The 915,181-nt window shown below is 41.7% G+C and carries 952 protein-coding genes, 17 tRNA genes, 1 rRNA gene, 2 other RNA genes, 10 pseudogenes and 2 CRISPR repeat arrays (2 of these 984 running past the window's edge); of the genes and pseudogenes, 450 read left to right on the forward strand and 532 right to left on the reverse strand.

Annotated features, from left to right (window positions below; all coding sequences use genetic code 11):
- Positions 1–509 carry the 5' end (the start) of an asparagine--tRNA ligase gene (asnS, locus tag TERMP_RS05985; protein WP_013467474.1) on the reverse strand. Its footprint begins 784 nt before the window's first position, so the window shows 509 of its 1,293 coding nt (coding positions 1–509); its start codon is at positions 507–509; its stop codon lies beyond the left edge, outside the window.
- Positions 510–768: 259 nt separating this feature from the next.
- On the opposite strand from asnS, the gene TERMP_RS05990 reads away from it, so the two are divergent.
- The 17 genes from TERMP_RS05990 to TERMP_RS06070 all read left to right on the forward strand — a co-directional run bounded on the left by TERMP_RS05990 (position 769) and on the right by TERMP_RS06070 (position 17,390).
- On the forward strand, positions 769–1,998 hold the full coding sequence (locus TERMP_RS05990; protein ID WP_013467475.1) for an amidohydrolase family protein: 1,230 nt from the start codon (positions 769–771) through the stop codon (positions 1,996–1,998).
- A 121-nt stretch (positions 1,999–2,119) separates the two neighbouring features.
- Positions 2,120–2,440: a helix-turn-helix domain-containing protein gene (locus TERMP_RS05995; RefSeq protein WP_048159772.1), complete on the forward strand. Its 321-nt coding sequence runs from the start codon at positions 2,120–2,122 to the stop codon at positions 2,438–2,440.
- Between the two features lie 11 nt (positions 2,441–2,451).
- Positions 2,452–3,417 (forward strand): class I SAM-dependent methyltransferase, encoded by a 966-nt coding sequence (locus tag TERMP_RS06000; protein WP_013467477.1) that lies wholly within the window; start codon positions 2,452–2,454, stop codon positions 3,415–3,417.
- A 158-nt stretch (positions 3,418–3,575) separates the two neighbouring features.
- Positions 3,576–4,232 carry a flagellin gene (locus TERMP_RS06005; protein WP_013467478.1) on the forward strand — a complete coding sequence of 219 codons (657 nt, stop codon included), beginning with the start codon at positions 3,576–3,578 and terminating at the stop codon, positions 4,230–4,232.
- Between the two features lie 61 nt (positions 4,233–4,293).
- Positions 4,294–4,785: a flagella accessory protein C gene (locus TERMP_RS06010; RefSeq protein WP_013467479.1), complete on the forward strand. Its 492-nt coding sequence runs from the start codon at positions 4,294–4,296 to the stop codon at positions 4,783–4,785.
- Positions 4,785–5,585 (forward strand): FlaD/FlaE family flagellar protein, encoded by an 801-nt coding sequence (locus TERMP_RS06015; protein WP_013467480.1) that lies wholly within the window; start codon positions 4,785–4,787, stop codon positions 5,583–5,585. The genes TERMP_RS06010 and TERMP_RS06015 overlap by 1 nt, the downstream gene beginning before the upstream one ends.
- Before the next feature lie 9 nt (positions 5,586–5,594).
- Positions 5,595–6,110, forward strand: coding sequence for a flagellar protein F (locus TERMP_RS06020; RefSeq protein WP_013467481.1), 516 nt, complete (start codon positions 5,595–5,597; stop codon positions 6,108–6,110).
- A gap of 2 nt (positions 6,111–6,112) precedes the next feature.
- Complete coding sequence (locus TERMP_RS06025; protein ID WP_013467482.1) at positions 6,113–6,574, forward strand: flagellar protein G; 462 nt, start codon at positions 6,113–6,115, stop codon at positions 6,572–6,574.
- A 5-nt stretch (positions 6,575–6,579) separates the two neighbouring features.
- Positions 6,580–7,275, forward strand: a complete 696-nt coding sequence (locus tag TERMP_RS06030; RefSeq protein ID WP_013467483.1) for an ATPase domain-containing protein — start codon at positions 6,580–6,582, stop codon at positions 7,273–7,275.
- Positions 7,276–8,901 carry a type II/IV secretion system ATPase subunit gene (locus TERMP_RS06035; RefSeq protein WP_013467484.1) on the forward strand — a complete coding sequence of 542 codons (1,626 nt, stop codon included), beginning with the start codon at positions 7,276–7,278 and terminating at the stop codon, positions 8,899–8,901.
- 9 nt (positions 8,902–8,910) lie between these two features.
- Complete coding sequence (gene flaJ / locus TERMP_RS06040; RefSeq protein ID WP_013467485.1) at positions 8,911–10,620, forward strand: archaellar assembly protein FlaJ; 1,710 nt, start codon at positions 8,911–8,913, stop codon at positions 10,618–10,620.
- Positions 10,617–12,554 carry a hypothetical protein gene (locus tag TERMP_RS06045; RefSeq protein WP_013467486.1) on the forward strand — a complete coding sequence of 646 codons (1,938 nt, stop codon included), beginning with the start codon at positions 10,617–10,619 and terminating at the stop codon, positions 12,552–12,554. The genes flaJ and TERMP_RS06045 overlap by 4 nt, the downstream gene beginning before the upstream one ends.
- A gap of 59 nt (positions 12,555–12,613) precedes the next feature.
- On the forward strand, positions 12,614–14,506 hold the full coding sequence (locus TERMP_RS06050) for a phosphoadenosine phosphosulfate reductase domain-containing protein (protein WP_013467487.1): 1,893 nt from the start codon (positions 12,614–12,616) through the stop codon (positions 14,504–14,506).
- The gene (locus TERMP_RS06055; RefSeq protein WP_013467488.1) at positions 14,458–15,390 is read left to right on the forward strand and encodes a helix-turn-helix transcriptional regulator; all 933 of its coding nucleotides are present in this window, start codon (positions 14,458–14,460) and stop codon (positions 15,388–15,390) included. Before TERMP_RS06050 ends, TERMP_RS06055 begins: the two co-directional genes overlap by 49 nt.
- Before the next feature lie 48 nt (positions 15,391–15,438).
- Positions 15,439–16,044, forward strand: coding sequence for an HVO_0476 family zinc finger protein (locus tag TERMP_RS06060; protein ID WP_013467489.1), 606 nt, complete (start codon positions 15,439–15,441; stop codon positions 16,042–16,044).
- Positions 16,045–16,084: 40 nt separating this feature from the next.
- Complete coding sequence (locus tag TERMP_RS06065) at positions 16,085–16,750, forward strand: protein-L-isoaspartate(D-aspartate) O-methyltransferase (RefSeq protein WP_048159946.1); 666 nt, start codon at positions 16,085–16,087, stop codon at positions 16,748–16,750.
- 1 nt (position 16,751) lies between these two features.
- Positions 16,752–17,390 (forward strand): HAD-IB family phosphatase, encoded by a 639-nt coding sequence (locus TERMP_RS06070; RefSeq protein WP_013467491.1) that lies wholly within the window; start codon positions 16,752–16,754, stop codon positions 17,388–17,390.
- 141 nt (positions 17,391–17,531) lie between these two features.
- On the opposite strand, the gene TERMP_RS06075 is transcribed toward TERMP_RS06070, so the two are convergent.
- Genes TERMP_RS06075 through TERMP_RS06080 form a run of 3 tightly spaced genes read right to left on the reverse strand, consistent with a single transcriptional unit; the run spans position 17,532 to position 19,054 of the window.
- Positions 17,532–18,626 (reverse strand): A24 family peptidase C-terminal domain-containing protein, encoded by a 1,095-nt coding sequence (locus TERMP_RS06075; RefSeq protein ID WP_237702783.1) that lies wholly within the window; start codon positions 18,624–18,626, stop codon positions 17,532–17,534.
- 42 nt (positions 18,627–18,668) lie between these two features.
- Positions 18,669–18,842, reverse strand: coding sequence for a class III signal peptide-containing protein (locus tag TERMP_RS11405; protein WP_237702784.1), 174 nt, complete (start codon positions 18,840–18,842; stop codon positions 18,669–18,671).
- A 26-nt stretch (positions 18,843–18,868) separates the two neighbouring features.
- On the reverse strand, positions 18,869–19,054 hold the full coding sequence (locus TERMP_RS06080) for a class III signal peptide-containing protein (RefSeq protein WP_013467494.1): 186 nt from the start codon (positions 19,052–19,054) through the stop codon (positions 18,869–18,871).
- A gap of 136 nt (positions 19,055–19,190) precedes the next feature.
- Here TERMP_RS06080 and TERMP_RS06085 point away from each other — a divergent pair, with 136 nt between their 5' ends.
- A complete protein-coding gene (locus TERMP_RS06085) occupies positions 19,191–19,544 on the forward strand; it encodes an ASCH domain-containing protein (RefSeq protein WP_013467495.1) in 354 nt (117 codons plus the stop codon).
- A complete protein-coding gene (locus TERMP_RS06090; protein WP_013467496.1) occupies positions 19,541–20,113 on the forward strand; it encodes an ASCH domain-containing protein in 573 nt (190 codons plus the stop codon). Before TERMP_RS06085 ends, TERMP_RS06090 begins: the two co-directional genes overlap by 4 nt.
- Here the strand turns inward: TERMP_RS06090 and TERMP_RS06095 are convergent.
- A complete protein-coding gene (locus tag TERMP_RS06095) occupies positions 20,110–20,394 on the reverse strand; it encodes an Lrp/AsnC ligand binding domain-containing protein (protein ID WP_013467497.1) in 285 nt (94 codons plus the stop codon). The two genes, TERMP_RS06090 and TERMP_RS06095, sit on opposite strands and share 4 nt — an antisense overlap.
- Positions 20,395–20,480: 86 nt before the next feature.
- Entirely contained in the window at positions 20,481–20,768 is a 288-nt protein-coding gene (locus tag TERMP_RS06100; protein WP_048159774.1) for a hypothetical protein, read from the reverse strand.
- 201 nt (positions 20,769–20,969) lie between these two features.
- Between TERMP_RS06100 and TERMP_RS06105 the strand changes: the two genes are divergently transcribed.
- Positions 20,970–21,668: a TIGR02253 family HAD-type hydrolase gene (locus TERMP_RS06105; RefSeq protein ID WP_013467499.1), complete on the forward strand. Its 699-nt coding sequence runs from the start codon at positions 20,970–20,972 to the stop codon at positions 21,666–21,668.
- 61 nt (positions 21,669–21,729) lie between these two features.
- Here the strand turns inward: TERMP_RS06105 and pgsA are convergent, their stop codons facing one another.
- From pgsA to TERMP_RS06125, 4 genes are read right to left on the reverse strand one after another with little or no spacing between them, the layout of a single operon-like run.
- Positions 21,730–22,290: an archaetidylinositol phosphate synthase gene (gene pgsA, locus TERMP_RS06110; protein WP_048159775.1), complete on the reverse strand. Its 561-nt coding sequence runs from the start codon at positions 22,288–22,290 to the stop codon at positions 21,730–21,732.
- A complete protein-coding gene (locus TERMP_RS06115) occupies positions 22,280–22,819 on the reverse strand; it encodes a tRNA (cytidine(56)-2'-O)-methyltransferase (protein ID WP_048159776.1) in 540 nt (179 codons plus the stop codon). The genes pgsA and TERMP_RS06115 overlap by 11 nt, the downstream gene beginning before the upstream one ends.
- Positions 22,816–24,414: a transglutaminase-like domain-containing protein gene (locus tag TERMP_RS06120; RefSeq protein ID WP_013467502.1), complete on the reverse strand. Its 1,599-nt coding sequence runs from the start codon at positions 24,412–24,414 to the stop codon at positions 22,816–22,818. Before TERMP_RS06120 ends, TERMP_RS06115 begins: the two co-directional genes overlap by 4 nt.
- Before the next feature lie 5 nt (positions 24,415–24,419).
- Complete coding sequence (locus TERMP_RS06125; RefSeq protein ID WP_013467503.1) at positions 24,420–24,851, reverse strand: RecB-family nuclease; 432 nt, start codon at positions 24,849–24,851, stop codon at positions 24,420–24,422.
- A gap of 59 nt (positions 24,852–24,910) precedes the next feature.
- Here TERMP_RS06125 and TERMP_RS06130 point away from each other — a divergent pair, with 59 nt between their 5' ends.
- Positions 24,911–25,678: an SAM hydrolase/SAM-dependent halogenase family protein gene (locus tag TERMP_RS06130; RefSeq protein ID WP_013467504.1), complete on the forward strand. Its 768-nt coding sequence runs from the start codon at positions 24,911–24,913 to the stop codon at positions 25,676–25,678.
- A gap of 4 nt (positions 25,679–25,682) precedes the next feature.
- Positions 25,683–26,246, forward strand: coding sequence for a nicotinamide-nucleotide adenylyltransferase (locus tag TERMP_RS06135; protein WP_013467505.1), 564 nt, complete (start codon positions 25,683–25,685; stop codon positions 26,244–26,246).
- 12 nt (positions 26,247–26,258) lie between these two features.
- Here the strand turns inward: TERMP_RS06135 and TERMP_RS06140 are convergent, their stop codons facing one another.
- The 4 genes and pseudogenes from TERMP_RS06140 to TERMP_RS06155 form a co-directional block, all read right to left on the reverse strand.
- Positions 26,259–27,059 (reverse strand): ABC transporter permease, encoded by an 801-nt coding sequence (locus tag TERMP_RS06140; RefSeq protein ID WP_237702785.1) that lies wholly within the window; start codon positions 27,057–27,059, stop codon positions 26,259–26,261.
- Complete coding sequence (locus TERMP_RS06145; protein ID WP_013467507.1) at positions 27,056–27,811, reverse strand: ABC transporter permease; 756 nt, start codon at positions 27,809–27,811, stop codon at positions 27,056–27,058. Before TERMP_RS06145 ends, TERMP_RS06140 begins: the two co-directional genes overlap by 4 nt.
- Complete coding sequence (locus TERMP_RS06150; protein WP_013467508.1) at positions 27,811–28,638, reverse strand: ABC transporter ATP-binding protein; 828 nt, start codon at positions 28,636–28,638, stop codon at positions 27,811–27,813. Before TERMP_RS06150 ends, TERMP_RS06145 begins: the two co-directional genes overlap by 1 nt.
- 35 nt (positions 28,639–28,673) lie before the next feature.
- A pseudogene (locus tag TERMP_RS06155) lies at positions 28,674–29,836 on the reverse strand (MFS transporter).
- A 57-nt stretch (positions 29,837–29,893) separates the two neighbouring features.
- Here TERMP_RS06155 and TERMP_RS06160 point away from each other — a divergent pair.
- The 4 genes from TERMP_RS06160 (at position 29,894) to TERMP_RS11295 (ending at position 32,783) form a co-directional block, all read left to right on the forward strand.
- Complete coding sequence (locus TERMP_RS06160; RefSeq protein WP_237702786.1) at positions 29,894–31,255, forward strand: ATP-binding protein; 1,362 nt, start codon at positions 29,894–29,896, stop codon at positions 31,253–31,255.
- Between the two features lie 53 nt (positions 31,256–31,308).
- Positions 31,309–31,620, forward strand: a complete 312-nt coding sequence (locus TERMP_RS06165) for an ArsR/SmtB family transcription factor (RefSeq protein ID WP_237702787.1) — start codon at positions 31,309–31,311, stop codon at positions 31,618–31,620.
- Positions 31,617–31,907 (forward strand): hypothetical protein, encoded by a 291-nt coding sequence (locus TERMP_RS06170; protein ID WP_013467513.1) that lies wholly within the window; start codon positions 31,617–31,619, stop codon positions 31,905–31,907. The genes TERMP_RS06165 and TERMP_RS06170 overlap by 4 nt, the downstream gene beginning before the upstream one ends.
- Before the next feature lie 141 nt (positions 31,908–32,048).
- Entirely contained in the window at positions 32,049–32,783 is a 735-nt protein-coding gene (locus tag TERMP_RS11295) for a GNAT family N-acetyltransferase (RefSeq protein ID WP_013467514.1), read from the forward strand.
- Between the two features lie 8 nt (positions 32,784–32,791).
- Here TERMP_RS11295 and TERMP_RS06180 read toward each other — a convergent pair whose 3' ends face one another.
- Together TERMP_RS06180 and TERMP_RS11690 are read right to left on the reverse strand one after the other, a co-directional pair.
- Entirely contained in the window at positions 32,792–33,616 is an 825-nt protein-coding gene (locus TERMP_RS06180) for an MFS transporter (RefSeq protein ID WP_013467515.1), read from the reverse strand.
- 62 nt (positions 33,617–33,678) lie between these two features.
- A complete protein-coding gene (locus tag TERMP_RS11690; protein ID WP_013467516.1) occupies positions 33,679–33,978 on the reverse strand; it encodes a hypothetical protein in 300 nt (99 codons plus the stop codon).
- 78 nt (positions 33,979–34,056) lie between these two features.
- Here TERMP_RS11690 and TERMP_RS06185 point away from each other — a divergent pair, with 78 nt between their 5' ends.
- Positions 34,057–34,533 carry a hypothetical protein gene (locus TERMP_RS06185; protein WP_048159778.1) on the forward strand — a complete coding sequence of 159 codons (477 nt, stop codon included), beginning with the start codon at positions 34,057–34,059 and terminating at the stop codon, positions 34,531–34,533.
- On the opposite strand, the gene TERMP_RS06190 is transcribed toward TERMP_RS06185, so the two are convergent.
- Positions 34,510–35,328, reverse strand: a complete 819-nt coding sequence (locus TERMP_RS06190; RefSeq protein WP_013467519.1) for a GNAT family N-acetyltransferase — start codon at positions 35,326–35,328, stop codon at positions 34,510–34,512. The genes TERMP_RS06185 and TERMP_RS06190 overlap by 24 nt on opposite strands.
- A gap of 119 nt (positions 35,329–35,447) precedes the next feature.
- Here TERMP_RS06190 and TERMP_RS06195 point away from each other — a divergent pair, with 119 nt between their 5' ends.
- On the forward strand, positions 35,448–35,867 hold the full coding sequence (locus tag TERMP_RS06195) for a nucleotidyltransferase domain-containing protein (protein ID WP_237702788.1): 420 nt from the start codon (positions 35,448–35,450) through the stop codon (positions 35,865–35,867).
- Positions 35,868–35,870: 3 nt separating this feature from the next.
- Here TERMP_RS06195 and TERMP_RS11535 read toward each other — a convergent pair whose 3' ends face one another.
- The 4 genes from TERMP_RS11535 to TERMP_RS06210 form a co-directional block, all read right to left on the reverse strand.
- Positions 35,871–36,011, reverse strand: coding sequence for a hypothetical protein (locus TERMP_RS11535; RefSeq protein ID WP_013467521.1), 141 nt, complete (start codon positions 36,009–36,011; stop codon positions 35,871–35,873).
- A gap of 138 nt (positions 36,012–36,149) precedes the next feature.
- Positions 36,150–36,362, reverse strand: a complete 213-nt coding sequence (locus tag TERMP_RS11300; RefSeq protein ID WP_013467522.1) for a class I SAM-dependent methyltransferase — start codon at positions 36,360–36,362, stop codon at positions 36,150–36,152.
- Positions 36,363–36,543: 181 nt separating this feature from the next.
- Positions 36,544–37,536 (reverse strand): hypothetical protein, encoded by a 993-nt coding sequence (locus tag TERMP_RS06205; RefSeq protein ID WP_148221073.1) that lies wholly within the window; start codon positions 37,534–37,536, stop codon positions 36,544–36,546.
- A gap of 42 nt (positions 37,537–37,578) precedes the next feature.
- Positions 37,579–38,292 (reverse strand): class I SAM-dependent methyltransferase, encoded by a 714-nt coding sequence (locus TERMP_RS06210; RefSeq protein ID WP_013467524.1) that lies wholly within the window; start codon positions 38,290–38,292, stop codon positions 37,579–37,581.
- Between the two features lie 166 nt (positions 38,293–38,458).
- Here TERMP_RS06210 and TERMP_RS06215 point away from each other — a divergent pair, with 166 nt between their 5' ends.
- Both TERMP_RS06215 and TERMP_RS06220 read left to right on the forward strand, forming a co-directional pair.
- Positions 38,459–38,719: a phosphorylase family protein gene (locus TERMP_RS06215; RefSeq protein ID WP_373419381.1), complete on the forward strand. Its 261-nt coding sequence runs from the start codon at positions 38,459–38,461 to the stop codon at positions 38,717–38,719.
- Positions 38,720–38,818: 99 nt separating this feature from the next.
- Positions 38,819–39,493: a DUF257 family protein gene (locus tag TERMP_RS06220; RefSeq protein ID WP_013467526.1), complete on the forward strand. Its 675-nt coding sequence runs from the start codon at positions 38,819–38,821 to the stop codon at positions 39,491–39,493.
- 5 nt (positions 39,494–39,498) lie between these two features.
- Here the strand turns inward: TERMP_RS06220 and TERMP_RS06225 are convergent, their stop codons facing one another.
- From TERMP_RS06225 to TERMP_RS06235, 3 genes are all read right to left on the reverse strand, one after another.
- The gene (locus tag TERMP_RS06225) at positions 39,499–40,614 is read right to left on the reverse strand and encodes an MFS transporter (RefSeq protein WP_048159781.1); all 1,116 of its coding nucleotides are present in this window, start codon (positions 40,612–40,614) and stop codon (positions 39,499–39,501) included.
- A gap of 102 nt (positions 40,615–40,716) precedes the next feature.
- On the reverse strand, positions 40,717–41,280 hold the full coding sequence (locus TERMP_RS06230; protein WP_013467528.1) for a nitroreductase family protein: 564 nt from the start codon (positions 41,278–41,280) through the stop codon (positions 40,717–40,719).
- Between the two features lie 106 nt (positions 41,281–41,386).
- Entirely contained in the window at positions 41,387–42,130 is a 744-nt protein-coding gene (locus TERMP_RS06235; protein ID WP_013467529.1) for a DUF2202 domain-containing protein, read from the reverse strand.
- A gap of 119 nt (positions 42,131–42,249) precedes the next feature.
- On the opposite strand from TERMP_RS06235, the gene TERMP_RS06240 reads away from it, so the two are divergent.
- The 4 genes from TERMP_RS06240 (at position 42,250) to TERMP_RS06255 (ending at position 44,718) form a co-directional block, all read left to right on the forward strand.
- Entirely contained in the window at positions 42,250–42,939 is a 690-nt protein-coding gene (locus TERMP_RS06240) for a carotenoid biosynthesis protein (RefSeq protein ID WP_013467530.1), read from the forward strand.
- Entirely contained in the window at positions 42,936–43,601 is a 666-nt protein-coding gene (locus tag TERMP_RS06245; RefSeq protein WP_013467531.1) for a carbon-nitrogen hydrolase family protein, read from the forward strand. Before TERMP_RS06240 ends, TERMP_RS06245 begins: the two co-directional genes overlap by 4 nt.
- A gap of 84 nt (positions 43,602–43,685) precedes the next feature.
- Positions 43,686–44,480 carry a hypothetical protein gene (locus tag TERMP_RS06250; protein ID WP_013467532.1) on the forward strand — a complete coding sequence of 265 codons (795 nt, stop codon included), beginning with the start codon at positions 43,686–43,688 and terminating at the stop codon, positions 44,478–44,480.
- Between the two features lie 4 nt (positions 44,481–44,484).
- Positions 44,485–44,718, forward strand: coding sequence for a DUF4405 domain-containing protein (locus TERMP_RS06255; protein WP_013467533.1), 234 nt, complete (start codon positions 44,485–44,487; stop codon positions 44,716–44,718).
- A gap of 66 nt (positions 44,719–44,784) precedes the next feature.
- On the opposite strand, the gene TERMP_RS06260 is transcribed toward TERMP_RS06255, so the two are convergent.
- Complete coding sequence (locus TERMP_RS06260) at positions 44,785–45,507, reverse strand: DUF2202 domain-containing protein (protein WP_013467534.1); 723 nt, start codon at positions 45,505–45,507, stop codon at positions 44,785–44,787.
- 107 nt (positions 45,508–45,614) lie between these two features.
- On the opposite strand from TERMP_RS06260, the gene TERMP_RS06265 reads away from it, so the two are divergent.
- Positions 45,615–46,070, forward strand: a complete 456-nt coding sequence (locus tag TERMP_RS06265; protein WP_013467535.1) for a protein-tyrosine phosphatase family protein — start codon at positions 45,615–45,617, stop codon at positions 46,068–46,070.
- Here TERMP_RS06265 and TERMP_RS06270 read toward each other — a convergent pair.
- The 4 genes from TERMP_RS06270 to TERMP_RS11775 form a co-directional block, all read right to left on the reverse strand.
- A complete protein-coding gene (locus tag TERMP_RS06270; RefSeq protein ID WP_081452208.1) occupies positions 46,060–46,818 on the reverse strand; it encodes a hypothetical protein in 759 nt (252 codons plus the stop codon). The genes TERMP_RS06265 and TERMP_RS06270 overlap by 11 nt on opposite strands.
- 161 nt (positions 46,819–46,979) lie before the next feature.
- Positions 46,980–47,726, reverse strand: a complete 747-nt coding sequence (locus TERMP_RS06275; protein WP_013467537.1) for an MBL fold metallo-hydrolase — start codon at positions 47,724–47,726, stop codon at positions 46,980–46,982.
- A gap of 34 nt (positions 47,727–47,760) precedes the next feature.
- Entirely contained in the window at positions 47,761–48,066 is a 306-nt protein-coding gene (locus TERMP_RS06280; RefSeq protein WP_237702789.1) for a nucleotidyltransferase domain-containing protein, read from the reverse strand.
- 53 nt (positions 48,067–48,119) lie between these two features.
- A complete protein-coding gene (locus TERMP_RS11775; protein ID WP_081452209.1) occupies positions 48,120–48,389 on the reverse strand; it encodes a HEPN domain-containing protein in 270 nt (89 codons plus the stop codon).
- A gap of 115 nt (positions 48,390–48,504) precedes the next feature.
- Here TERMP_RS11775 and TERMP_RS06285 point away from each other — a divergent pair, with 115 nt between their 5' ends.
- The gene (locus TERMP_RS06285; RefSeq protein ID WP_013467539.1) at positions 48,505–48,963 is read left to right on the forward strand and encodes a Mut7-C RNAse domain-containing protein; all 459 of its coding nucleotides are present in this window, start codon (positions 48,505–48,507) and stop codon (positions 48,961–48,963) included.
- Complete coding sequence (locus TERMP_RS06290) at positions 48,960–49,706, forward strand: 6-hydroxymethylpterin diphosphokinase MptE-like protein (protein ID WP_013467540.1); 747 nt, start codon at positions 48,960–48,962, stop codon at positions 49,704–49,706. Before TERMP_RS06285 ends, TERMP_RS06290 begins: the two co-directional genes overlap by 4 nt.
- A 70-nt stretch (positions 49,707–49,776) precedes the next feature.
- Here the strand turns inward: TERMP_RS06290 and TERMP_RS06295 are convergent, their stop codons facing one another.
- Entirely contained in the window at positions 49,777–50,601 is an 825-nt protein-coding gene (locus tag TERMP_RS06295) for a hypothetical protein (RefSeq protein WP_013467541.1), read from the reverse strand.
- A 63-nt stretch (positions 50,602–50,664) separates the two neighbouring features.
- Between TERMP_RS06295 and TERMP_RS06300 the strand changes: the two genes are divergently transcribed.
- Positions 50,665–50,877 (forward strand): LSm family protein, encoded by a 213-nt coding sequence (locus TERMP_RS06300; RefSeq protein ID WP_013467542.1) that lies wholly within the window; start codon positions 50,665–50,667, stop codon positions 50,875–50,877.
- Positions 50,878–50,882: 5 nt separating this feature from the next.
- Entirely contained in the window at positions 50,883–51,611 is a 729-nt protein-coding gene (mobB, locus tag TERMP_RS06305; protein WP_013467543.1) for a molybdopterin-guanine dinucleotide biosynthesis protein B, read from the forward strand.
- Here the strand turns inward: mobB and TERMP_RS06310 are convergent.
- Positions 51,598–51,999, reverse strand: a complete 402-nt coding sequence (locus TERMP_RS06310; RefSeq protein WP_048159782.1) for a M67 family metallopeptidase — start codon at positions 51,997–51,999, stop codon at positions 51,598–51,600. The two genes, mobB and TERMP_RS06310, sit on opposite strands and share 14 nt — an antisense overlap.
- A 146-nt stretch (positions 52,000–52,145) precedes the next feature.
- On the opposite strand from TERMP_RS06310, the gene TERMP_RS11590 reads away from it, so the two are divergent.
- Complete coding sequence (locus TERMP_RS11590; protein ID WP_013467545.1) at positions 52,146–52,292, forward strand: hypothetical protein; 147 nt, start codon at positions 52,146–52,148, stop codon at positions 52,290–52,292.
- A 33-nt stretch (positions 52,293–52,325) separates the two neighbouring features.
- Here TERMP_RS11590 and TERMP_RS06315 read toward each other — a convergent pair whose 3' ends face one another.
- The 5 genes from TERMP_RS06315 to TERMP_RS06330 form a co-directional block, all read right to left on the reverse strand.
- The gene (locus TERMP_RS06315) at positions 52,326–53,033 is read right to left on the reverse strand and encodes a 2,3-bisphosphoglycerate-dependent phosphoglycerate mutase (protein ID WP_013467546.1); all 708 of its coding nucleotides are present in this window, start codon (positions 53,031–53,033) and stop codon (positions 52,326–52,328) included.
- 58 nt (positions 53,034–53,091) lie between these two features.
- On the reverse strand, positions 53,092–53,241 hold the full coding sequence (locus TERMP_RS11565) for a hypothetical protein (RefSeq protein ID WP_162467035.1): 150 nt from the start codon (positions 53,239–53,241) through the stop codon (positions 53,092–53,094).
- Complete coding sequence (locus tag TERMP_RS06320; RefSeq protein WP_013467547.1) at positions 53,225–53,686, reverse strand: hypothetical protein; 462 nt, start codon at positions 53,684–53,686, stop codon at positions 53,225–53,227. The genes TERMP_RS11565 and TERMP_RS06320 overlap by 17 nt, the downstream gene beginning before the upstream one ends.
- A gap of 49 nt (positions 53,687–53,735) precedes the next feature.
- Positions 53,736–56,126, reverse strand: a complete 2,391-nt coding sequence (locus TERMP_RS06325) for a CDC48 family AAA ATPase (RefSeq protein ID WP_013467548.1) — start codon at positions 56,124–56,126, stop codon at positions 53,736–53,738.
- A 79-nt stretch (positions 56,127–56,205) separates the two neighbouring features.
- Entirely contained in the window at positions 56,206–56,709 is a 504-nt protein-coding gene (locus TERMP_RS06330; RefSeq protein ID WP_013467549.1) for an Hsp20/alpha crystallin family protein, read from the reverse strand.
- A 158-nt stretch (positions 56,710–56,867) separates the two neighbouring features.
- Between TERMP_RS06330 and TERMP_RS06335 the strand changes: the two genes are divergently transcribed.
- From TERMP_RS06335 to TERMP_RS06345, 3 genes are all read left to right on the forward strand, one after another.
- Positions 56,868–56,944 (forward strand) — tRNA-Phe (locus TERMP_RS06335).
- Positions 56,945–56,951: 7 nt separating this feature from the next.
- Positions 56,952–57,029: transfer RNA gene (locus TERMP_RS06340), tRNA-Gly, on the forward strand.
- A gap of 29 nt (positions 57,030–57,058) precedes the next feature.
- Positions 57,059–57,805 carry a 5-formyltetrahydrofolate cyclo-ligase gene (locus TERMP_RS06345; RefSeq protein WP_013467550.1) on the forward strand — a complete coding sequence of 249 codons (747 nt, stop codon included), beginning with the start codon at positions 57,059–57,061 and terminating at the stop codon, positions 57,803–57,805.
- Positions 57,806–57,814: 9 nt separating this feature from the next.
- Here the strand turns inward: TERMP_RS06345 and TERMP_RS06350 are convergent, their stop codons facing one another.
- From TERMP_RS06350 to cgi121, 6 genes are all read right to left on the reverse strand, one after another.
- Complete coding sequence (locus TERMP_RS06350; protein ID WP_013467551.1) at positions 57,815–59,146, reverse strand: leucine/methionine racemase; 1,332 nt, start codon at positions 59,144–59,146, stop codon at positions 57,815–57,817.
- Between the two features lie 68 nt (positions 59,147–59,214).
- The gene (locus TERMP_RS06355; protein WP_013467552.1) at positions 59,215–59,541 is read right to left on the reverse strand and encodes a hypothetical protein; all 327 of its coding nucleotides are present in this window, start codon (positions 59,539–59,541) and stop codon (positions 59,215–59,217) included.
- Entirely contained in the window at positions 59,538–60,731 is a 1,194-nt protein-coding gene (locus TERMP_RS06360) for an MFS transporter (RefSeq protein ID WP_013467553.1), read from the reverse strand. Before TERMP_RS06360 ends, TERMP_RS06355 begins: the two co-directional genes overlap by 4 nt.
- A 12-nt stretch (positions 60,732–60,743) precedes the next feature.
- Entirely contained in the window at positions 60,744–61,007 is a 264-nt protein-coding gene (locus TERMP_RS06365) for a TMEM165/GDT1 family protein (protein ID WP_013467554.1), read from the reverse strand.
- 39 nt (positions 61,008–61,046) lie between these two features.
- The gene (locus TERMP_RS06370; protein ID WP_013467555.1) at positions 61,047–62,222 is read right to left on the reverse strand and encodes an aminotransferase class I/II-fold pyridoxal phosphate-dependent enzyme; all 1,176 of its coding nucleotides are present in this window, start codon (positions 62,220–62,222) and stop codon (positions 61,047–61,049) included.
- A gap of 134 nt (positions 62,223–62,356) precedes the next feature.
- A complete protein-coding gene (gene cgi121 / locus TERMP_RS06375; RefSeq protein ID WP_013467556.1) occupies positions 62,357–62,779 on the reverse strand; it encodes a KEOPS complex subunit Cgi121 in 423 nt (140 codons plus the stop codon).
- A gap of 214 nt (positions 62,780–62,993) precedes the next feature.
- Here cgi121 and TERMP_RS06380 point away from each other — a divergent pair, with 214 nt between their 5' ends.
- Genes TERMP_RS06380 through TERMP_RS06395 form a run of 4 tightly spaced genes read left to right on the forward strand, consistent with a single transcriptional unit; the run spans position 62,994 to position 65,609 of the window.
- Positions 62,994–63,185 (forward strand): ribbon-helix-helix domain-containing protein, encoded by a 192-nt coding sequence (locus TERMP_RS06380; RefSeq protein ID WP_013467557.1) that lies wholly within the window; start codon positions 62,994–62,996, stop codon positions 63,183–63,185.
- 47 nt (positions 63,186–63,232) lie between these two features.
- Positions 63,233–64,465 carry a cell division protein FtsZ gene (ftsZ, locus tag TERMP_RS06385; protein WP_013467558.1) on the forward strand — a complete coding sequence of 411 codons (1,233 nt, stop codon included), beginning with the start codon at positions 63,233–63,235 and terminating at the stop codon, positions 64,463–64,465.
- A 48-nt stretch (positions 64,466–64,513) separates the two neighbouring features.
- On the forward strand, positions 64,514–65,290 hold the full coding sequence (locus TERMP_RS06390; protein WP_013467559.1) for a ParA family protein: 777 nt from the start codon (positions 64,514–64,516) through the stop codon (positions 65,288–65,290).
- Entirely contained in the window at positions 65,271–65,609 is a 339-nt protein-coding gene (locus TERMP_RS06395) for a hypothetical protein (protein ID WP_013467560.1), read from the forward strand. The genes TERMP_RS06390 and TERMP_RS06395 overlap by 20 nt, the downstream gene beginning before the upstream one ends.
- Before the next feature lie 37 nt (positions 65,610–65,646).
- On the opposite strand, the gene TERMP_RS06400 is transcribed toward TERMP_RS06395, so the two are convergent.
- From TERMP_RS06400 to TERMP_RS06420, 5 genes are all read right to left on the reverse strand, one after another.
- Positions 65,647–66,099, reverse strand: a complete 453-nt coding sequence (locus TERMP_RS06400; protein ID WP_013467561.1) for an adenylyltransferase/cytidyltransferase family protein — start codon at positions 66,097–66,099, stop codon at positions 65,647–65,649.
- The gene (locus tag TERMP_RS06405; protein WP_013467562.1) at positions 66,096–66,614 is read right to left on the reverse strand and encodes an RNA-binding protein; all 519 of its coding nucleotides are present in this window, start codon (positions 66,612–66,614) and stop codon (positions 66,096–66,098) included. Before TERMP_RS06405 ends, TERMP_RS06400 begins: the two co-directional genes overlap by 4 nt.
- Entirely contained in the window at positions 66,601–67,230 is a 630-nt protein-coding gene (gene pyrF / locus TERMP_RS06410; RefSeq protein WP_013467563.1) for an orotidine-5'-phosphate decarboxylase, read from the reverse strand. The genes TERMP_RS06405 and pyrF overlap by 14 nt, the downstream gene beginning before the upstream one ends.
- On the reverse strand, positions 67,227–67,826 hold the full coding sequence (locus TERMP_RS06415) for a DUF4443 domain-containing protein (protein WP_048159949.1): 600 nt from the start codon (positions 67,824–67,826) through the stop codon (positions 67,227–67,229). The genes pyrF and TERMP_RS06415 overlap by 4 nt, the downstream gene beginning before the upstream one ends.
- 97 nt (positions 67,827–67,923) lie before the next feature.
- On the reverse strand, positions 67,924–69,612 hold the full coding sequence (locus tag TERMP_RS06420) for an acyl-CoA mutase large subunit family protein (protein WP_013467565.1): 1,689 nt from the start codon (positions 69,610–69,612) through the stop codon (positions 67,924–67,926).
- A gap of 130 nt (positions 69,613–69,742) precedes the next feature.
- Between TERMP_RS06420 and TERMP_RS06425 the strand changes: the two genes are divergently transcribed.
- From TERMP_RS06425 to TERMP_RS06450, 6 genes are read left to right on the forward strand one after another with little or no spacing between them, the layout of a single operon-like run.
- The gene (locus tag TERMP_RS06425) at positions 69,743–70,612 is read left to right on the forward strand and encodes an MBL fold metallo-hydrolase (RefSeq protein ID WP_048159950.1); all 870 of its coding nucleotides are present in this window, start codon (positions 69,743–69,745) and stop codon (positions 70,610–70,612) included.
- A 23-nt stretch (positions 70,613–70,635) separates the two neighbouring features.
- A complete protein-coding gene (locus TERMP_RS06430; RefSeq protein WP_048159783.1) occupies positions 70,636–71,052 on the forward strand; it encodes a hypothetical protein in 417 nt (138 codons plus the stop codon).
- A 46-nt stretch (positions 71,053–71,098) separates the two neighbouring features.
- A complete protein-coding gene (locus TERMP_RS06435) occupies positions 71,099–72,457 on the forward strand; it encodes an ATPase domain-containing protein (RefSeq protein ID WP_013467568.1) in 1,359 nt (452 codons plus the stop codon).
- Positions 72,450–72,749, forward strand: a complete 300-nt coding sequence (locus tag TERMP_RS06440; protein ID WP_013467569.1) for a NitrOD5 domain-containing protein — start codon at positions 72,450–72,452, stop codon at positions 72,747–72,749. The genes TERMP_RS06435 and TERMP_RS06440 overlap by 8 nt, the downstream gene beginning before the upstream one ends.
- A 2-nt stretch (positions 72,750–72,751) precedes the next feature.
- Positions 72,752–73,462 (forward strand): hypothetical protein, encoded by a 711-nt coding sequence (locus tag TERMP_RS06445; RefSeq protein ID WP_013467570.1) that lies wholly within the window; start codon positions 72,752–72,754, stop codon positions 73,460–73,462.
- Between the two features lie 47 nt (positions 73,463–73,509).
- On the forward strand, positions 73,510–74,481 hold the full coding sequence (locus TERMP_RS06450) for a deoxyhypusine synthase (RefSeq protein ID WP_013467571.1): 972 nt from the start codon (positions 73,510–73,512) through the stop codon (positions 74,479–74,481).
- Between the two features lie 231 nt (positions 74,482–74,712).
- Here the strand turns inward: TERMP_RS06450 and TERMP_RS06455 are convergent, their stop codons facing one another.
- On the reverse strand, positions 74,713–75,960 hold the full coding sequence (locus TERMP_RS06455; RefSeq protein ID WP_013467572.1) for an aminotransferase-like domain-containing protein: 1,248 nt from the start codon (positions 75,958–75,960) through the stop codon (positions 74,713–74,715).
- Between the two features lie 289 nt (positions 75,961–76,249).
- Here TERMP_RS06455 and TERMP_RS06460 point away from each other — a divergent pair, with 289 nt between their 5' ends.
- The gene (locus TERMP_RS06460; protein ID WP_013467574.1) at positions 76,250–77,218 is read left to right on the forward strand and encodes a ribose 1,5-bisphosphate isomerase; all 969 of its coding nucleotides are present in this window, start codon (positions 76,250–76,252) and stop codon (positions 77,216–77,218) included.
- A gap of 62 nt (positions 77,219–77,280) precedes the next feature.
- Here TERMP_RS06460 and TERMP_RS06465 read toward each other — a convergent pair whose 3' ends face one another.
- On the reverse strand, positions 77,281–77,961 hold the full coding sequence (locus tag TERMP_RS06465; protein WP_013467575.1) for a fibrillarin-like rRNA/tRNA 2'-O-methyltransferase: 681 nt from the start codon (positions 77,959–77,961) through the stop codon (positions 77,281–77,283).
- 5 nt (positions 77,962–77,966) lie between these two features.
- Positions 77,967–79,208: an rRNA biogenesis Nop5/Nop56-like protein gene (locus TERMP_RS06470; protein WP_013467576.1), complete on the reverse strand. Its 1,242-nt coding sequence runs from the start codon at positions 79,206–79,208 to the stop codon at positions 77,967–77,969.
- Positions 79,209–79,362: 154 nt separating this feature from the next.
- Between TERMP_RS06470 and TERMP_RS06475 the strand changes: the two genes are divergently transcribed.
- Positions 79,363–79,791, forward strand: a complete 429-nt coding sequence (locus TERMP_RS06475) for an OsmC family protein (protein ID WP_237702792.1) — start codon at positions 79,363–79,365, stop codon at positions 79,789–79,791.
- 41 nt (positions 79,792–79,832) lie between these two features.
- Here the strand turns inward: TERMP_RS06475 and TERMP_RS06480 are convergent, their stop codons facing one another.
- Positions 79,833–80,501, reverse strand: coding sequence for a TIGR00266 family protein (locus TERMP_RS06480; protein ID WP_013467578.1), 669 nt, complete (start codon positions 80,499–80,501; stop codon positions 79,833–79,835).
- 155 nt (positions 80,502–80,656) lie between these two features.
- On the opposite strand from TERMP_RS06480, the gene TERMP_RS06485 reads away from it, so the two are divergent.
- From TERMP_RS06485 to TERMP_RS06495, 3 genes are read left to right on the forward strand one after another with little or no spacing between them, the layout of a single operon-like run.
- Positions 80,657–81,709 (forward strand): hydroxymethylglutaryl-CoA synthase, encoded by a 1,053-nt coding sequence (locus TERMP_RS06485; protein WP_013467579.1) that lies wholly within the window; start codon positions 80,657–80,659, stop codon positions 81,707–81,709.
- Positions 81,710–81,719: 10 nt separating this feature from the next.
- A complete protein-coding gene (locus tag TERMP_RS06490) occupies positions 81,720–82,880 on the forward strand; it encodes a thiolase domain-containing protein (RefSeq protein ID WP_013467580.1) in 1,161 nt (386 codons plus the stop codon).
- Positions 82,881–82,882: 2 nt separating this feature from the next.
- The gene (locus TERMP_RS06495) at positions 82,883–83,290 is read left to right on the forward strand and encodes a Zn-ribbon domain-containing OB-fold protein (protein ID WP_013467581.1); all 408 of its coding nucleotides are present in this window, start codon (positions 82,883–82,885) and stop codon (positions 83,288–83,290) included.
- Between the two features lie 94 nt (positions 83,291–83,384).
- Here TERMP_RS06495 and TERMP_RS06500 read toward each other — a convergent pair whose 3' ends face one another.
- Positions 83,385–83,885 (reverse strand): GNAT family N-acetyltransferase, encoded by a 501-nt coding sequence (locus TERMP_RS06500; protein ID WP_013467582.1) that lies wholly within the window; start codon positions 83,883–83,885, stop codon positions 83,385–83,387.
- Between the two features lie 90 nt (positions 83,886–83,975).
- Here TERMP_RS06500 and TERMP_RS06505 point away from each other — a divergent pair, with 90 nt between their 5' ends.
- The gene (locus TERMP_RS06505) at positions 83,976–84,509 is read left to right on the forward strand and encodes a multiprotein bridging factor aMBF1 (RefSeq protein WP_048159784.1); all 534 of its coding nucleotides are present in this window, start codon (positions 83,976–83,978) and stop codon (positions 84,507–84,509) included.
- Between the two features lie 9 nt (positions 84,510–84,518).
- On the opposite strand, the gene TERMP_RS06510 is transcribed toward TERMP_RS06505, so the two are convergent.
- Positions 84,519–84,923, reverse strand: coding sequence for a DUF356 domain-containing protein (locus tag TERMP_RS06510; RefSeq protein WP_013467584.1), 405 nt, complete (start codon positions 84,921–84,923; stop codon positions 84,519–84,521).
- A gap of 260 nt (positions 84,924–85,183) precedes the next feature.
- Here TERMP_RS06510 and TERMP_RS06515 point away from each other — a divergent pair, with 260 nt between their 5' ends.
- Entirely contained in the window at positions 85,184–85,756 is a 573-nt protein-coding gene (locus TERMP_RS06515; protein WP_013467585.1) for a TATA-box-binding protein, read from the forward strand.
- Between the two features lie 29 nt (positions 85,757–85,785).
- Entirely contained in the window at positions 85,786–86,790 is a 1,005-nt protein-coding gene (locus TERMP_RS06520; RefSeq protein ID WP_013467586.1) for a histone deacetylase family protein, read from the forward strand.
- A 13-nt stretch (positions 86,791–86,803) separates the two neighbouring features.
- Here the strand turns inward: TERMP_RS06520 and TERMP_RS06525 are convergent, their stop codons facing one another.
- The 3 genes from TERMP_RS06525 to acs are packed head-to-tail and all read right to left on the reverse strand — an operon-like array spanning position 86,804 to position 90,729.
- Positions 86,804–87,415, reverse strand: coding sequence for an indolepyruvate oxidoreductase subunit beta (locus tag TERMP_RS06525; protein WP_013467587.1), 612 nt, complete (start codon positions 87,413–87,415; stop codon positions 86,804–86,806).
- A gap of 1 nt (position 87,416) precedes the next feature.
- A complete protein-coding gene (gene iorA, locus TERMP_RS06530; RefSeq protein ID WP_013467588.1) occupies positions 87,417–89,354 on the reverse strand; it encodes an indolepyruvate ferredoxin oxidoreductase subunit alpha in 1,938 nt (645 codons plus the stop codon).
- A gap of 10 nt (positions 89,355–89,364) precedes the next feature.
- Entirely contained in the window at positions 89,365–90,729 is a 1,365-nt protein-coding gene (gene acs / locus TERMP_RS06535; protein ID WP_013467589.1) for an acetate--CoA ligase alpha subunit, read from the reverse strand.
- A gap of 285 nt (positions 90,730–91,014) precedes the next feature.
- Between acs and TERMP_RS06540 the strand changes: the two genes are divergently transcribed.
- On the forward strand, positions 91,015–91,692 hold the full coding sequence (locus tag TERMP_RS06540) for a metal-dependent hydrolase (protein ID WP_013467590.1): 678 nt from the start codon (positions 91,015–91,017) through the stop codon (positions 91,690–91,692).
- A gap of 46 nt (positions 91,693–91,738) precedes the next feature.
- On the forward strand, positions 91,739–92,752 hold the full coding sequence (locus TERMP_RS06545; protein WP_013467591.1) for a cell wall-binding repeat-containing protein: 1,014 nt from the start codon (positions 91,739–91,741) through the stop codon (positions 92,750–92,752).
- 98 nt (positions 92,753–92,850) lie between these two features.
- Here the strand turns inward: TERMP_RS06545 and TERMP_RS06550 are convergent, their stop codons facing one another.
- The 4 genes from TERMP_RS06550 to TERMP_RS06565 form a co-directional block, all read right to left on the reverse strand.
- Positions 92,851–92,994, reverse strand: a complete 144-nt coding sequence (locus TERMP_RS06550) for a C2H2-type zinc finger protein (protein ID WP_013467592.1) — start codon at positions 92,992–92,994, stop codon at positions 92,851–92,853.
- 515 nt (positions 92,995–93,509) lie between these two features.
- Positions 93,510–93,587: transfer RNA gene (locus TERMP_RS06555), tRNA-Val, on the reverse strand.
- 42 nt (positions 93,588–93,629) lie between these two features.
- The gene (gene dph5 / locus TERMP_RS06560; protein WP_013467594.1) at positions 93,630–94,430 is read right to left on the reverse strand and encodes a diphthine synthase; all 801 of its coding nucleotides are present in this window, start codon (positions 94,428–94,430) and stop codon (positions 93,630–93,632) included.
- 21 nt (positions 94,431–94,451) lie between these two features.
- Positions 94,452–94,529, reverse strand: a tRNA-Arg gene (locus TERMP_RS06565).
- 113 nt (positions 94,530–94,642) lie between these two features.
- Here TERMP_RS06565 and TERMP_RS06570 point away from each other — a divergent pair.
- The 5 genes from TERMP_RS06570 to TERMP_RS06590 all read left to right on the forward strand — a co-directional run bounded on the left by TERMP_RS06570 (position 94,643) and on the right by TERMP_RS06590 (position 99,942).
- Complete coding sequence (locus tag TERMP_RS06570; protein WP_048159953.1) at positions 94,643–95,761, forward strand: tungsten cofactor oxidoreductase radical SAM maturase; 1,119 nt, start codon at positions 94,643–94,645, stop codon at positions 95,759–95,761.
- 227 nt (positions 95,762–95,988) lie between these two features.
- Positions 95,989–97,806 (forward strand): aldehyde ferredoxin oxidoreductase family protein, encoded by a 1,818-nt coding sequence (locus TERMP_RS06575; RefSeq protein WP_013467596.1) that lies wholly within the window; start codon positions 95,989–95,991, stop codon positions 97,804–97,806.
- A gap of 150 nt (positions 97,807–97,956) precedes the next feature.
- The gene (locus TERMP_RS06580) at positions 97,957–98,538 is read left to right on the forward strand and encodes a hypothetical protein (RefSeq protein WP_013467597.1); all 582 of its coding nucleotides are present in this window, start codon (positions 97,957–97,959) and stop codon (positions 98,536–98,538) included.
- Complete coding sequence (locus tag TERMP_RS06585) at positions 98,498–98,728, forward strand: hypothetical protein (RefSeq protein ID WP_013467598.1); 231 nt, start codon at positions 98,498–98,500, stop codon at positions 98,726–98,728. The genes TERMP_RS06580 and TERMP_RS06585 overlap by 41 nt, the downstream gene beginning before the upstream one ends.
- 311 nt (positions 98,729–99,039) lie before the next feature.
- Positions 99,040–99,942: an MBL fold metallo-hydrolase gene (locus tag TERMP_RS06590; protein ID WP_013467600.1), complete on the forward strand. Its 903-nt coding sequence runs from the start codon at positions 99,040–99,042 to the stop codon at positions 99,940–99,942.
- Here the strand turns inward: TERMP_RS06590 and TERMP_RS06595 are convergent.
- Positions 99,932–100,441 (reverse strand): flavodoxin domain-containing protein, encoded by a 510-nt coding sequence (locus tag TERMP_RS06595; protein ID WP_013467601.1) that lies wholly within the window; start codon positions 100,439–100,441, stop codon positions 99,932–99,934. The genes TERMP_RS06590 and TERMP_RS06595 overlap by 11 nt on opposite strands.
- Positions 100,442–100,496: 55 nt before the next feature.
- Here TERMP_RS06595 and TERMP_RS06600 point away from each other — a divergent pair, with 55 nt between their 5' ends.
- Positions 100,497–101,669, forward strand: a complete 1,173-nt coding sequence (locus TERMP_RS06600) for a nicotinate phosphoribosyltransferase (protein ID WP_013467602.1) — start codon at positions 100,497–100,499, stop codon at positions 101,667–101,669.
- 46 nt (positions 101,670–101,715) lie between these two features.
- On the opposite strand, the gene TERMP_RS06605 is transcribed toward TERMP_RS06600, so the two are convergent.
- The 11 genes and pseudogenes from TERMP_RS06605 to TERMP_RS06655 all read right to left on the reverse strand — a co-directional run bounded on the left by TERMP_RS06605 (position 101,716) and on the right by TERMP_RS06655 (position 109,178).
- Positions 101,716–101,898, reverse strand: coding sequence for a ferredoxin (locus tag TERMP_RS06605; protein ID WP_013467603.1), 183 nt, complete (start codon positions 101,896–101,898; stop codon positions 101,716–101,718).
- A gap of 371 nt (positions 101,899–102,269) precedes the next feature.
- Positions 102,270–102,476, reverse strand: a complete 207-nt coding sequence (locus tag TERMP_RS06610; protein WP_013467604.1) for a ferredoxin — start codon at positions 102,474–102,476, stop codon at positions 102,270–102,272.
- A 103-nt stretch (positions 102,477–102,579) separates the two neighbouring features.
- Positions 102,580–102,786 (reverse strand): ferredoxin, encoded by a 207-nt coding sequence (locus tag TERMP_RS06615; protein WP_013467605.1) that lies wholly within the window; start codon positions 102,784–102,786, stop codon positions 102,580–102,582.
- Between the two features lie 180 nt (positions 102,787–102,966).
- Positions 102,967–103,272: pseudogene (locus tag TERMP_RS06620) on the reverse strand (metal-sulfur cluster assembly factor); the annotation flags it as partial.
- A gap of 88 nt (positions 103,273–103,360) precedes the next feature.
- Complete coding sequence (locus TERMP_RS06625; RefSeq protein WP_013467607.1) at positions 103,361–104,101, reverse strand: ATPase; 741 nt, start codon at positions 104,099–104,101, stop codon at positions 103,361–103,363.
- Between the two features lie 2 nt (positions 104,102–104,103).
- Positions 104,104–104,913: a hypothetical protein gene (locus TERMP_RS06630; protein ID WP_013467608.1), complete on the reverse strand. Its 810-nt coding sequence runs from the start codon at positions 104,911–104,913 to the stop codon at positions 104,104–104,106.
- Positions 104,914–104,957: 44 nt separating this feature from the next.
- The gene (locus TERMP_RS06635; protein ID WP_013467609.1) at positions 104,958–105,611 is read right to left on the reverse strand and encodes a hypothetical protein; all 654 of its coding nucleotides are present in this window, start codon (positions 105,609–105,611) and stop codon (positions 104,958–104,960) included.
- 10 nt (positions 105,612–105,621) lie between these two features.
- Positions 105,622–106,332 carry a creatininase family protein gene (locus TERMP_RS06640; protein WP_013467610.1) on the reverse strand — a complete coding sequence of 237 codons (711 nt, stop codon included), beginning with the start codon at positions 106,330–106,332 and terminating at the stop codon, positions 105,622–105,624.
- Positions 106,333–106,343: 11 nt separating this feature from the next.
- Positions 106,344–107,480 carry a glycosyltransferase family 4 protein gene (locus tag TERMP_RS06645; protein WP_013467611.1) on the reverse strand — a complete coding sequence of 379 codons (1,137 nt, stop codon included), beginning with the start codon at positions 107,478–107,480 and terminating at the stop codon, positions 106,344–106,346.
- Complete coding sequence (locus TERMP_RS06650) at positions 107,477–108,382, reverse strand: lysylphosphatidylglycerol synthase transmembrane domain-containing protein (RefSeq protein WP_048159785.1); 906 nt, start codon at positions 108,380–108,382, stop codon at positions 107,477–107,479. The genes TERMP_RS06645 and TERMP_RS06650 overlap by 4 nt, the downstream gene beginning before the upstream one ends.
- 1 nt (position 108,383) lies before the next feature.
- Positions 108,384–109,178: a UbiA prenyltransferase family protein gene (locus tag TERMP_RS06655; protein WP_013467613.1), complete on the reverse strand. Its 795-nt coding sequence runs from the start codon at positions 109,176–109,178 to the stop codon at positions 108,384–108,386.
- A 91-nt stretch (positions 109,179–109,269) separates the two neighbouring features.
- Between TERMP_RS06655 and TERMP_RS06660 the strand changes: the two genes are divergently transcribed.
- A complete protein-coding gene (locus tag TERMP_RS06660) occupies positions 109,270–109,593 on the forward strand; it encodes a helix-turn-helix domain-containing protein (RefSeq protein WP_013467614.1) in 324 nt (107 codons plus the stop codon).
- Here the strand turns inward: TERMP_RS06660 and speE are convergent.
- Positions 109,590–110,426 (reverse strand): polyamine aminopropyltransferase, encoded by an 837-nt coding sequence (gene speE, locus TERMP_RS06665; protein WP_013467615.1) that lies wholly within the window; start codon positions 110,424–110,426, stop codon positions 109,590–109,592. The genes TERMP_RS06660 and speE overlap by 4 nt on opposite strands.
- A gap of 109 nt (positions 110,427–110,535) precedes the next feature.
- Between speE and TERMP_RS06670 the strand changes: the two genes are divergently transcribed.
- Complete coding sequence (locus TERMP_RS06670; RefSeq protein ID WP_013467616.1) at positions 110,536–111,027, forward strand: hypothetical protein; 492 nt, start codon at positions 110,536–110,538, stop codon at positions 111,025–111,027.
- Here TERMP_RS06670 and speD (TERMP_RS06675) read toward each other — a convergent pair.
- The 3 genes from speD (TERMP_RS06675) to TERMP_RS06685 form a co-directional block, all read right to left on the reverse strand.
- Positions 111,024–111,398, reverse strand: a complete 375-nt coding sequence (speD, locus tag TERMP_RS06675; RefSeq protein WP_013467617.1) for an adenosylmethionine decarboxylase — start codon at positions 111,396–111,398, stop codon at positions 111,024–111,026. The two genes, TERMP_RS06670 and speD (TERMP_RS06675), sit on opposite strands and share 4 nt — an antisense overlap.
- Positions 111,399–111,443: 45 nt before the next feature.
- Positions 111,444–111,917, reverse strand: a complete 474-nt coding sequence (locus TERMP_RS06680; protein ID WP_013467618.1) for a pyruvoyl-dependent arginine decarboxylase — start codon at positions 111,915–111,917, stop codon at positions 111,444–111,446.
- Between the two features lie 225 nt (positions 111,918–112,142).
- Positions 112,143–113,291: a cation:proton antiporter gene (locus TERMP_RS06685; protein ID WP_164491880.1), complete on the reverse strand. Its 1,149-nt coding sequence runs from the start codon at positions 113,289–113,291 to the stop codon at positions 112,143–112,145.
- 137 nt (positions 113,292–113,428) lie between these two features.
- Here TERMP_RS06685 and TERMP_RS06690 point away from each other — a divergent pair, with 137 nt between their 5' ends.
- Positions 113,429–113,836: an ACT domain-containing protein gene (locus TERMP_RS06690; RefSeq protein WP_013467620.1), complete on the forward strand. Its 408-nt coding sequence runs from the start codon at positions 113,429–113,431 to the stop codon at positions 113,834–113,836.
- Here TERMP_RS06690 and TERMP_RS06695 read toward each other — a convergent pair.
- From TERMP_RS06695 to TERMP_RS06730, 8 genes are read right to left on the reverse strand one after another with little or no spacing between them, the layout of a single operon-like run.
- Positions 113,819–115,336, reverse strand: a complete 1,518-nt coding sequence (locus TERMP_RS06695) for a proton-conducting transporter transmembrane domain-containing protein (RefSeq protein WP_013467621.1) — start codon at positions 115,334–115,336, stop codon at positions 113,819–113,821. The two genes, TERMP_RS06690 and TERMP_RS06695, sit on opposite strands and share 18 nt — an antisense overlap.
- A complete protein-coding gene (locus TERMP_RS06700; protein ID WP_013467622.1) occupies positions 115,333–115,626 on the reverse strand; it encodes a cation:proton antiporter subunit C in 294 nt (97 codons plus the stop codon). Before TERMP_RS06700 ends, TERMP_RS06695 begins: the two co-directional genes overlap by 4 nt.
- Complete coding sequence (locus tag TERMP_RS06705; RefSeq protein ID WP_013467623.1) at positions 115,619–116,041, reverse strand: Na(+)/H(+) antiporter subunit B; 423 nt, start codon at positions 116,039–116,041, stop codon at positions 115,619–115,621. The genes TERMP_RS06700 and TERMP_RS06705 overlap by 8 nt, the downstream gene beginning before the upstream one ends.
- The gene (mbhE, locus tag TERMP_RS11595; RefSeq protein WP_013467624.1) at positions 116,038–116,283 is read right to left on the reverse strand and encodes a hydrogen gas-evolving membrane-bound hydrogenase subunit E; all 246 of its coding nucleotides are present in this window, start codon (positions 116,281–116,283) and stop codon (positions 116,038–116,040) included. The genes TERMP_RS06705 and mbhE (TERMP_RS11595) overlap by 4 nt, the downstream gene beginning before the upstream one ends.
- Entirely contained in the window at positions 116,280–116,528 is a 249-nt protein-coding gene (locus tag TERMP_RS11600) for a hydrogenase subunit MbhD domain-containing protein (RefSeq protein ID WP_013467625.1), read from the reverse strand. The genes mbhE (TERMP_RS11595) and TERMP_RS11600 overlap by 4 nt, the downstream gene beginning before the upstream one ends.
- A complete protein-coding gene (gene mnhG, locus TERMP_RS06720; protein WP_013467626.1) occupies positions 116,509–116,823 on the reverse strand; it encodes a monovalent cation/H(+) antiporter subunit G in 315 nt (104 codons plus the stop codon). Before mnhG (TERMP_RS06720) ends, TERMP_RS11600 begins: the two co-directional genes overlap by 20 nt.
- Entirely contained in the window at positions 116,816–117,100 is a 285-nt protein-coding gene (locus TERMP_RS06725; RefSeq protein ID WP_013467627.1) for a monovalent cation/H+ antiporter complex subunit F, read from the reverse strand. Before TERMP_RS06725 ends, mnhG (TERMP_RS06720) begins: the two co-directional genes overlap by 8 nt.
- Positions 117,076–117,681: a Na+/H+ antiporter subunit E gene (locus tag TERMP_RS06730; protein WP_013467628.1), complete on the reverse strand. Its 606-nt coding sequence runs from the start codon at positions 117,679–117,681 to the stop codon at positions 117,076–117,078. The genes TERMP_RS06725 and TERMP_RS06730 overlap by 25 nt, the downstream gene beginning before the upstream one ends.
- A gap of 205 nt (positions 117,682–117,886) precedes the next feature.
- Here TERMP_RS06730 and hypF point away from each other — a divergent pair, with 205 nt between their 5' ends.
- Both hypF and hypE read left to right on the forward strand, forming a co-directional pair.
- Positions 117,887–120,199: a carbamoyltransferase HypF gene (gene hypF / locus TERMP_RS06735; protein WP_013467629.1), complete on the forward strand. Its 2,313-nt coding sequence runs from the start codon at positions 117,887–117,889 to the stop codon at positions 120,197–120,199.
- Between the two features lie 86 nt (positions 120,200–120,285).
- Positions 120,286–121,296, forward strand: a complete 1,011-nt coding sequence (gene hypE / locus TERMP_RS06740; protein ID WP_013467630.1) for a hydrogenase expression/formation protein HypE — start codon at positions 120,286–120,288, stop codon at positions 121,294–121,296.
- Here the strand turns inward: hypE and TERMP_RS06745 are convergent.
- On the reverse strand, positions 121,253–121,990 hold the full coding sequence (locus tag TERMP_RS06745; protein WP_013467631.1) for an ATP-binding protein: 738 nt from the start codon (positions 121,988–121,990) through the stop codon (positions 121,253–121,255). The genes hypE and TERMP_RS06745 overlap by 44 nt on opposite strands.
- A 93-nt stretch (positions 121,991–122,083) precedes the next feature.
- Between TERMP_RS06745 and TERMP_RS06750 the strand changes: the two genes are divergently transcribed.
- On the forward strand, positions 122,084–122,443 hold the full coding sequence (locus TERMP_RS06750) for a NifB/NifX family molybdenum-iron cluster-binding protein (RefSeq protein ID WP_308734628.1): 360 nt from the start codon (positions 122,084–122,086) through the stop codon (positions 122,441–122,443).
- A gap of 17 nt (positions 122,444–122,460) precedes the next feature.
- Here the strand turns inward: TERMP_RS06750 and TERMP_RS06755 are convergent, their stop codons facing one another.
- Positions 122,461–122,934, reverse strand: a complete 474-nt coding sequence (locus TERMP_RS06755) for a GbsR/MarR family transcriptional regulator (protein WP_013467633.1) — start codon at positions 122,932–122,934, stop codon at positions 122,461–122,463.
- 134 nt (positions 122,935–123,068) lie between these two features.
- Here TERMP_RS06755 and TERMP_RS06760 point away from each other — a divergent pair, with 134 nt between their 5' ends.
- The 6 genes and pseudogenes from TERMP_RS06760 (at position 123,069) to bpsA (ending at position 128,625) form a co-directional block, all read left to right on the forward strand.
- Positions 123,069–124,676, forward strand: a complete 1,608-nt coding sequence (locus TERMP_RS06760) for a radical SAM/SPASM domain-containing protein (RefSeq protein ID WP_013467634.1) — start codon at positions 123,069–123,071, stop codon at positions 124,674–124,676.
- An 82-nt stretch (positions 124,677–124,758) separates the two neighbouring features.
- Positions 124,759–125,761, forward strand: a pseudogene (tdt, locus tag TERMP_RS06765) (tellurite-resistance/dicarboxylate transporter).
- An 81-nt stretch (positions 125,762–125,842) separates the two neighbouring features.
- Positions 125,843–126,259, forward strand: a complete 417-nt coding sequence (gene hypA, locus TERMP_RS06770) for a hydrogenase nickel incorporation protein HypA (protein ID WP_013467637.1) — start codon at positions 125,843–125,845, stop codon at positions 126,257–126,259.
- The gene (locus tag TERMP_RS06775; protein ID WP_013467638.1) at positions 126,256–126,981 is read left to right on the forward strand and encodes an Mrp/NBP35 family ATP-binding protein; all 726 of its coding nucleotides are present in this window, start codon (positions 126,256–126,258) and stop codon (positions 126,979–126,981) included. The genes hypA and TERMP_RS06775 overlap by 4 nt, the downstream gene beginning before the upstream one ends.
- Positions 126,982–127,007: 26 nt before the next feature.
- Positions 127,008–127,475 carry a hydrogenase maturation peptidase HycI gene (gene hycI / locus TERMP_RS06780; RefSeq protein ID WP_013467639.1) on the forward strand — a complete coding sequence of 156 codons (468 nt, stop codon included), beginning with the start codon at positions 127,008–127,010 and terminating at the stop codon, positions 127,473–127,475.
- Positions 127,476–127,575: 100 nt separating this feature from the next.
- On the forward strand, positions 127,576–128,625 hold the full coding sequence (bpsA, locus tag TERMP_RS06785; protein ID WP_048159786.1) for a N(4)-bis(aminopropyl)spermidine synthase: 1,050 nt from the start codon (positions 127,576–127,578) through the stop codon (positions 128,623–128,625).
- A 67-nt stretch (positions 128,626–128,692) separates the two neighbouring features.
- Here the strand turns inward: bpsA and TERMP_RS06790 are convergent, their stop codons facing one another.
- Entirely contained in the window at positions 128,693–130,027 is a 1,335-nt protein-coding gene (locus TERMP_RS06790; RefSeq protein WP_013467641.1) for a hypothetical protein, read from the reverse strand.
- A 290-nt stretch (positions 130,028–130,317) separates the two neighbouring features.
- Between TERMP_RS06790 and TERMP_RS06795 the strand changes: the two genes are divergently transcribed.
- A complete protein-coding gene (locus TERMP_RS06795) occupies positions 130,318–131,049 on the forward strand; it encodes a helix-turn-helix domain-containing protein (RefSeq protein WP_013467643.1) in 732 nt (243 codons plus the stop codon).
- Position 131,050: 1 nt separating this feature from the next.
- Here TERMP_RS06795 and TERMP_RS06800 read toward each other — a convergent pair whose 3' ends face one another.
- The 4 genes from TERMP_RS06800 to TERMP_RS06815 all read right to left on the reverse strand — a co-directional run bounded on the left by TERMP_RS06800 (position 131,051) and on the right by TERMP_RS06815 (position 136,513).
- A complete protein-coding gene (locus TERMP_RS06800) occupies positions 131,051–131,845 on the reverse strand; it encodes a 4-phosphopantoate--beta-alanine ligase (protein WP_013467644.1) in 795 nt (264 codons plus the stop codon).
- Positions 131,838–133,394 carry a CGP-CTERM sorting domain-containing protein gene (locus TERMP_RS06805; RefSeq protein WP_013467645.1) on the reverse strand — a complete coding sequence of 519 codons (1,557 nt, stop codon included), beginning with the start codon at positions 133,392–133,394 and terminating at the stop codon, positions 131,838–131,840. Before TERMP_RS06805 ends, TERMP_RS06800 begins: the two co-directional genes overlap by 8 nt.
- A gap of 45 nt (positions 133,395–133,439) precedes the next feature.
- Positions 133,440–133,904, reverse strand: a complete 465-nt coding sequence (locus tag TERMP_RS06810; protein WP_013467646.1) for a hypothetical protein — start codon at positions 133,902–133,904, stop codon at positions 133,440–133,442.
- A 161-nt stretch (positions 133,905–134,065) separates the two neighbouring features.
- A complete protein-coding gene (locus TERMP_RS06815; protein ID WP_013467647.1) occupies positions 134,066–136,513 on the reverse strand; it encodes an NHL repeat-containing protein in 2,448 nt (815 codons plus the stop codon).
- A gap of 158 nt (positions 136,514–136,671) precedes the next feature.
- Between TERMP_RS06815 and TERMP_RS06820 the strand changes: the two genes are divergently transcribed.
- A complete protein-coding gene (locus TERMP_RS06820) occupies positions 136,672–137,262 on the forward strand; it encodes a SagB/ThcOx family dehydrogenase (protein WP_013467648.1) in 591 nt (196 codons plus the stop codon).
- On the opposite strand, the gene TERMP_RS06825 is transcribed toward TERMP_RS06820, so the two are convergent.
- On the reverse strand, positions 137,263–137,568 hold the full coding sequence (locus tag TERMP_RS06825; RefSeq protein ID WP_013467649.1) for a thioredoxin family protein: 306 nt from the start codon (positions 137,566–137,568) through the stop codon (positions 137,263–137,265). It abuts the gene before it with no gap.
- 34 nt (positions 137,569–137,602) lie between these two features.
- Positions 137,603–140,008 carry a heavy metal translocating P-type ATPase gene (locus tag TERMP_RS06830; RefSeq protein ID WP_013467650.1) on the reverse strand — a complete coding sequence of 802 codons (2,406 nt, stop codon included), beginning with the start codon at positions 140,006–140,008 and terminating at the stop codon, positions 137,603–137,605.
- A 119-nt stretch (positions 140,009–140,127) separates the two neighbouring features.
- Here TERMP_RS06830 and TERMP_RS06835 point away from each other — a divergent pair, with 119 nt between their 5' ends.
- The gene (locus TERMP_RS06835; protein WP_013905655.1) at positions 140,128–140,748 is read left to right on the forward strand and encodes a TRASH domain-containing protein; all 621 of its coding nucleotides are present in this window, start codon (positions 140,128–140,130) and stop codon (positions 140,746–140,748) included.
- On the opposite strand, the gene TERMP_RS11540 is transcribed toward TERMP_RS06835, so the two are convergent.
- From TERMP_RS11540 to TERMP_RS06850, 3 genes are read right to left on the reverse strand one after another with little or no spacing between them, the layout of a single operon-like run.
- Positions 140,689–141,423, reverse strand: a complete 735-nt coding sequence (locus tag TERMP_RS11540; protein ID WP_158304567.1) for a cytochrome C biogenesis protein — start codon at positions 141,421–141,423, stop codon at positions 140,689–140,691. The two genes, TERMP_RS06835 and TERMP_RS11540, sit on opposite strands and share 60 nt — an antisense overlap.
- Before the next feature lie 9 nt (positions 141,424–141,432).
- Positions 141,433–141,780 carry a hypothetical protein gene (locus TERMP_RS06845; protein WP_013467654.1) on the reverse strand — a complete coding sequence of 116 codons (348 nt, stop codon included), beginning with the start codon at positions 141,778–141,780 and terminating at the stop codon, positions 141,433–141,435.
- Positions 141,781–141,817: 37 nt separating this feature from the next.
- Positions 141,818–142,162: a hypothetical protein gene (locus TERMP_RS06850; protein ID WP_013467655.1), complete on the reverse strand. Its 345-nt coding sequence runs from the start codon at positions 142,160–142,162 to the stop codon at positions 141,818–141,820.
- 153 nt (positions 142,163–142,315) lie between these two features.
- Here TERMP_RS06850 and TERMP_RS06855 point away from each other — a divergent pair, with 153 nt between their 5' ends.
- The 4 genes from TERMP_RS06855 (at position 142,316) to TERMP_RS06870 (ending at position 146,152) form a co-directional block, all read left to right on the forward strand.
- Positions 142,316–142,924 carry a class I SAM-dependent methyltransferase gene (locus TERMP_RS06855; RefSeq protein ID WP_013467656.1) on the forward strand — a complete coding sequence of 203 codons (609 nt, stop codon included), beginning with the start codon at positions 142,316–142,318 and terminating at the stop codon, positions 142,922–142,924.
- A gap of 173 nt (positions 142,925–143,097) precedes the next feature.
- Complete coding sequence (locus TERMP_RS06860) at positions 143,098–144,270, forward strand: PLP-dependent cysteine synthase family protein (protein WP_013467657.1); 1,173 nt, start codon at positions 143,098–143,100, stop codon at positions 144,268–144,270.
- Positions 144,267–145,424 (forward strand): cystathionine gamma-synthase, encoded by a 1,158-nt coding sequence (locus TERMP_RS06865; RefSeq protein ID WP_013467658.1) that lies wholly within the window; start codon positions 144,267–144,269, stop codon positions 145,422–145,424. Before TERMP_RS06860 ends, TERMP_RS06865 begins: the two co-directional genes overlap by 4 nt.
- On the forward strand, positions 145,421–146,152 hold the full coding sequence (locus tag TERMP_RS06870; RefSeq protein WP_013467659.1) for a class I SAM-dependent methyltransferase: 732 nt from the start codon (positions 145,421–145,423) through the stop codon (positions 146,150–146,152). The genes TERMP_RS06865 and TERMP_RS06870 overlap by 4 nt, the downstream gene beginning before the upstream one ends.
- Before the next feature lie 61 nt (positions 146,153–146,213).
- Here TERMP_RS06870 and TERMP_RS06875 read toward each other — a convergent pair whose 3' ends face one another.
- The 25 genes from TERMP_RS06875 to TERMP_RS06995 all read right to left on the reverse strand — a co-directional run bounded on the left by TERMP_RS06875 (position 146,214) and on the right by TERMP_RS06995 (position 168,055).
- On the reverse strand, positions 146,214–146,507 hold the full coding sequence (locus TERMP_RS06875; protein WP_237702794.1) for an SHOCT domain-containing protein: 294 nt from the start codon (positions 146,505–146,507) through the stop codon (positions 146,214–146,216).
- A 107-nt stretch (positions 146,508–146,614) separates the two neighbouring features.
- Positions 146,615–148,789: a heavy metal translocating P-type ATPase gene (locus tag TERMP_RS06880; RefSeq protein ID WP_013467661.1), complete on the reverse strand. Its 2,175-nt coding sequence runs from the start codon at positions 148,787–148,789 to the stop codon at positions 146,615–146,617.
- A 109-nt stretch (positions 148,790–148,898) separates the two neighbouring features.
- Entirely contained in the window at positions 148,899–149,465 is a 567-nt protein-coding gene (locus tag TERMP_RS06885) for a hypothetical protein (RefSeq protein ID WP_013467662.1), read from the reverse strand.
- A 5-nt stretch (positions 149,466–149,470) separates the two neighbouring features.
- Positions 149,471–150,205: a PP2C family protein-serine/threonine phosphatase gene (locus TERMP_RS06890; protein ID WP_048159787.1), complete on the reverse strand. Its 735-nt coding sequence runs from the start codon at positions 150,203–150,205 to the stop codon at positions 149,471–149,473.
- On the reverse strand, positions 150,202–151,383 hold the full coding sequence (locus tag TERMP_RS06895; RefSeq protein WP_013467664.1) for an ATP-binding protein: 1,182 nt from the start codon (positions 151,381–151,383) through the stop codon (positions 150,202–150,204). Before TERMP_RS06895 ends, TERMP_RS06890 begins: the two co-directional genes overlap by 4 nt.
- A 2-nt stretch (positions 151,384–151,385) precedes the next feature.
- Positions 151,386–153,086, reverse strand: a complete 1,701-nt coding sequence (locus TERMP_RS06900) for a serine/threonine-protein kinase (RefSeq protein ID WP_081452227.1) — start codon at positions 153,084–153,086, stop codon at positions 151,386–151,388.
- Positions 153,087–153,221: 135 nt separating this feature from the next.
- Positions 153,222–153,827 carry a hypothetical protein gene (locus tag TERMP_RS06905; RefSeq protein ID WP_013467667.1) on the reverse strand — a complete coding sequence of 202 codons (606 nt, stop codon included), beginning with the start codon at positions 153,825–153,827 and terminating at the stop codon, positions 153,222–153,224.
- Positions 153,827–154,423 carry a hypothetical protein gene (locus tag TERMP_RS06910; protein WP_013467668.1) on the reverse strand — a complete coding sequence of 199 codons (597 nt, stop codon included), beginning with the start codon at positions 154,421–154,423 and terminating at the stop codon, positions 153,827–153,829. Before TERMP_RS06910 ends, TERMP_RS06905 begins: the two co-directional genes overlap by 1 nt.
- 10 nt (positions 154,424–154,433) lie before the next feature.
- Complete coding sequence (locus TERMP_RS06915) at positions 154,434–156,257, reverse strand: hypothetical protein (protein ID WP_013467669.1); 1,824 nt, start codon at positions 156,255–156,257, stop codon at positions 154,434–154,436.
- A 9-nt stretch (positions 156,258–156,266) separates the two neighbouring features.
- The gene (locus TERMP_RS06920; protein ID WP_013467670.1) at positions 156,267–156,785 is read right to left on the reverse strand and encodes a hypothetical protein; all 519 of its coding nucleotides are present in this window, start codon (positions 156,783–156,785) and stop codon (positions 156,267–156,269) included.
- Between the two features lie 148 nt (positions 156,786–156,933).
- Positions 156,934–157,494, reverse strand: coding sequence for a DUF302 domain-containing protein (locus TERMP_RS06925; protein ID WP_013467671.1), 561 nt, complete (start codon positions 157,492–157,494; stop codon positions 156,934–156,936).
- Positions 157,495–157,634: 140 nt separating this feature from the next.
- Complete coding sequence (locus tag TERMP_RS06930; RefSeq protein WP_202795441.1) at positions 157,635–158,342, reverse strand: class I SAM-dependent methyltransferase; 708 nt, start codon at positions 158,340–158,342, stop codon at positions 157,635–157,637.
- A 56-nt stretch (positions 158,343–158,398) separates the two neighbouring features.
- Positions 158,399–158,974: a methyltransferase family protein gene (locus TERMP_RS11305; protein ID WP_013467673.1), complete on the reverse strand. Its 576-nt coding sequence runs from the start codon at positions 158,972–158,974 to the stop codon at positions 158,399–158,401.
- 65 nt (positions 158,975–159,039) lie between these two features.
- Positions 159,040–161,115 (reverse strand): heavy metal translocating P-type ATPase, encoded by a 2,076-nt coding sequence (locus TERMP_RS06940; protein ID WP_013467674.1) that lies wholly within the window; start codon positions 161,113–161,115, stop codon positions 159,040–159,042.
- 2 nt (positions 161,116–161,117) lie between these two features.
- Positions 161,118–161,465: an ArsR/SmtB family transcription factor gene (locus tag TERMP_RS06945; protein WP_013467675.1), complete on the reverse strand. Its 348-nt coding sequence runs from the start codon at positions 161,463–161,465 to the stop codon at positions 161,118–161,120.
- 74 nt (positions 161,466–161,539) lie between these two features.
- On the reverse strand, positions 161,540–162,619 hold the full coding sequence (locus TERMP_RS06950; RefSeq protein WP_145973202.1) for an SLC13 family permease: 1,080 nt from the start codon (positions 162,617–162,619) through the stop codon (positions 161,540–161,542).
- Between the two features lie 28 nt (positions 162,620–162,647).
- On the reverse strand, positions 162,648–163,172 hold the full coding sequence (locus TERMP_RS06955) for a hypothetical protein (protein WP_013467677.1): 525 nt from the start codon (positions 163,170–163,172) through the stop codon (positions 162,648–162,650).
- 53 nt (positions 163,173–163,225) lie between these two features.
- Positions 163,226–164,128 carry a DMT family transporter gene (locus TERMP_RS06960; RefSeq protein ID WP_013467678.1) on the reverse strand — a complete coding sequence of 301 codons (903 nt, stop codon included), beginning with the start codon at positions 164,126–164,128 and terminating at the stop codon, positions 163,226–163,228.
- A 111-nt stretch (positions 164,129–164,239) separates the two neighbouring features.
- Positions 164,240–164,461 carry a YHS domain-containing protein gene (locus TERMP_RS06965; protein WP_013467679.1) on the reverse strand — a complete coding sequence of 74 codons (222 nt, stop codon included), beginning with the start codon at positions 164,459–164,461 and terminating at the stop codon, positions 164,240–164,242.
- Positions 164,462–164,668: a heavy-metal-associated domain-containing protein gene (locus TERMP_RS06970; protein ID WP_013467680.1), complete on the reverse strand. Its 207-nt coding sequence runs from the start codon at positions 164,666–164,668 to the stop codon at positions 164,462–164,464.
- Between the two features lie 94 nt (positions 164,669–164,762).
- Entirely contained in the window at positions 164,763–165,140 is a 378-nt protein-coding gene (locus tag TERMP_RS06975) for a DUF302 domain-containing protein (protein ID WP_013467681.1), read from the reverse strand.
- A gap of 9 nt (positions 165,141–165,149) precedes the next feature.
- On the reverse strand, positions 165,150–165,515 hold the full coding sequence (locus TERMP_RS06980) for a CoA-binding protein (protein WP_013467682.1): 366 nt from the start codon (positions 165,513–165,515) through the stop codon (positions 165,150–165,152).
- A 76-nt stretch (positions 165,516–165,591) separates the two neighbouring features.
- Positions 165,592–166,446, reverse strand: a complete 855-nt coding sequence (locus tag TERMP_RS06985; RefSeq protein ID WP_013467683.1) for an FTR1 family iron permease — start codon at positions 166,444–166,446, stop codon at positions 165,592–165,594.
- A gap of 273 nt (positions 166,447–166,719) precedes the next feature.
- Positions 166,720–167,289: a peroxiredoxin gene (locus tag TERMP_RS06990; protein WP_013467684.1), complete on the reverse strand. Its 570-nt coding sequence runs from the start codon at positions 167,287–167,289 to the stop codon at positions 166,720–166,722.
- A gap of 202 nt (positions 167,290–167,491) precedes the next feature.
- Positions 167,492–168,055 (reverse strand): Lrp/AsnC family transcriptional regulator, encoded by a 564-nt coding sequence (locus TERMP_RS06995; RefSeq protein WP_013467685.1) that lies wholly within the window; start codon positions 168,053–168,055, stop codon positions 167,492–167,494.
- A gap of 92 nt (positions 168,056–168,147) precedes the next feature.
- On the opposite strand from TERMP_RS06995, the gene TERMP_RS07000 reads away from it, so the two are divergent.
- Together TERMP_RS07000 and TERMP_RS11310 are read left to right on the forward strand one after the other, a co-directional pair.
- A complete protein-coding gene (locus TERMP_RS07000) occupies positions 168,148–168,345 on the forward strand; it encodes a YgaP family membrane protein (protein WP_013467686.1) in 198 nt (65 codons plus the stop codon).
- A 9-nt stretch (positions 168,346–168,354) separates the two neighbouring features.
- On the forward strand, positions 168,355–168,978 hold the full coding sequence (locus TERMP_RS11310; protein ID WP_013467687.1) for a cytochrome b5 domain-containing protein: 624 nt from the start codon (positions 168,355–168,357) through the stop codon (positions 168,976–168,978).
- Positions 168,979–169,012: 34 nt separating this feature from the next.
- On the opposite strand, the gene TERMP_RS07010 is transcribed toward TERMP_RS11310, so the two are convergent.
- The 9 genes from TERMP_RS07010 to TERMP_RS07050 form a co-directional block, all read right to left on the reverse strand.
- Positions 169,013–171,010, reverse strand: coding sequence for a hypothetical protein (locus tag TERMP_RS07010; RefSeq protein WP_013467688.1), 1,998 nt, complete (start codon positions 171,008–171,010; stop codon positions 169,013–169,015).
- Between the two features lie 136 nt (positions 171,011–171,146).
- A complete protein-coding gene (locus TERMP_RS07015) occupies positions 171,147–171,680 on the reverse strand; it encodes a DUF998 domain-containing protein (protein WP_013467689.1) in 534 nt (177 codons plus the stop codon).
- A gap of 73 nt (positions 171,681–171,753) precedes the next feature.
- On the reverse strand, positions 171,754–172,854 hold the full coding sequence (locus tag TERMP_RS07020) for a SufD family Fe-S cluster assembly protein (protein ID WP_013467690.1): 1,101 nt from the start codon (positions 172,852–172,854) through the stop codon (positions 171,754–171,756).
- Complete coding sequence (gene sufB, locus TERMP_RS07025) at positions 172,854–174,281, reverse strand: Fe-S cluster assembly protein SufB (RefSeq protein ID WP_013467691.1); 1,428 nt, start codon at positions 174,279–174,281, stop codon at positions 172,854–172,856. Before sufB ends, TERMP_RS07020 begins: the two co-directional genes overlap by 1 nt.
- Positions 174,259–175,002 (reverse strand): Fe-S cluster assembly ATPase SufC, encoded by a 744-nt coding sequence (gene sufC, locus TERMP_RS07030; protein ID WP_013467692.1) that lies wholly within the window; start codon positions 175,000–175,002, stop codon positions 174,259–174,261. The genes sufB and sufC overlap by 23 nt, the downstream gene beginning before the upstream one ends.
- Before the next feature lie 109 nt (positions 175,003–175,111).
- The gene (gene thiI / locus TERMP_RS07035) at positions 175,112–176,209 is read right to left on the reverse strand and encodes a tRNA uracil 4-sulfurtransferase ThiI (protein ID WP_013467693.1); all 1,098 of its coding nucleotides are present in this window, start codon (positions 176,207–176,209) and stop codon (positions 175,112–175,114) included.
- A gap of 2 nt (positions 176,210–176,211) precedes the next feature.
- Positions 176,212–177,171 (reverse strand): ThiF family adenylyltransferase, encoded by a 960-nt coding sequence (locus TERMP_RS07040; protein ID WP_013467694.1) that lies wholly within the window; start codon positions 177,169–177,171, stop codon positions 176,212–176,214.
- An 89-nt stretch (positions 177,172–177,260) separates the two neighbouring features.
- Positions 177,261–177,785, reverse strand: coding sequence for a ferritin (locus tag TERMP_RS07045; RefSeq protein WP_013467695.1), 525 nt, complete (start codon positions 177,783–177,785; stop codon positions 177,261–177,263).
- An 86-nt stretch (positions 177,786–177,871) separates the two neighbouring features.
- Positions 177,872–178,708, reverse strand: a complete 837-nt coding sequence (locus TERMP_RS07050) for an NAD(P)-dependent oxidoreductase (RefSeq protein WP_013467696.1) — start codon at positions 178,706–178,708, stop codon at positions 177,872–177,874.
- A 70-nt stretch (positions 178,709–178,778) separates the two neighbouring features.
- On the opposite strand from TERMP_RS07050, the gene TERMP_RS07055 reads away from it, so the two are divergent.
- The 4 genes from TERMP_RS07055 (at position 178,779) to TERMP_RS07070 (ending at position 181,248) form a co-directional block, all read left to right on the forward strand.
- Complete coding sequence (locus TERMP_RS07055; protein ID WP_013467697.1) at positions 178,779–179,318, forward strand: nitroreductase family protein; 540 nt, start codon at positions 178,779–178,781, stop codon at positions 179,316–179,318.
- 81 nt (positions 179,319–179,399) lie between these two features.
- Positions 179,400–179,753, forward strand: coding sequence for a DUF302 domain-containing protein (locus tag TERMP_RS07060; RefSeq protein WP_013467698.1), 354 nt, complete (start codon positions 179,400–179,402; stop codon positions 179,751–179,753).
- A 74-nt stretch (positions 179,754–179,827) separates the two neighbouring features.
- Positions 179,828–180,490: a M48 family metallopeptidase gene (locus TERMP_RS07065; protein ID WP_048159789.1), complete on the forward strand. Its 663-nt coding sequence runs from the start codon at positions 179,828–179,830 to the stop codon at positions 180,488–180,490.
- Positions 180,491–180,492: 2 nt separating this feature from the next.
- A complete protein-coding gene (locus TERMP_RS07070; protein WP_013467700.1) occupies positions 180,493–181,248 on the forward strand; it encodes an MBL fold metallo-hydrolase in 756 nt (251 codons plus the stop codon).
- A gap of 47 nt (positions 181,249–181,295) precedes the next feature.
- On the opposite strand, the gene TERMP_RS07075 is transcribed toward TERMP_RS07070, so the two are convergent.
- The 6 genes from TERMP_RS07075 to TERMP_RS07100 form a co-directional block, all read right to left on the reverse strand.
- Complete coding sequence (locus TERMP_RS07075) at positions 181,296–182,429, reverse strand: Druantia anti-phage system protein DruA (RefSeq protein ID WP_013467701.1); 1,134 nt, start codon at positions 182,427–182,429, stop codon at positions 181,296–181,298.
- Positions 182,430–182,465: 36 nt separating this feature from the next.
- Positions 182,466–184,268 (reverse strand): ATP-binding protein, encoded by a 1,803-nt coding sequence (locus TERMP_RS07080; protein ID WP_013467702.1) that lies wholly within the window; start codon positions 184,266–184,268, stop codon positions 182,466–182,468.
- Positions 184,261–185,472, reverse strand: a complete 1,212-nt coding sequence (locus TERMP_RS07085) for a DNA double-strand break repair nuclease NurA (protein WP_048159790.1) — start codon at positions 185,470–185,472, stop codon at positions 184,261–184,263. The genes TERMP_RS07080 and TERMP_RS07085 overlap by 8 nt, the downstream gene beginning before the upstream one ends.
- 109 nt (positions 185,473–185,581) lie before the next feature.
- The gene (locus tag TERMP_RS07090; RefSeq protein WP_048159791.1) at positions 185,582–185,995 is read right to left on the reverse strand and encodes a secondary thiamine-phosphate synthase enzyme YjbQ; all 414 of its coding nucleotides are present in this window, start codon (positions 185,993–185,995) and stop codon (positions 185,582–185,584) included.
- Positions 185,946–186,272: a VanZ family protein gene (locus TERMP_RS07095; RefSeq protein ID WP_013467705.1), complete on the reverse strand. Its 327-nt coding sequence runs from the start codon at positions 186,270–186,272 to the stop codon at positions 185,946–185,948. The genes TERMP_RS07090 and TERMP_RS07095 overlap by 50 nt, the downstream gene beginning before the upstream one ends.
- A complete protein-coding gene (locus TERMP_RS07100; RefSeq protein WP_013467706.1) occupies positions 186,269–187,174 on the reverse strand; it encodes a thiamine-phosphate synthase family protein in 906 nt (301 codons plus the stop codon). The genes TERMP_RS07095 and TERMP_RS07100 overlap by 4 nt, the downstream gene beginning before the upstream one ends.
- Before the next feature lie 106 nt (positions 187,175–187,280).
- Here TERMP_RS07100 and pyrB point away from each other — a divergent pair, with 106 nt between their 5' ends.
- The 4 genes from pyrB (at position 187,281) to TERMP_RS07120 (ending at position 191,391) form a co-directional block, all read left to right on the forward strand.
- A complete protein-coding gene (gene pyrB, locus TERMP_RS07105) occupies positions 187,281–188,213 on the forward strand; it encodes an aspartate carbamoyltransferase (protein WP_013467707.1) in 933 nt (310 codons plus the stop codon).
- The gene (gene pyrI / locus TERMP_RS07110; protein ID WP_013467708.1) at positions 188,210–188,665 is read left to right on the forward strand and encodes an aspartate carbamoyltransferase regulatory subunit; all 456 of its coding nucleotides are present in this window, start codon (positions 188,210–188,212) and stop codon (positions 188,663–188,665) included. The genes pyrB and pyrI overlap by 4 nt, the downstream gene beginning before the upstream one ends.
- Positions 188,666–188,731: 66 nt before the next feature.
- Positions 188,732–190,279: a D-glucuronyl C5-epimerase family protein gene (locus tag TERMP_RS07115; protein ID WP_237702796.1), complete on the forward strand. Its 1,548-nt coding sequence runs from the start codon at positions 188,732–188,734 to the stop codon at positions 190,277–190,279.
- A gap of 8 nt (positions 190,280–190,287) precedes the next feature.
- Positions 190,288–191,391, forward strand: coding sequence for a D-glucuronyl C5-epimerase family protein (locus TERMP_RS07120; RefSeq protein WP_013467710.1), 1,104 nt, complete (start codon positions 190,288–190,290; stop codon positions 191,389–191,391).
- Here the strand turns inward: TERMP_RS07120 and TERMP_RS07125 are convergent.
- A complete protein-coding gene (locus TERMP_RS07125; RefSeq protein WP_013467711.1) occupies positions 191,371–191,955 on the reverse strand; it encodes a membrane protein in 585 nt (194 codons plus the stop codon). The genes TERMP_RS07120 and TERMP_RS07125 overlap by 21 nt on opposite strands.
- 131 nt (positions 191,956–192,086) lie before the next feature.
- On the opposite strand from TERMP_RS07125, the gene TERMP_RS07130 reads away from it, so the two are divergent.
- The 5 genes and pseudogenes from TERMP_RS07130 to TERMP_RS07150 all read left to right on the forward strand — a co-directional run bounded on the left by TERMP_RS07130 (position 192,087) and on the right by TERMP_RS07150 (position 196,025).
- Positions 192,087–193,277: a cysteine desulfurase gene (locus tag TERMP_RS07130; protein ID WP_013467712.1), complete on the forward strand. Its 1,191-nt coding sequence runs from the start codon at positions 192,087–192,089 to the stop codon at positions 193,275–193,277.
- A gap of 72 nt (positions 193,278–193,349) precedes the next feature.
- A complete protein-coding gene (locus tag TERMP_RS07135) occupies positions 193,350–193,625 on the forward strand; it encodes a hypothetical protein (RefSeq protein ID WP_013467713.1) in 276 nt (91 codons plus the stop codon).
- Positions 193,625–194,425 (forward strand): hypothetical protein, encoded by an 801-nt coding sequence (locus TERMP_RS07140; RefSeq protein WP_013467714.1) that lies wholly within the window; start codon positions 193,625–193,627, stop codon positions 194,423–194,425. The genes TERMP_RS07135 and TERMP_RS07140 overlap by 1 nt, the downstream gene beginning before the upstream one ends.
- Before the next feature lie 14 nt (positions 194,426–194,439).
- Positions 194,440–195,003 (forward strand): annotated as a pseudogene (locus TERMP_RS11645) (AAA family ATPase); the annotation flags it as partial.
- A gap of 566 nt (positions 195,004–195,569) precedes the next feature.
- Positions 195,570–196,025 carry a flavodoxin family protein gene (locus TERMP_RS07150; protein ID WP_013467716.1) on the forward strand — a complete coding sequence of 152 codons (456 nt, stop codon included), beginning with the start codon at positions 195,570–195,572 and terminating at the stop codon, positions 196,023–196,025.
- 331 nt (positions 196,026–196,356) lie between these two features.
- Here the strand turns inward: TERMP_RS07150 and TERMP_RS07155 are convergent, their stop codons facing one another.
- The 7 genes from TERMP_RS07155 to TERMP_RS07180 form a co-directional block, all read right to left on the reverse strand.
- Complete coding sequence (locus TERMP_RS07155; protein WP_013467717.1) at positions 196,357–196,773, reverse strand: EamA family transporter; 417 nt, start codon at positions 196,771–196,773, stop codon at positions 196,357–196,359.
- Position 196,774: 1 nt separating this feature from the next.
- Entirely contained in the window at positions 196,775–198,124 is a 1,350-nt protein-coding gene (gene glmM, locus TERMP_RS07160; RefSeq protein WP_013467718.1) for a phosphoglucosamine mutase, read from the reverse strand.
- 59 nt (positions 198,125–198,183) lie between these two features.
- A complete protein-coding gene (locus TERMP_RS07165; RefSeq protein WP_013467719.1) occupies positions 198,184–198,567 on the reverse strand; it encodes a hypothetical protein in 384 nt (127 codons plus the stop codon).
- Positions 198,568–198,571: 4 nt separating this feature from the next.
- A complete protein-coding gene (locus TERMP_RS11740) occupies positions 198,572–198,694 on the reverse strand; it encodes a hypothetical protein (RefSeq protein WP_013467720.1) in 123 nt (40 codons plus the stop codon).
- A gap of 1 nt (position 198,695) precedes the next feature.
- Positions 198,696–199,472 carry a hypothetical protein gene (locus TERMP_RS07170; RefSeq protein WP_013467721.1) on the reverse strand — a complete coding sequence of 259 codons (777 nt, stop codon included), beginning with the start codon at positions 199,470–199,472 and terminating at the stop codon, positions 198,696–198,698.
- Entirely contained in the window at positions 199,465–201,516 is a 2,052-nt protein-coding gene (locus tag TERMP_RS07175) for a hypothetical protein (RefSeq protein ID WP_013467722.1), read from the reverse strand. The genes TERMP_RS07170 and TERMP_RS07175 overlap by 8 nt, the downstream gene beginning before the upstream one ends.
- 239 nt (positions 201,517–201,755) lie before the next feature.
- Positions 201,756–202,541, reverse strand: a complete 786-nt coding sequence (locus tag TERMP_RS07180; protein WP_013467723.1) for a BtpA/SgcQ family protein — start codon at positions 202,539–202,541, stop codon at positions 201,756–201,758.
- 342 nt (positions 202,542–202,883) lie between these two features.
- Between TERMP_RS07180 and TERMP_RS07185 the strand changes: the two genes are divergently transcribed.
- Positions 202,884–205,901, forward strand: a complete 3,018-nt coding sequence (locus TERMP_RS07185; protein ID WP_013467724.1) for a PKD domain-containing protein — start codon at positions 202,884–202,886, stop codon at positions 205,899–205,901.
- 43 nt (positions 205,902–205,944) lie between these two features.
- Positions 205,945–206,520, forward strand: coding sequence for a PH domain-containing protein (locus TERMP_RS07190; RefSeq protein WP_013467725.1), 576 nt, complete (start codon positions 205,945–205,947; stop codon positions 206,518–206,520).
- 21 nt (positions 206,521–206,541) lie between these two features.
- Here TERMP_RS07190 and TERMP_RS07195 read toward each other — a convergent pair whose 3' ends face one another.
- The gene (locus TERMP_RS07195) at positions 206,542–207,285 is read right to left on the reverse strand and encodes a class I SAM-dependent methyltransferase (protein WP_013467726.1); all 744 of its coding nucleotides are present in this window, start codon (positions 207,283–207,285) and stop codon (positions 206,542–206,544) included.
- A 101-nt stretch (positions 207,286–207,386) separates the two neighbouring features.
- Between TERMP_RS07195 and TERMP_RS07200 the strand changes: the two genes are divergently transcribed.
- Positions 207,387–207,593: a hypothetical protein gene (locus TERMP_RS07200; RefSeq protein WP_048159793.1), complete on the forward strand. Its 207-nt coding sequence runs from the start codon at positions 207,387–207,389 to the stop codon at positions 207,591–207,593.
- On the opposite strand, the gene TERMP_RS07205 is transcribed toward TERMP_RS07200, so the two are convergent.
- The 3 genes from TERMP_RS07205 to TERMP_RS07215 form a co-directional block, all read right to left on the reverse strand.
- Positions 207,567–209,699 (reverse strand): alpha-amylase family glycosyl hydrolase, encoded by a 2,133-nt coding sequence (locus tag TERMP_RS07205; RefSeq protein WP_013467728.1) that lies wholly within the window; start codon positions 209,697–209,699, stop codon positions 207,567–207,569. The genes TERMP_RS07200 and TERMP_RS07205 overlap by 27 nt on opposite strands.
- 59 nt (positions 209,700–209,758) lie before the next feature.
- Positions 209,759–210,430 (reverse strand): DUF257 family protein, encoded by a 672-nt coding sequence (locus TERMP_RS07210; protein ID WP_013467729.1) that lies wholly within the window; start codon positions 210,428–210,430, stop codon positions 209,759–209,761.
- A gap of 65 nt (positions 210,431–210,495) precedes the next feature.
- Complete coding sequence (locus tag TERMP_RS07215; RefSeq protein ID WP_013467730.1) at positions 210,496–211,800, reverse strand: TldD/PmbA family protein; 1,305 nt, start codon at positions 211,798–211,800, stop codon at positions 210,496–210,498.
- 134 nt (positions 211,801–211,934) lie between these two features.
- On the opposite strand from TERMP_RS07215, the gene TERMP_RS07220 reads away from it, so the two are divergent.
- Entirely contained in the window at positions 211,935–212,567 is a 633-nt protein-coding gene (locus TERMP_RS07220) for a hypothetical protein (RefSeq protein ID WP_013467731.1), read from the forward strand.
- On the opposite strand, the gene TERMP_RS07225 is transcribed toward TERMP_RS07220, so the two are convergent.
- Positions 212,564–213,931 (reverse strand): TldD/PmbA family protein, encoded by a 1,368-nt coding sequence (locus TERMP_RS07225; protein WP_013467732.1) that lies wholly within the window; start codon positions 213,929–213,931, stop codon positions 212,564–212,566. The genes TERMP_RS07220 and TERMP_RS07225 overlap by 4 nt on opposite strands.
- A 121-nt stretch (positions 213,932–214,052) precedes the next feature.
- On the opposite strand from TERMP_RS07225, the gene TERMP_RS07230 reads away from it, so the two are divergent.
- Both TERMP_RS07230 and TERMP_RS07235 read left to right on the forward strand, forming a co-directional pair.
- Positions 214,053–214,571 carry a winged helix-turn-helix transcriptional regulator gene (locus TERMP_RS07230; RefSeq protein ID WP_013467733.1) on the forward strand — a complete coding sequence of 173 codons (519 nt, stop codon included), beginning with the start codon at positions 214,053–214,055 and terminating at the stop codon, positions 214,569–214,571.
- Positions 214,564–214,824, forward strand: coding sequence for a hypothetical protein (locus TERMP_RS07235; RefSeq protein ID WP_013467734.1), 261 nt, complete (start codon positions 214,564–214,566; stop codon positions 214,822–214,824). Before TERMP_RS07230 ends, TERMP_RS07235 begins: the two co-directional genes overlap by 8 nt.
- On the opposite strand, the gene TERMP_RS07240 is transcribed toward TERMP_RS07235, so the two are convergent.
- Genes TERMP_RS07240 through TERMP_RS07250 form a run of 3 tightly spaced genes read right to left on the reverse strand, consistent with a single transcriptional unit; the run spans position 214,821 to position 217,106 of the window.
- Positions 214,821–215,270: a universal stress protein gene (locus tag TERMP_RS07240; protein ID WP_013467735.1), complete on the reverse strand. Its 450-nt coding sequence runs from the start codon at positions 215,268–215,270 to the stop codon at positions 214,821–214,823. The two genes, TERMP_RS07235 and TERMP_RS07240, sit on opposite strands and share 4 nt — an antisense overlap.
- Positions 215,271–215,272: 2 nt before the next feature.
- Positions 215,273–216,550: an ArsB/NhaD family transporter gene (locus tag TERMP_RS07245; protein ID WP_013467736.1), complete on the reverse strand. Its 1,278-nt coding sequence runs from the start codon at positions 216,548–216,550 to the stop codon at positions 215,273–215,275.
- 10 nt (positions 216,551–216,560) lie between these two features.
- On the reverse strand, positions 216,561–217,106 hold the full coding sequence (locus TERMP_RS07250) for a universal stress protein (protein WP_013467737.1): 546 nt from the start codon (positions 217,104–217,106) through the stop codon (positions 216,561–216,563).
- A 131-nt stretch (positions 217,107–217,237) separates the two neighbouring features.
- Between TERMP_RS07250 and TERMP_RS07255 the strand changes: the two genes are divergently transcribed.
- Positions 217,238–219,166 (forward strand): S16 family serine protease, encoded by a 1,929-nt coding sequence (locus tag TERMP_RS07255; protein ID WP_013467738.1) that lies wholly within the window; start codon positions 217,238–217,240, stop codon positions 219,164–219,166.
- Here the strand turns inward: TERMP_RS07255 and TERMP_RS07260 are convergent.
- Positions 219,163–220,434 carry a phosphoadenosine phosphosulfate reductase domain-containing protein gene (locus tag TERMP_RS07260; protein ID WP_013467739.1) on the reverse strand — a complete coding sequence of 424 codons (1,272 nt, stop codon included), beginning with the start codon at positions 220,432–220,434 and terminating at the stop codon, positions 219,163–219,165. The genes TERMP_RS07255 and TERMP_RS07260 overlap by 4 nt on opposite strands.
- A 146-nt stretch (positions 220,435–220,580) precedes the next feature.
- On the opposite strand from TERMP_RS07260, the gene TERMP_RS07265 reads away from it, so the two are divergent.
- From TERMP_RS07265 to TERMP_RS07280, 4 genes are all read left to right on the forward strand, one after another.
- On the forward strand, positions 220,581–221,288 hold the full coding sequence (locus TERMP_RS07265) for a SagB/ThcOx family dehydrogenase (RefSeq protein ID WP_048159794.1): 708 nt from the start codon (positions 220,581–220,583) through the stop codon (positions 221,286–221,288).
- A complete protein-coding gene (locus TERMP_RS07270; protein WP_013467741.1) occupies positions 221,288–221,470 on the forward strand; it encodes a membrane protein in 183 nt (60 codons plus the stop codon). The genes TERMP_RS07265 and TERMP_RS07270 overlap by 1 nt, the downstream gene beginning before the upstream one ends.
- Before the next feature lie 31 nt (positions 221,471–221,501).
- A complete protein-coding gene (locus tag TERMP_RS07275; protein ID WP_148221078.1) occupies positions 221,502–222,035 on the forward strand; it encodes a ferritin-like domain-containing protein in 534 nt (177 codons plus the stop codon).
- Between the two features lie 122 nt (positions 222,036–222,157).
- Positions 222,158–222,664 carry a ferritin-like domain-containing protein gene (locus TERMP_RS07280; protein ID WP_148221079.1) on the forward strand — a complete coding sequence of 169 codons (507 nt, stop codon included), beginning with the start codon at positions 222,158–222,160 and terminating at the stop codon, positions 222,662–222,664.
- On the opposite strand, the gene TERMP_RS07285 is transcribed toward TERMP_RS07280, so the two are convergent.
- From TERMP_RS07285 to TERMP_RS07420, 28 genes are all read right to left on the reverse strand, one after another.
- A complete protein-coding gene (locus TERMP_RS07285) occupies positions 222,661–223,119 on the reverse strand; it encodes a 4Fe-4S binding protein (protein WP_013467744.1) in 459 nt (152 codons plus the stop codon). The genes TERMP_RS07280 and TERMP_RS07285 overlap by 4 nt on opposite strands.
- Positions 223,120–224,088, reverse strand: coding sequence for a respiratory chain complex I subunit 1 family protein (locus tag TERMP_RS07290; RefSeq protein ID WP_013467745.1), 969 nt, complete (start codon positions 224,086–224,088; stop codon positions 223,120–223,122).
- The gene (locus tag TERMP_RS07295; protein ID WP_013467746.1) at positions 224,085–225,314 is read right to left on the reverse strand and encodes a hydrogenase large subunit; all 1,230 of its coding nucleotides are present in this window, start codon (positions 225,312–225,314) and stop codon (positions 224,085–224,087) included. The genes TERMP_RS07290 and TERMP_RS07295 overlap by 4 nt, the downstream gene beginning before the upstream one ends.
- Positions 225,307–225,861, reverse strand: a complete 555-nt coding sequence (locus TERMP_RS07300; RefSeq protein WP_013467747.1) for an NADH-quinone oxidoreductase subunit C — start codon at positions 225,859–225,861, stop codon at positions 225,307–225,309. The genes TERMP_RS07295 and TERMP_RS07300 overlap by 8 nt, the downstream gene beginning before the upstream one ends.
- Positions 225,858–226,304 carry an NADH-quinone oxidoreductase subunit B family protein gene (locus TERMP_RS07305; protein ID WP_013467748.1) on the reverse strand — a complete coding sequence of 149 codons (447 nt, stop codon included), beginning with the start codon at positions 226,302–226,304 and terminating at the stop codon, positions 225,858–225,860. Before TERMP_RS07305 ends, TERMP_RS07300 begins: the two co-directional genes overlap by 4 nt.
- A 2-nt stretch (positions 226,305–226,306) precedes the next feature.
- Complete coding sequence (locus TERMP_RS07310; protein ID WP_013467749.1) at positions 226,307–226,648, reverse strand: hypothetical protein; 342 nt, start codon at positions 226,646–226,648, stop codon at positions 226,307–226,309.
- Positions 226,645–228,198 (reverse strand): proton-conducting transporter transmembrane domain-containing protein, encoded by a 1,554-nt coding sequence (locus tag TERMP_RS07315; protein WP_013467750.1) that lies wholly within the window; start codon positions 228,196–228,198, stop codon positions 226,645–226,647. The genes TERMP_RS07310 and TERMP_RS07315 overlap by 4 nt, the downstream gene beginning before the upstream one ends.
- Positions 228,195–228,566, reverse strand: coding sequence for a sodium:proton antiporter (locus TERMP_RS07320; RefSeq protein ID WP_013467751.1), 372 nt, complete (start codon positions 228,564–228,566; stop codon positions 228,195–228,197). Before TERMP_RS07320 ends, TERMP_RS07315 begins: the two co-directional genes overlap by 4 nt.
- Entirely contained in the window at positions 228,556–229,026 is a 471-nt protein-coding gene (locus tag TERMP_RS07325; protein ID WP_013467752.1) for an MnhB domain-containing protein, read from the reverse strand. The genes TERMP_RS07320 and TERMP_RS07325 overlap by 11 nt, the downstream gene beginning before the upstream one ends.
- Positions 229,023–229,298 (reverse strand): hydrogen gas-evolving membrane-bound hydrogenase subunit E, encoded by a 276-nt coding sequence (mbhE, locus tag TERMP_RS07330; protein ID WP_013467753.1) that lies wholly within the window; start codon positions 229,296–229,298, stop codon positions 229,023–229,025. The genes TERMP_RS07325 and mbhE (TERMP_RS07330) overlap by 4 nt, the downstream gene beginning before the upstream one ends.
- The gene (locus tag TERMP_RS07335) at positions 229,295–229,558 is read right to left on the reverse strand and encodes a hydrogenase subunit MbhD domain-containing protein (protein ID WP_013467754.1); all 264 of its coding nucleotides are present in this window, start codon (positions 229,556–229,558) and stop codon (positions 229,295–229,297) included. The genes mbhE (TERMP_RS07330) and TERMP_RS07335 overlap by 4 nt, the downstream gene beginning before the upstream one ends.
- Complete coding sequence (gene mnhG / locus TERMP_RS07340) at positions 229,555–229,905, reverse strand: monovalent cation/H(+) antiporter subunit G (protein ID WP_013467755.1); 351 nt, start codon at positions 229,903–229,905, stop codon at positions 229,555–229,557. Before mnhG (TERMP_RS07340) ends, TERMP_RS07335 begins: the two co-directional genes overlap by 4 nt.
- Complete coding sequence (locus TERMP_RS07345; RefSeq protein WP_013467756.1) at positions 229,902–230,177, reverse strand: cation:proton antiporter; 276 nt, start codon at positions 230,175–230,177, stop codon at positions 229,902–229,904. The genes mnhG (TERMP_RS07340) and TERMP_RS07345 overlap by 4 nt, the downstream gene beginning before the upstream one ends.
- Positions 230,174–230,677, reverse strand: coding sequence for a Na+/H+ antiporter subunit E (locus tag TERMP_RS07350; protein WP_013467757.1), 504 nt, complete (start codon positions 230,675–230,677; stop codon positions 230,174–230,176). The genes TERMP_RS07345 and TERMP_RS07350 overlap by 4 nt, the downstream gene beginning before the upstream one ends.
- Before the next feature lie 326 nt (positions 230,678–231,003).
- Positions 231,004–231,576 carry a 4Fe-4S binding protein gene (locus TERMP_RS07355; RefSeq protein ID WP_013467758.1) on the reverse strand — a complete coding sequence of 191 codons (573 nt, stop codon included), beginning with the start codon at positions 231,574–231,576 and terminating at the stop codon, positions 231,004–231,006.
- A complete protein-coding gene (locus TERMP_RS07360) occupies positions 231,573–232,562 on the reverse strand; it encodes a respiratory chain complex I subunit 1 family protein (RefSeq protein ID WP_013467759.1) in 990 nt (329 codons plus the stop codon). Before TERMP_RS07360 ends, TERMP_RS07355 begins: the two co-directional genes overlap by 4 nt.
- A complete protein-coding gene (locus TERMP_RS07365) occupies positions 232,559–233,845 on the reverse strand; it encodes a hydrogenase large subunit (protein ID WP_013467760.1) in 1,287 nt (428 codons plus the stop codon). The genes TERMP_RS07360 and TERMP_RS07365 overlap by 4 nt, the downstream gene beginning before the upstream one ends.
- Positions 233,842–234,360: an NADH-quinone oxidoreductase subunit C gene (locus TERMP_RS07370; protein WP_013467761.1), complete on the reverse strand. Its 519-nt coding sequence runs from the start codon at positions 234,358–234,360 to the stop codon at positions 233,842–233,844. The genes TERMP_RS07365 and TERMP_RS07370 overlap by 4 nt, the downstream gene beginning before the upstream one ends.
- Complete coding sequence (locus TERMP_RS07375) at positions 234,357–234,812, reverse strand: NADH-quinone oxidoreductase subunit B family protein (protein ID WP_013467762.1); 456 nt, start codon at positions 234,810–234,812, stop codon at positions 234,357–234,359. Before TERMP_RS07375 ends, TERMP_RS07370 begins: the two co-directional genes overlap by 4 nt.
- A gap of 50 nt (positions 234,813–234,862) precedes the next feature.
- Positions 234,863–235,210, reverse strand: a complete 348-nt coding sequence (locus TERMP_RS07380; RefSeq protein ID WP_013467763.1) for a hypothetical protein — start codon at positions 235,208–235,210, stop codon at positions 234,863–234,865.
- 3 nt (positions 235,211–235,213) lie between these two features.
- Positions 235,214–236,749: a proton-conducting transporter transmembrane domain-containing protein gene (locus TERMP_RS07385; protein ID WP_048159795.1), complete on the reverse strand. Its 1,536-nt coding sequence runs from the start codon at positions 236,747–236,749 to the stop codon at positions 235,214–235,216.
- Positions 236,746–237,108 (reverse strand): NADH-quinone oxidoreductase subunit K, encoded by a 363-nt coding sequence (locus TERMP_RS07390; protein ID WP_013467765.1) that lies wholly within the window; start codon positions 237,106–237,108, stop codon positions 236,746–236,748. Before TERMP_RS07390 ends, TERMP_RS07385 begins: the two co-directional genes overlap by 4 nt.
- A complete protein-coding gene (locus TERMP_RS07395) occupies positions 237,105–237,551 on the reverse strand; it encodes a Na(+)/H(+) antiporter subunit B (RefSeq protein ID WP_013467766.1) in 447 nt (148 codons plus the stop codon). The genes TERMP_RS07390 and TERMP_RS07395 overlap by 4 nt, the downstream gene beginning before the upstream one ends.
- Complete coding sequence (gene mbhE, locus TERMP_RS07400; RefSeq protein WP_013467767.1) at positions 237,541–237,843, reverse strand: hydrogen gas-evolving membrane-bound hydrogenase subunit E; 303 nt, start codon at positions 237,841–237,843, stop codon at positions 237,541–237,543. Before mbhE (TERMP_RS07400) ends, TERMP_RS07395 begins: the two co-directional genes overlap by 11 nt.
- Positions 237,840–238,106, reverse strand: coding sequence for a DUF4040 domain-containing protein (locus TERMP_RS07405; protein WP_013467768.1), 267 nt, complete (start codon positions 238,104–238,106; stop codon positions 237,840–237,842). The genes mbhE (TERMP_RS07400) and TERMP_RS07405 overlap by 4 nt, the downstream gene beginning before the upstream one ends.
- A complete protein-coding gene (mnhG, locus tag TERMP_RS07410; RefSeq protein ID WP_148221122.1) occupies positions 238,103–238,477 on the reverse strand; it encodes a monovalent cation/H(+) antiporter subunit G in 375 nt (124 codons plus the stop codon). Before mnhG (TERMP_RS07410) ends, TERMP_RS07405 begins: the two co-directional genes overlap by 4 nt.
- Positions 238,478–238,482: 5 nt before the next feature.
- A complete protein-coding gene (locus TERMP_RS07415; RefSeq protein WP_013467770.1) occupies positions 238,483–238,746 on the reverse strand; it encodes a cation:proton antiporter in 264 nt (87 codons plus the stop codon).
- Positions 238,743–239,243: a monovalent cation/H+ antiporter subunit E gene (locus TERMP_RS07420; protein WP_013467771.1), complete on the reverse strand. Its 501-nt coding sequence runs from the start codon at positions 239,241–239,243 to the stop codon at positions 238,743–238,745. The genes TERMP_RS07415 and TERMP_RS07420 overlap by 4 nt, the downstream gene beginning before the upstream one ends.
- Before the next feature lie 367 nt (positions 239,244–239,610).
- On the opposite strand from TERMP_RS07420, the gene TERMP_RS07425 reads away from it, so the two are divergent.
- The 8 genes from TERMP_RS07425 (at position 239,611) to TERMP_RS07460 (ending at position 244,453) form a co-directional block, all read left to right on the forward strand.
- Entirely contained in the window at positions 239,611–239,838 is a 228-nt protein-coding gene (locus TERMP_RS07425) for a TRAM domain-containing protein (RefSeq protein ID WP_013467773.1), read from the forward strand.
- 109 nt (positions 239,839–239,947) lie between these two features.
- Positions 239,948–241,222, forward strand: a complete 1,275-nt coding sequence (locus TERMP_RS07430; protein ID WP_013467774.1) for a tRNA (N(6)-L-threonylcarbamoyladenosine(37)-C(2))-methylthiotransferase — start codon at positions 239,948–239,950, stop codon at positions 241,220–241,222.
- 51 nt (positions 241,223–241,273) lie between these two features.
- The gene (locus tag TERMP_RS07435) at positions 241,274–241,504 is read left to right on the forward strand and encodes a hypothetical protein (RefSeq protein WP_013467775.1); all 231 of its coding nucleotides are present in this window, start codon (positions 241,274–241,276) and stop codon (positions 241,502–241,504) included.
- A 100-nt stretch (positions 241,505–241,604) separates the two neighbouring features.
- Positions 241,605–242,075, forward strand: a complete 471-nt coding sequence (locus TERMP_RS07440) for a DUF2178 domain-containing protein (RefSeq protein ID WP_013467776.1) — start codon at positions 241,605–241,607, stop codon at positions 242,073–242,075.
- 1 nt (position 242,076) lies between these two features.
- Positions 242,077–242,274, forward strand: a complete 198-nt coding sequence (locus tag TERMP_RS07445; RefSeq protein WP_013467777.1) for a helix-turn-helix transcriptional regulator — start codon at positions 242,077–242,079, stop codon at positions 242,272–242,274.
- A gap of 1 nt (position 242,275) precedes the next feature.
- Positions 242,276–242,458 carry a hypothetical protein gene (locus TERMP_RS07450; RefSeq protein WP_013467778.1) on the forward strand — a complete coding sequence of 61 codons (183 nt, stop codon included), beginning with the start codon at positions 242,276–242,278 and terminating at the stop codon, positions 242,456–242,458.
- Positions 242,439–243,167, forward strand: a complete 729-nt coding sequence (locus TERMP_RS07455) for an ABC transporter ATP-binding protein (RefSeq protein ID WP_013467779.1) — start codon at positions 242,439–242,441, stop codon at positions 243,165–243,167. The genes TERMP_RS07450 and TERMP_RS07455 overlap by 20 nt, the downstream gene beginning before the upstream one ends.
- A complete protein-coding gene (locus TERMP_RS07460; RefSeq protein WP_013467780.1) occupies positions 243,164–244,453 on the forward strand; it encodes an ABC transporter permease in 1,290 nt (429 codons plus the stop codon). Before TERMP_RS07455 ends, TERMP_RS07460 begins: the two co-directional genes overlap by 4 nt.
- 13 nt (positions 244,454–244,466) lie before the next feature.
- Here the strand turns inward: TERMP_RS07460 and TERMP_RS07465 are convergent, their stop codons facing one another.
- Positions 244,467–244,874 carry an RNA-binding domain-containing protein gene (locus tag TERMP_RS07465; RefSeq protein ID WP_048159967.1) on the reverse strand — a complete coding sequence of 136 codons (408 nt, stop codon included), beginning with the start codon at positions 244,872–244,874 and terminating at the stop codon, positions 244,467–244,469.
- A gap of 94 nt (positions 244,875–244,968) precedes the next feature.
- On the opposite strand from TERMP_RS07465, the gene TERMP_RS07470 reads away from it, so the two are divergent.
- Positions 244,969–245,778 carry a ZIP family metal transporter gene (locus tag TERMP_RS07470; RefSeq protein WP_013467782.1) on the forward strand — a complete coding sequence of 270 codons (810 nt, stop codon included), beginning with the start codon at positions 244,969–244,971 and terminating at the stop codon, positions 245,776–245,778.
- Here TERMP_RS07470 and TERMP_RS07475 read toward each other — a convergent pair.
- Both TERMP_RS07475 and TERMP_RS07480 read right to left on the reverse strand, forming a co-directional pair.
- Positions 245,764–246,324: a dephospho-CoA kinase gene (locus tag TERMP_RS07475; protein ID WP_013467783.1), complete on the reverse strand. Its 561-nt coding sequence runs from the start codon at positions 246,322–246,324 to the stop codon at positions 245,764–245,766. The genes TERMP_RS07470 and TERMP_RS07475 overlap by 15 nt on opposite strands.
- A 44-nt stretch (positions 246,325–246,368) precedes the next feature.
- Positions 246,369–248,582, reverse strand: coding sequence for an ATP-dependent DNA helicase (locus TERMP_RS07480; RefSeq protein ID WP_048159968.1), 2,214 nt, complete (start codon positions 248,580–248,582; stop codon positions 246,369–246,371).
- 52 nt (positions 248,583–248,634) lie between these two features.
- On the opposite strand from TERMP_RS07480, the gene TERMP_RS07485 reads away from it, so the two are divergent.
- Complete coding sequence (locus TERMP_RS07485; RefSeq protein ID WP_013467785.1) at positions 248,635–249,204, forward strand: hypothetical protein; 570 nt, start codon at positions 248,635–248,637, stop codon at positions 249,202–249,204.
- Here the strand turns inward: TERMP_RS07485 and TERMP_RS07490 are convergent.
- The 5 genes from TERMP_RS07490 to TERMP_RS07510 all read right to left on the reverse strand — a co-directional run bounded on the left by TERMP_RS07490 (position 249,194) and on the right by TERMP_RS07510 (position 255,570).
- Positions 249,194–250,168 (reverse strand): ABC transporter ATP-binding protein, encoded by a 975-nt coding sequence (locus TERMP_RS07490; protein ID WP_013467786.1) that lies wholly within the window; start codon positions 250,166–250,168, stop codon positions 249,194–249,196. The two genes, TERMP_RS07485 and TERMP_RS07490, sit on opposite strands and share 11 nt — an antisense overlap.
- 9 nt (positions 250,169–250,177) lie before the next feature.
- Positions 250,178–251,158 (reverse strand): ABC transporter ATP-binding protein, encoded by a 981-nt coding sequence (locus tag TERMP_RS07495; RefSeq protein ID WP_013467787.1) that lies wholly within the window; start codon positions 251,156–251,158, stop codon positions 250,178–250,180.
- Positions 251,151–252,308: an ABC transporter permease gene (locus TERMP_RS07500; RefSeq protein WP_013467788.1), complete on the reverse strand. Its 1,158-nt coding sequence runs from the start codon at positions 252,306–252,308 to the stop codon at positions 251,151–251,153. Before TERMP_RS07500 ends, TERMP_RS07495 begins: the two co-directional genes overlap by 8 nt.
- A gap of 10 nt (positions 252,309–252,318) precedes the next feature.
- Complete coding sequence (locus TERMP_RS07505; RefSeq protein ID WP_013467789.1) at positions 252,319–253,320, reverse strand: ABC transporter permease; 1,002 nt, start codon at positions 253,318–253,320, stop codon at positions 252,319–252,321.
- 72 nt (positions 253,321–253,392) lie between these two features.
- Complete coding sequence (locus TERMP_RS07510; protein ID WP_013467790.1) at positions 253,393–255,570, reverse strand: ABC transporter substrate-binding protein; 2,178 nt, start codon at positions 255,568–255,570, stop codon at positions 253,393–253,395.
- Positions 255,571–255,909: 339 nt separating this feature from the next.
- Between TERMP_RS07510 and TERMP_RS07515 the strand changes: the two genes are divergently transcribed.
- Positions 255,910–256,152 (forward strand): Lrp/AsnC family transcriptional regulator, encoded by a 243-nt coding sequence (locus tag TERMP_RS07515; protein WP_013467791.1) that lies wholly within the window; start codon positions 255,910–255,912, stop codon positions 256,150–256,152.
- Here the strand turns inward: TERMP_RS07515 and TERMP_RS07520 are convergent, their stop codons facing one another.
- Positions 256,153–256,464 carry a signal recognition particle protein Srp19 gene (locus TERMP_RS07520; RefSeq protein WP_013467792.1) on the reverse strand — a complete coding sequence of 104 codons (312 nt, stop codon included), beginning with the start codon at positions 256,462–256,464 and terminating at the stop codon, positions 256,153–256,155.
- Between the two features lie 56 nt (positions 256,465–256,520).
- On the opposite strand from TERMP_RS07520, the gene TERMP_RS07525 reads away from it, so the two are divergent.
- From TERMP_RS07525 to gltA, 4 genes are all read left to right on the forward strand, one after another.
- Positions 256,521–257,156 (forward strand): DUF257 family protein, encoded by a 636-nt coding sequence (locus TERMP_RS07525; RefSeq protein WP_013467793.1) that lies wholly within the window; start codon positions 256,521–256,523, stop codon positions 257,154–257,156.
- Positions 257,153–257,914, forward strand: coding sequence for a tRNA (adenine-N1)-methyltransferase (locus TERMP_RS07530; RefSeq protein ID WP_013467794.1), 762 nt, complete (start codon positions 257,153–257,155; stop codon positions 257,912–257,914). The genes TERMP_RS07525 and TERMP_RS07530 overlap by 4 nt, the downstream gene beginning before the upstream one ends.
- A 220-nt stretch (positions 257,915–258,134) precedes the next feature.
- Positions 258,135–259,001 (forward strand): sulfide/dihydroorotate dehydrogenase-like FAD/NAD-binding protein, encoded by an 867-nt coding sequence (locus TERMP_RS07535; RefSeq protein WP_013467795.1) that lies wholly within the window; start codon positions 258,135–258,137, stop codon positions 258,999–259,001.
- The gene (gltA, locus tag TERMP_RS07540; RefSeq protein WP_013467796.1) at positions 259,001–260,443 is read left to right on the forward strand and encodes an NADPH-dependent glutamate synthase; all 1,443 of its coding nucleotides are present in this window, start codon (positions 259,001–259,003) and stop codon (positions 260,441–260,443) included. Before TERMP_RS07535 ends, gltA begins: the two co-directional genes overlap by 1 nt.
- Before the next feature lie 254 nt (positions 260,444–260,697).
- Here the strand turns inward: gltA and TERMP_RS07545 are convergent, their stop codons facing one another.
- The 3 genes from TERMP_RS07545 to TERMP_RS07555 are packed head-to-tail and all read right to left on the reverse strand — an operon-like array spanning position 260,698 to position 262,424.
- A complete protein-coding gene (locus tag TERMP_RS07545) occupies positions 260,698–261,042 on the reverse strand; it encodes a DUF7132 family protein (RefSeq protein ID WP_013467797.1) in 345 nt (114 codons plus the stop codon).
- 47 nt (positions 261,043–261,089) lie between these two features.
- Positions 261,090–261,494 carry a glycine cleavage system protein GcvH gene (gcvH, locus tag TERMP_RS07550; protein ID WP_013467798.1) on the reverse strand — a complete coding sequence of 135 codons (405 nt, stop codon included), beginning with the start codon at positions 261,492–261,494 and terminating at the stop codon, positions 261,090–261,092.
- A gap of 45 nt (positions 261,495–261,539) precedes the next feature.
- On the reverse strand, positions 261,540–262,424 hold the full coding sequence (locus TERMP_RS07555) for a DMT family transporter (RefSeq protein ID WP_013467799.1): 885 nt from the start codon (positions 262,422–262,424) through the stop codon (positions 261,540–261,542).
- Between the two features lie 92 nt (positions 262,425–262,516).
- Here TERMP_RS07555 and TERMP_RS07560 point away from each other — a divergent pair, with 92 nt between their 5' ends.
- Entirely contained in the window at positions 262,517–263,110 is a 594-nt protein-coding gene (locus tag TERMP_RS07560) for a hypothetical protein (protein ID WP_013467800.1), read from the forward strand.
- On the opposite strand, the gene TERMP_RS07565 is transcribed toward TERMP_RS07560, so the two are convergent.
- Positions 263,107–263,382, reverse strand: coding sequence for an acylphosphatase (locus TERMP_RS07565; RefSeq protein WP_048159796.1), 276 nt, complete (start codon positions 263,380–263,382; stop codon positions 263,107–263,109). The two genes, TERMP_RS07560 and TERMP_RS07565, sit on opposite strands and share 4 nt — an antisense overlap.
- A gap of 83 nt (positions 263,383–263,465) precedes the next feature.
- On the opposite strand from TERMP_RS07565, the gene cutA reads away from it, so the two are divergent.
- Positions 263,466–263,771, forward strand: a complete 306-nt coding sequence (cutA, locus tag TERMP_RS07570) for a divalent-cation tolerance protein CutA (protein ID WP_048159969.1) — start codon at positions 263,466–263,468, stop codon at positions 263,769–263,771.
- The gene (locus TERMP_RS07575; RefSeq protein WP_013467803.1) at positions 263,768–264,355 is read left to right on the forward strand and encodes an endonuclease dU; all 588 of its coding nucleotides are present in this window, start codon (positions 263,768–263,770) and stop codon (positions 264,353–264,355) included. Before cutA ends, TERMP_RS07575 begins: the two co-directional genes overlap by 4 nt.
- Here TERMP_RS07575 and TERMP_RS07580 read toward each other — a convergent pair.
- Positions 264,327–264,689 carry a hypothetical protein gene (locus TERMP_RS07580; protein WP_148221081.1) on the reverse strand — a complete coding sequence of 121 codons (363 nt, stop codon included), beginning with the start codon at positions 264,687–264,689 and terminating at the stop codon, positions 264,327–264,329. The two genes, TERMP_RS07575 and TERMP_RS07580, sit on opposite strands and share 29 nt — an antisense overlap.
- A 101-nt stretch (positions 264,690–264,790) precedes the next feature.
- Between TERMP_RS07580 and ffs the strand changes: the two genes are divergently transcribed.
- The 3 genes from ffs (at position 264,791) to queC (ending at position 266,818) form a co-directional block, all read left to right on the forward strand.
- An RNA gene (gene ffs, locus TERMP_RS11420) (signal recognition particle sRNA) lies at positions 264,791–265,103 on the forward strand.
- Between the two features lie 84 nt (positions 265,104–265,187).
- Positions 265,188–266,087 carry a dihydroorotate dehydrogenase gene (locus tag TERMP_RS07585; RefSeq protein WP_013467805.1) on the forward strand — a complete coding sequence of 300 codons (900 nt, stop codon included), beginning with the start codon at positions 265,188–265,190 and terminating at the stop codon, positions 266,085–266,087.
- A 2-nt stretch (positions 266,088–266,089) separates the two neighbouring features.
- Entirely contained in the window at positions 266,090–266,818 is a 729-nt protein-coding gene (gene queC / locus TERMP_RS07590; protein WP_013467806.1) for a 7-cyano-7-deazaguanine synthase QueC, read from the forward strand.
- On the opposite strand, the gene TERMP_RS07595 is transcribed toward queC, so the two are convergent.
- Positions 266,815–267,309, reverse strand: coding sequence for a THUMP domain-containing protein (locus tag TERMP_RS07595; RefSeq protein ID WP_013467807.1), 495 nt, complete (start codon positions 267,307–267,309; stop codon positions 266,815–266,817). The genes queC and TERMP_RS07595 overlap by 4 nt on opposite strands.
- Before the next feature lie 65 nt (positions 267,310–267,374).
- Between TERMP_RS07595 and TERMP_RS07600 the strand changes: the two genes are divergently transcribed.
- The 5 genes from TERMP_RS07600 (at position 267,375) to TERMP_RS07620 (ending at position 272,324) form a co-directional block, all read left to right on the forward strand.
- Entirely contained in the window at positions 267,375–268,583 is a 1,209-nt protein-coding gene (locus TERMP_RS07600; protein ID WP_013467808.1) for an AAA family ATPase, read from the forward strand.
- A complete protein-coding gene (locus tag TERMP_RS07605) occupies positions 268,580–269,110 on the forward strand; it encodes a metal-dependent hydrolase (protein WP_013467809.1) in 531 nt (176 codons plus the stop codon). The genes TERMP_RS07600 and TERMP_RS07605 overlap by 4 nt, the downstream gene beginning before the upstream one ends.
- Before the next feature lie 72 nt (positions 269,111–269,182).
- A complete protein-coding gene (gene trxB / locus TERMP_RS07610; RefSeq protein WP_013467810.1) occupies positions 269,183–270,172 on the forward strand; it encodes a thioredoxin-disulfide reductase in 990 nt (329 codons plus the stop codon).
- Between the two features lie 104 nt (positions 270,173–270,276).
- Positions 270,277–271,614, forward strand: a complete 1,338-nt coding sequence (locus tag TERMP_RS07615) for an ornithine aminotransferase (protein WP_013467811.1) — start codon at positions 270,277–270,279, stop codon at positions 271,612–271,614.
- Between the two features lie 107 nt (positions 271,615–271,721).
- Positions 271,722–272,324, forward strand: coding sequence for an ECF transporter S component (locus TERMP_RS07620; RefSeq protein ID WP_013467812.1), 603 nt, complete (start codon positions 271,722–271,724; stop codon positions 272,322–272,324).
- Here TERMP_RS07620 and TERMP_RS07625 read toward each other — a convergent pair.
- From TERMP_RS07625 to TERMP_RS07640, 4 genes are all read right to left on the reverse strand, one after another.
- Positions 272,321–272,602, reverse strand: coding sequence for a family 4B encapsulin nanocompartment shell protein (locus tag TERMP_RS07625; protein WP_013467813.1), 282 nt, complete (start codon positions 272,600–272,602; stop codon positions 272,321–272,323). The genes TERMP_RS07620 and TERMP_RS07625 overlap by 4 nt on opposite strands.
- The gene (gene deoC, locus TERMP_RS07630; protein ID WP_013467814.1) at positions 272,599–273,261 is read right to left on the reverse strand and encodes a deoxyribose-phosphate aldolase; all 663 of its coding nucleotides are present in this window, start codon (positions 273,259–273,261) and stop codon (positions 272,599–272,601) included. The genes TERMP_RS07625 and deoC overlap by 4 nt, the downstream gene beginning before the upstream one ends.
- 504 nt (positions 273,262–273,765) lie before the next feature.
- Positions 273,766–274,704 (reverse strand): DUF4349 domain-containing protein, encoded by a 939-nt coding sequence (locus TERMP_RS07635; protein WP_013467815.1) that lies wholly within the window; start codon positions 274,702–274,704, stop codon positions 273,766–273,768.
- A 79-nt stretch (positions 274,705–274,783) separates the two neighbouring features.
- Positions 274,784–275,992 (reverse strand): CGP-CTERM-anchored Cys-rich protein, encoded by a 1,209-nt coding sequence (locus TERMP_RS07640; protein ID WP_013467816.1) that lies wholly within the window; start codon positions 275,990–275,992, stop codon positions 274,784–274,786.
- A 119-nt stretch (positions 275,993–276,111) separates the two neighbouring features.
- On the opposite strand from TERMP_RS07640, the gene eno reads away from it, so the two are divergent.
- Both eno and TERMP_RS07655 read left to right on the forward strand, forming a co-directional pair.
- Positions 276,112–277,404, forward strand: coding sequence for a phosphopyruvate hydratase (gene eno / locus TERMP_RS07645; protein ID WP_013467817.1), 1,293 nt, complete (start codon positions 276,112–276,114; stop codon positions 277,402–277,404).
- A gap of 503 nt (positions 277,405–277,907) precedes the next feature.
- A CRISPR array of direct repeats spans positions 277,908–278,612; the repeat unit is 30 nt; unit sequence GTTCCAATAAGACTCTAAGAGAATTGAAAG.
- A 139-nt stretch (positions 278,613–278,751) separates the two neighbouring features.
- Entirely contained in the window at positions 278,752–279,630 is an 879-nt protein-coding gene (locus TERMP_RS07655; RefSeq protein ID WP_048159799.1) for an ADP-dependent ribose-1-phosphate kinase, read from the forward strand.
- Here TERMP_RS07655 and TERMP_RS07660 read toward each other — a convergent pair.
- The 3 genes from TERMP_RS07660 to TERMP_RS07670 are packed head-to-tail and all read right to left on the reverse strand — an operon-like array spanning position 279,627 to position 282,214.
- A complete protein-coding gene (locus TERMP_RS07660) occupies positions 279,627–280,448 on the reverse strand; it encodes an ABC transporter permease (protein ID WP_013467819.1) in 822 nt (273 codons plus the stop codon). The two genes, TERMP_RS07655 and TERMP_RS07660, sit on opposite strands and share 4 nt — an antisense overlap.
- Entirely contained in the window at positions 280,435–281,238 is an 804-nt protein-coding gene (locus TERMP_RS07665; RefSeq protein WP_013467820.1) for an ABC transporter permease, read from the reverse strand. The genes TERMP_RS07660 and TERMP_RS07665 overlap by 14 nt, the downstream gene beginning before the upstream one ends.
- Position 281,239: 1 nt before the next feature.
- Positions 281,240–282,214, reverse strand: coding sequence for a daunorubicin resistance protein DrrA family ABC transporter ATP-binding protein (locus TERMP_RS07670; protein ID WP_013467821.1), 975 nt, complete (start codon positions 282,212–282,214; stop codon positions 281,240–281,242).
- A gap of 157 nt (positions 282,215–282,371) precedes the next feature.
- On the opposite strand from TERMP_RS07670, the gene TERMP_RS07675 reads away from it, so the two are divergent.
- The 3 genes from TERMP_RS07675 (at position 282,372) to TERMP_RS07685 (ending at position 284,096) form a co-directional block, all read left to right on the forward strand.
- Complete coding sequence (locus TERMP_RS07675; protein WP_013467822.1) at positions 282,372–282,653, forward strand: hypothetical protein; 282 nt, start codon at positions 282,372–282,374, stop codon at positions 282,651–282,653.
- Positions 282,654–282,809: 156 nt separating this feature from the next.
- Positions 282,810–283,325, forward strand: a complete 516-nt coding sequence (gene tfe / locus TERMP_RS07680; RefSeq protein ID WP_013467823.1) for a transcription factor E — start codon at positions 282,810–282,812, stop codon at positions 283,323–283,325.
- A gap of 39 nt (positions 283,326–283,364) precedes the next feature.
- Positions 283,365–284,096 (forward strand): DUF2110 family protein, encoded by a 732-nt coding sequence (locus tag TERMP_RS07685; protein ID WP_013467824.1) that lies wholly within the window; start codon positions 283,365–283,367, stop codon positions 284,094–284,096.
- Here the strand turns inward: TERMP_RS07685 and TERMP_RS07690 are convergent.
- The 9 genes from TERMP_RS07690 to TERMP_RS07730 all read right to left on the reverse strand — a co-directional run bounded on the left by TERMP_RS07690 (position 284,083) and on the right by TERMP_RS07730 (position 291,758).
- A complete protein-coding gene (locus tag TERMP_RS07690; RefSeq protein WP_013467825.1) occupies positions 284,083–285,030 on the reverse strand; it encodes a hypothetical protein in 948 nt (315 codons plus the stop codon). The genes TERMP_RS07685 and TERMP_RS07690 overlap by 14 nt on opposite strands.
- A 126-nt stretch (positions 285,031–285,156) precedes the next feature.
- On the reverse strand, positions 285,157–286,035 hold the full coding sequence (locus TERMP_RS07695; RefSeq protein ID WP_013467826.1) for an Mrp/NBP35 family ATP-binding protein: 879 nt from the start codon (positions 286,033–286,035) through the stop codon (positions 285,157–285,159).
- Between the two features lie 136 nt (positions 286,036–286,171).
- The gene (gene porB / locus TERMP_RS07700; RefSeq protein ID WP_013467827.1) at positions 286,172–287,119 is read right to left on the reverse strand and encodes a pyruvate synthase subunit PorB; all 948 of its coding nucleotides are present in this window, start codon (positions 287,117–287,119) and stop codon (positions 286,172–286,174) included.
- A 10-nt stretch (positions 287,120–287,129) separates the two neighbouring features.
- The gene (gene porA / locus TERMP_RS07705) at positions 287,130–288,314 is read right to left on the reverse strand and encodes a pyruvate synthase subunit PorA (protein ID WP_013467828.1); all 1,185 of its coding nucleotides are present in this window, start codon (positions 288,312–288,314) and stop codon (positions 287,130–287,132) included.
- 10 nt (positions 288,315–288,324) lie between these two features.
- Entirely contained in the window at positions 288,325–288,642 is a 318-nt protein-coding gene (gene porD / locus TERMP_RS07710; protein WP_013467829.1) for a pyruvate synthase subunit PorD, read from the reverse strand.
- A gap of 76 nt (positions 288,643–288,718) precedes the next feature.
- Positions 288,719–289,654: a 3-methyl-2-oxobutanoate dehydrogenase subunit beta gene (locus TERMP_RS07715; RefSeq protein WP_013467830.1), complete on the reverse strand. Its 936-nt coding sequence runs from the start codon at positions 289,652–289,654 to the stop codon at positions 288,719–288,721.
- A 5-nt stretch (positions 289,655–289,659) separates the two neighbouring features.
- Entirely contained in the window at positions 289,660–290,838 is a 1,179-nt protein-coding gene (gene porA / locus TERMP_RS07720; protein WP_013467831.1) for a 2-ketoisovalerate ferredoxin oxidoreductase subunit alpha, read from the reverse strand.
- A gap of 9 nt (positions 290,839–290,847) precedes the next feature.
- A complete protein-coding gene (locus TERMP_RS07725) occupies positions 290,848–291,165 on the reverse strand; it encodes a 3-methyl-2-oxobutanoate dehydrogenase subunit delta (RefSeq protein WP_013467832.1) in 318 nt (105 codons plus the stop codon).
- A gap of 35 nt (positions 291,166–291,200) precedes the next feature.
- A complete protein-coding gene (locus TERMP_RS07730) occupies positions 291,201–291,758 on the reverse strand; it encodes a pyruvate/ketoisovalerate ferredoxin oxidoreductase subunit gamma (protein WP_048159970.1) in 558 nt (185 codons plus the stop codon).
- A gap of 298 nt (positions 291,759–292,056) precedes the next feature.
- Here TERMP_RS07730 and TERMP_RS07735 point away from each other — a divergent pair, with 298 nt between their 5' ends.
- Entirely contained in the window at positions 292,057–293,019 is a 963-nt protein-coding gene (locus TERMP_RS07735) for an inorganic phosphate transporter (RefSeq protein ID WP_013467834.1), read from the forward strand.
- Between the two features lie 6 nt (positions 293,020–293,025).
- Here TERMP_RS07735 and hflX read toward each other — a convergent pair whose 3' ends face one another.
- The 5 genes from hflX to TERMP_RS07760 form a co-directional block, all read right to left on the reverse strand.
- Positions 293,026–294,312, reverse strand: a complete 1,287-nt coding sequence (gene hflX, locus TERMP_RS07740; RefSeq protein WP_013467835.1) for a GTPase HflX — start codon at positions 294,310–294,312, stop codon at positions 293,026–293,028.
- A 66-nt stretch (positions 294,313–294,378) separates the two neighbouring features.
- Complete coding sequence (locus TERMP_RS07745) at positions 294,379–294,711, reverse strand: nascent polypeptide-associated complex protein (RefSeq protein WP_193385915.1); 333 nt, start codon at positions 294,709–294,711, stop codon at positions 294,379–294,381.
- Positions 294,712–294,798: 87 nt separating this feature from the next.
- Positions 294,799–295,815, reverse strand: a complete 1,017-nt coding sequence (locus TERMP_RS07750) for a tetratricopeptide repeat protein (RefSeq protein WP_013467837.1) — start codon at positions 295,813–295,815, stop codon at positions 294,799–294,801.
- Positions 295,803–296,330, reverse strand: a complete 528-nt coding sequence (otg, locus tag TERMP_RS07755; protein WP_013467838.1) for a methylated-DNA--protein-cysteine methyltransferase — start codon at positions 296,328–296,330, stop codon at positions 295,803–295,805. Before otg ends, TERMP_RS07750 begins: the two co-directional genes overlap by 13 nt.
- Positions 296,317–297,054 (reverse strand): RNA methyltransferase, encoded by a 738-nt coding sequence (locus tag TERMP_RS07760; RefSeq protein ID WP_013467839.1) that lies wholly within the window; start codon positions 297,052–297,054, stop codon positions 296,317–296,319. Before TERMP_RS07760 ends, otg begins: the two co-directional genes overlap by 14 nt.
- Before the next feature lie 52 nt (positions 297,055–297,106).
- On the opposite strand from TERMP_RS07760, the gene TERMP_RS07765 reads away from it, so the two are divergent.
- The 7 genes and pseudogenes from TERMP_RS07765 (at position 297,107) to TERMP_RS07795 (ending at position 302,594) form a co-directional block, all read left to right on the forward strand.
- The gene (locus TERMP_RS07765) at positions 297,107–297,775 is read left to right on the forward strand and encodes a hypothetical protein (RefSeq protein ID WP_013467840.1); all 669 of its coding nucleotides are present in this window, start codon (positions 297,107–297,109) and stop codon (positions 297,773–297,775) included.
- A 4-nt stretch (positions 297,776–297,779) separates the two neighbouring features.
- Positions 297,780–298,674, forward strand: a pseudogene (locus TERMP_RS11780) (2-dehydropantoate 2-reductase).
- Between the two features lie 34 nt (positions 298,675–298,708).
- On the forward strand, positions 298,709–299,356 hold the full coding sequence (locus tag TERMP_RS07775; RefSeq protein ID WP_013467843.1) for a TIGR00153 family protein: 648 nt from the start codon (positions 298,709–298,711) through the stop codon (positions 299,354–299,356).
- 1 nt (position 299,357) lies between these two features.
- Positions 299,358–300,281, forward strand: coding sequence for a D-2-hydroxyacid dehydrogenase (locus TERMP_RS07780; protein ID WP_013467844.1), 924 nt, complete (start codon positions 299,358–299,360; stop codon positions 300,279–300,281).
- 69 nt (positions 300,282–300,350) lie between these two features.
- A tRNA-Ala gene (locus tag TERMP_RS07785) sits at positions 300,351–300,427 on the forward strand.
- Between the two features lie 131 nt (positions 300,428–300,558).
- Positions 300,559–301,662 (forward strand): M20 family metallopeptidase, encoded by a 1,104-nt coding sequence (locus tag TERMP_RS07790; protein WP_013467845.1) that lies wholly within the window; start codon positions 300,559–300,561, stop codon positions 301,660–301,662.
- A 68-nt stretch (positions 301,663–301,730) separates the two neighbouring features.
- The gene (locus TERMP_RS07795) at positions 301,731–302,594 is read left to right on the forward strand and encodes a fumarate hydratase (protein ID WP_013467846.1); all 864 of its coding nucleotides are present in this window, start codon (positions 301,731–301,733) and stop codon (positions 302,592–302,594) included.
- Here the strand turns inward: TERMP_RS07795 and TERMP_RS07800 are convergent.
- The 5 genes from TERMP_RS07800 to TERMP_RS07815 all read right to left on the reverse strand — a co-directional run bounded on the left by TERMP_RS07800 (position 302,578) and on the right by TERMP_RS07815 (position 312,634).
- Entirely contained in the window at positions 302,578–304,845 is a 2,268-nt protein-coding gene (locus TERMP_RS07800; RefSeq protein ID WP_013467847.1) for a tetratricopeptide repeat protein, read from the reverse strand. The genes TERMP_RS07795 and TERMP_RS07800 overlap by 17 nt on opposite strands.
- 160 nt (positions 304,846–305,005) lie before the next feature.
- Positions 305,006–310,189, reverse strand: a complete 5,184-nt coding sequence (locus tag TERMP_RS07805) for a NosD domain-containing protein (RefSeq protein WP_013467848.1) — start codon at positions 310,187–310,189, stop codon at positions 305,006–305,008.
- Between the two features lie 53 nt (positions 310,190–310,242).
- On the reverse strand, positions 310,243–310,392 hold the full coding sequence (locus TERMP_RS11605; RefSeq protein ID WP_013467849.1) for a hypothetical protein: 150 nt from the start codon (positions 310,390–310,392) through the stop codon (positions 310,243–310,245).
- 2 nt (positions 310,393–310,394) lie between these two features.
- Positions 310,395–311,015, reverse strand: a complete 621-nt coding sequence (locus TERMP_RS07810; protein ID WP_148221082.1) for a hypothetical protein — start codon at positions 311,013–311,015, stop codon at positions 310,395–310,397.
- On the reverse strand, positions 311,015–312,634 hold the full coding sequence (locus tag TERMP_RS07815) for a hypothetical protein (protein WP_013467851.1): 1,620 nt from the start codon (positions 312,632–312,634) through the stop codon (positions 311,015–311,017). Before TERMP_RS07815 ends, TERMP_RS07810 begins: the two co-directional genes overlap by 1 nt.
- Before the next feature lie 56 nt (positions 312,635–312,690).
- On the opposite strand from TERMP_RS07815, the gene TERMP_RS07820 reads away from it, so the two are divergent.
- The gene (locus TERMP_RS07820) at positions 312,691–313,272 is read left to right on the forward strand and encodes a FumA C-terminus/TtdB family hydratase beta subunit (RefSeq protein WP_158304572.1); all 582 of its coding nucleotides are present in this window, start codon (positions 312,691–312,693) and stop codon (positions 313,270–313,272) included.
- Between the two features lie 82 nt (positions 313,273–313,354).
- Here TERMP_RS07820 and TERMP_RS07825 read toward each other — a convergent pair whose 3' ends face one another.
- Positions 313,355–314,197 (reverse strand): universal stress protein, encoded by an 843-nt coding sequence (locus TERMP_RS07825; protein ID WP_013467853.1) that lies wholly within the window; start codon positions 314,195–314,197, stop codon positions 313,355–313,357.
- Between the two features lie 343 nt (positions 314,198–314,540).
- On the opposite strand from TERMP_RS07825, the gene TERMP_RS07830 reads away from it, so the two are divergent.
- From TERMP_RS07830 to TERMP_RS07840, 3 genes are read left to right on the forward strand one after another with little or no spacing between them, the layout of a single operon-like run.
- The gene (locus TERMP_RS07830) at positions 314,541–315,236 is read left to right on the forward strand and encodes an ABC transporter ATP-binding protein (protein WP_013467854.1); all 696 of its coding nucleotides are present in this window, start codon (positions 314,541–314,543) and stop codon (positions 315,234–315,236) included.
- Positions 315,233–317,071 (forward strand): COG1361 S-layer family protein, encoded by a 1,839-nt coding sequence (locus tag TERMP_RS07835; RefSeq protein WP_013467855.1) that lies wholly within the window; start codon positions 315,233–315,235, stop codon positions 317,069–317,071. Before TERMP_RS07830 ends, TERMP_RS07835 begins: the two co-directional genes overlap by 4 nt.
- A complete protein-coding gene (locus TERMP_RS07840; RefSeq protein WP_013467856.1) occupies positions 317,061–318,284 on the forward strand; it encodes an ABC transporter permease in 1,224 nt (407 codons plus the stop codon). Before TERMP_RS07835 ends, TERMP_RS07840 begins: the two co-directional genes overlap by 11 nt.
- 9 nt (positions 318,285–318,293) lie before the next feature.
- Here TERMP_RS07840 and TERMP_RS07845 read toward each other — a convergent pair whose 3' ends face one another.
- Positions 318,294–319,652 (reverse strand): ATP-binding protein, encoded by a 1,359-nt coding sequence (locus TERMP_RS07845; RefSeq protein ID WP_013467857.1) that lies wholly within the window; start codon positions 319,650–319,652, stop codon positions 318,294–318,296.
- A gap of 87 nt (positions 319,653–319,739) precedes the next feature.
- On the opposite strand from TERMP_RS07845, the gene gcvT reads away from it, so the two are divergent.
- Positions 319,740–320,936: a glycine cleavage system aminomethyltransferase GcvT gene (gene gcvT, locus TERMP_RS07850; RefSeq protein WP_048159971.1), complete on the forward strand. Its 1,197-nt coding sequence runs from the start codon at positions 319,740–319,742 to the stop codon at positions 320,934–320,936.
- 49 nt (positions 320,937–320,985) lie between these two features.
- On the opposite strand, the gene taw3 (TERMP_RS07855) is transcribed toward gcvT, so the two are convergent.
- A complete protein-coding gene (gene taw3, locus TERMP_RS07855; protein ID WP_013467859.1) occupies positions 320,986–321,603 on the reverse strand; it encodes a tRNA(Phe) 7-((3-amino-3-carboxypropyl)-4-demethylwyosine(37)-N(4))-methyltransferase Taw3 in 618 nt (205 codons plus the stop codon).
- 142 nt (positions 321,604–321,745) lie between these two features.
- Here taw3 (TERMP_RS07855) and TERMP_RS07860 point away from each other — a divergent pair.
- Positions 321,746–321,822, forward strand: a tRNA-His gene (locus TERMP_RS07860).
- Between the two features lie 446 nt (positions 321,823–322,268).
- Here the strand turns inward: TERMP_RS07860 and TERMP_RS07865 are convergent.
- The 16 genes from TERMP_RS07865 to TERMP_RS07940 form a co-directional block, all read right to left on the reverse strand.
- On the reverse strand, positions 322,269–322,700 hold the full coding sequence (locus TERMP_RS07865) for an EVE domain-containing protein (protein ID WP_013467860.1): 432 nt from the start codon (positions 322,698–322,700) through the stop codon (positions 322,269–322,271).
- Positions 322,701–322,736: 36 nt separating this feature from the next.
- Positions 322,737–323,405, reverse strand: coding sequence for a M48 family metallopeptidase (locus tag TERMP_RS07870; protein WP_013467861.1), 669 nt, complete (start codon positions 323,403–323,405; stop codon positions 322,737–322,739).
- Positions 323,396–326,335 (reverse strand): type I restriction endonuclease subunit R, encoded by a 2,940-nt coding sequence (locus tag TERMP_RS07875; RefSeq protein WP_013467862.1) that lies wholly within the window; start codon positions 326,333–326,335, stop codon positions 323,396–323,398. Before TERMP_RS07875 ends, TERMP_RS07870 begins: the two co-directional genes overlap by 10 nt.
- Positions 326,336–326,354: 19 nt before the next feature.
- The gene (locus TERMP_RS07880) at positions 326,355–326,822 is read right to left on the reverse strand and encodes a type II toxin-antitoxin system VapC family toxin (RefSeq protein WP_013467863.1); all 468 of its coding nucleotides are present in this window, start codon (positions 326,820–326,822) and stop codon (positions 326,355–326,357) included.
- Positions 326,809–327,006, reverse strand: a complete 198-nt coding sequence (locus TERMP_RS07885) for an antitoxin AF2212-like protein (protein ID WP_013467864.1) — start codon at positions 327,004–327,006, stop codon at positions 326,809–326,811. The genes TERMP_RS07880 and TERMP_RS07885 overlap by 14 nt, the downstream gene beginning before the upstream one ends.
- 143 nt (positions 327,007–327,149) lie before the next feature.
- On the reverse strand, positions 327,150–327,671 hold the full coding sequence (locus TERMP_RS07890) for a FlxA-like family protein (RefSeq protein ID WP_013467865.1): 522 nt from the start codon (positions 327,669–327,671) through the stop codon (positions 327,150–327,152).
- A 15-nt stretch (positions 327,672–327,686) separates the two neighbouring features.
- A complete protein-coding gene (locus TERMP_RS07895; protein WP_013467866.1) occupies positions 327,687–328,913 on the reverse strand; it encodes a restriction endonuclease subunit S in 1,227 nt (408 codons plus the stop codon).
- Complete coding sequence (locus TERMP_RS07900; protein ID WP_013467867.1) at positions 328,914–329,969, reverse strand: hypothetical protein; 1,056 nt, start codon at positions 329,967–329,969, stop codon at positions 328,914–328,916.
- 12 nt (positions 329,970–329,981) lie between these two features.
- Positions 329,982–331,529: an N-6 DNA methylase gene (locus tag TERMP_RS07905; protein WP_013467868.1), complete on the reverse strand. Its 1,548-nt coding sequence runs from the start codon at positions 331,527–331,529 to the stop codon at positions 329,982–329,984.
- Positions 331,530–331,629: 100 nt separating this feature from the next.
- On the reverse strand, positions 331,630–331,839 hold the full coding sequence (locus TERMP_RS07910) for a hypothetical protein (RefSeq protein WP_013467869.1): 210 nt from the start codon (positions 331,837–331,839) through the stop codon (positions 331,630–331,632).
- A 224-nt stretch (positions 331,840–332,063) separates the two neighbouring features.
- The gene (locus tag TERMP_RS07915) at positions 332,064–333,365 is read right to left on the reverse strand and encodes an acetamidase/formamidase family protein (RefSeq protein ID WP_013467870.1); all 1,302 of its coding nucleotides are present in this window, start codon (positions 333,363–333,365) and stop codon (positions 332,064–332,066) included.
- Between the two features lie 108 nt (positions 333,366–333,473).
- Positions 333,474–334,298, reverse strand: a complete 825-nt coding sequence (locus tag TERMP_RS07920; protein ID WP_013467871.1) for a carbohydrate ABC transporter permease — start codon at positions 334,296–334,298, stop codon at positions 333,474–333,476.
- Positions 334,295–335,173: a carbohydrate ABC transporter permease gene (locus TERMP_RS07925; RefSeq protein WP_048159801.1), complete on the reverse strand. Its 879-nt coding sequence runs from the start codon at positions 335,171–335,173 to the stop codon at positions 334,295–334,297. The genes TERMP_RS07920 and TERMP_RS07925 overlap by 4 nt, the downstream gene beginning before the upstream one ends.
- 14 nt (positions 335,174–335,187) lie before the next feature.
- Positions 335,188–336,507 (reverse strand): ABC transporter substrate-binding protein, encoded by a 1,320-nt coding sequence (locus tag TERMP_RS07930; RefSeq protein WP_013467873.1) that lies wholly within the window; start codon positions 336,505–336,507, stop codon positions 335,188–335,190.
- A 208-nt stretch (positions 336,508–336,715) separates the two neighbouring features.
- Positions 336,716–337,408, reverse strand: a complete 693-nt coding sequence (locus tag TERMP_RS07935) for a diacylglycerol/polyprenol kinase family protein (protein ID WP_013467874.1) — start codon at positions 337,406–337,408, stop codon at positions 336,716–336,718.
- 67 nt (positions 337,409–337,475) lie between these two features.
- Positions 337,476–338,810: an NAD(P)-dependent malic enzyme gene (locus tag TERMP_RS07940; RefSeq protein ID WP_013467875.1), complete on the reverse strand. Its 1,335-nt coding sequence runs from the start codon at positions 338,808–338,810 to the stop codon at positions 337,476–337,478.
- A gap of 207 nt (positions 338,811–339,017) precedes the next feature.
- Between TERMP_RS07940 and TERMP_RS07945 the strand changes: the two genes are divergently transcribed.
- Together TERMP_RS07945 and TERMP_RS07950 are read left to right on the forward strand one after the other, a co-directional pair.
- Positions 339,018–339,266 carry a hypothetical protein gene (locus TERMP_RS07945; RefSeq protein ID WP_013467876.1) on the forward strand — a complete coding sequence of 83 codons (249 nt, stop codon included), beginning with the start codon at positions 339,018–339,020 and terminating at the stop codon, positions 339,264–339,266.
- 1 nt (position 339,267) lies between these two features.
- Positions 339,268–340,623 carry a tripartite tricarboxylate transporter permease gene (locus TERMP_RS07950; protein WP_013467877.1) on the forward strand — a complete coding sequence of 452 codons (1,356 nt, stop codon included), beginning with the start codon at positions 339,268–339,270 and terminating at the stop codon, positions 340,621–340,623.
- Here TERMP_RS07950 and TERMP_RS07955 read toward each other — a convergent pair whose 3' ends face one another.
- Positions 340,624–341,718, reverse strand: coding sequence for an Ldh family oxidoreductase (locus TERMP_RS07955; protein WP_013467878.1), 1,095 nt, complete (start codon positions 341,716–341,718; stop codon positions 340,624–340,626). It lies immediately after the preceding gene.
- An 85-nt stretch (positions 341,719–341,803) separates the two neighbouring features.
- On the opposite strand from TERMP_RS07955, the gene TERMP_RS07960 reads away from it, so the two are divergent.
- The 3 genes from TERMP_RS07960 to TERMP_RS07970 all read left to right on the forward strand — a co-directional run bounded on the left by TERMP_RS07960 (position 341,804) and on the right by TERMP_RS07970 (position 345,925).
- Positions 341,804–343,426 (forward strand): ABC transporter permease, encoded by a 1,623-nt coding sequence (locus tag TERMP_RS07960; RefSeq protein WP_013467879.1) that lies wholly within the window; start codon positions 341,804–341,806, stop codon positions 343,424–343,426.
- Positions 343,420–344,421 (forward strand): ABC transporter ATP-binding protein, encoded by a 1,002-nt coding sequence (locus tag TERMP_RS07965; protein WP_048159803.1) that lies wholly within the window; start codon positions 343,420–343,422, stop codon positions 344,419–344,421. Before TERMP_RS07960 ends, TERMP_RS07965 begins: the two co-directional genes overlap by 7 nt.
- A 139-nt stretch (positions 344,422–344,560) precedes the next feature.
- The gene (locus TERMP_RS07970) at positions 344,561–345,925 is read left to right on the forward strand and encodes an NCS2 family permease (protein ID WP_013467881.1); all 1,365 of its coding nucleotides are present in this window, start codon (positions 344,561–344,563) and stop codon (positions 345,923–345,925) included.
- Here TERMP_RS07970 and TERMP_RS07975 read toward each other — a convergent pair.
- On the reverse strand, positions 345,893–346,357 hold the full coding sequence (locus TERMP_RS07975; RefSeq protein WP_013467882.1) for a metal-dependent transcriptional regulator: 465 nt from the start codon (positions 346,355–346,357) through the stop codon (positions 345,893–345,895). The two genes, TERMP_RS07970 and TERMP_RS07975, sit on opposite strands and share 33 nt — an antisense overlap.
- A 97-nt stretch (positions 346,358–346,454) precedes the next feature.
- On the opposite strand from TERMP_RS07975, the gene TERMP_RS07980 reads away from it, so the two are divergent.
- Together TERMP_RS07980 and TERMP_RS07985 are read left to right on the forward strand one after the other, a co-directional pair.
- On the forward strand, positions 346,455–347,045 hold the full coding sequence (locus TERMP_RS07980; protein ID WP_013467883.1) for a hypothetical protein: 591 nt from the start codon (positions 346,455–346,457) through the stop codon (positions 347,043–347,045).
- The gene (locus TERMP_RS07985; protein WP_013467884.1) at positions 347,042–347,605 is read left to right on the forward strand and encodes an aldolase; all 564 of its coding nucleotides are present in this window, start codon (positions 347,042–347,044) and stop codon (positions 347,603–347,605) included. Before TERMP_RS07980 ends, TERMP_RS07985 begins: the two co-directional genes overlap by 4 nt.
- Before the next feature lie 16 nt (positions 347,606–347,621).
- On the opposite strand, the gene TERMP_RS07990 is transcribed toward TERMP_RS07985, so the two are convergent.
- Positions 347,622–347,882 carry a UPF0147 family protein gene (locus TERMP_RS07990; protein ID WP_013467885.1) on the reverse strand — a complete coding sequence of 87 codons (261 nt, stop codon included), beginning with the start codon at positions 347,880–347,882 and terminating at the stop codon, positions 347,622–347,624.
- Positions 347,883–347,971: 89 nt separating this feature from the next.
- The gene (cobO, locus tag TERMP_RS07995) at positions 347,972–348,505 is read right to left on the reverse strand and encodes a cob(I)yrinic acid a,c-diamide adenosyltransferase (protein WP_013467886.1); all 534 of its coding nucleotides are present in this window, start codon (positions 348,503–348,505) and stop codon (positions 347,972–347,974) included.
- Positions 348,506–348,599: 94 nt separating this feature from the next.
- Between cobO and TERMP_RS08000 the strand changes: the two genes are divergently transcribed.
- A complete protein-coding gene (locus TERMP_RS08000) occupies positions 348,600–349,685 on the forward strand; it encodes a DmpA family aminopeptidase (protein WP_013467887.1) in 1,086 nt (361 codons plus the stop codon).
- Positions 349,682–349,807, forward strand: a complete 126-nt coding sequence (locus TERMP_RS11745; RefSeq protein WP_013467888.1) for a hypothetical protein — start codon at positions 349,682–349,684, stop codon at positions 349,805–349,807. The genes TERMP_RS08000 and TERMP_RS11745 overlap by 4 nt, the downstream gene beginning before the upstream one ends.
- Here TERMP_RS11745 and TERMP_RS08005 read toward each other — a convergent pair.
- Genes TERMP_RS08005 through TERMP_RS08020 form a run of 4 tightly spaced genes read right to left on the reverse strand, consistent with a single transcriptional unit; the run spans position 349,804 to position 353,178 of the window.
- Positions 349,804–350,652 (reverse strand): deoxyribonuclease IV, encoded by an 849-nt coding sequence (locus tag TERMP_RS08005; RefSeq protein ID WP_013467889.1) that lies wholly within the window; start codon positions 350,650–350,652, stop codon positions 349,804–349,806. The two genes, TERMP_RS11745 and TERMP_RS08005, sit on opposite strands and share 4 nt — an antisense overlap.
- Before the next feature lie 42 nt (positions 350,653–350,694).
- Entirely contained in the window at positions 350,695–351,765 is a 1,071-nt protein-coding gene (locus TERMP_RS08010; protein WP_048159804.1) for a coiled-coil domain-containing protein, read from the reverse strand.
- The gene (locus TERMP_RS08015) at positions 351,734–352,858 is read right to left on the reverse strand and encodes a DUF373 family protein (RefSeq protein WP_013467891.1); all 1,125 of its coding nucleotides are present in this window, start codon (positions 352,856–352,858) and stop codon (positions 351,734–351,736) included. The genes TERMP_RS08010 and TERMP_RS08015 overlap by 32 nt, the downstream gene beginning before the upstream one ends.
- A 17-nt stretch (positions 352,859–352,875) precedes the next feature.
- Complete coding sequence (locus TERMP_RS08020) at positions 352,876–353,178, reverse strand: MTH1187 family thiamine-binding protein (RefSeq protein ID WP_013467892.1); 303 nt, start codon at positions 353,176–353,178, stop codon at positions 352,876–352,878.
- A gap of 94 nt (positions 353,179–353,272) precedes the next feature.
- On the opposite strand from TERMP_RS08020, the gene TERMP_RS08025 reads away from it, so the two are divergent.
- Together TERMP_RS08025 and TERMP_RS08030 are read left to right on the forward strand one after the other, a co-directional pair.
- On the forward strand, positions 353,273–353,896 hold the full coding sequence (locus TERMP_RS08025; protein WP_013467893.1) for a TIGR00296 family protein: 624 nt from the start codon (positions 353,273–353,275) through the stop codon (positions 353,894–353,896).
- Positions 353,897–353,923: 27 nt separating this feature from the next.
- Entirely contained in the window at positions 353,924–355,141 is a 1,218-nt protein-coding gene (locus TERMP_RS08030) for an MFS transporter (RefSeq protein WP_013467894.1), read from the forward strand.
- Between the two features lie 22 nt (positions 355,142–355,163).
- On the opposite strand, the gene TERMP_RS08035 is transcribed toward TERMP_RS08030, so the two are convergent.
- Positions 355,164–356,519: an RsmB/NOP family class I SAM-dependent RNA methyltransferase gene (locus TERMP_RS08035; protein ID WP_013467895.1), complete on the reverse strand. Its 1,356-nt coding sequence runs from the start codon at positions 356,517–356,519 to the stop codon at positions 355,164–355,166.
- A gap of 82 nt (positions 356,520–356,601) precedes the next feature.
- Between TERMP_RS08035 and TERMP_RS08040 the strand changes: the two genes are divergently transcribed.
- Positions 356,602–360,018 (forward strand): DNA polymerase domain-containing protein, encoded by a 3,417-nt coding sequence (locus tag TERMP_RS08040; RefSeq protein WP_013467896.1) that lies wholly within the window; start codon positions 356,602–356,604, stop codon positions 360,016–360,018.
- Positions 360,019–360,224: 206 nt separating this feature from the next.
- Here TERMP_RS08040 and TERMP_RS08045 read toward each other — a convergent pair whose 3' ends face one another.
- From TERMP_RS08045 to TERMP_RS08055, 3 genes are read right to left on the reverse strand one after another with little or no spacing between them, the layout of a single operon-like run.
- Positions 360,225–360,917 (reverse strand): HAD family hydrolase, encoded by a 693-nt coding sequence (locus TERMP_RS08045; protein WP_013467897.1) that lies wholly within the window; start codon positions 360,915–360,917, stop codon positions 360,225–360,227.
- Positions 360,914–361,918, reverse strand: coding sequence for a DUF3226 domain-containing protein (locus TERMP_RS08050; RefSeq protein WP_013467898.1), 1,005 nt, complete (start codon positions 361,916–361,918; stop codon positions 360,914–360,916). The genes TERMP_RS08045 and TERMP_RS08050 overlap by 4 nt, the downstream gene beginning before the upstream one ends.
- Positions 361,919–362,395, reverse strand: a complete 477-nt coding sequence (locus tag TERMP_RS08055; protein ID WP_048159806.1) for a DUF2391 family protein — start codon at positions 362,393–362,395, stop codon at positions 361,919–361,921. It lies immediately after the preceding gene.
- Between the two features lie 122 nt (positions 362,396–362,517).
- On the opposite strand from TERMP_RS08055, the gene TERMP_RS08060 reads away from it, so the two are divergent.
- Positions 362,518–363,981: an S-layer protein gene (locus TERMP_RS08060; protein ID WP_013467900.1), complete on the forward strand. Its 1,464-nt coding sequence runs from the start codon at positions 362,518–362,520 to the stop codon at positions 363,979–363,981.
- Here TERMP_RS08060 and TERMP_RS08065 read toward each other — a convergent pair.
- Positions 363,965–364,567, reverse strand: a complete 603-nt coding sequence (locus TERMP_RS08065) for a DUF998 domain-containing protein (protein ID WP_052296228.1) — start codon at positions 364,565–364,567, stop codon at positions 363,965–363,967. The genes TERMP_RS08060 and TERMP_RS08065 overlap by 17 nt on opposite strands.
- Positions 364,568–364,746: 179 nt before the next feature.
- Between TERMP_RS08065 and TERMP_RS08070 the strand changes: the two genes are divergently transcribed.
- From TERMP_RS08070 to TERMP_RS08085, 4 genes are all read left to right on the forward strand, one after another.
- On the forward strand, positions 364,747–365,919 hold the full coding sequence (locus TERMP_RS08070; protein WP_013467903.1) for an MFS transporter: 1,173 nt from the start codon (positions 364,747–364,749) through the stop codon (positions 365,917–365,919).
- A gap of 64 nt (positions 365,920–365,983) precedes the next feature.
- The gene (locus TERMP_RS08075) at positions 365,984–367,177 is read left to right on the forward strand and encodes an MFS transporter (RefSeq protein WP_013467904.1); all 1,194 of its coding nucleotides are present in this window, start codon (positions 365,984–365,986) and stop codon (positions 367,175–367,177) included.
- Positions 367,178–367,202: 25 nt separating this feature from the next.
- Positions 367,203–369,431 carry a DHH family phosphoesterase gene (locus tag TERMP_RS08080; RefSeq protein WP_013467905.1) on the forward strand — a complete coding sequence of 743 codons (2,229 nt, stop codon included), beginning with the start codon at positions 367,203–367,205 and terminating at the stop codon, positions 369,429–369,431.
- Positions 369,432–369,472: 41 nt separating this feature from the next.
- Positions 369,473–369,691 (forward strand): hypothetical protein, encoded by a 219-nt coding sequence (locus TERMP_RS08085; RefSeq protein WP_013467906.1) that lies wholly within the window; start codon positions 369,473–369,475, stop codon positions 369,689–369,691.
- Here the strand turns inward: TERMP_RS08085 and TERMP_RS08090 are convergent.
- The 3 genes from TERMP_RS08090 to TERMP_RS08100 form a co-directional block, all read right to left on the reverse strand.
- Entirely contained in the window at positions 369,688–370,875 is a 1,188-nt protein-coding gene (locus TERMP_RS08090; RefSeq protein ID WP_013467907.1) for an MFS transporter, read from the reverse strand. The genes TERMP_RS08085 and TERMP_RS08090 overlap by 4 nt on opposite strands.
- Positions 370,868–371,176 carry a PadR family transcriptional regulator gene (locus TERMP_RS08095; protein ID WP_013467908.1) on the reverse strand — a complete coding sequence of 103 codons (309 nt, stop codon included), beginning with the start codon at positions 371,174–371,176 and terminating at the stop codon, positions 370,868–370,870. Before TERMP_RS08095 ends, TERMP_RS08090 begins: the two co-directional genes overlap by 8 nt.
- Before the next feature lie 76 nt (positions 371,177–371,252).
- On the reverse strand, positions 371,253–371,642 hold the full coding sequence (locus TERMP_RS08100; RefSeq protein WP_048159973.1) for a PaaI family thioesterase: 390 nt from the start codon (positions 371,640–371,642) through the stop codon (positions 371,253–371,255).
- Positions 371,643–371,744: 102 nt separating this feature from the next.
- Between TERMP_RS08100 and TERMP_RS08105 the strand changes: the two genes are divergently transcribed.
- Genes TERMP_RS08105 through TERMP_RS08115 form a run of 3 tightly spaced genes read left to right on the forward strand, consistent with a single transcriptional unit; the run spans position 371,745 to position 373,361 of the window.
- On the forward strand, positions 371,745–372,377 hold the full coding sequence (locus tag TERMP_RS08105; RefSeq protein WP_013467910.1) for a hypothetical protein: 633 nt from the start codon (positions 371,745–371,747) through the stop codon (positions 372,375–372,377).
- Between the two features lie 45 nt (positions 372,378–372,422).
- Complete coding sequence (locus TERMP_RS08110) at positions 372,423–372,821, forward strand: DUF2240 family protein (RefSeq protein WP_013467911.1); 399 nt, start codon at positions 372,423–372,425, stop codon at positions 372,819–372,821.
- A gap of 3 nt (positions 372,822–372,824) precedes the next feature.
- Complete coding sequence (locus TERMP_RS08115; RefSeq protein WP_013467912.1) at positions 372,825–373,361, forward strand: nicotinamidase; 537 nt, start codon at positions 372,825–372,827, stop codon at positions 373,359–373,361.
- On the opposite strand, the gene TERMP_RS08120 is transcribed toward TERMP_RS08115, so the two are convergent.
- Positions 373,351–374,334 (reverse strand): AI-2E family transporter, encoded by a 984-nt coding sequence (locus TERMP_RS08120; protein WP_013467913.1) that lies wholly within the window; start codon positions 374,332–374,334, stop codon positions 373,351–373,353. The genes TERMP_RS08115 and TERMP_RS08120 overlap by 11 nt on opposite strands.
- Before the next feature lie 110 nt (positions 374,335–374,444).
- Here TERMP_RS08120 and TERMP_RS08125 point away from each other — a divergent pair, with 110 nt between their 5' ends.
- Entirely contained in the window at positions 374,445–374,765 is a 321-nt protein-coding gene (locus TERMP_RS08125) for a hypothetical protein (protein WP_013467914.1), read from the forward strand.
- Here the strand turns inward: TERMP_RS08125 and TERMP_RS08130 are convergent.
- Both TERMP_RS08130 and TERMP_RS08135 read right to left on the reverse strand, forming a co-directional pair.
- Complete coding sequence (locus tag TERMP_RS08130; RefSeq protein WP_048159807.1) at positions 374,758–375,249, reverse strand: hypothetical protein; 492 nt, start codon at positions 375,247–375,249, stop codon at positions 374,758–374,760. The two genes, TERMP_RS08125 and TERMP_RS08130, sit on opposite strands and share 8 nt — an antisense overlap.
- Positions 375,236–375,631 carry a hypothetical protein gene (locus TERMP_RS08135; protein ID WP_013467916.1) on the reverse strand — a complete coding sequence of 132 codons (396 nt, stop codon included), beginning with the start codon at positions 375,629–375,631 and terminating at the stop codon, positions 375,236–375,238. The genes TERMP_RS08130 and TERMP_RS08135 overlap by 14 nt, the downstream gene beginning before the upstream one ends.
- 70 nt (positions 375,632–375,701) lie before the next feature.
- On the opposite strand from TERMP_RS08135, the gene TERMP_RS08140 reads away from it, so the two are divergent.
- On the forward strand, positions 375,702–376,385 hold the full coding sequence (locus TERMP_RS08140; RefSeq protein WP_013467917.1) for a DUF4152 family protein: 684 nt from the start codon (positions 375,702–375,704) through the stop codon (positions 376,383–376,385).
- A gap of 9 nt (positions 376,386–376,394) precedes the next feature.
- On the opposite strand, the gene iorA (TERMP_RS08145) is transcribed toward TERMP_RS08140, so the two are convergent.
- Both iorA (TERMP_RS08145) and TERMP_RS08150 read right to left on the reverse strand, forming a co-directional pair.
- Positions 376,395–378,245: an indolepyruvate ferredoxin oxidoreductase subunit alpha gene (gene iorA / locus TERMP_RS08145; RefSeq protein ID WP_013467918.1), complete on the reverse strand. Its 1,851-nt coding sequence runs from the start codon at positions 378,243–378,245 to the stop codon at positions 376,395–376,397.
- Positions 378,246–378,346: 101 nt separating this feature from the next.
- On the reverse strand, positions 378,347–378,616 hold the full coding sequence (locus TERMP_RS08150) for a hypothetical protein (RefSeq protein WP_235507096.1): 270 nt from the start codon (positions 378,614–378,616) through the stop codon (positions 378,347–378,349).
- Between the two features lie 96 nt (positions 378,617–378,712).
- Here TERMP_RS08150 and TERMP_RS08155 point away from each other — a divergent pair, with 96 nt between their 5' ends.
- Complete coding sequence (locus TERMP_RS08155; protein ID WP_013467921.1) at positions 378,713–379,000, forward strand: hypothetical protein; 288 nt, start codon at positions 378,713–378,715, stop codon at positions 378,998–379,000.
- A complete protein-coding gene (locus TERMP_RS08160; protein ID WP_013467922.1) occupies positions 378,990–379,739 on the forward strand; it encodes a YbaK/EbsC family protein in 750 nt (249 codons plus the stop codon). Before TERMP_RS08155 ends, TERMP_RS08160 begins: the two co-directional genes overlap by 11 nt.
- 8 nt (positions 379,740–379,747) lie before the next feature.
- Here the strand turns inward: TERMP_RS08160 and TERMP_RS08165 are convergent, their stop codons facing one another.
- The 3 genes from TERMP_RS08165 to trmBL1 all read right to left on the reverse strand — a co-directional run bounded on the left by TERMP_RS08165 (position 379,748) and on the right by trmBL1 (position 382,704).
- Positions 379,748–380,197 carry an HIT family protein gene (locus tag TERMP_RS08165; RefSeq protein WP_013467923.1) on the reverse strand — a complete coding sequence of 150 codons (450 nt, stop codon included), beginning with the start codon at positions 380,195–380,197 and terminating at the stop codon, positions 379,748–379,750.
- A 103-nt stretch (positions 380,198–380,300) separates the two neighbouring features.
- The gene (locus tag TERMP_RS08170) at positions 380,301–381,671 is read right to left on the reverse strand and encodes a glycogen synthase (RefSeq protein ID WP_013467924.1); all 1,371 of its coding nucleotides are present in this window, start codon (positions 381,669–381,671) and stop codon (positions 380,301–380,303) included.
- 10 nt (positions 381,672–381,681) lie between these two features.
- Positions 381,682–382,704, reverse strand: coding sequence for an HTH-type sugar sensing transcriptional regulator TrmBL1 (gene trmBL1 / locus TERMP_RS08175; protein WP_013467925.1), 1,023 nt, complete (start codon positions 382,702–382,704; stop codon positions 381,682–381,684).
- A 98-nt stretch (positions 382,705–382,802) separates the two neighbouring features.
- Here trmBL1 and TERMP_RS08180 point away from each other — a divergent pair, with 98 nt between their 5' ends.
- From TERMP_RS08180 to glmM (TERMP_RS08215), 8 genes are all read left to right on the forward strand, one after another.
- A complete protein-coding gene (locus TERMP_RS08180; RefSeq protein WP_013467926.1) occupies positions 382,803–384,782 on the forward strand; it encodes an alpha amylase N-terminal ig-like domain-containing protein in 1,980 nt (659 codons plus the stop codon).
- A 226-nt stretch (positions 384,783–385,008) separates the two neighbouring features.
- Entirely contained in the window at positions 385,009–386,358 is a 1,350-nt protein-coding gene (locus TERMP_RS08185) for an extracellular solute-binding protein (RefSeq protein ID WP_013467927.1), read from the forward strand.
- 42 nt (positions 386,359–386,400) lie between these two features.
- On the forward strand, positions 386,401–387,294 hold the full coding sequence (locus TERMP_RS08190) for a carbohydrate ABC transporter permease (protein WP_013467928.1): 894 nt from the start codon (positions 386,401–386,403) through the stop codon (positions 387,292–387,294).
- Positions 387,291–388,550, forward strand: a complete 1,260-nt coding sequence (locus tag TERMP_RS08195) for an ABC transporter permease subunit (protein ID WP_013467929.1) — start codon at positions 387,291–387,293, stop codon at positions 388,548–388,550. Before TERMP_RS08190 ends, TERMP_RS08195 begins: the two co-directional genes overlap by 4 nt.
- Positions 388,551–388,560: 10 nt before the next feature.
- On the forward strand, positions 388,561–392,619 hold the full coding sequence (locus TERMP_RS08200) for a glucodextranase DOMON-like domain-containing protein (protein ID WP_013467930.1): 4,059 nt from the start codon (positions 388,561–388,563) through the stop codon (positions 392,617–392,619).
- Positions 392,620–392,732: 113 nt separating this feature from the next.
- Positions 392,733–393,860, forward strand: coding sequence for an ABC transporter ATP-binding protein (locus TERMP_RS08205; protein ID WP_013467931.1), 1,128 nt, complete (start codon positions 392,733–392,735; stop codon positions 393,858–393,860).
- Positions 393,861–393,893: 33 nt separating this feature from the next.
- Positions 393,894–394,301 carry a UPF0146 family protein gene (locus tag TERMP_RS08210; protein WP_013467932.1) on the forward strand — a complete coding sequence of 136 codons (408 nt, stop codon included), beginning with the start codon at positions 393,894–393,896 and terminating at the stop codon, positions 394,299–394,301.
- Between the two features lie 30 nt (positions 394,302–394,331).
- Positions 394,332–395,690 carry a phosphoglucosamine mutase gene (glmM, locus tag TERMP_RS08215; RefSeq protein ID WP_013467933.1) on the forward strand — a complete coding sequence of 453 codons (1,359 nt, stop codon included), beginning with the start codon at positions 394,332–394,334 and terminating at the stop codon, positions 395,688–395,690.
- On the opposite strand, the gene TERMP_RS08220 is transcribed toward glmM (TERMP_RS08215), so the two are convergent.
- Positions 395,677–396,489: an MBL fold metallo-hydrolase gene (locus tag TERMP_RS08220; protein WP_013467934.1), complete on the reverse strand. Its 813-nt coding sequence runs from the start codon at positions 396,487–396,489 to the stop codon at positions 395,677–395,679. The genes glmM (TERMP_RS08215) and TERMP_RS08220 overlap by 14 nt on opposite strands.
- Positions 396,490–396,625: 136 nt before the next feature.
- Here TERMP_RS08220 and TERMP_RS08225 point away from each other — a divergent pair, with 136 nt between their 5' ends.
- Complete coding sequence (locus TERMP_RS08225; protein ID WP_013467935.1) at positions 396,626–397,867, forward strand: M20 family metallo-hydrolase; 1,242 nt, start codon at positions 396,626–396,628, stop codon at positions 397,865–397,867.
- Positions 397,868–397,881: 14 nt separating this feature from the next.
- Here TERMP_RS08225 and TERMP_RS08230 read toward each other — a convergent pair whose 3' ends face one another.
- On the reverse strand, positions 397,882–398,106 hold the full coding sequence (locus TERMP_RS08230) for a hypothetical protein (RefSeq protein ID WP_048159808.1): 225 nt from the start codon (positions 398,104–398,106) through the stop codon (positions 397,882–397,884).
- A gap of 127 nt (positions 398,107–398,233) precedes the next feature.
- Between TERMP_RS08230 and TERMP_RS08235 the strand changes: the two genes are divergently transcribed.
- Positions 398,234–398,959, forward strand: a complete 726-nt coding sequence (locus TERMP_RS08235) for an RlmF-related methyltransferase (RefSeq protein ID WP_013467937.1) — start codon at positions 398,234–398,236, stop codon at positions 398,957–398,959.
- Between the two features lie 92 nt (positions 398,960–399,051).
- Here TERMP_RS08235 and TERMP_RS08240 read toward each other — a convergent pair whose 3' ends face one another.
- Positions 399,052–400,512, reverse strand: coding sequence for a hypothetical protein (locus tag TERMP_RS08240; RefSeq protein WP_013467938.1), 1,461 nt, complete (start codon positions 400,510–400,512; stop codon positions 399,052–399,054).
- Between the two features lie 5 nt (positions 400,513–400,517).
- The gene (locus TERMP_RS08245) at positions 400,518–401,708 is read right to left on the reverse strand and encodes a class I SAM-dependent rRNA methyltransferase (RefSeq protein ID WP_013467939.1); all 1,191 of its coding nucleotides are present in this window, start codon (positions 401,706–401,708) and stop codon (positions 400,518–400,520) included.
- A 72-nt stretch (positions 401,709–401,780) separates the two neighbouring features.
- Here TERMP_RS08245 and TERMP_RS08250 point away from each other — a divergent pair, with 72 nt between their 5' ends.
- A complete protein-coding gene (locus TERMP_RS08250; RefSeq protein ID WP_013467940.1) occupies positions 401,781–402,089 on the forward strand; it encodes a DUF5748 family protein in 309 nt (102 codons plus the stop codon).
- Between the two features lie 2 nt (positions 402,090–402,091).
- On the opposite strand, the gene TERMP_RS08255 is transcribed toward TERMP_RS08250, so the two are convergent.
- The 4 genes from TERMP_RS08255 to TERMP_RS08270 all read right to left on the reverse strand — a co-directional run bounded on the left by TERMP_RS08255 (position 402,092) and on the right by TERMP_RS08270 (position 406,045).
- Positions 402,092–403,249, reverse strand: a complete 1,158-nt coding sequence (locus TERMP_RS08255) for a tripartite tricarboxylate transporter permease (RefSeq protein ID WP_013467941.1) — start codon at positions 403,247–403,249, stop codon at positions 402,092–402,094.
- Positions 403,219–404,424: a hypothetical protein gene (locus TERMP_RS08260; RefSeq protein ID WP_013467942.1), complete on the reverse strand. Its 1,206-nt coding sequence runs from the start codon at positions 404,422–404,424 to the stop codon at positions 403,219–403,221. Before TERMP_RS08260 ends, TERMP_RS08255 begins: the two co-directional genes overlap by 31 nt.
- 78 nt (positions 404,425–404,502) lie before the next feature.
- Entirely contained in the window at positions 404,503–405,246 is a 744-nt protein-coding gene (locus TERMP_RS08265) for an RAD55 family ATPase (protein ID WP_048159974.1), read from the reverse strand.
- Positions 405,247–405,295: 49 nt separating this feature from the next.
- Positions 405,296–406,045, reverse strand: a complete 750-nt coding sequence (locus tag TERMP_RS08270; protein WP_013467944.1) for an ATPase domain-containing protein — start codon at positions 406,043–406,045, stop codon at positions 405,296–405,298.
- 283 nt (positions 406,046–406,328) lie between these two features.
- On the opposite strand from TERMP_RS08270, the gene priL reads away from it, so the two are divergent.
- The 3 genes from priL to TERMP_RS08285 are packed head-to-tail and all read left to right on the forward strand — an operon-like array spanning position 406,329 to position 409,418.
- The gene (gene priL / locus TERMP_RS08275) at positions 406,329–407,525 is read left to right on the forward strand and encodes a DNA primase large subunit PriL (protein WP_013467945.1); all 1,197 of its coding nucleotides are present in this window, start codon (positions 406,329–406,331) and stop codon (positions 407,523–407,525) included.
- Entirely contained in the window at positions 407,518–408,555 is a 1,038-nt protein-coding gene (gene priS, locus TERMP_RS08280) for a DNA primase catalytic subunit PriS (protein ID WP_013467946.1), read from the forward strand. The genes priL and priS overlap by 8 nt, the downstream gene beginning before the upstream one ends.
- A gap of 2 nt (positions 408,556–408,557) precedes the next feature.
- Positions 408,558–409,418, forward strand: a complete 861-nt coding sequence (locus TERMP_RS08285; protein ID WP_013467947.1) for a DMT family transporter — start codon at positions 408,558–408,560, stop codon at positions 409,416–409,418.
- Here TERMP_RS08285 and rnpB read toward each other — a convergent pair.
- The 5 genes from rnpB to TERMP_RS08305 all read right to left on the reverse strand — a co-directional run bounded on the left by rnpB (position 409,419) and on the right by TERMP_RS08305 (position 413,119).
- Positions 409,419–409,743: RNase P RNA component (gene rnpB / locus TERMP_RS11340), an RNA gene on the reverse strand. It abuts the gene before it with no gap.
- Positions 409,744–409,781: 38 nt separating this feature from the next.
- Positions 409,782–411,407, reverse strand: a complete 1,626-nt coding sequence (locus tag TERMP_RS08290) for a COG1361 family protein (RefSeq protein ID WP_013467948.1) — start codon at positions 411,405–411,407, stop codon at positions 409,782–409,784.
- A 41-nt stretch (positions 411,408–411,448) separates the two neighbouring features.
- Positions 411,449–411,715, reverse strand: a complete 267-nt coding sequence (locus TERMP_RS08295) for a hypothetical protein (RefSeq protein WP_013467949.1) — start codon at positions 411,713–411,715, stop codon at positions 411,449–411,451.
- 5 nt (positions 411,716–411,720) lie between these two features.
- The gene (locus TERMP_RS08300; protein WP_013467950.1) at positions 411,721–412,128 is read right to left on the reverse strand and encodes a DUF61 family protein; all 408 of its coding nucleotides are present in this window, start codon (positions 412,126–412,128) and stop codon (positions 411,721–411,723) included.
- A gap of 34 nt (positions 412,129–412,162) precedes the next feature.
- Entirely contained in the window at positions 412,163–413,119 is a 957-nt protein-coding gene (locus TERMP_RS08305; RefSeq protein WP_013467951.1) for an NAD-dependent epimerase/dehydratase family protein, read from the reverse strand.
- 289 nt (positions 413,120–413,408) lie between these two features.
- Here TERMP_RS08305 and glnA point away from each other — a divergent pair, with 289 nt between their 5' ends.
- Positions 413,409–414,731: a type I glutamate--ammonia ligase gene (gene glnA, locus TERMP_RS08310; protein WP_013467952.1), complete on the forward strand. Its 1,323-nt coding sequence runs from the start codon at positions 413,409–413,411 to the stop codon at positions 414,729–414,731.
- On the opposite strand, the gene TERMP_RS08315 is transcribed toward glnA, so the two are convergent.
- The 8 genes from TERMP_RS08315 to TERMP_RS08350 all read right to left on the reverse strand — a co-directional run bounded on the left by TERMP_RS08315 (position 414,728) and on the right by TERMP_RS08350 (position 424,406).
- Positions 414,728–415,576, reverse strand: a complete 849-nt coding sequence (locus TERMP_RS08315; protein ID WP_013467953.1) for a DMT family transporter — start codon at positions 415,574–415,576, stop codon at positions 414,728–414,730. The two genes, glnA and TERMP_RS08315, sit on opposite strands and share 4 nt — an antisense overlap.
- Before the next feature lie 9 nt (positions 415,577–415,585).
- Positions 415,586–416,350: an NAD+ synthase gene (locus TERMP_RS08320; protein ID WP_013467954.1), complete on the reverse strand. Its 765-nt coding sequence runs from the start codon at positions 416,348–416,350 to the stop codon at positions 415,586–415,588.
- A gap of 5 nt (positions 416,351–416,355) precedes the next feature.
- Positions 416,356–416,844 (reverse strand): hypothetical protein, encoded by a 489-nt coding sequence (locus tag TERMP_RS08325; RefSeq protein ID WP_048159809.1) that lies wholly within the window; start codon positions 416,842–416,844, stop codon positions 416,356–416,358.
- A 38-nt stretch (positions 416,845–416,882) separates the two neighbouring features.
- Entirely contained in the window at positions 416,883–417,890 is a 1,008-nt protein-coding gene (locus TERMP_RS08330; RefSeq protein WP_013467956.1) for an ABC transporter ATP-binding protein, read from the reverse strand.
- A gap of 10 nt (positions 417,891–417,900) precedes the next feature.
- Complete coding sequence (locus TERMP_RS08335) at positions 417,901–418,860, reverse strand: ABC transporter ATP-binding protein (protein WP_013467957.1); 960 nt, start codon at positions 418,858–418,860, stop codon at positions 417,901–417,903.
- A 10-nt stretch (positions 418,861–418,870) separates the two neighbouring features.
- The gene (locus TERMP_RS08340; protein ID WP_013467958.1) at positions 418,871–420,313 is read right to left on the reverse strand and encodes an ABC transporter permease; all 1,443 of its coding nucleotides are present in this window, start codon (positions 420,311–420,313) and stop codon (positions 418,871–418,873) included.
- A 10-nt stretch (positions 420,314–420,323) separates the two neighbouring features.
- A complete protein-coding gene (locus TERMP_RS08345) occupies positions 420,324–421,385 on the reverse strand; it encodes an ABC transporter permease (RefSeq protein ID WP_013467959.1) in 1,062 nt (353 codons plus the stop codon).
- A gap of 228 nt (positions 421,386–421,613) precedes the next feature.
- Positions 421,614–424,406 carry an ABC transporter substrate-binding protein gene (locus TERMP_RS08350; protein ID WP_013467960.1) on the reverse strand — a complete coding sequence of 931 codons (2,793 nt, stop codon included), beginning with the start codon at positions 424,404–424,406 and terminating at the stop codon, positions 421,614–421,616.
- Between the two features lie 350 nt (positions 424,407–424,756).
- Between TERMP_RS08350 and TERMP_RS08355 the strand changes: the two genes are divergently transcribed.
- The 6 genes and pseudogenes from TERMP_RS08355 (at position 424,757) to TERMP_RS08375 (ending at position 429,448) form a co-directional block, all read left to right on the forward strand.
- Positions 424,757–425,980, forward strand: a complete 1,224-nt coding sequence (locus tag TERMP_RS08355; protein WP_013467961.1) for a dihydroorotase — start codon at positions 424,757–424,759, stop codon at positions 425,978–425,980.
- Positions 425,964–426,710: a dihydroorotate dehydrogenase electron transfer subunit gene (locus TERMP_RS08360; protein ID WP_048159810.1), complete on the forward strand. Its 747-nt coding sequence runs from the start codon at positions 425,964–425,966 to the stop codon at positions 426,708–426,710. Before TERMP_RS08355 ends, TERMP_RS08360 begins: the two co-directional genes overlap by 17 nt.
- 92 nt (positions 426,711–426,802) lie before the next feature.
- Positions 426,803–427,672 (forward strand): annotated as a pseudogene (locus TERMP_RS08365) (radical SAM protein); the annotation flags it as partial.
- Between the two features lie 75 nt (positions 427,673–427,747).
- Entirely contained in the window at positions 427,748–427,912 is a 165-nt protein-coding gene (locus TERMP_RS11700; protein ID WP_237702889.1) for a hypothetical protein, read from the forward strand.
- Positions 427,913–427,924: 12 nt separating this feature from the next.
- Positions 427,925–428,578 (forward strand): hypothetical protein, encoded by a 654-nt coding sequence (locus TERMP_RS08370; RefSeq protein ID WP_013467964.1) that lies wholly within the window; start codon positions 427,925–427,927, stop codon positions 428,576–428,578.
- A gap of 45 nt (positions 428,579–428,623) precedes the next feature.
- A complete protein-coding gene (locus TERMP_RS08375) occupies positions 428,624–429,448 on the forward strand; it encodes a 7-cyano-7-deazaguanine synthase (RefSeq protein ID WP_013467965.1) in 825 nt (274 codons plus the stop codon).
- Here the strand turns inward: TERMP_RS08375 and TERMP_RS08380 are convergent.
- The 13 genes from TERMP_RS08380 to TERMP_RS08440 all read right to left on the reverse strand — a co-directional run bounded on the left by TERMP_RS08380 (position 429,425) and on the right by TERMP_RS08440 (position 442,670).
- The gene (locus TERMP_RS08380; protein WP_013467966.1) at positions 429,425–430,651 is read right to left on the reverse strand and encodes an alanyl-tRNA editing protein; all 1,227 of its coding nucleotides are present in this window, start codon (positions 430,649–430,651) and stop codon (positions 429,425–429,427) included. The genes TERMP_RS08375 and TERMP_RS08380 overlap by 24 nt on opposite strands.
- Before the next feature lie 57 nt (positions 430,652–430,708).
- On the reverse strand, positions 430,709–431,356 hold the full coding sequence (locus TERMP_RS08385; protein WP_013467967.1) for a V-type ATP synthase subunit D: 648 nt from the start codon (positions 431,354–431,356) through the stop codon (positions 430,709–430,711).
- A gap of 27 nt (positions 431,357–431,383) precedes the next feature.
- Positions 431,384–432,772 (reverse strand): ATP synthase subunit B, encoded by a 1,389-nt coding sequence (locus tag TERMP_RS08390; RefSeq protein WP_013467968.1) that lies wholly within the window; start codon positions 432,770–432,772, stop codon positions 431,384–431,386.
- Positions 432,773–432,777: 5 nt separating this feature from the next.
- The gene (locus TERMP_RS08395) at positions 432,778–434,535 is read right to left on the reverse strand and encodes an ATP synthase subunit A (protein ID WP_013467969.1); all 1,758 of its coding nucleotides are present in this window, start codon (positions 434,533–434,535) and stop codon (positions 432,778–432,780) included.
- 5 nt (positions 434,536–434,540) lie between these two features.
- Positions 434,541–434,849: a V-type ATP synthase subunit F gene (locus TERMP_RS08400; RefSeq protein ID WP_013467970.1), complete on the reverse strand. Its 309-nt coding sequence runs from the start codon at positions 434,847–434,849 to the stop codon at positions 434,541–434,543.
- A complete protein-coding gene (locus TERMP_RS08405; protein WP_013467971.1) occupies positions 434,846–435,958 on the reverse strand; it encodes a V-type ATP synthase subunit C in 1,113 nt (370 codons plus the stop codon). Before TERMP_RS08405 ends, TERMP_RS08400 begins: the two co-directional genes overlap by 4 nt.
- 6 nt (positions 435,959–435,964) lie before the next feature.
- Positions 435,965–436,576 carry a V-type ATP synthase subunit E gene (locus tag TERMP_RS08410; protein WP_013467972.1) on the reverse strand — a complete coding sequence of 204 codons (612 nt, stop codon included), beginning with the start codon at positions 436,574–436,576 and terminating at the stop codon, positions 435,965–435,967.
- A gap of 31 nt (positions 436,577–436,607) precedes the next feature.
- Entirely contained in the window at positions 436,608–437,093 is a 486-nt protein-coding gene (locus TERMP_RS08415) for a V-type ATP synthase subunit K (RefSeq protein ID WP_013467973.1), read from the reverse strand.
- A gap of 18 nt (positions 437,094–437,111) precedes the next feature.
- Entirely contained in the window at positions 437,112–439,091 is a 1,980-nt protein-coding gene (locus TERMP_RS08420; RefSeq protein WP_013467974.1) for a V-type ATP synthase subunit I, read from the reverse strand.
- Position 439,092: 1 nt separating this feature from the next.
- Positions 439,093–439,404: a V-type ATP synthase subunit H gene (locus tag TERMP_RS08425; RefSeq protein ID WP_013467975.1), complete on the reverse strand. Its 312-nt coding sequence runs from the start codon at positions 439,402–439,404 to the stop codon at positions 439,093–439,095.
- A 131-nt stretch (positions 439,405–439,535) separates the two neighbouring features.
- Positions 439,536–440,219 carry a potassium channel family protein gene (locus TERMP_RS08430; RefSeq protein WP_013467976.1) on the reverse strand — a complete coding sequence of 228 codons (684 nt, stop codon included), beginning with the start codon at positions 440,217–440,219 and terminating at the stop codon, positions 439,536–439,538.
- A 4-nt stretch (positions 440,220–440,223) separates the two neighbouring features.
- A complete protein-coding gene (locus TERMP_RS08435; protein ID WP_013467977.1) occupies positions 440,224–441,747 on the reverse strand; it encodes a preprotein translocase subunit SecD in 1,524 nt (507 codons plus the stop codon).
- On the reverse strand, positions 441,744–442,670 hold the full coding sequence (locus TERMP_RS08440) for a protein translocase subunit SecF (RefSeq protein WP_013467978.1): 927 nt from the start codon (positions 442,668–442,670) through the stop codon (positions 441,744–441,746). Before TERMP_RS08440 ends, TERMP_RS08435 begins: the two co-directional genes overlap by 4 nt.
- Positions 442,671–442,822: 152 nt before the next feature.
- On the opposite strand from TERMP_RS08440, the gene speD (TERMP_RS08445) reads away from it, so the two are divergent.
- Positions 442,823–443,239 carry an adenosylmethionine decarboxylase gene (speD, locus tag TERMP_RS08445; protein WP_013467979.1) on the forward strand — a complete coding sequence of 139 codons (417 nt, stop codon included), beginning with the start codon at positions 442,823–442,825 and terminating at the stop codon, positions 443,237–443,239.
- A 4-nt stretch (positions 443,240–443,243) separates the two neighbouring features.
- Here speD (TERMP_RS08445) and TERMP_RS08450 read toward each other — a convergent pair whose 3' ends face one another.
- The 5 genes from TERMP_RS08450 to TERMP_RS08470 form a co-directional block, all read right to left on the reverse strand.
- On the reverse strand, positions 443,244–444,194 hold the full coding sequence (locus TERMP_RS08450; protein WP_013467980.1) for a transcriptional regulator: 951 nt from the start codon (positions 444,192–444,194) through the stop codon (positions 443,244–443,246).
- A 13-nt stretch (positions 444,195–444,207) separates the two neighbouring features.
- Entirely contained in the window at positions 444,208–444,951 is a 744-nt protein-coding gene (locus tag TERMP_RS08455; RefSeq protein ID WP_013467981.1) for a KaiC domain-containing protein, read from the reverse strand.
- A 102-nt stretch (positions 444,952–445,053) separates the two neighbouring features.
- Positions 445,054–445,566 (reverse strand): PUA domain-containing protein, encoded by a 513-nt coding sequence (locus tag TERMP_RS08460; protein WP_013467982.1) that lies wholly within the window; start codon positions 445,564–445,566, stop codon positions 445,054–445,056.
- Between the two features lie 39 nt (positions 445,567–445,605).
- Complete coding sequence (locus TERMP_RS08465) at positions 445,606–446,190, reverse strand: hypothetical protein (protein ID WP_013467983.1); 585 nt, start codon at positions 446,188–446,190, stop codon at positions 445,606–445,608.
- Positions 446,191–446,218: 28 nt separating this feature from the next.
- The gene (locus TERMP_RS08470; protein ID WP_013467984.1) at positions 446,219–446,728 is read right to left on the reverse strand and encodes a YkgJ family cysteine cluster protein; all 510 of its coding nucleotides are present in this window, start codon (positions 446,726–446,728) and stop codon (positions 446,219–446,221) included.
- Between the two features lie 64 nt (positions 446,729–446,792).
- On the opposite strand from TERMP_RS08470, the gene TERMP_RS08475 reads away from it, so the two are divergent.
- Complete coding sequence (locus TERMP_RS08475) at positions 446,793–448,460, forward strand: M1 family aminopeptidase (RefSeq protein ID WP_013467985.1); 1,668 nt, start codon at positions 446,793–446,795, stop codon at positions 448,458–448,460.
- A gap of 1 nt (position 448,461) precedes the next feature.
- Here TERMP_RS08475 and TERMP_RS08480 read toward each other — a convergent pair whose 3' ends face one another.
- The gene (locus TERMP_RS08480; protein ID WP_013467986.1) at positions 448,462–450,231 is read right to left on the reverse strand and encodes a tRNA uridine(34) 5-carboxymethylaminomethyl modification radical SAM/GNAT enzyme Elp3; all 1,770 of its coding nucleotides are present in this window, start codon (positions 450,229–450,231) and stop codon (positions 448,462–448,464) included.
- Positions 450,232–450,326: 95 nt separating this feature from the next.
- Between TERMP_RS08480 and TERMP_RS08485 the strand changes: the two genes are divergently transcribed.
- Positions 450,327–451,085 (forward strand): Nif3-like dinuclear metal center hexameric protein, encoded by a 759-nt coding sequence (locus TERMP_RS08485; protein WP_013467987.1) that lies wholly within the window; start codon positions 450,327–450,329, stop codon positions 451,083–451,085.
- Here the strand turns inward: TERMP_RS08485 and TERMP_RS08490 are convergent.
- The 3 genes from TERMP_RS08490 to TERMP_RS08500 all read right to left on the reverse strand — a co-directional run bounded on the left by TERMP_RS08490 (position 451,017) and on the right by TERMP_RS08500 (position 454,543).
- On the reverse strand, positions 451,017–451,451 hold the full coding sequence (locus TERMP_RS08490) for a hypothetical protein (RefSeq protein WP_193385898.1): 435 nt from the start codon (positions 451,449–451,451) through the stop codon (positions 451,017–451,019). The genes TERMP_RS08485 and TERMP_RS08490 overlap by 69 nt on opposite strands.
- Before the next feature lie 21 nt (positions 451,452–451,472).
- A complete protein-coding gene (gene alaS, locus TERMP_RS08495; RefSeq protein WP_013467988.1) occupies positions 451,473–454,208 on the reverse strand; it encodes an alanine--tRNA ligase in 2,736 nt (911 codons plus the stop codon).
- 74 nt (positions 454,209–454,282) lie between these two features.
- Positions 454,283–454,543 (reverse strand): initiation control protein YabA, encoded by a 261-nt coding sequence (locus TERMP_RS08500; RefSeq protein WP_013467989.1) that lies wholly within the window; start codon positions 454,541–454,543, stop codon positions 454,283–454,285.
- Between the two features lie 325 nt (positions 454,544–454,868).
- Between TERMP_RS08500 and TERMP_RS08505 the strand changes: the two genes are divergently transcribed.
- Both TERMP_RS08505 and TERMP_RS08510 read left to right on the forward strand, forming a co-directional pair.
- Positions 454,869–456,416, forward strand: coding sequence for an alanine/glycine:cation symporter family protein (locus TERMP_RS08505; RefSeq protein WP_013467990.1), 1,548 nt, complete (start codon positions 454,869–454,871; stop codon positions 456,414–456,416).
- A 60-nt stretch (positions 456,417–456,476) separates the two neighbouring features.
- Entirely contained in the window at positions 456,477–457,859 is a 1,383-nt protein-coding gene (locus TERMP_RS08510; protein ID WP_013467991.1) for an acetyl ornithine aminotransferase family protein, read from the forward strand.
- Positions 457,860–458,063: 204 nt separating this feature from the next.
- Here TERMP_RS08510 and TERMP_RS08515 read toward each other — a convergent pair whose 3' ends face one another.
- The 5 genes from TERMP_RS08515 to TERMP_RS08535 are packed head-to-tail and all read right to left on the reverse strand — an operon-like array spanning position 458,064 to position 461,064.
- Entirely contained in the window at positions 458,064–458,360 is a 297-nt protein-coding gene (locus TERMP_RS08515) for a hypothetical protein (protein WP_013467993.1), read from the reverse strand.
- A gap of 56 nt (positions 458,361–458,416) precedes the next feature.
- Positions 458,417–459,730, reverse strand: coding sequence for a histidine--tRNA ligase (gene hisS, locus TERMP_RS08520; RefSeq protein WP_013467994.1), 1,314 nt, complete (start codon positions 459,728–459,730; stop codon positions 458,417–458,419).
- 52 nt (positions 459,731–459,782) lie between these two features.
- Positions 459,783–460,394 (reverse strand): MarC family protein, encoded by a 612-nt coding sequence (locus TERMP_RS08525; protein ID WP_013467995.1) that lies wholly within the window; start codon positions 460,392–460,394, stop codon positions 459,783–459,785.
- Positions 460,395–460,436: 42 nt separating this feature from the next.
- Positions 460,437–460,838, reverse strand: coding sequence for a type II toxin-antitoxin system VapC family toxin (locus tag TERMP_RS08530; protein WP_013467996.1), 402 nt, complete (start codon positions 460,836–460,838; stop codon positions 460,437–460,439).
- Positions 460,822–461,064, reverse strand: coding sequence for an AbrB/MazE/SpoVT family DNA-binding domain-containing protein (locus TERMP_RS08535; protein ID WP_013467997.1), 243 nt, complete (start codon positions 461,062–461,064; stop codon positions 460,822–460,824). Before TERMP_RS08535 ends, TERMP_RS08530 begins: the two co-directional genes overlap by 17 nt.
- 348 nt (positions 461,065–461,412) lie before the next feature.
- Between TERMP_RS08535 and TERMP_RS11610 the strand changes: the two genes are divergently transcribed.
- Both TERMP_RS11610 and TERMP_RS08540 read left to right on the forward strand, forming a co-directional pair.
- Positions 461,413–461,574, forward strand: coding sequence for a hypothetical protein (locus tag TERMP_RS11610; protein ID WP_013467998.1), 162 nt, complete (start codon positions 461,413–461,415; stop codon positions 461,572–461,574).
- A complete protein-coding gene (locus tag TERMP_RS08540) occupies positions 461,535–462,596 on the forward strand; it encodes a transposase (protein WP_013467999.1) in 1,062 nt (353 codons plus the stop codon). Before TERMP_RS11610 ends, TERMP_RS08540 begins: the two co-directional genes overlap by 40 nt.
- Before the next feature lie 24 nt (positions 462,597–462,620).
- Here the strand turns inward: TERMP_RS08540 and TERMP_RS08545 are convergent, their stop codons facing one another.
- From TERMP_RS08545 to dph2, 3 genes are read right to left on the reverse strand one after another with little or no spacing between them, the layout of a single operon-like run.
- On the reverse strand, positions 462,621–463,247 hold the full coding sequence (locus TERMP_RS08545) for an METTL5 family protein (RefSeq protein ID WP_013468000.1): 627 nt from the start codon (positions 463,245–463,247) through the stop codon (positions 462,621–462,623).
- 2 nt (positions 463,248–463,249) lie between these two features.
- On the reverse strand, positions 463,250–463,627 hold the full coding sequence (locus TERMP_RS08550; protein WP_013468001.1) for a hypothetical protein: 378 nt from the start codon (positions 463,625–463,627) through the stop codon (positions 463,250–463,252).
- Between the two features lie 4 nt (positions 463,628–463,631).
- Positions 463,632–464,666, reverse strand: a complete 1,035-nt coding sequence (gene dph2 / locus TERMP_RS08555) for a diphthamide biosynthesis enzyme Dph2 (RefSeq protein WP_048159812.1) — start codon at positions 464,664–464,666, stop codon at positions 463,632–463,634.
- 98 nt (positions 464,667–464,764) lie between these two features.
- On the opposite strand from dph2, the gene TERMP_RS11315 reads away from it, so the two are divergent.
- From TERMP_RS11315 to TERMP_RS08570, 3 genes are read left to right on the forward strand one after another with little or no spacing between them, the layout of a single operon-like run.
- The gene (locus TERMP_RS11315; RefSeq protein WP_013468003.1) at positions 464,765–465,862 is read left to right on the forward strand and encodes a DUF3887 domain-containing protein; all 1,098 of its coding nucleotides are present in this window, start codon (positions 464,765–464,767) and stop codon (positions 465,860–465,862) included.
- Positions 465,852–466,223 (forward strand): PadR family transcriptional regulator, encoded by a 372-nt coding sequence (locus tag TERMP_RS08565; RefSeq protein ID WP_013468004.1) that lies wholly within the window; start codon positions 465,852–465,854, stop codon positions 466,221–466,223. Before TERMP_RS11315 ends, TERMP_RS08565 begins: the two co-directional genes overlap by 11 nt.
- Positions 466,210–467,025: an SdpI family protein gene (locus TERMP_RS08570; protein ID WP_013468005.1), complete on the forward strand. Its 816-nt coding sequence runs from the start codon at positions 466,210–466,212 to the stop codon at positions 467,023–467,025. The genes TERMP_RS08565 and TERMP_RS08570 overlap by 14 nt, the downstream gene beginning before the upstream one ends.
- A gap of 18 nt (positions 467,026–467,043) precedes the next feature.
- Here the strand turns inward: TERMP_RS08570 and TERMP_RS08575 are convergent, their stop codons facing one another.
- Entirely contained in the window at positions 467,044–467,838 is a 795-nt protein-coding gene (locus TERMP_RS08575) for a nitrilase (RefSeq protein WP_013468006.1), read from the reverse strand.
- 56 nt (positions 467,839–467,894) lie between these two features.
- Between TERMP_RS08575 and TERMP_RS08580 the strand changes: the two genes are divergently transcribed.
- From TERMP_RS08580 to TERMP_RS08595, 3 genes are all read left to right on the forward strand, one after another.
- Positions 467,895–469,763: a COG1361 family protein gene (locus TERMP_RS08580; protein ID WP_013468007.1), complete on the forward strand. Its 1,869-nt coding sequence runs from the start codon at positions 467,895–467,897 to the stop codon at positions 469,761–469,763.
- A 189-nt stretch (positions 469,764–469,952) separates the two neighbouring features.
- Positions 469,953–470,606 carry a metallophosphoesterase gene (locus tag TERMP_RS08590; RefSeq protein ID WP_013468008.1) on the forward strand — a complete coding sequence of 218 codons (654 nt, stop codon included), beginning with the start codon at positions 469,953–469,955 and terminating at the stop codon, positions 470,604–470,606.
- A 56-nt stretch (positions 470,607–470,662) separates the two neighbouring features.
- Positions 470,663–470,995, forward strand: coding sequence for a transcriptional regulator (locus TERMP_RS08595; protein WP_013468009.1), 333 nt, complete (start codon positions 470,663–470,665; stop codon positions 470,993–470,995).
- Here the strand turns inward: TERMP_RS08595 and TERMP_RS08600 are convergent.
- Both TERMP_RS08600 and TERMP_RS08605 read right to left on the reverse strand, forming a co-directional pair.
- A complete protein-coding gene (locus TERMP_RS08600) occupies positions 470,992–472,674 on the reverse strand; it encodes a DUF4910 domain-containing protein (protein ID WP_013468010.1) in 1,683 nt (560 codons plus the stop codon). The genes TERMP_RS08595 and TERMP_RS08600 overlap by 4 nt on opposite strands.
- 57 nt (positions 472,675–472,731) lie before the next feature.
- Entirely contained in the window at positions 472,732–473,796 is a 1,065-nt protein-coding gene (locus tag TERMP_RS08605; protein WP_013468011.1) for a glycosyltransferase, read from the reverse strand.
- A gap of 70 nt (positions 473,797–473,866) precedes the next feature.
- Here TERMP_RS08605 and TERMP_RS08610 point away from each other — a divergent pair.
- Positions 473,867–473,944, forward strand: a tRNA-Pro gene (locus TERMP_RS08610).
- Between the two features lie 99 nt (positions 473,945–474,043).
- Positions 474,044–475,808: direct repeats of the CRISPR family, unit length 30 nt; unit sequence CTTTCAATTCTCTTAGAGTCTTATTGGAAC.
- A gap of 484 nt (positions 475,809–476,292) precedes the next feature.
- Here TERMP_RS08610 and TERMP_RS08615 read toward each other — a convergent pair.
- The 5 genes from TERMP_RS08615 to TERMP_RS08635 form a co-directional block, all read right to left on the reverse strand.
- Entirely contained in the window at positions 476,293–477,360 is a 1,068-nt protein-coding gene (locus TERMP_RS08615; RefSeq protein ID WP_013468014.1) for a thiamine ABC transporter substrate-binding protein, read from the reverse strand.
- Positions 477,361–477,447: 87 nt separating this feature from the next.
- The gene (locus tag TERMP_RS08620) at positions 477,448–478,362 is read right to left on the reverse strand and encodes a calcium/sodium antiporter (protein WP_013468015.1); all 915 of its coding nucleotides are present in this window, start codon (positions 478,360–478,362) and stop codon (positions 477,448–477,450) included.
- Between the two features lie 42 nt (positions 478,363–478,404).
- The gene (locus tag TERMP_RS08625; RefSeq protein WP_013468016.1) at positions 478,405–478,932 is read right to left on the reverse strand and encodes a TIGR00288 family NYN domain-containing protein; all 528 of its coding nucleotides are present in this window, start codon (positions 478,930–478,932) and stop codon (positions 478,405–478,407) included.
- Positions 478,883–479,440: a TIGR00288 family NYN domain-containing protein gene (locus TERMP_RS08630; RefSeq protein WP_013468017.1), complete on the reverse strand. Its 558-nt coding sequence runs from the start codon at positions 479,438–479,440 to the stop codon at positions 478,883–478,885. Before TERMP_RS08630 ends, TERMP_RS08625 begins: the two co-directional genes overlap by 50 nt.
- A 73-nt stretch (positions 479,441–479,513) precedes the next feature.
- Complete coding sequence (locus TERMP_RS08635) at positions 479,514–481,967, reverse strand: tRNA(Met) cytidine acetyltransferase TmcA (RefSeq protein ID WP_013468018.1); 2,454 nt, start codon at positions 481,965–481,967, stop codon at positions 479,514–479,516.
- Positions 481,968–482,110: 143 nt separating this feature from the next.
- Here TERMP_RS08635 and TERMP_RS08640 point away from each other — a divergent pair, with 143 nt between their 5' ends.
- On the forward strand, positions 482,111–484,018 hold the full coding sequence (locus tag TERMP_RS08640; RefSeq protein ID WP_013468019.1) for a S9 family peptidase: 1,908 nt from the start codon (positions 482,111–482,113) through the stop codon (positions 484,016–484,018).
- Here the strand turns inward: TERMP_RS08640 and TERMP_RS08645 are convergent.
- From TERMP_RS08645 to ppcA, 6 genes are all read right to left on the reverse strand, one after another.
- Positions 484,011–485,204, reverse strand: a complete 1,194-nt coding sequence (locus TERMP_RS08645) for a hypothetical protein (protein ID WP_013468020.1) — start codon at positions 485,202–485,204, stop codon at positions 484,011–484,013. The genes TERMP_RS08640 and TERMP_RS08645 overlap by 8 nt on opposite strands.
- Entirely contained in the window at positions 485,191–485,373 is a 183-nt protein-coding gene (locus TERMP_RS11470; RefSeq protein ID WP_148221085.1) for a hypothetical protein, read from the reverse strand. The genes TERMP_RS08645 and TERMP_RS11470 overlap by 14 nt, the downstream gene beginning before the upstream one ends.
- 173 nt (positions 485,374–485,546) lie before the next feature.
- Positions 485,547–486,584, reverse strand: coding sequence for a hypothetical protein (locus TERMP_RS08655; RefSeq protein ID WP_013468022.1), 1,038 nt, complete (start codon positions 486,582–486,584; stop codon positions 485,547–485,549).
- Positions 486,585–486,642: 58 nt separating this feature from the next.
- Positions 486,643–487,104: a DUF1931 family protein gene (locus TERMP_RS08660; protein WP_013468023.1), complete on the reverse strand. Its 462-nt coding sequence runs from the start codon at positions 487,102–487,104 to the stop codon at positions 486,643–486,645.
- Positions 487,105–487,172: 68 nt separating this feature from the next.
- Entirely contained in the window at positions 487,173–487,496 is a 324-nt protein-coding gene (locus TERMP_RS08665; RefSeq protein WP_013468024.1) for a hypothetical protein, read from the reverse strand.
- A 46-nt stretch (positions 487,497–487,542) separates the two neighbouring features.
- Positions 487,543–488,973, reverse strand: coding sequence for a phosphoenolpyruvate carboxylase (gene ppcA, locus TERMP_RS08670; RefSeq protein ID WP_013468025.1), 1,431 nt, complete (start codon positions 488,971–488,973; stop codon positions 487,543–487,545).
- Positions 488,974–489,087: 114 nt separating this feature from the next.
- Here ppcA and mobA point away from each other — a divergent pair, with 114 nt between their 5' ends.
- Positions 489,088–489,693 carry a molybdenum cofactor guanylyltransferase gene (mobA, locus tag TERMP_RS08675; RefSeq protein WP_013468026.1) on the forward strand — a complete coding sequence of 202 codons (606 nt, stop codon included), beginning with the start codon at positions 489,088–489,090 and terminating at the stop codon, positions 489,691–489,693.
- On the opposite strand, the gene TERMP_RS08680 is transcribed toward mobA, so the two are convergent.
- Positions 489,690–490,205, reverse strand: coding sequence for a biotin transporter BioY (locus TERMP_RS08680; protein ID WP_048159978.1), 516 nt, complete (start codon positions 490,203–490,205; stop codon positions 489,690–489,692). The genes mobA and TERMP_RS08680 overlap by 4 nt on opposite strands.
- Positions 490,206–490,416: 211 nt before the next feature.
- On the opposite strand from TERMP_RS08680, the gene TERMP_RS11320 reads away from it, so the two are divergent.
- The 3 genes from TERMP_RS11320 to TERMP_RS08695 all read left to right on the forward strand — a co-directional run bounded on the left by TERMP_RS11320 (position 490,417) and on the right by TERMP_RS08695 (position 493,431).
- Complete coding sequence (locus TERMP_RS11320) at positions 490,417–491,793, forward strand: type 1 glutamine amidotransferase family protein (RefSeq protein WP_052296229.1); 1,377 nt, start codon at positions 490,417–490,419, stop codon at positions 491,791–491,793.
- An 88-nt stretch (positions 491,794–491,881) separates the two neighbouring features.
- Positions 491,882–492,676: an energy-coupling factor ABC transporter ATP-binding protein gene (locus TERMP_RS08690; RefSeq protein ID WP_013468029.1), complete on the forward strand. Its 795-nt coding sequence runs from the start codon at positions 491,882–491,884 to the stop codon at positions 492,674–492,676.
- Entirely contained in the window at positions 492,673–493,431 is a 759-nt protein-coding gene (locus TERMP_RS08695; RefSeq protein WP_048159815.1) for an energy-coupling factor transporter transmembrane component T family protein, read from the forward strand. The genes TERMP_RS08690 and TERMP_RS08695 overlap by 4 nt, the downstream gene beginning before the upstream one ends.
- On the opposite strand, the gene TERMP_RS08700 is transcribed toward TERMP_RS08695, so the two are convergent.
- On the reverse strand, positions 493,423–494,073 hold the full coding sequence (locus tag TERMP_RS08700) for a hypothetical protein (RefSeq protein ID WP_237702800.1): 651 nt from the start codon (positions 494,071–494,073) through the stop codon (positions 493,423–493,425). The two genes, TERMP_RS08695 and TERMP_RS08700, sit on opposite strands and share 9 nt — an antisense overlap.
- Before the next feature lie 62 nt (positions 494,074–494,135).
- Complete coding sequence (locus tag TERMP_RS08705; protein ID WP_013468032.1) at positions 494,136–494,510, reverse strand: hypothetical protein; 375 nt, start codon at positions 494,508–494,510, stop codon at positions 494,136–494,138.
- A gap of 116 nt (positions 494,511–494,626) precedes the next feature.
- On the opposite strand from TERMP_RS08705, the gene TERMP_RS08710 reads away from it, so the two are divergent.
- Positions 494,627–495,421: a DUF63 family protein gene (locus TERMP_RS08710; protein ID WP_013468033.1), complete on the forward strand. Its 795-nt coding sequence runs from the start codon at positions 494,627–494,629 to the stop codon at positions 495,419–495,421.
- Between the two features lie 7 nt (positions 495,422–495,428).
- On the opposite strand, the gene TERMP_RS08715 is transcribed toward TERMP_RS08710, so the two are convergent.
- From TERMP_RS08715 to TERMP_RS08725, 3 genes are read right to left on the reverse strand one after another with little or no spacing between them, the layout of a single operon-like run.
- Positions 495,429–496,457 carry an ABC transporter ATP-binding protein gene (locus tag TERMP_RS08715; RefSeq protein ID WP_013468034.1) on the reverse strand — a complete coding sequence of 343 codons (1,029 nt, stop codon included), beginning with the start codon at positions 496,455–496,457 and terminating at the stop codon, positions 495,429–495,431.
- Positions 496,458–496,733, reverse strand: coding sequence for a helix-turn-helix transcriptional regulator (locus TERMP_RS08720; protein ID WP_013468035.1), 276 nt, complete (start codon positions 496,731–496,733; stop codon positions 496,458–496,460).
- Positions 496,734–496,744: 11 nt separating this feature from the next.
- Positions 496,745–497,557: an ABC transporter permease gene (locus TERMP_RS08725; protein ID WP_048159816.1), complete on the reverse strand. Its 813-nt coding sequence runs from the start codon at positions 497,555–497,557 to the stop codon at positions 496,745–496,747.
- Positions 497,558–497,877: 320 nt separating this feature from the next.
- Between TERMP_RS08725 and TERMP_RS08730 the strand changes: the two genes are divergently transcribed.
- The 3 genes from TERMP_RS08730 to TERMP_RS08740 all read left to right on the forward strand — a co-directional run bounded on the left by TERMP_RS08730 (position 497,878) and on the right by TERMP_RS08740 (position 503,196).
- Positions 497,878–499,428 (forward strand): radical SAM/SPASM domain-containing protein, encoded by a 1,551-nt coding sequence (locus tag TERMP_RS08730; protein ID WP_013468037.1) that lies wholly within the window; start codon positions 497,878–497,880, stop codon positions 499,426–499,428.
- A 5-nt stretch (positions 499,429–499,433) separates the two neighbouring features.
- Complete coding sequence (locus tag TERMP_RS11545; protein ID WP_237702802.1) at positions 499,434–501,155, forward strand: M1 family aminopeptidase; 1,722 nt, start codon at positions 499,434–499,436, stop codon at positions 501,153–501,155.
- Between the two features lie 67 nt (positions 501,156–501,222).
- Complete coding sequence (locus TERMP_RS08740; protein WP_048159817.1) at positions 501,223–503,196, forward strand: M1 family aminopeptidase; 1,974 nt, start codon at positions 501,223–501,225, stop codon at positions 503,194–503,196.
- Positions 503,197–503,300: 104 nt separating this feature from the next.
- On the opposite strand, the gene TERMP_RS08745 is transcribed toward TERMP_RS08740, so the two are convergent.
- From TERMP_RS08745 to TERMP_RS08760, 4 genes are all read right to left on the reverse strand, one after another.
- On the reverse strand, positions 503,301–505,805 hold the full coding sequence (locus TERMP_RS08745) for a DUF5814 domain-containing protein (RefSeq protein WP_013468040.1): 2,505 nt from the start codon (positions 505,803–505,805) through the stop codon (positions 503,301–503,303).
- A gap of 5 nt (positions 505,806–505,810) precedes the next feature.
- Positions 505,811–506,305, reverse strand: a complete 495-nt coding sequence (locus tag TERMP_RS08750; RefSeq protein ID WP_013468041.1) for an Lrp/AsnC family transcriptional regulator — start codon at positions 506,303–506,305, stop codon at positions 505,811–505,813.
- A gap of 35 nt (positions 506,306–506,340) precedes the next feature.
- On the reverse strand, positions 506,341–507,018 hold the full coding sequence (upp, locus tag TERMP_RS08755; RefSeq protein ID WP_013468042.1) for a uracil phosphoribosyltransferase: 678 nt from the start codon (positions 507,016–507,018) through the stop codon (positions 506,341–506,343).
- A gap of 76 nt (positions 507,019–507,094) precedes the next feature.
- Entirely contained in the window at positions 507,095–507,466 is a 372-nt protein-coding gene (locus TERMP_RS08760; RefSeq protein WP_013468043.1) for a cupin domain-containing protein, read from the reverse strand.
- A gap of 74 nt (positions 507,467–507,540) precedes the next feature.
- Between TERMP_RS08760 and TERMP_RS08765 the strand changes: the two genes are divergently transcribed.
- From TERMP_RS08765 to TERMP_RS08775, 4 genes are all read left to right on the forward strand, one after another.
- Positions 507,541–509,190 carry a metallophosphoesterase family protein gene (locus TERMP_RS08765; RefSeq protein WP_048159983.1) on the forward strand — a complete coding sequence of 550 codons (1,650 nt, stop codon included), beginning with the start codon at positions 507,541–507,543 and terminating at the stop codon, positions 509,188–509,190.
- Between the two features lie 72 nt (positions 509,191–509,262).
- Positions 509,263–509,427: a hypothetical protein gene (locus TERMP_RS11615; protein ID WP_013468045.1), complete on the forward strand. Its 165-nt coding sequence runs from the start codon at positions 509,263–509,265 to the stop codon at positions 509,425–509,427.
- Positions 509,428–509,598: 171 nt separating this feature from the next.
- A complete protein-coding gene (locus tag TERMP_RS08770; protein WP_048159984.1) occupies positions 509,599–510,765 on the forward strand; it encodes an inorganic phosphate transporter in 1,167 nt (388 codons plus the stop codon).
- A 1-nt stretch (position 510,766) separates the two neighbouring features.
- The gene (locus tag TERMP_RS08775; RefSeq protein WP_013468047.1) at positions 510,767–511,441 is read left to right on the forward strand and encodes a TIGR00153 family protein; all 675 of its coding nucleotides are present in this window, start codon (positions 510,767–510,769) and stop codon (positions 511,439–511,441) included.
- 12 nt (positions 511,442–511,453) lie between these two features.
- On the opposite strand, the gene TERMP_RS08780 is transcribed toward TERMP_RS08775, so the two are convergent.
- Complete coding sequence (locus tag TERMP_RS08780; RefSeq protein ID WP_010884736.1) at positions 511,454–511,681, reverse strand: Lrp/AsnC family transcriptional regulator; 228 nt, start codon at positions 511,679–511,681, stop codon at positions 511,454–511,456.
- A 161-nt stretch (positions 511,682–511,842) separates the two neighbouring features.
- Here TERMP_RS08780 and TERMP_RS08785 point away from each other — a divergent pair, with 161 nt between their 5' ends.
- Positions 511,843–512,493, forward strand: coding sequence for a serine/threonine protein kinase (locus tag TERMP_RS08785; protein ID WP_013468048.1), 651 nt, complete (start codon positions 511,843–511,845; stop codon positions 512,491–512,493).
- Here TERMP_RS08785 and TERMP_RS08790 read toward each other — a convergent pair.
- Positions 512,473–512,787, reverse strand: coding sequence for a hypothetical protein (locus TERMP_RS08790; RefSeq protein ID WP_013468049.1), 315 nt, complete (start codon positions 512,785–512,787; stop codon positions 512,473–512,475). The two genes, TERMP_RS08785 and TERMP_RS08790, sit on opposite strands and share 21 nt — an antisense overlap.
- Positions 512,788–512,858: 71 nt before the next feature.
- Between TERMP_RS08790 and TERMP_RS08795 the strand changes: the two genes are divergently transcribed.
- The gene (locus tag TERMP_RS08795; RefSeq protein ID WP_013468050.1) at positions 512,859–514,757 is read left to right on the forward strand and encodes a S9 family peptidase; all 1,899 of its coding nucleotides are present in this window, start codon (positions 512,859–512,861) and stop codon (positions 514,755–514,757) included.
- Between the two features lie 3 nt (positions 514,758–514,760).
- Here TERMP_RS08795 and TERMP_RS08800 read toward each other — a convergent pair whose 3' ends face one another.
- Genes TERMP_RS08800 through TERMP_RS08820 form a run of 5 tightly spaced genes read right to left on the reverse strand, consistent with a single transcriptional unit; the run spans position 514,761 to position 518,389 of the window.
- Positions 514,761–515,612: a class I SAM-dependent methyltransferase gene (locus TERMP_RS08800; RefSeq protein ID WP_013468051.1), complete on the reverse strand. Its 852-nt coding sequence runs from the start codon at positions 515,610–515,612 to the stop codon at positions 514,761–514,763.
- A gap of 1 nt (position 515,613) precedes the next feature.
- On the reverse strand, positions 515,614–516,093 hold the full coding sequence (locus TERMP_RS08805) for a PIN domain-containing protein (RefSeq protein WP_013468052.1): 480 nt from the start codon (positions 516,091–516,093) through the stop codon (positions 515,614–515,616).
- Positions 516,084–516,296 carry an antitoxin family protein gene (locus TERMP_RS08810; RefSeq protein WP_237702805.1) on the reverse strand — a complete coding sequence of 71 codons (213 nt, stop codon included), beginning with the start codon at positions 516,294–516,296 and terminating at the stop codon, positions 516,084–516,086. Before TERMP_RS08810 ends, TERMP_RS08805 begins: the two co-directional genes overlap by 10 nt.
- A gap of 36 nt (positions 516,297–516,332) precedes the next feature.
- A complete protein-coding gene (locus TERMP_RS08815; protein WP_013468054.1) occupies positions 516,333–517,268 on the reverse strand; it encodes a dipeptidase in 936 nt (311 codons plus the stop codon).
- Positions 517,269–517,309: 41 nt separating this feature from the next.
- Positions 517,310–518,389 (reverse strand): hypothetical protein, encoded by a 1,080-nt coding sequence (locus tag TERMP_RS08820; protein ID WP_013468055.1) that lies wholly within the window; start codon positions 518,387–518,389, stop codon positions 517,310–517,312.
- An 83-nt stretch (positions 518,390–518,472) separates the two neighbouring features.
- Between TERMP_RS08820 and TERMP_RS08825 the strand changes: the two genes are divergently transcribed.
- The 5 genes from TERMP_RS08825 to TERMP_RS08845 all read left to right on the forward strand — a co-directional run bounded on the left by TERMP_RS08825 (position 518,473) and on the right by TERMP_RS08845 (position 522,182).
- Positions 518,473–519,015, forward strand: coding sequence for a DUF531 domain-containing protein (locus tag TERMP_RS08825; RefSeq protein WP_013468056.1), 543 nt, complete (start codon positions 518,473–518,475; stop codon positions 519,013–519,015).
- The gene (locus TERMP_RS08830) at positions 519,000–519,473 is read left to right on the forward strand and encodes a signal peptidase I (RefSeq protein WP_013468057.1); all 474 of its coding nucleotides are present in this window, start codon (positions 519,000–519,002) and stop codon (positions 519,471–519,473) included. The genes TERMP_RS08825 and TERMP_RS08830 overlap by 16 nt, the downstream gene beginning before the upstream one ends.
- Before the next feature lie 474 nt (positions 519,474–519,947).
- Positions 519,948–520,697: a lipoate--protein ligase family protein gene (locus TERMP_RS08835; protein ID WP_013468058.1), complete on the forward strand. Its 750-nt coding sequence runs from the start codon at positions 519,948–519,950 to the stop codon at positions 520,695–520,697.
- 13 nt (positions 520,698–520,710) lie between these two features.
- Positions 520,711–521,538 carry a radical SAM protein gene (locus tag TERMP_RS08840; protein ID WP_013468059.1) on the forward strand — a complete coding sequence of 276 codons (828 nt, stop codon included), beginning with the start codon at positions 520,711–520,713 and terminating at the stop codon, positions 521,536–521,538.
- Between the two features lie 11 nt (positions 521,539–521,549).
- Positions 521,550–522,182, forward strand: a complete 633-nt coding sequence (locus tag TERMP_RS08845; protein ID WP_013468060.1) for a hypothetical protein — start codon at positions 521,550–521,552, stop codon at positions 522,180–522,182.
- Here the strand turns inward: TERMP_RS08845 and TERMP_RS08850 are convergent.
- On the reverse strand, positions 522,179–522,472 hold the full coding sequence (locus tag TERMP_RS08850) for a DUF2103 domain-containing protein (RefSeq protein ID WP_013468061.1): 294 nt from the start codon (positions 522,470–522,472) through the stop codon (positions 522,179–522,181). The genes TERMP_RS08845 and TERMP_RS08850 overlap by 4 nt on opposite strands.
- A 96-nt stretch (positions 522,473–522,568) precedes the next feature.
- Here TERMP_RS08850 and TERMP_RS08855 point away from each other — a divergent pair, with 96 nt between their 5' ends.
- A complete protein-coding gene (locus TERMP_RS08855) occupies positions 522,569–523,846 on the forward strand; it encodes a PEGA domain-containing protein (RefSeq protein WP_013468062.1) in 1,278 nt (425 codons plus the stop codon).
- Between the two features lie 28 nt (positions 523,847–523,874).
- On the opposite strand, the gene arcS is transcribed toward TERMP_RS08855, so the two are convergent.
- From arcS to coaD, 5 genes are all read right to left on the reverse strand, one after another.
- On the reverse strand, positions 523,875–525,584 hold the full coding sequence (arcS, locus tag TERMP_RS08860; protein WP_013468063.1) for an archaeosine synthase subunit alpha: 1,710 nt from the start codon (positions 525,582–525,584) through the stop codon (positions 523,875–523,877).
- 3 nt (positions 525,585–525,587) lie between these two features.
- Positions 525,588–526,490 (reverse strand): coiled-coil protein, encoded by a 903-nt coding sequence (locus tag TERMP_RS08865; RefSeq protein WP_048159985.1) that lies wholly within the window; start codon positions 526,488–526,490, stop codon positions 525,588–525,590.
- Between the two features lie 240 nt (positions 526,491–526,730).
- The gene (arcC, locus tag TERMP_RS08870) at positions 526,731–527,681 is read right to left on the reverse strand and encodes a carbamate kinase (RefSeq protein WP_013468065.1); all 951 of its coding nucleotides are present in this window, start codon (positions 527,679–527,681) and stop codon (positions 526,731–526,733) included.
- Positions 527,682–527,802: 121 nt separating this feature from the next.
- Positions 527,803–529,062 (reverse strand): phytoene desaturase family protein, encoded by a 1,260-nt coding sequence (locus TERMP_RS08875; RefSeq protein WP_013468066.1) that lies wholly within the window; start codon positions 529,060–529,062, stop codon positions 527,803–527,805.
- A 4-nt stretch (positions 529,063–529,066) separates the two neighbouring features.
- Positions 529,067–529,534: a phosphopantetheine adenylyltransferase gene (gene coaD, locus TERMP_RS08880; RefSeq protein WP_013468067.1), complete on the reverse strand. Its 468-nt coding sequence runs from the start codon at positions 529,532–529,534 to the stop codon at positions 529,067–529,069.
- 70 nt (positions 529,535–529,604) lie between these two features.
- On the opposite strand from coaD, the gene TERMP_RS08885 reads away from it, so the two are divergent.
- The 5 genes from TERMP_RS08885 to TERMP_RS08905 all read left to right on the forward strand — a co-directional run bounded on the left by TERMP_RS08885 (position 529,605) and on the right by TERMP_RS08905 (position 534,511).
- Positions 529,605–530,711 carry a CGP-CTERM sorting domain-containing protein gene (locus tag TERMP_RS08885; protein ID WP_013468068.1) on the forward strand — a complete coding sequence of 369 codons (1,107 nt, stop codon included), beginning with the start codon at positions 529,605–529,607 and terminating at the stop codon, positions 530,709–530,711.
- A gap of 4 nt (positions 530,712–530,715) precedes the next feature.
- Entirely contained in the window at positions 530,716–532,047 is a 1,332-nt protein-coding gene (locus TERMP_RS08890; RefSeq protein WP_013468069.1) for an acetate--CoA ligase family protein, read from the forward strand.
- 35 nt (positions 532,048–532,082) lie between these two features.
- On the forward strand, positions 532,083–532,598 hold the full coding sequence (locus TERMP_RS08895) for a flavin reductase family protein (RefSeq protein ID WP_013468070.1): 516 nt from the start codon (positions 532,083–532,085) through the stop codon (positions 532,596–532,598).
- Positions 532,599–532,793: 195 nt separating this feature from the next.
- Positions 532,794–533,768 carry a bifunctional N(6)-L-threonylcarbamoyladenine synthase/serine/threonine protein kinase gene (locus tag TERMP_RS08900; protein WP_013468071.1) on the forward strand — a complete coding sequence of 325 codons (975 nt, stop codon included), beginning with the start codon at positions 532,794–532,796 and terminating at the stop codon, positions 533,766–533,768.
- Complete coding sequence (locus tag TERMP_RS08905; RefSeq protein ID WP_013468072.1) at positions 533,762–534,511, forward strand: DUF835 domain-containing protein; 750 nt, start codon at positions 533,762–533,764, stop codon at positions 534,509–534,511. Before TERMP_RS08900 ends, TERMP_RS08905 begins: the two co-directional genes overlap by 7 nt.
- A gap of 6 nt (positions 534,512–534,517) precedes the next feature.
- Here the strand turns inward: TERMP_RS08905 and TERMP_RS08910 are convergent, their stop codons facing one another.
- The 8 genes from TERMP_RS08910 to TERMP_RS08940 all read right to left on the reverse strand — a co-directional run bounded on the left by TERMP_RS08910 (position 534,518) and on the right by TERMP_RS08940 (position 544,187).
- Complete coding sequence (locus TERMP_RS08910) at positions 534,518–535,354, reverse strand: NAD(+) kinase (protein ID WP_013468073.1); 837 nt, start codon at positions 535,352–535,354, stop codon at positions 534,518–534,520.
- Positions 535,323–535,502, reverse strand: coding sequence for a Trm112 family protein (locus TERMP_RS11475; RefSeq protein WP_148221086.1), 180 nt, complete (start codon positions 535,500–535,502; stop codon positions 535,323–535,325). The genes TERMP_RS08910 and TERMP_RS11475 overlap by 32 nt, the downstream gene beginning before the upstream one ends.
- The gene (locus TERMP_RS08915; RefSeq protein ID WP_013468074.1) at positions 535,477–536,502 is read right to left on the reverse strand and encodes a lysylphosphatidylglycerol synthase transmembrane domain-containing protein; all 1,026 of its coding nucleotides are present in this window, start codon (positions 536,500–536,502) and stop codon (positions 535,477–535,479) included. Before TERMP_RS08915 ends, TERMP_RS11475 begins: the two co-directional genes overlap by 26 nt.
- The gene (locus TERMP_RS08920) at positions 536,499–537,653 is read right to left on the reverse strand and encodes an RsmB/NOP family class I SAM-dependent RNA methyltransferase (RefSeq protein WP_013468075.1); all 1,155 of its coding nucleotides are present in this window, start codon (positions 537,651–537,653) and stop codon (positions 536,499–536,501) included. The genes TERMP_RS08915 and TERMP_RS08920 overlap by 4 nt, the downstream gene beginning before the upstream one ends.
- A 9-nt stretch (positions 537,654–537,662) precedes the next feature.
- Positions 537,663–538,175 carry a DUF3201 domain-containing protein gene (locus TERMP_RS08925; RefSeq protein ID WP_013468076.1) on the reverse strand — a complete coding sequence of 171 codons (513 nt, stop codon included), beginning with the start codon at positions 538,173–538,175 and terminating at the stop codon, positions 537,663–537,665.
- Between the two features lie 43 nt (positions 538,176–538,218).
- A complete protein-coding gene (locus TERMP_RS08930; RefSeq protein WP_013468077.1) occupies positions 538,219–539,112 on the reverse strand; it encodes an LEA type 2 family protein in 894 nt (297 codons plus the stop codon).
- A gap of 69 nt (positions 539,113–539,181) precedes the next feature.
- Positions 539,182–541,932 (reverse strand): COG1361 S-layer family protein, encoded by a 2,751-nt coding sequence (locus TERMP_RS08935; protein WP_013468078.1) that lies wholly within the window; start codon positions 541,930–541,932, stop codon positions 539,182–539,184.
- Positions 541,929–544,187 carry a hydrophobe/amphiphile efflux-3 (HAE3) family transporter gene (locus TERMP_RS08940; protein WP_013468079.1) on the reverse strand — a complete coding sequence of 753 codons (2,259 nt, stop codon included), beginning with the start codon at positions 544,185–544,187 and terminating at the stop codon, positions 541,929–541,931. The genes TERMP_RS08935 and TERMP_RS08940 overlap by 4 nt, the downstream gene beginning before the upstream one ends.
- 74 nt (positions 544,188–544,261) lie before the next feature.
- Here TERMP_RS08940 and TERMP_RS08945 point away from each other — a divergent pair, with 74 nt between their 5' ends.
- Genes TERMP_RS08945 through TERMP_RS08975 form a run of 7 tightly spaced genes read left to right on the forward strand, consistent with a single transcriptional unit; the run spans position 544,262 to position 547,159 of the window.
- Entirely contained in the window at positions 544,262–544,489 is a 228-nt protein-coding gene (locus TERMP_RS08945; RefSeq protein ID WP_013468080.1) for an Lrp/AsnC ligand binding domain-containing protein, read from the forward strand.
- 5 nt (positions 544,490–544,494) lie between these two features.
- Positions 544,495–545,022 carry a GbsR/MarR family transcriptional regulator gene (locus TERMP_RS08950; protein ID WP_013468081.1) on the forward strand — a complete coding sequence of 176 codons (528 nt, stop codon included), beginning with the start codon at positions 544,495–544,497 and terminating at the stop codon, positions 545,020–545,022.
- A gap of 33 nt (positions 545,023–545,055) precedes the next feature.
- Positions 545,056–545,562 carry a CDP-2,3-bis-(O-geranylgeranyl)-sn-glycerol synthase gene (locus TERMP_RS08955; RefSeq protein ID WP_013468082.1) on the forward strand — a complete coding sequence of 169 codons (507 nt, stop codon included), beginning with the start codon at positions 545,056–545,058 and terminating at the stop codon, positions 545,560–545,562.
- A gap of 51 nt (positions 545,563–545,613) precedes the next feature.
- On the forward strand, positions 545,614–545,877 hold the full coding sequence (locus TERMP_RS08960; protein ID WP_013468083.1) for a ubiquitin-like small modifier protein 1: 264 nt from the start codon (positions 545,614–545,616) through the stop codon (positions 545,875–545,877).
- A 1-nt stretch (position 545,878) separates the two neighbouring features.
- Positions 545,879–546,067 carry a hypothetical protein gene (locus TERMP_RS08965; protein ID WP_013468084.1) on the forward strand — a complete coding sequence of 63 codons (189 nt, stop codon included), beginning with the start codon at positions 545,879–545,881 and terminating at the stop codon, positions 546,065–546,067.
- Positions 546,055–546,483 carry a type II toxin-antitoxin system VapC family toxin gene (locus TERMP_RS08970; RefSeq protein ID WP_013468085.1) on the forward strand — a complete coding sequence of 143 codons (429 nt, stop codon included), beginning with the start codon at positions 546,055–546,057 and terminating at the stop codon, positions 546,481–546,483. Before TERMP_RS08965 ends, TERMP_RS08970 begins: the two co-directional genes overlap by 13 nt.
- Positions 546,461–547,159, forward strand: a complete 699-nt coding sequence (locus tag TERMP_RS08975; RefSeq protein ID WP_013468086.1) for a ThiF family adenylyltransferase — start codon at positions 546,461–546,463, stop codon at positions 547,157–547,159. Before TERMP_RS08970 ends, TERMP_RS08975 begins: the two co-directional genes overlap by 23 nt.
- Here TERMP_RS08975 and TERMP_RS08980 read toward each other — a convergent pair.
- From TERMP_RS08980 to TERMP_RS08990, 3 genes are read right to left on the reverse strand one after another with little or no spacing between them, the layout of a single operon-like run.
- Entirely contained in the window at positions 547,156–548,094 is a 939-nt protein-coding gene (locus tag TERMP_RS08980) for a hypothetical protein (RefSeq protein ID WP_013468087.1), read from the reverse strand. The two genes, TERMP_RS08975 and TERMP_RS08980, sit on opposite strands and share 4 nt — an antisense overlap.
- Positions 548,091–549,242 (reverse strand): M48 family metallopeptidase, encoded by a 1,152-nt coding sequence (locus tag TERMP_RS08985; protein ID WP_013468088.1) that lies wholly within the window; start codon positions 549,240–549,242, stop codon positions 548,091–548,093. Before TERMP_RS08985 ends, TERMP_RS08980 begins: the two co-directional genes overlap by 4 nt.
- Positions 549,243–549,263: 21 nt before the next feature.
- Entirely contained in the window at positions 549,264–549,449 is a 186-nt protein-coding gene (locus TERMP_RS08990) for a hypothetical protein (RefSeq protein WP_048159819.1), read from the reverse strand.
- A 250-nt stretch (positions 549,450–549,699) separates the two neighbouring features.
- Here TERMP_RS08990 and TERMP_RS08995 point away from each other — a divergent pair, with 250 nt between their 5' ends.
- Together TERMP_RS08995 and TERMP_RS09000 are read left to right on the forward strand one after the other, a co-directional pair.
- Complete coding sequence (locus TERMP_RS08995) at positions 549,700–550,875, forward strand: NAD-binding protein (RefSeq protein ID WP_081452214.1); 1,176 nt, start codon at positions 549,700–549,702, stop codon at positions 550,873–550,875.
- A complete protein-coding gene (locus tag TERMP_RS09000; protein ID WP_013468091.1) occupies positions 550,872–552,341 on the forward strand; it encodes a TrkH family potassium uptake protein in 1,470 nt (489 codons plus the stop codon). Before TERMP_RS08995 ends, TERMP_RS09000 begins: the two co-directional genes overlap by 4 nt.
- A gap of 6 nt (positions 552,342–552,347) precedes the next feature.
- Here TERMP_RS09000 and TERMP_RS09005 read toward each other — a convergent pair whose 3' ends face one another.
- Positions 552,348–552,743 (reverse strand): RNA polymerase sigma factor, encoded by a 396-nt coding sequence (locus tag TERMP_RS09005; protein ID WP_013468092.1) that lies wholly within the window; start codon positions 552,741–552,743, stop codon positions 552,348–552,350.
- On the reverse strand, positions 552,727–553,446 hold the full coding sequence (locus tag TERMP_RS09010) for a hypothetical protein (protein WP_013468093.1): 720 nt from the start codon (positions 553,444–553,446) through the stop codon (positions 552,727–552,729). The genes TERMP_RS09005 and TERMP_RS09010 overlap by 17 nt, the downstream gene beginning before the upstream one ends.
- A gap of 252 nt (positions 553,447–553,698) precedes the next feature.
- Here TERMP_RS09010 and TERMP_RS09015 point away from each other — a divergent pair, with 252 nt between their 5' ends.
- Positions 553,699–554,133: a molybdenum cofactor biosynthesis protein MoaE gene (locus TERMP_RS09015; RefSeq protein WP_013468095.1), complete on the forward strand. Its 435-nt coding sequence runs from the start codon at positions 553,699–553,701 to the stop codon at positions 554,131–554,133.
- A gap of 113 nt (positions 554,134–554,246) precedes the next feature.
- Positions 554,247–555,179 (forward strand): SPASM domain-containing protein, encoded by a 933-nt coding sequence (locus TERMP_RS09020; RefSeq protein WP_013468096.1) that lies wholly within the window; start codon positions 554,247–554,249, stop codon positions 555,177–555,179.
- Here TERMP_RS09020 and TERMP_RS09025 read toward each other — a convergent pair.
- Positions 555,168–556,070: an Lrp/AsnC family transcriptional regulator gene (locus tag TERMP_RS09025; RefSeq protein ID WP_013468097.1), complete on the reverse strand. Its 903-nt coding sequence runs from the start codon at positions 556,068–556,070 to the stop codon at positions 555,168–555,170. The genes TERMP_RS09020 and TERMP_RS09025 overlap by 12 nt on opposite strands.
- Positions 556,071–556,129: 59 nt before the next feature.
- On the opposite strand from TERMP_RS09025, the gene TERMP_RS09030 reads away from it, so the two are divergent.
- The gene (locus tag TERMP_RS09030; protein ID WP_013468098.1) at positions 556,130–556,618 is read left to right on the forward strand and encodes an adenosine-specific kinase; all 489 of its coding nucleotides are present in this window, start codon (positions 556,130–556,132) and stop codon (positions 556,616–556,618) included.
- Here TERMP_RS09030 and TERMP_RS09035 read toward each other — a convergent pair.
- On the reverse strand, positions 556,608–557,498 hold the full coding sequence (locus TERMP_RS09035; protein ID WP_013468099.1) for a hypothetical protein: 891 nt from the start codon (positions 557,496–557,498) through the stop codon (positions 556,608–556,610). The genes TERMP_RS09030 and TERMP_RS09035 overlap by 11 nt on opposite strands.
- 60 nt (positions 557,499–557,558) lie before the next feature.
- On the opposite strand from TERMP_RS09035, the gene TERMP_RS09040 reads away from it, so the two are divergent.
- Together TERMP_RS09040 and TERMP_RS09045 are read left to right on the forward strand one after the other, a co-directional pair.
- Positions 557,559–558,113, forward strand: coding sequence for an XTP/dITP diphosphatase (locus TERMP_RS09040; protein ID WP_013468100.1), 555 nt, complete (start codon positions 557,559–557,561; stop codon positions 558,111–558,113).
- A gap of 63 nt (positions 558,114–558,176) precedes the next feature.
- Positions 558,177–558,629, forward strand: coding sequence for an Lrp/AsnC family transcriptional regulator (locus TERMP_RS09045; protein ID WP_013468101.1), 453 nt, complete (start codon positions 558,177–558,179; stop codon positions 558,627–558,629).
- 126 nt (positions 558,630–558,755) lie between these two features.
- Here TERMP_RS09045 and TERMP_RS09050 read toward each other — a convergent pair.
- Positions 558,756–558,895 (reverse strand) — tRNA-Trp (locus TERMP_RS09050).
- A gap of 97 nt (positions 558,896–558,992) precedes the next feature.
- Here TERMP_RS09050 and TERMP_RS09055 point away from each other — a divergent pair.
- The 4 genes from TERMP_RS09055 to tpiA all read left to right on the forward strand — a co-directional run bounded on the left by TERMP_RS09055 (position 558,993) and on the right by tpiA (position 563,314).
- Entirely contained in the window at positions 558,993–559,226 is a 234-nt protein-coding gene (locus TERMP_RS09055) for a hypothetical protein (protein ID WP_013468102.1), read from the forward strand.
- A 160-nt stretch (positions 559,227–559,386) separates the two neighbouring features.
- Positions 559,387–560,511 carry a fructose-1,6-bisphosphate aldolase/phosphatase gene (gene fbp, locus TERMP_RS09060; protein WP_013468103.1) on the forward strand — a complete coding sequence of 375 codons (1,125 nt, stop codon included), beginning with the start codon at positions 559,387–559,389 and terminating at the stop codon, positions 560,509–560,511.
- Between the two features lie 123 nt (positions 560,512–560,634).
- A complete protein-coding gene (gene gor, locus TERMP_RS09065; RefSeq protein ID WP_013468104.1) occupies positions 560,635–562,593 on the forward strand; it encodes a glyceraldehyde-3-phosphate:ferredoxin oxidoreductase in 1,959 nt (652 codons plus the stop codon).
- A gap of 43 nt (positions 562,594–562,636) precedes the next feature.
- Positions 562,637–563,314: a triose-phosphate isomerase gene (gene tpiA / locus TERMP_RS09070; RefSeq protein WP_013468105.1), complete on the forward strand. Its 678-nt coding sequence runs from the start codon at positions 562,637–562,639 to the stop codon at positions 563,312–563,314.
- 38 nt (positions 563,315–563,352) lie between these two features.
- Here tpiA and TERMP_RS09075 read toward each other — a convergent pair whose 3' ends face one another.
- The 7 genes from TERMP_RS09075 to TERMP_RS09105 all read right to left on the reverse strand — a co-directional run bounded on the left by TERMP_RS09075 (position 563,353) and on the right by TERMP_RS09105 (position 570,682).
- Positions 563,353–564,378, reverse strand: coding sequence for a TrmB family transcriptional regulator (locus TERMP_RS09075; protein ID WP_013468106.1), 1,026 nt, complete (start codon positions 564,376–564,378; stop codon positions 563,353–563,355).
- 8 nt (positions 564,379–564,386) lie between these two features.
- Positions 564,387–565,493 (reverse strand): ABC transporter ATP-binding protein, encoded by a 1,107-nt coding sequence (locus tag TERMP_RS09080; RefSeq protein WP_013468107.1) that lies wholly within the window; start codon positions 565,491–565,493, stop codon positions 564,387–564,389.
- A gap of 9 nt (positions 565,494–565,502) precedes the next feature.
- Entirely contained in the window at positions 565,503–566,336 is an 834-nt protein-coding gene (locus TERMP_RS09085; RefSeq protein WP_013468108.1) for a carbohydrate ABC transporter permease, read from the reverse strand.
- Positions 566,333–567,178 carry a carbohydrate ABC transporter permease gene (locus tag TERMP_RS09090; protein WP_013468109.1) on the reverse strand — a complete coding sequence of 282 codons (846 nt, stop codon included), beginning with the start codon at positions 567,176–567,178 and terminating at the stop codon, positions 566,333–566,335. The genes TERMP_RS09085 and TERMP_RS09090 overlap by 4 nt, the downstream gene beginning before the upstream one ends.
- A gap of 9 nt (positions 567,179–567,187) precedes the next feature.
- The gene (locus TERMP_RS09095; RefSeq protein WP_013468110.1) at positions 567,188–568,525 is read right to left on the reverse strand and encodes an ABC transporter substrate-binding protein; all 1,338 of its coding nucleotides are present in this window, start codon (positions 568,523–568,525) and stop codon (positions 567,188–567,190) included.
- A gap of 127 nt (positions 568,526–568,652) precedes the next feature.
- Positions 568,653–569,657, reverse strand: coding sequence for a Gfo/Idh/MocA family protein (locus TERMP_RS09100; RefSeq protein WP_013468111.1), 1,005 nt, complete (start codon positions 569,655–569,657; stop codon positions 568,653–568,655).
- Positions 569,654–570,682 carry a Gfo/Idh/MocA family protein gene (locus TERMP_RS09105; RefSeq protein ID WP_013468112.1) on the reverse strand — a complete coding sequence of 343 codons (1,029 nt, stop codon included), beginning with the start codon at positions 570,680–570,682 and terminating at the stop codon, positions 569,654–569,656. Before TERMP_RS09105 ends, TERMP_RS09100 begins: the two co-directional genes overlap by 4 nt.
- A gap of 90 nt (positions 570,683–570,772) precedes the next feature.
- Here TERMP_RS09105 and TERMP_RS09110 point away from each other — a divergent pair, with 90 nt between their 5' ends.
- Entirely contained in the window at positions 570,773–571,915 is a 1,143-nt protein-coding gene (locus TERMP_RS09110) for a glycosyltransferase (protein WP_013468113.1), read from the forward strand.
- A gap of 168 nt (positions 571,916–572,083) precedes the next feature.
- The gene (locus TERMP_RS09115; protein WP_048159820.1) at positions 572,084–573,064 is read left to right on the forward strand and encodes a tyrosine-type recombinase/integrase; all 981 of its coding nucleotides are present in this window, start codon (positions 572,084–572,086) and stop codon (positions 573,062–573,064) included.
- 123 nt (positions 573,065–573,187) lie between these two features.
- On the opposite strand, the gene TERMP_RS09120 is transcribed toward TERMP_RS09115, so the two are convergent.
- Entirely contained in the window at positions 573,188–574,273 is a 1,086-nt protein-coding gene (locus TERMP_RS09120; RefSeq protein WP_013468115.1) for a hypothetical protein, read from the reverse strand.
- 707 nt (positions 574,274–574,980) lie between these two features.
- Positions 574,981–575,301: a hypothetical protein gene (locus TERMP_RS09125; protein ID WP_048159821.1), complete on the reverse strand. Its 321-nt coding sequence runs from the start codon at positions 575,299–575,301 to the stop codon at positions 574,981–574,983.
- Positions 575,302–575,430: 129 nt separating this feature from the next.
- On the opposite strand from TERMP_RS09125, the gene TERMP_RS09130 reads away from it, so the two are divergent.
- Complete coding sequence (locus TERMP_RS09130) at positions 575,431–575,826, forward strand: hypothetical protein (protein WP_013468117.1); 396 nt, start codon at positions 575,431–575,433, stop codon at positions 575,824–575,826.
- A 479-nt stretch (positions 575,827–576,305) separates the two neighbouring features.
- On the opposite strand, the gene TERMP_RS09135 is transcribed toward TERMP_RS09130, so the two are convergent.
- The 8 genes from TERMP_RS09135 to TERMP_RS09170 all read right to left on the reverse strand — a co-directional run bounded on the left by TERMP_RS09135 (position 576,306) and on the right by TERMP_RS09170 (position 588,462).
- Complete coding sequence (locus TERMP_RS09135; protein WP_013468119.1) at positions 576,306–579,164, reverse strand: helicase-related protein; 2,859 nt, start codon at positions 579,162–579,164, stop codon at positions 576,306–576,308.
- Positions 579,157–579,594 (reverse strand): hypothetical protein, encoded by a 438-nt coding sequence (locus tag TERMP_RS09140; protein WP_013468120.1) that lies wholly within the window; start codon positions 579,592–579,594, stop codon positions 579,157–579,159. The genes TERMP_RS09135 and TERMP_RS09140 overlap by 8 nt, the downstream gene beginning before the upstream one ends.
- A gap of 5 nt (positions 579,595–579,599) precedes the next feature.
- On the reverse strand, positions 579,600–582,989 hold the full coding sequence (locus TERMP_RS09145; protein WP_013468121.1) for a DUF499 domain-containing protein: 3,390 nt from the start codon (positions 582,987–582,989) through the stop codon (positions 579,600–579,602).
- 52 nt (positions 582,990–583,041) lie between these two features.
- Complete coding sequence (locus tag TERMP_RS09150; protein ID WP_048159822.1) at positions 583,042–583,251, reverse strand: hypothetical protein; 210 nt, start codon at positions 583,249–583,251, stop codon at positions 583,042–583,044.
- A gap of 131 nt (positions 583,252–583,382) precedes the next feature.
- On the reverse strand, positions 583,383–584,225 hold the full coding sequence (locus tag TERMP_RS09155) for a hypothetical protein (protein WP_013468123.1): 843 nt from the start codon (positions 584,223–584,225) through the stop codon (positions 583,383–583,385).
- Complete coding sequence (locus TERMP_RS09160; protein WP_013468124.1) at positions 584,212–584,814, reverse strand: hypothetical protein; 603 nt, start codon at positions 584,812–584,814, stop codon at positions 584,212–584,214. The genes TERMP_RS09155 and TERMP_RS09160 overlap by 14 nt, the downstream gene beginning before the upstream one ends.
- A 54-nt stretch (positions 584,815–584,868) precedes the next feature.
- Positions 584,869–585,234 (reverse strand): hypothetical protein, encoded by a 366-nt coding sequence (locus TERMP_RS09165; RefSeq protein WP_013468125.1) that lies wholly within the window; start codon positions 585,232–585,234, stop codon positions 584,869–584,871.
- A gap of 54 nt (positions 585,235–585,288) precedes the next feature.
- On the reverse strand, positions 585,289–588,462 hold the full coding sequence (locus TERMP_RS09170) for a DUF1156 domain-containing protein (protein ID WP_013468126.1): 3,174 nt from the start codon (positions 588,460–588,462) through the stop codon (positions 585,289–585,291).
- Positions 588,463–588,538: 76 nt separating this feature from the next.
- On the opposite strand from TERMP_RS09170, the gene TERMP_RS09175 reads away from it, so the two are divergent.
- Entirely contained in the window at positions 588,539–589,162 is a 624-nt protein-coding gene (locus TERMP_RS09175; protein ID WP_013468127.1) for a hypothetical protein, read from the forward strand.
- Between the two features lie 62 nt (positions 589,163–589,224).
- Positions 589,225–589,530 carry a hypothetical protein gene (locus TERMP_RS09180; protein WP_013468128.1) on the forward strand — a complete coding sequence of 102 codons (306 nt, stop codon included), beginning with the start codon at positions 589,225–589,227 and terminating at the stop codon, positions 589,528–589,530.
- Here the strand turns inward: TERMP_RS09180 and TERMP_RS09185 are convergent.
- A complete protein-coding gene (locus TERMP_RS09185) occupies positions 589,520–590,032 on the reverse strand; it encodes a TBP family protein (protein WP_048159823.1) in 513 nt (170 codons plus the stop codon). The genes TERMP_RS09180 and TERMP_RS09185 overlap by 11 nt on opposite strands.
- Positions 590,033–590,138: 106 nt before the next feature.
- Here TERMP_RS09185 and TERMP_RS09190 point away from each other — a divergent pair, with 106 nt between their 5' ends.
- The 6 genes from TERMP_RS09190 to TERMP_RS09215 all read left to right on the forward strand — a co-directional run bounded on the left by TERMP_RS09190 (position 590,139) and on the right by TERMP_RS09215 (position 597,994).
- On the forward strand, positions 590,139–590,570 hold the full coding sequence (locus TERMP_RS09190; RefSeq protein ID WP_013468130.1) for an EVE domain-containing protein: 432 nt from the start codon (positions 590,139–590,141) through the stop codon (positions 590,568–590,570).
- 124 nt (positions 590,571–590,694) lie between these two features.
- A complete protein-coding gene (locus TERMP_RS09195) occupies positions 590,695–592,005 on the forward strand; it encodes a DNA double-strand break repair nuclease NurA (protein ID WP_013468131.1) in 1,311 nt (436 codons plus the stop codon).
- Positions 591,971–593,569, forward strand: coding sequence for a helicase HerA-like domain-containing protein (locus TERMP_RS09200; protein WP_013468132.1), 1,599 nt, complete (start codon positions 591,971–591,973; stop codon positions 593,567–593,569). The genes TERMP_RS09195 and TERMP_RS09200 overlap by 35 nt, the downstream gene beginning before the upstream one ends.
- Before the next feature lie 31 nt (positions 593,570–593,600).
- Positions 593,601–594,233, forward strand: a complete 633-nt coding sequence (locus TERMP_RS09205; protein ID WP_013468133.1) for a hypothetical protein — start codon at positions 593,601–593,603, stop codon at positions 594,231–594,233.
- A gap of 3 nt (positions 594,234–594,236) precedes the next feature.
- Entirely contained in the window at positions 594,237–595,379 is a 1,143-nt protein-coding gene (locus tag TERMP_RS09210) for a DNA repair exonuclease (RefSeq protein WP_013468134.1), read from the forward strand.
- On the forward strand, positions 595,376–597,994 hold the full coding sequence (locus TERMP_RS09215; RefSeq protein ID WP_148221088.1) for an AAA family ATPase: 2,619 nt from the start codon (positions 595,376–595,378) through the stop codon (positions 597,992–597,994). The genes TERMP_RS09210 and TERMP_RS09215 overlap by 4 nt, the downstream gene beginning before the upstream one ends.
- An 80-nt stretch (positions 597,995–598,074) precedes the next feature.
- Here TERMP_RS09215 and TERMP_RS09220 read toward each other — a convergent pair whose 3' ends face one another.
- Together TERMP_RS09220 and TERMP_RS09225 are read right to left on the reverse strand one after the other, a co-directional pair.
- Positions 598,075–598,398 (reverse strand): hypothetical protein, encoded by a 324-nt coding sequence (locus tag TERMP_RS09220; RefSeq protein ID WP_048159824.1) that lies wholly within the window; start codon positions 598,396–598,398, stop codon positions 598,075–598,077.
- A gap of 96 nt (positions 598,399–598,494) precedes the next feature.
- Entirely contained in the window at positions 598,495–599,751 is a 1,257-nt protein-coding gene (locus TERMP_RS09225; RefSeq protein ID WP_013468137.1) for a site-specific integrase, read from the reverse strand.
- A 235-nt stretch (positions 599,752–599,986) separates the two neighbouring features.
- Here TERMP_RS09225 and TERMP_RS09230 point away from each other — a divergent pair, with 235 nt between their 5' ends.
- From TERMP_RS09230 to TERMP_RS09245, 4 genes are all read left to right on the forward strand, one after another.
- The gene (locus tag TERMP_RS09230; protein ID WP_048159825.1) at positions 599,987–602,491 is read left to right on the forward strand and encodes a Piwi domain-containing protein; all 2,505 of its coding nucleotides are present in this window, start codon (positions 599,987–599,989) and stop codon (positions 602,489–602,491) included.
- Positions 602,492–603,144: 653 nt separating this feature from the next.
- Complete coding sequence (locus TERMP_RS09235; protein WP_013468139.1) at positions 603,145–603,912, forward strand: hypothetical protein; 768 nt, start codon at positions 603,145–603,147, stop codon at positions 603,910–603,912.
- A 126-nt stretch (positions 603,913–604,038) separates the two neighbouring features.
- A complete protein-coding gene (locus TERMP_RS09240) occupies positions 604,039–604,665 on the forward strand; it encodes a type IV toxin-antitoxin system AbiEi family antitoxin domain-containing protein (RefSeq protein ID WP_048159988.1) in 627 nt (208 codons plus the stop codon).
- Positions 604,655–605,671, forward strand: coding sequence for a nucleotidyl transferase AbiEii/AbiGii toxin family protein (locus tag TERMP_RS09245; protein ID WP_013468141.1), 1,017 nt, complete (start codon positions 604,655–604,657; stop codon positions 605,669–605,671). The genes TERMP_RS09240 and TERMP_RS09245 overlap by 11 nt, the downstream gene beginning before the upstream one ends.
- Before the next feature lie 324 nt (positions 605,672–605,995).
- Here TERMP_RS09245 and TERMP_RS09250 read toward each other — a convergent pair.
- From TERMP_RS09250 to TERMP_RS09275, 6 genes are all read right to left on the reverse strand, one after another.
- A tRNA-Gln gene (locus TERMP_RS09250) sits at positions 605,996–606,071 on the reverse strand.
- A gap of 92 nt (positions 606,072–606,163) precedes the next feature.
- Complete coding sequence (locus TERMP_RS09255) at positions 606,164–606,847, reverse strand: hypothetical protein (RefSeq protein WP_013468142.1); 684 nt, start codon at positions 606,845–606,847, stop codon at positions 606,164–606,166.
- 39 nt (positions 606,848–606,886) lie between these two features.
- Positions 606,887–612,157, reverse strand: a complete 5,271-nt coding sequence (locus tag TERMP_RS09260; protein ID WP_013468143.1) for a DNA-directed DNA polymerase II large subunit — start codon at positions 612,155–612,157, stop codon at positions 606,887–606,889.
- Positions 612,154–614,187: a DNA-directed DNA polymerase II small subunit gene (locus TERMP_RS09265; RefSeq protein WP_013468144.1), complete on the reverse strand. Its 2,034-nt coding sequence runs from the start codon at positions 614,185–614,187 to the stop codon at positions 612,154–612,156. Before TERMP_RS09265 ends, TERMP_RS09260 begins: the two co-directional genes overlap by 4 nt.
- Complete coding sequence (locus TERMP_RS09270; protein WP_013468145.1) at positions 614,187–615,452, reverse strand: ORC1-type DNA replication protein; 1,266 nt, start codon at positions 615,450–615,452, stop codon at positions 614,187–614,189. The genes TERMP_RS09265 and TERMP_RS09270 overlap by 1 nt, the downstream gene beginning before the upstream one ends.
- 291 nt (positions 615,453–615,743) lie before the next feature.
- Positions 615,744–616,358 (reverse strand): hypothetical protein, encoded by a 615-nt coding sequence (locus TERMP_RS09275; protein ID WP_013468146.1) that lies wholly within the window; start codon positions 616,356–616,358, stop codon positions 615,744–615,746.
- A 1,088-nt stretch (positions 616,359–617,446) separates the two neighbouring features.
- Between TERMP_RS09275 and radA the strand changes: the two genes are divergently transcribed.
- Positions 617,447–618,514, forward strand: a complete 1,068-nt coding sequence (gene radA, locus TERMP_RS09280; protein ID WP_013468147.1) for a DNA repair and recombination protein RadA — start codon at positions 617,447–617,449, stop codon at positions 618,512–618,514.
- Between the two features lie 48 nt (positions 618,515–618,562).
- The gene (nucS, locus tag TERMP_RS09285) at positions 618,563–619,330 is read left to right on the forward strand and encodes an endonuclease NucS (RefSeq protein ID WP_048159826.1); all 768 of its coding nucleotides are present in this window, start codon (positions 618,563–618,565) and stop codon (positions 619,328–619,330) included.
- On the opposite strand, the gene TERMP_RS09290 is transcribed toward nucS, so the two are convergent.
- Together TERMP_RS09290 and TERMP_RS09295 are read right to left on the reverse strand one after the other, a co-directional pair.
- On the reverse strand, positions 619,320–619,700 hold the full coding sequence (locus tag TERMP_RS09290; protein WP_013468149.1) for a DUF473 domain-containing protein: 381 nt from the start codon (positions 619,698–619,700) through the stop codon (positions 619,320–619,322). The genes nucS and TERMP_RS09290 overlap by 11 nt on opposite strands.
- A 10-nt stretch (positions 619,701–619,710) precedes the next feature.
- A complete protein-coding gene (locus TERMP_RS09295) occupies positions 619,711–620,433 on the reverse strand; it encodes a proteasome assembly chaperone family protein (protein ID WP_013468150.1) in 723 nt (240 codons plus the stop codon).
- Positions 620,434–620,551: 118 nt separating this feature from the next.
- On the opposite strand from TERMP_RS09295, the gene TERMP_RS09300 reads away from it, so the two are divergent.
- The 5 genes from TERMP_RS09300 to TERMP_RS09320 all read left to right on the forward strand — a co-directional run bounded on the left by TERMP_RS09300 (position 620,552) and on the right by TERMP_RS09320 (position 624,952).
- A complete protein-coding gene (locus tag TERMP_RS09300; RefSeq protein ID WP_013468151.1) occupies positions 620,552–621,325 on the forward strand; it encodes an S-methyl-5'-thioadenosine phosphorylase in 774 nt (257 codons plus the stop codon).
- A gap of 80 nt (positions 621,326–621,405) precedes the next feature.
- Entirely contained in the window at positions 621,406–622,683 is a 1,278-nt protein-coding gene (locus tag TERMP_RS09305) for an amidohydrolase family protein (RefSeq protein WP_013468152.1), read from the forward strand.
- Positions 622,684–622,687: 4 nt separating this feature from the next.
- A complete protein-coding gene (locus tag TERMP_RS09310; protein ID WP_013468153.1) occupies positions 622,688–623,269 on the forward strand; it encodes a [protein ADP-ribosylglutamate] hydrolase in 582 nt (193 codons plus the stop codon).
- Positions 623,250–623,504 (forward strand): hypothetical protein, encoded by a 255-nt coding sequence (locus tag TERMP_RS09315; protein WP_048159827.1) that lies wholly within the window; start codon positions 623,250–623,252, stop codon positions 623,502–623,504. The genes TERMP_RS09310 and TERMP_RS09315 overlap by 20 nt, the downstream gene beginning before the upstream one ends.
- A 5-nt stretch (positions 623,505–623,509) precedes the next feature.
- Positions 623,510–624,952: a bifunctional ADP-dependent NAD(P)H-hydrate dehydratase/NAD(P)H-hydrate epimerase gene (locus tag TERMP_RS09320; protein WP_013468154.1), complete on the forward strand. Its 1,443-nt coding sequence runs from the start codon at positions 623,510–623,512 to the stop codon at positions 624,950–624,952.
- A 7-nt stretch (positions 624,953–624,959) separates the two neighbouring features.
- Here the strand turns inward: TERMP_RS09320 and TERMP_RS09325 are convergent, their stop codons facing one another.
- Genes TERMP_RS09325 through TERMP_RS09335 form a run of 3 tightly spaced genes read right to left on the reverse strand, consistent with a single transcriptional unit; the run spans position 624,960 to position 626,438 of the window.
- The gene (locus TERMP_RS09325; protein ID WP_013468155.1) at positions 624,960–625,517 is read right to left on the reverse strand and encodes an ArsR/SmtB family transcription factor; all 558 of its coding nucleotides are present in this window, start codon (positions 625,515–625,517) and stop codon (positions 624,960–624,962) included.
- 8 nt (positions 625,518–625,525) lie between these two features.
- A complete protein-coding gene (locus tag TERMP_RS09330; protein ID WP_013468156.1) occupies positions 625,526–625,831 on the reverse strand; it encodes a DUF211 domain-containing protein in 306 nt (101 codons plus the stop codon).
- 28 nt (positions 625,832–625,859) lie between these two features.
- Positions 625,860–626,438 (reverse strand): winged helix-turn-helix domain-containing protein, encoded by a 579-nt coding sequence (locus TERMP_RS09335; protein ID WP_013468157.1) that lies wholly within the window; start codon positions 626,436–626,438, stop codon positions 625,860–625,862.
- A gap of 243 nt (positions 626,439–626,681) precedes the next feature.
- Here TERMP_RS09335 and TERMP_RS09340 point away from each other — a divergent pair, with 243 nt between their 5' ends.
- The 3 genes from TERMP_RS09340 to TERMP_RS09350 all read left to right on the forward strand — a co-directional run bounded on the left by TERMP_RS09340 (position 626,682) and on the right by TERMP_RS09350 (position 630,139).
- Positions 626,682–628,073 carry an acetate--CoA ligase family protein gene (locus tag TERMP_RS09340; RefSeq protein ID WP_013468158.1) on the forward strand — a complete coding sequence of 464 codons (1,392 nt, stop codon included), beginning with the start codon at positions 626,682–626,684 and terminating at the stop codon, positions 628,071–628,073.
- 147 nt (positions 628,074–628,220) lie between these two features.
- Complete coding sequence (locus TERMP_RS09345; protein ID WP_193385917.1) at positions 628,221–629,378, forward strand: tryptophan--tRNA ligase; 1,158 nt, start codon at positions 628,221–628,223, stop codon at positions 629,376–629,378.
- A gap of 83 nt (positions 629,379–629,461) precedes the next feature.
- Positions 629,462–630,139 (forward strand): fumarylacetoacetate hydrolase family protein, encoded by a 678-nt coding sequence (locus tag TERMP_RS09350; RefSeq protein ID WP_013468160.1) that lies wholly within the window; start codon positions 629,462–629,464, stop codon positions 630,137–630,139.
- Here TERMP_RS09350 and TERMP_RS09355 read toward each other — a convergent pair.
- The 7 genes from TERMP_RS09355 to TERMP_RS09385 all read right to left on the reverse strand — a co-directional run bounded on the left by TERMP_RS09355 (position 630,131) and on the right by TERMP_RS09385 (position 635,627).
- Positions 630,131–630,517 carry a hypothetical protein gene (locus tag TERMP_RS09355; RefSeq protein ID WP_013468161.1) on the reverse strand — a complete coding sequence of 129 codons (387 nt, stop codon included), beginning with the start codon at positions 630,515–630,517 and terminating at the stop codon, positions 630,131–630,133. The genes TERMP_RS09350 and TERMP_RS09355 overlap by 9 nt on opposite strands.
- A 40-nt stretch (positions 630,518–630,557) precedes the next feature.
- Positions 630,558–631,655, reverse strand: a complete 1,098-nt coding sequence (gene trm14 / locus TERMP_RS09360; protein WP_013468162.1) for a tRNA (guanine(6)-N2)-methyltransferase — start codon at positions 631,653–631,655, stop codon at positions 630,558–630,560.
- A 42-nt stretch (positions 631,656–631,697) separates the two neighbouring features.
- Positions 631,698–632,417 (reverse strand): ABC transporter ATP-binding protein, encoded by a 720-nt coding sequence (locus tag TERMP_RS09365; protein WP_013468163.1) that lies wholly within the window; start codon positions 632,415–632,417, stop codon positions 631,698–631,700.
- Positions 632,414–633,121, reverse strand: coding sequence for an ABC transporter permease (locus tag TERMP_RS09370; protein WP_013468164.1), 708 nt, complete (start codon positions 633,119–633,121; stop codon positions 632,414–632,416). The genes TERMP_RS09365 and TERMP_RS09370 overlap by 4 nt, the downstream gene beginning before the upstream one ends.
- Before the next feature lie 39 nt (positions 633,122–633,160).
- Positions 633,161–634,201: a substrate-binding domain-containing protein gene (locus tag TERMP_RS09375; protein ID WP_237702807.1), complete on the reverse strand. Its 1,041-nt coding sequence runs from the start codon at positions 634,199–634,201 to the stop codon at positions 633,161–633,163.
- A 66-nt stretch (positions 634,202–634,267) separates the two neighbouring features.
- Positions 634,268–635,338, reverse strand: coding sequence for a GTPase (locus TERMP_RS09380; protein WP_048159828.1), 1,071 nt, complete (start codon positions 635,336–635,338; stop codon positions 634,268–634,270).
- Positions 635,286–635,627 (reverse strand): TIGR04076 family protein, encoded by a 342-nt coding sequence (locus TERMP_RS09385; protein ID WP_013468167.1) that lies wholly within the window; start codon positions 635,625–635,627, stop codon positions 635,286–635,288. Before TERMP_RS09385 ends, TERMP_RS09380 begins: the two co-directional genes overlap by 53 nt.
- A 101-nt stretch (positions 635,628–635,728) precedes the next feature.
- Here TERMP_RS09385 and TERMP_RS09390 point away from each other — a divergent pair, with 101 nt between their 5' ends.
- Genes TERMP_RS09390 through TERMP_RS09410 form a run of 5 tightly spaced genes read left to right on the forward strand, consistent with a single transcriptional unit; the run spans position 635,729 to position 642,009 of the window.
- On the forward strand, positions 635,729–637,144 hold the full coding sequence (locus TERMP_RS09390) for a DUF515 domain-containing protein (protein WP_013468168.1): 1,416 nt from the start codon (positions 635,729–635,731) through the stop codon (positions 637,142–637,144).
- A 6-nt stretch (positions 637,145–637,150) separates the two neighbouring features.
- Positions 637,151–638,191, forward strand: coding sequence for a hypothetical protein (locus TERMP_RS09395; protein ID WP_013468169.1), 1,041 nt, complete (start codon positions 637,151–637,153; stop codon positions 638,189–638,191).
- Entirely contained in the window at positions 638,127–640,022 is a 1,896-nt protein-coding gene (locus TERMP_RS09400) for a CpaF family protein (protein ID WP_048159829.1), read from the forward strand. Before TERMP_RS09395 ends, TERMP_RS09400 begins: the two co-directional genes overlap by 65 nt.
- Before the next feature lie 11 nt (positions 640,023–640,033).
- Positions 640,034–641,095 carry a type II secretion system F family protein gene (locus tag TERMP_RS09405; protein WP_013468171.1) on the forward strand — a complete coding sequence of 354 codons (1,062 nt, stop codon included), beginning with the start codon at positions 640,034–640,036 and terminating at the stop codon, positions 641,093–641,095.
- Between the two features lie 5 nt (positions 641,096–641,100).
- Positions 641,101–642,009 carry a type II secretion system F family protein gene (locus tag TERMP_RS09410; RefSeq protein ID WP_013468172.1) on the forward strand — a complete coding sequence of 303 codons (909 nt, stop codon included), beginning with the start codon at positions 641,101–641,103 and terminating at the stop codon, positions 642,007–642,009.
- Here TERMP_RS09410 and TERMP_RS09415 read toward each other — a convergent pair.
- The gene (locus tag TERMP_RS09415) at positions 642,006–642,485 is read right to left on the reverse strand and encodes an FKBP-type peptidyl-prolyl cis-trans isomerase (RefSeq protein ID WP_013468173.1); all 480 of its coding nucleotides are present in this window, start codon (positions 642,483–642,485) and stop codon (positions 642,006–642,008) included. The two genes, TERMP_RS09410 and TERMP_RS09415, sit on opposite strands and share 4 nt — an antisense overlap.
- A gap of 96 nt (positions 642,486–642,581) precedes the next feature.
- Here TERMP_RS09415 and TERMP_RS09420 point away from each other — a divergent pair, with 96 nt between their 5' ends.
- Complete coding sequence (locus tag TERMP_RS09420; protein WP_237702809.1) at positions 642,582–642,911, forward strand: hypothetical protein; 330 nt, start codon at positions 642,582–642,584, stop codon at positions 642,909–642,911.
- Here TERMP_RS09420 and TERMP_RS09425 read toward each other — a convergent pair.
- On the reverse strand, positions 642,908–643,405 hold the full coding sequence (locus TERMP_RS09425) for a DUF2118 domain-containing protein (protein WP_013468175.1): 498 nt from the start codon (positions 643,403–643,405) through the stop codon (positions 642,908–642,910). The two genes, TERMP_RS09420 and TERMP_RS09425, sit on opposite strands and share 4 nt — an antisense overlap.
- A gap of 73 nt (positions 643,406–643,478) precedes the next feature.
- On the opposite strand from TERMP_RS09425, the gene TERMP_RS09430 reads away from it, so the two are divergent.
- The 5 genes from TERMP_RS09430 to TERMP_RS09450 are packed head-to-tail and all read left to right on the forward strand — an operon-like array spanning position 643,479 to position 647,339.
- Positions 643,479–644,318: a DUF4129 domain-containing protein gene (locus TERMP_RS09430; protein WP_148221128.1), complete on the forward strand. Its 840-nt coding sequence runs from the start codon at positions 643,479–643,481 to the stop codon at positions 644,316–644,318.
- Positions 644,308–644,742: a hypothetical protein gene (locus tag TERMP_RS09435; RefSeq protein WP_013468177.1), complete on the forward strand. Its 435-nt coding sequence runs from the start codon at positions 644,308–644,310 to the stop codon at positions 644,740–644,742. Before TERMP_RS09430 ends, TERMP_RS09435 begins: the two co-directional genes overlap by 11 nt.
- Positions 644,720–645,673 (forward strand): AAA family ATPase, encoded by a 954-nt coding sequence (locus TERMP_RS09440; protein ID WP_013468178.1) that lies wholly within the window; start codon positions 644,720–644,722, stop codon positions 645,671–645,673. The genes TERMP_RS09435 and TERMP_RS09440 overlap by 23 nt, the downstream gene beginning before the upstream one ends.
- An 11-nt stretch (positions 645,674–645,684) precedes the next feature.
- The gene (locus tag TERMP_RS09445; RefSeq protein ID WP_013468179.1) at positions 645,685–646,923 is read left to right on the forward strand and encodes a DUF58 domain-containing protein; all 1,239 of its coding nucleotides are present in this window, start codon (positions 645,685–645,687) and stop codon (positions 646,921–646,923) included.
- Positions 646,920–647,339, forward strand: a complete 420-nt coding sequence (locus TERMP_RS09450) for a hypothetical protein (RefSeq protein ID WP_013468180.1) — start codon at positions 646,920–646,922, stop codon at positions 647,337–647,339. Before TERMP_RS09445 ends, TERMP_RS09450 begins: the two co-directional genes overlap by 4 nt.
- On the opposite strand, the gene TERMP_RS09455 is transcribed toward TERMP_RS09450, so the two are convergent.
- Positions 647,336–648,166 (reverse strand): carbohydrate kinase family protein, encoded by an 831-nt coding sequence (locus TERMP_RS09455; protein WP_013468181.1) that lies wholly within the window; start codon positions 648,164–648,166, stop codon positions 647,336–647,338. The genes TERMP_RS09450 and TERMP_RS09455 overlap by 4 nt on opposite strands.
- 150 nt (positions 648,167–648,316) lie before the next feature.
- Between TERMP_RS09455 and TERMP_RS09460 the strand changes: the two genes are divergently transcribed.
- On the forward strand, positions 648,317–649,816 hold the full coding sequence (locus TERMP_RS09460) for a carboxypeptidase M32 (protein WP_013468182.1): 1,500 nt from the start codon (positions 648,317–648,319) through the stop codon (positions 649,814–649,816).
- Here TERMP_RS09460 and TERMP_RS09465 read toward each other — a convergent pair.
- From TERMP_RS09465 to TERMP_RS09475, 5 genes are all read right to left on the reverse strand, one after another.
- Positions 649,782–650,132, reverse strand: a complete 351-nt coding sequence (locus tag TERMP_RS09465; protein ID WP_013468183.1) for an ASCH domain-containing protein — start codon at positions 650,130–650,132, stop codon at positions 649,782–649,784. The genes TERMP_RS09460 and TERMP_RS09465 overlap by 35 nt on opposite strands.
- Before the next feature lie 191 nt (positions 650,133–650,323).
- The gene (locus TERMP_RS09470) at positions 650,324–651,631 is read right to left on the reverse strand and encodes an RNA-guided endonuclease InsQ/TnpB family protein (RefSeq protein WP_013468184.1); all 1,308 of its coding nucleotides are present in this window, start codon (positions 651,629–651,631) and stop codon (positions 650,324–650,326) included.
- Between the two features lie 101 nt (positions 651,632–651,732).
- On the reverse strand, positions 651,733–651,900 hold the full coding sequence (locus tag TERMP_RS11550; RefSeq protein WP_013468185.1) for a DUF5615 family PIN-like protein: 168 nt from the start codon (positions 651,898–651,900) through the stop codon (positions 651,733–651,735).
- Positions 651,884–652,036 (reverse strand): DUF433 domain-containing protein, encoded by a 153-nt coding sequence (locus tag TERMP_RS11430; RefSeq protein ID WP_013468186.1) that lies wholly within the window; start codon positions 652,034–652,036, stop codon positions 651,884–651,886. The genes TERMP_RS11550 and TERMP_RS11430 overlap by 17 nt, the downstream gene beginning before the upstream one ends.
- Before the next feature lie 83 nt (positions 652,037–652,119).
- Positions 652,120–653,235 (reverse strand): geranylgeranyl reductase family protein, encoded by a 1,116-nt coding sequence (locus TERMP_RS09475; RefSeq protein WP_013468187.1) that lies wholly within the window; start codon positions 653,233–653,235, stop codon positions 652,120–652,122.
- Positions 653,236–653,298: 63 nt separating this feature from the next.
- Here TERMP_RS09475 and pcp point away from each other — a divergent pair, with 63 nt between their 5' ends.
- The 3 genes from pcp to TERMP_RS09490 all read left to right on the forward strand — a co-directional run bounded on the left by pcp (position 653,299) and on the right by TERMP_RS09490 (position 657,213).
- Positions 653,299–653,898: a pyroglutamyl-peptidase I gene (pcp, locus tag TERMP_RS09480; protein WP_013468188.1), complete on the forward strand. Its 600-nt coding sequence runs from the start codon at positions 653,299–653,301 to the stop codon at positions 653,896–653,898.
- A gap of 86 nt (positions 653,899–653,984) precedes the next feature.
- Entirely contained in the window at positions 653,985–655,970 is a 1,986-nt protein-coding gene (locus tag TERMP_RS09485) for a DUF460 domain-containing protein (protein WP_013468189.1), read from the forward strand.
- 1 nt (position 655,971) lies between these two features.
- A complete protein-coding gene (locus TERMP_RS09490; RefSeq protein WP_013468190.1) occupies positions 655,972–657,213 on the forward strand; it encodes a hypothetical protein in 1,242 nt (413 codons plus the stop codon).
- Here the strand turns inward: TERMP_RS09490 and TERMP_RS09495 are convergent.
- Positions 657,206–657,505: a transcriptional regulator gene (locus TERMP_RS09495; protein WP_013468191.1), complete on the reverse strand. Its 300-nt coding sequence runs from the start codon at positions 657,503–657,505 to the stop codon at positions 657,206–657,208. The genes TERMP_RS09490 and TERMP_RS09495 overlap by 8 nt on opposite strands.
- Position 657,506: 1 nt before the next feature.
- The gene (locus TERMP_RS09500) at positions 657,507–658,109 is read right to left on the reverse strand and encodes a hypothetical protein (RefSeq protein ID WP_013468192.1); all 603 of its coding nucleotides are present in this window, start codon (positions 658,107–658,109) and stop codon (positions 657,507–657,509) included.
- A 101-nt stretch (positions 658,110–658,210) separates the two neighbouring features.
- Here TERMP_RS09500 and TERMP_RS09505 point away from each other — a divergent pair, with 101 nt between their 5' ends.
- Complete coding sequence (locus TERMP_RS09505) at positions 658,211–659,227, forward strand: radical SAM protein (RefSeq protein ID WP_048159831.1); 1,017 nt, start codon at positions 658,211–658,213, stop codon at positions 659,225–659,227.
- A 32-nt stretch (positions 659,228–659,259) separates the two neighbouring features.
- On the opposite strand, the gene TERMP_RS09510 is transcribed toward TERMP_RS09505, so the two are convergent.
- Positions 659,260–660,225, reverse strand: coding sequence for a TIGR00269 family protein (locus TERMP_RS09510; protein WP_013468194.1), 966 nt, complete (start codon positions 660,223–660,225; stop codon positions 659,260–659,262).
- Positions 660,226–660,362: 137 nt separating this feature from the next.
- Here TERMP_RS09510 and TERMP_RS09515 point away from each other — a divergent pair, with 137 nt between their 5' ends.
- Positions 660,363–661,097 carry a hypothetical protein gene (locus TERMP_RS09515; RefSeq protein WP_013468195.1) on the forward strand — a complete coding sequence of 245 codons (735 nt, stop codon included), beginning with the start codon at positions 660,363–660,365 and terminating at the stop codon, positions 661,095–661,097.
- Here TERMP_RS09515 and TERMP_RS09520 read toward each other — a convergent pair.
- The 5 genes from TERMP_RS09520 to TERMP_RS09540 are packed head-to-tail and all read right to left on the reverse strand — an operon-like array spanning position 661,094 to position 665,498.
- Positions 661,094–661,627 carry a TIGR00725 family protein gene (locus TERMP_RS09520; RefSeq protein ID WP_013468196.1) on the reverse strand — a complete coding sequence of 178 codons (534 nt, stop codon included), beginning with the start codon at positions 661,625–661,627 and terminating at the stop codon, positions 661,094–661,096. The genes TERMP_RS09515 and TERMP_RS09520 overlap by 4 nt on opposite strands.
- 4 nt (positions 661,628–661,631) lie before the next feature.
- A complete protein-coding gene (locus TERMP_RS09525) occupies positions 661,632–662,759 on the reverse strand; it encodes a site-2 protease family protein (RefSeq protein ID WP_013468197.1) in 1,128 nt (375 codons plus the stop codon).
- Positions 662,760–662,814: 55 nt separating this feature from the next.
- Positions 662,815–663,756 (reverse strand): UDP-N-acetylglucosamine 3-dehydrogenase, encoded by a 942-nt coding sequence (locus tag TERMP_RS09530; protein WP_013468198.1) that lies wholly within the window; start codon positions 663,754–663,756, stop codon positions 662,815–662,817.
- Positions 663,757–663,778: 22 nt separating this feature from the next.
- The gene (locus tag TERMP_RS09535; protein WP_013468199.1) at positions 663,779–664,882 is read right to left on the reverse strand and encodes a DegT/DnrJ/EryC1/StrS family aminotransferase; all 1,104 of its coding nucleotides are present in this window, start codon (positions 664,880–664,882) and stop codon (positions 663,779–663,781) included.
- 10 nt (positions 664,883–664,892) lie between these two features.
- The gene (locus TERMP_RS09540) at positions 664,893–665,498 is read right to left on the reverse strand and encodes an acyltransferase (RefSeq protein ID WP_013468200.1); all 606 of its coding nucleotides are present in this window, start codon (positions 665,496–665,498) and stop codon (positions 664,893–664,895) included.
- A 73-nt stretch (positions 665,499–665,571) separates the two neighbouring features.
- Between TERMP_RS09540 and TERMP_RS09545 the strand changes: the two genes are divergently transcribed.
- From TERMP_RS09545 to TERMP_RS09570, 6 genes are all read left to right on the forward strand, one after another.
- Positions 665,572–666,762 carry a glycosyltransferase family 4 protein gene (locus TERMP_RS09545; RefSeq protein WP_048159832.1) on the forward strand — a complete coding sequence of 397 codons (1,191 nt, stop codon included), beginning with the start codon at positions 665,572–665,574 and terminating at the stop codon, positions 666,760–666,762.
- The gene (locus TERMP_RS09550) at positions 666,759–667,982 is read left to right on the forward strand and encodes a prenyltransferase/squalene oxidase repeat-containing protein (protein WP_013468202.1); all 1,224 of its coding nucleotides are present in this window, start codon (positions 666,759–666,761) and stop codon (positions 667,980–667,982) included. Before TERMP_RS09545 ends, TERMP_RS09550 begins: the two co-directional genes overlap by 4 nt.
- A complete protein-coding gene (locus tag TERMP_RS09555) occupies positions 667,982–669,193 on the forward strand; it encodes a glycosyltransferase (RefSeq protein ID WP_013468203.1) in 1,212 nt (403 codons plus the stop codon). Before TERMP_RS09550 ends, TERMP_RS09555 begins: the two co-directional genes overlap by 1 nt.
- Positions 669,194–669,226: 33 nt before the next feature.
- Positions 669,227–670,615: a sulfatase gene (locus TERMP_RS09560; protein ID WP_013468204.1), complete on the forward strand. Its 1,389-nt coding sequence runs from the start codon at positions 669,227–669,229 to the stop codon at positions 670,613–670,615.
- Positions 670,616–670,630: 15 nt separating this feature from the next.
- The gene (locus TERMP_RS11435) at positions 670,631–671,776 is read left to right on the forward strand and encodes a glycosyltransferase family 4 protein (protein ID WP_013468205.1); all 1,146 of its coding nucleotides are present in this window, start codon (positions 670,631–670,633) and stop codon (positions 671,774–671,776) included.
- Between the two features lie 68 nt (positions 671,777–671,844).
- A complete protein-coding gene (locus TERMP_RS09570) occupies positions 671,845–672,927 on the forward strand; it encodes a polysaccharide pyruvyl transferase family protein (RefSeq protein ID WP_013468206.1) in 1,083 nt (360 codons plus the stop codon).
- Here the strand turns inward: TERMP_RS09570 and TERMP_RS09575 are convergent.
- Positions 672,883–674,130, reverse strand: a complete 1,248-nt coding sequence (locus TERMP_RS09575; protein WP_048159833.1) for a flippase — start codon at positions 674,128–674,130, stop codon at positions 672,883–672,885. The genes TERMP_RS09570 and TERMP_RS09575 overlap by 45 nt on opposite strands.
- Before the next feature lie 308 nt (positions 674,131–674,438).
- Between TERMP_RS09575 and TERMP_RS09580 the strand changes: the two genes are divergently transcribed.
- Positions 674,439–675,299 (forward strand): cation diffusion facilitator family transporter, encoded by an 861-nt coding sequence (locus TERMP_RS09580; RefSeq protein ID WP_013468208.1) that lies wholly within the window; start codon positions 674,439–674,441, stop codon positions 675,297–675,299.
- Here TERMP_RS09580 and mfnA read toward each other — a convergent pair whose 3' ends face one another.
- The 3 genes from mfnA to TERMP_RS09595 are packed head-to-tail and all read right to left on the reverse strand — an operon-like array spanning position 675,300 to position 677,926.
- Positions 675,300–676,460 carry a tyrosine decarboxylase MfnA gene (mfnA, locus tag TERMP_RS09585; RefSeq protein ID WP_013468209.1) on the reverse strand — a complete coding sequence of 387 codons (1,161 nt, stop codon included), beginning with the start codon at positions 676,458–676,460 and terminating at the stop codon, positions 675,300–675,302. It abuts the gene before it with no gap.
- Positions 676,461–676,494: 34 nt separating this feature from the next.
- Positions 676,495–677,679 carry a cation:proton antiporter gene (locus tag TERMP_RS09590; RefSeq protein ID WP_013468210.1) on the reverse strand — a complete coding sequence of 395 codons (1,185 nt, stop codon included), beginning with the start codon at positions 677,677–677,679 and terminating at the stop codon, positions 676,495–676,497.
- Position 677,680: 1 nt separating this feature from the next.
- Positions 677,681–677,926, reverse strand: a complete 246-nt coding sequence (locus tag TERMP_RS09595; protein WP_048159990.1) for a TIGR00304 family membrane protein — start codon at positions 677,924–677,926, stop codon at positions 677,681–677,683.
- A 79-nt stretch (positions 677,927–678,005) separates the two neighbouring features.
- On the opposite strand from TERMP_RS09595, the gene TERMP_RS09600 reads away from it, so the two are divergent.
- A complete protein-coding gene (locus TERMP_RS09600) occupies positions 678,006–678,704 on the forward strand; it encodes an HAD family hydrolase (protein WP_048159834.1) in 699 nt (232 codons plus the stop codon).
- Positions 678,676–679,296: a diacylglycerol/polyprenol kinase family protein gene (locus tag TERMP_RS09605; RefSeq protein ID WP_013468213.1), complete on the forward strand. Its 621-nt coding sequence runs from the start codon at positions 678,676–678,678 to the stop codon at positions 679,294–679,296. Before TERMP_RS09600 ends, TERMP_RS09605 begins: the two co-directional genes overlap by 29 nt.
- A gap of 28 nt (positions 679,297–679,324) precedes the next feature.
- Here the strand turns inward: TERMP_RS09605 and TERMP_RS09610 are convergent, their stop codons facing one another.
- Positions 679,325–681,925 carry a CARDB domain-containing protein gene (locus TERMP_RS09610; protein WP_013468214.1) on the reverse strand — a complete coding sequence of 867 codons (2,601 nt, stop codon included), beginning with the start codon at positions 681,923–681,925 and terminating at the stop codon, positions 679,325–679,327.
- A gap of 112 nt (positions 681,926–682,037) precedes the next feature.
- On the opposite strand from TERMP_RS09610, the gene jtg reads away from it, so the two are divergent.
- The gene (jtg, locus tag TERMP_RS09615) at positions 682,038–684,008 is read left to right on the forward strand and encodes a 4-alpha-glucanotransferase (RefSeq protein WP_013468215.1); all 1,971 of its coding nucleotides are present in this window, start codon (positions 682,038–682,040) and stop codon (positions 684,006–684,008) included.
- A gap of 46 nt (positions 684,009–684,054) precedes the next feature.
- Here the strand turns inward: jtg and ttuA are convergent, their stop codons facing one another.
- Together ttuA and TERMP_RS09625 are read right to left on the reverse strand one after the other, a co-directional pair.
- A complete protein-coding gene (gene ttuA / locus TERMP_RS09620) occupies positions 684,055–684,978 on the reverse strand; it encodes a tRNA-5-methyluridine(54) 2-sulfurtransferase (RefSeq protein WP_013468216.1) in 924 nt (307 codons plus the stop codon).
- Between the two features lie 57 nt (positions 684,979–685,035).
- Complete coding sequence (locus tag TERMP_RS09625) at positions 685,036–686,523, reverse strand: NAD(P)/FAD-dependent oxidoreductase (RefSeq protein WP_013468217.1); 1,488 nt, start codon at positions 686,521–686,523, stop codon at positions 685,036–685,038.
- A gap of 57 nt (positions 686,524–686,580) precedes the next feature.
- On the opposite strand from TERMP_RS09625, the gene TERMP_RS09630 reads away from it, so the two are divergent.
- From TERMP_RS09630 to TERMP_RS09640, 3 genes are read left to right on the forward strand one after another with little or no spacing between them, the layout of a single operon-like run.
- Complete coding sequence (locus tag TERMP_RS09630) at positions 686,581–687,132, forward strand: CBS domain-containing protein (RefSeq protein WP_193385900.1); 552 nt, start codon at positions 686,581–686,583, stop codon at positions 687,130–687,132.
- A gap of 11 nt (positions 687,133–687,143) precedes the next feature.
- A complete protein-coding gene (locus TERMP_RS09635; protein ID WP_013468219.1) occupies positions 687,144–688,286 on the forward strand; it encodes a cation:proton antiporter in 1,143 nt (380 codons plus the stop codon).
- 1 nt (position 688,287) lies between these two features.
- Positions 688,288–689,415: a cation:proton antiporter gene (locus tag TERMP_RS09640; protein ID WP_013468220.1), complete on the forward strand. Its 1,128-nt coding sequence runs from the start codon at positions 688,288–688,290 to the stop codon at positions 689,413–689,415.
- Positions 689,416–689,676: 261 nt separating this feature from the next.
- On the opposite strand, the gene TERMP_RS09645 is transcribed toward TERMP_RS09640, so the two are convergent.
- The 3 genes from TERMP_RS09645 to rlmD form a co-directional block, all read right to left on the reverse strand.
- A tRNA-Gly gene (locus tag TERMP_RS09645) sits at positions 689,677–689,754 on the reverse strand.
- A gap of 35 nt (positions 689,755–689,789) precedes the next feature.
- Positions 689,790–690,215, reverse strand: coding sequence for an HTH-type transcriptional regulator LrpA (gene lrpA / locus TERMP_RS09650; RefSeq protein ID WP_013468221.1), 426 nt, complete (start codon positions 690,213–690,215; stop codon positions 689,790–689,792).
- A 67-nt stretch (positions 690,216–690,282) separates the two neighbouring features.
- Positions 690,283–691,536, reverse strand: a complete 1,254-nt coding sequence (rlmD, locus tag TERMP_RS09655; RefSeq protein ID WP_013468222.1) for a 23S rRNA (uracil(1939)-C(5))-methyltransferase RlmD — start codon at positions 691,534–691,536, stop codon at positions 690,283–690,285.
- Between the two features lie 108 nt (positions 691,537–691,644).
- On the opposite strand from rlmD, the gene TERMP_RS09660 reads away from it, so the two are divergent.
- Both TERMP_RS09660 and TERMP_RS09665 read left to right on the forward strand, forming a co-directional pair.
- The gene (locus TERMP_RS09660; protein ID WP_013468223.1) at positions 691,645–691,854 is read left to right on the forward strand and encodes a helix-turn-helix domain-containing protein; all 210 of its coding nucleotides are present in this window, start codon (positions 691,645–691,647) and stop codon (positions 691,852–691,854) included.
- A gap of 166 nt (positions 691,855–692,020) precedes the next feature.
- The gene (locus TERMP_RS09665; protein WP_013468224.1) at positions 692,021–692,821 is read left to right on the forward strand and encodes a MinD/ParA family ATP-binding protein; all 801 of its coding nucleotides are present in this window, start codon (positions 692,021–692,023) and stop codon (positions 692,819–692,821) included.
- Here the strand turns inward: TERMP_RS09665 and pyrE are convergent.
- From pyrE to TERMP_RS09710, 9 genes are all read right to left on the reverse strand, one after another.
- Positions 692,818–693,366 (reverse strand): orotate phosphoribosyltransferase, encoded by a 549-nt coding sequence (gene pyrE, locus TERMP_RS09670; RefSeq protein ID WP_013468225.1) that lies wholly within the window; start codon positions 693,364–693,366, stop codon positions 692,818–692,820. The two genes, TERMP_RS09665 and pyrE, sit on opposite strands and share 4 nt — an antisense overlap.
- A gap of 67 nt (positions 693,367–693,433) precedes the next feature.
- Complete coding sequence (locus TERMP_RS09675; RefSeq protein WP_013468226.1) at positions 693,434–695,119, reverse strand: ATP-dependent DNA ligase; 1,686 nt, start codon at positions 695,117–695,119, stop codon at positions 693,434–693,436.
- A gap of 41 nt (positions 695,120–695,160) precedes the next feature.
- Entirely contained in the window at positions 695,161–696,072 is a 912-nt protein-coding gene (locus TERMP_RS09680; RefSeq protein WP_013468227.1) for a pantoate kinase, read from the reverse strand.
- 4 nt (positions 696,073–696,076) lie between these two features.
- Positions 696,077–697,045: a hypothetical protein gene (locus TERMP_RS09685; RefSeq protein ID WP_148221089.1), complete on the reverse strand. Its 969-nt coding sequence runs from the start codon at positions 697,043–697,045 to the stop codon at positions 696,077–696,079.
- On the reverse strand, positions 696,966–697,904 hold the full coding sequence (locus TERMP_RS09690; RefSeq protein ID WP_013468229.1) for a DNA-methyltransferase: 939 nt from the start codon (positions 697,902–697,904) through the stop codon (positions 696,966–696,968). The genes TERMP_RS09685 and TERMP_RS09690 overlap by 80 nt, the downstream gene beginning before the upstream one ends.
- Positions 697,901–698,173, reverse strand: coding sequence for a hypothetical protein (locus TERMP_RS09695; RefSeq protein WP_013468230.1), 273 nt, complete (start codon positions 698,171–698,173; stop codon positions 697,901–697,903). The genes TERMP_RS09690 and TERMP_RS09695 overlap by 4 nt, the downstream gene beginning before the upstream one ends.
- A 122-nt stretch (positions 698,174–698,295) precedes the next feature.
- Positions 698,296–699,888 (reverse strand): Na+/H+ antiporter NhaC family protein, encoded by a 1,593-nt coding sequence (locus TERMP_RS09700; RefSeq protein WP_013468231.1) that lies wholly within the window; start codon positions 699,886–699,888, stop codon positions 698,296–698,298.
- A 321-nt stretch (positions 699,889–700,209) separates the two neighbouring features.
- Positions 700,210–700,794 (reverse strand): type-4 uracil-DNA glycosylase, encoded by a 585-nt coding sequence (udg, locus tag TERMP_RS09705; protein WP_013468232.1) that lies wholly within the window; start codon positions 700,792–700,794, stop codon positions 700,210–700,212.
- Complete coding sequence (locus tag TERMP_RS09710) at positions 700,781–701,149, reverse strand: hypothetical protein (RefSeq protein WP_013468233.1); 369 nt, start codon at positions 701,147–701,149, stop codon at positions 700,781–700,783. Before TERMP_RS09710 ends, udg begins: the two co-directional genes overlap by 14 nt.
- A 134-nt stretch (positions 701,150–701,283) precedes the next feature.
- On the opposite strand from TERMP_RS09710, the gene tes reads away from it, so the two are divergent.
- Both tes and TERMP_RS09720 read left to right on the forward strand, forming a co-directional pair.
- Complete coding sequence (tes, locus tag TERMP_RS09715; protein ID WP_013468234.1) at positions 701,284–703,035, forward strand: tetraether lipid synthase Tes; 1,752 nt, start codon at positions 701,284–701,286, stop codon at positions 703,033–703,035.
- Between the two features lie 4 nt (positions 703,036–703,039).
- Positions 703,040–703,342, forward strand: a complete 303-nt coding sequence (locus TERMP_RS09720; RefSeq protein ID WP_048159839.1) for a DUF3213 domain-containing protein — start codon at positions 703,040–703,042, stop codon at positions 703,340–703,342.
- Here TERMP_RS09720 and TERMP_RS09725 read toward each other — a convergent pair.
- Entirely contained in the window at positions 703,317–704,276 is a 960-nt protein-coding gene (locus tag TERMP_RS09725) for a carbohydrate kinase family protein (protein ID WP_013468236.1), read from the reverse strand. The two genes, TERMP_RS09720 and TERMP_RS09725, sit on opposite strands and share 26 nt — an antisense overlap.
- Positions 704,277–704,286: 10 nt before the next feature.
- Positions 704,287–705,762: a DUF2139 domain-containing protein gene (locus TERMP_RS09730; protein ID WP_013468237.1), complete on the reverse strand. Its 1,476-nt coding sequence runs from the start codon at positions 705,760–705,762 to the stop codon at positions 704,287–704,289.
- 243 nt (positions 705,763–706,005) lie between these two features.
- Here TERMP_RS09730 and TERMP_RS09735 point away from each other — a divergent pair, with 243 nt between their 5' ends.
- From TERMP_RS09735 to TERMP_RS09770, 8 genes are all read left to right on the forward strand, one after another.
- Positions 706,006–707,289 carry an ABC transporter substrate-binding protein gene (locus tag TERMP_RS09735; RefSeq protein WP_013468238.1) on the forward strand — a complete coding sequence of 428 codons (1,284 nt, stop codon included), beginning with the start codon at positions 706,006–706,008 and terminating at the stop codon, positions 707,287–707,289.
- 64 nt (positions 707,290–707,353) lie between these two features.
- Positions 707,354–708,178: a carbohydrate ABC transporter permease gene (locus TERMP_RS09740; protein WP_237702813.1), complete on the forward strand. Its 825-nt coding sequence runs from the start codon at positions 707,354–707,356 to the stop codon at positions 708,176–708,178.
- Between the two features lies 1 nt (position 708,179).
- Positions 708,180–709,022, forward strand: coding sequence for a carbohydrate ABC transporter permease (locus TERMP_RS09745; RefSeq protein WP_013468240.1), 843 nt, complete (start codon positions 708,180–708,182; stop codon positions 709,020–709,022).
- A gap of 12 nt (positions 709,023–709,034) precedes the next feature.
- The gene (treT, locus tag TERMP_RS09750) at positions 709,035–710,276 is read left to right on the forward strand and encodes a trehalose synthase (protein ID WP_013468241.1); all 1,242 of its coding nucleotides are present in this window, start codon (positions 709,035–709,037) and stop codon (positions 710,274–710,276) included.
- Between the two features lie 5 nt (positions 710,277–710,281).
- Positions 710,282–711,307 (forward strand): HTH-type sugar-sensing transcriptional regulator TrmB, encoded by a 1,026-nt coding sequence (trmB, locus tag TERMP_RS09755; protein ID WP_237702815.1) that lies wholly within the window; start codon positions 710,282–710,284, stop codon positions 711,305–711,307.
- 10 nt (positions 711,308–711,317) lie between these two features.
- Positions 711,318–712,796: an L-fucose/L-arabinose isomerase family protein gene (locus TERMP_RS09760; RefSeq protein WP_013468243.1), complete on the forward strand. Its 1,479-nt coding sequence runs from the start codon at positions 711,318–711,320 to the stop codon at positions 712,794–712,796.
- Between the two features lie 37 nt (positions 712,797–712,833).
- Positions 712,834–713,175 (forward strand): CidA/LrgA family protein, encoded by a 342-nt coding sequence (locus tag TERMP_RS09765; protein ID WP_048159841.1) that lies wholly within the window; start codon positions 712,834–712,836, stop codon positions 713,173–713,175.
- Positions 713,172–713,846 carry a CidB/LrgB family autolysis modulator gene (locus TERMP_RS09770; protein ID WP_013468246.1) on the forward strand — a complete coding sequence of 225 codons (675 nt, stop codon included), beginning with the start codon at positions 713,172–713,174 and terminating at the stop codon, positions 713,844–713,846. Before TERMP_RS09765 ends, TERMP_RS09770 begins: the two co-directional genes overlap by 4 nt.
- On the opposite strand, the gene TERMP_RS09775 is transcribed toward TERMP_RS09770, so the two are convergent.
- From TERMP_RS09775 to TERMP_RS09785, 3 genes are all read right to left on the reverse strand, one after another.
- Positions 713,790–714,245 carry a Tfx family DNA-binding protein gene (locus TERMP_RS09775; protein WP_048159842.1) on the reverse strand — a complete coding sequence of 152 codons (456 nt, stop codon included), beginning with the start codon at positions 714,243–714,245 and terminating at the stop codon, positions 713,790–713,792. The two genes, TERMP_RS09770 and TERMP_RS09775, sit on opposite strands and share 57 nt — an antisense overlap.
- Before the next feature lie 70 nt (positions 714,246–714,315).
- Positions 714,316–715,092 carry a DUF835 domain-containing protein gene (locus tag TERMP_RS11325; RefSeq protein WP_013468248.1) on the reverse strand — a complete coding sequence of 259 codons (777 nt, stop codon included), beginning with the start codon at positions 715,090–715,092 and terminating at the stop codon, positions 714,316–714,318.
- A gap of 4 nt (positions 715,093–715,096) precedes the next feature.
- On the reverse strand, positions 715,097–715,732 hold the full coding sequence (locus TERMP_RS09785) for a DUF257 family protein (RefSeq protein WP_013468249.1): 636 nt from the start codon (positions 715,730–715,732) through the stop codon (positions 715,097–715,099).
- Between the two features lie 427 nt (positions 715,733–716,159).
- Here TERMP_RS09785 and TERMP_RS09790 point away from each other — a divergent pair, with 427 nt between their 5' ends.
- Both TERMP_RS09790 and TERMP_RS09795 read left to right on the forward strand, forming a co-directional pair.
- Positions 716,160–716,801, forward strand: coding sequence for a type IV toxin-antitoxin system AbiEi family antitoxin domain-containing protein (locus TERMP_RS09790; RefSeq protein WP_013468250.1), 642 nt, complete (start codon positions 716,160–716,162; stop codon positions 716,799–716,801).
- Positions 716,779–717,717 (forward strand): nucleotidyl transferase AbiEii/AbiGii toxin family protein, encoded by a 939-nt coding sequence (locus TERMP_RS09795; protein WP_013468251.1) that lies wholly within the window; start codon positions 716,779–716,781, stop codon positions 717,715–717,717. Before TERMP_RS09790 ends, TERMP_RS09795 begins: the two co-directional genes overlap by 23 nt.
- Before the next feature lie 364 nt (positions 717,718–718,081).
- On the opposite strand, the gene TERMP_RS09800 is transcribed toward TERMP_RS09795, so the two are convergent.
- The 4 genes from TERMP_RS09800 to TERMP_RS09815 form a co-directional block, all read right to left on the reverse strand.
- Positions 718,082–718,159, reverse strand: a tRNA-Tyr gene (locus TERMP_RS09800).
- 85 nt (positions 718,160–718,244) lie between these two features.
- The gene (locus TERMP_RS09805; protein WP_013468252.1) at positions 718,245–719,303 is read right to left on the reverse strand and encodes a mechanosensitive ion channel family protein; all 1,059 of its coding nucleotides are present in this window, start codon (positions 719,301–719,303) and stop codon (positions 718,245–718,247) included.
- A gap of 2 nt (positions 719,304–719,305) precedes the next feature.
- Positions 719,306–719,944, reverse strand: a complete 639-nt coding sequence (locus tag TERMP_RS09810) for a DUF432 domain-containing protein (protein WP_013468253.1) — start codon at positions 719,942–719,944, stop codon at positions 719,306–719,308.
- A gap of 35 nt (positions 719,945–719,979) precedes the next feature.
- Positions 719,980–721,926, reverse strand: a complete 1,947-nt coding sequence (locus tag TERMP_RS09815; protein WP_237702817.1) for a hypothetical protein — start codon at positions 721,924–721,926, stop codon at positions 719,980–719,982.
- A gap of 66 nt (positions 721,927–721,992) precedes the next feature.
- Between TERMP_RS09815 and TERMP_RS09820 the strand changes: the two genes are divergently transcribed.
- Positions 721,993–722,763 carry an HD domain-containing protein gene (locus TERMP_RS09820; protein WP_013468255.1) on the forward strand — a complete coding sequence of 257 codons (771 nt, stop codon included), beginning with the start codon at positions 721,993–721,995 and terminating at the stop codon, positions 722,761–722,763.
- Positions 722,763–723,428 carry a DUF434 domain-containing protein gene (locus tag TERMP_RS09825; RefSeq protein ID WP_013468256.1) on the forward strand — a complete coding sequence of 222 codons (666 nt, stop codon included), beginning with the start codon at positions 722,763–722,765 and terminating at the stop codon, positions 723,426–723,428. The genes TERMP_RS09820 and TERMP_RS09825 overlap by 1 nt, the downstream gene beginning before the upstream one ends.
- Here the strand turns inward: TERMP_RS09825 and TERMP_RS11330 are convergent.
- The 9 genes from TERMP_RS11330 to TERMP_RS09870 all read right to left on the reverse strand — a co-directional run bounded on the left by TERMP_RS11330 (position 723,425) and on the right by TERMP_RS09870 (position 729,449).
- Complete coding sequence (locus TERMP_RS11330) at positions 723,425–724,441, reverse strand: DUF5305 family protein (RefSeq protein ID WP_052296230.1); 1,017 nt, start codon at positions 724,439–724,441, stop codon at positions 723,425–723,427. The genes TERMP_RS09825 and TERMP_RS11330 overlap by 4 nt on opposite strands.
- A 54-nt stretch (positions 724,442–724,495) precedes the next feature.
- On the reverse strand, positions 724,496–725,380 hold the full coding sequence (locus TERMP_RS09835) for a COG1470 family protein (RefSeq protein ID WP_013468258.1): 885 nt from the start codon (positions 725,378–725,380) through the stop codon (positions 724,496–724,498).
- Between the two features lie 38 nt (positions 725,381–725,418).
- Complete coding sequence (locus TERMP_RS09840; RefSeq protein WP_013468259.1) at positions 725,419–726,480, reverse strand: signal peptidase I; 1,062 nt, start codon at positions 726,478–726,480, stop codon at positions 725,419–725,421.
- Positions 726,477–726,974, reverse strand: coding sequence for a DUF1102 domain-containing protein (locus TERMP_RS09845; RefSeq protein ID WP_013468260.1), 498 nt, complete (start codon positions 726,972–726,974; stop codon positions 726,477–726,479). Before TERMP_RS09845 ends, TERMP_RS09840 begins: the two co-directional genes overlap by 4 nt.
- Positions 726,975–727,061: 87 nt before the next feature.
- Entirely contained in the window at positions 727,062–727,610 is a 549-nt protein-coding gene (locus TERMP_RS09850) for a DUF1102 domain-containing protein (protein ID WP_048159995.1), read from the reverse strand.
- Positions 727,611–727,615: 5 nt separating this feature from the next.
- The gene (locus TERMP_RS09855; RefSeq protein ID WP_048159996.1) at positions 727,616–728,221 is read right to left on the reverse strand and encodes a DUF1102 domain-containing protein; all 606 of its coding nucleotides are present in this window, start codon (positions 728,219–728,221) and stop codon (positions 727,616–727,618) included.
- Positions 728,222–728,317: 96 nt separating this feature from the next.
- Positions 728,318–728,770 carry a DUF7344 domain-containing protein gene (locus TERMP_RS09860; protein ID WP_235507114.1) on the reverse strand — a complete coding sequence of 151 codons (453 nt, stop codon included), beginning with the start codon at positions 728,768–728,770 and terminating at the stop codon, positions 728,318–728,320.
- Entirely contained in the window at positions 728,770–728,979 is a 210-nt protein-coding gene (locus tag TERMP_RS09865) for a hypothetical protein (RefSeq protein ID WP_048159844.1), read from the reverse strand. Before TERMP_RS09865 ends, TERMP_RS09860 begins: the two co-directional genes overlap by 1 nt.
- Before the next feature lie 394 nt (positions 728,980–729,373).
- Positions 729,374–729,449, reverse strand: a tRNA-Gln gene (locus TERMP_RS09870).
- 165 nt (positions 729,450–729,614) lie between these two features.
- On the opposite strand from TERMP_RS09870, the gene TERMP_RS11705 reads away from it, so the two are divergent.
- Positions 729,615–729,776, forward strand: a complete 162-nt coding sequence (locus TERMP_RS11705; RefSeq protein ID WP_013468264.1) for a hypothetical protein — start codon at positions 729,615–729,617, stop codon at positions 729,774–729,776.
- An 82-nt stretch (positions 729,777–729,858) separates the two neighbouring features.
- Here TERMP_RS11705 and TERMP_RS09880 read toward each other — a convergent pair.
- From TERMP_RS09880 to rrf, 3 genes are all read right to left on the reverse strand, one after another.
- Positions 729,859–729,936, reverse strand: a tRNA-Lys gene (locus TERMP_RS09880).
- Between the two features lie 129 nt (positions 729,937–730,065).
- Positions 730,066–730,143: transfer RNA gene (locus TERMP_RS09885), tRNA-Asp, on the reverse strand.
- Between the two features lie 9 nt (positions 730,144–730,152).
- Positions 730,153–730,274 (reverse strand): 5S ribosomal RNA (rrf, locus tag TERMP_RS09890).
- 93 nt (positions 730,275–730,367) lie between these two features.
- Here rrf and scpB point away from each other — a divergent pair.
- The 4 genes from scpB to TERMP_RS09910 all read left to right on the forward strand — a co-directional run bounded on the left by scpB (position 730,368) and on the right by TERMP_RS09910 (position 733,296).
- Positions 730,368–730,943, forward strand: coding sequence for an SMC-Scp complex subunit ScpB (gene scpB, locus TERMP_RS09895; RefSeq protein WP_013468265.1), 576 nt, complete (start codon positions 730,368–730,370; stop codon positions 730,941–730,943).
- 123 nt (positions 730,944–731,066) lie between these two features.
- Complete coding sequence (locus tag TERMP_RS09900) at positions 731,067–732,134, forward strand: OB-fold nucleic acid binding domain-containing protein (RefSeq protein WP_013468266.1); 1,068 nt, start codon at positions 731,067–731,069, stop codon at positions 732,132–732,134.
- On the forward strand, positions 732,134–732,496 hold the full coding sequence (locus TERMP_RS09905) for a hypothetical protein (RefSeq protein ID WP_013468267.1): 363 nt from the start codon (positions 732,134–732,136) through the stop codon (positions 732,494–732,496). Before TERMP_RS09900 ends, TERMP_RS09905 begins: the two co-directional genes overlap by 1 nt.
- On the forward strand, positions 732,493–733,296 hold the full coding sequence (locus TERMP_RS09910) for an OB-fold nucleic acid binding domain-containing protein (RefSeq protein WP_013468268.1): 804 nt from the start codon (positions 732,493–732,495) through the stop codon (positions 733,294–733,296). The genes TERMP_RS09905 and TERMP_RS09910 overlap by 4 nt, the downstream gene beginning before the upstream one ends.
- A 44-nt stretch (positions 733,297–733,340) precedes the next feature.
- Here TERMP_RS09910 and TERMP_RS09915 read toward each other — a convergent pair whose 3' ends face one another.
- From TERMP_RS09915 to TERMP_RS09930, 4 genes and pseudogenes are all read right to left on the reverse strand, one after another.
- Positions 733,341–733,721, reverse strand: a complete 381-nt coding sequence (locus TERMP_RS09915) for a hypothetical protein (RefSeq protein ID WP_013468269.1) — start codon at positions 733,719–733,721, stop codon at positions 733,341–733,343.
- Entirely contained in the window at positions 733,718–734,563 is an 846-nt protein-coding gene (locus TERMP_RS09920; RefSeq protein ID WP_013468270.1) for a geranylgeranylglycerol-phosphate geranylgeranyltransferase, read from the reverse strand. Before TERMP_RS09920 ends, TERMP_RS09915 begins: the two co-directional genes overlap by 4 nt.
- A gap of 48 nt (positions 734,564–734,611) precedes the next feature.
- Positions 734,612–735,688: a Clp1/GlmU family protein gene (locus TERMP_RS09925; protein ID WP_202795447.1), complete on the reverse strand. Its 1,077-nt coding sequence runs from the start codon at positions 735,686–735,688 to the stop codon at positions 734,612–734,614.
- 83 nt (positions 735,689–735,771) lie between these two features.
- Positions 735,772–737,024 (reverse strand): annotated as a pseudogene (locus TERMP_RS09930) (RNA-guided endonuclease InsQ/TnpB family protein).
- 282 nt (positions 737,025–737,306) lie between these two features.
- Here TERMP_RS09930 and TERMP_RS09935 point away from each other — a divergent pair.
- Positions 737,307–737,774 (forward strand): Lrp/AsnC family transcriptional regulator, encoded by a 468-nt coding sequence (locus tag TERMP_RS09935; protein WP_048159846.1) that lies wholly within the window; start codon positions 737,307–737,309, stop codon positions 737,772–737,774.
- Here the strand turns inward: TERMP_RS09935 and engB are convergent.
- Positions 737,746–738,318 (reverse strand): GTP-binding protein EngB, encoded by a 573-nt coding sequence (engB, locus tag TERMP_RS09940; protein ID WP_013468275.1) that lies wholly within the window; start codon positions 738,316–738,318, stop codon positions 737,746–737,748. The two genes, TERMP_RS09935 and engB, sit on opposite strands and share 29 nt — an antisense overlap.
- Positions 738,319–738,414: 96 nt before the next feature.
- Here engB and TERMP_RS09945 point away from each other — a divergent pair, with 96 nt between their 5' ends.
- Complete coding sequence (locus tag TERMP_RS09945) at positions 738,415–739,077, forward strand: hypothetical protein (protein ID WP_013468276.1); 663 nt, start codon at positions 738,415–738,417, stop codon at positions 739,075–739,077.
- Here TERMP_RS09945 and TERMP_RS09950 read toward each other — a convergent pair.
- The gene (locus tag TERMP_RS09950; protein ID WP_013468277.1) at positions 739,074–739,244 is read right to left on the reverse strand and encodes a preprotein translocase subunit Sec61beta; all 171 of its coding nucleotides are present in this window, start codon (positions 739,242–739,244) and stop codon (positions 739,074–739,076) included. The two genes, TERMP_RS09945 and TERMP_RS09950, sit on opposite strands and share 4 nt — an antisense overlap.
- Before the next feature lie 145 nt (positions 739,245–739,389).
- On the opposite strand from TERMP_RS09950, the gene TERMP_RS09955 reads away from it, so the two are divergent.
- From TERMP_RS09955 to TERMP_RS10000, 10 genes are all read left to right on the forward strand, one after another.
- Positions 739,390–739,767, forward strand: coding sequence for a 30S ribosomal protein S6e (locus TERMP_RS09955; protein WP_013468278.1), 378 nt, complete (start codon positions 739,390–739,392; stop codon positions 739,765–739,767).
- Between the two features lie 91 nt (positions 739,768–739,858).
- Complete coding sequence (gene eif2g / locus TERMP_RS09960; protein WP_013468279.1) at positions 739,859–741,091, forward strand: translation initiation factor IF-2 subunit gamma; 1,233 nt, start codon at positions 739,859–739,861, stop codon at positions 741,089–741,091.
- Between the two features lie 32 nt (positions 741,092–741,123).
- Positions 741,124–741,534 (forward strand): type II toxin-antitoxin system VapC family toxin, encoded by a 411-nt coding sequence (locus TERMP_RS09965; protein WP_013468280.1) that lies wholly within the window; start codon positions 741,124–741,126, stop codon positions 741,532–741,534.
- A gap of 83 nt (positions 741,535–741,617) precedes the next feature.
- On the forward strand, positions 741,618–742,154 hold the full coding sequence (locus TERMP_RS09970) for an inorganic diphosphatase (RefSeq protein WP_013468281.1): 537 nt from the start codon (positions 741,618–741,620) through the stop codon (positions 742,152–742,154).
- A 50-nt stretch (positions 742,155–742,204) separates the two neighbouring features.
- The gene (locus TERMP_RS09975; protein ID WP_013468282.1) at positions 742,205–742,765 is read left to right on the forward strand and encodes a DNA-directed RNA polymerase; all 561 of its coding nucleotides are present in this window, start codon (positions 742,205–742,207) and stop codon (positions 742,763–742,765) included.
- Positions 742,762–742,947 (forward strand): transcription elongation factor subunit Spt4, encoded by a 186-nt coding sequence (gene spt4 / locus TERMP_RS09980; protein WP_013468283.1) that lies wholly within the window; start codon positions 742,762–742,764, stop codon positions 742,945–742,947. Before TERMP_RS09975 ends, spt4 begins: the two co-directional genes overlap by 4 nt.
- 2 nt (positions 742,948–742,949) lie before the next feature.
- A complete protein-coding gene (locus tag TERMP_RS09985; protein WP_013468284.1) occupies positions 742,950–743,492 on the forward strand; it encodes a GTP-dependent dephospho-CoA kinase in 543 nt (180 codons plus the stop codon).
- Positions 743,482–743,781: a 30S ribosomal protein S24e gene (locus TERMP_RS09990; protein WP_013468285.1), complete on the forward strand. Its 300-nt coding sequence runs from the start codon at positions 743,482–743,484 to the stop codon at positions 743,779–743,781. The genes TERMP_RS09985 and TERMP_RS09990 overlap by 11 nt, the downstream gene beginning before the upstream one ends.
- A complete protein-coding gene (locus TERMP_RS09995; RefSeq protein ID WP_042682877.1) occupies positions 743,781–743,933 on the forward strand; it encodes a 30S ribosomal protein S27ae in 153 nt (50 codons plus the stop codon). Before TERMP_RS09990 ends, TERMP_RS09995 begins: the two co-directional genes overlap by 1 nt.
- A gap of 32 nt (positions 743,934–743,965) precedes the next feature.
- Entirely contained in the window at positions 743,966–744,568 is a 603-nt protein-coding gene (locus tag TERMP_RS10000) for a HemK2/MTQ2 family protein methyltransferase (protein WP_013468287.1), read from the forward strand.
- On the opposite strand, the gene TERMP_RS11555 is transcribed toward TERMP_RS10000, so the two are convergent.
- Positions 744,546–744,689, reverse strand: coding sequence for a hypothetical protein (locus TERMP_RS11555; protein ID WP_158304570.1), 144 nt, complete (start codon positions 744,687–744,689; stop codon positions 744,546–744,548). The genes TERMP_RS10000 and TERMP_RS11555 overlap by 23 nt on opposite strands.
- Positions 744,690–744,867: 178 nt before the next feature.
- Between TERMP_RS11555 and twy1 the strand changes: the two genes are divergently transcribed.
- The 11 genes from twy1 to TERMP_RS10055 all read left to right on the forward strand — a co-directional run bounded on the left by twy1 (position 744,868) and on the right by TERMP_RS10055 (position 758,176).
- On the forward strand, positions 744,868–745,827 hold the full coding sequence (gene twy1, locus TERMP_RS10005) for a 4-demethylwyosine synthase TYW1 (RefSeq protein WP_048159997.1): 960 nt from the start codon (positions 744,868–744,870) through the stop codon (positions 745,825–745,827).
- A 93-nt stretch (positions 745,828–745,920) separates the two neighbouring features.
- Positions 745,921–748,176 carry a prenyltransferase/squalene oxidase repeat-containing protein gene (locus TERMP_RS10010; protein ID WP_013468290.1) on the forward strand — a complete coding sequence of 752 codons (2,256 nt, stop codon included), beginning with the start codon at positions 745,921–745,923 and terminating at the stop codon, positions 748,174–748,176.
- A 7-nt stretch (positions 748,177–748,183) separates the two neighbouring features.
- Positions 748,184–749,278 carry an FtsZ/tubulin family protein gene (locus tag TERMP_RS10015; protein ID WP_013468291.1) on the forward strand — a complete coding sequence of 365 codons (1,095 nt, stop codon included), beginning with the start codon at positions 748,184–748,186 and terminating at the stop codon, positions 749,276–749,278.
- Entirely contained in the window at positions 749,271–749,903 is a 633-nt protein-coding gene (locus TERMP_RS10020; protein ID WP_013468292.1) for a hypothetical protein, read from the forward strand. Before TERMP_RS10015 ends, TERMP_RS10020 begins: the two co-directional genes overlap by 8 nt.
- Positions 749,904–749,953: 50 nt before the next feature.
- A complete protein-coding gene (locus TERMP_RS10025; protein WP_013468293.1) occupies positions 749,954–750,565 on the forward strand; it encodes a class III signal peptide-containing protein in 612 nt (203 codons plus the stop codon).
- Positions 750,566–750,567: 2 nt separating this feature from the next.
- A complete protein-coding gene (locus TERMP_RS10030) occupies positions 750,568–750,999 on the forward strand; it encodes a hypothetical protein (RefSeq protein WP_013468294.1) in 432 nt (143 codons plus the stop codon).
- Positions 750,980–751,450, forward strand: coding sequence for a hypothetical protein (locus tag TERMP_RS10035; RefSeq protein WP_048159847.1), 471 nt, complete (start codon positions 750,980–750,982; stop codon positions 751,448–751,450). Before TERMP_RS10030 ends, TERMP_RS10035 begins: the two co-directional genes overlap by 20 nt.
- Positions 751,447–752,844 (forward strand): hypothetical protein, encoded by a 1,398-nt coding sequence (locus TERMP_RS10040; protein ID WP_013468296.1) that lies wholly within the window; start codon positions 751,447–751,449, stop codon positions 752,842–752,844. The genes TERMP_RS10035 and TERMP_RS10040 overlap by 4 nt, the downstream gene beginning before the upstream one ends.
- Complete coding sequence (locus tag TERMP_RS10045; protein ID WP_013468297.1) at positions 752,841–754,937, forward strand: hypothetical protein; 2,097 nt, start codon at positions 752,841–752,843, stop codon at positions 754,935–754,937. Before TERMP_RS10040 ends, TERMP_RS10045 begins: the two co-directional genes overlap by 4 nt.
- Entirely contained in the window at positions 754,922–757,402 is a 2,481-nt protein-coding gene (locus TERMP_RS10050) for a DUF2341 domain-containing protein (RefSeq protein ID WP_081452218.1), read from the forward strand. The genes TERMP_RS10045 and TERMP_RS10050 overlap by 16 nt, the downstream gene beginning before the upstream one ends.
- 6 nt (positions 757,403–757,408) lie before the next feature.
- On the forward strand, positions 757,409–758,176 hold the full coding sequence (locus TERMP_RS10055) for a DUF2101 family protein (protein ID WP_013468299.1): 768 nt from the start codon (positions 757,409–757,411) through the stop codon (positions 758,174–758,176).
- Positions 758,177–758,479: 303 nt separating this feature from the next.
- On the opposite strand, the gene TERMP_RS10060 is transcribed toward TERMP_RS10055, so the two are convergent.
- The 4 genes from TERMP_RS10060 to purF all read right to left on the reverse strand — a co-directional run bounded on the left by TERMP_RS10060 (position 758,480) and on the right by purF (position 762,463).
- Positions 758,480–759,046: a GMP synthase subunit A gene (locus TERMP_RS10060; RefSeq protein ID WP_013468300.1), complete on the reverse strand. Its 567-nt coding sequence runs from the start codon at positions 759,044–759,046 to the stop codon at positions 758,480–758,482.
- 10 nt (positions 759,047–759,056) lie between these two features.
- Positions 759,057–759,980, reverse strand: coding sequence for a glutamine-hydrolyzing GMP synthase (guaA, locus tag TERMP_RS10065; RefSeq protein WP_013468301.1), 924 nt, complete (start codon positions 759,978–759,980; stop codon positions 759,057–759,059).
- 70 nt (positions 759,981–760,050) lie between these two features.
- Complete coding sequence (locus TERMP_RS10070) at positions 760,051–761,052, reverse strand: formate--phosphoribosylaminoimidazolecarboxamide ligase (RefSeq protein ID WP_013468302.1); 1,002 nt, start codon at positions 761,050–761,052, stop codon at positions 760,051–760,053.
- Between the two features lie 82 nt (positions 761,053–761,134).
- Positions 761,135–762,463 (reverse strand): amidophosphoribosyltransferase, encoded by a 1,329-nt coding sequence (gene purF / locus TERMP_RS10075; RefSeq protein WP_013468303.1) that lies wholly within the window; start codon positions 762,461–762,463, stop codon positions 761,135–761,137.
- 154 nt (positions 762,464–762,617) lie between these two features.
- On the opposite strand from purF, the gene purC reads away from it, so the two are divergent.
- Positions 762,618–763,307 (forward strand): phosphoribosylaminoimidazolesuccinocarboxamide synthase, encoded by a 690-nt coding sequence (gene purC / locus TERMP_RS10080; RefSeq protein ID WP_013468304.1) that lies wholly within the window; start codon positions 762,618–762,620, stop codon positions 763,305–763,307.
- A gap of 9 nt (positions 763,308–763,316) precedes the next feature.
- On the opposite strand, the gene purM is transcribed toward purC, so the two are convergent.
- Positions 763,317–764,321, reverse strand: coding sequence for a phosphoribosylformylglycinamidine cyclo-ligase (purM, locus tag TERMP_RS10085; protein ID WP_013468305.1), 1,005 nt, complete (start codon positions 764,319–764,321; stop codon positions 763,317–763,319).
- 152 nt (positions 764,322–764,473) lie between these two features.
- Between purM and TERMP_RS10090 the strand changes: the two genes are divergently transcribed.
- Complete coding sequence (locus tag TERMP_RS10090; protein ID WP_013468306.1) at positions 764,474–765,571, forward strand: AAA family ATPase; 1,098 nt, start codon at positions 764,474–764,476, stop codon at positions 765,569–765,571.
- A 128-nt stretch (positions 765,572–765,699) separates the two neighbouring features.
- Entirely contained in the window at positions 765,700–766,989 is a 1,290-nt protein-coding gene (gene purT, locus TERMP_RS10095) for a phosphoribosylglycinamide formyltransferase 2 (protein WP_013468307.1), read from the forward strand.
- Here purT and purE read toward each other — a convergent pair.
- A complete protein-coding gene (gene purE, locus TERMP_RS10100) occupies positions 766,986–767,417 on the reverse strand; it encodes a 5-(carboxyamino)imidazole ribonucleotide mutase (protein ID WP_048159848.1) in 432 nt (143 codons plus the stop codon). The two genes, purT and purE, sit on opposite strands and share 4 nt — an antisense overlap.
- A 108-nt stretch (positions 767,418–767,525) precedes the next feature.
- Here purE and purD point away from each other — a divergent pair, with 108 nt between their 5' ends.
- The 6 genes from purD (at position 767,526) to purL (ending at position 775,121) form a co-directional block, all read left to right on the forward strand.
- Positions 767,526–768,824: a phosphoribosylamine--glycine ligase gene (purD, locus tag TERMP_RS10105; protein WP_013468309.1), complete on the forward strand. Its 1,299-nt coding sequence runs from the start codon at positions 767,526–767,528 to the stop codon at positions 768,822–768,824.
- Between the two features lies 1 nt (position 768,825).
- Positions 768,826–769,965, forward strand: a complete 1,140-nt coding sequence (locus TERMP_RS10110; protein WP_013468310.1) for a formate--phosphoribosylaminoimidazolecarboxamide ligase family protein — start codon at positions 768,826–768,828, stop codon at positions 769,963–769,965.
- A 205-nt stretch (positions 769,966–770,170) separates the two neighbouring features.
- On the forward strand, positions 770,171–771,844 hold the full coding sequence (locus tag TERMP_RS10115) for an ABC transporter ATP-binding protein (protein WP_013468311.1): 1,674 nt from the start codon (positions 770,171–770,173) through the stop codon (positions 771,842–771,844).
- Between the two features lie 211 nt (positions 771,845–772,055).
- Complete coding sequence (gene purS / locus TERMP_RS10120) at positions 772,056–772,301, forward strand: phosphoribosylformylglycinamidine synthase subunit PurS (protein ID WP_013468312.1); 246 nt, start codon at positions 772,056–772,058, stop codon at positions 772,299–772,301.
- A 1-nt stretch (position 772,302) separates the two neighbouring features.
- Positions 772,303–772,974, forward strand: coding sequence for a phosphoribosylformylglycinamidine synthase I (gene purQ, locus TERMP_RS10125; RefSeq protein WP_013468313.1), 672 nt, complete (start codon positions 772,303–772,305; stop codon positions 772,972–772,974).
- Between the two features lie 5 nt (positions 772,975–772,979).
- On the forward strand, positions 772,980–775,121 hold the full coding sequence (purL, locus tag TERMP_RS10130; protein WP_013468314.1) for a phosphoribosylformylglycinamidine synthase subunit PurL: 2,142 nt from the start codon (positions 772,980–772,982) through the stop codon (positions 775,119–775,121).
- Positions 775,122–775,130: 9 nt separating this feature from the next.
- Here the strand turns inward: purL and guaB are convergent, their stop codons facing one another.
- Positions 775,131–776,588: an IMP dehydrogenase gene (guaB, locus tag TERMP_RS10135; protein WP_013468315.1), complete on the reverse strand. Its 1,458-nt coding sequence runs from the start codon at positions 776,586–776,588 to the stop codon at positions 775,131–775,133.
- 598 nt (positions 776,589–777,186) lie between these two features.
- Between guaB and TERMP_RS10140 the strand changes: the two genes are divergently transcribed.
- The 3 genes from TERMP_RS10140 to TERMP_RS10145 all read left to right on the forward strand — a co-directional run bounded on the left by TERMP_RS10140 (position 777,187) and on the right by TERMP_RS10145 (position 778,301).
- Complete coding sequence (locus TERMP_RS10140) at positions 777,187–777,411, forward strand: hypothetical protein (RefSeq protein WP_235507117.1); 225 nt, start codon at positions 777,187–777,189, stop codon at positions 777,409–777,411.
- Positions 777,412–777,835: 424 nt separating this feature from the next.
- Positions 777,836–778,012, forward strand: a complete 177-nt coding sequence (locus TERMP_RS11440; protein ID WP_013468317.1) for a zinc finger domain-containing protein — start codon at positions 777,836–777,838, stop codon at positions 778,010–778,012.
- Between the two features lie 13 nt (positions 778,013–778,025).
- Positions 778,026–778,301 carry an elongation factor 1-beta gene (locus tag TERMP_RS10145; RefSeq protein ID WP_013468318.1) on the forward strand — a complete coding sequence of 92 codons (276 nt, stop codon included), beginning with the start codon at positions 778,026–778,028 and terminating at the stop codon, positions 778,299–778,301.
- A gap of 34 nt (positions 778,302–778,335) precedes the next feature.
- Here TERMP_RS10145 and TERMP_RS10150 read toward each other — a convergent pair whose 3' ends face one another.
- On the reverse strand, positions 778,336–779,355 hold the full coding sequence (locus tag TERMP_RS10150) for a tetratricopeptide repeat protein (protein ID WP_048159850.1): 1,020 nt from the start codon (positions 779,353–779,355) through the stop codon (positions 778,336–778,338).
- A gap of 270 nt (positions 779,356–779,625) precedes the next feature.
- Here TERMP_RS10150 and thsB point away from each other — a divergent pair, with 270 nt between their 5' ends.
- The 3 genes from thsB (at position 779,626) to TERMP_RS10165 (ending at position 782,116) form a co-directional block, all read left to right on the forward strand.
- Positions 779,626–781,269, forward strand: a complete 1,644-nt coding sequence (gene thsB / locus TERMP_RS10155) for a thermosome subunit beta (protein WP_013468320.1) — start codon at positions 779,626–779,628, stop codon at positions 781,267–781,269.
- A 209-nt stretch (positions 781,270–781,478) separates the two neighbouring features.
- Positions 781,479–781,679: an antitoxin AF2212-like protein gene (locus TERMP_RS10160; protein WP_013468321.1), complete on the forward strand. Its 201-nt coding sequence runs from the start codon at positions 781,479–781,481 to the stop codon at positions 781,677–781,679.
- Positions 781,676–782,116, forward strand: a complete 441-nt coding sequence (locus TERMP_RS10165; protein WP_013468322.1) for a type II toxin-antitoxin system VapC family toxin — start codon at positions 781,676–781,678, stop codon at positions 782,114–782,116. The genes TERMP_RS10160 and TERMP_RS10165 overlap by 4 nt, the downstream gene beginning before the upstream one ends.
- Here the strand turns inward: TERMP_RS10165 and taw3 (TERMP_RS10170) are convergent.
- Both taw3 (TERMP_RS10170) and TERMP_RS10175 read right to left on the reverse strand, forming a co-directional pair.
- On the reverse strand, positions 782,111–782,701 hold the full coding sequence (gene taw3 / locus TERMP_RS10170; protein ID WP_013468323.1) for a tRNA(Phe) 7-((3-amino-3-carboxypropyl)-4-demethylwyosine(37)-N(4))-methyltransferase Taw3: 591 nt from the start codon (positions 782,699–782,701) through the stop codon (positions 782,111–782,113). The two genes, TERMP_RS10165 and taw3 (TERMP_RS10170), sit on opposite strands and share 6 nt — an antisense overlap.
- Before the next feature lie 43 nt (positions 782,702–782,744).
- Positions 782,745–784,703, reverse strand: coding sequence for an IGHMBP2 family helicase (locus TERMP_RS10175; RefSeq protein ID WP_013468324.1), 1,959 nt, complete (start codon positions 784,701–784,703; stop codon positions 782,745–782,747).
- 114 nt (positions 784,704–784,817) lie between these two features.
- Between TERMP_RS10175 and TERMP_RS10180 the strand changes: the two genes are divergently transcribed.
- Positions 784,818–785,924, forward strand: a complete 1,107-nt coding sequence (locus TERMP_RS10180; RefSeq protein ID WP_013468325.1) for an AAA family ATPase — start codon at positions 784,818–784,820, stop codon at positions 785,922–785,924.
- Between the two features lie 10 nt (positions 785,925–785,934).
- Here the strand turns inward: TERMP_RS10180 and TERMP_RS10185 are convergent.
- Both TERMP_RS10185 and TERMP_RS10190 read right to left on the reverse strand, forming a co-directional pair.
- Positions 785,935–786,012 (reverse strand) — tRNA-Ile (locus tag TERMP_RS10185).
- A gap of 8 nt (positions 786,013–786,020) precedes the next feature.
- Positions 786,021–786,098 (reverse strand) — tRNA-Glu (locus tag TERMP_RS10190).
- Between the two features lie 126 nt (positions 786,099–786,224).
- Between TERMP_RS10190 and TERMP_RS10195 the strand changes: the two genes are divergently transcribed.
- The 12 genes and pseudogenes from TERMP_RS10195 to TERMP_RS10245 all read left to right on the forward strand — a co-directional run bounded on the left by TERMP_RS10195 (position 786,225) and on the right by TERMP_RS10245 (position 794,864).
- Entirely contained in the window at positions 786,225–787,220 is a 996-nt protein-coding gene (locus tag TERMP_RS10195; protein ID WP_013468326.1) for a sugar phosphate nucleotidyltransferase, read from the forward strand.
- 418 nt (positions 787,221–787,638) lie between these two features.
- Positions 787,639–787,869 (forward strand): ribbon-helix-helix domain-containing protein, encoded by a 231-nt coding sequence (locus TERMP_RS10200; RefSeq protein WP_013468327.1) that lies wholly within the window; start codon positions 787,639–787,641, stop codon positions 787,867–787,869.
- A 30-nt stretch (positions 787,870–787,899) separates the two neighbouring features.
- Positions 787,900–789,039: a sulfate adenylyltransferase gene (sat, locus tag TERMP_RS10205; RefSeq protein WP_013468328.1), complete on the forward strand. Its 1,140-nt coding sequence runs from the start codon at positions 787,900–787,902 to the stop codon at positions 789,037–789,039.
- 5 nt (positions 789,040–789,044) lie between these two features.
- On the forward strand, positions 789,045–789,971 hold the full coding sequence (locus TERMP_RS10210; protein ID WP_013468329.1) for a DHH family phosphoesterase: 927 nt from the start codon (positions 789,045–789,047) through the stop codon (positions 789,969–789,971).
- A 5-nt stretch (positions 789,972–789,976) separates the two neighbouring features.
- The gene (locus TERMP_RS10215) at positions 789,977–791,380 is read left to right on the forward strand and encodes an alkaline phosphatase family protein (RefSeq protein ID WP_013468330.1); all 1,404 of its coding nucleotides are present in this window, start codon (positions 789,977–789,979) and stop codon (positions 791,378–791,380) included.
- Between the two features lie 53 nt (positions 791,381–791,433).
- The gene (locus TERMP_RS10220) at positions 791,434–791,649 is read left to right on the forward strand and encodes a DUF2283 domain-containing protein (protein ID WP_013468331.1); all 216 of its coding nucleotides are present in this window, start codon (positions 791,434–791,436) and stop codon (positions 791,647–791,649) included.
- A gap of 9 nt (positions 791,650–791,658) precedes the next feature.
- Positions 791,659–792,078, forward strand: a pseudogene (gene cysC, locus TERMP_RS10225) (adenylyl-sulfate kinase); the annotation flags it as partial.
- A gap of 213 nt (positions 792,079–792,291) precedes the next feature.
- Positions 792,292–792,414, forward strand: a complete 123-nt coding sequence (locus TERMP_RS11750; RefSeq protein ID WP_013468333.1) for a hypothetical protein — start codon at positions 792,292–792,294, stop codon at positions 792,412–792,414.
- A gap of 183 nt (positions 792,415–792,597) precedes the next feature.
- On the forward strand, positions 792,598–793,212 hold the full coding sequence (locus tag TERMP_RS10230; RefSeq protein WP_013468334.1) for a nucleotidyltransferase domain-containing protein: 615 nt from the start codon (positions 792,598–792,600) through the stop codon (positions 793,210–793,212).
- Between the two features lie 10 nt (positions 793,213–793,222).
- Positions 793,223–793,963, forward strand: a complete 741-nt coding sequence (locus tag TERMP_RS10235; RefSeq protein WP_013468335.1) for a sulfite exporter TauE/SafE family protein — start codon at positions 793,223–793,225, stop codon at positions 793,961–793,963.
- 155 nt (positions 793,964–794,118) lie between these two features.
- Positions 794,119–794,379: a UPF0175 family protein gene (locus tag TERMP_RS10240; RefSeq protein ID WP_013468336.1), complete on the forward strand. Its 261-nt coding sequence runs from the start codon at positions 794,119–794,121 to the stop codon at positions 794,377–794,379.
- A complete protein-coding gene (locus TERMP_RS10245; protein WP_013468337.1) occupies positions 794,376–794,864 on the forward strand; it encodes a DUF3368 domain-containing protein in 489 nt (162 codons plus the stop codon). The genes TERMP_RS10240 and TERMP_RS10245 overlap by 4 nt, the downstream gene beginning before the upstream one ends.
- Positions 794,865–794,866: 2 nt before the next feature.
- Here TERMP_RS10245 and TERMP_RS10250 read toward each other — a convergent pair whose 3' ends face one another.
- Together TERMP_RS10250 and TERMP_RS11785 are read right to left on the reverse strand one after the other, a co-directional pair.
- Positions 794,867–795,184, reverse strand: a complete 318-nt coding sequence (locus TERMP_RS10250; protein ID WP_013468338.1) for a hypothetical protein — start codon at positions 795,182–795,184, stop codon at positions 794,867–794,869.
- Positions 795,185–795,195: 11 nt separating this feature from the next.
- The gene (locus tag TERMP_RS11785; protein ID WP_013468339.1) at positions 795,196–795,330 is read right to left on the reverse strand and encodes a UPF0175 family protein; all 135 of its coding nucleotides are present in this window, start codon (positions 795,328–795,330) and stop codon (positions 795,196–795,198) included.
- A 156-nt stretch (positions 795,331–795,486) separates the two neighbouring features.
- Here TERMP_RS11785 and TERMP_RS10255 point away from each other — a divergent pair, with 156 nt between their 5' ends.
- Positions 795,487–796,818 carry an ATP-binding protein gene (locus tag TERMP_RS10255; RefSeq protein ID WP_013468340.1) on the forward strand — a complete coding sequence of 444 codons (1,332 nt, stop codon included), beginning with the start codon at positions 795,487–795,489 and terminating at the stop codon, positions 796,816–796,818.
- Positions 796,819–796,952: 134 nt separating this feature from the next.
- Here the strand turns inward: TERMP_RS10255 and TERMP_RS10260 are convergent, their stop codons facing one another.
- The 4 genes from TERMP_RS10260 to TERMP_RS10275 form a co-directional block, all read right to left on the reverse strand.
- The gene (locus tag TERMP_RS10260) at positions 796,953–797,144 is read right to left on the reverse strand and encodes a hypothetical protein (protein WP_148221092.1); all 192 of its coding nucleotides are present in this window, start codon (positions 797,142–797,144) and stop codon (positions 796,953–796,955) included.
- A complete protein-coding gene (locus TERMP_RS10265) occupies positions 797,141–797,371 on the reverse strand; it encodes a hypothetical protein (RefSeq protein ID WP_013468342.1) in 231 nt (76 codons plus the stop codon). Before TERMP_RS10265 ends, TERMP_RS10260 begins: the two co-directional genes overlap by 4 nt.
- Before the next feature lie 58 nt (positions 797,372–797,429).
- The gene (locus TERMP_RS10270; protein ID WP_013468343.1) at positions 797,430–797,885 is read right to left on the reverse strand and encodes a hypothetical protein; all 456 of its coding nucleotides are present in this window, start codon (positions 797,883–797,885) and stop codon (positions 797,430–797,432) included.
- A gap of 278 nt (positions 797,886–798,163) precedes the next feature.
- On the reverse strand, positions 798,164–799,225 hold the full coding sequence (locus tag TERMP_RS10275; RefSeq protein ID WP_013468344.1) for an ATP-binding protein: 1,062 nt from the start codon (positions 799,223–799,225) through the stop codon (positions 798,164–798,166).
- Positions 799,226–799,479: 254 nt separating this feature from the next.
- On the opposite strand from TERMP_RS10275, the gene vapB (TERMP_RS10280) reads away from it, so the two are divergent.
- From vapB (TERMP_RS10280) to TERMP_RS10355, 17 genes are all read left to right on the forward strand, one after another.
- Positions 799,480–799,710 (forward strand): type II toxin-antitoxin system VapB family antitoxin, encoded by a 231-nt coding sequence (gene vapB, locus TERMP_RS10280; RefSeq protein WP_013468345.1) that lies wholly within the window; start codon positions 799,480–799,482, stop codon positions 799,708–799,710.
- Positions 799,697–800,113, forward strand: a complete 417-nt coding sequence (locus TERMP_RS10285) for a type II toxin-antitoxin system VapC family toxin (RefSeq protein WP_013468346.1) — start codon at positions 799,697–799,699, stop codon at positions 800,111–800,113. The genes vapB (TERMP_RS10280) and TERMP_RS10285 overlap by 14 nt, the downstream gene beginning before the upstream one ends.
- 13 nt (positions 800,114–800,126) lie before the next feature.
- Complete coding sequence (locus tag TERMP_RS11620) at positions 800,127–800,279, forward strand: hypothetical protein (protein ID WP_013468347.1); 153 nt, start codon at positions 800,127–800,129, stop codon at positions 800,277–800,279.
- Positions 800,280–800,360: 81 nt separating this feature from the next.
- Positions 800,361–802,667: an STT3 domain-containing protein gene (locus TERMP_RS10290; protein ID WP_013468348.1), complete on the forward strand. Its 2,307-nt coding sequence runs from the start codon at positions 800,361–800,363 to the stop codon at positions 802,665–802,667.
- Positions 802,668–802,710: 43 nt separating this feature from the next.
- Positions 802,711–803,769, forward strand: a complete 1,059-nt coding sequence (locus TERMP_RS10295) for a glucose-1-phosphate thymidylyltransferase (RefSeq protein ID WP_013468349.1) — start codon at positions 802,711–802,713, stop codon at positions 803,767–803,769.
- 9 nt (positions 803,770–803,778) lie between these two features.
- Positions 803,779–805,869, forward strand: a complete 2,091-nt coding sequence (gene rfbB, locus TERMP_RS10300) for a dTDP-glucose 4,6-dehydratase (protein ID WP_013468350.1) — start codon at positions 803,779–803,781, stop codon at positions 805,867–805,869.
- Positions 805,870–805,915: 46 nt separating this feature from the next.
- Positions 805,916–806,107: a hypothetical protein gene (locus tag TERMP_RS10305; RefSeq protein ID WP_013468351.1), complete on the forward strand. Its 192-nt coding sequence runs from the start codon at positions 805,916–805,918 to the stop codon at positions 806,105–806,107.
- Positions 806,088–806,288, forward strand: coding sequence for a hypothetical protein (locus TERMP_RS10310; RefSeq protein WP_013468352.1), 201 nt, complete (start codon positions 806,088–806,090; stop codon positions 806,286–806,288). Before TERMP_RS10305 ends, TERMP_RS10310 begins: the two co-directional genes overlap by 20 nt.
- Positions 806,224–806,583: a type II toxin-antitoxin system VapC family toxin gene (locus TERMP_RS10315; RefSeq protein ID WP_052296232.1), complete on the forward strand. Its 360-nt coding sequence runs from the start codon at positions 806,224–806,226 to the stop codon at positions 806,581–806,583. Before TERMP_RS10310 ends, TERMP_RS10315 begins: the two co-directional genes overlap by 65 nt.
- Before the next feature lie 10 nt (positions 806,584–806,593).
- Entirely contained in the window at positions 806,594–807,151 is a 558-nt protein-coding gene (gene rfbC, locus TERMP_RS10320; RefSeq protein WP_013468354.1) for a dTDP-4-dehydrorhamnose 3,5-epimerase, read from the forward strand.
- A gap of 47 nt (positions 807,152–807,198) precedes the next feature.
- Entirely contained in the window at positions 807,199–807,420 is a 222-nt protein-coding gene (vapB, locus tag TERMP_RS10325; protein ID WP_013468355.1) for a type II toxin-antitoxin system VapB family antitoxin, read from the forward strand.
- Positions 807,407–807,787, forward strand: a complete 381-nt coding sequence (locus TERMP_RS10330; RefSeq protein ID WP_013468356.1) for a type II toxin-antitoxin system VapC family toxin — start codon at positions 807,407–807,409, stop codon at positions 807,785–807,787. Before vapB (TERMP_RS10325) ends, TERMP_RS10330 begins: the two co-directional genes overlap by 14 nt.
- Before the next feature lie 78 nt (positions 807,788–807,865).
- Complete coding sequence (locus TERMP_RS10335; protein ID WP_013468357.1) at positions 807,866–808,063, forward strand: hypothetical protein; 198 nt, start codon at positions 807,866–807,868, stop codon at positions 808,061–808,063.
- Complete coding sequence (locus tag TERMP_RS10340; RefSeq protein ID WP_013468358.1) at positions 808,044–808,532, forward strand: type II toxin-antitoxin system VapC family toxin; 489 nt, start codon at positions 808,044–808,046, stop codon at positions 808,530–808,532. The genes TERMP_RS10335 and TERMP_RS10340 overlap by 20 nt, the downstream gene beginning before the upstream one ends.
- Positions 808,529–809,380 (forward strand): dTDP-4-dehydrorhamnose reductase, encoded by an 852-nt coding sequence (gene rfbD, locus TERMP_RS10345; RefSeq protein WP_013468359.1) that lies wholly within the window; start codon positions 808,529–808,531, stop codon positions 809,378–809,380. The genes TERMP_RS10340 and rfbD overlap by 4 nt, the downstream gene beginning before the upstream one ends.
- 235 nt (positions 809,381–809,615) lie before the next feature.
- On the forward strand, positions 809,616–810,674 hold the full coding sequence (locus tag TERMP_RS10350; RefSeq protein WP_013468360.1) for an AAA family ATPase: 1,059 nt from the start codon (positions 809,616–809,618) through the stop codon (positions 810,672–810,674).
- 71 nt (positions 810,675–810,745) lie between these two features.
- A complete protein-coding gene (locus TERMP_RS10355) occupies positions 810,746–812,275 on the forward strand; it encodes a flippase (protein WP_013468361.1) in 1,530 nt (509 codons plus the stop codon).
- Here the strand turns inward: TERMP_RS10355 and TERMP_RS10360 are convergent.
- The 16 genes from TERMP_RS10360 to TERMP_RS10440 form a co-directional block, all read right to left on the reverse strand.
- Positions 812,272–813,705, reverse strand: coding sequence for an alkaline phosphatase family protein (locus TERMP_RS10360; protein WP_013468362.1), 1,434 nt, complete (start codon positions 813,703–813,705; stop codon positions 812,272–812,274). The genes TERMP_RS10355 and TERMP_RS10360 overlap by 4 nt on opposite strands.
- A 269-nt stretch (positions 813,706–813,974) precedes the next feature.
- Entirely contained in the window at positions 813,975–815,111 is a 1,137-nt protein-coding gene (locus TERMP_RS10370) for a glycosyltransferase family 4 protein (protein ID WP_013468364.1), read from the reverse strand.
- 5 nt (positions 815,112–815,116) lie between these two features.
- A complete protein-coding gene (locus TERMP_RS10375; protein WP_013468365.1) occupies positions 815,117–816,688 on the reverse strand; it encodes a hypothetical protein in 1,572 nt (523 codons plus the stop codon).
- Positions 816,685–817,887, reverse strand: a complete 1,203-nt coding sequence (locus TERMP_RS10380; protein WP_013468366.1) for a glycosyltransferase family 4 protein — start codon at positions 817,885–817,887, stop codon at positions 816,685–816,687. Before TERMP_RS10380 ends, TERMP_RS10375 begins: the two co-directional genes overlap by 4 nt.
- 12 nt (positions 817,888–817,899) lie before the next feature.
- A complete protein-coding gene (locus TERMP_RS10385) occupies positions 817,900–818,970 on the reverse strand; it encodes a nucleotidyltransferase domain-containing protein (protein WP_013468367.1) in 1,071 nt (356 codons plus the stop codon).
- Positions 818,971–820,152: an alkaline phosphatase family protein gene (locus tag TERMP_RS10390; RefSeq protein WP_013468368.1), complete on the reverse strand. Its 1,182-nt coding sequence runs from the start codon at positions 820,150–820,152 to the stop codon at positions 818,971–818,973.
- On the reverse strand, positions 820,152–821,300 hold the full coding sequence (locus TERMP_RS10395) for a glycosyltransferase family 4 protein (protein ID WP_013468369.1): 1,149 nt from the start codon (positions 821,298–821,300) through the stop codon (positions 820,152–820,154). Before TERMP_RS10395 ends, TERMP_RS10390 begins: the two co-directional genes overlap by 1 nt.
- A gap of 3 nt (positions 821,301–821,303) precedes the next feature.
- A complete protein-coding gene (locus TERMP_RS10400) occupies positions 821,304–822,194 on the reverse strand; it encodes a glycosyltransferase family 2 protein (protein ID WP_013468370.1) in 891 nt (296 codons plus the stop codon).
- A 182-nt stretch (positions 822,195–822,376) separates the two neighbouring features.
- Positions 822,377–822,943, reverse strand: coding sequence for a hypothetical protein (locus tag TERMP_RS11335; protein WP_013468371.1), 567 nt, complete (start codon positions 822,941–822,943; stop codon positions 822,377–822,379).
- Between the two features lie 32 nt (positions 822,944–822,975).
- Complete coding sequence (locus TERMP_RS10410) at positions 822,976–823,485, reverse strand: type II toxin-antitoxin system VapC family toxin (RefSeq protein WP_013468372.1); 510 nt, start codon at positions 823,483–823,485, stop codon at positions 822,976–822,978.
- On the reverse strand, positions 823,466–823,651 hold the full coding sequence (locus TERMP_RS10415) for a hypothetical protein (RefSeq protein ID WP_013468373.1): 186 nt from the start codon (positions 823,649–823,651) through the stop codon (positions 823,466–823,468). The genes TERMP_RS10410 and TERMP_RS10415 overlap by 20 nt, the downstream gene beginning before the upstream one ends.
- 509 nt (positions 823,652–824,160) lie before the next feature.
- A complete protein-coding gene (locus tag TERMP_RS11790) occupies positions 824,161–824,238 on the reverse strand; it encodes a hypothetical protein (RefSeq protein ID WP_148221132.1) in 78 nt (25 codons plus the stop codon).
- Between the two features lie 128 nt (positions 824,239–824,366).
- Entirely contained in the window at positions 824,367–824,837 is a 471-nt protein-coding gene (locus TERMP_RS10425; protein ID WP_148221094.1) for a type II toxin-antitoxin system VapC family toxin, read from the reverse strand.
- Positions 824,834–825,103 carry a hypothetical protein gene (locus TERMP_RS10430; protein ID WP_237702820.1) on the reverse strand — a complete coding sequence of 90 codons (270 nt, stop codon included), beginning with the start codon at positions 825,101–825,103 and terminating at the stop codon, positions 824,834–824,836. The genes TERMP_RS10425 and TERMP_RS10430 overlap by 4 nt, the downstream gene beginning before the upstream one ends.
- A 176-nt stretch (positions 825,104–825,279) precedes the next feature.
- Positions 825,280–825,612 carry a PIN domain-containing protein gene (locus TERMP_RS10435; RefSeq protein WP_013468378.1) on the reverse strand — a complete coding sequence of 111 codons (333 nt, stop codon included), beginning with the start codon at positions 825,610–825,612 and terminating at the stop codon, positions 825,280–825,282.
- The gene (locus TERMP_RS10440; RefSeq protein ID WP_237702822.1) at positions 825,576–825,812 is read right to left on the reverse strand and encodes a hypothetical protein; all 237 of its coding nucleotides are present in this window, start codon (positions 825,810–825,812) and stop codon (positions 825,576–825,578) included. The genes TERMP_RS10435 and TERMP_RS10440 overlap by 37 nt, the downstream gene beginning before the upstream one ends.
- Before the next feature lie 170 nt (positions 825,813–825,982).
- Here TERMP_RS10440 and TERMP_RS10445 point away from each other — a divergent pair, with 170 nt between their 5' ends.
- On the forward strand, positions 825,983–826,183 hold the full coding sequence (locus TERMP_RS10445; RefSeq protein WP_237702824.1) for a hypothetical protein: 201 nt from the start codon (positions 825,983–825,985) through the stop codon (positions 826,181–826,183).
- Positions 826,165–826,569: a type II toxin-antitoxin system VapC family toxin gene (locus TERMP_RS10450; protein ID WP_013468381.1), complete on the forward strand. Its 405-nt coding sequence runs from the start codon at positions 826,165–826,167 to the stop codon at positions 826,567–826,569. Before TERMP_RS10445 ends, TERMP_RS10450 begins: the two co-directional genes overlap by 19 nt.
- 223 nt (positions 826,570–826,792) lie before the next feature.
- Here TERMP_RS10450 and TERMP_RS10455 read toward each other — a convergent pair whose 3' ends face one another.
- Genes TERMP_RS10455 through TERMP_RS10470 form a run of 4 tightly spaced genes read right to left on the reverse strand, consistent with a single transcriptional unit; the run spans position 826,793 to position 831,954 of the window.
- The gene (locus TERMP_RS10455) at positions 826,793–828,079 is read right to left on the reverse strand and encodes a DUF58 domain-containing protein (protein WP_013468382.1); all 1,287 of its coding nucleotides are present in this window, start codon (positions 828,077–828,079) and stop codon (positions 826,793–826,795) included.
- Complete coding sequence (locus TERMP_RS10460) at positions 828,076–829,005, reverse strand: AAA family ATPase (RefSeq protein ID WP_013468383.1); 930 nt, start codon at positions 829,003–829,005, stop codon at positions 828,076–828,078. Before TERMP_RS10460 ends, TERMP_RS10455 begins: the two co-directional genes overlap by 4 nt.
- A gap of 1 nt (position 829,006) precedes the next feature.
- Entirely contained in the window at positions 829,007–830,017 is a 1,011-nt protein-coding gene (locus tag TERMP_RS10465) for a DUF4350 domain-containing protein (RefSeq protein WP_013468384.1), read from the reverse strand.
- Positions 830,014–831,954 carry an Ig-like domain-containing protein gene (locus TERMP_RS10470; protein ID WP_013468385.1) on the reverse strand — a complete coding sequence of 647 codons (1,941 nt, stop codon included), beginning with the start codon at positions 831,952–831,954 and terminating at the stop codon, positions 830,014–830,016. Before TERMP_RS10470 ends, TERMP_RS10465 begins: the two co-directional genes overlap by 4 nt.
- Before the next feature lie 42 nt (positions 831,955–831,996).
- Between TERMP_RS10470 and TERMP_RS10475 the strand changes: the two genes are divergently transcribed.
- From TERMP_RS10475 to TERMP_RS10490, 4 genes are read left to right on the forward strand one after another with little or no spacing between them, the layout of a single operon-like run.
- Entirely contained in the window at positions 831,997–832,782 is a 786-nt protein-coding gene (locus tag TERMP_RS10475) for a hypothetical protein (protein ID WP_013468386.1), read from the forward strand.
- Positions 832,773–833,015, forward strand: a complete 243-nt coding sequence (locus TERMP_RS10480; RefSeq protein ID WP_013468387.1) for a hypothetical protein — start codon at positions 832,773–832,775, stop codon at positions 833,013–833,015. The genes TERMP_RS10475 and TERMP_RS10480 overlap by 10 nt, the downstream gene beginning before the upstream one ends.
- Positions 833,016–833,020: 5 nt before the next feature.
- Positions 833,021–834,007 (forward strand): DUF1616 domain-containing protein, encoded by a 987-nt coding sequence (locus TERMP_RS10485; protein WP_048159851.1) that lies wholly within the window; start codon positions 833,021–833,023, stop codon positions 834,005–834,007.
- 15 nt (positions 834,008–834,022) lie between these two features.
- Positions 834,023–835,489 carry a flippase gene (locus TERMP_RS10490; RefSeq protein WP_013468389.1) on the forward strand — a complete coding sequence of 489 codons (1,467 nt, stop codon included), beginning with the start codon at positions 834,023–834,025 and terminating at the stop codon, positions 835,487–835,489.
- Position 835,490: 1 nt separating this feature from the next.
- On the opposite strand, the gene TERMP_RS10495 is transcribed toward TERMP_RS10490, so the two are convergent.
- Positions 835,491–836,489, reverse strand: a complete 999-nt coding sequence (locus tag TERMP_RS10495; protein WP_013468390.1) for a hypothetical protein — start codon at positions 836,487–836,489, stop codon at positions 835,491–835,493.
- A gap of 110 nt (positions 836,490–836,599) precedes the next feature.
- Here TERMP_RS10495 and TERMP_RS10500 point away from each other — a divergent pair, with 110 nt between their 5' ends.
- The 17 genes and pseudogenes from TERMP_RS10500 to thpR all read left to right on the forward strand — a co-directional run bounded on the left by TERMP_RS10500 (position 836,600) and on the right by thpR (position 865,396).
- Positions 836,600–838,576, forward strand: a complete 1,977-nt coding sequence (locus tag TERMP_RS10500) for an STT3 domain-containing protein (protein WP_013468391.1) — start codon at positions 836,600–836,602, stop codon at positions 838,574–838,576.
- Positions 838,577–838,586: 10 nt separating this feature from the next.
- The gene (locus TERMP_RS10505; RefSeq protein WP_013468392.1) at positions 838,587–839,711 is read left to right on the forward strand and encodes a glycosyltransferase family 4 protein; all 1,125 of its coding nucleotides are present in this window, start codon (positions 838,587–838,589) and stop codon (positions 839,709–839,711) included.
- Positions 839,701–840,816 carry a glycosyltransferase family 2 protein gene (locus TERMP_RS10510; RefSeq protein WP_013468393.1) on the forward strand — a complete coding sequence of 372 codons (1,116 nt, stop codon included), beginning with the start codon at positions 839,701–839,703 and terminating at the stop codon, positions 840,814–840,816. The genes TERMP_RS10505 and TERMP_RS10510 overlap by 11 nt, the downstream gene beginning before the upstream one ends.
- A gap of 8 nt (positions 840,817–840,824) precedes the next feature.
- Positions 840,825–841,871 carry a glycosyltransferase gene (locus TERMP_RS10515; protein WP_013468394.1) on the forward strand — a complete coding sequence of 349 codons (1,047 nt, stop codon included), beginning with the start codon at positions 840,825–840,827 and terminating at the stop codon, positions 841,869–841,871.
- Between the two features lie 286 nt (positions 841,872–842,157).
- Positions 842,158–848,250: a carboxypeptidase-like regulatory domain-containing protein gene (locus TERMP_RS10520; RefSeq protein WP_013468395.1), complete on the forward strand. Its 6,093-nt coding sequence runs from the start codon at positions 842,158–842,160 to the stop codon at positions 848,248–848,250.
- Between the two features lie 106 nt (positions 848,251–848,356).
- The gene (locus tag TERMP_RS10525; protein ID WP_013468396.1) at positions 848,357–853,201 is read left to right on the forward strand and encodes a PEGA domain-containing protein; all 4,845 of its coding nucleotides are present in this window, start codon (positions 848,357–848,359) and stop codon (positions 853,199–853,201) included.
- 94 nt (positions 853,202–853,295) lie between these two features.
- Positions 853,296–854,024 (forward strand): hypothetical protein, encoded by a 729-nt coding sequence (locus TERMP_RS10530; RefSeq protein ID WP_013468397.1) that lies wholly within the window; start codon positions 853,296–853,298, stop codon positions 854,022–854,024.
- 32 nt (positions 854,025–854,056) lie between these two features.
- Positions 854,057–856,234 (forward strand): hypothetical protein, encoded by a 2,178-nt coding sequence (locus tag TERMP_RS10535; RefSeq protein ID WP_148221095.1) that lies wholly within the window; start codon positions 854,057–854,059, stop codon positions 856,232–856,234.
- Positions 856,188–856,856, forward strand: a pseudogene (locus tag TERMP_RS11795) (ArnT family glycosyltransferase); the annotation flags it as partial. The gene TERMP_RS10535 and the pseudogene TERMP_RS11795, both read left to right, overlap by 47 nt.
- Positions 856,857–857,129: 273 nt before the next feature.
- Positions 857,130–858,146 (forward strand): hypothetical protein, encoded by a 1,017-nt coding sequence (locus tag TERMP_RS11710; protein ID WP_237702826.1) that lies wholly within the window; start codon positions 857,130–857,132, stop codon positions 858,144–858,146.
- Positions 858,147–858,467: 321 nt separating this feature from the next.
- Positions 858,468–859,067, forward strand: coding sequence for a TasA family protein (locus TERMP_RS10545; protein WP_013468400.1), 600 nt, complete (start codon positions 858,468–858,470; stop codon positions 859,065–859,067).
- A gap of 40 nt (positions 859,068–859,107) precedes the next feature.
- Positions 859,108–859,905 carry an HAD-IIA family hydrolase gene (locus TERMP_RS10550; protein WP_013468401.1) on the forward strand — a complete coding sequence of 266 codons (798 nt, stop codon included), beginning with the start codon at positions 859,108–859,110 and terminating at the stop codon, positions 859,903–859,905.
- Positions 859,906–859,950: 45 nt separating this feature from the next.
- On the forward strand, positions 859,951–860,490 hold the full coding sequence (locus TERMP_RS10555) for a ferritin-like domain-containing protein (RefSeq protein WP_013468402.1): 540 nt from the start codon (positions 859,951–859,953) through the stop codon (positions 860,488–860,490).
- Between the two features lie 29 nt (positions 860,491–860,519).
- The gene (locus TERMP_RS10560; protein ID WP_013468403.1) at positions 860,520–860,960 is read left to right on the forward strand and encodes a ferritin family protein; all 441 of its coding nucleotides are present in this window, start codon (positions 860,520–860,522) and stop codon (positions 860,958–860,960) included.
- Positions 860,961–861,146: 186 nt separating this feature from the next.
- Complete coding sequence (locus TERMP_RS10565) at positions 861,147–864,275, forward strand: adenosylcobalamin-dependent ribonucleoside-diphosphate reductase (protein ID WP_013468404.1); 3,129 nt, start codon at positions 861,147–861,149, stop codon at positions 864,273–864,275.
- Between the two features lie 105 nt (positions 864,276–864,380).
- On the forward strand, positions 864,381–864,842 hold the full coding sequence (locus tag TERMP_RS10570; RefSeq protein WP_013468405.1) for a phosphoribosyltransferase: 462 nt from the start codon (positions 864,381–864,383) through the stop codon (positions 864,840–864,842).
- Entirely contained in the window at positions 864,839–865,396 is a 558-nt protein-coding gene (gene thpR, locus TERMP_RS10575; RefSeq protein WP_013468406.1) for an RNA 2',3'-cyclic phosphodiesterase, read from the forward strand. The genes TERMP_RS10570 and thpR overlap by 4 nt, the downstream gene beginning before the upstream one ends.
- On the opposite strand, the gene TERMP_RS10580 is transcribed toward thpR, so the two are convergent.
- Entirely contained in the window at positions 865,393–866,682 is a 1,290-nt protein-coding gene (locus tag TERMP_RS10580; protein WP_013468407.1) for an ATP-binding protein, read from the reverse strand. The two genes, thpR and TERMP_RS10580, sit on opposite strands and share 4 nt — an antisense overlap.
- A gap of 144 nt (positions 866,683–866,826) precedes the next feature.
- On the opposite strand from TERMP_RS10580, the gene cca reads away from it, so the two are divergent.
- Complete coding sequence (cca, locus tag TERMP_RS10585; RefSeq protein WP_013468408.1) at positions 866,827–868,185, forward strand: CCA tRNA nucleotidyltransferase; 1,359 nt, start codon at positions 866,827–866,829, stop codon at positions 868,183–868,185.
- Here cca and TERMP_RS10590 read toward each other — a convergent pair.
- From TERMP_RS10590 to TERMP_RS10600, 3 genes are read right to left on the reverse strand one after another with little or no spacing between them, the layout of a single operon-like run.
- A complete protein-coding gene (locus TERMP_RS10590; protein ID WP_013468409.1) occupies positions 868,182–869,972 on the reverse strand; it encodes a polysaccharide deacetylase family protein in 1,791 nt (596 codons plus the stop codon). The genes cca and TERMP_RS10590 overlap by 4 nt on opposite strands.
- Before the next feature lie 9 nt (positions 869,973–869,981).
- Positions 869,982–870,395, reverse strand: a complete 414-nt coding sequence (locus TERMP_RS10595; protein WP_013468410.1) for a hypothetical protein — start codon at positions 870,393–870,395, stop codon at positions 869,982–869,984.
- Between the two features lie 3 nt (positions 870,396–870,398).
- Positions 870,399–871,115 (reverse strand): RAD55 family ATPase, encoded by a 717-nt coding sequence (locus tag TERMP_RS10600; protein WP_013468411.1) that lies wholly within the window; start codon positions 871,113–871,115, stop codon positions 870,399–870,401.
- A gap of 87 nt (positions 871,116–871,202) precedes the next feature.
- Between TERMP_RS10600 and TERMP_RS10605 the strand changes: the two genes are divergently transcribed.
- Entirely contained in the window at positions 871,203–871,487 is a 285-nt protein-coding gene (locus tag TERMP_RS10605; RefSeq protein WP_013468412.1) for a hypothetical protein, read from the forward strand.
- Here the strand turns inward: TERMP_RS10605 and TERMP_RS10610 are convergent.
- From TERMP_RS10610 to TERMP_RS10625, 4 genes are read right to left on the reverse strand one after another with little or no spacing between them, the layout of a single operon-like run.
- A complete protein-coding gene (locus TERMP_RS10610) occupies positions 871,484–871,705 on the reverse strand; it encodes a MoaD/ThiS family protein (protein ID WP_013468413.1) in 222 nt (73 codons plus the stop codon). The two genes, TERMP_RS10605 and TERMP_RS10610, sit on opposite strands and share 4 nt — an antisense overlap.
- Positions 871,689–872,018, reverse strand: a complete 330-nt coding sequence (locus TERMP_RS10615) for a hypothetical protein (RefSeq protein ID WP_013468414.1) — start codon at positions 872,016–872,018, stop codon at positions 871,689–871,691. Before TERMP_RS10615 ends, TERMP_RS10610 begins: the two co-directional genes overlap by 17 nt.
- 58 nt (positions 872,019–872,076) lie before the next feature.
- Positions 872,077–873,951: an aldehyde ferredoxin oxidoreductase family protein gene (locus TERMP_RS10620; RefSeq protein ID WP_013468415.1), complete on the reverse strand. Its 1,875-nt coding sequence runs from the start codon at positions 873,949–873,951 to the stop codon at positions 872,077–872,079.
- A 5-nt stretch (positions 873,952–873,956) separates the two neighbouring features.
- Positions 873,957–874,490, reverse strand: a complete 534-nt coding sequence (locus tag TERMP_RS10625) for a 4Fe-4S dicluster domain-containing protein (RefSeq protein WP_013468416.1) — start codon at positions 874,488–874,490, stop codon at positions 873,957–873,959.
- A gap of 116 nt (positions 874,491–874,606) precedes the next feature.
- On the opposite strand from TERMP_RS10625, the gene TERMP_RS10630 reads away from it, so the two are divergent.
- Complete coding sequence (locus TERMP_RS10630) at positions 874,607–875,440, forward strand: DMT family transporter (protein ID WP_013468417.1); 834 nt, start codon at positions 874,607–874,609, stop codon at positions 875,438–875,440.
- On the opposite strand, the gene TERMP_RS10635 is transcribed toward TERMP_RS10630, so the two are convergent.
- From TERMP_RS10635 to TERMP_RS10645, 3 genes are all read right to left on the reverse strand, one after another.
- On the reverse strand, positions 875,437–876,054 hold the full coding sequence (locus TERMP_RS10635; protein ID WP_013468418.1) for a DUF116 domain-containing protein: 618 nt from the start codon (positions 876,052–876,054) through the stop codon (positions 875,437–875,439). The genes TERMP_RS10630 and TERMP_RS10635 overlap by 4 nt on opposite strands.
- A 108-nt stretch (positions 876,055–876,162) precedes the next feature.
- The gene (locus tag TERMP_RS10640; protein ID WP_048159853.1) at positions 876,163–877,245 is read right to left on the reverse strand and encodes a DUF835 domain-containing protein; all 1,083 of its coding nucleotides are present in this window, start codon (positions 877,243–877,245) and stop codon (positions 876,163–876,165) included.
- Positions 877,246–877,343: 98 nt separating this feature from the next.
- Positions 877,344–878,537 (reverse strand): TIGR00529 family membrane protein, encoded by a 1,194-nt coding sequence (locus TERMP_RS10645; RefSeq protein ID WP_013468420.1) that lies wholly within the window; start codon positions 878,535–878,537, stop codon positions 877,344–877,346.
- A 131-nt stretch (positions 878,538–878,668) separates the two neighbouring features.
- On the opposite strand from TERMP_RS10645, the gene TERMP_RS10650 reads away from it, so the two are divergent.
- From TERMP_RS10650 to TERMP_RS10660, 3 genes are all read left to right on the forward strand, one after another.
- Positions 878,669–879,046 carry a hypothetical protein gene (locus tag TERMP_RS10650; protein ID WP_013468421.1) on the forward strand — a complete coding sequence of 126 codons (378 nt, stop codon included), beginning with the start codon at positions 878,669–878,671 and terminating at the stop codon, positions 879,044–879,046.
- A gap of 594 nt (positions 879,047–879,640) precedes the next feature.
- Positions 879,641–882,838: an isoleucine--tRNA ligase gene (gene ileS, locus TERMP_RS10655; RefSeq protein ID WP_013468423.1), complete on the forward strand. Its 3,198-nt coding sequence runs from the start codon at positions 879,641–879,643 to the stop codon at positions 882,836–882,838.
- A gap of 135 nt (positions 882,839–882,973) precedes the next feature.
- Positions 882,974–884,026 carry an AAA family ATPase gene (locus TERMP_RS10660; protein ID WP_013468424.1) on the forward strand — a complete coding sequence of 351 codons (1,053 nt, stop codon included), beginning with the start codon at positions 882,974–882,976 and terminating at the stop codon, positions 884,024–884,026.
- 54 nt (positions 884,027–884,080) lie between these two features.
- On the opposite strand, the gene TERMP_RS10665 is transcribed toward TERMP_RS10660, so the two are convergent.
- From TERMP_RS10665 to TERMP_RS11560, 6 genes and pseudogenes are all read right to left on the reverse strand, one after another.
- On the reverse strand, positions 884,081–884,548 hold the full coding sequence (locus TERMP_RS10665; protein ID WP_237702829.1) for a DUF234 domain-containing protein: 468 nt from the start codon (positions 884,546–884,548) through the stop codon (positions 884,081–884,083).
- Between the two features lie 45 nt (positions 884,549–884,593).
- A pseudogene (locus TERMP_RS11770) lies at positions 884,594–884,716 on the reverse strand (hypothetical protein); the annotation flags it as partial.
- Entirely contained in the window at positions 884,713–885,795 is a 1,083-nt protein-coding gene (locus tag TERMP_RS10670) for a radical SAM protein (protein WP_013468426.1), read from the reverse strand. The gene TERMP_RS10670 and the pseudogene TERMP_RS11770, both read right to left, overlap by 4 nt.
- A 9-nt stretch (positions 885,796–885,804) precedes the next feature.
- The gene (locus TERMP_RS10675; RefSeq protein ID WP_013468427.1) at positions 885,805–886,248 is read right to left on the reverse strand and encodes a hypothetical protein; all 444 of its coding nucleotides are present in this window, start codon (positions 886,246–886,248) and stop codon (positions 885,805–885,807) included.
- Complete coding sequence (gene rqcH / locus TERMP_RS10680; RefSeq protein WP_013468428.1) at positions 886,245–888,197, reverse strand: ribosome rescue protein RqcH; 1,953 nt, start codon at positions 888,195–888,197, stop codon at positions 886,245–886,247. The genes TERMP_RS10675 and rqcH overlap by 4 nt, the downstream gene beginning before the upstream one ends.
- Positions 888,198–888,632: 435 nt before the next feature.
- Entirely contained in the window at positions 888,633–888,800 is a 168-nt protein-coding gene (locus TERMP_RS11560) for a hypothetical protein (RefSeq protein WP_158304571.1), read from the reverse strand.
- Positions 888,801–888,848: 48 nt separating this feature from the next.
- On the opposite strand from TERMP_RS11560, the gene TERMP_RS10685 reads away from it, so the two are divergent.
- The 3 genes from TERMP_RS10685 (at position 888,849) to TERMP_RS10695 (ending at position 892,344) form a co-directional block, all read left to right on the forward strand.
- Positions 888,849–889,802, forward strand: coding sequence for a hypothetical protein (locus TERMP_RS10685; protein WP_148221097.1), 954 nt, complete (start codon positions 888,849–888,851; stop codon positions 889,800–889,802).
- Positions 889,803–889,924: 122 nt separating this feature from the next.
- Positions 889,925–891,925, forward strand: coding sequence for a 1,4-alpha-glucan branching protein (locus TERMP_RS10690; RefSeq protein ID WP_013468430.1), 2,001 nt, complete (start codon positions 889,925–889,927; stop codon positions 891,923–891,925).
- Between the two features lie 101 nt (positions 891,926–892,026).
- Positions 892,027–892,344: a P-II family nitrogen regulator gene (locus tag TERMP_RS10695; protein ID WP_013468431.1), complete on the forward strand. Its 318-nt coding sequence runs from the start codon at positions 892,027–892,029 to the stop codon at positions 892,342–892,344.
- Here TERMP_RS10695 and TERMP_RS10700 read toward each other — a convergent pair.
- Positions 892,341–893,069, reverse strand: a complete 729-nt coding sequence (locus tag TERMP_RS10700; protein ID WP_013468432.1) for a hypothetical protein — start codon at positions 893,067–893,069, stop codon at positions 892,341–892,343. The genes TERMP_RS10695 and TERMP_RS10700 overlap by 4 nt on opposite strands.
- A 161-nt stretch (positions 893,070–893,230) precedes the next feature.
- Positions 893,231–894,817 (reverse strand): sodium-dependent transporter, encoded by a 1,587-nt coding sequence (locus TERMP_RS10705; RefSeq protein WP_013468434.1) that lies wholly within the window; start codon positions 894,815–894,817, stop codon positions 893,231–893,233.
- Between the two features lie 600 nt (positions 894,818–895,417).
- Here TERMP_RS10705 and gdhA point away from each other — a divergent pair.
- On the forward strand, positions 895,418–896,680 hold the full coding sequence (gdhA, locus tag TERMP_RS10715) for a glutamate dehydrogenase (RefSeq protein ID WP_013468436.1): 1,263 nt from the start codon (positions 895,418–895,420) through the stop codon (positions 896,678–896,680).
- A 78-nt stretch (positions 896,681–896,758) separates the two neighbouring features.
- On the opposite strand, the gene TERMP_RS10720 is transcribed toward gdhA, so the two are convergent.
- Complete coding sequence (locus TERMP_RS10720) at positions 896,759–897,922, reverse strand: hypothetical protein (RefSeq protein ID WP_013468437.1); 1,164 nt, start codon at positions 897,920–897,922, stop codon at positions 896,759–896,761.
- A gap of 133 nt (positions 897,923–898,055) precedes the next feature.
- On the opposite strand from TERMP_RS10720, the gene psmB reads away from it, so the two are divergent.
- From psmB to TERMP_RS10750, 6 genes are all read left to right on the forward strand, one after another.
- A complete protein-coding gene (gene psmB, locus TERMP_RS10725) occupies positions 898,056–898,691 on the forward strand; it encodes an archaeal proteasome endopeptidase complex subunit beta (protein WP_048159855.1) in 636 nt (211 codons plus the stop codon).
- A gap of 17 nt (positions 898,692–898,708) precedes the next feature.
- Complete coding sequence (locus TERMP_RS10730) at positions 898,709–900,655, forward strand: beta-CASP ribonuclease aCPSF1 (protein ID WP_013468439.1); 1,947 nt, start codon at positions 898,709–898,711, stop codon at positions 900,653–900,655.
- 30 nt (positions 900,656–900,685) lie between these two features.
- Entirely contained in the window at positions 900,686–902,014 is a 1,329-nt protein-coding gene (gene thrC, locus TERMP_RS10735) for a threonine synthase (RefSeq protein WP_013468440.1), read from the forward strand.
- A 38-nt stretch (positions 902,015–902,052) separates the two neighbouring features.
- Complete coding sequence (locus tag TERMP_RS10740) at positions 902,053–902,385, forward strand: hypothetical protein (protein WP_237702831.1); 333 nt, start codon at positions 902,053–902,055, stop codon at positions 902,383–902,385.
- A 3-nt stretch (positions 902,386–902,388) separates the two neighbouring features.
- A complete protein-coding gene (rpiA, locus tag TERMP_RS10745) occupies positions 902,389–903,078 on the forward strand; it encodes a ribose-5-phosphate isomerase RpiA (protein WP_013468442.1) in 690 nt (229 codons plus the stop codon).
- A 61-nt stretch (positions 903,079–903,139) separates the two neighbouring features.
- Positions 903,140–903,227 (forward strand) — tRNA-Leu (locus TERMP_RS10750).
- Positions 903,228–903,236: 9 nt separating this feature from the next.
- Here the strand turns inward: TERMP_RS10750 and TERMP_RS10755 are convergent.
- The 3 genes from TERMP_RS10755 to TERMP_RS10765 all read right to left on the reverse strand — a co-directional run bounded on the left by TERMP_RS10755 (position 903,237) and on the right by TERMP_RS10765 (position 909,700).
- Positions 903,237–904,637, reverse strand: coding sequence for an MATE family efflux transporter (locus TERMP_RS10755; protein ID WP_013468443.1), 1,401 nt, complete (start codon positions 904,635–904,637; stop codon positions 903,237–903,239).
- Positions 904,638–904,743: 106 nt separating this feature from the next.
- Entirely contained in the window at positions 904,744–907,110 is a 2,367-nt protein-coding gene (ppsA, locus tag TERMP_RS10760) for a phosphoenolpyruvate synthase (protein WP_013468444.1), read from the reverse strand.
- Between the two features lie 148 nt (positions 907,111–907,258).
- Complete coding sequence (locus TERMP_RS10765) at positions 907,259–909,700, reverse strand: DUF6798 domain-containing protein (protein ID WP_013468445.1); 2,442 nt, start codon at positions 909,698–909,700, stop codon at positions 907,259–907,261.
- A gap of 56 nt (positions 909,701–909,756) precedes the next feature.
- Here TERMP_RS10765 and TERMP_RS10770 point away from each other — a divergent pair, with 56 nt between their 5' ends.
- From TERMP_RS10770 to TERMP_RS10785, 4 genes are all read left to right on the forward strand, one after another.
- Entirely contained in the window at positions 909,757–910,782 is a 1,026-nt protein-coding gene (locus TERMP_RS10770; RefSeq protein WP_013468446.1) for a hypothetical protein, read from the forward strand.
- 65 nt (positions 910,783–910,847) lie between these two features.
- Positions 910,848–911,888: a hypothetical protein gene (locus TERMP_RS10775; protein WP_013468447.1), complete on the forward strand. Its 1,041-nt coding sequence runs from the start codon at positions 910,848–910,850 to the stop codon at positions 911,886–911,888.
- A gap of 32 nt (positions 911,889–911,920) precedes the next feature.
- Entirely contained in the window at positions 911,921–913,078 is a 1,158-nt protein-coding gene (locus TERMP_RS10780) for a M20 metallopeptidase family protein (protein WP_013468448.1), read from the forward strand.
- Positions 913,079–913,317: 239 nt separating this feature from the next.
- Positions 913,318–915,181: the 5' end (the start) of a S8 family serine peptidase gene (locus tag TERMP_RS10785; RefSeq protein ID WP_013468449.1), read on the forward strand. The gene runs 3,824 nt beyond the window's last position; only the first 1,864 of its 5,688 coding nucleotides appear in the window; the start codon lies at positions 913,318–913,320; its stop codon lies off the right edge, out of view.

Genomic DNA, 915,181 nt, shown 5'->3' on the forward strand with positions numbered 1-915,181 from the left:
AATAGAGTGGCCCCACCCTCAACAGCGCCTGTGACCAATATTGGTGGGAATACCTCATACCAGCCGTCTTGAAGAAGCCACTCACGAGCTGCCTGGATCATAGTTGCTTTGACTTTCATTATTGCCGCAACTTTTGGCGATCTTAGGTGGAGATGTCTTACATCCAAAAGAAATTCTGGACTTGCGTCCTTGGTAATCGGGAAAAACTCGACGTTTTGAATAACCTCAATCTTATCTGCCTGAATTTCGACTCCTCCGGGAGCTCTCTTATCTTGTTTAACGGTGCCCTCAATTATTACGCTTGACTCTATTCCGGTTTTCTTTGCAGTCTCATAAGCCTCTTTGCTAATTTCCTCTTTGAACACGGTTTGAATAATTCCGCTCGAGTCTCTAAGGACTATAAACACCTTGTCTTTAATTTCCCTCTTTCTATACACCCAGCCAGCCAATCTAACCCTTTTTCCTTCCATCTCGGGTTTAACTTGAGCACAGTAAATTTTCTCAATCATAATCATCACCCCACAACTTTTTGAAAGTTAAACTGAGGGTTTATTAAACTAACCGTGAGCAGTGAAGAAAAGCTAACCCTCAATTTATCCACAGTACTAACGCTTTAACTTTCAATCTAAGCTCAATTAACATCGGCATTGTGCATCGAGTTTTCTTCAGATAATCATTATTTAAATTCTTTGCTATTTTAGTTGGCAGAATGACAAAAAGCTTTAATATCCTGTTAGCTGAAACTATTTTCCCGCTGGAGGTGATAGGATGAAGGCGATACTTGCAAAGTACATTCTGGATGTTAACGGAGTAAGGGAGGACATGGCAGTTTTGATAGAGGGGAATAAAATCTATGATGTCATTCCGAAGGATAAGCTCAAAGAATATGATGTTGATGAAACTTTTGGTGGAGAGAAGTATCTCTTGATTCCCGGGCTTATTAATGCCCATACCCACGTAGCAATGACAAAATTTAGGGGAATCGGGGATGACTTGCCTCTTGATAAGTGGCTGAATGAAGTCATTTGGCCCATGGAAAAGGAGTGGAGCAAAGAGGAAATCCATAAATGGGCACTTATTGGAATTGCAGAGGCTATCGCCAACGGTTCAACGGTAATCAACGACCATTACTTCTTTGCGGATGAAATAGCCAAAGCAGCTCAAAAGCTTGGCATTAGAGCGTTCGTTGGACAGACCATGTTGGATTTAGTTGAATTTCCAATTGCAGAGCCAGAAGATGGATTTAGGTTTTTCAAGAGATGGAAAGACAGGGATGAGCTTGTTAAACCTGTGTTAGCACCTCATGCCACTGACACGGTTTCTCTTGATCTTTTAAAAGAAATCAAAGAGTTCTCTGAAAACGAAAAGGCGTTAATTCATATGCACGTTTCCCAGAGCAGGGAAGAAGTTTTGAGAGTCAAAAGGAGAGAAGGAATCTTGCCCGTTGAATACCTCAAGAAAGCTGGAGTTTTAAATGAGAGCTTCATCGGCGTTCATGGCGTCTATCTGAGTGAGAAAGAAGTTGGGCTTTATGCAAAAAGTGGAGCAACATTGGTGCATTGTGCAATCAGTCTGGCAAAGCTTGAGGGAAGTATCGCACCAATAGTTGATTTATGGGAAAAGGGAGGCAACATTGCACTTGGAAACGACTGTGCGGCTTCAAATAATTCACTTGACATGATCCAGGAGATGAAGTTTGCAGCGATACTAAATAAAGTCAGAAACCATGATCCAACCAAAGCCTCAGCAAAGGACGTATTTTACTGGGCAACGCTTGGAGGAGCAAAAGCATTGAAAATTAAAGCGGGGTTGATAGAGAAAGGATATCTTGCAGATTTAGTTCTTATAAATATAAATAAGCTGCATTTCCTACCGGAGACCAATATATTGTCGCACCTTGTGTACTCCGCCAAAGGAAGTGATATTGAAATGGTCTTTGTGGACGGAGAGTTAATCTACCAGTTGGGAAACTTTACAAAAGAGCAAATCATTTTTTAAAATTATAGTTTTTTGTTTAATATATTAAGCAGTAAACCTTATATAGGATATTCTCCAAAAGATTCTGGTGCTCTTTGGATAAACTATAAGTACTTGGCATTGTTATTTGGGGGGATTATAGTTGTTTATAGATCCCTTTGTAATTCGCTCTATTAACAGAAGTGAGCTCCGAAAGCGAATTCTCTTGTATTTATACAATATATACCCTTCTTTTACGTATCTTGCTGAAATCGCAAGAGTTGTTCGTTCTGATCCTTCAAATGTAAAAGGAGCTCTTGTGGGGTTGGGGAACAGGTATAATGGACATAGTTCCCTTGTTAGCTTAGGATTAGTTGAAATAATTGAAGAAAATGGATTCAAATATTATAGACTTTCTGAATATGGGAAAAGAGTTGTCGAAATGCTGAAGTCATATCAATCCTATTATAGAAAATTTATGTGAGGTGTTAAAAAATGGAGTCGCTTGCCAAGAAAATTGATAAAAACATCTCAGCAATGATTCAGGTAGCTGTGCTAAACATACTAAAATTGGGGATGGAATACAGGATATTTAATAAACTAATTTCAAAGAAACATTATCTTGACATCCTTAACATGAACTCTATCAAGAATAAACCTCTGCTAAAAGATCTCTTGGATACCTATGTTGAGATCGGAATAGTAGAGAGAACTCTAAATGAAATAAGAATGCGGGATTTTTCTTACACCATTACATTCAGCAGGGAGAGCATCAGCTATATACAACCAGATTGGATATCAGTATTCGAAGAAATGTATAAAATGATCACATACTCATTTATCAGCCCAGAGCATCCTAAAATTCTAATGGATTTCGATAAGGATGCAGATTTCTGGGATATGAGGCTTTCCTTAGAATTCAACAGTACTTACAGAAGGTTAATAGCATCCATAGGAAAGCTAAGAGACGAAATGACAGTTTTAGATTTGGGCTGTGGTTCTGTTTCCCCCGTAGAGATTGGAAAATTAGTAGGATCTAACGGGAAATACGTGGGTGTGGACTTCTCTCCTGGCATGTTAAGCATAGCAAAGAGTAAAATAAAAGAATTAGGGCTCGATTGGGTAATCCTCAGGGAACTTGACATTAGGACAATGATCCCCCGCAGCAAATATGACATAATCATAATGAGCTTTGTCCTTGAGTACCTTCCCACGCTTTCACTTTTAAAAGTCATAGATACTGCCATGGCTGCGTTAAATGAGGGTGGAAAATTGATTATTATAGAGCCATTTAGGGAAAATTACCCGCAGATTGCTGCATGGGAGTTCTTTGAAAAACTGACAAAGGAGTTTACCAAATTCCCCAGCAAATCTGCGATAATAAATTCTCTCGAACAAACAAACTATAATTTTAGGCTTCATGAAATTGGAAAATCTGTTCTTGTTGTAGAAAAACTCTAATCTTATTTATTTTTCTAAATCTTGTTATTTACTAAATTTTTTGGTAAATACCTACATATGTAGGTACATTGCTATATGCTTATGCAAAAACAAAAAATTGATTTATATTCAAGACATAATATTATAAATTGCAAACTTTCCAAGGGAGGTGCCAAAAGATGGGATACCTCATAAAGAAGAGGAGAGGTGCCGTTGGTATCGGTACCTTGATTGTGTTTATAGCCATGGTACTAGTAGCTGCAGTTGCTGCAGCCGTTTTGATTAACACAAGTGGGTACCTACAACAGAGAGCTGAAGCAACAGGAAGGCAGACCACCCAGGAGGTTTCAACGGGCATAAAGATCGATGCGGTGACCGGCTATGCCCCGAGCGCGAACAACATGACTTTGATGACAATACAGGTCTCCCTTAACGCCGGAAGCACTCCCATTGACCTCAACCAGACGAAAATCTACCTTGACAACGGCCAGAAGCAGGTCGTTCTCTCCTACGGAAACGCCAAGGCCGCTATAAGTGGCGACATGTTTGACACGACCTCTGCCGCCTGGGACAGCACCAAGGTTGATGGGACCCACTTTGGAATCCTCATTGTCCAGGATGCCGACAACTCCCTCAACGGGAACATTCCGACCCTCACCACCGGCGACATAGCACTGCTCACCGTCAACCTTACCGCTGTCTTTGGCGGTGTTGAGCCGAGGACTCCGATAACCATCAGAGTCGTTCCGGAGTTCGGTGCTCCAGGCTTTACCAAGGTCATCACCCCGACCGCCTACGGTCTCAGCACCACCGACAAGATTGTCGACCTCAAGTGATGCTTAATGTTTCTTTTTGAATTTTTACTACTTTCTCCATTAATTTCTGGAGGGGCAGAGAATGTCGTTCTCGTATCTAAAAAATAAATTTAAGAAAAAAAACGGGGGGGCTACACAGGATGATAATGTAGAAATAATCAGATTAGATGAGCTCAACGAAAGTGAGGCTACGGAGGAAAAGAAAAAAGAGGAAGAGGAACTGCTGAACCAAGTTATGACAAGAATAAATGAAATCGAAAATGACATCCCAAGAATAAAAGTCAGCATAGATACCCTGAAATCTCAAATACAAGAAGTTCAGGAGGAAGTTGAAAAGTTGAACAAGACTATCAAAGATGTTATGATGCTTTATGAGGTAGTGTCTCAAGAAATCAATCCATTTAAAGACCAAGAAAAAGACAATCCTCTACTTAATGAAATCCAGGAACTCAAAAGACAGTTAGAGGAACTAAGAACCGAGATTGTTCAACTAAAATCAGATTTGAAGTTGTTGGCAACACATGGAATTGATCTCGACGAAGTTATATATGAGGTAATTTCGGAGGGGAGATAATGATTACTGAGATAGAGATCGAGGAGAGACTCAAAAAACTCCGAGGAAAAATTCCCAATGTGCTCATAGAGGACTTAAGAGAAAGATTACTCAGTAAAATGGATATTCTTACTCCAGAGCAAGTCGACAAAATAATCGAGAGAATACTCCAGACATACTCCGGACAAGTAGAGAGGCTTATCAAGCTTGACAAACGCGTTGAAGAAATTGGAAAACATATTGAGGAAATTCGAAGCTATCTGATAGAGAAAAAAGGCATTGGTAGAGATCAAGCAATTATTGAGGAAATGGCTGTTGAAGAAAAACTCCCCCCTAATTATGAAGAAATCGACATTACAAACTCTGAGAAAGTTAAAAAGGAGGAAGAGATTATGGAGAAAAGTTTTGAGATACCTCAAGAAATTAAAGATGTATTGGCTGTTTCATCAAATGGTAAGGCTCGGCTTGAAAGGATCCCTCAAGACATGACATCCACAATGATAGCTCTAAAGTGGTTAGGATTTCTAATAGATCGCGTTGGTATGCAGAATCTCGAAAATATACTGGAGTTCTATTATGAAATCGGCTGGATATCTGAAAACGTCCTGAATACCTTGCTAAAATATGCCAATGGAACCAAACCACACCATAGGGAACCTAATTGGAGGCCCGAGGATAAGCTGACTATCCAAGACCACTTAATTTCACTGTTGTTCATAGAAAGGCTTAGAGGCGTTAGAATAACTCGAGAAATTCTTGACTCAATAGAACGCGAAATGAAGGTGATAAATAGAATCTTAGAGGAAGTGTACGGCGTATAGGGGATTCCAATGGGTTTCAGTGTCTCAGCGTCGTTTGCACTATTGCTCACGGTCACTTTGATTTCCTTTGCTATAATGTACACAGCTATAGACAATACTTATAGTAATGTACTCGACGCAATTGAAGATCATGCTAATATTGTAACCATAACTAAGTCTTCACAGCTTTATGTATCACTTTATGATTATACTACCCAGCTTAATGTGTCTGTTTATGATGTTATATTTAACATTACAAATAGCGGCACAACACTCTCTCCACCCCGCTGGAACTTTGTATATGATGGAGTACTAACCTCAACTAACATTGACATTGAGAACAAACAGTATATTGTACCTGGAGACTCTTTGCTCCTAACAGTACTAAACGTTCCAAAAACTACAGATGTCCATGCTTTAGTTGTGGTTACAGAAACTGGATGCAATCTGAAATTCAAATGGCGATGGATATGGTTGAATCAAACTGCAGGCACGGGAACTGTGGAGGTAATTAATAGTGCATGGTATTGTCCAAGGGAGGGATAAACATGGCAAGTAACGTTGCATCAGAACTCATACTCTTCATAGCATCTCTGCTGGTAGCAGGGATGGTTGCTGGAGGATTATACGTTGTAACACAGGATATTTCTGATGGGATAACGGTTAGAGGAAAAGACTTGGCATATAATCTGAGACTGAATTTTGAGATTATAAACGATCCTGAGAACATCCCCACTGATAATACTGGGGCTTATATCTTTTATATCAAGAATATTGGAAAAGTGCCATTCACATTTGAATCCAACTCCATTATTGTCTTTATTGATGGGAATATGATACCTTCTTCGAATCTGACCTTCGTTAACTTAAATAATCCCACATCAAATCAGCTCTATCCCTATGATGTTGGTGAGATTCATGTTGCAACCTCCCTTTCATCAGGGTATCATAAAATTGTTGTTGTTCTTTCAAATGGAAAGCAAAGAGCACTAATATTCAGGATAGGGTGAGAAGCATGGGGACACTCCTTAAAATCCAAATTCCAAACGACGAACTACATAGAAGATTAGGGGGAGGGATACCCTCGGGAAGTATAATGCTAATTGAGGGAGATAGAGGTACTGGCAAGTCTATTTTCTCCCAAAGACTTCTCTATGGATTTTTAAGGAACAATCATACTGCTTCTTATATTTCGAGTCAGTATACAACACCCGAATTTATAAATCAAATGGAATCCTTAGGTTACAGTATTATTACGGACTTAATTAGACGACGTTTGATTTTTGTATCTGTGTATCCTCTTTTAGTCGGAGTTTCAAAAAGAGAGAAGTTCCTAACAAGATTTTTAAGTGAATCAAGAATCTGGGATAGAGATGTTGTGATTATTGACTCAATCTCTTCCCTGCTACCAACTACTCTCGATGAAGATGAGTTGAGGAGATTGGCAGACCATATTAAAAAATTGAGCTCCCTAGGTAAGGTAATAATGCTAACAGTCAATCCCAACGATATTGATGGGGACATCTTAAGAATCTTGGAAGAAATCTCCACCATATTAGTTAGACTGCAAGTGAAAGTTTTTGGGGGAGACTTGAAGAATTCTGCGACTATTGTGAAATATAACAATGCAATGGGAATATTCCAGAAGATTATCCCATTTAGAGTAGAACCGAGAGTAGGATTTATTGTAGAAATTGCTGCGGTGGTGTAAATGGCTGAAAAATTCAGTGATAGCTTAGAGGTTGCAATGGCACGTAATCCCCATTTAAGGAGATATATAAACAGTTTTGTCAAACAAACTGGAAAGTTCCCGGAGTTTCATGTCCAGCTTAGTAGGAGCATGAAAGAAATAAAATATCCAAACATAATCTATCCTGTTGGAGATCCGATTTTTATCCATATATACGGTGATCCAAAAACAGAAAGGAAGTATATAGTCATAGAACCTCGCATAACAAGTCCCCAAGAGGAAGAAAAGTACGAGCTTATCAAGGATAAGATCTTAGAAATGGCACCTACAAAGAGAATACCCGAAGACAAAGAGGAATTCGAAATGTTTCTTGATTCCCTATTTGATGAGGCTCTAAGTAAAGTAAGCAAAGGCGGACTGTTTAGAAGAAATACTGTAAATATCACAAGAGAAGAAGCAGAGAAATTCAGATATCTCCTAAAACGAGACATTGTTGGCATTGGACCCTTAGAACCCCTAATTCGGGATCCGTACATTGAGGATATTCACATAATCGGAGCAAATTACGTTTCTTTGGTTCACAAAATTTTCGAGTCCTTACCTACTAACATCACATTTGGGGACAACATAAGATTAGCTGACTATTTCAAAAACTTAAGTGAGAGAATGGGAAGACCTGTAAGTGATAAGAATCCTATAGTCGATGGTACCCTTCCAGATGGATCAAGAATTAACATCATATATAGCCCAGATGTCAGTATAAAAGGCCCCAGTGCTACTATAAGAAAGTTCTCAGCAACGCCCTTGAGTGTTGTACAGCTTGTTAATTGGAACACATTCTCTGCAGAAATTGCGGCATACTTATGGATTGCGCTTGAATATGGCATGAGTATATTCGTATGTGGAGAAACAGCAAGTGGAAAAACTACAACGCTGAACTCTATCATTCCCTTTATCAAGCCTAATGCAAAAATTTATACTGCAGAGGACACTCCAGAGGTTGTAGTTCCACATCCTACTTGGCAGAGGCTAACCACAAGAGAAAGAGGCCCAGAAGAGTCAAGGGTTACACTATTTGATCTTCTAAAAGCAGCTTTAAGATCAAGACCAAATTATATTATTGTCGGTGAGATTAGAGGTGCAGAAGGTGCAATAGCATTTCAAGCGATGCAGACAGGACATCCCGTGCTCTCTACCTTCCACGCAGGGGATATAAAAAAGATGATTCAGCGCTTTACGGGTTCACCTATTAATGTTCCTGTCACATTTATAGACAACTTAAATATTGCCATTTTCCAACAAGCTGTTTACGTTAGAGGGAAATTTCTGAGAAGGGTTGTCAGTGTTGTTGAGATTGAAGGTTACTACGAAGAACTTGGAGGAGTTGCTACAAGAAATGTGTTCGAATGGGATTCTGTTTCAGACAGGCACATTTTCAGAGGCATGAACAACTCATATATCCTCGAAAGGAAAATAGCAGAAGTTGCAGGATATGAAGATCCCAAAGATATATACAACGAACTGTTCTTGAGGGCAAGAATAATCAAAAGGATGATAGAATTAGGCATAATGGACTATTACTCGGTTTACAGGGAGATTAAGAATTTCTATGAGAAGGGAATAGAGGGATTAAGCTTTAGGCTATGAGGTGATAATGTGGGAAGGAAAAAGGCTGGAATATTTACCCAGTCAGATTTGACAATAAGAAGTTACCTGAAGGCAGTATTAGGGCCGAGCATAGCTATTTCAGTGGTTCTCTTCATCATAATATCGATTGCTCCACGCTTTGTAGGTATTCCCCACATGGTAAGCATAGCCCTCTATGCAATACCGTTACTGCCTTTGATTTATGCTGTCTCGTACCCCTACGCAAAAGCAAGCAGTAAAAAAGTTAAAATAAACTCAAAGATACCATATTTTGCTACATATTTCGCAGTTCTATCCACAAGCGATGTGAGTAGAAGTGATTTGATATGGAATTTATCTACAGAGCAAATCTTAGAACCCATTGCAACAGATATGAAGAAAGTTTACTACTTAATAGCCAAGCTTCATCGTGGAATGCCCGAAGCACTGAGATTTCTTGCAAAAAGAACACCAAGCAAAGTTTTTTCTGATTTTCTTGAAAGGCTGGCATATTCATTGGACAGTGGTGTTGAACTAAAAGACTATCTGCTCCAAGAACAGAAAACTGTTATGGATGATTATGAAACATTCTATGAGAATGCCCTCTATGATTTAGATGTATTTAAGGAGATCTACTCGTCACTCATAATTTCTGTCGTGTTTATGGTTACATTTGTCATAATTGGTCCAATAATAACAGGCCAAGATATTGTGAGCCTTAGTATTTTTATGTTTGTACTTATCTTGGCCACGGAAATTGGTGTTTTGGTAGTTATAAAGCATAAAATGCCCGAAGACAAAATATGGTCAGAAACTGCAATGATACCTATTCGCAAGTCAAAAATAATTAAAGCAGCTATAATATCAATTATTGGAATGATAATAATGGCAATTTTATACATCTTTGTAATAAAGCCAAGGTTTGACGTGCCTCTTCTTATGAGTATTGCAGTAGTCTTAACCCCTCTGGCATATGTTGGTAAGGTTATTGGAAATGAAGAGGAGAGCATAATTATAAAAGATGAAAACTTCCCAGCATTTATAAGGAGTTTAAGCTCGTCATTGGCAGCGAGTGGTGCTTCTCTTCATCTCGTTCTCAAGTATCTTAGCTCTCATGACTTTGGAACATTAACCCATGACATACGAAATCTTTACCGCAGAGTTGCCATGAGAATAAATGATTCAAGGGCATGGGATTATTTTGTTTCAGATACAGGGAGCTGGCTTATAAGCATATTTTCAGAGATATTTAAAAAGAGCATAAAACTTGGAGCAGAACCAGATTACGTGGGTATGGTAATTTCGAGAAACTTTGAGCGTCTTGTTAGACTCAGAAGGAAGAGACAACAAAATGTAGCCAGTTTCAAAGGTGTGATTTATGGGATTACAGGAGCTTTTGCATTTTCAGTTGCAGCAGCATTCCAAGTTGCCGTATACATGAATTACCTGTTCTCAAATATACAGGTCAGCGGAGAGTTTCTACAAAGCATAATATTTGTACCGTCTTCAAGCGGCTTACGGCTAACGAGTTATATTTTAGTTGCAATTCTCTTGCTTCATGCTTTTTTATCTTCCTTCTCAATAAAATTAGCAGATGGGGGGCATTTAGGGATCTCAATTTATCATTTTGTCATATTAACATGGATTGCTGCTCTCTCAATGTATATCGGAGAGCTTGCCATGAAAAAGATGATGACATTTGCAGGAATACTCTGGCCACTTTTGGGGGTGATTCTATGAGAAAAGTCTTTTTAGCTGTTGTAATCTTTCTTATTTCCCTTCCACAAACAATAGCAGACTCTGTATTCTACGGATGGGTACAAATACCAACGACAATAACGATTGGAAGCACACAAATAATGCTTAAAGATATATCTGGGGTAGATGGTTCAATTTTTGCCGTATTTAAGGATGACAAAGACTCCAACATAGAAATCCTCCCACTTAGTAACTATATCCATTGGGAGGAATACAATCTCAGCTCCGAATATGTGCTACTAATAAATGAGAAAGGATACGCAAAACTGAAGCTCAACTTCCCATACTTGCTTGAGGGAGAAACCATGCGCTTTGGAGATTACAAAATATATTTGAAGTCTGTGACAAAAAAGCAAGCACAGTTGGAGCTGAGTTATAAAAATATTACAAGAAAATTTACATACAAAGGAGGGGAAATAAATTTCGAAAATCTAAAGCTTTCTTTGATATTAGCCCCGACAATTTTTGATGGGTATATATCTAGAGGATATCCAAAAAAAATAGATGAATGGAGCATAACTTTTGTGTCATATAATATCACAAAAGAAGACGGCATATTAAAGGAAATTGTTGAGCTCAAAATTAATCAAAAAACTTACTGGAGTGAAGTTGGAGATGTCCTTGAGGCCGAAGGGCTTAGAATAGAAATAAAGGATTTAGTTGGATCTACCTATTTGAGGATGGAGGTAGAACTTAAAGGTGCCTACCTTAACATTAGCTTAACTCCCTATTTTGAAAGCTGGCTAAGTGAAGGAAAAACAACCAAAATTGGACCCTATATTGTAAAAATAGAGAAAATATTCTCTGATCAAGCATATGTTTCAATTAAAAATCCTTGTGGGATGCCACTCAAAAGCGGTTTAGTTAAAATTGACAAGTTTTCACGCATGCTTTCATATGACGGAATTTCAGTAGGATTCATTGAAACAAAGGAGGAAAATGGAGAAAAAAAGGTCAAGACCGTAATTATCATAGATAATGAAAAGATACCAAAAATTGAAGATGTTGCCTTTCTCAATGTTTCCTATGAAGTGCCGACCAGAGCTACACAGTACAGCACTTTTGAAACTAAGGTTATATTAGAAAACACTGGAAAAAGCGATCTTAGATATGTCGAGATACTTCCAAATGTCTCAAAAATATTCTCTATTGTAAATAACTATCCGAGATACATTCCCACAATCAAAAGAGGAGAGAAAATTGAGCTTACCCTCGTACTACAATCCCAAGCTTATGGAAATTTAACAGTGGGGAACATCAGAGTACTGGCACATGCTCCTTACGAGCTTTCATGCTATGGTGTAGGAGAAGTTGAATTTTCTTCAGAAACAAAAAGAGTAGAAATTCTAAAAGCAGAGCCAAACTATAGCATTGATGTAAGGACTTTAAACGGAACAGTCGGGAGTCCTATTCCACTTAATATTACGATAGCAAATTTAGGTAATGTAGATAGCCCGTTTGATTTGACTGTTGCGCTCCCAAAGGAATTCGGTGTTGTCGCAGAGAACTTTACGATATACAGAAAGTGGCTTCACTTAAGGGATACCTTAAAACCTGGTACCTCAAAGACATATAAAATGTTCTTAATCTCCACAAAAGAGGGACAGTACGAAGTGGAAGTTTTAGTAAAAAGCTTTGGAAAGTTATTCCAAAAATCTACAACATTAACAGTAACCTCATTAGTGAAGGAACATACTGAGAATATTTTATTAAATCAAAATGTCACATGTACCCCAAAAGTCATAGAAAGAGTTGTAGAGGTTTCCAAGATTACCCAACAAAACAGCACTGTTACAGTGGAACCTGTTTCACTGAAGTGGAAAATTGTGTATGGTGGAGGATTCTTTGTAGGTGGAGTAATATTTATTTTAGCCCTGGCATGGATAGCAGCGAAATTGGAAGAACGGAAGGAATAGCAGTATAGCTCAACCTAAGTATTATAAACCCTCTCCCTTTCTTTCCTTTAGGTGAGAAGATGAGAAGAGGTCCAGTATTTTTAGGGAAAGCTTATATTCACTGGTGTGAGAAGTGCAATGTTCCTCTAATCAGCGAAAAGTGTGACGTTCATGGAAAAGAGGGAGTTTTCAAATTAGATTTAACTCCCCCAGCAGATGTTAGATTCGCTTTTGAAAAAGATTTAGAATTCATCAAGAGGGAGTTTAAAAAGCACTATGGTGTTAATATCGGCGAGATAATTGATGGAAAGATAGTTCTCCTGAATAAAACTCCGGGAGAGGATGATATCTACGAGATAATACTTGATGGTTACATTTTTGGATGGCTACGCTTTGACCCATTAGAACTTAAATGGAAGCCAGGGCTTAAGGTTGAAGGAGCGATTGCACTTTGGAAGCGCTTTGGAAAGAATATGAGAAAATGGGTTGTTGTAGATGAAGGTGCTGTGGAGCCAATAAAGAAAGGTGCAAATGTTCTGCCTGTAGGCATAATTGAAGCTGATCCCTCAATTAAGATAGGAGACGACGTCATAATTGTGAGTGAAAGTGGAGAAGTAATTGCTACGGGAATAGCAAAGAAAGACTATGAACAGCTTATAAATCCAAAAGAGAGAGGAACAGGCATTAAAACGAGGCACCAGAGAAACATTAAGTACAGAGAGGGAAAAAATGCCACCATTGATGATGTGATCAGAGCTAACAAATCAGCACTTGAAGAAAGGGTTGGAGAAGCAAGAGAGTTTATGAGAAGGACTGCTGAGAAGATAAAGCTTCCAATGGCTGTTGCATTTTCTGGGGGCAAAGATAGTCTGGCTGTTCTTGGACTGATGCTTGAGGAATTTGAAGAGGGTTTTACGATTTTCTTCAACAACACAGGGATAGAATTCCCAGAGACTCTGCAGTACATTGAGGAAATGAAAAAAGAGCTTAAAGACAAAAATATTGAGTTTATAGTCGCCGATGCTAAAGACGCTTTCTGGCATGCTATAAATGTCTTTTCTCCGCCTGGAAGAGACTATCGCTGGTGCTGTAAGGTCACAAAACTCGGCCCTATAACGCTGACAATCAAAAAACACTACCCTCAGGGTGTTTTGATGTTTGTGGGACAGAGAAAATATGAGAGCATTCAGAGATACAAGCAGCCAAGAATTTGGAAAAATCCCTGGGTGCCCAATGAGATAGGAGCCTCTCCAATATTTCACTGGAACGCCCTTGAAGTCTGGCTTTACATATTCTCAAGGAAGCTGAAGTATAATCCACTGTATGAACACCGTTTGGACAGAATCGGATGCTTCCTATGTCCGAGCTCATCTTTAGCTGAAATTTATACTCTTAAGGAGGAGAAATCAGGGCTGTGGGATAAATGGGAAGAAGAACTCGAAAAATGGAGGAAGCGTCTTAATCTTCCTAAAGAATGGATAACCTACGGGTTCTGGAGATGGAAGCAGCTTAGCAGAGGACAAAAGATGTTGGCAGAGCAGCTTGGAATTGATCTCCCAGAGAAGAGAGTCTGGGAACCTGTGAAGTATTCAATTGAAGAGCACGAAAATGGGTATTTAGTAAAGCTAAACACAGCAATAAACTTGGAGAGGATTAAAGAAGTTGCCCCCATTCTTGGTGAAGTCGAAATAGGGGAAAATTACATAAAGGTCAGCGAAATAGTTTTCAGAGAAGAGGGAATATTTGCTCCTGAACGGAGAGAAGGCATTCAGGCATACTATCTTATTAAGAGAGCCTATGAATGTGTTGGCTGTGGAGTTTGTGTTGGAAGATGCAAAGAAAATGCACTGAGCATAAATCCAAAGACGAGAAAAATTGTCGTTGATTATGGAAGATGCATTCACTGTAGGGAGTGTATGGAGGTATGTCCCCTGTTGAAAATCAAAAATCCAAGAGAAGGAAGTCAGCTTTAATCATAATGCTATTTGTTATTTTCCTTCTTCCGTTTGCTTCTTCCCAAGGGGAATATGACTACAACATTGAAAGCTACTCAATTTATTTTGATATAGTTAATGACAACACAATAAAGGAAACGATTGAAATCAGTTTAACAGCAAATACAAACTTCAGCAGGTATGTCTTTTACTCGGACTACCCCATAGAAAACCCTGATGCAATAGTTAAAATCAATGGAGAGATGAAGATTGTGAATGTAAGCGTGAGTAAAATAGTCGGCGGGATAAATGCCGTGTATGTAAAATTTCCACCAGTTAAAAAAGGGGATCGTATTACAATCAAAATAAGCTTTTATTCTTCTGGGATGCTGCAAAATGTTCAGAATAAAAAGCAATTTGCTTATTATATAAGATTCAATCAGCCTGTCAATCTTTTCTATGTAAGACTGTTTATTCCAAAAGGATATGCAATTCTCTCCCCGATAATACCATCTCCGGACATGGTAGAAAGCTCAGAAAACAGACTTGTCTTGGAATGGAGAAGAGAGAACATTAAGGCAGGGGAGGAGTTCTATTTCATAGTTGGATTTTCCGGTGAAATCAAGGGATTTTCCCCTCTGTGGCTTGTGGTGATATTTGTATCTGCATTTGCGGGAGGATTCTTTGCGGGAATGCTATATAAGGAGAGGAAAGGTAAAGAGAAAGTGGAGGTACTTAGGAGCGATGAAGAGAAAGTCATTGAACTCTTAAAGAATGGGCCTGTTTTGCAAAGTGAACTCGTTAAAAAGCTTGGTGTCTCAAAGGCAAAGGTCAGCCTTCTCCTAAAAGATATGGAGAAAAAAGGACTAATCGAGCGTGTTAAAGAGGGTAGAAGTTACCTCGTTAGACTCAAAGAAAGCTAAGGTTTATAAACCATGGAAATTAGCTCATAAAACTGCGAGGTGAATGAAATGGAGTTTGAATGTCCAGAATGTGGGAGCGAAAATATTGAAGTGATTAAAGAGAGAGGAAGGGAGGCTACGCTTAAGTGTCTTGACTGCGGCAATGTCTGGATAGTTACTTTGCCAAAACTTTTGAGGATTCCCCTCATCGTCAGCAAGCACGAGAGAAGCTTTAAAGCTGAGGCAGAGCTTCCAGAGGATGAGGAGATCAAGGTTGGAGACATAGTTGAGATAGAAAATGATGAAGTCAGGATTACAGGTATAGAGCTTGAAGGAAATAGAAGGGCAAACAAAGCAAAAGTAAGTGAAGTCAAAACGCTTTGGGGAGAAAGCTTGAGGTATCCAAAAATTATCGGCGTCTCAATTTATCTGCCCAAAGGAATCACACAGTCATTTAAAGTTCAAGTGGACAGAGATGAGGAGTTTGTCGTAGGTGAAGTCCTTGAAGTCGGAGGCTATACATTCAAAGTCGAGAAGATAAAAACAGAGAGAAAAATGCTCACACATGGAAAAGCAAAGGCAGATAAAATAGTACGGTTAATGGGACACCAGATAAGGGCAAGAGCAAGCAGAAAGCTTAAAATTTATAGGGGCTATGAAAGCGTTGAGAGATAAGCTAAAATACTTCTTCTCCAAATTCTTTTTTGTGAGAGCAATGAGTGAGGAAGAGCTATATGAGAGATGGGTAAGGCTTGTTAGGCAGCTTGAAAGGGAGGGAATAATTAAGAGTAAGCGGATTAAGACAGCTTTCCTGAAAGTCCCCAGGTATAAGTTTGTTCTTGACAGATACAAGCACTATGCTCATGTTGATGAACCCCTGCCTATTCCTGCGGGACAGACAATTAGCGCTCCCCATATGGTGGCTATAATGTTGGAAGTTGCCGATCTAAAGGAGGGCATGAATGTTCTCGAAATTGGAACTGGAAGTGGATGGAATGCCGCCTTAATATATGAGCTTGTCAAGAGAGATGTTTACACAATTGAGCGAATCCCCGAGCTGGTAGAGTTTGCAAAGAGAAACTTGGAAGAAGCTGGCTACAAAGATAAAGTTCATGTGATTTTGGGAGACGGAACAAAAGGATTCCCCCCTAAAGCTCCATATGACAGAATCATAGTCACAGCAGGTGCCCCAAAAATTCCAGAACCCCTTATAGAACAGCTCAAAGTTGGTGGAAAGTTGATAATACCCGTTGGAAGTTATCATTTATGGCAAGAGTTATATGAGGTAATAAAGCTTGATGAAAAAGGGAGAATAAAAGTGATAAACCACGGAGGAGTTGCGTTTGTTCCGCTAATTGGAGAGCATGGATGGAGGGAATAAAGTGGAAATTAGACTAATAGCTTTTGATTTAGAGGGAACATTAGTAAAATCAAAGTCAAGCTGGGTAGAACTGCACAAGCGCTTTGGTACTTGGGATAAGGGAAGAGAATATGCCGAGAGATTTTTCAGAGGAGAGTTTGACTATCAAACATGGGCGGATTTGGATGCATCTCTCTGGAAAGGACGTAAGAGGGAGGAAATACTGGAGTGGGCAAATTCTGTTGAGTACATGGATGGAGTTAAAGAGCTCTTTGAATTTTTGAGAGAGAACAACTTTAAAATCGCCATAATCAGCGGGGGTTTAATGTGTCTTGCAAAGAGGGTCGCAGATGAGCTTAACGCAGATTATGTGTTTGCAAATGAGCTCATTTTTGATGAAGAGGGCAGGGTAACAGGAAAAGTCATTGCAAGGGTTGATTTCCAGAATAAAGGAGAAATTCTGGCAAAGCTAAAAGAAGACCTCAAGCCTTCATTAACAATAGCTGTGGGAGATGGACACAACGACATTGCGATGTTCAAAGTGGCTGATGTCAGCATAGCGGTAAATCCTCACGAAGGTGTTGAAGGTGATTATGTTGCAAATGACTTGAAAGAAGTGATAGAAATCATCAGAAAGATTTTAGAAGAAAGAGGTCAGTGAAGGGCGTGCTCATCACTCTTCAGCAAAGCAAAAGCTCATCATCCCTGTGTAGGCCCAGCCGGAACCCCCGCTTCACTGCTCCGCGGAGAGGGCGGGAGCTGGGCCTACTGATAAAGCATTAGGTAATGACAGTTTAAAAACTTAGAGTCCACTCATCTTTTGGAGCAATAACCAAAACAGATCACCATAAAAGACAGAGATTAAAAATCCCAAAAAGAGCGCCGGTGCAAAGGGCATGGCTTTTCTAACGATGAACTCATTTTCAAGCCTTCCTTCCTCAACAAGCTTTTTGAGCTTTTCTATTTGCTCTTTTGTTAAGCCTTCAGCAGTAGGGGAGGCTATAACATTTTCATAACTGAGCTTTAGGAGACTTAAATTCCCAGCAACTAAAGCTTTTTTGAATTTATCTGTGAAGCTTTCTCTATCTCTTAGAATTTCCCCATTCTTTTCGTAAATCCATTCTCCCAAAATGTCCCATTCTTTTAGCTCTTCAATAGGTTTTCGCTCTATGAGGATTTCCTCCCTGAGTACTTTAGTAAGAGAGAAGAAAACTTTGAAAATGTAAAATATGACTAAAAGCTTAACAAAAGATCTCAAAAAGACAGATCCCGTAATATAAGTGAAAATTGCCAACGATGCAACTCCAATTGTGTTACCAACTTTTTTATATTTTCCAAGTATTCCCACCAGTACCAAAGTCCCAATCCACCTAACCAGTGGATGCAATGCAACCCCAAGGTAATATTGCAAAACCACAAAAAACCCCAACGAAACCGTAATCCAGAGAGTTAGTTCAACAGTTAGCACCACGTTTTCAGTAAAAACAGCCTTCAGCCTATCGATTTTTTTCTTTACAATTAAGCTTGCAAGGGCATATATGAAAAGAAATGGAAAGACTCCAATTATGCTGTTAAAAAAGAGAGTCAAAGCATGCAGAGGATAATAAACGGCATAAGGGGCTTTTATTTTCGCATATTCCGAAGCATAAGGAAAGAGCGCAGAATATCCAGCCAAGATTATGACATCCCCACTTGCCCATCCTCCCAGTAGATACATGAGATATCCTATTAAAAACCCCGCCCCGAGACCAATCAACCCTGAGGATGCATAAAAGAGGTCTCCAACTTTAAGACCACTATAGACATAATAGACTATCCCCAAAGCTACAAAAGGAAAAATATGCTTGTCGTCAATAAAGCCAGTTTTTATGTCAGTGTAAGAAGTTAGAACCCCCATAATAACCCCAAGAGCAATTAATAAAAATTGCACTATCTCACCTCAAAGGTTTTGTATGATTTCCTCTCTAATCGTTGCTGTATAATTGGAAATCACTCCATTTATACTCCTCACACTACTTAAAATAACCCGAAGAGTTATAGCAACAAGTATCAAAGCTACAGCAACCATAAACAGATACTCTAAGGCACTTTGAGCTCGTCTCAACACTCCCACCAAGATAATTTACATTACCAACAAATTTAAAGATTGCTGTACTCATTCTTTACCTGATTTGTAAGATTTGAAGTCACATTGGAGATTGTTTCTCCCAATTGTTCTGCATTTCCTGAAGTTGATTGGGGATGAACACGATAAATTATGATGATCACCATAAGTGCTATTGCCATCATGAAAAGATACTCAAGTGCCCCTTGTGCTCTTCTCATCTATGCCACCCCACACTACTTTTTACAGTGGAAGGAAGATATAAACATATTTCCCCAAAATTGAGCGATGTTTACCAAAAATTGTGGGATTATAACATTTTTAAACATCCTGAGCATGGTATTGAATGGTGAGATAATGAAAATATACAAGCTTTATGTGAGAGATGAATACCTTGAAATGATAAAAAGTGGAAAAAAGAAAATTGAAGTTAGAGTGGCTTATCCACAGATAAAGGGCATTAAACCAAAAGATAAGATACTCTTTAATGATCTCGTGCCTGCCGAAGTAATCAGTGTAAAAAGATATGAGACATTTAGGCAAGTGCTCAGAGAGGAACCAATTGAAAAAATTTTCCCAGACAACCCAAGCTTCGAAAAAGCCTTAGGAAGATTTCACGAAATGTATCCAAAATGGAAGGAGAATCGCTATGGCGTCATAGCCATTAAATTCCACCTTCTAAAACCAAAATCGAAAGGTGAGCAAAAGTGAAGAACCTAAAATTCGACGGACGCTACAAGGATATGCTACTCAGCGGAAGAAAAAGAGCGACCATAAGATTAGGAAAAAAGATAAATCTAAAGCCTGGTGATGAGGTTTTGATACATTCTGGGGGATACGTATTGGGAAAAGGCATTATAAAGAGAGTTGAAACAAAGAAAGTTTCTGAGCTCACTGACGAAGATGCTCGTTTGGATGGATTTAAAAACAAAGAGGAGCTGATAAAAGCTTTAAAAGAGCACTACAAACATTTAACCCCAGAAACCCCAGCAACAATAATAGAATTTGAGATAACCAAGCTCATGGATAAACCTATCCTTTCAGCGGACTTTCCATATGAAGGGAACAATCCAATAGAAATTGCCGAAAAGGCACTCAAATACCTCGACAATCTAAGCTTTGAGGAAATTGCACTTTTGAACCTCTTCCTGAAAGAGGGAAGCCTCAGGAAAGCAGCATATAAGCTTGGAGGGTTGAACAAGAGATATAAAATTAGAGAAGTTTTAAGAAAGGCATACGAAGAGCTCAAAAAGAAGGGTTTAATGGAACCAAAAATTTAATACACCCATATCTGCTGTCTTGAATTCCAGTATTCTTTTAATTCCTCCTTTGTATGATGTTCTGCCACTGGATAAATTCTCACTGAATACACACCCCTCATTTGAGATATTTCAAGGGCAATGTCTCTTAAGCTTCTTTCGTTTTCAACTTTTATAACTGCAACTATATTTGAATCTCCTACAGTTTGGTATATCTCCTCTATTAGCCCTCTCTTCCACAGTTGTCTCTGAACTTCGGTAGCCTTTTCCTCAGCCGCACTTATGAACAGTATAACTTTCATACTCTCACCCCCATACTATAATAGATCTAAAACAATTTATACGCTCTATGCTAACTCTAAGTGGTGAAAAATTGCAAAATAAGACCTTAGAATACATAAAAAATACTATCCTCCTGTATTTCATTGAACTGATGCTTTTCTGCAGAGTTTTTAAGTGCGTTGCTTGACAGTTTAACCGGGAAAAGTTTGAACTTTCCACTTCCTATGAGTCTTATTAACTCCAAACTGAACTCTTTAAGCTCATTTTCGTCAGTAAATTCAATCTTAGCTATGAAATCGTACTCCCCATAGAGCCAATATCCCTCTACGGGAAGCTTTTTGAGCACCTCATCCCTTACTCCCCATACCAGCAGTATAGCCTCGAGCTCAATCACCCCCCAAGAGTTTTCAGCTATCAGATGCAGTAGGTGTATAAATCACTTTCGTATACTTTTCAGATAAAATGGCAAAATTTAGAAAACTTTTTGGCAACTCTCTGTCATCTATGCAACATCGTTTTCATAGGCTCTAAATATTTAATCCATAAATAACAAAGAGTTTTAACCTGAGAATCGGAGATAAACATGGTGGTGTTAATGATCAAGGCTGTATTCTTCGATTTTGTTGGAACTCTTTTGAGCAAAGAGAGTGAAGCTGTTACCCATCTCAAAATCATGGAAGAAGTTCTAAAGAATGCGAATGCAGAAATTAACACAAAACAGCTTTTGGAGGAATATGATCACCTCACAAAAGAGGAGTTCAGCAAACTGGCAGGAAAACCTTACAAGCCAATACGCATTATAGAAGTTGAAATTACCGAAAGGCTTGCCAAAAAATACAATTTTGAAGTTCCAGAGGATTTCTGGCAAATCCACTTGAAAATGCACCAACTCTATGGAAAGCTTTACCCAGAAGTCGTTGAAACTCTAAAAGAGCTCAGAAAGAGAGGTTATCACGTTGGACTTATTACAGACTCAGATAATGACTATTTAAGGGCTCATTTAGAAGCATTGGGAATTTTTGACCTCTTTGACAGCATAACAACAAGTGAAGAGGCAGGATTCTTTAAGCCGCATCCGAAAGTTTTCGAAACTGCACTTAAAAAAGCTGGAGTTAAAGGAGAAGAAGCGGTTTATGTTGGTGATAACCCCCTCAAAGACTGTGTTGGTGCAAGACAAGTTGACATGATAAGCATCTTGCTTGACAAAACAGGAGAAAAGAGAGAGCTTTGGGGAGAGTGCGAGTTCATAATAAGCGACTTGAAGGAAGTTTTGGACATAGTATCTGAGATCTGAGGTCAGCAACGGCAGGGTTCATCACAACTAAGCCAGCGAAATTGTCATCATCCCTCTTTTTTCAGCTCAGCCTTTTCTTTGCCTCCCATAGCCTTTGAAAGGCTGTAATCCAAGCCAAGAGTGCAACAATGTAAACCCCCACATCCACTCTGTTAAAGAGTGCTGCAGTTATTAAAATCAGCAGTCTCTCGGCTCTCTCCGCAATACCCACAGCTAAAGTTCCACTTCCAGCAAGCTCTGCTCTGCATCTTTCGTAACTTACCAGATATGACCCAATTAGAGCTATAAATGCAATTTTCCAATCAACCAGACCACCATAAGCAATTCCAAATAAAACTACCCCATCACTGACCCTATCAGTTGTTGAATCTAAAAACGCCCCAAAACGGGAAGTTTTGCCGGTTAGCCTTGCCAAAGTGCCGTCAAGGGCATCAATTAACGAACCAAAGATTAAAGTTAAAGCGGCTAATCTCTGCTCTCCCATAGCAAAGAAGTAAGCAGCCAATAGGGAGATCAGCATCCCAATGACAGTTAGCTGATTTGGAGTCATGCCGATTTTCGCCAGAGGTCTGACAATTGTTTCCAAGTAACCTTTGAAAACTGGCCTGTATCTATTGAGCATTTTTCCCGACCTCTATCACTTTCTTCCCCCTCTCTTGGGGTATTATCTTAAGTTTAGCATTTTCGAATTCCTTTCTTAGTCCTTCCCCCTCTAAGAGTCTGTCCAAAAATACTGCTAACGCTGCAACCTCACTGTGAGGCTGGTTTCCAATTGCAACGTTGTAATGAGCAAGCTCATAAACTTCTCTTGGAACTTTTTCTGCCCCTACAACAACTAAGATGTTTTCTCCATGTCTTAAATGCTCCCTGATTTTAGGCAGTGCGTCATCCACATGAATTCCATACATCGTGAGGTGGACTATCTTCCCTTTCCATTCCCGCATTATCCTCTTCCAGTGAGGGTCAAATTTGATAAAGAACGGCCCTCCCCAACGCTTTATAACGTCCTCAACACTTTCCCTTACATGTTCATCTTCATCAGCTGCAATTATTATCCCATCCGCTCCAAAAGCTCTTGCTGTCAATGCCACATGAGTTGTTATCCTTTTATCTCTCTCAGGTCTGTGTCCCAATCGTAGCACCACTATCATTTGTATACCCCCCTTAGAATGTACCAGTACTTTCTGAAGTTCTCGGGCCAAGGTTTATCCTTATAAAACTCATAAAGTGCTGTCATACTTCTTTCAATATCTTTATAATCGTACTTCAGAAGCATCTCATTAAGCTCCTTTTCAGGAGCTGATGCAAATATAAAGAGAGCAAATATCTGCTCATTTTCATTCATCCTGTTGAGCATTAGAGTCAGCTTTGTCTTCAGCATTGGATTAAGTTTTTTCTCTACTTGTGTCATGAGTTTGTCCTTAAGATTTGCAAGGTAGTCAGGGCCAACATCCACATGCTCATGTCCCTTCAGCTCTTCTGGAGCCTGAGCAACAAGCTTAAAGTTTCCTTGAGTTAGGAGCTGATATACCCTTGGAAAATACGGAGTTGCAATGTACTCATTCCTTGTGCCAATAAAGCCGTGTTTGAAGTCAACAACATACCATCTTCCTCCAGAGTAGAATTCTGAGAGGGGATTTATAATGCAGTCTGTACCGTTGTATAGGCTGACGATTCTTGAGGGTACGTTTATCGATTTCATCATTGCTGTGAAGAGAAGCTGCCCTTCAGCATAACTAATCTTATTCTGCTGAAGTATTTTCTGTGGATCCACCGATGCCGTCGTATCTCCAAATTTATAGTGCTCAAGGATCCACGAGTATATTTTCTTCGCAGCTTCAACTTCGGATTTCGATTTAAGGACAAGCGGCAAGGCATAGTTCCTTAAAATGCTAACATTTGCATAAGGGGTGGAATTGAACCGTTCAATCCAGTAGCCATCAACCAGATATTTGTTTTCAATCCAGTAATACTTATCACCATATGCCTTCCTTAAAGTTTCGTTATTAGCGAACCAAGGAGCCCAGGTAATCTCAATGTACCTGCTGACAATTTCCTTTTTTTCATTCCCATTTTCAAAGTAGTTTACAATAACTGTCACATATCCGGAAACATGCCTATACGGAGCATCTATTTGGTAGACTATCTTATATGACTGTCCTCCATATATTTTCTCAGGAATCTTACTCCTGTTAATGATTTTCAAGCCATCAAGGAGATTAACGGAAACCTCTCCTATCTCTATTGGTGTCATACCACTGTTTTTTAGTTCAACAGTTATGTTGAAGATTTTTCCACCGCTGACACTTGACGGGACATTCACCTCCATAGAAAGTTCTCCAGGGGGCATCTTTGTTTCTTCTTTAACAACAGTTATTGTGAACTCATGGTAGAACCCCTTCCACGTTCTGTGAAGCTCATCAATGAGCTCCAGGGGGACTCCTATTGTATACACCCCGGGTTTATCCGGAGCTTTCACTATCCAAACAAGCTCTACTTTCTCCCCCACCTTTAACGGGGAAGGGAACTTAGGATTTTGGAGAATTTTAAAGTCTGGATTGTTAATCGCCAGATCTGCTCCAATGAAGGCAACTTTCCCTGTGTTGTTGATAGTTACAATTATATGGAATGTCCCCCCGGCTTTTACAACAGTCCTATCAATCTCAAAGGTAACCACAGCCGGTTGCTTAATCAGGCATCCCGATGCAAAAATTATCAAGAGCAAAAGGAAGGCAGATTTTTTCAACTATCTCACCTTTTCAGCTCATGAAGGAGGATTGCCAATTCTCCAAGCTCACCAATCTCCCACTTTATATTAATTGGCGTTCCCATTTCAATTTCTTTCTTGCCAAGCCCCGGCTCAGTTCCACCAAAGATAAACATCACCTTCTTCTCTTTCAATTTTTCCCTCAATTCCTCCCAATTAGTTGGTTTCCCAAACTTCGTGATTGTATAGATTTTGTCGGGCTGAACTACCTCAATTGCGTCGGGCAGATCTCCCACGATTAAGACATTTTTGCCTCTTTTGAATGCCTCCTTATGTATCTCCGGCACTCCCATTTGTGCTGCAGTACCTGTAGGCTTTGAAATCACTAATAAGTCAACGTCAAAGCCAAATGCTATTTTAGCAAACTCCTCAAGCTTCCTTGTTGCATTGATGTTGTGATACACAACGATTATCATTCCCTCACCTCCAAAGGCTCTTTAAAGGATTGAACCTTAATAACCTTTAGGTGGTTGCAATGATTACGCTGACTACAGACTTTGGAACCAAAGGACCATATGTCGGAGAGATGAAAGGGGCGATATTAAGCATAAATCCAAAAGCGATGCTCATTGATATCACCCACTCAATTACAAGACACAGCGTTCTTGAAGGATCTTTTGTGATGGAGCAGGTTGTAAAGTACTATCCAAAAGATACAGTTCATATTGGAGTAATTGATCCAGGAGTTGGTACGGAAAGAAAAGCACTAATCATAGAAGGCGATCAGTTCTTAGTGGTTCCCGATAACGGCTTGGCAACTCTTCCACTGAAACATATAAATCCAACGGCGGCATATGAAATCGACATCAAAAAGATGGAAGCAATAATTGGGAGAAAGATCAGCTCGACCTTTCATGGAAGAGACGTATTTGGTCCAGCGGGAGCTCTGCTGGATTTGGGTTACGAGCCCTCACGCTTAGGAAAGGAGATCAGCCTTGATGAAATAATAAAGCTCGATCTGAAGCCAAAGCAGAAAGATGGGAAATGGATTTTGAAAGTGATTTACATAGATGACTTCGGCAATGTTATCCTAAACTTAGAAGACTATGAGAGACCAAAGTACGTTGAAGTTGAAGGACTCAAAATCCCCTACCTTGATACTTATGGTCAGGTTAAAAAAGGTGAGCTTTTGGCTCTGCCGGGAAGTCATGACTACTTGGAAATAGCCGTCAATCAAGGCTCTGCTGCTGAGGTTTTGGGAGTTAAGGTTGGTGATGAGCTGGAGGTCAGGTTGTGGAGGTGATTGGATGCCAAAACGCGGCTTATTTGTTGGTCGCTTTCAGCCTGTTCATAACGGACACATAAAAGCTTTAGAATTCGTTTTTTCTCAGGTTGATGAGGTGATAATAGGTATAGGAAGTGCACAGGCAAGCCACACCCTGAAAAATCCGTTTACAACAAGTGAAAGAATGGAGATGCTGATAAGGGCATTAGATGAGGCGGGGTTTAAAAGAAAGTACTATCTAATTCCTCTGCCGGATATAAACTTTAACGCAATCTGGGCAACCTATGTGGTCAGCATGGTTCCAAAATTTGACGTGGTGTTTACTGGTAATTCCTTGGTGGCCCAGCTTTTCCGTGAGAAAGGTTATGAGGTCATAGTACAGCCAATGTTCAGGAAGGACATCCTTTCGGCTACAGAAATAAGAAAAAGAATGATCGAGGGCAAGCCTTGGGAAGAACTTGTTCCAAAGAGCGTTGCAGAATTCATAAAGGAAATAAAAGGAGTCGAAAGGATAAGAATGCTGGCGACAAATCTCGAGAAAAACGAGAAAGAGCTTCAGGCACCGATCAGGATTCCTGAGTTTTAGCTCCAGCTTCTGCTAAAATCCATGAATTCCCCTCTTTCTCATCTTCCTCTCGAGCAGTATATAACTAACTGTGCCCAAAGCAAAATATCCAAAAGAAAGCAGTAAAAACACTTTAATTTCAGATCCAATGTTGAGAATTGTTTTAGAACTCAACAACAAAGCTCTCAATAAATCAAGGCTCCATGTGAATGGCAGAGAATAGGCAAGGTATCGGAGGGGAATTGGAAGAATCGCTATTGGAAAATAAAGCCCACCCAAGAGGGGTGCAGCATTGCCAAGAAGTGAAACTATTTCATCTCCCTCCTTAACAACAAGTGTCAGCCCAAATATAAGAAAAGCAAAGCCAAAAGAAGCTATCAAAGAAATTAGAAATATTAGAACTGCCAAAATCAGCTTTTCTATATTTAGATGCTGAACATTTAAAAGCAAAGCTATGAGAATTAAGGGCAAAGAGCTCACTGTTGTTAGAGCAAAAGAAAGAAATGACCACCCTAATATGTACTCCCAAGGTTTTAGTGGGGTTAATATAAGTTCCTCAAGCTGTCCAATTCTCATATGCTCTCTGAGAGAAAAAATCGAACTCCAAACTGACTCGATGTAGTTCCAGTACGCTATCCCTAAAACGTAATACTCCAATAAATTTTCTGTCCCAATAATGCTCGAAAAATTCAAAAGTCCAAGCTTATTTCCAAACCATATGGCGATTATTACAGGGAGAACTCCCAATATGGGCATTAAAACGTTCCCATACCAGTCAATTTTATACCTTTTTGCTGTCAACAGAGATGCCTTAGCCAAGTACAAAAACCTCACCAAGCCTCCCACTCTCCATAAATTCTCAATTTCTGCTCAGCTTTTTTCAGCATTAAAGCACCAATTATGAAATAAATAATCGTTACAGCTGTTAAAATTCCTAAATCCTTTACAATATAGTCGAGAGAGGCTCCTTTAAAAATCATTCTTCCAATCTTTATTGTGTAAGTTAATGGAACCGCATATGCAGCAAAGCGGATGAACTTGGGGTAAGCACTCACATCGGCAGTGATTCCAGATGTTAGACCTAAAACCTCTTGAACGATAAAATTTATTCCACCAATTCTCCTAAACCACAGAATCAGAGCTCCCCAAAGAATTGAGAATGCAAACATATACAGTCCTGAGACTACATAGAGAAGGAGCATCTTTAGAGATAAAGCTTGAGAAATCCCAAGCATCCAAAAAATTAGCATTGTAACAACCGTTATGTATACACACTCAACGAGCATCCAAAGACCTTTTCCAATTAAAAACTCAAGGAGGGAGATGGGAGACAAAGCGATGCTTACCAATGTTCCCTCTTCCCGCTCCTCCTCGAAAGCTTCCTGCACACCGAAAAAGTACTGGTTAAGCCAGTACCACATAAGGGATCCTATTAAAACAGCCTCTCCAAACTCCACTGAAAAGGACTTAGCCGTAAGAATCCAGGGAGATATAATGAAAAAAGGTGTCAAAGCAAAGTTCAGCCAGACTATTCTATAGCGAAGTTGAATCTTAGCCTCCTTCCTAGCAATTGCCAATATCCTCATTAGAGAATCCTCCTCAAAATCGCATACAGATCATCACGTTCAATCATGATATTTTCTGCTCCAACTTCCGTAAGCTCCTTAATAACCTTAGTCAGCTCACTTTCGTCAACCGTCTTTTCAATTTTTTCTCCTCCAATAACAGCTTTTACTTTAACAGTTTTCATGTTTTTGAAGTTTCTAAGGGCATCATCAAGAATTATCTTGCCATCTTTCATAACTATTAACCTTGAATTTGAAGGCAGACTATGGAGTATGTGGCTCACGAGAACAATTGTTATTCCATCCCTGTTTAGCTCTTCAAGGAAGCTTACTATTTCAATCATTGACTTTGGGTCAAGTCCGTTCAGAATTTCATCAAGAAAAAGGATTTTTGGAGAATGAATAAGAGATTTTGCAAGTAGAAGCTTTCTCCTCATACCAGTTGAATAGTTTTCAACCAGCATGTCTTTAACATCAATTAAGTCCAATCGCTCTAAAAGCGCCAAAGCTTTCTTTTTTGCATCTCTAACTCCATAAATGCCACCGAATATTTCAAGATTCTCCATACCTGTGAGCTTCCAGTATAAGCTCCTCTCATTAGCCAAAGCTACACCAATGTGTTTAGCTAATTCTTTCCATTCCTCAACAACATCAAATCCCAGAACAGTGACTTCACCATTGTCTGGAATTAAGAGTCCAGTCATAATTTTAAGCAGTGTTGATTTTCCACTTCCATTTTCTCCTGCTATCACCACAAATTCACCCTGTTCAATTTCAAGGTCAATATTTCTAAGTGCCACAACATCTCCAAAGCGCTTTGAGACATTTCTGATTTTGACAATCGGCAAGGGTGACACCCCAAATGAATTTTTCTTTCACTTTTTTAAGGCTTACGAGCAGCTTCGATAAATAATACTCCTATCAGCAGGAACAAAAGGAAGCTCGCCGCATAGGGTAATGTAGCGTGGATGCTTGCCAAAGCTCCAGCCACAAAGGGTGTAAAAAGACCTATAAGCCTGCGATAGCTCGATATTGCTGCATGAAACTCGCTTGCTTTTTCCTTTGGAATGAGAGAAAACATCCAAGAGCGGTAAAATGGGAAAGCCAGTGTATCTCCGAAGCGTCCTATGAAGTAAGCAGCCAGCACAAGCCAAAATGGAGGTGAGAATGACATAATCAAGGCATAGATAGAAAGGAGAAGCATCCCACTTCCGATAACCCTAAAGCCTTTATCCTTTGGAATCCTTTCGCTCACATAAGTTGCCGTGATGGTTGCCACTGAAATTGCTCCTTCAATGAGCATCACTTCAAAGATTGTTTTGTGAAGTTTAAATATGACATAGTTGAGGAGGACAATTTCTGGAGCCAAAGACCATGCTAATGTAAACAAAGCTTCAATTAAAAGCAAAAATTTGAATTCTTTGTCTATTTTGAATGTAAAGCTCTCTGGAGTTATTCTTTCCTCCTTGCTAACAGAAGGAAGGAACTTCCAAAGATAGGCGATAGTAAAGACAGAGAAAAGACCAAAGGCAATGAAGGCTTTTCTGTAGTGTTCTACTGTATTCCAGATATACCCAAAGAGGTAGCCGAGGATAAGAAAACCAATTAGCTGGCTGATTTCTGGTAAGCGAAGATGCCACGCAAAGATTTCCTCGTATTTGTCCTCCGGGTAGATTATCTGCTCATAAGCTTGGTAAAGGGGTAAAAGAGAGCTGAGATTTCTTCAATGGTGTAGCCCAAAAAGAGCATAAGAGGAGCAATTGAGCCTTTGGCAAAGCCATAGAGGATGTATGCAATCCCATCGAGAGCATCTATCAGAATTAAACCAGTTTTAAGAGGGTACTCGTTGAAGAAGCGACCAATTAGATAAGTCAGTGGGATTGAGACGATATTGACTGCTGTGAAAAACGCTCCAACCTCTAAGACCGAATAACCCGAGTACATCATGTAAAGCGGAAGCAGATACCAGACTATAAGTTGCGGGGCTATGATCGTGTGGTAGAGCATGTACGCCTTGGCATCTCTTGGAACCTCGCTCCAGCGCATTAGAGGGCACCTTCTTCAAAGCTATCGTGATCTGAATTTAAAAGTTTATAATGAAACATGTCACAAAATATTTATAAGGTTGGTCATTCTAATGATCAAAATGGTGATGTTATGGTTCATCCAGATGACTATATTACGGAACATCTGCTTAATCTTCCAACTCTTCTAAAGCCATACAACAAACCAGAAAAGCGAGAGCTCTATGACTGGCTTGTCTCTAAGATCAATTTATATCTGAAATACGGGAAAGCTGATACAATCTTACTTCTTGGCATAAGAGGAGTTGGAAAGACAACGCTTTTAGCACAGCTCTACTTTGATGCAATTTCAAAAACGAATCCAAATCAGGTGCTCTATCTACCCCTTGATAGGCTCCAAGCTTTTGGGCTAAGCCTCTTAGATGTAGTAGAAGCTTATAAAAGGATGATAAAGCCAGAAAAAGCTGTGATGCTCTTCGATGAAGCTCAGTATGAGGAAAGCTGGGACTTGAAGCTCAAACTACTCCACGATGAGAGGAAATTTCTTATTGTTGTAACGGGTTCCTCGGCGATGAGGCTCAGAGAAAGTCCCGATTTGGCAAGAAGAGCTCTTCATAGAGAGCTTTTCCCAATGACTTTCAGAGAATATTATCGCCTCAAAACTGGTGAGTCTCTTCCAGAACTCATGTGGAAGATTCTTAATTTGGAAGAAACTGAGCTCCCACCCCTCAGGAAAGAGATTGCCGAGTACGTAAGAGTTGGTTCCATGCCACTTTCGCTTGAGATGGAAGAATGGGAAGTTTATGAGAGGCTCATCACGATGCTTGATAGAGTTGTTTACCGTGACCTTAGAGAAGTCCATGAATTCGACGCTGAAACGCTTGACAAAGTCTTCAACCTGCTCTACTTAATAGCAAATCCAAAGGCAGAAAGATTCAGCTACGAGAGACTTTCCAGAACACTTAGCTTGGCTAAAGGGACTGTTATAAAGCTTGTAAATGCTCTTGAGAAAGCTGGAATTGTTCAAAAAATTCCAATTCATGGCTCACTTTCTAAGAACATCAGGAGAAATCCGAAGATAAAGTTTCTTGCAGTTCCGATAAAATCCGCCCTTCTTTACAAAGCTGGCATAAACATCAACAAAGAAGAAGTCTTCGCCTCTCTTCTTGAAGATGTCGTGGCATTCTACCTTTATTTGATTGCAAAGGCAAAAAAGGGGAGACTAAGCTACGAGCCGAGTAAAGGAAGTGCTGATTTTGTGCTTGAGCTTGGTAGTGAAAAAATTGTTATTGAAGTTGGACTTGGAAAAGAAAAGAAATACCAAGTTGAGAGGACAATGGAAAGAGTTGGAGCAGAGAAGGGCATTGTAATCGGAAAGAGGTATCAGATTGATGAGAAAGTTGCCTTTTATCCATGGCAGGTGTTTGTGGCAGGGTTGTAGGGTACAAACAATGTTAATTCATCCAAAAAATTTTTAAGTAATTATCTGATTACATGTTATTAAGTGATAACATGAATGCCGAAAAGCTCGCCAAAATGCTTGATGGACTTGGACATCCACTCAGACTTAAGATAGTTGCACTGCTTGCAAGAGAAAATAGGGTGATGTACCTAAATGAGATAGCAAACAGTCTTGGGATAAGCAGGGCATTAGCTAAAGTTCACCTCAAAAAGCTTGAAAAAGCTGGGATAGTTAAGAGCAAGATCATACTTGATGAGGAGAAGGGGAAAGCTCTGAGATTTTATGAGCTTGTGCCTTTTGAAATCCATATCTCACCTGAAATCCTGAAGGAGGTGGTTGAATGAGAACAAGAGATGTTGTTATTTTAGCAAGTTGGTTAGCTGCAATAGTTATTTCAGCTGTCATAATTATAAAAGGCGGGGCAACATACGCAAACATAGGCATAGCACTGCTTCTGTTCTTCATGGCGAGTGGCATATCTTTTGCCGTGGGTTACTCATTATACGATACTGAAGAGCTAAAACTGTCCAAAGAACTCTCATCGCTGAATTCAAAGCTTGAGAAAATTGAAAAGAAAATTAGCAGCATAGAGGGGAAAGTTGAAAAAGTGGAGAAGTTTTTGGAAGAGTAATTCTGGGCAGGTTTTTACTTATTTTCAATTTATTAGTCTGGTTTCCAATTACTCGAAGTCTTATTTCTCAGAATAGGGGATTATAATTCATCTCCTCTTGTTAACAAAGTATTTTTAAGGCATTTGATTTAAGATTTTTTGATGATAAGGAGAGCAAAAATTGAGGACAAGAGTATTTTAGAAGAAATACACGGTGGAGAACCTCCATGGGAAAACTTTGAAGTTTACCTAAAAGCTATTAGGGACTCAGGTGGGGACATATTTCTTTACGGGGATAAGGGAGAGATTGAGCTTTTGCCGTTTAATGGGAAAGCTCACATCCATGTTCTTTGGGTTCAAGAAGGATATAGAGGCAAAGGTATCGGTTCAAAGCTTTTAGCATTCGCCGAGAAATGGGCAAAGAAACGAGGTCTGAAAGGACTAAGCGTCATTCCAGAAGATGGAAATGCCATGCGGTTTTATATGAAAAACGGATTTGGATTTAAAGAATGGCAGGTGAAAGTTATAAAGGATGTTGAAGGATGCGATGTAAAAGTGGAGTCCCATTATGACAATCCTCCGAAGTTTCCGAACGTTTCAGCCGTTTATACCTCCGGTCTTTTCCTTTGGAACCTCCACAAAAAAGCTCCCCGAGTTAGATTTAGAGACTTTACAATACTTCTTATTGATGAAGGAAGCTGTGTAAATGCTGTTATCTATGGGGAGAGACTCAACAGAAGAATTGTGAAAGTTGCTGAGTGTCTTGCCGGAAAAATTGGAAAGAAGTTATTCCTTCAAGTTTGGATGAAAGACTGGAAGATTTTAGAGGAAGAAGGCTTTAAAAAATCGGTAAAGTTGAGTGGATGGAGAAGATTTTCACTTGAACCACTATTTTAATTCCCTGTTCACACCTCTTCTTTTGTGAAACCTCTCTTTTTGATGCCACACATCAAAATGAAAAAGCCCGCTGTGCTCAAAACACCCAATCCAAACATTCCAGCAGCCAGCATTGAAATATCAACGCCATGCTCAATCAGCAATGCAAAAGTCAACTGTGATAAGGGAATTATAAGTGTAGCCAATGCATCAAAAATTCCCCTGTAAGTGCCGAGCTTTTTAAGCGGGATTATCCTCTGAAACAGGCTGTCAAATGAGACGTTTAGAATCCCACCTCCAAAGTTCAAAAGCAAGATTCCAGAGAAAAGTGAAACTAACGAAGGTAATCCCAAAAGCAGAACCGCAAAGCTTTCAAAGAGCATTCCAACGATAAGGGGTTTTGAGATCCCAATTTTACGCTTGTGGGCAAAGAGGGTTATTCCAACCACTCCAGCCAAGCTCCCCAAGGTTCCAGTGGATCTCAGCAAACCGTAAATGACCTCCTTCCTGGTTAGACTTTTAAGAGCGTTGAAGACAAAAATCCTCGCTGGAGCTATTGCAAAGTTGAATAGCAAAATTAGCACAATTCCTGCAAAAACAACTTTGGGAGAGATTGTAGGCTGGGTTGATTTGTTTTCATTCTCAGCTATCTCCCTCCGCCTCACTACAACGTTGATGTATGGAGCAAGAAGCAGTGCCCCAATTAAGAGAAAAACTGCATCCAAAAGCATAAGCTTAACCCCAAAAAGGTAAGCAAGATAACCCACAACGGGAAACGCAAGAAGAGAAGTTACCTCTCCGACGGTTTGTACCTTTGCGTTGAGCTTCTGAAGCTCAGACTCTTCAAGAGTCATGGAGGCTATAAGCGTAAAGCCGAAGTATCTGTGAAGAATGTCAAGGGCGGAGATAAGCGAAATTAAAACGTAAAAGCCCAGATATTTGAAGCGAACTTTATTATTGTCAGAGCAAAGAAAGACTGAATGAACAATGCGAGAAAAGCAAGTCTAACTTTTTTCTCAGTCTTATCAAGAAAGCGACCCATCAACGGAGGGAATATAACCCAGGGAAGCATGGAAGCCAATGAGTAGCCAGCAACACTTAAGAGGGAACTCGTTTGGTTAAGGAGATGCCAAGGTAAGGCAATACTTTCAATTGCATCTCCAGTGACTCTGAGCACAGTTGTGAGAAGCAAAAGGGGGTAGAGTTTAGATTTCATCGAAGCCACCAATGAGTTCTCTTTTACTTTTGGAATTACCTCAGATAAAAGTTATAAACTTTCTGGAGAACTTTAAACATGCCATTCACACCTTTCCACTTTGGGCCAGCGTTATTATTTGCGGCACTTTTTGGATATTTGGATTTCCTGACTTTCATGATTGCTAATGTAATAGTAGACTTTGAGCCATTCTTGGTTTTGATCCTTGGCTTAGACCTGCGCTATGGCTATCCACTTCACGGCTTCTTTCACACTTTTATTGGAGGCTCTCTGGTTGCCTTAGCTTTGGCTGAGGTTATAGCAAAATTCTACAAACATCTGGGAAAGGAGATAAGTGTCAAAAAGCTTAAAATTACAGCCCTGAGTGGGGTCTGGCTTCACATAGTTCTTGATTCATTCCTCTACACAGACATAAAGCCCTTCTTTCCTCTGAGCTGGAATCCATTTTATGGTGTATTTTCTGCTTTCGAAGTTTATGGATTTTGCATAGTGGCTTTCCTTTTAGGGATGTCATTGTATCTGCTGATAAACTTAAAGTTCCATCCTAAACACTAAAACGTCTGGCTCCTTAAAGTTCGTCCAGTTTTTAAAACCAAGCTCCTTTAAGGGCTCAATCAAATCTTGCTTATCTTCGGGGAGCATTATATCAATGCTATCATAGCCGATTTTTTCAGCCTCAAAACTCATCGCAGGCAAAAGGGTCTCTATGCTCTCAGCAGAAAGCCTAAAAGGTGTAAATGTGGGCTCATTTTCATACATTGGGGCATAAGAGAACTTAAATCCACTGTATTCTCTAATTTCTGCCTTTTTGTTCAGCCACTTAAGACTTTCTTTGCATTTATGCAGAAACTTCCAGCCGTAGGGGATGTAATCTTTATAGTCGAGCTCATCTAAAGAGTGAATTTTTGAAGGTCTTGGGTGTTCTCCATCTCCAAGCGCTCTCTTAATGTAGTAAAACCGCTCCACAATCTTAAAACCATCCTTTTTTGCCATTGTAATACTCTCTTTGTTGAGGAAGTAGGTTGAGAACTCCAATGTAGTTATAATGCCTTTCTCTGCCAATTCTTCTCCTCTCTGGAGCATAAAATTATGGAGAACCCTCCCAAAGCCGCGTTTTTGGTAGTTAGGATGAACTCTAAGCCCTTCAAGCCAGCCGACTTTGTCAGGTAAGATAGTGAGCTTTGCCGTTCCGATAACTTTTCCTTCCAGCTCGAGAACATAGAAGTTTCCGTCCTTAAGCCAATTCTCAAAAACCCGAGCGAGGTAGTCCTCGCCTTCCCATGTTAGCTTTGCAATTTCCTCGATGAAGGGCTTATCTTCAGGTTTAGCTTCCCTGATAAGGGGCTTCATTCTTATCCCCAAACATTTTTTATGAGTTTCAAGATATAAATCTTTGAGACGCTGATATGATCTCTAAATCCCACCTTAAAGTTCTCCGCAAACTATATGAACGGCTGAAGGATAGCAATGTGAACTGGGTCGTTACCGGGAGTCTCGGCTTTGCATTTCAGGGCCTTTCCATTGAGCCCAATGATATTGATATCCAGACAGACAAAAAAGGAGCTTATGAGATTGAGTGTCTCTTTTCTGAGTTCGTTATCAAGAAAGTGACGTTCTCATCAAGGGAGAAGATTTGCTCACACTTTGGAGCGCGGATGATTGATTGGATTAAAGTTGAGATAATGGGAGATATTCAAAAGAAGGTCTATGATGAGTGGGAACCTCCTGTGGATATAAATAGGTACAAACGCTTTGTGCAAATCGAAGGCATGAAAATCCCCGTTTTGGATTTAGAATATGAGTACCAAGCCTATCTCAAGCTTGGCAGGATTGAAAAAGCGAGGATGCTGAAGAAGTTTTTTAGAAAAAAGATAAGAGCAAGTCATTAGGATCTAAACCTTCCTTGCAACCACTATTATGCGTGGCGCTTTTAGTGAGAGTTCCCTTCCATCAAAGCCTCCATAAACCTTTTCTATTTCAAAACCCGCTCTTTTTAGGAGCTCTTTTAGTTCCGTGAATGTGTAGATTCTCATTGAAAAAGAAAACCCCCTCCTCTTGTTGTCTCTAATGATTATTCTTCTCGTGTTTGCCCTGCCCGAAAAACATCAAAGTCCGTTATGTCGATCATCATATCCTTCCTTTCTCAAGCACATAATACCGTTGAATGTTCTTTACAAAAACTCCGTATTTGGAACATCAAGAACAAAGTGCCCGCTGGGTTTTAGAGCAGCGTACACATTTTTCAGCACTCTAAAGTTTTCCTCGTCACTAAAGTAGCCGAAGCTGGTGAAAAGCAAGAGTACAATGTCAAACTTATTCTTAAAATCAAGCGCAATCTCGAGGAAGCCGTCCATAATGTCAACACCAACAACCTCATGCCCCAATTCCGCCAGCTTTATTGCATCCTTCCAAAGCCGCAGGCCAAATCTAAAATCCTCTTTGGCTCCTCCAATTCAAGAGCTTTTACCAGAAACTCAACTTCCTTTTGTGCTCTCTCCTCGGTCAGCTTTTCAGATTAGAAGTACATGTAGTCATCAACGTTGAAGACCTCTTCAATGTTAAAGGTCATCCCATATCCCCCCTTAAAATATTCACAACTTCCACAGTCCTCCTTGCTAAATAATCAACCAATATTTGTATCTTTGATTCTTTTACAGTTTTCTCTTTTTCTTGATATCCAGGCACAACAGCAACACCAGCCACAAAAATCCTATCTTCAGCCCGCTTGACAACCTCCACCCATCCGTTCTCCCAGAATTCCTTTTTCCAGATTAACTTTCCATCAAAGCCCAGCTTGGTAACAATGGCACTTCCGTCGAGTTCTCCACCAACGAGTATTCCATCACTAAGGATTTGAATGGCCGTTCCAACACCCTCTCCGAGCGCTGTTTCCCACTTCCCGATTAGGGAAACCCAAAACTCCCCATTCTTGTCGCCCGTAATGAGAATTTTGCCGTTTAAATCCGTGACATCGAGGGCTATTCCATCGCCAAGAATCCTGTCTTTGATTGTGTTTCCTTTCTCATCAAGCTCAAAAGCCACTACACTCCAGCCGGTATCTTTCACGCTCCCTATCAGAGTGAAGCCGTCTCTACCTTCAACAATGCCTCCAAAAATTGCATCCTCCCATGCACCGAGCGTTCTCTTCCAGAGCTGGTCACCCTTAAGGTCTGTCTTCATAACGAAGAAACCTCTTCTGCTGCCGCCCGAGACCTCACCGCCCAGAAGAATGCCGTCATCAAGGGGGACTATGGAGTACACACACTCATTGCCCAGAATGCGGTACTTCCTCTCCCAGATTTTGTTTCCATTCCCATCTACCTTTGCAAGGTAAGCCTTCCAGCTCTTCCCGCCGTCTGGAGTCGCTACTCCCTCGACGGCTCCACCGATGAGGTAGCCATCGTCCACCTTAGCTATCGAATGCCCCTCCCAGTCATCTTTGCCGCCAAAGAACTTGAACCACTCAAGCTCCTCTTCATAGTTCAATTTGATGAGCATAATCTTGTAGTTCTCATTCTTCACACTACCAATGATTAAAATGCAGTCTTTTGTAGACATTCCAGGTGCTGGAACGGTTTCTTCTTCCAAATGTGTAGATTCTCATGGTTTGACCCCTATAGTCACCACTATTCTCTCGCTTGTATAGTGGCTTTTCACGTCAAATCCAGCTTTTCTAAGGATGAACTCCACAATCCATGGTGCCCAGACATTAATCTTCACTCTAAAGAAATAGCCCTTCTCGAGGTTAATGAAAAGCCGCTCTACTTGGCCCTTTGTCGTATCGAGGGAAACATGGAAAGAAATGAATGGATCTTCAACGAGCACGTGCTTATAGCCGTCATGTAAAAGCTTAACCCAGTCCGCATACTCAATGAACAGGGCTCCCCCGGGCTTCAGCACCCTGAAGGCCTCCTGGACAATCCTGTCAAAATCATAAACGCTCAGGTGGGGGAGAGGGTTCCCTAAAAGCGCAACTAAATCAAAGCTCTCATTTGGAAAATCGAGCTTCCTGGCGTCCATGACCATGAATTTTGCTTTATATCCAATATCTCCTGCGATTTCCTTCGCCTTTTCCACAAGCTCTTCCTGAACGTCAATTCCAGTAACTTCAAAGCCAAGTTCTTCAAGAGCAAAGGTTGAGATTCCCATGCCACAGCCGATGTCCAAAGCCTTACCGCTTTTTATGGGGAGAAACTTCCCAAGTAGGGCTTTCTGCTTCTCCATTCTTCTCTTCCCGGCTTCACTCCTCGGGTCGTACATCCAGAGCTTTTCCTTATAGGTTGGTTCAAAAGTCTCTCCAAGATCCCTGAACATAGCTTCACCCGAGATTACTACATCAGAAAGTTTTAAAACTCTTTTGGGACAGTTAAAAGGGATTGCCCCGTTAAGATGCAATTCCCGGAACGGCAAAAGCTCGAGTGAAAAAGAGTTCTTGTTGGTTGAGGAGACAGGCGCAATAAGGGAAGAGGTACAATTGGTGATGTTATACTGCCCACTCATCATTCAAGGGGACGGGAATAAAGTCAGAGATTACTCAAGCCGGGGAATTCTCGGCGTTGAAATGGAAGCTTCAGCTTTGATGAGTGTTGCCAGCTTTAGAGGAGTTGATTTGGCAGTTGCATTGGCAGTATCGGACGAACTTTATAAAGGGAAATGGAATCCCGGATTCGGGAGTAAGAAGTTAAAAAGAACTGAAAGACTCTTAGTCAAAGCTGCTTTGGAGACATTGATATCACTTTGAAATATTGGGTTAAATTTCTTCGAATTTTCGTTCATTTCAATTTCCATCTTCAAAAAACTAATAAATCAAAAGATAAGACAGAATATAAGGGTGGTATTCGTGGATAATGGCGTGGAAAACCTTATCAGGCTTTGGGAGTCCCTTGCCCCAGGAGAGAGCATTTTGGCTGAATATGATTCTCTGGTGCTTCCTTACAAAGGATTTCACTATCTAATTAGCTGGGCTGAGAAAAGAGGACACTCAATAATGATTATTGATGTCCTTGATACATTGTACCTTTACAAAACTCAGCTCAAGCTTGCTGGAGTTGACACCGGCATCATTGATAAAGCATCAGTGGTTAAAATTGGAGGGAGGCTCAAAGTTGGAAACGTGTTGAAAAGGCTTCCAGCAAATGACATCCCCAAACTCCTCAAAGATTTTGAAGGATTTTACAGTGAATATCTCCGGAAAGTTCAAAATCACTCCGGTATAGTTATAGTATTGGGGCTTTCAAAACTTCTGCTTCTTGCAGAATCCAAGTTTGAGGGACTCATGGTAATTGATCTGCTTATTAAATACACCGGAACTTCTGGAAGGATAGCGTTTTATTTTGTAAATGTTGATGTGCTGGAGAACAGCTCCCGGTATTTAATTCCGCTCTTGGAGGAGCTTGCAACCACCGTGATAAGGGTGGAAAGAGCAAGAAAAGAGGAGGATATAGAACCTTATGTCTATGTTACCGTTGCAAAGGCCATTAATGCTGAGCTTGAAGGGTTTAAGATTAAGATCTAACCTTTTTAACTTTCATTTAGCGAGATTTTAACCCAAATGAAACAGACAAAGTTTGTAGCTGCTTTAAATATGAAAGGCACTCCAACCCCAAAGCGTAGCAGAACGCCGCCAAAAGAGGGAGCGGGGATTGAAATTAGTGTAGTCATGGCATTAATTGTTCCAAATGCTGACGCTTTTATGTCACTGAAGTACCTTTCAATTAGCAGGGGCAAAGCGGCAAAGCCAATCATTCCAAATGTTTTCCATAGTAAATAAGCCAAAGCAAGAATCCAGCCTTTTCCAAGCGAGAATGCCAAAAGGGACATAGCAACAACCAGATAACTCAAACCCAAAGCATTGACCGGCTCAAATCTGTCCACAAAGATACCAGCAAAAGTTCCTCCAAAAGCTATTATCAGCGTTTGGGCTGAGATTAAGAACCCATAATCCAAGACAGAATACCCAAGCTCCCTCAGGTAAAGCGGCACAATCCATTGCACTGCCTCAGTGGAAAATGCATCAAGGGAGTATAAGAAGAGTAAATCCGTAAAAGATTTTGACCTTAAAAGATTAAAGTCAAATGGATTTTGAGCTCTTTCTCTCTTGGTGTCCTTCAAAAATACCAGCAGAAGGAGAGAGATTAACAACCCAAAAAAGCCCATGAAGACAGCAACATAGTATTTCCCCATCTCATAGAGCTTAGCACCTACTGGAGCCGTCAGCGCTGGAGGAATCGAAGGCAGCACTCTTTGAACGAGCATATAAGTTAGGCCCTTTCTCCTTTGAGTCTGCTCCACTATAAAGAGAGACTTTGCTGGGGTTCCAATTCCAGAGCCAAGGCTCATAATGGGATAGACCAGAGAGGCAAAAAGAGCGTTGTGAAGTAGAAATAGTAATGGTGGAAAAGCATAGATGGTGTATCCTACGAGCAAGGTTCTTTTATACCCGAGCAAGTCAGCTATTTTACCTCCAATAATGTTTCCAAAGGCTCTCATCAGAAGTGCGAGGCTAAATACTAATCCTATTTTAGCTTTTGCTAATCCTAAATCAAGGAGAAAATATTGGATGTACATAATCCAGAGCGCATTCGAGGAGACTAATATTACGTTTGAGAGCGTGATTAAGGAGAGATTTCTATTCATTTTGCTCCCCTTTTAGGAAGTTTTTAAACACTCTGCTATGTTATTTTTTCTTTTGAAAGCCTTACCCTTTATGGCAGGGAAGTCAGAAAAACCTAAAATCAATTAAAACCCATTAAAACTGACAACTTCTTCCAGCTTCTTTCTTTCATATTTCGGCTTTGGATCTGCAGGATAACCAACTGGAAGGATTACTTGAAGCTTGTATTCTTTAGGAGCATTGAGTAGCTTTTCCACAGCTCTTGGATTTGGCGGTGTGTATGTCACAGTTCCCAAACCAAGTTCTTCCAGTGCAAGAAGGAGGTAACCCACAGCAATCCACGTTGAGTGCAGCCAATACGGGGCTTTGGTGTAACCGAAGACGAGGATGAGGTAAGGTGCTTCACTTAAAAAAGGCTTTTCTGGTGAAAATCCTTTCTCCTTAAGCCACTCTCCAAGCTTTCCACTTACTTTTTCATAGAACTTTCTTTCCCCGATTTCGCATACCTCCCTAATCCTCTCCTTAATCCAAGGATCATCTACAATTACAAAATGCCACGGCTGAGCATTCATACCAGATGGAGCCTCTTTTGCAGCATCTATTGCTTTCAAGATATCTTCAAAAGGAGGCTTCTCTGGGAGGAACTTTCTTACAGTCTTTCTTCTTCTTGCAAGCTCCAAAACTTTCATCCAATCACCATAAAGTCTCTCAATAAATCAAAGATAAAACGATAACGGTAATGTCATGCTTCAAGTAGCTGTTGAAAAATAATTAAGTAAGAAAGAGAAACAACGATCATCCAACGTGTCCCATTTCCATTGGTGTATTTATTATCTGCTCATACTGATCCTGAGGCAACACCTGCGGCTGATATGTTATGCCATAGTTCTCAAGGTTCCTGACAAATGCTCTCAGGTGATTTCTTGAGCCCATCATGAGGTTCTCATAAACGAACTTTATATCTTCGTTGTCGCTCTTTGCAAGCCATTCCTCCAAATCTTTGATGTCAACCTCTTCAATGAGTGCACCAACTTTGAGGGCATCCTCAACACTTTTGCTCCCTTCAGCAACGAGCTTGTCATAAAGGGCTTGAATCTCCGGATTTGTAAACTCGCCGATGCCGTTGTCTCCCACAGGGTCAGTTAAATTGTACTTCTCAATCAAAGCCAGCACCATGTCCATATGCGTCTGCTCGCTCCTTGTGGCAATGTTGTAAAATATCTGCAACCCCCACTTTTCATAAAGCGTCAGATAAACGTCCCTTGCAAGCTTCTCCTCCTCACGCATCCAGAGGATCCCATCAATTTCATCCTGGGTAAGCTCTTCAACCGGATATGAACTAACCAGATCAGCAACTGCCTGGTAGCCTGTAGGTGCTGTGACCGCTCCACCAGCATTTTCAAGATTTGTCGGCTGCTGAGTTGCAGTTTTGGTGAGCGTTATTGTCTGAGTGATCGTTTCTGTGGTGGTTAAACAGCCAGCCGCTATTGTAAGCAGCATAACTCCAACCAGCATCAGACCAAACAATTTCTTTTTCATGATTCACAACCTCCATCCATATGTAACTTTGATATTACATATGTAGTTCGACTTTATAAATCTTTTGGTTCACAAAATTGGGCAATATCCTTATATCCTCAAACATAGAAGGTTTAGCTATGAAAGCTGATATCAAAATCGCCTTGGTATTCATTGTTCTTGCAAATATAATGAAAAAGTCGCCTGTGTATCTTCTTCTCTATCTTTTCGGTTTTGCAATATTGTCTCAAAGAGCCTGGAAATCTTTACCCAAACTTCTCCTCTGGGCGTTAGTAGTTGGATTTTCGGCCGAAATTATCGGCACACATGTGTGCTTACCTTTCGGATGCTATGAATACGTAAATTTGAGACCCCAAATTTTTGGTGTTGGATTGTTTGTTCCCCTTGCATGGGGAATTTTTGGAGCAGTTGCATATCTGACAGCAAGCTATTTCTTCAGGAACTGGGGTAAAAGACTCCTTTTTGCTGCTCTTCTGATGGTCATTATTGATCTCTCTGTTGACCCAATAATGACCTCTTGGAAAGCCTGGATCTGGAAGAGAACAACAGCCATAAACTGGTTCGGAATCCCATGGACAAATTATCTGGGCTGGTTTGTGGTATCATTGATATTCTTCTACCTGTATGAACGTTTTTCAAGGGTTGAAGTTGAGGATGCGCTTTTAAAGCTCGGCCCTCCGATTTACCTTCTGGAAATGCTAACATTCATGATTTATGCTCCCCAGAGCGTAAGAACTCCTACAGAGATTGCGTTTTTGATGTCTTTAGCTGTGATTCTCCCGCTGTATTTATGGAGGCGGATGAAATGAGGGTAGCTCTAATTCCAATGAATGTTGAAGCTGGGAACTTTGAGGCGAACTGGCAGGAGTTTAAAAGGAGGTTCGAGGAGGCGCTGGAACACAGCCCTGACATCATGGTTTTCCCTGAGTACTGCCTCACGGGCTTTGATGAGTGGGACTTCAGCGGGGCAAAGCTCTACGATGAGATTGTGAACAGGGTGAGCACACTTGCGAAGGAGAACTCTGTCTATGTAATACTCGGTCTTCTTGAGCCATACAAGCGTTGCGTTTACAACTCTGCGCTACTCTTCAACAGGGGAGGTGAGGTTATCTTAAAGCACCGCAAGTTTCAGGAGCCGATGAAGTTCTGCACTGGTAACACTGTAAAAACTGCCAAAACAGAATTTGGAAAATTTGCGATAATTATCTGTGGCGATCTTTACAACAAACGTATACTGAAGTGGGTGAAGCTGAAAAAACCCGACTACATCTTCGTGCCGATGGAGTACTCACCGGACTATGGCAAACTCAACGAAGAAGACGTTGAGGCGATGGGAAAGAGGGTTAAACTTCTCTCGACCAAAACTTTCATTGTGAACAGCTATCCGCCAGGCGGTGCGTGGGTCTTCGATGAGGAGGGAAAGCTTCTGACATCATCCAAGGGGAAAGAAATTCTGGGGGTAAAAATTTGATTTCATTTGGGGTTCCATTTTCAATCAATATTGCTTGGAGACATAACCTAAAAGTTTAAATTTTCAATTTCACACTTCTGTACCATGAAACGGGGAATAGTTGTAGCATGGATACTGTTCATAGTGTTTGCTTCAATGCCGTTCATCGTGAACTGGTCACTGAAAAAAGGTAGTGAAGTTTCTCCCGTTCCGAAAGCACCTTCAGAAAACATCACAGTAGAGGGTGTCATTTATGTGGGCTATGTTACATCGCACACTGGCTCGGATATGCTCTGCGTTGTTCCAGGTGAAGCCTATGTTCCAAGTGCCGGTAAAATGGTCACCTTAAATGTCACCGTAAAGTTCAAGCATGCCCAGCCGTGTCCATATTCAGACTGGAAGATAGTGGCTGAAAACCTGAAGAACGTTGAAATCGTCAAAGAAACCAAGACAGAACTCAAAGATCCTTACACCGCTTTCAAACAGTACGTTGTAAAAGTCCTTGGTAACGGGAGCATTGACATTGTTTTCAAATACGGAACCGGATGTCCATATGGAACGGAAGAGAGAGCAACAGTGAAGTTCTACATTGGCACACCTCCAGAAAATGTTAATGTAAGTACCTCAAATCCTAAAGAACTGCCTGCAACAAACGTCTTTAATATAACGGGAATTGTAAAGGAAATTAACCTTAATGGTAAATACGTGGTTGTTGGCAATACAACCGTCTACATAAAAGGCAGATGGCACGATGAGTACGGGGTGGAATATCAATGGAGGGTTATGCTCGGAGAAGTTTTAAAGGTCGGAGAAAGTGTCAAAATAGTCGCAACTGAAGAGAATGGCAAACTCGTTGCCAGCGAAATTATCGTAAATGGACATAAATACACCAAGGGGTGAGGATATGAGGATGTGGGTCTCTCTTGCACTTTTCGTCACATGGCTTATCACAGGGATAACGGGAGTAATACTCCTTGTTGCTCCGCTGGCAGTGCAATATGGCATAAACCTGCCCGTTGATACGGCAGATACAATACATTCTTATGTCGGCTTCATGTTCTTCGGCCTCTCTTTTGTGCACCTGGCACTTAACTGGGGAGCTATGAAAACCTACTTCAGGAGGATGTTCAAGAAGTAATTTAATTTCTTTTCAATATTTGTCCATATTCTAAGAAATCCAAAAAGATTAAATTGAAAGCCAAAATTAGGGTTTTTCACCCATTCCTTGACCCTTTTCCATCGGACTGCTGATTATTTGTTCATATTCATCCTTCGGCAAAACCTGTGGCTCGTATGTTACTCCTCTGTTCTTCAGTTGACTTACAAATGCCCTGAGGTGATTTCTTGAACCCATCATAAGGTTTTCGTATACCGTTATTATGTCAAGTTTATTTGTTTCTGCTATTCTTTCTTGGAGATCGATGATATCGACTTCCTCTATCAGGGCACCTACTTTTAGGGCATCAATTTCGCTCTTCATGCCCTGCTCTATCAGTTTGTTGTATAAGTCTTGGAGCTTTTTATTTTTGAACTCTCCTATCTTTGAATCTGCTGTTGGATCGGGCAGATTGTACTTCTTAAGCAACATCCTAACGGACTCAACATGGGTTGTTTCACTTTTGGCAATATTGCTGAATATCTGCAATCCCCACTTTTCGTAGAGTTTAGTGTAAACATCATGAGCGAGCTTTTCCTCCTCAACCATGTACAGAAGACCATCCTTTTCAGCTTCAGTTAGCTCTCCAGCCGGCAAGGACTCAATGTAAGATTGCAACTCTTGGGTATTTACATTACCATTTGTGTCAGCGGTTAAAGGAATTGTATCAGTTACCGTTGCAGTTTCGGTCTTTGTTTCCCCTACACAGCCAGAAGAGCTCACTACTCCAAGCAAGATCACGATAACAAACAATGCCAGTAGCTTTCTCATTTTTAATCCCCTGTATGTAAATTATCCTTGGAACTTAAAAGGATTTCTTTACTTCCAACAAAAAGTTAAAATTCTGTCCACAAGAGAAGAACACTGGGGTGATTCAAATGATAATTCCAAAGTTCATAACTGACAAAGTTGCCTTTTCCCCTATGCCACATCCAGAAGAGATTGCAGAACTTGCAAAGGAGTTCCAAGCCGTTGTGGTGCTTACGTATGAATACGAGCTCTACTATGATTTGAAGGAGTGGGAGAAGCATGGGGTGGAAGTCCTTTACAGTCCCATTGAGGATTTCTCAGCTCCTACACTGGAGCAGCTGATTAATATCGTCAGATGGATAGATGAAAAAGTCAGAGATGGAAAGAAAGTCCTGATTCACTGCTTTGGGGGAAGCGGAAGAAGCGGAACAATAGCGGTTGCATATCTAATGTATTCCCAAGGTTTGAGCCTGAGAGATGCCCTTACAAGGGTTCGTTCACTTAAGCCCTCAGCCGTTGAAACCTGGAGCCAGATGGACATCCTCAGGAAGTTCGAAAGATACCTAAAGGGAGTTACTGGGTAACCTTTTTAAATGAGAATTTGCCACCTTTTTCTTTCTCTGTCTCTCCAATGAGAAATTCAAAAATTTCTGGGCTGAATTCTGGCGTTAGGGCTTTTGATATAATTACATCCTCAACTATACCCTTTTTAGTTACTTGGCTTCTAAAATCAATTACATAGTCACTTATATCAACGACCCTTGCAACAAAATGCTTGGAAACAGCATCTTTATTCACCAAGAGAATCGTTACAGAATTAGGAAACATGTCCATAAACTTTGCCAAATCAAAGTATAGCAGCTTTAGTGCAGTGTTCTCTCCAAAGAAAAACGCCAGTCCATCAAGGGTGTATATAACCCTGACCAGCAGCCTATCACCTAAGTTTGGAAGGATCTTTTCTTGGTATATCAGGAATGTCTTTGGATTAAGTGTTTCCTCCCCGACATGGCCTGAAAAAGTATACACGAATGGGTATCGTGGCATAATACCGTATCTTGATGAGAAGTAATCTATAACGAAGAGATTCCCCTCTTTTCCCTCAGAAACCAAGTCCAAACCCGCGAATTGAGCTCCTCTTATGAGCCTGCCGATGGGATAGCTGTAGTTTGAGATTATTCCCAAATCGCCTTTTTTGATCCTTTTTGCAAGAATGTGCAATGCAAAGTACTGTGCAAATGAATATGTGTCATATAATATTGCCATTGCAGAACCTTGTGACAGTCCTCCGCCCATAACTTCATCCAACTCGTTATACAGAGTTTTAACCATCATCTGCCTCACCTACATCTCTCTTAGTAGAACTGCAGTTCTTAGGAGTAAAAAAACTTTTTGTAAAAATAACCTCAATTACTTAAAAGATATGCGAAAATTGAACCAGATAACAAAAATTCATTCTGAATTTCAAATTCAAAAATAAACATACATAAGGAAATTCAAATGTTAACTATTAACCCATCATAAGCAACTCTAACTTTGCTTCCATATCTCTTTTTAACATACGCCAAGAGCTGGAGAAAAGGCATGTTTTTATGTGAAATGTGTGAGAGATACACCTCCTCTGCAATCTCACTTCCAACTTCAGCTCCTTCATCAACATTGTTGTGATAGGGATCATTGACACCCGGAGCATAGGTGGCATCAACAACGGCAACATCCGGGGATTTCTCCCTTAAAATAGCCATGGTTTCTGGGGGAATGCCTTTTGTGTCATAAAGCAGGGCAAACCTCTTTCCATCCTCTTCGATTAAAAAACCCAAAGTCTCAATTTCATGATTCAGCTTGAGAGCAGTGATTTTCAGCGAGTCAATTTTCAGGACATCACCAGCCTTAATTGTCTTCGGCTTTAAGTTTTTGGGATCATTTAGAATTAATGCATCCGCATGACCCTCGGGAGCGTACAGCTCTGTTTCCTGTGCTATCCATCTGAGCTTATACAGTCCATAGATGTGATCATGGTGCCAGTGTGTGAGAAGGATTGCCTTTAGAGGAACATGGAGGAGGTCTCTTATGTCGGTCCCTACATCAATCAAAATCGCTTCGTTGTTTTTGGTTATTACCGCCAGTGTTGAGGGCTTTCTTTGAGCAAAACCTAATCTACGAGCTTCTTCACAGGTTCTACATGTGCAGAGGTGGGCTGGAATCCCTTCGGATCCTCCTGTCCCTATGAAATAGACTATCATTAAATCACCTATTTTACAGCCATAAAATACCTATTTAAACCTTTCTGAATTTGACCCTCAAAGTTTCTACATACCACTTAAAACCCTCTTCATCAACTAAGTGCAACTCAAAAGGATGATCATAGGGCAAACCGGCTTTTTCTTCTATTTCAACAATAATGGAAGCTCTTTCTTTTACATTTTTGGGAATTTTCTCAACTTTTATCAGAATATCAACATCACTTCCAGCCGTGAACTTCCCTTCAACTACGCTACCAAATACGTACACCTCACATTTCCCCAAAACTTCCTCGCAAGCTTTTTTGATCAGAGGGAGGTAGTATTCATAATTTTTTATCATATTGTATCTCCGCTTCCCTTTCTTGAGCAACCAGGCTCTTATATTAGCCATATTTATCCCACCAGACTCCTCACAAATTGGAGACTTAACTCAGCAGCAGCTTTTATAGCCTCGGCATCATAATCCCTGTACACAACGGGCTCATATCTTGTGTCTGTGTAAGCATCTTCTAATGCTTTAATGTCATTTCTGTGTCTTCTTATAAATTCCCTAACTTCACTTTCTTTTCCGAAGTATTCAAGTAAAATAGCTTTTAGTTCAAGCTGGACTGATTGCCCAAAATTAAATGATGCGAGATCATAAGCACCTTTTTCAAAGAAAATATTCCCCTGCCTCCCAAAGCACCTTCGCCCTTCTTTTTAAAAGTTCAACTTCCTCGTAATGCATAGTATCACCAAAAGGACTTTTAATCCTGAATCTTAATAACTTTTGGTAAAAATGAAGCCGAAGCTTATAGCTGATATGATGCTTGGCCGCTTAGCAAGGTGGTTAAGGCTTTACGGCTATGATACAGTGTATGGGGTTAAAGATGATGACGAAATCATTGAGATTGCTAAAAAAGAGGGGAGAATAATTCTTACAAGAGACGAGGAGCTGGCAAAGAGAGCAAAAAATGCCATTCTGATAAGCTCAAATAAATTCGAGGAGCAGATAAAACAGCTTATGGAGCTTGGATTCACATTCAATGAACTGTTCCCAGAGAATGCAAGATGCCCAAAGTGCAATGGGCTGATAAAAGAGATACCTAAAGAAAAAATAAAAGATAAAGTTCCCCCAGGAGTTTATGAGAAATACAACGAATTCTATATCTGCACTGAATGCGGTCAAATTTACTGGCCTGGGAGGCAGTGGCAAGAGATGGTAAAGATAGACAAAAAACTGAGGGAGAGCATATGAAATTCGAAGAGTGGAAGCCGTTTTACAATGAGATAGTTACTACAATGGGATATGATGTGATGAAAGATAGGGAGGCAGCTGAAATCCTCCAGGAGTTGCTCCTTAAGAACAAAAACTACATAAAGCCTCATTATCTGAGAGAGATAATCGAAGGCAAAAAGGTGTACATTTTTGGAGCAGGACCGAGTTTGGAGCTTGCTTTGAAGTATCTGTCATTTAAAGATGGGATTAAGATCTCCGCGGATGGAGCAACCTCCGCGCTTTTGGAGTTTGGATTAGTCCCAGACATCGTCGTTACAGATCTTGACGGACGTTTTGAAGACATAAGGAGGGCTGACTTACTTGGAGCATACATCGTGGTTCATGCTCATGGGGACAACATTGAGAAGCTAAAAGAATACGTCCCACAGCTCGAAAAGGTTCTCGGTACATGCCAGACAGAACCTTTGGATATAGTCCACAACTTTGGCGGCTTTACTGATGGAGATAGAGCTGTCTTCCTGGCAGAAGAATTTGGAGCGGAGGAAATAATATTAGTAGGGTTTGATTTTGGGGATGTGGTCGGAAAGTGGAGCAAGCCACATCTAAAGGAACACGCACCAATCTGGGAGTCCAAAAGGAAAAAGTTTGAATTTGCCCAGAAGCTCTTACAGTGGCTGAAAAAGAATGGAAAGGCTAAGATAAGGCGTATAGTGTGTCATCCAATTGATTATGCAATATCCAAATGCTACATTGAAAGGTAGCTCAGTCACTCCCGTACTCATCATGTATCAGATGGTCAAAGTGTCATCATCACTAAGACCGCTTTTAAGATCACAGTTCCCTGATTTTTCTGACTTTGTTTCCTTTTATATCTATGTAGCCAAATTTCTCAAGTTCCTTTAAAATGGCATAAAGGGATCTCTCAGTTGCATTGATTACCATCACCCCTCTTTCCGTTGGAATTTCAAATGGAAATATCCTCAAGAACTCCTTAATGATAACATCTACAGGAATCTTTTCATTTCCGAGAGACTTTAGAATTTCGTTGGCAAGTATTGATTTCCCAATCAAAGCGAAGTATACATTCATTACATCTTTTTCTGGGAAATACTTTGCCGCAATTTGCAGGGCTTGATTTACCCTTTCAATTCTGAGTTCCTTTATCTCAATCTCCCACTCAGGAACTAAATCGATAAAAGCAAACTGCTTTGCAACTTTTTCGATGACATCAACCTGCTTTGCCAATTCATAAGGGAAGCGGAATTGAAATTTTAGCTTTGTGGCATCAATCCTCTCCTTCAGCTTCACCTTGTTCTCCTTAATATCAAGAGCAGAATTCTTCATGAGCTGGTCTATTATATCTCCCATCCAATAGCCTTCGCTCAGCAGATTCTCAAAGGTCTCTCCTTCTTTTAAGTGCTCAAGTGCATGAAAGATTTGTTCCTTAAACGACTGAAACCCTCTCAGGATGACCTCTTTCTCCTCACCGCTTAGAGCATCGATCTGTGCTCTAATCTCTTCGAGAGTCCCCTCAATCATGTAGCCAATAAAAGTCTCATAGCTGAGCCTTTCTTTAACTTTAAATCTTATCCCACTATTTTTCAGTTCGTTAATGAAGGCATCCTTCACAGCCTCATTTTTAGTTGCAAACCTCATGTGATCACCAGAAACGGAAAGGATAAAAAGGCTTATAGACTTTTGCATGATAGGTGAGCAATTATGAGTGAACCCCTACTCGACGAGACCCTAAAAAAGTGGAAAGATAGGAAAATCGCACTGGCAGTTAATGGAGAGCATTCATTCATCGGTATTCTCAGGGAATTTGACGGAGAGTCTCTCCTCCTCGAAGATGTTACAGATGTTGTTGGAAACAAGGGAAAACAGCTTTTAGTCAGAATTGACGATGTGAGCTGGATAATGCTCATGGAGTGATAAATATGAAAGCTGTTGCATTTGTGGGATATAAAAAAAGTGGAAAGACTGCAAGTTTACAAAGAGTTGCTAAAGTGCTAAAAGAGAGGGGTTACAAAATAGGCATAGCAAAAAGCATGCATGCAGATCTTGACAAGGAGGGAAGTGATACATGGAAGTTCAGGCAGATCGCAGACTATGTCCTCGTTAAAGCCCAAGATACCGATGCTCTTCTGTTCAAAGCAGATGATATAAACGCATTCTTCTCAGTTATGCCGGAAGTGGATTTCCTTTTACTTGAAGGATTTAAGAGCATAAAGCACGTACCTAAGATCATCTGTGCCAGGGATGAAAGTGATGTCAAAGAGCTGAACGACGGGCTTGCCATAGCCGTGAGTGGGATTATAGCCAATGAAAAGATGGGAAATATTGACGGCTTGCCAATAATAAACGCTTTTGAAGAACCAGAGAAGCTCGCTGACTTGATTGAGAAAAAAGCATTCATGCTCCCTAACATTGACTGCCATATGTGCGGGTTCACGTGCTATGAGATGGCAAAGTTCATCGTTAAAGGCGAAAAAACTCTCAACGACTGTAAGGTCATAAGCTCGAAGCCAAAAGTTGTTGTCAAGATTGATGGAAAGACTCTTCCAATGAAGGACTGGGTGCAGGAAATGGTGGAGAAAACAATAAGAGGTCTGCTTTCCTCGATGAAGGGATACAGAGACGGAAAGATCGAGATCAAGATCGAATAACCTCAACTTCCACCTCCTTAATTTTCCCGTCTTTTAAGATGAACGCCCCATAACTCCCTTTGTTGTCCACGATAAGCCATACATTTCTCCAGAGCTTCATTCCCCTAATGTCCCTCCCTGAAGGAATAGGTTTGCATAAATGGGAGTGAAAGATTCCTACAGGCTCAAGGTTCTTCTCATCTGCATAGTCAAGAACCTCAACAATCTCAAGAGGATCTATTTCAAAAGCGGTTGGAGAATTCAGCTTGTTCTTTGTGAAAATAACCTCTTTAACGACGATGACATCATCTTGTTGTTTTCCCAAGAGGAAGCCGCATATCTCAATTTTGCTTTCCTTAGCCCTCTCTAAAATCATGAATAGATGTTCATGTTTGATGATCAGCCTCATAGATGTTCATTTTTCGTCAATGACAGTTAAATTTTTCTGTTCATTAATGATCGTTTTAATACAAAAACGTTTAAATACTTGACACACTCATCAAATGAGGACTGCAATGTCATAACACTAATGGTGATATACAGGAGGGTAAGAGCATGTTGGCAAGAATAGTCTACTACAAACTAAACTCGCTTCCAGAGGAGGAAATTGTGGTTGTGAACAGCTTTGAAAAAGCTGTTGAAATTGCGAGAAGGAAGATAAGAATGATGGGAGCAGTTAAAGTCGAAGTTGAGATCATATAACGCTCCGCTTTTGCCTTCTTCTCCCCACTTTTTTTACTCAATCAGCTTATTTATAAATCCCCTTTCTGTAAGATACCCTTTCCTAATGAGCTTTCTATTTTTATACTCATAGATTAGGGGTATTCCCGTAGGTATGTTGAGTCTAAGCACCTCTTCCTTTGTGAGATTTTCAATATGCATTACGACCGACCTTAAACTGTTTCCATGGGCTGAAACCAAGACATTCTTACCTTTCTCAAGCTCTGGAATTATTCTCTCTTTTAGATAAGGTATCGTTCTTTTGGCAGTATCTTTTAAACTCTCCCCTCCCGGTGGTGCTATGTCATAGCTTCGTCTCCAAAGCAGAACTTGTTCATCACCATAAACCTTTCTTGCATAATCCTTGTTCCAGCCTTGGAGCTTTCCATAATAGCGCTCATTAAGCTGCCAAGCCTTATAAACAGGAATGTAATTTCTTCCGTGTTCTCCGTAAACAGTGCCCCATTCTTTCATCTTTCCATTTTCATGCTCAATCTTTGCAACTCCGTGCTTATTTCTGCTCATTATCAGCATTGCCGTCTGAATGGCTCTCACAAGCTCAGAAGTAAAAATCACGTCAAACTTGTAATCCTTCAGAAGATCGCCAGCCTTTAATGCCTCTCGAATACCATTTTCGCTTAAAGGAATATCCACCCAGCCTGTAAAAATGTTCAGCCTGTTCCACAGGCTTTCGCCATGTCTGACTAAAACCAATAATGCCATTAAATCCACCTAAGAAAAACAAATAAAAAGGAGTTAAAAACATTGTTCTCCATTTCCTTCAGCATGCAAGCATCACAAAAGCAACACCGCCTTTGTACCTTGCCTCAGTGAAGCTCAAAACATTACCCTGACTATTCATGTCCTCATATTTCCTAACTTGCTTCTTGGTATGCTGAGCAGAACTCCGTAAATCACTCCATAACCTCATTTTTCTTTTTAAGACTGAGCAGAAAGAGGATTAACCCAATCCACGTCAGGATGAAATACAATTTGAGGCTTAGCAGATGAAGGGGAACCGCTATTAGCATTGCAAGACCTCCAGTTCTTCCGTATTTTCCGATGCTCTTTGAAACGCAGTAGATGTAGTAAATAGCCAGCGTTTGAAGAGTCGTGAATAACAGATAAACCGCCCACCTGATGAAAGGTGAAACACTGAGGGTAGATATTCCGAGGATTTTCGCCCAACCCGAAATTCCAAGGAATATTTTGGCCCCGTATAATGGTATTGATGCTCCTATGAACAGGGCAGACTTCATCCACTCCTCCCTAAATTCTCCCCATTCCCGGGCGAGGATTAGAAGCGGGAGTATCGAAAGGGGATAGAAGTACATCATCAAAACTATTGCAAGAAAAACCAGAAACATCTTCTTCATATGATCACCCAAATGTATGAGGCAAAAAAGATTAAAAATGTAGGGGCAATCAACCCCTCATCTTCTTGAACTGCTCCTCTATCTTCTTGTAGTACTCCATCGTTTCCTTGCTAACACTTGGCCCAACTTTCTCAAGAGCTTCTTCGAAGTCCTTCATTGTAACTTTGACTTTCTGCTTAACCTCATCCATCTTAACGCCTGGCTTGATAATCCCTTCCTTGAGTGCTCTTCTCATTGCGTTCATTGCCGCCTCTCTGCAGACCGCCGCGATGTCTGCACCTGTGTATCCTTCAGTTCTCTTGGCCAACTCTTTGAGGTCAACATCCTCAGATAGAGGCATCTTTCTCGTGTGCACCTTGAATATCTCATATCTTGCTTTTTCGTCTGGTGCTGGGACTAAGATTAACCTGTCAAATCTTCCAGGCCTGAGCAAAGCTGGATCCAAGATATCAGGTCTGTTAGTTGCTGCAATGACAACAACACCACTGTTCTCTTCAATACCGTCCATCTCTGTGAGGAGCTGGTTGATTAGTCTGTCTGTCACCCTGTTCACGTCGGTTCCTCTTCTTGGTGCTATAGCATCAATTTCGTCAATGAATATCACCGTTGGTGCAGCCTGCCTTGCCTTCCTGAAGATTTCCCTGATGTTCTTTTCGCTCTCACCAACCCATTTGCTCAACACTTCCGGACCCCTGATTCCAATGAAGTTAGCCTCGCTCTCCGTTGCCACTGCCTTAGCTAACAACGTTTTACCTGTTCCTGGCGGTCCGTAAAGGAGGATTCCCTTTGGTGGGTTAATTCCCAATGCCTGAAACGCCTCTGGATACTTGAGCGGCCACTCAACTGCCTCTCTCAAAGCCTCCTTAACCTCCTCAAGCCCACCTATGTCGTCCCATCTTACATTTGGAATCTCAAGGAGTACTTCTCTGAGTGCTGAGGGTTCTATCATTTTCAATGCTTCGTAGAAGTCTCTCTTAGTAACTTTGAGCTCCTCCAGCACTTCCTTTGGAATGTGCTCCGCCTCAAAGTCAATCTTACCTTCTTTGATTAATCTCCTCAGTGCAGCCATTGCAGCTTCTCTTGCTAAAGCTGCCAAATCTGCACCTACGAATCCATGCGTCTTATCTGCAAGCTCCTCTAATAGTGCATCAATTAAGCGGTGCTTGACCTCATCGTAAAGTCTCTCATCAAGGTTTTTGAGTATGTCTTGAATTTCCTTTTCATCCTTGGCTCTCTCGACTTTCTCAATCGCCCTATTGATGATATCCCTGAACCTCTCATCTCCTCTAAGTCCTTCCAAGATTCTCTTAACCTCGCTCTTTCTGAATTCTGGCTCAATTGGCATCCCCCTTGTGTGAATCTGGAGGATTTCTTTTCTTCCCTGTCTGTCTGGAACACCAACCTCAATTTCTCTGTCGAATCTTCCAGGCCTTCTTAAAGCTGGGTCTAGGGCATCTGGTCTGTTAGTTGCACCTATGACAATGACCTTTCCTCTGCTCTTGAGACCATCCATTAATGCCAAGAGCTGAGCAACTACCCTCTTCTCGACCTCTCCAGTAACCTCACCTCTCTTAGGTGCAATTGCATCAATCTCGTCAATGAAGATTATGCTCGGAGCGTTTTCCTCAGCCTCTTTAAAGACTTCTCTCAGTCTTTCTTCGCTCTCTCCATAGTATTTGCTCATGATTTCCGGACCGTTGATGGCTATAAAGTGAGCGTTTGCTTCATTTGCAACAGCCTTTGCGAGCAAAGTTTTACCGGTTCCCGGTGGACCATAAAGCAAAACTCCCTTAGGCGGCTCAATTCCAAGCTTTTCAAAGATCTCGGGGTGTTTAAGTGGGAGTTCAATCATCTCCCTGATCTTCTGGATTACATCCTTGAGACCACCGATGTCCTCGTAGGTAACTCCTAATGCTGCAGTCTTTGCAACCTCTTTAACAGGTTTTTCACTAACTGTGAAGTCTGTAAACTCTGTGATCTGGACGATTCCGGCTGGTGTCGTTGCTGTTACAACGAAGGTAAGCTCCTGTCCAAGGACGCCGATCTTGATGTAGTCCCCTCTAACCACTGGTCTTCCAATGAGCCTTGAGTGTAGCCAGTCAACGAAGTCTGCTCCAAATCTGATTGGCTCCGTTGGAGCCAAGACAACTTTCTTTGCCTCTTTGACCTCAGCCTTTCTTACAGTCACCTCGTCTCCAAGTCCAACCCCTGCATTCTTTCTGATTGTACCGTCCATCCTGATGATGTCCAATCCTTCATCCTCTGGATATGCCGGCCAGACAACTGCCGCTGTGTTCTTTGTCCCAATTATCTCTACTATGTCCCCTGGTTGAACGCCAATTGTACGCATAGCCTTTCTATCAATCCTAACTATCCCCCTACCAACATCTCTCTGGTAAGCGGAAGCAACCTTAAGCTTAATTTCCCTTTTATCTGCCATTAACACCACCTCACTTCTTTTTGATGAGCAGATGATCGTGAGTAGCTAAAACAAAAATTTTGAAAAAAATGAAACTCCTTCACTCCACCTTAACCTCAAATCCTTCCCCTTCCTTCTTTGTTGGGTGCTTCTTTGGAATCCTGATCTCAAGGACACCGTTGTTGTACTTTGCTTTCGCTTTCTCCGGAATAACCTCCTCTGGAAGCCTGATGACTCTTCTGTAACCGCTGTAGTACCTTTCAACCCTTATTGCTCCTTCTCTCTCAAGTTCCTTCTCTCTCCTCACTTGAGCTTCAATATAGACAGTGTCATCAGTTACCCTAACCTTAATGTCTTCTTTCCTTACACCTGGGAGCTCAGCGGTAATTATGAACTCGTTGCCGTTGTCAAAGATGTCAACGAACGGCTCTCTCCAGACCCCCTCAATTCTCTCCTCAAAATACTCTGGTTCGCTCCATCTTCTGTAGCTCCAGAGCCTTGGGCCTCTGAAGAACTCGTTGAAGATGCTATCAATTTCCTCCTGAATCTCTCTCATTATGTCGAACGGATCCCAGATATCCCACCTTCTCACCCTTCTCACCATACCTCTCACCCCCCCATTTTTGGTTACCAATAGTTACTAAAATATTCAATCTTTATAAAGTTTTCGTGCCAAGTGGTAACCATCGGTGAACTTAAGTGTTCATCTTCCTAAACCGCAAGGTTTATAAGCCAGAATCTTTCCTTTATTCTTTGGACGGTGGGGCGGTAGCTCAGCCTGGGAGAGCGCCGGACTGAAGATCCGGGTGTCGGGGGTTCAAATCCCCCTCGCCCCACCACTTTTGTGCGGTGGTAGTCTAGCCTGGTCCAGGACGCCGGCCTTCCAAGCCGGCGACCCGGGTTCAAATCCCGGCCACCGCACCACAATCTGTTCTGAGGTTTTGGTGGTCCAAATGGATATAGATGGTATTAGAGCCGAAATTAGGGAGAAAATCTGGAGACTGCTGGAGGAAACTGGAGAAGCAATGCCACCAAAACCAATTCGAGGAAGGATACCCAACTTTAGAGGTGCCGAAATTGCCGCAAAAAGATTATCCTCACTTGAGGAATGGAAAAAAGCTGAGGTCATTAAGATAAATCCTGACAGTCCACAGAGACCAGTAAGAGTGCAAGCACTGAAGGAGGGAAAACTGCTCATCATGCCAACTCCAAGGATAAAGAGAGGGTTCCTCCTCATAAATCCAAGTTTAATTCCCAAGAGCTACTACTCTTTTGCTTCCACAATTAGAGGCGCTTTTAAATTTGGAAAACTGCTACCCACTCTAAGGGACATTGAAAAAGAAATTCCAAAAATTGACCTCGTGGTTGAGGGCAGTGTTGCCGTTGATAGGAACTGCAACAGGCTGGGAAAGGGAGAGGGGTATGGGGACATAGAGTGGGGGATTCTTTCTCTACTGGGAAAAGTAGATAAGAACACCCCAATTGCAACAACTGTGTCTGAGCTTCAGATAGTCGATAATATTCCAAAGAAGCCTCACGATCTTCCACTTAACATAATTGTGACTCCAAAGAGAGTTATAAGATGTAACCGATGCGATAAGCCATTTGGAATAATTCCGGAAAGTTTGAAGAAAGAGAAAATCAATGAGATACCTCTGCTTGATGAACTTATAAGACTCGGCTACGTCAAAGTCAGATGATCCGGGATCTCACCAGCCCTTCACTATTTTCAAAACTTTGTCATCAACTTTCCCATTTTCAACGTCTTCAATTGCTTGCTCCAGTTTATCCAAGCCCTCATCCAGAAGCTCCTTCTCTATCGTCAAAGGTGGCTGGATTCTGAGGACATTCCCATGGAGGAATGCCAATATTAGACCGAGCTCATAAGCTCTCCAAACAACTTTCTTAGCCTCGTCGAAAGCTCTCTCCTTTGTTTCTCTGTTTTTCACTAAATCTATACCGATCATCAGACCTTTTCCCCTGACATCACCAATAAGTTCATGCTCTTTCTGCATTTTTTTGAGTCTTCTCATAGTGTACTCTCCAAGCTCTTCAGCTCTTTTGAGCAAATTCTTTTCTTCAATTTCTTCAATAACCGCTAAAGCTGCTCTGCTTGTTACTGGGTTCCCACTGAGTGTAAACGTATGTCCCAAAGCCGGTAACGACTCCATGATCTCCCCCCGTCCGATGATAGCGCTTATCGGTAATCCCCCTCCCAAAGGTTTTGCAATAGTTATTATGTCTGGTGTAACTCCAAAGTGCTCAATTGCAAACCATTTTCCTGTCCTTCCTAACCCGCTTTGAACTTCGTCAACAACTAAGAGAATTCCATATTCGTCAAGAATTTTCTTCAGCTTTCTAAAATAGTCATCAGGCGGGACTATCATCCCAGCATCTCCCTGGATAGGCTCAGCAAACAGAGCAGCGACCCCTTCTGCATACACTTCACGTTCAAATTTATATTCAAGGTAGGATATGCACTCAAAGTGACATTTTCCTCTTTCCTGTCCGAAGGGACATCTGTAACAGTCAGGAAATGGAATGTAGTGGATATCACTTAGCTCACCAACCAGTGCCCTAATTTCAAAATCAAGCCCAGTTATGCTCATAGCACCATACGTTGCCCCGTAATAGCTTCCTAAATATCCCAGGAGTGTCCTCCTTCCAGTGTATGCCCTTGCAAACTTTATTGCACCATCATTTGCATCACTGCCACTCAATCCCAAGACGACTTTGGCGCTTTTTATTGGTGAGATCTCAACAAGTTTCTCCGCCAACAAAAGGGGCTCTATGGGAAAACCATAGATGAATGTGAAGTGAACTAATCTGTCCGTCTGCTCTTTTATAGCTTTTACAACCCTATCATTGTTATGCCCGACGTTTTGGACGGCAGCATCAGAGAGGAAGTCTATGTATTCCCTTCCCTCAATGTCCCAAACTTTGGCGTTTTTTGCCTTAACACCAACAATGGGAGCATAGGTAACACGGGCTGCCTTTGGAAACACTTTTGAATATCGAGAAATAATCTCGTCTCTTTTCATAATTATCGCCACAGCATAAGTAAGATTAACATCTAAATAGGATTTTTGGCTATAGGTTTGAACAAATGTCAAACTTTTAAATTCATACGAACGTCTTCATCCAGTAGGAGAAAAAGAGCCAATGCCGACAGTATGGCAAGTGTGAAGGATGACAGTGTAAGTCCCACTATGCCCCACAACAGACCAAACAGGAAATCCAAAAGAGCTACATAAGTGGCGGTTGTTATTGCGATGTCTTTTCCAAGAAAAATTCCAAAGCTAATCAGGAGATGAATTGAACCAATACCCCAGAATCCCAGAAACATGAGCTTGTCACTAATGCTCAGCAAGCCCAATCCATAGAAGTATATGCTCATTAAAAGAAAGAAAAGAATTAAGATGGGCCTTGGTTTCATTCTCCGAACTCCTCCACGGGCATCTTCATTCTTGAAACTGCAATCAATGTTAGTATACCCACCAGGGGCATGAGTGCCAGTTCACCAAATGCCAATCCAACGCTATGCCTCGCCAGTAGATCCGTAATTGAAGGTGCTACTATGTTTGCCGTGTTTGAAATAAGCCCCAATGCGAATGAAGCTCTTGGATAAACACTCTTTGGATATGTTGCCGGTGCTGATGTCCAGAATGCTGGACCTGTTCCTTGAATTGTTCCAACAAGCCAGACTGCTGCTAAAGCAATGGTATAGTTTCCGCTGAGCATTGCTTTGGCGTAGACAATCAGTCCCACAAAAGATAACATATATGATATTACCATAACCTGGACAATAGCCCTAAATAGACCTCTTGAGGTTGGATTCTTCCTTGAAAGCAGATATCCTATGTATCCAAATACAATTGACCAGATTGCCTTGGAGATATTGAGGTTCGTGCTTAGTGTTGCTACATGAGCCTTTGTCCAGCCCATGTCATAGGCGATTGAGGCTGAGAAGCCAACAATCGTGAAGATTACCCATAAAGCCGGAAAGAACGTGAATCCCAAAACCCATGTAAACTTGAGCTTCCAGACGTTTATCTTTGCTTCTCCCCTTTCGTGGATTATTTCAAAGTCCTCTGTAAAGAGCCACCATATCAGTAGAACTGCGTACATTATGAGGACTGTAACTAAAAAGCCCCCCTTCCATCCAAATGCATGGATTAAATATTTAGCACTCATTGAGCCAAAAACCCCGCCCCAGAAGATTCCAGAAAGGATTATACCCTTTGCAAATGGCCTTTCAGCAACAAAGTACCTTGCTATCTGAGTGCTGAAGAGTGGAACGAGAGTAACCACGAAACCTTGGATGAATCTTAAGAAAACTGCAACATACCAGTTTGGAGCGTAAGGAATGAGCAGTTGCGGAACTGCAGCCCAGCTTAGGGCTATTGCAACGCTCCTCTTAAAGCTCCCTTCATAAATTCTTGTATGCCCCAAAAGAAATGCGACAAAAAGACCAAAAACATAGGCTATGTGCTGCAGATCAAAGGCATCGCTGCTGATTCCAAAATGGGCAATCACATCTGGCTTAGCGACGCTCATCATGGTGAGCGTTCCAAATCCAGCGGTCATGACAATTGTATTCAGGATCACAGACCTCCAGCGATTCATTTTCTCACCCCACTAAATTTTTCCAAAGAACATCAGCAAGCCGAATATAATGAACAGCACTCCTGCTCCTTTGTGGATTATCTCCACGGGTAGGGCTTCCCCAATTTTTTCACCAACAAAAGCACCTATCAAATTCACCAGAGCGAGTCCCAAAATAGCGCCGGTAAACGCTTTAGCCCATCCATATTTTGATGCAAACGCTATTGTAGCCAACTGTGTTTTATCACCAAGCTCGGCAAGGAATATTGCAACAAAGACATAGAGCACTTCTTTCATTTGACCTCCTCCCAAAGATGTGAAAAGGAAAATGAAACTTCAAAGCTCTTCCAAAGCTTTCTTCATCCTTTTCATAGCTTCAATGAGTTTTTCTTTCTTTGTTGCATAGCTTATCCTTACATATCCTTCTCCATTCTTTCCAAATGCTGTTCCTGGAATTACAACTACCTTAGCTTTCTCCAAAAGCCATTCACTGAACTCCTCACTTGTCATCCCAGTCTCTTTTATGTTTGCAAAGATGTAAAATGCACCTTTAGGTTCGAATGCAGAAATATAAGGCATTTCTTTAATTGCATCGAGAACTATCTTTCTTCTCTCAGCATATTCCTCTCTCATCTTCTCAACAGCTTCCCAGCTCTTTGGACTCCTTAAGGCTTCAATTCCCGCAACCTGAACAAAGGACGCAACGTTTCCGATAACATATGCATGGAGCTTTATCATGTCCCTGATAATGTCCTTTGGTGCGATTGCAAAGCCCAAACGCCAGCCGGTCATCGCAAATGTTTTGGAGAAGCTATTTGCCAAAATCGTATTGTCCGGGGCATATTTAAGCATTGGGTAGTGCTTTGCACCATCATAAAGAAAGTGCTCATAAGGTTCATCGCTGAGAATGTAGAGATTATAGTCTTCAGCAATATCCGCAACAGCTTTTGCAGTTTCTTCATCCATTGTAGCACCAGTTGGATTGTTGGGATAGTTAATCACTATCATCCTTGTCCTCTTTGTTATGAGCTCCAAAAGCTCGTCTGGATCTGGCTGAAAACCATTTTCCTCTCTTAATGGAAGCCTCACTATTCCCGCCTCGGCAAGCTTAGCATCTTCAGCATAACAGACAAACGCAGGATCTGGGATTATGACCTCGTCGCCTCTTTCGAGGAGGGTCTCAAAGGCTAAGTATGTTGCTTCATAAGCACCAGCAGTTACTATAATGTTGTCAGTTGGAACATCTAAGTTGTACATCTCCCTGTAATATTCACTTATGGCTTGTCTAAGCTCTGGGATTCCAGCGTTTGGGGTGTAATGAGTCCATCCTTCATCCAATGCCCTTTTTGCGGCTTCCTTTATATTATCTGGTGTGTCAAAGTCAGGTTCTCCAATTCCAAGAGAAATTACATTTTCTATTTTTCTTGCTTTTTCAAAAAGCTCTCTGATCTTTGAGCGTTGAATTAAGTTGACACGCTCCGCTATAAAATATCTGTGTCTCTTATAACGCATAATCATCCCCCCGTGGCATTTAGAGGGTGAATTAATATTCTTATAAACTTATCGAGAAGGATTTTCTGCTTTTTGATATATTAGTGAAACAAAATTCAATAAAATACAGACATTATGGCAAATTTTCAGAAAAGTCAAAGAGCTTCAACTATGGCTGCCTGTTCAAAAAGCCTCTTCACCTTTTCCACGTCACAGTCAACAAGGGGAATCTCCTTTAGTGAGTTCTTTTTAAGAAAGTCTTCAAGGGTCTTCCGGGCATTTTGACCAAAAGCTACAATGAAGTTTTCACCCTTTTTGGCACCAACTTTTTTTATTGCTTCTCCAATTTGCAGAGTCCCTGCAAGCCTGAGAAGAATTTCCCCCTTCACTGTTTTTGCTTTATTTGTTCCTCGCTCAAATGACTTTAACGCCAAGATAGTAGCGAACACAAGTTGTTCCCAGCATTCAACACTTGCTATTTGCATATTATCACCAAGCTCTTCAAAGATCCACGAAACATCTCCGAGCACAATTCTACTAATTGCAATTTCATGCTTGCCCAATTTTACTACCTTCAACCTTACACCTCCAATTTCACTATAAATGCAAGATATTAAACTCTTTCCCTTGCACTCAATAATATCCAATGATAAAAAATCCTTAATTATTTTGCCAATTTTTTAAAATTTTTTGAAATTTATATTATCATAATATTAAGACCAAAGCAAAAAATATTTAACTACTTAAAGCAAATGAAAAAATTAGCAGCTTCATGTACTTGGAGGTTCAGCGATGACAAAGATGAAAATAATTAGCGTGCAGATACCGCAAGGTCTTCTGAATGCTATTGATACCCTCGTAAAGAGGGGGGTTTATCCTAATAGAAGTGAGGTTATAAGAGAAGCTATCAGGGAGCTGATAAAGAAAGAGCTCTACAAACTTGAGACAGAAGAAAGAACAACTCCTGAATACATACTCGAATAAGGGTTTGTGATCAATTAGTTAACAATTAAGCCCGGGGGTTAAAGGCAATGGTGTGGAAACTCTTGGAACAGGCGGGTATTAACTTGGACTTTGATGAAAACACAAAAGAAAAATTTGGGGAATATGAGGAAAACTTAGAGGGTCTGATTAAGATTGCAATCATCGGGGTTGGAGGTTCTGGGAACAATACTATAACACGACTCTATGAGCTTGGTGTCCAAGGTGCAGAATTAATTGCGATGAATACCGATGCTCAGCATTTGGCGAGAACTAAAGCTCACAAAAAAATCCTTCTCGGGAAGAACATAACTCACGGCAAGGGTTCTGGTGGTGATCCAAGAATCGGATACTTGGCAGCTGAAGCAAGTGCCCAAGAAATTGCAGAAGTAGTTAGAGACGTTGATTTAGTCTTCATAACAGCTGGAATGGGCAATGGTACTGGAACTGGAGCCGCACCAGTTGTTGCAAGGATAATCAAAGAGGTAGCAAGAAACAATGGTCGGTATCAAGAACCGCTTGTTGTGAGTGTTGTAACATTTCCATTCTCAACTGAAGGAACAAGAAGAATCGAGAAGGCGAAAGCGGGCATACAGGCTTTGCTCCAGTATTCAGATACTGTTGTAATAATTGAAAATGACAAGCTCTTAGAGCTCGTTCCAAATCTGCCACTCTCAGCTGCATTTAGGTTTGCGGACGAGATTATAGCAAGAATGGTCAAGGGCATAACGGAAACAATAAAGCTCCCTTCTATAGTTAACATAGACTTTGCTGACGTTTACAGCGTCATGAAAAATGGTGGCGCTGCTTTGATAGGTATAGGCGAGAGCGACTCAAAGAACAGGGCTGTTGATGCTGTAGTTAACGCTCTCAACAACAAGATGCTTGAGGTTGAGTTCGGAAGCGGCGAAGCGGCATTAATTCACTTTACGGTTGGCCCAGATGTAAAGCTTGGTGAAGTCCACGAGGCAATGAAAATAGTTTATGAGAAGTTAGGCACAAAGTCGGAGATAAAGTGGGGTGCAATGATTGATGAGGATCTGGGTAAAACCGTTAGGGCAATGGTTATAATGACTGGAGTCAATTCTCCTCACATTTTAAGCGGTGAAGTTAACGCGCTTCAAGACAACAACAGAATTCTCATGCCTACAGATACTCTAAAGATGATCACAAAGGACACCAAACTTGAAAGGATCTTCGAGAGCACAATGAAAAGTGAAAAATCTAAACCACCTGTAAATGAAGATGTAGAAAGAATCTTTAGAGATATTTACCAGTTTTGATGTTTCTTCCTCTTTCTCTCTATCTAAATTAGATTACAAGGTGATAGCATGGCAAAAGTCATTAGTATAGCCAATCAAAAAGGTGGAGTCGGAAAAACAACAATAACAATGAATCTCGGCTTTGCTCTCGCGAATATGGGGAGGAGGGTTCTCTTAGTCGATATAGACCCACAATTTAACTTGACTTTTGGATTAATAGGGATGGAGGTTCTTAACTATGAGGATAACAATGTTGGGACATTAATGACAAGGGAAAGCAGGGTTGAGGATTCCATAATTGAAATCAGAGAAAATCTGCATCTAATTCCTTCTCACCTGAATCTCTCTGCCAAAGAAATTGAGATAATTAATGCATACAATCGTGAAAGGCGCTTAGAAAAAGCATTGAAATCAGTTCTCCCAGAGTACGATTATGTTTTAATTGACAATCCACCAAGTATGGGGATATTCCTTGTGAACTCACTCACAACTTCAGATTATGTTTTGATCCCCCTTGAGCTTAGCTATTTTGGAGTTATCGGGATGCAGCTTATGTTCAATCTTATGAAGATGATTAAGGAAGAGACCAACGAGAACCTTACACTTCTTGGATTGATTCCCAATAAATTTACAAGACAGACAAAAGTTCCAGCTACACGGCTGAAGGAGTTAAAAGAGACGTATCCAAATGCTCCATTGCTGACAACCATACCTAAGTCAGTTGCTCTTGAAAAAGCTCAATCTCAGGGAATCAGCATATTTGAATTCGAGGGTGATGGGAGAGCAGCCAAAGCATTTTTAAAGCTTGCAAAAGAGGTGATTGCTCTTGTCGAAGGAGAAAGGTAAAATTCCACAGCTATTTTCTGGCTCAATTGACGAGCTCACAAGACCTAAGACAAAGAAAGCTGATAAAAGAAGAGAGGAGCTTAAGAAAATCAAGAAGCAGAAAACATTATACATCAGCCAAGACACAAATTTAAAACTAATTGAGCTTTACGCTGAAGAAAGCAGAAGACAGAGCAATATTGTGGAAGATGCTGTAAATCTGTACTACTATCTCAAAAAGGCGATGGGCGAAAAGAACTTTGATGAGCTGATGAGCGCTGTGCTCAGAGAGGATCCAGAGTTTTTAAGAAGCTATCTGGAGAAAGCCAAGCTCATTTAATCACCACTAACCCAGCAGCTCAAATCAGGAGATAAAATCACTCACAGAATATTTCCACTATCCTCTTTATTATTCTGCTTGTTTTTGCGACGTCACTTTTGTAGAGATAGGGAATTCTTATAACCTCCGCATTTATGCCGTGCTGCCTCAGTTGTCTTTTAAGCTCTTCACATTTAAAATCCTGATCAGGTCCTAAAGCTACAACGTCTGGGTTTATCCTCTTCACGAGCTCAAAACTTATCCCATCAGGCTCCCCAATGTAAACCTCATCCACCATCTTTAAGGCTTTTAAAACTTCAGCCCTTTCATGCATTGAGTTTATTGGAGGTCTTCCCTTCCTCCTAACAACAGTTTCATCATGTGCCACTATCACAACGAGCTCATCTCCAAGCTGTTTTGCTTGACTCAAAAAATGGATATGCCCAACATGAAGAATGTCAAAAACTCCCCCGACGAGGACTCTTATCTTCTTTTCTCTCTCCTTACTCATGGTCCCACCGTCAGCTCCCAGATTTTGTCCTTTGCGTGGTGGATTACCTTTACGGCTTTTCCTCTGTTTTTTTCTTTCATATCCCTGCCGCTCATCAACGCAATTCCAATTGCAAGAGGTCTCCCATAATTTTCTTCAACGACAAATACAAAATCTCCTTCTTTTATATCCTCATCTGCATCGACTATTCCAGGAGCCATTACATCGGCACCTTTTAGGATGAACGGAACAGCACCTTCATCAACTACAACCCTTCGCTTCCATTTCCTCAAGTCTTCCTCATTGGACAGCTCATATAGAGCAATTACAAGCGGAAATACCAAGTTCTGACGTTTTATAAACATTGGCTTCCCATTTACAAAAAGTATTTGGGTAGTTTTATCAAATTCAGCAAGCTGAACGTTATCCTTTTTGCTTATTAGCTTCTTAGCAACTTCCTCCCCAAAAATTGAACTCATCTCCCGTATTATCTCTTTAATCTCTTTCTTGCTTAAAGGATGCTTAATCTTCAGCATTCAGCTCACCCCAAAGGCTTTTAACAGCTTCTCTCGGATTATCAGCATTATAAATTGCTCTCCCAACAATTATGTAGTCAGCACCAGCTTTTAAAGCTTCTTTAGCTTTCCCACCCTGAGCACCTATTCCCGGAGTGAAGATTTTTATATCCCCATCAAGCTTTTCTCTGATGTATCTTATCCTTTCAGGCCTCGTTCCAGGAGCTACAACTCCAAAAGGCTTAAGCTCATTCGCCATTTCTATAAGTCTGTCAGTAATTGGCTGCATGAATTCCTCAGCTCCAGGATGGCTCATCTCCACAACGATAATCGTACTGCCCTCCTCCATAACCGCCCTGACACTGTCCCTTCCAACAAAGCCGTGAACAATTATATAATCCGCCCCATTATCAAAAACTTTCTTTGCAATGAGTTTGTTTGTATTTGGGATATCAGCAACTTTTAAGTCAGCTATAACCGGTAAGCCTGTTTTCTCTTTTAGCTCTCCAATTATTCCAATCCCGCTTCCAAGAATGAGAGGCCAGTTGATCTTTATCGCCCAAAGGTAGTCCTTAGTTTCCTCTGCTATTTTCAATGCCCTCTTTCTCTCATAAACATCCAGTGCCAAGATAATCATTCGCCCACCTCAAGGATTTCCTTGGGGAGTTCATTCTTTTTAAGTGTTAATGCAACATGAATTGCGCTTTTAATTGCATCTGCTCTATTTTCAGCCCATGTAACAACGATCAGATCCCCCTCTTTTGGGCTAAGTTTTTTTAGGTCTTCGGCAAGCCTGGGGAGAGTTTCCTTTAATGGTCTTTCATCTTCGGGGAATACAATTTCACCTGCTTTGTAAACCAAAATCATGGCACCTTTGGCAAAATAGCGAATAGCTTCGTCTCTAAGGTCTATGCTTTTAAATTGGGGTGGGTTCTTAACAATCAAGGCATAGGTGGGCATGTTTTCAACTTTTTCAACTTCAGCGGGCTCAGAGAACAAAGTTAGTATTTGGAACAGAACATTAAGACCTTTTTCATTCAAATAATGCCCCTTTTGTTTTGACTCAATTAATTCCAGCTTTGCAAGCTTCTTCAAAAGAGTTCTAACGCTTCCCTCGCCGAGATCAAGATCCTCAGAAATCTGTTTTCTTCCTCTCGGAGTTTTTAAGAGAAAAAGTGTTGCGACTGCATCTTCAAGGGTAAACTCGGGATAAGCTCCTCTTTTCCAGCTCATTTCCTCACCTCTCAGAATTGTCTCGCTCAGCTGATAAATAAATGTTTTTATCATCAAATCATTCGAGAACAAAGTTAAAATAAAAGACAAAACGCCTTCAGAAGATCAACGGTGCTCTGTATTCGCCCCAGACTTCTCTTAAAACATCAGTAACCTCACCAAGTGTTGCTAAATGTCTGTGTGCTTCAATTATGTATGGCATTAAGTTCACATCTTCCTTCTCAGCAGCATTCCTCAGCTTGTCTAAAGCCTCTTCAACTTTCTTGTTGTCTCTTTCGCTCCTCAGCTTCCTCAAACGTTCAATCTGCTTGTCTCTAATGCTTGGATCAACCTTGAGAATCTCGACCTCAATTGGCTCATCCACAACAAACTTGTTGACACCAACGATTATCCTTTTGCCCTCCTCGACTTCTTTCTGATACTTGTAAGCGGAATCTGCGATCTCCTTCTGGATGTAGCCACGTTCAATAGCCCTCATCATTCCACCCATGCGCTCAATCTTCTCAATGTACTTCATGGCTTCCTCCTCGATATGATCGGTAAGCCACTCAATGTAATACGCTCCACCTAATGGATCAATCGTGTCAACGACGCCGCTCTCATAAGCGATAATTTGCTGCGTTCTTAATGCGATCCTGACACTCTTTTCAGTTGGAAGGGACAAAGCCTCATCATAGCTGTTCGTATGCAAGCTTTGAGTCCCGCCCAACACAGCGGCTAAAGCCTGGATCGTGACTCTAATGATGTTGTTCTCTGGCTGCTGGGCTGTAAGCGTTGAACCGGCAGTTTGCGTGTGGAATCTAAGGAGCATTGACTTTGGATTCTTTGCACCGAATTTCTCCTTCATTATCTTAGCCCACAACCTTCTCGCTGCCCTGAATTTAGCAATCTCCTCAAGGAAGTTGTTGTGAGCATTGAAGAAGAAGCTCAATCTTGGGGCAAACTTATCAACGTCCATTCCCCTCTCAATAACAGCTTTAACATACTCGATACCATCCGCCAATGTGAAAGCAACCTCTTGGACTGCATTTGCACCTGCTTCTCTGATGTGATAGCCGCTTATTGAAATTGGGTTCCACTTTGGAACGTTCTCAGCACAGTACATGATAATATCCGTAGTTAAGCGCATTGAGGGCTGTGGTGGGAAGATATAAGTTCCCCTCGCAATGTACTCCTTAAGAATGTCATTCTGCACGGTTCCCCTTAAAACATGCTGTGGAACGCCCTGCTTTTCAGCAACGAGGATGTACATTGCCAGAAGGTTTGCGGCTGTAGAGTTTATTGTCATTGAGGTTGAAACCTTATCCAAAGGAATCCCATCAAAGAGAATCTCCATATCCCAGAGGGAATCAATAGCAACACCGACTTTACCAACCTCTCCTTCTGCCATTGGATGGTCGCTGTCATAGCCGAGCTGAGTTGGCAAGTCAAAGGCTACACTTAAACCTGTTTGTCCTTGTTCCAAAAGGTACTTGTAACGTTTGTTTGATTCCTCAGCGGTGGCATAGCCAGCATATTGCCTCATCGTCCAGAATCTTCCTCTATACATTGTCGCATAAACGCCACGAGTGAAGGGGTACTGTCCCGGAAAGCCCAGCTTCTCCATGTAGTCCCAATCTTCTCCAAGGTCAGCGGGGGTGTAGACTCTTTTAATTTCAAAACCATCGTCAGTCATGAACTTCTCTTTCCTCTCTGGTCTTTTTGCAATAAGTGGCTTAACCACATTTTCTTCCCACTCTTGTTCAGCTTTTCTGATCTCATCAAGCTTTTTTCTATCAAAGGTCATCGGGATCACCAGATGAGCTTTTAGCTCTCAACATATAAAAACCTTTTACATAACTAAAGGTTGGACTTGATATTGGATATTTTATCCATACTAAGAAAAGCTTAACTTAGTGCAAGTGAATCTCATTATGATGATAATTTACGGAATAGGTCTTGACAGCTCAGCAAGGGTTACTTTTCAAAGTCATGCTCACAGTGATCATTTTGTTAGTGGAAACATTATATTCTCCACGAAAGCTACCAAATTTCTGAGCCATCTAAAGAAAAGTGGGCTTTATAAAGTGGTAAAGTTTGGAAAAACGTTCTACTTAGGTGATTATAAGGCCAAGCTTTATCCCGCTGGTCACATGTTGGGCTCCGCTCAAATTTATATTGAATTTGATGAGTTTTCTCTGCTTTATACTGGAGATGTCAAGTGGTTTAAGCTGAGAACTGCTGAAAAGAGCAGGTTTAGAAAGGCAGATGTTCTAATAATCGAAGCAACTTTCGGTGTTCCTATGTATAATTTTCCTTCACCAAAAGAAGCAGAAAAAAAGCTTATTGCTTTTGTTGAGAGTGCTCTTGACAAGCGAAAAACACCCACCCTTTATGCAAACCAGATGGGCAAAGCCCAAGAGCTTTTAAAGATTCTTGAGGTTCATGGCTATACCGTGAAAGCCTCAAGGAGCATAATCAAGGTTGCAAAAGTTTACGAGAAATTTGGGATTAAATTTGGGAACATCGATAGGAATGGGGAAGTCGTTTTAAGAGGATTTAGAACTCCAAAACCAGAAAATTCTCTCTCCCCCTCCGAGCTTTATGTTTCTGGATTTGGCAATTTAAAGCTCAGCAACCATGCTGATTTTTGGGAACTCATCAAAATTATAGAGAAAGTCAAGCCAGAGAAGATCTACACTGTTTATGGATATGCGGAAAATTTTGCAAAAATTTTAAGAGGCTTGGGATATGACGCTACTGCCATAGACAGAGATTGCTGTTTATCATGTTACAAAAATATTTAAGGGCTAATGTGTAAACCTCTATCATGAACTATAGCAAACATAAACGGTATACTCCCCGCAGACACATCTTCCTGAACTACCTCCTCCTTACGCACAAAAAGAGGATTATTCGGAAGAAAGAGCTTGTCTACGAGATGAAGATACAAAAGCTCCAGGACATAATGGATGCCTTAAGTGGATGGGTGGAAGCTGCAGAGATTGAAAGAAATTTAAAACATGCTTTTCTGCATGATCTGGAGATGTTCAGGAAGTTTCTGCTGACTTTCCTCACTCGATCTACACTAAACAGCATTAATTACTATACCCTGAAGGCATGGGAAAGCAGAATTGATGCACTTGCAAATGAAATTTCCAGACGAAAAAATCCATTTTTTAAGCTCCTGTATTCAAGATTTAAGCTTTCTTTGGATGAATTCTACAGAGAGCTGGGCATTAGATGATTATGTTTAAATATCTCAACAACAAAATTCTGGTAGGGTGAGAAATATGAAAACGGGAATAGAGTTCTTTGATGAAACTATCATCAGAGAAGGGTTTCCAGAGGGTTCTTTAATCATAGTGGCTGGAGAACCAGGAACTGGAAAAACGATTTTCACATCAACTATAATACACAATGGGCTCGAAAAATTCGGAGAGAAAGGTATGTATATCTCGCTTTCAGAAACAAAAGAAGATTTTTATGACGAGATGAAAAGGCTCGGCATGGATTTTGAAAAGTACGAGAAAAGTGGACTCTTTAGGTTTATGGATTTAGTTACTGTTACACCTGATGTCATTGAAAAGGAAATTGAGCTGATCATGAAGGAAATCTTAAGCTTTCGTCCAAAACGTATTGTCATAGATTCAATAACTGCACTCACACAGCTTTTAGGCACAGAAAAAACAAGAATCTTCTTGCATACAACATTAGGAAGATTCATTAAGTCCTTTGGAGCAGTTGCGTTCCTGATTGCAGAAAAGCCTTTAGGAAAAGAAACAATCGGGCATGGTGTTGAAGAATTCGTGGTGGATGGCGTTATAGTGCTCAAGTACATAAGCCTCGGAGAAGTCAGGAGGAGAGTAATGGAAATTCCAAAGATGAGAAAAAGAAGCATTGAGAAATCCCAGTATGAGTATGTAATAACAGACAGAGGGATAGAGTTCTTAGCTATTCCAGAACTCATCAGAGGACAAGGGGATGCTTCAGAAGAAAAGATAAGCACCGGCATTAAGGAACTCGACGCAATTTTAGATGGTGGCGTTTACAGGGGATCGATAACATTGATTGTCGGGATGACTGGAACTGGAAAAACTACTTTCGGCTTACACTTTGCAATAGCAAATGCCCTCCAGGGGAGAAAAGCTATATACATTTCTTTTGAAGAATCTGTAGGGCAGCTAAAGAGGGCAGCAAGAAGGTATGGAATGCCAGTTGATGAAGTTTTGGATAAGACATTGAAGATGTTCAGCTGGGTTCCCGAAGCAAAAACACCAGTTCACACATTCCTTAAGATTAGAGAAATTATTGATGAGCATAAACCAGAAGTTCTTGTGATTGACAGCCTGACCTCACTCAGGGAGCATATGAACGAAACAGAGCTTGAAAAGATGCTCAGATACCTAAGTCTTATAATAAAGCAATATGGAGTAGCAACATACATAACCCTTAATGCAGAGACAGATTTTGAAACGGTTCCATTCACCAAAGCAAGCACTCTCTCAGACAACATCATCGGGCTGAAATATGTCATAAAAAACGAGCTCATAGAAAGACGGTTGGCAGTTATTAAGGCCAGAGGGTCAAATCATTCCAGGAAAATTCACAAATATGATATAACCGACAAGGGGGTGATGATCTATGAGTAGTGCTGAGGATATAGTGGTCAGAGCTGTGACCTACGCTGTGGAAAAGGCAAACCCAACTCTCAAGAATCTTTTAGAATTCCATCTAAAGACAACGACAGGAAAAGGTTATGAGCTTGCGTATGAGGATCCAAAAATGTTTAAAGAAGCCGTCTCAAAGCTTTTCGGAGAATACAGCGGAAGATTACTTGAAATGCTGATAATAAGCTATTTCAAGGAAAAGGTTGGACTCAAAGAGAACATAGAAGATCTCGAAGATCTTGTAGAATATGTTAAGAAGATTTATGGGGAATAAAAATGGAAGTCGACCCTCTTGAAATTTTAAAGGAATCTTCCAAAAGGATAAGCCCAACTCTCATTGAATATGAGATCGGAAGCGAAATCGAGATAATTCTCTATACTCTAATAAAAAAGCTCAGACAAGAATACCAGAACTTCATAATAATATCGTTCCATGATGCATACCTTGTCTTAAGGAGATATCTTGAAAATGTGTTCTCAGAGACGGAGGTGAACACAGCATTCGATGGTGCCCACTTGATTTCGGTGAATCCCATTCTTGAGACTGAAGAAAATCGGCCACAGGATATAATCAAAAGCACACATCACGACATCATTGTTGGACGAATCCTTGAGGCTACTTCAAAGATAAATGGCGAGTCTTTATTCATAATATTGGGACTGGACTTTTTTGGAATAAGAATAGGAAAGGATGAACTCATAGACTTATTTCCCGCATTAGTATCGACCATAGGACGAAAGAAGAACAACAATGTGATAATGACGCTCAATGTTAAGGTCTTTCCCCAAAGCCTTGTAGAGATTGTGAACAGCTTTGCATTCAACGTAGCCCATGTTGGGATTGAACTTCAGGACAAGGAGATCAGGAGGTATATAACCCTTATTCGCACGGTATTTTTAGAGTACAACCTCAAGAAGTGGTACTACACACTCCTTGGAAAAAAGCTTGTGTTTAAGCGTGTGAACTCTGAGGGGCTAATTTTTTAAGCCCTATCTTTTCTTTAGTTTTAAATCCAAAAGAAAAGGTGATAATAATGGAGATCAACTTAGATGAGCAGAGGGTTGTGAAGGATATAACGCTAAGACATGGAATGAGTGTGAACGAAATAACAAAACAGCTCTTCGAGAGTGGCGGCTTTGTTGCAAAGAAGTTCGCAATAGCAGTTGACATACTTGAGAGGATGATAAAAGATAAAGATACATTCAAGTTTCTGAGCTTTCCAGCATGCATAATGGCAACAGGAACAAGAGGAATAATTGTAGATCTGATTAAAAACAAGCTCTTCGATGCTGTAGTTACAACCTGCGGAACGTTAGATCACGATTTAGCGAGACTATGGAAGCCCTACTATCATGGAAGCTTTCTGATGAATGATAGGGAACTCCATAAACAGGGGATAAACAGATTGGGAAACGTCTTAGTCCCCAACGACAGCTACTGGATTGTTGAGGAAAAATTGCAAGGAATCTTCCAAGATATCTATGATTCGGGCAAAAGAAGATTAGCAACATATGAGCTTGTGTGGGAAATTGGAAAACGTTTGGAGAATGAAGAAGGCAAAGAGAACAGCTTCACTTACTGGGCGTATAAAAATAAAATTCCAGTGTTCATCCCTGGCATTACTGATGGAGCAGTTGGCTACCAGCTCTGGCTTTTCATGCAAGATAAAGAGGATTTCATCGTCGATGTTTTCAAAGATGAAACAAAGCTCGATGAGATAATGGCATCGTTGGCTTCAAACAACAAGAAGAGCGGCGCTTTGATGATTGGTGGAGGGATTTCAAAGCACCACACAATATGGTGGAATCAGTTTTGGAAAGAAGGTCTTGACTATGCTGTCTATATAACGACAGCAGTTGAATGGGATGGTTCATTGAGCGGTGCAAGGATGAGAGAAGCAGTTTCATGGGGCAAAGTTAAGGAAGATGCAAGGTACGTTACCGTTGAAGGTGATGCGACGGTTTTACTTCCCTTTATGATTGCATCTCTACTGGAAAGGCTTTAATTTTAATCCCAACTTTTAATTTTTAATGCACTTAGGTATCAAAACATTATTAAACTCCAAAAGCCAATTCTCTAATGCCCGGGGAGCACCGCCGAAGGCGGAGTCTATGAACTTGGGCGGGTTATTGCCCCCATCACTTCTCGGAAATTAGTCTAAAGCTGGATAAACCCCAAAGTGCTAATAAGTGCATGTAAAAAGCTGAAATTAAAAACGAGAAGAAGAGAAAAGGGCTCACATACCAAGCTCTTCTTTAATTGTCTCAGCAAGCTTTTGGATTCCAATCTTAATCTTCTCTTCGTCAACGTATGTGAAGTTCAAACGCATTGTGTTCTTGACATCTCTGTACGCAAAGAACGCCTCTCCTGGGACATAGGCAACACCCTTTGCAACTGCCTTTTCAAGCATCTTCTTCGTGTCAATGCTTTCTGGAACCGTTGCCCAGACAAACATACCACCCTCAGGCTTTGTCCACTTAACCCCCTCTGGCATGTAGTCCTCAAGGGCGTCAAGCATTGCGTCCCTCTTTGGCTTGTAGAACTTTATTATCCTCGGTATGTGCTTCTCCAAGAGCCCCTTTTCAAGGAACTTCCATGCGATAACCTGACCAAATGGATTTGTACAGAGATCGACTGCCTGCTTGGCAATCTCAATCTTCCTTATGAAGTGCGGCTCCCCTGCTATCCAGCCGAGTCTAAATCCTGGAGCAAGAATCTTTGAGAATGTTCCAAAGTAGAATACCCTTCCCTCAGTGTCAAACTTCTTTATCGGTGGAACTGGTTTACCTGAGTAACGGAGCTCACCGTATGGATCATCCTCAATGACCAAGAAGTCATATTCACTTGCAAGCTCTACAAGGTACTTTCTTCTCTCCTCGCTCATTGTCACACCTGCAGGATTCTGGAATGTTGGAACAGTATAAACAAACTTAACCTTCTTATTCTCTGCTTTGAGTTTTCTCAGCTTTTCTTCAAGAAGATCAACCCTCATTCCCTCATCGTCAAGGGGGATCTGAATGAAATTCGGCTCATAGTACTTGAAGGCATTTAAAGCTGCTAAATATGTTGGTGCTTCAACAACTATCAAGTCTCCAGGATTAATGAAGGTCCTCCCGATTAGATCCAAAGCTTGCTGTGAGCCAGAGACAACCATTATGTCCACTTTTGAGATCGGGATTCCGTATCTATCTCGTAACCACTCTGCGATTTTAAGCCTTAATGGAGTGAACCCTTTTGTTGTTCCATACTGAAGGGCTTTATCAGCATGCTCCTCAATGACTTCTTGAGCAATCTGCTTAATCTCCTCCTTTGGAAACGTTGCGGGGTTAGGTAATCCTCCCGCCATAGAGATTACATCAGAAGTCTCAACGAGCTTTAAGAGCTCTCTAATTTCAGATGCTTTCATCTGTAAGGCTTTTTCTGAGAAATAACTCTCATAATCCAGTACTTTGGATTCCAACTTTTTTTGAAGCATCTCTTCCATAGTATAACCCCCACTTTGTTATGATGTACAAATTTGAACATATCCCCAGTTTTATACATGGAAAACTTTGTGGCGATTAAATATAAAGCTTTCGGCATTGGTCGTGAATGCCCTTTATGTTTGTAAAGAAAAAAGTGGTCTTTTTTTTAAGTACATCAAAGTCTCATTACGAACATCAATGTACAGAAAAAGTGAAGAAAGTGCAAATATAAAAAGTGCTGGTCAAAGGGTGAAATATATAAAGCCCCACGAGAAAAATAAGCCTTAACAAAAACTGGAGGGAGCAACAATGACACTGGTTAAAGAAGTCTATGAGATTGCCGAAAAAATCAAGAATATGGAAATTAGAGGAGCAGGAAAGATAGCCAGATCCGCAGCTCTTGCCCTGCAAATACAGGCTGAAAAAAGTAAGGCTAAAACTGCAGAAGAGCTCTGGAAAGAACTGAAAGAGGCAGCAAAACTTTTACACTCAACAAGACCGACCGCTGTTTCTCTTCCAAATGCCCTGAGATACGTCATGTATAGAGGTAAAATTGCGTATCAAGGAAGAGCGGACTTAGAACAGCTGAGATTTATCGTAATAAATGCTGCAAAGGAGTTCATCCACAATTCAGAGAAAGCCATAGAGAGGATAGCAGAATTCGGGGCAAAAAGAATCGAAGATGGGGATATAATAATGACCCACTGCCACTCAAAAGCCGCTATAGGCGTTATGAAAAAAGCGTGGGATGATGGAAAGGACATCAAGGTTATTGTAACAGAAACAAGACCTAAGTGGCAGGGCAAGCTGACGGCAAAGGAATTGGCAGAGTATGGAATCCCAGTAATTTATGTCGTTGACTCAGCAGCGAGACACTACATGAAGATGACCGATAAAGTCATCATGGGGGCTGACAGCATAACAGCCAATGGGGCTGTGATAAACAAAATTGGAACTGCTTTGATAGCTTTAACAGCTAAAGAGCACAGGGTCTGGGTTATGATTGCAGCTGAAACCTACAAATTCCATCCAGAGACAATGCTCGGTCAGCTGGTTGAAATTGAGATGAGAGATCCTCATGAAGTTATTCCAAAGGAAGAGCTTGAGACATGGCCAAAGAACATTGAAGTCTGGAACCCTGCATTTGACGTTACACCTCCCGAATATGTAGATGTCATCATAACTGAGAAAGGAGTAATTCCGCCGTATGCAGCAATTGACATATTAAAGGAAGAGTTTGGCTGGGCTTTCAAGTATACAGAACCTTGGGAAGACTGACTCCATTATTTTCTTTATTTACATCAGTTCTCGGGACAAATAAAGAGACAAAAAGAAAAAACTCAGGGTTTTCTGACCACAAAGAGTGCATGATCTTTTTCATATGGCTCCAGAGAAATGCGCTCAACAATCTCAAAGTACTCGCCCAGCTCTTCCTCAACCATCTTGAAGACTTCTTCTGGCTCCTTTGTAACGTCAATGCTTCTGCTCTTAACGGCGATCATTCCATACCCTCTGCTCTTGAGGTAAGCCTTTGCATTATCAATCAAGATTTTTGCCTGAGTTGGCTGGGCAACATCCTCAAAGATAACATCAACCTTCGTAACCAACGCTCTGTATTCTTCAGGCTTCGTGGCATCTCCAAGGATTGGGATTATGTTCCTTCTCTCCTCAACAATTGGAACCAATTCCCTCAGAACCCTTGGTGAGAACTCAATTCCAAATATTTTGCCCTCCCATCCAACGATGTCGCTCACGTGAGAAGCAGTTGTACCGCTTGCAATCCCCAAATAGAGAACGCTCACCCCAGGTTTGATTGGGAAGTTTTTGAGACCATTCATAATTGCAGCGGCAAGCTTTGACCTCCTTGGGTTCCAGATTCTGTACTCTTCACCTTCCCACTTCACTATACGCTCGCCGTAAACCTTCTGCCCCGGAACTAAATTCTTGGTTGCAATTTTCTCGCTTCCATCTTCATCAATGAACACGTAAACGCCAGGGAATTTGTGCTTTTTAATCTTCATCTACTTCACCTCCTTCTTTTACCTTTCTCCTTTTTGCCTTTGAACTTCTTTCCTTTTTCCTTCCCCTTGAACTTTTTCCCCTTCTTGAACTTCTCCTTCTTTTTCTTCTTCGGCTTCTCCTTCCTCTTCGGCGGATTCGGATACTTCTCTTTAATTTCTTTGATTCTTGCCTCAAGCTCTTTCTTCAGCTCCTCAGCTATGTACTCACCTGAGAAGTAGTCCACACGAGCAGCTATTGCTAACTTACCAGCCAATGCTCTTGCAATTTTACCCCTTTGCCACCATGGAGACTTGTTGATTGCTGGATACTGGTAGATAACACCATGCTTTGGCGGCTTTGCACCAGTCCTTAAGTGTCTGAAGAGAGCTTTTTCAGCACCAAGAACCTGAATTGTCGATGACGGCATCATTGCCAGCTCCTTCAACCCGCCAGCCAAGCTTATCAAACGAGCGGCAAGCTTTGCACCAACGAGACCTTTGAGGTTTGGTGCAACGTCATCCATCGCCCTGTCAATGTAGTCTTCAATCTCTTCTCTAAGCTTGTAGAGGTCATCGATTTCTTTAGCAAAATCTTGAATTATCTTGATGTCCTTTTCATCCATCCATGCGCCCATAGTCTTTTCCTTAGCCTTGAGAATTCTCTCAATTTTGCCCTCGCTAAAGCCGAGCTTTTCGAGGTTCTCTTTAGTTACATTCTCCCTATGCCCTATGTTCTTAACAAAAGCAACATACTGCGGGTGCTTTGGTAAGATCTCATCAAGCTCCGGGAAGTGAAGTGAATACCACTCCCTAAGCCTTGAGACGAGCAGGTTTATGACCTTGTCAATATCATCCAAAGCTTCAATTGCCTGAATCACCATCTTGTCCCTTGCTCCGCTCTGCTCCTGAATCCTCAAACGAGTCAAGGCTACACCAACAGAATAATAGCGTTCAAACCATTCTTTACCGAGAAACTCTTCTGGTCTTTTCCTGAGTATCTCTCCGGCTAAATTTGGGAATTCCGCATCTGCATTAAAGCCAAGCTCTTTTGCTTTCCTGCTTAAATCTGGATGCTCAAAAATGAACTCTTCATAACCTTTCTCTTTAAGCTCTTCAAGAAATGCTATCAGATCATCAGTAATCTCACCAGACAAGAGTCTATCCAAGGCTATCTCAGGCTTTTCTCTGTACTCTCTCTTGGCGATTAGGTTGCCGCTCTCATCAAAGGCATAAATTCCCTGAACGTTTTCGCTTATGTAAGCTTTCATCAGCATCACCTTTTATCATTTTGCTAAAGAAATATAAAAGGATTGAGCTTTTAAACCTAAGCTTCTGAGCTTGGGAAAACTTTCACCACTTTAGAATACTGTTAAAAACCAAAGGTTGAACAAAGCCTTTTATACTGTAGTTTTCTATTTGTAAATGGTGGTATCTATGCCCACGATTAAGGTTTCCGTAATAGGCGAAAGCGTTTCTCCAACGAGGATGATAGTCAAAGGAAAGAAAACTGAATACGTTGTTGATAAAGATGAGTCAAGCCCCCTTGAATACATTTTGGCAGCATTTGCAGGTTGCATAAACATTGTTGGGTTTATGGTTGCAAAGGATATGAACCTTGATATAGAAAAAATCATCGTTGAAATTAGTGGAAAGCTCAATACAGACAAACTCATGGGCAAAAACGTTGAAGATAGAGCGGGATATAAGGAGATTAAGGTCAAAGTCAAGGTTCAGGGGAACGTCGAAGAGGGGAAGCTTAAAGAATGGATTGCCAAAGTAGAAGAGAGATGTCCGATAGGAGATAACATAATGCACGAAACCCCCGTCTGTGTTGAAGTTGAAAAAGCTTAGCTCTTTTCTTTTTCCTTTAAAAAGTTTAAAGAGGGAACACTTTAATCCTTTGTTGGCAGGTGTGGAATAATCCAGCTTAAAAAGCTGTCTAAACTCCTTGTTTGAATATAAAGAGTCCCTGTTCCATAGAACTCCGCAACCAAACCTTCCCCACTTAGGAAGGTGCTTTTCAATCCCCCTACCCTTTTAACCCTGAAGTCTAATCCTTCGCTGAATGCAACCAAGTGACCGGTGTCAATTATAAAATGCTCATTGTTCAGCTCAACTTTTTGAATTGCTCCATAGCTTGAAAGGAACACCACACCCCTTCCGCTCATCTTCAGGAGGAACAACCCCTCTCTGGCAAAAAATGTCTTTGCTCCTCCCCATTTTGTATCAATCTTTATATCTGCTGAACTTGCCAAAAATGCCCCGCTCTGAGCATATAATGTTCCGTCAATCTCAAAAGCTTCGATGTCTCCAGGATAAGGCGGTGCAAACCCTACTTTTCCCCCATCTCTTTCAGCTTTAAATATATTTATGAAAAAGCTTTCTCCAGCCAAGAGAGATCTCTTAAGTGCTCCAAAAATGCCGCCCTTTGCCTTTGTTTCTATTTTTATGCTGGGGCTCATAAACACCATAGCCCCCGCTTCCGCTTGTACTGCTTCTCCCCTTTCCAGCTCAACCTCAACTAAGCTAAAACTTGGTCTATGCTTTATCTCATACCTCACAAGGGTCACCTAAAATTTAACTATGAGTGGTGGTATATATCACTTCCTATCGCCAATTGACGAAAAACAATTGACCTTTTACCGAAAGACTTTTATAACTCCCCCTTCTACTTCCCAGAGAACATTTAGGTTCAACGCTTTTACAGGTGATGACAATGAAGAGACTGCTGAAACCAGCCAAAGAAGTTGGTATTGTTGGATACGGTGCCTATGTACCTATGTTCAGAATTAAAAATGCCGAAATAGGCAGAGTATGGGGAGTTAATGGATTCCCAATTGAGGAAAAAGCTGTTAACAACCTCGATGAGGACGCATTAACAATAGGGATTGAGGCAGCAAGAAATGCTCTGAAGAGAGCTAAAATTGATCCCAAGCTTATTAGAGCAATATGGTTTGGTTCTGAATCAAAACCCTACGCAGTTAAACCTTCTGCAACTGTTATAGCTGAAGCAATTGGGGCAACTCCAGATTTAGACGCTGCAGATTTTGAATTTGCTTGTAAAGCTGGAACAGAAGCATTGCAAGCAGCAATAGGCTTTGTCGGCTCTGGAATGGCAGAGTATGCAATGGCCATTGGAGCAGACACTGCTCAGGGGAGACCCGGTGACCATCTTGAATTCACGGCTGCTGCTGGAGGAGCGGCTTACATTGTCGGAGAAAAGAGCTCAGAAACTTTGGCATATTTTGAAGGGAGCTACTCCTACGTTACAGATACCCCGGACTTCTGGAGGAGACAGCATGAGCACTATCCAAGACATGGAAACAGATTTACCGGTGAGCCAGCTTACTTCCACCATGTTATCAGTGCCGCCAAAGGATTAATGGAAGAGCTGGGTTTGACAGTCAATGATTTCGACTATGCCGTTTTCCACCAGCCAAATGTAAAGTTTCCACTCACAGCTGCAAAGATTTTGGGCATTCCAATTGAGAAGGTCAAACCCGGTCTTCTCAGCGGAATAATCGGTAACACGTACAGCGGTGCGACTTTAGTTGGAGTTTCCGCTGTTCTGGACATAGCGAAGCCGGGCGAGAGAATCCTCTGGGTCAGCTTTGGCTCGGGAGCGGGAAGCGACGCTTTCAGCTTAGTCGTGCAAGATGCAATTGAGGAAAAGAGAGACCTTGCTCCCAAAACCTGGGACTACATAAACAGGAAGAAGTACATTGACTATGCACTGTACGTAAAGCACAGAGGAAAGTTGATAATGTGAGGTGGTTGAGATGAAAAAGGCTGTAATAATTGGAGTTGGCATGACCCCTGTTGGGGAGCACTGGAAAACTTCACTTAGAGACTTAGCTGTCGAAGCTTTGCTGAATGCAATGGATGATGCTAACCTTGACAAAGTTGATTCTCTCTATGTGGGAAACATGATTTCGGGACCATTCGTTGAACAGGAGAATCTCGGAGCACTTATAGCTGACTGGGCTGGTTTGGGACACATCCCCGCTGTAAAAATTGAAGCCGCTTGTGCTTCTGGAGGAGCAGCAGTTCAAGAAGGTGCTAAAGCAGTCATGAGCGGTCTTGAAGACGTTGTTGCCGTCGTTGGAGTGGAAAAGATGACGGATGCATGGCCAAGTGACGCCACGAGATACTTAGCTTATGCCTCTGATGCTGAATGGGAGCTCTTCCACGGAGCGAGCTTTGTAGCTTTGAATGCACTTGTCATGCGCTACTACATGCACACATACGGCTATACGGAGGAGGATTTGGCTTTATTCGCTGTTAACGCTCACATAAACGGTGCAAAGAACCCATATGCAATGTTTAAAAAGCCAATAAAAGTTGAAACTGTGCTTAGGAGCCCATACATAGCTGATCCGCTTAAGCTGTTTGATGCCTCTCCAGTCTGTGATGGTGCCGCCGCTGTGATAATCACAACTCCTGAAAAAGCAAAGGAGCTTGGAATTCCAAAAGAAAAGTGGGTTGAGATAGCCGGAATGGGGAGGGCAATTGATACAATTAACTTAGCAAACAGGAAGGACTTGCTCAGACTTAAAGCAGCAGAAGTTGCAGCTGAGAGAGCTTACAAGATGGCAGGAATTGAAGCTAAAGATGTGGATCTCTTTGAGGTTCACGATGCATTTACTATCATGGCCGCTTTGAGCTTGGAAGCCGTGGGTGCTGCTGAACGTGGCAAAGGTGCGGAGCTGGCTAAGGAAGGGCAGATCGCAATTGATGGCGACTACCCAATCCAGACGATGGGTGGGCTCAAGTCAAGGGGACATCCAGTTGGTGCAACGGGAGTTTATCAAACCGTTGAAGCAGCTTTACAGCTCAGGGGAGAAGCACCAAATCAAGTACCTGATGCAGAGATTGCACTAACGCAGAACATTGGAGGAACAGGTTCAAACATAACCGTAACAATCCTTAGGAGGGTTTGAAAATGGGGAAGCCAATGCAGGTTTCAAGATTTTGGAGGCACTTTAAAGAGAAATACCGCTTAGTTGGGAGCAAGTGCAAAAAGTGCGGAAAGATCCACTTTCCTCCAAGGCAGGTTTGTGATGAATGTGGAAGCAGAGAGATGGAAGAGATACAGCTCAGCGGAAGAGGAAAGGTTATCAGCTGGACTATTGTGAGAAACCCACCAAGCGGCTTTGAATATTACAAACCCTATCCTCTGGCATTGATTGAGCTTGAAGAAGGGCCCATCATCTTAGCCCAGCTTACAGATGTTGACCCAGAGGAAATTACCTTCGGCATGGAAGTTGAGATGGTCACAAGGAAGATAAGAGAGTTCAACGAAGACGGAATAATACTCTACGGATACAAGTTCAGACCTCCTATTAAGTGAGCTTTTTCCTTTTTTGATTTTGATTCCATAAGCAACATCAGCAACTCCCTCTGTAGAGAAGCGTATTTTCAAACAAGTGAAAAAACCTGCTGATTTACTGGGAGCTTTGCGGCTCATTTTGGACATCTTTAACCATCCTCACCCAAATTCCGCTCTGCCCAACAACTCTGAAGCCATATTTTTCATAGAATTTAATTGCCTTCTTATTCTTCTCGCCAACCCAGAGCTCTATTTTATCGTTGTATTTGCTCAGATAGCAGAGACACTTCTCCATGAGCTTTTTCCCAATGCTCTTACCTTGGTACCGCTTATCAACCACAAACTCATGAATAGCTCCGACGACTTTTCCCTCATATTTGCTGAACCAGTCTCTATCGCAGACTATAAACCCAACGATTTCATCGCCGATTTTAGCAATAAAAAAGCCATCTTTGGCTTTATCCCAGCACCACCGTAAATATCTCCGCGCATATCTTCTACCTTCTCCCCCATACTCCGGCATGTCCTCATATCCTCTCATATAGACATCAACAAGCTTTTCCAAGAGTTCTTGGTTGAATTCTTTCAGCTTCTCTATCTTTACTTCCTCTTCCATACCCATCACTATTAAGTTAAGAGATGGGCTTAAAAAGCATAGGGTTTTTATGGTTTGAGGGAGAGAATAGAGCAGGAGAAGGTGGTTTTAATGGGAAAGGCAAAGCCAAAAATTTGCGAAATTTGCGGTGCTGAAATCAGAGGACAGGGGCACACTGTAAAAATTGAAGGTGCAGAGCTCTTAGTTTGCTCTAACTGTTACAGAAAATATGGAAGAAAGAAGCCTGGAACGTTCAGCATAATGCCAACTGGAAGGGAGCCGAGAAGGACATACAAACCAAAACCAAGACCTCAGAAAAGACCCTACCGAGAAAGACCGCTCTATACAGAGGATATTGTTGAGGATTACGCTGAGAGGGTTTACCAAGCAATACAGAGGAGTAAGATGAGTTATGAGGAGCTTTCCCATAAAGTGGGACTTTCTGTTAATGTACTTAGGAGAATTGCCCACGGCGAATACATGCCAACCATTGAGGAAGCCAAAAAGCTGGAGAGATACTTCAAGATAAAGCTCATTGAGAGAGTGGAAGAAGTGCATGAGGAAAAGATCAGCATACCCAAGGATTACGAGCCAACACTCGGTGACATTGCGAGGATAAAGATCAAGAAGAAAAAGAAGAAATGAGAGAACATTTCAGTAAAACTCCTCTCCTTCCTCTTTCTCAACTTTCTGCTCAATTCTCTTAACCTTCGGCGGATGAAAGCCCTTAAGCTTCTCAAAAGTACCCCACAAGCGCAAAAGCTCCTTATGAACCGGACTTTCCGGAGGAATCACGATTATATGAGCAGGAGGATGGATATCTCTCAGACGACCGATTGCCTTAGCTGGAGGCAAATCAATCTGAGCGACGACATGAGCCCTGTATCTCTTTCTTGGCTTTTCTCCAACGATCTTTTCAAAGGCCCAATCTGAAAGTGCGGGAGGTACTATCCTCGGATCCCCCCTGATCCGCATTCCGCCATATCTCACAAGATCTGCCAAAGCCACCATTGCTTTGTCAAAGTTGTCTGTCCTTATTAATACAATCGTGTTTAGCATTGCTTCCACCTAAGGTCTGCTCATCTTTTGAGTTTTTAAAGGTTTGGCATTTTTAGTAACTATAAGTTCTAAAAATATTCTGCCAAACAAAAACTTCCCAGAAAAGGAACAAACAACCATGTAGACAAAATGAGTAGCATAGTTTTAGTGGAAGCTTACGTTAGGAAATCCACTATTCTTCAAAATTTCCTAAACCTTTAAAAACCTAAAGTGAGGTATTTATAAAGGGTTTTTAAGCCCACTAACTGGGGGTGTAATTTATGGTAGATATGAGCAAGGTAAAGCTTAGGATAGAAAACATCGTTGCTTCTGTGGATCTTTTCACACAGCTCGATTTGGAAAAGGTAATTGAAATATGTCCAAATTCCAAATACAACCCTGAGGAATTCCCCGGTATCATCTGTCGCTTCGATGAGCCTAAAGTTGCCCTCTTGGTTTTCAGCTCAGGTAAGCTCGTCGTTACCGGTGCTAAAAGCGTTGAAGATATTGAAAGAGCTGTCTCAAAGCTTGTCCAGATGCTCTCAAAGATTGGAACTAAGTTCCAAAGGGCTCCCCAAATTGATATTCAAAACATGGTCTTCAGCGGAGACATTGGAATGGAGTTCAACTTGGATGCAGTCGCCTTAGTACTGCCAAACTGTGAGTATGAACCGGAGCAGTTCCCCGGTGTTATCTACCGTGTTAAAGAACCAAGGGCTGTTATTCTGCTCTTCAGCTCAGGAAAGATTGTCTGCTCAGGCGCAAAAAGCGAACATGATGCATGGGAGGCCGTTAGAAAGCTCCTCAGAGAGCTCGAGAAGTACGGTCTGATTGAAGAAGAGGAGGAATTCTGAGTTTTCATAATTTCCTTTTTGTGGTGCTCATGCTTAGGATTCTCTACTCCTCCATTTTTAAAGAGCACAAACCCCTTGATTATCATCCAGAAAATCCCAACCGCTTGGACTTTGCAATTGAAGGGTTAAAAGCCAAAAATCTGTGGCAAAATGTTGTTAAACCAAATCCAGCAAACATTGAAGAAATTTTAGAGGTCCATTTTGAGAATTACGTTGAAAGGATAAGAAAAGCTTCACAAATGGGGTTTCACTACATAGATCCAGATACTTACGTATGCGAGAAAACATGGAATGCAGCAATTTACGCATTTGGAGCGGCAAGAGAAGCTGCCCTAATGGCTTTGGAGGAAAAAGGAATTTATTTAGCTTTGGTGAGACCACCCGGACATCATGCCGGAAAAAGCGGCAGAGCGTTCTATGCTTCTACTTTAGGTTTCTGCATCTTCAACAACATTGCTGGAGCAGCTAAGCTCCTTGAAAGTCTTGAAGGAAATGCATTGATTATAGACTTTGACGTCCATCACGGAAACGGAACTCAGGAAATCTTCTGGAATGATGCAAATGTTGTCCATATAGATTTGCATGAAAGGGATATTTACCCGTGGAGCGGCTATGAATGGGAAGTTGGTGGAAAAGATGCTGAAGGGACAAAGATAAACATTCCAATGACCTCTTATTCGGGCGACGATGATTACATGTACGCTTGGAAGGAAATAGTCATGCCAATTGTAGATGTAATTAAACCAAAGGTTATTTTGATTTCGGCAGGGTTTGATGCGTTCAAAGGTGATGGCTTAGCAACGATCCAGCTAACAGAGGAGTTTTATAGATTTGCCGGGGCAAGCCTTTCTGGTTACAGCCTCAGTGTGGTTCTTGAGGGAGGTTATGGTATAGGGCTCGAAAAAGGGCTGCCCGCTTTTGTTGAAGGCTACATCAAAGGCGAAACTGGAAAAGAGATTATAATGCCAAGTTATGAGACACTTAAAGTTGTTGGAAAAGTTAAAGAGATTTTGAGAGAATGGTGGGAGATTTAAAAATGAAAAGACCTTAAAGCCCAAGCAATTCCTTGGCAGCTTTAACGCCAAGCTCGAAGGCCTTCATATTGACATCAACTGCCTTCTTTGGAACGCTGAGCCTGATGACTTCCTTAACGTGTTCAGCACTCAACGGGAACCCTGGCGTCTGTGTGAGTGCTCCAATGAGGACAACATTTGTTGTGATGACATTTCCAGCCTCCAAAGCCAATTTTTCAGCATCTAAGGTTATGAGCTTGCCCTTAAAGTCCTCCTCGATGATCTTCCTGATTTCCTCCATGCTTGGATATGTCGCTAATCCCATTGAAACTTGAACCGGTGGAATAGGATTTGAGTTTGCTATAACCAACCCACCTTCTTTGAGGTAGTTGATGTATCTCAAAGCTTCAACTGGCTCAAAAGCCATTATGACATCCGCTTTTCCCTCTGGAACCATTGCTCCATAGACATCTTCACCAAATCTGACGTAAGCAATAACTGAACCGAAACGCTGGCTCATTCCGTGAACCTCGCCAACCCTCACCTTGTAGCCAGCATGAAGGGCAGCCCAGCCTAAGAGGTTGGCAGCTGTGAGAATTCCCTGACCGCCAACACCAGTGATGACAATGTTGTACTCCTTAACCATCTCACTCACCCTCCTTCATGACCTCAAACGCTCCGAATGGACAGACCTGTGCACATCCACCACATCCCCAACACATAAGCGGATTCACTTGGGCTTTCTTCTTCTCTGCATCCCAGTAGATTGCCGGACATCCATAGGCGTTAATACAGATCTTACAGCCTGTACACTTATCCTCATTTACTGTGTATATTAGCCACTTCTCACCTCTTCTCCTCAGCTGTCCTATGTGGTGCAAGGCACATACCCTTCTTGCAACAACAACGCTAACTCCTTCTGTCTCAATGGCTTTCTTCATGACTTCATATGTCGCCTTTATGTCATACGGATCCACTACTTCAACGAAGTCAGCACCCATAGCTCTTGCAACCTCTTCAATGAGGATTCTCTTGCCCGGGCCGTGTGGAGTATCGCCCGTTCCCGGGTTGGGCTGATCTCCAGTCATTGCCGTAACAAGGTTGTCGACAACCACTATGACCACATTTGAGCGGTTGTAAATTGCGTTTGCCAAAGCTGGCAGTCCTGTGTGGAAGAACGTTGAGTCACCAATCGTGGCAACGATGACTTTCTTCTTTTCTTTTGTATCTTTTTCACCAGGAACTCCATTCAATGCAACATCCAATCCATGAGCAACACCAATTGATGCACCCATTGCAACCGTCGTGTCAACGGTCTTAAGCGGAGGAAGAACACCAAGCGTGTAACATCCAATGTCGCTTGGGAATATCGCTTTTGAACCGGCGGCTTTTCTTATAGCATAGAAGGTGTTCCTGTGAGGACACGCCGGACACAGGCTTGGAGGTCTTGGTGGAACGATGGCTGAAACTTTCTTATACTTCCCGTCAACACTCTCAAAGTCAATCGGAGTCTCAAGACCAAGGAATTTTGCTATCGCAGTTACAGCTCTCCTTGTTGTCATTTCATAAACTCTTGGAACGTAGTCTTTTCCATGAATCGGAATTCTTATCCCATTGTCAAAAGCCCATACCTTAACCTGCTCTTCAACAACCGGCTCGAGCTCTTCAACTATGAGAACTCTTTCCAATCCATTAAAGAACTTCTCAAGCAGTTTGTATGGAACAGGGAAAGGCGTGCCAAGCTTTAGGATTTTCACCTCATCAACGCCAAGCCATGCTAAAGCTTCTTTTACATATGAATAAGCCAATCCTGGGGCTATGATACCTACTTTAGCGTCTTCTTTGCCCTCAATCCAGTTGAATGGGCATTTGGCAAGCTCTTCCCTGATCTTTTCAATCTTCTCCAGAATCTGTGGGTGGAACTTCCTTGCGTTAGAGGGAACATCAACAAACCTTGATGGGTCTTTCTTAAAGTCACCAAATTTCCTCTTTGCCTGCTTAATCTCCTCTGGGAGCTCGCCTAAAATGACATCTCCCCTTGCGTGTGAAATTCTCGTTGTGGTTCTCAAGATAACCATGTGCTTGAACTTCTCGCTTAGTTCAAAGGCATATTTTGTCATTTCCTTTGCTTCATGCGGACTTGAGGGCTCAAGAACTGGAACATTAGCAAACTTTGCATAAACCCTTGTATCCTGCTCGTTCTGTGAGGACCACATGCTCGGATCATCAGCAACCATTATGACAAATCCACCTTCAACACCCATACCAACGGCACTGAGGAAAGTGTCTGCTGCAACATTCAATCCGACGTGCTTCATTGCTGTCATAGCCCTCAATCCAGACCATGCTGCACTTAAAGCTGTCTCAAATGCAACCTTCTCGTTTGTTGAATACTCCATATAAACGCCCGCTTTTTCTGCAACAGCAGCCATCGTGTCCGTAAGCTCAGAACTTGGTGTTCCAGGATAAGCTGCGAAAACAGCTATGTTTGCCTCAAGGGCACCTCTTGCTATTGCGTGATTTCCCAAAAGGAGAACCTTCTCTCCAGGCTTATCCCATAAAACTATGTCAGTAACCTTTGCCATCTACAACACCTCATCCATTTTTCCTTCTTGCGATTTCCCAAAGGGCATATGCCGCTATTCCCACATCTTCAGGCCTTTCATAAACCGGAATGCCTTCTTTCTCAAGGAGCTCTTTAGCTGGCTCACTGACATAGCCAGCCATGAATAATGCCAAAACAGGCTTTCCGTTATTAACTTCCTTCACAGCTCTTATGACGCCTTCAGCATGCTCCGTTGGAGTCATTCCAGCAAATGTAGGAACTACACAAATTGCAATGAGCATATCAACGTTCTTATCCTCCAAAAGTAGCTTGGCAGTCTTGTAGTACTCTTCTCCCCTTGCGCTTGCTATCATGTCCACGGGATTCTTAACGGCAGCCATTGGAGGTAAAAACTCCCTAAGTTTCTGCATTGTTTCCTCTTCAAGATTTGCCAATTTGAGTCCGTGTTTGTCAATTTCATCGGCCGTTAACACTCCAGGACCGCCAGCATTTGTCATAATTGCAACTCTGTTGCCCTTCGGAAGAGGCTGGGTAAATGCTCTTGCCATGCTGAGCATCTCATCAATCGTATTTGCAACCAAAATGCCGGTCTGCTTAAATGCTGCCTCATAGATCTTGTAGCTTCCAGCTAATGAACCTGTATGACTTGAAGCAGCCCTCGCTCCGCTCTCACTCTTTCCAGCCTTGAGAACAATGACAGGCTTCTTTTTGGTGACTTTTTTAGCGGCTTCCATGAACTTCCTTCCATCCTTAACACCTTCAATGTACAGCGCGATTGCCTTGCTCTCTTCATCATCTGCTAAGTACTCCATGAGCTCTGAAAAGTCAACATCAGCCATGTTCCCAATGCTTATGAACTTAGAAAAGCCAATTCCTTCCTTAACAGTTTTATAAACAATTCCAGCTCCCAACGCACCGCTCTGAGAAACAAATGCTATGTCGCCCCTCTTTGCATCCATGATGAATGTTGCGTTCATATCATTGTGAGTGTTCATTATCCCGACACAGTTGGGGCCGATGATCCTCATTCCATATTTGTGGGCAATTTCAACGAGTTCTTTTTCCTCCCTCTTCCCTTCTTCTCCAGTTTCCCCAAATCCGGCCGTGATTAGAACAATTCCCTTCACGCCCTTTTCACCGCAGTCAATTACTGTCTGCTTGACAAAGCGCTTTGGAACAACGATTACCGCTAAGTCCACTTCATCCGGGATGTTTCTGACATTCTTGTAAGCTTTAACCCCTTGGACAACTTCATCTTTTACGTTTACTGGGTAAACTCTGCCCTCTTTGTATTTCTTGAGATTTTTAAAAACTTCATAGCCGAGCTTTAAAGGATCATTAGAAGCACCAATTACAGCTATTGCCTTAGGTTTGAAGAAATAATCGAACGTCATTTTTACAATCACCGAATTTTACATCGGTAAAAGTCTATATAAGCTTTCCGAAAAGGTACAGTTAGACGTTTTTGAGCATAAATAAAGGAAAATAGTCGTCAATGGGATAAAAGCAGCACCAATGTCCAAATATATGTAAAGTCCCAACTACGAACCTTTTATTACAACAAAATCCTCAAATTTAACATTTCAACTTGAGTTCAGAGTGGATGGGTAGCAACCTCTTCGAAACATTTAAGTAATCTTTTGTTATTATTCCAAATGTAGCTTCTGGAGGTGGTAAAGATGGTGAAGATAAGGTTTTTAGGGCATGCGGCATTTGAGATCGAAGGAAGCAAGAGAATTCTCATTGATCCATTCTTAACAGGAAATCCTGTTGCAGCTACAAAGCCAGAGGACTTTGATAAGGTTGATCTGATTTTAGTTACTCATATGCATGGTGACCACGTTGGTGATGCCGTAAAAATCGCACAGAAGACCGGAGCAAAGATTGTGGCAATGTATGACATAGCAAATTACCTTGTTGAAAGGAACAAGGGTATAACAACTATTGGGATGAACTACGGCCCAACTGAGATTGATGGAGTAAAGATCGTTCAAGTCCCAGCCTGGCATTCAAGCGGAGCAGATGAAGGCTTCATGGTGGGCAACGCATGCGGGTTCATAATTGGCATTGACGGTGTAACAATTTACCACGCCGGCGACACGTATGTATTCAAGGACATGGAGCTCTTCGGCGAGCTTTATGGAATTGATGTTGCCTTACTCCCAATCGGAGGACACTTTACAATGGGGCCAAAAGAGGCGGCAAAGGCAGTTGAACTGTTAAAGCCCAAATATGTAATCCCAATGCACTACAACACCTGGCCGCCGATTGCTCAGGATCCAGAAGAATTTAAGAAGCTTGTTGGAGACAAAGCGGAGGTCATAATCCTCAAGCCTGGAGAAACCTTCGAGCTTTGAAAAACCTTTTAAACTCTTTTCTTTTAGCTTTATTCTGGTGGTAAGATTGAAGAATAAAGTCTGGATTTCACTTTCACTGCTCATATTGCTGGCAGTGTCCTTGGTAAGCTTCACTCTTCTTCCTGTGAATGCACAGGAAAACAAGCAGCAGTACGATTTAATAATTGTTAGGAATGATGATTTAATTGACTACATTGTCGCTCTTCCCTATTCTAAGCTTATAAATGCCCCCATCTTACCTGTAGATCCTCAAATGCTTGATGATAAAACAAAAGCCCAGCTTTACTCCTATGCACAGCTTGGGTGGAGGAAGATACTTATAGTGGGCAACTCGAATGCTATAAGCAAAGAAGTTGAGGATGAACTTCTCTCCCTTGGTTTTAGTGTTACAAGGATTGGAGGGGCTGTAAGAACGGAAACGGCAGAAAAGTTAGCAGTTGCCTTTTATCCAGAGGGAAGCAACACCGTTGTCTTGGCAAGTGCAATGGATTATGGGTCAGCATTGGCTGCGGCAAAGTTCGCAATGGAGTATCAGCTTCCTCTGCTTTTAACTTTGGAGAATGACCTATCAGAGTTTACCATTATGGGGCTGAAGAAGCTCCATCCAAGATTGGTCATCATGATCGGTACCGGATTAAACGAAACAATTGAAAAAAGGCTGCAGGAGATGGGTTACGAAACCTACTGGCTTGGGCACCAGATTGGACCGCCTCCAGTTTCAAAACCCGAAAAAGAGTCCCCAATCCCATGGGTTGTCATTGGTGCTGTGCTGTCTCTCGCAATTGCAGTTCCGATAATTCTCTATTGGGCAAAGAAGAAGTGGGCAGCAAACAGAGTTCCAATTGAAGTTTTAACTGAAAAGGAGAGGATAGTTGTTAAGGCAATACTTGAAAAAGGTGGGAAGGTTAAACAAGAGGATTTGCCAGAGTTAACTGGATATTCGAGACCTACAGTGAGCAGAATAGTCCAAGAGCTTGAGAAGAAGCAGCTTGTAACGAGGGAAAAAATCGGAAAAACATTCATAGTAAAGCTGATAAAGGAAATAAACCTCAAAGAATAGGTCGGATAAGCCCTCCGCTCATCACAGCTCAGGGTCCTGGCTGTTTCCTCATCCCCTTTGGGTTTTTGCTTTTCCCTTAATAAAAATTAAGAAAAGGTTCACTTCTTGAAGAGATGGCCGTGTGCCCTGTTTATGTGCTTGATATAATCCTTGCTTCTCTTAAATACCATCCCACATCTTGGGCATCTGAAGAATATCTCACCGTCCCTGTCCCTGACCTTTATTGCCTTCAACACCGCCATCTCTCCACCCCCGTGCTTTGATTTTTAGGCTTGATTTTTAAGCTTTACTTTGTGTTGTGCGAAGCTCAGTTAGGGACACAGAAAGGTGAGTAGGAAGTGTGATTTCTATAGAAATCTATCCGGGGTCGTGGGGGAGTAGCCCCCCGATAGATAAGAAGAAAGCGAGGTGTGGAGCGGAGCTCCACTATGGGGGTTTGAGAGTACAGCAAACTTTGCATAGCAAAGTTTGATCAAAAGGTTAAACTATCAAAAATTGCCAGAAAGAGTTTGTATGCCATCCAAGATTTCAGTAGGCATCAATTGGTTTCACTGTTTTAGTTTTTAGGATGATTACGTTGTTCCATTTTTCTTTTGACGCCCTTTGGGCACCATGTTGGAGTGAAACCTTGAAACACAGCTCATTTAATGGTGAAACCATTTGAGAGTGGCAGATTAATTGCAACATACAAGTTGAATCTTGAGCATCAGAACAGTCAGAAACTTTCCGCCAGCGCTTGCGCAAGCAAGGGCTGTAATGGTGGGCCCGCGGGGACTTGAACCCCGGACCTCCGCCTTGTGAGGGCGGCGTCATAACCAGTCTAGACCACGGGCCCTTCCCGGCAATAATGAACAGAGCGAAAAATATAAAGCTTTCGCTACAAATCTCTCCGCCTAAGTATCTCTTCCGGAGCATCGGCGAATGCCACGAGATACTCCTTCTCGACTATATGCAACCTTCCTGGGACAACCATTATGTGAGGCTGCTTTCCAAAGTCCTCCTTTATCATATCCTCCACGTAGCCGGCTTTGAGCGTAGGATTGAGCGAGCCGGCCCTCGCTAAGACTACCACAAAAGTTTCAGGCGTAAACACGTTTTGTCTCTTCATCTCCTCGACTTGGAGAAGAATGTCCATTGCTTCGTTCGCTGTCATGTATCTCCCTTGATCTGCTTTTATATCGAGGAAAAGCAATGTGTGTAGTCCCCTTTCCTTGTTCTCCTTTATTACCTCATAGTGGCTCGTTGGAAACCAGTTCTTTTCTGGATAAGCAACTGTTGCGCTTTTACCAAACTTGTAAATCTGCAAGCCCGTAATGGAAACAGCCGAATAAATGGAAGGGGCATGGATTACATAGCTTTCAATTCCCATCTGCTTTGCCCTGATTCTTAAATCGGCATGCGTTGTTGCTACCATTGGATCACCCGCTGTTAAAAATGCCACATCTCTGTTTTTAGCCTCGCTTAAGACAATCCTCTCAAAATGCAGCTCTACTTCCTCCCTGTTTAAAACTCTGATGGGCTTTCCAATCAGCTTCTCGATTTTCTCAATTTTTGCTCCTGCAAGCAGAGATGTGTAAAATTCTGCAAAGATCAAATCGCATTTTCTCGCTATCTCAAGACCCTTGAGCGTGATATCCTTTTCATCGTACAACCCAAGCCCTATGAAGTAGATCGCCATTACAATCACCACAAAAAATGCTGGCGGGCCCGGCGGGATTTGAACCCGCGACCTCCGGCTCCGGGGGCCGGCGCTCTATCCAGACTAAGCTACGGGCCCTCAGCACAAGTTATTAGTTTCAGCTTAAAAATCTAAGGGTCAAATTTGCTGCCCAAAGTTTATATATTCAAATGAATCTTTTTTCTATTCAGTGATGCGATATGGAAGACAATATGCACAGGTTTACCTTTGATAACAGTCTGATTTTAATTCCAAAAGAACCCGATTTAAAATACCTTTATATTGAAATAACAAATCGATGTAATCTAAGATGTAAAATGTGCTTTAAGCAGTACTGGGAGGATGAAGAGGGCGACATGGACTACAGCCTCTTTTTAAAGATCCTTAATGATGCAGAAGATTTTCCGGAGCTTGAAATGATATATTTCGGTGGCATTGGAGAACCAACGGTACACCCACGTTTCATGGATATGGTAAGGGAGGTTAAAAAAAGAGGTTATGCATTGGGAATGTCCACTAACGGCTTCCTGCTTACAGATAAAGTCATCAAAGAGCTTGTGGAGCTGGAAACTGATTTGATATACATTTCACTTGACACAATACCCACTCAGGAAACCCGAATTGGACATATAATGCCGAGTGTAGCTGTGGATAGAATAAAGAAGATAGTTGAAGAAAAAAAGCGTCAAAAGAAGGACTTCCCCCATATTGGGGTTGAAGTCGTTGTGACGAAGGAAAACTACTGGCAAATGGCTGAGATAGCGGACTACCTTGGGGAATTGGGTATTGATGTTCTGCTGTTTTCCAACATAATTCCGATTGAGAAACATCAAGCAGACCAAATAGTTTACGATGGGAGCGTTGATATGCAAAGCCACATTGACGAGCTCCATGCAAAAGCATACAAGCATTTCCTCCTCAAGCTTCCAGAGTTTGAACTTAGGACTGAAAGACACTGTGACTTCATTGAAAAGAAAGTTGCAGTGGTAAGATGGGATGGAGAAGTTGCCCCATGCTATCGTTTCCTTCACACGTATCCAGAGATAATTTTTGGCAGGGAAAAGAAGGTTTATGCATATTCTTTTGGGAATGTTAAGCAAAAATCTCTCAAAGAGATATGGACGAGCAGAGATTATACTTGGTTTAGATTTATTGTCAAAAATTCCATTTATCCCTCATGTACAGATTGCCAGCTTGCAGATTCATGCAGTTTTGTCGAAGACACGAATGCAGACTGTTGGGGAAACACACCAAGCTGCGGTGACTGTTTATGGGCAAGAAGGATAGTGGTATGCCCAATACCCGAGAAGGGGATAAAAGGATTCTGGTGATTCGATTTTTAGTATTGCCAAGGAAGCTACCTCATGCTAAGCATTCAGTGTACATGAAAATAAAAGCCGTCATTTTTGCAATTTTTTAAATTTTTATACATCAATGTTCATATGTGCAAATATGTATATTTAACGTTTGCTAATGTTGATAATAATTTTGCTTTCGTCAAGTTTATTAGCCGTAAAATATCTAAAATTATTCTGAGAGCATTCGGGAGGTTCCAAAGATGTTCGGATACCAAGGAAAGATTTTGAGGGTAAACCTGACCACAGGAAAGATCAGCGAAGAGAAGATCGATGAAAACTTTGCAAAGAAGTGGCTCGGAACAAGAGGATTTGGTATCTACTTCCTCCTTAAAGAGATGGACCCCAAGGCTAAGCCATTCAGCCCGGAAAACAAATTGATCTTTGCGACGGGCCCATTAACAGGAACTACAGCTCCGACAGGCGGCAGATACATGGTTATTACGAAGAGCCCGCTAACAGGATACATTGCAATGGCAAACTCTGGTGGATTCTTCGGTGCAGAGCTTAAATTTGCTGGATGGGATGCCATAATATTCGAAGGAAAAGCAGACCACCCTGTGTATCTCTATATAAACGACGACCAAGTTGAGCTCAGAGATGCTTCACATATATGGGGTAAAGTCGTCAGTGAGACAGAGAAGATCCTCATGGAGGAGGTTGGTGACAAGAGGGTGCAGATAGCATCAATCGGACCGGCTGGTGAAAACTTAGTTAGATTCGCTGCCGTTATGAACAATGGACATAGAGCGGCAGGTAGGGGTGGAGTAGGAGCTGTAATGGGATCAAAGAACCTTAAGGCGGTGGTTGTGAGAGGCCACAAGAGAGTTGAAGTTGCTGACAGGCAGAAGTTCACAAGTGTTGTCAAGGAGAAGATTGAGAAGCTCAAGAAGGATCCAGTTGCAGGTGGAGGACTGCCGAAGTACGGAACAGCTGTTCTGGTCAATATAATCAACTCAAATGGATTGTATCCAACAAGAAACTTCCAAGACAGCCAGTTCGAGTACGCAGAAGAGCAGAGCGGTGAGGCATTGGCTGCCAAGTACCTCAAGAGGAACAAGCCGTGCTTTGCATGTCCCATTGGATGTGGAAGGGTAACATACCATCCAGCTCTTGGAGAAACCGAGGGCCCAGAGTACGAGAGCATCTGGGCACTTGGAGCCAACCTTGGAATAAACGATCTTGCAAGCATAGTAATAGCGAACCATCTCTGTGACGAGTACGGTCTTGACACAATCTCAACAGGCGGTACCTTGGCGACGGCAATGGAGCTTTACGAAAAGGGCCTCATAAAGCCTGAAGACTTAGGCGATGCTCCACCACTCAGGTTTGGAAACACAGAAGTTTTGCACTACTACATTGAAAAACTGACATTCAGAAAAGGATTCGGTGACAAGCTTGCAGAAGGTGGATACAGGCTTGCTGAGATGTACAACGGCGTTGAGTACTTCATGGGCGTTAAAAAGCAAGAACTGCCTGCATATGATCCAAGAGGTGCCGAAGGTCATGGATTGGCATACGCCACAAACAACAGAGGAGGGTGTCACATTAAGAACTACATGATCAGCCCAGAAATCCTTGGATATCCATACAAGATGGATCCACACGACATAAGCGACGAAAAGATAAAGATGGTCATTCTCTTCCAAGACCTGACGGCATTAATTGATGCTGCTGGGCTCTGTGTATTCACGACCTTTGGACTTGGTGCAGACGACTACAGAGACATGCTCAATGCAGCCCTTGGCTGGGACTTCACAACAGAAGAGTACCTCAAGATCGGTGAGAGAATCTGGAATGCAGAGAGACTCTTCAACCTCAAAGCTGGACTTGATCCACTCAAAGAGGACACACTGCCAAAGAGACTTCTTGAAGAGCCCGTCAAAGCAGGACCAAACAAGGGACATGTCGTCAGGCTCAAGGAGATGCTTCCGAGATACTACGCACTCAGAGGATGGACAGAGGAAGGTAAGGTTCCAGAAGAGAAGATCAAGGAGCTTGGACTTGAGGAAGTTGCTTGATATCTCTGACTTTTAAATCTTATCTTTTTTATTAATAAAGTTCTGCTAAATAAATTCGTCGAAGAATGTATTCTCTTAATTTCTGATTTATAAAGAAAAATTTAGAAAATCATAAATATCTCTATCTTAAATTTCTTCACGGTGTTGAGCATGGGAATTTCAATAACCCCCCATGGGATCAAGATAACAAGAGAACTCAGCGAACTCGACAACTTCGTTCTTGATGTTGTTAAGCTCATTGAAAAGTATTCCCCATATGTAATAGTTAGCGGCTATGTTACAATACTTTTCGGTCGCTCAAGAGGTACAGAAGATGTTGACTTTGTGGTTGAGAGAATCCCCAAGGAGGAATTTATAAAATTCTGCAGAGACGCTCAAGGATCCGGGTTTGAATTCATAAATCCTGAAGATTGCTTTGGACTGTATGAGATGCTTGATGGGAGAATGAGTATAAGAATGGCACGCAGAGGGGAAATAATTCCAAATGCCGAGATAAAGTTTCCAAAGGATTTCTTTCATCAAGAGGCATTGAAAAAAAGAATTTCTGTAATCCTGAATGATAAACAAATTTACATCTCTCCAATAGAGCTTCAGATAGCATACAAGCTCTATCTTGGAAGCGATAAGGATGTTGAGGATGCATACTACCTCTATGAGTTGTTTAAGGAAAATTTGAACAGGAGGCTTCTTCATGACTATGCAAAAAGGCTGGACATTGAAGTACCATTCTAAAAGGGATATAGAGGAAAGATTAGCATTCATTAAGATTTATGTTGAAAAGCTTAAAGAAAATCCTGATGAGGTCTTTCGACAGCAAGTCAGACTTGTAAATTCCTTTTTAAAGGCTGCAAAGAATTATCCTCTCACAAAGGAGGCATATCTCAAGATAAAAGGTGAATTAAGGACAAAAGAGCGTTCCTGAAATCAGGAACCTTACAGTCTTAATCTCAAATGTTCTCCATTAGCTTCTTGAGATTTCTAAAGACTCTTGGAATTCTCTCGAACGTATATTTACAAAGACAAAACTTCAAGGAGCAACCTACAGTTGCTGTTACATTTTTATTTTCACCTCAGTTCTCATCATGTTCCAATGTATGCATTCATTGAGGTGAATGTGCGCATTTTTGAGCAAACACATTTAGATGGTATCTCTTTGAAAATTGTCTGCTGTGATAAAACTCAAATGAGGAATAAAGTTTTATTTTCCTCTGCAGTTCTTCTCTTGGTGGTCTTATGAAAATCGTCCCCTTAGCCTCTGAGAGCTTGGGAGTGAGGAGTTTAGCAACTTATGTTAAAATTGATAAAACTGGAATTTTGATCGATCCGGGTGTAGCCTTGGGACCTAAGCGCTACTCTTTACCTCCAGCAAAAGCTGAGCTTGAAGCATTAATGAAAGCAAGAGAAAAAATCCAATCCTATGCCAAAAAAGCAGATATAGTTACAATTTCCCATTACCATTATGATCATCACACCCCTTTCTTTGAGGGGATTTATGAGAGCTCATCCCCAGAAAAAGCGAGAGAAATTTATGAGGGGAAGATTCTGCTCATTAAGCATCCAAAGGAAAACATAAACTTCAGCCAGCGAAAAAGGGCTTGGAATTTTCTTAAAGGGGTTGAAAAGATTGCTGAAAAGGTTGAATATGCAGATGGGAGGTTCTTTGACTTTGGAGATTTTATAATGGAGTTCTCTCCAGCGGTTCCCCATGGGAGTGAGGGAACTAAGCTCGGCTTTGTAATCATGGTCATGATTGATGATGGAACAAAAAGATTGGTTCACGCAAGCGATATTCAGCTTTTAAATAGGAAAGCCGTGGAGTGGATAATAAAGCAGATGCCGGATATTTTAATTACTGGAGGCCCTCCAACGTATTTGGAAGGTTATAGAGTCAAAGACGCTTGGAATACAGGCCTAAAGAACCTAAATGAAATTATAAAGGAAACCAACGCCCAGATAATCCTTGATCATCACTTGATCAGAGACAAACGCTACCCAGAGTTCTTCGCCCACCTTGAGAAAGAGCCTTTAACTTTTGCACGCTTCCTTAAAAGAGAGGATAAACCACTGGAAGCATACAGAAAAGAGCTTCACAAAATCAAGAAGGGAGAAGATGTAGATTTGCCCTTCAAGATTTGATTTCTAAATTTTTGAGAAGCTCCTTAATCCAATTTTGAACCACCACCTTTTGGGAGAAATTAGGCTTTCTAATCCATCCTTTGATAACAGCTGTCTCAATGACCTTTCCTGGAACCCTTTTAATCAAAGCCCCAACATAGCGCTTTTCGGCATAAGCCTTACCGGCATGTCCAAAAATCTCTGCTATGCAGACCACAAAAACAGCAACCTTCTTGTTCCTAAGTTCATCTTGATGCTGCTCCAAAAACTCAAGAACGCTCTTCAATGGACGTTCATAGTATATGGGGCTCCCAATTACAATTAAGTCACAGTCCTTTAACGTATTTACCTCACCAATGTGCATGACTCTAACGTCGCACACATCCTTTATCGCTTCCCCCATCCAGCTGGCTATAATCCCAGTTGAGCCCCTTTTTGTGTCGTAGACAATACAGACCTTCATTTCCTTCCTCCCAATAGAGAATGGGATCAAAAGTATAATATGTCTTATCATTTCCATAACCAAAAACCCTAAATTTGCCTAATGTAAAAGTTAAAGCATCGGAGGTGAGAAAATGAAGAGCTTTTACATCGCCCATGAAGATGACATAAAAGCTGGAAAAACTACCGATGTTTACTTCATTCGAACAAAGAAGATACTCGAGGCAAAGGGCATCCATAAGAAAGTTCTTGCAGATGTCTCAACAACTTCTCTTCCAAAGAGCTGGAAGTGGGGAGTTCTGGCTGGAGTTGAAGAGGTTGCCAAGCTCTTAGAAGGGTTGCCGGTGAACGTTTATTCCATGCCTGAGGGAACTATATTCCACCCATACGAACCTGTCATGCAAATTGAAGGTTACTATGAGGAATTTGGGATTTATGAAACCGCTTTGTTGGGGATGCTCAGTCAGGCAAGCGGAATAGCCACTGCAGCCTTAAGAGTAAAAATAGCCGCAAAATTCAAGCCAGTCTATTCCTTCGGAATAAGGCACATGCATCCTGCTATAGCTCCAATGATAGATCGCTCTGCATTCATAGGTGGCTGCGACGGTGTTTCCGGCGTTCTCGGTGCAGAGATGATGGGCGAAAAGCCCGTTGGGACAATGCCTCATGCCCTAATTCTGACAGTTGGGGATCAAGTAAAGGCATGGAAATATTTCGATGAAGTTGTTGAACCGGAAGTTCCAAGGACTGCATTGATTGACACCTTCTGCGACGAGAAGTTCGAGGCGCTGATGGCGGCTGAGACGCTGGGTGAGAAGCTATTTGCCGTCCGCTTAGATACTCCAAGCTCAAGAAGAGGAAACTTTAAGCGCATAATAGAGGAGGTTCGCTGGGAGCTTGACTTGAGGGGGTATACCCATGTCAAGATTTTCCTCAGCGGTGGGCTTGATGAAGAAAGCATAAAAGAGCTTGTTGATGTTGCTGATGCCTTTGGAGTAGGCGGTTCAATAGCTTCAGCAAAGCCCGTTGATTTCTCACTTGACATAGTGGAGATAGAAGGAAAGCCAATAACGAAGCGCGGAAAGCTCAGCGGAAGGAAGCAGGTTTACCGCTGCGAGAAAGGGCACTACCATAGAGTCCCAGTCGAAAAGAAGCTCGAACGCTGTCCAGTATGCGGAGCAAAAGTAGAACCGCTCTTAAAGCCTCTCATTGAAAACGGTGAAATTGTTGCTGAACTTCCAAAAGCCAGGGAGATAAGGGAATACGTGCTTGAACAGGCAAGAAAATTCAATCTCAGCTTAGAATAAAACCCCTTTCTTCTCTGTTTTTAAATATGAAGAAAATAAAAAGAAATCACTCCTCGATGGTAATTGATCCTGTTGGGCAGCTCTCAGCTGCTTCTTTTGCACACTCAAGGTCTGTCTCTTCCATAATGACCTTTGCCTTTCCATCGTCGTCCATTTCAAAAACGTCTGGACAGATGCTTGCACAAACTCCACACCCAATGCATGTGTCCTTATCGAGCTTAACCTTCATTTTTGGCACCTCCAAAGCAGTTTCCAAGAGAAAGAGGGAAATATGGGCTTAAAAGAGTTTTTCCAACCAAAGGTGTATAACTACTTATTAGCAGGTCTCTCTGGTAGTTAAGACTTTATTTGTAATACTAACATTGCCACGAAACAAACTGTCAAAGGATTTACTTAAATTTAGGAGAAGGAAAAAACACTTTATCCATGTTTAGTGATTTAGTGGCTTGAGAAAAGTTCCAAGGGACATGACATCGACATTGTGACTATAGAGAAAGTTCTCACATTTTTATGAAGGATCTTTATGAAGGATCCAAGATAGCATTGTATTAAAAACTTAAAAAAAGTATTGAATTAAAAACTTAAAATACAATCCAGAGTTCACTCAATTTGTTCAACATGGATACAGCTGACTGGACAGGCTTCAGCTGCCTCGTTGACGCAGTCTATGAGATCCTCCCCTACGATTTCAACCTTTGCAAAGCTCTTTCCTTCGTCATCCATTTCGAAGACATCTGGACAGAGGCTTGCACAGATGGCGTCCCCAATACATACATCTCTATCAACCCAAACCTTCCACTTGGCCATTGGCATCACCAAGGAATATTACAAACCTTTAGATATAAACCTTTTGTTTGTAATGTAGAATCTAAGACGCTAACATTGCTTAAACATGTAAAAAGAAAAGCGTTCAATCTATCTGCTCCATATATATGCAGGCAGCAGTGCAGGCGTCAACAGCTTCCTTTACGCAATCATAGAGGTTTTCATCTATTATTTCCTTTAAAACAATAGCTTTTCCATCTTCATCAAGCTGAAAAACCTCGGGGCAAAAGCTGACACAAACTGCGTCCCCAACACAAAGTTCTCTATCAATCCAGACCTTCCATCTGGACATTGTAATCACCAAGATTTTTACATAAACCTTTTGTTATAAACCTTTCGTTAACTTTTCCAAAAGTAGAGATATTTTGACAAAATCATAAGGAAAGTGGAATAAATGACAAATAAATCTTTTATTTTTGTCATGGTTTAAATATTAATAATACCAAATAAAAAGCAAAAAATTGGATAAAAGTCAAATAAGTCCGAGCTTCTTCTTATATTCCTCGCTTATCCTCTCCGGTGACCATGGAGGATCAAAGGTGAGCTCAATTTCAGCATCCTTAACTCCCGGGATTTCAAGTATTTTCTCCTCAACGGCTTTTAAAAGCCACATGGTCAGAGGACAGCCTGGTGTTGTCATGGTCATTTTAACATACACGGTATTGTCAGGCCTTATCTCCAGCTCATATATCAATCCTAAATTAACGACGTCAATCCCTATTTCAGGATCTACAACTTCCTTAAGCTTCTCCAATATAGCTTCTTTGCTGAGCTTTACCTCTTCCGCTTTGTCCATTTCCTTCACCTAAACTTTCCTTTTAGATAACAAATTTAAACCTTTTGGGTCATTTTTGAGCAATGTTTGTTTATTTCTGAAGTACATCCAATATAAGCTTTGTCGCAATCTCATCGTCAATGGCTCCTGCTCTTAGCTCCCTCAGGACTCTTTGAATGGCAAATCTTTTCAAAACTGGCGATTTACGAGCGGCGGATTTCCATAGCGAACATCCGAATCCGAGGGCATACTTCCTCCCAAGGATAGCTATGGCTTCTTTTTTATCCATAGCAAGAAAGGCAGGAAGATTCAGCCTGACAACTTTTCCCTTTGGATATATTGAGATGCTCCCCACGCTCAGCAAATCTCCAGAAGCAACTATCTTAATTCCCTCTCTGATTGCATACTCCTCAACAGCCTCCATTATCATTGAGTGACATTTACCACAAATTGGAGCACCTTTCTCGATCTGCTTGCTTATTTTTTCCATATAATCTGGGATTTCAACAAAAACAGCACCATACGACTGAGCATTCCAAAGAACAGGCTCTCTTATTTGAGGCAACTTCACCATAACTGGAACAACATCAAAGCCCGTCCATCTAAGAATCTTCACTGTTGCTGTACTGTCACTACCAGCAGAAAATGCTACAGCTATTTTTTCATTGATAGGGGCTCTATCAAAGTCCTTGCCAAAAAGCCTGTACTCGACTAATGCCTTTAATCGTTCATAGCTTTGTTCACCAATTATGTCCCTAACTCTCTCGAGGGCTTCAAGAGACTGCTGTAGCCTATATCGTCTTACAAAGTCATCTCCAACAACTTTAAGCAAGGTCACCACCAGATTCTGTTGCCCTTGACCTTGATGTACCCCAAACTTTGCAACTCTTTAAGGAGATCCTCCAGAGCTTCTTCGTCAAAGTAAATGTTTATCTTCTCTCTCCTTCCTTCTATTGGAATGGGTTCCCTTTCAAGCAGAGCCTCAATAAGCTCGTTTTTTCTGTTCTTCCTCTTAACCATCTCAAGAATTATCTCTGCCAGTGCTGATTTTGCAACTCCTACAAACATTGCATCCACTAAAGACTCTTCAGTTGCATATTTCTCTGCTATCTCAAGCGCCTCTTGGATCAGCTCCTTCTCAACTTCAAGAACCTCAACATAGTATCTCTTTACAAACGTGAACTCTGTTATGAGCTTTGCATTCATCTTCTCCTCAAGCTCATCTAAAAATTCCTCAACTTCATCTATCGGGAACCTCAGCTCAATAACTAAATCATCAAGCTTGGGTTTTTTCATGAGCTTCAGCTTTTCTTCCCCGACGATATATCCGCCTTCAATCAGCGCTGATAAAACTACGAGTCTGTTTATATCAACTTCATCGAATAATTCACCAATTTCCTTTTCTTCCCCAACCTGCCACTTTTGCATAAGCATTTCAAAAGACTGCTGAATCTCACCAAGCTTTTCATCGATCACATCAAAACCTTCGCTTTTTACAACCAGCTCGGAGTACCTTCCTTTGATCATGATAAAATGCTGGATTTCCCACCCAAGTTCTTCTTTTGTTTTGTTCATAATCCCAGCTTTGCTAAGCTCCTTTGAAAGTTCGATCATATCGTTCTTACTCAAGACTTCAAATCTCATTTGTATCCCCAAAGGTACTCCAGAATATCTGGTTATAAAGTTTCTCAACTTTTCTCAAGGAGAGACATCATCAGGGCTTTTAACGGCTTGTTTCTTAAAAGAGCCACTGCTTCCTCTATGTCATCTTTAAGATTGGGATATTTATCCCTGCTAATATACAGATAAAGAGCATACGCCATTATTTTTGGATTTCCTTCATTTATATTCTCTATTGCTTCCGCCAAGCTCAGATTCGTGAGCAGGGTATCTGCAAGGAGACGAAGCCTCTCCTTGTCTTGCTTTTTCAGAGCTTCCTTTAAAGGAAGATAAAATTCATTCAGAACAATGCGTGCACTTTTTTCCCTTTTATGAAGGTAATCCAGTGGGCTTTCAATAGCCTCCCTGTGCATGAATTTCCAAACGAGGTAGCCTAAAGGGAATGATATCAATATAACAACGAGAACCACGTATGGTGTGAGAGAAAAAGGTATCCTCTGAGCATACCGGCTTTTAATGTAGTATAAAAACATCATACCAACAACTAACCATAATGCAATTAAAATTAGGTAGTACTCAGAATAGTCCTTTCTTTTCTCCCAGATCCTATATTTATGGGCTGCTCCTGTTTCTTCAAGTAATTTTAACCTCTGTTCTGCCAGTTCAATCTCAGCTTCCAGTCTCTTTATCCTTTTCTCTATTTCTTTAAATACTTCCTCCATGTCCCTCATCTCAATCTTCCAAGATGAAGCGGGCAATTTTTTTGCTGATAACCTCTAAAATTGCCTCACCCTTCTCTTTTGTTGCACCTCTTGGATCATCATTTACGCCATTTGGAAACAGTTCAAGAGCTATATCCTTTCTAATTTTTCTGACTTTTGAAGTTCTCTTTTCGCCTTCAGCTTTTTCCATTTTAACTAATTCCGGCTTTATTGCCAGAATAACGGATGTCTCGTCTTCTCCAGCATGACCTTGAGAAGAGCATATGCTCAGAATGTCTTCCCTAAAGTCAATCCACCAGTTTATCAGCCACACTTCAACATTGTATCTCCTGGCAACCTCTTCAGCAGCTTCAACAAGCGGATAATAGTTTCCACCATGCCCATTTAGCAAGATGATTTTTCTGAAACCTTCTTCTGCAAATTCTGCCATAACGTCTCTAACGTATCTCCTCAGGGTGTCTGCTTTAACGTTTATAGTTCCTGGAAAGACATCGAGAACAAAACTATGCCCATACCAGATTGGAGGTGCAATTAGGATTTCTTTTCCTTTCTCCCTCAGCTTAGCTTCAACCCTCTTTGCTATTTCAACTGGAGCAAAGACATCAGTGCCAAGAGGCAAATGCTTTCCATGAGCCTCAACACTCCCAATCGGCAGAATTACAGTGTCGATTTTCTTCTTGATCTCATTAAATTCATCCCATGTCAAATTTTCCATGTACATTTTAATCCCCCTCAGATTTTTGACAGAATATCCTCATAAGTTTTTTCAATCTGCTTCGCAACCTTGTCCCAGGAATACCTTTCCTCCACAGCTCTCCTTCCGTTATTCCCAAACCATTCTCTAAGATTATCATCAAGGAGAAGCTTTTGAATGGCCTTTCTCAGCTCAAGTTCATTACCCGGAGGGACCAAAAGCCCACTTTCACTCTCTCTCACAATTTCAGGAATTCCCCCTACATCTGTTGCGATAACCGGCAAACCCGATGCCATTGCCTCCAAGATCACAATTCCAAATGCCTCGGCTGTTATTGAGGGAAGAACAAAAACATCTGCCATCCCAAAAATCTTTGGTAACATCTTGCTATCTACGTATCCCAAAAACCTAACCCTATCCTCAATCCTCAAGAACTTTGCTTGTGCTCTTAAGAATGGAAGCATTTCTCCAGAGCCCACCATGACCAAAGTTGCATCTTCAATTTCCGAGAAGGCATTGAGAAGAACGTGGGGACCTTTTCGATAGCTCATCCTGCTTACATACAGCACAACCTTGTTATCAATCCCAAATTCAGCTTTAATCCTCTCTTTATCCCATTTTGGTGTAAAAAGCTTATCATCAACGCCGTTTGGAATGATCTCTATTGGAGTATCCGTGAAATGCTCTATAAATGCTTTGGCAGCCTTGCTAACTGCAATTATCTTATGGGGATACTTCAGATAATTGCTGAACATGGGGAACGTTAAGCCCAAAGCCTCCCAGAGCTTTGATTCATGGGCAAAGGAAATACTGTGGGTTGTTAGGAGGGTTGCCTTTCCCATCTCTCTCCCAGCTTTTGCCGCTTTTAATGCCAGTGGTGTAAATGCATGATGGGAGTGAACAACGTCAAACTCTTTTAGAAATTCATTGAGCTCCCTTGTTGATTTCAGACTGTATGTGATATTCACCTCAAGAATTGGGCTCACTACGCCGGGGATTTTTATGAGTCTAATTCCCTTTTCTTCCAGCTCAGTTTCTTTTCCTGTCTCTCTGTTGTTTGTAATAATCGCAACCTCATGTCCCATTTCTCTAAGCTTTAATGCCAGATGGTGCATATGGCTTGCAACGCCGCCGATTTTTGGATAATACCAATCGCTAACAAGAGCTATCCTCATTTCTTATCACCCTCACCCAAAGCCCCGTAAAACACCACTGCACCTATTATCGAGTACATGTACTGAAAAAGAAATTTATAAATAAATGCGGTTATTGTTGCCTTAGTGGAAGCCCCGATTCCAAGAACAAGCCCAAACTCATTTGCTCCAAAGCCTGCGGGAATGCCGCTGACGGAAGCAAAGAGGATGCTCATCAGGAACCCATATAAAGCCTGCTTCACTGAAATTTCTAAATTGAACGCTTTTCCAACTGTGATAATACCAAAAACCTGGAGGAAAATTATCACTGCAGAGAGCAGAAAAGATATCAGAAGAACCACTCTGTTCTCTTTTGCTTCACTCCATCCCATATGTATCCGCTCTAAATAACTTCTCAGAGTCAGGATTAATCCTTTAATTCCGACACTTTCCCAAAACTTCAGCAGGGAATCAAGAACTTGGTATATACCCTTTTCATAAATGAGAGCAACCAAAATAAGAATCAATCCGAAAATTCCAACCTTTGTAAAGCCAACAAAAATAAGTGCAAATGAAAGGACCACCAAAAATTCTGTGCTCAGCCCAATTACAAGAGAAGAGAGAGCTTTGAAATAATCTCCCCCAACGAGTTTAACTTTTGCCATATGACCCACACTTGGGGGGAGGATAGTTATTAAGTAATAACCACTCAAGAAAGCTTTAAGTGTTTTCTTAAAATTCGTTCCTTGAACCTCCCTTAAAAACAAGTACCATCTGAGAGACGATAAAAGCAGGGTAAAAACCGAAAGCACAAGCGCCATGAGAATATACTTACAGGAAGCAGCTTTTAGAGCTAACCCAAGCTCACTGACATTGATGTTTTTGTATAGGTATGCGAGTGAAATTAAGAGAGCAATTAGAGTAAACACCCGGCTCTTATTCATATTACGCACCCAGTAATACCCTTAAAGCATGCAGAGCTAAAAGAAAAATTACAACTGCATCAAGGGTTCTATAATTTGCCCTAACACCCACAATCATGATGCCAAATGCCCCAAAGGGAATATTTAGGGCAGCTAAGAGCAGGGCTATTGAGATACCTGAAAATACCACAACAAGCTTTTCTGATAAAGCTTTGCCGATGACAATTGGGGTCGTTTTTAAATTTGCCGCTAAGTCACTTTCATAGTCTTCAAGATGATTTCTCAGCTCCATCGCAAACGAATAAAGTAGAAGAGCCAAACCGATCACGATTTCATATTTTGTTAGAACCCCGTCAAAAAATGCGCCATAGAAGAATGGCATCGCTCCGAAGAATATTCCGTGAGACACTACATCTAACACAGGCAGTGCTTTAAGTCTTGGTGGTGCTGAGTAGAGAGTAGCTAATAGCACCATTGAGACATAAATCAAAAGTTCTTCGCGCCCAAGGAAAGCCGCAAATAGTATCCCCAAAAACCCAATTACAGCTGAAGATATGATCCCATTTTTAAAGGTAAGCTCTCCATTAGCAATTGGGTTTTTATCTCTCTTCTGAGGATTCACTAAATCGGTGTCTACATCGAAGCAGTTATTGATGGCAAAGGCATATGCAACATACAGTATCAGGGATATTAAAACCAATACAGCATCTTTGAAATCAGGGTTATACTTGAAGCTTATCACCAATCCAAGCAACCCCATCCCTATGAAAGATTTACCGTCGATTATCCTGGTGTTTTTTATCATGGCTCGTAACATACACTCACCATCAGACATGCCTCAAAAATGCTTATAAGTATTTCCACCAAATTGTGAATAGGTATGAAGAAAAAGTTTCATAGTGATTGAGATGGAAGAAATGTTGAAAGCCTTCACAAACACACTTGAAAAATTCAAGCTCACCCGTTCGGAAATTAGAATATACTCCCTCCTCCTAAAAGAGCAGTTGACACCAAGGCAGATAGCGAAAAAGCTTGGTTTGTCCGAAAGAATCGTCAGGGAAAAGCTTCAGCATCTCCTTGAGCTTGGACTGGTGGAAAGAGAGCTTATAAGCAGGGGATGGATTGGATACCTATACAAAGCAAAGGCACCAAATGAGGCTCTTGATTCTCTCCTTTCTAAAATGGAAGAGCTGATAAAAAGTCTTAAAAAAGAAGCTAATAGGATGATCTAAAGCTTGAGCTTTCCTTCAAGAAGTTCTTTAACATATTTTGGCATTTGGAACAAGGTTTCATGCCTTTCTGGGTCATAGTAAACAAGCTCAAGCTCTTTCGCCCTATTCATATCTATTTTTTCAAAGTCAATGCTGCCTTTAATTCCAACTAAGAAGCTCCACGGGGAGGCATAACCTATAACTGGAAAGCTGAAATAATAAACCCTATCAAACACACTCTTCATGGCACTGTAGGCATCCAAAAGCTCATTTGTAAAGAGATAAACGCTACCTGATTGAGTTATTAGTATTCCTTCAGAATTCAGCACTTCGTACGCATGTCTGTAGAATTCTTCGCTGAAGAGCTGTTTTGCTGGCCCAACTGGATCAGTTGAATCAATTATTATCACATCAAACTTTTCTTCTGCTCTTTTGATGTACTCAACTCCATCACCAATGACAACCTCTGCCCTTGGGTCATCAAATGCTCCTCTATCAATGCCGAGATAAATCTTTGAAATCTCAACAACCATTTCGTCGATTTCAACCATAATGGCTTTTTCAACAGTTTTGTGCTTTAAGACCTCTCTCAAGGTTCCCCCATCGCCACCTCCAATGATAAGAACTTTCCTTGGGTTGGGATGAGCGAGCATTACGGGATGAACAAGCGGCTCATGATAGCTCTCCTCTCCCTGCTCCACAAGCTGGACTGTTCCTTCCAAAACCAAAAGCTTCCCAAATCCTTCAGTTTCATAAATCTCAATTCTCTGATATGAGCTCTGGGTCTCAAACAGTTTCTCCTTGATTTTGAATGCAACTCCGTAACCTCTTGGGTACCATTCTATGAAATGCATCTGGACTCACCTGATAACATATCCTTGGGGTTTAGTTTTAAAGTTAATGACAACAATCAAGGTTAAGATTATAAATCTCCCCTTCTTGTAAAGATATAAGTGAGCAACAATGACAGAGATGAGCTTTCGAAAGCAGTTATTCAAGGCAATAAAGGAACTTAAAAATGAGCTTGAAGAGCTTGGGAGATATGGAACACCATATTTAATAGGAGAGATAAAAAAGGATAACGGTAAATGGGAAGTTCATTTGGCAGTCTCTGTAATTGAAGAGGAAATAGAAGAATTCTCAATAGAAGAAAATGAAACTCTTATGTTTATTTGCCCGGTAAGGGATACTCGGCCATATAAGGTGTACATGGATGTTATATCCCTTATATCTAACAAGAGGCTACAACAAGAAATCAAGCCTGGAAGTGTAATAAAGGGAAACCCACGGAGAGCTTTAAAAAGAATGGGGTTCGAAATTCTGTGGATGCATTCTCAGAACACATCTGAAGGAGCCTATATCACAGTATGGGCCTCTAAAAGGGGAAACAAGTACACGATAACCATGAAGGTTGTAGGAGAGGAAGCCAAAATAATAGAGGTAAAAAAGATTTAATCCTCAAAAAGCAAACCTCTATCAAGTTTAACAATTGTTGGTCTTTTGCATTTAAGTGCCCTAATTATATATTCACTTGCCTTTAATGGCATCGTGTGATCTCCACAAGTATAAACATCAACTGCTGCGTAACCGTGCTCTGGCCATGTATGAATTGCAATGTGGCTTTCAGAAACCACAACGACACCAGAAACGCCCTGGGGAGAAAACTTATGAAAGCGCTTATCTATAATTGTGGCATTAGCTATCTCAGCCGCCTTAGTCAAGATTTCTTCTATCCTCTCTATATCGTCCAAGATTTGTGGATCGCATTCGTATAAATCCAAGACAACATGCATTCCAATTGGGTTGTCCACAGTGACTTGGGTCATCACACTCACCCCCCTCCATTCCCGCTTCACCTCCTCACACTTGGATCAGTAAGGGAACATAACCACAGCGGCAACAGCGGCGGCAGGCTTATTCTTCACCGTTATTTCTGCTGCTGCTACTTTGAATTCCTTGAGTTTCCACCCTCTGATTCTAAAGCCTTCTTCCACCATTCTCTTGACCATCTCTGTTGCTTCCTCTTTTGTGCAGTATCCGCTGTACTCATATATGAGCCCTCCTTGGTTCCCCTCACTTATTCCAACACCCAACGCTGCACTTATTGTTGTTCCTGGTTCGTCACTCTCGATGTGAGCATAGACTGTAGGAAGGAGCATTCCAATTGGGATCTCTGGGACTTTCTCAATCCACTCTATATGCGATGGAATAACACTGCTGAGCTTTACAAGATTAACATTTCCAATTCCCATCTTAAGCAGGGCATTATCAAAGGCATTCAGTTTGGTCCCACCTTCAGCACTCGCAGCAAGCATAATCGCTTTTTTTGGAGTTGTCCAGCTCATCTCTCTTTACCCCCAATTTTGACTATTATTAACAACTCAATTCCAATTTTAATAAAAATTACTGGAAAATTTTAAGTTCAATTAAACCATACTTGATGGTTTGCTTATAAGCATTTCGCTTTCAGGCAGAATTTGAAATAACCCATTAATAACCGATCACTCCAAAAATGGTCTAAAATAAGCAGTTAAAAACAAAAACAAACCTTCAAAAATCAGTTTTCATGCTCACATTTCATTATTGTTTATATGGGAGATAATCCTACCAATTGTCGCTGAGACAAAAATACCCATTATGCTGGCAAGGGATGCAAGTGCATACATGTGCTGGCTTAAAACTCCATAGGTATATCCAATTTCTCCAACTAAAAGTCCCAAAACACCAAAGCTGGCAATTCCTGCTCCTCTTGCTAAGGATGTCTTGAGGTCATGCTCCCAAACGAGAACTGTCGTAAGAAGAACCCTAACCAAGTAAATCACCACAAAGAAGTATACAACCTCAAGAGAGAACTCTGTTTCAAAGTTTATTCCCCTCCAAGCGAAGAAAATTGGTGCAAATATTCCGTATGTGACCCCGGATATTATGGTGTAAAGCCTTTCATACTGTTTTGTACCAACTAAGTCGCTGTGCAGGATAAGACCCACCAGAAATGCCCCAATACTGAAATGAAGACCTATCTGTTCGCTGATTAATGCAAGAGATGTTGCAAGAATCATGACTATTCCAAAAACAGCCTCATCGCTTTTCAATCTTCTCAACGCTCGTATTATCCAGACTTTATGCTGAATCCCGATAAAATAGTTTAGTCCAAGCACGGTTCCCAAGAACACTATGTCCTTAACAAACTCAAAAAACAGTTCCATATAGCTTAAATGGTGAAGCTCAAAATTTATCAAGAGGTAAAGAATAACAAGACTTCCAACTTCACTTATAACGGCATATGAAAGTGCAACATGGAGAAAATCGTGGCCAAAGAATCTCGTAAATCTTATTACAATTGGGGCAGATGCGACGGCAAGTATCGATGCCACTATGAGATTGTCCGTAGAAAATCGGTAGTTTGTGAATGGCAGGGTTAGAAATAGCATCACTACATACGTCGCAACATACATTGGCAGGCTCTTTCTCCCTCCAAGGTGAATCTCCTCAGGAGTTAGCTCAAGACCCGCATAGATCATAAGAAAAAATATGCCAAGCTCTGCAAGGAGCGCCATTTCTTCCCTTGGAAGATTCTTTAAAAGCACTCCAAGTAACAATCCTGCACTTATTTCACCAAGAAATCCTGGATATCCTAATCTCTCAAAAATCTCAGCCAGAATCCTTGCCACTGCGATGATTATAAAAACATATCCTATAACATCCACGCGAATCCCCATTTAGTTATAAAGGACATTATTTAAAAATTTTCGGAAAATTTCAAAGGGGTAGAATTAATTTTAGATTCAATGTTAAACTTTCGAACATTAATTCGCAAAGTTTATTATTGTTGTATCCTAACATGCTCTGATGAACCATGAGACACTATGAAATTGTTAGAATAAAAGAAAATGGGAAGGTCGAGATACCATTAGAATTCGCATATGAGATTGGGCTATTGAAGGATGCTTATTTCTTAGTTGAAATTGATACTGATTTAAAAGAACTGCATCTGGAGATGGTTGCCCTTCCTGGCAAGAAGCTTGTTGAAATTGAGCTTGTAGTTGAGGACAAGCCGGGAGTTCTTGCGAAGATAAGCGGAGTTCTCGGGCGAAATCGGGTGAACATTCTCTTCAGTGAAGCAGAGGAACTTGAGGGAATCGGGCTTGCTGCAATTGTAACCGTTGTAGATGTTAGTGAAGCAAAAATCAGCATTGAGGAACTCAAAGATGAACTGGAAAACATTGAGGAAGTGAAAGAGATAACACTAAAAATTCTGGAGTAGCAGGAATAGAGTAAATAACAAGAAAACAGCCATAAAGATGTTTATCTCCTCACCAACGGTTTTTGAAAATCTGTATCTGATGTCTTTTTCGATGATTCCGCTTCTCCTAAGGAGCGCAAAACCCATAACTGCGGAAACGATCAAAACAAAGTCCATATAGTCAATCCTCTGACCGTAATACACTCCAGAAGCTAATACCAACAAAGAGAGCAAAAATGGAGGCATCCTCTGGAGTAAACAGATGTTGGAGTGCTCACGAGACTTCAGGAGATAGTAGTTGAGTTTTGTGAACGCAGCAAGTGTCCCAATGCCTGCGATATAAAGAATGTACCCTAAGGGCTTTTTCATTCCCTCAAGTAAGAGGCTTTTTCCATAAGCCCCCACAAAAGGCGAAACACCACCTATCGCTAAGCTGAGCATAAGAATGCTAAGCATTAAGATTGCGTCTCCTCTATAAGACAGATTTCTTATTTCTTTTGATTTCTGTGCTCTTATCAGCGCCCCGGCACTGAGAAACAGTGCCCCTTTAATGAGAGCGTGAGCAAAGGCATAGTACACACTTCCAAGGATATTTGAAGTCGATACTCCTAATACTACATACCCCACCTGGGAAACCGTGGAGTATGCCAGAAACTTCTTGATATTACTCTCAACAATCATCAGCACAATACCGAAGAATATAGATGCAAATGCCACAACCATAAGAACAGTTAGAAACCTTTTAGTTAAAGGGAGGGAAAGATACAGCAGCAGCATGCCGTAAACCGGGACTTTAACCACAATTCCAGAAAGCAAAGCGGAAACAGGATCCGGAGCTTTTGAATGAGCATCCGGAAGCCAAGAATGTAGGGGAAAAACACCAGCCTTTAACAGCAGTGCGGAAAACGCTATACCTGCTGCAACATCTATCTCTCGAGAGGGCAGTATACTGCCACGGATAAGCTCAGTGTTCAAGTAACCTGTCTTTAGATACATCATTCCAACCGCAAAAACAAAAAGATAAGAGGCAGTGAGGGATAGAATCAGATACTTATATGCTGCTCTTTTGGCACCTTTCTCTTCTGAAATAGCAATTAAGGCAAACGCTGAAACAGATGCAATTTCCATGTAAATGTAATAATTGAAGAGATCCCTTGAGATAAAAGCCCCTAAAAGTCCCGCGTGCATCAGAAGTAAGAGGGAGTATATTTTGCCGTTTTTTCTGTGTTTCGAAAAGTATTCAATAGAGTAAATAGAGACTGCAAAAAACAATATCAGCTCAGCAAGTACAAAATAGACGTTAATGTAATCAAGGGAAACCTGAATCCCAGCTGTTTTTGCATATCTCCCCACAATTTCGTCCAGAGGTATTTTTGCCCTCACCCCAAAGAAAACAATCCACGGTGATACAGCACCTGTTAAGAATAAGAAGCGAGTAATCTTATCCCTAACACCAAGAACATCAAAAAGAGAAACCAAAAATGCAAAAAGCAGAGGGCATGCTACTAAGAGTGGAATCACATCTCATCCCCCCTCATCCTTAAGATAATAGCCAGCGCGAGGGATGTTATTGCAACGTCAACAACAAGAGTTGTGAGCATCAGAGTAGCAGGCAAGGGATCAACAACTGTCTGCTGAGGCATTATTGGAACTTCTCCTCCTTCAACGTATCCCGTTCCTACAAAAAACAACACCAGACCAGTTGATGCAACATTAACCGATAGAACTTGTTTGATTAAATCTTTCTTTGTCATCAGCCCGTAGAGTCCAATCAGCATGATCAGTATGCCTGCAATTTCAGCGTTAATCACTTTCGACCCACCTCAGTAGGATATAAAACACAAATGTAAACGCTGCACCAACCTTCAGACCTACAGCTATGTTGAACAGCGGTATTATGCCGCCGCTCATCACGGATCTAAATTCTCCTTTAATTAAGAAATTATAGAAAAAGCTCCCGAACATAAACCCAATCAACCCAAGAGACACCAGAAACACTGCTGAGATGTTCTCAATCATGCCAACTTCTTTAAATTTAAAGCGTTTTCTAACTTTTTTATATCCATGCGATGTTATAAGGAGAATTACGCTAACTGCAAGGACTACTCCAGCTTGGAATCCTCCCCCCGGGCTTAAATGTCCATATATCATCAGATACACGGCATATGTCACAAGAAAGGGACTGATGAGCTTTGTGGTTGTCCTCACAACAGTGCTCATTTTCACTTTTTCTTCCCCCCTAAGAGAAGATAGAAACCGATAACTGCCGTAAAAAGGAGGGTTGCCTCACCAAGAGTGTCGTATGCACGCCAGTCGGCTAAAATGGCAGTTACAAGATTTGGAATGTTCACCTCTTGCCAGTGTGAAATGTAGTATTCATAGCTTCCTCCTTCAACCTTAGAGTAATCCAGCTGCAACAAGGTAAATGCCAATGAAAGAACGATTAGAGCAGCAACGATTCTCCTCACCTTTTTGTTCCCCCTGACTTTTCTACCTCTTCTATCGTGAACAGAAAAATCCCAATAATCACAGCCCCCACAACTATAGCGGATAAGGCAACGTCCGGTGCTTTAAGCTGGAAGAGCACCAGCACAAATATGAGGCTTAGCAAAGCATATTTAACCACTGCAACCACCAAATCTCTTTCTTCAATAACCGCAAGTGCTGTGATAACCATAAGGACAAGTAAGAGCTCATGGATTATCCCAAGCATACATATCCACCACCACTTTTGGTTTTATTCCATATTTGTATGCTCCTTTTGCTATTGCGTGCGAGACCATGGGATTTATTAATGCTATCAGAAATGCCAAGAGAAGGAGCTTAAGTTTGATGAAAACAGACGCATCAGTATAGAGTGCCAAAGCTAAGAGAATTGTCATTGCACCTCCAGTATCACATTTTGTAGCTGCATGCAATCTTGTGTAAACATCAGGAAAGCGGAGTATTCCTAAAGCCCCAAACACCATCACAACCTCTCCAAATGCCAAAAGCATATACTCAATCACGTCTGCCCCTCCTTTCGAGGTACTTTGCCAAAATTAATCCACCAACTGCATTAACCATTAAAAGAACAACCGCCAAGTCTACCAGAAAGTACTGCTTGTTTATAACAGAGAGAATTGCTATTATAACAACGACTTTTGTAGTTATTGTGTTGAGCCCAACTACCCTGTCAGGCAACGTTGGTCCAAATAACACCCGGTACATGAGCATAACGCTTGTGGATATCAGCACTATAACCCCCCACCCAAAAGGATTCACCAGAATATTTTCTTCAACCATTCCTCTATGTCCCCCTTAATTTTTTCCCCTGCCTTTTCCCTGTTGAGGGTTTCAACATCAATCCAGTGCACATACAGATAAGTTTCTCCAAGCCTCTCTGAGACATCAAGTGTTAATGTACCTGGAGTTAAAGTTATTGAGTTTGCAAGTATTGTGATGCCTGTATCTGAATGCAGGTCTGTTTTTATCTTTATTATCCCCGGGTTTATGTCCATGAGGATGACATTCTTAGCAACTTTTATATTGCTTTCAATCAGACGAAACGCCATTATTATGAGGTATTGGGGAGCGTACAGCAGCAGAAAATACACAATTTTCTCAATTAGGTGTCCTCTATGCCTAACATCCTCCATAAGCATATCTCTCATAAATGATGCAATAATGAGCGTTGCAATCGCACCTATGATTAGATTGTCTAAAGAAGTATTTGCAGTGATTACAATCCAGAAAGAAAACAGAAGTATCCATGTTAAAACTATTCGCTCCCACACGGGGAGTTTCTGAGCCTCATAACTTTCATAGACTATCCTCCTCTGAACTTCTTCTAATCGTTCTTTGAGATAGAAGGGAATCCTGCTCATGGTTCAATATTCGTTTTTGAAAGTTATAACCCTTTTTGCAGATTTTAACAGAGACTTTCCGGATAGAGAAGTGTCCAAAAATATGTCTTTCCAAAATTTACTCTTTTAATTTTAATCTTTTGGTTAAAAACTCCTCTTTAGTTTTCAACTTTAGGTTTTGGAAAGATATAAATTATCCTCTTCCAAATTTGAGATAGGTGAGAAGATGAAAGCATATCACATTCACGTCGAAGGCATAGTTCAAGGGGTGGGGTTTCGGCCTTTCGTTTACAGAATAGCCCATGAGCACAACTTAAGAGGCTATGTCAAAAATCTTGGAGATGCAGGGGTTGAAATTGTAGTCGAAGGAGAAGAACATGATATTAAAGCTTTTCTTCATGACCTAAAATACAGGGCGCCTCCTCTTGCTAAAATCGAAAAGGTTAAGAAAAGGGAGATACCCCCTCAAGGATTTGACAACTTTTACATAGAGAAGAGCTCTCAAGGTGGTTCTGGTGGTGATTCAATAATTCCTCCCGACGTTTCAATCTGTGAGGACTGCATCAGGGAGCTTTTTGATCCAACCAACAAGAGATACATGTATCCTTTCATCGTATGTACAAACTGCGGGCCGAGATTTACTATAATTGAAGATTTACCCTACGACCGCATCAATACGACAATGAGAGAGTTTGAGATGTGTGAATTCTGTGAAAGCGAATATAAGGATCCGTTAAACAGAAGATATCATGCTGAACCCGTCTGCTGTCCTGTTTGTGGACCATCTTACAGGCTCTACACAAGAGATGGAGAAGAAATCATCGGAGACCCAATAAAAAAGACGGCAGAGCTAATTGATAAGGGGTACATCGTAGCTATCAAGGGGATTGGCGGAATACACATTGCTTGCGACGCAACAAACGAAGATGTTGTTGAAGAACTGAGAAAGAGAATCTTAAGACCTCAGCAGCCTTTTGCTTTAATGGCAAAAGACTTAGAAACTATTGAGAGCTTTGCTATAGTTAGTGACGCTGAAAAAGAGGAGCTTTTAAGCTACAGGAAACCAATAGTTGCGCTGAGAAAGAAAGAACCATTTCCACTTCCAGAAGCTTTAGCTCCTGGCTTACATACGATAGGTGTTATGCTCCCATATTCTGGCATTCATTATCTGCTCTTCCACTACTCAAAGAGCCCCGTTTATGTAATGACCTCCGCAAACTACCCCGGCCTGCCGATGGTCAAAGATAATGATAAAGCTTTCAAAGAGCTCAAAGATTTAGCCGACTACTTCCTTCTGCATAACAGAAAAATCCTGAACAGAGCAGATGACAGCGTTATAAGGTTTGTAGATGGAAAAAGAGCAGTCATTAGAAGGAGCAGAGGTTTCGTGCCTCTGCCAATAGATATTCCATTTGAGTTCATTGGTTTAGCCGTTGGTGCAGAGCTTTTAAATGCCTTTGGCTTTGCCAAAAACAGAAGGGTCTACCCAAGTCAGTATATAGGCAACACTTCAAAGGTTGAAGTCCTTGAGTTCATGCGTGAAGCCATAGCACATTTTCGCAAAATTTTGAGGATTAAGAACCTCGATTTGGTAATATCAGATCTACATCCCCTCTACAACACAACAAAACTCGCCATGGAAATAGCTGAAAATGAAGGAGTCGAGTTTCTGCAAGTGCAGCATCATTATGCTCACATAGCCTCAGTGATGGCAGAGAACAAATTGGATGAAATAATCGGAATAGCCGTTGATGGTGTCGGGTATGGGGTTGACGGCAACACTTGGGGAGGAGAAGTCATCTACATGAGTTATGAAGACGTGGAAAGGTTAGCACATATTGATTACTACCCGCTCCCTGGTGGGGACTTGGCAAGCTACTATCCCCTCAGAGCACTGGTAGGCATTCTAAGCAAAATATATGACATAGAAGAAGTCAAAGGAGTTATTCAAAGATGCTGTCCAAAGGCCATTGATAGCCTGAAATATGGCAAAGTCGAGTTCAATGTGATCCTAAATCAGCTTGCGAGAGAGATAAACGTCAGCTATGCATCTTCAACAGGAAGAGTCCTTGATGCTTTTGCTGTTATGCTGAATGTCGCATACAGGAGAACATACGAAGGAGAACCAGCAATGAAGCTTGAAAGCTTTGCATTCAGGGGTAAAAATGATTTAGGGTTCAGTATTCCGATTGATGGTGAGAAGATTAAAGTTGAAGAGATGTTCAGGCAGGCTCTTGAAGTGAAAGCAAATCCCGCAGACATTGCTTACTCCGTCCACTTAGCCCTTGGAAGGGCTTTTGGGGAGATAGCAGTTGAAAAAGCAAGGGAATTTGGAGTAAAGAATGTTGGAGTAAGCGGTGGTGTTGCATATAACGAGCTGATAGTAAAAACCATAAGAAAAATTGTCGAGCGCAACGGGTTGAAATTCTACGTTACTCAGGAAGTTCCCAGAGGAGACAACGGTATAAACGTTGGACAGGCATTTTTAGGTGGACTTTACCTGGAAGGTTATCTAAGCAAGGAGGATTTAATGCTTTAGCCCTTTCTCTCAGATTTTTATTACCCAAAAATGACCCAAAACAGCTTAAAATATCCGACTCCATTAAAGTTTCAGAGGTGGCCAAAATGAAAATTAAGCTTGAATATGGAGCTGGTGGAGAGCTGATGGAGGAGTTCATTAAAGAGTTCATCCTAAAGAACCTAAGTCTAAAATCAGCAGGAGGAGTTGGACTGGAAGCCTTAGATGATGGTGCAACAATTCCTTTTGGAGACAAGCATATAGTGTTCACAATTGACGGGCACACAGTTAAGCCCCTCTTTTTCCCGGGTGGGGATATTGGAAGATTGGCTGTCAGCGGGACAGTTAATGATCTGGCAGTTATGGGAGCAAAGCCCTTAGCTTTAGCAAATTCCATGATCATTCAAGAAGGATTTGACAGTGGAGATTTTGAAAGAATCCTACAGTCAATGGATGAAACCGCTAAAGAGGTTCCGGTTCCCATAGTCACAGGAGACACTAAAGTCGTTGAGGATAAGATTGGGATCTTTGTAATTACTGCTGGACTTGGGGTAGCTGAGAGGGTCATCACGGATTCTGGAGCAAATACTGGAGATGTTGTTTTAGTCAGCGGAACGGTTGGAGATCATGGGATAGCCATAATGAGCCACCGTGAGGGAATAGCATTCGAAACTGAGCTCAAGAGCGACGTTGCACCAATTTGGGAAGTTGTCAAAGCAGTTGCCGATGCAATCGGATGGGAAAATATCCACGCAATGAAGGATCCTACGAGAGGTGGATTAAGCAACGCCTTAAATGAGATAGCGAGAAAAAGCAACGTTGGGATTCTCGTGAGAGAAAGTGACATTCCGGTAAAGCCAGAGGTTAGAGCGGCAAGTGACATGCTTGGAATAAGCCCCTATGAAGTGGCAAATGAGGGCAAGGTTGTTATGGTTGTTGCAAGGGAGTATGCTGAAGAAGCACTTGAAGCCATGAGAAAGACAAAAAGAGGAAAAGACGCCGCAATAATTGGAGAAGTTATCGGCGAATATAAAGGCAAAGTTATCTTGGAGACGGGAATTGGCGGCAAAAGGTTCATGGAGCCTCCGATTGGGGATCCTGTGCCGAGAGTTTGCTGATGCACTCCCATAGCTCCTCTATTTGAGGGACTATCTCTATTTCTTTACCCTCCAAACTCTCGTAAATGAACTTCTGATTGAATGGAATGACCACATCGGGCTTAACATTAACTTTGTCCAAAACTTCCGGTAAAGCCTTATTTAGAACAAAAATATGCTTTAAGCCAGCTTTTTCAGCCAGTTTTTCAATCTTTCTTGAAAGCTCAATTGACTCCAAATTAAGCTCTGCAACGTTTACTATAACATCAACTTCCAAGTCTATTCCCCTTCCAAAGTGCTCTATTCCAGCTTCGGTATCAACCAAGACAATTTCTCCTTTCTTTGGTTGTAAATTTTTTAGAAATTTCTTTGCTAAGACCCCATATGGACAGGCGCATCCTTCGCCAGGGTCTTCAATCTTACCAATGCTTATCACACTTAAGTTTTCTCTTTTTGAGAGAATTTCCTCTGGAATTTCTTCAAAAGTCTTGGGCAGTTCTGGACTATCCAGAATCGCTTTTACCCGCTGTTTTCCACCCAAATATTCCGCCAAAGTTTTTGTTTTGGACAAGCCTAACATTCTGTATAGGCCAGGATTGGACTCATCCGCATCCACTATTAGGACTCTATGACCCTTATTCGCCAAGTATTTTCCAAGCATTGCTGTAATTGTGCTTTTCCCACAACCACCTTTTCCGCATATTAAAATCTTCATTCAGTATCACCAAAATCGAAACCGGCAACTGATTTATAACACTTTTTCTTATTAGTATTACAAAAGATTTATGTGCATATGCACAAGATTTATATGAAGAAGAATTCAACAATGTACTGGTGGTTAATAATGAGAATTACAATTCCAGCAAAAGATGACAAGGGGCTGAAAAGTGAGGTCTGTGAGCATTTTGGAAGGGCGAAGTATTTTGTTTTTGTAGATGTTCAAGACGACAAAATTGAAAACGTGGAGACTGTAGAGGTTCCATTTGAAGATCATAGCCCAGGAGATTTGCCAAACTTCATAAAAGAGCATGGAGGCGAACTTGTCCTGGCTTATGGTATAGGAAGGAGAGCAATGACATACTTCCAGAGCTTGGGAATACAGGTAGTTACAGGGGCACATGGGAAAATAGAAGATGTTGTTAAGGATTTTATGCAAAGAGGAGGATAGAAAAGCAAAGACTTGACTTATTTTTTAAAACACTCCACTTCCTCTTCTTCCATTTTGATAATTTTTGAAAGCACGCATTCAAGTGCATTAAGATCAGATAGAATTTCTTCGAATCTTACTTTCTGCTCAAAGGATTGCTCCTTTTTCATCAAAATAGAGACTATATTCTTAAGGGGTTTTACCTCTTTTTCAAGAATTTCCTTGGGTTGCTTTAGGAACTTCTCGAGAAATGCGGGGATAGGATAAAACAACTTCGTTTTACCATTCTTTCTAACGATTACAAGATAATCCCGGGCAAGTTTGTTTAAGGACGTAGAGACTGAAGAACGACTCAAACCTGTCAATTGCACAAGCTCGTTTATTGTAAGTGGTTTTTCATTCAATAGAAGGAGGGCATATACTTTACCGTCAGTGTGAGTATAGCCCCATCTTATCATCATCCTTTCAACGATTTCAATGAATTTTTTACTTTCTCTATCCTCTCCCTTCATCTTACAAACACCTAATAAAATAAAGTCGAAGGCATATTTAAGTTTTTTTCAGTTAGATTTGATATAACAGTTATACCAGTTATATCGAAAATTTTATACAGAAAGATATCCAATCACATAATCGGGGGAGGAAGATGAAAGGTGGTAGTAAGAGTAAAGGGAACCAACTCACGGCAGCTCTTATGGCATTTAAAATCATTTTAGGGAACCCCCTTGCGAGACTCCTCATCAGGCCTGCCTTGAAAAAATATGAGATAGAAGGTAGGAAACTCCCAGCACTCTACTGGGCTCTCAGCATTTATGCAGGTGAAAGCATAAACTGCCCACTCATGATACGCTTCCAGGCAGAGATCATAAAAACTCTCCTTAAACTCGGCATAAAAATTGCAAAGGGTGATGAAGAAGCTGTTAAGGAAGCCCTTCTCCGAGATCCGCATATAAGACGTGGTATTTGGGTCGTCCTTGAGGGTATTGCGAGATATGGAATTACAGTACCTCAACGTTTAGCAGGACCGTTTCTTATAGTGTGGAACTTCACCAATATGTGCAACCTCCGCTGTCAACACTGTTATCAAAGAGCTGACAAACCGCTTTCAAGCGAACTTTCACTAAAGGAAAAACTGAACCTTGTTGAACAGCTTGATAAAGCTGGAGTTGCAGCTGTCGCCCTTAGTGGGGGTGAGCCAACAATTCATCCACACTTCCTGAGAATTGTAAGGGAACTCTCAAATAGAGGGATACACACCTCAGTCGCTACCAATGGCTGGACTTTTGCTAATAAAGAGGAATTTAAGAGAGCCATTAATGCAGGCATAAAGTACGTAGAGGTTAGTGTAGATTCAGCAAACCCAGAGAGGCATGACAAATTCAGAGGAATTCCTGGCTCATGGGAACATGCTATAAAAGCTCTTGAGAATGCTGTAGAGCTCGGAGTAAGCCATGGAATGGCAACGATAATGAGTAAGGAAACATTCAATGAAATAGATGAAATTCTTGACTTAGCGGAGAGCATAGGTGTGAAACGGGTTATCTTTTTCAACTTCGTGCCAACTGGGAGGGCTGAAAGGATAGTGACAAAGGATCTTTCGCCTGAAGAACGCGAGGAATTCATGAAAGAAATTTACAAACAGATGAAAAGAAGGAAGATTGAGATATTGACAACTGCTCCTCAATATGCCCGTGTCACTTTTTTAATAAGTGAAGGCAAGAGTATAACACCAGCTCACTTCTATATTGGAGAAACAAACTCTGTGAAGACCTTAGCAGAATTCATAGGTGGCTGTGGTGCCGGAAGAATATATGCAGGTATAGAGCCCGATGGAACAATTGTTCCCTGTGTGTTTCTTCCATTACCTGTAGGCAACATTAGGACTAAGCCCTTCAAAGAGATATGGGATACAAGCAAAATATTTAACATTCTTCGAGATAGGAATAACTTCACAGGCACATGTAGGAGTTGTTCCTATAGGAACATCTGCGGTGGTTGTCGTGCCAGAGCCTACTACTATACCCTTAATCTCATGGGAGATGATCCAGGTTGCATAATAAACAGACGAATATGGGATGATATCCTTAAACACAAAAAGATAAGAGGAATTACTGGGATAAATTGGGTTGATGAGAATGTTGCTATCCGTACCCCTGTGCTCCATCTCCCAAGCTATTATGCAACTCTTGGGATTGTTGGAGAAAGATCTCTTAGAAGTAATTGGGAAAAGACAGTAAAAGAAATTCACGCCTAATTTTCTTTCATTTTAATTTTCAACCTAAGGTTCAAGAAAATTTTAAATTTTTTCAAATGTAATTTTTTTCAGGTGAATAAAAATGAAAATGAATGTGAAAGGGTTTGCGCCTTCTTGGTTTGCAAGTGTCATGGGGACTGGAGCACTCGCTCTGGTTAGTTTGGCATATTCAAGCAAAGTGTCAGTACTAAAAAGCGTTGCAGTTGGATTGACACATTTAAATACAGCGTTGTTCTTCATTCTTTTAATTCCCTGGATTTTGAGATGGCTCAAATACAGAGAGGATGCTCTAAGGGATTTATATCACCCTGTAATCTGCCATTTTTATGGAAACAATAGCAATAGCTTTGCTTGTTCTTTCAGCTGATTATCTACTTATATTAAAGAATCTCACACTTGCAAAGGCTTTCTGGCTGATAGGAATGTCCTTAACGATATTCTTCGCATTTTTGATCCCATACCTAATGTTCATACAGGAGAGGATAGATATCAAGAACGTTACTCCGGCTTGGTTCATTCCCCCCGTTGGTCTGATTGTAATTCCTCTAAGCGGAGGTGCGTTGATAAATACATTCTCCGGAATTTGGAGAGAAGTTACGATGTTCATAAACTATTTCGCATGGGGAGCTGGATTTTTCCTCTACTTAGCTCTCTCTGCAATAGTCATGCACCGCTTCATTGCCCACGAGCCTTTACCCTGCGGAATTGCTCCAGCAATTTGGATTAATCTTGGTCCCATTGGTGCTGGAACTTCAACACTCTATATGCTCGTGAAGAATTCAGAATTCATAACAATGAAAGAACCTTTTTTAGCTTTTGGGCTGATATTCTGGGGCTTCGATGTATGGTGGTTTGTAATGGCCATTATCTTGACACTCCATTACATTAGAAAGCTCGATTTACCATACAGCTTGGCTTGGTGGGCGTTCATATTCCCCCTTGGAGCTTATGTGAGCGCAACGCATAATGTTGCCTTAGCTTTTAAAATAAACATCATAGACAGCTTTGGATTTGCACTTTATTGGCTGCTCTTTGCTCTATGGTTAATAACAGGAATTAAAACTCTAAAAAATACTGCCTTTTAGGTGAGTTTCTTTTTCTCTTTTTAATTGCAGACTGCATAGTTTATAAACCTCAGTCACACTAATTCTCTGGGAGGTGTGAAGATGCACGAATGGGCTTTAGCGGATGGAATTATGAGAACTGCTATCGAATTCGCTAAACAGCATGGAAAAGACAAGATTCTTGGCATTAGGATTGTTCTTGGTGAATTACAGGACGTTAACGAGGAGATCCTCAAGTTTGCCATAGATGAGCTTAAGAAGGGAACAATAGCTGAGGATGCAGAGATTGAGTTCGTGATTGAGGAAGCAGAGTTTAAGTGCAGAGACTGTGGCAATGTATGGAAGCTCAGGGAAGTTAAAGATAAGTTCGATGAGCGCATAAAAGAGGACATTCACTTCATTCCCGAGGTTGTCCACGTCTTTCTCTCATGCCCAAAATGCGGAAGCAGAGACTTTGAAGTTGTGAAGGGCAGGGGAGTTTATGTTGCCGCAATAAAAGTTGAGGGTGAAGAACAATGATCGACCCAAGAATAAAAGCAATTGAAGCAAGACTTGAAAAGGTTAAGAGAATTATTCCAGTCGTGAGCGGAAAGGGAGGAGTTGGAAAGTCGCTGATTTCGACAACTTTGGCGTTAGTCTTGGCTGAAAAAGGACACAAAGTTGGCCTGTTGGACTTGGATTTCCATGGAGCAAGCGACCATGTGATTTTAGGATTTGAGCCAAAAGAGTTCCCAGAAGAAGATAGGGGGATAGTTCCTCCAGAGATTCAGGGGATAAAGTTCATGAGCATCGTTTTTTACTCAGAAGATAAACCAACACCCTTGAGAGGACATGAAATTAGCGATGCTTTAATAGAACTTTTAGCAATCACAAGATGGGAGGATTTAGATTTCCTGATTATAGACATGCCCCCCGGAATGGGAGATCAGTTCTTGGATGTTCTGAGATTTCTAAAGAGGGGAGAATTTCTGGTTGTTGCTACACCCTCAAAGCTTGCTGTAAATGTTGTTAAAAAACTGCTTGAACTCCTTAAGGAGCAGAATCTCAAAATAATCGGCATCATTGAAAACATGAAATTAAACGATGAAAAAGACATTCAAAAGCTCGCTGAAGAGTTTGAAGTTCCATACTTAGTTAGCATTCCGCTTTACAGAGACTTAGACACAAAAATTGGCAACGTTGAAGAGCTTTTAAAGAGTGAATTCGCAGAGAAGATAAGGGAAGCTGCTGAGAAGCTCTAATTTCATTTTATTTTTTGGTGATAGAAATGCTTGAGGATTTTCTCCAAGGAGCTAAAAAGGTTGTAATCTGCGGCATTGGAAATGAGGTTAGGGGAGATGACGCTTTTGGAATCATAGTGGCAGAAGAGCTTAAAAATAGGTTGAAAAGTGAAAAAATCGTTATTCTCAACTGTGGAGAAGTCCCAGAGAGCTATGTTGGTAAAATAATCAATGAAAAACCTACACACGTTATATTCATAGATGCAGTTGACTTCGGGGGCAAACCTGGAGAAGTTGTAATTGCAGACCCTGAGGGAACGCTGGGAGAAAGTTTTTCGACTCACAAGCTTCCGCTTAAGCTCTTAGTTGGTTATTTAAAGCAGAATATAAACGCAAAGTTCATCTTAATTGGATGTCAGCCAAAACAGCTGGGTCTTTTTGTAGAGATGAGTGAAGAGGTAAAGCAAAGTGCAGAAAAATTAATTGAAATCTTAGCTCAAGAGCTGGAGTTCTGACTTCTTTTCTCCAAAATTTTATCCAAAAAACTTTAAAATACGCATGCTCAACACACTTTACGGGCTTTTTAAGAGCTTAAAAACTTGGGAGGTGCTTAAAGTGAGAGAAATTATAGCCAAAGTAAAGGAGAAAACAAATATCCCCGTTTATGAGAGAACGATAGAGAACGTTATGAGCGCTGTTTTGGCGAGCAGTGACATATGGAGGATTGTAGATTTAAGCGAGGAACCTCTACCCTTAGTTGTGGCAGTTCTTGAAACGCTGAACGAGCTTGGCTATGTAGAGTTCAGAGATGGTGTATTTTTGACAGAAAAGGGCAGAAAATTTGCTGAGGAGTATGGAATTGGTAAAAGAGAAGACTACACATGTCCTCACTGCGAAGGAAAAACTGTTGATATTAATGCCTTTAGTGACCTTCTTGAGCAGTTCAAAGAGATAGTCAAAGACAGACCACAGCCAAAGCATGAATTTGATCAAGCCTACGTAACCCCAGAAACTACGGTGGCAAGAATAATCCTCATGCACACAAGAGGCGATTTAGAGAACAAAGAAGTCTTCGTTCTTGGCGATGATGACTTGACAAGCATTGCCTTAATGCTTTCGGGCTTGCCAAAGAGAATAGCTGTTTTGGACATTGATGAGAGGCTTATCAAGTTCATTGAAAAAACTGCGGATGAACTCGGCTACACCAACATTGAGATTTTCACATTCGACTTAAGAAAGCCTCTACCAGATTATGCACTTAGAAAGTTTGATACCTTCATAACAGATCCACCAGAGACCGTTGATGCCATAAGAGCCTTTGTCGGAAGAGGAATTGCAACGCTTAAAGGCCCAGGCTGTGCTGGCTACTTTGGAATAACGAGAAGGGAAAGCTCACTGAACAAGTGGAGAGATATTCAAAAGCTCCTCTTAAATGAGTTCAATGTCGTTATAACGGACATAATCAGAAACTTCAATGAATATGTAAACTGGGGTTACGAAGAGGAGACAAGGGCTTGGAAGCTGTTGCCAATGAAGGTCAAGCCAAGGTACAACTGGTACAAGAGCTACATGTTCAGAATTCAGACTCTTGAAGGCTCAAAGGGTTATGAAGAGGAAATAAAGGATGAAGACATTTACAATGACGAGGAAGCTTCAACTACATGATCATTAGCTCCTATTTGTTTCTTTCTTGTTTATTTCTTATCAACACCAGTTTAATAAAAAATTAAAATCAGGAGACTTCAATGTAAAATCCGATGGGTACTGGTGTGTCTCTATAAGTTGTTCCGTACCATGTTTTTACTGGAAGCTTCATTTCATAGGCACTTTTCACACCTTTGAAATAAAGATAGTTTCCATTCTTGCTCTGTACACTTCCTAGGACTGCATAATCGACATAATCCTCCAGGCTGAAGCCCGCTACAATTACATCAAGCCAGGCGGGTGCTGTCTCGGGGTTGAGGAAAGCGATTAACGCTCCAAGGGGAACGCCGATGTTGAAGCTTTCTCCGCTTGTTCCCACATAAATTTCGCTGTAGAAATCCTCAATATCTGCCTTGCTGTTGTGAACTGATCCTGTTTGCTCAATCCATCTGCTTGGAACATCGTAAGGCGGTTCTCCACTGGCTTCTCCGGTTATAATATGGTATATCCCGTTGTAATAATCAGTGTCGAAGCTGTCTATCTTTACAAAATACCTCTCATTTCCCGTGGGATAACACCAAGCCGTGCAGAGGTACTCCTTCTGGTATATGTAGTGTACAGTCCCCTTAATCCAAATGTACTTTGAAGAGTAAGGACTTACATCCATTATCCACGATGCCTTGTATTTTTTCGTTACTGATCTTCCGAGGGCTTTTACAGTTATTGAGCTTGGGTCAAAGCTGATTTTCTCTGAGATAAGATCACCAAACGCTACAGTAACCATTGGCCCCAAATAATAACTTCCCCTATAAGCCATTTGAATCGTGGCAGAGATACTGCTCGGTGCTTTGTTTTTCACTATTAAAACGGGTATTTTCTGGTGTTGGTAAGATTTGTCTTCCACAGTTTCCCATACATAATAAACGTCATGGGCCATTGGCTGAATTTTTGAGGCTTTTGAGCTTAAAGCTTTTAAATCTTTAACTCTTGCTTCTTTAAAGTTGAATTTCAGCATGATGTTTTTTGCAAATGTGTTTTTGCTTACTTTAACTTCAAAGCTTTCTGGTGGAAAGGTGTAAAGCTTTCCATCCTTAACAACCCACACGTCAATTCCAATAAAAGCCGTATGAGAGCCCTTGGTTTTTGCAATGCTCCTTGGAGTATCGAGGTTGAGTTTTATCATGTTGTCTGGGAAAATCAGGCTTTTAAGTAGGTTTTTAGTTAGTGTTCCCTTCTGAAGAACTTCGATGCTCCCATTCTTGTCAAAAGTCCAAATCGAGTAATAGACTTTTCCATAGTCTGTCAGAGGTTTTCCTTTCTCATCAAAGAGGGTTAATCTGGCACCACCAATTGGAGCCGCTTGAGTATATCCCAAAGCCACTAAGATCAACAATCCAACAAGTAGTGCAAGCAGTCTTCTCATGCCTGCACCTCCTTCAAACATTGCAACAATACTTTTGACTTTAGTACGTATAAATTTTTTCTTTTATGAGTTGTAATCCTTTCTGCTTTTTTTTTCGTGAGTTCTTACTTTCCAACTGCATCTTCAAGAACCCTATTAGTCAAAATAAAACTGAGTAAAAGACTGAACAAAAATAAGCATCCTCTTTAAACCCACCACAATTGCTCTTAGCCAGCCGACAGCAAAAATTATTAAAACTTCCTTAGGCAATTGCCGAAACATTTATAATTACAGAAAGAGAAAAATATACCATGCTCGAGAAGGAAAAGGAAGCTCTGGCTAAGAGAATTGCAGGGGAGATTACACTTTCTTCAGACCCTGGAAAAACCATGCGCAAGTGGAGAGAGATTTTTGGGATTAGTCAAACGGAATTGGCTGAGTATTTGGGAGTTTCTTCTTCGGTAATTAGCGATTATGAAGGTGGCAGAAGAAAAAGCCCCGGTGCTTCGACAATAAGAAAGTTTGTTGAAGCGCTGCTTGAAATTGATGAGAGAAGGGGAGGGAACGTAATTAAAGCTTTCAGCAAAACCCTTGGGAGCGAGTTCCCGACCAGTGCAATCCTTGACATTAGGGAATTTGCCCTTCCCGTAACTGTAAGAGACATAGTCAATGCCGTAAAAGGCGAAGTCGCTGCCAACATTGATCTGCTTGATAGACCAATTTATGGATATACCGTCGTGGACAGCATTCAGGCAATCCTTGAAATGAGCAGTGAGGAATTCCTTAAGCTCTATGGATGGACAACAGAGAGAGCCTTAGTTTTCACAAAAGTGACAACCGGAAGGAGCCCTATGATTGCTATCAGAGTCCAAGGACTGAAGCCAGCCGTTGTAGTGCTGCATGGAGTTAAGAAACTCGATGAGCTGGCAGTTAAAATAGCCGAAAAGGAGAGGGTTCCGTTAGTGGTCTCAAAAGTTGAAACCGAAAGTGAGCTGATAATGAACCTCAGAAAGCTTGTGGAAAAGAGAGAAAAAGAGCTCTGAATCAAAAAGGCAACTCCTTCATTCTCCATATGCTATGGTTAGCCAGTTTTTCTAATCTGTCCTTCATATGAAGCAGAACTTCGCTGAGGATTTTTCCATTGTCATAATTGTTCACAATCGCCTTAAGCTCCTCTTTTGGTTTTTTCTTCAGCTCTTTTGCAATTTCAATCATTCTCGGATATGCTCTTATTATATTGTCTACAACTGTGATATCTGCCATTCTGGCACTCCTTGAGAGGGGATTGAGGTCAATTGTGATGACAAACTTGCCCATTGCAACCAATGCCTCAGTTCTGTCACCATCTTCCAATGGCACAACAACTACGTCAGCTCTCCATATGCCCTTCTCATCAACTTTCCCTCTCTCGCTTTCAAGATTTGGGATCCTCTTGGTTGGATTTATTCCCAAAAGTTCAACATCTGGATCAATTTCTCTTAACACTTCTGCTATTGCTTTAACCCTTTCTTCTGTGCGGTAGAAGAGGTTTATTTCAATCTTTGCGTTAAGGAGTTTTGCCAATTCAATGGTCTCTTTAGGGACTAATGCTGCAACATTACCGTTCACAGAAAGGACAGGATGTTCAGCGAGCAAAAGCTTAGCAACAGCTGCCCTCATAGCTCTTTCTGCTGGCTCAATTGTTTTTTCGCCAATTAAATAGTCAAAAGCCTCTCCCCTGCCATGTGCTATTAGTCCAGCTGTTGCCAGAATTCCATTCTCTAACGCTTCTTCAAGTTTATGCCTATAGTACAGGCTCCAATATCGGGGATGAGATTTAGGTACTTTGAATTCAGCCATTTTCCCACCTCCTTTTCATTAGTAATGTTCCTACAAAAAGCATCAGGAACGAAGCGGGCCCACATATTCCACCTTTTTCGGATGTCGTTGTTATTGGGGAAGATGACGTAATAGGGGTTGAAGAAGGAGTGATGGTTGTCGTGGTAGCCGTCGTAGTTTCTGTCTTTGTGACAGTAACGGTAGTTGTTGCGGATGAGGAAGTTGTGGTTGTTTTTGTTGGAACTGGTGTAGTTGTAGTTGTCGTCATGATTGTTGTAGCTGTTGTGGTAGTATTTAGACTCTGTATTTCCTTCTTCGGTTTTGTTCCAAAAGTGAAAAACCATGCATCACCGGCATGAGGTGAGTTGAGTATTCCTTCAACCTGCATCACTTTAACAGAGTGAGGCTGTGAAGCAAGTGCAACTTTAGTAACTTTCGGCGCATAATTACTCCAGGAAATCTTAAGTGTCCCGTAGAGTGTCTTTTTAGTAACCTCTGATACGTTTGGGACCACAAATTCCCAAGAGGAACTCTCAGTGTACCCAGCGACATAGATAACGGAGTCTTGCATGAGTGCACTTGTTATAAGATCAGAACCAGCTCCAATGAACTTTCCAAACCACAATAATTTACCATCTCTTGTGAATTTTGCAATAAATGTGTCTTTATTTCTTGTCTCAAAATTCCCTGTATTTCCAACTAATATAAGCTCCGTGTTGTTTGGAATCACTGAGATTATCTTATCTTGATAACCAAGCCCAAAATTCATTGCATTTATTAGAGATCCATCAGGAGAAACTTTGAGTAGAAATCCATCCCCAAATGCTAAGCTTTCACCTGTTGAACCACTTACATACAAGAGACCATCAAAAATTATATCCCCCACATCCTCTCTTTCATCAGTTGTCCATATCTTTGCCCATTCCAACTCTCCTTCTTTGCTGAGTTTTATAACAAAGACATCATCATTGTCAGTTCCAGCAACGTATACGGCATCTAAAGATACAGTTACGGCTTTTGCTTCGGTATTTCCTGTTCCAAACTGAACAAACCAAACAATATCCCCTCCAGGAGTTAGCTTTGCAACAAAACCCTCTTTGGTCTTTCCTGTTGGCTTTGTATAGCCTACTACATACAGATATTTATTGTCAAATGTAATATCATTTGCCTCATCATTGAAGCTCCTGCCAAATGTTTTGAAGTACTCTAAATCACCATCTGTGTCCAATTTTGCAATAAAAGCATCTGAATTTTCAAATGCCGTCGATCCCACTTGTCCAACTAAATAAAGGTTTTCTCCCCAGAGCACCGCTTTCTTGACCCAGAGCCTTTCTGAACTTTCTATTATTTTCTGGAACTCAAACTTATCCCCCGTCATTTTCACGACAAAACCTACTCTATTTGAACCAAAACTGTCGCTTGAACCTATCATGAAAACGCTATCATTGTAAGGAATAAACGCTACCCCGATGTCATAAGCGGATCCGCCCCAAGTTAAGTAATTAATTTCTTGAGCCAGTGAAAGTGGCAACAACACCAATGCAACAAACAGCACAATAATTCGCTTCATGAACATCACCAAAAATAGTTGAGTTCAAGATTTAATAGGATTTTGTTACCATTCCCTCCTTCTGTCCCCAAAGAAAAATTTCATAAAACCAGAGAACTCTTCTCCCCTGAAGTCTTCATAAAGTTGGTTTGTCTCTTTGGGAGTCAGCCACTCAATATCATCAGGTATACCCTCTGTGAAGATATACTCAACCTCCTCGCCTTTTCTCGCAATATTAAGCGTGTAGATTTTCTTTCCCAACTCTTGAGCAATTTTGATTTCATTCACAACTAAAGATGTAAATTTGCCAATTATTGCAACTGCAACAAAAAATTCTGCGTCTTTTATCATGTGGCTCGTTCCTTTAAGCCCATAGTCTGAAGGCAGAACAACGTTATTTGAACCAAGCTTTTCTTCAAGAATCTTGAGAATGACTTTTTCTGTCTGGGTATGATAAATTATGGTAGGCTCGCTTAGATAAATCAAAGGTCCGAATTTTTCTTTTTTCTTTCTTTTCAGAAATCCGAGCATAAAATCACCTCAGGTGGGGATAAAACGTCGTCACGGCCTTATAAGGCTCGGCTGGGATGACACTCATCATCGAGAGTTCTATAGTTCTGTACAATTAATACGAGTTGAGTCTAATAAACATTTCCACCATCATAATTAAGAAATAAAAAGAAAATACCCAACTATTTAACACATGTAATATATGCATCCCACATCTTGAATGGCCCGAGGAAGCAGGTAACGTAGCAGTTGCAGTCGAACTTAATGTCGGCGCATTCGAGGGCACTGCAGATTGTACCGGGGTTCGCGGGGTCAAGACCATCAAGGGGCGACAGACACGGATGTATGCTTCCCCAGCCAGGCTTTGGAAGGCTGTTCTCCAGGTCATCGGCATAGCTGTTTATCGCCGCCCCTCCAACGATGGAATTCGTTTCGGGCATCGGCGGCCAGGGGGTTATGCAGCCAAAGCGCTCTATTGCCGCCCATACGAGGTGGAAGTAGTAGTTGAAAACAACCGCAGGCCCAAAGTTCTTGCTCTGGAGGCAACAGAGCTTGCACGCCTCACCTTCGACCGCACCGACCATGGCCGCCTTAAGCTTGCAGAGGTCGCACCGGTTGGAGCTGAGTTCTCCACCAGCTTCGCCGCCTTTCATAGGCCCCGACGGGTACGCACCCGGATGCATCGAGCTGAGGGTGACGCTCCCAACAGAGGCCGAGAAGCCCGCGTAGCCGGGACCGTTGGTCAGCGTCGCGTTTACTCCCGGAAAGAAGGGAACCGTCAAAGTCCTGTTTTCAGCCATAGCCACCTCAAACCTCGTCTCCGCACCTCCAGACAGAAGTCTAATCTCGTGAAGCCCGTAATCGATGGGGACCTCAAGCATGCCTGTCGAGTTCGTCCTTCCGGTATTCTCGCCATCAACGATTACCGTAACGTTTGAGGCGTAGAAGCCAGGTGGCATGACCACGATGAGGGAGAGCGTTAGGGGCTTTTCTTCTCCAGCTTCTCCGGGAGCCTTTGGAACGGTGAAGTACAGCGCGGTAAGGATCAGCGCGATTACCACGAGTGCATAGCCCTTCCGCTCCTTTCTTCCAATCAGCACCGCGCCGGCAACCCCTATTGGAACGGCGAATATGAGAAGGGCAACGCTCCAGTGGTTGGGCCCTCTTTCTTCTTCTACAGGGGTCGTTTCGGTCTCCGTGGCGTTTGCAACGAAGAAAGAGAAGTAGCCCCTCTCGTCCGTCCATACCACTCTACCGGACACGTTTACGGGCACCCCTGGATGGCTGGCCATCCCGTAGATTACAGTTCCGCCCTCAACTTTCACAGACCGGCTCCAGAGAAGCCCCGGCCTCAGGTCGCTCACCACGGTGGTCGTGTTCATGTAAACGTCTTCGCCGTCGAAGTAAACGGCCGTAAGGTTGTACTCCCCAGCAAGGAACGTTGCGTTCCAGACTATTTCCTTGCCCCATCTCACGAGCTTTTCGTTGACGTAGAGGAAAACGGGGGCTGTGAATATGTCTTCAGGCGTTACCCACGCCCTGACGGTTCCGTTTTCATAGAGGAGATGAACCTTCGGGCGGAGTTCATCAACAAGGACGAGTGCGCCGCCCTCCCCCACGTACCCACCACCGAAGTCGTGGGTTCCCAATATGTTGTAGAGGATTATTCCATTGAGTTCCTCTTTCACAACGTCTCTGTATTCCGGTTTTATCTCCCGCTCTTCCCTTGTTACGTTCTCAGTCTTGGTGGGTCCTCCAAGAAAGGCCGTTTCAAACCTGTACTCTTTGCCCTCAAGGACGCTTTCGAGGGTCCAGGTAACGTTCAGTGGATCTATGAGCGCGAGGAACCCCTCAGAAGCCATCAGGAGAATCCTGTTTCCAAAGGCCTTCACGTGCAGGGGTCTCCCACTCAGCTCTTTAAAGAAAAAGCTGCCGTTTTCCGGGGAGAACCTTACCAGTCCGGTCGCATCGCCCTCCATTATGGCCGCATACAGAAAGCCGTCGTGGCCAAGGACGATGCCGTCCGGTATGAGCCTTGAATAGTTGGAGGGAAAACGCCAGAGGATAAAGGTTTTGTTTTCAGGCTGAAGAAGGCCTATGCCGCCGTGGGGGCTCTCGTTCAGCTCGGCGGTGAAGTATATCCCCTCTGGAGTAGCGTAGGTGTCGTAAACCTTCACAATTCCTGCGGATGAAAAGTCGTAGAAGACGAGGTCGTTTCCAGTGAGAACTCCTATTCCACCGCTCTCGTTGATTTTTCCGGCGTAGTACGCCCTTCCCGGAACGGCAAAGACGTGGACAAACGATACCCCCGGATAACTCCATATGTAAACTGTGTCATTAATGGGGTCAAAAACGGCTGGAGGCCCCCAGTCGGCTGAGATGTATATCCTATCGCTCACGGACATCCCGTTTGGCATAATCGGCAGACGCCAGAAGATGAAGTGAGTTTCGCTGGTCTTCAGACCTAATCTTCCGCTGTAATCGCTGAAATAAAGGCCGTCCGGAGAAAACCTTGGGTGAAGTATCCAGCCTCCGGTATTCCACACCAAAACTTTCGAAGATAAGGCTTGAGGGACAGTCAGGAGCAGGAGGAGTGCAACCCCAAGAAGGGATTTCTTAACAGCGGACATGTTCTCACCGCCCTGTATTTAAGACACTTCTACTTTGGAATTTATATTGGTTTTTGTTTGAAATTTGTCCATTTTGCCAGCCAGGATGTTTCCCTGATTTTGAAATGGCACCAAAAGTCTAATGTATGAAAAAAGCATCATAGGTTGCGGTGGTGAATATGAAGATCAAACTGCCTGCCCCCAAACGCGAGGGTAGAATGAGCCTGGAGGAGGCAATAGACAGGAGGAAGAGCATAAGGAGGTATAAGGACGAGTCCCTGACCATTGAAGAGGTCTCCCAGGTGCTCTGGGCGGCTTACGGAATCAACAGGTGGGGAAAGAGGACATCGCCGAGCGCCGGGGCGTGCTATCCCTTCGAGGTTTACGTTGTTGTTGAAAACGTTGAGGGCCTCTCCCCGGGGATCTACCGCTACGATGGGGAAGCTCACAGGCTGGAACTTATCAGAGAGGGGCATTTCAGAAAATCCCTTGCAGAGGCATGCCTTGGTCAAAGGTGCGTTGCCACAGCTCCCGTCAACATCGTCATCGTTGCCCACTACGAGAGGACCACGGGACGGTACGGCGAGCGTGGGGTGAGATACGTCCACATTGACGCAGGTCACATGGGTCAGAACATTTACCTCCAGGCCACTGCCCTGAACCTGGGCACCGTTGCGGTCGGGGCCTTCAGGGACGAGGAGGTAAAAAAGGTGCTGGAAGTGCCAGGCGAACCGCTCTACATCTTCCCGCTTGGGATTCCGGGGGAGTAGTCAGAGCCTTTTGAGTTCTTCAAACCTTATTAGAACCTCCTCCTTCCCCCTTATGAGGTTCTGCCTGGCAACCTCTTCCCCATCCTTAAGGTAAATCAGCGTCGGGACGTTGAGGACGTCAAAGCGGTTCACAAGGTCGTTCCATTCCTCGGCGTTGATGTGAACCACGGTAATCTCCGGGAACTCCGCACTGAGCTCTTCCATGAAGCTCTCGACTATTCTGCACGGTGGACAGCCCGGGATGGAGAACCACAGCACGGCTTTTCCGTCCATGAAGTTAATCTTTCCATCATACTCAACTATCAATCTCCTCACCTCCGGGAAATAAAAAGGAAAGGGCTCAGATTCTGGCCCTCTTCAGCAGGAGCGAGTTGCTCACGACGCTGACACTGCTTATCGCCATTGCCCCAGCGGCCCACTCCGGCCTGAAGATTATTCCGAAGAGCGGGAAGAGCGCCCCCGCCGCTATCGGGATGAGGATTATGTTGTATATCATCGCCCAGAAGAAGTTCTGCTTTATCTTTGATAGAGTTTTCTGGCTGAGCTTTATTGCCTTAACGACGTCCCTTATATCGTTCCTCATGAGGACTATCTCGCCGCTCTCCATGGCTATATCAGTTCCTGAGCTTACCGCTATGCCTATGTCCGCTTGGGCCAGTGCCGGGGCGTCGTTTATGCCGTCGCCCACGAAGATTACCACCTCTCCCGTCTCCTGCAGCTTCTTGACCTCGTTGGCCTTGTCCTGCGGGAGCACCTCAGCAAGAACGTAGTCTATGTTCAGCTGCCTCGCTATCGCATTCGCGGTTCTCCTGTTGTCGCCCGTTATCATGCCGACCTTCTTACCCATCCTGTGGAGCTCCTCTATTGCTTCCTTTGCGTTCTCCTTTATTGTGTCTGCTATGCCCATCACACCGGCTATCTCACCGTCTATGGCTATGATTATGGCGGTCTTTGCCTCGTCTTCAAGTTTGTGGAGAGTCCCCTCAATATCCTCAACCGGGTATCCTGCCTCCCTGAGGAGCTTCCTGTTGCCCGCGAGGATTTCCCTTCCTCTGACCTTAGCTTTGACACCCTTGCCGGTTATGGCCTCGAACTCCTCCGGTTCTTCAAGCTCAAGGCCGAGCTCCTGGGCCTTCCTCACTATGGCCTCTCCAAGCGGGTGCTCGGAGCGCTTTTCAGCCGAGGCGACGAGCTTTATAAGCTCCTTCTCGTCCATGCCAAAGGTTATTACGTCAGTCACTTCAGGCTTGCCCTTTGTGAGCGTTCCAGTCTTGTCAAAGAGCACCACCGTTGCCTTCCTCGCTATCTCAAGCACCTCTCCGTTCTTGATTAGTATGCCCATCTCGGCGCCCTTGCCCATGCCCACGGTCAGGGCAGTAGGTGTCGCCAGGCCGAAGGCACAGGGGCACGCTATGACGAGGACGCTGATCAGTGTCGTGAAGGCGAAGAGCAGGGGCTCCTTTGCTATGAAGTACCAGTAGACGAAGGAGATGAGAGCCACTGTAAGAACCACGGGTATGAAGTAGGTCACTATTTTGTCCGCTATCCTCTGGATCGGGGGCCTGGTGTTCTGGGCATCTTCAACGAGCTTGATGATCTGCGCCAGAACCGTGTCGCCGCCGACTCTCTCGGCTTTAATCTTGAGCACGGAGTTCCTGTTTATGGTTCCGCCAATTACTTCATCCCCCTTCTTCTTCAGGTTTGGAATTGGCTCTCCAGTTATCATTGACTCGTCAACATAGCTCTCCCCTTCGATTACCACCCCGTCAACCGGTATCTTTTCACCGGGCTTCACTATCACGATGTCGCCGACCTTGACCTGAGTTATGGGAACCTCAATTTCTTTTCCATCTCTAATTACAGTTGCCTTTTTAGCTTGAAGGCTCATGAGCTTTTTAATTGCTTCACTCGTCCTTCCCTTTGCTACATGCTCTAAGTACCTCCCAAGAAGCAGGAAGGCCAGTAAGAGCACGCTTGCTTCGTAAAAGTTGTACTCTTTAGGGAGTACGCCAATTGTCGCAAGCACACTCGCTATGTATGCTGAACCAACGCCCATTGAGTACATTACGTCCATGTTGAGTGTCTTATGCCTCAGAGACCTAATAGCCTTTAGGAACACATCCCTGCCAGAGTACGCTATGACAGGCGTTGCTAAGAGGAATTGTATCCAGAGCATGTAAGGTATCTCAAAGTCCAGCCCAAAGATCCAGCGGTATGTCATGAAGGTTATTATCCCTCCAAATGTCCAAGCCACTATAAGCTTTCTTTTCATATCTTTCAGATGCCTTTCTCTCACTTCCTTTTCTATATCAACGCTCTCTTCACCCTCAACGCCAAGAAACTGATAACCAAATTCCTCGATGGTTTTCTTTATATCGTCCATATCTACCATGGTCGGATCATAGGTAACATTGGCAGTTTCGGTTGCCAGGTTAACTCTGACGTCCAGAACGCCCGGAAGCTCCTTTAACGCAGTTTCTATTGTCCTAACGCAAGAGGCGCAGGTCATACCGCCGATTTTAATAACCGCGTCCCTCTTCTCCCTGACAACACCGTAGCCAACGCTTTCTATTGCCCTAATTATATCCGTTATGCTGACCTTTGATTCATCAAACTTAATGTAAGCGCTTTCAGTCGCTAAGTTCACCTTGGCTTCCTTTACCCCCTCCAGCTCTTTAAGTGCCATTTCTATCGTTTTGGCGCATGATGCACAGCTCATTCCGGTAATCTTAATGTTCACTTCCACCGGAGTTCACCTCCATTACATGCTTTGTTGAAAAGATTATTGAAGTTATTTTTTGACAAAATGTAAATTTCCATAGGAAAATTTTTATAGTTTGAAAGCACAATGTTAATGGTGGGAAAATGATGAAGCTCGATGAAATCGATCTAAAGCTTATCTACCTCCTAATGGACAACTCCAGGTTAAGCATTTCAGAGCTTGCCGAACGCCTGGGAGTCAGCAGACCGACGGTAAAGTCGAGACTGGACAGACTGGAAAAGGAGGGAGTAATCCAACGCTACACAATAAAACTCAATCCCGAACTTCAGAGGGCCAGCAATGTTGTTGCCCTGATAATCAAAACAGACGAACCAGAAAAGCTTCAAGAATTCGAAGAAATTATTGAGATTAACCGATTTACAAGTAAAAAATATCTTATAAAAGTGGCTGTCGAGGATATGGAAGGACTGAGGAACGTCATAGAAGGGGCAGGTTTTGAAGTGCTTGAGATAATGCCCATCCTTGAAAGCATTGAAAAAGAGTACCCACCAAAAGTCAAGGTCTCTTTCAAATGCGACTACTGCGGTAAGGAGATAACCGGGGAACCAATAGTCTATAAGTACCGCAACAAAGTTTACTTCTTCTGCTGTGAAACCTGCTTCAGAGAGTTTAAAAAAGCAAGGGAAAATCTGGAAAAATTCAAATTAAAGGAAAAAGACAAGGTAGAGCACGCTCACGAACACGAGCACCACGCCCATAACTAAATCTCCCCTTCCGCTTACCGAGGAGAGTCTATCCACGGCCCTTCCAAGTCTCGCGTACCTGCTCCCGTAGTGGAAGCCCAAGGTAACGATGGCAAAGGGGAGCACGGATATTCCAATAAACACCAAAAGCAGCGCCGCTGTAGTACTTGGTGAGAACCTGCCTGAAAGCAGGGAGCTCACCAGTAGGTACGAAGGGAGCACGCAGGACAGCGATAGAAACGCCATCACTCCCCCAACAGCAAAAGCCGCCGGCGGGGACGTTGCCTTTTCAAGTATTAGGTTGCTCTTTTCCCTAAACGGGCTGGAAACCGGGAGTCTCACGTAGCCCAGTGCGGAAAGTATCTTGTAAGTCCCCACGGTTATTCCAAAGGCGACCACAAAGTACCTCAAAAAGGGCACCTTCGTATGGAGGTTCATTAGGGCGACGGCGATGACAGAATAGCCCAGGAACGCACCGAGTGTAAAGGCAAAGCCCACCCTGAGAACCTTCCTCTCATCTGTCAGCGCTATCATTGAGAGGAGGAATACTATCATGAGAAATATTGACGGCCGGAGGGCGTTGAGAATCCCAAGGGCGATTATTGAGAACGTTACTCCAGTGAACTCCGTCACCTGGCTCAGGGAGTCCAGCGGTATATCCGCGGCGGTCATCAGGATTGCGTCTGAAATCGTCATTTTGATCACCTAATGTTCCATCGATGGCTTTCCCAAACGTATAATTTCTACAGTTGAATCACGCTTCATGCTTATATTAACCTTATCCCCCTTGGAAAGGCATGGAGTTTTTATTGGATGAGTGTAGCGCACTTTTATTATCTGATCATTTGCTTGTATTATCGCTGTACATGTGAGCGTGGTATATGCCTCGTTGGGTATGCAGTCTGTATCAGCTAAAACCTCCGCATTTTCAGCATTAACTGGTCTTCCTTCAATCAAAACACCAACAAAAGCATCTTGCCCACTCTTTTGATTTACAGAGAAAAACAAAAATAGGACGAATACTACAACAAAAAGAAAAAGAAGTCTTTTCATCTCCCCACCTCATTATCAGCCGCCTAAAGCAGTGGGTTCACTCATCTTCCTCAATGCCCATTGCCTTCTCGCAGTACTCGTGCATCTCCTTCCAGTTGCTGCCCATATACTTCTCCATTATCGGCTCCATTTCCTCATGCATCTCGGTGAAGTTGCCGCTTGCCATGTACTCCTCCATCTGAGCGTACATCTCGTCGTCCATCATGCCGTGCATGCCGTAGCCCATCATGCCCATGCCATGTCCCATTCCCATCATGGGACTGAATCCTCTCCAAAGACCTTTTTCCTCTGCATTGTCAAACGTCCCTGTATGAGCCATGCCTATTGGAATTGCTATGAGCGCTCCAATTATAAATCCGATTAATATTGACTTCCACTCCATCTCAAATCACCTCTTTTGTTGCTTCAGATTGTACTTATGAGCAAAATGCTAATAGGCTTATTATTTTCAACATGTAAACCACGACTGATAAGGTTTCACAAGATGAAAGGACAAAGTTAATTGGAAGTTTACATATTATAAATTGTGATGGAAATGGCTGAAACCGCCAAAAAATATGATAGGTTTTCAAAATTCTACGACTTATTTGAAGCGTTAATAGAGAGTAGGGCTTTCTCAAAATATAGAAGGAAAGCTTTAAGCTTGGCTAAAGGCAAAGTTCTTGAAGTGGGTGTTGGAACAGGTAAAAATCTACCCTACTATCCAAAGGATGTTGAAGTTATCGGAATAGACTTCAGTAAAGGAATGCTTGAGAAAGCCGAAAAGAGAAGAAAAGAGCTTGGCCTTAAAAACGTCAGGCTTCTCCTGATGGATGCTCAAAATCTGGAGTTTGAAGACAACAGCTTTGACACCGTCGTTAGCACTTTCGTCTTCTGCACCGTGCCTGACCCGATAAAGGGGTTGAGGGAAGCATACCGCGTATTAAAGCCAGGGGGGAGGGCCATATTTTTGGAGCACATGAAAAGCGAGTCAAGGCTTTTGAACGTTCCCCTCTACCTTATGGATCCCGTGATGAGGGCGCTCACGGGAACATCCATGGTGCGGGAGACGCAGAAGAACATCAAAAAGGCAGGTTTTAAGATAGAGCGCGTTGAAAACCTGTTTTTTGATATTGTAAGGTTAATTATTGCCACAAAATCTTGATACATTAATATAGCAAAAACAAATCCCCTGTTTCCCAATTTTATCCAAAACCCTTCATTCAAAACCATAGGTTAAATGAGGCTGAAGTACTTCTGTTTTTGATAAAATCTGCATTGCCACAACCGAAAGATATATATGCATTTTTATTCATTAATGAGTATGGAGGGGTTAAGATGGTAGAAAATTACACAAAATTGGGTATTTATGATAACATATTGCAGACTATCGGAAAAACACCATTAGTGAGGCTGAGGAAGATAGAGAGATACTTCAACCTTAAAAACGAGCTCTACGCCAAAGTGGAGTTCTTCAACCCCGGAGGAAGTGTAAAGGACAGGATAGGTAAGTACATGATAGAGGGGGCAAAGAAAGAAGGAAAAATAGTCCAAGGGGCAGTAATAATTGAGCCCACGTCAGGAAACACAGGTGTGGGGTTAGCTTTAGTTGCAGCCGTTGAGGGATACATGACGGTCTTCACAATGCCGGACAAGATGAGCACCGAGAAGGAGCTCCTCCTAAAGGCCATGGGTGCTTTCGTCATTAGAACGCCCACCGCTGTGGCCCCGGGCGACCCGAACTCCTACTACAAGGTGGCAGAGGCTGTAAGAAACCTCATCTGGAAGAAGGGGAGGGCGGTAACCCGAGAGGAGCTTAAGGAGATAGTCGAGTACGTTCAGCGGCTCGTTAATGAAGAGAAGCTCGACGAGCTTAAAGCCATCCTTGAGGATGAAGTGGAGGAAACGCCCTACGCCTACATCCCCAACCAGTACTTCAACAGCTACAACCCCCTGGCGCACTACGAGACCACCGCGAGGGAGATATGGGAGCAGACCGGAGGGGAGATAGACTACCTCTTCGCAGGGATAGGCACCGGGGGGACGATAACCGGAATCGGGCGCTACCTGAAGGAGAGAAAGAAAGACGTGAAGGTAATAGGCGTTGACCCGGTCGGCTCGATATACAGCCTGGTTAAGAAGGGAATGAGCCTTGAGGAGGCCCTCAAGAAGGCCCACCCCTACCTCGTTGAGGGCATAGGCGAAGACCTCCTCCCGGAAACCGTCGATTTAAGCCTCGTTGACGATATGGTTGTCGTCAACGACCAGCAGGCCTTTTCAATGACCCGCTTCCTCGCGAGGAAGGAAGGAATTCTGGCGGGCGGTTCATCCGGTGCGGCACTCTACGGGGCGGTGAAGTACCTCAAGGAGAAAGGAGTTGAAGGCAAGAAGGTCGTCGTGATATTCCCGGACACCGGAAGGAACTATCTCACGAAGGTATTCAACGACGAATGGTTAATCGCGAACGGCTTCGAGGTTGACGATGAAAAGGTTCTGGAGGTGCTGAGATGAGGTTCTCAACCAAAGCCATACATGTCGGTGAAGAGCCCGAGAGCATGCAGCACGGCGACGTTGTATCCCCAATCCACCTCTCAACCACCTTTGCGAAGAGGAGCATAAAGGAGGTCGAGGAAGGCTACGTCTATTCGAGGAGCGGCAACCCCACAAGGGACGCACTTGAGAGAAAGCTGGCGGCACTTGAGAACGCAAAGTACGGGCTGGCGTTTTCTTCAGGACTTGCCGCCGAATCCACGATACTCCTGGCGCTGTTGAAGAAGGGCGACCACGTAATAGCTTTCGACGACCTCTACGGCGGAACGAAGAGGCTCTTCAACCAGGTGATGGAACGCTTCGGCATCGAGTTCACCTACGTTGACGCGAGGGAGTCAGAGAACGTCAGGAATGCAATAAGGGAGAACACGAGGATGGTCTGGCTCGAAACGCCAACGAACCCCCTCCTCAAGCTCGCGGACATAAGAGCAGTAGCCGAGATCGCCCATGAGAGAGACATCATCGTGGTCGTGGACAACACCTTTGCCAGTCCTTACTTCCAGAATCCCCTCGACCTCGGTGCCGACATAGTCCTCCACAGCGTCACCAAGTACCTCGGCGGGCATTCAGATGTTGTCGGCGGGGCTGTGATGGTCAACGACGACGAAATCTATGAGAGGCTCAAGTTCCACCAGAACGCGGTTGGAGCAATCCTTTCGCCCTTCGACTCCTGGCTGGTAATGAGGGGCATCAAAACGCTCGCAGTCAGGATGGAGAGGCACGAGAAGAACGCCATGACGATAGCAAGGTATCTTGAGGAGCACCCGCTGGTTGAGCGCGTTTATTACCCCGGCCTACCCTCTCACCCCCAGCACGAGCTCGCGAAGAGGCAGATGCGCGGCTTCGGAGGCATGCTCTCCTTCGAACTCAAAGGAGGACTGGAAGAGGCAATAAAGTTCGTGGAGAGCCTTGAGATATTCGCTTTAGCCGAAAGCCTCGGCGGCGTCGAGTCGCTCATAGAACTGCCGGCAATCATGACCCACGCATCGGTTCCAAAGGATGAGAGGGAAAAGGTCGGCATAAGGGACTCGCTCATCAGGGTCTCGGTGGGAATAGAGGACGTTGAAGACCTCATCGAGGACCTTGAGAGGGGCTTTGAGGCGGTGAGAGCATGATACCGAGCATTGAAGAGATTAGAACGTTCTTAGAGAAGCTTGGATTTGGCGAAGGGGAGGTCAACGAGCTGGTGGAGCAGATAGAGTACTTCGAGACGGAAGCGCCCGAGAGGGACGACATCGTGCGGGACTACCTCAGGGACGAGTGCATAGAGACGATAGTTAACGATATAGTTGGGGAAATCTTAAAGCTAAACAGGAAAGACATTAGGCTCCTTGACGTTGCCGCAGGTTCGGGCTTCTTCACGGAACGTGTAAGGAGAAAGCTTGAGGAGAAGGGCATAAAAGTCCAGGTCTACGGCTTCGACATAACGCCCAGCATGCTGAAGAGGCTCAAGGAAAAGGGAATAACACCCATCTGGGGTGTTGCCGAGAAGATCAGGGAGTCAATAATGATAGCCAACGAGCACTATGGCATAAATGTTCCAAAAGAGTTCGACGTTGTTTTATCAACCCTCGCATTCCACCACTTCCTAAAGCCAGAGGAAGTCCTCAGGAGCATGAAAAGCGTTTTAAAAGAGGGTGGCAAAGTCATAATAGTTGACGTCCTCAAGCACGAGCACGAGGAGTTCAAAGAAACGCTGAAGGACACCCATCTTGGATTTTCACTTGAAGAAATAAAGGGGATGGGCTCAAGGGTTTTCAAAAAAGTGGAAGCAGGATATATGGACGTGTACTGTGAGGTCGGCGATATCATAGTCGGTCTTTACAAGGCGGTGTTTGCTTAACAGCTCTATTTTTGTTCTTTGTCCGTTCCCTAAAGGAAAATAGAAGAGAAAAATCAGATATTCAGCCTTCCAGAAGCTTTCTTTTCCTTCTCTCGTACTCCTCGTCGTCTATCTCACCGCGTGCATACTTCTCGTCCAGTATCTCAAGGGCGCTCTTTCTGCTTCCGCCTGAGCTCTGCTCAAAGAGCCACTTGATGAACCATACAACGCCAGCTATTATTGCGATCCAGAATAAGAGCATGAGCAGTGCTCCAAATATCCCAAAGTATCCAAATCCCATCATGTCGTGCCACCCCCATCTAGTTTCTCCAGTGTGAGCTGAAAATCTCACCAGTTCAGTGCTTTCAAACATCATTTTGATCTCCTCACATACTACTCAGTGATAAAGGCTATAGAGCTTATTATTGGCAAAAATGAAAGAAATATAGAAAAATCTTCGCAAAATATAAAATGAGAAGGTCATCAGACCTTCAAGAACTTCGCGTTTATAGCCACTATCACCGTGCTCAAGCTCATTAACAAAGCACCTACGGCTGGACTTAACAGTACCCCATAGTTGTAGAGGACACCCGCAGCCAGAGGAATTGCAAAGGTGTTGTATCCTGTTGCCCATGCCAAATTCTGAACCATCTTCTTATAGGTAGCCCTTGCGAGGTGTATTGCCGTTATAACGTCCCTCGGGTCGTTCTTGACGAGAATTATGTCGGCGCTCTCTATCGCCACGTCAGTTCCTGCCCCGATGGCTATTCCAACATCAGCTTGAATCAGAGCCGGGGCATCGTTTATACCGTCGCCGACCATTGCCACCGTGTAACCCTGCTCCTGGAGCTCCTTAATCTTCTCCGACTTCTGGTGAGGTAAAACTTCAGCGAAGAAGCCGTCAAGACCGAGCTCCTCAGCAACCCACTTTGCAACTTTGGCGTTGTCGCCGGTGAGCATGTAAGCCTTTATGCCCATCTCGTGGAGCTTCTTCACGGCTTCTCTTGATTCAGGCCTTATCTTATCTGCTAAAGCCAGAGCACCCACGAGCTTTCCATCAAGAACCAGGAAGACAACGGTCTTGCCCTGCTCCAAGACTTTGTTAACGCGCTCGTCCTCCCTCCAGAGCCCGTTCTCCTTCAGAAATCCCGGGCTCACAACAAGAACTTCCTTTCCGTTGATAACTCCCTTGACACCCTTGCCCGGAAGGACCTTCGACTCACTGACCTCGTAGACCTCAAGGCCGAGCTCCTTGGCTTTCTCAACTATCCCCTGGGCTATCGGGTGACTTGAGTGGGACTCAAGTGCCGCCGCGTACTTCAGGATCTCCTCTTCACCGAGCTCGTCCAGCGCTATTATGTCAGTTACTTCGAACTTGCCTTCGGTCAGTGTTCCGGTCTTGTCAAAAACGACCACCTGAACGTCTTTCGCTCTTTCAAATGCCTCCCTGTTCCTTATGAGGATTCCCTTCTTGGCCGAGATCGACGTTGACACCGAAACGACCAGCGGAACAGCTAAGCCAAGCGCGTGCGGGCACGTTATGACCATTACCGTGACCATCCTCTCAAGGGCGAAGACGAAGGGCTTGCCGAGGTAGAGCCACGTGCCGAGGGTTATTGTTCCAGCAGTTATAGCTATGAGCGTGAGGTAGAAGGCAGCCCTGTTAGCTAAATCCTGCGTCCTTGACCTTGTCTCCTGTGCCTGCCTGACGAGCTCAACGACCTGCATCAGGTAGGTATCCTTTCCGGTCTTCTCTATCCTGACCTTTATCGCTCCTTCAAGGTTTATTGAACCGCCTATCACAGTGTCACCAGGTTTCTTATAGACGGGCTTCGACTCACCTGTCAACATAGCTTCGTTTACGCTGGTTTCTCCTTCTATTATGATACCATCAGAAGGTATTTTCTCACCGGGTTTGACAAGGACTATATCGCCTTTCTTCAGCTCACTGACTGGAACGTCCTTTATTCCCTCGGGCGTTACGAGATGTGCTTCAGTTGGCATGAGCTTTATGAGCTCTTCCAGGGCCCTTGAAGCGCCGAGAACGGAGCGCATCTCGATGTAGTGGCCAAGGAGCATGATGTCGATAAGCGTCGCAAGCTCCCAGTAGAAGGTCTTACCCGGCAGGCCAAAAGTCACGGCTACACTGTACGAAAATGCAACGGTGATTGCCAGTGCTATCAGCGTCATCATTCCTGGCAACTTCTTCTTGAACTCCTCTATCATACCGTTGAGGAACGGCCAGCCGCCGTAGAAGTAGACTATTGCCGAGAGCGCAAACAGGACATAGTGGTCTCCCCTGAATGTGAAAGTGAATCCCAAAAACCTCTGTATTAGGGGAGATAGAAACAGTATCGGGATTGTAAGTATTGCGGAGATTATAAAGCGCTTCTTGAAGTCCTCCATCATCATCCTGTGGTGCTCCGCGTGGGAGTGCTTGTGCCCTTCGTGTCCGGCGTGTTCTTCATGTATGTGCTCGTGCTCTTCATGTCCCGTGTGTTCCTTATGGGTTGCCATTTCGTGCCCTTCGTGCATCTTATGTTCCGTCCCGTGCTCTCTGTGCTCGCTTTCGTGGGCGTGCTCCATGTCCTTCATCTCGGGGGCTCTTTCAGCCTCATCGTGCACGTGTTCGCCGTGCACCATCTTTTTTTCATCCATATTAGACACCATATATAGGGTTTCTCCAGAATAGTATTTAACCATTTTCATTTCAAAATTGAAAGATTATGAAAACCAAATTGTGACTAAAAAGAAAAAGTAATTGAGTTTATCCCTTCATCATGTCCTCGATTTCCTTCAGCCTTTTTGCAGGTTCGAGATCCTCACCGACGGATGAAACCATCAGGCCCTCGGCCATCTCAACGGTTTCGAGGTCGAACTCACCGGTCAGGATGCTCTCGCTCGTCAGATCTATCATGGTGTTGAGGGCCTCCTCAAGGTTCTCGACCTTGCCCATCGCCTTTTCGAACTCGACCTGCATCTTTGCCACGTCCTCCGCCCCCGGCCCTTCGGCTATGCTCTTAACAACGTCTTTGCTGAACTGTATGAAGTCGGCTGAGACCTTCACCAGCTCCCTCTGGATTTCTGCTTCTTCCATGAGGAGGAGCAAGCGTTTTGCCTGCTTTATCCTTTCCTCAATGGCAAGGTACTTCATGGCGCTCCTCTTGAGGAGGGCCTCGTCGCCGAGTTTCGCCGCCTCCTTTCCCTGGAGAAAAATCTTATGCTTCAAATTTTCGAGATTGTTGATGTACTGCTTCAACGCCATCTTGGCCTTCCTCATGCGTATCTTCCTCTCTATCTCCTTCTCCTCCTTCGACTTCCAGAGCTTGACCATAACCGTCACACCTCCCTAAACACGACGACAGTCACATTGTCTTCGGTAACCTTCAGGGCTTCCCCGATCAGCGCCTCCGCTGCCGTCCTGGGGTCTGATCCGAAGACAAGCTTTCCTATAATCCCCTCATCGATGTAGTCATGGAGCCCGTCCGTGCTGAGAAGCAGGACATCCCCGGCTTTCAGCTCCCACACGTAGGTGTCAACCCCAAGGTCAACGCCGAGGGCCTTTGTAACGACGTGCCTCATGGGGTGTTCTCTGGCTTCCTCCTCACTAATGATTCCGCGCTCAATGAGCTCCTGAACCACCGAGTGGTCCCTTGTCTTCGCGACTATCTTCCCCTCCTGCACAAGATAGGCCCTGCTGTCGCCGGTGTTTGCTACCACAGCCATTCTATTCCTCACGAAGGCAGTGGTAAGCGTCGTGCCCATCTTCCCCGGCCCGGGTGACATCTCCACTATCCTGCGGTGGGCATCCTCGTAGGCCCTTAGGAGGAGACCCTTTACCCCCTCCACCCCTATGCCGCGTGTATAGCCCCTCTCAAAAGTCTCACGGAGTGCTTCAACGACCACCTTCGAGGCCAGCTCTCCCCCCTCGTGTCCCCCAAGGCCGTCGGCAACGGCCAGGAGGCAGGCGTCGCCGAGGGGCAGGATAAGGAGCGCGTCCTCGTTCCGCTCCCTCCCGCCGGGATGTGAGATGCCCCAGACGATTCCTTCGGCCCCACAGGCTTGCCCGCTCATCCCCCGAACTCCTCCGCCCACTTTTCATAGCGCTCGATGTCCTTCTTTGTCAGAGGGCTCTTTATCTTCCTGAACGCCTCCTCAAAGTCCCTCATCTCAAGCGGGCGGGTTCTCAATGAGCGCTTCCTCAGCTCCTCGAAGGGAAGCCCGGCAAGCCTGTGGAGGTCTTTGTTCTCCTCGCGTATCATGTTCCATATGGCCTCCTGACAGAGGTTCCTGATGTCCCTTCCAGAGTACAGACGTCTCACGCTCTCCTCCGCTATCGCGTCCAGGTCGAGCCTCGAAATATCAAGCCCCTCAGTGTGTATCCTCACTATCGCCTTGGTCGCCTCCTTGTCCGGTAGGGGCACGTAAATCCTCTTGGGAAAGCGCGAGAGCACCGCCTCATCTAAATCCCAGGGGGTGTTTGTGGCGGCAAGCGTGAGGACGAGCTTCTCATTCCCCTCCCCGTGAAAGCCTTCAAGCTCCGTGAGGAGCGTCGAGAGCATCCTCCTGGTCGCCTCGCTGGTGTCGTTTGAACGCCTCGTGGTCAGGGCGTCTATCTCGTCGAGGAACACTATGCTCGGTGCCTTCTCCCTCGCGACCTCGTAGAGGGCGCTTATTATCTTGCTCGACTCGCCGAAGTACTTGCTCAGGACGCTTGACGCTTTAACGTTGAAGAAGGTGGCGTTTAAGCTCCCGGCGGCGGCCGAGGCGAGGAGCGTCTTACCCGTCCCGGGAGGCCCAAAGAGGAGTATGCCCCTCCACGGCTGAACCGCGGCGGGTTTTTTAAGGGCCGCTATCACGACCGTCTCCATCATGAGGAGCTTGACATCCTCAAGGCCGCCTATGTCGTCCCACGTCGTCCGTGACTTGGAGATAAGCCCCAGCACGTACTCCCTGAACTGGTCTTCCTCGTCTTTCTCCTGGGTCGTGCTCTTTCCTTCGGCGCCGACAACTGCCTTTCGGCCGTATTCACCCCTCTCTATCTGCCCGGCCACATCCTCCCACTTCTTCGCCTTCTTAAGATAGAGCTCCCCGTTGTAGGGGACGTGCCTGGCCAGCTGTCTGAGTATGGAGGCACACCGGAGGGCGCTTCTCCGAGCGGTCTCCATGTCTCCCGCGGCGACAGCCCTTTCAAACTCCTTCTTGGCCCTCTCAAACTCGCTCAGCAGGGGCCCTGAAAGGTCAACAGGCATCCTCACACCCCCTCGAATCCAAGCTTTATCTTGTGGATGATTATCTCGGCCTTCTCGACCAGCTCCTCGGGAACATCGAGGCCGTTCTCAAGGCGGAGCCTGAGCTGCTCCCTCAGGGAGAGCAGTTCTTCCCTCACCTCCCCTCTCGCGTAGTGAGCCAGGTCGTCGGCGTACTTGAGTGCATTAACAAGGTCGTTGAGCTTCAGGTACAGGAGGAACAGCTCGCCCGCGTAGTAGGCGCTCCTCGACAGGTCGTTGATTGAAACGCTTTTGCTGAGGTTCTCGCGGTAGTTCTTCCCGAGGAACTCGGCCAAATCCCTCTGGAGCTCCTCAACCGACTGGTAGCGCTCTTCCTTCCTCTTCGCGAGGCACTTCATCACGACCGGCTCAAGGGGCTTCGCGTCGGGGTTCAGCTGACCCGGCGGCACTGGCTCCTCAAGGGTTATCTTCGATGCCACCTCGACGAAGTCCTCCCCCTCGAAGGGAGGCCTCCCGGTAAGCAGCTCGTAGAGAACCGCCCCTATCTGCCACACGTCGGTCCTCTCATCTGTTCCGCCAAAGCGGGAGCTTATCTGTTCCGGAGCGGCGTAGAGCGGTGTGAAGCTGACCGTGTGGGTCGTCCTGCTCTCCTTGAGGAGCTTGCTGAGCCCCCAGTCGCTCACCTTGGCCCTCCCGCCCTTGAGCAGGATGTTGCTCGGCTTGAGGTCGCGGTGGATTACGCCTTTGGAATGGGCGTACTTTAGCCCCTCCGCAACGTCGAAGATTATCCTCGCCGCCTTTTCGGGGCTGAGGGGCTTTTCGAGCTTTGCAAGGCTCGTCTCGCAGTACTCCATCTCAAGATAGGGGAGGGGGAATATGTTGTAGTCGTAGAGCTCGACTATGTTCGGGTGGCTGAGGAGCGACCAGTTCCTTACCTCCCTGAGGAATGTCTTGCCCCCCTCCTCCGTCAGACTGAGCGGGACTTTTAGGGCAACGACGCTCCCGTCGTGCTTTTCCGCACGGTAGACCCTTGCAAAGCCGCCCTCACCGATGGGCTCAACCTTCCTGTACCTCGCGAAGAGCTCCTCCAGTGGGGTACGGGGGGTACCGCCGGTAGAGTCCTGCCTATTCCCGGCGGGAACCGGGACCGGGGCCGGAACTGGGGTTTTGGGCTCTATCCCCGTTCTCTCGATTATTTCGGTTCGCACTTTCACCTTGGCGCTTACCATGCCGGAGCGAACCACGACCTTAGCGCTGACCCTGCCCCTCCCCCTCGGAACGGCGGTGACGGTCTGGGAGACGTACTCCCCGGGCCTGACGGCCCTGAAGTACACCCTCGTGGAGCTGAGGTCGAGGTGCCTGGAGAGGTCGCCGAGGTCTATCTCGACGTTTATGGTGCCCCTGAGCAGGTTCCTGAAGCCGATCCTGAGGGGTATCTCCTCACCAGCGTGGACCTTGGGGGGAAGCTCGATTATCACCGACTTGCGGAGGAGATCCTTCATGTCCTCCTTCGGTACCGGAGGAACTGGCGGAACCGTTTTGGGATACTGCCTCTTGTACCTTCTGGATTTCGAAACGTCCTTGAGCAGGTGTTTTATCAGGTGTCCAAACCACATGGCTATCACGATGAATATTATAAATCCGGCCGCCCTCCCGAAGATGGCGGATACTATGACTATAAACACGAAGAGCTTGACGAGGCCCTCCAGGATGTCGTCGTCCATGAACCAGTGCCCCATGTGCACGCGTATCCCTCCACTTCCTGTTGAAACAGGCAGATTATGCCATTATTTAACCTCTTTTGATATCGTTTTGTTCGCTTAAGACAAACACGGGAGGGGCTCATTCCGGAGTGTAGGTCACTCAGTGACTACCTCCTCCCCCTTATCCTTCTCCCCCGTGACCTTTTCGGCCGCGCTCTCGGGCTCAAGCTCACCCTCCTTCACAGCCTGTATCGTCCTCATTATCTCCGCCAGCTCCTCGTCCTCCTCAAACTCGACGCCGGCACCAATGGCCTGGTCGGTGTAGCCGAGCATGATGTTGAGGTTCTCATTTAGGTTCTGGGCGTCGAGCTGCATGCTGACGAGGTTCTTTTCGAGTTCCTCCGGGGACATTTTCCTGAGAAGTTCCCAGGTCGGTGTGCCCTTCAGTATGGCCTCGTTCTCCTTGATTATCAGCAGGTTCGCCACGAGCATGAGCTGTTTGTTGAGCTGGGCGTGGGTGTTCTGGAGGCTCTGCTTTTTCCGGTTCAGCGTCTTAATTTTGGTCGCTATGGTGAGCTCCTCGCTTTTGCTCCTCGCTTCCTTTGCCCTCTGGAACAGCGCCGCTATCTGGGCGTCTATCTCGGCTATCTCGTCCTCTATCTTCCTTATCTGCATGTCGAGCTTGATCTGGTTTTCCCTGAGCTGGTCAATCGGTATGTCCAGGGGATTCTTCCTCCCGAAAAACCTTGAAAGGAGCCCCATCACAGCCCCTCCTCCGTCTCCCTCTCCAGCTTGGGCGAGGCTATCTTCTCCGTCACTTCCTCAACGTCGGCCTCTCCCGTCTCGACCTTGGCCCATGCATCCATGAGCTCCCTCTCGGTCTGGTCCTCCGTTCCCTCAAACTCGGCTATGTCCATCTCGAAGACCCTGTTCAGGTTCTCGACCATCTCGTCGAACTCCCTGCCGTCGAGGCTCACCTTGACGAGCACGCTTTCCAGCTGCTCGGGCTCAACTTTGGAGAGCTTGTCCCAGAGGCCTATCTTCCTAAGCTCCTTCTCGTACTTCTTGACGACTATCAGGTTCTTGACGAAGGTGTACTGCTTCTGCGCAGTCGTGAAGTCCCTTAAGCGAAGCTTCTGTTCCATGTCGAGGCTCTTGATCTCCTGGGCGAGCATCTTCTTCTTGAGCACGTCAGCTCCGATGCCCTCCTGGAAGAGCTGCTTCTTTTTCTTCTCTATGCGCTCTATCTCCTTCTTCGTCCTCTCAAGCCTGTTCCTCAGCCGTATCTCCTCTTCCTGAAGCTCCCTGAGGGAGAGCTTTTCAATCGGGTTCTTCCTAAACCTGTCGAGTATTCCCATCACCATCACCTCACTTCCGTATCAGCACGAGTCCGAATCCATCTATGTATTTCACCAGGTTGCCCTCACGGGCGATTTCATAGAAAGCCCTCCTCACGTACTCCTCGTCACCGCAGTCTAGGCACTCGCTGAGGGGCAGGTAGTCCCTGCCCTCAAGCTTTTTCCTCACGCACTCCCTGACCCTCGCGTAAATCTCCTCGTCAAGCTCAAGGCGCACCAGGGGGACGAGTGCCTTGGCGTAGCGGTCGTTGGGGTTGTGGATTACCTCACCGCTCTCCGTGTCGAGGAGTATCAGCGAGACGTTCTCCGAGTAGAAGTTCCTGTGGAAGTCCTCCGACGAGACGTACCTCCTCACCCTCTCCTCGAAGCCGAGAGGTGAGGCGATAACGAGGATCGTCCTTGCGTTCTCCTTTGAGTCCCTCGCATCGATGAGGTGCACGTTGACCTCCGCCAAGGTGAGGGGGTCGGTGTCGAGGCCCAGCTCCGCCAGCCTTTCAACCCTCGTCAGGTAAACCCCCCTAACGAGTATCCTCTCCTTCCTCCCGAGGAGCTTCTTCTCCTTCAGGGCTACCTCAACGTACCTGTTCTCCGGCAGGTTCTTGAGGGACTTCTCGTCAAGCTTTCCGGCGAATCTCGCCGTGTCCTCGCCCTTCTTCTCCTCAATCCTTTCAACGGAGTACGTTCTGCCGAGGAGCCGCACTTCTCCCGCGAATTTGCTCTTCATCCTGCCCACGAAGTTGAGCTCACCGATCCTTGCCTCGTCCCTGAGCACCAGGCGGGAGCCCTTTTCGACCTTGCCCGACATCGCGAGGATTTCCTCTATCCTGCTTTTCAGCAGGTTCTCCTTCTCGGAAAGCTCAAGCTCCCTTTTCCTGAGCTCCATCTCCTTCTCCCTGAGTTCGAGCTCCCTCCTCCTGAGCTTCTCCTCAAGGAGCCTCGCCTCGCGCAGGGCCTCCTCCTTCGCCCTCGCAAGCTCCTCCTCAAGTTTTTTCCTCAGCTCTTCATCCTTAAGCTCCGTGAGTCTCCTGGCGAGCTCTGCCTTCTCGCGCTCGAACCTCTCGATCAGCTCCTCCTTCTCCCTGCGGAGCCTCTCTACCTCCTCCAGGCTCGATGCCGACAGCTCTTCCTCAAGCTTTCTGCGCTCCTCCTCGAAGAACTCCACCATCTCTGCTATCCTCTTCTTCAGCTCCCCAACCCTAGCTTCGTAGCTCTCCCTGACTGCTTCAACTTCCTCCGTCTTTTCGCGCTCCCACTCCTCCATTAGGGTTCTGAACCAGCCGTATTTGCTTGCCTCGTTTATTGCGGCATCGATTTTCTCGCGGTAGCTCTTCCACGTCCTCTTGAGGTAGTAGCGGAGGGGGAGCTTTATCTCGGGGTCTTCGAGCTGCTCCTCTATCCACCTGTCCACCCCGAGGTAGTATGTCTTTAAGAGCTGGAGGGTCTCCTCGTCCCTGCGGTAGAGCTTTTCGAGGATGTCCTCCATCGTCGTTATCTCAAAGACGTTGTACTTCAGTATCTCATCTATCAGACCTATCTCGCGTTCCGAGAAGCTCTTTTCTGCGGGTGGAAACGCCTCACCTTTCTTCCAGAAGCTCCACGCCAGCACCGCCAGGGCCGCCTCGAACTTTGCCCTGAACGTGCTGTCAAGGTCCCTAAGAAAGTCCCCGCACTCGCCTTCGAGATAGCGCGAGTAAGAGTCCTGAATCCTCTCCCAGAGGCTCTTCCGGGTCTCGAAGTCCTCGACGGTAACGTCCCTGCCCTGCCGCAGAACCCTCTCGGCCGGACGGAGCAGGTTCCTCACGCATTCGGGGTTTCCCTCGTTGAACACCACCATGGTACCACCTCACAGCAGGAGGGAGAGCTCCCTCTCCAGCTTTCTCGCCATGTCATCAACCGCGGTGCCGTAGCCCTCGATGGCTATGACGACAGCGGTTCCGTTATCCCTCTCTTCAACCAGCACCTCCACCTCCATCCTCCCCTTTTTGGTGTACGCCCTGTATCGGGAGACGTTTCCCTCAGAGGAGACGTAGTATGCACCGAATTTTGAGAGGACGTACTTCAGCAGTTTTCGAACCACCACTGGCTCTTCCCAGGTCAGGTGCTTAATCTCCCTCCTCGTTGGGGAGACCCTTGAGCCTATGTCCTCGGGCTCCACGCGGTACACCATCACCTTCCCCTCGGTCGGGGGGTCGAGCTTTGAGAGGAGCTCCTCCGCGAAGCCCTCAACGTCGCTGGAATCTATTATGAAAGATATCCCCCTGACCTTGGAAATCCTGGCGCGGTTTGACCACTTGTCAAGGAGGTATTCAACGCGCTTTCGCTCGGCATCGTTCTCGTAGCAGACTATGAACAGATGCGGCACGACGGTTCACCCCTCATTTTTCACTCACTTACTTTAGTGCTGGGACTTTGGAGTATATAACGTTTTCGGCAATTTGGAGAAAAATACGTGCTTCAAAATTTTCCATTTTGTAAAATACTGGAAAATAGGAGGAATGCACAGGGAAAAATCAAACCCTGTCAACAACGCCCTTCAGTATCTCCTCGACCTTCGCCGCAACCTCAAGCAGCTCGTCGTTCCCGGTTATGCTCATGGCCTTCGTAGGGAGCAGCAGGCTCACGTAGGTCTTTCCGTCCTTCACGTACACCACCAGGTTGCAGGGCAGGAAGGTACCGCTGTTGATGTCTATTCCGATAAGCTGGCTTGAGAACTTCGGGTTGCAGGCGCCGAGGATGACGTATGGCTCCATGTCAAGGTCGAGCTTCTCCTTGAAAAGCCGGTCAACCCTGACCTCGCTGAGGACACCGAAGCCCTCCTTCTTCAGCTCCTCCTTGACCCTCGCCACGGTCTCATCGAAACCGGTTTCAACCTCTCTGACATAGGCGTACCCCTTCTTGGGTTCCTCCATTCCATGCATTCCGTGGCGGCCCTTTCCCATGCCTTTCATTCCCTTGCCGTGGCCCTTACAGCCACCCTTCATCTTTCCCTTACCTTTCATTCCCTTCATGCCACCCATTTTCCCGTGGCCTCCCACTCCGCCGTTTTCCATTTCATTCATTTCGCCTTTCATCTTTAATCACCTTTTTCTTTTGTTAAGCTCTTTTTAATTTGTAGCATTAATAGGGTTATTATGAGCAAAATGGTAATTATAAGCCCCAGAAATTTCCAATATTAAAGTGTGACTACAAAGCATTCTTCAAAAAACTATGATTATAACAGAAGTCTCAACCCTTTTCTAACGGCGACTCTTCCATGATTCTTCCTCCCGGGTTTTAATGCAATGATGATCTCGATGGGAAGTCCAAAAATCCGCCTCACCTCTTCGTGCATCACCAAAAAACCCGCATCCTTCAAAGTCTGGGAAAGATGAATCGGCCGGCAGTCCAAGTACTGAGGGAGCTTTTCATGGAGCCACTCGTAAATTCTCATCAGCAACCCCCTGCCTTCCTTTGACATGCTGACCACACCAAGCCTTCCGCCGGGCTTCAAAACCCTTCTAACCTCATTGAGAACCTCCGGAATTTCCGGCGTGTCAAAGAGCTCAAGGGTGAAGCTCATGAAAACGGCATCGAATTTATTATCCTCATAGGGCAGTTTTGAGGCATCCCCACAGTACAGCTCAACCCTATCCAGCAGCCCGGCTTTTTCGAGCCTTTTTCTGCTGACCTCAAGCATGCCCGATGATATGTCGATGCCGTAAACCTTTCCCTCTTTACCCACAAGCTCGGCCATTTTCTTCAAGCAGTGCCCGGTTCCAAAGCCGATCTCTAACACAATTTCTCCTTTTTTAATATCCAATAGCTCCAATGCCCTGTCTCTATACTTCCCCTCAAAGACACCAGCAAAATAATCGTAAAACCGGCTGATCCTGTCATAGGTCTTTTTCGCCTGGGCCTTGGTTCTATATACCCGCGACACTTCATGAGTTTGAGGGTTCATTTCTGTTCGCCGATATGGGTTATGTGCCAAGTTATTTATGGGTTGTCCCTCCGGCTTTTTGGACGTCCAAAATACCTTGGGGTTCTCTCTTTATACCTTCGGTATTCCTCTCCAAAAATACGCTCAAGATAAGGCTCCTCAAGCTCCACCACGTATTTATGGAAGCCGATGGCAAACGCCGCTGTGAGCAGAAGCGCAAGGAGGGATCTGCCCGCGAGCGATATCCCAAGGAAGATTAACAACAGCCCAAGGTTTTGGGGATTTCTGCTGTATCTGTAGATACCCGTGGTCACGAGCTTTGATGTGTCCAGCCCGGACATTCTCTTAAATGAGCGGAACTCCCATATGCCGAGTAGCATTATGATACTCCCCACAGCAGCAACCACAAGACCGCTAGCCAGGGCAACCGTTGTGTTAATTGGTAGTCTCCAGAGTCCCTCTAAAGACGCCCACACTATCAGAACGAAGTGGAGTATGTATGATGTCCACACTGCGATGGCGACATTAGTGGGCAGAATTTCCCCCTTCTCGTAGATTTTCTTTATCTCCGAAAACACATACCCATCCAGCACCAGCCAGAGAGCAAAGAGAACCACATAAAGCCAGCTCATTCTTTTTCACTCCCCATCCGGGTTATTTGGGAAAAAACAAAGGGACGCCGGAGGAAGAGCATCCATCACCTCAGAATTCTCATCGCGTTGAAGACCGCTATTAACGCTACACCGACGTCCGCAAAGACCGCCTCCCACATCGTCGCCTCTCCAAGGATTCCAAGCCCTATGAACGCCAGCTTAACACCGAGGGCAAAGATTATGTTCTGCCATACTATCCTCTGCGTCTTCCTGGCTATCCTGATACCCCTCGGCAGCTTGGACGGCTTGTCGTCCATTATAACGACATCTGCAGTCTCTATAGCCGCGTCGCTGCCCAATGCCCCCATCGCAACGCCCACATCTGCCCTTGCCAAAACGGGAGCATCGTTTATTCCATCTCCAACAAAAACTATTTTTTCGTTAGGTGCTTTTTCCTTCTCAAGCTCCTCAATGACCTTTACCTTGTCCTCCGGCAGGAGCTCTGCATAGAAGCCATCAAGCCCTATCTGCCTCGCTATCTCCTCGGCGACGTCCCTGTTATCACCCGTCACCATAACGACCTTCTTGATCCCGAGGCGCTTCAGCTCCTTCACAGCGAGCGGGGCGTCATCCTTTATCTCGTCCGAGATTATTATGTAGCCGGCGTACTTTCCGTTGATGACAACGTGAGCGACGGTTCCCTTAACGCGGCATGTGTCGTGCTCGATATTGAACCTGTGAAGGAGCCTGTCGTTGCCCACCATGACTTCCACACCATCTATCTTTGCCCTGACACCATGCCCAGCGATTTCCTCATATTCTTTTATCTCCGCCTCGTTGATCTCCTCACCGTAAGCTTCACGTATCGCCTTAGCAATCGGGTGGTTTGAATGCGCCTCCGCCAGAGCTGCGAATCTGAGGATTTCATCCTCACTGAAGCCGTTCCTTGTCTCTATTTTCGTGACCTTGAAGACTCCCTTTGTCAGCGTTCCAGTCTTGTCAAAGGCAACTATCGCAGCTCTACTGAGCGCATCGAGGAAGTTGGAGCCCTTGACGAGTATTCCATCCCTTGCTGCTCTTCCAATACCCCCGAAGTAGCCGAGCGGGATGGACAGGACAAGCGCACATGGACATGATATAACGAGGAGTACCAAAGCCCTATAAACCCACTTCGAGAAGGGCTCGCCGAAGACAAGCGGTGGAACCAGCGCTATAAGCATCGCAAGTCCGACGACAGCTGGCGTATAGTAGTGGGCAAAGCGTGTTATGAACTTCTCCGTCTTAGCTTTTCTCGCGCTTGCGTTCTCCACAAGCTCAAGAATCCTCGAAATGGTTGATTCCTTAAGCTCTTTTGTAACCTTAACCGTCAAAAGTCCGCTTAAGTTCACCATTCCCGAGAGGATTTCATCCCCTTCCTTTACGGTCCTTGGAACGCTCTCTCCCGTTAAGGCGGAGGTATCAACGCTTGAGCTTCCCTCGATGATAACTCCATCAACGGGAACCCTCTCACCGGGCTTTATGACAATTATGTCTCCCACTTTAAGCTCTTCGGGCTTGACTCTTACTATCTTATCACCCACCTTGAGGTTTGCGTACTCCGCCTTTAATGCCAGCAAGGCTTTAATGGAGCGCCTCGACCTGTTGACGGCTAAGTCTTGGAAGAACTCACCCACGATGTAGAAGAGCATAACTCCCACAGCTTCGGGATATTCATGAATGGCAAACGCTCCCAGCGTAGCTATGGCTATGAGGAAGTTCTCATCAAAGACGTTACCGTGGATTGAGTTCACAAAGGCGTTCCTGAGAACCTTCCACCCAACGAGGAGGTAGCTCACCACAAATATCCCGAACACAAAGGGGTTGTCGTAGTTGTAGTAGTACCTCAGGACTATTCCGATGGCGAACAGCAGGAGCGAGGGGATTATGAAGTAGAGCATCCTCTTCGGGTCGTCGTGGTCGTGGTGGTGATCGTGCTCATGCTCCTCCTTTTCGATGATCTTAACCCCCGGCTCAACCTTCTTTATTATCTCCTTTGCCTTCTCGATATCCCCCTCTATTATGGCTTCTTTGGTTGTGAAGTTGACCAGGGCAAACTCGAAGCCCTCCTTTTTCAGAGCTTCCTCTATTTCATACGCACAGCTTGCGCAGTCGAGCCCTTCCAGTTTAAGCTTCTTCGGCATGATTATTCCTCCATGTGCTTTAACGCGACTTTCAAAATCTCCCTTATATGCTCGTCATCCAGCCTGTAGAAGACGTTCTTACCGTCTTTCCTGTAGGTAACGATTTTCCTGTCCTTCAGGATTCTCAGCTGGTGAGAAATAGCTGAGACTGAAAGGCCTGTGATGTTGGAAAGATCACATGTGCAAAGCTCATCTTCAAGGAGAGCGAAGAGTATTTTAAGCCTCGTTGGATTTCCCAATGCATCAAAAAAATCCGAGATTTCCAAGATCAACTCCTCCTCAGGCAGTTTTTCTCTGGCTTTGAGAATTTTATCAAGATGTTCCTCATACACCTTACACACTTCTGTCATTTTTCATCACCTCTACATTTGAGCAATTGTGCAAATGTTTTATAAACCTTTCCATTCCGAAACATATCGAAAAACTACACAGAGACTACCAGAATAGAACTCCCCAGAGCAATCAGGAAGTATGGAATAGAATATTTATGGAAGTCCCTTATACCAATCCCAGAGATGCGGAGGGCTATAAGATTGGCGAGGGAACCAATCACTATTCCAGTGCCACCGAGGTTTACCCCAAGTGCCAAAGGGAGCCATTCTGGTTTTCCTGCAGAAATCAAAACCACAGTTGCAGGAACGTTGCTTATCAATTGACTTAACCCAGCAGAAAGTAGAACTACACCTATGGAACTTTTTAATGTGGGTAAAATATTAAAAGCGTGCATGAGCATAGAGAGCTCTTTAAAATCGATGAATATAAAAGCAAATGTAATAATCAATGCAATGTCAATAGAGAGCAGGATCCTTCGCTCAACAACTGTTAAGATAGCAAGAGTTAAAGGAAGTGCCCACAGTGCATGTCCCAGTTGGATCAACACGACATCTACAAATAACAATGTTGCAGATGAAAACATTAGAGTTTTGTTAAGCTTCACATCCGGCATTGTGAATACTTGAAACTGTTCCTTACCTCCTCCTATAAACACAAATAAAAGCAAAACAAACACCCACAGGAAAACATAAGGGAACATTGCTAAAATGAATTCATGTACGGAAACTCTATAAAACCTCCATATTATTATGTTCTGTGGATTTCCAATGGGAGTTAATGCTGACCCTACATTTGCAGCAATTGCCGTTAAGCTAACTGCTTTTTTCACGTCTATTTCGGCAATTTTAGACATGGTCATGATGAGGGGAATAAATACGAACATAGCAGTGTCATTCATTATAAGTGAGGAGGAGAATGATACAATGACTATCATGATAAACAGAAAGCGTTTTTCGTCACCATCTGAAAGCCGTATTATGTAAGGAGCGATTCTTGTAAAAACACCGGAAAGTTCAAGACCTCTTGACACCATAAGGAGTGATACTATTGCTGAAAGGCTTTCATAATCAATGAGTTTTAGGGTTCTTCCAAGCAGGGAGATATCCACAATGGAGAGCAGTACATATAGTAATAGCAAAAGAGCAAGGAACCACTCTCTTTTGGCATACAATGCTATGACCCTAATTAGCCCCCTAATATTAAATGACGTATCTCCTTACCTCCTCTGTAAGGCCGTAATCAGGTATGAGCTCCCTACCATCATAAGAAACTTTAACATGCATTATTATGAGTCTGTTCCATGCCACTGGAATTGCCCATGCATCTTCTGGCTCCCTAAATTCTGCAGCCTCAATGACATATGCCTCTTTTAATACCACCTCAATTGTTTGTCGAACTTCTTGGGGATCAATTTCAACGTTCCACGCTCTAACAGGTCTCCCCTTAGGGGATGGAGCTTTTAAATAGGGATCATAGTGTATTCTGTCTATGGCAACACCCATGTACATTACTGGGACATCAACATGGGTTTCACCTGCTGGACCCCTTCGTATCAAAGGAACCCCCGCAGTAAAAAGAGACAGAGCAGTTTTAACGACATCGATGGCTTTATTTATGAGTTTCGGATCAAAAACTTTCCTATACTCTTTCCAATCACCTTTTATTGGAGGGGGTGTTGGGGCTACCATTTCAGCAACCTCCGTTGTGATTGTTGATTGAGTCATATAAACCCCTAAATAATCTTTTCCTTATAACAGCTTATGTATTCTAACCGACTTTACTCCAAAGAAAGTAGATACACCCCAAAAAACATCAAAACGCCAAAAAATGCTTTAACTGCTGTGAAGCTCTCCCCAAGAAGTAGAAAGGCAAAGAAAGCGCCGATTAAAGAGGAAGTCGAAAAAATTGCCCCCGTCTTCATGGCACCAATCTCCCTTAAGGCGAACAGGAACAGCACGATGGAAAAGCCTATGCTGAAGGCACCAACCGTTAGTATGTAGGGGATGCTCTGGAGAGGAATGTAGAAAGGAATTCCAAGCAGAGAAGCCAGAACCAGCAGTGCACTCCCCCCAAACAGGCCCTTGAGTGATGTCACCAGAAGCAGATCCCTCTTAACGCTCAGCAGCTTGCTCAGATTATTGTCCACCGCCCATGAAAGGCCTGCTAAAATTATTAAAATGTTCCCAAGGATGCCTCTGCTCATCTCCACTCCCCTGAAGTTTTCCGTCGAGATCACAGCAACTCCAATTAGGATTAGGAGAATTCCGGTAATGCTTCTTCTTGAGGCTTTTTCTTTAAAGACCAAAAGGGCTATTAAAACAGTGAACAGCGTCTCGGTGTTGAGGAGCAAAGATGCGTTAACAGCTGTTGTCTTATTCAAGCCAAACATGAACGAAAGAGGTGCCAAAAAGGAGCCAAAAAGCACTATAAGAGTCAGCAGCAGGAAGTCCCGTCCTGAGAAGTATTCCTGAGTTTTAACCTTAAATTCAAGCCTTCCGAGGATTTTGTCCTTGAGCGGCGTAAAGCGGAGGAGCATTAAAACTATCCCCGCCGTTAGATAGATACTCCCCGCTATTATCATCGGATGAACCTCTCTGAGGGCAATTTTGTTAAGTGTTGAGCCCATTCCAAAGAGCAGAGCTGCTAAAACTGCGCCCACATAGCCGTAGTGGTAGGTCATGTATTATTCTTGAAAAAAAGCCTTATAAGGTTGATTCACACGAAAAGAAAGAAGATAACACAGGATTACACAAAACTCCAAGCAGTACCATGAAATTAAAAGGGAGAAACTTCAGTGGTGGCAACAGCCATGCTTCTTGTGACCGTGGCCATGTCCGTGGGAGTGCATTCCGTGTCCGTGCTCCATGCCCCCTTCCTTAATGTACTTCTCCGGATTTGCCTCAAACTGTGCCTTGCAGTGCGGGGAGCAGAAGTAATAGACCTTCCCTCCATATTCCACTTTAAATTCTGTCTCTTCACCAATTTCCATTCCACAAACTGGATCTATAGGCATTCAAGCCACCTCCGCTTCGTAGCCAAACTTTGCAACGGCATTAATCAAATCCTCAATCTTGAGCCTTGATTCATCGTACTCAACGACAGCCATTTTTTCCTCAAGGCTTACATCAGCTTTAGCCCCAATTTTTTCCAAAGCCCTCTTAATTGTCATTGCACAGTGTCCGCAGCTCATGTTCTTGATCTTTAAAATAACCTTCGCCATTTGAATCACCAGTTTAAACTAAGCATGAAAGTTTATTGCCCTTATCTTTTTCAAAATGGAAATTTATTACAGCAAAAACTTTAAAAATTGAAAATTAGAGGGAGTCAATTATTTTTTTGAGCTTTTCTTCCATAGGTTTCATGAGCTCGACAACTTTCTCCCCTGCGATTTTCCAAGCAACGCTCGGAAGTCCAATGCCAATGTAAACTCCATCCTCCCTGACATAGCCAAATGCAGTACAGGGCATTAGCGCTCCAATATTGGGATCAAGCCTGACGAGTTCCGCAACTACTTCACGGTCGCATATGAAGAGCACATGATAGTCAGCAATGATGCCGTCTTCCCTTTCCACTATGCTTACCGGAATTCTCTCTCCCACTATGAGAAAGCCCTCTTCTTCGATTTTCCTTTTAAGCTCTTCCCAAAGCCCATCCAAATCTCTTTCGAATCTTCTAACGTAGTAAAACTTCATGGATATCACCTATGTCTCCACCATTATGCATCTGTAAAAGCTATAATCTACATTGTAACTCTCCAAAAATTCTCTGATTTCTTCACTCTCAGCGCCTGGCTGGAACCACAGCTTTTTGAAACCAGTTTCAACGGCTCTCTTCACAGCCTGAAGGCATGCCTTTGGAGGAATCACAAAAACTATTACATCAACATCCTTGGGGAGCTCCTCGACACTTTTATAGCACCTAATTCCCTCTATCTCGTCATAGTTTGGATTTACCGGCAGCACTTTAAAACCTTTCTTTAAAAGATCTTTGAGTATTATATTCCCGTATTTAGCTGGATTTTTTGATGCTCCAACCAAAGCTATCTTCTCAAATCCCTCAACTTTCACTTAACTCACCAAGTTTGAATATTCCTTCATCCTTATTTGTCTTTTGGCATTACCGTTTTTGATAAATAAAAAGAATTCATCCCACTGTCTTGAGCCTTTCCCTTTTGGCATTTAATTTAGGCTCTTTACCATAAGCTCTAAGGACAAGATAAAGTCCAAATATGAGATAACCAAATTGAACAATAACCCTTCCCCATTCCATTTTTGTAGAGTAACCAAAGAGCACTGCGAATACTGAACCTATTGCACCTTTGTGAGACCATACACTATCGCTTGGAATTCCCAGGTCATATGCCTTCTCCCCAAGAAAGCCAAGATTAAATCCTTCCTCCTGCCCCCATTCAATGAGCTCATGTGTCCCATAACCTGCTAAGCCCGCTGCTACGAATACCAACAAGATTGAACTGTAGTAAAAGAACGTTCTTAGATTTATCTTCATACCAACCCCATATATAAGATAAGCTAACACTAAAGCGCCAATGAGACCTGTTACGAGGCCGGCTAAAGTACCGCTTAAATCTTGAGTGGCAAAAGGGGTTAAGAACAACACCGTTTCGAGCCCTTCCCTAAAGACCACTATAAAAGTAAAACCGATTAACGCAAGGGGACTAATTGCTTTACTTACCTTGCTTTCTATCTCAGCTTTGATGTTCTTTCCTTTAGTGGCCATCCAGTATATCATACTCGTAAGGACCACCACCGCTATATACGACGCAACACCCTCGAAGAGCTCCTTCTCTTCAAAACCCCCATAAAACTTGAGGATTATTATACCCAACATAGTACTCACTAAAAGAGAAAGTCCAACACCAGTCCAGACCTCTTTGATTTGATTATCCCTATTGGTTCTTTTTAAGTATGCGATTATCACAGCCACTATTATTGCCGCTTCAAGTGCCTCTCTAAACGTTATAAGGAACTGCCCAATCATCTTTATACACCTCGTAAATTCTTAGGTCAACCTAATCTAATTTTGCTCACTTATAATATTTACCTTTACCAAATTGAAAGTTTGAATCGTTAGTTAGAAAACGTCAGTATAGAGTACATTAAAATAGTTATTTCGAAATTTTAGAGATGGAATTTCAAACTATTATCTTCCACAATTTAAAGTCAATACTCATTCCCGAATATGCACATATCTGTTACTTACCATTTCAAGAGAAAGCCTTGCAAAAATTTACAAAATGGAAAATGATAGAGCTCAAATTTTTCCCACCAAGTCCAAGCTCACTTTGAGAGTTTCTTTTCCAGGCTCCCAACTTGCAGGACATACTTGCCCAGGGTGTTCTCTTACATACTTGGAAGCCCTGAGCCTCCTGAGGATCTCCTTCGCGCTCCTCCCTATGCTGAGGTCGTGCATCTCCATGTGGACGACCTTTCCGTCGGGGTCTATTATGAAGGTCGCCCTCCATGAAACGCCCTCGTCCTCTATGTAGGTTCCAAAGAGCCGGCTTATTTTTCCAGCAGGGTCGGCGAGCATGGGGTATCTTATCTTCTTTATAGCTGGCGATGTGTCGTGCCAGGCCTTGTGGACGTAGGCGGTATCGGTCGAAACGCTGAGTATTTCAGCCCCTTCCTTTTTGAACTCCTCGTAGTAGTCGGCCAGCTCCTCAAGCTCCGTCGGGCAGACGAAGGTGAAGTCAGCCGGGTAAAAGGCAAGGACAACCCACTTGCCCCTGTAGTCCGAAAGCTTGACCTTTCCGATGTCGTCCTTCTCGGGGAGGTATGCATCGGCCTCGAAGTCCGGAACGATTTCTCCAACCTTCACCATGGAATTCACCTCAATATTATGTTGGCGAGCCTAACTTATATAGGTTTGCCTAACAAAGTGAAAACTTTTGAAATTAGGAACCCATAATTTTGAAAGACAAACTTAATTGTCTTAAAAAGCAAACTGATTTATGTGAGGATATACGGGAATATAATTCACAGAATAACAAAACAAGAGAAGAAAAAGAAAGTCAAAGATATCCTCATTTCCTACTCCCTTTCAGACCCATGAAGTAAACCGTCGCCAGACAGCCCGAACATTTCCTGCCGTAAATGTAGCACTCAGTGCAGACCTTCCCGCAGGGGGCAACTTTCCTCGTCGGCTCCAGCTTGAAGTCAACGAACTCTGGATAGGCCGGAGACGAACCGAGGGAGACGTCCATCTCCTTAACCGACTCCATGGGCCGTATCGTGTTCTCTATGGTAGCCTCAAGGGCAGAGTAGCTCTCCGCTATGAGAGCCAGGTTTAGGTTGTACTTACCGGTTGTCGTGGCGACGAAGACCGTTCTCGGGCACCTTGCAAAAACATCGGCCAGCTTCTCGGCCTCGTCCATGCTCCGAACCTTGAGGTTCACCACCGCGGAGACAAAGTTCCTCTTCCTGATGTTCAGCAGTGCCTGAACCCTTAAGTCCCCCCGCCTCTCCAGCTTTTCAAGCCTCTCCCTCGCGGAGGGGTGGCTTATCCCCAGCTCCCTCGCTATCTCGGACATCTTCATCCTGCCGTTCTTCCTCAGCAGGCGGTATATCAGCAGGTCGCGTTCGTCCATAAAACCACCTTCATTTTGAAGGTTTTTGCCTTCAATTTCCTGGGAAATAAATATAACCATTTCGAAATTTTCTAAAAATCGAGGTGATTTTGATGGAGCGGAACGAGGGAACCCTCGACAGGCTTTTGAGGATAGTTATAGGAATAGTACTGCTCGGCATATGGGCGGGCATGAACGTGCCCTACGAGACAGTGCTTTTGATAGTCGGACTTATAGCACTGGTGACCGGACTTACCGGCTTCTGTGCAATTTATAAACTCCTGGGCATAAGTACCTGCAAAGAGTGCTGAGGTGAAAGGGTGAAGCGCGTAATCAAAGCCTTGATAATCTCAGGGGAGTTGCTCATAGTAGTCAGTCTGGCACTGATGGTAACCGGCCTGGCAATGAACGACCCGGCGTCAACCCTTGGGTCGCTGATAAGCTACGAAACTGCCAGGAGAGCCCACACCATAGCGTCGTACCTCTTCATCCCCCTCTTTTACGTCCACACTGCGGCGGGCCTCCTCGTTATTGCGAACAGAACGGAGAGGCTGAAAACAGGAAAAGCCAAAAGGGCACTCGTCGGGGCCTGGACAGTCCTCACGGTGCTCCTCGTGGTGGCAGGATTTACCGCCTTCGGCACGGGGCGGTTGGCGTTAGGAAGCGTCCAGGCCACAGCAGTGCTGACCCTCGAAGAGGTCGCGAAGCACAGCAACGAAAACGACTGCTGGGTCGTAGTCGAAAACAGGGTCTACAACGTCACGTCGCTGATAGACACCCACCCCGGCGGCAGGGATGCAATACTGAAATACTGCGGCACAAACGCGACCGAGGTCTTTTTCCTTGAACACAACCAGAACGACTACGAGGCACTCCAGGCGTACTACATCGGCACAATCAACGAACCGATCGTTAATCAAGGAAATGGCACAGAAAAAAGCTGATGGAGACGGTTGACGTCTCCCTTTTAATGTTTTATCAGCTGCTCCCTCCGTTACCCGGAGCGAAGACGCCGATTCTGACGGGTTTGTCCCTGACCACCGTCATTGCCCTGATTGAGACCTTTCCGTTCTCGTCGAGAACCTTGAGGGCAATCACGGAAATCTCCTTACCCGTCTGGGGGTTTCTGCCCGTCCACACTTCGAGGAACGTTCCTCCGAGGTACTCAGGCGGCATCTTTGATGTCATAGCCGGGCCGGCCACAGCCACGAAAACCTCTCCGCCCGAATCCATAACCGCCAGCTCAACGGGCGGGATGAACGGGCCAGTTCCAAAGTCCGTTACGTTGATGTACCTGAACTCGGGAAGCGGCGCGGGGTTAAAGGGCCCGGTACCGAAGTCTCCAAGGATGCCCTTAAGGAACGGGGCTGTGTTCCCGCGCTCCATGCGGAAGGCGGTGTACTCACCGGTTTTCATCGGGGTAACCCCTCTGATGTCGTTCACCCGCTCACCCACGGGTGCATCCCTTACCCATCCTGCTCCCGTGGCTCCTGCGGCAAACCTTCCGGTCTCGGCCCTGAAGTTCACGAGCTGCTCCGCCAACTGTTTGAGGTCTGCCCTCTGGCTTGAAACCGGTTCAAAGGTCTCGTTGGTTGACGGCTCGAAGATGATTGGCATCATCGTGAACTCTTCCTCGCAGATCTCCATGGGTTCAAGTGTTGTGTTGATGTTGAGTTCAAGCGGCCGGTAACAGAAGCCTCCGTTCGGAGGGTCTGCCTTCGCCACAAAGCCTATGACCTCTCCATCTATTCCAGGTATCCGGTAAATTCCCTTCTTGTCGGGCGTTATCCTGTCTATCTCCCTTCCGGTTTTGGGATCCATGAGCACCATGACCCCGGGCTTTGATGAGTTGCTGAGAACCCGTATCCCAGTCCCGTTCTCCGGAACACCCACGAGGAGCATGGTCTCACTCCTCCCAAGCATTCCAAGGGGTGCCACTGCAAGCTCAAAGGTTATCCCGCCGTAGGTCTTTCCGGTGAGGTAGGCATCCTCGAAGGGAACAGGCTCGACGGTGACGTCCCCGGTGCCGGGCTCAAAGATGAAGGGCGCCAGTCCTGGTGATGGACATATCAGGGGATCTTCCGGCTCCTCAGGAATTGTGTTCATGGTGTTGCTGTCGAGTGGAAGAGGCCGGTAACAGAAGCCTTCGTCGTCAGCTATGCCAACAAGTGTGGTGTTCACCGGCGGAACCTGATAAACCCCGTTTCCATCGGGTTTGACCCGCAGGACGGTCCTTCCGGTGCCGGGGTCAATGAGGCGCATGATTCCGGGTGAGTCCCCAAGGGCCTGGATCATAAAACCCTTCTTCGGAACACTTATCCTGACAACTGCCAGCTGACCGGCCCCCACGGTTCTGCCTCCCTCGCGAATTTGAAGGAGTGAACCGCTGCCGAAGTGATATATCTCCATGCTCCGGGTTTCATAGCTCTTGGTGAGCTCCATCATCCTGGCCACCATTTCGTCCCTGCTCAGGGGCACCATCTTTCCGTTATCCACAATGAAGAGCTTCCCGTCTTCTCTGTAAAACCCTTCTATCGGCTCGCCCGTGGTGGTGTTTTCCCAGTAGGCCGTCTCAACGGCGCTTATACCAATTAAATTCCTGAGCTCTGCCAGCTGGAGAGACTTCAAATACGCCAGCTTTTCCAGCAACAGAGTCTTTTCCCTTCCGGTCGAGTGCGTCGCATCGCGCTCAAGTGCCTTGGTCTCCTCAGCCAGACCGCTCAGCGTAGAAGGCTTAAGTCTGCTTTCAATATCTACAATCTCCGCATCGTATGTGGCGATCGCTTTCAAAAGGTTGTTCTGGTATTTTTCTTCCTCCGAGATGCCCGGTGAAGTTGTGGTGGGCTGGGACGTGGTCCCCCCGGTTTTGGTTCCGGTCTCGGTAGCGTTTCCCTGGTCGATACAGCCTGAAATAAAGGCTCCGACCATCACAATTCCCAAAAGCAGTGCAAAGCCTGCAATTTTCCTTTTTTTCATTTTTAAACCCCTTTCTGTCACGAAACACTGAAAAACAAAAGAGAACTGTATGGCAAGTGACTTATAAATTAAGTTAGATGACAGGGTATATAACAGTTATGCTTTACAAAATTTAAAGGATTAAACAGAAAGTGTATCACCTTTTAATAGCAATAAGAGACGTAAACACCGCTATCAGTGCTATTTCGTAGGTCTCTATCAGCGCCACCGAGGGCCAATGAACAAAGGTTCCCAGCAGGGCGAGTGCAAAGAGTGCCACGGAGCCGTAACGGATAGCTCTGTTCTTCGAACCCGCCCCGTAGATGAGCATCCCAAGGAAGAACTGCACGAAGAAGTAGGTCGAGACAAAGCCATGCGGCCGCGTCCCGGCATGAAAAACGCCAATGAGCGCAAGGAAGATGGCGGAGATGCTGATGTAGGCTCCTCCAATGGTCCCTAGCTTGTTTTCCGCGGAGAACATCAAGTACACCGAAAACGCAAGCATGAACACCGCTGTGACCATCAGCCCGTAGTTGTATATACCCGGAGCCTGCGCCATCTCTGGCGAGCCAAGGTCGCTCAGGGCGTTTCTCCAGAAGGAAAACCAGGGATTTTTGCCTATGCTCCATGCGACAAAGAGCCAGTATACTACAACGCCGGCTATTCCTAAGTACTTGAGGTGCCTCATCATGATATCAGTTTGACTCAGAGAAAATAAAAGTTTTCCCTAAAACCGAAAATAATATTTAAAGAGTTATGAAACATCAGAGAAGCCCCTCTATGAGCTCCCTGACGTTGCTTCTTGCCTTACTGCGGAGCCTTTCGAGATGACTGCTCAAAGCCTCACCAATGCCGTGGACGAAGAGGCTCATCGCCTCGTCGCTGTCGAGTCCCCTCGACCTCAGGTAGAAGAGCGCATCTTCGTCGAACTGTCTAACGGCTGAGGAGTGGAAGGCCGACTCGATTTCGCCGGTGTCGACCTCAAGCATCGGCACGCTGACGCCGAGTGAACCCTCGTCCATTATGGTCACCTGCGAGATTACACCGCTCGATGAGTTCCTGGCGCTCTCCAAGACCTTGGCAACCCCCCTGTGAACCGTCCAGCCGTTCTCGTATGAAAAGCCGTGAACCCTCGTCTCGCTTTTGCTCCTTTCGCCGTACTGGAGGACGTTGGTGAGGTAGTCCACCGAGCTTCCAATGGCTATGGGCATGCCCCTGAGGATAAGCTCGCTTTTTGCCCCTTCAAGGGAGTAGTCCTCGCGGTGGTGGCTCATCTCCCCGGCGCTTATGACTGTGAATGCCTTAACTCTGGTTCCTCCCCCGAGGCTTGCCCTGAGGAGGTAGTGGGATAAAGAGCTGTGCCTTCCAACGGTAAGGACTTCAAGCTCGGCGTTCTTAGCTTTGAGCTCGACCACGAGGGATTTAGTCCCTTCTTTAGTTAAATCGTAGATTATTATCGGGGCCCTGACGTTCTCGGCCTCGATGCTTATGTGGTGGCTGATGAAGGCATTGGCCGAGAGATGGGAGACTATGACGAGGGGCTCCACCAGGTCTCTGGTAATCCTCAGCCTGTACGTTTTCCTGAGGGCGTAGAAGTGGAAGCCGAGGATTCTCGACTCTTCGGGCTGAGAAAGGCCCAGCGTCCCCTCGCTCAGCTCAACTCCTCCAGGAAGGCTAAACTCGACATCGCTTCCCGATAAAACGATGTGCCCCTTTATCGGAACCTCACCGCCTTTAGCCTCTGTCGGCAGTTTGAGCGGCGAGTTCTCCTCGAAGAGCTTCCACTTGGTGTAGCTCTTTATGGTTGGGCTGTCGCCGTACTTCTGGTAGGTTAACCTTTTGAGTGCTTCCCTCTCAATAAACATCAGCCAACACCCCCGACCTCGCTGAACTCAAGCTCTATGACCTTCTTGAGCACCTCCACGTACTCGAAGGGCAGTCCCTCAAGGATTTCGCTGATGAAGCCGAGAACTATGAGGCTCTTCGCCTCTTCCTCGCTTATTCCGCGGGAGTTCATGTAGAAGAGCTTGTCCTCTCCGAGCTTCCCGGTCGTTGCCTCGTGGATTATGCTCGCTGTAGGCTCGTCGCTCTGGTTGTGCGGATAGGTGTAGGCCCTGCTCTCCTCGTCGAGGATTAGTGAGTCACACGAGACCGTGGCGGTGGAGTTCTTCGCGCCCTTGAGGATCCTCACCAGCCCGCGGTAGATGTTTATCCCGCCGTTGGCGCTTATGCTCTTGGAGACTATCTTTGAGCTCGTGTTTGGTGCCAGATGTACCGTCTTTGCACCAGTATCCTTGAGGTAGGGCCCATTACTGAGAGAAACAACATATTGGGCTGTCCTAGCACCTTCTCCCCTGAGGATGCTTGAAGGATAGGTGTAAGTTATTTTGCTTCCTATGCTGCCCTCAATCCACTCGACGTAGGCGTTTTCCTCTATTATTGCCCTCTTGTTGTTGAAGTTGATGACGTTCCTGCTCCAGTTCTGTATCGTGGTGAACTTGACGGTGGCGTTTTTGTGGGCGTAAATCTCGACCATGCCGTCGTGGAAGGAGAAGCCCTTGTACATCGGCGCCGAACAGCCTTCAATGAAGTGTATGTAGCTCCCCTCGTCCGCGACCAAAAGCGTGTGCTCGAACTGCCCCTCCAATGCGGAGCCTATAACGAAGAAAGCTTCGACCGGGAAGGGGATTCTGACACCCTTCGGCACGTAAACGAAGACCCCACCGCTCCAGAGGGCGTGGTGTAAGGCTGAAAACTTGTGCTCTCCTGCTGGGAATACCCTGCCGAAGTACTTCTTCACAAGGTCGGGGTACCTCTGGACAGCCTCCTCCATGGGGAGCATTATTATGCCCTTCTTCTCGAACTCCTCTTTGAGCTTCGAATAGACGCTTTCGCTGTCAAAAACTGCTGTTAAGCCAGAGAGAAACTTCTTCTCTATCTCTGGAATATTTAAGCGCTCAAATGTTCTCCTGATGTTTTCTGGCAAATCGTCCCAATCCCTAACTTCACTGCCTATCTCAGGCTTGGAGTAAAGGGTGAGGCTCTCAAGGTCGAGCTCCTCTATCCCAACAACCCACTTGGGCATCGGAAGCTTATGGAATAGCTCAAGTGCCTTGAGGCGGTGCCTGAGCATCCATTCCGGCTCGTTCTTTATCCGCGAGAGCTCTTCGATCATGTCCTTTGTCAGCTCTCCCTTGAGCTCTATCTCCTTGGGGTATGATACCGCCGTCCCAAGTATCTCCTCAAGTGATCCAGCTTTGAGTATCTCCTCAAGCCTTGACTGCTGTCCCATTTTCCTCCACCGCCGCGAATCCCTTCTCCTCTATGAGCTTCACAAGCTCAACGCCACCTGAAGCTACAAGCTTGCCTTCCTTCAGCACGTGCACCCTCTGGGGGTTCAGGTACTCCAGAATCCTTCCGTAGTGGGTGATTAGGAGTATCGCCGTCCCCTCGCTGTGCAGCTTGGCTATAACCCCCGCGATGACCTTGAGGGAATCCACATCAACTCCGCTGTCCGGCTCGTCAAGGATCAGGAGCTTTGGCCTCACGAGATAAGCCTGGAGCATCTCAAGCTTCTTCCTCTCACCGCCTGAAAAGCCTACGTTGAGCTCCCTGGAGAGAATTGAGCTGTCAAAGCCGAGCTCTTCCACAGCATTAAAGATTATTTCATAGGCTTCAACCTCATCCACGCCCCTTAAATTTTTCAGTACCCTCTGGAGGAACTGGAGAACCTTAACTCCCTCAACTTCAACCGGATGCTGGAAGCTGAGGAATATACCATTCCTTGCTCTCTCCTCCGGCTTCATTTTAGTTATATCCCTGCCAGCAAAGATTATTCTTCCCGAGCTTACTTTATACCTTGGATGACCCGCTATGGTTAAAGCCAGTGTAGATTTTCCACTACCATTTGGGCCCATAACAACGTGAAGCTCGCCCTCGCCAATGCTGAGTGTGATACCCCTAAGTATCTCTTTATCCATAACTTTGACGTGTAAATCTTCCACTTTCAGCATGTTCATCACCGTCCTTTAACTACACGGAATTGGGTAGAAAAGTTCACTTTTAAAACCTTTCTTCACAAATATGTGTAATGAAAAATTAAAGATGTCACAATCCAGAAACTCACAACATGAATTTGTTCATCTCCTCAAGAGCATCAAGAATTCTCTTGAACTCCTCTGGTTTTCCTTGAGTTACAACTCTCTCAGGTCTGAATGGACAGTCACAATATGGATACTCCAGAAACGCTTGATACGTTCCGATTTCTCTTGCAATCCTAATTATCTCCTCCTTGTCCATTCCCAAAAGAGGCCTGTGTATTGGAAAACGGACACTCATGGTCTCAAAATAGAGATTAGTCAGCGTCTGTGAAGCAACTTGCCCAAGTGAATCGCCAGTCACAATACCCAGTGCGCCTTTCTCTTTTGCTATCTCAGCAGCTCTCCTCAGCATTGCTATCTTGCACACAACGCATGTCCATTCTCTCATATTGAGCCTGTTCAATGCCACAACATATGGCTTCAGAACTTCAAAGTGGTTCTCTATGATGAGCTCAATATCCCTTGGAGAATAGTCATTGAGTATATTAACGGTCTTTTCTACGACTTTTCTTGCATTCTTTCCTTGATCAAAGTGAACCGCTATAATCTCTGCCCCCCTTTTCATCATAAGAAATGCTGCCACCGGGGAATCAATGCCGCCGCTTAAAAGAGCAACGACTTTCCCCTGGGTGCTTACTGGCAAGCCACCGACACCTTTGATTTTTTCAAAGAAAACATACGCCTTTTTCTTTATAATCTCAATACCAATTGTGAGCTCTGGATTTTCCAGATCAACTTTCCAGCCAAATTCCCTAACAATGAATGCACCGATTTCTCTATTAATCTCAACAGAAGTTTTGAGAAAAGTCTTGTCCAACCGCTGGGTTTCCACTTTGAAGCTCTTTGGATTCAGACCTTTCAGGGCTTCTCTTAAATAGTTTGGCACTTCCTCGTAGCTCATCTCTCTCGCCGGTGAAACAGAAACAACTCCAGGAACTTTCGCTATGATTTTTGCAGCATCATCGGGGGCATCAACTAAGATCCTCCCTCGAATCAGCTCGGCTTTTGCTTCAATACCCTTTCTCCTTAATGCAGCTAAGATATTTTCCATCAGCTTCCTTTCAAATTCTCTCCGCCTTCCCCTCTTTACTGCTATTTCTCCGTATCTGACCAGTATCATAATTAACCACCCAAATAGCGTGCAAAGAAGTTTTTGGCTTCCTTTTCGTCTTCTACTCCCCTGACTACCATCCTTCCACTTTTGAATATCAAAATTTCAGCGTAGTCGTCCTCGAACTGTATGAACTGTGGGGTCTTGAGGTACTCTTTGCCCAGAGCTTCAAGCCTCTTGGCAAGGTCATCAAGGTTTACAGACATCTTTTCTGGCGGTGTTACCTGGATTGAGCCGTCGCACATCCTCTCAATTTTCATCTGCTTTTCCAAGAACGTAAAGTTGTGCCTAATGCAGGCTTCACAGTCATCTCTTCTTGGAATCTCTATCTTCTCAAAATCCAAGGTCTTTGTATCAAAGAAAATCATTTCACTTTTCACTTCCTCTCCCAAGAGTATTTTTACCGCAAGTGCAACTGCAAGTGAGGCAGCCAAAGGAGGAACATAGCTCATTATTCCAGCAACGGCGCATGTGGGCATGGGCCTTGAGGGTAGTTTGGGCATTAGACAGCGGAAACAGGCAGTTTTTCCGGGAATTATTGGCATTATGTTGCCATACGTGCTTAAAACTCCAACATAAATCCATGGCTTTCCAGTTTTTACCGCATAGTCGTTTATGACTTGGCGCGTGTAGATGTTGTCTGTTCCGTCAAGAATCAAGTCAGCCTCATCCAAAAGGTTTACGGTTGACGGATTTAGATCCTCAAAATAGCCCTTAACTCCAAATTTTTCCTTTAAAACTTCGACCTTTGGTTTTTCCACATCTTCTTCGTCATAGATAGTTCTCGGCAGATCATTGTAGTCCACAAAATCCCTATCAACAACTATAATCTCGCCAACACCAACTTTTTTTAGAAAATAAACCTCCCAGCTCCCAAGTGCTCCAGCTCCCACTACTGCAACCTTAGATTTCATGAGCTTTTTCTGACCTTCTAAACCGATGATTGGAAAGTGTCTTGAAAATATCTCCATATCCATCACCAAACTTCATTACACTCCCACTATTTATGAAGTTATCCTCAACAAATAAATCTGAGAAAAATAGGGGAGATATAGAAAATTCAGCCTCCAGCTTGGAGAAGAAGTCCCGGAAGCTGGGGCTGCCTCTGGCCGAGCTCCTGATCGAGCATGAATATGACCTGAGGGCTGTCCTTTGCGAACTTGAGCTTGTCCACTATCTTCTTGACGTTTGCCTCCTCCTCGACCTGCTCGTTGATGAACCACTCGAGGAAGGCCCTCGTCGAGTAGTCCTTTTCCTCCTCAGCTAAAGCCGCTAACTCGTGTATGTGTCTGGTTATGAACTGCTCGTGCTCGTAGGCGGCCTCAAAGGCTGCAAGCGGTGAATCCCACTCCTTAGGTGGCTGCTCTATTGCTTTCAGCTCGACCCTGCCATTCCTGTCGTAGATGTAGTTGTAGAACCTCAGGGCATGTCCGAGTTCTTCTTCAGCTTGTGCCTTCATCCAGTTAGCAAAGCCTTCAAGGTTGAGATCCTCGAAGTAGGCTGCCATTGCAAAATACAGGTATGCAGAATACAGCTCTCTGTTGAGTTGTTCATTTAGGGCTTTTAACATCTTTTCGCTCAGCATTTTCATCACCAAACTATAGTTACGAGGAGTTACTTAAAAGCTTTCGCTTTATACCTTACCAAATCAATTATTTAAATCCAAGAAAATTAAAGCGCCTTCAGGAGCTGGTAGATAACTGAGAAGTCCTCATCTTCAATCCCCCTGGATAATGCCATGCTGTAGAGTTCTTTTACTTGAGCATTTAAGAATACCGGCTTTCTGACACTTTTTGCCAGCTCGTAGGCATATGTTAGATCCTTTAAAAGGTTTTTAACTGAGAAATGGGTTGAGAAGTCCTCCGTAAGAAGCTTTTCCTTCTTGGCTTTTAAAACAATAGAATTCCCAGCACCATTCTCAAGGATTTCGATAAGCTCACTCTTTTCTATTCCCGCTTTTTCTCCCAGTGCAACGGCTTCCCCAATGGCAACCATAAACGCTCCAAGTACAAAGTTATTTATGAGCTTCAGCTTGGTAGCCTTTCCAGGCTCTTTAAAGTAAAATATCTTTTTTCCAAGCCTCTGGAGATAGGGAAGTACAATCCTATATGCCTCCTCGTTGCCGCTGACAAGTATCGTAAGCTGTCCATTCCTCGCAGGTATAACACTTCCAATGACTGGACTTTCAAGATAATGTGCCCCAGCATTCTTAAACATTTCATGGAACTCAAGAACCATCTTGAAGTGGTTTGTCGTTGTATCGACTATTATCTTCCCCCGCAGGTCAGCCTTGAGAATTCTCTCAGCAACTTCTTGGACAGCCTTGCTATCATAGAGCGAGAGAAATACAACATCTGCCTTAGAAACAACTTCTTCGGGACTTTCTGCGATGTTTTTAAAGCCTTCAGCCTTTTCTCTCGTTCTATTCCATACTATAATCTCGAACTCTTCACTCAGTCTTTCTGCCATAGCCCTCCCTATATGTCCAAGACCTATCCATCCAATCACCGCCATCACCAACGTTTAACTCAGAGCTAAATTTAATAGGATTGTCGCTAATGTCCTGGGGGGTGGTGTTGTGGAGCTCTTCGAAGTTCTTAGAAGAAGGAGAAGCATAAGACGCTTTCAAGAAAAAGCTGTGCCGAGAGAGATCATCGAAAAGCTTCTTGAGGCAGCTTTTCTCTCACCAAGCTCCTACAACAAGAGGCCCTGGCATTTCATAGTTGTTGATGATAGGGAGTTGCTCAAAAAGCTCTCAAAAGCAAAGCTGGGTGCTTCTGGGCTGGCAACAGCATCAGTGGCAATAGTTGTGACGGCAGATGAAAGCAGAAGCGATGTATGGATCGAGGATGCAAGCATAGCAGCAGAACACATTCAATTAGCAGCGGTTGCCTTAGGTTTAGGTTCGTTCTGGATCCAAATCAGAAACAGGATGCATGATGAGGAAAAGACTGCAGAGGAATACGTCAGAGATCTCCTTAACATTCCAAAGAACTATCGTGTGTTGTGCATCATTGGAATCGGGTACCCAGCCGAAAAAAAGAGGCCCCACGGAAAAGACATTTTTGAATGGGAAAAAGTTAGCTATAACAGATTCGGCGAGCATTTCAAAGATTGAAGTTGCTTAATTTCATTATGAAAATTTTTTCAGGATAAAGCTTATTTAGTGCCAGCATGCCAGAACTCCAGGGTGAGAAAAATGTTCAGATACAGAAAAAAGGTTGGATTAAGCTTTGAAGAGGCTGAAAAGAAGTTCAAAGAAGAACTCAAAAAGAGGGGCTACAAAGTTGTCTTAGAAATGAACGCAAGTGAAGTTATAAAGAGAAATGTTGGAGCGGAATTCGAACCGTATAAAATCTTCTATATCTGCAATCCCAAGGTCTTCTATGAAATGACAAAGAGAGAATACGAAATTGGATCTTTTGCTCCATGCCCAGTTATTCTTTACAAGAAGGAGGACAACGTTTACTTTGCAATAAATACCGCCGAAGAAGTCCTCGACATCATCAGAGAGCCTCTTGAAGTCGTTAAGGACACTCTCAAGGAGCTTTAAGCTCCCCTACAATTATCCCTTTGTATTGCCCTCTATTTTCAATATTTATAAAGTCCAAGGTCGAATTACCAAATATGCACGAAGTTGAAATCGACGGCAAGAAAATCAAATACGAATTAATTCTACGTCCTGTCCGATATATGAGAATTTATGTCCACCCTGAAGGTTATCTGAGAATAGTCTCCCCAACTCAGAATGTAAAGCCCATTCTGAAATCAAAGGAACACTGGATTTTAAAAAATCTTGAAAAAGTTGAAAGAGGAAAGACGTTGGCATCCCGTGGATTCCCGCTTTTTGGAAGATTCTATGAAGTTCGGGAGTGCAGAAAGACCGAGATTTTTAATGATGTCATTTGTGTTTCAAACCTTGAAAGCCTGAAAAGAAAAATCAAAAGGGAGCTTAAAAAGAAAATTGACAAAATAATTGAGAAGAGAACAGAAGAAATTGGAAAAAAGCCTAACAAGATGTTCATCAGAGTTCAGAAAAACAAGTGGGGCAGTTGCTCATCAAAAGGAAATTTAAGCCTTAACATAGCACTTGCAGCTCTTCCAGAGGAGCTTTTGGATTATGTCGTAACCCATGAGCTTGCCCATCTGTTGGAGCTGAACCACTCCAAACACTTCTGGAAGCTTGTGGCAAAAATCCACCCAGATTATAAGAAAAAGAGGGATGAGCTAAAGCTGTGGTGGGTAATCGTTAATAACAATGAGCTGTGGAAAAAGATTTTGGGTGGGTAGGGATGAAGGTGATAGTCCTGGGTTCTGGCTCATATAGTGGAACCCCTAAACCCCTGTGCAGCTGTGAAAACTGCGTTAGAGCGAGAAAATACCCACAGCACAGAAGAACGAGGTTCTCGGTCTTCATTCCGGAGATAAAAGCGTTGATCGATCCATCACCCGATCTGCACTACCACCTGGAACATTTGAACATGGATGTGAAAAGGGTTTTCATAACTCATGCCCACTTTGATCACATAGCTGGGCTTCCAGAACTGCAGATTTTCAAGGGAGTTAAGTTTTACTCGCACGAATATGCGGTAAATACTGCAAAACATTTGCAGGAGCTTTTCTTAGGTGAGAGAGACTGGGAGTACATACCCTTAGAATTCAACCGCTGGTATGACTTTGGATTCAGAGTCTATCACTTCCCAACGATACATCAACCAATAAAGGCTGCTGGAGGATTTGTTATTGAGATTGGAAAGAAGAAGATTGCAATTACTGGAGATACTGGGCCCGAGATTTTAGGTGATGAGAATGCCATAGAGATTATGAAAGGATCCGATCTGCTCATAGCAGAAATGACTAAGAAACACTCTGTGCCGAAAACCCATCTTGGGGTTGAAGATGCAATAAAGCTGGCACAAAAAGTTGAGGCTAAGAAGACGGTTTTTGCCCACATAAGCCACAGCAACTACACTCAAGAGAGGCTTGAAGATATGGTTAGAGATCATGGCTACATAATTGCAAGGGACTTTATGTATGTGGAGGTTTAGCGTGAGAATAACATATCCAATTTCGACAACATAAGTTCAAAAAAAGTTTAGAAACTATGAATCTTAGATTTATCAAATGGATAATCAACAGATTTTATCAGTTTGCCCCAAGACACCTTAATTTTTTTTCTCTTTAATTTATCTGGGACATAATTTTGTAACCAATGCTCAAATAAATTCTCAAATTTAATATTCCTCCATTTTGGTCTTTCGTTATTGTTAATTACCTCTCTTAAGTTATTTACATGTGGAAATAAATAGACTCCTCTCTTTATATTATGGTACTCAAACCCATAGAGTCCTAATATTCTAAATGCCCTTGAGACCAGTTTTAGTTTTCTAGAAGGACTGACAAATGTTGAGGTATTAACATTCTCACCTAGAATCTTAAGAAGTTCTTTATAAATCCCATCTGTGATATGAAAGGTTCCAGCACCGCTACTATATCCAACAAAGATACTAAGAGGAAGCGTGTCATAGTACAAATCCTCGTATAGCTTACTTCGTCCATAAGCACTTAAGGTATATATAAACAAAAGCCTTGCAGGGAGGATTCTTTTTTTCTTTGCTGTAACTTTGTTTTTGTATTTTTCCCTATATCTTTTTCGAATTTCAACAGATGCTAAAGACATAGAAACCATTTTTCCACCGAAAATTTTATTATATGGTGGAAGAGCACCAATTCTCTGTCCATACAATGATTGATTAATCCAATAGTCCCGAGTTTCTTTTGTAATACCCAAATACTCATCTCTTGCTTTACAATATAATATTGGGCTTTGTAAAACAACTAATCCAAAAGGAAGATTGTGATACTTGTCAAAAAGCATGTAATAAATTCTCCGACCAACGGATTTTTCATAAGGTAAACTCCACCATACAAGATTCCACCATTTAAATAAAATATATTCCTCTGTCCCTCTTTCAACAAACTTAACTTCAAGTTTTATATCTTCCAGATTGATTTCCATGTCCTTGTAGTACTCTCTAATAAGGGGATAATATTGTTCCAGAAAATCTTTATGTTTGTATAATTGTTCTATTCGTCTTTTGCTATGTAACAGTCTCAGAAAGTCCTTTGAGTAGTCTTTGGGTTTTAAATGAGGATTTACTAAAAAGCCTAGTTCATGAAAATACGAAATAAGCTTTTCTCTAATTTCATCTAAGTTTTGCTCGTTCATAATGTTTCCCCTCAGTGAGTATAATCTTAACCAAAGTTACTTGATACTTAAATTATTTGCCACTAGGAATTCACTATCGTATTTTAGGGCAGTTATAAACAAGGGTGCGCCTGAAACTGATAAGGGAGATACTGGGCCAAATACCATAAATGGATATTCTCTTTCTCCCAACACTGCAGAACTTTGTGGATCTTTAAAGGACTGGTACAGAGCTAGATAGTTATTATTCATTCCTCCTCCAACAATTTCTTTTAATGTCCTAAGCTCTGAACCCCAAGAGAGCCCATATCCAAAGAAATACACTCTCATTTGATTAATTAATTCTGGATGTAGGCTTGCTATTGTTTGACTTATAAACATCCATCCTAGACCATATTTTCTTGTCGTCCTTACTGCATCTACAAAGTTAATTCTTAGTGCCTCAAGTTCTTCCTCCTCTTGTCGTTCTCTTGGAGCAAATCTATGCGCCTCATCAATTACGACCAATGTGTTAAGTTGCTCACCTTGTTTAAATTTCTCGTTACCAACTTGCTTAAGGGCATTGATAATATCATTTAGGACTAATCTCTGTATCTTATCATTCCAAAATATTTCCTCTGCACCTTGTTCAGATAAATCAATAAACAGAATGACTTTCTCATATGCTATTTTTTGAATAAGCTGTTGTAGAGGTAACTTGCTTTCAACATCCTTGGCAAATAGTAATGTAATTCTTTTCCAATCTTCATATAGCTCTTCAAAACGTGTCTCAATAGCAGTAACTATTCTGCGTCGTCTATCTTCAGATGCGTATATCCTCTTAAGAGTGTCTTCAAGTTGAATAAATTCTATAACTTTCATAAAAACTCCCCTATGATGAGCGGTTTCAATGCTTGTAGGTATTAAAGAGGTTCGAGATAAATGATATGTAATTTTTTCCTTTTTCTTTTTCTCGTAATTCTTAGGATTCTGTAAATAACTAACAATTAAATCCGCTGCTATTTCCTGATTTTCTGGAGACTTTATTCCCATTTTATGTAAAAATCCAGAAACCATTAAAATCTTCTTAAATGTTCCTGGATCACTTAATGAGATATTTGTTATAGGCCAAACTTCCACTTTTCGGTTTAATTTTTGTTGTAAAATTTTCCTTAAAATTCCATTCTCCTTAATTTCTTTTGAAAACTCTCCTTGAGGATCTAGAACAACTATTGACATTTCTGGATGTCTAGCATATGCAATAATTAACATCCTTGCCATGTATGATTTTCCTGAACCAGTTTTACCAAACACCCCAATATGATACGCCTCGCCTAATCCGCGGCCATCATCACTCTTTCCAAAATGCTTGAATATCATAGGTAGGTAAATATTAGTATTGTATATCTTACCAACATAAAACAATTCATCTTTATGTGGCTCCATAAGAGCATCTAAAATTTCTTGACTTAGTAAATAAACCCTTGTCCCAGTAGGCGGAACTGAGGCCATTCTTGTCGGAATGACCTTGTCTTCTTGAACAGAATAAACTGCACTAATTCCAATTTCTATTTGTCTAGTATCATGTTTTGTTGTTAATGGATTTGCTTCCCCTCTGACACTAATTATCTTTTGAATTGGATGCCTTTCAATGTGGGGGTTTCTCAACTGGATTGAAGTTATTTGTCCTAGAGCATAGGTAGGCAAGCCATCTTGAGAGAACGGTATTACACAAGGATTTCCAACGATACCCTTTTCATAGGCAGTTTCAAGTAACTCAACGTTTAAGGTAAGATTTGTTGAAGGAGATATTACAACCCCAATCCAATCGGCACTTCTAGAGATTCCACTCTCGATTTTTTCTTTGATACTTTCATTCATACCCACCCACACTCCGGTATTCATGCATAGCCAAAAGAACATCAACAGGATTCATTTCAAGATCCAAGACTGCTAAATCAGAGAGTACAATATCCTTTATTTCACTTAACGCTCCTCCGAGATGTTTAACAAACAAATCAGCTAGATATAGGGGATATGGTTCTATTATTCCTGGGAATTTAGATTGATCTTGCAATGCTTTTATAACTAGTGACAAACGAGCTTTATTTTTTGCTACATTTTTTGGTATTTCAACCCTCAAAGCAGGTTGAGATGAGGAAGGTTTGTAATAAATTACATAAAGATCTTCTAATGCCGAGATTATACGACTTACATAATCCTCATAATGTGGTCCAATAAATTTTGCCATTTGAGTTTTTCCACTGAGGTGCCATTTCCCTTCCTCTTTGTATTTTTGAAGCCTGATTGGACCAACAATTTCTTCTGGCTTTAATATAAGAGACAAAAGCGCTTTATCATTGTATGTGTTGAGGGGTATCACTTTTAATAATTCTGGATAATTCTCAATTAAATGCATACAGATTTCATTCCTGCTGCTATATTTGGGTACTCCTGCAAATACTTGGTCGCTTTTGGGAGAGGTTACAACTTTTAGATAGTTTTTTAAGGTATCCTCTGCCCTTTCGATGTAAATATCCCGCAGAGTGCTTGGTATATCCTCACTGTCCAATATCGAAAAAGACATTCCTGTCTTTATTAAGTGAGTTGTTAATGATCCGTCGATAAAGACTACATTATGGGGAGCTTTTGTTGCAAGTTCTAACTCATATGAAAACATTAATCCTGTTGCTAATGTAGAAGTCTTGGATTTATGTTCTACAGGAAAAATCTTTGCTATATGATGAGGTTTTTCCCATAACCGCTTTTCATAAGGAGGTAATCCTTCTACAGCTACTGCTGCTATTCCTACAACGTCTAAAGCTATTTGCTTGCTAATTGCGTATGCTCCATCAACACCACAAACTGTTGGATCAATACCCCGATATTCTAATATTTCCCCACTACTTCTTAATAAGCCTTCCTCATCTAGGTAGTACCTAATGTCTCTTTTTAAACTTTGTAACTTTTTTAGATAACTATCTACTTTTGAAAAAACATCACATCTATACTGTTTAATCATTTCATCAACCATCGCTTCAGGAAGAAAATCAAGATATGTTTGTTTTTTATCTCGCATTTGCATATTTAAATATCGGATTAGATAATATTTTAAGTTTTCTATTATTAATTAACACAAAATTATTTTAGACATGAATTAAAAATAAAGATCCATACTTAAAGAATTTATTTGATCATTCTCCAATAGCCTGCAGGACTATTCTCCTTCTTCTTGGTCTTACATCAAGCTCAACGAAGAATATCTGCTGCCAGATGCCTCTCATCAGTTCACCATCAATGATTGGCAGAACCAAGGACGGCCCAAGCAGAGAAGCCCTCAGATGAGAATGAGCATTGTTGTCAATCAGATCATGCTTATAGCCCTGTCCTCTTGGAACAAGCTCTTTTAATATCCTTTTAAAGTCCTCAAGGAGACCATTTTCATGTTCAATCGTTACAACTGCACCTGTAGCTCCCGGGACAAATATTAAGACTTGTCCATTGGTTATTCCGCTTTCCTCTACAAACCTCTCAACTTCATGTGTTATGTCAATAAGGTCAATTTCTCCCCTTGTGGAAAGGTAAAGCTCCTTTCTTACCACTCTCATACCACCACCCCACGGTAACTCCAACTCCAAAGCCTATTAGGTTTGCGATCATATCATAGTACGAAAAGCATCTACCCGGAACAAATAGCTGGAGGTATTCAAGGACGATAGGCAACACAAGAAGAAAAGCTTTATTATATCCCAGAATTCCCAAAATGAGAAATTCCAAGAAGTGTGCAATTTTATCTCCTCCGCTTATTGGAACTGTAGGAACCCGGGGCATTAGATTAACATAGAAGAGAAAAATCAAATATGCAAAGAGGATTTTGCCCCTCATAGGTGACTCTCCAGCTTCTTCACCTTCTCAACAACTTCAATTGGATCCCTTCCGAAGACATAGACACATGGCTCAATTCCAAAAGCCCCCTTGTCTATCACTGCATCCAGGACTCCTTTTTCTTTAAAAAGCTGGACTATCAGCTCAACAGTTTTATCTTCGTCCCTCTTCTTTTCTTCAATACTTTCCACTTTAAATCCCGCTTTTCTGAGTGCATCTTCTATTTTCTCATTGAATTTTATATTAATGACGCTCCTTATCTCCGGGACAACCTTTGAGAGTTCAAGAAGAATCTTGGCTGTATGCCTGCTCACGCCGAATTCCGGTGGTAAAGCAAAAGCTTTTCCCTTTACAACTGTTATCCTCCCAGGAACTGCTGCCACATCACTGAAATCTTTAGGTTCTGGTAAAGCGTAAGCTATGTTGCTTCTAATTTCGGGAATCAGTTGAAGGAACTTTTCGTCTTGCAAGAGTTCACTTAATGCTAAATTCAGTCTTTCCAGTACGTCACTTCTTGAGGGTGTTGCTATAAAAATCTCCCTGCAAACGGATTCCTCAACTCCAGCATATTCTGCATAGTATTTGCAGAGAAATCCGCTATGGAAAAGCTCAAAGAACTTCCTCGATGTGAACTTTATAATCTCACCTCTATCCGCTCCATAGAGTATAAGATTTGCAATTTCCCCTGCAATTTCATCAAGCTTGTTCTCCAAATCTTTTTCCAGCTTTTTATATTTCCCCGCCAAATATTTACTAACCATGGCTTGAGTTATTCCCAAGTACTCGGCTATTTTTGCTTGGGTAAGTCCCTCTTCATAGAGCTTTTGGGCAACTTTGGCCCTTAAAACTGGCATTATTACTTCAACCCAAAAGACACACGGTGTTTTCATCTCTCCCCCCATTTTTGATTTTTAAAACCGGATTATAAATGTATCCCCTACGGTTATAAACAAATTTGTGTTAAAAAAGCTTTAAATAAGTGTAAAAATTTACACGAGAAGGGCTTTTATGCAAGGATGGAAAGGTCGGGATGTCGTAAGCATTAGAGATTTTTCTAAGGAAGACATTGAATACGTGTTGAACACTGCAGAAAGGCTTGAGAGAGAACTCAAGGAAAAAGGTTCTCTTGAATATGCAAAGGGAAAAATTCTGGCAACGCTTTTCTTTGAGCCGTCAACAAGAACGAGATTGAGCTTTGAGAGTGCAATGCATCGATTGGGAGGCTCAGTTATTGGATTCGCGGAGGCATCAACAAGCAGTGTAAAAAAGGGAGAAAGCCTCAGAGACACAATCAAAACAGTTGAGCAGTACAGCGATGTTATTGTAATAAGGCATCCAAAGGAAGGAGCTGCAAGATTGGCGGCTGAAGTAGCAGAAATCCCAGTTATCAATGCCGGTGATGGAAGCAATCAGCACCCAACACAAACATTACTTGACCTCTACACAATAAAGCGTGAATTTGGGAAGATTGACGGGCTTAAAATTGCTCTTCTTGGTGATTTAAAGTATGGAAGAACTGTGCACAGCCTTAGTGAGGCTTTAAGTCATTATGATGTAGAGCTCTACTTAATATCCCCAGGTCTCCTCAGGATGCCAAGACACATAGTTGAAGAGCTAAAAGAGAAAGGGGTGAAGGTTTACGAAACAAGCGACTTAGAAAGCGTAATTGGAGAGCTTGATGTTCTTTATGTAACAAGAATCCAGAAGGAAAGATTTCCAGACGAGCAGGAATATCTGAAAGTTAAAGGGAGCTACGTCATTGATTTAGAGATTCTAAAGAAAGCCAAGGAAACGCTGAAGATCATGCATCCACTTCCAAGGGTTGATGAAATACATCCAAGCGTCGACTCAACAAAGCATGCCATCTACTTTAGACAGGTCTTCTCTGGGATTCCAGTGAGAATGGCTCTCTTAGCTCTTACCCTGGGGGTGATTGAATGAGCGAGCTTAAGGTTTCTGCAATTAAAGAAGGAACCGTAATCGACCACATTCCAGCAGGAAAAGGGCTCAAAGTTATTGAGATCCTCAATTTAGATGCATTAAACGGTGGAACAGTGCTTTTAGCTATGAACGTCCACAGCAAAAAGCTTGGGAGAAAAGATATTGTAAAAGTTGAGGGGAAGTACCTCAGCGAAGAAGAGGTTAACAAAATAGCACTAATTGCTCCAACCGCCACTGTAAACATCATAAGAGATTATAGAGTTGCAGAGAAGTTTAACGTCGAAGTTCCAGAAAAGATAAGCGGGATTCTGAGATGTGCAAACCCGAACTGCATAAGCAACCATGAATATGTGGTTCCAAAGTTCTACGTTATATCAAAAGAGCCGCTAAAGGTTCGCTGTCACTACTGCGAGAGGACTATGGAAGAGGAGGAGATATTGGCAAATCTCTAAGCTTTACTTCTATTTTTATTCTTTTTAACTACCAAAAGCTTTATATTAACCCTCATCTTTTTTCCTATGGGGAGTAGTATGAAACAGGTAAGGATTTTTACCTTCTTGATGATTGTGATCCTCTCCTCAGGGTGCATCTCCGTCGAAACATCTTTTCATTCCCATAACCACAACTATCCAATCAAGGTTTTTGTTCAAATCGAGGAAGAAAATGCCATTTTTGAGATTGCAAAATTTGAACTGACGGTTGGTAATGTGACCATTGACAGGCTGGACACTCCAGTCTTTGTTGGGAGGGTTGGAATAGATAACGGAAAAGTCCCCATAGTGTTCACAGTAAAGGGAAGCCTCATAAACTGGTACGGAAAGAGTTTCAAAGTAAAAGAACTCCTCTCTACAATTTTCAATGCAACAAGCTATGATGAAATTTTGATAACATTAAAAATCTACAAGGAAGATGACACTTTCAGAGTTGGGATTGATGAGAAGAAATCTGGGATCATTGGAAGGGATGTTCCAGAAGAAGTATTTCTAAGACCAGAGGAAGCTCTTCTGAAGAGAGCCAAAGGAACAGAATTTTATGGAGAGTTGAAAGAAGAGATAAGGGAAAATGAAAGGATAAGGAGCAAACTGCTGGATGAATACAAGAGAACCGGCAATCTAACATATCTTAAGAGCTATAGAGACTCCTTTTATGCCGTTAGGGTTTTTGGAGAGCTTGCAAAATGGAGGAGGCTGAGTGAGGTCGAGTACAAGATCCTTTTAGCAGAACTGAAAGCAAATAACGCCTACTACTCTCACTACACTTCTCCAACAAAAGATTTCTCTGCACTTGTCTTTTCAGATGATTCTCCATATTATTCAACGTTTAGGATGAAGGATTCGTTAAATTCTTCCCTGCCTTTTATATACTACACGGGCAGGGGATTCAATCTTTATCCGGTAACAGCCATCCACTGGGCTGAGATATACTTTCAGAGAGGACAGAATGAAAAAGCCCTGCAAATACTAAAAGAGCTCAGCTGGTATGCTCAGTACGGAGAGTACAATGGAAAAGAGTACGTGCTCTTCAAGAATTATTTCCACTTTGAAAACTCCTCTATCCCATGGGTTTCCGGGTATGCCCAAGGAATGGGTGCCGGGGTTTATGCAATCGCTTACAACCTGACGGGCAATGAAACCTACTTAAGGATAGCTAAGGGATTGGTGAATTCCTTTGATTTGCCTCCAAGAATGAACGGCTTTGTTTCACATACAAAGTATGGAGACTGGTACCTTGAATACAACTACAACTCAAACGAGCTTGTTCTAAATGGACACATCATAGCTCTGCAGGGGCTTTACTATTACTGGCAGGTAACCCATGACGAAAAAGCCTGGCTGCTTTTCCAAAGGGGTGTTCAGGCTGTGAGAAATGCACTCCCTATATTTGATACAGGCTCATGGTCAAGATATTCAAACATTCACGGAGACGCCAGCGAGTTCTATCACCGTCTGCATATTAGACTCTTGAAGTGGCTCTATGATGTTACCGGGGACAAATACTTCCTTGAATATGCAAGAAAATGGAACGACTACCTCATGATTAGAGGTCTGAAACCAGAAAAGATTTAGGTGGGCAAATGAGGGAGAAAGCTTTAATCTTGGTCTTTATGCTGCTAACATCTTCTCTCTTTGCTATATATGAAAATGCAGAAAATCGAATTTCAGCTCAAACAGAGGATCCAGAGCTTATCGCTCTTCTGCAAGAGAACGAGAATGTTGTGCTTGGCAACTTCATTTCATTTCTCAGCGCCGTGAATCCTCTTTACTTAATCTCAAGTTTTGAGGCCTCTTATCCCCTTTTAGTGTTTTCAAAGATAAAGCTAACCCCAGAGAGAAATAAAATCTTAAAAGCAACACTAAGAGCAAACAATGAATTCTATTCTCACTATTTATCGCCGCTCAAAAGCTTCTATGCAGTTTCATTTACAAGCTCCGCACCGTATAATAGCGTATTTCTTGCAAACTCAAGCTTCAAAAGTGCCTTGCCCTATGTACACTACAACTTCAGAGGATTAGTTCTTTATCCAGTTACAGCACTTCACTGGGCCGATGTCTATTTCCAGATGGGTAAAGAAGAGAATGCCATGGAGATATTAAGGGAACTTCAGTCGTATTTAGTCACGAAGAATTACCAGGGATTAGAATACGCAGTTTTTGAGAACTACTTCCACTTCGAGAACTCTTCAATTCCCTGGATTTCAGGCTATGCTCAAGGATTAGGTGCTGGTCTGTATGCAAGAGCTTACAACATCACAAAAAACGAGAGCTACCTAAGAACTGCCCAGCTCCTAATGAACTCATTCAGAATTCCTTACAGCAAAGGAGGATTTATTGTGAATTCAACCTATGGACTTTGGATTTTGGAATATGCCTACAACTCAAACGAACTTGTGCTGAATGGGCATATAATAGCCCTCCAGGGTGTTTACTACTATTGGGAAATCACAAACGACACCTATGCAAAATGGGTTTTTGATGAAGGGATAAAAGCTGTGGAAAAAGCTCTTCCAGACTTTGATGAAAACGGATGGAGCCTGTACTCAAACATTCATGGCAGAGCTATGAAAAATTACCACGAACTCCACATCCAGCTTTTGGAATGGCTCTATGAAAAAACAAAGAATGAAAAATTTAAAGAATACGCAGAAAAATGGAGAAAATCACTCCAAAATGTGAGGTAGCGCTCTAATCACTGGCAGGCTTATTAAGATTCCTCCAATTATATCCACGGCACTTTGAACTGCATTTGGGATCGCTATCACAAGCCAAAATGGAATGTGGAACCACTCTTCAATCTTTGGAATAACCTGCTCCCTCGGAATGCCGAGCCATATTGGAAGCGCATAATAGTAGTTCAGTCCAACCATGAGAGGTATCCTAATCGCAATGCTGATCAGATAAGCAGAAACGATAAATGCAATGAGCTGCTTTTCTGTATAACTGTCGGGACTGAATTTTGTAAGTTTTTTCGCAGTCTCAAGACCTAAGATTACGCTGAGCGTTGCAAAGAACTTCATGCTGGCACCGAGCCATGATGCTGGAGACACTATGCTGAGTCCAATGAAGAGCAACGCTAAGGATACCAAGGAACTTGCAAAGCCCAATAAGAGATAAACAACAACTATTGGTATTGCAACTAAGTCTATCGTCATTCCCCACTGAGTTGGCACTTTGAGTGGAGAAACATTTAGCATTAAACTGAGAGCCAGCATTATTCCGATTAGAGCTATCTCCCTTGATTTCATTCACACCACCATTACCAGTTTTGTTCCATAATTTATAAAATTTTGTTCCAAAAATAGAACAATTAAATGGAACACATTTGAGAAGCAAATCCTTTATAGTCCCTTGAACGAGTTTTCATAGGTGGTTCGAAATGAGAATTCCAGAAGATGTTAGAAAGGACATTCCCCTTACACAGGAAGTTATATATTTCGACAATACCGCCACAAGTTTGACCCCAATTCCTGTTGTCAAAGCTATGGACGAGTACTACCTCAAATACAGGGCGAACGTTCACAGGGGTGTTCACAAGCTTTCTCAAATGGCAACGCACAAATACGAGGAATCAAGAAAAATCGTTGCAGACTTCATTGGTGCAAAATTCGAAGAGATAGTTTTCACAAAAAACACAAGTGAAAGCCTAAACTTGGTTGCCCTTGGACTGGAATGGAAGAAAGGAGACAGAATAGTGACAACACCCTACGAGCACCACTCCGACCTGCTTCCATGGCAGAGGGTTGCGAGAAAGTACGGAGCAAAGCTTGAGATTATTGAAGGGGATGATGAGGGAAACCTCGATTTGAGCGACGCAGAAAAAAAGATTAAAGGTGCAAAGCTCGTTGCAGTTCAGCATGTTTCTAATGCCTTAGGAGTTATCCATGAGGTTGAGGAAATCGGCAAGATGGCAAAAGAAGAGGGAGCGATATTTGTTGTGGACGCGGCACAAAGCGTTGGACACATGGAAGTTGATGTAAGAAAAATTCACGCAGATTTCTTGGCTTTCTCTGGACATAAAGGTCCGTTGGGACCAACAGGCATTGGAGTTCTGTACATTAATGAGGAGATGTTTGATATCTTTGATCCACCACTTGTAGGAGGGGGAACCATTGAAGACGTTGACCTCTGCTGCTACAAGCTTACGGCTCCCCCAGAGAGATACGAAGCAGGGACTCCAAACATCGGCGGAGCAATAGGATTAGCGGCAGGAATTAAGTACATTGAAAAGATCGGGCTCGATAAAATTGAAAAACAGGAGCACAAGCTCGTTAAAAGAACTACTGAAGGTTTAACAGAGCTTGAAATTCCATGGTATGGGCCGAGAAACTTGAAAAAACACGCTGGAGTTGTTAGCTTCAATGTGCCACCCTTGCATCCACATGATGTCGCTGCCATACTGGATGAGCACAACATAATGGTCCGCTCTGGACACCACTGTGCCCTGCCGGTGATGAAGCGCCTGGGAATAAACGGGACGGTGAGAGCTTCATTCCATGTCTACAACAGCATTGAAGAGGTTGAAACGTTCTTAGGCGTCATGGAAGAGCTCGTTAAAAGCTTGCGTTAGCTTCTCTCCTCTGATTTTTCATTTAGCGCAAACTTTTTTATCCTGACATTCCAACTTTATTCGGTGATTCTTATGCTCATTGCAAGACCATGTACAAGCATGAAAGCCATAAACATAACCCCAGAGGAAAAATACGACATCGATATGGAAGAACTCTGTGAGTGCTTAGCTGAAAGAGGTTTTCAAATTAAGAGGGTCACACGGTTCTTAGCTTTAGTTAAGAAAAAGTACGATATAAGTGTATTCCCAAGCGGAAAAGTCATTGTAAAAGATACCGATGACAAGGAAGAAGCCCTGAAAATAGCAAAGGAGATTTACGAGTGCATGGAGCCATACAGGGTGATTTGATGTTCACAAAAGAACTCATTGCAGAAAAAGTTAGAGAAATTAGAGAAAAGCACGGCTTTGAGAACGTTCCCTTTTTTATTGATGATGTCATCTATGACAGCGAAGGGGATAAGCTGTTCATTATAGCGAGGGACAGGAGCGACAAAAGTGCAATCATAGGAAACAGCTTTGTGATTGGGAAGCTCAAGGAAGAGCTCGGGGTAAAACAGGTTACCGTATATTCCAAACTTGATCTGCTGATTAAGAGAAAAAAAGTTAGGGAGAATATTGAGAGGATTAAGGGCACACATTTGGAGTTTTTAAATCCTATACTTGAAGCTGAACTTAACTTTCCCCCAAGGAAATGGCCAGAGCTTAAGAATAATGGGGAAGCTCTGGTTTTCTTAAGCTTCAACGCTAAAGCAATGGTTGGCTTTGCCAAAAAAGTCGGATTAACCCCTGTAAAAGTCGGGATCAAATACGCTTTTCCGAAATGGGAGTATGAAGCGATTGAAGGCTCACCGAGAGAAGTCCTGTTTCCGGATGAAGACAAGCTAATAGAGATTGCAAAGGAGAGAGGTTTGAGGATTATAATTTCTGACTTTCCCTTTGATTTGAAGTTTAAAGAAAACATTGCACTTTTAAATCCGCTCCGATTTTTGCACATGGGGTTCTTTGAGGCGAAGTACTTCTTTGGCTTTGAAAAGCCCGTGATTCTTGATAAAAGGGCATTAATTGACTTTGTAGTCAGCTATGTTTATGAGGGCCTCATGGAGTCAACCGATGGTGCAAATTTAATTTGGAGAGGATGGAGAAGATAATCCGGGGTGATAATATGATTATCGGTGTCGTTGGGAAGATAGCAGCCGGAAAAACCACAATTGCGAAGTTTCTTGAGGAAAACGGCTTCTGCAGAATTTCATGTAGCGATCCCCTTATAGATTTGCTGACCCATAATGTTGATGCTTACTCCCAGATTCCCGAACTTCCACAGAAAGCCGAGCCAACAAGAGATAAGCTGATTGAATATGGGAGGTACCTAAAGGAAACCTATGGGGAGGACATTTTAATCAGACTGGCTTTGGATAAAATGAGGCATTGCAAAGATGTTGTCATTGATGGCGTCCGCTCAAGAGGGGAAATTGGAGCTATAAAGCGTAGAGGAGGTGCCATTATTTACGTTGAGGCAAAACCCGAGCTTAGATACGAAAGACTTGTGAGAAGGAAAGCAGAAAAAGACAAGGCTATTAACAGCTTTGATGACTTCAAAAGGATGGATGATGAAGAGGAGAGGCTTTACCATACGAGCAAGCTTAAAGACCTGGCAGATTTTGTGATTGCGAATGAAGGAACTTTGGGGGATTTAAGAAAAGAAGTTAAGAAAATCCTTGAATTTTTGAACACACTTGTAGTTATTGCTCCCTGCCTGCTTAGTCCTTTCACAGTTTACAGGGGTCCAAAAGAAAAGGAATATAGAGCTGCTTCAGCCCTGATGAGGTTCTTTGGGAAGTATCACTACCTTAAAATTTTGGCTTATCCGTGTCCAGAATTTATTCTTCTTGGTTTTCCAAGGCTGCCGGCAAGCAAGGAAGTCTATGAAAAGCTTGGCATGAGAGAATATGCCAAGAAAGTTGCTGAGTTCATAGTTAGGAGCATCGGGGAAGAGCAGCCTTCACGGGTAATTCTCATTGGAGTAAAAGGATCCCCAACATGTGGGGTCTTCCACACGACATCAAGCGACCCGGAAGAGTACCCCTATGAGAAAATGGAGGAATTCAAAAAGCTGAGCAAGAAAGAGAGGTTTAAATTAGCAGCAGAGATTGCCAAGGACTTTAAGGTTATTGAGGGGGAGGGAACTCTGTTTGAGCTGTTAAAGAGAAAGATTGAAGGAATTTACCTGGAGTTTGATAAAGATAATTTAGAGGGGAGTTTGAGGAGGATAGAGAAAGCTCTTAGGGATGAATTATGAGAACGCTTATAATTTACGTATCTATTCATCACAAAAACACAGAAAAGATAGCGAAGGTCATCGGGGATGTTCTAAATGCTCGACTTGTTAAGCCTTGGGCAGTTAAGCCAGAAGAAATTTTAGACTATGATTTGGTAGGTTTTGGTTCTGGAATATACTGGTGGAGGCATCACTGGGCACTCCTCAAGCTTGTTGATGATCTTCCAAAAATGGAAGGGAAAAAGGCGTTTATCTTCTCAACAGCAGGAATGAATATTCCATGGTACAACCATAGAGCTTTGAGAAAAAAGCTCAAGGAAAAAGGCTTCCAAATAGTTGGTGAGTTCTCATGCAGAGGCTGGGACACAAACGGCTGGCTCGCGAAGATTGGGGGTATAAACAGAGGACATCCCAATGAGAAAGACTTAGAGAGAGCGAGAAGATTTGCTGAGAAGTTGAAAGAGAATGAATAAAGTAAAAATACAACTTTACAAAGCCATATTATTGAGTTGACACAAACTTGTCTCCACACACAGTTATTACTCCGATAGTTTCCCAAGGGATTGCATGATAGCAGGACCCAGCTTTAAGTGTAAAGTAGTCTTCATCAAATAGATCAAATAACATTCCAGTAACGGTTGTCCTATTTTTTAGTCTGACGGTTAAAACAGGGAGCCGGGAAAATTTTAGGTTTAATTTTAGATTTCCAAAATAGGGAAAGTGCTCTGTTTTCTATCCTTTAATTATAAGCCGCAAGAAAAGGACATATAGAACCAACAAGGCTATCAAGTCCTGCTGTCAAAGTTATTTTAACGAAACCATAATTGCTCCAGCAACAATCAGTAATGCCCCAATCAAAGTCCTTATTGTAACCTCCTCTTTAAAGATAAACCACGCAAAGAGTACCGCAAATACAATGCTCAACCTGTCTATTGCAACGACTGTTGAAACATTTCCATTTTTCAATGCCATAAAATAAAAAAGCCAGCTCAAAGCTCCAGCAACTCCAGATAGCATTATGAAAATCCAAAAGCGCGTATTGAGATTCAGGTCTAGCTTTCCTGTTGCAAGTGAAAAGAACAGCAGAAAGAAAAACATCACACCAGCCCTTATTGTTGTTGCTAGCGTTGAATCAACGTTTTCAAGACCTAACTTTCCAAAAATTGCCACCAAAGCTGCAAACAGTGCCGAAAGCAGAGCATAAAAAATGTAGGTAGTCATACTAAGCCTCCCTTATTGCTCTCTCCACTACTTCCTTCGCTTTTCTCATCAGCTCCTCCGCTTTCTCTTTCGTGTGAGCCTCAAGTGTAATCCTCATTATCGGCTCTGTTCCGCTCGGTCTAAAGAGAATCCACCAGTCAGAGTTCTCAATTCTTATCCCATCAATGTCGATTAACTTTTCATACTCAAAGCTCTTCAGAGCTTCCCTTTCAATTATCTCCATGGCTTTTTTCTTCTTCTCGTTGGGACAAGGTATCTTTGCCCTCATTGTAACATATCTCGGCACTTCCTTGGCTAATTCACTCAAAGGCCCAAGCTTGTCAATCATCTCTAAGACTAAAGCCCCCGCAAAAATTCCATCTGGAGTTAAGTTCCACTGGGGTATTATCCAAGTTCCACTTGGCTCACCGCCAAAGACTGCATTTTCCTTAACTATGCCTTCCGCAACAGCAACGTCTCCAACTTTTACCCTAACAACTTCTCCTCCCAAGGGCATAATGTAATCGTCCAAAGCAAAGCCGGCATCAACCGTTGTGATTATCCTTCCTTTTCCAAACTTCCTCAGCATGTAGCCTGAGATTAAGCTCAGCGTAACTTCATATTCAACAAAGTTGCCCTGATCATCAACGACACCAATTCTGTCAGCATCCCCATCATGGGCAATGCCGACATCAGCTTTCATTACTTTCACAGTTTTGGCAAGCCACTCAAGGCTCTTCGCATTCGGCTCCAGCTCACGGACAAAGTATCCCGAAGGATGAGCATTGAGGCTTATAACTCTGTTGCCGAGCTCCCTCTGAAGATAGGGGCTAACAAGAGAACCTGCACCGTTTCCCGAATCGAGGACAACAGTGTAGGAAGTTTCAAGCTCAATTATATCCAAAATCTTCTTAATGTATTCCCCTTTCGGATCTGCATGGCTCAGCTTTCCAATTTCATTCCAGGCGACTTTTCTAAAGCTTTCACTCTCAAGGATTTTCTCAAGCTCATTTTCCATCTCACTCGTGTATGCCATTCCATTGGGTTGCCAGACCTTGATTCCATTGTATTCGGGCGGATTGTGCGAGGCTGTGATAGTTACTCCAGCATCCGCTTCGTAAAGCTTTATCGCAAAGCCCGTCAAAGGTGTTGGAGAGATGCCAATATCAATGACATCAACACCTGTACTTAAAAGCCCCGAGATCAGTGCATTCTTCAGCATCTCTCCAGAAGTCCTCGTATCAATCCCAACGATAACTTTTCCCCCACCGAGATAAGTTCCCAAAGCCTTTCCAACTTTTAAAGCTAATTCCGGGGTGAGCCTTTCGTTTACGATTTCCCTTATTCCGCTCGTGCCGAAGTACTTCCCCATAGGGATCACCGTAAAGCTTTTGTAAAAAAGTTTTTGAAGGAGGGATTTAATATTTTCCCTCACTTCTTCACGAGCCTGTAGATTCCTACAGAGACCTTATAGGAATCAACGTTCATTGGAGCCTTATAATCAACTCTAACCTGAAATCTCTGAGAAGACCCATAGATGAGCTTTCCTGTCTCTGATTCGGTCAAAACGTTCCCGTTATCGTCGAGAATAACTATTTTCTCGACTGTGCCTTCACTTTCCGCCTTTATCAGGTACTTTCCGGGCTCAAGGACGTTGGAGAGGTAGAAGACGTCTCCGCTGACGGTTTCGCTCTTGACCTCGACAGGAACCTGGTCGTAGGCGTTTTCGTAGTAGTACTGCATCCCAAAGACCCCGATGATGCCAATGAGTATCAGCAGAAAGAACCCACCGACGAGTTTCTTGATAATCCCCATTTTCTCACCTCCCCATCATTTTTACCAGCTTCCAGCCGGCCCATACAATGAAACCGGCAAAGGCTATGAAAACGAAAAGGCCGAGGAGTGGGGCCAAAACGTGAAGCCCCGTGAGGAAATCTTCCACTCTAACCACCGGAGGTCGAGTTAAACGACTCGTAGCAGGCTCTTGCTTCGAGGTACTTCGCATAAGCCTCCTCAAGGACTTCCTGACTTGCGTTTGCCTGCTGAAGTGATGTGACGTTGTTATAGGCATTGACAAAGAGCCTGTATGCTTCATCCTTGGTTGCCAGGCATGCAGAGGTTCCGTTCGACGGCGGAGCAAAGTCCGTTTCGCCTTGGAACTCGTCAAAGGTTCCATCGAAGTCGTGGTCATGGAGGTCTGGCTTTCCGTCGAAGTCTATATCGCGCTCGTCTATTGCCCCATCGGAGTTTATGTCCCATGCATCCACCTTCCCGTCTCCATTGATGTCGTAGAGGTCGGGAATGCCATCGCCCGTAACGTCCCAGGCATAGCTCTCCACGCCGTTGAGGGCTGTTTTCCAGGTATCTGTCCTGCCGTTGTAGTCCTCATCCAGGTAGGCGGTGTCGTAGTTCCCGTCTCCCGTGGTGTCGAGATAGATGGCGTCGATTTTCCCGTCCTTATTCCTGTCCGCGAAGATTATGTAGGTCGAGTTCACCCGGATGGCGTCAATGCCGTCCCCCATGTATACGTCGGGGCTTTCATCGCCATCGGTGTCGCTCCAGCCCTTTTCCTGAACCTGGGATTCGCTCTGGCCCTTTTCGGGGGCTTTGATGTTCTTGGCGTTGTCAATTACCTTATCTATGACCTCTGGATTGGAAAGGTAGATGTAGCCGGCGGCGAGCAGAAGGAGTACAATGAGTATCGCCGTTCCCTTACCCATTCTTGCTCACCTCCACGAAGTTCGCCCCGCCGAGCCAGCCGCCACCCACGCGCTTGAACTTCTTCCCGGTCTCGTAGTCCTCGTAGATGCCTGGCGTTGACGTCTCGTGGAGAACGTATCCGTTCCAGGTGAACCAGCCCTGGTTCCTCTCCTCTATCTTCTTGCGCAGGTTTATAAGAGAGCCAACCGTCGCGTCGGCCATGTTCCCGAAGTAGCCCGTTGGATCGAGGAGCTTCCCTATCTTGGTCGCCCCGTCGAGAACTATGATCGAGACCTTCGTCCTCTCGTCGAGGTTCATCTTCTTCACTTCGTTGGCGTGATCCATGAGGGCTTTTGCATCGAGAGCAACCAGGTATATCTTCGTAGGAGTCGTGAAGAACTTGACCTTCTCCGCACCCTTCAGCTTGACGGTATTCCCGGCGGTTTCAAAGTTGGTCGCCACGAACTGCGCCCAGTCCAAGGCTCCCCCCGAACCGTACTGTCCGCCAACGAGCCATTTGGGCGGATTCAAAACGCCCGTAAGTATCGCGTTCATCGTTGCAGTTTTTTCCGCCTCGCTCTTCGAGTTCTCGTATATGAAGTTCCTCATGGCGATGTCCCTGGCTATGGGGTCGTACCTGTATTTGATAGCTATCTGTCTGAGCTGATACCTCTTTTCAGGGTCATCCTTGAAGATGGAGAGGTAGTCGTTGATCTTCTGGTTCTGATAGACCTTCCCCTCCATGTATGCGTTCATCTCCTCCGCCATTCTCCCGGGGTCGTCCCTATATCTGTCGTGAATTGCGTGAAGCTCATCTATGTAAACCTCGTAAACCGAGCGCATTCCGGGGGTGGCTTCTATCATCCTTTTGAGGTAATCTATGTGCCGCTCCATCAGCGATTCAGCCCATTCGAGCTTTTTCTGCTGCACGCAAGCCTCGCAGGTCGCTATATCCGGGTCGTCGCAGTCGGTCAGACCGTCGAGGTCGTTGTCTATGCCGTCTCCGGGCACTTCCTTTGAGATGAAGCTAACCCGAACGCTGTCGGAGGCGAGCAGCTTTTTTGCCGAGTTAATCTCTCCATAGAGGTCAACCTTTAGGATTCCCCCTTTGATCGAAGGGTCATCCACAGAGATTATGTCGGCAATGCTATCGCCGAGCACTTCAACCCTTCTCTTCGAGCCATCTGGAAGCGTGACAACGGCGTAGAGGTTCTCTGCCCCCTTTCCCCTGACATCGGCCCACAGGGATATCGTGAAGTATCCCTCGAAGAGCTGTTTGAGTATAGCCCCATCGCTCGGGGAGTATATCCTCACGGAGTACTCCGCCGGTGACTCATTGACGCCGGCAGTAGAGGTGTTTGATCCTTTTGGAGCCATTAGAGGGAGGGCAGAGCCTGTGACCCGCTCTCCGATAGAGTTTGAAAGAGCCTCGGTTTCCCTCCGGAGTGAGTCGAGGAGCTTCAGATAGTTCGCGTAGGCGTTCTCATCGTACTCAACCCAGCAGTCCGAGTTGGCACCGTGCGTGCATACAACCCGGGAATAGTTCCCATCGTTGTAGCGCTCGTTGTCCCACTTTCCCTGAATCGTTATAGCCAGGAGATAATTTCCGGAGAGCACGTATTTCTCGTAGGAAAACCATGGGTTGGAGCGGTAGTACTTCCCGCTGTCCTCCTGCCGTATCATGGTCGAAAATCTGTAGCAGCTCGGATTTCCTTCGGTGCTCTTTTTTGAATAGAGCATCGCTGGCTCGTCCCTGGCGTTCAGGCACGATAGGGGGCTGTTTATCTCCCTGTCATAAGCCTCTCTGACATCCTCACTGCTGGAGTATCTCCTGAGTTTAACCGTGACCTTGGCGTTGAGGCCATCCTTTCCAGTGTACATCCCGCTGATCGATATCAGGTTGGTGTCGTTGTAGAAGTCAGTTATCCCTATTCCGAGAGCCTCCATTGAGTCTTTAATCGGGTTAAACTCATCCTTCGGCAGCCCGCTGACGCTCAGGGGGCCCAATGAGGCTGTGTAAAGGAAAATGAGAACCAGAGAACCAAAAATAATCCTTAATCTCAACTTTTTCTCCTCCGCATCACATTTATCACGTATTTTATACACAGGAGAAAGACTATGAAAATCGCCAGTAATATAAGAGTTCCAATCAGGTGCCCAGTCAGGTATTCATGGGACGATTCCAAAGTCATTCCTCCCCGAAAGAAACCATCTCGCAGAATAGCGGGACAGTTTTTCTTTTTTGGTGTTATGCACTCTTGGGTAATAAACCTTTCGGAAAAGAAAATTCAGAGTTGAAATAACTAAACATAACTTGAACGAAGATTTTTCGCCAACTCAATAAGATTTTTAGCCCTCTCAAAATCAATATCATTCTTTGTTTTCCCATCTTTTTTTATCCATGTCCCCACTATGAAGCCATCAGCATACTTCCACAGCTTTGGAAGGTTGTCGTAGGTTGTACCTGAGCCTACAATAACTGGAACTGGTGAAATTTTCTTTGCTTTTTTAAGTTTCTCAACATCAACTTCCATTCCAGTTGCCTTTCCACTGATAATTACAGCATCAGCCAAGCCCCTCTCAACTGTATCCCTCAGCGCATCTTCAAATTCCCCAAAGTGATATGCGTGCTTAACGTGCACATCGGCAAAAACCTTTATTCTGCTTGGCAAAAGCTTCCTCAGCTTTGCCAGCTCATGGGCGATTCCCTCAATGATGCCCTGGTCTGTATAGGCTATGCCGCTCAGCACGTTCACCCTTATGAAGTCCGCCTTCACGGCATAGGCTATTGAATAAGCAGCTATCGCATCATTCCTCAGGACGTTTATACCAAGGGGGAGTGAAACCTCCTCGCGAACAGCCTTAGCTACTACAGTAAAGGCAGCAACAGTTGTCTTGTCCACATACTTCGGAAAAGGCACATCCCCAAAGTTCTCCACCATCACCGCATCAAAGCCTGCCTTTTCGAGCTTTTTAGCTTCATTTACAGCATGCTCTATGACCCTACCAAAGTCCCCATTGTATAGGTAGGAGCCCGGCAGGGGTTTGAGGTGAACCATCCCAATCAGAACTTTTCGCTCGAAGTCCATTGTATCACCTAAAGATAAAAAGAAACACAAGGATAGTTAAGGATTTTGGAGATTAAGAGAGAAGTAACTAAAACAAGCATTGATTATGGATCATGGTAATTTCTTCATAAATTTCAAATTTACTTCAGCATGGTTCCACATTATTTTAATATAATTTATGAAAAATTTGACGTTTTTCTAAATTTTTGCCCGAAAATTATAAATATTTCAACAACAACGATACAATGAATAAACATCAGAGCTTTTAGAATCATTCTGCAGGTTTAAAAGTAGCAACCAAACTAATGCAAGAGTTTGCTGTTCTGGCAAACCCTTGCAGACATTACTATGGAGTGTGGTAATATGTGCCTTCGAAGGAAACTATCCATACCTCTTGTGTTTTTAGCATTATTTAGCTTTATTATTCCAGAGATCTATGCAGGAGATGCTGATCTTACGGAAGCAATTCCAGGGGCTGTTATCAAGGATGATGAGATAATAGTGGGGGACAGAGGAGACTATCTGCTTATGTATGAAGATGAAAAAGGAAACCTACTTTACCAATTTGGTAGAAACTATGAAATATGGGATGAGATCACTGCGGGGGATGTGAACGGCGATGGTAAAGCAGAAATCATTCATGGCGATAGAGATACTGATAAACTGTACATTCTAACTCGAAGTGGACAAATATTGGGAAAGAAAAACGTTGGATTTGAAGCAGGAGATGACATAGCGTGTGGAGATGTCAACAAAGATGGAAAGGATGAGATAATTTTCGCTGACAGAAATGACTGGATTAAAGTTTATGACGAGAACTTCAATGAACTGAGCAAGTTTAAGATCGACTTTTCTGATGAAGATGCAATCGCTTCAGGCGACATAGACGGAGATGGAAAGGATGAGATAATTTGGGGAGACCACAGTAAAAACCTCATAATAGTATATGACATGTACGGGAATTCAATAATGAGTTTCTCAACAGATGATTACTTCGACTTAACAGGAAGAGACGAAATTGCAGTAGGGGATGTCAACCTTGACGGTATTGAAGAGATCGTAGTAGCAACTCGGGATAAAGGTAACTATGGGAAGTCTAAAGGTATTCATGTGTTCAAAGTAGCTGAAGGGAAAGCTTACGAAATTTCGTCCTTTAGAATTGAATATGCCAAGGGGGACAGAATGGCCATTGGAGATGTAAACAGAGATGTTGTTGATGAAATAGTCTGGGCAAGTCGGACTGGAAAAATAAAAGTGTACAATTATCAGGGTGAATTGCTAAATGGGCCTAATGGGTTTTCATCACGCTTTCAGCATGGAGCTGGCTTGGCAGTTGGAGACGTTGATGGCAACTCAATAACAGTTGGTCCCCCAATACACAGCACCATGAGCATAACAAACAAGGTTATCACAGTTATAAATGCACCTCCGGTAGATTTTGATGTCATAAATGAAACAGGAGTATTCTATGCCACTTACATGACCAAAAATACAAGGACGTTGTCAGTATCGGTAAAGGCGGTAAGCGATATTTCTCTTACAGTTGGGGTTAAACTTGGTGTAGGATTGAAAGGAGTGGGAGAGACAGAACTTGGGCTCAAAACAAAGGTGCAGCAGAAATTCGAAGCAACCAGAGGAAGTGAACATGTATTCTCTGAAACTTACGAGATAACAGCAGATATGGCAGATGCTATTCTGCACGTCAGTACTGACTACGATGTCTATGAGTTTCCAATAATAAGTCCCCCAGAGTTGGCGGTTATCAATGGGGAGCAGCAGTATATACTCGTGACAGTACCGAAGGGAAAACCCCATATTCATCTAAGCAACTATAACTCAGATATTCACAGAATTGGAGACATAACAACGTATCCTACAAAGCCAGAAGACCTGCCAAATTATGAAGTAAGTAACGAACTTTTCCACTACACAATCGAAGCTGGTGAAGTGGGAGGGGGCGGAGGATTCTACATGAAAGACGCCAATTGGAAAGAAACAAAAAATACCTTCTCACTCTCGGTATCAATGGAGGCAAAAACATCCGGAAAAATAGGCCTTTTTGGAAGTTATGAGGTGAATCTCCAAGGGAATTACGGAAAAAGCAGGATAACCACCCATAAAGTGTCAATTTCTAATGAAACCAGGGTGCACATAGAATACAATGGAAGGATTGAAGATCGGGATAAATGGTACAACGCAACTGCCATTGCTTACTTAGATAGTGAAGATGGACATTTAGTTCTTGAGTTCATAGTGCCAAGTATGGGTTCATATTACAAAACAAGAAGCCTCAGCCCCTTGGGATTCAGCTATGATCAGATAAAACTGATCTCCAAACCACTTCCAGGGAACATTATAATACCACCCCTTGTGCTGAATATGTTTAGCTCAAGCTGTAAGATAGATGCCTCTCACTCTTCAGGCAAAGCACCATTAAAGGTTGATTTCCAGATATCCACATCAGGAGGGGGAGGAGTAAAGAACTGGACGCTAAGTTTTGGAGATGGGACAGTTTTAAGAAATACCGGAAATGTAAGCACCTTGCTAAGCCACACGTATTCTGAGGAAGGCAACTATAGAGTTACTATGAACATTGAAAATCTATGGGGATACAAAGCAAACTGTAGTAAAGAGATCACAGTTCTTCCAAATAAAGTACCAAAAGCCATGTTTGATATTTCTCCTTCACCAGCAAAGGTTGAAGATGAAGTTAACTTCATAGACAGCTCCGAAGATGAAGATGGCAGTATAGTGAAATGGAACTGGAACTTCGGGGATGGAACAACATCTACAGAGAGAAATCCAAAGCATTCATATTCATCACCAGGAATGTACACAGTGACACTCACAATCGAAGATGACTCAGGGATGAAAGCAAGCTACTCGAAGGGCATTACTATAAATCCCAAGAACCAGCTCCCAACCGCAGACTTCACATTCCTCCCGAAAGAACCAAAAACTGGGGAAACCGTTAACTTTGTTGACAAATCCCACGACAGTGATGGAAATATTGTAAGCTGGAACTGGGACTTTGGAGATGGAACAACCTCAACAAAAAGGGAGCCCATTCATACATATTCCTCTCCGGGAAACTACACGGTAAAGTTGGTTGTTAAAGATGACAAAGGGGGAGAAGACGAAATAGCTATCAACATTGTAGTAAAAGTTGCTCCAACACTCACCGAAACCGAAACAACTTCAAGCAAAACCGAGACACCTACAGAGAGCACCCCAACATCACATAGCACAACTTCAACATCAACCACGTCCTCTTCAAGTGCGAGTTCTCCGCTACCAACAGAGACACAAACGGGCACATGTGGACCAGCCTTTCTGGTGGCATTGATGCTCCTCTCATTAGTTAGCAGAAGGGAGAGGTAGTTTCTCCCTCTTAATATTTTTAAAGCAAATTGCTTCTTTGTGAGTGCAAAGTTTAATATACTCCAGAGTTATTTTAGAAAATCTTTATCCAGATGAAGATGTTCTCTATGCCATAAAAAAGAAGTTCAGCTTGGAAGCAAAGCCCAAATGGTTGGTTGTGACAGATAGAAGAATCCTGTACGTGGATGAAAAGCTCTTAGGAAGATATGAGCTGACAGCTGTTCCATATGAAAAGCTTGAACTTGTTTATGTGAAAGTGGGCAAAATATATTCAGAGTTCTTAATTAGAAAAGAAGATGGGAAAGAAATTAAATTGACAAAAATGGATAAGGAAAAAGCAAGAAAAGCTATAGAAGCCATAAGAGATGCTCTAAACGAGATTGCAGTTGAGCCTGTAACTATTGAAAGAAAGAAGCACCTAATGAGTGAGGAGTGGGTTATCCACAAGCCAAAGGAAGCTGTGAGCAGGTCAATTAGAATGGAACCAAGGAAATTTAGAGAAAAGAGAGAAGAAGATCCTCTTGAGAAGCTCAAGAAGCTAAAAGAGCTTTACGATATGGGTGTTATAACCCAAGAAGAGTACGAAGAAAAAAGGAAAAAGCTCTTAAGGAAGATTTAAGCTTTTCTTTTTAATCCAGAGTCATTTCTCCTTTTTAGGCTTCTCAGCTATCACCATTATTTCGATATCGTCAAAATCTACTTTCCTCTTTCCCCATCTTCCAGCAGTGCCTCCCCAAATGGCTTTTACTTCAAACCCAACCATTTTGAACATTAAGTAAAGCTCTGTAGGGACGTAAACGCGTTCTCTAATCGGGATTTTTGTGCCATCAGGTGCCTCAATTTCTTCAAAGAACGTCATGGTGTTTGGGTCGAAAGTTCCTTTGGTTATGTCCTCGTTTGATGCCCCTTTAATTCTTGAAAGGGCACTTAGGGCAGTCAAAATAAATTTTCCACCAGGCTTTAGGGATTCATAAATATTCTTGAGTATCGCTAAGTCGTGCTCTATTGGGTCGTCACTTGAACCGATTAACGAAAAAGCACCTTCACAGAGGCATATGGCAGCGTCAAATTCCTCCTCACACTTAAACTTCGTAGCGTCTGCTTTTATGAACTCCACTTCAACACCTTCCTTTTGAGCTCGTTTTCTTGCTTCTTCAAGCATTCCTTGAGAAATATCTATTCCAGTTACTCTGTATCCTCTTTTTGCAAGCTCTATTGAGTGCCTTCCGACACCGCAACCAACATCCAATATTTTAGCTCCTTTTGGTAGCTGAAACTCATTTAATAAAAACTCCACTTCCTCTTTTGTGTGTTTAGTAAACGGCTCTTTCAAGTAGTGACGTGCCTCTCTATCAAAAAAATCTTCCCATTCATGTTTTTTCATTGTTATCACATCCGAAGATTTCTTTTTTCGATAATTAAAAAGCTTTGCGGCATTTTAACATGGCCTGAAGCTTAATATACTTGTGAGGTCAAAGCAAAGATATGAACGAGAAACAGAAAAAGATTATTATCTTTCTAATGTTGTTCATCATCACCGGGCCGTTCGCTTTTCTCTGGTTAGCAAGTTTTATGCACAAGGAAAAACCTAAGATTGAGCAACCCAAGGAAGAGAGGAAAAAAGAAAAAGACCCATTTGAATGGAAGAGCATTTGGGACGAAGAATCAGCGCTTTTTGAAGAGGACTATTAAAGACAGCATCAAAACTAAGCCCGTTCCACAGATGGATGTTGAGGGAGATTGAGCTGCAGATTCTGTGACTGTTTGAGTGTGCTTTGGAATCGGCTTTATCCTTGTTAAAATTATCGTTTTGTTGGTTGATTTTCCATAGAGGGTTACGTTTAAAGGCTCAAGCTTTTCCCAGGGCAAACCAGAGTACAAATCTACGCTGAAGCTTGTATTTACAGGAAGACTGACAACTTGGAAATAATAGCCGGTTTTAGACCTCATTAATGGAATTGGTTCGGCCAATTCGGAGATGTTTCCTTTAATCCATAGCTGACCCGTCAAATTAGATGCATTTAACACGAGCAAAAATGCTTCTTCGTTTCCACCCAAATAACGAAGCTTAACTCTGTTGCTTTTCTTTCCATCTGTTTCAACGTAAACATCAACCCAAGCTTTTCGGGCGTCCAGCTTGGGCATCTTAAAAACTATCATATCATCGCTCCATTCAAGGACTTCTGCTCTTACTCCTTCAATAAACACCTTTCCACTTTTTCCAAATCCTGCTCCACCAAGAATGAGTTTCTGACCCGGTTGAGCGATATATGGAGTTATAGACCCAATTAAAGGCTTTTCCTGCTTGCCCTCATAACTGAACACAAGCACTTTGTTTTTAGGGGCTGAGATTTCAGCTTTTCCAGCTTTAACCTGCATCTTAACTCCATAAAGAACATCTCTGTAAATTCCGTCACTCCAATTTAAGCTGAGGGTTAAGTTTTTGCTGTTCACTTTGTTAACAGCAACCAAGACTTTCTCGCTACCAAATTTCCTCTCAAATACCCAAGTGTTGTAATCAACATAAACCGTCTTAAAATCTCCATAAGCGAGAGCGTTGTTCTCTTTTCTGAGCTCTGCAAGAGTTCTGATTATTCTTGCAGCCTCTGTTTGGTTGTCAAACTTCATCATTGGTCTATTATATGGGTCACCCTTTCCCTCTTTGCTGACCAAATAACTTTCATCACCATAGTAAATCACCGGAATGCCTGGCAACGTCATTACTAAGCCCAATGCCATGTGATATCTATCGAGGTTTTTGCCCTCGCTTAGGTATCTGGGCAGATCGTGATTGTCGAGGAAGTTGACTGCCTTGTTTGGATAAACGAAGTGGGAGTAATATTCTTCAAGTTCCCTTGCAAGGGTCTTAAGGCTCCCACCAAAGGCAAACGTCCTCACAATGTCGTTCCTTATTGGAATGCTGAGCTGGGGAGAAACATTGGAATATTGATAAAAGTAGAACATGTCATCGTCCTTTTCAAAGTTAAGCTTGTAGTACTCACCAAAGATAAAGAGAGGCTCCTGCATGTATAAATGAGCATAGAACTGAGTCAACCAGCCTAAGTCCATGTGTTTGACTGCATCAATTCTAAACCCACAAACACCACTCTGAACAAACAAACTCGCACCATCTTTAAGATATTCATCAACCCAAGGGTTCAACTGGTTAAAGTCTGCCAGACCAAAAAGATTCCCATATTTAAGCTCAAACCCCTCCCACACCTTAATGTTGCCGTTGTGATGGTAAATATTCTCCAAGCTTCCCGTGTATGGATTTAACGTTGCATTTTTGCTGTCGGAATAGTAGTTTGTAATAAAGGTTCCATTGTCATAAAGGGAACCAAATTCGCCATCGGTTGCTGGGTTTGAATGATTTGGAACAAAATCGACAATTATACAAATCCCTCTCTTCTCTGCTTCTTTGACTAAGGTATTAAAAACTCTCCAGTTGCCAAAATGTTCCTCTATTCTCTTATAGTCTCTTGTCCAATATCCGTGATAGGGTGCAGAGCCTGATGCCATGCGGTTTATATTGTCGTTAACTGGAGACAGCCACACCATAGAAATCCCCAAGCTTTTGATGTAGTCAAGATTCTCAATTATGCCCTCAAGGTCTCCACCCCAGTAAAGACGATAATTGCTGTGAGTAGGATCGTAAAAAGGATGATTATTGCTCTTATTTCCATCGTAAAAGCGATCCACCATTATCTGGTATATTACACTTTTTTCTGGAATTTGATATGCATAAACAGTTGGCAAAATTAGTAAGAGGGTAAGCAGGACAGCCAACTTTCTCATTGTATCACCAAAAGTGATAGAAAAATGGACTTAAAAAACTTTACATTTAACCTGAAGCATCAGATTCTCTTGATGTCCTCGAACTCTATTGTCGCAATTTTTTCAAGAATGTCGTCGTTTGCAGATTTGATGACTTTCAGCTTATAGGTGCTACCACTTCTCTCCCACTGCATAACTGATGTCGCAATTTCCTCAAACAAATACAAGAACTCCGGGAATTTAGACTGCACCAAACTTTTGTTGATAAAATAGAATGCTATCCTCGTTTTGTTTCCGACGTATCTTGAGATGTTCCTAAGCAACCTTACCCCTCCTCCGTATTCTTTTATTGAATTTATCAGTAAGAGCTTGTGAATTCCCAATACAGGATTATATGCCATTTTAGATGGGCGAACTTTCTCATAAACGGGATTGTAGTACTGAAAATCCAGAGAGTATTTTTCAATATCGATTCTTCCAACTATTTCCCCACTTTCTCTATGACCCCCTATTTTTATAACTGGGATACTGCCAAATCCTTTTATAAGCAAGCCTATGAGCTCCAGCCGAGTTAAGAATTCAGGCAAAGTGTCAGCAATGTCATCAATTATCATTGGAATGTCGTTCTGTCTGCAGTACCTCTCCATTACATATAACAGGATTTCAGGGGATGAAACAGAGGCATATTCGATGAGCACTGTTTCACCGGCTCTCATTTTAGAAAAGATGAATTCAAACCCGTGCTCAGCCACCAGTTACCACCGGAATTAATTTTTGAATCCAAAATATAAATAGTTTGCTAAAATTAACAGGAAATTTATATAATTTTGCCAAAGACAAGTACTCTTGGAGAGAGAAAACTGCCAATCTGCTCCTTTTTCTTTCCAACACTTACAATTGAGCTTATTAATTCAAATATATTGCCTGCGAGCATATTGTCTTTGAACGGTTTAATTTCTCCTCTCTCGATTATATAACCGAGTTCAACTGTCAATGAAAAGTCTCCGCTTACTGGATTTGCTGTGTGCTCTCCAAAGACACGTTTCACAACTACAGCCTTTTCCAGATCCTCCAGGTTTTCATTTTTTCCATCAACGATCACATTGCTGTTTCCAATATGTGGTGTTGTCCTGAAATCCCTAACGGCGTTTCCAGTGCTTTTTGTATCCATGAGTCGAGCATAGGTTTCATCGAAAAGAAAGTTCTTTAAAATGCCTCTCTCAATCAACACAGTTCTTTGAGAAGGATTGCCCTCACCATCAAAAGAATAACTGCCAAGCTTGCCCTCAAGGGTTGCATCATCTATCAGTGTAAATGCCTCACTTGCAATCATATCGCCCAGCTTTGAAAATCTCGAGCGTCTGTGATAAACATTGTCTCCATATAGGTTTGACATTAAAATACTTACAAGAGAAGCCACTGCATGTGGTTCCAAAATAATCTCCCCTTCGTATGAGCTGCTCTTTTTGGCATTATAACTTAGTTCTGCTTCCTCCAAGGCTTTTCCAAGCCCCAGTGAAAGTTCCTCTTCGAGGTCTGGCATTAATCGAAAGCCTTTGTAATAGTTTCCACTTCCGCTTTTTTCTGCTCTTTTGATGATATGGACGCTTACGCTCAGCCCTGTTGTTTTTTCACTCTTCTCTATTCCATTGGAGTTTGCTATCCCGTCTACAGATACACCAAAAGCCATACCGCCAGAAAGGGCATATTCTGAGCCAAGATTCTCCTTTAGCTCCCTCTCTTTTTCAGCTAAAAAGAGAGCAGTTGAATATGCATCGTCAAAACTCATCTCCTCAATTCTTCTGTCATAAAGGGCTTTGACTTTTTTATGTTTATTATCAGTGGAGAAACCATAAAAAGGCACTTCACTAACTTTTGCAAGCTTTATCGTCCTGTTCACGAATCTTTCCAAGCTGTTCTTGTCGTGGTTTACCCCCGTTATGTAAGAGAATCCAACCTTCCCCCTATATCCAATTCTTAATCCAACGCCTGAATGGTATTTGCGCTGGGCTCTCACCAATTCACATCTCTCAACCTTAAAAGAACTGCCTCTCCCTATTTCCCAGTAAATTTCCCACTCAACGTCTTTGTGATTGAGAATTTTAATGAGCTCATCTATCATACTCCCACCGCATAGGAATTATGCAAGAAGCTTAAATGCTTTTGGTAGCAACCATTTTAACATTCCAAATTAATTTGAAGCCAACAGAAGTATTTAATATTCCAAATAATACATACAATCATGGGGACGATGTTATGAAAAGCTACTTTGCTGTTGCGATAATTTTTGTGGTTTTGGCATTACTGTTTGGCACGTTCTCACTGGAAAGATCTAAAAATGCCGCTATCAATGAAAGCTCAGCAACTCATGTAAATTTCTCAAACTCCTGCATTCATCCAGGTTATGGAGAGTTTAACGTGCACAACATATTGTTCAACACATCGGAAAAGCTCCCACCAGAAACGGTATTTAGAGTTGCAATGCCAAGGAACACAACGATAAGGATAAAGGGCATAATATTTGCAAAAGAGTATGCAGTAAAGGAAGCCACCAGCCCTAGAGACGTAAATAAGACAAAATGCTACTATGATGGAAAGGCCAAACTTAAAGCATTCATTGGTGAGCCAAATCTCGGAGATGCATGGAGCACAATTCAAGAAAAGTTAAAAGAACCTGAGGAACTTGAAGTTGAAATTATTCCCAGTGAAGTCGACATTTCTCTGGAAAAGAATGCAACATTCGAGGTTAAAATAAACACAAAAAACGCCGAGGAAGGAAAAACCTACTACATTTATATTGTCGCCTTTGGAGAGAGAGGATGGAAAAGCTGGGCAGAAATTGAAGTCAAAATCTGGAAGATAACAGCATCTTCAACTCCAAGAGGCTAAATTAATCCACCTACCAACGCTCTCGTCAATATATGAGGCCCTCCATCATCCACGGGCACCCACTGACCCTTTCCGCAATAGCCGGGGAACTCAACTTTCAAATCTTTACCAATAGCCCTAATATTCTTGAGAACATCAAGAATTTTTCCGGATAATGCAACATCCCGTATATGAGCCTTAATCTCCCCATTCTCAATTAGATAACCTTCCTTCGCTCCAAACATGAATGTTCCATTGGCTATATCTACTTCCCCACCTTTATCACCAATTAGATACAAACCATGCTTCACCTCACTGAGCATCTCTTCAAAGCTCCAGTCACGAGGCTCAATGTAAGTGTTGCTCATCCTGACCAAGGGCTGATAGTTGTAGCTCTGAGCCCTTCCATGTCCATTTGGCTGCATATTAAGGTAAGTTGCTGTCTCTCTGTCAAGAAGGTACTCATTTAGAACACCATTTTTGATTATCTCAACCCTTTTGGCTTTTATACCTTCATCATCATAAATGTATGAGCCGAATTTTCCTTCCATGGTTGGGTCATCAACAACAGTAAGCTCCTCAACGGCTATTTTCTCTCCAAGTTTTCCCTCTAAGATGCTCTCCCCATTCTTTATTGCATCACCTTCGCTTGCATGTCCCAAGGCTTCATGAATGAACACACCGGCAAGCTCTGGATCCATTATCACATCGAACTCTCCAGAAGGTGGAAGCTGGGCATCCAGAAGAGACTTTGCTTTTTCTTTCACAAAATCTGTCCAGTATTCTAAGTCAACTCTATCGATTATCTCCCATCCACCAGTCCCACCGAAGATTTTCCAGTAGCTCTGCATGTCCTTTCCTTTTTTAGCCGTTGCAGAGAAGCTGAGTCTTATCCTTGGGACTGTAGTTTCAATTTCACTTCCCAGTGAGTTGAAGTAGAACTGCCACTTTAAGCCATCGCCATAAGTCACTTTTCTGTTTACAATTCCATCCCCACTCAGAAACTTATCTACCATTTTCACAAGCTCAAGCTTTTCCTCCAAATCAACATCTGTGAAAGGCTTTTTCGCTTCAATTTCTGCCTTATCCTTTATGGGATCATCCAGATAAACTTTTGAGCCTCCTTTCATAAGTTTCGCTATTTTCATTGCCGTCTCGATTGCTTTTTCAGCCCTTCTCATGTCGTTGGCTGAGGAAAATCCCCATGCTCCTTGAAATGCTCTCACACCAATACCAATTTCCATATTTGAGGAAAGTTCTTCAAGGTGAGAATTTTGCATCTCCAGATGGGTGGCATTTATTTTAACTATCCTCACTTCATAGTAGTTTATTCCATACCGTCTCGCGAGTTCCTCTGCTTTCTTCATCAATCTCTCGATTTCCATGTGTATCACCCTGCAAATCACAGAAAGGGACACCCATTCATAAACCCAAATCAATTTATATCTCTTTCTCCGTGTAATTTATAGAAGAGTGTACCAAAAGGAGAATAAGGCAAGTGGTAGCATGACCCATAGAGAAGAAATACTCCAGTACATCTATAAAAATCCAGGAATAACGTTTCGAAGACTTGCAGAAGAGCTTGGGATAGGGATAGGAAACCTTCAATATCATCTGTACCAGCTTGAAAAAGAAAACAAAATAGTTTCAAAGAAGCTTGGGGGAAAAAGATACATATTTCCCAAGGAATTTGAGAAAGAATACGAACCGTTGCTAATAGCAATCTCCAATGAAACCCAGAGAAAGATACTGCTGTTGCTGGCAGAGAGAGAAATGAACCAGCGGGAAATTGCAGAAAGATTAAAGCTGACTCAGGCAACGATAAACTATCATATGAACGTCCTCAACAAACTGGGCTTGATTGACAGGAGAAAACAGGGGCGAAATGTTGTGTACAGCCTGAAGTGTGACATCGAGGTGATAGTGAGAGTAATCAGTGAATATCGACCAAAGCTGTGGGATAAGCTGGCAGATAAGCTTATTGACCTGATGCTAACCCTAAAGGGTGGTGAATTAAATGATTGATATAATACTCGATGTCGCAATAATTGGTATCGCACTTTTCCTATCCTTCGTCTCGTGGATAGCGTATAAAAAAAGCGGTATGAAAAGCATCTTATTCCTACTTCTTGCCTTTCTGCTCTTTGGAATTAAGAAAACCTTGGAAAACCTTCACATAATAGCGGGAATAAAAGAGAGCACCCTTGATATAGTGGCAACTGTGCTTGAGCTGATGATACTCCTGCTGTTTTTCATAGCGGTCGTAAAGATGGATTAGCGGACTATCAGCAGGGGAGGTTTTATAATTCCGGCAAGCTCCTCCAGCAAGCTCCCAATTCTTGTTTTTCCACTCTTCCCGTAAGCCCCCATAACAACCAAGGAGTATGCTCCACTATTTGCCTCTTTTAGGATCTCATCCTTTGCTATTCCTTCCACGATCTTCATGGAGCAGTTCACATTCTCCTCATGGCAGAGCTCAAGCAGACCTTCCATTATCTCCTTAACACTTTTCTTCATTTCTTTCCATATCTGCTCCTCAAACTTTTTTATTTCTCCAATTTTATCACTTCGCATGCTTAGGTTAAAAGCAATAGCCTTTGCCTCCCTTCGATCGAGAACAGAAAACAAAATTACCTTGGCGTTTTTCTTCTTGGCTATGGCTATAGCGTGAAGTGCAGCTTTCTGACTCCATTTTGATCCATCTATAAGCACCAGTATTCTCATATTCACCACCCAATGTATCTAACCCAGAGTATTCCAACTCCTATAGCGACTGTTGTAATCATTATAACCATACCAGCTTTTAAAAAGTCCCCAAATGTTATTCTAATTCCTTCTCTCTCAGCAATTCCAATAACGACAACGTTTGCAGATGCTCCTATTGCGGTTCCATTCCCTCCTAAACAAGCTCCCAAGCTGAGGGCCCACCAGAGGGGGTAAACGTCCATTGAAGTGCCCATATGCTTTATCAAGGGTATCATTGCAGCTGTTAATGGGATGTTGTCTACAATGGCTGAGGAAAAAGCTGAAAACCACGTAATTGCGAGCAGAGCTTCACCTGAAGTATGCACGTGATTTAACACCCACTCCGCAACTTGTGCTATTGTCCCTGTTTCCTCCAATGCCCCAACGATTATAAATAATCCCCCAAAGAAAAACAGAGCTGGCCACTCAATTTTTTCAAAAATGCCCTCCGGGTCTTCCCGTGTCCACAACAGTATTAGAGAAGCCCCAAGAAGAGCCACAACAGCAGGTTCTATGCCCAATTTGTCATGGAAGAAAAACAAAGCTACCACAAACAGAATTATCGCTACAGACTTCCTAAAAAGCCTTATATCCCTAATTGCAGCTCTTTCATCCAAGCCACGAAGAGTTTGTTTTATCATAACCTTCTTTTTAGGAGTTACCTTAAGGGCGCTGTTGTATGCAAGGTATATTATCAAGACAGTTACAATCAAATCAACTGCCGCTATGGGTCCCATATTACTCAGAAATTCATTGAAGCTTAATTTTGCCGCAGACCCTATCATTATGTTTGGAGGGTCTCCGATCAAGGTTGCAGTTCCACCAATATTGGATGCAAATATCTCAGAAAGCAGAAAAGGAACTGGATTCAGCTCCATTAAGCGGGAAATGTAGAGAAGCATTGGGGTTAACAATAGTACAGTTGTGACGTTATCCAGCACAGAGCTGACTATCGCGGTAACAACAGAGAACAACAGCAAAACTCTAATAGGGCTTCCACGTGCAAGCTTTACAGTCTTTATTGCAACATACTCAAAAAGCCCACTGTTTCTGGCAGTGTTTACAATAATCATCATCCCCATTAAAAGGAACAAGGTGTTCAGATCTAAATATTTGGGAACCCTTTCCCATGGCACTATTTTCAAGAACAGAACCGCCGATGCTCCGAGCATGGCAGCGACTGCCCTATGGATCCTCTCACTAACTACCAGCGCATAAGTAAGGAGGAACACTGCAATTGCCACTGTTTCAGGGTTCATTCTTGTCACCTCAGTACACTATAACCGGAATATCAACATGCTGGACTATCTTTAAAACTACAGGGCTTAACGGGTGAGTTTTTGTAATCTCAGAGCCGTAAGCTTTAGACAATACAAGCATGTCGTGCTTTTCAGCAAGCTTTATAACATCTTCCCCTTTATCCCCAAAGAACAATCTGACTTGAGGACTTATGCCGAGATCTTCAAAATTTTTAGCAATTTTTTCAAGTAACAGCTTTCCATCATTTTCCTCTTTCCTTCTGAACTCCTCACTGATGTCTTTGCCGAGAGTTTGCTCGATCACATGGAACACATGAGCATCAATGATATAAACAAGGATTACCCTTACATCATTATAAGCCGACAGAGTTTCGTAGATTTCGGGCGGAATTTCACCTATAAATCTATCAAGAGGCATTAAAATTGATTTAATTTCTGGAAGCCTCATCTCTTCCTCAGTTAATAGAAATTCCTTGTATTCCTTGAGAATTCTTTCATACCTTCTTCCAGCAATGTTTTTAAATTTTCTTTGAATCAGCGATGAAAACAACCCCATCCATATCCCCTCAGCATTTTATTACAACGACTTAAAGATATTAAATTTATTTGGTGCAATCCTCTAATCTTAGATTCATGAACCACAAGAGCTATTAAATTAAAAATCTTTTTGGATTTGGGGGTGAAATAATGAAAAAGCTGTTGCCGTTCTTGGCGTTAATTCTGCTTATTTCGCCGCTGGCACTTGCCCAATGCCCGGCTGAAGGGCATACAGTAGTCTTAAAAGCCCCAGCAGTCTCAAAAACTGCCAACGGAGATCTAATTGGTGTAGCCACGGAGTTCGTAATTACAGTAGCCCCGGGAAGCGGACACGTGTACGTGGAGACATGGCCATTAGCAGAAGTTGACATGCAGGCAAGTGCAAGATTGGCTGCTCAAGTAGCGGGTAGGGTTCTTGGAGTTGATATGAGCAAATATGATGTCTTCATACAGGTTAAGGCTGACTCACCCATAATTGGAGGACCATCTGCTGGAGGAACCATGACCGTTGGTATTATAGCAGCATTAAAGGGTTGGAAGCTCAGAAATGATGTCATGATGACCGGGATGATAAATCCAGATGGGACAATTGGTCCTGTTGGTGGAATTTTGGAAAAAGCATCGGCAGCCCACAGTGTTGGAGCGAAGCTGTTCTTAATACCTGAGGGACAGAGAATCCAAGTTGTCCAAAAAACTGAACAAAAGCAAATTGGACCTCTTGTCCAAATAACAACAAAAGAAGAAAAGGTAGATGTTGTTCAATATGCAAAGGAAAGATGGGGGCTGGAGGTAAAGGAAGTCAAAGACATCTATGAGGCTGTGTATTACTTTACAGGACACAAAATAGAAAAGCCCCAAGCTCCGGAAAATATCAAAATCGACACATCATTCCTCAAAGAAGATGCAGAGAGGGATTACAAAAACACCACAGAATACTACAAACAAGTTGAAAAGAAGCTCAAAGAGAGCGATGTTAGTTATACAACCTACTCCTATCTCAAAGCAGCGCTTGAAGATGCAAACCAGACCCTAAAAGACGCCAAAGATGCCTTGGATTCCGGGATGTACTACACAGCTCTGAGCAAGGACTTCCAGGCGAGAATTATTATCAGACACGTTGATTGGTATCTGGATGTGCAGAATGAGAAGGACATTGAAAAGCTACTCAACTCTGTCAATGATGATATAAAAAATACCGAAAATTACGTTTCTAACTTGACAATTAGAGGGACAACAATGCTACAAGCTGTTGCAGCAAGTGAGGAAAGGATAGAACAGGCAAAATCTCTTCTCAAGGATGCATGGAGCGATTACTACAAAGGTGACTATTGGAATGCTGTAAGCAATGCTGCATTCGCATATGAAAGGGTGCAGACAGCAAAGTTCTGGGCTAAATTGGGAGAGAGATACGCGAAAGGTGATGTGATCAGCAGGGATGTCATCAAAGAGACAGCGAGAGAGTACTTAGACAACGCCCGTCTGGTTGTTACCTATATAACTTCAATGTTTGGGGAAAGCTTGATGCAGGGACTCGTTGATGAGCTGAATAAGGGGGAGCAGTATTATGAGGATGGAAAGTATTCAGCAGCATTATTTTCAGCAATGGAGGCAAGAATTAGGGCAGAAGTTATACTCGACACCCTTGGAATAGACAACGAAACAGTTCTTACGGATAAGCTCCAGCAGATGAAGGAAGATGCAAAAACAGCAATAGCAATAGCTCAGAGCAAGGGGGTTTATCCAATCCTTGGAATGGCGTACTATGAGTTTGCTCAAAGCTACGAAAAGCAAGGAGGGACTGAAAATATCCAAACAGCTATGATATTCTACCAATATGCAAAAGAGACCGCAATGATGTTCCTTCCGAAAACTGTTCCAAAAATTACCGAGAGCACAATTACTCCTCAGATAATCCATCCATCAAATACACAGACACCTATGGATACACAAACAGCCAGCACAACCACAGCATCAGCCGTTCCTGAGAAAAATGTCCCAACATCACTCTTGGGTGGAATTGGGGTGCTTGGTGTTCTGTTTGGGTTGATAATTGGAATTGTGCTTGGAAGAAGGCTTTAATGGGGAGGTAAATTTTTCTCCCCTCTCTTCTTCAACAACGTTATTTCCCAATCAGCCAAACTGGGACAGATTGTGCATCCCAAGCGGTAGAATCCTTCATAATATAGGGGATGCAGATCAAAACCGTTCATTAATATGTAGAGCTGCACCATCATTCCAGACCAGAATTTGATCGGCATTACTTCCAAGAAAGTACCAAGTACTTCATTTTTCCTTTCAATTGCAGGAGGCTTCAGTCTTCTCTTGGCACTTTCACCATCTCTATCACCTATTACCAAAACTGGACTATCGAACTCCTTTATAGCGTTATAAAGAGCCTCAACCTTCATCCTGGTGCACCAGCGGTTATTGTGGGTAGGAAAACCGTACTTATCAACTGGCATTTTAACAAAACTTTCAATAATATTGACCTTAAGCTTTTTAGCAAGTTTTTCAACGTACTCATCAGTTTGAGGCATCTCATATTCCATTTTGACATAGACAGCAGTAACATCTCTGAAAACCTTGCTTGCCAAAATTAATGCAGCAGTTGAATCCTTTCCCCCGCTCCAAGGCACTATTATGTCATAACCTTCAAATTGTTTAAGGAAACTCTCACTTGCCTTTTCAAAAGCTCTGATGTATGATTCATTTGCCTTAATAATGTCCTCTAAGCTAATTTCCTCAGTGTACGGGATTTTCCAGAGTACTTCCGTTTCTTCTCCGATGCGCTTGCTCACTTCAGCTATTTTCATGCTTCCGGAGTAGTACACCTCCTGGTTCATCAATTTCCTCAGAACAAGAGAAACACTCCCAATATCTATACCCAAAATCTCCCTCATATTTTCTCCAAACCTATCACCGAATGCCAAGTAGATGTCATAGTCTGGATTAATTTCAATGCCGAGAGGATTTTCTGGGTTAAGTTTGTAAGCCCCATTCCACTCTATTCCAAGTCTAAATCTTGCCTTAATCTCTTCCAAATGAGTATAAAGCTCGTCAACTCGCATGTTCCTAACTTTTTTGGTTCTCAGAATTCGGGAGTAGAAGGGTTTTCTCAGCTCAAAGAAGTATGCAGTAATATCTCTTGCTAATTCTCTCTCCTTTTCTCCGAATAGCAAAATCGGTATGTATGGAGCATCCTTTAACCCTTCAAGAATATCTTCAACCTCATTAAACTTTCTGCCACCACCAAGACTCGAAACTTTCAAAAAGCCACCATAGTTGCGCTTATTTATATACTGCAGGGCTTTAGCATCTTTCCTTGCTCTCACAATCACGTGGAACATGTTGGAAAATTAGAAAAAGGATTAATAAAGTTTAGCTGTACAAAAAGTTGAGATCAAATGATGAAAACTCCCTGGACTGAGTTGGTGATGATGACCGGTTCGCTGATGCGAAGCTCTAAAATACCTGAAGCACATAATTAATACCTATGAAGTATCAGAAAATTAGTTACCTGGTAGTGATCTTGGTAGTAGTGTCATCCCTTCTTATTTTATTCAAACCCTATTTCTATTCTTTTAGGGAATATGGTGTCAAGTATGAGGGTGAAGAGGTAATGCTGCCAGAACCCGAGTTAAAAGGCGAAATGAGCGTTGAAGAGGCAATAGCAAAGAGGAGAAGCATTCGATATTATAAAGACAGACCCTTGACCCTTAAGCAGCTCTCCCAGCTGTTATGGGCCGCCCAGGGCATAACAGAGGAGAAGAAAAAATTCAGAGCAGCGCCAAGTGCTGGAGCCACTTATCCTTTTGAGATTTATGTAGTCGTTGGATACGTTGAGGGACTGAAACCGGGAGTTTATCACTATGACCCCTTTAATCATAGCCTAACGCTGATTAAAGAAGGCGATTATAGAACAGAGCTCCAAAAAGCCGCATTGAATCAGCAATGGGTTGGAAAAGCTGCGGTTGATATAGTTCTTGTGGCATTTTATGAGAGGACAACAAAGTACTACGGGGAGAGAGGTTACAGGTATGTCTACATGGAAGCTGGTCATATTGGGCAAAACATATACCTGCAGGCGGTAGCACTGGGTCTGGGAACAGTTGCAGTCGGTGCATTTCACGACAAAGAGGTTGCCAAAATAATTGGTACTGATGGGAATCCCATTTATATATTCCCTGTGGGGGTTCCGTGATGGTTGGTTTTGATCATTATACCCTTGGTTACCTGACTTTCGCATTCATGAGCCTAACAATGCTCAGTGGAGCATTTATATTTTTGAATAAAAACAAAAAAAGCTTCTGGGTAAAGATGCATATAGTTCTAAGCGTGATAACGTATATCCTGATGGTTCTAACAATTTTGCTGGTAAGATAAATAAGCTTGAATCTAAAGAATACATTTGGTGATGTTAATCATGGACAATATTCATTTGGGAAAATTGGACATTGAAAAGTTTATCGAAGAGCTTGAAAAACTAAGTGACAGAGAGATTCTAAGTTATTGGATTAAAGGTGAACTTAAAGAAGCGGAGCTTTATAAGAATCTTGCCATAAGGGCAAAAAAATTGGGGCTTGAAGACAGGATTGTGGAAACGTTTATAATTCTCTCAAAGGAGTCAAAAGGCCATGCGACCCGTTTATGGGAGATATACAAACGTTTATTTAGAACAGAAAAACTCGAAGAGGTAGAGCTGCCCCCCATTGAAGTTGAACCCCTCATCGATGAATTCAAAGAAACAAGTAATATCTTGGGAATACTTGAGTTAGCAATGCAATCAGAACTTCTTGCGAAAAGAATATACAGACTTCTTGCCAAAAGGACAAAAGACGAAAAAATGAAAAAAATTTACGAATATCTGGCAGCTGTAGAAGATGAGCACTATCACAAACTTAAGGTTGAATATGAGTATTGCAAGAAAAAGGCACAAATAAATGAATAAAATACCAAGAACATCTTATTTTTTTAAATTCTTTTTTAGCTTTCCATTATTTCCATGAAAGAGTTTCTTAGAGAGTTATACCAAAACCAGTATTAAGTAGGATACTCAAGAATTTACTGGTGGTGAAAGTGGATGGAGATGATGTCATATCCAATCTTAGGGAACTCGACTATAAGTTGGTTTTGAGCTACTGGATTAAAAGTGAGAACGATCTTTCAAAATTCTACAAAGAACTTGCTTGCAAATCAAAAGAAGTAGGACTGGAAGAATGGGCATTTGACATGTTCATACTTCTCTCAGAGGAGTCAAAACGAGTTGAAAAGAAACTTAAAGAAATATATTCCAGAAAATTTGGCTCCATAGATATAGAAAAACTCCCAGATTCCCCAATAAAAATTCCAGCATATATTAAAGAGTTTGACAATCCCCACAGCATCCTTGGCATTTTAAAAAGTGCAATATACTGTGAAGAACTCGCTGAAAACATCTGTCAGGTTCTCTCCCAAAAAGCTCCAACTGAATACGAGAAAGAACTTTTCAAATACCTTGCTTCTTCAGAAAGATGTCACCTGAGGATTCTCACGGAAAGATTCAATTATTATAAAAAGAAACTTAAAGCGGAAAGCTAAACTCCCATTTCCTTAGCTTCAGGAGGCTCTTCGATTAGATTATCGCTGTATTTGTTGTAGTCAGCCAGCAGAAATTCATCACTCATCCTCAATGCTTTCACTGCCTTTTCCTCCCCTGGAAACTTCTTCCCCGGACACACATCCACACATAGGGCACAGAACATGCACCTCGAAACATAATGCCTGATCTTCTTAAGCTCCGGGATCCACTCCATAGCATTAGCTGGACACACCAGTATGCACAACCTACAGCCTATGCACCTTTCGGGGGTGTACTTCAGCTTTCCCCTGAAGCCTTCAGGAACTGGAACAGGAGGATTTATCTTTGCCTCTCCTCTCTGAACCTTATCAATAAGGGCTGTTACATTTTTAGGAGCATGCTTTACCGGAAACGGATTTGTGAAGGGTCTTTCCATAAGCTGCTTAAGGAACAGGAACATTGCCTTTGTTGGCATTCACCTCACCCCCAGCCAAACAAGTGCCAAACCGAGCAATGCAATTAAGTTCACATGAACCCAGAAAATCCGCGATGCCTGTTCGATTCTGAATCTTCCGAATGATGTCCTTACGATTGTCACTGCAGCTATGTAAATTATCAGTACTTTAAAGAGGAACCACAAGCTTTCAACAATGTAAAGCATGGCACCATTCAAGCTAATCCCAAAAACATAGCTGAATGTGAACGGTATGAATAGAACTGCCTCAATTGCTGCCATTGCAAACCCTCTCACAGCGTCAGAGAGATAAAACAGAGCCAAGTTCCTGCCACTATATTCTGCGAGCATACCCTCTGCTATCTCCGTTTCAGCCTCTGCGATATCAAAAGGAAGCTTGGCAAGTTCCGCAGGAGTTACAACTAACAGCGCTATGAAAAGCAAAACAACTCCCAATGCTGCCACTGGAGAAACCATTGTCCAAACTGGAGTGGATGCGATCGTTGTGAGGGAGAAGCTCTTGTACAAAAGTGCAAACCCAATAATCACAATGGCCAAAGGCATTTCATAGCTCATCATGAGCACCATTTCTCTCTGTGCTCCAACGGAGGAAAACGGACTTCCTGAAGAAAATCCTCCAACTGCCATAGCTAAAGACTGGAGTGTCAGCAGATATAGTATCACTATCAGGTCTCCATATCCCTCAAGGGGCGCCTTAAGAATACCAAAGGGGATGTAAAGTAGCAGAGTCATTGAAGATGCAAATGCTAGGATGGGCATTGCATTAAAGAGCCACTTTACGGCGTTTTCCGGTACAACTGTTTCTTTGAGCAACAATTTCCCGACATCCCAGAAAGGTTGCCTTATAGGCGGACCAATTCTTGATGTCATTCTTGCAGATATCCTTCTGTCGATACCTTTGTAGGTCAGTCCAAGAAATACACCAAGTACTGGGAAGGCAACCGCATAGAATAAAGTCTCGGGGGTCATCCTCTCACCTCCTTCTCAATTTTCCTTGTCTTTTCAACTGCCTTCTTGTGGATGTATTCGTAGCCGAGAACCTTGCCTTCTGGTGTCTTTAGCAGTGCAACCCTGTCGTTACAGCACATGCACGGATCGATGTATGCTACAACTATTGGGATATCTGCAACTTCCGCTCCAAGCAGGAGTGGAGCCCAGCTGTTAATGTTGTTGTAACTTGGGGCAATCACCTTCCAGACACTTGGTCCATCTCTACCATCAAACTTGAGATAGTGAACAACTTCTCCTCTCGGCGCCTCATGGGCACCAATTGCTTCGCCTTTAGTTCTTCTAATTTTTGCCAAAAGTGCTGGATAATTGGGGATTGCAAGTATCTTGCCCTCTGGAAGGTTGTCAACACAGTATTCGATGATATCCAAGCTCTGCTCTATTTCATAAATCCTGACCATGGTGATATCGTAGGCATCTCCCTTAGCCTCTCCGACTATATCTTGAGGAACGACAGCCCTAACATCAATGTCAGCATAAGCATCGTACGGCATATCCTGCCTGATGTCCATTCTGATTCCAGCAGCCCTTGCAACAGGACCGACAACATTCAGCTTAAGTGCCATCTCTTTTGAAAGCTGGGCAACTCCTCTTGTTCTTGCTTTATAGACGGGATCCGAGAGGATTATCTCCTTCATCTGCTCTGTAAACTTCCAGTAGTAGGTAATTGCATCTTTAATTGCCTTTATGTGCGATTCCTTGAGATCTCTCCTTACACCTCCGATCATATACACCGAATAATTAATTCGGTTTCCAGTGAGAAGCTCCAGCAAGTCAAGAACCTTTTCCCTTCCTTTCCATGTCCAGAATAAAAGTGAGTCAAATCCCATTTCGTGGGCAATAACTCCCAGCCAAAGAATGTGCGAGTGTATTCTTTCAAGTTCTGCTATTATCGGACGTATATACTGTGCTCTTGGAGGCGCCTCTATTCCAAGGGCCTTTTCGGCTGTTACAACGAAAGCATATGGATGGGAGATGGAACAGATGCCGCATATCCTTTCTGATAGATATAGAGTCTGAATGGCGTTCCTCTTCATTCCCATATACTCTATTCCTCTATGAGCAAATCCTCTTTTAACGTCAACCCTGACGATTTTCTCGCCCTCAACCTCTGCCTCAACGCGTATAGGCTCTTTAAGAGCAGGATGGATGGGTCCTATAGGAATATAGTAAGCAGTCTTAGGCATTCCCCTCACCTTTCTTTCTTATTTCCCTAACGCTCTTGTGTGTATGCTTAATCATATCTTCAACACCGTATTCGTCCCTTCTCCATGGATACTTCCCCTCTGGCCAGTCATCAGGTAAGAAGAGATGTCTCTTGTTCTTTAAGCCTTCAAACTCAATGCCAAGCATTTCTCTGATTTCCCTCTCATTTGTTTCTGCACCGGGCATTAGGTCCGTTATCGTGGGGAGAATTAGACTGTCTTTCGGCAGGTCGAACTTCAGTGTTATACTTACTTCACCCCATGGATTTGAGTAGAACACACCAAATGAGTATATCATCTTTATGCTGTCCCCACCATTATCCTCCCCAGATATAAGATGCAGATGAGGGTAATCGAGTGAGAATATTGTCTCAACGGCTTTCCTAAACGCCGACCTGTCAATTTCTGCCCAAACTTCATAGAGCTTTCTCTTTCTTCTAATTCCCATCTCATATTCCCTGATTTCATAGTTAAGCAGTGCATCACCAAGTGATTTTTCCAGTTTTTCAATGACCTCTTCAACGTTCATTCTTCCTTCCCCTCCAGTTCTTTTTCTAACTTCTCCAACTTGAGCCACGCCTTAACAACGGCATCTATGATTGCTTCTGGCCTTGGCGGACATCCGGGAACATAGACATCAACAGGTATTATCTCATCAATTGGACCTGCTATGTTGTAGGAGTCATAGAAGACTCCACCGCTTGTTCCGCAGTTTCCGACCACAATTACAGCCTTTGGGTCTGGCATCTGCTCGTATATTCTTCTCAGTTTATCCGCAAAGTCTCTTGGGATTGCTCCGGTGACCAGAAGCACATCTGCGTGCCTTGGACTGCCGGCAAGCTTTATCCCAAATCGTTCAACATCGTATCTTGGCGTCAGAAGTGCAACAATTTCAATATCACATGCATTGCATGAACCTCCGGATGCATGGAAAACCCAAAGAGAGCGTTTAAAGTTTGTCAGCTTGCCCACGTTCACGCACCTCCCACCAGAAGGAAGAGTATTACAGTCCCAACCCCAAGGTACCAAAGGATGTAATCCCTAACATCTCCTGTATGGATAGCCTGAAGAACTCTATAGTACTCTTTAAGTGCCTCTATAAACCCCCAATAGATATCGCTTGCTCTTACTTGAATCTTCTCTTTGGACGGTTCTGCGTTACCGCTTAAATATGGCTTTACCTGCTCGCTTTCTTTCTTATAACTTGGATTACCCCTTGAGTAAATTATGTAGCCGATTAAAGCAAAGAGTATAAGGAAAGCAAGCCACAACAATGGGCTCCAATATCCTGAGCCAGTTACAAGTTTTGATATCATGCCAGACCACCCCATGACTGATATTGCGCAACGTTGATGAGGGCATCCACAGCTGGATACACGATTTTATTCAGTACAACGTCCGGGAACAGACCGAATAGTATACAGAGCAATGCCAAGATCACCATAGCCACTATCATCGGTCTTGGGACTTCTCTTACGTTCTCGAACTTCTCCAATGGTGGCCCCAAGAACGCTGACGCAAACACTTTAACGAATGAAGCAAGGGTCAATATACTCGTGACCATTGCAAATACCGCCAATAGCGGATTCAATCTGTAAGAGCTCTCATAGATTAGGAATTTGCTTGCAAACCCGTTGAAAGGCGGCAAACCAGATATGGCTGCAGCACCAACAATAAAGCACAAAGTTGTAATGGGCATCTTCCTCGCTAATCCTCCCATTTCGTTGAGGTTTCTTGTCCCGGTTACGTAGAACAGTGCACCAGCAGTCATTAAGAGCAAGCTCTTGTAGATTATGTGGTTTATTATGTGGAAGATTCCTCCAGCCATTGCCGTTCTCCCGAACTCTGCCAATGCATCGGAATTATGAAGAACCGTTAAGCCGACACCAACACCAAGGAGCATGTAGCCAGTTTGTGAGATAGCGTGGTAGCTCATGAGCCTTTTTACATCTTTCTGAACCAGAGCCATTGTAACACCGATGAACATCGTTAGAACGCCAAGGATTGACATTATCCATCCAACTCTCTCTAAGCTGATTGATACGTTTGCAAAGAGTGTGAAGCTGACTCTAAAGAGAGCATAGAGGCTTGCATAAGTAGACACCAGCAGGACTGGGTTTATACCAGCCGGAACTTCGGTGTATGCATCGGGAACCCAGTAATGCATTGGAACTGAACCGCACTTCATGGCAAACGAAGCAAATAGCAGGCCAAATGCTATCATGTCAAGGGTACTGAGGGAGACCTGTCTGCTTATATAGGCTAAGTTTAAGTTTCCATATTCGCCATAGAGGATTCCAATGGCAAAGAGAACCATCAAAGATGCAACGGCACTTACTATCAGATATTTAATTCCAGCTTCACTCGCTTCACCGCGGTAGTTTCTGAATCCAACCAACGCTGAGCCAGCGATCCCAGCTATTTCTAAGAACACGAAGAGATTGAAGAGATCTCCTGTGAGAACCATGCCGAGAATGCCCACTTCTAACAGAAGCAGCAATGCATAGTATTTTTCCAGACCGCTCTCCGCTTTAACATGACTGTATGAATAGAGAGCACCGACAAAGCTCATCAGAGTCGCTGAGATGGCCATGAAAGCTCCAATGCCGTCAATCTCGAACATAATCCTTATTGGAACTTTATAACCTGAAGGCAGTACAAGGGTTGGCTTATCCGCGCCGAAAACATACACTATGATACCATGCAATCTGACCTGGTACATCAGCATAAGAGAAAGGACTACAGTAACGGCAGTTATCACTATAGCCCATACCGCTGCAATGCTCTGTTTTTTCTTGAACAGAGGTGCAATAAACGCTCCAAAGAGAGGAACCGCTATCATCAATGCCGGTAAGTGCTCAATCATCCCCTCAACCTCCTGATCTTTGTAACGTCAAGGGTTCCATAGCGCTTGTAGATGTTCACAGCAAAGGCAAGCATTAAGGCTGAGACAGCAACACCTATGACAATGCTCGTAAGTGTTAATGCCTGTGGAGTCGGGAGAACCATATTTTGCGGATTTGCTGCCTCTGGTGGTGCCAAAGTATAGATTGGGGCATAGCCACCTTTTACATATCCCAAGGCAACTAAGAACAGGTTGACTGCTCCTTCCAAGATTTCAATACCTATGACAACCTTGATTAGATTCCTCTTGAACCCTATTGTGTAAAACCCTACTGCCAAGAGGAGTGCGACAACTATGAACGGAAAATTAACCCAGATGCTACCATTCATCCCTCTCCCTCCTCATGATTAGGAAGAACACCAGCACTATGCTTGTAAGGCCTGCAAGAACCTTCATACCGACAAAGATGTTCATGTACGGAAGAGTGCCACCTGTGTTTAAATAGCCCGGATTTATCCCAACTGGAGTTTTTCCTCCAAATAATGGGAATCCGCTGTTTGCAATTACGTTTTTGAAGAACGTGTAGCCAGCAAACCCCAGACATGCCATTCCAAGGAATCCCAGTGCTCCAATGCTTTCAAATACACTGAGGGGAGCTTTCTCAAAGAGGCTTTTAACAGCATCGTATTTGTTCGCCACTATGAGCAACGCTAAACCACTTGCAAAAACTGCTCCCCCCTGAAAGCCTCCTCCCGGTGTTAAATGACCATGGAGTATAATGTAGCTACCAAAGACAAGTATTAGAGGTGCCAGTATTTTGGTCGTGGTCTTTATGATGGTTGTCGTCATTTTTTCGTCCCCTCCTTCCTCCGCAGAACCATTAAAACTCCAGAAACTGCCGTAAACAGGACGGTCGCTTCGCCAAGAGTATCGAAACCTCTGTAGTCAAAGACTATGCTTGTGACAACGTTGTTAGCTGATGCTTCAATCTGAGCATGGGTTATGAACCAGTCATCCATTTCTCTGTGAGGGGGCTCTCCAAAAGGCCTGATGCTAATCATCGCAGCAAGGAGGAAGAGCGTGAACCCTATGAAAGCAAGCAATCCAAGAGAAGTCCTCATTCTATCACCTCCTCATCAGTCGTGTTCTTGATGGCAAGAAGGTACATCGCAGTTGTTAAACCAGCTCCAACGCCAGCTTCAGCTATTGCCACGTCTGGAGCTTGGAGAACATAGAACTCAAGGGACAAGATGAGGCTAAAAACTGCCATGGCTATAACTGCCATAATTAAGTTCTTGAATCTGATGGCAACTATTGCACTCACCAGCAGGCCAATTCCTATTAAAACCTGGAGAATCCAAAAGAACTCCATAAAGTTCATAGCTTTCCCTCCAGCTCATCTATTACAGCACCATAAGGTCTAATTCCGGACTTTCTCGCGGCTCTTCCAATTGCATGGGCACCCACTGGGTTTGTCAGCACTAAGAATATCACCACGAGAGCTGAGTGAATGCCTATTGTAACCCATCTCGGATCATGTGTCGGAAGCCAGTTATAGAGTGAATACACCACCGTGGCAAGGACTATGAAGATCGTTCCAAATGTTGTACATTTTGTTGCTGCATGAATCCTTGTGTAAACGTCTGGAAATCTGAGAATTCCGATGCTTGCAAGAAAGTTGAAAATCACTCCAATTGCCAAGAAAACTGTGATTACATACTCGATCATGCTATCCCCACCTTCTTCTTCACCAAGTATCTTGCAATGTACAGCGTGGCTATGTAGCTCAAAACAGCATATACCAACGCAACATCAATGAAAACTGGTTGCTTTGTAACAACCCCATAGAGAACCATTGCACCTGCTGTTGTTGTTGTCATTGAATCCAGAGCAACTGCTCTATCTGGAATCGTTGGTCCCAAGATAAGCCTGATTAGAGTTAACATCGCTGAAAATAGTAGCAGAATTAGAGCCACCATAAATGCACTAACCACATTCATTCCGCAATCCTCCTTGCCCATTTTGGAAGATACCCACAAAGCTCTTCAGGAGTTGGTTTTTCTTTTCCAGGCGGGACGTTAATCCAGTGAACGTATAAGTTACCCTCCTCGTCAATTTCAAGGGTAAATGTCCCTGGGGTTAAAGTTATTGAATTTGCCAAAAGAGTTCTGCTTTCATCCCTCGTAAGACCTGGAGATATTTTAACAATGCCAGGTCTTATTTTTCCAGTTATTACTCTGTAAGCAACGTCAAGGTTAGCTTTTGCCATTGCAAAGAAAAATGGACCTATTGCATATACTATGAAAAGAACCCATCTCCTTGGATTAAAGAAGTATTCCAGCTTCTCGTCCATTATGTTCCTTGTTAGATATCCTATCACCGCTGCAATAATGAATCCAGCGATTAATTCTTCCCTGCTCCATGCGATTATATTTCCTGAACCCGCTGTAAGCAGTAAGTATACAATCAAAGACCACAGGAAAGATGTCACAAACGCCATTCTTTCACCTCAACTTTAAGTTTTAAACCTATATTAAGCGTTTTTGAGGATAATATCATTTAGAATTTGCCAAAAATTCTTAAATACGTTTCTAAAACGAAAGGTTATAAACCAATATTTTGACAAATGAAAAAGTAACCAAACTTTACAAATTATCTAACACATTAGATTATTAGTGAACACATATTTTCACTGAGGTTTATGTAAGTTCACGGAAAATGTGGAAAATAGTTATACCTTTGTAAAGATTTACAAAAAGCAAAAACACATGACACTAAGTAAATTATTGATAGCATCAAATAAGAAAAATTAAAGAAAGGATGACACTATTCCTCATATTCTTCAATTGCACCAAATCTACAGACGCTTGCACATATTCCACAGCCAACACACTTGTTCGGATCGATTTTATGCACTTTTCCTGGAGCTCCCGTTATAGCATTCTGAGGACAGTTTCGTGCACATAAAGTACACCCCTTACATTTATCTGGAATTATGCGGTATTTCTTAACTTTTTTGCTCTTCTGTGCTTCTATCATTTCCTCGATTTCTTCATTCTTGAGCCACCTTAAGTTGTCATCATATTTATCATAAGTAGCAAGGAGGAATTCTTTGCTCATTTCTAAAGCATTTACTGGACATACATCCACACACTGGGCACAGAACACACATCTGCCAAGCCAGAAAGTTACTTTTTTAATTTCCGGCACAAACTCTATTACACCAGCCGGACAAACCGTTACACAGAGCTTACAGCCAATGCATTTGTCAACATCATACACAAGTTTTCCTCTGAATCCTTCTGGAGTTGGAACTGGCTCAGTTTTTGGAAACATGTTTGTTGCTGGCTTCTTGAAAAGATTTGAAAGCACAGTAGAGAGTGTTGGAGGTATCTTCATGCTATCACCCCCAGCAGATCAATGGCGAGGATCAAGGAGCCGATTATTGCAGCAGGGAAAAGCCTCAGCCAGAACACCTGAACCGCCTGTGTTATTCTGAGTCTTCCCGTTATCGCCCTAAAGATGCTCATGCTGACAAAAAGCACCGCAAAGACCTTGATTGTGTGGAAGAGCACATCAACAACGAGAGCCGGTATTCCATTGAGTCCAACGTAGGCACTTATGCCCCATGGGAAGAATATTGCAACCACTAAGCTTGCACTCACAAACATCTTTATGGCATTGCTGAGTTCAAATAATGCAAGGTGTCTTCCGCTGTATTCAGCCATAGGACCTTCAGCGACTTCAGTCTCAGCCTCCGGGATGTCAAAGAATCCGACCTCGATTTCACTTGCCAGCCATGCCAAAAACACCACAAGAAGAATGAACGTGCCGATTAGTGCCAGAGGTGTTCCAAGCTCCCATATGTTGCGCTGATAGAATGTTGCCAAGCTGAATGGCTTTTCAACACCAATGTTGTTCAGTCTCCAAAGGATTGTGAAGAGTGCAAGCATCATTGGAACCTCTCTTGAGACCAAGATTATCATCTCCCTCTGGGCACCTATCTGAGCGTAAGGTGAGCCAGAGCTTATTGCACCTAAAACTCTAATGAAGCCAATGAGAGTCAGCAGATAAATGAACACAATCACGTCACCTTTCGTGGCAAAGAGAGGTGCAAAGCCCATTGGAGTGTAAGCCAACAAAGCTATTGATACAGCTAAAGCCAAAACTGGTGCCAGCTCATAGAACTTATTGGCATGCTTCGGTATTATTGACTCCTTGCTCATAAGCTTCAGGAAGTCATAGAACGGCTGGAGCAGAGGAGGGCCCACTCTGCGTTGCATTCTTGCGACTAACTTCCTGTCAATCCCTTCCCATAGGAGTGAAGCAAATGAAACATAAATGTAGAGGGCAATTAAACCAAGGGTAGCGTATAGAAGGTTCATAGCATGCACCTCCCTATCCCAATCCTCTCGGGTCTCGCCTTGATGTTTGGATTGATCTCCTTGGTTTTCTTTATTGACTCTTTGAGCAGATCAACTTCAGTTAAGATTTTTCTTTTTCCTGTATTTGCATCAATTACAGCCACTCTATCAGTACAGCTCAAACACGGATCAATTGAGGCTATAGCGACCGGAACATCAGCTAACTGCTCACCGACCAAAGCCCTTGCAACTGCAAACAAGTTTGGAAACGTTGGTTCCCTCATCTTCCACTTTGCTGGACCATCTTTTCCTTTCTCAGCCCTTACATAGTGGATCAGCTCACCTCTTGGTGCCTCATACCGTCCGATTCCTTCCCCTTCCGCTTTCTTGAGCTTAACAAGAATTAGATTGTCCTTTGGAAATGCCTTAATCTTTCCTTCGGGCATTTGATCCAACGCTCTCTCGATTATCTCCATGCTGTTCCAGATTTCCCCAACCCTAACAACCATTCTGTCAAAAACATCGCCCTTGACCACGCCTGTGAACTCCTTTGGCGTCACTGGTTTAACTCCCAAATCTGGGTAGACTCCAAGCTTTTCATTGTAGCGAACATCCTTCCTAATGCCGCTTCCTCTTGCTGTTGGACCTTGAGCACTGTACTCAATCGCCACCCTCTTTGGAATAACCCCCGAATCTCTTAAACGTGCCTCAACCGTTGGATCATAGAGGAATATCTCCTCAACCTTTGGCATGACCTCTTGGCGGTAATACTGAATCATCTCAAGTATCGCCCTCTTATGTCTATCTTTTATATCCCTTCTAACGCCTCCAATCATGTTGCCAGCATAGTTAACCCTATTACCCCCAATATCCTCAAGGATGTCCATGACCCTTTCTCTTGCCAGCCAGCTCAAGTGGAGAACTGTGTCATAGCCTATTGTATGAGCGACAACACCTAAATTGAGCAGGTGGGAGTGTATTCTCTCAAGCTCTCCGATGATGACCCTAATGTACTCCGCCCTTTCTGGCACTTCAATACCTGCCATTTCTTCAACGGCTCTTGCATAAGTGTGGTTGTGTGAAAATGAACATATTCCACAAATCCTCTCCGCTAAATAGAGCACTTGAATCCAGTTCCTCCTCATTGCAATCCATTCGAGACCTCTCAAGTTGTAACCAAGCTTGACATCGACGTTGATGATGCGCTCGCCATCAAGAGTGATTATGAACTTCTCGGGCTCTTCCAATGCTGGATGAATAGGACCTATGGGGATTTTAACCCAGTATTCGATTTTTTCATTCATTTTGACCCCCTCCTGTACGGGTGTCCAGCATTTTTGACCATATCAGGCTTAATCCCTGTCTCGTCAAGCCTAAGCGGATAAATTCCCTCTGGAAAGTCATCTGGCAGGAACAGTCTCCTTGGATCTGGAATCCCTTCGTATTTGATGCCAAGGAACTCCTGCACTTCTCTTTCATATGGCAGAGAGCTCGGGAAGATATCAGTTATCGTTGGCAACACAGGGTCATTTTTAGGGCACGAGGTTCCAACTATTACAGACAAACTTTCTCCCTGCTCCCAGAACATCTCCCAGTGGTATTTGGCAGTAAGCCTGTCCCCTCTATCCTCAGCTATTATAATGGAGAACTGTGCAGTTGGATTAACTTCTTTAAGGAACCTGACGAGCTCTTTAAATCTCTCCCTATCAACTTCAATCCAAACTCTCTTTCTCGGATGAGGGAGTTTGTTTTCAGTTATTCTAATGCTTATCTCTTCAAATTTTGCCTTTATTCTCTCAGCAAATTCTTCAGGTGTCATTCTTTCTCACCTTCAATCTTTTTGATCAGCTTCTCCAATCCCAAGACAACTCCATAGAGGATTGCTTCTGGCCTTGGTGGGCAGCCGGGAACAAAGACATCAACTGGAATGTGCTTGTCAAGTGGGGCATTTGTGAATGGACTTTCGTAGAATACACTTCCACCAGTGGGGCATGCTCCAACAGCAATTACCACCTTTGGATCTGGTGTCTGTTCGTAAATCAGCTTAACCCTCTCAAGGCTCTGGTCTGTTATTGGGCCTGTGACAAGCAGAATGTCGGCATGTCTTGGCGTCCCAACAAGCTTTACCCCGAATCTCTCAGCGTCGTATCTTGGAGTCAGCGCTGCTATAATTTCAATGTCACAGCCGTTGCATGAGCCGCTGTTAACGTGAAACACCCAAGGTGATCTTCCGATGTATTTACAAAGCTTTGCAATCCTTTTCTCAAGCATTTCTCTCTCACTGACTCGTGATCGGGCATTATTTTTTTCTTTCACCTACATCACCCCCATATTATCAGCACTCCGAGTATTATTGCAACTGTCACGAGCAGATATGCAACGTAATCCGTGAGCAAACCTGTGTGCTCTCTTCTGAATGTGATAAACATCCTGTTGATACCCCTGATGAGTCCCCACATGACGTGTCTTCCTGTGAAGTATCCGCGAAGGTGCTCAAACTGCGGAATGACTTCATCTTCATCCTCACCGCTTAAGTAGACCTTAGTTCCAGCTCCAACTCTCCTTGTACCCATGCTTGCTCTCTCTCCCCATTTCATGAGGATGTAGCTGATGATCAGCCCAATTATGAAGACATAAATGAAGTAAAGGGCATCCCAATAGCCGAACATTTTTCATCCCCCCAGTACCGCCAGTACGTATTTTCCTGACTCCTCAAGCATCTTTGCCGTTGGAAGCATTATGGTGTCGTTTATCTGCCATGGTAAGAGACCCATGATGATTACTGCGATGATGAGGAGTATCATTGGTATCACCATAGCCTTTCCTGGATCTTTTGCTGCTTTCACTTTCTCGCTCTCCTTTCCAAAGAAGGTGAAGAGCACCCTAATGTAAGCGGCAGTACAGAAGGCTGTTCCGAGTATTGCTATTGCTGCTAAGAACGGGTTATACAGAGCGGAGCTTTCATAGATGAGCCATTTGCTCGCGAATCCGTTTAGCGGAGGCAGGCCTATTATAGCCGCAGCACCAACAAGAAAGGCAAAGCTTGTCAGCGGCATTCTCCTTGCTAACCCGCTGAGCTCATTAAGGTTCTTTGTGCCGACTTGATGAAGAACTGCCCCTGCAACAAGGAAGAGAAGTGCCTTCATAATTGCGTGGTTCACCGTATGATATATAGCCCCCGCCAGTGCTACATCGCCAACTTTTGTTCCATATGCCGCAATACCTATTCCTATGCCAAGGAGAATGTACCCTATCTGACCAACACTCGAGAATGCAAACAATCTCTTCATGTCAGTCTGCACTACAGCCATGGCGTTTCCAACTATTAGCGTTAAGCAGGCAAAGAATATCACGATCCAGCCAATAGCTTTGATGTTGAGGCTTATGCTGTAAATGCTGAAGAGTATCCTTGCTATCGCATAAACACCACCCGCCTTAATAACCAGTCCAGAAAGCATTGCCGAGATTGAGCTTGGTGCTGCTGGATGAGCATCTGCAAGCCACATGTGCACCGGAACCGCACCGCTCTTGAAGAGCAATCCACCGAGGATGAATGCCAGGGCAACCTTGCTCACAAATGTTGGTTCCCTTGTGATGTACTGGCTCAGGTAGGCCATTGTTAAAGTTCCATACTGACCATAAAGCAGGGCGATGCCAAGGAGAATGAATGAACTTGCCAGCGAACCGACAAACATGTACTTAATACCAGCCTCAATGCCTTCCCATGTGTCATTTCTGAATGCAACCAAGGCATAGCTCGCTATGCTCATTATCTCAAGGAAGACATAGAAGTTGAATATATCTCCCGTTATAACTATGCCGAGCATTCCGAGTTCCAGGATTAGAATCAAAGTGTAATACTTATCAAGCCCGGTGTCGTGCTTCATGTATTCGAGTGAATAAATTATCGCCAGCAGTGAGACAAAGGCTATCGTTACTGCTATTAACGCTCCAAGAAGGTCAACTTCCCAGACAATTCTAATTGGAAAGCCAACGCCCTTTCCTAACGGGGTTGTGGCACCAAGCGTGTACACGACTATTTGATTTGTCTTCCAGATTGTGTAAAACACGTCAGTAGCTACGCCTAAGGTTACTGCACTGATTATCACTGCCCAGATATCTCTGAGCTTCTCGCTGATGAGCTTGACTAAAGGCATTGAGAATGCTCCGAAGAGGGGGATGATAATTAGGAATGGCAGCACATTCATCCCCTCAACCTCCTTAACTTGTTGATGTCCAAGCTTCCGTAATGTCTGTAGGCGTTAATTGTCAGTGCCATTGCCAAAGCTAAAACACAGACTCCGATGACGATGCTCGTAAGCACTAAAGCTTGAGGAATTGGGCCAACCATTGGAGTACCTCTTAGTGTCTCATAACCGGTGTAGATCGGCGCAGTTGGAAGAACTCCGTTCTCCAAGCGGTAGCCAAGGCTTATTAGAAGCAAGTGAATTCCAGAGTCAATGATATTTAGTGCCAAGATCAGCTTGATGAGATTCCTTTTATAGAGAAACGCATAGATCCCCATGAAGATCAAGAGGAACGCGGTTATGAACTGAAACGGAATCATCCCTTCCACCTCCTAAAGAGGGCTATTGCCATCATTGCACTTACCAATCCTGTAAAGACCTTCAATCCTACAGCTAAGTTCATTATCGGGAGAAAACCAGCAGAGAGCAGTGTTCCCGGCTGACCGGCAAAGGCTATCCTATTGCGCCAGAGTATGTTGTAGAAGAAAGCTACACTTAACCCAAGCATTGCAGCCCCTAAGAAAGCCAAGCCGCCAAGCCCCTCAAGAGCTGAGTACAAGTTCTTGTCGTACCTCTTCTTGGCTTCATTCAACCCGAATGCAATAAGGAACAGTATTCCAGCACCAGCTATCGTGGCTCCTCCCTGGAAGCCACCACCCGGGGTGAGGTGACCGTGAGATACAACATAGGCTCCAAATATCCCAATGAGCGGAATCGTAGCTCTCGCCATCGTTTTAACAATCAATCCCATATCATTCTCCATCCTCATCCCTCCTCCAGGGTCTGAGCAGTGCGACAGCGCCAGCTATAGCTGTAAAGAGAACAGTGGCTTCTCCAAGGGTATCATAACCTCTGTAGTCAAACACTATGTCAGTAACTATGTTTGTTCCACCAACTTCCTCAACGCCGTGCTCGATGTAATACTGATCAGTGTAGCGGTACTTCTGCCAGTCGCTACCGCCAAGACCAAATTTAAGTCCATACTGTGGGTTAGCTACTATTAAGAGCACACCAAGGATGAACAGCAAAGCCAAAGCTCCAAACGTTCTGTTCATGGCCCCTCACGCTCCCATCTCTCTGTTTTGGCTATTCCATACACAACTATTGCAGTAACAACCCCTGCACCAACCGCTGCCTCGGCTATCGCAACATCTGGGGCATGGAGCATGTAGAACTCCAAGCTCAGCAGAAGGCTCATTGCTGCTGAAGCCAAAGCCGCTGAAAGCAAATCCCTAAAGCTGATTGTGAGGTATGCAGCGATAAGTATTCCAATCAAAATTCCAAACTGAATGACCATGTCAACCGTGAGAACGTTCATTCTTCTCCACCTCTCTCCCTCTTGAGTTTTACTTCATAAGCATCAACAACAGCTCTCACAGGCTTTACACCGCTCAAATGGGCAGCCTTTGCAATTGCGTGAGCACCCGTCGGGTTGGTAAGCAGCAGTGCTATCAATGCAACCAAGCTGTGAAGCGCCATCTGAAGATATTTCGGATCTCCGGTTATGTGGAGCTGATTCACTGCATGGACAATTACAGCAAGAACTGCAAAGATTGTTCCAAAGGTTGTGCACTTGGTTGCCCCGTGCAAGCGTGTATAAACGTCTGGGAATCTGTGAAGGGCAAAGCTACCGAGCAGGTTAAAGGTTATGTTGATACCGAGGAAAGCATAGATAATATACTCAACGATAGTTGTCACTTCAATCCCCCCTGGAGATATTTTGCTATAACAAGCGTCCCAATGTAGCTCAGCAAAGCATAGACAATTGCAATGTCAATGTAAATCACCCTGTCATATGCTGCACCAAGGAGAATCATCCCCGCAACTATCAGCGTATTCAGTGTGTCAACTCCAACAACTCTATCAGGAACAGTGGGTCCAAAGAGAACCCTCAGCACGCACAGAAATGCACCAATCATTATTATCAAAGCTGAATAAAAGAACTCAGGTGCAATCATCTCCCCAACCTCCTCGCCCATTTTTCAAATGAGCCAGAAACAGGCTCCGAGCTTTTTGGCTCTTCCTCCTTCACATAAATCCAGTGAACATAGAGGGCTTTTTCTTCCGGACAGGCATCTATTGTGAGCGTTCCTGGGGTTAGGGTTATTGAGTTGCTTAGAATGGTGTACTGTGCATCGTTCTCAAGCTCAACGGGGACCCTGACTATTCCTGGCCTTATCTTTCCTGTTATCACCCTATAAGCAACATCAAAGTTTGCTTTGACCATTCCCCAGAAAAGGGGCCCAATTGAGTAAACAATAAACTCAAGCAACCTTATCGGATTCAAAAACCTTGCAGTTTTTTCGCCTATGATGTTTTTTGTTGAATAAGCCACTATTGCAGAGAACATTATACCTGCAACAACTTCTTCTGGGCTCCACAACATTCCCTTAGTCCCAGCCGTGAGTACCAACCAGAGCACGAATGACCATACAAATGCAGCAATGAAACTCATTTTTCTCACCTCATCTCTTGATTTGCAACTTTCAATACTTAGTTTTCACTAAATCTCAATATATGTTTCGTTTATTGCTTTTAAAAGAGTTTTGGAAAGTCCCAAATTCACAATGGAGGTATAAAACGGCTCTTTTTAAACAAAAGATTCTCAACAAAAAGTTTGTAAAAATCAAGGGACGAATGTATACAAATTTGTTAATGCTTGCTTTTAGATAATTCCAAAATTTCCAATGTATACTTTTGACATAATCGACCCCTCTCAACACAATAGATGGGGTAAAATGCAAACATTTATAAACCGTGAAGCATAGTGAAAGTGACGCTCTTCTAATGAGCGTTGAAATAGTTGAAAGGAGATATTGGAAATGTATGGAGATAGATTTGGTGGAAATAGAGACAGATTTGGTGGAGTAGCCCCAGTTAAGGTCGGAGAAAGATATACTGTTAAAATCGAAAGTATAGGAAAGGGCGGAGACGGTATAGCCAGGATTAAGGGCTTTGTAGTGTTTGTTCCAAACACCAAGGTCGGTCAGGAAGTTGAGATTGTAATTAACTCTGTCAAGAGAAAGTTCGCTTTTGGAGAAGTTATTTGACTTCACATTCATAGTCCAATTTTTGGACTTCAAACTTTTCTTTTGTTCTCAAGATATTTCACACATTCAGCCAATTAAGTTTTTAAAGCGCTAAGCTTAGCAATTTGCGATGAGAGTTCACATTGAAACTTATGGATGCACGCGGAATAAAGCGGATGCAGAAATCATGGAAGCCCTCTTGGTTAATGCGGGTTATGAAATAGTTGATTTGGATAGCGCAGACTATGTAATCGTGAACACCTGTGCCGTGAAAGACCCAACAGAAAATCATATGAGAAAGAGAATTAAAGAGCTCCTTGATGCTGGCAAAAAGGTTATTGTTACCGGCTGTTTGCCTCACATCAACATTGAGGCAATAGATGAGAGGGTATCAGCAATCTTAGGAGTTAAGAGCATAAACAGAATTACCGAAGCTATTGAGCTTGCAGAAAGGGGAGTAAAGCTCGTTGATGTAGAGCAGAGGGGAATAGACAAGCTTGAACTTCCCAGAATGTGGAAGAGCAAAGTAGTCTTTGTTGTGCCAATTAGTGAGGGCTGTTTGAATGCGTGCACCTACTGTGCGACTCGCTTTGCAAGAGGAATTCTGAAGAGTTACTCCCCAGAAAAAATTGTCAGATGGGTCAAAGAGGCATTGGCCAAAGGTTATAAGGAGATACAGCTTTCAAGCGAAGATACCGGCTGCTATGGTTTTGATATTGGGACAAACTTAGCTGAGCTTTTAGACGAGCTAACATCCATTGAAGGAGAGTTTAGAATTAGAGTCGGCATGATGAACCCAAATCATGTCATAAAGTTCCTTGATGAGCTAATTGATGCCTACAAAGATGAAAAGATTTACAAATTCTTGCATTTGCCCGTTCAGAGTGGAGATAATGAAATTCTAAGGAAAATGGGCAGAACGTACACAGTTGAAGATTTTGAGACCATAGTTAAGGCTTTTAGGAAAGAGTTCCCAGAGCTGAACCTGAACACGGATATAATTGTTGGGTTCCCCGGAGAAAGCGAAGAGGCTTTCCAGAATACCGTTGAGCTCATAAAGAGGGTTAAGCCAGATAAGATAAACGTTTCAAGATTCTCTCCGAGACCCGGAACTTTAGCGGCAAGAATGCCAGATCAAATAGTTGGCTGGCGTGCTAAGGAGCGCTCCCGCTATCTCCACCGCTTGAGGTTAGCTATAAGCTATGAGATAAACCAGAAGTATGTTGGAAGGGAACTCTTAGTTTTAACACACGGGGAAGGAAAGAAAGGAGGAGTTGAAGGCAGAACGATGAACTACAAGGAAATAATTTTGCCGGAGGCTCCAATTGGAGAATTCGTAAAAGTAAAAGTTACGAAGGCAACTGCAACGTATCTGATGGGAGAGCTTATTACCTCCTCTCTTTGAAATACGAAAGCCGTATTAACTTTGGGAGATACTAATTCTGGAGAAGAAAAAATGAAAAGTATATTGCTTATTCGAGGTTTTAGGGGATGTGAGAAATTTATTGACTACTATTTGAAAATCCACAGCTTTCCCAAAGAAATTTTTCTTGTTGAGGGTGAATACAACATCATTGCAGAAATCGAGTATGAAGACTATGAGAGCTTCAAAAAGTTAGTTTCTGAACTCTGTAAGCTCCATGAGGTTTCAAAAATAACTATTCTAAATGTAAAGAACCTCTCCTAAATTCCAGCAGTGTTCATGAATAACCCCAAACATTAGCACAAAACTTATAAGTTATGTAAAGTAAACTTTACGTAAAGGAAGCTTTACATCGGTGATGTGAATGAACGAGGCAATAGTTAATTTCATCATATGGGCTTTCTTGGCTACGGTGACAACGTTAATCCTGCTCCACCTTTCAAAAAGGGATGAGAAAAAGAAAACACTCATCCCTGCAATGCTTGTGATATTGACAATGGGCTATTTGATGGGCTACGCCGTCAGCAACGGCAACTTACCCCTTGCATTTTCCGTCTTTTTGGTTGGAGGTATCATGCTCAATCTCTACTATGCTTCAATGAAGAGAAGAGGCTATGTGCTTGAAGACGAAAGAACTCTGAGAATCGAAGAGATTTCAGCAAGAAGAACCCTTCAAGTGTTTATGATTGGATTAGCATTTGCTGTGATATACCTCTCGGTAGCCCAGCAGAGAAATCCAGCGCTCAGAGATGCATTTATTCTGGCAGAAAGCTTACTTGTTTTCCTGTTTTTTACCCATCTGGCATTTAAAATCTACTACAGCAGGGTGATGTAAATTGAAAAACCGTCTGAGGGAGCTTAGAGAAGCAAGAGGATTAACTCAGGAGGAGCTGGCAAAGATATTGGGAGTTACAAGGCAGACGATAATAGCGATTGAAAAAGGTAAGTACGATCCCTCATTAAGGTTAGCCTTCAAGATTGCAAGGTTCTTTGGGGTTAAGATCGAGGATATCTTCATCTATGAAGGTGATTGAGATGTTTAGGAGCAAATACAGAGAAAGGGCTTGGTGGTCGATGTTTGTTGGACTTCTTTTTGCATTTTCTGGTGCTTATGGGAAGTTCAAGCCCATGATCATTGTTGGAATACTGTTTGCGACCTTTGGAGTGATACTTCTTGAATATGATCGGAGGGTTTCACATGACAGCGGTAAAAGTTGAAAACCTCGAAAAAGACTATGGGAAAGTTAAAGCCCTGAAGGGAATAAGCTTTGAAGTTAAGGAAGGAGAGATTTTCGGCTTGATTGGGCCTAACGGTGCTGGAAAGTCGACAACCCTCAAGATTTTGGCTACTCTTTTAGTCCCAACTGGAGGAAAAGCTGAGGTCTTCGGTTATGATGTTGTAAGCAAAGCGGATGAGGTCAGAAAGCTCATCAGCTACCTCCCAGAGGAAGCTGGGGCATACAAAAATCTCACCGGATATGAATACTTAGAGTTCATGGCAAAGCTTTATGCAAAGACTGGAAAAAGCATTGAAGAAATGCTGAAGCTTGGCGTCAAAATAGCGGGACTTGGGGAAAGAATTCACGACAAGGTTGCGACTTATTCAAAAGGTATGACAAGAAAACTTCTGCTTGCGAGGGCTTTAATGGTCATGCCAAAGCTTGCCATTCTTGACGAGCCTGCAAGCGGTCTTGATATAATAAACGCCTACGCAATCAGACAAACAATCAAAAGATTTGCCGAGGAAGGAGTTACATTTCTCATCTCCAGCCACAACATGCTCGAGGTTGAATTCCTGTGCGACAAGGTGGCTCTGATAAACAAAGGCGTCATCGTTGAGATTGGCACTCCCAAAGAGCTGAAAGAGAAGTACAACGCTGAAAACCTCGAAGAAGTCTTCATGAAAGCTGTGGGGGTGAAATTATGAGCGACTTTTTTGTAATGGTCATAAAGGAGCTTAAAGACTTAATGAGGAACAAACAAATCATAGTCGGAATGATAATCGTGCCGCTCATCCTTTTCCCAGCTTTAGGAAAGATGATAAGCTTTGGAATGAGCGAAGCAAAAGAAGAGACCAAAGTAATCCTCGTCAACTTTGATGAAGGGAAATACGGCAATGTATTGATCAGTGCTTTAAGGGCAGCTCCAAACGTTACCGTAACGCTCATTGATGCCCAAACAGTGCAAGAAGCAATTCAGAAGGCTCAGGCAGAGGGATATAATGTCGTCGTGGTAATTCCAAAGGATTTCTCCAAAAACATTGAAGCAAACCAAAAGACGTATGTTGAGGTTTACGCTGTATTCAAAGGGATAAGTGCTGGAATCAAAGAAAGCGTAAGTGAAGGAAGAATTAACGCTGTTCTACAAGTCCTTAATGAGGAGCTGGCAAAGCTGAAGATAAAAGAGGCAGTGAAAGGCAATCCAGAGGCTATACTGCACCCAATAGATGCAAAAAGCTACTCAGTGATTCAAGGGAGAATTGTAAATGTCCCTCCTTCAATTGTATCTGGGATAATCTACTCTCAGGCATTCTCTATCCCGCTAGTGCTCTTCATAATGATAAGCTATGTTTCTCAGATGGCCGCAACAACAATGGCAGCTGAAAAAGAGAACAAAACACTTGAAACTCTGCTGACCTTACCTGTTAAGAGAATGACAATAATAACAGGTAAAATGGTGGGGACGGCAATAATTGCCCTCGTTGCGTCAATTGCTTACATGGTTGGTCTGAAATACTACATAAGCTCATTTACCCCCGAAAACATGACCCAAATTGGAATTACCCTGAAAGACCTTGGACTTGAGATGACGCCCAAAGGAGCTCTGCTCTTCGGGATTTCACTGTTCCTGAGCATAGTTTTCGCCTTAAGCTTGGCAATGCTAATCTCAGTGTTTGCAGAGGACATAAGAAGCGCAAGCACAATGGTCAGCATGATCATGATGCCTCTCCTCTTCCCAATCTGGATTTTGATGTTCAAGGACATCTCAACTTTGCCACCAGCAGTAAAGTACTTCCTCTATGCAATCCCCTTCAGCCATCCAGTAATAGCTTCAAGAGCAGTCCTTTTGAAGCAGTATGCAATAGTTTACGCTGGAATAGCATATCTGCTCTTCATCAGCGGAGCAATGCTCTACATAACTGCAAAGTTCTTCTCAACGGAAAAGGTGCTTACGGCAAAGCTGAAGTGGGGGAAGAGAAAAAGAACTGAGTAGCTTTTTCCTCTTTTCACTCTATTGGAACTCCATCCTTCGTTCTTGGAGCCAGCCATTTCATAAGCCTTTGGGGATCTTTGGTTCTTATCGTTATGGTTATTGGCCCCAGAGGGGATTCCTCGTTGAAGTTCACCTTTCCAGCATAAGCTACCTGCTTGTGGACTTTGATTATAATTTCCTCCCCAAAGTAGCCATCCTCAAGAAAAGCCCTCGCTGTGTCGAGAATAGCCTGTCCTCTAAAAAGCTCATATAGTCTTTGTAAAGCTTTTTTGTTCTTTGTTTTCCCAACTAAAACTATGTAATCGCCTTTATCAAATGCTTCAAACTCTAAGCCTGGAATTAAATTCAGCATAGCCTTCTTTACCTTCTCAATGTCCTCAGTGGGATAAACATAAGCTTCAACTTCAACTTCTTCAAACATCTCTCTCACCATTGCTGCTCTCCTCTATGGCGGTTTTAAAGTTTTGGGCAACGTTTATAAGTTTAGGAAAACCTAAAATATTTAGGTGTAATGCATGCTGGAAAACTTCATCCAGAATATAGCAGGCTATATACTCTCAGCATCAAACGGAAACATCATTACCATTGCCTTCTATGCTGGACTGTTCGTTGCTTTAATGACATCTCTTGGCTCGTTAGTTGCGATATTTGCTAAAAGCCTTCCAGAATGGAGTGTTGAGTTCAGCCTAAGCTTTGCCGCTGGAGTTATGATTGTTGCAAGCTTTACAAGCTTAATTCTGCCAGCGATAGAATCAACCAATAGCTTTTCCCCAGCTGGAATTGGAGTATTTTTGGGTGTTGTTTTGATCTTTGGAATAGACAAGCTTCTCCCACATGAGCACATCATTAAAGGCTATGAGGGCCCAAAAGAGCTGAAAGATAAGCTAAAAGTTGTCTGGTTAATCATTTTTGCAATGGTAATCCACAACCTCCCAGAAGGACTGGCCGTTGGGACCTCGATAGTTTACAACCTTGAAACCGGACTTGTTACAGCTTTAGCAATAGGAATTCAGGACTTCCCGGAGGGTATCGTCGTTGCACTGCCCCTGGCTGTGCTCCAGAAGAGAAGATTGCAACCAATACTTATTGGAGTTCTGAGCGGAGTCGCTGAAATGATTATGGCAGTTCTTGGGGCACTGCTGTTTGTCAAACTCAATTGGCTTCTGCCCTATGGTCTGGGTTTAGCGGGAGGAGCAATGCTGTACATAACGGTTAAAGAGATGATCCCCGAAATTTACAAAAAAGAGGAAAATGAAACCCTCATAACAATTGGCTTCTTCTTGGGATTTTACGTGATGCTGTTTCTGGATTCAATGCTTGGCTAATCCAAGCTTTTTTGCCAGTTCCTCAATTTCTTTTCTGTAATCATCAATGTGATTGTCGTTTACTATCATGTAATCTGCAAGGGCTATAACGTTCCCGATGCCGAATTTAAGCTCCTTCCAGTCCCTCGCTTCGAAGTCTGCCCAGGTTTTTGGGTCATCGCTCCTGCCTCTCTTCTTTAATCGCTCAAATCTCTTTTTTGGAGATGAATGGACAGCTATTATCACAATCTCCTGATCTGGAAAAGCATCTTTGAACGTCTGGATTTCATCCAAAGAACGGACACCATCAATAATCACTGCCTTGTGCTTCTTTAAGAGCTCTTTAACCCTTGGAACCGTCAGCTTTGCGACAGCATTATCTCCCAGCTCTTGCCTCAGCTGAATGCTGATTTTATTCATTCCATCTGGAGTCCTTGGAATTCCTCTCTTGTCTGCCTCTTCCCTCACAATATCTCCCATTGAAACGTGAGGAACGCCATATTTTGAGAAAATCCTCACAACTTCACCTTTACCAGAACCGGGCATGCCTACCACACAGATTATCATTGCCCATCCTCAGGTAAATGTGGAGGGTTTAAAAGGTTAACTAATCACTTCAAAAAGTAGTCTAAAGTTCCCTTCTTTGGCTTGGGTTTCTCCTTAGGCTTATCCTCTGGCTTGTCAGGATCTTTGATATTTTTCAACAATGGAAGCTCAACTCCAAAATGCCTGTAGATTCTCTCCAGAACTTTAACACCAATACCTTCAACGGCTAAAAGCTCACTCGGCTTAGCCTTTACAATGTCATTAACGTTTTTAAAGCCCGCATTGTACAAAGCCCTTGCCCTCCTCCTTCCAATCATTGGAAGCTCCACCAATTCTAACAGCTCCTCTCTAACGCCATGCTTAAGCCTCAGATGGAGCCTTCTGAGGTATTTAATCGTCTCACCTCCTGCATTGAGAACCTTCGCAAGCTCAATGAGAGAATACATTAACCAGTCTGCAAGCTCAATAATCCTATACAAGTCTCCAGTATCAATCCCATAAGCCTCAATCAGCTTTGCTTCACTCACTTCATTGATCCAGTCCAAGAGCAACTTCGCTGTCTTAACTTCACTCAAAAACTTCTGAAACTCGTAGTCCTCCCAGTAAGGAATTGAACGGTACAAGTAATCTTCCATCTCATAAGCATAATCGAGATAGCTTTCCTGTTCCTTCCTCTTTATGCTGAGCGTTCCCATGTCCGGAGTTGATGCCAAAAGCTGGAAGATGCCGAGAGGATTTGGATTTTCCTCTATCTGAGGCAGAGCATCTTTGAACTTTTTAGCTGTAAGAGGGTCAAGATAGAGCTGGGAAGTTCTTATACCAAAGGGCAACGCTATAAAGCTGTCATTTAGGTCAATATCTATGAACTCGTTCTCAAGGAGGAAGTAGACTATGCTCTTCGCTTTGCCTTCAAGGATTTCCAAGTCTTTTCTCTGATGATAATAGAAGGTCTTCTCCAAAAACCCTATCAACTCGCGGAAGCTTTCAACTCCAAAGTTTGTAATTAATGCTAAAACTTGACTCCTAAATGCAGCATCGTTGGAGAGCATGGAGAACAGCTTTTCGGGCTTTCCAAAGATATACTTCTCCATGAGTTCTTCTGGCTTTTCTGTTTTTGCAACAATAATAGCTTCGCCTTCTTTGTCGTATTTAGGCCTTCCAGCTCTCCCTATCATCTGCTGGATTTCAAGAACAGGGATATCAGACCACCCAAAGGTTGAGTACCTCTTTGTATCGCGGATTATCACTCTAAAGGACGGTAAATTCACGCCCATAGCCAATGTCGGCGTCGCAGTTAAGACTTTTATCAATCCTTCCCTAAATGCATCCTCAATCAAAGTTCTTTCTGCTCTTCCTAATCCAGCATGATGGAAGGCAGCACCGTTAACTAAAACCTCTTTAAGCTTATCATTGGTTGGATTGCTTTCCAATGACTCAGCCAGTTCTTTTAATCTCCTTGCTTCGGGCTTTGTTAAAAGCCGCCTGACTTTCTTGCCAAGCATTCCCGCTTCTTTTTCAGCTGATCTTCTCGTGTTCACAAAAACCAGAGCTTGTTTGCCCTTTTTGACAGCATCAATTACGAGAGAGTCCCACTGAGGTGGAAACTTATCAACTTTGCCATCTTCCCAAATCAGCTGACCATGAGCAAAGACACCTTTCCTAAGTTTCACAGGACGCCAATCACTAACCACAAGCTTTGCGTTCAGCCATTCAGCCAGCTCCTCGGCATTTCCAACGGTTGCGCTCAATCCCAAAATCTGGGCTTTGCCAAGCATATGGGATAATATCATCTCCAAAGTTGCTCCCCTATCATAAGAGCCAAGAAGGTGAATTTCATCTGCAACAATAAGCGTTACATCCCTAATCCATCTTGATTTATGCCTCAAAAGGGAGTCAAACTTCTCTGACGTTGCTATGATTATGTCATATTTGCCCAGCCATTCTTCACTGCTGTCATAATCTCCAGTCGTTACAGCAACCCTAACCCCCAAATCTTCCCATGTTTTAAATTCTCTGTATTTTTCTTCAGCCAGAGCCTTAAGAGGGACTAAATAAACTGCCTTTCCACCCCCAGTAAAGAGCTTGTGGAGCATCACAATTTCAGCAACGAGGGTTTTTCCGCTCGCTGTTGGAATTGCCAAAAGCAAATTCTCCCCATTGAGAACACCGCTCCTCAGAGCCTCAGCTTGAGGAGGATAAAACTCGCTAATGCCCCGCTCTTTAATCTTCCTGATTATTCTCTCATCTACACCAAATTTTGAAAGCTCATCAACCTGCATTGCATACCCAATAGGGGAAAAGCGTTTATAGGCTTTTGGTTTAGTTGAAAGCATGAAAGTTGAAGTACCCTATCTGGTATTTGAAGTGAATGGGGAGGAATATATGATTGATGCCCACTTTTCAAAGAAGCTTGAGCGGATTGAAAGGATCAGCGCTCTAATTCGACCAGTAGACAGAACCCTGTCAGAAACTGCAGAAGAACCTCTTCCAATACTCTTACAGAAAAATGAAATTGAGGGATTCTTAAAAAATCTGTTTGTTGAGGTTTATGAAAGCTCTGGAGAGAAGCTGAACAAACGACTAAGGCATATGAGAAAATGGAATATCCTCAGGCTCATTGGAATTCCAACTGGTTTTTCAAGGCATGTAGAGAAAGACGAACATCTTGCAAAAGAAAACAGAGAGGCTATGCTATCCTTGGCGATATTAAGAAAAATCCTTGGAGTTAAAACCCCCACAGAACTTGATAAGATCAAGATAGTTCCAAAAGAATACCTCTACTACAGGATTGAACTCAAAAACAGAGAAATTTTCAATGAAAAAGGAGAAAAAGATGGCATATATACACAGCTCTTGGAAATTGATGGAGGTTTTAGGCATGCTCTGCTTTCTATGATTTAGCATAAAGCCAGCAGGCAACATGGTGGTCTTTCTCAACCTCAACCATTGGTGGCTCTTCTTTTCTGCACACATCCTTTGCAAACGGGCATCTTGGGTGGAACCTGCACCCAGCCGGTGGGTTTATTGGGCTTGGAGGTTCGCCTCTAACAATCTTACGCTTTGCTTTAAGCTCTTTAGCCATCTCCGGATCTGGAACTGGAATAGCTGAGAGGAGCATTTGGGTGTAGGGATGGAGTGGATTCTCAAAGATTTTATCAGCTGGACCTACCTCGACAAGCTTTCCAAGGTACATAACCCCCATCCTGTGGCTCATGTACTTGACGACACCCAAATCGTGGGAGATAAAGAGATAAGTGAACCCATGCTTTTCCTGCAAGTCCTTGAGAGTGTTCAGGATGTTCGCCTGGACTGAAACATCCAAAGCAGATGTTGGCTCATCAAGCACTATGAACTCTGGCTTAAGAGCCATTATCCTCGCTAAGGCAATTCTCTGTCTCTGACCACCACTGAACTCGTGGGGGTATCTGTAGAGGTGCATCTCGTTGAGTCCAACGCTTTTCAGGAGGTTTATCACAAATTCCTCAGGATCATCGACTTCAATGCCATGAAATCTCACAGGCTCCATGATTATTTCAAACACCGTCTGCCTCGGATTTAGAGATGAGTACGGATCCTGAAACATTATCTGGGCTTTCCTCCTGAACCATTTGAGCTCATCACCTTTAAGCTCCATAACGTTCTTGCCTTCAAAGAGGATTTCACCAGCAGTTGGCTCTATCAAACGAAGGATTGTTCTTCCTGTCGTTGTCTTACCACAGCCACTCTCGCCTACTAAGCCAAAGGTTTCACCCTTGTATATCTCAAAGCTTATGTCATCAACTGCCTTAACCCAGCCCTTTGTGAAAAATAAGCCTTTCACGGGAAAGTACTTTTTGAGATGTTTAACTTCTAACACTTTCTCCATGCTCTCACCTCAGTAAAGGTGACATGCTACAAAATGTCCATCTTCCATTTCTTTCAGCTCAGGCACTTTACGCTTGCACACCTCTGTTGCAAATGGACATCTCGGATGGAATCTGCAGCCGCTTGGCGGTGTTATCAGATTCGGCACTGTTCCGGGAATAGCCTCTAAGCGCTCAATCTTTGTCATTGGATTTGGCACAGCCTTGAGAAGACCCTTGGTGTATGGATGTAAAGGATTCTTGAAGATCTGCTCCACTGAGCCAATCTCAACTATCTTTCCGGCGTACATCACAGCTACTCTGTCGGCAGTTTCAGCAACAACACCTAAATTGTGCGTGATCAAAATGACCGTTGCTTTGTACTTTTCCTTAAGCTGGTTAATCAAGTCAAGGATCTGGGCTTGGACTGTAACATCCAAAGCCGTTGTGGGCTCATCGGCAATTAGAATCTTTGGATTGTTTGCGATTCCAATTCCAATAACCACTCTCTGCTTCATTCCACCGCTCAGCTCATGAGGATAATTTTTGACCCTATTTTCTGGATCGGGAATAAGGACGGATCTTAAAATGTCAACAGCTTTTTTAATTCCCTCTTTTATGCTCTCAACCTTTCCATGAACTTCCATTGCCTCGGCTATTTGGTAGCCCACTGTGTAAAGGGGATCAAGTGAAGCATGGGGGTCTTGAAAGATGTAAGCTATTTCATTCCCTCTAATTTCCCTGATCTGTTCTTCATTAAGTTTGAGGAGATCAACGACTGTACCATCTTCCTTATGATACAGTACCTCACCCTCAACGATCCTTCCTGGACTCTCAATCAGCTGAGTTAATGCCCTTGAGGTTACGCTCTTTCCACAGCCTGTTTCTCCAACCAATGCGAAAGTTTCACCCCTGTACACATCAAATGAAACTCTTTCTATTGCCTTAACTATTCCAGCGTAAGTGTAAAAGTGAACGGTTAGGTTTCTAACTTGCAAAATTGGCTCAGGCATTTGCCTCACCCTCCTTCTTGCTCTTCTTTACTTTGAACTCAATGCTCCTTCTTGTCTTTGGATCAAGTATGTCTCTGAGACCGTCACCCAGCAGGTTCCAGCCCAATGCCACAAGCATGACAACCAATCCTGGATAGAACACCAGCCACCATGCCTTCGGGAAGTACTGAGCTCCATCATAAACTATTCTACCCCAGTCGGCTATTGGGGGAGTTGCACCTAATCCAAGAAAGCTCAATCCTGCTTCCATAAGGATTACTCCACCAAAGTCAAGTGTTATGTACACCAGTATGGGCCCAATTATGTTTGGCAGTATGTGTTTGAACATTATCGTTCTCGCTGGCAGTCCTATAGCTCTTGCTGCTTCTATGTACAGCTTCTCCTTTTCTGTTAGAGTTGAACCTCTTGTTATTCTCGCATAAGCTGGCCACCAGACTATAATCATCGCCAATATGACTGCCAAAAGTCTTCCGAGGTTTCCAGCTTCTCTAACATCTAAGGCAAATAACCACAACACAAATTTCTGCACAGCCTCATGTGTGGAAATAAAATTCTGGATTCTTTCAGGGAGCACTGCAGACAGTGCAATTGCCAAGATCAATGCTGGAAATGCAAGAAACATATCTGTTATACGCATTATTAGCTCGTCAACTTTTCCCCCGTAATAACCTGCTATGAGGCCAAGGATTATCCCAAGAGGTACCCCAAGGGATATGACTATTATTGAGATTACAAAGCTTGTCCTGGCACCGCTCAGGATTAAACTCAGCAGATCTCTACCGTAGTGGTCTGAGCCGAGGGGAAAAGTTATTACAGTATTATTGTAGTAGTCAAGGACAAATTTGCTTCCTGGTGGCGCTAAGACGATTTTATCATAGCTCTTTGTATAGAGCATCGGGAAGAAGTTGTACCTCCAGTGTGCTAACCTTGGTCCAAAGATTCCCACTAAGATGAACAGGATCACAAGGAACAGTCCAATCAGGGCAGGTGGGGATCTGTTAAGAGCATAAAGCATCAAGCGCCATTCTTCCATCTTTGATTTGTTCTTTTCTTTCCAGCCCTTTTTGAATAAGCTTATGAACGAGCCCAGTCCATAAACAATTTTGTCTGCAAGCTTATCCAAAATGCTCTTTTTGTATTCCTCTTGCATCTTGACCACCTCAGTATCTAACCCTTGGATCGATTACTGCATAGAGTATATCAACCACCAAATTTGCGGTAACGTAAATTATTGCGTAGATGAAAGTTATTGCTACAACCGCTGGAAAGTCAAGGTTCTGAATTGAGAGTATAGCATATCTACCCATTCCTGGTAGGGCAAAGACAGTCTCTGTGATCGGTGTTCCAGCCAGCAGGCCTCCAAACTGAAGACCAAGAACTGTAACGATTGGAACTAAGGCGTTCTTGAGGGCATGTCTGTACATTCTAAGCTTTGGAACCCCCTTAGCTTTTAGGAATTGAATGTAATCACCGCTAAGGGCTTCAAGGAAGGAGTTCCTGACAAATCTTGCCAGCACACCCGTACCCATAAATCCAAGCACAAACCCTGGAAGCCAAAATCTTGCCAAATGCTGCTTGAAAAGTGTGAAGTTTCCAGTAAGGAGGGAATCAATTATGGGTATGTGAGTAATTTGAACTGGCGGCGCTGGGGGAACTCCAGCCAAATTCGTTATCCTAAACTTCACAAAGAACACAAACAGAAGTAGATAGCCCAACCAGAAAACTGGTGTCGAAACTCCAATGAGGGCAAAAATCCTAACAAGTGTATCTATCCATGTGTTACGCTTCAATGCAGATATCAAACCAAGAGGAATTCCAATTAATATCGTGAATGTGAACGCAATTATAGCCAGCTGAAATGTCACGGGAAAACGGTCTTTAATATCATCAAACACGGGATTTGAAGTTCTTGGATCAATCAGAGTGTTTGTTGCCAAACCTTTTATCAAAAACCAGTACTGATCATACCACGGCTCATTTAAGTGATATCTTTCCTTGATTCTTTCAACAGCCTCTGGAGATGCTTTTTCACCTCCAGCCCAAGCTTTAGCGGGATCTGCTGGAATTACATATGCTATTAAAAATACAATTATTGTGACCCCAACTATTGTCGGAATGAATGTTAGAACCCTTCTGATTAAGAACTTCTTGAGATCAGCCATTTCCGTCCCTCCACTTAAGCTTTTTGCAGTTTATTGGGATAGCTGAAATTTAAAATTAAAGAAAAGAAAGGCTCAGCCTGAAACTTCAACATTAAGCTCTTTGAACTTGGTCGCACCGTAGAGGAATGGTCCAACCCAGTTGTCTGAGTCAAGGTAGTCTGGAACCCAACCGACGACGTAGACATCAAAGTCACCCTTGCTGACCTTTCCTAAGTAGACTGGCCACTCATAGCTTGCCACTGTAACTTGGAAGCCAAGCTGGCTCCAGACGTTCTGGAGGAGGGTCATTATCTTTTCACGTGCTGAGTTTCCAGCGTTGTAGATGAGTTCAATCTTGTATTTGGTTGGATCAATGCCAGATTCCTTCAGGAGCTGCTGCGCCTTTGCCAAGTTGTAATCATATTTGATTATTCCCTGCTCTGTATAGCCTGGCCACGGCTTTGGAATTGGACCCCAGTTCCTCTCAAGCAAGCCTGAGTAGACCGTCTGGGCAATCTGATCGTATGGGATCGCATAAGCCAAAGCTTGCCTGACCTTAACGTTGTTGAAGGGCTCCTTATAGGTGTTGAATACTATGAATGTGAGGATCGGCTGCAGTAAGTCAGTCTGCACTATTGATTCAAAGCCATCAAGCTTCAAGCCCTTAACATCGTTTATTCTTTCTGGTGGTGTTGCAACCGTATCAACTGTTCCTGTCTGGAAGAGCTGGATTCTTGAAACGGCATCGTTGTTTATGACATAGATAACCCTCTTGTGGAGGGGCTTTATGTTGTTCCATATGTCCTTATTCCAGTAATATGGATTGAGCTCAAGGACGATGTATGAGTTCTCTTGGTACTCTTTAACATAATATGGCCCAGTTCCAACTGGCTTCTTGTGCATGAGCTGGTGTGTTGGGTCTTGTTCTCCCTCTTGCACGTACTTCGCCCATGCACTTGGGTTCTTACCGTTGTCTGATGCTTTTAATGCCTCTTCATACTTGTCACCAAGCAAGTACTCCATTGGAACCACTGAGAGGAACGGATCTGCAAGGATGTTAAGGACTGGAGCATATGGATGCGGCAGAACAAGCTTGAATACTCCCGCAGTCTTTCCGCTGTAGCCGAATAGCTTAAGCAAATCATCAAGTGACTTCACTTCAACGGTCTTACCTTTGTATTCTGCAATGAGCTTCTCACTCTTGAGAATATTCTCGAAGTCCTGCTCTGTCAATGCTTGTGACTTGTTGACGTCCATAAACTCTGAAACCATCCATGAAACGCTGTGTCCCAATCTCTGGACACGCCAGAATGTAAATGCAACATCTGTTGCGTCAATTGGATAGGTCTTGTCGTTCCATGGGTCGTAAGCCTTAACACCGCCCCTAATGACAAAGTACCACTCTGTACCATCTTCGTTGTGTGCCCATGCAACTGCCAAATCTGGTGAAACCTCTTCTGTCTCATCCTTCCAGTATGTAACAAGAGTATCGCCGATTTCGTGCCAGATTTCCCATCCGAAGGTCTCATAGGTCCAAGCTGGATCAAAGCTCTCTGGCCATCCAATCGTTCCTATGACGTATGTCTCGGCATCGTTCTTATATTCTCCAATTCCTATGCTGACACTTGGGGCATTTGGATCCTCCCAGAGGAGATCATACCTTTCTGGAAGGGTTGGGTGGTAGTATCTTCCCTTAACCCAGCTCCAGTAAACACGAAGCTGTCTGTTCTGCCCGATAATTACCTCGGGCACGTAATAGTTCCCCAATATGTAGAGAGCCTTAAACAGCTCGGTTCTTATAGCAGGATCGGTCTGCCTTCTTGCGGCAATAACAAGAGCATCAACGTTTGTATTTCTAAAGAATGCTGGGTCTATTGCCCCAAAACCCTGTCCCTCTTCCATAAGCTTCTTAATGTCAGGGGTGTTGGCTTCATCAACAACATAGCTTACCCTAATTACCTTTTTACCACTTGGCAATGAGACAGTTGGATTCTCACCTTTTGGACCAACAACAATCACTGATTTATCAGTCTCAATCACTGCTACCTTATCAAGCTCAAGAATCGCAGGTGTTATCCCCTTCGGCTTTGGAGCTTGAGTCTGGGTTGTAGTTTTAGTCGGAGAGGATGCTGTTGAGGTCTGTGTTGTGGTCTGGGTTGTAGCTTGAGTTGAAGTTGGAGTGGTTGTTTTCTCTCCCCCAATACAGCCGCTGGCAACTACTGCAAAGCCCAAAATTGCAATTAAAAACAATGCTGATAGTGCCTTCTTCATGGGTATCCCCCCAAAGTTGGCAATAATCTATAGAGAATATTCCAGTAATAAAACTTTCGATTACTTAGACAAATTTATGACTAAATAATTATCTCGCTCTCAAGATGTCTTACACAATGTTATATATTTTTCCAAAATTGTTATCAAAATGAAAACATTTAAAAAAAGTTGATATCCAATGTACCTCTTAAACGCTCAATAGTGCACATTTTGTGATATTGCCATGGAAAGACGTGCAATACTGTTCTGATTTTTGAATTCAAATAGAAAGTAACTACGAAAAGCTTAAATGAGATAAAATGCAAGTATCATCTGTAAAAAACTGCTCTGGTGGTGTAAATGGTTAGGGCATATGTTTTACTGACAGTTGAAATTGGAAAAGTTGAGAAGGTTATAGAAGAGCTTAAAAGGATTCCCGGAGTTACAAAGGCGGATGCTGTCACTGGACCATATGATGCAATAATACACATTGAAGCAGCAGACCTTGGAGAACTCACAAGAAAAATCCTACATGATATACACAACATTGATGGTGTAATCGACACCACAACAGCGATAGTTGTTGAGTTAGAGGAAGAGTGACTACTTTTTCCTCCTCTTGGACTTCCTAAATTCCCTAATCTTTTGAGCAATTAGCCTTAGGCTTTTTGACTTTCCATACTTGCTTTCAATAACGAGCATCCCCTTTGCTCGAAGGGTCTCGTCTAATCCTGATACGCGGGGGTTTAGCTTGTCCCATTCAACTTTAACGATCTTCATGCCAAGGATTTTAGCTGCTTCAATAATTTCATCAAGTTTGGGAGACTCAACTGCTAAGTTTTTGGGGATTTCCCTTCCATATTTCCTTGACAACCTTGCATCCAGTTCACTTGCCCATACTACGAACTTTCTCATTCTTAACACCTAAAAGGTTTAAAAGATAAGATATTAAAAATTCTTTGGTGGGCAAAATGGAAATTCACTCAATTGGAAAGTTTCTAAAGGGGCATGTGAGAGGAGGTGACGTTGTTTTAATAGAATACCCCAGCGCTTATCCCTTTGAAGACCTCGCATGGGGAGAGATTATCCCCGAGATTTCTCACGACAATCAAATAGTTGTTGATGATTTCTTTGGTATTGGAGATTTAAGCTTTAGAAACTATATCAGGAAAATTTCTCCAAAGGATTACAGAAGAATCATCGAGATAACAAAGCACATAAAAGTGATCAAAATAGGCCCGGGAAGAGCGAGTTATGGATCAATCGTTGATGAAATCCCCCTAACATATGAAATATCCGAATTCATGAAAAATTATTACGATGCAATTAGAAAAGCCCTTGTGGATTCAATAAAACCACTTTATTTCCTGAGCTTTGGATTATCGGAGTACTTCTACTTTGGAAAGGAAAGGGCAATTCAGGCTATTTTATTCAGTAGAAGCAACCTTCCAGTAGAGGACTGGACCTCGATTTATTTGATAAACAAAAACTTGGTGGAAATGCCCCAGTTGGCAATTTTAGAAGACATCTCAGCATGGATCATCGACATAAACCAAGAAGAAGAGTACACAGTCAAGATCAAAAAGGGAAATGGTGAGAAAAAGTGATAGCAGAGGATCAAAAAGTTCTGCTGGTTGATCCCAGGGGAAAAAGATATCTGATATCTGCAAAGAAGCAGGAGTTTCATACTGATCTGGGGAAGATAGACCTTAGTGAAATAATTGGGAAAAATTTTGGGGATATCATCGAATCACATAAAGGATATAAGTTCAAAATTTTGAAGCCCAGAATAGTTGATTTCATTGATAAAATGAAGCGCGGTCCTCAGATAATTCATCCCAAGGATGCAGCTCAAATTGTTGCTTTTGCAGGAATCTCCCCAGGAGATTTTATAGTGGAAGCTGGAGTCGGAAGCGGTGCGCTAACTCTTTTCTTGGCAAACATAGTTGGACCTAACGGAAAAATAGTCAGTTATGAAGTTAGAGAGGACTTTGCAAGGCTTGCCTGGAAAAACATTGAATGGGCAGGTTTTGATGACAGGGTTACTATAAAGCTCAAGAGCATTTACGATGGAATAGACGAGAAAGAGGTTGATCACATAATTCTTGACTTGCCTCAACCAGAGAGGGTTGTTGAACACGCTGTAGAAGCATTAAAGCCGGGAGGATATTTTGTGGCATATACCCCATGTATAAACCAAGTTGCTCGCCTTTATGAAAAGCTGAGAGAGTTCAGGGAGTATTTCATGAGACCCAAAACTATTGAATGCTTAGTTAGAGAGCAGGAAGTTAGGGAAGAATGCATAAGACCAAGAACAAGGATGATTGCACACACAGGATACATAACATTTGCGAGAAAGATTTAGTCAGCAGAGAGGGAGGTTCATCACCACCTCAGCGTACCGTGAGGCTCATCCCCTAATTTCGAAATTTAGGCTCCTCTTTTTAGGATTTTTGGTTAAGTATGGCTATTGCAAAATTTTCTTCAATGTTGTTAACCTTTGGTTAACAATACTTTTATAAATACCTCATGTTCACAACCTTTGTAAATGCTCAAGAATGAGCACATGTACGGGGGTGTTCATTGTGTACAGGATTTTAGAAAGAAAGGAGATTGCAATGAGAAATGTTTGGTTTAAAGTTCACGCTCCACACATAGTTAGAAAACTCCAACCAGGCCAGTTTATAATTGTTAGAGCTTTCGAGAATGGGGAAAGGATACCCCTTACGCCGGTCACGTGGAGCAGGGAGGAGGGATGGATAGGGCTTATTGTATTCACAAGAGGAAAAACAACGATGCAGATAAACACTGAGCTCAAAGAAGGGGATTATTTCCTTAACATTGCTGGTCCGCTTGGCAACCCAGCTCCGATGAAAAACTACGGGAAAATACTTGCTATAGGCTTGTATACGGGTATAGTCGAAGTGTTTCCAATAGCAAGAGCATGGCAGGAAATTGGAAATGAAGTTCACACCCTCCAGGTCACCTTCGAACCCATGATCCTCTTAAAAGATGAACTCGAAAAGGCTGTTTCAAAACACACTGCTGTAGGTGTTCCGCTTAATCCAGAGAAGAGCTTCCCCGAAAACATGAAAAATGTAACCGCCAGGGCAAGAGAAATAGTCAGAGACATGATAAGAAACCTTAAGCCAGATTTAGTGTTTATGGTTGGGCCAGTTGGTGATCAAAAAGTGATTTTTGAAGTTGTCAAAGAATTCAATGTTCCAATGCTTGTTGATTTACACCCGATTATGGTTGACGGAACTGGTATGTGTGGTGCTTGCAGGGTTACTGTTGGAGGACAGATCAAATTTGCTTGCGTTGATGGTCCAACTTTCAATGCATACGAAGTTGATTTTGATGAGCTGATTAAGAGGTCTGGCTATTATGGGGATTTGGAGATGATAGCAATGCAAGGATATATGCAAAAGATTCAAGGGGGTGCACAGTGATGACAAAGAGAAAGCTCATAAAAAACAGAGTTCCCACCCCTGAAAGACCGGCTTATGAGAGAATCAAGAGTTTTGAAGAGGTCAATTTAGGATACAACTTTGATCTTGCCCTAATGGAAGCTGAGCGCTGTTTGCAGTGTCCAGAGAACTATGCTCCGTGTATAAAAGGATGTCCTGTAAACATAAACATCCCTGGCTTCCTTGCTAAGCTTAAAGAGCACAGAGACAATCCATACTTGGCGGTTAAAGAGGCTTTAAGAGTTATTTGGGCTTGTAATTCTTTGCCTGCCATTACAGGCAGGGTTTGCCCACAAGAAGACCAATGCGAAGGAGTCTGCGTAATGGGCAAAGTAGGCGACCCAATAAACATAGGAAAACTCGAAAGATTCGTAGCAGACTACGCAAGACTACACGGGATAGACGACGAGCTTTTGATGGAGATCATCCCCAAAATCGAAAAGAAAGAGCAAAAAGTAGCTGTTGTTGGAGCAGGACCAGCAGGCTTAACCTGTGCTGCAGAATTAGCAAAAATGGGCTACAAAGTTACAATATTTGAGGCTTTGCATTATCCCGGAGGAGTCCTAATATACGGAATCCCAGAATTCAGACTACCAAAACAAATCGTGAAAAAAGAGCTCAAGAAGCTTGAGCTTTTAGGTGTTGAGATAAAGACAGACCATATAGTTGGAAGAACCGTAACAATCCCAGAGCTCATTGAAGAATATGATGCAGTGTTTATCTCTACAGGTGCTGGAACGCCCAAACTTCCAGAAGTGCCTGGAATAAACCTCAACGGAATTTACTCAGCCAACGAGTTTCTTACAAGGGTTAATCTAATGAAAGCATATAAGTTCCCAAAATACGACACCCCAATAAAAGTCGGTAAGAAGACAATAGTGATTGGTGCCGGAAATACAGCGATGGATGCTGCAAGGACTGCTCTAAGGCTTGGAAGCGATGTCACAATAGCGTACAGGAGAGGAAGAGAGGATATGACAGCGAGAATTGAGGAGATTCATCACGCTGAGGAAGAAGGAGTGAAGTTTATGTTCTTTGTGAGTCCCTTAGAGTTCATTGGAGACGAACACGGCAATGTCAAGGCTGTTAAATTCATGAAAATGAAAGTGCTTGATGAGAAAGAGTCCAATGGAAAGAGAAAAATTATTCCAACGGGTGAAACAATAACAGTCGAAGCTGATACGGTAATTATAGCAATTGGACAGGTTCCAAACAAGATAATCTGGAAGACAACGCCCGGCTTGGAGATTACAGAGAAAGGTACTATTGTAGTGGATGAGAATTTGATGACTTCGATTCCTGGAGTTTTTGCGGGTGGGGATGCAATAAGAGGAGAAGCAACCGTAATCTTAGCAATGGGAGATGGAAGAAAAGCAGCAAAAGCAATACATGAATACTTGCAGAGGAAAAGCGAAAATGCTTGATTTTTCTCCTATATTTTTCTGAATCTTAGGGGATAAATTTATCAGCTCTAACGAGAAATAACCAAAGGCTATGAGGAGCCTCACGATAGCTGAGATGTGATGACGGGCATACTGGCCGAGCCTATTTGTGGTGGCAGACCTTTTCTACTTACCTTTGAATTCCAATAGCTTTATTTTATCAGGAAGGCAATAATAAAATGGGCGATGACGAGCTCTAGGGTATCTGAAATTATGATGAAAAAGGAAAGCCGAGCTTATCCCTCCTTTTCTTCCTCTTCAATCTCCTCAAGGATGTGCTCGAACTTCTTGAACTCCTCGCTTTGTGCAAGAAGAGTTATGAATTCGTCGATTTCCTCTTTCTCAAGGAATGAACCAACTAAAAGCCTTCCAGTATAGCGGTTATTCTTAATCTCCCAGAACATGTAGAATTCAGGGAATTTGTTTTTGATTTTCCTATAGGCAACGCCATACTTAGAATCCTTAAGTGGGTTCTGCTCAAGGAAGAAATGGTTTTCAGAGAGCTCAATCTTATGGAGGATTGCTCCGCGCTTAGTTCTCACAAGCTTGACTTTAACATCCCATTCTTTTAGAGTTCTCACTAAAAACACCTCCAAATGGAATATGAAAAGACAAAGTCAGACAAAAATCAGAGGCTCTTCAAGTATTCAGCATACTGCTCGGCAGTCATGAGATTCTTTAAGTCCTCTTCAAGGTTTGACGGCTTAATCTTTGCAATCCATGCCTCATATGGATCCTCGTTGATTTTCTCCGGGGAGTCCTCAAGCTCTCCATTAACTTCGACAACTTCACCGCTGACTGGAGCGTAAACTTCGCTCACAGCCTTGACGCTTTCAATTTCACAGAGAACATCCCCCTGTGAAACTTCCTTTCCAACTTCTGGAAGCTCAACGTATGCAACGTCGCCAAGTTCTTTTTGAGCATAGTCGCTTATTCCGACAAGAACCGTCCCGTCGTCTAAAACCTGAGCCCATTCGTGCTCCTTTGTGTAGTATAGTCCTTCTTTAACCTTATATTCGCCTACCTCAATCATGAGAACCACCAGAGTGTTTTACGGCTGAAAAACATTTAAACCTTTCTACATTGCCCCGTTATTCCTTCCAGCACCGCCATAAATAATCCCAGCCACTATTAAAGCAAGGCCAACTATGGTTGAAATCAAAATCCTCTCACCGACTGCAAAGTGTATTATAATCAGGGAGATAAAGGGTGTTAGATAAACAAGATTTGCCATTTGGGCTGTTGTTTCCGAAAGCTCCAGAGCTTTGAGCCACAAGAAGAAAGTGATGCCCATTTCAAAAGTTCCGACATATAGCGCCCCTGCCAATCCTTTAGCAGTGGGTATTACAATATTATGAGTGAGAATCACAAAAAGGAAGATGTACATAATGCCAAAAGCGAAATTAAAGAACATTTTAACCACGGCATCTCTCCCATCTCTCAGATTCAAAATCCAGTAAACCGCCCAGATCAAGGCACTCATTAACCCAAGAAAAGCCCCATAAGGATTAGCAAATTTGAGAGCGGTCATATCTCCCCGCGTTGAAATAATCAAAACTCCAGAGAAGCTAATAAAAATCCCAAAAATGTTTCTAAGCCGAATCCTCTGCTGAAGCAGGGGGATTGAAAGCAAAGTCAGCATTATTGGCCAGGTGTAGTTCAATGCCTGTGCCTCTTGAGCTGGAAGAATCGAATATGCCTTAAAAAGAACCAGATAGTAAAGAAACGGGTTGACAAATCCGAGGATTGCAGAATACTTATTAGAGGACAGCTTTTTCACAACATAGAGTTTGTTCTGAAGAACAAGCAGGATAAAGAAGATGAACAGCGATGTAAAGGAAGCATAAAGTAGAAGATTTAAGTAGCTCAAATACCGGAGGGAGAGCTTAAATGCTGAAGCAACAGTCGACCAGAGAAGTACAGTAATGCTTCCATAAACATAGGCGGATTTCTGCTGGTGCATGTACTACCCTCCATTAAGCATGATTAAAAATCTTCCGAAGAGAAAGATTTAAATATGCATTTCTACACATTTATGAGTAAGAGGTGGCAAAAATGATGCTCATATTAGAGGCTTACTTTAAAAATTATCCGGCAAGAAGAAAGGTTGCAGAGTTTTTATTTGAAAATGGACTGAGCGTCAAAAAGGGAAAGATATATTTGAGAGATGTTGAGGTTCCAATCAGTGAGTTATCAAGGGTTATTGGTGTAAACAGGAAGATCATCTACCATACGATTGAGTACATTGAAAAAACATATCCTCTAAAGCTGATCTTTGAAAGATTAACTCCTCTGCCCAGCCTGATTGATGTTGCTCCAATAATGGGATGGGAAGTTCTTGAAATTGAATTTGATAAAGAGCTGTACTCCAAGGCAATTTCAAGTGTTCTCCAGATACTTTCAGAAAACGGCGTTTCGATAATGGAGATTTTTAGCAGAAACCTCAGACAAGAGGAAAGCAAGGCATATATTGTTATAGACGGAACCTTACCTGTAGAGGTATTTGTAAAAATAAAAGACATACCAGGCTTCAAAAAACTGATCCTCCACACACCCGAGAAAAGGAAGGAAAAATTTGTATGTGCATATTGTGAAGTTAGATACTGTCCAAAAAAAGTTGCTTTGGAAAATATAAGTGCAAAAGCTTAACCAACAACCCTAAACCCTTTCTCTCCCTTTGGTTCTTCCCACTTCACTTCAACTCTCGTAACCCTTGCAAATATTGGACCTTGATGTGCCCAGCCAATTAAAGCTTCAACTCTCTCTCTTTCTCCCTCTATCACCGCTTCAACGCTGCCATCTGGCAGATTTCTGACCCATCCACTTACTCCAAGCTTTCTCGCTTCACGCTGCATGCTCCACCTAAAGCCAACCCCTTGGACTCTTCCATAGATTCTTAGATGTGCTCTTACGATCTCCATCCCAACCCCCGATAAAAATAACCCAACGTAAGATTTAAGTTTATCCTTGGGAGGTTATAAACGGAGGTGTGAAAATGAGTGAGATGATACTCGTGTATACGACATTTCCGGATTGGGAGAGTGCAGAAAGGATAGTCAAAGAGCTGCTTGAAAAAAAGCTTGTAGCGTGTGTCAATTTAAGAGAGCATAAGGCGTTTTACTGGTGGGAAGGCAAAATAGAGGAGGATACCGAGGTAGGTGCAATCCTTAAGACAAAAGTCGAGCTTTGGGAGGAGCTTAAAAAGGAACTCAAAGAAAAACACCCCTACACAGTTCCAGCAATAATTAGAATTGATGTCGACACCGTAAATAAAGAATACCTCAAGTGGCTGTTAGAGGTCACAAAATGATCAGAAAGGTAAAGCCCCAGATCAGGGTCATTGGTTTTGATGACGGTACTTTTTCTTTTAAATCCAAGGTGGAAAGAAACAAGACCATCCTTATTGGAGTTGTTATGAAAGGCTCTCAGGACGTTGTTGGAATTCTATGCAGATGGATTGAAGTTGACGGGAGAGATGCAACAGAAAAGATGATTGACGCTATTGTGAATTCCCGCTTTAAAGATTTGAGAGTAATAATGCTGAAGGGCATAACATATGCCGGCTTTAATATCGTTGACATCGAGAAGCTCAGCAAGGAGACAGGTTTACCTGTTATTGTTGTTATTAGAAAAAGACCAGAGTTAAAAGCCATGGAGAACGCCTTGAAAAAGCATTTTCCAGATGCTGAAGAAAGAATTAGGCTGCTAAGAAAAGGCGGAGAAATAAAAGAGCTAATCCCCGGGAAGTTGTTCTACCAAGCTTATGGAATTGAACCAAAAACGGCAGAGGAAATAATCAAAATAACTCAAAAAAGCTCTTTAATTCCAGAACCTCTCAGATTAGCCCACATGATAGCTTCAGCGGTCATGACTGGAGAGTCGAAGAAGGAGTAGACTTTTCTTTCCGCATTGGTTGAATTTTTGTTCTGAAAAGTCCTTCGATGAAGTCGGTTCCGGAGTAACCAATTGCAATCAATCCCAGAGCCATTTCCTTGGTTATCTCCTGCTCACCCCAATAGAGGCTAACAATACCCAAAACTCCAGCGGTTGCGCCAATTAACATGCTGATAACAAGCCTCTTCATGTCAAAAGCTTCTTTGAATTCTCTTCCTTCTGAAACAGCTTTCTCTTGAACTTTCTTAACCCCAATAATCACCCTTATCATCTGTCCAGTCATTCCCAAGAACATACCCAGCAGTATATAATACAAAGCCTCAGATGGTGTCATTTTTAAGCCCTCGTAAATATATGAGCTCCTTCCTAATAAGATTGTTGAATTTTTGAGTTGTACCAAACCTTTATATAACCATCCTCTCTACTTTTAAATGGCGGCGGACTAGGCTGGGGGGTTCGGCGTCCCCTGTAACCCGAAACCGTCGATATGCGGGGGCCGAAGCCCGAGGGGCGGTTCCTGAATCCAGCGGCGGAAGCCGGGGTAAACGATGAGCCCTCGTCCCACGGGGCCGGCGGTGGGCGGGGCGGAGCTGAAGGGCTCCGCTAACGCCCTTTGCCCGCCGAACCCCGCAAGGCCCGGAAGGGAGCAGCGGTAGGCGGGACGTTCGGCGCTCGTGGGGTAGCGGGGGCGAGGGAGTCCCGGTGGAAGCCGCTGGAGGAGGGTTCCCACCCTCGGGCGCGTCCGCCGCCGTAAGAATTTTCATGTTTTACAAATGAATGAGGCAAAACTTATTAAACAGTAGACTCTCTTTTATCACTTAGGTGTAAAAAAATGCTGAGCATTGAAGTTGCCAAACTTAAACTTGAGAATCCCCTCATCTTAGCTTCTGGTGTCGCGGACATGACCCCAGACTTACTTAGGCGAGCACACAAGGAAGGAGCTGGAGCTGTTGTGACAAAATCAATTGGGATTGAACCGAGAAAAGGCTACAATAATCCCACGATAGTTGAGCTTCCTTACGGTCTGATTAACGCTATGGGGCTTCCAAATCCTGGATGGGAAGCGTTTTATAAAGAATTCAAAAACGAAAAATTTGATTTTCCCGTTATAGTGTCAATCTTTGGAAAAGATGAGCGGGAGTTTGCTTTTCTTGCTGAAAAGCTGAGCGAAGTCGCAGATGCCTTTGAGCTCAACCTAAGCTGTCCCCATGCCAAAGGTTACGGCATGGAAATTGGGCAGAACCCAGAGATGGTGTACAAGGTTGTTAAAGCCGTTAAAGACACAACGGATAAGCCAGTAATAGCGAAGCTAACCCCAAACATTGATGATATAACAAAAATCGGGCTGGCAGCAGAAAGGGCAGAAGCTGATGCCGTTTCAGCCATTAACACGGTCAAAGCTGTTGCAATTGATATCTACGCGAGAAGACCAATTTTGAGCAACAAAGTTGGTGGCTACTCTGGGCCAGGAATCAAGCCAATTGCCCTGAGAGCTGTGTATGATTTGGCAAAAGTTCTTGATATCGATATCATTGGAGTTGGAGGGATAACGACATGGCAGGATGCCGTTGAGTTCTTAATGGCGGGTGCAAAGGCTCTGCAGATTGGAACTGCAGTCTCATTGAGAGGATTTAAAGTTTTTAAAGAAATCAATGAAGGAATAGGGAGATTTTTAAATGAGGAAGGGTTTAATAGCATAGAGGAGATAGTGGGAATAGCCCTGGAGGGATAAAAATGAGGAGAGCAGTTGTCTTGTTTAGTGGTGGTTTAGATTCAACAGCTTGCTTATACTGGGCAAAGAAAAATTATGATGAAGTTATCATGCTCACGATAAATTATGGCAGCAACGAGGAGAGAGCAACAAACAAGGTAGCAGAGTTTTTCTCAAAAGAGCTGAACATTCCACTCAAAATTATTAAGCTCGATTTCTTAGAAGAGTTCTCCAAGCTTAGGGGAACTACATTAGTCGGAGGAGAAACACCAAGAGTTACAGCAAGAGACTTAGAAAACATGGAGAGAGCTCAAGAAACTGCTAAAAGCGTTTGGGTTCCAGCGAGAAATGTAGTGTTGATCTCTGTGGCGGCATCACTTTTGGATGCCCTTGGAGGGGGGGACATTATAGTAGGATTCAACGCAGAAGAAGGTGCAACTTTTCCAGATAACACACCAGAATTTGTTGAAAAGATGAACGAGATGCTGAGATATGGAGCGTTGAGTGAAGTCAAAGTTGTTGCACCCCTGATAAATCTCGACAAAAAAGGTATTGCAAAGCTTTTGAAGGAGCTGAATGCAAAATACGAATATTCAAACTCATGCTATATGCCAAAAGGCTTCACAGAGGATGGAAAGCCAATCCACTGCGGAGAATGTGAAAGCTGTGTAAGAAGACACCGTGGTTTAATGGAGGGTGTAGGGGAAGACAAAACAGTATATGCAATCAGACCCAAAATTGAAATTGCTTAAAGCTCAACTTCTTTTTTAATTATCTCATCTGGCTTGATGATACTAATCGCTGTTCTGTTCCCCAAAACCTCGATCCACACATACCAATCAGGATTGTCCAAGTTTACCACAGCATTCAAGTTTTCCTTGATCTTTGCACCAAGCTCAATCTCTATTTCCTTGCTTGAGCGTATCCAGTTTCCTCTCCTTTTACAACGAACGGCAAAGCTTTCACCTTCTTTAATCCTGGCCTTTGCAAGTTTGAAGCCTTCCTCAATTATATCCTCCTTCCTGCTCCTGACAAACTTCTCAAGTGGGATGATCTTGAAAATTGCAGTTGTTTCAAAGCCCTTTAAAATTTCCAAAGCTTCCTCTTTTTTTAGACCGGTTTTAACGATTAAAACACCTCTCCATCTTGTTCTTCTTATCTTGACATCACCCAATGCCCATTCGAGTTCTAAACTTGCATCTCCCTCCCTGCCCGAAGGCACAGTGACGAGTAACGTTGTCATTTTTTCACCTCCCATGAACAAGCTTTTATATCTATACATTCCAAAATTTAAACTTGGTGGGTAAAATGGAAAAGCCAAGCACACTTAAAGTTTATCCCTCTCCTTCCTATGAGGTATACGGCCTGTCAAGAAATCCATTTGGAGAACTTGCAAGTGAGGGAATCGAGGACATAGAGAGCATTCATGTTTACCAAGAGGTTGATATGAAGCTGTCGATGATAATATCCGAGGTAATCGGCAATAAAAGCTCAATTGCATTTTCCATCGTTGGACCCTTGGGAATGGGAAAAACCCAGAGGCTGAAAAGTATTGCCAAGGCAATAAGCGAACGGGGAGGGAAAGCAATCTACGTCAAGGTGGACACCAATGATATTTTAAAAATTACACGAGATCTTTTTAATTCAATGAAGCCACCAAAGAGCAGAACAAACATATTCTTGGAAAATTTGAGCAGAAAGCTTGGCTTTATTGACCGCTTAGAAAAGATGTTATCCTCAACTCAGGAGTATAAATCAAGGGATATAGCGGAAATGCTGACAAAGGAGCTCGGCAAATATCCATATTCTGCCCTCCTCCTCGATGAGCTTGAGAACATGCAGAGTGCAAGGGAGCAGGAAAAAATACAGTTTTTTGAAATGCTGAGGCACTTCATAAGCAACATGCCTCCCGGATGCATAGTGGCTTTCGCATGCATTCCGGAGGCTTACGAGGAGTACACAAAAATTTTCCCGGCATTTTTCATGAGATTACATTACGAATTCAAGCTCAGACCTATGAGTCTTGAGGAGACATTTGAGCTTGTCAAGAAGAGGTTAAATAAAGTCAGAATCAGGGACACAGACGATCCCATTTATCCATTTACCGAAGAGGCAATAAAACTCATTCACGAACTTGGAAAAGGCAATCCCAGACAGATTTTAAGGCTGTTGCATTACGTGCTAAGCGAAGCCAGCAAACACAAATTTGACCCCATTGACGATTACGTTGTTACAACAATTCTTGAAGAGCCAAAGAACTTAGAGGAGTACCTAACAAGGATTCCAAAAGACTACAGAGATTTGGTTGAAGCGATAGTCTACAAGTTTAACGGAGGACCAGTAAGCTATATTCAGGTTGCAAAAGAGGTTAAAAAGCCAGGTATTCAGGTTTACGAACATCTTGAAGAACTTATAAGGTTGGGATTCCTCATTGGAGATCCGAAAGGCAACTACAAAGTCCCAGACTATGTTAGAAGATTCCTTGAGCAGGAAAAGAAAGAGGAGGAAAGTGAATGAACTATGATGAGCATGTGCTTGGGGGAATTATTACATACCCCCTTGCTGTTTTGACTGCCTCTCTCCTCAGAGCATACTTAAATGTGCCTTTCCAGCTTAGTTTCATGGCAATGGCGCTCGGTTATGCATTCTACGTCTTAGGAAGCGACTTACCGGACATGGATCATCCAGATGCCCTTATTCATAGAGGAACAAAGCCAATTGTAGCGGTTGCAATTGGAATTTCAGCTTTTCTGAAGTTCAGCGAAATTTCAATAACTGAATATGAATGGGCAAATTTAACGATAGCCTGGGGAGTTGCTGTGCTTTTTGCATTCGCCTCCTGGTACATTTTCTCCACAATAATGCCCAAACACAGGGGCATAGTCCATTCAGTGGGCTTTGCATGTGTATACGGTCTGCTTGGATTTGCTCTGCCAGTTTATGGTCTTGGGCTACATTGGGAAGAGGGGCTGTTTGTAGGATTTGCGGCATTTATGGGATATCTACTTCACTTGATTTTGGATAAGCAGGTTAAGTTGCTTTGAAATTATTACACAAGTTTGCCCAATAATGCTTTTAAATTGTTCAATCGGATGTAGGGTTGGAGGTGAGTCAAGATGTTCAGTTTAACAGGCTTTTCAAAAGGAAAGGAAGAAAAAACAACCTGGGATGTTGTAATCATCGGTGCTGGACCGGCTGGATATACAGCAGCAATCTACACAGCGAGATTTGGACTTGAGACCATAATCATAAGCAAAGACCTCGGGGGGAACATGGCATTAACAGACCTCATTGAAAACTATCCAGGATTCCCGGAGGGAATCAGTGGCTCAGAGCTCAACAGAAGGATGTACGATCAAGTGAGAAAGTACAACGTTGATGTGATATTCGATGAAGTGGAGAGGATTGAAAAGGGAGAATGCCCGTACTATGAGGGGAAATGCTACTGGATGGTTTACACTAAGAATGGTAGAGTTTACAAGGCAAAAACCGTTATTATAGCCGTTGGAGCAGAGCCGAGAAAGCTCAACATCCCAGGAGAAAAGGAGCTTACGGGCAGGGGAGTGAGCTACTGTGCAACATGCGATGGACCTCTCTTTGTCGGGAAGGAAGTGATAGTTGTCGGCGGTGGAAACACTGCACTGCAGGAAGCATTATATCTCCACAGCATTGGCGTTAAAGTTACACTTGTTCACAGGAGGGACAAGTTCAGAGCTGACAAGATTCTCCAGGACAGATTCAAAGAAGCCGGTATTCCAGCAATTTTAAACACCGTTGTAATTGAGATAAAGGGAAAGGAAAAAGTTGAATCTGTTGTGCTTAAGAACGTAAAGACTGGGGAGGTTTTCGAGAAGAAAGTTGATGGTGTGTTTATATTCATCGGCTATGAGCCAAAGACGGACTTCGTTAAACATCTTGGCATTACAGACGAGTGGGGTTACATACCCGTTGACATGTACATGAGGACAAAAGCTCCCGGTATATTCGCCGCGGGAGATATAACAAATGTTTTCAAGCAGATTGCTGTGGCAGTAGGTCAAGGTGCAATTGCAGCAAACTCTGCAAAGGAATTCATTGAGAGCTGGATGGAAAAGAACGGTGCCTAATTTCAACTTTTTCTGCTTTTTCTCGAAACTTTTTCGAACAAAGCTGTCCACTAATGAGCATAGGATTATATAGCATAACTGCAACTCTTCTTTGGTGAGCTAAAATGGTGAAGAGACCTGTTGTTAAAGAACTTCCCGGGCCGAAGGCAAAAGAGGTCATTGAGAGGAACTTTGAGCTCTTAGCAGTTACAACCCAAGACCCAGATGCCTTGCCAATTGTTATCGAGAGAGGAGAAGGAATTATGGTCTACGACGTTGATGGCAATGCTTTCTATGACTTTGGAAGCGGTGTTGGTGTTCTTAATGTTGGACATGTACACCCACGGGTCATTGAGGCTATAAAAAGACAAGCCGAGAAGTTCACACACTTTGCCTTAAACGACTTCTTCTATGAAAACGCTGTAATCCTGGCTCAAAAGCTTGCTGAGCTTTCTCCAGGAGACTTTCCAAAGAAGGTAGTCTATCAGAACAGCGGTGCTGAAGCTAATGAAGTTATGATGAAGCTTGTCAAGTACGGAACAGGAAGAAAGAGATTCATAGCATTCTACCATGCATTCCACGGGAGAACACAGGCTGTTCTCAGCTTAACGGCAAGCAAGTGGGTTCAACAGGAGAGATTCTTCCCAACAATGCCCGGCGTTGAGCACGTTCCATACCCAAACCCATACAGAAACCCGTGGCACATTGACGGTTATGCCGATCCTAAGGAACTTGTAAACAGAGTCATTGAGTTCATTGAAGAGTACGTCTTCAGGCACGTTCCACCAGAGGAAGTTGGAGCAATTGTCTTTGAGCCGATACAGGGTGAAGGGGGTTATGTAGTTCCACCAAAGGAGTTCTTCAAGGAGCTTAAGAAGCTTGCAGATAAGTACGGCATTCTTTTGGCAGACGACGAGGTCCAGATGGGCGTTGGAAGGACTGGGAAGTTCTGGGCAATTGAGCACTTCGGCATCGCACCGGACACAATCCAGTTCGGTAAAGCTATTGGTGGAGGAATTCCATTAGCTGGTGTCGTGCACAGGGCTGACATAGCTTTTGACAAACCCGGAAGGCATGCATCAACATTCGGTGGAAACCCAGTGGCTATTGCCGCTGCTCTTGAAGTCGTTGAAATTGTCAAAGAGCTGTTGCCTCACGTTCAGGAAGTTGGCGATTACCTCCACAAGAGGCTCAAGGAGTTTGAGGAGAAATACGAAGTTATCGGCGATGCAAGAGGTCTCGGATTAGCTCAAGCGGTGGAGTTTGTTAAGAACAAGGACACAAAGGAGAAGAACCCAGAGGTCAGGAACAAGGTTGTCAAAGAAGCCGCTAAGAGAGGTTTAATCCTCCTCGGCTGTGGTGACAACTCACTGAGATTCATTCCACCATTGATCGTTACCAAGGAAGAGATTGATATCGCCATGGAGATTTTTGAAGAAGCCCTCAAAGCAGCTCTTAAGTGATTTCCCCATTTCTTTCTTAATTTCTAAACCCGCTTGGATGCAAAATCTTTATAAATATCAATTTCAAGTTTTAACTTGAAATTGCTAATAAAGCGGAGGGGTGAGATATGGAGTTTGAGGTTATTGGAACATACGCTAAGCCAATTCTTGCACTCGCCGTTTTGGCATATTTTGCGTACATCTTTGTAATTAAAAAAGAAGAGTTTAAGAAGGCCCAAGTTGTTGCAATTTCAGCTGTGATGACAGCTTTAGTCACAGTTGCGACAATTGTAATTCAGGTCCCAACACCCCCGACAAGAGGATACATAAACCTTGGAGACACAATGGTCATGCTGAGCGGTGTGCTGTTTGGTCCCCTTATAGGAGCATTTGCAGGCGGCTTTGGTTCAGCTCTGGCAGATGCGATTACAGGTTATGCCCACTGGGCACCTTTCACACTGATTATAAAAGGACTTGAAGGGCTGGTTGTAGGATACATAGCATACAAAAGAGAAGATTTCACTGGGATACTCATAGGGACTATAATCGGCGGGTTCATAATGGTCTCCGGATACTTCCTTGTTGAAGTGTTCTTCTATGGTTATCCAAGTGCACTCGTTGAAGTTCCAGGAAACACACTTCAAGCAGTCAGTGGCATAATCGTGGGTGGAGGAATTGGATATATAATAAAGAGAGGATATCCAGACATAATGAACCTCATCCAAACTTAAACCTTCTGTATCTCCTCCCACATATCTTTTTCTTTAAAAAGAAGCCCAATTGATATCCTTCTTGATGCCCTTTTCAGCTGCCCCAGATATTGGGAATCAGCTATCACAGCATCAGAGTTGAGCTCTTTTATCTCATAAACGGCAAGATGACACTCTTTGAGCACCTCAGATGCATGTTTTAGGAACTCTGGGCCTGCAAGCATTATATCCGGATTTAAGCCTTCTTCCCTAAGCTCATTGATAGTTGTTTTCACAAGCTCGTAGATTTCCTCCTTCACCTCTTAGCACCCTCCACTATCTTCACTCCGCTTGAGGTGCCGATTCTGTTTGCACCCGCCTTTATCATTTCTAAAGCCTGCTCGTATGTTCTGATGCCACCTGCTGCCTTAACTCCAAGTTTATCGCCTACAACTCTTCTCATAAGCTTAACATCCTCTACCGTAGCACCTCCAGTACCAAACCCCGTTGAGGTCTTTACAAAATCTGCTCCAGCTTCCATTGCCAGCTTACATGCTATTTCTTTCTCTTCATCGGTTAGATAACAGGTCTCAATGATCACCTTGACTATAGCCCCTTTTTCGTGAGCAACTTTGACAACCTCCTCTATGTCTTTCCTAACATAATCATAATCCCCGTCCTTCAGTGCCCCAATGTTTATGACCATATCAAGCTCATCTGCTCCATCTTCAAGGGCTTTCTTTGCCTCAAATACTTTGACCTCCGTTGGTGTTGCCCCCAATGGGAATCCAATAACAGATGCCACTTTTATGTCCGTGCCTTTTAATGTCTCCTTTGCAAGCTTTACACGGTAGGGGTTAACGCAGACAGCATAAAAGCCGTACTTTTTGGCTTCCTCGCACAGTCTGATTATATCCTCCTTTGTTGCATAAGGCTTCAAATTGGTGTGATCAATGTACTTGGCAATATCAATTTCCATTCACATCACCAAAAACTAAGTATTCTTATCATATATTTAGAACTTTTTCCTCAAAAATGGGTAGGTTAACCAGGAATTTGGAGAATGCTAAAAACAAAAAGAAGAACTCTTTACATTTTCCTTTTGAACGTCTCGCCTTTAAGGGTGGTGATGTAGTATTCTTGAGTCTGCCGTTCAAATCACTGAAAGCCTTTTAAGTTTTGGAGTGGTAATGGACTCTGAAAGAGTCCTTTCACAGATAGCCCTCTTAGAGGGCTTTCACCGTGTCTCCTGCTTTTGCAGGGGAAGACGCCGATAGGCGTCCTTCGAAAACTGCCCTCTTGGGCAGTTAGAGTTTGAGATACGATAACCCCAAGCCTTTGTGGTAGGGGTAATGGGCCTGAGACCGGGCCTGCGGGCTGAACCGAAGCTGGCGACAGGAGTAGGTGATGGGCCCGCAAACCGAACCGCCAATGGCGAGGGGTTAAGTCGTTGGAACCCTCGCCCTTCAGGGCGGGGAGGAGGTCAGTCCTTCCCAACACCTTCTGAAGCTCTGATTCCATACTTTTTGTACAGCCTTCTTCCAACCAGATAAAGCACTGCAAATGGAGATATTATTATCAGCAGGGCAAGAATACCCCTAATTATCATAATCAGTATTGCCACAGCTTGGTATATGGTCTTTCTAAAGTCTAAATCAATCTCGAACACAGGCTTTTCTTTGCTCTCTATTGTAATGTGATATGTTATATAATCCGTGACTTTCTCATAGTAATCCTTCTGGAGGTAGAGGTAATTCAGACGGGAGTTTATTTCAGAGATCCTGTATTCAATTCTTAAAAGATCATCGACATCTTTTGAAAGGTTGTAAAATTCCAAAAGCTTCTTTTTCTCAGCCTCAAGGCTCTCAATTTCAGCAAGAATCTGGTTGTATTTGCTTGTCACATCTTGAGTGTCCAAGCGGAGGCTTTTGACGTTGTACCTCTGCAGGAGGGTTCCGACTTTATTTTCATTTTTTGCTGTGTTCGGAACCCTAAACTCCAAGTAGTAGACAGTCCTGTCCTGCCCCCTTGTAAGACGTTCAGAAATAATATACCCACCAAGAGAATACACCTCGGCTTTTATTTCCTCGGTTACTTTTTCTGGATTTTCATCCTGAATAATGACGTAATAGTCTTTCTTTAGTCTCTGAATTACTTCCTTAGGCTTTTCATTATTTGTAACTCCTACTGAGGCTTGGGTAGCAGTCGGCTTTGTATACGTTGGAGCATATGCCATCGTTTGTGTGGACGTAACTCTTTTAGCTTCAATATCCCAGCCTTTTTCTTCATAAAGCGGAGGCTGATACTCCGGCTCATTTCCAACCTTAAGTGAAGCCCCGCTCTGAAAAACCTTTGAGACAACAAACCCAGCGACGATTATCACAACAACCAAGAGAACTATCCCAATATTTCTTTTATGCATAGCTCTCACCAAAAATATTACTCATGATTACATTTAAGGGTTGTTAAAGCTTCAAAATGATTTGAAGTGAAGGAAAAAGTTAATCCTTTCTCCTGAGAGACAGAGGTAGTAAAACTCCCAGCACTACAATACCGGTACCACAAATTGCACTGCTGGTAGGGCTTTTTGGAGTTGAAGGGGATTGAGACGGTGAAGGTTTCCCAAGTTCAACTGTGCCTTTTGGCAATTGGTATGTCATTGGCTTTCCAAGGCATTTTACAAGCTTAGCATCTTTGCTTTCATAATAGGGAATCCATGCATATTTGCCATCTTTGGTTTCATACCACCCTATATGGGAGTTGTAGCCAGCATAGCCCCTCTTTGCAACTTTTACGATTTCTTCAATGTCTTCATCGCTTATCTTTAAAATTCCACTCTCTTTGAGCCATTCAATTTCAACTCTCAGCGCTTCTTTAAAGTTGAATGTGTATGGATTAACAATCCCCTCCGGCATGCTGGTAACCCGCTTTTCAAACTTTATGTTCTCTAAAACACAGCTTATTCCCAAAACTGAAAACAGTTCCTTTATCTCAGCTCTTTTTTCCTCACTTAATTCCTTCTGCCCGTAAATTGCAATGTAAACGTCCGCTTGTGGCATCTTTATAACTTTATTTGGATCAATTCCATGCTCCTTAAGGCATTGTTCAAAAGCACCATTCGGTTTCCACGTGCACACACCGTTCACACAGCCGCAACTTGTAAGCTTCAAACACTCATACCAGTCCCTATAAACACAAATTGAGACTACTTTTGTTGCGTTTTCTCTGGTTGTACATATCTCTCCAGAGCAACCCCCAGTGGAACAGTCAGAATCTTTTGAGCACTCTCTTCCTTTTTGAGGAGTTATTTGAACCAGAATGTTCTCTCTTCTGAAAGCATGTTTTCCTTCAACCTCCCATCCAAGCTCCTTAGCTTTCTCGATGCTGTTTTCTGGGAATATTATCGGAGTTGTGAACTTCGCAGAGAGAACAGTTGAGTTCCAGTTTTTTACTGGGATTTCAATCCTTAAGTGGAGCCCGTTATCTTCCCAAAGTATAACAGCAACTCTTTCGTCGTAATGGGAATGGTAAATTAGTCTTCCATCTTCAATTAAGACATTTTCCGCATTCGTAAGGGGCTCAAGATTATATTCAATGCCTGGCTTGTTGAAATAAACCTCTACAGCCAAGTTATCAGTCGGGCTAAAGCACGCCTGAGCAAAGGGGAGCAATGCTAAGATTAAAATAAAAGCCACGGCATATCTTTTCACAGTGCTCACCTATTTCTAACCATAACCTTCAAAGTATTTATCTTTGCTCATAGCTTCAAACCAGTTTGAAGTGCAAAAGCTTTAAGTCCTAAAGATCAACATCACTCGAGGTGATTAAGATGGAGAACCCGTTTGAGATTACCGCAATTGTAGCAAGAGAAATCTTGGACTCAAGAGGAAACCCAACAGTAGAAGTAGATGTCTACACTCCAGTTGCCATGGGAAGGGCTGCTGTACCAAGTGGGGCATCAACAGGAACTCATGAAGCTTTGGAGCTTAGAGATGGTGGAAGGAGATTCCACGGAAAAGGAGTTAGGAGGGCTGTTGAGAACATCAACAAGATCATTGCCCCAGAGCTCATAGGCATGGATGTAACACTGCAGAGAGACATAGACATGCTCATGATTGAGCTTGATGGAACCGAGAATAAGTCAAACCTTGGAGCAAACGCTATTTTGGGAGTTTCGTTAGCAGTTGCCAAGGCAGCAGCAAACACCTTAGGTTTGCCGCTTTACCAGTACATCGGTGGAACTAACGCTTATGTATTGCCAGTTCCAATGAGCAACGTCATCAACGGTGGGGTTCATGCCGGAAATGATTTGGACTTCCAGGAGTTCATGATAATGCCCGTCGGTGCTAAGAGCTTCAAAGAGGGCATTCAGATGATCAGCGAGACATACCACACGCTCAAAAAGATTCTCGTGGAGAAATACGGAAAGCTGGCAGTTAACGTTGGTGACGAAGGCGGATTTGCGCCGCCAATGAAGGAAGTTACAGAGCCACTGGAAGCTCTCGTCAGGGCAATTGAAGAGACCGGATACAAAGTTGGAGATGAAATCGCATTTGCATTGGATGCTGCATCAAGCGAGTTCTACAACGCTGAAAAGGACAAATACATCGTTGGAGGTAAAGAATACACAAGGGATGAGCTCATTGACCTTTACAAAGAATTAGTCAGCACTTATCCAATAGTCTCAATTGAGGACCCAATGCACGAGGAAGACTTTGAGGGCTTTGCAATGGTAACAAGAGAGCTTGGAAAGAAGATACAGATCGTTGGCGACGACATCTTTGTTACAAACGTGAAGAGGCTAAAGAAGGGCATTGAAATGGGAGCAGCAAATGCTCTGCTCTTAAAAGTCAACCAGATCGGAACCTTAAGTGAAGCAATCGATGCAGCTTACTTGGCTTTCAGAGCTGGTTACGGAGTTGTTGTCTCACACCGCTCTGGAGAGACTGAAGATGCTACAATCGCAGACTTAGCGGTAGCAATAAACGCCGGGCAGATTAAGACAGGTGCTCCAGCAAGGAGCGACAGAAACGCAAAGTACAACCAGCTCATCAGGATTGAGGAAGAGCTTGAGGGCATAGCATATTATCCCGGAAAGAAGTTCAGGAACCCTCTCCTATGAGCTTTCTTTCTTAATTTTGTCGAATGTTTTTTGATTCTTGTTTGTTTTGCTCCTTCTGCAATTTCCAGCTGTAAGAAATCATTAATTGTAGAACAGCAGCTTGTGGGTTCTTTGGATGTTTTTAGTTATTACTTGTTATTAAATTACTTTGTGTTACAGATTTTCCTCAAAACTATGGCGTTTTGAATGTGCACGGTTGGAATTGAGGATTTTCAAGGCTTCTTTGGTATGCTTTCCCAGAGGAAATCTGACCATTTTGTAATTAGAAGACAAAGAAGCTGGGTTTTTGAAATTAAAGGGCTTTTTGGACGTTGGAAGTCTTGTGAACATTTTTATACACTTTGTAAATTTGGGGAAGCAGGGAGTTTGCATCATGAAAGAGCTTACGAAATCACTTGAATCCAGGACTTGTTTTGGCTTTGTTATTGACCCTTCGGCAAAAAGCTTTTATAATTCAAGCGTTTTTATACTCTTATTGGGGAAATAAGGCAAAATCCCGCCCTGTTCCAATAAGACTCTAAGAGAATTGAAAGAGCTGCAACCGGTTCAGCGTAAATGCTGATGAGGAGCGTTCCAATAAGACTCTAAGAGAATTGAAAGCCGAACCCAACAGAAGCATTTGTTTTTTCATTAGAACGTTCCAATAAGACTCTAAGAGAATTGAAAGGCAAACGTCGTTGTTGCAGGACTAATCAGCCTCTACGTTCCAATAAGACTCTAAGAGAATTGAAAGGCTTTTTCAGCTGTTCATTCTCTTGCTTCAGCTTTGCGTTCCAATAAGACTCTAAGAGAATTGAAAGAACAACATGAAGCCTGGTGAGCCGCCGAGATTCCTTGATGCAAGTTCCAATAAGACTCTAAGAGAATTGAAAGTTCACAATGAAGTAGTATGCAACGTCCGTCTCCGCAAGGTTCCAATAAGACTCTAAGAGAATTGAAAGGCGTTTGAAACAAAATTTGCAGAATTGTTGACTGCAGTTCCAATAAGACTCTAAGAGAATTGAAAGAGCTGTCTCTATTGCCTCCTCCTCAGTCCTTGCAATCGTTCCAATAAGACTCTAAGAGAATTGAAAGTCCAGGTCGAGAAGCTCGAAGACGGCAAGATAGTCGGTTCCAATAAGACTCTAAGAGAATTGAAAGCAGTATGATGGGGGGGTTTGGAAGTGCCCGTTTTGTAAGTTCCAATAAGACTCCAAGAGAATTGAAAGACAAACATAAAGTTCTTTAAGAGAAATTTTGCACCCAGTAGAAAGACTAAACTGTTCTCTGATATTAACAGAAAATGGAGAAAACCTTAAAGCTTTTCAGTGTGCAACATATGAAATAAAACCCACCGGAGGGATGGCAATGTTTGACGTGGTTGCAATAGGGAACCTCAACTACGACATAATAATGCTCGTTGACCGCTTTCCGGAATTCCATGAAAAGATTCCAGCAAAAAATGCCCACTTTGGACTTGGAGGAGCCGCTGGAAACACAGCAACATGGTTAGCCAATATGGGCCTTAGAGTGGGGTTCATAGGGGCTGTAGGAAAAGACGAAATTGGAGAAGCACACATAAACTTCTTCAAAAAGATTGGTATTGACACCAAAGGCATAAAAATTGTTGATGTTCCTTCAGGTGTTGCCGTGGCAATAATAAAGGGCGAAGATAAGAGAATTGTAAAATACTTAGGAGCCAACAAATACAGAGAGCTTGACTATGAATATCTATCCAAAACAAAACACATCCATCTATCTTCCAATCCAGAAAAGCTCATCATCGACACAGTAAACTTTGCTTATGAACACGGAATTACAGTCTCACTTGACATTGGGGAGGCAAAAATCCCAGAAGAAATCGAGGAAAAAATAACATATCTTCTCATGAACGAGGACGAATTTAAGAGGAAATTCGGGAACCTGGATAAAATCAGCGAGGTCAAAGCCAAAAATGTGATTGTAACACTGAACGGAGGGGGAGCATTGGTAAGGGACGAAAAAGGAAACATATTTGAGGTTAAAGGACTCAGCGCTGAAGTCGTTGATTCCACTGGAGCGGGAGACTCCTTTGATGCTGGGCTCATTTATGGGGTTCTCAAAGGGTGGAGTTTAAGAGATGCCGCAAAGCTTGGAATGCTCCTGGCTTATCTAACTGTTCAGAAAGTTGGTGCAAGAAGTGCAGTAATTCCCCTTGAAGAGATAAAAAAGAGAGCGGAAGAGCTGAATCTCAACCTGCCTTTCTAATAGCTCTTTAACCCCACTATTCTCGCCTGCTTTTCACTCCATTTATACACAAAATAACCAAAAAGAGCATATATCGTTGAAATAAAAAGGAGATAACCAATCTCATTAATTGAGTTTGAGTATCCAAAAGCAACAACTTTTCTCACAGCTTCACTTGTTGGGGCATAGGGCATTGCCTTGGCTAAGAGCTGGAGAGGCTTTGGAAGAATCTTTATCGGATACATTGCTCCGCTCAGGGCAAAAACAAGCATTTCCAAGATGTTTATAAAAGGCCCAGGATCCCTTAAGTAGAGCACAATTCCAGCAGCCGTCATTCCGAGGCCAATCATCCCCACTGTCCCAAGGAGAAGAACTGGTATGCCCTTGAAAAAACCAGCAGAATTGATATGAACATCAAACACAATCACAAAGAGCGGAATGTAAACTGCCATATAAATGAACGATAAGAAAATTCTAACCAAAACATTGCCCAGAAAGAATGTTATTCTCCTCATTGGAGCCGCAAAGGAATATTCAAGAGTTCCAGCATAGAGCTCATCAACAACGCTCCACACAAAGCCGCTCATGAAGGTTAGGCCAAAACCAAGAACCATGAAGCCCAAGACAGCAAAAGTCAAGTAGTCAGAATAACCCGTCATTCGCTGTAAAGCTGGTGAGTTTCTCTGTCCCGTCAGTCCAATCCCTATTAGCAACGCCTGTCCCACAAAGAAGAACCCAAGCATTATATCGCTGATCATCCACAGCTTGTAGCTCAAAAAGATTCGCCAGCTCTTCACTGCAACACCATAGAGTGCTCTAAGCTCCTCAGTAACCGCCATAACCCATCACCCTTATTACCCCTTCAGCCCACTTAAAAAGAGCATAACCAATTAACCAGTACACAATGACCAAAAGAAGAAGCCACTCTACTGACGGTGTTATCTCCCCATAGGTTTTCCCAATGAAAATTGCCCTGATGGCATTTACCGAATGGGTTAGAGGGAAGATATTTGAAAACTCTGTTATTGCCTTGGGCATTACATTGAGCGGGAAAAAGACTCCTGAGAAGAAAAGCATCGCAAATTCAAAGATCTGGGCAAAAGGCCCTATGTGCTTGAGCATCATTACCAATCCGGCGAAAACAAAGCCAAAGCCCAAGAAGGCTAAGAAAGAAAGTAGTAGAACGGGTAAAGACCTCAGCAAAATTGAAAATGTTAAAGAAATATTGAATATCAAAACTCCAAATGCAAAGACTACCATCATCAAAACCGAATCCATGAGAAGCCAGCTCAAAGCCAAGCCAAGCAAAAGCTCGGTGATTCTTACTGGAGCAGCTATGCTGGTTTCAAAAGTCCCTCTCTGGAGCTCTCTTCTGATTCCCCAAACGTAAGCCTCCATTGGAGAAACAGAAAGCCACCACAGGACATATCCTATTAGTGCATAAGTTGGGTAGTCCCCAATTCCAGTTGAAGATGCTAAAAGCTGAGAATACCTACCACCAAGAACTGCCTGCCCAAAGAAAACAAACTGGAGAAGGAAAACAATGCCAACTAAGACTGCACTGAAAACCCTTAATGGATAGCGGAAGAACATTCTGAGCTCCTTCTCAATTATTGCAAGTAAAGGCATTTTAATCCCTCAGTGCTCTGCCAGTGAGCTTTATGAATACATCCTCCAATGTGGGCTCCTTCTGTTCAACACTCAAAATTCTCACACCTCTTTTCACTAAAAGCTCGACAACCTTTGGCAGATCCTCTTCATCAATTTGACCTCTGAGTGTCGTTATCCCCCTTTCGGCATCTTCTTTTACAACGACAAGCTTCCAAGGAAATCCTTCCATCTTCTGAACTGAAAATTCTCTGACCTTTATTTCTACAACATCCTCTCCCTTTACGAGCTTTTTCAAACCCTCCGGAGTATCGAGGGCAATTATTCTCCCCTGATCGATTATTGCAATTCTATCGCAGAGCTCTTCAGCCTCAGCCATGTAGTGTGTTGTTAAGAGGACGGTCTTTTTCTGTTTATCAACGAGCTTTCTTATGAATTCCCGCACAAAAACCGCACTTTGGACATCGAGTCCTAAAGTAGGTTCGTCAAGGAAGAGAACTTCCGGGTCATTTATCAGGGCTTTTGCAATGGCCAATCTCTGCTTCATCCCTCTGGAATAATTCATTACAAGATCATCCTTCCTTTCCCACAGTCCGACGAGCTTTAAGAGCTTTCCAATTCTCTCCCTTTCTTCCTTCTTGGGAACATAGTAGATTCTTGCGAAATATTTCAGGTTTTCATAAGCCGATAATCGCCAATAGAGAGTTCTCTCCCCTTCAGCGACCAAATTAATCCTTTTTCTAATTTCTCTCGCATCTTTTCTAATATCAAATCCAAGAATTTTTGCTGTTCCTCCGCTTGGTTCAAGAAGTGTTGTGAGCATCTTAATCGTGGTGGTTTTTCCCGCTCCATTAGGTCCTAAAAGCCCAAAAAGTTCCCCCTTCTTCACCTTAAAACTGATGCCTCTAACAGCTTCAATCCATTCAACTTTTCTAAAAGGAAGGGGGATTTTCTTGGGGTACTTTTTTCTGAGCTCACTGACTTCAATTGCATGCATTTTACTTCCCTTAATTTTATAGCACTGGTCAGGAGATATAAATTTAGTGCTCACAAGTTTTAAAAGAGACCAAGAAGAAATGCTTAAAAATCAAGAAGCTAAAAGATTTAGAATGACCAAAAACTTTTAAACTCTCAGCATTTCGGAGGTGACCTCATTGGAAATCATAGTTGAAAAGTTCAAACCAAAAATAACAAGACCATTCAAGAGAAAAAATGAATACTGGGTTAAGCTCATTGATGAAAGCGGCGAGTATATTATGAAGTTTAAAAGTCCATTGGAAGCAGAAGATGCTGTTTACGGCTTGTTAGATCTTCAGGTTTATGGTGGCAAGGTGAGACTTAAGCTCAGAGAAGGGAACGTCATTGAAGATATCGAAATTCTGGAGCTTTACAAACCTTCGGCAAAGGAGCTTGTTGATGAGTACTTCACCGACTGATTTTCTTAATTTTCGATACTCACTAATGTACATCACTAAGCCATTTTTGACAAAAACATATATATATTATGTTGGACATAATATCGTATTGAGGCACCATAATCAGCGTTATAAAAAGCAAATTTTGCTAAAATACGCTGTTGAGGAGGTCTTTTCATGCCAAGACGAAAGAACAAAGAGCTCATAGAATTTGCAATGGACATTGGAGGGGAGGAGGCTGTTGAAATAATCAAGGCTCTTGAGAAAAAAGGTGAAGCCACAGATGAAGAGCTTGCCGAGATGACTGGAATAAGGGTAAATACAGTCCGCAAAATCCTCTACGCTCTCTATGATCATCAACTTGCAGAGTTCAGAAGGACAAGGGATAAAGAAACAGGATGGTACTACTATTACTGGCATTTGGAAACAAGACGACTGCCTGAAATAATCAGAGCAAGGAAGATGCAGGAGCTCAAAAAACTCAAGCAGATGCTTGAAGAGGAAACAAGCGAGATTTATTATCACTGCGGAACCCCCGGACATCCAAAACTGACTTTCGATGAGGCATTGGAATATGAATTCCAGTGCCCAATTTGTGGTGCCATGCTGATGCAGTATGATAATACGAAGATCGTGGAAGAGCTCAAAAAGAGAATCGAACAGCTTGAAAAAGAATTGGGAATAAAGAAATGAGCCTCTTTTGGGGACTTATGAACTTCGGGGATGATATATATGAAGGAATTGGTAATTTTAGAGAAGATTTATGGAGATAGAAGCGGTTTTGAGAAGCTTGATCGGAAATTAAAGTCTCTAATTGGAGATTTAGAAGTTACGTGGAAAATAGGAATTACGCAAAAGCAGTGGGTCAAAATAAGGATTGAAGGAGAAGACGAAGAAATATCTGCAAACCTGATAAGGGAGGAATTCGGAGAAGTTCCTTACAAGCTGAGCAATGTGAAAGAAGGACAAAGATATAAGGGAAGGTTTATTGATCTGGGGAAAGTAGGATATGGCGTTTATGTTGATATTGGGGTTTTCTCTCCAACACCAAAAGACGCCTTGATGCCTTTGTACTATCTAAAAAGAGAATTCGAGGAAAAGCCTGTGAGACAGATGATCAGAGAATTCGGATGGATTGACTATTTGCCGGTTGAAATACAAATAGAAAAAGTAGAATTTGGAACAAGAGAAGTTGAAGCGTATTTCACAGATAGACAGCTGAAAAAAATGAAATCTTGGATAAGCGATGGATACGACAAGCTTTTCATTGTCGGAACTGTAAGTGAAAAAGTTGAGGACGCTCTTATAAAAACCGGCCACTCAAGAGATGTGAAAAAACTGGAAGAGCTTGGGCTCATGGAAACCCTCCTGATACTCAAAAGGGGAACACAGGCGCCGGGAATAATAAAGGAAATCGGACCATACATAAAGTCTGCAGTAATTGGGGCTATTAAGTTTGAGTAGCAACATACAGCTTTTGGGTCAACCTGATGGAAAGGGCGGACACAATAATAACAAGCGGGGCAAAGAGGGTCTGATCAAAAGTCAGCAACAGGAGGTAAAAAATACTTAAAATCAGTAGAAACAGAGTGTGCCCTTTCATTCTGATTGCAATTCTGAAATTGGTGGCAAAAAGGTAACCTATCAAAATCAAGGGGACAAAAGCCTCTTTTCCAAATGTCCCAATTGTATAAAGATGGAACTTATTGGGGGCTCTAAGGAATATGTGCTGTCCCGTAATGTAGAAAAGGAGTATGACTCCTATGGAGGATAAACCTATGTATGCATAATTCCTTTTGTGCCTTTTTGGAAAGGAGAGGATAAATGCGGGCAGGATAGCGGAGAAGTAAACATTAGACCCAATGCTCAGAACGGTAAACAGTGTGAGTAAAGAAGTCTCCAGAGCAGCTTTAAATGTTCGGGGTGTGAAAGAAAAGTTCATGACAAAAGACAGGGTAATGACAAAGAAAAAGACTGCAAAAAATTCTCTATCAAGAGACTTAACAACTTCCCTAAAAGTAGGTGATGCAAAAACAAGACCATATATAAGAAAGCCGAGCTCCCTGGACTGTCTCGGAGCCAAGTAAAAGATAAAGCCTGAGAGGAGAACGAGAAGAAGAAAGTGTACCAAGGATGAAAAGAAAGGATCAAAAAACAAAAACTTCTCCTTGAACTGTGTCGAGTTGGAAAACCACAAGAGGGAGAGGATGATAACCAAAAGATAAAGGACAAAAGCATGGCGACTTTCTTTAAAAAGTCCGTATGCTAATACGGCAAGAACAATAAGGAGCAGACTAACTACAGCAAGTGGAGCTGTATCCGGGTAGCGGGAAATTAAATTGGCTATGCTTTGAGAAATGTAAGTGAGTGCAACGGCCGCTTGAATAATCACCACCACTTAAGATTAACTTCCGAGGGGATTAAAAAAGTTATGTAGCCCGGTCCAGCGCGGCATCACAGTTTCGGGTTTCCCCGACCTCAGCCGCGCATGCCGGTAGTATGTAATATGTTGAAAATTTAAGCTTTACTGCTCTTTTTTCATTTCTTCAAGCTTTTCAACCAACCTCTGGGTAATTTCCATAAAAGCCTTAGCTGCTGGAGTATCATCATATAGCACTATTGGGATTCCCAAGTCACTTGCCTCTCTTGCCTTTGGGTCTATTGGAATCTTACCAAGAAAATCAACATTCTCTTTTTTAGCAAGCTTTTCTCCACCGCCCTCTCCAAACAGATCGATCTTATTTCCACAGTGGGGACAGATTAAGTAGCTCATGTTCTCAATAACCGCTATGTAGGGAACTTCCATCTGCTTCATCATGTTAACAGCTTTGCCCGTATCAAGCAAAGCTACTTCTTGAGGTGTTGTCACAACTATTGCGGCATCAAGTTTTAGAGTTTGGGTAACGGTTAGTATCTGATCGCCAGTTCCAGGGGGAAAGTCGATTATCATGAAGTCAAGCTCTCCCCATTTCACATCCCCTAAGAGCTGCTTGAGTGCTTTTGTAACAAGGGCACCTCTCCAGATAATTGGCTGATCTTCGGGAACCATCATCCCCATGCTCATGACTTTGATTGGTGTCACTTGACCCATGAAGTCGACTACGGGTGGGATCATCTCAAAATGGTCATTGACCTTTTCAGCAAGGATTTCCGCTTTCTCAACACCAAACATCTTAGCGACATTTGGCCCATGAACGTCAGCATCCAAGACACCGACGAAGTAGCCAAGCTTGGCCAAGGCAGTTGCCAGGTTAACAGCTACCGTACTCTTTCCAACTCCTCCCTTTCCGCTGAGCACTGCAACCTTATATTTCCACTTTTTTTCCTTTTCCTTAATTCTTTGAGTTAACGGGTCAACTCCAAATCCCGGGATATTTAATGAGGGTGGGGTTTTTATGGTCATCGTAATCACCTCTTGAATAATGCTGAAGTTAGGTTTATCTAAAACCTTATAAGCTTTGTCATAAATAAATACATTTCGGGACAAAAATGTGTAATGAACTTCAAGAATAGGAAATAAAAATCAAGCAAAGAAAAGATCATGGAAGCTCAACTTCCTTTCCGAGAACCCTCCACATTGCTTTGATCTGCTCTTTCAGTTCTTGTATTGCCTCAGGTCTCTTGAATAGGTGCTTGAATCTTCCCTGGAGCTTAAGGTATTCCTCAATCGGCTTCTTGAACTTTCCATCCTTGGGGAATCTCTGGAACTTGATGTTTCTTATGTCACCATTTTCAATTTCAAAGAGTGGCCAAACGCCAGTCTCAATTGCTAATTTTGCAACTTCAACTGTCTTCTCTGGCGGAATCCTCCAACCTGGGACACACGGACCGTGTATCTGCAGGAAGGCTGGACCGTCAATCTTTGCCGCCTTCTTGACTTTTCTATAGAGGTCATATGGGTCTGCAATGCTCGCTGTTGCAACGTATGGGATCTGATGAGCTGCAGCTATTAAGGCAACCCACTTCTTCGGCTTGTCCTCACCTATCGAGTACTTCCCTGGTGGTGATGTTGTTGTCCATGCTCCGTATGGTGTTGAGCTCGAACGCTGAATACCAGTATTCATATAAGCCTCATTATCATACATGATGTAAACGACGTTGTGCCTTCTCTCGAGCATTCCAGAGAGTGCCTGCAGACCAATATCAGCAGTACCACCATCTCCACCGAATGCAAGGATTTTTCCTTTGTAGCCAAGCTTCTTCCAAGCTGCCTCAACACCGCTTGCAACGGCTGCGGCATTTTCAAAAGCAACATGGATCCATGGAGCCTTCCAAGCAGTGTATGGAAATACTGCAGAAACAACCTCCATACATCCAGTTGCATGGGCTATTGCAAAAGCATCAGGATCGCCGTATTTCTCTTCCATGGCTTCGCTAAATGCTTTAGTGGCTAAACGCATAATTATTGCACACCCACATCCAGCACATGCAGCGTGACCAGGTGCCCAGTACTCGCGAGTTGTGATGGGGGGCTTTCTTACGGCCATTTCAATCACCTCACAAAATCTCCTTCCTCAATCCTATCCAGTAAACCTCCTCCTCAACACCTTCTTTCATGGCTTTTTCTGCAATGCTCAATGCTTCCTCAAGCTGTCCAAATGTTACATCCCTTCCACCAAGACCTATGATGAAGTCAAGGACTATTGGCTTCTCCTTCTCGTTGATGAGTGACCTTGCGACATCTGCAAAGACTGCTCCACCTGAGCCAAAGCTGATATCCTTCTCGAGGATTGCCAAGACCTTCGCTTTCTTAGCCAATGCCCTAATCTCTTCAATTGGGAACGGTCTGTATACTGTAATCTTTGCCGCTCCAACTTTTACTCCCTCTTCTCTCTTCTTGTCAACGAACTCCTTGAGTGTTCCGGCAAGTGAGCCCATTGTTATCATGATGATCTCAGCGTCATCCGTTTTGTATTCCTCAACCATCTGGTACTTTCTTCCAAACTTCTTCTCGAACTCCTCAAAGACCTCCTTAATTACCTGTCTTGCGTTCTCCATTGCTTCCCATACTTTGTATCTTGCCTCCATGTAGTGAGCTGGGAATCCAAGTGTTCCCTGAGTGATAGGCCTCTTTGGATCAAGGTAGGCGTGCTTTGGCTTGTATTCGCCCAAGAACTCGTCAACAAGCTCTTGGTCTGGGATTTCGACAGGCTCGACTGTGTGTGTCAATATGAATGCATCGAATCCAGTCATTGCTGGCAACAAAACACGCTCGTCCTCAGCAACCTTGAATGCAATTAAGATCAAGTCCAAAGCCTCTTGGTTGTTCTCAGCATAGAACTGAATCCATCCAGTGTCTCTCTCACTAATTGTGTCCTGCCAGTCATTCCAGATGTTGATTGGAGCAGAAAGTGCTCTGTTACCAATGGCCATGACGATCGGCAACCTCATACCAGCCGCAATGAAGAGGATCTCGTGCATTAAAGCCAAACCTTGTGAAGCTGTTGCTGTGAATGTTCTCACTCCAGCGGCTGAAGCACCAACACACGCTGAAATTGCAGAGTGCTCGCTCTCAACTTTAATGAACTCAGCATCCAGTTCGCCGTTGGCAACGAATTCACTAATCTTCTCTGGAACAAGTGTTGACGGTGTAATTGGGAACGCAGCTATAACTTTTGGCTTAGCCAACTTTGCAGCCCAAGCAGCTGCCTCATTTCCCTTCATAACCTTCCTCATGGGCATCTAAATCACCTCACTTAACCTCTCTAACCATCGTAATTGCCTTAGTTGGGCACTCATTAGCGCAGATACCACAGCCCTTACAATAGTCATAGTCAAAAACTGGATAGTTTTCTTCGTCCAAGTAGATTGCCGGCTCTGGACAGTATGTGTAACACAAGAAACATCTTATACATTTGTCCTTGTTGAACTCGGGCTTAAATACTCTCCAAGAACCTGTTTTGTTTATTACACTGCTTCCTGGAATGTACGCTATAGCTCCCGGGGTCATTTTCTCAGTCAATTCTTTTTCTACCCTCTCTATATCGGCTTTAAACGGGCTTTCCGCCATATGTATCACCTCAGGTGAGTTCTACATTTGGAACTTAAACTTTTTCGACATCAATCCGTCAAATAAGGAAAGTAAATCAGCCGAAAACTTCGGCTTTCTTCTTGAGCTCCTCCCACTCCCTGAGCACCCATTCTTGGAGTATTTCAATGTCCTCTTTTGTCATGTACTTGAATCTTCCTTGGAGCTTGAGGAATTCTTCAATTGGCTTTGGCTCCTTCTTTGGATTTGGCATGTTTATCTTGTACTTCCCGTTTTCATACTCGAAGAGCGGGAAGTATGCTGTCTGAACAGCCAGCCTTGCAAGCTCTATGCTCTTATCGGTCGGACTTCTCCAGCCTGTCGGACATGGGGCAAAGAGCTGTATGAAGCTCGGTCCTGGGATTTCTTGAGCTTTCTTGAGCTTTCTCATGAAGTCCTCTGGAAATGCAATGCTTGCTGTTGCCGCATAGGGTATCTTATGGGCTATAACAATATCAATGACTTTCTTCTTGTGCCTCTTCTCAAGGAAGTGCTTCTTTCCTCCAGGTGTGTTCGTTGTCCATGCTCCGTATGGTGTTGAGCTCGAACGCTGAATACCAGTATTCATATAAGCCTCATTATCATACATGATGTACAGCGCATCGTGTCCTCTCTCAAGGAATCCGCTTAAAGCCTGCAGACCAATATCAGCAGTACCACCGTCCCCAGCCCATCCAACTACCATTATCCCATCTTTTCCTTTAACTTTGTATCCCTTAGCCTTAAGAGCAGCCTCAATTCCGCTTATGACCGCCCCTGTGGTTTCAAAAGCTGTGTGGAACAGCGGAGCACCAAAAGCTGAGTATGGCCACGGACCAGCTATAATCGTCGAACAGCATGCAGGGATTGTGAAGATCGCTTTCTTCCCGTATGCCTTGAGCACATATCTTAACCCTAAAGCAGCACCACACCCTTGGCACGCTGTGTGTCCCGCATAGAAGTTCTCCTCAAACGGAATTGACAATCTCTTCTTTATGTTTTCGGGAATCTCCATTCCTCTCACCTCTTCAAGTGGTACCACTCTATCTCCCTATCAAGCCTGCCCTTCTCGATGATCTCCTTCATGTTCTTAGCTATTGCCCTGATGTCATTGACAGTGAAGTCCCTTCCCCCAAGTCCAACGATGTAGTTTTTCATTATTGGATGGGCATCCGTATTGTAAAGAACGCCCTTTGCCTCGTTGAAGAGTATCCCTTCCTGTCCAAAGGAGAAGTTTCTGTCAAGGACTGCTATGCCGTCCACGTTCTTGGCTAATTCATAGAGTTCCTCCTTCGGGAACGGTCTGAACCATCTGACTTTAGCTGCACCAACTTTGTATCCCTCTTTTCTGAGCAGATCAACGGCTTCCTTAACTGTTCCCATCAATGAACCCATTCCCATAAAGACGAATTCTGCATCTTCTGTCCTGTAAAGCTCAATCATCTGAGAGTAGTCCCTTCCGAATCTCTCGCCAAATTCTTTTCCTACCTCCTTGATGACCTTTCTCGCCTCTTCCATTGCTTTTTCAATTTTGTATCTGAATTCATAGTAGTCAGCTGGAGTTGCCAGAGCACCAACGGCAATCGGATTGTCAAAGTCCGTCAGTGTGTACAACGGTTCCCTTGGCGGTAAAAATTCGTCAATTTCCTCCTGTGGGGGCATGTCAACTATATCGTATGTATGGCTCAGTATGAATGCGCTCTCAATGATCATGACGGGAAGATTTACCTTCTTGTGCTCTGCAACTTTAAATGCCATCAAAACGCCGTCATACACCTCCTGGTTATTTTCGGCGTAGAACTGCATCCAGCCTGTATCTCTTTGAGCCAAGCTGTCAGTCTGATCGTCCCAAACGCTCCAGGGTGGAGCCATTGCTCTGTTGACATCAACCATGACTATTGGCAGTCTCGCACCGCTTGCCCAGTGGAGCATTTCGTGCATTAAAGCCAAACCTTGGGCTGATGTGGCAGTGAAAGCTCTCGCACCAGCTGCTGAAGCACCTATACAGGCAGCCATGGCAGAATGTTCGCTCTCAACAGGGACATACTGGATGTTTGCTTCTCCATTGGCTATGAACTCAGCTATCTTTTCAATTATGCTTGTTTGCGGTGTGATTGGATAAGCAGCAACAACCTCGACCCTTGCATGCTTCGCAGCATAAGCAGCTGCATAATTACCGCTCACGACTTTCTTCGGCATGTTATCACCTCACTTTTCTTCTCTAACCATTGTAATTGCCTTAGTTGGGCACTCATTGGCACAGATACCACAGCCCTTACAATAGTCATAGTCCACCGCTACATAGCCATCTTCCTTGATGTATATCGAGGGTTCTGGACAGAACTTCCAGCAGATGTAGCACTTGATGCACTTGCTCTCATCAATTACTGGGATGAAAGTTCTCCAGTCTCCAGTGAAGTTTACAAGAGTCGTGCCAAGGGTAAGCGGCACCTCTGGGTATTCATCAACAGATTTAAATACCAACCTCTCCGCTTTTGCCTTCTTCTCCCCAAATAAAGTGTTCAAATTATTCACCCCTAAAGGATTTTAAAGGAAAGAAATTAAAGCTCATAAACAGCAGTCTTTTCAAATGCTTCCCTTGCGGCCCTTGCGTTCTTCTCTCCGAGCTCCCCGGAGAATGTCTCCTTAATTGCCGTTTCAACGCTCTCGATTTTAACTATCCCAGTTGCCTTTGCAACTGCACCGAGAATTGAGGTGTTCGTAATTGGCAATCCAAGCACCTCAAGGGCTATTGTGGTTGCATCAACTAAAGCCAGCTTTGCTGGCTTCTTTTTGAGCTTTGCAAGAACTTCGTCTTTGCTCTTTTCCGTGTTGACAATAACAATTCCTCCATCCTTAAGACCCGCTGTAACATCAACGGTCTCCAGAAGTGATGGGTCTAAAACAACGACGATGTCTGGCTCGTATATCTGGGTCTTTATCCTGATTGGCTTCTCATCGATTCTTGTAAATGCTGTAACTGGTGCTCCTCTTCTCTCGACACCAAAGAACGGAAATGCCTGCACATATTTGCCTTCTATAAAAGCTGCCTCAGCTAAAATGTTTGCAGCGGTAACTGCACCTTGTCCACCTCTACCATGAAAACGAACTTCTATCATCATCTTTGCCCCCTAAAGTTTTTCGGTATTAGTTTTGAGAGAATGCATTTATTTAGTTTTCGGTATAGAAAGAAGAAGCTTTCGGCAAGTGTCTTTGGGTAAGAATGAACATGCTTTGTGGCTGGTGCCTATAAAAGAACACCGAACATCATTAAAATGACAGTTTACATTTGTAAAAAGGCCAAGGAACAGAGTCTTGAGACAGTTTTTATGCCCACCGATGGAGAACAATATTTTTAAATGCTGCATTTCACTATATAGACTATATACTCTATAGATGCAGAGGGCGGGTGAAATCATGGACGGAATAGTGATAGCAGCACTTGCCGTTGGCTTTTACATCGCCTGGAACATAGGAGCAAACGATTCAGCCAATGCTATGGGAACCGCAGTGGGGGCAGGGGTTCTAAGCTTCAGACAAGCCACCTTTACGATTGCAGTATTCGTTCTCCTTGGAGCTTACCTAAAAGGTTACAAGGTCATGAAGACCGTTGGAAAGGGAATTGTGCCCGAAGGATACCTAACAATTGAGATGGCAATCATAGCCCTTTTAGCTGCTGGGGTTTGGGTAACCATTGCAACGATTAAGGGGCTTCCGGTTTCTACAACTCAGGCTATAGTGGGGGGAGTTGTAGGGGTTGGCCTGGCGATCCATGCCCCCATAAGATGGTTTACCCTCTCTAAAATTGCTGCAGCATGGGTAGTTTCACCCATCGTTGCTGGAATTCTTGCAATGATTTTGTACAAATTTTATGGATATCTAATCAATCAGATGAGAAGCCTCGGACGTATTGAGCTTTTGTACAAATGGCTGGCTGTCCTTGGTGGTTCATACATGGCTTTCAACTTTGGGGCAAATGAGGTGGCAAATGCCACTGGACCACTGGTTGGGGCAGGATTTTTAGAGCCAAGGGTTGCTGGGATTTTTGGAGCTTTGAGTTTAGCCCTGGGCTCTTTAACCTTCAGCTATGCTGTGATGTACACCGTTGGAAAGAAGATAACAGCTTTAGGTCCTGCTTCAGCTTTTGCCGCCCAGTTTGGCTCAGCCATTGCCGTGAGTTTAGCCAACATCTTAGGTTTGCCAGTAAGCTCAAGTCAGGCAATTGTGGGTGGAGTCGTGGGGGTTGGTATAATAACAGGAGAAGGGATTGACAAATCGACTATAAAAGATATTATCTTTGGATGGGTTGCAACGCCAACGACTGCTATAATAATTGCCCTGATAATATTCCACATCTTTAGATTTGCAGGGATGATTTAACTTCTCTCATTTTAAATCTATCGGCGAATACTTTATTTCAACGCCCAGCTTTGTCAGACTCTTAATCATTCCAACCTGGATGTAGGCTAAAATCTTTGTAGCTTCCCCATATTCGATATCAAGAATCTCTCCAATTGAATTTATTAAGGCAATGACCTGTGAGACCTTCCCTTTCTCTTTAACAACTATCTCAAAGGACTTGTACTTAGGCAAGGTTAAAATTGCCCTTTCCAAGGCTCTATAAAGCTCTTCCAGCCGATTAAGCTTTGCTGATATGCTGACAACATCAAAAATAACGACTCCCCTTTTATCTGCAAGCTCTTTAATTGCTCCTTTTTTGTCTTCAACATCAACATTTGTCGTTAAGTCCTGCTTATTTAGAACAACAATTATCGGCTTGTCTAACGCTTTAAGCTCTCTCAGAATTTTAAGAGAAGCCAAAAACTTCCTTTTAATTTCACTCCACGGTTCGCTCACGTCCAAAACAAGAAGAATTATATCAGCTTTCGTTATCTCCTCAAGGGTTGAGTGAAATGCCTCAACAATAAAAGGCGGCAGATCATCTATAAATCCAACTGTGTCTGTTACCAAGACTCTCTTTTGATTAACTTTAAATCTCCTTGTTGTGGTGTCAAGGGTTGTAAACATTTGATCTTTAGCTGGAATTTCTTCTCTCGCCAAAGCATTCAAGAGCGTGGATTTTCCAGCATTGGTGTATCCGGCTAAAGCAACTATGATGAATCCGACTTCTTCTCTTCGTTTTCTTTTGACTTCTCTGTCCTCCCTGATTCTCTCAAGTTCCTTTCTTATTTTACCCATTCTGTAGCGAATGTGCTTCAGATACTGGTGAATCTGATACTCACCCATACCTTTAAAACCCGGCTGTTCACCCATCTTTGCCCTTCTAATTGCCTCTCTAACGAGAGGCAGCTCATACCTCAAATTAGCAAGCTCAACTTGCAGCTTTGCTTCTTTAGAATGTGCTCTCTTTTCGAAAATTTCAAGGACAAGCTGCCACTTGTCTATAATATCCACCCTGAGCTCTTTTGCAATATTAAAAGCCTGAGATGGTGTGAGCTGATTTGCAAAGATCACCTTGTCCGGTTTAAGCTCTTCTGCCAACTTTTTGATCTCTTGAAGTTTTCCCGGACCAATATTGTACTTTGGATGTTCTTCTCTAACTTGCTCAACTATTGCAAGAACTTCATAACCCGCACTACGCAGAAGCTCCTCAAATTCCGCTTTGTTTATCCTTTTTCTTGGTGAATGTCTAATAACACCAATTGCCTTCATCGAGTTGAGCTAACATATGGAGGTTTATATTCTTTTGGAATAAAAACATGATATTAAAAAGAGCATCTAAGTCTCTTGAAGCTTTAGAATAGCCTCTGCCAAATCTCCCTTTGTTTCCTCTAAAGCTTTTTTGGCGGTTTCGTAATCAACACCAGTTTGCTCCATGACAAGCTTAATGTCCTCTTCTGGGATATTAACAACTTCTCTAACCTCTTCCTTGCCCACTATCTGGTAGCTTTTCTCTCCCATTGCAACAATTGCAGTAACAACTGGCTCCCTGATTATAATTTCCTTATTTTCAAACCGTATCACGACTTCTTTAACCCCTTCAAGCTCCTCCATCTTTATACCAAGCTGCTTCATCATCCTCTTCATCTGCTTTGGGTTCATGCCTTTCATTGGAAACATTCACACCACCTACAAAGGCTCATGGATACAAGGTATTTATAGTTAGCGTGAAAAAGTTATTGAAAAGGTGCAACTTTTTCATTCCGGAAACTTCGATGTCTCTTCATTAGCTTTCATTATCTTTTTTCTGTATTCCTCATATTTCTTCCTTGCCTCTTCTGCCTTATCTTTCTCACCAAGATACTCATAGGCTTCAGCCACATGCTTCCACCACATTGGATCTTCTTCTGCCTCTTTCAAGCAGTATTCAAGGAACTTCTGATAAGCCTCTTTCGCAAGTTCTTCTTTTCCAAGCTTTCTTGCTATGTTCCCAACATCTTCCCAGAACACTCCCTCTTCTTGAGCTTCCTTCATATAGTAGTCCAAAGCCCTCTGCCATGCTTCCTTAGCCTTTTCCTCCTTTCCAAGTTCCTCATAGAGCTTTGCAACATCTTCCCAGAACCAGGGCTCCTCCTCAGCATATCTTTCCAAAGCCTTTGCAGCCCTCTCCATGTTTCCAGCTTTCTTCCAATACTCATGAGCCTCTTTTAGATAGTATGTGTCCCTCTCCTTCTCATAGAGCTGCTCATAAATTTCGGCAGCCTTTTCGTATTTCTCAGCTTTCTCGTATGCCCACGCTGCACTCTCCATCCATCCGAGCTTTTCATACATTTCAGCAGCCTTTAAGTAATTGCCCTTCTTCTCGTACTTTCTGGCAGCTGCTTTGTATTTGCCCATTTTTTCAAGCTTCTCTGCAGAGCGGAATCTGTCTGCCAAACTCAAGTCAGGCTCGCTTATGTACCATATCCCGAAAGCCAACCCCAAAATGAACAAAACTATTATTCCCCCAACAACCTTAAGCTTCTGCCAGGTTATGCTCAAATAAGTTGCATAGGCACTGAGAGCTGTTGGCACTAATAGATAAGCTGCATACTTCCAGCTTTCTGCATATAGAGTAAGCACAAGGAAGAAACCAAGCATCAGAGTCAGTCCCAAAAATCCCAAGCTGAGAACAATCCTGACAAGCATCCAGAAACCCCATTTGTAAACTATTCCCCCAGCTATTGCAATTATCAGTACCAAAAATCCTATTATGTAAAGCTTTAGCTTGTCCATCCTTTCACCCCCTCTATCTCAAGTAAAAACTGCTTGTACTCCCTTTTCGGTGTATAATCACCTAATCCTGATTTTAAAACAACCCTGTGACATGGAACGATTATTGGATAGGGATTCCTTTTCATAGCATTCCCTACAGCCCTTGGAGATGTTGACAGCATTTTAGCGAGTTCTCCATAGGTTATGACGCTTCCTCTTTTAACTTTTTTTGTCAAAACCTCATAAACTTTCTTTTCAAAGGGGGTAACCCCTCTGAAGCTCAGGAATCTCAGAGCATCTTGGTTTTCAATATCACCAACCAGCACGTTATAAACAATCTTTGGATAATCACTTTTTTCTTCAGCTAAATTTACTGAAACATTTCTACGCTCGAGAAGAGCTTTTAATGAGTTTATTCGCTCCATAAGGTATTCACAACCATCCAAAGAAAAAGTTACTCCATCAATTTTCTCCTCAAAGAATACAGCGATCCAGATTTCTCGCCCAAAGATTTCAAACTTCTCAATGCTTATCATTTTCATACCTCTTGATTTTTTCGATTGCCAGCCTTAAAGGGCCATATAGGGAGTAGATCTCCCTTGCATATATGAACGACCTGCCAATGACACGGCGTAACATTATGGTAAAGTATTTCCGCCTTATTGGGTCTTTTGGATAATTTAGGGTTTCCAAAAGCTCGCTCCAGTATTTAACCAAAATGTCCTTCTCTTCTCTGGTAGCTTTTCTTAAATGCCTGTTCTCTTCTGTGGAGATTTCCGCTTTTACCCGCTGCTTGTAAATCTCATAGAGAACAACAGCAACAGCATGGCTTAGGTTCATCACAGGATACTCCTCACTTGTCGGGATTGTAACTGTAAAGTCCATTTTTTCCAGTTCTTCATTGCTCAGGCCTTTGCTTTCCCTGCCAAAGAAAATCCCAATTTTGCCACCGTATAAAAAGGCTCTCTTTGCAAACTCCTCAGGACTTATAGGCGTCCTCTCAGGAAGATAAACCTTACCGCTTATCCCTGTTGTTCCCACAGCCACATCAACGATTTTCAATGCTTCATCTACGGTTTTGACTATTTTTGCATTTTCCAAGACATCTTTGGCGTGCATCGCAAATTTATACGCCTCACCCCTAAGTTCCGGCGGATTAACTAATATCAGCTCTTTAACGTCAAAATTTTTCATTGCCCTTGCAACAAAACCAATGTTCATCTGATACTCTGGCTCCACTAAAATCACTGCAACTTTCATTTTTATCAGAAAGGATTTAAGGGAAAGGATTAAAAATGCTTGCGGTGGGAGAATGAAAAGAGAGAAGCTTGCATTATTGATATACCTTTCAGCTTTTGTAATCTCGCTCTACATGCTGCTCAGTATTGGGATAGTAATCCTAACAAATGAAGCAATAGTTCTGGGAAAAAGTGTAGAAGGAAATACCCTGCTCATGATGGAGATACCAACTATTGCATTAATTCTCTTATCCCTCTCATACCTCAAGAGAAAAGCAAGGTTTTTTGCTGGCATCTCTCTATTTTCAGCCTTTGTTCTGATGATTGTTCAAAGAGCAGATATCCCTATCCATGTAATTCCCCTTGCCGGGCTTGTGCTTTCTCTATTTGCACTCACGGTTGGTTTTCCAAAAGACAAGCAGCAGGTCAGCTTAAGTGAGAGAATGATAAATATTGTCATAGGGATAGCATCAATATTTGCACTTGTAAGGGCATGGAATTTTGTCTGGCCCAATGAGGTAAAACCATTGATATTCCTACTTGGAGCAATTGGTGCATTGTTGATGCTTTTCAAGAACAGGGTAATATCAAGCGGAGGAATACCTCTTTTGGTAACTTTTTATTGCTCAGTCACATATGCTCTATATGCACTCAACCACAATTTGTACGGACAGATTTTCTGGGCAGCCTCAGTTGTTCTGATTGCATATTCCCTAATTCCCTTAAGAAAGCTTTTGAGGTGAGAAAATGAAAATTTGCATACTTGGAGCTGGTTCAATAGGTTCTCTTTTCGGTGCTATATTAGCAAGAGCCGGAAATGATGTAACACTTATAGGCCGAGAGGAACACATGAGAGCAATAAATGATAAGGGGCTCAAAATCATTGGTGTTGAAGAGTTTACAGTCCATCCAAAAGCCGTAACTTACGCTCCTGAATATGAACCGGATTTGATAATACTGGCAACAAAATCATACTCCACGGCCTATGCCTTGAGCTGTGCCAAGCACTGCATCGGAAAGAAAACATGGATTTTGAGCATACAAAATGGACTTGGCAATGAAGACCTGGCATTAAAATACACAAAAAACGTTCTTGGGGGAATAACGACAAACGGGGCAATGCTTGAAGAGTGGGAGTTATTAAGTGGACAGGTAAGGGATACAAAAATCGGGGTTTACCCTAAGGAAAGACAATTGCTGAAAAGTTGCAAAGTGTTTAACGATGCCGCATGACACTCAAGTAAGCGAAAACATAATAGGATGGAAGTGGATTAAAGCATTGGTGAATTCTGCAATTAATCCCGTTGGTGCTCTGCTTGAAGTTAAAAACGGATTTCTGCTTGAGAACGAACATCTGTTGGCAATTTTAATGGAAATTGTAAAAGAGGGATGCAGGGTTGCAATGCAGTGGGGAGTTGAGTTTGAGGAGCATCCCCTTGAAATCCTCATAGATACCCTTGAGAGAACTCGCGAGAACTACAATTCAATGCTCCAAGATTTAAAGAGAGGCAAAAAGACTGAGATTGACTACATAAACGGGAAAATAGTCGAATATGCAGAAAACATTGGCCTTTCAGCTCCAATGAACAATCTGCTTTGGGCACTGATAAAGGCAAAGGAGTTGTTAACGCAAAGTAAATAAAGCAACCCATGAATATTAATGTGGGGGATGAAGAATGCCAATATTTGGAGGAAAGGAAAGCAATGTATTTGAGGCAATAAACAGGCATTTAGAAATGGTAGGGCTCACATTGGAAAAACTCAATGAAATGATAAGGATTTATCTTGAGGGAGACTTTGAAAAAGCCGAGGATTTGATGAGAGAAGTAGAAAATTATGAAAGGGAAGCAGACACCCTCAGGAGAGAGATAGAAACCATGCTATATCAAGGAGCCTTTCTTCCTGCAAATAGAGGGGATTATGTTAGACTTTCTGAGCTGATAGACAATACAGCTGATGCTGCCGAGAGTGCAGCTCATGTCCTAATTCTTGCTAAACCAAAAGTTCCGAAGGAGCTCAAAGAGGAAATCATGCAGCTTGTAGATGCATCATTAAAAACATATGAATACGTCAGAAAGGCAGTTGAACTGCTGAATGAGGACGTTAATGAAGCGCTTGAGTATGCAAAGAAAACAGAAGAGCAGGAAGAAAATGCTGACAAGCTTGAATATGACATCCTTAAAAAGATGTTTGAAAGCGAAAAGATAACAACATACGCAAAGCTGATATGGAATCAGGTTATAACTAAAATCGGAGACATTGCAGATAGGGCTGAAGACGCTTCAGACCAGGTTATGCTGATGGCAATAAAAAGGAGGGGTTGAGATGAAGGTTTTGGTTGCTGCTCCATTACATCCAAAGGCTATTGAGCTTTTGAAGAATGAAGGATTTGAAGTTGTCTATGAAGAGTATCCAGATGAAGAGAGACTCATCGAGCTTGCGAAGGATGTTGATGCTATAATCGTCAGAAGCAAGCCAAAAGTTACAAGAAAGGTCATTGAAGCAGCAGAAAAGCTCAAAGTAATCGGAAGGGCTGGGGTTGGTCTTGACAACATTGACCTTGAAGCCGCCAAAGAAAAAGGAATTGAAGTTGTAAATTCACCAGCGGCATCAAGCAGAAGTGTTGCAGAACTAACTTGGGCTCTGATCTTAGCGGTTGCAAGAAAAGTTGCCTTTGCCGACAGAAAGATGAGGGAAGGAGTCTGGGCAAAGAAGCAGTGTATGGGGATTGAGCTTGAAGGTAAGACTATTGGAATCATAGGATTCGGAAGAATTGGCTACAACGTTGCAAAGATAGCAAAGGGCTTTGGGATGAGGATTCTCCTTTATGATGTAATCAAGAATTACGAAAGAGCTGAAGAAGTGGGAGGAAAGTTCGTTGAGCTTGAGGAGCTTTTGAAGGAAAGTGACGTTGTAACAATTCACGTTCCTCTCTTAGACAGCACATATCACTTAATTGATGAGGAAAAGCTCAAGCTCATGAAAAAGAACGCAATCCTGATTAACCCAGCGAGAGGGCCAATAGTCGATACAGAGGCATTGGTCAAAGCCCTTAAAGAAGGCTGGATTTATGGGGCTGGGTTGGATGTCTTCGAAGAAGAACCGCTTCCAAAAGATCACCCGCTCACAAAGCTTGACAATGTCGTCCTGACACCTCACATCGGAGCAGGCACTTGGGAAGCTCAAGAAAGAGCTGGCGTCCAAGTTGTAGAGAAGGTCGTGGAGATTCTTAAGCAGAAAGCATCCTGAATTTTTCCCTATCCCTTTTTTATATGCGAAATCTTTAAATAACCAGCCTTATTTCTCATCAATGGGTGTGGGCCGGTAGCTCAGCCTGGGAGAGCGCTGCCCTCGCAAGGCAGAGGCCGCGGGTTCAAATCCCGCCCGGTCCACCAATACCTGCTTCTCAGTATACTTCTCGGTTATATCCTCACCTCCACAAAAGATATCAAGGATTAGTCTTCCTCATGGACATTGTACACAAACATTAATAAGCCTCGTAACACAATAACACATGGTGATATTTGTGGAAGTTGAGTTGCTGAAAAAGCTTGTTTCTACACCATCACATTTTGGTGAAGAGAAAGAAATTTCTGAATTTATAACATCGTTTCTTGAGCCATATGCTAAGGTTGAAACTCAAGAGGTTGAAGGATTTGGAAGCAATGTAATTGCATATTTGAAAGGTGTTAAGAATACGGTCGTGCTTAACGGTCATATGGATACTGTTGGGTTAAGCGCTGGGTGGACGAAAAACCCGTGGGGTCAAATCGAAGGGGATAAATTTTATGGTCTTGGAAGTGCTGACATGAAAGGCGGATTGGCAGCATTAATGAGCGTTTTTGCTGAAATCGCTGAGCTTTCTCGGAGAGAAAGACCTAACGTAATATTCACTGCCGTTGTTGATGAAGAAGGTTATTCTCGGGGTACTTGGGAGCTGATTAAAAGCAAAAAGCTTGAAAAGGCTGATGTCGTTCTTGTGGGTGAGCCCACTAATGAAAAGCTTATGCTTGGTGCAAGGGGAAGGTTTGTAATTCAAGTTAAGGCTTTCGGCAAAAAAGCCCACGCTGCAAGACCCGAGAATGGTATCAATGCAATAGAGGAGCTCTCAAAACTTCTTGCAAATTTGAATAGGGCAAAATTAAAAAAACATCGAAAACTGGGAAAAGGAAGCTTTTGCACTCTTGAAATAGAGGGAAAAGCTGATGGATTGAGTGTTCCCGAATATGCAAAAGCCATTGTTGATAGGCATACTGTAGTTGGAGAAGACTGGGAATTTGTTAGAGAAACACTTGAAAAGCTTGCCCAAAAGCTTGAAATAAAAGCCAAGCTGAAAATTGAAAAATTCAAAAGACCCACCCCAGAGATGCTTCCCTATTACGTCAAAGAAAACCTCAAAGTTGTGAAGATATTTAAGCGGATATTCAAACAGAAAACAGGCAAAGATGTTGAAGTAACTTATGGGAAGAGCGTTGGGGACTTTAACTACTTTGGCACTTACTTGGGAAAGCCGACACTGGTTTTTGGTCCAATCGGAGGCAACTGGCATTCTGCCGATGAATGGGTCAGTATAAGCTCAGTAAAGAGGGTCAAGGAGATATACAGAGACTTTTTGAAAGCTCTGGTTTAGTGCCTTTCTTTCTCTTTTGAATGAAACTTATTAACCACACAGCTGAAGGTTGATATAAGGTGGTGTCATTGGAGGAAAAGCTTACTGAGGCAGTTATTGAGGCAATTCGATTAGCCGCTACAAACCTTCCTGAAGATGTCATCAACGCAATTAAGGGGGCATATGAAAGGGAAGAAAGCAGAATTGCAAAATTTAATCTTGAGAACATTCTTAAATCAATTGAAATCGGCAAAAATGAGAGAATTCCCATCTGCCAAGATACTGGAACAATAACTTTTTTCGTTGAAGCCGGGATCAAAAATCCGTATCTTAGTGAAATTGGAGAAATTCTATTGGAAGCGACAAGAAGAGCTACACAAGAAATTCCCTTAAGGCCTAATGCTGTCGATGTTCTCACGAACAAAAATTCCGGGGACAATACTGGCAGGTTCGTGCCAATAATACACTGGGAGCTTGTTGAAGGGAACAGGATAAGAATAGCAGTCCTGCCCAAAGGTGGAGGGAGTGAGAACTGCTCAGCTTTGGCAATGCTCAACCCAATCGAAGGCTTTGAAGGCGTCAAGCGTTTTATTGTGAAAAGGGTGAGAGAATGCGGAGGTAAACCCTGTCCGCCAGTGATTCTCGGCGTGGGAATTGGGGGAAGTGCAGATTTAGCTTTAAAACTCGCCAAAAAATCACTTTTAAGACCTCTTGGAATGAGGCATGAAAACGAAAGAATTGCTCAATTGGAGGAAGAAATTCTTGATAAAGTCAACTCACTTGGAATTGGACCAATGGGCATGGGAGGTAGAACAACGGCTTTGGATGTTAAGATAGAATACGCCCACAGACATCCTGCATCACTTCCGGTGGGATTAATAATTCAGTGCTGGGCTCACAGAAAAGCGTTCATTGAGGTTGATGAAAAGGGAAAAGTTAAGATTTGGCAGTAATACTGGAAATATCAAAAATCCTGCTGAGTTCTTCAAGAACTACCTCATAAAGCCAGGGATAGCCTTTCAGCCTCTCCCTTCCGATGTTGATGTATTCTTTGAAGTTTCCGCCTCTGAGGTTCTCAACTGCAGCTAAAGCTATGTACCCTGCCCATCCAAGTGGATAGCCAGTGCTCTGGGCGATTCTTATCATCTCCTCGGCATCTTTTTGAGCCATTTCAAGCTCTCCAAGGGCAATGTAGGAGAAGCACCTGTAGGCGAGAGCATCAACGGCCCTCCGATAGTTTCTGACCTTTAAAAAGTAATCCACTGCCTCTGTGGCATGTTCAACGGCCTTCTTATAGTTCTCCACAAGGTAATAAGCCTTGGAGAGCTCGGAGAGCGAGAGGTGCTCCATGAAGGACAGACTGTACGCCCTTGCGAGATCTAAAGCCTGGGAATAGTACTTCAGGCTTTCCCTGTACCGTTCCAGCTCAATGTATATGTCCCCTATGTGGAGGAGAACGAGGCTTTCAAGCTCAGGATATGGGTTGAGCCTTTTTAATGCCCCCAGCTCGTTGAAGGCACTTTCGAGGGCATCTTCAAGCTTTCCAAGGTAAGCGTTTAGCTTAGTGAGCTCCACAAAGTACCAGAAGTCAACCTCCGCGTCGTTCATGATTTCCCTCATCTTTTCAAGCTCTCTAAGGTATTTTTTGCTTTCATCCGATTTGTTGAGCTCTATGTACACATCTACTAAAGAGCTCAGCACATCAGCTTTATGAATCCCTTCCAGCTCATCCTTGATCTCAAGCCAGAGCTTTAATGCTTTTTCAAAGAAGCCCTTCTGGAAGTAAATGCTGGCGAGCTCCTCCTTGGCGTACGGGTTGTCTTTTATGGTGGATAAGACGTTTAAATAAGAATCGGAAAAATCCTGGACAACCCGTTTAAACCTTCTCAACCTCAGCTCAACGAGCCTTTTAATGGTCTTCTCATCCTTGAGCTTGACCGCATACCTGAAGGCCTTCAAAAAGTCCCTGGTGTTGTTCTTCTTCAGGAGAAACTTTATGTACTTTGAGTAGAATTTAGCCTCATCAACCTCCCTAACCTCGCTTAAAAACCCCCTAATGAGGTCGTGAACGAAATAAAGGTTCCCCCTCCTCTCGATGAGTCCCTTGTTCAGGAGGGAGTACAGGACTGAAAAAACGTTCTTTCCATAGAGCTCCTTTATTTCGTCGTATTCAAGGGGTTCGTCAAAAAGTGACATAAACTGGAGCAAAAACCGTTCATCCGTTTTCAGCTTTTCGTATATCTCATTGACGAGAAAATCGAACAGGTTTTCCCGCTCGAACTCTCTCCTTTCCACGTATGTCTCTGAAAAAAGGTTTAAAGCGAGGGGGTGCCCGAGTGTCATCTGGTAAACCTTCACAAATTCTTCCGGGCTTATATTCACGCCTTTTGCTTCAACAAGCGAATATGCCTCTTCCAGGCTTAGACCGGATAGACGTAGGTAGAGGGCATTCAAACCGAGGTTTGGTTTCTCCCTTGAGGTCACAACCAGCTTCCCCTTATCGAGCTTCTCGGAGAGGAATGCAAGCAGGTGGAGTATCCTCTCATCCCTGCATTTGTGGAGGTCATCAATAACGATCTTTGCCGAGCTTTTCTCAACGCCATCAAGGAGCAGCTCAAAGATGTCTCGCTCTTCCCTCCCTCCGGCTCTTAAATACTCAAGAAGGGCATCGTAGCCGAGAGAGTTAAGGAACAATCCAACCTGCCAGGCAAAGTAGTCGAGACTGTCTCCTTCGCTCATCTGGTACCAGAATGCATCACCGAAAATCTTCGCGGCAAGAGCTGTTTTCCCAATCCCAGCTATTCCGTAGATTACTATAACGCTCTTCTCGGAGGAGGTGATTAGGTCAATTTCTTTTTCCCGCCCAACGAATATATCGACAAGAGGATGCCTGCTCTCCAATAGGGGAACCTCGTATCGGTCTCCCTTTGAAGTGCTGACGAGTATCTCCCCGGGCTCGAACCTTATCCTGATGTCTTCAACCTTGAGGGAATATACCTTGACGTTTTTCCCTCTAACCCTCATCCACCTGCCCTCGACGAGACCAGCTCTCTCCATCGCCCTTAAACGCCTTGAGACGTCTGTTTCATCCCTTCCCAGTATTCGGGCAAGCTCTCGCGGATTGAAGGAGCCAGATCTGAGGACGGAGAGTATCTCAAGGTTGGTCTCGTTGGACAGTAACTTAATTAGACTGGAGGCGTTCACACCAAACACCTTACTTCTAAATTAAGTGTTCCATGTTTTTATATTTAATTCATCGCTGGCTCCAACGGTTTAACCTTTGCCGTCTACTGCGAGAAGGTATTAGTTCTCTACTAAAAACTCATCTTAGAGCGAAGCTTTCAAAAAGGTAAAAGAACGAGACTCACGAAACTCCAAGGAGCTCGAGAGCTTTTTTAATGTAGAGATATGCTTTTCTCATGTGTATTAGTGCCCTGACGTCCGCTTGTAGGAGGGATTGATAATGCCCTTCCACCCAGCAGTACTCTTTCTTCGCGAGGACAAGGAGGTCTTTTATCCTTGCGAGGGTCTCGTTGTCGAGGTTCTGGGAGGAACTGTTGTACAAGACATTGAATTCCTCAAACGCTTTCTGGTACCACTGATAGTAGAGATACGTTAGGATTGCAAACGATACCTGGGCTGTCTCCTGATCTTCGATAGACGTTTTAATTTCCTTGATCTCAACAGTAAATTCCACCCTCGTAGAGTTAACGTTTCCAGCGGCATCATACGCGTAGACTTCTATGGCGTGGTGTCCCTCTTCAAGGGTTATTTTTGCTATGTAGTACTCGCCATCGAACTCCATTGTAACCCAAATTGAGCCGTCAACCAATGCCATGACCTTTTCAACCACGTGATCGTCACTTGCCCTAACTTTGATTTCTGTGACGTTCTGGTAGTAAGTCGTGTTCTCCGGAAAGATTATCTCAACTTCCGGCGGCTTCGTATCAGACGACACCGTTAGGGGCAGATAGTCAACGTTGTTGTCATCTATGACGTAGGGAACGTCGCAGAAGCCGTCTAAGTTTTTGTCCTCGCAGTCCTTAAGCTCGCTCCAGTAGTTTCCGCCGAGTAAATTGCCGCCGAGGATGTTCGTGCCTCCTCTCTTCGTGACGTTCCAGTGATTGGTAACGTTGCCAAGAACCTTAACGTTCCTTGCGTTGTCGAAGTAGTTGTTGTAGATCAAGTTGAACTTGGAGTTGCTAACGTAGACTCCAAGGCTGTTGTTGATAACCAAGTTTGAAAAGATTACATTGCTTCTGCTTCCAGGTCTTAGGTAGAAGCCGACCCCTCCGGAACTTATTGAGTTCCCCCACACGAGGTTTCCAGCCGAGCCAGTGTCGAGTTCTACTCCTGAGCCCTTGGCGTTCTCCACAGTGTTGTGCGAAATCGAGGAGTTTACGGTGTCCTTCAGGTAAACGCCGTCCCCGGTGAGGTCTTTAATGGTGTTGTATGAAACTTCAGCTCCCCGTGAGTTTCTGACGTCTACCCCCTCAGCGGTGTTCCCGGTTACGGTGTTTCCGGAAATCCTGGCATTGACTGTGTTTTCCGCGTAAATTCCCGCCAAAAGCCAGCCCTTCAGGTTGAGGTTCACCACCGTGACGTTTTCAGTGTTCTCCACCTTCACCCCGTAGAGCGCCAATTCTTTCCCGCTCAGCGTGTGGTTTTCTCCATCGAGGAGGACGTTGCTCGCGTTTATGAGTACCGCGTATTCCATCGAGAGGTTCTCCCCGTCGGTTTCAAGCCTGTAATAGCCGGGCTCGTTAATGATTATCGGGAACTCTCCACCTATGGACTTCGGTTTGAACTTTATCAGGGGCAGGTAGTCGTAGGTGCCATAGGCTATTTGGTACGGCTCGTCCCCTACTCCGTCGAAGTTCTCATCGGTTCCATCGTACCTCTCCCAGTAGTTGCCCCCTATCAAAGGTCCTCCGACGATGTTTCTTCCCGGCCTTACCGTTGTATTGAAGGAAACGCCACCCAGAGTGTGGGACATGTAGACGTCCCGGTAGTTGTCAAAGTAGTTGTTATAAACCGTCACTTCTTCAGATTTCTCAGCGTTTATTGTCAGGCCATAGGTGTTGTTAACCAGCCAGTTGGTGTGAACCTCTACGTTCTCCATAGTCCTTGCTCCCAGAATCAGCCCGTAGTAGTTCTCCGCAAAGAGGTTGTTCGAGATAACCCCGTTCCCCATGCCCTGGTAGGGAACCGTCACCAGGAGGCCGTACTTCGAATTTCTAACTTCGTTGCCCGTTACATTGAAGTTGCTGAGGTCATCTTTGCCCCCAATGTTTATCCCGGCCTCTTCAACGTTGTGGATAATGTTCTCCGCTATGATGACCTGCCCGTGTTTGCTCGGCGAGATGCACAGTCCCCAGGCGGCATTGCTTATCCCGTTGCCCTTTATTGTGGCTTTACCGTAGGCTTTGACGTTTATGGCTATGTAGGAATTCTCAATCTCCGAATACATTATTTCAACGTCCTGAGCAGTTACGTCAATTCCCGTGAGCTCGTTCTCCACCTTTGCCCCCGAAATCTTCACCGAGACGGGCGAATAGAGCCTTGTGGGTTCTGCGTAGACGTCTATACCCGTCATGGAGGAGTTGCTCTCCACCTTTGAGACAACATCGACGTCGAGTAAAGTCGCGTTCGAGTACACCAGATGGAAGCCAAACGACAATAGCGGTGTGCTCTCGTTGACGATTTTTTCTGAGACGGGATCCTGGTAGGAATAATACACCCACTCCGCGCCGTGCTCCACGCGGGTGTTTTTGATTGATGCGTTCGACCTCAGGATTGCCACTCCCCAGCGTCCTTGAAAGCTTGAGTCCTCGATGGTGACCCTTGAATCTATGGCCAAAAGTGGCAGGTCTGTGAAGGCAACGTCAAGGCCTTTAACGGTGAACGTGCTGTTAACGGCTATTACCTGACCCGCGTTGCTTATCTCCACTCCCTCTTCGTTTTCGAGGTAAACCAAGGGCCTGCCGTTAACGGTGTTGTCCTCGACCCTTATGTTCCTCACCAGCGGCACCTCTGGTATGAGAAGTCTGTCGATGAAGGTTGAACCGTAATCCCCAGTGATGGAAAGACCGTTGTTGACGAAGGTGTTCCCCCTGACTATAACCTCCTCAACCCTGATGTTCTTTCCCGTCCTGACGGGGAGTCCAAGGATAACTCCCCCACGGGAGTTGTTTTCAACCCTGTTGCTGGTAATTTTTACATTTTTACCGTTCCAGACGTGTATTCCCGCAAGCTCGTTTTCGAGAATCTCGTTGCTCGTTATCTCCAGTCCGGTGCCGTTGACCACTACCGTCGCTATCGGCGAGTATCCTACGTTTATCCCGGGGAGCCAGGGGTAAGGACGCTCAAAGACTGGCACTGCATAGAAGTAGTAACCGAAGACCGGGTCGTAATAGTATTCGCCGCTCCATCCGAGGAGCCTTTTTCTCATTACCGCGTCATGAACCCTATTGTCTGCTATTCTGCCGTTTTCGATGTTGAGGGCAACAATTCCTCCCCCAGAGGAAAACGCCTCATTTTCCCTGATATCAAGTCCCTCAACCCCACTGGCAAGCACCGGAATCCCAAAGTTCTCTGAGAACCTGTTGCCCTCAATTAGGACATCCTTCGAACCTCTAACCCCAATAGAGGCGTAATAGTTTCTCTCGAAGTTGCTCTCCACTATCCTGACTCCACTTGAATCCTGGACGTAGATGCCTGCTATGCCCTCAAGCTCTTTAGCATTTACCGCCCTTATCTCAACGTCCGACGAACCTGACACAATAACAGGCGTTGCCTTGTAACTTTGAAACTCCAGCCCCTCGATCCTAACGTTGCTTGAGTTAACCACAAACACCTGGCCTGCATTGTTTATGAGGACGTTTTTCGCATTCTTCACCATCAGCACAGGCCTTCCGTTCACGGTCGTTTCCTTTACCTCAAAATCCGTAAAGTAGCCGTCAGTGCCAATCGTGGAGATGTAATCGTTAACGAGAACGTTTTTCTCCAGCTCATCCCTGGAGCGGAGGTAGATGCCTATTCCGGCGTTATCGTGGATGTAGTTTTCCCTGATGGTGTTGTTCTCACCTTCGATGTCTATTAAAGCCCCGATATAGCCGAGGGGGGCGTGGTTTCTGGCCATGTCAGCTATATACCCGCAGGAGTCGCAGAAGGGGAGATACTCCAGAGTGAGTGGTCCGATACCGTTTCCAAAGAGCTCGTTGTTCTCTATCAATGAGTTGGAGACGTTGTGGAGGTAAAGCCCTATTCCATAGAGGGAGAAGCTGGGAATTGCATAGGCTCCTACTTCCTTTCCGTTTGGCAGGGTGTAGGACACTTCCTCATAGGTATCCCTGTTGTCCGCTATTAAGTTGCCCGAAATGGTCAGGTTTTCCGCCGTTGATATTGTTATCCCCCATGTGTTGTTGGTTATCTCGTTCCCTGAAATTGTTACGTTTGAGGTAATGCCGATCCAGTATTCAGAGAGGCAATTCACATCACAGTGGAGTATTCCATTGTCTTCGTCTTCAATATTAATAACCTTGGATAGGTTCTTTTCGCCGCGGATTATTACTCCAAACCTGTTGTTCCTCACCGAGTTGTTTATGAACCCGACCCTCTTTGATGCTACTATAGTCACTCCCTGCGTGTTGTTCACTATTTCGTTGTTTACGAGCGTTGGTCCTGTGGCTATCGGAAGCTTATCGAAATATCCCACTTCCCTAACTGCCGGAACAGAAGTTAATATATAGATGCCCAGGTATGACCTTCTCACCGTGTTATTGGCTATGAGAAACGGGACCGTAACATTGCCCCCTGCCGCCGTACCTGAGATATGTACACTTATGATGTTGTCCTCGAAGGTGTTCTCTACGAGACCTGAGAACGTCGGCAGGACATCCCCTAAATACCCGAAGACGTCCCCTTCCAATATCCCTGGGTCCGATACAACCGGCCCAGCTATTGCGATGCCAACTATCGTGTTTCTTATGGTGTTGTTATACAGGAGGAAGTTTGTCTTCTTCTCGGCGTCTATTTTAAACTGAACATAGTGGTTGGAATACACTATCTCCAAACTTGGATTCATTATGTCCTCAACGGTATAGCGGAGTTCACTTACCCCCGTGTCCACCCCTACGTCCCAGCCATCTATTACGAGATTCTTTATCTCCTCTGCTATTGCAAAAGTCTCGAAGCTTTCAACATAAACCGCCGAAAGTGCCAAGGGAGGTCTTTCTTCCATGGGGATTTTTAGGATTATCTTCCTCCCGTTTCCGTCTATTATTACGCCCTCTGAGTAGATGGCTATGCAGGATAAACCCGCGTTGTTTCCCTCGTTGTCAAAATTGACTGGTATTAGCTGGCTGATATCATTCACAACTATGTCGTTCGCGAGCTTATAGTAGCCACTCTGGGTTATCATGGTGCACTGGGTTATGTAGCACGGGTTATCTGGCGTGCACTGCCCTTCGCCCTTCACAGGGTAAAACGTTCCCATAATGCTAAATACAAGGAGTATTCCAATGACGAAAGCTCCCAACTTCTTCATACATTTCCCTCCGCTACTAAACTTAAGCAAAAAATACTGAAAGCAAACATCAGCTACACCCTTCCCTCTTTCTCAAGTGCCTTCCTGATCTGCATCATGAAGAAAGCCTCTTCGGCGCGGAGAACTTTAACCACTGTGTCTTTATCAATACCCGTGTTCCTGCTTATGTACTCCACAAGCTCCTTCTTGATCTCCCTGAGCATTCTCAACCCCTCTTCAGGGGGACGTTGAGGAGCACAAGTCCTATCAGGGCTATTACCGCGAGCCCGAGGAAGATTGGGTTTTTACCGCTTTCTTTGTAGGGAAGCTCGTACTTTATGGCGCCGTTTTCGAAGCGAACGTTTCTGGCGTCCTTCGGTAAGACAACGGTTATCGTCTCCACAAGCCTGCCCTGCCCCCCGAATAGCGGCTGAACGCCGGTGAGGACGATAGTATTCTCGTTTTGAGTTGACAGTGTCAGGTCGCCCTCTCCCAGGTTGAGTTCCCAGTAGGAGCCTTTATTCACAGCTGCTCCAAGCATCACATAACTTGCCTTTATCTGGTTGTTGGAGTCATCCCACTCAATTTTCATGTTCTTGTACTCTGTATCGCTCCTCTTGTTTTCGAACTCCCGCTTGAGCATGTAGGTTGTCGGGTAGGTCTGCTTCATCTGAAGGTATAAGTTTGGGGTGAACTTCCACACTTCATTGACCTTGGCATTTCCAACATCATCAACTGTAATTTTCATTGTACCATCAACCTTGAACTCCACTATCTTTATCTCCTGAGCAACTGCCAATGGAAGTAACAGCAACAAAAATAGGAGTAAAATCTTCTTCATTTTCATCACCCCAGCTTAAAGGTGCTTACAATGTACTCACCAAGCTGATTGTACTCGTTCCTTCCAACGGGAAAGTCATAAACAACTGCAAATCCCATTCCATTCGCTGTGAAGTATCTTGCAACTGCTGAGTAGTCCCCATAACCTGTGTCAATTGTGTAAAGAACAGTGTAAACCGTTTGACCAGCTATACTCGCCTGTGTCTCCTGCCTGTCCTTTATCGTTGCTCCAGCCTCGGCCAAGCTGTTCTCGAAGGCATAAACCATGTCCTGAACACTCGCCCCCTGGGAGTAGATCACCATGAATTCAAACTCCCCATCGGGGCTAAGCAAGTAAACGTAGCCGCCGTAGTCCTCTGGATTGTCCCAGTCAGCGGGATAGTCAAAGGAGAAGTACTGCCCGAGATATGTATTCCAGCGTTGGTTTCCGTTGTTTCCCCCGGTTTCTCCGCCTGTTTCTCCAGTTCCTCCACCACCGGTGCCTCCCGTCATGCCCCCTGTTGTACCTTCCTGGGTTCCGCCCGTGGGTTGCAGGGTTATACCCCACTTGCTCAGTATATCCGCTGGAAGCTGGGGCAGTTCCGGAGGAACTATCCCCTTCGAATGCTCCTCAGCGATGTTCACCACTATATACGGTCCGCTCATTGCCTTCTGCCATGTGTTGATGCCTGCTTGAATTGCCTCTTGGAACGAGACGCCGGAGTTTATTGCTGTAGCTTCAACTGGAATTATTGCCCCACTCGGAAGCTGAATGAGTGGGAATGCATGACCCGGCATCAGCACGATGTAGGCTTTAAGCCCCTGGGACATCGCCAGGGAAGAAAACCAGAGTGCTAAATCGATGCACGTCCCGCTTTTGTCCCTTATCACATCTCTGGGGAACATTATGTGCTCTGCGAATTTGCCAGTCCAGTAGCCTTCTCCCTCGGTCTTGTAGGAGAAGCCGTTTATAACAGCTAAAGCCCACATTCCGCTGAGGCTTTTTATTGCCTCATCATCGCTTAAGCTTGCCCCCGCTCCCCCAGCTAATTTGTTTCCCATATCCGCAAACTCCCTGACAACTGGATCGCTTGGCGTTACCCATGCAGCAAGAAGCGGAGCATTGCTGAAGGTGTCGTAGAAACTGCCGGTGCTCTCCTCGGGGCTCAGCGATGAAAACACAAAGTCGTTGACGCCAAGTATTGAGAGAGACTTTGTAATGCTCTCCTCCTTGGTTTCACCATTCACCTCGTATGTTATCCGTATCCTCAGGTTTGACGGCGTTGAGGCAGTTAGCTTGGTCACCTCGCTCGAGAGAATCGGAAAATAGAGATCAACGATGGTACCGTTTGGTACTAAAATGGGATAGCTTCTCTCAACCTCAGGAGCATAGTTGTCAATGGAGTAGCTTATCTTTATGTTTTTTATTGCACCATTTCCTGAGTTGTGAAGAACAACTTTTGCAACCCAAAAGCCAAGCTTTGGATTGCCGTAGACCTTGTAAGCCCCGGACATTATCTGCTCCTTCGAGTAAACCTTGTACTCCAGCTTTCCTTCTCCTCCGCCTCCAAATGCTCCGACATAACCCACTATAGATAACACAAGCAGTGCAGCAAGAACTCCCGAACCAATAATCTTGGTGTTCATACCATCACCGAGGTTAAATTACCTAAAACTGATACTTACAGGCTGGGTTTGAGAAAATTAGTCAAACCCAAAAAAGCTTTAAGGTTAGAGTTAAATCCTATCATGGTGATGTTGTGGACCTAAAAGTTCCTTTGGGCGAGAAAGATGTTCTAAAACTTAAAACTGGCGACATCGTTTATCTTTCTGGAATCATATACACAGCAAGGGATTTAGCCCACAGAAGGATCGTCGACCTTGCTAAACGAGGTGAACTGCCCTTTAGCTTAGAAGGAGCTACTATCTACCACTGCGGACCCATTGTCCGAAAAAATAAGGGAGAATTTGAGATAGTCTCAGCAGGCCCAACAACAAGCACGAGGATGAATCGCTATCTCAATGAGGTTTTATCTTTAGGAGTTAGGGGGATTATTGGAAAGGGAGGAATGATCCCCGAACCATTTAAGAAGCATAGCGCTGTTTACTTCGCCTTCACCGGCGGAGCAGGATCTTTAGCGGCTAAGAGCATTAAAAAAGTAAGAGATGTTTTCTGGCTCGATGAACTTGGCATTCCCGAGGCAGTTTGGGTGTTGGAGGTTGAAAGATTCCCGCTTTTGGTTGCCATTGATGCACATGGGAATTCGATTTACAAAAAGAGTTAAAAGATAGAGGAAGTTACTCACTACAGCCGATGATGGCAACAGGGTAGCTGCCGATTGATGACGAAGCCGTTCCAGTCTGAGGCTATTCACACGGTACCAAAAGCACAGGCAGCTTTGAATCCCTTATGACCCTTTCTGCCGTGCTTCCGAGGAGTAAATCCCTGATGATGCTTCGTCCCTTCTTACCCATTACAATAAGCGTTGCACCTTTTGCTATTGAGAGACCTATTATCCCTTGAGAGGCAATGCCAGCCAGCACCTCCTTTTCAACTGGAAACTTCACGATCTTTGCATACCTCTCAAGGTTCTGCTTGGCCTTTGCTATATTTTCTTCAAGCTCCTCAGCTTTGCCGTAGTCAACGACGTGAAGAAGGACTCCTTCCTTAGCGAGCTCCTCAAACCTCTTAACAGCTTCCATTATCCGTATTGAACACGGCGAAAAGTCTAAAGCTACCAGCGGTTTGTCAAAAATTTTCTCGCAGTCATGCAGGCATTTTATCTTCTCTTCCTCTTCATCCCATTCATACCTAATCAATAAAACGGGTTTCTTGGTTGCTCTTACAAGGTTTGAAGCTGTGCTTCCCAAAAACATCTGACGCAGAATATTTTCTCCTTTTGAGGGGCTTATAATTAGGTCAACGTTCCTTTCTCTGGCAATTTCAGCTATTTCCAACGAAGGAATTCCAAGCTTCACAATTGATTCAACCTCTATTCCCCGCTCTCTAAGCTCGTCCGCCAAGTTGTTTATCTGTTCCTCATCAATCTTCATAAGCTCAAGGGCTTCAATATCTGTTGCAGTGATATCAACTATGTGTACAAGATAGAGCTTTTTAGCCCCAAGCTCAAAGAACTTCGGGACACAGTTCCTTAAAGCATGTAAGGACACTTCAGAAAAATCCGTTGGGAAAAGTATCTTCTCAAACATCAGCTTCACCAATAATATTTTATGCAGTTGAAGTATTTAGGTGTTGCCAAAGGAAATATAAACACCATAGTTTTCATCATGTCTCGATGTGTGTTTTTGTTAAGTGTGAATATGTTTGTGGGTAAGTCCTTGAAATGCAAACACTTTGGCAAAATTACTTTTTTGTTGGAGCTTTGATTTCCGCTTTTTAAGAAGTGTTTGCAACAAAAGAAGCGTTTAAAGCAAACATTCACCCAAAATAAAAGCAAATCAAGAAATGATGACAACCCAAAAATATCCAGAAAAACAGGCCATCCCAGATGAGAACTAAGGTTATAAACATGCACACATACTATACTTTGCAATGGAGCGGAGGATTGTCTTAGAGACCGTTGATCTCGTCAAGAATTATTACATCGGCAGAAAGATAGTGGTTCCAGCTCTCAGAGGGGTTAGTCTGAAGATTTATGAAGGGGAGTTTGTTGCAATAATAGGGCCAAGTGGAAGTGGAAAAACTACACTTCTCAACATGCTCGGTTTATTAGACAGACCCACAAGCGGAAAAGTGTATATTGATGGAATCGATGTCAGCAATCTCAATGATAATCAGCTTTCTGAAATCAGATTGAGGAAAATTGGCTTTGTTTTTCAATATTACAACCTGGTTCCAATACTAACAGCGCTGGAAAATGTTGAGCTGCCGATGCTCTTAGCAGGTGTTCCAAGGAAGAAGAGAATAAAAAGAGCAAAGGAACTCCTCAAATCCGTTGGGCTGGAAAAGTTCATGCATCATAAACCAAATGAAATGAGCGGAGGGCAGCAGCAGAGAGTTGCCATAGCAAGGGCTTTAGCCAACGATCCAAGCATAGTCTTAGCAGATGAACCGACCGGAAATCTTGACACCCAGACATCGAAAGAGATAATAGCTTTAATGAAGAGGATAAATCTCGAGAGAGGAACTACCTTTGTGATAGTGACTCACGATGTCGAGGTTGCAAAAGAGGCTGAGAGAATTCTTCAAATAAGAGATGGGAAGATTAGTGAGGTGAAAAAGTTATGAAAAAGCTTGCCATAGTGTTAATCCTCATGCTTATAACCCCAAGCACAATAAAAGCCCAGCCTCAAAAAGAGGAATATCTGCTGACATTTTCCGGTTATTTAGGAATTGGAGATGTGCTAACTTTTGGAAACTACACCTTAACGGTTGAGGATATACTCACAAGCCCAAGAACTGGAATAGCCAATACTGTGCTCTTCAAACTCAGGGACAACATAGTGTTCAACGAGAGCGAGTTTTCCCTCCAAGAAGGTCAGGAATACCAGTACAAAGACGTGAAGATCAAGCTTGTTGTCATAACCCTTGAAGACAACCCCCGGGCACTGATCAGAATTTATTCAAAAGCTGTTGATGTTTTCTATGGAGATGCCCATGAGAGGTCAATCTTTAGATACGGACCCATAAAATTCATGGTTCTTGAGATAAAAAACGGCACATTTTTGGCGAGATATGAGAAGAAAGGAGAAGTTGACTATCGTTATTTTGGAACAGGTTATTATCACTGGAATGAGCTTTCCATCTACGTGGAGAACATCACAAACAAGACAGTAAGGCTGAAGATTAAAGCACCAAAATATGCCCAGTATGCGATTATAAGGGGAGCGGAGATAGCTATTGAGAAAGTTGACTTCGGAGAGGTTGAAATAGGCTCGCCCTTCAAGCTGACTATAACACTGAGAAACGTAGGAAACAAAAACGCCAGATTCATAAGCGTCTATTTATATTCCAAAGAGCAGATCCAAGAAGAGCAAACCCAAACCCTTCTTCCAACAATTACGATTCCACAATTTGAATCTTCTTTGCCATTCGCTGCATATAGGGAGAGTCCAATTAAGTACCTCGAGGTCTTGGCTCCCGGAGAAGAGAAGACAGTTGCATTCACACTGATATCTTCAAAAAACCTCAAAGAGAATGTTTATCCGCTCTACATTAGGATCGAATATCAGGACGAAGATGGTGCAAAGAAAAGCAAGGAAGTTCAGGTTGGAATTCCCGTTGAAGACAGGATAAGACCAAAGGTAATTATCGAGGAGTTTAAGATAATCCCGCCCATCGTTCAGCCCGATTCAAACTTCACGGTCAGAATAAAGCTCAGGAATATTGGAAATTCAGTTGCCAAACATGTTAGGGTCAGGGTCACGGGAGAAAAACCTGAGGAAGAAAAACAAACCGCATATCCGTACTTCCCCTCAGGAGGAGAAGCAGCGCAGCAGGAAGTTGACATATTTCCAATACGCAAACAAAGTCTCCTTTACTTCTCTGAAGTCAATACAACAGCTGAAGGGAAGCTGTACTTTAAGATAAAACAAGTCCAGAGGGGAATTTATCCTCTCTATGTCACAATTACCTATGAAGATGAAAACGGTGTTGTCTACAAGGAGGAAACTATGTTTGGGGTTGAGGTAAGTGCTTATCCCCTCCTTGACCTATATATAGGGAACATCTGGGAGAGCGGGGGGAAGTATAACTTCGAGGTGTATGTTGTTAACGAAGGCAAGGACGTGGCAAGAGGGGTAACCCTCGATGTTACTTCAAAGCAGCTTGAGCTGTTTCCAATCGGGCAGAGATACGTGGGAAGCATTGCTGGATTGGATTATGACAGTGTGAACTTCCAGATTCTAAACAAGACAATTCCAAAGGGAGAATACGTTATCCATGCCAAAGTGTACTATAAAGATGAAAAAGGTCAGGAAAAAACTTTTGAGAAAGATTTAGTCATCAGAATTCCCGAAACCCTAAGCTATTCAGAGAGGAAGCCTTATGAGTACTACATTGGCGGAGGAATTATTCTGCTGTTTATAATAATTCTCCTGTGGAGGAGGAAAAGTGTGGAGTGAGCTAATTAAAATTGCCATTAGGAATTTGACAAGGAGGAAGCTCAGGACACTTTTCACAATGCTGGGGATTATAATAGCCGTTGGCTCAGTTACCGCTTTAGTTTCCATAACCCAAGGTTCCCGGATGGCAATAGAGCAGGAGCTTGAAAGCACAAGCAATGTTCTCATGATAATGCCCGGAGTTAGCGTTTCCATAATCAGGGCAGCAACGAGCACGATGAGTGAAGACATAGTAAGGAAGATAGAGAAAATTGACCATGTTGAAGCTGTGAATCCAGCTCTGATAAAGTTCACAACAATCAAATATGACGACTGGATACTTGAGCTGACAATAATGGGGGTTGATCCAAAAAAGGCCCAAAAGTTCTTCGCATTAAGGGGGCTTCACTTGGAAAGAGGGGTATTCTTGAGGAAGAACGACAGATATAAGGCTATTCTTGGTTATTTATTAGCTCACGGGAAATTTGCAACTTTTGACGGAAAACCCCTAAACTGGGATATCACACCGGGGCAGAGGATAATAATCTACGATGACCAGGGAAATCCCTACGAATTCAAGGTTGTTGGCAATTTGGAGGAAAGCGGACAGTCCTTCTTGGCGGGTTTCTTGGATATGATGGTAGTAGTTCCGTTAGATACGCTTCAAGAGATGTTCCACGAGGAGGGGAAGATAAGCATAGTGGATGTATGGGTTGATGATGTTGCATTCATTGACGAGGTTAAGAAGGAAATCGAGAAAGAGATTCCGGGGGTTACTGTTATCACAGCAAGACAGAGCGTTCAGATGGTGCTTATTATTCAAAAAATGATGCACAACCTTTTAATTGGAATTGGCAGCATTGCTCTCTTTGTGGGAGCCCTTGGAGTTATGAACACTCTTTTAACTTCAGTAATGGAGAGGACAAGGGAAATTGGAACCTACAGGGCGATTGGGGCAAAGAAGAGCTTTATTTTAAAGATGATCTTCATCGAGGGCATAATACTGACAAGCATCGGGGGAATTTTGGGCTTTTTCTTTGGAATTGGGGCTGCAAAGATGGTGGTGTTCATATTCAGACAGAGGGGTCAGCTGTTACCTGATCCTGTGGTGGATATGAACGTTGTTGCGATAGCATTTGTAATAACCCTCCTAATCGGAATAATCTCAAGTTTATATCCGGCAAAGAAGGCATCTGACTTAAGCCCGGTTGAGGCTCTGAGGTATGTTGAATAAGCTCCGGTATTATTTTATTCTCTCAAAATCTCGCAAATCGAGTGCCAGAATATTTCTATCCAATTTATCTTTTTTATCCAGTCTTTTGGCAACTATGCCGAAGTAGTTTTCATAATCTTTCAGACCTACAAGTTCAGCTTTCCTTCTTAAATCATTTAAAATACGCTCTGTCTCTCTCAACGTTAAGTCTTTCCACTTAACCTCAACAAACAATGCTTTCCTCTCTTGTTCATTCAAAGCTACCAAATCAATTTCTTCTCCTCTATGCCACCATCTTCCGATCTTTGTAAAGCTGAACGGTAGTAGATTCTTTTTGCTGAGCTCAATTAAAAGCTCCTGAGCCAATCTCTCAAAGGCTTTCCCCAAAAACTGATTGAAGTTTGCTTTGAAGTCTTCCAACGCTGCATTAACAAAACCACTCTCAATTTCTTCATAGTACGGATTAACAAACCGTGACCAGAACAAGAAGTAATTGTCAGCTATTTCATAGACTCCTCTCTTTCCGAAGATAGGAACTATTCGCTTAACAATTCCCAACTCACTCAAAACCCTCAGGTAGGGCACCACTTGATTTTCCTTGAGATAACAAAAGTTCGCTATCTGTGTGACCTTCGTGTTTCCCTTTGCTATCGCTTCTAAGATAGCAAGATAAATAGATAACTCCCTAAGCTCTTCACTGAGCAGAGCTCTTGCCTCTCTAAATAAAAATGAAGACGGGTTAAAGAAGTTATCAATGATTTCCTCTTCAATATTTTCGCCGCTAAAGAATTCCAGATACTTGGGAGTCCCATTAGTTACCGCATAAATTTTGAAAAGATCCTCAGTTTTTAAACCTTCAAACCACTCAAAAAGATGTTTAAATTTTAAAGGTGCCACCTTAATATTCGCATCTGTACGACCGTAAATAGGACTCGAGTACCTAAAGAACTCCTTTTCCATAAGAGACACATAGGAGCCAGAAACTACAATAAGTGCATTTAAATCTCTGTTTTCTTCAATAGCTCGTGATAGTTCACTTAAGATTCCTTCTTCTCTGCGGATTAAATAGGAAAGCTCATCGAGTATCAGAAGAAGTCTCCCTCTTTTGAGAGTCTTCAGCAACCTCAACAAAGATGGGAAATCTCTAATTTTGATACTAACACCCAAAAGTTCTGAAATTTTTTTAGAGAGCAGATCAAAGTTATATTCTCTCGGTTTATCCTCAAATATTACAAAAATTCTTTCCTTGTCTTTTGAAAACTCCTCCAAAAGCCTTGTTTTCCCCACCCTTCTTCTACCATAAACTAAAACAAACACCAAGCCTTCTTTTTTCCAGAGATTTTCAAGTAACTCCAACTCTTCTTTCCTGTTTACAAATTTTCTAATCATAATTATATAATCAAGATTATAGTTTTTAAAAATTTCGTTACAATGAAAAGGGTTATATTATCATCGAAGCAATTCAATTTGGGTGGTATCATGAAGAGGGTTCACCTTTTTGACTGGCATAAAGAGCATGCAAAGAAGGTTGAGGAGTTTGCTGGCTGGGAGATGCCAATCTGGTATTCAAGCATAAAAGAAGAGCATTTGGCTGTTAGAAATGGCGTTGGGATTTTTGATGTCTCCCACATGGGAGAAATATTCTTCCGCGGTAAAGATGCCCTAAAGTTTTTGCAATATGTTACAACAAACGATATCTCAAGACCCCCAGCTATAAGCGGAACTTATACACTCGTTTTGAACGAGAGAGGAGCTGTTAAGGACGAAACTTTGGTCTTCAATATGGGCAACGACACATACATGATGGTCTGTGACAGCGATGCCTTTGAAAAGCTCTATGCGTGGTTTATGAGCATTAAGAGGGCAATTGAGCAATACACCGAGCTGGATTTGGAGATAGAGAACAAAACCTACGACATGGCAATGTTCTCAATTCAAGGGCCCAAAGCAAAGGACATAGCTATGGAGCTCTTTGGAATTGACATAAACCAGCTCTGGTGGTTCCAAGCTAAGGAGGTTGAGCTTGATGGAATAAAGATGCTCCTCTCAAGGAGCGGCTACACAGGTGAAAACGGATTCGAGGTTTACTTCGAGGATGCAAATCCATATCATCCCGATCCAGAAAAGAGAGGAAAGCCAGAGAAGGCTCTCTATGTTTGGGAGAAGATTCTTGAAGTTGGGGCTAAATACGGAATAAAGCCAGCTGGACTCGGAGCAAGAGACACACTCAGGCTTGAGGCAGGATACACACTCTATGGAAACGAGACGAAGGAGTTGCAACTTTTGAGCACTGACATTGATGAAGTTACCCCACTTCAGGCAAACTTGGAGTTTGCGATCTTCTGGGATAAGGAGTTCATAGGGAAAGATGCTTTACTCAAGCAGAAAGAGAGAGGGCTGCCGAGCAAGATGGTGCACTTCAAGATGGTTGATAAGGGCATTCCAAGAGCCGGCTATAAGGTTTACAAGGATGGAAAGGAGATTGGAGAAGTTACAAGCGGTACAATGTCACCGCTCTTGGGCATAGGAATTGGAATTGCATTCGTCAAACCAGAATATGCCGTTCCTGGAGTTGAGATTGAGATAGAGATAAGAGGACAGAAGAAGAAAGCGGTAACTGTTTCACCTCCGTTCTATGATCCTAAGAAGTACGGAGCGTTTAGAGAGGAGTGAGGACAGAGGTTTCTTTTTCCTTCTTTTTCTGCTACTAAACAGTTGTTAACTAAGTCAAAAACTTCCTTTTAACCTCATAAAACAACTCGTCCTCACCGAGTTCTTCTTTTAGCTTTTCAAAGTTTTCTTTAAGTCTTGGGAGACGTGATTTTGCCCTGATGAGCATTGAATTTCCTAACTCAACAGCAAACTTAAGATACACATCATCAACCAGAACTCTACCATCTTTCCCTAAAGGTGCCGTCAGATACTCGGTTCCGTTTATCTCTACAAGAATTCTATCTTTCACAGCTTTGAACGTTGTATACTTGAAGCCAGATGCCAAGCCGAGCTCATGGAGCTTTTTACCTATCTTAATGCTCTCCGCAACTATGTGGAATATCGGTGGTTGGGATTTTAAGAAGATGAAGCCTCTCTGTGCATTTTTCAAGCTTTCTTTTGCCTCCTCAAATGTTATTGGTCTGTGCTCTTTTATGAGCCATCTGCTTAGTGGTTTGGCTCCCAAGTCTGGCTCCTCGATAATTCCTATCCTTCCTGAGCATGAGCTTGTCGTGTAAACTCCCCTAATTGAGTTTATGAGCATTAAGAGGTCTATTATATCCTCATCAACCTTTTTCTCTCTCATTGCTGTGAAGAGTGAAACTAAAGCTTCCCTCTTGGCTTTCATTGTAATTTCACCTCTCACAGCTTGACTGATTTAAAACTCCATAAATTCTGGACTAAAGTGGATTAAATGCCCTGAGGTTTGTTCTTTGATGTATTTTGGCGAAAACTTTATAAAGATATCCCAAAAAGCTAAGTTGGAAGTGGCCGGGGTGGTGTAGCCTGGTTAGCACAGGGGACTGTGGATCCCCTAGCCCGGGTTCAAATCCCGGCCCCGGCCCCAGAAGATGACGAGGGGAAGGAGAACCCTCCCCTCTTCTCTCCGACTTCTCCCCAACCCTTCTCCACTACTGGGGAAACTACGTTTCCCACACCCTTCCTTGCTCTCCTCGATTATCGGGGGAGCTCCGCTCCCCTCACCCCCACTATGCATTTTCCCTATGCTAGCTCACAGGAGGTGCAAGAAAAGAAGATAGCGAAATAAAAGAGATCCAAGATATCCAAAAGAACACTTTAGGTCTTTCTCAAATTTAACAGCTCAAGAAAATCGAGCCCCATATTATTGGAGAACTTGCAATTCGAGAACCTGAACGCAAATATATTCAGGTTTCAAAGAAACCATTGTGATACCAAAATCATTGATTCTAGGATTTAGGACGAGATGCTAATAATGAAAATTGCAAAAAGCAGGATATAAGCCTCTTCTGAATTCTTTTCATTTATAAAAAATCAAAGCAAGCTTTCGATCAACTTATAATCCTCTTCTGGCAGTTCTCTCATAGCTTTGCCCATCAAGTGACCGCTCCACTTCTTCTTGTTTGTGATGAACTTTAACTTTGGAATTAGTGGTTTGAACTCAACTTCACCAAGCTTTACGGGCTTAATTTTGACTCTCAATGGATAAGTTTCATTTAGATGTGGTGGAGACTTGAAGATTTTAGTTGAGTCCTGATAAGGCTCACTCACAACTTCAAAGATTCCTACGATTTTTGGTTCCAAAATTTGCTTATCCTTTCTTTCTTGCTTCACATAAATAACAAGCTTATCGCCGGGCTTTACTTTGGCAATAGTGTTCTTATGCCTCTTTGGAACGCCCCAAACGTTCTTCTTCTTGATAACTTCCCAGTTATCACGGTTCGTAATGCAAAGCCAGCATGCCATGATAACCACCCTTAGAAATTTCACAGTCGAGAGATATTAAGCTTTGGTTTCTCTAAGCTTTTTCCAAACTTCATTCCACTCAAGAGCAAGCCAAAAGGTCTTCAACTTCTTCTCAGCTTCCTTATATTCAGGATAATACTCCCCAATCAATCCCCAAAACTGAGAACCATGCCTCGGGATTCTCATATGGGCTAACTCATGAATGACAATATAATCCCTCAAACTCTCGGGCAAAGCCATTAACATTAAATTAAAACTCAAATTTCCCTTTTTCGAACAACTAGCCCACTTAGTTCTTTGGAATCTAATGTAAATTTTTCTATATTTAACTCCCAAAATCGAAGCAAAAAGCCTAACTTTAAAATCAAGCTCCTCCCTGAGCTGATTCTTAAGCCACCTCTTCAAAACTCTAAGATCATTATCGGGAAGAAAAACAACTTTAAACTTTAGATTAACTGAAAACTTTTCCCCATTAATTATTTCATAAAACTCTCCATTAAGCAACAATTTATCTGAAAATTGCGAAAACTGTTTTTTAAACTCTTCAATCTCCGCTAATTTTTTCTCTATCCACCCCCTCTTCCTCTTAATCAGTTCCTCGGGATTTTGATTTGGAGGGACAATTACTTTTATTTTACCATCTGGCCTTATTTCAATCCTTGAGTGCTTAATATTTCTCACGATTACCTCATAATTCAACCCCACCGCTTCAGCACCTCAAGGATGTCATCCCTCGTCTTGAATAAATCGCCATATCTTCTATTGTACTTACGAACTATGAACAGCATGACTTTTCTTGAGAGTTCACTGACAACATCTGCCTTTTCTTTCCATCTTGGGAACCTCAAACTTTCAGTCTCATTCAAAAGTTCTTTTACATCGCTTATAAGCTGTGCAGTGTTTGTTTTAACATGCTTTTTCAGAACCATAACTAAGGCATATTCAAGTTCCGTAAGTCCTAATTCTTCCCTCTCTTTAGTCCTTTGCTGAATCTTCTGAGCAACTGTAAATAATTCCTCGTAAAGCTTTTCAATTTCCTCCTTTTTGCTACGCCATCTCTCGACTATCCTCTCAACCTGCTCAACTAAATCAGAAGTCAAAGGCCCTCTGTGAGTGTTTATGTAGTGCCTAACAGCAAAAAGCAAGTCATAAAACGCCTGTTCTTTGCTTGTGCTTCTCATAATCTTTTTCAAGAATTCCTCATCAAGCTCGATTATTGGAAAATCAGTTCTTAGTTTTTCAATGTCAATAGTTTCATGGATAAATTTGAGTGCTTCTTTAAAGAATGCATCCATTTTCTGCTCAATCTCCGGATCAAGACCATTAACTTTGCTGTTGTATGCATAATAAACTTCAGTAAGCCAAGAAAAGACATTTTTAAACTCGGTTTTGTCTTCTCTCAGCAGCTTGTAATAATATCTAATCTCACGATAAAGCCTTTGAAACTCCGAACCTTTTTGTTTTTGGAAAAGAATCAGAACAGCTTTCATTATGGTGTCTCTGTCTCTTTTCAGTTCAATTCCATCAAAGAGAGCCAAAGCCTCGCTTATCTTTTTCCTGAGTTCCTCCTTGATTTCATCGAGCTTGTAAGCAACTCCCTTGATGTCAACCTCGTCATAAATCGCCAAAGCTCTCTTAAGTTCTTTGAAAATTCCAACATAGTCAACTATTAGACCAAAAGCCTTGATGTTCTCTCCATTCTTAAAGAACGGTCTATTAGTTCTCGCTATTGCCTGTAATAAGCGGTGCTCTTTCAAAGGCTTGTCTAAATACATTGTCTGAAGGATTGGAGCGTCAAAGCCTGTTAAGAGCATGTCCGTGACAATCAATATCTTTGGGAACTCCTTCTTCTTAAAGCTGGTGACAATTTCCTCTCTGATTTCTTCTTGATCTTTTGTTCTATACTTTCTCGTGAGCTCGTTAAAGTACTCTTGAATTATTTGAGGATCATTCTGATTGAAAGTCATTACAATTTCGCTGTATTCAGAGGGCAAGAACTTATCAAGAGCCTTCTTGTAGAGAACGCAGGCTTCTCTATCAACGGCAACAACTATGGCTTTGAATGGCTCAACGCTCTCCTTGTAATGTTTGGCTATATCCTCAGCAATCTTTTCAATTCTTTTTGGATTCTTGAGAAAGATTTTGATAGCATTGAGCTTTTTCTTCAGCTTCTCCTCTACTTTTTCACGATATTCCTCTGGAATTTCTTCAAGTTTTGAAGCTAAAAATGCCTCAAGGTCTTCTTTTCTCAATCTGACTTCGTCCTCAAGTCTTGCCTGATAAGCTATCTTTACAGTGAAGCCGTCCCTTATGGAGTCAATGATGAAGTATCTGTCAAGGTATGGCTCATCCTTGTAGCCGAAGGTTGCATAAGTGTCCCTGTACTTTTTGGAAATTGGCGTGCCAGTGAAGGCAAAGAATGAAGCGTTCTTCAATATTGAGCGCATTGTGGCAGCTAATTCGCCGTATTGGGTTCTGTGCCCCTCATCAATGAAGGCTATCACATCCTTACGGTTCATTATCGTCTTTCTGCGCCTGCTTTCTTTCTTAAGCTGCTCTCTGAGTTCTTTAAGTTCGTCCTCTCTGAATTTGTGAATGAGAGTTACAAATATTCCTCGCTTTCCATCTGAGTGCATCAGAATCTCTTTAAGCTTTGGAATTGAACCTACAACCTCAAAGCTCAAGCCTATGGATTTAAGCTCATCAGAAAGCTGTTTTTCCAGCTCACGCCTGTCAACGATGAAAAAGATTGTGGGATTACCTAAAAGGCGCTTAATCTTGTAAGCAGAGAATATCATTGTTAGAGTCTTCCCACTTCCCTGCCAGTGCCAGATTAAGCCTTTGTTTCTCTCAGTTTCACCTTTGGCATATTTAACTGCCCTCTCAACTATTTTATTTGTCGCCCTGAACTGCATGTATCTTGGAAGGACTTTTGTTATAACTCCCTTATCTTCTCGGTAGAAGATGAAGTACTTTAGAATGTCAAGCAGATTTGCTGGAATCAGAATTTCCATGATGTTGTCCAGATCGTCAAAGCTCTCTCCCTTCCATTCATAGACTGAAACATCCTCAAGCCATGGAACGTTTGGGAAATAAACGACTCTATCTCCAATGGCAATGCTGAACTGAACGTATTTGAAAAGTTCAGGCATCTCTTTTTCATAGCGTTTAATCTGCCTGTATGCCTCTTTCCAATCCTTCTTTAGGCGCTTGCATTCAATCAACACAATAGGGATTCCGTTGATATAGAGAATCATGTCTGGAATTTTTGTTTTAAAGGGATAACCAACTTGGTTTGCAACTAAAAACTCATTATTTTCTGGGTTTTTATAATCTATGAGCATCAGTCGTTTTGGTTCACCAGTTTCTTCATCCTTAACGGGGACGCCATCCTTCAAGTATTCCAATATTCTGCGAGAGCCTTCAACACCAAAGGGAACAGTCTTGAGAAAAGTTATGGCTTCTTCCGCTTCTTTCTCACTAACTTCGTTTATTTTCATAATCGCTCGCTTTAATCGGGAAGTCAAGAGAGGCTCTTTTTCATCTTCAAGTATTTCAGTACCCCTCTTATATTGCCAGCCTAATGAAGTGAGCCTTTCGATTGTGGGTTTTTCACATTGCTCCCACTCAGTCATAGTTCACACCAGGAAGAAGTCATGACGGTGAATCAATAACCTCCAGAAAATCAACTTTCTTAAAGTCTTCATCAAAAGTGGCTATTTTCTGAATTCCATAATATTTACAAGTGGCGACTATTATCGCATCGTTGGTTAAAAGAGCGTATTTCTCCCCAATTTCTGCAGATAACTTTAGTATTTCCCAGTTGACTTCAACTACCCTCAAGAGTTCATTCTTTATCAGCTGCTCAATTGATTCTTTGACCTTTCCATAAACCCAAGCATATCTATCCAAATGCTTTTTGAGATCATAAACACCCTTCAATCCATCTCGAAGGGCTAAGGTAAACATAACTTTATAGGCTGTTTCAGAGAAAACAACTGGATTTATAACTAAGGTAAAGCCCCTTTCAATCAACGACTTCACTAATGCCTTTGCCTTTTCGTCACCAAGGTTCAATCCTACCAGGACAGAAGAATCCACAAAGACTTCAGAGTGACTCATAGTAAGCCTCCTTAAGCTTCTTATAGTCTATGTTCTCGACTTTCTCGATAACCATGGAATCCAAGATTTTCTCAAGCTCCTCCTCATCTATTATCTTGATGATGACCTTTGAGTGCTCTTTGAGCTTTAGCTTTTTTAGGGGTTTCAAAACTCCATCCTCATAAATCGCCTCGATAACCTGCATAACTCTCACCATAAGGAATTCTATCGTGAGAAGATTTAAGGTTTTGGTGTTAGTTGTGTGGTATTTGTTTTTATACCCAGTTAATACGTTAACAAAGGGAGCGAAATAGGGAAGAGATGTTAATGGATTAACACTCAATAATGTTATTTCTCCGTTTTATGTAATCTCTTGAGAATCACCTTGATTTTCTTTGCAATTAGTACCTGAATGCTTGTGTTAAATAAGGTAGCACTGATAAGGTCTAAAGTTATGTATCCAGCAAGTGCAATGTTAAGGGCTATCGAAAAAACATAGGTTTTATAATAAACATTATATGCGTGAATAAAGTTCTCATTAACAATTTGAAGCTGTTGATCAAGATAGTTTATTTGCAGTTGTGTAATGTTTATCTGTTGCTTAATTTCCTCAATATCTGCTTTTGTGATGTTTTCGGTTCTTAGCCTCTCATATTCCGCTGAGAGATTCGCTAATTTTTCGTTTAAAACCTCTATTTGCTTATTTAGTGCTTTAATTTGGGCTTCTTTTTGTTGGATTTGCTGGATATAAGGCTGGCATGCTCCTTCTTCCAATATGCTTGTTGTTTTAAGGATAAGTCCAAGAAAAATGATTATTATGGGAAGAAGAAAGAGTAACTTAATAAGCTCGTTAAAATCAAAATCTGACATCCACTTTCACCTTCTTTAAACCTTCACCCTCCTCCTTCCCGTCAGCAAATCCTTCATCAAGCCCCTCTTAATCCTTTCAAGTTTTTCCTTGCGCTTCCTTAGAAGTTCGAGCTTTTTATCAACTGTCATGAGGATTTCGGCGATTTGTTTTTGTTCTTCAAGGGGTGGGAGGGGGATTTTGAACTTTTTCAAATTGGATGCATTAATATTCGCTTGACTTACTGCTCTTGTAGCCAGCTGGCGTAATTTGTCGTTTGCAAAAATTAGGTAGAACGTTAAGAATCTTGGATCAATTTGTTTTTTATCTGGTCGTATCCTGATAAGATAGGATGCAAACACATAATCTCCATCAAGCATAAAGACTCCAGTCCTTCCGACGAGTTCGTAACTGTTAGTTCGATTAATTAGAATATCTCCTTTCTCTAGCCGATATTTTTTGAAGGTATCTTCATCGAGATCCACATATTTTATGTTAACTGGCTTTACCTCACCATTGATTATGCTGTCCATCTTTATAATTGGATATTTGCCTTTATCGTGCATCTTAATCGATAATCCATATTGGAAGAGTCCTGTGACTTCTCCAATCCTCACAACCCTCCACTCCTCAGGAATCTCCCCAATCTCCGTTTTCTTAAACCTCTTGTGCTTGATTCCTTTGGTCAAAAGCCTCTGCATCAAGCCCTTCTTTAAGCGCTCCGTTTTCTCGATTGCCAAGTCTGTTTTTTCAATCGCTTCATCAACCGTTCTCAAAATCTCGGCGATTTGTTTTTGTTCTTCAAGGGGTGGGAGGGGAAGAAGCAAAGCATTAAGAACATTTTTATCCACGTGGGGTATTCCAGTGCCTTTTGTTTGACCTTTTAAGAAAGGCTCCCTATGTTTTAAAAGATAAAACAGGAACAGCGAATCATAAACATGTTTTTTCAAGAATATTTTTACCATAGTTGACGACAACACACCCTTCTTTGCTAAAAAGAACTCGCCAGCATTAGAGCCATCCCATAAAAGAAGGATATCTCCATCTTCGACTATAATTTCATTCCCAGTTATCTTTACAAATTGAGTTGGATTGTTGTTCCGTAAATATTCTGTCGAGAGATATGGCAACCATCCATCTTTAGGCTCTTTTGCAACCATTTTTGGTTTTTTGCCTTTTGTATACCCGATTATCTTTCCTAACTTTACAACCTGCCAATCCTCCGGAATCTCGCCGATTGGAGTTTTTTTGAATTTAGCGTGCATTTATTTCACCTCACCTGTAACCTTCTTAGTAAAATATAGCAAAATCTCCCCAACAGCGTTAAGCATATAGTCCTTGAAGGTAGCAGGATTTTCTTCGGTGGGAGGGATCTCATATTTGATTTTTGTCATCATCATCCAAATGTCATCAACAAGGAATGGATTTAGTATGAATACCTCCCGAATGTCACTAACATCTATCTCATTGATTTTTTTCTTTATTCGCTCTACTTTCAGTGTAAAAAACTCCTCATATACCTTCATTAATTCTTGCTTTTCGCTTTCATCCAATATATTCTCGATGCCCCATATGATGGTATACTCTTGGGGTAGATACGGAACAATGATATTACTAATATTTTTTCCTGATTCTCTGCGCATCCTAATCCATTGGGGAAGTGCTCCAAATAGTTCTGCGAAGGTCTTCTGCCTTATTTTATTGTACAAGTGGGGTTTTTTATTTTTAAGAAACTCCAAAAATGCCTTGGGAGATATTTCATCGACAAATTGCTTAAGATAATCTCCTATTGCGTCTGAAATTTTCTCAAGAACTTCCTCTCGGTAATATCTAAAATAAAATTGAAATAAACCAGATAATATTCCGATTATGGACAGGATTCCAAATAATATACTGAGATTATTAGGATCCCAATGAACTAGTCCCACCAAAGTAGCTATCCAAAAATAGCCTACCCAAACTATAAGCACCAGAAACATGTAGTTTAGAGTTGTGAAAAACAATGTTCTGGGTATGATTAGAATAGCAATTTTTGGACCATTCCACCTAAGAGAGAATAAAGATTTAAGGATGCTGTGACTATAAATTTTACTTTGGCTTTCTGAGTTTTTGAAGAATGCTAAAAGCCAATTTGGCCTAATAAAAACAACTGTAAGAATGAACCCAACAAGTAGAAATGCTCCTTTCTGGAATAAATCCTTATATCTCAAACTGGAAAATTCCAGCAATACCCAAAAAATGACTAAATTTGCTGTTAAAAACGAAATGGATGATAGAATTTTAACAAAATTTGTGAACAATGTTTCTTTAAGTTGTGCCATGTAGTTGTCACCTCAATACCCCAACTCCCTCAAATACTCCTCAATCTTCTCATCAATCTCAGCAAGTTCTTCGTTAATCTTCTTCAGCTCCTCCCATTCAGCTTTAACGTCAATCTCCTCCTCTTCCTCCATCGGGAAGACGTAGAGGGTAACATTCAGGTTAAAGTCGTTCTCCTTTATCTCGTCCAAGCTCACAACCCTTGCAAAACCTTCAACATCCTCAAACTCCTCATAGGCTTTCACAATCTTCTCGATGTTCTTCTCCCCCAAGCGGTTCAGCTTCCTAACTTCTGGATGCTTCTCATACTCAAGAGAAGCATTGATAAAGAGAACTTTCCCCTTCCTCTCCTTCGGCTTGGCTTTGTTGAAAATCATTATCGCTCCCGGCGCTCCAGTATTGTAGAACAGCTTTTCCGGCAACAAAATGACGCACTCAAGCAAATCCTCCTTAACGATCCTTGACCTTATTTTCTTCTCCGCTCCTCCCCTAAACAAGGCACCGTTATCAATGACTATTCCAATCCTGCCATTATCCCTGGCACTTGCAAGCATGTGCTGAATCCAAGCCCAATCCGCTGAATTGTTGGGTGGATAACCGTACTTAAAGCGCTCCTCTCTGAATTCCGCTTTCTTCAAAGTTTCTTCCCCATAACCATCCTGATTCCAAGGTGGGTTAGCAATAACAACATCAAAGCGCTTTAGCTTTTCACCCTCTTTGAATGCTGGTCTCAGAAGAGTGTCACCAACCGCCAGCTTTGCATCCTTAATTCCATGAATCATCATGTTCATCTCGGCTATTGCATAAGTTGTTGGATTAACCTCCTGCCCATATAGGAAGAGCTTCTTGGCTTCACTTTCACCAAACTTTTCTTTAACGTGAAGATAACTCCCAATCAGCATGCCACCAGAGCCCAAAGCAGGATCATAAACCTCTTCCCCAGGCCTAGGATCAAGAATCTCAACCAAAAGTTTGATGACTTCTCTCGGCGTGTAAACCTCTCCTTCCTTGGCTTTCTGAGGGGCAAAATACCTCAAAATCCACTCGTAGGCATCGCCCAAAACATCTGGAGAAGCATTCCTCAAGTCCAAACCGCTGAAGAGTTCAAAAAGCTGCTTCAGAATCTCGGCGTTATCTCTGTGAAGCATGAACTCCATGAAATCAAATCTATCAACAACACCCCTTAAGTTGGGATTAAGCTCCGCTAATTTTTTCAATGCCTCCGAGAGGTTCTGCGGGAGCTTTTCAATGTCCTTCTCTCTAAGCTTTCTCCAGAGATACTCAGAGGGATAAGCAATAGTATAAGCACTCTTATCTTGAAGTGCAATCTTCTCAGCTGTTTTCCTATCAAGTCCCTCTTTCACAAGCTTTTCTACATAGCCCTCAAACTCTTTCTCCCATTCGTCGCTCAAACGCTTCAAGAAGAGCAAGAGGAGGATGTATTTATAATCCACTCTCGTTCTGATTAAATCCGCAGCTTTCTTTAAGACTCTCTCAAGTTCCTCTCTTGTGACAGTTTTATTCTGTTTGAGTTTAACATATTCTGTTAATTTCCTCTCCACAGTTATCACCCAAGATAATAGTTACCCAGAGAATATTGGCACAAGAAAATATAAACTTAGCCTATTAAATTTCTCAACTACTTTGGAAATTAATACACTTTCAGTGCTTCACAGCCCTAACCAACGTGTAAACTCCAGCCTCTTCTTTGATGAGCCCTCTCTGCTTGGCAATCTCCAGCAGGGGCTTCAAATCAAGGAGAGGAATCCCATACTTGCTGCAGTTGTTCACAAGAACTGGCCAAGAGGCACTGCCCCCAAAATCCCTAATCATCCTCAGCAAAGCCCTCAACTCAGAAGCTTCTCTATCCATAGCCTCACCTCCTCCATAACTCTGATTTAAAGAACAGTCAGAATAAAGTTGACAAAAGTTGTATTTATAACTTATCATGGAGCAAGAAGTATTTGGCATCTTACCCTTATAGCAAGCAAATTTTGTTTTTATTTATCAAATTGTGTTCCTGATCACTAAGTTGCCAACTTATCTCACAGAGAATATTGACTCATTTCAAGCTAAAAAAGAAAGAAAAGTTCCAGTTAGAATGGCAAGCCATAATGCTTAACAACGAGTTCATCAATGCCGAGTTTCTCCAACAGCCGAAGCGGAACTTGCATGGAAACTTGAACTATCCCCGGCAATCTTCCAATTTCAACTGCCCCGCTTATGGTGACCCTGTTCCTAATCTCCTCAACGCTCATGCCGAAGAGCTTTGCAGCCCTCTTAAAGCCATCCATCGCAGCATCATTTATGTTTGGGCCCGATCCAATTATCTGCACCGGAGCAACTGGTTCAACTTCAATGCCGAATCTCTTTGCGAGCTTTTGAACATTATCCCACTCATCCTTCCTCCATGGCTTAGCCAACGGTGGCAGGTCTTCTTCCGGTGGGAGGAGTATCGGACCATCAAGGTTCATGTTCTTCACAACTGATACCTCTACAACGCTCTCTGCAGTTACGTCGGTTGTATGTCCTGCAACTTCCCCATCGCCCTGCATTGCATGGGCATCTCCAGCGTAAACTCCTCCTCCGTCCACTTTCACTGGGGCTATTACAATAGTACCTTCCCTAACCGCATCAACATCCAAGTGTCCATCGGTCAATTTGGTCTCATAGTCTTCTTTTGTAATTGCATATGGATGGGGGGCATCTATTAGGAAATAGCCAAAGTCGCCAGCATTATGAGAATCTGGAATATCCACTGCAGGCACTGTTCCTAATTGGCCTAAAAATGGGCGAATTCTTGAAGGCACTCCAACAATATCTGCTTTTGCAAAGATGAGAATTGGGACTTGCTTTGAATTTTTGGGCAGAGCATGCCATTCCCAAGCATTCTTAGCTATTTCCTCGGCAGTCTTTTTGTCAACAGTAACTCCGATTCCTAATCCATGATCGAAAACCATTGTATAACCGTTCACCATTTTGAATGGCGATGCAGGAGAGCCGCAGTGCTTACATCTTACGGCATCTTCCCCAATTCCCTCAACTTCAAATTCTGGCCAAGGCTCGTTACAAGAGGGGCACTTCTTTGCAACGTATGGGTCTCCTACAAAGCTCCCCTTCCTTGTCGTGTCAACACCAGAAGAGGCGGCCTTTGACAGAACCCTTACGCTTTTTATTTTTATTACAATGCCATCCCCAACCTTTGCGCCTTCCACTGCAACTGGGATGTTAACCTCATGTCCCCCTTTAATGGTTGGCGTTATCATTGGACCCCAGCATCCTGGGGCAGTAAGGAAGACTATTCTTCCACCATCAGCCACTGGGCCAAGCATTTTGGAATGCGGCCCAATAATGCCGTTTGTTTGTAGGTCATTAAAAACCTCATCTTCAACAACCATCAAAACACCTCCATCATTGACTCTGATTTAAGAAAAGATCAAAATGAAGATCAGCAAAGGGTGTATTTATAGATTGCTACGCCCCATTAAAAATCAGAGCTAAAATACTTACCCCTTAACTGCACCGCTCGTATATCCTCTTATGAGATATTTGCCCAGAGCTATCATGATTATCAGCGTTGGCAGTGCCACTATCAAGGCTCCAGCCATTTGAACGTTCCAGTTCGCAACGAAGCTCCCCTTGAGGTTTGCAAGCATGACGGTTGCAGGCATTGCCTCCTCTCCCCTTGTTAGGACTACACCAAAAAGATAGTCGTTCCAGATGCTCGTAAACTGATAGATCGCTGTTACAACAAAAGCGGGCATTGAGAGGGGTAGAATTATCTTCGTGTAGATTCCAGCGGCACTTGCCCCATCAACCTTTGCAGCCTCAACCAGCTCGTCTGGAATTTCATAGTAGTAGTTCGTGAAGAGCAAAGTCGTTATCGGAATTCCATATGCAGTGTGCGTTAAAACCAATCCGGGAATTGTATTGTACAGCCCAAGACGTGAAATCAATCTAACGAGGGGAATAAGGATTGACTGATATGGCAGAAAAACACCAAAGGTTATCAGAATCAGCAATTTCTTTGAAACACTGCCCCTAAGAAGCTTTGCCAACGTAAAACCAGCCAAAGAGCCGAGTACTGTTGAAAAAATAGTTGCGAAGGTTGTGAATACCAAGCTGTTTATAATTGGCCTCTTAAGGCTCTCAAAAGCGATTTTATATGCCCCAAAATAGGGGGGAAGAACAAGCTGTATCGGAGTTGTCAAAGCGACCTGCTCTCCTGTCTTTGTTGAGGTTGTTACAGCGCTCCAGATTGGGAGAAGATACCCAAAAGCCAAGAAGATCAGAACTGCATACATGAGAATCCTCAGCGGCTTTACCTTCATTCTTCCTCACCCCTGTAGCTCCAGTATAAGTACGGCAGCACAATGGCAAGTGCCATTAGGAGAAGGATTGTTGCTATTGCAGCCCCATACGCGAAGTTTGTCTTTGCAAAGGTTTCCTTATACATCTGAACAGCCAAGATAAACGTTGAGGTTCCAGGACCTCCGCGGGTGAGCACCCAGATGAAGTCGAACGCCTTCAAGGAGAACACCATGAGAACCACGAATGCACTGAGAGTTGGCTTAACCAGCTGGGGAATTACAACATACCTGTAAAGCTGCCATGTGCTTGCCCCGTCTATTACAGCAGCCTCATAGTGATCAACTGGAATTGACCTTATTCCAGCCAGATAAATTATCATCGTATAGCCTGAGAACTGCCATATCAAGGCTATTATTATGCAGTACATTGCAATTTTAGGATCAGTTATCCACCTGCTCTTCAAAAATTCCAAGTGCAGCTTTCCAAAAATAGTATTTAACACACCGCTTGAGGGATCATACATCCATGCCCACAGAGTTGCGGTAACTACAAATGACAGGGCAAACGGTAGGGCGTAAATTGTTCTGAATCCGCTCTCAAATCTGATTCTTCTGTCAAGCATGATCGCAAGGAGAAGGCCCATTAAAATCGAACCTGGCACAAAAAGAATCAGCAACAGAATGTTATTTTTCAGGGAAGTCCAGAAAACAGGGTCGTGAAAGAGCTGCTTATATTGAAGCAAGCCCACAAACCTATAAGACGGCAACAAACCTCTCCAATCAGTAAAAGAGATATAGATATTCCACAAGACAGCGACATACACAAAAATCCCCACAAGTATCAATGCCGGAGACAAAAATAAAAGGATGTAGGGAAGATCAGGGGATTTCCTCATTAAGTCCCCTCCATTCAGCTGAGCTTCCACTCCTTTATCTTGTTTGGAAGGAGGTCTTTCTTCATGGCATTGATTATTTCCGTCATTGCCTTGTTCACATCTTTGCTCGTTGCAAGTTCAGAGATTATGTCATTGAGATCAGCCGCAAATGCCTCTGGAACTGCACTTCCGTGAGCAATGCTCGGGATCATCTTTGTCTCCGGTGACTTAAGTTCCTTCATGAAAGCTTTCTGTATTGGGTCATACGGATCAGCGGGAGCGTCCATTCTTGGTGGTATCGACCCTTTTATTGGGTTGAACGTGTTCTGGGCTTCAACTGTTCCTATAAAGCTGAGCCACTTCTTAGCAGCGTCTGGATGGGCAGCCTTAGCTGGAAGGACGAATGTATCTATAACAAGGTCATAGACTCCAGCTGGTATTGGAATTGCCCCATAATCAACATCGGGCTTCCAGCCTTTTGCTTTGAAGTAACCGTTTGCCCAATCACCCATCAGAGTCATGGCAGCCTCTCCTTTGTAAACCATTGCACATGCCTCATCCCAAGTCTTTGCTGCATGGTCTGGATTTGAATATTCAATGTATTTCACAAAGTACTCAAGAACCTTCTTGAGAGTTGGATCGTTGTCGCTTATCTCGCCGTTTATGAACTTCTGGTAGTAATCAATTCCTCCCACTGCAACAAGCATGACTTCAAAGACCTGAGTCGCTGGCCACTTGTTTCTGTCACCGAGTGCAAATGGTGTGACACCGTTCTTTTTGAGCTTCTCAGCAACGGCAAAGAGATCGTCAATGGTCTTTATGCTCGCAGGATCAATTCCATATTTCTCAAATATCTTTTTGTTGTACCAGATGACATTGGCCCTGTGAACGTTGATAGGAACAGCATAATAGTGGTTGTTGAAGATCACCATCTGCTCAATGACATCTGGATAGTTCTTCTTCATGTCATCTGTCCAAATGTCATCAATTGGAGAAAGCTGGTTAGCTTTAATGTATCTCGCCATTTCGTAACCTGCATGAACCTGGAATGTGTCAGGGGGCTTTCCAGCAAGCATTAAAGACTGGAGGATCATCTTCATGTTAACTCCAGCCCCACCGCTCACAGGATTTGCTTTTATTTCGATGTTTGGATATTTTTCTTGGAACTTTTTAGCAAGAGCGTCAAAAGCCTCTTTCTCACCACCAGCAGTCCACCAGTGGTAAATTTCAAGAACTTCTTTTTGTGCCTGAGTTGCAGTGGGGGTTGTCTCCTTTTGAGAGATACACCCAGAAACTACTGCGGTTGCTAAAATTCCGATTATCAGATATACAAATAGCTGCCTTCTTTTGGACATAGAGAACCCCCCGTAGAGGGATTTCATGGGATTTTACGAAACTCAGCTTTAAATATTTATCGGTGATAGATTAAAGAGCTTTTAGTGTAAAAATCCGAGCTTTTGTGTTTTTGATTTTATTTCAATATGTGTCACTTAGGTTCCTTATTATACGTGAACCAATATTTGGAAGTTTACAAATGGTACAGTTTCTATTTAGTCAAAGTACTTACCACATCGTACTTAATAGCTCACCACCATAGAACAGCCACAGCAGAATTGCGGTGCTCATTGGAACTGTGAACTCATCCCAAGCTGAGTAGATGGGCAAGCTCTCCATGAATGTAGCAACTGAGGCAACGAATGCCAATAATCCAAGCCCATAAGAAGCCCCAACCACTTTGTGGGCAGTTATCAATGCAAAGATTGAGACAACGAACATCGTTAAGCTACCGATTACTGTTTTATTCTTGTTCCATGGAATTCTAACTCCACCAACTGCCTGCCCAACAATGGCGTTGAAGCAGTCGCCAAATGTAGAAACCCAAAGAGCTGCCAAAGCTATAAGTTTCGGAAAGACGGTGCATATCATTCCCATAGTCACCCAGAAGAGAAAGCTCCCCATGTAGTGATTCCCTTCGAGCTCATCCTTCCTGGCCATCTGTCTGTAGCTAATCTCAGCAATTGGAACCTTAATTTTCCAGCCCTTTCTCAGCTTGAGATGCTGCAGGGTGTAGATGAATGCTAAGAACCATACAACAAAAAGGGTGATATACTTTGGTGTGAAGAGTATTATTGGCGCTCCCAAGATGCCGGGGGAAATATGCCAAAGCTTTCTAACTAATTCACGCCTGCCAATTCTGCTTTCAATTTTACTGAAGACTTTTGATTTAAATTTCAGCGGCATAAATCTCGCTTCCATATAAATATTTAGGAAAAAGGCAATATTTAAAGTTTTCTTCAAATGTTAATAAAAGCTTCGACAATTGTCAATCTTTCCAAGTTTTTCTCTCCTTATTTACTGGAGCAATGACATTCTCATAAAACTCCCTAAGCTTTCTCGTATGCTCTTCAACCCATTCTCCGCTAACCTTCCTTCTTGCAACCCCCTCCTTCATAGCCTGCTCTGCCACAGCCCTCGCTTCTCTCGGATAGACTTCTGGGTTTAAAGGAGATGGAATTATGTATTCCTCAGTGAGTTCCTCATCGCCTACAACACTTGCTATTGCCTTTGCCGCCTCAATTATCATAGTATCAGTTATTGTCTTTGCCCTAACATCCAAAGCTCCTCTAAAAATTCCTGGAAAGCCGAGGACGTTGTTAATCTGGTTGGGATAGTCACTCCTCCCAGTTGCAACTATTTTAGCCCCAGCTTTTTTAGCTTCATCAGGGAGTATTTCAGGAACCGGATTAGCCAATGGGAACACAATAGCATCATCGTTCATTTTTGCAATCCATTCGGGCTTTATAACTCCTGGACCAGGCTTTGTGAAGGAAATCAGAACATCAGCTCCATTTACAGCCTCTTCTGGACCACCTGTGATTTCTTCAGCATTTGTTTTGCTCAAAAGCCAGCCCCTGTAAGGGAACAATTTTTCCAAATCCATGTCGCTTGTTAAGACAGTCGGCTTGCCATTAACGAGCTCAACAACCCTGACATTCCCCGGTTTTACTCCAGCTTTTGTTAGAATCCTCAAAGTTGCAAAACCTGCAGCGCCGGCACCAAATAAAGCTATCGTAGTTTCGTCAAGCTTTTTCCCAACAACCTTCAGAGCATTCAAAAGTCCAGCTAAGACAACAGCCGCTGTTCCCTGCTGGTCGTCGTGAAAGACTGGAATGTCAAGCTCTTTCCTAAGCCGTTCAAGAATGTAAAAGCACTTCGGTGAAGCTATATCCTCAAGGTTTATGCCTCCAAAAGTCGGTGCTATTGCTTTGACAATTTCGATGAACTTGTCTGGATCCTGCTCGTCAATCATTATTGGAAACGCATCAACGCCACCAAAGTGTTTGAAGAGAAGAGCCTTACCTTCCATGACAGGTAAGCCCGCTAAGGCCCCAATGTTACCTAAACCTAAAATCCTGCTCCCATCACTCACTACTGCCACAAGGTTGCCTTTGCTTGTGTATTCATAAACATCATCTGGATTTTTAGCTATCTCTTTGCAGGGCTCAGCAACCCCAGGTGTATAGGCTAAGCTCAAATCATGCTTATCTTTGAGAGAAACCTTTGGAATAACCTCAATTTTACCATTTCCAGGGAAATTGCCTCTATGGAAAGATAGGGCTTTTTCTTTAAGCTTTTTTCTTTGCTCATTATCAGCCATGTTAATCCCCCACATGTAACACTATATCTTTTAGGTCTTTATCTTTTAGGTCTTCAACGCTATCATCCTAATATGAGTGCAGAGTCTATTTGCAAGTTGGCGTGATGGTTCACAAAATGTATCATCATATCGGCAATTGTCCATACGTTTAGTTCCGATCAACGTAAAGATTAAATACAAAATTGGTTATTCTTTAAAGGTGGTGCTATGCCAAAGGATCAGCTCTACGAAATCTTTGGGGAGGTTATATCCTCAAAGCACTTCTTGAAGGCATTCATAATAACCGTGGCAGCTACATTCATTATGTACTTTGCCGCTCCAGCTATAGTAAAGGCACTTGGCAAAGAAGACCTCTTGAAGGCTTTGAGAGTAACTTTAAGCGCTTTGGGAGCTTTTGTAGGTTTCATAATTTCAAGCATACTAATTGAACCAAAACGGATAGTGGAGGAGGAGTAAAATGGATGTTGGGGTACTGCTTGTTCAAGCCACATTCCTGACAATTCTCTCAGTTCTCATGTACATCATAATTGGAATGATCCCCGGAACTGACGAAACTGCAACCATAGCCCCAATAACACTGGCCCTTCTTGCGGCAGGTTTCGATCCACTATTGGTTTTAGCCTGGTTCATGGGGACGATAGTTGCATTCAAAGCTGCAGATGCAGTTCCCACAGCCTTGGCAGCAATTCCCGGCGGAGTTATGGCAGTTCCCCAGGTTCCGGATGCATTGGTTGCAAGAAAATACGGTTATTCTGAGATAATTTTGAGAAAGGGCATAACGGCAAGCGTAATTGGAACAGTTGTCGCTATAGTAATTGCTCTACCCCTATCATTCTACTTAACACCGCTGGGAGACCTGCTCAAAACACAGATGGGGCCATTAAACTGGCCCGGATGGGTTTACATAATAGTTGCTGGAATAATTGTACTTGCTGTGATGTCAAAGGCAAAAATCTTGGCACTGCTTGCAATCTTCCCGTTCGCAATGCTCGTCCAGGGAATCAGAGCGGTTTATGGAAAGCCGGTCTTCATAAGCATATTTTTGGCAATCACAATTGGTCCAATCTTATATGAGCTTCTCACGCTGATCTCTCCAAACAACCACCATTTAAAGCGCGATAGCTATGCAAGAATAAAGCTTGTAAAAACCGGCAAAATAACCCTAAATCCGCTCCACCACCTGGACAGGCTTGAGGTTACACTGTCCTCAATCTTCGCCGGAATAAGCAGCATCCTCTCAGCCTTTATGAGCCCCGTTGGATTGACAATCCTCTTTGGAGACCTCATAAAGGAGGCGGAAAAAGATGAGCTTAAAGGCTCTTTAAGGGCATATGCGGTTAGAGATGCAATAAAGAACGCCACTTACATAGGGGGAACGCTCATTCCGCTGATAGCAATTGGCGTTCCAACAGGCCCAATGTCCGCTGGCCCAGCGGCGCCGTTCTTTGCAAAGCTCGATGCCTTCAATGGACTCAGTCCAAGGGATATACTTTTGCAGAGATACTCCACACCGACAATAATGCTGGTGATAGCCTATGTCACGCTGCTGGCGGCACTGCTGACCTATGTAATCCTGATAAAATATTCAAAGCCATTAACTCGCTTTGTATTCAAAAAGATACCAGCAGAGGCGTTGTACAGCACGTTTTTAGCCATAGTCCTGGTTCTCTCATACATGGAAGCCGGAATTGCCGGAATCTTTGGTTCAATTCTTGTGGGACTAATTTCAGCGACCTTTGCAAGGAACGGCGTTTCAATAGGTGTTCTGTTTATGGTTTTAGTTGCAGCCCCATATTTGGTGGGCTTGCTTTGATTATCCTTTTACCTTCAATTTTTCCACTCCCACCATTTCAGCTATCTGATTGAGCTCTTCCAGAACTTTCTTGTAAATTGGAATGCCGATCTTTAATCTTGTTTGCATCGTGAGAAAGCCCTTTTCGCCATGAATCCAGATCCTCTCAAAATCCTTATGCCTCTTCGAACTTTTCAACTCTTCAATCATCCTGCTCATCTTCTCCTTAAACTCCTCAAGCGGAACAAAAGCTTCAATATTAATCGCCATGAAGAAGTGGTCAACCTCACTGTGCCTTTCACTCGTATTCTTCACATGCCTACTCCAAGTTCCTCCACTCAGAATCCCAGCCAAAATGTCAACCATCACGCTGAGCCCATAACCCTTATGCCCACCAAAAAGCTCTCCAAAGCCCCCCAAAGGCAGCAAAGCACCGCCATTGAAAACCTTCTCCACATCCGTGGTTATATTACCCTCACTATCAATCGCCCAGCCTTCTGGGATTGGCTTTCCCTTTCTGCGGTAAACCTCAAGCTTCCCAATTGGAACCACACTCGTAGCCATATCAAGCAAAAACGGCTTATCCTTGGTTGGAGCAGCCAAAGCAATTGGATTCGTCCCCAAAAACCTCTCCACACCACCAGTTGGAGCAACCAACGGACGAGAATTCGTCATGCTGATTCCAATCATCCCCTCCACAGCAGCCATCAAAGCATAATATCCAGCAATACCATAGTGGTTACTGTTTCTAACTACAACAACACCAATTCCACTCTTTTTGGCTTTTTCAATCGCCAGCTTCATCGCCTTATAACCAACAACTTGACCTAACCCCTCATCACCATCAATCAACGCGTAGGAAGCTCCTTCCCTGACAATTCTAATGTTTGGCTTCAAATTTATTCCTCCGCTGAGAATTCCATCAACGTATCTCTTTAAACGCTGGACTCCATGACTCTCAATCCCCCTCAAATCAGCCATGATCAAATTGTCAGCAACTATTTCTGCATCTTCTTTAGGAACTCCAAGCTTCATGAGAACCTTCACGACAAATGAGAAGAGCTCATCCCTGGAAACCCTAACATAATTTTCATCAATGTAACCCTTTTCAAACATAGCACCACCGAAAAATTTTGGGCTTTGCAGGTTAAACGCTTTGTGCTAATCAAAGTTTATAAAAGAGCAAAACTAAGTTTTGAGCATGAGGACAAAGCTCATCCTGATGATCCCCATAACATTCCTAATCCTTTTCTTCTATCTCCCTCTCATCAGCATAATCCATGAAGGGCTCTGGGACAATGGATTTACGCTCAAATACCTCAAAGCTGTTCTCTCCAACAGCTATCACCGGGGAATAATCCTTTTTACCATTAAGCAGGCTTTAGCCTCAACCCTGCTCACTTTGGCTTTAGGTCTGCCTGGAGCCTACATCTTTGCAAAATATGACTTTCCAGGAAAGAGCTTTGTGAAGGCAATTCTCACTGTCCCATTCGTGATGCCAAGCATAATGGTCGCCCTTGGTTTCATCCTACTCTTTGGAAAGCAGGGCTTCTTTACACAGCTCATTGGACGGGATTTGGGAATCCTCTACTCCTGGAAAGCCATTTTAATAGCTCACGCTTTTTACAACTTTCCCATTGTAGTTCGAATGGTCTCCTCTCTTTGGCAGCGCATAAACCCCCACTATGAGGAAGTTGCAATGAGCCTTGGAGCTAAGGGGTTCACGCTTTTTAGAAAAGTTACTTTGCCAATGCTTTTGCCCGGAATCTTTGCGTCATCCATGCTCACGTTCATCTTCTGCTTCCTTAGCTTTTCAATTCCCCTTATTTTAGGAGGCTACAAGTACGCCACAATTGAAGTCGATATCTTCACTTCAATCATGACCCTGCTGGATTTCAAAGTTGGCTCTGCTTTAGCTATAATCCAAATCACCCTAAGCTTTGCATTCATGTACATCTACATCAAAAGCCTCGACATGTATGCGAAAGCTGAGGAGCAGAGAATTTTTAGACAACCTCAAAAGCTGACGTTGAAGGAGCTGGCGAGCTTAAAAGGTTTATTGATTGGAATTTACTCCCTGGTTGTATTCATATTCATAATCTCACCCCTCTTGGCAGTTCTTTATGACTCCCTGATTTTCCAGGGAAAATTCAGTCTTGAATGGTATAGGAGGGTATTCAGTGCAAAATACAACCCAATCTTTGGAGCTAACACTTTAATTGCAATCAAGAACTCACTCCTCTTTGGATTTTCAGCTGTTTTGCTATCAACAACAATCGCTTTAATTATAGCATATGCCTTACATAGATGGCAGTTTAAAGGCAAAAACATCTTTGAGGCTCTGGTAATGCTACCCCTTGGTTCCTCGGCAATAACCCTTGGTTTGGGATACATAAGAACCTTTCACAAGCCGCCGCTTGAGCTTCTTGGCACTTGGTACATCATCGTCTTTGCACACACAATCATAGCCTATCCCTTCGTTTTAAGAGCAGTCTCAGCCGTATTAAGAAAAATAAAGCCAAACCTAAAAGAGGCAGCATTGAGCTTAGGAGCAAAAGAATGGCAGGCTTTTCTTAAGGTTGAACTGCCTCTATCTTTGGGAGGAATAATCGTTGGAGCCATCTTTGCCTTTGCAATAAGCATAGCGGAGCTTGGTGCCACTTACATGCTTTATCAACCCGAATACACGACGATAACCATAGCAGTCTATAGATTTTTGAGTGCAAGACAGTGGGGAAGTGCCTCAGCTTTATCCGTCATTTTGATGATTGTCTCAGCAGTGAGCTTTATGATAATTGAGAGGATTGGTGAGGAGATATGGTGAGCGTTGAGCTTAGAGGAATCCTCAAGATACTTGGGGATTTCAGGCTTGAAATAGAAAGGTTAAAAGCTAAGGAAGGAGAGTTTCTGACGCTTCTCGGTCCTTCTGGATGCGGAAAGACAACAACCCTTAGGATAATAGCCGGTTTTGAAAAGCCAGACAGAGGGGAGGTCCTATTCAACGGCAGAATCATGAATGAAATTCCACCATATGAGCGGAACATCGGAATAGTTTTCCAAGACTATGCCCTCTTCCCACACATGACTGTTTTTAAGAACATTGCTTTTGGTTTAGAGCTTAGAAAGCTCCCAAGAGAAGAGATAGAGAAAAGAGTTCGGCAAGCTATAAAGCTGGTCGGCTTGGAAGGATTCGAGAACCGCTATCCAGAGCAGCTCAGCGGGGGACAGCAACAGAGAGTTGCACTTGCAAGGGCTCTGGTAATTGAGCCAAAAGTTCTGCTTTTGGATGAGCCATTGAGCAATCTTGATGCAAAGATTAGGGAGCGTTTAAGGGGAGAGATAAAGCGCATCCAAAAAGAGCTTGGCATAACAACAATTTATGTTACTCATGATCAGGAGGAAGCGATGGCAATAAGCGACAGAATCGCAGTGATGAACGACGGCAGAATTGAACAAGTTGGGAAGCCCCTGGAGCTCTATTATCACCCAAAAACAGAGTTCGTTGCAAAGTTTTTAGGACTGTCAAATATCATTGAGCTTGAAGCCGAAAATGGGAAAGCCTGTCTCGGAAAGCTGTGCTTCAACGTTGGCAAAGACGGAAAAGTTAGGATATTCTTCAGACCTGAAAGCGTTTACATAACTGAAGGAGACTTTGCTGAAATTGTTAGCTATGAGCTCTTGCCTGGAAGGATTAGGCTGAGATTTTCCATTGAGGATAAAGAGATAATTGCCGAACGCTTTTTAGATGAACTGCCATTTAACGTTGAAAATATGCCAAAAAGAGTTGGTGTGTATGTGAAATCGTTTGCTCTCCTTTAATTTCACGGATTTTCATAACATTCAACTCTTGGCCCATCATTATTCCGCTTCATTGTTTAACATTTTCTTGTTGAAAAACTTTAAATATTTTGCCGATTTTCAACAAATTGATGCAAATCAATAGCTCAAGGTGATTCGGATGGATGCCGTTAGGGAGGTAGAGATTGGAGTGAAGAGAAACAAGAACTGGTTTGAGGAGTACTTTGACTTCGCTTACCACAACACTGACTTGAGAACGGAGATTTTAGCCGGGATAACAACCTTCATGACAATGGCATACATCCTTTTCGTTAACCCAGCGATTTTAAGCGATGCCATTGGTAAAGACGCAATTCCTTCACTGGTTACGGCAACAGCCCTTTCAGCTGGTCTGGCAACTATCCTCATGGGGCTGTATGCAAAGAAGCCATTCGCATTGGCTCCTGGAATGGGGCTCAATGCTTACTTCACCTACGGTGTTGTAAAGGGAATGGGCTACTCATGGCAAGTGGCTTTGGCTGCCGTTTTTGTAGAGGGTTTAATCTTCATTGCACTCACCCTTACAAAAGTGAGAAGCGCTATTATACACGCAATCCCGCTCTCCCAGAAATACGCAATTGGTGCTGGAATCGGTCTGTTTCTGACAATCATCGGAATGCAGGAGGCTGGTTTTGTAGTTGACAGTCCAGCTACATTGATAACTTTCGGTGCTCAGAACGTTGCAAAGCCAGAGTTCTGGTTGGCCATATTCGGCTTGTTCTTTGCAGCAATCCTCATCTCAAGAGGCATTAAGGGAGCTTTGCTAATCTCAATCCTCACAACAACGGTAATTGGAATTGTTTTGGGTATAACACCAGCTCCTGATAGGCTATTTGCGATGCCAACGCTCAGCCACACGTTCCTCCAGATGGACTTAAGAGGTCTCTTAAGTGTTGGAGCCATCGGTGTTGTCTTTGCATTCTTCATGGTGGACTTCTTCGATACACTCGGCACAATTACTGGATTGAGTGCAAAGGCTGGCTTCCTGACAAAGGAGGGAAAAGTCCCAGATGCTGAGAAGGTTTTGCTAACAGATGCAATAGGAACAACGGTTGGTGCTGTCTTGGGGACTTCAACGGTCACAACATACATTGAGAGCGCTGCAGGTATAGAGGAAGGTGGTAGAACAGGAATGACGGCATTAGTCACTGGGGCGCTGTTCTTAGTTATTGGTCTTTTCATTTCACCAATCGCTACAGTTATTCCAGCCTATGCAACTGCTCCCGCATTGATCATAGTCGGCTACTACATGCTGAGCGCCATCAGAGGAGTTGACTTCAGCGATCCAACAGAAGCTATTCCAGCATTCTTAGTTCTCGTTACAATACCCTTCACGTATTCAATAGCAGATGGAATAGGCATGGGGTTCATAAGCTATGCAGTTGTAAAAACATTAAGCGGAAGGTACAAAGAAGTGCACCCACTGCTGTACATCTTAGCCGGCATATTCGTCTTATACTTCCTCTACCTTGGAGGAGTCTTTTGATTTCTTTTCCTCCTTTTCTATATGCTCCTTTATGAACTGCTTGATTACATAAGGGCACTGCTCCTGAATGTACTTCGCAAATTCTCTGATTCTCTCTGCTGTAATCTCGTGGACATAGTGCTCGAATTGGCAAGCATCTTCTTCAGCTATCTCTGGAGGAATACCCAAGATATTTATGAAAAACTCCGTTAACAGCAGGTGCTTAGAATAAGTCTTTTCTGCAATCTCTCTTCCTTTTTCAGTTAGCAAAATCCTATCATACTTCTCATACTCAACTAAACCTTTCTCGCTGAGCTTCTTAAGGGCATCGACAACGCTTGGAGGCCTTACCCTAAGCTTTTTGGCAATATCCTTAATCCTAATTATACCTTTTCTCTTATATAAGAGGTACATCGCTTCAAGATATTCTTCTTCTCTTTTGCTGATTTCCATTCAACCCACCCAAATTAGATTTACCTAAAGAATTTAAGTGCTTTTTGGTAACGCAGATATTAAAAACTCCAAAGCAAAACTCCAAATGGTGGTGTGTATGAAAGTTTATGAGCCGCTGATGCTGGCAATGCCGTTAGCAAAATGGATGAGTGAGTTTATCATCGAAAACAAAAAGCTCCCCACAGGAGACGATGTTAGAAAGTTCTTGAGATATAACAACCTTGAGGAGATTTGTTTAGATGAAGGATTAGTTCTTCACAGAGGAAAATTCGTTCTAACGTTAACTTTCCCAGCAAAAGAACATATAATCGTTGACATAATTTCATCAAGTGGAGAGCTGAGCGATGCTCTTGAGGTTATAGCGTATCATGACAGAAAGCTTGAAGCTTACGTTATTGAAATCATCCCGGCAAATGAGCTCGAATTTGAAGGCAATATTGGGCTTGAACCTGTAATTATCGATGACAAGGGCTTTGAGCTGAAAAGCTATCCGGTTCTCGGACATTTTGAGGAAGAAAAAGATGGAGTGTTTCTGGTTATTGACAGTGAAACGTATCAAAGATGGGGGGAGAGCGGGAAACTTGACATCTGTCCAATATGTGGTGCTGAAGGATTGGCGTGGAGAAAAAATGAAGCCTACTGCAATTCCTGTGGGTTTGGAATTAAAGTTAAGGGGGGCAGACAATGAGTCAGCTCATAAAGTCTATTCTTGTCAAGTATTCGCGCTTAGCTCATGAGAGAGGATTAACTGCTGCATTTGGCGGAAATCTGAGCATTCTTTTTAACGGAAAGATATTCATAAAAGCCACAGGAGCTGTTATGGATACCATGACGGAGCAGCAAGTGGCAGTCATTGACCTGAATGGGAAGCAAATCTCAGCTGTTAAGCCTTCATCAGAATGGAGGCTCCATTTGTTCATTTACCGCGAAAGAGAAGACATAAGGGCAATAGCTCATCTTCATCCTCCATACTCCATTGTTGCCTCAATCATTTTGAAGGGAGAACTTCCAATAATAACCCCAGAAGCAGAAATCTATCTCAAGAAAATTCCAATTGCAGAGTTTAAGCCAGCGGGAAGCGAAGAACTTGCAAAAGAAGTCACAAAATACATTAAAAATCATGATGCAGTTTTAATGGAGAGACACGGAATTGTCACAGTAGGAAAAAGCTTGAGAGAAGCGTTCTACAAAGCGGAGCTTGTCGAGGAAAGTGCAAAGCTTTGGTATTTAATAGAGGGCAAAAGGTGAGCGTAAAAAACAAAATTCACTGAATCTGCTCCAAGGCACCTAAAACTTCCCAGATTATGGTTCTTGTGTGGAGAGGCATGTTTGGATCTTCACTAATCTCCTCAAGGATTGCGATAGCATCGGCTGCCCTAACAGCGGGCTCTTTACTTCTATCCATCAAGTGCTCAATTGCCTCTTCAGCGGCCCTTCTAATATTTCTTGGGACAATTGTGTCTTGAACAACTTGCTCCTTGAGAACCTGAATAATCTGGTTGATCCTCTCCTCAACATCACTCATTTGTATCACCCCCTTTTACTAAGAATTGGTAACTAAAAATTTTCCAGTGGTATATTGCACTTTTGTAACTAAAAAGTTTTCGGTTGAGATTAATACTCGACCCCTCTTCTGGCTGTGATCCCTTTTTGATAGGGATGCTTTATTTCTCTCATCTCAGTCACGTAATCAGCAAGCTCAAAGAGTTCCTCAGGACAGTAGCGACCCGTTAAAACAAGCTCGGTGTTTGGAGCTTTGCTTTTTACCAGCTCCTTTACTTCCTCAACGTCAAGCATTCCAAAGCCAAGAGCAACGCATATCTCATCCAAAACCACCAAATCCCATTCACCACTTTTAACCACTTCCTTAGCCCTTTCCAGAGCTCTCTTTGCTGCCTGAACATCATCCTCATCTGGCTCTCCATGAACAAACTTAGGCAAGCCATAGGACTCTATAACATAACCGCACTTCTCAGCCATGAAGTACTCCCCATAAACCTTCGGAGCTTTCATAAACTGGATTATAATCACTCTCCCCCCATTACCGAGCATCCTCAAAGCTAAACCTAAAGCCGCAGTGGTTTTTCCCTTCCCGTTGCCTGTGTATATGTGAACCAAACCAAGCTTTTTCTTCCAGCTTTCACTCATTTAGATCACCAAAGAGAGTTCACCTTGGAGTATTTATCCATTTCTGTGAAAGAGTTTTTAATCCACCGGTGCTTGATACAAGTTGGTGTTCCCGATGAAAGCTCCGGACTTGGGAATTAAAATTGGATTTTATGAGCATGGAAAAAGGAACTCAATAACTGACGTTAAAGGCATTAAAGTTGGCCATGTAACTCTGATCAAAGGAGAAGGAAAGCTCGTTCCCGGAAAAGGTCCAGTTAGGACAGGTGTCACTGTTATTTTACCACATGATGGAAACATCTTCAAAGAGAAGCTCTTGGCAAGTGTCTTTGTGATGAACGGCTATGCAAAGCCCGTAGGACTGACTCAAATTAGAGAACTCGGCACACTCGAGACCCCCATAGCTTTAACAAATACTTTAAGCGTTTATACTGTTGCCGATGCCCTAACTGATTACATGCTCGAGCAGAATGAAGATATAGGAGTTACAACGGGCTCAGTAAATCCTGTCGTTCTGGAGTGCAACGATTCCTATTTGAACGACCTCAGGGGAAAGCATGTGAAAAAAGAACATGTCTTTGAGGCAATAAAAAACGCAAGCGAGGACTTTGAGGAAGGTTCGGTTGGAGCAGGGACTGGAATGAGCTCCTTTGAATTTAAGGGCGGAATAGGTTCTTCTTCAAGAGTCATTGAGATTGAGGGCAAGAGATACACGGTGGGTGCTCTGGTTTTAAACAATTTTGGAAAGAGGGAGGATTTAACAATTGCTGGAGTTCCCGTCGGCTGGGAGCTTAGAGATTACCCGGGAAGAGCGAAGCCGAGCAAAGGGAGCATCATAATGATCCTTGCGACAGATGCTCCGCTGACAGCAAGGCAGCTCTCCAGGTTGGCTAAAAGAGCAGTGGTTGGCTTAGCGAGAACTGGAGGTTACGCCTATCACGGAAGCGGTGACATAGCTTTGGCATTTTCAACGGCTCAAAGGATAAAGCACTATCAAAGAGGGGAGTTTGAAATGAAAATGCTCCCTGATGCAAGGCTCAACCGTCTCTTTAAAGCAGCTGCTGAAGCAACAGAAGAGGCGATAATCAACTCTCTGCTCCAAGCAAAGACAATGACTGGAAGAGACAATCATATACGCTACGCTTTGCCGCATGATAAGCTGATCGAAATTATGAAAAAGTACAGGAGATTAGAAGGGTGAACCTTGTATTCTATGTGATCTCAGCGGCAGTGCTTATAGCAGTCCTTTATGCAATGGAGAAAAGAAAAGAGCTTTCAGAGTTCACAAACAGAATTTTAAAGTTAGTGTTCAGGCTTGATTAGAGTTTTATCCTCTCGTATTTCTTCTTCATCAAGATTGCATCTCCCTCAATGTTGGGGCTTTCACTTATTACAACACCTTTCACCCTGAACTCTTTCAGCACTTTAAGCAAGTCCTCCCATCTCAAATCGCTCTCCTGAAGGTTCAAATGATGCTTTTCACCCTTCTCGGTATAGTGGATTCCACTTACGTGAATGTGCATGTTATCTAAAGCCTCTCTTCCAAGTTCCTGCTCAATCAGTGAAAGCATTTCACGCCACTCTTCTGCTGTGTTCAGTTTTCCTTTGTCTCTCGCATGTGCATGGGCAAAATCTATAGCGGGCAAAACCATCTCCACATCCTGACTCAGCTTTATCAGCTCCTTGAGCTCGCCAAACTGAGTTGGTTTTCCTGTGAGTTCTGGCCTTATCCAGATTTCTATCCCCTTGTCTTGGAGTTGTCTGACAATGTCTTTAATCTCATTTTTAATCTTCTCATATACTGTTTCTGGAGGTTGCTTAAGGTAATAGCCGGCATGAAACACAACGCTCCAGCCACCGGCTTCATGCAAACGTTCAGCACTCTGAATAATCCTCTTCTTGCTTGCCTCAACCTTGCTCTTCTCTGCAGCGTTGAGATTTATGTAGTATGGAGCATGAGCCGTTAAAAGGACATCATGCCTCTGAGCAACGTACTTTATTTTCTTTGCCATTTCCGGGGAGATGTTTACACCTCTTACAAACTCAAGCTCCATTGCATCTAATCCAAGCTCCCTAACCCGCTGAATTCCGGTGATAGTTGAGGGTTTTGGGGTTGAGAGCGGAATCCCCGCTGTTCCAAACCTCAATCTGTCTATCCTAATCTTCATCTCCCATCACCAATAGAAAATTAGGCTTTCCTAATTATAAATCTATGGTCTGTCTATGCTTGTGTTTAGGAGTTTCTCAAGCTTTGAGAGTGACTCGTCTAATTCTTTTTCAAGTTCAAGTAGCTTATCCTTCAAGCGCTTTATCCTTCTTTCTTGTTCCAGAATTTGTTTCTTGATAGCCTCAATTTCGCTTTCAAATTTTCTTTTCTCACGAAGAATTTCGGCTCTTTTATTTTCTAACTCCCTCAGCTTCCGCTTTCTCTCTTGGATTTCTTTCGATTTGGATTCTAAGTTCTCCAAGATCCAGTCTGCGGTCTGCTTGTATTTTCCCTCCAATCTGCTCCTTATTTTAATTAAAAAGCTCAAGAACTCTTCCGGATGCTCGATTCCATATGAGCTGTCTTTTAAAATTTCATTAGCTGTTTTCTCTCCAGTACGCATTCTCTTTATGGGTTTTTGAAGCTTTGATATTTTGGATCGAATTTCAATTTCGTCTTTTGCAATCAAAGAGTTCAGAGTTCTAATTTCAGATTCAATTTTTTCCAGTTCTTTCTCCAGTTCGGCAATTTTTGATTTAAACTCCCTTTCCTTTTCCCCAAGTTCATTTTTTAAAAGTCTTAAATCCCCTTCTTCGTTTTCAAGCTGCCTCCTGGCATATTCAATGTCACTTAAAATAGAATCAAGTTCAATTGGTTCAATGCTGATCTCGGATACCTTTCTAATGTATTCGGAGTACTCCTCAGAAACGGCTTTCAAAAGCTTGTTTATTGCGTATATCTCCTTTTCAAATACCAAAAGGAGATACTTCCCATGGGAAATATGGAGCTTAGAGAGCTCTGGGAGAAATCTGCCCAGCTCCTCAATGTTTTCAATTCTCTCAAGTGTCCTTCTTAGAGTATCAACATAACTCCTTCTTTCCCTTTCCACAATCTTCTTGATCCTGTCATCAATTTTCTTTGAAATCTCCTTTTTTTCAAGCTTTTCAAGATTTTTTAGGATTTCTTTTTTCTTTTTTAAAAGTTTAGAGGTGTATTGTTCTTTAAGCCTTTTCTGCTTATCTTCAGCTTCTTTTTTTCTTTTTTCATACTCCTTCAGGGCTTTTTCCAATTTCAATTTTCTCCCATCCCTTAACTTTCTCCCTAAGATAGATCCCAATTAAAGTTCCAACAACAACATCTCCTATTGCCATGACGATTTTTTTGAAGAACTGTAGCAGATAGGGGGATACAGTGGACATTGCATACAAGGTAGTCAGGTCAATGGTTATCCAAAGAGCCGGAAGTAAGAGCAGACCAGTGATATAATACCAAATATGCGGATCCTTCCTCAAATATGACTGAAGAACTTTCCCAAGCACCATAACGCCTAATCCTACCACAAAGGGAGTCTTTAAGATGTTCAGATAAAGCAAGACTGCAATTAACTGAGTGCCTGGCAATCCTCCAAGCTTTTCCATCGCTATGTATTCCAGATTGAGGTATGCATTTATAGCTCCAGCCACCATTACCAGCATACCAGCGATGACTGAAATAAACTCGATAAAGCCCTTTGTTATTGTTTCCCTTAAAGACACGTGTATCCTAAAGCCCTTCGAGAAGAGATATGTCCCAATTATAAACAGTATTGTTCCAGTAACTGTTGCAGAGACTATCTGGACACTCTGGGGATACTTGACAGAAATAAGTTTTGCAACTCCATAAAGGAGCATTACAAGTCCAGTAAGTCCAAATACAACCTTTGCAACTTCCGGTTCGCTGAGTATTTCCTTAAGATACCTGTAAATAATGTAATATGTTGTCTCAATGCTCTCACTTTGCTTAACAACAACTCTGCGCGAGCTTATTATTGGAACCTTAGAAGTTATAATTGGAAAAATCTGCTCATCTTCAGCCCCATCTGTGACCGGGATAATTCCATCAGCTGGAAACACTTTCAGAACTTCATCAAGCTGTTTGCTTAATTCTAAATCACTCTTTACACCAACGTCATGGTGACCTGTAATGAGGGCAACTTTAACATCCTCAAACTCACCGCTCTCTTTAAGCTCATCATGAAGCTTAACAGCGGCATAAACAACGTTGGCATCACTATCCTCTGGATCTGCCAAGCTAAGCTTAAGGGCAGCGTCTATACATGCATCTCGCCCAATAACCGGACCTTTTACCCCAGCTTTAACCCCAAAGTCGTCATCTCTGTCAATTGCCAAAACCAAAACCCTAATTTTTAACCCTCCCGGGCTTTCTCCAACACTGACTCAACTTTATCTTCCATCTTAACCTTTTTATCTCTTCTGTCATCAATTCGAATCGTCGTTGAAACCCTTTTTGCTCCAAGCTTGAACATGAGCTCATGGGCCTCTTCAATTACTTTAAGACCCTCTGAAACTGTAGGGACTTCAATTATGGTACCCATAGGTGTCAGCTGATACTTTACACCCTTCTTCTCTAAAAGCTTTATTACCTCGGCAACGTACTTGCTCAGGCTGAGCTCTCCAAGGGGCACTATGACAAACTCAATGATGACCATTTTCGACACCTAACTAAGCTAAGCTCGACAATTTTTTAAGCTTTGCGCAACACCTTAAAATACTCCAAAGACGTAAGAAAATGTGGTGAGGGATATGCACAAAATCAAAGATGAATGGGGGGAGTTCTTAGTCAAGCTCGCGAGGAGAGCAATTGAAGAGTATTTAAAGAGTGGAAAAATTATTAAGCCTCCAAAGGACACTCCAGAAGAGCTTTGGGAAAAGATGGGAGTTTTTGTTACTCTAAACAGGCACGGTGTTCCAAAGCAGACAGCACTTAGAGGTTGTATTGGATTTCCCCTGCCGATCTACCCACTCGTTGAAGCTACAATAAAGGCTGCCATATATGCAGCTGTTGATGATCCCCGCTTTCCTCCAGTAAGTTTGGATGAGATGAACAACATAATAATTGAAGTCAGTGTTCTAACTCCTCCTGAGTTAATTGAGGGCCCTCCAGAAGAAAGACCGAAGAAAATTAAGGTCGGAAGAGATGGCTTGATAATCGAAAAGGGCATCTATTCGGGGCTTTTGCTACCTCAAGTGCCGATTGAATGGGGCTGGGATGAGGAAGAGTTTTTAGCAGAGACATGCTGGAAAGCCGGTCTGCCTCCAGACTGCTGGCTTGATCCAGACACAAAAGTCTACAAATTCACGGCGGAAATATTTGAGGAAGAGTATCCGAGGGGACCTGTAAAGAGGAAGCCCCTTAGCCAAACTTAGCAATGGTAGTAACACCAGGGGAATTAGATGGATGTAATCAAAAAATACAAAGTCCTCTATGCTCTAATGAACACAGGCTTTGTGGGAAACATCTTAGTCATCTACTACCTTGCAAAGGGCTTAACATACACTCAAATCGGAATAGCAACCGCAATATCAACCATCGGCTTCTTCCTCTTTGAAGTCCCAACGGGAGTAGTTGGGGATAAAATAAGCCGAAAGAAAAGCGTGCTAATCGGCTTAACACTCTTCCCAATCGGCACAATAATCCTAATATTCTTAAAAAACTTCCCCATGCTGATAGCTTACTCAATAATAACCTCCCTCAGCGTAACATTCATCAGCGGAAGCTTAGAAGCATGGCTATACGACAATCTAAAACACTTAGGCAAAGAAAAAGAGTATAGAGAACTCATGAAGGAAATAAAAACAATAACCCTACCATTATCAGCAATAACAATCGTAATCGGAAGCCTCTTAGCCCAAGAATACGGCTTCAAACTACCACTAATCCTAAAATTAATCCTCGAAATAACAACGCTCATGACAGCCCTCAGCATTCCCGAATATGAGTTTAAGAAGCCCGAACTTGCCTATCATGTTCATGTTTTGCACTCAATCAAGGAACTAATGAAACCAAACTTATTCTGGCTAATCATCATGGCAATAACCGTAACCATGTCAATCAACCAATTTCGACAATACTTCGAGCCTTACTTGGGCAACATCTTAGCCCAAAGCCTCAAAACAACAATAATGGAAACGTTAGGACTTTTGGGACTAATCGAAGCAATAGTAAAAGTCCTACCCAAAATAATCGGCGTTAGACTTAAAGAAAAATGGAGTGCCTTTGCCTACTCAATAGCACCCGTGAGCATTCCAATACTTACGGCTCTCTCAGTAATTTATCAAAACCCAGTCTTCATCGTGATACTTGGAGTTATTGCAACAATAATCAATACTGCCTTTGCCTTCAACTTTGGCATTGAACTGCAAGTAAGAATCTCCAGCGAAAAAAGAGCTACCCTAATTTCACTCTACTCAATGATTTCAGCCCTGATAATGGCATTTTTCTACGGAATCTACGGTTTTGCCGTTGATAAATTAGGCTTAGCAGAGGCAAGATTAGTGTTCGCCCTAATCCTCTCTGGCATTGGCTTAGCATTCAAAGGAGCACAAACAATCGGAATCCTAAAAGAACCCCTAAAACTAAAACATCTCCAACTACATTCAAAAGAGAAATAGAGATGTCACGAACAAACACGAATTATTCTTTCCTCAATTTCGCAATGAAAAAGCTGTTGCAGTCATGCAGATGAGTCCAAGCTCTGAAAACTTTATCTCCAATCTCCAAAAAGCCCCTTTCACCCCAGCTGAATGGATAATCAACAAGCTCAAAGCCAATCTTATTCATTGCATATTTAATGTTCTCTTCGTTTTCATCGATTCTGATTGAGCATGTCGAGTAAGTCATCTCCCCACCAATCCTTAGGTTGCGATAAGCATTCCTCAGCATAGCTTTCTGCACTTGGATAACCTTCTTGATTTTCCTCTCATCAAAACGCCACTTCACCTCCGGGAACTGCCTGTAAGTACCCGAACTTGAGCACGGAGCATCAAGGATAATCCTATCGAACTCCTCTTTTTCCTTGAACTTCATTCCGTCGGCATGAACAAGCTTAACATTCCTGACTCCCAGAATCTTCATCTTCTCACGCATCTTGTTGAGTCTCTCCAAAGAGTAATCAACAGCTATTATCTCACCAGTATTTTCCATTAGATGAGCAACGTGGAATGTTTTACTTCCAGGAGCAGCCGCCAGATCTAAAATCCTCTCTCCTTTTTCTGGGCCTAAAACATGAGCAACATAAGCTGAAGCTAAGTCTTGAATGACAAAGTAGCCCTGCTTGTACCATTCAAGCCTTGTAATTGGAGTCTTGTATTCTAAAATCTTGAGAACATCATCAACCGGAGTTCTGGCAACCCTGACGTTATGCTCCTCCAAATAATCAGCTAAGCTGTCAATATCTGTTTTAATGGGATTCACCCTTACATAGTAGCGCTGAGCCCTGTTGTTGCTTAGCAGAAGCCTAATAGCATCATCATAACCGAGCAGCTCGATTGCATATTCAACGTACCATCTTGGATGAGAGAACTTAACACTCAAATACTCAATTCTGTCCTTCTCTTTTAGCTTTTTCAAAGCTTTTTCGAGGTTAAAGTTCTCCACTTCTCTAAGCAAAGCATTCACAAACTTAGCTTTTGCCAGATCATATTTCTCCTTAACAACTCTAACAACGGAATCAGTGGCAATTGCTGGGTTTACTCCTTTAAACTTCATTTCAAAAACACCAATTCTAATTAAATTAGCCAAATAAAGCTCTAAATCTTCAATTTTTGAACCCTTGAGAACAGAGTTCACTATGAAGTCAATTTTCTTTCTCCATTTTTCAATTTCAAATACATAAGCATGAGCTAACCCACGAGCTTTTTCCCTATCTTTTCCGCTGACTCGCTTAAAAACCCTCTCAAGAGCATTTTTTGAAGAGAGCTCACGCTCATCAATTAATGTCAGTATGTCAGCTATGAGCTCGTGAAGAGTTATGCGATAAAACAGCTCCATGCTCCTACCTTCGATGGAGAGTTTAAAAATTTGGTGGAAAATTTTATCTAAAATGGGCATGTATTTTTAAAAGGGTGAAATTATGATTCTCGATACTGACTACATCACGAAAGATGGAAAGCCCATAATCAGGATTTTCAAGAAAGAAAATGGCGAGTTTAAGATAGAGCTTGACAGAAACTTCCAGCCTTACATTTACGCTCTTCTTGAAAGTGATGATGCTATTGAAGAGGTTAAAAAAATAACGGCAAAAAGAGGAAACAAAACTGTCAGAGTTTTGAAAGCTGAAAAAGTTCAGAAAAAGTTTTTGGGAAGACCAATAGAGGTGTGGAAGCTCATTTTTGAACATCCACAAGACGTTCCAGCGATTAGAGAAAAAATAAGGGAGCATCCAAAAGTAATTGACATTTTTGAATATGACATACCTTTCGCAAAGCGTTATCTCATTGATAAGGGTTTAATCCCGATGGAAGGAGATGAAGAGCTCAAACTCCTTGCCTTTGACATAGAGACCTTCTACCACGAGGGGGAGCAGTTCGGAGAAGGCGAGATAATAATGATTAGCTATGCTGATGAAAATGAGGCAAAAGTTATAACTTGGAAGAAAATTGATCTGCCGTATGTTGAGGTTGTTTCCAGCGAGAGGGAGATGATAAAGCGCTTTGTTCAAATCATCAGGGAGAAAGATCCAGATGTCCTCATAACCTACAACGGAGACAACTTCGATCTGCCGTATTTAATCAAGAGAGCTCAGAAATTAGGACTGAGGTTGTTCATTTCAAGAGATAAGGAAAATCCGGAGCCGAAGATACAAAGAATGGGTGACAGATTTGCCGTTGAAATCAAGGGAAGGATCCATTTTGACCTCTTCCCTGTTGTGAGGAGGACAATAAATCTGCCCACCTATACTCTTGAGGCTGTATACGAAGCGGTCTTAGGCAAGAAGAAAACCAAACTTGAGGCTGCGGAGATAACTGCAATATGGGAAAGTGAAGAAGGAATGAAGGAACTTGCAAAATACTCAATGGAAGATGCTAAAGCGACCTATGAATTGGGCAGAGAGTTCTTCCCTATGGAAGCGGAGTTAGCAAGGCTTATCGGGCAAAGTGTCTGGGATGTCTCCCGTTCGAGCACAGGGAACTTGGTTGAGTGGTTTTTACTGAGGATTGCATACCAGAGAAACGAACTTGCTCCGAACAAACCAAGCGACGAGGAGTATCAGAGGAGGCTGAGAACGACATATCTTGGAGGCTATGTTAAAGAGCCGGAAAGAGGATTATGGGAGAACATTGTTTATTTAGATTTTAGGTGTCATCCAGCCGATACAAAGGTTGTTGTTAAGGGGAAGGGCATCGTCAATATAAGCGAAGTCAGGGAAGGAGACTATGTCTTGGGAATAAATGGCTGGCATAAAGTGCTGAAAGTATGGGAGTATGACTATGATGGTGAGCTTGTGAATGTAAATGGGCTTAAATGCACTCCAAACCATAAGCTACCTGTGGTTACACAGAAAAAGCGACAAACTGTAATACGGGACAGCTATGCAAAATCTATGTTAACCAATAAAGTTAAAGGAAGAATTATTGCCACACACCTCTTTGAATCAATAGGGGAAATTGAAAAAAGAAAATCAGAGTTTTCTGAGGAATTCATCCTAAAAAGTGAGCTTGCCGGCATAATTTTAGCAGAGGGACACTTGCTAAGAAAGGATATCAGATACTTTGACTCTTCACGGAGGAGACACCGAGTATCGCATCAGTATAGGGTCGCGATAACTGTCAATGAAGATGAAAAGGAGCTCATAGACCGTATAAACTATATCTTTGAAAAGCTCTTTGGCTGTAAACCGTCAATAAAAAGAAAAAAGAACAGCAAAGCCCTAACATTACAGTGCGCTAAGAAATCAGTTTACTTAGAAATCGAGAATATCATGAGGGAAATTGAAAACCTTGATGCCGCTTCGGTGCTTAGAGGCTTCTTTGAAGGAGACGGCACCATAAACACGGTTAGGAGAACAGTTGTAGCAAACCAAGGAACAAGGAACAAAAAGAAAATTGAGCTCGTATCTAAGCTGTTGAACAAACTTGGCATTAGGCACTCCACATATACCTACACAGACGAAAAGAATGGGAAGAGATACACACGTTACATAATTGAAATCCCATGGCGGGGAGAGCTTGTTAAATTCGCAATTTTGGTAGGATTTATAAGCACAAGAAAAAAAGAGCTTTTAAAACAGATTATCGAGCAGAAAGAAATGTATCAAATAGAAAACAGCGGCTTTTACAGGTTAAATGAAATTCATGCAACAAAAGAATACTACAAGGGCAAAGTTTATGATTTGACCCTTGATGGTGCTCCCTACTATTTCGCAAATGGAATTCTAACCCACAACTCTCTGTATCCTTCAATAATCATCACACATAACGTTTCGCCCGATACCCTCGAAAGAGAAGGTTGTAAAAACTATGATGTTGCCCCGATTGTTGGCTATAAGTTCTGCAAAGATTTCAAAGGATTTATATCATCCATACTTGAAGAGCTCATTGAAACAAGGACAAAGATAAAGAAGGAGATGAAAGCCACAATCGATCCCATAAAGAGGAAGATGCTTGATTACAGGCAAAAAGCTGTGAAGCTTTTGGCAAATTCTCATTACGGTTATATGGGGTATCCAAAGGCGAGATGGTATTCAAAGGAATGTGCCGAGAGTGTAACGGCATGGGGAAGAACATACATAGAGATGACGATTAAAGAAATAGAGGAAAAATTCGGGTTTAAAGTTCTATATGCCGACACAGATGGACTCTATGCGACAATACCCGATGCTGACGCTGAGACTATCAAGAAGAAGGCTAAAGAGTTCTTAAAATACATCAACTCTAAACTCCCCGGGTTGCTGGAGCTTGAGTATGAAGGCTTTTACTTAAGAGGGTTCTTCGTTACAAAAAAGAGGTATGCAGTGATAGATGAAGAAGGAAAGATAACCACAAGGGGACTCGAGGTTGTGAGGAGGGACTGGAGCGAGATAGCAAAGGAAACCCAGGCAAAGGTCTTAGAGGCAATTCTGAAGGATGGTAGCGTTGAGAAGGCCGTTGAAATAGTCAAGAAAGTGGTTGAAGACTTGGCAAAGTATAAAGTTCCACTTGAAAAGCTCGTGATACACGAGCAGATAACAAAAAGCTTGGACGAGTATAAAGCCACCGGGCCGCATGTTGCGGTTGCAAGGAGGCTCAAAGCTAAGGGGATTAAAGTGAGACCGGGGATGATAATCAGCTATATAATCCTCAAGGGGGACAAAAAGATAAGTGACAGGGCGATTCTATTGAGCGAATATGATCCAAAGAAGCACAAGTACGATCCGGATTATTACATTGAGCACCAAGTTCTGCCAGCAGTTTTAAGGATTTTGGAGGCTTTCGGATACAGGAAGGAAGATTTAAGATATCAGAAGACTAAGCAACTTGGATTGGGAGCCTGGCTGAATGTCAAGAAATGAGGTGATTTAATGAAATAGAATGAGCAGGAAAAAAGAGAACTCCTGAAGAAAGCATTAAAACTGCTGGAACAGAGTGAAAGCTCAGTAGAAGATGGCTTTTTCCACCAGAATAATAAGGGAATCAAGAGACAAAAATTAAGATTCCAAAGAGTTCTTCAGTTTACACTTTTTATCACCCTACAAATAAACTAATGAGAATTCAGAACTCATCGGATTAACTTCAAAACCTCCTCTAACTCCCCGGCATTCCTTACCACAAAGCCCCTCTCTGCTATCCTCTCAACCTTCTCAGCATCTGGATTAATCCAGACTGCCCACAGTCCAGCATTTAAAGCTCCTTCAAAATCCTCTGCATAGGTGTCGCCTATGTGGAGTGCCTCCTCCGGCTTAACTCCAAAATACTCCAACGGCTTCAAGAAGACTTCTTTCATAGGCTTGTAGGCTTTGAGTTCATCGGAATAAAACTGCCTATCAATGAAATCCGCCAACCCAAACCTCTCAAGAATTAAGCGCGTATAGGCAGAAGGCCAGAACATTACGTTGCCTGTTGTGATTATGATTAAATCCTTCTCTTTTGCCGCTTTCAAGCCTTCAATTGCTCCTTCAATGACAATCCTCTCATCAACTCTGAGCGTTGCTTTAGCAGCAACCCTCTTGATGATCTCAATATCACAGCCAAGCTTTTTTGCGAGGATTTCTTGACTCTCTTCGAGAGCTTTCTCTGGGTTGCCTCTTTTGCTCTTCCTCAGCTCCTTGATTTCTCCTCTTGCTTCCATGACTTTTTCAAAAACCTCTTTATAATCTTTCTTTGTCAGCTCAGCCAAGGCTTTTGTCAGTTCCTCCAGCATAACGTTGATATCCAGGAGGGTGTTCCAGACATCAAAGCTCACAAGCTTCATTCAATCACCTCCGCCAGCTTATCCAAAAGTCCAGCAGCAGAGAGAATTTCTTCAAGGTTTTTCTTCCTTGAGCGCATTACAAACATTTCATAGAACCCCTCGAGGTTTCCCCAGAAGCCGTAGGAAGCTAAAGCTAAATAAATTACCTCTTTCGGCTTCAGTTTTCTCTTTAGATCAATGCACAGAATGTTTATTGCCCTCTCAATTTTTCTCAGCACTCCCTGCTTTTCCAGAAGCTTAAGCATCAAATCCTCAACAGTTGGCTTTTTCCACTCCACGCATGGGTGTCTAAAGTGGTAGCCAATTAAAAGCGGGACTATAACAACATCTCCAACTCTAAAATTCCCTCCCTCTCTTGTGAATTTGAATGAGGAAAGCTTGCCCCTTATTGACTCCATTACCCCTTCGGCACTCTCATCGATATCAATGGCTAATCCTATCTTGTCAACTTTAAACTCAAAAACGTCCATAGCTTTCAAAAAGTTTCCCAAGTTCCTTATAACCCCAGCGTTGCCTTCACTTGGGATTATTGCCAGAAATACATCGTCTTTTCTCAAAAGCTCGAAGTTGTCCCTCTCAAAGACCTTCTCAATCAGTTTTAAATTTTCAGGCGTTGTTCTGCTTTCTTTAAATCCGAACAGCTTTTTATAAACCCCTTTGAAAAATTTTGAGTCAGTTTTGCCCTCACAGAAGATAATGCTGACTTTGGAAAATCCACCAAATGATGCACCTCTTAGATCAAAATCGAGGTATTTTCTGAGCTCATAGGCTTCTTTCAAAGTTAAGCTTTTCATTGTATCGGAATATAGAAGCTCTCCACTTTCTGTTCTCTTAAACCGTTCCAGAATAAGGTCAATTAACTCCAAACTTGCTGTAACCACTGTTTCTTCTCCTTCAAGTGAGCTCACAAACTTCTTCAGCTCTTCACTGTTCTTTCCATGCTCTGGGAAAAACACCGCATCTTTAAAATTCTCATAACGCTTTCCCGTCACAATTCTCATTTACTTCACCATATCAACGGCTATCGCACCAATCACGGCAAAGGTGCTTATTATGATGGTCGCACTTATGTACTGATTCAGGGAGAACTCAGCAAGCCTGTTTATACCATACAGGTAGATTAAGCCCGCGGATATCAGATATGAGATTAAGACTACCGTTAAAAGGCGTTTTGGTATATGGAACAGTTCCTCCCTCTCAATGTTTGAAACTTTTGCTTTTGTTATGAAAAGATAAGCAATTGAGAGGGTCAAAATCAAAATTCCAACCGCCCGCTCCATAGTTAAAGACTTTGCTATGTCCCAGATTTCTTGTGTAAAGAGAAATGGGAGAGAAAAAGTCAGGGCACCAATGATTTCCTGAGCTATATCATCCCACCCCAGCTTATCAGGTTTCTTCTCAAACCTCTTCTCTAACCCTTCAATCTGTTCCGAGAGCTTTTCAAAACGTTCATTAAGTTGCTTTAGTTCCTCACTCATTTTGCTCAGCCACTCTGGGGTCAATCATCAGTTCAGCATTGGATTCATTCATCATCGCACATTTAAAAAGTCTTGGGACAAGGTTATAAACTTTGAGGACTACAAAATTTAGGTGAGTAAGTATGAGAAAAGTTTTGAGCGTAATACTATCTGTTTTGTTTTTAGTATCTGTTGCAGGAGCAGTGCAGGGGTTCAATTTTAAAGTAAACTCAACAAACAGCATTATTGTTTTACCAACGACGAAGATAGTTAATGGACAGCCCCTCCATATAGGCGAAGATGCCATCACGGGGTCAAAATTGGGGGCTCTGCTTGTGCTCAAAGGCATAAGAGAGGTAACATACTCCACATACGTCGATGTACCTATTGAGTACCACAGCGTTCTAATCCAGGATAACAATCAGTACTACAAGCTGAACAGTGTGGATATGCCAGATGTAGGGATTAACGTCGGGGACTCTCCAGTAGGGGACACAATTGTTGTTGCAGTCAACTTTTCGAGGGTCTTATACAACGATACAATCAAAAAAGCACAGTTCAACGACAAGAGCGTTGAGATAATCTTCAATGAAAATACAACTCCCCTGAATCTTGGGGGGGAAACCGCTAAAATAGTTTCCACAGTGGTTGATGGAAAGGACACCATGTACATCTACTCATATGAGGAAAACTCCGGTTCAAAGGCTCTGGGTGAAACGCTGACAATAAATGGATGGAAGATCAAGTTCAGAGATATTGACACCGAGCAGGAAAAGACCCTTGTGGACATATCCTTCCCGAGCGGATTCGTGAGGACAGACACGCTCTATAAGAACAAGTACTACATCCTCTACGTTGATGCCAACGGAGATGAAGACTTTGAACCCTTTGACTCTTACCCCTCAGCAAGAATTCAGGAGCTTTTACAGGCTGGAATTAAGAAGATGCTGATCATCTCTCCAACAGACTTCTTTGTTGGTATAGGAGGTACAAGACAGGTCACATACAAATACGAATATTACGAGAAGGTTAGGATGTATCAGGATGGGGAAGTCTACGAGGGACAGTGGATTTGGGACATAGACCCAACCAACAACTTGTTCGTGCTGTATCTCCATGTCGATCCAGACAACAATTTTCCCAAAGTTGTACTCGATGACGGTCAAATGCTGAAACTTCCAATTGATGGGCTTAACATTCAGCCTGTGTTCGCAAAAGATGAAAACGGTGAGATAACTGGAATCGCAGGATACAGGTTTGTCAGAATTGATACAGTGAAAAGGAAGGTAACCGTAAAAACAGTTAAAGCTGATGTTATTGACGATGTAAACAAGTTGATAATAGAGGACACTCAACTAACAAAGCTGCCCAGTGATAAGAATGTGATAATCGTTGGAGGGTGGGTCAGCAATAAAGCATGGAAACTACTGGAGCAGGTTTATGGTTCAAGCACAATCCAGAGCATAAAGGATGAAATAATGAACAAGGGATACGTTGTCAAAGTCCTGGACAATCCAAACAATCCAGAGTATAAAGTTATAATACTTGCGGGTAAGGACTACACACTGACAAGGAAAGCTGTCGAGGAGTTTATGAATAAGATTTGATGTTCGACTCTTTCCTTTTTGTCTCTTTTAGCATTTTGTGGCTTATCACAACGATCCAAGAAAGTATAAAAACGGCACCTATCATTTCTGGCACAGCCAATCCAGATTTTCCAAGTGTTGCTATCATTAAAGCAAATGTGCCAGCACTACCTATCATGCTGAATAAGGAGAGCTTTTGCTTCCCACGTTTTCTAAGGATAACACCAGCATAAAAGATTCCAGTAAGGGACAACAAATAAAACAGAATCGCAGGGATTGAATGAATTTTACCGTACTCCTCTGGGAAAATCCCTACGGCTATTAAAAATGCCATTGCAACTGTAAGGATGTGCATCATATTTGAGCCAAAATACCTAACAGCTGCCAAAGAAAAGACAATGCCAAGGATACCCATGAGAATTAAGCCTGAATTGAAAACATACCGGGTTTGGACTTTAAGAGAGCCCAAGTCGCTCAGGGCATTTTTATGGAAAGAAAACCAGGGGTTAAGAGTTATAGCTACGCTTAACATTACTGCAAAGATTATAGGCAAGAGGAACCCAGACATGGCACCTATCTCCAAGAGATTCTCGGACTTCACCTTCATTCCAGACACCTGATGAATTCATGGAGCTAAAACTTAAAATTACAAAAAGATTTGAGCGTATAGCAGAGGTTGGTGCATTATGGCATCAAACAACATCTCCCAACGATCATTAATAAGCTTTGTGTCCCTCATGTTATCATTTCGATAAATTTATAAGCGTTAAGACATTAAGTTAAACCATGCTCCAGAAGTTCAATAGAGACGCAAAGATACTCATTGCATTGAACGCAGTGGGGCAGCTGTTTCTCCAGTTTTCCTTCTTCATAATTCCGTTCTATTTGAGAGCACTGGGATATTCAATGAGCGATATGGGAGTGTTCTTCTCACTGAGAACATTTGTCGGTGCTCTGTTCTTCTTGTTTGCCGGTCAGATCTCATTGAAAATCGGCTATAAAAAATCCCTCCTTCTTGGAGCGGTTTTAGGCTTTACTGGGAGGATACTCCAGGTTACTGCTCTAAATTACTACGTTCTCCTGCTCGGATTTCTCCTTGTTGGAGTGAACATGGGAATAAGACAGCCAAACTTCTCTGCCCTCTTAAGTGAAGAGGTTGGAGACGAGCTTAGGCATCATGCGTTTTCAATAAGCTTTGGTCTCGGAACCATATTTAATGCTGTGGGCGTTCTGTTGGCAGGATTTATGCCAAATTTCTTAGAGAATGCTTTTGGAATTACTACCCAGTTGGCATATAGATTGGTTTTAGCATTTTCCTTTCTGCAGTTTTTAATCACCATCCCCGCACTTTTGATAATAAAGGATGTTCCGGTGGAAAATCCAAAAATAAGGTGGAGGAAGGAGCTGATAATAAAGATCCTCAAGTTTTCAGTCCCTTCGGCGATAATAGGTCTCGGTGCGGGCATAACAATCCCCTACATGCAGCTTTACTTTGATATGCGGTTTGGAGTTACTTTAGCAGCTATAAGCGGTGTTTTCTTCTTCCAGCAGCTGGTTATGGGTCTTGGATCATTCATACTTCCAAAGCTTGTAGATAGAATAGGCCCAGTAAAAACAATAACATTATTTCAAAGCTCTGCGGCTCTGCTTTTTGCTGTCTTCCCATCAATTAATATATTCACATTAGCGGCTTTTTTCTACATCATAAGAAGCATACTGATGAACATTGTCTGGCCGATTAACGATTCCTTCATGCTTGGATTTTTCTCAACTGAGGAGAAAGCCACAGCTGTTGGGATTAGAAGGGCATTTTCAACCTTCATGAGAGGGGTAGGGAACTACATAGGTGGATTTCTCTTTGGAATATCCCTCAGCTATCCGTTTTATACTACGGCAACTTTGTACATAATTGCCACCCTTACGTTTTACTTCTTCTTTGCCAAGTACAACAAAGCTTAACCACTTTACTAACATTGTTTAAGCGCTTCGACATGCTTATAAATTGACACCCCAACTCTCAACCATGAGCCTCGAGAAATACAGAGGATTCAGCAGAGATGCAAAGTTAGTTGTAGCCTATTCTTTTTTTGGCTGGTTAGGGGGCAATATAGCATGGTTTATTCTGCCATTCTATCTTAAATCCCTTGGAATGGACTTTACAAAAATTGGGATTTTGTTCTCCCTATCAACAATAGTTCAAGCTGCTCTTTTACTGATTTCTGGGCAAATCAGCATTAGATTTGGCTACAAAAGGACAATCCTGCTTTCATTATCCCTGATTTTCATCGCTCGCTTGATTCAGGTCTCTGTTCCAGTATTCTGGGCTTTGGCACTGTCATCCGTAATTGCTGGAATAGCTATGGCACTTGAATGGCCTTCTTTGATGGCTCTGCTCAGTGGAGAAGCAAGCGAGGAGAAGCGACACTATCTGTTTACTCTAAACAGTGCTCTCGGAACAGCAGGGGCAGCCTTTGGAATGCTCTTAGGGGGAATCCTGCCAAAGGTTCTGGATGGAACAAACCCCTATAGGAGAACTCTACTCCTTGCGGCTCTTCTGATTTTAATTCAAATGGTACTGATGTCCTTCGTCTCCCCAGTGCTTGGAAAAGAAGAGAGAAAGCTTAGACTCAGGAGAGAGCTGTTGATAAAAATAGCAAAGTTTTCACTCCCATCAGCTTTAATTGGTTTGGGTGCGGGGGTGACAATCCCGTATATGGGGCTCTACTTCAACTTGAAGTTTGGGACGAGCTTAGAGAGCATAGGTGGGCTCTTTGCACTGCAGCAACTTGTCATGGCATTAGGAATGTTCTCCATGCCCCTCTTAGCCGACAAAATTGGAAGCGTGAAAACAATAGTGAGCTTTAACGGAAGTGCCACAGCTTTGATAATTGCCCTCCCGCTTGCTCCAAGCTTTCTGATAGCTTCGATCATTTACATAGTTAGAACAATCCTCATGAACATCGTTAACCCAATATGGGATGCCTTCATGATGAAGTTCTTCACAAAGGAAGAGAGGGCAACTTCAATAGCACTGAGAAGCTTTGCCTGGACCTCAACCTTTGGACTCGGGCAGTATTTGGGAGGAATTATCTTCGACAGATCTTTAGTATTCCCTTTCCTCATAACCGGGTTTCTGTATGCGGCATCCATAGTTATATTTTGGATGTTCTTTGCTGGATATGAGGAAAGAGTTATAAGCAACGGTACATCTCTTTAAATGACTGTTCTAAGGGGTGAGCAAGATGGCAGTTAAAGACTGCCCAGAGTGCCATGGAACTGGGAAAGTTAAAGTAGGCGAGAAGGAGTGTGAGGTCTGCAACGGATGGGGCTACGTTCCAGCTGATTTTAAATTAGACGAGCATCTGAAAGGCTACAAAAACCTCGATTACTTTGGTGTTGATGAGGAAGTTGATGAGATCCCTTGCCCAGAGTGTCATGGAAAAGGGATCGTGCCAGTTTATGATGCATGCCCAACCTGTGGGGGGACTGGGAGGGTTTTAGCCTGTGATATCTGCGGGAAAGTGAAAGAACCTTGGGAACCTGGCATGGAGACAACTTGGGTGTGTCCAGAGTGTGAGAGGAAGTTTAAAATTGTATACATCCTTGATAAGACATGTGATTATGAAGACGTTGAAATCGGAAGGATTTACAAAGGTGTTATTGATAGAGTAGAGCGCTTTGGGGTTTTTGTTAAGCTCAATCCTCACGTTGTTGGTTTAATCAAGCGTAAGGATCTGCTTGGAGGAAAAGAATACAAGCCCGGGATGGAAATTTTGGTTCAAGTTTTAGATGTCAGACCAGAGAAGAGGGAAATAGACTTCATTGAATCAGCATTAAGACAGTACAAGGAAGTAATCGTGAGAAAGGAGTTGCCTGTCACCCCAATCGAACAGCTCAGCGAGGAGTTGGCCGGAAAGACCGTGAGAATAAGGGGCAAGATAATCCAAGTGCAAGTTACGGGTGGGCCAACAGTTTTCACAATAACAGATGGAACTGGCATAACATGGGCAGCGGCTTTTGAAGCCCCGGGCGTTAGGGCATATCCCAACATAAACGTTGGGGATATTGTTGAGATCATTGGAAAAGTGTCATTCCACGCTGGTGAGATTCAGATAGAGATAAGCGACATGTCAAGACTGTGGGGACCTGAGGCGGCTGAGGTCAAGAAGAGGATTGAAGAAGAGCTTGACAAAAAAGCACAGCCAGAGGATGTTGGATTTTTAGTTGAAAGTGAGGTTTTGGAGAAGCTTAAGCCAAAAATTATGAAAGCTGCTTTCATGATCAGGAGAGCAATCTATGAAGGAAGGCCTATTCTGCTCAGACATCATGCAGATACAGATGGCTATGTCTCGGGATTGGCTCTGGAGAGTGCTATAGTTCCTCTCCTAAAGGAGGTATCACCAGACCCAGAGGCTGAGTGGCACCTCTTCAAGAGGAGACCATCAAGGGCACCGTTCTATGAGCTTGAGGACGTTTTGAAGGACATAATCTTTGCTGTCGAGGATTCGATGAAGTTCGGTGAGCCTCTGCCGTTAGTTGTGATAGTTGACAACGGCGGAACTACGGAGGATATCCCAGCATACAGGAGGTTAAAAGCATATGGGGTTCCAATTGTTGTCATTGATCACCACGATCCAAGAGATTTCATAAGCGAAGACAAAGCGGCAGTTGATGAGTGGGTTGATGTTCACGTCAATCCCCATCTCGTCAAGAGAGGATACTACGAATTAACAGCTGGAATGCTTGCAACTGAGCTTGCAAGATTCATTAACCCAAAGGTAGAGGATAAGATAAAGCACCTCCCAGCCATAGCTGGAACTGGAGACAGGAGTAAAGCTCCAGAATTTGAGCAGTATTTAAAGATCGCAAAAGAAACAAAAGGGCTGGAAGAGGAAGATTTAAAGAAGATCGCTGAAGTAATTGATCACGAGGCTTATTACTGGAAGTTCATGGATGGAAAGGGGATAATTGAGGAGATTCTACTCTTAACCGGCAATCTTCAAAGACATAGAAAGCTTATTGATGCAATCTACCCAGAGGTTAAGGCAAAACAAGAGAAGGTTCTCAAAGCTTCCTTGCCGCATGTAAAGAGCATCGTTCTGCCAAATGGGATAAGGTTCAACACGATTGACATTGAGCTTTATGCTCCAAAGTTTGAGTATCCATCACCAGGAAAGCTCAGCGGTTTAATCCATGATCACTTCAAGGAGAAGTACGGGGAGGATTCGCCAATATTAACCTTGGCATATGGCCCGGACTTTGCAGTGATTAGGGCAAGCGATGGCATGGCAGCTTACAACTTTGATCTCAACGAAATCATAAAAGTTCTCCAACAGAAGATCCCAGATGCTGGAGTAGAAGGGGGAGGACATAGCTACGCTGGCTCAATAAAGTTCTTTGAGGGCAAGAGGAAAGAAGTTCTTGAGGAGTTTGCAAAGCAGGTTGTTAAGTTGAAGAAGAATGTTCCTTAACTCTTTTATACCTTCACTCATAATTTCTTCTGGTGATGACCATGTTTATGGCGGAATTCAAACTCAGATACGGTTCTATGAAGTGGTATGTCAGGAGAATTGTTGAAGCTGAAACTTTTGAGGAAGCAAAAGAGCTGGCAGAAAGATACGTAAAAGCAATAAACAGAGGCGAAGTCAAATGGGAGCTAAATGACATCTATGAGGTTGACAAACCACTCATGATAACAAAAGAAATGGTAGAAAGACTTGAAAAGACTTAACTTTTCTCTTCTTTAACCATTGTCATCATCAAAATCATTGCAAATGCACTCATTGCTGCCGCATAAAGAAAGCTGTATTTCAGCGAATAATTCTGCCACAGCCAGCCTGCAATTGCTGAAGCCGGAAAAACAAACACTCCGAAGACCGTGTGATATGCTCCGATTATCGTTCCCTTCTCAAAGTCCTTGGCCAAATCAGCCATGTAAGCTCTCGGAACTGTATCTTCAATTGCCAAATAGACGCCGTATAGGATAAAACCTGCCAATAGCATCCACAGAGTTTTTGCATATGCAAAAGTTAGAGCTGCTAATGTTGCAACCCCAAATCCAGCTGTAATGATAACTTTTTTGCCGACTTTATCGGAGTAAACGCCTATTGGGTAAGCAGACAGTGCATAGATAACATTAAAAAGAGCATAAAAGCCTAAACTCTGAACAATTGAGTAGCCAAGCTCTTGAGCCTTCCACATTGTAAAGGCATAGCTGTATCTTCCAAGAGCTCCAATCGCAACAACAACCAAGAACAGCTTTAAATTCCTATTCCTTAATGCTGAGATGCCCCTGATCTTCTTTTTAACCTCCTTCCCAGTGTCCTTTACTAAGAAAATTATTATCAAGATGCTCAACGCGCCTGGGAGAGCAGAGAGGAGAAAGATCCTTCTGTATGCAACATCAGCTGGATACTTCACGAATAAAGCCAAGAGACCAATGGCAACCAACGGCCCAGCAACAGCCCCCATGGTATCCATCATCCTGTGGAAGCCAAAAGATTTGCCGGTTTTCCCTTTTTCGGTTGACTCTGCTATTAAGGCGTCTCTTGGAGCTGTCCTAATCCCTTTTCCCACCCTATCAACGATCCTTAAGCTCAGAAAGTCCCACCATGAGTGTGTAAAAGCTAAAGCACCCTTGGAAATCGTTGAAAGGCCATAACCCAAAGTTACAAAAACCTTCCTTTGTCTGAATTTATCACTGATGTGCCCAAAAACTACTTTAAAGAGGGAGCTCAGGCTCTCAATGAGGCCCATTATTGAACCACTTGCAAGCTTCCCAACATTTAACACACTGGTCAGATATGCCGGAACAATCGGTGCAATCATCTCACTGCTCATATCGTTGAGAAAGCTTACAAGTCCCAGCAAGAACACATTCCAGCTTATTCCAAAGATTTTCTTTTCTTTATCCATTGCAATCACCCAAGATTTCGTTGCAAAGCTCTTTAACTTTCTTTTTTCCCTCTTCCAAGACTTCCAGGCCTTTTGGAGTTATCTCGTAAAGCCGGATTCTCCTTCCATCCCTGACTTCCCATCTGCTCTTTAAAAGCCCAGAAACTTCCATCTTATGCAAGAGCGGATATATCGTCCCGGGACTAACCTCATAACCATGCTTTTTCAGTTCTTCAATCATGAACACCCCGGTTATTGGCTCTTTGCTTGCGTGATGCAGTATGTGCAGCCCCATGAAGCCAAGCAAAATGCGGCGTATCATATCGAACACCGATATCGAATTCTGATATCATATCTTAAAAACTTTACCTCTGTATAAAACCAAAATCAAGAGAGAATCAAAGCTCGAGCACATGCTTTTCCAAAACATAGCAGTAAAATTCCCCTTCCAGAACCTTTTCATTTCCCTGATTGAAAACTTCAACATGAACCACTTTCTTTTTCCCTAAATCCTCCACAACTTTTGCTTTAGCTAAGAGCTCATCCCCAACCTTCACAGGCTTCGTAAACTTCACTTCAGCCTTTCCCAAAACAACTGTTGGCTCATTTACAGCAAGCATCGCAGCATAATCTGCCAGTCCAAACGTAAAGCCGCCATGAACTAAGCCGTGTTCGTCAACTTTCATCTCATCCACGGTCTTCAGCTTAACTTCTGCATATCCCTCTGTGATTTTTACTGGTTCTCCCACCAATCGTTTGGAAGTTAAATTATGTGTTCTCTGCATGATGCTCACCAGTGTATTGTAATGCACATGGAAAATATAAACTTTTACACCCATGAAAAACTTTAAATATTCAATGTTATCATCATTATCACAGGTGGTTGGAAAATGGCGTATTATCAGCATGCTCCTGAATATGGCGCTTATATCTTCATGATGCTCTCCTACTTCATTTTCTCATGGGCAATAATCATCTTGGGAGCCTACATTAACAGGGGAGTACTAATAAAAAATCCCAAGTTTGAAGATATCCCACATGGAAAGAAGGTGTTCCTTAAAAAATGGGCACCTTGGCTAATTATTGGCCTTATGCTGTGGTCTTTCTCAACATTTAAATTGACTGACTACTACCTTTCAACCTATTCATTTGAGTTTACTGGAACCCATTTTACAGCATCCTCACTTCTTGAGGATATGAGGGGCAATGAAAGATACAGATTCGATGTTGAGGGAATCCAAAAACTTGGAATGCCCCACTATGGATTGCTCAAAGGCTACAAGCTCCAAGATAGCGTTAGAGAGGGCCTGATTGTGAAAAGGATTAATCAGGTTGTTATCCTACAGGGATATCCTTTTCTCCCAGTGGCAAAGCTCTACATTTATGACGTGGCAGGGAAGCAAGTAAAATCATTACGGACAGCATATATTTTCTTTCCGCAGTCCCCAGGTGGAAAGCTGTCATCACTTTTCAACTTCCCATTCGAAATGTTCTTCTGGGGTAGCGGAGGAGTTGGAGCTTAGTAAAGCTTTTCTACTTCTTTTACTTAACTTTGTATGGTGGAGTGAGTGAAGGAGCTAAAAAATGCCATCCTCTATAAGGGCTCAAATGAATTCACAAAACAAGAGTTAATTGGAATTCTTGTTGTTAAACTCAGACTGATGAGCGTTAAAGAAGCCAAAGAGCTTATAGAAGGCAGCATAGAGAGAGGCATTATTGAAGAGAGAGATGGAAAGCTTATAATCAATGAGGAGATACTCGAAAAGGAAGAGAAGGAGGAAGACATATTTACAAAAATGATTGCCTATATTGCCCGAAAACTTGGGTGGAGTGAATTTGAAGTGCTCGAGGACATAAAGAAATTCTCGGAGAGATACGGCACCCTAGATAAAAGGATTGTGGCTTACCTCTACGGGGTAGACAAGGGAATTGATATGTCCAAATTTAAAGACAAGCTGGAGGTGTGAGAGATGGAGGCTCTCATAATTGTTGACATGCAGAAGGACTTCATGCCTGATGGAGCTTTGCCAGTCCCAGATGGAGATAAAATAATTCCAAAAGTCGAAGAATACATTAAAAAATTCAAGGAAAAGGGGGCATTGATAGTTGCTACAAGAGACTGGCATCCCCCAAACCATATAAGCTTTAAAGAGCAGGGGGGACCATGGCCAAGGCACTGTGTTCAAAATACAGAAGGGGCTGAATTTGTGGTGAAGCTCCCAGAAGATGCAATAATAATTTCAAAAGCTGATAAGCCCGATAAAGAGGCATACTCAGGTTTTGAGGGAACAAATTTAGCAGAAACTTTGAGGAAAAGGGGCATTAAAAAGGTCTACATCTGTGGGGTTGCAACTGAATACTGCGTCAGAGCAACAGCATTAGATGCTTTAAAGTATGGATTTGAGGTGTACATACTGAAAGATGCAATTAAGGGAATAAACCCAGAAGATGAAGAGAAAGCTCTAAAAGAACTCGAAGACCAAGGTGCAAAAATAATCACGTTGTAATTTTTCTCCATTCTTTTAACAGCGCCACCACCAAGTTCAGCACGATCGGGCCTATTATCAATCCTTTAACCCCAAAGCTCCATGCTCCCCCTATCATTCCAACAAGAACCATGACCTCATCGAGCTGTGCCCCTTTTGCAACGAGCTTTGGTCTCACTGTAAAATCCGGAAGTGGAGACACGAATACAAACCCATAAACGGCTAATAGAATTGCCGTTATCACATTTCCATTCTTAAAGAGGTATATGGCACCAGCTAACCATATCATCCAGCCTTCAAAAAGCGGGACAAAGCTAAAAAGTACAGTTAAAAATCCGGCAATTACTGCAGTTGGAACGTCTGAAACCTGAAAGACTATGAATCCAAGCGTCATCAAAATGCCCTTAGCAATATTGAGAAGAAGCCAGGCCCTAATGAGCGCCTGGAGTGTTAAATCCGCTCTTTTCAACAGTTTATTTGCTAATTCTTTATTCTCTTGAGGCAAAAGCAAAGAAATTTGTCTCCTAATGGCTTCAGAGCTCACAAGAAAATAATAGAACATGACAACAAATATGACAAGCTGCAGAAGGTATTTCGGAATCGAGAATGTGTATGATAGTATGTACTCAGAGAACTTGGGGGTAAACTGTGCATAGAATTTCTGAATCACGTTGGTTAGTCCAAAAGGAAATGTGAATGTCTGGCTCCAAGATATAAAGGCAATGACATCTTCATAGAAGGACATTAACACATTTTTGAATATTAAAATTAGCTCAATTGTAATGCCCGTTGCAATAAGAATTAGGAAAGCAGTCAATATCAGTGCTGATTTCTTGATACTTAACCTGCTCGAAAGGTGTTTATGAATAGGATAAACAGCATATGTAAGAATCGCAGCGAAGAAAATTGGGGACAGCAACTGTGAGACTGTGCTCCATGCCAAGTAAAGTATTGCTATGACAATACCTCCCCAAACTAATAATTCTGCCTTCATAAAGCTCACCAATAATATCATTACTGTCTCAGAGCTTTTTTAACTTTTGGCTTCTTCAGAAGATAATGGTTATATCCTTCCATTGCCAATTTATAAACGAGGGATAATAAATGGAGGAAGAGATGCTCAGAAAGATTGATGAGTACATAAAGTCCGGGGATGAGTACTTTAAAGAAGGAAACTACCGGTTGGCATTTAGGTCATATCTTGAGGCTATGTACAGCATAAGCGTTTACATAATCTATAAAGACTTAGGACTGCTCATGCCTCCAGGTCCTGCATTGGGCATGATGAAGACAAGGTATCCAGACGTTTATGGGCTGATAGAAAAGTATATTCCATATGAGACCCGAATATCTGGAATTGATGAGGAGCTTGTAAGGATAATAAAAAGTGACGTTGAAAAGGTTTACAGAGAGCTCATTAGGTAGGCAGATATGAGGAATCTATAATCCCGCATTCATTCTCATCCTCTGATTCACCCTCCTCTCCCAATAATCTGAAAAGGGTCTTCTTAAAACCAGGGACTGTAAGTAGGAGTATCAACACGTACACATTGGCTTTTATCATATGACCATGGGGCTCTACAGCAAGTAGCAGGTAGTCCCCCTTTTCCTCCAGAACTTTAACTCTCGATACCGCAAACTTCGCATATCCATACATGTTTTTTCCGTCTTCTCTCCAAAATGATATAAACTCCAAACACGGGAACCTATAGAACACATCAATCAAGGGGAGTACAGCTTTTGATGATACAATGGGATATTTCCTTTCTTTATAAATTAAGAACACCGCACCCCGGGTGGTACCAACATGAACTGCCTTGCAAAGATCATCGAGATACATTCCAAGTGCCCTTTCTACATTAGACTGCATATCCTCCAAGCTAAACACCACCTTTTCACTCCTCTCCAAATTCAATCACCTTGAGGAGTTTTTCCTTAATTATAGGTTCAGGATACAAATTGAGTCTAACAAATCCTATGCTATCTTGAGTTCTCTTTTCAGAGAAGACATAGAGTATAAGTTCATCATCGATCTCCCCTATCATCTCTATGCGGCTGAGGGGTATTTTCAAGTACCCATACTCCGCTTCTTCACCATGTTTCCAAAACCCAAAGAGAATCAAACTATTCTCACTGCAGAAAATATCGAATGTCGTAGTCGGAACGGGAGATATGAGAGGGAACTCCCCCTCTTCTGTGACGGCAGTAATGCTTCCTCTCACATTGCCAATATAAAATCCACTTGAAAGCATGTCCAAGTAAAGGCTTAAAATATCATCGCTCTTCTCCATACGATCACGTCCCTTAAATATACTACCCTCCTAATCCTTTTAGGTAATGAGAAATTAACGGGGTGAAAGCATGAGAATAGTTTCAGCCGACACTGGGGGAGCTGTGCTTGATGGAGCCTATGAACCAATAGGACTGATAGCAACTGCAGCTGTGCTCATTGAAAAACCCTTCAAAACGGCAACAATGAGCATAGTGAAATACGCTGACCCGTTCAACTACGATCTAAGCGGGAGAGAGGCGATTAAAGATGAAGTGTTCTTAGCCATAAAGCTCGCTAAAAAAGTTAAACCAGATGTTATTCATTTAGATTCAAGCTTAGGTGGAATAGAACTCAGAAAACTTGATGATCCAACAATAGATGCGTTAAGAATCTCGGATAGGGGCAAAGCAATATGGCATGAGCTGAGCAAAGATTTACAGCCTTTAGCAAAGCGTTTTTGGGAAGACACTGGGATAGAGATTTTGGCAATTGGGAAGGACAGCGTAGCTGTTAGGATTGCAGAAATTTACGCTGGAATTTACTCAGCAAAATGGGCAATAGAATATGCAAGAGAAGAAGGGAGCATAAGGATTGGTTTGCCAAGGTACATGAAAGTTGAAATTCATGAAAGCAGAATTTACGGTGAAAGCTTAGATCCCAGAGAAGGTGGATTGTATGGAGAAATAGAGTCGAATAATGAAGGAATTGGCTGGGAGCTTTATCCTAACCCGGTAGCAAGGACGTTCATGGTGCTGGAAGTGTGGAGAGAATAAAAAGAAAGCTTACTCCTTCTTTCCTATTTCACTTGGGAACTTTATTGCCTCAAACGGACAAAGCTGATTGCATATACCACAGCCCGTACATATCAGCGGGTCAATTCTGACTTTGTTGGTCTCTGGGTCATAAACCAGTGCAGGGCATCCAGTCAGAAGAATGCAAGCCTTACATCCAACACATTTGTCTTCAATTACTGTCGGTGTCTCTCCTATCTCCCCTCTCCTAATCACTGGAATTATGCACTCCCTCTTAGCTATGATAACCGCTGGCCCCTTAACCTGCATCGCCTCTTTTATTGCTTCTCTCGTTGCCTTCAAATCATACGGATCAACTGTTTTGACGTATTTGACTCCTAAAGCTTTGACCAATGCCTCAATGTCAATCTCATTGAATTTCCTCCCTGTTTCACTTCCACCAGTTCCGGGGTGAGGCTGGTGTCCAGTCATTGCCGTTGTTCTGTTGTCAAGAATCATCACGAGGACATCAAGATTCTTATACACAGCATCCACTAAGGGCTGTATTCCGTTGTGGAAGAATGTTGAGTCTCCAATTGTAGCAACAATTTTCTTGCCAAAAGCTATGCTCTGGCCGTTTGCCAAGCTTATACTTGCTCCCATAACATATTCCGTCCAGATAGCCTCAAGTGGCGGCAGAAGTGAGAGGGCATAGCATCCAATATCCCCATGTATTGGTATCTCATCCCTCTTGAACTTAAGCTCCCTAAGAGCATCGAGCAGAGCTCTATAAGAGCCACGATGGGGACAGCCCGGACACATTGTTGGGGGTCTTGAAGGTGCCAGTTTCTCTGCTTCCTTCACTTCCTTGGGCTTCTCGTAGCTTTGGGCTTCCTTTCCAAGAAGCTTCAAAAGGGCGTTTCTAACCAAGCTTGGCGTTAGCTCTCCTTCGAGGGGCAAATGACCAGTTCTCTTCCCATATATTGGAACGTTAAGCCCTTCCTCATATGCCACAATTTTAACCTCTTCCTCCAAGAAAGGTGCCCCATCCTCAACAACTATCACCATATCAACGCTCTTAAGAAAATCGACCACCAGTTTCTTTGGAAGAGGATGCGGGGTTGAGAACTTTAAGATTTTAAAGTTTTCACCAATCTTTGGAACAACCTCTTTTACGTAGTTGTATGGAGCTCCTTCAGCAATAATTCCTATTCTTCCTTCACCTTCAACCCAGTTGAATTTTAAAGTTTCAAACTCTTTTTCAATTTCTCTAAGCGTCTTGTTCAGCCATTTATGCCTCTCCAAGTTGCCTTTCATTGAGGCTCTCACATACCTTTGTATGTCCTTCTTGAACACCGGCTTTCTCTCAAGCTTAATGAACTCACCAACTTCAACGTCAGCAGTTGTGTGGTTTACCCTTGTCGTAGTTCTGAACAGCACAGGAACTTTGTATTTCTCACTGAGCCCATAGGCATATTTGATCAAATCATGAGCTTCTTGGGGATCATAAGGCTCAAGAACCGGTAAAAGTGATAATTTTCCGTAATACCTATCATCCTGCTCCGTTTGAGAAGTGTGCGGCCCAGGGTCATCTGCAACGAGAATAACTAATCCACCTTCAACGCCAGAATAAGCTAAGCTCATGAGAGGATCAGCGGCAACGTTTAAGCCAACACACTTCATAGTTACCAAACTTCTAAGCCCAGCGTAAGAAACGCCAGCTGCTTCTTCTAAAGCAACTTTCTCATTGGGTGCCCACTCGGCAAAAACCTCAGGGTTTAGGCGTGCTATCGTTTCGATGACCTCGGTTGATGGAGTCCCGGGATAACCAGTTGCAAAAGAAATTCCGCTCTCCAAAGCCCCATAAGCGATAGCTTCATTACCCATCAAAAGTTTCCTCATCCTCACCACCAAAAATTAATCGAGCTTCATGTTAAAAACCCGTATTTCGGAAAAATATCGGATAAAACGAAAAAGATTCACGAGGAAAACAAAGATTTCGACTACCTTCTCTTGTACCACTTATCATCATAGAAGTACTTTCCATGCGCTTGGGCATAGGCGTCCATGACCTTTCTCCTAACTGAAAAAGCGTAAACCACCACTATTATTAGCATCAGTCCCCCAATTTCCCAGCTGTATCTCCGGAGGAAGTATATATAGCCAAGTATAGGTATTCCAACAACGACTATTACCACAAGTGCCATCAATCCAAGAAGCAACTTATACCCATATCTCTCCATAAACAGTTCAAAGTCCATGAAAACCACCATGATAAATTTCCCATCAAAGTTTAAAAGTTTTTCATTTATTGCAGTTGCCGAGCATCTTAAATACCTCCATGGAGTATTAATCAGCGGTGCTAAAAAATGAGGGTTAAAGATCTTTTAGAGCTTCTTGAAGAAGCAATAGCAAACGTCAAAGTTGCCATAGTAGTGAGCAAGCAGAGGATTTTTGAGAGCCCCCATACAAGCTGGGAATTTACACAGCGCTCTTTAGAGCTGGAGGATGAACTTGATAGACTGAATAAGATAAAAGACTATCTCTTAAAATTTGATCCAGATGAAAATGTTGAGAAAATTTTCTCAGAAGAAGAGCTCAATGAGCTTTTAGAATATCTGACAGCCCTAAGGGAGATGAAAGAGCATGAATTTTAAAGAGCTTGAAGAAAAGGCAGTTAAGTTTCGAGATGAAAGGCTGTGGAGGAAATATCACACCCCAAAAAACCTTGCCATTTCAATAACCGTGGAGGTTGGGGAGCTTTTAGAGCATTTCCAGTGGGACACAAACGAAGAAATTCTTGAGAAAGTTAAGAATCCAAAGATTAAAGAAGAGATTGGAGATGAAATTGCCGATATAATAATCTACCTCACGCTTTTGGCTCATGAGCTCGGCATTGATTTAGATGAAGCTGTTGAAAGAAAGCTGAAGAAAAATGAGGAAAAATATCCAGCAAGGGAAATAAGGCTACAAGAGATCGTCGAAGAACTTGGAGGAGAAATAATTGAAGTTGGAAAAGAGGTTAGAAGCGTTAAGCAGGTTACAAAGCTCTTAAGAGTCAAACCAGAGCAGGTTGTCAAATCCCTGGTCTTTATCAGTGAAAAAGAGCCAATTTTGGTCATAGTTGATGGAAAGTCCAAAGCCAGCGTAGAAAAGCTCACAAAATATTTTGGCAGAGTTAGAATGGCAAATAAAGAAGAGGTCGAGAAAATCACAGGATACAAAGTTGGAGAAGTTCCACCGGTTGGGATTTCAATTAGGACAATAGTTGACAAGAAAGTCCTTGAAAAAGATGTCGTGATAGCCGGCGGCGGAAGAATTGACCGCTTAATAAAGATAAAGCCAGAGAAAATTCTCGAATTTCAGAAGGGTGAAGTGCTGGACATCGCGGAATAAAATTGCAGCTAAGGAGTAAAGGCTTGCCTTAGCTTTTCAGTTTCCTCTTTGCTCATTCTGTTCTTAATCCAGCGTTCTTTGAGCTTTAAGTTCTCGTCTTCAACATCAAGAACTGCCTTTCTGACTCCTCCTCTCGGAAAGTTCGTGTCCCCCTCATATCGCGGAATTACGTGAATGTGAAGATGGGGAACAGTCTGCCCGGCAGCTTTTCCCAAATTTATGCCCACATTAAAGCCATCTGGATTTAAAGTCTGCTTTAGCTTTTCTATTGCAAGTTCAACCCCTCTGAGCAAGGCAATTTTCTCCTCAAAGCTCAGCTCTTCCCATTTTTCCACATGCCTCTTTGGGGTAACTAAAAGATGACCTCTATTAGCAGGATAAGAGTCAATAAGGATCCTAATTAGGTCGTCTTCATAAAGTAGCACTTCAGGGCTTGCATTGCAGAAGGGGCATTTCATTTAATCACCTCCAAAATTATAAAGAGAAAGGAAATAAAAAGCTATGGCAGATGATGAGCTTGGCCGCTCCTGAGCGGTGAGGACAAACCTCGGTTCTGATGCCTCATTTTATGAAGCTTACCGCTTTGTCTATGTCACTTTTGTAAGCCCTGAGATATCTCTTACATGCGTTTTCCCATGTAAAGACTTCCTTTGCCCTCCTCTTCCCATTAACCCTCATTTTCTTCAGCAGTTCTGGGTTTTCCTCTCTAAGCTTCGCCATCTTGAGCATTGCGTGAGCCAAAGCAAAGGCATCCCTTGGAGGAACCAAAAGTCCTGTAGCGTTCTTTTCATCTTCGTCCAGGCTCACTATAGTGTCTTTAATTCCCCCAACTGCTGAACCGATTGGAATTGCCCCCAAACACATTGCCTCCATCTGCACGAGACCAAAGGGCTCAAAGTATGAGGGAACTACAACAAAATCAACACTGCCGTAGAGCTCTCTTGTAAATTCTCTTTTGAGCATCTTGGTGATAACCTTCACATTGCTTGGATATCTGCTCTCCATTGCATGCGCCCAGCTCTCAAGCTCTGGGTCACCTTTTCCGATGATTATGAACCTCATTTTTGAAAACTCTTGAGGATAGCCTTCAGCCAAAATTTCGATGGCTCTTAAAAGAGTATCCACTCCCTTCTGTGCCTTATCAAATCTGCCTATGAACATAAAAGCAATCCCATCGCTTAAGCCCAAGCTTTCAAGTATCTTTTTCCTTCTCTCCTCTCTCGGCAAGTCTTTGTTTTCCAGAAATTCCTCGTTCCAGAAATCACAGGCTATGCCATTGAAGACATGAGTAACTTTGCCCTCAAACATGCCGAAGAACGCCCATTCCTCCCGGAGATAGCTTTTGCTTACTGTTGTTATGAGATCAGCGATGTAGCAGAGCGTGTGTTCTGGATCTATGTCTGGATAAGGAGCTAATTCTCCCAAATTAGCCATGTGGAAATAATAAGCTGGAACCTTGGATTTGTTCAGGCGGTGAATAGTTGCAACAAGATGTATTTGGAAATATTTTTTCAAAAGACCTGCAGCAAAAACTGTATGCCAGTCGTGGGCATGAATTACTTCAGGCTTCCCTTCGTTCTCTATGATTCTGTTCAGCAGTCCAACGCTTGCTTTTCCAAAGTGCACAGCCTTGCTCAGCATGCCCTCCCATCCTGGACCATAAACATCAGGGTTGTCCAAAAGCGGATCGCTAATTGAAAAGACCCTAACTCCATTTTGTTTCCTCTCATAAACTTTGACATCCCACACATGACCTGAGACATCTACTTTAAAACTTGTGTATTCTTTTCCCTCTTTGAAGCCGTGAGATGGAGTAAAGACGAGCACTTCGTTTCCAAGCTCTGCTAAGGTTTCGGCTATGCTGGTTATCGCCTCAGCAAGTCCTCCAACTTTCACTGGTAGATACTCAAACCCAAGCATTAAGATTTTCATTTTTTGCACCTCAGTCTAATAGTATGAATTTCTCCCCCTCGACATCTTCAAAGTAACTGCCCAGCCCTCCAACTTTCCACTTTTTATTTCCATCATCAACAACCACACTTGCTATGAGTGGAGTGTACTCAAACTCTATGACCTTTCCTCTTAGTGTTATTGTGTCCTTGTTTTCTACAAGCTTTCCAATTACTTCAATCTCCCTTGGGAGGCTTGTTTGCTTAAGCAGGGTTATCAGCGTTCTAATATTCACAAGCTGAAGGGGCTTTTTCAGTTTGTCATAATTCACAGGCTTGATTATTGTGCTGTTATCAAGGTAAATCGTGTAGAACCAGTGCATGTAGTTCTGAATGAGCTTTGCCGACTTCGCCCAGAAGGAATAGAACTTCTCTTTCCTTCTATCCCTTGGAAGGGCTCCAAAGAAAAGCGCATAGTCAATGTCCCCGATAATCCAGCTTGCCATAAGCCACGGTGCACCTCCACTTCTTGCAAGAATTATGTTATCCCTTTTGAGCCACTCTGGAATCTCTTCAAAATTGCTAATTATAACAAAAACCACATCTTTCCTCTTTTTGATCTCCTCCTTAAGCAGGGAGAGAAATTCAAATGGCGTGTTTATTAAAACCTCATATTTTGCAGTCCTTATTATGTATTCAGCCCTCTCGAGAGTGTTATCAAAGCCATGGATTGTCCAGATTTCAGGCAAATCTTCTCCATGAACAGATCTATACAGCTTCAAAAATGCCTTCTTAAGCTCTTCAATGTCCGCTATCAGATCTTCTTTAATTTTTTCAAGAACAACCTCGGGATTCACGGGCTTGTATAGTCTCGGCGTACCGTGCATTATATCAACGAATCCCTTTCTGTGAAGAGAGCTCAATACATCGTAAACTCTCGTGTGTGGGATGCCGCTCTCCTTTGTTATATCCGTTGCTTTGCTCGGGCCAAGCTTAAGAAGGGTTATATATGCCAAGCTTTCATATTTTGTCAACCCGAGTTTCTGAAGCTTTTCGATGATCTCTTCCTCCTTCATCTCCATACCCCCTCAAATTTTTAAACACATCATCACTAATCTTCACTGGATAAAGTTTAATCATTATTGGTGATATACTCCTACTTAAGGTGTTTTGCATGTATAAGATTTTCGGCTTTAAAGATGATGAGTACCTCGGTAAGGTTGCAGAAGTGGAGTTTAGCATACCCAAAAGCGGAAGTTATGCCTATCTCCTCGGAAATTTTAATGCTTTCAATGAGGGAAGCTTCCGCATGAAAGAAAAAAGAGGCAGATGGAGTGTAACAATCGAACTTCCAGAGGGGATTTGGTATTACGCCTTTTCCATTGACGGTGTTTTCATATTAGATCCAGAAAACGAGGGAAGACATACATACAAGAGACATTCGTATAAATTTGAACGGACTGTTAATACTGCCACGATATTTTCAGGAGAAAAATTTTATCACAGCACATCTTTAATCTACGTCTATTCGTCTGAAGGTGCAACACACATCCGTCTTAGAGCTATAAAAGGTGCAGCCAAAAAGGTGTTTCTGATCTCTGATCAAAAATATGAGATGGAAAAGAAGGCGCAAGATGACCTCTTTGAATACTTTGAAGCAGTCCTGCCCGGAAAAGACGAACTTGAGTATTATTTCGAAATTCATACGGCAGATGGGATTACTGATTATGGGGACTTTAAGGTTGATTTCAATGAGCAAAGGGGGAGGTTTAAGCCTCCTGTCTGGGTTTTTGATAGGGTCTTCTACCAGATAATGCCAGATCGCTTTGCCAATGGGAATCCAGAAAACGATCCAAATGATTGTATTGAGCTTGGTATCGGTCATTACGGCGGCGATCTTGAGGGAATCATAAAGAAACTTAACCACATTGAAGAACTCGGCGTTAATGCACTTTACCTAACACCGATATTTGAATCCATGACATATCACTGCTATGACATTATTGACTATTTCCATGTTGCTGAGAAGTTTGGGGGAGACAAGGTATTCAAACGACTAATCAATGAGCTGAAAAAGAGAGACATCAAACTAATCCTTGATGGGGTTTTTCACCACACAAGCTTTTTCCACCCCTACTTCCAAGACATCCTTGAAAAGGGAAAAGAGAGCAAGTACAGAAACTTCTATCGTACCCTTAAATTCCCTGTGGTTTCTAAAGACTTTTTAAAGACTTTACACTCCAGTGAACCTTGGCTTAAAAAGTATCGGAAACTTAAGGAATCCAAGTGGAATTATGAAAGTTTCTTTTTAGTCTGGTTAATGCCCCGCTTAAATCATGAAAATCCAGAGGTCAGAATGTTTATACGCACTGTGATGAGGTACTGGCTTGAGAGAGGAGCAGATGGATGGAGGTTGGATGTTGCCCATGGCGTTCCTCCCGATGTCTGGCGAGAGGTTAAGAAAGACATCCCAGAAGATGCATACCTTATAGGAGAAGTCATGGACGATGCTCGTTTATGGCTCTTTGACAAGTTCCACGGAACAATGAACTACCCCTTGTATGAGGCTCTTCTGAGGTTCTTTATTTATGATGAAATTACTGCCGAAAAGTTTCTTAACTGGCTTGAGCTTTTGAGTGTTTATTACGGACCGGCAGAATACACCATGTACAACTTCCTTGACAACCATGATGTTGAGCGCTTTTTAGGACTCGTTAGAGATAAAAGGAAATATCTCTGTGCCCTAACATTTCTGATGACATACAAGGGAATTCCAGCTATATACTATGGCGACGAGGTTGGCTTAGAGAACATGAACGTTCCCTCTATGGAAGCATCAAGAACACCCATGGAGTGGAACGCAAATAGGTGGGATAAAGAGATTCTCAAAGCTACAAAGGATTTGATAAACCTAAGAAAGACAAGCAAAGCTTTGCAGAAAGGTATTTTTAAACCGGTTAAGTTCAAAGATAAACTGCTTGTCTATAAAAGGACATTAGACAACGAAAGCATTTTAGTGGCAATCAACTATTCAGAGAAAAAGTGTCATCTAAGTTTGCCGTCTTCCTTTGAGCTGCTCTTCCAAAATGGATACTTTAACGAAGCAAACATGCGATTGGGCTCATTTTCCAGCATTGTTGCTAAAGGATTGTAGCCTGCGGTTAAACTTGATGACAGCGCTTAGTTCTGGAAAATAGCTTTCTTGCAAACTACTACCGTGAAATTCAAGCTGAGGCTTTTCTAACCAATGCCTTATCTTCCTATTCTTGACATCATTGTTCCTTTTAGTGCACATGTCAATTCACAGACAATAGAGCGTAAGGTATATATATCACTGAGAATGATACCTACTTTGAAATGTTCAATTGAGGTGAAGGTAGATGAAAAAAGCACTATTTGCTTTATTGTTAGTTGCTGTATTAGCAGTTGCTGTTGTAGCGAGTGGATGCATTGGAGGCGGAACAACCACTCCAACCACATCGAGCCCTACCCAAACCACCACTTCTGAAACAACCTCATCTCCTACCAAGACCACTACAAGCTCCCCAACTGAAACTACTACCACAACCACAACTGAAAGTGAAAAAGTACCAAGCGGAAAAGTTGTGATATGGCACGCTATGCAACCAAATGAGGCGCAGGTTTTTGAATCAATAATTGAAGAGTTCATGGCAGAGTACCCAAGCATCGAGATAGTTCTTGAGCAGAAACCGAATCTTGAAGATGCCCTTAAAGCTGCAATTCCAGCTGGTCAAGGTCCTGACTTATTCATTTGGGCACATGATTGGATTGGAAAGTTTGCAGAAGCGGGCTTACTTGAGCCAATCGATGAATACATAACCCCAGATATCCTTGATAAGTTCAGCGGGATGGCAAAGGAGGCAATTGAATATGGCGGACATTACTACGCGATGCCATTCGCAGCTGAAACAGTTGCAATCATATACAACAAAAAGATGATCAGCGAACCACCAAAGACTTTTGACGAGATGAAGGCAATCATGGAGAAGTACTACAAACCTGATGAAGAGAAATACGGAATTGCCTATCCAATAAATGCCTACTTCATCTCAGCTTGGGCTCATGCATTTGGAGGATACTACTTCGATGACAAAACAAAGCAGCCGGGATTGGACAAACCAGAGACTATCAAAGGATTTGAATTCTTCTTCAAGAACATCTTCCCGTACATGGCTCCCACAGGCGACTACAACACCCAACAGGCAATATTCCTTGAGGGAAGAGCTCCAATGATGGTCAACGGTCCATGGAGCATTGGAAGCGTTAAAGATGCCGGAATTGACTTCGGTGTTGCCCCACTTCCACCAATAATTGAAAATGGGAAGGAGTACTATCCAAGACCATACGGTGGAGTTAAGCTCATTTACTTCGCAAAAGGCATAAAGAACAAGGACGCAGCATGGTTCTTTGTCAAGTGGTTCACAACAAACCCAGAAGTGGCTAAAACCTTAGCAAAGGAGCTCGGTTATATTCCAGTCCTTAAGGAAGTCCTAAACGACCCAGAAATTCAGAGCGATCCTGTTCTATATGGATTTGGTAAGGCAGTTGAATACGCAATCCCAATGCCAAAGAGCCCGGAGATGGGAAGTGTCTGGGGACCTGTTGATACTGCAATCACAGAAATCCTTAAAGATCCACAAAACGCCGATATAGCTGCAATACTGAAGGCCCAAAATGAAGAGATACTGAAAGCAATTAGCGGGGGTTGAGGCTTCTCTTTTTGTTTAATTTTATGAATGAGGTGAAAGGTAATGAAAAAGACAACAGTAGTTGCACTGTTTCTGATTCTTCCGGGAATAATTGCATTCCTCACATTTAACTTGTGGCCGATAGTTTATTCAATATATATTGCATTCACAAATGCCCAGCTTGGAAACTTCCCCATTGAATCCACTAAACAGTTGCAGTTTGTTGGATTGGAGAATTTTAAATGGGCATTAAGTGACGAAAAATTTAGACGAGCCTTTCTGTGGACATGGTTTTTTGTGCTTACAAGTGTGACGCTGAAAGTCTCTTCTGGGATATTTCTGAGCATTTTGTATAACAATAAATATGTGAGAGGCAGACTTTTTTACAGATCTCTTCTAATAATCCCCTGGGCACTGCCTTTGCTCTTCTCAATCACCGTTTGGAGATTCATGTTCGATCCTGTTTTTGGACCAATAAATATTGTACTAAAGTCACTTGGGATTTCAAATCCTCCAAACTGGATCAATGATCCATGGTGGGGGTTTATAGCCCTTAACATAATCGAGGTCTGGCTTGCCTATCCGTTCATGATGACAGTAATCACAGCTGCTCTGCAATCAGTTCCGGACACCCTAATTGAGGCAGCAATAATTGATGGTGCAACATACTGGCAACGTTTAAGACATGTTGTAATCCCGATAGTTAGCAAACCCATAGCCTTTGCCACAATTCTGACATCCGCAGCAAGCTTCCAGTACTTTATGGTACCCTATCTCTACAACGCCGGGCTCTTCGAGGACAAGTTCCTCCTACTATACGGATTCAGGAAGGCATTCGGGGCATCACCACATTACGGAAGAGCTGCGGCAATAATGGTAATTGCAACCCTTGTCTTAGCGGTTTACATGTACATCAACGTTAAAATAACAAAGCTGCAGGAGGGTGCCAAGGGATGAATATCAGGTTGCCAAAAAGGAGGGGCGAAGTCATTAAGGCATTCGCAGTAACTTTAGTGGCCATCCTTATAATGTTCATCATACTCTTCCCAGTCTACTACATCTTTACAGTCTCCATAAAACCGGTTTCAACTTTAGCGACTACTGAGCTTACACTAATTCCCAAAAACATAACTGCTGAAGCGTATAAAGAGGTCCTCTTTGGATTTGAAGGTAGCAAAATTTCAGCAAACTTTACTGGAAAAATTGAAGGAAATGGAAAACTTGATGGAAACATCCTGTATGTAACAAACGGAAGGATAATAGGGACAGTAAAGGCAGGACCATTTACAGCATTAAGATTCGAGATTCCTTTTAAGGAGGTCAAATTTAGAGTCGGGCAAAGTGGCTCCAAAGAAGGGCCGTTTAATGGAGAAATTAGCGGTGCCTTTAGATTAACGAGGATCAACAAAGACGGCTCTATAGGTTTCGCTGTGGTGAAGAATGTCAAATTGGAAAACGGAAGAATCAATGGGATTACAGTTAGCGGGACAATGGAAAAATACATAGTAGCACGAAACACAGGAGCTGTAGAGATAACCGCAGTTGGGAAGTTTGTTAACTCAGTGTTCTTTGGTCATCTTAAAAACAGCCTGTTCATAGCAGGATTTACGGTGATACTAACACTGTTCTTTGTGATTCCTGCAGCATATGCCTTCTCAAGACTTAAGTTCTTCGGAAGAGAGCACGTCCTGTACTTCTACTTAATGTTCACCCAAGTAGCTGGAGGTCTGGGGATAGCGGGATTAATAGCCCTCTACGGCATGATTGTCAAACTTGGACTATACGACAAACTGCCCGTTCTGTCCCTTATATATGCAGCAGGAAGTGTTCCGTTCAATACATGGCTTCTTAAAGGATACATAGACTCAATAAGTCCAGATTTCGATGAAGCAGCTCTTGTGGATGGAGCAAGCTACCTGCAAATTATCAGATATGTCCTGCTACCAATGGCTCTCCCAGGAATAGCAACCGTTGCAATATTCGCCTTCATTGGGGGATGGACAGAGTTCATTCTTGCAAACTTATTACTTACAGAAGCAAATCAGCCTCTATCAGTTTGGATTTACCTACTCATGGGAGGAATTGGAAGAGGGATTGACTGGAATTATTTTGCAGCTGCTGCATTGCTGTTCGCTTTACCTGTGTTTATAATGTTTATGTTAGCTCAAAACTACGTCAGAAGTGGTCTGACAGTTGGAGGATTAAAAGAATGAGGTGAATGGAATGAGGAAGGTGTTTTCCCTACTTGCAATTTTTTTAGTTCTCTTCAGCACTCTGGCAGTTCCAGCAAAGGGTGAAGAACCAAAGCCGCTAAATGTTATAATAGTGTGGCACCAGCATCAGCCATATTACTATGACCCAATTCAAGATATATACACAAGACCATGGGTTAGGCTCCATGCGGCAAACAACTACTGGAAGATGGCGTATTATCTGAGCAAGTATCCCGAAGTACACGCTACAATCGATTTGTCCGGTTCATTGATTGCTCAATTAGCAGATTACATGAACGGTAAAAAAGACACATACCAGGTAATCACAGAGAAGATTGCGAATGGAGAGCCATTAAGCATAGATGACAAGTGGTTTATGCTCCAAGCACCTGGAGGATTCTTTGACCACACCATTCCATGGAATGGGGAACCAGTTACGGACAAAAACGGAAACCCAATAAGGAGCTTCTGGAAGCGCTATACAGAACTCAAAGACAAGAGAAACAAAGCATTTGCAATGTATGGGGGCTTGCCATTAGATGAGCAAAAAAAGAAAATTACCTCTGAATTCACAGAACAGGATTACATTGATCTTGCAGTTCTCTTCAACTTAGCCTGGATCGACTACAATTACATAATGATGCACGATGACCTGAAAGCAATCTATGAAAAGAGAAACACTGGAGGCTATACGAGAGACGACGTTAAGACAGTATTGCAGCATCAGATGTGGCTTCTCAACCACACATTTGAAGAGCACGAAAAGATAAACCTCCTTTTAGGCAACGGTAATGTTGAAGTCACAGTCGTTCCGTATGCCCATCCGATTGGACCAATTCTCAACGACTTCGGCTGGGAGAGTGACTTTGATGCCCATGTTAAAAAGGCTGATGAGCTATACAAAAAGTATCTTGGTGGAGGAAAAGTAGAGCCAAAGGGTGGATGGGCTGCTGAGAGTGCTTTAAATGACAAAACACTGGAGATTTTAGCAGAGAATGGCTGGCAGTGGGTCATGACAGATCAGCTTGTTCTTGAGAGAATGGGAATTCCCTACAGCATTGGAAATTACTACAAGCCTTGGGTCGCCGAATTTAATGGAAAGAAGATTTATCTTTTCCCAAGAAATCATGACTTAAGCGATAGGGTTGGTTTCAGGTACAGTGGAATGAACCAATATGAAGCTGTTGAAGACTTTATCAACGAGCTCTTGAAGATCCAAAAACAGAACTACGACGGCAGCTTGGTATACGTTGTAACACTTGATGGGGAGAATCCATGGGAGCACTATCCATACGATGGCAAGATCTTCCTTGAACAGCTGTATAAAAGGCTCACTGAACTCCAAAAGCAGGGGCTAATTAGAACCCTAACACCAAGCGAGTACATACAGCTCTATGGCGACAAGGCAAACAAGCTGACTCCAAAAGAGCTAAAACGCTTAGATTTGTCAACAGCGAACAAAGCGAAGAAGCTCCTTGAGGCCAAAAGTCTGAACGAGCTCTATGACATGGTCGGCGTTACGGAACCACAGCAGTGGATTGAGTCAAGCTGGGTTGATGGAACACTTTCAACTTGGATAGGTGAGCCGCAAGAAAATATCGCATGGTATTGGCTCTACTTGGCAAGAAAGGCCCTCTTTGAAAACAAGGACAAGATGTCTCCAGAAGAGTGGAACAAGGCTTATGAATACCTGCTGAGAGCTGAAGCAAGTGATTGGTTCTGGTGGTATGGGAACGATCAAGACAGCGGTCAGGATTACACATTTGACCGCTATCTTAAGACATATCTCTATGAGATTTACAAGCTCGCAGGTATCAAGCCTCCAAGCTATCTTTACGGAAACTACTTCCCAGATGGGCAGCCATATCGCGTGAGAGAACTCTCTGGGCTCGGAGAAGGTGAGAAAAAGACGTATTCAAGTCTCTCAGCTTCCGCAAAGGAAGTCGAAGTTTACTTTGACAAGGATGGAATGCACTTTGTGATTAAAGGAGCTCCAGAGCAATTTGAAATAAGCATCTATGAAAAAGGCAAAATAATTGGAAATACGTTTACACTGCTTCAAGGAACACCAAAATATGAATACAGTTTGTTCCCGTATATAAGGGACAGCATAGGGCTCATGATAACCAAGCACGTGGTTTACAAAGATGGGAAAGCTGAAATTTACGAAGCAAAAGACTACGAAACCAGCGAAAAAGTTGGAGAGGCAACAGTAGAAAAGCTCAGCGACGGTGTTGAGATAATTGTGCCCTTTGACTACATTGAAACTCCAGAAGACTTTTACTTTGCAGTTTCAACGGTTAAAGGCGGCAACCTTGAAGTCATAACAACACCTGTTGAACTCAGACTCCCAATGGAAGTTAAAGGGGTTCCAATAGTTGACATAACGGATCCTGAAGGCGACGACTATGGTCCAGGAACCTACACATATGCCACAGATAAAGTGTTTGTTAAAGGAGCATTTGATCTGCTCCGCTTTAGAATGCTCGAACAAACAGATGCATATGTCATGGAATTCTACTTTAAGGAGCTTGGTGATAATCCATGGAATGGACCAAATGGTTTCAGTCTGCAAATCATTGAAGTCTACTTCGACTTCAAAGAAGGGGGAAATACATCAGCGATCAAAATGTTCCCAGACGGACCGGGAAGCAATGTACAGCTTGACCCAGACCATCCATGGGATGTGGCATTTAGAATAGCCGGCTGGGACTACGGAAACATAATCGTGCTATCCAACGGGACTGCTATCCAGGGAGAGCTTCAAATTTCAGCGGATCCAGTTAAGAACGCAATAATCGTGAGGGTTCCCAAGAAGTATCTCCAGATTAATGAGGATTATGGACTTTATGGCGCTGTACTTGTAGGATCTCAAGACGGCTATGGCCCAGACAAGTGGAGACCAGTGGCAGTCGAAGCGGAACAATGGAAGATTGGTGGAGCTGAACCAGATGCCGTGATAAACAATGTTGCTCCCCGTGTTATGGACCTCCTTGCTCCAAAAGGATTCAAACCAACACAGGAGGAGCAGTTAAAGAGCTATGATGCAAAGAACATCAAGCTTGCCACGGTTAAGATGCTCCCACTACTCAAGACAGGAATAGTTATCAAAGACCCAGAAGGAGACGACCATGGTCCAGGCACTTATACTTATGCAACAAACAAGGTATTCGTTCCACACCACTTAGATCTCCTCAAGTTCAAGATGACGGAAGAGAATGAGTACTGGAAGCTCGAGTTCTATTTCAAAGAGCTTGGTGATAATCCATGGAACGGTCCGAATGGATTCAGTCTGCAAATCATTGAAGTTTATTTTGACTTCAAAGAAGGTGGAAATACATCAGCAATCAAAATGTTCCCAGACGGGCCGGGTTCAAACGTTGACCTCGATCCAAACCATCCATGGGACGTTGCACTGAGGATAGCTGGCTGGGACTACGGAAACATAATCGTTGTGCCTGGAAAGAAGCCAATTCAAGGAGAATTAAAGATATCAGCGGACCCAACAAGAAATGCAATCATTGTTGAACTACCTAAGAAATACCTCCAAATTGATGAAGATTATGGACTTTATGCAGCTGTGCTTGTAGGATCACAGGATGGTTACGGCCCAGATAAATGGAGACCAGTGGCAGTTCAGGCAGAGGAGTGGAAAGGAGGCGGGGCAGAGCCCGATGCAGTTATAAACAACGTTGCACCAAGGGTTTATGATCTTTTGGTTCCAGAAGGGTACAAGCCAACGCAGGAGGAAATGCTAAGCAGCTATGATGCAAAAGCTGGAAAAAGGGCTGTTGTTCTCATGATTCCAATAATAAAGGGAACAAAGAGTGAAGAAAAGCCGACGCCAACTGAAACAAAAACGGAAACAACTACCACTAAAGCGACTACTACCACAACACAAACCACAACTACCAAAGAAACAAAAACAACTACAACAAGCACTCCAAGCAGAACCACGACAACTTCACCAACTCCAAGCGAGAGTTCACCAACTGAGAGCGGAATCTGCGGACCGGCATTGATCATTGGGCTCGCATTGCTACCAGTATTGCTTAAGAGAAAGAGATAACGCTTTCATTTCTTATTTCTTTATTGTGAAACCTTAACACTGAACATCAAAACTTATTTATATCCTGAAATCGCTATGTTTACTAAAAGTAAACATAAACCGAGGTGGACTTGATGGCAGAGGTTAAGTTGATAAATGTGTGGAAAAAGTTTGGCGAAGTAACTGCAGTTCAGGATATGAGTCTTCATGTAAAAGATGGGGAATTTATGATTCTTCTCGGTCCAAGTGGTTGTGGAAAAACAACGACACTCAGAATGATTGCTGGATTAGAGGAACCAACTAAAGGACAAATATACGTTGGGGACAAATTAGTAGCTGATCCAGAGAAGGGTGTCTTTGTTCCTCCAAAGGATAGAGATATCGCAATGGTTTTCCAGAGCTATGCTCTGTATCCTCATATGACTGTTTATGATAACATAGCATTTCCACTTAAACTTAGAAAAGTTCCAAAACAGGAGATAGACAGGAGAGTCAGAGAAGTTGCAGAGATGTTGGGTTTAACCGAGCTTTTAAAGAGAAAACCCAGAGAATTAAGCGGTGGTCAGAGACAGAGAGTCGCCCTTGGAAGGGCAATAGTAAGGCAGCCTCAGGTTTTTCTTATGGATGAGCCATTAAGTAACTTGGATGCAAAGCTTAGAGTTAGAATGAGAGCTGAATTAAAGAAATTGCAAAAGCAACTCGGTGTTACTACAATTTACGTGACCCACGATCAAGTTGAAGCTATGACAATGGGAGACAGGATAGCTGTAATTAATGCAGGTATTTTGCAGCAAGTTGGAACGCCAGATGAAGTTTACAACAAGCCAGCAAATGTTTTTGTTGGTGGCTTTATTGGCTCACCAGCAATGAACTTCCTTGATGCATCAGTTGTTGAGGATGAAAGAGGGGTCTGGGTGGATTTTGGTGAATTTAAGCTCAAACTTCTTGAAGATCAAGCAGAAGTGCTGAGAGAGCTGGGTTACATAGGAAAAGAGGTCATCTTTGGTATAAGACCAGAAGACCTCTACGATGCAATGTTTGCCCAAGTTAAAATTCCAGGAGAAAACATGATCAGGGCAATGGTTGATATCGTAGAAAACTTAGGCAGCGAAAGGATTGTCCACTTAAGGGTAGGAAATCTAACATTTGTTGGTGCATTCCATGCCGAATCGATGGTAAAAGAAGGTCAAGAAATTGACGTAGTGTTTGATATGAAGAAAGTGCACATCTTCGATAAAAAGACTGAAAAAGCAATTTTCTAAAGATTTTTAAGCTCTTTTTATTTTCTCCCAATCATGTACGAGAAACTTGCAGAATACTTTGCGCAAAAATTTAAAAGAGGGAAAATCATAGAAATCGGAATTGGCTTTAATTTTAAAGCTGCATTAAAGTTAAAAGAGATGGGATTTGATGTTGTAGTCATTGACTGGAACCCGAAAGCTGTTGAAAGGGCAAAAGAGATAGGACTAAACGCCATTGTTGATGACATTTTTAACCCTCGGCTTGAAATTTACAAACAAGCGAAAGCCATGTACTCAATCAGACCAACACCAGAAATGATGCCATACTTATTAAAGCTCGCTAAGACCATAAAAGTCCCACTATACATTGTGCCTTTTTCCACAGATGCTGTTCCAATAGAGATGAGGCTCGAAAATTATAGGGGACTGGTAATTTACAAGTGGGAGGCTAAAGATATATAAAGCTAAGCCATACATTAACTTGGTGGTGTTATGAAGCTCTTTGGAACAGCTGGGATTAGGGGCCCTATTGATTCCAAAGTAACTCCAGAACTGGCGTTAAGCGTTGGAAAAGCCTTGGGGACATACATTAATTCTGGGAAGGTTGTAATTGGTAGGGATGCAAGAACTTCAAGTGTAATGCTGGAGAATGCCCTCATAAGCGGATTGCTGAGCACAGGATGTGATGTGATAGAGCTGGGCTTAATACCAACTCCCATGCTTGCTTGGGCAACCAACAAGTTAGGCGATGCAGGGGTCATGATAACTGCCTCACATAATCCGCCAACAGACAACGGAATCAAGGTATTTAACGAAAATGGTGTTGAATTCTATCTGGAACAGGAAGAAGAGCTTGAAAGAATAATCTTCTCCCAAAGCTACAAAATAGCAAAATGGGATGAAATAGGGAAAGTCAAAAAGCTGGATTTAAAAGAAAGATACATAAATGCAGTGCTAAAATTTGTGGAACACGAAACGAATCTCACGGTTCTGTATGATGGAGCAAATGGAACCGGCAGTATGATAGCCCCATACCTCCTAAGGGAAATGGGGGCAAGGGTGATCTCAATTAATGCTCATTTAGATGGACACTTTCCGGGCAGAAAACCAGAGCCAAGGTATGAGAACATTGCATATCTTGGAGATCTCGTCAGACAACTGGGTGTTGATTTAGCAATAGCTCAAGATGGTGACGCCGATAGGATAGCGGTTTTTGATGAAAAGGGGAACTACATTCCAGAGGATACACTAATTGCACTCTTTGCCAAGCTCTATGTGGAAGAAAACAAAGGTGGGGTCGTTGTTACATCAATAAATACGAGCTTTAGAATTGACAAGGTTGTCCGAGATGCAGGGGGAAAGGTCTATCGTGTACCATTGGGTCAGCTCCATGATGGTATAAAGAAATATCACGCAATTTTTGCTGCCGAACCTTGGAAGTTCATTCATCCAAAATTTGGAATGTGGATTGATAGCTTTGTAACGATGGGACTTCTAATCAAGCTGATTGACGAAGAAAAGAGACCTCTTTCAGAGATCGTTAAGGAGATACCTCAGTATCCGCTGATAAAGAAGAATGTTAAATGTCCAGACGAGCTGAAGCCAAAAGTTATGGAAGTTGCAAGAAATGAGCTTGAAAGAAAGCTAAAAGATGAGATTAAAGAAGTTCTCACGATTTCTGGAGTAAGGTTCAATCTTAAAGATGGATCATGGGTTCTGGTAAGACCCTCTGGAACAGAACCGAAAATCAGGGTTGTTGTGGAAGGACAGACAGAAAAGAAAATGAGGGAACTATTTGAATTAGCCTATGGCATAGTTTCAAAGGCCGTCGAAAGTCTTAAACCCACCTAGCTGGTCTCAGCGTCTTTAGTCTTATTTCTTTTCCAATTGTAACTCTAAAACCCTCTTTTGCAACAAGAGTTTTCACCCCAGTGACATTTTCGATGAACTTTGCCTCCTTATACGGATTTGCAAAGTGCATCTTCATGCCTATGTGGTTCATAATCAGCAATTCTGGCTTATCCTTCATGCCCTTCAACATGTAAATCACATCCTCAGTGCATAGATGGTATGGAATTCTCATGTCTTTGGGTCGGGTTATAGCAGCTATCATGACCCTTGCGCCCTCATGCCACTTCTTGAGCTCATCGAAGTACTGAGTATCGGGGATGTAGGATATGTCCCCATACTTAGTCCTAAGCCGAAAACCAATGGTTGTGGGGTCTGCATGCATCGCAGGCGTTATTATCATCTCCTCCTCCCCAAGAATGAATTTATCACCGGGATTTGGAGTGTGGATTTCTTCCAATGAATCGAGATGGTACTGTGAAACTGCAGGTGTGTGACTTTCATCTCCATGGACAACGCTTTTAGATGCTATTAAAATTCCCCTTTTTTTCGTAACGCCCATAGTTATCCCCTCAAGCATAACTTCCACGTCATTGCAGTGATCTGTATGCCTGTGGGACACAAAGAGAACATCAATTCGTCTTGGGTCGATTTTGTATCGCCAAGCCCTTACAAGTGCTCCCGGACCTGGATCGACATAGATTTTCTTGCTCGCTTTTATGAAGAATCCTCCTGTAGAACGAGTTTGTGTTATTGTTATGAATCTGCCTCCACCACTGCCCAGAAATGTTATCTCTATCATGCCCTTACCTCCTATTCTTTTTTCAGATGTTAAAATTTTACACACAGCAGTATATAAGGCATTTGGCTACTGGAGATTTATCGACACAACCAAAAATGGTTTAAGCAGTCAGGGATAAGCTACACTGGTGAAGCTCATGGGCGAAATTATCGAAAAAGTCTCCAAAGAAGTTGAAATGTTGAGGGATGATATGGTTCAAATGTTGGTTGAGCTTGTCAGAATTCCAGCAATAAGCCCGGATTACGGTGGGGAAGGAGAATACGATAGGGCGGAAAAGCTTCTTGAGATTATAAGGGACTGGGGTTTTGATAGGATTGAGCGCTATGATGTCCCGGATGAGAGGGCTAAAAATGGTGTTAGGCCAAACATTTTAGCTTATTACTATGGAGAAAAGGGAGAAGAAAGCCAGCGCTTGTGGATTCTCACGCACTTAGATGTAGTTCCTCCAGGAGAAGGTTGGACGGTTACAGAACCCTTCAAGCCAGTAATTAAAGACGGGAAGGTTTATGGGAGGGGAAGCGAGGACAATGGGCAGAGTTTAGTTGCAAGCTTGTATGCTGTGAAGGCATTAATGAACCTTGGCATAAGACCAAAGAGAACAATAATCCTTGCATTTGTAAGTGATGAGGAAACAGGAAGCGAATACGGAATAAAATGGCTCATAAAAAACCACCCCGAACTCTTCAGAAAAAACGACCTCGTACTAGTACCAGATGGTGGAAACGAAGAAGGAACATTTATTGAAATAGCAGAGAAGAGCATACTCTGGATGAAGATTAAGTTTAAAGGAAAGCAAGTTCATGCAAGCATGCCTGATAAAGGCATTAACGCTCACCGCATTGCTTTGGAATATGGCTATAAGCTCGACAAACTTCTCCATGAGAAATATAATGCAAAGGATGAAATCTTTGACCCACCTGAGAGCACTTTCGAGCCAACTATGGGCGGAAATCCATCTGATGCTCCAAACATAGCTTCAGGGGAACATGAGATAGTATTTGACTGCAGAGTTTTACCCAAGTACAATCTTGATGACATTTTAAATGATGCTAAAGAGCTCGCAAAAGAAATGGAAGAAAAGTACAGAGGAGCAAAAATTGATATTGAAGTTATGCAGAGGGTTGATGCCCCAGAACCAACTCCAAAGGACAGTGAAATAGTAAAACTCCTCCAAAATGCAATTAGGATTTTGAGGAACAAAGAAGCTAAAGTTGGAGGAATTGGTGGAGGAACTTTTGCAGCTTACTTCAGAATGCTTGGAATCCCGGCAGTTGTGTGGTGTACATGCGATGAAACGGCACACCAGCCAAATGAGTACGCTAAAATAGACAATATAGTTGAGGACGCAAAAATTATGGCAATTTTAACCCTATTATGATTTTTGCTCACCTTTCACTTTGCAAATTTTGAAGCAATACACACATTGATCACAAAACCAAAGTCAAGGATTATTCTATCCGCATAGGGGCATAGCAAGCATTCAGCATCATCAATAGGGATGCCGCCATAGTAGTGCTCAAACATCTCAATAACATCTTCACTTAAATGATCGACAACTTTCCCACAAGGGAGCACTAATCGTGAACCATATATGTTTTGTGTCTTTGTTCTCACCATGCAGCTCACCATTTTGTTATATTATCCTCCTCATATATAACTATTTTTATACATATTTTGCAAACTTCTGTTAATGGTAAGCAAAATTTGAAAAACCCAAGATATAGCAGATAGTGAGAGTGAGAACATGAAAATGATAGGACTAAAAATAGAGGAAGCTCTGAAAATCTTCCCCGAGCTTCAAAAATATATAAAAAATGGCAAGCTTGACTTCAGTAGCAGAGAAGCGCGGATTCTATACAATAAGGCAGTTGCAAAAGCCGTTTTTGACCTCAAAATAGAATATCATCCCAAGGGCTTGATAACCCCTCCAATTTCACGATACATTTTTCTAAAGACATTTTTGAGAGGTGGAGAAAAAATTCTCGAAATTGGAACTGGTCACTCTGCATTGATGGCTATCATGGCAGCTAAGTTATTTAACTGCGAAGCTTGGGCCACAGAAATTGATGAGGAATTCTTTGAGTATGCAAAAAGGAATATTGAGTGTAATAAGGTTCAAGTGAAGCTCATAAAAAGCAAAGGACAGATCATAAAAGGCTTAATTCCAGAGGGAGAAAAATTCGATGTTATATTCTCAGCCCCTCCTTACTATGAGAAGCCCACAAAGGGGGTTTTAACTCCTATCGAAGCTGTAGGCGGAGGCGAATATGGAGAAAAATTCTCACTCAAGCTCTTGAGAGAGGCAAAAGACTACTTGAAACCTAAAGGAAAAGTCGCTCTGTTTTTGCCTGACAAAGCTCCTCTGCTTAATGCTATAACCCAAGAAGCCGAGAAGATGGGCTATAGAATCAGAGACATAAAATTTAAAGCAGGAACAAGAGTTAGGCACTCTTTAATTTTCACGCTATAGCGTCAGACCGTGGGCGTATCTTCATTGCAGTGCTCAGAGGAGGTGCTTTCTCTTCATTCGCCAAAGAAATTATGCTCCTCCAACTTATAAGGTTAAGCCTCCTTGTAAAGTATTATCATCAAAATCCCTTCCAATGCCAAGAAAACGACTCCAGCAAAAATCCTGATATAACCATGGAGAAGATAGAAAAGAGACGCTGGAAAATTGACCAGAAAGAATGCTAAGCCAAAAATTACTAGTGTATCTCCAATTGTGAGATATGCAGGCATTAGCGTGTATTCATCCTTCATGTTTCGAGTAAGCCAGAGGGTTATGACTTTAGCCATTAAAAGATTAGTAAAAGCTCCAAATATAAAAAGGAAGAGAGAAGAACCCGATATATCAACTTTTGCAACAACCACAGAAACTAATAAGATTGGAGCAAAAAGGATAAAAGATGTCAAAGCTTTCGCGTTTCTAAACTCTTTCCAGTTTATTGGAAGAGAGAACATGAACCAGCCACTTTTGTATTCTTCCATAAGCAAAATTTGAACGTTTAATGACGTTATAACTGCAAAAGAGCCTATTATCAGAACCCAAGTTACAAGTCTATCGTCTCTGAGAAATGTGAGAGGTACTAAAAAGATAAAGGGCATAAGAAGAATAAAGAGAGATGAACTTCTCCGCAAGGCAAGTTTGACATCTTTAGCTATAATTGAGAACATTTTTGGCAAAAGTTTTGCTTCAAATGATTTTCCAATTTTTGAAATTTGCCTTTCCTCAATCAGATGAAGCATTATTAAATGATTACCAAACAACAAAATTAGAAATGAAAGAGTTGCATAGGTCATAATTACTTTCCATTGCAAGATTCCTTGGAAAGATAAAACGAGAGTTGTCGCCTGAGCAATTGGAAAGAAATACGTTGAAAGTGCTCTAAACTGAAATACACTTTTAAATATTTCGGGAAATATGACACCGTAGAATATGAAAAGAGTCAAAAAGAGAATAAAGGCAACTCTCAGTGTTAGACTAAAGATATCTCTTAAAATTCCGATTTTCCTCATCCTTAAAGAGAATATCGCAATAAGACACCCAAAACCCCAGCCTATAGCTATCGAGATTATGAACCACATCATCGCCACAATAAGTGCCATCCAATGATACCTCAGCATTTTCAAGAAAAAAGGTAAAAACAAGAATATAAGAGGAATAGTGTAATATTTAAGCCATGTCTTAAGCGGTAGAAACTCAACATTAATCGGGAGAAGTAGCAAAGGCTGAAGTGCTCGGGTTCGTGCAAGTGAATATAGGAACTCTATAACCAGAAAAGACGAAATGACCACAACAAAAACCAATAAGGCAGAAACCAATGAAGCAAAAACAATTTCACTTTCTCCAAGCAATTTCTCAGCTCTGAGAAATACAAATGAAAAAATTAAGAACACTGTAGAAGTAAAAGAGAGCTGTACTAAAGGAGCTCTCTTGAGAAATCTTCTAAACTTTTCGGTTCCATAGTCGTCCAGTCTATGTCTGAATTCCTGAAAAAACAGCTCTCTAACGAGAGCCTCCATTTTAATCACTTCATGTCCTCAACATATAAGAACAGACATTTGAGATATTCAGTATCCTTTGAAGCCATCAAAATTGGATGATCTGGAGCTTGTGTTCTATAAGGCTCAAGCATCCTGAGGAATTTGCCAGCTTTTGCTGCAGCAGCAATAATCATGTCCTTGAAAGCTTGCAGATCAACATGCTGGGAGCATGAGCAGGTTACTAAGATTCCACCATCCTTTACAAGCTTAAGCCCCTGATAGTTCACGTTGAAATAAGCCCTTAGTCCCCTCTTTAAGTCCTTTTCATGTTGGACAAATGCGGGAGGGTCGAGAATTACTATATCAAACTTTTCTCCTCTCTTTTGGAGCTTTTCCATTTCAGGAAATGCTGAACCCACTATGAATTCCATCTTGTCTTCAACACCGTTGAGCTTTGCATTTTCCTTCGCCTGCTCTATTGCCCTTGGGGACTTATCAATAGCTATCACTTTTTCAGCTCCAGCAACTGCCGCATGAATTGCAAAGCCTCCCGTGTAAGTGAAGACATCAAGAACCTTTTCACCGCCCCTAATATATTTCTCAAGAGCTATCCTGTTTTCCCTCTGGTCAAGGAAAAATCCAGTCTTTTGTCCACGCATGTCAACTATGAACTTGGCTTTTCCTTCTTCAATTATCGTTCTGTATTTTTCCTTACCAAGCAATACACGCTCAATCTCTGGTAATCCTTCTCTTCTCCTTGACCTTCCAGTGTTCTTTTCAAAAACGGTCTCTATATCCGGCTCAACTTCCATTATCGCTTCAGCAACATCAAGCTTAAATCTCTCCATGCCAGCACTTGAAATCTGAATGGCGGCTATATCATTAAAGCGATCGACGATTAATCCTGGCAGATAATCTGCCTCACCATATACCATCCTGTAAACGTTGCCATAACGGAGAACCTTTTTCCTGTATTCGTTTGCTTTTCTAATTCTCTCTTTGAAAAGCTCTTTGTTAATTTCTACATCTTTTTCTTTTGTCAACAGACGAACCATTATATTAGAATTTGGATTCGCAAATCCTTTACCTAAGAACTTCCCACCACGAGAATACACCTCAACTATATCTCCCGGCTTTATCTCCCCCTCAGTTCTAACAACGCCTTTTTTAAAGATAATCATAGCTCCCTTCTGAAGTGCTCGTGAGGCTTGAGCATCAACATAAACTCTCGCCATTCTCACCACCAACCAATAGTTAAAGCGATAGGTATTTAACTCTTGAGATGAAAGTATATAATGGTGAGTTCTATGAACTTAGAAGTTATAAAAGAGTTTCTGGAGGATATCGGAGCAGACTACACAGAAATTGAGGGAGAAATTCACCTCGCTCCAGAGGTGTTCTATGAGGTTTGGAAGTATGTGGGACAACCTGATTTAAAAACATATGTCATTGAAGACGAGATTGTAGAACCCGGTTCCTATGATCCCCCTGAAATGAAGTACACAACTGCAAAGAAGGTTAAAATCAAAAAGGTCTACTTCGAGACCCTTGACAATGTGAAAATAGTCACAGATTATGCTGAGTTCCAAAGGATTTTAAAGGAAAAATCAGCTTAATTTTATCCTCTAACCATTATTTTTACCATTAAAACTCCCATACAGTTTGTTCTCTTTATGTTAAGAAGAAGTGGAAGAGAACCTATTAGTGACGCTGTTGCCAAAAGTAAGATACCAAGGATCCCGTCAAAATATAAGGACAGGACAACAATAAAAGATAAAACAAGGAAGTTTAGGAGCTTATAATTTACCTTAAAGAGAACACTGCCAATTATTTTAGCTATTTCCAGCCCGTAGAGGCTTATAATTAAAGCCGCAGCAATAGTAAGCAGTGTCAAAATTAAAATCTCATGTGAACTCAACAAATAGTACTTCTCTTTAATCAAGACCATTATTCCATTTCTCGTTCTCCCCGTTAGGTAGAAATTAAAGAGTGAAAAGAAAAAATTCGATGTGTTCACGGAGAATGCCACCGTCAAAAACGACCTTTCATCCCTTGAAAAGAAGCTTCCAATTAATGCGGCCTGAGAAGAGGTAAAGGCAGGAAGCAGGGAAGCAAGCATTCCCAAAGTAGTTCCAAGGAGGGAAAAGCCAAATAAAGACTTATGGGACATTTTAATTTCATAATCTCCAGCTTCAATGGTGGTAATCCCACTACGCAGAGAGTAAAATATTGTGGGAACTCCAAATAAACCAACAAAAATGTGAAAATATGGCTCCCGGAGGGGTAAATAGTCAATCAGAATTCCAAGAATCCCAGAGATTAGGAAAACAAGTAAAGCAAAAACCTTCTTTATTCCTTTTTCTATTAAAAGCAAAAAACAAGTCAAAAAGAACACAAATACTCTACCAAATCCGGGTGTGTAGTTAGGAGCTAAAGAGAGGTAAATAGGCAAGAGGGGAAAAGCAAAAATTACTGCTAAAAGACTTGCCCTCAGAGAGATGTTAATTACCTCAAGAGCTCTCCCCTCAAGAACCAATCTATGGGCAGGCAAGATATTCAATACCGTATCTTCATCAGGAACTCCAAGAAAAGTTGAAGGTATAGAGTCCAAAAACGTATGGGTTAAACCCATTGTATAAATGAGTATCACAAATCCAAATCCATCGGGCTCATTATTTAAAGCATTCAACAGTGACGCTAAAGTATTAACGTGTAACGCTGGTGTTATCCCCGTTATAGTCCCAGCTATGAGTCCAAACAAGAATTCTCTAAGCATACATCATCCCTCGAATGTACTTCAAGGGCTGGCTTCCCTCTATATGTTGTGTAAATTCCAAAAGCTGTAATCGTTTGGTTCTCTTTAAGCTCAAGATTTAGAGACTTTCTAAGTTTTAGAAGAATCCAACATTTGTCATTAGTAATATTCGCTAAACCAAACCCATTTTTGTAAATCCTAATCCAAGAAATCCTTCCTTCAATTTTAATGACGCCCTCATGTTCAGGAGTGCATATCGAATTTCCGAGTTTTTCTCTTGGGAGCTTAACAGAACAGTTCAAACATACAAGAGAGCGCTCTCTTCGGAGAGCTTCAAACTCTACAATATCACCAGTTCTTGCAGAGTATGCGTATAGCTTTAAATCAGTACAGTTCAAGCTTAGACCTTTACCAGCTTTAGTGACTTGGCAACTTCCATGTGCTATGTCTCCAATTTCCTCTTCTCCAATAGGTTTTCTTTCTGCCTTTCCAGTAATTTTAACATCATCTATGCTGTTTACGTAAAGCGTAAGCGTCGAATACAGTCTTACAATCCCCAAAATTTCAACCTTGTCTCCAAGCTTCAGAGAAAATCTGTAGGGTAAGTAAACTTTAATCTTTTCTTTTCCGTTCCATATTATTGTTGGTGTTCTGTTATCTAAAACTACTCCAACAACTCGATAGGGAAAACTATCTTGAGGTTCTTTCAAAAAATTTCCCACTTCAAAGCTAATGATATAAAATGTACCACCATAAATCACGCCTTTTGCCTGTATCTCTGCGCCTTTCTGAACATTTAAACATCTGTCAAGTTTTACTTTTTGGGGAGTGAGAATATAGCAACTGTGATCATCCCAATAAACCCCTGATAAGTAGGAGAGATGCAATTCTTCAGTACTTCCATTTGTGACTCTTAGAGGATACACAGATTTTCGCTTTTTGTTGACAACTTTCCCCTGAATCGTGTATATCTTGCCTTCAATTAGACCTTTATAAATTGTAATAGTTTCAAGTCCATCGGTGAGCACACTAAAGTCACCCTTAGAATAAACACAAATACCAGTAAAAACTACAATATCGCCCTTTTGAGCATCTTCAATGTTACTGTATTTCTCTGAACCAATAATATATGCAGCACCCAACATCATTAAAGATGCCAATATTAATACCACAACATATACTCTACTTTTAACCATGATTGTAAGTAATTTGAAAACTTTAAAAAGTTTTCTATTGTTGGATTAGATACCTTATACCAGAACAAAGGGTAAGAATCAGACTTGAAGCTGAATTCCTGTTTCAGTTATCTCATAGGGCACCCAAGACAGAACATGTTTGGTTCTTCTCATTCCATAAACTCTTAGATACCTTCTGAGGGTCATATTTTCTTCTATTAACCTCATCTCGATTATTCCATCAACAATTGCCTTAACCATCATCTCAACATGAGGTTCCTCAATTCCAGAATTCATCTCAACCAACCACACCTGCTTGTTTCTGTGAGCAAGTTCTTTTAAATCCTCCAAAAATTTGTATATCTGCTTTTTATCCGTTTCAAAGAATATTGGAGTCAAAGATGATATTATTCCCGTTATCATTGGAGGGTTCTTTTCAGATAAAATCTTCAAAGTTACATCCTTTATTGCATCGATAAGTTGAGTAGTGTCTCTGATATCAGTAACAACCGCTTCATCAAAGGAGAACTTAGGAGTCCCCCTTAATCTCTGACTGTAGGCATCGAGTATAAAGAAATTTTCCTCAAGATATGGCATGAAATCCCATCCAAAGTCAAGAGCATTACTTACAAACTCATATTTTGGAATATCAACGAGAATACCAATTGTGGAGTACCCTCCAGTTAGCTGTGTGTGAACGAACTGACTGATAAACGTTGTTTTTCCTGACTTGGGGTCACCAATTAGCAAAACAACGCTACCTTTTGGAATGCCCCCCATTATGAGGTCATCTATTATCCCAGTCGGAACTCTCTCCACTCGTTTTTCAATATCTTCATACATTTCAAAGATATTCTGAACCAAAGCGAGACACCCCGTGCAGAATTCGAAATCAATAAATCTCTCCACTTGGGTAGACAACTATTCCACTGTTGGTTATTTCAAATGGATATTTTCTCATCGAATGCTTTGTCTCACGCATCTTTCTGATAAGCAAGTATCTTTTTAGCTCAATGTTTCTTTCTTGAAGATCAAGAATCACGACACCCCTTGCTATATATTCCTCAATTCCATATCTGCTTATTCTCCCAGCACTCGGATCTGGAGCTTCAGTTGTCAGGATTGTTGTAACGCCCATTTCAAGAAGTATTGTGTTCAACTTTAGTAACACTTCCCTGATTTGTGTCTCTTCTTTGAGTCTAAATGCTATCGAAGGAACAGAATCAATAACGAGACGTTTCGCATTTATTGCTTTTACGACCCTATAGATGTATCTAAGAAAATTATCAATGTTAAACCTATCCTCAAGAGCAAATTTTTCTTCGGAAGGCAATCCAACGCTTGAGCTAACACCATCCACAATGGCAATTAAGCCTTGCTCTTCATATTTTCTAAAATCCCATCCAAAAGAGAGCATTTCCCTTCGAAGGTCTTTTGCCCTTTCTTCTAACGTAACAAAAACACCAGGCTCTCCATACTCTTCTGCGCCTTTATATATAAATTGAGCTCCAAAAGTAGTCTTACCAGTACCAGTACTACCAGTTACCAAGATAGTTGTATTCTCAGGGAAACCACCCTCAATCAGCTCATCAAAACCCGGGATTCCGCTTTTAACCCTCCTTACTACATAAGACTCAACCATCGTGATCACCTGATAACATTGATAAGTATAACATCCAGGCTTTTATTAAATTTATCCTTTCTCCATTTCGTTATGACCAATTTATTTTTGAGTTATTAACCAATATAAAATTTTTGGAGTGAGGTTTCCTGTTTTCTGCAATTTCCGCAACTCTCATTGCTAATTCTTCAAATTTAGAGAATATCTACAAAAAAGAAAGCAAATAGATCAGATCCCAGTACTCCGCTTGCTATGTGGCATAAGAGTTTTAATATTAAAATCAACAATTCCCTTAGGTGAGGTCATGCTCGATCCCTTTGGGAAAAAGGCAAGGGAATTACTTAAGGAATTTGAAGACATTAACAGCTTCTTAGAGATTATTCCAACGTATCTGGATATAAATTTAGCATTAGAACGGGTTAAATGGCTAAAAAATGGTGCAATTCCAGAATATATTTTAAATGCTAATGATTGGAAAGATTTAATGGGGTTTTACGCCCTTTTAGGCGCACTCGCATTTTCTCCGTATGGATTTGAAATGGAGCTTGTAAAAGAAGCCAATTTAAAGATATATCTTACCAGAATCGAAAAAACCAAGAATTTTGAAGAGCTTTCAATATCTATTGAACCCGTAGCAGATAATGAAATACCTCAAAGAGATCTGACGATAATTGAAAAAAGGCTTTACAGCGAAATTTCTCCAGAAGACAGAGAAAAAATCACCCTCAAATACAAAGTTAAGCTAAAAGATTTTCTAAGCCTAAATGAAGGTAGCTTAAAAGACGTGTACATTAGAAATGGATATGCCTATCTGAATAGAAGCCAACTTATAGAGCTCTGGGAAAAATCCTTTGAAAAAAATCTTGAGAGAGCAGTGAATCTACTATACGAGCTCAGAGATGAGCTTCCCCAGTACTACATCCAACTATATAACCGGTTAAGTGAGATTGCAAGAGAGCACTTTAAGAAAAGGCTTGAAGGAGTTGGAAGAACCACTGCCCAACCATTGAGATTCGATTTATTCCCTCCATGCATTAAAATTGCCTTGGGGGGTGTACCCAGCGGGTTAAGAAACTATGCCATAACCGTTCTATTGACATCATTCCTGAGCTATGCAAGGATATGCCCAAATCCCCCAAGCAAAAATGTGAGAATCAAAGACTGCATAAAGGATTTAAGCATAATTGAAAAAGAAATCCTGCCAGTGATAATTGAAGCAGGGAACCGGTGCTCTCCCCCACTTTTTGAAGATCAGCCAAATGAGATCAAAAATATATGGTATCATCTCGGATTTGGTTATACTTCAAAACCTAAACTGGAAGACAGTGGCACATCCACTTGGTATTTCCCACCAAACTGCTCAAAAATTAAAGTAAATGCACCTCAGCTCTGCAAACCCGATAAAGACTGCAAGTACATCAAAAATCCTCTCACATACTATCTGAGAAAGCTATACTTAGAAAGTAAGAAAGAGAGTCAAGGGGAGGATAGAAATGAATGAGCTTTTCAGGGAAGTTACAAAAAGGGAGAGACAGCTCTACTATGAAAAGGAATGGAATGCCAAAAAACTTCCACCATTTATTGTGAACACTCTTGAAAACAGAGAATTTGGTTTTGATCATACTGGGGATGGACCAAGTGATAGGAAAAATGTATTCCATGACATAAGAGACTTGGAAGATTACGTTAAAGCAACGGCACCTTATGCAATATTTTCAAGTGTTGCATTATATGAGGAGCCCAAAGAAATGAGTGGGTGGCTTGGAGCAGAGCTTGTTTTTGATATAGATGCCAAGGATCTGCCCCTAAGAAGATGTAACCATGAAAGCGGAACTGTTTGTCCAATTTGTTTAGAAGACGCTAAAGAGCTTGCAAAAGATACACTAATTGTTTTAAAGGAGGATTTTGGATTTGAAGACATTCACATTGTGTACTCCGGTAGAGGATATCACATAAGGGTACTCGATGAATGGGCACTTGAACTTGATTCCAAGGCAAGAGAGAAAATTTTAGCATATACATCTTCAGCAGAAGAGGTTACATTCGATGACATCCAAAGCAAGAGGATAATGCTATCTTCTGGATACTTTAGGGTTTTTCGTCTTCGCTTTGGATATTTTATAATGCGTGTTAGATATAACCACCTCAAAAACATTGGATTAAATAAAAAGCAGATTAGTTTGATTCTGAGCAACAAAGAAAAAATCAACCAAGGATTTGTTAAAGAAGCAAGACTTACAGCCTTTCCACAGGGAATAGGGTACAAAACTCTCCTTAGACTCTTCGCATTGTCAACTACATTCTCAAAAGCATACTTCGATGGTAGGGTCACAGTTGATGTTAAAAGAATCCTCAGAGTTCCCTCAAGCCTTCATTCTAAAGTCGGATTAATCACAACCTATATTGGGAGCAAAGAAAAGGAGCTTGAAAAGTTTAATCCGTTTAGAGATGCAGTGCCAAAATTCAGAAAAGAAGAAGTCAGGCAGGCATATGAAGAATGGCTCGAGAACAATGAGCTAAAGAGTGAGTAGAGATGGAAATTTCAGGGAGAATTAAAATAACAGTCTCAATGCTAATCTGGGGAAGTGTTGGGATTTTTGCGAGGTTCACAAATTTAAATGGATTGGGAATCGCATTCTTTAGGGTTGCATTAGGAGCTTTAATTTTAGCACTGTTGTTCAGCATAAAAGATAAATCTTGGTTTCAGAAGGTTAGTGGGGCTACCAAACAAAAGTTTGGATGGATGATTCTTCTTGGTATTGCACTTGCTTTAAATTGGGTGTTCTTATTTACCGCTTTTTTGTACACCTCAATAGCAAGGGCAGTCCTTATTTATTATTCAGCTCCAGTTCTTGCAACATTAATTTCAGCCAAGTTTCTTAAAGAAAAAATCTCGAAATTTCAAATTTTGCTGATTCTCATGGCTTTTCTTGGCTTGATGATAATAATGAGTGAACAAAAAATGAATTTTAAAAACAGAGATTTTGTAGGAGCCGTATTCGCATTCATAGCAGCAGTTTTCTATGCAATGATTCCTAATCTGGGTAGATTTTTAAAAGAAGTGAAAAGTGACATACTAACATTTGTTCAGCTGTTTATAGCTTCTGTAATCCTGATTCCTTTCGTCCTCTACGGTAAGATATTCGCTGGAAAGATTAACTGGTTTGCCGTTGGAATTTTAGTAGCCGTGCACACTGTTTTTGCACTCTTCCTGTACATGGACGGATTAAAAAACGTTAAAGTGAATGAAGTCGCCTTGCTCAGCTACCTTGACCCTCTAAGTGCAGTGGTTTATGCATTTTTGGTATTCGGAGAAGTTCCCGCTCTTAGAACAGTGATAGGAGGAGTTCTGATACTATCAGCATCTCTTTTAGATACGTTAAAGCGGAGATAGGCGAGAGGGCTATAGCCCGCCTTCTGTATTAAGGGAGCATTCGACTAAGCGGCCAACCACGGGGCTCACACCGGGAACTCATCACCCCTCTTTCGGCCTTGCACCCCGCGGGACGGCCGTTTCACCGATCCCTCCGAGGTCGTCTGCGGGTTAGCTCGGCTCCTGTCACCAGGAGCCTTCGCCGCTTTCATTCCCATTCCTCGGAGGACGTGTCGTTTCTGCGCCGTTGCCCTCCCTCTCGGGAGGTGCCTTGCGGCACCGCGGCCCCGGTGAGGTGGGCGGAACTTCCTCGGGCTCACTGCCCGGCAACTCCCAGCCCTCTCGCCTAAAAGAAATTTAAAAGAAGATATTATAAAGATTTGGTTACCTCTTTTTTGGAAGTTCTCTCTTTTCTACAAATTTTGGAATTTTTGGTCTCTTATACTTACCAAGGGGGGACTTCTTTTTGGGCCTGGGTCTTTTTCTTTTCTTTTTCTTGTCGGATTTCACCAGCCCTATAAGAACCGCCGTTAATACAGCCGCAATTAATATTCCCACGAGATACATTACCCACGTTTTCTTTTCCTTATGTTCCCCTCCTATCAATTGAGAAGTTGTTTCTTTTGTCTTAATTGTACTACTGGAGGATGGTGAAGAGAGCGTCTGCGTTGGAGTCTGCTTCTCAATGTAAACGGTTCCCTCCTTAATGGTATTTTTCCCGAATGCAGAGAGCACAAACTGGTACTCTGCTTCTCCCTCTGGAAGGGTGAACTCAAGCCGCACTTTGTTCTCTCCTGGAAATAGTGTAATATCCTTTAACCCCTTGTATAGGGTTTCATTTGCTGCGGTTATCTTATAATGCAACACGCCCTCAATTTTCTTTGAATTTTCGTTCATGATTGCAACTGTAAACTCGACCTTTCCATTGTAGAGGATGCGATACGTTACGCTGTCTATCTTTGGATATGCCATAACATGATATGTTGCTGATCTCTCTCCAAGAAAGATGCCATCATAGGTTACTTTCACAAGAACCTTGACTTCACCGGGAGGTGCTGAAGGGAGTGAAAAACGAACTATGTTTGTACCTTTTTGAAGCTGAACAGTCTCAGCATATTTGTGAAGCAGTTCGCCATTTTTATCATATGTCAAAAGCGTGACATTGACTTTAATGTCTCGTTCAGAGGTTAACGTAACATAGGCTTCATTTTCAAAATCTTCCATAACTTGGGTGCTCTTTAAAGACAGTGCAGAGAGCTCAACACCAAACTGAATGTAATATTCCTTCGAAAAACTATACGTCCCTCCAGGATATTCCAATAGATATACAAGTTTGTAATTGCCGGATGGTAGATCATAAGGAATTGGAATTTCAAACCGGACGATATTGTCTCCCTTTGTCAGATTAACAGTCTTTGTCACGAGCAGATATTTCTTTCCATTTCTCTCAAGATACGTAGAAGCCTTCAGAGGGATTATACTGTTCTTTAAATTCTTAATATGAGAAGACACAACCACTGTTTCTCCATTAAGTACATAATTAGAACTAAAAGGTCTTTCTTTTACATAAGTTATCGCCTCCTCAAAAATGAGGGGTTTATCAATGACTTTTACTGGAATTTTTGCTGTTATAATGTATATATCCCCAGATTCTAAAAAGCCCCAGAATGTCAAAACAATCTGATAATTACCAGGTTTGACGCTTTCATTCACAAAAAGCTTGTAGCTAATTTCCCTGGTCTCTCCTGATGTCCACTCATTATAAATGGTTTTTTGAAGTTCCAGCCTAAATCCCTCAACCCTATTAAGCCTTTCATCCAAAACAACATACTTCCGGAAGCTTACAATCTTAAAATCAAAGTTTTGATCATTCTTCAAAATAAAAGTACCTTCTGTATAATCCCCAGAAAGCACTAAAATTTCACCCTGAGACGAAAAGACTATAAATTGTGCAGATGCAAGGGGCAGTAAAAACAGTGTTATAGCAATGATAAGTGTTACTCTTTTCATCAACATCCCCCAAATATTTTTGCATTTGAACAATATAAATTTCATGTTAAGAGAAGAACTATCCCGAGGAGTGTAAATCCAAAAAATATGATCAGGCTTAACTTGTAAAGGACAAGTCTTGAAAAGTGGTCCCTAACCATAAAGGCAAGTATCGTAAGCATGCTACCATAAAAGACTGCAAAAATTCCAAGAGCTTTCTTTATATCAACCTTCAAGAGCAGAAGCAACCCAAGAACTGCTCCAGCCAATACTGTTATGTGAGGCACTGTGAACAGATAGTAGTTAAGCAAAACTCTGTTTTCGTCCATTGTTATCACTCCATTATAAATGCATAAGTTGTAGTTGTGGGCAAAGTTCTTCTTATTTTTGGCAACAAGTACCGAGGAAGAGTAACTTCTACTTTTTCCTCTAATATGTCATACGTCCCGAGTACTTTTTCAATTACTTTAACTTCAACCTTACCCCTAACCCTAAAATACCCATGCCATGCAGTCGTTATTTCAAGCACGATTGGGAGGTGAAGCTTTTCAAGTTCCTCCACATCTAAGAGAGATTGCAAATATTCAAGTTCCTCCTTTTTGAAATAATGAAAACTCCCATCTCTAAGCTGAACTTTTGGAACATCTTCATTCAAAAGCTTTGCTAAGCTTTTTCTCGCTCTGGGCAGGTGTAAGTTAATTCTTGCAATTTCTTTGTTTATTATTTCATCTGGCTGGGGCATGAATTAAACTAAGATAAAGACGATAAAAAGGTTTTCACTCCAATGTCCTTAAAAGCTCTTGAACAGTCCTTCTTACAGCCCCATAACTATTCATTTTTGGCTTCCATCCTTTTCTTTTAGCTTTTTCAATGCTTAAACGCATGAACTTCACGTCTCCTTTCCATCCCCTTCCGCCATCAACTCCACCTGTAAAATAGAACTCTGGACTAAGCCCCATCTCTTCGCTTACAATTTCCGCAATTTCCTTAACCGTAATCCAGTCCTCACTTCCAAGGTTGTAGACATCATAGGTTTTATTCTCCTCTTTAAACTTCTCAAAAAGGAACAGCATCCCCTCAACAGTATCGCTCACATGAAGATAGCTCTTCTTTTGAGTTCCATCTCCAAGAATTTCCAAACGATTCGGATCCGCTTTCAGTTTATTTATGAAGTCATAGATTACTCCATGATTTGAGCGCTCTCCTATTATATTCGCTAACCTGAAGACCAAACTTTTTATATCAAAAGTATGGGCATAACCACTAATTAAAGCCTCAGCTGCAAGCTTTGCCCCACCATAGACACTTATTGGTTCAAGAGGAGCATAATCTTCCGGAGTTGGAATAACTTTAGCATCCCCATAGACAGTTGATGAGGATGTGAACACAAGGTACTGGACTTCCTCCTCTCTTATAGCCTCAAGAAGGCTATACGTTATCAGGACATTTGTTTCATATAAAAGTCCTGGGCTCTGTGCTCCAATTCTAACCTCCGGATTAGCTGCCAAGTGAAAGACTACCTCAACATCTTTTACGGCTTTTTTCGCAACTTCCTTACTCCTCAAGTCGCCTTTGAGAAATTCAAACCGTTCATGATCAAGCCACTGTTTAATATTATTCAAGCTACCAGCACTTAGGTTGTCAATAACCCTAACTTCGTACCCTTGTTCCATCAATCTGTCAACTAAGTGAGAACCAATGAAGCCTGCGCCTCCAGTGACAAGAACCTTCATTTTCATCCCCATCCAATTATCCGAACGACCATTATATATCCTTTTTGTAGTCGGCTGGTTACGGCTTAGATCACCAAAATGAAACCACTGTTTCTCAGGATTCTATCAACGTAAATTTGTAAAAATAATCAAGTAGTTTCATAAAATTTAGCATATTTTTGTCACAAAAATAGACTCTGGGTGGACATTTGTCAAAATGACAATTGTTCAGACAAAAACCTTATATTATATAAATTGTTCAAAGAAAAAGCGTTTGTGATGAACATTCAAACAATAATAGGTGATAAAAATGAACGAAATAAAAAGCATGACAATGATGGAGAGAAGAAAAATAAAATTCCTTCAGCTGATATTTGTTGACATAAACGGTGTTCCAAAAGGAATGGAAGTGCCAATAGAAAGATACGAGGAGGCTATAAGTGATGGAATTTCTTTTGATGGATCGTCCATCCCTGGATTTCAGGGAATAGAGGACAGCGACTTGATATTTAAGGCTGACCCTTCAACATATGCAGAGATCCCATGGGAAGGAGTAGCAAGAGTCTATGGGTTCATATATAAAGATGACAAACCATATCATGCAGATCCAAGAGGAATTTTAAAGAGTGTGAGTGATGAACTTGCGAAAGAAGGACTAAAAGTCTATATCGGGCCAGAACCAGAATTTTACCTCTTCAGAAAAAATGGAACATGGGAACTTCAATTACCAGATGTTGGGGGATACTTTGATATCATAAACCTTGACAAGGCTAAGGATGTAAAGAGAGAAATTGCACTCTACATGCCCTACTTTGGTCTAACTCCTGAAGTGTTACACCATGAAGTCGGTGCCGGACAGCACGAAATAGATTTTAGGTTCTCAGATGCCCTCGGAACAGCAGACAACATCATAAGCTTCAAATATGTTGTCAAGGCAGTTGCAGAGAGTCATGGATTATATGCAACATTCATGCCAAAGCCCATCTATGGCATGCCTGGCAATGGAATGCACCTTCACATAAGCCTGTGGAAAGATGAAGAAAATTTATTCGTCGGGGAAGATGGACTCAGTGAAACAGCATTATACTTCATTGGCGGAATATTAAAGCATGCTAAGGCACTGGCAGCTTTGACGAACCCAACTGTAAATAGTTACAAACGTTTAGTCCCAGGATATGAAGCCCCTGTTTATGTAAGCTGGGGTTACAGAAACAGGAGCGCACTGATAAGAGTTCCAGCATACAAAGGAAAGGGGGCAAGGATTGAATACCGCTGTCCGGATCCAAGTGCAAATCCCTATTTAGCATTTGCCGCAATAATCGAGGCAGGATTGGATGGAATAAAGCACAAGATTGAACCTTTTGCATATGTCGAAGAAAACGTCTATGAAATGGACAGAGAAAAGAGAATTGAAACAGGTATTGAGACCCTGCCATCAAGCTTAAAAGAAGCCTTAGATGAGCTCGAAAAGGACAAAATTGTTAGAAAAGCCCTTGGGAAGGCTTACAGAAACTTCAAAGAATATAAAGAAAGAGAATGGGGAGAATATATCGAGTATCTCAAGAAAAGAAATATCCCATTAGAGACCAAAGAAGTAACAGAATGGGAGCTCGAAAGGTATTTCTACGTTTAATTCTTTTTCCCAATTATATCATCTAAATGAATAAGCATTGAGCCTCCAATTATTAAAGCCGCTCCAAATAGTTGCTTTAATGTCAAGACCTCATTAAATACCAGATACGCTAAAATTAGAGCTACGACTGGTTCTATCGTCGCTATTATTGAAGCTTTGCTTACCTCAACCTCTCTCAGAGCAGTATTGTATAATATGTATGCCAGAAATGTCGGAAAAAACGCAAGTGCAAAAATATAGGGAACTGCATTTAATGGAATTTTAAAATTAGAAAAGGGGATTAAGAACAGAGCTCCAAATCCAAGAGTATATAGTAATGCCTCCTCAGGGTTCTCGTTTCTAACTGCCATTTTACCTAAAACACCATATAATGCATAAGTAACTCCTGATAGGAGTCCCAATACTATTGCAAGAATGCTTATTCTTTCATTATTCGGATTTACAACAAATAGCACTCCTGAAACTGCCATTATCAATGCTATTGACTTTGTTGGAGTTACTTTTTCTTTAAAGACAAGGTATCCGAGTATCGTAGAGTGAATTGGGGCAGTGTATAAGAGTAAAACTGCCAAAGACACTGAAGATATTCTTACAGTATAAAAATACAGCACATAGAACAAAAAAATGCTAAAAAACCCATAGAATGCGTAAAATGGAAGACGTTCTTTCTTAATCTTCAAACCTTTTGAGGAATTGTATATTAAGAGGAGAAAAAACGCAATCACCACTCGATAGAATACCACAGTAAAAGTGTCCAAGTTAAACTGATACAGCAGTTTGGCAAATATTCCAAGAGTGCCCCACATACTGGCAGCTAAAAAAACTAAAAGATATCCCCTTTTCAAGCTCCCACCTCAGATCTCTGGACCTGCTGGTAGTTTTCTTTTGTGCTCACTTTTCTTTATTAGATTCTCAACGTATTCGATTTTTTTGATTGGAATGTTTAATTCTTCGGCAATTTTTTCTTTTGGCATTTTCAAGTCAACTAACCTGTAAAGGATTTCGTCCAAGAGTTTGTAGCTTATGCCGAGTTCACCCTCATCCGTCTGCCCAATCCAGAGCCCAGCAGTGGGCTTCTTCTTAATAATCCTCTCCGGAACGCCCAATCTTTTAGCAATCTCCCAAACTTCAGTCTTGTAGAGGTTTATCAGTGGAGCATAATCGCTCGCACCATCACCCCACTTAGTATAATAACCAGTCAAAAGCTCGCTTTTGTTGCTTGTTCCCAAGACGAGAAGATTGTACTGGTTTGCATGAGCGTAAAGGAGAGTCATCCTTGTTCTAACCATCACGTTACCCTTGGTAATCTTGTCCGGCTCGAAGTCGAGACTTTTTTCAAAGGCATCAACAATTGGCTTGATGTTAATGATTTTATAGTTGATCCCGAGGGTTTCACAAACTAATTTCGCATCCTTCACATCCTGATTCTCGTAGTATGGCATTATCAAACCAAGAACCTTATCTTTTCCCAATGCCTTCACTGCAAGGAAGGCAGTAGTAGCACTATCAACACCACCACTAACACCAATCACAACACCACTTGCATTTGCTTCGTCTACTTTTTCTTTAATGAAGTAAACTATTTTCTCAATAACTTCTTCGTAGTTTAGAGTTCTCATCGAGATCACCTTCTTCTCTTCCGTGTTTTTTCAACAGCACCTTCCATAAATCTGATATATCCATACACACTTAAAGCACTTCCTACAATCATGAAAACAAAAGCCAAGAGTGATAAGAGGGAGTAGGGATAATCAACGCCGTAAACTCTATACGAATAGCTCACATTACCACTCTCAACACGTATTTCAGGTTGGGAAGTTGGGGTTAGACGAACAGATTGATTATTGAGAGTGTAAGAGTTTATCTTCCCCCTCTGAATAACAACAACACTTGCATTTTGAGAGGAAATGATAAGAGTTCTATTTATTACGAAATAGTTGCTTTCGAACTCTTTGTCTCCAATAATGTGATGCCCAACACCTAATGTTCCTTGGGAAAAATAGGATTTTTCAACACTATACATTGATACCAGGGATAGAAGAAGAGCAAGTGCTAAAAAAATTAATCCCCCTTTTATCAGCGGATAATTAATGGCTTTTCTGAATGTAGTCATGGTATCACATCCAAACAGATAAATAAAGAAGGAAAGGTTCAGATTTTACCTGCTAAATGACACTCAACCCAGTGGTTGTGTTCGTATTCAATGAGCTGTGGATGCTTAACATCACAGAGTCCTTTCTCCATGTAGACACATCTGGGATGGAACCTGCACCCTGGTGGAATGTTGACGGCACTTGGAACTTCACCCTTAATTGGCAATTCTTTGATGATGTTTCTCCTCTCTGGAATTGGCTCTGGAACAGCAGCCAGGAGAGCTCTTGTATATGGATGTATTGGATTGTCAATTACGACTTTAGCGGGCCCCATTTCAACTATTCTCCCCAGATACATAACGGCTATCCAGTCAGCAAAGTACCTTGCCGTTGAAAGGTCGTGGGTGATATAGAGATATGTAACGCCCATCTTTTCTTTAAGCTCCTTCATCAATTCAAGGATTTCTGCTCTAATTGAAACATCAAGCATTGAAACAGGCTCATCTGCAACAATAAATGTTGGATTCAAGATGAGTGCTCTTGCAATAGCAACTCTCTGTCTCTGACCGCCTGAAAGCATATGCGGATGTCTTCCAACATAGTCCTCCGGTGGAACAATCTTGACCATTTCCAGTGCTTTGTATATGAGTTCTTCTCTTTCCGCCCTTGTTTCGCCTATTCCGTGAATTAAGAGAGGTTCTTCGAGCACGTCATATATCCTGAATCTTGGATTCATTGACGAGAAAGGATCCTGGAATATCATCTGAACCTTTCTTCTGTAGGCCTTAATTTCCTCTTGAGTTTTGAGTTCAGTAACATCTTTTCCTTCCAGATATATTCTGCCATCTGTAGGCTCAAGGAGCTTCATGACAAGCTTTCCTGTTGTTGTTTTACCACAGCCGCTCTCACCGACTAAAGCAAAAACCTCCTGCTTGTGCACTTCAAAACTGACTCCATCAACAGCCCTAACGAATCGTGGGGGTTCTCCCCTGAGTGCCCCAAGTAATCCTCTCTTGATCGGGAAGTACTTCTTAAGATTTTCAACCTTTAAAATTGGCTCAGCCATCTTTCATCCCTCACAACAGCCAGCATGCTGCATAGTGATCTTTATCAATCTCCTTTAGCTCTGGTTCTTGTTCTTTACATACCTGCATCGCATAGGGGCATCTTGGATGGAATCTGCAGCCACTCGGCGGCTTAATCAGGTTCGGCGGTTGTCCTGGAATGAATTCAAGCTTATCAACGTCCTCATGCAATCTTGGGATTGCTGCAAGCAACTTTTGAGTATACGGATGGGCTGGCTCATAGTAAATCTTCTGGCTGTCACCGATCTCGATTATCTTTCCAGCATACATTATCGCAACACGGTCGCTGATCTCTGCAAGAATGCTCAAGTCATGTGTGATGAATATCATTGAAAGTCCAAGCTCCTTCTTAAGCTTCTTCATCAAATTGATGATCTGTGCCTGAACAACGACATCAAGAGCTGTTGTTGGCTCATCGGCAATAACAACCTCTGGCTCAAGGATTAACGCTGTTGCAATGACAACTCTCTGCTTCATTCCACCGCTCAGTTCATGCGGATATCTGTAAACAATCTCTGGCGACAGACCAACTAACTCGAGATATTTCATTGCTCTGTCAAGGGCTTCTTCTTTCTCCATGCCTTTATGATAAATAAGAGGCTCAATCATCTGGTAGCCAATTGTATAAACTGGATTTAAAGCATTCATTGCACCCTGGAATATCATTGATATCTTCTGCCACCTTATTTCTCTTCTCAGTACATCCTCCGGAAGTCCAACTATTTCTCTGCCGTCAATTTTAACACTGCCTCCCACAATTTTTCCTGGAGGAGTTGGCATTCCCATTAAAGTAAAGCCAAGAGAGGACTTGCCACATCCACTCTCCCCAGCGAGTCCTAACACTTCCCCCTTTTTGAGCTCAAAGCTGACATTGTCGACTGCTTTGACGACACCTCTGGATGTGAAGTAGTACATTTTGAGATCTTTAACCTCAAGGACAGTCTTAGCCATCTTCCACACCTCACAATCTCCTGAGTCTTGGGTTCAACACTCTATCCAATGCCACACCAATAAGCACGAATGTCAATGCAACCAATGAAATTGCCAGTCCTGGTGGAATAACCCACCACCAGTATCCGTTAATTGTTGCACTGTTTGTCTGAGCATCATAGAGGATCTGTCCCCATGTAACCGCTGTTGGATCACCAAGTCCAAGGAAGCTGAGTGATGCTTCAGTGAGAACGGCTCCAGGAACGCTTAAAGCCATAACAGCAAATGCATAAGGCATGATCTGCGGCATGATATGCTTGAATATGATCCTTCCTGTTCCAGCGCCCAAAGCTTTTGCTGCCTCGACATAGGTCTGCTCTTTAATCTGGAGCGCCATACTCCTTGCAACCTTGGCAATTCCAGTCCATCCGAACATCACCAGCAGGAAGACTATTGTCCACAATGTAACGTGTCCCTTGAATGCTGCACCCAAAAGGATGAGGATCGGCAACGTTGGGATTGAAGCAACAAACTCGTTAACTCTCTGCATAAACTCGTCCTTCCAGCCACCAAGGTATGCGCTCGTGACACCGTATGCAATTCCGATTAAAACGCTCAAGACTGCTACTGACACACCAACGACAAGTGAAACCCTTGTTCCCCATACTAAACCTGCCCAAAGGTCTCTTCCTTTGTAATCCGTTCCCATCAGTCCATAAGTTCTTCCAGTGAGGATGATTTGGATCGGCTTTAAGTCAACTTTATCCCCCTTGTTAAACGTGAATATCTCAACCTGGAACTTGTAGTCTCCGTGGAGAGGTTGTGGGTTTATTAGTATCCCAGGTTCAGCTTTTGCAAATATGACCTCCATGACATCCATTGTGCTTTTTATTGTTTCAACTCTACCCTGAAGGTTCTTTGGGTCTTCAAACTGAGACGCCCAGTTAAACACATTGTTCCTAACAGCACCCATTTTGGCAATCTGATAAATTGAACCTTCTACTAAATCGGCACTCAAAAGCTCGATCTTTTTCCCATCGGGTCTATAAACCGTAATTACGATCTGGGCTGGGGTGTTGAGATCAGCAAGCTGAACCCCAATGTTCTTTATTATCAAATCTTTTGGAGGTAGATCGTACCTATTATTGTAGTCAAATTCAAAAGCGTAGTATTTTATCCCTCCCCCTAAATCCTGTCCTTCAGCTGTAACCTTCAAGTCATTATAGGTAAGAACCTCGTGGGCTGCAAGCTTTTTTGCAGTGAAATAGTTATACCATACTGGGGGAACATTTGTAGGATTGCCTTCCCAGTATGTAGTCCATTTCTTTGGAATGTCTGGTTCAGTTATGTAAGGGGCTGCTATTGCCGTGAAAACTAAGAGAGCAAGTAAGAATAATCCAAGCAACCCACCTTTTTGCCTTCTAAATTCAAACCAGAAATCCTTAATGCTCTCCTTTACATCGACCCATCTCATTTGCCTCACCTCATGTTTGCTGGGATGCACCAACTTTAACTCTTGGATCAAGGTAACCGTATGCCAAATCCGCAAGTATCATGCTTATTAGATAAAGGGCAACTGTAACGAATGTAACTCCCATGAGGAGTCTCGTTTCGTTTTGTTGTAGAGCAGTCCAGTAGAGTCTTCCCATTCCCGGCCAGTTGAAGACACCCTCTGTAATGATTGCACCACCCAAGGAGCCGAGAAGACTGAAGATCGTCATTGTGATGATTGGGGGGGCAGATGCTCTCAGAGCATGTCCGTAAATAACTTTTCTTTCCGGAACACCTTTAGCCCTTGCAGCCATGATGAAGTCTTCCTGCATTGTGCCGATCATGATGTTTCTGGTTGTCCATGCCCAACCTCCAAAGAGGACAAACACTATTGTCCCCACAGGGAGTACCATATGATAAAGGATGTCAGTGTAGTATGCAAATCCTTCCTTAGGTGGAGTGGATGTCATACCACCACTTGGGAACCATCCAAGTTTGAACGAGAAGATTAAGATTGCAATCATTCCAAACCACCACATTGGTATACTGCTCGTTAGCATTGCAATAATGGAAACTGCCCTGTCCAATGCACTTCCTGCAACTTGAGCTGCTTTAACACCTAAGAGAAGGCCAATCAGAATAACAATTATCTGTGCTGTCGTGAAGAGTAGAACTGTTCTTGGAATTGCGGCTGCGATAATCTTTTTAACGTTAGTCTCACCGAATATTGGAGTTTTTGTATTCCCAAAGTTTAGAGTTAGAGTGTCCTTTGTTCTCTCTAAGACCCTAACCCAGAAAGGCTTGTCTAATCCATATGCGCGAATTAATCTGTTGTACTCATTTTGATACCACTGCTGAAACCTTTCAGGATCGGCTGAAAGCTGCTTCATAAGTTCCGGATTTGCCCTTAGCTTCATATTTATCTGCTCCTGTATGCTTGACTTTAAGTCCTCCTCTGCAACTTTTGTAAACAGAACTGAAACAAGTAGCGTTACTAATGCCAGAACTAAAAGCGCATTTAAGAGTCTAATTGCCAAATAACGACCGTATCCCAAACCTCACACCTCCCTGTTCAGACATGTTCATTCGGGACATTTCTCATTCATCAACATTTTCAATCTTGTAAAACTTTTATATATTTTTCTATAACGATAAGTGGGAGACGTATATTTCAAGAAAATGAAGTAGTAAAACCCGCAGTGTACCAAATTGTTTGTATATGGAGAACAGAGAAAAACACCAAGTTCCAAAAACAAAGTAAAAGTTAGAAAGAAGGAAAGAGCTCACTTCCTCCTTCTCAGGAGCAGTGGAATCAATGCCAGTCCTACAAGTGCTGCTGGACCACAGACACCTGTCTTGGTCTCGGTTGGTGATGGTGATGGACTTGGGCTTGGTGATGGGCTTGGTGATGGAGATGGGGTCGGTGATGGTGACGGACTTGGAGATGGGCTTGGGCTCGGGCTTGGTGATGTAACCTGCTTCTTGATTACAATCAGAGTCTTCTTGTCAGTGAATGATGTAACACCTTCCATCAGTCCGCCTTTGACATAGATGTCGTATCTTCCAGCCTCCCACTTTGCAGTCTCTGAACCTGGAACAGTTATCTCGAAGACTCCTGCCTTAGTGAGTTTAGCCTCGCCTGTGTAGACTGGATTACCGTTCTCGTCTCTTATCTCAATGTAGACGAATCCCTTGTCAGCCGGCTGGGTTCCCTCTGTTGGGTACTCAACGACCATGTTTGCCCTGACTTCAATCTTCAGGTCATCGCCTGTGAAGACCCTTGTTGGAACATTGACGCCAGCAAGCTCAAGCTTTGCAAGGATGAGCTTCTGCTTCCAGTAGTCAACGCTGAACGGATAGGTTGGGTCTCTGAATGCTTTGAGTTCAACGAATATCTTGTCTGGGTCGTACTTCTCAATGTAGAATGGACCGTTGCTGACTACAGCGTTGCCGTGCTCGTCAATCCACTTGATGAGTGCGTCGTAACCTGGTGTTGGGTCTTTAACATCGTTGGCAATTGAAGGTGGAACTGCCTTCTTTGCTTTAAGCGCCTCAAGAACCTTCCTCAAGTCTGCAACGTGATCTTTGATGAGCAAGTCAAGCTGTGCAACACCCTCTGCCTCCTCACTGAAGGAGTACTTCTGTGATGCTCCATATTCTTGTCCCTTTGCAACGAGTTCGCTCATTGCGTAGAGGAGCTGCCATGGGAGCGTTGGCCAGACAGCGTTGTTTGCAGCGATGACATCATCAGCAATTGGGTGGATGTAGTCTGTATAGACTGCAATTGTGTCCTCATCGACGAACTCGTAACCCTTTATCTGCTTGGCGATATCAACGAATGCGTTAGCGATCTTCTCATCGTAGTATGGATCGTTGTCGCCATTCTTGTAAGCCCATTCATAGTTGAATGCTATTGCGTACTTGAAGTCTGCCATTGTCATTGGCTGTCCATCGTGCCAGTTGCCAAGCTTACAGTCGTAGGTAACCTTGGCTTTAGCCTCCTGACCAGCGTATGGTGAAACCCACTTCTTCACAGTTGCGTTCCAGATGACTGCGGTCTTAGGCACCTTAATTGGCCCTCTCTCAACCTTGAAATCACATCTGACTGGGATGTATGTTCCGGTTGAGAGATCTGTGTAAACTGGGTAGTCTCTAACAACCCTCCAGATTGCACTTGCATAAACGTCGTCGATACCACCGACTGGGTTGAATGCGCTCATGAAGAGTGCACCGGTTGCTGAGTACTCGGCAACGTTGACAACCTTGTCAGGTGTTTCAGCAGTTATCAGGCTCCATCTTGTCCAGAGACCGCTTGAGACATCTCTTGCAATCGCTTTAACTCTGTTCTTGTTGACTGGGAAGTATTCCCAGGTTTCTGCAGTGAACATTCTAATGCTGTCCATTATACCAAGTCCCATTGATATCTTCTGGAGATCCCAGTACTGGTCAGCATTTCCTTCTTCAAGCTTGTACTCCTTACCATTGACTTTAACGCTTGTTAACACGAGAAGCTTTGTGACGTCGTCAATTGTCCAGTCGTAAAGCTCCTTAAGCTTGTCTCCAACATAGTACTTGAGACCAAGTGCCTCAACGGCCTTGTCTGGGCCTCCTATGTAGTCAATGAAGTCCTTAACTGTAAGGGTTGGCTTGTACTCCCATCCAACTGGAGCTGGAAGCCATCCATACCAGTCAGCATACCAGAAGGCTGTGTAGTCATCTGGCCACTTGACGTTAACTGTTGAAACCCAACCAGCAGTGTAGAGGTTCCATTCGTAGTTCTTTGGATCGCTCAGGTAAACTGTTGATGATGCCTTTCTCCTATCCCAGAGAAGCCTCTGAACCTTGAAGTGGAAGAACTTCTCAATTAAGTCAGCAACATAAAGACCCTCGTCTTTTCTTCTATCTTCAATTCTTATGATGAACTTAACCGTAACGGGCTCACCATCAAAGTACCACCACTGTCTTCCGTTCTCATCGGTCTTGAGCTCGAGTTTGTGTCCCTGCTTTGCCAATTCATCAGCAGCTTTCTTCATAGCTTCTTCAACCATCTTCTGTGCCTTGGCAACGTCAGCTGTAGCTGAAATTCCAAGAGCCTTATAAACTGGCTCAAAGTATGGGTTAGCACCTGTGCTTGGTCTGATACCACCAATCATTGGAGCTCCGCTACCTTGGAGGATGTTCTGAACAATGTACTGCCTGCTGACGAGCCAGTTCATTGCAAATCTGACTTCCCTAATTGCAAATGGGTTGAAATACTTCTTCTCACCGACTGTAATCAAGTATGGGCTGTCATCGTCATGGACGGGGTTCATGGTAATTTCCCAGTAACCGCTTGCTGTTTTGATGAGCTTTAAGTTGTTTAAAACATCTGCTGGTAAGTCCTTGAACTTAGCTCCGCTGACTGACCAGAGGAATATATCCAAGTCTCCTTTTGCAACATCTGTTATACCAGTTTCCTCATTAGTCCTGATTGAGATATACACAGTGTCAGGGGCTGGCCCCTGCTCTGCTGCAGCTAATGGTCCTAAAAGCATAACAAAAACAAACAACAAGGCCAAAATTCCAGACCTCTTCATGGTTTAGTCCTCCCTCATTTTCTTAAACACTACTGCATTTCTTAGGGTATAAAGGCATAAGATTATACATACGATTCCTATTTAAGAGTTACGTTTTTGTAAAACTTTGAGAATGTTCATTGTACTCCTGCAAGCCCATACACGAAGAAGAGCACTAACATTGGAACTCAAGCTTAATGCGACAATATTATTGGACAGTTCCAGCATTAATTTAATAAGCAAGCATGTTTTATCAGATCATCCAGATAAAATTTTGTAGAAAGCCGAGAAAATCGTCTGAAACCTTATTTCATGACATTAATATCGAAAATCTTAAAAACATTGGACATTTGACGTTTAAACGGGCACTTATGCATGAGCTTGTTCTAAAGGGCAAGTTTTTTGTTGAAAAGCATGTCATAAATGGATACATTGGAGTTGATAATGGTAAAATTACAAAGTTCTCAAAAAAGCCCCTCAAGGGGGAAAAAATCATCGAAACAAAAGCTCACGAGGTCATAATGCCTGGAATGATTGACGTTCATGTTCATTTAAGGGATTTCAATCAAAATCATAAAGAGACAATAAAAAGCGGCACTATGGCTGCTCTTCATGGAGGAATAACAACGGTATTTGATATGCCAAATACAGATCCACCAGTTATGAGTAAGGAAATTTTTGAAAAGAGGGCAGAGCTCTTCAAGAGAAAATCGTATACAGATTACGCATTGAGTTTTTTAATTGCAGGAAACTGCAGTGAGGTTAAAAGTGGGAAAGCAGATTTTTATAAAATCTTCATGGGAGCCTCCACAGGAGGAATTTACTCGAAAAATTTTGAAGAAGATTATAAGTGTGCTAACAAAAGGGTTAGTGTCCACGCTGAGGATTATGAGCTAATTCAAAAATTCCCAGAGAGGCCTAACATTGTGGAGGTCAAAGCTATTGAGAAAGCTCTGAATATTAGCAAAAAACTAAAGAAACCTCTCCACATTTGCCACGTCTCTACAAAAGAGGGGTTAAAGAGAATTTTAGAGGAAAGTCTTCCATGGATAAGCTTTGAAGTTACTCCTCATCACTTATTCCTGAATAAAAAGGACTTTAAGAAAAATCCACTTTTAAAAGTGTACCCTCCACTAAGAAGCAAAGAAGATGTCATATATCTTTGGCAGAACTTTGAAAAAATTCCAATCGTTGCAAGCGACCACGCACCCCACACTTTGGATGAAAAAGAAGAAGGTGCAGCAGGTTTACCTGGGTTAGAGACAGAATTAGCACTTCTCCTGACGGCATACAACAAGGGCATGGTTTCCTTTTGGGGTATAATTGAAAAAACATCCCTAAACCCTGCCAAGATTTTTAGAATAAAGAACAAAGGTTTTGAAGTCGGGAAAGACGCTGATTTAATAGTTGTGAACTTAAAAGAAGAGTGGAAAGTTCAGCCTGAAGAATTTTACACAAAAGCGGAATGGAGCCCATTTGAAGGATGGAAGCTGAAAGGGAAGGTTAAGATAACTCTGCTTAGAGGAAAGGTTGTTATGGAAGACGATGAAATCGTAGGAAAGCCAAGGGGGGAGAGAATTGTTATTGAGAGTTGAGCTAACTGAAGTATGGGAAGAAGCCAAGAACATTAAAGCCTTCCGCTTTAACAGAAAGCTCAACTTTGTGCCGGGTCAATTCATAATGGTGTGGCTTCCGGGCTTTGGGGAAAAGCCGTTCAGCTTAGCTGATAAAGACCTAATTCTCGTGAAGAGAGTCGGAGCATTTACATCAAAAATGTTTGAACTGAAAGAAGGGAATTACATTTGGATTCGTGGTCCTTATGGAAAAGGGTTTGAGCCAGAAGGTGAGAACATTGGAGTGATTGCAGGTGGAATTGGAATTCCCCCACTGTATGCCCTTGTAAAGCATTATAGAGAGCATTTTGAGAGAATCACTTTAATTTATGGATCAAAAAGCAGATATGAATTCGCACTGCTCGACATTGAGAATTATGTTGATGAAATTATTTTAACAACTGACGATGGAAGCTTAGGAGTTAAAGGCTTTCCAACGGATGTTTTAGCAGAGAGAAAGGATGAATTTGACTATGTTTATACCTGCGGTCCCGAAGTAATGATGGCAAAAGTCCTCGAAATTATGAACTTCAAGAACGTTCAAGTTTCAGCTGAGAGGTATATGAAGTGCGGAATTGGTGTCTGTGGAAGCTGTGCTCTTGGGGAATACCTCGTGTGCAAAGATGGGCCTGTGTTTTATGGGGAACAGCTCAAGAACACAGAGCTTGGAAAATTCAGGAGACTGCCAGATGGAAGGATTGCCAGACTTTAACTATTTTTGTCCAATTAAATTTTTAACACCATCACGAACTCTCTTTTAAGGTGAGAAAAGTGAAGTACACTTGGGAAGAATTTGCGAGAAAAATGGGGATTGAAGTCGAGAGACTGGAAAATAAAGAAGCCAGAGAGCTAAAGAAGTTTGTTGATGAGCTAATAGTTCCAACTCACTGTCAGTTCTGCCAAGGATTGGATTTAAGCATCGATAATCCCGTCCATCATCCTTCCTACGAGCTGACGCCAGCATGCAATCATGACTGCATCTTCTGCTATTCAAATGTGGCAGTAAAATTGGGAAAAGCCCCAAAGCCCGGCTATTATGGCTGGGAGAATCCAAAGGCAATAACAATTTCCCAGTATGGAGAACCTTTGCTTTCACCAAGAATTGTTGAAGTTAATAAGATGCTCCGTGAAAAGTTTCCAGATGCCAGATTGGACTTGCAAACTAATGGGAGTCTTCTAACAGAGGAACTCTGGCAAAAGCTTGATTTCGATTTAGTTATGATAAGTTTGGATGCCGCAAGCAGAGAAAAGCACAGAATGATTACAAATGCTGACACATTTGATAAAGTTGTAAATGCCCTCAAAATAGTTGGTTCTGATAAATCGGTTCGTTCAATTGTGAGGACAATCTTTATGCCGGGGATAAATGATGAGGATATTCCAAAGATCGCAGAGCTTGCTGCGTCACTCGGAATTGACGAAATGATGCTCCAGCCTTTGACAATTCATAAACTCAACGAAAAGAGGCTCAGAAAAGCAGGCTTGGACTTTGAAAGGGCGGAAAGTGTTAGGGAATTGCTTAGAATTGCAATGAAAGCCAAAAAATACATAGATGTCAGAATAAGAGGATGTCTGCTGGTTCAGCTCAAGAAAATGGATGCCTTAACACTCTACAACGTCTACAAGGTATCAAGGGATGTTGCCCCTTTGGTTAAAAGAGAGAGAAAGGAGTTGGGCGAAGTTGAGGAAACCTGTGATGGTGGGGTTAGAATCAACATAGGAGAGAATGTGAACATAGAAAAAATAGAGATGTCTCTAAAAAAACGTAGGATAAAATACCTCAAAACAAAAAATTTGATTAAATTCACAAAAGAGGATGTTGAAATAACCGTGTTTAAGAATGGAAAAATTTTGATAAGAGGGACTAATGATAAAGAAGAGATAAAGAGAATTATAAGTGAGTTTGGTCTCTAAGGGGGGATTGAATTGGACATTTTCCAAGTACTTGCTTATGTCCTCATTATACCATTCGTTTTATTGAATGTAATGATTTCAATGATGAGATTTTTCATTTCGGCAGGAAGCAAATTGATGACAAAGATTTTCAGAATACAAATTCCCAAAAATGAAAAGAGAGAGTACGAAATTTTGTTTACGATCACGTGGATAGTAGCTGGGATATATGCCCTGAAAAGTTTCAAGAACACAAACATACTCTTAGGAATCCTGATATTTTTGACTTTCAGAAATGGTGCAGCCATATCTAAAAAACTCATTTACGGAATTCACGATGCAAATTTGATTAAAGAAAATGCAGAAGACAAGAAAATTTTAGGTTTAATAAATAGAGCAGTTGGGCTTGGCATACTGTCCGAAATCCTGTTCTTATTTATTTGGGCTCTCTCTTACAGAGCTATAACAATCGGAATGAACGCACTTCTTAGATTAGGGCTTAATGAGCTGGTTTTATATCTATGGATTGCAGGAGTCGTTTTTGGAGCAGTATTCGGGATGTTTATCTCCCATAACAATAAGGGAATCCTCCTTCAAAATGAAGTGATGCTTGTCCTTTTATTCGCCGGAAAGAAAGGATTTAGAACATTCATGAGTCTAAAACAGGGAACAAAACAAAACTTTTAGAAAATGGAGGGATAATATTTTAAACCCTCAAGATTTCCTTATATCATGCTCACATGCTCAGTTTGTATAAACAATGAGAAAACATCAAAGATCAAGATTGTCAATGGAAAGCCTATTTGTAAGGAATGCATAGTGTACCTCAGCCATAAACCGGATAAGAGCAAGATTCAGGCAGAATTGGAGGAGCTTATGAAGGATGTTGATAAGGCAATTGTGGCTTTTTCTGGCGGAAAAGACAGCACAGTTGCACTTTATTTAGCCAAAGAAGTTTACAAGGTTCCAGAGCTTGAAGCAGTTATGATTGACCACGGGTTTATGGCAGGGGAAGCGATTGAAAATGCCAAAAGAATAGCGGAATACCTGAACGTGCAGTTTACAATTCTGAGATATGACTATTCAGACATCTTTCGCGAGGCTTTCTTAAAGGCTCAATCTCCATGTAGAAGATGCTCAAAGAGAACCATGGAAAAGCTGAGGAGGTATGCACTGAAGAAGGGAGTTAAATACATAATCACTGGGCATGAGTTACCTTTCGGTCATCATCCTTATCGTTTGATGTCTGGTGGAATAATCCAAATCAGGCTTTTGAGCTTGATGAGCGAAAGCGAGAGGTTTGAAATTCTGGAAAAACTGCCTTTTGAATTCCCCAATTTAGCTGGGTATACAACGAACTGCCTCATCTTAGGTCCAGCCTTGGAGAGGTACTATGAAAAACACAGCTTCAGCTTTGAGCATAGGAGAATAGCAGCTTTGGTTAGGTATGGACTTTTAGACAGAAAGAAAGCTTTGGAAAAAGTGAAGAAGCCAGAGATTCCAGAAGAGATAAAGAGAACGGTCTACGAGCGTTTAAACTTGGAGGAGTTGCTTTAATTTTTCCTTAGCAATCTCAAGCACCTTCTCCGGCTCAACCTTAAATCCTCCACCTTTAGCTAAAACTTCACTGCCTCCCCCACCGCCGCCTGTCTCTTTGATGACTTCCCTCAAAAGCTCCTTCATTGAAACACCTTCAACACCTCTATTCTTTGCAAATATCACATAGTTCCTCCCAACAAATAGAGCAATCGTGTTTGGATTCTTATCTACCAAATAGACCACAAAAGCTTGAGCATCTTTCATGTCAAGCTCTTCAACCGTGCTAACGATTTTAATTCCCTTAACTTCTTCAGATCCCCTTAAAAGTGCTTTAGCCTTCCACTCCCATAATTCAAGCCTCAAAGCTTTTTTCTCCTCTTCAAGCTTTACAATCTCGTTTTTAAGTTCCCTAACCCTCTTAATCAAAGGCCTGTTCTTGTTTGGCATCTCATCCAAGCTTTCCCAGTAATCTTCCAAGAGCTCATCTAAATATCTCAAAGCTCTATTGCCGCAGACGAACTCAATACGCCAGATATTTTTGCTCTTCTTGTAGAAGTTCACAACTTTAATAAAGCCGACTTCTCTCGTGCTTTTTACATGAGTCCCCCCACAAGGGATTACATCAACACCCGGAATGCTGACAATCCTTATTGGGGGTTTAATCTTATCAGAAAGATCTTTTCGGAGCTGGTTTCTTAAATCCTCTGGAAGCTCATTGTAAAATTCAATTTCGACAGGCAAGTCTTTGCTAACAATTTCATTAGCCCTAATCTCAGCATTTAAAATATGCTCCCAGGTCAGCTTTCCGTTAAAATTAATCTCAATCTTGTTGTAGTTTTCAAAAATTTGAAAGCCCGTCGTGTTGCTGTCGTACAAATCTTTTAGAACTGCTGAGAGAATGTGCTGACCCGTATGCTGCTTCATGTTTTCGTATCTCCACTCCCAGTCAAGCTCAAGCTCAACTTCTTCTCCAGGCTTTGGCTCCCTGCCTTTCAAGGTTCCCTCATGCCAAATCTCATCTTTACCATAAACTTTCTCTACTCTAATTTCAAAGCCATCTCCTCTGATAATTCCTTTATCGCTTGGCTGACCGCCACCTTCGGGATAGAAAATTGTCCTGTCAAGATTAAGCCTGACTTTATTTCCCCTAATTTCAAGACTTTCAATTTTTGCCTTTGCTTCGTTGAGATAAGCATCCTCATAAAAGAGCTTAGCAGTCATGGAATCACCCAACAGAGAATAAAAAGGACAATATAAAAATGTTATTAGATGAAAAGCTCACTCAGCCTCAGCTCTCGCTTCAAGGATTGCTTTAACCCTTTTAAGCCTGAAGAAGTTTTCTCTTTCCATTTCATCCAAGTGTTGGCTGATGAACTTTACAGTCGCTTGCATTCTTGGGATTATTATGTATTCGAGGGCATTTACTCTCCTCTTTGTCTTTTCAATTTCCTTTGCCAATCTTTTGAGGGTTTCTTCAACTTCAGCCAAGCGAATAGCTAATTCCAATACCTCCTCAAACTTCTCCGCTGCCAGATCAACCCTTGGAGAGCTTGCAACAAACGTATACCCTCTTTCATCAGGCTTTCTCTTGAAGGATTCTGCTTCAATCAGCGGCACTGAAACACCCATGATGTTTCTCTTCCTTATTTCGACTTCCTTGTTTGGCTTAACACCAAGGGCAATCTCCTTAAGTCTTAACACCCCAACGTCAATCTCGGCCAAACGTAAAGTTTCAAAGGCTTCCCCTATCTTCTGGTTAAGCTCCCTCCTCAGGTTCAATGCCTCGTCATAAATTGTAAAAAACTCCATGATCAAAGCATCTTGCTTCTCCTTGAGGAGCTTATGTCCCTTCTCTGCAAGCTTAATGCGCCTTTTTAGTTTGAGCAACTCCATACGTGTTGGCTTGACTTTAAGCATCTCTGGCATCTCAGCTCACCTCAGAAAATAATGGAATCAAGAGGAGCGCCTGTACTTTGGATGATACTTCCTGATGTACTTTGGCTCAATTCTCTTAAGCTCGCTCTCTGGAAGCATTGCAAGCAATTCCCAGCCGAGGTCAAGTGTTTCTTCAATGCTTCTGTCCTCATCGTATGCCTGAGCAACGAATTCCCTCTCAAATCTGTCAGCGAAAGCCAAGTACTTCCTATCGGTCTCAGATAATGCCTCTTCACCGACAACTGCAACCAAGTCTCTTAAGCTCCTACCCTCAGCATAAGCGGCATATAGCTGCTGGCTTAATTGTGGATGATCCTCTCTTGTTCTTCCCTTACCGATACCATCCTTCATCAATCTGCTCAATGATGGCAGAACGTCAATTGGTGGATAAATGCCTTTTCTGTGCAGGTCTCTGCTGAGAACGATCTGACCCTCTGTAATGTAACCTGTCAGGTCTGGAATTGGGTGTGTAATGTCATCGTCAGGCATCGTGAGAATTGGCATCTGGGTAATGCTTCCTTTCTTCCCTCTAACTCTACCAGCCCTCTCGTAAATTGTTGCCAAGTCTGTGTAGAGGTAACCGGGATAACCTCTCCTCCCCGGAACTTCCTCTCTTGCGGCTGAAATTTCACGCAAAGCTTCACAGTAGTTTGTCATGTCCGTGAGAATGACCAAGACCTGCATATCGTAGTCGAAAGCTAAGTATTCAGCAACTGTGAGAGCCATTCTTGGGGTAATGATACGCTCAATAGCTGGATCATCTGCAAGATTGAGGAAAAGCACAGCCCTCTCAATTGCACCCGTCTCTTCAAAGCTCTTTTTGAAGAAGTTTGCTTCCTCATATGTGATGCCCATCGCTGCAAAAACTACAGCGAACTGCTCTTCTTCCCCTAAAACCTTAGCCTGCCTTGCAATCTGAGCAGCTAACTGGTTGTGTGGCAAACCAGAACCGCTGAAGATTGGCAGCTTTTGACCCCTAACGAGGGTGTTCATTCCATCGATAGCAGAAATACCCGTCTGGATGAAGTCCCTTGGGTATGCTCTCGCGACGGGGTTGAGTGGGGCACCGTGAACATCTCTCCTGTCCTCCGGAATTATCTCAGGACCTCCATCAATTGGCTTACCAATGCCGCTGAATACTCTTCCAAGCATATCCATGCTCACTGGGACTTTCAATGTCTCGCCGGTGAACCTTACGCGTGTGGTTTTAACATCCAAATCCCTTGTTCCCTCGAAAACCTGAACAATTGCCATGTCTTCCCTTGCTTCCAGCACTTGACCTTTTCTCCTCTCCCCGCTCTCTGTCTCTATCTCAACGACTTCACCATAAGCTACTCCTTTTACTCCCTGAACGATCATGAGAGGACCGTAGATCTTGCTAATTGTGGAATATTCTCTTCCTGACATTCTTATCACGCCCCATACTTCTTAAAGAGTTCCTCAAACTGTTCCTTTGTCTCATCAATAAGCTTGGCAATCTCATCAATGTTTGGTTCAAACTTCATTCTACCAATCTTCTCCCTCACTGGAAGTTTGGCAATCTCTTCAACCGGTATCCCCCTGTCAATTGCCTGCATGGTGTAGTTGTAGAAGTTAAGCAGAACACGCATCATTGTGACCTGCTTCTTTGGTGGACAGTAAGTGTCAACCTCATGGAACGCATCCTGCTGGAGATAATCTTCTCTGATCATTCTTGTGACCAAGAGAACTGCTCTCTCCCTATCTGGCAGAGCATCTGGACCAACAATTCTGACAATCTCCTGGAGTTCAGCCTCCTTCTGAAGGAGCTTCATTGCAGTATCCCTCATTTCCTTCCACTCTGGGTCAATATTTTGATGCCACCAATCTTTGACTGCATCAACATAAAGCGAATAGCTCATAAGCCAGTTGATTGCTGGGAAGTGTCTTCTTCTTGCTAAGTCTGCATCTAACGCCCAGAAAACCTTTACAACTCTCAATGTATTCTGAACGACAGGCTCTGAGAAGTCACCACCGGGTGGTGAGACAGCTCCGATAACTGAAACGCTTCCAACTCTGTAATCGCTTCCCAGTGTGACAACTCTACCAGCTCTCTCATAGAATTCAGCAATTTTTGAAGCTAAATATGCTGGATAACCTTCCTCACCAGGCATCTCCTCTAAACGACCGGAAATCTCTCTCAAAGCCTCAGCCCATCTTGAGGTTGAGTCTGCCATCAAAGCTACATCATATCCCATGTCTCTGAAGTACTCCGCAATTGTGATTCCAGTGTAAATTGAAGCTTCTCTCGCTGCGACAGGCATGTTTGAGGTGTTTGCAATTAAAACTGTTCTTTCCATCAAGGGTTTTCCACTTCTTGGGTCTTTGAGCTTTGGAAATTCTTCAAGAACATCTGTCATTTCGTTGCCTCTCTCACCGCAGCCGATGTAAACCACAACTTGGGCATCACTCCACTTTGCTAACTGGTGCTGTGTAACCGTCTTTCCGCTTCCAAAAGGACCTGGAATTGCCGCAGTTCCACCTTTGGCTTGTGGGAAGAATGTGTCAATTGTTCTCTGGCCAGTGATAAGCGGAACATGCGGTGGGAGTTTCTCCTTGTAAGGTCTCTTCTTTCTGACAGGCCACTTCTGATACATTTTTAATTCTTTAATCTCACCGCCTGGTGTCTTAACTTTCGCAACGACTTCCTCAATCGTATACTCTCCTTCTTCAGCAATTTCAACAATTTCCCCCTCAATTCCGGGGGGGATCATTATTTTGTGGACGATCAGACTTGTCTCCGGGACTTCACCGATAATGTCTCCAGAAACTACTTTGTCACCGACTTTAACCTTCGGTGTGAAGTGCCACTTTTTGTCCCTTGGTAGGGCTGGAGCTGTCAAACCTCTTGCAATGAAATCACCGCTTTTTTCTCTGAGAACTTCAAGAGGTCTCTGAATACCGTCATAAATCGAAGTCAGCAAACCAGGACCGAGTTCAACGCTGAGTGAAGCACCCGTTCCAATAACCGGTTCTCCCGGCTTAAGGCCTGCGGTTTCCTCATAAACCTGGATGACAGCTTTATCTCCCTCGAGCCTAATGATTTCCCCTATCAGACCAAGTTCACCAACTTTAACGACTTCGTACATTCTTGCTCCTCTCATGTTATCAGCAACAACCAGAGGTCCGGTAACTCTAATCACCTTTCCCATTTTTTTCACCTCTTTAACTCAACACCAATCGCCTTTCTTACAATTTCCCTCAGCTGTTCTTCACCAAAGATTGAACCAAATTTATCAGGAATTTGAAGGATGATTGGAAAGGCAACATCAGGTATTCCAATTCTCTGAGCCAAACGTTCCGTGATCAGTATTATACCCACATCTTCTCTCTCTATGAGCTCCTTTAACTTATTCTTTGCTCGTTCGTTTTCAAGCGAGGTTTCTTCAAAGGAATAAACTTCATGAACCCCAGCAAGTTTAAATCCTAAAGCAGTGTCCCTGTCACCCATTAAAACTATCTTCATGGCAGTTCACCCACCAGAGCTTTTATGTCTTCTGGCTTGATTCTGTCTTCAATAAGCTTTGCTATTGCCTTAAGCTTTCTTATTTCGCTTTCCTTTGCGAGGATGTAATTTAGTGGAATTGCAACACTTAGTGGGTAAAATCTTGTCAGTTCGCTGATTTTTCTCTTTATATACCTCTCAAATGCTTTGTTAAACACGTCCAAGTCGCCGCTTTCAAGACCTTCCCTTACCTCCCTGAGAACTTCATTATATTTCGTTGAGTCAAGCTCAGCCAGTGCCATACTAAGGTCTTCAACGTGCATTAGGGTATCCAAAACCCTCTGGCTTAAGCTCCCCCCAGGAATTAGGAAGGGCCTTATTTTATCGGCACCCAGACCATAGAGCTTTGCCCTCAAAATTGTCATTAAGTTTATCTTGTCGATTTTAAGCTTAACAAACTCCTCAAGGATTTTTCTTTCTTCATCTTTTCTTGACTCTGCATATTTCAGCAACTTTGCATAATGCATTTTGTAAAGCTCTGTTTCAAACTCTTCAATGGTAATCTCTTTAAGGAGAAGTCTCTGATAAACTTCCTCATATTCTGTCCCCTCAAGAATGACAAGAATTTCCTCCAGTGTTTTGGCTTCAGCCATAGCTTTAATTTTCTCAACCATGGTTCCAAGCTCTGCTATGTAGTCCCTTGCAACCTCACCGTAAACCTTGGCTTTAACAATTGCAGAGATATTTCTAATGTCCCACTCTTCAAGGAGAAGCTTAAAGAATGGATTTATCCTTTTGGGCAGAATCTTAAACATCAACCTATAAGTATCTGCAAGGGCTTCATCAAATGCCCTATCAATTGTTTCAGCCGTATATATCGAGAGCTTGCTTAGATAAGGCTTGTAATCACTATCCTCAAGATTCATAACAAACGTGTTAAGATCTTTTGATTCTGCAAGCTCATTAAATCTCTGCTCCGTAAACAGTCTCGCTTCCATAGCTCTGATTCTTGCATTTGGATAGGAATATGGAGTGTATTTGTAAATAATAGAGCCTGTTTTGTAAGCTATCCACGTAAAGATAACGGCAAGGGTTGTGTCCAAGATGCCGGTTATCGTGCTGATTTCCACTTCCCATCACCCAAAGAGCACTTTTGCTATTCTTGACCTAAGTTCGCTTTCCAGACGATCAATTCTTGCTTCAAAAGTATTGTCAACTCTGATAGTCCTATCGGCATTCTCAACCAAAACCCCACCAATGGTGCTAATTTTGTCTCCAAGCTCAATGCGTATCTCTCTACCAGTTTTCTCATTCAAGAATGCCTTAATTTCCTCAAGTTTCTCTGCTATTAACTGCAGAGTCGCTTCATTTGAACTGACCCTAATCCTATCTTCACCAAGTTCCTTAACAGCTTGAAGCATTAAATCTTTAACAATCCCAAGGTACTCATCTTTTGGAAGATTCGCCAGCCTTTCTTTAAGACTTCTAAGAACTTCATTTATGAACTCTTCCTGAAGAGCCAGCCTTTTCTTTCTAATTTCAAGCTTAGCATTCGCTATAATTCTCTGCTTTTCTATTTCAGCTTGTGTTTGTGCTTTTCTCAAGATCCACTCTGCCTTAGCTCTTGCCCTTTTCTCTGCTTCTGCCTTAATATCCTCGGCCTGCTTCTCTGCCTCGCTTAAAATATACCTTATCTTCTGCTCTGCCTCTCTGTTTATCTCTTCGATGATCAGCTTTGCTCCTTCCATTGCTCTGCCTCCCTAAAATATAGGAGAAGGCTCAGAAGCCCACTCCCGTGACTATCAATATCAAAGCACCGACAAGACCAAAAATTGCCATTGTCTCAGCCATAGCGGCAAAGATGATGCCCTGTGTGAAAGTCTTGGGGTTCTTTGCAACTGCACCAATACCTGCTGAGGCTATAATACCCTGAGGAATGGCTGAAAGACCTGTGAGACCAACTGTAAGACCAGCTCCTAAGAGAATTGCGCTCTTAATTATGTTTTCCTGAGTTGTTGCAGCAAACTTGAAACTTCCACCAAGTATTCCCGAGACCAGCGCTATAAGGAACAGTGTGATCAAACCGTAAATGCTCTGTGTCATTGGGAGACCTTCGAGTATCAGAGCATTTTTAAAGTTCTTCTCATCCTCCGCAACTGCACCTGCTGCCGCAGCACCAGCTATACCAACACCAAATGAGGATGCTGCACCAGCTATACCTGCCGCCAATGCCATTCCCAAAGCAACATAAACTATTGGATCCATTTTTCAACACCTCCTACCTCAAATTTCAAGTTCTGAAACTTCCCTTCTTGATTTGAAAGGTTCAAACCTTTTACCTTCTCCAGAGTAAAATGTTCCGAAAAATTCAACATAATGCAAACGGAGAGCGTGAACGAAAGCACCTAAGGCATTTATTGCCGTTGAAAATATCTGCCCGCCAATGAAAACTACCAGACCAACGGCTATGCCAAGGGGGACTGGACCTATTCTTAAACCCCATATCATCTGGACAATTATGTTGACAACCATGGCAATTCCTGACGTTGCCAAAGCCAAAGCCATCAATCTTGCATAGCTGAGCCAGTTTCCGACAAAGCCAAAGAAATCTGAAATTGTCATCAGAAGCTTCATTGGGATTGGCAGATCGCTCTGGAACTCTGACACTGCAAAGAGAACAAACCCAGCTCCAAAGACAACTTTTGCAACTTCAGCATTTCCTATACCTACCATTGAAAGCGCAAAGAGTATTACTCCAAGTATTATTAGCATCCATGACAGCTGTTCAAGTACTGCCTCTTTAATTTGTCTGTTCTTAAGTTTGACAATAAAGCCAAGGGTATATCCAATAAACAGATGAAAGATACCTATTGCTAATGCTATCTCAAGAACGATCAGTGCATCTCTCATTGCATCCAGCTTGCGCCACACATGGAACCCTGCAAGGTCGAGGATATTTCCGAAGTAGCTGCCAAAGAATATTCCCATAAGCATTGTGAAAAATGCACTCCACAGCAGTATGTTTGCGAATTTCCATGTTCCATCCTTTAAATGCTTATGTCCCTTAACAAGGAGTGCTGCAACGGTTCCAATTAAAAGTCCATACATGAAATCCGTGAGCATGAAGCCGAAGAAGAATGAGTACGTAAATGCCAAAATTGGTGTTGGATCAATTTCGTTGTATTTCGGAACCCCAAACATCTCCGTAAGCATTTCAAACGGAGCTATGAACTTCGGATTTTTGAGTTTGATTGGAACTTCCTCAAGCTCTTCTTTAGTTGGTTCCTTGATATTGATGTAAACTTTGCCCTCCGTAATTCTCTTTATACCTTCCACAACCCTTGGAACATCTTTCCTTGGAAGCCAGCCGAGCATAGCAAAGGTCATGTTTGTTCTGACGAGATTGTTCAGGATGTTTGCTTTATCTCTTTCATTTTCCATAAGCTCCTGATAGAACACTACATCATCATAATACTTTCTCGCAAGTTCTTTTGCCTCTTTCTCTGCTTTTGTCAGCTCCTTTTCTTTTTCAGCCAATTGGTGCTGATACTCTCTCATAACTTCCCTCGGGGTACCTTTTCCTTCCGGGACCTCTATACGCTCAAAAGCGTACTTGGCCAGTATTGGATTTGCCCTCTCATAATCTCCCTTGAGAATAGCAAACACAACCAAATACCTGGCTTTAAGCTCCTTTGAAACATAAGCAACTTTTCCTTCAAGTGTTTTTGTCAATTCTTCTATCAGCGGAGAATACTTGTCCCTATCAACAAAGCCAACAACGATTTCAATCTTCTCGGTTGGTCTGAGATATGAAATATCAATGTTCAGGGCAGATAAAAGCTCAAGAACTGCCATATTATTTTTTATTCTTTCTATTTCCGTGTTAATTGAACTTATTCTGCTCTCAACCTGTTTGATTTGCGGCTCGATATTCTCTAAAAACCTCTCAACATCCTTTACAAGGTCTTCAATGCTCTTGTATTTGTATTTTCTTTTAGACTTCATTGGGGGGAAGAAAAACTCCTTAATGCCGCTTTTTTTCTCTTCCCTATATGTTTCAAGAAACTCAACTAAACGGGATATTCCAATGCTATAAGAAGTTGCTTTACGATAAAACTCATTAGGGACGTCTTTTTGAGCAATTTCAACGTCAAGCTCCCTTATTTCAATCACACCTTCCTCATGAAGATACGTTAAAAGCCTATCTTTATACCTGTTGATACTTATGAGCTCAATCTTAACCATCTCTTCGGGCCTAAACATTTCAGCCCCCTCTGATGAGTTTTATACTCTCATCAATTGCTTTTTCGAGATTTTCGGTTGCTCTCACTTTAAGTTCTTCAAGCTCCCTATTTCCCTCTTCAATAAGTTTATTAGCTTCAATTTCTCCCTCTTTCTTTTTCTGTTCAATCACCACCTTTGCTTTCTCTTCAGCCTCAGCAATTATTTTACTCTCAAGTTCTTTCGCTTCCTCTTTTGCTTTTTGAATGATGAGCTTTGCCTCCTCTTTTGCTTTCTCAATTCTCTCTTTAGCTTGTTTTTCAGCTTCAACGATCTGCTTAATTACTTCCTCCATGAGTATCATCTCCCGATGATGGATGAAAATCAGGCTCATTTTTGGCTACTCTAACTGGTTTAAATAGTTTATGCCCACATAATATGACATAATGGCAAGAATATAAAGAGAAAAGCTAAAAGAGAGATTCTTTATTCATTCTTTTTCTTTTCAATGAGTGACTTGATCTCTTTAAGCGCATTATTTTTGGCAAATATTACAATCTGTCCCTTCTTTGGAAGTTTAGTGTCACCAGATGGGATAACCAAATTGCCTTTTTCATCATAAATTGCAACTATGAGGGAATCTTTTGGGAGGCCGAGATCCTTTACAACTTTCTCGGCAACTTCGCTGTTCTCATCGATCTTAAACTGGACAATTTCAGCACCTTCTTTTGGGAATAATACCCTGTCAAATCCCGGAGTGACTATGCTCCTGAAGATGTAGTTTGCAGCTATCTCCTCAGGACTTATAACAAAGTCAAAGTACCTTTTAAGATCCTCAACTCTCTCAAAGACTTCTTTGTTCTTCGGATTGCTGACCCTTAAGATCGTTGTGACTTTTGGATTTAGGTGCTTCGCCAAAATGCAGGCAAGGAGATTTGCATCGTCCCTTCCAGTTAAAGCAGCAAAAGCATCAGCCTGCTTTATATTTGCCTCTTCAAGAGTTTTTTGATCAGTCGCATCTCCCTCGATTACAAGACCATTAATTAAGAGGGAAAGTTCTTTGGCTCTCTCTTTGTTCATTTCGATTATTGTGACATCATGCCCCTCTGCCTCAAGCATTTTTGCAACAAGATAGCCAACCCTGCCTGCTCCCATTATTACAACGAACATCTAATCACCTCTTCTCCCCAATGAGGAACTTTGCTATCTCCGCGTATGCTGGTCTCGTTATAAGTATTCCAATCATTACACCGAGTATTGTTGTAAATGCAAATCCTCTCAGTCCTCCAACGAAGAACTTAAAGAGAAAGCTCATTGCTACGACTGTTGTTGTTGCCGATGCCAAAATGACAAAGAACGCCCTTCCCATTCTTTTGAGTATGCTGCTTCTCTTAACGATCTTCTCCCTTCCCCTTCTTCCCAAGAGTTCGTCGGTTATAACTATTTGCTGATCAACTCCCGTTCCTATGGCTGCTATTATTCCCGCAATACTTGGGAGATCAAGATTCCATTTGATCAGTGCAGCAATTCCAAGTATTATTATTACCTCGCTCAGACTTGTAAATGTTACGGGTATGGCTATCTTAAGCTTCCTGTAGTGAAGCCAGATTATAAGTCCGACAACAATCAAAGCTGCTATACCGGCAATTAGAACCTGCCTCTTGAAATTCTCACCAAGCTCCGGGGAAATATACTGGGAACCTTCCACGTAGACCTTAACAGGCAGAGAACCACTGCTCAGGACTACCGCTATTACTTGAGCCTCCTGCTGGGCAAGATACTGATTTGGGGCAGTTCCTGTTATTCTTACATTGGTTTGGGGAACTCCCTGAGCAAGACCTGAGCCGAGGGAGTATGGACCATACAATCCCAGGGCTCTTGTTATCACGTTCTTTAAGCTCTCCCCCTGTTGCGGCTCAAAATATCTAACCTTTATCCCCCTTGCTTCAAGCTGATCCTTAAGGTTCTTATCGACACCAACAAGAACTACAAGCTCCTTGTTCTTCGCAAGCTTTGCTATCTCTTCAGCACTTTGATTTGTATAGGCAATTGTGTCAATGTTAAAGGCTTTTTTAATCCTCTCGGTTAGGGGCATTGCATTTGGAGCCTCGGCTTTAAAATCTGTTGTCATGAGATTATAGCCATCCTGGGAAACCACAAACAGGGAATTCACTGGAGGATCAAGGAACATGTCCACAGGGTACCCAGCTTTGTCCTTAGCCAGCTCTGCAAATTTTTCTGCAGCTTGCTTTGATATCCTGAAGGGAACGGACCATTCATAGTAAGTTCCCTTTGGCTCTATCTGAATTGAAAATACCTGAACAATGTCTTTACCGGTTGCAAATATAACTCCCTCAAACTCGGCATAGAATACACCCTGTCGCTCTATCGTTTCTTTTACGCTTCTCGCCTCCTCTTCAGTTACACCAGCAACCTTTACAATGAGATACTGATTGCCCCAAGGTTCAACTTTAATATCTTTCACACCAAGCTGGTTCAATCTCTTTTCAAGGGATATCTTAACCTGCTCCATAGTACTTTGATCAACCGGCTTTTCAAGTTTAACCGTGATGGCAGTTCCACCACTTATATCAAGACCGAAGGTTAAACCGTACGTCAGGAGAGAGGCTATTGAGCCGAGTATAAAAATTGTAAGCAGCAAAATCCTCCAGTTGAGAAATAGTTTTTTCCAGTTCATCTTTTACCCCTCCTCTTCTTCTTGGAAGCTTTTGAAGCTTTAGATGTCCCAGAAGATTTTCTTTTTTCCCTTTCCTCTTTCTTTGCTATGAACCATCTTAAAACTCCTGCATTCAAAATCCATGTGTTCATGAAGTCCGCGAGCAGACCAAATATAAGCACTATCGCAATTTCATCAATGACCTTAGCTGTTGAAAACAGCCAGAGTGAGGCTAAAGCCCCCAAAGTAGTTGTGCTCATTGTAAAACCTGTTGAAACAGCCGAAAAGTATGCTTCCTCCACAGTGTCTTCTTTCCTCTTGAGCAGTTTGGTTGTCAGAAGAATGTTGCTGTCTACAGAATAACCAATAAGCATCAGCAAAGCGGCAATTGTTGCTTGGCTGAGTTCAATACCGAAGATGCTCATTAAAGCTAAGGCTATCACCATATCCGAAAAGGCTGAGAATATGACTGTGAATGAGGGAACTGGGACTCTGAAGAACAGGAACACAACAATTGCCATTCCAAGGAATGCCAAGGAAATTGCCTTTATTCCCTGTTCCCTTGCCATTGCTCCAAAGGTGGGTCGAACTTCTGATATGGCATACTTTGCATTCGGAAAGAGTTGTCTGAGAGCTTCTCTTATTTTTTCAGGGTCAACTTCGGCAGGGGCATAAACGTTTATTCCACTGCTCTCTTTTCCAATCCCCGTGAACTTTTCCACTCTGACATCAACTCCAAGTTGCTGAGATAAGTATTTAGCGACCTCATCTGGATTTGCATCTACACCGTAGGCAGTTACAACGACTCCACCTTTGAGGTCAATTCCAAGTTGCGGAAAGTGAACAGCAAGTATTAAAAGCGCCACAAAGAATACAACAAGAGGGTAAACTATCATCTTTTTAGTCTCAATTTCGGTAAGCTTTTTAAGCTTGTCTTTGATCATTCCTTCCACCTCTGGATAATTTTAAGACTTTTCGATTAGACTCTTTTCCATTACTTCGGCGAAACTATTTTAAAAGTATGTGGTATTTAAGTTTGCCCTTGAGCACTCAACTTTAAAAGGTGAAAGCTTAAAGGTTATGTTAGGTGATGCTCATGGACACCATAGGGTATCATTATGTGGTCGAGGCTTCAGGCTGTGATCCCGAGATTCTGAGTGACGCTAACAAAATAAGGGAGATCTTCTTAAAAGCCGCAGAAGCAGGGAACATGGAAGTTAAGGCAAGCTACTTTTTCAAATTCTCCCCCACAGGAGTCAGTGGTATGGTGATTGTTGCAGAATCACATATATCAATCCACACATGGCCCGAGAAAGGTTACGCTGCCATAGATGTCTACACCTGCGGGGAAAAAGCTGACCCTGAAAAAGCCGTTGATTATATCCTTGACGCAATAAAAGCAGAATACGCCCACGTCTCAGAGGTTAAGAGGGGAATCGAAGAAGACGACAGCACATTTACACACATGATCTTAACATGGGAAGAAAAACTCGAAAGGAAAAATAAGAAATAAGAATTCACTCCAAGAGCTTTTCAATTTCTTCCTTCAGCCTTTCAATCTTTTCTTTGAGTTCCTCGAACTTAATCTTGTAGGGTTCAAGTTCATCGATTTTCTTTTTAAGTTCCTCGTTCTCTCTGCTAAGTTCCTCAACTTTCTTTTGGAGTTCTTCCTTCTCCTTCCTGAGCTCATCGGCTAAGCCTTCCATCTCTTCAACTTTCTTCTCAAGCTCCTCTTTTGCCAATGTTAGCTCCTTGACAACTTTTTCTAACTTCTCTATTTCCTCCTCTTTAGCCTTAAGCTTCTCCTCAAGCTCCTTAATCCTATCTTCGTCCACTCTCTTCGCCTGCAGTTCCATGAGCTTAACCTTTGCCTCACTGAGCTCTTTTTCTAACTCTCTCTTCTCCCTCTTAACTTTCTCAAGTGCTGCCTTTGTCTCCTCAAGCTCCTTCTTTAATTTTTCAATCTCCTCCCTTGCCTTCTCCAGGCTTCCCAATTCAACGGTCTGCTTCATCTTCTCAAGCTCTTCCTTAACCTTCTCGTATTCAAGCTTAAGCTTCTCATATTCTTCCATCAGCTTTTCGTACTCTTCCTTGGCGATTACCTCTTTCAGCCCACCTTTCTCGATCATTTCAATTGTCCTAATGAGCTCGTCAAGCTTTCCCTGCTTAATGAGTTCATATGTTTCCCTGACAAGTTCTCCAGCCTTGCTTTCGCCTCTGAGGTGCTTCCTGATTGTTTGCTCAGTTCTTCCAAGCTCTCTGGCTATCTCACTAACCGTCATTCCAGCTTTTTCCCTTGCAATAGCGCCAGCGGCAACTGCTAAGCTGTCAACCCACGTTAATCTTTCGGCTGGATCCTTGATGAGCTCAATTACTTCTGGCCTGAAAAGCGTTGCAAATAAGAGAATGCTCTCAAGCTGATGAATTTCTTGTCTTCCAAGAGGGTTGAGTGGAACCTCAATTGTCATCTCCATCACCTCCTCACAGATCTAAAATCCTACCTCTCTTCAGTATCTTATCATGGTATACAATTATCCCCTTGTCCGTTATATCAAATGGATGCCTCCTCATTGAGTGTGATGTCCCTCTCATCTTCCAGACGATCAATGATCTCTTAAGCTCGCCATCAATCTCATCGAGGTCAAGCCTTATGATACCGTCAACACCGTGCTCAACTCCAGGTCCGCCAAATCCTCTCTCACCAACGCTGATCTGGCTCACAAAGATTGATGTACATCCTGTTCCGGCTAAAACTCTCTTGAGCTGCAGGATTATGCTTCTTGCCATGGCTGGCTTGTTTATGTAGAGAGTTGTAACTGAGTCCACAACAACTCTCTTTGCACCAATATCCCTGATGGCTTGCCTCAAAACGTCGATGAATTCCCTAAGATCAGTCAGGTCATGAACTATATATTTTTCATACTCCTTTGATCTGCCAATTCCTGCTGTGAATGCATCAACCATTGCAAATAAGCCCTCTTCCTCATATTTTTTCACATCCCAGCCAAATTGAGCCATGTTCTGCCTCACTTGGACTGGATGCTCTTCCAAAGCAACGTATATACCTGGCTCACCCATTTGGAGACCGTTCCACAAGAACTGCTGGCTGAAAATTGTCTTCCCAGTTCCTGGCCCACCGCTCAGCAAAACAACGTTTCTCTCCGGTATTCCTCCGTGGAGTATTTCATCCATCCCCGGAATTCCCGTCTTAACACGCTTAACCATCTTCACCACCCCCATCATCAAAATTAGGTTATTTTAACATAATCAGAAAAAGCCCTGATTTTAATTACCGAAAGATACTATAAACGTGGAGGTATATAAAAGTTACGCTTTTCTATGACGCCGTATAAACTCTCCAATGTCTGTGATGTTTTTGATAAAAGTTCTTTCACTGTTGGGCTGAATTCTGCCAATTCCCAAAATCACACCATTCTCATCGAAGAGAACAAGCTTTCTTGTGCCTTCCCATATGTACTCCTTAATGCCCCTTTTTGGAACATCTTTACCCGTTGTGAAAAGGAAAGCAGCCTTTGGCTTCAAGATGGCATAGTTCTTTTTGATATCAACGAAGTAGAAGAACTCAATGTTTGGATAGAACTTCTCCACCAAATTTTCATCAACTTTTATCGTTCCAACAAAAGTCCCAAAGGAATAGGGCTTGAGCTTTAGGTTTTCAATTTCCTCCCAAACTTTTTCGTTCACAGCATAAATATCTCTGAATTTGCCCTCAACAACTGCAAAAAAGCTGTGCCTAAGCTCGCCATATTTTTCTGCTTCTCTCAAAATTAAGTCAAACTCCCATGAAGAAACTCTTCGATATCTAAGCCCCTGCACCATTTTCACTCAAAATTAACTAACACAATGATCCTTAAAAGGTTAGCTTGAGGATGTGATATTTGGGGGAGGGACTTGTTCAGGATAAGCCACAATTACCGTGGCGTTCTTGGGCACGTTCTCTTCCATCTTTACATGAACATAGTAGTCACTCACCAGCCACTGGGCAGAAAAGGCGCTGAGGAAAGCCGAAGCACTTAGGAGAGCAATTGCCATGATAGAGAGAGCAGGAGACACAGAAATTTCTTTTCCTTTCAGAAAGATTATTAGTCCCACCAGAGAAGACAGTGCCCATGCTCCGAGAATAGCAAACAATATGGGAGTTTCCACAGGAGTCCTCATAAAATGAAATAGAGCCCAAAGAGACCCAAATAAGCCAAATAGGAAGTAAACTGCTCCAAACTTCTTTGCTCTTTTGAAATTCGTAGCAATTCCCAAGTAGTAAAGCGAAATCGTCCCTAAAGCAAAGAAAGCAAGTATAAGGAACGGTAAAGCCCATGCAATATACCGATAAGCATAACTTGGAACAATTGTAGAGAACATAATTGGCACAAAACCGTAGAACGCAAGGTTGACAACTGCCTGAATCATAAAACATGCCAACAAGATGGTGGACTTCCACCTCATACCAAAAATTAAGGGTGGAGTGTTATATTTACTTTTTGGCTTCGTCTAAAATCTTGCTCAGCCCATCCAAATCAGTCTTATCAAACTCCTCTTTGAAGTTCAAGCCAAGCTCGGCTATCTCTTCTCTTGTGATAATTTCTTTTCCTTCCCCTATTCCCGGACAGCTTTCATCATAATACAGCCAAAGCTTTTTCCCTTTATATTCAAAAGGCTCTTCCCTCTCAACGCCCAGAGGTCTGTGAGAGACCATAAAAGGATAAATCCGACAAACTAAGGGATTGTAGTCATGGATTCTGCATTTGCCTGTCTCTGGGTCATGAAAAACGCAGCCCAAATCCCACTCCCTGTAAGCCAATACAAACCTGATTTTCCCGTTTTCAGCTGTGAAGAGAACGAAGTCTTGAGGATCATGGCCATGCTCTGCTATCCTTTTGATGTCGTAAAGTGTGAGGTAGATAAAGCGCCCCCGGCAGCAATCTACACAGAATTTGCACTTAAATTTAACATCACTTTTGAGGGGTTTTGGTTTAAAGCGCATTTTTAACCCTCATGAAAACCTGTCTCCAAAACTTTTAAATCTCTCGGAATGGAAAAATGAACACATGAAGATACATCTTATCGTCGTGATAATTTTAACAACCCTTATAGTTATGTGCATCAGTTCCCATAGAACCGAGCTTAGGGAACTCCAATTCTCACCAACTGCAAACGCCAAACGCCTTTTTGAAGCGAGCTGGGAAAATAACACCGCTAACGAAAGTATTTCTCTTAGTATAATCTTTGATGGATGGAATGCCACAATTAAAGGAACTCAAGAGATTGAGCTTTCCTTAAGCTCTTCCTCTGTAATACCTTTTCTCTTTGAGAATTCGTCCATTTTAAGGTTTGATCTCGAGAAAATAGAGGTCTATGGTGCAAAAGTAAGTGTAAAAGCATTCTATGATGGAAAATACGGCATTTTGCTGCTCAACGTGACTCCCACCAGGAGTACACAAAAGATTAGGCTTTTCTATACTTCGCATTATCAGCCTCTGCTCGATATCAACATGCGAGACCCTATTGAGTGGCACATGAGATCAACTAAGGACTACTTTTACATCCCACCAGAGGCTTATATGTTTCTCTCCAAGCTGAGGGGAAAATTCACGATTAAAGTTCTCCATTATTCAACAGACTACACCCTTGCAGGTATTTTAAAGTTAAGGAATGGAAAATACAAACCGCTCCTTCCAGAGGAGGATGCATTTCATACAGATGGCAAAAGGCTCTATATCCTCCTTGGAAGATGGAACATCTATGAAAGCACAATCAAGATCAATGACAGAAACATAAAAGTCATAGCCCTCACTGACGAGGGGAATGTAACGAATGCGCTCTCAAAAATTCTGAAGGTTTATTCCTCCCACCTCATTCCATACCCTTACGATGAGCTGATTTATATAAGGTTCAAAGGGCATAGAAGCGAGTATGAAGGATACGGCCTGTATGGAGGGGCACTGGGAACGCAGTTCAAAAGAGTTATCCCTCATGAGGTTGCCCACAACTGGTTTGCTATGTATGCTGACCTTGGAATTCTAAATGAACCCTTTGCCGTGTATACATCCTCTTTGTACAATCTAACCTCCGAACAGGTGGATAAATGGGAGGGACTATGTTTGAGTCTGAAAGACAAAACCCCAATAGCGCGGATAAATGGAATTACCCGACAGAACATGAATACTCTCTATCAGCGGGGCGGTTTTATCCTCCGCTCCCTTCAGTTTGTCGTAGGAAATGAGACATTTTTTAAAGGGCTCAGGGAGCTCCTTGGAATTTGCCACGCTAAAGATTGCACTCAACCTGAAGAAACACTAAACCTAATTAAAGAAATCTACGAGAACCTGACTAATAAAGACTTAGATTGGTTCTTCAAAGAGTGGTTCTACACAGCAGATTATCCCAACTTCACGGTCTCCAGCTTGAAAGTCATTCAAAACGGCAACTATTATAGGCTAATACTCAACATAACCGAGAAAAACGGTTTTGCGATGCCACTTGAGGTAAAAATTGTAACTCCCACCGAGAACATCACGAAGAGAATCTTTGTAAATGGCTCAGCTATTTTGGGAGTTGAGTTAAAGGAAAAGCCACTCAGGGTAATCATCGATCCAAATGACTGGATGATTAACGCCGATGGCTCTAACTACAGAGTGAACTGGGAGAACTTTATGCTCGAGAAAATAGAAAAGGAAGCAATGGAACTCAATGGTGTTGAGATAGTAGTGAACTGACTCAAGTGTTCAAATGTGCATCAAACTCTCTGCTCTTTTCAAAGTCTGCATAGCTTTTATCTAAGCGTTTGCTCACATAAGGACCGTCTTTTCTATAACCGAACTTTCTGTAATATTCCCTAACTCCAACGCCGCTGATGACAAGCATCTTCTTGACGTCAAACTCCTCTCTCGCTATTTTCTCCGCCTCCGCAAGCAGCTCCCTGCCGTAGCCACGGTGCTGCCACTCATATTTAGGTCTGCCTCCAATTGGCACCAATGGACCATAAACGTGAAGTTCCCTAACAATTGCAGAGGGACAGCAGTTAATCTCTTTGCGGTGAGCTTTTTCGCTCGGAATCCTCAACCTAAGGAATCCAATTAGAATGTCGTTCTTAACATCCTCAAAGCTGAGAAAAATTTCTCTGCCCTCGCTTGCCTCATAGTCCTCTCTCAAAAGCTTTATATGCTCCACCTCGGGCTGAATTCCAAACTTCTGCATTACATGACCAACTTCTCTGAATCTGATCTCTCTTGGCCTTATGCCCTCCCTGATGAGCTCGTTGAAGACAAGCTGTCCCAGGTTGGAGTGCTTAACTCCAGCAGCGATTAAAGGAACGGGAATATCTCTCTGGATCCTCATAACGCGAACCCACTTTGGAATTATCTTGTAAACTTCAACCAAAAGCCTAACTGCTTCTTCAGTGGTGTATGGTCTGTATTTGCCTTCTTTGTACCACTTGTACAGGATTGTGTCCTCAGTTACAAGCGTCGGATAAATCTTCAGCATATCTGGTTTAAAGCGGGAATCTTCGAAAATTATCTGAAATGCCTTTAAATCCCTCTCAAAGTTGCTTCCCGGCAAACCAGGCATCATGTGATAGTTTACTTTAAGCCCAGCATCCTTCAAAAGCTGAGTCGCTCTAACAACGTCTTCAACGGTATGTCCCCTCTTAACCCTTTCATATATGAAGTTGAAAACAGTTTGGACACCAAGCTCCACTCTTGTAGTACCAAAGGCAAGCATTCTATCAATATGCCTTTCAAAAGACCAATCTGGACGAGTTTCAATAGTCAAGCCGACCATTCTGACCTTTGCCTTCTCATTCTTTCTCTGCTCGTCTTCGAGGTAGTAGTATTTTTTCTTATGGGTTCTCTCCCATGCGGCTTTAAACTTCGGGTCTTCGTCAAATACCGAGTGGTCTTTTTTAACTAAAACCCTAATCAGCTTCTCCTCAAGGTTCTCTACGTCCCTAAAGTAAGGAAAGTCGTTCATAGCTTTAAATGCATTTTTTATGAACCATTCTTGATAATCCAAGTCCATTGCGGGAAATGTTCCGCCTTGAACAATCACTTCAACTTTATCAATGTCGTGTCCTATGTCATAGAGCTGCTTTAAACGGCGGAGCATGATTATGTAAGGGTGATAAGCACTTTGAATTGCTCTCAAAGCTGACGGCTCTTTTCCGGTATAGCTCTGCGGCGAACCTTCACTCGGTCCACCAGGACAGTAAATGCATCTGCCATGAGGACATGGAAAAGGCTTTGTCATCATTGCAACAACTGCAACACCGCTTATTGTCCTCGTGGGCTTCTTCTTAAGGAAGTCTTTGAACTTCTCCCTATCATCTTTGCTCATAACCCTCAAGATGTCAGCGTTACCGGGAAGCTTGCTCAAATGATATTTTCTCGCAACTCTAACCTTAACCTTGTTCAATTCCTCTCTGCTTTTAATCTCACCCGAAATTATCATCCGAGCGATTTCCTCGCAGGCTTTTCTATAAGCATCCATCTCTGACACCCCTAACGTCTCACCCTTTGGTTTAAGGAAAGCGGGTTAGCTTAAAAAGGTTGTCAGTTTATATTCACTTAGGGAGGGTGAATAAAATGGCGAGCAGAGACGAGATTGTAAGCTTTCTCGATGAATATTTGAATATAAAAGCCTTCCCGGATAAATCGAAAAACGGCCTCCAAGTTGAAGGAAAGAGCGAAGTCAACACAATAGCCTTTGCCGTCGATGCGTGCTTAGATACTTTTGTGAAAGCAAAGGCATTCAAGGCTGACATGGTAATAGTTCACCACGGCATAGTCTGGGGAGGGGTTGACTACATTACGGGGCTTATTCAGAAGAGGCTCAAGTTCCTCCTCGAGAACGACATAAACCTCTACGTTGCTCATGTCCCTCTTGATGCCCATCCAGAAGTCGGAAACAACGCTCAGCTCTTAAAGCTCCTCGATTTAGAGCCCAAAGAACCTTTCGGAGACTATGGAGGAGTTACAATCGGATTTATCGGCGAATTTGAAGAGCCAAAGCCCCTACCGTTAATAGCACAAATTTTGGTGGAAAAGCTGAAAATTGACTATGTAAAGAGTTATGAGTTCGGGAAGCAGGAAATTAAGAGGATTGGGGTCATAAGCGGAGCTGGAGGATTTGCAATTGAAGAAGCTGTAAAGAAAAACGTTGACCTCTTCATAACGGGCGAGTTCATCCATGGAAGCTATAGAACGGCTGAAGACTTAAGGCTGAGCGTTTTAGCTGCTGGACACTATGCAACAGAAACTTTAGGTGTTAGGGCACTAATGCCTCTCCTGAGAGGGAAGTTTGGTGTTAGGACAGTTTTTATTGATAATCCTACTGGTCTTTGATTTTAAGCTTTCTTTTAATGCCGAAAGAAAGCCGTCAGGCTTAACAAGAATTAGTTCAACCCTTAATTCTTCTTTCGCATATTCTTCAACCCAGCTTCTGCTTAAAGGGTCATTGTTAAAGGGGTAAACTATCATAAGCCTGTTGAATCCAGCTCTTTTAGCTTTCACAGCATTGTATAGGATGCGCTGCTTTATCCACTTGTAGGAGTTTTCAAATTCAATTGCGAGGACTTTCTCATCCTCTCTAAGAATTACCAAGTCAATCCTGCTCCCATCTTTACCTTGGAATTCCTTAACTGCCCTAAGCCCATGGAAAGCACAGAGTTCTTCAGCTTCTTTGAGAAGAGATTTAATCTTAATTTCCAAAACCCCCAAAATAAAGATGAATCAAGAAGAGAGCCTCTTCCTAAGCTCCTCCAGAGCTTCTCTTGCCTTTCTTACATCTTTTATCTTTCCTTGAGCTAAGTCCTTCTTTCCTCCACCGCCGCCGCCGGCTATTGATGTTATTATTCTTATAAGCTCACCAGCTTTGAATGGAACTTCGTCCCCCACAGCAACGACAACAGCGTTTGTGTCTTCGCTTATGAGTGCAGTAACTCTCTTGGGTTTCTTCAGCTTGAGTGCTGCTTCTCTTAAGTGGTCCAAGTCCCCTTCAACAACCTCTCCAATGAACTCGATTTCGCCAATCTTTTCGACTTTGTTCTCAAGCTCGTAAACGAGAAGCTTAGCCAATTCTTTCTTGAGCTTCTCAACCTCTTTCCTTGCCTGCTTCCACTCCTCGAAGAATTTCTCAGCTGTTTCTGGCAGCTTTTCCGGAGGAACCCTGAATACTTCACTTGTCTTCTTTATTATGTCTCTCTCCCTCTGCCACTCCTTTATTGCCGCTTCACCGCAGGCGAAGATAATTCTCTCAACTCCATCCTGAATCCTCTCAGTTCTTAAGATTTTTATTGGACCAATCAGGCCAGTGCTCGGCAAGTGAGTTCCACCACATGCCTGAACATCCCAGTCTTCAATGTTAAGTATTCTAATGATTCTCCCCGGCACAACGCCACCTTGATAAAGCCTAAAGCCGTATTTCTGTTCCGCCTCTGTTCTTGGCAGCCACTCCCAAGCGACCTTCCTGTCTTCCATGACGATCCTGTTCGCTAAGCGTTCTATTTCCTTCAGCTCCTCTTCACTAATGCGCTTGTAGTGGGAAATATCCAGCCTCGCCCACTCTGTGCTCAGCTGTGAACCGGCTTGCCAGACGTGTTTACCGAGAACCCTCACCAAAGCTCCCATCAGAACGTGGGTTCCTGTGTGGTGCCTCATATGCTGAATCCTTCTCTCCCAGTCAATTTTTCCGTGAACTGTCATTCCCTCTTTGAACTTCCCCGGATCCTTGACCCTGTGAAGTATTACCTTTCCGACCTTCTGAACCTCTAAAACCTCAACACCGTTAAGCTCACCAGTGTCGTACGGCTGACCTCCACCTTCCGGATAGAATGCCGTTTTATCAAGAACGACCCAATCATCAATGACCTTGAGGACTTTAGCATCGAACTCCTTCATGAACGGATCTTCATAGTAAAGCGTTCTCGTATCTGGCAAGTCCCTCACAAGCTCAAAATCTACGATTTTTTCTTCTTTTTCCTCTTTTGCCATCTTCTCTGCTTCCTTTGCTACCAAGCTATAGAAGTTGTCGGGTATGTGAACCTTTATGCCCTCTTTCTCTGCTATCTCCTTAACAATTTCCGGCGTTAAGCCGTGACTCTCGTAGAACAGTATGAGCTTCTCCAGTGGGATTTCGTCTTTGCCTTCTTTCCTGAGCTTCTTAATTTCTCTTCTGACCAAATCAGAACCTCTCTTAAGGGTTTCTTGATATCTCTTCTCTTCCACATTAACTATGTCCAAAATGACATCCTCCATCTCCTTGAACTCTGGGAAAGTCTTGTGGAGGGCTTTTATGTGCATGGCAACGATTTCACTGAGCGGAATTTGTAAGCCAAGCTCTCTCAAATGCCTGATACTCTTCCTTATCAACAGACGAGCAAGGTAACCGGCTTTAACGTTTGAAGGAACAACCCCATCAGCCAGCATGAAAGTTAATGCCTTTGTGTGGTCAGCTATTGCATAGATAAGCTCGTAGGGTCTTATTAATCTCTCAAGTTCCTCAACGCTTATCCCCACTCTGCCCGCAACTTCCCTCCTCAAAACTTTAAGGTCGCCCATGTCCTCGATGTCAAACATTCCAGCCAGCCTTGAGTTTTCCATTAAAATCCTGTCATCAATCTTCTCAATGCCAGCCATTCTCTTAAGGGGTTCAACAACATAACCTAAGACAGCGTCATAAGCCGTTGGAGTGCCTTGACTCATCCAGACCAATCTCTCAAGACCGTAACCTGTATCAACAACCTTGGTATCCATTGGAACGTATCTGTCTCCTTTGATGATTACGACTTGATCATCCGGAGTTCCCGGTGGAGCCAACTTGTACTGCATAAAAACAAGAGTAGCGACCTCTAACCCTCTATAGAGGACTTCGAAAGCTGGTCCAGCGTTTCCTCCACCCGCCCATGGGTTCTCCTTGAACGTTATGTCTTCAGGCTTCATCTTCAAATCCTTGGTGAAAAACTCAAAAGCAAGCTCAACAGTTTCATCCATCCAGTATATCGGCTTACCTGGATAGTTGAAGGCATGATGTGCCATCATTTCAAAGATTGTAAAGTGTCTCCCGGTTATTCCAACGTTGTCAATGTCTGTGAATCTAATTGATGGCTGAGAAATTGTGAGAGGATTTGCTGGAGGGTCAGCTTCCCCGCTGATGACCCAAGGCTGAAAGTCCATAATGCTTGCCCCTACTAAGAGCACATCATCTCTCCATCTCGGCAGGACTGGATATCTTTTCACCCTACCATGTCCGTGTCTCTCAAAGAAGCTTAAGAATGCTTCTCTCATTTCTTCAAGGGTGTACTTCTTTGGAATACCTGGTTTTCCAATAAACTGGTACTCATCACATGGAGGGTCTCCACAGGTCTCTCTATCTGGATCCAAAGTCCAGAAGGGTTTTCCACAGACTTTACATGTTTTCCGTATCCAGCCTTCCTCTTTAAACATCTTCGTGGTCATGTCCATTGACATTTCGATCACCTTCCAAAATTGACCCTGAAATGAACTCACCTTAAAAACAACAGAATGGTGAAGTTATATTAAGTTTACTCATCTTCGTTCTCATTGATTATGATGATCGGGAAGTTCATCTTCTTGAGCATTTCTATGAGCCGTTCGTGAGTTCTCCTCAAACGCTCAAGCTTGTACCTCAGGTTTTGATTTTCAATTGCTAAACTGGTGACTTCTTCAGTCTTAGCCCTCAGCTGTGCCTTAAGCTCTATTATCTCATCCTCAAGCTCAATTATTGAACGTTCAAGTCTTTCAATTTCCTCATACAAGTCTCTGCATATCTTTTCTTTGAGCATGAACAACACCGGTCAGACCCGCGAAACTTCATCACAGATTTTCAGGGGGCTCCAGACTCATCATTCCCTTAATATGATCCTAAGCCTGCACTCCAATATATAGTTTATCCTTCTTGAGGTTTACAATTGTTCACAAAAATATCCGTCATATCTAATTTGACATGAGCAATGTAAAAATTACTTGAGCTCAATTTCAACAAATAGCCAAAACCCTTAAATATTTTGTCGATACTAAGATAAGTTTGTAAAGTACACTGATGCAGAAAATCCTGCCCTACAGCACAGCACAATGCAAGACTAATAAACTATGTTTGGAGGTGTCTGTATGGGAGCAATAATGGAGTTTATTAACTGGTTGGATGGCATGGTCTGGGGTCCACCTATAATGATTTTGCTTTTGGGCACAGGTCTCTTCTTAACAATAGTGCTTAGGGGAATACAGTTCAGAAGACTTGGATGGTCTATTAGATACACCCTATTTGAGGGAAGAAAGAAGCAGGGTGAAGGTGATATTACACCCTTCCAGGCACTGATGGCAACCATAGCCGGAACTGTAGGTATTGGAAACATCGCTGGTGTTGCAACTGCAATTCACCTCGGTGGTCCTGGAGCGCTCTTCTGGATGTGGATGACAGCACTTGTCGGTATGGCAACAAGATATTCGGAAGGTCTCTTAGGTGTTGCATTTAGAAGCAAGTTGCCAGATGGGACAATGATAGGTGGTTCATTCAATGCACTGGAGAGGGGATTTGCAGAAGTAAAGGTGTCTAAAACCGGCAGAACGATAGCAACAATTTTCATGCTGATATTTGCAGCTTTCATCGGATATGAAGCAACAAAGCTCAGCGGCGGACTGATGATACTTGCCGTAATAATAGCTATCTTGTTTGCAATTCTCGCATTGTACCTCCAAAAGGAGAGCTCTCTGCCTACCCTTGGAAAAGTGCTTGCAATTCTATTCGCACTCTTTGCGGCAATCTCAGCATTCGGTATTGGAAACATGACACAGTCAAACTCATTGGCACTTGGTATGGAAGTTGCATTTAACGTTCCGCACTGGGTTACAGGAATAATCTTTGCAATCCTTACATTCATAGTTACAATAGGAGGAATTAAGAGAATCGGTGAATTTACAGAGGCATTAGTTCCATTCATGGCAATAGTGTACTTCATATTTGCAATTGGAGTCTGGATTAAGTTCGCCGGACAGCTACCAAGTGCAATTTCATTAATTCTTAAGGATGCATTCACTGGAAGTGCAGTTGCCGGTGGTGCAGTTGGTACGACCATAAGGTGGGGTGTTGCAAGAGGTCTGTTCTCCAATGAAGCAGGTCTTGGAACAGCAAGTATGGCACACGCCGCCGCAAGAACAGACAACCCCTCAAGACAGGCACACGTTGCTATGCTTGGACCATTCATTGATACAATCATAATCTGTTCTCTGACAGGAATTTCAATTGTTGCAACAGGAGCATGGCAAACCGGCAAAACAAGTACAGCATTGACACAGGAGGCATTTGCAAGGGCATTTGGACACATCGGTGAGATAATGGTCGTTATAGGCGTCATACTCTTCGCCTATTCAACGGTCCTTGCATGGAACTTCTACGGCAGACAGAACATCATGTACTTAGCCAAGTGGATTGAAGGAGACCCAGAGAAGTTCGCAAGACTGTATCCAAGGCTTCACTTAATCTACAACATACTCTTCGTGATCTTCATATACATAGGTGCAACTACCGTTCTTGAAAGCGTATGGACATTCTCAGACATGATGAACGGACTCATGGCAATACCAAACCTGGTCGGCTTGCTGGTGCTCTACAGCGTTATCAAGAAATACACTGACGAGTTCATAAAAGAGAATCCATGAGATTTTGCTTTTTGATCTTTGTTTTCTATTTTCCCTTTGAAACCTTCGAGGTGATTTTTAATGAGTTTTAACGAGTTTCCAAAGATAGTTGTTAAGCCTCCGGGACCAAAGGCGAAAGAGCTCATTGAGAGAGAAAAGAAGGTTATCTCTTCTGGTCTTGGTGTTAAGCTTTTTCCCGTTGTGCCCGAGAGGGGCTATGGTGCGTTAATAGAGGACGTCGATGGGAACGTTTTCATCGACTTCTTAGCCGGAGCAGCTGCGGCATCAACAGGCTACGCCCATCCTGAGCTTGTAAAAGAGGTCCAAGAGCAGGTAGCAAAGATCCAGCACTCCATGATAGGCTATACCTACAGCAAAAGAGCCATAGAAGTTGCGGAGATTTTAGCAGAAAAAGCTCCAATTGAAAATCCGAAGATACTCTTCGGTTTGAGCGGGAGCGATGCGATGGATCTGACCATGAAGGTGGCACGCTTTGCCACAAGGAAGCCATGGTTCATAGCATTCATCGGAGCTTATCATGGGCAAACTTACGGTGCTACATCAATAGCAGCATTCCAGAGCTCCCAGAAGAGAGGGTTCTCGCCATTAGTTCCCAACGTAGTCTGGATCCCATATCCCAATCCCTACCGAAACGTCTGGGGGATCAACGGCTATGAAGAACCAGATGAGCTGATAAATCGCTTTTTGGATTACCTTGAGAGCTATATTTTAGCCCATGTAGTTCCCCCAGATGAAGTTGCCGCTTTGATAGCAGAGCCAATTCAAGGCGATGCTGGCATAGTTGTCCCGCCGGAGAACTTTTTCAAAGAGCTGAAAAAGGTCTTAGACGAACACGGCATTCTCTTGGCAATGGATGAAGTTCAAACGGGCATTGGAAGAACCGGAAAGTGGTTTGCAACGGAGTGGTTTAAAGTAAAGCCTGACTTCATTTCCTTTGGAAAAGGAGTAGCAAGTGGAATGGGGCTGAGCGGAGTTATAGGAAGGGCTGAGCTGATGGACATGACGAGCGGCTCAGCTCTGTTGACTCCAGCAGCAAATCCAGTGATTTCAGCAGCAGCCTATGCTACGCTGAAGATAATCGAGGAGGAAAAGATCCTTGAGAACGCCCAAAAGGTCGGGGCATTCATAATGAAACGCTTAAAAGAGATGCAGGAAAAGTATGATGTTATTGGCGACGTTAGAGGAAAAGGACTGATGATTGGCGTTGAAATCGTTAAGCCAGATGGCAAACCAGACCCAGAGCTAACCGGAAAGATATGCTGGAGAGCATTTGAACTTGGCTTAATTCTGCCGAGCTATGGAATGTTTGGAAATGTCATCAGAATTACCCCCCCATTGGTTATAACTGAAGAGATAGCAGAGAAAGGATTGGAGATCATGGAGCAGGCTTTGAAAGATGCATTGGCTGGAAAAGTCACCCATAAAGTCGTTACCTGGCACTGATGAATTTTTCTTCATGATTTAATTTTTAAACCGTTTTTCAGTTCATTAATCGGGTGAAAAGCATGGGGCTTAAAGAATTCTTTGCAGAATGGAGGAGGAGATGTCCATTCATAAGAGCGATCGAAAAGTGGCGCTTTGAAAGAAAGAAAAATAAGTTTGAAGTTAAAAGGAAGAACAGCTAAAGTTATGAGTTTTGAGAATATGCTATAGCAAACTTGACACCCACAAATAGGGGGTTATTAGGAAAAGAGTGGCATTTTTAAGCTGAGCATTCAGAAGGTAGTAAAATTCAATTCCGAGAGACAGCAGAAGCAACAGCAGAAACATTCCGTAAATTACTGCCTTCTTAACGCCGTAGAGATGCAAGCCAAAGATAAGAAAAGCTGAGAAGAAGATTGGGTTAATCGGATTTGGCGGATAAAATCCGGGATATAGTAGAGTTGCTGTTATCCCCATCAACCCAATGAAAATATAGAGAGGGGCGAGGGTTCTTGTGTTCATTCAAACCTCCTCAGATAGTCAGTCCTCTCATCACCGCTCAGCAACGGGTTTACTCATCACCCAAGCATTTCCTTAACTTCTTTAGCTATTTTTTCAATTGCAACACTCTTCTGCTCTCCAGTTGCCATATCCCTAATCGTGGCTTTTCCTTCAGCCAAATCCCTCTTTCCAAGTATCACAACAACGGGTATTTCAAGCTTATCCGCGTACTCCAAAGCTTTCCTCAGCTTTCTGCCCTGCAGATCATACTCCGCCTTTATTCCAGCTTTCCTGAGGGCTTGGGTTATCTCTATCGCCTTGGCTTTAACCTCAAGCTCCTTTCCAATGTAAACCACAAAAACGTCTGGGCTCAATCTAAAGCTTGGTAAGAGACCTTTGCTTTCCAATATCGGAATTAATCTCTCAATTCCAATAGCGAAGCCTGTAGCTGGTGTCGGCTTTCCGCCGAAGACCTCTATTAAGTTGTCATACCTACCGCCGCCCCCGATGGAGCCTATGCCGAGATCGTTGGGAGCTATCGCTTCAAATACAATGCTCGTGTAGTAATCAAAGCCTCTCGCGATTCCAAAATCAATTAAAGCGTAATCATAAACGCCATAAGCCTTCAGGAGTTCAAACAACTCCTCAATCTTTTTCAGCTCCTCTTTAGCCTTATCACTTTTGAAAAGCTCGTAAGCCTTTGGCAAAATTTCATCTGGCTTTCCTTTAAGCTCAATCAAAAAGAGAACCTTTTCTACAGCTTCATCACTCAGCCCAAAGTCCTTGAGTGCAGCAATAAAATCTTCTCTGCTCATCTTGTCTTTCTTATCAATTAATCTCATCAATCCAATATCATCCTCAACACCAAGCATTTTAGCAAACTCATCTAAAAGAACTCTGTCGCCTATATTAACTGTAAAGTCCTTAAGACCCGTTGAAAGATAGCTTTCAATCATTAGAGCTATTACCTCAGCATCAGCCTCAATGTTCGCTGAACCTATCAGCTCAACACCAGCCTGCCAGAACTCCCTCAAGCGACCGCTCTGTGGCTCTTCGTAGCGGAACATGTTTGTTATGTAGTACCACTTCACGGGCTTTGGAACGTTCTGAAACTTGTTCACAAAGAGCCTTGCGACACTTGATGTCAAATCTGGCCTCAGAGATATGTCCCTCCCACCTTTGTCTTTAAATGCATAGAGCTGCTTCACAACTTCCTCTCCGCTCCTAAGCTGAAAGAGTTTGGTGTACTCAAATGTTGGAGTGAGGATTTCTTTAAAGCCATAAACCTCAAAGACCTCTCTTATTCTCTCGAACACCCATCTTCTTTTAGCCATGTCCTCTGGAAGCAGATCTCTCGTTCCTTTTACCCTTTCAATTCTCTCCTTTACCATTTTACCACCTTCCTGCCATTAAAGATGCAAAAAACCTTAAAAGTTATTTGCCTCAAGCAGAGCTCTCAAGCAGTCTGAGGAAAATTCCTCCAACACCTTCAACCATCATCTGCGCACCAATTGCCATCGTAAAGAGACCAATTATCCTGATGAAGACACCCAAAGTTGTCTTGCTTATGTTCTCTATCATATAGAGCGTCACAAACATCAGCAGAGCAGTCAGCAAAATCGCTATCAAGATAGCCGAGGCGGAGACCTTTATACCATACTCCGCTGTCAGGGTGATTGCAGTTGTTATCGCAGCAGGTCCTGCTATAAGGGGAGTTGCAACAGGAACAGCAGCCAAGGCTAAGATGTTCTTCTCCTTCTTGAGCGTTACCATGCCGCCACCTTCCAGTGCCTCAAGACCTATTTTAAACAGAACAAACCCTCCAGCAATCTTCAAGGCATTCAAGTCAATGTGAAAAATGTCCTGGAGGATTATTTTACCAGCTACTGCAAAAATTATGAGCAGGATAAAGCCGATTAAGTTTGCCCTGATGATGAGCTGCTTTATGTCTTCTATGTGAAAGTCCTCCCTAAGTAGGCTAACCAAGAGGATCTTATCGCTCGGATCAATCATGATTAGCATCAGCAGTGAGGCGCTGAGGATTTCTCCAATCATCGACATCAACCTTTTGAACGATGGCCAGCTTATAAAGTTATGCTACCTGTCTTTCATTAGCTTCATGAATTCATTGGGGGTGTAAACTTTGCTGTACCATTCAAAGTCTTTCTTGTTGTTTGTTATCAGCGGAGCGTTAAGCTTCACTGCTAACGCGCCTATCATGTAGTCTCTTGCGTTTTTTGAAAAATCCCATCTACCAAGAGCATTTTTCACAACAATCTTGGCACACTCATCATCAAATGGATAAACCCTTATTCCCAAGACATTAAGAAAGGCATCAACATAGGCTTTACCTTCCTCATAACTACCACGCTTTTTTGCATGGTGGTAAAGGTACTCTATATACGCCACTGCACTCAGTATAGGTTCATGGGGACTTTTCTTAAGCCATTTGAGGAACTCTTTATCATGAAGAACGTTTGTGTCAAGAACTATCTTCATCTGCTTTCCTCCTGAAAATTTTACTAAGCCCTTCCCTCATTTCTTCAGTGGTCTCATCAATGTCCTTTGAAAGCTCAGTCATTTCTTCAAGAAGGTCTTCGAATTTCATGATCACGTACCCTTCCTTAGTCTTGACAAAGACAACCTCATCACCAGCCTTTATATTGAGTGCCTCCCTAACCTCCTTGGGAATTGTTACTTGGTATTTCCTTGTAACAGTTACCATTACAATCACCAAAATGTAATACCAAAATGAGGTTAATAAGGCTATCGTCACCTATTTTAATATGCGTCGTGGAGAATAAAGTATGCGATGATGAAACCGGGGTCTTCTTCACGTGAGTTTTCGTGAACCCACGTGAAGATTCATTCCCCGTGCAACGACGGGTGCCCAGACTTAGACCGTCCCGCCCACTCTTCTTCTCGTTTAGTTCGCTACGGCGGAACGGGTCGCCCGAACACCCACCGAGTTCAGCCAGCCCTCTACCTCGCCTTGCTCACAGACTTCATTGGACCGGCATCATTACCAAAAACTATTTAAGAACATATGTATTTAAGTATTTCGGTGAATACGATGGGAGTCATAACCGTGAAAATACCCGACGATTTAGAAGTGAGGTTCCGAAAGAAAATCCTCGACGTTTATGGCGTCAAAAAAGGAGCACTTGGGAAGGCGATAAGTGAGGCGATCGAACTATGGCTGGAAAAACACGAAAAATCCGGAGAGCGGAAGTAAATTACATAACCATAAAGACAAGACTCAAACCAGAAACAAAAGACGACTACTTAAAACTTGCACTCCTCTGCGAGAGGTTCAAAAAGGCAGTAGAATTAGCAATACGATTTCAACTAAAGGGTCTCAAGAAGAGCGAGGGCGTGAAAGAAATATCACGGCTAATCCTTAACAACTGGTGGTATTCTGATAGTGCGTGGGATTATGCGAAAATGTTGTTGAAAGGGACAACACAAAACGGTGGGAATCCAAAACATATTCACCTGAAGTCAAAGTTCCTCATCAGCAAACCAAAGGAGAATGAAAACGGAAACAGAAACGTGAGAATGGAAGGGGTGAAGGTTAAAATACGCTCGAACGGGGAGTGGCTGAATTTCAAACTCAAAACAGTGGGAAAATTTCTTCCGGTTGTTCTCAACGCTCAAAAGTCCAAATACGGTGCACAGATAGTCCTGAAGAATGGGAGGGCTTATCTGCACTTGCAAATCCCATTCTGGATTTATCTTGAGCATTTTAGGAGAACCACAAAGGGACGGTTGTATGCGGGTTTTGACTTGAACTCGGACAGGGTGAATATGGTTATTCTAGACGAGAACGGGATTATTCGGGACGTTAAAGTTGTGCATTTTCCAGAGGTTAATTCTCCGGGTTTCTCTAAGTGGAAGGCGAAGGACTCAAGGGTGAAGGCTCTCTCCCAGCTACTTGACTATGCGTATTATCACGGTGTTAGGGTCGTGTTTTTTGAGGATTTAGAGAGGATTAAACGCAGGAATGGAAAGGCTGCGAGTTCGAGGAGAGGAAACAGGAAGGCGTTAAATTTTGCTAAGAAGGAGTTATTGGAACACGGGGTTATTATAGCGTTGAAAAGGGGCTTCGAAGTGTTTTTGGTTAATCCCGCTGGTTCTTCCAAGTTGGGAAAAGAATTAAGTCGGAGACTGGGTTTTGACGTTCACTCATCGTCAGCATTCGTTATTGGTTGGTGGGGATTAAACTACCTGAAAACTCACAAAATAAAGAACAATTAATTTTGGGCACTGGATGATTGGTAATTAGCGCTCGGTTGGCTGAGCCCTCTCAAAACGGTATATGTCAACCTTTATTCTCTCCAACCTCTTTCGATGGAAAAAGAACTGAGCTGGAATTTCAAAGTCAACTGTTAGTCGGTGCGTTATTGTAAAGCCATTATCCCTAACAAATGCCTCGATGAATTTCCTAACTTCAGGCTTTGCCAGATGAATAGAATAGACAACTTTGCTTATTTCAAAAGCTTTGAGAAGAAAAGGTCTGTCTGCTTTTGGATTTTGAGAGCCAAAGGGAGGATTCATGATGACAGCATCAGCTTGCTTATCAAAAAAGCTCACATCGGATAAAATCAACTCAACACAGGTTTCCACACTCAATGCCTTTACATTTTCCTCTGCTATTTTCAAAGCACTCTCATCTATTTCAACAGCGTAAACCTTTTTTGCCCCCAAAAGGCAAGCTCCCACACTTAAAACTCCAGTACCTGCACCTAAATCGGCTATAACTTTGCCTTCGACATCACCCAAAGAATAAGCCAACCATAAAAGCTCAGCTGCAACGTTTCCCGGAGTTCTATATTGTTCGAGCTCTGCTTTAGGATTTTCAAACCCTTTGAGCCTTGAGAGGAGCATTGCAAGGTGCTTCTTCTTCATAGCTAACCCCTCATGTAGCGGAGCAGCTCCTCAAAGCGTATCTCAAACCTGAAGCCCGGAATGTTGTAAATTGTGCCAATTGTCGTTAAGATGAACATTACAACAACAAGCGCTATTATGAAGCCAAACTCCGCCGTTAAAGCCGATACAATCGCTTCCCTTGAGTTTAAGCCTGTGATGAGCAGCATAATGAAGAGGAAGAAAAAGCCAAGGAAGATATCAATGTAAAGAGAAATAAAAACACCAAATATTGAAATGGTTAAGAGCAGAAGCTTTCTTGGCTTCTTATATGTAAAAACTTCTATAGCGGTCTTTAAGAAGCTGTAGTACATGAAAATTAGCAAAACGTGAAGCGCAGAGTCCAGCATTATTCTAAGCATCATTTCACCTCTTTGGAAGCTTTAGACTTATTCCAAACGGCTCGTCTTTTTCTCTCTTACCCCCAAGAATTTCATCAAACTCATACTCTTCTCTCAAGCCAAGCAGTAGTTCAACTTCAGGAGGAGTTAATATGGGCTTTCTCCATCTCTCTGCATCGTCTATTGGAACTCTCGGACAGGCAACCACAACATAGGCATCAAAATCAAAACCCTCCAAAGCCTCTGGACTTATATAGTTCATTGCTATCAGTTGTGCTTCTCTCCCGTGCTCTTTCAAGAGTTTCATTATTCTCTTGGCTTCCCCTAAGCGTAGCTGACCCCTTTTGGTGCTTATTATTACGCCAAACTTTTTGGCATCATAAGCCTTAGCAACCATTCCCCATCTCTTTCTCACAATCCTCTCCGTATTTACCCAAGAGAAGTCTCCACTGTATGGGTTAATAGCTAACGTTGGCTTTTTTGTAGCTAAAGCAACACCAATTGGATGAAAATAGCCAGCCCCAATTAATAAAATCCCATCAACATCTCTTCCAACCCTTGCCGCTGTAAAGTTGCACCCCAAAATCTGTCCAGCAAATGAAACTCTATTATCTCCTTTGCCAATGAAAACTCGGAAGCCTTTCCCTTCTAAAAACTGCTTTGCTCTTTCCAAATCCCTTATGTGCTGAACCGTGGTTACAAGAGCAATTTTTCTGCCAAGCTTTTTAATCTCGTTTAAATTCTTCTCCAAAGCTTTCACAACATCAACCTTGGCAAAAGCAGGGACAAAGAGGGTTGGAACTTCCAGATTAAGCTGCATGTAAGAGTGACCCAAATGGATCAGAGCATCACAGCCGAGCATCTTAGCCTCTCTATCCGCTAAATCGCAAGCTCCATAATTTATGTCGCCACTTATTATCGCTTCAACTCCGTTCTTTCCCAAAAATTCAGCCAAAGCTTGGGCTTCTTTCTTTAACCCTTCTGGAGTCTGAATCAACACTTTCTTAGCATTCAGCTCTCTGATCTTTTGAAGTATCTCTTGGAAAGGAATCTCATGCAAGATACTCACTTTAACCCCTCTGTGGAGAAGCTTTGACCACAAGCTTTATATTTCTAATGCTCCCACAATACATCGAAGTCCGAGGTATGGTGATCAAGATGAGAAAGGTGGCACTAATTTTTATCATAACAATGCTCGCTTTTTATGCTCTTGCCCAACAGCCTTATGATGAAGTTGCAAAAGCAGTTTTTGAAAGCCTAAAAACTGGAAATTACTCAATTCTTGAGCCATATTTGGACGAAAATATGAAGGAGGCTTTTAATGAAAAATCCTTCAATGCTTTAAGGGAACAGATGATTTCAAAATACGGCGGTCTTAAAAGCTTTGAATTCATTGAAGAAGGAAAATCCGGAAAATTTGCACTGGCGTATTATCGTTTTCAGTTTGAAAAAGCTAATGTGACACTAAGGCTCGTTTTTAGTCAAACCAACGGGGAATACAAACTTTCCGGGCTCTGGATTCAGAAAGTTGTCTGGAGGGAGAAGGGAATTCCCCTTCCGTTGGCAGTCGGTTTACCTATTTTAGGTGGAATCTTAGCTCTGTTAACATTCTACACTCTCGGATTCAAAAAAATCAAAGGAGCGGAACTAATTTTAGGCTTCTTTTTGGTTGCAATAACACTTTTCATTCAGCCAGTAATTCAGCAGGCTCCATTCTTAGCCTTAGGGATTAAATCAAACGCAGATATAACTGCTAAGGGGTTTGCTTTTACAGCTATCACAGCTATTTGGCTTGGATTCATTGCCGGATTCTTTCAAGAGGGCCTGAAGTATGCCTTTATGAGGAACAAGCGGCTTAAGGAAGCACTCTTCGTTGGAATTGGATTTGGGCTTGGAGAAGCGATCTTAGTGCCGTTGCTTCAGGTAGTTCAAAGCTTTATTCTGGGAGGATTAACTGTTCAGCTAACACAAGCACTGCTTAGCTTGTTTGAAAGATACATTGCAACACTTTTCCATGGAGGAACCACTATTACATTGGCATACGCTTATAAGAATGGATTTGGGAGGAAAGCGTTAGTTGTCCTAAGCATTGTTCACGGTGCTATCGATACGTTTGCGTCATACTATCAGCTCACGAACTCCCAGATAAGCTTAATAATGACCTACGGCACAATCACTGCTATTACGCTCATACTACTGTGGTATGCCATTCCAAAAGCGAAAGTAGAAGGGGAGGAAGGAAAGGTTGTTTGGTGATCCGAAAGAAAAAGCCTTAAAAAAGCTGAGAAGGGAGCTTAGAGCTGGTACTTATTCCTTTATCATTCTATCTCTTCTTGAAAATAAAGGGGATATGCATGGCTATGCAATCAGGAAGGAGTTTGAAAAGCTGAGCAGTGGTAAGATAGTGCCCAGTGAAGGAACTCTCTATGACCTGCTCAAAAGTTTGGAGAGATATAAGCTTATAGAGGGCTTTTGGGCTGAAGTTGGGGGAAGGGCAAGAAAATACTACAGGATAACTTCTCTTGGAGAGAAAGTTCTTGAAGAACTTAAGAAAGAGATAGAATCAGTCAGCAGAATGATGAAAAAGCTGGGGGGTGATGAATATGGCTGGGATTGAAGTTTTCAACATGATGTTCGAGATATTTATCGCATTCCTAATGTTTGTAAGCGGTTTGCTGACCTACATTTTCAGAAACAAGCCAAACACAGCAATAGGCTTCCGTTTTGGCTATACATTTTCATCCAAGGAAGCATGGGTGAAAGTAAATACGTTTGGCGGGAAAGCATTCATGGCTTTTGGAGTTCTGCTCTTTGTTCTGAGCCTAAAGGTTCGCAACATCCTAATCTTCTTCATTGTAATGATTGCCGGGGTTTTATTAATAACTACTTATGGATACAAAATGGCAAGAGAAATCGTTGAAAAAGAAAGCCTCAGAGAGCCCGCTTTTGGTGAACCCAAACCTGTTGAAGGGATAAACGTAAAGCCATATCTCGCAATTCAGATCGGGGCATTAGCCTTCAGCATTATATTTTTAGTTCTCAGCTGGGATAGGCTCCCGGAAATAGTTGCAATCCATTTCAACATCGCTGGTGAGCCGGATAACTTTGCTCAGAAGACCCTTGGAGTATTTCTATTTCCTCTGGCGGCATCTTTGCTTCCAATTGCTCTCACATACATGGCTAAGGATCCTATGATGCTGAGAACAGCTCCAAAAATGAGTAAAAAGGGATTAAAGATACTTGCTGAAATGATGACGATAATTGCGATAATGCTGGCTTGGGCAAATGTGTACTTGATTCTCTATAACGCTTACAATTTCCATTCTAATGCATTACTATCTGCAACACTGCTCGGTGGCATTGGACTGTTATTGATTGAAACTTTTAGACTCCTACTTGCCGCGGGAACTCCCGAATAAAAAACAAACAAAAGAGGATCAGACAAAATAGTACTTAGGCTGCCTGTCCTTGAATATATCATTATACTCATTTATCTTTTTGTTTCTTGCCTCCTCTATGTTTATCTCCACAACGCCAACTTCTTCCTTGTCTTCACTTGCTCTGAGCAGAATTTCGGCCTTTGGTGAATTGATTTGGCTCATTCCAATGAACCTGAGTCCTCTCTCTTCCCCAATCCTATTGGCAGTAATTGAAAAGACCCTGTTTTCCAAGCTTCTAATTGGCATTGCCCTTGGAGCATACGGCATCACAAGATTCGCCGGATGAGCAACTATGTCGGCACCTTTTAATGCTAAAGTTCTCATGGCTTCTGGGAAGAACCAGTCAAAGCAAATCATTATGCCCACTTTTGCCACTCCAATGTTGAACACATGGAATCCTAAATTCCCCGGCTCAAAGAACAGCTTTTCTCGGTAAAATAGATGAATCTTGCGGTATTTTCCAATGTATCCCCACCCAATTGGCCCAACAAGAACAGCTGAATTATAAAGCCTTCCTTTTTCATCTTTTTCTGCAGTCCCGGCAATAATGAACATCTCATGCTCTCTTGCCTGCTCCACTAAGAACTGCGTCGTCTCCCCATCTGGTATCTGTTGGGCTATACTGTATACCTCTTCCCTGCTCTCGAAGTTATATCCCGTATCAAAGAGTTCAGGGAGAACCACCAATTGAGCCTCTTGCTTGGCAGCATCTTTTAAAAGCTTCTCAGCCTTGCTCAAATTAGCGTTTAGATCCAAAAGCTTAGGCTCCATCTGAATGAACCCTACCCTCATGCCTATCACCAGCAAAGAATTAATAAGAATTGAACCTAATAAAACTGGTGGCAAAAATGAAAAAGGTCATTGTCATTTTGATGTTACTTCTTTGTTTCTCCCTTCCCGTGAGTGCCCAAAATGAGAGTAAAATTTTTGTGTGGCTCAGAATTGGAGAAAGCGTGACCATTGGTACTTACACTATAAAGGTTGTTGATGTTGACAAAGACTTTGCAAAAGCCCTAATACAAGTATACAGATACGGTCTGCTTTATAGAATGGGGACAATTTCCGTTAATGAGGGGCTGATGGTAGATAATATCCAAATCTATCTGGAAGATTCCTTCAAGTCCGAGATATATCCAGCAGTTCTTCTCGAGATCGATGTTCCGTATTTCAAAGTTGGGGAAAGTATAGTTCTCAAGAACAAGCAGATTGAAGTTATTAAAGCTAATGAAAGTTATGCAGAGCTTGATTTAGGATATGCAAATGTAACCCTCTCTAAGGAGAGAACATACTATAAGGACAAAAACTTTGAAATAAAGCTGAATCCCCTCGATTATCTCTTCAGAGAATACATATACAAAGACCAAAGCGGAGATATTATATACAAAGGTATCAGCGATGGAAAAGCCCTCTTAGTTATCAAGAACAAAACATACGAGCTTTCCAAAGGTGAAAAAATATATGTAGATGACGTAACGTTGTTAACTTTGCTTGAATTTGATGAAAATCGCGCATTAGTTCGTTTGGATTTGGTAAATGCCACATATTTAACAGTAAAAGAAATGCCATATTTTGAAGGATTCATCGCTGAGCATGAGAAGGTCAGATTATCAAAGCTATATGAGCTTGAGGTCTCTAATTTCATTGACGAAAATCATGTTGAAGTAGCCCTCTACAGAGCTGGGAATATGGTTGAGAAAAAAGTTCTAAGCACAGATAACCCCTATTTAGTATATTACCCATTAGCAATAAAGTTCAAGTATGGATTTGCAGGCATCAGGAATAATCTTGCATACTTCGTTATATTCGCTGATGAAAAAGCTTTAAAAAGAGAGGAAGAGGGCATTAGGATTCCTATCTTGGATATTAAAGTTAAGCTTCCAGAAAAAGTTCACCTCGGGGAGAATATACCCCTCAATTTGACAATAAGAAACATCGGAGACGCCCCAGCTGAAAACCTTGAGGTGATTATATTCACCGATGGCATGAAATCAAGAACCTTAACCCCCTCATTTTTACCGAATGCAACCATCATAGACAACTCCACGATCACAATCGAGAAGGAAAACCAAAGTCTCATAATCGAGATTTTATATGATTACAATGGAAAAGCATACCGCAGGATCATTAAGCATAAATTTGAAGTTTTGGATCCGGAGATTACCTTTTCCGCAAAACTCAATCTTCCAGACAACGCAACGTTAGGTGTCCCATTTAACGCCACGGTAACCTATACTATCTATACGAACTATCCAAGCTCTTTTGTTTTGACAATAGAGGGAAATGGGATAACCTATTTGTCATCCCCGATAATGACAGCAGAAAGTCCTTCAGAAGGAACCTTCACAGTTGAGATAGCCCCAGTAAAAACTGGAAACTTAACATTGAAGCTTGAAAGTTTATTTCCAAAGAAACAAATCCTCGACACTGCTACAATTCCAGTTTACCAATTTAAGAAAGTTCAAATAGTCGAAAAAGTTGTTGAAAAATACATAAACTGCGAAAACACAACTCAAAATATCACAACACCAAATCAGCCTGCAATTCAGTGTCCAAATGAAACAAAAATCGTCTACACACCTGTAGAAAAAGTAGTTGAAAAGGAAGTGCTTCCAATTGGTAAAACAAGCTTAATAGCGATAATCTCGCTTCTTTTAGGCATTGTTTTAGGTTCATTGCTTTTAGGAGAAAAGCTTAAAAATATACTTGAGAGAGCTTAGAGCGGAGCGATCATAGGAGGGATCATCATGAAGAGGAGACCGAGGAAGTGGAAAAAGAAGGGCAGGATGAGGTGGAAGTGGATCAAGAAGAGGATTAGGAGGCTCAAGAGGCAGAGGAAGAAGGAAAGAGGATTAATCTGATATCTTCAGTTCTTTTCTATCCCTTTCATTATCTGGAGGTTCTCCAACTTGGAGGTTGAAAGAACCTTTGAGAATCTTTCTATTGAACTTGAAACATCAAGAGGAAAAGCCTTAGTATTTGCCGATCCACACATAGCTTTTGAGCTTTCAAGGGGATTAAGAATAAGAACAAAATTCGAAAGGAAGCTTGCTGAGTTTGTAAAGCTCAAAAATCCAGATTTTGTGATAATTTTGGGAGATATCAAAGAACCACTTGGAATCAACACGTTTACAAAAAGGCTCCTCTTAGGGTTCTTTTCCGAGCTTAGGGACTTTGAGGTAATAATAACAAGGGGAAATCACGACGGAAAAATTGAGGAGGTTTTAAAAAACTTTGAAAATGTAAAAGTGGTTGGTTATTATACAATCGACGAGATGCTTTTCCTTCATGGTCATCAAATTCTCCCTCCCGAGGCAAAATTTGAAAAAGCCTTTCTTGGCCATATTCACCCAGCGGTTATCATAAAATTTGGTAGCACGGCAAAAAGAGTAAAATGTTTTTTGAGGATTGAAAAATTTCTAATTCTCCCCACAATAAACCCTTACATAGAAGGATTTGATGTAAGAGAAGGAATTAAAATGATACCTTTCCTGAAAAATAGTAAAGAAGGAGACGCATATTTACCGGAAGGAACCTATATTGGTAGAATAAATTTCATCTAAAACCGCAACATTTATGAAGTTTAAATATGAAGATAAATTTGCAGAGGTGTGAGAAAATGAGCGAGATACATGAAAAGCTTGAAAGCTTATTGAGATCACTGGGTATTAAAAAAACTGAAATCAGAATTTATAGGTTGCTTCTCGAGAAGAAAGTTCCTATGAGGATTACAGAAATCCAAAAGGAGCTGGGCATAAGTGAAAGAAGTGTAAGAGAGCACGTACTTAATCTTTATAGAAAAGGGCTCCTAAAGAGAGAACTAATTCAAAAAGGATGGCTTGGATATGTTTATACGGCAACATCGCCGGCAGAACTCCTTGAAAAGCTGAAAGAGAGCATTGTCAAAAAGATAAATGAGTTAGAAAAAGAGCTGAAAGAGAGAGAAATTTAACACTCAATAAAGCCCAGCTTTTTCAAAATTTCAAGGGCTTTGTTAAGCTTTTCCCTGTCAATTTTTCCAAATTCTTCTTCAAGGGCTTTAAACGCCTCCTCCTCTGGTAAGATTTCTCCCAGCATCAGAAGCTCATGGAGATGAATTGAGAACTTTTTGTCTTCCATAAATTCTTCAAGCTCTTTTGCCGCTTTTTCCTCAAACTCCCTAATTGTTCTAACTGAGACCAAACCTTTCCTCTTCCACTTTATCCACGCTTTGAACTCTAAATCATGACCTATGTCGATTCCCAAAAACTTTCCATCCCTCGCAAGACCTCTCATAACAAGCTTTTCTGCAACTTCAATTTCCCTATCCATACCAAGTTCTCCCAGATATTTCATAGCATAGCCTCTTGCAAATCTCTGCAGTTTTTCTTTCTCAGCTTTCGCCAGTGCTAAGGCTGTAGCCAAAACAGCCTTCCCAATCACTTCGAGAGAATCTTTGCTTATCTTTTCTATGCTGTCTTCACTTGAGTGATAAAACTTGTCAGGCCAAGTTATTGGCATGACTCCAGGAACTCCAAAGAAGTTGAAGATATCGTGGTCGCTCCCCATCTGATAGGAGTAGCTTTTAACTTTCAGTTTGGGCATCCCTTCACCACCAAAGCTCTCACCTTGAGAGTTCGCCAGATTGAGGTAGTACTCCAAAAGTCCGCTAACAATTGAGAACCTTGATAACGGTGTCCTTACAATCATTATGGTTGAATTCGAACGATCTTCGCTCCCTCCTACCATGTCGAGATTTATTACCGCATAATAGTTCTCAAGCTCAGCGAACTTTTCAATAAATGCTTGTGTTCCGTGATATTCGGGAATCCAGAGAAATGCAAAGCCGAATCTGAAATCTTCGCTGTGTTTCTCTTTTAATGCCTTTGCCAGCTCTATGAGCATTGCTGAACCGCTTGCGTTGTCATTTGCCCCTGGCTTTGGATGACAGATGTGAGCTGTGAAGAGAATATACGGTGGCTTTCCAATTTTTGCATAAACCATTGGTAAAATTTGTTTATCTCTAATCTCCGTTTGAACTCTAATTTTGGCTTTTACGCTCTCCCCTTTCTTTAACTTGCTAATTATTTTATTCGCAATCTCTTCACTCACGGCAACAGCTGGAATCTTTGCCCACTCTAAATCTTTCCTTGAGAGAAACAGCCCCATATATGGAAATGCTTTCCCAGTTCCTTTGCGATAGGCTACAAAACCAATGGCACCGCTTTTGTTAGCTTTTTTATAATTATCCTTCCATTTCTTGCCAACTAAGACTATTTTTCCCTCTGCTTTCTCCCAGTCATCCTCTCTTTCAATATAAACCATCTCCCCTTCAGCTTCTCCGCTTGGCGAGTGTGCCATCACTACAAGAGGAATTTCCTCAGTGGTGAACTTTTTGCCAAAAATCTCAATTTCACCGTAAATTAGGTCCCATCCAATTGGAGATTTCAATGTCAGATGCCAGGTTTCTCCATCATAGACATCTTTCAAAAGCTGGGCATCAATTCCAGCTTTCTTAAGCTCTTCAAGGATATATTTTGCAGCATCAACGATTTCTTTTGAACCCTGGATTCTGTGGAACTGAGAGATGTTCATTATGTGCCTTAAAATTTCGTCAACATTTATTCTTGATTCCTCAAGAAACTCCTTCATAATATCACCAAAAATAATTTCGCAATGCTTATTTAAGTTGCTCGCTTAATTGGAGCATCACCCCCAAGTAATGTGCCTGTTAACCAGAAATCTAACAATAAACGAGAATCCAATTCCAATTAAGTTCGCTATTAGATAATGCATGCCGAGAAAGATAAGCACGCCGAATATCGTCCACTGGACAACGGCTCCAGTCAACGCAGCCAAGTGGAAGCTGAAAAGTCTCTTGTAAAGCGGTTTATTCTTCAAATCTTTAAACGTCCACAGATCATTCCAAGTAAAATTGTTGAGGATTGCAAGCTCAGTCGCAAAGACATTAGCAATCATTAAATTAGCAATCCCTCCACCGAGAATGTTTGCAAAAAGCCACAAGAAAAACTGATTTACAACTATTCCACTCATTCCCACAATTGAGAACTTAATCAAACGGTCAATCTCGCCCTCCCATTTCATCAAACGATAGAGATGCCTCAAATAGTTGAAAATCTGCTTTTGGCTGAGTTTACTTTCTCCAGCGTGTCTTAAACCAAAAGCATATGGAACCTCAACTACCCTGCTGTATTTTCCCTTTATGAGAATCTCAAGGAGAATTTTAAAGCCCACTGGGTTCAGCTCAACATTTTCAACAATTCCTCTTCTGAGAGCAAAGAATCCACTCACAGGGTCTTTTATGTTCCTAATTTTCGGCAACGCAACACGACCAATCATTATTGCACCTTTTGAGATTAACTTCCTCCACCAGTACCAGTTCTCAACCTTTCCACCCTTCACATAGCGGGAGCCAATCGCAATGTCAGCCCCTCTTTCAATTGCCTCAACGAGCCTTGGAATTACTTCCGGAGGATGCTGCAAATCAGCATCCATGACTACAAAAATATCTCCCCTGGCCTCTTTAAATCCTCTAATCACAGCAGAAGAGAGACCTTTCTCTTTTGTCCTCCTGATAACTCTAATTGGGTATTTTTGCGCTAATTCTTGAGCTTTCTCCCATGTTTTATCTGGAGAATCATCATCAACGATTATGATTTCAAACTCATAATCCTCCAACGCTTTGCTTATTCTACTCACAAGCTCCTCAAGGTTTTCCCGCTCGTTGTACGTTGGGACTATGATTGAGATCATGACAATCCCTTCCTTGTCCAATTTCTCGTTGCGAAATCTTTATAACACTTTCTTTAAACCTCATTCTCGAGGGGCCGTGGGGTAGCTTGGCCTATCCTTCCGGCTTCGGGAGCCGGGGACCCGGGTTCAAATCCCGGCGGCCCCACCATCACTACTTCTGGCTGTTCTTTGTCAAAGAAGAGAAATTTAGACAGACAAGTTTTATTGAAATTGTCCAACAGATCAAGACTGCACAATCAGAGCAGTAATTTCAATTCTCTTAGAGTCTTATTGGAACAGAGGTAGTGGCTGATACGGTTAAGGCTACTTTGGAAGCTTTCAATTCTCTTAGAGTCTTATTGGAACTTGCAGTTTGTTAGGACGCACTTTTTAATAGATGTAGCTAAGTCTTTCAGAACTTTCAATTCTCTTAGAGTCTTATTGGAACTGTCGTAAATGCTAAGATTATTCTCGATAAAGCCGCCTTTCAATTCTCTTAGAGTCTTATTGGAACATCATTTGGGGAGCAACAATCATGCTCTTTGGCATAATCTCTTTCAATTCTCTTAGAGTCTTATTGGAACTTTGTATTAGTAGCGTCAGCACTTGCAGCGGTTAGGGCTTTCAATTCTCTTAGAGTCTTATTGGAACCATTCTGAAGAAGGCTGGATATGTTAAACAAGTGACTACCTTTCAATTCTCTTAGAGTCTTATTGGAACTTCAAAGATATGCTTAGCTATTGCCGCATCTTTGATCTTTCAATTCTCTTAGAGTCTTATTGGAACGCAGATTTGGATCGCTGGAGGGCCGTATTGGGTCGCAACTTTCAATTCTCTTAGAGTCTTATTGGAACCTTGGTAACTGCTTTGAGTAACTGACTTTTCGCTAAGCCCTTTCAATTCTCTTAGAGTCTTATTGGAACCTCAAGAGCCACGACCATCACGCTCCTTCTTTATTTCTTCTTTCAATTCTCTTAGAGTCTTATTGGAACTTGACCCAGAAAGAGACCAAGAAGAAGAAGCGTTTTTTTACTTTCAATTCTCTTAGAGTCTTATTGGAACATAATCCTCTTAGGATGCAGCTTAATATCTGGGATATCCTTTCAATTCTCTTAGAGTCTTATTGGAACACGCCGAATGCGCTCACAGTTGAGCCTTGGATACCGGCGGATGCACTTTCAATTCTCTTAGAGTCTTATTGGAACTTTGCTCAGTGTAAAGTTGCCTTGCCAATTCAGCTTGATGATTGCTTTCAATTCTCTTAGAGTCTTATTGGAACCGATGTCCACCATTAAAGTGTGCTCGTAAGTCGTCAACTTTCAATTCTCTTAGAGTCTTATTGGAACTTCCAAGCCGATCCTTTTCGTGGAAAAAAGAACTCGAACTTTCAATTCTCTTAGAGTCTTATTGGAACAAGAAGAAATCGAGCGGTTGAAAGCGGAGCAATGGTCGTCTTTCAATTCTCTTAGAGTCTTATTGGAACGAGCAAGCTTGGATTGAGGTAATAGCTGCGTGCATCACTTTCAATTCTCTTAGAGTCTTATTGGAACACTCCGTTTGTAGTTACAAAGAAGAATTTGCCCTCATCTTTCAATTCTCTTAGAGTCTTATTGGAACATCCACATTGGTGTTCTCATTTTTGGAATAGTATTCACAATCTTTCAATTCTCTTAGAGTCTTATTGGAACTGCTCGAAGTATTCAATACAACATTTGTCAATATAACAGCTTTCAATTCTCTTAGAGTCTTATTGGAACTTTTATGATGATTTTGAGACAGCATTAGACACGGCAAAACTTTCAATTCTCTTAGAGTCTTATTGGAACTTACTATTCATCGTCGGCTCACTTGTGGGCAAAAAAGCCTTTCAATTCTCTTAGAGTCTTATTGGAACTCTGAGAATCATTGCAACCTCACCTCAATGCGAATTTTCTTTCAATTCTCTTAGAGTCTTATTGGAACTGGAACCTGATCGGTTCCATCATCATAAAGAGTCTTCTTTTCTTTCAATTCTCTTAGAGTCTTATTGGAACAGGGCGGGATTTTGCCTTATTTCCCCAGTAAAAGTATAAGAACGCTTGGATTATAAAAGCTTTTTGTTGGAGGGTTAGTAATGCAGTCAGAGCAAGCCTTGAATTCAAGGGTTTTTCACTCCATATCATGGCAGATAAACCCCACAACAACTCCAAGCCACCAGTGCACAATAATGCGCATAAGACTTCCAATGGCTTTTTAAGCATTAAAACCCAAAAATCCAACTTCCTCATCTTCTAATTTTAAAATGGTCAATTTTCCATAAGGAGAACATGAGAAGAAGCTCTCAAAAACCCCAAACCCAAACATGTACATTCAAAACGTTACAATTTCAATAAAACTTGTAACATAAAGTAATTTAATAACAAATAATTACTAAAAATCTCCAAACAACTCTCAGGGCAGTATTCCAGAAAAGAAGACTGCAAAAAATCAAAAACCACAAAAACAGAAAAATCAACAAAAATCGAAAAATCTTCAGAATCACCCCTTCCTCTCCTTAATTATCTCTTCCGGAGTCTTGCCCTCAATCATGAGCTTTGTCCACTCTTCAAGCCATCTTGAGTAGTTCTGCTCAATTTCCTTTGGATCAAGGCTCACAAGCTTGTCTGGCTTAACCGCATATTTGAAAACATCCGGAAGCTGAACGTTCTTGTTCACTGGGAACATCCAGTTTGTTAGCGGTATCTCCTTCTGGAAGTCCTCACTGAGAACGAACTCAATGAACTTCTTAGCCAGATCCGGGTGCTTTGCTCCTTTAACAAGACCAATCCCCTCAATCTGTGGATAACCACCTTCTTTGAAGATTATTGCCCCAATATCCGGTTCTTTACCGCTTTCATAAGCAGAATAAGCTGGATCCGTTGCATAGCTGACGAACAGCGGGGCTTCTCCCTTGTCCCACATCTCCCATCCAGCGTCCCAGCCCTTGGTTATTTGATAGATGTTCGGCTTAAGCTTCTCCCAGAAGTACAGCCACCCTGGGTCTCCATAAACGGCAATTGTCCACAACAAAAATGCCGCTCCTGTTGAACTTGTTCTTGGATCCTCAACAATTAAGCTCTTCTTCCACTCAGGCTTTGTTAGGTCATCAAAGCTCTGTGGTGGATTTGAAATCTCACTCTTCTTGTACACGACTGCAATGAATCCATAGTCAAAAGGAACTACGTGGTAAGTCGGATCAAGTGCATCTATTAGTTCCTTTGGAACGACATCAATGTTCTTTGGCTTGTATGGTTCAAGGACACCGGCTTCAATAGCCTTTGCTATGAGGTTGTTGTCAATTCCGATTACAACATCCGCCCTCGGATTGTCCTTTTCAAGGATGAGCCTGTTCAAAACTTCCCCAGCATCCCCCACTGTGATTATCTTGACTTTTACATTGTACATCTTCTCGAACTTTGGTATCGTTGCATTTGCCAGTCCCCAGCTGACGAAGCTGTCGTAGGCATAAACAACAAGCTCCTTGGATGTCTGCTCTTTATTACTGCTGATACATCCCAATCCACCGACTATAACCATTAAAGCCAGGATTAGAGCAAGATTTTTCATTTTTCATCACCTACAACCAATTTTTAAATTTCCATGAATCAGTAATAAAAAGGTGTTTAAAACTTTATTGTGCACATAATTGGGAAATCAGAATTGAGAGTAGAGAAAGTAGGCGTATATAGTGAGGAGTACGGCACTGATTGCTCTGCTGATTTTGTTGGTCATCCTTAGGGATAGGGTTAGAATCCCCATAACGAACAGTGTGAGGGGCATTGTGAATGAAAAGATGCCTGCATCAACTGTTATTGGTCTGATCATGGAGGCTATGCCGATCACCATGAGGATATCGAGGATGTTGGCTCCCACTATGTTTCCAACGCTTATATTTGGTATCTTTTTCAGAGTCGCTGCCAGAGAGTTTGCAAGTTCGGGAAGTGAAGTGCCGATTGAAACGAGGGTCAGTCCAATAACAACTTCCGAAATGCCCAATGACCTCGCTATAGTAACGGCACTCGTAACTACCATTCTTGCCCCGATCACAACGACTGCACCGCTCAAGAACAGGATCACGATGTCTCTCCTAACACTCCTGCTTCTGCCTCCCTCAATGTCTTCAATTGCAATATGCTTCCTGTAGAGATAATACAGAAAACCGAGATAAATTAGAATCAGTGTGAACCCTTCAAGCCTTGAAATTACACCATCTCTCATCAAAAACCAAGCGTAAACTGTGACAAGGAACATGAACAGAGAGTTTCTCCAAGCTATCTCATCAACCTCAAGCGGCATTATCATTGCAGAAATCCCCAGAATCAGCGCTATATTTGCTAACGCACTGCCGACAGCATTTCCCAGCGCAATTCCACTGTTGCCCTCAAAAGCTGCTATTGCTGATACCGTAACTTCGGGAAGCGTTGTCGCTATGCTCGCTAGGATTAGAGCAATTAAAAATTCACTTACTCCAAACCCCTTAGCCACCCTGCTTCCAGCCTCAACAAACTCGTCGCTTCCTTTAATCAGCAGAATCAAGCCCACTATGAACACAATGAACTCCTGAATCATTGGCACCGCCGTTAGTCTGTAAGTGGTGCTGGGCTTAAAAAACTATGCCCCGTGGGTTTTGTAGTTTTTTCCGTAGCCTACTCCTTCTCCCCTGCCTTCCATCTTTATAACATAATCAGCTGCATTTTGAAGGGCAACGCTGAAGCCCGGCTCAACCCCTATTACAATTGTTTCCTTTCCCTTTCTTTTGGCTTCACTGATTATGGGGAGAAAATCGGCATCTCTTGTTGCTATGGCGATTATGTCAACATCTGAGTTATATATCAGCTCCATTGCCTCTATGGCAATCCTGACATCCGTATCCCCCGCAACGATTATCGGCTCAAAGCCCTGGTTCACAACAGCCTCGATTAGTCCCTGAGGAGCGTACTGATTCAAAACAACCTTCGCAACTCTGATCTTTCCAATTCTTTCAAGCGCTTCTTTAATATCCTCTAATCTAATTCCAAATTCCTTTCTGAGGATGTTTGGCCCATCAATGATAAGTCCAATTGTCTTTTTTGGCTCCTCTTTTTTTTCTTTAACCTCTCTTTCTTCTCTCTTTAGAATTCTGAATATCTTTTCTTTCACCACTCTCTTCACCCCTTGGAGTCAGGACTATAACATAATCAGCTCCATGTTTTAAAGCAGCGCTAAATCCTGGCTCAACGCCGATTATCACAGTTTCCTTACCCTTTTCCTTTGCCTTCAAGATTATGGGCAGAAACTCGGCATTCCTTGTCGCCAAAGCAATTATGTCAATATTAGGGTTATATATCTCACGCATAGCTTCAACTGCCAGCTTAACCCCTGTTTCTCCAGGAACAATTATCGGCTCAAAACCTTGGTTGGCTACAGCCTCGATTAATCCCTGAGGAGCATATTGGTTGAGAATAACTTTGGCAACTCTAATGTTGCCGAGCTGTTCAAGTGCCTCAACAATGTCCTCAAGATGTATGTTGAATTCCTTTCTCAAAATGTTGGGACCATCAATCAGAAGGGCAATCTTCTTGCCCCTCCGCATTTTGCGCTTCATCATTGCTATACTCCGCATTCCCTCCTTTGTAATCGCCATTATCCTCTCCCAATTGCTGGGCATTCCAATCACCATCGTTGCAATCAGGCATCGCTAAAATCTTACTTTTAAATAGCACACTTGAAGTATAAAAAAGTTAGCCGGAAAAGCCCTTGATTATGTGCTTATAGTAGTACCAGAGTCCCCGGATTATGTCCCTAACTTCTATCATCGTGAAGAGAGGTGTTCTGTCAATGAACTTGGCAGTTTCTTCCCAAGTGTGTGCCTGAAGAACGCGGTAAATCAGGAGCAGAACTTGACGCTCATCTAAATACGGCCTCATCCAGCCATCAAGGAAGTAGAGCTTTACTATTGGCTTCACAGCATCAACCACAGTGTCGTAAGTCAGGACTTTGCTAACAAACATTTCTAAGCGTTTTATCTGAGTCTTTGTCAGATGTACTGGATAATCAACCGCCTCACCAAAGGGGCTTTCAAAGAGCCATCTTGCAATCTCCGGCTCTAAATCCCTGTGAGTGTCTCCAAGCCAGTCCAACAGCCTGATCCTGAACTCTGCATTTGCTTGCTTCACAATCTCCTTAGCCCTTTCACTTATTGGCTTAATCACTATTGCCGTATATTCACCGCTAACTGGGTTTCTTGAGGGACTTAGATGAACAACTGCAAAGCCGTTTCTAATCCAGAACCTAATCAGCTCTTCGCTTGCCCCAAAGCCTGAGCCAACCCAGTCGTAGCCTTTCTCTTCAGCTTCCTTTATGAGCAGTTCAAGGGCTTTGCTTCCAAGCCCCATGTCCATGGCATCTGGATGAGTGGCAATTCTCACAACCCTGTATCCCTTAAGCTTTGCGAACTCTTTGGCATAGTGGTGCTTGACCATCATATCCGGGATTATGTTTCCTCTCGGCTTGTAGCCCTTTGCCATCTTTTCAATTACACCCTTCGGAATTCCTCCCTCTTTTGCAATTTGAATGGCACACACTATCTTGCCGTTTTTCAGCCTCAAGACACGGGCTTCGTGATGTGGGGCATCTGCCAGCAAAGCTACATCGCTCGGCCTGTTGCGGTAGTGGGCAAGAACATAAATTCCGACGAAGTGCTTCAAGTCCTCTCTGTCATTCTCAAACCAGTCATCCAAATCTGGCTCTTCAAAGTAAACTTCCTTTTTCCTAATCATCTCATAATCTTCCTTGGTTAAAGGAGCGGGCTCAGCATCAAGCAAAAGCACATCAAAGAGCCACTTTTCAATTGGATCTCGGCTGGAGTACCTGATTGGAACTGACAAGTGGATTTCTCTAAATTCTCGCTTTTCCTTCGCTTTCTTTAGGAATTTAACAGAGAAACCTCTTCCCGCACCCTCGTAGCCATGAATGGTTGAGGAGTAAATAACTTTTGGCTTTTCAAGGTATTTGTGGAGGATTGGGACGTGAATACCGGCAGCTTCGTCAAGAACGTAAACATCAGCATTTTTCTTGTATCCCAGAGTCGGCGGATAGTATCTCAGCCCGATGCCTTTGGCGTAGAGCTCTTTTATGAGGTTCTTCTCCGTGACGACTTTGACCCTATAGCCAAGAATCTCCAAGCTCTTCTTTGCAAATCTGAATAAGCTTTGAACATTTTCCAATTCGGGAGCCGTTATTACCGCCCTGAATCTCCTCCTCTTTGAAGACAAGGCTAAGCCGACAACACCAATACCAACGCTCACACTCTTTCCTCTTCCTCTGTCCGCTGTCAGAACAACCATACCCTCATCCTCTATCAGCGCCTCAAGATTCTTGAGAACCTCAACTTGACCATTTGTGAGGCATAATTCATAAAGCTCTTTCGGGAATTTAGTCTCTTCTGGGATCTCAATTTTTTCCCTCTCTGGAAGCTTTGCCTGACTTTTGCTCTTTTTCGGCTTCTTCAGGAGCTTTTGATTTTCGGCATTCACTATGTATATTCCCTCATGCTCCTCAAACTTCCGAATCAATCTCCTGTTAAACCTCTTTTTCACATCATCAATGGTGTATGGAGGGGTTACAAGGTTCTTATGAAAGCCAGTCCACATATTTTTCCACTTTTCAAACGGATTGGTGAGAACAAATATTAATCCCCCACCCCTAACCGTCTCAATTATCCTGCCCAAATCGTTGGGGGAGAAGTCATAGCTCAAATCGAGAATCAGTAAATCAAAAGTCCTCCCAAGAATATCGCTTGTATATTTGAACGTAACCCGAGTAAGCTCGGCATTTTCATCCGCTAAGATGTCAAAATGCTTTCTGAACTCTTCATATCGTGCCCTTCCAAACGTTCCTTCTCCAAGAGCATCGGTGGCATACAAAACCTCAACCTTTTCCTCGCTTTCATCTCTCAGCTTTCTCGCAATTAACTCATCAATTAGGGAGGATAAAACTTTGGCAGAAGCTCCGCCTAAGATTCCAGCCAGCTTTGCTTTATTCATACTCTCTCCTTGAAGAACAATCATCCTTCTGTGAAAGTTTTCCAGTGCTTCAGCCAGAGCTGTTTCGGTGAGCTTTAACAGTGAGTCCTTAACCTTCTCTCCCTTTGCATACTCTCTCACCTCTTTGTCAAATCTAATTTTTACCGTCATTCTCTCACCTCCGTAAAAAGATGGAAAGGGAGTTTAAAAAGTTGTTCAGCTCATGTGTTTTTAATTCGTCAGCATAATTTTAAAACAAACATCGAAACGCTAAATTTTTATATAAACGACTTCAAATTTTTTGCGGTGGTTTTATGAAAAAGCTTGACATCAGGGACTTGGGAAAATTCAAACTCGTTGGAGGATTGGATATCCACAAGAACAAGACGGCATTCACAGTTACCGAAGTCAATCTTGAAAAAGATGACTACTTCAGCAAAATCTACCTTTATGATGGCAGAAAGGTTATGCAGTTCACTTCTGGACCTAAAGACTCAAATCCAAAGTTCTCACCAGATGGAAACTTCATGGCATTCACTTCAAAGAGAAACAAAGAAAGCAAGGAGAGTGAACTTTATTTAATTCCAACGAGGGGTGGAGAAGCTAAGCTCTTAACAAGGTTCAAATACGGGATCAATGACTTTGAATTCTCCCCAGATGGAAAAGCCTTAGCTGTCATTTCCCCGGTAGAAGTTGACCGCAAAAAGGAAAAGGATGATGTCCACATAATCAAAGAGATACCATTCTGGTTCAACGGGATAGGCTGGATTTACGGAAAGAGAGCCCAGATTTTCTTAGTTAACACAGAGAGCGGAAGAAAGAGAAAGCTAACTAAGGGAAAGCTGAACATCCTAACTCTCAAGTGGAGCGACGATGGAAGTAAAATATACTTCATTGCTCAAGAAGACAGAGAAAGGAAGCCAATGATAAGCGACCTTTACGTTTTAGATGTTAAGAGCAAAAAGATTGAAAAGCTCACCGATTCTAAGTGGCGCATTGGAGACTTCGTGATAATTGATGAAAAGCACTTCGTTTTAAGGATGAGCACCCTTGAGAGGGGGATACCAACAAACACTCACATTTATCTCTTCAATGCCGAGACTAAGGAGATTAAAAAGCTCACTGAAAAGCTCGATCGCTCAGCATACAACTCACTTAACTGCGATGTGAGAGGAAAGTCAAGAAATCCGCTGATTTACAAGGATGGCTGGGTTTACTACATAGCAACAGATGGACCGAGGGCGAACCTTTTTAGGGTAGATTTGGAAGGAAACATTGAGCGTGTTATTGCCGGCGACAGGAGTATTGAAACTTTTGGAATTGGAAACTACATAGCGTTTATTGCTCAAGATGCAGTAACTCCAACAGAACTGTACATTCTAAGAGACGGCAAAGAGAAGAGGGTCACGAACTTCAACGAGTGGATCAAGGAGTACAAGCTCTCAAAACCCGAGCACTTCAAAGTTAAGGCAAGCGATGGCGTGGAAATCGATGCATGGATAATGAGACCGGTGGACTTTAAAGAAGGCAAAAAGTATCCTACCATTCTCGAAATCCATGGGGGGCCAAAGACAGCCTATGGCTACTCCTTCATGCATGAGTTCCACGTTCTAACCTCTAAAGGCTTTGTAGTGATATTCAGCAATCCAAGGGGAAGCGACGGCTATGGGGAGGATTTCGCAGATATAAGAAAGCACTACGGCGAAAGGGACTATCAAGATTTAATGGAAGTCGTGGATGAAGCTTTGAAAAGATTTGACTTCATTGACCCTGAAAGAATCGGAGTTACTGGCGGTTCCTATGGCGGCTTCATGACGAACTGGATAGTTGGGCATACGAACAGATTTAAGGCAGCAGTGACTCAAAGATCAATTTCCAACTGGATGAGCTTCTTTGGAACTACTGATATAGGCTACTACTTCGCCCCAGATCAAATCGGGGAAGACCCATGGAGCAATTTTGAAGGGTACTGGGAGAAATCACCTCTAAAATATGCTCCTAACGTTGAAACACCGCTTTTGATAATCCACAGCATGGAAGATTATCGCTGCTGGCTTCCGGAGGCATTGCAGCTTTTCACAGCGCTGAAGTATTTTGGAAAAACCGTTGAGCTGGCAGTCTTTCCGGGAGAGAATCACGACCTATCAAGAAGTGGAAAGCCGAAACACAGGGTCAAGAGGCTTGAGCTAATTGTTGGGTGGTTTGAGAGGTGGCTTAAGTGATTTCATTTCTTTCTCCTCCTGACAACCTCTCGTAAAACCCATCTTTTTTCATTTCCCAGATTATTCGGTCAAATTTTTGAATGAGTTCCTCAACTTCAGGACTCCTTTGGTGCTTATTCTCGATGAGCACCACATCTTCCTCTGCCCGAATAACACTCTCAATCCCTGAAATCAGAAGAACATGCCAAACTGAGAAAACTAAAAGCATGAGAAGAAGAATTGTATTTGGAGAGAGAGTATATGTTAAAATAATTAACCAGATTAAACTTGCTGGAAATGCTATCCTTCTGAAAAGCTCGTTAAGACTCTTCTTGCCGCTAACAGCAAAGAGCACAACAGTTCCGATGAGCCCCACAGCAAAGCTTAACCCGCTCCAACGGATAATGGAAGCTGGAATCCACTCAATCCCAGTTATTGGCTTTTTACGAGCCTTTAACATTGCACTTCTGTAGGAGAGTACCTCAAAGTTCCAGAGAAGCAACACAAAGATTGACCATAGTATGTTTGCATCACCTTTAAGCGTGCTCAATGAACCTGAAAAATAAATGAACAAGGCTGCCATAGCAGGATAAAATTCTACCAACATAAAGGGAAGGAATATAAAAGAGAGCCTTGAGGGGAGAGAGGTGTCTTGATTCTTAGGAACTTCCCCTTTTCTGCGTCCCCAGATGTAAGCAATACTTACTAAAATACTAATAATAGAGACAAAAGCAATAGCCGCTTTCAGTATTTCTTTTATCTCTGATATTGCATCACCTTCAATATAGATGGGAATTGTAACATCCTCAACCGTTCCGTTGTCAAACTCAAAGCGAAACGTAAAGTAGTTAACTCTGTTGTAGAGAGCCCACTGATACTCTGAGTCTGTCCAAAAGGCATTCTTGACTGCCCGATATAGAAGAGACCACGGTATAAACTCTATTCCAATCGGAAGGGAAACTCCAGAGGGGGATTCACGAATAAAGTCATCTGTCTCGCTAAAAAACCAGACTCTGCTATGTCCAATTTCTATTCCATCAACTGCCACAAGATAAATCTTAGCTGTTCCAATGCCATTCACCGTGCACCTAACCTTTTCATGCACATTAACCTTCGGTGAACATGTTACGTTCAGTGCAAAAACTTGAGGGATAAAGACCATCACAATGAAAAATACCGTTATTACAGCGACTTTATAATTCCTCATGCTGATAACCCTCCTTTTTCATTTCCTTAATAACACGGTCGAACTTCCTAAGTAGCTCTTCCACTTCTAATGAGCGGGATTCATCTCCATAGGGAATGCTCTTAGCCTTCTCTCTGTATCTCCACAGAGCAAGGAGGTGAAAGATCAAGGCAACAAGAAAGACCAGCACCAGAGAAAAATCGGGGCGAGATAAGTACAAAAGGAAGATACACCATACCAGCCCAAGGGGCCAAGCACTCTCAAAGCGTGAGTGAAGAGAACGCCTCTGTTGAAACCAAATAAGCGTAAAGAAGAGAGGAAGCAGACAGAATATCAATAACAAAACAAGCAAAGTTCTCACATTCATGTTCTATCCCTCCTAACGCTGGCATAAACGTACTCGCGGTACTTGAAAATTAAAACGGTGTAAATGGAAGCAATGGCAAAAAACAGACGAGCTGAAAATGGCTTTGCTCCAAAATAATTGGCAAAAATCAGGCCCATTATAGTATAAAGAACATTCAAAAGCAAGGCTGTTTTTGGTGAGATGCCGTCTGAGACTTCCCTATCCCAAACTATGAGGAGCATGATTCCAAAAACAACAAACGCAGCCGCTCCAAAGAAGTGATAAGCAACTCCAAGAATGGGTATCATTGGTATTACAAAAATTCCACTGTAGCCAGATTTAACACCTCTCTGAAACCATACGAAGAGATAAATCAGATGAAGGAAAATGTAAACTGAAAGGATGTTCAGCAAATTGTCAGCAAAATCAAAATAGTTTTGGACAACTATAATCCTATCAAGTAAAAGGAGAAAGAACAGCAAAGTGCCAAGGAGAATAAAATAAACATGTGCACGAACTTCACTCGGTTTGTGCCTAAATATCTCAAACAAAAAGAAAAGTCCCACAAAAGACACTCCAAAATATGTAGGAATGTCACGTTGTGTCTCTGGGGGCACGTAAAAAGTCTTCTGGAGAGCATAACCGTTGCTGAAAATAACTTTAATGGTATGGTTTTTGTCACTCAACAGAAATCGATAATCTGATATGCCAGAAAATGTCCGTCCGTAGAGTTTCTCAGCAAGTGTTCTCTTCAAGCGGAGATACAGAAACGTCGAATCATAATCGCCAGAATGTTCAAAAATTATCTCTTTTTCTGTTAAAAATCCGAGAGAGCCTTTTCCAGATAAAACCTCGGAAGTTATATCCATACCATCGAAGTAGACAGCAGAAACCAAAACTCTGCCATCAATATCGGGAAATAGAGTTATTCTGAAAATAAGTGTAGCACCGATATGAGGTTTATTTTCAATAGTGATATTCCCAGAAATCTCTCCTTGAACCAAGGGGAGGAGTGTCATTAGAAGACCTACAAAAATTAATTTAAGGAGTCTCATAAATTATTCTTGACACCTGGCCTTTAAATACTTTTCGAAATAAGAAAAGATAAAAACTTCAAAGCGTATAATCCAGAACCTTTCCAGCCTCTTCAATGTGCTCTGGGTAAACATTCTTAACCTCCGGGTGCAAAGCCTTGATAACCCTTCCAACAAGTACAAACAGCGTTCCTGTTATAATGGGCAGCTCGTTAACAACCTCCTCGTCGAGCGGCAGATCAGAGGGTATCTTCTTAAGAACGAACTTCCTTATCGGCTCAATTTCCACTTTCTCATCCTCAATGACAGCTCTGAAGAGGTTCATTGAATTCTTGAATCCCTTTGTTAGCGGTAAATGCCTCAGCCTTATTATCCCTGTGTTCTCAGCTTTTGCGTTCTCATAGGCAACTTCAAACAAATCGCTGAGCTTCTTCTCAACTATCTCCATCATCTCCTCTGCTCTTGGCTTTATCACTGCCAACTCACATGTTCTCTCAAGAATCTTCTGAAGCTGTGGATATGGGATTATCATCTCTGCCATCACTCTCACCTCCTTTCGATTATGCCAGTAAAATTTTAGTAACATAAAGTATATAAAATTTTCGGCCCTCAGAGAAAGAGGACAACAATCAACAACGCCGCAAAGATGAGTGGACCAAAAAGGAACATCGCAACGGCGCTCTCCTTGGTGGGCTTTTCCGGTCCCACTCTCTGAACAAACCAGAGGCTGAGCAGAAAGCCGACAATAGTACCGAGAAACCAACCGAGGGGCTCACCGAGACGATATTTTGCGTAGTTCAAGACTATCATGGCCAAGAACAGTATGGTCACTCCCAAAGTAGCCTTCCAGATGCTCTTCTGCTTCCCCACGATCACAAAAAAGCCCGCCCATGTCAGGGTGAAAAGGAAGCCTACTGTAAACTCCGCCAGCATGACACCACCCAACCTAATTACGATGGGAAGTATAAAAGCTTGGTGGTCACCCCAAAAATCCCCTAATGCTCGCCGCTTTGATTATTAACTCCTCATTAATCTCGCCATCCAGTATTTTATTTGTAATCTCACAGTGCTCCTCATTTCTCTCAAATTCGAACAGTTGGCTCATTTTCAGAATATCCCTTAGGAATTTAAATTTCTCAGCCGATTTAGGATTGAAATACCTAAATGCTAAGCTTAAATCTTTGTAGATACCATTGTAAACATTACTTATGACCTCAACATCTTTTTCACTAAGTGCATTTAATCCAAGAACTTCTGGAGGTACGCCAAGAGAATAAAGAGATGCAGTGAATTTTATTGCCCTTGGAAGTGCAAAGCCATTAACGTCCCTGGCATAACCAAACAGTCCAATGTGGAGCTTTCTCTTTCTTCTGGAGGGAACAAACTTTGCAACCTCCCTTACCAATTTGGCCAAAGCCTTAATCTGCTTAGAATACTCAATTTCATATTTTCTGAGAATTAGGAGGATTTGCCCATTAATCGGCTCAGCTTCTTTTCTCTTTGAGCTTTTAATTTTCTCAACGGCTTTTATAACCTCCCTCGGTGGATTGTCGTATTTAAACGAGCTTTGAATTGTAAAAGTCTGAGCCCCTCTATACTCTTCCAGAACATTTTCAACATTTTCTGGGACAAGATGGCCTCTAAAAGGCGCACTGCCTACACCAATAATTGGATAAATACTAACACTCTCCTCTTCTTCAAGCTCCTGAAGCTTAAAGAGGGCATATTTATCATAGACGACAGCACTTATTAACCCATAGTTCATGGCAGGGTCGCTCCTTGCCAAGAAAACCCTTTGGTATTCAAAGTCCTTCCCATGCAAGTACTCTCTCAATATTTCAGCCGAGTTCAGTATTGCATCTTTTGTCTCAAAGAGTGGTATTACGTTAATTTCTTCAGGAAAGAATTTCCCAATCCACTCGTAGAGCTTTACGTCATAGACTCTCTTATACTGCTTTCCAACAATATAACGTTTGTACAGATCGTAGACTCTGTTAATTTCGTTTGCTGAAGTTGTCATCGGAAGAATAACTTCAAATATCGGGGCAATCTCTTTGCCGTAGAATATCTTTGAATAATCAGCTGAACGGGAAATGCTCTCAAGCGTTTCAAGTAGAAGTTTTGCTTCAGCCTTCTCAACGCTGGGATTGGGTACTCTTGGAGTTAACCTAAAATCCTCTCCAAGCTTATGCTTTCGAAAGAAGTGAGGATACCTCTCCAGAAGCTTTTTAACAACAAACTCATCCACCTCTTTTCCTTCGAAATCCCACATCTGCTCTTCTATGCCGAGAACGCTGAAGGCATAAAACGCTTCAATTATTTCATCCTCACCACCCAACTGAGGTTCCCGAGCAAAGAAAGGTATATATACATTGTCAGGATGTTGAGTACTCATTGTTTTTGGTATCATTTAGCCCACTAAAAATGCAGAAATATGAACAATTTAAGTTTTTTGTAAAAATCTTTGATTAAATGACAAAAATCAGCAAAAATCTTTTTAAAGCTACCTTAGTACCAATATCCCATGCGCGCTTACATTTTAGCATTCCCAGAAAAAAGATGGGAGAGCTATCTCACACCTTTAAATGGAGGGTCTCTCGTTAAGATAGTTGAGCAAAGGCTCAGAATGACAAAGAGGATTGATAAAGTCTACACAATCATAAGAAAGGGACAGCTGAAGCGCTTTTCTCTTCACGTCTCAAATCCCGTTGGAGTTGAAGCCAAAAACAAAATCGAAGCGCTTTACAAAGCTTTACCAGCTTCTGGAGAGCTCCTCCTTGTTGAAGGGAATATGCCGCTGATAATGCCCTTCTTGGTAAATTATCTCTCGACGCTGTTTTTAGATTCAGACAGCGAAGCATTGATTCCATCATGGAGTGATGGGAGATTAGAGGTTACACATGCGTTTTATGACGCAAAAGCATTAAAGAGTGCCTTAGAGACTTGTCTGGCAGAAAACGAGAAAAAGCTGAGCTGCATTAAAGAATATCTGGATTATGAAACAGTGAGTATTGAAGAGCTTGCTAAGAGAAATCCCAAGATAACGCTGAGCTTCTTTAAAGTTAAGAGCAGCTTTGATTTAAGATTCGCTGAAGAAACACTCAAAAAGATTGAAAGAGGGGAAATTTAAATAACTCCAGATTTTTTCACCCTGTCCGCAACCACCACAGCAACCCCAGCTTTTATCAGGTCAATAACAACAAAGGGTGCAACACCCACTGCAAAGGCTTTTCCGAAGTTTCCTCCGAAGTAGAAGCCCAGTCTAAGCCAGCCTAAGAGATAGATGACACCAATGCCAGTTAAAGAGCCCAAGATATAACCTTTTAGATTCTCATATCTCTCACTTATCAGACCAACCAAAAATGCAGCTACTGGGAAAGCTATTAAATAACCTCCCGTTGGACCATAGAGGTAGACAAATCCCCCTTTGAATCCTGCAAAAACGGAGAGTCCGATGGCGCCCATTAGAAGATATATCGCCTGACTTAGGAAACCCAAACGCGCTCCCAAAATCAATCCGCTGAGCAGGACGAAGAGAACCTGCAGAGTTACCGGCACTTCCCCAATTGGAATGCTTATTTGAGCTCCAACTGCAGTTAATGCGGCAAACAAGGCTGAGTATGCAATTTCCTTTGCCTTCATTTTAGCATCCTCCAGTGTTTTATTTTGGTTAACTTTTAAAATTTTAACTTCTCTAAAAAAGAACTTAGAAAAGAGGTCAATCTTCTCGAGCCTCATGAAAGAACGTGATCTCTGACCCTCAAACATTTGGTAATCTGTCATTACTAAAATAGATTGAGAGCATAGAATAAAGCAATACAACTGCTTAGCAGTCGAAATTGGAGGGAAGTTTATGAAAAAAATAGCAAGTTTAGTGATTGTATTCTTATTTCTAGCGAGCAGCATTGGGTTTGGTAGTTTTCCAGAAGTTTCTGCTCAAAGTAATTATAGCAACCAGAGGGTTTTGGTTCTGAAAAATGTTGATGCTTGGGGCTCAAATGCCGTCGAGGAAATGTTAGATGAAATAGGTGTCCCATACGATGTCCTTTCATCTTCTGAGTTCGCGCCTTTAACGGCTTCATATCTCATAAATAAATATGACGTGATCATCATAGAAAGTGATCAGCCTCAAAATTTCTATGACGAACTTGCCCCAGAAATGGGGGACATTGAAGAGTTTGTCAAAGCAGGGAAAGTCCTACAGGTACATGCCGCAAACTGGGGATGGCACGGGGGAGTATGGAAAACACCTTTACCCGGAGGAGTTGAAATAGTGAAGAGTTACTCAAACTATGACTACAACGTCGAAAAAGATTTGTGGTATTACAGCACCTTTGCCAGCCATGGTTACCTTATAAACCTACCTCAAGATGCCAAAATTATAACCGTGCAATCAGACGTCAGCTATTCTCAAGGAGCCCCTGATTACAATAAACCCAGTGCCGTCACGTATCAATATGGAAAAGGTCTCGTGTTTGCAACCGGGCTTACTTTGGAATACAGTGCAAAATATAGGGGGGCTATGTGGAAAGAATTCCTTAAGGAAATCATTATTGGCAGCCTTGAGTTTAAACCAGCTAAAAAAGTTGAATATTTTGACTACGCAATGATGAACTACATATGGTACATGCTCTACAACAGATATACTGAGAAATTTGATGAGATGTACAAGGAAACTGAACAGTACAACATAACAAACTCAACCATCCCCCAAGTAGCTGAGTATAAATCACTTGCAGAAAAGCACTATGAACTGGGCTGGCAATATGGACATCCGATTAAAGGCCACATACAAGCGTTGCCACATATGAGAAGGGCGTACATGAACATAAAGAAGGCATACGTTCTGCTCGACTACTCTCTGAAGGGATTGAAACATTGGCAGGCACTTGAGAACAACAACTTAACTGCACTGATTCAACAGAACAATGATGCATCGACGCTTTACTGGGTTGGAGGACCACTCAATGGCACATATAAAGGAATAGAGAATGCAAAAGCGACATGGAGCAGATTCTTAGGTGGCAATAACGTGACTAAAGTAGATGTATACAACATAACACTTGCAAAAAGTGAAGATGGCATGACAGGCATACGTGCCGTTGTGATAGTATCAACCAAGGAAGGCAAGAGGATTCCGCTGAGATATGAGATCTACTTCAAAGATGACAGCATAATTGAGGAGTGGTGGATCATCGATCCCTCAGTCCTTGAAATGGCAAAAGATTGACTTATCATCCCATCTTTTCTATTTTATTGTCTAAAGTTGTGAAAGCAACGGGTCACATTTTTAAAGTATTTTTCTTAACGCAGATACGATGATAGAAGTCAAAAATCTCTGGCACATCTATGAGGGAAAAAGAATTGCTCTGAAAAATGTTAGTCTGAGCTTTGGAAACGAGATAGTTGCATTAGTTGGCCCCAATGGCTCCGGAAAGACTACCTTGGCAAAACACTTCAATGGACTTTTAAAGCCCACAAAAGGGGAAGTTTTCATTGACGGTATCAACACCAAAAACGCCAGTGTAGCGGAGCTTTCAAGGATTGTTGGATACGTTTTTCAGAACCCAGAAAACATGTTCTTTGAAGAAAACGTCTTTAAAGAAGTTGCATTTGGGCCAAAAAATCTTGGACTTAGCGGAGAAGCCCTCGAAGAGAGAGTTAAATGGGCGCTCAGGATTGTGAATTTAAGCGGATACGAAGACAGAAGCCCATATTCGCTCAGCGGTGGGGAGAAGCAGAGACTGGCAATAGCGTGCATACTTGCAATGAAACCCAAGTATGTAATTTTAGACGAACCGACCACGGGCCTGGATGAAAAAAGCTCGAAAAGCGTAAAAGAGGTTATAAAGAAGCTGAGAAAGGAAGGACATGGGATAATGCTGATAACCCATGACATGGAGCTTGTTTTAGAGCTGGCGGAGCGAGTAGTTCTGCTATATGATGGGATCAAAGTTTTTGATGGCTCCGTTGATGAATTCTTTCAGCTTGATCTAAGAAATTACGAAATGGAAATACCCGAACTCCTCAGGATCAGTAAATCCCTTGGAATCAGCTTTGTGAGAAACGTTGATGAATTTGTGAATTTCCTCTTAGAGAGGGTGGGAACATGATGTACACCCTTTACATTGAGCGCGATTCATTCCTTCATCGCTTAGATCCGAGGGTTAAAATAATTTCCTCCCTCCTTGGAATTTTAGCCATGATTCTCTTCAACTCTCCTTATCTGCTCTTTGCCCTCTTCATGCTACTTTCCCTTTCTCTTAGATTCCTTGGAAAAATTAGTTTTAAGGAGCAGATAAAGGTATTAAAGCCACTGACACCACTAATAGTCATAACAATTGCAATCTGGCCTTTCATTTTAGATCCAAAGACGTTTGGACTGTTCATCGGATTAGGATATGCTTTAAGACTTGCATCCATGGCTATGATAACTTTTGGTCTCTTAATGACAACAACTCAGAGAGAGCTAATTTTAGGCTTCATAAAACTCAAAATGCCTTATGAGATTGGACTGACACTAACGATAGCATTAAGATACATCCCTACCCTATTCGGCTTAGCTCAAACAATAATTGACGCCCAAAGATCGAGGGGTCTGGAGCTTGAAAAAGGCAGCTTTTTCTCGAGGATTAGAAAAACGGTACCCATCTTAATTCCACTGATAATTGCCTCCATAAAAACCGCCCATGAGCTTAGTATAGCCTTAGAAAGCAGGGCTTTTGGTGCAAGTAGAAAGAGAACGTTCCTCCATACAATCCAAATGGAGAAGAAAGACTACGTAGCACTTATTTTTGTGTTTCTGCTGTTCGGCTTAGCCTTATATGCAAGGTACCAGCTTGGAATTGGGTATGTGAAGCTATACTAAGAACATCTTGGCTTTCTTATCAATAGGTATGCTATGCTCCCCAATATTTTTGACGAATTCCGGTGGAGCCTTGAGAACGCTGATGTTCATACGATAATGCCCCCTGTATCCGCTCGTCCTCAGAACCAGAAGATGTTCAAACAGTTCGGGAATTACAAACAGCCGCTTAAATTCGGAATTTAAGTCAAGCTCATTTATTTCAAGGGTATTGTGCGATAAAACTAAAAACAGACTTTTTTCATCAACAACCCTTCTCATTTTAATAAGCTTTTCCCTTGACTGATTTTCGAGAATCGAGAAGTTTGAAACAAAGACAAGGGAATTATCCTCAACAAGCTCCAAAGCTGAGGAGAGCTCATCCAGAGTATAGACTTTGCCTAAAAATAAGTTCTCATTGTTTTCAGAGAGCTTATTCAAAAGCTTTAGCGAGAATCCATTAGTTGGCTCGAGATAATAAGCGGTCATTCCAGAATTAAGGGCATTTGCAAGAGCTGAATACTGAAGGATAGTTTGGGATAGAGCATCTGTAGTCACCACAGCCACCATACTACCTTCCTCTACCTCACCCACCAACGGCGAAAGCTCCTCAATGAGCGGCACTTTTCTCTTTTCCTCACCAGCTGGTCTGAAGAACATCGGCATCAAAAAGTTAATTCCCTGTTCAAATATTTATAATTTGCGAAAAATATGAAAGGAAAAGCACATCAAAGAACCGCCATGACAGAAAGCCCAACCACAATCATGATAATTACCATTAGAATTATTGCTATCACTATTGCAAAGAGCCATGCTATCACTGCTTTGCCCCAGTCCGTATTAAAAACTGTTTTGACGATCCAGAGAAACGCTATTAGTCCAAGAAGCCCTCCTATGACTGGCACTATTGAACCCAGTATCGCAGAGACTATGAGACCTCCAAGCGTTGCAATGAATGCCTTTCCAAAGCTTGCATCTTCGATTTTTGCAAACTTGGCACCCAGCCAAAGAAAGACGGAATCCACTGCAATAATAACTAAAAACATAACTACTGCCATAGCTCCAAGAGCCCCGAACACAGCCATTGGCCCAACTGGCGCCATTACGGATCACCTTTTTTAAGATAAACACCCAAAGTTTATTAAGTTTTCCTATTCATTGAAGAAAGTTTTTGCGAAAAAGCTTTAAGCATTTTTCCTTAGGTGTTGAGGGGATCAAAATGCTTGAATCAATAAAGGAATTCTTCTGGATTTACTTCATAAGACCTATGTACACAAGAGAAGGCTACAACCCATACAATACGCTCGTATATGCGTTTCTCCTTGGTTTGGGCGTCATATATTCCTACAAATACATAATCAAACCCTTAAAGATCAAAGTTGATGAAAAGCTTTTCTGGGCTGTTACCCCTATGGTTGTCTTTGGAGCAACTGTCAGAGCGTTAGTTGATGGTGGAGTGCTGAAGCCAAATCCCCTGATTCTAACACCTGGAATATTTTTCACAGCATTTTTCCTGATTGTTCCCGCTTTAATAGCCGATGCAAAGCTGAAAACATACCCAAAAGTTACGATAGCTTGGGGCACGATTTTGGCATTATATGCAAACTATCTCCTCGTAACACACGTTAAAAGCTTCAAACCTTATGAGCTTACGATTTTCTGGACGGTAATTTTTATACTCCCGGTTCTGATTTTCTACAGGTTTAAGCCTTTCGAGAAGATGTATCTATATCCCGTTTTGGCACATCTATTCGACATAGGCTCAACGGTTGTAGCAATACACTACTACGGCTACAGGGAAGTCCACTGGCTTGAAAACATCCTCGTTACAAAATTTGGGGCATTCATTTACTATCCGTGGATACTCTTCATCCTCATAGTTGTTTATTATGGGCTCAAGTGGCTTGTACCAGATGAGGAAGAAAGAAGGTACTGGTATCTGGCAATTTACATTCTCGGCTTGGGTCCAGCAATAAGAGACCCGGCTCAGATGATTTTACAGCTTGCTGGTTAGTCTTTTCTTAACTTTTCTCCTCGGCTCTTGAGTTAACACAGGAGTCAAATGAGCATATATGCGTAAATACATCTTCGAGGGTTACTGGCTCGTTTTGGATATCAACGACATCATAATTTGTTAGGATTGCAAGGATATCCTTTAGATAATCTCGTTTAATATAGATCCCCAAGTAGGTAAAACCATTTTGAGTGTAAGCGTTAATCTTCTCTGCTATCCCGTTAAAGTCTTCAATTTTAATCTTACCTTTAATTTTGACTAACAGTTTCCTATCTATTTTTAGAGTCTGGAATTTTTCAATTAGTTCTTTTGGCTTGCCTTCAGCGATTTTCTTCTTATTAAAAATTAAAACCCTGTTACATAACACTTCAGCCTCGTTCAAGTTGTGCGTGGTTAGTATTATTGTTGTCCCAAATTCTTTGGAAAGCTCTAAAATGGCATTCCAAACTTCTCTTCTTGTAAAAACGTCCAAGTAAACTGTTGGTTCATCCAAAATTAAAACTTCAGGCTGAATTATCAGCGGCAGTGCGAGGTAAACCTTCTGCCTCATGCCAGCAGAAAGCTTTTGATACCATTCGTTCTTCTTATCCTTGAGATTCAAAAGCTCCAAAGCATAATTAATTCTATTTTCAGCTTCAACTTTAGGAATTCCCCAGAGTTCTGCAATAAATTTCAAGTTCTTCTCCACGCTTACACGCCATTGAAAAAGCCCAAACAAATCCCTCTCACCGCCGAAAATCGTGAAAATTTTACCCTTGACTTTATCATGCTCTTTCACCGAATCATAACCATTAATGTAAAGATTTCCTCGAGTTGGAATCACCAAAGCATTTGCAATCTTACAAAAGGTTGTCTTTCCAGCACCATTAGGACCCAGAAGACCAAAAATCTCACCCTCTTTAATCTTGAAACTCAAATCAATCAAAGCTGGGATTTTCTCTCTGGGTTTCCCAAGGAAATCTCTCAAGCTCTTCAGGTCAAAGAGCGATTTTATCGGTGGAGGATAAAACTTAGTCAAGTTGACAGACTCAATCATTTAAATCACCCGTATGACATAGGTTCTCCCTTTCTTCTTTCGTTCTATCAAGCCCTTCTTTTCTAAGTTCTGAATAACCCTGCAAGCCCTAACTTTCCCAAATTTATTGCTAAGTCCTTTCTGAGTAACTTCACCATTTTGAAGTATAAACTCCAGGACATCCCTTTCCAACTCGGTTAATTCCACTTTGTACGCATGCTCAAGATCAATTTCTATTCTAAGGAACAATATCAATTTTCCATTTTCACAGCTTGCTTTTAATAAATGGGTTCTCATCCTACCACCTCTCACATGTGTCCTAAAGTTCCCAATTCTCTCGCTTTATTAAAGCCCCAGGAGAACATTAAATAACCCAAAACCAGCATTATTAGCGTTATAACCAGCATGTTTCGTAAGCTTGGGAGGATTTGGGTTAGAGAATATCCGCCACCCATTGTCAGCCTGCCCATTTGGAGAATGTAAGTTTCTGGGTGAATTTTTGAAAGTGGTTGAAGCCATTTTGGTAAAGCTTCGGGTGGGAAATACAAGCCGCTAACAAGCTGGGCGGTAATGTTGAAGAACCAGTTTAGTGGATCTTGTGTTGCTTTGGTGGCAATTCTGAAGCCTGCTGAGAATAAGTCAAGGGCGAAAATAAGCAAAACGCCGCTTAAAATGACAATTACAACGCCAAGGTTAAGATGGATGGTTAATCCGAAAAAGAGAACATAAATTGTGGTTATTATCAAAGTTAATCCCAAGTTCCATAAAATTCGCCAAGCATTGATTCCGATGAAAATTGCTGTTAAAGAAGCTGGTGAATTGTATAACACTGGAAATATCCTGCCTAAAACGAATGAAGAGATACTGCCCTTGGGCAGAAAGACGAGATTGTGGATTATTGAACCAATTAAAAGATAATCAAGGTAACTTGGAGTGCCATATTGTGAAATGTTTGCATTGATTGTGATAAGCTTTGCAAAGATTCCAATGAATAGAATGTTTAATCCTAAGCTGATAAATTGAAGGAGTAGATCAAACCTCCTTGAAAAGAAGACTTCTTTTTGAATGAAAATGAATGCCTTAATTACCTTGATACTTTTGATCATCGCATTAATGTCCATCACTGCTCATCACACCCTATAAAAAATCAATGAAATTACTTATAAACATTGCTTTTTTTTTTTCTTTGTAAATGGTTTCATGGCATTTATAAATAAGTTTCAGTAGTTTATAAATCGGTTGCAGTAAAGCTTATTTATTGTTTCATTGAAAATGTGAATGCAAAAACTTAGGGAGGTGAAAAAGATGGGAAAGTTTGAGATTATAGAAAAAGGCTCTACAGAAGGAATTGCAGGGAATCTCTGTGTGTGCAATGATCTATGCATCCAACAGTGTTTTATCAACATATTTTCAATCTGCCCATGTGTGGCAGGTGGATACTGTGAAAGTAATTGTGTGTGTTATTAAACATCCTTCCCCTCTTTACTTTTTAATGGATAATACTCCTCATATATTGCCACATATTGTAGGGGTTAGGAGGAAAGAAGATATGATGGGCAAAGAAAATATTTCACAATATAAGCCTTCGTTTTATAACCTGATCATACCTCTGAATGAAGAAGGAGAATTCGTTCTCTTCAACACACTTAGGAACATTGTGGCGAGAATTGATAGAGAAACCAAAGAAGGCCTTGAGACAGGTTCCTTAGAAAGATTAGACAATGAAACAATTACACGAATGAGAGAAACTGGAGTGATTATACCCAAAAATTTGGATGAGCTTGATTATTTGAAATATCTCCGAATACTTCACTTGGGGAATATGCTTGCTAATTCTCGGGTAGGATTAACCCTAGTAATGACGTACTCGTGTAATTTAGCGTGCCCTTATTGTTACGAGGGGGATAGAAAAACTAAAGGAGGGTTATTGACTCCAAAAAAGATTGACAAAATATTAACATTTGCAAAAAACCATGAGCAAAATGATAAGAAACCAATAGTTTCCATTAGTTTTTATGGTGGAGAACCGCTCTTAAACTGGAAAGGGTGCAAATACACACTAAAGAGATTGAAAGAAATGAAAGATGAAGGAGAAATTCGAGATTACTCAACTAGTTTTGTTACCAATGGAATACTAATCAATGAGGAAACCATCGATGCAATCAACACGTACAATGTGTATTCAATGCAAATAACACTGGATGGTCCTAGAGATATCCACGATAAAAGGAGAATAAAAATAAATGGTGAAGGAACTTTTGATGAAATAATTGAAAATATTAAACTACTGAAAAATGAAGTCACTAATGAAAAATTCCGTTTAGGTTTAAGAATAAATGTTGACAAGACAAATTACAAGCGAATCCCGGAATTATTGGATTTTTTAAAGAAGGAAGGACTTAATGACATACCGATCTCATACGGGATTGTTAGGAGTAATATTCCATACTGTAGCGATTGCTCAAATACTCATGTTTTTCTTGGTAGGGATTTACCTGAATACTTACCATTCCTCTGGAAAGAAGCTTATAGACGAGGATTTAAAATTACCACAAGACCCAATCTAAAATTTGTTTATTGTGTGTACGATAACCCAAATGGATACGTTGTTGATCCTGAGTTAAAAGTTTACCCTTGTTGGGAGATGGTTGGTGCAGAAAAATACATTATTGGTAAAATAAAAGAAGAGGGTTCTTTTGAGCCAGAACCATTCTATTATACTGTCAAGACGAGGAATCCCATAGAGTTTGAGGAATGCAAGAACTGCAAACTCTTGCCAATCTGCATGGGAGGTTGTGCTGCTGAGTCAACAAGAAGAAATGGTCATCCAAATGGACCTGGATGCGACATAACCAAGTACGTATGGAAAGAAGGACTAAAATTTTATTTAATGAGAAAATATCCCAACCTATTTACGAACAAAGAACTTACAGAAATCCTAGGTACTGTACCAATGGAAGAAAATAGTAATATGTTAAAATTCAAACTATAATGGTGATGAAAACAATGAAGCGCAAGTATCTTTTAGGTGTGCTGTCTGTTTTTATCATATTTCTACTTTTTTTCATGAGGGATGATAATAACATTCAGGTAACTCACGTTAATATTCTTAATCTCTCCATATCCCTTGTTAGTGATGAAGAGTTGAATAACTTAGCGAACCAATCTGTCATCAAGGGATACAGTCAGGTTAAAATAAGGATTTTCGAGAATTATACCTTTAACGCAAACAAGACGATAAAAGTAGGGAATACCGGAGTTGTGTATGTCCCGGTTTTATATTCGCCACGTATTCACTTTAATGACATATTCATAGAAAATGCGGAACTACTAAATGCATCCATCTTAGTTAGTGAGAGAGGTAGCATTCTCCTGCTAAAACTTAAAATTCCAAAAGGCACAAGGGCAGGTATTAGATTTGAATATCAAGGCAGTATTAGAGAACAAATATGTGCTCGAGTTGGCATAATCAGGACTCTTTTTGTTAAATATGAAAGCCCTGATGAAATTGAAATGTGTCCCGAAATGTTTTTGCCTGAAATATCAAATGGATTCTTGGAGACCAAGATTATTTTGGAACTACCTCAATCGTGGAGAACTTGGACGGGAATTATTGTAAGCAACTCAGGAGTATTGGAACCTAAGGCCCAACTCAATGGCCGGCTGATATTTACTTCAAGGGGACTCTTTATCCCGTTCCTTATACTTGGGGATTTTAAGATGATGAGATATAATGTTAATGATGTCAAGGTAGAGATATACTTTCCTAAATACCTCTCCCTAAATGTGTCCTCCAGATATGAAGATGTTGTTGGTGACATTATCAGGACGTTCTCCTCGTGGTACATGCCTTATCCGTATCAGAATCTGACTATCATCTTTTCTTCCAACATGATGAGAATGACGGGAATTAACAAGAACAGCCCAATTTTAATCACGGCAAATGCAACTCCAAGCTTATTAGCTCATGAAATCTCTCACTCGTGGTTCGGAGGGTATGCAGAATTCGGGAATATCGATGAGAGTCTGGCAACATACTCCGAAATGTCGTATATGATAAGATTTTATAATGAACATCCAGAGGAGCTGGAGAATTATGCCAGATACAATCTTACAACAATCCAAAAAGTGCTCGATTTTGTAGAAGAGCGAGTGCTCAAATACAATCACGATTATCCCAAACCTCTCTCCCAGGTTTACAGAACATGGATACCAAATTCTACTATTAGAAATGCAATAATGTATGATAAAGGTGCTTTCGTCTTCCGCTCTCTTCAGTTTGTTCTTGGAAACGAGACCTTCTTTAAGGGGTTGAGGGAGCTTTTAAGGGAATGTCATAATAAAGAGTGCAATTTAACTGACGTTCAAAACGTTTTTGAGAGGGTTAGCGGTCAAAACTTGGACTGGTTCTTCAAAGAGTGGTTTTACACTGCAAAAGTGCCAGATTATGATGTAAGAAACTTAAGCTTGGAAGAAAAAGGTGGAAAATACCTGCTAACTTTTGAAATTATTGACAAAAACAACTTCACAATGCCCCTTGAGGTCGAAGTAAAAACTCCCACAAAGAGTTTCATTAAGAAAGTCTGGATCAACGGAACTGCAAGGGTAGAGTTTGAGCTTGACAAAAAACCCACAGAGATAATCCTCGACCCAAACGAATGGATGGTGAATGAGAACAAAAAATATAACGTTGATGAAATAGAGATAACAATTGAGTAGCAACAAATCAAAATAGTGAAGTAGGGTATTCACACAATAATTTAAAACATATGGTGAGGGCACAACAATGAAGGATATAGTATTTCCAGCTCTCTTGGTTTTTCTCATTATAGGAATTTCGTTCGGTTGCATTTCTGGCGAACATTCGTCACCAACTTCCACTGTAAAAAATATTCAGACTTCAGAAACTATGCAGACAGCTAATTTAAGCTACACCTATTACAAAGACTGGCTCCACAACTCCACAAAGTACTTCGAAATCTACTATCCAGAAGAGATTTATGAAGATCCAACACTGCAGTCAAAGCTCAATATGCTCCTTCTCGGCGCAGACAGCACTTATGAAAGCTATTCTAAGCTCTTTGGAATCAAACCACAAAGAGCAAAAATTTACCTCTATCCCTCAAAAGATAGCCTAAAAAGCATCACGGGGAAAAATACGCTCTGGTTCGTAGATTACCGGAACAGAGAAATACACATTGCATTGATAGAAGAAAGCGGTATGTATTCATCGTTTGAAATTGTTTCAGCACTCTTGGAGTTTGCAGCCGGCAGAAAGCTTCCGGATGTGATTGCTGTTGGATTTGGAGTGCTGAACTTCAGAATATCAATGAGCCCTCAAGAAAAAGCTGCCAAGTATGTGAGCATAGAGCAGCTGAAGTCATTAGATCTAAGAAAAGAATACAACGAAACCCTATATGCCGAAGCTGGGGATTTGCTAAGATACATTGCAGATATTCACGGCACTCAAGCCCTAATAAAAACACTAAAAGATGGAAATATTCCAACTGTCAACGAAAAGGATTTCCTTGAATTTTTAGAGGTTGAAGATCACGAAACAAGCAACATCGAAAAAACGATCATAACCCTGAACATCAGCATAGAGCAGAAAAAGTTTGAAGGAGCTATAACCTATAACAATGTTACCTCACAGCCGTACATATACTTCAGAAGAACACCAAGAATTAACATCAAGGAAATTAAAGTGAACGGCAAAAGCGTTGACTTCATCCAGAGCTTTACAATTGTTATTCCCATGAAGAACTTCAAAAAAGGAAGCATCGAAATCAAATACAGCGGCGATTATTCAAAAATCGAGAAAATAGCACCTAAGAGGGGGTACATAGAAGGGCAGATTAAGAAAAATACTGCATTTTTAAGGGGTGCATTTCTGCGTCCTATGCTGAATTCCGTTGAGCTTTTCAATGTCATCGAAGTTAGAGCCAAGACAGATAGAGGAATAGTTGTAGCTCCAGGTGAATTAATTTCCTCCAATGTTTGGAGAATTTCATTTCCCAGTGGCTTTAGCGGGGTAATTCCAGTCTTTGCTGGAGAATTCAAGAAGATGGAGCTGATGAACGGCTACTTAACGGTGTACTACATGGGGCTTGATGACAAAACCGCAGAGGGATACGCCAACCTTACCGCGGAAATTCTGGAGTTTGGAGTGGAACATTTTGGAAAGCCGGGATACGGGAAAGTTAAAGTTGTTTACCCCAAGGAAATAAGCATTTCAAGTTTAATGCTCGATACTCTTGCATATTCCCATAATCCGCTGAGGTACAAATACGGCTACACCTATGAGGTAGCACACTGGTGGGTTCCCGGGACGGTGACATTTGACAGAAACATGAGCCAGTTCTGGTTCAATCTTGCTTTCCCATGGTACTACTCTTTAAAATACGCTCAGAATATTTCACAGGAAAGCTACCGTGAGCTAAGAAACTATGGGATTTCAAAATATCACAGGGCAACAAAATATGGAGAAAAGGATGTTCCATTAACAGAGGTGTGGAAGGTATGGAGAACAGATATCAACCTCTACTATGCGGTTGGCGCATATAAAGGAGCTTTGGTTCTTGAAAAGCTTGAAGAATATACAGGTAGAGAGGCATTTTTCCAGTCTCTCAGAGAGTTCTTTGAAAAATACAGATTTAGGGAAGGAAATTTAAACGATTTTGTAGCAATACTGGAAAAGAACTCCGGAAAACCAGTTAAAGAACTCTTCCAGAATTTGACAGCGAATACAGGATTACCATAGTTTTTATCTGGTTCCCGTTTTTACAGATTTTTCGCCCTGATTTATAATCAATATCATTCTGTACTCATTATCCAGTGTGTTCATCTTAACCCACCAAACATTCGCTAACCTCCTCTTAACTTTCTTCCCTCTTCGAGCTCTCTTCTCAAAGTCCTTGCCTCAAACTCTGCATTCTTAACCCTAAACACCTTTGCAATCCTCTCAACTGCTTCAAGCTTTCTAATTATGCCGTCAAGCCATGTAAATATGTCCCCGGGATAAAGAATTAAGCCGTACATCTTTCTAAAGTACTCACTTATCTGGGTTGGATGCTTTCCTTCTCTCCTCAGCTCCATGATGCGGTCGCTTATTCTGTGCATCGCGTACTCAGTGCACTCCTTTTCTTCACACATAAAGAAGTCCTGATAAATCGTGAAGAGCCTCTCTTGAGCATTTGGGCTGAGCTCTGGGATAACTTTTTCAAGCTCCTCTAAGATCGAAGCAAAGCTTGGGGAAAAGATGTTAGCACTCAGCCTTCCTCTAACTGCTCCTTCCAGCTCCCTCTGCAGAGTTCCGCTGAGATAAACATTTTCAAAAGGCAAAAGCGTGATTGCAATCTCTCTTGGACTTTTCTTTGTGAGGTTTTCTCTTATGAACTGAGCTTCACTTGGCAGCAAAAAGCTCATGCTAACGGCTCTTCCATAGGGTGTAACGTTCACAAGCTTGCCCCTAAGCTTAACAAACTCATATTCCTCAAGCTTTTTCAAAACCTCTTCAGCACTTTGATTCGCTCCTAAGCATCTGCTCTGAACTTCTTCTATATCATCCAAGTATGAGAACACACATGCATGAGCCAAAACCTGATCTTGCTCCAGCTCATCGCTCCACTCAAGGTAAACAGGCTCAATAGATGCTGTTAACAGCTTAAATGCGACTTCATCTTCGCTTTGCTCCATTTGAGCTGAGTACTTCTTTCCAGGCTCAATTATGAGGTAAACCTTTCCTTTCTCGTGGTAGAGAGGTCTCCCCGCTCTTCCAAGCATCTGGTGGAACTCTCTAACGCTCAGCCACTTATTACCCATTGCCAAGCTTTCAAAGATTACCTGACTTGCTGGAAAATCAACTCCCGCCCCTAAAGCAGCCGTAGTTACAACAACATCAAGCATCTGAGCTTGAAACTCCATCTCCGTGAGCTTTCTTTGATGATATGGCAAGCCAGAGTGATAGGGCTTTGCCTTCAATCCTCTGCTTGTTAAAAACGCAGCAAGCTCGTGGCATCTCTTCCTCGAAAAGGTGAAAACTATGGTCTGACCTTTATAGCCTTGCTTCGATTTTCTCATGGCCTCAGCTTTAGCTAATTGAGCTATGTAGCGCCATTTCTCACTCTCGTTTCTTGCCAAAATGACGTGCCTCTCCAAAGCCACTGGTCTTTCGTCATAGAGAACCAGCTTAAGCCCAAGCTCTTTTGAAAGTTCTTCGGGATTTCCAATTGTAGCACTCAGCCCAATGAACTGAGCTTTTGGATAGAGCTTCCTTAATCTCGCTATTAAACCGTCCAATCTTGCCCCTCTCTCCTCGTCATCAATCATGTGAATCTCATCAATGACGATAGTTCCAACTCTTCCAATTTTTCTGCCAGCCCTCAATAGATAATCAATTCCCTCATAAGTTCCAACAATTATGTCGGCATCAATTCCCGTATCCACAACGACGAGCTCGTCTTTGGTCTTAATTCTGCTCATACCAACCCTTATGGCAACTCTTAAGCCAAGCTTGGAATATCTTCTCTTGAAGTCTTCATATTTTTGATTTGCCAAAGCCACAAGGGGAACCAAAAAAAGCATTTTCTCCCCTTTCATTGCCTTGGGAACTCCAGCCAATTCTCCTATGAGGGTTTTCCCACTTGCTGTGGCTGAAACAATGAGAAGGTTTTCTCCTTTTAACAGACCATGCTGAATAGCCAAGCTCTGAACCGGTAAAAGCTCCCTTATGCCCTCACTCTTTAACACATCTTTGAGCTCTTCCGGAATTTCAAGCTCGTCAATGTTCAGCTTTTTGACTTTAATCTTCTTCGGCTTAAGCTCATCCCATTTTGTAACTTCAGGATTCTTGGTCGGATCAAATCTTGGATCAAAAACCATTAGAACCTTATCTAAATCTCTAAATCGCTGTAAAAGCTTCTTTGCTTGGTCAAACATTCCCAAACTCCTGAAGCGATAGCGGAGCTCATTTTTAAGCTCTTCCTCCGCACATCCCTCACAAATGTATTCGCTATGGAATTTTATTCTATTTCCTTCAGTTAATACGGTTATCTTCCCACTGAGAAGGCAGAACCTACATAGATGGGCTTTTTCAACCCTCTTATTTTGAAGTCTCACTTTAAAATAATTTTCCCATTCATCTGCATCTACCAAAACAACCCTCGCCTGTCTCAAAAGTTTCTCAACCTCTTTGGGATTTCTGTACTGACTACCTTCAAGAACTTTAAACAAACGGTTGTCTCTCATAATCAACCGATAAATTTTGTCAGCCTTCAAATTTTGCATCTGAGAAAGTTTTTCAGGTTCTTTCTCAATGTAGTATGCTTCAAGCTCATTCTTTTTTCTGCCCTTCCTGATTACAAACAGCATTGAAATCACCGCCGTCTCCGCCTTCTTGTTTTTCTCTCCTGCATTATTACACCGCCTTCCTTGAAGGTATCCATAATAACCGAAACCTTCGCTCTTTTCATGTTCTTTCCAAGATACTTTACTGAGAGACTTTTTACAAATTCCTTAAGCTGAGGGACGTCCTTAAAGTTTGCCCGTATCAAAATTTGAAATTCTCCAGTTTTTCTGTAAACTCCAATGACATTATCAAGCCTGCTTATGTTATAGAGCATTCTATCAACGGCTTCATTGTCAACAAGGAGCTCAACTTCAATTATTGCCTGAATAAACTCATTCAAAAAAGCGGGATCAACTATTGCGGAATATCCTTTGATGGCACCCAAGCTTTCAAGCTTTTCAATTCTGTTCTTTATGCTTGCAGGTGAAAGTCCAATTTTTCTTCCCAACTCTGTCAGAGTAGCCCTACCGTTTTTCCTGAGCTCTTTGAGAATCTCCTCATCTTTTTCATCAATGCTTGCCATTTTCACTCAAAGAGAAAATAGTAGGGAGAAGGTTATTATTTTTTCGCTGTTTTAATTGGTGCACCAAAAGCCCTATCTCCGGCATCTCCCAGTCCCGGAAGGATGTAACCGTGGTCATTAAGTTCCCGATCAATCTTTGTCACAAATACCTCCACTTCTGGATATGCTCCCTTAATTCTGCTTATTCCTTCTGGAGCTGCTAAAACTCCAAGAACAATCAAGCGCTTTGGGGTCCCGTATTTCTTGACTTCCTCAATCACTTTCAGCAACGTTGAACCAGTCGCTATCATGGGGTCCGCAATTATTACGGTATCCTCAGGCTTAATCTCTGGGATCTTAATGTAATTCATTTCTATCTCAAACTTTGGCGCTTTGCCTCTTGATGCTGAAACTATGCCGACTCTTGCATGCTCGAAAACCTTTATCAGACCCTCCATAAGAGGAATTGCTGCTCTGAGAACGGTCACAATCACGACATTCTTTCTGTCTTTGGCTATTATTCCTTCTGTCTTTTCTAATGGAGTCTCAATTTCGACTTTTTCAAAATCCATAGTCTTTGTCAGCTCATAGCCCATATATCTGCCAAGCTTTACTAAGCCCTTTCTGAACTCTATTGCACCCGTATGCTTATTCCTGAGCTCTGTAAGAATTTCCATTAAAAATGGTGAGTCTTCAAACGAATAAACACCTTTCCATCTCTTGTCAGCTATCATTAAAAGCCCGCCTCGAGTTTGAAAAAATCTGTTTAAAAATGTTGCGGAAGGGAGGAGAAAAATTTAAACAAACCTGTCAATCTCCCCTTTCCTCCGGAGGGATGCTCTTCTCAGTTACAGGGATTATGCAGAGGAACTCAAAGGTTTCCGAATCTGGATTTTCATAAGCGTGAGGTTCATTTGGCGGGATGTATAAAAAGCTGCCTGGAACAACCTTTACAGTTTTTCTACCGTTTGTTATGTACCCTTCTCCTTTGATCACAAATATTTCATGCTCCCATGGATGCTGATGTGTGGGGATTTTCCCTCCTTTCTTAATTACAAAGTACCTCATTGCAAAGTTCTTTGCCCCAATTTTTGGAGAAATGAGCCATCTAATTGTTGTTTTCTCAACCCCTTCTATCGTAACTTCCTTTTCCTCAACATCAAGATAATGCCCAACGAACATTTTTGCCACCCAAAGAATCTTAAACCTCAAGATACTTAAGGATTTTTAAAATCAAAGGGGGCTCTACTATGAAAATGAAAAAACTCATGGTGCTGATTCTGATAGGATTTGTAGTTCTCTCAGCGGGATGCACGCAGAAAGGAACAACTCCGACAGAGACTCAAGAAAAGCCAAGCGAGACACAAATAACAACTTCCACGCCAGCACAGACTCAAGCTCAGGGAATTAACTTCAAAGAGTACAAGCGTGGGGAAATAATTGGAAATTGGTGGAAGCTTTTTGATACAAGTGTAATTTATGTCAGCAAGGGATATGAGGACTTAGCGAAGCACTACTTCCCAAATGCTCAGATAAAACCTGCAAGTGAATTTAAGAGCGGAATTGCAATTTTAAGCCCAAAAGATGCAAGAGAACTTTTGAGAGGAAAGCCAATGCTGATAACCATCAACAATTATTTCGGCTATGTGGTTTACAAAGTTGGTTACAAGTTCGTCGGACAGGATATTGGCATGATAGTGGCATACAAGGAGGACAACAGAGACAGGCTGATCTTTACAGGTAACGGAAAAGCCGGAGCTGGGGCTACATTGAAATATGCCTTAGAAATTAAAGAGGGAAAAAGAAAACCGAAAACAACATACATCTTAAGAAGAGGGGACTTTGAGGGCGTTGTGCTGAAGGAAATTGGGGACAACAACTGGAACGGAATTCCAGAAAATGGCGAATACTGGACAATTGACGAAATTTACTTTAAGGAGCCGTTTATTTACAACTGGCGTATTGTAAATGGAGAGAACATAACGGTCAGTGGAGGATTCATCAGATATGTAAACGGCTCAAGGGTTTACATCTACGCTTTGAGCTTTAATGTCAGTGTTGAGGTTAAAAATGGAAACGGAGCTAAGATAACGTACATTGTTGAAAACGTGAATCCAAGCATTATGAAGATTCCAGAAAATGCAGAAACGGGAGACACATGGATTAAGTTTACGACAAGTGAAGATCATTTTGCAGTTCAGGCAAAGGATCTTGAAAACTTCACTTTCTTAGCCTTTGGTGATCATAGACCTGGAAGTGGGAGGAAAGTTCCGGAAATGTTTCTGAAGGTTAGAGACGCCATGAATAAAGACAATGGGGTTTTCATAATTGACGGCGGGGACTTAGTGTATTCAGGAAAGGTTGATGAATGGGGAGAGCTGTTCAAAGCCTGGAAGTTCAACAAGCCCGTTTTCATAGCCGTGGGCAACCACGAATATCAAGGAGAGGGCGTCAATGTATACCACAAATACTTCGGACCAACCGACTATTCCTTCGTCCTCGGAAACTACTACTTCATCTTCATGAACAATGTCGAAAAGGGATACTCTTTAAGTGCCTCACAGTGGAAATGGCTCAAAAATGAGCTTGAAAAAGCAAAGAAACTCAACAAAAAGCCAATAATTGTCATGCATGCTCCGCCAATAGACCCCAGACCCGGTGGAAATCACTCAATGAAGGAAAGTGAAGGGAAAAAGCTTCTTGAACTCATGAAAGAGTACAATGCATTTGGAATTTTCAGCCACATCCACATCTACTGGTACGGAGAAAAGGATGGAGTCAGCTATGTGGTTACAGGAGGGGGTGGGGCTCCATTATATGCAAAAGAAGGTGAGGGTGGATTCTACCATTATGTAAAAATTTCTGTAGATGGAGGAATCCATGTTGAGCCTATAAAAGTCAGTTGACCTGTTTTCTTTTCTTTTATTAACGAAAAGTTCTTAAAGTTATGATGCAGAAAGACAGTAGGGGGTGAGAACATGCAACCTCCCAAGAAAAAGAGAGTTGAAGAGATAGAGGAGGAAGAGTTCTTTGAGGAGGAAGAGTTCGAAGAGTGGGAGGAGGATTGGGAGGAAGAATGGGAAGAAGAATCATGGGAGGAAGATTGGGAAGAGGAAGAGGACTGGGAAGAGGAGGAGTGGTGAGCTTTTTATTTTTACGCTTTTTCTATATAGTCTATATAGACATCTGTGCTTAGATATATTCTATTTCGACAAACTATTTATATCCGCCAAGCAACGTTCTTCTGGTGGTGGCAAGTGATTGAAGCGCTCACGGATCCATGGCTTTTCATAACCATTGCTGTTGGTCTTTTTATGGCATGGACAATAGGAGCAAATGATGCCGCAAATTCAATGAGCACGGCAGTTGGTGCTGGAGCAATAACTCCAAAGCAAGCTGTTATAATTGCAGGCGTTTTAGAGTTCACTGGGGCTTATTTCTTTGGAAAGAGCGTCACAGAGACAATAAGAAAAGGCATAATTGACCCATCCAAAATAACCGAGCCATCTGTTCTGATCTACGGTTCGATAGCAGCTCTGCTTGCAGCAGCTTTGTGGCTTCTCATGGCTACAAAATTTGGACTGCCGGTGTCAACAACGCACTCCATCATAGGCGGAATAGTAGGATATGGAATTGTGTATGCAGGTATTGGTATAGTTAACTGGGGAAAGATGGCTCAAGTAATAGCAAGCTGGATTCTCTCACCCATTTTTGGAGCAATAATGGCATTTATGGTCTTTAAAGCAATTTCCAAGACAATCCTGCAGAGTGAAAATCCAGTGAAGAGCGCCAAAAACTACTCACCGGTGTGGATTGGGTTAGCGTTTGTTGTTATAGGGTCGATGTTCTACATAAAAGTACTTCACGGAAAATCACTGCTGATAGCAGTAATAAAGTTTGGAATTCCAGCAGGTTTTGCCGCATTTCTCGTGAGTTTTATGCTTCTGAGACGGAATTTCAAAACAGCAGATCCCTATCTCGGTGCAGAATCGATCTTTAAGAAAGTTCAGGTTCTAACATCGGCTTATGTTGCTCTATCCCACGGAGCCAATGACGTTGCCAACGCAATCGGCCCAGTGGCAGCTGTTTATGCTGTTGCCACAATGGGGCTTGCTGGAATGAGGGTTCCAGTGCCGAGGTGGATCCTGGCAATGGGTGGTTTGGGAATTGCAGTTGGTGTAGCCACATACGGCTACAAGGTCATGGAAACCGTTGGAAAGAAAATCACCGAGCTAACAAACACAAGAGGCTTCAGCATTGATTTTTCAGCCGCAACTGTCGTTTTGATAGCTTCATGGCTTGGACTCCCAATTTCAACTACACACACAGTGGTTGGGGCGGTAATTGGCGTGGGATTGGCAAGGGGAGTAAAGGCAATAAACAAAGACATTGTTAAAAATATAATAATTTCATGGTTTGTTACCGTACCCATAGCCGCTATTATCAGCGGAATAATATTCAAGATATTGATGGTGGTGTGAAATGCAGGTTTGGACTAAGCTCTTTGCAAAAAGTCCGTTTAAGCCCTTAATAAAGCATGCCGAAGTTGTACTGGAAACTGTTGAAACCCTTGAGAGAGCCCTTGAGCTATGGCATGAAGGAAAATACCAAGAGATGGAAAAAGTAGCAATTGAAGTTGATAACTTGGAGGATATCGCCGACAGGATTAAAGAGGAAATTAGAGACAGTCTAACGACAAAGCTCTTCATGCCGGTGAACAGAAATGACATCTTAGAGTACCTGCACATGCAGGATAAAATAGCGGATGCTGCTGAAGACACCGCAAAATGGCTCCTCATAAAGAGACCCAAAGAAATTCCGGAAGAGATTAAAGGGATAATCTTAAAAATGGGAAAGGAAAGCATTAAAGCAGCGAAGCTTGTTCACAATGCAATACTCCAGATGGACACTGTGATCGAGAGCGGCTTCAGTGAGAAGGAGATTGAAAGGGAATACGAGCTTATAAAAGAGATAGAGAGTGTTGAGAACAAGATAGATGGGCTTGACACGAAGCTCATGAAACTCGTTTTTGAAAACGAAGACAAGCTCAGCTGGGGAGATGGGATTTACATTTTAAACATAGCAAGAACGCTCAGCAACATATCGGATAAGGCTAAGGACTCAGCTGAGAGAATAAGGCTTATGATGAACAAATGAAGAAAGAAAACTTCAGATTGCAATCATCGTTGATGTCATCTGTATTTCAGGCATTTTTCTTATTTTTTCCGTTATGAACTGGTCTAAGTCCTTGAGCGTGTCTGTCTCAACTTTAACAATTAGATCGTACTCCCCGTAAACCACATAGGCTTCTTTAACTTCAGGCATTGCCAAAAGCTTCTCCATGACTTCTCTTTCCTTTCCAGCGGCTGTCACCATCAAAATAAATGCTGTCACCATGCTTACCACCAGTTTATAGTTTGTTTCAGAGATATTTAAGACTATCGGAAAGGTGAATACAGATTTATGAATCAGGCTAAAATCTTGCCGAACAGAGACTAATAAGTGGCGACCCAAAAAATATATCAAAACCCAATAGCATGTAAAACGTGGGAAGGCTCATGATTGAACATTTGATCAGCAGAAATGAGCTGAGACAGTTCAGAGAGTTCATGAAAAGAAAAGGTATAGAGGAGCTGACCTTTTATTCAAAAGGGACCACGAGCTTAATTTTTCTTGGGAAATTCCAAGGAAAAAGAGTTATTGTAAAACTTGAGAGAAAAGACACCCCCCGCAAAAATTTCAAAAGAGAGGCAGAGATTTTAAAACTGCTTGAGGGAGATGACATAACTCCAGAACTTATTGACTACGGGATCATTGGAGGAAAGGAGTACTTGGTGAGAGAGTTTGCTGAGGGGAAACCTCTGCTGTATGCAGACCTTGAAAAACACCACTTGATTGAGATTGCAAAGAAAACCCATAAACTCGATGTTCTTGGTATAGATCACGGGCAGATTCAGGGCGGAAAGCACATTATAATAGGAAAATCCGTATGGATAATTGACTTTGAAAAAGCAAGCACAAGAAGAAAGCCAAAGAACTTAACGTCCGCTATGGCAATGCTGTTTTTGAATGAAAACGCTATATCAAAGAGAATCCGAGAAAAATTCAAGATAAACACAGAATTCCTTTCAGAATTAAGAAAAGCATTAAAGGAGTACAAAGAAAACAGGGACATTGAAAGAATCCTATCACTTCTTGGAAGTCTTTAATCTATCCATCCAGTATATCACAAGGGGAATCACAATCGCCATCACAATCAATCCCAGCCTTGGGTCCGCAAAATACTCAAAAGCCAGTATCACAAGAACCGTTAGCCCCATCATCAAGAACAAATCCCTGTCAAACAATCTCGACTTGGCCAAGATGTTCTGTTCTCTTGCAGTATATGCAAGATAAAATGGTATTCCAAGGGCAGCAATGAGAATTCCAGCATAACTCCTTAGGATAACTGAAGCTATAAGACCTATTAGGAGAATTAAGCCGATCCTATATTCCACCTTCATGTTTTTCACCTGTGAAAGATGGTTAAATTTTAAATACTTTTAAAGATTCTCTAAAAATTGGTGGTAACGTTATGAGCAAAATCGAATGGAACGAAAAAACCTTTGCTAAATTCTCCTATTTAGGCGATGTAAGGATTTCTAAAGACGGAAAGCAGATAGCGTATGTTCTAACAAAAGCAAACCTCAAAGACAACAAATATGAAAACACAATCGTCATTGAAGATAAAAGCGGAGTTAGAAAGTTTATAGAAAATGCCTCAATGCCCCGCTTCTCCCCAAGCGGGACAAAGATGAGCTTTGTAAGACCTAATGAGGAGAAAAAGACAAGCGAGCTATGGCTTATTGATTTAAGGTCAATGAGTGCCAAAAAGCTTATGGAGACTAAGAACATCCTCAATGTGAGCTGGAGCAGTGATGATAGACGCTTGCTGATTACTGGCTTCAAGAGAAGAGAAGACGAAGATTTTATATTTGAGGACGATGTTCCGGTGTGGTTTGACAATAAAGGCTTCTTTGATGGCGAAAAAACAACCTTCTGGATTTACGACACTGAAGGAGAGGAGATTTTAGACGAGTTCACGGCTGATAAATTTTCATCTGGAATTTGGCATGGTGAAGAGATAATCTACAACGTTCCCCACAGGGAAGACAACAAACCTCAGTTCTTCAAGTTCTACGACATCTACCGCTATAAAGATGGAGAGAGCGAGAAAATATTTGAAAAAGTATCATTCACAGCAATTGACTCCAATGGAAAAGAAGTTCTGCTCATAGGAAAGCCAAAAAAGGAGAAACTCAGCGAGCATGATTACCTATACCTTTGGAATGGCAGGGAAATTAGGTCATTGACAGAGCGCTTTGTTTACAACAACTGGGACGGAAAGCTTGATGCTGAAGGAAATGTCTACTTCCTAAGCCCCAGAGAAGGGAGGGTTTCATTATATAAGCTCAGTGAAGATGAGCTGATTCCAATAGTTGACGAGAACGCTTGGGTCATGGGGTTTGACGTCAGCAACGATGGGAAAGTTGTTCTCCTAAAACAGACAGACACAAAGCTCAGCGAAGTGTTCCTCTGGGACGGAGAGCTCAAGCAAATCACCGATTATAACGGCCCAATCTTAGCGAAGCTCAAAACAAGACCAATAAAGCACTTCCGCTTTAAGTCCCTCGATTTGGAGCTTGACGGCTGGTACATCAAGCCAGACATCAAAGAGGGCGAAAAAGCTCCAGTCATAGTCTTCGTTCACGGTGGTCCGAAGGGGATGTACGGCTATTACTTCAAATACGAAATGCAGTTAATGGCTGACAAAGGCTACTACATAGTTTTCGTCAACCCAAGAGGAAGCAACGGCTATGATGAAGATTTTGCCTTGAGAGTTCTTGAGAGAACGGGCTTAGAAGACTTCCAAGACATAATGAACGGAATTGAAGAATTCTTCAAACTTGAGCCCCAAGCCGATCGCGGAAGAGTGGGAATCACAGGAATAAGCTACGGTGGCTTTATGACGAACTGGGCACTAACACAGAGTGATTTATTCAAAGCTGGTATTAGTGAGAACGGCATAAGCTACTGGTTGACAAGCTATGCCTTCTCCGACATAGGACTGTGGTTTGACAAGGAAGTTATCGGCGACAATCCACTCGAAAACGAGAACTACAAAAAGCTCAGTCCATTGTTCTATGCACAAAACGTTAAAGCACCAATACTAATCATCCATAGCCTTGAAGACTACCGCTGTCCGCTCGACCAGAGCGTTATGTTCTACCACGTGCTCAAAGACTTAGGAAAAGAAGCTTACATCGCAATCTTCAGAAAAGGAGCACACGGACACAGCATAAGGGGTTCACCAAGACACAGGGCAAAGCGCTACAAGCTTTTCATGGAGTTCTTCGAGAGAAAGCTGAAGAGGTATGAGGAGGGCTTTGATGTCGAGAAGATTTTGAAGGAAGAGAAGAAAGAGGAGAAGTGACTATTAGCCAAACTTCCATCCTAAAATCCCCAAAGCCTCTTCCACTCTTTTAACATTTTTGAAGCCAACTTTTCTCAACCTTTCCATGACCCCTCTCTGCAAATCTTTTCTCCTAAATTTCTTTCCAGGGTTGCCTACATAGTGGAAGATCCTCCCTCCAGGCTTAAGGACTCTGAAGAGTTCAGCATAAAACTCCTCGCTGTAAAGCTCACCAGCCAGTGAAAATCTTGGAGGATCGTGGACAATTACATTAAACGTCTCATCCCTAAACTTCCTGATGACATCAAAAACATCTCCTTGAACTACTTGAATGTTCTGGGAGTGAAAGACCTCATAGCTCCAGGGATTCAGCTTAGCAAGCTCAATAACGTTTGGATCTTTTTCTACAGTTATTACATAAGCTCCCCTCTTTGCGCTCTCTATTGCTGTGTAGCCCAATCCCATGCACGTGTCAAGGACAAATTCGCCTTCCTTCGGCTCAACGGCTTTAATCTTAGCTCTCGTGTCCCAGAGAGGATTCGTATCCTTGGTCCGGTGCATCCTTATTCCATTAATCTCTATCGTTGGCGGGATCGTTGGAACAAGCTTGTAGAAGTGCTCGCCAGCAATGGCAGCTTTAAAAACGTGTCCATTCTTTACGAAATAAACTGTGCCCTCGTCTTTTGCTATCTTTTCAATGATTTTCTTCTCAACTTCACTCCCATCAGGAAAAATTATCTTATCATCTTCAACTTTTACAGCAAAGGTTCTGTTTGTTTTCCTTAAATCGAGGTTTAACTTAACCTCACCTCTTGAGAGCAGAATCCTACGTGCCTCTCTGAAAGTTAGAAAATAAGCTTGAAACCCAGGCTTCAAGTTAATCACCGAAGAAGCCTTTGATGTCATCTATCGTCAATTCTCTGATTAAATATGACTTAATACCCATACCCATTGCTTTAATGTGCATACCTTTGTCATCGGTGAATAACGGCAAATTTAGCAGATTAGCAAGAGCAATAAAATATGAGTCAAATCCACTGGCACCAGTAGATAATGAAATTTCAAGGGCTTTTTCAATTAGCTCCACATCATAATGTAAGTTGTAGTTTTCAGAAATTGTTATCGCTGCTAATAATGCTTTATCAGCATCTCCAGTTACTCTTTTTATAACCCCTGCGACTTCAACTTTAGCGACTGTTGGAACGTGAACTTCAATATTTCTTTCCTCAATAAGTCTCATCAAATATTTACATTTTTCATGTGTTTGTCTTTCTCTGTTGTACACTTTCTCCGGAAGGTTTCGTGATGGTGAGAGAAGTGCCTTTAAAATAACAGAGGAATCAAGAATCACTCCCATATTTTTCTCTCCCTGCCTTCTTTTAGAGCTCTTTCAACATCTTCTTTGACTTCAACATTCTCAAATGCTTTTAAAAGCTCCTTAATTGAAGGCTTTATAATTAGCTCCACTTCCATTCCTTCCGGAAGATTAAGTTTTTTCTTCGGCTTTAACACCCCATTCTCATAAACGGCTACAATTTTTGTGACCACTAAACTCACCATATTAAACTTAAAAGAGAGGGGTTTAAAAATCCACCCCTAACCAACGACCCTTTCAAAAACCCGCTCGAAATTCTTGAAAGCTATTGCTTCAACTTCCTTTTTGCTGAACCTTTCATTTAGCTTTTCTAAAAGTGCTGGGATTTTACTCTCATCCTCAAATCCTTCAACGCTTTCTCCTTTCCAGCCTTTCAGATAGTACACAAAGTCAAAACCTAAACCCACGTGCTGATAGCCAGCTAAATCAGCCATGTAAGCAATGTGATCAAGGTATTTATCAAGCGTCCGCTTTTCTTTGTCAACAAAGCTTGGAATCGCCACAGCTCCTATAACTCCGTCCCTCTCAGCTATCGCTTTAATCTGCTCATCTGTTAAATTCCTCTTATTGTCACAGAGAGCTTTTGCATTTGAATGCGAAGCTATAACCGGAAAGGCTGTGGTTTCAAGGACATCCCAGAAGCCCCTCTCGTTTATGTGGCTTAAGTCAACTAATATTCCAAGCTCCTCAGCTTTTCCAAGAACTTCAACTCCAAAATTGGTCAAGCCGCCGTTGGTTCTCTCAAAGACACCATCTCCTATCGCATTCCTTAAGCTCCATGTTAATGTTAGAACCCTCAACCCAAGCTCATAAAACACTTCAAGCAGATCCAAGCTGTCCTCTATTGGTTCCCCACCCTCTAAGCCAAGCCATAGAGCAACCCTACCGTTTTTTATGGCACTTCTCATCTCTTCAACATTTGTTACAATGGCAAACTTCTCGCTTTCAAGAACATCTTTGTAGAGCTGGTTCATAACCTCAAGTCCATACCTCAGAGCTTGAGCCCTTTTGTCCTGTCTCGTCCAAACTGCCATGACACGAGCCTTTATATAACCTCCAAAGAACCTTTCAAATTCTCTGTCAAGAACTCTACTCTTTCCTTCTTTTCGCATATCATAGACGTAAGTGGGCAAATCAGAATGGGCATCAAAGATCATATCATCACCAAAAATAAGAGCAAGCTTAAGGTATTTAATCCTTACAGTGTTGCTTCAATTTCAACGATCTCCTCAAGAGCCTTCTTTTTGATTTCATTATCTGGAATTATCTCAATTATTTTATACGCGTCTTTTAGTTCTTTCTCTCTGGCAAGTTCAAGAGCAATTGCTTTCAATGCCTCACTTTTCTTTTCAACATCCTCAATCTTATTTGCAAATACAAGAGCCTCTTTGATGCTTCCCAGTTCTGTGAGTAGAGTGGCAATATACGCCACACCTTCCTGCGAATAACTGAAGGCATCTATCTGTTCCAAAATCTCCCTAACAATCTTTTTATACTCAAAAACATCAAGCTTTTTCATCCAGAGCGCTATCTCCAAAAGTCCGATTGCTATTTTTTCTCCTTTTAATAAATTTTTCACCTCAGCGACAGCATGCCCATACCTACCTTCTAAGAGTGCACTTCGGATCTCAGGCTTGCCACAAACCTTAAGGGTTTTTGCAAGCAGTATCTTTTTCTCAAGAATTGCGGCTTTAAAATTCACATGGAGTTTGTCAAAAAGATCATACGCCCTCTCATAAAAAGGCAAAGCACCAGTTGAATTGAGGGAGTCACCAGTTTCCTCAAGGATTTCACCAAGTTTTATTGAATAATCCGTTTTTTGAGTGTAATCAATCTTAGACCTGATTACTGTGTCAAAAGCGACCTCAAAGGTTTCCAACGCACTGTCTATAAGCCCAGATATACCCATGTGGTAGGATATCTTCCCAAGGGCAATAGCCCGTTCTCCGCTGTTTTCTATATGCAATGCCTCATCGAGAGCCTTTTCAAAAAGCTTGACTCCTTTTTTTCTGTTCCCAATTATCAAATAAGCAGAAGCAACGTTGCTTAGGGCTATCGATTTTTTGAAGGGATCTTTAATCTTTTTTGTAATATACTCGGCATCTTCCATGATATCTAAAGCAAGATTAATGTCTGAGAACTTTTCATATATATCAAGGGCAATCAAACTAACCGCATGAACTTTATCCAAATTATCTTCCAGCTCATCAACCTTAAGCAGGGCATCTTCATATAGCCCGCCTTTTACAAGAAGTAAAATATCCTCTATTGTTGTCATACATTTCAAATTCTCCCCAAATCCTTATAAAGCCTTTGTTTAATAGCCTTATTTGGTGTCTAATGACGTAAACGGTGATAAGAATGCTTACTTTGGCATTATATAATTCATATGACCCAAAAAAAGTTCATGAAGCCCACTTAAGGGCAATCGCAAGGGCTGCTCCTATTTGTTATGCATTCGATTTCCACTTGGCTCTAATTGGATTCCCATTCAATGAGAAACCTCTCGATTTGTCAGAGAAAATATCTGAAAACACAACAATTGGAGAAGGTGGGAAATACCTCCTCGAACTTGCCAAGAAAAACAAGTTCCATCTGTTGGAATTTCCAAAGAGGGGATTTCCACCCCAGTTTGGAACCATAATAGCAACAACCAGAAAGCCCGATGAACATAAGGAAATAAGTGCCATAGAAGTAGCTAAAAGAGCTTTGAAGGGAGAAAGCTTTATGTTGATTGTTGGCTTGGGGAGACATGGCCTTCCAGAAGAAATCTTTAAGTTAGCTGAGTACCACTTGGACATAACGGATGGCAAAAGGATAAGCTTAGAAACATGTACCGCTATAGGATCAATACCAACTAAGATTAGAACTTTAATGGAGGCACTAAAATGGAAGAAAAGATAAAAAGCTGGAAAAATGACCTTGTGTTCATTGTAATTTCGCTAATTGTTATATTTGCAATACACAACGGGCTAAAAATAGCCCTGCACACCGATTCCCCTCTCGTCATTGTTGTAAGCGGTTCAATGGAGCCCGTGTTTTATAGGGGTGACGTCGTGCTCCTCAAAGGTGTCAAGCCAGAGGACATAAAAATAGGCGATGTAGTTGTCTACAAAAGACCATACACCAAATATCCGATAATTCACAGAGTTAGGGAAATTGAGAAAATCGTTTTAAACGGAAAGGAAGAGCTATGCTTTGTAACATGGGGAGACAACAATCCCGCACCTGACCCATATCCCTATGATGGGGAAATCCTACCGTGTGTTCCCCAGGAGGCTGTTGAGGCAAAAGCATTGCTTGTCTTTCCGAAAATTGGCTTAATTCCACTGGAAATAAGGGAAAGACTCGGCTTAACCTGAGGGATGATGTGAGGGTAGGTAGCTGAGCTGTGATGATCTAATCGGCCCCTGACCCTTACGAAAGTCAAGAAGGCGAGGGGTGAAGCCCCCTTTGTGATCTCAAACCCCTCTCGAGTGAGCTTCGCCTCATTCGAAAATTGCGCTGATGCCCTCCCCTTGGCATGCAAGTTGACTATACCCCTTTCAAATTTGATTTACTTCTGAATTGCACTTTTTATGGTGTTTCACTCTTTCCAAAAACGTCCGAAGGACACCAGAATAAAGTGTGAAACTAAATCCCCTATTCGAGGAGCAGTTTAGAAGTGCACGCCATGATTTTAAGCCCAAGTTAGAAGAGAAAAAACTTTTGATCAAACTTTGCACAAGCAAAGTTTGCTCAGTGGTGACCGCTTTCATCACCCTTCAGGAGGGCTTAGGCATCATCATTGCACACCTTTTTAAGCTCTCACTCCTTTTTAATCTTTGGTGGATATCATGAGGTTTATCCCGCTAATCATTGCCCGTCCTGAGGTTCAGATGGCAATTGATGAAGCAATCTTAAAAGCGAGAATAGAGGGCAAAGTCGAAGACACAGTCAGATTGTATGTCTTCAAGCCAAGCTCAATAACCATTGGAAGGTTTCAGAGTATTGAACATGACGTCAACTTGAGGAAATGCCAAGAGCTCAACATCCCAGTTGTGAGAAGGATAACAGGTGGAGGAAGTGTTTTCCACGACGCCTACGGGGAGATAACTTACAGCGTTGTTCTCGGAGAAGAGTTCCATCCGGATTTAAAGGATATACACAAAAGCTACCGCCTGATTGCTTCCCCCTTAATTGAAGCTTTGAAAGAACTCGATATCAGGGCTGAATTCTCTGGACTAAATGACATCATAGCAAATGGAAAGAAGATCAGCGGCTCCGCTCAAACGAGAAGAAAAGGGGTAATCCTACAGCATGGAACCTTCATGTATGCAACAAGGCTTGATATCTTGGCATCTGTGCTGAAGGTCTCAAAGAAAAAGCTCGCCGATAAAGGGGTGAAGAGCATCTGGGAGAGGGTTACAACAGTTGAGAGAGAAGGGATAAAGCTCAGCAGAAACGATGCATATGAACTGTTGAGAGAGAAGTTTTTCGAAGAGTTTCCGCTTGAAGAAGGCGAGCTTACAGATTACGAGCTTGAACTGGCTGAAAAGCTCATTGAAGAGCGTTATGGAAGAGACGAGTGGAACTTTATGAAATAAAGAGGTATGCCTCATGAGAAAGCTCAAAATTTACATTCCCGGCATTAAATTTCCCTCAATTTCACTCACCGGGGGTTATTGTTCATTGAACTGTGCTCACTGCGGAAAACATTACTTAGAGGGAATGCTGAAGGTTACCCGCTCATCTTTAGTTGAATACTGCAAAAGCCTTGAAAGAGAGGGCTATGTGGGCTGTCTCCTCAGCGGAGGACTTGATAATCGGTTAAAAGTTCCGCTTGACAAGTTTGCTGAAGAGATAAAAGCCATCAAGAGAGAAACTAAGCTGAAGCTCAATGCTCACGTTGGTTTCATTGATGAAAAAGATTTAGGGTGGATTAAATACGTTGATGCAGTGTCTCTGGATTTCGTCGGGGCTGATGAGGTGATAAAAAGGGTTTACAAAATTGATAAAACTGTCAAAGATTATCTCAAAATTTTAGACATCTTGACAGAAAACGGGGTTAGAGTTGCACCGCATATAACCATCGGACTCGACTTCGGAAAAATTTGGTGGGAGTATAAAGCAATAGACATGCTCGTTGAGTATCCAATAGATGTCCTCGTTTTGGACGTGCTGATTCCAACAAAGGGAAGCGAAATGGAAAATGTCGAAAAACCAAGCGTTGAGGAGAGCTTAGAAGTCGTCAGATACGCAAGAGAAAGATTTGACGGAGAGCTGAGCATTGGTTGTATGAGACCTCTTGGGAAATGGCGCTTAGAATTTGACAGAGGTGCAATTTTGGCTGGCGTGGATAGGATAACGAATCCCCCGAGAAAAGTTATTGAATGGGCAAAAACCGTAAGAGAAGTTGAGATAATCTACGAATGCTGTGTGATGTAGGAGGTGGGAAAATGCCATATCTAATCATCGAGCACCTTGAGGAGATAAGCGAGTGGCTCTGGCTTGAATATAAGCACGTAAGCGAGTGGTGGAAGGATAAGCTGATATTCACCAATGTCAGAGAAGATGAAAGGGAAAAGCTCGCAAAATTGGGAAGCGTTCTAACAGAAAGCGTTACAAAGTTCCCTTTTGACAGGTCAAAGATAATAGTCCTTGACCTGCAGGCTGAGGAAGAGCTCAAGCCCGAAGATATAAATGAAGACACAATAATTGTTGTCGGAGGGATCCTGGGGGATGCGGTGCCGAGGGGAAGGACAAAGGAGTTCATAACTTCGAAGATGGAAGGTGCAAAAGTTAGGCACATCGGAAAGCCGCAGTACTCTATAGACGGTGCAGCGATAGTTGCAAAGCTGATTGCTGATGGCAAACGCTTGGAGGAAATAGAGTACGAAGAAAATCCGACGATAAAGCTTGATGAATTCAGTGAAATCACTCTGCATTATGCCGTACCAAAGCTGAATGGAAAGCTTTTGCTTACGCCGGGGTTGATAGAGCTGCAGAAGAAGGAACTTGGATATTTTGATGAAGAAGAAATTAGCGACGAGGAGCTTGAGGAGTTCTTTGAAGGGAAGAGAGAGCTTTAAGATTTCTTCCACTTCTCACTAATCCTCTCTATCTCCTCACTAACCCTTTTTCTGTCTTTCTTATCAACAACCAAGAAAATTTCCTGAACACTGCCGTCACTCTTCGCTAAAAGCTTTAATCCTGTCAGCGTTTCTCTGACAACCTTGATCTCAAAACCTCGAGAATCGCTGGCATAAATCCTCCCCGGAATTACTTTCTTAACTCCCTCTATCTCCGCAATCTCTTCAAGAGCTGGCAGAATACCTTTGAGGAGATGATGTTCAAGCTTTACCTTGGACTTTCTTTTCATTTTCCTCACCTTTAAGTAGTAAATATGATTCAAATTGATTTGAAACCAACGACACTTTTATAAATTATAAAGCGAACTCATCTTATGGTGGTCTAAATGTTCCGAAAAGAGCATGTGTTTACAGCATTAATAATGTTTCTGCTCACAATATCTGCATTTTCCAGTGTAAGTGCCTTTGGTAATGAGAACATAGTGCTCCAGATAGACTCCAGGCCAAGTAATGCAACCGTTATCATTCAGGGCATTAACAAAACGTTTAAAACTCCAGCAGTAATTGAGCTACCTTCAAAAAACTGGGTTATAAGAATTTCCAGCGGCAACTATACCGTTCTATACAATTTAGTTCCACCCGAGGATGAAAGGTTTGTTAAAATAGTTGTTTACTTTGGAAGGATAGATTTGGCAGTGAAAGGCCCTTTTAAGAATATAACCGTAGAATACGGCTTCAATTCAACGGTACCGACAAAGGAAGACGAGTATGTGCCCCCAATTGCCGCTCCCTTCTGGGATGAGGAAGTGTGCGGCGGAATAATAATGTTCGGACCAAAGAATCCTCCAATGGTCATCTACAAATACGACAATAAAGACCCTTACTACCAGCTCTTCCTCAACAGTACACCTTCAATTGAAGAATATCGAGGAAGAAAGGGCTGCAAAATGATAGAGATGATATACTACTTCGGCAATGAGAGCGCGATGGCAAGGGGCTTCCCTTACCGCGAGGCAAGCTTCATAGTCCCCTACTCCCTTCTCTCCATAGATAGTCAACCTAAAAATGCCACGGTTTACATCTTCGACTTCCACCGGTTTGGAGAATGGTTTACTCCTTTTGATGCTTTAGTTCCTGTAGTGATGGAACCACAGCGTAATGTTAGCCTAATCCACTATGACCTTGAACTCGGAAATCTCACCACCACAGTAATCCCCTATATCCCAGAACTCCACACCTACAAGATTTCTATGGGTCACAATGGCTATCCCTTCCTTGAGGGATGGCTGGAGCTAAAGCCCAACCAGAGCTACAACATAAGGGTAAACTTCAATATTCTCAGGTCTGCCTTAACCGTGAATGGAAAGGAAGTGGAGATGCAGGTTCCAAAAACAAAGAAAACCACCTACTACCTTCCAAACACTACCCTGCTAATTATCAATTCCACCATTGCATTGGACGTGTATATCGATGGAAGCTACGTTGGGAAAACACCATTTAAGGATGAAGTCCCCAGCGGAGAGCACGATATACTCCTAAAATTTGGAAGCTACGTAGTATACCACAAGAAACTTGATATCGGCTATGGAGGACGGTTTAGGCTGACCGTAATTCCAGTTAAATTGCTAAAAATCCTCAATGTTCCCAAGATAAGAAGCGTGTAAATCCTTAGCTCAATCTTTTTAATTTATTTTAAGCCCTCTTCTTAACTTTCACGGCAACTCCACGCTTAGCTTTTACCATCTCTTCGCCGCTTAGAAGAGCTTTTCCAACGGCAACAACCTGTTCATCCCTCACAACGGCAACTAAATCATCCGGTCTGATCTTCTCATCAGCCTCACTCACACCGACAGCAAACACATCTCCCCTCAAATCGAAGTCAATCCTAACGTAATAGCTCTTTGTCGCCTCGTAAATGCGCTGCATTCCGTAAGGAGTTACGCTTATCACGCCATCCTGGAAAGTTCCGGTTTGCCTGCCATCAACAAAAATCCTCAGCATCCTTGAGCCCTTAATCTGTGCATCATCTGGAAGGACAGCATCTCCAGCGCCAATACCAAAGTAGAAGTCAAAGATTTTCCTGATGTTCTCATAGAAGCGATAAGTTCTATCTTCCTTCCCAGCCTTTAAATCTAAGCCGAGTTCTTCAAGGGTTTTCTTCAAAGCAGCTATGCTTTCTCTTGATGTCGTGCCATTTTTAACAGGGACAAAGATTATTTCCTTTCCGCTCATTTCGCTTGCTCTTTTTGCAATCTCAACGTAAGCCTCATCGAGGTGGGCAACTATTGGAATATCTGGATACTTCTCAAGGGTTTTCGCCAAAAGCTCTGCTGCCGAACTTATCTCCTCCTCACTCCAATGCCCAGTTACAACTATGTCGTACTTAGCCAGCCACTCCCACTCCCTTGGAACAACACCGAAAGGAGATGTTAAGATGAGCTCGTGAACCTTATAAATCCCAGAGCCCAAAACTTCTTGCAGAGCTTTTCTGTAGAGAGTATGACTCCTTGACCTCGAATAAGGTTTCTTGGCTGAACATGGAAATAAGAGCAAAAGCTTGGCTTTGGGGGGAACAAACCTTTCTATTACTCTCTGGTGCCACCTTTTAACTTCGGGTCTGTTTTGGGAGGCATCACTGATGAAATAGACAGTATCTTTCTGAATTGGCGTGTACTTTTCGAGATAGTCGCCATGCTCCTTATCAGCTATCCTTAAAATTCCCGCATGGCTCTGGGTGTAGAAGAAGTTCTCAACTAAATACCTCAGCTTGCCCTCTTCAAGGGCCTTCCTCACGAGGGAGATAACTTTTTCAGCAAACTCCAGAGAGTTCTCTCCCTCATCCCAAAGAAGAGGTGAATACATGGTGAAAGATTTTTTGTGAAAATCATACAGCTTTAGAGAGCGCGTATCAAATGCATCAATGCCAAGATAAACGGCTAAAGGATAAAAGAAAGGCTCCAGGTCAGTGATTATCATTAAATTTGGATCTTTTTCCCTAATCATTCTTAGAGTTTGTACAAACCTGCGGTAGTCTTTAACTAAAACCTTTGAATTTCCCAAATAGAGAGCATCAAAGCTGTTGTTAGCTAAAATTTCATCCAAAAACTTCTCAAGTCTTTCAACATCTCTAATCGCTGGGAGATAAAAAGCGTTGAAGTTTGAGTAGTCAACTCCAATTAGTCGAGAAAACGCTTTTTCCACAATCTCGCTCGGCGTGTAGAAGCTTATCGGTATGGAAGGGGCCAAATTAAAATCATACTCAGAAAAGGCCTTTGGATAGAAGTAGGAATTGAAGGGAGATAGGGTAAAGTCTACATTCACCAAAGCAGGTGTTCTAAAAGATTTATCCTTTAACCTAACTAACCCCAGTCTTCCAGGGCCTTCGTGTTTGAGTATCTCCATGAATCACACCAAGTTGTATCTCTGCAACAGCAGAATTTCATCCAGTGTAAGCTTCTCACCGCGCTTGAACTTCTCCAGTGCCTCAACGGCTTTCTCAAATGTTGCGTCCCTCTTTGCCCTCATCCTTGCAACGAGTTTGTAAGCAATTAACTCCTTGTGCTTTTCATCATACTCCATTATCTTCCTCTCAATCTCACGCAGCTGTCTCCTTACTTCCCTAATCTTCTCCCTAAGCTCAACGACTTTCTGGTGATATTCATCCGCCTCCTTCTTTATCTCGTCTGCCTGCTGGTATGCTTTGATCATCTGCTCATGGAACTGCTGGCTCTGGTTTGCGAGCTTTTGGATTTCCAAACTTATGGCTCTTCTTGCCTTCTTCAAACTTTCAACTTTTTTCCTGGTTTCTTGGAGCTTCTGATGGAACCTTTCAGCCTGCTGGATTATCTCAAGCTCCGTCGCTAAAACCTGAATCTGATCAACAATCTGCTTCTCTCTCTCGGGGGTTATGTTGGGATTGGTCTGCAACTCCCATTCAAGCTTGTCAATTCTCTCTTCAATCTTTTCTTTAGGCATCCTAAGCCTTCTCAGCTGATTATATTCATCTCTCTTGGTTCTATATTCAAGGATCTCTTGATAGAGAAGGTCAAGCTTTGCATTGATGTCTTCCCTATTCTTTTTGAGCTCCTGTATTTGCTTATTCACTTCATCTCTTTTCTGCTTATATTCTCTTGCTTTTTGTCTAAGCTGCTTAACCTCATTATTCTTCTCATCTCTCTTTTGTATCCAGATATTCAACTCCTTCTGAAGCTCCTCAAGCTTAGCTTGAATTTCTCTTTTCTCCTTTTCAAGAGCTTCAATCTCTGCTTTTATCCTCTTAATTTCTTCTGGGTCTACTTTTACTTGCATGGTATCTTCCCCTTCCCCAATTTTAGAATAGTTACTCATTCTCTCACCCTTATTTAAGCCTCGCTATGTGAAAAAGTAAGAAGTAAATAAAAACTTTTTGGCTCTAAATAAAGAGCTCATAAATTTGAGTTAATTTAAAACTGCCAGAGTAATGTTTGTTTTACATTATTTATTCTGAGCTTTCTATTGTCAAAAGATGGGCAGAAATAGTGTTTTAAAAAGTTAAAAACTCCAAAGAGATCACATTTTGATTACTTGGGTTCCAGTTCTGCCTTCCAATGCATCAACTGCTTTATCAAGAGCAGCAATGACCGCTCTCTCCCCGCCCCATTCCACAAATCTTATCGCTGCTAAGACCTTAGGCCCCATGCTGCCTTTCTTAAAGTGCCCCTCTTCATAATACTTCCTGAGCTCATCAACAGCAACTTTGTGGAGCCACCTTTCATTCGGCTTTCCATAATTTATTGCAGCCCCATTTACATCAGTGAGAATCATGAAGATGTCAGCATTAACAACCTCAGCCAGCTTTTCTCCAGCCAGATCCTTATCAATGACAGCCTCAACACCTTTGAGCTGTCCGTTTTCCTCTATAACCGGAATTCCCCCACCACCCGACGCTATGACAATGAAGCCTTTCTCAACTAAATCCCTGATTATGTCCTTCTCAATTATATCCTTTGGATCCGGAGATGGAACAACTCTACGCCATCCTCTACCAGCGTCTTCCACAACAACCCACTCTTTCTCTTTGGCGAGCCTTTTTGCCGTTTCCTCATCATAGAATGGTCCAACTGGCTTTGACGGATTCTGAAAAGCTGGATCGTTCTTGTCAACAAGAACCTGTGTCACAATTGTTGCAACAGGCTTGTAAATCCCCCTCCGTTTAAGCTCGTTTGTTATAGCCTGCTGTATCATGTAGCCTATCTGACCCTGAGTCATAGCTCCAGCAACATCCATTGGCTGAGCTGGAATCCCATAAAGTTGTTGCCCAGCATCCATGTGGAGAAGCAAGGCTCCAACCTGAGGACCGTTTCCATGAGTAATTACAACCTCATAATCGTTGTTAAGGATTATATCGACAATTTGCTTTGCAGTTTTTTTTACATTTTCCATCTGCTCATCATAAGTCCCCTTCTGACCACGCTGAAGAATAGCGTTTCCGCCCAAGGCAATAACAACCCTCTTCCTCATGCACCCTCACCTCTGAATTGACTTTCACAAATATTTGATAAAAGGCTTTCTTAGTAATAAAATGTTTTATTCAGAAAAAAGTTCGGAAAATCCGCAGAAAGCTTTACAAAGGTAAGAAAACTCAGAGGTACCACTCATCAAACCTCCCAACCCCAAGCTCCTGAAGAACTTTCATAACTCCAAGGGCAATTCCTTCGACCTCTATTCCACCCTCCCCCTTGTTGGCGTCTCCAACAATGTAAACGTTCTCCATCGGAAAGTCTAAATGCTGTCCTGAGGCTACTCTGTTGACGGGGTTTCCGTCAAGATAGGTCTGTATGAGCAGAATCTCTCCATTTTTATCAAGTTCAGGGAACAGGTAATACAAATCTTCCACTCCCAATCTCTGCTCCTTCTTTATGTTTCTGCTCCTCAGCGCTTGATGTGCCATAATCAGGGTGTAGCCCTCCTCAGCTAATTCCGGACTCAAAGCTGAAGGCTCGTTGTAGCCGTTAATTCTCTTTGTGTCAAGGGTGAACACCACCGTATTTCCGATTCTTGGCTTTCCTTTTAGCGCAATGTTAATTTTGATTCCCTCAGCAGGTTTTAATGAATCAAGTTTTTTGAGGTATTCCTTATCAAAGTTCTCTCTTCCAAAGAGCTCAACAGTCTCTTTAATTCCAATGTTTGAAATTAAGATGTCATAAGGGTACTCCTCACCATCTGCTGTGAAAACTTTTCCCTCTTCAGCCTCAACGACCTTTTTTCTCGTTATTATTTCTCCGCCGTTTTCTCTAACAATCCTCGCTAACTCATCCGTCACAGCTTTGCATCCACCCTTTATTAGCCCCGGCCCTCCCCACTTAAGCGTAGCTTTAATTTCCTTGGCAAATTCAATCGCTGGAACTTCTTCTGGGGCTAAACTTACAGCCCAGCCGAGAAAGCTCTTTATGAAGAGATAAGCAAATTCATTTTCTCCAATTTTATCGCTTAGCCACTCCCAAGCATTCATCTGGGCATCTTCACCTTTTGGCAGACGGTTTGCTTTTATCTCTGCCAGAAGCTTCATTGCTTTGGCTTTCTCCTTAAAGCTGAGGTACTTCCATCCTTCCCTGTAGTGATAGAGATTTCCATCAATAAAGAACTTCCCTTTCGGGTTTGAGTTTACTATCTTCACATTAGCGTTGAGGAGCTTAAGGAGATGAGCTAACGGTCCGTCTTCACCGTGAGGAACCATATGCAAAGCTCCAGTTGAAAGCTGAAAACCCTTGTATCTCAAATTCGTGAATCTGCCGCCAATAAAAGATGATTTTTCAAGAACAATCACTTCATATCCGGCTTTTGCCAAAAATGCTGAGGTCAATAAACCTCCGAGACCAGCACCAATCGTTACAACCCTCATTTTATCACCTCTTGGGATTCCCAAATGGATCTATTAGACCTGCTCGTATGAGAGACGAACTTATTTTGCACCCCAATTTGCTTTTAATTATCCCTATTTTTACAATTTTCAAGGGTTTTAGACCTTTTTCCTCTCTCGCTTTATTAACTATCAGGGCGCCTTTATATGTTTCTTCACTGACAACAATAGCATCTAAGCTCTTTAACTTATCAGCAAAACCTATTGCATTGTGAATTTTTATTATGCGATAATTTTTATATCCATTAACTTCAAAAAATTTAATTAAATCCTTCAGCCGAAGCTCATAGGGGAGAATTTTTTCGGCATAGGGCTTGTTTTTAATCATTTCATCAGATGTCAAACCAATATAGACGTATTTCCCAACTTCAAAGGCCTTCCTAAGTAAAGCTTTATGCCCCAAATGCAGTCTATCGAAAGTCCCGCCGACTACAACTTTCTTGTACTTCCTCATGCTCATCACTTCAACACTTGCACCAATAAATTTTTGTATCCACTTACAAAAAGTTTAGGGAGGTGAGAAAATGAGTGAGAGACTCAAAGCAGGTGCCATATTGTTGATATTCTTCTTTTCATTAGGTCTAATAAATCAGGCAGTTGCATATCCGCCTCAGCAAATCTTTGACATTCAAATTTTTATGACAATTACTGAAAGTGGAACTGCTTCTGTCAAGATGACAGCTAAGCTTATAGATCCGTATCTGCTCTCTTATCTGAACAATCTTCAGAAGAATGACCCTCAAAAAGCCCAAAAAGAGTTTCATGATATGGTATTCTCTTTGATATTCCTAAATCTTCAGGAATTCATACAGTCACAGACAAACAAAACAGTCATTATAACACCCCAAACAGGATTTATTGAGCTTCATCCAAATTGGACTACTACACTGAACTTTAAAATATACAACTATCTAATTTTAAAAAACGGAACCCTAAAAAGCGCTGTTTATGGTCCAATGAGGTTCATTTTTAAAAATAAAGTTCTTTCATATCACTGGAAGAAGCTCACAATAATATTCCCGAAAAATGCTTACATCATTAACCTTGCCCCAGTACCAAAGGAGATGACCGAGAATGTCGCAGTTTGGGAGAATGGCGACTATCTCCCCATAATTGTACTCACATTTAACGAAACCGTGTTCCAAAAAGAGAGAGCAAAGAAAACCAAAATAATCCCATTTAAGGAGTTTTTAGACAACAGCACCAAAGTCATAAATCTGAGATATGACCCCTTTGCTGGAACTGTGACATTTAACGGGAGCATTATTGGGATGAAGCCGGAGCAATACCACATTGCAAAGCTCATTGATGAGTTTAACATGAGCATGGACTTAATCAAATTCGATATAAAAAGCACGGAAAACGGTGTAACATTTTCAGGAGAAGCAAAGCCAATGCTCCAGTATAAGGAGACCCTCACAAAGAAGGTGTGGAACATCACAATTAGGTTGCCATTCAGATTTGATAAGGTGAACATTAAAGCTCCCAAAGACCAAAGCGTTCAGATGATTTACGAAAAAACAGATAACACAATTGTAAACATGGTTTTTGAAGAAAAGAAGATCTGCGGTCCAGGAGTTATCGTAGGATTGGCACTATTTCCGCTGCTTCTGAGAAAACGCAGGAGGTGAATTAATGGATTTGGATTTCTTCTTTTATCCTTCCTCCGTTGCGATATTTGGCTCTTTCAGAAAAGGAGCAATAGCATATGAAATTCTGAGGAACATAGCGGAGGGAGGTTTTGAAGGAAAAATAACTCCCATCAATCCAAAGGGAGGAGAAGTTGAGGTTTCAGGGAAGAGATTCGAAATAAAGAAGAGGCTTGATGAAAAGACAGATGTGGCGATAATAGCAATTCCAGCTAAGCTTGTTCCTGGATTAATTGAGGAAATTGGAGATAAAATTAGGGGTGCTGTCGTTATCTCCGCCGGCTTCAGCGAGATTGGAAATATGGAACTTGAGAGAGAACTTGTTGAAAAAGCGAGAGAGAAGGGGGTTAGAATTATTGGGCCAAACTGTGCCGGAATCTTTGGAGTTCACGGCAAATTCTTCGGCTCGTTCGAGGTGAGAGTTAAAAAAGGAGGCTTGGCTTTAATTTCCCAGAGTGGAGCTTTTGGAGGAGCAGCTTTGGCAATGGGGAATGAGGAGGGAATTGGATTTTCTGCCTTTGTATCATATGGGAATGCAACAGATTTAACGGAGAGCGATTTCCTGAGGTACTTTGCAGACGATAGGAACACTAAAGCAATAGCCCTGTACATTGAGGGGGTCAAAGATGGAAGAAAGTTCATTGATGCTTTGAAGTATGCCACACCCAAGAAGCCCGTGATTATCTTAAAAGCCGGAAAAAGCAGGAGTGGTTCAAGAGCTGCTCAGAGCCACACGGGTTCATTGGCAGGCAGCTATGAAATTTACAAAGCGGCGTTCAACCAGTTCGGTGCAATTGAAGTTGAGGAGATGGAGGAGCTTTTTGACGCTGCTAAGGTCTTTGAGATGTACGACAAAGCTGGAAGAAGAATAGCGATTATAACAAACTCCGGAGGACCTGGAGTTTTAGCAACGGATAAAGCCGAGAGCCTGGGTTTGGAGATTGCTAAGCTTAGCGAGAAAACTATAAAAGCTCTCAGAGAATTTTTACCTCCCCAGTGTTCCGTTAAGAATCCAATAGACCTGATTGCGGATGCCGATTATGAAAGATATAAGAGGACAATTGAGATCGTGGGAAAAGATGAAAACGTCGATGCCTTGCTTGTAATCTGCGTTCCCCCAATTTTTATCCCAAGTGAAGAGATAGCAAAAGCCATAATTGATGCGAAGTGTGATAAGCCAATAATAGTGAACTTCATGGCTGGAAAGCTCGTTAGAGACGGAGTTAAGCTTCTGGCAGAAAAAGGTATTAAAAATTTTCAAACGCCCGAAAGAGCAGCAAAAGCATTCTACTGGCTCAGCTTAAGGGAAAAAGTTTAATACACCCTTTTACCAACCTATACCCGGTGATGGGAATGGATGCTTACAGATTGCTGTACCCCATGAGAACATACCTAATAGTCTCAGGTCATGGCGAAGAAGCAAACGTTATGGCAGCTGACTGGGTAACTATACTGTCACATGAGCCATTCATGGTGGGGGTTGCTGTTTCACCGAAGAGATACACCCACAGGCTGATCAGCAAATACAGAGAGTTCATTGTAAGCGTTCCAAGCTTGGACATGCTCAGAGACGTCTGGATTGCCGGAACAAAGAGCGGTCCATCAAAGCTCAAGGAGATGAGCATTACTCTCGTCCCCTCAACGAAAATAGAAACACCAAGTATAAAGGAAGCACTGGCAAACATTGAGTGTAAAGTAATTGATGCAAGGGACTACGGAGATCATACGTGGTTTGTCGGTGAAGTCGTTGGCTGGAGCTACAATGAAAAGGCTTTCAAGAACGGAAAGCCAAACTTAGAGGCAAAGTTCCTCGCACATGCAGCGTGGACGGACTTCGTTACATTTGACAAAAAGATACACAGACCATAAATCTGGTTTGTGTTTTTTGACTTTTTGTGTTCGAATGTGAGGTTTAAAAGCCGATTGTAAGGGTAAATGCTCTTTAAAGCTGCTTTCTTAGTTTGTCCTCCGCAAAACGAGTGCATCAATCAAGGTAAAAATCAAAAATACACCAAAACCATCCCCAAGGTAAAGTTTTTTAAATTCTCCCCTCAACTCAAACTGATGATCGCCTTAGGGATCGAAGGAACAGCCCACACCCTTGGCATAGGTATTGTAACCGAAGATAAAGTTTTAGCAAACGTATTCCACACTTTAACAACTGAAAAAGGCGGTATTCATCCTAAAGAAGCTGCCGAGCATCACGCAAAGCTTATGAAGCCGCTCTTAAAGAAAGCCCTTCAAAAGGCTGGGATTTCAATTGAAGATGTTGATGTCATAGCCTTTTCCCAAGGCCCCGGATTGGGGCCATGCTTAAGGGTGGTTGCCACAGCAGCAAGAGCTCTGGCAATAAAGTACGGTAAGCCGATTGTTGGAGTAAACCACTGCATCGCACATGTTGAGATAACAAAGATGTTTGGAGTTAAGGATCCCGTTGGCTTGTATGTAAGCGGTGGAAACACTCAGGTTTTAGCCCTTGAAGGCGGAAGATACCGGGTATTTGGAGAAACTTTGGACATTGGGATTGGAAACGCCCTGGATACTTTTGCACGAGAAATTGGACTGGGCTTTCCGGGTGGACCTAAAATTGAAAAGCTCGCTCAAAAAGGGGAAAGATATATTGAACTTCCCTATGCCGTCAAGGGCATGGATCTAAGCTTCTCGGGTCTTTTAACCGAAGCTGTTAGGAAGTTCAAAAGCGGAAAATACAGAATTGAGGACATAGCTTACTCATTCCAAGAGACCGCATTCGCTGCACTGGTTGAGGTCACCGAAAGGGCTGTGGCGCACACAGAAAAGGAAGAGGTTGTTCTGGTTGGCGGTGTTGCGGCAAACAATCGCCTGAGGGAAATGTTAAAGATAATGACAGAGGATAGGGGAATTAAGTTTTTTGTCCCACCGTACGATCTCTGCAGAGATAACGGTGCAATGATAGCTTATACTGGTCTGTTGATGTACAAAGCTGGCGTAAGATTTAAAATTGAAGACACAATTGTTAATCAGAAGTTCAGAACTGATGAGGTTGAGGTAATATGGTAGGTGCAATTGTTCTCTTTTACAGAGTTTTTTTATTCTTAATGATCCTTTTCTTAACCATCTTTATCAGCATTCGAATCAGGAGATACCCAAAGAACCTCAGGAAGCTAATGCTTCTGGCAGCAATTTTCTCAGGAATTGGGGCATTTGGCAGGCTTATTGATGTGCTGGTTCTGTTTGTTTCAATACCCTTTGCATATGAAATTCACCTCATAACCCATGTCGTTTCAATAGGAGGAGTAATTTGGGTGTTCATTTCGTTAATGCTCAACTTAGAAAGGTACTACATCCCCCTCACTTCAATTTCACATGCAGAAGAAAAGAGAAAACCTGGGGCATCATATATCGTGTTATCTTCGAATACTCTTCAGGATGTTGTGGAGTTCCTTCAAAATATCGATGGACCAGTGCTACTCTTTACACGTTATCCAAACCTTTATGGGAATGAAAATATCAAAAAAATATGGATAACAACAGCAGACTCTAAGGGAGTCTCCCCCACTGCCCTTCACGTTCTGCAAGATATCGCCATTAGATTTGCTTCTGAAAACAATGGGGCTACAATTGTTGTTGACTGTTTGGAGTACCTTGTTCTTTACAATGGCTTTAAAAGCGTTTTTAAGTTCCTTGTGACCTTAAAAGATCATCTAATGACACGGGGTGCGACCCTTATAATATTTGCCGACCCAACAGCACTGGAGGAGTCCCAGGTTGCACTTCTGAAAAGGGAGTTTAACCCCCTGTAGAGATCCTCAAAACTTTTTCTTAATTTTGAGAGTGTATTTTGGATAAATCTCTTCAGAAAAGCGTATAAATTTTGTCTTCCTTGGGGATTTTTTTATTGTTATTTCAATATCTGGAGTGAGATATGTGTAAAACTGACCGTCTATTGCCAGTATCACGTTTCTTGTCAAAGTTAAGATTCTTACATCAATCTTAGATGTTGCGGGAACAACCATCGGACGAGAGCTCAGGGCTATGGGGGCAAGAGGTGCTATAACAACACCATCAATTCTTGGATCTAAGAAAGGACCACCTGCAGACATAGCATACCCCGTTGAGCCCGTGGGAGTTGAAATTATGAGACCATCAGAACGAACCTCATCAGCCAATCCCTCATCAACGTAATACTTCAAATGCACTATTTTACCTGGGACTCCCGTTAAAATAGCCACTTCATTTAGAGCATCTGGGACTGTATTTTCCCCATTTAGATACGTCCTCAGCTTTATTCTCTCATCAATGTGATAATCTCCCTCAATCAGCTTATTAATTGCAAAAAATGCCTCATTGGGCTCAACTTCCGTTAAGAATCCCAGCGTCCCCATATTGATCCCAAGGATTGGGATGTCCTTCTTGGTGCGGTGTTCAATTCTCAATATCGTTCCATCCCCTCCAATTGCAATTATAAAATCCACGTCCATGTCCTCAAGTTTTACGACATCTTCTACACTAAAGTGGGGAAAATGCTGATATGTCTCCTCATCAACGAAAACGTCAAACCCACTAACCTTAAGAAAATCATAAACTCTATACGCAAGCTTTAGGGCAGCTTCCTTATCCCTTCTCGCCACTACACCAAACTTCATCAACACTCACCACAAGTTGAGGAATACCATCAATGATGGGGTATTTTAAATTACAGCGCTTACAGAATAAATAGTTTTCCTTAAGCTCCAGCCTATCTTTGCAGCAGGGACAAGCTAACACATCAATATTTTTCCTTAATTCCTCCACTTTTAACACCCAGATAAACGCTCAAAGCCCCCCCCACTATACTTGGAAGCCAGAAGGAAACAAACCTATCTATGACCGTCGCTGTAACAGCTAAGCTCTTGTCTATGCTCAAGCTTAAATAGAGAGCTGAATTTACGGCTTCCGTTATGCCAATACCTCCAGGAAGGATGCTCACCATTCCCAGCGCTATCCCAGCCATCTGAACCATCAGAATCTTGTAAAGTTCAAGGGGATAATCTATGCTTCTAAATACAAAATATGTCCTGAGAAGCATAAATACCCACAGGGCAAATGAATAAAACAGCGTTTTCATTAGAACTGATTTATCCGTTGACAGTTCTTTTAACGTTTTCCTGAATTCAAATATTGATTTTTTAAGTTTCTCCTCAAGCTTTTCCTCAATTCCCTCAAACTTCTTAGGAAAAATCCTTTTCAAAAGCAGTATAATTGCTTTGAGAAATCTCATTGCAAGCCTTTCATTAAATGAGAGAAGTATAGAGATCACCAAAATTGACACCAATGCCACTGTTGATACAGAAAGAACCAAAAGCAAGATGTGTATCTTCAAGATTAAGGCATACTTAAAAGCAATAAACGTAAACACCATAACAGGAATGACATCAAGAATTCTATCTGCCATTATGGTTGCAAAAACCTGCCCATAGGTGCTTTTTGATCGAGACGTTTTGCTTACGACGACCATTCTTGCAGGTTCTCCCCCAGCCCTTGCCCCCGGGGTTATGTTGTTAAAAAACACCCCTATGAAGGTCGCCACCATTATGCTCCAGAATCCGATCTTAACTCCAGCCCTCTTTAGAAAAACTTGCCATCTAAGTGCCCAAGCAAGCGTTGCAAACAGCTGCATTGTTAATGCCAAGAGAAGATAGTTAATTTTAGCACCCGCTATAATTTCCATTGTCTCATCTATCCCTGCCCACCAGATGAGAGCAAATATCAGCAGGACTCCAATGATTATCATTGGAATTCTTTTTTTCTTCATTCTCTCACCTTCCTCAGCTTTGCTATAAAGAAGCCCTGCGTCAGGTGTTTGTGAGGGTAAAATCGCTGCACTTCTTTAAGCCCTATTCCCGGAGAACCTATGAAAAACGATTGTTTTTCAAGCCTCAACCCCTTTTTGATCATATATTTAACATTTCCCTCATTTTCTTCATAGCTGAGTGTGCATGTTGAGTACACCAAAATCCCACCCTTCCTCAAGCTCTTTATTGCAGCATTTATAAAGTGCCTCTGATAGCGGGCTGTTGCGATAATGTCCTTCGGCGTTCTGCTCTCCCAAAGCTTAGGTCGAACTCCCAGGGCTGTGCACGGAGCATCAAGCAGAATCTTGTCAGCTTTTATGCCAAGCTCCGGCAGATTCCTTGAGTCCATATGAACCAGCTTAACATTTTTAACCCCCAATCGCTTTAAGGTTTCCTCCATTTTCCTGAGTCTGTTTTTGGACTTATCAATTGCTATTATCTCCCCCCTGTTCTGCATGAGCTGAGCTAAGTGAGTAGTTTTGCCTCCAGGAGCAGCTGCCATATCAATGATTAAATCCCCCTCATTAGGTTCAAGAATTCTCGCAGTTACCATAGAAGGCAGGCTTTGAGGGTAAAAGTAACCTTTCTCAAAGCTTTTAAGCTCACTCAGGCTTGGAAGCTTGAACTTCGGCAGAGTGACTTCAACGGCAATCCCTCTTGTGGCTTTTATCATTTCCTTTGCATTCATCTTTGCTGTCCCAATTCCAACCAAAAGGCCCTTCGGGTCTCTTATTTGGACTTCATCACCTTCTTTAATACTCTTATCTGCCTTGAGAACACCGGGAGCATAGAGCATGGCACCTTGATACACACTTTCAGCTGCATATTTATTTGCAACAACAGTGGGAAGCCTGGGATTGTAATCATCAGGAAAATTTGGACCCTCTCTATCAAAATAAATACCCTCATCAAGGTATGGGCTTCTCTTAGGCTTAAGACCTTCTCTTTTAAGCTCATCAATCAATTTGTCTCTGCTGATCTTGAGGGTATTAACCCTTATGTAGTATTTTTCCACAGGTTCTCTCAGCTTCTGCATTATTATCTCAGCTTCTTCCCCAAAGAGCTTTCTGTAGTACTCCTGGAGTTCCTCTGGAAATGCTTCAAGATACATGATATCACCTTAAAGGTCAAAGAGGCTGTATTTTTTGATAAGTTCGATAAAATCAAAGAGATACCTTTCCAGTTCTTCAACGGTCAGCTCACCAACTTCAAAGTTTATAATCTTCTCTTCGCTTTCCTTTATTTCCTTAAACACTTCATTTGGTTCTTTTGGACTCTGATAGTTATAAAAATCCTCAAGAAAATTCTCGCTTCCATAGATGTAGGATTTTCTGAATTTTTCAATAAATTCCTTTACAAACTCCTCGCTTATTTTCTCCTTAAGAATGCCAAACACAAAATAAAATCCCTGCAGAGTGGCTCCAACCTCTCCACCAGGCTTAATCTCAAACGCTGGATGAGGATAAAGCATCTCTCTCCATTCTCCGTCAAGATATATATAGGCGTTGAAAACCTCCTCAACAGGCTCAACCTTAAACCCGAGGGGCTTAAGCTTCTCTCTGAGCTCCTCATTGAGTCTGAAAGTCTCGCCCCAGATAAAGTTGAGTAAGTTGTGAACATCAAGTAGATTCATAACTTCACCTCCAGAGAAAGAAAAGAGGGAGAAAATTTAAAGTTTAGGTTTTAAGCTCAAGCATTGAATTTATCTGTTCAATTATATTGGTTTTAATTTTCTTCTCAATATCGGCAACTTTGATCCTAAACTCCTTATTAAGGACGTTGGCTTTCAGGTAAATAATCACTGAAACATCACTTTCTTCGCCACGCTTTATGTGTTCTGCCCATACCTTTGGCAGAACGGACGTATCAAGGAGCGTTTTAACCTTAACAACCCCATATCCGTTTGCTGGAAGCACTGTATTCTCAACTAAGGTGCCCGTAGCGACAGGATAATTATCTATGTTGACATTAAATTCCACTCCAGATACTGGAATTGGGAAGCTGTTGGGGTTGTATAGCTTAACATCACTGTATACTGTAATGTACTTATCACCAACTGGTCCCCATCTTGAGGAAATTCCTTCCACAGCGGGCGTTTTAATTAAATCTCCCGTGCTTTCGGTCTTTATATTAAACTGGGATAGTATATCTGTCTTAACTTGCTGAGTAAATTCCTTTTTAAATACCAATATTCCGAAAATAGAAACTCCCAGAGCTATTTTTACATAGCTTTTCTCTCCGCCCCTAATGTGGTTCTTCAGAGCTTCAACAGCCTTGTAATTGTCCAGAATTAAAACACCGTCAACCTTATCCTGCATAAAGCCAAGCTTCATATTTTCAACCTTTCCAATCTTTACCCCTGCCCACTCAATTGTGACATTATCAACCCTGAGAGCTATCGGTAGCTTTTTTCCCAAGTCTATGTGAAGCCAAAGTTCAGTTGTTTTGTCATCAACGTATCCCCATTCTGCCGTAATTTTTGGCTTCAAATTCAAAGCAGCGTAGCCCAGATAACCAAGCCAGAGTATAAAAATAAGAAACAAGACTGCTATTATTTTAACGATCCTCATTGTTCCCACCCCATCAAATATAATGATATTCAAAACCGTTTAAAGTTTTCTGAAAAAGAAAAAGAGAAATTATCTGCGTCTTTTCATGTAAGTAGCAAGAATTGCCAAAACAACTAAAAAACCAACCCCCATTCCAGCATACTTCAGGGTGTGTGCCTGCTTTGTGTTTTCCTCAACTGGTATTTTTATGCTGTCCTCAAAAACGTAAACGTTATCGTCTCCGCTTTCTTTATCCCCAACTGCTCTCATCCTTATCTGGATGACATAAGTCTTCGGCACTGCATCTTTATCTATGCTGAGCTCTACAACTCCCTCTCCACTCTGTCCAGGTTTTAGATTTCCAATGTAGTCAGTCCTCTTTGTTAATGTGAAAGGCTGGGAAGACTTCACGATGCCTTCAATCATCACACTGCTTGCTTTCTCTCCACCAACGTTTTTCACAGTGATGTAAACTTTTATTTCTTCACCTTGCATTGGAGTTTTGTCAAAGCGAACATTTTCAACAACAAGCTTTGGCTTTTCGTGGATTATTATTGGAACATTCAACATAATTTTCTGGCTGTTTCCAAGAGCGTCCTTATACTGAATCTCTATGGGAAGCTTATAACTTCCCCCTCTTGCATCCTCATTAACGTTAATCCTAAAGACAGCATTTGCTGAATCCCCTTGCCTCAGCGTCCCAAGGTTTATTATCTGCTCGCTTGTGTCGCTAAGCTCAAACGGACTTTGGGGCTTCGGGATGAGAAGAACATACTTAGCCTCCCCACTTCCAATGTTCTCAACGCTTAAGCTTACCTCAACGTTGTGCATTCCCGGGTAAACTCTGCTCGGTGAAGTTGAGACCTTTGAAATTATGAGCTGCTCCTTTCCGAGAACACTGATGCCAATTAAGCGCTCATCACTAATCTTTGAATCGTCTGGAGATGAAAGGTACTCAACGCCTATTCTCAATGGATAAATTCCATTTTCAAGTCTATCGTTTGCCTTTAGGTGGAATGTCAAAGTTACCTCTTGATTTGGAGCAATCTCTGGAACATACTTCACGTTATCTTCTCCAATAGGCAAGAATGCATCAACATTTCTCTTTGCAAGCTCTTTTAATATTTGGTTTAATGCCTCTTGGAGGTTCTCACTTATGGCTTGGCTCCCTTGAATCGGCAGGTTTTGAAGCGACGAAAGGTCAACTTTTTTAATTTCTCCCTGAACCGGAACTTGGGTAGGAATTATTTTCAGTACAAATGCCCTTGCATTTTCTTCTCCAACGTTTCTGAGCTTTATTGTAAGGGTGAACTCATCCCCTGGCTCAATTTTCTTTGGCTCCATATCAATGCTTTCAATTTCTATGAATGCCTCCCTTTTTCTAAGCACTTGAACTGAGAACTCAAAGCTTTGGCTCTTTGAGTCCTTTGAATCCCCACTGTAGTAGGTGAGCTTTAGGGTTACAGGATAGCTACCAGTCTCTGCATCTTCGCTCACATGAAGCCTGAAAGTTAGCTCAACCTCCTCATTTGGCTCAACAATCGCCCTATAGTATTGGTCAGTCCTATTGGCCACGAGAATTGGCGTTTTTGCTTCCATTGGCAGATTGCTTTGAGGTAGCTGGGCATTCTGAATCCGCTGCTCTTCGATATTTAAAGAGCCTTTGGGTTCAATGGTTGCTAAAAAGTCTTTGGCAGTATCCCCTCCCATGTTTCTAAGTTTTATTTTAACTTCAAAGTCTTCACCGGGATGAACTATTTTTGGCTTCTCAATGCTCTCAATTACGAACGATGCATCGCTATCCCTTGCTACAGTAATTCCAACAAAGTTGAAGCTCTGCATCTGCCGGATATTTTGCCCCACACCGAAGAAATAGATTACAGTTACATATAGTGGATAAACACCAGGCTGGGCATTCTCATTAGCTTTGAACTTGAACTCCAGTGTTGCACTCTCCTTTCCATCAAGAAATTCGATGTACTTTATTGAGGTATTTACCGGCATTAAAGCAGACTGTACAACCCCGCTTTGGCTCAAAGCCTGAGCTAAAGCTTGTCCCGTTGAACTCTGATTTTCTCCACTTCCAACGTTCAGCATAACCGGAGAGACCATAACGGTTATATATTTTGCTTTCAGCGCACCTTCATTCTTTAGATGAACCTTTACGGTAAATTCCTGCCCCGGATTCACACTTTTAGGGGCTTCTATGCTCGTGGTTATGAGTGCAGGTATCAGCGAAGCTTTCCACTCATAGGGACCGCTTATGCTTATCCTTGCTCCGTTTGGGTATATCTCAAGCGCAGTTATGGTAACCTTTTGTCCATCAACGTTAAGCTCAATGGTCTCATTCTCGCCAATGTACGTAAATTGCGGAACTCTCATTGGCATTAGAATGTCTTCTTTGTTTATACCCAACTCAGGATGTTCATTAATTGTCTTAAAAACAGCATCTGCAATTTCTTCAGGAGAAGCTGTAGCAAGCCAAGCCAAAAACTGGGCGTAGGAGAGTGGATTCGTAGCGTTGTAGCCGAGGGTTTCTGCCATCGCTCTCAGGAACTGTGGATCCTCCAGCAGAGACTGTATCTTACTGGGATTTGGCACATAGATCACAGTATAGTTGGCATTGATTATTTTTCCATCCTTCATTATCACAAACATTGCCTTGTACTGATTCGTAAGGTAGTCCTTCTGAACATCGTTCAGCGTGATTATAAGGGGACCAACTAAGATTGCATCCCCTTTATTTAAATATCCCTCAAAAAGCACAGTGTCCTGAGCTAAAACCATGTTAAAAGTCGCCACAATAATCATTACACCCAGCAATATCCCAAATTTCTTCATTTCTCTTCACCTCTTTTCTTTATTTGTTTACCGTAAAATATCTGAAGCAAAGCAGGGGTAACAAGATATGACGCCAGCATTGATGCAAATATTCCAAATGCAAGGGTTTTTCCAAAATCGTGCATAGGTGTGAGCTCACCAAAGAGTAAAGCCAAAAATCCTCCAGCGGTTGTTAATGCACCGATGAAAATACCAGGACCTACACTTTTAACAGCCGTAACAATCGGATAAGGATTGCCCTCTTCAAGCTCCTCCATAAATCTGTGGGTGAGATGCATCCCATAATCAACACCCAAACCAACAATCATTGAAATGGTTCCAGCCAGAACTTGGCTGAAGGGTATTCCAGCCCAGCCCATGAAGCCAATTGTCCATAAAGCTCCAAGGAACATGGGAGTTGCCATTGCAATTGAGAGCTTTGCACTTCTAAAGAGCAGTATCACTATAAGCACTACGAGGAGAGTTCCATAGGTAGAGATTCTTTGAAGTTCAGTGTTTGTAAGCTTATCAAGTGCATAATTAAGATATGTATCCCCAGCCAATGAGACCTCAATCCCCGGAGGAAATTCTGAATTCTGGATTTCCTCTTCAAAAGCCCGTATGATTTTTCTGAACTCGTCCTGACTAACCCCCATGAAATTTCCTTTAAAGCGAATCAATGTCATAGAGTAATCAGAGCTAACAAGAGGCGTCCCCTGGTATTCTTCAAGAGCTTGCTGTATCTTTTCCTTATCCTCTGGGATGTAGCCGTATTTTCTGATCACAACATCAGCTATGCTCTCTGCCTCTACGGCATTGTTATAATAGGAGTCCGAGAGAACACTTTGCTCAAAAATATAGATTGCTTTTACAACATTCGGATCCCTAACATCATCAGCCTTTACAAGGACATCAAGCTCGTCTTCACCTCCAAATTCATATCTAACATCGTTCATGACTTGGATTTCGGGGATGTTCTGGGGTATCATCTTTTCAAATCTCACCTCTGTTGTTACCATTGTGAGACCATAACCAAAGAACAGGGTTATAACAAAAACCAAAGCCAAAAATTTCCATGGATTATCTCTAACTGTTCTTCCCATCAATTCAAAGACCTTTGCTATGAATCCAGAGTGGGATCTTGTTTCTGGTATTTCATAGTGTCCAGTAATGAGTTTTCTCAAGTCCTCTTCAAGGATTATGATTGCCGGAGTTATAACAACAGCATTAAGTGCCGCAAGTCCAAGACCCATGATAAGAGCTAAGCTGAGTCTCCTAAGTCCAGGAAGAACTGAAATGCTGAGAGCAGAGAAACCGGCTATTGTTGTAAGTGCCGCCCCAAGTAGGGCTTTGCCGGTCTCGGCTATAGACTCTTCCGCAGCTTCCTCTATACTCCTCCCTTTTTTCCTTTCTTCATAATACCTGTTTGTTACATGAACTCCATAATCAATACCCATACCAACCAGCATTGCCCCGACAGTTGTGGTTTCAATATCAAGGGGGATCCTCAAAATTCCCATGAATCCAAGGGTCATTATAACCCCAAATATCAGGGGTATTAACGGAATAACTGCTTTTATTGGAGAACGGTAGAAATAAAGGAGCAAGGAAGCAACAAAGAGAAATGCTATCGCCATAGTCAAATACATGTCATGCTGCATGAATAGGAGGAACTTATACAGTATCCCCACTGTCCCAGTCTGGACAACCTCAACATTCTGGGGGAATTTAACGCTATCAATATCATTTTGGATTTCATTGTAAACCCTAACTAAAGCTTGGGTATTCTTTTCTCTGTTCATTGTGGCGATTATCAGAGTAGTGGTGTAGTCCGAGCTTATAAGCTGATTTCTGACATCCTCGGGAAGCATATTAAGAACGAATTTAGATTCCTCCCTATTCTTCGGCAATCTTCCAAGAACATTTATGTAAACATCAGCAATGCTCATTGTGTTGGTTATATACTCATGCTGCCTCAATTTTTGCTCAAGGTCATAGATTCCTTGAATAACCTGTGGATCCCTAATATCATAAACTCCCCCTTCTTTAATATCCTTAATCTTGACAACAACTATCAAAACCTCATTGCTTTGGAACTCATTCTGAACAGTGAAGTAATCCTGAACAGCCGGCAAATTTTCTGGAAGCTGATTTGCCAGATTGGTTTCAAATTTAAGCTGAGCTATGCCATAGAAGGAGACAACTAAGAGAAATACAGCCACCAATCCGAAGGCAATTCTGTATTCCACTATTATTTTTGCAAGTTTCTTGAGCATACCTCTCACCAACTTTCGGAAATTTCCGAAAGTTTTATATGTATGAAAATTTAAAAATCTTTTGGTGATCATCGATGATTGCCTTTATCTTAATTACAACTAAAACCGGGAAGGAGAATGAAGTTGCAAAGAATCTCAAGAAAATCTCAAAGGTTAAAGAGGTGTACACTCTTTATGGGAACTACGATGTCATCGCCAAAGTGGAAGTTGAAAATCTGCAAAGATTAAACGAGCTTGGAAACGAAATCTTAAAAGAGAATAAAGGAATTTTATATACCGAAACTCTAATCTGTGCGAGGTGATCCTGTTGGGGATTGAGGAGGCAAGAAGGATTATGATGAATCACTTTGCAAACGCCGCAAGAAGGTTTGGACTAAGCGAGCTCTATGGGTACATCTATGGTGTTTTGTTCTTTGCAGATGAACCGCTAAGCTTAGGAGAAATTGCGGAAAAGACAGGATACTCTATTTCTCATGTAAGTTCCGCCTTAAAGCTCCTTGAAAGTGTTGGCTTAGTTACAAGGATTAAAAAGCCAGGAGACAAAAAAGCATACTTCACAGCAATAAAGAATCTAAAAGAATGGAGAAAAGCTGCATATTACAACAAGCTTCTTGAAGATGTCCGACAAACAAGGGTAAACGTCCAAAAAGCTCTTGAAGAAATCAAAGAGGACAAGAGTGAAGAAGCCGAGAAAATAAGAGAAAAGCTGAAATTTATGCTTAAAAGAAATGAAATAACAGAGAAAATTATAAAATTGCTTGTAAGAAGTGATGAAGAGAGGCTCCTCGAAAAATTAATCCTCTGCCTACATGAACTTGAGAATGAAAGAGCTTAAAAAGGAAAGCGAGAAAATCATGCAGGTGATTAAATGAATCCTCTGTTTGAGGCGCTTTGGTACATTCTTCCAGCATATTTCGCAAATGCATCCCCTGTGATATTTAAGGGAAAGACCCCAATGGACTTTGGTAAGGAATTCATTGATGGAAAGCGTCTATTGGGAGATGGAAAAACCTGGAGAGGGTTCTTCGGAGGACTACTCACAGGTATTTTTATAAGCATTATCCAATATCACATAACCCCAAACTTCTATGGCTCCTTTGCTGTGGCATTAAAATTAGGATTTGCCCTTTCTTTAGGAGCCCTTATTGGTGATTTAATTGGAAGTTTTGTGAAGAGAAGAGTAGGGATGGAGAGGGGATATCCCGCTGTGGGATTGGACCAGTGGGGGTTTTTAATCGCAGCCCTAATTTTTGCATATCCTATAAAGACACTCTCAACTGGGCAAGTTTTGTTTTTACTGGCAGTTACGCCCTTTATTCACTGGTTTGCCAACGTATTTGCATATAAAATGGGATGGAAGAGCGTTCCCTGGTAGTGCCATAAATCTTTTTATAAAAAGAGAAATATTAAATTTCTTGGTGATAGCATGAAGGTTAAAGTAAAATATTTTGCCCGCTTCAGAGAGCTTGCTGGAGTTAGCGAGGAAATTGTAGAGCTCCCTGACGGAGCTAAAGTTAAAGATCTCATTAAAATCATAAAAGAGAGACATCCAAAGTTCAAAGATGAGGTTTTTGAACAAAGTGAGGATGCTGACGTTAACGTGTCAAGAAACGGGAGCTACGTGAACTTTGACGAAGAATTAAAAGATGGAGATGTTGTTGCCCTCTTCCCGCCAGCGAGCGGTGGTTGAGATGAAAGTGATAAAAGTGGAAGTTCCAGAATGGGTAGACGAAGAAGAAGTAAAAAGGATAATCAAAATATTCTTTACAGAGAAACCGGATTTCATGGACTTTGCTGGCCTCTGGAAGGATATGAGTGAGGAAGAAGCAAAAGAGTTCAAAGCAACTATAAAACGGATGTGGGATACATGGAAAATCTGATTCTTGACACCGATGTTGTAATTGATTTTCTTAGGGGTAAACGTGAAACAATTGAAAAATTGAAAGAACTAAGAAAAACCTACCAATTCATAATAACAACGATAACTGCTTTTGAATTATATCTCGGAGCATATAAGTCCCAGAAAAGGGAGAAAAGGTTACTTGAAGTCAAAGCTTTCTTAAACACATTACTAATTCTTGAACTCGACGAGGTATCTGCCGAGATTGCTGGGAAAATTGCAGCAGAACTTTCAAAAGATGGAGAGCCAATTGACGTAAGAGATTTGTTAATTGGCTCAATCGCAATTTCACACAGCATTCCTCTCCTTACAAATAATGTAAAACACTTTGAGAGGCTCAAAAAATTTGGTTTAAAGCTTCTGGGGATTGAAAATGCTAACCGAAAGAGAACTTGAGAGGTATGACAGACAGATCAGGATTTTTGGAGTGGAAGGTCAAGAAAAGCTCAAAAAGGCTAAAGTAGCTGTCGTTGGAGTTGGAGGGCTTGGAAGTCCAGTTGCTTATTATTTGGCGGCTGCAGGAGTTGGGACTTTACTCTTAATTGATGAGCAAATACCAGAGCTGAGCAACTTAAACAGGCAGATACTCCACTGGGAAGAGGACATAGATAAAAATCCCAAGCCCCCCTCAGCTAAATGGAAGCTTGAAAGGTTCAATTCAGACATAAAAGTTGAGACATTTGTGGGAAAGCTTACAAAAGAGAACATCGAAGAGATTTTAGCCGATGTAGATGTTATAGTTGATTGTTTGGATAATTTTGAAACAAGGTACCTTTTGGATGAGTTTGCCCATAAGAGAGGAATTCCGTTGGTTCATGGAGCAGTTGAAGGAATGTTCGGACAAGTTACAACCATAATCCCCGGAAAGACAAAATGTCTGAGGGAGATATTCCCAAAGCCGCCAAAGAAAAAAGAGAAGTTCCCGATTTTAGGGGCAACTGCTGGAGTCATTGGAACCATCCAAGCAGCTGAAGTTATTAAGCTGATCACAGGCTATGGGGAGCCATTAGCAAACAAGTTATTGATAGTTGATTTGGCACATGGAAGCTTTGAAGTTCTCAACTTAGATTAAGCCCTATAGGATACAGGCTTTTTCACATTCTTTTTCACGTTAATATCTTTAACAACGAATTCTTCATACTCCCTACCAGTTTCAATAACTTCAACTGTTCTTCCCTGAGGGTCTTTTGTTAAGATTTTAATTTCCATGTTGTATGCTACTCTCCCACCAATGAGATTTCCATTTCTAAATTTAACCTCCAGAATCCCCTTACTGACGTTAAATGTTACGTTTGTATCTTTAAAGCCAATGAAAAACCTCGCCAGTTGGGTTAAGTCCTCTGTTGTTACGTTGTAATAAAAAATCTGAGTGCCGTTCTCAATGGTTTTATTAAATGGTTCTTTTTGAAGGTATTTTTCAACAAAGCTAACAACGTTATACCCCCAGGTTAAGTTTAGGACAGCCTCTGGGGGAAGTATAAAACTTTCATTTGTGAGCTTTTTCCATACACCGTTTGAGTACAAATAAACCTCTCCATCCTTAATGATCTCCCTTGTAAATGTCGTTGCACCACCAGGGAAAGTTGTTGTAGTCGTGTTTATGTCAGATTCCTTATTTATCAAATCCACATAACCTACTTTCTTTGAAGTTATACTGACCTCACCAGCGTTAAAGGTAAGGTTTCCTTGCTTAATCTTGACGTCGAGAGTTACGCTTACGTTTTCAAGATACGTAAACTGTTTAATTTTCCTTAAGTTATCCAACAGCTCTTCACGAGAATAAATCTTCGGCTGTATTTGTGTTTTAGTTTGGGTTATTGTTTTTGAGGGAGATGAAGTTGTGGTTGTTGGTATATTTGTTATACTCGTCGAAGATGTCATTGTCTGAGGCTGAGTTGTTGAAGTTTGGGCAGTTGTTGAGGTTGTAGAGGTAGATTTACCCCCAATACACCCAGCAACTAAACCAACTAAAAGTATTCCAACCAGCAAAACTCCCAACTTTTTCATTCCGCTACCTCCTCAAGGTGTCTTATTCGTTCTTCAATTGATGGATGAAAGCTTAAAAAGCCGAACCACTTTCCGGTTTTCTTTGGAGTTAGATTTACCTCTGCGAGCTTTTCAAGAGTTTTTATCACCGTTTCCTTCCCAATGACTTTTGCCGCGAACTCATCGGCTTTGAATTCGTTCCTCAGCGAAATTTTTCCCTGAATAACGACGAAGTAAATGATATAAGCAGAAAAAAAGACCCCAAAGAACACCACAGGGGAGAGAATATCAACACCGAGCTTTATAAGGGCAAAGACTATTCCCATCCAGAAACCAAACCAGCCGATTGCAATTAAAGCGTTTATCCAGAGGTGTCTTCCCTTTATATGCCCAATCTCGTGTGCTATCACTGCTTTAATCTCCTCTGGCTCAAAGGTTTCGAGCATATATTCGGTTATGAAGATATACCTCGCCCAAGGTAAAATCCCAGTCACTCCAGCGTTGGCTATTTTGTATTCTTTCTTTCCCGTTACCCTTATATCCCTCACCTTAAAGCCGAGGCTCTCGCAGAACTTTAAAAGCTCAGTCCTCAAAGGCTCTGGAACCTGCCTCGGCTTGCCGAAAAACCTTGTGAGATAAGGCGAGAGCGCAAAGAATGAGAGGATGTAAATTACAAATACTCCAAAGCTGGCCAGAGTGCTGTTTCTAATCTTCTCGGGGAGGTTAAGGTATATCCCGAGCCAGACGATTCCGGGTAGAAGAAGAAAGGCAAATGCTTTGAGGATGCCCTTAACCGTTTCCCACGTTTTAATGTTCAAACCCTTAACCTCTACTTCTATTTTCGAGGCAACGAGTATCGTAAGCATTATAGAAATCAAAAGCGGTGTTATAAAGACTCCCATAAAAATCAAGGCACCAAGAAACGGGCTGGAGATGTGTTCAGCCAGGGGTTCCATAACCTTATCCAGAATACCCAACCCGATAACTGGGGGAAAATAAAGTCCAATCGCGAGAATTATGCAGAGCAGCATTAACTTAGTTCCTTTGTACATTTTTTCATCATTTGAAGTTTCGCCCTTTAGTATTTTCTCCCTCTGAAGCCTCATAATTAGCGGGGGAACTGTGATGGTAATTATTGAGATTACAAGAAAAAATATGACCCAGTCCATATCTCCCCCTCCATTCCGCGATTACTTTTCATTACCAACTCCAGTGATCCTTTCCCTTTGAGAGCTATATTCGGTTAGTATGTATGCCAAAATAAAAAGGAAAATTCCACTCCAGACTATAATCCATTTCATGCTGAGGATTCCAAACAGAATTAACAGTGCCCCCATTAGAAGCCCGGGATTGTCGGTTATTTTTTTCAAATTCATCTCACCCACCAGCTTTCGGTTTTAGGTCTGATTAAATGAAATGCATTTCATAGAAAAATATTTTGGTTCAAACTTGAAACAAACCCAAAATGCAGAGAATTTTTATTTGATATTATGAACAGAAATAGTCCACTCCCTCGAACCTGTAGAATATAGCTTGGAGCATTAAGTCTATATAAGTTTAATATCGCTTTTTCATCCCAATACGTTCAGATAAGTTTTTAGGAGATAACCCAGATTAATCATTAAGGTGGAATTATTGAAGGTCATCGTGGTTGGTGCCGGAAGGACAGGATTCCTAATCGCAAAGTGGCTCTCAATGAAGCATGAAGTAACCGTTGTCGATAGAAATCCGAGAATTCTTGATGAAATATCATATGCTCTCGATGTGTTTACCATACCTGGAGATGCAACCCTTCCAGAGACCTTGAAGAGGGCAGAAGTTGAAAATGCCGATTACGTAATTGCAACAACCGACAATGATCAAACAAACATAATTGTGTGTTCTCTTTCAAAAACCTTGGGAAGTCCTTTCACAATAGCAAGAGTGAAAAGGATAGAGTATCTAAAAGTCTGGGGCCATGGGAGAAGAACTCTTGGTGTGGACTTAATGGTCTGTGCTGCCCCCCTTGTAGCCGAAGGTATAGTCCGAGTCATGGAGTATCCCCAATTGGTGTTCTTTAGAAAACTGTATGGGGACATCTATGTAGGGATGAGCTCATCACATATCAAAACCCCTTGGTCATTTAAAATTGATGATAAAAACATTATTATAGCGACGAAGAATATGATAGAACGGTCATTTAAAAAATCAAAAACCAAAAAAGTTTTAATACTGGGGGCGGGGGAAACCGGGAGAATCGTGGCAAAAATGCTCTCAGCAAAGGGAAAAGAAGTTAAACTTGTAGAGGATGATTTCAAAAAAGCAAATGAAATTGCAGATGAGCTCGATGGAGTTACAGTTATTGCCGGAAACCCTTTCAGCGACTTTTTGTGGTCTGAGGAGAATCTAAGTGAAGCTGACATTGCAGTCGTGGCGTTTGATCAAGACTATAAGTGTTTCTTTGCATCAGCACTTGCAAAAGAAAAAGGCATAGATAGAGTTTTTTCGATGGTTCACCGGAGCTCGCATATACCCTTGTTCGAAAAGATTGGTGCTATTTCTTTCAGCCCAGAGCTTGAAACTGCAGGGAAAATAACAGCAGCAGTCAGAGGAAAAGCTGTCCTTGGAGTTGTAACAAGACCCGAGTTCCAAGTGTATGCTCTCAGCGGAGAGTTCCTTGAGGGGACTCCCTTAGAGAACCTTTCCGGAATACCTGGACCCCTCTTCAGAGATGGAAGACTCGTACTCCCCACACCAAAAATGAAGATCAGAAAAGGTGATATTGTCACTGTAATTACCGAAGGGGGAGGCATGATTCTGTGAAGCTAAAGGAAACACTGGCACTTCTCGGGGAGATAATGCTCCTCTTTAGCATCTCATTTCTTGCACCTTTAACAGTTGCTCTTTATTATAAAACACCCATCTCACCATTTTTGATTCCAATGGTAATGAGTCTGATTATTGGAGGCTTTCTTCGCTCTCTTGGAGCCGGAGAGGAAATAGGAATTCGAGAAGCATTTCTTCTTGTTTCCCTCGCATGGCTGAGTATAGCAGTGTTAGGGGCTTTACCTTATATCCTCGCTGGAGAAGGTTCAATTGCTAATCCTCTCAATGCCCTTTTCGAAAGTATGAGCGGTTTCACAACAACCGGGGCAACAGTTGTGGTGGATTTTTCCATCCATTCAAAGGCAATTCTGTTCTGGCGCCAGCTAACACAGTGGCTCGGCGGAATGGGAATAGTGGTTCTGGCGATAGCAATACTTCCGAGGCTAAGTGTTGGTGGTTCAGAGCTTATGAGCCTTGAAGCACCAGGGCCGCAGCTTGAAAAACTAACACCTCATATAAAAAACACTGCAAGGATATTCTGGGGAATATACGTTGGACTAACTGCCATGGAAACCCTAATCTTAATTACTCTGCACTACATAGGCATCGCGCCGAAAATGACACCATATATGGCTCTTGTTCACTCCTTCACCACCATGAGCACAGGTGGATTTTCGCCCCTTTCCCAGTCCATCAAGGCATTTTCTCCAGCTGTTCAGTGGATTATAACAATCTTCATGATACTTGCGGGAGCAAATTTCGCCCTTTTCTGGTATCTCATGAGAAAAGACTACAGAATAATCAGAAATGAGGAGTTCAGATGGTATATTTTTGCTATCCTTGGCCTTTCACTCCTAACTGTCCCATATCTGGAACATCAGTTTAACCTTAATTTCATTACAGCCTTCAGGTATTCTATCTTCCAGGTAGCATCAATTGTAACAACAACGGGATATGCAACGATGAATTTTTCCAGGTGGGTTTTTCCTGCTCAATTTATTCTTTTCTTTGCCATGTTTCTTGGAGGGTCAAGCGGTTCAACGGCAGGCTCTATAAAAATAGTCCGATGGGTTACAGCCCTAAAAGCCATAAAAAGAGAACTTTCCTTATCATTCCATCCAAAATCCTTGATGAACGTGAAGCTTGGAGGGATTGTTGTCGGAGAAAGGTCTATAAGGAGTGCCCTTGCATTCATAGCACTTTATTTTATCATATTCTCTGTATCGTCCCTTTTTGTAATCCTTAATGGGGCATCTGTTAACCTAAATCCCACAGATGCCATGAGTGCAGTTGCCGCGACACTTGGAAACATTGGGCCAGGAATTGGAAAAATAGGCCCCATGGCAAACTATCTTATATTTCCCCCCCAGACAAGGGCTCTAATGATAGTTCTCATGTGGTTCGGCAGGCTGGAAATAGTGACTGTTCTTGTGCTTTTCACGCGCTCATACTGGAGATGGTGATCAGCTTTAGCTTTCCAGCATCTTTATCAGTTCACCTTTGACTGGATTTTTGACAATCCCGATCTCAAAAGCATGCTTGAGTAAATATTCCGGGAATTCTGAATCTTCAAAGAATGCTCTAACTCCCATTTTTGGAATATAGAAAAAGTAAACCCTCTTTACCTCATGTTCTATTTTTGCATTGGTCACCATAAATCCCTTCTCAACATTAACTCTTATAACTTCAAATCCGAAAACTTCAGCTAAGCCAAGAAACATCTCGAAGAGCTTTGCTTTAGCATCTCTCAGGGCTTTATTCACTGCCTGCCGTGAAATTCCCAAGGTATCAGCTATTTCAATCTCCCTAAGACCCTCAGCCTTCATGAGCCAGATCATCTCCATTCTCTCAGGGAGCTTGAACATTTTGAGCCACCTTTAGGAGAGCTTTAACAATTTCATCGGCGCTCCGGCAGGTTAGTAGATAAGTATTTTTCTTGGTTCTAATTAGGACATAATCCTTTCCGTAAATATCTAAAATGGCAAAACCCAATACCATCACCAAAGCAATAAACATAAAGATGTCATCTCCTGTAATACTCCCGGTTTTTTGATACAATAGGAAAATAGCAACTGGTACAAAGGAATATGCAAGAATTGCAACAAAAACCTTTCTTGAAAAAGGTATTACAAAAGCAAATATGTAAAATAGCCCAAATACTATAAGCCCAATATCTCCAAAATAATATCCCTTCAGAAGCCCACGTGGTAGAGTTATTAAGTCAAAGAGGGCATAGGCAATAAAAACTATGAACAAAAGTATCTCCCATTTAAAATATCCTGCAATCGCACCTTTCTGAAGCCTGTTGAGAGTCGTTATCTCTTCAATGTCATCAAATGGTATTCTTATTTTTAACTTTCCAAAGACATACTTCAGCACAATTGAATTTCCCTCAACTTCAGCTCCCGTTCCCCAAGATGCCATGAGACAGAAGACTCCTATAACAAAAAAGATTCCTTGAACATGCGAAACTAATCTGGGCAATACAATGAGCAAAACAAACGAAACAACAACAAGAACAAAAGGAATTCCACTAAAGTTCATTGGTCTCACACTTTCAAGCTTCACTTTGCATCACCCTAATTAATAACGGTGAACCTTGGTCAATATAAGTAGGTTGACTAAGATTTATAAAACTTTTCACATTAGTGATAAGGTTTAAAGTTTAGCGCCAAGAAGTGGTTATTGAGGTATCAAGATGGATCCTGAAAAATTCTATGAATTCCTCAATTGGCATATGCATTCATACGATGAAAATACAGGGAGAATATTTAAGAAGAATCACAATTTGCACATTAATGAATTTCTGGAGGGTTAAAGATGCTCGCAAAGCTATTCAAAAAGCCGGAGGATTTTGAGGTTAATAAAGCCATTGAGCTGGTTTCTTCAAGAAAAGCTGGAGGTATTGCAATCTTCTTAGGTAAAGTTAGAGAGGAAAGCCATGGACGAAAAGTGAAAAAGCTGATTTATGAAGCCTACGAGGATATGGCACTTAAGGAAATGGAAAAGATAAGAAAAGAAGCAAAAGAGAAGTTTCCAATTGAAGAAATCCTGATATGGCATCGTTACGGAGAACTTGAAGTCGGGGAGAATACAATATTGATCGTCGCAGCAGGAAAGCACAGAAGAGAAGCATTTGAAGCCTGTATGTGGGCAGTTAATGAAGTTAAGAAGAGAGTCCCAATATGGAAGAGGGAAGTGACTGACGAGGGTGAATTTTGGATAGAGGGAGACAAGATTATACCCGCAGGATAGTTATTGCACGCTTATGTACTCTCCATTTTTTGCAAACTAATATAAGTAGTAAGAAAAATCCGAATAGAAAAAGTATATATAGTCCCTTTTTGAACTATTTTTCGGTGAAGCTGATGGAGAGGATAGCCAGTGCAAACATCTCTCAACCCGAGATACAGAGATCATGGAACATTGCAACCATTGCAAAACCACCATGGGCAAACTACTCTCACTCAGGAAAATTAGAGCGGCTTATCCTACAGCTCGGACAGGGAAAAGGAAAATTTTCCGAAATTACCGGTATTCCGAGATCTATTGGATGTATTGGAAATAACGAATTCATACTAAGGCGAGAACCACTGAGTGTTGAGAGGATAAAGGAAATAATTCGGGAATTTTACTTCGCCAATGGAAGGGAGCTGTACCTTACAAATTACGACAGCGTCGAATATCTCATCAGCGTTGCAAGGCATGCAGCTGCAATTGGCATTAAAGAAGTATACGCAGTCGTAAGAATCAAAGATATCGAAAAAATAATTCCAGAAGATGATGTTAGAGTAATAGTAGAGCTTGAATACTCCAAAGAAAACTTGAAAAAACTGAAGGAGTTAAAGTGGGTGCATGGAGCACTAATAATGATAGAACCAGAACAATATGCAGAGTTCATCAAAAGCAAGCCAGAATTTGATGGGGAAGTTTATGTGGATCTTCTCTACCCCGGATCATTAAGGCACCTCAAGTTCAATGTAATAGAGGTGAAGCGAGTACATTCTGCAACTGCCAACAAGTACCACGACTGTCTTGCTGGAACCCTTACGATAACTGCCGATGGTTATGCTCTGCCTTGTCCCCTCTTAAGAAACTTCATAGTTGGAGATGCAAAAAGGGAAACAGTTAAACAGCTCCGGAGAAAGAAGAGACTGAAAAACTTCTGGAAGCTCACAAAAGATGGAATTGAAGAATGTAAACTGTGTCCATTTAAGTATCTCTGCCATGACTGCAGAGCTCTTGAGTATCAAGCAAGCGGAGACATCTTTGGCATTGAATACTGCAATTTAGAATTCTAAAATCGATCTATATCCACTTCCATCCTTTTTTACTCTTTCTGCAAACCTATAACTTGGTTCAATTCCTTCCAATAAATCAAAATAATAAATTGCAAACTTTTTAACATATCTACTGAATTCAAATATTTTAGCCCCAATATCCTCTTTTGATGAAAAGTACCATTCAATAAGATACCCCTGAGGTTTTAAAACACCGATGAGAATTTCATAGTTTTTAAACTTTTCAAGAAGCTTTTCAGAAAGTTCATCAGCTATCCCACAAAAACCCCTATCGTATGCAGTCATGTCAACCAAGGCAGAATATCTTCGGATTATCCCTGTTTCTTCAAGTCTTTTAATCATATATCTTATTGTAGGTCTGGACTTTCCAAGAATTTCTGACATCTTTGTTGGGCTCGTTCTGGCATCATATTTTAGTATGTCCATCAGAACAGCATAGTCATAACTTAGATTCCACTCTCCAAACTCCTTGGGCTTTTCAGGATAAGCTCGCACTTCATAGTACTCATAGTCATCTGAATATCTTGAAAGCAACTCATCGATTAATCCTGTTTGGTCTTTTGGTACATGAAGAACTGCAGAAATTCCATTCTTAAATCCAAATATCGCAGCAATTGATGGTATAAATGGATTTTTTGACATCTCTGATGCAACTCTCCTTATCTCCTCTCGCGGAACTGACAAGAATGCGACATAGCTTTTTAATCCAAGCTTTGCGATATCATAGATAGCAGAAACATGAACGTATTTGCCGTAATACTTGTTATAGAGCCTTTTAAGTTTATAATAATCTATTCCCTCCCTCTTTGCTATCTTCAGGAGGCTTTCTCTTGGAGACTTCTCCAAGATCTCGGCGAGATACTCAACTTCCTCGATCTTTACCTCACTCATCCGACCCCACTAAGAAAAAGTTTTATGCCCTCGGAATTAAATTATTTTTGGTGATGGTTATGGTTAAGATTGAGGTTGTTGACATCGAAAAACCAGAAGGTGTTGAATGTATAATCGGACAAGGCAACTTCTCAATATTCACAGTTGATGATTTAGCGAGAGCATTATTAACAACCGTTCCCGGGATTAAATTTGGAATAGCCATGAACGAAGCAAAGCCACAGCTGACAAGATATACCGGAAATGACAGGCAACTTGAAGAGCTTGCTGCGAAGAATGCTGTAAAAATTGGAGCTGGACACGTCTTTGTAATTTTAATGAAAAATGCATTCCCAATAAATGTGCTCAACACCGTTAAGAACCATCCTGCAGTTGCCATGGTCTATGGAGCAAGCGAAAATCCAATGCAAGTTATTGTTGCAGAAACAGAACTGGGAAGAGCTGTGTTAGGAATCGTTGATGGTAAAGCGGCAAACAAAATTGAAACAGAAGAACAGAAGAAAGAGAGAAGAGAACTCGTAGAAAAAATAGGATACACTATCGACTGAAAATATCTGTCCTGTATGTAAATTTTATGTCAAATATTTTTCCTCTTTTTGTTATCCCAAGATACTTTATTGCCCCTTCCATTGATATTTCAAACACTGTTGTTTCTCCATTAGCAAAATGTAAAAACAAGAACTTTTCAATATTTTGGGTATCCATAGCCACTTCACTTTCAACTATGCTCTTACCGGGAATTAGAATTGAATCAGTAACAGTTGTTCCGAGGGTTATGTTATTTGCCCTAAACTCATAAGTTGGAAATTGGACTAAAATAGGAGATGTGGAATTGTTGATATATGTGAGTTTCATTCTGAGCGTTCTCCCATCCCACGTAACTCCTGAGAACTTTACCGAAGGATACCGAAGCCTATAATACCCAACATTTTCTTTTCTTCCCGGAAACTCCTTATTAATGATCTCGATGAAAGGATTTGAAGAAACATCAGCAACCTTTGAATGAACATAAATAGGTGCCTTTACCGGTCCAAATTCCACAATAATCCTGCCCCTTACATAGAGCGTGGAATGCCATCTATGGGTTGCATAGTAATAAAACCACTCCTTCAATGTTTCAGTTGGGATCTTTCCCTCATATATAACCACATTCTTGGAACCTCCAGCTAACACTCCAGAAGACGTACGTACAACAGCCAGGGGATGGTCATCATAGTATAAAGTGAGATTATGGGGAGCATATCTAACATCTAATGTTATGGGATTTGAAACAACTAAGCTCATCCTGAAGACAACAGAATTGTCTGAAACTCCAATAAGATTCAATCTAACCTCCGAGACATAAGCTGAGGCTATGTAATCCCCAGCCTTGTAATATATACCAACAAGCACCATCAGCAGTAAAATAAGCACCACTGCCTTCTTCATTTTAGTTGCCCAAACTTTTATTTTGGGATTATGGTATTTAACCGTTATTGGTGATAGATAATGAAAATAGTGTTCATAACTTCAAACAAAGGTAAAGTTAAGGAAGCTCAGAAGTATTTTGACTCCATAGGAGTGAATATTGTACAGCAAAAAATTGAGTATCCAGAAATCCAGGCAAAAGAACTGGAAGAAGTCGTCAAATTTGCCATTGAATGGCTCAAAGATAAGATTGACAAACCGTTTTTCATAGATGACTCGGGGCTGTTTATTGAAGCATTGAATGGATTTCCGGGAGTTTACTCCGCATATGTTTTCAAAACTCTCGGAAATGAGGGCATTTTAAAGCTTATGGAGGGAGTTAAAAACAGAAAAGCATACTTTAAAAGTGTTATCGGATATTATGATGGGGAGATACACATTTTTAAAGGAATAGTAAACGGGAGAATTGGATATACAAAAAGAGGAAATCTCGGTTTTGGATTTGACCCCATATTTATTCCAGAAGGGTTCACTAAAACTTTTGCCGAAATGACAACAGAAGAAAAGAACAAGATATCCCACAGGGGTAGAGCATTAGAGGCATTTTCAAAATGGCTAAAGGAAAACCTTATATAATGGTTAAACGACAAATGGAATAGCTCAAGAGTTGAAGAAATGACAATACCGTGAGGGGTTAGGATGGGAGAGGTTTTGGACAAAATAGATTTGAAACTTTTGGAAGAATTAAAAAAGAATGCAAGAGAAAACATAGCGGCACTGAGTAAAAAGCTTGGAATACCCAGAACAACTGTCCACTATCGCATAAAGAAACTTGTTGAAGAAGGAGTTATAGAGAAGTTCACCATAAAACCAAATTACAAAAAGCTAAATTTGGGAACTACAGCGTTCATTTTAGCACGTTATGATCCAGATTCTGGACTCACCCAACGAGAGGTAGCTGAAAGAGTTGCAACCATTAATGGAGTTTATGAAGTCCATATAATTGCCGGAGAGTGGGATCTATTAATAAAGGTTAGAGCGGCATCGGCTGAAGACATCGGAAAAATAGTAATCGACAAATTGCGGGAGATAAAGGGGATAGATCAAACAGTTACAATGGTTTCATTCGTTACGGTAAAAGAAGACGTATAAGGGCGATGATTAGCGTTCTCCTTTCTGATTTTATGATGATGCGAGGAATTGTATGAGCCCGCCCAAACTTGGTTAACAAACTCATAAAAGCGTGTAACTTTGTCAGTAAAGTTTCTGTTAAAATTATGGTGGGGGCGCGGGGATTTGAACCCCGGTCCGCGGGTTTCTCCGGGTCAGAGCTCCAAAGGCTCATCCCCAATCAGCAAACCCGCCTGTCTTCACACCTCTGGAGCCCGCGATGATGGACCAGGCTACACCACGCCCCCATGTTCAATACTCCTTTACCAGTGTACCAACTTATAAGCTTTATGCCTGGGCGGAAATTTTATTAACTTTAACTTACAAAAATATTTGGTGAGCACCATGAGTGCTATAATGATTGGTCAAGACAAATTTAAGATCAGCGAAGATGAGGTAGCAAAGAGAGAGCTCAAAGTCATTAAGGTCAGTGACGACGTTATACAAGTACAGGAAGAAATTCATGGAATTATAGCTCTTGTAGGTGCAACAAGCACCGTTAATATCAAAAAAGAAGAGCTCAAAAACCTGATCAAAGTAGTGAAAGAAGAATTTGGATGGACCGATATCTGCGAATGAGGCAAAGTAAAAATCTCAAAATAATTTTTATTTTTCATAATCAAAACTATGCTAAACTTCTTGATTTTTGTTGGATTTATGTATCATTTGTAGTGATACATCTTTGCATTAACAAAATTTTATAAGCTTAAAATAACTTATAAATTACTTGGTGATGAAAGTGGCAGTTGGAGAAAAGATAACAATTAGCGTAATAAAAGCAGATATTGGAGGATGGCCAGGACACCACAAGGTTCATCCAGCATTGATAGAGAAAGCCAGAGAGATATTATCTAAAGCAAAAGAAGAGGGAACAATCATAGACTTCCACGTCACATACTGTGGTGACGATCTACAACTGATAATGACGCACAAAAAAGGAACCGACAGCCCAGATATCCATGGACTTGCATGGGAAACATTTAAAGAGGCAACAAAGACAGCCAAAGAACTCGGTCTTTATGGAGCTGGCCAAGATTTGCTTAAAGATGCATTCAGTGGAAACATCAGGGGAATGGGACCTGGAGCGGCAGAAATGGAGATAACAATAAGAAAAAGCGAGCCAATAGTAACTTTCCACATGGATAAAACTGAACCAGGAGCATTTAACCTCCCAATATTCAGAATGTTTGCAGATCCTTTCAACACTGCAGGACTTGTGATCGATCCAAACATGCATATGGGCTTCAGATTTGAAATTTGGGACATCAGAGAACACAAAAGAGTAATAATGAATTCTCCAGAGGAAATGTATGACATTCTGGCATTGATTGGGGCAAAATCCAGATATGTAATAAAAAGAGTATTCCCCAAGGAGGGACATAAACTCCCAAAGGATGAACCAGTTGCCGTCGTTTCTACAGAGAAGCTCTATGAAATTGCCGGCGAGTATGTTGGAAAAGACGATCCCGTCGCAATAGTGAGGGCACAGAGTGGTTTGCCAGCTCTTGGAGAGGTTCTTGAGCCCTTTGCATTTCCACACTTGGTAAGTGGCTGGATGCGTGGAAGTCACAACGGACCAATAATGCCCGTACCCCTCAAATACGCAACCCCCTCAAGGTTCGATGGACCCCCAAGAGCTGTAGCTTTGGGGTGGCAGATAAGCCCAGAAGGAAAGCTGATCGGCCCAGTTGATCTCTTTGACGATCCAGCATTTGATTGGGCAAGACAGAAAGCATTAGAGATCACCGAATACATGAGAAGGCATGGACCCTTTGAACCGCACAGATTACCCTTAGAGGAGATGGAATACACCACATTGCCGGGGGTTCTTGAAAAGCTCAAAGACAGATTTGAACCCCTTTAAAGCTCTTGCCGCTTTTTTATTTTACGTACTTATCTGTACATGCCCTCAGAATCTTTTTTATGACAAAAACCTTAAATAACTCTTTTTTTAAATTAACACCCAGAGTGATACGGAGGGATAAGAATGAAATTCACAACCCTCAAAATTAACCTGAAAACCAAAGAAATCAGCATGAATGAAATACAGCAGGAAGGAATCTACGGAATAATTGACTATGCCCTCTATCTTCATGATGAAGTCTATAAAACATATGAACTCGATCCCTACGACCCAAAAAATATTACCGTCTTTGGGAAAGGACCATTCGCAGGATCGGTTTTGCCTGGAGCCCACAGACTTGTATTCATCTTCAGATCACCACTCTATGGAACCCTCTTCCCATCAACAATGGGCGGGGCAGCATACATTTTTCAGAGAGTTGGTGTGGACTTCGTAGTTCTTGAAGGAAAAAGGGATAAACCAACCATTATCCTGTTGCAGGGAGACGGAGAAAACGTTAGTGTTGAGCTTCATGAGATGGAGCTTGAAAAGCTCTTACAAATCTGGCGTAGCTATAAAGGGGAAGAGGGAGTCTATGCACTAACTGAATATCTTATTGAAAACTTCAAAGACAAATTTGACGAAGAATTTAGAATCGCCTGCGTAGGACCAGCCTCACTTAACACCAACTTTGGAGCAATATTCTCACAGACTTTAAAAAATGGAAAGCGTGTAGAGGGAAGCGAAGACTGGGCAGCTCGCGGCGGTCCTGGAAGTGTTCTGCTCAGGGCACATAATGTTGTGGCAATAATCTTTGGAGGAAAAGCCAAAAAAGAGTTCCCAGGTGAGAACATAGGGGATATAAAAGTCGCAAGACCCATAGTCGAAGGAGTTCATAAAAAGCCCATGTTTCAAGTTATTGGAGAAAAAACAACCAAGTATCGCTATAATCCAAAGCTGAAAACCGGCGGAACATTCGGAGGAAACTATCCAGCTGAAGGTGACTTTGTCCCAATTTTAAACTGGCAGATGCCCTACATTAACAAAGAAGAGAGGATTAAAATCCACGAGAACATAATGAAGCACTACTGGGAGCCTTTCAACAAGGAAGCAATAGAAACCAAAAACTGGACAACCTGTGGAGAACCGTGTCCCGTTGTTTGCAAAAAGTTCCGCAGAGGCCACCACGTTGAATATGAGCCATATGAAGCCAATGGACCATTAAGCGGGAGCATTTACATCTATGCAAGCGATATAAGTGTCCATGCAGTCGATGCTATGGGTTTTGATGCCATCGAGTTTGGTGGCTTAGCCTCATGGGTTCTTGAGCTTGTCTATAGGGGGTTACTCAAGCCAGAGGAAGTGGGATTAAGTGGCAAACCAGACTTTACAAAAGATGATCTGATTCTAAAGCCCGTTGAAGCGAGTGAAAAGAACGCAAGACTTGTTGCAGAATTGGCTCATAAGGTAGCTTTTGCAGAAACAGAAATTGCCAAAATCCTTGGCTTAGGAAAGAGGAAAGCAAGTGCAATACTTGATGAGAAGTTCAAAGATAGGCTGAAATATGGGGAAAGCTTCAAGGACTATGCAGTCTTTACACCTCTTGGCGAAGATGGAGAAATCTGCCCGACAATGTATTGGGCTATAGGAAATTACATTCCACTACCAATCCAAGGGAGGTACTGGACATTTTATCAGTTTGGCGTTTTCCTTGAGCCAGAAGAGTTAGCAAGCAAAATAGTGGCAAGTGCCTTGTATGAGTTCTGGTATGACAATGTTGGATGGTGCAGATTCCACAGGGGATGGATGAAGCCAGTTCTTAAAGCTCTCTTCCTCGAAGCCTATGGCGAGAATGTTGACATGGAGGAACACGCAAAGAAAGTCATAAGAAAGCTCATAAACTATGCAAAGAAAGCTGGTTACGAGCCTGTATTCTGGGACAGCATGAGGGTCGTTGATTTGGTTGCCGCTGGTGCTGAAGAGTTTGGAAACGAAAAGTGGGCAGAAAAGTTCAAGGAAGACAAAGTTGGCACTGCAAAAGAATACCTCAAGAGAGTACTTGATACTTACAGCGAAATTTTGGGAGTTGATTGGACGATCTAAATTTTCTATTTTTGTTTTATCCATCGAAGTGGGGGTGATATTCATGAAGTTGAAAGAACCAATTATTGCAATCAATTTTAAGACGTATGCCCAGGCCACTGGAGAAGGAGCCTTGAGAATTGCAAAAGCTGCCGAAAAAGTTTACAAGGAGACAGGAATAACAATTGTAGTTGCTCCACAGCTTGCAGATCTTTATAGAATAGCTCAAGAGGTTGAGATTCCAGTCTTTGCCCAGCATATTGACCCAATAAAGCCTGGCAGTCATACGGGTCACGTTCTACCAGAGGCTGTCAAAGAAGCGGGAGCCGTTGGAACTCTGTTAAACCATTCAGAAAACAGAATGATTTTGGCTGATTTGGAGGCTGCAATCAGGAGATCTGAAGAAGTTGGCTTGATGACAATGGTCTGTTCAAACAACCCCAAGGTTTCAGCAGCTGTTGCTGCATTAGACCCTGATTATGTTGCTGTTGAGCCTCCAGAGCTCATAGGAACCGGCATACCGGTGAGCAAAGCAAAACCTGAAGTCATTACGGACACAGTTGAGCTTGTTAAAAAGGTCAACCCGAATGTAAAGGTTCTCTGCGGTGCGGGAATTTCAACAGGTGAAGATGTAAAGAAGGCGTTAGAGCTCGGAACAGTTGGGGTCCTCTTAGCAAGCGGAGTTACAAAAGCAAAAGATCCAGAAAAAGCAATTTGGGATTTAGTTTCCCTGATTGTTTGAATCTTCTCTGTTTTTAATGCTTTTTTCCTTGAGACATGTTATGTTCCTTCAATAACTATCAAATCAGCCTCAATATCTTCAAGAGATGAATTCCAGCCACCAACCACATACTTTTTCCCATCTTTAGTCTCAACGGTGATATTGGAAATAACTTTAGCTTTATCCTCATAATAATCCACTATCCTACCTTCAATCTCTACAGGCTCCTTGCTTTTAACAAACTTTCCTATGATCCTAACTTTTGAGTTTACCAAGTTAAAAAGCCGTATATCCCTGACCAACTTCCTTATGTGGATGTATTCCCTTGGAAGGATGAGCTTTCTTTCTTCTTCATACACTGTCCTTCCAGTGGGCCAGAGAGCATGGTAGAAGTACCTGTCAAACATGAACAGCAAATTCTCGTCTTTGATTATCATGGCATAGCCATGAAGGCCAGAAGTTTTTGAGTTTAATGCTTCACTTGGAGCATAAATCCCAGTTTCCTTATCTTGGATCAGGATAAAGGGATCCGGAACTTCCCTAATCTTAATTTTATGAGCAACTGGAGGTATTTCACCAACGCCGTATACAAATAGATCTATCTCAACCCCCATTTTTTTCTTTTTTATTAGATCGTCTTGAATTCTCTTCAAGAAGGAAATTGGAAGGGCAAGAGAGATGTGTCTCTTTGCGTTTTTGATCGCATCCTTTACATATTTTTCAAATGTTATCTTGCTTTTCACGACAATTATGTTGCCTATCTCCCCATCCCTCGGATTGTAAATCTCTTTCAACATTTCTTTTACCAGGCTAACTTTTCTGACGTATTTACGTTCAATCTCGGAGAAAACCTTTTCTGGATTAACTGCAACCACTTTTTTAGGTCTTCCACCGATTGTTATCACGAATCCCTTCCCCATAAGAGTTCTAATTACGTCATATATCCTCGGCTGGGGAACTTTTGATAGAGTTGCAAGCTCACCTGCAGTTAATGGGCCTTCCTTTATTAGAGTAAGGTATGCACTAACCTCATACTCGCTGAATCCAAGTTCTCTGAGGAGACCCTTAAGCTCTTTTTCGCTCATAGTATCCCTCAGATTATCGCTTTTTCAGTGCTCTTATCAAAAACATGAATGTTGTCAAGGTCAATGATTATATCAACAGGCCTTCCAAGCTCAATTGGTACATGTCCCGGTATTTTAATTTTTATAATTTTCCCTCCAACTTTAGCATGAATTATTGTGTCTGTTCCTAATGCCTCAACAAAGTCAACTGTACCTTTAATCTTAGCTTTCCGTTTAACATGGAGAACCTCTGAAATTCCCTCAACGGTCATGTGTTCGGGCCTTATTCCAAATACGACCGTTTTATTCACATAATCCTTCAAAAATTCTCCCAAGTCCTCTGGAAGCAGAATTTCAAACCCTTCCCCTTCAAGGGCAATGCCTTTGTCAGTTTCTTTAACAGTTACATCCATTAAGTTCATCTCTGGAGCTCCAATAAAAGTCGCAACAAATATTGAATTAGGCTTAGAATAAACCTCAACAGGAGGCCCAACTTGGAGGAGCTGTCCTTTGTTCATAACCGCAATTCTGTCCCCCATTGTCATTGCTTCAACCTGATCGTGGGTAACATAGATAGTTGTGACCTTAAGCTTCTCTTGAAGCTTTTTGATTTCAGCACGCATCATGACCCTAAGCTTTGCATCCAAGTTTGAGAGAGGTTCATCCATTAAGAGAACATCGGGCTCAACAACGATTGCCCTTGCAACTGCAACCCTCTGCCTCTGACCACCACTTAGCTGTGCCGGATACCTGTCCAAAAGTTCCTCTATTTGAAGAAGCTCGGCAGCCCATTTTACCCTCTTGTCGATTTCTTCCTTTGGATACTTCTTTATCTTCAAGGGGAAAGCGATGTTATCATAAACAGTCATGTGTGGCCACACAGCATAGCTCTGGAAGACCATTGAAATGTTTCTGTCCTTGGGCGGCAAATATGTAACGTCTCTATCCCCAAACCATATTTTGCCGCTTGTGGGTGTTTCAAGACCTGAAATCATCCTGAGTGTTGTGGTCTTACCACAGCCACTTGGCCCCAATAGGACCAAAAATTCTCCATCTTTTATCGTCAGGGTTAACTCATTTACTGCCGTGAAATCTCCAAACTTCTTCGTTATTTTTTCCAACCTTACTTCAACCATGGTAACACCTCACTTGAGCGTTATACCCCACATGCTTACGAGGTATTTTCTTGCGAAGAATATGAATATCATGGCTGGAAGGGTCATTATGAAGGCTGCAGCGAATTTATAATATGGAGGCGCTGCTCCTCCACTCGAACCTGCCATTATTGACAGTATCTGAGCAGGTAAAGTCCTGTTTTTAAGAGTTAATATCGACGCAACAAAAACCTCGTTCCAGCTCATCACAAATGTAAACATTGCAGCGGCCGCCAAGCCTGGAAGCGCTAATGGTAGTGTAATCCGGAAAAAAGCACCAAGCCTTGTTACACCAAAGACCATTGCTGCCTCCTCAAGCTCTTTGGAAACACCTGCAAATATGCTTGAGGTTATCAGCACAACGAAAGGTAATGCCATTGCAGTGTGAGCCAATGCAACCCCAAGGAGAGTATCTATAAGGTTAAGCTTTATGTAAAGCACAACCAATGGAATTGCCATAACCGGAATTGGAAACATTCTGAGGGCTATTATTGACAGCTTTATTGTATCTTTTCCCGGAAAGATGAACTTCGCTATCGCATAGCCCGCGGGTATACCGAGGGAGAAGCTTATGATAATGGTTAATATGGCAACTATAACGCTATTTTTAATCCCATCCCATGCTCCAAGAGTAAAGAGCAGAGTCTTGACCCACTGGGTTGTGTAATGTGTTGGAATGACCTTTTGGGGATCATAATAGTCAAGTTTTGAAGAAAAGGCATAGAGGATTGACACAATTATTGGAAGCACTATCCATACAACGATTGTAAACAGGAAAGAGTATAAGAGCAGTTTCTTCAGCATAAATCTTGTTTTGTCGTTCATGTTCTCACCTCCAAGTACTCAGCCTTGAGGAACTTAACGTACATGGCACCCAAGAGGATTGAGAGAGCTGCTATAGTAAGGGCATATATTGACGCCACCCCGTAGTCTTTTATGAAAGTGAGCTGATAGAATCCTTCCCCAGCCAAAACTGGTATGTCTCTGCCCGCAAGTATCCATACCACACCGAACACCTGCATTGCGAAGAGAGTTCTTATGATCAGAGCACTCTGAATTGAAGGTTTAAGCAAGGGAATTACTATTTTTCTCATTCTTGTCCAGTAATCAGCACCAAAGACTTCCGCTGCCTCAAGATATTCCTTGCTTATCATTTGCAGACCCGCAAGGATAATAACGAAGACAATTGCCGTTGCCCTCCATAACTCCTCAATAACTATTGCAAGGAACTCCATATTTCTATATTCGTATCCAAAAAAGTGTATAGGCTGGGTTATTAAACCAAGATTAAGAAGAAGTTTGTTCAAAAATCCAGCATCGGTAAGCATGGTATACCAAATCAGACCCCCTGCAACATCACTTATTGTAAGAGGGATTATCAAGGCGTAAAGAGCAAGATCTTTACCCTTAAATGTCCTATTCATAACAACAGCCAATATAAGAGCCAAAAAAAGCTGGATAGGTATGATCACAACAGCAAGGGCGATTGTATACTTTAAAGCCTGCCAGAAGTAGGGATCACCAATAGTTCGTCTAACATTGTCAAGGGTAAAATGTCCATTTTGAGTAAACGCCAAATATAACGCCTGAACAAGCGGATATCCGATGAAAAAAACAAGATACAAAACGGCGGGCAAAAGTAAAAGATAGGGGAGGCGAAGCTTCATGCCAACACCTCACGGCACTTCTATTCCTTTCTCCTTAAATAACTGCAGCAGCTTTGGTCCAAGTTCGCTGATAACTTTCTGTGGGTCCTCTCCTTGGAGGACGATTCTTCTGAAAGCTTCTTTATAGATGTTCTTGAATTCACCGCCTTTGTCTCCAAGGTTCGGTATCATCACAATCAGTGCATCTGGAGTTGATGACTGGGCAGTAACACCTTCTGCAAGTATCTTAAGTGGTCCCTCTGGAATTGCATTTGTTGCTTCCTTAACGGTTGGGAAGAACCCAACATTCTTAAGTACTTCAACTTGAGTTTCTGGCTTTGTTAGGTAGTCAATTAACTTCCATGCAGCATCTGGGTTTGGAGCACCTTTTGGAATCGCGAGACCAGCAAGAACAACTATGAATCCTCTTCCCTTTGGTCCTCTTGGCACTGGAACAACTACAAATTCATCGGGTTTTGTCTGGATTGCATTCTTAATTCTCGCAGTGTGATCCCATGCAATCAAGACTTGTCCTGTCAGCAGTGGATCACTCATTGCATCCCAGGTTGTGGATGCGGGGTTAACATATTTCCACAGCTCCTTGAGATAGTTCCACATTGTTACTGCTTCTGGGCTGTCAAATGCCTTAGCCTCATATCCAGTGAAACTTGGGTACAGGTAACCGTGCAGGAATCTAACAAAGAGACCGTTTGGCCCTGCTGGGAAACCAACCTGAGGCTTTCCAGTCTTTTCATAGAGGTTCTTTGCCCATGCAAGGAATGCATCATAAGTCCATTTGTCAGTCCCCTTAATGACATCGTCCTTTGTTAAGCCAGCGGGAAGGTAGTCAAAGGCTTTCTTATTGACTACCATAACATATGTGGCACTCATCCAGGGAACATAGACCTTCTTTCCGTTAATTGTTGCATACTTTTCAAAGCTTGTGATAAATGTTCTGCCTTCAAGCTTTGGCATTTTGCTGAGATCCATAAGCCAGCCTTGGGAGTTGAAGTAGTCAAGTCCACCGTGTAGGTCTCCAATTACATCAATAGTAACTTTTCCAGTTTTTTCTTCACCAGCAAGTCTTGTTGAAAGATCAGTGTAACTCATTGGGATAAAATCAACATCAATCCCATACTGCTTTTTAAAGTTCGCAAGAAGTGTTTCCTTAACAAAAGCCCTTTCTTCAGGAGGTGCCAATTGAGTTGAGACCCAAACAATCTTAGCAGGAGTTGTTGATTGTGTCGGCGTTGTTTGAGTTCCAGTGGGTGTGGTCGTTTTTTCTCCCCCAATACAGCCGCTTGCTGCTACTGCAAAAACTATCAGGCCAACCAAAAACAAACCAAACATTGTTTTTACTTTTTTCATTAGCCCCCACCTCAGTATGCTAAGTCACTAAAATTTACTTAAAGGAGATATATAAACGTTATGATAAAACCACTTTTAGTTGTTGTATTTTGTAAAGAGAAAAGAGAAGAAAATTAGAAAAGTTATGCTACAATCGCACTACCTTCCCAGTTTTTGAAGATTCATAAGCAGCCAAAACTATCTCCAAGTTTTTCCTGGCATCTTCTCCAGTTATTGGGGGTTCCTTATCCTCAAGTATAGCCTCAATGAAATACTTAACTATACTTTCGACGTCAGGCCTCTCCCAGTATATCTTTTCAGCCCTATCCTGATAGACTGTGAAATCCGGATAGGCTGTCCTTACATCCAAAAAGCCGTCCTTCCCAAGAATGTAGTATTTCATCTCCAACCCATACGAATACCCCTTTGGATTGCCCCAGCCAGCATTCAGAACAGCAGTGACACCATTTTTAAATTCAAGAACTGCAGTTCCAATGTCATCCACGGGGAAACCGTAGATCTTAGACCCAATGTCTGCATAGACTTTCTCAACGTCACTCTCTGTCAGCCAGAGAAGTGAATCAATGCCATGGGGAGCTGTATCCATGAAGCCTCCTCCACCTGCTTTATCCTTATCCAAAAACCAGCTCATATCAAGGCCTTCAAGGAATATTGGCGGTTTAACGTATTCTGAGATTGCATATACATACTCAAGACTTCCAATTTCCCCGCTTTCAATCATGCTCTTTGCCTTTCTGAGAGGAATTGTAAATCTTGGATTGAAAGGCACCATCAGCTTAACTCCAGCTTTTTTAGCTGCTTTGATTATCTCATCGGCATCCTCAAGCGTCAGAGCAATTGGTTTTTCCAAGAGAAGATGCTTCCCCTCCTCAATAACTCTAAGAGCAACCTCTTTATGGCGATAGGTTTCAATTGCAACATAAACCGCATCAATTTTTTTATCTTTTAACAGCTCATCATATGTCCTGTAAAACTTCGCCTTAAACCTCTGAGCTTCCCTCTTTGCAACATCAGAATTCGAACCATCTCCAGAAATTGCATGGAGCTTAACCTTAGGATTAGAGGCAAAAGTCGAGCCATACCTTAAGGCATGAGGATGAGCATAGCTTATAATCCCGACGTTAATCTTCATGAAATCACCCCCAGCTCAATGGGCTCTCCTTTTTGGGCAGATTTTATTGCCGTTTCAGCAATTTGAAGTGCAATGAGAGCATCTTTTGCAGTTATCACTGGTTCTTCTTTGCCAAGAATCACATTGAAAAAGTGCCTCAGCTCTCTTTCAAAGGCATCTGGGAACGTTGAAAGCATTGGTGAAAAGCGGGGCATTTCAAAATGGCTTTTGACAACACCAACAACAGGAGTATCCATTGGCGTGAACCTTATCCGCCCATTTTTGCCGAGGATGTCTAAGTGATGATAGAACACTCCATAACGCGCTGGATAGGAGTAAGCCCAGCTTACTTCAGCAATTCCAGTTTTACCCCCTTCGAACTGGATCATCATGACAAAGTGATCGTAAGTGTTGTTAACTTTTGCCTCCTTCCTTATCGCTTTCCCGATTCCCAAGACTTTAACCGCTTCACTTTCAAAGAACCATCTCAGGAAATCGGTAACGTGAACTCCTAAGTCAATTGCAACGCCACCACCTTTGTGGGGCTTCCAGTACCATGCTGTCTCCGGGAAGGGGAGCCTCTGAACTTCGGCTTTTCTTATTTGCATGGGCAGTATATTTCTCTTTTTGATAATTTCTTTGATCTGCATCCACCGCTTATCAAATCTTCTTGTATGTCCAACTAAAAGCCACAATCCCTCTTTCTCCGCAACCTTAATCATTTTTTCCGCTTCCTCGCTTCTCAATGCGATGGGCTTTTCAACTATAACATGCTTTCCAGCTTTTAGGGCTTTGATTGCAATATCAGCATGAGTGTAAGTAGGAGTCAATATTTCAACCACATCCAAGTCAAAATCAAGAAACTCATCCAAGCTTGTAAAATACTTGGCGTTAAATTCTTTTGCTGCCTCTTTTGCTTTTTTTATCCTAATGTCCATAAAAGCAACGGGCTTTACTGTCTCAAGGTTCTTAAGAGCGTTTTTATGGGCTAAATTGAATATATTTCCGCAACCTACAACGCCTACCCTTAGTTTGCGGTCTGGCATAGGGCATCACTATTAAGGGGAGGGAACAAAAAGTATATAACGTTTTTCATTATAAACCACTTTAGATGGTTGTATTTTTGGGTGATAAAAATGAAGGTTATGGTGGGAATACCAAGCTACAACAACGCCGACACAATAGGCTTTGTAGTCAAACAAGCAGCTGAAGGACTGAAAAAGTACTTCGGGGGAGGAATAATAGCCAATGCTGACGGTGGAAGCAACGATGGAACAAGAGAAGTTGTTATGAAAACCAGAGTTCCAGAAGGGGTAGAAGTGATGAGCTTCGTTTATAAGTGGCCAATCCCTGGCAAAGGTAGCGCAATGAAAGAGCTCATGGAGCTCGCAAAGGAAAAAGGTGTTGATGTTCTGGTTTTTGTTGACAGCGATTTGAGGAGCATAACCCCTGAGTGGATTTACAAATTCGCCAAGCCAGTTGAAGATGGATATGATTTTGTTGCTCCGCTTTACATAAGACACAAATATGATGGTACAATAACAAATAACATCGCTTATCCAATGACAGCATCCCTCTATGGATACAATGTTAGACAGCCAATTGGGGGGGACTTTGGAATCAGTGCGAAGCTGATTGATGTTTACTTAGCGGATGAAGAGGTTTGGAAAACAGACGTTGCAAGATTTGGTGTTGATATATTTCTAACAACAACAGCCTTGGCTGAGGGATTCAGGGTAGTTCAAACAGCTTTGGGCTTAAAGATTCACAATCCGAAGGATCCAGCTGCCTCTCTCGGTCCAATGTTCAACCAAGTCGTTGGCACTTTGTTCATGTTGATGAAAAAATATGAAGAGAAATGGAAACCAGTTAAAAACATTAGAGACGTTGAGGTATTTGGAGAAATCCAATGGAAAGAACCAGAAGAAGTGAAGGTTACACTTGAGCTTTTGAAGCAAAAAGCCAAGGAACTTTTCAAAGAAAATGAAGCTATTTTAAAGAAGGCTTTAAGTGAAGAAACATTTACCCAAGTCACAAAAGCCCTTGAGACCTTTGAACTTGATGATGTTCTCTGGAGTCATATCCTATTTGATGGAGCAGTTGCATACAAGAGGGGAATCCTCAAGAACGCTGAACCACTGATACCACTCTACTTTGCAAAGACTGCTGATTTCGTTGAGAAGACAAGGGAGTTAACAACAGCAGAGGCAGAGAAGATAATTCAAGAGAGGGCAAAGGTCTTCTTAGAGGAAAAAGACTATCTGCTTGAGAAGTGGTGAGCTTTTGTTAATTCATTTTTTCTTGAAGTTTTCAAGAGAAGAGAATCTGGAGCCCGTTTGTGTGGTAGCCCCGCGGGGATTCGAACCCCGGTCGCGGGATCCAAAGCCCGTCGAAAAAGCCTTTATTCGCCGAATGAAGGTTTTATAGGGCTTATTTCAGAAGAAGCCATGAAAATGCCCCAACAGACATTTCCAGCCATAGGACATGTTTTCCACAGTAGTGGTAAACAAGATTACTACAGAAGGCTCCTTCAGGTTCAGAATCCAAACCAGTACTACGTCATCACAGAGGAAGACATCAACAGGCTCTTCCTAGAGTTCGAAGCAAAGGGGGTCACCCACTCCCACAAACGGAGCGTTGAGTACATTATCACAATGTTCCTGAAGGAAGCCACGAAAGAGAACCACGGAAGATACATTTTCACAATGAAAGACCTGAAAGAATACCTAACCCTGATACGACAGTCATACTCCCCCTCCTTTTACCGCAAAAACATCACATACCTCAAAAAGCTCTTCAGAATCGCAGGGATAGACTTGGCAGAATCACTCAAGGCACCAACAGAGCTTAACGTGGACCTGACCATCGTGACCGTGGATGACATCAAGAGCCTCATTCAGCTCGTTGATTCCCTCCACATTAGCAACCGTTTTGAGGACTGGAAAAGGGATCAGTTTATCACAGCAATGCTCCTAATGGCAGTGAGTGGAATGAGAGTCAGCGAACTCGAAAGGATTCCCCTGAAGGAGATTGACATTGAAAACAGGCGGATTCGCCTTAACACGCACCAGACCAAAACCAGACAGGCAAGGGTCGTCTTTTTCACGTCTGAGGTTCAGGAGTTGCTGGAGGACTACATCAGAACTCATAGACCAAACGTGAATCTGCCCTTGGCTACGATAGCCCAGTTGCAGAGGCCCTTCCGCAAAAAAAGTCCCCTTAGAAACCAGAAACTCCGGCCAAAACACATGAGAAAGTTCTTTGCTCAAGAATGGGACAGAAGAAACGGCAATGCGACTATCAAAAAGATGCTGATGGGTCATTCAATAAGATACGATATCAATGCACTGCATTACTCTCACCATACTGTTGATGAACTACAAGATGCGTACGACAAGGTCTTTTGTGATCTACGATTCCTAGGATAAACTTTTTTCTCTCCTTTTTTAGTTTTTATTCCAAAAATTGAGTATCAATCCCAGAACTTCGTGATGAATCCTGAAGCAGGGATCCAAAAATCAAACAACAAAGAATTAAAGGAAAACCTAAGCCTATGCTTCTTTTACTATTGTGAACGTTTTGAACACATCTCGCATAAAATCAACTGTTTGTTCCACGGCTTTTTCTTCATCTCCGAGCCATGAATAATTAAATTTTAATACTTCAAGGGCATTGAGCAGGAGCTGAAGATTTGACGCCATGTCCAAATACAGCGAATCGTATTCATGCAGAATTTTCCAATTGACAAGTTCAAAGTCATTCTCCATTTTAGCATCATACCTAACATTGATGCGATAAAATTCAGCGCTCACGTTATCCGTGTAATTAACCATTTCATCCATCTTTAGCTTCATAACCCTCTCTCTAACCCAAGTAGGGTCAATTGTAAAGTACCTAACATGTTTTAACGCTTCCTCAAGCCTCAAAAACACATCATCTGGAATATCCTCTATGACAGGAACATTTGTAAACTCAAACCTCACAGGTTTGAACAAGCCTATCCCCGGTCTCTGAGGCTGTGTTATTCTAACTGGAACAAACCTGAACAGCAAGTCAGAGGGAGCAATTCGCGAGATCGGAACAACTTTGTATCTATCAAACCGCTCCAACGTTTCCTTCCCCCACGCATGCCGATATTGTTGCTCAATAACCTTAGTCCTCTCCTTAACACTCCTCACAACATCATAGAGATTTTTTAGATGCAAATCTTGAACTACAATGGGTTCTCCAATCTTGCCAAAGACTGCCTGAATCAAAGATGTTTTCCCCGCCCCCTGGCTACCAAAAACCAGGATCCTGAACTTCGTAAACTTCGCATACATTAGTGCAATTGCCACAATTTCATGCGTTGAAACCCGCCAGCCAAAACTTCTCAACTTCCTGAATATTTCAAACTTCAAATCATAATAACTTTTGATGTCATTTAAATCAACTATGACTACATTAGTACGCACTATCCTGTATGTCAAAGGATTTTCCGAAACTAACTCTACAGCTCCCGCTTTAACCAATTCTTCAAGTGCAATTGTTAGCGTCTTGCCGCTCTTATTGGTAGCTTTCATAATTTCATTCCTAGTGGCAATACCTACTTGCTCCAGATATTCGAGAATTTTAGACTTAAGTTCAGCTGACGCCACATCTCACACCACCACTGCGACATAGCACAAAAAGAAATTAAATTTAGCTTTTCACGTGTTGATTAAAACCAACGCCATTTAAAACTCTATTGTCCATTTATCCTGTTGTCATTGCTATTTTTGGCAAAAGAAAACCATGGCACTGTTTGGTACGCTTTGGCAAGCCTTGGCACGCTTTTTCACTATTTAATATTAAACTAAATACAAATAAAGATAGTAAAAATTAATATTTTTATGGAAATATTGAACTAAAAATAATAGAATAACAAATTTAGAATTCTAAAATTCTCTATGTATTAGTTTTTATTATTTATTTTTATTATGTGGACCAAAAGTGCCAAAAGCTCCAAATTTTAAATTCTCCAATCATTTATTACCAAACTCGTACCAAACGATAACTCTTACTTTAAAAGAAAAAATAATGTCTAAAGTATCTCCATTCAACCAAAACTCTGACGAAAAGTTTATTCAATAAACAAAGAACTTAAGGATGATTTTAGCTTGTACTGGTTTAACATCTCTTAAAACTTTAAAACAAGGGTTTGGTATGGAAAATTTCTCATTAAAACGTAGCTACATCGAGAACAGTCAACGCAATACTTCAATCACAAATAACAAACACATTCACAAATACACACCCACTCCAATGCTGGAATAGGAAAAGTAACAATTAAATGCAACGATTCAACGAAAAAATTAAAGAAAAATCAGAGAAGATCAGCGCTTGAAAAGAGCTTGACTGCAACAAGCTGTCTGACATCGGTGGAGTAAACTTCTATCCAATCCTTCCTATTTTCACTCATCAAGAATAATAAACGGGCTTCATCCTTGAACTTTTTCTCAATCAGTAGCATCTCAAAAAACTGGATTATTACTTCGGCGAATTCATCATCAATTCTCTTTAACTTTCTCCTCTTCACAATATCTTTCAACTCCTCTCTCGTGCAACCTTTAGCCCTAAGTCTTTGTGAAACAGTGTCAAACTCAAAGACAAGGAAGTACTCGAACGACGTTGTTTCTCCCCCCACCTTCAAAATCCTAACAAGGTAGAATAAATTTAGCTGAAAATTTCCGTTGATTCAAAATATTTAATATGCATTGCTTCAAGCTTTCTACTGGTGCCTGTTTTTGTTTTTCATTTTTCGGAGGGAGTTCTTATGGAGAAACTTCTAGCATACGTTGAGTTGAAAACTCAAGAAAGTAAAAAGAAAGCATTGGACCTCATAAAAAAGGCGGGTTCCTCAAGAGGTCATGAAAAGAGAAGATTTGAGGTTGAAGTTGCATATTGGGCAGGCAAGCTCTCAGCTTATGCTGAAGTTAGAGGCATGATACTAAGGAATGTGGAAGCAAGAGAGGAGCTCAAACAGCTTATCGAAAAAGCCGCAGAAACAGCACTAATTAAAGAAAAACTTGCAGTTCTTCATGCAATATCAAAACATTCAAATCATACAACAGACATAAAATCATTCGAGAGAGGAGTGGAAGAACTCAAATTCGAACTTTTTAAGGCTCTTAATTTATTAGATGACGTGACAATAATTGAAATAAAGTGACTGTTCTATGTTTTTTAATTTTTATTTTTACACTATTGCGCAAATGTTTTTAGCCTCTTAAGCAAAAACCGGACTCAATGTTAATGCTTCAGCACCGTACTAAATTATCACACAAATCAACACACTATTATCCAGGCGTTGTTTTTAAAATATCCTATTTTACTTCTAGAATTGATTTAGTAAAGAAAGCAACGATTCAAATTAGCCAAGTTTAAGTTTTCTAAGTTATTTTTATCCCGCACACAATCCAAAAAACAGCCCTCTCATGCCTTCTTTTTACACATGAATAGAATTTCATGTTTTTGAGGAAAACTATTGTGGTCAAAATACGTGCATTGTCCCCAAACTTTGATGTTACAAATTGCTCCAAATGAAGCTCCCAGAAAGCTTCTTTTTAAAATCTTCTAAAATACGTCTGTATTGTATCCAAACCTAGATGTTAAAGAAAAGAAAAATGCATCATAGATTGACCTAACAACCTAACCAACATAAAGTACGTATCGTTTTTTCGTTTTAATGTCTAAAGTTTCCAATGGATTTCTGAATCTAAAGAGCATGGGTTCCTTTCCAATATTTACAACCAAATAAAGCCAATAGTTAGGAGCATGGTCTTCGGCGAATTTATGCTCGGCTTCTGTAAGTTCGGCCCATAAAGAAAACCCCTTATGCCCCTTGACTTCAATGTATCTGACTTCACCAGTGACTAAATCTCTACTCAAAATGTCATAGTGTTCTTCTAAAGACACATTTTTCACAAGCCATTTGCTTGGATCATTTCCATATTTCCTAATGTATCTCTGTTTTTCATACTCGATAGCTATTCTCATTGCTTCTTTTTCTATCTTAAGTATTTCTTCTGTTGGAGAATTTCTTTCCCATTTTTCTTCTCCACTTTCAACTTCTCTAATGTATTTGAATATGGCTATCTCTTCAACTGTTGTCTTATCAAAGTCTAATGGAAAGAACACTTGTCCAGCCTTTAAGGGTTTATGGAATCGATCTTCATATTTTTCCCATTTAAAGGAGATTTCTTGAAGTAATTTCCTTATGGTGCTTTTTATTTTACCAATATCTCTAAATTTTTCAATGCTTGTTTGGTTAGTTTCTTCAACACTCTCATATGGGACAGCTGTTAATATTTGTGTACTCATGTCTTTAAGAGCTTCGAGGAGTTTGAGCCCATAGAGAATGTCTCCCTTCTTGTCAATAGCTACAGGAATTTCAATCAGTGTTTGGGAGGAATTCTTTAGTTTCACTAAATAGATTCTCCTAAGTGTTTCTTCCCCCTTTACAAAAAGAATCATTTTGCTTCCAAGGTCCGTACTGCCTTTTAATAGTAGGGCATTAAGCTCCTTCCATAGATTTATTGCCTTTTTATCGCCCCCATAGATGAATAACGAAAGCCATTCTTGAAGTTCTTTCTCAACTTGTTTTCTAGAAAGATAATCTGAGCCAAGATATTTTGAAAGTTCACTTCTGATTTTCTCTCCCTTAATAACTGGAAACACACTTTTGGCTCTTAATCTTGCAGAGAGTTGGTTTATCATTGCTAATAATTCCCTAACATAAATACCAAGATTGCCCTTTATTGATTCCAAAACAAGCGTGTATTCGTTAATTTTCTTCCTTTTCTTTGGATCGAGATTTAGCAATCCTAAATCGGCTCTCCATAAGTTTTCTGCACTTGCAATGTAGACCTTGCTGCCTACGAGTTGAGGAGGATTAGTCATGGCTTTGTCAATGTTCATTAACTTATGATAAAGGTTCTCTAATACATCTCTATCCATTTTATTTGATAGAAATACGGTGTACACATAAGATTCTTTTTTCTGACCTAAACGCCATATTCTTCCCATTCTCTGTTCGAGCTTGATTGGGCTCCATGGAGCTTCATAATTTATCAAGACATTTGCAACTTGAAGATTCAGACCTTCTCCAGCAACATCTGTCGCTATCAATATCTTTGCACCATTCTCTTGTTCAAATCTCTCTTTGATATTATGAACATCCCCTTTATTTTTGCCAGAAATTGTTACAATATCCGTTTCATTGATCCCCAGATATTTGGGGAGATTGTTTTTGAGATATTCTAAAGTGTCCAGGTATTCTGTGAAAATTACAATTTTCTCTCCTCTGTCAAGATGATACTTGACAAGTTTTGCTACGTTTTTTATTTTGCTGTCTTTTTCCTGAGCTTTTCTTGCTAACTCCAAGATTCCTCTCAATTTCTCTATTTGTCTCGATGTCAAAATATCGGCATAAGCTTCAACTATTTTGTTCAGCTCCTCATCAATTTCATCTGCTTCAATTTCTAATTCGTCATAACCAAGAGCAAATATTTTCTGTAAGATGTCTTCTACTTTTTTTGGGTGTTCCTTTCCTCTGCTTTTTGATATCATCCTGTTGAGTGTCTGAATTGAGGCATAATAACTTGAACTTGCTCTCTTTCTTAGGATAACAGCAAGCAAAGATAGTGGAATATTATCAGGGGCAATCATCTCTGTTAGAATCTTTTGAAGTTCTGAGAAGTACTCTTTTTCAACATCGCTGATATCAACTATGAAGGAATGAACATGACACTTCTTGAATATTTCCTCCCCTTCAGCTTGGTTTACTATCCCCTTAGTTCTCCTGAATACAAGTGTTTCATGTGTTACCCTGTAAAACTTTGGAGCATCCAATGCATCGTAATTCTCGGTAAGTGTTGGGTCTAAGTATCTAAGTCTGTTTAGATAGTCTTTGTAGTCTCCTCTATGAGGAGTCGCAGAAAGCAGAATTATGTTTCTATGTTTATTGCTGGTTAATCTCCTCAATAAATAGTCTCTTTGTGTGCCAAGCGTTGCATTGTGGGCTTCGTCCACTATTATTAAATCCCAGCCAACAGAATCGATAATATCTGGATATCTCTTAGCTAAATCAATTGACATTATGTAGTAATATGCCTTGTCTACTCCACTTTTGAAAAAGGTGTTCTTTAACTGAGAGCCACTTGAGACAATCCAAGGCATGCCTCCAACTCTTTTAACTTCAGAAACCCATTGTTCGATAAGAATTTTTGGGGTTAATATCAGCACCTTTCTAATACCATCTTGAAGTTCGAGATACTTTGCTATTGCAAGGGCTTCTATGGTTTTCCCTAATCCAATTTCATCAGCTATCAGTACTCTAATTGGTCTAACAGTCATTAGATGCAGAAGCAAATCAGCTTGATGTAAGAATGGGATTATCTTTTGTTTTGAGAGAGGATTTGTAATTGCAAAAAAGAATGCAATAGGATTACTCCTAATGATTCTGTTTGCTAAATAAACTTTAAATTCACTTTCAAAACCTCTAATCACAGTAAATCACCCTAAAACACTTTGATATTCTCCTAACTCGTTTTCTTCCTCCCTCCCAATAGGCATTCCTAAAAGTTGAAGCCCAATATCTAAGAGCCAAAATCGGCAACTCCATAACTGTTCTTTCAATTTCCCTACGCTCAGTTTCAGACTTCACAAATTGTGAAACCATGGCATAGACAAAAAGTCTTAAGTAGTTCTCGTCATTTTCTCCCTCTAGGACTTTTCCTTTGATATTAAAGCCAAGCTTTCTTGCAAAATCAAGAAATTCTGGAAGAAATACTCTTGCTTTTCCTTCAATCTTTCCTTTGACATATTTGTTCTCCCCTTCAATAGGTAAAAAAGGAATAAACTCAGCCATTTTCTGCTCCTTTTCAAATAGCAGTTTCATAGGTCTAATGTACTTTAATTTTATCAGATATTTTGTCATTTACACTACCTCCTAAGTTCAACTACAAACGTCACTTTATCATTTAGCACAGACAACTTTTTGAGTAGTAGTTCTGTAATTGTAATTTCTCCTTGGATCGTGACATCTACATTAAGTTCGTCGCTCCCATCTAAATATTCCTTTGAATCTTCAATTACTTGAGTAGCTACATCAAGTGGAATTCTATCCAAGTCCATAGAAACTCTTGAACCATTGGCTTTTATTACAGCAGTTCCTGACAGTATGTGTTCACTACCAATAGCATCCTGCAATATTTTGAGATGTTCAAGTCTCCTGATGTTTTCAATTTTTATTAATGTCCCTCCAATATGCTCTTCTGTGAGTTTTCTAGTTCTTATGGTGGGGGTGATTACTTCTACTCTTAGGGTAGCTACATGCTCCACATCTTTACTTTCAGCATAAAGCCTGAATTCGTCGCTTTCTCTTGGAGCCTTTAGATGCCAGACAGTCTCGAAAGGCACGATTCCATTTGTTTCTTTAAGTTTTCCATAATCAACTTTCAGCTTGACTTCAAATGATTTATTTGGATCCTTTGGAGCTATTACAACTTTCACTTCAATGAGCTCTTCAGGATGTGCTGAAACATAAGCTGGAGAAATTTCAATTTCGAAGTCGCTGAAATCATCTGAGAGTTCTTCTTCAGTAATGACAACGACAAAATTCCCTTCAACAAGCATGTTAATGTCTTCATCTTTGATTGAAATATTGTCCTTATCTCCGACTATGTCTTTGAGTCTTATTCTCTGTCCGTCTATCTCAAGAAATACTTCAACTTTTCTTCTGATTTTCTTCTTTCCTCTCTCGATTGTCTTTGTTTCCTCCCTTTGCAGTAGAGAACTCACTTGGGCCTCAAGCGCAATTCTCTTTGGCAAAATCTTGTCATCAAGAGTTATTTGATGAATTGTGGCTTGCTCCGTACTCTCTTTTTTGATTTCACCATTTACTATTGCTATTTCCTTGACATCTTTGAATACTAACTTGCCACTTTTTGTTAAGATTCCTATTTCAAGTCTTGAAAGACCCTCTTTGAGGGCTTCTTTTATCCGCTCATCCTCAACCATTGGTAACGCTGGATTCATGCGGAAGTAGTTTCGTATCTCTCCAAAAGTGTAAGGTCTTGAGCTTAGGTCAATCCCTACAATGTTTAGCATTGCCTTTAACTCATCAAACGAAAGATATTCTGCAACTTTTTCAACTTCCGGTGAAATTAGGACTGAATAAACAGTTTCAAGTATTGATGTTGAAGTTGTTGAAGCTTCAGTTGCTTTTACACTGTCTCGGTATCCTTCATTTACCGGAAATGCGACTTTTCTGAAGGATTGTACTATTGTGGTGAACAAATCATCTTTAGCAGCATTTTCTATGTGCTCAATCATTGATTGCTGTATCTTTACAACGTTCTTCCCATAGTCGGAGTAGATTTTGTCAACTTCTTTTTTAACCTCTTTACAGGCTTCAACTTTCGCGAAAGCTTCTAGAATTGAATTAAATCCTTGCGGCGTTGGATACGTGACGACTATTGTATTCCTGAATTTCCTTGTTCCTCCCTTATGTTTAAGGATCAAATCCTCAAGCAGTTCTTCATCTACATATTCATAATAGAGTGCTAGAAGCTTGTATTTGTCATCATCAACAATGTCTCCGATTTGGGGGTCAAAGATAACGTCTTTCCATTCAAATAGAGTTATCTTGATTTGCTCCCCTTTAGACTTTTTCCCTTTTCCTGGTTTACCTTCAATAGCCTTCTTAATTTCTGCAGTGGCTTTTTCGATAAGTTCTCCTTTTTTATTTCTGAGAAGTTCGTCCTTCTTAGCGAGAACCATTTGATTCACATTTGCTATTCTCCAAACCCAGAAAACATTGTGCCTATCATCATAGTTTAAGTGGATAAAGTAGTTCCTTGATATTATTTCTTCAATGGCATCATGAATCTTTGTTGAGTCCCACTCCATTGCTTCAAAAATCTCTACCTCGTAAATCCCCCTTGATATTTTGAACTTGTCTGGAAATCCTGTTAGAGGTGTCGGAGAATCGTAGGGATACGTTGAAAGGAATATGTATTCATAAATAATCTTCACGAGCTCTGGTTGTGAATATTTCTTTAGGACTTTTGGATTAAGGTCAACATCAACAACTCCAGCATAATTAGCATAATTCTCTTGGAAGAGAAGGCCTCTCAGGTCGTTATCAAAGACATCAATATGATGGGGCATTACTAAGGAATATTCTTTTTCCTCTCTGTGTATTCTTCTAACAACTTTTCTTGTGAGCTTTATCAGATCTCTTGTCTTTTGTAGTCCAGGCACTCTTTCAAGAATTGTTCTCATTATTGTGAAGTAATCCGGATGGAATGGGTATGTAACCTCAAGCTCTCTCAGGAAGTCTCTTGTATCACCGAAAATCTCCTCATTTGCCATATCAACCATGTATCTCTCAATGATCTTGATTTTGTTATTTGGATCAATTTTTTCGAAAATTCTTCTTTTGAGAACTTCAATTAAATCATTGCTCCCTCTCTCGGTTCTTAGAGGAGCAACGAGTTCTCCACTAAGTTTTGCAACGGCCTTCCACAGAGCTTCAAGATAATCCTTATCATAGGCTTTCTCAGTTTCTCTTAAAACCCCTCTTTCTACTTCAATCGGCAAAGTGACTATCAGAACATTATCGGTTCCAATTATTGCCTTTGAGAGTCGCTCTAAAAATATTGGAATGTTATTTGCATAGTTCTTGGCATCCTCTCTGTTGCTTCTTCTCAAGTTATTTCCATAGTCCGCAACTTCATCAATCATTATCAGCGTTTTGCCTTCTTTGAGAAGTTCTCTCAAGCTGTTTATGTCTGGAACTGTTAGACTCTCATCATATGCCTTTATGTCAGCGTATCTACCAAGGAGATGTGCCAAATAGCCCCAGATAGTGTGGACTTTGTAAACTCCAAAGTCAAGAGGCTTAATTGGATTCCCTATGTCCCCCATACCATAAATAACAGCAATATTGACTTTGCCCAATGATTTTATTCTCTGTGCAATATGCTCCAGTCTCTTTCTCTTCATAATGTCGTAATCTCTCAAGACCTCCTCATCAAGGAGAGCATCGGGATGATTTAGAATGTGATACAGAGTTACCAATGTGTGTGTCTTGCCTCCACCAAAGAGCGAGTAAACCGTAAATACGTTAGTTCCTCTTCCCTCAAGTGTTGATAGAACTTTTTCAATCAAATCCAACATTGAATCGCTGAAATATGTTCTTCTAAAGAACTCCTTTGCATCAGAATAAATTTTGTGTGCTCTTCCACTCACCACATCGTTAAGCTCTGGAGCAGAAAATTCATCAAGTGTTTCATCCATAACATCATTCCATATCTTTTCCCTTAGCATTTCACTCACCAGAGTAACTTTGTTTCCAATCTTTTTATGTTCTTCGGATAGACTACCCAAATATCTTCCTTTTGAGCTTCTTAGCTAAGTACAATATTCTAATTAACATGTGTATGCTCCACTCCCAGGATTCAAAGAGCCCTCTGAGGAAATAGAGTCCAATTATCCATCCCATTAGATATCCAGTTGACCAGTAGTTCATCTTTAGGAAAAGGGAGTAAAGAGAAACAATTGCAACAAGATAGGCTACTATGTACCCCATTTGTGAGGTTATTCCAAGCAATGGTGGGATAACTCTTGTTAATTAGGTAATATCCAACTGTTCCTGTACCTGCCACTGCTGCGGCTCTCCTAAAGCCATGTTTTATTCCACCCGCCATGCAACCACCATTATCAAGACTTTATTATTGTTTCAAGCTCTCTTAGCTTTCTCTCAAAGAGCTTTTCCTCAAAGACTCTAAAGCCAACGTAGTCAGCCAGCATTACCCTAATGTCCTCTTTGTACTGACTTTCCTTTAGAACTTCATAAATTGAAGTTGGCTTGTAACTCTTAGCCTTGTAGAGCTCTCTTAGAATGTCCTTCCTGAGATAAAAGTCTTTTTCACGCCACGCATTTCTTTTCTTGTAAAAGCCCATTACGAGAGAGTAAACGTCAATTATGTCCTTCCAGTGCTTGTCCCTCTTATCATCTGGATAATCTCCAAGGTTAGTGTAAATATCGAACTTTAAAGCCAAGACTGCCTCAGGAAAAGCCACATCAATTTCTCCTCCAGCAATTAAATTTTTGTTAAAGTCTCGAACTTCAAAGTTAACCCTCGAATAATACCGGTTTCTGAAAATTGATGAAGCAAATGGAGTGTCAAAGCTCAATTGTGAGGGCTTTTCGTCAAAAAGAAAGTCAACCTTCACCTCCTCCCTGACGATTAATCTTTTGAGAGGTTTCGCAAATCTGAAGCCAGCACTTTGAAAGCCAAGGTTCTTCATAACCTCCCTTATCTCCTCAAAACTTTCAGCCTTTGCGAGGAAGTCAATATCAATTGAAGGGACGCCGTTGTAATCCAAAACGTTATCCACCCAGTAATACACACTCCAGCCGCCAACAAGGACAACCTTTCCCCTCAACTCATCGGCAATCTTAAACATTGCACTTATTGACTCTCTAATAGCATCATTGTTGTAGCTCCTCAAATCATAAACCTCAAGGAATATGTCATCAGAAAGCTCAAGCCTTTTCATTCTTCTCACCTTCAATTATTGAAACAACTGTCTCAAAAACATCATCAAAGAGCCTCGTGTACATTCCCTGAACGAGCATATCAGCCAGAATCATTCCCCAGCTTGGAATGTAATAACCGTTGAGTTCCTTCCTAATCTTGAAGTAAAACTCATCGTAAATGTAGACCTTGAAGGGATAGCCTTCGGGATCTTTAAACTTCATGAGATCTTTGAAAGTTTTTTCACTTGCGTAGAGGATTCCGCCTGCAGGGCTGATTATCTTGCCAAGCAGCCAGAGAGCGGAATTCCCAGAAAATAGGACCAAATTCCTCATGTCATAATCTGGAACGAGCTTGATAGTTATTGGACTTAGAGAGTTCAGTATTACCTCCTTATCCCTAGCCCACTTGAATATTAGCCCTTTTCTGTCTAAAATTATTATTCTTCCATCTGATGCTGTTGTGAGGTAGCCTTCTCTTTTTAGGGCTCTTATTGTTTGGTAAGTGTAAATGTAGTTCAGCTCAGCTAATCTCGCAACTTCTGGAATCCGAATTCCTGTGTAGTCAAATACCACGCTGTAAATTTTCTCCCTTGATACCGGTGGTTTCATGATGCATCACATTAGTAATATTAGCAAATCCTTTTTAAACATTTACTAATATTACTAATGCAGTAGTTTTGGTAAGACTTGAATAAGAAGACTGCCAAGCGAAATTCCTACTGCAATCTTTGAGTATCTCAGGGCTTTTTTATTAATGAAATCCTGGTAATAGAAGTTTAATCCCTTTTCTGTGATCCTAATCTCATAATCCATACTGGGATTCTTTAGCTCGTCTCTGGAAGTTCGTCCTATTCCAACAATAAGTGGGTAGTCAGTTGCAAGTAGTTCATTATTGAGCATCTCTTCTAATAATTGGACATCAATCTCGGATCCAAACCTTTTGTGAAACTCAGATATCTTCTTTGGATACTCAATAAAAAATTCTAAAATTTCTAATCTGCGTTTAATTGGATCATTTTCCAGTACCATTTTGATCCCCAGACAAATTTTAAGGTAATGGAAAATTCAAATAAAACGAAAAAATCAGCTCCCAATAATCTCCATCAATGTCTTCTGAGGCTTCTTTATGAGTTCGAGCTTCTCTGCAATGTTCTCAGCAAGCTTGAACTCCACATCGTCCCATCTTAGGTTCTTTGCCATGCTTGTGAATATCAAAGCCAAGTTTGTAGCTTCTTCAACAAGGCTTTGGTACTTCTGCTTGAGTTCGTCGTATCTTCTCCTGAACTCGCTCTTTGGATGCCTCTTTGCATAATACTCGAGGAGATGCAAAGCATCAATGGCGTTCTTTGGCTTTGGATTTGCAATGTCAATACCCCTGCTCTTTAAGAAAGCCTCAAGCTTAGTTAGGTTGTCGCTCTGCGGTGAGTTGAGCTGGTAATACTTTGAGCTTCCCTCTTTCTTCTCCAAGAGTATCTTGCTGCTGATCAGCTCCCTTGAGTTTGTTTCTGTTGCTATCGAGAGCAGGACAACATCATTTGATGAAACCTTTGCCTTTCCAAAGAGAAGCTTGGCTAAGAGGTAGAAGAGAGCCTCCTTTGATGAGACTCTGCCGTGAACTTCCTGAGCCAAGGCTTTTGCAATGGCTTGGGCTGATGCTGGATAAACGTATTTTTCAAGAATTTCAAGCACGGGGAGTTTGGTTCCATACCTCTGGACTTCCTCATACTCGGTGATCACGCTCAAGGCTGAGGCTATTACTCCATAAAGCAGATCCAGACCAGTGTAGCCATGGGCTAAAAGCTGTCTGGCTTTTTCTTCAGCAACAAGCTGTATCTTTTCCGTGAAGCGGACTTTTTTGACTTCGCCTGTGTATGGATCTTTGTATTCAACAAAATCTCTGACATCAACGACTTTTTTGCCATCTCTCTTGACCTTACGCCAGACTGCTATGATTGAAGTATCAAGGGAAAGCTTTCCTCTCGACATTATGCTCGTTGCCGATTCTGTGCTCAGTGGAATTGCGGTGGTGATTTGTAACTTTGCACCTTGCCAGCCTGCTTCAATTAGAGTAGCCCAAGCATCAAGGGATGTGTGGGCATAGTAGGTTGCCAGGATTCCGTCATCTTTAAGGTTGGTCTTCATTGCTATGAACGCCTGAGTGAAGAGATTTTTGAAATGTTCCTTGGCGAGCTTTTCTTTTTCTCTCTCAGTAAAGAATCTTGCAGAGAACTCTGAGACCTCTTTGCTCGCAAACTCCTTCCACTGGACTTCCCTCTCCCTGTACTTCTTTCCGATCTTCTTGAAGAAAGCTTCGCTGTGAAATCTGGGGACAAGCTTGTTTCCTTCAACGTCACTCAAGGCCCTCTTGAGCCAAACATAGTAGAAGTCGCTAAGCTCCGCATAGGGGACGTCAATTGAGTAAGGCGGGTCGGTCACGATGACGTCGAACTTTTCAGGCAAGTTCAAAGAGGTCGCGTCGCCCTGGATTACCTTGACGGTGTTTGAGGAAAGCCCGGTGAGGGTCCTCTGGCCGGAGGAGAGGGCGGAGGTAAGATACCCTATGGCATTCTTTAAGTTAGGGAGGTTTCCAGAATATGTAAGAGGTAAATCTTTTACTGCGGGAATTTCACACCAGTTCCATTGCATTGCAATGCCCCTTGAGCTTAATGTGTGAGCAACTTTATTATCACTCCAAGAGCCAGCATTCCATAGTGTGTTTATTGAATTGTAATCTGCATATCTTCCTAAAGCAATTGCCAAATACGTCGCCACAGCCTCCGCATATTCAAAGGCCTTCTCTTCCCCCCAGCCCTCCTTGAGCTTCTCCTCCTCGACTTTCCTGCCAACCTCGCGGATTAGTCTTAGGATCTTAATCAGCGTGAGGAGCTGGCGGGGGTTGAACAGCTTGTACCACTGGTCAAAGCCCCACCCAATTATCTGCAACGCACCGAAGAGTAAGCTACCATAGGGCGGAACGGGTTCCCTTGGAATATCCGGGTTTCCCTTCTCCAACAGCTCTTTAACTTTCTCCTTAGCTTTCTCCAACTTTGCGTTGTCTTCTTTGGTTGCTGGTTCAAAGACCAAGTCTTTGTCTTCAATCTTTACTTTAACAAGCAACCTCTGCCTTGCATAGCTTTCGTCACCCTGATGATACTTTTTGAGGGCAAACTTGATGTAAAATTCTCCTTCTCCCTTCTTTCCAGTGTAGTGGTTGCCACTCTCATCAACGAATCTCATGACGTTCCCACAGTTTAAGCAGAACGCCTGCTGTCTCCTTGACTCAATGTTGCTCTTTGGAACATCAAAAACAACGATCTCTTTTCCATCAATCTTTCTAATCTTTGCGTCAACTTCCCCTTTCTCGATCTTAGGCTTAAGCTCCTTGACTATTTCCTCATCTTCAAAGACTATCTCTCCTTTTCTCGTATCAACTCTGGCGTTTGAAACATCACCCACTATTCGGTTTAAATCAACGACTTCAATCTCAATGCCATTCTTGGCTCTCTTGGGCTTCATGTAAGCTAAACGCTGATACTTGCCTTTGCTGTCCTTAACCCTTGCAAGCCACCAATTGCCCACTATCGGCGTCCACTTTCCACAGTGGGGGCATTTAACTTCCCACGTGCCAATGTAAACGGCGACATCATCGTCATAAAGCTCTCTGAGCTCTGGGTCGTTTTTGAGCTGCCCAGTAATCCAGTTGCCCCATTTTGCAACATCATAAACCAAAGCGGGAACTTCAACATTTGCAACTATCTTTTTCTTTGCCTCTCGTGCGTAGCTGTTTAACCCTAAAGCTTCAAGCTCTTTAACTGGAACTTTCACCTTCAGCCTTCCAAACTTCTTTGGGTATTCAAGAACAGCCTTGAGGAAGACGTAAGCGGTTGGTAATAGCTCAACAGCGGTAACATCCAAACCCAAGCGGAGTCCTTCAAGCGGAATGCTTCCAAAACCCGCGAAGGGATCAAGAAGCTTTTTTCCTTCAAAATATTGCTTGTATTTATCTGGGATTTGAGGATTAAAGCGATGAGGACTTGTCTTCTCATTGAGCCTTATTATTTTCTTAAACTCATTGGTATCGAAGTCCTTTGGAAGCAATGCTCCTGCTATTACAGCTCTTGCTCCAATTAACGGCTTCCTTGTCCACCAGAAGACCATCTCCCAATAAGGTGGTCTCGCCGGTCCCTTTTCTTTAGCACTTTTTTCATTAATTTCCCTTATGGGAAAGTTTGGGCTTTCAAGAAAAGTTCTTTCCATGTTTTCACCACCAGAAATAACTTATTGTTAGAAGAGTTTTTAACTTCTTTGATAGTCAAATGTTAAATGGAAGGCAATGAACAGGACAAATAATAGGGAGCTGAATGTATTTAGCTTCTTTGTTGCAGTTGCTTCAATAATAGCTACTCTAGTTTATCAGCTGATTAATAAAGAAGAAAGGGAGTTGGCAAGAGAATATGCCCTAGTTGCAGTCTATGCTTTGTTTATGGCAATGTCTTTTGCACTATCTTACTATTATGGAGATGATTCCTCTAAGGATAATAAGCTTGACTCTGACCTGAGAATTATCGCTGGAGCATTTCTTGATGGATTTTTGGTAACCTCACTTTTTGTTGTAGTTGTTGAGTTTCTACGGCAGTCATTTTCAAACACAGTGTTCACATGTGCATTGAGTTTTGTGATAGTGTTATGGTTTGGTTGTGTTCTCTTAAGCTTGTATGGTAAATTAGACAAAAGTACAATTAGTCATTACCTGTCTCGTGAATATCTTCTTAGAATTTGTTTTATCATCTTTGTAGCACTTGCTCTCATTTATTATTGCAATTATCCGCTAATAGGAACATTTCTGTTGGCGTTTTTTATGAAGCTAACTATTGATGGGTACTGGGAGTTCAAACAAACGGATATTAAGGATTCACGGGACAAACCAAACAAAGATGAGTTGGAATCACAAAAATGAAGAATTCAAAAGGTTTTTATTTCCCCACGTTGTATTTGTTTTTAAAGGGGGTGTCCATAGGGATGGACCCTGAGAAGTTGTTTGCTCTTTTTGTCTCTACCATGATAGCGTTAATTGTTGCAGTAACTATTCCGAGCCAAGAAAAAGTAGCTTATGATGCACTTACTCCAGCAATAAACGAGATTTATGAGCAAGCTCAAAGTCAGATTAATGATTCCCAACTTGAGAGCTCTATGGGATTGGCTAAGTTAAGCTGGAACTTGCTCGGCTTTGGAATATGGCTTTTAGAAGTTCTTGCACCATTTGCCATAATCCTCAGCTTCCTGGCAAAAGCCGGACTCTTTGATGGGTTTGACTTTAGCTTTTGAGAAGCTTTTTTAATTTTTTAATTGCATTCTCAGCTTCTTCAAGACTTTTTGCACCAACAACTACAAAACGCCCACTGTTGAAAAGCAGAACAGTCAAGCTTTTATTAAACTTGAGAATTAAACCAGGGAACTGTTCGGGATCATATTCAACGTTTGGCAGCTTAATGGCAAGTTCCTCTAAACTCAACTTTTCTTCGAGTTTGCCACTGATCACAAGATTTCGAATCTTTGGTTTTTCAGCGTTTGACACATCAATGAGCTTTGACAGATATCGTATCATCTCATCAAAAGATGGCTCAATGTCTTCCAGCCTTTTAACACCGGGAATTATGTATTTTCCAGTTCTGTAAATTGTTACACTCAAGCCGTTACTTAGTCTTAAATAACCTCCATGATAATATTCTGGATCATAGGAGAAATTATCTAATTCTAACAATTTTTCGAGATTTATTTGACTTCCCAAGTGTCCTGAAACTACTATGTTGACTATTTTGTACTCCATTGCTATCAACATGAACTAATGGATAATGGCTTTTAATTATTGTGGGGAAATACTGAGGAAATTATTATGAAGATTAAAAACGAATCTCTAAATTGGTGATTGAACGATGACGTATTGGCTTTGCATTACAAACCGTGACAATTGGGAGGTTATCAAAAAGAAGAACATCTGGGGAGTGCCAAAGAGGCACAAGAACACTATTGCAAAAGTCAAGCCCGGTGATAAGCTTGTCATTTACGTGAAGCAAGAAAGAAAAGATAAGCAAATCCTCGAGCCAAAAATTGTAGGAATTTTTGAGGTTATGAGCGAGCCTTATCAGGACTCGACAAAAATTTTCAAGTCTCCACCACATTTAAACGAAACTTATCCCTTAAGAGTCAAAATTAAGGCCATAAAGCTTGGAGAGGTTGAATTCAAGCCTTTAATTCCAAAGCTGAACTTCATCACAAACAAGAGGAAGTGGAGCGGACATTTAATGGGCAAGGCCATGAGGGAACTGCCTGAAGAAGATTACAAGCTGATAGAGAGCCTGCTTTAATGCTTAATTTGGTTCCTTTCTTTACATTTCAATTCTCCAATTACCATTAAGATGGGGACTTTGTCATTAGTTACAAAAGCGGAAGATTTATTTATCTAATAGGTATTAATTTTAGTGATGCACTATGTCCAAGTTCTATGATCTTTTTGCTAAAGAGTTAAGGTCAAAGAGAGATAAATGGAAGAAGAGATACCATTCACTTCCAAATACACTCGAAAAATTCCTAAGAGGAAAATTCAATAAATTCTGGAAACCTGTTAATCTAAAAGATTATGAAAGAAATCCCAAAGAGTTTAATATTCTTGCTGTTGATAGCAGTTATCAGGCTGAGTCCCTCAAAAATGGCGGGATATTCTATGCAGTCAGAGCTCTTGGGATATCCAAAGACAAAGAATACCGTGATTTAATAGTTGATTTCGACTATGCAGATGGCCCGGTTCACAATGTAACTCATTTTCTTCAGAGAAAAATGGAATATCTGGAGATTAAAGTTGCTGCAGATGCAATTTTCGACGGCTTCAATGGGACTATCTTAATTGATGGCTCAATCTACGGAAGAATATCCCACCTAATTGAAGAAGGCCCTATGAGCAACGATAGAGGCTTTTTCATCGAGTATTACAAAGAAGTCATGAGGCTCTTTAAGCTTGCTAAGGAAAATGAAGTGTTACTTGTAGGAATCAGCAAAGAAAGCAGAAGCCGCTTTTTCAGAGATTTTCTTGTTAAAAACTTAGTTTCTTTAGACGAAATTAGGGGTGATGTTCCACTTAACGAGGTTTTTCATTTGTTGTCTCTGGCATTAGATCAGAAGAGAAAAGCAATTAAGATATTGGACTCCTTAAGGAGGCAGTACGAGAATATCGGATTACTGGATGAGGTCTTGAAAGAATTGCTAACTCCCAGACCAGATTACCAGCTAATTGATAAATTTGCTCAACAGCCAGGTTACACGATTCCGCTGTTACTGGGGCCTTCTGCGAGATGGCTTCGTGGTATTGAACAAATAGAAAAGGATCCAGAAGGATACATTGAAAGTCATTTTCCAACTCTGTTTTCAGATCCCAATTTTGTCAGTTATGCAAAAGTCATTCTAAAGACTATTCCTGACCTTCCTTCCATAATCTCAATGCATGTACTACCAGATGTCAATGACTCTCCTCTCAGAATAGATATTCCAGCTTTCTGTTTGGGAAATGATGTTAAGTTAAAAGAAATTGGATGGCCAGAACCATTTACTGGAACTCTCGATCAAATTTTTGAAATCATAGCTACTGGATATGGAGGGCTGGAATTCTACAATATTTGGCTTTGGAAAGTTGATAGGGAGGTTAAGTTTCATAGGCATGAGTTTGATGAGCTGTATTTCTCTAAGTTTAAAGAAGCTATTGGGGTGGAAATAAATGCCCGAGATTACAGAAGAGTTAGGTTCCTTTGAAAAGATTGGAGTTGTTACTGGAGAAAGCACCCATGTCGAGTTTTATTTTGCAGTTGAAGATGAGAAAATGCCACAAGTATGGGACTATGTGGTTGTTCCGTCAAATGAATTGATTGATGGAGAGGAAAAAAGAGTCTTGGTGTTGGGGCAGATAACTTCAATAATAGCATATTCTCCAGGATTGACAGAATATGTGCCATATTCAGTGGCTGAAAAGCTTAAAGAGGCTGAAATAATAGAGCCAAGAAATCTTGCCAAAGTTAAAATTCTTGGATTTCTTCATAATGGAACTGTTCTAATGCCTCGACGAACTATTTATCCCGGAACCTATGTGTATTTGGCTCCTGATGACATTTTAACTGAAGTTTATTCATATCCAGAGGAAGAGGGTCTTTACATAGGCAACTTAATAACAAGACCAAGCGTTAAAGTCAATCTCACGATTAGGGGATTTAGACGGCATTTGGCTATCTTGGCACAAACAGGTGCAGGAAAAAGCTACACTGCCGGCGTATTGCTTGAAGAACTTTACAAAAAAGGAGCCACTGTCATTGTGTTAGATCCCCATGCAGATTATGTGTTTATCTCAAAAGATCCAGAAGGAAAGAAAAAAGTGCTAAAGAGGGTTAGAGTATTTAGAACCTTAGAAAGTACTGGAAGATACACAAAAGAAGAAATTGGGCACGTGGAGACTTTTGAAATTAAGTTTGCAGACTTGTCTCTTGAAGAAATCTTTACAATAGCTGGAATCAATGAAAACTGGACCAACATTATGAAGGCTATTGAAGATGCTTTGGAGAGATTAAAGAATAGCAGTAAGAATTACACGTTAGATGACTTGATTACAGCATTGCAGACTTCAGATAACAACAACGCCCTTCGTGCTCTCACGTACATAAAGAGACTCAAAAAACTCAAAGTATTTGGAGACTCAACCACCCCAATAGGAGAGTTCCTACAACCCCAAAGCATTGCAGTTATGGATCTCTCTGGATTAAATGATAATGTTGCGGACTACATAGCTTACAAAATACTTTCAGAGGCGTACAATCAAAGAGAAAGTGGTAAATATGAGTATCCAATCTTTATTTTGATCGAAGAAGCACACAGATTTATTCCTAAAAACCAGAATACTCTCTCCAAAAGAATCGTTAAGAAAATCGCAGCAGAGGGTAGAAAATTTGGAGTCTTCTTGATTTTAGTAACTCAGAGACCCCAGAAAATTGATAGCGATGTTCTGAGCCAATGTAACAGCCAGATAATCATGAGAATGACGAATCCTGAGGATCAAAAAGCCGTCAGAATGAGTGCTGAGCAGGTTAGCGAGGATCTTCTTAGAGATTTGCCAGGATTAAATGTTGGAGAGGCTATTATTGTTGGGGAAGTTACTAAGATGCCGGTTATGGTCAAGATTAGAAAACGCATGACCAAAGAAGGTGGAGCAGATATTGACATCGTTGCAAAGCTTAGAGAAGCAATGAAAGCTGCTGAGGAATACGAGAAAAACTTAGACAATGTAATAAGGGAAGAATTGGAAAAAATAAAGAGTATTGTGGAAGTGTAGTTTGTCTATTAGGAAATTCGGGGTGGAGGGAATGAGGCAATTTACTATCTTTAGAAAACTGGAGGAGATAGACAGAATTAGATATGTCTTTAAAGAGTTTTTTGAGAAATTAGAGAAAATTGTTCCCTCCCTTGTCACAGAAGATGGCATATTAGAAATATTTGAGCAAGATATGGAACTAATACAAGAAATGTACAATAGGGGAGAGATCTCTAGAAAAGAGGCATTACAGCTACTTAGGGAGTTAGATGAGGTTGCAGATGATTTAGAGGAGTATGTTTTAAGAGTTAGAGAACGGCTCATCGAGCTTGAGAGGGAAAATCTTGCTGCATTGGGAAAACTAAGAAAATCCATCGAACCTCCACAGATAGGGATACCTATTGTTATTGTAAAAGAGAAGATCAAGGACTCCATTAGAAAAATAGCAGGGAGTGGATTACCAAAGAAAGACTTTGGGATCCTCAATGTATCAGATTATCCCAGAAATTACTGTAAAGAAGAAATCAAAGAAAAAATCCTAGGATTCCTAGAAGAGTATTCTTCGGGAATAGTGATTGCACGGTCAGAACTTAAAGAATGTATTATGGGAATCTTGAGTGAGAGAGGGATGAAATTTGAAGTTAAGGAAATGGGAACAAAAACAATATTCATAGTGGAGGGGTAAACGATGAGAATTGCCCATATTTCTGACACTCATTTGGGATATCGGCAGTACAACTTAGATGAAAGAGAAAATGACATTTATGATGCTTTCAATGAAGCCATTGACATCATAATTGAAGAAAGGGTCGATGTAGTTATTCATGCTGGAGATTTCTTTGACACTCCGAGACCACCAATCAAAGCCCTTTATGTGGCAAAGGAAGCAATTAAGCGATTGCATGAAAATGGGGTTAAGATTTTAACAGTACTTGGGGAACATGATACTCCAAAGAGAAGAGCAATGCCACCACATAAGCTTTTGGATATCCCCATTCTAGGAATTGGAGAGGTAAATGTTGTGGAAGTCAACGGAGTTGGATTTTTTGGAATATCAAACATGAAAGGGAAAAGGGTTGACCTACTAAAACAAGAGCTTTCAAAAGTTGATGCTCTAGCGAACAGATATTCAAAGGCTGTCTTAATTGCTCATCAGGGCATAAAGAAATACTTACCCTTTGAAGGTGCATATGAGCTTGAACTTGGGGATTTACCAAAGGAAATAGACTATTATGCATTTGGACACATTCATAGGAGAACCTTTGAAAAGTTTGGCAGAGGATATTTAGCATATTCGGGCTCAATTGAAATACTGAGTCGCAGTGAAATAACCGATTGGAAAAGAGATGGAAAGGGCATCTACATTGTTGATCTCGAAGGGGACCTCCCAGAGGTACATAAAATTTCCCTCCAGCAAATACGCCCTCAATTTGAACTTTCATATTCCGAGGGTGATGTTATTGAAGAATTAAAGGCTTTTCTCTACAATTTGCTTAAAAATCCTCTAGATAAATCCCCCATCTTGAGGATAAATATCAGTGGAGAGGGTATCAGAAAACCAGAAATCCTTGAAAAGGTCCAATATTTGCTAAGAAAAATGGTTCCAGAAAAAGTGTTAAGGTATGATGTCCATTTTGTTGGAAGTGATGCCCCCATTACCATTACTGCAGAAGAGCTTGGCAAGATTGTAGATTTAGAGGAACTTTTCATAGAGTACCTTGGGGATGAAACCTTAGGTCATTTAGCATTCGAACTTTACAAATCCCTTCAATATGGAGACGTTGAGGGAGGAATAGAGATTTGTAAGGAATACTTGGAGGGAAGGAAATGATACTAAGGAGGATTACTATGAAGAATTTCCTCTCACATAAGGATACAAAAATCGATTTCCCTCTTGGTGTTACAGTCTTCATAGGGCCTAATGGTGCTGGAAAAACATCAATAATAGATGCTATTTTTGTAGCACTCTTTAATACCCTCCCACGTGGAGACAAGTTTGACGATATTATCTACAGGGGGGAAAGAGAAGCAAAAATAGAACTAGAATTTGAAGAAGGTGGAATCCCATACAAAATTGTTTGGAGAAGAAAAAAGGGAAAGAGCTCCCCAACTTATGAACTTTATCGGCTTGACAAGAATATGCTTATTGCACATGGAGTAAAGGCAGTTAAAAAAGAAGTTGAAAATATTATTGGTATCGAAAAAGACTCGGCTGTTAACTCAATACTCATAAGACAGGGGGAGATTACGTCTTTACTAGACCAAGCGCCAGCAAAAAGAAAAGAAATCATCGGAAAACTGCTAGGACTAGAAAAGCTAGAGAAAGCTTGGCAGTTTATGAGAGAAGTAATTGACCATTTTGAACAGATTAAAAATGACCTGGAAAAAGAGATCGCAGAAATTGGAGGAGAATTAAGGAGTAAAAGTGAACAAAGAGAAAAACTCAAACAAGAAATACAGGAGTTAAAAGAGAAAATAAAAGAGCTTGAACAAATATTAAAAAAGCTTGAGCATCAACTTGGCGAGATTAAACGAGAATTGGACGAACTAAATGAGAAAGAAAAAAGATACAATGAATTGATGATAGAATTGGCCAAAAAAACTGAAGGAATAAAATCCGTACAAGAACAAATTAAGAGGCTTGAAAAAGACCTAAATGAATCCAAAGAAGCTAAGGAGAAAGTGAAAAAATTAGAAGAGGAAATTAAAAAGATACCCTACCTCGAAAAGTACATCAAATGTCTTAACGAGCTCAAGGAATTAAACACAGAAAAAGAGCAATTAAATGCCGATTTAAGTAAAATATTGGAAATAAGAAATGAAGCCAATGAAAAAATAACAGTTTTGTGTGAGAAGTATGGTGGGAACATTGAAGATAGCAAGGAAGTTGGGGAACTACCCAGTGACCTAGCGGAGATTGCTAAATTTGTCTCGAGAATTTTTACATGGGTAGAGAGTATTGTCCAGCAAATCGAAGAAAAGCACAAGGAGCTCGAAAAGTTGATTATCAAGGCTCTAGAAGTCCTGCCTGAAGCAACAATCGAGGCCAAAGAAAAGAAACTACAGGAGCTCAAGGAGGAAAAGGAAAGATTAGAAAATGAAATATCTAGGTTGCAGAATGAAAAAGGCAAACTAGAAGGAAGAATAAACGACTTACAGCAAGCTTTAAGCATGCTTGGCGAATCGGACACATGCCCCGTTTGTAAAACAAAGTTAACACCAGAACATAGAGATAAAGTAAAGTCTGAAATGCAAGAAGAAATCAGAGGTCTAAAAGAAGAAATAAGACAAAAAGAGAAAATGCTCATAGAAGTATCGAGACAATTATTAGAAGTCGAAAAGAGAATTGAGCAAGTATCAAAGGTAGACATAGAACGTATTGAAAGATTGAAAAAAGAAATAGAAGAAAAGAAAAAAGAACTTGCGGAGCATTACAAAGAACTGCAAAGAATAATAACAGGACTTAATGATATTGAAAATGATATTAGGTCAAAAATTTCAGATATTGAATCAAAGATAAAGGAGATCGAAGAGAAACTCAATGAACTTATTAAAGAGATTGGGCATAAACTTGAAGATCCAGAAAATGAACTGAAGGAATTAAGAAAGAAAAAGGAAGAATATGACCGTCTAAAGCCAATTGCAGACAAATATGAGGAACTGCTTAAAGATCTCAAAGAAAAACAGGAAGAATTAGAACAATTAGAAAGGGAAAAATGTAAACTTCAAGAAGAAATTGAAAAACTTGGATACGACAAAAAACATCATGAGGAAGTTAGAAAGAAGCATGAAGAATTATTAAGACAGTTTGAAAGAACTAAGGCTGAACTTGAAGAGAAAAATAATTCATTGAAAAAGAAGTTGGAAGAACTAAACGAAGTGAAAGAGAAAATAAAAGAACTCGAAGAAAAACTCAATAATCTCGAAGCAGAGTTAGATAAGGTTAAAAAGTTCATAAATGATTTAGAGCGTATTAGGGCCGCATATCACAAAGATGGGGTTCAGAAGCTCCTTCGTAAAAAGTTTGCTCCAGCATTATCAGAGCTGGCAACAAATTACATTGAGAGTTTCAATATGGACATAACAGACATTTACCTTTCCGAGGACTTTGATATTTCAGTTACTAAAAACTCTGTAGAGGTTCCAATATCTCTCCTTAGTGGTGGTGAGAAAGTTGCTGTAGCTCTTGCGTTGAGGTTGGCGATTGCGAGGGTTCTTGCAAGAAGGCTTTCAGTGATAATAATGGATGAGCCAACAACACATTTGGATGAAGAAAGACGGAGAGATTTAGTAGAAATTCTCGGAAAGTTCTTTAAAGCTGAGAATACAGTGCCACAAATAATCATTGTAACCCATCATAGAGAGCTTGAAGACGTGGCAGATACAGTGTACATTGTCCAAAAGGTTGATGGAATTTCAAAAGTTGTTGAAAGCTCTCCTTTGTAAGTTTCTTTAAATTTTTAAGTTTCTATCTGGACTTTAACGTGAATTTTGACCCAAGTCGCTAATCTAAACTAATGTTTAAGCTAAATAAACTCCAGCTCTCTACTTAGCGGTACAAAGATGTAGTGCCTCAGTATTAGTCCTTCTTTTGGATGTTTTTCAACAGTAAGTGTGAAATTCAGTTCAAATAGTGCTCCCTTGCTCGATAAAGCTTTGCTGATGATTTCATGTAGTTCACTTTCAGAAAATTTTCTCACTTCATTTCCTATGAGTGTTGGCTTGCTGATGTCCAGCAGATTCTTCACTGTCCCATGTTCTCTTATTTTTCCCATAATACTCAAAGCATTTACTGGAGTTAGTTGAACTTTTGAAATAGCTATTGCAGTATTGGCCCAAGTTTTAATCACTTTGCCGATTTCATCTTCTATGGCATAAAATGTCTTTTCAAAGTTGATTACTAGCTTGTCAGCGGTAAATGAAAGAACTGGCCGTTAAAAAATTATTTATGAAGCAATAATGAGATAATTCATGGCAAGCTGAGACTTTCTTGGAACAATTAAACTGCCTGCGATAATCTGGTAATAAGATGCTACTATGCCATAATCCCTGTTGGGTGTTGCCACCCTCTTGCATGACCCACCCTCATCAATTCCAAAGAGTTTTCGTTGCTTTGGAGTTAACACTCTGAGGTCATAGTAAATCTGCTTATAGTACTTCCACAGTTCACTGATCCTCAAGGCATCGTAATGCATGTTATGGACATCTCTAACAGGACTATGGCCCATTATCTTTCTTCCAGCCGTCAGGACACGGTCATTTGCAATACCCTTAGCCTCGGCTTGTCTTCTCCACTCCTGCGCAAATATTTTTCTGAAAAATTTTAGCTCGAACTCATGAATTCCGTCAGAAACTTCAAACTTCATGATCTCGCGGTTTTCTTTGATAATCTTGTGAAGGAAGGTGTCTTTAAAGTACTTCTTATTCTGGTGTATGAAAAGATAACCACCTCTATCCTCTATTTCCTTTCCGTACTTTGTGAGATAAAACTTCAATGCAAGCTCAGCCTCTCTTGTTAGAAAGGCAATCTTAAAATAACCTGTCGCATTTCTGAGTCTTCCTTCCTTTGTTTTACTAGCATCAAACTTGACTTGATGCAACTTGATGTTGATCATGTCAACGGTTGTTTGGGCGACCTCACTTACTCTCCTACCTGTCGAGAATAACAGCAATGCAAAGACTACTGCTTTTACATATCTACTTTCCGAGAGCTTTCCACTTTCAAATAGCTTTTCTAACCTAGCAAAGAACTCCCGAGCATCTTCAATTGTTACATCAGGGGTGTCATCTTCCAATTTTGCTATCCACGCATCTTTTGTTTTTCTAAGTGGCGCATCTAACACTTCAATAACCTTCGCTGGCGCCCCCAAAAGTCTTAGCATCATCTTCACGTATCTCATCCGCTTTAACTTAGCAGACTCCCCATAACCTGCCCGAGAAAGTGCATCTACATACTCACGCAAGATGTCTTCCGATATTTCATACACTTCAACTTTCTCAGGAGCTTTTGGATTTTTTCCTTTAACGAGTTCCCCTGTCTTAGTAAAGTGCAAGAACTGCCAAATGTAGCGTTCAATTTCTTTTCTTGATGATTCTGAAAGTTCTTTTGTATGGTCTGCCAGTAGTTCTTCTATGTCTTCACTAGTGAATTTGTATTTAACATTGTTACCTTTGTACCGGAGCCATATGGTTTCACTAGCCATTCATGGCTCCCACCGTAAGTAAATTTGCAAAAAGGGATTATTAAACATAGCGGAAGACTAAAATAAGTGAAAAGAGGTATGTTTAAATACCAGTCCTAATTGCTTGAATTTCCTATTATCTTGCACTAAGTGTACCATCTTAAACTTGAGTCATGACTTTCAGAGAAACTCCTTGTGGTAAAACAGTAAAAACTTTAAAAAGCACTGATTTGTTTCATTATTTGGGAAGTTTAAGATGTCGCCTAAGAGTAAACAAGCAACAATACTTGAGTTTTTATCTGTAAAAGGAAAAGACAAACAACAGAAAACAATCAAGTCTCAACCATTGATGAAATCTTCTGAACCAGAAGAAGAAAGTTTTCCTCTCGTAGAAGTTGATTCGGAATGGAATATCATTAGAATAAATCCTGAGATTGCCAAATCTCTATTTGCAAAAACCGTAAAAACTTACTATGGATTAGGCAAAAATTATGTCGCAGAGAATTTACTGCATGACGAAGAGAAAGTTGAGTTTCTAAGAAGAGTCTACGAACTTTTCCCCTACAACTATCTTGCAAAGTCAGAAAATGGAATTCCCTACTACGAGTATTACTCAACAGCAGAAAACATTGACGCTGACATAGTAGACCATCTCCAACTTATCAAGATTGGCGAATATCATTGGGAAGAGCTTGATCCACACATAGCTGTGCGTTTAATCACTGCACACATTCGCTCTTCTTTCGGGGAGTTCTTAAAGAACAAACTATCCTCAAGAGAATTGAAGGATGTATGGATAAGACTTCCAAAAGGGAGAGAGCGTGTATCATTGGAATTCGTGAAGAAATTTGAGCTTGGAACATTAGGGTACTCAATAGAAGATGGAGAAATCTGGATGGCACTTAGACGGCGCTCAAGTGCTAGTGCTGTACTACTTGCAGACTTTCCCCCTAAAGTTCTCGAATATGTTATGATTAAGCTAAAGAAGCTGGCCGAAGAAGCAGTAAAGCAAGACTACAGAAAAGTGAGGATTTACAGCGAGACACAGCCGGGTTCTGGAACGGCGGCAGTTATTGATGTTATCATTGGACATGACAACGTAATTCGCTTTCTTGAAGAACATCCAAAAGGGGCTTTTCACGTGAAGAAGAGATTAGAGGAGCTTGGAAAAAGTCTTGATGATGTCAATTATCTACTCATAGGAGTTTATGACAACAGCATTTCTCTCAAAAGGGCACTAGAAGATGAAAATTGCCAGTACTACTTTACAGAGCACAATGCTTATCTTGTTCTAACAACTGAGGTCCAAAAGGAGCTATTTGGAAGAATTGTAGATGATTGGAGAGGAGAGATTGTTGAGGAATATCGGGAAAAGCTGAACGAAATAACAACTTCAGGAAAATTATTTAGTCAAGTCTCCGGAATCAAGGGAATCACTGTAAATATTCGTGAGAATCTTCTTGTAAGAACCCTTAAGGGGGAAATAACTGTCAAAGATGTCAAGGATATTATGAGAGATGAGTCAATATTCCTCAATCTCCTTCCAATTTCTGAAAAAATTCTCAATGAAACAAAGAGACATAATCTCAGATTGCTTATTTTCTACCCGAAGAAATTTGATGAACGCATTAGGAAATCAATATTTCTCGATCAGATAGAAAGACTAAGAAATGGATTATTATCAAACTCATTTTCCAGCGTTGATGAAGTTGATCTTATTCCAGTTAGTAGAGACAGATCATTGGACTACCACAAGACCATGCTTGAGGCTGGGTTGGATAAAGTTAGAGACTACACTCTCGCAACAATTATTTTTCCTGAGCAGTACAACAAGCGCGATCTTGAGCTGAGAGAGTTTTACAACTGGCTTAAAAAAGAGTTTTATGACGAGACAAAGCCACTTGTGTTTCAAGGAGCTAGAGTTGAATCTGTTTTTGGAATGTACAAGCGATATGCAGTGCCTAATATTGTTCTTCAAATGGCGGCTAAGCTTGGTGTCTATCCATACAGTCTTGAAACGAGTAGTGGATATGATTACATAATTGGTATTGACTACACGTATTGGCACGAGAGAGATGCTGTATCAGTTGGTGGTGGAGCTGTCGTTGTTAGCCCATCCGGTTTGATAGAAGGCATTTATCCGATAGCAATACCATCTAAAAGGGAATCATTAGATATGAAGGAGATACTCCAAGAATGGTTCCTAAAGACTGTTCAGAATAATCCAGAGATCATGAAGCAAGGAAGAGTTACGGTGCTGATATCCAGAGATGGTATGGTTCCAAAATATGAGAGGAACAGAATCCAAGAGTTTCTCTGCGAGTATTCAGATGAACTTGACATGACTATTGAAGCTGTGGAAGTTAGAAAAAGGATTCTCACTAGGATCTGGTCATTGGATGGACCAAATACCTTCTATTCGCCAGTTAAAGTTGGCAACTACACTTACTACATGGTCAATGCTCACGCTGGCTATCCTCTCAGAAGAAAAGAAAGGAAGATTTATTACTCAAAGCCCTATCTAATTGGGAGTCTTTATCGCTTCCAAAGTGGTAAAGTGCAACCTATTCACGGTAGTGCAAGTAGACATCTTGTAGAGTCATTAATTCGTCTTCAGAAAATCAATTACACTACGACAAAAATGGACAACGTGAGATTGCCTCTCCCAATAGACGTCACTCATAAGCTAATAAATTTCATCAGAGACGTTAACATGAGGGTAAAAAGAGTTGGAATTCCAAACAGCCTCTTCATGGCTTAATTCTTAATTTTTTCTCTTGAGTCTCCATAAAATACCTCTTACTCACGCCATTGGATAATTAAAAAACAAAAGCGACAGCTAAAATTACTTGTTTTCAGCGTTTAGTGTTAGTGTAGCAATTTTGAGTTCCGTTTTAGTGCTTCTTAATGTGTTAAGGATGATGTTCATCAGGTGGGTAACAAAATTTGATCTGTCGAAACTATGAGGTGTAATATTCTTCAGAGGATCCTTTGAAAACATGTCCCATGACCCCTTAAGAAATCAAACTTCCCACCAATATTGTAACTTCACAACAGGCCTAGCAAAATTGGCTGATAGAAACCTTAATTAACATCAAAAAGCTTAGATTAAAGGTGAGAGCCCCGTGAGGTGGCAACCAATGATAGAGAAAAGACAAATTTCGAACTTCGAACCAAGCGACCTAGGTCGCAGGTCTAGAACAGGTTTAAAGCTTTTGTTGTATTCACAGTAACATCTACAACAAATATTTGAAGAACCTCTCAAACTCCCAGTAAAAGAAGGATTCGTATTGTTATTCTCCGTAAAGTGGAAAGACCCGTCTATGATGGAAAAACAAATCGCAGAAGGATTCAAAAGTTTAACAACTCCCCCATAACACGTTAATTTTTAAACGAGCGTAAGGGGTTACAAGAATGCACGAGTTCGATAAATCTATCTTCAAATTTCTCATGAGCTCAGGTGGAACTATTGCAAGCAATTTAAAGCCCTATCTGAGTCTTGCTCTTGAAATCTATGGGGTATTTGAAATTATCTCCAAGTTCATTCAATGGAGAAGGGAAGTAGAGAGAAAGAGGCGGCTTAGAAAGTCGCTTGCCAGTACATTCCAGAAAAAGTTAGACAAAGCAAAAAGGGATTTAGAACAATTGGCAGATGATATTGCTTATGCATTCGGGGCACTGTTTATGTACTCTACAGCAATACCACCTTTTGAACCAAAAGAGAAAGCTCAGAGAATAGTGAATCAAATTGAAAGAGATTACAAAGAGATGACAAAGAGCATGTATGAACTTATGAAGCTTGTTAGGAGGCATAGAAACATGATTATCGATGCTCTTGATTTGGATGAAACCCAGATTTTATTGTTGGATGGCTTAGCTACTGCGTTTAAAAATGAAACCCCAGATATTGAATCTCTCACTGATTATCTACCTCTTATCGTAGAAGAGATTCAGAAGAGCAAGAAGGAAAGGCAAATTTTTAGTCAAGAGTTGGGCAAGCAACTTGGAAAATTTAACTCCACTTATGGTTTAGTTACCATAAATCACGCTCTCGGAATTAACCGGCAATACAAACAGTGCTTTAAAAAAGCAGCCAGACATGGGATTAGGGAATTCTTACGGAGATTTAATGAATGCCGTACAAGACCCAAGCAAAAGCACCTCCCTCCTAAAAAGAAATGAATAGGATAGGAAGCAATAGAAATCTCAAATAAATGAACCCCCATCATTAGTGATTGGGTATTCACATCCACAGAATTTAAATAACAACCAATAATTTTTTATTGGTTGTTATTCAAAATGAATATCATGAGATCAATTACCCAAATACTCCTGGCTGAATTTGGGGGCAAAGTCATTACAAAGGAAGAGCTGGAAAAGTTTTCCACTTATTTGAAAGTAAATGATGTAGATTACCTCGTAAACTATCTCATTCAGTATGGCTACATCATAAGAATTCTAAGGGGACTCTATTATGTTAAAACTCCCATTGAATTCTCTTTTAAGAGCTCTCCCACAATTTACAAACTCCTCTCATTGGGGATGAATAAGATAACGAAAAACTGGTACTTTGGCCTCTTCACAGCATTAGTTCTAAATGGATTAACTCACGAGCACTACACTACAATCTTCATAATCAACGACAAGATCGCAAGGACAAAAATCATTCACATAAATGGAACTCCCGTCAGAATAATCAAAACCAAAAGAGAGCTATTTAACTTTGGAATAATCGAAAAAGATGACATGAAAATTTCTGATTTAGAAAAAACACTTTTAGATTTCCTCTACTTTGGAAACTATGGGACAATTTCAAAAGAACTGGCTTTAAGAATCTGGAGGGAATACAAAGATAGTGCAGATTGGAAGAAGTTGAAGAAGTATTTGGAGAAATATCCGGAGTCCATTGCAAAGGTGGTTGATGATGTTGAATAATGAACTTCTCTTCAAAATCAGGGAGAGTGAGAGGAAAGGCTTTGCCAATTTTGTTTCCAAGAAGGTTGGTATTAAAAACGTAGACATGGTTGAGTGGGACTACATTATTCACACCATCCTCAAAGAGCTTAAAAAAGACCCTCATTTTAGAGAAAACTATGTTTTCAAAGGTGGGACATACTTGGTTAAATGTCATCTGGGCTACTACCGCTTTAGCAGGGATTTAGATTTTGCCTATAGAAACAGTGAAGAACTCCAAGAGATGTCAAGGAGTAAACTCAAGAAATTTCTAAGTGAAGAGACGGGAAGAATTGCTGAAACACTGAATTGCATTGCAAGAGACTTGGGATTGGAGTTTTACTACAGAGATCATAACGACTTTAACAATCACCGCTACTTTAGCTTTTTGATAGGGCCTGGCTGGTTTAGAGAAATAATTGCCTATTCCCCAGCGGGAGAAAAGATAAAACTGGAGTTCAACTATGCTGAAAAGTTCGCATTTAAACCCAAAACAGCAAAAGCACACACTCTTCTGTCATGGAAAAAGGCAGAATTAAAAGTTAGGGATTATGAGAAATACATTGAGTTCTTCGGGAATCATTATCCCATTAGGGTTTCAGCATATCCGGATAAGGAAATTTTGATTGAGAAAGTGAGGGCTATTCTAACAAGGAGAGAATTCAAACTGCGTGATTTGTATGACCTTTACAAACTCCATCAGGTTAAAGGGCTGAAAATTAAAAAATATGAGAAGCAAATAATAATGAAGGTGAAGAATTACATCAGCCTAAGCAACAATGCACGTGAGAACCTCTTGAAGACCCTTGAAGAACTCAAGCGAGAGGACTACTTGAATGTGCTCAAGCCAGAAGTTGAAAAAGATGCTGTCCTTATTGTTGAAGAATTTGACAAGGATAAGTTCTTTGAGTTTGTAGAATCTCTCAGGAAAGAATTGCTGGAATTAATTGAATCAGAAGGATTTGCAGCCCTCATTAAAGAGTGGTAACAAAAGACTTCAGGTCATGTAACCCCCTTGAAAATCGAACCATCTACAGCTCTTAGATCATTTTTGATCAGGGCATGAAAAAGACTTATTAATATCAAAGAACACATTAACAGGCTGAAAACTTTCCGTGGTGGCGGCCATGCAAAGACGAAAAAATGGTTCGAACTTAGAACCTGAGGGATGGGTCACGGGACACAAAAATGGTCTCGCGACCCATTATGAAGAAGCGCCAGAAGAGAAGTTTCCAGCCAATGGGCTTGAGTTCTTCATGGAATTGTTCGGTAGGGCTATGGGAGCAGTGTTTAGAGAAATTGCAGAGCTCTATGGTAGCCCCGCGGGGATTCGAACCCCGGTCGCGGGATCCAAAGTCCCGCATGCTTGGCCGCTACACCACGGGGCTGCCCGATAGATTGAAGTGAGGGTGAATTTATAAACCTTACCTTTATCCCTATTCCAAAGAGATCAAAAAAGTTTACAACAAAACTCCGGAGATCAAAAGATAATCTCTTCCTCCCCAACCCCCAAAGAGAACTCCGAAAGTACTTTATCAAAGTCGCTCTCCGCGGTAAATATGAATCCACAAGTGTCGCACTTTAATGCAGAACCTTCCACTCTGAGCGGGGAAAAGCATATGGGACATCTGTACTCCTTCTCCTCCAGCTCTCCAAAAACTTCATCAAGCATAACCAAAATTTTCAGCTCATTTTCCCAATCTTCATGAACCATTCCCCAATAAGGAATTGATATTGGAACCTTGTCTTCTAAAATCAGGGCATTTATTCCAATACTCCTAATCTTTGGAGGTAGTTTTTGTGCAGGCTCAATTGAAACAACATCTTGGTCATAAAATTCAATGTGCTGAGCTCGAATTGTTATACCAGAAGAGAGCCTTTTGTTCAGAGGATAAAGCTGAACAAATAGAGCACTCTCTGGCTCAAAGTAAGCGGTTAAGCCGAGGTTTTTCTTCGTGAAAAAATAAACATAGGTTTCATCGTCAACATTTTCTCCAGCCAATGAGAATCCAAGCTTAGCCAAAGCCCTTTTCAAGAAGAGAGGCTTAGGAAAAGAACCTCTAATCAAGAGATGCTCTCCTATCCAGCCGGCTAAAGGCATTGAGTATCCTATAAAATACTGCCTCTGCACGCGAAGATAAGCAATGCTTGGAATTAGCTTCATAACAAAGATAAAAGGGTGTTAAACTTTATAGCACTTTCGCTAAGCTCCAAAGAACTCATCTAAGCTGACGACCTTCTTTTTCTTCTTGGGTTTATGCTTCTCGGACTTTTCGGGTTTATGAGCCTGCATTTTAGTAAGCTCTCTTTTCTCAACTTTTTTGGGAGCTTCTACTTTCTTCTGGACTTTCCTCCCATTTCCATGGAACTCATCAAGATAACCATTCTTGGTAACAATTTTTCCAGTTCTCTCAGCAATCATTCTGTCGCAGATGTCATTCGTGTTCAATGCTAACAGAGTTCTCTGGGTTTCAGGGAAGACATTTGCAAATAGACTCTTAATGTCCTTTTCCGTTAAGCATATCCTTTGCCGCGTGTATGTAAGGACATCGTAATTAGTAACTAACAATTTTGCTGTGGGAAGGTACTTTTCAATTGCCCCCTTGCTGACCGTCAGTACTATCTTTCCACCACATTTTGGACACTTCCCGCTTAATGGAGGTCTCCTATATTTGGTGTTACACTTAACACATCTAAACTCCTGCCTTGTGAAGCTCCTTAAGTTGCCTCTCAAATCTGGAATTAGATGAGAGTTAATTATCGTCTCAGCCACATGATGCTCGTTAACTGCTCTGATTTTTTCAGCTAAAGCCAACTGCTGCCTAACTTTTTCCTCCATATCACCCAGCTGCTTGTATTTGCTCAGCTTTGGTCCAAGAGCAATGTCATCGGTGTCATGGGTGAACTTTAACCCTTCATACATCTCCGGCTTTCCTAATCTGTCTTCAACCCTTTCAACAACTCCAACAAGTTCTTTCGGAGATTTAAGTTCATACGTTGCTTCATAGAATTCAAGCGGATAATAACGGGCAATGTCCATATTGTGGACTTCGCTGTCAACTTCTCTTGGATCAAGCCTCGTAGTTACGACGAGAGGAGCATCCATTTTGCCTCCACGTTTTTCTGGCAAATAAAAGCGAGAGAAGTTCAATAGTGCATCAAGTAGAAGCATGACAGCGTCCTCATCTCCGTCACAATTTGAAGTAGTAATATTATCACTAACAATGACCGTATGATACTTGGCTACGCTCAATGAATACACCCACTCTTCAGGGGGTTTAACGTACTCCACACGGCGGACTCTAACAAGAATGCCCATCTCATTAGCCCTACGATATGGTTGGAACTTGTGATTCGTCCATGCATTAACCACAGAATTCTTACGCTCACTAATGAAGTCAATCTCCTCAAAGAATCTCTTTGCTTGAATTCCATAATAATCGAGTCTGTAAACAGTGGAAACAGGGACCCTTCTGCCTCTGTGCTCATGGTATCTTTGGACGATATTGCCTGGTCGGGAGTTTGCGTTTTTGTCAACCCCCCAACTTGCGTAGAGATTGAATTTTGCTATCATCAAGGTGTCTATATCCTCAAGGAGAGGCTTGTTGACGCTATAAACAACAATCATAGGTCTGCTTTTGATCGCAGTGCCATCACCTTCAAAGTAAGCTTGAAGCAAGTGCCTAACCTTCTCCTTTGGAAGCTTGAAGACAAATGCCGGGACCCTTTTATCCTTAGCTCCTTTTCCAATCTTTAGAACTCTGGTGAAAAGCAGATAGATAACCCTTGAGCCAACAGTTATTTTCTCCCCACGCTCGTAGATTCCAAAGCCATCTCCGAAGGCTTTCCTAAGGGCACGTTTAATGTCCTCTCTAACCTCTTCATCTCCGTTTGAGAAGCTTATCTGATAGACACTGTCACTCTCTCTTGCGTAACCTTCTGCTAAATAGTAGCCTATAAGCCTAAGGAGAGGCCCTATTGGAACGAAGCGCCTGATTTTTACGTGATCGGGCTTAAAGCCAATGTAACAGTCAGGCACATCCTTAATCGAGAGACCCTTTTCTTTCAAAACCTCAAGGAGAACTGCCAAGGGTATGGAATTTCTCCTTATGTAGTCAGGATTAACTTCAGCACCGATTTTCATTAGCCATTCAGCTATTCCGCGAACCATTATCCGCTCACGAAGCTCCTTAAACTCGTCTTTTGAGAATTCCTCGAGCAAATCTATGCTGTCAATATCCTCTTCTGGAAACTCAATCTTAGGCACAAGAATTAAGTCACCTTCCTTTACTTCAAAAGCTCTCTTCTTAATAAACCTCCCATTTTCGTAGACAAGCACTGGATGATCAACCGTCGTTTCAAAACTCCTGCCCAGCTCAAGTTCAAATCTTATGAGGTGATCAGTCGAAGGCAGTTTAATCACATCTTCAATGTCAGTTAAAACTACTTTTCCACTCTCTTCGTCAAAGGAATAAACTTTGATATCTACTTTTGGCTTCTTTCTTACATATGCCATGTTTTCATAGCTTTCTTCTTCAAATAGCTCATACAGCTCTCTGAGCGTTATTCTCTGAGGCATGCCGTTGAGCTGAACAAGTATTCTGGTATCACCAGGGAAGCAGTTCCTCCTCTTTGCAGCATGATAATACGGATGGGCATAGCCCACAAGAGCATCAACAAACCCTATAATCCTTCCAATGATTCCAGCGGATGTGTGCGGAGCTAAGCCTATGACAAGATGGCCAATCAAATCTTCCATCTTCTCGACATTGTAGAACCTTGGCAATCCATAGAATCTCTCAAGCAAATCGTCTATGAACTTTGCAACCCTCACAAGATACTTTCCAGCCTCTTTAGAAAGGATAACATCCTGAACTTTGAGCTCAACTATTTGGTCCTCACTCACCAAGGGCTTTCCTTCAAAGTCATGAGTATATCCGAGCTCTCTTAACTTCTCAACGCTGACTCCAATCTCTCTCGGCTTGAAGTGAGTTATCGGAGCATCTGTTGCATCAAAACGAATCGTGCCATCCTTGAACACATAAACGTCATTCTTAGCCCTTAAAATTCCCTTCTCCAGGGGCTCTGGCACCTTATGTGCTGAGGTCATACCCATGACGCCCTTAAGCTTATCAAGAGTATTCACTCTCACATTCTGCATTGCCTGTTTTACAAGATGAGACGGATTTATGGTCTTTTTGACATAAGCCCTCATCTCAATGCCGCACTTTGGACAGATCGTTTCCTCGGTTGAGCTATAGTTACATTTTGGACATCTGTACAGCAGTTTAGCCTCAGCTCCACACACTGGACAGGTTGGGAAAATATCAATATGACTGCAGTTGGTGCACTTGAACTGAGCAATCTCAACTTCGGCTAATTTTCCTTCCTGTGCCGCCTTGTAGATGTCTCTTGAGCTACCCCCAGCCAAACCAATCGGGAAGAGGACGTGAACCGGTGGCTTCATCTTTCTCTCTTTAGCCTTTTCAGGTCTTCCCATTCTCGCACCAATCCAGCTTATCCCCCTGTCCCTGAGCTTTACTTCACTGACCTCATTGACTATGTCTATGGTAGTGTGGAATTCCTTCGGCTCAAATTTCTTCTCCAAGTTAGCCAATGGAGTAAGCAGAGCAGCACTCCAAGGATACTCAATGATTACGCTTTTATCTTCAACTCTGTGGGGCAGGCCGAGCAGTTCAAGGTAGCGCTTTCCTTTCCTTCCAAGCACTTCAAGATTTATTACAATCTTCTTGGCATATTTTGTTCCAAGGTACTTATCCCACTCAATCTCAGCATTGACAAGAAGGCTTTGAAGTTCAGCAACTTCTTCTGGCTTGAGGGTGTTCCAGTAGAGAGTGTAGTATGGATGGAGAGGAATGTCAAGAACCTTTGAGAGGTGTATTGCCTCCTCAACTTTAGGTCTAATTTTCAGAGGGTCTTTCAGAAGCTCTGCCAAGAATTCTGGTTTTAAATCGAGATAATCAGCGGCTTCTTCAACTGCCTCTTCATCATTTTCAGCAAAGGGCTTGAGGGGAACTTCATATATATCTTCAACTGCTTTCACAAACTCCTGAATCCACCATTCTTCAACATAATTAGCTGGAAGTAAAGTTTGATTGTTCTCTACAAAATCTCCAAAGGCTATAATTGCATCGCCCAAGTAGAGTATTTCCTCGACTTGATCCCTAATCTTTAAAGCAAGATAGTAATCATCAACCCTAATGACGGAGCCATCCTTGAGCTTAACGATTGGACCTTCGGCTGTTGTAGCAGGGGTAACGATACAGCCCTTTCCCGGCCTCTCAGTCTTCATCTGTGTACCCACAGCCAAGAATTCATCAACAAGAATCATGACGGCAGGATTTATGCTCCAGGTTGCAAATCCGCTCACCCTCGAACGACCATATCTTAAACGGAAGCCACCATTCTCTGATGGTTCTGCAAATAGCGGTCTTCCACCAATAATTTCCTTTGTGTATTTGTTGTTTGGAGCAATGTTAGCTCTGAACCTTTCATAAAGTTCATAGTAAAAGCCTTTTTTGACCTTTACAGAGGTTTGTACCTCAGCCTTTTCCCCCTTTGATTTTTCAGCTTTCTCTTCTGTCCCTTCCTCTGTTTTGCCCTTCTCCTTTGCCTCAACAAATTCCTTGAGCCAGCCCCAGCCTTCAATGCCCATTTTATCAATGTATTTAACCAGCTTCTTCGCCTTCTGAAGAACACCTTCTGCCAAAACGAGAATCGCTCCACCTCTGAGCTGGTTTGTCTCAACTCCCGGAACGTCTCTATGAGAAACCTCAACGTCATCAGTCGCTTCACCGGTTATCTCAACCGGAATATTCTGCATAGCCAATCTTACCTCATCTGCCGAAGGGTGATATTGCAAACGGGTAACGGCTCTGTGATACAAATCAACTTCTTCAACCATTCTCTCTATGTGCTTCTCTGTGGGTTTAAACTTATCCAATCCAAGTTTTTTCCTAACGTAATCACCAACGAGAACACTTAACGCCTGAGCAGTTCCACCAGAACTTCTGATTGGCCCAGCGTAATAGAGGGCCAAATACTCCGTCCCATCTGGATTCTTCTTGATCTTAACCTGAGCTATACCTTCAATCGGAGCAGAAACTATACCTTCTGTCAGAATAGCCAGTGCAGTTCTAACAGCCTGCTCCGCCAGCTTTTCTTTGCTGTCAAACTTTCCGAATTTACCTTCAATGATCTCATCAACAATTTTAAGGGCGGCAAGCTCTTTACCATACTCTCTCGCAAGCTCTCTAATCCTCTCGGCAACACCTTTTGGACCAACCAAGCTTTCTACTCTACCTGCCATGTCCGTTGCTTGGGGAATTTCAACATCCCTGACGGGATCTTTTCCCTGGGCTCTCGCCTTCTTAGCTATCTCATAAGCCTTATCAATTTCTTTCTGCAACATTTCAAAATACGCTTTCATCTCTTCGCTGTAAAGCTCGCTCATTCACACCACCTGCTGAAGTCAACAACTGTCTTTAACCTTGCAGTTTCAATATCAATTATCGGAACCCTCGCTGGAGTTGGAACGATATTGACCATCTTCTGGAATTCAGTCTGGGCTTGCCAAGTGGCCGAGTTGATCAAAAATACACCGCGATAAATCTGATAATCAAGAACATGAACATGCCCCATTTGTACCAAATCCGGGACTTCCTCAATGACAAGCAGATCTTCTGGATCTGGCGCAATTGGAACTTTTCCACCAAACGTAGGTGCGACGTGCCTGAGCTTTAGCAGTTCAATCATCGGCTCAACGGGATGGAGATGGCTCTTACCAGGAATGTAGCTCACAACATCCTCAATACCCCTTCCATGGACGATTAAAAAGTCCCTGCCGTGGAGGTTGATAACGGCTGGATTGCTTATGATCACTGCATTTTTTAGCTCATAGAGGGGTTTTGCATATTCCCTGTAGAATTCAGGCTGGGGCAGAGCAGTTCTTGCAGCATCGTGATTGCCTGGACCAATGAACATGGTTATATGATCCGGAACATTTGCCAAGAGGTTTGCCAATGCTTCATACTGGTCAAATATATCGGGAATTGCAAGCTCATTGTACTGACCCGGATAGATACCGATACCATCAACAACATCGCCAGCAATTATCATGTACTTTATTCTGCTCACAATTTCCTCCTCTTCTCTGCTTTCAACGTTGCCATTGAGCCATTCAAGGAACTTCATGAACGCTTTTTCACAGAATTTTGTACTTCCAACGTGGATGTCACTTATCAAAACAGCATAAACCTTTTCCTCAAGGGGAGGCTTTTCTCGCTTGTAGAGTGGAACATCAGGCAAATAAAGCTTGCTTGCAAATAGGATTCCGCGTTTTGAATAATATCCTCTAAAAGCGACGACGCTGTCTGGAAGGACTTCAAATGCTTTCTTGTAATCTTCGTTATCACGCCCCAGGAAAACTTTAACAATGCCGGTCATGTCTTCAACTTCAAAGATAAATCCCTTTTTAGTTTCTCTCTTTGAATTGACAAGGCCAATGATCGTAACTTCCCCCTCAGGATTAATATAGCTAAGCTTTCCAATATCTATTACCCCACTAACCTCTGGATTTTCCCGCAGAATTCTTCTCAATTTTTTCAATCTACTTTTGAAATAGTTCTCATAAACCTTGACTACTACCTCTCCTTCTTTACCATTTGCATTCTTAGCTTTTGGAGGTTTTAGCTTAACATTTCTTACGTCGAATTTAATCTCATACTCCGCCTTTATCCTCTTTGCAACAAACTCAAAGCTTTCATTTGGCTCAACCTTAAAATCCTCATAAATCGAATATGCCCTCCTTTCTTCAGCTGGAATTTCCTCCTCTTCCAGTGGAACCAAGACTCCATAGTCCCCATAAACTGCCTTCATTTTGACACCATTTTCTTCATCACCGGCACCAGTGTACTCTTCAGGAGAAGGGGCTCCAGTGGAAATGAAACTCTCCCCCCCTTCAATTGTGGGTTCTTCTTCCACTATTTCCGTAGAAATGGTTTCAGAAACCATATTTTCCATGGGTTCTCCAGTGGAAATAGAGGTCCCTTTTTCTGATGGTAGTTCTTGGATATCATGAGCTATTTCAGTCTTATCAGATGCTTGGGGAGGAATTTCGACCATTTTGCCAAGTTTTGCCGTCTTTTCACCACCCACAGCACTCTGAATTGAGATTTCTTTTGAACCCTTAGAAATGCTAATTTCCATTGGAACCCCAGGTATAGAGGACGGAGTTTCTGCTTTAGTTTCCACTGAAGCTTTCGGAATGTATTTTGCAAAATTTTCCAGCGGAGATAACAACCCCTTAGATTCAAGAAACTCCTTGGCAAGCCTTTCGTCAATTACAAATGTATTTTTCGTTCGTGCAAATTTTATGAGCTCCGCCAAAGTAAAGTTCTTCCTATAATATTCCGAAAGAATAAAGTAAGCGGGTGGAGTGATGAGATAGCGATTAGAAAGCAGGTCCTTCACCAGCTCATTCATCAAAACAACCTCCTCTGCCGAGCAATGCTTACAGTGAGGAGAGGCTGAAGGGAATAATCAAAGCGATAGATGTTCTTAACTTTATATGGAGTGACGTTTAGTCTTATTTCTTTTGTCCGCCCATATCTCCCCTTGCTAACCACTTTAGCATTGATGATGCCCAACATGTCGAGCTCATTTATTAGATCACTGACCCTTCTCTGGGTTAATGGCTCAATATCCATGTAATCACAGAGCTCTTTATACACAGCATAGACATCACCGGTGTTTGCTGGTAATTCACCATTTTCATCAAGAAGAACTATGGCATAAAGGAGAATTTTTGAGTGTAGTGGGAGAGTCTTAATAACTTCCTCCATGGTATCCTGCTCAATCTTCTCCTGAGCCTTCCATACATGCTTTTCAGTAACTTTTGAAGCCCCTTCCCTCTCAGCAATTTCGCCACTCACTCTAAGCAAATCCAAAGCTCTCCTTGCATCTCCGTGTTCTCTTGCTGCTAAAGCTGCACAGAGAGGAACAACGGCTTCATCAAGGACATCTGGATAAAATGCCTCTTGGGCTCTCTGCATCAATATATCCCTAAGCTGGTTTGCATCATATGGGGGAAAAACAACCTCCTCTTCGCTTAGACTCGAAAGAACCCTTGGATCAAGGTAGTCCTTAAATTTCAGATCATTTGAAATACCAACAATGCTGACTTTTGCATTTTTTAACTCACTGTTTATTCTGGTCAGCGAATATAGAACGTCATCTCCACTTTTTTTGATGAGCTTATCAATCTCATCAAGAACTATTATAACAAATCTCTCCTTTGCATCGATAATTTGCTTTAGCTTTGCGTACACCTCATCTGTTGGCCATCCAACCAATGGAACCTCAAAACCACTTTCATGCTTGAAATGATTAACTATGTTTGCGAGAACTCGATACTGAGTATCGACAATCTCACAGTTGAGATATATAACATCAACAGGAACATTATACTTGCGAGATATTCTCTTTAGTTCTTCAGTTACAAATTTTACGGTAACTGTTTTACCAGTGCCCGTTTTTCCATAGACAAAAACATTGGAGGGTGTTTCTCCTCTCAACACTGGAACCAGTATATGTGCCAATGCCTCTATCTGTTCCCTCCTGTGCGGCAATTCTTTTGGAGTATAGCTATGTCTAAGGACTTCTTTATTTTTGAAAATCTTTTTTGCATTCAAATATTTTTCAAAAATCGAATCAAGATATGTCTGTTCATTTTCCCTTCTTTTTTCCATTTCCCTGACCCTCCAGTGGAAACATAGCCCCCATTTATAAAGGCACTTCCCATTTAATGCATTTATACATTACATTATGTTATATTATTGCTGATTTTTAGCTTATTCTGGAACATTTTATTCCCAGATGTGTTCTCATGAAAGCATTTTCCAGAGGAAACATAAGATGCAGAGGAAGCAATACGATAATATCTTTTGGGGGTATATATGCTTTATTGGGCAAGTTTTTGTAAAAGTTCATTAAGAGTCCACCAAAATATTAATGAACAAGTAAATTAGAAAATGTAAAATTCAGATATAGCCAATATCAATCCCCTTCTTTTTAGATATGCCTTGCGATCTGAGTATCTCATCAATAAACTTCTCTGCTTCTTCTTTTGACATCCCAACTTTAACAACCAAGAACTTGATTAAATCATCCCTTGTTGCACCACGTTGGATTCTGTCAATAAGCATCAGGACTATTCTTTCAAAAACAGCTTGAGCAAAGTCTTCTTCCACTTTAAGTGCTCTTACAAGTTCATTTATTCCAATGAGTAAAGCAGTCAGAGCATCGTTAAACTCTGCTTTCCCAAGGGTTTTTCTGTCAAGATCAACCCTAAGGATAATTTCATCATTAATGCCACTTAGCGTGAATTTCAATAGATTTATTTTGTCATTTAGGACAAGCATTGCATGATATATCTTTAACCGTTCCTCTAAAGGGAGTGCCGTTGTTTCCAAGCCAAATGGCACCATCAGATGAACGAACTCCTCACTGAACAGTATGTTGAGCACAAAAGGCATTTTTGGGTATTCTGCAATATAAAAGTGCTCTTCAATTTTCTTAACATTCCACGGCAGATCCACAATGTCCTGAGCATCATCCCTTCCTTCCCTCAGCCACTGAATGACTTGTTCCTCCACAGGAAATCACCAGAGAAATATTAGCATTTGTCCTTTAAAATATAATCGTTCCACAGGAAAGGAAACTGTTAGATGCGCAATTTTAGACATTGGGTTTTGATATTTGCAAACGATTGGATGGTAGCAGTTGTACATTTCAAATGGAAGTAGAATGAACAAGATTGTTCATTAAAACATGTGCATTGGTGAAAACATGTGAACATCATGTTAAATAGAAATTTTTAACAACCATTCAAGAAATTAACACAATGTATCCCCCAGGGAGTTGTATTTCCAGTGGAGACTGGCACAACACCTTTCCATTTTTATTGTTTTTGGTGATAAACACTCCCACTTTCTATACACGTCATGGTATATAAACTTATCTATGAACATTGTTCATAAATTATAATGAAAATTAGTACATTACTATGAAGATGTTATCCACTTCTTAAAAATAACATGAACACATGATCAATGTACTATGTAAAAACTTTTTTCAGAATTTGTTGTCATTGTATGTATCCGCTGTGATTGCTGAGCCTCCAAAAGTTAGTTCCAGTGGAAATAAAACTCTGGGGGATCATTTCGATAAACATCTTAATAGGCTTTTATTTCCACTGGAACTATTTGGCATTCAATGTTCATAAATATTCACTGCTCCCCAACAACAGTTAGCGAGCCAACAAAACTGACTAGTTGATTACTATTGTCTTTTAACTGCCTCTTCCTAAAGAACCGGGAAGATTGCATGATACTATTAGTGTTGAGCGTTGGGCTAAGAGTATTCGTCAACTGACTTCCTTTACACCCCAAAGGGCAACTTTCAAAAGGAAAATAAAAAATAAGTTGCTAAGTTGCATTGAGCACTTTCTTTATATTCTCATAACGAGGAATAGTGGCTACGTAGATTTTCTTCGTAATATTGGTGGATGGAGTTTCATTTCCACTGGAAATTTAGCTGTTTAGGAATTCATTCGTCCAAAATCAACTTTACTTCTTTTGTATTTTTTATTTTGAAATACATGGAGCTTTTTTTGGAAAAAGAGAAAAGTATATAACCTCTTACATCTTACACTTACCAGTGATCATGCTTATGGGTGGTAATGATGGCGAGAAAGAAAAAGGTTGAGACTGTTGACGATGAAATAAAAGAGCTTGAAGAGTTTGAAGAGCTTTCAATTGATGCTGAAGTGGCCAAAACTTCAAAGAAAAAGAAAAAAGAAATCAAAACGCTCGAAGACTTGCCAGGTGTTGGTCCTGCAACTGCTGAAAAGCTTAGAGAAGCGGGATATGATAGCTTAGAAGCAATTGCCGTTGCATCACCAATAGAGCTCAAAGAAATTGCTGGAATAAGTGAAGGCGCTGCTTTAAAGATAATCCAGGCTGCAAGAGAAGCAGCTAATATTGGAACATTCATAAGGGCTGATGAATACTTCCAAAGGAGACAGACAATAGGCAGAATTTCCACTGGAAGCAAATCCCTTGACAAGCTACTTGGTGGGGGAATAGAGACCCAAGCAATCACCGAAGTTTTTGGAGAGTTTGGCAGTGGAAAGACCCAGATAGCTCATACTTTAGCTGTCATGGTTCAATTGCCACCTGAAGAAGGTGGTTTAAATGGAAGTGTCATCTGGATTGATACCGAAAACACATTCAGACCAGAAAGAATAAGGCAGATTGCTGAAAATAGGGGCTTGGATCCAGATGAAGTTCTCAAGAATATATATGTCGCAAGGGCATACAATACAAACCACCAAATGCTTCTTGTTGAAAAAGCGGAGGAGATAATCAAGGAGAAGCTCAACACTGACAGACCAGTCAAGCTTATGGTCGTTGACTCTTTAACAAGCCATTTCCGTTCTGAATACGTTGGTAGGGGAGCTTTAGCAGAGAGACAGCAAAAGTTGGGGAAGCATTTGGCTGACCTACACCGCTTGGCAAACCTATATGACATTGCGATATTTGTTACAAACCAGGTTCAAGCAAGGCCAGATGCATTCTTTGGCGACCCAACGAGACCAATTGGTGGGCATATCTTGGCCCACTCAGCCACACTCAGAATATACCTCAGAAAAGGCAAAGCTGGAAAGAGAATTGCAAGGCTCATTGATTCACCCCATCTACCCGAAGGAGAGGCAGCCTTCAGAATCACAGATAAAGGAATTGAGGATTAATTTCTTCCTTTCTTAATCCTTTTAAATGGTTCGATTTATTCTTAGTTGATGAGCATGAAAGTGGAAGCTAAGGTTGAACCCTCTCACGAAGAAATAATTGAAATTTTGGATAAAGCCCTCTCTGTTGAGGCTATCATAACTCTTTTTGCTTATTGTAGGGTATTCTATGAGGGGAGAGCCAAGAGTGAGCTTGGCCCCGGAGATAGGGTCATTATAATCAAGCCAGATGGCTCTTTTTTAATTCACCAGAAGAACAAAAGAGAACCTGTTAACTGGCAGCCGCCGGGGAGTGTTGTCAGCATCGTTCTTGAGGATGGGAGAATAATGCTGAGAAGTGTTAGGAGAAAACCGAAAGAAACCCTTGAAGTTGAGCTCATTAAAACTTATCTTGTGAGTTATTTCCAAGCAGAGGATTATGAGGAGCTGACATTAACTGGAAGTGAAGCAGAGATGGCTGATTTGATCTTTGAGAATCCCTCATTAATTGAGGAAGGATTTAAACCGCTCTTTAAGGAAAAGCCAATTAAACATGGAATAGTTGATGTGCTTGGAAAAGACAAACATGGCAATTTGGTTGTCCTTGAGCTTAAGCGCAGGAGAGCAGATCTGCATGCGGTCAGTCAACTTAAAAGATATGTTGATTCTCTGAGGGAGGAGCATAAAAATGTTCGTGGGATTTTGGTTGCCCCTTCTCTTACGGCTGGGGCTAAAAAATTACTTGAAAAAGAAGGGCTGGAATTTAAAAAGCTGAATCCACCAAAGCGTGAAAAGAGGAAAAAAGGCAAGCAGAAAACCCTTGATTTTCTCAGCCCATAGCCATTTCGTGAGGAAGCATCTCTCTCACTCTTGCTTTGATCAAATCTCCCTCCCTTCTGATTTCGATAACTTTTCCAAGTCCTACCAAGCGAAGCTGAACTCTGCACACCATCTGCTCTCTCTCATCACTCTCCTCCCATAAAATTCTCTGCTCCATCTTCTCCATCCTTAATATCTGGGCTATTATTCCCTCAGTCCCTTTTGTTATGTCTTGCAAGGTTTCGTATGTTAGAAATACCCTATCACCCTCCTTAAGGTGCTCAAGAACGAATACATTGCTTGCACTCCTAATTTCCAATGTGCGGTATGGATTCCTCAGTAATTGATCAAGGGTTCGCCTTGTAATTCCCGCCAAAATTAGGACTTCCATAGGCACCACCTCACAGATAAATGCTCTCATATTGCTTCTCTGCCTTCTTTCTTGCCATTTCCATCTGTTCATGCATCTTTCTGAGCTGCTCTTCAATCATCTCTGCCTCCTTTATGAGGGGCTCTGTGGATATCTCAATCGGTGTGAGCTTCTTGATAACCTCAATAACGTTTGCCGCTGCTCTTGGGTCGGGTCTGTCTCCGAAGGTCTCGCCAAGCAACACATATCCGTTAATCTTTTCTTTTGAAGCCTCCCATAAGAGCTTCCCGCTCATGCCCATTATTGAGCCATACTGGAGTATTTTAACCCCCAAACCTTCAAGCTCTTTGTTGAGATCCTCATTTGCCCCAACGCCCCACACTTCCATCTGTTCCTTGAAAAAGCCAATTCCCATTCCGCCAATGGAAATGAGCTTTTGGGCATTTGTTTCTTTCAAATAACTGATGATTTCTTTGGCTATTTCATTTACAAGAGTTGGTGGAACGTAGATGTCAGCAACGGCTATGATGAGGTTATCTTTTCCATAGAATCTCAAAGGTGGGTTGGGTTTTCCTTCGAGGATTAAGCTCATTGGCGGTATGAACGGACTCTCGATGTATCCAATCATCTCCATGTTGAGCTCTTTTGCCAAGAAGTTAGCGGCAATGTGTCCGACAAGTCCAATTCCCGGGTAACCTTCGATGAAAATGGGGTTTTCTATCTTTGGGAGAACTAACCTCACCGGCTTTTCCATCCTCTCACCTCAAGGCTTAGTTTGGCTTTCGAAGGTAATTAAGTTTTTGCCGCTAACTTGTAAATGCCGAAGTTAAAGTTTAAATAAACATAAATCGAAGATTAACAAGGTGATGTCCATGCCAAAGATTGGAATTATTGGCGGTTCTGGTGTTTATGGCGTCTTTGAGCCAAAAGAGACGATAAAGGTTCACACACCTTACGGAAGACCATCAGCGCCTGTAGAGATAGGGGAAATTGAAGGGATTGAAGTGGCTTTCATTCCAAGACACGGTAAAAACCATGAGTTTCCACCACATGAAGTGCCGTATAGAGCAAACATTTGGGCTCTTCACGAGCTTGGCGTTGAGAGGGTCATAGGAATTACAGCCGTTGGCTCCCTCAGAGAAGAGTACAAACCTGGAGACATTGTAATTACCGATCAGTTCATTGACTTCACAAAGAAGAGGGAGTACACATTCTACAACGGTCCCAGAGTGGCTCACGTTTCGATGGCAGATCCCTTCTGTCCAGAAATGAGGAAGATATTCTATGAAACTGCCCAAGAGCTTGGCTTCCCGGTTCATGAAAAGGGAACTTACGTTTGTATCGAAGGGCCTCGCTTTTCTACAAGGGCTGAATCTGCGATGTTCAGGCAGTTTGCCCACATAATTGGGATGACCCTCGTTCCCGAAGTGGTCTTGGCGAGAGAACTCGGAATGTGCTATGTCAACATCGCAACGATTACGGACTATGATGTCTGGGCTGACAAGCCTGTTGATGCTCAAGAAGTTCTCAAAGTCATGAAGGAGAACAACTACAAAGTCCAAGAAATCCTCAAGAAGGGCATTCCAAGGATTCCTGAGGAAAGGAAGTGTGGCTGTGCTGATGTGCTTAAGACGATGTTTGTTTGACTTCTTTTCTCTTTCCTTGTTGGCAAAAACCTTATAATTCTCCATTTATTAGACCCGTTTTAAAAAGAGAAGGTGATACCATGAGCATATTAATCAAAAATGGCTACGTGATTTATGGCGAGAATCTTGATGTCATGAAAGCTGATATCTACATTGAGGACAACAAGATAACTAAAATCGGTAAGAATCTCAACATTTCAGCAGATTATGTAATAGATGCAAAAGGAAAAGTGGTTTCACCCGGGTTCATAAATCTGCACACCCATTCTCCGATGGGACTCTTCAGAGGGTTGGCTGATGATTTGCCTCTTATGGACTGGCTTAAACACCACATATGGCCAAAGGAAGCGAAGCTTACAAGAGAATATACAAAAGCCGGAGCATATCTTGGGGCATTGGAGATGATTAAAACGGGAACTACTGCGTTTTTGGATATGTACTTTTATATGGACGCCGTTGCAGAAGTGGTTCTTGAATCTGGTCTTAGGGGATACCTCAGCTATGGTATGATTGATCTGGGTGAGCCCGACAAAACTGAAAAAGAAATTAAAGTGGCTTTGGAAACGATGAAATTCATTGAGAAGCTGAGCTCTGAGAGAGTTCAGTTTGTATTTGGCCCTCACGCACCCTACACCTGCTCAATAGCTCTTCTCAAAAAGGTTAGAGAGCTTGCCAATGAACACAAAAAGCTCATAACAATTCACGTAGCTGAGACGATGACTGAAATAGGTCAAATAACATCTCGCTATGGAAAGAGCCCTGTTGTTCTGCTCGATGATATTGGCTTCTTGGCTGATGATGTTATAATAGCTCACGGGGTATGGCTTGACAGCAAGGACATACACATTTTGGCAAGGCATCGCGTGAGCATAGCCCACAATCCTGCGTCGAACATGAAGCTTGCGAGTGGTGTCATGCCCATTGAGAGACTTTTGAATGCTGGGGTAAACGTAGGTCTCGGCACTGATGGAAGTGCAAGCAACAACAACTTGGACATGCTTGAGGAGATGAAAATCGCCGCTTTGCTTCACAAGGTTCACAATTTGGATCCAACGGTTGCAGATGCAAAGACAGTCTTTAAAATGGCAACTCAGAACGGTGCAAAGGCTTTGCGCTTGGATGCTGGTGTGATAAAAAAAGGTGCCTTGGCTGATTTAGTGATTATAGACTTTAACCAGCCGCACTTGAGGCCAATTAACAACGTTATAAGCCACCTCGTTTACTCGGCAAACGGCAACGATGTGGAAACGACAATAGTTGATGGGAAGATTTTGATGCTCGATAGAGAGGTTTTCACATTGGACGAGGAGAAGACTCTGGAAAAAGCTGAGGAAGTTGTGGAGAAGCTTGCGGGGTGAGATTGTGGAACTCCGCTTTAGAAATTTAATTTTTAAGATCGCTCAAGGTGATATAACTCGTTTTAGGTCTGAAGCCATTGTAAATGCTGCCAACAAGTATCTGGAGCATGGCGGCGGGGTTGCTTATGCCATAGCAAGAGCCGCCGCTGGAAACGTTCGGGAGTATATAAGGATAAGCAAGGAAGCTATGAGGGAGCAGATTGGGAGAGACTGGATTGAGCACGGGGAAGTCGTTGTAACTCCAGCTTTAAGGTTGGAGCAGTATGGGATTAAATACGTCATTCACACAGTTGGTCCTTACTGCGGCGGCAGATGGGATGAAGATAAGAAGGAGAAGCTCAAGAAAGCCATTCTCGGAGCTTTGAGAAAAGCCGATGAATTAAAAGTTAGAAGCATAGCTTTTCCAGCTATAAGTGCTGGAATTTATGGTTGTCCTCTTGAGGAAGTTGTGAGAACTTTCCTTGAGACAGTTGAGAAGTTTTCAGGGGAAGCAGATAATGTGAGGGAAGTCTATTTGGTGCTTTATTCAAGTGAGGATTATGAGAGGGCTTTGAAGGTGCTGGAAGTTGAGGGACGATTTAAATGAACTTAAAAAGTCAATCTACATTGTGGGTGGTGTTTTATCCCTTCTTATAATTGGAGGAGTACTTTCTGTTTATTCTAACAATGCCTTTGTTATAGCATCTTATGCGTTTTTTTGGTCTGGTATTAACTTTGCTCCTGTTCACATCTGCTTTCCAGAAAAGTTATCTTATTGTATTTTAAGTAGTTTAGTCAAGGAAAAAGTCTTAACATTCTTTTTCCCAATTTTCTCATGGTGATGCTTATGAAAATTGAAGATGTTTACATTTGGGATACCAACGCTAAGTGGCTCGGCATTTCACCGTTTCAGCTTATGGAAAACGCTGGTGCTGGAGTGGCAAGAGCAATAGAAGAAAAGTTTGGAAGAGGACTTAAAGTTGCAATATTCTGTGGAACTGGAAACAACGGCGGAGATGGCTTTGTTGCTGCCAGGCATCTTAGCTTTGAGAATGATGTAACTGTTTTTCTCGTCGGCGATGAAATAAAAATCAGAAGTGAGGAAGCTAAACACAATTGGGAGATCCTCAAAAAGCTTGACTTTGTAAAAATCAAAATCCTTAAGGACTCAAGCCAGATAAAGGGTCTCAATCTTGAAGAGTATGATGTCATCGTTGATGCCCTTCTCGGCGCTGGAACTAAAGGAGAGCCGAGAGAGCCTATACGCTCAGCGATTAAAAAAATCAATGAATATTCCGGAAAGGCTAAGATTGTGAGTGTTGACCTGCCAAGTGGCTATCCTTCAAAAGTTCAGGTCAAATGCGACTTTGCCGTAACTTTCCAGTGGGACAAAGAAGAGTTTGAGGGCTTTGAAAGGATTGTTGCCAAAATTGGCTATCCAAAGGAGCTTTATCACTTAGTTGGCCCAGGAAATGCAAAGTTTGCCTTACGGAAGAAAGGAGAGCACAAAGGACAGAACGGAAGGCTTTTGATAATTGGTGGAAGTGAGGATTATTTTGGCGCTCCCTACTTAGCAGCAAAAGCTGCCAGCTATATCGTTGATTTAGTATATTTGGTGATGCCAGAATATTCAGCGAAACGCATAACTGATCCGGACATGATTTTGAGGCCCGTTGAAGGAAAAAACTTCACAAGAGAGCATCTTGAAGAAGTTTTGGCATTAACTGAAAAGGCTGATGCCGTCATCGTAGGCCCAGGTATTGGACTCAGGGATGAAACCAGGGAGTTCGTTAGAGAATTTGTAAAGCGCTGTGAAAAGCCTTTAGTTATAGATGCTGACGGATTAAAAGCCATAGCTGAAGATTTAAGCGTCCTCAATGGCAAAACATTCGTACTAACACCACATGCTGGAGAATTTAAAACGCTCTTTGGAGAGAAGCCGGAAGGCTCGCTGAAGGAGAAAGCTGGGCTTGTCATGAAGAAAGCAAAAGAAATTAACGGTGTAATTCTCCTTAAGGGGGTTTACGATATCATCAGCGATGGAAAAGTCTGGAAGTACAATAAAACAGGAAATAGGGGGATGACAACTGGGGGAACTGGAGATGTTTTGGCTGGTATTATTGGAGCATTGCTCGCTCTTGGAAATTCACCGCTTAGAGCAGCTTCCGTTGGAGCATTCCTCAATGGATTGGCTGGAGACACGGTCAAAGAGGAGCTTGGCGAGAACTTCACGGCACTGAATGTTGCGAAAAAAGTCCCTCATGCTGTTAAGTGGGTTTTGGAGTTTTAATTTATTGTCATAGCTCCAGCAAATTCTTCATCTTTTTCGCTTTTTCGCAGAACTCACATGATTGAAGAAACACAAGCAAATTTAACAGATGAAAAAGTTCGATCTCTTTCAGGTCTAAATCTGCTTGGGATACTTTTTGAATAATTGGTCTTGAGTTGTCCTCTATCTCTTTTAAAATCTGGGCGGTTAATCTGAGAAATTCATTCTCATTCTTTATCTTGATCCCAGATTTTTTGAGAATTTCCATGAGCCTTGATGCTTCTATCCGGAGATACTGCTTTCTAAATTCCTCGATGCTCTCATCTGGCTCAACTTTGAGAAGGAAGAGTCTTGCTGTTCGGGCATAAATTCTTTCGTTTCCTTCTTGTCCTATTTCTTCAACAAAGCCCGCATTCTCAAGGACTTTGATGTGTCTGTATACTGTCGAGCGATCTTTTTTTAAAAACGAACTCAATTCGGCGATGCTCATTGGATGTCTTCTCAGAAGCTCAAGAATTTTAAAACGGGTGGGCTCTGCAAGTACTTTCATCCTCTCTATCTCTGTTATTATGAGAACTTCCCTCATAGTCATCACTAAAATTCGTCTAATTTGTCCTGTGGAGTTTCACTTTCTTCAATTATCCTTTTTCCTGCAGCAACCATGTCTATGCTGTGCACAACGCCGCCAAATTCCTCTATTGTCCTGACTATTTCGTCGTAGTCTAAGTTATCGCCAACTATCGTTATTTTTATGTTCTCCGTTTCTTTGTCAATTTCTACGAGTGTTATGTTAACCCCTTCAACTCCACGAATTTCGCTCAGTCCCAAAGCTAATTCCGTGACCATGGGCTGATGTGGTTTAAGCACATCAAGGACGAGAAGTCTGATCCCTCTTGCCATTTTCTCTTCCCCTTCTCACCTCAAGTATTCACTTTTTAAGGATTTCCCCAAGTTTTTTCAGCAACTTTAATGCCTCTTCATCTCTTCCTATCTCTGCCATGCTGAGCCATTCAATGGCATGGATTATGTCCTCATTTGAAAAGTCCTTAAGTAGCTCTTCCTTTTCTTCAATTTCCTTGGAGATTTTCATTTTGTATTCATGTTCCTTTTCAAGTATCCTGTCCATTGTGTTGAGTAGCTCTTCTTCATCGAATTCGTACCCAAGAGCTTTGAATATGTCAAGCTTTGTTTTTAATCTTGATCTTGCAAAGTACCTCAGCTCTTCATCCCCAAGGTAGAGGTTTATGTAAAATGCGTCGGCTGTTCTGCCGTAATACTTTTCAACGAGGTTCCCTTTCATCTCTGTTCTTTTAACCTCAACCAGTCCAGCTTCTTTAAGCTTTTCAATGTGGTGATACACTGTCTGTGGTGTTTTGCCGAGAATTTCAGAAAGCTGGGAAATCGTCATTTCCCTGTTCCTTAGGAGTTGAAGTATTTTCCTTCTTGTGTCTTCAAGCATAAGCTTGATGACCTTTGGATCGGTAATCACTTTGACTTTCTTACTCATTTCGATCACCTAATTTTAACGTTCTAATTTTTGTTTGAACGTTTCTGCAATATAACCTTTTCGGGTTTTCACATCCAACGAGTTTGCTAACCACTAAAGACTATATTTTTGACATTTTTCTTTTCACAAGCCTTACCTTTTAGGGCGGGGTACGGTGTTCTGCAAATTAGCCATTAAGCAGGAAAGCAACACTTAGGTAAAATTTAAATTTGGAGTGGGAGAAAGCAGAACGGAGGTGGAAAAATGAACTTAGAGTTTCTATTTTACCCCAGGAGTGTTGCTGTGATAGGAGCATCGCATGTTCCGGGCAAGATAGGCAATGCGATAATGAAGTCAGTAGCGCGGCAGTTCAATGGGAAGATCTATGCTGTCAACGTTAAGGGTGGAGAAATTGAAATTAATGGACAAAGGTTCAAGGTCTACAGAAGTATTCTTGAGATTCCAGATGAAGTTGATGTTGCTGTCATAGCTATTCCAGCCAAGTTCGTCCCCGATGTCATAGATGAGTGTGGACAAAAGGGAGTTAAGGGGGCAATAGTTATCTCGGCTGGATTTAAAGAAGCTGGGAGGGCTGATTTGGAAGAGGAGCTCGTAAAGAGAGCAAGAAAATGGGGCATTAGAATTGTAGGTCCAAACTGTCTTGGAGTTACAAACCTTGAGAACGGCTTTGACTGTAACTTCAACCCACCAGAAAGACAGGCAAGGCCAAAATTTGGTGGTATTGCTTTTATGAGCCAAAGCGGTGCTTTTGGCGCTGCAATTCTTGACTGGGCTGCAAAGCACAATGTGGGAATGAGCAAGTTCATCAGCTTAGGTAACATGGCAGACTTGGATGAGAGCGACTTTATGAGCTATTTAAAGGATGACCCCAAGACAAAAGTCATAACTGCCTATCTTGAAGGTGTCAAAGATGGCAGGAAATTCTTCAAAATTGCAAGGGAAACAACCAAAGCCAAGCCCGTAATAATTTTAAAGGCTGGGAGAACTGAGGCGGGAGCTAAGGCAGCTGCTTCTCATACTGGCTCACTTGCGGGAAGTTATGCAATATATGAAGCAGCATTTGAGCAGACTGGTGTTTTAAGTGCAAAAAGCATGAGACAGCTCTTCAACTATGCAAAAGCCTTAGCCATGCAGAAGCCAGCAAAAGGGGACAGAATTGCCATAGTCACAAACGGTGGCGGCGCTGGTGTTATGATGAGTGATGGATTGCTTGAGAAAGGGCTTAAGCTCGCTCAGCTCAGCGATGAAACTAATGAGAAGTTCGCAAAAGCCATAGAGGAAGGAAAGCTGCCTCACCACATGAGCTATAAAAACCCAATTGATGTCATTGGAGATGCTCCGTCAAAGAGGTATGAGTTAGCTATGCGCTATGCTTTGGAGGATCCAAATGTTGACGTTCTTGTCGTCATTGCTTTGTTCCAGAGCCCAGCGCTCGATGAAGGAATTGTTGATGTTATGGAAAAAGTGCAAGAGTACGGGAAGCCAATAGTCTTCGTTGCTCCCGGTGGAGAATATCCGGAGAAAATGGCGCGCAGAATCGAGGAGAAAGGGGTTCCTGTATTTGAGACCGTCGAGGATGGAGTAGACGCGGTTTATGCTCTGGTTAAATATGGAAAGTATTTGAGTGAGGTTTGACTTTTTATCTTTTTTAACAGAAAACTTTAAATTCTCCTCTTGCATTTTTTAAACCATGTTCGGTGATTGTTTTTGGCTTAGCTGATGCTGAAATCAAAACTCTTTTACTTGGGTTAGTCTATTTGATCAAAGCTTTTGGAGGTGCTTTTGATGGCTGAATTCAAGGTTACGCCATGGGATGTCGAAGGAATGGTGGATTACGACAAGCTGATAAAGGAATTCGGAACACAGCCGCTGACAGATGAACTGCTTGAGAAAACAGCCGTGCTGACAAAGAGCGAACTGCCGCTCTACTTCAGGAGAAGATTCTTTTTCTCCCACAGAGACTACGATTTAGTCCTTAAAGACTATGAAGAGGGTAGGGGCTTTTTCCTGTATACGGGAAGAGGTCCGAGCGGGCCGATGCATATTGGTCACATAATTCCTTTCTTCGCTACGAAATGGCTTCAGGAGAAGTTTGGAGTCAATTTGTATGTTCAAATCACAGATGATGAGAAATTCCTATTTAAGCCAAACCTAAGCTTTGAAGACACCAAGAGATGGGCATATGAAAACATTTTGGACATAATTGCGGTTGGCTTTGATCCAGATAAGACTTTCATATTCCAAGACAGCGAATTCACGAAGATTTATGAAATGGCTATCCCAATAGCGAAAAAAGTGACGTATTCAATGGCAAAAGCCGTTTTTGGCTTCACGGAGCAGAGCAAGATTGGAATGATTTTTTACCCGGCAATTCAAGCTGCCCCAACGTTCTTTGAAAAGAGGAGATGTCTAATTCCAGCGGCAATTGATCAAGACCCTTACTGGAGAATTCAGCGAGACTTTGCCGAGAGCTTGGGGTATTACAAGACGGCCGCACTCCACAGTAAGTTTGTTCCTCCTTTGACAGGATTGGAGGGTAAAATGAGCGCATCAAAGCCTGAAACTGCTGTTTATTTAACAGATGATCCAGAAGAGGCAGGCAAAAAGATCTGGAAGTTTGCCTTAACCGGTGGTCAGCCAACGGTAAAAGAGCAGAGGGAAAAAGGTGGAAATCCTGAAAAATGTGTGGTCTTCAAATGGCTCGAGATATTCTTTGAGCCGGATGATAAGGCTCTGCTTGAGAGATACCACGCATGCAAGAGCGGTGCTCTGCTTTGTGGGGAATGCAAGCGCTATCTCATAAAGAAAGTCCAGGAATTCCTTAAAGAGCACCAGAAGAGAAGGGAGAAAGCTAAAGATGAGATTGAGAAGTTCAAGTACACCGGTGAGTTGGCAAGGGAGCAGTGGGACAAAGCAATCCCCGAGCCTCTGAGGAGGTGATTTTCTTCTTCCTTAATTTTTTGTGAGCTATTGTTTTGGGCATAATTATAAACTCTAATAGATTACTTAACTTTGGTGATCCCATGATCCGCTTACCATTTAGAGATGGCTTTTATGAGGTCAATCCAAGCAAGATAATATGCCTCGGGAGGAATTACGCTGAACACGCAAAGGAGTTAGGTCATGAGGTTCCAAAAGAACCAGTAATTTTCCTTAAGCCTCCTTCCGCTTTGATAGGGCCAAATCAGACAATAATTCTACCAAAAAAGAGCAGAGAAGTTCACCACGAAGTTGAGCTTGCCGTTATTATAGGAAAGAGGGGGAAGAACATCCCAAGAGAGAAAGCCATGGATTACGTGCTGGGCTATACAATCCTGCTCGACATCACCGCCAGAGACCTGCAGTGGGAAGCTAAGAGAAAGGGTCTCCCTTGGACAGTTGCTAAAGGCTTTGACACCTTTGCTCCTATTGGACCAAGAATTGTCCCAAAAGAAGAGCTTGATCCAAGCGACCTTGAGATAGGGCTGAAAGTTAACGGAGAAGTCAGGCAGCTCTCAAGGACAGGCAAGATGATTTTTAAGATTCCGGAGATAATCGAGTACATCTCAAGCATAATGACCCTCGAGAAGGGCGATATAATTGCAACGGGAACTCCAGAGGGTGTTGGCCCTCTAAGGCACGGCGACACAGTTGAGGCGTGGATTGAAGGGATCGGAGTTTTAAAGGAAAATGTGCTGGCGGAGAGGTCAATACTATGCTGATTTCTTTTCTCTCAGCTTTACAGAAATCCACTGCATCTTATTTTCTTCATTTTTAACAACCAAAATGTAGTCTCCTTGTGGAATCTTGACATTGTTGAACTCAACACCTTTTACATGTTCCCAAGCCTTATAGTATTCGAAGTGCTCTCCCTGCTTCATTTTCTCAAAGTTTTCTCTGGTCATAATATAAACGCTTATCTTTCCGTTTGCCTTTACATACCCTTCAAGGATTGAATCCCCTAAAAGATGGTACATTTTGTATTCGTTGAGGTTTGTTTTCCACTGGTATGTATAGCTCCCGTAGTGGGAAATTAGACCATAAACTGCAATCCCGATTATGATTAGCATCGCTAATGCTGCTACGATACCTCTTCTCATGCTATCACCGAAAAGAGTAAAGAAAATCGGCTTAAAAGTTTTATTGTATGACATACAGGTGAACTCTCAATCCACCGTGTCCTACCAATCGGTGATGCAGAATCTTAAATCCGTTCTCCTCAAATGCCTCTTCAATCGCTTTTTTCTCTGTTGTTAGAAAAACACCCCTCTTCTCTAAAACTTTTGACAGCTCAGAGAAAAACTCCATGTAAAGCTTCGGGATTAGGCTTTTTTTACCTATTTTTAGGCCGTAGGGTAAGTTGCTTATGGCAAAATCGACGCTGTCAGCGTATTGAGTCAGCTTTGTGGCATCTCCTTGAATGAACTCAATCCTATCCAAAACCCCAGCCGCTAAAGCATTCATTCTGGCTCCCCTTAAGTGCTTCTTGTACTTCTCAATTCCTATTATTCTTCCTTCATAACCCCTTAAAGCCAGCTCGATCAATATAGTCCCGCTTCCGCACATTGGGTCAATAACGGAGCCACCATCTACCTCAGCAAGCTCAGTCATTGCATTTGCTATTGAAGCCTTAAGATGTGCCGGATGGTCATAGACACGCCAAGGTCTTTTGTGCAGAGAAGAATCTCCAGTTGTGTCAATTCCTAAGAAGAATACATCATCAATGAGTTCAGCCCTAAAAATCACGCTTGGATGGTCTAAATTCACTTTAGGCTTTCCATATCTGCTGAGTCTGTCATAAATTGCACTCCCAACTGTTTTTGCAATATCAACGCTTGTAAACTCATGCTCGCCTTTCCTAAATGACCTAACAGCAAAGCTTTCTGTTATCTTCACGTAGTTTTCAATTGGAAGGGAATACACGAAATCGTAAATCTCTCTGAGGGCTTTCTCTGGTTCTTGGCTTTCGATTCCTTTAAATTTTAACGATGCTATCTCAACTATTACGCGATGCAGAAGTCGGGAATTCTCGTTGAGGAAAGTTGCTGGACTGAATTCTCTCTTTTTGCCTTTCTCATCGGTGTAGAAACTCTCCTCAACTTCTGCAATTAAGCGGCCTTCAACTCCAAAGGGCTTTTCTTCGATACTAACTTTGATTCCTTTGCTCTCAAATAGTCTTTCAACTTCCTTTTTGGCTAAATCTTCAATTCCCTGTGAAGTGGTTAGTAGGAATTTCATGCTCATACTCCAAATGTTTGATAATTTGCTTATAAGCTTAGCTCAGAAAAGTTCTCCATTAATGAATCTTTTTGTTAGTTCACTTTTTGGTCTTTCGAACACTTCCTTAGTTTTGCCAACTTCAACTATCTTTCCAGCGTACATGTGGGCGACCCTGTCGGCGAGCCTCTTCGCCTGGAACATGTTGTGGGTCGAGAAGACTATCGTCGTGCCGTTTTCCTTGGTGATTTCCTTTACGATGTCCTCTATTATGGCCGAGTTCGTTGGGTCAAGGTTGGCTGTAGGCTCGTCCATCAGGAGGAGCTTCGGCTCAAGGACTATCGCCCTCGCTATGGCGACCCTCTGTTTTTCTCCGCCGGACAGCGTTTTGGCCTTTCTCTTTTCGTAGCCCTCAAGCCTCACAAGGGAGAGCACCTCGTGAACTTTTTTCTCTATCTCTGCCCTGGAGTAGCCCCTCAGCTTTAACCCATAGGCGATGTTCTTGAAAACGGTCGTGTTGAACATTACCGGGGTCTGAAACACCATGGTGATGTTTTTTCTCAGCTCCCCCGGCCGGCTCCAGTTGACAGGCTTCCCATCGAAAAAGTACTCCCCCGAGTCGGGCCTCTCAAGCAAGGCCAAAATCCTCAGCAGGGTGGTCTTCCCGGCCCCGCTGTGCCCCATGACGCAGAATATCTCGCCCTTTTTGACCTCAAGGCTCACACCGTCCAGCGCCCTGTGGTCTTCGTAGCTCTTAACTAAGTTCTCGGCCCTCACTATCATTCCAACCACTTCCGCACAAGGTTTGAAAGCAGGTTCACAGCCAATACTATGCCCATGAGGATTATGCCCAGCGCTATCGCCATATTTATCTCCGCCCTGACGGTGTACATCTGTATTGCAGTGGTGAGAACCCGGGTGTTGTAAACGCCACCCCTAACGTAGATGTTGCCGCCGATCATGAGGGCTATGCCGAGCTCGGCTATGGCCCTGTTGAAGGCCGCTATGATGGCTAAGACTATACCTCCGACGCTCTCCCTGACCACTTGGAAGGATGCACGCATCTCATCGGCACCGAGAGTTAAGGCCAGCTCTCTCACCTCACCCTCTATCGACTCCAGCGAGTTCACGACTATGCTCATAATTATTGGGGTTATCAACAATGCTTGACCGACGCTTATCCCCATCTCCGTGTAGAGAAGGCCGAGGGAACCGAGCGGGCCGAGGGGGACGAACATCAGGTAGAGCACCAGGCCCCAGATAACGGTCGGGACTCCCATGAGCCCGTTTATCAGGGTCTTAACCAGCCATTTGCCGGGGAAGTCCTTCAGGCCGAGGAGCACTGAAATCGGCAGAGACCACGCCACCGCCATCAGTGTCGCTATGCCTGAAACCTTGATGGAACGGAGGGCTATCTCTATCACGTAGGGGTCGTCTATCAGCTTCACAGCCTCTGAAAATCCCTGGATTATGTAGTCCCACGCCATCTTTCATCCACCCTGAGATGGAGGAAAGAAATAAAAGGCTTAGCCCCCAACCACCGAGGCCGGGAACTCGAAGAAGTCGTAGGTGGCGTTGTACCTGAACTTCTCGGGACATTCGGTGTATTTATCCCCGTCCTTCATGAAGCCGTACTTGAGGATCCACCTGAAGACATCCCCCTGCTCGCCCTTGAGAACCGGAACGGCCGGGTAGAACAGGGGCCTTCCAAACTCGTCCTTCCCGTACTCGGCTATAGCCTTCTGACCCTCGTCGCTGGTGAGCCACTCGGCCAAGAGCATCGCATCCTTAAAGTCCTTGCCGGGTATCTTCTTCGGGTTGATTATGATTATGGCGTAGACGTTTATGAGCTCCTCCCCCTTGTCAACGAGGACGTCCAGGTTTATCTTGCCTTCCTTCTGGTACTTGAGGTAGGTTCCTATGTCCGAGATGGTGTATGCCTTCCTCTCGCTCGTGTAGAGGAGCGTGTTGCCCATTCCGGCACCGGTGGTTCCGAACCAGCTCTCGTTCTTCAGCTCGTTGAAATCGAAGCCAGCGTTCTTCCACAGGGCTATTTCCTTCGTGTTTGTTCCCGAACCGTCGTCCCTTGAGACCCAGACGATTTTGTCGGGATGGGCCCTGCCGTACTCGACGATCTTCTTGAGCGCCTCGGAAACGCTTAAACCTCTAATTCCAGCAGGGTCGTCCTTCGGGCCGACTATCACGAAGAAGTTGTAAGCAAAGACCTTTCTGTTCACCCCGTAGCCCTCCTCCATGAAGGCCTGTTCCTTCGGGAGTGCATGCACGAGTATGGCATCGCTGGCACCGCTTTTAGCATCGAGAATCGCTCCCCCTGTCCCCTTGGGGATGAAGCGGAGCTCTATGTTGTACTTCTCCTTGAAAATTGGTGCAACCACGTTCTCAAGGATTCCGGTATCGTAGAGGCTGGTGGTGGTTGAAATCGTAAGAACCTTGGGCTTTGCCGTTGCAACCTCATTGCTGTTACCTATACATCCATAAGAAAAGCTGACAAGAATGAGAGCTAACAAAAATCCCAGCTTTAGCCTCTTATTCATGATGTTCACCATTTATTCGTGTAGAAACAATATTTATAAACATTTTTGCATATTTTAAATGCTTTCGTTTAACAGATGCTACTCAAGTATAGCGATTATTCCCTTCCATTTCTTCCCAAAGCATTCACTTGCTATGACTTTCTTTCCAGTAATCTTTTCCAAAAGCTTTTTTGCTGAGTCGCACTTTTTAAATCCAGTTGCTATACCCACAGTAAATCCTTCAATTTCCTTAATCCCAACTCTCTTCACATTGCTCGGTTCAATCTTCTCTCTAAACTTCCAAAGTATTCTCCTTGGGTCAAGCAAAAGCTCTTGCTCAATCTCCTCAAGAACATCACTGTATGCCCATTGGAATTCCTCTTCCCTCTTCTCTTCTTTTTCAAATAGGGTGAATTTCCCTGTCTGCCACTCTCTAAGGAAGTATCTTGCTGTTTCTTCAATGTCAACTTCTCCTCCTTTTCTAAGTAAACCCTTCTTTCTACCGATCGCCTCCAAAATCTGCTCCTCACTTTCAAACTCTTGAATGTCATATTTCTCAGTCAAGGCTTCTTTTCTGGTATCAATGATACGTCTAATAAGCTTTAATGCCGGCTTTACCGGGTCTTCAATCTTATCTGCTGGGAACCCTCCTTTGATTACAAGTTCGTCAAAGTCATCTATCGGTACAACACCGGGAGAGTCTATTAACCATATTTTCTTACTGAGCCTTATAAGCTGTTTTCCTTTGGTATACCCAGGAATTGGGGCGACTCCAACGGCATGTTTACCTTTAAGGACATTAATTATTGTGCTCTTTCCAACATTTGGATAGCCAATTAATGCAACTTTAACTTTTTCTTTTCCTTCATCAAACAGCTCTTTTGCTATCTTTTTGATTTCTCTTCTCAGGATTCCAGTTCCTTTTCGTTCTCTTGCACTGATAAAAACCATCGGAACATCGCTCTTTCTCTTATACTCTTCAGCCCATTCTTTAGGAACTAAATCGGCTTTGTTCATAGCTATGAGCAGTTTTTTTCCGCTTTCCTTCACTAACCTCTCAACCTTTGGGTTTCTCGTTCCAATTGGATCCCTCGCATCAACTACCTCAATTACAATATCAGCCTCGTCTATCACTTCTCTCACTATTCTCCATGCTTTTTTCTGCTTCATCTTTCACCACCGTTATCTCGAAAATTACAGTTCCACCCTCAGTATAGGGAGGTCCAGGATCGAGACACTGCACATAGGCTTTGCCTCCTTTTCCCAGTCCAAGTTCACTTGGTTTAATACCTTTTCTCAGTGCCACGATATAAGGCATTAGGGAGGCGAATGCGTGAGTGCATACTGCATCTGTTTCTTTTAGGTTTATCTGTGGTCCTTCAATAACTATTCTGTCACCTACTTTAAACACTGGACATTTTCCTCTAATTTCTATGACATTTATAATCAGTTTCCCCATGATACCACCGAAATGTAAATAAGGCTTTAAGTTCAAAAGATTAATTCAGATGTGGATGGCCGACTGTAATTTTAACGATAATTCTCATGGTGGTGCTCAAGGTGTCAGAGGATATTGAAGCGAAAATTAGAAGGTTGAGAGAGTTGGGAAAGGCAACTGCCGAGCAAGAAGCCAGACCTCCCAAGCCCGCTGTGACAAGACCTCCGAGAAGAGTTTCTAAAATTGGAAGTCTTAGAGAAAGGGAAAGAAAAAGAAGAATTATAATAGGAGCTGCAATCGTGATTATAATACTCTTGGCGATTTCATTTGCCGCTTATACTTATTACCAGAATAGAACCCTCAGGGAGTTAGAGAAAGCGAAACAGCAAAAAATTGCTGAGGTCAATAGGTATTTTACAGGGGAACTTGCCAATGATACTGCCAAATTTGAGCTGATCAAACAAATTCAAGCTGCTAAAAGTATTGAGGAGCTTAACAAGATTGATGTGAAGAAAGTCTATGAGGAACGTTTGGCTGAGTTGCAAAGAAGAAAAGAGGAAGAAGCTAAGAAAAAAGCTCTTGAAGAGCTAAACAAAGCCAAAGCTCAGCAAATATCTGCAATTGAGCAAGCATTTGAACCGTTGTTGGCTCAGCCTCTTCCGGAAGACTTGAAAAATAAGGCAATTAAGAAATTAAATCAACTTAAACAGGAAGTTGAGAATGCTCAAAGTAAGGAACAAGTTCTCGCCGTTGATCCCACACCGTATCTGATGGATTTATGGAAAGAATACTATTATTACTTAATTGATTCTATTCCAACTCAAAAGGTAATTCTAAAGAAGGGTGAGGAGAAGAGAATATATACAAAAATTGAAGCCAAATACGTAATCAGTAAAATAACAGATCTTGGGGAGCTCCTTCAATATACAATTGAAAAAGCGGAAATGGTGCAAATTGCCCTTGTGTTAACAAGAGACAGGATAAATGGGGCATTTCTTTCACCGGGTGATAAGATCAAAATTTATGCTAAAAATGGTACAAAAGGCCAATACATCAAAATCGCAGATGAAGGGTATGTTGATTTGGTGCTTCTCCCTACGACAGCAGGTCAAATTTCACTGAGCGAATCTCAGAGTGAGGGAAGTACGGTTTCGACGTCATCAACCACATCCTATTCAGAATCACACTCAACAAGCTATACTCCCGGAGATACTACAATAACAAATGCTCAAAATGCAAATAACCAATATTCTACAACTCAATCAAGCAGTGACAGCTCAAGTGCATATTACAATTATAATGTCAACTTGGCTGAAGTTCTGAAGGCAATTGCAGCTGGAAAAATCGAAGCTCCAGAGGATGTTAAAGAACAGCTCTCACAGTATGGATGGAAAATTATTGATCTCGAAAAAGATTCAGGCATGCTTGTGCTCGATCCCACGGCCAGATTTCTTGTAATAATCGAAGTTCCGGCCGAATTTGTTACGGACATATTAAACCATAAGGACATGATCTATATTGCAAAAATCACGGGGTGACAGACAATGAAAAGGTCTCTCCTTTCATTTTTCCTTGTTTTTTGGCTATTTGGAGCATTCTTAAATGCCTCTGTAACTGGTGAGGACTATCCTCTTCCTGGAGGGGATTACAATAATATTGGGATTAAGGCAAGTCTTTATATTGATCTAAACATAACATTGATTAATACTGCCCCATTTCCAAAATTTGTAATCGTTAACCCATATTACAATTACATAATATATAGAGAGAATGGGGAAGTTTTAAGGGAAATTGGAAATGTGTCTTATATAACACCTGCTTTGAACACTCTCAACTACCTTCCAGGCTTCTGGGTCAATCCGTATGAGACTCTGAAAGTTGAAGTAATGGTTAGAGATGATAACGTTATTGATCTACCATTAAAAGAGTACAAATCCGCATTTCCACACAGCATAACTATTGTTTATCCAAACACGACTTCTGTGGTGTATTATGTTAAGACAGAGAAAGATGTGCAAAACTTTTTTTATGGTACTGTATACCCCCAACTGTTATTAACTCCTCGCTACTATTTCGATGTCCAAACTTCTTTCTTTGGAAGAGACGGGGATATTAAAATACTAAAATATGATGGGGAAGTAACTTTGGTTCTCCAGAATATTCCCAACAAGTATGGACTATTCAGGACATTATTTGCCGTTGGATTGCCGGCTGTTTTTGAGAATGCCAATCATTATGGATTTACTCCGGAATACACCATGAGGTACAGTGAGTATGTTTCTGAATTTCTACCAAGCTTTTTAGGAGTGAAAGAGGAACCTAAAACACAAAATGTCTCCAAAAAAGAATTTAATTTATACCCTCTATCAAACAAGCTTTTGAGTGGGAAAAAGATTGAAAACATAAAGCAACCAAAAACTAAATTGGAGAGCTTTGATTACCCTGTATGGATTGTGTGGCTTGGAAGTAGTCCCCTTGAAATAAAATATCACGTATCTTGGAACAATGATGAAAAGGTGAATGCAATTGAAAGACAAAAAGAGAAAGCACTCTGGTTTGTCTTGGATAGAAGAAATCCTGAGTAAAGATGCCGCTCCTTTAGAGAATATTTTGGGAGAGACAGACAAAAAGAAGGAAGATAAATCCCGGGGAGCGGCGTTCCCATTTGGAAGTGGAGGAGGGTTAGACAGCATTCTATCTGAGAACTCCACAAAAGAAGAAAAAACAAAATCTCCATTTCCATTTTTGAAAGAAGAAAAAAGTGGGGTTAAATTGGAGGATATTCTTGGAGTTCCCGAAAAGAAGCCTGTGGAACAGACATTTCCAAAGGAGGGGAGGAAAGAAACGCCCTTAACACTTCAGGATATTTTAGGAGCGCCCCACAAGAGAGGTGTAATTCCTCCTTATGTTGGAGAGGTTAAAGTCCTGGATGCATATGGGAATGTGCGCATTCTCAAAGTTAAAGGGGAGCCAGTACCGATATATGAACTAAGGCTTCCTGAGCTTAGTAAAGATGAAGAGAAACTTCTCAAGATGGTGAGAGATAGAGCAGTTGTTGAGATTCAAATTGATCCGGAGAGCATACCAGACATAGAAGAGAGACGGAGAATTTTCCTTAAAGCCGTAAAAAATATGGTAAGGGAGATGGCTCCCACTTTATCTGAGGGGAGAATAGAGATCCTTACTGAGCTTGTTGTTCAAAATATGATAGGGTATGGCAGACTTGACCCATTGGTGAGAGATGATAATCTTGAAGAAATAATGGTTATTGGAACCAACAAGCCGGTCTATGTGTGGCACAGAAGGTTTAACATGTGTAAAACTAATATTGTATTTAAGGATGATAGGGAGATTTTAAACATAATTGAGCGTATCGCAAGGGAAGTTGGAAGAAGGATTGATCAGCAAAGTCCGCTTTTAGATGCCCGTTTGCCTGATGGAAGCAGAGTAAATGCTACTATTCCACCGATCAGCTTAGATGGCCCAACAATTACAATTAGAAAGTTTAAAAAGGATCCACTGACGATAATTGACCTTATAAAGTATGGTACACTTAATACTGAGGTTGCAGCTTTGCTTTGGATATTTGTCGATGGATTGGGCATTAAGCCCGCAAATATCCTTGTCGCTGGTGGAACTGGTTCGGGTAAAACAACAACGCTGAATTCTCTTGCAATGTTTATTCCACCGAGTGAAAGAGTCATCTCCATTGAAGACACTGCTGAACTTCAGTTGCCGATAGAACATTGGGTCAGATTGGAAACAAGACCCCCAAATGTTGAGGGAAAAGGAGAAATTACGATGGATGATCTCGTTAAGAACACGTTGCGTATGAGACCTGATAGAATCATAGTTGGTGAGGTCAGAGGGCCAGAGGCAAGAACGATGTTTACAGCCATGAACACAGGGCATGATGGTTGTATGGGCACAATTCACTCCAACTCAGCAAGAGAAACAATTGTTAGGCTTGAGAGTCCACCAATGAACGTTCCAAGAATTATGATACCTGCTTTGGATATTATCATCATGCAAATCAGGTACCATAGTAGAAAAAAGGGAACAATAAGAAGAATCACAGAAATCGCTGAAGTCTCGGGAATTGAGGGTGAGAGTATTCAGTTGAACAAGTTGTACAAGTACGATCCGGCTAAGGATGAACTTGTTGCAACGGGAGTTCCAAGCAGGTTTATGAATATTTTAGCTCAGCACACCGGACTAAGCCTCACTGAGCTTGAAATTGAAAAAGAGAAGAGAAAACTCGTGCTGGAGTGGATGATAGAGAGAGGAATAAGAGGTATTGAGGAAGTCGGACACTATATAAGACAGTTCTACATAGACTCAGAAGATCTTCTTAAGAGAATTGAGAGAGAAAGTACATCTGCTGAACTTGCAAAGAAAGTTAAGAGCTTTATTTAAGGTGGTGTCTGTTGGGAATTGGTAAAAAAATAACTGATATCTTCGAGAAAATTGGCGAAAAAACTCTGGAACTTAGTGAGAAGCCCATTAGACGAATTCCTCAAGGAAAAAGCATTCAAGAGAGGCTTCAGGTACTCAAGAAAATGCAGGAGGAAGTCGAAACAGAAAGAAAGGAAGAGAGGGAAAAAGAAATTGAGGAGCTTGTAGAATGGAGAGAGAAAGAACTTCAAAAGCCTTTTTCTGAAAGAATTGCAGAAGCAGTATTAAAGTATTTCAGTGGTCCAGTTAGATCCTTGACAAAGTCGTTAAAGGGATTGGAGTATGACCTGTATAGGGCCAATATTAGAATGAGTAAGGACAAATATGTGGCATTGATGATTGGAGTTAGCATCATTTCAAGTATTTTTACATTCTTAGTTGGAGTTCTCCTCATGCTCCCCGTGGATGTTTCGGTGTTATTAGCACTTCTTGGATTCATTGGTGGATTCCTCTATATGAGGAATTACCCCAGAATTGTGTGGAAACACAGGGTTGCAGAGGTAGAAAGAGCAATGCCTTATGTTCTTAGGCATTTAGCATCTTTATTAAGTGCTGGTGTCGGTATTGCAGAGGCAATATTATCGGTTGCAAATTCGGATTATGGCGTGATTTCGGAGGAATTCGAACTTATAATCAGAGATATGCGTGGTGGTGCATCCTTTGAGGAGGCTTTGACAAGATTTGAAGAGAGAATGGCATCAGAAAATGTGAGCAGAGTTGTGAAGCAAATGCTGAGGGCAGTAAAATTTGGAGGGAATTTATCGGGAATACTCTACAAGCTGGCTGAGGACTTTTCATTTGAGTACAGAATGAGGCTTGTGGAGTATGTTCAAAAAGTCAATGGGTTAGCATTCGTTTACATGTTTATAAGCGTCGTCATGCCCACAATGCTTGTGGTCGCCGTATTGGCGGCATCAATAATGAATAAAAGATTGATTATGCCCATTCAAGGATTGGCAGTGGTACTGCTTTTTGGCTTTCCAGCAATGGCATTTCTGATGGTTGTGATGATAAAACGCAGTGAGCCGAGGTGAGTAAAATGGTCAGAGTTCAAATTACCCCTTATCTTGTTAAAATTACAGAAAAAGTTATCCCCAAGAAGCTCTTAAAAAAATATGACTTGCTTTTGTATTCTGCGGGAATAGCTTTTAGAGCAAGTGAATATCTGTTGATGTCGTTCCTTATATCTATAATTATCGGGACAGTATTGTCAATGCTTAACTCCATTTATGGGGTTGTAGCTTTTATTGTAACGCTGATTAGCACAATTTGGGTATATCCCTATTGGAGAATCGTCAAAAGGATTGAGGACATGGAGCAGATGCTTCCTGATGCTTTCTTCTATTTAGCAAGTTCTCTTAGAGCTGGCATCTCATTCTCAGAAGCATTGGAAGAGCTCACTACAGCAAAGTTCGGAGCATTAACTGAAGAGTTTAGAAAAACAGTTGCAGAAATCAAAAAAGGCAGACCAACTGTGGAAGCATTAAAAGCGTTTGCCCTAAGGAACAAAAAATCTCCAGTGATATACAGGTCAATGATGATTATAATTGAAGCACTCGAAAGGGGTGCACCAATGGCTGATGTTCTCGTTTCAGTTGGTAATGACGTTCGTGAAATTTTAAGAATCAAAAAGGAGAGAAAAGCTTCAACTGGAATGCAGACAATGTTCTTCATAATCGCGAGTGGCTTCGTGGGTCCATTGATTCTTGGAGTTGTGTCCCAGGTGATTGCTGGATTGAGCGGTGTTGGGGGCTCAGTAATCCTGCCAATCTCATCTATAAAAAACATACTTTTGATATTTGTTGCTTTGCAAGCAATAATCTCGGGGATAGGAATTGGAGTAATAAGGGAAGGAAAGTTTTTGGGAGGCTTAAAATACAGTGCAGTGCTGGCAGTTGTGGGAGTTATAGTGTTTAACCTTGCTGGCTCTATAAATCTGGGTATTTAGGCTTCCTGTTTTTCTTCCGCTTTTTGGATGTCGATTATTTCAACTTCAAAGATCAAGGTTTTTCCAGCAAGCGGATGGTTGAAGTCTAATGTAACATTTTCTTCTCCTACCTCTGCGATTCTTGCTATCCCGCTGTCTGTCATGACATACATGTCCTTAACCGGCTCTATCCCCGCGTTTTCGAAATCTGAGCGGGGAACATTAATGATGAGTTCCTCCTTGGGCATTCCGTATCCAAGCTCTGGGGGTATTGTTATGGTTTTCTTTTCCCCAACTTCCATTCCAATTAATGCTTCATCCAGCCCGGGGATCAGTTCGCCAACTCCAACATTGGCACCTATTGGTTGATATTTGCGATCTTCAACATAAATGCCAGCTTCTTTAGCGATGTCTTCATAACTCGTATCAAAAACTTCCCCATCTTCAAATCTTCCAACGTAGTTGAAAACTACAAAGTCTCCTTTTTCAACTTTCATTTTTTTCACCAAACTTTCTTGATAATCCCCATAGTGATAACACCTTTATAACGTTTTTGGTTAATATTATACAAGTTTGGGAAAAGTATATATACAATGCTGATGACTGATATTTGGAGGTTGTATGTTATGGGATACTTTGCTGAAATGCTTAAAAGAGAGTTTGAAGAGCTTAATGTTGAGGAAGTCTACACAACCAAGCTTGGGAACAGGGACATAGAGATTCTGGAAGTCAGTGTTTATGGAACCAAGTTTCTTGCAATGTTTCAGAGTGAGGAAAAGAAGCACGGGCTTTATCTTTGGTCGTTGATAATAACAAGTGCAAACAACACAAGGACGATTCAGGGCATGGATAAACTTGATACTTTAAAGATGAGGATTAAAGAGAATGTGAGGGCAATAATGGAAGGCATGGAAAAGAGTTAATCCTCCGGAAGCAAATAGTAGAGATAATGTGGCCTATTTGTGAACTCATCTATAAAGACCACAACACCGTTCTTTGGCGGCTTTAGGTAGTGAACTTCACCCTTTTTTGTTGTTACAGCGGCAAATGCATCACTTTTTCTTACCCTATTACCAACGCCTGCGATTAAAGTTGATACATAACCTTCAACAGGCAGGATCATTAGCTCATCGCCTTTGTACAGTCTAATCTCTGTTCTCCTATCCGGCAAAACAACTATAGCATCGCAGAGCATTTTGTGCTCATATTTATCAACATAAAAGTGAAATCTATCATAAACTTCTTTTTTCAAAATTTTTGCTCTTTCTATGTCTATGAACTCTGGAATCTTCTCTCCCTTTTTGAGTCTCACTTCAACGTTTCCCTGAATGATTATGCAGTTAACTTTAGCTCTTCCCTCTTTATCAAAGCACTCTTCATACGAGGACTCCACATATAATTGAGGTATCCTTTCCATACATTAATCACCTAACTTTTTCAACAATGTAAAACTTTTTAAGTTTATCCATCATAACTATTGTTTGGTCAAAATGAAAAGAAAAGGCCTAGCATTGTTTTCAGTGCTGTTTCTCTTGATGGCACTTATAATGAGCGGTCAGGCCAAAATAGAGGAGATTCCAAAAGGTTCACAAAATTATTATTGGGTTGGTCTGTTTTTTGGGATCATTGTGATAGCCGCGGGCTTTATTATTATCCAAATACTTCTGAGCTGGCAGGATCTGCCTACAAAAAGGAGAAATGAGGGAATTAATCAGCAAATAATAGTTGCAATTTTTGCTGGAACGTTGATGCTCTCTCTACCTCTGCTTTATATGGCATATAAAGCTCAGCTCTCTCCGATGGTGGCAAATAATACTACAACACAAGGGGTGTATGTTGTTAACGGAAGCTATCATGTAACGTATTACGAAAAATACTTTAGAAATCCTGTTTTTCAAGAATCCTCCAATGTGGGAGTTATACTTTATGGTGTGTTTGGAGTGGTTTCTGCCACTTTGGTTTATCTTTCAATGGTATTTTATAAAGACTTAAGTGCCAAGAGAAAAATAAAGAAGCTTAAAAAGGAAGTTCAGGAGTTTGACAAAAGGCTTAAAGAAGAGGGAATTTCATTCATCGGAGATCCCAAAGATATTGTTGTTAAGCTGTACAAAAATGCTGTCATATGGCTTGAAATTTTGGGAATTCCCTACAGAGAAAGCTGGACCCACTGGGAACATGCGAAGAGAGTAAGATACAAACACGACGCTTATGTTGAGCTTGCACGACTTTTTGAAAAAGCCAAATATGCTCCAGAAAAAGTAACGATGGAAGATGCCAAAAGGGCTTATGAACTTTACCTAATAATTAAAGGTGAGGGGCATGAGAGTTAGCAAAGCTTTATTCCTTGCAGTTCCCTTTGCCTTAATGGCGTTTCTCTCTGGTTCTTATTTGGTGAGATGGCTTGGTGTTATAATTGCTGGTGTTATTCTGATTGTAGTTCTTTTTGGCTTTGAAATTCAAAGTGAATATATCCCACGAAGAAAGCGAAACTTGATTTCTGGCAAAAGTGACCTTGAAAGATTGACTTCTGTTGTTAAAAGAGCAAAAAAAGGGAAGATGGCAAGAGAAATTATTGCTGAGGAGATCAGAGAAATTTATGCTCTCCTCTCTGATGAATACACCCGTTTTGACCTTAAGTCAAATCCTAATGAGGCATTAAGACTTCTCCACTCTGAAGGCGACTTTTATGAAAATTTGAAAAAAGCCTTGGAAATCGTGGAGGCTGATTTGAATGAAGATAGAAGAAGTGCATGAGAAAGGGAAACTTATATTAAATGAAGTTGGAAAAGCAATAGTTGGCAAAGAGGAAGTTCTTAAGCTCATATTGACGACAATCCTTGCAGATGGGCACATTTTGATTGAAGATTTGCCGGGATTGGCAAAGACACTTATGGCAAAGAGCTTTGCAACAGCCTTGGGGGTTAAGTTCAGAAGAGTTCAGTTTACACCCGATTTATTGCCCTCGGACATTTTGGGTGTAAGCGTCTTCAACCAGAAAACACTGGAGTTTGAATTCCGAAAAGGCCCAATCTTCACAAACATATTATTGGCCGATGAGATTAACAGAGCTCCGCCAAAGACTCAATCTGCACTATTGGAGGCAATGCAGGAGAGACAGGTGACGATTGAGGGTAAGACATATTATTTGGACAGGCCATTTGTTGTTATTGCAACTCAGAACCCAATAGAGCAGGAGGGGACATATCCACTGCCAGAAGCTCAGCTTGACCGTTTTCTTGTCAGACTTAGAGTTGGTTATCCAACAAAGCAGGAAGAAATTGAGATACTTAGGAGAAGAATTGAGAGGAAAAAGGAGGAAGTTGACATTAATCCAATAGTGACTCCAGAAGAAGTTGTTGAGATGCAGAAAGCTGTTGAAGATGTTTATGTCAGCGACGCAGTATTGGAGTATATAACAGACATCGTAAAAGCCACAAGGGAAAACAAGAGGGAAATTGATATCGGTGCTTCCCCGAGAGGGAGCTTGGCTTTACTTAAGCTCTCGAGAGCTTACGCTGCTTTGGAGGGAAGGGACTACGTGATTCCAGACGATGTTAAGAAGGTTGCGGTGCCTGCTCTAAGCCATCGTTTGATACTGAAGAGAGAGCTCTGGTATACAAGGGTTAGTCAGGAGAGTGTTATGCAGAGAATTCTGGAGAAAATTCCAGTTCCGAAGTTTGAGTAAAGGGGATCCTTATGGAAAGAAAATTCCAGCCTACAGGAAAGGCAGAGCAGCTGTTGCTTGCCTTATGGCTTTCAGTGATGGTAGCTTTTTTCATGCTGCGCTGGGATATGATATACCTTACGCTACCTATGTTGTGGCTCTTTTTTGTTGCAATGACTTTTTTCAAACCAAGGCTTGACGTTGAAATCAAAAGAATTTTGCCTCATGACAGAATTCTTGAAGGGAGTGAAATAGAGATAAGGCTGAAGATTAAGGCAAATGAGAGGATCCCAAGCTTAAAAATAGCTGATGACCTGCCGAAGGGTCTTGAGCTCGTTGAAGGCAAAAACGAGTTTTTGCTCTCCTTTACAAGGGGTGAGGAAAAAGAGGTATCTTATAAAGTCAAAGTCAAACGCGGCATTCATGAGTTTAATTTCATTAAGCTCAGCTATCAAGACCCCTTTGGCTTTTTCAAGATAGAAAAAATAATAGATTTGTACGATGAGCTTATAGGTGTTCCGATAGTTGAAGATGTTGTAACGCCGTACTCAACTAAAGGAACAAAGGTTACAGTTGGGCCTCTGCCTTCTCCAAGAATCGGAGAAGGTGTTGAGTTTCACGCGATTAGAGAATACCAGCCCGGTGATCCGTTAAAGATAATCAACTGGAAAGCAACCGCAAAGACTGGAAAAATAATGAGCAATGAGTATGAAAGCGAGAGAAAAGTTGATGTAATTTTAATCGTCGATGCAACATATAAGGGGGAGAGCACCTTTGATCATCTGATAAGAGCCGCTGCTTCATTCATGCTTGACTGCCTCAACAGTGGAACAAGCTTTGGGCTTTTACTGGCTGAGGACGTTCCATTGTGGATTAGAGTAGATTATGGAAAGAGGCACTTCTTCAAGTGCATTGACTTTTTGAGCATGGCAAAGCCAGATAAGAACAACATGATAGCGTACCAAGTTGAGCATCTGGTTAGGAGCAGATTCCCAGCGAGAGCACAGATCCTATACTTTTCTCCACTCATAACCGAGGAAGGTAGGGAAGCTTTAAAGGTGCTATACCGCTACGGCTACAAAGTGGTTGTCATTAGCCCAGATCCATACTCAGCACTTAAGCCTAAGAGTGTGGAAGAGGCTTTAGCCTTAAAGATCCTCCAGCTTAAGAGAAAAGCCCATTTAAGGAAGCTTGCTGCATATGGTATAATAATAGACTGGGACGTTAATAAATCCCTTAAAACAGCGATAGCGGAGGTAGTTAAAATATGAAAAAGCCGAGGATAAAATTTTCGCCGATACCTTTAATCATTTTGGCATTTCTCTTGCTCAGCTACCCGAAGATTTTGCCCATTTTGATCTTGGCTTTACCGGCATTTTTGTCTTACTTCCTTGGAGTGTTCTTTTTGGTGGTTTTCATAATTTTTCTCCTTTACTACAAAATTGGGGGAATGTTTGGTGTTCTTTTAGTTGCTTTAGCTCTGCTCTTTGTGGAATCTGCATATTTGGATAGAGAAAAAGCGCCAAGAGAGCATTATTTAATTTTGACGGTTTCAGTCCTCTTAGCCCTGCCGACTTATTTGTTCATCAGGACTTTAGCAGTTGCAATGCCCCGCTTGGAGGTTACGGCAGTTGCGATGCTTATACTTCTTGTCCTGTATGCCTTTTCGAAAGTTGTTACTGACTAAATGCTCCAGCTTCCTTTTTTCTTCAGGACTTCCCTTGCTCTAAAGAGCCCCTGAGCAACGCATTCTTTCAATGACTTTCCCTTTGCATAATACGCTAAAAATCCACCAGCAAAGGCATCGCCTGCCCCCGTCGGATCAACAATCTCGTTTATGGGCAATGCCTTAAACTCTGCAAACTTCTCTCCATCATAGACGAGGACGCCTCTTTCTCCTTTCGTTATCACAATGATTTTAGCCCCCCATTCATGGAGAACTTTCGCTGCTTCTTTGATGTCCTCGGTTTTTGTTATCATTCTTGCTTCTCTTTCGTTTGGAAAAATTATCTCTGTATTTTTTACTATATTTTTCAAAAGCTCGGTTTTTGCTTTATAGTCCTCTATATATGTTGGATTAAAATCGAGGCTTATTCTTTTGCCCTTTAGACGTTTAACTAATTTTAGCTGCTCTTCGGGTGGGATTGGTGCTATGTGGAAAACCTTGGCACTCATGTATTCCCTTGGAATTTCAATTTCACCCATCCTTTGAGCAACGCCCATATCAACGGGAGCGTCAACGGTTCCATCTTCATGATATATCATATAGATGTGAATTGTTCTCCCTTCGAGAATGTAAACTCCTCTAATATCCAAGATTTCGCTCAGCTTTTTTAACCACTCTTCTGGAAAATCTCTGCCAACCTTAGTAACCAACCCAACTTTTGCACCGCTTAGGGCTGCTGAGGTTGCAACGGCAGCGGCAGCTCCTCCCGGCTGCAGAATCTCTTCTCTTCTGGGAAACTTGATATGGTCTATTGAGACATGGCCAATGACAACCAGATCTAACTCCATATCGCCCTCCCATAGCTTGACAGATTGCTTTATTTATCTTTTGGCTGTTGAGTAACCCTTTTCTACTCCCCTTATTTCGTTCAGATGATCATCGAAAAGATTTAAAAAGGTCAAAAGAATCTTAAAACTAAAACTTAGTGGGTGATTAAAATGAAAGAAGTCTTCCAAAACGAGGTTATAAAACAAATTTTGCTGAAATACAGAACAATATGGGCAATTGGACACGCTCAAAGTGTTCTCGGCTGGGATATGGAGGTAAACATGCCAAAGGAGGGCATAACTGAAAGGAGCGTTGCTCAAGGGGAACTTTCAGTGTTAAATCAGAAGCTAATCTTGGATGAAAAATTTGTTGAACTCGTTGAAAAAGCAGAAGGAGAAGAGCTTAACGATTATGAAAGGGGTGTTGTGAGGGTTCTCAAGCGCTCGATTAAGATAGCAAAGGCATTCCCTCCAGAATTTGTCAGAGAGATGAGTGAGGTTAGGAGCAAGGCAACGATGGTATGGGAAGAGGCAAAGCAAAAGAACGATTTCAAACTCTTTGAGCCTTATCTTGACAAAATCATAGAACTTTCAAGGAAAGCCGCTGACTATCTCGGCTATGATGAGTATCCATACGACGCTTTACTCGACCTGTACGAAGAAGGATTGAAGACCAGGGACTTAGACCCAATATTTGAGAAACTTGAAAAAGAACTCAAACCAATTCTCGATAAAATTCTTGAGGAATGGAAATTCCCAAAAGAGCATCCGCTTGAAAAAGAGAAGTACGATATTGAAGCAATGAAAAAGGTAAATCTCGAGGTACTCAAGCTTTTTGGTTATCCCATAGGAACAAGAGGCCGCTTAGATGTTTCGCCTCATCCGTTCACCACAGAATTTGGAATAAAAGATGTCAGAATAACAACGAGATATGAGGGTTTTGACTTTAAGAGAACTCTGCTGGCGGTAGTCCATGAATTTGGACATGCTCTCTATGAACTTCAGCAAGATGAAAGGTTCATGTTCTCCCCAATAGCAGGTGGGGTTTCTCTGGGCATTCACGAGAGCCAGAGTAGATTCTGGGAGAACATCATCGGTCGCTCAAGAGAATTTGCAGAATTAGTTTACCCAATCCTCCGGGATAATCTTCCGTTTATCTCAAACTACACTCCAGAAGACATCTATTATTACTTCAACACTGTTAGACCAGATTTCATTAGAGTTGAGGCTGATGAAGTAACTTACAACATGCACATCCTATTGAGGTACAAGCTTGAAAAGCTCATGATAAACGAAGGATTAAGGGCAAGTGAAGTTGCAGAGCTTTGGAACGAGGAGATGGAGCGCTTGTTGGGAATCAGGCCAAAAACTTACAGTGAAGGGGTTCTTCAGGATATACACTGGGCTCATGCAACAATTGGCTACTTCCCAACATACACATTGGGCACCCTTCTATCAGCCCAGATCAGGACATACATCACTAAGGACATTCCGGACTTCTATGAGAAAGTTCAGAGAGGGGAATTCGAGCCAATAAAAGAATGGCTGAGGGAAAAAGTACACAAATATGGATCAGTATATCCACCAAAAGAATTATTGGAGAGGAGCTTTGGAGAGGGCGTAAATCCAGAATACTTCATTGAGTATTTGAAGGAGAAGTATCTCGGATAGGTTCTATTTCAATAGCCACAACCCCCCATTTTTTCTCTTCTTCTTCGCTGTAAAACTGTCTGTAAATTTTAACTCCTTCTTCTATGCTTTTAATCCCAGGTAAAACGTTCTCCAAGCCTTCTTTTTCGAGCATCTCTTTAAAGGAAGGGTAAACCCTAATGTCCTTAACTTTGACTTTAAGCTTTCCCTCGAAGATTATAATGTCCCCTGGCTTAATTTGTCTGCGCTTTTCATCATACAACCGACCCTCTATTTTTTTCTTTCCTTCGGCTATCAGCTTGAGGTACTCTTCTTGAAGACCCATTTCCCACTTCATGAAATCACCTCAAAGCTTGGAAATCCTCATTTTGTCTTCATGAACGCTTACAACTTTTCCATAGAACTCTACATCACTTTCAAAAACTTTCTTGAGCCTACTGTAGATGTACTTAATATTTTTGGGAGGTAATATTTTTGGGAGGAAACCGGACTGACCTCCCCCCTGCCGCGAGGGGTGAAAGTTCAGCTTTAACTCCTCGCCATTGGCAGGGAGGTTTGAGGGGTCTCATTCCAACCCAATTCAAAGCGGGCCTTCGACCCCCCTGGCCGGGTCTTCGGCCAGTTACCCCTCTCTTGGGCAAGCAAACCACCCAAGTTCGGGGTTATGGTTTTCACCTTGCGCAAAATGTTAAACGCTCCAACCAAGTCTGCATTGAAAACAAGCCCCTCTGTGGGACACTTAAACAACCCACGAACGAAGCGAGCCCCTTCGTGGGGCTTCCCACAGAGGGGGCAAAGCTGAGAAGTGAAAGCCTCATTCACCAAAATGACTCGAATACCATACTCTTCAGAGACTTCGGTTAAGCGTTTAATAACAGTATTGAACCGCCAAATATGAGAGAGAATGAAATTCTGCTTTTTACCTCTTTCAGAATTCCTTGCAATTTCCTTTGGGTAACCGACCACGATTTTACTGACGCCCAAATCGTAGAGTTTTTTAACCGTTTGCCTCACGGCAGTATTAATGTAATGCTTCGCTTGAAGTTTGGCCTTCTCATGCATTCTCTTAAGCTTCCTGCTCTTCTTTGCTCCAGACTTGTTGAGTTTTGATTGATACTCAGCAATTCTCTTCCTCCAGTAAAAGTCGATACTCTTTAACGGTCTTCCATTCATGAGGAAGCTTTCACCGTTTTCAGCGTAAACGGCCATTAAGTTGTTCACGCCCAAGTCAATTCCTGCCGAAAGGTTGCCCAATGGTTCCCTTGGGACTTTAACCCATTCTTTACCCTCAAGTTTTTCCTCGACCGTGAGGCTTAGATGAGCGTACCACTTCCGCTTTACCCAATCATAAGTGATTTCCAACCGCCCTTGCTTGCCCTTCAAGTGTATTCTGCCCTTGAACTGGATTTCAAGGCGTTTGAATTTACCAAGGCCTTTGAGGATTAACCTGTTCCCCTCAATCCGATACTGGTCGTTTCTGAGGACGATTAAGGGCTTTCTCCTCCCGTCTTCTTTCAGGTAGTTTGGAGGTTTCGGTTTTAGCCAAGAGGGAAGTTCTCCGTTCCGCTTCTTCCGAAGGAGGGAGAAGAAACTTCTCCAGCTTTCAGCATTCTTCCTGCAGATTTGTTGGACGGTTGCAGAACCGATTTTCTTCTTAAACTCTTCATAAACGGTTTTTTCTGTGCCATTAAAGTCCACGATTTTGCCCTCGAAGAATTGCTGTCTTCTCAGATAGTTCACCCTGTTCCATGCTTTGGCTCCGAGGTCTGCTAACTCAGAAAGGATTTTTGTCTGCTCTTTGCTCGGCTGGAGTTTGACTATTACTGTTCGCTTCATCTCAAATTATAGTATGATTTTTAGGCTTTAAAAAAGTGTTGCTTTCCCGCTCAACTGTTGGTTTTAGAATTTCTGCATCCCCGCCCTAAAAGACGAGGCTTTCAAAAGAAAAATGTAACAAGAACTCGGTCTTCATTTTGTGATATTTCTGCTACTTTTTCATCGCTAATTCCAGGATTTAGCTCAGTTATTGATATTATATCAAATCCTTCCTCTCGCAGTTTTTTCACGACTTTCAATGGAATGTTCTCATCAGCTAGAAATTTCAATGTATTCCTCCTCCTTGAGTATCATAGATGCATATCTGATAGCCTCATATATGTCCTCTTTTTTTAACTGGGGATAATTTTCTAAAATCTCTTCAATACTCCATCCATTGGCCAGTAGCTCTAATATGAAATACACCGGTATCCGTGTTCCTTTAATAACAGCTTTCCCCCCATTTTTTTGGGATTAATTTCGATTCGTGTAAACATTTCATTCACCTCTCAGAGCAAATATCTAATTATCATAGGTGTAACTTTCAATGCTCTAGCTAAAAGCTTTGGATGTTTTATAAGGGCTTTTATTGTCTTTGCGTGTTCGTCAAAATCTGCTGTGCTTTCAATAACCTCTATTGCTTCCCTGCTTGATAAGACCTCGAAGAGCTTTTCAATCTGTTCTTGGTTGAGGTTCTTGAAAAGCCTCCTCGCTTTCAATCCAAAGGAAATCTCACGTTTTATATTCTTACAAAGCCTTTCATAGTCCTCGGGTTTTCCGTTAATAAGAGAATAAGCGAGAGCATATGCACAGTACATTCCGTATGCAATTCCTCCGGCGGTTAAAGGCTTAATCTGCAAAGCTGCATCTCCCACCAATGCAACGTTTCCTTTAACCCACGGCTTTCTAACGCCCAATGCAACACTTCCAGCTTTAAACTCAACAATATTGGTCTCTTTTAGCATTCTGGCTCTGATGAAATTAAAGAGAGCGTCAAGCCTTCCAAAGGTTCCAACTCTTGCCAAGCTTTCATTTATTGGAGCAACCCAGAAGAAAAAGTCTTCATTGAGTTCTTTATTCACCCAAAGCTCAACGAAGTCTGGTTTTTCAAACTCTCCAACGATCTCAACTTCATAACCACTTAAGAATTCTGCTTTGGTTTTTGCACCAATCTCTTGAGCCACTTTGCTGTTCACACCATCAGCTCCGATATAAAAGTCAGCGTTTATCTCAAACCTGTCATTAAACCTCTGAAGAACAGCTTTTCCATTTCTGAAGCCCAGAAATCTTGTATTCATATAGTATTCGGCTCCCCTTTTCACCGCCCTTTCTGCTAAGCTTTTTTCAAGAATCTTCCTGTCAACCATGTACGCTTGGGGTTCTTTTCTCTCAATCTCAAAGCTCTGTATCTTTGAGTAGAAAACTGCTCCTCTCAGTTTGTTGATTATAGCATCTTTTGGAAGTTTCAACTCCTCATAACTCTTTGCTCCAATAATTCCGGTACATGCCTTTCCACCAAAAGAGCTCTTTGCCTCAATCACGGCTATTCTGTAGTGTCTCGCAAGCAAAGTTGCTAAATAACTACCAACCACACTACCACCAATAATTACAATATCATACTTCATCTCTCCCCCTCAACTTAGATGAGCTTTTAAATCCTATAAAGTTTAGCTTTAATGGTGATAGCAATGAAAGTTTTGGTTACGGGTTTTGAACCATTTGGAGGAGAAAATGTAAACCCTTCTTGGGAAGCTGTTAAAATGCTTCCAGATGCTATAAGGGATGCTGAAATTGTCAAGTATCAGCTCCCGGTCAGCTTCAAAAAAGTTAAGGAGCTTTTGCCAGATATCATCTCAAAGGAGAAGCCAGGGGTGATAATCCTAACAGGCCAAGCTGGGGGAAGAGTAAACGTAACAGTTGAAAGAGTTGCGATAAATGTTATGGATTCAAAGAAAGAGGACAACGATGGATATAAACCGGAAGATGAGCCAATCTTTGAAGATGCTCCCGCAGCTTACTTTTCAACTCTGCCTATAAAACGAATCGTAAAGGCTTTGAGGGAAAATAAGATACCAGCAGTGGTTTCGAATACCGCTGGAACTTATGTGTGCAACACTGCAATGTTTACGGCTCTCCACTATGTTGCTACAAATGAATTAAAGGCCAAAGCTGGATTTATTCATGTTCCCTACATCCCGGAGCAAGTGTTGGAGAAAAATGCTCCATCAATGCCGTTAGAAATGATAAAAAGAGCAATAGAAATCGCCATTAGAGAAAGTCTTGACTAATCTTTCTTTTCACTTTTAGGCAATATTTTTAAAATGTATTTCTTACTATCATTCAAGGCGAGAGCATAAAACCTTGTGAGAAGGTGATGCCTATTCTCATACTTGGAGTTGATATAATCAGTGAAAATCCAAAGAGGTTTGCTGTGGTTAGTTGGTTCAATGGAAGACTTGAGAAAAAGGGGGAGTTCACATTTTATAGGTTAGTTCGTTTTATCCGGGCAAAAAGGCCGGATATAATTGCAATGGACAACATCCATGAGCTTGGTGATGAATTAAAGAAGTTTCTAAGAGCTTTACCCCAGGGAACTAAGCTCGTTCAGGTCACTGGAAGGCCCGGAGAACAACGATCTCTCTGGAGTTTGGCAAGGGAGAATGGAATTAGAGTTGGTGATAAGTTCGACCCTTATGAGGAAGCCAAGGTTTGTGCCCTACTGGCATCTAAGGGGGTTGGCTATGAGGTTTTGGCATTTGAAGATGAGGTTATAATAAAGGTCTCCAGAGGTAGGAGTCAGGGAAAGGGCGGCTGGAGTCAAGACAGATATAGGAGAAGAGTTCATAACCTTATTCAAAATAAAGTCAGAGAAATCGAAGAAGCACTAAGGAAGGCAGACATTCCTTTTGATTTGGAAGTTGAAGAAAAAGACTACGGGTTAGCGAGAGGAGAGTTTAAGGTCTATGCTTCAAGAGAGGAATTAGCGGGACTTATAAAGCCAATGCACGGTGGAGATGTTGAAATTAAAATAAACCCCGTGGAAAGAAAGAGCTTGGAGTTTGTGCCCCTGAAGAGCGAAAAAGCCATTCAAGTGAGAAAAAGTGTTATAGTTGGTCTCGATCCGGGGATAACTGTGGGTATAGCTGCTTTGGACTTGGATGGGAATATCGTGGCAGTTTACAGCGAGAGAAATATGGCGGTAAGCGATATTGTGAGATTTATCTCCGATATTGGCCATCCAATAATCCTCGCAACCGATGTCAATCCAGCTCCGGGTTTGGTTGAGAAAATCGCCCGTTCATTTAAGGCTATCCTCTATGTTCCGAGGGAGAGCTTGCGTGTAGAGGAAAAGAATGAGCTTTTGAGAAGCTTAGGCATCAGCGTCGATGATGATCATCAAAGAGATGCTTTGGCAGCTGCTTATAAGGCTTATTTAAGGTTGAAGCCAAAGCTTGAGCATGTTGATGCAAAGCTCAGAGAACTCGGATTAATGAAGAAGAGCAATGAGATCAAAGCTTTAGTTATTCAGGGATATAACCTCGGAGAGGCTATAATGAAAGTTAAGCTGAGAGAGAGACCAAAAGAGGAAATCAAAGCCCTCCCCGAAGAAGAAAGCGTTGATGTAACACCTTACATTGAGAAAATCAAGGAGCTTGAAAGGACAATTGAAATGCTTGAGAGGGAAAATCAAGAGCTTAGAGCGATAATTGAAGAGCAGAAGAAAAAGATTGAAAAGCTTGAGGATAAGCTGGCATATTATGATGAAGAAGTTAGGGCTAAAGTAATCAAAAGCAGGGAGATTGAGATCAGGGACAAGAGGATTGCATACCTTGAGAAGGAACTCAGAGAGGCAAAAGCGATAATTGAAAAACTCAGCAGGGACTTAGTTTTGGCAAAGAGAATGCACCTCCTTGAGCTTAAAGGTTCTGCAGTTCCTCTTAAAGTCCTTGAGAACTTAACATGGAAGGAGATAGAAAGGTTAGAGCGTTCTGCACAAATTAAAAAAGACGATATAATCTATGTTGTTAATCCTTCAGGGGCTGGGAAGAGCATAGCGGAACATCTTGTTGAAAAAGGAATCAGAGCTTTGATAAGTGCAAAAACTCTGCCAGATAATGTTTATGGAGTGCTCAGAGAGAACAAAGTCCCGGTGTTTTATGAGGATGAAATTGAGGTTAAGAGAGTTGACGAGTTTGCAATAGTTGATAGGGAAGAGCTTGAAAGAGCAATAGAGCAGAAGTTAGCTCAGTGGGAAGAGGAGGATAGGGAGAAGGAAATTCAGGAGTTCTTGAAATTGGTTGAAGAATACCGTATTGAGAGGATTAAAGAGCTTAAGAGGAAGGCTGAGGAGGAAGGATGATTTGAAAATGGTTTGGTACTTGATCCTAATAATTGGAATTTTTTGCTTTCTGCTGATCCACATTTATGAGCTTAAAAATTCTGAAAAGCTCGGTTACAATTCTCTTATTCTTCAGGACGCCTTTCTAAAAGGGCAACTTGAAAAAGTACTAACAGTTAATGGAACTCTTGCGAAATATCATAACAGTTCTTATGTTATCAACTTTACTTCTGGAAGAATTGTTGTTCTTAAGTTCTCGAAAAATGGACTCAGAAAGGTAGTAGAATTAAAACCCGTTAACCGCGATGTTCAAGGCTATAAGGATTTGCTGTTCTTAACAAATGGAACGACTCTTGAAGTTTACAACCTAAGCAAAAGAAAGAGAATCTTAAGGATAGATGCTGATAAAGTATTGCTGTCAAATATCGTAGCATATCTAAGAATCAAAGGGAGCTCATACAATTTGGACTATAACACCTTAAAACTGGAACCTGTTGAAAACGATGGAATAATCTTTAGAACTGGTCGGGATATCATAAGTATCAGTGGAGGAGTTATTTTTAAAGACGGAAAAGTTGTTTCTGGCTACAGAGGCAACTTCACAAAGTTTTTAGTGCTTCCTAATGCATATATGGTGGTTTCTCAGAATGAGAATTATACCGACATACTCTTGTGGGACACAAGGATGGAGAGGATATCTACAATTTATATGGATAGAATCTTTTGGGACGCAAAGATTTACAACAAGACTCTGTTTATAAGTGCGGTGCATCTTGCCCATAATGGAACCTTTGAGATTGTTGATAGGATTAATTTAGCAATTGTAGATCTTAAGACACTTCAAGGTAGTGTTATAGAAGAGAAGTGTCTTGGATTTGGAGCATATAATAAGAGACTCTGCACTCTCTGCATTAGGAATGATGTGCTGAGGGCAGAAACACTCTCTGGTCGGAAGTGCTCCTTCTGGGACTCCCCCAATCTGCCGATTTTAAGTGTTCTTGCAGCTGGAGGAAATGGATTTATATTCTATGAGCTCAGGTTTGCTTACCCAACGGGCTACGTTGGGGAATACAGAAACGTCTATGTAATTGGTAGGTCACTCAGTTTGTCTGCTGAAGAGTACTATGCCCCAGAGCCTGGAGAAAACTTAAAAATCCCAAAAGTATTTTACAATGATTCACCAATTTTAAAAGTCGCTTCATGGGAGAGCTATTTTGCCACAGTTTATAAAGATGGGAGTGTGGAGGTCTGGAAAGTCACATGACTCCAGTAAGAAGTGATTTCAAAGTTCTCAAGTATTTCCCAGTTTCTTCAGCCCCTTTATCCGTTATTTCAACAGCAGTCCTTGGTCTGTCTGCAAAGACTTTTGTCAGCTTTACATAACCTGCTTTCTCCAATGTTTTTAGATGAGAGTCTAAGTTGCCGGGAGTTACATCTAAAACCTTTTGCAGTTCCTTAAACAGAACCCTTCCCCTTGGCAGGAGGTAGAGCATGATACCTAACCTAATGGGGTTTCCAAGCACATGGTTTTTCACCAGCTGTCTAATTGTATCCATCTTACCACCGTTCTATTGCTTTAAACGCTGAATACAGGTACCAGAAAACTGTGATTGAGTAGCTGGCTGTCACCACAAACCCGGCCCAGATCATGGCACCCTCTTCCATGTTCCACACTACCGGTATGGAGCAGAGCGGTATCAGAAACGCTGGCACCATCTCAAATTCTCTTCCAACAACGAGCCACATTCCGCCGATTGATATGCCTATAAAGCTTAAAAAGCCGACTGCCAGCCTTGCCTCAGCATTGAGGGCTATCTGCATTGATGGTATTATCATCCATCCAATAATGCTACCAACGATCCAAGGAATTGCTATCATAGCACCCACTATCTTTCTTTTTTTCCCGGTTTGCTGGATTTTCTGGAGCCGTTCTACCCTGCTCCACAATTTAATGGTAAAGGGTATCCCGATCACTATTGCTGCCATCCAGTACAGGGCTAAGCCAATTCCTTTAAAATTCACGAGTTCCAGAAGGACATAAAATCCTGCCATTATGAAAAGCCAGAATGAAAAATTCATTGCTGCGTACATCTTTGCAGCGGCTATCAGTTTTCCTTCAACTTTTCCCAACATATTTTTGAGCTCCTCAATTTCTTTCATGGTTCTCACCAATACTTAATATAACTTTAAAGTATTTAACCCGATAAGACTTTCTGAAATTCAGAGAAAACCTTAAGCTCTCGAGAGTCTAAATTAAAATGATGAAAGTTGAAGAACTTTATCAAAAAGAGGGCAACAAAATTAGATGCCTTATTTGTGAGAGGCAGTGCATAATTGCTGAAGGAAAGAGGGGGGTGTGCAAAAACTATGCCAACTTGAATGGCAAATTGATCCACCTCAGTTACGGAAAATTAAGTGCAGTCGAAAGCAGGCCAATTGAAATAAAGCCTTTCTTCCATTACTATCCGAACAGCACGGCTTTGACTTTTTCTGGTTTTGGTTGCAACTTTTACTGCCCTTGGTGTCAAAACTACCATCTGAGTTTCTCTGAGCCGCCTCGGGAATTAAGGATAATTTCTCCAAAAGAACTTGTAGATTTAGCCTTAAAACATGGAGATGAGGGCTTGTGTGCAAGCTTCAATGAGCCGGCAACACTTTATACTTATCTCTTGGATGTCTTTGAACTTGGAAAAAAGAGAGGCCTTTATGGTTGTCTTGTCACAAATGGTTATTTCACTATTAAAGCTTTGGAAAGACTAATCGAAAGCGGTGTCTCTGGCTTCAGCATTGACATCAAAGGCTGTCCGGGGATAAAAGTTCTTACAACAGTGGATCACAAGAAAGTGTTCAGAAATGCAAAGAGGGCATTGGACTTGAATGTCCACGTTGAGATGGTTTACCTTGTTGTTACCAACGCAAATGATTTTGAAGAATGCTATAGTTGGATCTTTAAGATGCACTCCGAAATGCTTGGAGAGAATGTTCCTCTCCACATAAACCGCTATTACCCAATGAACTACTGGAGGGAAAAGCCAACTTCTGCTAAGACGCTTTTAGATCTCAAAGAAATTGCTCAGAAGGAGTACAACATCAGCTACGTTTACCTCGGCAACATTGGTTCGATAGAGCATGAGACAACCTACTGTCCAAAATGCGGCAAAAAGCTCATCGTTCGCTCTGCATATAGGGTTGTTGAATGGAATCTGACAAAAGACAACAGATGTCCAAGATGTGGAGAGAAGATTCCGATTTATGGAAAAGCCAACATAAGCTTTTGAATGTTTGCCTCTCATCACAGCTCTCATCGGCTTTATTCCACTTTAAATGTCAATCCAAGCTCTTTAGCCTTCTTCTGCACCTGCAGTTTGAACTGACATGCCTTGCATATCTCTCCAGTTGTCGGCTGTCCGCAGATCTTGCAGCGGTTCAGCTCTCTCTTCGCATAGTGTTTTGCTAAAATTGGAAAGAGCTTATCATAGCTCCTTAAAATTTGATATTTCGTTCCCGGATGTTTTTCTTCCATCTCATTCAGCCAGTCTCTTATTTCGGCTCTGAATGCCTCAACGGCATACGGACATTCGCTGAAATCAACCTCAATGTTATTTAAAACAGCGTAAAGAACAATTTCCTTTTCTGGCACCTCTCTTAGGGGCTTAATTCTCGGGACTAAATCTTCGTGAATAACTTCATAATACGGCCCAGTTCTCCCCAATCTCGCAATATCTCCGCGCATTATGTTCATCAAGAACACCTGCGCCTCGTCATCTAAGTTTAACCCAATGGCTAATTTGTCTGCTTGAACATCTTGTGCCGCGTAGTTGAGTAGCCACCTCCTCCATACTCCACAATAAGAGCAAGCACCAACCCTCTCTCCCTTCTCAAAGCTCCCCATTATTTGAACTGTCTCATCAAGGGTGAAGCCGATGTATTCCTTGAAGGAATAGACGTGGTGCTCTATCCCTAAGAGCTCCGCATTCTTCTTTGCTATTTCAACGCTTGGCGGTCTGTAACCTTCAATTCCTTCATCTATTGTTATGGCAACAATTTCAAAAGGAAACTTCTTCCTAAGCTTGGCTAAAAGATGCAGGAGAACAACACTGTCCTTTCCACCGCTCACCCCAACGGCTATCCTCTCGCCGCGCTTAATCATTCTGTACTTCCTCACAGTCTGCTTTACTTTTTTCTCAACCATTTCGTTGAAGTGTTTGTGGCAGTAGTATTTGCCTTCATAACGAGCGTGATAAACAGCTTCTCTCCCGCACTTTGAGCACTTCATGACCTCACCTAACTTTCAGAAGAAGCTTCGTTTTAAAAGGATTTAGGTTGGGCAGTGATGGCTTATTGTGAGCATAGAAGCTCATTATCGAAAACTTTTTTATTAATGAAAAACTTTTCTATACACGGGGGATAGGTGTGGAGCTCCTTAAAACGGGAATAGAAAAACTTGATGAGGCAATCGGTGGGGGCTTGCTTGAAGACAGCGTCATGCTGATAATCTATGACACCTATTCTATGGGATGGGCATTGGGCGTCAAGATTTTACAGAATAGGATAGATAGAGGTGACTTTGGCGTAATAATAAACTCCGTTCTTCCATTATCCTCTCTCTCAATGGAGTTTAAGATTGCAAATTTTGACATCTATGAAACTTCACGCACTGGGAATTTGGGTATAATAGATATATTCGCTTCTTTTAATAAGATACAGTATACCGAACCGTTTGTTTATTATACGGATATGGACACATCTACCTTCCTTCCAAAATTCATAGCTCTATACCGGAGAATGCTCAGTGAAATGATTAAAGATAGACGTCCCGTTGGTCTTGCCGTCACAATGGATGGCCTTGCCTTTCTGCTGGGAGAAGAACAGTACATAAGAATACTTCAGAAAAACGCTGCAATAAAAGAAACTGCAAGAATTAAAGAAAGCAGAAAAAGGCCCCTAAACGTATTCCTGGTGAACAGGGACAGGGTGTCAAGAAGGTTCATTTCTTGGCTTGCACTTTACAGCCAGTACATTATTGAGTTTTACTCTTTAGAAGAGGGAAACGAGGAGAAAATGGTCGTTAGGAAATCCCCTCTCCCAGAATTTGAACCCAGAACGTATAAATTTAGACTGAAAAAGGGTGAAGTGATGATACGTTAAATTTCAGCCGATTTCTCTGCTTTTTTGAGTTCCAATGCCAATTTTACAGCATCTCTTGGATCGCTTGTAAATTCAACTTTTACAATCCTTTTATGGTCGAAGTAGCCATCTCTGGCTAATAATTCAAGCCTATCGCTTGCATACCCTGTGTCTGTAACAACAATCAACGGAATGCCGTAGTCATATGCCATTAATGCCTCAACCATTGTGCCGATACCGCCTCCTAAAACCACTAAAACATCTGCAGAGTTTATCATTATGGCACTCCTCTCTGCAAAATCCATTCCGGTTTTTATTCTTATTGTGTTGAACTCATTGCCTTCTTGTCTCTCTGGAAGTATTCCAATCACGACCCCTCCGGCTTTCGTGAATTCCTCGCTGACTATTTTCATGATTCCCCCTCTGCCCCCGGTTAATAAAACCACTTCATCTTTGTACTTTCCGAGCTCTCTTGCAAATTCTCTCGCCTTTTTCTCTGCTTTTTCCAGCGGTTTTTCATCACTTGAGCCCGCTATCGCTATTTGAATCATGCAATCACCCTATTAGGTTCCGTATGGCGGGGATTAGATTTATTGCAAGCAGCAAAACTCCAATGCCAATGAAAGCAAAGCTTATTGGCTTTGCGACCTTCTCAGGGAGGTATTCTTTTAGTGTTTCATCGAGCATTCTGCCGCCATCAAGAGGTATTAACGGGAAGAGGTTCATCAGACCTATTCCGAGGTTTAAGATGTAAATCCAATACAAAGCAAATGCCAATGGGAGAATGATGTTTTCGTATCCTATTGTTGATACCACATATTGGGAGGGATACACCCCCAGATAACCTTTTTCAGGGTTGTTTGGATTTTCTCCGAGAGGTACTTTGACAATAATTTTTTCACCATTTCGCAGAATTTCCAGTGCTATAATCTGCCCAGGCTTTGTTGTGTTCATGAAGTTCAAGAAATCTTCAATGGTCTTTATCTGCTCTCCATTTATTCCAATTATTATGTCCCCTTCGTGGAGATGGTTTATGGCTGGACCTTTTGGATCAAACTGTGTTATCTCAACACCTGCAGGCTGAAGAACTGGGGCTAAAGCATAATTAAGAAGCATGAGAGCAAGCAGAGCGGTAACAATGTTAGCCATTGAACCAGCGGCATAAACCCTTAGTCTTTTAACAAGGGGTACCTTTTTTAGTTCCTCTTCATCAGGCTCAACAAAAGCTCCGGGGATTACAAAAAACAGAACAAGTCCAACGGACTTTAAAGGCAAATCCTCAGCTCTCGCAACAACTCCGTGGCTCAGTTCGTGGACAACCATTACAACGATTAAACCAATCAAACCATACCACAGTGGTATTGTAACGCCAGGAATTACGAGCTGAACTCCAGCGACTTGGGCTTTAGCTTTTATAGCAATAAAGGCAGATTTTATTAACATGTAAAAGACAAACGCCATCCCTCCAAATCCCACAATAATTCCAATTGTTCCATAAACCTTCCAAAAACGCCTGTACTTCAGAGCAATCTTATCTATGAATCCAAGAAGCTTTTTTGTACGCCACATTATCACAAACATGTCAACCGCTAAGCCTTCCTCCTCTTCTTCTTTTCTTCCAAAGAGAACATAGAGAATTCCCCAGAATGCAAGGATGATAATAAGGACTGTCCAAAGATTCATTTTTAACACCTCTCTAACCACACTCCTCTGCTCCCTTTATAAAGTTTAGGAGAGCCTAACTCTTAATGATCTTTCCTTCTTTTGCACTCTCTAATGCCATTATCGCTACTTTCAATGCATGCAAACCATCTCTTCCAGAAACAATTGGCTCAACGCCTTTTTCAATGCACTCAACAAAATGCTCTATCTCATTCCTTAAAGGTTCTCTCTTCTGAATCTTTGCTTTTCTAATCCATTCATGATTGTATAAGGTTAGCTCTTGGTTAATGTAATCAAGCTCTGCAATTCCTTCTGTTCCCACAACACTGAGCTTTCTGACTTTATGGGGAGTCAGCCAGTTTGTCTCAACAATTCCAGTTGCTGATTCAAAGGTCAGCACCATCACAGCGTAATCTTCCAGCTCAAGAGGATTTTTAGCGCTTCCGGCTTTTGCGTAAACTTCCTTAACCTGTTCTCCCAATAAAAAGCTCATGACATCGATATCGTGAACTGCTAAGTCAATTATCACACCAACGTCTTTAATTTGCGGAGGGAAAGGGCCGACACGCTTTGCCATCAGAGTTACGATCTCCCCAAGGGCTCCGTCTCTCAAAATTTCCCTCAGTTTAAGCACAGCTGGATTGAATCTCTCAATGTGCCCGACCATCAGAACGACATTATTTGCTTTTGCTGCTTTAATGATTTCTTGAGCGCTTTCAATGCTCTCTGCTATAGGTTTTTCAACCAAAATGTTAATCCCCTTCTCAATAAAATCCAAAGCAATCTGTTTGTGAAGAGAAGTAGGAACTGCAATGCTTACTGCATCGACTTTACTCATCAGCTCCCTATAATCTTGAAACGCCCTAATCTTGTACTGTCCTGCAATCTCTTTTGCCCTTTTAAAATTTGCATCTGCAACCCCTATGAACTCAACTTTCCCTTCTTCTGCTAATTCACTGTAAACCCTTGCATGATGCCTCCCCATGTTTCCAACGCCGACAACGCCAACCCTAAGCATTCAAACCACCTTAAAAGTGAGATTAAGAGGAAAGTTCTTTGAGGGTTTGAATTATATAAGCAATATCTTCCCCGCTCACTGCTGGATGCACTGGCAGGCTGAGGACTTCCTTACTAGCTTCTATGGCGTTCGGACAACAGTCCTTTGGATAGCCGAGCTTTTGATACAATGGCTGCCAATGGATGGGCATTGGATAGTGAATTCCCGTCCCGATTCCTCTTTCTCTAAACTTTTCAGCTAATTCATCCCTATTTAATGGAAAGTCATCTTCAACTCTGATGACATACTGATGAAAGACATGCTTAACTCTGGGATCGACATAAGGTGGCGTTAACCCCTTGATCTTGCTGATTCCCTCGGTTAGGAGTTTTGCATTCTCAATCCTCTTAGCATTCCACCCATCAAGCTTTTTGAGCTGAACTCTCCCAATTGTAGCGGCAATGTTTGTCATTCTTAAGTTGTAGCCGAGCTCTTCATGATAGTACTTCTTTGTTTGTCCGTGGTTTATCAAAAGCCTGGCTCTCCTCGCTAATTCGTCATCGTTGGTGACAATCATCCCTCCTTCTCCAGTGGTCATGTTTTTTGTGGGGTAGAAGCTGAAGGCTGCAATGTCTCCGAAGGTTCCAACTTTTTGCCCTTCGAACTCAGCACCGTGAGCTTGTGCACAATCCTCAATGAGGTAAAGTTTGTAATCTTCTGCAATTTCTTTGAAAACCTTTATATCAGCCGGCTGACCGTAGAGGTGAACCACGAGAATTGCTCTCGTCTTGTTGTTAATTTTCTCCAAAACGTCATTGGGGTCGAGGTTGAATGTTTTTGGATCAATGTCAGCAAAAACGGGCTTTGCTCCCTGGAAGAGTATTGAGTTGGCAGAGGCGATGAAAGTGAAGGGTGTAGTTATGACCTCGTCTCCTTCTTTAATTTTTAGGGCTTTCAGTGCCACGTCGAGGGCTGTTGTCCCATTACAGGTTGCTACTCCATGTTTTGCACCCAAATACTCGGCGAATTCTTTTTCAAAGGCTTTTACGATGTCTCCATAGGCTAACATTCCGCTTTTTAAAACCTCAACAACAGCGTTTATCTCCTCATCTCCAATTAAAGGCTTGGCAATTGGGATTTGTCTCATTTTAACCGCCTCACAAGTCTTTTTCCTTTAAATAGCGTTCATAATCTTCTTTCCTGATTTTAACTTCTCTCCCGCAGTGGGAGCATTTGAAGATTATGTGATTTTCATCCTCGCCAATTTTCTCTTTTAATTTTCTACCACAGTAGCATACGAAGCCCTTTAATCTTGCGGGGTTGCCGTAAACCAAGCCGAAGGGTGGCACGTCTTTGGTGACAACGGCTCCGGCACCGACCATGGCGTACTCGCCGATTGTTACTCCGCAAACTATTGTTGCGTGAGCTCCAATGCTTGCTCCTTTTTTAACTAAGGTTGGCACAAGCTCCCAGTCCTCGCTGAAGGCTCTTGGGTAAAGGTCGTTTGTGAAGGTCATGTGTGGGCCGAGGAAGACATCGTCTTCAACTTTTACTCCACGATAAACGCTTACGCCATTCTGGATTTTTACGTTGTTTCCTATTTCTACTCCAACGTCAATGTAAACGTCTTTTCCAATGTTGCAGTTCTTTCCAATTTTTGCACCCTTTCTTATATGAGCGAAGTGCCAAATCCTTGTTCCCTCACCAATTTCAACTTCATCCTCAACAACAGCCGTCGGATGAACGAAATACTTTTGAGACATTTTAAACACCACAAGGTATTGGTGACCTAAATTATAAAAGCATTGTTAAGCTAACTCATGTGAGGTATAACCTATGGATGCAAAAGCAGACCTCATAATATTTTCTCAAGCGTTTCCTCCGGAAAAAGGAGGTAACGCGTCAAGAATGGGGGATTTATACAAATATCTCACCAAATTTGGAGTCAAAGTTACTGTTGTTTCTGCAGTTGAAACTTATCCATTTGGAACATTTCCCCGGGAATCCAGGCTAATTAAAAAAGATGGCGATATTATTCGGCTGTTTACATATCAACCGATTAAAAAAGATGCTTCACTCATTGAGCGAACTTTATATTACACTATTTTTCCAGTTTTGGCGAGCATATGGCTGGTTTTCAATAGGAAATCTTCGAACGTTATTTTAGTAACTTCACCACCGCCTCAAATGTACTTGATCGCTCTCATAGGTAAACTCATGAGAAAGAAAGTTATTGTTGATGTTAGAGACTTGTTTTTGGATGTCAGCGTTAATTTGGGCTTTATAAAAAAAGGAAGCTTAATTGAGAGGATTTTTAGATTTTTAGAATCGAAAGCTCTCCAAAAAGCAGATGCTGTAACTCTTGTTACTCCAAAGATAAGACACCAATTGGTTGAGGAATATGGAATAAATCCCGCCAAATGTTATGTAGTTCCTAATGGTGTGGATTTGGAGACATTCAAGTGCGACAAATCAAAAAGAAAACTTCAAATGGTTTACGCTGGCTACTTTGGACATGCCCAGGATTTTGACACATTTTTGAAAGGATATGCACTCTTAAGAGAAAATGAAAGAGTACCTTTAATCTTGGCAGGCGGCGGAGAAACACTTGAAGATGTGCTTAAAAATGTTGAGAAGCTTGGAATTTCTAAATGGATAAAATATGTTGGGATGCTGTCTAGGAAAGACGTTGTTAAGTTGCTGTGCTCTTCCTCCATTGGCGTTGCTCCAATAAAAGTGGACGAAAGTCTGAAGTATGCAATTCCATCAAAAATATATGAGTATTTGGCATGTGGTTTGCCGTTTATTGGAGTGGGTGTTGGAGAGATAGAGAAGATTGCAGAGGAAAGCAGAGCTGGATGTGTAGGAAAAACTCCAGAAGAAGTTGCTGAGTGTATTATGAAGCTTTTAAACTCAAATCTTGAAAAGCTGAAGGTTCGAGCTCTTAGATATGTTACGAGGTTCAGCAGAGAAAGCTCTGCTAAAAAGTTCCTTATAGTATTGAACTCTCTGAGGGGAGAAACATGAAAACAAAAATTGCTGAGTACTTGAAAGCACTACTGAAAAACACTGAGAAATATTTAGTGATTGAAAACGAAATTGCCTACATAAAAGACCCCGTTTTTGGAATAGTAAGAAATAGAGTTAGCGCTGAGTATCTGAAATCTATAATTCGGCTATACGGTGAGTCTGAGAGAGATATTATCAAAAAACTTGTGCGCTTCCTTCTTTTGAGACAGAATTTAAACGGTTCTTGGAATGAAATTCACCCCAATTACAACCAAGAATCGGCTCTCGTAACATCTTTTGTTGGAGAAGCATTGCTCTTAGCGTTGCCATATTTAGAGGGTGAGCTGAAAAAAAGAACAGAAAATGCTCTGCGAAAGGCGAGAGATTATGTTTTATTAAGTGAGATTGGGCAGGGATATTTTCTTAAATCTAAGCTCTACACAGCTGACTATCTTAATGTTGATGCAACTTGTGGGGCATTCTTAGCTCAGTATTACAAAGTTTTTGGAGATAAAGAAGCGTTAGAAGGTGCAAAAAGAGCTGCGAGAAGAGTGTGCACATTCCAAGAAAAAGATGGGGCATTTCCGTATACAGTGAATAGAGGAAATGAGAAATATCCATTGAATGTTCCGTGTATTCACTACCAAGGGGTTACGCTCTATTACCTCTCAAAGGTTCAAGAAGTTATTCGGGAAGAGTGGCTTAAGGAGTGTATGCTCAAGGGAACGCAATGGCTCTTGAACGTTCAAAGAAATGATGGAAAATTTGATTGGTCAAAGAGCGGTTTGATGTTTGCTTATTATCTTACGGGAGCTTATGCATTTGGAATTGCATCTTTTGTGTACACATCTCAATGGGATGAGAAATATTTGGAGAATGCAACAAAACTATTGCCAATTTTGGGAGAGAACACTCCAAATATAGTCCTTAGATGGGAGAAAGGAAAGTGGAGAGATTTCCCAAGAGATGTAGTTGTTTCATTTAAGAGTGCTTGGCTTGGGAATTATCCTGTAAAACGCAAGCTATTTAGACTTGGCTATGCTGTCTATAGGCAGATTGCAAGGAGAAGGTTCTCTGAAGATGTTAGGGAAGATATGGTATTCAAATTTGTAACAAAGCTTTTTGGAATAAAGGCCTCAACAGTTGAGCCTTCTAAGAACTTCCCTGACATGTTCATGACATCTGAAGTTTTGGATTGTTTAAGTTATGCATTAACATTTTTAAAAGGTGAGAAATAATGAGGATTATCTTCCTTGCATCTAACTTTCCAGACCCAGTGAACAAAACATGGGCACCTTGGAACAAGAGTGCAGTTGACAGTGTTTTGGAGTTTGCAGAGCCAATCGTGATAGCACCGAGGCCTTTTGCACCTCCCTTTTCCAAGTTTTCGAAGATACCTAAGTATAATAGACACTTTGGATATCCAGTTCATTATCCGAGATTTTTGTACTTGCTTCCAAAATCCTTGTTTTATTGTCTAACAGGTGAATCTTACAGGTGTTTTGTTGGAAGATATATTCTGAAGGGCGTAGAACAAGGAAATATTCAAAAGCCAGATGTTATTCATGCGTTACATCCTTATCTTGATGGTTATGGCAGCGTTCCAATTGCAAAGAAACTTAAAGTTCCTCTTGTGGTAACAGTTCATAGCCCTAACAATCTGAAGGTGTGCTCTAAAAAAGTACTTTCAGCTCTTGAACATGCGGATAAAATTGTAGCAGTGGCAAAATTTATTGTCAAAAAACTTGAGGACATAGGAATTTCGGGAGAGAAAATTGAATACATCAGTTTGGGTGTTAATACTGAAGAATTTAAACCTCTCAGCGAGAAGGATTCTCAAATTGTTGTATCAAAGTATAAGATTGATCCCACAGACAGAGTAATCTTATATGTTGGTAGATTAACTAAAAACAAAAATATCAAAACACTTTTGTTGGCAATCTGGGAGGTTTTCAGAACTTCTCCGAAGCTGAGAGCTAACACGAAGATTGTAATTGTTGGTGATGGTCCCGAAAGAGATTCTCTTCAAAAGCTGGTAAAAGAGTTGGGTTTAAGTAAGAATGTTATCTTTACTGGTCTTGTTTCGCATGATTCTAGGGAACTGAGGGAACTGTATGGAATTGCGGATATATTTGTTCTTCCAAGCTTTTCAGAAGGAAAACCAGTTGCACTGTATGAAGCTATGAGCAGTGGGTGTGCTATTATCGCGTCTAATGTTGGTGGAATTCCAGAGCAAGTTTTTGATAACATCAATGGGTTCCTCATACATCCAAATGATGTGAATGGGTTAGCGAGAAAGCTCATTTATCTTCTTGAAAATGAGAAAGACTTAGAAAGAATGAAGAGAGAGAGTAGGAAACTTATTTTTGAGCTTGGTTATACTTGGGAGGAATATGAAAAAAGAATAAGACAGGTTTATGAATACATTCTAAATTCACAAGGCATATAAATTTAGTTCGAGAATAATTTAAGGGTGAAAAATATGGCTGATAATGAAATAAAGAAAGTTCTGCTAATAACTATTGATTGCTTTCGCGGTGATCATCTTCACTACAATGGGTATGGGAGAAAAATAACCCCCACGATGGATATGCTGGCTAAGAAAGGTTCCAACTTCTTCATGGCATTTTCAAATGGCCCGCATACTCATTACTCTTTCCCTTCAATTTTAACATCAACGTATCCTCTGATGTTTGAAGGTCCAAAAATTGGAGCTGGAAGGATAACTTTAGCTGAAGTCATGAAAATGCTTGGATTCAAAACTGTTGGATTGAACTCCAATCCGTTTCTGTCAGAATATTTTGGATATGGAAAAGGTTTTGATGTATTCAATGATTTTTTGTCTGGTGAAAGAGCGAAGAAAAAGAGCACTATGATGGTAAAACTCAGACGCAAATTTTCTGATAAAAGTATGCTTTATAAATTTCTCCGCTTTGTGGATAAGTACATGGCGGTAAAGAAAAGAAGAACACCATATGTTCCAGCAGAGGAGCTTAGGAGCAGAGTTATTGACTACTTAAAAAGATACAGAGATGAAAAACTCTTTTTGTGGGCTCATTTTATGGATGCTCATTATCCTTATTTACCGAGTAGAGAAACAATGGAAGAGCTTGGCTTCGAGGATGTTAATGATTTCAAGAAAGCAAGACTCTTCACTAAGATGCTCAATGCTCCAGAGAAAGTCACTCCAGAGGAGGTTCAAATTTTAATTAACTTATACGATGCGCAGATTTACACAGTAGACCAAGAAATCAGGGAAATATTTGAGTACCTTGATGAAAACGGACTGTTGGAGGAAACACTAATTGTAATTACTGCAGACCATGGGGAAGAATTTGGAGAGCATGGAGACTTTACACATAGAGTTGATAGAGACAGGCCAGCATTGTACAATGTTCATATCCACGTGCCTCTGATTTTCTACTCTGGTAACTGGGAATATGATGATGTAAACAAAAATGTATCCTTAATTGACTTAGCACCGACTATTGTTGACCTCGTTGCTTCTCAAAAAGTTAAGAAGTTCATGGGTAGAAGTTTGGTTCCTTTGATGAGCAAAGAGGAAAGTGATCACAGAGCATTCTACTCGGAGCATGAATATCAGGAGAGCGAGATTGTTGGAAACATAATGAAAGAAAGGAGGAAGGCAATTGCTTACATTGAGTATCCATATAAGCTGATTTATTATGAAGGTGACAGCAGTTATCAACTCTACAATTTTGAAGAGGATCCGGAGGAGAGAAACAATTTAATTAATGAACCAAATTACCAAAAAGTTGCTCTATACATGAAGGAGAAAATTAAAGAGCATTTGAGGGAAATTGAGATGTCCAAGGTTAGGATTAAGATGAAAAAATTAAAACTAGCTTAGCACCAGGTGAAGTGTGTGACACTAAAGGTAACTTTAATGCTTCCTTATACGGAAAAACCATATGGTGGAGCTAGGGCTGTTGCGTACAATACAGTTGAAGGATTTAGGAAAATTGCAAAGTTGCTTGAGAAGAATGATGTTCATCTGACAATAGTTTCGACAGCGAGAGATGCTGTTATTTCAAAAAAAGACATGCATCCAAATATTGAAATTCTGCACTATAAGTTTCCCTCTTTTGCAACATTTTCTGGAGCATTTCACTCTTATAAGAAAAATAAGTATTTTTTCTTATCTTCCGATTTAGTACATGCTCATGATATATACAATGCTTTCGCATCGTCACAAACAAGAACTAAAACTATCATGACTCTTCACGGGCTTTATTGGAGGGATTTGAAAGCTGACAGATTTAGTGTTCAAAGGCTCTTTTATTATGGATGGAATACTCTTCAGTTTGCTACTATTTTCCATAAATTAACGAAATTTGTTGCAATATCTCGATATGTGCAGAGAGAACTCAAAGTGCTGGGCATCTATGATGAATCAAAGATTATTGTTATTGAAAATCCAGTTAGAGATGAGCTTTTTGACGTAGAGCATGTGGAAACTGGTAATCTGATATTATATCCGGCAAAGATTTATCCATTAAAAAATCAGCTGACCTTCATCAAAGCTCTTGGAATATTAAAAAATCAGACCAGGGAGGATTTTAAAGTGATCTTTGCTGGTAAGGTTGTTGATGCTCCCTATTATTCACAGATCTTATCTGGGATAAAAAAACTCAATCTCCAAAACTATATCAAATTCGAGCTTTATTCGTATGAAAAAATGCCAGACGTATATGCTCAGTGTTCTATCACGGCATTGACATCTTATCATGAAAATGCTCCAATGAGCATTTCGGAATCATTTGCTGTTGGTGTTCCTGTAATTGCTTCCAATGTTGGTGGAATTCCTTATATGGTCAGCCATGGGAAGGATGGATTTATAGTCCAACCCAATAATCCTGAGGATATTGCTGAAAAGCTTTTAATCTTACTGGAAGATAGAAAGCTACGGAAGAGGATGGGAAAAGAAGCGAAGAAGAAAGCTCAAGAGAGATGGAGAGATAGGGTTATAGCTGAGAATCTCTTAAACTTATATCTGCAATTGGGGGAATAAAAAATGGCAAAGAAATTTCAGTTGTTCTGTTGGAACATATTATGGACAAGTTTTGGGGGGGGTAAAATATGGTAAGTGCTCTTTTGCTTAAAACATGGATGATAAATATCGGAAATGAAATTATTGAAAATGGTGCAAAGGCAGCAATTAAGCGAGCTGTTCCTGATCTCAAATTGTTTGAAACAAGTGGCTATTCATATCATCTAGTTTATTCTAAATTTAGATATAGTCTTACCTCAAGTTTATTAAACAAACTGGGGTTTAAAAGAGATATTAATAAGGAATGGCATAAAAACTTGGTTAGTTCTGCATATTTAATTCATAATAAGAGTATAGATTTTGCAGTTTTTCCGGGATGCATACTTGACAAGTTTACCCTTCCTAGATACTATCCAATCTTATTAAAACTAATGAGTAAAGGAATTCCAATTATACTATTAGGTGCTGGTGGACATGATTATACAAAAGCTACAGTTGATTATGTTTCTAAAATTTTAAAGAAGCTTAAACCTCTAGCACTGATAACAAGGGACTCTGTTGCTTATGAATATTATTCACAGATTTCAGAAATTAAATATGTATATAATGGAATTGATTGTGGATTCTTTATAAATGATTGGTACCAGCCTCCACAAGCAGATAAAAAATTTATCGTACTAGCTTTTGATAAGGCGTCCAAAGTCCCTCCCCATGTTTTAGACCGGATTAAATCAATCGATTCAGATGTTACTGTGATATTTACTACACACAGGCCTTTTAATTATCTTTACTATACTATTCCTGCCGATGTTTTTGCTAGATTACCAATTGCAATATCTAGATTTCTATTAGCTCGTAGAGAGTTGTTAAAGTCAGATCGTAATTTATTAAACAAAGAGAACGTCTTTATATCTGATAATGTCAAAGACTATTTGTTCTTATATAGCAATGCAGTTGAAGTTCATTCTGACAGAGTACATGCAGTAGTATCTTCCTTAGCTTATGACACTAGAGCGTGGTTATATTATAGTACTCCAAGAGCATTATTATTTGAGAATGTTGGGGCTAAAATAAATGAAAATTTAATCGTTATGAACAAAAAAGTTCTGACAACAAAGAAAAAAGAACTAGTAACTTTCTTGAGAGAGATTATTGAGGATAATTTTAAATGACAGAATAGTTGCTAGTGCTTGACTCACTACTGTCGCTATAGCTGCACCATAGTAACTGTAACTTTGGATGAGAAAATAGTTCAAGACAACATTAAGCAGAGCTGTAAATGCGGTTATCTTTGTAAAGCTTAGTTCTTTTCCAGTTGCATTTAAAAAACTTCCAAGAAGAGAATTCAGAAACAAAAAAGGAACTGCAACAGCAAGCACTCTCAAAACTCCAACACTCTCAGTGAATCCAGCACCAAAAACAATGGTTATTGCAAAATTAGCAAAGATGTAATATCCCATAACTCCCAGTAGTCCAATAGCCAAAAGTATCTGAAAGCTTTTTTTGAACAAAATGTTTAGTATCCTCTTATTTTCTCTCCATAATCTTGCCATAGAGGGCATTGTTGTTGCAACAACTATGTTAGGAATAAAAAGTGCAACTTGTATCAGTGTGTATGCAGCACGATAGATTCCTACATCATAATCTGGTCTAAACAAACCAAGCATAACAATATCGGTCCTATAGTAAATCATTGTAAAGAGGCTGATAAGCCAGAACGGATATGAATGTTTTAAGAGATTAATCCATGTATCAGGCTTAAACTCGACTCTAATTTTTTCAAAAAACTTTGAACCCCAGTATATACGTAGAGAGTCCCTTAAGAGATATCCAGCCAGAATTGCTAATATGAATGGGGCTAATTCTCTTTTAACATATAATACTGCACCTCCCACAAAAAATGCCCAAATTCTTTCAATTACTTTCGCAATACCTTCGTATTTTGTAACTTCATGAGCGAACATAATTCTTGTAAAGAAATATGCCACTTGTAGAAGGATATTCTCCAACGCAACAATGATAATTAAATTTTTAATAATGTTAGATTTATTGAGTTGAAGAACAAGAAAAATTATTATTCCAAAGTTGATTACAGCTAAAGTTATCTTAAACCCTAGGGCATATGGAAATAGTTCATTTTTTCTTTCTTTATTTCTTGCAATTTCTCTCATAACATAATAACTAACACCCAAATCGGAAAATATTGAGGTTAAGGCAACAAATGAGAAAATAAATGAATATTGGCCAAGCCCTTCAGGACCCAAGGTTCGGCTTAGAAGTATTATCACACCATAAGCCAATAACCTTGATACTATCTCTGCACCAAATAACCAGCTAGCATTTTTGAGTAATCTAAGTTTTAGGTTATCACTCATTGTTACCAAAACTTAAAAAGTCCCTAGAGGTTAAAACTCTTATGCAATGATGAGTGATGGGCGAACCGAGGGATGAGGATGGAAAGGTGATCGCTGAGCATAGGTTTTTATACTTCCCTTTAAATCTCTTTTTGGGATGATGAGTTCAGCCTTGCCTGATGTGTGATGATGGAGTGACGGACTGACCGTTTAGCTCTTTTTAATTTGGTTAGGCTAACAAAATTCGAAAATCTAATAAAGTTAGGCTGCAAGCAGAGAGTGGAAAAATTTAAATATTTTGTGCATATGCACAAAATTGTGGTGATACCATGAGAGAGGTTTACAAGCCAATATGGTTCAGCATCATTGGAAATGTACTGTTGGCGTTGCTCAAAATTGCTGTAGGCTTTATGTATTCAAGCTTAGCTCTGATTTCCGATGGTGTTCACTCCCTCAGCGACGTTGTAACGAGCATAATTGGTTTTATTGGAATAAGGATCTCTTCAAAGCCCCCTGACAGGTCTCATCCCTTCGGACACTCAAGATTTGAGCCGCTCTTTGCTTTCTTCATGGGATTGGCTCTTCTTTTAGTTGCATATGAAATCGCAAGGGACTCCATAGGGAGAGTGCTGGAGGGGACATCGATTGAAGTTAATTCCATAATGCTTGGTGTTGCCGTTTTTTCGATTATCTTTAAAGAAGGGATGACGCAATACACCCTCTGGGTTGGAAAAAAGCTCAATAATCAAATACTCATAGCCGATGCCTACCATCATAGAAGCGACGTTTTGAGCACAATAGCCGTTCTCATTGGTCTGCTTGCAGAGAAATTTGGCTTCAGGTATGGAGATTCTCTGGCAGGTTTGATTGTTGCCATATTCATAGCAAAAGTGGCTTTGGAGATAGTTATGAGGAATGTGAATTATTTAACTGGCACTTCCCCTCCCTTTGAGATATGCGAGAGGATAAAGAAAATAGCCTTAAGTGTTGACAACGTTGTAGGTGTTCACGATTTAAGAGCCCATTATGTTGGTCCGAAGCTTCACGTTGAACTCCATATTGAAGTCCCACCAAATTTGACGCTTAAAGAAGCCCACGATGTCAGTGAAGAGGTGAAAAGAAGAATAGAGGAACTTGAGGAAGTTGAGATGGCATTTGTGCATGTTGATATAAAAGGAGTAACAAAGTGATCAAACAGCTTTCAGAATCTCTTTTAAGTCTTTTAAAAACTCCTCTAAGTGTTCTTTTTTGACATGGGGCATCATAACTATCCTGATGTAGCCTCTGTGAGCACTGATTCCCCATCCTCTTCTTTTAAGCTCCTTCTCAACCTTTTCCAGCTCTTTAGTTCCAAAGGACACTATGTTGAGCATGGGCTCTCTTATTAAATATGCCCCCTTCAAAGTTCTTATCTGGCCCGCAAACCATCTTGAGAGCTCCATCGCCTCTTTGACAATCCTTTTGTAGCCTTCAAAGCCCAAATGCTTTAGGAGTGCCCACACTGCTAAGGCATTTGCTCCGGGCCTTGTTCCGGTTATTGTGGCTTGAAACACCTTTCCGCCAGCTAAGTATGGGGCGGGAATGCTTATTGCATCAATGAATCTCTTTTTTCTGAATATTATCCCCCCAGCAGGAATCGGTACCATGCCCATTTTGTGAGGATCAATTGTTACGCTCTGCACTCCTTTGAGCTTGAAGTCAAAATCAGGCAGATCATAACCCAAGGCTTTGGCAAAGGGTATCACGAAACCTCCAAAGGCAGCATCGACATGAAGGGGAAGCCCATAATCCTGGGCTAAATCCGAAAGAGCTGGGATGTCATCCACAACTCCCAGACCTGTTGTCCCTGCTATGCCCACAATTCCTATTGTGTTGTCTGTAATTTTACTCTCAATGTCCCTAACATTAACAGAGTAGTCTTTATTCAGCTCAGCCCACACCAACTTGACTTTCAACATTTCACTTGCCTTAAGAAATGAGAAGTGTGCACTTTCCGGCAGAATCAGCTCTGGATTTTCGATATCAGCTATGTTGCGAAATGCCCTCACCGCTAAGATGTTTGCCTCTGTTCCTCCAGAGACAATGTTTCCATACGCCTTGTTTAAGTGCAGCAAATTTCCAAGCATCTGCACGGCTTCTTCCTCAATTTTTCTACTCCCAACGTGCAATCCGGGGTCTCCAAGATTCCTGTCCATATAAAGAGAAATTATCTTTTGAGCGAGAGGATGGGGGTAAGTGCACATTGAGCCAAGGATTTTACCCGAATCAAAAGTTAAGTCCTCACTTAACCGCTTTTCAAGCTCGTCAAGCACTTCCTCCTCACTCATTCCTTTCTCTGGAAAAGTTACCATAACTCTCACCTGCATGGAGTTGTTCATTATGCGTTTAAGCTTTATCCTCCCTAATTTTTCCCAAATACAGTTTAAAGAACTGGGGTGTGGTTATTGCTGTGAGCATTGAAACAATAACTATGCTTGCGAACAAGCTTTGGTCAATCAGTCCTTTTTCCAGTCCGAATTTTAGAATTGCAATATCTAAGCTGCCCCTTCCACCCATACCAATCCCAACTAAAAATGCCTTTTTCCAGTCAAATCCAAAAATCTTCATACCAAGTGAGCATCCGATGAGCTTTCCGAGGACTGCAGCGACATAGAGAATCACAATCATGAACAAGCTTATTTTGCCCATTGTTGGGTTGAACATCAATCCCACATAGATAAAGAAGAGCGGAATGAAAAATTCTGTCAGCACAACTTGTAGGTCTTCAATCAGCTCGTTGAGCTTAATTCTGCTTATGACAAGCGGATCCTTCCTCTCTCTCAGCCGGCTTATCGTTAACCCAGCTAAGTATGCTCCAATTATTTGATGAAGACCAACTTCTTCGGCTATGAGTGCAAGGAGGAAAGTTAAGACAAGTGTGAATGTGAAAAAGATGTTTAAGTTGCGCACTATTCCATAAAACCTTTTGGATCGTTTGAATACGAATTCTGAGATGAGAAGAACAGCAACTATGAATAGGGCTATTTTGATCGTCAGGACTGCAAGTGGCACAAAGCTGAGCTCGCCTCTTGCAAGTGCGGTAATGATGCCGATCAAATAAACCGCTATTATGTCGTCAGCAAAAGCTGCTCCCATTAGAATTGAAGAAATCTCTCTTTTGACCCTCTCTCTGACAATAACCCCGCTTGTCACTTCGATTGCGGTGTTCCCTAAAGTCACACCAACGAATATAGCAGCTGCTAACCCCCTTCCAAATGCCATTACAGTCATGAAGCCAAGAACAAAGGAAAATGCCACACCTAAAATTGCAACGACTGTGGCTTTTAGTTTGTTTGTGGCTATAGCAGAAAAGTTACTTGTTAAACCCATGTACAGCATCATCATCAACAGTCCAAACTCTGAAAGAACCTTAAGAGGCTCGGAAGGAGAAATCACATTGAGAACAAAGGGACCTAAGATTATTCCCGTTAAGATATGGGCTATTATCGGATGGATTTCCCTCTTTTCAAAGAGCCACTCTAAGGTTTTTGCAGTTACCAGAAGAATTGAAAGATCGAGGATATATTGCAACTCAGACCCTCCTGTTCAGCAGAGCCATAAATATCCAGAGAAGCATCAGGATTATTGCAAGGATCATTGCTAAGGTTGCACCTCTCTGAGTTCCAAAGACTATTGGGATTGGCCCTATCATTATGACCCCTCCACCTTCAACTTCAGCCTCCCCACCTGCTGCTGTCATTAATGTCCCTATGAACACTAAGAGAAACCCTATGAAGATCATTGCTATCCCAGCTATTATCAAAAGCTCCCCTTTCATAGCCATCATGAGATTGTATTTTTGCAAGTTTTTAAAGCTTAACCTAAAGGTTATTAAAGCAAAGCCTGAAAGCTCTATTATGCTGGTAATGGTTGACCTTGATGACACTCTCTGCAACACCTGGGAAGCCGGAAAATATACCATAATTAGGCTTTTTCCTCATCTCCTAAGGAAAAGAAAATTCAAAGCACTGTTTTATATTTTGACCGCCCGTTATAGAGAGCTGGAGCAGTCGAGGGAGCTTTTGGTTCTTGATCTGGACAAGCTCCTTCAGAGAATTATGGAGAGGGTGTACAGCAGAGTTAAGAGAGAGGATTTGGAGGAGATGCTTGAACTCGTTGATAGAACGTTCTTTTCAAATCTCAAGCTTTTTCCGGATGCTAAATATTTTCTTGAGGAGCTTAAAAAAATTAATGCAAAGTTAGTTCTTGTGACTGACTCATCCACGTACTGGCAGAGGAAAAAGCTTGAGTATCTCGGCATAAAAGACTACTTCGATGGGATAATAATCAGTGGAGAAACGGGACACAGCAAGCTTGATCCCCACAACTTCTTACTTGCGAGGAGAATGTTTCCTAATGAGGATGAAGTTTACATGGTTGGGGATAGAGATGATACGGACATGAAAGGAGGTAAAGCTGTTGGAGCGATTACAATACTTGTGAAAAGAGGATATTTTAAGGGCAAAAGGGCAAAATATGCAGATTACGTTGTCAAAGATTTGATTGAGGCACTGGAGGTGATCAAGCGTGAGCATGAAAAGCGAGATAAAGCGTAAATCCCTCCACCTGGCAGGCTTAACTGTTCCTGCGGTTTATCTTCTTTTTGGCAAAGAAGCTGCTCTCTTCTTTGTTGGTTTGTCTTTTGTGATGTTTATCGTTCTTGAACCTCTCAGAATTGTGGAGCATTTTAGGGATCGGCTGAAGAGAAAGCTGGGTCTTTATGTTGATAGACAGCTGATCGAGATCGTTGAGAGAGAAATAGACATTATAGCGAGGGAACATGAAAGGAGAAGCATTGGGGCGCATATCTATTTTGCCCTTGCTGCGTTTGTCATAGTTTACTTCTTTCCCAGGGACATTGCTATCGGATCTATAGCTGTTGCGACTTTAGGAGATGCCGTAGCTGCAATAATTGGAAAGCCTTTTGGAAAACATCGCTTTAAGAACGGTAAGAGTCTGGAAGGCAGCTTAGCTTATTTCGTAACTGCCCTGCTCATTCTATCTTCCCTCATTGACCTTCCACACGCATTGATTGGAGCATTGGCCGGAACTTTGGCTGAATTCTATGAGCTCCCCCCTGATGACAACTTCTCGAATCAGTTGGCAGTTGCTGTTACGCTCTATGCCTTTAGAAACATAGCGTTTTGAAAAAGAGAATAAAATAAAGAAAAACAGGTCATCCAATTGTTACCTCTGCAAACGTGCTTATTGTGTCTGCATCAGTCCATTCCTGTCCTGGGTCGAGGTCGTGAACTGATGGGTCATCTGGTAATGTTTCTACGGCTGAGTCACCGGCGTTTGCTCCGGTTATCCATGCCACTATGCCGATCTTTGCCGGCTTTCCTCCGAGGGCATCCCATGGGATTGCGACTTCTAATGTCTGCAGACCGTTTGTACTTCCTGTCCATGCTGCAAATCCGATATCTTGAAGGTTATAGTACTGCCATCCAGTACCGTTCCAGAGCACAAGCTGCATGGTTTCAATTCTGTCGGTTCCTTTCTCTCCAAAGAACTCCCCGAACCACCAGAAGTAAAGTTCTGCATCAACACCTCTTGTGAAGCTTATTTTTCTTCCCCATCCATCGGTATCCCCTGTATAGCCCCCATCTTTATAGTCTAAGGCAAATCCATAGGCAATTCTCCATGAAGCTTTGTTTTCAGTTGTTAATGCGATGTAAAGGAAGTTATCATCGTAGTCGACATACAGTGCTTTGAGATTTGCCCCCTGCTGTCCAAAGCCTGTCGTATCTTCATAAACCAATGTTTCTGGACTCCAGTCATCTAAGTTGCCGTCAATCTTCTTTGTAAGCTTATTGGCTAAGAGTTCGCCCTGCACTGCACTGAGGAACTTTTCAACTTCTCTCTGAATTCTTAGGAGTCTTGAATATGCTGCAAATATTTTCAAGCTTCCTCTGAGCTCCATGTTTCTTATTCCTATCATCTCCTTCCCTTCATTGAACATGGAAAGGCTTTCATTAAGCTGCATCTGGAATTTTGTCAAGTTTTCCTGGTATTTGGCTGGGAGTTTTGCTCTGGTAATGTTTTGGAGTAGCTCTTGGACTATCGGGTACTTCTTCTCATAAAGCCTCGGCCATACATACTTGCCAAGATTTATCATGTCGCTCTGGGTCTTTACTGCTTTTCCTATTTCAAGTTCCAATGTGGCAATGTTATTTTCCTCATTGACCTCTTGAATAACATTTTCAGGGTCAACAACTGCTTTAAATACGTGGGTTCCCCATGAACCGGGATATTCGTAGGTGTACACCAAGCTAACTGAGCTTTCTGCGGAAACATTTACAATCCACGAGCTGAGAAGTTCGTCGTTGTCGTAGAGCTCAACTTTAACGTTCTTGGCATCAACTTTGCCCAAGTTTTGGACTTCAACCGTTAGATTAGCTGGCTGCCAGGGCTCTATGTCCAGAACATTTGAACTCAATTTTACAGTTAATTCGGGTTTTGGGATTGGAATTTCGATTACAGCAAAGTTCGATAGGTAGTCTTGGTCTGTCCAGTCATTCCCATCAACGTCTGGATCCAGTGGAACTGTATCAACTGCAGAATCGCCACCAAAGCTACCTGCAACCCATGCTATTATGGCAAGTTCAGACGTTCTTCCCCCTATAGCACTCCATGGAATTGCCATCTCAAGGATCTGCAATCCATTTCCGCAGGTGGCAGCATATGTAACGACGCTTCCAACGTCCTGATACTCCCATCCGTTTCCTGTCCAGGTTATGAAGTTTCCGCCACCAATTTTATCATTTCCAGCATCGTACCAGAAGTAGATCTCGTAATCTACCCCTCTTGAGAACCCTATTTTTCTTCCCCAAGCGTCAGTGTCTCCTGTATAACCACCATCTTTGACATCAAGTCCGAATCCGTAAACGATTCCCCAGCTTGCAGTGTTGTTTGTTGTTAGTGCTATGTAGAGGTATTGGTCATCGTATGAAACATACAATTTGTCCAGGTCTGCACCATCTGGACCATCTAATGTGCTGACTCCAACAATCTCGTAGTTTTTCCAATCACTTAAGTTGCCGTCGATGGTCTTTGGGGCTATCTGGATTTCTGCAAGATTTGTGAAGTAATCTGTGTCACCCCATTCATCTCCGTTGAACCAGCTGGCATAAGGTTCATCAAGACTTTCCATCGCTGGATCCCATGGCACAGAGCTGACTGCTGAGGAGTCCCCTCCACCTGCAATCCAAGCTATTAGTGCGAGCTTTTCTGGTTTTCCACCGAGCGCTGTCCAAGGAATCTTAACCTCCAACGTCTGGAGACCGGTTGATGTATCCCCGGTGTATGCAAAACCTGCTCCAACGTCTGCCAATGCTTTATAGTCCCATCCTCCGCCAGTCCATGTAATGAAGTTGTCTGCTGTGATGCCGCTACCACCGCTATACCAGAAGTAAATCTCGTAATCAATTGCATATCCGTTTCCAAAGCCAATGCGTCTTCCCCAAGCATCCATGTCTCCAGTGTATCCATTTCCGGTTCCCGGATCAACGTCAATTCCAATTCCATAAGCCAAGTCCCAGCTTTGGGAATTCCTTGTGGTTATCATAATGTACAGATACTCATCATCCCAAGCAACATATAGGTTATTCAGATTTGCACCTGCGAGCCCATTGTCGTTGGCTGTAGCTATGTAATCAAGTGTTCCCCAGTCGCCTAAGCTTCCATCAAGAACTTTTGTTCCATAAAGTCCGCTCACTGCCGGCACTAAGCCCAGCACAATAAGTACAACAATAACAAAACTCGGGCCTTTTTTCATACTGAGTCACCCCGGGTGATAATTGTTCACCCTTGTTGATATATGAGCATGATAATGTTTATATACCTTTTTGAATATCACCGTTAGTGATAATTATGATGGAGGTGTTGCAATGATAAATTTCATCTTTGGCATTCATAATCATCAGCCCCTTGGGAACTTTGGGTGGGTTTTTGAAGATGCTTACAACAAATCATACAGACCATTTATGGAGATCCTTGAAGAGTTCCCCTCAATGAAAGTTGCCGTTCATTTCAGCGGTCCCCTCCTTGAATGGATAAACGAAAACCATCCGGAGTATATTGAGCTTTTGAGAAAGCTTGTAAAAAGGGGACAGCTCGAAATAGTTGTTGCAGGATTTTATGAGCCAGTGTTAGCGGCGATACCAAAGGAAGACAGGATTGAGCAGATAAAACTCCTTAAGGAGTTTGCTAAGAAGCTGGGTTACGACGCAAAGGGTGTATGGCTTACTGAAAGGGTATGGCAGCCTGAGCTTGTTAAGACTCTCAGGGAGAGCGGAATTGAGTATGTCATAGTTGATGACTACCACTTCATGAGTGCCGGACTTAGCAAAGAAGATCTTTACTGGCCATACTATACCGAAGATGGAGGAGAGGTTATCGTTGTATTCCCAATTGACGAAAAGCTAAGGTACCTGATTCCCTTCCGACCTGTTGAGAGAACAATTGAGTATTTGGAAAGCTTAGCTGACAGCGATCCTTCAAAGGTCGCTGTTTTCCATGATGATGGTGAAAAGTTTGGGGTCTGGCCTGGAACTTATGAATGGGTTTACAAAAAAGGCTGGCTTAGGAGGTTCTTTGATGCCGTCACAAGCAACGAGAAGATAAACCTTATGCTTTATTCCGAGTATCTTTCGAAGTTTACCCCAAGGGGTGTCGTCTATCTGCCGATAGCATCATACTTTGAAATGAGCGAGTGGTCTCTTCCGGCAAGTCAGGCAAAGCTTTTTGTTGAGTTTGTTGAAAAATTGAAAAGGAGAGGGGAATTTGAAAAGTACAGGGTATTCGTTAGGGGTGGCATTTGGAAGAACTTCTTCTATAAGTACCCGGAGAGCAATTTCATGCACAAAAGGATGCTCTATGTTAGCAAACTTGTCAGAAATATTCCAGAGGCAAGGAGGTACATACTTAAAGCCCAGTGCAACGATGCTTACTGGCATGGTGTCTTTGGCGGTGTTTACCTGCCTCACCTGAGGAGAGCAGTTTGGGAGAACATCATAAGAGCACAGAGCTATGTCTCCACTGGAAACAGGGTTTTTGACGTGGATTTTGATGGAAGAGATGAGATCATTCTTGAAAATGGAAGGTTTATAGCAACGATTAAGCCTCATTATGGAGGGTCAATCTTTGAGCTAAGCTCAAAGAGAAAAGCTGTTAACTACAACGATGTTTTAGCAAGAAGATGGGAGCACTACCACGACGTCTCTGGAACAACTCCAGGGGAAGAAAGCGAAGAGGGCGTTGCAAGCATTCATGAGCTTGGTAAGAAAATCCCTGGGGAAATTAAGCGTGAGCTGGCTTATGACTGGCACCTTAGGGCTATTTTGCAAGATCACTTCATATCAACTACGGAGACTCTTGATACTTACCGCTTAGTTAAATATCATGAGCTTGGAGACTTCGTTAATCAGCCGTATGAATTTGAGCTTAATGGAAATCGTGTAAAGCTTTGGCGCAATGGGGGAATCTATGCCGAGAAAAAGGTTCCGGCAAGAGTTGAGAAAGTAATTGAGCTTACAAATGACGGCTTCCTGGCAAAATACAGTGTTTCACTTGGCGAGCCTTATGAAACCCTCTTTGGAGTTGAACTTAACTTAGCCGTTCACAGCGTCATGGAGAATCCGGAGGAGTTTGAAGCCGATAGAATACTCGTGAACGACACTTATGGCATTGGTAAAGTTGAGATAATCTTAGACAGAAAAGTTAAGGTATGGAAATTCCCAATTAAAACCCTCTCACAGTCGGAGAGCGGCTGGGACTTTATTCAGCAGGGTGTAAGTTATACCCTGCTATTCCCAACAGAGAAGGAGCTTGAATTTGAAATCAAATTTAGGGAGCTCTGATTTTTAAAATTTTTAAATTTAAAAAGAAAACGGCCAATGGTTGTCTTTATGTGCTGGATATCTGAGGCTTTATTCTAAAGTCTATTGGCTTTTCAAGACGCCAGACTTTGCAGAAGGAGCACTTCTCACCTAAAGCTGGCATTCCACATACTTTGCACTCTTTAAATTCTACTTCTTCAATTTCCTGCTCAAAGAGGTGTCTTTTCCTTAGGTAACCTTTCACGAAGTTTATCTTTGTCCCCGGTCTTTTTTCTTCCATATCGTTCAGGATCTCTTTATAGCTCAGAGTGGTTGCTCCCCTTGCATGCGGACATTCTTCAACCATGTAGTCTATACCAACCGCTAAGGCGTACGCAACAACTTCCCTTTCTGTGACTTCGTAAAGTGGCTTAACTTTTTTCACGAATTTACCTTCTCCGGGCAATAAAGGCCCTTGCTTGGCCAAATACTGGGTATTCCAGTTCATTATATTGCCAAAAATGAACGACGCTTCATCATCTAAGTTGTGTCCCGTAACGATAACGTCAAATCCATTGTCATAAGCAAATTTGTTAAAGATGTACCTCTTAGTTATTCCACAGTAAGAGCATGTGGGGCGGGAGGTTTTAAGCTCACCAATCCCGGCTCCCAAGAGCTCTCTAACTCTAACTATATGAAGCTTGGCGTTTATCATCTCACACTGCTTTTTAGCATATTCCTCACTTTTAGCTGAGTACTCCCCAATTCCAAGGTTTATATAAAGGCATTCAATATTGTAGCCGAGTTTTTTGAGCACGTAAGAGACAACGGCTGAGTCTTTACCTCCGCTCACAACCACAAGAATTCTCTCGTCTCTTTTTAGAAGCTTGTATTTCTCAATAGTCCTCTTAACTTTTCTCTCAAAATACTCTATGAAGTGCTCTCTGCAGAGGTACATTTTTGGATAGTGGAGCTTGATGAATGCCTTTTTCTCACAGAATTTGCACTTCATGTTCTCACCTAAGGAAAGGAGAAGAAGGAGATTTAAAAAACTTGCCTATCTTAATGATCATCCCTCTAAGCTTTCAATTCTTTTCTTCCAGTTGCCTGGTTTTTTGAAATCTTTTTCTGTATAATTTCCCTCTTTTTTCAGAATTCCCCTCGCCGCTAAGAGCCCTGTTGCGGCAGCGTTTACTATATCTCTGGAAAGCCCAGCACCATCACCGGCGGCGAATATGTTTTCTATGCTCGTTTCTAAGTCTTCATTTACTTCAGCTCTCATTGCATAGTATTTAATTTCAGGAGCATAGAGCAGAGTATGATCACTTGCAACTCCTGGGATTACTTTATCTAACTTTTCGAGACCTTCTATTATATTCGTAACAACCCTATGGGGCAGTGCCATGGCTATATCTCCCGGGGTAACATGTTTTAATGTCGGTTCAACGTTGCTCTTCCTTATCCTTGCCCATGTACTCCTCCTTCCTCTCCTTAAATCACCTAAACGCTGCAGAATTGGCTTTCCTCCACCGATCGTTGTTGCCAACTGAGCGATGCTCTTCCCATAAGCTGTTGTGTCTTCAACGGGCTCTGTAAGCTCTATTCTGCTCAAAAAGGCGAAATTTGTGTTGTTGCTTTTTCTGTCCCTCATTGAATGTCCATTTACACCAACATAACTATCATATCTTTCCTCCACAACAAATCCATACGGATTTGTGCAGAATGTCCTAACGAAGTCGTCGTATGTATCTGTGTAGATGTGGAACTTAGGGTCGTGGTTTATGCTCGTTATGGGCTCCATCACTATGGCGGGAACTTCAACCCTAACCCCCACATCTATTGGGCCGTGTCTGGCTTTTAGTCCAATTTTCTGAGCAACTTCATGGAACCAGTCGGCTCCACCCCTTCCGGGAGCTACAATTATGTATCTGGCTTTAATCGTGAAGAGTCTATTCCTTCTCCTCGCTACGACTTCACTTTGCCTAAATTCTTCAACTTTTGTCCAGAGAATGAACTTTACTCCCTTGCTTTCAAGATATTCTTTGATTGATTTTATCACTTCCTTTGTATGGTCAGAACCAATGTGTCTCTGGATTATTGGGATGAATTTTACCCCTGCCTGAGCGGCTCTCCTCTCCCATTCTCGAATTTGCTCCTCATTTCCTTTGTAAAGCCTTCTTGGTGCCCCATGTCTCAGAAATATTTGATCAACTTCCCAAACGAGCTGCCAAGAATAGTTTTCGTCGTGTGTAAGTTCAGTTAAATCGCCACCGATATCTGGTCTTAGATTTATTGTTCCATCGCTTAAGCCTCCAGCGCCTCCAACACCGCTCATTATGTGACATGGTTTGCACCCAACACAGTAGCCGACTTCATACATTGGACATACTCTCTGATCAATGTCTCCACCTTCATCTATCACAGCTATTTTAAAATCGCTTTTCTCTGCAAGCTCATAAGCGGCAAAAAGACCTGCTGGACCTGCTCCTATAATGACAACGTCAAATTTTTCTTCAAAAGAAACCATATATCCCTTACCAAGGTTTGCAGTGTGCATACTTATAAAATTTGTGATTACAGAGAAAGATTTAAACACATTTTTGTCCAATATACTATGGTGGCATGGGTGGAACGTGCTGAAAAGCTGAAGAGGAAGAAGATGCATATTGTTGTGGGAAAAAGAAAGCACCTCCAAATGCAGAGAAAGGAGGAGCTGAGCCATAATATAAGGTACATATCCAAGGTTCCTGTTAAACTTGTCATGGATACGGATTTCTTAAAGGTTCATCCAGAGGATCCACTTACAACCTTAATAGAAAACCTCAAAGGAGAGGAAACCTCTGCAGTTGTTGTTGATGAAAAAAACAGGCTTTTGGGATTTATTACAATGAAGGACCTGCTTCATTTCTTCAGTCCACCTCGGAGATATTCGATTGTTGGTCTTGGGCTCTTGAAAAGATACACGCTGAACAGGGCATCAAGGGTTGAGGACATAATGGTTACGAAGCCGATAACAATTCACATCGATGATAATTTGGGTCATGCAATAAAGTTGATGATTGAAACTGGTAAGCATCATCTTCCTGTTGTTGATGGTGAAAAACATGTTCATGGCATCTTAGAGGTGAAGGACATAATAAGGCTTATCAGGATTGTATCCGTTTAGAGGCGATAAAGTTGGATGTATTCCTCGAACTTGCAACTATATTAATAGCTGCAAAGATATTTGGGTATCTGGCAACCAAGATAAAGATGCCTGCAGCATTGGGTCAGCTTGTTGGGGGAATAATTATTGGTCCATCTATCCTTCGTTTTGTGAGCTATTCTGAGGAGGTACACTTGATAAGTGAACTCGGTATTGTTCTGCTTCTCTTTCTGGCCGGTCTTGAAACGGATGTCGAGGAATTTAAGCGTGTTGGCGTTCCGGCTTTTCTTGTTGCCGTTGGCGGTGTTGCTGTACCCCTCATCCTTGGTTATGCCTCTGCGCTGTTCTTTGGATATTCAAAGGTTCAGGCTCTTTTTCTTGGAGGTGTTTTAACTGCCACAAGTGTTGGATTAACGGCGAGCATTTTAATGGAAATGAAGAAGCTCAGGGGGAAGGAAGGAACCACGATTTTAGCTGCTGCTGTTGTCGATGACGTTTTGGGCATCATTGTTCTCACAATTTTGGTTGCATTAAACACAAAGGGGCATGTCTATATTGAGGATTTGCTCATTCTCCTTGGGGAAGTAGCATTTTTCTTTGCTGTTAGTATTCTCCTCGGAACTCCAGCTATAAAAGAGGCCTTAAAGCTTTCATCAAAAATTGAACTGCCAGAGACAGTTACAGCCTTTGCTCTTTCCATAACGTTGATATTTGCATATATAGCTGAAAAGTTTCAAATAGCCGGCATTACTGGTGCTTATTTGGCAGGTTTAATAATAGCTCAAACTGATGAAGCGAGGAGAATAACTACCAAGATAATGACAATAGCATACTCCCTATTTGTTCCAGTATTTTTGGTTAGCATCGGTATAAAAAGCGACATAGGAACACTCCTCCATGCAGGAACTTTCGCCCTTATCTACGCCCTTGTGGGTGTTTTTGGTAAGATAGTGGGATGTGGAGCTGGGGCATTGCTTGCAAAGTTCAAACCTAAAGAAGCCCTTCGCGTTGGTGTTGGCATGATACCAAGGATGGAAGTTGCCCTGATCATGGCCAACGTCGCTTTGACAGAGGGGGTTTTTGACCAAGGTATTTTCTCGATCCCCGTGACTATGGTGATTATAACCACGCTAATAACGCCACCTCTGCTTAAGCTGGCATTTGCGAGGGAGTGAGATGGAAACTTTATTGATGATAGCGATGATGCTCGCAACGGCAAAGCTCCTTGGCTGGATATTTGAAAAGTTCGGTCAGCCTGTTGTGCTCGGTCAGATTCTTGGAGGATTAATAATTGGAATCTTTGCTGAAAGCAATGAAATAATCCGTGAATTTGCGAATCTCGGTGTGCTCCTCCTTTTGTTCTTAGCGGGACTTGAGAGTGATCTGGGTGAATTTAAGAGAGTTGGAAAGCCAAGCATGTTTGTTGCGGGAGTGGGGGTTGCTGTTGCATTTGCATTTGGATTTCTTGTTTCCCTGCCTTTTGTCGAGCTCCATGAAGCCCTTTTATACGGTGCAATAATGACTCCAACCAGCGTTAGCATAACTGTTAGAGTACTAATGGAGCTCAGAAGGTTAAGAACAAAAGAGGGAACCACGATTTTGGCTGCTGCTGTTGTTGATGATGTTTTGGGCATATTGATTCTAACCATCGTGCTCTCTCTATTGAGAGAAGGTAGCGTCCATTATGATGCCATCATTGAGATCCTCATTGAGGTTGCTGGATTTCTTGCAGTTTTCTTATATTTGGGTCCTGTGCTGGCGGAAAAAGCCTTTAGAAAGATTTCCCGCATAGATTTGCCAGAGTCCACAACGACTTTTGCAGTAATTTTTCTGATACTCTTTGCTTACTTAGCCGAGCACTTGAACTTGGCTTCCATCCTTGGAGCATACATGGTTGGTCTTACGATTGGGCAAACAAATTACAGAAAACAAGTGGAAAATCCAGTTAACACCTTGGGATATTCACTGTTCATCCCTCTCTTCTTCGTGGAGGTTGGTATGAGAATTGAGCTGACCTATATACTTCATGCTGGATTATTCGCCGTAATCTATGCCTCTGCAGCTATTCTCAGTAAGATACTTGGGTGTGGTTTTGGTGCCTATTTAGGTGGCTTTGACCTGAAGGCATCTTTAAGAATAGGAGTTGGCATGATTCCAAGGCTGGGTGTTGAGCTGGCTATGCTGGCGATAGCAATGGCGAGCGGCGTAGTTGGTGCTGACGCATTAACAGTGGCAATCTTCATGGTGTTTGTGACGACCATAATAACTCCTCCATTATTGAAGTGGGTTTACAGCAGAGGATGAAGCAAACTTTAGAAATCAGAAGTGTTTAAGACGATTGAAGAACATGGAAGTTTGTTTATCTTTCTGAGGTTCGCTGATATAGTGTGGATTTAAGTAAGTATATTGTTTTTAAAGTGGGTTTCTTGTCTTTTTTGCGTCCAAAGGACGCTTTTGGAGTGAAACACTGAAGAACTGCCAATTAATTAGAAATCCACACTAAGAAACAGCACTTGGAAGAGATAAACAAACTTTGATCAAACTTTGCGAAGGCAAAGTTTGTTATGGTGCGGTGGCCGGGATTTGAACCCGGGTCGCCGGCTTGGGAGGCCGGCGTCCTAGACCAGGCTAGACTACCACCGCCCAACAATAAATAGAGAAAGGAGTATTTAAAAGCTTTACTTCAGTCTCTCCAAAATAATTGCCGGGCACACCTTAGTGACTCCATCTATCTTTCCAATCTTGTTTGAGATTATATCTGCTAAATCTTCTCCGTCTTTTGCCCATATTTCTGCCATTATCATGTGATCCCCGCTTGTTAGATAAAGCTCCTTAACAAACTCAAATTCTTTAAGCTTGTGTGCAACTTCAAATATTTTCTCGGGTTTTGTATCTACACCAGTTATGCTCACAAGGTTATAGCCGAGTTTGGCAGGGTTAACCTTGACAGTGTAACCCTTAATGATTCCTGCCTCCTCCAATGCCCTAACCCTTTTCCTCACAGCAGTCTCGCTAATTCCAAGGACTTTGGCTATTTCTGTAAAAGGCGTCCTTGCATCTTTGGTGAGCATGTCTATTATAACCCTATCCCTTTCATCTATCAATTCTTCTCACCTCACATTAATTTAGCAAATCTAATATATTAACTTTTTGAACTTTTTGGTTTCAATATCAAACATTTAATTTTAATTTTGTTACTACCTCAACGTGTGGGGTGTGAGGGAACATGTCGAGCCCAATTATCTCTTCAACTTTGTAGATACTCTTAAGCTCCTCCAAGTTTTTAGCAAGGGTTTTGGGATTGCACGAAACATAGACAATTATTTCTGGTGCGTCTTTAAGCATTTTTCGAATGAGCTTTGGATGAAGCCCGGCCCTTGGTGGATCGACCACAATGGTATCATATTTTCCGAGATTTCCTACGCTTTTGTCTTCTCCAACATAAAATTTAGCATCAACATTGTTTATTTCAGCATTCTTCCTTGCCATCTCAACAGCAAAAGGATTAATTTCAATTCCTTCAACTTCAAAGCCTTTTTTGGCGAGATAAATTCCAAATGTTCCGACCCCAGAATAGAGATCAAGGACTTTTTTGCCTTCTGCAAACTCAGCTACTTTTTTCACAAGGTTGACTGCCTGATAAGAATTTGTCTGGAAAAAGCTGTTTGGATGAATCAAGTAGACAACATCATCAAGCCTTTCTTTTATGAACTCTCTGTTCCAGAACTTCCTTGGCTCTCCATAGGAGACATCACTTTTTGAGCTGTTAACGCTCCAGTATATCGAGTCTGCAAAACTAAAGTATTCTTGAACTTCATCCGGGAGGCTTCCTTCGTATGTAACTAAATTGATCATGAGTTCTCCGGTGAACTTGCCTTCTCTCATCACAATGTATCTCATGAAACCTTCGCTCTTCCTTAAATTCCATGGTTGCAGTTTGAAATCTTCTATAAATTCCCTGAGCGATTTGAGAGCTCTTCCACTCTTTTCACCAAAAACTATGCACTTTTCTATGTCTACAACATCCCACCAAGTGCCTCTTCTCCTAAACCCTATACCTTCTGTGGATATTACAACATCAATCCTATTCCTGTGTCCATAAATTTTTGGAGAGGGGATGACATCAACAGCATATCCGAGGAGATTTTCCAGTTTTTCTGCCTTAAATTTTATCTGCTCACTGTACGGCAGATGCTGGAGCACGCACCCTCCGCACTTTCCAAAGTACGGGCATTTTGGTTCAGTCCTAATTGGAGAAGGCATTATTATTTCGTATTCATGTGCAACAAGCTTTTTCTTTTCTCTATGCCATTTTTTAATCTCAACAACATCCCCAACAGCTGCAAAAGGAACATAAACCTTCTTTTTCCCCGCTTTTATGATCCCAAACCCCTCTTCGCTCAGCTTTTTAATCTCTCCTCTCATGAATCTTGGATCCGCTGTGCACTTATAAATCTTTTTTGAAAGATTGGCAAATTTTGTCCAGCAATGTTTATTAGAATGGAATGCATAAATATTAGTGGTGCCTTTGGTATGCGCAGGAGGGAGTATATATACAAGCTTTTAGTTGTAAAGAAAAGAGCTGTAACTTTACAAAAATTAAGTGAAGAGCTGGAAACTCCCATGCCTAAACTTCTCCAGACCCTTAAGAGTTTAGAATCCGATGGACTTGTTGAGGTTTTCTACGGAAAGGAAAAGGCTGCAATCATGGTTAAGGCTAAAACTTTGGATGACTACATTTAATGCTATCTGGATGTATTTCTTTTTACTTTCAGTTTCACTATTTTTTGTTTTACTAAATTGCACTTATTTTTTGAGAATTTTTTCTGAATTTCGAACATTATCTTTATAAAGTTCAACCTCATAGTAACATTCAGAAAGGTAAGTTGTCTATGGAAGTGGAAAATACATGACAGTGGTTGTTATCACAGGTAGGGGAGGAGCTGGCAAAACAACGCTTACCTCTAATCTTGGAGTGTATTTTGCGAGAAACAAGTACAAAACTTTGGTAATTGATGGTGATCTATACCTTCCAAAGTTGGGTTTTCATTTCAGCATCGATTCTCCAAGATACAGCATCCATAACCTTCTTAGAGATCCAACTCTTAAAATGGAGAATGCCCTTTACAGACATAAAAAAACGGGGGTTTACATCATCCCGGGTAGCGCAAAACTCCGAGATATAATAGATGTACCGGCATTTAGATTAAAGAGTATTCTCCATGAAATCATGGACGAGTTCAGTGTTATATTTGTTGATTCTCCAACAGGAATACCTTTTGACACCCTCCATATCTTTGAGCTTGCCGATTATCAGATAATTGTTATTGAGCTTGAACGTTCGCCAATTTATTCAGCGGAGGTTATGATACAGAATGAAGTTGTTAAGCTCAAAAGCTTGGGGGATGCATTTGGATTAAATGTTGCTGTGGTTCTTAATAAGGTTAGGGAGTCTTCAAAAAATATTGAGGCTGTTATAGATTTTCTTGAAGACGAAATAGATGTCCCGGTAATAGGGGTGATACCATTTGACCATAGCGTTCCTCATTCGGTGAACATGGGCGTTCCCATACTTGAATACAAACCAAGGAGTCGTGTCTCACGAAGACTTAGGGAGTGTGGGGAAATTTTAGAGGATTGGATGTTTGGAAAGGCAAAGGTGGAGAGAATTATAGATGAAATAATAGCTGAAAAACTATTAAACCCCTAAGTCCTGTATTTTTCTTTGTATTCAAACAGCTCCCTGACTTTTATAAGCGGAATCAGGGTGTAGCCCTCTTTTTCAATGTTTTCTTTGGCTCCCTCCTCTCTGTCAACAACAACCATGATTCCCACAACTTTTGCTCCTTCTTTTTCAAGAATTTTTGCAGCTCTTAAAACACTTCCACCCGTTGTTGTTACATCTTCAACTAAAAGCACTTTATCCCCAGCTTTTACATCTCCTTCAATTTGCTTTCCAGTCCCGTGCTCTTTCTTCTTCTTTCTCACGATTAAAAGCGGATTTTCAGTCTCTAAAGATAGGGCTGTTGCAATTGGAACAGCTCCAAGCTCAGGACCGGCAACTTTGTCAAACTCAATTTTTCTCTTTTCAGCTTCGCTTTTCATGAGTTTTGCAATCAGTTTTAGGGCTTTAGGATTAGTTATGAGTTTCTTAACGTCAATGTAGTAGTTGCTCTCTTTTCCCGAGGTCAAAATAAAATGCCCGAACTTTATACATTTTTCTCTAAATATCATACCGATTAGCTCATCCTTCATTTTTATCACCAGAATGCTAAATTTAAAAAATTTTTGAAAATAAATAAACAGAAAAACGTTTAAAAACTTAGCGCTTTCCCGCTTTCATCCTCTCCTGTAACTCATACAGCTGTGCAATTCTTTCTAAGGTATCAGCATCTTCTGGGCTTTTGTCTTCCCTTAATGCCACGTATCTTGGGAATCTTAATGCAAAGCCGCTCTCGTATTTTGGACTCTTCTGGATCTCTTGGTATGTAACTTCAATTACTACTTTTGGTTCTATCTCTACAAATTTCCCTTTCTCTTTCTTTATGAGAGGCTTAAGCATCTTTGTAAACTCAACTAAGTCTTCATCTGTAAATCCGCTCCCAACTTTTCCAACTGGGACAAAAGTTCCAGTTCCAGGGTCATAAGCACCAAGCAGGAAAGAGCTTAGAACATGCGCCCTCCTCCCTTCTCCCCATTCTGCTCCAATGATTACCAAATCGAGGTTCTCCATTGTGGGCTTGATCTTGAGCCACTTTTTACCCCTGTTACCTGGCTCGTAAACCGAATCGAGCCTTTTAGCCATCAGCCCTTCATGCCCCATGTCGAGGGCTTTGTGGTAAAATTCCTCAGCTTCTTCCGGACTTTTTGTTATCAAGTTCTCTGCAACTTTAATCCACTGATTGACTTCAACTATGCTCTCCAATTTCTTGCGGCGCTCTATAAAAGGAGTATCAATTAAGTTCTCTCCATCAACGTAAAGAACATCGAATAAATTAAGCTCCAAAGGTATTTTCTCAATCATCTCTTGGATATTGTACTTTCTCCTAAACCTCCTCAAAACATATTGGAACGGTCTTGGCCTCCCCCCTTCTCCAACTGCTACAAGTTCTCCTTCAACTATGGCTTTTTCTGGCTTTATGCTCTTCTTTATCCTCTCAACAACCTCTGGAATGGACTTCGTAACGTTCTCCAGTCTTCTGGAATAGATTATCACTTTATCTCCATCTTTATGGACTTGAACTCTTGCACCGTCGTATTTAATTTCGAACTCTGCTTCGCCCCCCATTTCGACTAAAGCTTCTCTGACATTAGCGGCCATTTGGGCAAGCATTGGTTTTATAGGCTTTCCGATCTGGATTGTGACCTTTGACAGTCCTTCGTTTCCCTCAAGCTTGGCTATTTTTGTAACGAAACCAAAATCACTTGTTAGCATGTAAGCCCTCTCAACAAGCTCCGGTTTTACTCTGAATGCCTCAGCTATTGCATCTCTCAAAAGTCCCTCAGCAACTCCTGTTCTCATTGTTCCGAGAATTGTTCTTGCCAGATATTTCCCTTCAATTGGTTCGGCATCCATGAAAAGGTTTGCAAGATATTTAAGCTTCCTGTCTTGACTCCCTTCTCCAGTGGTTTCTGCAACTTTCACGAGAGTTTTGTAAACCCTTTTTATTGTCAAAGGCTGTCCAAAAAAGCTCCTTTGTTTTCTTTTTTGAAGGGCTAATGCGACACTCTCTCCCAGATCACCAGTGTCTTTCACCGAGTTCTCTATCCACTCCGCATTAATACCCGTTGCCATTGCAACCGCTTTGATAAGCAATTTTTCACCGACTCCCAATTCCCTTTCATCCCAATCTGGGAAGACCTTTCCCAGAATGAGGTAGGGCACAATTTCCAAAAGCTCCTCATCTTCAACCTTCTTGAGAAAATCAGCGACAAACCTTGTTTTTAATGTCTTGAGTGTTGTTTTTTCCAGTCTCCTATATAGCTCGGCCAACTCTTTGTACAGCATAACTCACCACCATAAAAAATAGGGAGTTAACGGATAAAAGCTTACCCTATCCATCTCCCGACCTTTGGTCTTTCATTGTAAATTCCGCAGATGTGGTAGCTGTCTATGCCTAAGTCTCTAAGTCTTTCCTGAACTTTAGGCAGTTCTTCTTCCCTCAAAAGAGCAAAGAGGCTTTTTCCAAGCATAATCATAGAAGAGGGCAGTTTTATTAGCTTATCAATTTCCTTTGCAATCTCTAACAGCTCCCCATTCAGAAGTCCTGTATTTTCGGCGAAGTCTCTTGCAAGATGCATGAGATTTTCGGGAGTTGGATTTTTAAGGAGCCTTCTTAGGGCTTTCTGTCCTTCTTTTTCTATTGTCCTTATAATGTCGCTGTCAAGGACTTCTTTTGTGGATAATCTCCCCAAGGGTATTGCAAGAACTTTGTATTCTTCGGAAAATATATTATCAACAATACCAATCCCAGGAGCCCCAGCTTTTATCCTAATCTCGATTCCTCCATGAATCTGTGCAATAACATCCCCCAAACCGCCTTTGTTAAGGACTTCATGCTTGTGCGCTATTTGTGCCGCTTGAAGGAACGTTTTGTTCTTAAAATAGTATCCTAAAGCCAAAGCTGTTCCCAAAGCCCCACCGGCACTGTTGCCGAAGCCATATCCATTTGGGAAGTCGAAGTACTGCCAGATTTCTACTTCCCCCTTAAATTCTTGGGGGGTCACTTCTTCAGCCACGGAGTAGCTGATAATTGCATCTTTCCTTTTTACGGGCTCCCCGTTGAATGCAATGTGAACATGCTTTTCCAATACACTTTCAACTTCAACACTCACAAAAACATTGGTGCCCTTTGTCAGGTTAATTCCAGCCCCAAGAGATCCTGCTAAAAGAGGATTTTCGTTAAATTTAGGCACAAAGAATGCCGTTATATGCGCTGGGATAAAGGCTCTGATCAGCATTATTTCACCTCACTTTATAGCTGAACACGAGAAATTCTCCATCATTCTGATGAGCTATTGTAAAGATCTCTATTGGCAGTTCGCTCTCTTCTATGATGTTTCCTACAGTTTTTGATCCGTTGTCAGCCTTGATAATCAAATTCAGCGTTTTTGGAGGTATGTTGTATTTCTCCCAGTGAGGATTGCCCTCGTTTTTAGCTTCTGCCATTATTCTCAATCTCGGTTTTATTGAGGCTTTGGGGATATCTTGGGAAAATGAAATCAAGCTGTGATCCGTTAAATACTGGAATACTTGACTGGCATTTTCTTTGACTTTATCCGGAATGGGGTATTCTTTGGCATGTTTATTGAAAATGTTCTGGAACATTGTTGAAATTAGATCCTTTTCAGGAATCGTTTCAAAAAATGCACCATCAACAATGGAGACTTTAACTTTGTTTTCATCTTTTTTGTGGGTTCTTATTAGGTAGAAGCATTTTCGTTTGTATGTTTTCCATTCCGGATAACTTGAATTTTTATCAAATATCTCTGCGATTTTTATAACTATCTTACCTTTTGAGCCGTTTAGCCTCTCTATTTCTTTCAATGTTTTATATTCTGTTGGGATGGTGGAGTTAAAGGAAGCAATGCTGCCCCCTTTGCTGTCTTTTAGCTCTAATATCTCCCCTCCTATAAGCCTACTATTCTCAAATATGGATTTAAACATAAAGTCTGGAAATGCTTGCGAGTCAGTGTAAAGATTTTTGATTTTTAAGTTCTTTTTTAATGTCTCTTCGGAATATATTTGCTTTAAATTCTGCCAGATGTCAAAACCAAGTTTTTTTGCAGTTTTTCTTCCATCAACATATGCTAAATTTGAAATAGATGATTTAAGAACAATTTTCTCTAATTCGTCATGTAAGCTGATTCTCTTCGATTCCAGTAGCTCTACCATCTTTAAGAATGTGTTTACTATGTTTGGATAGCTCAACATCAAGAAGGGTCTTTTGTTTTGGGATTTTTAAAGGTTTTTCAGGCATTGGCCAGATTTTTTCCAAATTTTCAGTGAATCTGTAATATTCTCTGTATCTGCTTATATCGTCTGCCTTTCTAAGCTTTGAGAGTCTCTTCTTAATAACTTCTACATAATGAGGATCGATTTCAATTCCGACGTAGTGTCTTTTAAGCTGCTTTGCAACAACTAAGGTTGTTCCTGTTCCTGCAAATGGGTCCAGAACTAAATCTCCAGGCATTGTGGAAGATAAAATGATCCTTAAAAGCAATGCTACTGGGGATTGTTGTAGGTGAATTCTCTTTCCACTTTCATCTCTAAGGGGTTCATCGCCGGCAAAGTATCCGGATGTGAGTTCTCTTATGTCGTCCCAAACATCTGTGAGATATATACCATTTTCTCTTGGATACTTGTGCCATGGGGCAAGAGGATAGTCAACTCTCAGCTTGTTAAACACTCTTGGCTTTTTTCCTTTAGTGGCGAATGCTATTATCTGATATGCCTTATTGAAACGGTATCTCTGCGGTACTGCAGATGCCATCTTTTTCCATATTATCAGGTTTTGAAGAGTCCAGCCTGTTTCTCTGAGAATTCTTAACACCCATTCTGTGTTTTTCTCTCTCTGCATGAAGTAAATTGCTCCGCCTTTTTCAGTCACCTTATAAATTTCTCTTACAACTTCCTTCATCCAGCCCCAATATTCCTCTTCACTTAAATTATCATTGAAGAAGCGGTATTCTTTTCCCTGATTAAATGGTGGATCAAGAAAGCTTAAATGAACTCCTTTAAGTTTGGGTATCCATTCCAAGCAATCTCCCAGAATTATTTCATCAATAATCATTTGCTATCACCTGTGTCTGTGTCATCCAGTTCAAAAAACTCTTTGTCGTACTGCGGACTAAATCCGGGATATGTTTCTTGAACAACCTTGATTGCATATTTTAGGCATTCTTCTTTGTTCTTAAATTTTGGCTTTTTCCCCAAGCTGTTAAGCCTGGCATTCCAGTAGATCATTCTCAGCATATTTTGAGCTTCATCTCCTCTTGGTATGTGCTTCAACTCTTCCTTCACTATCCTTCTTATCTCCTTAAGTTTTTGTACTCCGTTCATGGTAGATAGATAGGTAGATAGATATATAAACCTTTTGGAATATGGGAAAGGTCGTAGGAGACGTAGTTCCCAGTAATAAACAGGGGAGAAAAGTGAAAGGAAGGAAAAAAACCTGTCTCCTATCACTCCTCAACAACATATATTGGCACTTTTCCGTGTGGAATGCCGTACTTCTTGCCGTACCATTCGCTGAGGAGCCAGTGTGCCGCAACAAGGAGGATAAGTCCTATTGGTAGAAGCACTGCCCATGTTCTTACTCCAATAGCGAAGAGCAGGTAAAGTACAATTCCAACGCTGGCCGCTGTTACTGCATATGGGATTTGGGTTGTTACGTGGTCAATGTGGTCGCTTCCGGAGAACATCGAGCTCATGATTGTCGTATCGCTGATTGGTGAACAGTGGTCACCGAAGATACCTCCAGCGAAGACTGCACCAATTGATGCGAAAAGCACTGGTCCTGCTTGACCACTTAGGTGGTAAGCAAGGGGAATAGCTATTGGCATCATTATCGAGAAGGTTCCCCATGATGTTCCAGTTGTGAATGAAATGAACATTGCAATGAGGAATATTACCAAAGGCACTATTCCGGGTGAAAGCACTCCTGAGGCGATACTGACTACATAATCAGCCGTTCCAACGGCATCAGTTGCGCTTTTAATGCTCCAGGCTAAGAGCAGTATCGTGTTCGCAATGATCATCTGCTTCATACCCTGAACTATTGCGGTCTCTGCTTCTTCAATTGTCATTATCTTGAACCCGAGCACCAAGAAGAATGCCACAACAACCATTGCAAAGCTTCCCCAGAGAAGGGCTAAAGCTGGATCAGAGTTTGAGAGCACCCCCATTAGACCATCTGAGGCATATGTTTCACTGCCTCCCCCAGTGATCCACATTCCATAAAGCGTTACAAAGACGAGTGTTAGTATTGGCCATATGAATGTGTGAACATTTCCGCCTTCTTTTGGCATTCCGAGGTCGATCTCAGTTGTCATCAATGGCTTTGCACCATCACGGATAACTTTTCCAGTGGTTCTTGCCCTGTATTCAGCGTGAAGCATTGCTCCATAATGCCTGTGGGTGTAGGCAACAAGGAACACCAGGATAATTGCGAAGATTGAGTAAAATCTGTACGGAACACTTGAAAGCCATGCGGCGTAAGGTCCTAAGCTCACCCCTAAATCCTTGAATGAGTCTCCAATCAGACCAACCTCATAGCCAATCCATGTTGAAACCAAAGCCAAACCAGCCACTGGGGCAGCGGTTGAGTCATCTATATATGCCAGCATTTCCCTTGAGACCCTTGTTCTGTCTGTAATAGGCCTCATGGTGTTACCAACGATAATTGTGTTTGTGTAGTCATCAAAGAAAACCAGAACTCCCAAAAGCCATCCCATTAGTGATGCTGCCCTGCTTGTTTTTACCGTTCTTGTTAATGCCCTTGCAATTGCCATCGCACCGCCGGATTTGTATATCAAACCAACCCCAGCACCAATCAGGAAATCGAAGAGAAGAATTTTTGCGTTCCAGTCATCGATGGCATTTCCAACTATCCAGTCTAAAGTCTGGGTGGTTCCTGTTATTGGGTTCCATCCTGAGACCATCACTCCACCAATCCAAACACCTGCAAACAACGCTAATATAACCCTTTTTGTCCATATAGCCAGTATAATAGCTACGAGAGGTGGCAGCAGAGACAAAACCCCGAAGTCTGCCATCAATCAACACCTCCAATCTTAAATTTGCAGACATTCGTTATTCGGCATGTATATAAAGTTTTCGGAAAAATTTTTGTCATTCTGTTTATTTTCGAAATTTTATCGGGGTTTATTGGAACTTCTCAAATGACCCTTTCTGAACTTTTCTGGACGTTTGTGAATGTCTATGTATTATGATGTAGCATCAGTAGCATTAAGGTGTTCTTTTTATAAAAATTTTTCCCTAAAAGCCTATATGTGATTAGACATATGTCGAAAAAAGTTTGTCCCTTTTGTTCAACAGAAAAAAGTATTCGAAAAAATTTGGCAAAATTAAACCCTTTAAGTATTCATCAAGACGTTCTTGAGCTTTTTAAAGTCTTTTCTCAGCTCCTCCTTAAGCTGGGGTCTGTACAAAGCTACCGCTGGATGGTACATCGGCATTATAATTACCTTTCCAAAAAGCGTTCTTGCCTCAAATGTTTTTCCATGTATCCTGCTTATCGGCTCTGCTTCGAACCCGAATTTCCTAAGGATATAGCTCATAGAATGTCGCCCTAATGGGACAATTATTTTGGGTCTAATTATGTCAATCTGTCTATCCAGATATGGAGAGCAGGCTTTGATCTCGTCTTCGTTGGGGTCTCTATTATTGGGAGGGCGGCATTTCACAATATTGGTGATATATACATCTTCCCTTTTCAAACCAATTTCAGATAGGAGTTCATCCAAAACCTTTCCAGCTCTTCCAACAAAAGGCAAACCCTTTTGATCTTCCCAATAGCCAGGGGCTTCGCCAACAAACATCACCTTTGCGTCATAGCTTCCGCTGCCAGGAACGGCATTTGTCCTTAACGCACTTAATGGACACTTTTTGCAGTTCCTTATCCTTTCTTCAAGCTTTTTCATGAGTTCATCTTTTGCCACGCTTAACACCCAAGGTTTTTTGTGAAAGATAAGCAGTCAAAAGCTCGGTCCATGCCGTGTAATAACCTTTTTCGTATTCATCTCTGAACTCTTGGTTTAGTATCTCTTTAAAATGCGAGAGAAGTTGTTTGGCTTTTTCATGGTCAACTTCTTTCACAAGCTGAACTATCAGTGCATCAGTGTCATTGTCTTTTAGAGCTGATATGAATCCATTTATTGCTTTTGAATACCCTCTTCCCCATTCATCATTACCCACCATCTTTTCAAGTTTCTCAAGATGTGATTTTGCTTTGTTGAAATCCCGCCTCATTAGGGCTCTCAAAAACATCTCCATCCTCATTTCCCTTGCTGGCATTTTTGTTCACCAACTTTAACTGTCCCGAAATATATTTAACTCTAACCTTCACCCATACCTATGCAAGTAAATCTTCATATTTACGCAAAAGTTTTTATACCCCATCAGGTAATCAAATACCAGAGGTGATTAAAATGAGTGAAACTGTGGGCGAAATTCCAAGCGGTGAGAAGGAATTTGATGAGCTCACCAAGAAAGTTCGCGATATCATTGAGTATCCTGAGTTGAGTGAGGAGGAATTTCAAAAGTTGCTTAAAAAAGCCAGTAAAGGATACGGCGGTTCTCTGCCACATAAAACGTATTCTCTCTGTCCAGAAACAAGAAAAGTTGTACCAGCTGTTGTATGGGAGAAAAATGGGATTGTTTGGATAACCAAAAAGTGTCCTGAGGGTCTGATAACCGATGCATACTATGAAGATGTTGAAATGTACTACAAATTTAGAGAATGGAAGTTTGACGAGAAAAAATTGATGAGCTTTAATGTGGAAAACAGCGGTGTTAACTGTCCGTTTGATTGCGGTCTCTGTCCAAGGCACCGCTCGCACACTAATCTGCTTAATATAGTCTTAACTAATCGCTGTAATTTAAGTTGCTGGTACTGCTTCTTCTACGCCAAAGAGGGGCAGCCGATATACGAACCAACCCTTGAGCAAATACGCATGATGCTTCGCAATGCAAAGAGGGAAAATCCAATTGGGGCAACAGCTGTTCAGTTCACTGGTGGGGAACCTACACTCAGAGAGGATCTAATTGAAATAATCAGGATTGCAAAGGAAGAAGGATACGACCACATTCAGCTCAATACCGATGGGATAAGACTGGCTTTTGAGCCAGAACTGGTTAAGAAAATTAGGGAAGCCGGAGTCAATACCCTTTATCTGAGCTATGATGGCATGACCCCACAGACAAACTGGAAGAACCACTGGGAAATTCCGCTTATTTTTGAGAACGTCAGAAAAGCAGGCGGACCGGGAATTGTTCTTGTGCCAACAACGATTAGGAATGTAAACGACCACGAGCTTGGGGCTATTATCAACTTTGGTCTCAACCATCTTGACATTGTTAGGGGAGTGAACTTCCAGCCGATTTCACTTGTTGGCAGGGTTCCAAAGAAGGAGAGACAGAGGTTCAGAATTACAATCCCGGGTGCAATAAAGAAAATCGAGGAGCAGACGAATGGAGCAATAGCAAAGGAAGACTGGTATCCAATTCCAATAGCAGGTCATATAGCAAAGTTCTTTGAATCGTTTGCTGGAAGTAAATACTACATGACCTCCCACTTTGGCTGCGGTGCTGCAACTTACGTTTTCCTTGATGATGATAAGGTAATCCCAATATCAAGATTTCTTGACGTTGAGGGATTTGTAGAATTCCTTGAAGAAAAAGCAGAGGAGCTTTCAAAGTGGAAGAAGCTTGGCAGACTTGAGAAGCTTAAAGTTGGAGCAGAGATATTCCTCAAATTCAAGAGCTTTTACGACGAAAAATACGCTCCAAAGAGCTTTGATGTTCTTGATATCATAAAGAACGCCTTTGCACATGGAACATACGATGCACTGGGACAGTTCCACTATAAAACGCTGTTCCTTGGAATGATGCACTTCATGGATGAATACAATTATGATGTCGAGAGGGTTGAGAGATGTGTTATCCACTATGCAATGCCCGACGGCAGAATAGTGCCGTTCTGCACATTCAACGTCATCCCGGAGCTTTACAGAGATAAAGTTCAGGCACAGTTCAGTTATTCTTGGGAGGAATGGAAAGCTATGCATCCAGACTGGGAATACAAAAAGGACAAATATGTAAGAACGAGAGAGTTTGTTGAAAAAATGAAGAACAGCGAAATCTACAGGAAGACTTACATCGACATCAAACAGTACTTCTGAGGTGATGTCAATGGAGAGAAAGCTCAAGTTTGTTGAACTTAAATTCGGCAGGATAACACCCCAAGAAGCCATGGATTTGCAGTACAAACTCAGCGTTAATCCAGCAACTTACAGGGTTTTCATCAACGGCTATTCAAAGAGGGGCATGATAATTTTTGATGAAGAAAAGCTCCCAAAAGAGAAGCTCTTGGAAATGCTGAGTGAGTTGAATCCGCAGATCATTGAAGAAAAAGAAATAAGCATTGAAGAGCTTGTAAATTCCAGCATGAGCTGGAAGAACGTCATGGGCGAAGTTCTGTCCGAATAAGGACTTCTCTTGCCTCTTTGTATTCTTTCAGTTCTTCAGCTCTTGGAACACTCCATGCTCCCCTTCTCAGTGTAGAAAGTGCAGCAACAAGGTTTGCAAATCTACCAACCCTCAGCAGCTCCTCCTCATTAAGCTCGAGATGTTCAAGCTTGTCCATATGCCACAGAGCAGATAAAAGTGCTGCCATAAAAGCGTCTCCAGCTCCTGTTGTATCCACAGGCTCAACTCTGTATGAAGGGACTTCAGTTTTGATTTCTCCATGAATGATTTCACTTCCTCTTTCGCCTTTTGTTACTGCCATGAGCTTAAAGTTAAAGCTCTCCAGGTCTACTCCATGGTTTTCTAAGAATTCCAGCTCCCCATCCCCTATCTTAACTATATCTGCAAAACTTAATGCTTTTTCAATATCTTTTATCATATCCTCCTCTCTTCCACGCCACAGATCAAGGCGTATGTTCACATCATAGCTTATTGGAATCTTGCCCTTTGCTCTTTTAATTACTTCAAAAACAGTGCTCCTGCTTGGTTCTCTTGCAAACAGAACACTCCCAAAGTGAAGCAAAGAGGCTTTTTCAAGGAAAGAAAAATCTATGTCGTCAATTTTCAGGTTGAAATATGCGACTCCATCATAGAGGATGAATTCCGGTTTGGCACCGATTAGTTGAACAAAAACAACGCCGGTGTGCTTTTCTTTGTCAAATCTTATGTAATTTATGTTCACACCTTCTTTTTCGAGCTGCTCAACTAAAAATTCGCCAAATGGGTCTGCTCCAACTTTGCTTATTAATGCTGCAAGTGTTTTCAGTCTCACCAGTCCTACGGTTACGTTGGCTGGTGCTCCTCCGGCGTGCTTTTCAAAGGTGCTAACTTTTTTTAGTGAGCCTTCTTCTTTTGCTATAAAATCTATGAGGATTTCACCTATTGAAAATATCATTGTATGCCACCTATCTGAGCTCAATTCTGACTTTCCCCTTAAAGTCTTCTTCTTTAAGCCTGAAGGATACTATTCCGCTAAATGAATTTAGTTCAATTATGTTTTTACCCTTTTTGATATCGAATTTGTCAGAACATGCCTCAATAGGTGGCAGTGTGAGATCGTATTCATAGATTGTTAGCTCGTTGTTTTTTGATGCATAGATAACCATGCGGGGATCTTTGTATCCATCGAGTGGAATTCCTCCAAATGCCCCAGCTCCTTCCTGCATTGCCATTGATGGATATGCCAAAGGTATGGAGAAGGAAACGGCAGGTGGTTTTTCTTGCAGTATCTTCTCATCGAGGACAACTATGTCCTTGTTGCCTGTGTCGAAGGGCGTCGCATCAAGTGCACCCGTGTTTGGTGTTGTATTGGTACCGAGCAACAGCTTCCCGTTGGCTTTTTCCATGCTTGTAATCCTTGCACCAAAACTTCCAACTATCTTCACCATAGGTGGAGCAATATAAACCAAAACGCTCGGCCCAACTATCGTGTTTGTTAACTTTGCAAATCTTATTTCTCCGGGGCTTCTTGGCTTATAAATTGCATCATGGTGTGCATTGTATGCTATCACCAAACCTCCATCTAAGGGGAGTGCATTGACCCTAAAGGGGGCGTAGAATGTGTAGAAGTCAAAGAGCCTAAAAAACTCAAATGGTTCATCGTTGAGTGGATTCCCCACAAAAAGACCGCCTCTCACAAAGGCAAATGCTCTGTTGTATGCACTTCCCATTGCTCCAAGGTGTGGATGGAGGTATCTTTCCCCGTCGATGCTCTCTCCAAGCTTAAACTTTTCCCATCTTCCGCTAATCATATCCAAGGCATGAATCTCTTCAAGACCCTTTGCAAAGTTTTTTCCAATGCCGAAAAATGCAGTGTCGTGAACAATCGTACCTTTTGGACTTGGAGCAGAATTGAGCAATTTTATCTCACCCTTCTTCCTGTCCAAAGCATATATCCCCAGGTTTTGATGTCCATCTTCTCTTGCTAACAGCAGTTCGTCGGTGTAGGGATTGTATATTATATCGCTGACTTCTCCGGCCCAGTCTGTGGGATGATGTATGGACTCTTTCCAGACTAAGCGTATTGAGTCGTTTTCGGTATCATATTCATGCACATGGGAGTATTTGTTGACGAAATTTATTGTCGCTTTTTCATTTCCCTTCCCCTCATAGATTGCGGGAGCATGAACCCATCCCCCAAAGTAAATGAACTCATCGACAACATCGACGGCATTGTACGTGTCTCCTCCAGACGTCGGTTTTTCGCCAACCAGCTCAAATTCGTAAATTCTGTGTGAATCTTCTTTTACAAAATGGGCTTCTGCTTCAAATGCAACTGTGAAATAAAGAACTCCGTTGTGATATCTTAAGCCAAAAATTCCACCGCTTCCCCATTCAGGGCCATAACGTGGAGGAAAACGATAGTTCGGTAGCTGGTTCATATAAAGTCACCCCCATTAATGAAGTACTAAAAGTATATAAAAATTTTCCAGGTCATCGAGATTTGAATAATATCACAGTAAATGTTTCTTATTTTCAAGAAAATTTGGAATATACTTTAAAAACTCCTAATTAACACATTAAATTTCTTGTTGAACTTCCAATATAATTAGAATTATAATACACATTAAAAACCACAAAATATATATACTTTTAGTATATAGTGGGGGATGAGGTGTCTATATATGCCCCAGAGAAAAATGCTTGGAATTCTGCTTCTTGGAATTTTTGTTTTCTCAGTAGTTGCCAGTGGCTGTATAAGTCAGACAAGTCAAAGCCCAACTGCTACTACAATAACAAAAACAGAAACAAAGGTTCAAACAGAAACAAAAGTTCAGGAACAGATAACTCTTAAAGTTATAGGTCCTTGGTCTGGTAAAGAGCTTGATGCATTTATGAAGGTCATTGAAGCATTTGAGGCTCAGCATCCCAATATAAAGATCGAATACAAAACATACAGAGCTGAAGATCTCGCCACCATTCTTCCATTGCAGTTTGAATCTGGAGACACTCCAGCAGATGTTATCTTTATGTGGGGATGGTTCATTAAAAAGATGGGTGAAAAAGGACATCTGATGACCTTCAATGATGTCATAAATCCTGATGAATATATTCCGGGTGTTTTAGATGCTGTTATGTCCAATGGGAAAATTTATGGGGCTCCATTTACTGCAGCTGCAAAGCCGGGATTCTGGTACAGAAAATCCTTCTTTAAAAAGTATGGCTTAAAACCTCCTCAAACTTGGGATGAATTTGTTTCTCTGCTTGCAAAGATAAAAGAGATACCAGGGATAAAGGCTCCAATAGTTAGCGGAGACAGCGTTGGATGGCCGCTTTCGGATGTTACGGAGCACTTTATTTTGACATTTGGAGGAGCAGATCTTCAGCTTAAGCTTATAAAGGGAGATGTCAAGTTCGAAGATCCGCAGGTTAGGGATATATTTGCAAATAAACTTGTACCTCTCCTTAAGGCCGGCTACTTCAGTGAACCCGTGGAGTGGACATCTGCGGTAACTGCTTGGTGGAAAGGAGATTATGCATTGTACTTTATGGGTACATGGATAACGGGAATGGTGGATGATCCAAATGATCTTGGAATGTTTTCACTTCCAGGATGCAAGGCAATGGTTCTTGCTCCAGACTACCTGATGGTACCTAAATACACAGCACATCCAAAGGAAGCCATGGAGCTCGCAAAATTCTTAGCTACAGAAGGTCAAAGGGTACATGTTGGAACAAACTCAGGAAAGCTTGCCACTTGGAAGAAGGTAACCTTAGATGACTATTGGCCACCTATGAGGGATGTAGCAAAGATCGTTAGCAACGTTCAGGCTGTACCAGATCTTGATGATAGTGTTGGCGGTGAATGGCAGAAGACATTTTGGGATCAGTTAAAGTTACTGTGGGTTCAGCCCGATAGGCTGGATGACGTTCTTAAGACCCTTGACGAGAAGTTCCCTAAGAAGTGAGGGATCTCCAATGCGTAGGCATTTCTTAATCCCTTTCTTTTTTCTATTGCCCGCACTTCTTCTGATGATCCCTTTTGTAATATATCCCGTTTTTAAAACAATTTATCTGAGTTTCTTTCTTAATGATAAATTCGTTGGTCTGGAGAACTACAAGCATGTGCTGCTGAGTCCGGATATAATAAACGTTGAGAGGTTCCCGACTAAATCTCCTCCCTGGGGCTCTCTTGTTAACAATGCAATTTTTATATTGATACATCTCCCCATCACATTATTTTTGGGTCTTGGCTTGGCGCTTTTGCTGAGAAAGGAGGAGGTTAAGGGGAGTTCGATTATTAAGTCTATAATTTTTCTTGGTATGGTAATTCCGATGATAGTCGGAGGTTTAATAACCCGCTTTCTCTTTGAGCAGGGCGCTGGAGTTGTGCCTTCAATATTCGGGGCTCTTGGAATAAAGAGCCTTGACATCACATGGACTGCATATCCACAGACAGCACTATTTGCCGTAATTCTCGGCTCCATCTGGATATGGACGGGCTTCAGCATGCTGATGTACTCGGCAGGACTTGCATCAATCCCAAGAGACTATTACGAAGCCGCCTTGATAGATGGAGCAAGCAGATTTCAGATATTTAGGCATGTGACTTGGCCCCTGCTGAAACCTATAACTACTGTTGTAGTTGCAATGACTCTCCTCTGGGATCTCAAGATATTTGATGTTGTTTATGTTGCTACGGGTGGAGGGCCTGGCGGGGCATCAATGGTGCTGGCACTCCAAATGTGGGACTACTTTGCAAGGGAACTTAACTACAACTATGCAGCAGTTGTTGCGGTTTTGCTAACTGCCCTTACACTTGTACCTGCAACATGGCTACTTAAAAGGAGGGAGTGAAATGATACCAAGATACAAGATTAAGAGTTATATTGTTTCAAATTTAATTGCATGGCTGGCTGGAGTTATATGGCTTATACCGTTTCTTGGTGTGTTGATGGCTTCGTTAAGACCCTATGAGGAGATTGTGAATGGTTGGTGGCATCTCCATCCCTTCACGATAACATTGAAAAATTACATTGAAGCATTTAACCATCCAATGTTTCCTATTGGTGTTGGACTAAAAAACTCTCTAATAATAGCCGTTCCAAGTGCTATAGTTCCCCTGATAGTCGCGTCTCTTGCGGCATATGCATTTGCAAGATACAGCTTTCCGGTGAAAAATTATCTCTTCACTTTCATAGTCTTTCTGATGGCATTGCCCCAGCAGATGACGGTTGTTCCTCTTTATTTTCTTCTTAGGAATCTCCACCTGCTCAACACTTTTAGAGGGTTGATTCTTGTCCATTCGGCTTGGGGATTGGCGTGGATAACATTCTTCATGAGGAACTACTTCTCAATGTTGCCTACTGATGTTGAAGAAGCTGCAAAAATTGATGGTGCATCAGACTTTACAATATTCTACAGGATAGTTCTTCCGATGGCGTTGCCTGGTTTGATCTCGGCAGCAATTCTTCAGTTTACATGGGTCTGGAGCGACTTCTTCCTTGCATTGGTGTTTCTTCAGAATCCCGCAAAGTACGTCGCAACTCAAAGGCTTCCTCTCCTTAGAGGACAGTACTATGTTAATTGGGGAGTACTTACAGCTGCGTCTATCCTCGTCATGATTGTTCCTCTGTTCGTTTATGCCTTATTCCAGAAGTACTACATAAGTGGTATGGTGGGATGGTCCACAGAAAAATAGGGAGGTAATACCATGTTTGAGGTTAAAAACTTTGGAGGAAAAGGAAAGAATTTGAGAAACTATGAAGTTATAATAGGATCTGAAGAAATCGAAAAAATTATGGAAAAAGCGGAAAGCCTCAAAGGAAAGACAATTGTAAATGTTAATTCAACAGCTTTTGGTGGAGGGGTTGCTGAGATACTTCATAACCTGATTCCCCTAATGAGGAGCCTTGGCATAGATGCCAGATGGTTCGTAATTGAAGGAACGGATGAATTCTTTAAAGTTACAAAAACTTTTCACAATGCTTTACAGGGCAATAAGGAGCTCAAGCTTACAGAGGAAATGGAGCAGCTATATCTTGAGATTAACAAGAGAAACTCTGAAAATTTTGATCCAAGTCTCTATGACTTTGTTGTCATTCATGATCCACAGCCTGCTCCGCTAATAAGCTTTTATGATAAAAGGCAGCCGTGGATATGGAGATGTCATATTGATCTGAGCGATCCAAATCCTGAATTCTGGGGCTTTTTAAGACAGTTTGTTGAAAAATATGACCGTTATATCTTCCATATGCCTGAATATGCACAAAGTGATCTTGATAAGGACAGGGTCATTATAATGCCCCCATCCATTGATCCGCTCAGCGAAAAAAACATCGAACTAAAAGAAAGTGAAATTTTAAAGATCTTGGAGAAGTTTGATGTAGATCCAGACAGACCAAAGATAACTCAAGTTGCAAGATTTGATCCCTGGAAAGGAGTTTTCGACGTAATTGAAGTTTACAGAAAGGTTAAAGAGAAGATACCAGATGTTCAACTCTTACTTGTGAGTGCAATGGCACATGATGATCCTGAGGGGTGGATATACTTTGAAAAAGTACTTAGGAAAATTGGAGAAGACTATGACGTGAAGATATTGACAAATTTAATTGGTGTCCATGCTAAGGAAGTAAACGCATTCCAGAGGGCAAGCGACGTTGTCCTTCAGATGTCAACAAGGGAGGGATTTGGATTAACTGTCAGCGAGGCCATGTGGAAGGAGAAGCCGGTAATAGGCAGAGCAGTTGGCGGAATCAAGCTTCAAGTAGTTGATGGGGAAACTGGATTTTTAATTAGAACAGTAGATGAAGCCGTTGAAAAAACACTTTACCTGCTTAAGCATCCTGAGGTTGCAAAAAGGATGGGTCAAAAAGCAAAAGAAAGAGTCAGAGAAAACTTTATTATAACAAAGCACTTAGAAAGATATTTAGACCTCTTTACTCTATTTATTTGATAGTGATGAAGATGGAAATCAGTGAAAAAGTTCTTGGAATGCTGACAAGACTTGGGTTCACAAAGTATGAAATCCTAACGTACTGGACATTGCTTGTATATGGGCCAAGTACTGCAAAGGAGATATCCGAAAGAAGCGGTATTCCATACAATAGGGTTTATGATACAATAGCTTCACTGAAGACCAGAAGGTTTGTAAGTGAGATAGATGGCTCTCCAAGGGTTTACGTAGCTTTTTCTCCATCCATAGCTTTTCTCAGATTTAAAAAAGAAGTTGATGAGATCAAGGAACAACTTGAGGAGGAGCTAAAAAGAATTAAGGTGAAAACTGAAGAGAGGCCTGGCGTATGGAGAACCAAAGAACTGGATGAAGCAATTGAAATGGTTAGGGAATCTCTGGAGAGAGTTGAATATGAGGCAATTCTTTTATCTCCAGGGAAATTTTTTATAGAAATAAAAGACAGTTTAAGAAATGCCCTTAAAAAGGGGGCAACCCTTTCCATATACACCGAGGGAAACATTGATCTGTCCGAGTTAACTAATATTGGGAACCTGTTTGTAAGAAAGTTCCACAGGCTCAATCATTTCATAGGGATGTTTGACGGGAGGGAGGTAATAAACATACAAAATATTGGATTTGAGCCAAAGAATCCACCTAGTTTTAAAGCTACATATCCAGAAATTATATTTTCTCAGTACAGCTTCTTAAGAGAAGCATTCGGTGAATCGGAACTTATACTGGAAGATATAAATCAAAAAAATGAACTGAGATTTTTTGCAGATTTCCATGCTGTTGATGTTATAAGGAGGTATCTTGGAAAATGTGACATTTATGCTGAAGTTATTGCAAAAAGCCTTAGTACAAATGAAATTGAGGAGCTTAGGGGAAAAGTCGTTGGATATACTTTTGCGCTAAATGAGGGCATAGACAATTTTGAGCTGGAGACTGATAGGGGTATTCTTAAAATCGGCGGAATGTTTGCTGTTTTGGAAGATTACGAAACTACAAAGATTAAGCTTATATTAACCTGAGGTGGTTGGAATGATAGCCGTTGCAACTTTTACCGATCCTCGACCAACTGCTCTTTCAGAAGAACGTGAGAGAGCGTTAATGGAGAAGCACAGAGCTTTAATTGAAGCCTTGGAAGAATTTGAGATTTTAGATGTCAATGCAAAGCTGAAAAAGTATGAAGCGTTTGAAAAAGGGGAGAACTTTGGGATTGATAGCAAAGAAGAAGTTCTTGAGGCAGCAAGGATAGTAAACTCAAAAGATGTAAGCGGAATAACCCTCGGCTTATGGCACTGGACCGAAAGTAACCTTGTGACCCTTCTGGCTAAAGAAACAAACAAACCTCTGCTTTTATATGCAGATGACGACCCAGCGTGGGCTGGGACGACATGCATAACATCCGTTGGATCATCACTTTGGGAAAGTGCCGTGAACTATTATGCACTTCATCACACAAGACTAAAAGGCGATGTTGGAAAAGTCAAAGCGTGGGTTAGGGCAGTTGAGGCAGTATCGAAGCTCTCCAAGAAGTCTCTCCTCCTTTGGGGAGCGCCTTATACGTTAGGAATGGAGCACCTGATGGATGATTTACCCAGACTAAAGCGCTTCATCGGAGATTTCTTAATGCTTGATCAGTACTTGATTGTCAGAAAAGCTGACGAAATGCTGAGTGATGAAAAACTTAGGATCAAAGTAGAGGAGTTCTATGACTGGCTCACTTCAAAAGCTAAAGTAAAGTTCGACAATGTTATGTTAACCCAAGAAGCTCTGAGAAGACAGATAGCTATCTATCTGGCGGCAAAGGACATTTGGGAGCAGTATAAAAGTGAGGTTGCGGGAGTTTCGATTAAATGTCAGCCAGAGCTGAGTGAAATTTACGGAGTTACTGCGTGTTTAATCCCAGCGCTGTTTCCATTCAGCTTAGATGCAAAAGGAGAGAAGCCGATAATTCCAGCCACCTGTGAGGGAGACATTAAAGGAACAATAAGCTCGATTTTACTGTTCTACCTAAGCGGGAAGCCCCCTCTTTTTGGGGACATAAAATATGTTGATGACGAACTCGTCCTGATAGCAAACTGTGGAGCCTCTTCACTTTACTACGCAAAGCTGAGCGAAAATCCGGAGGAAAATCTGAGTGCAACGACGATACAAGGACAGTGCCAAGGAAAGAGTGGTGGAGCTTTAACATATAGAACTCCAAAGACCACTTTAACAATTGCAAGACTCATCAGAATTGACGGGGAATACTATCTGCTTTACTTCTTAGCTGAAGGTGTTGAGATAACTGAAGAAATCGAGAAAAAGCTTAAATGGGGTAAGCAGTGGCCGCATACAGCTGTGAAAAATCCTCTCGACAAGGAGCGCTTTATTGCGGTTATGGGTGCAAATCACCTTTCTGCTGTTCCCGGAGATTACACCACCGAACTTAGATTCATAGCTAAGCTTTGGGGCATCAAGGCTGTCAACTTGGCAGACAAGGAACAAGTTGAAGGGCTTTTAGAGAAGGTATGATTTTTATATCCCTCCTCTTAATTTATCCTGATGCACCATGTATAAAGGATTGGCTATAATCTTTGGCTTTCTCTTTCTGGGAGAGATCGTGGTTAGGGTTTTGAATCTTCCGATTCCTGGCAATGTAGTGGGCATGATCCTTCTCACCTTAGCTCTGATTTTTAATGTCGTTAAAATTGAGGATGTTGAAAAAGAAGCAGAGCTATTTGTGAAAAACATGAGCATAATGTTTATTCCTCCTGGAGTCGGTATAGTTTTATACTGGGGGCTGATCAAAAGTCAAGCGGTGCCAATTTTTGTAGCTTTGATAGTAAGTTTCTTTGTAACAATAATTTTAACTGCTAAATTTGTTGAATTTTTAGGGGGGAAAGAAGGATGAACAGCTTTGGAATCTTCTTAACTTTGGCTTTATTTTACCTGTTCTCAAAGCTCTACCAGAAGAAAAGGTCTTTTTACTTGAATCCCGTTCTTCTCTCGATACTCGTAATTGCTGTGATTCTGAAGGTCTTTGGCATAAGCTATCAGACCTATATGGAAAGTGCACGAATACTAAGTTTTCTCTTAGGTCCGGCAGTTGTGAGCTTGGCTATTCCTCTATACAAGCAGCGAGAAGTTATTAAGACTTATTTAAAGGAAATTGCCTTGGGAATACCATTTGGGGGTCTCATTGCGATATTGAGCGCCTTCTACGTTGCAAAGTTTTTGGGGGCAGAAGAAATAGTTCTGCTCAGCATTGCTCCCAAGAGCATAACCACGGCAATAGCTATCGGAGTCAGCGAGAAGATAGGGGGCATTCCTGCCTTAACGGCTGTTCTCGTTATTTTGACGGGAATAATGGGGAATGCAGTTGGTGTTGAGGTGCTGAATCTCATTAGAGTTAAGGATAGGGTGGCAAGAGGACTTGCCATGGGGGTTTCTTCTCATGGATTGGGAACAGCAAGGATAATTCTCGATGATGAGCTTGCTGGAGCGGTCAGCGGATTAGCGATGGCACTAAACGGAGTTTTCACTTCCCTTGTTCTTCCTTATCTTATCCATGTCCTCAAGTAGGCATTCACTAACTCGAAGTTTGTCTTGGGCATCTAAGAAAAGGGTGAAATCTCTTTTTGCAATCCTATCCTCTATGGGAGCATGCTCAACAAGAAAAGCTATTATCTCGGCTGTACTGTAGGGAACCTTAATTTTAAGTTCATCAGCCTTTTTAAACAGCTTATCTGGGATTGTAAAGATGTCCTCTCCTTTTTTTACTTCAACGCTGATCTTTGAATTTATCTGCTCCCAGATAAGGAGGGTATTTCTCGCTTTCTCAATTTTTTCCAAGGCCCTGTGCTCAAGAATGCTCACATTTGCCCTGCTTGTGCCCAAAAGTTCAGCTATTTCGCTCTGCTTAAGTCCTTTAGCTCTTAGCTGGAGTATCCTAATCTGCTGTTCGGTGAGGAAGCTCTTCATTTTAAACACCTTAATTTAACATCACATTCAAGATTAAAAATTTTTCTTTCACCCGATAATTATTGTGGTGCTACCTCTCTCTTCTGAATATGGGAAACTCCCTGAGGAGAAGTGCCAGCTCCTTTTTGCTTAGTGTCTCTGGCTCAAATTCCACCATGACCATTGTGTTGTGGAGAAGGGCATGGTCCTTTAATGTTGTTAGAAGCCTGAAGACTCTATCGAAGCTGTTCTCAATAATCAGGTATTCCAGCCCATCAATGAATACGAACTTTTCTCCTTCACCCTTCATCAGCTGCACTGTTATGTGTGCCAGGTACTCAAGGTTTCTCGGGTTGATAGCATTTCTGACATTTTCCACCTTGCTCAGCCATATCACCGGGGCTTCACATCCCAGGGCTCTCCAGTAGTCTTCATTCTTTCTGCTGATGATTAGGCTCTGCCTTCCCTTTGAAAATCTGCAAACGAGCTGACTGTTGGTTTCATCTGCTTTCAGCAAAAGCAGTCCAGGGGTTATGCTGATCTCGGCTCTGTTATTGGGTGGGAGTGGCTTAAACTCAATTTCAACCTTTCCACGCCTTATCCTAAAGAGCACAAGGATAACTATTAAAGCCCCGACAAATTCCCCAGCAATGCTGAGAAAGTAAAGGGCTGTGGTGGTTATTCCCGCTGAGAGGGATAGCTCGCTGAGAATATCAATGAAAATGGCAAGAAGTGCTATCATAATCAGGTGTCTCTCAGTTTTATGTGTTTCTTTCGTTGAAAGGTAGAACATGTAGAGTGTCACAAAGATAGCAAGCACCAGCAGAAAATGTCCTGCATACCAAAAGCCTTGTGCAATTTCGTGCATGCCCCTACACCCGGACTTTCATTCCTTCCATGTTTTCATTCACTGATTTAAGAACCATGAACATATGGCTCGTTCCTTCTTTTATTATTCTGATAACTGTTGTTGCAACTTCCTCCAGCAGGGGCATAACTTCGGGATTTATGCGTTCTGCCATATCCGCGTTTACAAAGTAAAATGCTATTCTCTTATCATTTCCGCAAAAAGAGAGGGTTATATTTATCATGGAAAGAAGATCCTGCTTTGAATTGGCCAAGAAGAGAAGCTTTTCAAATCCAACAACGGGGTTGATGACTTTTCCCTTGACCACGGAGCTGAAGATCTTTCCGTACTCCTGTTCATAAACTGAAGGCTCTTCTATTGGAAACCTCTTTACAACACTGCCGACGTTTACCTTTCCTCCCTCTTTGATAACTGTGATGCTATCCAGAATGCTCTCATCATATCCGGCAAGCTTCATATGGATCCTGTAGAGATACAATGTGTCCAGAATATCATCAACAATAACTCCATACCCTTTTCTTTTTGCCCATTCTATCAGGTGATACAATCCTTTGACAGGGGATGCAAGTGATGAGTGCTCCACAAGAACGGTCTCTCCAAACTTGATGCTGTCCCATATTTCATCAAGGTCATTCTCCATAAACTACACCTCAGGTATCATGAAGTGTTTCATCGATATGCTACGATGTCTATGGAAGTATTTATTTTTTACGCTTTGTTACTGAATAGGTTTAATAACCACACGTTTTTAAAACAAAATGTTATATTAATATTTAACATCTAGGAAAATTTTGAACTTGGCCCTTCGAGTGAGTATTCAAGTGTTTTATGTGATAATGGAGTTCTAATTAACATTGAAGATGTTAGGGAGTCGTTGAGGTTCTCAATTAGAAGATATGAATATCTTGCATTATTCCCATCACACGAGAAGAATCTATGATAAAGTCTTTGGAAATTTGCGGTTTAGGGTTTAGGGATAGTTCTTTATTTAAACTTTATATAGTAATTAACCCATGTTTTGTTGAACAACCAATAATTTTTTATATGATTGTTCAACAACTTGAAACATGAGACGACTTGCGATTAGGTATATAATCTCAAGATTTGGTGGCAATGCCGTTACAAAAGATGAGCTGAAAGATGTTAGTGAGAAGTTTGGCATTGACATTGATTATTTTGTCAATTACCTGTTATCCCAAGGTTACATAGTTAGAATTCTCAGGGGCGTGTATTACGTTAAAACAATTGAAGAAATTGGATTAAAACGGGCTCCTGATATATTTAAAGTGATCGCAAAAGGGCTCAACAAGCTCAATTTAATATGGTACTATGGGCTATTTACAGCCTTGAGGCTCAATGGCATGACTCACGAATATTTCAACATGATATTCGTCCTCAATGACAAAGTAATCCGGTCAAAAGCAGTTAAAATTCTTGGAGAGAACGTCAAATTTGTAAAAATAAAGCCAACTTTGGCATCTTTTGGAATAATCAAAAGTAACGAAATAAAGTTCTCAGATCCCGAAAAAACAATCCTCGACTTCATATACCTCTCAAGGTATAACAAACGACTCAAACCACATGCGGAGGATATTTTAGTAGAGTACGGAGACAAGATTAACTGGGCTATTTTATGTAGCTACCTACAAAAATATCCAAAGAGTGTGCAGAGGGAGGTTTTAAAGCATGAACGAGAGAGAATTTGTTGAATTCATAATTCAAAAAACGGGAATTAAAAAGGGAAACCTCATACGAAAAGACATCATCTTGCATTCCATTTTGAGGGAATTGTACTCAAATGAGTACTTTTCTAGCAACTACCTCTTCAAAGGAGGAACATGCTTGATTAAATGTTATCTTGGTTACTATCGCTTCAGCGTTGATTTGGACTTTACAAGTAGAGATCCCCAAACATGGATAGAGCTTTCAAGACGAAGTCGGGAAAGAGAACTCAAAGCTGAAGCTGTAAAGCTTGCAGAGCTAATTGAGGGCATTGCCAGTAAAAGGGGTTTGGAGTTTAAAGCGGATTTGAGGGATAGGAATTATATGGAATTTGGCGGAGGATCGAGGATGATTACTTTCAAGCTGTATTATTCTGAAGGAGTAATGCGTGAGATGATAAAGATTCAAGTTAACTTGGTGGAGAGGCTTCTTTTTGAGCCTAAAAATGTTAGTGCTAAATCCTTGCTTTCAGATATTCAAGTTAGTGGTGAGGAGGAGGCATATTTCTCAGAGTTTCTTGAGGATTATTCTGATGTCCCTGTTTCTGCATATGATCTGCGGGAGATTCTAACAGAAAAAGTTAGGGCGCTTTTAACACGAAAGAAGGTGAAATTTAGGGATGTTTATGATTTGTACTACCTTGAAAAAGAGGCAGGCTTGAGGATTGAAGACTATGTTGAGGAGATAACTCAAAAGCTTTTATTTGCGCTGAAATTTGAGAGGTATTCTATTAACTTTCAAAGGGTTATAAAGTCAATTTCGTTCCTTGAGGCCACTGCAACAGAAGAAGAGCTATTTTTGCTAAATGTTCCGTTTAATGCCGAAGATTTCAAGAAGTTTTTGGAAAGGTTACATAACTATATTTTAGTACAATTTGGCCAAAAATCAGAGACGATATCATAAAGAGTAGCTTTCAAGAACCAGACATATATAGCTAGGCAAATCGACGTATCGCTATCTGATACTTGTGATTCTTCCAGATTGGAGAAGTTGTTAATAACTTGTTAGTACTTTGAGAGTCTAGTTGATACAAGAGAATCATTTGCAACCTGAGCCATACTTCTCACATTACTACGGAGGTGCTCAACAATGAAGAAAAGTAATCGTTCTTTTGGGAAATGGGGCGCATATAAAGATGTTCACGTAACGCTACCTATTTGGTTGATACGCGAAATAAAAAAGCGCGGGGTCTCTTTGAGTAAGTTCCTAGAACGTGCTGCCGTGTTTTGGTTGGAACATGAGCAAGGATTTTTAAAAGAGTTTTTGGTGGTCCCGCGGCCCGGATTTGAACCGGGGACCTGCGGATCTACAGTCCGCCGCCGCTCCCAGGCTAGGCTACCGCGGGACCCTACAGCCCAGCCCTTCGTTATGTAGTCCATGGGGTTGATTTATAAATTTTTCCCCAAAGAATTTTCAAGAGAGACGGGGATTTATTCTTTCTCAACTTTCACCCTTAGCTCTTCAGCGAACCAGTTAACGCGCTGCGGGAACGGAATCTCTATGCCCTCTCTTTCAAGAGCTTTCTTGAGTTTTTCAAGGATTGTGCTCCTTACATCAAACCACTTTTCACTCGGAGCCCATGCTTTGACGTAAATGTTTACACTGCTGTCCGCGAGTTCATCGACATATACCGCAGGTTCAGGCTCTGCCAGTACAAGAGGCATTTCTTCAAGGGTTTTCTTTATAACCTCAATGGCCCTGCTCACATCTTCCTTATACGCTATGCCGATAATCACATCAACCCTTCTTGCCGGAAACTTCTGGAGGTTCTTTATTTCGCTGTTGAACACTTTTTCATTTGGGATTCTTACCAGGACACCATCCCATGTTCTTATCCTTGTTGAGAGTATCCTTATATCGTTGACTACTCCAGAATAACCGGCGACTTCAACGGGGTCACCGATTTTTAACGGCTTATCAAAATACATGAATATTCCCGAGATGAAGTTCGCTATCACCGTTTGTGCTGAAAAACCTAAAATGATTCCCGTGATCCCAGCTGCTGCAATGATTGTTGTCAGCTTTCCTGTAAAACCTGCAATGTTCAGTGCTATTAAAAAAGCCACTGTCAACAGGGAGTAGTAGAAGAGCTTAGCCTTGAGCTGAACCTCAGGGAGGTTTCCTCTTTTTGCCCCTCCGATCAGAAGGTAATCTTTGGACTTCTTTGCTATGAGGTATGAGAAGTAGAACACAAGAAACGCACTTATTAAGTTGCTCAATGTAGTTCCTGCTATGCTGATTGAGAGGACTCCAATCGTATCGAGAGAATAGATGAGTGCAATTATTATGATCAGCCTTCTTATTGCTTCCCCTGTGTCTTCGTTTATTATCCACACATATTTTGTAGTTCTCGAGATCCCCACGATCCATCTTTTGATGAGGTTTGCTATGATTATTCCAGATAGCAGAACTGCTGCAGCTTTTGCCAGCATAATTGGGGTTACCTCAGATAGTGGACTTGATAAGAAAATTTCTGTCATGTTGAACATTTTCACCACCTCATGAGGAAGTTCGGTAGCGACAACGCTTCCTTTGTGGGGATTAAATTTTCTTCCGGGGGTTTTCCTGTGTTGTTGACTTCTGGAGTGTCCGTTTTTAGTGTAACTATCAAAAGAGGATAATATGCTTTTTCGGCATTGAAAAACATCACGCTGTCTTTTATTGGGAACACTACTCTGTCAACTATTTTCCATTCTTTTGAAGGGTTGCTTATGACTATTTTTGCAATTCCCACAGATTCAGGCTCCTTTAGGTAGAAAGGGCTCTTGTGGTACCTCGTAATGACTCCGACGTCTACAGTTCCGTAGAGGGCATATTTCTCCTTTCCCAATATGAAATGGTCAATTGTTAGTTTTCCAAGTTTCACATCCACTTCAACAGGTGCTTCAGCATATCCGGAGATTGTATCTTTTGGTGGGATGGCTATTGGCTCATCAAACCGAATCATGAGGAGCTTAACCCCATAACCAATGGCGGGGGAAGGCAGAATTTTCAGCTTCCCTGATTTTTTTATTATTCTCTTAACCTCATCTCGTCGATAAACAACAATATCTTCGGTTTCTTCGGTGAGGTGAATCTTCTTATCAAAAACCCTGATGAATCTTGTCTTCAGATCATATTCTCCAAACATGAAACAAAGTAGGAAGAAAAAGATTTAAAGTTTTGCTAATCTATCGGTTCAAGTTTCAGGTCAACCAGCCTGGCATGGACGTATAAACCTCCAGCTCCGGGTATCGTGAGGGAAGCCTCAACTTCTACAGGGAATGGCAACTCTGGAGCGACTACCGTTTCGCCGTTGCCCTGGGCAAAGCCGCCCTGGACCAGGCCATTCCATGTGACTTTGTAGGTATCGAACGTCATTCCCCCTATGGCCACTGAATCGCCTGCCTCAACAGTGTAGCCGTTTCCATTCTCGGTTAAGGTAACGTAGGTTAGCACATCACCGTAAATTCCACCGTAGAACCCCGTTGGATAGCTCCATACCATGTTGTACTTCTGGAAGTCCTCGCTTATCATCCCGCAGCTCATGTCTCCCTCAATGTTTCCTTCCTCGTCTATCGAGTAGTGGCAGCTCGGTCCGGTTATCTCGACTTTGACGAAGTCCGGGCCGTTGATGAGGTCGTAAACTGAAGGAATCCAGAGTGTTCCGGATGTGTACTCGTCCAGATAGCCCGGCTCAACGTAAACTCTGTACTCGTAGCTCTCTCCGCTTATCTCAACCTTGGCGTAGAGCAGGTAAACGCTCCTACCGTTTAGTTCTTCCTCACGGTAGCCCTTTGTGATGACGAAGTGCTTTTCTTCTCCCCCGGAGAGCTTGTAGTCCACGTTGAACGTTACCTCCTTGACGAGGTACTCTTTTCCGTTTATGCTTATTGACTTACTCGCGTCCCAGCCGAGCTTCCAGTTGTCAGAGAGTTTCGGCGTTGATGTCTCTGTTTGGGTTCCGGTTTGTGTATCCGTTCCCGTGCTTTCTCCCGGGGAAGTCGTGTGCTCTATCCCGACGTTTATTCCTTCGAATTCTTTCGAGAACTTCATCTCCTCCACAGAAATCTTGGAGTAGTAGCTCTCGCCACCCATCTGGCTAAAGGTCCCCTCGCTCTCAACCGGAACTGGCAGTGCCGGGGCTATCCTTGCCTTACCCTGTCCCCTAACGTTGCCAATCGCCCAGCTCCATTCGACGTTGCTTACCATGAAGCTCTTTCCGTCAAACGTTACCGTTCCGTCCGGGCTAACCTTGTAGCTATAGCCCATTCCCATAAAGGAGAAGCTGTACTCGTCTGGCTTGCTCAGATCGTGATCCTCAAGTCCCCTCCAGACGGCCGAGCTCACCATGACGGTCCAGCCCTGAAAAGCCGTGCCCGGGATCGCTCCCATAAGGGTGTTCAAATCTCCCTCGGTGTAGGGAAGCTCTGAATACTTTCCTATGGATGCAGGATTGCTCCAGTAGAAGTAGTTTCCTCCGTAGGATGCCTCTATCACAGCGGTTGTTCCCGACATCATGGCCCCGAAGTCCGGGAACGGGGTTAGGAAATAGCTATCGCTGTCCTTAGTTCGTTCCTTTATCAGTATCAGGTACTCAAGCGAGCCTTTCATGTCCGGGTCGTTCAGGGGTGTTATCTTCCCGTAGTAGGCGAAGAGGTTGTACTCGCCTAAGTCTTTCTTTCCGTTGTCGTCGGAATAGATGTGGGCCTTGACGTAGCCCCTCTGCTTTATTACCTCATATGAGCGCTCTCCTTCTGGAGTTTTGACCATGAAAGTGTATTTTATGTATGTTATGTGATAACCCTCGCTTCCAATACTTATTGGATTGTAAGCGTCCCAAGGTGTTGTCCATGTGGCATAAGAGCTCTCACTTTCACCTTGACTTTCAGTGTGTGTTTGAGTCATGGTGTGGCTCTCTATCATGCTCTCCGCCTTTTCCTTGGCTTCTTCCACCGCTTTCTCTTTAACTCCTCCAATGCATCCACTTATAAGAACCAGTCCAGCTACAAACAGCACCAATAGTAAAGATTTTTTCATATTTTCCCCTCCAAACCCGCAAAAACAAAAGCGGGCGTATATGATTATATTACTTTTGCACCTCACTATATTAATAATTTTCCACAGCTTCAAGCCGAATGGAAATGATTTAAAAATGTTTAAATCAAAAAGCATGGAATAAACTGTGGGGGGAAGGAAATGTATGAAAAAATAAAGCTTTTAAGTGAGATAAAGGAGCTTATGGAGAATGACAAGCTGTTTGAAATGTTCAAAAAAACATTTGAGGATTATGAATATTACTTCAACACAACAAACTACATAGTTCTCAACGTTTACCAGTTTAATGACCATGGAAGCATACACGTCCTTTTAACAGCAAGGAGGGCATTGGAGATTTTAAAGATTATAAAAAAATTTGGAATTCAAACAACAGCAGAAAAGCTCGGCAAGCCTTTCAAATGGAGCAAGTTTATAGTCGCATTTGGGGCTTTATTCCATGATATTGGAAACATGATCCACCGTGAGAATCACTACCTTTTCAGCACGATTTTGGCAGAACCGATCATAGAAAAGCTCGCCAAAGAGTTTGAGGAGGATGATTGGTTGCTTTTGAAAGCGCTAACGCTTAATGCAATTTACACTCATGACGAAGCAACTCAGTGCACAACGATTGAGGGCAGCTGCGTTACAGTTGCTGATGGCTGTGATATGGAGCAAGGTCGCTCGAGGCTTGTCCATAAGAAGGATAAAGTCGATATCCACTCCGTCTCTGCACTTGCGATTGAGAAAGTCGAAATACAAGAGGGAGACAACAAAACACCCGTGGTTATAGATGTCAAAATGAGGCACCTATCCGGAATTTTCCAAGTTGACGAAATTTTAACCAAGAAGATCAGAAACTCCCTGCTGAGTGGAAAGGTTAAAATCCGGATTCATGCAGAAAACCAGGTGCTGGAGAAGGTGGTTTAATGCCTTCTCCTTTCCTTGATGCATATTTGGATTTGAAGTATTTGCTTAACAGGGGTTATCGAAAAAGCACTGCACTGAATTTTGTTGCAAATCATTATAAGCTAAAAAAGATGGAGAGATATTTTCTGGCGAGATGCGTTTTCAGTGATAAGGAACTTGAGAACAGACAAAGAAAGAGAATGCCGATTGAGTTCATAAGGGGTAGGATCTTGGCAGTTGATGGATTCAATGTTCTTATAACCTTGGAATCCGCTCTCGAAGGAAAAGCTATACTTTGCGAGGATGGATTTGTTCGAGATTTGAAGTATCAGAGGGGATACAAGCTTAGCGAAAAAACTGAAGAAATGCTATTTGTTCTCTTGGAATTTTTGTCTCAGTTCAGTCCAGAGAAGGTTGTATTCTTATATGACAAACCTGTTAGCAAAAGCGGAGAGGTTGCAGAGATTACAGGTAAAATTATGAGGGAGGTTGGTCTTTCTGGATTAGCTAAAGTTGTACCATCTCCTGACTTTGAGCTTAAGAAGTTTAAAACAGTTGCAACCTCGGATTTTGCTGTTATTGACAGCGTGGAACATGCCGTTGACATTCCTCAGGAATATGCGTTGAGGAGAAGAATTAAAATAAAGACATTCAGGGAGGTATTAAGAGAGTTTAAACTTCCCTAATTGTCTCTTCTGTATTCGTAAACAACCCCGGTGTCAACAATTGCATACACATCACTGTTTCCCTCTTGATAGTGCATTATGGGTTTGTCTATCAGTTCAAAGGTTCTCTTCAAGTCTTCTTCTGTTGCGAGTGTTATTTTTTTGTCCACTTTGTTTGGTATTCCTTCGATCATGTATCTTCTCAGATCCTTAAGTTCATCTTTTGGAGTCTTTGCCTTTGCCGTGTACACCATTCCAAATATCGGAAGGGCACTTAGTAGTGCAAGTAGTGGAAATACTTTCCTTGCTGCAGCAACGGTGATTGGCTTTCCGAGAAAGCTTACATAGTTGACCTGAATATTTTTGTCGATAATGTTCTTCTTTGCCTCAACTTCATCATTTGTGAAGTATATGAGCCCATTGCCAGAATCTATTACCATGTTTATGGTCTGATCAAACTCCTCTTTGATATACTTTCCGTTGACTTTCCCTTTAGCAAGAACCTGAACCACGATCTTTGTTTCCCTGGAGATCCTCTTAATCCCCAACCCTTCCTTCACTATCTCCATTCTCCTGTTCATGTCGTTCATGTTGAAGGTTATAGCCTCACCCATCATGCCGTTTTCCAGCTCTCTTTCTCTTTCCACAAGCTTTTCTTCCCACAGCACTATTTTTTCCTTTCCTTTTGAAATATAATAGGTGGTGACAATTGTCAGCTTGTACCTGCCAGTTACATCATCTCCGGGTGTGAAAGTGTAAACATAAACCCCGGATATTGATTCGGTAATATCCTTTGGGTAGTACTTCATACTTTTCACATCTCCATAAAGGGATGTGTTTGAAAAGAAGGCTTTATGCTGAAACACACCTCTTTGCATATAGCTCCCCATCTTCTGAGAGGTAATAGTTTCCGGGTCTTTCTGCAGCGCAACTGCACTGTAAGCGGAGAATAACAGGAAAACTGCGATTGCTATCGCAAAGCCTACCTTTTTCTTGTTGATCCTTTTAATATTTTTTAAATCAATTCTCTTCACTTTTGAAACCTCCATATTTCCAAGCAATAGCCAAAATAAAAAAATAAAAAGGCACTAACCATCACATCCACCACCATGGTGGCAGCAGTCTTCTTCTTTAACTGCCTCGACAGTAATGGGGTCTGTCTTTATTCCGTATCCAGCAATTTCTGCTCCCTCATTCAAGGTATATGTACCGGGACTTGTGAACTCCTGCTTCCCTGCTGGATTGAGTCTGGTGTACACTGTTATGTCAATGTACTCACTCTCTCCTTTTCTAACGGTAACCCTCCACTCCATGTGTGTGGAGCCCATATTGCCAATGCCTTGTCTTGTAAAGGTATATGTACCGTTTGTGGCTGATGTTCTGTTGAGATCAACTTCAAGTTCTGCTGGAATAACATCTCTGATCACAAGCTCCTTTTCTGATCCGTAGTTTGTCACTTCTATCCTCATGGTCCAGCTTTGGTTTGTTTTTACGTGTACTGTTGTGTTTCCATCTATGAGGGTTTTTGTCAGCTCCACTTGAGGTGCTATCACATTAATCTTCAACGGGCAAGTGCTTATCTCAGCGTCGCCATTGTTCCAGCTTGCATAGAGGGTAATTGGGACGGTATATGTTCCAATTGGAGCATCACTTGCAACACTCACGTTCCCTTCAAAGGAATATTCTTCTTGGTCAAAGAGCGTTACCCATCCATTTTCAAGCTCAACATCTATGCTGGGGAGCAAAGCATTGCTAAGTTCAATCCTTGCTTCTAAGGTTTCTCCCAGCTGATTTCGTATGGTTAGTGCATTAAAACTTGCAAAGCTACCCTGCTCTACAGTTACAGTGGTGGAATATCCATCATCAGTACAGAAGTAGGCGATGTAGGCTTCATTTCCCTGAGAAATCTGCACCCATATTCCTCTCTGACTCTCGTATTCTCTGAAGTTGCCGCTGGATCCAATGAGTATCATAGAACTCGCCAGCAATACTAACAACACCGCAGTCCATTTCATAACCCAACACTCTCCTTAAGTTTATCAAAAATTCCTGAGCGGTGAACTCTATATCTGATTATGTCCTCACTACCTGCTCCTATGGCAAAATAAAGCAATATTAAGAAGATGCTCGCCTCTACGATGTATGCGACAAACGGGAGATATGGGCTTTTGCTGTAAAGCTCCGCAATCACTCTTTCAGGTAGAATCGGCAGATATGCATAAATTTCAATTTTCTCCCCGTATACTCTGGTTTCTTCTGGAACATTAACCCTGATAGTTATTGCCTTCTCGCTTCTTCCAGGGATTTTAAAAGAGTTTTCGCTTGTTATTTCTATCCTATTTCCCTTTGCTTCAACGAAGTATAGAAAAGGATAAATTGCTCTGTTTTTTATTGTCAAGTTCTCCTCGAATGTAGAACCTGGCATATACCACCCTTTCTGCTGCCCTCCAGCCAGAGTTGAAGAGTAGCTGAATGCTAAAGTTCCCCAGGAGAGCATCATTGAGATTAGTAACGTCACAAGAACAAGTGATGCAGTTATTGCGTAAACCGTCTTGAATTTAACCTTAATGTATCTCCGTCTCTTTTTTCTTCTCTTTCTTTCTCCTCCAGTTGTCATCAGTATTGCCCCAATAACGAGCAGTGCAACTGCAATGTAGAGATTTGAGCCTTTCTTTGAAAGATCCTGAATATAATTGCCAGCACGGGGTATCTTTATTGGTGTTCTCCCAAGTGTCACCACCGTGCCTATGACGCTCTCCTTTGATATTTTCGGATTTTCTCCTGCTGGTCTGTTGCGACATTGTTGTTCTCCCTTGGTTATGTATCCCTCTTCATCTTTGGCATACACCCTGTGTACGGTCCACTCATCCTTCATTCTGAAAACAATGATATCTCCAACATCTCCTTTTGAAAATGGGTTTATGAAGAATAGATCTCCCTTTTCTATTGTTGGACTCATGCTATCTGAATAAGCGTAAGATATGAGAACAGGTCTATCAAGAACAATCCCAATCACTGATGAGATCAAAATAACACCAACCACAAAGGTAAAAAGAAGTTCAAGAAGCCTCATCCGCATGCACCTTCAAACGCCTGTATTTTAAAGCTTCCAGAAACATCCCCAAGAGCATAGCCTGTTGTGTTGACAAAGATGCCTATATTTGCTGACTCGTATTCACCCAGTGTGATGCTGATGCTCTCTGCTGGCGTTGTGTTTGAGTAGTAAAACTTCAAACCATTCATCTCTGAGGTGATTATCACACAGATAACCGAAGCTCCCGTTTGTGTAACGTTGTTCTCGACTCTTATGACATCATCAAACTGATAGATAGCATCCCTTGACAATCCTTCTCCATATCCCGGGTAAAATGGGCTGTTCTTGCTGATATCAATTGTCAGGTTCCCCCCATGGTAGAGAAAAGCATAGGGAGGGAGTGGGGTTTCAATAGTGAATGAAGTGTTGCCATTTTCAAGAGCGTAAGAAACAGGTATAGGCTTGCTGATGCTAACTGCCGCAATAAATATAAGAACCGCTACCAGTGGCAAAGTAATTTTTGTGCTTATCATTTCTTTTCACTCCACAATCTAAAAACAAAGATATACGGGGGCATTGCTTCCCCCAAATCCATAATACCTTGTTCGAATGAATCATGTCTACTCACATTCGCCAGCAAATACTTGTATGTCCATCTGAACTTGGTTTTCGCCAAGCTCTGCACCCGTGTTGTCGAATACCATACCGATCTTAACTGGGTCTCCATGATATACTGTAAACAGGAGCTGTGTTGATGAAGTTCCGTTGTAGTCGCCAGTGAACAGAGTAACGTCGCTGTTACTTGGAACTGAAATGCTGACACATATCGGGTATGCATCCGTAAGTGTGACATTTCCATCTTCAACATAGTTCTCCCAGAGGTCGTTGCTGACTTCAAACATCTCTTCAAACACATATGTTGTGTTTGGACTCATTCCTGCACCGTGTCCAGGATAATCCGGATGGTTGTCGCTGATTTCCACAGTTAGCTTTCCGTTGTTCAGGTAAACATATGGTTGGAGCGGAGTCAGATCAATAAACTCATTGTCGTCTCCGACGATAGCAACTGTCAAATCTCTTTCTGCTTCATAATACCTGAAGTTGGCTCCTGCGCCAACCGCCAACATCATGCCCACTAAGAGCAATACCAAACCAATAACCTTATTCATTTTCATCAATCCTCCTCGCATATGCCTTGTAGTTCTGCTGGCTCCGTGCCGAGTCTGTATGCCTTAATTGTCATCGTCTCATCCCAGACATCTCCAGGGCTGTCGCCGTTTGCGCTCAGATCAATGCCTATCTTCTTTCTTTCTCCCGGACCAAGTGCAAAACACACGTCATCTCTTGCGCTGTCTGATGCTGTTGCTTCAGCACCGCCATCAACTGCATAAACGCCGCCTTCATGTCCGTAGAACTCGACATGGGTGTCGCTTGATGTTATCCTGACGATTATGGTCATGTTCTCCCAGAGGTCGTTGCTGACTTCAAAAACCTCATCGAAGTTGTACTCGCTTGATGGGCTTATGCCCATTCCATAGCCCTCCCCGGGCCACATTGGATTGTTTGCTGAGAAGTCAACCACCAAAACTCCGCCCTCATTTATGTATGCATACGGCTGGAGTGGAGTTAAGTCAATAAGCTCAGTGTCGTCTGTAACAATTGCCCAGTGGACACTTCTGCTTGCATTGTAGTCACTAAAATTGGCCCCTGCTCCGAGCACGAGACCAAAGGCCACTAAAAGGCCAAAAATTCCAAGTGCTAACTTTTTCACTTCTTTCATCTCCATCTTTTTCGAGCCCCATATACGGGACTTCAACAGAAATCTTTGCGGTTGTGGTATATAGGTAATTGGAGTATTCAAGAAAGTAACCGGTAATTACCCCGTTCTTTTTATGATCCTTTTCTCCTTGAGCCTTTGAATGACCGACATGGACAGGAATACCGTCGAAATCACAAATCCTTCCCAGCTTTGGACATAATAACTCATGGCAGCTGAGCCAAGTGCAAGCATGCTGTAGACGGTTGCCCATCGCACATCGTTCTTGTTCACAATTTCCATGTACACATCAACATTTTCTGGAACCTGAATGAGCTTTATGGTTCCATGCTTGAATTCTATTATTCCTTCCCTTTCCATCTTTGGGATGTGGGTTTGCACCAAGCTTACATAAACACTTTTCCTGTGCCTTCTATCTGTATTTCCTTCCTTCTTTGCAATGTATTCGACGAGGTCTCTTAAATCAGCTTTTCCATTACATTTCTGAAGGTATTCTATAACAAACATTCTCCTGTCATTTCCCAATATCATCGCGGAGGTCGTCATCGGCATCACCTTAATCGGTAGTGCCGACGATGGTTGGCATTGATGTAGTACACCTCTATTACATTATCCCTGATGAGATTCCTCAATACTCTCTCAACTTTTTGGCGCGTACAATCAATACCCATCTCGTTTAACTGTCTTGTAAGAATGGCAACTGTTGAATGACCATCTCTCCGCAGAATGCTGATAATTTCTTCTCTGATATTATGCTTCATATTACTCACCTTACAGTATTATTGTTGGCTTATACTATAAATACCTTCCTAAAAAGTTCGATTTTCAAAAATTTAGAAATTTCATCAAATAAAACTGCCAAAAAAGACTTATAGTCGTTTTTATAACTTAGTAATATGCTGTTTCTTAAAAGAAGGGGGCTGGGAAGTTTTCAATTTTTTGGAAATTTTCCATAATATGCTCTGGGTCTTATTGTGAACAAAAGGAAGGCGAATTTTCCATGGAGTTTATTTGAAGATTACTTCAGCTAACAAGTTACACCGTACCATGGTAGAGTGGCACATAGAAAAACTCCAATGGTTCGAATGCCCACAGTTGAGCGTAATAAGAAAAAGAGTAAGCTGCAATATGTCACTGGTCTGGAGCCCGGAGGTTTGGTAGCCCCGCGGGGATTCGAACCCCGGTCGCGGGATCCAGAGTCCCGCATGCTTGGCCGCTACACCACGGGGCTGTGCCCATGAACATTCACACGGTGAAGGTTTTTAAATGTTACTCCTTGCTATATATTTGGTGACTTTAATGGACTTCTCTCTGTTTATGGAGAGATACGGCTACAAGATACTTTTGCTTATCGTCGTTTCTGGAAATACTTGCAGTTATCCTCACTCCTTTTGTGATGATGTTTTGGGCATTCAGCAGTGGTGGAATTACAACTGCAGTTATTTCAGTGATAATATTTGCCATAGGCATTTCATTGATGGCGGTTCCCAAGATATGGAGTTTTGCTGATAGGATGAGACAGACCTACATTATTGAAGACTGGAGTGAAAAAGAGTGAGACTTCGTAGAATTATTCAACTCAAAATCTTCATTTAGATGTGGTTTCTGCTTCTTTTAGCGCCTAAAGGCATTTGTTACGATGGCGGGCCGGGCGGGATTCGAACCCGCGACCACCGGGTTAAAAGCCCGGTGCTCTAACCAGGCTGAGCTACCGGCCCTCGCTTAGCAATAACCAAATGTCATTTTATAAGCTTTACTATTTATCCGCTCAGTGAAGTTGGTCAAGAGTACTGGGTTAGTATTCTAATTTTACCTCTCTTCAAAGCGTTAATGCAGAAAAGTTTGTTTGGCGCCCGGGTCGGGATTTGAACCCGAGTCGCGGGAGTGACAGTCCCGCATGATAGGCCGGGCTACACCACCCGGGCGCTTTGAGTGGCCGGCGGCGTCCCCGGCTTCCCGCCCCCTCTCGGAGGGCAGTACAACCGGGATCGCTGGCGGGCTTAACTTCCGGGATCGAAACGAGACCGGGTGTAGCCCCGCCGCTATGACCGCCGCACCGATACATACTCACCGCTGGTTGATTTATAAAGTTTGCGGTGTTGAAAAAGATTAATAACGCTGAACTCCCAAAAATTCAAAGGTGGTGGTAATGGGATTAATCGAAGACAAGGCACTTGTTGAGGCAGCTCTTTTTGTTGCGGGAAGGCCTTTAAGTGTAAAAGAACTCTCAAAAGCCCTTGGAATAAAATCTCTTGATTACCTTGAAAAGCTGATTGAGCTGATTGCTGCTGAGTATGCGGAAAGAAAAAGTGCAATAGAGGTTGTGAGGGTTCTTGGGGACAAGTATGTCATGCAGGTGAAGCAGGAATATTCTCAAAGGGTAATCCACCTTATGCCAAAGCCTGATTTAAGAACAGGTGAGCTCAAAACCCTCGCCCTCATAGCATATCTTCAGCCAATAGAGCAGAGCAAGATAATAAAACTCAGGGGAAGTCAGGCATATGAGCACATCAAGCATCTCCTTCAAATGGGTCTGATTTATGCTGAACCTTATGAGAGAACTAAGCTTTTGGGAACAACTCAAAAATTCGCTGAGCTTTACGGATTTCCAGAGAACGACCCTCTGCTGATTAAAGAGGCATTTAAGAAAGTTGTCCATGCAGAATATGCTGATTTAATTGAAAAACTTGAGAAAACTGAAAAAGATAAAAATCGGACTGAGTAATTTCTTGAAGTCTTAGTTTTCTTATTTCTGAATAAAAAAGAAAATTTATGGTCATTTTGCAAAATCTGGAGCTTCAAAAAGTTTAAATACTCAAATTTAGAATTACTATTTAGGTGAGTGTATATGACCGTGTTGACAAAAGAGCAGATTATTGAGCTTATCCGAAGACAGAAAAAGCTCAGCTTAAATGAAATTGAAGAACAGATAAGAGAGATTGCTCAAAGGGATAAAATATCGGAACATGCTGCTGCTTTACTCTTAGCGGAGCAGCTGGGTGTTAACCTGGAAGAAACGGCACCACTGATGTATATTGCTGATCTTGTGTCGGGAATGAGAGATGTGAACATAGTGGGAAGGATACTGCGGAAGTATGGAATTAGGGAGTACACAAAGCGAGATGGGACAAAAGGACAGGTGGCGAGCATCTTGATTTATGACAGCACTGGAAAAGCAAGGGTTGTTCTCTGGGATGGAAAGGTTGGTGAGTACTACAACAAGCTTCAGGTAGGCGATGTAATCAAGGTCATTGATGCAAATGTTAGAGAGAGCTTAGCTGGAATTCCAGAGCTTCATGTAAACTTCAGAAGCAGAATAATTGTTAATCCAGAGGATCCAAGAGTTGAGGAGATTCCCCCGCTTGAAGAAGTTAGAACGTACTCCTATTCAAGAAGGAAAATTGCTGAGCTGATGGGTGGAGAAAAATTCGTTGAGCTTAGAGGGACAATCGCAAAGCTGTACAGGGTTATAGTTTATGATGCATGTCCGGAGTGCAGGAGAAAAGTTGACTATGATCCTGGAATGAATGTCTGGATTTGTCCCGAACATGGGGAGGTAAAACCGCTAAAAATGACAGTAATTGACTTTGGAATTGATGATTCTACAGGTTACATACGGGCCACGTTGTTTGGAGAAGACGCTGCCGAGCTCTTGGGAGCTGATCCAGAGGAGATAAGCGAAAAGTTGAAGGAGCTAACGGAGATGGGAATGACGGTTAAAGAGGCTGGAAGAAAATTAGCGGAGGAGGAGTTCTATCCACTGCTTGGGCGGGAGATAGTTATCAGGGGAAATGTGGTAGAGGACAGATTTCTTGGCATGCTCCTCAAGGCATCTTCTTGGGAGGATGTTGATTACAGGGGAGAGATTGAAAGGATTAAGAGAGAGCTTAAAGGCACATTGGGGGAGGTGTTCTGATGGAGGTGCAGATCAGGCGTAGAAAGCCAGGTGTAGAAAGGAAAATTGGTGAGATAAGTGAAGATGATACAAGGGTTGCACTAATTGGAAAAGTTGTTAAAGTGGACAAGCTTGACTACTTATTCTGGCTCGATGACGGCACTGGTGTTGCTGTAATTGAGACGGAGGAGAACGTTCTTCCAAAAGTTGGACAGATTGTCAGGGTGATAGGCAGAATAATCAGAAATGAGGAAATGCACATCTATGCAGAGGTTGTTCAGGACTTTAGCGATGCTGATTTGGAAAGCCTGGAGGAAATTCAAGAGCTTGAGAAAAAAGTTTTACCAAAAATTGAAAATGCATTGGCGTGGTGGTCAGAATGAAGAAGCGCTTGCCCGCTACAAGGGTTTATATTAGGGACATCCTTGAGGGGTTTTTTGTTAAAAGTGAAGGTGACTTTGAGCCAAATTATCTGATCACAAAAGATGCGAGAAAAGTTTACAGGGCTAAAATAGTTGCAACGGTTGTGAGAGATCCTGTAATAGCGGAAGATGAGACGTACGGAAAGTTCCAGGTTGATGACGGTACTGGTGTAATATGGGTTCTCGGCTTTAGAGATGATACAAAGTTTGCCAAGCTTGTTAAGAAAGGCGACTTAGTGCAGATTATCGGGAAGATTGCAGAGTGGAGGGGAGATAAGCAGATTCTGGTTGAGGGAGTTTCAAAAGTTCATCCAAACATGTGGATACTCCACCGGTATGAGACGCTGAAGGATAAGGTGGAGCACATAAAGAAGGCTAAAATTGCGTTTGAGATTTACAACACCTATGGCATAACAGCTAAGGCAAAGGTAATTGCGAAGAACAAAGGGATAAGCGAAGATCTGCTTGAGACAATTGATGAGCTCTATGCAATAATGATTGAGCAAAGGGCAGAGGAAGCCTTAGAGGAGGAAATATTTGAGGAAGAAGAGAAGAAGGTTGACGAGACACTTGAAGAAGCTAAAAAAGCTATACTCGAAATACTCAGGTCAAAAGGTGACAGACCAGTCTCAAGGAAGTACATAGAAAGAAAACTGCAGGAGAAGTTTAAGGCAGAGATCATTGACGACGCCCTTAGAGAGCTCCTTGCAGAAGGAGAGATCTATGAACCTGAAATTGGCTACTACAAGATTCTGGCCTGACTTCTTATTCCTCTTTTTGTAAAAAAGAAATTGGAAAAGAAAGCTCAGTACTGCTCTCTCATGGTCCTTATGACAGGATCGTAGATTAGTGTTGATGTTATGCTGTCAACCATCCGGAAAAACTCCTCCTTTCCTGCTTCGATTCCTGCATTATCTACTTTGATAACCCTGCACTTATCCCCGAGGATCCATTTTCCAAGGATTATCTTCTCCTTTCCGTTGTGTACTGCATCGATCCTTATGAGTCCATATGGGACATCTGCAGTCCACCAGTTGGCTTTGAATTTTATCTCCCAGCCAAGCTTTTCAAGCTCCTTTACCATGAGATCCATTGTTTCCCCAGGACCATAAGGAGTTTTAAAAGTAATTATGAGCCACAGCTCATTTCTCTCAAGATTCTCCTTAAAGATATTTTCAAAAATCACAATCTCACCCCCGTTGTGATTGAACCTAACAAAAAGCTAAACACAGCAAGGTAAATTGCGGCTTTTAATTTTTTCTGTGCCTTTCCAGCTGTCTTAGGCATTGGATTCTTCAGAAGTTCAAAGACCGCAGCTAAAATCAGGCCATCGACAACTATCATTGGCAGATATCCTATTCCAATTCCCACTTTTAGGGGCAGAAACGATGCCACTACAGTTGCGATTCCAAATAGTGAGGCTAAATATGCCGACTTTTTTATCCCCCACACAATTGGCAAAGTTTTTGCTCCCTTTGCCTTGTCTCCCTCGATATCTTCGATGTCCTTCATAATCTCCCTTGCCAGGTTCACCAGAAATGCACACAATGCTAAATATCCTGCAAGCCCAATTTTGCCTACTGCAATCGCACCGTACAGAGGTGTTGCCCCGGTTAGGCTTGCGACCATTATATTCCCGATGATTGGCAATGGCTTAAGTTTCCATGCGTAGATAAGCAGAACAGAGTATGCAGCTACTGCCAGAATAAACGCATATATGTTGAGCCGATAAGCCAGAACAAGACCAACAACAAATAAGAGCATCGCATACCAAAAAGCTGTTTTTCTTGACATTGCGCCCCTTGGCAGAGGTCTTGTGGGGCGGTTGATTTTATCAATCTCATAGTCAAAGTAATCGTTTATTGTATTCCCAGCACTGCATCCTAAAAAAACAACTGCAAAGATTAACACTGCTGTTTTTATTTTGGGAAAATGTCCTAATGCCACAATGGAGCCTAATATTCCAACTAATCCTGCTACAAAACAGTTGTGAGGTCGTAATATTTCAATGAAGGCTTTGACTTCCACTATGGGCACCTAATATAAAGACAAAGTGTGGGGTATTAAAACCTTTTCCTAAAGGGCATTTCTGTCCAATAACCCCAGTTCCTCACCATCTTCTCTGACTCTAACCCTCCCAAATCTTATCTCCCTAATTTCTTTAATTGTTTCTTCGTCTAAAGGTGTTAAGATTTCAGCTTTCATATCTCTGAAGTTTACGAACTTCAGAATACCCAATCCAACACAGAAGCCATCTTTATCAATCATCCCAAGAAGTAAATTGCTCAATTTCTCAAAATCAATGTACTGCAGAACGTTCTTATCAACCTGTCTTGGGATATTAGAGGTATCAACCTTTACAATAAGGTATTTCCCACCAATCTTTCTTCCATGAATGATTAACCATTTAAACAGCGCCTCCAAAAGGGACTTTTCATTCTCATTGATGTCTTCACCTTGGAAAAGCTGAGTTCCGCTTATAATAAAGTGATTCAGATTCACCGTGTATGACTTTGAGTCTCTGAAGTACTTCTTCCACTTCTCTTTTCGTATCTCCCTTCTCTCTTCCCTGCTGAATTTTCGAACTTTTTTACTGACTTCAAGGCGGAAAATCTGAGTTTTCTCTTCGAATGGTTTTAATATTGGTTCTAATTCATTTTCTTTCTGTAATGCAACTATTACATCAGGCTTAACAGTTTCAATTTTCATCCTCTTAAGCTCAACACCCGCACCGCTGATCATGCCTGTAGTATCTATAATAATTATATCGGCTTTCTTCTCTGCTTCATCCGTGAGCAATTTAACCCCTGCAATCATCTCTCCAAAAAACTGATTTGGGGTGATGCTCCCTACGAAGTAGTGCTTGTATGCTTTTATCTCTCCAAAGGATTCAAACAGTCCCTCTGGAAAACCAAGACTTATTGTTGCCGGGGGGAGAATTCCTTTTTGTCCGATGTCACTGTCTATTATTGCAATCCTGAACCCTGATGATAGAAGTTCATTTGCTAAAAATGTTGCCAATGTCGTTTTTCCGGTATCAACTCCACCCAGAATCATTATCTTAACTGGTTTTTTGTGTTCATTTAGAGCATTCAACAATTCCTTTCTATCCTCTGGAACTTCTTGAGTGTATCTTGCCTTGTTCATGCTTATAACTTCTTCAACTTCAATAAAAAGTTAACTCCAGAAAAGATTTATATTTACAGTTCACTGACCTCCTCCCTGTTGTGAGGGTTTTAACGAGCTATTGATGGGGAGGTTTGAGGGGTCTCATTTAGACCCAAAACAAATTGGGTCTTCAACCCCTCGGGGAGGGTCTTCTCCCCATTACCCCTCACCTTGAAGGCTTTCAAACCCTCAAGGCTTGGGGTTATAGTTTTAACAACTTTCTTCAAGATATTGAAGGCACCAACTAAATCTGCGTTAAAGACAAGCCCCTCTGTGGGACACTTGAATAAACCCCTAACAAAACGAGCCCCATCATGGGGCTTCCCACAGAGGGGGCAAAGCTGAGAAGTGAAGGCCTCATCCACAAGAACAACTTTAATACCATACTCCTCAGCAACTTCCTTAAGCCGTTGAATCACCGTATTGAAACGCCACACGTGAGAAAGAATGAAATTCTGCTTTTTGCCCTTGTTAGAATTCCTTGCAATTTCCTTTGGATAGCCAATGATAATCCTCTTAACGCCCAAGTGGTAAAGTTTTTCAACTGTTTGCCTAACTGCAGTGTTAATGTAATGCTTGGCTTGGAGTTTAGCCTTCTCATGCATTCTTCTGAGCTTTCTACTCTTTTTACAGCCTGATTTGTTGATTTTAGACTGGTAATTGGCAATCTTCTTTTGCCAATAAAAAGCAATGCTTTTTAGCGGTCTTCCATTCACGAGAAAACTCTTACCATTTTCCACGTAAACAGCCATTAAATTGTTTATTCCTAAATCAATTCCAGCCGTTAAACTCCCCTTTGGTTCTCTTGGGACTTTAATCCAGCCTTTTTTGGACAGCTTCTCTTCAACAGTGAAACTCAAGTGAGCATACCACTTTCGCTTTACATCATCGTAAATGATTTCTAATCTCCCTTGCTTGCCCTTTAGATGGATTCTTCCTTTAAACTGACTTTCAGCCTCTTGAATTTTCCAAGACCCTTCAAAATTAGTTTGTTGCCTTCAATCCTGTATTGGTCATTCCTCAAAACTATTAGTGGTTTCCTCTTACCGTTTTCCTTCTGGTAGTTTGGTGGTTTTGGCTTCAACCATTTTGGCAGTTCTTTCCGCTTTTTGATTAGGGTGAAGAAGCTTTTCCAAGCTTCAGCATTCTTCCTGCAGATTTGCTGGACTGTTGCCGAGCCAATCTCACGCTTGTATTTCTCATAAACGATTTTTTCAGTCTTGTTAAAATCCACTGGCTCGTGATTAAAGAAGAGTTGTCTTCTGAGGTAATTTACCTCATTCCAGACTTTTGCTCCAGTGTCAGCTAACTCGAAAAGAATTTTCTCAACTTCTTTTGGAGCTTGGAGTTTAATCGTTACTGTTCGTTTCGTTGTTAACCCCTCAGTATTATGGTTTTGTTTGTGGTTTTTTAAAAAGAATTTGCTTTCCTACTCAAGAGCATGTTTTAGAATCCTTGCATCCCCTCCCTAAAGGGTGAGACTTTCAAAAGAAAAAAAAGTAAACGGATGAATACAAGAATTTCATTTTACAAAAACCAAAAACTTTATTAAACTCTGAAAGTCTAACTTTATGATTGACAAGAAAAAATTAGGGAGGTTAAAATGATGGAGGAAAAAGTTTCACTTACCACTCGACAAATCGAACTTTTAAGGAAGCTTTACAAAGAGGGCAAGACCATTGAGGTTCATACAGTTGAAAAAACTCAGGACGAGCTTGCAGAGGAGCTTGGAATTACAAGACAAGCACTTAGCAATCACCTTAAGGTCTTGAAGGAACTTGGCTATATAAGAACTGGAAGGGGCTTTATAGATCTTACAGGAAAGGCTTTAGAATTGCTTGGTGAAAGAAAAGGGGACGTTTTTGTCTTTGTTAAGATCGAGCCGACAAAGAGAAAGCATGTCTATGATGCAATAAGAAAGCTCAAAGTCAGGCGTATTTACAGGGTTACAGGAGACATTGACCTGATTGTTGAGGCAGATAAAACAAAACTTGACGAAATCCTTGAGGAAATTGCCTCCTTGGACGGGGTAAAAGAGACAATTACTCACGTCGTTCTTGAAACTCTCTGATTTTTTTATCTATAACTTTTCTCAGTTCTTCTATGTTTGTCCCAAATTTGGCAGATACTGGGACAAAAAGTTCTTTATAGTCTTCCCAAGTACCGCTTAGTCCAAATTTCTCTATCAGTTTGTTGATTGTCAGGCTTACATTTTTTATCTTATCAAGCTTGTTGACGGCAACTACTGTTGGAATATTAAGCTCCTGCAAGAACTGAAAGAACTCCACATCTATCGGTATTTCTCCCCTCCTTTCCCATCTTTCAATGATTTCTAAGGCACTTTTGCCATCAATGACCAACACTGCCACTTCGATTTCACCTGCATGTTCCTCAATAAACCGCACAATATCTGTTTTTATTCGCTCTTGGACATGTTTCGGAATCCCGCTCATGAAGCCAAAGCCTGGCATGTCGATTACCCTTTTATTTCTCCAAATAATTTCAATGGGCTTCCTTGTAACGCCGGGTTTCTTGCCCCTCTTCACCTTTTTTCCTGTGAGTCTGTAAATCAGCGTGCTTTTACCAACATTTGAACGTCCCACAAAGATTATCATTTTATCCCACCATATGGACTCAAATTTTCCTTTTTAAAGCTTGAGAACCAAAAATACTTAAGTATAAAACACCTCAAAAATATTTGGGTGGTTGTTATGGCTGAGCAACAGGGTCAGGCAAATCAGCTTGTTAATAAGTTCGTGGTCTCTCTTGTTGATGGAACGATACTTGGATACGTTACGGACATCAACGTTGAAGTTGAAGGGGATCAGTTTTATTTCATACTTCGAATGAAAGTCTTGGAAAACCTTGGTAAGACCGGAGAGTTTCACTCAGGAATGTTCTCTACAGAAAAGAAAATCAGAATTAGACCAAGTGACATAGTTAATGTTGGCGGGGATGTCATAATCCTTGGGGATGGTAAGGTTCCACCTCTCAGGGAAATTGAGCGTCTCCACCAGATAGCGACAGAATACAATACCCTTGTGAGAGAGCTTGAGCAAAAAGACATGATGATAAAAGAGCTTAAAGAAGAAAATAAACAGCTAAACAAGCAAATTGACGAGCTTATGAAAGAACTTAGAAGGCTCCAAGTGATAAAAGAGGATTTTGAGCATTTGAAAGAGCAACTGATAAAGCAGGAGGGGCAATTGGAAATGGCAAAAGAGTACATTCGGCTTCTTGAGGGACTTAGGCACGACATCGATCAAATAAAAGCAGATGTTGAAAGATTGGTCAAAGGCTATCTTGAAGATGCCGTGAGAAGGATAATCAATGAGGAGCTAAATGCAAGGGGTCTAAAGAAAACCCTGCTTTAGCCAAGGAGCTGAGTTCCAAACACGTGTAAAAGTATCTCAATCGCTATGAATATCAGCACAAGGGCAATTGCTCCTCTTGGGCTTATCTTTATTGCCTTTGTATCTTCATCAAAGAATCTCATTAAACCTGCACCGGTTGGCGGAAGAGTTGTTTTCTCTTTTGCCATATTCTCACCTCTTGTGTTTTGCTACTTGTGTGGATATATAAAAAAGTTTTGCTTAGAAACCTTTTTAAATGCACCAAATCAATGGCATTCGGATAAGGGGCAACCCAATGAATCCCGCTAATGAAGATTTGAGAGGTGGGAGGAAATGGTTACGTTTAAGCTTGTGATCTCCGATCCAAAGAGCGGGATTGCAAAGCAAGTTGAGATTAGCGGTGCAGAAGCAGAAAAGCTGATCGGTAAAAGAATAGGTGACGAGATTTCAGCGAAAGAACTAAATCTTGACTTAAGTGCAATCTTCGGAAAAGAAATTCCAGCAGATGCAAAGCTCCTCATTAGAGGAGGAACTGATAAAGATGGCTTTCCAATGAGGCCAGATGTCCACGGACCGAGAAGAGTTAAGATTTTGCTTTCAAAGGGTCCAGGCTTTAGACCCAAGGAAAAAGGCGAGAGAAGGAAGAAGACAGTGAGGGGCAATACTATTAGTCCTGAGATTGCTCAAATTAATGTTAAGTTAATCTACTGATTTTCTTTGCTTTTGCCTTTAATTTCCTTTGGCACTTTTTGTGGTAAGGTTAATAAAGGATTCTCCCATTTTATTTTTGGAGGCGAGAGCCATGGCAAAGAAGAAGTTTAAACAATCTGAGGTTAATATAGGGATGGTTGGTCACGTTGATCATGGTAAAACGACACTAACTAAAGCTTTAACTGGAATCTGGACGGATACTCACAGTGAAGAGCTGAGAAGAGGCATCACGATTAAAATAGGCTTTGCTGATGCTGAAATTAGAAGGTGTCCAAGCTGTGGGAGATATTCAACTTCTCCAATCTGCCCATACTGTGGAGCTGAAACAGAATTTGAGAGGAGAGTTTCGTTCATTGACTCCCCGGGTCACGAGGCTTTGATGACCACGATGCTCGCTGGGGCTTCTCTAATGGATGGTGCAATTTTAGTTATAGCGGCAAACGAACCCTGTCCAAGGCCGCAGACAAGGGAGCATTTAATGGCACTTCAAATTATTGGAAACAAGAACATAATAATTGCCCAGAACAAAATTGAGCTTGTTGATAAGGAGAAAGCCTTGGAGAACTACAGGCAGATTAAGGAGTTTATCAAAGGGACAGTTGCCGAAAATGCTCCAATAATCCCAATTTCAGCTCTGCATGGGGCGAACGTTGATGTTCTTATAAAGGCAATTGAAGATTTCATACCAACCCCAAAGAGGGATCCCAATAAGCCTCCAAAGATGCTTGTTTTAAGGAGCTTTGACGTCAACAAGCCAGGAACTCCTCCAGAAAAGCTTATCGGTGGCGTTATTGGAGGATCAATAGTCCAAGGAAAGCTCAAAGTTGGGGATGAGATTGAAATAAGACCTGGTGTGCCTTATGAAGAGCATGGAAGGATAAAATATGAGCCAATAACGACTGAAATTGTTTCTCTTCAAGCTGGAGGAAGGTTTGTCGAGGAGGCTTATCCTGGCGGATTGGTGGGAGTAGGAACAAAGCTTGACCCGTTCCTAACCAAAGGAGACCTGATGGCAGGAAATGTCGTTGGGAAACCTGGGAAGTTGCCGCCAGTATGGGAGGAGCTCCGCCTTGAAGTTCACCTCTTAGAGAGAGTCGTTGGGACGGAGCAAGAGCTTAAAGTTGAGCCGATAAAGAAGAGAGAAGTTCTACTCTTAAACGTTGGAACAGCGAGAACTATGGGTCTCGTCACTGGACTTGGGAAAGATGAGATTGAACTCAAACTCCAGATTCCAGTGTGTGCAGAAGTAGGAGAAAGAGTTGCAATAAGCAGACAAGTCGGTTCAAGATGGCGTTTGATTGGCTATGGATTCATCAAAGGCTGATTTTTTCTTAATTTTACTTTGCGGTGAGCTTAATGAGAAAGGCCTGGCTTGTTGTTCCCGACACAAACTTTCTTTTAATCCCCGGTCAGTTTGGTGTTGATATAATCGGCGAGCTTAATCGAATTCTCGATGTTAAGTTCGAGATTGTTGTCCCAAACATAGTTTTGGATGAACTCAACGTTATAGAGGGCAAAGCCAAAGGAAAAGACCTTATGGCTGTTAGAATGGCTAAAAAGCTCGCTGAGAGGTTTAAGGTTGTTGAAATTGGAAAATTTGGGGAAAAACCGACTGATGAGCAGATATTTGAATTTGCTGTGAAAAACTCCAATATAGTTGTCTGTACGAACGATAAGCTCCTTAAAAAGAAGCTCAGGGAAAGAGGAATCCCCGTTGTTTATCTCAGACAAAAGAAGATTCTTGAGCTTGAAGGTATGCTGGAATAGCGACAACTTTAAAAGCTAACTCTTAAAGCTAAATGCAGAAAAACTTTTAGGTTAGTTGGTAAAAGGTTTGAGAGGTGGTAAAGATGAATCCGTTCCACGATTTGGAGCCAGGACCAGAGGTTCCAGAAGTTGTTTACGCATTGATTGAGATTCCAAAGGGAAGCAGAAACAAGTACGAGCTTGATAAAAAAACAGGTTTAATAAAGCTTGATAGAGTTCTTTACAGCCCATTCCACTACCCAGTTGATTACGGAATCATTCCACAGACATGGTATGATGACGATGACCCATTTGATATCATGGTTATCATGAGAGAACCCACTTATCCTGGAGTTCTAATAGAGGCAAGACCAATCGGACTGTTCAAGATGATTGACAGCGGAGACAAGGACTACAAAGTCTTGGCAGTCCCAGTTGAGGATCCATACTTCAACGACTGGAAAGACATTGATGATGTTCCAAAGGCATTCTTAGATGAGATAGCTCACTTCTTCAGGAGATACAAGGAGCTGCAAGGAAAGGAGATCATCGTTGAGGGTTGGGAAAACGCCGAGAAAGCAAAGCAGGAAATCTTGAGGGCTATTGAGATTTACAAAGAGAAATTCGGGAAGAAGGGGTGATCTCTTTCTTTTTATCTTTCAAAATTAATTCAAAAGCAGGAGGTAGCGGGATGTACAAGCTTTTGACAGTTAAAGATGTTGTGAGAATTCCCCCAAGGATGTTTACAATGGATCCAAAAGAAGCCGCAAAAATAGTTCTGAGAGAGACTTATGAAGGAATTTATGATAAGGATGAGGGAGTTATTTTAGCAGTTCTTGATGTTCATGAGGTTAGTGAGGGGGTTATCGTCCCTGGGGACGGTGCAACTTATCACGAAGTCGTTTTTGATGTTCTCGTGTGGAAGCCCGAGATGCATGAGGTTGTTGAGGGAGAAGTTGTTGATGTTGCCCCTTACGGTGCTTTCATAAGAATTGGGCCAATGGATGGTCTTGTTCACATTTCACAGCTTATGGACGATTATGTGGTCTTTGATGAAAAGAATAAGCAGTTCCTTGGAAAGGAGAAGAAATACCTTCTCAAGCTTGGCGATGAAGTCAGGGCAAGGATAATCGCCATCAGCGTTAAGAGCAGGATAATCAGAGAGAACAAGATTGGTCTAACAATGAGGCAACCCGGTCTTGGAAAATTTGAGTGGATTGCAAAAGAAAAGCGTAAAGGTGAGGCTGGATGAAGGAAAGAGCCTGCAGGCACTGCCACTACATCACAACCGAGGACAGATGTCCAGTCTGTGGGAGCAGGGATCTAAGCGATGAGTGGTTTGACTTAGTTATAATCATGGACGTTGAGAATTCAAAGATAGCACAAAAGTTAGGCGTGAAAGTTCCGGGGAAGTATGCTATAAGGGTCAGATAAAGATGTGCAGAGAATTTTACTTTAAACTTCCTTTTTCCCTTAGAAGTGAACTTAAAAAGCCATTGGGTGAGTTAGTTAGGGGTGAACTTCCCCGCCCTTATATTTTGGTAAAAGAAAAGCTTGAAAAAGCTCCTTATCTCATTACCGTTGGAGATGTTGTCACGGAAAATGTTTTAAAGCTCGGCATAAAGCCCAGTGTGGCAATATACGACCATAAAACTGAGCGGAATGAATATAATCCGGAGATCGAGTTCGGTGCTGTAATCTTGACAGCCAACAATCCACCGGCAACCATAACGAAAGCTTTATTAAATGCTATCCGAAAATCCATCGAGCTTGCCAAGAGAGGTTTAAATGTTTACATTAAAGTTCATGGTGAGGAAGATTTAGCCGCGATTCCCGCGGTGCTTTATGCTCCTTTCAATGCGTTGGTTGTTTATGGTCAGCCCAAAGAGGGCATAGTGCTTATAAAGGTAACACCGGAATGTAAGCGTAGATGCGCTGAGATATTGCGTAAGATGGAGGTGGTTTACGATGGAGATTAGAGTTACTGAAATTAAGGAGAACAAGCTCCTTGGGAGAAAGGAGATTTACTTCGAGATTATCCATGAAGGAGAACCAACACCCTCAAGGAAAGATGTAAAGGGGAAACTCGTTGCAATGCTTGATTTAAACCCAGAGACAACGGTTATCCAGTATATTAGGTCTTACTTTGGTAGCAGGGTTTCAAAGGGCTACGCAAAGGCTTATGAGAGCAAAGAGAGAATGTTCTACATTGAGCCTGAGTATATTCTAATTAGAGACGGTTTAATTGAGAAGAAGGAGGGAGAATGATGGGGCAGAAATGGAAGCTCTATGAAGTTAAGGATGGCAAAGTTGTAAGAAAAAACAAGTACTGCCCAAGATGCGGTCCTGGAGTTTTCATGGCAAACCACAAGGATAGATGGGCATGTGGAAGATGTGGCTATACTGAGTGGAAGAAGTGATTTCTTTTCTCTAAATTTCTATTGTGATTAGAATGGCATTTTTTTACTATAAAGGTATTAAACTAAAGCTCCATTCCCAGGTTTATGAGCCTGCTGAAGATACTTTTCTGTTAGCTGAGAATTTGAAGATTAGAGAAGGCGACATCGCTTTGGACGTGGGTACTGGGACTGGAATAATAGCCTTGTTAATGGCAAAAAAAGCAAAATTTGTTCTTGGAGTTGACATTAACCCAATAGCTGTTGAATTGGCAAAAGAGAATGCAAGAATTAATGAAATAAAAAATGTTGAGTTCCGTGTAAGCGATTTGTTTGAAAACGTTGAAGGGAAATTTGACATAATAACTTTTAATTCTCCCTATCTGCCAGGAGAAGCTGGGGAGTTAAAAGAACCAATTGACTTAGCCTTAATCGGTGGGAAAAGAGGAAGGGAAGTACTTGATAGGTTCATCAGCCAAGTTAAAGATTACCTAAAGCCAAATGGGATAGTTCAAGTAGTTCAATCATCAATAACGGGTGTTGAGGATACCATAGAAAAGTTCACAAAATTGGGTTTTAGCGTAGAGATTACCGCAAAAAAGAGGTACTTCTTTGAAGAAATCCTTGTTATTACAGCTAAGCTAAATGAATCCTCTTAACTTCTTGGATGAATTTTACTTTTGGCTTGCTTTCATGTTCATAGTCCTCTTCAAAGAGCTCAACTTCAAATTCTTTTTCACGTGTTTTGATGATTAAAGTCGGTTTCATATGACTCAACATGGATACAACTAATCCCCATTAGTTTTTAAGCTTTTTTGTTAATCGCCGAATTATTTTTCGACGATAAAATACTCGGAGCTTATGAGGTTAAATGACCAGAGTTGTGTTGCAAAAATTTTTAAACGCATCTTTTTACTCCCTCTTGGGTGAGCCTAAGGTGGAAAATGTGAAACCCAACATGCCTGAGGAAATTGCGAGATTATTCAAGAAGCAGCATTACGCTCTTGTTGGCAGACACAGCGGGGTCAAACTGTGTCATTGGCTAAAGGAGAGTATAAAGCACAATAGGGTTTGTTACAAGCAGAAGTTTTATGGTATTCACTCTCACCGCTGCCTGCAGATGACGCCGGTTTTGGCATGGTGCACTCACAATTGTGTATTCTGTTGGCGTCCAATGGAAGGCTTTTTAGGAACAGAGTTACCAAAGCCTTGGGATGATCCAGCGTTCATTGTTGAGGAGAGCATAAAAGCGCAGAGAAAGCTGTTAAGTGGATTCGGTGGGATAAAGGACAGGATAAATGTTAAGAAATACGAAGAGGCTCAAGAGCCTAAGCATGCCGCCATTAGCTTATCTGGAGAACCGACATTATATCCCTATATCGGAGATTTGGTTGAGGAATTTCATAAGAGAGGGTTTACAACGTTCATTGTGACAAATGGGACCGTCCCTGAAGCAATAGAGCAGATGAAAAAGGAAGGAAAGCTGCCAACACAGCTCTATGTTTCCTTAACAGCCCCAGATATTGAGACATACAACAGAGTAAATATCCCAATGATTCCAGATGGGTGGGAGAGAATAATCAAAACCCTTGAATTAATGCGAGATCTGCCTACAAGAACCGTAATAAGGCTGACCCTTGTCAAAGGTGAAAACATGCACAACCCAAAGGGTTATGCAGAGCTAATCATGAAAGCCAAACCAATGTTCGTTGAAGCCAAGGCGTACATGTTTGTGGGGTTTTCAAGAAACCGCTTAACGATAAACAACATGCCTAAACACGAAGAAATAAAAGCCTTTGCTGAAGAGCTTGTAAAATACCTGCCTGGCTATCACATTGAGGATGAATACCAGCCAAGCAGGGTAGTGCTAATAATGAGGGACGACATAAGCAAAGAAGAGCGCTTCATAAAACATTAGCCTTGCTGAGTAAACTTTATTTGTTCTTAACCTTATTTTTGGAAAAAGCTTATTTATTTTAGGGAGACATTACTATGTTAGGGGTGCTGGACGATGAAGAAACGTGCATTATCACTTATGTTGGTCATTTTCATTATAACTTCCTACGGACTTGTGGGAGCAAAGCCAATCTTAGACGGTTCTGTTGAGTTTTTAACAAAAACAAAGAATCTGGCTAATACAACACAAGAGATAAGCTTGGTGTTACTCGCACTAACATCTGCTCAGGGGAAAGTGGATTATAATCTCATTGAAAACATAACTTACATTGCCAATATACTGGTCTCATGGCAGAATCCCGATGGTGGGTGGGGGTATTTCAAAGGTAGTGTGAGTAATGTTGTTGATACCTCCTATGCGGTTATCGCACTGAGTAAGGTGCTCCATCTTTATGAGAAAGGTACTCCCGAATATTCAAAAATCTTCCACGCACTGGATGATGGCATTTCATTTCTGCTGAGTTCTTATTCAGGCAGCGGTTGGGGGTATGTTCCTAAGACAGAACCAGAGTTTTATCCAACAGTCATGGCAATTTGGGCTTTGGGAGAGAATGGCTTTAGGGTGGATCATCCCTACATCAAAAGGTCTCTCAGCTACATAGCTAATGTGGAGGAATATGGTATTGATAAATATAAAGCGTTGGCTTTGGAGTTGTTGGCTTTTAAGAGTGTGGGAAAAGACATTGATACAAACCTGGTAGGGGAGATAAAGAAGGCACTCGAATCGGAGAACCTAAGTGTAAGTGACAGGGCTCTGCTTACCTATGCTCTTGTGGATTATGAAGATGTTAACTTTGATGTCGCTAAAGCGCTCTTAATTTTGGAATCTTTAAAGAAAGGACAGTCCACATTCTACTGGAGTGATGAGCCAAAACTGTTTTCTCAGGCACATCTGTTTGAAGCTTCCTCCTATGCAGCGCTGAGTTTTGCATTAATAAGTGACAAGCTGAGCCAGGGGCTGGAAAACCCCTTTAAAACTTCCTGTGAGGCTTTGAAAAGTGCTCAAAATCCTGATGGTGGCTGGAGCTATTATTATGGTTTTCCATCTAATGAGAAGGCAACATACTATACACTAAAAGCTCTTAAATTATGCTATTTCAGAGACCCAAGCATTGAAAAAGGATTGAAGTGGGTAAGGGCAAAATACGAAGAAGACAAGTTAATTGCAAGGAAGAACAAGGAAATATATTCGCCCTATGTTTATGCTCTTCTGACACTTCTTGAATTTAACATGCTGAATGAAACAGAAAAAGATGAAAACATTAAACTTATAGAAAGTATTCAGCTTGATACAGGAAAGTGGGGGGACTTTTTGGGTCCTCAGCCTTATGATACTGCCTTGGCAATTAAGGCACTCCTTGCCCTTGGGGTTCCATCGAATAGTACCGAAATTCAAAGAGCAAAGAACTGGCTGCTTTCTATCTCAAAGACAGGATGGGGAACTTATGTGGATACCGGATTCTATTCCTACATGCTCCCCCCTGAGGTTTCTGTTACACTTGAAGTCCTTGAAGCTTTGGCACCAATTTCAACAAAAGACGAGCTGGAGCCTCATCTCAAATGGCTCCTTGAACAAAGAACGGAAGATGGGGGATGGGCAAATATAAGGGAACACTACTTGATTGGAGTATTCCAGTATAAAGAAAAGCCAACAATTGAGCTCACAATAAGAGCTGCAGAACTATTAGCGGAATTTGGGTATGATTACCGGGAGGATGTTCTGAATTGGCTTATGGATAAAAAGCACGGAGGTCTATGGGGAGATACAGTTGTTGATTCTGCATTAGCTACACAATTCCTCTCACAGTTTAAGTTTATACCCAAGATCAACCTCTATGATGTGATAAGACTAATCCCAGAGCAGAAGTTTTATGTGGTTTACACTGATGATAGGAACTTAACGGCCCAACAAATAAAAGCGTCTATCGACAAACTTTTCGAAACCAATACGACTGTTGAAAAGTTCCAAGGATTTGGAGATGCAAACTACATAGTGCTATCGGACTTCGGAGAGTTTAACATCAAGGATTATAACCCCTATGTGAAGCTTGAAGTGGACAATGAAACAATTCACATCAATGGAGAAGAATACAGCATTAAGAATACAGTTGTATTGATTCCAGGAAAGACTGAAACGGGCTACATACTCTTTGTTTTCTATGAAAAAGGTCTTGATGATGTTGTAGCCAAGATATTTGATTCCGGTTTGGTGAAGTACCTCAAAGGCGATGCATTGGTTGTGACCTATAAGGACAAGAACCATGATGGGGTTGTTGATTTAGATGAGCTGACTGTGAAGTTCTTGAGGTGATTAAATCGTGAGGGCTTTAATAATAGGGATTGGGCAGTGTGGGACTAAGATAGCAGACTTGTTTGCATTAGTTGACTTTGAGGCTATAGCGATAAACACATCGAAAAGTGATCTGGAATACCTGAAACATATTCCCCAAGAGCGCAGGATACTCATTGGGGAAAGCCTAACTGGAGGGAAAGGTGTAAATGCGAATCCAGTATTAGGCAGGGAAGCTATGAAGCGGGACTTATCTTTGGTCATGAGAAAGATGAATTCAGTAATCGGATATGAGGATGTTGACATATTCTTCTTAACATTTGGCTTTGGAGGAGGCACCGGGGCAGGAGGGACGCCAGTTTTAGCTGAAGCCCTCAAGGAGGAATACCCGGACTCTCTTGTTGTGGCTATAGGTGCATTGCCTCTGAAAGAAGAGGGGATAAGACCAACTATAAATGCAGCAATAACAATTGACAAGCTCTCAAAGTTTGCCGATTCAATAATTGCAATAGATAACAACAAGCTAAAAGAAACGGGGATGGACATAAGCGGGGCATATGAAAAGATAAACTATACAATAGTTGAGCGCATCGCCTCACTTTTGGCTTTAATTGATGTTCCTGGTGAGCAGACACTGGATGCCAGTGATTTGAAATTTGTACTTAAAGCCTTTGGTAGCTTTGCTACAGTTGGCTATGCAAAAGCAGAGGCGAATAAAGTCAAAAACCTCTCCCGTTTAATCCTCAAATCTTTTGAGAATGAGGGCCTTTACCTTGATGCAAACATAGAGTCCGCTCTATATGGATTGGTAGCAATTCATGGACCACCAGAACTTTTGAAAGCAAATGAGATATTCGAGGCATTGGATTATCTCGCCCAGAAAATTAAAGGAAAGCAGATATTCAGAGGATTTTATCCTGATCCGAGAGAAAGGGAGGTCGAGGTAGTAACCCTTCTTAGCGGGATATATGAAAGTAAAAGCATAGAGGACATTATTTTGACAGCTAAGCGTTATGCTCAGTCTTTTATTAAGGCAAAAGAAGAAGCAGAAGTGAGAAAAAGAGAGCTCTTATCTGGTTTACCAGATTTTGATGACCTTTATCCTGGTGAGATAAATGAGTGATGTAGTAAAAGATTCAGTTGAGGTTGCACTTGAACTTAATGAAAAGGAAGTTTACTCCCACATAGCCCACGAAAGTGCCGAGGATATCATCAGGATAATATCATCTCTTGATGCAGAGAGGGCAAAAAACAGAGGTGAGGTCATCTACTATCAAGATGATTGGGATGACTTAATTAGGCAGAGAATACAAAAAGGAAAGCGCCACACAGCTTTTGATTTCTACAATCCGGCTTTGTTAAATATTTGGGAAGCTAAGGTAAAATATCTGAAAAAAGTCAGAAACTATGTAAAATTAGCAATGTTGGGCATATTGGCGTTTCTGGCAGTAACAATAATTTTGTCTTTCTTTTTTGATACTCCATGGTTTTTAGTTGGAGTTAGTGCTCTTCCACTGTTGATATTCTTCCATTCATATAGGAAAGAAAAACTTGACTTTGCATATTATCAACTTACGCAGTTCTTCATAGATGAGCTTAGGGAGCTTGTTCTTAAACATCAGTTGGATAGCACAAGGTACAAGTTTAAAATATTCAGCTATGATTATTTTGGAATTCTGACAAGGAAAATAGGTTCAAGTATCTTTGCAATAGTCAAAACTGGGGAGAATATGACCAATACTGAATGAAAATTGTTAAATACTGCTTTAGAACCTAAATAATAGTAGGAGTGGGAAATATGAAGAAGGCGCAGATTTCATTGGAGTTCATGTTGATATTTGGTATACTGCTTATCCTGCTGGCGTATTCCATTAATAATATAACTTTCAGTCAGAAGTCACAGTCAAATGAATTACTTCGTGTTCAGGTCAGCTTAGAAGCCAAAAGCCTCGCAAATTCAATTTCAAACACAATTTCTCAAGTTTATGCTCAGGGGCCAGGCTCCAAGGCAACCTCTTACATCACTCTGAGATACCTCAGGGATGAAAATTACCTGAAAAAATCATTTAATCTAAGTGGAAGTCCAGAGATATTTATAACGTATCTCAATGGAACTTATGTTGGGATAGTTGATACTGCTAATAACAGCCTTGTAACGAGCGGGGCTGGAAAAAACACTTTCTGGAGCCAGTCATTATATAGAACTGATCTTACGGGAAGTGCAGGGTTTACTCCGAGTGGAACTGCTATCTATAATGGAAACATAGTTAATGGCATTTTAATTGCAAATCCAGCCCAGCTTCCAACGACTCTTGTAATTATTGTTGAGTGGATTCCAGGAAATGGAAACACTTGGGTGCTTGATATGACAGCCGGTGAGCTTAGAATAACCATAGATCCTGGTGGGTGAAAATGAAAAGAGGGCAATTAAGCCTCGACCTCCTCTTTGCGGTCTTGCTGATAATAGTAACTTTGACAAACCTTACATATTTGGCTACCAGTGAAATCAGCCATGCTGAAAGCTTTGATACCTTCACAAAGGTTAGGCTATTCTCCTCTACGTTGGTGGATCATAGTGCTAAGGTTTATGCAATCGGAGAGGGTTATAAGGTGAGGGAAGTTGCTCCAGACTTAAATGGTGGTACAATTAGGGTTGTTTTTGATGGTGCAACAAATAAAATAATAGTAAACGCAACTGTTAATGGAAGGAGTTTCTGGATTGTTAAAAATTCTACAGTGCCGTTGTCCACTTCCAGTGTGAACTTAACCAGCGGTGAAGAATTCTGGATTACTGCTTATTACAACACAACTGAAGGGATGCTCTATGTTAAGGTCGAAAAATAAAGCCCAAACTGCCCTTGAGATGATGTTTATTGCGAGTATAATATTGATTGGAATTGCATTAGTTGTTCCATCTTATTTTGAGGAGAATAAGGATATGACAATTGTCTCTTACGTTAGAGCTTCAGCTTCTCGTGCGTGTGATTATTTAAATATGGGCGTGTTAACAGATGATCCGAGATACTCCCCTTTGAATTCTGCTCTTGAAACATTGAATGGGCTTAATCCAAATTTAAGAGTTCTTAAAATTGAAACTTCACAAATCAATGATACTATAACGATTACCGTTGTCTTAACGACCCCCTACTCTGCTATAAATAATGAGACCTTGGCATCCGCAGTTGAGAACTTTATAGTGAGAGACTTAAATATGACAACAAACTTAATTCTCTCAAATGGGACATTGTTTTATGGGGATACTGCAGTGAATATTGCTGTGAGGGTAGAGGGATGAGGAGAGGTCAGCTCCTATCCATAGATGCGCTGCTTTCACTTGTAATTGTCGTTATGGTCGTTGGGGTAGTTATAAATACAAATGATATGATAAAAGCTGAAATCACGAATTTGGTTGAATGGTACGACAGAGCAAATGTTGCCAATAACATGCTGGATATCCTAACAAAAAGTCCGGGGTATCCTAAGGATTGGGATATCACTAATGCCCCAATTAGAGTTCTTGGTTTAGTTTCTTCCAATTATCCTCCGTCTCTGGCTTATAACAAAATATTGGGGCTTAAAGAAAGAATTCAAGATGGAGACCCATCAGTTATAGATAGCTTAAGAAATCTAAGCTCTGGAAATGATTTTATGTTTGAGATATATCTCAGAAAATATTCAATTAGCACAAGTGGATTTCCAATCACTGGGATCTATATTATTGTTGGAGCACCGAATAACAATGTTAATTTTAGGCTTTCAGACAGTGGAAATTCGCCTTTTGATGTTGTTTGTGGTTCTGTAACACTTAATGGAGAACCTCTCTCATCATCTGCTGGAAACATCCTACTCGACCTAACCCCTGGTGACGTTGTTGAATTTATACCTCTTGAAACAGTTTATGTATACTCCAGAGGGAGTCTTTTAGGAACAATTCCTCCCAACGCCGTTGTAACTGTTGAGGTTATTGATGTGGGATCAAACTTACAGTTAAGATACAATGCAGCAACATGTCAGCTTCAGTTCACTGGAATTGGAAGGGTTTATGTTCAAGTTAAGGCTTATGCTCCTCAAGATGTCAACTTAACATATGATTTTACACCTGTTTCCAATGTAACAGAACCAGTCCTTAGAATAATTATGATAAATGGTACAATTTATGCTCCAAACGGCACTCTGTATACATATAATGACGCCCTGAGTTCGATGAATAATTCTCAATGGATTGAAGTCGCAGAAAGATCACTATCAATGGTGAAGAAGGTTTATAAAAGCAACCTAACATTAACTTCAGCTTTCAGTGGAGTGGAACCCATAATAATAGGAAAATTGAAGCTTGAAATACCCAACTATGCCTATTTGAACGTGACGTTGATAGGTACTGAGGCGAATGCATCATTTTTGGCTGTAAATGGAGATTCTATTGTTGGTGTATTTGCATATAAATCTGGAAACATAACCGAAGCTGTGATCGTCGAGAACGGCACAATAGTGAAGAAATATTCTGGCTCAAAGGGAAATGTTATGATACCATTGAAGGATATCTTTCCGGAGGTTAACATAGCGGAACTTTACATAACATCTTTTGAAGGAACTGAACTTTTTATCAATACTACTTGGAACTTGGGAGTTATACTGGAGCCAAGGGTAGAGTCGTGTAGACTAAAGCTTTGGGTGTGGGATGAGAGATGAGAAGGCGGGGATTTGTATTAACATTGGATGCCTTACTGTCACTGCTTTTGATAATGATATTTGTGTCCACGATAGCTGTCATAGAGAACAATGTCGGTACATACACGACGTATATGAGAGAGCAAGAAAAGTACATAGCGGAGGATACACTAACCCTTTTAAGAAGTACCAGTTTAAAAGAACTCGTACCTCCACAAAAAATCCAAGAATGGCTTGCTGACGGGACTCTAAATACCACCCTTGTTTCTCCAGATATGTCACCGTTGGATATTGTATCGACATATTGGGCCACCGAACTTATATATCCTTCCGCAAATCTAAGACATAAAGCTGAGATAATCCTTGGATACGTCCTTAATAGGACTTTGATGGGATATAACTACGAGCTTATGATAAACAACTATACGAGCCCATATTTGAGAAAAACCGGGAGCAACTCTTCAAGAGTTCCAAACATATCACCTGCCACACTTATTTTAAGCGGCTATGCTTACAATCAGACCCCGAGAGGGTATATGGCAAGGGCGTACCTGACAAAGGCTACATACAGAAGACAGGAAATAATCGGCATACAGAGGGTTTTGGCATACTGTGGAGTATCTAATACGTTTAGAGTGGAGGCTCCAATTCGTTTGCCTGATGATGCTTCGATTAATAGTGCAGACATTAGACTGGTTGCAAGGACTTCTGCTCAATATTCCTACTTCGAGCTAAATAATGTGACACTCCCATTGGGAACGTCTGACATAACCAATATCTTACACGGGGGATTAAACGTTCTGGAAGCCACCTTTACACCGGCATCTTGGTACTGTTACGAAATGGGATTTGGAAGCGGTTCAACTCTCTTTGCAGACTATACAACAAATAGTCTAAGTGTAGAAGATCCCGCCACGAGATATGGTGAGCTATATCAGCTTGAGAGTGACAGAACGGGAATCTACTATTTAAATGCTCTTTTCGTACCAGGCAACATAACGGAGATAAATATTCACTTGGAAACTGAGGGGGTAAGAGATATAAGAATTTATTATAGCTATGGGTCATATCACTATGAGCTTGTTCACAAAACTGTTCCCACCACAGGCAGGCAGATAGTTGATATAACAAACTCTGAAATCGTATCTGCCTTAGCATCCTATGGATTTACATATGAGAATCTGAGCCGAACCTATTTCAAGCTGATAATAGCGCTTGACTCTTGGTGGGATGAATCTCAAAGAAGATTTGTGTATGACACTACTCCAAGGAGGAGAATACTTTATGGATATGGAGCTTCCAGAATAGAGATTAAGTACATTCCACGGGTTCTGGTAACTCAATATTCGATACCTCTGTCAATTTTTATTGATTATAATGACATTACATACAACGGGCCATGTTATGGGGTTAGATGTGCCGAGATGACATTTGATTATACTCTTCCAGAAAATGCAAAACCATGGTACGTGGATATATGGACTGCTATTCAATTTACAACATTTACTCCAGACGCTACCATGACGCTTTCTGAAAATGGTTATACGTTCTACGACTATTACCCAGACATATATTTGATAAGGGTAGCATACACCCGACTAACTGACACCATGATGGTTCCTGGGCGTACAAATACATTCAGGGCATACAGTACCGATGCTTATCAGTTTGGATTCAGAGAGGGAGAAAGTAGGGGGGTTGTTAACTATTTCATAGAAGGATATGCTGGTTATGGGGATGTATTTCCCCAGCTTCTCCAAGGATACCCCCGATATAAAGGATATAACCTCACGTATTGGTATTATGATGGTTCAAGTACTTATCAGCGACAAATATTGATCGGAGACCCTCCTTATAAGCTGATTACAGTTGATGATCTGGATCCTCAAAGGTATGCTGTTGACGATGCGATACTAAGGCTTTTCAATAATCTCAACTATATCAACGATGTAAATCCAGATGACTGGAAAACATCTCCATACGATGGATCTCAAAATAATCCGATAGATGTGGACTTACCTGAGGGTGTTAAGATAGCATTTGCCTCGATGGGAGAGATACCCGGGTTATTCAAACCTATCACAATAACCTTAAGAGTATGGAGGGAGCAATAATGAAGAGGAGGGGCTTTTTCTTAAATTCTGTAGTTCTCTTGCTCCTGATTCCTCTGCTTTTGCTTTTGGCTACTTATGAGGATGTTTCCTCTCAAGTTATTCAAGCTCAGAGTGTAAGAACCCAAGCCGAAAGAACGTATAGAGTTGCCTCTTTTTTGGAGTTGGATTTTCAAAAAGCTCTGGAAATTTCTGGAAAAAGGGCGATTATCACGATCATTGATTATGTATCTGTGACAGGAGACTTTATCTCTCCCACTTACATGGTAAACAATACGATAAGGGATTTAATTCTTGAGGGCACATCTCCAAGTTTAATTGGCTATGATCCAAATAGAGTTATGAGGGGACAGAGTCTTAGAAGATGGCTCCTCAACATCAGTGCTGATTTAAGGGATCAGGGATTTAACATCAGCCCCTCCATTGATGAAATACTGAACTCTATGGAGATTACAGTTGCTCCTTTGGACTCCTTCAGGGTAGTTATAAAAGCCAGGATACCCAACATAACAATACGGGATGTCTCAGGCAGGATAGTTTATACCGGAGCGATCCCAAGTAATGGGGGTTATATTTACTCAATAGTTGATGTTCAGAATCTTGAAGATCCTATATTTTCTGCAATGACTGGTGGTAGATATTACAGATCAATTAGGGCATGTCCATATTCTTTCCCAGAGCTTTTAGATAAGCCAATTAAAGTTTTAGAGGGGAATGGGAGTAGCACCGTTGATCATTTTGTGGAAGAGTTTTCAAGAACGGTTGATCCAGATAGAATATACTTTGGAGATTATTATCCTGGAACGGGAGCAGCGGCGTATGTTTTGTTAAATAATCCAGAACAGAATGTCACCGAACCTATTGTTTTTAACACAACATTAAATGGAAGAAGAACTTCTCCCTTAGAGGTTTTCAATGAAGGAGATATGGGCGTGTTGGTCTTTGGAAACGTAAGCGGAGCGGGTGGAACAGGAACAGCGACAAGTTGGTGTTCACTTTTGGAATACAGATTAAATGTGACAATACAAAACAGAATTAATCAAGAGTTAAAAAACTTTCAAGTTCCAATTACTATTGACAGCACAACTCTCCCCGACCCTGCTTTGACAACGTTCTTCAGAACTGCAGACAGCGATGGAGACAACATTCCAATTATTGAGTTCTATGATGAAAACTGCAATCCGATGAACTTCTGGGTGGAGAAATGGGATACCAATACCAAACAAGCTGTGATCTGGGTCAATGTTACTATTCCTGCGAACTCTCAGATAACTATTGCAATATACTTTGATTCAAATGGAGTAGAGACACTTGGAGATCCAGATAAAGTGTTTGATTTCTATGATGATTTTGAGGGAAGCTCTTTGGATACAACAAAATGGACAACAAATACAAATCAATATTCACTTGAAAATGGGCTCATTAAGATGTGGGGAAACTGGAACAACCAGTACTACATAAATACTCTCAAGAGTTTTGCTCCAAATGTGATTATTGAAGGCGTTTGGAGGCTTGGAGGGTATACATATTGGAGAGGTCGAAGAATATTTAGTTATGATACTGACTTAACAATAGGTCTTGTTCCTTCAGAAACCTCTACTTGGTTAGATGATTCTGCCATTTATGCATGGTATGATGGGTATGACTATAACTTGAATCCTTGGAACTACAAAACATTAAGAATATATGGGAGTTACATCCCCAATCTACAACAAATACAATCTACAGATTGGCAGAATTTTGAAATTATCTACACTAACACTCAAATACAATTTTGGGATTCTTATACAAACACTTGGCTAATTGGAAGTGTATATCCCCCTCTATCAAGCTTCCATTTGCAGATTGCGGCAGATACTGACTCAGATACAAGATATGGATATATCGACTGGATACGTGTTCGCAAATATGCACCAACTCCTCCTACTGTCATGATATCCCAAAATATAGAAACAAAACCCTCATCCACAACAACGGCTACAACAACATCAAGTGCAAGAGCCTATGATATCCAACCTTTTATAGACTGTATTATGGATCAGCGATATTTTGGCATTTACAATGCCCCATCTTTCTTTGAAAGACTCGAGGGAAGCACAATTAATCATGCTGCATATGAAGCCTTAGCTCACCAGTTACAGGATGAGCTCGGGGTTAAGTATGGAAGTCAGTATTACCCAATTGGACTGGTCAGTTTCATGATACCAGATCCCACATATGATCAGAAACTCTTTGATCTCTTCAATACCCTGGGACTCTCTATAGAGGAAGGACAAACGAGCTTTGACTATTATTTCCTCCAATATTACTTCAAAGGAGGAGCAAAAGTAACTGGTTATAGAATGTGGGGAGTTTCCCAAGGAGTTACTTCTCAGGGAGATTTGAGCAGTGTGCCATTTTTCATAGATAATCAAACAGCTGTAGCCATATTTGGAGTCCAGGGGGCTCAGGATTTACTTCAGAGGTGAAATCAAATGAATCCTGAGGAACTGTTCTACAAAGTAGGTGAGTTCGTGGAGGCAACATGGGAAAGGGTAAAAGATTTCACAAACCCAAAACCTCAGGAAAAGCCACCATCCTTTAAGCTTCTGAGAAAGCTCGTAAAAAAGAAGGTTACAGTTCACGAATTATTAGTTCTAAAACTTCAGTTAACTTTTCTTTTCTATATGTTCTTAGCTCTGCTACTTGTGGTTTTCCTGCCAAATGAGTTATATTTAGTTATTTTGACGGCGGTATATTTTATATATCTGAGAGTGATATTCCGCAAATATAGAGAGTTTTTTATTGAACATGAGCCGTATCAGGTATTTTATTATTCCATTAGCATCATAGGATTCCTTGCATTTTTTGGATATGTGCTTTTGAAAAGATTTTCTTTAGACATTCGTTATTCGTTAGGCTATCTTGTCTTTGTTTTTGTTGCCGTTCTAATGTTTAGATTTTATTTTAAATCAAAATACGGCAGAGATTGGACTTATGGTGTTATAGAGGATATTAAAGAAAATGTTGTGAAAATTAGTGTGCATGATGACATCAGAGCAAACGTTAAGCCCGGAGAATACTGGGTTGATAAAGTGCCTGATGTTGAAATCGGAAGAATCGTGAAAGTTTTAGTTGAGGAAAGGGCATTTAGGGGAGCAGTGCCAACAAAGATAATTGAAGTTTATTTAAGCGACCAACCTTCATCGTCAAAAGCCTCAACAGAAGCAAAAGAGGACAAGGAAAGCAACAAAAGCTTGTAAATCCCGGTCCAAGGTTGCTTCTTATAAGTTTTCACAGAGAGCCATTCATTTTCTTTAATCCTCATTAATTCTACGGAATCAGTTGGAGGGGCTATTAGTACTTCTTCATTTTTTTCGTACAATGTAAAGCCGAGTTCTTCTAAAATCTGCCTTATCACTTTTATGGCTTTTCTTCTGTCTCTAAATGTTATTTTGTAGTAGATGGTATAACCCATTTTAAACCCTCATTAGTACTCTTAAAAAAAGTAAGAATAGGAACTTTAAAAAGTTTTCCATTTTACTATTGTAGATTAAAAGAGAAAATCAAAGTTCGCCACAAAGCTCAGCAAAGTTTCTATATATTTCACTTCCCTTTTCTGTGTGTGCAACTTCAGGATGGAACTGGACTCCATAAACAGGCAATTTTTTGTGCTTCATTGCCTCAACTTCACAGAACTCGCTCCTTGCTAAAAGCTCAAAATCCTTTGGCAGTTCTTTCACCTCATCCATATGACTTTCCCAGACCTTTAAACGTCTCGGTAAACCTTTAAAGATGTCATTTTCCTCTAAGATCTCGACCTCAACTAAGCTGTATTCTGCTTTTTCCCCTCTCCCGACTTTTCCGCCAAAATATTTTGCTATTAGCTGGTGGCCGAGGCAAATCCCCAAAATGGGAACATTGAAGTCTTCATAATTTTTGAGTATAGCTTCACAATTACCTGTTCTTTCCAAGCTTGGTCCTCCTGAAAAAATTATCCCCTTTGGCTTCATTGCCCTGATTTCCTCAAGAGGAGTTGTATTTGGTATTATCTTTGCCTCAACGTCTAAGTACCGTAGAGTCCTCCAAATTCTGTGAACGTATTGTCCGTGGTTGTCCATTATGATTATCATCTTCACTCCCTCACTCAAACTCTATCGTTGCAGGAGGCTTGTTTGTTATATCGTAAAGAACTCTACCTACTTGAGGAATTTCGCTTGTAATCCTAAAAGCCATTCTCTGCAGAACTTCCCAGGGAACGTTCATTGCGTTTGCGGTCATCCCATCTAAGCTCTCAACGATTCTAACAGCTATTGTCTCTTTGTAAGCCCTTATATCGCCTTGAACTCCGACAGTCTTTACATTTAAGAGCACGGCAAAAGCCTGCCAAGGTCTTAATTTAGCTTTTTCAACTTCTTCCTCTACTATGGCATTTGCCTCTCTAACAATAGCGACTTTTTCGGGGGTTACTTCACCTAAAACCCTAACAGCCAGTCCTGGCCCTGGAAAAGGCATCCTATTATAGATTTTCTCTGGCAATCCAAGTTCTTTTGCGACTTCTCTCACTTCATCTTTGTACAAATCACGAAGAGGTTCAATCAGCTTTAGATTTAGCCTTTCTGGAAGACCTCCAACGTTGTGGTGGCTCTTTATCTTACCTTTGCTCTCAATCCAGTCTGGAGCAATTGTCCCTTGAATCAAAAACTCTGCATCTATTTCTTTAGCAACTTCTTCAAATACGTCGATGAAAACTTTTCCGATTATCTTTCTCTTCTGCTCTGGATCCACAATTCCCTTCAACGCATTGAAAAAGCGTTCTTGAGCATCAACGTAGATCAAGTTTAACCCAAACTCATCCCTGAATGTTTTTATCACGAATTCTGGTTCTCCTTTCCTTAAAAATCCAGTGTTCACAAAAACAGCGTAAAGTTTATCTCCAATTGCTTTGTGAGCCAAGATAGCTGCTGTTGAGCTATCAACTCCCCCGGACAAAGCTATAATTGCCTTTCCATCTCCAACTTTCTCTCTAATTTCTTTAACTTTCTCTTCGATGAAGCTCTCCCACATGAGCATCACCTTTTTCTTTCAACATTAAAGAGCAAATTTATAAATTTATGCCATGGATTTATTAACATTTTTATGTCAAAATTTCATCCAGTCTATTCTCTTCAATAGCCTGCTTTATCTCTATTGCAATCCTCCTTCCAGTGCTCATTGGCTTTTTATACTTTAACCAGGTGTAAGGGGAACCGTTAATGAAAGGATTCGTTCCTGCAACTATTCTTGCAGAGATCTCAAACACCACAAATTCAAGCTCATCTGTGAGGATTGTCTCTAAGCAAAAAGGTCCCCAAAGACCTCCCATAAGCTTCTCTGCAGCTTTAACAACTCTTTCACCCATCTCTATAACTTTCATCAAAAGGCTCTCCCTCAAGACAATTGGAATGTTCCCCACGACCACGTAGGAATTTTCTAAACTGAGCTCAAGCTGATCTCTTGCCAGAATCCTTCCAATTCCGTCTACATTTGTTTCGTACCTTCTGTCAATGCTCATAAGCTCAAGCCCATCATTGAGCTTTGAGTAGAAGTAGTGTGGATATACTGGAACTCCAATTATGTATTCTTGGATTTGAACCTCCTTAAGCTGCTCTTTATTTTTGATTCCAGCTTTTTCAGCTTTTGTCCAGAAATCTTCAGGATTTTTTGCTAAAAAATAACCTTTTCCACCTTTTGCTCCATGAAATTTAACTATTACAGGCTTGTCAATATTATCGGGGTCGTTGTAGACTCTTGGTATTTTCAGCTTTGCTTTTTCGAGCCATTTTCTCTCTAATTTCCTGTCACTTTCCCACCTAAGGACTGCTTTATTTCCATAGTACAGAACCTTCATGCTCTCAACTTTCTCAATTCCGAGGTGAGCAACAAAAGACCCGTGTGGAATTACTATCGCATTTCTTTTCAAAAGTTCTTCTTCGGGACATTCCCCTATTAAATACTCATCAGCAACTGGAAAATATTTGGTGTATAGAGGTTTGACTTTTTCCCTTCCAAAAGCTACGGTTTTGAATCCCTCATCCTTTGCACCCTTTAAAATCTGAAGTGCCGAATGAGAGGCATAAGTTGCTATCTTCCACTCCATTCACTCACCAAGAAGATGTTAAAATTTTGTATTTTTAAGCTTTATTTTAACAAAAATATGTCTAAAAACAAAGCTTTCAGGCTTAAAATTCAAAAGCCCATTCCGGATAAATGCCATTTAAACAGGCTAAGCATAAATCATCCAGTTCAACGGCATTTATCAAGCCTTCAATGCTCAAATATCTTAAGGAATCTGCCCCAATCTCTTTTCCTATTTCCTTAACGCTTTTCCATGAGGCTATGAGCTCATGTCGTGTTGGTATGTCAATTCCCATATAGCAGGGATATCTTATCGGCGGCGATGCTATTCTGACGTGAACCTCTTTTGCTCCAGCTTTTTTCAGCATTGCAACAATTCTCTTCATTGTGGTGCCTCTTACAATAGAATCATCAATCAAAATTATCCTCTTATCCTTGATGACTTCCTTAACTGGAGAAAGCTTGAGCCTAACTTTAAACTCCCTTTCAAACTGAGTTGGCATTATGAATGTCCTACCGATGTATCTGTTCTTTATTAAGCCTTCTTCATATGGGATTCCGCTTTCCATGGAATATCCTATTGCTGCGGCTCTTCCTGAATCTGGGACGGCTATGACAATATCAGCATTGATATTATCCTCCCTTGCCAGTTGCTTTCCCATTTCAACCCTTGCTTTGTAAACGGTTCTTCCTTCGATAACGCTGTCTGGACGAGCAAAATAAATAAACTCAAAAACACAGTGGGCATGCTTCTTCTTAGTTAAAACCCTATTTTCAACATCATCTGAGACAACAAAAACTTCCCCTGGCTTTACATCTCTTGTTTCAACATCAAACATTCTTAGTGCTGAATCTTCAGAGGCAAAATAATATCCATCCCCAATTCCAAAAGCTAAAGGCCTAAAGCCTAAGGGGTCTCTGGCAACTAAGATTTTCCCATCAAACAGAAAAGCCAAAGAATACGCTCCTTTGACTTCATTAAAAAGCATTCTCATGGCTTCGAATTCATCCTTTGTCTCTGAATAATTTTTGAGAAAAATTAATCCCAAAAGCTCGCTATCGATACTTGTTTTAAATTCGAATTCACCTTCATACTTTCTTCTTAGCGGCAGATAATTAGTTAAAGTTCCATTATGAACCAAGGCAAGTCTTTTCCCACAGCATTCAACTTCAAGGGGATGAGCTTCATTTAATCCACCAAAAGTCGAGTATCTTACATGTCCAATAGAGATATTTGATCTCAGCTTATTCAAAATGTGCCCCCTAAAAACTTCAGCTACAAGACCCAGCCCCTTGTATGTTCTTATTTTATTCCTCCAAACGCTGATTCCTGCACTTTCCTGACCCCTGTGTTGCAAAGCGAGAAGTGCATAGTATGCTTTTCTACTTGCATTCTCTGTTTTTGCTGCAAATATCCCGCACTTCTCTTTCATGCGACCACCATCTTACCAAGTAATAGTTAAGAGGAGCTTTATTTCCACTGGAACTTTACATTCTTATGCTTAAAAACTTTCCCCTATATTTGACATAAATTTGTCTAAAAAAGACTTTTAAATTATAAATTTTAACAAATTTTTGGTGAAGATTATGGAGGTTTATGAAGGAAAAGCCAAGAAAATGATCCCTTTGGATGATGGGAAGTATTTGATGGAGTTTAAAGACGATGCAACAGCTTTTGATGGTAAGAAAAAAGCACAGTTCAAAGGAAAAGGTTGGCTAAATGCCCAGATTTCAGCAAAAATATTCAAGCTTTTAGAGGAGCACGGTATTAAGACACACTTCATTGGCATTGCTGGAGACAACAAACTGATTGTGGAAAAATTGGAAATGTACCCAATTGAAGTTGTTGTTAGAAATATTGTTGCTGGTAGCTTAAAGAGGAAGCTTCCATTAAAAGAGGGAACAGAGTTAAAAGAACCAATTGTTGAGCTCTATTATAAAAGTGATGAGCTTGGAGATCCGATGATAAACTATTATCACGCTAAAATTCTTGGAGTTAGCGAGGAAGAAATTAAAGAAATGGAGAAAATTGCACTTAAAGTAAACGAAGTCCTCAGAGAATACTTCAAAGAAAAGGGAATTCTGCTCGTTGACTTTAAGCTTGAATTCGGCAAAAATGCTAAAGGGGAGATAGTTTTAGCCGATGAAATTAGCCCGGATACATGCAGATTTTGGGATGCAGAGACAAAGAAAAGCTTAGATAAAGATGTTTTTCGCTTTGATAAGGGAGACTTGATTTCGGCATATGAGGAGATTTATAGAAGGATAATGGATTAATTTAGCTTTTTAGAACATGATTTTGTAGTTTTCAATTTTTATTTTGGGTTTTTTAATGACTTTTCCAATCTCATAGCTCAAATAATAGTTGTTGAGAATTTGCAATGTCTCCTCCTTTTCTCCTTGTGAAACTATCACAACAAAACCAATCCCCATATTAAAAACCTTAAACATTTCCTCTAAAGGAACACCATTTTCGTAGATTAATTTAAAAATTCCTCTAATTGGTGGCATTTCAAGGGAAAACCCATATTTTGTGAGCCTCTTTAGGTTTAAAAGCCCTCCACCGGTTATGTGGGCTAACCCCTTAACTTCTACTTTTTCTAAAAGCTCTAAAATTGGCTTTACATAAATCCTTGTCGGCTCAAGCAAATGCTCCCACAGCGTTTTGCCTTCAAATTCATATTCAAGCCCATACTTTGGAATTAAAAGCTTTCTCGCTAAGGTTAGTCCATTAGAGTGAATTCCGGAACTTTCAATGCCGATGACAACATCTCCAGGTTTGATTTTATTCCCTGTGATGACTTTCTCTTTTCCAACGATCCCAATAGCAGTACCCGCCAGGTCAAATCCATTGATTAAGTCGGGCATCACGGCAGTTTCTCCGCCTACAATTGCAATTCCGCTCTGTTTCGCCCCTTCATATAACCCTTTAGCTATTTCTCTGAAAATTTTATCATTGGGATCCCTCACAGCTAAGTAATCAACCAAGGCTATGGGCTCAGCACCAACACAGATTAAATCATTCACATTCATCGCAACCATATCAATTCCGATTGTATCAAACTTCCCAACAGCTTCAGCCACAAGAATTTTTGTCCCCACTCCATCAGTGGTCATAGCTAAGTAGAAATCTCCAAAATCCATTAACGCGGCATAATGACCGATATCCTCAACGGGTTCTCCAATCTTTCCCCTTCTGAACCTGAAGGTTTTTCTTGCGAGTGAAATGATGCTCCTTAATGCCTTTTGTGCTTTTCTCTCATCCACTCCAGCTTGGGCATATGTGAGCATCTGAATCACCAAAGTAAATGGGAAAAATCAGTTTAAAAATTTTGTCATTTTTATGTAAATCCATGTACTATGTGATTTAATATATAATCAATATTTTGTCTAAAAAGAGCTATAAGTATCGGTGGCGATACTAAGTATTGGGGGCGATATCTATGCTCTTTGACCCAAAACCCAAAGTAAAAAGAGAGGACATTTTTGATAGAGAAGAAGAGCTGAAAAAGGTGATGGACTCCATTAAAAATTACCCAATAACACTAATTCTTGGAATCAGGAGAGTTGGTAAGTCATCTGTTCTAAGGGTTGCTCTTAACGAGAGCGATGCAATCGGGATTTATATTGACGCAAGAAAACTGTATATGAATGTTAGTGGATGGATAACAAAGGATGAACTTAAACGCGAGCTTGAAAGTGCCTTGTTAAACCTTAAACCAAAAATATTGAAGTCCCTTCAGTCATATTTCAACTTAGCAAAGTTTTCAATAAAAGGTTTTGAGCTTTCTTTCAGAGAAAAGAGCTTAGCTGACATATTGGAAAATCTTAACGAGTTTGGCGAAGACAGAAATAAGCTCATTGTACTTGCTTTTGATGAGGCCCAGTATCTGAGATTCTACGGAACAAAAGGAGGACGGGAATTCTTAGCCTTGGTTGCCCATGCTTATGATAATCTACCAAACATACACTTTGTTCTCACAGGTTCAGAGATTGGTCTCTTACATGATTTTTTGGGTTTTGAAAACTATGAGGCACTCCTTTTTGGTAGGATATACAATGAAATCACGATAGAGCCATTTACAAGAGAAAAATCCATAGAATTCTTAAAAAAGGGTTTTGATGAAGCTAATTTAAAAGTTAGTGAATGGGAATTAAAAAAAGCCGTTGATGTTTTAGATGGAATTCCCGGCTGGTTGGTTGAATATGGATTTCATTATCTTCACTCGAATGATCCTCAAAAGGCATTAGAGTACACTATGAAGAAAGCACGACAAAGCATATTGGAAGAACTTAAAGAACTTGAAAGAAGAAGTAAGAGGTATACACTGATTTTAAAGGCAGTAGCTTTAGGATTCAATCGCTGGGAAAAAATAAAAGAGTATCTTGAGACGCACAGTGGTAGAATAACAAATGCACGCTTTTCTTCATTGCTTAAAAATCTCGAAAGAATGAGCTGGATAAAGAGTGAACTCAAAGACGGAAAAAAGGTTTATTCAATGACTGATCCTGTGATAGAGCGAGTTTTAAGAGAACTCTGACAGTTTCTAATTTACGCTGAGAAAGTAGATGCTCCCTCCTCAATATGTTTTGTCATTTTTATGTTTAAAAATGCTTAAATATATGCTTAATTTTAACATAACAACGTCAATATTTTTGGGTGGTGGAAATGGCTGAGATTAGAGACGAATTGGGAACTCCTCTAACGGACTCTGCTGTTAAAATTCTCCTCCTCGGAAGCGGTGAGCTTGGAAAGGAAATAGCCATTGAGGCTCAAAGGCTTGGAGTTGAAGTTATTGCCGTTGATAGATATCCCAATGCTCCAGCCATGCAAGTGGCACACAAAAGCTACGTTGGGAATATGAAGGATAAAGACTTCCTGTGGAGCATCGTTGAGAGAGAAAAGCCTGATGCAATAATTCCAGAGATTGAGGCGATAAACTTAGATGCTCTCTTTGAGTTTGAAAAAGAAGGCTATTTTGTCGTTCCAAATGCAAGAGCGACTTGGATCGCTATGCATAGAGAAAGAACAAGGGAAACACTCGCTAAAGAAGCAAAAGTTCCGACATCAAGATACAGGTATGCTACAACCTTAGATGAACTTTATGATGCATGTGAAAAGATTGGCTATCCCTGCCACACAAAGGCAATAATGAGCTCAAGCGGGAAGGGTTCATATTTTGTCAAAGGGCCGGAAGATGTCCCGAAGGCTTGGGAGGAGGCAAAAAAGAAAGCTCGCGGCAGTGCTGACAAAATTATCGTTGAAGAGCACATAGATTTTGAGGTTGAGATAACAGAATTGGCTGTGAGGCACTTAGATGAAAATGGTAAAGTTGTTACCACTTTTCCAAAGCCCGTGGGGCATTATCAGATTAAAGGGGACTACCACTCAAGCTGGCAGCCTGCCGAAATAAGTGAGAAAGCCGAGAGAAAAGTCTACGAAATTGCAAAGAAAATAACAGACGTTCTTGGAGGCTTAGGTTTATTTGGGGTTGAGATGTTCGTTAAAGGGGACAAGGTATGGGCGAATGAAGTTTCACCAAGGCCTCACGATACTGGAATGGCTACTTTGGCCTCTCATCCGACTGGATTCTCAGAGTTCGGTCTTCATGTTAGAGCGGTTTTAGGCCTGCCAATTCCGGCTGTTGAAGAGAATGGCATTAGAAAGTTTCCAATTTTAACCCCAGCGGCAACTCATGTAATTTTAGCAAATCAAGAGGGTTATGCACCAAAGTTTAGAGGGCTGTTCAAAGCCTTAAGGATTCCGAATACAACTGTGAGATTATTCGGAAAGCCTTCAGCTTACAAAGGAAGGAGATTAGGAGTGGCTTTAGCCTGGGACAGAGATGTGCAGGCTGCAAAGAGAAAGGCAGAGCAAGTTGCTCACATGATTGAGCTGAAAACAAGAAGTGGGGAATGGCAAAGCCAAGAATTCATAAAAGAGAAGCACTTGCTTTAGCTTCTCATTCTTTCCCTGTACTCCTCAAGTTTTTTCCTTAAGCTTTCATCTTTTAGCGCCAAAATCTGAATTGCGAGCAAAGCTGCATTTTTTCCATTGTCTATTCCCACCGCAGCAACCGGAACTCCGGGAGGCATCTGAGCTATGCTCAAAAGAGCATCCAATCCTCCAAGCTTGGCCGAAACAGGAACGCCTATGACAGTTTTTGTGGTGTAAGAGGCGATAACTCCGGGCAAGGCTGCGCTTAAACCAGCTATTGCTATGAAAACATCGTAGTCTTTTTTTGCCAGCTCTTCAACCTTCTTTGGGTTTCTGTGAGCTGAGGCAACTTCAACGTCGTATTCAATGCCAAATTCATCCAGCACTTTTGTGACTTTTTCAGCTATGTGAGAGTCACTTTTGCTGCCCATAACAACGAGCACTTTCATGCCACCACCAGCTCGCTTTTCTGTGGTTAAGCTTATAAAGTTTTCGACATATTTATGTTAAAATAAAGCTTAAAAAGTGAAAATTTTAACAAATTTTTGGTGAAGACCATGAAAGTTCTTTTAGTTGGTGCTGGTGGTAGAGAAAGTGCAATTGCCGAAGCCCTCGTAAAAAGCGGTACTAAGCTTTATGTAGTTGCAAAGCATGTTAATCCAGGCATTAAAAGATTAGCTGAATGGTACGGTTTGGCAAAAGAAACAGATGTCAAGAAAATCTTAGATTTTGCTCTAAAGTGGAATGTTGATTTAGCTTTTATCGGTCCGGAGGCTCCGTTAGAGAAAGGTATTGTCAACCTTTTGGAGGAGAACGGCATTCCAACAGTTGGGCCATCAAAAGAGGCTGCCCGGCTTGAGACGAACAAAGCCTTTGCAAGGGCTTTGATGGAAAAGCATAAAATCCCAGGAAGAAAGCTCTTCAAAGTTTTTGATGATGCTAAAGAGATGAGAGCGTGGGTTGATGATTTTGGAAAACCAGTTGTAGTTAAACCCCTCGGATTAACAGGTGGGAAGGGAGTTAAAGTGGTTGGCTACCAGCTTAAGGACAATGAAGAGGCAAAAGAATATGCCGAGCATTTGATTAAAAAAGATGGAAAGGTTTTGATTGAAGAGAGAACGGATGGAGTGGAGTTCACATTTCAGGTGTTTACGGATGGGAAGAGAGTTATTCCAATGCCTTTGGTTCAAGATTATCCACATGCTTATGAGGGTGATGTTGGACCAATAACAGGAGGGATGGGCTCTTATTCGTGTAAAGATCATTTATTGCCGTTTATTACAAAAGAAGATTATGAAAAAGCTCTAAACACTTTGGAAAAAACTATCAGAGCAATGAGAAAAGAGGGAATTCCCTACAAAGGAATTCTCTATGGGCAGTTTATGCTTGCCAAGGATGAGCCTAAAATTATTGAATACAATGCTCGCTTTGGTGATCCAGAAGCAATGAACGTTCTGCCTGTTCTGGAGACTCCGCTTCTTGAAATAGCTGAGGGAATAGTCGATGGAAATCTCAAGAAAGCAGAGTTTGAAAAGAAAGCTGCTGTTGTAAAGTACATTGCACCAAAAGGTTATCCGGAGAATCCAGTAAGAGGGGTTCAAATACAAGTCGATGAAGCTAAAATTTTGGAAAGCGGAGCAAAGATTTACTATGCTTCAATTGATGAGAACTTAACTCTTCTTGGTTCAAGAGCTTTAGCAGTTGTTGGAATTGCTGATTCATTGGAGGAGGCAGAAAAGATTGCTTCGGCTGGAATAAAGCACGTCAAGGGTGAAATCTTCTACCGCAGAGATGTTGGCACCAGAGAGAGTGTTGAGAAGAGGATTAAGATTATGAGAGAGCTTAGGGGTGAGTGAGTTGATTATGAGAGAACAGATTCTGGAAGTTTTGGAAAGATACGATAAGGAGAACATCAGAATTGGTGCCATTGGAAGCCATTCCGCTTTAGATATTGCAGATGGTGCTAAGGAAGAAGGATTTAAAACACTCATAGTTTCCCAAAAAGGGAGACACAGAACTTATGCTCACTACTTCAAGGAAAAGAGGACAAAAGATGGCTTAACTAAGGGTTTCATTGATGAGGTAATAATTTTAGAAAAATTTGCCAAGATAATTGAGATTCAGGAAGAGCTCAGAAGGAAGAACGTCATCTTTGTTCCAAACCGCTCCTTTGTAGTCTACACGGGCATAGATAAGGTTGAGAATGAGTTTTTGATTCCACTCTTTGGAAGCCGTAATTTGCTCAGAAGTGAAGAGAGGAGTGAAGAGAAGAGCTACTACTGGCTCCTTGAAAAAGCTGGCTTGCCCTATCCAGAGAAAATTGAAAATCCAAAGGATATAAACGAGCTCGTTATTGTTAAGCTCCCGCACGCTAAAAAACGCTTGGAGAGAGGATTTTTTACAGCGGCATCCTATAAGGAGTTTAGGGAGAAAGCAGAGCGCTTAATAAAGCTTGGCATAATAACGAAAGAAGACTTGGCCAAAGCGAGGATTGAAAAGTACATTATCGGCCCAGTTTTCAACTTCGACTTCTTCTATTCGCCCATTGATGAAGAGATTGAGCTTTTAGGTATTGACTGGCGCTTTGAGACGAGCTTAGATGGGCATGTCCGCTTACCAGCCCATCAGCAATTGACCCTGCCCGAGCATCAATTTGAGCCCGAATACACTGTCTGCGGTCATGCAAGCTCGACTTTGAGGGAGTCCTTGCTTGAGAAGGTCTTTGATATGGCAGAAAAGTATGTTGAGGCGACGCAAAAATACTATCCGCCTGGAATAATTGGACCCTTCACTTTGCAAACGGCTCTCGACAAGGATTTGAACTTCTACATCTACGATGTAGCCCCAAGAACTGGCGGCGGGACAAACATTCACATGGCTATGGGTCATCCCTATGGAAATGCACTGTGGAGAAAGTCAATGAGCACTGGAAGGAGAATCGCGCTTGAGATTAAGAGGGCTGTTGAACTGGATGAGCTTGAGAAGGTTGTTACATAATTTCTAACTGTTTGGTTACTTTTCAAAATTTTATTTATTTAAAAATTCTAAACTTTGTGAAAAGGGGCCTTTTTAACATTTACTCTTAAGAAATCTATTAACTTCGTCGATATAATAATCATAAGTTTACGAAAATTTTAAGTGTAAATATATTCTTGAATAATATGCCGAGGTAACGATGGGGCAAATAAAAGGTGCTGAACATATGTCAGCAAATATAAGAGACGTCCTTGAGGAATCTATAAAAGTTTCGAAAAATCTAAAAGGAGATATAGCTCTGACAATAATTCTTTTCTTTGTTCTTTCTATTTTTGGATATGTCCAAGCAATGCTCATGAAAAATTTTATAGATTCTCTCGTATCATTACGGGAATTTTCAACAATATTAAAAATTGGCTTGGCTTTGCTGGTTCTTGCATTTTTAAGCTACATAGGAAGTTTTTATGGGGAGTTTATGCTACAGAGGTTGGGGATCAAAGTTTTAAAAATATTTTCTCAAGATTTGGTTTTCTCCATTCATAGAGCAAAACTAGGAAAAATAAGCGGTGGAGACGTGATAGCGAGATTTGTCTCAGACTTGCCAGAGCTCAGTTTGGGATTAGCGGGTCTAATCCCCGGATTAAGTGTTCAGTTGATTAACATTGCAGTAGCAACGTTTACCCTATACTCACTATCTCCCACAATGCTTCTTGTGGCTATTTTGATAATCCCAGTAAATTATACCATCTACAAGAAGGCATCAAAGAAATCCGTTGAATACTCGAAAAGGGAAAGAGAATCGTTGTCAAAAGTAGTTACCGTTACTAAAACAAGCATTGATAATCTTTTCTTCATTAAACGTTTGGATAAGTATGAATATTTTGAAGAGAGATTCTCTATGAGTCTTTCAGAATGGTTAAAGAATATGACAAGATTCCTGCGGGTAAGGATATTCTTTCAGAAATCATATTATTACACAAGCAATATAGCTCGATTGGTAATATTACTTGTTGGTGGATGGCTGGCAACAAAAGGACTCATCTCAGTGGGAGCAATCGTAGCTTTTACGAACTATTTACCACAATTCTATGAACCTCTCACTAATTTGGCCAATTCTTTTACCTATCTCAATGCACTCATCCCTTATGTAGAGCGCTATAAGGAGATAGTAAACATTGAGAAGGAAGACCTTGATAAGGGGCATGAGTTGAAATCAATCAAAAGCATTGAATGTAAAAATGTAAGTGTTGGCATTTTAAGTAACGTGACCCTAGAACTCAAAAAGAACGAAACCATTGGAATCGTTGGACCCATAGGTTCGGGAAAAACGACCTTAGCTTTAACACTTGTTAGATTGTATGAACCAGAGAGTGGCTACATTTTAATAAATGGGAAAGATTACCGGGTTTACAGTCTCAGGTCTCTAAGAAGGAGGATATATTACCTACCATCTAAAGACTTGATTTTTGATGGAACTTTAAAGGAGAATTTGATTCTTGGAGAAGAGTATCAAGAGGATGAGGTTATTCATGTTCTTAAGATTGTAGGAATAGATTTTGCTGAACTTGATGACTATATAAATAGTAAAGCTCTTTCTGAAGGACAAAGACAAAAAATAGCATTAGCTAGGGCCCTTTTAAGAAAACCGGACATTTTAATACTTGACGAGGCGACAAACAGTCTTGATGTTCAAAATGAGGCTCAAGTCCTCAAAAAAATTCGAGAGTTTTTAAAGGACTCGACTTTAATTATAATATCTCATCGTTTAACCGCTCTAAAAAATGCCGATAAAATATTTGTTTTAGATAGGGGAAAGATTATTGATTCTGGCAAACACGATGAACTCTATGAAAGATGCTCCTTGTACAGAGGACTTGTTGAAAAATCAAGAGTCTCTTAGGGACTATAACTCAAAGTATGTCTTGGACGAGTTGTTTTAAAATTAAGGGAGTCTAGGCATTTTAGTGGAGATGGTTATTGTTGTCATTCCATACTTTACTTATGTTATTTATTGAGATATGTGAGTGAAGAAAGTTTTGGTTAACATTTTTATGTCAAAATAAACCTTAAAAACTGTTAATTTTTTACATATTTTTGATAAGGTGATGCTCATGAAATACAGGGCAAAAATTATCGTTCGCTTAAAGGAAGGGCTTAACGACCCGGAAGGGAGGGTAATTGGAAAGACTTTGAAGAATTTAGGTTACAAAATTGAAGACTTAAAAGTGCCGAAATACTTTGAGCTCGTTTTTGAGAGCGAAAATCCAGAGAAGGATGTTAAGGAGATGTGCAAACGCCTGCTTGCAAATCCAGTTATCCACACCTACGAGTATCAAATCGAGCCCTTAGGTGAGTGAAATGCCAAAGTTCGCTGTCATAGTGTTTCCAGGGACAAACTGCGACTTTGAAACAGCTGAAGCAATTAAAAAAGCTGGTGGAAAAGCGGAGAGAGTCTGGTATAAGGAAAGCTTGAAAGACTTTGATGGTGTTGTTTTGCCCGGCGGCTTTAGCTATGCTGATTACCTAAGGGCTGGAGCGATAAGTGCGAGAGCTGAGATAATGGAGGAAGTCAAAGAGCTTGCTAAAGATGGAAAGCCAGTGCTCGGGATATGCAATGGCTTTCAAATTCTAACTGAAGCTAAGCTTTTGTCCGGTGCTTTGAGACCAAACAAAATTCCAAGGTTCCTTTGCAGGTGGGTCTATCTTAGGGTTGCAGACACTGAAACCGCTTTTACGGGATTTTACAAAGAAGGGGAGGTCATTAGGATGCCAATAGCTCATGCTGAGGGTAATTATTACACCAATGATCTGAGCAAAGTTAGGATAGTCTTTCAATACAGCGATGAGAATGGGAATATTAACGAAGAAGCAAACCCCAATGGTTCTATTCTCAACATAGCAGGAATAAGCAATGAAAAGGGCAACGTCTTGGGAATGATGCCGCATCCGGAGAGAGCGAGCGACAGATGGTTAGGAAGTGAGGATGGGTTGAGAGTCTTCAAATCTATGGTGGAGTACGCCAAAAGGTGATCGTGATGTTTCCTCACAAGGAAAAATTTGTCCGCGAAAAGCTCGGAAGAGAGCCTAATGAATTAGAATGGGCAATGATTGAAGTAATGTGGAGCGAGCATGCCTCATATAAATCAAGCCGCAAGTGGCTCAAACTTTTACCAACTAAAAATGAGCATGTCATTTTAGGGCCGGGAGAAGATGCTGGGGTTGTAAAGTTTGACGAAAATACTGCAATAGTCGTTGGAATCGAAAGTCACAATCATCCAAGTGCAGTGGAGCCCTATGGTGGAGCAGCAACAGGTGTCGGCGGAATTGTGAGGGATATACTGTGTATGGGCGCTCGTCCTATAGCTCTGCTCGACCCAATACGCTTTGGCCCATTGGAGAAGGAACGCAATAGGTATCTCTTCGAGTACGTCGTTAAGGGGATAGCTGACTACGGCAACAGGATAGGGGTTCCTACTGTTGGCGGCGAAACGGAGTTTGATGAGAGCTTGGACGGCTATACATTGGTGAATGTTGCATGCATTGGCATAATGCATCCAAATGAGTTAGTCCACAGCTATGTAACCGAGAGTGGTTTGCTTTTGGTTTTAGTTGGGAACAAAACCGGAAGGGATGGAATTTATGGAGTGACTTTTGCGAGTGAGGAGCTGAGCAAAAACGCTGAGGAGGAAGATCGCTCCGCTGTGCAGATTCCGGATCCGTTCACTGAAAAGCTTTTAATTGAAGCGACCCTTGAAGCAGTAAAGACGGGTAAAGTTAAAGCCCTCAAAGATTTAGGTGGGGGAGGCTTAACCTGTGCATCTTCAGAAATGGCTGGAAAGAAAGGATTTGGTGCAGTCATTTATGCAGATAAGGTGCTACAAAGAGAACCTAATATGACTGCAATGGAGGTAATGATTTCAGAGAGTCAGGAGAGGATGCTTTTTGCTATTAAAAAGGAAGATTTGGAAGATATGTCAAAGATTTTTGAGAAGTATGAACTTGAGTGGACAGTTGTTGGAGAGATAATAGACAAGCCAAGATACCTTGTTTACTGGGGTAAAGAAAAAGTTGCTGATTTGCCAATTGATCTGCTCACAGAAGTTCCAATAATAGAGTGGGAAGCCAAGCCGTACAGTGTTGAAAGAGACGTCCAAACTCCTGAAATCTCTCCGCAGGATGCTTTTCTTAAAGTTCTCTCAAGCCCAAACATATTAAGCAAAGAATGGGTTTACAGGCAGTATGACCATGAAGTTCAAGGAAGGACAGTTCTAAAGCCCGGTCTGGATGCGGCTGTGCTGAAAATAAACGATGAATACGGCTTAGCTTTTGTGAGCGATGGGAATCCCTCCTATTCCTATCTGAACCCCTACCACGGTGCAATGGCTTGTGTAGTTGAAGCTGTTAGGAATCTTACTTCTGTTGGTGCTAAACCTCTGTCTTTAGTTGATAACTTAAACTTTGCCTCCCCAGAGAGACCTGAGGTGTATTGGAGCTTCATCGAGACGGTTAAAGGACTCAGAGATGCGGCAAATACCTTTGGATTAGCCTATGTCAGCGGTAACGTGAGCTTTTACAACGAGGTTGGCAACAAACCGATAAAGCCAACTCCGGTAGTTGCGGCTTTAGGAAAGGTCAAGCTTGAGCACATTACAACCATGGACTTTAAGGATGAAGGAGAGCTCATTGCTATCGTTGGGGTTACAAAGAAGGAATTGGGGGGAAGTGAGCTCTATAGAGTTTTGGGCATTGAAGGTGGAATCGCTCCGAGAGTTGACTTAAAAGCGGAGAAAGAAAACGTTGAAGGCATTTTAAAGGCAATTGAGCATGGATCAGTAAAAACTGTCCATGACGTAAGCAGGGGAGGTTTGGCGATAGCTTTAGCTGAGATGGCAATAGCGAGCGGATTGGGCTTTGAGGTTGACATAAGTAAAGTTCCAGTGGAAGCAAAGCTCTCTCCCTTAGAAGTGCTGTTTTCAGAAAGTCAAGCAAGATTTATAGTCAGCTTTGAAGAAGAAAACCTTGAAAAGCTCAGGAAAATTTTCAAAGACTTTGCAGTTATAGGAGAAGTTAAAGGCAGAGAAATGGTGTTTAAGAGCAATGAGGACAAAGTAATTGGGGTAAGTGTAAAAGAAGGGAGAAAAATTTACGGTTCACTTCCAAGGCTTCTTGGAGAGTAACTTTTCTTTTTATTTTCCAACTGGATAGTTTGGTGCTTCGTTCGTTATGAAGATGTCGTGTGGATGGCTTTCCCTGAGCCCGGCATGTGTTATTATCACAAACTCCCCTTTTTCTTTCAGCTCTTGAATGTTCTTTGCTCCAACGTACCCCATTCCAGCTCTTAGACCTCCAATGAGCTGGTATAGGACTTCACTAACACTCCCCTTATAAGGAACAACCCCTTCAACGCCCTCCGGGACGAACTTTCTTGTCTTCATGTGACCTCCCTGATAATATCTCTCTGCTCCTCCTTTCATCATTGCCCCTAAAGAACCCATTCCCCTGTACTGTTTGTATTTCCTTCCGTTGATAATTACCTCTTTTCCTGGAGCTTCCTTTGTTCCGGCTAAGAGATTCCCAAGCATTACAGCATCAGCCCCAGCTGCAATGGCTTTTACGATATCTCCAGAGTACTTGATCCCTCCATCTGCAATGACCTTAATTCCGTATTCTCCTGCCCTGTCTGCTACCAGTGCTATTGCTGTGATTTGAGGAACACCCACTCCAGCCACCACTCTTGTTGTGCATATGCTCCCTGGTCCTATTCCAACTTTAATGGCATCTGCAAAGGTAAGATCATCAACTGCCTTTGGATTTGCAATGTTTCCAACTATTAAGTCAGCGTCAACTTTAGCTCTAATCTCCTTCATGGACTTTATTGCCTTAAGGTTATGCGCATGGGCAGTGTCAATGACTATGACATCGGCCCCTGCTCTGTCTAATGCCAAAGCTCTCTTCAGATCAAAAGGTCCAACAGCTGCAGCTACCAGCAGATCGCCGTTTTCATCTCTCACAGCATTCTTGAACTTTTTCCTCAAAACAAGATCGCTCATCGTTATTAGACCAATAAGCTTGCCTTTTTTGTTCACAACTGGCAATCTGTCAATTCTATTTTTTACCATTATTTTCATAGCCTCTTCAACGCTTATGTCCTCTTCAACTGTTATCACTTCTTTAGTCATGATGTCTTTCACTTTCTGCCCTTCTTTTGCTGCAATATCCTTCTTAGATACTATCCCAACAACTTTTCCATCTTTGATGACTGGCAGTCCATCGATGTCGTGCTTCTCCATTAAGAAAAGTGCGTAGTCTAAAGTCTCGTCTGGACTTATGGTTATGACGTCTTCAATTATAAAGCGCTCTGCCTTTTTGACTTTTTTGACCATCTCAACCTGCTCTCCTATGCTCATGTTCCTGTGAATAACTCCTAAACCGCCTTCTCTTGCCATCGCTACTGCCATCTCCCATTCTGTAACAGTGTCCATCGCTGCGCTCAGAATTGGGATGTTGAGCTTTATGTTCGGCGTAATTTGGGTAGAAACATCAACGTCTTTGGGCTCAACTTCAGTTGCCTGGGGGATCAAAAGAACATCATCAAAGGTGTAACCCCTAATTGCATTAACAAATTTTTGTTCAAATTTGCCCATATTATCCCTTCCTCCATCCACTTTTTAACATAAACCTGACAAAGGGTTTTTAAGGTTTTTGTATATGAATTTATGACGTCATGAAATCCTCAGAAAATGGCATATTCATGAAAAATAAATCAACTGTCCGAGTTTCAATGCAAAGCAATTTTTAACAACATTTTTTTGGCATGTTTGAAATTTCTCGAATGTTTTTGCACAGTTTGACAACTTTACAAAGGTAAAGCTTATAAACTCAAGGCGATGCCTAAGAACGAACATTCCCCGAGGTGAGGACAATGAACAAGACAAAGAAGATACTTGCCCACATAGCACCAATCGCAATCGTTTTAGCATTATTAGCACTTGCATGAAAATCTGACAATCATGCTCATCATTCATTCCAATTTTTTGTCTTTTCTCTTTTCTATTCCTATGATTCATGAAATATTTGACAACAAATTTGCCAAAAAGTATAATAAACAGTCAGCTTATCCTTTAGCGGTGATTTCCATGGTAAGGGGGGAGTACGAAACCAATTAAAAAAGAAATTAGAAAAGCCTATTCTGAAGCAGAGATTTTGGGAGAAATTTTAAGAGAAGGAATTTATTGGGCTTTTATGGGCCGCCCGTTTGAGGTGCTGCCGTTTTTGAGGGGCAAACTTTTGAGTGAAGCAGCAAAGCTCAACGGTGCAAGTGAAAATGCAAGGCTTGAAATTGAAAGGCTTTTGAAAGAGCTTGAAGGACTTTATAAAGAAATCAGCATGTCAGAAAAGGTCAGTGAAGAGCAGATAGAGGCTGTTTTGTCCTATAGGGAGAAACTCTTTAAGATTGTGTATGGTTGAGGTAGGTTTATAACCTTCCTCCCTTCTATTATTCTTGGGATGATGACGGAGATTTCGCCCGATGGATGAGGACACTCGCATGGGCTGACCTATCTCCATATAAGCTTTTCTTTCTTGAGATTTGGCTAAGTTTGTGCATCTTTTAAGAAGGGTCTCTTTAGCAATATTTTCTTATCTCAAGCTTGTAGTTTAAGCTTCGTTTTCTTATTTTTGCACGTTAGCGCGGTTGTAGTGAGCTTTCAAAAATACGCCAATTACAGAGAAAACACTTTACAAACAGCTTTTTTAGAAGGATACACGAACCTTGATCAAACTTCGCTTTTTCGAAGTTTGTTAGAGAAAGGTTTATAAATACTCTCCATGAACAGCCTAAGGAACTTCACGATAATGGGATTAAAAACCCCGCTTCTTGGAGGTGTTGGAAATGGAAGCTGTCAAGATACCAGTCTGTACGTCATGTGGAAAGGAGATAACTCCAAGGGAGCACGCGACACACTTCATCTGCCCCAACTGTGGGGAGGAGATAATCTGGAGATGTGAAAGCTGCCGCGTATTGGGGGCAACGTACAAATGCCCCAAGTGCGGATGGGAAGGACCATAAAGAGGTGATTTAAATGAGCGATTTCAACATTGTTGGTGTTATTAAGGTTATGCCCACAAGCCCAGAGGTTGATCTGGACAAGCTTGAGGAAAACATAAAGAAGGCAATACCAGAGAAGTACGGTTTCGTTAAGATTGAAAGGGAGCCAATAGCATTCGGTTTGGTTGCTCTTAAAGTTTACGTCCTTGCCAAGGACGAGGAAGGCTACTCCCTTGACGAAGTTGCCGATGCATTCAGAAAGGTTGAAGACGTTGAGAGCGCCGAGGTAGAAAGCGTCTCAAGAATTTGATAAATGGGGCAAATGCCCCACAGGATATTCTTTTTTAAATCCCAATGTTTAGAAATGTGGGGCTTTTTAGGTCTTCTAAGATCTCACTTAATGATTCGTTGCTAATTTTGCTGTAAACTTCCTCAAACTTATTCTCTCTACCTTCTTTCATCTTTGCGAGTTCTCTGATTGCCGTGAAGAAGTTCTTGAGCTCTTTGTCTTCTTCGAAGGCATTCACTAAAACGTCAATGTTTTCATAAACTTCTCTGTAGAGCTTCTCGTTGAATAGATCTTTTACAAACTCAGTTAATGTGTCAAATGCAAATTCAAAAAGCTCTTCATTTTCCTCAGCTTTTGCAAGTGCAAGGCTTAGCGATTTGAATGCGCCTTTATAATCCTCCCTGCCCGCATATACTTCAGCCTCGATCAACCTTGCATTTATTTCAATGTCTGTATCTCTTGGGGTCTTCAAGACCTCTTTAATCAGTTCCTCAGCTTTTTTATCTTCCCCTTTTTCATAGTAGAAGTGGGCAAGATCAATTAGGCTTATTAGGTAGTTTTTTTCATCCCCTAATTCCTCAAATAGTGTTCTTGCTTTCTCCATAAGCTCAATTGCCTTATCCAAATCACCAAGCTCTTCGTAGTTTACTGCCATGTGTGCTAAGGTTAACGCCTCTTCTTTTTTGTCGCCTCTTTTTCTTTCCAGCTCTAATAACTTTTCATAGACATCTATCGCTTTATCTGGCATGCCAAAATGCTCATAGGCATCTGCCAAGTAATACAATGCTTCGCTGTACTTCTCTTCATCACCTTTATGCTTCTCTGCAATTTTCTTGTAAACTTCAATGCCTTTTTCAATCTCATCAAGGTGTGCATAAATGTGTGCAATTTCATGAGCGAGCTCATAGGCTAACTCACCTTCACACTCCAAAGCTAAATCCTCAAGTTTTTTGAGCAGTTCTCTAAGCTCATCCTCTTTTTCGATCTCTTCAAGGTAATCGTCAAGATGCTCAAGAACTGCTTCACAGTCTTTCCTTTTTAGGGCTTTTTCAAACTCCTTCATGACTCTCACCATCAATGGTTTGTTATGTTGAGGTTAAAAATCTATGGCAAAGTGTCTATAAGGGAATCTCGTTAGTGTTTTAGATTAGAAATCATGTTTCCTGATGCGTAAAATGATAGTAGGTTCCTATTTCATCAAAAAGACTTGATATTGTGTCTGGACATTCTACATTTGTAATCGAAAAATTTATAAATAATCCAAAGGAACCTATGAGTGGAAACAACAAATTGTGAATAAAAGCTGTTATGGTATAATTTAAAAAATTAAAGGAGGTGGGCGGAGATGGCCCAGCTCGCAGGACAACCAATCTTAATTCTGCCTGAGGGAACTCAGAGATATGTTGGTAAGGACGCCCAGAGGTTGAACATCTTGGCTGCAAGGATTGTTGCTGAGACCGTTAGAACAACTTTAGGACCAAAAGGAATGGACAAAATGCTCGTTGACAGCCTTGGCGACATCGTTATCACAAACGACGGTGCAACTATTCTCGATGAGATGGACATCCAGCACCCAGCTGCAAAGATGATGGTTGAAGTCGCAAAGACCCAGGACAAGGAGGCTGGTGACGGTACAACCACAGCAGTTGTTATTGCCGGTGAGCTCCTCAGGAAAGCTGAAGAGCTGCTCGACCAGAACATTCACCCAAGCATCATCGTCAAGGGTTACACAATGGCTGCCGAGAAAGCACAGGAGATACTTGACAGCATCGCAAAGGATGTCGATGTCAACGATGAAGAGACACTCCTCAAGGCAGCAATCACCGCAATCACTGGAAAGGCAGCTGAGGAGGAGAGGGAGTACTTGGCAAAGCTTGCCGTCGAGGCTGTCAAGCAGGTTGCAGAGAAGGTTGGCGACAAATACCATGTGGACATTGACAACATCAAGCTTGAGAAGAAGGAGGGTGGAAGCGTTAAAGATACAAAGCTCATCAAGGGTGTTGTAATCGACAAAGAGAGGGTCCACCCAGGAATGCCAAAGAGGGTTGAGGGAGCTAAGATTGCACTCATCAACGATGCAATTGAGGTCAAGGAGACAGAGACAGATGCTGAGATCAGAATCACAAGCCCAGAGCAACTCCAGGCATTCCTCGAGCAGGAGGAGAGAATGCTCAAGGAGATGGTTGACAAGATCGTTGCAACAGGAGCAAACGTTGTCTTCTGCCAGAAAGGTATTGATGATTTAGCACAGCACTATTTGGCTAAGGCTGGAATCCTGGCAGTGAGGAGAGTTAAGAAGAGTGACATGGAGAAGTTAGCAAAAGCAACAGGAGCCAAGATAGTCACAAACATCAGAGACCTCACACCAGATGACCTCGGTTACGCAGAGGTCGTTGAGGAGAGAAAGGTCGCTGGCGAGAACATGATCTTCGTCGAGGGTTGCAAGAATCCAAAGGCAGTGACAATCCTCATCAGGGGTGGAACAGAGCACGTCGTTGATGAAGTCGAGAGAGCAATGGAGGATGCAATCAAGGTTGTCAAGGACATCGTCGAGGATGGAAAGATCGTCGCAGGTGGTGGAGCAAGCGAGATCGAGCTCAGCGTCAAGCTCGACGAGTATGCTAAAGAAGTCGGTGGAAAGGAGCAGCTCGCCATCGAGGCATTCGCCGAGGCACTCAAGGTAATTCCAAGAACATTAGCAGAGAACGCTGGACTTGACCCAATCGAGACACTCGTTAAGGTCATCGCAGCCCACAAGGAGAAGGGACCAACAGTCGGTGTTGACGTCTTCGCAGGAGAGCCAGCGGACATGATGGAGAGAGGCGTTATCGAGCCAGTTAGGGTTAAGAAGCAGGCAATCAAGAGCGCAAGCGAAGCAGCAATCATGATCCTCAGAATCGACGACGTCATAGCAGCACAGAAGCTTGAGAAGGAGAAGGAAGGAGAGAAGGGAGGAGGAAGTGAAGACTTCAGCAGCGACCTTGACTGATTCCTCTAACTTTTCTTCTTAAGTTTTCTTTTGAAAATCCTTGGTGAATTTTAAAATACCCTTTTGGTCGTTTTGAAATGCCGTATATTCAAAGAAGATCTCTTTTGGCTTTTGGAGCATTTCTTTTAAAAGCAGCTAAAAAGTTTTAAGGCATGAACTTAACACTTTTATATTTCGTCTGAAATAACCCAATTGGGGGTGAGCAAACTATGGAAGTTATTGAAGCTATTTATGAGGACGGTATTTTGAAACCACTGAAGAAACTCAATCTTAAGGAGAAGGAAAAGGTAATCCTTGTAATTAGGGAGAAGGTCATTGATGATGATTTCATTACCCTCATTGAAGAGCTCAGCAAGAAGGTTCCAAAAGTTGAAAATGCATCTAAACTTCTGGAGGAAGAAAGGAAATGATTGTGCTCGATGCTAATATTTTAATTGATGCTCTCTTTGAAAAGAACGAGGAAAGACGAAATCTCGCTCTAGATCTCTTTCAAGCTATCAAGGGAAAAACAGTATATGTCCCAAGAATCTTTATTGTTGAAGTGGTTTCGATTGCAAAAAGACTTGGAATAGGACTGAGCTTAGAAGAGCTGTTCACATTGGTGGAAAGATTTAACATCAAGGAGGAGAATGAAATTTTTAATTTGGCAGTTTATATAGCAGAAAATGTTCATCCCAGAGCTGTTGATTCGTATTATATTGCAACTGCCATCTTGACTGGTAGTATTGTTATTTCAAATGATAAAACATTAGTAAAGAACTGCAAAAAGGCAGGTATAAAAGCATTCTACTTGGTTGAAGAGCACAAAGAGGCTTTAAATTACCTCAACAAATATATTCGATCATAATCTTATTTCAATCTCTCCCTCAAGCTTCCTCAGCTTTTCCTTGGCTCTTCTCAGCTGGGCGTTGGCTAAGTTAACTATCTTCGCAATGTATTCTTCACTCACCCAAAGGGCACCATTTTCTCCTAAGGGAACGTCCATTCTTTCTGTCGAGCGTATTTCAACTACAAGCTTCTTGTGGCTGATGCTCTTGATGTTTGAATGCTTGAACCCGCAATTCACAGCTAAATTTAAAAGCTCAACAGCATCTTCCAGTGTTTTGGCAGAAACGTGAATTATCGGGCTGTGAAGCATGAACCAGAGCATCCCAGAGTTGTGCTTCTTGACCGCTGTTAAGACTTCTTCAGGAGAAACCTCTCTGTGCCACTTGCCAAGCCATTCAGCGTTAACCTTATCTCCAAACTCTGGCATCTGCATTACCGCTATTCTTCCAGAGCATGAAGATGTTGTGAAGTAGTTTGGAAGGGAGTTTATTTTTTCTAAAAGAGGAATTATGTCCTCATCGACTAACCCCTTATCTAAGGCTTCGCTCAGACTTTCCATTGCTTTTCGCTTTTGGAGTTCAAAGTTCTTCTCGTAGAGGAACATGAAGGTAAATTTGTGAAGGTGTTTAAAAAGATTGACATAACCTTTAAGCAAAGGGTATGAATGCTCCCTTTTTCTTTACAAACTCCACAAACCTCTTGTAAGTTGGATGTGCACCCAAAGTTTCGCTGTCTCCAATAGCTATCAACTTGCGCTTTGCCCTTGTTAGAGAAACGTTTAGCCTTCTCAAATCAGTTAAAAATCCAAGCTCGCCCTTTTTATTGGAGCGAACGAATGAAAGAATAATAACTTCTTTCTCCCTCCCCTGATACCCGTCAACGGTTTTTACTTCAATTTCATCGTTTTCTATGAGTGAGCTTATTAAATCTCTCTGGTCATCATAAGGCGTTATAACTCCAATTGACTCTGGCCTAATACCCATTCTTAACAATCTTTTTACTATCTCCTTAACGAGCTTTGCTTCCAGCGGATTCTCCCTTGAAAGCGAACCTTTCCTCTGCCTTTCCCACTTTTCCGGATGTTTGGATGTGTCAACAAAGACTAAGGGTTCTTTTGGATTTAAGATGGAATCCCAGGGCTCTCCAAAATGGAAAACCCTAATGCCCAAATCGAGCAGAGTTATGTTTTTAACGCCATCATAAGCCTTAATTCTTCCATTGTAAAATTCTCTGCTTGGGAACTCCATGAGTCTTTCATTCATTCTGTACTGGATTTCAAGCATCTTTGCCTTTGATGGGTAAAGTTTAATAAGCTTTTCAAAGAGCGTTTCGCTGAGTTCCTTTGCTTCCTCACTCAAAATCGTTGGGGGTAATTGCTTATGATCCCCAGCTAAGATGAATTTTTTGGCTTTTGCTATTGGGATTAAAACGCTTGGAATTGTTGCCTGCGAAGCTTCATCCACAACAGCGACATCAAAGTTAATATCCTTTATGAAATCAAGAGCCGCTGAAGAGTTTGTGCTTAAAACAACATCTGCTTTTGATATTACCTCCCTTATTATTTCTTCCTCAAGCTTTTTGGCTTCATCATACAGCTTTTGAACTTTCTCGTTAAATGCTATCCATTGGGCCATTGATTTCACAACTCTTGCTGGAATTCCTCTTGCTCCTATTCCTCTCTCTGCGAGCCTTAGAATTTGCCTATCTGTAAGACCTCTCCGCCATTGAGGTGTTGGTTTTGTACACTGATCTCTGAGCATTGCCAACCTTTCAGCCTTGCTCCTAAGCTCTTTCACCCTCCTAAACTTCTCGTGGGTTTCAACCTGATAAGCCAGTGTTGATTCCTTTAGGTGCTTTGATACCCTGGAAGGATGTCCCAAGCGAACGAGCTTAACTTTTCCCCATAAGCGCTCGACTAAGTTATCAACGGCTACGTTGCTCTCTGCAGTCGCCAGAACTTTCTTCCCTCTTTTTACTTCTTGAAGAATAACTTCAGCAAGTGTTCTTGTCTTTCCAGTGCCGAAGGGGCCGTGTATCAGGAAGAAGTCTTCGCCCCCCAAAGCGAAGCTTACAGCCTTCCTTTGGCTTTCGTTTAGCTGCTTATCAAATGGTTTAAATTCAACCTCAACACTTTCTTTGGGCTTTTCTAATCCAAGAGCGAATCTTAATGCCTGCTTTCCGCTTTTGCTGAGCCTTTCAAGGTTTTCCATCTGCCTCTTGAAGGTTACATCATTGGCATAGAGGTCGATTCTAACGTTTCTTAACGCCCAAGAAGGAACAGTCTCAAGGGCAACGACAAGAAAGCGCTTTCCCTTTTCAGTAACAGTCCCAATTAAATCACTTGCCAAAGGATTTCCCCTGCTTATCACAACCAAATCTCCAACGCTGATTTCAGTCTTTATCTCCTGCTTTCTGCCGTATTTAACGAGTTTGTATCCAAACTCTTCGCCGATGATTTTTCCATTTAAGCCAAGAACAGCTCTTCCCACTTTTTCTCTCTCATAGCCAGTTAGCTTTCTCATCTCCTCTCGCATAGCCTCTATCTCTGCCTCTCGCTCAAGCTCAACAAGCTCTTTGAGATGGTTAATGTATCGAACTATGTTCATTTATTCCACGCTCCCTCATATCTAACTCTCGATCTTCATTAAAAGCGTTGGGTTATCTAACCATAAATTATTTAAAGTTGAATTATTTAAAGTTGAATAATGCGGTGATGCATAATGGAGAATCCATTTATATTTGGAGAACCCGCTAAAGGTGAGAAATTCATAGATCGAAAAAGAGAGCTTGAGAGGCTTAGGAATTACATCATAAATGCAAGAAATGTGATCATATATTCGCCAAGAAGATTTGGCAAAACATCTCTCATATTGAAGGTGCTTGAAGAACTGAAAGGGGATATAATTCCCATTTTTATTGATTGTTATTCAGTAACCTCTGAAAAAGACCTTGCAAGCAGGCTTACAAAAAAAGTTCTCCAGCATTACAAGGGAAAGGAGATATGGTATGCTGTAAAGAAGCTATTCCAAAATATAACCCCAAAAATTACAATTGAAACGACACCCAGCGTACAAATTGAAATCAGTTATGAAGGTGTTGAAAATTGGGAGGAAGCGTTAGATTTACCCCAGAAGTTGGCGTTAGACAAAGGTAAGAGGGTTGTTGTAGTTTTTGATGAATTTCAGGAACTTGCAAAATTTGATAATTTGCTTAAACTCCTGCGGTCAAGATTTCAGCATCACGATAAAGTCAGCTACATCTTTATTGGAAGCAAAAGGCACTTAATGGAATGGATATTTAAGTCAAAGGAAAGTCCGTTTTATAATTTCGGTGCGCACATTACTCTCAAGGAGATACCTAAGAAGGAATTTGAGATATACATCCAGGATGCATTTAAAAGAGGGAATATTAAAATTAAAGAGCATGTTGTGGATTTGATACTCTCTTTGACACGATGCCACCCATATTACACACAAAGACTTTGCTTTGAGCTTTGGTATGTTGGAACGCTTAAAAAGGTGGTGGACGAAAAAGATGTGGAAAAAACCTTAAGTGAGCTTATATCAGATTTAGAAGATTCTTATCTACTAATTTGGGAGTCTTTGACTCCGAACCAAAGAAAAGCTCTACTCGCAGTAGCCAAAGGAGAAGAAGACCTATTTTCAGGAGAATTCTTACGTAAATATGACTTTAAAAGCCCAGCAAGTGTACAATCTGCCTTGAGAAAGCTTGTGGAAAAGGAGTTAGTTACCAAAATTGGAGAGGCATACAAGGTATCAGACGTTTTCATGGAGTACTGGTTGAAAAAACGGTTCCTTGAAGAATAGTATTTTGTTTTGGTGGGCCCGCGGGGCTTCGAACCCCGGACCTCCCGCTTATCAGGCGGGCGCTCTGACCAGGCTGAGCCACGGGCCCTCTTCAACTGGTGCCCCGGCCGGGATTTGAACCCGGGTCGCGGGATCGAGAGTCCCGCATGATTGACCGGGCTACACCACCGGGGCGCCGATAATCCTAAGCTCTGTCAAATTTATAAATTTTTCGGTAATTTGGGCATTGCTTACTCTTGGCTTCCGTAATCCTTATATCCTCTTCTTTCAACATTAATGTACTGGCGTGGGGTGAGTGTTATGAAAGTTTTGATAATGGCTGGCGGTTATGCTACTCGTCTGTGGCCCATTACAAAGGATAATCCAAAAGCACTGCTTCCTCTGGGAGACAGGTACATCATAGACTACATCCTTGAAAAAACAAAGGAGCTGGGCTTAGAGGTTTATGTATCAACCAACAGATTCTTTGCGAAGTACTTTGAGGAGTGGAGCAGGGATAAGGATGTCGAGCTCTTGGTTGAAGATACATTTCACGAAGAGGAGAAGCTCGGCACCATTGGAGCCCTACAAGAAGCGATAAGCAAGCTCGGTTTGGATGATTATCTCATCATCGCTGGAGATAATCTATTCTCCTTCAGCTTGAAGGACTTCTTGGACAAATACAATGGAAAAACGCTGATAGCTGTCTATGATGTTGGTGACTTCGAGCTTGCGAAGAGGTATGGTGTTGTTCTTCTTGAGGGAGATAAGGTGATTGATTTTGAAGAAAAACCAGTAAAGCCCAAATCAACCCTCATAAGCACTGGAGTCTATGTATTTCCAAGAGAGATAATGGGAGTGATACCCCAGTACTTGGAAGAGGGCAACAAAGACTCTCCAGGCTACTTTATTCAGTGGCTCCTATCTAAAGGGACTGAGATTTATGCATACAAATTCGATGAGTACTGGTATGACATCGGAAGTGCGGACAGCTATCTTGAGGCTTTGAAGACCCTTTTGAGGGAGAGCTACATTGAGGAGATACAGATAAGCCCTTATGCGAAAATTATTTCCCCTGTTGTTATAAAGAGGGGAGCAAAGATCCTTGGAAGGTCAATAATTGGGCCATATGCCTACATTGGTGAGGGATGTGTTGTTGAGAATTCTGACATAAGCGACTCAATAATTTTTAAAAACACCATAATAAGGAATTCAACAATCTGGCGTTCGATCATTGATGAGAAGTGTGAGATAAGGAATTTAGAGCTTAAGAAGAGCTTAGTCGGTGGGCATGCGAAGATACAAAGGGGAGACTAATTAATAAAAATGAGGGGCACCGCATAGAATTCGACCTTTAAACGGAGTTTCACCCTGAAGCAAAGCTTACATCCCATCCAAACCCTGCAGCTCTGGGCAAACTGCAGAATTTGTTCAGGCTATAAACCTTGGATCGAGATGAAGCTTCGTTTTTGGTCTCTTTTCTATACAGTGCCCCTCACTATACAGCTCTCGCTTAACATATATAAAGCTTTCTTGTTTTTAATGCTTGTTTTAATTAAAGTTTTAATTTAGAATAATAAAACAAAACTCTCCAAGATAGTGGATGAACTTTTCGCTCATTTTACGATTGTCATATAATTGAATCTTTACTCCTCAGGTGGGCAAAAAGCTTATATATCATCGGCAGTGCTTAATTAAATGTAATTAAATGTCATTAAAGCTGGAGGTGATTTGAATGGGAGAGGATGAAAGAAAATACACAACAGTCTCAATTCCGAAGCCCCTCTATGAGAAGATAAAGAAGAGAATTGAGGGAACAGGCTTTACATCAGTCTCTGACTACGTTACATATGTTCTGAGGGAAGTGCTGGCAAGCTTGGAGGAAGAGGAGAAGGAAGAGGTCTTCAGTGAAGAGGAGGAGGAAAAGGTTAAGGAAAGACTTAGGGCTCTCGGCTATCTCGACTGACTTCTGTTAATTTTTATTTGGGTGATTGGAATGGTTTCTAAGCCACATGGTGGGAAATTAGTTAGGAGAATAGCTGCTCCAAAAACGAGGGAAAGAATCATAGGCGAGCAGAGGGAATATCCGAAGGCTGAAGTTGACCACGGAAGAGCAATTGACCTTGAAAATATAGCCCATGGTATTTATTCCCCACTTAAGGGCTTTTTAACGAGCGATGATTTTCAATCTGTTTTGGATCATATGAGGCTTAGCGATGACACCCCATGGACAATCCCGATTGTTCTTGACGTGGAAAAGCCTGAATTTGAAGAGGGTGATGCAATTCTGCTTTACTATGATGATCTGCCTATAGCGAGGATGCATGTTGAGGAGATTTATACCTACGATAAGAAAGAATTCGCCCAGAAGGTTTTCAAAACAACTGACCCCAATCATCCTGGGGTTGCTAAGGTCTATGGGATGGGCAAATATTTAGTTGGCGGCGAGATTGAGCTTTTGAACGAGCTGCCAAATCCTTTTGCGAAGTACACCCTCAGGCCAGTTGAGACAAGGGTTCTGTTTAAGGAGAGGGGATGGAAGACAATAGTTGCCTTCCAGACAAGGAACGTTCCCCACATGGGGCATGAGTACGTTCAAAAAGCTGCGCTGACTTTCGTCGATGGTCTATTCATAAACCCTGTCTTAGGAAAGAAGAAGAGAGGAGATTATAGGGATGAGGTAATCATCAAAGCCTATGAGGTTCTGTTCAAGCACTACTACCCAAGGGATGCAGCAACACTCGCAACCGTCAGGTATGAAATGAGATATGCTGGACCGAGAGAGGCAATACACCATGCAATCATGAGGAAGAACTTTGGGGCGACGCACTTCATAGTTGGAAGGGATCATGCTGGGGTAGGTGACTACTATGGGCCATATGAAGCATGGGATCTGTTCGATGAGTTTCCGGATTTGGGCATAACCCCGATGTTCATACGAGAGGCTTTTTACTGCAAAAGATGCGGCGGAATGGTCAACGCTAAAATCTGCCCGCACAGCGAGGAGTTCCACGTGAGGATAAGCGGAACAAAGCTCAGGAAGATGATAATGAGCGGTGAAAAGCCTCCTGAATATATGATGAGGCCAGAAGTTTACGAGGTCATAAGGAGCTTTGAAAATCCATTCGTGGAGTGATGTGAATGCTTATAATCCACCACTGGGACACCGACGGCATAACATCGGCAGCTTTAGTTGCTAAAGCTCTTGACTTAGAGGAGTTTGAAAATTTAAGTCCCCCTATTGGGGAGTTCAGACTTGATGAGAGAATCAGAAAAGCAGTTGAAAAAGCTGACACGGTTTACGTGCTCGACTTGAATCTGCCAAACGAAGTTGAAGACATTGATAAGGAGACGGTCTTCATCGATCACCACATACAGCCCAAAATCGGGAATCCAAAAGTTAAGCAGATAAACCCGGCTTTGAATGGAGAATATGCTCCCTCAGCCTCTTTCGTTGTTTCCCAATATTTTGGCATTTGGAATGAATGGTCTGCTTTGGGTGCTTTGGGTGACATGGGCAAGAAAGCACTTGAACTCCCTAAAGTTAGAGAGCTTTTAAGGGGATTAACTGAAAACGAAGCCCTTAGATTGGTCCAGCTCCTTGATTCAAACTATGTGGTAATGGATAGGGAAGGTGTGGAAGAAGCTGTGGAGGTTCTCCTAACGCATAGCCTGAAAGAGCTTTTGGAGTATGAGCCCTGGGTTAAGAAAGCTGAGGCAATTGAAAAGACAATTAATGATGCAATTGGTAATTTGAAGCTTAGAGATGGATTTGCCTTTATAACCTTTGAGAGTCCCTTTAATGTGATCTCCAAAGTCGCAAGGAAAGCTGTCTGGGAGCTTGGATACAACGGAGCGGTGGTTGTGAACAGGGATTTTCACGGAAAAGCCCAGATATACTTTAGAATTTCCCCCAAGCTTGCTGAAAAAATAGATATGGGTGGAATAATTTTTGCTTTAAAGGAGAGAGGATTTAACGCCGGTGGAAAGAGGGAAGTTTTAGGGTGTATATGTGAAAAATCTAAAGCTGATGAAGTTTTGGATATAATTAACGCTCATCTGAGGTGATTGGAATGAATGAGATGTTAGAGAATGTTAAAAAAGTCTTTGTGATTGGTCTTGACTCTGCTCCACCCGAGCTTTTATTTAACAGATTTTTGGATGAGTTGCCTAACATAAAGTGGCTTGTAGAGAGGTCAATTTACGGTCCAATGAAGAGCACAATTCCCGCCATAACAATTCCAGCCTGGATGGTGATGGCAACGGGGAAAACCCCTGGTGAGCTTGGCTTGTACGGTTTTAGGCACAGGAAAAAGGGAACTTACAATGACATCTGGATTGCCCACAGCTTGATGGTCAAGGAGAAAGCAGTTTGGCACTACATAACCGAAAAGGGCAAAAAATCGGTTTTGGTTGGAATTCCACCGAGTTATCCTCCAAAGCCAGTTAATGGCTGGCTTATCTCCTGCTTCATCACACCAGATGCTTCCGTTGATTATACGTATCCAAAAGAGCTTAAGGGAGAAATTGAACGCTTAGTTGGTGAATATATCTTTGATGTGGTCTTTAGGAAAGAGAACAGGGATGAGGTTAAAGAGCAACTCTGGGAGATGACAGAAAAGCGGTTTGAAGTGATTAGATACCTCATTCAAGAGAAGGATTGGGACTACTTTGAGTTCGTTGAGATTGGTCTTGACAGAGTTCACCATGCATTCTGGAAGTACTTCGATGAGAACCATCACCTCTATCCTGGCAATGACAATCCATACAAGAACGTCATCCCCGATTATTATAAGCTCCTTGACAAAGAAATTGGAAAGACTTTGAAGCTTCTGGACTTGGATGAGACGGCTGTAATCATTGTTTCAGACCACGGAATAAAGGCAATGAAAGGTGCATTTGCAATCAACCAGTGGCTAATTGAGGAAGGTCTCTTGAAGATTAAGAATCCAGAGATTTTGAAGGAAGGAAGGCAGGTCAGATTCAACGAGCTCAAAGTTGACTGGAGCAAAACTATTGCATGGGCATGGGGCGGCTATTACTCCAGAGTTTTCCTCAACGTGAAGGGAAGGGAACCAATGGGAATAATTGAGCCCGAAAGGTATTACCAGGTTAGAGATGAGGTTGCCGAGCTGATAAAGAGCATAAGAGGACCAAACGGAGAAAAGTGGAACACTAAGGTGTTCTATCCTGAGGAGATTTATCCAGTTGCCAAAGGTGACAAGCCGGACATGATGGTTTATTTGGATGATTTGAACTGGAGAGCTGCAGGAACCCTCGGCTATGAAAGTCCCTATCTGTTAGAGAACGATTTAGGGCCGGATGATGCAGTTCATGCTGAGTATGGAGTTTTCTCCCTCTACCTGCCCGGCATGAGCGAAGCAAAGAGAACACAGCTAACAATCTACGACTTTGCTCCAACAGTACTCAAACTCTTTGGAATGAAAAAGCCTCTCATAGGGAGGAGTGTTGTGTGAGCGAAGATATAATCTATAACTTCGAAAGTTGATAAATACCCGAGGTGATGCAAATGAAAATTTCATATGATCCAAAGTATGATGTTATGTACATCAAGTTTTCAGATGCAAAAATAGTGGATACCGTTGAAGTCGATGAGGGGATTATCATAGACTACGGGGAGCATGGAGAAATCGTAGGTATAGAGATAATTAACGCATCAGTGAAGATCAAGCCGAAACCTCTGAGCGAGATAACCATAAAAATAGAAGAACAAGCTGCTCCTTAGGTGAATGCTATGGAGGGATTTACAATCTGGCTCACCGGTCCAAGCGGTGCTGGGAAGACAGTTTTAGCACATGCTTTAAAGAAGAAGCTAAAAGAAATGGGGTACAAGGTTGAAATCCTTGATGGAGATGTCATAAGGAAAACACTCTATCCAAACTTGGGCTTTTCCAAGGAAGCGAGGGAAATGCACAACAGGATAGTGATCTACATGGCAAAGCTCTTATCAAGGAATGGTGTCATAGCTATAGTTTCTCTGATTTCGCCGTATAGGGCTGTTAGGGAGTACGCAAGAAAGGAGATAGGTAGATTTATTGAGGTTTATGTATATGCGCCGTTGGAGGTCAGGATTCAGAGGGATCCAAAGGGATTATACAAGAAAGCCATGCGCGGTGAAATAAAGGGGTTAACTGGCTACGATGGAGTTTATGACGGCCAGTGAATTGTAATACGACTCACTATAGGGCGAATTGAATTTAGCGGCCGCGAATTCGCCCTTAGGCAGTGCTGAGGAAGGCTAGGGAGCTCGGTTACTTGAAATAATGTATAGGAGTATACAGAAATCGGGTGTGTTAGCAATGTTGTATAATAGTATACAAAATATTTAAATCTGATTAATTAGGTATAGTACTATACAGGTGATGTTATGTACCGCAGATTTGATCTTAATGAACTAAAGGAAATAATTGAAGAAGACTTAAAAGCCGGAGAAGAAGAATACCACAAAGAACGATACAACATAAGCTCAATTGCATTCTTAAGGCAATAGTGGGATATGTGACTATATAATTTATAAAGAACTCGGCATGCTGCTCAAACCATAATAAACGGTTTGAAATTCTAAGAAATTATTATCCTGAGCTTTATGAGATTGTTGACACTGACTTTGAAATTTACAGAGCTGCTTATATTTTCAAAATCCATAAAGAAGATGTCGAGAAGGTGAGAAAAGATGCTTGGCACCTCTATCAAAAAATTCAACGAAATTAAGAGAATTGCAAAAGAAATTGCAAACATTTACCCTCACATATTTGATGTGGTTCTTTATGGCTCTACAGTTAGAGGAAAAGAGAATCCTAGAGATTTAGACATCATTATCCTGTACAGGGATATCAAGAAACAGGATAGAGAATACTATAAAATCCCATTTGAATTCAGAAAAAAGCTTATTGAGCTTGGATACTCCAGAGAGGAGCTTGATGTAAAGGGTATTGCCATATGGGAACTTTTTGACCCCAACTTTTTTGCATCGTTGGGCATTTTAGCTGAGGGGTACTCCCTACTTCATGAAAAATTCCTTCATGAGTTACTTAATGGGGAAGCTTATGCAATGTTTCTTTATAAGTTGCCAAAAGATTGGACGCACAATGAGCTGAATAAGTTCCTGCATGCTTTAAAGGGAAGAGATGGGAAGTCAGGAGTTCTTGGGGAGTTGGGGGGCTTATATTTGTCGAGGGGAGTAGTTTTAATGCCTATTTGGAATACTGAAAGGTTTAAAAGGTTCTTAGAGCGCTGGAACGTCAAGTATGAGTACTCCCTAATAATAAAGACTACAACAATGGTATAAGGTGAGTTTTATGTTCTCCTTTATTTTTCTCGGCTTTCTCGTTGGCTTTTTAGTTGGGCTGACTGGCATTGGTGGGGGAGCTTTGATGACCCCCTCGCTTATTTTCTTGGGAATTGAACCTTTAATGGCTGTTGGCACCGATTTACTGTATGCAACTGTTACGAGGATTTTTGGTGTGTTCTTCCATCATAGGAAGGGGAGTATTAGGTTTGATCTGGCTTTGAGGCTCTTTGCTGGTAGCTTGCCTGCAATTCTGCTTGGCTCTGTTCTGCTTAGGGTCATTGACAAGAGCACGCTTAATAATTACCTGACTTTGTTGCTTGGCGTGATTCTTGTCGTCAGCTCATTCTTCAGCTTAGTTAAGGGAGAATTCCACGTTCCAATAAGACCGAGGAGGGAATATCTGTATCTTTTGGGATTCATTGTTGGTTTAACCGTTCAGTTCACTTCGGTTGGCGCTGGAGTCATAGTGAGCTTTGCATTGATGAATTTAGCCAAGCTGAGTCCGAGGGAAGTTGTTGGTGTCACGATATTTTATGGTTTGCCCCTGTCGTTTCTCAGTGCTTTGAACTATGCTTTTTTGGGCAGTACGAATTATCATTTGGCTTTGCTCCTGATTGCTGGAACCTTACCGGGTGTGTATCTTGGAACCCATGTGAACAGAAAGGTGGATAGAGATAAGCTGAAGAGGGTTATTAACGTGATAATTTTGGTTATTGGCCTCTTGACACTCTTTCAGAGGGTGATTTGAGCTGTTTTTGATTACGAGTCAGGGGCTTTCGTCCGTTTAGACCCCCCGTTTTATTTTGCTTCTATCTCGTGCTTATGTGTCGTGCAATAAAACGGTCCTCTAAACAATAATCTTTTTATGTTTCCTTATAGTTACTATTCTCATGGTGAGATATTATGAGTGAGGTTTTTGTCTCTGTTCCTCAAGATTTGGCGAGGATTTTAAGGGTTAGTGAAAAAGATCTTCCAAAAGTCGTGAGGCTTTATCTGGCAATTGAGCTCTATCGTGAGGGAAAAATCAGCTTAGGTAAGGCGGCGGAGATTGCCAGAGTGACGAAGTGGGAGATGATGGAGATTCTAGCGTCAAAAGGCATACCCCTCCAGTATGATGAAGAAGACTTAAAAGAAGATGTCGAGACTCTGGAGAGGTTGCTATGATAGTAGTTTCAGATTCCGGGCCGTTAATAGCATTAGCTAAGATTGGGAAATTAAATGTTTTAATGGAACTCTTTGGACAGATAACAATCCCAAGAGCCGTTTGGATTGAAGTTGTCGAGAGAGGAAAAGGAAAGCCTGGTTCTGATGAGGTTAAAAACGCAAATTGGATTAAGGTTATTGAAGTAGAGGACAAATTAAGTGTTGAAATTTTAAGGAAAGAGATTGAGATTGGAGAAGCTGAGGCTATAGTTTTGGCTAAAGAGCTCAACGCTAACTTAATTATTTTGGATGAGAAAATTCCAAGGATTATCGCCAAGTCTCTTGGCTTAACCGTTGTTGGAAGTTTGGCCATCCTCTTTATTGCAAAGAAGAGGGGCATTATTGGAGAGGACTTAGATTTACTAATAAATGAACTGCGAACTAAAGGCGTTCGCTTTAGTGATAAAGTTATTGAAGAGCTGAGAAGAATGTGCGGTTCTGCTTGAGATTATATATCATGTCTGATTTTCTTTTCATACACTTCTATTGTGTAAAGACCATAAAAGTCTATCCTGGGTTGGGGAGTGTTACCTTTCAAAACTCCCTCTAAACTCTCTATTGGAGAGTAGAAGACACTTTTAATCATCGTTCTTAGAATTTGATCTGCCTCTCCCGGTGTTAGAACGCCAGTTTTAACACTTAACGCCAAAATACCTCTTTCAATTCCAAGGTTGAATTCTTCTAAGATTTGCTTTGTGATTATGGAGTCTCTCAAAATGTCTTTTAGTAGTTCAAGCTTTCCGACTTTAGCAAAGTTCGATAGCACTGCATTGTCAATTACAAATAATTCAGTGCCTCCACATCTGCTATGACATCTTCCTTGCTCAATTTTCTAATAGGAATGCCTCTTTTATGAAACTCTTCGATTAGCTCCTCTCGGGTTATTCCTAAAAGTTCTGCCGCTTTACCCAAGCATTAATTAAAGTTGCAGTAGTGAGTTGGAATAATATAAGGTGCTTCACTCATTAGACCTCGTTTTATTTTTGCTTCTATCTCCTGCTTATGTGTCCCAACATGTATTTCGAAAAATATAAAAAGTGCGGTAATTTATATTATTGGGAGTATAAAATGCTGAGGGATGAAGAGATATTGGAGGCATTAGTCCCTTATAATTTTTGGGGGAAACCTCAGGAAACTGGTATTGAAAGAGAAGAATATCTGGAAAAGATTGAAACTTTTTGTAGGGCTGGGAATTTTATAATAGCAATTATAGGTCCAAGGAGAGCTGGAAAGACATTTTTGGCGAGACAGTTTTTAAAAAGGAAAATATCACAAGGGTTGAATCCCAAACAAACCCTGTATGTGAACCTCGAAGATCCCAAGTTCCATGCATACCTCAGCTTGGAGCTCCTTGATGAAATTTATAAGATTTACAAAGTCTATATCAATGATGAAGATTTTTCCCTCATAGTTTTAGATGAGGTGCAAAACCTTCCAAACTGGGAACGATGGGTCAGGAGCATAGCTGAAAAGGAGAATGCTAAAGTAATTGTAACTGGCTCAACGTCTTCTTTGCTTAAAACTGAAGTTTCTGGAGTCTTGACAGGGAGGAGCTTAACTTTGGAAGTTTTCCCTTTAACCTTTAGAGAGTTTTTGAGTTTTAGGGGGTTAAATTTGAGAAGCTTTGCAGAAATCGTTGCAAATAAAATAAAAATTGAGCGTCTTTTGGCTGAGTATATGGAATTTGGGGGTTTCCCGCAAGTTGTGATGGTCGAGGATGAATATTTGAAAAGGGAAATTTTGAAAGAACTTTTTGAGGGAATAGTCATCAGGGATGTCGCTTTTCGTTATGGATTTAAAGAGTTGAATACTGTGAAGCTGATTGCGGAATTGGCAGTGAACAGGTTCGCTTCGCTTGTAAGTGGGAGTTCTCTTAGGAATGAAGTTGCTGGGATTGTAAAGAGGAAAGTTTCTCCAAATTTTGTGATAGAAGTCTTAAATGCATTAGAGGAGAGCTATTTGATCTTTAGAATCCCACCGCTTTCATATAAGGTTAGTGATATTAAACGGCACCCGAGGAAACTTTATGTGGTTGACACTGGTATAATAAATGCTGTAGCACTCAGGTTTTCTAAGAATATCGGACGGTTGGCTGGGAATATTGTGGCACTGCATTTAATAAAAAAATTTGGAAAAGAGAATGTGTTTTATTATAAAGGAAATAGAGAAGTTGATTTTTTAATTAAGGAGGGCTTAGAAGTAACAAAGGCAATTCAGGTGAGCTGGGATTTAAGTGAGAGTAAGAAGAGGGAAGTTAAGGGTTTGGTCGAAGCAATGGAAGAGTTTTCGCTGAAGGAGGGGACGATAGTAACATCAGCCTATGAGGGGTTAGAGGAAATTAAGGAAAAACGCATAAGATACATCCCATTGTGGAAGTTTTTGCTGCTGGGAAGACATTAAGGGCAAAGTTTTGGATAAAATGAAGCAGAGATTTATTTGATTGTGTATTCTTGGTAATGTTATTACCAAGATATTTTTAAAGAGTTGGTAATGCAAATACCCACATAACTGGACAGTTATGGTAAAAGGAAACCTCATCCTTCAGGTTTGGACTTCTTGCGTATAGCGATGAAAAACATGTGATCGTCTTCCCTTCTCCAGAAAATCATCCATAACGGCAAATTCCCAATTCTTGATTCCTTTATGATGTCTCCTCTGAGTTTGATGAGTTGTCTTATAAACCCATAAATCTTTGGTGTTTTTCTGCCTGAGGTCTTCATGCTCATAAAGGCTCTAATTCCTTTCCACCCTCTCTGTAAAATATGAGCTGCACTGTGTCAGATTCTAAAAGCCGCTTCATGCCCCGCTTCATTGGGAATTTAATTTTGAGGTTAATCGGCTCCTTGAGCTCTGCTTTTTGGAAAGCCCCACAAAAGGGACAGGTAAACTCGTAGTAGCTTTCTCTGCTTAGTATACTCCTCCCAACTTTCAGATCTTCTTTGGCCAGCGGCATTCCGCAGGAGGCACACGTTAAATCGGATTCTCCGCTTTCGGACTCTTCAAGAGATATTTTATATAGCCTGGAATCCTTTGACAGCAGGAACATTTCTCTTCCTATAGTATGGAGATCTGGGAAAAGATTTTTTTAGAACGTTGTATACTGCAATGGCTTCGTGGTTGTTTAAATCCAAGCTGATAACATTTTTCCAGCCACTTGATGTGCCTACATAAAGCGTTAAGGTAACTCTCTTCCCAATTTTCTTCAGTATCTCTACAATCCAGCTTCGTTTAACTGAAATAACGTCATATCCGTCGGTTATTTTACCATTTTCAACTTTTATTTCAATATCTATGAAGCTATGACAAAAGGGGCATGATGTATACGCGTGAATTCTATCGGCATTAACAGTATCCCCAACTTTATAGTGCTCCAGCATGTTTTCCAGCGATTTTGTTTGGAAAGTTTTCAGTTTATGCCCGCATACGGGGCATTTAACGTATATATGAACGTAGTCAAACATTCCCATCAAACAACACCCCTAATTCTTTTAACGAGGTTCTTTAATAATTATGGCTCAAAAATATGCACTAAACTGCACAAATTTTTCAAGCTTTGTGTATTATATTTCCTTAGGTGCACGAGATGAGCGGGTGCATTTTTTCTTTTGAAGGCTGATTTTAAAAACAGCTAATTATTCCTCAAAAATTTGGAGTATTGCATTTCCATCCAGCACTACCAACTCATCAGGCACGTTCTTAGCCTTCCTGCATATTAGGAGGTAGTGGCTTTCTCCTTTCCAATTGCTCAGCTCGACTTTCTCTTTAGCTCTTCGAGAAGTTTTTCACCGTTTATGGGCTTGTTTCTCCACTTGCACTCGCCAAATAAGGCTTTTTTCTTGTCTTGGCTGAGGGCAACTACATCTATTTCATAGACTTTTCGCTGCCCATTTTCTCTGTAGTAGCCCCAGTGCCGCCCTATCTCAGTGAATTTGAAGGGCAGCTCTTCCCTAGCATTTAGAATCCAGAGCAGTTCTCTGCAGATGAAATCGAACCTCTTTCCAGTGTAGTCGGGCAGCATGGAGATTACCTCTTTCCCAAGATCCTCACGCATTGCTTCATACTCACTCAGCCTCGGATGGATGAACCGGAACCAGAAGTTGAGCAGTGGATGTCTTATGTAAAGCACCCTTTCCTTTCCGAGAATTGCCTTGTCATAGGAGAGCAGCTTGAAGTAATCAACCAGTTCCTTTATCTGTCTCGTTAGTGATGTCTCTTCTCGATTCATGTAACCAGCTATCATATCGTAATACACCCCAGAACGCCTTCCAAACTCAAGGGAGAGTATCCTTGGCACTTCCTCTTCTAATGGTGCCGAGGGAGAGAAGAAAAGAGCTCTAATTATTTCCTCTGCGCTCTTTCCTTCGAGCCTCTCATCTTCAATGGCCACGTAGTACCTGGGAAAGCCGCCAAAAACTGCATAAAGCTTCATAAAGTCATCTATGTCATCTATTCCAAGTTCCCTTGACATTTCGTAGCTGGCTTTAATTCCAAGCTCCTTCACGTGAAGTTCACGCTTTATCCTTCCGTAGAGCGGCTCCTTTGAATCCCTGAAGAGCTTTTCAATCATTCCAACTGTTGAGCCGGTGAAGATCAGCATGAGATTTTTCCTGTTCTCATAGATATCTATGAACTTTTGAAGGGTTGAGAAGATTGATGGTTCAACCCTCTGAAAGTCCTGAAATTCATCGAAGACGACAGCGCCGTTAAATCTCTCGAAAAGCACTTCAAAAAACTCGTCCCAGCTTGATATACGCTCATACTTTGTTATAACTCCTTTTTTCCTCAGAATTTCTTCGTACTCTCTCAAAAGGGATTCAGAAGTCTTACCTCTATTAACGAAGAAGTAAAGATCTTTCTCTCCTAAGAACTCAAGAAGATTTCCATCTCAATATCTCTGTCAATGAAGCGCACTATATTCACATACTGAATTATTCACTTAGTATCGGCGGCAGGGATATGGTTCTTAAATGTTGTGGATGGGATTCCAATTTTGAGAACAGGAATGTGAGTATACAAAATGCTTATATACATGTATTACAAATATATCTGCAGGTGAATTACATGGGAAATGTTATTAGTATTCGTGTTCCGCCAGAAATTAAGCACGAAATGGATAAGTTAAAGGGTGAAGTTAACTGGAGTGAGGAAATTAGGGAATTCATAAAAAAGAGGATTAAAGAATACAAAAAGAGAAAAGCCCTCCAGGAGGTTATAGCTTACATCCAAACCTTGCCCGAGGCACCAAAGGGAACAGCACAAAAGTTAGTGAGGGAGGATCGTGATAGTCATTGATTCCTCAGCTTTTTCAAAGTTTTTATTAAAGGAAGAAGGCTGGGAAAAGGTGATCCCTTACTTAGACCCCGGCTTAGAACCACATGCCGTAGATATGCTGATTATCGAGACAACAAATGTGATATGGAAATACATGAAAAAGTACAGGCTAATAACGAGAGAACAAGCTATAGGACTTTACAAGCAGATAAGGAAGCTCATAGGGGAGGAGGTAATAATATTAGAGCCAAGTGAAAAATATTTGCAAGAAGCTTTGAAAATTGCTATAGAATATGACATTTCCATTTATGATAGCTTGTTTTTAGCACAAGCTAAAAATTTAAAAGCTGAACTGATTACGAGCGATAAAAGACAAAGGGATGTGGCGAGAGAAATTGGAATGGAGGTAGTGTACATAAAATAACGCCCATGAAGCTTTGCAGAAGATTGCAAGGGGTGCGGGAATAGTTTTTGCTGGAACTGTTATTTCGATGTTCTTTGGCTTTTTGAGCAGGGCAGTGATAGCGAGGTATTTTTCGACTGCAGAGTATGGAGTGTTTAATTTAGCTTTGACTGTTTGGATCATTTAATTAGGATAACATTTTTAGGGTGTGAGTTGCTTATTTAAAACAGCAATTGGTATTACACCGATAATCTCAAGGTGGTACTTTATGAAAAAGCTCGATAAGGTATTTGAGCCAAAAGTTGCACTGCCGTTGGTAACTTTGATTGCTGCAGTATTTAGATTGATCCCATTAAGGTATAAGTATCTGTTTGGATATGATCCCTACTTTCATTTGGCTTACATTGAGGAGAGCTTGAAAGCTGGGTATTGGTTAAATTTTTTGACAATTGCAGGCGGGCCTTGGGGGGTTCAGGTTAAAAACTTTCATCCGTTGGGACTATGGATGGTTCCTGCTGATGTTTATAAAATTTTGAAGATTTTTGGAGTTTCTCTTTACGATGCGTTCAGAATAACCCCAGTAATTTTTGGAGTTCTGACAATCATTTTCTTCTACCTGGCTATGCTCAACTTCTATGGAAAAAGAGAGGCTTTCTTTTCGGCACTTTTTCTTTCCGTAATGTTTGGACACGTTTTCAGGTCAATGGCAAACTACTACAGGGGAGACAACTACATGCTCTTCTGGTATTCAGTTGCTCTATTTGGAGTTTCTTTAGCTCTGAAAAAAACTCGGAGAGCTTGGAGGTACAAGAGATTTGCTTTTTATTTGATTCCAGCGTTTGCAAGTGGCTTGGCTGCAATATTCTGGCAGGCGTATTATCCGATTTTTATATTCCTGCTTGGAAATGCTGTCCTTTTAGCTTTTGGTGCTTTTATTTTGGAAAAGGACAAATATTTGGTTGATTCTGCAGTTTTGACTCTTTCAACAGCCTTTGGGGCTTTTTTGGCTAACTATCTAGGTGAATACTTTGGATATGGAATGCTTGGAGGTAACAGATGGCTGGCTAAAAAGACTGCAGAAAAACTTGGAATAGAGCTGGGAGCAATTAAAGATGTTTATCTTGCAGTTCATCTTAAATATCTGGTTCCCTTAGCTCTCGCTGGAATTTTTGCATTGTTTTTGCTCTCAAGAATTGTAAATGAGAAAAAGCAGAGAGCTTTAATAGTGCTCATACTTTCAATCCTCGGAGTTTTTGTGCTCTTCATGAGGTTTGATGCGCTTAAAGAGCTCTCCTCTGGATTTGGAATCTTTAGAGAAGCGCCTATTCTTGAAACCCAGCCTTCAACATTCAGCGACCTTTGGGCAGCTTATAATATTTTGGTGTTTTTGTGTCCGTTGTTTGTCCTCCGCTTTGTTCCAAAGAAAGTTAAGCTCTCCGATTTTGTCCTTTTGGGCGTCATTGCTCCGAGCCTCTATATGCTCTACACTTGGACTCGCTTTTTGTTCATAGGGTCTTTTGCTGTAGCGGCTATGGCTGGAGTTGGCTTAATTTGTCTCCATGATTTCTTAAAGCCGAAATTGGAGTCTAAAAAGGCCTTAGCCCTTTCAGTGTCTTTGCTTGTTGTAGTGCCTATAATAAGTGCCGGTCTGGGATTTGAGAGAGTTTACGCAGAAAGGCCAATAATAAATGATCGCTGGGTTCAGGCTTTAACCTGGCTGAAGGACAACTCCAATGAAAATGACGTTGTCTTAGCTTGGTGGGATTATGGCCACTGGGTGACTTATTATGCAAGAAGGTCTCCTATTGTTCAGGGGGGACCAAGCAGATGGGTTGCTTTGTATTATCTGGGAAAAGTTAATAACAACCAGCTGATGGCCCGTGGAGTTGATTATGTCATTGTCTCCTATGACACTGCCCTTAAGTTTGGGGCAATTTTGGATACAGCAAACATTTCGAGAGAAGGTTATTTCCTTATGATTTTACCATTGGTTTCGAAAGTGGGAGCGTTGATATTCCAGCAAGGGCAGTATACCATAACAGCAAGACCCGGAAAAGAATGGAGTATATTAATTAACACTGGAACTGCAGTGTTTTCTCCTAAAGAGGCTTTCGTGGAGTATAAAAACAGCATTACAAGGCTCAATATCACGGCAAAAAATACTGCTGATGCCTATGTTTATTTGAATTTGAACTACGGCTATGCTGTTTTGATGAGTGAGAAAACCTTTAACACTACTTTAGCCAGGCTAATGTTCACGGATGAATATTCAAAAGATTATCAGCTTGTTTACTCTGATGGCGGCTACATCAAGATATTCAAGTTTAAACATCCCAATGTTGCAGTTGAGCAGACAGAAAAAGAGATAATATTCAAGTTTGAAAATGCTACTGGGACAGGTTTAGGTGTGTTTGGATATTTGGAGAACGGAACTTTGGTGTTTAAGAGATGGTATCCAGTGAAGGGCAAGAACGAGTTTATACTTCCGAAGGATCAGGTTAATGGAACTGTGATAAGGTATGCTTATGCTGAAGGAAAGAAGATTGTTGATAGAGGAGTGTTTAGGAAAAGGTGAAGTTTTTAATGTTTTGTTAAAAATATAATACGGTGAATTGGAGATGAAGGCGTTAATACTTTCGGGTGGTCATGGGACAAGGCTTAGGCCTTTAACGTACTCCCAGCAGAAGCAGCTTATTCCAGTTGCAAACAAGCCTGTTCTGTTTTACGCTATTGAAGACGTTATTGAGGCAGGAATCCATGACATTGGAATTATCGTTGGGCCAAACGCTGAGCAGGTTAAGAAGACTGTTATGAGTGTTGACTGGGATGCTAACATTGAATTCATTTATCAAGGAGATCCCCTTGGATTGGCTCACGCAATAAAAGTCGCGAAGGATTATCTTGGTGATGATGATTTTGTGATGTATCTTGGCGATAACATACTCAGGGAAGGTATTGTAAGGCATTTGGAGCACTTCAAAAAAGGGAACTTCGATGCAAGCATTTTATTGTGTGAAGTTCCAAATCCTCAGCAGTTTGGTGTGGCTGAGCTTAGCGAAGACGGAAAGACAATAAAACGCTTGGTTGAAAAGCCAAAAGTTCCTCCAAGCAATCTGGCATTAGTGGGAATATATTTCTTCAAGCCGGTAATTCATGAAGCAGTGAAGCATTTAAAGCCATCTTGGCGTGGAGAGCTTGAAATTACAGATGCTATACAGTGGCTAATTGATCACGGCTATAAAGTTGGCTGGACAAAGGTCACTGGCTGGTGGAAGGATACAGGAAAGCCCGAGGACATTTTGGACGCAAACAGATTGATTTTGGATGACATTGAGAGGGACATAAGGATAAAAACAAGGGCAAAGATCATTGGGAGGGTAGTTATTGAGGAAGGGACTGAGATTGATGAGAATACCGTAATTAAGGGCCCAGCGATAATTGGAAAGAACTGTAAGATTAAAAATGCCTACATTGGACCTTACACGAGCATTGGAAACAACTGTATTATCGAGAACACAGAAATTGAAGATTCAGTAATTTTAGAGGGGAGCGAGATCAGATGCGGTGGTAGAATAGTTGAAAGCTTAATCGGGAGAAATGTGAAGATTTTAGAGCAGAATAATCATCCAATTGGAAGAAGATTGATAATTGGAGACAATTCACAACTGACGCTTTGAGGTGAAAGCATGAGAGTATTAGTCACAGGAGGCGCTGGCTTCATAGGGAGCAATTTCATACGCTATATCTTAGAGAAGCACAAAGACTGGGAAGTGATAAATTTAGACAAGCTTGGCTATGGTTCAAAGCTGGCAAATTTGAAAGATATCGAAAATGATCCACGGTACACTTTTGTTAAAGGGGATATAAACGATTTTGAGCTTGTTAAGGGGATTATAAAGAAGGTTGACGCTGTCGTGAACTTCGCTGCAGAGAGTGTTGCGGAAAATGAGTTTGTGGCAATTCATAGGCATGGTAGAATTAGACTTGTTACTTTTGGAGAGTTATTTGAAGAGCTTAGCAAGACTAACAAAGTAATAAGAGATGGGAAACATGAGATAATTGATGTTTCAGGAAAAAATATCAAGGTGTTGTCATTTTATAACGGTTATGGGGCATGGTTTCCCCTGAAGAAGATTATCCGACATTACTATAAAGGAAAGCTTATTTGCTTACGTCAAAAATGGGGAGAAATTTATGTTACTCCAAATCACTCTGTGTATGATGTGTTTGGGAATCTTGTTAGTGCAGAATCAAATCCTGAGCTTTTGGCAATTAGGAGGATAAACTATTATCCCCACGAACATAAGTTCAAGAGCCCTATCTCAACTCGTGCTGAGAGAAATGGACACTTAAGAGTAACTCTTGACAAAGTGTACACTGGGAAGAAACTAGAGGCACTCCTAAGACTGCTCGCTGCTTATATTTCAGAGGGAAACGCAACTTACAACAAGGCAAATGGGTCATATTCCGTAGTTATAAACAACAGAGACAGAGACTGGCTGGAACTATTGGCTGAAGATTATATGCTAATTTCGAATGGCTCATATTCCATTACAAAACGAAAGGATAGTGTTTATCAGTTGGAACTAAAGAGCAAAGAATTTTATCAAATGTGTACAGACCTATGTGGCAAGAATGCTCCGGAAAAAAGACTTCCAGATTTTGTTTATGGGTTAGATAGGAAATACCAGATTATGTTCTGGGAAACGCTATTGAAGGGAGACGGAACATACAGAAAGTGGTCAAGGGACAAAACAGCTGAATACACAACTGTCTCAAGAAGATTAGCGGCAGGTTTGGGTTTGCTCTTGGCGTTGATGGGTATTGACTACACCTACTATATAAGTAAACCAAGAAGAGGGAACTACACCTCCTACACGATTAGAACAAGGCTGTTTTATAATGTATCCACTGGAAAGAGAGAATTAATTGAGGTTGAGTACGAGGGTTATGTATATGACTTAGAAGTTGAGAAGTCTCATAATTTCATCGCCGGTGTTGGCAATATAGTGGCCCACAACACTCATGTGGATAGAAGCATTTCAAACCCTTATGCATTTATTGAGAGCAATGTTCTGGGTGTTTACACTATTCTGGAGGCGATTAGGAAGTACAATCCGGAAGTTCGCTTGGTTCACGTGGGCACAGATGAGGTATACGGAGATATAATTGAAGGTTCCTTCACTGAGGAAGATAGGCTAATGCCCTCCTCTCCATATTCAGCAAGCAAAGCCGCTGGAGATATGCTGGTTTTAGGCTACGCGAGAACTTACAACCTGAATGCTTCGATAACAAGGTGTACCAACAACTACGGCCCTTATCAGTTCCCTGAAAAGCTCATTCCAAAAACAATAATCAGAGCAAGTATGGGTTTGAAGATACCAATTTATGGAACTGGTCAAAATGTTAGGGACTGGTTATATGTTACAGATCACTGTGAGGCGGTTGAGCTTGTTTTGGAGAAAGGTGAGAAGAGAGAAGTTTACAATATCTCAGCTGGAGAAGAGAAGACCAACCTTGAAGTCGTGAAGACTATATTAAAGCTCATGGGTAAGGATGAGGACTTGATAGAGTTCGTCGAGGACAGGCCAGGGCATGATTTAAGGTACAGCCTTGACTCAACTAAGATTAGGGAACAACTTGGCTGGAAGCCGAAGCACAACTTCAAGGAGGGAATCAAAAAGACAGTTGAGTGGTATCTGAGCAATGAATGGTGGTGGAGACCTTTAGTTGATGAAAAAGTCCTCCATCCAACGCCGTGGAAGCTGAGGTGGTAGGAAAGTTTTATCTAATCTTAGCCAAACAAATGTAAGGGGTAATGGTATGGAGACTAAGTACAAAAAGATTGAATTTGAGTTTGAGCTTCCTGACGATGTGAATATTGAGGAAATTAGGGAAAGTCTTAAACGCATTATTTTAAGATACCTGAAAGAAGAGGGGTTAAGCGAGAAGGAGCTTGAAAAAGTGAAGATAAGCATTGAGCTGGTGGAAGGGAATGAAGAATCTGAAAGTTGAAATTATCGTTCCTGACAATGTAAAAAAGAGAAAAGTTGGTAAAAAGATAAAGGAGTACATTGAAGCTGTTAAAGCCGCAGAGAGGCTGAACAAACTTCTCGATGAGGTGGATCTGGATGAAATCGAAAAAGAAGTCGAGGACTTCAGGAAAAAGTTCAAGTTCAGAAGTTCTTCTCATTGACACCTCAGTTTTAATTGACCACTTCAAAAAGAGGACACATTTAGAGGGCGAAGAAAGGCGTAAAGCGTTTCTCAGGGAGCTGCGGAAGCTGTTTAAAATAGAAGAGATTGATGATCTTGTTGTTTTAACTTACTGTAAGTTATACCGAGCCTTGAAGCGTAATGGCGAGCTGATTGAAGATGCTGATCTTTTGATTGCCGCTACTGCAATCGCCAAAGGTTATACTTTGTGGACTAGAAACATAAAGCACTTTGAACGTTTAGAAAAGTTTGGTTTAAGACTTTTTAAAGGGTAAGGTGGTAGCAATGCCTTTCGAGTTCAAAAGGTTGGAAATCCCAGATGTGATTTTGATAAAGCCCAAGGTCTTTGAGGATGAGAGAGGCTTTTTCATGGAGACCTACAAAAAGCCTGACTTTGAAAAAGCTGGAATAAAAGGAGAGTTTGTTCAGGATAATCATTCAAAGTCTAAATATGGAGTTCTTAGAGGATTGCACTTTCAGAAAGAGCCCTATGCCCAAGCAAAGATAGTGAGATGTATACGAGGAGTTATCTATGATGTAGCCGTCGATTTAAGGAAGAACTCCCCAACTTTTGGAAAATATGTTGGAGTTATTCTATCCGAGTATAATAAGTACATGCTCTACATTCCAAGGGGCTTTGCTCATGGGTTTGTTGTGCTGAGTGATGTTGCTGAAGTTGTGTATAAAGTGGACAACGTTTATGCGCCTGATTATGAAGGGGGCTTAATTTGGAATGATCCTGATGTAAACATTCAGTGGCCAGTTGAAAATCCAGTAGTTTCAGAGAAGGATAAAAGATGGCCAACTTTAAAAGAGTTAATTGAAAAAGATGAGCTGTTTTAGGTGACTCAAAATATTTTGTAATACGATAGTGTATTCAGGTGTCGTATATGGAAGTTGTCAGCTTTAGAATTCCTCCTGAGCTTAAGAAGAAGATGAAAGATGTTGACATTAATTGGAGTGAGGAAATTAGGAAATTCATTGAAGCCAAAGTTAGGGAATACAGGAAAAAGAAGGCCTTGGAGGAAATTGACATGATGCTTGCAAACTTATCAAAAACCGAAAAGGGGACTGCGAGAAAGTATTTGAGGGAGGACCGTGATAGTAATTGATGCATCTTCTCTCGCTAAATATATCCTAAGAGAAGAGAACTGGAAAACTGAAGTCTCAAACGCCATCTGGAAGCATCATGTGCTGTACAAGGCAATATCGAACAAAGAAGTTGGGATAATGCTTGAAGTCTTGAAAAAGCTCAAAGAGGATGTTGTAATTTTTGAGCCATTTGAAGATTACCTTGGGGATGCCGTGAAGATAGCAATTGGTGGGAAGATTTCAATTTATGATGCGCTCTATTTGGCACAAGCAAAGAAATATGGCAGTCTTTTAATAAGTGATGAAAAACAGTGGAAAATTGCAAAAAAGCTTGGAATCAAAGCAGAATACGTGGAACAGCGGTATCTTGTGGTTGAGGGGAATTGAAAAATGGTGGAGAAACTCTCTCATAAACTCATAAAACTTTTTATCTCATCAGATGTTAATACTTGTGGAGGTGAGAGTATGGGTAAGGTTGTAATTACTCTCAACGTTCCAGATGGTATGGAGGATGTTGTTAAGTCTATCCTTGAGAGGGAGGCAAAGTTAATTATGAAAAGGCTCTCAAGGGCTGATTTTAAGAATACATTTGGGATTTTAAGGGGAAAGAAGAAGAGTGTCGAGAATATTGAGGCTGATATTTATGACGAGTGGGAAGTTTAGGTTCTTCATTGACAGCAATGTTATACTGAACTATTTTTATGGGGATGAGAATGCGAGAGAAATAATAGAGATTGCAGAAAGTATTGGTGAGATTTTCATAAATGGAATTGTTTTAACTGAAGTTTCAATAAGATACGTGAAGGACAAAACTGGTGAGAAGAGCTACACTTTGAAGCACAAACCGGAACTCGTTAAAAACGTTGATAAAAGTCCGCTTTATGCAGTTCTCGGCAAGTTTTTGTATCTTCCAGATAATGTGCTTATTGGAGAAGATGCAGTAACATTAATGGATATTTACGGTATTCTGCCCAATGATGCTATAATCCTAGCAACCTGCAAGTTTTACGGGATCAAGTACTTGATATCATTTGACAGTGACTTCAGAGAGGCATGTGAGAAAGAAGGAATTACTCTCATTGAAAGCAAAGAAAAGCTGAATGAAATTATCAAATCTGGTGGCTCAAAATGAGGGTTGCAGTAATCGGAGCAAATGGTCAACTGGGGACAGATTTGGTTGAAGTCTTTGGGGAAGAAGCAATCCCTTTGACCCATAAAGACTTAGATGTTACTGATTTTGGGAGCTTGAAGATTTTGAAGGAGCTTAAGCCCGATGTGATAATTAATACAGCAGCTTATGTTAGGGTTGATGATGCAGAGCTTTACCCGGAAAAAGCATTTCAAGTTAATGCAATTGGAGCTTTAAACGTTGCAAAAATAGCCAACGAAATTGATGCCGTTAATGTTTACATCAGCACAGATTACGTTTTTGATGGAACTAAAGGAAAGCCTTACATCGAGGAGGATGTTCCAAATCCAATAAATGTTTACGGGCTGAGCAAATATGCTGGTGAAATTTTCACTAAAAACTATTCTGGGAGATATTATATCATCAGGGTTGCGAGTTTGTATGGAAAGGCGGGAGCGAGCGGAAAAGGCGGAAACTTCGTTGAGTTTATGATTCAAAAGGCCAAGAAGGGAGAGAATATCAGGGTTGTTAAGGATATGTTTATGAGCCCCACCTATACTAAAGATGTCGCCAGAACATTGAAGAAGTTCTTGGAGCTAAAGCCAGAGTTTGGAGTCTATCACATGGTGAATGAGGGATATTGTAGCTGGTATGAATTTACGAGGGCGATATTTGAGATTTTAGGCTGGGAGGTTGGGGTGAAGCCTATAAAGTCAAGTGAGCTGAAAAGATTAGCAAAGAGACCACAGCTTTCGGCGTTAAGGAATGAAAAACTGGAAAAGCTTGGTTTGAAAATGAGGCATTGGAGAGAAGCTTTGGGAGAGTATTTAAAGGAGAAGGGATATCTCTAGATGTCTTTGGACAAAGGGGCTTCGTCCCTTAAACCCCGTTTTTATTTCTTTATCTCGGCGCTTCGCGCCGCACTTCATACATGGCGAGGCAAGCCAAGCTCTGCAGAGGATTGAAAGAGGACGGGAATTGTCTTTGCCGGGACTGTAATTAATTTTTGTTGAGTCCTGAAAAAATCTCCGAACATCAATGTTTAAATATGTGATGACTCCCAATGTAACATGGGGTGACCCCACAATGTTGTTCAGTCGCATAAAGAAGTCGAGGAATGAGATGTTTGACCGTGAATATGAGTTTGACAAAATCGTCTCGGCCATAAAAGATGGGGTGCCGCTTATAGTGGTCACGGGCATCCGTCGCGTGGGTAAAACAACGCTTGTAAAAGTCCTGCTTAATGAGATAGACACGCCCGGAGTGTATATAGATGCGAGAAAGCTCTGGAGCACCCATGCAAACATCTCCCCCAATGTTATAAAAAAGGAGATACTAAAATCCCTTAACGCTAGGAAAAGCTACGCACCCGTCATGAGACTCCTGAAGTCTTTGAAAAGTGTGACGATTGCGGGCTCTGGTGTAGAGTTTAAGGACAAAAACACAGACCTTATAGATGTTCTTGATGATATTGAGAACAGCGGGGAGAGGGCGGTAATAATTTTCGATGAAGCTCAGTACCTTCGCTACTCTAACTATGACTACACTGCTCTGTTTGCATCCCTGAATGATAGTTATGAGAATATCACCCTGATCCTCACGGGTTCGGAAATAGGGGTTCTCGAAGAGTTCCTGGGCTTCAACGACAGGTACTCCCCGCTCTACAAAAGGGAGCACGAGATAGTGCACTTAGACCGCTTCAGCAGGGGTGAGAGTATGCAGTACCTGATGAAGGGATTCCATGAGACGGGCATGGATGTGCCGGATGAAGAGATAAGGGACGCCGTTGAAGTACTGGATGGGATTGTCGGATGGCTCAGGGAGTACGGTTGGCTGCGCTACCGCGGGAGGAGTCACGGCACTGCCATAGACGAGGTGTTCCAGCGGGCAAAAAGCGATATAATAGACGAGCTTTCAAGGTATTCACGAAGGTACCTCACCATAATGATGGCTGTTTCGGAGGGCTATAACGCGTGGTCATCCCTAAAAGCGTACCTTGAGAGGGCTGAAGGGAAGAGAATAAACGATGGATCATTGAATACTGCCCTTCGAAATCTCATTAAGTACGGTTACCTCGAGAAACATGGGGATGAGTACCGCATCACCGACCCGGTAATTGAGAGGGCACTCAGGCATGCGCGCTGAAATCTGAAATGGCATGATATATGTTAAATGGCTTATAAAGGTGGTATCATACGCTGACAAAGGTGAAACCCATGAGTGAAGCAAGCCAGGCACTGCATAAAATCGCAAGGGGCACCGGGATCATCTTTGCTGGGACGGTTATTTCGATGTTCTTCGGGTTTTTGAGTAGAGCAATAATAGCGAGGGAGTTCTCGAAGGCCGAATATGGGGTGTTTAATTTAGCCTTAACTGTTTTGAGCATAGGGCTCGTTATAGCCACGCTCGGCTTTCAAAATGCTCTGCCCAGGGAGGTCGCGTTCTACAGGGAGAAGGAGCCCGGGAAGGTTGGTAGGTTGATTTCAACGGCCATCGCCATAACAGCGGTGAGTGCGGTGACAACGGCCCTCCTGATCTTCTTCCTAGCCGGGGACATATCTTTGATCTTCCGCGAGGAGCGCCTGGTCAGCGCGCTCAGGGTCATAGTCCTGGCCCTCCCCTTCTCAGCACTAACGGCGGTCATCATCTCGGCCTCAAGGGGCTTCGGCAGGGTGAGGGAGCAGGTGTATTTTCAGAACATGGTTTACTCGACGGTGTTTTTGGTTCTGGTTGCGGCTGGAGTTGCCATGGGACTCCCTTTTGGGTACGTGTTTTTTGCCTACGTTGCCGCCCAGGCTGTTACGCTTACTGCGCTGGGCGCAGACGTGAGAAAAAGCAGGCTCTTCACGCTCAGGGCTTCCTTTGACCTAAGAATTGGGAGGGAGCTGGTGGTCTTCTCGCTCCCCCTCTTGTTTTCGGGGATTCTCGCATTTATAATGAACTGGACAGACACGCTGATGCTCGGCTACTACAAGGGCTCGGAGGTCGTTGGCCTTTACAACAGTGCGGCACCCATCGCCAGACTTATCCCAATCTTTCTGAACTCTGCAGGGTTTTTATACGCCCCGATAGCCGCCGGGCTCTACGCCCAGGGAAAAGTTGAAGAGATGGGGAGAACCTACCAGATACTGACGAAGTGGGTGTTCATGCTGACGCTCCCGATATTCAGCGTCATGTTCCTCTTCCCGGAGGCCACTATAGGGTTCTTCTTTGGGTCAAAGTACGTCCCAGCAGCTTCAGCACTTCAGATTCTGGCTCTTGGCTTCATGTTCCACACGTTTTTGGGATTAAACGGGCTGAGCTTAGTTGTGATTGGAGAGAGCAAGTTCATCATGTTATTTAATCTCATCTCTGCAATGTTTAATCTCTTACTAAATACATTATTAATCCCGGTTTATGGCTTTGAAGGCGCAGCTGTTGCAACAGTAATTTCGTATAGTACGGGAAATATCTTAGTTTCTTCACGACTTTATCAGAAAACTAAAATCCACCCCTTCAGCTGGAACTATGTAAAGCCTCTGGCTATTAGTTTTATACTGCTTGGGATTATCAAGGGGCTTAATTTAAAAGTGCCGAGCATATGGTACGCGGTTCCCATTCTGGTTGCCTTCCTTGGGGTGTATACCCTCCTCGTGCTCCTGAGCAGGAGCATTGATAAAGAGGACGTTGAGCTACTGCTGGCGGTGGAGAAGAGGCTGGGAGTCGATTTAGGGATAATAAAAAGGGTTTTGAGGAGGTTTGTTTAGAGCTTGCCTTTTAGTTTTAGGTTTTTGATTGCTTTTTTGAGCTTTTCATCCTCTTGGTTCTTCTCGTAGTAGCTTGGATCAACGTATTTTGGCTTTCTCTTAGCAAACTCTGAGTCTTCTTCAAAGATTTCCATTAAAACTCTTCCGTCCATGTCATTAGGGATTGGTAAACCAAAGATGTGGAGGATTGTTGGGACAATATCATAAACGCGAGGGAGTCTCTCAAATTTTATGCTATCTTTTATGTGTTCCCCATATGTGGAGAAAACTCCATGGATTTCGTGATCTCCTTTGTAAATCGGTTCCACTAGTCTTCTTTTAAGCTCTGCTGAAAGTTCAACCCCCTTTTTAGGGATTATAAACAAGTCTGGTAGTAGGTGGAGATATGGTCCAGTGTATATCTCTTCGGTGGACACTACCTTAGAGATTTCTGGAAAAGAGTTTAATGCTCTTTTTACTTGCTCCTTGATTGAGTTTTCAGTAGTATATACTCCCCAAGTATTATGTGATGCAAAAAAGGCCTTTCTTCTCTGAGAATTCGAGGCATGTGACATTTGGGTTATTCCTTTTTTCATGAGTATTTTCGCTATTTTAGGGGGGAGCATCCTTCTGCCGAGTCTGATTAACGATGCTTTAAACTCATTATATTCTATAAAGCCTGAGCGAGCTAGTGCTTGATTCACGTAGAAGATTTTGCGTTTAATCTCAAATCCATGATCACTAACAATAAAAGTAATATCTGCAATATCCCTTGCATCATGAATGAATTTCTTTATTTTCCTGAAAACGGGACTTACAAGATGCGTGTCTTTTCCTTCTAGGATCTGTGGAAAAATATGGGAAAACCAATCAGTCTCACTAAACACGAGAAAATACAAATCCCAACTATGTTTTTCCAATAACTCGTAGTACAATGTGAGTCTAGTATTAGTGAATTCTTCTACAAGTTTTGCATATTCACGTGAGTTATTTTTGTGTTTTTCCCAAGAATGAGGGGGATCAATTAAATATTCATTATATTTTTCCTTGATTTTTTTGGGATAGATTTCTTGGCGAGGAGCTGCCCAATCCGAAACTATTATTGTGTTGTCCCTGAATCTGAATCCATCAAAGGGATAACTCATGGGCAAATTAATGAGAATACTTCTCAATCCATACACATCTAGGAACTCTGATATCCTAGGATACCGTACATCATACGAAGTTGTAAGTTTGGACTTAAAATTCCGAGGGTCTATCTTTAAGAAATCTATAATCCCATGTTTTGCAGGATTTACTCCTGTAACTATGGATGTCCAAGCGGGTGGTGTATATGGGGGGATTGTTGAGACGAAGTCATGAAGTTGAGACTTTATGCCAATCAACTTTGAAGTCGTTTTATTTGCTCCATCGAGACCAATAATGGCGATTCTATACTTTTTGTTCCTCACAGGATACCCCCCATAGTCATTAGTTATTGCTCACATACTACCTTGGCATTTGGCTTTATATCCTTTTCGTAAAAACAAAAATCTCGCCAGAAAAGAGAAATTGGGGCAAGATAGAACTGTACTTGAAAGGCCTCAGCTACGGCAAGTTGGGGATGCTTGGAATCAGCTCCATGACAGTTTGGAAAATAGTTCAGAAATTCTGGGGTTAACCAGTCGTCTAGTGGTGTTACTGAATAGTCTTAAGAGGAACACTAATGCAATCTTATGCTCTATGTAAAGGTTAGATATAGATCCAGCAGCTTTCTTGCAATTACTTTACTTTTCCATCTTTTCTCTGCTTCTTTTTTGGCATTTTTTCCCAATTTTTGTCTTAGTTTTTTATCATCTATTAATATTCTAAGTTTTTCAGCAATATTTTCTGGGTTATTTGGATCTGCTAAGACCCCAGTCTTGTTAGGTGTTACTATATATCTATTTGGAAGAATTTTTGAAACGAGAGTTGGGGTTCCTGTAGCCATAGCTTCTAAAATTACCATTGGTAAGGTTTCTTGAAACGAAAGGAGGACAGTGATAGATGCATTCGAATAAAGGGTTAACATTTGTTTGTATCTCACTCTCCCTAAGAATTTAACGTTTCTTATCTCATTTCTTCTTACAAAGTCTTTTAGTATCCGAATGTAGTTAGAGTCTCCAGAGCCAGCAAATATGATCTTAAAGTCTCTAACTTCATTTTCCACTAGTTTCACAGCTCTTAAGAACCCTAACTGGTTCTTTAATGGTATTATATTTGCTGGATAAAGAATTATATTTTCTTCATTTTTTTTCACTTTAAAAAATTCTTCGGATATTGGATTCTCAATTATAGCGATTTTGTCAGGATCTACCCCAAGAGATATAAATTCCTCTTTAGCGTAGGGAGATAGGGCTATGAGTTTGGATACTTTATCTGCATACTTTCTGATTCTAAAAGTATTCCCATAACCATAAGCTACTTTTGCATACTTATTCGTGATATGCTTTCTTTCCTTCCAGACCATTCCATGAACAGTAAGCAATGTGGGAAGTCTATTAAAAATTCCAAAAAATGCCCCAAATGGCACGTGGGAGTGTACCAAGTTGTGTGTGTTATGTAACTTATTTGAATACATCTTCACACAATAAATTTCTCCAAATACTGCTTCTAGCGGAATGGACTTGACATTAATAATATTAAGATTTGGGGACTCTAACTCACTAACATCTACACTTCTATTGTCGGTAGTGTCCAATGACAGTATGTCTATACTAATTTCATTCTTTTCTAAAACCTTTTGGAACGTCTTAAGGCCTTTTATGGTGTTATATGATGCAGAGGATGGCCCATCATGTGGATGTAAAACATTTCTAACTATTAGCAAAACTTTCATTAGCCTCACCTGCCAATGATTACTGCATTGTCAGTATATATTATATCAAAACATCTGTTTGTGTATATGGGGTCTAGATAGTAAGTGTACGGTTTAAAGAATTTCCAACCAGGTGTTTCCACAACATTAAGTCTTAAGTTTAGTAGTATATAATTACTATGACTTTCTTTACAATATTCAGAAAGTCCGGATAAAGCACTGTATGTTTTTTCATCTACATACCTTCTTTGAATCTTTAGGGGAAGTTGTCTAGCTCTCGCTTCCAAATAGTACTTATCCACAGTTATCAAATCTCCTAAAATTGTAATGGTATTGTCTGTACTGTGATACAACCACATGAAACTTCTAGTGATATATTCATATCTGCTTGGAGAGATATTGATAGTTTTATATTCATAAGTGGTGACAACTCCAAGTGTGGATATTATAAGTAAGAAGATTAATAACATGTTTACCACTCTTTTAATAAAAAGGGCGCTTGTGGAATCTTTAAGTTCTTTCAAGAATATTACAACAAATATTGCACCCCACAATGCAATATATCTATAAAGGATTATCCCAGCAATCCCATAAGTTAAAAATTCTCCAATAAACACTCCCCAAAACGAAAGCACTATTATATTGTGCTCCATATCATTATTTATATTATTATTTTTTAGTAAGCAAACCACACGAGATGTTATTCCATAAACTAAGATAAATACAACAGCGAGAAAGTACATTAGATGTATTATAGTAGATGTTGGATCTGACACATATGTATGGGGAGATGTAGGTGATTTTATAAAGAATCTTCTAAAGAACCCCAATGAGTTTGAATACAGATATGATATATCTATTTGGTAATCTTTCAGGAAATGGTGAAAAAGCATTCTATTAAATGAAAACAAAATGGATATAAATAGCAATGTATACCATAATCTGTGTATTTTTCCTTTTTCTTCACTTTTAGGCTTACTACTCCTGTAAATTAATACAGAACTAACCATAACAGAGTATATAAAGAATAAACTCCATCCTTCGGATGTGTAAGAGTAAAGGTGGTTGGCAGAAACTAGGATCAATAGTATCAAGGTTCTTCTAATAGAACCCATTTCGGATATATTGGCTATTAAGACAACTATTAAAGGGTATAGCGTACTACCCCAACTATGTGGGAACATGGGGGAATATGCAGCTTTCCCTGCTAATCCTAAGCTTCCCCATATTGTTATGTACACGGCAAATGAAAGATACATATAATCATTTGACTTAGACATTTTATTGTACAATACTCCCAGGGAGAATAAATATGGGAGTGAAAGAATTGGGAGAAATTGGAAGTCTTTTGGTGAAATTGTTGTGATTTTTGATAGAATTATATTGCTAAAAATTACGGCAGGGACGTAAAATGGATATCCATCCCCTACAGAAGGATCCCGTATATTTACATAAGAAGAATTTAGAAATTGATAAATTGCACTGGTAACCCTGAAATTAAAGGCACCAGTTATTCCAAGTGTATAATAAAATATTGGCAACGCCAATGTAAGAACGAAAACTAATATTGTTATCAGTGTTTTTAATAACTGCCTCATAGCTTCTCACCAAACATTACCTTTATGTATGTTTTCTCTACATTTTTGGCTATGTTTTTCCAATCATATTTTTGTGAATCTTTTTTGTTTATAGTTGATATCTTCAATATTTGTTTTTGATTCGAGATAAGAATGATAATAGTATTAATAAGGTTTGATGGGACTTGTGATGTATCTACGAGGTATCCATTTCTTTCCTCTTTTACTATCCAGGGTATGCCACCTACTTTAGTAGCGATAATTGGAAGGCCTGTTGCCATTGCTTCAAGGATAGCCGTTGGCACCCCCTCAAATTTGGATGGTAATATGAATACATCTGCGGAATAATATGCCTGTAGTAGGGGTTTGCCAGTGAGATATCCAGTAAACATAACTTTGTCCTCAATGCCTAACTTTCTTACTAAGTTTTCAAGCTCTTGTCTTTGTGGCCCATCACCTACAATTAACAAATTTAAGTTAAATTTTTCTTTTTTTAAGAGCTCGTTAAACGCAAGTATTAACTCTTTTACTCCTTTTTCCTTTTGGAGCCTCCCAACATATAGGATAGTTTTTACATTTCCCTTGTGTGTTTTGTACTTCTCCACATTCTCCTTAAAGCTTTGAAGGCTCTCATAATCGATTCCATTCGGAATGACAACTATTTTCTCTGGGGACACCCCAATTTTAATGAAATATCTTTTAGCCCTTGGGTCAAGAACAATAATTTTGTCGATCTTTGATAAAACCCACTTTCCTATACTTTTGTTATAAAACTCTGACAACAGATTTAGCCATCTGTTACTTCTACGTCCATAACCATGAACAGTTAGTATGAGAGGCTTTTTGTGCTTACTAAGTACCTTTACCAGAAACGTTACAAAATCTGTATGTACAAGCATGTATGAGTGCGTATGAACAACGTCAACATTTCCAACCATCTCTTTTAATACCCCAGCTATATAACTAAGCATGTAATATCCTCGGGCATATGGAAAGTATGGGGGCTTGGCTGGGATTCTAGTGATCTCAACGTTGGGATTATACTTCTCGTGGTCTATATTTATTTTTCTTGCCCTAAAAATACCTTGAAATTCAATAACGTCCGATGTCAATACAGTAATCTGGTGTCTCTTAGATAGGTAATTGGATAGATTATACACATAATTTGCTACACCATCTATTGCAGGTTTGAAATGGTCACAAATTTGTAATATCTTCATATGTACTCCCTCCTATATTACTATTTTTCCACATGCAATTTTCCAGTATTGTTGCACAAATTCTCTTGCGAGTTTCCATATTTTAATGGGCGATACCTCTTTGGTATTTATTCCAAATTCCTCAAGAATTCCCTTTAATTTTTTATATGCAAATGTGGTTTGCTCAGGATCGAGTACCAGAACCATATAAAGTAGAATAACGTGAAGATACCTATCAAGAGGTTTTCCGAATAGTGTCATCTTTAAGACTCTTCTTGAAACAGAATTCCTCAGCATTAACAAAAGGAACAATGCAATTTGAATCCTCTTTATTACTCCTATTCTCTGAAAAAGATATTTTGATTCAAACTCTTCTATTATCCCATCTATAGTTCGATCTTTCGTAGAATAGTCTGTTTTAGTTAGTTCAAGAAAGATCTCTAAGAGTATATCTCTCCCATTCCTTATCAGTGAAGGATCAAAATGCAGTGGGTGCCCCAAGGAGGCCCTAACAATGATTTTATATGCATTTTTGACTCTTTTATCTGAAGATAATTCCGAGACTATTTTCCAAGATCCGGCATAAATACCCTTTTTTATAAGCTTTAAGTCTGCACAATACAGTATTGCTTTAGCTATTTTTCGGTTCACCGTTCTGTGATCGTAGCTTTCATGATTTATCACAAGCGAGTTTACAAAGTAGAAAACTGCATCAAAGAAATATTGGTATAACTCGGAATTAGGAAGCTCTCTGGGGGAGTCTATTGTTATCCTCTTTCTAATATCGTCTCCACACAGAATTATTCCTTCTTTTTTTATATGGAACAGGAGAGTATCTTTTCCTCTTTTCATCCTGCTATATGTCAAAGGCGAGATTGACACATCGGCTTTAAGTTTTTCTTTTAAGATTTTTTCTTTTCTTTTTATTATTGGAAAGAGCAACGGCAGAAGTATAATAGGAACAACTATGTATAGGTCATAGTCACTTTCAGCAGTACCATCCCCCCGAGCTCTGCTACCGATTAAAATCACCGAATGTACAAAAGGCAATTTTAGTTCATTGCAGATAATTTCTTTTGCTGAATCTGTAATAATTGGCTTCATCTACCCCACCAGTGGTTGCCCTTCTACTGTTTTTGGAATTTCCAGATCTAAAAGTTTCAATATTGTAGGCATAATATCGACAACGCTTGCTTCAGTTATTCCCGAAATAGTAGGGGAAATTAATACTGCCTGCTGTTCTTTAAGAGCTGGGTGATATCCGTGCATAGCTTTAGGTATGCTCCATGATTTAAAGCTTGGGTATAAGACATATCCTTGATCAACCAAAAATATGTCTTCACCATATTTGTTATCAGAAAAGTGTATCCTAAGTTGTTTTTTCTCTTTAGTGGATAATAAGTGGCCATAACCCAAGCTGTTGAGTTTTTCTCTAATCTTTTCTTTGTATCTCTCATCAAAATACCAAAATCTCATCATAGTACTTTCTATTGCTATGAGATACTTCTTGCCTAATTCCTTGTCTTTTACCCATGATATAGTGCTAATTTTCTTATTTACGTTTGCCATACCATGATCTGAAAAAACAAGCACTTCGAAATTATTTCCAAATTTCCTTCTATAGGTATTGACTAAATGTTCAACTTTTCGGTCTATCTCTCTAAGTGTATTCCTATGTTGTTTTGAGCCAACCCCAAATATATGTCCAACTAAATCCGCTTTGCTGAAATAGAAGATACTAACATCAGAAGATAATGCATTTTTAAGTGTTGCTTCACTAATATGGGTAGAGTAATAGAATGATACCCCATTTTCAATTAAGACATCAACAAGAGAAGGCACTGGAAAAGCTTTAGGTTCGGTATAATGCTTGAAAGTTACTACATCAAAGTATGTAATAATCTTATAAGGAATGTTGTATGGTGCCAACTCAGAATAACCCAGTTTTTTTGCATAATAAGGATAAACATATTTTGAGAGCAAAAAGTTTATTCCACTGCGTATAATTTGGATCGGAATATAATCAATAGGCTTTGATAATTTGATAAGAGGAATTTTCGAATATGGCGAATAATTCGGATTATAGTAGTATTCAATCCATATTCCATGCCTGTCTGGATATGTTCCGGTGAAAATTGTAGCACCAATGGTAGTTGAGAAACCCAATACAGATTCCAATGACACTATATTCTCTCCTCTATTTGACAATCTATACAAAAAGGGAGTGTCCGTTTCATTTATAAACCCAGGGTTTAAGGCATCTATGAATATTCCTAAAATCTTCACTAGACAAGCCTCCTTTGGTCGATTATGTTTTTGTATAACTTTTCATATTCTCTTGCAACTCTGTCCCAAGTGTATTTCTCTTCAACAAGCTTTTTTCCAGCTTTTGAAAGTTGTTTTGCTAAATTTTCATTTTCAAGTAACATTAATAATGAGTTGGCTAAAGCTTTTTCGTCTTTTGGAGGAACTAAGATTGCGACATCTTTGAAATGATCTCTGTTACCCGGAATATCAGTAGCGACAACAGGTAAGCTGAAATACATTGCTTCGAGAATTGTAGTGGGTAATCCCTCCGATAGAGAGGGCAAAACAAAAATATCCGAGTTCTCATAAAGCCATGCTAGCTTTTTATCACTAATCCTCCCTGCAAACACCACCGAATCTGAAAGATTATACTCTCGTACAAGCATTTCAAAATAATTTCTATCCTCACCTTCTCCAACTAATATGCACTTTATTTTCTTGCTAGTTGAATTTTTTATAATTTTTATAGCCTTAATTAGCCATTCTACACCCTTCCTCCTTATTAACCGTCCCACATATAGTATTTTGATGTCTGCATCCATAGTCCACTCGTTACCATCTGCTTCTTTTGCTAATTTCGTAAGAACTTCTGGATCTATGGCATTGTGGAGAATGTAAGTTTTATTGGAAATTTTTGGAGCGATAGTAGACAAAAACTCTTTATCAGACTCTGAATTTACTACTATTATATCACTTAGCTCCAGTATTTTCTTCCCAAAAGTTTTCATATAAGTCTTTTCTATTGTATCAGCTATATAATTTCCAAACTTTAGTTGTCCATGATTCGTAAGAACCAACGGGAAATCTTCCTTTTTCTTGGCATAAGCTGCAACCATTGAAGAAAAAGCATGTTCATTGTGAATGTGAACTATATCAAATTCCTTAAATCGTTTAGGAACTTGCAGGAACTTTGGAACAATTGGATTTCTTAAAGGTCTTGTGATTAGATTATATCTTTCAACGGTTATTCCATCAATTTCTTCAAATTTCTTGGATTTTGGAAAATTTGACGTTATAACACGAACTTCATGTCCCATTTTAACTAAGTATTTACTTAGATTATACACGTATCTTTCTTGTCCTCCGGGATACGGGAGAAAGTATGGAACAAATTGTAGTATCCTCATCTCTTACTCCCTCACCATCCTCGCTAAGACGTTCAGCGTCAATCCCGCAATGAACAGCTGAATTCCAATTAGAGTAAAAATCCCCGCAGCTATAGCCTGAGTTAAAAACACATCTCCCCCGCTCCAGTATGGCTTCAATGCCCAGTATGCAAATACCCCAGCAACTGCAAAGCTGATTAAACTCAAAATGCTGAACAATAATAGAGGCCTCTTATACCCAATCAGCCCCACAACCTTAGCTAAGACCCCAACTCCATGCGAAACTGGATTCTTCTTGTGCTTTTTAGGAACGTCGTACCTGACGTTTATCGGAACCTCAACTATCTTCAAGCCCTTCTCGGCTAACTCATGTATCATCTCGCTCTCGACGTGATATCCATCGGCATTCAGCTCCAAGCTCTTCAAGGCTTTTCTGCTTAAAGCCCTGAAGCCGCTCTGTGAATCTGTGATCTTAACTCCTGATGCAAGAACTGTTGTCTTGTTCAGCACCCATAGTCCAAGCCTCCTGTAGAAGGGGATGTTCTTATGTGCATTATTCAAATACCTCGATCCAATAACTAAATCTGCCTCACCCTCAATAATCGGCTTTAACAAAAGAGGGATCTCTTCCGGATTGTGCTGTCCATCTGCATCCAAACAAACAACGGCATCATAATCATTAGCTAAAGCATGCTCAAAACCCGTCTTCAATGCCTGTCCTTTTCCCCTATTGGTTTTATGCTTAAGAACAACGGCTCCAACTTCTCGAGCTATTTCAGAGGTTCTATCCTTAGAGCCATCGTCAACAACAAGAACATCCCCATACTTCTTAGCTAAAGCCACAACTGAGCCGATCGTTAATTCTTCATTATATGCTGGAATCACTATCAAAACCCTGGAACCGTCATTCGACATGTTCACTCCCCCGTTTAAGGTTTGCTGAAAGCCATGATTTTACTTTCCTCTTGGTGATTTTATTATTATAAAGCCATCTCACTCTGTGCATTTCTACTATAAGTTATGTCTATTACATTGTTGAGCACAAGTTAATTAATAAACTTTTTTTGGAATAGTTAAATGGTGAAGTAAACTGTTTTTCAGCTTTTCATTCTCAATTTAAACTCAACTTTTTTCAAATTCCTAATTTCTTTCAGAATCAGCAGTATTATAAACCCAGCGGCTATGGCAACTTGATTCTCTGGGGTGTACAGATATGGATACTTTGCTTTCACAATCCACAGCATCGAGAACAGCACCAGCACACCAGCGGCAACATCTCTCAAAGCCCTGAAGCTCAGTCCCTCTTCCCCGGCAATCAGCAGGGCTGTTCCCCAAGGTAAAAGATAACCATACAGCAGTCCGGCAGCTAAAACAAAAATTCCGATCAGCTGGAGCGGTGTGAACTTCACCTTGAGCTCAGTCCCACTTAAAATTTCTCTAAGAATGGCTATCGATGGAACAATGATTGCCAGAGCTTTTAGAGATTCATACGAGATAAAATCTCCAACATGAACCTCACTAACCAATAAAATCCCATAGAAGAAATATATCAGCAGGGCTGAGTCTCTGCTCTTTCTTGAAGCTAAATACGCCACAACCAATAATATCACAGCCCATGCTCTGAACGCTATTCCAGCTATGAGTGAAGCTATCAGCCATATCATTGTTTTAACCCCTTTAGATTATGCGGGATGACTTATGTCTTCTTATCTCCCTTTGCCGGAATACCTCTTTCTGTAAGCTCCTCTTTCAGCTTTTCAACGCTGTCAATTAGCACTATCCCCTCTTTTTTGCATGCCTCTTTAAAGTCATCGTCAAGCGAAACCAAGTATTTAATCCCGTAGAACTTGCAGGTCGCTAAAATCAAAGCATCATTTGGAAGCAAACCATACTTTCTGGATACCTCGATTGAAAGAAGTATTATTTCAGAAGTTACTTCCAAAAAGTTTGGAATGCTTAACATTGGAAAGAGGGATTTTAGAAATTCCTCCGCTGTTTCTTTAACCAGCGATTTGTTCTTTTTTAGTTCCCAGTAGGATTTTCCAGTTTTTGCTTTTATAAAGATGAAGAATACTTCACTGTACACAATCCCATTTACGAACGCAGTAAAGCTGTGCTTAAAGATGTGTTCCAGCAACTCAACTGCTCTTGGATTATCCTTTGCAAATTCAATTATAACATTGCTGTCAAGGAACAAGCTCGTCATAGAGTTCTGCCTCCAGTTCTTCCCAGCTTTTTGCGGTCTTTAAAGAACCTCTCGCCTTTTTTAAAGCTTCATCAACATTTGCTCGGGCTTTTAACCTCTCAATTTCCTCTTTAATCTTCACTTCAACTTCTTTTGGGATCCTAAATGTAATAACAACTTCCCCCATACCATGTCCCCTCCCTTATCGGTCGGTTAAATAATATCATCATAAATCTCAGCCCTCAGCTCTTTTGCGGACTTTTTGGTTTTAGCTAATCCAAAAGTTCTCTCTAGAATGTATTTCTTCTTTTTCAGCTCATTGATCATTTCTTTGCCTCCTCTTCAAGGCCTTCAGGAACGACAATCGTTATTTCTCCCATTTTTATGCCACCTCAACAGGTTTATCAGCATTCCTCATTATAGTTTTTGTCGTACCCGCTCTCAAAAATTTTAGCCTTAAGGTCTTTTGCAGATTTTTTTAGTTTTTAGTATGCCTTTTAGGGATCTAAAGCCTTTGATGAATTCCTCTAAGTCTTCTTTTCCGACTAAGGTCCTGACAAATTCTCTATCTCCCGCTTTACAAATTCTTCCATCCCATCTGGAACATTAATTTTGATTACTACTTTTCCCACTTCTTTCCCCATTATCAATTTTTGTTATTCTCTAAAAAGTTTTTCTAAGGCTTAAAGCTTTTAATTAAATTGTTTTGTCCAAATCTTCTCTGGCTTCGAGCTTAAGCTCATCAATTTTTATTGGCTTTGTAAGCTTTAACACGCCATCTTCATAGACAGCCTCAAAGCTTTTGACATTTTTCTTTTCCTAAGCTCCCCTTAGGGCGGGGATAGGTACTTCTCACCCTTCCATTTAAGTGCTCCGCAAGGAGAAGTTTTAAAAGAAGAAAGTCACTCTCTCTTTTGCTTCTTCTTTGGTTTTGGAGGCCTGGGAACTACTGTAAAGCCGTAAGTTGCAAAGTCACTGTCGAAGGTAAAGGCTTTGGTGATTTCGAGGCGTTCCATGATTGCGAAGCTCAGGCAGTCCACCAGATCCATGCCATCTTGATCTTTGAATTTTTCGAAGAGTCTCCATGCCTTTTCCCAGTCTTCTTCAGTCTCATCTTCGATGAGTATGTATTTGCTTGAGCAAATCAGGTTTTTAAGTTGTATTGCGACGCGTTTTCCGTTTACCTTTGAAGCACCGTTGAGGAATTCTACGAGAACAGGGCGTCCAACTACGAATTTTGCACCTTTCAGGACGGAAGACTCAAAATAGCTCACGGCAATCTCATGATTCTTGTCTCCCTTATCGAAAAAGGCAATTAATGTTCCTGTATCCATATAGATGAGTTCGGGTTTTACTGCACGTCCGGGATTCATTCGCTTGACCACTCAACCACGCCCCAAGTGTCCTTCTCACTTGCTTCTGGGTCTCCAGTGTGGAGGAGTCCTATGCCTTTCCAAATGGGATCGTCGTAAATATTTTTGACGAGATCTTTCTTGTGTGCATCAGCATAATCGCGCAAGCTTTCTCTAATAACTTCTTTGAGAGAAACGCCCCGGTGTATTGCAATCGCCTTCAGGACATTGTAGGTTTCCAAATCTATTTCCGTTTGCACGACTTTCATTTTTTTCGTTGCCACCATTTACCTTACCCTAATTGAGAGTTTACATTTAATCTCTTATAAAATTTTTGTTACATTTAATTACTTAAGAAAGCCATGTTGAATGTAAATAACACTTGAAGATTTCATACCATATTGCCGCATTCTTCCTTTTCCTTTATACTCCTCATTGCCAGTTAAAGCCTCAACAATTGAAATCATTCCTCCACAATTTTTAATCTGGGATAAGCTTTCTGGATAAAACTAAAGTGCTTATCCCGAGTTACGATGGTGAGGTCTCTGTTCAGGGCAACTGCTGCTATTACAGCATCAACTGCTGGAACAGGAGTTCCTCTCTCCACCATTGTCTGCGAAATTTCAATGGCGAGGAGATAATCATCTAACGACGGAGTTAAAACTGTCAGGTCAAGTTCTGAACCTCTGGGAAACTCCACAATATTTAGAATTGTCGTGTATCCTTTGAGCCTTTCAGATGACTTTACAGCGTTTATAATTACATTCGTGTCGTAAAGCTTTTTAGGCGCTTCCATTCTGCTCCCCTCGATTTTTCGTAGTACTCTTCATATTTTTCAACTGGTGTTTCCTTAATCCTTTTTCTAAAATCGTTTCCAAGCATTTTGAGGAGCTCTTCGCTTGGGATTTCAAGCCCTCCTTTTTCCACTTTCTCCAAGTACTCTATTATTGCCTTCCTTGCAACTTCGCTCCACTTAATCTCTTTGTGTTTCTTCATCTTTTCGTATATCTCAGGGGGGATTGATAAGGTTATATTGGGCATGATATCACCAGTGCTGACTATGTGTATTCACTTATTTAAGTGTTTTCACCATTTGAGATTAGTTCCATGAATAGTCAACATGCTGGGAGAAAGTTTTAAATCTCCTGAGGGTTCAATAACCACTGGTGGTGGGAGTGGAAGAGATCGAATATATATATGGAAAAAATGGAAAGATTAAGGCTGTTATAGTCCCTATAGATCTCTGGGAGAAGATTAAAGCAAAGTTTTTTGATCCATCTGAGTTCAGAGGGATATATAAAGATTTAAAGGTCGACTTCGAGAGGGAGCTCAGGGAGCTGAGGGAAGAATGGGAAAGGGATATTTAATCGATACAAACATTCTGATCTATTACTTGGCTGATGCGATCCCAGAAGGGGAGATTAATAAAGTGGAGGATATTCTTAAAACCTCATTTAATGTTTCAATAATCACAAAGATTGAATTCTTGGGGTGGCGTGGACATACTGACGAAGGCTTTAAAAAAGCGGAAGAGTTTATAAGCTTCGCCAGGGTTATCCCTCTAACGGATGAAATTGCAAACTTGACAATAGACCTAAGGCGAAAATATAAAATTAAGCTCCCAGATGCAGTAATTGCTGCAACGGCACTTTATCATGATTTAATCCTCGTTACGAGAAATGAAAAAGACTTCTGGGGAATTAAAGGATTGGAAATTTATAATCCGTTTAAAAATTATGAGGGAAACCCATGAAAGCCTTGTTGATAATGACTTTTCTCATTTCACAAGCTCGCCCTTTAGGGGGGAGGAGGTCGGGCTTTGTCCCCAAGAACTTTCAATAAGATAAAGTGCACTCCAAGAAGGGTGACTTTTCTAAATTTTTTGTATCTCTAATAGCAATTATTTTTGTTATTTTTGTTACTTAGGATTTTGATAATAGTATAAACCATAGAGAAATTATCATGCTTTGCCGACATCATCTCAGCTCTCTAACAATTTCCCTCAAATAATCACTTGGCCCCAAATCTATCGTTGGAATAACTGAGTTGAACTTCCTAACAGTCTTCTCCCTCTCCAAGTACTTCTCATACAAAAACTTCAAAGTCTCTTCATCAAGCTCACCTGAATAAAAGAGAATTGGATTTGGGGATAAGATAATACCTTTGTGCTTCTTCCTTATCATGAGCATTAACCTGTAAAGCTGAGACGTGTTGCTCATCAAATCCGTTATGAGTATCAGGTATGAAGGGGTCTTGATGTTCAGCAGAGCCTCCGCAACGCTTCTCCTTTTCTTGGGAAATAGCTTTCCTAAAAACCTCCTTCCCCTCTCGCTCAGCTTTAATGATATGCTGCTCTTAAAGCTTAGCAGACCCCTTTCCGGCTTGAACCTTATGGCATTTCTTATTTTGTCGAGCTGATCCCTCCCTTTTGCCGGCTTGATGGCCTTAAAGCCCTCGTCCCAGTAAATTATCATTCCAACGCTGTAGTTTTTCTTTAACAACAGTGTCGCTAAATGCAGGGCTAAGGTTGAGGCGTAGTCTATCTTTGCCCTTTTTACTCCCTTCCTCATCTCCCTCGTTGCATCAAGCACAATGTAAACATCGCTTTCCCTCTCCTTCAGGAACTCCCTGACTATAAGCTTCCCCAAACGCGAGCTTGCCTTCCAGTCTATCCTCCTCAGGTCATCTCCCGGCAGATACTCCCTCAATCCATAAAGCTCCATGCTCTCTAAACCTAAAAGGATGCTCTTCTTGTACACTTCACCAAGTCTGATGCTGTAGTCTTCTTTGGCTGCCTCTCTTATGGAATCCACTGAAGGAAAGACCTCAATTTTATACTTCCCAAGGATTATCTCATCAAAGTAAAGTTCGCTCGTGTCATACACATAAATCTTGGTTAATAGCTCATACTCTCCCTTGTTCTCTGGAGTTATGAAATACTCAACGAACTTCTCTTCGCCTGGCATTAAAACAACCTCGCTAGGAGCTTCAACCTTAATTTCCCTGGGTGCCTCCTCTTTTACTTTGATCTTAACTGCACTCCCCAGATTTTTGATCTTTAAAACCACTTTGCTTCTCTTCCCCTCTTCCAATCTTTCTTCAAAAACCTTAGAAACCTCGATTTTTGGATTGAACCTTCTCTGGGAATAGACAATGTATCCGCTAACACCCACTCCAAAGATAGCACTGAATACATTGCCCGCTAAATACCCGTGAAGAAAGCTTATTCCAGCTAAGGTCCACAGCACGTCTTCCCTCTTCATACCGGCACCTCAACGCTATCAAGGATTTCCCTGACTATGTCCTCGCTCTTTACCCCCTCGATCTCGTACTCCGCCCTAACGATAAGCCTGTGTGCCAAGACACTAACGGCAACTTCCTTTATATCATCGGGTATCACGTAGTCTCTTCCCCGCAGAAATGCAAGGGCTTTTGAGGCGTAAAGCAAATGCTCGGCAGCCCTCGGAGATGCACCAATTAATAGTCTCTCATCTTTCCTTGTCTTCGATATTATCTCATAGAGGTAATGAAGAACATCTTCACTTGTCTTAACCTTCTTTGCTTGATTTATGAGTGTCAATATCTGCCCTCTTGTGAATATTTGCTTAACCTCCCTGAAATCCCCCTTGTCCTTTCTGATCAGCAGGGTAAGCTCTTCTTCCTTATCAGGATAACCGACTTTGATGTGAAGCATGAATCTGTCAATTTGAGCCTCGGGAAGATTATAAACGCCTTCAAATTCTAATGGATTCTTGGTTGCTATCACAAGAAAAGGATCCTCTAAGGGAAACGTTCTTCCCTCTATCGTCACCTGCTTTTCCTGCATTGCCTCTAAAAGAGCCGACTGAGTCTTCGGCTGAGCCCTGTTTATCTCGTCCGCAAGGATTATATTGGCAAATATTGGGCCCTTTTTAATTTTGAACTTCCCGTCTCTCTGATCATAATACACCGTGCCGAGAATATCAGCTGGCAGTAAATCAGGTGTCAGCTGAATCCTTGAGAACTTCAGCCCCAAAGCGTTTGCAAAGCTTTTGGCTATTGTTGTCTTTGCAACTCCGGGTATTCCTTCAAGTATCACGTGTCCTTCAGCTAACAGTGCAACAGATAGGAGCTCTATGACATCATCTTTACCGACAACGGCATTATGGATTTCTTCTTTGAGCTTTTCAAGGAATTCTTTTCCGTTCATTTTAACCACCCAGCTTTTTACCGGTTTTAATCTCTCTCACAATTTTTCTCAAAACCTCTTCATCGTAGCCTTCTTCTTTCAATTCATTTATAACTTCATCTAAGCTTTTTTCTTCTTCCTTAAAGAGTTTGTTGAATAGGAATGTCAGACTTTTCTCAGCCAATGATGCCGCAAAGCCGCTTTCGATAACCAAAGCAAGTACAGCAACTCCAAGCACAACGTAAAATGCTTTAACTCTATCAAAACTCCTCCTTATTACGAGCGTGGCCATGTGATAAGGATTGAAGCTTGAGTGGTGTGCTTCGTCTATGTATACCACATCGGAACTTATGTATTCTGCAAAATTTCTTATGAACTTCTCATTCTCCCTGAACATGTCGTTTATGAAAACGCTTGGATCCGAGAATAGTACTATCTTTCCCTTTCCGTATTTCAGCTCGCTCATTATTGGATACTCTCTCTGATTGTTCCCGAGAAGTGCCACTTTGCTTGTGTATATTTCTCCTTCTGCATTCAGTATAACTGAAGGGACATTTAAAACAAGCTTGTCGACTCCTGCTCCAAGTTCTGGATCTAAAATCCTCACAAGTTCAGGGAAGTTGTAGTTTTTGGAGTAAAACACGTCGATGAAGCTCACTTTTGAAAATCTGGCCGTTAAATTCAAACCTTTCAGTATCTGATTTCCAGTTCCAAAATCATCGATTAAAACCAAAGTTCCACCGTTCTCTAAGAACTTCTTGATCTCATCAATTTCAAGGGTGGAATAGCCCATATCGGGGCCAAGGATTAAAAGCGTGCCCCTTTTTTTCCCAAGCTCTATTGAATTAAATGGGGAGATAATTGGGATTATCTTGGAATTATCATAGAGGACTTTTCCAAAGCTTGATGCCCCGTTCCACTTAGTGTTGAAGATGCTGAAATCAGTGCTTGAAGTGAAGATAGGAATTGATAAAGGCATTATTAGAAGGAATATCCCAAAGGTTATCAGCAGACCATAAATTACTCTTCTCATAGCTCTTCCCTCACTATGAAGGAAACTATTACCCTTCCGGCAGACTTTATGTACTCAATTACCTCATTTCTTTTCAGTCTTTTCCTTCCATAAAAGTACCTCTCATGAAGCTGTGTGAGTCTTTCCAAATCATAGGAAAAGCTTTCATTTCGAAGCTTTCTTAAGAGCTCTCTCGGAGTCAGAGTCGGCTTTAAGTTATAATAGCTAATCAATTTGTAATAAACTTCCCTGTAAATATCGCGAAGTCTCTTAACTTTTTTACCTTCTTCTTTGACTTCTAACTCTTCCAATGATTTAATAAGCTCTACAAACTCTTCATCACTAATTCCTTTTCTTTGCCCTTTCTTAGAGGATACAAAAACATAGAGTACAAGGAGCGATACAAAAGCCAGTGCAATTATTAGAATTTCCCTAAAACTGTACTTAATGACGCTAATTTTCAAAAGATTTGACTTAGCTGGGGCGTAATATTCGTCTCCAGAGAAATAGGCATAAATCTCGTGGGTTCCGGTACTGTTGAAGCGCAGTTTAAAGCCAAAGACAGTTTTAGTCAGCCACTGCTGATACAGCTTGCCATCAACATAGACTGATATTAAAATTGGTCTTTTTGCTCCCTTTACCTCACCAAAGATGTAGAGTTCCTGTCCTATTTTGACTTTGGCTTTGTCAGTTTTTATTTTTATGTCAACTGGATGTCTCATAAAGTAAACACTCAAAGATGCAGAGCTCCCGGCATATATTTCGTTTCCAAGATAAGTGACATTAACTAAATATTTCCCTTCTTTTTTTCTGCTTATCTCAAAGGAAAAGCTTCCATTTTTCAGTGTTTTTAATGTGAGCTTTTCTCCATCGAAACTTGCCCTGATTTCTTGAGCTCCAAGAGGATTTCTGTAATAATCCAGGAGGATTCCTTCTATCCTAAGCTTTTGATCAACATATGCACTTTTTTCCGATGAGATGATTAGATTTGTTGGGATCTTTGAAACATTTATCAAGAGAATATTTGAAGTTTCTAATTTATTCTCTCTCATTCCGGTTGCGAAGACTCTATAGCTTCCGACTTGTTTGAAAACATGCTTGAGTGAAAAATAGTTGTTCCTAACTGGAACTGCAAATGATTCATTCCCGATGTGTATTTCAACCTCGTTAAATCCGGGGGCATATCCGTAAAATGTAACGTTTTCATAAACAAATGGATTGAGCTTTGAGGCATGGAGGGTTAGCCGTTCTGGAATTGGTATTATTCTGTTTTTTTCTATAAACTCTTCTGTATTTACAGGTTTTCCTGTTTTTTTCTCCTCTTTTTTGATAAGTTTCTGCAATTCTTCCGGGGATAATACTTGATAAGCTCTAAGTATCTTTTCATAAACAAGGTACATCCTTTTTATCTCTTCCAGCCTTTCTCTAAGCTGAGTGGTGTCCAGCTTCACGGTAACGTTGTTCTCATCGAGAAATTCCAGCACGTCTATTTCATCCAAAGCCTCTTCTGAAAGTGAAATCCCCTCTTTTATGAGATTTAAACCTTTGGTGGCATTCATATAGGAATAATAATCCTTTTCCGTTTTTACTTTTTCAATGTTATCTAAGAAAATTTTCTGCCCTTCTGCGATCTCTTTGATTCCCTTCCCCAACTTCAGGAAGGGGGGAAGGTATTTTTCGATTTTACTCTCAATTCCCATTGTTTTATAAAATTCAACCTCTTCTCTTGTCATGTTAAGTCTCGTTTCCAGCTTCAGTGCATAGTTTACTGAGTCATTGTTTTCATCTATGATATTTTTCAGAACAATGTCTGAATACAGCAAAATGGATTTTAAATAGATATAAATGCCCTTATCGTTTTCGCTTGCAATCTCATAGGGAATATGCCTATCTAAAGCTAATCCTAACCCACTTGAAGCGATGAGGAGGACTATAACAAAAACCAAAACTCTCTTCATTTTCCTCAACTTCAAAAGAAAACGGTAAACATTTTAAAGTTAATGGTCATAGAGGGGAAGGGAAAGAACATGAAAGTTGAACGTTTGGCAGGGATTGCTTTAATCATCACAGGTGGGAGTCTCCTAATATATGGTGCTGTGAATGCAAATCAATCTTTGATTAATTTAGGTCTTGCTGGGATTTTTTTGGGTGTGGTGATCTTAACGTTTAAATCTCATGAATATGTAAAAAGAGAAGCCTTGGATTCGCTAACTCTCCCCTATGTCAAAGCTCTTCAGAAAATTGTGAATGATCTGGGCTTAGAGGGAAAAGCCCTCTATATACCTCCCTATGAAAATCTCAAAGAAGGTGGGGTTTTTATTCCACTTCATGAAGAGTTCGACTTAGATTTAGGAAGACTCGATGATGAGACCGTGTTTTTAACAAATGTCAGCAGTGAAAGGCAGATGGGACTTTCAATTAGGCCCTTGGGCTTGGACCTTCTCAGGAAATATGAGGAGCATCTGGAGTATTCTCTTGAAAATTCAAACTACAAGGAAGTGGAAAGCGTGTCCTCTTCTGTCCTGAGAGCTTTAGATCTTGCCAACACCGTGTATATTGAGGAAGAAAACAACAGCTTCAGAATAATCGTATCCCCTACCAACAAAGAAATCTGCAGAAAAAACATAGAACACTGCGACCAGGTAGCATGTCCGATATGCTCCTCGATTCTGCTTGGCTTGGCAAAAGCATCAAATGAAGTTGTTATGAGTGAAAAGTTCTCCTTTGTAAAGCATGGAATAGAGATAAAAGCCAGAAAGCTCGGAGGGATTAGAGAGTGGATGTAGAAGATTATATTTTACTCTTTCTCTCCTTTTGGATTTTAATTTCTGCATTGGCCACAAAGACGGTTGATGTATTCTTAACCCTAACGTTGATAGGTCTTCTCATAACTCTGGAAGTTGGCGGGCCCTTTCTCAGCAAAGAGCAGAAAGAAAACATGAAGCCCTTAATCGAGCTGCTCCTCATTATATTTGCAATAATCGTCATGAAAAAGGTCTATGAGGTGTTGTCTGGGTGAGAATAATGAAGTGGAGAAACTACTGGGATTTGATAACAATAATTGCTTTATCACTGCTCCTGGATTTCCTTATAGCGTTCTTCCCAGACAGCCTGCTTAGAAAGGCATTAGGCTTGGCATTTGTCCTGTTCTTTCCGGGCTACGTCTTTATAACCTCTCTCTTTCCAAATAAGAAAGAACTCGACAATCTCGAGCGCTTGGCTTTGAGCTTTGGATTAAGTATAGCAATCGTTCCCCTCATAGGCTTGGGCTTGAACTACACACCTTGGGGCATAAGGTTAATTCCGATATTGGTCAGCTTAACGATATTCAATCTAATATTTGGAATTCTGGCAGTATATAGGAGGGCAAAAGCCATTGATCCGTGGATTCCGAGGATTAGCATTGAAATGCTCAAAGAAGAGCTCGAATGGGACAAGGCAAGCAAATTGGACAAAGCTCTGACGGTAATCTTGGTGATCGCAATAATCTCTTCAATTGCAACTTTAGCTTATGTTATAACCCATCCAAAGCCTGGGGAGAAGTTCACCGAATTTTACATTCTCGGTCCAAATGGGAAAGCCGCTGATTACCCAACGGAGCTTTTTGTTGGAGAGAATGCAACCATCATTTTGGGGATAGCCAACCACGAATACAGGAATGTTACATATTACGTTGAGGTCTGGCTTGTTAACTTAACCTACGACTTCAACACAAACACCACCCACATATACAACATGTACCTCCTCGACCGCTTTAACGTAACTCTGCCCCACAAACCAGTGAACATTGAGGGCAACTGGACTCCACAGTGGGAGATGAACTACACTTTCAGCATCGATAAGCCCGGAAAATGGCAGCTCTGGTTTTTGCTCTTCAAAGACAAGGAGCCACCGTTGCCAAAGCCAATAAACGGAGATTACGCTCAGACAAATGCAACTCAGAGAATTCTCGATGCCATTGATGGGAAAATACTGAGCTTAAAGCTGAACATTGAAGTTAGAAAGATTTGAGAATTCGGTGGGACAATGAAAGATGAACTTAAAAAGATTACAGCTGGTTCAAAATTGGTACTTGTTGGAACTTTAGTGTGGATAACTCTTGAATTCCTTAGCAGGGTAATTATTGGAAGGCATTTTTCCTCAGAGGAATATGGGATCTATAATCTGACATTGAGTATTTTCACTTTGTCTTTACTGCTAGCTACACTAGGGTTCCAGAGTGGAGTTCCCAGAGAAATTTCATATTACTCAGAGAAATCACCTTCAAAGGTGGACAAACTGATATCAACAGCGTTAATTATCATCATGGCAACCAGCGTGCTGGTTTCTCTAGTTTTAGTAATTAATGCGGAAAATATTGCCGGTATATTTAAGAATGAACGTTTAATATCCCCGTTAAGAGTAATTTCACTTGCTTTGCCTTTTTCGGCTTTATCAGTAACTATAACGGCCATATCTAGGGGGTTTGGAAGAGTTAAAGAGCAAATTTGTTTCCAGAACATATTTTACCCAACAATATTATTAATCCTCATAGTAGTTGTAATCTTGAGGCAGTATCCTTTTAATTATGTTTTTTGGGCATATGTTGGAGCAAATTATCTGACTTTTTTAGCGTTGTTTATTCTAATATGGAAAATTAAGCTTGTTAAAATAGGGTTACTTTTTGACAGCAAACTGGGAAAAGAGTTACTTTTGTTCTCTATTCCTCTCCTTTTAAGCAGTATTTTAGGGTTTGTAATGACATGGATAGATACATTAATGATTGGCTATTATCTCTCTGCTACGTCTGTTGGAGTGTATAACGCCGCAGCGCCTATTGCCAAGCTATTGCCGGTTATCTTGAACTCGGTAGCCTTTCTCTATGTGCCCGTTGCGTCCAAACTTTATGCCCAAAATAGAGTTAATGATTTAGCTAAAATCTATCAATCACTGACAAGGTTGGTGTTTTTTTTCACCTTCCCGGTGTTTGTCATTGTGCTTCTGTATCCCGAAACAATCTTGGGGTATGTATTTGGATCAAAATACATTACTGCAACCCCTGCTTTGAGAATTTTAGCTGTTGGATTCATTGTCCATGTGCTTTTTGGGTTGAACGGGATGAGTTTGGTAATTATTGGCAAAACAACACTTAATTTAGTTGGAGAGCTTACTGCAGTTCTTGTGAATGTTATCTTGAATATACTCCTGATACCAAAATACTATCTAATTGGAGCTGCTATCGCCACTACATTCTCATATATACTTGCAAATCTTGTAAGGTCTTTTTGGCTTTATCGGCTTTTGAAAATCCATCCGTTTACAAGGGAATACATAAGGCAGATAACTGTTAGCGTCCTTACTCTGGCAGTTGCTTATTTGCTGAGTGTTGGGCTTTTTGAGAAAAGTCTGGGTTTTCAGCTGATTGGAGGAGTCTCGACATTCGTTATGTATTTCGGGATAATACTTTTAAGTGGAAGTGTTAGCTTGAAAGAACTTAAAGTTCTCCTAGAATGAGCTAAATTTTCTGCTTGAGTTTTAACTGAGATATTGCCCGTTTTATCTTCTTAAGTTCTTTCTGTTTTGATGATTCGTGCAGCATGTATCTCTTTTCTATTCTTGCGATGTCCTTTTTGATGTCTTTTATAGGCCTCAGTTTAGGCTTGTCTTCCTCCTCAAAAATTAGCCAAGGCACTTTAACCAAATCCGGAATTCTTCCTATCCCATGTCCATAAACTTTTATGGGTAGAAGTTTTGTAACAGGTTTTCCAAAAATTTCCCCATGATCCGACGTTATTATGGTACGTCCCGGGAGATAATGTAGCAATAGCTCCACGTATGGCAGTACAATCCGCAAATTTTCAATGTATGCCCTTATGAGTTTTGAAAGACTGAAATAAGCATAAATTTCTGAGAGATATATGCTGTGTAGAGGTTCTTTTGGAAATCCTGAAAGTGACATCGAATGATTCTTCTCGACGGAGTTTTTGATTATGTTCATTGCATTGTCTTCAAAGTTCTGTAAAGAAAAATATGGATGGTGAGGCTGTAAGAAATGTACAACAAACCTTTTATTGGGATACTTTTTAAGTGTCTTGATAGTCTGCTCGTAAACTTTATTCGGAGGGACTGTATTGTACCTCTCGTTCCAACCATTTTTCCATACGGAGATTACCTTGTAAAATTTGCCTTTTAGATATTTGTCAACAAAAGGATTTGCTGTGATGTATATTATATCGTCATATTTTTTGTCTGTGAAATTCTTAAGTAAAAATTCTCCTGTCCAGGATCCCTTAGAAATCTTATATTCCAGTCTCCCTGGTAACCTTCTTTTTATGTACTCACTTTTGAAGATATCATACCTGCAGTCATCGAGGATTATTAGGTTTCTCCAGTCATCTTCGAATATAGAGTCCCCATTATTTTTTTGCGTTAGTTCTACAATGCCTTTTAGTGTATATTCTTTAAAACGGTGTATAATTAAGTTAACCCACGAATATTTTTTGCTTCCTAACATTTTGCATCCTCATAGTGTTCATGAATGCATAAACAATTTTAAAAACATTGTTACAATAAAATTAATCATAGGAGTACTGGCAATCGATAATTACAGGGTTGGGGAGCCAAATGGGAAATCCAAAAATCCTTTCTAACTATAAGGTTCATTTTCCTCTTTTGATTCTTACAGTTGCTTTAGGATACAGAATTTATCCTTATTTCACGCAGAAGTACTTATTTGGCTTTGATCCATATGTTCATCTTTCGGTGATTAGAGAATTTCTGAACGGTAATATTCGGGATAACTTAATCTATCCATTATCTCTGGCCCCATATGGAGCGCGTATAAATGAACCGCTTGGTATCTACTATGTTCCAATATTGATTTTCAAGATATTAAAACTTTTAGGGCTATCACTATATGATGCCTTTAGGATAACTCCAGTACTGTTTGGAATTCTTACGATAATTTTTTTCTACTCTTTCATTGCTAAGTTACATGGGAAGAAATGTGCAATCTACTCAGTGCTATTCTTAGCTATTAGCTTTGCTCATATTTCGAGATCTATGGCGAACTATTATAGGGCTGATAATTATGCAGTTTTTCTCTTCTCTATTGTTTTATGGGCATTTGGTGCTTTACTGCAAAAGACAGACTTCAATGTGCATACAGCATTCTATATAGCAACTGCTGGTATTGCACTGGGAATCTCTTGTGCTTTTTGGGGAGGCTATATCGCACTGTTTGTCTTCGTTTTTGGGATTTTGTTCTTTTCTTTAGTTGCTTCCCTTTTAAAAAAGGGCAAACAGCACTTTTATTCGTCAATATACGTTTTACTGTCCATAATCTCCGGAGGGGTAATTGTCTTTCTGATTGGGCCAAAAGTTAATTATCATTATTTTCAGAATTTTTCTAAAGTTTTCATGTACCCTTTGATTTTTGTAATTCTACTTTTTGGATTCACACTTTTATCATTAAGATTTGAGCTTTCTAACAAGGCGAAAATATCAACCATTATTATCATGAGTATTGTAGCAGTCTTTGGAGTCTCATATTATAACCCGACGCTATTCAAGGAGTTGTTAACAGGATTTGGATATCTAAACTCTAGTGGGGTGTATAGGACAATAATGGAATTAAGAAGACCTACCCCTTTTGACTTATGGATTGGATTTGGCATTTCTATATTCCTTGTGCCATTTTACTTTTTGCACATGAAAAAGAACAGCCTACTCTTTATCCATTTGGGCTGGATTATTCCAAGCATGTATCTGCTCTTAAACGCTGTTAGGTTCATTTTCTTGGCATCTTTAGCAATTGCTTTTATGGCGGGCATAGGATTGGTTGAGATTGAGAACATAATGAAATCCATTAAGTTCATTTCAAAGAAAGCAAGTATGGCAATTATAATGAGTATATTTCTTCTAACTGGCTATTTGTCGTTTGCTTCATTAAAGAATCTGCATCCGGTCATGGATCAGAACTGGGAAAATGCTCTCCTATACTTAAAATCCCATTCAAATGAAACAGATATCGTGCTAGCTTGGTGGGATTATGGAGGTTTCATTCAGTACTACGCTGAAAGACCTACCCTCACAGACAGCGTTTATGGTCAAGTAATGGCTAAATATGTTGCGAGATATTATTTGGGGTTAGTTCCTACCCAAGAACTAAAACGTAGAGGGGTTAAGTATGTCATAGTCAATAAAGAATTGATTTTGAAGTTTGGTACAATAATTAGAACTGCAAATGAATCCGGTGGATACCTCATGGTCATGCTACCTCTCGATTATACCCTTGGTAACACTCTTGTTTTTTCTAATCACAACATTATTTTTGTCCTAAAGAGAGATGGTGAATGGCTTGGTACTTTACAAATCGGTGGAAGAAAAATAAAGATATCAAGGTTATTAGTGGAGAGTAATGACATTAAAGAAGTTCAGCTTGACAAAGATGGGTTGATATTGTATGCTAACTTAAACTATGGTTATGCGGTAGTTATGGATGAAAAAGCATTTAATACTAAATTTTCACAATTAATGTTTCGAAATAAAGGGGATTTAATTTATTCAGATGGAGGCACAATAAAGATATTCAGAATTTGAGGGTAACACCATGAAAATCACATTCATCTATGATGCTCTTTATCCTGAAGTTAAAGGAGGAGTTGAAAAAAGAATATACGAATTAGGGAAGAGACTAGCTAAAAAACATGAAGTTCACTGGTATACCTTTAAGTGGTGGGGAGATAAAGAGATAATAGAAAGGGATGGAATTATTGTACACGGAATTGCTCTCCCCAAAAATCTGTACAGTGGTGATAGAAGAAGTATAAGAGAGGCTATTGATTTTTCATTTCATCTCCTCCTTAACAGACTCGAAAAAAGCGATATTATTGACTGTCAGGAATTTCCTTATATTCCCTGTTACTCTACAAAATTCCATTCCCTGTTGAGTAAATCTGAACTCATAATAACTTGGCATGAGTATTGGGGAGAATATTGGAGAGAATACATTGGTCATTCGGCACCTTTTGGCAAGTTCCTTGAAAATAATCTGCTGAAAATTACAAATAATCACATTGTTGTTTCAAAATTAACGCTTGCAAATTTATCAAAATTGGACTCTAAAAATTTTTCCTTAATACCAAATGGTATTGATTTAAAGCGAATACAAAAAGTTAGATCTCATGATGTAAAACACGATGCAATATTCGTAGGTAGGTTAATAAAACACAAAAATATTGGATTTCTCCTTAGATCCATAAAATTCATTCGTTCCGATTATCCAGATTTTACTTTGGGTATAATAGGTGATGGCCCAGAGAGAAAGAAGCTTGAAAAGCTTGTGAAAGAGCTTGGAATATATAATAATGTGGAATTCTTGGGATTTTTGGATTCTCATGAGGCAGTCATTGAACACATTAAATCATCAAAAGTTCTCACATTCCCATCTTTACGAGAAGGATTTGGTATAGTTGTTTTGGAAGCGAATGCTTCTGGCATACCTGTAGTTACAGTTAATGCTCCCATGAATGCATCAAAAGAATTAATTATTCCGGGAAAAAATGGCTATATCAGTGAACTAAATGAAAAATCTTTTGCAGAGAAAATTTTATTAGCTTATGAGAATTCGAGGAAAATGAAGAGGACATGCATAAACATAGCGAGGAAATATGACTGGGATGTTATAGCAAAAAGACTTGAAAAATACTACGAGGGTGTTTTAAGTGAGCATTGAAGTGTCAATAGTACTGCCGACAATGAATGAAGAAGATGCAGTAAAAGCCGTTCTGCCAAAAATAAAAGACGTTATGGAAAAAACAGGTATATCATATGAAATAATCGTAGTTGATAAAAGTAACGACAGAACCCCAGAAATTGCAAAGAACCTTGGTGCGACAGTTATAAGACAAAAAGGAAAGGGATATGGCGATGCTTATTTAGAAGGATTTAAACATGCCAGAGGTAAGTATATTATAATGCTTGACCCAGATGGCAGTTACGACCCATTAGATATCCCAAGATTATTGGGTCCTCTCTTAGAGGGCAAAGCAGATTTTGTCATGGGGACAAGACTTAAAGGTAAAATTGAAAAAGGAGCAATGCCTCGGCTACATAGATACATTGGGAATCCTTTACTCACAAAAATTCTCAACATATTGTTTAAGGCAGGAATTTCAGATGCGCACTGTGGAATGAGGGCAATAAGAAAAGATGCATTGGAAAAATTGCCTTTAAAGTGCAAAGGAATGGAGTTTGCCAGCGAGATGGTAATTGAGGCTGCAAAGAAAAAACTCAGAATTGCTGAGGTTCCAATAACATATCATCCGAGGATTGGGGAATCAAAGCTCAGCTCCTTCAGAGATGGATGGCGGCATTTAAGATTAATGTTGCTGTATTCTCCCTCTCATCTGTTTTTGTTCCCCGGTATTATTTTGGCACTCTTGGGCATTGGACTGCTCTCCTACACCTATTTAGTAAATCCAATTCGTTTGCACACTATGATACTGGGGAGTCTTTTAACTATCGTGGGATTTCAGATAATAAACTTCGGCATTTCAAGTAAGGTATATGCCGTTAGGGAAGGTCTTGAAGAGCCCAGCAGGTTAACAAAATTCTTCATGAGGTATTCGATCTTAGAAGAAGGGCTAATAGTGGGTGGAATAATGTTCCTTATCGGAATAAGTTTAGGTATTAAGATATTCCTGGAATGGAAAGCCTCCGGGTACGGCTCATTGTTCAAAATCAATGAAGGCATCCTTGTGTTAACTCTGACGGTTTTGGGGTTACAGTTGATGTTCTTTTCATTCTTTGTAAGCATTTACATGCTTAAGGAGGGCTGAAATGAAAAATGAAAATATTGATTGTGTCTCCTTACTTCCATCCAGAGGGGGGAGGTCTTGAGAGATACGCCTATCAGATGGCCAGGAAATTATCGAGAAGCAATGACGTTACTGTTGTCTGCATGACAAAAAAGGAATCAAAAACAGAGAGGGTCGGAAAGATTAAAGTTTACAGATTAAAGCCCCTGTTTATACTGTCGAACACACCTGTCAGCTTAATCTTTGTGATTAAACTTGCCCAAATGATAAAAAAGGGAGAATTTGACTTAATAATTGCACACACTCCAGTTCCTTTTGCGGCTGATGTTGCCTCCCTGCTTGCAAAAATCTTTGGAATTAAAATAAAGATTGTGTATCATACAGTGGGATTAAAAAAGGGTAATACAGTCTTGGATATAGTAGGCAGAGTTTATTCATATACATTAGAGAAGCTGACCCTCAGAAATTGTGAGATAATCTCGGTCTCGGAGAAGGTCTGGGAGTACCTCAAATCCCGGGGATATAACTCAAGGATTATTATTCCCGAGATAAGTGAAGATTTAAGGGACATCAAACTTGATAGGAACATTAAAAGAGAAAATGCAATCCTCTTCGTTGGACAACTAAGCAGATATCATAGATTCAAAAATCTTGATATGCTGATTGAAGTCTTTGCTCGGGTTTCAAAGGAATTCCCAGACTGGAAGCTCTGGATTGTTGGGGATGGGGATTTAAGAGAGTATTATGAAGATTTGGTTAGAAAATTAAACCTAAAAGACAAAGTTAAGTTTTTTGGAAATGTTGAAAATCCTGAAGATCTTGCTGAAATTTATTCCAGAGCAAAAATTTTAGTCCTACCCTCGTCATTTGAGTCGTTTGGAATGGTTGTTTTGGAAGCACTGCATTTTAGAATATCTGTTGTAGTAAATAAAAACGTTGGGGCAGTTGATAGGTTGATTCTTCCTAGAAAGAATGGATTTATTTTTGACACGAGGTCTGAATTACTTATAATTCTAACGAAATTATTAGATAATCCCAAAATTGTTAGAAAAATGATGTTTAGAAAAAATCTATAATATTTTAGGTGCTGTATTGATGAACACATTAGGCATTGTATTCATTAATACATTTATAATATTATCTTAGGAAATATCTTTGATATAGACAATATTGTCTTTATTATTTTAATTGGCTTAATATTAATATACTGATGTCCCGAATGTTAGCGTAAAAAACATCTTGTAATGTATTTATTTAAAACTATTGCTCCGAAAGGCTTATATTTGGATAAAACATAATATCACATTGGCCTTTCACGAGGCCGGCCTCTGAAGGTTTTAAAAAATAAAAAGGTGAAATAGTATGAATAGAAGGAATAGAGCAAGGTTTTTGAGCGTGTTGCTAGCAGTGCTAATGCTACTAAGTGCAGTGCCAATGTTTACACCAGAAGTAGTTGCACAAACGTATCCAACGACTATCAAGATTGTCGGAAATGCAACAAACTGTGGAGTCAAGTTGTTCCAAGGATTTCCCTATGAAATAGTCATGAATATTTCATATTTAGATAGTTCTGGAAACGTGACTGCAATAAGCAGTAATGTTTATGCTAGGATATATTACTACAATACTACAAGTGGATCATGGATTCTGGCCTATGAAACTCCTGATCCAGGATTCTCTGTTCAGAATGGTAATGCAACAATTATCATAAACTCCACGCTGAGCCCAGGTTTCGTCAGCAATGAATATAGGGAAATCCCACAGGGAATCACAATGCTAAGGGTTACTTTGTATGATCCGGTATATAACATAAGTGCCAGTACAGATTTTGCCGTACTATTCCCATACACTGTCAGTACAACCATAACCAGTACAGTACCCTACTTAAACGGAACCTGGATGTACGATAGAGCCTTCAAAGAGATACCCTTTAACCTCACCGTCAATGTCACCTACGACTCTGATGCAGTTACATGCTTCGGAATTGCGATTCCCTCGAATGTAACAGTAGACATTACAATGCCAAATGGCAGCGTTATTTCCGATACGCTCCCATTGACAAATGGAACCGGTGAAAAGGTGTACGCCAACTTAGAGTCCTCTGTCCCTGGAACTGGGAATGTGGTGGTTACAGACTCACTTAATGGCTTAACAGCACCTCCAGAGTACTTCCAGGTCTACGACTGGAACATCAACTTCTTTACGATTAGCTTCAGCTTGACATATCCGCCATATGCGTGGATTCCATTTAACTTGAGTGGAACAGTTAACGCATACACGACTTTCGGTGGGCTGGGAACGTATACATTGGGTGTCAACGATACTATCTACTTGGTGCTGTTAAACAACACAATATTCAATACGACTGCAATTATGACCAATGGGACAGCTCCGTTTAACATAACTGACATCATCCTCCCGGGAGGCACCGATTATGCTCTATATGCAAGTATGGGTAACTACTCCCCAGAGACCACCTACTACTTCAACGTATCTTCATGGGACATCGAGATAACCCCGACCATAACCTGTACTAGTGGTGGTGCAGTGTGTGACTACTTCTATGCTGGTGTAAACCAGACCCTTAACATAACAATTAACTATCCAGTTAGCCCATACAATATTACCTCAACTGCCAACTACAGCGTGCTCCTCAACGGCGTTGAGATGTACTCTGGCAACATAACCATCATAAACAACACCGGAAGCGTCGAATTCCCGGTCAACTTCCCGGAGAACGGAACTGTTGTAGTGAAAGTCTGGGACGAGACCTACCATCCAGAGGTTAACAATGTAACCCTCGAGGTCAAGGATTGGGGCATTGGATATGGCTATTTGGTCGAGCACTATCCTGGAACTTGGTACTCAGTATTTGATGACAAGTTCTACGTGGGAATACCCGCAGACCTTAACCTGACAATCCTTTACAATGAACCTTGCCCAGTCAACTCAACTCTCGAGATAACCCTCCTGCTTCCAAACGGTACTGTGCTAACTTACAACGTCACTGTTACTGACAGCAACATGACCAACTTTGCGGTTCCCCAGACCTTCCTGTTCAGTGAGCCTGGATTCGTCGTTGTAACCTACAACGACACCACCCTTGGTAAGAGCGTTACCTTCAGCATACCTGTCAGGGACTGGGGCATATTCGTTGACGCTTCACCTGAGGAACTCACCCAGGACGAGAGCGTCAACCTCAACGTCTTCGTTGTGGAGTCTCTGTACTTTGACTGGCCAGGTGAGAGGAATGTTACTGTTACACTTGAACTTCCTGATGGATACGTCGAGACAAAGAATCTGACCCTTGAGGCCAACGATGACATCTATGGAGGTCAGGGCGGCTATCAGGGAATAATAACCTTCGAGAACGTCACACCGACAATGCCGGGAATTGCTTGGGTCACCGTTACCGACGTCCTCAGCGGCAAGTCTGTGAAGATGCCAATAAAGGTTAACGCAGCGATAACTCCAGGCAACAAGTGGATTGATGTGACTGCAACACCAGCAAATGAGCCAGTTTATGCCTACATCGGTAACTCTCTCAGGATAGAGCTTCAATACATGTACAGCGATGGCATAGCCGCCTACAAGGACTACGATGACCACATCGTTAACGTTACCATAACCGACGCCGATGGGACTGAATACTTCCTCCAGCTTCCGGTTGACAACGGATACCTCCTCATACCCAGCTACGCTATACCTGTTAACGGCACCAACGACATCGCCATAGAGGTTGTTGATGCCTACAACTCCAGCATTACCGGCGGTACTGTGGTCCCAGTCACCCAGTGGAATGTCACGTTTGACTTCGCCACTAACGGCACCGTCTGGGAGTACGTTGACAACACCCTCTACGTTACCGTCCACGTTAACGGCCCGAACGTTCCAGTCGACGTGAGCATAAACGGTGACCTCTACACCAATGTTGCTGACGGCCAGGTTATCGAGTATCCGATAACCGACCCGCAGGGAACGCTCGTCTACAACGTCATCGCCACTTACAACGGCCACCAGGTTGGAAGCGACACTTACACGGTACTCCCACAGGAGTGGAATGTCACGTTTGACTTCGCCACTAACGGCACCGTCTGGGAGTACGTTGACAACACCCTCTACGTTACCGTCCACGTTAACGGCCCGAACGTTCCAGTCGACGTGAGCATAAACGGTGACCTCTACACCAATGTTGCTGACGGCCAGGTTATATCAGTTGACATAGTTGATCCAATGGGCATTCTCACTTATAATGTCACAGCCATCTACAACGGCCACCAAGTTTCTGACGAGTGGATACACCTTATTCAAGTCAGATCTTGGAACGTTACGTTTGAGTTCTCCTATGCTGACGCTGCGACTGGCATTGGTGAGCTCTATCAGGGATTCAACGCTCGGCTTAACGTAACAGTTCACGTTAATGGCCCGGACGTTCCAGTTGACATCTGGTGGTGGACTTGGAACCTTGGAAACTATACAGATGGGTCTGTACTCTATCTTGGCTTTGGCCCAGTTCCTGCAGTTATTACACAGCAGTTCAAGGCTACTTACGAGGGACACATCGTTGGAAATGATACCTTTGTATACTCCTCTGCTACATGGAGCACAGAAGTTTCCGCACCTGATGAGCTCTACTACTTGCCGGACGGCTACACCAACATGGACGTTAAGATAGGCGTTGACTTGGCTGGGCTTCCGGAGATAATAACTGGAGGCTACAACGTCACCATAGAGCTCAACGTCACGCTCCCGAACGGCACAGTCATTCACAGGGTCGTTAACGGAACCAACTCGACGGTCTTTGACCTTGGAGACCTCACCTTCAATGAGAGTGGCGTGGTCACATACGTTGTCAAGGTTTACAAGCACGTTCCATGGCCAGGAGGGCCGCTCTATGAAGTCGGAAGCGCCAGCGGTACCATACCCATCGAGCTTGCCCTTGATGCCGTCATAACTGGAACCTACTACGAGAACATCCCGATGGACTTTGTGGTAAACGTCTACTCCATTTCCGACAGCCCGGACATAACCGTAACGATAAGCGGTACCAACTACACCGTCACGGCCGATCACGATGGTGTACTAACCATCCCGAACGTCACCCTCGAAGCCGGTAACTACACAGTCATAATAACCGATGCATCCCTTAACGCCACAATAACCAGGACCCTTGAAGTTCGCAACTGGGGCATCTACGTCGTCCCAACGCCTACGAATATAACTGCTGGTAGCGTCTACACCGTCACATTTGACATTAGCCTCATTGACCAGTACGGACAGCCCGTTGTTGTGAACGACAAGATACGCCTCCGCCTCGAGTTCAGCGACACCGATATCATCCCAAGCGGATTCTACGACCTTGTCTACTACATGGATATTGCCGATAATGGACATCTCACCAAGACAGTCAGCGTGTTCTCACCAGTTGCAGGAACGTTCCAAGTTATAGTCTCCGACAAGTATGGTAAGATGAACAACACCGAGCAGATCATCGTAAACGAGCCCAACCCCGCCGATCTCACATATGTGTACGTTAACATCAGAAAGCAAGGATCACTTAACCCGCCGGAGGAGCCAGTCAAGCTTTACTGGGGTCTTGAGCTTGGTGGGGTTAGGAAGTACTTCCCAGTATTCAACGCAACCATAAGTGACGACTACTCCGAGGCCATGTTCGCACTCTACCCGCAGAGTCCGTTCAGCCTCTATGTCATAGCTACTCCACTCAACGTTACCGCTCCCATTCTCACGGAGAACGAGCCGTGGGTCAGTAACATTACGGTTCAGAACGAGACCATAACCACATACACCAAGAACGTTACTGTGATACCCATTGAGGATGGATGGAACATCTCTGTGAGCGTCTACAAAGCAACTCTCCACAACGTCACGATCGAGCACTACCTCTACAACGTACCCATAACTCCGGGTGTCATCCAGCTCCAGCCCGGTTCAGCGTCTGTACAGGGTAATGCCATCTACGCGGGGCTTAGTGTTGAGCCCGAGCACTATGAGGAGTACATCTTTGGTCCATATGAGACTGCTAACTCTACTATGATAACCATAGAGCCCAACGAGCTTATGCTCATGCTCATAGACAACACCACACTCAAGCCGACCCAGGCTGGTGAGTACTTCACCTTCAAGGCTATGCTCAGCATAACCAATGCTGAGGAGCAGTTCAATGCCCAGTGGATGCCCTTCGAGTCCTGGATCCAGGCTATAGGCTTCCTCAACGACACTGAGAAGGGTGAGATAATCAGCGAGATACTCGACCAGATTGGAAACGTCTCAGCCCTCAACGGCCCAGTTGCCAACGAGACCCTTGACTTCCATATTGACAATACCGACATTGCCTACCTTGAGCCGACCAACGCTACCACTGACGAGATGGGAAGCGTTGTCTTCAAGGTCTACACCCAGGCCACTCCGGATATGACTCCGGAAGAGCTCAGTACCCTCATGGGTGCCGTTGACGTCTGGGCAACCTATGGCGATCTTGAGAGCAACCATATCACAGTCAACTTCGGTGGTACAGGTTCAATATCCGGTGACATAACCGATGACAGTGGAATGCAGATTGCAGGTGCCACCGTCATCGTCAAGATATGGAATGGAACTGCATGGGTTAACGCTACGGACTTCGAGGGCAATGTTCTAGTCACTGTGTCTGCAGAGGATGGTCACTACGCGCTAAACAATGTTCCAGCAGAGAAGAACGGAACTGAGTACATGGTCGTTGCAAAGAAAGGCAACCTGACCGGTTACGCCTACGTCACAGTGTATCCGTTTGCAACATCCACTGCGGACATCAAGCTCGGTGGAGAAGCCCAATACGCAGGTATTGCAATGTACAAAGAGAAAGTAGAAACTGCAGATACGGTGTACTTTGTCTTCAACAACCTTGGAACTCCAGATGCATTCTCAGTGTCTCAATACGTATCTCGTACAGTTCCAATAACTACTAGGACAGTGTCGTTACTTGCTGAAGACTTCAACATGAGTGCAGTCACTGCCAACGATGTTGTAATCTCAGTCGGTGGACCTTTAGTTAATCCAGTCACAGCAGCATATGAGAACATTGCTCCAGTGCATATGGTAATTGACGGAAAGGACATTACAATAGTATCACCACAAGGCAATGTTACATGGACAGCACCAACTCCATGGTGGAACGTCACAGAGGGATACTTCATAATCCAGCTCTTCACAGATGAAAACAGCGGAGCATTAGTCGTAACAATCTATGGTACTGATGCTGATAGTACTGCGGCTGGGGCTTACTACTTCCTCACTGAAGTCTATCCAAACATTGCTGCTTATAACAGCATATCGTACATTGTTGGAAAATGGGAGGATACTGAAGCAGGAGCAGACATTCCACTGCCAGGAGCGAACCTTGGAGATACAAGCGGATTCAGCGCCGGAGACACAATCACAGTAATCTTTATAGGCTGAAGCCTTTTTCCAACCTTTCTTTTCTCATCCTCTTTTCGTTTTGAAAATTTGTTAAAATTAGGAAACATTTACCCTACATTAGTTTTTTCTGAATGGGGGGATGATAATGAAAAAAGAACTTCAATGCTTGTTAATTATAAGTTTGCTTTTGATGAGTCTCGGAACAGTACCAGCGTTTCAAGGAAACTATGTAGAAGCAGGTAGTGAAAATGTTTTTATCACTGTCGACTCAAGTAACTTTCCAAGTGAAGTAGTGCTTCGCATTTCATTAAACGTTTCAGAGACTTTGAGTGCAGAGAATTTTGAAGTCTATGAAAATGGTGTAAGACAACAAATAACAGGCGTCTATTACACTGGAGAAGGACTTATAATGCCAATAGACGTTGTGTTTATAATAGACAGAAGCGATAGCATGGACAGTTATATAGAGGCTATTAAAAATAGTGCTTATCAATTTTCCTATGACCTCGAAAGAATTGGAGGGGAAAACGTCAGATTTGCTCTTGTAACTTTTGCAAATTATGATGATGCGAGAATAGATCTACCTCTTACAAATAATGTTTCTGAGTTTGTGGAAGCACTGAATTCCATATATACAGCAGGAGGTACAGAGTGGAGTTTTGGTGGAATCCTCAAGGCACTTGATTTGGAATTCAATCCAAATGCTCAGAAAGTGTTTATAGTTGTAACAGACGAAGATGATCAGTCTCCTTATTCTGTTGAAGAAGTAGCGAATAATTTGACAGCAGAAGGAGTTTTGTTAGCGCTAGTTTATAACCATAGAGATGGCCAAAAGCTTTCTGCTCTTTCAGAGATGATTGGTGCGTTAGATATAGATATCAGTGAAGTCCAACAGAATGGGTTCGAAGAGGTCTTGCACTATATAACAACGACAATTGGCCAGCAATATCAGATAGTTTACACACCCACCAATCAAAGCATGGATGGGGGTGAAAGACTGGTTAAGGTTATCATAAATCTTCCAGACGGTACCTACATGGAGGCCAATGTAAGTTATATTGCAAAGGAAAGATCTATAAAAAGGTACGAGAAGGTAATGCTGACTGATCAGGAGATACTTAATATACTTGGGGATATTGCTCAGTGGTTTGATGAAAGCAACAGATATCTTTCTATGATGGTAGACAACTATCAAAACATTAATCTTGCAAGTGCTTCGTATTATTCCATGATCCATAGGGAGTACATTCCCCCACTTCCTCTAGAGGAGCCAAGAGAATTCAATGAATTTTTAAGCAAAATAAATGATCTGCCGGATTCCCCTGCCAATACCAGGGAAGTTGAAAATCTCTTAATGTATTTCACTTTGGCATTGAATGAAGAAGGAGATTCTTTAACACTTAAAAATGGTACCACAAATGTTACGATAACACTGTGGAGAGTTATTGGATTTCCACTAGTGCCCGTTGTATCTTCAGAATATCCTATTGGGACTCCACAGATAAGGACAGGGGAAATATATAAAATTAGTATTCAGGATGTCCTACGGAATAGCACTTTCTATATATCACACTCTGTGAGCAAAGGCTCTCCAAGATTCCAACAGGTTGAAATTCAAGACCTAAAGATTCCAGTAGAACCTATTGAAATAAGTACACTCTATGAAAGAGTAACTATTTATCAGCCTATGGAAGTAGATAACAATGCATATTTAGTGCCGAAAATAGAAATGGAAAAAATAATCGGGGGAGTTAGGGGTAAGAATGGTGCCATATTAGCAGCCCCTATGTCGTCTACGGTCAAAACGTTAACTGACTATATAGTTGAGCAAGAGTATGGATACAAGACTTTTAAGAGTACTTCAGTGGATCCATTCTCCTCCCTTTATATATACGCTGGTGTGAGTGGCATTATAGAGGCTAAAGTCAAGTTTTTATTCTGGAGACTTCTTGGGATTGGCGGGGGGCTAGATGTACAATTTCGATATTATCCCGTTAGAGACAGAATGACTATAAGATTGGGAAGTAGAGTTGGAATTGAGTCAATTGCAGGGGAAATATGGCTAATCAGGGGAGTAGAAACTGCCAGTATCTCCAATGCTTCAGAAATTGGTGACATGGTAAAACTATGGTTTCTGTACACATTTACTGACATACCTTTACTTGATCAATTAGCCTACGGGGAGCTTCAAAAGACAATTCTTGACGCTGAATACTCTAAACGCTCGGAATTTCTAAATAGCACTTATCTCTTTGCAGTGGTAGAAAAGAGCTTGAACTTTGGTAAACTACCAGGACAAAGTTTTGTCACAATGTCCCAGTGGGATCGCTGGTCTAGAAGCCCCCATTCAAAACTTACTGTAACACAAGTTAGTAGTATCAAAAACAACCTTTATCGTAGAAGTTTTCAGAACTATGTGTATAAATTTGAAGAAGGTATAAAAATAAGTTACCCAATTATAACAGTGAAAGCCGAAGTTCCCCTCGTCATGGCATACGAAATCCCTTCAGTTGTTTCTGCAGGGATATTTGGAACAGTAAAAGCGTCTGCAGGGGTATCGACAATGCTATATGGTTACCAAATAGTTGATCCGGTAGCGTCAACTTCAGTTGGGACCTATATCATGAATGTGAGTTTAATCTCAGAATCTCCAGTTGATACTAACTCTGATGGTCTTTTTGATGGTTTGAGGCTTACAATAGAAATCCACTCCAATGCAACTGGCGAGTATAATGGACTGTTTTATTTGCTAGCCAACAACACGGTAATAGTTGCGTGGCCAGCGGATCTGTCTATTACTAATAGTTTCACTCTGCTGGAGATCCTAATTCCCAGCCAATATCTTTACTACACCAACTATACTGGCCCATTTGACGTGGGGCTGATAATTGAGGATGAAAATGGGAGTATCGTATATTCCAACTTCAGCTTGGGTAGAACAAACAGCTACGACTACAGGCAGTTTGAGCACGTTACTCCGCAGTTTGACTTTAGGTATGTCCCAGTTGACTCGGACAAGGATGGGAAGTACGATGAAATTCAGGTTAACATCACAGAACTCAACAATCTCACAGGAATTACAATCTCTCCAATACTTATGGCACCGAGCTGGATGGTTTATCTAAATTCTACTAACCTGACCTCTACCAGCGTGTATACCACATACATTGACGGAATGCATGTTAGGAAGTTTATGGGTAACTTCTCCTTTATGATCCATGTGACAAATAAGACAAGTGGAATATATCTTGGATCGTATAACTGGTCTATCAATGTCGACCCTATGAAATTCGAATCGGCATATCCAACAATAGTAGACGTTATTCCTAGAACTATAAATTACAAACCTGCAGTAACTTTTACCGTTAACGTTTCAAGGGATTCAAACATTTCGATAATACTCAAGTATAGTGTTGGTGGACTTGTGTATGACACTTGGGGATACTTTGAGAACGTCACTCCGGGCATACAGAATTTTACTGTCTTCTTAGACCCGTCTGCATTCGTATTGAATAATACTAGAAAAGCCACGCTGTTATCCGCTACTCTGATAACTAATGATTTAACAACTGACTCAGTAAAAATAAACAAGGAAGTATCTTTCTTCTTGTTATCGAGAGCAGATATATTGAACATCGATCAGAACCTCAACGCTGTCAAAAAACTTCTAAACATGACTATAGACCTCATAAGCTATGAAGATGTGAATTCAACAGTAGTTGTTGTACTGTCTTCAGGAAATGTAACTCTTACAAACCTCGCTTATCCAGAAATGCACGAAAAGACAATCTTGGAACTCCCGGTTACATTTAACCTTTCAGGAATTCTCTCGAACGTCAGTGAAAATGGAACGCTTAGTGTTATAATGTACGATGAGAATGGAGAACTGTTAAAAATGAAAACTGTAAACGTGGACTTATCTCCTCTATTTACTCCAGGCCACTTGAGGGTTTATTCTAATCCCTCTGGAGCCAGCGTGTACATTAATAATGTTTACTTTGGGACTACGCCCTTGGAGGTTGACCTTCTACCAGGAGAATATACGTTAGAGCTTTCCAAAGAAGGTTATCAAAAGCTTATTATCTCCGTTACAATAAATTCGGGAGAAAGCAAAACAATTTATGCAACTCTATCACCCGGTTTCCTCCCAGCAACGCTTGAAATTTCATCGTTCCCCTCTGGGGCCAAAGTATACATTGATGATGAACTTAAGGGACTTACCCCATTAACTGTAGAAGTCTCCCCAGGAACTCACACTGTGAAGTTAATTAGGGATGGGTATCATGAGTATGTTACCACATTAACTATAGATCAAGGGGAAACTATAACAATTAACGTGAGACTAACTCCATTAGTTAACTACGCACCGTTCTCTATTGGGGACTACACTACAGTAGTGAATAATGCTAGTTCGGTGTTCTTTGTCTTCAATAATTATGGGACGCCTGATGCTTTCTCTGTTTCTCAGTACGTGTCAAGAACGCTTCCAATTGACAAGCGTGCTGTTTCAAGATTAGCCAGAGAATTTGATTTCAATGAAGTAGCTTCTAATGACCTTATCATCTCTGTTGGTGGGCCTTTGGTTAACAATGTTACTGCAAGGTATGATAATGCTTCAGCAGTGCATATGAGTATTAGTGGGGGGAGTATAACTATTGTAACACCTCAGGAGAATATCACTTGGATTGTCCCTAGACCTTGGTGGAATGTTACAGAGGGATACTTTATTATTCAAGCCTTCTATGACAGGGAGTTTAATACTACAGTGTTTACAATCTATGGTACTGATGCTGATAGTACTGCGGCTGGGGCTTACTACTTCCTCACTGAAGTCTATCCAAACATTGCTGCTTATAACAGCATATCGTACATTGTTGGAAAATGGGAGGATACTGAAGCAGGAGCAGACATTCCACTGCCAGGAGCGAACCTTGGAGATACAAGCGGATTCAGCGCCGGAGACACAATCACAGTAATCTTTATAGGCTGAAGCCTTTTTCCAACCTTTCTTTTCTCCTTTTGTTATTCAGTTATCGCAAGATTTTTAATTACCAATATTTTACCATTCTATGGGGGATTAGGAAGTGAAAGAGAAATATTATCTTATTGCATTGATAATTGTTCTTTCTCTTTCTATAGTTGTCTTAATAAACATACAGAATCCTTCTGAAGGATTTTCAAAGGTGTACTTTGAAAATTTAACAGTTCCTGAATATATTATTCCTAACAAAACATATACAATGATGTTTGTAATTGAGTCGCATGAGCTATATCCTGTTAATTACTCCTTTGAAGTATATGTTAATGATGAGTTGATTAAGCAGGGAAAAGTGGCTGTAAATCCTGGACAGCGAAATGAGATACCATTTGAATTTTCAATATCTAAAGTAAGCTACGAAAAAGTGGTACTAACCCATGAGCAGAACATTTACTTTGTAAATGGTTTGTCACTTATTGTAGGAAATATATTAAGATTTCAAAATTTGATGTCCAATATGAGTGCTGATGAACTCTTATACTTAATCAACCACACTCCAGTTATGTATGATGGTTCGAATAATCTAACGTTTATCTTAGATGTCTCAAGGAATATCTCAATTACCCAAACAAGAATCATCAAAAACTCTGCTAAAATAAAGGAAGTTTACCAGTTTAATATGAGCAAAGTCGGGGATGAGAGCTATAAAGTCGTTACATCCTTTCTGAAAACAAAGTACATCCCTGAGCCTGTTATTATGAAAGTTGTGGTAAAATCAAGCACTGGTAAAGTTTATCAGCTATCCGCAACCATAGAGGTGAAAGGTGAGAAATAATGCTTATTACTTTTCTCCTTTTGTTGTTTTTGATGGTTAGTTTATACGTCCTTTTCTTTGAATCTAATTGTAAAGCTAAGCTTGGTATAATAGCTATTGTTTCCTTAGTTGTAACATATTATATTAGGGTTGGATTTGGGCGATACTTCACTACTATTGATGAATCATATTATATTTCCCTTATTGGAAATCCAGTTTGGTACAAAACATCTATAGTTTCTGGGTTTGTAGTTCCATTCCTATTACATTCTATAAGGATCTTGCTAGGTATAGATCCTGTTAGCTTGGTAGTCTATTATTCATTGGCTTTTGCAGTCCTTTATGTAGGTATAATCTACTGGGCATATACAAGGGTAGGGATTTCAAAGAAATACTCTACTATTTCGCTTGCAGTCTTGTTTGTGTCAAGCTTTTATATTTGGTCATTCATACAAATTCGTCCGCAGCAGTTGGGTATACTTGTTGGACTTTCAATAGTTTCCTTGTTTATGAGCATAAAGCCTAACAAGATGTTCTTCATAATAATGCCTGTATTGTTCACTTTATTGATTTTTACCCATATCTTCTCCTTTTTTCTTTTCTCGATACTTTTGATGGCATACTTTGTTTTAGTTTTCATTAAATCTGAATCATCGGAAGAAGTCTTCAAAAAGTTTCTTGGTATATCTTTTGCTGTGCTCATAGCATGGCTGGCTTTCTTATCTTTCCCCTATTCAAGCAGAACAATACGCACTTTAGTTTGGTTGTTAAATAGCATGCCCCAATTCGACAATTTTCAGTTGTTACTAAACTATTTCTCTTCTCTTTCTACTTTTGCATATATCATGCTGGTATTTCTCATATATCATGCAGGGAAATTCCTCCATAGTAGATATCTTAACGACCTCGTGAATCTTTGGGAATCTCTTAGGGGAATACTGATTAAATTCTCATTACAAATAATTTTCTTAGCATTGATATTTTTATCTGTTGGTTTTTACATTCAATTCAAGCTTGGGGCAAGTACGTATACTAAGATATACAGAGGGTCGGTCTTGACTCTGGTGTTCTTCCAGTTGGGGAATATATTTTTTGGGTTTATGTTCGTTAGAGGATTTTTAGATAAATTAAAAGATAATACACTTACAGAATTTGATATTATGGCAATTATATGGATATTTATTGGAATTGCAATGCTTTTCATATCCTTTTTTATGCCGAAAGGTAGTGCAATATGGGGGTTTAGTAACTGGATGGTAAGAGTTGCACAGTACTTTGTAATATTCGCCGCTCCCACTGTTACCTATGCGTTATATAAGGACATTAAGGCAATGGGATTGTCCCATTTAAAGCTCGCTATTTCTATATTGATTTCGGTGTTAATAGTAATTAGCATGATAAACACTGCCAGACCTCCACAAATATATGACTATGATATTGTTTGGAGTGACGAGATGATTGACGTTGCCAAAGAAGTCAGACTTTCAAATACGTTAATGTTTAGGTACAACGTTTCACCATATTTGAAGTTTGCTATGGAGAACTTACTGAAGGCTTATGGAAAGCCTGTGGAGATTACACAAGGTTCAAGTATAGTCCTGTCCTCTGATGCTATATATGTGTATGGTAGCAACTACCATCCTCTTTCATTAGGGTTTTTCTCTAAAAAAAGAGGCCCAGTAATTGTAATTTTGGGAACATCAAATCCAAAAGTTAAGCAATACTTCACTACTTTATTAAACAAGGAATTTCCAGCATTAATCATAGGTGAGATAGACAATTGTGAAATGTATATTAAGCAGGGATATCCACTTATTGTCATGGGAGGGAAATTAGCAAACAAATGCACCCAGCTATTAGAAAAAAATAGAGCAATGTTAGTTTATATGGATAAAGATTCCGTGGTTACTCCCTATTTCACGTACTCAGTTCCATCTCCCAAAAAAGAATGGTGGAATGTTAATGAAGGTCTTTTTGTCATTCAAGCAGTTAAGTACCATGGAGCTCCAATACTGATAATTGAGGGTACAAATATAGATGCTACTGTTGCTGGAGTTTGGTACTTTGTGAATAAAGTTTCCCAAGACATAGAAAAGTATAAAAATACCTATTATATTGTCGGTAAATGGATTGAATCGGATAACAAAGTACTTCGCTTCCTTAAGTTTGATCCAAACGACAACAATGGCTTCAGTGAGGGTGATACTGTTGAAATTATTGAGATTGGATAACTTGTGGAAACGATCTGAAATTGTTCCAGTTATTATATTCATTGTCGCTTTTTTAATTAGAGTACGAAATCTTTCGAGACCATTTACGGAGTACTTTAGATATATCAATGCTCAGTATGCAACATATGCTCGGAACTATATTTGGTATGGATATTTGAAAACGAAATTTGGCTTAGTATCAACGCCATGTTACATCAATAATACTGATAATTTTTCTTATTACTTCCATCATCCTCCTATGATTAGTATTCTTACATCGATATATTTTAGACTTTTTGGTATAAGTGAAAGTAGTGTTCGATTGACTGAAATCTCCCTTTCTATGTTAACTTTGCTTATGATATACATTATTTCTAAAACAATATGGAATAAAAGTGTTGCAATTGTTTCAATGTTTATTTTTGCGTTTTTACCGATTTCTGCTTATTATGATAGGATAATTGCGCCCGACTACTCTATCATGCCTTTTGTATTGGCCACGGTCTATTTTTATATTAGGTACCATCAAACTCTAAAAAGCGAAAACTTATACCTAATGGCACTTTTCTTGTATATTGCAACCTGGTTTGACTGGCAAGCCTACTTGATAATTCCCGGTGTATTACTACATTCACTCATGAAAGATAAGCTCTCCAAATTCTCTATTCGCATTGGTATCTTTCTAATTGTGGGCGCATTTCTTGGGTTTATATCTTATTTGCTATTTGTATATTTATTGGGGGGGTCCCATGAAATAATTGAGTTATACCAAGGATTTTTAACCAGATCTGGCATTAGGATCTATAGAAAATTTGATCGACCAGGAGCAACTTATAAATTTACAATTATTCAATTTATGATGCTGGAGATCAAAAGATCAATAAATCTTTTTACGTCTGTGATCTTAGTATTTACATTGATATGGATTACATACTTTGTCTTGACCAAGCTTGAAAATGATGGATATTTAATTCCATTTTGGATTCATGGCATTTTAAGTATTTTTCTCTTCAGACAAGGTGCGTGGATTCATGATTTTTGGCTATACCAATTAGTTCCTGCAATAGTGTTCTCCTCTAGCAAGGGCATATTAGTATTCTTTAGAACTCTGTCTGCCAAGAGGTCTTATCTAACATCACTACCTCTTTCTATTTTAACGGCTAGTGCATGTATACTTGGTACATTATGGAGTTTATTTTTAGTAGCAGTACTTAAAACGTTCCATAGTAGTAACATTGATGAAATAAGTCTCCTAATTCTTATTATAGCAAGTATAGGAGCATATCTTATGTTTTGGCTGATAATTTCCCATAATATAACTGTTGAGGATGAGAACAACATAGAAAATAATCTCCGGAAATCATTTCCTGTATTACTACTTTCAGTATTATTTATATCATACCTCAAAAATATATTATATCCAAGAGTCCCATACTATGGGCTGATTATAATACTATCAGTGCTCGTATTGGGAGTTTTGTGGTATATAACTGTTGTCAAACAATATGTAAGTGTTGGATTTCTGAAATTTTTTGGAATCTTGATTGTCTTAATGCTCTTTGTATACCAAGCTCTGTATGTTATCCATATTAGAGATAGCTGGGTATATCCAGCTGAATACAGAAAAGGTTTGATTATAAAGAATATAACAACGCCCAATGATAGAATTTTTGCAATTCCTGAAGCGGGTATTCATAGTTATTCCTCAACATTTTATTCAGAAAGATGTGTTGTATTGATATGGACTCTTAGAGATTTAATTAAAAATATTAATGTTACAACTGATGAAACTGGATATATGTATCTTGTAAGTACAGAAGATTTATTTAAGGACAAAAAGTATCAAACATTAGAGGAACATCTAATGGATAATTATCCTTATCTTAAAATAGGTGATTTATATATCTTTAACTTATCGACAATAAATAGATAACTTTTTTATACACTTAGGCGTAACTGTTATTCAAGAAATGCTTTCTTTCTCAGTTAGTTGTTGGTTGGAAATATCTAAATTAACAGCAGATCGGGCTAATTCGGCTTCATTGTAGGATAGATGGCAAAAGCTGATATTGGGGAGGACATAAAAGTTCGGTTTTATATGGTTTGTTATTATCACCGAAATTTTTTACATGAACCAAATTATTAGCAAATTCATCAGGATGATCAACTGAAACGATGTGCGATCAACTTACGAAAAGCTTTTATATTTTATGTTCCTAATATTAATTGTAAACTCTAACAGAGGGGAAGTTGTATGAAAAAGCTCCTGCTGATAGTACTGGTTGCTGGAATACTCATAGGAGCGGCAGGAATCCAGGTGGGAAATGCTTTATTCAGTGACAAAAGCATTTCGAAAGGCAATGAAATATCCACAGGGGAGTTTGATATAGGAATAAGCAAAGATGGAAGCAGATTTTATGATGATCTGAAGCTTTTTGAGTTCTCAAATCTAAAGCCCGGTGACTACAGGGAGTTCAGCTTTTACATAAAGAACAGAGGGGATGTTGGAGTCTCGAGGATCCTCCTCTCCCTTAACGTTGAGGATTTAGAGGATGGAAAACTTACGGATGCTGAATCTCTTGTTGATAATACCACAGACACAGGCGAGCTGAGCAAAAACATTATCATAGCAAAGCTCTCCGTGACAAAGGACAGCCAAACGTACTCACTGGATGACTATGTTGGAAAGACGCTGAAGGAAATCAGCGGCAAGCAAATACTTCTCCCCAGGGATCTCTTAAAGCCTGGAGAAAATATTAAAGTCACCGTTGGCTTTAAGCTCAAAGATGATGCCGGAAATGAGTGCCAGACAGATATTGCGAGGATAACCCTGAACATCTATGCCGAGCAGTGAGTTTTTAAACTTCCCCCCCTTTTCTCTTTTGGTGTCCGCAATGCTTGGTATAATATTCGACATGGATGGGGTAATTTACAGGGGAAACACTCCAATTGAGGGGGCAAAAGAGGTGATTGACTATTTAAAATCGAGAAACGTTCCTTTTGTATTTCTCACCAATAACTCAACAAAAAATGCAAAGATGTATAGGGAAAAACTCCTAAATCTGGGGATTGATGTTGAAGAAGATTGGATAATAACTTCAGGTTATGCAACCGCCCGCTATCTGCAGAAGCACTTCAGGAAAGGAAAGGTTTTTGTAATCGGGGGAAAAGGCCTTGTTGAAGAAATTAAGAACATCGGCTGGGAGATTATGAGTGTTGGGGAAGCTAAGGAAAGATGGAGAGAAATAGAGTATGTCGTTGTGGGACTTGACACGAAACTGACTTACGAGAAATTAAAGTATGGGACTTTGGCAATTAGGAACGGTGCAAAGTTCATTGGTACTAACCCAGATACGACTTACCCTGGGGAGGAAGGTATTCTGCCAGGAGCTGGCTCAATCTTGGCAGCGTTAAAAGCATCAACGGATGTTGAGCCATTAATAATTGGAAAACCCAATGAGCCTGTTTTTGAAGTGGTTAAAGAAAAGCTCACCGCAGATGAAATCTGGGTTGTTGGTGACAGACTTGACACGGACATAGCATTTGCAAAAAGAATAGGGGCAAAAGCGATAATGGTCTTAACTGGTGTAAACACACTGAAGGACATTGAGAAAAGTAAAATAAAGCCTGATCTGGTTTTGCCCAGCATAAAAGAACTTCTGGAATATTTAAAAGTCCATATCAATGATTAAATATTTAACCTTGTGTTCCAAATAATATGAGTGAGGGATTTCATCATGGAGAGATTTGAAATTGACAGGGAAGTTGAGGAAAAGGTTGATCAAATCTTACAGAAGCTTGTCAAACTTCCTCTCGAGAAAATACTTAGCTACGCATTAAAGGGCGAAGAAGACGCCATACAGCTTTATAAATTTCTATCACAGCACATAGAGGAACCACATGCGAAAATGAAGTTTGAACAGTTCATTAAAATAGAGTCAGGACATAAGAAGAAAATTCGCAAAGTATTTGAAGAGCTGTTTCCAGGCGTTGAACCCTCCGAAATACCACTTCCCTCTTGGGTTGAGGTATCATTCCAAGACGTTAGAAAGGATATTAAAACAGCAGAGGACTACCTCAGCATTTTGAAGGTTGCAATAAGCTCTGAAAAGCTTGCCGAAAAAAGTATCAATTTGTTGCCCAAGCTCTCATCAAAGAGTACGCTGATTTGTTCACTTCACTTGCTAAAGATGAAAGGCAGCATTACGATTTTCTTGTTAACCAGTATCTCTTTTATAAGCGTGCCAAAGCTGAAGAGGATATGCATGAGAGAATAAATAAGCTGCTTGGAAAGGAGTAGATACGGATGAAAGTTCAGGAGCTCCTTGAGAAGATCGCCTGGCAGGAGAATGAACTCTACAACCTGTACAAGCTCGGTGAGACCTTTGCAGTCTATGAAACACCGCGGCTGGCTGAGCATTTCAACTGGTTGGCAAGTGAAGAGCTCAGGCACAGGAATACTGTGCAAACATTCATCAAAGAAAAAACGCTGGAAAACAGTGCGGTTATTGATCACTTGGATGCATTAAGTCTTGAGCCCTACTTAACCGATGAAAGGGTTGAGCCAGAGGACTTGGAGGATCTCATTCTTGAAGCCCTCATCAGAGAAAAGCACAGTTATGAGCTCTATCAAAAGCTCAGCGAAATATTGGATGGTTCCCTTTCCCAAATCTTCAGAATGATGAGTCAAGAGGAGCTTAAGCACGCTTACAGGCTAAAGATAATGTACGAAACTGTTCACAGATAATGGATAAATTATCCGACATATCCCTTTTTCTATCAACTCCTTTTACGACAGAGTGCCAGCATAATATTTGTCATCTTGGCGAACCAAACATGGGCAAGGTATATTTACCCCGATTCCCAAATTCATAGCACTGATATTTCTACTAATACACATAATAACGCTAAATAATATGACAGGGGTGTTCATATGGCAGTTGAAAAAGTGATGAAAAGAGATGGAAGAATTGTTCCTTTTGATGAAGGGCGTATAAGATGGGCTATACAAAGGGCAATGTGGGAAGTTGGGGTAAGGGATGAAAAGCTTTTAGATAAAGTGGTCAAAGATGTCGTTGGCAGAATAAATGAGCTATATGATGGAAAGATACCCCACATTGAGAATATTCAGGATATTGTGGAGCTTGAGCTAATGCGCAACGGTCTCTTTGACGTTGCTAAGGCTTATATCCTTTACAGAAAGAAAAAGGCAGAGATCAGAGAGGAGAAGAAGAAGATACTCAACAAAGATAAGCTGGATGAAATTGATAAGCGCTTTTCTATCAACGCCCTAAGGGTTTTGGCCAGCAGATACCTTATGAAGAATGAAGAAGGAAAAATAATTGAAAGCCCCCGTGAGCTGTTTGAGAGAGTTGCGATTCTTGCTGTAATCCCTGATCTGCTCTATGACGATAGGGTTTTCTCTAAGGAGGGAGGCTTTGCTCAAGATTTAAAGAGGGTTGATTATTATAGGGAGCATCTTGACGAATTTGATAAAAAGTTGAGCATTGGAAGATTTAAACTAAATAAATACCATTTCGAGAGATTTCTTTCACTTTATCAGGAGCTTGCAGAAAAAGGTCAGATGAAAGTCAGCATTGATGAGATCGTTAAGATGCTTGAAGACGGTGCATTTGATAAGTACGAAAAGGAAATTGAGGAGTACTTCCGCTTGATGACTAATCAAATCTTCATGCCAAACACTCCAGCCTTAATCAACGCGGGCAGACCTCTGGGAATGTTATCAGCATGCTTCGTTGTCCCAATAGAGGATGATATGGAGAGCATAATGAAAGCAGCTCATGATGTTGCAATGATACAAAAAATGGGTGGAGGCACTGGAGTCAATTTCTCAAAGCTCCGCCCGGAGGGAGATTTAGTTGGAACAACAACAGGAGCAGCCAGTGGCCCTGTTTCGTTCATGCACCTCATAGATGCCGTTAGCGACGTTATAAAGCAGGGAGGAGTGAGAAGAGGGGCAAACATGGGAATTCTTGAAGTATGGCATCCGGACATTGAGAAGTTCATCCATGCAAAGGAGAAAAACATCGGAACCAACGTTTTGAGCAACTTTAACATTAGTGTAGGCATCTGGGAGGACTTCTGGGAGGCTTTGAAAGAAGGCAGGAAATATCCGCTAATCAACCCAAGGACTGGAAAGAAAGTTAGGGAAGTCGATCCAAAAGCCCTCTTTGAAGAGTTAGCTTACATGGCATGGGCAAAGGCCGATCCAGGCGTCGTGTTCTTTGACGTAATCAACAGGAGGAACGTTCTCGAGAAAGCTAAAGGACAGAAGATAAGGGCAACCAATCCATGTGTTGTTGGAGATACAAGGATTCTCACTGAAAAGGGGGAAATTGAAATAGAGAAGCTCTTTGAGCTGGCAAAGGAAGCTAATATCGACAGACTTGAGGTACTTGATGAAGGGGCTCTTGGAGAGAGAGCTGAGAAATATGCATATCTCTTGCCATTTAAGGTGATTGCATCGAATGGTAAGCCCGTGGAAGCATATGTCTGGAAAGTTGGCTTCAAGCCAAGCATAAAAATCGTTCTTGAAGATGGTCGCGAGTTAACGGGAGATGAGGAACACAAGGTAAAAGTTGGAGATAATTACATTGAGCTCAAAAATATCAAAGTTGGTGATTGCATCGAAGTGTTCAAAGAGGGTTGTAAGAAAGTAGTGGAAGTTGCTTCTGTCGGAAATCAACTCGTCTATACACTCACAATGAAAGAAGTTCATGAATATGTTGCAAATAGCATTATTAGCAGAAACTGTGGAGAAGAGCCCCTCTACGAGTACGAATCATGCAATCTCGCTTCCATAAACCTTGCAAAGTTCGTAAAATACGACGACGAAGGAAAGCCGTACTTCGACTGGGACGAATATGCCTATGTCATTCAAAAAGTTGCCAAATACCTTGACAACTCCATAGATGTCAACAAGTTTCCGCTTCCAGAAATCGATTACAACACCAAGCTGACCAGAAGGATAGGCGTTGGAATGATGGGCTTAGCTGATGCTCTCTTCAAGCTCGGCATTCCTTACAACAGCAAGGAAGGGTTTGACTTCATGAGAAAAGCTACCGAGTATCTCACATTTTACGCTTACAAATACTCTGTTGAAGCGGCGAAGAAAAGGGGAACATTCCCACTCTATGATAAGAGCGATTATCCAGAAGGAAAGCTCCCAGTTGAAGGATTCTATCACAGAGAAATCTGGAATTTACCCTGGGATGAACTTGCTGAAGAAATCAAGAAGTATGGAGTTAGAAATGCAATGGTCACAACCTGCCCACCAACAGGAAGCGTTAGTATGATTGCGGATACCTCGAGCGGAATTGAGCCGATATTTGCCCTTGTTTACAAGAAGAGCGTAACTGTTGGCGAATTCTACTACGTTGACCCAGTTTTTGAAGCTGAACTCAAGAAGAGAGGTCTTTACAGCGATGAGCTGCTGGCAAAGATAAGCAACAACTACGGTTCAGTTCAAGGGCTTGAGGAAATTCCAGAGGACATGCAGCGTGTATTTGTCACGGCAATGGATGTTCACTGGCTTGACCACATCTTGGCTCAGGCATCTATACAGCTCTGGCTGACCGATAGTGCGAGCAAGACCATAAACATGCCAAATGATGCAACGGTTGAGGATGTTAAAGCTGCCTATCTTTTAGCATACAAGCTGGGCTGTAAGGGTGTGACTGTTTACAGAGATGGCTCACTGAGCGTTCAGGTTTACAGCGTTGAGGGTGAAAAGAAGAAGAGGGTTCCAGCAAAGCCCAGTGAATATGCGAAGAGCATCTTGAAGGAGATTGTCGAAAAGGAGCCATGGCTCAGGAGATTTATTGATGTTGAGGCAATACTTAACGGAACAAACGGAAAGAATGATGTCAGCAAGCCCTCACTCCATCTGAGCTTGGACATCGACGTCACCCATCAGCATGTTCAATCTAAAACAGCTGAGGCAAAAAGCGGTGTCTGTCCAGTATGCGGAGCTCCAACGGTCTTTGAAAGTGGCTGTGAAGTTTGTAAGAACTGTGGCTGGAGCAAGTGCGTCATCTCGTGATTTTTTACTTTTATTTTAGGGGTTGTTATGATTTTTACAAAAATTTGTAAACGCTGAATTTTTAAATGGCTTGTGCGATTCTACATTTATCAAGGAGGTGGCAATATGGATAAGGTTTACCTCACATGGTGGCAGGTTGATAGGGCAATATTCTCACTGGCTGATAAGCTTAGGGAGTACAAGCCTGATGTCATTGTTGGAATAGCGAGAGGAGGTTTAATCCCAGCAGTGAGGTTGAGCCATATTTTGGGGGATATAGAGCTCAAAGTCATAGACGTGAAGTTCTACACCGATATCAGCGAACATGCAGAGATGCCAAAAGTGGTAATTCCAATACACGGGGACTTAAAAGGCAAGAGGGTCGTTATTGTGGATGACGTCAGCGACACAGGGAAAACGCTGGAAGTGGTTATAAACGAGGTTAAGAAGCTGGGGGCAGAGGAAATAAAGGTTGCATGTTTAGCTATGAAGCCTTGGACTTCAGTCGTGCCTGATTTTTACGTGTTTAGGACTGACAAGTGGATAGTCTTCCCATGGGAAGAGTTCCCGGTGGTGGTGCGGGAATGAGGGCTTTCATAGCCATTGACATAAGCGACAGCGTTAGAGAAAAGCTTGTTCAAGCTCAGGACAAAATTGCAAGAACAAAGGCTGCCAAGATAAAGTTTGTTGAGCCTGAAAATCTTCACATCACCCTTAAATTTTTGGGGGAAATAACTGGGGAGCAGGCTGAGGAAATAAAGGAAATTCTCCAGAAAATAGCGGCAAAATACAAGAAGCATGATGTCAGAGTCAAAGGAATTGGTGTGTTCCCAAACCCGAACTACATCAGGGTAATCTGGGCTGGTGTTGAAGGCGATGAGATCATAAAAAGTATAGCCAGCGACATAGAAAGGGAGCTGAGAAAGCTCGGCTTTAAAAAGGATAAGGACTTTGTTGCTCATGTGACAATAGGAAGGGTGAAGTTTGTTAAGGACAAGCTTGAGCTTGCCGTTGTTTTAAAGGAGCTGGCAAATGAAGATTTTGGTATTTTCAGAGTTGATGCAATTGAGCTGAAGAAAAGCACCTTAACTCCAAAAGGTCCAATTTATGAAACATTGGCAAGGTTTGAGCTTAGGGATTAGAGCTGGACTAAGAACAGGGGCACAGGGATTATTGCGAGGTTCCTCTCTTCAATGAAGTCAAGCTTGCCTTTTGACAAAAGGATCTTGTTTTTTATTCCCACCCTTGGGAAATCGCTTGGCTTAACTTTATTCTGCCATTTCACTTCAACACCAAAATCTTTTGTTACAAAGTCAACTTCCTTTGCATTATGGAAGAAATACGTATCAAAGTTCCTCTTTATGTGCTCTCCCACAATTCCCTCTACTTTTTTTGCAATTTCAACTTCTATCCCAAATTTCCTTGAAAATGTTTCCAAAATTAATGGATCCAAAAAGTAGAACTTTCTTTCTTTTTTGAAAAGCGGTGTCATTAAGTTTGGCTTTGTTTGAAAATAGTTCCTCCCAATAAAGAGCTCCTCAAATATTTCCAAATACTCCCTAACGGTTACATGCGAACCTATTTCCATTTCCTTTGAAAGGGCATTTAGAGAAAACTTCTCTCCATATCTCTTTAAAATACCTAAAATTATTGAAAGTGCTATCCTTTCACTTCTCCCAAGTTTTGTAACGTCAAATATTGTCGCATTATAAATCATTTCATATGTGTCTGGGCTTATTTCACCACTCTCAAGTAGCTCAAATATCGATTTTGGATAACCTCCAGATGATAGGTAAAAATAAAATGCTTCAAAGAGTTCATCCATGTGGGGGTATAACTCTAAGGCATTTTCATAAAGGATTTTAGGAGAAGTTTCTAATGTTATTTTCTCTAACTCTCTTTTAATCTTTGGATTTAATAACTCAACAACTTTTTTAAAGCTCAATGGCAGAAATTCCTCAACTTTTATTGGTCTTCCAGGAAAGCTTTCCTTTTTCAAGCCAAGGGATGAGGAGCCAGTTATATAAAGGGTGGTATCCTTCTTTAGAGGAGAATCAAGGAAAAACTTTATCGCTCTCTCCCAGCCTTCAACAAATGTTACTTCATCAAGGAACACAAACTTCTTTCCTCTCTGCATTCTTGAGAAGAACTTCAGGATTTCAACTATGTCTCTGTAATCTTTAAGCAAATCACAAGAAAAGTAGAGAATACTCCTTGGGTTGGTTCCTCTTTCAATAAGATCAAGGATTGTAAGTTTTAAATATGTGGTCTTTCCAACTTGCCTTGGACCAACAATTATCTTGTTCCTATTTTCAAATGTGTATCCTATAGGATTTCTCTTTGATAAGGCCTCTTTAACCTTTTCATCCTCATAAATAGCTTTTTTATCTCGCCACCATGGGTTTTGAAATCCTATCAGCTCTTCCATTTTTATCACAATTGATACTGCAGTATCAAATAATATATAAATATTTTGATACTAAAGTATCAGGTTTATAGAGGAAGAGACAGCAACTTTAAAGAAAGGTCAGCAAAAACAAGCACATAGTAAGGGGGTAAGGGTGAAGTGAAAATGAAGGAGCTTTTAAACCAAGTTCTTAAGGAAATCAAGCCAAGTGAGGAAGAAAGGGAACTTGTTGAGAGCATAAAAAGAGAAGTTGAAGGTATTTCAAAAGAGATAATCGCCGTCTTTGATTATGATGTTGAGCCGTATTTCGTTGGTTCTTTAGCCAAGGATACATACCTATCTGGAGATCACGATATTGATCTCTTTTTGGCTTTCCCTCTTGAAGTTCCATTGAGTGAGCTGAGAGAGAAAGGTTTAGAGCTTGCAAAGGCTATTGGGGAAAAGCTTGGGAAATATGAGATCGCCTATGCTGAGCATCCATATGTTAGAGCATTTTACAGGGGATTTAAAGTTGATTTGGTGCCATGTTATAGTGTAAGGAACTGGAGGGATGTGAGGACAGCAGTTGACCGCTCAATACTCCACACGGAATGGGTTTTAAAGCATCTAAATGGCAGAAATGATGAAGTTAGGCTTTTGAAGAAGTTCTTCAAGGGTATTAATGTTTATGGCAGCGAGATCTATGTTAAGGGGTTTTCGGGATATCTCACAGAGCTCCTGATAATAAAGTACGGCTCATTTCTTGATGTTCTTGAGAATCATGAGTTCATGCTCAGGCAAAAGATCATTGACTTGGAAGGCTGGCTGAAGAAAGAGCCGGAAGTAGCAATGAAAACTGTAAAGCGAGAGGCTGATGCTGATGTCCCGTTGATAATAATTGACCCAGTTGATCCAAGGAGGAACGTTGCTTCAGCTTTAAGCTGGGAAAAGTTTGGAATTTTCTACTTCAAAGCCAAGCAGTTTTTAGAGAAACCTTCAAGAGAGTTCTTTTTCCCAAGGCAGAAGCAGAAGAGGGACTACAAAAAGCTTTTGAGAAAAAAAGAAACAAAGCTTGTAACTCTGCTCTTTGAGAAGCCGGACTTAATCGATGATCTGCTTTTGCCTCAGCTTGAAAAAAGCGCAAAAGGGTTTATGAAAGCCTTAGAGCTTCGAGGCTTTAAAGTATTTGAGGCTCACTGGGGCTACAAAAATAAAGCCTTCATAATGCTCGAAGTTGACAGAACTGAAAAGCCAAGAATTGGGATTAAACCCGGTCCGGAGTTCTTTACGGAGAGGGGGCTGAGGTTTTACTCAAAGAATCAAAAAGTTTGGATTCGTGGAAAGCGTTTATATTCAGAGAAAGTGGTAGAGGAGAGTATAGTTGATGCTATCAGAGAGCTCTTAGAGAAGAACCAAGTTTCTCTGGGGAAGCAGATTAAGGAACATATAACGCAGGCAGACATCTTAATTAACTTCGTTCCTCCAGAGCTAAGCGATGAGGCGTATCTGTTCTTAAGCAGGGAAAAATGGAATTTAAAAGGCTAAACACCTCTATGCTCACACCATTCTTTGTTCTCCCATCTCCCATGAACCTCCCCCGGAATGTGTCCTGTATCAGCGACTGCCTGTTTTAAGTCGTATAAACTTTCTATTGCACTCCGAATGTCCCTTGGTAGATCTTCTTTTGCTGCATATAACGCTGCTCTCGTGACGACGTTGTACCTGCTGTTGGGGACTTCACTTTTAAGCGAGGCAAACCATGCTTCTTCGCTTGTCTCCCAACCTTCCAGTCCCTTCATTCTGAACAGATCATAATCGTAGTAGAGCTGTGGAAATGCCAACAGCTTCATGTATTCAAGCAGTAAGAAGTTCGCCCTTTCGCTGTTTTCTTCCATGTAAAGCTCTATCAGTTCAATCAGGGCTTTGCTTATGGCTATAACGTTCCCAAAGGTTACCCGTGTGTCTATGTTCTCCCAGAATCTTGGGCATGAATGATTTGCCAGGAGCATTATGTAGTAAATCCTTCCAAGCTTCAAGGTGAGGGCAGGATCTGCATCCTTCACTGGTTCGGTAACATAGTCAACGCTTGTGTCCATGTCGAAGTACTCGTAATGCTCACGGAAAAATATTCTGGCATATCTAACTAAGAACTCCTTTATGCTGTTGCTATCAGCACGTGAGTACTTTTTAATCAGATCCATAACTCCAAAGCGAACTGCTCTGTTGAGCTCGCGGAAGAGCTTTGTAAATGCAAACTTCCAAAGCTGGGAGACCTTTTCCCCCTTATACCACCGGTGTATTACTTTGTTATCCTCCCTCCTGACCCCTGTCCACCTCATGTCTCCTGTTCTCCCATCTATGCTCAGATCATAGTAATCGCTCCAGCTTGAGTAGTCCTTAACATTGATCTTAAACTGCTCACTGCACTCACCGTGGAGGCATCTGTATTCCCCGCTCACCTTTTTCCTAACGAATTCAACTGCATTAACGGCCTCAACGCCTCTCTCTTCAAGTCCCTTGATCCATTTTAGGAACTTGTCAAGCTGCTGGGGATTGCTGAGCAAAGCTTCCAGGTCGCTTGAGAGGAACACCAGATAGGGAATGCCGCTGTTTTCTTTGAAGACATCGATTCTTCCCTCAGAAACTGCCCTTATGAGTCCCTCAGCATCCAGTGTGTTGAACGCAAAAGCATCGCTCAGCTGGTGATCCCTGCCGAACACGAAGGCAGTTTTTCCATCGCATTTGTATGTGTTGCATGAGTATTTTGCCTGCGGTATATTCAAACCTATGAACTGCCTCTCATCAAGTAGAAATACAACCTTTTTTTCAGTTGCTTCGGTAATGATTCCTGCGGTTTTCCTTGTTATGACATTTTCAGGAAGCCAGAATCCGACAATGCTTTTGTCTCTTATAAAAGGTTCATAAAAGTCAAAGGAGACCTTGGCTAAAATCTCCTGCTCAAAAATACTCAAATGCGGCATTATCGGGTGAAATGGTACTGTGGGAACAACTTCAACGTGATTCTGTAGAGTTTCTACAATCTGGGAGTAAATCTTTGGCTTGTGTTCAAGTATCATGTAAAGTGTGAAGGGCTCAAAGTCAACACTTACGCTGTTTTTTCTAAGCAGTAAAAGAGTATCGTCAACATATTCGTAGGCTTTAATGACTGCCCTTGTCCAGTTTCTCCCTTTGACCTCTATGTCTCTGATCTCCAGTGAGACAGGGCTTAATCTTTCGGAGTATTTTATCGGATCCCATCCAGAACCGTCGTGAATGTAGATTATATCCCCCGGCTGGTATGCGTGAAAGTGATAGCCGAATTTTTGGAACATGATACCACCTTATTCTTTTATAAATCTTGGCAATTTAAGGAATTTGGGCTTTTTAGTAAGTTCCGTATTTGTTAAAAATTCTGGTTTAGCTGTTATTTTGCTCAGCTTAAGAAAGTGTAAATAATGCTTTTCGGTTTTTTCTTCTTTCATAAAATCTTCGAGTATAAACTTTATCTCTTCTTGGTCTTCTGGAGGCTCTATTGAAAGACCTTTTTGAAGGAGTTCCTCTCTTTTTTTTGTCCCATCATCTTTTCCTAAAGCATAGGCTTTTCTCACTTCCTCGTATATCCCAAGAGATTTTGCTGTTGAGTATATCTGCTCCTTCTCTTTGGATATCCATCTTACCCATTCAGTATGTCCATAAAATCCTACAAAATATCCCAGCTGGTATGCTTTTTTTAATATCTCTTCTTTTTTTATCAAGAGCTACACCTCTTCTTCAAAGGGAGATTTATTAAAGACTATGATTCCGTTATCCGAGAATATGACTTTTTTCATGTCCATATCATGCTTGGTTCCTCTCATCTTTAGTATTTGAATTGCTCTTATCATTCTATTTTTGTGCATGAAGTAGTGCATCATGATAACTCCACTTGTGAGGTAATGCTCTTCGGTATATCTGTCCATATCTGTCATTTCGCCTATCAAATATGCCGTTATTCCTAAATCTTCAATTGCCCTTATGAACCTGGCAAGCTCGGCTTTTTTTCTTGCTGGGTTTGATACTGAAAACTCAATGGCAGTTACGGGATCTATCACAAGTCTATCTATTTTTTCTGTCTCTGATAGCTCTTTGATTCTAAAAAGGACACTGCTCCATGTTGGAACTTTTTCTGTTTCTCTCCAGAGAACTGGTCCCAAGTCATACAGTATTATTTTCCAAGTTTTTATATATGCAAAAATGGAGGGGTCATATTTTGCTATGTCCTTAACAACGTCTTCTGGTTTTTGAATTAATGAAACATAAAGGCCTTTTTCTCCATGTCTGGCACCTTCCAATAAGAAATGAAATGCGAGGGTTGTTTTGCCGCTACCAGGGGGTCCAGTAATCAAGTAAACTCTCCCGGGGATTAATCCTCCTTCAATAAGCTCATCAAGACCTTTAACTCCAGTAGAAATCCTTGTTATGTGAGAGGTATGCATAGTAGTCCCCCCATTTAATATAAGTTAAGCCAACATCATCTTAAAGTTTTAAGAACGAAAGTATTTAAGCTTTTGTGGTGGAATAAAATGAGTGAACTACTTGAATATTTGGATATGCTCGCATCAAAAATGCGCTATGCTGAAGAGCTTTATGGAATTCCAATTAACTGCGTCCCAATTATAATTGACAAAGAAATCATCGTGTATGATAGGAGAGATGGATCAATTAAGCGGCTTTCCGACAAAAAGAGGATTAGCAAAAAAGAACTTAAAAAACTTGAAAAGGAGATCATCAAGAATATTGAGAGTGGGAAGGTTGACCTGTACTTGACCCTAACTTTTGGAGAGGATGTAGGATTAGGGGAAGGTTAGCCACCATAAACCACCGGTAAAAGCTTTATGTAGTCATTTTCCTTTAATTTGTGGTCTTTGCTGACTTTTTTCTCATTTACGAGTATATGGTATTCTTGATCGCTTATTTTCAGCTTTTTAAGCAGATCCCCAACCGTTAAATTTTCTTCGATTTCAACTTCGAATTCTGGAGAGAATTTCAATGCGAGCTCTCCATACAGCCTAATCTTCACCTTCATTCCTCAACCCCTGCAAAAACTTCTCAAACTTTTCATAAACCTCTTTGGGCGCTTCTCTTATTGGGGATATCTTAAGCTTTGGCTTTTCAAGTCCTATCACAATCCTCTCAAAAAATTCAACTGCATTTCTTAGGGCTTCCTCTTGAGTCATACCCGGAGGGATATCGTTATCAAAATAATACCAAGTATCCGTTGCTTTGTCATAGAGTGCTAAACTCGGCAGATATTCTCCGCATTCCCCTCCAATTGTAAGCTCAATTAGTATTTCATCGTTTTCAAGGTATCCTCTCTTTTCAAGCTGCTCTCTCCACATAACTCTCACCACTGAAAGGGAAAAGGGGAGAGAATAAAAGTCTTTTCTAAACCAAAAGTTAAAGCCCTAAACGCCTTTTGATTCTTTTAACTTCTCTCTTAGCCTCTCCTATACCGAGCTCTTCTAAGACTTCCTCCTTCGGAATACCGTTTTCATCGTAGCCAATCTCTTGGTAATACTGCTTGAGCTTCCCCCTAATGTCATCTTTTGTTGGTGCTTTCCCCTTCACCGGACCGCTTGGCAGGGGTTCATAGAATCTTGGTGGATTGTCATCATCTTTTCTTGGATCCCAGTAGACATCTGGCCCTCCAAGCAAGAGGAGGATTCTCTGTAGATGGATTATCCTTAAGCCTGCTTCGTTGAACCACTTCTCTGGAGTTAGATCAAAGCCAGTAACAGCGTTTCCAAACTCCAAAATACGCTCAAATCCTGGCTTTGTGACGAACATGCATATCACAGCGGAGTCATAGAATGCATTAACTAATTCGCCTTCATAGCTTCTCGCGGGAAGACCCGCGGTTGCTGTGTGATCCCCACCCTGAACAGATGCGGCGTAACTTATGTCCTTGGTGTAATCCAGATCGCTTCTTATTCCATGTGCTCCCACACCGATTCCCTTCACGTGGACTGCATATCTGAGGGCATCAGAACCCTTCATTTCGCTTATCTTTAATGCTGCTCTATAAGTCCCCTCGGCGAGAATCTTTCCTATTCCCTCTTTGTTTACGATCATCTCAAGAAGTCTCGCAAACGCTTTCTCGTCTCCCCACTTAAGCTCAAAGCCTAAATCCTCTTTTGTTAGTATTCCCCTCTGATATAGCTCAGCGGCAAATCCTAAAACGTTACCGGCATTTATACCATCAAGGCCGTATTCGTCAACCAGATAAGATAGATACACGATCTTTTCCGGCTCAAAGATTCCCAAATTGGTTCCCATGTATGCCATGAGTTCATAGTCGGGGGCATCTGTGATTGAGCCTTTATAGGGACCATATCTCAAATAGGATATCTTCATGCAGTTAACTGGGCAGCCGTAGTCTGCCCAGTACTTCTTTATCCATGCTTTAAGTTCAAAATTAACAACACTGATTTCTTCGTTGTCGTGATACTCCTCTTGCCAGTTCTTTACCGGCTGGCTTGAGCGATCCTTTCCAACACTGTAACCGCCAGCCCCAGTCCCCCACTGTCTGAACGTTGTAAGCGTTAAAAGCTCCTTTTGAAATTCCCTCAGCATGGTTTTGAACTTCTCTCTATCATAAACCTGAGGTAAAGCCTTGCTTCCCTTGACCACAACTGCTTTGAGCATTTTGCTTCCCATAACAGCCCCAAAACCACCATATCCGGCAGCATGCATCAGCTTAGCCATTATGGCAGCAAAGCGGACTTTGTTTTCTCCTCCTCTGCCTATATACATAATTGCTGGCTCTTTTGGAACACCCTTGAGCTTTTCCTTCTTCTTCAGCTCTTCATGAACATCTTTTGTTAATGTCTTAACGACTTCAACACCGTTCATTCCCCAGTATTTGCTTGCATCTCTGATTTCGATTGTATCATCATTGACGAAAAGATAAACCGGCTCTTTCGCTTTTCCTCTGATTATTATTCCGTCGTATCCAGAAGCTTTGAGCTCGATTCCCACCTCACTGCTTAGAACACTTCCAACAACACCATTGCTTTCTGGGGACTTAGATACCACGGCAGTTTTTATTCCGGGGTAATAACCCGTTAAAGGTCCCGTCAAAATGAGCAGAAGGTTTTCCTCACCAAGAGGGTCAACATATTCCCATCTTTCTCCAAGCTCTTTCCAGAGGATGTAAGTGCCTAATCCTCTTCCACCATAGAACTTTCTCAGTATCCCTTCATCAATTTCTACAACCTCTATTTTTTCCCTGCTTAAATCAACATCAATGAGCTTTCCAGTATAGCCGTACATTCTATTCACCTCACAAACTCTTCTCCATACATTTTTCTCGCTAAATCCATGCTCTTTTCAACTGGTTCTTTTGCGAATGTCCTGTATATTGAGCGGTAGTTGCCTCTAACAAGCGTTAGAGCGTCGTGACCAGCTTCATGACAGACTTCAACACACTTTGGATTCCCGCCGCATAGATCGCAGATAACGACGCTGCCCTTTCCTGCCGGAATTCTTGGAACTTTCCCTGGGCATGCCAAAACACAGGCTCCGCACTCTGTGCACTTCTCCTCGTTAACAAGAACTGCCCCTGTGTTTTCGTCAACAGTCAGTGCACCGAAGTTGCAGGCATTGACGCAGGGATAATCGGGGCATTGAACACATGTGTGAGGGACGTTCACACCAGGTAAGAGCTCGTAGATCCTTATGCGAGAAGCCTCGGGCCATATTATGCCCTCATGCTCAAGAGAACATGCAACCTCACACAGCCTACAGCCGCTGCATTTATCGGGGGTTATGAGTATCCATATCCTTTCTTCACTTTTTGCTTCTTCGCTCATTGGCAACACCTGAAAATGTTTTTATGCGGATTGGGTATATATTCCTTACGTAAATCAGAGCGTTTAAACTGAAATCTAAAGAATACCTTTATATAAGATGCCCGGAGGCTGCTTTGATGAAAAAGGCAGAACTTGTACTTTTGGGAATAACTGCAATATGGGGGTTTACATTTCCAGCAATGAAAGTCAGTCTTGACTATGTCTCCCCGATTCTCTTTTTAGCATATCGTTTTGGTATTGCCTCTCTTCTGATGCTTCTGATATTCAGAAATAGGGTTTTGCAGACTGACACAATTAAAGAGGGCTTCATTTTGGGCATAACGCTGTTTTTTGGACATGGATTTCAAATTATTGGCTTAAAATATACAACTGCATCTAACTCAGCTTTTATAACATCCCTCTATGTCGTTTTTACCCCCTTCATTGCTTACTTTATTCTTAAAGATAGACTTGAGCTTAGAGATTTTGTTTCGTTAATTTTTGCAGTTATGGGGCTCTATTTAATCTCTGGGGCAAGTGTAAGGTTCAACAAAGGAGATCTGCTAACAGTTCTATGTGCACTTTCTTTTGCGTTTCAGATAGTTTTAGTTCAGAAATTCAAGGAGAGAGATTACCTAAGTTTAGCCTTCTGGCAGATATTCTGGAACTTTATGTTCTCGTTGGTATATTCTGTCATCTTTGAGGGCATAAGGTATCCTTCTGGATATCTCCCCTGGCTGGGCATTCTCTATACATCGGTATTTGCCACGGTAATTGCCTTCACCCTTCAAATCAAGTATCAGAAAGAAACTAAGGCTCACAGAGCGGCATTGATTTATTCAGCGGAGCCGATATTTGGACATATATCTGCATTCCTGACAATGGGGGAAATTCTGAGTTTAAAGGGTTATGTGGGTGCTGCCCTTATACTTGGAGCAATATGGAACGAGATAAGAAATGAAAGAGGTTAGCTTACAGCAGGTTTTCGCACCATGCTTGCAGAAAGTTCTGCTTTTTCTCTGCCATCTGCTATGCCTATCCTGAGAACATCCTTAACCCTCTCAATATCAACAATAGTGTTTATGCACCCAGCCTTCAGCAGAGGAACCGCTTGAAGGGGGATCTTTAGAGGTGCCAACTTTTCTGCAGCTTCTGCCAGCTCAGGCCAGCACGCTATTCCAATGGCAGCTTTTATTTCTCCCTTTGGAACTTTCTCTTTGAGGATCTTCTTAACCAGACTTCCCCCGGGGGTTATGTAGAACTGTCTGTAGCCAAGCTTTTCTCCGTATTCTATGATGTCTCCAATTACGCACTTACCGCATTTGGTGCATTTCCATCCATAGCTATCAAATTCTGCAGGACATTCTTTGATATTTCTTAGACATTGAGGTATGAAAACAGCTCTTTTTTCAGCAGGTATCTTTGCAAAATCTTCTTTGTACGCCTTATTCTTAAGCTCAACGTAGATTTGATCCGTGAGCTCTTCGTCTTCACTTATGAGAGAAAGCGCCATTCTCACTGCATTTCTTGTGCTTAAATCTGCCCCAAGAGCGAAGAGTTTGGCTATGGTGTTCTCTAAGCTCATCGCCATCACCATGTGAAAAGCCTTAAATTTCTCCATGCATATAAACTTTTGGCCCTCCCCACTCACACCTCCGGGATAAATGACCGGGGGTCGGTCGGGGAGGGTACACTAACTCAAAAGCCTCTTCAGCAGTGCCCACTCCTTTTCTGACCATACTGATGGATTTGTCACAAGTACCAAGGTTCCACCATACATCAAAACGAAATCTCTCAACAAACTGAGGAACTTGACAATTGATTCAAAGCTGTTGTACATTATGAGGTATTCAAGGCAGTCAATGACTATTATTCCTCTCTGTTCGGTCTCTGCCATACTGCGAAGATATCTGTTTACAAGCTCCACCATTTTTGCTAAATTTGTGGGGGATATCGTTTTGAAGTCTTTTCCTGTGATGTGAGTTATGAAATACACTTCCCACCTTCCCGGGACATTTGATAAATCTCTTAGGAAAGCAAGAACTTTAGTATTCTGGAGTGTTTCTCTTATCTCCCTGTATTTTTCTTCGCCTATAATTAAGACCCCGGTTTCTATCTCTCCTTCAGACTTTTCATATTTTCTTCTCCTTGGGAATTCTTGAAATCTCTCGGTTCTCACAAACTGGATTACGGAATAGGACACCATAAACGTAAAGATGGCACCTAATAAGAACCCTATGGGAGCAAACCATGAAACCGGTCTCAGAATGGGATAATCCATCTCATGTGCTCCATATAAAATAAGGGAAATAGCAAGAAACGTTGCCTTTTTGCGGTATACCCTCGAGAAAGGGAGTATAAGAACTCCAGAGAGGAGTATGTAGAATCCAGAGAGTCCGTAGGGAACTCCAATGGTCATCATCCATTCAGATCTCTCCCCAAAATGCATGATCCCAATCAGATAGAGGGTTATTATAAAGGGCACTGAGGCCACGTAATAAAAGCCTGGAGTGAAAAAGTAAAATGCCTCTTCGTTTATGATCATAAGCACCCCACAAAAAAGCAGCGATGCAAAGAGTGCTTCAAAGAGCGAGTTTAGATAGTTAACTCCAGCAATGTCAAACAAAATTGAGAGTGCTGCAGAGAGCCATGCTAATCCCCAGATTAAAGCAGATTTTCTGTCCCTGGTTCTTGCAATATAAAGCAGATACAACGCTGCGATAAGCTTTATTACCAGACTAAGCCCTCTTCCCATATTGAGAAACATTTTATCCATACTACCACTCACAATGACTTATTACGACTTTAGGATATTAAACAATTTCGGCTCATTAGGGCTGGACTTCATCACCCCTCAGGTTTTCCGGAGTTAAATCATCGCCCCAGGAGGAGGGTGTACAATACTCCCACTGTAAAAAGAATTGTCCCGGGAACTAAAAGCTTTCTGTATACATTTCTCAGCTCTGCCTTATAGTATTCGGCTGAGAAAACTAAACAGAGATGGACAGGGCTGAACAGCATTCCCATATAACCACTGAGATATGCAAGGGCTATCTTATCAAACCCCGTAAAGAAGGGGAGCAGGAGTGGAAATGCCATTCCTACATAAGCAAAGCTTATTCCTGTCATTAAACCCACAATGAAGGGTGTTAATATTATAACGAAGACCACTGGCAGGTTAAGCTCGAGAATGGCTTTAGGTAGAGCCTCAACTGCATTGGTGATTTGTAAAAGGTATTTGAAGTACATGACAGCCAAAAGGAGAAAGATTATCTTTGGCTGAAATGCATGTTTTATAATTTCTTTTTTGTTGAGCTTATTGAAGTGTGGCATCAATGCTGACATAAGGCCTATAAAAGCACCATAGACCATGTCGTAGCCCAGTACAATAGAAATCAAAATTATCACCAAAATAGGATAGGTCGTCTTCAGCAGGAGCTTTGCTCCTTCATTCTTCTTACCCTCTTTGGTGCTTTCATCTTTAATTGGACGTAAGATCAAGAAGTACCCGATGAGAATCATGAGAATCGTCAGCGGAAACATCTTGGTGCTGAACTCTCTAACAGTTATTCCCAAGATTGCCGATGCGATTATTATTGCCTGATACATTGGCCAAGAAAACTCCCACACATGCCTAAACCAGTAGTTTACGAGAGTTTTTTCCTCTGGCTTTAAGCTGAGCTTATTTGCGACTTCCTCGATCATTGGAGCTGAAACCAAAGCACCTGCTGGCATTGGCATTAAGCCTATCAGAGCGGGGAGCATTGCAAGGGAGTACTTTGCTTTAGGAAAAAGCTCTTTGATAGCTTTCTCCATGTCTTTGAGGTATCCAATCTGAGAAAAGACGTTTGTCATTGCCATTATGAATACGATAATTAAAATTAACCTTACTGTGCTCCAGGAAGTTGAAGAGTGGTAAAAAGCTTTAGTGAATTCCAATGGCGTCAAACCAAAAAGAATTCCCAGTAAAATTGAGCCAGCAAATATTGAGACTCCTACATGGATCTTTAAGCGAATAAGAGCTATTACGAAGGCGAATGTTATGAGCAGTTTAAGTACTTCGATCATGCATTCTCACCAGTGTATTAATGTTTAGATGCAAATCTAAGATATCCCTTATAAGCTTATCTGAAATCAAATTTTTAACAACAAAAAGTTAATAAACATTTAGATCGAAGTTTGAGGAGGAGGTGATAAAAATGGTGCATCAGTATATTAAGGAAAAAACTAAAGAGTTTACAAAAGAGGAAAAGGAAAGGAGGTACAAATACTTAGGAAAAGAAGTCATTGACTACGGTGATCCGGGGCTGGACAGCATACCTGAGTTCTATGGTATAGCTAACGCAATTTGGAGAGACTGGAAAGAAGGGGAGATAAGCACAAAAACGGCTTTAGGAAGGTTAGCATTGCTCAAGCTTCTCACTTACAAGACAAAAAATAAGAAAATTCAAGACATACCAGATGAAGAGCTTGAAGAAGTTAGAAAGTTCATTGACTATGTAATTCAGGTTATTAAGAACGAAAGCCGGAGGAAGGGAGAGCCAGAAGAAGAAAGGCAGATTGAGGAGAAGGCTTAGTTATAACATCCCAATTCCTTCTTTTATCACTGTTTTATGGAACGAAAAGTTCTTTTTGCTTCAAGTTCTTCCTTTTTTCAACAATTGCATTTCGTGCTAACTCTTTAACCATGAGGAGAAATCCTCCGTTCTGGTTAGCCGTAGCTTTTGTCTTGAAGTTCGTAAGCCCCGTTACGGCTAACCTTCCAGCCTCCTATCTTCATCGGCTGGCTTTCGGGGGGAACGGAAACTCCCCACATCTTCCGTTTTCCGTCTCCATTCGGGCTTACAAACCCCACATATCGGAGACTGTCATGACACCTTAAAATAAACTCCAAAAACTATTTAAAAATTACGGAAAACAAAAATGCCGAATTTTACACTTTTAACTATCTACAGAACAGTCCCCACCAAAAATATTTTGGCATGCAAGTTAATTAAATTTGTTTTGGGATCAACACTCAACTTTCCAAAAAACTTATAAGTAAAGTTCCACAAAAATGGTGCGATGCCCATGAGGGGGGATTTATTTATCCTCAGCTTTGCATTTCGCCCATGATAACTTGGGCTGTTCTGTTAGCTTAGTTTGTTCTATAAACTTTAGGAGGTTTTACCATGATAAAGGAACCAGAATTTAGAGAATACAACGCCCAGCTATTGGAAGAAAAGATGGAGAAGTTTTGGGCTGAAAACAACATATACGAAAAGGTAAAGCAGAGCAGAGCTGATGGGCCAAAATACTACTTTTTAGATGGACCGCCATACGTCAGCGGTGCCATACACCTTGGTACAGCTTGGAACAAGATAATCAAGGACATGATAATAAGATTTAGGACAATGCAGGGTTACAACGTGAGGAGACAGCCAGGTTTTGACATGCATGGTCTTCCAATTGAGGTTAAAGTAGAGCAGGCTTTGGGACTGAAGATAAAGAAAGATATAGAGGAGAAAATTGGCGTTGATAACTTCATAAAGAAGTGTAGGGAATTTGCACTCAGAAACCTCAAGATAATGACCGAGCAGTTTAAGATGCTCGGCGTTTGGATGGACTGGGACAATCCATACATGACAATAAAGAATGAGTACATTGAATCAGCTTGGTTCACCCTTAAGAAAGCCTGGGAGAAGGGCTTGCTTGAGAAAGACATGAGGGTTCTTCACTGGTGTCCAAGATGTGAGACAGCTTTGGCAGAGCATGAGGTCAGGGGAGAGTATAAGATAAGGGAAGACCCAAGCATATATGTCAAGTTCCCGCTTGAAGGTAAGGAGAATGAGTATCTCCTAATCTGGACAACTACACCATGGACTCTGCCAGCTAATCTCGCAGTTGCGGCACATCCGGAATATGATTACGCTAAAGTTAAGGTCGAACTTGATGGCAAAGAGGAGTACTGGTATCTTGCAAAAGCCCTTGTGGATAAAGTCCTTGGGGAGATAGGGGTTGAAGGAGAGATTGTTGAAGAGTTTAAAGGAAAGGACCTTGAGGGACTTAGATATGTCCACATATTCCTTGAGGAGTATCCAAGGCAAAAGGAGTTTAGGGAAAAATACGAGTGGGCTCACCGCGTAATTCTTGGTGATTTTGTAACACTCGGAGAAGGTACGGGATTAGTTCACTCTGCTCCAGGCCATGGTGAGGAAGACTTTGAGGTTGGAAGAAAATATGGACTGCCAGTCTACTCCCCATTGGATGATGAAGGAAGATACGTTGAGGGCAAGTGGAAAGGCGTTTACGTCAAGGATGCAGACCCAGAGATAATAGAGTACCTTAAAGAGAAAGGGCTTCTCGTGAAAGCAAGTACAATAAAGCACAAGTATCCCCACTGCTGGAGATGTAAGACTCCTCTCATATTCAGAGCAACAGAGCAGTGGTTCCTTAAGGTCAGTAAAGTGAAGGAGCAGATAATCAAAGAAAATGATGAGAAAGTTACATGGTATCCGGATTGGGTTAAGATAAGATTTGACAACGGTGTCAGAGACAGCGGAGACTGGGTCATCAGCCGTCAAAGATATTGGGGAATTCCGCTGCCAATATGGCAGAGTGAGGATGGGGAGATATACATTGTGGGCAGCTTTAGAGAGCTTGTCGAATTAGCAGTTGCCCTTGAAGTGAACGGTGAAAGGATTGAGCTCCCAGAGAGCTATGAAGAAAAGCTCAAAGTCATAGAAGAGAAACTTGGCCCAGAAGACTTGCACAGACCTTACGTTGATGCCTTCATAATAAAGGTGAACGGCAAAGAAATGAAACGCATAAAAGATGTCCTTGACGTGTGGTTTGACAGCGGAATAGCCTCGTGGGCTTCTCTCGGCTATCCAAGGGAAAAAGAGCTGTTTGAGAAGCTCTGGCCTGCGGACTTCATAGTTGAGGGCGAAGATCAAGTTACAAAATGGTTCTACTCCCAGCAAGCTGCTTCCGTAATTGCCTTCGACACCGTTCCCTACAGACACGTTGCAATGCACGGTTATGTTCTTGATGAAAAAGGAGACAAGATGAGCAAGAGCCTTGGAAACATCATAAGGCCAGAAGAAGTTGTGCAGAAAGAGGGAAGAGATGCCTTCCGCTTTTACATGCTCTGGGCAACAACTCCTTGGGAGAACCTGAGGTTCAGCTGGAAGGGATTGGCTCAGGTTAAGCGTATGTTGAACATACTCTGGAACGTCTATATACTTGCAGCAACTTACATGAGCCTTGACAAGTTTGAGCCAGGGAAGGTCAATCCAGAAGAGTTGCCTTTCAGGGAAGAGGACAAGTGGGTTCTAAGCAGGGTGAACAGCTTAGTTGAAACTGTTACAAACGGAATAGAGACATTCTACCTCACAAGAGCGACAAGGGGAATCTACGACTTCGTCGTTGAAGACTTGAGCAGATGGTATGTAAGGTTGATAAGAAAGAGGCTCTGGGTTGAGGGAGACGATCCAGATAAATTGGCTGCATACTGGACTCTCTGGAAGGTCTTTGATGTGCTGTTAAGGCTTATGGCACCGTTTACACCATACATAGCTGAGGCTATTTACCAGAACATGATTGCCAGAAAGGAAAGCGTTCATATGGAGGATTGGCCTGTTAAAGAATTCACGGATGAAGAGCTTGAGAAGGAAATGGCAATAGTCAGAAAGATAGTCGAGGCAGGAGCTGCAGCGAGGCAAAAAGCAAGGATAAAGCTCAGATATCCAGTCAGGCAAATACTCATAGAGACAGAGGATGAGCTTACAAAGAAAGCTGTGGAAAGGTTGAACAGAATCTTAAGAGACCAGCTCAACGCTAAGGAGGTTAAAGTTGCAAAGGTAGAAAGGGAAATAAAAGTCAAACCAAACTTCGCAAAGCTCGGTCCGCACTTCAAGGGAGATGCAAAGCTCATAGCCAAGTGGATTGACGAGCAGAACGACAGAGAGCTTTATGAAAAGCTCATGAAGGGCAAGCTCAAGGTTGAAATTGAGGGCAAAGAATTTACTCTCGAAAGAGACCACATAGTTGTTGAAGAGCAACTCCCGGACTTTCTCGTTGGTGAAGAGTTCGATTACGGAAAGGTCTTCGTTGACAAGACGCTTACAAGGGAGCTCATGATGGAAGGGCTTGCGAGGGAATTTGTCAGAAGAATACAGGAGATGAGAAAGAGGCTTGACTTAGATGTCAATGACAGAATAAAGGTTTACATTGAAACCACAGAAGAGAACAAAGCTCTTCTCAAGGATATGCTTGACTACATAAAGAGAGAAACGAGGGCTGTTGAAGTGCTCTTCGAGAAGCCAAAAGGCTACGTCGTTGATTGGGAGGACGTGAGTGCGAAGATTGGAGTTGAGAAGGTTGAGTGAGCTTTTGTTTTCTTTTCTCACATTTGTTTATCTAAGACTGTCTTCCTCTGCCCTAAAGGGCGAGGCTTGAAAAAGAAAAAAGTGCACCAAAACCCTTATAACTTATGCCCCCGTAAGTTACTTATGGTGGCGTAAGTGCTGTTTGATCTGAGGCCAAAAAGCAGGAGAGAGGATATCTTTGATAGGGAGAAAGAATTTGAAGAGCTTGAAGAAAGCATTAAAACATATCCTCTAACTCTGCTTTTAGGAATAAGACGCGTAGGCAAGAGCTCAATTTTGAGAGCCTATCTCAATGAGAAGCCTGGAGTTCTTATAGACTGCAGGGAGCTTTACGGAGAAAGAGGGCATATAACCAGAGAGGACTTGATCAGAGAGCTTCAAACCGGCGGATCATTGTTCTCTAAAGCTCTCGCAAAATTTAGAATTAGTGTTGACTTAAAGTTCCTAAAGCTTGAGCCAAAGGAACTTTCACTACGTGAGATTTTCAGGGAATTAAATGAATTGGGAGAAAAAACCGGAGGGTTCATTTTGGCTTTTGATGAAGCCCAATATCTGAGGTTTTATGGTTCCAGAGGTGGAAAGGATTTGCTCGCACTCTTCGCTTACGCCTATGATAATCTCCCCAGTTTGAAAATTGTTCTAACAGGTTCAGAAGTAGGCTTACTCCATGACTTTTTGGACATTGGAAACTATGAAAGCCCCTTGTATGGGAGAATAGCGGGAGAAGTTTACGTGAAGCCTTTTGATAAGAATACTTCCATTAAGTTTCTGAAAAAGGGCTTTAATGAAGTTGGCATTGACATTTTGGAGGACGACCTTGAAAGAGCTGTTAAGATCCTTGACGGCATACCAGGATGGCTTGTGACATTTGGAATTGAGTACACTAAGGAACGGAATCTCGAAAAAGCTATAGCGAGAACCCTTGAAATTGCCAAGGGGTTGATATTTGGAGAGCTGAAAGAATTGGAGCGCAGAAGTCCGAGGTATATGATAATTCTCCAAGCTATAGCACTTGGCTACAACAGATGGAGCCTTATAAGGGATTATTTAGCTGTTAAAGGATATAAAACACCAGAACCAAGGCTTCACGAGCTTTTGAAGAATCTAAAAAAGATGAGCTGGATTGAAGAAAAAGATGAGACTTACCATCTCACTGACCCTGTTGTCTCAATAATTCTCAAAGGTTAACTTATGCCCCCGTAAGTCACTTACGGTATCAGCTTTGTATAATAACGAACCAGATTATTCAATTATGTCCTCTAAGCTAAATGCCAGCTCAAATCTCTCCTTTTCTTCTATGCTTTTTGCTATAATACCATACCTGAACTCACCGTTGAAGCGAACGTTCTTTGCTTTTTCTTTCAGCAGTGATAAAATCCTTCTCCCATCTTTCTCGCTCAAGTCCTTCCATTTCACCTCGATGAGATAGGCTGTATTCTCATCAACAGCAATTATATCTATCTCCTCTCCCTTCCACCACCATCTTCCAATCTGGGAGAACTCAAAAGGCTTCTTTAGGATTAAAAACTCTCGTGCAAGTTCTTCAAATCTAATCGAGAACACTTTATATGCATTCTCGAGCGTTGCAATCCCAAGGCTTATCCTGTCCACTTGAGGATAAACGAGTGTGAACCATGTTAGAAGCATTGGATCGCTTATCTGGTATAAGCTAACTTTTCTGCCTCCAAAAAGTGGTTTCTCTCTCCTCACAAGACCGAGCCTCAGAAGGTTCTCCAAGTATGGGTAAGCGCTTCTTGCTGGCAGTCCAAGAAAGTTTGCTATTTCCTCAAGGCGTGTGTTGCCTTCAGCAATTGCTCTGAGAGTTCCTCTCTGAGGATTACAGATCCTCTGTATAAATATGTTTCGATAAAATATCAGTTTATCGGCGTCCTTTCAACTTCAATCCTATCCCACGTTGGATATTCCTCCACGATGTAAAACTTGACGTCCCCTTCTATTGCATCAGCCAGCTCGAGGGCAACTTCAATCGGCATTTCAATCCTTCCTTTTTCCCTGTTTAGATAGAGCCACTCCTCTGGAATTTCAGCTTCTTCAACTAGAAGATGATAGAGCTCATCTAAATCTTCATATTCCGCTACTGCAAACTTCAGCGTTCCATCCTCAGTTATCTCCATGTAAGGCTTTGCAACGTTCCTTGCCATCCTTTTCAGCCTGTTCTTGAGCTGCACAGCGTCCTTCAGCTTTGCGGTGCAGAGATGATATCTAAGTGAGGTGTTTTCTTCTCCCCATCTGAGGATTTCAAGTCCCAGCTCTAAGCTCCCTTTAATTGCCGAACTTTCATCACTTATCGGTTGATACCCCCTGTTAATGAGAGCTCTTAGGTTCGTCTCGCTGAACTCAAGCTCATTTATATTTAAAAATTTAGCTCCAAGCTTGTCCAAAAGTTCGGCAAACCACTTTATCTTTTCTCCATGTCCAGGAACAGCGGGGACTTCCCCACCAACATCCCAGTCAAAATCAAAAGCATTTTTCATGTTCTCAATTTCAACTTTGAAAAGCTTCGAGTTCGGATTGAACAAGTCTGGATGAAAGCGAATCTCATCTAAACCAGCATCATAAAGCTTCTCCAGATTTTCTTTTGTTGCCAAAGCTCCTGTGGTGTAGAGATGGATGTGGAACTTTTCGCCAAAATTTTCTTTTAAGACTTTGATGTATTCTACTGTTCTATCCAGCCTCGCCAAAGGATCCCCACCTGTAACTCCAGCTCCCAAAGCTTCTTGAATTTTGGCTTCCTCAATTATGTCATCTATGCTTTTTATGGGTCTTTCATTTGCATAAGCTACATCCTCTCTGCGCCAGGGGCTAAGAGGACAGTAGAAGCAGTCTCTTGGACATACACCTGTAGTAAAAAGCACTAACTTGGCTCCTTTAACGCAGAGCTTGCATCCTTCGGGCAGCTCGCCAACGACATATGAGTAATATCCGCTCTCTCTCATTTTACCACCTTATGCCACATCAACCTGCTCATAGTGGGGCAGATTCTTCTTGTGCCTTATTAGCATTTCGTAAAAAAACTCCTTCATATCTGGGCTCATGTTGTCATCCATCAGCAAATCAGCTTTTCCTTTGTATCCGCTCTTCTCAGCCTCTTGTATCAAATTGTTTAGAACTGGTATAAGTTGCTGGATTAAAGCTCTCACAAGCTCTGGATATGCATCTTCATCAATCTCCTCATCGCTCTCAAGGCCGAGGTAAATTATGTATCCTTTCATCTGCAAAGCCAGAACAAATTCGGTCTCCGTTATCTCGACAAATGAAAAGTTGTAGCTTTTTGAATCGGTTCTTGCAATCATAACCCCCTTGATTGAGAGGGTAACAATTTCATCGTCAATCTCGAAGATCAAATCTTTAGCTAAATCTCTCTGAACAATTGCATAGAGGTTTATCATTCCACCACCTCCACTATCTCTCCCTCCCCCGGAGGCAGAATCGCCATTATGTCTTCTTCAGCCACCTTATATCCCCACCTCTCAAAGATCTTCTTGATCTTCTTCACAAGCTCGCTCTTTTTCAAGTCACCAGGTCTTATTACAATGTATCTCTTCGTGTGAGCTTTAAGTGCATCAACTGGGCCGCACATCACTAAATCTTCTCCCTCGTAGTTTATTATCCCAACTGCCAGCTTGAGGGGAATTCCGTGATACCAGTTTCTCTTTCCATAAACCATGAATGCACCCTTACCAAGATACTCTCCGCTTGGAGCTTTTTTAGTAACTTGATTTGGATATGCCCAGTAGGCATCTGCTGAGTAAACACCTTCGCTCCATGCTTTTGACATTGAAACGGCAAACTGACATGCCTCGAATATGGTCTTTTCACCCGCTTTCTGTCCGTCTTTGATTACAACGTGAGGTGCTCCGTGAACATCAGCGTGGCAGTATAGATCATTGTCCCCCATGTGCCTCTTAACCACCATCTCGTTGGTTGTTGCATCCTTTCCCCCTATAACGAGAAATCCTTCGCTGCTTATAAACCATCTAAACTTTTCAAACCACTTCTTCTTTCTTTTCTCTAACTTTTTGACTTTGAGTTCCTTTTTCATCTCTTCCTCAATCAGCTTTTCAATTTCTTGAAGTTTCTTCTTGGTGTCTTCATAAGCCCTCTTCGCCCCTTCTAACTTGTGCTTGGCTTTTTTGGCTTTCTCATAATAAATCTCAGCATTTTCACCGATGCTTTTGTTGAGGTACAGCTTAATTTTCCTGCCCTCAATCTCGATTGTGACAGCCTTTTCTTTGGGGTCTATTGATTTAACCATCAGGGCTATCTTATTTCCAGCTTTCTTGCCTTCCTCTATGCGTTTTTTGAATTCTTCCCAGCCCAGCTTTTCAACCGCTTTTGAAAACTCTCTTAAAAGATTATCAATGAAGGTGAAATTCGCATATATCAAATCGCCAAGCTCCTGATTCTTCTTCATCTCAGCTTCAAAGCCTTTCATCTGCTCTTCCTGCCTTCTAAGCGTTGCTAATATCTGCCTCTTCTTCTCCTCTAAGCGCTTAGTTCTCTCAATTTTCGCTTTTTCCACGGTTATCTTTCCAAAGTATTCATCCAAAGCTTCGCTGAACGTTTCAAAGTATTTCTTCTCATAATTTTCATACCATTTGAGCTCAATTGGAACCACATCAATCATTGTTCCGTCTTTATATATGATGTTTGGCTTCTTCGGAGCGTTGAATACCTCCTTCATCTTCTCAAAAATCAGCCTAAGATCATCTTCGCTCAGCTCATTTGCTTTCTTTTTCTTGTCAATTTCAGCCCTCAGAAGAATTTCCTCTGCGTAGAGACCTCCCATATTCAGCTTTCTTGCAAGTGCCCTTACAATCTCGACATTTTCGCTTTTAATTAATTCAAGGAATCTCTCCCAGCTCACTTCTATGGGACTTTCCCTTGCAGGGGGGAGTTTATACTCATGCTTTGGCTTTATTGCTCTGTCTTTAAATTCCTCATACCTCAAGGCGCCAATGATAATATTGTTTTCATCAACCAAGATTATGTTCCCCTTCCTAAAGAGCTCGGCTATGAGAGTGTAGTTACCAATCCTAATCTTTACAATTCTGTCAAAATCGTGCTGCTCAATATTATCAAAAAAGCCGCCGCTTAAGTGTTTGCGGAGAAGCATCGTGAAAGATGAAGGCATCTTTGGAGCCTCTCTTATGTAGCTCGTCAAGTGAATTCTTTTGCCTGCCTCAATGATTAAATCTTTCCTTCCCTCGCCTGCTTTATGAAGCTTAATCCTAATCTCACTCCCGTCATGATAAATCTTGTCAATCCTCGCACCTTTAAGAGACTTAAGCTCTTCAACTATGTATTTTATGTCAACGCTGCTCATTTCTTCTTTCATTAGTCTCACCTAAGGACGTTTATCTCGATAGTTTTTAAACTATATCTTCTATTTCAGGGTCTATCTAGGAGAGTTGTTATACTACAAGTATTAAAAAATCGAAAAGTTTAAGCACTCTATGAAAAATTCACATCTAAAGTGGTGAAAATGAGAAAAAAGCTCCTCATTTTATGCTTTTTTATGCTCCTCTTTACTCACTTAGCTTATTCTTTGGCCATTAATAACGCTCTAATCGGAAACCCAACAATTTTTAACATTACAAATGCATCAACTCAGCTTTTAGTGGTTTATTTTCCTTCAGAGGATAGATTTGAGCTATTGAACTTGACGTCATTTCCATGCAAAACCAACGTTTGCTCCAACTTTACTATGATTCCGATTCACTGCTCTTCTCAAGGATGTCTCTTTTATGGATGTGAAGGATGCAATAGGCCCTTACCTGGTAGGGTGTATGATCACTATGGCTACCTTTATCCTAATGGAGAATTTAGGGAATTGCTCAGCTTTCGGAATGATGGAGCAGTGAGTATTTTCTGGAATCGAGATTACTACCTTGTACTCCATCCCTTCTACTGCTTCTCTATGTGGTGCAATTTGGAGCATTTTGATTCCCTTCTCTGGCTGTCCACTATCAAAAATGGGCAAGCAGTGGTGAAGAAGTTCGGATATTTAACAGGAGACTTCAGAAATGCATCTTTACCTTTACTGGCTCAAAAAGGCTATCTGTATTTTGTTCGCAACCTCAAGAATGGCGCCTTAGGGATTTTTAATCAAAACTTTACCAAGGCTGTAATCCTCATAGATGCTATTCCCGTGCTAAAAGTAACGTCGCAGTTTCCTCTTAACAATTCCCAGCTAATTTATGACTCTGAAAGAGTTTACCTACTCCGCAACAAAACCCTTTATATGGTAAAACCTTCGAAGGGCGATTATCACTTTCCAGAAGATTTCAGAAAGGTTGCAAGCTTTTCGGACAACCTCACCCTCATAGGAGCATATAAGGGAAGGCTCTTTTTGGTGAGCAACAATGGAACATACATCTATGATGTGGAAAATGCAAGCCTTAAGATGATTGTGAATTCTAAAGCCCAAATGTCAGAGTTTCACAATGGGAAGGCTTTGCTTTTTGCCAATAGCACGCTCTATGATGTCTCAGATAACATTGTTCGAGTTGGGAAAATAAATCTCAAAACCTTCAATGCATCTGAATTTCACAAGCTCTTTTACATAACACTTGACTGCCGTAAGGGGCACTTTGAGGAGGGTACCAACATTTTCTGGAGTCCCAAGGGCTGGTTGATTTATAATGGTTATTCACTTTACTTCTTTAACGGAACTCTTAGAAAAGTTTTGGATGATGCTTCTGGGATAAAATGGATTGGATGGGATGGAGAAGGGTTTATTCTGGCTGGTAATGAAACTGTCTTAGAATTTGACGGACAAAAAATTAAAAACCTAACCCCAAAGCTTAGGGAATTTCTGGGAGCTACTTCCCCACCTTCAAGTTCAGCACAAGATAGTGTCTCTTTAATCCTAATTGTTCTACTATTCACCTTAATGGGAGCTTATCTCCTTAGAAAAAGAGAAAGAAAGGATGAAGATTAAGTGAGAAGTATTTCACCATCATAAACCATTTTTAAGTTATAAAAAACATCTCCATTCCGAAATTGTTAAATACTCAAAAATAATTAATGATCAGTGGAATTTAAGCTTGGAGGTGGTATTTTATGGCTAAAGGATATTTTACGTTTGTATTACACACCCACATCCCTTATGTGAGAAAGCACGGCAAATGGCCATTTGGTGAAGAGTGGATATTCGAGGCAATAGCAGAGAGCTATATCCCTCTTTTAATGGAATTTGAGCGCTTAAAAAAGAAAGGCGTTAAGTTTCAGCTTGTAATTGGAATAACACCGATTTTAGCGGAACAACTTGCTGATGATTATATAAAAGCTGAGTTTGAGAAATATATGGAGAGAAAGCTCAACGCTATGCGTGAGGATTTGAAGAAGTTTGAAAATGACGAGAAGCTGAGAAAAGCAGTCGAATACATGCTCAATTATTTTGAAGAAGTCTTTGAGTATTGGAAAAAAATCAATGGTGACATAATCGGGAAATTTAAGCAGTTCCAAGATGGGGGATACATTGAAATCATAACTTCGGCAGCAACTCACGGCTATCTGCCTCTCTTGGGGAGAGATGAGGCAATTGAGGGACAGCTCGTAAATGGGATATTAACATATGAGAAGCACTTTGGAAGGAAACCCAATGGCATATGGCTTCCAGAATGTGCCTATCGTCCAGAAGGTTTTTGGCAGAGTCCAAGCAGCGGGGAAATCCTGTGGAGAAAAGGTTTGGAGAAGTTCTTGGAGAAGTACAACCTTAAGTTCTTCTTTGTTGAAAGTCACCTCATTGATGAAGGGCCCGCAAGCTTTGGCTATGGAAAAATCCTTCCGGCCAAGGCTCCGAAGTCAACGCTGAGACCATACTTCATAAAAGGCACAAACATAGCGGTCTTTGCAAGGAACAGAGAGACTGGGTTGCAGGTTTGGAGTGCTGATATTGGATATCCTGGCGATTTCTGGTACAGAGAATTTCACAAGAAAGCAGAGAAGAGCGGAGGTCAGTACTGGCGTGTTACTGGAAAGCACATTGATTTAGGAGATAAAGAGCCATATGTCCCAGAAAAGGCTTTAGAAAGAACTGAAGAACATGCAAAGCACTTCGTCAGTTTGGTGAGAGGGTTGCTCGAAAATTATGAGAGAGAGACGGGAGAGAAGGGCATAGTGGTTGCTCCATATGACACTGAGCTCTTTGGTCATTGGTGGTTTGAAGGTGTCAAGTGGCTTGGCCGTGTATTGGAGTTAATGAGCGAGGAGGGAATAGAGACAACTGCGATTTCAAGATTCCTTGAGAGTTATAGAGGAGAGAGGTATGAAATAGAACTCCCGGAGGGTTCATGGGGGATGTATGGGACTCATTACACATGGTGGAATCCTGAAGTTGAGTGGATGTGGGAGCACATACACAAAGCTGAGGACAGAATGGTTGCTTTGGTGAGTAAATACCTCCATGAACATGAGTTTGGAGATAGAGTTTTGGAACAGCTTGGAAGGGAGCTTTTGCTGATTGAGAGCAGTGATTGGCCGTTCCTCATAACAACTGGTCAAGCTAAGGAGTATGGAAAGAGACGCCTTTTGGAGCATGCAAATGTCTTCCACCGCTTGGCAAATGCCTTGGAGGAGTACTTCAAGAGTGGTGAATTCAGAGAGGTTGAATTCTTAGAGGAGATTGAGAAGAAAGACAATCCATTCCACCCCATAAATATAGAAGTCTACGTGAGTGAAGAACCTCCAAGTGTCCCTGAATATGTGGAACCACCTGAGATTCCAAAAGAAAAAGAAAGCTCTGAAGAAAAAACTAAAGTTGCCAATGAGGTTGTTTATTCATACACAGTAATACAGAGAGCTTATGCGATGGAAAAAATAAAAAGAAAAAGGATTCCCAAAGAACTTCCTAAACTAAAGAGAAGAAAAAGTAAGAAGAAAAGAAATATCCAAAGCGAACTTTTAAAAATAAAAGGAATAGGTTCAAAAACTCTCAAGAAGCTCGAAAAAGCTGGCATAAGAACGCTCAACGATCTAAAGAGTGCTGATTTAGAAGATCTTGCAAGGAGGACAAAGATTTCAGTTAAAAGGTTGAAAAAATTTGTGAGCCAGATCCCTTGACCTTCATTTTTATCTTTAAATTTATCCCAATTTTGACAAGTCAATCTTTGAAAAATAGAAACTTTTATCTTTCTTAAAATCTAAGTATATTTGGTGATATTATGAAAAAGGTTGAAGCCATTATTAGGGAAGAAGATTTTGAGAAAGTTAAAAATGCTCTCAGGCAGCTTGGTATTGTTCCATTAACCGTGTACCCCGTTAAAGGCAGAGGAATCCAAGGGGGAGTCCCCCCTTATGATCTGCTGCCAAAACTCAAGATTGAGATTGTGGTTAAAGACGAGGATGTTGAGAAAGTTATAGATGCAATAGTCAGAAATGCAAAAAGGGGAATTCCGGGAGATGGAAAGGTATTTGTCCTCCCAGTTTATGATGCAATAAGAATAAGAACTGGAGAAAAAGGAAACGACGCATTATATTAGAGGAACGCGTGTCTGTGCTTATAGAGACCATAAGCGGCATAACCGAGTAAAGCTACCTCAATTACCCCCAGCACGAGCAGGAATATTACTGCAAACTGGGCAAATCCTATACTTTTTCCCATCTGCTCTGCTATTCTTGCGAGCTCTCCTGGAGTTGTAAGTGCCCAAATGCTGTACCTAATTGTTAAAGCTCCCATCACCAGTGGGATTGGAATTACTGCATATGCCAGCATCAACCCCAGGCTCCCCCTTTTCTTCATACTGAAGAGAGATAGCAGGGCGGGTATTACCAATATCAACGCAGTTATGGCATATGCTGGTCCAAAGATACCTGAGATTATGAAAAACGGGACTAATCCGTAAAGATAGGCTTTGTAAACTTTGTTTAGCTCTTTAATTTTTCCCGAAAAATCATAAGGTGCGGCTTTTGAATATCTGTTAATTCTTTCGACATCTCTAACATACTCTTTTTCTCCGAGGCGATCTATTCTTTTATCGTAGGTGTTATTTTTTAACTCCACTGCCCTCCTATGGAAGAATTCGGCAAGCTCTACATTATCAACAACCACATCAGCAGAAAGTTCTTCAAAATTTCTTGCGGCTTCATCCAGTAATCTCAAAACTTTCTGCTTATTTTTTTCTGAAAGTGTCTTTAAGTTTAACACCCTTTCCTTTGTCTGTTTGAGAACCTCTGCAGTCTCTTTAAGAATTCCTGGGCTCTTCACAAAATACACCTCCCAAATTTAAAAAGAAAAAGAAGAGGCTTTAAGCCTTTTGTTGTTGCTCAGCCTTAAGCAACTTGGTAATGCTCCAGTACATCATGAAAAAGATTGAGCCCCATGCAAAAATCAGGAAAGCTAAGGCGCTGGCTTTCATTTTCACCACCTCACACCTTGATGATGACCTCGTTCTTTTCAAGCTCTTCTCCGTACTTCTTCTTGATTGCTAAGTATGCTTCGATGGCACCAATGATCAGGATTATGAGGATCACTATTCTTGCCCTGAGCACCAGTGGTACAGCGTCTGGATATGATCCTCCAAGGACGTTCTCAACATAGGCTTTTGAAACGTGGAATCTCAGTGCTCCCATGCTGTAGTAGTCTTTTGTGTTTCCAATTAGGAGTACTGCCATGAACAGTGGAGCAATGTACATTATAATTGGCTTGAACCACTCTGGAACGTTGATAAATGCACCCTTGTGGAGCTCCTCCCAGAAGTTGTCTGGCTTGAAGAGCCACACGCCCACTATGACGTCGAAGAATCCAAGCAGTACAAGGAAGTATGATCCGACCCACATGTCAAGCTCGCTCAAGTAAACTAAGCTGCTGTCCAATGCAACTGGCAGTCCGAGGAGGAACAGGAATACGAACACTACCCATGTGCCGACCTTTCTGTCGATCTTGAGGTCTTCCTCAAGCATTGCTACCAGATAGTTGTATGTTGCGATAGCTGATGTGAATCCTGCGAACCATAGCAAGAGGAACCACATTGCACCGAATATTCTTCCTCCAGGCATGTGCATGAAAACGTTTGGCAGTGCCATATATGCTAATCCAACACCACCTTTAATTGCCTGCTCTGGTCCCAAGTATGCAAATGCAATTGGGATAGCCAATGAACCACCAAGTATGACCTCAGCGAATTCATTAAGTGAAACCGTTGCTAAACCTGAAAGCGCAACATCATCCTCTGGTCCAAGATAGCTGGCATAGTTGTGAATAATACCCATACCCAAACTTAACGTGAAGAATATCTGTCCTGCGGCAGCTAAGCTTATCTTGAAGAAGTTTTGCTTTAATGCTGTAAAGTTAGGTGTCCAGATGTATTCCAGACCTTTAATTGAGCTCCACTCTGGCTTAACTGGTGAGCCAAGGGTTAGGGCTCTGATAACCAGTAAGATAGCGAACACATATAATAGTGGCATCATTACCTTGACCCATCTCTCGATACCCTTGCTGACACCCTGTCCTACCGCAATGCCAAGGAGAACCATTGTTATGCCCCAGAAGAATATAACTGCCTTAAGATTTGCTACATAGTTCAGGAAGAACTTCACGGTATCTTGTCCGAAGTATGCACCGGTAAGGCTGTAGTATGTGTATGCAGCTGACCATCCGATAACTTGGTAGTAGTATGAGCTCAGCAATGATGAAACTGAAAATGCCAGCATGCCACCTATTACACCGAAAATTAATGCGGTCTTTGGTTTAACACTTTCTCTTGCCATCAAATAGAACATTGGTCCCAGTGTACCATGACCATATTTTCCACCGTATCTTCCCGTTGTCCACTCAATCCACATCACTGGAATGCCCAAGAAGAACAGTGCAATGAAATATGGTATCATGAACGCACCGCCACCATTGCTGGCAAGCTGGTATGGGAATCTCCAGAAGTTTCCAAGACCGATGGCATTACCTGCCATAGCTAAAATCAAACCAAGTTTGGTTGCCCATCTATCTCTTTGTTCCATAGTGCTTCACCCCAACCTTCAATATATCAAACACTGCAGCAATGCTCAAATATTTTGCAATTATACTCTACCTCGTCACTCATTAATAAAGCTTTCTCTTTTTTTATTTCGGCAAAAGACGATTTACTTGAGCTTAAAAGTAAGCAAACAGCATTTTTGTCATTTTTTCAATACTCTGGTAGAAAGTAAAAGATTTTTTGTCTTTCCGGTAATTTTTCTAATATATTTAGACTTTACTTGGGATGTTTTCATAAAGGCTTTTAAGCATGAGGTGTTAAGTTTGTATCGCCCGATGATTGCAACGAGAGTGAGCTGAGCAGTGATGACCGACTTCTCGCTGAGGGCCTTTTTGTCAAAAAATTTCATATGTCCGAAATTTTGGAACATTGATATTCTTTTGTGTACACTGATGTATGTAAAGTTAAAGTTCTGTGGGCTTTTCTAAGCCGAAAAGTTTTGGAAATTTTCTTATTCTGGCTGAAATTTCCATATATAACCTTTCGTTTAGAAATAAGAGTTTTCCAAGCTTTTTCGGCGAAAGGTTTATATAGGTAATTGCCCAAAAGTGTATCGCCAATCACCTAAATTGGAGGGATGAACATGGTTGAGCAAGACCCATTTGAAATTGCTGTTAAGCAGCTTGAAAGAGCTGCCCAGTATATGGATATAAGTGAAGAGGCTTTGGAGTTTTTAAAGAGACCCCAAAGAATTCTTGAGGTAACAATACCTGTTGAGATGGATGACGGTTCTGTAAAAGTCTTCACTGGTTTTAGAGTCCAGTACAACTGGGCTCGCGGTCCAACAAAGGGTGGAATTAGGTGGCACCCTGAAGAGACACTCAGCACCGTTAAAGCTTTGGCTGCTTGGATGACCTGGAAGACTGCTGTTATGGACCTCCCATACGGTGGAGGTAAGGGTGGTATCATCTGTAATCCAAAGGAGCTCTCCGATAGAGAAAAGGAGAGGCTTGCAAGAGGGTATATAAGAGCCATTTATGACATCATAAGCCCATACACAGACATTCCAGCTCCAGACGTTTACACCAACCCACAGATTATGGCTTGGATGATGGATGAGTATGAGATGATTTCAAGAAGAAAGACCCCAGCCTTCGGTATCATCACAGGTAAGCCACCAAGCGTTGGTGGTATAATAGCGAGAATGGATGCAACAGCAAGAGGTGGAGCTTTCACAGTCAGAGAGGCAGCCAAGGCACTTGGCTGGGACACCCTCAAGGGCAAGACCATTGCAATCCAGGGTTACGGTAACGCCGGTTACTACATGGCCAAGATCATGAGCGAGGAGTACGGAATGAAAGTTGTTGCCGTCAGTGACAGCAAGGGTGGTATCTACAACCCAGATGGACTCAATGCTGATGAAGTCCTTAAGTGGAAGAAGGAGCACGGCTCAGTTAAGGACTTCCCAGGAGCAACAAACATCACAAACGAAGAGCTCTTAGAGCTTGAAGTTGACGTTCTTGCACCAGCTGCAATTGAGGAAGTCATCACCAAGAAGAACGCCGACAACATCAAGGCTAAGATCATAGCGGAGCTTGCAAACGGCCCAACCACACCAGAGGCAGATGAGATACTCTATGAGAAAGGCATCCTTATCATTCCAGACTTCCTCTGTAACGCCGGTGGTGTTACAGTCAGCTACTTCGAGTGGGTGCAGAACATAACCGGTGACTACTGGACAGTCGAAGAGACAAGGGCAAAGCTTGACAAGAAGATGACCAAGGCATTCTGGGACGTCTACAACACCCACAAGGAGAAGAACATCAACATGCGTGATGCTGCTTACGTCGTTGCCGTCAGCAGAGTCTACCAGGCAATGCTCGACAGAGGATGGGTCAAGAAGTGATCTTCTTCCTCTTTTCTTATTGTTCTTTTCTGTGAAAATTAGCTTTTCTGAAGATTAATTAAAAAATCAAAAAAGAAATTAAGCTTTAGCCCAGTATTCCTTTTCTTCAATCATTGCGCTAATCATCTCATCTTCATTCTTGAACATGGTTCTCCTTGATGGATTCTGCATACCGTAGAACTCCATGAATGGGCTGGGTCTCCTCTTAAATGGATAGTACAGATAGATTGCTGCCAGTGTTCTGTATGCTTCAGCCATCTCGCTTATAACTCCGGCTGAGATGCCTTCGGCATAATGATAGACGGCTATTGCCTTGCTGACGTCAACAAGGTTAAAGTCCCTCTCCACCAACTGTCTTCTTAGAATGTCCGTTGCCTGCTCAATGTCTTCTCTTTCAAGCTCCTCGACTTCTTCTCCATCAAAGATGTTTTTAATCCTAATCTTCTTTATCCCTGGATTTTTTTCGACTTGATTATCGTACTCTGCAACGATCCACCAGTCATCTAAGGCACCAGGGTCAAGAACAGTAAAGTATTTGCTGAGCTTTTCGTAGAATCCTCTAACTCTGTGGTAGTATTCTTCTTCATGCCCGGTCATTGGGTAGCTGAGATAAACGAGAGGCTTTTCTTTCTCGTGGAATATTAAATCTATGAACGTTTGATATGGGTGTCTTATTCCAAACTGGAGGATATAGCGGACTTCTATGCCTTCTTTTTTCAGCTCATGGATTAGCGTTTTAACATGGTTTATAGCATCTTCTCGCCACATAACTAAGGTGGTAAGCTTTATGTTGTCTTTCTCCTTTCCAAATCGCTCGAACCACTCTGGGTCATTTATAATCCTTCTTCTGACGCTTAGAATATCGTCAAGCATTATTATGACTCTATCGGGTTTAAGCAGCTTTAAATTGCTTAGGGTGAATCCCAAAACGCTCCCACTTCCCCATCTAAAGAGGGAAGGTGTTGAAACCAGATGGAACTTCTTGTCGCTGTTGTCTATATGCATTCTTATTTTTTCAAAAGCTTCATCTCTAATGTCGTTCATTAAATCTGGGTGGCTTATTGCAAAGTCAAGAACATTTTTTCTCGTGATTTTGACCCCCCTTTCCTTTCCCACCTCTTTTAGGTATTCAAAGACATGATAGTAGGCGTAGCTTTCTTTTTCTGCAAGCTTTAGAGCTTCCTCAATGTATTCATCCCTTCCGTTAAGCGGAGGGCCAGTTAGGAGAATTACCTCTTTCATTTTTGCCACCTTTTAATTTTGCTCAAAGCTGTTAGATTTTCATCAAAGAAGTTTATAAATCAACCTCCCAAATGCGAAAACTTTAAATAGTATTCAGGATTAGGGGGTTTTGTAGAGTTCTATCTGTTCTATCATGGCTAAAGGGGTGTTGCACTTGAGTAAATTTAAAGGGACAACAACAGTAGGCATTGTTTGTAATGACGGAGTGGTGTTGGCAGCGGATATGAGAGCAACAATTGGCAACATGGTTATGTCAAAGAATGTCACAAAGATATTTCAGATAGACGAGCACTTAGCGTTGGCAGGTGCAGGCAATGTGGGGGATATCTTAAGTCTTGTCAGGATGCTCAGGGCAGAGACCAAGCTTTATAGAGCAAGGGTTGGCAGGGAGATGAGTGTTAAGGCTTTGGCAACATTAACAGCAAACATTCTCAATGGGACAAAATATTTCCCATATTTTGGCTGGTTCTTAATTGGGGGTTATGATGAAAAGCCAAATCTTTATTCTGTTGATATGGCTGGAGGAATGACTGAGGATAAATATGTTTCAGCAGGTTCTGGTATGGAGTTCGCATATGCTGTTTTAGAAAATGAATACAAAGAGGACATGAGTGTTGATGAAGGCGTTAAATTAGCAGTTAAAGCAATAAACACTGCTATTAAGAGGGACGTTTTCACGGGAGATGGAATACTGGTTGTTAAAATTACAAAAGAAGGATACAGAGAACTCGACAAAAAGGAAGTTGATAAGATTCTCAAAACTCTTTAAGTTCAGAGGTGAGTAAAGTGATAAAGAGGGAGAGCTTTGTAGATGACATTTTAAAGGAAATGAGGGAGATTATAAATCAAATGGTTCCAAGAGAAGCGAAAATAACAGATATTGAGTTTGAAGGCCCTGAGCTCGTTATTTATGTTAAAAATCCCGAGGCAATAATGCAAGATGGAGATTTAATTAAAAACCTTGCTAAGGTTCTCAAAAAAAGAATTAGTGTCAGACCTGATCCAGATGTTCTTCTTCCTCCCGAGAGAGCTGAAGGCTTGATTAAGGAGATAGTACCTTCTGAAGCTGAAATCACGAACATAAGCTTTGACCCTTCTGTTGGTGAGGTCATTATTGAGGCTAAAAAGCCGGGACTGGTTATTGGAAAGAACGGCGAGACATTGAGGAAAATAACACAGAAGGTTCACTGGGCGCCGAGAGTTGTTAGGACCCCACCTTTGCAGTCTCAAACAATATATTCGATTAGACAAATTCTCCAAACAGAGAGCAAAGACAGAAGGAAGTTTCTCAGGAATGTGGGGAGAAACATTTACAGAAAGCCGGAGCTTAAAAGTGAGTGGATCAGAATAACAGGTCTTGGGGGTTTTAGAGAGGTTGGAAGAAGTGCCCTACTTGTTCAAACAAATGAAAGCTTCGTTTTGGTTGATTTCGGAATAAATGTTGCAGCGCTAAACGATCCAAAAAAAGCATTTCCACATTTTGACGCCCCTGAGTTTAGATATGTCTTGAATGAAGGGTTGCTGGACGCTATAATCATCACCCATGCCCATTTGGACCACAGCGGACTGTTGCCATATCTCTTCCGCTACAACCTCTTTGATGGGCCAATTTACACAACACCTCCAACAAGGGACTTAATGGTTCTTCTTCAGAAGGACTTCATAGAAATACAGCAGAGCAACGGTGCAGAACCGCTTTATAAGCCAAAAGACATAAAAGAAGTTGTAAAGCATACGATAACCCTTGATTATGGGGAAGTAAGGGACATATCTCCAGACATGAGGCTTACCCTTCACAACGCTGGACACATTTTGGGTTCTGCCATAGTTCACCTCCACATTGGAAATGGGCTCCATAATGTGGCAGTTACGGGAGACTTCAAGTTCATTCCAACAAGACTGTTTGAACCTGCCAATGCAAGGTTTCCAAGGCTTGAAACGCTGATCATGGAATCAACATATGGAGGAAGCAATGACTATCAGATGCCAAGAGAAGATGCAGAGAAAAAGCTCATTGAGGTTATCCATCAAACGATAAAGAGAAAAGGGAAAGTGCTTATCCCAGCAATGGCCGTTGGTAGGGCTCAGGAGATCATGATGGTTCTTGAGGAGTACGCAAGAGTGGGTGGCATTGAAGTGCCGATATATCTTGATGGAATGATCTGGGAGGCAACAGCAATTCACACTGCCTATCCTGAATACCTAAGCAAGCACTTGAGGGATCAGATATTCCATGAGGGATACAACCCATTTTTAAATGAAATATTCAAGCCGGTTGCAAATTCTAAGGAGAGGCAAGACATAATTGACAGTGAAGAGCCTGCAATCATAATAGCATCTTCGGGCATGCTCGTTGGTGGGCCGAGTGTTGAGTACTTCAAACAACTGGCACCGGATCCAAGGAATTCCATAATTTTCGTCAGCTATCAGGCAGAAGGAACACTTGGAAGGCAAGTGCAGAGGGGTCTCAAGGAAATACCAACAATTGGGGAAGGCGGCAGGACAGAAGTGATAAGGGTAAACATGGAGGTTCATACAATCGATGGATTCTCAGGTCATGCTGATAGGAGAGAGCTGATGAGCTACGTTGCAAAAGTAAGGCCAAGACCCGAGAGGGTAATCACGGTTCACGGTGAACCACAAAAGTGTCTTGATTTAGCTTCAAGTCTGCATAAAAGATTCAGCATCTCAACAAGAGCACCCAACAATCTGGATGCAATAAGGTTAAAGTGATCTTTTTACTATCTATCTTTTGGTGATAGCATGAGATGTCCAAGATGTGGGAGAGAGTATTCCTCTTTTATTCCTCCGCGGTGCTTATGTGGTGAACTGCTTGAGATAACATATGACTACTCCAATGTTGATCCTGGAAAATGGAAAAGCCGTGAGAAAGGAGTTTGGCGCTATAAAGAACTTTTACCTGAAGTTGACGAAATCGTGACTCTCAAGGAAGGGGGAACTCCCTTAGTGAAAGCTAAAATTGGTGAAGAGCTAAATCTTAATGTCTACATAAAAGATGAGACTCGAAATCCTACAGGCTCCTTTAGAGACAGACTTGTAACTGTTGGCGTCTCTTACGGTCTTCCCTATTCTGATAATGGTTTTATAGTTGCAAGCGATGGAAATGCTGCTGCTTCTTTAGCTGCTTATGCTGCGAGAGCTAACAGAGAGGCTTTTGTTGTAGTGCCGAGAAGGGTTGATAAGGGAAAGCTCATCCAGATGATAGCTTTTGGTGCAAAGATAATCCGCTATGGGGACAGTGTTGATGAGTGTGTAGATTACGCTAAAGAGCTTGCAAAGCTCAATGGCTTATACGATATAACCCCAGAGAACAACATAATTGGATTAGAGGGACAGAAAACTGTAGCTTTTGAGCTTTGGGAAGAGATAAATCCAACACATGTTGTTATTCCAACGGGAAGCGGGAGCAACCTCTACAGCATTTATAAGGGCTTTAAGGAGCTTTTGGAGATTGGGGCAATTGAGGAATTGCCAAAGCTAATAGCTGTTCAAACAGATAAGTGCAACCCAATAGCGAGTGAAATTTTGGGGATAAAACAAAAGAGAGAATTCACAAAAGCTTTGGGGCTTTATGTTAAAGACCCAGTAAATCGAGAAAGAGCAGTTAAAGCTGTAAAAGAAAGTGGTGGAACAGCTGTTGTAGTTAGGGAAGATGAACTTGACTTGGGAGAAAAGCTATTGGCTAAAGAGGGTGTTTTTGTTGAATATGCATCAGCTGTTGTAGTTCCGGCTCTCATCAAGCTTAGCAATGAGGGATATTTTGAAAAAGACGATAGGATTGTTCTCATTGTCACCGGTTCCGGGCTCAAGAGCTATTATATAGATGAGCGGGAGAAATTCTCCATTGGTGGAACTAAGCTCAAAATTCTCAAACTGCTGAAAGAAAAGCCTATGTACGGCTATGAAATATGGGAGAACTTAGAAAAGCCAATGAAATATCAGGCTGTTTACCAGCACATTAAAGAGCTTGAGAGCTTAGGGCTCATAGAGGAAGCATGCAAGAAAGGGAGAAAGATTTACTACAAATTGACTGAAAAGGGACAGCGTTTGTTGGAGAACTTTGAAGAATAGAAAGAATTTTAAAGACCTTTAAATACTAAGCCTTTTAGGTGGGAAACGTGAGAGTTGAGAGCAAAGTGTCACTTGTCATCTATGCAATGGGGGCTTTGGGTGGGATAATCAGCGGTGTACTTTCTGCTAACGCTAATCTTGGCTACATTGCTGGTCTGCTCTTGTATCTGCTAACTCCTAAGGTAATTAAAGCCACTATTAAGGATCTGCCTGGAGAGCTGCAAGACGACAATGTTCTCCTTAGAAAATCATTTTGGGGCTTTCTGTTGTTCTGGTTTTACTTCACGATACTCGTTTACAACATAGTGCTCCCACAGCAGCCTGTGTTCTATTCAAATCAGAGCTTACTGTATAACGCAACAAAGGGATGAATTATGAACACTGAAGAGATGAAAAAGCTGGTCGCAAAGGAGGCTTTGAAGTATATTGAGGATGATATGATAGTTGGGTTAGGCACTGGTTCGACAACCGCTTACTTTATCAAAATGCTGGGCAAGATGATTATGAACGAGGAGCTTTTTGATGTTTATGGACTGCCAACTTCATATCAAGCGAGAATTCTGGCTTTGGAGAGTGGAGTTCCGGTTGTTAGTTTAGATGAAGTTGATGCAATAGACATAGCCGTTGACGGGGCAGATGAGGTTGATCCGCATTTAAATCTAATTAAAGGCAGGGGAGCAGCTTTAACTATGGAGAAAATTATCGAGTACAGAGCTGGAACTTTTCTCGTTCTCGTTGATGGGTCCAAGCTTGTGGAATATCTCGGACAAAAAATGCCTGTTCCAATTGAAGTAATTCCAGCAGCCTGGAGGGTCATAAAAGAAGAACTTGAAGTTTTCAATGCCACAGCTGAGCTCAGAATGGGCGTTAAGAAAGATGGCCCTGTGGTTACGGACAACGGAAACTTCATACTTGATGCCAAGTTTGAAAGGATTGAAGACCCTCTGGATTTAGAGATTGAGCTTAACAACATTCCCGGCGTCGTGGAGAATGGAATCTTTGCTGATATAGCTGATATTGTCTTAGTTGGCACTAAAGAGGGCGTTAAGAAGTTGGAACGCTGAACATTCATTTAAAACTTGACCATAAGGTTTTTAAAACTGCACTGTTGTATAGAGTGATGGAGCGGGGGTTGCCGAGCCTGGTCAAAGGCGGTGGACTCAAGATCCACTCCCGTAGGGGTTCCGGGGTTCAAATCCCCGCCCCCGCACCAGAAACTTTTCTAAGTTGTTGATCCAGATCTTCTAATATCTTCCTCAATAATTCTCTTCATCCAAGAGCCTTTGAGGAACCACAGTAATCCTACCCCAGAGGCTATAAAGTTGCTCAATCCCATGCCTAAGAAAACTCCTTTTGATGACATGAAGATATGGTATCCCAAAATATAGCTCAAAGGAATTCTAAGCCCCCAGAGCCTCAAAATCCCCAACACCATGCTCTTCTTTGTATGTCCCGAACTCCTGAAGACATTGTCAACGACCATGAAAATGCCGTTGAAAAAAGGTACAGAAATGAGGAAATACTTCAGCACTATTGCACTCTCCGCTATTACTGCGGGATCATTTAAAAATACTCTAAAAACCTGAACTCTAAAAATTCCAATTAAAAGGATCGCAATGCTTGCAATAGTGAAGTTAACCATCATTGTTCTTTCAGCGATTTTCTTTGCTCTCTCATACTTTTCTGCTCCGATATTTTGGGCAATCATTGTTCCCATTGCCATTGAAATTCCTCTTGAAATGCTTGTCAGAAAATTCACCAACCGGGTTGTTATGGTGTAAGCAGCGTAAGTAATGTCTCCAAATCCGAAAATAATCCTTGTTAGGATTACAAATCCAAAGCTGTTCGCTGATGAGCCTATACTTGAGGGTAATCCTACTTTAAATATTCTTGCATAAAATCTTAGGTCCGGTTTTAGGTCTTCCTTTGTTAAGTGAATACCAACTTTTCCAGCCAACAGAAGGTACATTCCAATTATTGAACCGGTTGTGTTTGATATTATTGTAGCCAATGCAGCTCCAGCTACACCAAGCTTTGGAAATCCGAATAAACCGAAAATTAAGATGGGATCAAGGATTATGTTTAAACCCACTGTGAAAAAGCTTATCTTAACTGGAGTTTTTGTGTCTCCAGTTGCCCTCATAAGGAAGCTGAATGCCATGAAGCTGAAAGCAAAGGGTATCCCGATGAAGATTATTCTCGTGTAGCTTAGTGAATGGGGATATACATTTTCAGTAACCTTCATGAATCTAAGAGCGTAGGGAACTATTAGATAACCGACAACAGCTACAATAGAGGCAAAGATGAACATCAATGAATAAACTGCTCCGGCAGCTCTTTCGGCTTTCTTATATTCCTCCGCCCCAATATATTGTCCCACAAATGCAAATCCCGCTGTTGCAAAGCCCATTCCGAGGCTCATGAGTGTTCCAATTAGGGGCCATGCAACACCAGGTGCAGATAAAGCCTCCCTCCCAAGTCTGCCAAGCCAAAAAGTGTCTGTTATATTGTAGAGCACTTGAATTATGTTGTTTACTATTAAAGGCCAAGCTAGCCTGAAAAGGGTCTTTTCTATATTGCCTTCAACGATTTCTTGTCTCATCTCGTGTATTTTCGGTGTCATTATAGATCAAATGAATATCGAAATGTTAAGATAAAAACTTTGTGCAATATTATCCAGAACTAGAGAATAAACTGCAGAGAGAAATTGAAATTAAGAAGAAAGGAAATCAGAAGAGATCTTCTTCGTCCTTAAAGATTTGCTTTCTTGCAGCTTCGAGCATTATCTTGCGCTCTTCTTGTGCAACGACCTTTCTGATTAATTCGACGGCATCTGGGTTGGCTGAGATGCTGTCAATTCCGAGTCTGACAAGGATTCTTGCCATCTTTGGATCACTTCCTGCCTGTCCACAGATGCTTGTCTCGACGCCGTACTTCTTACAGACCTTGATAACGTGCTTGATGAGCTTAAGCACAGCTGGGTGTGTCTCGTCGTAGAGCTTTGCGACTCTCTCGTTGTCTCTGTCAAGGGCGAGTGTATACTGGGTGAGGTCGTTTGTACCGAAGCTGACGAAGTCAATTCCTTCTTTGATGAGGTCTTCGATTATCAGAGCTGCTGCTGGAACCTCAATCATGACACCAAAGGCGACGTCCTTGTGTGGCTCAAGGCCGACTTCCCTTGCAATCCTCTTTGCTTCCCGGATCTGGTATGGGTGGCTGACGAGTGGGAGCATTACACCGACGTTGTTGTAGCCTTCCTCAACGACCTTCTTGATTGCAGTGAACTCTGCCTTAAGGAGCTCTGGCTGGTCGAGGCTTCTTCTGATTCCTCTCCATCCGAGCATTGGGTTTCTCTCGTCTGGCTCGTCTTCTCCACCTGGCATCTCCTTGAACTCGTTTGTTGGGGCGTCTAATGTTCTGTACCAGACTGGTCTTGGATAGAATGCGGCTGCAACTGTTCTGATACCATCAGCGAGCCTCTCGACAAGCTCGTCAAACTTTCCTTCCTTGATGAACTTGATTGGGTGCTGTCCGATTGTAAGGATCATGTGCTCTGCTCTAAGCAGTCCAACGCCGTCTGCACCTGTTGCAGCGGCTCTCTCAGCGACCTCTGGCATTGAAACGTTGACCTTAACCATTGTTCCTGTGACAAGCGGAGCGCCTGCAACGACGACTTTTCCTTCTGCCTTCTCCTCTTTCTCCTTCTTGACGAGGCTCTTGACGATTCCCTTGTAGACGACACCTCTGGTTCCATCGACGGTGACGTAGTCGCCGGTCTTAAGCTTCTTGGTTGCCTCCTTTGTACCGACAACACATGGGATTCCAAGCTCTCTTGAGACGATTGCTGCGTGGCTTGTTCTTCCACCTTCATCTGTGACAATTGCAGCAGCTCTCTTCATTGCTGGAACCATGTCTGGGTTTGTCATTGTTGTGACAAGGATGTCTCCTTCCTTAACCTTGTCGATCTCGCTTGCGTCGAAGATGACAACTACTCTACCTGCACCAATTCCTGGTGAGGCACCAAGACCCTTAAGGATGACCTCTGCCTCTTCTGCTTCCTCAACTTCCTCTCCTGTCACTTCTTCTTTGAGAGTTGTAATTGGTCTGGACTGGACAATGTAGAGCTTTCCATCATCCTTGTCGTATGCCCACTCAATGTCCTGTGGCCAGCCGTAGTGCTCCTCAATCTTTGCACCAATCTTAGCGACCTCAATAATTTGCTCGTCTGTGAGAACCTGCTTCTCAACCCACTCTGGGCCGAGATAATCGGCGACCTTAACATAAACGGTTCCCTTACCAGTCTCGGGGTTCCTGACGACCATGACTTCCTTCTTTGCGATGAACTTCTCCTTTATCTTCCAGGTTCCCTTCTCGACGATGTACTCGTCTGGTGTAACTGAACCGCTAACTACAGCTTCACCAAGTCCCCATGAAGCGTTAATCATGATCTCGTTTCTGTTGTTTGTAACTGGGTTAGCTGTGAACATAACACCGCTCTTCTCGCTGTTGACCATTTTCTGAACAACTGCGCTCAAATAGACCTTCATGTGATCGAATCCTTGCTTCTCTCTGTAGAAGGTAGCTCTTGCAGTCCAGAGTGAAGCCCAGCACTTTTGCACGTGCTTTATCACATCTTCGGCACCAATAACGTCCAAGTATGTCTCCTGTTGACCTGCAAAGCTTGCATCTGGCAGATCTTCGGCAGTGGCTGATGATCTAACGGCGACATAAACCTCATCTTTACCAAATCTCTGACTGAGCTCTTTGTATGCCTGTTTTATTTCCTCTGCAATTTCCTCTGGCATTGGAAGTGAGATAATCTTCTCCCTGATCTTGGCGGTGTTCTCTTGGAGCTGCTTGCTGTCGTCAACGTTGGTCTTGCTTATGACATCCATAATCCACTCTTGGAGTGTCCTTCCATCTTCAACTTTAACATTCTCGACGAAGTACTTGTATGCTTCGGCTGTAACACAGAATCCCGGTGGAACTGGAATGCCAGCCCTTGTCATTTCTCCAAGGTTTGCACCCTTTCCACCAACAAGTGCCACATCTTCTTTGCTCAGTTCTTCAAACCACTTTATGAATTTGTACGCCATTTCAATCCCTCCTTTTTTAGAATAACCGATGGTGATATAGGGGGGAGGCTATTTAAAATTAACTGTTCAGATGTGGCTTTTAAGTTTATAAAACAGCCGAGTAAGTTTCCTTTTGCAAAAACAAAATCAAAAAATTTTGGTTAAAGGGTTAAAAAGGATGAAGCTCTAAAATGTTCTCAAGTATATCCAATGCACGTTCGAGCCCATAAGTGTACTCCAATGCTCTTAATATATCAAGGGTTGCTTGTAAAGGCCTTGGCTCTTTTTGCAGATCATAAGTTTCCTCAATTATTCTGAGCATCTGCTCCTCTTTATCCTTCATGCCAGCAACGTGATATATGAAGAGAACATTTGCATAGGTGGCTCTTGAGTATCCATATCCAACTTCGCCTTTGAATCTTCCGTTTTCTTCTTGCTGTTCTGAAATCCACTCGGCAGCTTTTTTAATTGCAGGTAAAACCCTTTCATCTTTGCTGAGCTGGTAGTATCTCGCTAATCCAAAGGCTGTAACAATAGTTCCACCTAAGCTCTTCTTCCAGCTTCCATCTTTTCTCTGCTCTTTGAGGATCTTTTCGACTAAGTTATCTGTTGTGGTCTCATTTAGGACTCTAAGTTCGTAGAGGATTGGCAGCATCTGTGCTTCAGCGAATAAGTCTCCTTTTTTGTCCTTTGGTGTTGTCATTATGTAGTCGCCCTTTACTCTGTTTCTTAGATAGATGAGGGCTTTGTCTTTTCCTTCAAAGGGTAAGTCTTTGAGTGGCTCCATTGTGAATGCGGTGTATAATGTGAAGTCATTTGGCGGGATTCCTTCGGGAAAGCCTCCGTTATCCAACTGTCTGTATGCCAACCATTTAAGCAGCCATTGGTATCTCTCTTTAAACTTCTCATTGCCAGTTTTTTGATAAAGGTATGCGTATAGCTGGGCAATTCTTGCATTAAGGAAAAAGTCAGCCTTGTAACCGTCATCAAAATCTGCATAATTAAAGCCAGTCCAGAACTTTTCCAAGAAGTTAACAACTGCCGAGTATTTTCCAGTATAGCTGAGTGGGTTTAAGTCGTAGGGCTTTAGTGGTGGGTTTGGGATGAACTTGTAGATTTCGGAGTTTCCATTTACAAATAGCGTTTTGAAGTGAGTATCATAAGCTATATATTCCATTAATCCATATTTAATCAGACCCAGGCTCCTCATTCTCCTATCCGAATAAACATAGGTCACATTATACTTTTCCATGAGTTTATATGTTCTTTCTCTTTGCGTTGTTCCAAACATTGTTACAACGTCATTATACGCTTGTATTGCTTCTCTGGGATTGGGAGCTTTTTCAAAAAATCCCTGATATACTTTTTTCCACATGACTATGTCTTTTCTGTGGGTGTTTCCAATTAGGAGATAACCAACATCCCACCACGTAAGGAAGACTGCATCTGGGGGAGTGTTCTCTCTAATCCACTCAAAAGCTTCTCTGTCTTTTACTGTTGGGGGGATTATGTATTTATATGAGGAATAAGCTCCTTGGACAATTGGGATTATAATTAGAACGGCTATAATTACTGCTCTTGTTTTCTTGCTCAGAACGATCCTCTTAAACAGCTCAGAGCCTTTTCCGCTTGTATCCTTGATCACAGTATTCAGCCAAGTGTTCAGGCTTGGGAGGAAATCATCGTAGAAAAATTCAGCAGCCATAATTGAAAGTGGCAACGAAGCATATGGATCTCTGAATCTGAATGCTATTGCACCGGCGATCATGAAAGTCCATGCCCACAATGCAATTCCCTGTCTTATGGGGTCGCTTTTAATGTATTTCTTAGTTGCAAGGATTCCAAAGATTAATTGAACAACACCAATCCATTTAAGGTATCCCAAAGCTGTGACTTCTTCTTTTGGCATTCTCAAAAGAAGGCTGGCAATAAAGCGATGTATTGGGGGGATAAAGTATAATATGAGAGCTATCAGCACAGCCAAAGCAAAATAGTGTAGGTTTTTCTTTATCCAGGGAATTAGATAGACAAAGAGCATTATTACAGCAACAGCAACGAAGAAAACCCAACCTCTGTGGGTTAGCATGTAAATTGGCAATAAAACCAATAATCCTATTATATATTTATAGTTCCAGCTTTTAAGAAACTTCACAAGAAGTATCATTCCAGTTATGAAAAGAACAAGTCCAAGGTTTTCTGGAATATATAGACTTGTCCTATATACAAAATTTGGAGCAAAGGCAAGAAAAGTCGTGGCTAATATTGCTTTTTTGTTATCCCTAAAAATTTCCTTTGAGAGTAGATAGAAAAGCCCTACGCTTATCGTGCCGTAAACCGCTGGGAGAATAAAGAAGGTATACTCGGTTGAAAAGAGCCTATACACAAGAGCTCCAACTATGTGGAAGAGGGGGGGATAGCTGTATGCTTTAAGCCCGAGGAGTGAGCCAATGTCCTTTGAAATCACGCCTATCCCTTCATTGACGATTCTCAGGGTTATGTCCCTGTGCAGGTATTCATCATACACCGCCAGCAATAGGGTTCTGTGAGGTATGAGTCTTAATATGAATGATGTTATGAGCAACAAAATGAGGTATATTTTTTCCTTCTTCACTTCTTACACCCCTAACTCTTTTAACATGAACTTTGCCTTATTAAATTGGTGGTGAAATGAAATCCTTAAAACTCTTTAGCTTAGCGTTCTTTTCCTATCTCCTTCTCATGCTCTGTTCTCATTTAGTTCTTAAAGAATACTCTGCTTCTCGAAGCATGCTTCCGCTGTCTCTTGCAGTAATACTCATCTTTTACGCCTGTTTTGTGGTTGGATACTTCAGACCCCCATACCTACCAAGTGAAGCTGTGTGGATTGTGATATTTTTGCTGGCAGTCTATTTTGCTCAATACGTTGTGTTAGCACCAGTTGGTGTGGTGTTCTTGTATCTCCTTCTTAAATATGAACCTGAGTTTTTCAGGAAATTCTCTTGGTTCGTCTTTTTGTTGGGTGTTGGTGTGATTGCTTCCATTTATCTTTACGCTGGAATTCCCTTCTTTGAGTATCAGATTCGGTTCAGATTAACAGAGGTACTCACGTTATCTGCATATCTGCTTTTAACGGCAATAGCGTTTGAACAAAAGGAGAGACTTAGGTTCTTATACTTCTTTGTCTCTTCTATCTTGCTGTTTATGTCGACTTTTCGTTCTCTTCTTGTCCTTATGTTTTTAGCCTATGTAATCCCGTATTATCTCTCTGGAAGAATTAAGATGCGGGAGATACTTTTGGGGATTCTTGTTGGGATGGCTGTTTTAATCTTAAGCGGTAATCTTGAGAGGTTTTTGGTAAGAGTCGGCTTTACTTTTCTTATTTTTGAGAACCTTGTTAAAATTTCACTACCCTTTGGATTTTACCATGGTTCCCTGCTTCTCAGCTACTCTCCTGGTAGGAAAATAGCGTTTATGTTCACCCTAAATAGGAACATATATTCGTCTTTCATTTTTGGACAGGCTGTTGCTGATTTTGGAATATTTGGAGTGATTGAGGCATATCTTTTAGGAGCGATACTTAAGTACTCTGAGAGAGATATAAGCTCTCTGACAGTTGTTCTCTCTCTTTTAATTTATCTTATTGAAGTGGGAATTGACGCTTTTGTTTTGGCTATTTTGCTGTTCTTTGGCATTAATTTATGTCCAGAAAACTAAAACCAAGATAAAATGAACACCAATCCTTTTTAAATTGTGGGTTTAATTTAGTAACTGGTGATAGCGTGAAATCTCTAAAGCTCTTTAGCCTGGCATTTTTTACCTATCTCGTACTCACCCTCTATACCAATGTATTTCTTAAGGATAAGTTATATGGTGCTGAGCTTGACATGTCCAGAATATGGGTTGCATTATTGGTTGTGATTCTATTCTTTGTTTTCCTCGTAGCTGGATATTTAAAGCCCGCTGAGCTTCCTGCTTGGGCATACTGGTTAATGCTTTTTGTGTTCTCTTTTGCTCTCCCCCTTTATGGTGTCATTGCAGTGGCATTTATTTTCCTATTTTCAATGAAATACAATCCATTTGAAAAGCATGCTCATATCTGGTTGATTCTCTCGATAATCCTATTGGGCTTTATTTATCTTTTAAGAGGGATTCCACTTTTCAATTGGGGCTTGAGGTTTGGATTGAGCAAGATCCTTGTGTTTTTAGCTTTTCTAAGTGGTGTTTCACTGGTTTACGTGAATTGGAGTATCAAATTTAAAACTCTGGTTTTTTTGATTCTTGAAATGCTGTTTTTCCTTGGAACCTTTAGATCACTTATGCTCCTTATATTCCTGATGTACATCTTGCCTCTTTACTTTGAGGAAAGACTTACCTTGGATAAAATCTGTCTCGCCATTCCGGTGTTTTTACTGATTCTTTATCTCAGTGGAAGCTTGGAGGGGTTATTAGTTAGGATTGGATTTACTTTCTTAATTTTTCATAATTTGGTACATATATCAATGCCCTTTGGAATCTTTCATGGGAAACTTTTGCTCCACAGCGATCCAAGATGGAGAATTGCATTCATGTTTACTCTTAAAAATAGGTACACCTACTTTCTTTTTGGACAAGCTGTTGCAGATTTTGGGATATTTGGAGTGATCGAGGCTTATTTCATTGGAACTTTGCTTAAGTTATCTGAAAGGAATCTCAAGACAGCAACAATTGTTCTCTCAACCATAATCTACGCCATTGAAAGTGGAATCGATGCATTTCTGCTTTCAGTTTTAATTCTCTTTGGTGCACTCTACTCTAAGACAAATATCAAAACACTAAAATAACTATCTTGTCAAATTATTTCCGGTGGTTTAAGATGAATCCCGTTGAAGAGGCTTTGAAAATAAAAGATCAGATCATAACATGGCGCAGAGATTTCCATATGTACCCAGAGCTCAAATATGAAGAGGAAAGAACCTCCAAGATCGTGGAAGAACACCTGAGAGAGTGGGGTTATAAAATTAAGCGTGTTGGAACAGGAATAATAGCTGATATCGGAGAGGGTGATAAAAGAATAGCCCTTAGAGCGGATATGGATGCTTTGCCTGTTCAGGAGGAGAATGATGTTTCATACAAGTCGAGAGTTCCGGGCAAAATGCATGCTTGTGGTCACGACGCTCACACCGCCATGCTCCTAGGAGCAGCAAAGATCATGGCCGAATATGAGGATAAGCTCCAGAATGGTGTTAGATTGATATTCCAGCCGGCTGAAGAAGGGGGCAATGGAGCGCTAAAGATGATTGAAGCCGGTGCTCTGGAAGGGGTTGATGCGATCTTTGGAATACATGTATGGATGGATTTGCCGAGCGGAGTTTTTGGAATTAGGGAGGGACCGCTCTTAGCGGGGGCTGGGACATTCAGCATTAAGATAAGGGGCAAAGGAGGCCATGGGGCTGCACCGCACGAAACTGTTGATCCAATACCACTTGCCGCTCACGCAATTTTGGCATTCCAGACGATTGTGAGCAGAAATCTCAATCCAATTGAGACAGGAGTTGTGAGTGTGTGTGCAGTCCAAGGGGGCACTGCTTTTAACGTTATTCCAGAGGAAGTTGAAATGAAAGGCACTCATCGCTTTTTCAGTGAGGAGGTTAGGAAGCTGATAGAGAAAAGAATGGATGAAATTTTGAGAGGTCTCACTTCAGCTCATGGGGCAACATATGAGCTTGATATCAAGGAGCTTGTTCCACCGACGATAAATCATCCAAGAATGGCAGAGTTTGTGAGGAGGGTTGCTTTAAAATATGGCATGAGTGTTGGAGAGGTTGCCAAATCTATGGGTGCAGAAGATTTCGCTTATTACCTACAAAAAGTTCCAGGGATGTTTATACCTTTGGGAATTAGAAACGAAAAGAAGGGCATAGTCTATCCTCATCATCACCCAAGATTTGATGTTGATGAGGATGTCCTTTATTTGGGTTCTGCTTTGGAGGTGGCGTTGGCATTTGAGTTTTTAAATTTGTTGGAGGAGTAGGAATGCATTTGGACATTTTCTGTTTATTCTGATTACTTATTTGTTTAGTTTTTAATGATATCGGCTGTCTAATTTGATGCTTTTACAACTGAATATTGATTACTTTACAAAGTTTGATAAATATACATGAATGGCTTACATTGATATTTAAAGATCAAAATGAAACTTTACTCATAGAAATGTTTATATTTTTGACTGGGTTAGTATATCATTGAACAATTGTAGTCGGAGGTGTACGAATGAATAAAAGGACAGTGAGTCTTCTAATTGTATTGTTGATGATCCTTTCAGCAATTCCAGTAGCTTTGCCAGTAACGTTGGTGAGTGCCGAGAATACTCCACAGGTCACTCACACGATAACAAAGGTGAACGCTGTTGCAAAAGAACCAGAGAAAACAGCACCACCGATAACTAAAATAGAACCAGAGTTGCTTAAAATTCTTGAAGGGAAAGTCACTGTTAATGTTCCAGAGGTCAATGGAGAAAAACTGTTGCCTATTCATATAGTAGCATTATCAAGTATAGACTCTAAATTAAAGGGAATCCAAATTGTTGGCAAAAGAGAAATAGCAGGGATGGTAGTGTATCTTGCTTTGGTTCCAATAAAAGAGGAATACAAAAAAGTTCTCCTCAAAATAGCATCATTACCTGAGGTTGAAGCAGTTACCAGGACAAACCCGTTTGAGCCGGTGGGTACATTTGAAGAACCAGACGCTAAGAATAGCATAACAACCAAAACGATACAGATCAGAATTCCGGAAATTAGGAGAAAGATAGATCTATCAAAATTAGAGAAGTTCTCGGTTAAAAAGCTCAAACTTCCAGAGATTATGAAGCTGAGAGAGAAAAGCCCCTTGAGAAGAGGAGAATTAAAGATCACAGAAAGGGAAAGCCTAAATATTGAAAACCCAATAAAACCAGCAGACTACTTTGCAATCTATCACCATGGTTCCTGGAATACATGGCTTAACTTGGGGATTACTGGAGCTGGAGTTAACGTTGCTGTTATAGACAGCGGCGTTGACTTTGGAAATCCAGATCTACAAGACGCCTATGCCGTGGAGACTAATCCATCCTCTCCATACTATGGCTGGCCAATAGCGTTTAGCGGGCACTCAATGATATGGTACTTGCTCTTCAACTACACGTTCCCAACATATATCTATTCGTGGTATGCTGATACCTCTATAGAGCTTCCATACTTCTTGGTATATGGAAATGTCAGCATCGGCTACAAGGGCAACTTTACCACAGTATTCACGTCAATGAGCTTGGCCAATATTGAAAATGATGCAGAAAGAGCGGCATTCATTAATGAAACTCTGGCATGGATGGGAGTTACAAACTCCAGCAAAATCTTGCTTGTTGACGATGATGGTGGATGGACCCTTGATGAGTTTTATACAGCAGCTCTTGACATCTTGGGATTAAACTACACAGTATATGAAGTCCCTTATGGTAGCAGCGGTCCAAATGCAACCGTTTTAAGTCAATATGACGCCGTTATATGGTTCACTGGGGATACCTATCAATATACACTGACCCAAAACGATACAGCAAACTTAATGGCATACTTGAACAATGGGGGTAAGCTTTGGCTTATAAGCCAAGACTTGCTTGAGGAGCTTCCGTTAAATGACACCTTTGTAACAGATTATCTCCACGTTGCTGGTGTTGACCCGGATTATCCGGTTCCAACAATAATAAAGATGGCAAATAATACCTACAAAGCTAAGTCAATATACTATGGGTTCTACGGAAGCCTTACAGATGCATTTGCTGATTTTGTATTTCCAGATAACGAATCACAAGTTCTTGCAGTGGGATATGAAGCAATCGTCGGTATTCAGTGGATTGATCCAGACACAGGAAATGTGACCCAAATAACTTACATGAAGTTCCCAATGAATGAAACCCTTGGAGTCCCGACAAAGAGTGGAATATTCCACTTTGGATTCCACCCGGACATTGCTCTCTGGGTTGACTGGAATGGGGGCTATATCATTGTAGCGGATCCAGAGAACGCTACAAAATATGATACAGTTTATGCTGACATAACACCTATGCTCGTAGATGCAGGAAGCATAACCTTGGAGTATCTTG

The organism is Thermococcus barophilus MP (assembly GCF_000151105.2).
In the GTDB taxonomy this organism is placed as follows: domain Archaea; phylum Methanobacteriota_B; class Thermococci; order Thermococcales; family Thermococcaceae; genus Thermococcus_B; species Thermococcus_B barophilus.

Coding starts and splice junctions, on each gene's coding strand:
- TERMP_RS05990 (WP_013467475.1), top strand. CDS start 769: ATGAAGGCGATACTTGCAAAGTACATTCTGGATGTTAACGGAGTAAGG.
- TERMP_RS06000 (WP_013467477.1), top strand. CDS start 2,452: ATGGAGTCGCTTGCCAAGAAAATTGATAAAAACATCTCAGCAATGATT.
- TERMP_RS06005 (WP_013467478.1), top strand. CDS start 3,576: ATGGGATACCTCATAAAGAAGAGGAGAGGTGCCGTTGGTATCGGTACC.
- TERMP_RS06010 (WP_013467479.1), top strand. CDS start 4,294: ATGTCGTTCTCGTATCTAAAAAATAAATTTAAGAAAAAAAACGGGGGG.
- TERMP_RS06015 (WP_013467480.1), top strand. CDS start 4,785: ATGATTACTGAGATAGAGATCGAGGAGAGACTCAAAAAACTCCGAGGA.
- TERMP_RS06020 (WP_013467481.1), top strand. CDS start 5,595: ATGGGTTTCAGTGTCTCAGCGTCGTTTGCACTATTGCTCACGGTCACT.
- TERMP_RS06025 (WP_013467482.1), top strand. CDS start 6,113: ATGGCAAGTAACGTTGCATCAGAACTCATACTCTTCATAGCATCTCTG.
- TERMP_RS06030 (WP_013467483.1), top strand. CDS start 6,580: ATGGGGACACTCCTTAAAATCCAAATTCCAAACGACGAACTACATAGA.
- TERMP_RS06035 (WP_013467484.1), top strand. CDS start 7,276: ATGGCTGAAAAATTCAGTGATAGCTTAGAGGTTGCAATGGCACGTAAT.
- TERMP_RS06045 (WP_013467486.1), top strand. CDS start 10,617: ATGAGAAAAGTCTTTTTAGCTGTTGTAATCTTTCTTATTTCCCTTCCA.
- TERMP_RS06050 (WP_013467487.1), top strand. CDS start 12,614: ATGAGAAGAGGTCCAGTATTTTTAGGGAAAGCTTATATTCACTGGTGT.
- TERMP_RS06055 (WP_013467488.1), top strand. CDS start 14,458: ATGTCCCCTGTTGAAAATCAAAAATCCAAGAGAAGGAAGTCAGCTTTA.
- TERMP_RS06060 (WP_013467489.1), top strand. CDS start 15,439: ATGGAGTTTGAATGTCCAGAATGTGGGAGCGAAAATATTGAAGTGATT.
- TERMP_RS06065 (WP_048159946.1), top strand. CDS start 16,085: ATGAGTGAGGAAGAGCTATATGAGAGATGGGTAAGGCTTGTTAGGCAG.
- TERMP_RS06075 (WP_237702783.1), bottom strand. CDS start 18,626: ATGGGGGTTCTAACTTCTTACACTGACATAAAAACTGGCTTTATTGAC.
- TERMP_RS06080 (WP_013467494.1), bottom strand. CDS start 19,054: ATGAGAAGAGCACAAGGGGCACTTGAGTATCTTTTCATGATGGCAATA.
- TERMP_RS06085 (WP_013467495.1), top strand. CDS start 19,191: ATGAAAATATACAAGCTTTATGTGAGAGATGAATACCTTGAAATGATA.
- TERMP_RS06095 (WP_013467497.1), bottom strand. CDS start 20,394: ATGAAAGTTATACTGTTCATAAGTGCGGCTGAGGAAAAGGCTACCGAA.
- TERMP_RS06105 (WP_013467499.1), top strand. CDS start 20,970: ATGATCAAGGCTGTATTCTTCGATTTTGTTGGAACTCTTTTGAGCAAA.
- pgsA (WP_048159775.1), bottom strand. CDS start 22,290: ATGCTCAATAGATACAGGCCAGTTTTCAAAGGTTACTTGGAAACAATT.
- TERMP_RS06115 (WP_048159776.1), bottom strand. CDS start 22,819: ATGATAGTGGTGCTACGATTGGGACACAGACCTGAGAGAGATAAAAGG.
- TERMP_RS06125 (WP_013467503.1), bottom strand. CDS start 24,851: ATGATAATCGTTGTGTATCACAACATCAATGCAACAAGGAAGCTTGAG.
- TERMP_RS06130 (WP_013467504.1), top strand. CDS start 24,911: ATGATTACGCTGACTACAGACTTTGGAACCAAAGGACCATATGTCGGA.
- TERMP_RS06135 (WP_013467505.1), top strand. CDS start 25,683: ATGCCAAAACGCGGCTTATTTGTTGGTCGCTTTCAGCCTGTTCATAAC.
- TERMP_RS06145 (WP_013467507.1), bottom strand. CDS start 27,811: ATGAGGATATTGGCAATTGCTAGGAAGGAGGCTAAGATTCAACTTCGC.
- TERMP_RS06160 (WP_237702786.1), top strand. CDS start 29,894: ATGTCACAAAATATTTATAAGGTTGGTCATTCTAATGATCAAAATGGT.
- TERMP_RS06165 (WP_237702787.1), top strand. CDS start 31,309: ATGTTATTAAGTGATAACATGAATGCCGAAAAGCTCGCCAAAATGCTT.
- TERMP_RS06170 (WP_013467513.1), top strand. CDS start 31,617: ATGAGAACAAGAGATGTTGTTATTTTAGCAAGTTGGTTAGCTGCAATA.
- TERMP_RS11295 (WP_013467514.1), top strand. CDS start 32,049: ATGATAAGGAGAGCAAAAATTGAGGACAAGAGTATTTTAGAAGAAATA.
- TERMP_RS06180 (WP_013467515.1), bottom strand. CDS start 33,616: ATGACTCTTGAAGAGTCTGAGCTTCAGAAGCTCAACGCAAAGGTACAA.
- TERMP_RS11690 (WP_013467516.1), bottom strand. CDS start 33,978: ATGAAATCTAAACTCTACCCCCTTTTGCTTCTCACAACTGTGCTCAGA.
- TERMP_RS06185 (WP_048159778.1), top strand. CDS start 34,057: ATGCCATTCACACCTTTCCACTTTGGGCCAGCGTTATTATTTGCGGCA.
- TERMP_RS06190 (WP_013467519.1), bottom strand. CDS start 35,328: ATGAAGCCCCTTATCAGGGAAGCTAAACCTGAAGATAAGCCCTTCATC.
- TERMP_RS11535 (WP_013467521.1), bottom strand. CDS start 36,011: ATGAGAATCTACACATTCACGGAACTAAAAGAGCTCCTAAAAAGAGCG.
- TERMP_RS06205 (WP_148221073.1), bottom strand. CDS start 37,536: ATGTCTACAAAAGACTGCATTTTAATCATTGGTAGTGTGAAGAATGAG.
- TERMP_RS06210 (WP_013467524.1), bottom strand. CDS start 38,292: ATGTTCAGGGATCTTGGAGAGACTTTTGAACCAACCTATAAGGAAAAG.
- TERMP_RS06215 (WP_373419381.1), top strand. CDS start 38,459: ATGTTATACTGCCCACTCATCATTCAAGGGGACGGGAATAAAGTCAGA.
- TERMP_RS06225 (WP_048159781.1), bottom strand. CDS start 40,614: ATGAATAGAAATCTCTCCTTAATCACGCTCTCAAACGTAATATTAGTC.
- TERMP_RS06230 (WP_013467528.1), bottom strand. CDS start 41,280: ATGAAAGTTTTGGAGCTTGCAAGAAGAAGAAAGACTGTAAGAAAGTTC.
- TERMP_RS06235 (WP_013467529.1), bottom strand. CDS start 42,130: ATGAAAAAGAAATTGTTTGGTCTGATGCTGGTTGGAGTTATGCTGCTT.
- TERMP_RS06240 (WP_013467530.1), top strand. CDS start 42,250: ATGAAAGCTGATATCAAAATCGCCTTGGTATTCATTGTTCTTGCAAAT.
- TERMP_RS06245 (WP_013467531.1), top strand. CDS start 42,936: ATGAGGGTAGCTCTAATTCCAATGAATGTTGAAGCTGGGAACTTTGAG.
- TERMP_RS06250 (WP_013467532.1), top strand. CDS start 43,686: ATGAAACGGGGAATAGTTGTAGCATGGATACTGTTCATAGTGTTTGCT.
- TERMP_RS06255 (WP_013467533.1), top strand. CDS start 44,485: ATGAGGATGTGGGTCTCTCTTGCACTTTTCGTCACATGGCTTATCACA.
- TERMP_RS06260 (WP_013467534.1), bottom strand. CDS start 45,507: ATGAGAAAGCTACTGGCATTGTTTGTTATCGTGATCTTGCTTGGAGTA.
- TERMP_RS06265 (WP_013467535.1), top strand. CDS start 45,615: ATGATAATTCCAAAGTTCATAACTGACAAAGTTGCCTTTTCCCCTATG.
- TERMP_RS06270 (WP_081452208.1), bottom strand. CDS start 46,818: ATGATGGTTAAAACTCTGTATAACGAGTTGGATGAAGTTATGGGCGGA.
- TERMP_RS06275 (WP_013467537.1), bottom strand. CDS start 47,726: ATGATAGTCTATTTCATAGGGACAGGAGGATCCGAAGGGATTCCAGCC.
- TERMP_RS06280 (WP_237702789.1), bottom strand. CDS start 48,066: ATGATAAAAAATTATGAATACTACCTCCCTCTGATCAAAAAAGCTTGC.
- TERMP_RS06285 (WP_013467539.1), top strand. CDS start 48,505: ATGAAGCCGAAGCTTATAGCTGATATGATGCTTGGCCGCTTAGCAAGG.
- TERMP_RS06290 (WP_013467540.1), top strand. CDS start 48,960: ATGAAATTCGAAGAGTGGAAGCCGTTTTACAATGAGATAGTTACTACA.
- TERMP_RS06295 (WP_013467541.1), bottom strand. CDS start 50,601: ATGAGGTTTGCAACTAAAAATGAGGCTGTGAAGGATGCCTTCATTAAC.
- TERMP_RS06300 (WP_013467542.1), top strand. CDS start 50,665: ATGAGTGAACCCCTACTCGACGAGACCCTAAAAAAGTGGAAAGATAGG.
- mobB (WP_013467543.1), top strand. CDS start 50,883: ATGAAAGCTGTTGCATTTGTGGGATATAAAAAAAGTGGAAAGACTGCA.
- TERMP_RS06310 (WP_048159782.1), bottom strand. CDS start 51,999: ATGAGGCTGATCATCAAACATGAACATCTATTCATGATTTTAGAGAGG.
- TERMP_RS11590 (WP_013467545.1), top strand. CDS start 52,146: ATGTTGGCAAGAATAGTCTACTACAAACTAAACTCGCTTCCAGAGGAG.
- TERMP_RS06315 (WP_013467546.1), bottom strand. CDS start 53,033: ATGGCATTATTGGTTTTAGTCAGACATGGCGAAAGCCTGTGGAACAGG.
- TERMP_RS11565 (WP_162467035.1), bottom strand. CDS start 53,241: ATGAGGTTATGGAGTGATTTACGGAGTTCTGCTCAGCATACCAAGAAG.
- TERMP_RS06320 (WP_013467547.1), bottom strand. CDS start 53,686: ATGAAGAAGATGTTTCTGGTTTTTCTTGCAATAGTTTTGATGATGTAC.
- TERMP_RS06325 (WP_013467548.1), bottom strand. CDS start 56,126: ATGGCAGATAAAAGGGAAATTAAGCTTAAGGTTGCTTCCGCTTACCAG.
- TERMP_RS06330 (WP_013467549.1), bottom strand. CDS start 56,709: ATGGTGAGAAGGGTGAGAAGGTGGGATATCTGGGATCCGTTCGACATA.
- TERMP_RS06345 (WP_013467550.1), top strand. CDS start 57,059: ATGGATATAGATGGTATTAGAGCCGAAATTAGGGAGAAAATCTGGAGA.
- TERMP_RS06350 (WP_013467551.1), bottom strand. CDS start 59,146: ATGAAAAGAGACGAGATTATTTCTCGATATTCAAAAGTGTTTCCAAAG.
- TERMP_RS06355 (WP_013467552.1), bottom strand. CDS start 59,541: ATGAAACCAAGGCCCATCTTAATTCTTTTCTTTCTTTTAATGAGCATA.
- TERMP_RS06360 (WP_013467553.1), bottom strand. CDS start 60,731: ATGAATCGCTGGAGGTCTGTGATCCTGAATACAATTGTCATGACCGCT.
- TERMP_RS06365 (WP_013467554.1), bottom strand. CDS start 61,007: ATGAAAGAAGTGCTCTATGTCTTTGTTGCAATATTCCTTGCCGAGCTT.
- TERMP_RS06370 (WP_013467555.1), bottom strand. CDS start 62,222: ATGCGTTATAAGAGACACAGATATTTTATAGCGGAGCGTGTCAACTTA.
- TERMP_RS06380 (WP_013467557.1), top strand. CDS start 62,994: ATGACAAAGATGAAAATAATTAGCGTGCAGATACCGCAAGGTCTTCTG.
- ftsZ (WP_013467558.1), top strand. CDS start 63,233: ATGGTGTGGAAACTCTTGGAACAGGCGGGTATTAACTTGGACTTTGAT.
- TERMP_RS06390 (WP_013467559.1), top strand. CDS start 64,514: ATGGCAAAAGTCATTAGTATAGCCAATCAAAAAGGTGGAGTCGGAAAA.
- TERMP_RS06400 (WP_013467561.1), bottom strand. CDS start 66,099: ATGAGTAAGGAGAGAGAAAAGAAGATAAGAGTCCTCGTCGGGGGAGTT.
- TERMP_RS06405 (WP_013467562.1), bottom strand. CDS start 66,614: ATGCTGAAGATTAAGCATCCTTTAAGCAAGAAAGAGATTAAAGAGATA.
- pyrF (WP_013467563.1), bottom strand. CDS start 67,230: ATGATTATCTTGGCACTGGATGTTTATGAGAGAAAGAGGGCATTGAAA.
- TERMP_RS06415 (WP_048159949.1), bottom strand. CDS start 67,826: ATGAGCTGGAAAAGAGGAGCTTATCCCGAGTTTACCCTTGAAGATGCA.
- TERMP_RS06420 (WP_013467565.1), bottom strand. CDS start 69,612: ATGACCTTTGATAGAAAAAAGCTTGATGAGATCAGAAAAGCTGAACAA.
- TERMP_RS06425 (WP_048159950.1), top strand. CDS start 69,743: ATGATAATTTACGGAATAGGTCTTGACAGCTCAGCAAGGGTTACTTTT.
- TERMP_RS06430 (WP_048159783.1), top strand. CDS start 70,636: ATGAACTATAGCAAACATAAACGGTATACTCCCCGCAGACACATCTTC.
- TERMP_RS06435 (WP_013467568.1), top strand. CDS start 71,099: ATGAAAACGGGAATAGAGTTCTTTGATGAAACTATCATCAGAGAAGGG.
- TERMP_RS06440 (WP_013467569.1), top strand. CDS start 72,450: ATGAGTAGTGCTGAGGATATAGTGGTCAGAGCTGTGACCTACGCTGTG.
- TERMP_RS06445 (WP_013467570.1), top strand. CDS start 72,752: ATGGAAGTCGACCCTCTTGAAATTTTAAAGGAATCTTCCAAAAGGATA.
- TERMP_RS06450 (WP_013467571.1), top strand. CDS start 73,510: ATGGAGATCAACTTAGATGAGCAGAGGGTTGTGAAGGATATAACGCTA.
- TERMP_RS06455 (WP_013467572.1), bottom strand. CDS start 75,960: ATGGAAGAGATGCTTCAAAAAAAGTTGGAATCCAAAGTACTGGATTAT.
- TERMP_RS06460 (WP_013467574.1), top strand. CDS start 76,250: ATGACACTGGTTAAAGAAGTCTATGAGATTGCCGAAAAAATCAAGAAT.
- TERMP_RS06465 (WP_013467575.1), bottom strand. CDS start 77,961: ATGAAGATTAAAAAGCACAAATTCCCTGGCGTTTACGTGTTCATTGAT.
- TERMP_RS06470 (WP_013467576.1), bottom strand. CDS start 79,208: ATGAAAGCTTACATAAGCGAAAACGTTCAGGGAATTTATGCCTTTGAT.
- TERMP_RS06475 (WP_237702792.1), top strand. CDS start 79,363: ATGGTGGTATCTATGCCCACGATTAAGGTTTCCGTAATAGGCGAAAGC.
- TERMP_RS06485 (WP_013467579.1), top strand. CDS start 80,657: ATGAAGAGACTGCTGAAACCAGCCAAAGAAGTTGGTATTGTTGGATAC.
- TERMP_RS06490 (WP_013467580.1), top strand. CDS start 81,720: ATGAAAAAGGCTGTAATAATTGGAGTTGGCATGACCCCTGTTGGGGAG.
- TERMP_RS06495 (WP_013467581.1), top strand. CDS start 82,883: ATGGGGAAGCCAATGCAGGTTTCAAGATTTTGGAGGCACTTTAAAGAG.
- TERMP_RS06500 (WP_013467582.1), bottom strand. CDS start 83,885: ATGGAAGAGGAAGTAAAGATAGAGAAGCTGAAAGAATTCAACCAAGAA.
- TERMP_RS06505 (WP_048159784.1), top strand. CDS start 83,976: ATGGGAAAGGCAAAGCCAAAAATTTGCGAAATTTGCGGTGCTGAAATC.
- TERMP_RS06510 (WP_013467584.1), bottom strand. CDS start 84,923: ATGCTAAACACGATTGTATTAATAAGGACAGACAACTTTGACAAAGCA.
- TERMP_RS06515 (WP_013467585.1), top strand. CDS start 85,184: ATGGTAGATATGAGCAAGGTAAAGCTTAGGATAGAAAACATCGTTGCT.
- TERMP_RS06520 (WP_013467586.1), top strand. CDS start 85,786: ATGCTTAGGATTCTCTACTCCTCCATTTTTAAAGAGCACAAACCCCTT.
- TERMP_RS06525 (WP_013467587.1), bottom strand. CDS start 87,415: ATGGTTAAGGAGTACAACATTGTCATCACTGGTGTTGGCGGTCAGGGA.
- iorA (WP_013467588.1), bottom strand. CDS start 89,354: ATGGCAAAGGTTACTGACATAGTTTTATGGGATAAGCCTGGAGAGAAG.
- acs (WP_013467589.1), bottom strand. CDS start 90,729: ATGACGTTCGATTATTTCTTCAAACCTAAGGCAATAGCTGTAATTGGT.
- TERMP_RS06540 (WP_013467590.1), top strand. CDS start 91,015: ATGGTGAAGATAAGGTTTTTAGGGCATGCGGCATTTGAGATCGAAGGA.
- TERMP_RS06550 (WP_013467592.1), bottom strand. CDS start 92,994: ATGGCGGTGTTGAAGGCAATAAAGGTCAGGGACAGGGACGGTGAGATA.
- dph5 (WP_013467594.1), bottom strand. CDS start 94,430: ATGGCGATCTACTTCATAGGGCTTGGGTTGTACGATGAAAAGGATATC.
- TERMP_RS06570 (WP_048159953.1), top strand. CDS start 94,643: ATGCACAGGTTTACCTTTGATAACAGTCTGATTTTAATTCCAAAAGAA.
- TERMP_RS06575 (WP_013467596.1), top strand. CDS start 95,989: ATGTTCGGATACCAAGGAAAGATTTTGAGGGTAAACCTGACCACAGGA.
- TERMP_RS06580 (WP_013467597.1), top strand. CDS start 97,957: ATGGGAATTTCAATAACCCCCCATGGGATCAAGATAACAAGAGAACTC.
- TERMP_RS06585 (WP_013467598.1), top strand. CDS start 98,498: ATGACTATGCAAAAAGGCTGGACATTGAAGTACCATTCTAAAAGGGAT.
- TERMP_RS06590 (WP_013467600.1), top strand. CDS start 99,040: ATGAAAATCGTCCCCTTAGCCTCTGAGAGCTTGGGAGTGAGGAGTTTA.
- TERMP_RS06595 (WP_013467601.1), bottom strand. CDS start 100,441: ATGGAAATGATAAGACATATTATACTTTTGATCCCATTCTCTATTGGG.
- TERMP_RS06600 (WP_013467602.1), top strand. CDS start 100,497: ATGAAGAGCTTTTACATCGCCCATGAAGATGACATAAAAGCTGGAAAA.
- TERMP_RS06605 (WP_013467603.1), bottom strand. CDS start 101,898: ATGAAGGTTAAGCTCGATAAGGACACATGCATTGGGTGTGGAGTTTGT.
- TERMP_RS06610 (WP_013467604.1), bottom strand. CDS start 102,476: ATGGCCAAGTGGAAGGTTTGGGTTGATAGAGATGTATGTATTGGGGAC.
- TERMP_RS06615 (WP_013467605.1), bottom strand. CDS start 102,786: ATGTCCAGATGGAAGGTCTGGATTGATAGAGAACTTTGTGTTGGGGAC.
- TERMP_RS06630 (WP_013467608.1), bottom strand. CDS start 104,913: ATGAGATTTGAAGTCTTGAGTAAGAACGATATGATCGAACTTTCAAAG.
- TERMP_RS06635 (WP_013467609.1), bottom strand. CDS start 105,611: ATGGAGGAAGTATTTAAAGAAATAGAGAAAAGGATAAAGAGACTGGAA.
- TERMP_RS06640 (WP_013467610.1), bottom strand. CDS start 106,332: ATGTACATGGAAAATTTGACATGGGATGAATTTAATGAGATCAAGAAG.
- TERMP_RS06645 (WP_013467611.1), bottom strand. CDS start 107,480: ATGAGGATAGCTCTTGTTAGCGATTGGTATTATCCAAAAATCGGCGGC.
- TERMP_RS06650 (WP_048159785.1), bottom strand. CDS start 108,382: ATGAATAAGAGCCGGGTGTTTACTCTAATTGCTCTCTTAATTTCACTC.
- TERMP_RS06655 (WP_013467613.1), bottom strand. CDS start 109,178: ATGTTACGAGCCATGATAAAAAACACCAGGATAATCGACGGTAAATCT.
- TERMP_RS06660 (WP_013467614.1), top strand. CDS start 109,270: ATGGAAGAAATGTTGAAAGCCTTCACAAACACACTTGAAAAATTCAAG.
- speE (WP_013467615.1), bottom strand. CDS start 110,426: ATGCATTTCATAGAATGGTACCCAAGAGGTTACGGAGTTGCATTCAAA.
- TERMP_RS06670 (WP_013467616.1), top strand. CDS start 110,536: ATGACAGAGATGAGCTTTCGAAAGCAGTTATTCAAGGCAATAAAGGAA.
- speD (WP_013467617.1), bottom strand. CDS start 111,398: ATGACCCAAGTCACTGTGGACAACCCAATTGGAATGCATGTTGTCTTG.
- TERMP_RS06680 (WP_013467618.1), bottom strand. CDS start 111,917: ATGAGCTGGACAACTCCAAAAAAAGCGATTATGCTTGCTGCGAGTGCT.
- TERMP_RS06685 (WP_164491880.1), bottom strand. CDS start 113,291: ATGGGGATTCGCGTGGATGTTATAGGATATGTTTTTATAATCATCGCA.
- TERMP_RS06690 (WP_013467620.1), top strand. CDS start 113,429: ATGAGACACTATGAAATTGTTAGAATAAAAGAAAATGGGAAGGTCGAG.
- TERMP_RS11600 (WP_013467625.1), bottom strand. CDS start 116,528: ATGCTTGGGATAATCCATGAGCTCTTACTTGTCCTTATGGTTATCACA.
- TERMP_RS06725 (WP_013467627.1), bottom strand. CDS start 117,100: ATGGTTGAAGAAAATATTCTGGTGAATCCTTTTGGGTGGGGGGTTATA.
- TERMP_RS06730 (WP_013467628.1), bottom strand. CDS start 117,681: ATGAGCAGGATTCCCTTCTATCTCAAAGAACGATTAGAAGAAGTTCAG.
- hypF (WP_013467629.1), top strand. CDS start 117,887: ATGAAAGCATATCACATTCACGTCGAAGGCATAGTTCAAGGGGTGGGG.
- hypE (WP_013467630.1), top strand. CDS start 120,286: ATGAAAATTAAGCTTGAATATGGAGCTGGTGGAGAGCTGATGGAGGAG.
- TERMP_RS06745 (WP_013467631.1), bottom strand. CDS start 121,990: ATGAAGATTTTAATATGCGGAAAAGGTGGTTGTGGGAAAAGCACAATT.
- TERMP_RS06750 (WP_308734628.1), top strand. CDS start 122,084: ATGAAGAAGAATTCAACAATGTACTGGTGGTTAATAATGAGAATTACA.
- TERMP_RS06755 (WP_013467633.1), bottom strand. CDS start 122,934: ATGAAGGGAGAGGATAGAGAAAGTAAAAAATTCATTGAAATCGTTGAA.
- TERMP_RS06760 (WP_013467634.1), top strand. CDS start 123,069: ATGAAAGGTGGTAGTAAGAGTAAAGGGAACCAACTCACGGCAGCTCTT.
- hypA (WP_013467637.1), top strand. CDS start 125,843: ATGCACGAATGGGCTTTAGCGGATGGAATTATGAGAACTGCTATCGAA.
- TERMP_RS06775 (WP_013467638.1), top strand. CDS start 126,256: ATGATCGACCCAAGAATAAAAGCAATTGAAGCAAGACTTGAAAAGGTT.
- hycI (WP_013467639.1), top strand. CDS start 127,008: ATGCTTGAGGATTTTCTCCAAGGAGCTAAAAAGGTTGTAATCTGCGGC.
- TERMP_RS06790 (WP_013467641.1), bottom strand. CDS start 130,027: ATGAGAAGACTGCTTGCACTACTTGTTGGATTGTTGATCTTAGTGGCT.
- TERMP_RS06795 (WP_013467643.1), top strand. CDS start 130,318: ATGCTCGAGAAGGAAAAGGAAGCTCTGGCTAAGAGAATTGCAGGGGAG.
- TERMP_RS06800 (WP_013467644.1), bottom strand. CDS start 131,845: ATGGCTGAATTCAAAGTACCTAAATCTCATCCCCGATATTGGAGCCTG.
- TERMP_RS06805 (WP_013467645.1), bottom strand. CDS start 133,394: ATGAAGCGAATTATTGTGCTGTTTGTTGCATTGGTGTTGTTGCCACTT.
- TERMP_RS06810 (WP_013467646.1), bottom strand. CDS start 133,904: ATGCTCGGATTTCTGAAAAGAAAGAAAAAAGAAAAATTCGGACCTTTG.
- TERMP_RS06815 (WP_013467647.1), bottom strand. CDS start 136,513: ATGTCCGCTGTTAAGAAATCCCTTCTTGGGGTTGCACTCCTCCTGCTC.
- TERMP_RS06820 (WP_013467648.1), top strand. CDS start 136,672: ATGAAGATCAAACTGCCTGCCCCCAAACGCGAGGGTAGAATGAGCCTG.
- TERMP_RS06835 (WP_013905655.1), top strand. CDS start 140,128: ATGATGAAGCTCGATGAAATCGATCTAAAGCTTATCTACCTCCTAATG.
- TERMP_RS11540 (WP_158304567.1), bottom strand. CDS start 141,423: ATGACGATTTCAGACGCAATCCTGATGACCGCCGCGGATATACCGCTG.
- TERMP_RS06845 (WP_013467654.1), bottom strand. CDS start 141,780: ATGAAAAGACTTCTTTTTCTTTTTGTTGTAGTATTCGTCCTATTTTTG.
- TERMP_RS06850 (WP_013467655.1), bottom strand. CDS start 142,162: ATGGAGTGGAAGTCAATATTAATCGGATTTATAATTGGAGCGCTCATA.
- TERMP_RS06855 (WP_013467656.1), top strand. CDS start 142,316: ATGGCTGAAACCGCCAAAAAATATGATAGGTTTTCAAAATTCTACGAC.
- TERMP_RS06860 (WP_013467657.1), top strand. CDS start 143,098: ATGGTAGAAAATTACACAAAATTGGGTATTTATGATAACATATTGCAG.
- TERMP_RS06865 (WP_013467658.1), top strand. CDS start 144,267: ATGAGGTTCTCAACCAAAGCCATACATGTCGGTGAAGAGCCCGAGAGC.
- TERMP_RS06870 (WP_013467659.1), top strand. CDS start 145,421: ATGATACCGAGCATTGAAGAGATTAGAACGTTCTTAGAGAAGCTTGGA.
- TERMP_RS06875 (WP_237702794.1), bottom strand. CDS start 146,507: ATGATGTTTGAAAGCACTGAACTGGTGAGATTTTCAGCTCACACTGGA.
- TERMP_RS06880 (WP_013467661.1), bottom strand. CDS start 148,789: ATGGATGAAAAAAAGATGGTGCACGGCGAACACGTGCACGATGAGGCT.
- TERMP_RS06885 (WP_013467662.1), bottom strand. CDS start 149,465: ATGGTCAAGCTCTGGAAGTCGAAGGAGGAGAAGGAGATAGAGAGGAAG.
- TERMP_RS06890 (WP_048159787.1), bottom strand. CDS start 150,205: ATGAGCGGGCAAGCCTGTGGGGCCGAAGGAATCGTCTGGGGCATCTCA.
- TERMP_RS06895 (WP_013467664.1), bottom strand. CDS start 151,383: ATGCCTGTTGACCTTTCAGGGCCCCTGCTGAGCGAGTTTGAGAGGGCC.
- TERMP_RS06900 (WP_081452227.1), bottom strand. CDS start 153,086: ATGGACGACGACATCCTGGAGGGCCTCGTCAAGCTCTTCGTGTTTATA.
- TERMP_RS06905 (WP_013467667.1), bottom strand. CDS start 153,827: ATGGGGCTCCTTTCAAGGTTTTTCGGGAGGAAGAATCCCCTGGACATA.
- TERMP_RS06910 (WP_013467668.1), bottom strand. CDS start 154,423: ATGGGAATACTCGACAGGTTTAGGAAGAACCCGATTGAAAAGCTCTCC.
- TERMP_RS06915 (WP_013467669.1), bottom strand. CDS start 156,257: ATGGTGGTGTTCAACGAGGGAAACCCCGAATGCGTGAGGAACCTGCTC.
- TERMP_RS06925 (WP_013467671.1), bottom strand. CDS start 157,494: ATGAAAGGCGAAATGAATGAAATGGAAAACGGCGGAGTGGGAGGCCAC.
- TERMP_RS11305 (WP_013467673.1), bottom strand. CDS start 158,974: ATGAGCTGGCTTTATGTGGTTCTCTTTGCTCTCTGGCTGGTGCTGGAT.
- TERMP_RS06940 (WP_013467674.1), bottom strand. CDS start 161,115: ATGCCGAAGAAGCTTAAACTGGAAGGGCTCGACTGCGCAAGCTGTGCG.
- TERMP_RS06945 (WP_013467675.1), bottom strand. CDS start 161,465: ATGACAGAAGTGTGTAAGGTGTATGAGGAACATCTTGATAAAATTCTC.
- TERMP_RS06955 (WP_013467677.1), bottom strand. CDS start 163,172: ATGACTCAATCAACAATCACAACGGAGGTTGCTGAAATGGTAGCCCCA.
- TERMP_RS06960 (WP_013467678.1), bottom strand. CDS start 164,128: ATGACCTACCACTACGGCTATGTGGGCGCAGTTTTAGCAGCTCTGCTC.
- TERMP_RS06965 (WP_013467679.1), bottom strand. CDS start 164,461: ATGCCTATAGATCCAGTTTGTGGAATGGAAATTGGTGAAGAGACAGAA.
- TERMP_RS06970 (WP_013467680.1), bottom strand. CDS start 164,668: ATGGCGAAGGTTATTTTAAAGATCAAGAACATGAGCTGCGGACACTGT.
- TERMP_RS06975 (WP_013467681.1), bottom strand. CDS start 165,140: ATGAAGTTTTACTACGTTAGAAGATTCGAAAGAGATTTGGATGGGCTT.
- TERMP_RS06985 (WP_013467683.1), bottom strand. CDS start 166,446: ATGATTGGGCAGTTCCTTATAACGTTTAGAGAGGCACTTGAAGCGGCA.
- TERMP_RS06990 (WP_013467684.1), bottom strand. CDS start 167,289: ATGGTGAAGGTTGGAGAAATCGTTCCGGACTTCGAGGCCGATGCATAC.
- TERMP_RS06995 (WP_013467685.1), bottom strand. CDS start 168,055: ATGGACGAACGCGACCTGCTGATATACCGCCTGCTGAGGAAGAACGGC.
- TERMP_RS07000 (WP_013467686.1), top strand. CDS start 168,148: ATGGAGCGGAACGAGGGAACCCTCGACAGGCTTTTGAGGATAGTTATA.
- TERMP_RS07010 (WP_013467688.1), bottom strand. CDS start 171,010: ATGAAAAAAAGGAAAATTGCAGGCTTTGCACTGCTTTTGGGAATTGTG.
- TERMP_RS07015 (WP_013467689.1), bottom strand. CDS start 171,680: ATGATGAGGCACCTCAAGTACTTAGGAATAGCCGGCGTTGTAGTATAC.
- TERMP_RS07020 (WP_013467690.1), bottom strand. CDS start 172,854: ATGTTTATTGAGAGGGAAGCACTCAAAAGGTTAACCTACCAGAAGTAC.
- sufB (WP_013467691.1), bottom strand. CDS start 174,281: ATGGGACAGCAGTCAAGGCTTGAGGAGATACTCAAAGCTGGATCACTT.
- sufC (WP_013467692.1), bottom strand. CDS start 175,002: ATGCTGAAAGTGGAAGATTTACACGTCAAAGTTATGGATAAAGAGATA.
- thiI (WP_013467693.1), bottom strand. CDS start 176,209: ATGATACTGGTCAGATACGGAGAAATAGCAGTAAAGAGGGGAAGGCGG.
- TERMP_RS07040 (WP_013467694.1), bottom strand. CDS start 177,171: ATGGAGATATTTTCAAGACACTTTCCAATCATCGGTTTAGAAGGTCAG.
- TERMP_RS07045 (WP_013467695.1), bottom strand. CDS start 177,785: ATGCTGAGCGAAAAGATGTTAAAAGCCCTAAATGAACAACTCAACAGA.
- TERMP_RS07060 (WP_013467698.1), top strand. CDS start 179,400: ATGTTCAGATACAGAAAAAAGGTTGGATTAAGCTTTGAAGAGGCTGAA.
- TERMP_RS07065 (WP_048159789.1), top strand. CDS start 179,828: ATGCACGAAGTTGAAATCGACGGCAAGAAAATCAAATACGAATTAATT.
- TERMP_RS07070 (WP_013467700.1), top strand. CDS start 180,493: ATGAAGGTGATAGTCCTGGGTTCTGGCTCATATAGTGGAACCCCTAAA.
- TERMP_RS07075 (WP_013467701.1), bottom strand. CDS start 182,429: ATGAACGAGCAAAACTTAGATGAAATTAGAGAAAAGCTTATTTCGTAT.
- TERMP_RS07080 (WP_013467702.1), bottom strand. CDS start 184,268: ATGAATGAAAGTATCAAAGAAAAAATCGAGAGTGGAATCTCTAGAAGT.
- TERMP_RS07085 (WP_048159790.1), bottom strand. CDS start 185,472: ATGCAAATGCGAGATAAAAAACAAACATATCTTGATTTTCTTCCTGAA.
- TERMP_RS07090 (WP_048159791.1), bottom strand. CDS start 185,995: ATGAGAGTGGTAAGAAAGGAGCTTTACCTTTCCACAAGGGGAGAAATT.
- TERMP_RS07095 (WP_013467705.1), bottom strand. CDS start 186,272: ATGAGGGGCAAAATCCTCTTTGCATATTTGATTTTTCTCTTCTATGTT.
- TERMP_RS07100 (WP_013467706.1), bottom strand. CDS start 187,174: ATGGGGGGAGAGATGAAAACACCGTGTGTCTTTTGGGTTGAAGTAATA.
- pyrB (WP_013467707.1), top strand. CDS start 187,281: ATGCAAGGATGGAAAGGTCGGGATGTCGTAAGCATTAGAGATTTTTCT.
- pyrI (WP_013467708.1), top strand. CDS start 188,210: ATGAGCGAGCTTAAGGTTTCTGCAATTAAAGAAGGAACCGTAATCGAC.
- TERMP_RS07115 (WP_237702796.1), top strand. CDS start 188,732: ATGGGGAGTAGTATGAAACAGGTAAGGATTTTTACCTTCTTGATGATT.
- TERMP_RS07120 (WP_013467710.1), top strand. CDS start 190,288: ATGAGGGAGAAAGCTTTAATCTTGGTCTTTATGCTGCTAACATCTTCT.
- TERMP_RS07125 (WP_013467711.1), bottom strand. CDS start 191,955: ATGAAATCAAGGGAGATAGCTCTAATCGGAATAATGCTGGCTCTCAGT.
- TERMP_RS07130 (WP_013467712.1), top strand. CDS start 192,087: ATGAGAATTCCAGAAGATGTTAGAAAGGACATTCCCCTTACACAGGAA.
- TERMP_RS07135 (WP_013467713.1), top strand. CDS start 193,350: ATGCTCATTGCAAGACCATGTACAAGCATGAAAGCCATAAACATAACC.
- TERMP_RS07140 (WP_013467714.1), top strand. CDS start 193,625: ATGTTCACAAAAGAACTCATTGCAGAAAAAGTTAGAGAAATTAGAGAA.
- TERMP_RS07150 (WP_013467716.1), top strand. CDS start 195,570: ATGAGAACGCTTATAATTTACGTATCTATTCATCACAAAAACACAGAA.
- TERMP_RS07155 (WP_013467717.1), bottom strand. CDS start 196,773: ATGACTACCTACATTTTTTATGCTCTGCTTTCGGCACTGTTTGCAGCT.
- glmM (WP_013467718.1), bottom strand. CDS start 198,124: ATGGGGAAGTACTTCGGCACGAGCGGAATAAGGGAAATCGTAAACGAA.
- TERMP_RS07165 (WP_013467719.1), bottom strand. CDS start 198,567: ATGGGGATTATCAAGAAACTCGTCGGTGGGTTCTTTCTGCTGATACTC.
- TERMP_RS07170 (WP_013467721.1), bottom strand. CDS start 199,472: ATGGGTAAGGGAACGGCGATACTCATTGTACTCCTTCTGCTCGCCGCC.
- TERMP_RS07180 (WP_013467723.1), bottom strand. CDS start 202,541: ATGGACTTCGAGCGAAAAGTTCTGATTGGGATGGTTCACCTCAAACCC.
- TERMP_RS07185 (WP_013467724.1), top strand. CDS start 202,884: ATGTGCCTTCGAAGGAAACTATCCATACCTCTTGTGTTTTTAGCATTA.
- TERMP_RS07195 (WP_013467726.1), bottom strand. CDS start 207,285: ATGAAAAAACATGAATGGGAAGATTTTTTTGATAGAGAGGCACGTCAC.
- TERMP_RS07200 (WP_048159793.1), top strand. CDS start 207,387: ATGAACGAGAAACAGAAAAAGATTATTATCTTTCTAATGTTGTTCATC.
- TERMP_RS07205 (WP_013467728.1), bottom strand. CDS start 209,699: ATGAGAAAGTTGGCTGTCCTGCTTACCCTCTTACTAATTTTGCCAACT.
- TERMP_RS07215 (WP_013467730.1), bottom strand. CDS start 211,800: ATGATAGATGAGCTCATTAAAATTCTCAATCACAAAGACGTTGAGTGG.
- TERMP_RS07220 (WP_013467731.1), top strand. CDS start 211,935: ATGAAAAGCTACTTTGCTGTTGCGATAATTTTTGTGGTTTTGGCATTA.
- TERMP_RS07225 (WP_013467732.1), bottom strand. CDS start 213,931: ATGGAAATCGAGAGATTGATGAAGAAAGCAGAGGAACTCGCGAGACGG.
- TERMP_RS07230 (WP_013467733.1), top strand. CDS start 214,053: ATGACCCATAGAGAAGAAATACTCCAGTACATCTATAAAAATCCAGGA.
- TERMP_RS07235 (WP_013467734.1), top strand. CDS start 214,564: ATGATTGATATAATACTCGATGTCGCAATAATTGGTATCGCACTTTTC.
- TERMP_RS07240 (WP_013467735.1), bottom strand. CDS start 215,270: ATGAGAATACTGGTGCTTATAGATGGATCAAAATGGAGTCAGAAAGCT.
- TERMP_RS07245 (WP_013467736.1), bottom strand. CDS start 216,550: ATGAACCCTGAAACAGTGGCAATTGCAGTGTTCCTCCTTACTTATGCG.
- TERMP_RS07250 (WP_013467737.1), bottom strand. CDS start 217,106: ATGGGGTTGTTTTCATCGCTGATTCAAAGAAAATTTAAAAACATTGCT.
- TERMP_RS07255 (WP_013467738.1), top strand. CDS start 217,238: ATGAAAAAGCTGTTGCCGTTCTTGGCGTTAATTCTGCTTATTTCGCCG.
- TERMP_RS07260 (WP_013467739.1), bottom strand. CDS start 220,434: ATGTTCCACGTGATTGTGAGAGCAAGGAAAGATGCTAAAGCCCTGCAG.
- TERMP_RS07265 (WP_048159794.1), top strand. CDS start 220,581: ATGAAGTATCAGAAAATTAGTTACCTGGTAGTGATCTTGGTAGTAGTG.
- TERMP_RS07270 (WP_013467741.1), top strand. CDS start 221,288: ATGGTTGGTTTTGATCATTATACCCTTGGTTACCTGACTTTCGCATTC.
- TERMP_RS07275 (WP_148221078.1), top strand. CDS start 221,502: ATGTTAATCATGGACAATATTCATTTGGGAAAATTGGACATTGAAAAG.
- TERMP_RS07285 (WP_013467744.1), bottom strand. CDS start 223,119: ATGCCAACAAAGGCAATGTTCCTGTTCCTTAAGCAGCTTATGGAAAGA.
- TERMP_RS07290 (WP_013467745.1), bottom strand. CDS start 224,088: ATGACCCCCGAGACTTTATTCTATGCGGTTGCCTTCCCAGTACTTGGT.
- TERMP_RS07295 (WP_013467746.1), bottom strand. CDS start 225,314: ATGCCTAAGACTGCTTACTATATTCCTATAGGACCCATCCATCCTGCT.
- TERMP_RS07300 (WP_013467747.1), bottom strand. CDS start 225,861: ATGAACGTTGAAGAGGTCATTGAAAAACTGGAAAAATCACTTGGTGAT.
- TERMP_RS07310 (WP_013467749.1), bottom strand. CDS start 226,648: ATGATATCAAAACTTGTAACTGGCTCAGGATATTGGAGCCCATTGTTG.
- TERMP_RS07315 (WP_013467750.1), bottom strand. CDS start 228,198: ATGATTGAGCACTTACCGGCATTGATGATAGCGGTTCCTCTCTTTGGA.
- TERMP_RS07320 (WP_013467751.1), bottom strand. CDS start 228,566: ATGAATGGTAGCATCTGGGTTAATTTTCCGTTCATAGTTGTCGCACTC.
- TERMP_RS07325 (WP_013467752.1), bottom strand. CDS start 229,026: ATGACGACAACCATCATAAAGACCACGACCAAAATACTGGCACCTCTA.
- mbhE (WP_013467753.1), bottom strand. CDS start 229,298: ATGAGGACTTCTCTTGGATTGCTTGCTTTCATAGGGTTCACGCTCTTC.
- TERMP_RS07335 (WP_013467754.1), bottom strand. CDS start 229,558: ATGAACTTTATGGAGTTCTTTTGGATTCTCCAGGTTTTAATAGGAATT.
- mnhG (WP_013467755.1), bottom strand. CDS start 229,905: ATGATCGAGTATGTAATCACAGTTTTCTTGGCAATTGGAGTGATTTTC.
- TERMP_RS07345 (WP_013467756.1), bottom strand. CDS start 230,177: ATGAATGTGGTTAGTGCATTTATGGTGGCTCTAATTCTGCTACTATTT.
- TERMP_RS07350 (WP_013467757.1), bottom strand. CDS start 230,677: ATGGCGTTTGTGACATCTTTCCTGTGGTCTTTGATTGTATACTTACTG.
- TERMP_RS07355 (WP_013467758.1), bottom strand. CDS start 231,576: ATGAAGATACCTCCAACACTCTCTACTGTGCTTTCAAATCTTTTCAAG.
- TERMP_RS07360 (WP_013467759.1), bottom strand. CDS start 232,562: ATGAACCTTCTATACGCTACCCTTGGTTTAATTGCCCTCTACATTTAT.
- TERMP_RS07365 (WP_013467760.1), bottom strand. CDS start 233,845: ATGAATGAAAAAATCGAATACTGGGTTAAAATCCCCATAGGTCCTATT.
- TERMP_RS07370 (WP_013467761.1), bottom strand. CDS start 234,360: ATGACACCTGAAGAATTTGCTGAGAGAATAAAGGCAAAATTTGAAGAG.
- TERMP_RS07375 (WP_013467762.1), bottom strand. CDS start 234,812: ATGCTTGAGAAAAGGATTGCAAAGCTTTGTAAATACATCGGAAGATCA.
- TERMP_RS07380 (WP_013467763.1), bottom strand. CDS start 235,210: ATGTTCGGCTATTGGGATGCCCTTTACTTCATTTATGTCTTCATAATT.
- TERMP_RS07385 (WP_048159795.1), bottom strand. CDS start 236,749: ATGAATGTGCTGCCATTCCTAATTATCATCCCCCTCTTCGGAGCATTC.
- TERMP_RS07390 (WP_013467765.1), bottom strand. CDS start 237,108: ATGATTCCGTTTCAGTTCATAACCGCGTTCCTCTTGATCTTCATGGGG.
- TERMP_RS07395 (WP_013467766.1), bottom strand. CDS start 237,551: ATGGAGAATGATATGGGATTGATTGTTAAAACGATGGCGAGAGCTACG.
- mbhE (WP_013467767.1), bottom strand. CDS start 237,843: ATGAACAGAACGTTTGGAGCTTTGGCTTTGCTGTTCATCCTTGGTGTG.
- TERMP_RS07405 (WP_013467768.1), bottom strand. CDS start 238,106: ATGAACGTTCTCACGGTTGACATGGTCATTCAGTTTGGAATTTTGATT.
- TERMP_RS07415 (WP_013467770.1), bottom strand. CDS start 238,746: ATGATTGCACCTGAGTTCTTTTATTCAGCTTTGATAATAATGATTGGT.
- TERMP_RS07420 (WP_013467771.1), bottom strand. CDS start 239,243: ATGAGTTTCATTGCTGCATTTGTATGGTCATTCGTGCTCTGGTTGGTA.
- TERMP_RS07425 (WP_013467773.1), top strand. CDS start 239,611: ATGTATGGAGATAGATTTGGTGGAAATAGAGACAGATTTGGTGGAGTA.
- TERMP_RS07430 (WP_013467774.1), top strand. CDS start 239,948: ATGAGAGTTCACATTGAAACTTATGGATGCACGCGGAATAAAGCGGAT.
- TERMP_RS07435 (WP_013467775.1), top strand. CDS start 241,274: ATGAAAAGTATATTGCTTATTCGAGGTTTTAGGGGATGTGAGAAATTT.
- TERMP_RS07440 (WP_013467776.1), top strand. CDS start 241,605: ATGAACGAGGCAATAGTTAATTTCATCATATGGGCTTTCTTGGCTACG.
- TERMP_RS07450 (WP_013467778.1), top strand. CDS start 242,276: ATGTTTAGGAGCAAATACAGAGAAAGGGCTTGGTGGTCGATGTTTGTT.
- TERMP_RS07455 (WP_013467779.1), top strand. CDS start 242,439: ATGACAGCGGTAAAAGTTGAAAACCTCGAAAAAGACTATGGGAAAGTT.
- TERMP_RS07460 (WP_013467780.1), top strand. CDS start 243,164: ATGAGCGACTTTTTTGTAATGGTCATAAAGGAGCTTAAAGACTTAATG.
- TERMP_RS07465 (WP_048159967.1), bottom strand. CDS start 244,874: ATGTTTGAAGAAGTTGAAGTTGAAGCTTATGTTTATCCCACTGAGGAC.
- TERMP_RS07470 (WP_013467782.1), top strand. CDS start 244,969: ATGCTGGAAAACTTCATCCAGAATATAGCAGGCTATATACTCTCAGCA.
- TERMP_RS07475 (WP_013467783.1), bottom strand. CDS start 246,324: ATGATAATCTGTGTGGTAGGCATGCCCGGTTCTGGTAAAGGTGAAGTT.
- TERMP_RS07480 (WP_048159968.1), bottom strand. CDS start 248,582: ATGCAGGTTGATGAGCTTTCAAAATTTGGTGTAGATGAGAGAATAATC.
- TERMP_RS07485 (WP_013467785.1), top strand. CDS start 248,635: ATGAAAGTTGAAGTACCCTATCTGGTATTTGAAGTGAATGGGGAGGAA.
- TERMP_RS07490 (WP_013467786.1), bottom strand. CDS start 250,168: ATGGAGAAAGTGTTAGAAGTTAAACATCTCAAAAAGTACTTTCCCGTG.
- TERMP_RS07495 (WP_013467787.1), bottom strand. CDS start 251,158: ATGCCTGAGCCAATTTTGCAAGTTAGAAACCTAACCGTTCACTTTTAC.
- TERMP_RS07500 (WP_013467788.1), bottom strand. CDS start 252,308: ATGCAAGAGGAATACAAAAAGAGCATTTTGGATAAGCTTGCAGACAAA.
- TERMP_RS07505 (WP_013467789.1), bottom strand. CDS start 253,320: ATGGCTGATCTCAAGAAGTTCTTAATCAGAAGGGTTCTAACATTCATT.
- TERMP_RS07510 (WP_013467790.1), bottom strand. CDS start 255,570: ATGAAGAAGGCACTATCAGCATTGTTTTTAATTGCAATTTTGGGCTTT.
- TERMP_RS07515 (WP_013467791.1), top strand. CDS start 255,910: ATGGTTAGGGCATATGTTTTACTGACAGTTGAAATTGGAAAAGTTGAG.
- TERMP_RS07520 (WP_013467792.1), bottom strand. CDS start 256,464: ATGAGAAAGTTCGTAGTATGGGCAAGTGAACTGGATGCAAGGTTGTCA.
- TERMP_RS07525 (WP_013467793.1), top strand. CDS start 256,521: ATGGAAATTCACTCAATTGGAAAGTTTCTAAAGGGGCATGTGAGAGGA.
- gltA (WP_013467796.1), top strand. CDS start 259,001: ATGACAAAGAGAAAGCTCATAAAAAACAGAGTTCCCACCCCTGAAAGA.
- gcvH (WP_013467798.1), bottom strand. CDS start 261,494: ATGATTGAGGTAGGCGAATATAAGGTTAAAGAAGGACTATACTACACA.
- TERMP_RS07555 (WP_013467799.1), bottom strand. CDS start 262,424: ATGCACCAGCAGAAATCCGCCTATGTTTATGGAAGCATTACTGTACTT.
- TERMP_RS07560 (WP_013467800.1), top strand. CDS start 262,517: ATGATGCTCATATTAGAGGCTTACTTTAAAAATTATCCGGCAAGAAGA.
- TERMP_RS07565 (WP_048159796.1), bottom strand. CDS start 263,382: ATGGAGATCGTAAGAGCACATCTAAGAATCTATGGAAGAGTCCAAGGG.
- cutA (WP_048159969.1), top strand. CDS start 263,466: ATGATACTCGTGTATACGACATTTCCGGATTGGGAGAGTGCAGAAAGG.
- TERMP_RS07575 (WP_013467803.1), top strand. CDS start 263,768: ATGATCAGAAAGGTAAAGCCCCAGATCAGGGTCATTGGTTTTGATGAC.
- TERMP_RS07580 (WP_148221081.1), bottom strand. CDS start 264,689: ATGACACCATCTGAGGCTTTGTATTATATACTGCTGGGTATGTTCTTG.
- TERMP_RS07585 (WP_013467805.1), top strand. CDS start 265,188: ATGCTGAGCATTGAAGTTGCCAAACTTAAACTTGAGAATCCCCTCATC.
- queC (WP_013467806.1), top strand. CDS start 266,090: ATGAGGAGAGCAGTTGTCTTGTTTAGTGGTGGTTTAGATTCAACAGCT.
- TERMP_RS07595 (WP_013467807.1), bottom strand. CDS start 267,309: ATGACAACGTTACTCGTCACTGTGCCTTCGGGCAGGGAGGGAGATGCA.
- TERMP_RS07600 (WP_013467808.1), top strand. CDS start 267,375: ATGGAAAAGCCAAGCACACTTAAAGTTTATCCCTCTCCTTCCTATGAG.
- TERMP_RS07605 (WP_013467809.1), top strand. CDS start 268,580: ATGAACTATGATGAGCATGTGCTTGGGGGAATTATTACATACCCCCTT.
- trxB (WP_013467810.1), top strand. CDS start 269,183: ATGTTCAGTTTAACAGGCTTTTCAAAAGGAAAGGAAGAAAAAACAACC.
- TERMP_RS07615 (WP_013467811.1), top strand. CDS start 270,277: ATGGTGAAGAGACCTGTTGTTAAAGAACTTCCCGGGCCGAAGGCAAAA.
- TERMP_RS07620 (WP_013467812.1), top strand. CDS start 271,722: ATGGAGTTTGAGGTTATTGGAACATACGCTAAGCCAATTCTTGCACTC.
- deoC (WP_013467814.1), bottom strand. CDS start 273,261: ATGGAAATTGATATTGCCAAGTACATTGATCACACCAATTTGAAGCCT.
- TERMP_RS07635 (WP_013467815.1), bottom strand. CDS start 274,704: ATGCATAAAAGAAATATTGGGATAGTTCTCTTGGTTGTTGTGATAATC.
- eno (WP_013467817.1), top strand. CDS start 276,112: ATGGAGAACCCGTTTGAGATTACCGCAATTGTAGCAAGAGAAATCTTG.
- TERMP_RS07655 (WP_048159799.1), top strand. CDS start 278,752: ATGTTTGACGTGGTTGCAATAGGGAACCTCAACTACGACATAATAATG.
- TERMP_RS07660 (WP_013467819.1), bottom strand. CDS start 280,448: ATGGCGGTTACTGAGGAGCTTAGAGCACTCTATGGTGTTGCAGTGAAG.
- TERMP_RS07665 (WP_013467820.1), bottom strand. CDS start 281,238: ATGCCTTTACTTGCAATAATTGAGAAGGAGCTCAGAATGTTCTTCCGC.
- TERMP_RS07670 (WP_013467821.1), bottom strand. CDS start 282,214: ATGCATGCAATTGAAGTCAGTGAGCTCAGAAAAAAGTACCCCAAGAAA.
- tfe (WP_013467823.1), top strand. CDS start 282,810: ATGCCAAGACGAAAGAACAAAGAGCTCATAGAATTTGCAATGGACATT.
- TERMP_RS07685 (WP_013467824.1), top strand. CDS start 283,365: ATGAAGGAATTGGTAATTTTAGAGAAGATTTATGGAGATAGAAGCGGT.
- TERMP_RS07695 (WP_013467826.1), bottom strand. CDS start 286,035: ATGACCATAAAAACCCCACCCTCATTAAATATCCCGGGATTTGGAGTT.
- porB (WP_013467827.1), bottom strand. CDS start 287,119: ATGGCCGTAAGAAAGCCCCCCATCACAACTCGCGAGTACTGGGCACCT.
- porA (WP_013467828.1), bottom strand. CDS start 288,314: ATGCCCATGAGGAAGGTTATGAAGGGAAATGAGGCAGCTGCTTGGGCT.
- porD (WP_013467829.1), bottom strand. CDS start 288,642: ATGGCGGAAAGCCCGTTTAAAGCCGATATAGAGAGGGTAGAAAAAGAA.
- TERMP_RS07715 (WP_013467830.1), bottom strand. CDS start 289,654: ATGGAGATTCCCGAAAACATAAAGAAGAGATTGTCAATTCCGTTTGAG.
- porA (WP_013467831.1), bottom strand. CDS start 290,838: ATGCCGAAGAAAGTCGTGAGCGGTAATTATGCAGCTGCTTATGCTGCG.
- TERMP_RS07730 (WP_048159970.1), bottom strand. CDS start 291,758: ATGATAGAAGTTCGTTTTCATGGTAGAGGTGGACAAGGTGCAGTTACC.
- TERMP_RS07735 (WP_013467834.1), top strand. CDS start 292,057: ATGGACGGAATAGTGATAGCAGCACTTGCCGTTGGCTTTTACATCGCC.
- hflX (WP_013467835.1), bottom strand. CDS start 294,312: ATGAAGGCAATTGGTGTTATTAGACATTCACCAAGAAAAAGGATAAAC.
- TERMP_RS07745 (WP_193385915.1), bottom strand. CDS start 294,711: ATGAAAGGCATGAACCCAAAGCAGATGAAGAGGATGATGAAGCAGCTT.
- TERMP_RS07750 (WP_013467837.1), bottom strand. CDS start 295,815: ATGGACAAGCTAAAGCTTTACATAATAGGATTTTTGGTACTGATAATT.
- otg (WP_013467838.1), bottom strand. CDS start 296,330: ATGATAAGCATTGAGAAGTTTGAAATCTTTGGGCGAGAAATCTGGATC.
- TERMP_RS07760 (WP_013467839.1), bottom strand. CDS start 297,054: ATGAAAGTTGCAGTGATTTTAGTGGAGCCAGAGTATCAGATGAACATT.
- TERMP_RS07765 (WP_013467840.1), top strand. CDS start 297,107: ATGAAAAGAGAGAAGCTTGCATTATTGATATACCTTTCAGCTTTTGTA.
- TERMP_RS07775 (WP_013467843.1), top strand. CDS start 298,709: ATGCCAATATTTGGAGGAAAGGAAAGCAATGTATTTGAGGCAATAAAC.
- TERMP_RS07780 (WP_013467844.1), top strand. CDS start 299,358: ATGAAGGTTTTGGTTGCTGCTCCATTACATCCAAAGGCTATTGAGCTT.
- TERMP_RS07805 (WP_013467848.1), bottom strand. CDS start 310,189: ATGAAGAAGTTGGGAGCTTTCGTCATTGGAATACTCCTTGTATTTAGC.
- TERMP_RS11605 (WP_013467849.1), bottom strand. CDS start 310,392: ATGCTCAGGGAGATCAAGAAGGAGCTTGTGGAGTACATAAGCAGGAAC.
- TERMP_RS07810 (WP_148221082.1), bottom strand. CDS start 311,015: ATGAAAATGAAGAAGATTTTACTCCTATTTTTGTTGCTGTTACTTCCA.
- TERMP_RS07815 (WP_013467851.1), bottom strand. CDS start 312,634: ATGAACACCAAGATTATTGGTTCGGGAGTTCTTGCTGCACTGCTTGTG.
- TERMP_RS07825 (WP_013467853.1), bottom strand. CDS start 314,197: ATGTTTGAGAAGATACTTTTCCCAACGGATTTTTCTGAAGTGTCCTTA.
- TERMP_RS07830 (WP_013467854.1), top strand. CDS start 314,541: ATGGAGCGGAGGATTGTCTTAGAGACCGTTGATCTCGTCAAGAATTAT.
- TERMP_RS07835 (WP_013467855.1), top strand. CDS start 315,233: ATGAAAAAGCTTGCCATAGTGTTAATCCTCATGCTTATAACCCCAAGC.
- TERMP_RS07845 (WP_013467857.1), bottom strand. CDS start 319,652: ATGATTAGAAAATTTGTAAACAGGAAAGAAGAGTTGGAGTTACTTGAA.
- taw3 (WP_013467859.1), bottom strand. CDS start 321,603: ATGAAAGCCAAGAGGGAAGCTTTAGTTTCACTCTTCACAGCAATGAGA.
- TERMP_RS07865 (WP_013467860.1), bottom strand. CDS start 322,700: ATGGCATGCTGGCTTTGCATTACGAACCGTGATAACTGGGAAGTTATC.
- TERMP_RS07875 (WP_013467862.1), bottom strand. CDS start 326,335: ATGACTGAGTGGGAGCAATGTGAAAAACCCACAATCGAAAGGCTCACT.
- TERMP_RS07880 (WP_013467863.1), bottom strand. CDS start 326,822: ATGAGTCACTCTGAAGTCTTTGTGGATTCTTCTGTCCTGGTAGGATTG.
- TERMP_RS07885 (WP_013467864.1), bottom strand. CDS start 327,006: ATGCAGGTTATCGAGGCGATTTATGAGGATGGAGTTTTGAAACCCCTA.
- TERMP_RS07890 (WP_013467865.1), bottom strand. CDS start 327,671: ATGTCAGATTTTGATTTTAACGAGCTTATTAAGTTACTCTTTCTTCTT.
- TERMP_RS07895 (WP_013467866.1), bottom strand. CDS start 328,913: ATGCACGCTAAATTCAAAAAAACTCCAATCGGCGAGATTCCGGAGGAT.
- TERMP_RS07900 (WP_013467867.1), bottom strand. CDS start 329,969: ATGGCACAACTTAAAGAAACATTGTTCACAAATTTTGTTAAAATTCTA.
- TERMP_RS07910 (WP_013467869.1), bottom strand. CDS start 331,839: ATGGATAGAGAAGCTTCTGAGTTGAGGGCTTTGCTGAGGATGATTAGG.
- TERMP_RS07915 (WP_013467870.1), bottom strand. CDS start 333,365: ATGGTTGTTGAAGATGAGGTTTTTAATGACCTACAAACAAACGGCATT.
- TERMP_RS07920 (WP_013467871.1), bottom strand. CDS start 334,298: ATGAAGGTAAAGCCGCTGAGGATTCTCATGTATGCAGTTCTGATCTTC.
- TERMP_RS07925 (WP_048159801.1), bottom strand. CDS start 335,173: ATGAGGAAATCCCCTGATCTTCCCTACATCCTTTTATTTTTGTCTCCG.
- TERMP_RS07930 (WP_013467873.1), bottom strand. CDS start 336,507: ATGTCCAAAAGAAGGCAGCTATTTGTATATCTGATAATCGGAATTTTA.
- TERMP_RS07935 (WP_013467874.1), bottom strand. CDS start 337,408: ATGGAAGCGAGATTTATGCCGCTGAAATTTAAATCAAAAGTCTTCAGT.
- TERMP_RS07940 (WP_013467875.1), bottom strand. CDS start 338,810: ATGGCTGATAATGAGCAAAGAAAAAAGCTTAAAGAAAAAGCCCTATCT.
- TERMP_RS07945 (WP_013467876.1), top strand. CDS start 339,018: ATGCCAAAGGATCAGCTCTACGAAATCTTTGGGGAGGTTATATCCTCA.
- TERMP_RS07950 (WP_013467877.1), top strand. CDS start 339,268: ATGGATGTTGGGGTACTGCTTGTTCAAGCCACATTCCTGACAATTCTC.
- TERMP_RS07955 (WP_013467878.1), bottom strand. CDS start 341,718: ATGTTTGAAAAGGGTTACATTGATGAAAATTATGTTAGGGTTTCCAGG.
- TERMP_RS07960 (WP_013467879.1), top strand. CDS start 341,804: ATGAGGACAAAGCTCATCCTGATGATCCCCATAACATTCCTAATCCTT.
- TERMP_RS07965 (WP_048159803.1), top strand. CDS start 343,420: ATGGTGAGCGTTGAGCTTAGAGGAATCCTCAAGATACTTGGGGATTTC.
- TERMP_RS07970 (WP_013467881.1), top strand. CDS start 344,561: ATGGATGCCGTTAGGGAGGTAGAGATTGGAGTGAAGAGAAACAAGAAC.
- TERMP_RS07975 (WP_013467882.1), bottom strand. CDS start 346,357: ATGGAAATCAGCAAAAGAGAAGAAGAATATCTTGAAGCGATGTACCTC.
- TERMP_RS07980 (WP_013467883.1), top strand. CDS start 346,455: ATGAAAGTTTATGAGCCGCTGATGCTGGCAATGCCGTTAGCAAAATGG.
- TERMP_RS07985 (WP_013467884.1), top strand. CDS start 347,042: ATGAGTCAGCTCATAAAGTCTATTCTTGTCAAGTATTCGCGCTTAGCT.
- TERMP_RS07990 (WP_013467885.1), bottom strand. CDS start 347,882: ATGAGTGATGTTGAGGAGAGGATCAACCAGATTATTCAGGTTCTCAAG.
- cobO (WP_013467886.1), bottom strand. CDS start 348,505: ATGAGTGAAAGCTGGAAGAAAAAGCTTGGTTTGGTTCACATATACACA.
- TERMP_RS08000 (WP_013467887.1), top strand. CDS start 348,600: ATGAAAGCTCCGGACTTGGGAATTAAAATTGGATTTTATGAGCATGGA.
- TERMP_RS08005 (WP_013467889.1), bottom strand. CDS start 350,652: ATGAAGATTAGGATAGACAGATTGAGGTTTGGAACAGCGGGGATTCCG.
- TERMP_RS08020 (WP_013467892.1), bottom strand. CDS start 353,178: ATGGTCATCATTGAGTTTGTCATAGTGCCCCTTGGAGAGCTCAGCCTG.
- TERMP_RS08025 (WP_013467893.1), top strand. CDS start 353,273: ATGCACAAAATCAAAGATGAATGGGGGGAGTTCTTAGTCAAGCTCGCG.
- TERMP_RS08030 (WP_013467894.1), top strand. CDS start 353,924: ATGGATGTAATCAAAAAATACAAAGTCCTCTATGCTCTAATGAACACA.
- TERMP_RS08035 (WP_013467895.1), bottom strand. CDS start 356,519: ATGGAGCTGTTTTATCGCATAACTCTTCACGAGCTCATAGCTGACATA.
- TERMP_RS08040 (WP_013467896.1), top strand. CDS start 356,602: ATGATTCTCGATACTGACTACATCACGAAAGATGGAAAGCCCATAATC.
- TERMP_RS08045 (WP_013467897.1), bottom strand. CDS start 360,917: ATGAAGCTTGTGAGCTTTGATGTCTGGAACACCCTCCTGGATATCAAC.
- TERMP_RS08050 (WP_013467898.1), bottom strand. CDS start 361,918: ATGAGAATTGTGACGGGAAAGCGTTATGAGAATTTTAAAGATGCGGTG.
- TERMP_RS08055 (WP_048159806.1), bottom strand. CDS start 362,395: ATGAGTGAGGAACTAAAGCAACTTAATGAACGTTTTGAAAAGCTCTCG.
- TERMP_RS08060 (WP_013467900.1), top strand. CDS start 362,518: ATGAGAAAAGTTTTGAGCGTAATACTATCTGTTTTGTTTTTAGTATCT.
- TERMP_RS08065 (WP_052296228.1), bottom strand. CDS start 364,567: ATGAAGGTGAAGTCCGAGAATCTCTTGGAGATAGGTGCCATGTCTGGG.
- TERMP_RS08070 (WP_013467903.1), top strand. CDS start 364,747: ATGCTCCAGAAGTTCAATAGAGACGCAAAGATACTCATTGCATTGAAC.
- TERMP_RS08075 (WP_013467904.1), top strand. CDS start 365,984: ATGAGCCTCGAGAAATACAGAGGATTCAGCAGAGATGCAAAGTTAGTT.
- TERMP_RS08080 (WP_013467905.1), top strand. CDS start 367,203: ATGGCAGTTAAAGACTGCCCAGAGTGCCATGGAACTGGGAAAGTTAAA.
- TERMP_RS08085 (WP_013467906.1), top strand. CDS start 369,473: ATGTTTATGGCGGAATTCAAACTCAGATACGGTTCTATGAAGTGGTAT.
- TERMP_RS08090 (WP_013467907.1), bottom strand. CDS start 370,875: ATGGATAAAGAAAAGAAAATCTTTGGAATAAGCTGGAATGTGTTCTTG.
- TERMP_RS08095 (WP_013467908.1), bottom strand. CDS start 371,176: ATGATACGCCGCATTTTGCTTGGCTTCATGGGGCTGCACATACTGCAT.
- TERMP_RS08105 (WP_013467910.1), top strand. CDS start 371,745: ATGGCGTATTATCAGCATGCTCCTGAATATGGCGCTTATATCTTCATG.
- TERMP_RS08115 (WP_013467912.1), top strand. CDS start 372,825: ATGGAGGCTCTCATAATTGTTGACATGCAGAAGGACTTCATGCCTGAT.
- TERMP_RS08120 (WP_013467913.1), bottom strand. CDS start 374,334: ATGAAGGCAGAATTATTAGTTTGGGGAGGTATTGTCATAGCAATACTT.
- TERMP_RS08125 (WP_013467914.1), top strand. CDS start 374,445: ATGGAGGAAGAGATGCTCAGAAAGATTGATGAGTACATAAAGTCCGGG.
- TERMP_RS08135 (WP_013467916.1), bottom strand. CDS start 375,631: ATGGAGAAGAGCGATGATATTTTAAGCCTTTACTTGGACATGCTTTCA.
- TERMP_RS08140 (WP_013467917.1), top strand. CDS start 375,702: ATGAGAATAGTTTCAGCCGACACTGGGGGAGCTGTGCTTGATGGAGCC.
- iorA (WP_013467918.1), bottom strand. CDS start 378,245: ATGAGGAAACTTTTGATGGGTAATGAAGCTATCGCTTATGGGGCTTTG.
- TERMP_RS08150 (WP_235507096.1), bottom strand. CDS start 378,616: ATGGTGGTTTTCATGGACTTTGAACTGTTTATGGAGAGATATGGGTAT.
- TERMP_RS08155 (WP_013467921.1), top strand. CDS start 378,713: ATGAGGGTTAAAGATCTTTTAGAGCTTCTTGAAGAAGCAATAGCAAAC.
- TERMP_RS08160 (WP_013467922.1), top strand. CDS start 378,990: ATGAATTTTAAAGAGCTTGAAGAAAAGGCAGTTAAGTTTCGAGATGAA.
- TERMP_RS08165 (WP_013467923.1), bottom strand. CDS start 380,197: ATGAAATGCCCCTTCTGCAATGCAAGCCCTGAAGTGCTACTTTATGAA.
- TERMP_RS08170 (WP_013467924.1), bottom strand. CDS start 381,671: ATGAAAATCTTAATGCTTGGGTTTGAGTATCTACCAGTGAAAGTTGGA.
- trmBL1 (WP_013467925.1), bottom strand. CDS start 382,704: ATGAAGGAGGAAGAGATCATCGAAAAGCTTCAGAAACTCGGGTTGACA.
- TERMP_RS08180 (WP_013467926.1), top strand. CDS start 382,803: ATGTATAAGATTTTCGGCTTTAAAGATGATGAGTACCTCGGTAAGGTT.
- TERMP_RS08185 (WP_013467927.1), top strand. CDS start 385,009: ATGAAAAAAGCACTATTTGCTTTATTGTTAGTTGCTGTATTAGCAGTT.
- TERMP_RS08190 (WP_013467928.1), top strand. CDS start 386,401: ATGAAAAAGACAACAGTAGTTGCACTGTTTCTGATTCTTCCGGGAATA.
- TERMP_RS08195 (WP_013467929.1), top strand. CDS start 387,291: ATGAATATCAGGTTGCCAAAAAGGAGGGGCGAAGTCATTAAGGCATTC.
- TERMP_RS08200 (WP_013467930.1), top strand. CDS start 388,561: ATGAGGAAGGTGTTTTCCCTACTTGCAATTTTTTTAGTTCTCTTCAGC.
- TERMP_RS08205 (WP_013467931.1), top strand. CDS start 392,733: ATGGCAGAGGTTAAGTTGATAAATGTGTGGAAAAAGTTTGGCGAAGTA.
- TERMP_RS08210 (WP_013467932.1), top strand. CDS start 393,894: ATGTACGAGAAACTTGCAGAATACTTTGCGCAAAAATTTAAAAGAGGG.
- glmM (WP_013467933.1), top strand. CDS start 394,332: ATGAAGCTCTTTGGAACAGCTGGGATTAGGGGCCCTATTGATTCCAAA.
- TERMP_RS08220 (WP_013467934.1), bottom strand. CDS start 396,489: ATGATAGAGATAACATTTCTGGGCAGTGGTGGAGGCAGATTCATAACA.
- TERMP_RS08225 (WP_013467935.1), top strand. CDS start 396,626: ATGGGCGAAATTATCGAAAAAGTCTCCAAAGAAGTTGAAATGTTGAGG.
- TERMP_RS08230 (WP_048159808.1), bottom strand. CDS start 398,106: ATGGTGAGAACAAAGACACAAAACATATATGGTTCACGATTAGTGCTC.
- TERMP_RS08235 (WP_013467937.1), top strand. CDS start 398,234: ATGAAAATGATAGGACTAAAAATAGAGGAAGCTCTGAAAATCTTCCCC.
- TERMP_RS08240 (WP_013467938.1), bottom strand. CDS start 400,512: ATGGAGGCTCTCGTTAGAGAGCTGTTTTTTCAGGAATTCAGACATAGA.
- TERMP_RS08245 (WP_013467939.1), bottom strand. CDS start 401,708: ATGGCGAGAGTTTATGTTGATGCTCAAGCCTCACGAGCACTTCAGAAG.
- TERMP_RS08250 (WP_013467940.1), top strand. CDS start 401,781: ATGAACTTAGAAGTTATAAAAGAGTTTCTGGAGGATATCGGAGCAGAC.
- TERMP_RS08255 (WP_013467941.1), bottom strand. CDS start 403,249: ATGCTTAGAGAATTCTTGTTTGGACTCATAGCTGGGACTATAACGGGG.
- TERMP_RS08260 (WP_013467942.1), bottom strand. CDS start 404,424: ATGGTTAAAAGTAGAGTATATGTTGTGGTATTAATATTGGCATCTTTA.
- TERMP_RS08265 (WP_048159974.1), bottom strand. CDS start 405,246: ATGTATGAAGATATTGAAAAACGAGTGGAGAGAGTTCCGACTGGGATA.
- TERMP_RS08270 (WP_013467944.1), bottom strand. CDS start 406,045: ATGGTTGAGTCTTATGTAGTAAGGAGGGTTAAAAGCGGAATCCCGGGT.
- priL (WP_013467945.1), top strand. CDS start 406,329: ATGCTCGATCCCTTTGGGAAAAAGGCAAGGGAATTACTTAAGGAATTT.
- priS (WP_013467946.1), top strand. CDS start 407,518: ATGAATGAGCTTTTCAGGGAAGTTACAAAAAGGGAGAGACAGCTCTAC.
- TERMP_RS08285 (WP_013467947.1), top strand. CDS start 408,558: ATGGAAATTTCAGGGAGAATTAAAATAACAGTCTCAATGCTAATCTGG.
- TERMP_RS08290 (WP_013467948.1), bottom strand. CDS start 411,407: ATGAAAAGAGTAACACTTATCATTGCTATAACACTGTTTTTACTGCCC.
- TERMP_RS08295 (WP_013467949.1), bottom strand. CDS start 411,715: ATGGACGAAAACAGAGTTTTGCTTAACTACTATCTGTTCACAGTGCCT.
- TERMP_RS08300 (WP_013467950.1), bottom strand. CDS start 412,128: ATGCCCCAGCCAGATGAAATAATAAACAAAGAAATTGCAAGAATTAAC.
- TERMP_RS08305 (WP_013467951.1), bottom strand. CDS start 413,119: ATGAAGGTTCTTGTCACTGGAGGCGCAGGCTTCATTGGTTCTCACTTA.
- glnA (WP_013467952.1), top strand. CDS start 413,409: ATGAACGAAATAAAAAGCATGACAATGATGGAGAGAAGAAAAATAAAA.
- TERMP_RS08320 (WP_013467954.1), bottom strand. CDS start 416,350: ATGAGAACTCTAAACTACGAAGAAGTTATTGAGAAAATAGTTTACTTC.
- TERMP_RS08325 (WP_048159809.1), bottom strand. CDS start 416,844: ATGACTACATTCAGAAAAGCCATTAATTATCCGCTGATAAAAGGGGGA.
- TERMP_RS08330 (WP_013467956.1), bottom strand. CDS start 417,890: ATGGCTGAGCCAATTTTAAAGGTTGAAAATCTTAAGAAGTACTTCCCG.
- TERMP_RS08335 (WP_013467957.1), bottom strand. CDS start 418,860: ATGGCTAAGACTGTCCTTGAGGTTAAAGATCTCAAAATGTACTACTTC.
- TERMP_RS08340 (WP_013467958.1), bottom strand. CDS start 420,313: ATGAGATGGGTCGATGTAAAGGAGAGCATTAAGGATTTCTGGTTTGAA.
- TERMP_RS08350 (WP_013467960.1), bottom strand. CDS start 424,406: ATGAAGAGGTCTGGAATTTTGGCCTTGTTGTTTGTTTTTGTTATGCTT.
- TERMP_RS08355 (WP_013467961.1), top strand. CDS start 424,757: ATGCATGAGCTTGTTCTAAAGGGCAAGTTTTTTGTTGAAAAGCATGTC.
- TERMP_RS11700 (WP_237702889.1), top strand. CDS start 427,748: ATGTCTCTAAAAAAACGTAGGATAAAATACCTCAAAACAAAAAATTTG.
- TERMP_RS08375 (WP_013467965.1), top strand. CDS start 428,624: ATGCTCACATGCTCAGTTTGTATAAACAATGAGAAAACATCAAAGATC.
- TERMP_RS08380 (WP_013467966.1), bottom strand. CDS start 430,651: ATGACTGCTAAGCTCTTTTATGAGGATGCTTATCTCAACGAAGCAAAG.
- TERMP_RS08385 (WP_013467967.1), bottom strand. CDS start 431,356: ATGCCAGAGATGCTTAAAGTCAAGCCAACACGTATGGAGTTGCTCAAA.
- TERMP_RS08390 (WP_013467968.1), bottom strand. CDS start 432,772: ATGTCAGGAAGAGAATATTCCACAATTAGCAAGATCTACGGTCCTCTC.
- TERMP_RS08395 (WP_013467969.1), bottom strand. CDS start 434,535: ATGGGAAAGGTGATTAGAGTTACCGGACCTCTGGTTGTTGCTGATAAC.
- TERMP_RS08400 (WP_013467970.1), bottom strand. CDS start 434,849: ATGAAGATAGTTTTAATGGGTGACAGGGACACTGCTTTAGGATTTAAA.
- TERMP_RS08410 (WP_013467972.1), bottom strand. CDS start 436,576: ATGGAAGGAGCAAAGCTGATCATCGAAGAGATAAACAGAGAGGCAGAG.
- TERMP_RS08415 (WP_013467973.1), bottom strand. CDS start 437,093: ATGGATCCAATAGTTTATGTTGCTTTGGGAATGGCATTGGCGGCAGGT.
- TERMP_RS08420 (WP_013467974.1), bottom strand. CDS start 439,091: ATGTTTAGGCCCGAAGAGATGGTTAAGATTGAGCTCATAAGTATCAAC.
- TERMP_RS08425 (WP_013467975.1), bottom strand. CDS start 439,404: ATGGAGGAAGTAATTAAGCAGATCGTTGAAGCTGAAAAACAAGCTAAA.
- TERMP_RS08430 (WP_013467976.1), bottom strand. CDS start 440,219: ATGTTCGTTGTAATAATGGGAGCAGGCAGGGTTGGCTATCTTGTTGCA.
- TERMP_RS08435 (WP_013467977.1), bottom strand. CDS start 441,747: ATGAACTGGAAAAAACTATTTCTCAACTGGAGGATTTTGCTGCTTACA.
- TERMP_RS08440 (WP_013467978.1), bottom strand. CDS start 442,670: ATGATCAAAGACAAGCTTAAAAAGCTTACCGAAATTGAGACTAAAAAG.
- speD (WP_013467979.1), top strand. CDS start 442,823: ATGGACACCATAGGGTATCATTATGTGGTCGAGGCTTCAGGCTGTGAT.
- TERMP_RS08450 (WP_013467980.1), bottom strand. CDS start 444,194: ATGACAATTGAGGTTCCACTCAACCCTCTTGGAAGACAAGAAATTCAT.
- TERMP_RS08455 (WP_013467981.1), bottom strand. CDS start 444,951: ATGGTTAAGCGTGTTAAGACGGGAATTCCGGGGATGGATGAAATACTC.
- TERMP_RS08460 (WP_013467982.1), bottom strand. CDS start 445,566: ATGGTGCAGGGGCTTAGATATCGAAGAGTTTCTTCATGGGAGTTTGAC.
- TERMP_RS08465 (WP_013467983.1), bottom strand. CDS start 446,190: ATGAGGTGGAAGTCCACCATCTTGTTGGCATGTTTTATGATTCAGGCA.
- TERMP_RS08470 (WP_013467984.1), bottom strand. CDS start 446,728: ATGCGCTTTAAACCAAAACCCCTCAAAAGTGATGTTAAATTTAAGTGC.
- TERMP_RS08475 (WP_013467985.1), top strand. CDS start 446,793: ATGAAGATACATCTTATCGTCGTGATAATTTTAACAACCCTTATAGTT.
- TERMP_RS08480 (WP_013467986.1), bottom strand. CDS start 450,231: ATGGATGCTTATAGAAAAGCCTGCGAGGAAATCGCTCGGATGATAATT.
- TERMP_RS08485 (WP_013467987.1), top strand. CDS start 450,327: ATGGCGAGCAGAGACGAGATTGTAAGCTTTCTCGATGAATATTTGAAT.
- alaS (WP_013467988.1), bottom strand. CDS start 454,208: ATGTCAATGGACATGACCACGAAGATGTTTAAAGAGGAAGGCTGGATA.
- TERMP_RS08500 (WP_013467989.1), bottom strand. CDS start 454,543: ATGCTCAAAGAAAAGATATGCAGAGACTTGTATGAGGAAATTGAAAGA.
- TERMP_RS08505 (WP_013467990.1), top strand. CDS start 454,869: ATGGGAGCAATAATGGAGTTTATTAACTGGTTGGATGGCATGGTCTGG.
- TERMP_RS08510 (WP_013467991.1), top strand. CDS start 456,477: ATGAGTTTTAACGAGTTTCCAAAGATAGTTGTTAAGCCTCCGGGACCA.
- TERMP_RS08515 (WP_013467993.1), bottom strand. CDS start 458,360: ATGAACACAAGAACCCTCGCCCCTCTCTATATTTTCATTGGGTTGATG.
- hisS (WP_013467994.1), bottom strand. CDS start 459,730: ATGGTAAAGGAGAGAATTGAAAGGGTAAAAGGAACGAGAGATCTGCTT.
- TERMP_RS08525 (WP_013467995.1), bottom strand. CDS start 460,394: ATGATTGGAGAAATCCTCAGCGCCTCACTGCTGATGCTAATCATGATT.
- TERMP_RS08530 (WP_013467996.1), bottom strand. CDS start 460,838: ATGAAGATAGTTCTTGACACAAACGTTCTTCATGATAAAGAGTTCCTC.
- TERMP_RS08535 (WP_013467997.1), bottom strand. CDS start 461,064: ATGGTAACTGTTACAAGGAAATACCAAGTAACAATTCCCAAGGAGGTT.
- TERMP_RS11610 (WP_013467998.1), top strand. CDS start 461,413: ATGGGAGTCATAACCGTGAAAATACCCGACGATTTAGAAGTGAGGTTC.
- TERMP_RS08540 (WP_013467999.1), top strand. CDS start 461,535: ATGGCTGGAAAAACACGAAAAATCCGGAGAGCGGAAGTAAATTACATA.
- TERMP_RS08545 (WP_013468000.1), bottom strand. CDS start 463,247: ATGAAGAAGAAGCACCTTGCAATGCTCCTCTCAAGGCTCAAAGGGTTT.
- TERMP_RS08550 (WP_013468001.1), bottom strand. CDS start 463,627: ATGCTTAGAATAATGCTGGACTCTGCGCTTCACGTTTTGCTAATTTTC.
- TERMP_RS11315 (WP_013468003.1), top strand. CDS start 464,765: ATGAGAAAGGTGGCACTAATTTTTATCATAACAATGCTCGCTTTTTAT.
- TERMP_RS08570 (WP_013468005.1), top strand. CDS start 466,210: ATGGCTGGGATTGAAGTTTTCAACATGATGTTCGAGATATTTATCGCA.
- TERMP_RS08575 (WP_013468006.1), bottom strand. CDS start 467,838: ATGAGGGTAGGGTTCATTCAGATGGAGCCTAAGCTTTTGGATCTAAAC.
- TERMP_RS08580 (WP_013468007.1), top strand. CDS start 467,895: ATGAAAAAGGTCATTGTCATTTTGATGTTACTTCTTTGTTTCTCCCTT.
- TERMP_RS08595 (WP_013468009.1), top strand. CDS start 470,663: ATGAGCGAGATACATGAAAAGCTTGAAAGCTTATTGAGATCACTGGGT.
- TERMP_RS08600 (WP_013468010.1), bottom strand. CDS start 472,674: ATGAAGGAGTTTCTTGAGGAATCAAGAATAAATGTTGACGAAATTTTA.
- TERMP_RS08605 (WP_013468011.1), bottom strand. CDS start 473,796: ATGATCTCAATCATAGTCCCAACGTACAACGAGCGGGAAAACCTTGAG.
- TERMP_RS08615 (WP_013468014.1), bottom strand. CDS start 477,360: ATGAAAAATCTTGCTCTAATCCTGGCTTTAATGGTTATAGTCGGTGGA.
- TERMP_RS08620 (WP_013468015.1), bottom strand. CDS start 478,362: ATGATTCAGGAGTTCATTGTGTTCATAGTGGGCTTGATTCTGCTGATT.
- TERMP_RS08630 (WP_013468017.1), bottom strand. CDS start 479,440: ATGCCCAGCAATTGGGAGAGGATAATGGCGATTACAAAGGAGGGAATG.
- TERMP_RS08635 (WP_013468018.1), bottom strand. CDS start 481,967: ATGACGGTAAAAATTAGATTTGACAAAGAGGTGAGAGAGTATGCAAAG.
- TERMP_RS08640 (WP_013468019.1), top strand. CDS start 482,111: ATGAAAAAGCTTGACATCAGGGACTTGGGAAAATTCAAACTCGTTGGA.
- TERMP_RS08645 (WP_013468020.1), bottom strand. CDS start 485,204: ATGAGGAATTATAAAGTCGCTGTAATAACGGTATTTTTCATTGTGATG.
- TERMP_RS08655 (WP_013468022.1), bottom strand. CDS start 486,584: ATGAGACTCCTTAAATTAATTTTTGTAGGTCTTCTAATGACACTCCTC.
- TERMP_RS08660 (WP_013468023.1), bottom strand. CDS start 487,104: ATGGCAGAGATGATAATCCCATATCCACAGCTTCAGAAGATTCTTGAG.
- TERMP_RS08665 (WP_013468024.1), bottom strand. CDS start 487,496: ATGCTGGCGGAGTTTACAGTAGGCTTCCTTTTCACCCTGACATGGGCG.
- ppcA (WP_013468025.1), bottom strand. CDS start 488,973: ATGATACCAAAAACAATGAGTACTCAACATCCTGACAATGTATATATA.
- mobA (WP_013468026.1), top strand. CDS start 489,088: ATGCGCGCTTACATTTTAGCATTCCCAGAAAAAAGATGGGAGAGCTAT.
- TERMP_RS08680 (WP_048159978.1), bottom strand. CDS start 490,205: ATGAAGGCAAAGGAAATTGCATACTCAGCCTTGTTTGCCGCATTAACT.
- TERMP_RS11320 (WP_052296229.1), top strand. CDS start 490,417: ATGAAAAAAATAGCAAGTTTAGTGATTGTATTCTTATTTCTAGCGAGC.
- TERMP_RS08690 (WP_013468029.1), top strand. CDS start 491,882: ATGATAGAAGTCAAAAATCTCTGGCACATCTATGAGGGAAAAAGAATT.
- TERMP_RS08695 (WP_048159815.1), top strand. CDS start 492,673: ATGATGTACACCCTTTACATTGAGCGCGATTCATTCCTTCATCGCTTA.
- TERMP_RS08700 (WP_237702800.1), bottom strand. CDS start 494,073: ATGCCGATGTTCTTCAGACCAGCTGGTGAGGAAAAGAGAAAAGTGCCG.
- TERMP_RS08705 (WP_013468032.1), bottom strand. CDS start 494,510: ATGGCGCCAGTTGGGCCAATGGCTGTGTTCGGGGCTCTTGGAGCTATG.
- TERMP_RS08710 (WP_013468033.1), top strand. CDS start 494,627: ATGCTTGAATCAATAAAGGAATTCTTCTGGATTTACTTCATAAGACCT.
- TERMP_RS08715 (WP_013468034.1), bottom strand. CDS start 496,457: ATGATTGAGTCTGTCAACTTGACTAAGTTTTATCCTCCACCGATAAAA.
- TERMP_RS08720 (WP_013468035.1), bottom strand. CDS start 496,733: ATGAGAACCCATTTATTAAAAGCAAGCTGTGAAAATGGAAAATTGATA.
- TERMP_RS08725 (WP_048159816.1), bottom strand. CDS start 497,557: ATGGACATTAATGCGATGATCAAAAGTATCAAGGTAATTAAGGCATTC.
- TERMP_RS11545 (WP_237702802.1), top strand. CDS start 499,434: ATGAAAACAATGAAGCGCAAGTATCTTTTAGGTGTGCTGTCTGTTTTT.
- TERMP_RS08740 (WP_048159817.1), top strand. CDS start 501,223: ATGAAGGATATAGTATTTCCAGCTCTCTTGGTTTTTCTCATTATAGGA.
- TERMP_RS08745 (WP_013468040.1), bottom strand. CDS start 505,805: ATGCTGTTTGTAATCAGGAAGGGCAGAAAAAAGAATGAGCTTGAAGCA.
- TERMP_RS08750 (WP_013468041.1), bottom strand. CDS start 506,305: ATGGCAAGCATTGATGAAAAAGATGAGGAGATTCTCAAAGAGCTCAGG.
- upp (WP_013468042.1), bottom strand. CDS start 507,018: ATGATAGCTGACAAGAGATGGAAAGGTGTTTATTCGTTTGAAGACTCA.
- TERMP_RS08760 (WP_013468043.1), bottom strand. CDS start 507,466: ATGTTCGTTGGGCATTATCTTGATGTTGAGGAAAAGGAAGTTACGATA.
- TERMP_RS08765 (WP_048159983.1), top strand. CDS start 507,541: ATGAAAAAACTCATGGTGCTGATTCTGATAGGATTTGTAGTTCTCTCA.
- TERMP_RS11615 (WP_013468045.1), top strand. CDS start 509,263: ATGCAACCTCCCAAGAAAAAGAGAGTTGAAGAGATAGAGGAGGAAGAG.
- TERMP_RS08770 (WP_048159984.1), top strand. CDS start 509,599: ATGGCATGGACAATAGGAGCAAATGATGCCGCAAATTCAATGAGCACG.
- TERMP_RS08775 (WP_013468047.1), top strand. CDS start 510,767: ATGCAGGTTTGGACTAAGCTCTTTGCAAAAAGTCCGTTTAAGCCCTTA.
- TERMP_RS08780 (WP_010884736.1), bottom strand. CDS start 511,681: ATGGTGACAGCATTTATTTTGATGGTGACAGCCGCTGGAAAGGAAAGA.
- TERMP_RS08785 (WP_013468048.1), top strand. CDS start 511,843: ATGATTGAACATTTGATCAGCAGAAATGAGCTGAGACAGTTCAGAGAG.
- TERMP_RS08790 (WP_013468049.1), bottom strand. CDS start 512,787: ATGAAGGTGGAATATAGGATCGGCTTAATTCTCCTAATAGGTCTTATA.
- TERMP_RS08795 (WP_013468050.1), top strand. CDS start 512,859: ATGAGCAAAATCGAATGGAACGAAAAAACCTTTGCTAAATTCTCCTAT.
- TERMP_RS08805 (WP_013468052.1), bottom strand. CDS start 516,093: ATGGGAGTGATTCTTGATTCCTCTGTTATTTTAAAGGCACTTCTCTCA.
- TERMP_RS08810 (WP_237702805.1), bottom strand. CDS start 516,296: ATGGTGAGTTTAGTGGTCACAAAAATTGTAGCCGTTTATGAGAATGGG.
- TERMP_RS08815 (WP_013468054.1), bottom strand. CDS start 517,268: ATGATCTTTGATGCCCATTCTGATTTGCCCACTTACGTCTATGATATG.
- TERMP_RS08820 (WP_013468055.1), bottom strand. CDS start 518,389: ATGACAACAATAGAGGATATTTTACTTCTTGTAAAAGGCGGGCTATAT.
- TERMP_RS08825 (WP_013468056.1), top strand. CDS start 518,473: ATGCTTACTTTGGCATTATATAATTCATATGACCCAAAAAAAGTTCAT.
- TERMP_RS08830 (WP_013468057.1), top strand. CDS start 519,000: ATGGAAGAAAAGATAAAAAGCTGGAAAAATGACCTTGTGTTCATTGTA.
- TERMP_RS08835 (WP_013468058.1), top strand. CDS start 519,948: ATGAGGTTTATCCCGCTAATCATTGCCCGTCCTGAGGTTCAGATGGCA.
- TERMP_RS08840 (WP_013468059.1), top strand. CDS start 520,711: ATGAGAAAGCTCAAAATTTACATTCCCGGCATTAAATTTCCCTCAATT.
- TERMP_RS08845 (WP_013468060.1), top strand. CDS start 521,550: ATGCCATATCTAATCATCGAGCACCTTGAGGAGATAAGCGAGTGGCTC.
- TERMP_RS08850 (WP_013468061.1), bottom strand. CDS start 522,472: ATGAAAAGAAAGTCCAAGGTAAAGCTTGAACATCATCTCCTCAAAGGT.
- TERMP_RS08855 (WP_013468062.1), top strand. CDS start 522,569: ATGTTCCGAAAAGAGCATGTGTTTACAGCATTAATAATGTTTCTGCTC.
- arcS (WP_013468063.1), bottom strand. CDS start 525,584: ATGGAGATACTCAAACACGAAGGCCCTGGAAGACTGGGGTTAGTTAGG.
- TERMP_RS08865 (WP_048159985.1), bottom strand. CDS start 526,490: ATGCAAGTAAAAGTAGACCCAGAAGAAATTAAGAGGATAAAAGCAGAG.
- arcC (WP_013468065.1), bottom strand. CDS start 527,681: ATGAGGAAGAGGGTTGTTATTGCCTTGGGCGGAAACGCTATTCTTCAG.
- TERMP_RS08875 (WP_013468066.1), bottom strand. CDS start 529,062: ATGAGGGTTGTAACGATTGGTGCTGGTCTCGGAGGTTTATTGACCTCA.
- coaD (WP_013468067.1), bottom strand. CDS start 529,534: ATGAGGAAGTACAAGAAAGTTGTAGTCGGCGGGACTTTCGATAGACTG.
- TERMP_RS08885 (WP_013468068.1), top strand. CDS start 529,605: ATGAGTGAGAGACTCAAAGCAGGTGCCATATTGTTGATATTCTTCTTT.
- TERMP_RS08890 (WP_013468069.1), top strand. CDS start 530,716: ATGGATTTGGATTTCTTCTTTTATCCTTCCTCCGTTGCGATATTTGGC.
- TERMP_RS08895 (WP_013468070.1), top strand. CDS start 532,083: ATGGATGCTTACAGATTGCTGTACCCCATGAGAACATACCTAATAGTC.
- TERMP_RS08900 (WP_013468071.1), top strand. CDS start 532,794: ATGATCGCCTTAGGGATCGAAGGAACAGCCCACACCCTTGGCATAGGT.
- TERMP_RS08905 (WP_013468072.1), top strand. CDS start 533,762: ATGGTAGGTGCAATTGTTCTCTTTTACAGAGTTTTTTTATTCTTAATG.
- TERMP_RS08910 (WP_013468073.1), bottom strand. CDS start 535,354: ATGAAGTTTGGTGTAGTGGCGAGAAGGGATAAGGAAGCTGCCCTAAAG.
- TERMP_RS08915 (WP_013468074.1), bottom strand. CDS start 536,502: ATGAAGAAAAAAAGAATTCCAATGATAATCATTGGAGTCCTGCTGATA.
- TERMP_RS08920 (WP_013468075.1), bottom strand. CDS start 537,653: ATGTATCTTGAAGCATTTCCAGAGGAACTCCAGGAGTACTACAGAAAG.
- TERMP_RS08925 (WP_013468076.1), bottom strand. CDS start 538,175: ATGAATCTACTTGATGTTCACAACTTACTCAACTTTATCTGGGGCGAG.
- TERMP_RS08930 (WP_013468077.1), bottom strand. CDS start 539,112: ATGAGGATCGTTAAAATAATAGCAGTCTTGTTTCTTATTTTTATACTC.
- TERMP_RS08935 (WP_013468078.1), bottom strand. CDS start 541,932: ATGAAGAAATTTGGGATATTGCTGGGTGTAATGATTATTGTGGCGACT.
- TERMP_RS08940 (WP_013468079.1), bottom strand. CDS start 544,187: ATGCTCAAGAAACTTGCAAAAATAATAGTGGAATACAGAATTGCCTTC.
- TERMP_RS08945 (WP_013468080.1), top strand. CDS start 544,262: ATGATTGCCTTTATCTTAATTACAACTAAAACCGGGAAGGAGAATGAA.
- TERMP_RS08955 (WP_013468082.1), top strand. CDS start 545,056: ATGAATCCTCTGTTTGAGGCGCTTTGGTACATTCTTCCAGCATATTTC.
- TERMP_RS08960 (WP_013468083.1), top strand. CDS start 545,614: ATGAAGGTTAAAGTAAAATATTTTGCCCGCTTCAGAGAGCTTGCTGGA.
- TERMP_RS08965 (WP_013468084.1), top strand. CDS start 545,879: ATGAAAGTGATAAAAGTGGAAGTTCCAGAATGGGTAGACGAAGAAGAA.
- TERMP_RS08970 (WP_013468085.1), top strand. CDS start 546,055: ATGGAAAATCTGATTCTTGACACCGATGTTGTAATTGATTTTCTTAGG.
- TERMP_RS08975 (WP_013468086.1), top strand. CDS start 546,461: ATGCTAACCGAAAGAGAACTTGAGAGGTATGACAGACAGATCAGGATT.
- TERMP_RS08980 (WP_013468087.1), bottom strand. CDS start 548,094: ATGAAAAAGTTGGGAGTTTTGCTGGTTGGAATACTTTTAGTTGGTTTA.
- TERMP_RS08985 (WP_013468088.1), bottom strand. CDS start 549,242: ATGGACTGGGTCATATTTTTTCTTGTAATCTCAATAATTACCATCACA.
- TERMP_RS08990 (WP_048159819.1), bottom strand. CDS start 549,449: ATGAATTTGAAAAAAATAACCGACAATCCCGGGCTTCTAATGGGGGCA.
- TERMP_RS09005 (WP_013468092.1), bottom strand. CDS start 552,743: ATGTTCAAGCTCCCTGAGAGAATGGAGATGATCTGGCTCATGAAGGCT.
- TERMP_RS09015 (WP_013468095.1), top strand. CDS start 553,699: ATGCTCGCAAAGCTATTCAAAAAGCCGGAGGATTTTGAGGTTAATAAA.
- TERMP_RS09020 (WP_013468096.1), top strand. CDS start 554,247: ATGGAGAGGATAGCCAGTGCAAACATCTCTCAACCCGAGATACAGAGA.
- TERMP_RS09025 (WP_013468097.1), bottom strand. CDS start 556,070: ATGAGTGAGGTAAAGATCGAGGAAGTTGAGTATCTCGCCGAGATCTTG.
- TERMP_RS09030 (WP_013468098.1), top strand. CDS start 556,130: ATGGTTAAGATTGAGGTTGTTGACATCGAAAAACCAGAAGGTGTTGAA.
- TERMP_RS09035 (WP_013468099.1), bottom strand. CDS start 557,498: ATGAAGAAGGCAGTGGTGCTTATTTTACTGCTGATGGTGCTTGTTGGT.
- TERMP_RS09040 (WP_013468100.1), top strand. CDS start 557,559: ATGAAAATAGTGTTCATAACTTCAAACAAAGGTAAAGTTAAGGAAGCT.
- TERMP_RS09045 (WP_013468101.1), top strand. CDS start 558,177: ATGGGAGAGGTTTTGGACAAAATAGATTTGAAACTTTTGGAAGAATTA.
- TERMP_RS09055 (WP_013468102.1), top strand. CDS start 558,993: ATGAGTGCTATAATGATTGGTCAAGACAAATTTAAGATCAGCGAAGAT.
- gor (WP_013468104.1), top strand. CDS start 560,635: ATGAAATTCACAACCCTCAAAATTAACCTGAAAACCAAAGAAATCAGC.
- tpiA (WP_013468105.1), top strand. CDS start 562,637: ATGAAGTTGAAAGAACCAATTATTGCAATCAATTTTAAGACGTATGCC.
- TERMP_RS09075 (WP_013468106.1), bottom strand. CDS start 564,378: ATGAGCGAAAAAGAGCTTAAGGGTCTCCTCAGAGAACTTGGATTCAGC.
- TERMP_RS09080 (WP_013468107.1), bottom strand. CDS start 565,493: ATGGTTGAAGTAAGGTTGGAAAAAATAACGAAGAAGTTTGGAGATTTC.
- TERMP_RS09085 (WP_013468108.1), bottom strand. CDS start 566,336: ATGAACGACAAAACAAGATTTATGCTGAAGAAACTGCTCTTATACTCT.
- TERMP_RS09090 (WP_013468109.1), bottom strand. CDS start 567,178: ATGAAGCTTCGCCTCCCCTATCTTTTACTTTTGCCCGCCGTTTTGTAT.
- TERMP_RS09095 (WP_013468110.1), bottom strand. CDS start 568,525: ATGAAAAAAGTAAAAACAATGTTTGGTTTGTTTTTGGTTGGCCTGATA.
- TERMP_RS09100 (WP_013468111.1), bottom strand. CDS start 569,657: ATGAAGATTAACGTCGGGATTATAAGCTATGCTCATCCTCATGCCTTA.
- TERMP_RS09105 (WP_013468112.1), bottom strand. CDS start 570,682: ATGCCAGACCGCAAACTAAGGGTAGGCGTTGTAGGTTGCGGAAATATA.
- TERMP_RS09110 (WP_013468113.1), top strand. CDS start 570,773: ATGAAGGTTATGGTGGGAATACCAAGCTACAACAACGCCGACACAATA.
- TERMP_RS09115 (WP_048159820.1), top strand. CDS start 572,084: ATGAAAATGCCCCAACAGACATTTCCAGCCATAGGACATGTTTTCCAC.
- TERMP_RS09130 (WP_013468117.1), top strand. CDS start 575,431: ATGGAGAAACTTCTAGCATACGTTGAGTTGAAAACTCAAGAAAGTAAA.
- TERMP_RS09140 (WP_013468120.1), bottom strand. CDS start 579,594: ATGACAAAATATCTGATAAAATTAAAGTACATTAGACCTATGAAACTG.
- TERMP_RS09145 (WP_013468121.1), bottom strand. CDS start 582,989: ATGCTAAGGGAAAAGATATGGAATGATGTTATGGATGAAACACTTGAT.
- TERMP_RS09150 (WP_048159822.1), bottom strand. CDS start 583,251: ATGGGGTACATAGTAGCCTATCTTGTTGCAATTGTTTCTCTTTACTCC.
- TERMP_RS09155 (WP_013468123.1), bottom strand. CDS start 584,225: ATGAAAAGGCTTGAGCTTTCTGATGACATATTCCTTGAGGTTTATGAT.
- TERMP_RS09160 (WP_013468124.1), bottom strand. CDS start 584,814: ATGAAACCACCGGTATCAAGGGAGAAAATTTACAGCGTGGTATTTGAC.
- TERMP_RS09165 (WP_013468125.1), bottom strand. CDS start 585,234: ATGGTACTGGAAAATGATCCAATTAAACGCAGATTAGAAATTTTAGAA.
- TERMP_RS09170 (WP_013468126.1), bottom strand. CDS start 588,462: ATGGAAAGAACTTTTCTTGAAAGCCCAAACTTTCCCATAAGGGAAATT.
- TERMP_RS09175 (WP_013468127.1), top strand. CDS start 588,539: ATGAACAGGACAAATAATAGGGAGCTGAATGTATTTAGCTTCTTTGTT.
- TERMP_RS09180 (WP_013468128.1), top strand. CDS start 589,225: ATGGACCCTGAGAAGTTGTTTGCTCTTTTTGTCTCTACCATGATAGCG.
- TERMP_RS09185 (WP_048159823.1), bottom strand. CDS start 590,032: ATGGAGTACAAAATAGTCAACATAGTAGTTTCAGGACACTTGGGAAGT.
- TERMP_RS09190 (WP_013468130.1), top strand. CDS start 590,139: ATGACGTATTGGCTTTGCATTACAAACCGTGACAATTGGGAGGTTATC.
- TERMP_RS09195 (WP_013468131.1), top strand. CDS start 590,695: ATGTCCAAGTTCTATGATCTTTTTGCTAAAGAGTTAAGGTCAAAGAGA.
- TERMP_RS09200 (WP_013468132.1), top strand. CDS start 591,971: ATGCCCGAGATTACAGAAGAGTTAGGTTCCTTTGAAAAGATTGGAGTT.
- TERMP_RS09205 (WP_013468133.1), top strand. CDS start 593,601: ATGAGGCAATTTACTATCTTTAGAAAACTGGAGGAGATAGACAGAATT.
- TERMP_RS09210 (WP_013468134.1), top strand. CDS start 594,237: ATGAGAATTGCCCATATTTCTGACACTCATTTGGGATATCGGCAGTAC.
- TERMP_RS09215 (WP_148221088.1), top strand. CDS start 595,376: ATGATACTAAGGAGGATTACTATGAAGAATTTCCTCTCACATAAGGAT.
- TERMP_RS09225 (WP_013468137.1), bottom strand. CDS start 599,751: ATGGCTAGTGAAACCATATGGCTCCGGTACAAAGGTAACAATGTTAAA.
- TERMP_RS09230 (WP_048159825.1), top strand. CDS start 599,987: ATGTCGCCTAAGAGTAAACAAGCAACAATACTTGAGTTTTTATCTGTA.
- TERMP_RS09235 (WP_013468139.1), top strand. CDS start 603,145: ATGCACGAGTTCGATAAATCTATCTTCAAATTTCTCATGAGCTCAGGT.
- TERMP_RS09240 (WP_048159988.1), top strand. CDS start 604,039: ATGAGATCAATTACCCAAATACTCCTGGCTGAATTTGGGGGCAAAGTC.
- TERMP_RS09245 (WP_013468141.1), top strand. CDS start 604,655: ATGTTGAATAATGAACTTCTCTTCAAAATCAGGGAGAGTGAGAGGAAA.
- TERMP_RS09255 (WP_013468142.1), bottom strand. CDS start 606,847: ATGAAGCTAATTCCAAGCATTGCTTATCTTCGCGTGCAGAGGCAGTAT.
- TERMP_RS09260 (WP_013468143.1), bottom strand. CDS start 612,157: ATGAGCGAGCTTTACAGCGAAGAGATGAAAGCGTATTTTGAAATGTTG.
- TERMP_RS09265 (WP_013468144.1), bottom strand. CDS start 614,187: ATGAATGAGCTGGTGAAGGACCTGCTTTCTAATCGCTATCTCATCACT.
- TERMP_RS09270 (WP_013468145.1), bottom strand. CDS start 615,452: ATGGAAAAAAGAAGGGAAAATGAACAGACATATCTTGATTCGATTTTT.
- radA (WP_013468147.1), top strand. CDS start 617,447: ATGGCGAGAAAGAAAAAGGTTGAGACTGTTGACGATGAAATAAAAGAG.
- nucS (WP_048159826.1), top strand. CDS start 618,563: ATGAGCATGAAAGTGGAAGCTAAGGTTGAACCCTCTCACGAAGAAATA.
- TERMP_RS09290 (WP_013468149.1), bottom strand. CDS start 619,700: ATGGAAGTCCTAATTTTGGCGGGAATTACAAGGCGAACCCTTGATCAA.
- TERMP_RS09295 (WP_013468150.1), bottom strand. CDS start 620,433: ATGGAAAAGCCGGTGAGGTTAGTTCTCCCAAAGATAGAAAACCCCATT.
- TERMP_RS09300 (WP_013468151.1), top strand. CDS start 620,552: ATGCCAAAGATTGGAATTATTGGCGGTTCTGGTGTTTATGGCGTCTTT.
- TERMP_RS09305 (WP_013468152.1), top strand. CDS start 621,406: ATGAGCATATTAATCAAAAATGGCTACGTGATTTATGGCGAGAATCTT.
- TERMP_RS09320 (WP_013468154.1), top strand. CDS start 623,510: ATGAAAATTGAAGATGTTTACATTTGGGATACCAACGCTAAGTGGCTC.
- TERMP_RS09325 (WP_013468155.1), bottom strand. CDS start 625,517: ATGAGGGAAGTTCTCATAATAACAGAGATAGAGAGGATGAAAGTACTT.
- TERMP_RS09330 (WP_013468156.1), bottom strand. CDS start 625,831: ATGGCAAGAGGGATCAGACTTCTCGTCCTTGATGTGCTTAAACCACAT.
- TERMP_RS09335 (WP_013468157.1), bottom strand. CDS start 626,438: ATGAGTAAGAAAGTCAAAGTGATTACCGATCCAAAGGTCATCAAGCTT.
- TERMP_RS09340 (WP_013468158.1), top strand. CDS start 626,682: ATGAACTTAGAGTTTCTATTTTACCCCAGGAGTGTTGCTGTGATAGGA.
- TERMP_RS09350 (WP_013468160.1), top strand. CDS start 629,462: ATGATCCGCTTACCATTTAGAGATGGCTTTTATGAGGTCAATCCAAGC.
- TERMP_RS09355 (WP_013468161.1), bottom strand. CDS start 630,517: ATGAGAAGAGGTATCGTAGCAGCATTAGCGATGCTAATCATAATCGGG.
- trm14 (WP_013468162.1), bottom strand. CDS start 631,655: ATGAAATTCCTACTAACCACTTCACAGGGAATTGAAGATTTAGCCAAA.
- TERMP_RS09365 (WP_013468163.1), bottom strand. CDS start 632,417: ATGATAGTGAGGGCCGAGAACTTAGTTAAGAGCTACGAAGACCACAGG.
- TERMP_RS09370 (WP_013468164.1), bottom strand. CDS start 633,121: ATGGCGTGGGACTACATAATCCAGGGATTTTCAGAGGCTGTGAAGCTG.
- TERMP_RS09375 (WP_237702807.1), bottom strand. CDS start 634,201: ATGGTGAACATCATGAATAAGAGGCTAAAGCTGGGATTTTTGTTAGCT.
- TERMP_RS09380 (WP_048159828.1), bottom strand. CDS start 635,338: ATGAAGCAGAAAAAAGCATGGAGAATAGTGAGAGAAGTGATAGACGAG.
- TERMP_RS09385 (WP_013468167.1), bottom strand. CDS start 635,627: ATGGGGAAACTGATTATAAATGTCATAGAAATTAGAGGAAAATGTCCA.
- TERMP_RS09395 (WP_013468169.1), top strand. CDS start 637,151: ATGAAAAGGTCTCTCCTTTCATTTTTCCTTGTTTTTTGGCTATTTGGA.
- TERMP_RS09400 (WP_048159829.1), top strand. CDS start 638,127: ATGCAATTGAAAGACAAAAAGAGAAAGCACTCTGGTTTGTCTTGGATA.
- TERMP_RS09410 (WP_013468172.1), top strand. CDS start 641,101: ATGGTCAGAGTTCAAATTACCCCTTATCTTGTTAAAATTACAGAAAAA.
- TERMP_RS09415 (WP_013468173.1), bottom strand. CDS start 642,485: ATGAAAGTTGAAAAAGGAGACTTTGTAGTTTTCAACTACGTTGGAAGA.
- TERMP_RS09420 (WP_237702809.1), top strand. CDS start 642,582: ATGCTGATGACTGATATTTGGAGGTTGTATGTTATGGGATACTTTGCT.
- TERMP_RS09425 (WP_013468175.1), bottom strand. CDS start 643,405: ATGGAAAGGATACCTCAATTATATGTGGAGTCCTCGTATGAAGAGTGC.
- TERMP_RS09430 (WP_148221128.1), top strand. CDS start 643,479: ATGAAAAGAAAAGGCCTAGCATTGTTTTCAGTGCTGTTTCTCTTGATG.
- TERMP_RS09435 (WP_013468177.1), top strand. CDS start 644,308: ATGAGAGTTAGCAAAGCTTTATTCCTTGCAGTTCCCTTTGCCTTAATG.
- TERMP_RS09440 (WP_013468178.1), top strand. CDS start 644,720: ATGAAGATAGAAGAAGTGCATGAGAAAGGGAAACTTATATTAAATGAA.
- TERMP_RS09445 (WP_013468179.1), top strand. CDS start 645,685: ATGGAAAGAAAATTCCAGCCTACAGGAAAGGCAGAGCAGCTGTTGCTT.
- TERMP_RS09450 (WP_013468180.1), top strand. CDS start 646,920: ATGAAAAAGCCGAGGATAAAATTTTCGCCGATACCTTTAATCATTTTG.
- TERMP_RS09455 (WP_013468181.1), bottom strand. CDS start 648,166: ATGGAGTTAGATCTGGTTGTCATTGGCCATGTCTCAATAGACCATATC.
- TERMP_RS09460 (WP_013468182.1), top strand. CDS start 648,317: ATGAAAGAAGTCTTCCAAAACGAGGTTATAAAACAAATTTTGCTGAAA.
- TERMP_RS09465 (WP_013468183.1), bottom strand. CDS start 650,132: ATGAAGTGGGAAATGGGTCTTCAAGAAGAGTACCTCAAGCTGATAGCC.
- TERMP_RS09470 (WP_013468184.1), bottom strand. CDS start 651,631: ATGAAGCGAACAGTAATAGTCAAACTCCAGCCGAGCAAAGAGCAGACA.
- TERMP_RS09475 (WP_013468187.1), bottom strand. CDS start 653,235: ATGAAGTATGATATTGTAATTATTGGTGGTAGTGTGGTTGGTAGTTAT.
- pcp (WP_013468188.1), top strand. CDS start 653,299: ATGAAAGTTTTGGTTACGGGTTTTGAACCATTTGGAGGAGAAAATGTA.
- TERMP_RS09485 (WP_013468189.1), top strand. CDS start 653,985: ATGCCTATTCTCATACTTGGAGTTGATATAATCAGTGAAAATCCAAAG.
- TERMP_RS09495 (WP_013468191.1), bottom strand. CDS start 657,505: ATGGATACAATTAGACAGCTGGTGAAAAACCATGTGCTTGGAAACCCC.
- TERMP_RS09500 (WP_013468192.1), bottom strand. CDS start 658,109: ATGAAAGAAATTGAGGAGCTCAAAAATATGTTGGGAAAAGTTGAAGGA.
- TERMP_RS09505 (WP_048159831.1), top strand. CDS start 658,211: ATGAAAGTTGAAGAACTTTATCAAAAAGAGGGCAACAAAATTAGATGC.
- TERMP_RS09510 (WP_013468194.1), bottom strand. CDS start 660,225: ATGAAGTGCTCAAAGTGCGGGAGAGAAGCTGTTTATCACGCTCGTTAT.
- TERMP_RS09520 (WP_013468196.1), bottom strand. CDS start 661,627: ATGATTCAAATAGCGATAGCGGGCTCAAGTGATGAAAAACCGCTGGAA.
- TERMP_RS09525 (WP_013468197.1), bottom strand. CDS start 662,759: ATGAATCTTTGGACAGTCCTTATTATCATCCTTGCATTCTGGGGAATT.
- TERMP_RS09530 (WP_013468198.1), bottom strand. CDS start 663,756: ATGCTTAGGGTTGGCGTTGTCGGCGTTGGAAACATGGGGAGGCATCAT.
- TERMP_RS09535 (WP_013468199.1), bottom strand. CDS start 664,882: ATGAGACAAATCCCAATTGCCAAGCCTTTAATTGGAGATGAGGAGATA.
- TERMP_RS09540 (WP_013468200.1), bottom strand. CDS start 665,498: ATGTCTCAAAAGTATTTCGTTCATCCGACGGCTGTTGTTGAGGATGAA.
- TERMP_RS09545 (WP_048159832.1), top strand. CDS start 665,572: ATGGATGCAAAAGCAGACCTCATAATATTTTCTCAAGCGTTTCCTCCG.
- TERMP_RS09550 (WP_013468202.1), top strand. CDS start 666,759: ATGAAAACAAAAATTGCTGAGTACTTGAAAGCACTACTGAAAAACACT.
- TERMP_RS09555 (WP_013468203.1), top strand. CDS start 667,982: ATGAGGATTATCTTCCTTGCATCTAACTTTCCAGACCCAGTGAACAAA.
- TERMP_RS09560 (WP_013468204.1), top strand. CDS start 669,227: ATGGCTGATAATGAAATAAAGAAAGTTCTGCTAATAACTATTGATTGC.
- TERMP_RS09570 (WP_013468206.1), top strand. CDS start 671,845: ATGGTAAGTGCTCTTTTGCTTAAAACATGGATGATAAATATCGGAAAT.
- TERMP_RS09575 (WP_048159833.1), bottom strand. CDS start 674,130: ATGAGTGATAACCTAAAACTTAGATTACTCAAAAATGCTAGCTGGTTA.
- TERMP_RS09580 (WP_013468208.1), top strand. CDS start 674,439: ATGAGAGAGGTTTACAAGCCAATATGGTTCAGCATCATTGGAAATGTA.
- mfnA (WP_013468209.1), bottom strand. CDS start 676,460: ATGGTAACTTTTCCAGAGAAAGGAATGAGTGAGGAGGAAGTGCTTGAC.
- TERMP_RS09595 (WP_048159990.1), bottom strand. CDS start 677,926: ATGAAAGGGGAGCTTTTGATAATAGCTGGGATAGCAATGATCTTCATA.
- TERMP_RS09600 (WP_048159834.1), top strand. CDS start 678,006: ATGCTGGTAATGGTTGACCTTGATGACACTCTCTGCAACACCTGGGAA.
- TERMP_RS09610 (WP_013468214.1), bottom strand. CDS start 681,925: ATGAAAAAAGGCCCGAGTTTTGTTATTGTTGTACTTATTGTGCTGGGC.
- jtg (WP_013468215.1), top strand. CDS start 682,038: ATGATAAATTTCATCTTTGGCATTCATAATCATCAGCCCCTTGGGAAC.
- ttuA (WP_013468216.1), bottom strand. CDS start 684,978: ATGAAGTGCAAATTCTGTGAGAAAAAGGCATTCATCAAGCTCCACTAT.
- TERMP_RS09625 (WP_013468217.1), bottom strand. CDS start 686,523: ATGCACACTGCAAACCTTGGTAAGGGATATATGGTTTCTTTTGAAGAA.
- TERMP_RS09630 (WP_193385900.1), top strand. CDS start 686,581: ATGGTGGCATGGGTGGAACGTGCTGAAAAGCTGAAGAGGAAGAAGATG.
- TERMP_RS09640 (WP_013468220.1), top strand. CDS start 688,288: ATGGAAACTTTATTGATGATAGCGATGATGCTCGCAACGGCAAAGCTC.
- rlmD (WP_013468222.1), bottom strand. CDS start 691,536: ATGAGAGGAGAGATTAAAAAGCTGAGCGAAGAGGGGTTTGGGATCATA.
- TERMP_RS09660 (WP_013468223.1), top strand. CDS start 691,645: ATGCGCAGGAGGGAGTATATATACAAGCTTTTAGTTGTAAAGAAAAGA.
- TERMP_RS09665 (WP_013468224.1), top strand. CDS start 692,021: ATGACAGTGGTTGTTATCACAGGTAGGGGAGGAGCTGGCAAAACAACG.
- pyrE (WP_013468225.1), bottom strand. CDS start 693,366: ATGAAGGATGAGCTAATCGGTATGATATTTAGAGAAAAATGTATAAAG.
- TERMP_RS09675 (WP_013468226.1), bottom strand. CDS start 695,119: ATGCTGTACAAAGAGTTGGCCGAGCTATATAGGAGACTGGAAAAAACA.
- TERMP_RS09680 (WP_013468227.1), bottom strand. CDS start 696,072: ATGCTGATCAGAGCCTTTATCCCAGCGCATATAACGGCATTCTTTGTG.
- TERMP_RS09685 (WP_148221089.1), bottom strand. CDS start 697,045: ATGTTGAGCTATCCAAACATAGTAAACACATTCTTAAAGATGGTAGAG.
- TERMP_RS09690 (WP_013468229.1), bottom strand. CDS start 697,904: ATGATTATTGATGAAATAATTCTGGGAGATTGCTTGGAATGGATACCC.
- TERMP_RS09695 (WP_013468230.1), bottom strand. CDS start 698,173: ATGAACGGAGTACAAAAACTTAAGGAGATAAGAAGGATAGTGAAGGAA.
- TERMP_RS09700 (WP_013468231.1), bottom strand. CDS start 699,888: ATGGCAGACTTCGGGGTTTTGTCTCTGCTGCCACCTCTCGTAGCTATT.
- TERMP_RS09710 (WP_013468233.1), bottom strand. CDS start 701,149: ATGCCAGCAAGGGAAATGAGGATGGAGATGTTTTTGAGAGCCCTAATG.
- tes (WP_013468234.1), top strand. CDS start 701,284: ATGAGTGAAACTGTGGGCGAAATTCCAAGCGGTGAGAAGGAATTTGAT.
- TERMP_RS09720 (WP_048159839.1), top strand. CDS start 703,040: ATGTCAATGGAGAGAAAGCTCAAGTTTGTTGAACTTAAATTCGGCAGG.
- TERMP_RS09725 (WP_013468236.1), bottom strand. CDS start 704,276: ATGATATTTTCAATAGGTGAAATCCTCATAGATTTTATAGCAAAAGAA.
- TERMP_RS09730 (WP_013468237.1), bottom strand. CDS start 705,762: ATGAACCAGCTACCGAACTATCGTTTTCCTCCACGTTATGGCCCTGAA.
- TERMP_RS09735 (WP_013468238.1), top strand. CDS start 706,006: ATGCCCCAGAGAAAAATGCTTGGAATTCTGCTTCTTGGAATTTTTGTT.
- TERMP_RS09740 (WP_237702813.1), top strand. CDS start 707,354: ATGATCCCTTTTGTAATATATCCCGTTTTTAAAACAATTTATCTGAGT.
- TERMP_RS09745 (WP_013468240.1), top strand. CDS start 708,180: ATGATACCAAGATACAAGATTAAGAGTTATATTGTTTCAAATTTAATT.
- treT (WP_013468241.1), top strand. CDS start 709,035: ATGTTTGAGGTTAAAAACTTTGGAGGAAAAGGAAAGAATTTGAGAAAC.
- trmB (WP_237702815.1), top strand. CDS start 710,282: ATGAAGATGGAAATCAGTGAAAAAGTTCTTGGAATGCTGACAAGACTT.
- TERMP_RS09760 (WP_013468243.1), top strand. CDS start 711,318: ATGATAGCCGTTGCAACTTTTACCGATCCTCGACCAACTGCTCTTTCA.
- TERMP_RS09765 (WP_048159841.1), top strand. CDS start 712,834: ATGTATAAAGGATTGGCTATAATCTTTGGCTTTCTCTTTCTGGGAGAG.
- TERMP_RS09770 (WP_013468246.1), top strand. CDS start 713,172: ATGAACAGCTTTGGAATCTTCTTAACTTTGGCTTTATTTTACCTGTTC.
- TERMP_RS09775 (WP_048159842.1), bottom strand. CDS start 714,245: ATGAAGAGCTTCCTCACCGAACAGCAGATTAGGATACTCCAGCTAAGA.
- TERMP_RS11325 (WP_013468248.1), bottom strand. CDS start 715,092: ATGCACGAAATTGCACAAGGCTTTTGGTATGCAGGACATTTTCTGCTG.
- TERMP_RS09785 (WP_013468249.1), bottom strand. CDS start 715,732: ATGGAGAATGACCTTGATGAAATATGGGACAGCATCAAGTTTGGAGAG.
- TERMP_RS09790 (WP_013468250.1), top strand. CDS start 716,160: ATGAGACGACTTGCGATTAGGTATATAATCTCAAGATTTGGTGGCAAT.
- TERMP_RS09795 (WP_013468251.1), top strand. CDS start 716,779: ATGAACGAGAGAGAATTTGTTGAATTCATAATTCAAAAAACGGGAATT.
- TERMP_RS09805 (WP_013468252.1), bottom strand. CDS start 719,303: ATGTTCAACATGACAGAAATTTTCTTATCAAGTCCACTATCTGAGGTA.
- TERMP_RS09810 (WP_013468253.1), bottom strand. CDS start 719,944: ATGTTTGGAGAATATGATCTGAAGACAAGATTCATCAGGGTTTTTGAT.
- TERMP_RS09820 (WP_013468255.1), top strand. CDS start 721,993: ATGTATGAAAAAATAAAGCTTTTAAGTGAGATAAAGGAGCTTATGGAG.
- TERMP_RS09825 (WP_013468256.1), top strand. CDS start 722,763: ATGCCTTCTCCTTTCCTTGATGCATATTTGGATTTGAAGTATTTGCTT.
- TERMP_RS09835 (WP_013468258.1), bottom strand. CDS start 725,380: ATGATACTCATTGGATCCAGCGGCAACTTCAGAGAATACGAGAGTCAG.
- TERMP_RS09840 (WP_013468259.1), bottom strand. CDS start 726,480: ATGAGGCTTCTTGAACTTCTTTTTACCTTTGTGGTTGGTGTTATTTTG.
- TERMP_RS09845 (WP_013468260.1), bottom strand. CDS start 726,974: ATGATAAGCACAAAAATTACTTTGCCACTGGTAGCGGTTCTTATATTT.
- TERMP_RS09850 (WP_048159995.1), bottom strand. CDS start 727,610: ATGAATAAGGTTATTGGTTTGGTATTGCTCTTAGTGGGCATGATGTTG.
- TERMP_RS09855 (WP_048159996.1), bottom strand. CDS start 728,221: ATGAAAGAAGTGAAAAAGTTAGCACTTGGAATTTTTGGCCTTTTAGTG.
- TERMP_RS09860 (WP_235507114.1), bottom strand. CDS start 728,770: ATGCCGATGACGACCTCCGCGATGATATTGGGAAATGACAGGAGAATG.
- TERMP_RS09865 (WP_048159844.1), bottom strand. CDS start 728,979: ATGAAGCATAATATCAGAGAAGAAATTATCAGCATTCTGCGGAGAGAT.
- TERMP_RS11705 (WP_013468264.1), top strand. CDS start 729,615: ATGATGTTTTGGGCATTCAGCAGTGGTGGAATTACAACTGCAGTTATT.
- scpB (WP_013468265.1), top strand. CDS start 730,368: ATGGGATTAATCGAAGACAAGGCACTTGTTGAGGCAGCTCTTTTTGTT.
- TERMP_RS09900 (WP_013468266.1), top strand. CDS start 731,067: ATGACCGTGTTGACAAAAGAGCAGATTATTGAGCTTATCCGAAGACAG.
- TERMP_RS09905 (WP_013468267.1), top strand. CDS start 732,134: ATGGAGGTGCAGATCAGGCGTAGAAAGCCAGGTGTAGAAAGGAAAATT.
- TERMP_RS09910 (WP_013468268.1), top strand. CDS start 732,493: ATGAAGAAGCGCTTGCCCGCTACAAGGGTTTATATTAGGGACATCCTT.
- TERMP_RS09935 (WP_048159846.1), top strand. CDS start 737,307: ATGATGGAGGAAAAAGTTTCACTTACCACTCGACAAATCGAACTTTTA.
- engB (WP_013468275.1), bottom strand. CDS start 738,318: ATGATAATCTTTGTGGGACGTTCAAATGTTGGTAAAAGCACGCTGATT.
- TERMP_RS09945 (WP_013468276.1), top strand. CDS start 738,415: ATGGCTGAGCAACAGGGTCAGGCAAATCAGCTTGTTAATAAGTTCGTG.
- TERMP_RS09950 (WP_013468277.1), bottom strand. CDS start 739,244: ATGGCAAAAGAGAAAACAACTCTTCCGCCAACCGGTGCAGGTTTAATG.
- TERMP_RS09955 (WP_013468278.1), top strand. CDS start 739,390: ATGGTTACGTTTAAGCTTGTGATCTCCGATCCAAAGAGCGGGATTGCA.
- eif2g (WP_013468279.1), top strand. CDS start 739,859: ATGGCAAAGAAGAAGTTTAAACAATCTGAGGTTAATATAGGGATGGTT.
- TERMP_RS09965 (WP_013468280.1), top strand. CDS start 741,124: ATGAGAAAGGCCTGGCTTGTTGTTCCCGACACAAACTTTCTTTTAATC.
- TERMP_RS09970 (WP_013468281.1), top strand. CDS start 741,618: ATGAATCCGTTCCACGATTTGGAGCCAGGACCAGAGGTTCCAGAAGTT.
- TERMP_RS09975 (WP_013468282.1), top strand. CDS start 742,205: ATGTACAAGCTTTTGACAGTTAAAGATGTTGTGAGAATTCCCCCAAGG.
- spt4 (WP_013468283.1), top strand. CDS start 742,762: ATGAAGGAAAGAGCCTGCAGGCACTGCCACTACATCACAACCGAGGAC.
- TERMP_RS09985 (WP_013468284.1), top strand. CDS start 742,950: ATGTGCAGAGAATTTTACTTTAAACTTCCTTTTTCCCTTAGAAGTGAA.
- TERMP_RS09990 (WP_013468285.1), top strand. CDS start 743,482: ATGGAGATTAGAGTTACTGAAATTAAGGAGAACAAGCTCCTTGGGAGA.
- TERMP_RS09995 (WP_042682877.1), top strand. CDS start 743,781: ATGGGGCAGAAATGGAAGCTCTATGAAGTTAAGGATGGCAAAGTTGTA.
- TERMP_RS10000 (WP_013468287.1), top strand. CDS start 743,966: ATGGCATTTTTTTACTATAAAGGTATTAAACTAAAGCTCCATTCCCAG.
- TERMP_RS11555 (WP_158304570.1), bottom strand. CDS start 744,689: ATGTTGAGTCATATGAAACCGACTTTAATCATCAAAACACGTGAAAAA.
- twy1 (WP_048159997.1), top strand. CDS start 744,868: ATGCCTGAGGAAATTGCGAGATTATTCAAGAAGCAGCATTACGCTCTT.
- TERMP_RS10010 (WP_013468290.1), top strand. CDS start 745,921: ATGAAGAAACGTGCATTATCACTTATGTTGGTCATTTTCATTATAACT.
- TERMP_RS10020 (WP_013468292.1), top strand. CDS start 749,271: ATGAGTGATGTAGTAAAAGATTCAGTTGAGGTTGCACTTGAACTTAAT.
- TERMP_RS10025 (WP_013468293.1), top strand. CDS start 749,954: ATGAAGAAGGCGCAGATTTCATTGGAGTTCATGTTGATATTTGGTATA.
- TERMP_RS10030 (WP_013468294.1), top strand. CDS start 750,568: ATGAAAAGAGGGCAATTAAGCCTCGACCTCCTCTTTGCGGTCTTGCTG.
- TERMP_RS10035 (WP_048159847.1), top strand. CDS start 750,980: ATGTTAAGGTCGAAAAATAAAGCCCAAACTGCCCTTGAGATGATGTTT.
- TERMP_RS10040 (WP_013468296.1), top strand. CDS start 751,447: ATGAGGAGAGGTCAGCTCCTATCCATAGATGCGCTGCTTTCACTTGTA.
- TERMP_RS10045 (WP_013468297.1), top strand. CDS start 752,841: ATGAGAAGGCGGGGATTTGTATTAACATTGGATGCCTTACTGTCACTG.
- TERMP_RS10050 (WP_081452218.1), top strand. CDS start 754,922: ATGGAGGGAGCAATAATGAAGAGGAGGGGCTTTTTCTTAAATTCTGTA.
- TERMP_RS10055 (WP_013468299.1), top strand. CDS start 757,409: ATGAATCCTGAGGAACTGTTCTACAAAGTAGGTGAGTTCGTGGAGGCA.
- TERMP_RS10060 (WP_013468300.1), bottom strand. CDS start 759,046: ATGATAATCATAATGGACAACCACGGACAATACGTTCACAGAATTTGG.
- guaA (WP_013468301.1), bottom strand. CDS start 759,980: ATGTGGGAGAGCTTCATCGAAGAGAAAGTTAAAGAAATTAGAGAGAAA.
- TERMP_RS10070 (WP_013468302.1), bottom strand. CDS start 761,052: ATGGAGTGGAAGATAGCAACTTATGCCTCTCATTCGGCACTTCAGATT.
- purF (WP_013468303.1), bottom strand. CDS start 762,463: ATGAAAGAGAAGTGCGGGATATTTGCAGCAAAAACAGAGAATGCAAGT.
- purC (WP_013468304.1), top strand. CDS start 762,618: ATGGAGGTTTATGAAGGAAAAGCCAAGAAAATGATCCCTTTGGATGAT.
- purM (WP_013468305.1), bottom strand. CDS start 764,321: ATGCTCACATATGCCCAAGCTGGAGTGGATGAGAGAAAAGCACAAAAG.
- TERMP_RS10090 (WP_013468306.1), top strand. CDS start 764,474: ATGCTCTTTGACCCAAAACCCAAAGTAAAAAGAGAGGACATTTTTGAT.
- purT (WP_013468307.1), top strand. CDS start 765,700: ATGGCTGAGATTAGAGACGAATTGGGAACTCCTCTAACGGACTCTGCT.
- purE (WP_048159848.1), bottom strand. CDS start 767,417: ATGAAAGTGCTCGTTGTTATGGGCAGCAAAAGTGACTCTCACATAGCT.
- purD (WP_013468309.1), top strand. CDS start 767,526: ATGAAAGTTCTTTTAGTTGGTGCTGGTGGTAGAGAAAGTGCAATTGCC.
- TERMP_RS10115 (WP_013468311.1), top strand. CDS start 770,171: ATGTCAGCAAATATAAGAGACGTCCTTGAGGAATCTATAAAAGTTTCG.
- purS (WP_013468312.1), top strand. CDS start 772,056: ATGAAATACAGGGCAAAAATTATCGTTCGCTTAAAGGAAGGGCTTAAC.
- purQ (WP_013468313.1), top strand. CDS start 772,303: ATGCCAAAGTTCGCTGTCATAGTGTTTCCAGGGACAAACTGCGACTTT.
- purL (WP_013468314.1), top strand. CDS start 772,980: ATGTTTCCTCACAAGGAAAAATTTGTCCGCGAAAAGCTCGGAAGAGAG.
- guaB (WP_013468315.1), bottom strand. CDS start 776,588: ATGGGCAAATTTGAACAAAAATTTGTTAATGCAATTAGGGGTTACACC.
- TERMP_RS10140 (WP_235507117.1), top strand. CDS start 777,187: ATGGGCCGCCCGTTTGAGGTGCTGCCGTTTTTGAGGGGCAAACTTTTG.
- TERMP_RS11440 (WP_013468317.1), top strand. CDS start 777,836: ATGGAAGCTGTCAAGATACCAGTCTGTACGTCATGTGGAAAGGAGATA.
- TERMP_RS10145 (WP_013468318.1), top strand. CDS start 778,026: ATGAGCGATTTCAACATTGTTGGTGTTATTAAGGTTATGCCCACAAGC.
- TERMP_RS10150 (WP_048159850.1), bottom strand. CDS start 779,355: ATGGTGAGAGTCATGAAGGAGTTTGAAAAAGCCCTAAAAAGGAAAGAC.
- thsB (WP_013468320.1), top strand. CDS start 779,626: ATGGCCCAGCTCGCAGGACAACCAATCTTAATTCTGCCTGAGGGAACT.
- TERMP_RS10160 (WP_013468321.1), top strand. CDS start 781,479: ATGGAAGTTATTGAAGCTATTTATGAGGACGGTATTTTGAAACCACTG.
- TERMP_RS10165 (WP_013468322.1), top strand. CDS start 781,676: ATGATTGTGCTCGATGCTAATATTTTAATTGATGCTCTCTTTGAAAAG.
- taw3 (WP_013468323.1), bottom strand. CDS start 782,701: ATGTTCCTCTACGAGAAGAACTTTGAACTCCAAAAGCGAAAAGCAATG.
- TERMP_RS10175 (WP_013468324.1), bottom strand. CDS start 784,703: ATGAACATAGTTCGATACATTAACCATCTCAAAGAGCTTGTTGAGCTT.
- TERMP_RS10180 (WP_013468325.1), top strand. CDS start 784,818: ATGGAGAATCCATTTATATTTGGAGAACCCGCTAAAGGTGAGAAATTC.
- TERMP_RS10195 (WP_013468326.1), top strand. CDS start 786,225: ATGAAAGTTTTGATAATGGCTGGCGGTTATGCTACTCGTCTGTGGCCC.
- TERMP_RS10200 (WP_013468327.1), top strand. CDS start 787,639: ATGGGAGAGGATGAAAGAAAATACACAACAGTCTCAATTCCGAAGCCC.
- sat (WP_013468328.1), top strand. CDS start 787,900: ATGGTTTCTAAGCCACATGGTGGGAAATTAGTTAGGAGAATAGCTGCT.
- TERMP_RS10210 (WP_013468329.1), top strand. CDS start 789,045: ATGCTTATAATCCACCACTGGGACACCGACGGCATAACATCGGCAGCT.
- TERMP_RS10215 (WP_013468330.1), top strand. CDS start 789,977: ATGAATGAGATGTTAGAGAATGTTAAAAAAGTCTTTGTGATTGGTCTT.
- TERMP_RS10220 (WP_013468331.1), top strand. CDS start 791,434: ATGAAAATTTCATATGATCCAAAGTATGATGTTATGTACATCAAGTTT.
- TERMP_RS11750 (WP_013468333.1), top strand. CDS start 792,292: ATGTACCGCAGATTTGATCTTAATGAACTAAAGGAAATAATTGAAGAA.
- TERMP_RS10230 (WP_013468334.1), top strand. CDS start 792,598: ATGCTTGGCACCTCTATCAAAAAATTCAACGAAATTAAGAGAATTGCA.
- TERMP_RS10235 (WP_013468335.1), top strand. CDS start 793,223: ATGTTCTCCTTTATTTTTCTCGGCTTTCTCGTTGGCTTTTTAGTTGGG.
- TERMP_RS10240 (WP_013468336.1), top strand. CDS start 794,119: ATGAGTGAGGTTTTTGTCTCTGTTCCTCAAGATTTGGCGAGGATTTTA.
- TERMP_RS10245 (WP_013468337.1), top strand. CDS start 794,376: ATGATAGTAGTTTCAGATTCCGGGCCGTTAATAGCATTAGCTAAGATT.
- TERMP_RS10255 (WP_013468340.1), top strand. CDS start 795,487: ATGCTGAGGGATGAAGAGATATTGGAGGCATTAGTCCCTTATAATTTT.
- TERMP_RS10260 (WP_148221092.1), bottom strand. CDS start 797,144: ATGAGCATGAAGACCTCAGGCAGAAAAACACCAAAGATTTATGGGTTT.
- TERMP_RS10265 (WP_013468342.1), bottom strand. CDS start 797,371: ATGCCGCTGGCCAAAGAAGATCTGAAAGTTGGGAGGAGTATACTAAGC.
- TERMP_RS10270 (WP_013468343.1), bottom strand. CDS start 797,885: ATGGGAATGTTTGACTACGTTCATATATACGTTAAATGCCCCGTATGC.
- vapB (WP_013468345.1), top strand. CDS start 799,480: ATGGGAAATGTTATTAGTATTCGTGTTCCGCCAGAAATTAAGCACGAA.
- TERMP_RS10290 (WP_013468348.1), top strand. CDS start 800,361: ATGAAAAAGCTCGATAAGGTATTTGAGCCAAAAGTTGCACTGCCGTTG.
- TERMP_RS10295 (WP_013468349.1), top strand. CDS start 802,711: ATGAAGGCGTTAATACTTTCGGGTGGTCATGGGACAAGGCTTAGGCCT.
- rfbB (WP_013468350.1), top strand. CDS start 803,779: ATGAGAGTATTAGTCACAGGAGGCGCTGGCTTCATAGGGAGCAATTTC.
- TERMP_RS10305 (WP_013468351.1), top strand. CDS start 805,916: ATGGAGACTAAGTACAAAAAGATTGAATTTGAGTTTGAGCTTCCTGAC.
- TERMP_RS10310 (WP_013468352.1), top strand. CDS start 806,088: ATGAAGAATCTGAAAGTTGAAATTATCGTTCCTGACAATGTAAAAAAG.
- TERMP_RS10315 (WP_052296232.1), top strand. CDS start 806,224: ATGAAATCGAAAAAGAAGTCGAGGACTTCAGGAAAAAGTTCAAGTTCA.
- rfbC (WP_013468354.1), top strand. CDS start 806,594: ATGCCTTTCGAGTTCAAAAGGTTGGAAATCCCAGATGTGATTTTGATA.
- vapB (WP_013468355.1), top strand. CDS start 807,199: ATGGAAGTTGTCAGCTTTAGAATTCCTCCTGAGCTTAAGAAGAAGATG.
- TERMP_RS10335 (WP_013468357.1), top strand. CDS start 807,866: ATGGGTAAGGTTGTAATTACTCTCAACGTTCCAGATGGTATGGAGGAT.
- TERMP_RS10340 (WP_013468358.1), top strand. CDS start 808,044: ATGACGAGTGGGAAGTTTAGGTTCTTCATTGACAGCAATGTTATACTG.
- rfbD (WP_013468359.1), top strand. CDS start 808,529: ATGAGGGTTGCAGTAATCGGAGCAAATGGTCAACTGGGGACAGATTTG.
- TERMP_RS10350 (WP_013468360.1), top strand. CDS start 809,616: ATGTTGTTCAGTCGCATAAAGAAGTCGAGGAATGAGATGTTTGACCGT.
- TERMP_RS10355 (WP_013468361.1), top strand. CDS start 810,746: ATGAGTGAAGCAAGCCAGGCACTGCATAAAATCGCAAGGGGCACCGGG.
- TERMP_RS10370 (WP_013468364.1), bottom strand. CDS start 815,111: ATGAAAGTTTTGCTAATAGTTAGAAATGTTTTACATCCACATGATGGG.
- TERMP_RS10375 (WP_013468365.1), bottom strand. CDS start 816,688: ATGAGGCAGTTATTAAAAACACTGATAACAATATTAGTTTTCGTTCTT.
- TERMP_RS10380 (WP_013468366.1), bottom strand. CDS start 817,887: ATGAAGATATTACAAATTTGTGACCATTTCAAACCTGCAATAGATGGT.
- TERMP_RS10385 (WP_013468367.1), bottom strand. CDS start 818,970: ATGAAGCCAATTATTACAGATTCAGCAAAAGAAATTATCTGCAATGAA.
- TERMP_RS10395 (WP_013468369.1), bottom strand. CDS start 821,300: ATGAGGATACTACAATTTGTTCCATACTTTCTCCCGTATCCCGGAGGA.
- TERMP_RS10400 (WP_013468370.1), bottom strand. CDS start 822,194: ATGTCGAATGACGGTTCCAGGGTTTTGATAGTGATTCCAGCATATAAT.
- TERMP_RS11335 (WP_013468371.1), bottom strand. CDS start 822,943: ATGATATGGCTGATAGCTTCACTCATAGCTGGAATAGCGTTCAGAGCA.
- TERMP_RS10410 (WP_013468372.1), bottom strand. CDS start 823,485: ATGACGAGCTTGTTCCTTGACAGCAATGTTATAATTGAATTTGCAAAG.
- TERMP_RS10415 (WP_013468373.1), bottom strand. CDS start 823,651: ATGGGGGAAGTTGTTATTACATTTAGGATCCCAAAAGAAGTTGAAGTG.
- TERMP_RS10425 (WP_148221094.1), bottom strand. CDS start 824,837: ATGAATCCCGGACGTGCAGTAAAACCCGAACTCATCTATATGGATACA.
- TERMP_RS10430 (WP_237702820.1), bottom strand. CDS start 825,103: ATGGTGGCAACGAAAAAAATGAAAGTCGTGCAAACGGAAATAGATTTG.
- TERMP_RS10435 (WP_013468378.1), bottom strand. CDS start 825,612: ATGGAAGCGCCTAAAAAGCTTTACGACACGAATGTAATTATAAACGCT.
- TERMP_RS10440 (WP_237702822.1), bottom strand. CDS start 825,812: ATGAAGAAACACAAAGAGATTAAGTGGAGCGAAGTTGCAAGGAAGGCA.
- TERMP_RS10450 (WP_013468381.1), top strand. CDS start 826,165: ATGGGAAAGGGATATTTAATCGATACAAACATTCTGATCTATTACTTG.
- TERMP_RS10455 (WP_013468382.1), bottom strand. CDS start 828,079: ATGAAGAGGGAAGACGTGCTGTGGACCTTAGCTGGAATAAGCTTTCTT.
- TERMP_RS10460 (WP_013468383.1), bottom strand. CDS start 829,005: ATGAACGGAAAAGAATTCCTTGAAAAGCTCAAAGAAGAAATCCATAAT.
- TERMP_RS10465 (WP_013468384.1), bottom strand. CDS start 830,017: ATGAGAAGAGTAATTTATGGTCTGCTGATAACCTTTGGGATATTCCTT.
- TERMP_RS10470 (WP_013468385.1), bottom strand. CDS start 831,954: ATGAAGAGAGTTTTGGTTTTTGTTATAGTCCTCCTCATCGCTTCAAGT.
- TERMP_RS10475 (WP_013468386.1), top strand. CDS start 831,997: ATGGTCATAGAGGGGAAGGGAAAGAACATGAAAGTTGAACGTTTGGCA.
- TERMP_RS10485 (WP_048159851.1), top strand. CDS start 833,021: ATGAAGTGGAGAAACTACTGGGATTTGATAACAATAATTGCTTTATCA.
- TERMP_RS10490 (WP_013468389.1), top strand. CDS start 834,023: ATGAAAGATGAACTTAAAAAGATTACAGCTGGTTCAAAATTGGTACTT.
- TERMP_RS10495 (WP_013468390.1), bottom strand. CDS start 836,489: ATGTTAGGAAGCAAAAAATATTCGTGGGTTAACTTAATTATACACCGT.
- TERMP_RS10500 (WP_013468391.1), top strand. CDS start 836,600: ATGGGAAATCCAAAAATCCTTTCTAACTATAAGGTTCATTTTCCTCTT.
- TERMP_RS10505 (WP_013468392.1), top strand. CDS start 838,587: ATGAAAATCACATTCATCTATGATGCTCTTTATCCTGAAGTTAAAGGA.
- TERMP_RS10515 (WP_013468394.1), top strand. CDS start 840,825: ATGAAAATATTGATTGTGTCTCCTTACTTCCATCCAGAGGGGGGAGGT.
- TERMP_RS10520 (WP_013468395.1), top strand. CDS start 842,158: ATGAATAGAAGGAATAGAGCAAGGTTTTTGAGCGTGTTGCTAGCAGTG.
- TERMP_RS10525 (WP_013468396.1), top strand. CDS start 848,357: ATGAAAAAAGAACTTCAATGCTTGTTAATTATAAGTTTGCTTTTGATG.
- TERMP_RS10535 (WP_148221095.1), top strand. CDS start 854,057: ATGGTTAGTTTATACGTCCTTTTCTTTGAATCTAATTGTAAAGCTAAG.
- TERMP_RS10545 (WP_013468400.1), top strand. CDS start 858,468: ATGAAAAAGCTCCTGCTGATAGTACTGGTTGCTGGAATACTCATAGGA.
- TERMP_RS10550 (WP_013468401.1), top strand. CDS start 859,108: ATGCTTGGTATAATATTCGACATGGATGGGGTAATTTACAGGGGAAAC.
- TERMP_RS10555 (WP_013468402.1), top strand. CDS start 859,951: ATGGAGAGATTTGAAATTGACAGGGAAGTTGAGGAAAAGGTTGATCAA.
- TERMP_RS10560 (WP_013468403.1), top strand. CDS start 860,520: ATGAAAGTTCAGGAGCTCCTTGAGAAGATCGCCTGGCAGGAGAATGAA.
- TERMP_RS10565 (WP_013468404.1), top strand. CDS start 861,147: ATGGCAGTTGAAAAAGTGATGAAAAGAGATGGAAGAATTGTTCCTTTT.
- TERMP_RS10570 (WP_013468405.1), top strand. CDS start 864,381: ATGGATAAGGTTTACCTCACATGGTGGCAGGTTGATAGGGCAATATTC.
- thpR (WP_013468406.1), top strand. CDS start 864,839: ATGAGGGCTTTCATAGCCATTGACATAAGCGACAGCGTTAGAGAAAAG.
- TERMP_RS10580 (WP_013468407.1), bottom strand. CDS start 866,682: ATGGAAGAGCTGATAGGATTTCAAAACCCATGGTGGCGAGATAAAAAA.
- cca (WP_013468408.1), top strand. CDS start 866,827: ATGAAGGAGCTTTTAAACCAAGTTCTTAAGGAAATCAAGCCAAGTGAG.
- TERMP_RS10590 (WP_013468409.1), bottom strand. CDS start 869,972: ATGTTCCAAAAATTCGGCTATCACTTTCACGCATACCAGCCGGGGGAT.
- TERMP_RS10600 (WP_013468411.1), bottom strand. CDS start 871,115: ATGCATACCTCTCACATAACAAGGATTTCTACTGGAGTTAAAGGTCTT.
- TERMP_RS10605 (WP_013468412.1), top strand. CDS start 871,203: ATGAGTGAACTACTTGAATATTTGGATATGCTCGCATCAAAAATGCGC.
- TERMP_RS10610 (WP_013468413.1), bottom strand. CDS start 871,705: ATGAAGGTGAAGATTAGGCTGTATGGAGAGCTCGCATTGAAATTCTCT.
- TERMP_RS10615 (WP_013468414.1), bottom strand. CDS start 872,018: ATGTGGAGAGAGCAGCTTGAAAAGAGAGGATACCTTGAAAACGATGAA.
- TERMP_RS10620 (WP_013468415.1), bottom strand. CDS start 873,951: ATGTACGGCTATACTGGAAAGCTCATTGATGTTGATTTAAGCAGGGAA.
- TERMP_RS10625 (WP_013468416.1), bottom strand. CDS start 874,490: ATGAGCGAAGAAGCAAAAAGTGAAGAAAGGATATGGATACTCATAACC.
- TERMP_RS10630 (WP_013468417.1), top strand. CDS start 874,607: ATGAAAAAGGCAGAACTTGTACTTTTGGGAATAACTGCAATATGGGGG.
- TERMP_RS10635 (WP_013468418.1), bottom strand. CDS start 876,054: ATGAGCTTAGAGAACACCATAGCCAAACTCTTCGCTCTTGGGGCAGAT.
- TERMP_RS10640 (WP_048159853.1), bottom strand. CDS start 877,245: ATGGATAAAATGTTTCTCAATATGGGAAGAGGGCTTAGTCTGGTAATA.
- TERMP_RS10645 (WP_013468420.1), bottom strand. CDS start 878,537: ATGATCGAAGTACTTAAACTGCTCATAACATTCGCCTTCGTAATAGCT.
- TERMP_RS10650 (WP_013468421.1), top strand. CDS start 878,669: ATGGTGCATCAGTATATTAAGGAAAAAACTAAAGAGTTTACAAAAGAG.
- ileS (WP_013468423.1), top strand. CDS start 879,641: ATGATAAAGGAACCAGAATTTAGAGAATACAACGCCCAGCTATTGGAA.
- TERMP_RS10670 (WP_013468426.1), bottom strand. CDS start 885,795: ATGAGAGAGAGCGGATATTACTCATATGTCGTTGGCGAGCTGCCCGAA.
- TERMP_RS10675 (WP_013468427.1), bottom strand. CDS start 886,248: ATGATAAACCTCTATGCAATTGTTCAGAGAGATTTAGCTAAAGATTTG.
- rqcH (WP_013468428.1), bottom strand. CDS start 888,197: ATGAAAGAAGAAATGAGCAGCGTTGACATAAAATACATAGTTGAAGAG.
- TERMP_RS11560 (WP_158304571.1), bottom strand. CDS start 888,800: ATGCTCCAAATTGCACCACATAGAGAAGCAGTAGAAGGGATGGAGTAC.
- TERMP_RS10690 (WP_013468430.1), top strand. CDS start 889,925: ATGGCTAAAGGATATTTTACGTTTGTATTACACACCCACATCCCTTAT.
- TERMP_RS10695 (WP_013468431.1), top strand. CDS start 892,027: ATGAAAAAGGTTGAAGCCATTATTAGGGAAGAAGATTTTGAGAAAGTT.
- TERMP_RS10705 (WP_013468434.1), bottom strand. CDS start 894,817: ATGGAACAAAGAGATAGATGGGCAACCAAACTTGGTTTGATTTTAGCT.
- gdhA (WP_013468436.1), top strand. CDS start 895,418: ATGGTTGAGCAAGACCCATTTGAAATTGCTGTTAAGCAGCTTGAAAGA.
- TERMP_RS10720 (WP_013468437.1), bottom strand. CDS start 897,922: ATGAAAGAGGTAATTCTCCTAACTGGCCCTCCGCTTAACGGAAGGGAT.
- psmB (WP_048159855.1), top strand. CDS start 898,056: ATGGCTAAAGGGGTGTTGCACTTGAGTAAATTTAAAGGGACAACAACA.
- thrC (WP_013468440.1), top strand. CDS start 900,686: ATGAGATGTCCAAGATGTGGGAGAGAGTATTCCTCTTTTATTCCTCCG.
- rpiA (WP_013468442.1), top strand. CDS start 902,389: ATGAACACTGAAGAGATGAAAAAGCTGGTCGCAAAGGAGGCTTTGAAG.
- TERMP_RS10755 (WP_013468443.1), bottom strand. CDS start 904,637: ATGACACCGAAAATACACGAGATGAGACAAGAAATCGTTGAAGGCAAT.
- ppsA (WP_013468444.1), bottom strand. CDS start 907,110: ATGGCGTACAAATTCATAAAGTGGTTTGAAGAACTGAGCAAAGAAGAT.
- TERMP_RS10770 (WP_013468446.1), top strand. CDS start 909,757: ATGAAATCCTTAAAACTCTTTAGCTTAGCGTTCTTTTCCTATCTCCTT.
- TERMP_RS10780 (WP_013468448.1), top strand. CDS start 911,921: ATGAATCCCGTTGAAGAGGCTTTGAAAATAAAAGATCAGATCATAACA.